The sequence below is a fragment of the Mycolicibacterium arabiense genome (genome assembly GCF_010731815.2).
GTDB classification, from domain to species: domain Bacteria; phylum Actinomycetota; class Actinomycetes; order Mycobacteriales; family Mycobacteriaceae; genus Mycobacterium; species Mycobacterium arabiense.
Genome location: NZ_AP022593.1, coordinates 919351 through 1842096, shown reverse-complemented (window position 1 = coordinate 1842096; position 922746 = coordinate 919351). Strand labels below are relative to the sequence as shown.

891 protein-coding genes, 6 tRNA genes and 2 pseudogenes (2 of these 899 cut by a window edge) are annotated in these 922746 nt (G+C 68.8%); 550 read left to right on the top strand and 349 right to left on the bottom strand.

The genetic code is table 11. The features are described 5' to 3' along the window. Positions 1-682, bottom strand: the 5' portion of a protein-coding gene (locus tag G6N61_RS10535) for a polysaccharide pyruvyl transferase family protein (RefSeq protein ID WP_163918476.1). 281 nt of this gene lie to the left of the window's left edge; only the first 682 of its 963 coding nucleotides appear in the window; it begins with the start codon at positions 680-682; the stop codon falls past the left edge of the window. A 9-nt stretch (positions 683-691) separates the two neighbouring features. Continuing rightward, complete coding sequence (locus G6N61_RS10530) at positions 692-1660, bottom strand: glycosyltransferase family 2 protein (protein WP_235887479.1); 969 nt, start codon at positions 1658-1660, stop codon at positions 692-694. Between the two features lie 482 nt (positions 1661-2142). On the opposite strand from G6N61_RS10530, the gene G6N61_RS10525 reads away from it, so the two are divergent. After that, positions 2143-4152, top strand: a complete 2010-nt coding sequence (locus G6N61_RS10525) for an acyltransferase family protein (protein WP_163918474.1) — start codon at positions 2143-2145, stop codon at positions 4150-4152. Positions 4153-4185: 33 nt separating this feature from the next. Here G6N61_RS10525 and G6N61_RS10520 read toward each other — a convergent pair whose 3' ends face one another. Next, entirely contained in the window at positions 4186-4560 is a 375-nt protein-coding gene (locus G6N61_RS10520; protein ID WP_179973602.1) for a DUF6319 family protein, read from the bottom strand. An 84-nt stretch (positions 4561-4644) separates the two neighbouring features. Continuing rightward, positions 4645-5394, bottom strand: a complete 750-nt coding sequence (locus tag G6N61_RS10515) for a MerR family transcriptional regulator (protein ID WP_163918473.1) — start codon at positions 5392-5394, stop codon at positions 4645-4647. 62 nt (positions 5395-5456) lie between these two features. Here G6N61_RS10515 and G6N61_RS10510 point away from each other — a divergent pair, with 62 nt between their 5' ends. Next, complete coding sequence (locus tag G6N61_RS10510; protein WP_163918472.1) at positions 5457-6149, top strand: DUF3159 domain-containing protein; 693 nt, start codon at positions 5457-5459, stop codon at positions 6147-6149. An 8-nt stretch (positions 6150-6157) separates the two neighbouring features. On the opposite strand, the gene G6N61_RS10505 is transcribed toward G6N61_RS10510, so the two are convergent. The 5 genes from G6N61_RS10505 to chvE are packed head-to-tail and all read right to left on the bottom strand — an operon-like array spanning position 6158 to position 10562. Beyond that, complete coding sequence (locus G6N61_RS10505; RefSeq protein WP_163918471.1) at positions 6158-6361, bottom strand: hypothetical protein; 204 nt, start codon at positions 6359-6361, stop codon at positions 6158-6160. A 2-nt stretch (positions 6362-6363) separates the two neighbouring features. Beyond that, complete coding sequence (locus tag G6N61_RS10500) at positions 6364-6609, bottom strand: hypothetical protein (protein WP_163918470.1); 246 nt, start codon at positions 6607-6609, stop codon at positions 6364-6366. A gap of 4 nt (positions 6610-6613) precedes the next feature. Continuing rightward, positions 6614-7846 carry a multiple monosaccharide ABC transporter permease gene (gene mmsB, locus G6N61_RS10495; protein ID WP_163918469.1) on the bottom strand — a complete coding sequence of 411 codons (1233 nt, stop codon included), beginning with the start codon at positions 7844-7846 and terminating at the stop codon, positions 6614-6616. Continuing rightward, positions 7843-9354, bottom strand: a complete 1512-nt coding sequence (gene mmsA, locus G6N61_RS10490) for a multiple monosaccharide ABC transporter ATP-binding protein (protein WP_163924736.1) — start codon at positions 9352-9354, stop codon at positions 7843-7845. The genes mmsB and mmsA overlap by 4 nt, the downstream gene beginning before the upstream one ends. Before the next feature lie 29 nt (positions 9355-9383). Then, entirely contained in the window at positions 9384-10562 is a 1179-nt protein-coding gene (chvE, locus tag G6N61_RS10485; RefSeq protein ID WP_456152515.1) for a multiple monosaccharide ABC transporter substrate-binding protein, read from the bottom strand. A 211-nt stretch (positions 10563-10773) separates the two neighbouring features. Here chvE and G6N61_RS10480 point away from each other — a divergent pair, with 211 nt between their 5' ends. From G6N61_RS10480 to G6N61_RS10440, 9 genes are read left to right on the top strand one after another with little or no spacing between them, the layout of a single operon-like run. Beyond that, positions 10774-11760, top strand: coding sequence for an ABC transporter substrate-binding protein (locus G6N61_RS10480; RefSeq protein WP_235887478.1), 987 nt, complete (start codon positions 10774-10776; stop codon positions 11758-11760). Positions 11761-11785: 25 nt separating this feature from the next. Then, positions 11786-13318: a sugar ABC transporter ATP-binding protein gene (locus G6N61_RS10475; RefSeq protein WP_163918468.1), complete on the top strand. Its 1533-nt coding sequence runs from the start codon at positions 11786-11788 to the stop codon at positions 13316-13318. Further along, on the top strand, positions 13315-14409 hold the full coding sequence (locus G6N61_RS10470) for an ABC transporter permease (RefSeq protein WP_163918467.1): 1095 nt from the start codon (positions 13315-13317) through the stop codon (positions 14407-14409). The genes G6N61_RS10475 and G6N61_RS10470 overlap by 4 nt, the downstream gene beginning before the upstream one ends. A gap of 5 nt (positions 14410-14414) precedes the next feature. Continuing rightward, a complete protein-coding gene (locus G6N61_RS10465; RefSeq protein ID WP_235887477.1) occupies positions 14415-15416 on the top strand; it encodes an ABC transporter permease subunit in 1002 nt (333 codons plus the stop codon). Beyond that, positions 15413-16447, top strand: a complete 1035-nt coding sequence (locus tag G6N61_RS10460; RefSeq protein WP_235887476.1) for a LacI family DNA-binding transcriptional regulator — start codon at positions 15413-15415, stop codon at positions 16445-16447. Before G6N61_RS10465 ends, G6N61_RS10460 begins: the two co-directional genes overlap by 4 nt. Continuing rightward, positions 16440-18107, top strand: coding sequence for a ribulokinase (araB, locus tag G6N61_RS10455; RefSeq protein ID WP_163918465.1), 1668 nt, complete (start codon positions 16440-16442; stop codon positions 18105-18107). Before G6N61_RS10460 ends, araB begins: the two co-directional genes overlap by 8 nt. Continuing rightward, on the top strand, positions 18104-18817 hold the full coding sequence (locus G6N61_RS10450) for an L-ribulose-5-phosphate 4-epimerase (protein ID WP_163918464.1): 714 nt from the start codon (positions 18104-18106) through the stop codon (positions 18815-18817). Before araB ends, G6N61_RS10450 begins: the two co-directional genes overlap by 4 nt. Continuing rightward, the gene (araA, locus tag G6N61_RS10445) at positions 18814-20325 is read left to right on the top strand and encodes an L-arabinose isomerase (RefSeq protein WP_163918463.1); all 1512 of its coding nucleotides are present in this window, start codon (positions 18814-18816) and stop codon (positions 20323-20325) included. The genes G6N61_RS10450 and araA overlap by 4 nt, the downstream gene beginning before the upstream one ends. Continuing rightward, entirely contained in the window at positions 20306-21352 is a 1047-nt protein-coding gene (locus G6N61_RS10440) for a zinc-dependent alcohol dehydrogenase (protein ID WP_235887475.1), read from the top strand. Before araA ends, G6N61_RS10440 begins: the two co-directional genes overlap by 20 nt. Positions 21353-21364: 12 nt before the next feature. Here the strand turns inward: G6N61_RS10440 and G6N61_RS10435 are convergent, their stop codons facing one another. From G6N61_RS10435 to G6N61_RS10395, 9 genes are all read right to left on the bottom strand, one after another. Then, on the bottom strand, positions 21365-23116 hold the full coding sequence (locus tag G6N61_RS10435; protein WP_163918462.1) for an IlvD/Edd family dehydratase: 1752 nt from the start codon (positions 23114-23116) through the stop codon (positions 21365-21367). A gap of 2 nt (positions 23117-23118) precedes the next feature. Beyond that, the gene (locus G6N61_RS10430) at positions 23119-24849 is read right to left on the bottom strand and encodes a phytoene desaturase family protein (RefSeq protein WP_163918461.1); all 1731 of its coding nucleotides are present in this window, start codon (positions 24847-24849) and stop codon (positions 23119-23121) included. Next, positions 24846-25175: a RedY/HapK family protein gene (locus tag G6N61_RS10425; RefSeq protein WP_163918460.1), complete on the bottom strand. Its 330-nt coding sequence runs from the start codon at positions 25173-25175 to the stop codon at positions 24846-24848. The genes G6N61_RS10430 and G6N61_RS10425 overlap by 4 nt, the downstream gene beginning before the upstream one ends. Position 25176: 1 nt before the next feature. Continuing rightward, positions 25177-26613, bottom strand: coding sequence for an aminobutyraldehyde dehydrogenase (locus G6N61_RS10420; RefSeq protein ID WP_163918459.1), 1437 nt, complete (start codon positions 26611-26613; stop codon positions 25177-25179). Beyond that, the gene (locus G6N61_RS10415) at positions 26610-27209 is read right to left on the bottom strand and encodes a TetR/AcrR family transcriptional regulator (protein WP_163918458.1); all 600 of its coding nucleotides are present in this window, start codon (positions 27207-27209) and stop codon (positions 26610-26612) included. The genes G6N61_RS10420 and G6N61_RS10415 overlap by 4 nt, the downstream gene beginning before the upstream one ends. Before the next feature lie 97 nt (positions 27210-27306). Further along, positions 27307-28857 carry an APC family permease gene (locus tag G6N61_RS10410; RefSeq protein ID WP_163918457.1) on the bottom strand — a complete coding sequence of 517 codons (1551 nt, stop codon included), beginning with the start codon at positions 28855-28857 and terminating at the stop codon, positions 27307-27309. 68 nt (positions 28858-28925) lie between these two features. After that, positions 28926-29930 (bottom strand): 4-hydroxy-2-oxovalerate aldolase, encoded by a 1005-nt coding sequence (gene dmpG / locus G6N61_RS10405; RefSeq protein WP_163918456.1) that lies wholly within the window; start codon positions 29928-29930, stop codon positions 28926-28928. Continuing rightward, the gene (locus G6N61_RS10400; RefSeq protein ID WP_163918455.1) at positions 29927-30868 is read right to left on the bottom strand and encodes an acetaldehyde dehydrogenase (acetylating); all 942 of its coding nucleotides are present in this window, start codon (positions 30866-30868) and stop codon (positions 29927-29929) included. The genes dmpG and G6N61_RS10400 overlap by 4 nt, the downstream gene beginning before the upstream one ends. 28 nt (positions 30869-30896) lie before the next feature. Beyond that, positions 30897-31859 carry a hypothetical protein gene (locus tag G6N61_RS10395; protein WP_163918454.1) on the bottom strand — a complete coding sequence of 321 codons (963 nt, stop codon included), beginning with the start codon at positions 31857-31859 and terminating at the stop codon, positions 30897-30899. Between the two features lie 140 nt (positions 31860-31999). Between G6N61_RS10395 and G6N61_RS10390 the strand changes: the two genes are divergently transcribed. Next, entirely contained in the window at positions 32000-32773 is a 774-nt protein-coding gene (locus G6N61_RS10390; RefSeq protein ID WP_163918453.1) for an IclR family transcriptional regulator, read from the top strand. Further along, a complete protein-coding gene (locus tag G6N61_RS10385; protein WP_163918452.1) occupies positions 32770-33525 on the top strand; it encodes an SDR family NAD(P)-dependent oxidoreductase in 756 nt (251 codons plus the stop codon). The genes G6N61_RS10390 and G6N61_RS10385 overlap by 4 nt, the downstream gene beginning before the upstream one ends. Positions 33526-33540: 15 nt before the next feature. On the opposite strand, the gene G6N61_RS10380 is transcribed toward G6N61_RS10385, so the two are convergent. After that, entirely contained in the window at positions 33541-34344 is an 804-nt protein-coding gene (locus G6N61_RS10380; protein ID WP_163918451.1) for a bestrophin-like domain, read from the bottom strand. Positions 34345-34575: 231 nt separating this feature from the next. On the opposite strand from G6N61_RS10380, the gene G6N61_RS10375 reads away from it, so the two are divergent. From G6N61_RS10375 to G6N61_RS10365, 3 genes are all read left to right on the top strand, one after another. Further along, positions 34576-34866 carry a DUF4235 domain-containing protein gene (locus tag G6N61_RS10375; protein ID WP_163918450.1) on the top strand — a complete coding sequence of 97 codons (291 nt, stop codon included), beginning with the start codon at positions 34576-34578 and terminating at the stop codon, positions 34864-34866. 80 nt (positions 34867-34946) lie between these two features. Next, positions 34947-35573, top strand: a complete 627-nt coding sequence (locus G6N61_RS10370; RefSeq protein WP_163918449.1) for a dihydrofolate reductase family protein — start codon at positions 34947-34949, stop codon at positions 35571-35573. A gap of 65 nt (positions 35574-35638) precedes the next feature. Beyond that, complete coding sequence (locus G6N61_RS10365) at positions 35639-36784, top strand: zinc-binding dehydrogenase (protein ID WP_163918448.1); 1146 nt, start codon at positions 35639-35641, stop codon at positions 36782-36784. Here the strand turns inward: G6N61_RS10365 and G6N61_RS10360 are convergent, their stop codons facing one another. The 7 genes from G6N61_RS10360 to G6N61_RS10330 all read right to left on the bottom strand — a co-directional run bounded on the left by G6N61_RS10360 (position 36785) and on the right by G6N61_RS10330 (position 45484). After that, a complete protein-coding gene (locus G6N61_RS10360) occupies positions 36785-37801 on the bottom strand; it encodes an NAD(P)/FAD-dependent oxidoreductase (RefSeq protein WP_163918447.1) in 1017 nt (338 codons plus the stop codon). It lies immediately after the preceding gene. Then, complete coding sequence (locus tag G6N61_RS10355; RefSeq protein WP_163918446.1) at positions 37798-38343, bottom strand: isoprenylcysteine carboxyl methyltransferase family protein; 546 nt, start codon at positions 38341-38343, stop codon at positions 37798-37800. The genes G6N61_RS10360 and G6N61_RS10355 overlap by 4 nt, the downstream gene beginning before the upstream one ends. 14 nt (positions 38344-38357) lie before the next feature. Continuing rightward, complete coding sequence (locus G6N61_RS10350; protein ID WP_163918445.1) at positions 38358-39416, bottom strand: type III polyketide synthase; 1059 nt, start codon at positions 39414-39416, stop codon at positions 38358-38360. Then, complete coding sequence (locus G6N61_RS10345) at positions 39413-41671, bottom strand: MMPL family transporter (protein WP_179973601.1); 2259 nt, start codon at positions 41669-41671, stop codon at positions 39413-39415. The genes G6N61_RS10350 and G6N61_RS10345 overlap by 4 nt, the downstream gene beginning before the upstream one ends. Then, positions 41668-43026, bottom strand: a complete 1359-nt coding sequence (locus G6N61_RS10340) for a hypothetical protein (protein WP_163918444.1) — start codon at positions 43024-43026, stop codon at positions 41668-41670. Before G6N61_RS10340 ends, G6N61_RS10345 begins: the two co-directional genes overlap by 4 nt. A gap of 109 nt (positions 43027-43135) precedes the next feature. Continuing rightward, positions 43136-44506, bottom strand: a complete 1371-nt coding sequence (locus G6N61_RS10335; RefSeq protein ID WP_163918443.1) for an MFS transporter — start codon at positions 44504-44506, stop codon at positions 43136-43138. A 552-nt stretch (positions 44507-45058) separates the two neighbouring features. Beyond that, positions 45059-45484: a PPOX class F420-dependent oxidoreductase gene (locus tag G6N61_RS10330; protein ID WP_163918442.1), complete on the bottom strand. Its 426-nt coding sequence runs from the start codon at positions 45482-45484 to the stop codon at positions 45059-45061. 107 nt (positions 45485-45591) lie between these two features. Here G6N61_RS10330 and G6N61_RS10325 point away from each other — a divergent pair, with 107 nt between their 5' ends. Beyond that, positions 45592-47871, top strand: a complete 2280-nt coding sequence (locus G6N61_RS10325) for a glycoside hydrolase family 3 C-terminal domain-containing protein (protein ID WP_235887474.1) — start codon at positions 45592-45594, stop codon at positions 47869-47871. Here the strand turns inward: G6N61_RS10325 and G6N61_RS10320 are convergent. The 14 genes from G6N61_RS10320 to G6N61_RS10255 form a co-directional block, all read right to left on the bottom strand. Further along, a complete protein-coding gene (locus G6N61_RS10320) occupies positions 47868-49112 on the bottom strand; it encodes an MFS transporter (protein ID WP_163918440.1) in 1245 nt (414 codons plus the stop codon). The genes G6N61_RS10325 and G6N61_RS10320 overlap by 4 nt on opposite strands. 120 nt (positions 49113-49232) lie before the next feature. Further along, positions 49233-49439: a helix-turn-helix domain-containing protein gene (locus G6N61_RS10315; protein ID WP_163918439.1), complete on the bottom strand. Its 207-nt coding sequence runs from the start codon at positions 49437-49439 to the stop codon at positions 49233-49235. Next, positions 49439-49918 (bottom strand): DUF2975 domain-containing protein, encoded by a 480-nt coding sequence (locus G6N61_RS10310; RefSeq protein WP_163918438.1) that lies wholly within the window; start codon positions 49916-49918, stop codon positions 49439-49441. The genes G6N61_RS10315 and G6N61_RS10310 overlap by 1 nt, the downstream gene beginning before the upstream one ends. 70 nt (positions 49919-49988) lie before the next feature. Beyond that, complete coding sequence (locus tag G6N61_RS10305) at positions 49989-50198, bottom strand: dodecin (RefSeq protein ID WP_163918437.1); 210 nt, start codon at positions 50196-50198, stop codon at positions 49989-49991. A gap of 123 nt (positions 50199-50321) precedes the next feature. Next, positions 50322-51392, bottom strand: coding sequence for an aldo/keto reductase (locus G6N61_RS10300; RefSeq protein WP_163918436.1), 1071 nt, complete (start codon positions 51390-51392; stop codon positions 50322-50324). Positions 51393-51441: 49 nt separating this feature from the next. Further along, positions 51442-51939, bottom strand: a complete 498-nt coding sequence (locus tag G6N61_RS10295) for a nitroreductase/quinone reductase family protein (RefSeq protein ID WP_163918435.1) — start codon at positions 51937-51939, stop codon at positions 51442-51444. 62 nt (positions 51940-52001) lie between these two features. Beyond that, the gene (locus G6N61_RS10290; protein ID WP_163918434.1) at positions 52002-52502 is read right to left on the bottom strand and encodes a nitroreductase/quinone reductase family protein; all 501 of its coding nucleotides are present in this window, start codon (positions 52500-52502) and stop codon (positions 52002-52004) included. Positions 52503-52511: 9 nt separating this feature from the next. Next, positions 52512-53885: an MFS transporter gene (locus G6N61_RS10285; protein WP_163918433.1), complete on the bottom strand. Its 1374-nt coding sequence runs from the start codon at positions 53883-53885 to the stop codon at positions 52512-52514. After that, entirely contained in the window at positions 53882-54706 is an 825-nt protein-coding gene (locus G6N61_RS10280) for a CbtA family protein (RefSeq protein ID WP_163918432.1), read from the bottom strand. The genes G6N61_RS10285 and G6N61_RS10280 overlap by 4 nt, the downstream gene beginning before the upstream one ends. Next, positions 54697-54921, bottom strand: a complete 225-nt coding sequence (locus tag G6N61_RS10275) for a CbtB domain-containing protein (RefSeq protein ID WP_163918431.1) — start codon at positions 54919-54921, stop codon at positions 54697-54699. The genes G6N61_RS10280 and G6N61_RS10275 overlap by 10 nt, the downstream gene beginning before the upstream one ends. A 30-nt stretch (positions 54922-54951) precedes the next feature. Next, positions 54952-55287: a nitrile hydratase accessory protein gene (locus G6N61_RS10270; RefSeq protein WP_163918430.1), complete on the bottom strand. Its 336-nt coding sequence runs from the start codon at positions 55285-55287 to the stop codon at positions 54952-54954. Beyond that, positions 55284-55904, bottom strand: coding sequence for a nitrile hydratase subunit alpha (nthA, locus tag G6N61_RS10265; RefSeq protein ID WP_163918429.1), 621 nt, complete (start codon positions 55902-55904; stop codon positions 55284-55286). The genes G6N61_RS10270 and nthA overlap by 4 nt, the downstream gene beginning before the upstream one ends. Then, positions 55901-56641, bottom strand: a complete 741-nt coding sequence (nthB, locus tag G6N61_RS10260) for a nitrile hydratase subunit beta (RefSeq protein ID WP_163918428.1) — start codon at positions 56639-56641, stop codon at positions 55901-55903. The genes nthA and nthB overlap by 4 nt, the downstream gene beginning before the upstream one ends. Next, a complete protein-coding gene (locus G6N61_RS10255) occupies positions 56638-57180 on the bottom strand; it encodes a DUF1097 domain-containing protein (protein WP_163918427.1) in 543 nt (180 codons plus the stop codon). The genes nthB and G6N61_RS10255 overlap by 4 nt, the downstream gene beginning before the upstream one ends. 373 nt (positions 57181-57553) lie before the next feature. Between G6N61_RS10255 and G6N61_RS10250 the strand changes: the two genes are divergently transcribed. Further along, on the top strand, positions 57554-58573 hold the full coding sequence (locus G6N61_RS10250; RefSeq protein WP_163918426.1) for a GlxA family transcriptional regulator: 1020 nt from the start codon (positions 57554-57556) through the stop codon (positions 58571-58573). A gap of 24 nt (positions 58574-58597) precedes the next feature. On the opposite strand, the gene G6N61_RS10245 is transcribed toward G6N61_RS10250, so the two are convergent. From G6N61_RS10245 to G6N61_RS10215, 7 genes are read right to left on the bottom strand one after another with little or no spacing between them, the layout of a single operon-like run. Further along, positions 58598-59263 carry an FMN-binding negative transcriptional regulator gene (locus G6N61_RS10245; RefSeq protein WP_163918425.1) on the bottom strand — a complete coding sequence of 222 codons (666 nt, stop codon included), beginning with the start codon at positions 59261-59263 and terminating at the stop codon, positions 58598-58600. A 1-nt stretch (position 59264) separates the two neighbouring features. Next, positions 59265-60005: a B3/B4 domain-containing protein gene (locus G6N61_RS10240; RefSeq protein ID WP_163918424.1), complete on the bottom strand. Its 741-nt coding sequence runs from the start codon at positions 60003-60005 to the stop codon at positions 59265-59267. Further along, positions 59998-60606: a helix-turn-helix domain-containing protein gene (locus tag G6N61_RS10235; RefSeq protein WP_163918423.1), complete on the bottom strand. Its 609-nt coding sequence runs from the start codon at positions 60604-60606 to the stop codon at positions 59998-60000. The genes G6N61_RS10240 and G6N61_RS10235 overlap by 8 nt, the downstream gene beginning before the upstream one ends. A 55-nt stretch (positions 60607-60661) precedes the next feature. Next, positions 60662-62137 carry an aldehyde dehydrogenase family protein gene (locus G6N61_RS10230; protein ID WP_235887473.1) on the bottom strand — a complete coding sequence of 492 codons (1476 nt, stop codon included), beginning with the start codon at positions 62135-62137 and terminating at the stop codon, positions 60662-60664. After that, on the bottom strand, positions 62134-62937 hold the full coding sequence (locus G6N61_RS10225; RefSeq protein WP_163918422.1) for a carboxymuconolactone decarboxylase family protein: 804 nt from the start codon (positions 62935-62937) through the stop codon (positions 62134-62136). Before G6N61_RS10225 ends, G6N61_RS10230 begins: the two co-directional genes overlap by 4 nt. An 8-nt stretch (positions 62938-62945) precedes the next feature. Further along, complete coding sequence (locus tag G6N61_RS10220) at positions 62946-63761, bottom strand: mycofactocin-coupled SDR family oxidoreductase (protein ID WP_163918421.1); 816 nt, start codon at positions 63759-63761, stop codon at positions 62946-62948. After that, the gene (locus tag G6N61_RS10215; protein ID WP_163918420.1) at positions 63758-64591 is read right to left on the bottom strand and encodes a mycofactocin-coupled SDR family oxidoreductase; all 834 of its coding nucleotides are present in this window, start codon (positions 64589-64591) and stop codon (positions 63758-63760) included. The genes G6N61_RS10220 and G6N61_RS10215 overlap by 4 nt, the downstream gene beginning before the upstream one ends. Before the next feature lie 113 nt (positions 64592-64704). On the opposite strand from G6N61_RS10215, the gene G6N61_RS10210 reads away from it, so the two are divergent. Further along, entirely contained in the window at positions 64705-65313 is a 609-nt protein-coding gene (locus tag G6N61_RS10210; RefSeq protein ID WP_264077254.1) for a TetR/AcrR family transcriptional regulator, read from the top strand. Positions 65314-65354: 41 nt separating this feature from the next. On the opposite strand, the gene G6N61_RS10205 is transcribed toward G6N61_RS10210, so the two are convergent. Next, positions 65355-66641, bottom strand: a complete 1287-nt coding sequence (locus G6N61_RS10205; protein WP_163918419.1) for a cytochrome P450 — start codon at positions 66639-66641, stop codon at positions 65355-65357. A gap of 157 nt (positions 66642-66798) precedes the next feature. On the opposite strand from G6N61_RS10205, the gene G6N61_RS10200 reads away from it, so the two are divergent. Next, positions 66799-67401: a TetR/AcrR family transcriptional regulator gene (locus G6N61_RS10200; protein ID WP_163918418.1), complete on the top strand. Its 603-nt coding sequence runs from the start codon at positions 66799-66801 to the stop codon at positions 67399-67401. Between the two features lie 13 nt (positions 67402-67414). On the opposite strand, the gene G6N61_RS10195 is transcribed toward G6N61_RS10200, so the two are convergent. Together G6N61_RS10195 and G6N61_RS10190 are read right to left on the bottom strand one after the other, a co-directional pair. Further along, positions 67415-68254, bottom strand: coding sequence for a mycofactocin-coupled SDR family oxidoreductase (locus G6N61_RS10195; RefSeq protein ID WP_163918417.1), 840 nt, complete (start codon positions 68252-68254; stop codon positions 67415-67417). A gap of 192 nt (positions 68255-68446) precedes the next feature. Beyond that, on the bottom strand, positions 68447-68758 hold the full coding sequence (locus G6N61_RS10190; protein WP_163918416.1) for a putative quinol monooxygenase: 312 nt from the start codon (positions 68756-68758) through the stop codon (positions 68447-68449). A 224-nt stretch (positions 68759-68982) separates the two neighbouring features. Here G6N61_RS10190 and G6N61_RS10185 point away from each other — a divergent pair, with 224 nt between their 5' ends. Together G6N61_RS10185 and G6N61_RS10180 are read left to right on the top strand one after the other, a co-directional pair. Beyond that, positions 68983-69810 carry an alpha/beta hydrolase gene (locus G6N61_RS10185; RefSeq protein ID WP_163918415.1) on the top strand — a complete coding sequence of 276 codons (828 nt, stop codon included), beginning with the start codon at positions 68983-68985 and terminating at the stop codon, positions 69808-69810. Beyond that, a complete protein-coding gene (locus G6N61_RS10180) occupies positions 69807-70733 on the top strand; it encodes an NmrA family NAD(P)-binding protein (RefSeq protein ID WP_163918414.1) in 927 nt (308 codons plus the stop codon). Before G6N61_RS10185 ends, G6N61_RS10180 begins: the two co-directional genes overlap by 4 nt. A 33-nt stretch (positions 70734-70766) precedes the next feature. Here G6N61_RS10180 and G6N61_RS10175 read toward each other — a convergent pair whose 3' ends face one another. Further along, complete coding sequence (locus G6N61_RS10175; RefSeq protein ID WP_163918413.1) at positions 70767-71420, bottom strand: TetR/AcrR family transcriptional regulator; 654 nt, start codon at positions 71418-71420, stop codon at positions 70767-70769. Between the two features lie 181 nt (positions 71421-71601). On the opposite strand from G6N61_RS10175, the gene G6N61_RS10170 reads away from it, so the two are divergent. Together G6N61_RS10170 and G6N61_RS10165 are read left to right on the top strand one after the other, a co-directional pair. Beyond that, positions 71602-72027, top strand: coding sequence for an MmpS family transport accessory protein (locus G6N61_RS10170; RefSeq protein WP_163924728.1), 426 nt, complete (start codon positions 71602-71604; stop codon positions 72025-72027). Continuing rightward, positions 72024-74933: an MMPL/RND family transporter gene (locus G6N61_RS10165; RefSeq protein ID WP_163918412.1), complete on the top strand. Its 2910-nt coding sequence runs from the start codon at positions 72024-72026 to the stop codon at positions 74931-74933. Before G6N61_RS10170 ends, G6N61_RS10165 begins: the two co-directional genes overlap by 4 nt. Here the strand turns inward: G6N61_RS10165 and G6N61_RS10160 are convergent. Beyond that, the gene (locus tag G6N61_RS10160; protein WP_163918411.1) at positions 74902-75327 is read right to left on the bottom strand and encodes a CAP domain-containing protein; all 426 of its coding nucleotides are present in this window, start codon (positions 75325-75327) and stop codon (positions 74902-74904) included. The two genes, G6N61_RS10165 and G6N61_RS10160, sit on opposite strands and share 32 nt — an antisense overlap. Positions 75328-75429: 102 nt before the next feature. Next, entirely contained in the window at positions 75430-76842 is a 1413-nt protein-coding gene (locus G6N61_RS10155; protein WP_163918410.1) for a PucR family transcriptional regulator, read from the bottom strand. 169 nt (positions 76843-77011) lie between these two features. Between G6N61_RS10155 and G6N61_RS10150 the strand changes: the two genes are divergently transcribed. From G6N61_RS10150 to G6N61_RS10130, 5 genes are read left to right on the top strand one after another with little or no spacing between them, the layout of a single operon-like run. Then, entirely contained in the window at positions 77012-78502 is a 1491-nt protein-coding gene (locus G6N61_RS10150; protein ID WP_163918409.1) for an APC family permease, read from the top strand. Beyond that, positions 78499-79197: an SDR family NAD(P)-dependent oxidoreductase gene (locus G6N61_RS10145; protein ID WP_163918408.1), complete on the top strand. Its 699-nt coding sequence runs from the start codon at positions 78499-78501 to the stop codon at positions 79195-79197. Before G6N61_RS10150 ends, G6N61_RS10145 begins: the two co-directional genes overlap by 4 nt. Next, entirely contained in the window at positions 79194-79958 is a 765-nt protein-coding gene (locus G6N61_RS10140; RefSeq protein WP_163918407.1) for an SDR family NAD(P)-dependent oxidoreductase, read from the top strand. Before G6N61_RS10145 ends, G6N61_RS10140 begins: the two co-directional genes overlap by 4 nt. After that, positions 79955-80941 carry an agmatinase gene (gene speB, locus G6N61_RS10135; RefSeq protein WP_163918406.1) on the top strand — a complete coding sequence of 329 codons (987 nt, stop codon included), beginning with the start codon at positions 79955-79957 and terminating at the stop codon, positions 80939-80941. The genes G6N61_RS10140 and speB (G6N61_RS10135) overlap by 4 nt, the downstream gene beginning before the upstream one ends. Next, the gene (locus G6N61_RS10130; protein WP_163918405.1) at positions 80938-81792 is read left to right on the top strand and encodes a polysaccharide deacetylase family protein; all 855 of its coding nucleotides are present in this window, start codon (positions 80938-80940) and stop codon (positions 81790-81792) included. The genes speB (G6N61_RS10135) and G6N61_RS10130 overlap by 4 nt, the downstream gene beginning before the upstream one ends. A 9-nt stretch (positions 81793-81801) precedes the next feature. On the opposite strand, the gene G6N61_RS10125 is transcribed toward G6N61_RS10130, so the two are convergent. The 3 genes from G6N61_RS10125 to G6N61_RS10115 all read right to left on the bottom strand — a co-directional run bounded on the left by G6N61_RS10125 (position 81802) and on the right by G6N61_RS10115 (position 88736). Then, positions 81802-84105 (bottom strand): putative bifunctional diguanylate cyclase/phosphodiesterase, encoded by a 2304-nt coding sequence (locus G6N61_RS10125; protein WP_163918404.1) that lies wholly within the window; start codon positions 84103-84105, stop codon positions 81802-81804. A 95-nt stretch (positions 84106-84200) separates the two neighbouring features. Further along, entirely contained in the window at positions 84201-87074 is a 2874-nt protein-coding gene (locus G6N61_RS10120; protein WP_163918403.1) for an MMPL/RND family transporter, read from the bottom strand. Positions 87075-87272: 198 nt separating this feature from the next. Next, positions 87273-88736, bottom strand: coding sequence for an MFS transporter (locus G6N61_RS10115; protein WP_163918402.1), 1464 nt, complete (start codon positions 88734-88736; stop codon positions 87273-87275). Positions 88737-88908: 172 nt separating this feature from the next. Between G6N61_RS10115 and G6N61_RS10110 the strand changes: the two genes are divergently transcribed. Continuing rightward, positions 88909-89592, top strand: coding sequence for a hemerythrin domain-containing protein (locus G6N61_RS10110; protein WP_163918401.1), 684 nt, complete (start codon positions 88909-88911; stop codon positions 89590-89592). Here G6N61_RS10110 and G6N61_RS10105 read toward each other — a convergent pair. The 6 genes from G6N61_RS10105 to G6N61_RS10080 all read right to left on the bottom strand — a co-directional run bounded on the left by G6N61_RS10105 (position 89549) and on the right by G6N61_RS10080 (position 98614). After that, positions 89549-92842 carry an ATP-binding protein gene (locus tag G6N61_RS10105; protein ID WP_163918400.1) on the bottom strand — a complete coding sequence of 1098 codons (3294 nt, stop codon included), beginning with the start codon at positions 92840-92842 and terminating at the stop codon, positions 89549-89551. The two genes, G6N61_RS10110 and G6N61_RS10105, sit on opposite strands and share 44 nt — an antisense overlap. 478 nt (positions 92843-93320) lie before the next feature. Beyond that, entirely contained in the window at positions 93321-93782 is a 462-nt protein-coding gene (locus G6N61_RS10100; RefSeq protein WP_163918399.1) for an ATP-binding protein, read from the bottom strand. A gap of 87 nt (positions 93783-93869) precedes the next feature. Beyond that, positions 93870-94229 (bottom strand): STAS domain-containing protein, encoded by a 360-nt coding sequence (locus G6N61_RS10095; RefSeq protein ID WP_235887472.1) that lies wholly within the window; start codon positions 94227-94229, stop codon positions 93870-93872. Positions 94230-94356: 127 nt separating this feature from the next. Next, complete coding sequence (gene treS, locus G6N61_RS10090) at positions 94357-96639, bottom strand: maltose alpha-D-glucosyltransferase (RefSeq protein WP_163918397.1); 2283 nt, start codon at positions 96637-96639, stop codon at positions 94357-94359. A gap of 103 nt (positions 96640-96742) precedes the next feature. Next, positions 96743-97714: an aldo/keto reductase gene (locus tag G6N61_RS10085; protein WP_163918396.1), complete on the bottom strand. Its 972-nt coding sequence runs from the start codon at positions 97712-97714 to the stop codon at positions 96743-96745. A 54-nt stretch (positions 97715-97768) separates the two neighbouring features. Next, the gene (locus tag G6N61_RS10080) at positions 97769-98614 is read right to left on the bottom strand and encodes a siderophore-interacting protein (RefSeq protein ID WP_163918395.1); all 846 of its coding nucleotides are present in this window, start codon (positions 98612-98614) and stop codon (positions 97769-97771) included. A 221-nt stretch (positions 98615-98835) separates the two neighbouring features. Between G6N61_RS10080 and mbtM the strand changes: the two genes are divergently transcribed. After that, the gene (mbtM, locus tag G6N61_RS10075; RefSeq protein ID WP_163918394.1) at positions 98836-100416 is read left to right on the top strand and encodes a long-chain-fatty acid--ACP ligase MbtM; all 1581 of its coding nucleotides are present in this window, start codon (positions 98836-98838) and stop codon (positions 100414-100416) included. A 2-nt stretch (positions 100417-100418) separates the two neighbouring features. On the opposite strand, the gene G6N61_RS10070 is transcribed toward mbtM, so the two are convergent. Genes G6N61_RS10070 through G6N61_RS10060 form a run of 3 tightly spaced genes read right to left on the bottom strand, consistent with a single transcriptional unit; the run spans position 100419 to position 102558 of the window. Beyond that, on the bottom strand, positions 100419-101150 hold the full coding sequence (locus tag G6N61_RS10070) for a hypothetical protein (protein WP_163918393.1): 732 nt from the start codon (positions 101148-101150) through the stop codon (positions 100419-100421). A gap of 6 nt (positions 101151-101156) precedes the next feature. Next, positions 101157-101837, bottom strand: a complete 681-nt coding sequence (locus G6N61_RS10065) for an MspA family porin (protein WP_163918392.1) — start codon at positions 101835-101837, stop codon at positions 101157-101159. A gap of 40 nt (positions 101838-101877) precedes the next feature. After that, positions 101878-102558: an MspA family porin gene (locus tag G6N61_RS10060; RefSeq protein ID WP_163918391.1), complete on the bottom strand. Its 681-nt coding sequence runs from the start codon at positions 102556-102558 to the stop codon at positions 101878-101880. A 356-nt stretch (positions 102559-102914) separates the two neighbouring features. Here G6N61_RS10060 and G6N61_RS10055 point away from each other — a divergent pair, with 356 nt between their 5' ends. Then, on the top strand, positions 102915-103451 hold the full coding sequence (locus G6N61_RS10055; RefSeq protein WP_163918390.1) for an Rv2240c family protein: 537 nt from the start codon (positions 102915-102917) through the stop codon (positions 103449-103451). Then, positions 103444-104151, top strand: coding sequence for a sensor domain-containing protein (locus G6N61_RS10050; protein WP_163918389.1), 708 nt, complete (start codon positions 103444-103446; stop codon positions 104149-104151). The genes G6N61_RS10055 and G6N61_RS10050 overlap by 8 nt, the downstream gene beginning before the upstream one ends. On the opposite strand, the gene G6N61_RS10045 is transcribed toward G6N61_RS10050, so the two are convergent. Both G6N61_RS10045 and G6N61_RS10040 read right to left on the bottom strand, forming a co-directional pair. Then, on the bottom strand, positions 104099-105622 hold the full coding sequence (locus tag G6N61_RS10045) for a class I adenylate-forming enzyme family protein (protein ID WP_163918388.1): 1524 nt from the start codon (positions 105620-105622) through the stop codon (positions 104099-104101). The two genes, G6N61_RS10050 and G6N61_RS10045, sit on opposite strands and share 53 nt — an antisense overlap. 5 nt (positions 105623-105627) lie before the next feature. Next, positions 105628-106491, bottom strand: a complete 864-nt coding sequence (locus G6N61_RS10040) for an AraC family transcriptional regulator (RefSeq protein ID WP_179973600.1) — start codon at positions 106489-106491, stop codon at positions 105628-105630. A 25-nt stretch (positions 106492-106516) separates the two neighbouring features. Here G6N61_RS10040 and G6N61_RS10035 point away from each other — a divergent pair, with 25 nt between their 5' ends. Together G6N61_RS10035 and G6N61_RS10030 are read left to right on the top strand one after the other, a co-directional pair. Further along, positions 106517-107782 (top strand): amidohydrolase family protein, encoded by a 1266-nt coding sequence (locus G6N61_RS10035; protein WP_163918386.1) that lies wholly within the window; start codon positions 106517-106519, stop codon positions 107780-107782. Between the two features lie 99 nt (positions 107783-107881). Further along, positions 107882-108766 (top strand): extracellular catalytic domain type 1 short-chain-length polyhydroxyalkanoate depolymerase, encoded by an 885-nt coding sequence (locus G6N61_RS10030; RefSeq protein ID WP_163924727.1) that lies wholly within the window; start codon positions 107882-107884, stop codon positions 108764-108766. Positions 108767-108780: 14 nt separating this feature from the next. On the opposite strand, the gene G6N61_RS10025 is transcribed toward G6N61_RS10030, so the two are convergent. The 7 genes from G6N61_RS10025 to G6N61_RS09995 form a co-directional block, all read right to left on the bottom strand. After that, positions 108781-109194 (bottom strand): Zn-ribbon domain-containing OB-fold protein, encoded by a 414-nt coding sequence (locus tag G6N61_RS10025; RefSeq protein ID WP_163918385.1) that lies wholly within the window; start codon positions 109192-109194, stop codon positions 108781-108783. Positions 109195-109196: 2 nt separating this feature from the next. Then, complete coding sequence (locus tag G6N61_RS10020; protein WP_163918384.1) at positions 109197-110402, bottom strand: thiolase family protein; 1206 nt, start codon at positions 110400-110402, stop codon at positions 109197-109199. A gap of 42 nt (positions 110403-110444) precedes the next feature. Beyond that, positions 110445-111035 carry a TetR family transcriptional regulator gene (locus G6N61_RS10015; protein ID WP_163918383.1) on the bottom strand — a complete coding sequence of 197 codons (591 nt, stop codon included), beginning with the start codon at positions 111033-111035 and terminating at the stop codon, positions 110445-110447. A 155-nt stretch (positions 111036-111190) separates the two neighbouring features. Continuing rightward, positions 111191-112315 carry an acyl-CoA dehydrogenase family protein gene (locus G6N61_RS10010; protein WP_163918382.1) on the bottom strand — a complete coding sequence of 375 codons (1125 nt, stop codon included), beginning with the start codon at positions 112313-112315 and terminating at the stop codon, positions 111191-111193. Between the two features lie 13 nt (positions 112316-112328). Then, the gene (locus tag G6N61_RS10005; protein WP_163918381.1) at positions 112329-113561 is read right to left on the bottom strand and encodes an acyl-CoA dehydrogenase family protein; all 1233 of its coding nucleotides are present in this window, start codon (positions 113559-113561) and stop codon (positions 112329-112331) included. A gap of 91 nt (positions 113562-113652) precedes the next feature. Beyond that, entirely contained in the window at positions 113653-114363 is a 711-nt protein-coding gene (locus tag G6N61_RS10000; RefSeq protein ID WP_163918380.1) for a TetR family transcriptional regulator, read from the bottom strand. A 50-nt stretch (positions 114364-114413) separates the two neighbouring features. Beyond that, on the bottom strand, positions 114414-115091 hold the full coding sequence (locus G6N61_RS09995) for a TetR family transcriptional regulator (protein ID WP_163918379.1): 678 nt from the start codon (positions 115089-115091) through the stop codon (positions 114414-114416). Between the two features lie 816 nt (positions 115092-115907). Here G6N61_RS09995 and G6N61_RS09990 point away from each other — a divergent pair. Beyond that, on the top strand, positions 115908-116381 hold the full coding sequence (locus tag G6N61_RS09990; RefSeq protein ID WP_163918378.1) for a hypothetical protein: 474 nt from the start codon (positions 115908-115910) through the stop codon (positions 116379-116381). On the opposite strand, the gene G6N61_RS09985 is transcribed toward G6N61_RS09990, so the two are convergent. Both G6N61_RS09985 and G6N61_RS09980 read right to left on the bottom strand, forming a co-directional pair. Further along, a complete protein-coding gene (locus G6N61_RS09985) occupies positions 116349-118205 on the bottom strand; it encodes a putative bifunctional diguanylate cyclase/phosphodiesterase (protein ID WP_163918377.1) in 1857 nt (618 codons plus the stop codon). The genes G6N61_RS09990 and G6N61_RS09985 overlap by 33 nt on opposite strands. Positions 118206-118697: 492 nt before the next feature. Next, positions 118698-119417, bottom strand: coding sequence for a hypothetical protein (locus G6N61_RS09980; RefSeq protein WP_163918376.1), 720 nt, complete (start codon positions 119415-119417; stop codon positions 118698-118700). A gap of 363 nt (positions 119418-119780) precedes the next feature. Here G6N61_RS09980 and G6N61_RS09975 point away from each other — a divergent pair, with 363 nt between their 5' ends. Then, positions 119781-120233, top strand: a complete 453-nt coding sequence (locus G6N61_RS09975; protein ID WP_163924726.1) for a MaoC family dehydratase — start codon at positions 119781-119783, stop codon at positions 120231-120233. Between the two features lie 13 nt (positions 120234-120246). Here G6N61_RS09975 and G6N61_RS09970 read toward each other — a convergent pair whose 3' ends face one another. Continuing rightward, positions 120247-121464 (bottom strand): acyl-CoA dehydrogenase family protein, encoded by a 1218-nt coding sequence (locus tag G6N61_RS09970; protein WP_163918375.1) that lies wholly within the window; start codon positions 121462-121464, stop codon positions 120247-120249. 97 nt (positions 121465-121561) lie between these two features. Between G6N61_RS09970 and fabG the strand changes: the two genes are divergently transcribed. The 4 genes from fabG to G6N61_RS09950 are packed head-to-tail and all read left to right on the top strand — an operon-like array spanning position 121562 to position 125443. Further along, complete coding sequence (gene fabG, locus G6N61_RS09965; RefSeq protein ID WP_163918374.1) at positions 121562-122302, top strand: 3-oxoacyl-ACP reductase FabG; 741 nt, start codon at positions 121562-121564, stop codon at positions 122300-122302. Further along, a complete protein-coding gene (locus G6N61_RS09960; protein ID WP_179973599.1) occupies positions 122302-123528 on the top strand; it encodes an acetyl-CoA C-acetyltransferase in 1227 nt (408 codons plus the stop codon). Before fabG ends, G6N61_RS09960 begins: the two co-directional genes overlap by 1 nt. A 30-nt stretch (positions 123529-123558) precedes the next feature. After that, positions 123559-124752, top strand: coding sequence for an acyl-CoA dehydrogenase family protein (locus G6N61_RS09955; protein ID WP_163918373.1), 1194 nt, complete (start codon positions 123559-123561; stop codon positions 124750-124752). Further along, positions 124736-125443 (top strand): GntR family transcriptional regulator, encoded by a 708-nt coding sequence (locus G6N61_RS09950; RefSeq protein ID WP_163918372.1) that lies wholly within the window; start codon positions 124736-124738, stop codon positions 125441-125443. Before G6N61_RS09955 ends, G6N61_RS09950 begins: the two co-directional genes overlap by 17 nt. A 233-nt stretch (positions 125444-125676) precedes the next feature. Here G6N61_RS09950 and G6N61_RS09945 read toward each other — a convergent pair whose 3' ends face one another. Beyond that, positions 125677-126498 carry a mycofactocin-coupled SDR family oxidoreductase gene (locus tag G6N61_RS09945; RefSeq protein WP_163918371.1) on the bottom strand — a complete coding sequence of 274 codons (822 nt, stop codon included), beginning with the start codon at positions 126496-126498 and terminating at the stop codon, positions 125677-125679. Positions 126499-126646: 148 nt separating this feature from the next. Here G6N61_RS09945 and G6N61_RS09940 point away from each other — a divergent pair, with 148 nt between their 5' ends. Next, positions 126647-127822 (top strand): thiolase family protein, encoded by a 1176-nt coding sequence (locus G6N61_RS09940; protein ID WP_163918370.1) that lies wholly within the window; start codon positions 126647-126649, stop codon positions 127820-127822. Here G6N61_RS09940 and G6N61_RS09935 read toward each other — a convergent pair. Beyond that, positions 127819-128598: a TetR/AcrR family transcriptional regulator gene (locus G6N61_RS09935; protein ID WP_179973598.1), complete on the bottom strand. Its 780-nt coding sequence runs from the start codon at positions 128596-128598 to the stop codon at positions 127819-127821. The two genes, G6N61_RS09940 and G6N61_RS09935, sit on opposite strands and share 4 nt — an antisense overlap. A 261-nt stretch (positions 128599-128859) precedes the next feature. Here G6N61_RS09935 and G6N61_RS09930 point away from each other — a divergent pair, with 261 nt between their 5' ends. The 6 genes from G6N61_RS09930 to G6N61_RS09905 all read left to right on the top strand — a co-directional run bounded on the left by G6N61_RS09930 (position 128860) and on the right by G6N61_RS09905 (position 134941). Beyond that, a complete protein-coding gene (locus tag G6N61_RS09930) occupies positions 128860-129624 on the top strand; it encodes a crotonase/enoyl-CoA hydratase family protein (RefSeq protein WP_163918368.1) in 765 nt (254 codons plus the stop codon). Positions 129625-129810: 186 nt separating this feature from the next. Further along, a complete protein-coding gene (locus G6N61_RS09925; RefSeq protein WP_163918367.1) occupies positions 129811-130635 on the top strand; it encodes an enoyl-CoA hydratase in 825 nt (274 codons plus the stop codon). Beyond that, positions 130632-131852, top strand: a complete 1221-nt coding sequence (locus G6N61_RS09920; protein ID WP_163918366.1) for an amidohydrolase family protein — start codon at positions 130632-130634, stop codon at positions 131850-131852. Before G6N61_RS09925 ends, G6N61_RS09920 begins: the two co-directional genes overlap by 4 nt. Next, on the top strand, positions 131849-132685 hold the full coding sequence (locus tag G6N61_RS09915) for an amidohydrolase family protein (protein ID WP_163918365.1): 837 nt from the start codon (positions 131849-131851) through the stop codon (positions 132683-132685). The genes G6N61_RS09920 and G6N61_RS09915 overlap by 4 nt, the downstream gene beginning before the upstream one ends. 4 nt (positions 132686-132689) lie before the next feature. Continuing rightward, positions 132690-133757, top strand: coding sequence for an acyl-CoA dehydrogenase family protein (locus G6N61_RS09910; protein WP_163918364.1), 1068 nt, complete (start codon positions 132690-132692; stop codon positions 133755-133757). Further along, on the top strand, positions 133754-134941 hold the full coding sequence (locus G6N61_RS09905; protein ID WP_163918363.1) for an acyl-CoA dehydrogenase family protein: 1188 nt from the start codon (positions 133754-133756) through the stop codon (positions 134939-134941). Before G6N61_RS09910 ends, G6N61_RS09905 begins: the two co-directional genes overlap by 4 nt. A gap of 3 nt (positions 134942-134944) precedes the next feature. On the opposite strand, the gene G6N61_RS09900 is transcribed toward G6N61_RS09905, so the two are convergent. After that, the gene (locus G6N61_RS09900) at positions 134945-135577 is read right to left on the bottom strand and encodes a TetR/AcrR family transcriptional regulator (RefSeq protein WP_163918362.1); all 633 of its coding nucleotides are present in this window, start codon (positions 135575-135577) and stop codon (positions 134945-134947) included. A 55-nt stretch (positions 135578-135632) separates the two neighbouring features. Between G6N61_RS09900 and G6N61_RS09895 the strand changes: the two genes are divergently transcribed. From G6N61_RS09895 to G6N61_RS09885, 3 genes are read left to right on the top strand one after another with little or no spacing between them, the layout of a single operon-like run. After that, positions 135633-136667 carry a phosphotransferase gene (locus G6N61_RS09895; RefSeq protein WP_235887471.1) on the top strand — a complete coding sequence of 345 codons (1035 nt, stop codon included), beginning with the start codon at positions 135633-135635 and terminating at the stop codon, positions 136665-136667. Beyond that, positions 136664-137038: a nuclear transport factor 2 family protein gene (locus G6N61_RS09890; protein ID WP_163918361.1), complete on the top strand. Its 375-nt coding sequence runs from the start codon at positions 136664-136666 to the stop codon at positions 137036-137038. Before G6N61_RS09895 ends, G6N61_RS09890 begins: the two co-directional genes overlap by 4 nt. Next, the gene (locus tag G6N61_RS09885) at positions 137035-138075 is read left to right on the top strand and encodes a TIGR03857 family LLM class F420-dependent oxidoreductase (protein WP_163918360.1); all 1041 of its coding nucleotides are present in this window, start codon (positions 137035-137037) and stop codon (positions 138073-138075) included. Before G6N61_RS09890 ends, G6N61_RS09885 begins: the two co-directional genes overlap by 4 nt. Here the strand turns inward: G6N61_RS09885 and G6N61_RS09880 are convergent. After that, entirely contained in the window at positions 138020-138670 is a 651-nt protein-coding gene (locus tag G6N61_RS09880; protein WP_163918359.1) for a TetR family transcriptional regulator, read from the bottom strand. The two genes, G6N61_RS09885 and G6N61_RS09880, sit on opposite strands and share 56 nt — an antisense overlap. 66 nt (positions 138671-138736) lie before the next feature. Here G6N61_RS09880 and G6N61_RS09875 point away from each other — a divergent pair, with 66 nt between their 5' ends. Then, positions 138737-139876: a 3-ketosteroid-9-alpha-monooxygenase, oxygenase component gene (locus tag G6N61_RS09875; protein ID WP_163918358.1), complete on the top strand. Its 1140-nt coding sequence runs from the start codon at positions 138737-138739 to the stop codon at positions 139874-139876. Here G6N61_RS09875 and G6N61_RS09870 read toward each other — a convergent pair. Together G6N61_RS09870 and G6N61_RS09865 are read right to left on the bottom strand one after the other, a co-directional pair. After that, positions 139855-141507, bottom strand: coding sequence for an acetolactate synthase large subunit (locus G6N61_RS09870; RefSeq protein WP_163918357.1), 1653 nt, complete (start codon positions 141505-141507; stop codon positions 139855-139857). The two genes, G6N61_RS09875 and G6N61_RS09870, sit on opposite strands and share 22 nt — an antisense overlap. A gap of 9 nt (positions 141508-141516) precedes the next feature. Next, positions 141517-143013, bottom strand: a complete 1497-nt coding sequence (locus G6N61_RS09865) for an acyl-CoA carboxylase subunit beta (RefSeq protein ID WP_163918356.1) — start codon at positions 143011-143013, stop codon at positions 141517-141519. 58 nt (positions 143014-143071) lie between these two features. On the opposite strand from G6N61_RS09865, the gene G6N61_RS09860 reads away from it, so the two are divergent. Beyond that, positions 143072-144325: a cytochrome P450 gene (locus G6N61_RS09860; protein ID WP_163918355.1), complete on the top strand. Its 1254-nt coding sequence runs from the start codon at positions 143072-143074 to the stop codon at positions 144323-144325. On the opposite strand, the gene G6N61_RS09855 is transcribed toward G6N61_RS09860, so the two are convergent. The 4 genes from G6N61_RS09855 to G6N61_RS09840 all read right to left on the bottom strand — a co-directional run bounded on the left by G6N61_RS09855 (position 144322) and on the right by G6N61_RS09840 (position 148881). Beyond that, on the bottom strand, positions 144322-144459 hold the full coding sequence (locus G6N61_RS09855) for a CstA-like transporter-associated (seleno)protein (RefSeq protein WP_372481314.1): 138 nt from the start codon (positions 144457-144459) through the stop codon (positions 144322-144324). The genes G6N61_RS09860 and G6N61_RS09855 overlap by 4 nt on opposite strands. Next, positions 144459-146765: a carbon starvation CstA family protein gene (locus G6N61_RS09850; RefSeq protein ID WP_163918353.1), complete on the bottom strand. Its 2307-nt coding sequence runs from the start codon at positions 146763-146765 to the stop codon at positions 144459-144461. Before G6N61_RS09850 ends, G6N61_RS09855 begins: the two co-directional genes overlap by 1 nt. Before the next feature lie 60 nt (positions 146766-146825). Further along, positions 146826-148391 carry an ATP-dependent DNA ligase gene (locus G6N61_RS09845; protein ID WP_163918352.1) on the bottom strand — a complete coding sequence of 522 codons (1566 nt, stop codon included), beginning with the start codon at positions 148389-148391 and terminating at the stop codon, positions 146826-146828. A gap of 76 nt (positions 148392-148467) precedes the next feature. Further along, positions 148468-148881: a glutamyl-tRNA amidotransferase gene (locus G6N61_RS09840; RefSeq protein WP_163918351.1), complete on the bottom strand. Its 414-nt coding sequence runs from the start codon at positions 148879-148881 to the stop codon at positions 148468-148470. A gap of 90 nt (positions 148882-148971) precedes the next feature. Here G6N61_RS09840 and G6N61_RS09835 point away from each other — a divergent pair, with 90 nt between their 5' ends. Continuing rightward, complete coding sequence (locus tag G6N61_RS09835; protein WP_163918350.1) at positions 148972-149460, top strand: PIN domain-containing protein; 489 nt, start codon at positions 148972-148974, stop codon at positions 149458-149460. Here G6N61_RS09835 and G6N61_RS30800 read toward each other — a convergent pair. Both G6N61_RS30800 and G6N61_RS09825 read right to left on the bottom strand, forming a co-directional pair. Further along, positions 149447-151288, bottom strand: coding sequence for an HNH endonuclease signature motif containing protein (locus G6N61_RS30800; RefSeq protein WP_163918349.1), 1842 nt, complete (start codon positions 151286-151288; stop codon positions 149447-149449). The two genes, G6N61_RS09835 and G6N61_RS30800, sit on opposite strands and share 14 nt — an antisense overlap. A gap of 117 nt (positions 151289-151405) precedes the next feature. Beyond that, a complete protein-coding gene (locus G6N61_RS09825) occupies positions 151406-152989 on the bottom strand; it encodes a molybdopterin-dependent oxidoreductase (protein ID WP_163918348.1) in 1584 nt (527 codons plus the stop codon). A 109-nt stretch (positions 152990-153098) separates the two neighbouring features. Here G6N61_RS09825 and G6N61_RS09820 point away from each other — a divergent pair, with 109 nt between their 5' ends. Beyond that, the gene (locus G6N61_RS09820) at positions 153099-153866 is read left to right on the top strand and encodes an SDR family NAD(P)-dependent oxidoreductase (RefSeq protein WP_163918347.1); all 768 of its coding nucleotides are present in this window, start codon (positions 153099-153101) and stop codon (positions 153864-153866) included. 19 nt (positions 153867-153885) lie between these two features. On the opposite strand, the gene G6N61_RS09815 is transcribed toward G6N61_RS09820, so the two are convergent. Both G6N61_RS09815 and G6N61_RS09810 read right to left on the bottom strand, forming a co-directional pair. Next, on the bottom strand, positions 153886-154872 hold the full coding sequence (locus G6N61_RS09815; protein ID WP_170314461.1) for a class I SAM-dependent methyltransferase: 987 nt from the start codon (positions 154870-154872) through the stop codon (positions 153886-153888). Positions 154873-154948: 76 nt separating this feature from the next. Beyond that, entirely contained in the window at positions 154949-155623 is a 675-nt protein-coding gene (locus G6N61_RS09810; protein WP_163918346.1) for a winged helix-turn-helix transcriptional regulator, read from the bottom strand. 124 nt (positions 155624-155747) lie between these two features. Between G6N61_RS09810 and G6N61_RS09805 the strand changes: the two genes are divergently transcribed. Genes G6N61_RS09805 through G6N61_RS09795 form a run of 3 tightly spaced genes read left to right on the top strand, consistent with a single transcriptional unit; the run spans position 155748 to position 158860 of the window. Further along, positions 155748-156566 carry a methyltransferase domain-containing protein gene (locus G6N61_RS09805; RefSeq protein WP_163918345.1) on the top strand — a complete coding sequence of 273 codons (819 nt, stop codon included), beginning with the start codon at positions 155748-155750 and terminating at the stop codon, positions 156564-156566. Positions 156567-156620: 54 nt separating this feature from the next. After that, the gene (locus tag G6N61_RS09800) at positions 156621-157808 is read left to right on the top strand and encodes an acyl-CoA dehydrogenase family protein (RefSeq protein ID WP_163918344.1); all 1188 of its coding nucleotides are present in this window, start codon (positions 156621-156623) and stop codon (positions 157806-157808) included. Beyond that, positions 157805-158860 carry a phosphotransferase family protein gene (locus G6N61_RS09795; protein WP_163918343.1) on the top strand — a complete coding sequence of 352 codons (1056 nt, stop codon included), beginning with the start codon at positions 157805-157807 and terminating at the stop codon, positions 158858-158860. Before G6N61_RS09800 ends, G6N61_RS09795 begins: the two co-directional genes overlap by 4 nt. Before the next feature lie 4 nt (positions 158861-158864). Here G6N61_RS09795 and G6N61_RS09790 read toward each other — a convergent pair whose 3' ends face one another. Then, on the bottom strand, positions 158865-159626 hold the full coding sequence (locus G6N61_RS09790; protein WP_235887470.1) for a sulfite exporter TauE/SafE family protein: 762 nt from the start codon (positions 159624-159626) through the stop codon (positions 158865-158867). Positions 159627-159809: 183 nt separating this feature from the next. Here G6N61_RS09790 and G6N61_RS09785 point away from each other — a divergent pair, with 183 nt between their 5' ends. Beyond that, on the top strand, positions 159810-160289 hold the full coding sequence (locus G6N61_RS09785; protein WP_163918342.1) for a 2-isopropylmalate synthase: 480 nt from the start codon (positions 159810-159812) through the stop codon (positions 160287-160289). Here G6N61_RS09785 and G6N61_RS09780 read toward each other — a convergent pair. Both G6N61_RS09780 and G6N61_RS09775 read right to left on the bottom strand, forming a co-directional pair. Further along, the gene (locus G6N61_RS09780) at positions 160271-161599 is read right to left on the bottom strand and encodes an MFS transporter (RefSeq protein WP_163918341.1); all 1329 of its coding nucleotides are present in this window, start codon (positions 161597-161599) and stop codon (positions 160271-160273) included. The genes G6N61_RS09785 and G6N61_RS09780 overlap by 19 nt on opposite strands. An 84-nt stretch (positions 161600-161683) precedes the next feature. Continuing rightward, the gene (locus G6N61_RS09775) at positions 161684-163165 is read right to left on the bottom strand and encodes a cytochrome P450 (protein WP_163918340.1); all 1482 of its coding nucleotides are present in this window, start codon (positions 163163-163165) and stop codon (positions 161684-161686) included. Between the two features lie 115 nt (positions 163166-163280). Between G6N61_RS09775 and G6N61_RS09770 the strand changes: the two genes are divergently transcribed. Together G6N61_RS09770 and G6N61_RS09765 are read left to right on the top strand one after the other, a co-directional pair. Continuing rightward, positions 163281-163946, top strand: coding sequence for a TetR/AcrR family transcriptional regulator (locus tag G6N61_RS09770; RefSeq protein ID WP_163918339.1), 666 nt, complete (start codon positions 163281-163283; stop codon positions 163944-163946). A 23-nt stretch (positions 163947-163969) separates the two neighbouring features. Next, a complete protein-coding gene (locus G6N61_RS09765; RefSeq protein WP_163918338.1) occupies positions 163970-164830 on the top strand; it encodes an SDR family oxidoreductase in 861 nt (286 codons plus the stop codon). Between the two features lie 3 nt (positions 164831-164833). On the opposite strand, the gene G6N61_RS09760 is transcribed toward G6N61_RS09765, so the two are convergent. From G6N61_RS09760 to G6N61_RS09750, 3 genes are read right to left on the bottom strand one after another with little or no spacing between them, the layout of a single operon-like run. Then, on the bottom strand, positions 164834-165997 hold the full coding sequence (locus G6N61_RS09760; RefSeq protein ID WP_163918337.1) for an AAA family ATPase: 1164 nt from the start codon (positions 165995-165997) through the stop codon (positions 164834-164836). A gap of 10 nt (positions 165998-166007) precedes the next feature. After that, the gene (locus G6N61_RS09755) at positions 166008-167087 is read right to left on the bottom strand and encodes a DNA polymerase IV (RefSeq protein WP_163918336.1); all 1080 of its coding nucleotides are present in this window, start codon (positions 167085-167087) and stop codon (positions 166008-166010) included. A gap of 4 nt (positions 167088-167091) precedes the next feature. Then, complete coding sequence (locus tag G6N61_RS09750; RefSeq protein ID WP_179973597.1) at positions 167092-167709, bottom strand: TetR/AcrR family transcriptional regulator; 618 nt, start codon at positions 167707-167709, stop codon at positions 167092-167094. 87 nt (positions 167710-167796) lie between these two features. On the opposite strand from G6N61_RS09750, the gene G6N61_RS09745 reads away from it, so the two are divergent. From G6N61_RS09745 to G6N61_RS09725, 5 genes are all read left to right on the top strand, one after another. Next, complete coding sequence (locus G6N61_RS09745) at positions 167797-168339, top strand: NADPH-dependent FMN reductase (protein ID WP_163918335.1); 543 nt, start codon at positions 167797-167799, stop codon at positions 168337-168339. A gap of 462 nt (positions 168340-168801) precedes the next feature. Next, entirely contained in the window at positions 168802-169044 is a 243-nt protein-coding gene (locus tag G6N61_RS09740; protein WP_163918334.1) for a redoxin NrdH, read from the top strand. Between the two features lie 37 nt (positions 169045-169081). Next, positions 169082-169531, top strand: coding sequence for a class Ib ribonucleoside-diphosphate reductase assembly flavoprotein NrdI (gene nrdI / locus G6N61_RS09735; protein WP_163918333.1), 450 nt, complete (start codon positions 169082-169084; stop codon positions 169529-169531). 26 nt (positions 169532-169557) lie between these two features. Then, positions 169558-171663: a class 1b ribonucleoside-diphosphate reductase subunit alpha gene (gene nrdE, locus G6N61_RS09730; RefSeq protein WP_235887614.1), complete on the top strand. Its 2106-nt coding sequence runs from the start codon at positions 169558-169560 to the stop codon at positions 171661-171663. 7 nt (positions 171664-171670) lie between these two features. Then, complete coding sequence (locus G6N61_RS09725; RefSeq protein WP_170314460.1) at positions 171671-171835, top strand: hypothetical protein; 165 nt, start codon at positions 171671-171673, stop codon at positions 171833-171835. Here the strand turns inward: G6N61_RS09725 and G6N61_RS09720 are convergent. Both G6N61_RS09720 and G6N61_RS09715 read right to left on the bottom strand, forming a co-directional pair. Beyond that, the gene (locus G6N61_RS09720; protein ID WP_163918331.1) at positions 171813-172292 is read right to left on the bottom strand and encodes a hypothetical protein; all 480 of its coding nucleotides are present in this window, start codon (positions 172290-172292) and stop codon (positions 171813-171815) included. The two genes, G6N61_RS09725 and G6N61_RS09720, sit on opposite strands and share 23 nt — an antisense overlap. Positions 172293-172298: 6 nt before the next feature. After that, positions 172299-172685: a DUF5997 family protein gene (locus G6N61_RS09715; protein ID WP_163918330.1), complete on the bottom strand. Its 387-nt coding sequence runs from the start codon at positions 172683-172685 to the stop codon at positions 172299-172301. 28 nt (positions 172686-172713) lie between these two features. Between G6N61_RS09715 and G6N61_RS09710 the strand changes: the two genes are divergently transcribed. Both G6N61_RS09710 and G6N61_RS09705 read left to right on the top strand, forming a co-directional pair. Beyond that, entirely contained in the window at positions 172714-173427 is a 714-nt protein-coding gene (locus G6N61_RS09710) for a LysR substrate-binding domain-containing protein (RefSeq protein WP_163918329.1), read from the top strand. A 43-nt stretch (positions 173428-173470) separates the two neighbouring features. Then, on the top strand, positions 173471-173812 hold the full coding sequence (locus G6N61_RS09705) for a cupin domain-containing protein (RefSeq protein WP_163918328.1): 342 nt from the start codon (positions 173471-173473) through the stop codon (positions 173810-173812). 9 nt (positions 173813-173821) lie between these two features. On the opposite strand, the gene G6N61_RS09700 is transcribed toward G6N61_RS09705, so the two are convergent. Continuing rightward, on the bottom strand, positions 173822-174619 hold the full coding sequence (locus G6N61_RS09700) for an SDR family NAD(P)-dependent oxidoreductase (RefSeq protein WP_163918327.1): 798 nt from the start codon (positions 174617-174619) through the stop codon (positions 173822-173824). Positions 174620-174802: 183 nt separating this feature from the next. Here G6N61_RS09700 and G6N61_RS09695 point away from each other — a divergent pair, with 183 nt between their 5' ends. Genes G6N61_RS09695 through speB (G6N61_RS09685) form a run of 3 tightly spaced genes read left to right on the top strand, consistent with a single transcriptional unit; the run spans position 174803 to position 178113 of the window. Continuing rightward, positions 174803-176365: an ABC transporter substrate-binding protein gene (locus G6N61_RS09695; RefSeq protein WP_163924720.1), complete on the top strand. Its 1563-nt coding sequence runs from the start codon at positions 174803-174805 to the stop codon at positions 176363-176365. 5 nt (positions 176366-176370) lie between these two features. After that, entirely contained in the window at positions 176371-176982 is a 612-nt protein-coding gene (locus G6N61_RS09690; RefSeq protein WP_163918326.1) for a TetR/AcrR family transcriptional regulator, read from the top strand. A 33-nt stretch (positions 176983-177015) separates the two neighbouring features. Further along, complete coding sequence (gene speB, locus G6N61_RS09685; protein ID WP_163918325.1) at positions 177016-178113, top strand: agmatinase; 1098 nt, start codon at positions 177016-177018, stop codon at positions 178111-178113. Positions 178114-178121: 8 nt separating this feature from the next. Here speB (G6N61_RS09685) and G6N61_RS09680 read toward each other — a convergent pair whose 3' ends face one another. Next, a complete protein-coding gene (locus tag G6N61_RS09680; RefSeq protein WP_163918324.1) occupies positions 178122-179306 on the bottom strand; it encodes a geranylgeranyl reductase family protein in 1185 nt (394 codons plus the stop codon). Between the two features lie 126 nt (positions 179307-179432). On the opposite strand from G6N61_RS09680, the gene G6N61_RS09675 reads away from it, so the two are divergent. From G6N61_RS09675 to G6N61_RS09660, 4 genes are all read left to right on the top strand, one after another. Beyond that, positions 179433-180173 carry a TetR/AcrR family transcriptional regulator gene (locus tag G6N61_RS09675; protein ID WP_235887469.1) on the top strand — a complete coding sequence of 247 codons (741 nt, stop codon included), beginning with the start codon at positions 179433-179435 and terminating at the stop codon, positions 180171-180173. A gap of 35 nt (positions 180174-180208) precedes the next feature. Next, entirely contained in the window at positions 180209-181729 is a 1521-nt protein-coding gene (locus tag G6N61_RS09670) for a flavin-containing monooxygenase (RefSeq protein ID WP_163918322.1), read from the top strand. A gap of 145 nt (positions 181730-181874) precedes the next feature. Beyond that, positions 181875-182837: a class 1b ribonucleoside-diphosphate reductase subunit beta gene (gene nrdF / locus G6N61_RS09665; RefSeq protein WP_163924719.1), complete on the top strand. Its 963-nt coding sequence runs from the start codon at positions 181875-181877 to the stop codon at positions 182835-182837. Between the two features lie 29 nt (positions 182838-182866). Next, the gene (locus G6N61_RS09660; RefSeq protein WP_163918321.1) at positions 182867-183370 is read left to right on the top strand and encodes a nuclear transport factor 2 family protein; all 504 of its coding nucleotides are present in this window, start codon (positions 182867-182869) and stop codon (positions 183368-183370) included. Here the strand turns inward: G6N61_RS09660 and G6N61_RS09655 are convergent. Then, positions 183362-183952: a TetR/AcrR family transcriptional regulator gene (locus tag G6N61_RS09655; RefSeq protein ID WP_163918320.1), complete on the bottom strand. Its 591-nt coding sequence runs from the start codon at positions 183950-183952 to the stop codon at positions 183362-183364. The genes G6N61_RS09660 and G6N61_RS09655 overlap by 9 nt on opposite strands. Positions 183953-184039: 87 nt before the next feature. Here G6N61_RS09655 and G6N61_RS09650 point away from each other — a divergent pair, with 87 nt between their 5' ends. Then, entirely contained in the window at positions 184040-185083 is a 1044-nt protein-coding gene (locus G6N61_RS09650; RefSeq protein WP_163918319.1) for an NAD(P)-dependent alcohol dehydrogenase, read from the top strand. Positions 185084-185146: 63 nt separating this feature from the next. Here G6N61_RS09650 and G6N61_RS09645 read toward each other — a convergent pair whose 3' ends face one another. Beyond that, positions 185147-186202, bottom strand: a complete 1056-nt coding sequence (locus tag G6N61_RS09645; RefSeq protein WP_163918318.1) for an NAD(P)-dependent alcohol dehydrogenase — start codon at positions 186200-186202, stop codon at positions 185147-185149. 169 nt (positions 186203-186371) lie between these two features. Further along, on the bottom strand, positions 186372-186647 hold the full coding sequence (locus tag G6N61_RS09640) for a YciI family protein (protein WP_163918317.1): 276 nt from the start codon (positions 186645-186647) through the stop codon (positions 186372-186374). 173 nt (positions 186648-186820) lie between these two features. Between G6N61_RS09640 and G6N61_RS09635 the strand changes: the two genes are divergently transcribed. Genes G6N61_RS09635 through atzF form a run of 4 tightly spaced genes read left to right on the top strand, consistent with a single transcriptional unit; the run spans position 186821 to position 193693 of the window. Continuing rightward, positions 186821-187681 carry an urea amidolyase associated protein UAAP1 gene (locus G6N61_RS09635; protein ID WP_235887468.1) on the top strand — a complete coding sequence of 287 codons (861 nt, stop codon included), beginning with the start codon at positions 186821-186823 and terminating at the stop codon, positions 187679-187681. Further along, a complete protein-coding gene (locus tag G6N61_RS09630; RefSeq protein ID WP_163918316.1) occupies positions 187678-188316 on the top strand; it encodes an urea amidolyase associated protein UAAP2 in 639 nt (212 codons plus the stop codon). Before G6N61_RS09635 ends, G6N61_RS09630 begins: the two co-directional genes overlap by 4 nt. Beyond that, positions 188313-191981 carry an urea carboxylase gene (gene uca, locus G6N61_RS09625; RefSeq protein ID WP_163918315.1) on the top strand — a complete coding sequence of 1223 codons (3669 nt, stop codon included), beginning with the start codon at positions 188313-188315 and terminating at the stop codon, positions 191979-191981. The genes G6N61_RS09630 and uca overlap by 4 nt, the downstream gene beginning before the upstream one ends. Further along, complete coding sequence (gene atzF, locus G6N61_RS09620) at positions 191978-193693, top strand: allophanate hydrolase (protein ID WP_163918314.1); 1716 nt, start codon at positions 191978-191980, stop codon at positions 193691-193693. The genes uca and atzF overlap by 4 nt, the downstream gene beginning before the upstream one ends. On the opposite strand, the gene G6N61_RS09615 is transcribed toward atzF, so the two are convergent. Further along, positions 193663-194352: a TetR/AcrR family transcriptional regulator gene (locus G6N61_RS09615; RefSeq protein WP_163918313.1), complete on the bottom strand. Its 690-nt coding sequence runs from the start codon at positions 194350-194352 to the stop codon at positions 193663-193665. The genes atzF and G6N61_RS09615 overlap by 31 nt on opposite strands. Positions 194353-194543: 191 nt before the next feature. Between G6N61_RS09615 and G6N61_RS09610 the strand changes: the two genes are divergently transcribed. From G6N61_RS09610 to G6N61_RS09565, 10 genes are read left to right on the top strand one after another with little or no spacing between them, the layout of a single operon-like run. Continuing rightward, positions 194544-196544 (top strand): dipeptide ABC transporter ATP-binding protein, encoded by a 2001-nt coding sequence (locus G6N61_RS09610; protein ID WP_163918312.1) that lies wholly within the window; start codon positions 194544-194546, stop codon positions 196542-196544. Beyond that, positions 196545-197417 carry an ABC transporter permease gene (locus G6N61_RS09605; RefSeq protein WP_163918311.1) on the top strand — a complete coding sequence of 291 codons (873 nt, stop codon included), beginning with the start codon at positions 196545-196547 and terminating at the stop codon, positions 197415-197417. Beyond that, positions 197414-198418, top strand: a complete 1005-nt coding sequence (locus G6N61_RS09600) for an ABC transporter permease (RefSeq protein ID WP_163918310.1) — start codon at positions 197414-197416, stop codon at positions 198416-198418. Before G6N61_RS09605 ends, G6N61_RS09600 begins: the two co-directional genes overlap by 4 nt. Then, positions 198419-199069: a cysteine hydrolase family protein gene (locus tag G6N61_RS09595; protein ID WP_163918309.1), complete on the top strand. Its 651-nt coding sequence runs from the start codon at positions 198419-198421 to the stop codon at positions 199067-199069. Beyond that, positions 199066-200646, top strand: coding sequence for an ABC transporter substrate-binding protein (locus tag G6N61_RS09590; RefSeq protein ID WP_163918308.1), 1581 nt, complete (start codon positions 199066-199068; stop codon positions 200644-200646). Before G6N61_RS09595 ends, G6N61_RS09590 begins: the two co-directional genes overlap by 4 nt. Next, on the top strand, positions 200646-201488 hold the full coding sequence (locus G6N61_RS09585) for an N-acyl homoserine lactonase family protein (protein WP_163918307.1): 843 nt from the start codon (positions 200646-200648) through the stop codon (positions 201486-201488). Before G6N61_RS09590 ends, G6N61_RS09585 begins: the two co-directional genes overlap by 1 nt. Next, complete coding sequence (gene allB / locus G6N61_RS09580) at positions 201485-202786, top strand: allantoinase AllB (protein WP_235887467.1); 1302 nt, start codon at positions 201485-201487, stop codon at positions 202784-202786. Before G6N61_RS09585 ends, allB begins: the two co-directional genes overlap by 4 nt. A 21-nt stretch (positions 202787-202807) precedes the next feature. Then, the gene (alc, locus tag G6N61_RS09575; protein ID WP_163918306.1) at positions 202808-203821 is read left to right on the top strand and encodes an allantoicase; all 1014 of its coding nucleotides are present in this window, start codon (positions 202808-202810) and stop codon (positions 203819-203821) included. Then, entirely contained in the window at positions 203818-204345 is a 528-nt protein-coding gene (locus G6N61_RS09570; protein ID WP_163918305.1) for a hypothetical protein, read from the top strand. The genes alc and G6N61_RS09570 overlap by 4 nt, the downstream gene beginning before the upstream one ends. Next, on the top strand, positions 204342-205397 hold the full coding sequence (locus G6N61_RS09565; protein ID WP_163918304.1) for an isopenicillin N synthase family dioxygenase: 1056 nt from the start codon (positions 204342-204344) through the stop codon (positions 205395-205397). The genes G6N61_RS09570 and G6N61_RS09565 overlap by 4 nt, the downstream gene beginning before the upstream one ends. Here the strand turns inward: G6N61_RS09565 and G6N61_RS09560 are convergent. After that, positions 205390-206490 carry an iron-siderophore ABC transporter substrate-binding protein gene (locus tag G6N61_RS09560; protein WP_163918303.1) on the bottom strand — a complete coding sequence of 367 codons (1101 nt, stop codon included), beginning with the start codon at positions 206488-206490 and terminating at the stop codon, positions 205390-205392. The genes G6N61_RS09565 and G6N61_RS09560 overlap by 8 nt on opposite strands. 167 nt (positions 206491-206657) lie before the next feature. Between G6N61_RS09560 and ctaD the strand changes: the two genes are divergently transcribed. Both ctaD and serB read left to right on the top strand, forming a co-directional pair. Continuing rightward, positions 206658-208403 carry an aa3-type cytochrome oxidase subunit I gene (gene ctaD, locus G6N61_RS09555; RefSeq protein ID WP_163924716.1) on the top strand — a complete coding sequence of 582 codons (1746 nt, stop codon included), beginning with the start codon at positions 206658-206660 and terminating at the stop codon, positions 208401-208403. A gap of 25 nt (positions 208404-208428) precedes the next feature. Beyond that, entirely contained in the window at positions 208429-209652 is a 1224-nt protein-coding gene (serB, locus tag G6N61_RS09550) for a phosphoserine phosphatase SerB (protein ID WP_235887466.1), read from the top strand. On the opposite strand, the gene yczR is transcribed toward serB, so the two are convergent. Beyond that, a complete protein-coding gene (gene yczR, locus G6N61_RS09545; RefSeq protein WP_163918302.1) occupies positions 209649-211091 on the bottom strand; it encodes a MocR-like transcription factor YczR in 1443 nt (480 codons plus the stop codon). The two genes, serB and yczR, sit on opposite strands and share 4 nt — an antisense overlap. 61 nt (positions 211092-211152) lie before the next feature. Between yczR and G6N61_RS09540 the strand changes: the two genes are divergently transcribed. From G6N61_RS09540 to G6N61_RS09505, 8 genes are read left to right on the top strand one after another with little or no spacing between them, the layout of a single operon-like run. After that, entirely contained in the window at positions 211153-211323 is a 171-nt protein-coding gene (locus tag G6N61_RS09540) for a hypothetical protein (RefSeq protein ID WP_170314459.1), read from the top strand. Continuing rightward, positions 211320-212006: a membrane protein YczE gene (yczE, locus tag G6N61_RS09535; protein ID WP_163918301.1), complete on the top strand. Its 687-nt coding sequence runs from the start codon at positions 211320-211322 to the stop codon at positions 212004-212006. Before G6N61_RS09540 ends, yczE begins: the two co-directional genes overlap by 4 nt. Further along, a complete protein-coding gene (locus G6N61_RS09530; RefSeq protein WP_163918300.1) occupies positions 211955-212806 on the top strand; it encodes an ABC transporter ATP-binding protein in 852 nt (283 codons plus the stop codon). The genes yczE and G6N61_RS09530 overlap by 52 nt, the downstream gene beginning before the upstream one ends. Then, complete coding sequence (locus tag G6N61_RS09525) at positions 212803-213642, top strand: NUDIX hydrolase (RefSeq protein WP_163918299.1); 840 nt, start codon at positions 212803-212805, stop codon at positions 213640-213642. The genes G6N61_RS09530 and G6N61_RS09525 overlap by 4 nt, the downstream gene beginning before the upstream one ends. A gap of 13 nt (positions 213643-213655) precedes the next feature. Continuing rightward, positions 213656-214309 (top strand): enoyl-CoA hydratase, encoded by a 654-nt coding sequence (locus tag G6N61_RS09520; protein ID WP_163918298.1) that lies wholly within the window; start codon positions 213656-213658, stop codon positions 214307-214309. Between the two features lie 18 nt (positions 214310-214327). Next, the gene (locus G6N61_RS09515) at positions 214328-215296 is read left to right on the top strand and encodes a class I SAM-dependent methyltransferase (RefSeq protein ID WP_163918297.1); all 969 of its coding nucleotides are present in this window, start codon (positions 214328-214330) and stop codon (positions 215294-215296) included. 9 nt (positions 215297-215305) lie between these two features. Continuing rightward, entirely contained in the window at positions 215306-216484 is a 1179-nt protein-coding gene (locus G6N61_RS09510; RefSeq protein WP_163918296.1) for a THUMP-like domain-containing protein, read from the top strand. 27 nt (positions 216485-216511) lie between these two features. Further along, the gene (locus G6N61_RS09505; protein ID WP_276078760.1) at positions 216512-217207 is read left to right on the top strand and encodes an esterase; all 696 of its coding nucleotides are present in this window, start codon (positions 216512-216514) and stop codon (positions 217205-217207) included. A gap of 6 nt (positions 217208-217213) precedes the next feature. On the opposite strand, the gene G6N61_RS09500 is transcribed toward G6N61_RS09505, so the two are convergent. Beyond that, a complete protein-coding gene (locus G6N61_RS09500) occupies positions 217214-218518 on the bottom strand; it encodes a BamB-related PQQ repeat family beta-propellar protein (RefSeq protein WP_163918295.1) in 1305 nt (434 codons plus the stop codon). Positions 218519-218571: 53 nt separating this feature from the next. Between G6N61_RS09500 and G6N61_RS09495 the strand changes: the two genes are divergently transcribed. After that, positions 218572-219309, top strand: a complete 738-nt coding sequence (locus tag G6N61_RS09495; protein WP_163918294.1) for an acyltransferase — start codon at positions 218572-218574, stop codon at positions 219307-219309. 136 nt (positions 219310-219445) lie between these two features. Here the strand turns inward: G6N61_RS09495 and G6N61_RS09490 are convergent, their stop codons facing one another. The 3 genes from G6N61_RS09490 to G6N61_RS09480 all read right to left on the bottom strand — a co-directional run bounded on the left by G6N61_RS09490 (position 219446) and on the right by G6N61_RS09480 (position 223185). Next, positions 219446-220684 carry a glycosyltransferase family 4 protein gene (locus tag G6N61_RS09490; protein WP_163924713.1) on the bottom strand — a complete coding sequence of 413 codons (1239 nt, stop codon included), beginning with the start codon at positions 220682-220684 and terminating at the stop codon, positions 219446-219448. Positions 220685-220775: 91 nt separating this feature from the next. Next, on the bottom strand, positions 220776-222311 hold the full coding sequence (locus tag G6N61_RS09485) for a 1,4-alpha-glucan branching protein domain-containing protein (protein ID WP_163924712.1): 1536 nt from the start codon (positions 222309-222311) through the stop codon (positions 220776-220778). A gap of 64 nt (positions 222312-222375) precedes the next feature. Continuing rightward, a complete protein-coding gene (locus G6N61_RS09480; protein WP_163918293.1) occupies positions 222376-223185 on the bottom strand; it encodes a class I SAM-dependent methyltransferase in 810 nt (269 codons plus the stop codon). Positions 223186-223392: 207 nt separating this feature from the next. On the opposite strand from G6N61_RS09480, the gene G6N61_RS09475 reads away from it, so the two are divergent. From G6N61_RS09475 to G6N61_RS09465, 3 genes are all read left to right on the top strand, one after another. Continuing rightward, on the top strand, positions 223393-224184 hold the full coding sequence (locus G6N61_RS09475; RefSeq protein WP_163918292.1) for an electron transfer flavoprotein subunit beta/FixA family protein: 792 nt from the start codon (positions 223393-223395) through the stop codon (positions 224182-224184). A gap of 55 nt (positions 224185-224239) precedes the next feature. Beyond that, the gene (locus G6N61_RS09470) at positions 224240-225193 is read left to right on the top strand and encodes an electron transfer flavoprotein subunit alpha/FixB family protein (protein WP_163918291.1); all 954 of its coding nucleotides are present in this window, start codon (positions 224240-224242) and stop codon (positions 225191-225193) included. 138 nt (positions 225194-225331) lie between these two features. Beyond that, on the top strand, positions 225332-226072 hold the full coding sequence (locus G6N61_RS09465) for an SDR family oxidoreductase (protein ID WP_163918290.1): 741 nt from the start codon (positions 225332-225334) through the stop codon (positions 226070-226072). On the opposite strand, the gene G6N61_RS09460 is transcribed toward G6N61_RS09465, so the two are convergent. Then, complete coding sequence (locus G6N61_RS09460; protein WP_163918289.1) at positions 226069-226797, bottom strand: SDR family oxidoreductase; 729 nt, start codon at positions 226795-226797, stop codon at positions 226069-226071. The genes G6N61_RS09465 and G6N61_RS09460 overlap by 4 nt on opposite strands. A 100-nt stretch (positions 226798-226897) precedes the next feature. Here G6N61_RS09460 and G6N61_RS09455 point away from each other — a divergent pair, with 100 nt between their 5' ends. Next, complete coding sequence (locus tag G6N61_RS09455) at positions 226898-227248, top strand: MerR family transcriptional regulator (RefSeq protein WP_163918288.1); 351 nt, start codon at positions 226898-226900, stop codon at positions 227246-227248. 34 nt (positions 227249-227282) lie between these two features. Further along, on the top strand, positions 227283-227933 hold the full coding sequence (locus G6N61_RS09450) for a stage II sporulation protein M (RefSeq protein WP_163918287.1): 651 nt from the start codon (positions 227283-227285) through the stop codon (positions 227931-227933). Between the two features lie 9 nt (positions 227934-227942). Here the strand turns inward: G6N61_RS09450 and G6N61_RS09445 are convergent, their stop codons facing one another. After that, a complete protein-coding gene (locus G6N61_RS09445; protein WP_163918286.1) occupies positions 227943-228887 on the bottom strand; it encodes a DUF5996 family protein in 945 nt (314 codons plus the stop codon). 138 nt (positions 228888-229025) lie between these two features. Between G6N61_RS09445 and G6N61_RS09440 the strand changes: the two genes are divergently transcribed. The 5 genes from G6N61_RS09440 to mnmA all read left to right on the top strand — a co-directional run bounded on the left by G6N61_RS09440 (position 229026) and on the right by mnmA (position 233721). Continuing rightward, positions 229026-229604, top strand: coding sequence for a TetR/AcrR family transcriptional regulator (locus G6N61_RS09440; protein ID WP_163918285.1), 579 nt, complete (start codon positions 229026-229028; stop codon positions 229602-229604). Between the two features lie 110 nt (positions 229605-229714). Then, positions 229715-230554: a GNAT family N-acetyltransferase gene (locus G6N61_RS09435; protein WP_163918284.1), complete on the top strand. Its 840-nt coding sequence runs from the start codon at positions 229715-229717 to the stop codon at positions 230552-230554. Continuing rightward, complete coding sequence (locus G6N61_RS09430) at positions 230551-231411, top strand: lysophospholipid acyltransferase family protein (RefSeq protein ID WP_163918283.1); 861 nt, start codon at positions 230551-230553, stop codon at positions 231409-231411. The genes G6N61_RS09435 and G6N61_RS09430 overlap by 4 nt, the downstream gene beginning before the upstream one ends. A gap of 34 nt (positions 231412-231445) precedes the next feature. Beyond that, positions 231446-232642, top strand: coding sequence for a cysteine desulfurase family protein (locus tag G6N61_RS09425; protein ID WP_163918282.1), 1197 nt, complete (start codon positions 231446-231448; stop codon positions 232640-232642). Between the two features lie 2 nt (positions 232643-232644). After that, complete coding sequence (gene mnmA, locus G6N61_RS09420) at positions 232645-233721, top strand: tRNA 2-thiouridine(34) synthase MnmA (protein ID WP_163918281.1); 1077 nt, start codon at positions 232645-232647, stop codon at positions 233719-233721. On the opposite strand, the gene G6N61_RS09415 is transcribed toward mnmA, so the two are convergent. After that, entirely contained in the window at positions 233718-234368 is a 651-nt protein-coding gene (locus G6N61_RS09415) for a sensor domain-containing protein (protein ID WP_163918280.1), read from the bottom strand. The two genes, mnmA and G6N61_RS09415, sit on opposite strands and share 4 nt — an antisense overlap. A 47-nt stretch (positions 234369-234415) precedes the next feature. Between G6N61_RS09415 and G6N61_RS09410 the strand changes: the two genes are divergently transcribed. From G6N61_RS09410 to G6N61_RS09400, 3 genes are read left to right on the top strand one after another with little or no spacing between them, the layout of a single operon-like run. After that, complete coding sequence (locus G6N61_RS09410; RefSeq protein WP_163918279.1) at positions 234416-235426, top strand: uroporphyrinogen decarboxylase/cobalamine-independent methonine synthase family protein; 1011 nt, start codon at positions 234416-234418, stop codon at positions 235424-235426. Positions 235427-235484: 58 nt separating this feature from the next. Next, the gene (locus tag G6N61_RS09405) at positions 235485-236399 is read left to right on the top strand and encodes a hypothetical protein (RefSeq protein WP_163918278.1); all 915 of its coding nucleotides are present in this window, start codon (positions 235485-235487) and stop codon (positions 236397-236399) included. Positions 236400-236446: 47 nt separating this feature from the next. Beyond that, positions 236447-237598 (top strand): NAD(P)/FAD-dependent oxidoreductase, encoded by a 1152-nt coding sequence (locus G6N61_RS09400; protein WP_163918277.1) that lies wholly within the window; start codon positions 236447-236449, stop codon positions 237596-237598. Here the strand turns inward: G6N61_RS09400 and G6N61_RS09395 are convergent. Beyond that, the gene (locus G6N61_RS09395; protein WP_163918276.1) at positions 237588-239201 is read right to left on the bottom strand and encodes a 4-coumarate--CoA ligase family protein; all 1614 of its coding nucleotides are present in this window, start codon (positions 239199-239201) and stop codon (positions 237588-237590) included. The two genes, G6N61_RS09400 and G6N61_RS09395, sit on opposite strands and share 11 nt — an antisense overlap. Positions 239202-239238: 37 nt before the next feature. Beyond that, entirely contained in the window at positions 239239-239634 is a 396-nt protein-coding gene (locus G6N61_RS09390; RefSeq protein WP_163918275.1) for an MmcQ/YjbR family DNA-binding protein, read from the bottom strand. Positions 239635-239720: 86 nt separating this feature from the next. Between G6N61_RS09390 and G6N61_RS09385 the strand changes: the two genes are divergently transcribed. Both G6N61_RS09385 and ligA read left to right on the top strand, forming a co-directional pair. After that, positions 239721-240320 (top strand): class I SAM-dependent methyltransferase, encoded by a 600-nt coding sequence (locus G6N61_RS09385; RefSeq protein ID WP_163918274.1) that lies wholly within the window; start codon positions 239721-239723, stop codon positions 240318-240320. 46 nt (positions 240321-240366) lie between these two features. Further along, positions 240367-242484 (top strand): NAD-dependent DNA ligase LigA, encoded by a 2118-nt coding sequence (gene ligA, locus G6N61_RS09380; protein WP_163918273.1) that lies wholly within the window; start codon positions 240367-240369, stop codon positions 242482-242484. Here ligA and G6N61_RS09375 read toward each other — a convergent pair. From G6N61_RS09375 to G6N61_RS09350, 6 genes are all read right to left on the bottom strand, one after another. Then, complete coding sequence (locus G6N61_RS09375) at positions 242481-244043, bottom strand: polyamine aminopropyltransferase (protein ID WP_163918272.1); 1563 nt, start codon at positions 244041-244043, stop codon at positions 242481-242483. The genes ligA and G6N61_RS09375 overlap by 4 nt on opposite strands. Positions 244044-244075: 32 nt before the next feature. Beyond that, positions 244076-244534 carry a DUF350 domain-containing protein gene (locus tag G6N61_RS09370; RefSeq protein ID WP_163918271.1) on the bottom strand — a complete coding sequence of 153 codons (459 nt, stop codon included), beginning with the start codon at positions 244532-244534 and terminating at the stop codon, positions 244076-244078. 33 nt (positions 244535-244567) lie between these two features. Then, on the bottom strand, positions 244568-245011 hold the full coding sequence (locus G6N61_RS09365; RefSeq protein ID WP_163918270.1) for a DUF4247 domain-containing protein: 444 nt from the start codon (positions 245009-245011) through the stop codon (positions 244568-244570). Further along, entirely contained in the window at positions 245008-245511 is a 504-nt protein-coding gene (locus tag G6N61_RS09360) for a DUF2617 family protein (RefSeq protein WP_163918269.1), read from the bottom strand. Before G6N61_RS09360 ends, G6N61_RS09365 begins: the two co-directional genes overlap by 4 nt. Before the next feature lie 9 nt (positions 245512-245520). Then, the gene (locus G6N61_RS09355) at positions 245521-246153 is read right to left on the bottom strand and encodes a DUF4178 domain-containing protein (RefSeq protein ID WP_163918268.1); all 633 of its coding nucleotides are present in this window, start codon (positions 246151-246153) and stop codon (positions 245521-245523) included. A 76-nt stretch (positions 246154-246229) separates the two neighbouring features. Further along, positions 246230-246889, bottom strand: coding sequence for an ACT domain-containing protein (locus G6N61_RS09350; protein WP_163918267.1), 660 nt, complete (start codon positions 246887-246889; stop codon positions 246230-246232). Positions 246890-246991: 102 nt separating this feature from the next. Between G6N61_RS09350 and gatC the strand changes: the two genes are divergently transcribed. From gatC to G6N61_RS09315, 7 genes are all read left to right on the top strand, one after another. After that, positions 246992-247327 carry an Asp-tRNA(Asn)/Glu-tRNA(Gln) amidotransferase subunit GatC gene (gene gatC, locus G6N61_RS09345; protein WP_163918266.1) on the top strand — a complete coding sequence of 112 codons (336 nt, stop codon included), beginning with the start codon at positions 246992-246994 and terminating at the stop codon, positions 247325-247327. Continuing rightward, positions 247324-248808, top strand: coding sequence for an Asp-tRNA(Asn)/Glu-tRNA(Gln) amidotransferase subunit GatA (gatA, locus tag G6N61_RS09340; RefSeq protein ID WP_163918265.1), 1485 nt, complete (start codon positions 247324-247326; stop codon positions 248806-248808). The genes gatC and gatA overlap by 4 nt, the downstream gene beginning before the upstream one ends. Before the next feature lie 80 nt (positions 248809-248888). Then, positions 248889-250064: a sensor histidine kinase gene (locus G6N61_RS09335; protein WP_235887465.1), complete on the top strand. Its 1176-nt coding sequence runs from the start codon at positions 248889-248891 to the stop codon at positions 250062-250064. Beyond that, entirely contained in the window at positions 250061-250720 is a 660-nt protein-coding gene (locus G6N61_RS09330) for a response regulator (RefSeq protein WP_163924710.1), read from the top strand. The genes G6N61_RS09335 and G6N61_RS09330 overlap by 4 nt, the downstream gene beginning before the upstream one ends. A 72-nt stretch (positions 250721-250792) precedes the next feature. Beyond that, positions 250793-251824 carry an ATP-dependent 6-phosphofructokinase gene (locus G6N61_RS09325; protein ID WP_163918264.1) on the top strand — a complete coding sequence of 344 codons (1032 nt, stop codon included), beginning with the start codon at positions 250793-250795 and terminating at the stop codon, positions 251822-251824. A gap of 52 nt (positions 251825-251876) precedes the next feature. Continuing rightward, entirely contained in the window at positions 251877-253379 is a 1503-nt protein-coding gene (gene gatB / locus G6N61_RS09320; protein WP_163918263.1) for an Asp-tRNA(Asn)/Glu-tRNA(Gln) amidotransferase subunit GatB, read from the top strand. Between the two features lie 17 nt (positions 253380-253396). After that, on the top strand, positions 253397-254794 hold the full coding sequence (locus G6N61_RS09315; protein WP_163918262.1) for a sensor histidine kinase: 1398 nt from the start codon (positions 253397-253399) through the stop codon (positions 254792-254794). Here G6N61_RS09315 and G6N61_RS09310 read toward each other — a convergent pair. After that, positions 254791-255909 carry a PQQ-dependent sugar dehydrogenase gene (locus G6N61_RS09310; RefSeq protein ID WP_163918261.1) on the bottom strand — a complete coding sequence of 373 codons (1119 nt, stop codon included), beginning with the start codon at positions 255907-255909 and terminating at the stop codon, positions 254791-254793. The two genes, G6N61_RS09315 and G6N61_RS09310, sit on opposite strands and share 4 nt — an antisense overlap. Before the next feature lie 184 nt (positions 255910-256093). Between G6N61_RS09310 and G6N61_RS09305 the strand changes: the two genes are divergently transcribed. Continuing rightward, a complete protein-coding gene (locus tag G6N61_RS09305; protein WP_163918260.1) occupies positions 256094-256936 on the top strand; it encodes a DoxX family protein in 843 nt (280 codons plus the stop codon). Between the two features lie 16 nt (positions 256937-256952). Here G6N61_RS09305 and G6N61_RS09300 read toward each other — a convergent pair whose 3' ends face one another. After that, complete coding sequence (locus tag G6N61_RS09300) at positions 256953-257363, bottom strand: PH domain-containing protein (protein WP_235887464.1); 411 nt, start codon at positions 257361-257363, stop codon at positions 256953-256955. Between the two features lie 247 nt (positions 257364-257610). Between G6N61_RS09300 and G6N61_RS09295 the strand changes: the two genes are divergently transcribed. From G6N61_RS09295 to ilvC, 3 genes are read left to right on the top strand one after another with little or no spacing between them, the layout of a single operon-like run. Further along, positions 257611-259461 (top strand): acetolactate synthase large subunit, encoded by a 1851-nt coding sequence (locus G6N61_RS09295; RefSeq protein WP_163918258.1) that lies wholly within the window; start codon positions 257611-257613, stop codon positions 259459-259461. A gap of 6 nt (positions 259462-259467) precedes the next feature. Then, a complete protein-coding gene (ilvN, locus tag G6N61_RS09290; RefSeq protein ID WP_163918257.1) occupies positions 259468-259974 on the top strand; it encodes an acetolactate synthase small subunit in 507 nt (168 codons plus the stop codon). A gap of 45 nt (positions 259975-260019) precedes the next feature. After that, on the top strand, positions 260020-261021 hold the full coding sequence (ilvC, locus tag G6N61_RS09285) for a ketol-acid reductoisomerase (RefSeq protein WP_179973655.1): 1002 nt from the start codon (positions 260020-260022) through the stop codon (positions 261019-261021). A 70-nt stretch (positions 261022-261091) separates the two neighbouring features. On the opposite strand, the gene G6N61_RS09280 is transcribed toward ilvC, so the two are convergent. The 6 genes from G6N61_RS09280 to G6N61_RS09255 form a co-directional block, all read right to left on the bottom strand. Further along, the gene (locus G6N61_RS09280) at positions 261092-261436 is read right to left on the bottom strand and encodes a DUF3140 domain-containing protein (RefSeq protein ID WP_163918255.1); all 345 of its coding nucleotides are present in this window, start codon (positions 261434-261436) and stop codon (positions 261092-261094) included. Positions 261437-261447: 11 nt separating this feature from the next. Continuing rightward, positions 261448-262452, bottom strand: coding sequence for a DUF5914 domain-containing protein (locus G6N61_RS09275; protein WP_163924709.1), 1005 nt, complete (start codon positions 262450-262452; stop codon positions 261448-261450). Between the two features lie 26 nt (positions 262453-262478). Next, positions 262479-263183 carry a class I SAM-dependent methyltransferase gene (locus G6N61_RS09270; RefSeq protein ID WP_163918254.1) on the bottom strand — a complete coding sequence of 235 codons (705 nt, stop codon included), beginning with the start codon at positions 263181-263183 and terminating at the stop codon, positions 262479-262481. A 55-nt stretch (positions 263184-263238) separates the two neighbouring features. Then, positions 263239-264183: a phytoene/squalene synthase family protein gene (locus tag G6N61_RS09265; RefSeq protein ID WP_163918253.1), complete on the bottom strand. Its 945-nt coding sequence runs from the start codon at positions 264181-264183 to the stop codon at positions 263239-263241. Beyond that, on the bottom strand, positions 264180-265700 hold the full coding sequence (gene crtI / locus G6N61_RS09260; RefSeq protein WP_163918252.1) for a phytoene desaturase family protein: 1521 nt from the start codon (positions 265698-265700) through the stop codon (positions 264180-264182). The genes G6N61_RS09265 and crtI overlap by 4 nt, the downstream gene beginning before the upstream one ends. A gap of 252 nt (positions 265701-265952) precedes the next feature. Beyond that, on the bottom strand, positions 265953-267383 hold the full coding sequence (locus G6N61_RS09255) for a phytoene desaturase family protein (RefSeq protein WP_179973595.1): 1431 nt from the start codon (positions 267381-267383) through the stop codon (positions 265953-265955). A gap of 30 nt (positions 267384-267413) precedes the next feature. Between G6N61_RS09255 and serA the strand changes: the two genes are divergently transcribed. Together serA and G6N61_RS09245 are read left to right on the top strand one after the other, a co-directional pair. Then, a complete protein-coding gene (serA, locus tag G6N61_RS09250; RefSeq protein ID WP_163918250.1) occupies positions 267414-269000 on the top strand; it encodes a phosphoglycerate dehydrogenase in 1587 nt (528 codons plus the stop codon). A gap of 8 nt (positions 269001-269008) precedes the next feature. Continuing rightward, positions 269009-270019 (top strand): 3-isopropylmalate dehydrogenase, encoded by a 1011-nt coding sequence (locus tag G6N61_RS09245; RefSeq protein ID WP_163924708.1) that lies wholly within the window; start codon positions 269009-269011, stop codon positions 270017-270019. A 10-nt stretch (positions 270020-270029) separates the two neighbouring features. On the opposite strand, the gene G6N61_RS09240 is transcribed toward G6N61_RS09245, so the two are convergent. Next, positions 270030-270362 carry an antibiotic biosynthesis monooxygenase family protein gene (locus G6N61_RS09240; RefSeq protein ID WP_163918249.1) on the bottom strand — a complete coding sequence of 111 codons (333 nt, stop codon included), beginning with the start codon at positions 270360-270362 and terminating at the stop codon, positions 270030-270032. Positions 270363-270422: 60 nt separating this feature from the next. On the opposite strand from G6N61_RS09240, the gene G6N61_RS09235 reads away from it, so the two are divergent. Together G6N61_RS09235 and G6N61_RS09230 are read left to right on the top strand one after the other, a co-directional pair. After that, positions 270423-270875, top strand: a complete 453-nt coding sequence (locus tag G6N61_RS09235) for a MarR family winged helix-turn-helix transcriptional regulator (protein ID WP_163918248.1) — start codon at positions 270423-270425, stop codon at positions 270873-270875. A 5-nt stretch (positions 270876-270880) separates the two neighbouring features. Continuing rightward, positions 270881-271495, top strand: a complete 615-nt coding sequence (locus tag G6N61_RS09230; protein ID WP_163924707.1) for a hypothetical protein — start codon at positions 270881-270883, stop codon at positions 271493-271495. Here G6N61_RS09230 and G6N61_RS09225 read toward each other — a convergent pair. Beyond that, positions 271448-272674, bottom strand: coding sequence for an MFS transporter (locus G6N61_RS09225; RefSeq protein ID WP_163918247.1), 1227 nt, complete (start codon positions 272672-272674; stop codon positions 271448-271450). The genes G6N61_RS09230 and G6N61_RS09225 overlap by 48 nt on opposite strands. A 115-nt stretch (positions 272675-272789) precedes the next feature. On the opposite strand from G6N61_RS09225, the gene G6N61_RS09220 reads away from it, so the two are divergent. The 4 genes from G6N61_RS09220 (at position 272790) to G6N61_RS09205 (ending at position 275390) form a co-directional block, all read left to right on the top strand. Beyond that, entirely contained in the window at positions 272790-273575 is a 786-nt protein-coding gene (locus tag G6N61_RS09220; protein WP_163918246.1) for a fumarylacetoacetate hydrolase family protein, read from the top strand. Further along, positions 273575-275059 (top strand): glutamate--tRNA ligase, encoded by a 1485-nt coding sequence (gene gltX, locus G6N61_RS09215; RefSeq protein ID WP_163918245.1) that lies wholly within the window; start codon positions 273575-273577, stop codon positions 275057-275059. Before G6N61_RS09220 ends, gltX begins: the two co-directional genes overlap by 1 nt. A gap of 121 nt (positions 275060-275180) precedes the next feature. Then, positions 275181-275255: transfer RNA gene (locus G6N61_RS09210), tRNA-Gln, on the top strand. Between the two features lie 62 nt (positions 275256-275317). Then, positions 275318-275390, top strand: a tRNA-Glu gene (locus tag G6N61_RS09205). 53 nt (positions 275391-275443) lie between these two features. Here the strand turns inward: G6N61_RS09205 and G6N61_RS09200 are convergent. Beyond that, positions 275444-276145, bottom strand: coding sequence for an IclR family transcriptional regulator (locus tag G6N61_RS09200; protein ID WP_163918244.1), 702 nt, complete (start codon positions 276143-276145; stop codon positions 275444-275446). 64 nt (positions 276146-276209) lie between these two features. On the opposite strand from G6N61_RS09200, the gene leuC reads away from it, so the two are divergent. From leuC to G6N61_RS09185, 3 genes are all read left to right on the top strand, one after another. Then, complete coding sequence (gene leuC / locus G6N61_RS09195) at positions 276210-277652, top strand: 3-isopropylmalate dehydratase large subunit (RefSeq protein WP_163918243.1); 1443 nt, start codon at positions 276210-276212, stop codon at positions 277650-277652. Positions 277653-277660: 8 nt separating this feature from the next. Next, positions 277661-278254, top strand: coding sequence for a 3-isopropylmalate dehydratase small subunit (gene leuD, locus G6N61_RS09190; RefSeq protein ID WP_163918242.1), 594 nt, complete (start codon positions 277661-277663; stop codon positions 278252-278254). 202 nt (positions 278255-278456) lie between these two features. Further along, a complete protein-coding gene (locus G6N61_RS09185) occupies positions 278457-279158 on the top strand; it encodes an HU family DNA-binding protein (protein WP_163918241.1) in 702 nt (233 codons plus the stop codon). A gap of 94 nt (positions 279159-279252) precedes the next feature. On the opposite strand, the gene mutT1 is transcribed toward G6N61_RS09185, so the two are convergent. Genes mutT1 through cofC form a run of 3 tightly spaced genes read right to left on the bottom strand, consistent with a single transcriptional unit; the run spans position 279253 to position 283102 of the window. Then, positions 279253-280179 (bottom strand): 8-oxo-(d)GTP phosphatase MutT1, encoded by a 927-nt coding sequence (gene mutT1, locus G6N61_RS09180; protein WP_163918240.1) that lies wholly within the window; start codon positions 280177-280179, stop codon positions 279253-279255. Between the two features lie 37 nt (positions 280180-280216). Next, positions 280217-282394: an RNA degradosome polyphosphate kinase gene (locus G6N61_RS09175; RefSeq protein WP_163918239.1), complete on the bottom strand. Its 2178-nt coding sequence runs from the start codon at positions 282392-282394 to the stop codon at positions 280217-280219. Positions 282395-282430: 36 nt separating this feature from the next. Then, positions 282431-283102 carry a 2-phospho-L-lactate guanylyltransferase gene (gene cofC / locus G6N61_RS09170; protein WP_163918238.1) on the bottom strand — a complete coding sequence of 224 codons (672 nt, stop codon included), beginning with the start codon at positions 283100-283102 and terminating at the stop codon, positions 282431-282433. Between the two features lie 77 nt (positions 283103-283179). Between cofC and G6N61_RS09165 the strand changes: the two genes are divergently transcribed. The 3 genes from G6N61_RS09165 to G6N61_RS09155 are packed head-to-tail and all read left to right on the top strand — an operon-like array spanning position 283180 to position 286416. Then, a complete protein-coding gene (locus tag G6N61_RS09165; RefSeq protein WP_163918237.1) occupies positions 283180-284178 on the top strand; it encodes an NAD(P)H-dependent glycerol-3-phosphate dehydrogenase in 999 nt (332 codons plus the stop codon). 5 nt (positions 284179-284183) lie between these two features. Further along, a complete protein-coding gene (locus tag G6N61_RS09160; RefSeq protein ID WP_163918236.1) occupies positions 284184-285287 on the top strand; it encodes a cystathionine gamma-lyase in 1104 nt (367 codons plus the stop codon). Positions 285288-285312: 25 nt separating this feature from the next. Beyond that, positions 285313-286416 carry a D-alanine--D-alanine ligase family protein gene (locus G6N61_RS09155; protein WP_163918235.1) on the top strand — a complete coding sequence of 368 codons (1104 nt, stop codon included), beginning with the start codon at positions 285313-285315 and terminating at the stop codon, positions 286414-286416. Here G6N61_RS09155 and G6N61_RS09150 read toward each other — a convergent pair. Beyond that, positions 286413-286988 (bottom strand): DUF3515 domain-containing protein, encoded by a 576-nt coding sequence (locus G6N61_RS09150; protein ID WP_163918234.1) that lies wholly within the window; start codon positions 286986-286988, stop codon positions 286413-286415. The two genes, G6N61_RS09155 and G6N61_RS09150, sit on opposite strands and share 4 nt — an antisense overlap. Before the next feature lie 10 nt (positions 286989-286998). Next, positions 286999-287241 carry an Lrp/AsnC ligand binding domain-containing protein gene (locus G6N61_RS09145; protein ID WP_163918233.1) on the bottom strand — a complete coding sequence of 81 codons (243 nt, stop codon included), beginning with the start codon at positions 287239-287241 and terminating at the stop codon, positions 286999-287001. Between the two features lie 97 nt (positions 287242-287338). Between G6N61_RS09145 and G6N61_RS09140 the strand changes: the two genes are divergently transcribed. Together G6N61_RS09140 and G6N61_RS09135 are read left to right on the top strand one after the other, a co-directional pair. Next, the gene (locus G6N61_RS09140) at positions 287339-288289 is read left to right on the top strand and encodes a thiamine-phosphate kinase (protein WP_163918232.1); all 951 of its coding nucleotides are present in this window, start codon (positions 287339-287341) and stop codon (positions 288287-288289) included. 24 nt (positions 288290-288313) lie between these two features. After that, on the top strand, positions 288314-288997 hold the full coding sequence (locus G6N61_RS09135) for a uracil-DNA glycosylase (protein WP_163918231.1): 684 nt from the start codon (positions 288314-288316) through the stop codon (positions 288995-288997). A 92-nt stretch (positions 288998-289089) separates the two neighbouring features. Here G6N61_RS09135 and rpmB read toward each other — a convergent pair whose 3' ends face one another. Further along, the gene (gene rpmB, locus G6N61_RS09130; protein WP_163918230.1) at positions 289090-289284 is read right to left on the bottom strand and encodes a 50S ribosomal protein L28; all 195 of its coding nucleotides are present in this window, start codon (positions 289282-289284) and stop codon (positions 289090-289092) included. A 189-nt stretch (positions 289285-289473) separates the two neighbouring features. Here rpmB and G6N61_RS09125 point away from each other — a divergent pair, with 189 nt between their 5' ends. From G6N61_RS09125 to G6N61_RS09115, 3 genes are read left to right on the top strand one after another with little or no spacing between them, the layout of a single operon-like run. After that, the gene (locus G6N61_RS09125) at positions 289474-291093 is read left to right on the top strand and encodes a fatty acid kinase ATP-binding subunit FakA (protein WP_163918229.1); all 1620 of its coding nucleotides are present in this window, start codon (positions 289474-289476) and stop codon (positions 291091-291093) included. Positions 291094-291095: 2 nt separating this feature from the next. Next, entirely contained in the window at positions 291096-293324 is a 2229-nt protein-coding gene (gene recG, locus G6N61_RS09120; RefSeq protein ID WP_163918228.1) for an ATP-dependent DNA helicase RecG, read from the top strand. Next, complete coding sequence (locus tag G6N61_RS09115) at positions 293321-294022, top strand: HNH endonuclease family protein (protein ID WP_163918227.1); 702 nt, start codon at positions 293321-293323, stop codon at positions 294020-294022. Before recG ends, G6N61_RS09115 begins: the two co-directional genes overlap by 4 nt. Before the next feature lie 19 nt (positions 294023-294041). Here the strand turns inward: G6N61_RS09115 and G6N61_RS09110 are convergent, their stop codons facing one another. The 6 genes from G6N61_RS09110 to G6N61_RS09085 form a co-directional block, all read right to left on the bottom strand. After that, entirely contained in the window at positions 294042-294896 is an 855-nt protein-coding gene (locus G6N61_RS09110; RefSeq protein WP_163918226.1) for a serine hydrolase, read from the bottom strand. Between the two features lie 16 nt (positions 294897-294912). Then, positions 294913-296427 carry a serine/threonine-protein kinase gene (locus tag G6N61_RS09105; RefSeq protein ID WP_235887463.1) on the bottom strand — a complete coding sequence of 505 codons (1515 nt, stop codon included), beginning with the start codon at positions 296425-296427 and terminating at the stop codon, positions 294913-294915. Between the two features lie 132 nt (positions 296428-296559). Beyond that, on the bottom strand, positions 296560-297969 hold the full coding sequence (locus G6N61_RS09100) for a neutral zinc metallopeptidase (RefSeq protein WP_163924705.1): 1410 nt from the start codon (positions 297967-297969) through the stop codon (positions 296560-296562). A 34-nt stretch (positions 297970-298003) separates the two neighbouring features. Continuing rightward, positions 298004-298774 (bottom strand): M14 family zinc carboxypeptidase, encoded by a 771-nt coding sequence (locus G6N61_RS09095; protein ID WP_407666416.1) that lies wholly within the window; start codon positions 298772-298774, stop codon positions 298004-298006. Between the two features lie 50 nt (positions 298775-298824). Continuing rightward, positions 298825-300348, bottom strand: a complete 1524-nt coding sequence (locus tag G6N61_RS09090; protein WP_235887462.1) for a serine/threonine-protein kinase — start codon at positions 300346-300348, stop codon at positions 298825-298827. 261 nt (positions 300349-300609) lie between these two features. After that, positions 300610-302154 carry a serine/threonine-protein kinase gene (locus tag G6N61_RS09085; protein ID WP_163918224.1) on the bottom strand — a complete coding sequence of 515 codons (1545 nt, stop codon included), beginning with the start codon at positions 302152-302154 and terminating at the stop codon, positions 300610-300612. A gap of 356 nt (positions 302155-302510) precedes the next feature. Between G6N61_RS09085 and G6N61_RS09080 the strand changes: the two genes are divergently transcribed. Next, entirely contained in the window at positions 302511-303098 is a 588-nt protein-coding gene (locus G6N61_RS09080) for a peptidoglycan recognition protein family protein (protein ID WP_308215022.1), read from the top strand. Between the two features lie 18 nt (positions 303099-303116). Here the strand turns inward: G6N61_RS09080 and G6N61_RS09075 are convergent, their stop codons facing one another. The 6 genes from G6N61_RS09075 to G6N61_RS09050 all read right to left on the bottom strand — a co-directional run bounded on the left by G6N61_RS09075 (position 303117) and on the right by G6N61_RS09050 (position 309500). After that, positions 303117-303524 (bottom strand): cupin domain-containing protein, encoded by a 408-nt coding sequence (locus tag G6N61_RS09075; RefSeq protein WP_163918222.1) that lies wholly within the window; start codon positions 303522-303524, stop codon positions 303117-303119. A gap of 47 nt (positions 303525-303571) precedes the next feature. Beyond that, positions 303572-304288, bottom strand: coding sequence for an SDR family NAD(P)-dependent oxidoreductase (locus G6N61_RS09070; RefSeq protein WP_163918221.1), 717 nt, complete (start codon positions 304286-304288; stop codon positions 303572-303574). 13 nt (positions 304289-304301) lie between these two features. Beyond that, positions 304302-304898: a sigma-70 family RNA polymerase sigma factor gene (locus G6N61_RS09065; RefSeq protein ID WP_407666414.1), complete on the bottom strand. Its 597-nt coding sequence runs from the start codon at positions 304896-304898 to the stop codon at positions 304302-304304. Between the two features lie 85 nt (positions 304899-304983). Continuing rightward, positions 304984-307761 (bottom strand): helix-turn-helix transcriptional regulator, encoded by a 2778-nt coding sequence (locus G6N61_RS09060; protein WP_163918219.1) that lies wholly within the window; start codon positions 307759-307761, stop codon positions 304984-304986. A 55-nt stretch (positions 307762-307816) separates the two neighbouring features. Continuing rightward, entirely contained in the window at positions 307817-308653 is an 837-nt protein-coding gene (locus G6N61_RS09055; protein ID WP_163918218.1) for an aldo/keto reductase, read from the bottom strand. Positions 308654-308660: 7 nt separating this feature from the next. Further along, positions 308661-309500, bottom strand: coding sequence for an aldo/keto reductase (locus tag G6N61_RS09050; RefSeq protein WP_163918217.1), 840 nt, complete (start codon positions 309498-309500; stop codon positions 308661-308663). On the opposite strand from G6N61_RS09050, the gene G6N61_RS09045 reads away from it, so the two are divergent. The 20 genes from G6N61_RS09045 to G6N61_RS08950 all read left to right on the top strand — a co-directional run bounded on the left by G6N61_RS09045 (position 309499) and on the right by G6N61_RS08950 (position 333632). Next, positions 309499-310650, top strand: coding sequence for an alpha/beta hydrolase (locus tag G6N61_RS09045; RefSeq protein ID WP_163918216.1), 1152 nt, complete (start codon positions 309499-309501; stop codon positions 310648-310650). The genes G6N61_RS09050 and G6N61_RS09045 overlap by 2 nt on opposite strands. Before the next feature lie 56 nt (positions 310651-310706). Then, the gene (locus tag G6N61_RS09040; protein ID WP_163918215.1) at positions 310707-311504 is read left to right on the top strand and encodes a DsbA family protein; all 798 of its coding nucleotides are present in this window, start codon (positions 310707-310709) and stop codon (positions 311502-311504) included. Next, the gene (locus G6N61_RS09035) at positions 311501-312130 is read left to right on the top strand and encodes a vitamin K epoxide reductase family protein (protein ID WP_163918214.1); all 630 of its coding nucleotides are present in this window, start codon (positions 311501-311503) and stop codon (positions 312128-312130) included. Before G6N61_RS09040 ends, G6N61_RS09035 begins: the two co-directional genes overlap by 4 nt. Before the next feature lie 35 nt (positions 312131-312165). Then, positions 312166-315549, top strand: a complete 3384-nt coding sequence (locus tag G6N61_RS09030) for a pyruvate carboxylase (RefSeq protein ID WP_163918213.1) — start codon at positions 312166-312168, stop codon at positions 315547-315549. Continuing rightward, entirely contained in the window at positions 315546-316112 is a 567-nt protein-coding gene (rsmD, locus tag G6N61_RS09025; RefSeq protein ID WP_163924703.1) for a 16S rRNA (guanine(966)-N(2))-methyltransferase RsmD, read from the top strand. The genes G6N61_RS09030 and rsmD overlap by 4 nt, the downstream gene beginning before the upstream one ends. A gap of 11 nt (positions 316113-316123) precedes the next feature. After that, a complete protein-coding gene (gene coaD / locus G6N61_RS09020; protein WP_163918212.1) occupies positions 316124-316600 on the top strand; it encodes a pantetheine-phosphate adenylyltransferase in 477 nt (158 codons plus the stop codon). 84 nt (positions 316601-316684) lie between these two features. After that, positions 316685-317251 carry a hemerythrin domain-containing protein gene (locus G6N61_RS09015; RefSeq protein ID WP_163918211.1) on the top strand — a complete coding sequence of 189 codons (567 nt, stop codon included), beginning with the start codon at positions 316685-316687 and terminating at the stop codon, positions 317249-317251. Positions 317252-317357: 106 nt separating this feature from the next. Next, on the top strand, positions 317358-318095 hold the full coding sequence (gene sepIVA / locus G6N61_RS09010) for a cell division protein SepIVA (RefSeq protein WP_163918210.1): 738 nt from the start codon (positions 317358-317360) through the stop codon (positions 318093-318095). Between the two features lie 51 nt (positions 318096-318146). Beyond that, entirely contained in the window at positions 318147-318746 is a 600-nt protein-coding gene (locus tag G6N61_RS09005) for a YceD family protein (protein ID WP_163918209.1), read from the top strand. Beyond that, the gene (rnc, locus tag G6N61_RS09000; RefSeq protein ID WP_163918208.1) at positions 318743-319477 is read left to right on the top strand and encodes a ribonuclease III; all 735 of its coding nucleotides are present in this window, start codon (positions 318743-318745) and stop codon (positions 319475-319477) included. Before G6N61_RS09005 ends, rnc begins: the two co-directional genes overlap by 4 nt. After that, positions 319470-320342: a bifunctional DNA-formamidopyrimidine glycosylase/DNA-(apurinic or apyrimidinic site) lyase gene (mutM, locus tag G6N61_RS08995; RefSeq protein ID WP_163918207.1), complete on the top strand. Its 873-nt coding sequence runs from the start codon at positions 319470-319472 to the stop codon at positions 320340-320342. The genes rnc and mutM overlap by 8 nt, the downstream gene beginning before the upstream one ends. Positions 320343-320448: 106 nt before the next feature. After that, positions 320449-320865 (top strand): OsmC family protein, encoded by a 417-nt coding sequence (locus tag G6N61_RS08990; protein ID WP_163918206.1) that lies wholly within the window; start codon positions 320449-320451, stop codon positions 320863-320865. Beyond that, a complete protein-coding gene (locus G6N61_RS08985) occupies positions 320849-321145 on the top strand; it encodes an acylphosphatase (RefSeq protein ID WP_163918205.1) in 297 nt (98 codons plus the stop codon). Before G6N61_RS08990 ends, G6N61_RS08985 begins: the two co-directional genes overlap by 17 nt. Positions 321146-321206: 61 nt before the next feature. Further along, positions 321207-324836, top strand: coding sequence for a chromosome segregation protein SMC (gene smc / locus G6N61_RS08980; protein ID WP_163918204.1), 3630 nt, complete (start codon positions 321207-321209; stop codon positions 324834-324836). A gap of 57 nt (positions 324837-324893) precedes the next feature. Then, entirely contained in the window at positions 324894-326297 is a 1404-nt protein-coding gene (gene ftsY, locus G6N61_RS08975; protein ID WP_163918203.1) for a signal recognition particle-docking protein FtsY, read from the top strand. Between the two features lie 179 nt (positions 326298-326476). After that, a complete protein-coding gene (locus G6N61_RS08970) occupies positions 326477-327844 on the top strand; it encodes an ammonium transporter (protein WP_163918202.1) in 1368 nt (455 codons plus the stop codon). Positions 327845-327895: 51 nt separating this feature from the next. Next, complete coding sequence (locus G6N61_RS08965) at positions 327896-328234, top strand: P-II family nitrogen regulator (RefSeq protein ID WP_163798060.1); 339 nt, start codon at positions 327896-327898, stop codon at positions 328232-328234. A 77-nt stretch (positions 328235-328311) separates the two neighbouring features. Further along, positions 328312-330825 (top strand): [protein-PII] uridylyltransferase, encoded by a 2514-nt coding sequence (locus G6N61_RS08960; protein WP_163918201.1) that lies wholly within the window; start codon positions 328312-328314, stop codon positions 330823-330825. A 149-nt stretch (positions 330826-330974) separates the two neighbouring features. Next, positions 330975-332546 carry a signal recognition particle protein gene (gene ffh / locus G6N61_RS08955; protein ID WP_163918200.1) on the top strand — a complete coding sequence of 524 codons (1572 nt, stop codon included), beginning with the start codon at positions 330975-330977 and terminating at the stop codon, positions 332544-332546. A 3-nt stretch (positions 332547-332549) separates the two neighbouring features. Further along, positions 332550-333632: an amidohydrolase family protein gene (locus G6N61_RS08950; protein ID WP_163918199.1), complete on the top strand. Its 1083-nt coding sequence runs from the start codon at positions 332550-332552 to the stop codon at positions 333630-333632. Here the strand turns inward: G6N61_RS08950 and G6N61_RS08945 are convergent. Further along, on the bottom strand, positions 333629-335191 hold the full coding sequence (locus G6N61_RS08945; RefSeq protein WP_163918198.1) for a diflavin oxidoreductase: 1563 nt from the start codon (positions 335189-335191) through the stop codon (positions 333629-333631). The genes G6N61_RS08950 and G6N61_RS08945 overlap by 4 nt on opposite strands. Positions 335192-335292: 101 nt before the next feature. On the opposite strand from G6N61_RS08945, the gene G6N61_RS08940 reads away from it, so the two are divergent. Then, positions 335293-335988: a cyclase family protein gene (locus G6N61_RS08940; RefSeq protein ID WP_163918197.1), complete on the top strand. Its 696-nt coding sequence runs from the start codon at positions 335293-335295 to the stop codon at positions 335986-335988. Here G6N61_RS08940 and G6N61_RS08935 read toward each other — a convergent pair. After that, positions 335975-336793: a D-alanyl-D-alanine carboxypeptidase family protein gene (locus G6N61_RS08935; protein ID WP_181017719.1), complete on the bottom strand. Its 819-nt coding sequence runs from the start codon at positions 336791-336793 to the stop codon at positions 335975-335977. The two genes, G6N61_RS08940 and G6N61_RS08935, sit on opposite strands and share 14 nt — an antisense overlap. Before the next feature lie 101 nt (positions 336794-336894). Then, complete coding sequence (locus tag G6N61_RS08930) at positions 336895-337770, bottom strand: D-alanyl-D-alanine carboxypeptidase family protein (protein WP_163918196.1); 876 nt, start codon at positions 337768-337770, stop codon at positions 336895-336897. A 151-nt stretch (positions 337771-337921) separates the two neighbouring features. Here G6N61_RS08930 and G6N61_RS08925 point away from each other — a divergent pair, with 151 nt between their 5' ends. The 8 genes from G6N61_RS08925 (at position 337922) to trmD (ending at position 345427) form a co-directional block, all read left to right on the top strand. Beyond that, on the top strand, positions 337922-339733 hold the full coding sequence (locus tag G6N61_RS08925) for an N-acetylglutaminylglutamine amidotransferase (RefSeq protein WP_163924701.1): 1812 nt from the start codon (positions 337922-337924) through the stop codon (positions 339731-339733). A gap of 1 nt (position 339734) precedes the next feature. Beyond that, positions 339735-341459: an N-acetylglutaminylglutamine synthetase gene (gene ngg / locus G6N61_RS08920; protein ID WP_163918195.1), complete on the top strand. Its 1725-nt coding sequence runs from the start codon at positions 339735-339737 to the stop codon at positions 341457-341459. Positions 341460-341530: 71 nt separating this feature from the next. After that, positions 341531-342763 carry an osmoprotectant NAGGN system M42 family peptidase gene (locus G6N61_RS08915; protein WP_163918194.1) on the top strand — a complete coding sequence of 411 codons (1233 nt, stop codon included), beginning with the start codon at positions 341531-341533 and terminating at the stop codon, positions 342761-342763. 48 nt (positions 342764-342811) lie between these two features. After that, a complete protein-coding gene (locus tag G6N61_RS08910; protein WP_163918193.1) occupies positions 342812-343252 on the top strand; it encodes a nuclear transport factor 2 family protein in 441 nt (146 codons plus the stop codon). 204 nt (positions 343253-343456) lie between these two features. After that, positions 343457-343963, top strand: coding sequence for a 30S ribosomal protein S16 (gene rpsP, locus G6N61_RS08905; RefSeq protein WP_163918192.1), 507 nt, complete (start codon positions 343457-343459; stop codon positions 343961-343963). Continuing rightward, the gene (locus tag G6N61_RS08900) at positions 343960-344202 is read left to right on the top strand and encodes an RNA-binding protein (protein WP_056548932.1); all 243 of its coding nucleotides are present in this window, start codon (positions 343960-343962) and stop codon (positions 344200-344202) included. Before rpsP ends, G6N61_RS08900 begins: the two co-directional genes overlap by 4 nt. 12 nt (positions 344203-344214) lie before the next feature. Beyond that, a complete protein-coding gene (gene rimM / locus G6N61_RS08895; protein WP_163918191.1) occupies positions 344215-344742 on the top strand; it encodes a ribosome maturation factor RimM in 528 nt (175 codons plus the stop codon). Between the two features lie 7 nt (positions 344743-344749). Continuing rightward, positions 344750-345427: a tRNA (guanosine(37)-N1)-methyltransferase TrmD gene (gene trmD, locus G6N61_RS08890; RefSeq protein ID WP_163918190.1), complete on the top strand. Its 678-nt coding sequence runs from the start codon at positions 344750-344752 to the stop codon at positions 345425-345427. Here the strand turns inward: trmD and G6N61_RS08885 are convergent. Further along, a complete protein-coding gene (locus G6N61_RS08885; RefSeq protein WP_163918189.1) occupies positions 345424-346368 on the bottom strand; it encodes a serine hydrolase in 945 nt (314 codons plus the stop codon). The two genes, trmD and G6N61_RS08885, sit on opposite strands and share 4 nt — an antisense overlap. 329 nt (positions 346369-346697) lie before the next feature. Here G6N61_RS08885 and rplS point away from each other — a divergent pair, with 329 nt between their 5' ends. The 8 genes from rplS to G6N61_RS08845 all read left to right on the top strand — a co-directional run bounded on the left by rplS (position 346698) and on the right by G6N61_RS08845 (position 352773). Then, on the top strand, positions 346698-347039 hold the full coding sequence (gene rplS / locus G6N61_RS08880; RefSeq protein WP_163918188.1) for a 50S ribosomal protein L19: 342 nt from the start codon (positions 346698-346700) through the stop codon (positions 347037-347039). A 112-nt stretch (positions 347040-347151) separates the two neighbouring features. Then, on the top strand, positions 347152-347907 hold the full coding sequence (gene lepB / locus G6N61_RS08875) for a signal peptidase I (protein ID WP_235887612.1): 756 nt from the start codon (positions 347152-347154) through the stop codon (positions 347905-347907). Positions 347908-347915: 8 nt separating this feature from the next. Then, the gene (locus tag G6N61_RS08870) at positions 347916-348701 is read left to right on the top strand and encodes a ribonuclease HII (protein ID WP_163918186.1); all 786 of its coding nucleotides are present in this window, start codon (positions 347916-347918) and stop codon (positions 348699-348701) included. 41 nt (positions 348702-348742) lie between these two features. Next, positions 348743-349048, top strand: a complete 306-nt coding sequence (locus tag G6N61_RS08865) for a DUF2469 domain-containing protein (RefSeq protein WP_066983311.1) — start codon at positions 348743-348745, stop codon at positions 349046-349048. 35 nt (positions 349049-349083) lie between these two features. Next, complete coding sequence (locus tag G6N61_RS08860; RefSeq protein ID WP_163918185.1) at positions 349084-349887, top strand: SDR family NAD(P)-dependent oxidoreductase; 804 nt, start codon at positions 349084-349086, stop codon at positions 349885-349887. A 49-nt stretch (positions 349888-349936) separates the two neighbouring features. Continuing rightward, positions 349937-350710 (top strand): HAD-IIA family hydrolase, encoded by a 774-nt coding sequence (locus G6N61_RS08855; RefSeq protein WP_163918184.1) that lies wholly within the window; start codon positions 349937-349939, stop codon positions 350708-350710. 48 nt (positions 350711-350758) lie between these two features. After that, positions 350759-351964, top strand: a complete 1206-nt coding sequence (locus G6N61_RS08850; RefSeq protein WP_163918183.1) for a CoA transferase — start codon at positions 350759-350761, stop codon at positions 351962-351964. Further along, positions 351961-352773, top strand: coding sequence for an acyl-CoA thioesterase (locus G6N61_RS08845; protein WP_163918182.1), 813 nt, complete (start codon positions 351961-351963; stop codon positions 352771-352773). The genes G6N61_RS08850 and G6N61_RS08845 overlap by 4 nt, the downstream gene beginning before the upstream one ends. Here G6N61_RS08845 and G6N61_RS08840 read toward each other — a convergent pair. The 6 genes from G6N61_RS08840 to G6N61_RS08815 form a co-directional block, all read right to left on the bottom strand. Then, positions 352739-355234 carry an AMP-binding protein gene (locus G6N61_RS08840; protein ID WP_163924700.1) on the bottom strand — a complete coding sequence of 832 codons (2496 nt, stop codon included), beginning with the start codon at positions 355232-355234 and terminating at the stop codon, positions 352739-352741. The genes G6N61_RS08845 and G6N61_RS08840 overlap by 35 nt on opposite strands. 7 nt (positions 355235-355241) lie before the next feature. After that, positions 355242-356306 carry an ABC transporter ATP-binding protein gene (locus G6N61_RS08835; RefSeq protein WP_163918181.1) on the bottom strand — a complete coding sequence of 355 codons (1065 nt, stop codon included), beginning with the start codon at positions 356304-356306 and terminating at the stop codon, positions 355242-355244. Beyond that, positions 356303-357868, bottom strand: coding sequence for an ABC transporter permease (locus G6N61_RS08830; RefSeq protein WP_163924699.1), 1566 nt, complete (start codon positions 357866-357868; stop codon positions 356303-356305). Before G6N61_RS08830 ends, G6N61_RS08835 begins: the two co-directional genes overlap by 4 nt. A 49-nt stretch (positions 357869-357917) precedes the next feature. Then, positions 357918-358943: an iron ABC transporter substrate-binding protein gene (locus G6N61_RS08825; protein WP_163918180.1), complete on the bottom strand. Its 1026-nt coding sequence runs from the start codon at positions 358941-358943 to the stop codon at positions 357918-357920. 86 nt (positions 358944-359029) lie between these two features. After that, a complete protein-coding gene (locus tag G6N61_RS08820; RefSeq protein WP_163918179.1) occupies positions 359030-359977 on the bottom strand; it encodes a hypothetical protein in 948 nt (315 codons plus the stop codon). A gap of 9 nt (positions 359978-359986) precedes the next feature. Further along, positions 359987-360325, bottom strand: a complete 339-nt coding sequence (locus tag G6N61_RS08815; protein WP_163918178.1) for a DUF8820 family protein — start codon at positions 360323-360325, stop codon at positions 359987-359989. Between the two features lie 367 nt (positions 360326-360692). Between G6N61_RS08815 and G6N61_RS08810 the strand changes: the two genes are divergently transcribed. From G6N61_RS08810 to G6N61_RS08710, 22 genes and pseudogenes are all read left to right on the top strand, one after another. Further along, positions 360693-361076 (top strand): heme-binding protein, encoded by a 384-nt coding sequence (locus tag G6N61_RS08810; protein WP_163918177.1) that lies wholly within the window; start codon positions 360693-360695, stop codon positions 361074-361076. Positions 361077-361321: 245 nt separating this feature from the next. Further along, positions 361322-361693 carry a YraN family protein gene (locus G6N61_RS08805; protein ID WP_163918176.1) on the top strand — a complete coding sequence of 124 codons (372 nt, stop codon included), beginning with the start codon at positions 361322-361324 and terminating at the stop codon, positions 361691-361693. Then, positions 361693-363597: pseudogene (locus G6N61_RS30795) on the top strand (YifB family Mg chelatase-like AAA ATPase); the annotation flags it as partial. The gene G6N61_RS08805 and the pseudogene G6N61_RS30795, both read left to right, overlap by 1 nt. Then, on the top strand, positions 363580-364581 hold the full coding sequence (locus tag G6N61_RS30790; RefSeq protein WP_264077282.1) for a recombinase family protein: 1002 nt from the start codon (positions 363580-363582) through the stop codon (positions 364579-364581). The pseudogene G6N61_RS30795 and the gene G6N61_RS30790, both read left to right, overlap by 18 nt. Further along, positions 364578-365000, top strand: coding sequence for a hypothetical protein (locus G6N61_RS08795; protein ID WP_163918174.1), 423 nt, complete (start codon positions 364578-364580; stop codon positions 364998-365000). Before G6N61_RS30790 ends, G6N61_RS08795 begins: the two co-directional genes overlap by 4 nt. Before the next feature lie 165 nt (positions 365001-365165). Continuing rightward, positions 365166-365381: a helix-turn-helix domain-containing protein gene (locus G6N61_RS08790; RefSeq protein ID WP_163918173.1), complete on the top strand. Its 216-nt coding sequence runs from the start codon at positions 365166-365168 to the stop codon at positions 365379-365381. A gap of 139 nt (positions 365382-365520) precedes the next feature. Continuing rightward, positions 365521-365736 (top strand): hypothetical protein, encoded by a 216-nt coding sequence (locus G6N61_RS08785; protein WP_163918172.1) that lies wholly within the window; start codon positions 365521-365523, stop codon positions 365734-365736. A 1472-nt stretch (positions 365737-367208) separates the two neighbouring features. Next, on the top strand, positions 367209-367601 hold the full coding sequence (locus tag G6N61_RS08780) for a hypothetical protein (protein ID WP_163918171.1): 393 nt from the start codon (positions 367209-367211) through the stop codon (positions 367599-367601). Continuing rightward, positions 367598-367930: a hypothetical protein gene (locus tag G6N61_RS08775; protein ID WP_163918170.1), complete on the top strand. Its 333-nt coding sequence runs from the start codon at positions 367598-367600 to the stop codon at positions 367928-367930. Before G6N61_RS08780 ends, G6N61_RS08775 begins: the two co-directional genes overlap by 4 nt. A gap of 305 nt (positions 367931-368235) precedes the next feature. Continuing rightward, entirely contained in the window at positions 368236-368463 is a 228-nt protein-coding gene (locus G6N61_RS08770; RefSeq protein WP_163918169.1) for a hypothetical protein, read from the top strand. 15 nt (positions 368464-368478) lie between these two features. Further along, positions 368479-369261: an aldehyde dehydrogenase gene (locus tag G6N61_RS08765; protein WP_163918168.1), complete on the top strand. Its 783-nt coding sequence runs from the start codon at positions 368479-368481 to the stop codon at positions 369259-369261. A gap of 85 nt (positions 369262-369346) precedes the next feature. Continuing rightward, the gene (locus tag G6N61_RS08760; protein ID WP_163918167.1) at positions 369347-369604 is read left to right on the top strand and encodes a hypothetical protein; all 258 of its coding nucleotides are present in this window, start codon (positions 369347-369349) and stop codon (positions 369602-369604) included. Positions 369605-369644: 40 nt separating this feature from the next. After that, entirely contained in the window at positions 369645-369932 is a 288-nt protein-coding gene (locus tag G6N61_RS31220; protein WP_308215020.1) for an HNH endonuclease, read from the top strand. A 199-nt stretch (positions 369933-370131) separates the two neighbouring features. Beyond that, positions 370132-370305 carry a hypothetical protein gene (locus G6N61_RS08750; RefSeq protein WP_235887461.1) on the top strand — a complete coding sequence of 58 codons (174 nt, stop codon included), beginning with the start codon at positions 370132-370134 and terminating at the stop codon, positions 370303-370305. After that, positions 370302-371708: a terminase large subunit domain-containing protein gene (locus G6N61_RS08745; protein ID WP_163918165.1), complete on the top strand. Its 1407-nt coding sequence runs from the start codon at positions 370302-370304 to the stop codon at positions 371706-371708. The genes G6N61_RS08750 and G6N61_RS08745 overlap by 4 nt, the downstream gene beginning before the upstream one ends. 61 nt (positions 371709-371769) lie before the next feature. Continuing rightward, positions 371770-371955 (top strand): ribosome modulation factor, encoded by a 186-nt coding sequence (locus tag G6N61_RS08740; protein ID WP_163918164.1) that lies wholly within the window; start codon positions 371770-371772, stop codon positions 371953-371955. Further along, a complete protein-coding gene (locus G6N61_RS08735; protein WP_163918163.1) occupies positions 371955-372593 on the top strand; it encodes a hypothetical protein in 639 nt (212 codons plus the stop codon). The genes G6N61_RS08740 and G6N61_RS08735 overlap by 1 nt, the downstream gene beginning before the upstream one ends. Before the next feature lie 70 nt (positions 372594-372663). Then, complete coding sequence (locus tag G6N61_RS08730) at positions 372664-373464, top strand: hypothetical protein (protein ID WP_163918162.1); 801 nt, start codon at positions 372664-372666, stop codon at positions 373462-373464. A gap of 119 nt (positions 373465-373583) precedes the next feature. After that, positions 373584-374741, top strand: a complete 1158-nt coding sequence (dprA, locus tag G6N61_RS08725; protein ID WP_163918161.1) for a DNA-processing protein DprA — start codon at positions 373584-373586, stop codon at positions 374739-374741. Between the two features lie 84 nt (positions 374742-374825). After that, a complete protein-coding gene (locus G6N61_RS08720; RefSeq protein WP_163918160.1) occupies positions 374826-375677 on the top strand; it encodes a siderophore-interacting protein in 852 nt (283 codons plus the stop codon). 23 nt (positions 375678-375700) lie between these two features. Next, the gene (locus tag G6N61_RS08715) at positions 375701-376861 is read left to right on the top strand and encodes an alpha-hydroxy-acid oxidizing protein (RefSeq protein ID WP_163918159.1); all 1161 of its coding nucleotides are present in this window, start codon (positions 375701-375703) and stop codon (positions 376859-376861) included. Between the two features lie 155 nt (positions 376862-377016). After that, entirely contained in the window at positions 377017-377919 is a 903-nt protein-coding gene (locus G6N61_RS08710) for a tyrosine recombinase XerC (RefSeq protein ID WP_163924697.1), read from the top strand. On the opposite strand, the gene G6N61_RS08705 is transcribed toward G6N61_RS08710, so the two are convergent. Together G6N61_RS08705 and G6N61_RS08700 are read right to left on the bottom strand one after the other, a co-directional pair. Further along, positions 377916-378884: a TIGR03621 family F420-dependent LLM class oxidoreductase gene (locus G6N61_RS08705; RefSeq protein WP_163918158.1), complete on the bottom strand. Its 969-nt coding sequence runs from the start codon at positions 378882-378884 to the stop codon at positions 377916-377918. The two genes, G6N61_RS08710 and G6N61_RS08705, sit on opposite strands and share 4 nt — an antisense overlap. Positions 378885-378917: 33 nt before the next feature. Further along, positions 378918-379409 (bottom strand): M23 family metallopeptidase, encoded by a 492-nt coding sequence (locus tag G6N61_RS08700; protein WP_163918157.1) that lies wholly within the window; start codon positions 379407-379409, stop codon positions 378918-378920. A 343-nt stretch (positions 379410-379752) separates the two neighbouring features. On the opposite strand from G6N61_RS08700, the gene rpsB reads away from it, so the two are divergent. The 8 genes from rpsB to G6N61_RS08660 all read left to right on the top strand — a co-directional run bounded on the left by rpsB (position 379753) and on the right by G6N61_RS08660 (position 389324). Next, positions 379753-380595 (top strand): 30S ribosomal protein S2, encoded by an 843-nt coding sequence (gene rpsB, locus G6N61_RS08695; protein ID WP_163918156.1) that lies wholly within the window; start codon positions 379753-379755, stop codon positions 380593-380595. 11 nt (positions 380596-380606) lie between these two features. After that, positions 380607-381422, top strand: a complete 816-nt coding sequence (gene tsf / locus G6N61_RS08690; protein ID WP_163918155.1) for a translation elongation factor Ts — start codon at positions 380607-380609, stop codon at positions 381420-381422. A gap of 166 nt (positions 381423-381588) precedes the next feature. Beyond that, on the top strand, positions 381589-383016 hold the full coding sequence (locus tag G6N61_RS08685) for an amidase (protein ID WP_163918154.1): 1428 nt from the start codon (positions 381589-381591) through the stop codon (positions 383014-383016). Positions 383017-383173: 157 nt separating this feature from the next. Next, positions 383174-384340, top strand: coding sequence for an ABC transporter permease (locus G6N61_RS08680; protein ID WP_163918153.1), 1167 nt, complete (start codon positions 383174-383176; stop codon positions 384338-384340). Positions 384341-384407: 67 nt separating this feature from the next. Continuing rightward, the gene (locus tag G6N61_RS08675; RefSeq protein ID WP_163918152.1) at positions 384408-384974 is read left to right on the top strand and encodes an FtsX-like permease family protein; all 567 of its coding nucleotides are present in this window, start codon (positions 384408-384410) and stop codon (positions 384972-384974) included. Position 384975: 1 nt separating this feature from the next. After that, positions 384976-385725 carry an ABC transporter ATP-binding protein gene (locus tag G6N61_RS08670; RefSeq protein WP_235887460.1) on the top strand — a complete coding sequence of 250 codons (750 nt, stop codon included), beginning with the start codon at positions 384976-384978 and terminating at the stop codon, positions 385723-385725. Between the two features lie 44 nt (positions 385726-385769). After that, positions 385770-387311: an APC family permease gene (locus G6N61_RS08665; RefSeq protein WP_163918151.1), complete on the top strand. Its 1542-nt coding sequence runs from the start codon at positions 385770-385772 to the stop codon at positions 387309-387311. A 3-nt stretch (positions 387312-387314) separates the two neighbouring features. Beyond that, positions 387315-389324, top strand: coding sequence for a primary-amine oxidase (locus G6N61_RS08660; protein ID WP_163918150.1), 2010 nt, complete (start codon positions 387315-387317; stop codon positions 389322-389324). Between the two features lie 144 nt (positions 389325-389468). Here the strand turns inward: G6N61_RS08660 and G6N61_RS08655 are convergent, their stop codons facing one another. Further along, entirely contained in the window at positions 389469-389894 is a 426-nt protein-coding gene (locus tag G6N61_RS08655) for a MarR family winged helix-turn-helix transcriptional regulator (protein WP_179973594.1), read from the bottom strand. Positions 389895-389930: 36 nt separating this feature from the next. Here G6N61_RS08655 and G6N61_RS08650 point away from each other — a divergent pair, with 36 nt between their 5' ends. From G6N61_RS08650 to G6N61_RS08635, 4 genes are all read left to right on the top strand, one after another. Next, positions 389931-390614 carry a class I SAM-dependent methyltransferase gene (locus tag G6N61_RS08650; RefSeq protein ID WP_163918149.1) on the top strand — a complete coding sequence of 228 codons (684 nt, stop codon included), beginning with the start codon at positions 389931-389933 and terminating at the stop codon, positions 390612-390614. 207 nt (positions 390615-390821) lie between these two features. Next, a complete protein-coding gene (gene pyrH / locus G6N61_RS08645; protein WP_163918148.1) occupies positions 390822-391565 on the top strand; it encodes a UMP kinase in 744 nt (247 codons plus the stop codon). 68 nt (positions 391566-391633) lie between these two features. Next, on the top strand, positions 391634-392191 hold the full coding sequence (gene frr / locus G6N61_RS08640) for a ribosome recycling factor (protein WP_163918147.1): 558 nt from the start codon (positions 391634-391636) through the stop codon (positions 392189-392191). A gap of 26 nt (positions 392192-392217) precedes the next feature. Next, on the top strand, positions 392218-393087 hold the full coding sequence (locus tag G6N61_RS08635; RefSeq protein ID WP_163924693.1) for a phosphatidate cytidylyltransferase: 870 nt from the start codon (positions 392218-392220) through the stop codon (positions 393085-393087). On the opposite strand, the gene G6N61_RS08630 is transcribed toward G6N61_RS08635, so the two are convergent. Then, positions 392998-393942: a DMT family transporter gene (locus G6N61_RS08630; RefSeq protein WP_163924694.1), complete on the bottom strand. Its 945-nt coding sequence runs from the start codon at positions 393940-393942 to the stop codon at positions 392998-393000. The two genes, G6N61_RS08635 and G6N61_RS08630, sit on opposite strands and share 90 nt — an antisense overlap. Positions 393943-394112: 170 nt before the next feature. Here G6N61_RS08630 and G6N61_RS08625 point away from each other — a divergent pair, with 170 nt between their 5' ends. Next, positions 394113-394964, top strand: coding sequence for a LysR family transcriptional regulator (locus G6N61_RS08625; protein WP_163918146.1), 852 nt, complete (start codon positions 394113-394115; stop codon positions 394962-394964). A 13-nt stretch (positions 394965-394977) separates the two neighbouring features. Then, a complete protein-coding gene (gene rlmN / locus G6N61_RS08620) occupies positions 394978-396105 on the top strand; it encodes a dual-specificity RNA methyltransferase RlmN (protein ID WP_163918145.1) in 1128 nt (375 codons plus the stop codon). A 15-nt stretch (positions 396106-396120) separates the two neighbouring features. On the opposite strand, the gene G6N61_RS08615 is transcribed toward rlmN, so the two are convergent. Next, positions 396121-397605 carry an aldehyde dehydrogenase family protein gene (locus G6N61_RS08615; RefSeq protein ID WP_163918144.1) on the bottom strand — a complete coding sequence of 495 codons (1485 nt, stop codon included), beginning with the start codon at positions 397603-397605 and terminating at the stop codon, positions 396121-396123. Positions 397606-397657: 52 nt separating this feature from the next. Further along, complete coding sequence (locus tag G6N61_RS08610) at positions 397658-398209, bottom strand: TetR/AcrR family transcriptional regulator (RefSeq protein WP_163918143.1); 552 nt, start codon at positions 398207-398209, stop codon at positions 397658-397660. A 147-nt stretch (positions 398210-398356) separates the two neighbouring features. Here G6N61_RS08610 and G6N61_RS08605 point away from each other — a divergent pair, with 147 nt between their 5' ends. After that, complete coding sequence (locus tag G6N61_RS08605) at positions 398357-399529, top strand: CaiB/BaiF CoA transferase family protein (protein WP_163918142.1); 1173 nt, start codon at positions 398357-398359, stop codon at positions 399527-399529. A 1-nt stretch (position 399530) separates the two neighbouring features. On the opposite strand, the gene G6N61_RS08600 is transcribed toward G6N61_RS08605, so the two are convergent. The 3 genes from G6N61_RS08600 to G6N61_RS08590 are packed head-to-tail and all read right to left on the bottom strand — an operon-like array spanning position 399531 to position 401792. Further along, complete coding sequence (locus G6N61_RS08600; protein WP_163918141.1) at positions 399531-400076, bottom strand: TetR/AcrR family transcriptional regulator; 546 nt, start codon at positions 400074-400076, stop codon at positions 399531-399533. 12 nt (positions 400077-400088) lie between these two features. After that, a complete protein-coding gene (locus G6N61_RS08595; RefSeq protein ID WP_163918140.1) occupies positions 400089-400901 on the bottom strand; it encodes a thioesterase family protein in 813 nt (270 codons plus the stop codon). 42 nt (positions 400902-400943) lie between these two features. Continuing rightward, a complete protein-coding gene (locus tag G6N61_RS08590; protein ID WP_163918139.1) occupies positions 400944-401792 on the bottom strand; it encodes an SMP-30/gluconolactonase/LRE family protein in 849 nt (282 codons plus the stop codon). Positions 401793-401948: 156 nt separating this feature from the next. On the opposite strand from G6N61_RS08590, the gene G6N61_RS08585 reads away from it, so the two are divergent. The 5 genes from G6N61_RS08585 to G6N61_RS08565 are packed head-to-tail and all read left to right on the top strand — an operon-like array spanning position 401949 to position 407317. Further along, positions 401949-403151 carry a cytochrome P450 gene (locus G6N61_RS08585; RefSeq protein ID WP_163924692.1) on the top strand — a complete coding sequence of 401 codons (1203 nt, stop codon included), beginning with the start codon at positions 401949-401951 and terminating at the stop codon, positions 403149-403151. 4 nt (positions 403152-403155) lie between these two features. After that, a complete protein-coding gene (locus G6N61_RS08580; protein WP_163918138.1) occupies positions 403156-404121 on the top strand; it encodes a zinc-binding dehydrogenase in 966 nt (321 codons plus the stop codon). Next, positions 404121-404867: an SDR family NAD(P)-dependent oxidoreductase gene (locus G6N61_RS08575; protein ID WP_163918137.1), complete on the top strand. Its 747-nt coding sequence runs from the start codon at positions 404121-404123 to the stop codon at positions 404865-404867. Before G6N61_RS08580 ends, G6N61_RS08575 begins: the two co-directional genes overlap by 1 nt. A gap of 6 nt (positions 404868-404873) precedes the next feature. Continuing rightward, positions 404874-406388 (top strand): flavin-containing monooxygenase, encoded by a 1515-nt coding sequence (locus tag G6N61_RS08570; RefSeq protein ID WP_163918136.1) that lies wholly within the window; start codon positions 404874-404876, stop codon positions 406386-406388. After that, complete coding sequence (locus tag G6N61_RS08565; protein ID WP_163918135.1) at positions 406385-407317, top strand: alpha/beta hydrolase; 933 nt, start codon at positions 406385-406387, stop codon at positions 407315-407317. The genes G6N61_RS08570 and G6N61_RS08565 overlap by 4 nt, the downstream gene beginning before the upstream one ends. Here G6N61_RS08565 and G6N61_RS08560 read toward each other — a convergent pair. Continuing rightward, positions 407314-407796, bottom strand: coding sequence for an SRPBCC family protein (locus G6N61_RS08560; RefSeq protein WP_163918134.1), 483 nt, complete (start codon positions 407794-407796; stop codon positions 407314-407316). The two genes, G6N61_RS08565 and G6N61_RS08560, sit on opposite strands and share 4 nt — an antisense overlap. 111 nt (positions 407797-407907) lie before the next feature. Here G6N61_RS08560 and G6N61_RS08555 point away from each other — a divergent pair, with 111 nt between their 5' ends. The 4 genes from G6N61_RS08555 to G6N61_RS08540 all read left to right on the top strand — a co-directional run bounded on the left by G6N61_RS08555 (position 407908) and on the right by G6N61_RS08540 (position 412759). Next, positions 407908-409029: a phosphotransferase family protein gene (locus tag G6N61_RS08555; protein WP_163918133.1), complete on the top strand. Its 1122-nt coding sequence runs from the start codon at positions 407908-407910 to the stop codon at positions 409027-409029. Between the two features lie 52 nt (positions 409030-409081). After that, entirely contained in the window at positions 409082-410281 is a 1200-nt protein-coding gene (locus G6N61_RS08550) for an acyl-CoA dehydrogenase family protein (RefSeq protein WP_163918132.1), read from the top strand. Next, positions 410281-411201 (top strand): LLM class F420-dependent oxidoreductase, encoded by a 921-nt coding sequence (locus tag G6N61_RS08545; protein WP_163918131.1) that lies wholly within the window; start codon positions 410281-410283, stop codon positions 411199-411201. Before G6N61_RS08550 ends, G6N61_RS08545 begins: the two co-directional genes overlap by 1 nt. A gap of 130 nt (positions 411202-411331) precedes the next feature. Continuing rightward, the gene (locus tag G6N61_RS08540) at positions 411332-412759 is read left to right on the top strand and encodes a WS/DGAT/MGAT family O-acyltransferase (RefSeq protein ID WP_179973593.1); all 1428 of its coding nucleotides are present in this window, start codon (positions 411332-411334) and stop codon (positions 412757-412759) included. Positions 412760-412780: 21 nt separating this feature from the next. Here G6N61_RS08540 and G6N61_RS08535 read toward each other — a convergent pair whose 3' ends face one another. Together G6N61_RS08535 and G6N61_RS08530 are read right to left on the bottom strand one after the other, a co-directional pair. Continuing rightward, positions 412781-413035, bottom strand: a complete 255-nt coding sequence (locus G6N61_RS08535; RefSeq protein WP_163918129.1) for a DUF2631 domain-containing protein — start codon at positions 413033-413035, stop codon at positions 412781-412783. A gap of 90 nt (positions 413036-413125) precedes the next feature. Then, positions 413126-414424 (bottom strand): cryptochrome/photolyase family protein, encoded by a 1299-nt coding sequence (locus G6N61_RS08530; protein ID WP_163918128.1) that lies wholly within the window; start codon positions 414422-414424, stop codon positions 413126-413128. 227 nt (positions 414425-414651) lie between these two features. Here G6N61_RS08530 and G6N61_RS08525 point away from each other — a divergent pair, with 227 nt between their 5' ends. Continuing rightward, the gene (locus tag G6N61_RS08525; RefSeq protein WP_163918127.1) at positions 414652-415587 is read left to right on the top strand and encodes an SDR family NAD(P)-dependent oxidoreductase; all 936 of its coding nucleotides are present in this window, start codon (positions 414652-414654) and stop codon (positions 415585-415587) included. After that, the gene (locus tag G6N61_RS08520) at positions 415584-416579 is read left to right on the top strand and encodes an AraC family transcriptional regulator (protein WP_163918126.1); all 996 of its coding nucleotides are present in this window, start codon (positions 415584-415586) and stop codon (positions 416577-416579) included. Before G6N61_RS08525 ends, G6N61_RS08520 begins: the two co-directional genes overlap by 4 nt. Positions 416580-416631: 52 nt before the next feature. Here G6N61_RS08520 and G6N61_RS08515 read toward each other — a convergent pair whose 3' ends face one another. Continuing rightward, positions 416632-417189, bottom strand: coding sequence for a fasciclin domain-containing protein (locus G6N61_RS08515; RefSeq protein ID WP_235887610.1), 558 nt, complete (start codon positions 417187-417189; stop codon positions 416632-416634). Positions 417190-417358: 169 nt separating this feature from the next. Continuing rightward, positions 417359-418045: a fasciclin domain-containing protein gene (locus G6N61_RS08510; protein WP_163918125.1), complete on the bottom strand. Its 687-nt coding sequence runs from the start codon at positions 418043-418045 to the stop codon at positions 417359-417361. A gap of 192 nt (positions 418046-418237) precedes the next feature. On the opposite strand from G6N61_RS08510, the gene dxr reads away from it, so the two are divergent. The 6 genes from dxr (at position 418238) to G6N61_RS08480 (ending at position 425350) form a co-directional block, all read left to right on the top strand. Continuing rightward, positions 418238-419419 (top strand): 1-deoxy-D-xylulose-5-phosphate reductoisomerase, encoded by a 1182-nt coding sequence (gene dxr, locus G6N61_RS08505; protein WP_163924690.1) that lies wholly within the window; start codon positions 418238-418240, stop codon positions 419417-419419. Further along, complete coding sequence (locus tag G6N61_RS08500; protein WP_163918124.1) at positions 419416-420645, top strand: M50 family metallopeptidase; 1230 nt, start codon at positions 419416-419418, stop codon at positions 420643-420645. Before dxr ends, G6N61_RS08500 begins: the two co-directional genes overlap by 4 nt. A 32-nt stretch (positions 420646-420677) precedes the next feature. Next, positions 420678-421826: a flavodoxin-dependent (E)-4-hydroxy-3-methylbut-2-enyl-diphosphate synthase gene (ispG, locus tag G6N61_RS08495; protein ID WP_163924689.1), complete on the top strand. Its 1149-nt coding sequence runs from the start codon at positions 420678-420680 to the stop codon at positions 421824-421826. A gap of 55 nt (positions 421827-421881) precedes the next feature. After that, positions 421882-422736 (top strand): GNAT family N-acetyltransferase, encoded by an 855-nt coding sequence (locus G6N61_RS08490; RefSeq protein ID WP_163918123.1) that lies wholly within the window; start codon positions 421882-421884, stop codon positions 422734-422736. Between the two features lie 163 nt (positions 422737-422899). Further along, complete coding sequence (locus tag G6N61_RS08485; RefSeq protein ID WP_163918122.1) at positions 422900-424717, top strand: penicillin-binding transpeptidase domain-containing protein; 1818 nt, start codon at positions 422900-422902, stop codon at positions 424715-424717. 24 nt (positions 424718-424741) lie between these two features. After that, on the top strand, positions 424742-425350 hold the full coding sequence (locus tag G6N61_RS08480) for a DUF1707 SHOCT-like domain-containing protein (protein ID WP_163918121.1): 609 nt from the start codon (positions 424742-424744) through the stop codon (positions 425348-425350). Between the two features lie 2 nt (positions 425351-425352). On the opposite strand, the gene G6N61_RS08475 is transcribed toward G6N61_RS08480, so the two are convergent. Further along, on the bottom strand, positions 425353-425712 hold the full coding sequence (locus G6N61_RS08475) for a PaaI family thioesterase (RefSeq protein ID WP_163924688.1): 360 nt from the start codon (positions 425710-425712) through the stop codon (positions 425353-425355). Between the two features lie 103 nt (positions 425713-425815). Between G6N61_RS08475 and map the strand changes: the two genes are divergently transcribed. From map to G6N61_RS08455, 4 genes are all read left to right on the top strand, one after another. Further along, complete coding sequence (map, locus tag G6N61_RS08470; protein ID WP_163918120.1) at positions 425816-426679, top strand: type I methionyl aminopeptidase; 864 nt, start codon at positions 425816-425818, stop codon at positions 426677-426679. Continuing rightward, positions 426676-428160, top strand: a complete 1485-nt coding sequence (locus G6N61_RS08465; protein WP_163918119.1) for a cobyric acid synthase — start codon at positions 426676-426678, stop codon at positions 428158-428160. Before map ends, G6N61_RS08465 begins: the two co-directional genes overlap by 4 nt. A gap of 9 nt (positions 428161-428169) precedes the next feature. Next, positions 428170-428865 (top strand): hypothetical protein, encoded by a 696-nt coding sequence (locus G6N61_RS08460; RefSeq protein WP_163918118.1) that lies wholly within the window; start codon positions 428170-428172, stop codon positions 428863-428865. Between the two features lie 63 nt (positions 428866-428928). Beyond that, positions 428929-429492 (top strand): alpha/beta fold hydrolase, encoded by a 564-nt coding sequence (locus tag G6N61_RS08455; protein ID WP_163918117.1) that lies wholly within the window; start codon positions 428929-428931, stop codon positions 429490-429492. Here G6N61_RS08455 and G6N61_RS08450 read toward each other — a convergent pair. Beyond that, positions 429482-429877, bottom strand: a complete 396-nt coding sequence (locus tag G6N61_RS08450; protein ID WP_163918116.1) for a DUF6463 family protein — start codon at positions 429875-429877, stop codon at positions 429482-429484. The genes G6N61_RS08455 and G6N61_RS08450 overlap by 11 nt on opposite strands. 63 nt (positions 429878-429940) lie before the next feature. On the opposite strand from G6N61_RS08450, the gene G6N61_RS08445 reads away from it, so the two are divergent. Beyond that, entirely contained in the window at positions 429941-430519 is a 579-nt protein-coding gene (locus tag G6N61_RS08445; protein WP_163918115.1) for a TetR/AcrR family transcriptional regulator, read from the top strand. Positions 430520-430523: 4 nt separating this feature from the next. Here the strand turns inward: G6N61_RS08445 and G6N61_RS08440 are convergent, their stop codons facing one another. Further along, positions 430524-432104 carry an amino acid permease gene (locus G6N61_RS08440; protein ID WP_163918114.1) on the bottom strand — a complete coding sequence of 527 codons (1581 nt, stop codon included), beginning with the start codon at positions 432102-432104 and terminating at the stop codon, positions 430524-430526. A 162-nt stretch (positions 432105-432266) separates the two neighbouring features. On the opposite strand from G6N61_RS08440, the gene G6N61_RS08435 reads away from it, so the two are divergent. The 10 genes from G6N61_RS08435 to nicT all read left to right on the top strand — a co-directional run bounded on the left by G6N61_RS08435 (position 432267) and on the right by nicT (position 444454). Continuing rightward, complete coding sequence (locus G6N61_RS08435) at positions 432267-433667, top strand: glutamine synthetase family protein (RefSeq protein WP_163918113.1); 1401 nt, start codon at positions 432267-432269, stop codon at positions 433665-433667. Then, positions 433648-434469 (top strand): gamma-glutamyl-gamma-aminobutyrate hydrolase family protein, encoded by an 822-nt coding sequence (locus G6N61_RS08430; RefSeq protein ID WP_179973592.1) that lies wholly within the window; start codon positions 433648-433650, stop codon positions 434467-434469. The genes G6N61_RS08435 and G6N61_RS08430 overlap by 20 nt, the downstream gene beginning before the upstream one ends. Beyond that, a complete protein-coding gene (locus G6N61_RS08425) occupies positions 434469-435836 on the top strand; it encodes an aldehyde dehydrogenase family protein (RefSeq protein WP_163918112.1) in 1368 nt (455 codons plus the stop codon). Before G6N61_RS08430 ends, G6N61_RS08425 begins: the two co-directional genes overlap by 1 nt. A 2-nt stretch (positions 435837-435838) precedes the next feature. Next, entirely contained in the window at positions 435839-436612 is a 774-nt protein-coding gene (locus tag G6N61_RS08420; RefSeq protein ID WP_163918111.1) for a 3-oxoacyl-ACP reductase, read from the top strand. Positions 436613-436626: 14 nt separating this feature from the next. After that, a complete protein-coding gene (locus G6N61_RS08415; protein ID WP_163918110.1) occupies positions 436627-437367 on the top strand; it encodes a FadR/GntR family transcriptional regulator in 741 nt (246 codons plus the stop codon). 108 nt (positions 437368-437475) lie between these two features. Beyond that, positions 437476-439011 carry a PGRS repeat-containing protein gene (locus G6N61_RS31100; RefSeq protein WP_163918109.1) on the top strand — a complete coding sequence of 512 codons (1536 nt, stop codon included), beginning with the start codon at positions 437476-437478 and terminating at the stop codon, positions 439009-439011. 78 nt (positions 439012-439089) lie between these two features. Next, complete coding sequence (locus tag G6N61_RS08405) at positions 439090-441993, top strand: ATP-binding protein (RefSeq protein ID WP_163918108.1); 2904 nt, start codon at positions 439090-439092, stop codon at positions 441991-441993. A gap of 18 nt (positions 441994-442011) precedes the next feature. Continuing rightward, positions 442012-442338, top strand: coding sequence for an ArsR/SmtB family transcription factor (locus G6N61_RS08400; RefSeq protein ID WP_163924686.1), 327 nt, complete (start codon positions 442012-442014; stop codon positions 442336-442338). A 116-nt stretch (positions 442339-442454) separates the two neighbouring features. Beyond that, positions 442455-443276 (top strand): class I SAM-dependent methyltransferase, encoded by an 822-nt coding sequence (locus tag G6N61_RS08395; protein ID WP_163918107.1) that lies wholly within the window; start codon positions 442455-442457, stop codon positions 443274-443276. Between the two features lie 71 nt (positions 443277-443347). Then, positions 443348-444454 (top strand): Nickel transporter NicT, encoded by a 1107-nt coding sequence (gene nicT / locus G6N61_RS08390; protein ID WP_163918106.1) that lies wholly within the window; start codon positions 443348-443350, stop codon positions 444452-444454. 13 nt (positions 444455-444467) lie between these two features. On the opposite strand, the gene mtr is transcribed toward nicT, so the two are convergent. Together mtr and G6N61_RS08380 are read right to left on the bottom strand one after the other, a co-directional pair. After that, entirely contained in the window at positions 444468-445862 is a 1395-nt protein-coding gene (gene mtr / locus G6N61_RS08385; RefSeq protein WP_163918105.1) for a mycothione reductase, read from the bottom strand. Between the two features lie 5 nt (positions 445863-445867). Beyond that, entirely contained in the window at positions 445868-446905 is a 1038-nt protein-coding gene (locus G6N61_RS08380) for an alpha/beta hydrolase (protein WP_163918104.1), read from the bottom strand. A 158-nt stretch (positions 446906-447063) separates the two neighbouring features. Here G6N61_RS08380 and mqo point away from each other — a divergent pair, with 158 nt between their 5' ends. The 7 genes from mqo to G6N61_RS08345 all read left to right on the top strand — a co-directional run bounded on the left by mqo (position 447064) and on the right by G6N61_RS08345 (position 455803). Continuing rightward, complete coding sequence (gene mqo / locus G6N61_RS08375; RefSeq protein ID WP_163918103.1) at positions 447064-448587, top strand: malate dehydrogenase (quinone); 1524 nt, start codon at positions 447064-447066, stop codon at positions 448585-448587. Then, the gene (locus G6N61_RS08370; protein ID WP_163918102.1) at positions 448584-449045 is read left to right on the top strand and encodes a GNAT family N-acetyltransferase; all 462 of its coding nucleotides are present in this window, start codon (positions 448584-448586) and stop codon (positions 449043-449045) included. The genes mqo and G6N61_RS08370 overlap by 4 nt, the downstream gene beginning before the upstream one ends. Before the next feature lie 4 nt (positions 449046-449049). Next, a complete protein-coding gene (locus tag G6N61_RS08365) occupies positions 449050-450936 on the top strand; it encodes a magnesium chelatase subunit D family protein (RefSeq protein WP_163924685.1) in 1887 nt (628 codons plus the stop codon). Between the two features lie 16 nt (positions 450937-450952). Beyond that, positions 450953-451567, top strand: coding sequence for a cob(I)yrinic acid a,c-diamide adenosyltransferase (gene cobO / locus G6N61_RS08360; RefSeq protein ID WP_163918101.1), 615 nt, complete (start codon positions 450953-450955; stop codon positions 451565-451567). Between the two features lie 10 nt (positions 451568-451577). Next, on the top strand, positions 451578-452978 hold the full coding sequence (locus tag G6N61_RS08355; protein ID WP_163918100.1) for a cobyrinic acid a,c-diamide synthase CobB: 1401 nt from the start codon (positions 451578-451580) through the stop codon (positions 452976-452978). A gap of 2 nt (positions 452979-452980) precedes the next feature. Then, positions 452981-454189, top strand: a complete 1209-nt coding sequence (gene cobA / locus G6N61_RS08350; RefSeq protein ID WP_163924684.1) for a uroporphyrinogen-III C-methyltransferase — start codon at positions 452981-452983, stop codon at positions 454187-454189. Positions 454190-454297: 108 nt separating this feature from the next. Next, positions 454298-455803, top strand: a complete 1506-nt coding sequence (locus G6N61_RS08345; protein WP_407666479.1) for an MFS transporter — start codon at positions 454298-454300, stop codon at positions 455801-455803. A 9-nt stretch (positions 455804-455812) separates the two neighbouring features. On the opposite strand, the gene G6N61_RS08340 is transcribed toward G6N61_RS08345, so the two are convergent. Then, the gene (locus G6N61_RS08340) at positions 455813-456760 is read right to left on the bottom strand and encodes a LysR family transcriptional regulator (protein ID WP_235887459.1); all 948 of its coding nucleotides are present in this window, start codon (positions 456758-456760) and stop codon (positions 455813-455815) included. 109 nt (positions 456761-456869) lie between these two features. Between G6N61_RS08340 and G6N61_RS08335 the strand changes: the two genes are divergently transcribed. The 4 genes from G6N61_RS08335 to G6N61_RS08320 all read left to right on the top strand — a co-directional run bounded on the left by G6N61_RS08335 (position 456870) and on the right by G6N61_RS08320 (position 461721). Then, positions 456870-457697, top strand: a complete 828-nt coding sequence (locus G6N61_RS08335) for an SDR family oxidoreductase (RefSeq protein WP_163918098.1) — start codon at positions 456870-456872, stop codon at positions 457695-457697. A gap of 68 nt (positions 457698-457765) precedes the next feature. Continuing rightward, positions 457766-459247, top strand: a complete 1482-nt coding sequence (locus G6N61_RS08330) for an MFS transporter (protein WP_163918097.1) — start codon at positions 457766-457768, stop codon at positions 459245-459247. Then, positions 459244-459936, top strand: a complete 693-nt coding sequence (locus tag G6N61_RS08325) for a VOC family protein (protein WP_163918096.1) — start codon at positions 459244-459246, stop codon at positions 459934-459936. The genes G6N61_RS08330 and G6N61_RS08325 overlap by 4 nt, the downstream gene beginning before the upstream one ends. Positions 459937-459963: 27 nt before the next feature. Continuing rightward, the gene (locus G6N61_RS08320) at positions 459964-461721 is read left to right on the top strand and encodes a proline--tRNA ligase (protein WP_163918095.1); all 1758 of its coding nucleotides are present in this window, start codon (positions 459964-459966) and stop codon (positions 461719-461721) included. A 12-nt stretch (positions 461722-461733) separates the two neighbouring features. On the opposite strand, the gene G6N61_RS08315 is transcribed toward G6N61_RS08320, so the two are convergent. Together G6N61_RS08315 and G6N61_RS08310 are read right to left on the bottom strand one after the other, a co-directional pair. After that, the gene (locus G6N61_RS08315; RefSeq protein WP_179973590.1) at positions 461734-462267 is read right to left on the bottom strand and encodes a ferritin-like domain-containing protein; all 534 of its coding nucleotides are present in this window, start codon (positions 462265-462267) and stop codon (positions 461734-461736) included. After that, on the bottom strand, positions 462264-462773 hold the full coding sequence (locus G6N61_RS08310) for a hypothetical protein (protein WP_163918094.1): 510 nt from the start codon (positions 462771-462773) through the stop codon (positions 462264-462266). Before G6N61_RS08310 ends, G6N61_RS08315 begins: the two co-directional genes overlap by 4 nt. A 164-nt stretch (positions 462774-462937) precedes the next feature. Between G6N61_RS08310 and rimP the strand changes: the two genes are divergently transcribed. The 7 genes from rimP to G6N61_RS08275 all read left to right on the top strand — a co-directional run bounded on the left by rimP (position 462938) and on the right by G6N61_RS08275 (position 470754). Beyond that, on the top strand, positions 462938-463510 hold the full coding sequence (gene rimP / locus G6N61_RS08305; RefSeq protein ID WP_163918093.1) for a ribosome maturation factor RimP: 573 nt from the start codon (positions 462938-462940) through the stop codon (positions 463508-463510). After that, a complete protein-coding gene (nusA, locus tag G6N61_RS08300; protein ID WP_163918092.1) occupies positions 463507-464550 on the top strand; it encodes a transcription termination factor NusA in 1044 nt (347 codons plus the stop codon). The genes rimP and nusA overlap by 4 nt, the downstream gene beginning before the upstream one ends. A gap of 47 nt (positions 464551-464597) precedes the next feature. After that, on the top strand, positions 464598-464978 hold the full coding sequence (locus G6N61_RS08295; protein WP_179973589.1) for a YlxR family protein: 381 nt from the start codon (positions 464598-464600) through the stop codon (positions 464976-464978). Between the two features lie 76 nt (positions 464979-465054). Next, the gene (gene infB / locus G6N61_RS08290; RefSeq protein WP_163918091.1) at positions 465055-467871 is read left to right on the top strand and encodes a translation initiation factor IF-2; all 2817 of its coding nucleotides are present in this window, start codon (positions 465055-465057) and stop codon (positions 467869-467871) included. 21 nt (positions 467872-467892) lie between these two features. Further along, positions 467893-468408: a 30S ribosome-binding factor RbfA gene (gene rbfA / locus G6N61_RS08285; RefSeq protein ID WP_163918090.1), complete on the top strand. Its 516-nt coding sequence runs from the start codon at positions 467893-467895 to the stop codon at positions 468406-468408. After that, positions 468383-469384, top strand: a complete 1002-nt coding sequence (locus G6N61_RS08280) for a DHH family phosphoesterase (RefSeq protein WP_163918089.1) — start codon at positions 468383-468385, stop codon at positions 469382-469384. Before rbfA ends, G6N61_RS08280 begins: the two co-directional genes overlap by 26 nt. A gap of 41 nt (positions 469385-469425) precedes the next feature. Further along, positions 469426-470754 (top strand): MATE family efflux transporter, encoded by a 1329-nt coding sequence (locus tag G6N61_RS08275; protein ID WP_163918088.1) that lies wholly within the window; start codon positions 469426-469428, stop codon positions 470752-470754. Between the two features lie 3 nt (positions 470755-470757). Here the strand turns inward: G6N61_RS08275 and G6N61_RS08270 are convergent, their stop codons facing one another. Further along, entirely contained in the window at positions 470758-471375 is a 618-nt protein-coding gene (locus tag G6N61_RS08270; RefSeq protein ID WP_163918087.1) for a class I SAM-dependent methyltransferase, read from the bottom strand. Positions 471376-471420: 45 nt separating this feature from the next. Here G6N61_RS08270 and G6N61_RS08265 point away from each other — a divergent pair, with 45 nt between their 5' ends. Further along, positions 471421-471858, top strand: coding sequence for a MerR family transcriptional regulator (locus G6N61_RS08265; RefSeq protein WP_163918086.1), 438 nt, complete (start codon positions 471421-471423; stop codon positions 471856-471858). Positions 471859-471869: 11 nt separating this feature from the next. Here the strand turns inward: G6N61_RS08265 and G6N61_RS08260 are convergent, their stop codons facing one another. From G6N61_RS08260 to G6N61_RS08245, 4 genes are all read right to left on the bottom strand, one after another. After that, positions 471870-472679: an ABC transporter ATP-binding protein gene (locus tag G6N61_RS08260; RefSeq protein WP_163918085.1), complete on the bottom strand. Its 810-nt coding sequence runs from the start codon at positions 472677-472679 to the stop codon at positions 471870-471872. A 10-nt stretch (positions 472680-472689) separates the two neighbouring features. Then, the gene (locus tag G6N61_RS08255; protein ID WP_163918084.1) at positions 472690-473727 is read right to left on the bottom strand and encodes an ABC transporter substrate-binding protein; all 1038 of its coding nucleotides are present in this window, start codon (positions 473725-473727) and stop codon (positions 472690-472692) included. A 33-nt stretch (positions 473728-473760) separates the two neighbouring features. Continuing rightward, entirely contained in the window at positions 473761-474636 is an 876-nt protein-coding gene (locus tag G6N61_RS08250) for an ABC transporter permease (protein WP_163918083.1), read from the bottom strand. Between the two features lie 134 nt (positions 474637-474770). Next, entirely contained in the window at positions 474771-475796 is a 1026-nt protein-coding gene (locus tag G6N61_RS08245; RefSeq protein ID WP_163918082.1) for a LacI family DNA-binding transcriptional regulator, read from the bottom strand. Between the two features lie 170 nt (positions 475797-475966). On the opposite strand from G6N61_RS08245, the gene G6N61_RS08240 reads away from it, so the two are divergent. From G6N61_RS08240 to G6N61_RS08230, 3 genes are read left to right on the top strand one after another with little or no spacing between them, the layout of a single operon-like run. After that, entirely contained in the window at positions 475967-477145 is a 1179-nt protein-coding gene (locus tag G6N61_RS08240) for a Gfo/Idh/MocA family protein (RefSeq protein WP_163918081.1), read from the top strand. Then, complete coding sequence (locus G6N61_RS08235) at positions 477142-478338, top strand: dihydrodipicolinate synthase family protein (protein ID WP_163918080.1); 1197 nt, start codon at positions 477142-477144, stop codon at positions 478336-478338. The genes G6N61_RS08240 and G6N61_RS08235 overlap by 4 nt, the downstream gene beginning before the upstream one ends. Next, positions 478335-479171: a sugar phosphate isomerase/epimerase family protein gene (locus G6N61_RS08230; RefSeq protein ID WP_163918079.1), complete on the top strand. Its 837-nt coding sequence runs from the start codon at positions 478335-478337 to the stop codon at positions 479169-479171. The genes G6N61_RS08235 and G6N61_RS08230 overlap by 4 nt, the downstream gene beginning before the upstream one ends. Here the strand turns inward: G6N61_RS08230 and G6N61_RS08225 are convergent. After that, positions 479168-479953 (bottom strand): enoyl-CoA hydratase, encoded by a 786-nt coding sequence (locus tag G6N61_RS08225; protein ID WP_163918078.1) that lies wholly within the window; start codon positions 479951-479953, stop codon positions 479168-479170. The genes G6N61_RS08230 and G6N61_RS08225 overlap by 4 nt on opposite strands. Positions 479954-479983: 30 nt before the next feature. On the opposite strand from G6N61_RS08225, the gene G6N61_RS08220 reads away from it, so the two are divergent. Both G6N61_RS08220 and G6N61_RS08215 read left to right on the top strand, forming a co-directional pair. Continuing rightward, positions 479984-480262, top strand: coding sequence for a DUF2277 domain-containing protein (locus tag G6N61_RS08220; protein WP_163918077.1), 279 nt, complete (start codon positions 479984-479986; stop codon positions 480260-480262). Beyond that, complete coding sequence (locus G6N61_RS08215; RefSeq protein ID WP_163918076.1) at positions 480263-480811, top strand: DUF1802 family protein; 549 nt, start codon at positions 480263-480265, stop codon at positions 480809-480811. Here G6N61_RS08215 and G6N61_RS08210 read toward each other — a convergent pair. Next, positions 480800-482449, bottom strand: a complete 1650-nt coding sequence (locus G6N61_RS08210; protein ID WP_235887458.1) for a CocE/NonD family hydrolase — start codon at positions 482447-482449, stop codon at positions 480800-480802. The genes G6N61_RS08215 and G6N61_RS08210 overlap by 12 nt on opposite strands. 33 nt (positions 482450-482482) lie before the next feature. Then, positions 482483-483067 carry a DUF3558 domain-containing protein gene (locus tag G6N61_RS08205; RefSeq protein WP_163924679.1) on the bottom strand — a complete coding sequence of 195 codons (585 nt, stop codon included), beginning with the start codon at positions 483065-483067 and terminating at the stop codon, positions 482483-482485. A gap of 140 nt (positions 483068-483207) precedes the next feature. On the opposite strand from G6N61_RS08205, the gene G6N61_RS08200 reads away from it, so the two are divergent. From G6N61_RS08200 to truB, 3 genes are all read left to right on the top strand, one after another. After that, positions 483208-484194, top strand: a complete 987-nt coding sequence (locus G6N61_RS08200; protein ID WP_163918075.1) for an ACP phosphodiesterase PptH — start codon at positions 483208-483210, stop codon at positions 484192-484194. A gap of 60 nt (positions 484195-484254) precedes the next feature. Continuing rightward, positions 484255-484920 carry a 4'-phosphopantetheinyl transferase PptT gene (gene pptT / locus G6N61_RS08195; RefSeq protein WP_163918074.1) on the top strand — a complete coding sequence of 222 codons (666 nt, stop codon included), beginning with the start codon at positions 484255-484257 and terminating at the stop codon, positions 484918-484920. 62 nt (positions 484921-484982) lie between these two features. Beyond that, positions 484983-485840 carry a tRNA pseudouridine(55) synthase TruB gene (gene truB / locus G6N61_RS08190; protein ID WP_264077213.1) on the top strand — a complete coding sequence of 286 codons (858 nt, stop codon included), beginning with the start codon at positions 484983-484985 and terminating at the stop codon, positions 485838-485840. Between the two features lie 17 nt (positions 485841-485857). On the opposite strand, the gene G6N61_RS08185 is transcribed toward truB, so the two are convergent. Next, positions 485858-486292, bottom strand: a complete 435-nt coding sequence (locus G6N61_RS08185; RefSeq protein WP_163918073.1) for a type II toxin-antitoxin system Rv0910 family toxin — start codon at positions 486290-486292, stop codon at positions 485858-485860. 88 nt (positions 486293-486380) lie between these two features. Between G6N61_RS08185 and G6N61_RS08180 the strand changes: the two genes are divergently transcribed. After that, positions 486381-487037, top strand: a complete 657-nt coding sequence (locus tag G6N61_RS08180; protein WP_163918072.1) for a TetR/AcrR family transcriptional regulator — start codon at positions 486381-486383, stop codon at positions 487035-487037. 170 nt (positions 487038-487207) lie between these two features. On the opposite strand, the gene mntR is transcribed toward G6N61_RS08180, so the two are convergent. Then, on the bottom strand, positions 487208-487909 hold the full coding sequence (mntR, locus tag G6N61_RS08175; protein ID WP_163918071.1) for a manganese-binding transcriptional regulator MntR: 702 nt from the start codon (positions 487907-487909) through the stop codon (positions 487208-487210). An 80-nt stretch (positions 487910-487989) separates the two neighbouring features. Between mntR and G6N61_RS08170 the strand changes: the two genes are divergently transcribed. From G6N61_RS08170 to bla, 6 genes are all read left to right on the top strand, one after another. Further along, a complete protein-coding gene (locus G6N61_RS08170; protein ID WP_163918070.1) occupies positions 487990-488970 on the top strand; it encodes a bifunctional riboflavin kinase/FAD synthetase in 981 nt (326 codons plus the stop codon). 126 nt (positions 488971-489096) lie between these two features. After that, the gene (gene rpsO, locus G6N61_RS08165) at positions 489097-489366 is read left to right on the top strand and encodes a 30S ribosomal protein S15 (protein WP_163918069.1); all 270 of its coding nucleotides are present in this window, start codon (positions 489097-489099) and stop codon (positions 489364-489366) included. Positions 489367-489377: 11 nt separating this feature from the next. Further along, positions 489378-489866: an LppU family putative lipoprotein gene (gene lppU, locus G6N61_RS08160; protein ID WP_407666478.1), complete on the top strand. Its 489-nt coding sequence runs from the start codon at positions 489378-489380 to the stop codon at positions 489864-489866. Between the two features lie 273 nt (positions 489867-490139). Continuing rightward, positions 490140-492431: a polyribonucleotide nucleotidyltransferase gene (locus G6N61_RS08155; RefSeq protein ID WP_163918068.1), complete on the top strand. Its 2292-nt coding sequence runs from the start codon at positions 490140-490142 to the stop codon at positions 492429-492431. Next, positions 492409-493710, top strand: coding sequence for a M16 family metallopeptidase (locus G6N61_RS08150; protein WP_163924676.1), 1302 nt, complete (start codon positions 492409-492411; stop codon positions 493708-493710). Before G6N61_RS08155 ends, G6N61_RS08150 begins: the two co-directional genes overlap by 23 nt. Beyond that, complete coding sequence (bla, locus tag G6N61_RS08145) at positions 493710-494606, top strand: class A beta-lactamase (RefSeq protein ID WP_163918067.1); 897 nt, start codon at positions 493710-493712, stop codon at positions 494604-494606. Before G6N61_RS08150 ends, bla begins: the two co-directional genes overlap by 1 nt. Here the strand turns inward: bla and G6N61_RS08140 are convergent. Together G6N61_RS08140 and ald are read right to left on the bottom strand one after the other, a co-directional pair. Further along, positions 494603-495157 (bottom strand): DUF4334 domain-containing protein, encoded by a 555-nt coding sequence (locus tag G6N61_RS08140; RefSeq protein WP_163918066.1) that lies wholly within the window; start codon positions 495155-495157, stop codon positions 494603-494605. The two genes, bla and G6N61_RS08140, sit on opposite strands and share 4 nt — an antisense overlap. Positions 495158-495244: 87 nt before the next feature. Further along, positions 495245-496360, bottom strand: coding sequence for an alanine dehydrogenase (ald, locus tag G6N61_RS08135; RefSeq protein WP_163918065.1), 1116 nt, complete (start codon positions 496358-496360; stop codon positions 495245-495247). A 95-nt stretch (positions 496361-496455) separates the two neighbouring features. Between ald and G6N61_RS08130 the strand changes: the two genes are divergently transcribed. After that, the gene (locus tag G6N61_RS08130; protein WP_163918064.1) at positions 496456-496971 is read left to right on the top strand and encodes an HTH-type transcriptional regulator AldR; all 516 of its coding nucleotides are present in this window, start codon (positions 496456-496458) and stop codon (positions 496969-496971) included. 19 nt (positions 496972-496990) lie between these two features. Beyond that, the gene (locus tag G6N61_RS08125) at positions 496991-497908 is read left to right on the top strand and encodes a hypothetical protein (RefSeq protein WP_163918063.1); all 918 of its coding nucleotides are present in this window, start codon (positions 496991-496993) and stop codon (positions 497906-497908) included. A 3-nt stretch (positions 497909-497911) separates the two neighbouring features. Here G6N61_RS08125 and G6N61_RS08120 read toward each other — a convergent pair whose 3' ends face one another. Further along, positions 497912-499285 carry an HNH endonuclease signature motif containing protein gene (locus G6N61_RS08120; protein ID WP_179973587.1) on the bottom strand — a complete coding sequence of 458 codons (1374 nt, stop codon included), beginning with the start codon at positions 499283-499285 and terminating at the stop codon, positions 497912-497914. A 278-nt stretch (positions 499286-499563) separates the two neighbouring features. Then, complete coding sequence (locus G6N61_RS08115; RefSeq protein ID WP_163918061.1) at positions 499564-500478, bottom strand: NAD-dependent epimerase/dehydratase family protein; 915 nt, start codon at positions 500476-500478, stop codon at positions 499564-499566. A gap of 87 nt (positions 500479-500565) precedes the next feature. Here G6N61_RS08115 and dapB point away from each other — a divergent pair, with 87 nt between their 5' ends. The 5 genes from dapB to G6N61_RS08090 all read left to right on the top strand — a co-directional run bounded on the left by dapB (position 500566) and on the right by G6N61_RS08090 (position 503668). Then, positions 500566-501300: a 4-hydroxy-tetrahydrodipicolinate reductase gene (dapB, locus tag G6N61_RS08110; protein WP_163918060.1), complete on the top strand. Its 735-nt coding sequence runs from the start codon at positions 500566-500568 to the stop codon at positions 501298-501300. Positions 501301-501303: 3 nt separating this feature from the next. Continuing rightward, positions 501304-501771: a hypothetical protein gene (locus G6N61_RS08105; RefSeq protein WP_163918059.1), complete on the top strand. Its 468-nt coding sequence runs from the start codon at positions 501304-501306 to the stop codon at positions 501769-501771. A 47-nt stretch (positions 501772-501818) separates the two neighbouring features. Then, the gene (locus tag G6N61_RS08100; RefSeq protein ID WP_163924675.1) at positions 501819-502220 is read left to right on the top strand and encodes a flavodoxin family protein; all 402 of its coding nucleotides are present in this window, start codon (positions 501819-501821) and stop codon (positions 502218-502220) included. A 75-nt stretch (positions 502221-502295) separates the two neighbouring features. After that, positions 502296-503123 (top strand): DJ-1/PfpI family protein, encoded by an 828-nt coding sequence (locus G6N61_RS08095; protein ID WP_163918058.1) that lies wholly within the window; start codon positions 502296-502298, stop codon positions 503121-503123. A gap of 89 nt (positions 503124-503212) precedes the next feature. Further along, a complete protein-coding gene (locus tag G6N61_RS08090) occupies positions 503213-503668 on the top strand; it encodes a hypothetical protein (protein ID WP_163918057.1) in 456 nt (151 codons plus the stop codon). On the opposite strand, the gene G6N61_RS08085 is transcribed toward G6N61_RS08090, so the two are convergent. Further along, positions 503662-504576 (bottom strand): HpcH/HpaI aldolase/citrate lyase family protein, encoded by a 915-nt coding sequence (locus G6N61_RS08085; RefSeq protein ID WP_163918056.1) that lies wholly within the window; start codon positions 504574-504576, stop codon positions 503662-503664. The two genes, G6N61_RS08090 and G6N61_RS08085, sit on opposite strands and share 7 nt — an antisense overlap. Before the next feature lie 75 nt (positions 504577-504651). On the opposite strand from G6N61_RS08085, the gene G6N61_RS08080 reads away from it, so the two are divergent. Further along, positions 504652-505059 (top strand): RidA family protein, encoded by a 408-nt coding sequence (locus G6N61_RS08080; protein ID WP_163918055.1) that lies wholly within the window; start codon positions 504652-504654, stop codon positions 505057-505059. A 3-nt stretch (positions 505060-505062) separates the two neighbouring features. Here the strand turns inward: G6N61_RS08080 and G6N61_RS08075 are convergent, their stop codons facing one another. Then, positions 505063-505809: a dienelactone hydrolase family protein gene (locus G6N61_RS08075; protein WP_163918054.1), complete on the bottom strand. Its 747-nt coding sequence runs from the start codon at positions 505807-505809 to the stop codon at positions 505063-505065. Positions 505810-505850: 41 nt separating this feature from the next. Between G6N61_RS08075 and G6N61_RS08070 the strand changes: the two genes are divergently transcribed. The 4 genes from G6N61_RS08070 (at position 505851) to G6N61_RS08055 (ending at position 509376) form a co-directional block, all read left to right on the top strand. Continuing rightward, positions 505851-506663, top strand: coding sequence for a thymidylate synthase (locus G6N61_RS08070; RefSeq protein ID WP_163918053.1), 813 nt, complete (start codon positions 505851-505853; stop codon positions 506661-506663). After that, positions 506663-507160: a dihydrofolate reductase gene (locus G6N61_RS08065; protein WP_163918052.1), complete on the top strand. Its 498-nt coding sequence runs from the start codon at positions 506663-506665 to the stop codon at positions 507158-507160. The genes G6N61_RS08070 and G6N61_RS08065 overlap by 1 nt, the downstream gene beginning before the upstream one ends. Further along, positions 507157-508377: a winged helix-turn-helix domain-containing protein gene (locus tag G6N61_RS08060; protein WP_163918051.1), complete on the top strand. Its 1221-nt coding sequence runs from the start codon at positions 507157-507159 to the stop codon at positions 508375-508377. The genes G6N61_RS08065 and G6N61_RS08060 overlap by 4 nt, the downstream gene beginning before the upstream one ends. 87 nt (positions 508378-508464) lie before the next feature. Continuing rightward, the gene (locus G6N61_RS08055; RefSeq protein WP_163918050.1) at positions 508465-509376 is read left to right on the top strand and encodes a haloalkane dehalogenase; all 912 of its coding nucleotides are present in this window, start codon (positions 508465-508467) and stop codon (positions 509374-509376) included. On the opposite strand, the gene G6N61_RS08050 is transcribed toward G6N61_RS08055, so the two are convergent. Genes G6N61_RS08050 through G6N61_RS08025 form a run of 6 tightly spaced genes read right to left on the bottom strand, consistent with a single transcriptional unit; the run spans position 509373 to position 514335 of the window. Next, positions 509373-509669, bottom strand: coding sequence for a hypothetical protein (locus tag G6N61_RS08050; protein WP_163918049.1), 297 nt, complete (start codon positions 509667-509669; stop codon positions 509373-509375). The two genes, G6N61_RS08055 and G6N61_RS08050, sit on opposite strands and share 4 nt — an antisense overlap. A gap of 23 nt (positions 509670-509692) precedes the next feature. Continuing rightward, positions 509693-510421, bottom strand: coding sequence for an SDR family oxidoreductase (locus G6N61_RS08045; protein WP_163918048.1), 729 nt, complete (start codon positions 510419-510421; stop codon positions 509693-509695). 5 nt (positions 510422-510426) lie between these two features. After that, a complete protein-coding gene (locus tag G6N61_RS08040) occupies positions 510427-511470 on the bottom strand; it encodes an ABC transporter substrate-binding protein (protein WP_163918047.1) in 1044 nt (347 codons plus the stop codon). Beyond that, on the bottom strand, positions 511467-512564 hold the full coding sequence (locus G6N61_RS08035) for an ABC transporter permease (RefSeq protein WP_163918046.1): 1098 nt from the start codon (positions 512562-512564) through the stop codon (positions 511467-511469). Before G6N61_RS08035 ends, G6N61_RS08040 begins: the two co-directional genes overlap by 4 nt. Next, the gene (locus G6N61_RS08030; RefSeq protein ID WP_163918045.1) at positions 512561-513325 is read right to left on the bottom strand and encodes an ATP-binding cassette domain-containing protein; all 765 of its coding nucleotides are present in this window, start codon (positions 513323-513325) and stop codon (positions 512561-512563) included. Before G6N61_RS08030 ends, G6N61_RS08035 begins: the two co-directional genes overlap by 4 nt. After that, positions 513322-514335 carry a class I mannose-6-phosphate isomerase gene (locus G6N61_RS08025; protein ID WP_163918044.1) on the bottom strand — a complete coding sequence of 338 codons (1014 nt, stop codon included), beginning with the start codon at positions 514333-514335 and terminating at the stop codon, positions 513322-513324. Before G6N61_RS08025 ends, G6N61_RS08030 begins: the two co-directional genes overlap by 4 nt. Before the next feature lie 108 nt (positions 514336-514443). Here G6N61_RS08025 and G6N61_RS08020 point away from each other — a divergent pair, with 108 nt between their 5' ends. Continuing rightward, positions 514444-515538 (top strand): LacI family DNA-binding transcriptional regulator, encoded by a 1095-nt coding sequence (locus tag G6N61_RS08020; RefSeq protein WP_235887457.1) that lies wholly within the window; start codon positions 514444-514446, stop codon positions 515536-515538. On the opposite strand, the gene G6N61_RS08015 is transcribed toward G6N61_RS08020, so the two are convergent. Continuing rightward, the gene (locus G6N61_RS08015; protein WP_163918043.1) at positions 515531-516364 is read right to left on the bottom strand and encodes a class II fructose-bisphosphate aldolase; all 834 of its coding nucleotides are present in this window, start codon (positions 516362-516364) and stop codon (positions 515531-515533) included. The genes G6N61_RS08020 and G6N61_RS08015 overlap by 8 nt on opposite strands. A gap of 116 nt (positions 516365-516480) precedes the next feature. Here G6N61_RS08015 and G6N61_RS08010 point away from each other — a divergent pair, with 116 nt between their 5' ends. The 4 genes from G6N61_RS08010 to G6N61_RS07995 are packed head-to-tail and all read left to right on the top strand — an operon-like array spanning position 516481 to position 520731. Continuing rightward, on the top strand, positions 516481-517785 hold the full coding sequence (locus tag G6N61_RS08010) for an FGGY-family carbohydrate kinase (RefSeq protein WP_163918042.1): 1305 nt from the start codon (positions 516481-516483) through the stop codon (positions 517783-517785). Further along, on the top strand, positions 517782-518582 hold the full coding sequence (locus G6N61_RS08005; RefSeq protein WP_163918041.1) for a DeoR/GlpR family DNA-binding transcription regulator: 801 nt from the start codon (positions 517782-517784) through the stop codon (positions 518580-518582). The genes G6N61_RS08010 and G6N61_RS08005 overlap by 4 nt, the downstream gene beginning before the upstream one ends. Beyond that, entirely contained in the window at positions 518579-519562 is a 984-nt protein-coding gene (locus tag G6N61_RS08000) for a 1-phosphofructokinase family hexose kinase (RefSeq protein ID WP_163918040.1), read from the top strand. The genes G6N61_RS08005 and G6N61_RS08000 overlap by 4 nt, the downstream gene beginning before the upstream one ends. Then, the gene (locus G6N61_RS07995) at positions 519559-520731 is read left to right on the top strand and encodes a GDSL-type esterase/lipase family protein (protein WP_235887456.1); all 1173 of its coding nucleotides are present in this window, start codon (positions 519559-519561) and stop codon (positions 520729-520731) included. Before G6N61_RS08000 ends, G6N61_RS07995 begins: the two co-directional genes overlap by 4 nt. Before the next feature lie 77 nt (positions 520732-520808). On the opposite strand, the gene G6N61_RS07990 is transcribed toward G6N61_RS07995, so the two are convergent. Both G6N61_RS07990 and G6N61_RS07985 read right to left on the bottom strand, forming a co-directional pair. Further along, positions 520809-522200, bottom strand: a complete 1392-nt coding sequence (locus G6N61_RS07990) for an APC family permease (protein ID WP_163918039.1) — start codon at positions 522198-522200, stop codon at positions 520809-520811. A gap of 34 nt (positions 522201-522234) precedes the next feature. Next, complete coding sequence (locus tag G6N61_RS07985) at positions 522235-523137, bottom strand: proline iminopeptidase-family hydrolase (protein ID WP_235887455.1); 903 nt, start codon at positions 523135-523137, stop codon at positions 522235-522237. Between the two features lie 88 nt (positions 523138-523225). On the opposite strand from G6N61_RS07985, the gene G6N61_RS07980 reads away from it, so the two are divergent. The 3 genes from G6N61_RS07980 to G6N61_RS07970 all read left to right on the top strand — a co-directional run bounded on the left by G6N61_RS07980 (position 523226) and on the right by G6N61_RS07970 (position 526661). Beyond that, the gene (locus G6N61_RS07980) at positions 523226-524002 is read left to right on the top strand and encodes a FadR/GntR family transcriptional regulator (RefSeq protein ID WP_163918038.1); all 777 of its coding nucleotides are present in this window, start codon (positions 523226-523228) and stop codon (positions 524000-524002) included. Positions 524003-524127: 125 nt separating this feature from the next. After that, positions 524128-524976 (top strand): 4-hydroxy-tetrahydrodipicolinate synthase, encoded by an 849-nt coding sequence (gene dapA, locus G6N61_RS07975; RefSeq protein WP_235887605.1) that lies wholly within the window; start codon positions 524128-524130, stop codon positions 524974-524976. Continuing rightward, complete coding sequence (locus G6N61_RS07970) at positions 524973-526661, top strand: ribonuclease J (RefSeq protein ID WP_163918036.1); 1689 nt, start codon at positions 524973-524975, stop codon at positions 526659-526661. The genes dapA and G6N61_RS07970 overlap by 4 nt, the downstream gene beginning before the upstream one ends. 3 nt (positions 526662-526664) lie before the next feature. Here the strand turns inward: G6N61_RS07970 and G6N61_RS07965 are convergent. Continuing rightward, positions 526665-527652 (bottom strand): annotated as a pseudogene (locus G6N61_RS07965) (IS481 family transposase). Between the two features lie 106 nt (positions 527653-527758). Next, a complete protein-coding gene (locus G6N61_RS07960; protein WP_163918035.1) occupies positions 527759-529249 on the bottom strand; it encodes a YncE family protein in 1491 nt (496 codons plus the stop codon). 343 nt (positions 529250-529592) lie between these two features. Between G6N61_RS07960 and G6N61_RS07955 the strand changes: the two genes are divergently transcribed. Beyond that, positions 529593-530339, top strand: a complete 747-nt coding sequence (locus G6N61_RS07955; RefSeq protein WP_163918034.1) for a GntR family transcriptional regulator — start codon at positions 529593-529595, stop codon at positions 530337-530339. Continuing rightward, entirely contained in the window at positions 530336-530806 is a 471-nt protein-coding gene (locus tag G6N61_RS07950; protein ID WP_163918033.1) for a RidA family protein, read from the top strand. Before G6N61_RS07955 ends, G6N61_RS07950 begins: the two co-directional genes overlap by 4 nt. Here the strand turns inward: G6N61_RS07950 and G6N61_RS07945 are convergent. Beyond that, the gene (locus tag G6N61_RS07945) at positions 530781-531398 is read right to left on the bottom strand and encodes an SRPBCC family protein (RefSeq protein ID WP_163918032.1); all 618 of its coding nucleotides are present in this window, start codon (positions 531396-531398) and stop codon (positions 530781-530783) included. The two genes, G6N61_RS07950 and G6N61_RS07945, sit on opposite strands and share 26 nt — an antisense overlap. Before the next feature lie 99 nt (positions 531399-531497). On the opposite strand from G6N61_RS07945, the gene G6N61_RS07940 reads away from it, so the two are divergent. The 13 genes from G6N61_RS07940 to G6N61_RS07880 all read left to right on the top strand — a co-directional run bounded on the left by G6N61_RS07940 (position 531498) and on the right by G6N61_RS07880 (position 545949). Continuing rightward, complete coding sequence (locus G6N61_RS07940; RefSeq protein WP_163918031.1) at positions 531498-532514, top strand: LLM class flavin-dependent oxidoreductase; 1017 nt, start codon at positions 531498-531500, stop codon at positions 532512-532514. Beyond that, complete coding sequence (locus tag G6N61_RS07935; RefSeq protein WP_163918030.1) at positions 532511-532792, top strand: hypothetical protein; 282 nt, start codon at positions 532511-532513, stop codon at positions 532790-532792. The genes G6N61_RS07940 and G6N61_RS07935 overlap by 4 nt, the downstream gene beginning before the upstream one ends. 68 nt (positions 532793-532860) lie before the next feature. Continuing rightward, positions 532861-533862 carry an ABC transporter substrate-binding protein gene (locus tag G6N61_RS07930; RefSeq protein WP_163918029.1) on the top strand — a complete coding sequence of 334 codons (1002 nt, stop codon included), beginning with the start codon at positions 532861-532863 and terminating at the stop codon, positions 533860-533862. 41 nt (positions 533863-533903) lie between these two features. Beyond that, positions 533904-534737: an ABC transporter ATP-binding protein gene (locus G6N61_RS07925; RefSeq protein ID WP_163918028.1), complete on the top strand. Its 834-nt coding sequence runs from the start codon at positions 533904-533906 to the stop codon at positions 534735-534737. Next, positions 534734-535585 (top strand): ABC transporter permease, encoded by an 852-nt coding sequence (locus tag G6N61_RS07920; RefSeq protein WP_235887454.1) that lies wholly within the window; start codon positions 534734-534736, stop codon positions 535583-535585. Before G6N61_RS07925 ends, G6N61_RS07920 begins: the two co-directional genes overlap by 4 nt. After that, entirely contained in the window at positions 535582-536376 is a 795-nt protein-coding gene (locus G6N61_RS07915) for an ABC transporter permease (protein ID WP_235887453.1), read from the top strand. Before G6N61_RS07920 ends, G6N61_RS07915 begins: the two co-directional genes overlap by 4 nt. Next, positions 536376-538721, top strand: coding sequence for a xanthine dehydrogenase family protein molybdopterin-binding subunit (locus G6N61_RS07910; protein ID WP_235887452.1), 2346 nt, complete (start codon positions 536376-536378; stop codon positions 538719-538721). Before G6N61_RS07915 ends, G6N61_RS07910 begins: the two co-directional genes overlap by 1 nt. Beyond that, positions 538718-539599 carry an FAD binding domain-containing protein gene (locus G6N61_RS07905; protein ID WP_163918027.1) on the top strand — a complete coding sequence of 294 codons (882 nt, stop codon included), beginning with the start codon at positions 538718-538720 and terminating at the stop codon, positions 539597-539599. The genes G6N61_RS07910 and G6N61_RS07905 overlap by 4 nt, the downstream gene beginning before the upstream one ends. After that, positions 539589-540131, top strand: a complete 543-nt coding sequence (locus G6N61_RS07900) for a (2Fe-2S)-binding protein (protein WP_235887451.1) — start codon at positions 539589-539591, stop codon at positions 540129-540131. The genes G6N61_RS07905 and G6N61_RS07900 overlap by 11 nt, the downstream gene beginning before the upstream one ends. Before the next feature lie 16 nt (positions 540132-540147). Then, positions 540148-541221, top strand: a complete 1074-nt coding sequence (locus G6N61_RS07895) for an FUSC family protein (protein WP_163918026.1) — start codon at positions 540148-540150, stop codon at positions 541219-541221. A gap of 31 nt (positions 541222-541252) precedes the next feature. Further along, positions 541253-542488 carry an amidohydrolase family protein gene (locus tag G6N61_RS07890; protein WP_163918025.1) on the top strand — a complete coding sequence of 412 codons (1236 nt, stop codon included), beginning with the start codon at positions 541253-541255 and terminating at the stop codon, positions 542486-542488. A 39-nt stretch (positions 542489-542527) separates the two neighbouring features. Beyond that, complete coding sequence (locus G6N61_RS07885) at positions 542528-543736, top strand: acyl-CoA dehydrogenase family protein (protein ID WP_163918024.1); 1209 nt, start codon at positions 542528-542530, stop codon at positions 543734-543736. 89 nt (positions 543737-543825) lie between these two features. After that, the gene (locus G6N61_RS07880; RefSeq protein ID WP_407666477.1) at positions 543826-545949 is read left to right on the top strand and encodes a thiamine pyrophosphate-dependent enzyme; all 2124 of its coding nucleotides are present in this window, start codon (positions 543826-543828) and stop codon (positions 545947-545949) included. Positions 545950-545967: 18 nt separating this feature from the next. On the opposite strand, the gene G6N61_RS07875 is transcribed toward G6N61_RS07880, so the two are convergent. From G6N61_RS07875 to G6N61_RS07860, 4 genes are all read right to left on the bottom strand, one after another. After that, the gene (locus tag G6N61_RS07875; RefSeq protein WP_163918022.1) at positions 545968-546840 is read right to left on the bottom strand and encodes an SAM-dependent methyltransferase; all 873 of its coding nucleotides are present in this window, start codon (positions 546838-546840) and stop codon (positions 545968-545970) included. A gap of 30 nt (positions 546841-546870) precedes the next feature. Then, the gene (locus tag G6N61_RS07870) at positions 546871-547701 is read right to left on the bottom strand and encodes a mycofactocin-coupled SDR family oxidoreductase (RefSeq protein ID WP_163918021.1); all 831 of its coding nucleotides are present in this window, start codon (positions 547699-547701) and stop codon (positions 546871-546873) included. 1 nt (position 547702) lies between these two features. Continuing rightward, entirely contained in the window at positions 547703-548017 is a 315-nt protein-coding gene (locus tag G6N61_RS07865; protein WP_163918020.1) for a putative quinol monooxygenase, read from the bottom strand. 91 nt (positions 548018-548108) lie between these two features. Beyond that, entirely contained in the window at positions 548109-550268 is a 2160-nt protein-coding gene (locus tag G6N61_RS07860) for a SulP family inorganic anion transporter (protein ID WP_163924667.1), read from the bottom strand. Between the two features lie 222 nt (positions 550269-550490). On the opposite strand from G6N61_RS07860, the gene G6N61_RS07855 reads away from it, so the two are divergent. Further along, positions 550491-553043, top strand: a complete 2553-nt coding sequence (locus G6N61_RS07855; protein ID WP_163918019.1) for an FtsK/SpoIIIE family DNA translocase — start codon at positions 550491-550493, stop codon at positions 553041-553043. Positions 553044-553059: 16 nt separating this feature from the next. Here G6N61_RS07855 and G6N61_RS07850 read toward each other — a convergent pair whose 3' ends face one another. Then, positions 553060-553575, bottom strand: coding sequence for an amino-acid N-acetyltransferase (locus tag G6N61_RS07850; RefSeq protein ID WP_179973586.1), 516 nt, complete (start codon positions 553573-553575; stop codon positions 553060-553062). Between the two features lie 18 nt (positions 553576-553593). Between G6N61_RS07850 and pgsA (G6N61_RS07845) the strand changes: the two genes are divergently transcribed. The 4 genes from pgsA (G6N61_RS07845) to pspM all read left to right on the top strand — a co-directional run bounded on the left by pgsA (G6N61_RS07845) (position 553594) and on the right by pspM (position 556455). Further along, positions 553594-554202 carry a CDP-diacylglycerol--glycerol-3-phosphate 3-phosphatidyltransferase gene (pgsA, locus tag G6N61_RS07845; RefSeq protein WP_170314458.1) on the top strand — a complete coding sequence of 203 codons (609 nt, stop codon included), beginning with the start codon at positions 553594-553596 and terminating at the stop codon, positions 554200-554202. 105 nt (positions 554203-554307) lie between these two features. Next, positions 554308-554637, top strand: a complete 330-nt coding sequence (clgR, locus tag G6N61_RS07840; protein WP_163918017.1) for a transcriptional regulator ClgR — start codon at positions 554308-554310, stop codon at positions 554635-554637. Between the two features lie 162 nt (positions 554638-554799). Then, positions 554800-555612 (top strand): phage shock protein PspA, encoded by an 813-nt coding sequence (gene pspA / locus G6N61_RS07835; RefSeq protein WP_163918016.1) that lies wholly within the window; start codon positions 554800-554802, stop codon positions 555610-555612. A gap of 21 nt (positions 555613-555633) precedes the next feature. Further along, a complete protein-coding gene (gene pspM, locus G6N61_RS07830; RefSeq protein ID WP_163918015.1) occupies positions 555634-556455 on the top strand; it encodes a phage shock envelope stress response protein PspM in 822 nt (273 codons plus the stop codon). 21 nt (positions 556456-556476) lie between these two features. Here the strand turns inward: pspM and G6N61_RS07825 are convergent, their stop codons facing one another. Further along, a complete protein-coding gene (locus G6N61_RS07825) occupies positions 556477-556914 on the bottom strand; it encodes a limonene-1,2-epoxide hydrolase family protein (RefSeq protein WP_163918014.1) in 438 nt (145 codons plus the stop codon). Positions 556915-556975: 61 nt separating this feature from the next. Between G6N61_RS07825 and G6N61_RS07820 the strand changes: the two genes are divergently transcribed. From G6N61_RS07820 to recX, 4 genes are all read left to right on the top strand, one after another. Further along, positions 556976-558148, top strand: a complete 1173-nt coding sequence (locus G6N61_RS07820) for a glycosyltransferase (protein WP_163918013.1) — start codon at positions 556976-556978, stop codon at positions 558146-558148. Positions 558149-558157: 9 nt separating this feature from the next. Further along, positions 558158-558352 carry a DUF3046 domain-containing protein gene (locus tag G6N61_RS07815; RefSeq protein WP_163918012.1) on the top strand — a complete coding sequence of 65 codons (195 nt, stop codon included), beginning with the start codon at positions 558158-558160 and terminating at the stop codon, positions 558350-558352. A 172-nt stretch (positions 558353-558524) separates the two neighbouring features. Further along, a complete protein-coding gene (recA, locus tag G6N61_RS07810; RefSeq protein ID WP_163918011.1) occupies positions 558525-559577 on the top strand; it encodes a recombinase RecA in 1053 nt (350 codons plus the stop codon). Further along, entirely contained in the window at positions 559543-560088 is a 546-nt protein-coding gene (recX, locus tag G6N61_RS07805; RefSeq protein WP_163918010.1) for a recombination regulator RecX, read from the top strand. The genes recA and recX overlap by 35 nt, the downstream gene beginning before the upstream one ends. Here recX and G6N61_RS07800 read toward each other — a convergent pair. From G6N61_RS07800 to G6N61_RS07775, 6 genes are read right to left on the bottom strand one after another with little or no spacing between them, the layout of a single operon-like run. Next, entirely contained in the window at positions 560045-560335 is a 291-nt protein-coding gene (locus G6N61_RS07800) for a hypothetical protein (protein WP_235887449.1), read from the bottom strand. The two genes, recX and G6N61_RS07800, sit on opposite strands and share 44 nt — an antisense overlap. Next, positions 560332-560679, bottom strand: coding sequence for a DUF1622 domain-containing protein (locus G6N61_RS07795; RefSeq protein WP_163924664.1), 348 nt, complete (start codon positions 560677-560679; stop codon positions 560332-560334). Before G6N61_RS07795 ends, G6N61_RS07800 begins: the two co-directional genes overlap by 4 nt. A 59-nt stretch (positions 560680-560738) precedes the next feature. After that, positions 560739-561620, bottom strand: coding sequence for an amino acid ABC transporter permease (locus G6N61_RS07790; protein WP_163918009.1), 882 nt, complete (start codon positions 561618-561620; stop codon positions 560739-560741). Beyond that, a complete protein-coding gene (locus tag G6N61_RS07785) occupies positions 561617-562297 on the bottom strand; it encodes an amino acid ABC transporter permease (protein WP_163918008.1) in 681 nt (226 codons plus the stop codon). Before G6N61_RS07785 ends, G6N61_RS07790 begins: the two co-directional genes overlap by 4 nt. Before the next feature lie 38 nt (positions 562298-562335). Further along, positions 562336-563175 (bottom strand): glutamate ABC transporter substrate-binding protein, encoded by an 840-nt coding sequence (locus tag G6N61_RS07780; RefSeq protein WP_235887604.1) that lies wholly within the window; start codon positions 563173-563175, stop codon positions 562336-562338. A gap of 29 nt (positions 563176-563204) precedes the next feature. After that, a complete protein-coding gene (locus tag G6N61_RS07775) occupies positions 563205-563933 on the bottom strand; it encodes an amino acid ABC transporter ATP-binding protein (protein ID WP_163918007.1) in 729 nt (242 codons plus the stop codon). A 171-nt stretch (positions 563934-564104) separates the two neighbouring features. On the opposite strand from G6N61_RS07775, the gene miaB reads away from it, so the two are divergent. Beyond that, on the top strand, positions 564105-565637 hold the full coding sequence (gene miaB, locus G6N61_RS07770) for a tRNA (N6-isopentenyl adenosine(37)-C2)-methylthiotransferase MiaB (protein ID WP_163924662.1): 1533 nt from the start codon (positions 564105-564107) through the stop codon (positions 565635-565637). Next, a complete protein-coding gene (locus G6N61_RS07765; RefSeq protein ID WP_163918006.1) occupies positions 565634-566209 on the top strand; it encodes an Rv2732c family membrane protein in 576 nt (191 codons plus the stop codon). The genes miaB and G6N61_RS07765 overlap by 4 nt, the downstream gene beginning before the upstream one ends. Here G6N61_RS07765 and G6N61_RS07760 read toward each other — a convergent pair. Beyond that, positions 566206-567534, bottom strand: a complete 1329-nt coding sequence (locus G6N61_RS07760) for a DUF349 domain-containing protein (protein WP_163918005.1) — start codon at positions 567532-567534, stop codon at positions 566206-566208. The genes G6N61_RS07765 and G6N61_RS07760 overlap by 4 nt on opposite strands. Before the next feature lie 193 nt (positions 567535-567727). Here G6N61_RS07760 and G6N61_RS07755 point away from each other — a divergent pair, with 193 nt between their 5' ends. Genes G6N61_RS07755 through hflX form a run of 5 tightly spaced genes read left to right on the top strand, consistent with a single transcriptional unit; the run spans position 567728 to position 572648 of the window. Then, a complete protein-coding gene (locus G6N61_RS07755) occupies positions 567728-568654 on the top strand; it encodes a DMT family transporter (RefSeq protein WP_170314457.1) in 927 nt (308 codons plus the stop codon). 9 nt (positions 568655-568663) lie between these two features. Beyond that, positions 568664-569374 carry a class III extradiol ring-cleavage dioxygenase family protein gene (locus G6N61_RS07750; protein ID WP_163918004.1) on the top strand — a complete coding sequence of 237 codons (711 nt, stop codon included), beginning with the start codon at positions 568664-568666 and terminating at the stop codon, positions 569372-569374. After that, positions 569371-570321 (top strand): tRNA (adenosine(37)-N6)-dimethylallyltransferase MiaA, encoded by a 951-nt coding sequence (gene miaA, locus G6N61_RS07745; protein ID WP_163918003.1) that lies wholly within the window; start codon positions 569371-569373, stop codon positions 570319-570321. The genes G6N61_RS07750 and miaA overlap by 4 nt, the downstream gene beginning before the upstream one ends. Next, positions 570318-571190, top strand: a complete 873-nt coding sequence (gene dapF / locus G6N61_RS07740) for a diaminopimelate epimerase (protein WP_163918002.1) — start codon at positions 570318-570320, stop codon at positions 571188-571190. The genes miaA and dapF overlap by 4 nt, the downstream gene beginning before the upstream one ends. A 45-nt stretch (positions 571191-571235) precedes the next feature. After that, a complete protein-coding gene (gene hflX / locus G6N61_RS07735) occupies positions 571236-572648 on the top strand; it encodes a GTPase HflX (protein WP_198339330.1) in 1413 nt (470 codons plus the stop codon). A gap of 6 nt (positions 572649-572654) precedes the next feature. On the opposite strand, the gene G6N61_RS07730 is transcribed toward hflX, so the two are convergent. Further along, positions 572655-574940 carry a molybdopterin guanine dinucleotide-containing S/N-oxide reductase gene (locus G6N61_RS07730; protein WP_163918000.1) on the bottom strand — a complete coding sequence of 762 codons (2286 nt, stop codon included), beginning with the start codon at positions 574938-574940 and terminating at the stop codon, positions 572655-572657. Between the two features lie 102 nt (positions 574941-575042). On the opposite strand from G6N61_RS07730, the gene G6N61_RS07725 reads away from it, so the two are divergent. Both G6N61_RS07725 and G6N61_RS07720 read left to right on the top strand, forming a co-directional pair. Then, a complete protein-coding gene (locus tag G6N61_RS07725) occupies positions 575043-576206 on the top strand; it encodes an acyl-CoA dehydrogenase family protein (protein ID WP_163917999.1) in 1164 nt (387 codons plus the stop codon). A gap of 159 nt (positions 576207-576365) precedes the next feature. Continuing rightward, on the top strand, positions 576366-578516 hold the full coding sequence (locus G6N61_RS07720; protein WP_235887447.1) for an LGFP repeat-containing protein: 2151 nt from the start codon (positions 576366-576368) through the stop codon (positions 578514-578516). 12 nt (positions 578517-578528) lie between these two features. Here the strand turns inward: G6N61_RS07720 and lexA are convergent, their stop codons facing one another. After that, positions 578529-579230, bottom strand: coding sequence for a transcriptional repressor LexA (lexA, locus tag G6N61_RS07715; protein ID WP_163917998.1), 702 nt, complete (start codon positions 579228-579230; stop codon positions 578529-578531). Positions 579231-579474: 244 nt separating this feature from the next. Between lexA and G6N61_RS07710 the strand changes: the two genes are divergently transcribed. Then, positions 579475-579915, top strand: coding sequence for a LysM peptidoglycan-binding domain-containing protein (locus G6N61_RS07710; protein WP_163917997.1), 441 nt, complete (start codon positions 579475-579477; stop codon positions 579913-579915). 95 nt (positions 579916-580010) lie between these two features. Then, the gene (nrdR, locus tag G6N61_RS07705) at positions 580011-580475 is read left to right on the top strand and encodes a transcriptional regulator NrdR (RefSeq protein WP_163917996.1); all 465 of its coding nucleotides are present in this window, start codon (positions 580011-580013) and stop codon (positions 580473-580475) included. 16 nt (positions 580476-580491) lie between these two features. Here the strand turns inward: nrdR and G6N61_RS07700 are convergent, their stop codons facing one another. The 3 genes from G6N61_RS07700 to G6N61_RS07690 are packed head-to-tail and all read right to left on the bottom strand — an operon-like array spanning position 580492 to position 583241. Further along, positions 580492-581190, bottom strand: coding sequence for a PhzF family protein (locus G6N61_RS07700; protein ID WP_163917995.1), 699 nt, complete (start codon positions 581188-581190; stop codon positions 580492-580494). 30 nt (positions 581191-581220) lie between these two features. Next, the gene (locus G6N61_RS07695; protein ID WP_163917994.1) at positions 581221-582243 is read right to left on the bottom strand and encodes an alpha/beta fold hydrolase; all 1023 of its coding nucleotides are present in this window, start codon (positions 582241-582243) and stop codon (positions 581221-581223) included. An 11-nt stretch (positions 582244-582254) separates the two neighbouring features. Next, on the bottom strand, positions 582255-583241 hold the full coding sequence (locus G6N61_RS07690) for a proteasome assembly chaperone family protein (protein WP_163917993.1): 987 nt from the start codon (positions 583239-583241) through the stop codon (positions 582255-582257). Between the two features lie 178 nt (positions 583242-583419). Here G6N61_RS07690 and G6N61_RS07685 point away from each other — a divergent pair, with 178 nt between their 5' ends. Then, positions 583420-584196 (top strand): trypsin-like serine peptidase, encoded by a 777-nt coding sequence (locus tag G6N61_RS07685; protein WP_235887446.1) that lies wholly within the window; start codon positions 583420-583422, stop codon positions 584194-584196. On the opposite strand, the gene sthA is transcribed toward G6N61_RS07685, so the two are convergent. Next, a complete protein-coding gene (gene sthA / locus G6N61_RS07680; protein ID WP_163917992.1) occupies positions 584193-585608 on the bottom strand; it encodes a Si-specific NAD(P)(+) transhydrogenase in 1416 nt (471 codons plus the stop codon). The genes G6N61_RS07685 and sthA overlap by 4 nt on opposite strands. Before the next feature lie 264 nt (positions 585609-585872). Between sthA and G6N61_RS07675 the strand changes: the two genes are divergently transcribed. From G6N61_RS07675 to G6N61_RS07665, 3 genes are all read left to right on the top strand, one after another. Beyond that, a complete protein-coding gene (locus G6N61_RS07675) occupies positions 585873-586661 on the top strand; it encodes a peptidoglycan-binding protein (protein ID WP_163917991.1) in 789 nt (262 codons plus the stop codon). A 40-nt stretch (positions 586662-586701) separates the two neighbouring features. Next, the gene (locus tag G6N61_RS07670) at positions 586702-589239 is read left to right on the top strand and encodes a zinc metalloprotease (protein ID WP_170314456.1); all 2538 of its coding nucleotides are present in this window, start codon (positions 586702-586704) and stop codon (positions 589237-589239) included. Positions 589240-589346: 107 nt separating this feature from the next. Next, entirely contained in the window at positions 589347-590402 is a 1056-nt protein-coding gene (locus G6N61_RS07665; RefSeq protein WP_163917990.1) for a DUF4192 domain-containing protein, read from the top strand. Here G6N61_RS07665 and G6N61_RS07660 read toward each other — a convergent pair. The 3 genes from G6N61_RS07660 to G6N61_RS07650 form a co-directional block, all read right to left on the bottom strand. Further along, positions 590399-591088: an iron-dependent transcriptional repressor DtxR gene (locus G6N61_RS07660; RefSeq protein ID WP_163917989.1), complete on the bottom strand. Its 690-nt coding sequence runs from the start codon at positions 591086-591088 to the stop codon at positions 590399-590401. The genes G6N61_RS07665 and G6N61_RS07660 overlap by 4 nt on opposite strands. A 144-nt stretch (positions 591089-591232) precedes the next feature. Then, the gene (locus G6N61_RS07655) at positions 591233-592189 is read right to left on the bottom strand and encodes a sigma-70 family RNA polymerase sigma factor (RefSeq protein WP_163917988.1); all 957 of its coding nucleotides are present in this window, start codon (positions 592187-592189) and stop codon (positions 591233-591235) included. Positions 592190-592337: 148 nt separating this feature from the next. Next, a complete protein-coding gene (locus G6N61_RS07650) occupies positions 592338-592739 on the bottom strand; it encodes a DUF3099 domain-containing protein (protein WP_163917987.1) in 402 nt (133 codons plus the stop codon). A gap of 76 nt (positions 592740-592815) precedes the next feature. Here G6N61_RS07650 and G6N61_RS07645 point away from each other — a divergent pair, with 76 nt between their 5' ends. Beyond that, a complete protein-coding gene (locus G6N61_RS07645; protein ID WP_163917986.1) occupies positions 592816-593052 on the top strand; it encodes a DUF3039 domain-containing protein in 237 nt (78 codons plus the stop codon). Here the strand turns inward: G6N61_RS07645 and G6N61_RS07640 are convergent. Then, the gene (locus G6N61_RS07640) at positions 593042-594055 is read right to left on the bottom strand and encodes a YihY/virulence factor BrkB family protein (protein WP_163917985.1); all 1014 of its coding nucleotides are present in this window, start codon (positions 594053-594055) and stop codon (positions 593042-593044) included. The two genes, G6N61_RS07645 and G6N61_RS07640, sit on opposite strands and share 11 nt — an antisense overlap. 57 nt (positions 594056-594112) lie before the next feature. Next, complete coding sequence (locus G6N61_RS07635) at positions 594113-594304, bottom strand: DUF7455 domain-containing protein (protein ID WP_163917984.1); 192 nt, start codon at positions 594302-594304, stop codon at positions 594113-594115. Positions 594305-594433: 129 nt separating this feature from the next. On the opposite strand from G6N61_RS07635, the gene G6N61_RS07630 reads away from it, so the two are divergent. After that, a complete protein-coding gene (locus tag G6N61_RS07630) occupies positions 594434-594802 on the top strand; it encodes a DUF952 domain-containing protein (protein WP_163917983.1) in 369 nt (122 codons plus the stop codon). On the opposite strand, the gene G6N61_RS07625 is transcribed toward G6N61_RS07630, so the two are convergent. Both G6N61_RS07625 and G6N61_RS07620 read right to left on the bottom strand, forming a co-directional pair. Continuing rightward, entirely contained in the window at positions 594787-595164 is a 378-nt protein-coding gene (locus tag G6N61_RS07625) for a RidA family protein (protein ID WP_163917982.1), read from the bottom strand. The two genes, G6N61_RS07630 and G6N61_RS07625, sit on opposite strands and share 16 nt — an antisense overlap. Next, positions 595161-596258, bottom strand: coding sequence for a methyltransferase (locus G6N61_RS07620; RefSeq protein WP_163917981.1), 1098 nt, complete (start codon positions 596256-596258; stop codon positions 595161-595163). The genes G6N61_RS07625 and G6N61_RS07620 overlap by 4 nt, the downstream gene beginning before the upstream one ends. 95 nt (positions 596259-596353) lie before the next feature. Between G6N61_RS07620 and G6N61_RS07615 the strand changes: the two genes are divergently transcribed. Next, on the top strand, positions 596354-597139 hold the full coding sequence (locus G6N61_RS07615; RefSeq protein ID WP_163917980.1) for a hypothetical protein: 786 nt from the start codon (positions 596354-596356) through the stop codon (positions 597137-597139). Between the two features lie 23 nt (positions 597140-597162). Here the strand turns inward: G6N61_RS07615 and G6N61_RS07610 are convergent, their stop codons facing one another. Next, the gene (locus G6N61_RS07610) at positions 597163-598629 is read right to left on the bottom strand and encodes an RNA polymerase sigma factor (RefSeq protein ID WP_163917979.1); all 1467 of its coding nucleotides are present in this window, start codon (positions 598627-598629) and stop codon (positions 597163-597165) included. 317 nt (positions 598630-598946) lie between these two features. Here G6N61_RS07610 and G6N61_RS07605 point away from each other — a divergent pair, with 317 nt between their 5' ends. Then, on the top strand, positions 598947-601709 hold the full coding sequence (locus tag G6N61_RS07605) for an AAA family ATPase (RefSeq protein ID WP_235887444.1): 2763 nt from the start codon (positions 598947-598949) through the stop codon (positions 601707-601709). 2 nt (positions 601710-601711) lie between these two features. On the opposite strand, the gene ppgK is transcribed toward G6N61_RS07605, so the two are convergent. After that, complete coding sequence (gene ppgK / locus G6N61_RS07600; RefSeq protein ID WP_163917977.1) at positions 601712-602536, bottom strand: polyphosphate--glucose phosphotransferase; 825 nt, start codon at positions 602534-602536, stop codon at positions 601712-601714. 115 nt (positions 602537-602651) lie between these two features. Between ppgK and G6N61_RS07595 the strand changes: the two genes are divergently transcribed. Then, positions 602652-603497 carry an inositol monophosphatase family protein gene (locus G6N61_RS07595; protein ID WP_163917976.1) on the top strand — a complete coding sequence of 282 codons (846 nt, stop codon included), beginning with the start codon at positions 602652-602654 and terminating at the stop codon, positions 603495-603497. An 18-nt stretch (positions 603498-603515) separates the two neighbouring features. On the opposite strand, the gene cei is transcribed toward G6N61_RS07595, so the two are convergent. Then, positions 603516-604169: an envelope integrity protein Cei gene (cei, locus tag G6N61_RS07590; protein ID WP_163917975.1), complete on the bottom strand. Its 654-nt coding sequence runs from the start codon at positions 604167-604169 to the stop codon at positions 603516-603518. 165 nt (positions 604170-604334) lie between these two features. Here cei and G6N61_RS07585 point away from each other — a divergent pair, with 165 nt between their 5' ends. Beyond that, a complete protein-coding gene (locus G6N61_RS07585; RefSeq protein WP_163917974.1) occupies positions 604335-604637 on the top strand; it encodes a DUF4193 domain-containing protein in 303 nt (100 codons plus the stop codon). A gap of 11 nt (positions 604638-604648) precedes the next feature. Here the strand turns inward: G6N61_RS07585 and G6N61_RS07580 are convergent, their stop codons facing one another. Further along, positions 604649-605131, bottom strand: a complete 483-nt coding sequence (locus G6N61_RS07580; protein ID WP_163917973.1) for a DUF3093 domain-containing protein — start codon at positions 605129-605131, stop codon at positions 604649-604651. Positions 605132-605156: 25 nt separating this feature from the next. Between G6N61_RS07580 and dut the strand changes: the two genes are divergently transcribed. Next, on the top strand, positions 605157-605621 hold the full coding sequence (dut, locus tag G6N61_RS07575; RefSeq protein WP_163917972.1) for a dUTP diphosphatase: 465 nt from the start codon (positions 605157-605159) through the stop codon (positions 605619-605621). Then, the gene (locus tag G6N61_RS07570) at positions 605621-606400 is read left to right on the top strand and encodes a DUF3710 domain-containing protein (RefSeq protein ID WP_163917971.1); all 780 of its coding nucleotides are present in this window, start codon (positions 605621-605623) and stop codon (positions 606398-606400) included. The genes dut and G6N61_RS07570 overlap by 1 nt, the downstream gene beginning before the upstream one ends. On the opposite strand, the gene G6N61_RS07565 is transcribed toward G6N61_RS07570, so the two are convergent. After that, positions 606397-607098 carry an alpha/beta fold hydrolase gene (locus G6N61_RS07565; RefSeq protein ID WP_163917970.1) on the bottom strand — a complete coding sequence of 234 codons (702 nt, stop codon included), beginning with the start codon at positions 607096-607098 and terminating at the stop codon, positions 606397-606399. The genes G6N61_RS07570 and G6N61_RS07565 overlap by 4 nt on opposite strands. A gap of 140 nt (positions 607099-607238) precedes the next feature. Between G6N61_RS07565 and G6N61_RS07560 the strand changes: the two genes are divergently transcribed. The 3 genes from G6N61_RS07560 (at position 607239) to G6N61_RS07550 (ending at position 609815) form a co-directional block, all read left to right on the top strand. Then, the gene (locus G6N61_RS07560; RefSeq protein WP_163917969.1) at positions 607239-607610 is read left to right on the top strand and encodes an OB-fold nucleic acid binding domain-containing protein; all 372 of its coding nucleotides are present in this window, start codon (positions 607239-607241) and stop codon (positions 607608-607610) included. 92 nt (positions 607611-607702) lie between these two features. Further along, positions 607703-608344 carry a DUF3159 domain-containing protein gene (locus tag G6N61_RS07555; RefSeq protein ID WP_163924658.1) on the top strand — a complete coding sequence of 214 codons (642 nt, stop codon included), beginning with the start codon at positions 607703-607705 and terminating at the stop codon, positions 608342-608344. A gap of 10 nt (positions 608345-608354) precedes the next feature. Next, on the top strand, positions 608355-609815 hold the full coding sequence (locus tag G6N61_RS07550) for an MFS transporter (RefSeq protein ID WP_163917968.1): 1461 nt from the start codon (positions 608355-608357) through the stop codon (positions 609813-609815). Here G6N61_RS07550 and G6N61_RS07545 read toward each other — a convergent pair. After that, positions 609812-610471: a potassium channel family protein gene (locus tag G6N61_RS07545; RefSeq protein WP_163917967.1), complete on the bottom strand. Its 660-nt coding sequence runs from the start codon at positions 610469-610471 to the stop codon at positions 609812-609814. The genes G6N61_RS07550 and G6N61_RS07545 overlap by 4 nt on opposite strands. A 19-nt stretch (positions 610472-610490) precedes the next feature. Next, complete coding sequence (locus G6N61_RS07540; RefSeq protein ID WP_179973583.1) at positions 610491-611165, bottom strand: potassium channel family protein; 675 nt, start codon at positions 611163-611165, stop codon at positions 610491-610493. Between the two features lie 109 nt (positions 611166-611274). On the opposite strand from G6N61_RS07540, the gene G6N61_RS07535 reads away from it, so the two are divergent. Continuing rightward, positions 611275-613272, top strand: coding sequence for an APC family permease (locus G6N61_RS07535; RefSeq protein WP_163917966.1), 1998 nt, complete (start codon positions 611275-611277; stop codon positions 613270-613272). Continuing rightward, a complete protein-coding gene (locus tag G6N61_RS07530; protein WP_163917965.1) occupies positions 613269-614486 on the top strand; it encodes a class I SAM-dependent RNA methyltransferase in 1218 nt (405 codons plus the stop codon). The genes G6N61_RS07535 and G6N61_RS07530 overlap by 4 nt, the downstream gene beginning before the upstream one ends. A gap of 3 nt (positions 614487-614489) precedes the next feature. Here the strand turns inward: G6N61_RS07530 and nhaA are convergent, their stop codons facing one another. Then, positions 614490-615851 (bottom strand): Na+/H+ antiporter NhaA, encoded by a 1362-nt coding sequence (nhaA, locus tag G6N61_RS07525; RefSeq protein ID WP_163917964.1) that lies wholly within the window; start codon positions 615849-615851, stop codon positions 614490-614492. 205 nt (positions 615852-616056) lie between these two features. On the opposite strand from nhaA, the gene dxs reads away from it, so the two are divergent. Together dxs and G6N61_RS07515 are read left to right on the top strand one after the other, a co-directional pair. Then, positions 616057-617970, top strand: coding sequence for a 1-deoxy-D-xylulose-5-phosphate synthase (gene dxs / locus G6N61_RS07520; protein WP_163917963.1), 1914 nt, complete (start codon positions 616057-616059; stop codon positions 617968-617970). A gap of 24 nt (positions 617971-617994) precedes the next feature. Further along, on the top strand, positions 617995-618909 hold the full coding sequence (locus G6N61_RS07515; protein WP_163917962.1) for an alpha/beta fold hydrolase: 915 nt from the start codon (positions 617995-617997) through the stop codon (positions 618907-618909). A gap of 3 nt (positions 618910-618912) precedes the next feature. On the opposite strand, the gene G6N61_RS07510 is transcribed toward G6N61_RS07515, so the two are convergent. Both G6N61_RS07510 and G6N61_RS07505 read right to left on the bottom strand, forming a co-directional pair. Then, a complete protein-coding gene (locus G6N61_RS07510) occupies positions 618913-620238 on the bottom strand; it encodes an HRDC domain-containing protein (protein ID WP_163917961.1) in 1326 nt (441 codons plus the stop codon). Position 620239: 1 nt separating this feature from the next. Beyond that, the gene (locus tag G6N61_RS07505) at positions 620240-620821 is read right to left on the bottom strand and encodes a DUF3000 domain-containing protein (RefSeq protein ID WP_163917960.1); all 582 of its coding nucleotides are present in this window, start codon (positions 620819-620821) and stop codon (positions 620240-620242) included. A 78-nt stretch (positions 620822-620899) separates the two neighbouring features. Here G6N61_RS07505 and hemE point away from each other — a divergent pair, with 78 nt between their 5' ends. Genes hemE through hemQ form a run of 3 tightly spaced genes read left to right on the top strand, consistent with a single transcriptional unit; the run spans position 620900 to position 624022 of the window. Beyond that, positions 620900-621964 carry a uroporphyrinogen decarboxylase gene (hemE, locus tag G6N61_RS07500; protein ID WP_163924656.1) on the top strand — a complete coding sequence of 355 codons (1065 nt, stop codon included), beginning with the start codon at positions 620900-620902 and terminating at the stop codon, positions 621962-621964. After that, a complete protein-coding gene (locus G6N61_RS07495) occupies positions 621961-623325 on the top strand; it encodes a protoporphyrinogen oxidase (protein WP_235887443.1) in 1365 nt (454 codons plus the stop codon). The genes hemE and G6N61_RS07495 overlap by 4 nt, the downstream gene beginning before the upstream one ends. A 4-nt stretch (positions 623326-623329) precedes the next feature. Continuing rightward, positions 623330-624022 carry a hydrogen peroxide-dependent heme synthase gene (gene hemQ, locus G6N61_RS07490; RefSeq protein ID WP_163917959.1) on the top strand — a complete coding sequence of 231 codons (693 nt, stop codon included), beginning with the start codon at positions 623330-623332 and terminating at the stop codon, positions 624020-624022. A gap of 78 nt (positions 624023-624100) precedes the next feature. Here the strand turns inward: hemQ and msrB are convergent, their stop codons facing one another. From msrB to G6N61_RS07470, 4 genes are read right to left on the bottom strand one after another with little or no spacing between them, the layout of a single operon-like run. Then, positions 624101-624511 carry a peptide-methionine (R)-S-oxide reductase MsrB gene (msrB, locus tag G6N61_RS07485; protein ID WP_163917958.1) on the bottom strand — a complete coding sequence of 137 codons (411 nt, stop codon included), beginning with the start codon at positions 624509-624511 and terminating at the stop codon, positions 624101-624103. Between the two features lie 54 nt (positions 624512-624565). Further along, entirely contained in the window at positions 624566-625840 is a 1275-nt protein-coding gene (gene aftC, locus G6N61_RS07480; protein WP_407666474.1) for an arabinofuranan 3-O-arabinosyltransferase, read from the bottom strand. Positions 625841-625883: 43 nt separating this feature from the next. After that, positions 625884-627452, bottom strand: a complete 1569-nt coding sequence (locus tag G6N61_RS07475; RefSeq protein WP_163917956.1) for an alpha/beta hydrolase — start codon at positions 627450-627452, stop codon at positions 625884-625886. Between the two features lie 55 nt (positions 627453-627507). Next, positions 627508-628293 carry a pyrimidine reductase family protein gene (locus G6N61_RS07470; protein WP_235887442.1) on the bottom strand — a complete coding sequence of 262 codons (786 nt, stop codon included), beginning with the start codon at positions 628291-628293 and terminating at the stop codon, positions 627508-627510. 34 nt (positions 628294-628327) lie between these two features. Between G6N61_RS07470 and zapE the strand changes: the two genes are divergently transcribed. Then, positions 628328-629389, top strand: coding sequence for a cell division protein ZapE (gene zapE / locus G6N61_RS07465; RefSeq protein ID WP_163917954.1), 1062 nt, complete (start codon positions 628328-628330; stop codon positions 629387-629389). Between the two features lie 4 nt (positions 629390-629393). Here zapE and G6N61_RS07460 read toward each other — a convergent pair whose 3' ends face one another. From G6N61_RS07460 to G6N61_RS07435, 6 genes are all read right to left on the bottom strand, one after another. Continuing rightward, positions 629394-629933 (bottom strand): GNAT family N-acetyltransferase, encoded by a 540-nt coding sequence (locus G6N61_RS07460; RefSeq protein ID WP_163917953.1) that lies wholly within the window; start codon positions 629931-629933, stop codon positions 629394-629396. Continuing rightward, positions 629930-630508 (bottom strand): hypothetical protein, encoded by a 579-nt coding sequence (locus G6N61_RS07455; protein WP_163917952.1) that lies wholly within the window; start codon positions 630506-630508, stop codon positions 629930-629932. The genes G6N61_RS07460 and G6N61_RS07455 overlap by 4 nt, the downstream gene beginning before the upstream one ends. A gap of 74 nt (positions 630509-630582) precedes the next feature. After that, entirely contained in the window at positions 630583-631005 is a 423-nt protein-coding gene (locus tag G6N61_RS07450) for a PPOX class F420-dependent oxidoreductase (protein WP_163917951.1), read from the bottom strand. A 40-nt stretch (positions 631006-631045) separates the two neighbouring features. After that, complete coding sequence (locus tag G6N61_RS07445) at positions 631046-631771, bottom strand: Clp protease N-terminal domain-containing protein (RefSeq protein ID WP_163917950.1); 726 nt, start codon at positions 631769-631771, stop codon at positions 631046-631048. Positions 631772-631908: 137 nt separating this feature from the next. Continuing rightward, positions 631909-632394, bottom strand: coding sequence for an SRPBCC family protein (locus G6N61_RS07440; protein ID WP_163917949.1), 486 nt, complete (start codon positions 632392-632394; stop codon positions 631909-631911). A gap of 75 nt (positions 632395-632469) precedes the next feature. Further along, positions 632470-632679: a three-helix bundle dimerization domain-containing protein gene (locus tag G6N61_RS07435; RefSeq protein WP_235887441.1), complete on the bottom strand. Its 210-nt coding sequence runs from the start codon at positions 632677-632679 to the stop codon at positions 632470-632472. Between the two features lie 192 nt (positions 632680-632871). Here G6N61_RS07435 and G6N61_RS07430 point away from each other — a divergent pair, with 192 nt between their 5' ends. Together G6N61_RS07430 and G6N61_RS07425 are read left to right on the top strand one after the other, a co-directional pair. Then, entirely contained in the window at positions 632872-633060 is a 189-nt protein-coding gene (locus G6N61_RS07430) for a hypothetical protein (RefSeq protein ID WP_163917947.1), read from the top strand. Positions 633061-633124: 64 nt separating this feature from the next. Beyond that, entirely contained in the window at positions 633125-633361 is a 237-nt protein-coding gene (locus G6N61_RS07425) for a ribosome modulation factor (protein ID WP_235887440.1), read from the top strand. A gap of 3 nt (positions 633362-633364) precedes the next feature. Here G6N61_RS07425 and G6N61_RS07420 read toward each other — a convergent pair. The 3 genes from G6N61_RS07420 to G6N61_RS07410 all read right to left on the bottom strand — a co-directional run bounded on the left by G6N61_RS07420 (position 633365) and on the right by G6N61_RS07410 (position 633628). Beyond that, positions 633365-633439 (bottom strand) — tRNA-Val (locus tag G6N61_RS07420). 17 nt (positions 633440-633456) lie between these two features. After that, a tRNA-Cys gene (locus tag G6N61_RS07415) sits at positions 633457-633527 on the bottom strand. Positions 633528-633555: 28 nt separating this feature from the next. Further along, a tRNA-Gly gene (locus G6N61_RS07410) sits at positions 633556-633628 on the bottom strand. 284 nt (positions 633629-633912) lie between these two features. Between G6N61_RS07410 and G6N61_RS30775 the strand changes: the two genes are divergently transcribed. The 4 genes from G6N61_RS30775 (at position 633913) to G6N61_RS07390 (ending at position 635347) form a co-directional block, all read left to right on the top strand. Beyond that, on the top strand, positions 633913-634275 hold the full coding sequence (locus tag G6N61_RS30775; protein ID WP_235887439.1) for a CsbD family protein: 363 nt from the start codon (positions 633913-633915) through the stop codon (positions 634273-634275). Positions 634276-634331: 56 nt separating this feature from the next. Then, positions 634332-634505: a CsbD family protein gene (locus G6N61_RS07400; protein WP_163917946.1), complete on the top strand. Its 174-nt coding sequence runs from the start codon at positions 634332-634334 to the stop codon at positions 634503-634505. A 143-nt stretch (positions 634506-634648) separates the two neighbouring features. Beyond that, positions 634649-635110 (top strand): Asp23/Gls24 family envelope stress response protein, encoded by a 462-nt coding sequence (locus tag G6N61_RS07395; RefSeq protein WP_163917945.1) that lies wholly within the window; start codon positions 634649-634651, stop codon positions 635108-635110. A gap of 162 nt (positions 635111-635272) precedes the next feature. Then, positions 635273-635347: transfer RNA gene (locus G6N61_RS07390), tRNA-Val, on the top strand. Between the two features lie 75 nt (positions 635348-635422). Here G6N61_RS07390 and G6N61_RS07385 read toward each other — a convergent pair. Continuing rightward, a complete protein-coding gene (locus G6N61_RS07385; protein ID WP_163917944.1) occupies positions 635423-636151 on the bottom strand; it encodes a type 1 glutamine amidotransferase domain-containing protein in 729 nt (242 codons plus the stop codon). Positions 636152-636470: 319 nt separating this feature from the next. On the opposite strand from G6N61_RS07385, the gene G6N61_RS07380 reads away from it, so the two are divergent. The 4 genes from G6N61_RS07380 (at position 636471) to G6N61_RS07365 (ending at position 641631) form a co-directional block, all read left to right on the top strand. Then, positions 636471-637619, top strand: coding sequence for a zinc-dependent alcohol dehydrogenase (locus G6N61_RS07380; protein ID WP_163917943.1), 1149 nt, complete (start codon positions 636471-636473; stop codon positions 637617-637619). 16 nt (positions 637620-637635) lie between these two features. Continuing rightward, a complete protein-coding gene (locus G6N61_RS07375) occupies positions 637636-638205 on the top strand; it encodes a hypothetical protein (protein WP_163917942.1) in 570 nt (189 codons plus the stop codon). Positions 638206-638395: 190 nt separating this feature from the next. After that, the gene (locus tag G6N61_RS07370; RefSeq protein ID WP_198339329.1) at positions 638396-639451 is read left to right on the top strand and encodes a glycosyltransferase family 4 protein; all 1056 of its coding nucleotides are present in this window, start codon (positions 638396-638398) and stop codon (positions 639449-639451) included. Then, positions 639448-641631, top strand: a complete 2184-nt coding sequence (locus G6N61_RS07365) for an amylo-alpha-1,6-glucosidase (protein WP_163917941.1) — start codon at positions 639448-639450, stop codon at positions 641629-641631. Before G6N61_RS07370 ends, G6N61_RS07365 begins: the two co-directional genes overlap by 4 nt. Here the strand turns inward: G6N61_RS07365 and G6N61_RS07360 are convergent. Beyond that, positions 641620-642303, bottom strand: a complete 684-nt coding sequence (locus tag G6N61_RS07360) for a GAF and ANTAR domain-containing protein (protein WP_163917940.1) — start codon at positions 642301-642303, stop codon at positions 641620-641622. The genes G6N61_RS07365 and G6N61_RS07360 overlap by 12 nt on opposite strands. Positions 642304-642741: 438 nt before the next feature. Here G6N61_RS07360 and G6N61_RS07355 point away from each other — a divergent pair, with 438 nt between their 5' ends. Further along, on the top strand, positions 642742-643776 hold the full coding sequence (locus G6N61_RS07355) for an AraC family transcriptional regulator (protein ID WP_163917939.1): 1035 nt from the start codon (positions 642742-642744) through the stop codon (positions 643774-643776). Here the strand turns inward: G6N61_RS07355 and G6N61_RS07350 are convergent. Continuing rightward, on the bottom strand, positions 643719-644126 hold the full coding sequence (locus G6N61_RS07350) for an STAS domain-containing protein (RefSeq protein WP_163917938.1): 408 nt from the start codon (positions 644124-644126) through the stop codon (positions 643719-643721). The two genes, G6N61_RS07355 and G6N61_RS07350, sit on opposite strands and share 58 nt — an antisense overlap. A gap of 137 nt (positions 644127-644263) precedes the next feature. Then, the gene (locus G6N61_RS07345; RefSeq protein ID WP_163917937.1) at positions 644264-646024 is read right to left on the bottom strand and encodes a PucR family transcriptional regulator; all 1761 of its coding nucleotides are present in this window, start codon (positions 646022-646024) and stop codon (positions 644264-644266) included. A gap of 482 nt (positions 646025-646506) precedes the next feature. On the opposite strand from G6N61_RS07345, the gene G6N61_RS07340 reads away from it, so the two are divergent. From G6N61_RS07340 to clpB, 10 genes are all read left to right on the top strand, one after another. After that, positions 646507-648045 carry a PucR family transcriptional regulator gene (locus G6N61_RS07340; protein WP_235887438.1) on the top strand — a complete coding sequence of 513 codons (1539 nt, stop codon included), beginning with the start codon at positions 646507-646509 and terminating at the stop codon, positions 648043-648045. A 201-nt stretch (positions 648046-648246) separates the two neighbouring features. Beyond that, positions 648247-648699 (top strand): DUF1931 family protein, encoded by a 453-nt coding sequence (locus G6N61_RS07335; protein WP_163917935.1) that lies wholly within the window; start codon positions 648247-648249, stop codon positions 648697-648699. Between the two features lie 65 nt (positions 648700-648764). After that, on the top strand, positions 648765-649199 hold the full coding sequence (locus G6N61_RS07330) for an Hsp20/alpha crystallin family protein (RefSeq protein ID WP_163917934.1): 435 nt from the start codon (positions 648765-648767) through the stop codon (positions 649197-649199). Between the two features lie 149 nt (positions 649200-649348). Beyond that, the gene (locus G6N61_RS07325) at positions 649349-649729 is read left to right on the top strand and encodes a DUF2267 domain-containing protein (RefSeq protein WP_163917933.1); all 381 of its coding nucleotides are present in this window, start codon (positions 649349-649351) and stop codon (positions 649727-649729) included. Positions 649730-650018: 289 nt separating this feature from the next. After that, on the top strand, positions 650019-650525 hold the full coding sequence (locus G6N61_RS07320; RefSeq protein WP_163924652.1) for a YflT domain-containing protein: 507 nt from the start codon (positions 650019-650021) through the stop codon (positions 650523-650525). A gap of 4 nt (positions 650526-650529) precedes the next feature. Continuing rightward, the gene (gene dnaK / locus G6N61_RS07315) at positions 650530-652413 is read left to right on the top strand and encodes a molecular chaperone DnaK (protein ID WP_163917932.1); all 1884 of its coding nucleotides are present in this window, start codon (positions 650530-650532) and stop codon (positions 652411-652413) included. A gap of 6 nt (positions 652414-652419) precedes the next feature. Beyond that, positions 652420-652944 (top strand): nucleotide exchange factor GrpE, encoded by a 525-nt coding sequence (locus G6N61_RS07310; protein ID WP_163917931.1) that lies wholly within the window; start codon positions 652420-652422, stop codon positions 652942-652944. 6 nt (positions 652945-652950) lie between these two features. After that, positions 652951-653856 carry a DnaJ C-terminal domain-containing protein gene (locus G6N61_RS07305; RefSeq protein ID WP_163917930.1) on the top strand — a complete coding sequence of 302 codons (906 nt, stop codon included), beginning with the start codon at positions 652951-652953 and terminating at the stop codon, positions 653854-653856. Beyond that, positions 653853-654170 (top strand): chaperone modulator CbpM, encoded by a 318-nt coding sequence (locus G6N61_RS07300; protein ID WP_163917929.1) that lies wholly within the window; start codon positions 653853-653855, stop codon positions 654168-654170. The genes G6N61_RS07305 and G6N61_RS07300 overlap by 4 nt, the downstream gene beginning before the upstream one ends. After that, positions 654152-656776, top strand: a complete 2625-nt coding sequence (clpB, locus tag G6N61_RS07295) for an ATP-dependent chaperone ClpB (RefSeq protein WP_163917928.1) — start codon at positions 654152-654154, stop codon at positions 656774-656776. Before G6N61_RS07300 ends, clpB begins: the two co-directional genes overlap by 19 nt. Before the next feature lie 27 nt (positions 656777-656803). On the opposite strand, the gene G6N61_RS07290 is transcribed toward clpB, so the two are convergent. Continuing rightward, the gene (locus G6N61_RS07290; RefSeq protein WP_407666396.1) at positions 656804-657874 is read right to left on the bottom strand and encodes a hypothetical protein; all 1071 of its coding nucleotides are present in this window, start codon (positions 657872-657874) and stop codon (positions 656804-656806) included. 378 nt (positions 657875-658252) lie between these two features. Between G6N61_RS07290 and G6N61_RS07285 the strand changes: the two genes are divergently transcribed. Beyond that, positions 658253-659290, top strand: coding sequence for a hypothetical protein (locus G6N61_RS07285; protein ID WP_163917927.1), 1038 nt, complete (start codon positions 658253-658255; stop codon positions 659288-659290). A gap of 181 nt (positions 659291-659471) precedes the next feature. Then, complete coding sequence (locus tag G6N61_RS07280; protein ID WP_163917926.1) at positions 659472-660359, top strand: universal stress protein; 888 nt, start codon at positions 659472-659474, stop codon at positions 660357-660359. 11 nt (positions 660360-660370) lie between these two features. On the opposite strand, the gene G6N61_RS07275 is transcribed toward G6N61_RS07280, so the two are convergent. From G6N61_RS07275 to G6N61_RS07260, 4 genes are all read right to left on the bottom strand, one after another. Further along, entirely contained in the window at positions 660371-663730 is a 3360-nt protein-coding gene (locus G6N61_RS07275) for an ATP-binding protein (protein ID WP_163917925.1), read from the bottom strand. Then, positions 663727-664425 carry a DUF4194 domain-containing protein gene (locus tag G6N61_RS07270; protein ID WP_163917924.1) on the bottom strand — a complete coding sequence of 233 codons (699 nt, stop codon included), beginning with the start codon at positions 664423-664425 and terminating at the stop codon, positions 663727-663729. Before G6N61_RS07270 ends, G6N61_RS07275 begins: the two co-directional genes overlap by 4 nt. Next, a complete protein-coding gene (locus G6N61_RS07265; protein WP_163924650.1) occupies positions 664422-665888 on the bottom strand; it encodes a DUF3375 domain-containing protein in 1467 nt (488 codons plus the stop codon). Before G6N61_RS07265 ends, G6N61_RS07270 begins: the two co-directional genes overlap by 4 nt. Positions 665889-666085: 197 nt before the next feature. Then, positions 666086-667063, bottom strand: coding sequence for an FAD-dependent oxidoreductase (locus tag G6N61_RS07260; protein WP_163917923.1), 978 nt, complete (start codon positions 667061-667063; stop codon positions 666086-666088). A gap of 135 nt (positions 667064-667198) precedes the next feature. Between G6N61_RS07260 and G6N61_RS07255 the strand changes: the two genes are divergently transcribed. Next, complete coding sequence (locus G6N61_RS07255; protein ID WP_163917922.1) at positions 667199-668398, top strand: cytochrome P450; 1200 nt, start codon at positions 667199-667201, stop codon at positions 668396-668398. A 12-nt stretch (positions 668399-668410) separates the two neighbouring features. Here the strand turns inward: G6N61_RS07255 and G6N61_RS07250 are convergent, their stop codons facing one another. Then, the gene (locus G6N61_RS07250) at positions 668411-669340 is read right to left on the bottom strand and encodes a manganese catalase family protein (RefSeq protein ID WP_163917921.1); all 930 of its coding nucleotides are present in this window, start codon (positions 669338-669340) and stop codon (positions 668411-668413) included. Between the two features lie 211 nt (positions 669341-669551). Next, complete coding sequence (locus tag G6N61_RS07245) at positions 669552-670805, bottom strand: fatty acid desaturase family protein (protein ID WP_163917920.1); 1254 nt, start codon at positions 670803-670805, stop codon at positions 669552-669554. Between the two features lie 457 nt (positions 670806-671262). Between G6N61_RS07245 and G6N61_RS07240 the strand changes: the two genes are divergently transcribed. Then, complete coding sequence (locus tag G6N61_RS07240; RefSeq protein WP_163917919.1) at positions 671263-671991, top strand: GAF and ANTAR domain-containing protein; 729 nt, start codon at positions 671263-671265, stop codon at positions 671989-671991. After that, positions 671984-672733, top strand: coding sequence for a GAF and ANTAR domain-containing protein (locus G6N61_RS07235; protein ID WP_163917918.1), 750 nt, complete (start codon positions 671984-671986; stop codon positions 672731-672733). Before G6N61_RS07240 ends, G6N61_RS07235 begins: the two co-directional genes overlap by 8 nt. A gap of 3 nt (positions 672734-672736) precedes the next feature. Here the strand turns inward: G6N61_RS07235 and G6N61_RS07230 are convergent, their stop codons facing one another. Both G6N61_RS07230 and G6N61_RS07225 read right to left on the bottom strand, forming a co-directional pair. Then, positions 672737-673543, bottom strand: coding sequence for a GAF and ANTAR domain-containing protein (locus G6N61_RS07230; protein WP_163917917.1), 807 nt, complete (start codon positions 673541-673543; stop codon positions 672737-672739). Between the two features lie 96 nt (positions 673544-673639). Continuing rightward, the gene (locus G6N61_RS07225; RefSeq protein WP_163917916.1) at positions 673640-675274 is read right to left on the bottom strand and encodes a fatty acyl-AMP ligase; all 1635 of its coding nucleotides are present in this window, start codon (positions 675272-675274) and stop codon (positions 673640-673642) included. Between the two features lie 332 nt (positions 675275-675606). Here G6N61_RS07225 and G6N61_RS07220 point away from each other — a divergent pair, with 332 nt between their 5' ends. Then, positions 675607-676563: an LLM class F420-dependent oxidoreductase gene (locus G6N61_RS07220; RefSeq protein ID WP_163917915.1), complete on the top strand. Its 957-nt coding sequence runs from the start codon at positions 675607-675609 to the stop codon at positions 676561-676563. Between the two features lies 1 nt (position 676564). Here G6N61_RS07220 and G6N61_RS07215 read toward each other — a convergent pair whose 3' ends face one another. From G6N61_RS07215 to G6N61_RS07205, 3 genes are read right to left on the bottom strand one after another with little or no spacing between them, the layout of a single operon-like run. Continuing rightward, on the bottom strand, positions 676565-676945 hold the full coding sequence (locus G6N61_RS07215) for a VOC family protein (RefSeq protein ID WP_163917914.1): 381 nt from the start codon (positions 676943-676945) through the stop codon (positions 676565-676567). A 37-nt stretch (positions 676946-676982) separates the two neighbouring features. Further along, the gene (locus G6N61_RS07210; protein WP_163917913.1) at positions 676983-678350 is read right to left on the bottom strand and encodes an NtaA/DmoA family FMN-dependent monooxygenase; all 1368 of its coding nucleotides are present in this window, start codon (positions 678348-678350) and stop codon (positions 676983-676985) included. Positions 678351-678365: 15 nt separating this feature from the next. Beyond that, the gene (locus G6N61_RS07205; RefSeq protein ID WP_163917912.1) at positions 678366-679514 is read right to left on the bottom strand and encodes an LLM class flavin-dependent oxidoreductase; all 1149 of its coding nucleotides are present in this window, start codon (positions 679512-679514) and stop codon (positions 678366-678368) included. 252 nt (positions 679515-679766) lie between these two features. Here G6N61_RS07205 and G6N61_RS07200 point away from each other — a divergent pair, with 252 nt between their 5' ends. Beyond that, complete coding sequence (locus G6N61_RS07200; RefSeq protein ID WP_163924649.1) at positions 679767-680048, top strand: WhiB family transcriptional regulator; 282 nt, start codon at positions 679767-679769, stop codon at positions 680046-680048. Positions 680049-680054: 6 nt separating this feature from the next. Here G6N61_RS07200 and G6N61_RS07195 read toward each other — a convergent pair whose 3' ends face one another. Then, on the bottom strand, positions 680055-680933 hold the full coding sequence (locus G6N61_RS07195; RefSeq protein ID WP_163917911.1) for a helix-turn-helix transcriptional regulator: 879 nt from the start codon (positions 680931-680933) through the stop codon (positions 680055-680057). A gap of 101 nt (positions 680934-681034) precedes the next feature. Here G6N61_RS07195 and G6N61_RS07190 point away from each other — a divergent pair, with 101 nt between their 5' ends. Genes G6N61_RS07190 through G6N61_RS07180 form a run of 3 tightly spaced genes read left to right on the top strand, consistent with a single transcriptional unit; the run spans position 681035 to position 685006 of the window. Beyond that, positions 681035-681934, top strand: a complete 900-nt coding sequence (locus G6N61_RS07190) for an MBL fold metallo-hydrolase (protein WP_235887436.1) — start codon at positions 681035-681037, stop codon at positions 681932-681934. 3 nt (positions 681935-681937) lie between these two features. Beyond that, on the top strand, positions 681938-683353 hold the full coding sequence (locus tag G6N61_RS07185) for a carboxylesterase/lipase family protein (RefSeq protein ID WP_163917910.1): 1416 nt from the start codon (positions 681938-681940) through the stop codon (positions 683351-683353). Between the two features lie 54 nt (positions 683354-683407). After that, positions 683408-685006: an HNH endonuclease signature motif containing protein gene (locus tag G6N61_RS07180; protein ID WP_163917909.1), complete on the top strand. Its 1599-nt coding sequence runs from the start codon at positions 683408-683410 to the stop codon at positions 685004-685006. An 11-nt stretch (positions 685007-685017) separates the two neighbouring features. On the opposite strand, the gene G6N61_RS07175 is transcribed toward G6N61_RS07180, so the two are convergent. Then, positions 685018-686400, bottom strand: coding sequence for an aspartate aminotransferase family protein (locus G6N61_RS07175; RefSeq protein ID WP_163917908.1), 1383 nt, complete (start codon positions 686398-686400; stop codon positions 685018-685020). 120 nt (positions 686401-686520) lie between these two features. Next, the gene (locus tag G6N61_RS07170) at positions 686521-688011 is read right to left on the bottom strand and encodes a CoA-acylating methylmalonate-semialdehyde dehydrogenase (RefSeq protein WP_163917907.1); all 1491 of its coding nucleotides are present in this window, start codon (positions 688009-688011) and stop codon (positions 686521-686523) included. 136 nt (positions 688012-688147) lie between these two features. On the opposite strand from G6N61_RS07170, the gene G6N61_RS07165 reads away from it, so the two are divergent. From G6N61_RS07165 to G6N61_RS07150, 4 genes are all read left to right on the top strand, one after another. Next, positions 688148-689773, top strand: a complete 1626-nt coding sequence (locus G6N61_RS07165; RefSeq protein WP_163917906.1) for a PucR family transcriptional regulator — start codon at positions 688148-688150, stop codon at positions 689771-689773. Further along, positions 689770-690249, top strand: a complete 480-nt coding sequence (locus G6N61_RS07160; RefSeq protein ID WP_163917905.1) for a GAF domain-containing protein — start codon at positions 689770-689772, stop codon at positions 690247-690249. Before G6N61_RS07165 ends, G6N61_RS07160 begins: the two co-directional genes overlap by 4 nt. Positions 690250-690343: 94 nt before the next feature. Further along, positions 690344-691558 (top strand): CaiB/BaiF CoA transferase family protein, encoded by a 1215-nt coding sequence (locus G6N61_RS07155; RefSeq protein ID WP_163924648.1) that lies wholly within the window; start codon positions 690344-690346, stop codon positions 691556-691558. Positions 691559-691589: 31 nt separating this feature from the next. After that, positions 691590-692480, top strand: a complete 891-nt coding sequence (locus G6N61_RS07150; protein WP_163917904.1) for an SDR family NAD(P)-dependent oxidoreductase — start codon at positions 691590-691592, stop codon at positions 692478-692480. 20 nt (positions 692481-692500) lie between these two features. Here G6N61_RS07150 and G6N61_RS07145 read toward each other — a convergent pair whose 3' ends face one another. Next, positions 692501-692998, bottom strand: coding sequence for a nuclear transport factor 2 family protein (locus G6N61_RS07145; RefSeq protein ID WP_163917903.1), 498 nt, complete (start codon positions 692996-692998; stop codon positions 692501-692503). 9 nt (positions 692999-693007) lie between these two features. Next, complete coding sequence (locus G6N61_RS07140) at positions 693008-693802, bottom strand: MBL fold metallo-hydrolase (RefSeq protein WP_163917902.1); 795 nt, start codon at positions 693800-693802, stop codon at positions 693008-693010. 275 nt (positions 693803-694077) lie between these two features. On the opposite strand from G6N61_RS07140, the gene G6N61_RS07135 reads away from it, so the two are divergent. The 6 genes from G6N61_RS07135 (at position 694078) to G6N61_RS07110 (ending at position 699381) form a co-directional block, all read left to right on the top strand. Next, on the top strand, positions 694078-694707 hold the full coding sequence (locus G6N61_RS07135; protein ID WP_163917901.1) for a class I SAM-dependent methyltransferase: 630 nt from the start codon (positions 694078-694080) through the stop codon (positions 694705-694707). Positions 694708-694744: 37 nt separating this feature from the next. Next, a complete protein-coding gene (locus G6N61_RS07130) occupies positions 694745-696025 on the top strand; it encodes a molybdopterin-dependent oxidoreductase (RefSeq protein ID WP_163917900.1) in 1281 nt (426 codons plus the stop codon). A 59-nt stretch (positions 696026-696084) separates the two neighbouring features. Beyond that, positions 696085-696516: a hypothetical protein gene (locus G6N61_RS07125; RefSeq protein WP_235887600.1), complete on the top strand. Its 432-nt coding sequence runs from the start codon at positions 696085-696087 to the stop codon at positions 696514-696516. After that, positions 696503-697435: an alpha/beta fold hydrolase gene (locus G6N61_RS07120; RefSeq protein WP_163917899.1), complete on the top strand. Its 933-nt coding sequence runs from the start codon at positions 696503-696505 to the stop codon at positions 697433-697435. Before G6N61_RS07125 ends, G6N61_RS07120 begins: the two co-directional genes overlap by 14 nt. Before the next feature lie 76 nt (positions 697436-697511). Beyond that, on the top strand, positions 697512-698270 hold the full coding sequence (locus tag G6N61_RS07115) for an alpha/beta hydrolase (protein ID WP_163917898.1): 759 nt from the start codon (positions 697512-697514) through the stop codon (positions 698268-698270). 25 nt (positions 698271-698295) lie between these two features. Further along, the gene (locus tag G6N61_RS07110; RefSeq protein WP_163917897.1) at positions 698296-699381 is read left to right on the top strand and encodes a hypothetical protein; all 1086 of its coding nucleotides are present in this window, start codon (positions 698296-698298) and stop codon (positions 699379-699381) included. Here the strand turns inward: G6N61_RS07110 and G6N61_RS07105 are convergent. Beyond that, positions 699363-699860, bottom strand: coding sequence for a DUF1990 domain-containing protein (locus tag G6N61_RS07105; protein WP_163924646.1), 498 nt, complete (start codon positions 699858-699860; stop codon positions 699363-699365). The genes G6N61_RS07110 and G6N61_RS07105 overlap by 19 nt on opposite strands. Before the next feature lie 62 nt (positions 699861-699922). On the opposite strand from G6N61_RS07105, the gene G6N61_RS07100 reads away from it, so the two are divergent. From G6N61_RS07100 to G6N61_RS07045, 12 genes are all read left to right on the top strand, one after another. Further along, positions 699923-700552: a PaaI family thioesterase gene (locus G6N61_RS07100; protein WP_163917896.1), complete on the top strand. Its 630-nt coding sequence runs from the start codon at positions 699923-699925 to the stop codon at positions 700550-700552. Further along, positions 700549-701031, top strand: coding sequence for a TIGR02611 family protein (locus G6N61_RS07095; RefSeq protein ID WP_163917895.1), 483 nt, complete (start codon positions 700549-700551; stop codon positions 701029-701031). The genes G6N61_RS07100 and G6N61_RS07095 overlap by 4 nt, the downstream gene beginning before the upstream one ends. Before the next feature lie 93 nt (positions 701032-701124). Next, the gene (thrS, locus tag G6N61_RS07090; RefSeq protein ID WP_163917894.1) at positions 701125-703179 is read left to right on the top strand and encodes a threonine--tRNA ligase; all 2055 of its coding nucleotides are present in this window, start codon (positions 701125-701127) and stop codon (positions 703177-703179) included. After that, positions 703176-703748, top strand: coding sequence for an ATP adenylyltransferase (locus G6N61_RS07085; RefSeq protein WP_163917893.1), 573 nt, complete (start codon positions 703176-703178; stop codon positions 703746-703748). The genes thrS and G6N61_RS07085 overlap by 4 nt, the downstream gene beginning before the upstream one ends. Next, entirely contained in the window at positions 703745-704419 is a 675-nt protein-coding gene (gene pgsA, locus G6N61_RS07080; RefSeq protein WP_163917892.1) for a phosphatidylinositol phosphate synthase, read from the top strand. The genes G6N61_RS07085 and pgsA (G6N61_RS07080) overlap by 4 nt, the downstream gene beginning before the upstream one ends. A 23-nt stretch (positions 704420-704442) precedes the next feature. Further along, positions 704443-705399, top strand: coding sequence for a phosphatidylinositol mannoside acyltransferase (locus G6N61_RS07075; RefSeq protein WP_407666473.1), 957 nt, complete (start codon positions 704443-704445; stop codon positions 705397-705399). Further along, positions 705399-706523 (top strand): glycosyltransferase family 4 protein, encoded by a 1125-nt coding sequence (locus tag G6N61_RS07070; protein ID WP_163917890.1) that lies wholly within the window; start codon positions 705399-705401, stop codon positions 706521-706523. The genes G6N61_RS07075 and G6N61_RS07070 overlap by 1 nt, the downstream gene beginning before the upstream one ends. Then, positions 706520-707554: an NUDIX hydrolase gene (locus G6N61_RS07065; RefSeq protein WP_163917889.1), complete on the top strand. Its 1035-nt coding sequence runs from the start codon at positions 706520-706522 to the stop codon at positions 707552-707554. Before G6N61_RS07070 ends, G6N61_RS07065 begins: the two co-directional genes overlap by 4 nt. Positions 707555-707683: 129 nt before the next feature. Next, positions 707684-708571: a pyridoxal 5'-phosphate synthase lyase subunit PdxS gene (gene pdxS, locus G6N61_RS07060; protein WP_163924645.1), complete on the top strand. Its 888-nt coding sequence runs from the start codon at positions 707684-707686 to the stop codon at positions 708569-708571. A gap of 10 nt (positions 708572-708581) precedes the next feature. After that, positions 708582-709427 (top strand): acyl-CoA thioesterase II, encoded by an 846-nt coding sequence (tesB, locus tag G6N61_RS07055; protein WP_163917888.1) that lies wholly within the window; start codon positions 708582-708584, stop codon positions 709425-709427. Continuing rightward, entirely contained in the window at positions 709424-710005 is a 582-nt protein-coding gene (gene pdxT, locus G6N61_RS07050; protein WP_163917887.1) for a pyridoxal 5'-phosphate synthase glutaminase subunit PdxT, read from the top strand. The genes tesB and pdxT overlap by 4 nt, the downstream gene beginning before the upstream one ends. Positions 710006-710092: 87 nt before the next feature. Further along, the gene (locus tag G6N61_RS07045; RefSeq protein WP_163917886.1) at positions 710093-710848 is read left to right on the top strand and encodes a YebC/PmpR family DNA-binding transcriptional regulator; all 756 of its coding nucleotides are present in this window, start codon (positions 710093-710095) and stop codon (positions 710846-710848) included. A 16-nt stretch (positions 710849-710864) separates the two neighbouring features. On the opposite strand, the gene G6N61_RS07040 is transcribed toward G6N61_RS07045, so the two are convergent. Continuing rightward, entirely contained in the window at positions 710865-711713 is an 849-nt protein-coding gene (locus tag G6N61_RS07040) for an alpha/beta fold hydrolase (RefSeq protein WP_163917885.1), read from the bottom strand. A 63-nt stretch (positions 711714-711776) separates the two neighbouring features. Here G6N61_RS07040 and G6N61_RS07035 point away from each other — a divergent pair, with 63 nt between their 5' ends. Then, positions 711777-712439, top strand: a complete 663-nt coding sequence (locus G6N61_RS07035) for a TetR/AcrR family transcriptional regulator (protein WP_163917884.1) — start codon at positions 711777-711779, stop codon at positions 712437-712439. Here the strand turns inward: G6N61_RS07035 and G6N61_RS07030 are convergent. Further along, positions 712364-713596, bottom strand: a complete 1233-nt coding sequence (locus tag G6N61_RS07030) for a mechanosensitive ion channel family protein (protein WP_163917883.1) — start codon at positions 713594-713596, stop codon at positions 712364-712366. The genes G6N61_RS07035 and G6N61_RS07030 overlap by 76 nt on opposite strands. Positions 713597-713734: 138 nt before the next feature. On the opposite strand from G6N61_RS07030, the gene G6N61_RS07025 reads away from it, so the two are divergent. The 4 genes from G6N61_RS07025 to ruvB all read left to right on the top strand — a co-directional run bounded on the left by G6N61_RS07025 (position 713735) and on the right by ruvB (position 716377). Then, positions 713735-714058, top strand: a complete 324-nt coding sequence (locus G6N61_RS07025; protein ID WP_163917882.1) for a hypothetical protein — start codon at positions 713735-713737, stop codon at positions 714056-714058. A gap of 102 nt (positions 714059-714160) precedes the next feature. Further along, positions 714161-714715 (top strand): crossover junction endodeoxyribonuclease RuvC, encoded by a 555-nt coding sequence (gene ruvC, locus G6N61_RS07020; protein WP_163917881.1) that lies wholly within the window; start codon positions 714161-714163, stop codon positions 714713-714715. After that, positions 714712-715299 carry a Holliday junction branch migration protein RuvA gene (gene ruvA / locus G6N61_RS07015; RefSeq protein ID WP_163917880.1) on the top strand — a complete coding sequence of 196 codons (588 nt, stop codon included), beginning with the start codon at positions 714712-714714 and terminating at the stop codon, positions 715297-715299. The genes ruvC and ruvA overlap by 4 nt, the downstream gene beginning before the upstream one ends. Positions 715300-715312: 13 nt before the next feature. Further along, a complete protein-coding gene (gene ruvB, locus G6N61_RS07010; RefSeq protein ID WP_163917879.1) occupies positions 715313-716377 on the top strand; it encodes a Holliday junction branch migration DNA helicase RuvB in 1065 nt (354 codons plus the stop codon). A gap of 24 nt (positions 716378-716401) precedes the next feature. Here ruvB and G6N61_RS30540 read toward each other — a convergent pair whose 3' ends face one another. Next, a complete protein-coding gene (locus G6N61_RS30540) occupies positions 716402-717718 on the bottom strand; it encodes a GGDEF domain-containing protein (protein ID WP_220101437.1) in 1317 nt (438 codons plus the stop codon). A 266-nt stretch (positions 717719-717984) separates the two neighbouring features. On the opposite strand from G6N61_RS30540, the gene G6N61_RS07000 reads away from it, so the two are divergent. Both G6N61_RS07000 and G6N61_RS06995 read left to right on the top strand, forming a co-directional pair. Then, positions 717985-718653 carry a hypothetical protein gene (locus tag G6N61_RS07000; protein ID WP_163917878.1) on the top strand — a complete coding sequence of 223 codons (669 nt, stop codon included), beginning with the start codon at positions 717985-717987 and terminating at the stop codon, positions 718651-718653. 155 nt (positions 718654-718808) lie between these two features. Continuing rightward, positions 718809-719195, top strand: coding sequence for a cytochrome P450 family protein (locus tag G6N61_RS06995; protein WP_163917877.1), 387 nt, complete (start codon positions 718809-718811; stop codon positions 719193-719195). Here G6N61_RS06995 and gabT read toward each other — a convergent pair. Next, positions 719192-720535 carry a 4-aminobutyrate--2-oxoglutarate transaminase gene (gene gabT / locus G6N61_RS06990; RefSeq protein WP_163917876.1) on the bottom strand — a complete coding sequence of 448 codons (1344 nt, stop codon included), beginning with the start codon at positions 720533-720535 and terminating at the stop codon, positions 719192-719194. The two genes, G6N61_RS06995 and gabT, sit on opposite strands and share 4 nt — an antisense overlap. A 337-nt stretch (positions 720536-720872) precedes the next feature. On the opposite strand from gabT, the gene yajC reads away from it, so the two are divergent. The 6 genes from yajC to G6N61_RS06960 all read left to right on the top strand — a co-directional run bounded on the left by yajC (position 720873) and on the right by G6N61_RS06960 (position 729059). Beyond that, positions 720873-721241: a preprotein translocase subunit YajC gene (yajC, locus tag G6N61_RS06985; RefSeq protein ID WP_163917875.1), complete on the top strand. Its 369-nt coding sequence runs from the start codon at positions 720873-720875 to the stop codon at positions 721239-721241. Positions 721242-721313: 72 nt separating this feature from the next. After that, a complete protein-coding gene (gene secD, locus G6N61_RS06980; RefSeq protein WP_163917874.1) occupies positions 721314-723173 on the top strand; it encodes a protein translocase subunit SecD in 1860 nt (619 codons plus the stop codon). A 2-nt stretch (positions 723174-723175) separates the two neighbouring features. Beyond that, a complete protein-coding gene (gene secF / locus G6N61_RS06975) occupies positions 723176-724441 on the top strand; it encodes a protein translocase subunit SecF (RefSeq protein WP_163917873.1) in 1266 nt (421 codons plus the stop codon). 6 nt (positions 724442-724447) lie between these two features. Then, positions 724448-726100: an ABC transporter substrate-binding protein gene (locus G6N61_RS06970; protein WP_163917872.1), complete on the top strand. Its 1653-nt coding sequence runs from the start codon at positions 724448-724450 to the stop codon at positions 726098-726100. Then, the gene (locus G6N61_RS06965) at positions 726097-726648 is read left to right on the top strand and encodes an adenine phosphoribosyltransferase (protein WP_163917871.1); all 552 of its coding nucleotides are present in this window, start codon (positions 726097-726099) and stop codon (positions 726646-726648) included. Before G6N61_RS06970 ends, G6N61_RS06965 begins: the two co-directional genes overlap by 4 nt. A 107-nt stretch (positions 726649-726755) precedes the next feature. Beyond that, positions 726756-729059, top strand: a complete 2304-nt coding sequence (locus G6N61_RS06960; protein ID WP_235887597.1) for a RelA/SpoT family protein — start codon at positions 726756-726758, stop codon at positions 729057-729059. 4 nt (positions 729060-729063) lie between these two features. On the opposite strand, the gene G6N61_RS06955 is transcribed toward G6N61_RS06960, so the two are convergent. Continuing rightward, positions 729064-730269 carry an MFS transporter gene (locus G6N61_RS06955; protein WP_163924644.1) on the bottom strand — a complete coding sequence of 402 codons (1206 nt, stop codon included), beginning with the start codon at positions 730267-730269 and terminating at the stop codon, positions 729064-729066. 102 nt (positions 730270-730371) lie between these two features. Here G6N61_RS06955 and G6N61_RS06950 point away from each other — a divergent pair, with 102 nt between their 5' ends. Next, the gene (locus tag G6N61_RS06950; RefSeq protein ID WP_407666394.1) at positions 730372-730710 is read left to right on the top strand and encodes an ArsR/SmtB family transcription factor; all 339 of its coding nucleotides are present in this window, start codon (positions 730372-730374) and stop codon (positions 730708-730710) included. Positions 730711-730715: 5 nt separating this feature from the next. Here G6N61_RS06950 and G6N61_RS06945 read toward each other — a convergent pair whose 3' ends face one another. Together G6N61_RS06945 and G6N61_RS06940 are read right to left on the bottom strand one after the other, a co-directional pair. Next, positions 730716-731729 carry a peptidylprolyl isomerase gene (locus G6N61_RS06945; RefSeq protein WP_163917868.1) on the bottom strand — a complete coding sequence of 338 codons (1014 nt, stop codon included), beginning with the start codon at positions 731727-731729 and terminating at the stop codon, positions 730716-730718. A 19-nt stretch (positions 731730-731748) separates the two neighbouring features. Further along, complete coding sequence (locus G6N61_RS06940; protein WP_163917867.1) at positions 731749-732630, bottom strand: peptidylprolyl isomerase; 882 nt, start codon at positions 732628-732630, stop codon at positions 731749-731751. A gap of 162 nt (positions 732631-732792) precedes the next feature. Here G6N61_RS06940 and G6N61_RS06935 point away from each other — a divergent pair, with 162 nt between their 5' ends. The 3 genes from G6N61_RS06935 (at position 732793) to dtd (ending at position 735454) form a co-directional block, all read left to right on the top strand. Next, the gene (locus G6N61_RS06935; protein WP_163917866.1) at positions 732793-733491 is read left to right on the top strand and encodes an MBL fold metallo-hydrolase; all 699 of its coding nucleotides are present in this window, start codon (positions 732793-732795) and stop codon (positions 733489-733491) included. Next, a complete protein-coding gene (gene hisS, locus G6N61_RS06930; RefSeq protein ID WP_163917865.1) occupies positions 733491-734765 on the top strand; it encodes a histidine--tRNA ligase in 1275 nt (424 codons plus the stop codon). Before G6N61_RS06935 ends, hisS begins: the two co-directional genes overlap by 1 nt. Before the next feature lie 254 nt (positions 734766-735019). Next, on the top strand, positions 735020-735454 hold the full coding sequence (dtd, locus tag G6N61_RS06925; RefSeq protein ID WP_163924643.1) for a D-aminoacyl-tRNA deacylase: 435 nt from the start codon (positions 735020-735022) through the stop codon (positions 735452-735454). Here dtd and urtE read toward each other — a convergent pair. From urtE to urtA, 5 genes are read right to left on the bottom strand one after another with little or no spacing between them, the layout of a single operon-like run. Beyond that, positions 735451-736143 carry an urea ABC transporter ATP-binding subunit UrtE gene (gene urtE, locus G6N61_RS06920; protein WP_163917864.1) on the bottom strand — a complete coding sequence of 231 codons (693 nt, stop codon included), beginning with the start codon at positions 736141-736143 and terminating at the stop codon, positions 735451-735453. The two genes, dtd and urtE, sit on opposite strands and share 4 nt — an antisense overlap. Next, the gene (urtD, locus tag G6N61_RS06915) at positions 736143-736967 is read right to left on the bottom strand and encodes an urea ABC transporter ATP-binding protein UrtD (protein WP_235887435.1); all 825 of its coding nucleotides are present in this window, start codon (positions 736965-736967) and stop codon (positions 736143-736145) included. The genes urtE and urtD overlap by 1 nt, the downstream gene beginning before the upstream one ends. Further along, positions 736964-738082 (bottom strand): urea ABC transporter permease subunit UrtC, encoded by a 1119-nt coding sequence (gene urtC, locus G6N61_RS06910; protein WP_163917863.1) that lies wholly within the window; start codon positions 738080-738082, stop codon positions 736964-736966. Before urtC ends, urtD begins: the two co-directional genes overlap by 4 nt. After that, positions 738079-738963 carry an urea ABC transporter permease subunit UrtB gene (urtB, locus tag G6N61_RS06905; RefSeq protein WP_163917862.1) on the bottom strand — a complete coding sequence of 295 codons (885 nt, stop codon included), beginning with the start codon at positions 738961-738963 and terminating at the stop codon, positions 738079-738081. The genes urtC and urtB overlap by 4 nt, the downstream gene beginning before the upstream one ends. A gap of 7 nt (positions 738964-738970) precedes the next feature. Beyond that, a complete protein-coding gene (urtA, locus tag G6N61_RS06900; RefSeq protein WP_163917861.1) occupies positions 738971-740248 on the bottom strand; it encodes an urea ABC transporter substrate-binding protein in 1278 nt (425 codons plus the stop codon). Positions 740249-740503: 255 nt separating this feature from the next. Here urtA and G6N61_RS06895 point away from each other — a divergent pair, with 255 nt between their 5' ends. Continuing rightward, positions 740504-740920, top strand: a complete 417-nt coding sequence (locus G6N61_RS06895) for an Rv2576c family protein (RefSeq protein ID WP_163917860.1) — start codon at positions 740504-740506, stop codon at positions 740918-740920. Here G6N61_RS06895 and G6N61_RS06890 read toward each other — a convergent pair. Beyond that, positions 740886-742079 (bottom strand): MFS transporter, encoded by a 1194-nt coding sequence (locus G6N61_RS06890; protein ID WP_163917859.1) that lies wholly within the window; start codon positions 742077-742079, stop codon positions 740886-740888. The genes G6N61_RS06895 and G6N61_RS06890 overlap by 35 nt on opposite strands. A 24-nt stretch (positions 742080-742103) precedes the next feature. Here G6N61_RS06890 and G6N61_RS06885 point away from each other — a divergent pair, with 24 nt between their 5' ends. From G6N61_RS06885 to G6N61_RS06875, 3 genes are all read left to right on the top strand, one after another. Beyond that, entirely contained in the window at positions 742104-742679 is a 576-nt protein-coding gene (locus G6N61_RS06885; RefSeq protein WP_163917858.1) for a TetR/AcrR family transcriptional regulator, read from the top strand. Between the two features lie 31 nt (positions 742680-742710). Then, positions 742711-743721, top strand: coding sequence for an Rv2578c family radical SAM protein (locus tag G6N61_RS06880; RefSeq protein ID WP_163917857.1), 1011 nt, complete (start codon positions 742711-742713; stop codon positions 743719-743721). 75 nt (positions 743722-743796) lie between these two features. After that, positions 743797-744555: an alpha/beta fold hydrolase gene (locus G6N61_RS06875; RefSeq protein ID WP_163917856.1), complete on the top strand. Its 759-nt coding sequence runs from the start codon at positions 743797-743799 to the stop codon at positions 744553-744555. A gap of 13 nt (positions 744556-744568) precedes the next feature. Here G6N61_RS06875 and G6N61_RS06870 read toward each other — a convergent pair whose 3' ends face one another. The 3 genes from G6N61_RS06870 to G6N61_RS06860 form a co-directional block, all read right to left on the bottom strand. Continuing rightward, positions 744569-745825 (bottom strand): acyl-CoA dehydrogenase family protein, encoded by a 1257-nt coding sequence (locus tag G6N61_RS06870; protein WP_163917855.1) that lies wholly within the window; start codon positions 745823-745825, stop codon positions 744569-744571. After that, positions 745822-746964, bottom strand: coding sequence for an acyl-CoA dehydrogenase family protein (locus G6N61_RS06865; RefSeq protein WP_163917854.1), 1143 nt, complete (start codon positions 746962-746964; stop codon positions 745822-745824). The genes G6N61_RS06870 and G6N61_RS06865 overlap by 4 nt, the downstream gene beginning before the upstream one ends. Positions 746965-747160: 196 nt before the next feature. Then, positions 747161-747817, bottom strand: coding sequence for a TetR/AcrR family transcriptional regulator (locus G6N61_RS06860; RefSeq protein ID WP_407666393.1), 657 nt, complete (start codon positions 747815-747817; stop codon positions 747161-747163). 78 nt (positions 747818-747895) lie between these two features. On the opposite strand from G6N61_RS06860, the gene G6N61_RS06855 reads away from it, so the two are divergent. Both G6N61_RS06855 and G6N61_RS06850 read left to right on the top strand, forming a co-directional pair. After that, complete coding sequence (locus tag G6N61_RS06855) at positions 747896-748774, top strand: acyl-CoA thioesterase (RefSeq protein ID WP_163917852.1); 879 nt, start codon at positions 747896-747898, stop codon at positions 748772-748774. Positions 748775-748781: 7 nt separating this feature from the next. Then, the gene (locus G6N61_RS06850; protein ID WP_163917851.1) at positions 748782-749471 is read left to right on the top strand and encodes a DUF427 domain-containing protein; all 690 of its coding nucleotides are present in this window, start codon (positions 748782-748784) and stop codon (positions 749469-749471) included. On the opposite strand, the gene G6N61_RS06845 is transcribed toward G6N61_RS06850, so the two are convergent. Genes G6N61_RS06845 through ypfJ form a run of 5 tightly spaced genes read right to left on the bottom strand, consistent with a single transcriptional unit; the run spans position 749456 to position 753943 of the window. Then, positions 749456-750283: a mycofactocin-coupled SDR family oxidoreductase gene (locus G6N61_RS06845; protein ID WP_163917850.1), complete on the bottom strand. Its 828-nt coding sequence runs from the start codon at positions 750281-750283 to the stop codon at positions 749456-749458. The genes G6N61_RS06850 and G6N61_RS06845 overlap by 16 nt on opposite strands. Then, positions 750280-751857 (bottom strand): flavin-containing monooxygenase, encoded by a 1578-nt coding sequence (locus G6N61_RS06840; protein WP_163917849.1) that lies wholly within the window; start codon positions 751855-751857, stop codon positions 750280-750282. Before G6N61_RS06840 ends, G6N61_RS06845 begins: the two co-directional genes overlap by 4 nt. Next, on the bottom strand, positions 751850-752452 hold the full coding sequence (locus tag G6N61_RS06835) for a TetR/AcrR family transcriptional regulator (protein WP_235887434.1): 603 nt from the start codon (positions 752450-752452) through the stop codon (positions 751850-751852). Before G6N61_RS06835 ends, G6N61_RS06840 begins: the two co-directional genes overlap by 8 nt. A 46-nt stretch (positions 752453-752498) precedes the next feature. After that, positions 752499-753059, bottom strand: a complete 561-nt coding sequence (locus tag G6N61_RS06830; protein WP_163917848.1) for a DinB family protein — start codon at positions 753057-753059, stop codon at positions 752499-752501. Continuing rightward, a complete protein-coding gene (gene ypfJ, locus G6N61_RS06825) occupies positions 753056-753943 on the bottom strand; it encodes a KPN_02809 family neutral zinc metallopeptidase (RefSeq protein ID WP_163917847.1) in 888 nt (295 codons plus the stop codon). Before ypfJ ends, G6N61_RS06830 begins: the two co-directional genes overlap by 4 nt. 75 nt (positions 753944-754018) lie before the next feature. On the opposite strand from ypfJ, the gene G6N61_RS06820 reads away from it, so the two are divergent. After that, the gene (locus tag G6N61_RS06820) at positions 754019-755518 is read left to right on the top strand and encodes a carboxylesterase/lipase family protein (protein WP_163917846.1); all 1500 of its coding nucleotides are present in this window, start codon (positions 754019-754021) and stop codon (positions 755516-755518) included. Here G6N61_RS06820 and G6N61_RS06815 read toward each other — a convergent pair. Beyond that, positions 755487-756011, bottom strand: a complete 525-nt coding sequence (locus G6N61_RS06815) for an SRPBCC family protein (RefSeq protein ID WP_163917845.1) — start codon at positions 756009-756011, stop codon at positions 755487-755489. The two genes, G6N61_RS06820 and G6N61_RS06815, sit on opposite strands and share 32 nt — an antisense overlap. A gap of 25 nt (positions 756012-756036) precedes the next feature. Beyond that, entirely contained in the window at positions 756037-756951 is a 915-nt protein-coding gene (locus tag G6N61_RS06810) for an oxidoreductase (RefSeq protein WP_235887433.1), read from the bottom strand. Positions 756952-757035: 84 nt separating this feature from the next. On the opposite strand from G6N61_RS06810, the gene aspS reads away from it, so the two are divergent. Next, positions 757036-758856, top strand: a complete 1821-nt coding sequence (aspS, locus tag G6N61_RS06805; RefSeq protein WP_163917843.1) for an aspartate--tRNA ligase — start codon at positions 757036-757038, stop codon at positions 758854-758856. A 42-nt stretch (positions 758857-758898) separates the two neighbouring features. Further along, positions 758899-759348: a nitroreductase family deazaflavin-dependent oxidoreductase gene (locus tag G6N61_RS06800; RefSeq protein WP_163917842.1), complete on the top strand. Its 450-nt coding sequence runs from the start codon at positions 758899-758901 to the stop codon at positions 759346-759348. Positions 759349-759416: 68 nt separating this feature from the next. Here the strand turns inward: G6N61_RS06800 and G6N61_RS06795 are convergent, their stop codons facing one another. Further along, a complete protein-coding gene (locus tag G6N61_RS06795) occupies positions 759417-759833 on the bottom strand; it encodes a hypothetical protein (RefSeq protein WP_163917841.1) in 417 nt (138 codons plus the stop codon). A gap of 81 nt (positions 759834-759914) precedes the next feature. Next, positions 759915-761105, bottom strand: coding sequence for a thiolase family protein (locus G6N61_RS06790; RefSeq protein WP_163917840.1), 1191 nt, complete (start codon positions 761103-761105; stop codon positions 759915-759917). A gap of 96 nt (positions 761106-761201) precedes the next feature. Here G6N61_RS06790 and G6N61_RS06785 point away from each other — a divergent pair, with 96 nt between their 5' ends. Next, positions 761202-761681 (top strand): winged helix-turn-helix transcriptional regulator, encoded by a 480-nt coding sequence (locus G6N61_RS06785; protein ID WP_163917839.1) that lies wholly within the window; start codon positions 761202-761204, stop codon positions 761679-761681. A gap of 19 nt (positions 761682-761700) precedes the next feature. Here G6N61_RS06785 and G6N61_RS06780 read toward each other — a convergent pair whose 3' ends face one another. The 8 genes from G6N61_RS06780 to G6N61_RS06745 form a co-directional block, all read right to left on the bottom strand. Further along, positions 761701-762522 (bottom strand): BtpA/SgcQ family protein, encoded by an 822-nt coding sequence (locus tag G6N61_RS06780; protein WP_163917838.1) that lies wholly within the window; start codon positions 762520-762522, stop codon positions 761701-761703. Positions 762523-762577: 55 nt separating this feature from the next. Beyond that, positions 762578-763351 carry an SDR family NAD(P)-dependent oxidoreductase gene (locus G6N61_RS06775; protein ID WP_163917837.1) on the bottom strand — a complete coding sequence of 258 codons (774 nt, stop codon included), beginning with the start codon at positions 763349-763351 and terminating at the stop codon, positions 762578-762580. Beyond that, complete coding sequence (locus G6N61_RS06770) at positions 763348-764436, bottom strand: ABC transporter ATP-binding protein (RefSeq protein ID WP_163917836.1); 1089 nt, start codon at positions 764434-764436, stop codon at positions 763348-763350. The genes G6N61_RS06775 and G6N61_RS06770 overlap by 4 nt, the downstream gene beginning before the upstream one ends. Positions 764437-764451: 15 nt before the next feature. Next, positions 764452-765252 (bottom strand): carbohydrate ABC transporter permease, encoded by an 801-nt coding sequence (locus G6N61_RS06765; RefSeq protein WP_407666472.1) that lies wholly within the window; start codon positions 765250-765252, stop codon positions 764452-764454. Positions 765253-765275: 23 nt separating this feature from the next. Then, positions 765276-766136 (bottom strand): carbohydrate ABC transporter permease, encoded by an 861-nt coding sequence (locus G6N61_RS06760; RefSeq protein WP_163924639.1) that lies wholly within the window; start codon positions 766134-766136, stop codon positions 765276-765278. A 67-nt stretch (positions 766137-766203) separates the two neighbouring features. Next, positions 766204-767529: an ABC transporter substrate-binding protein gene (locus G6N61_RS06755; protein ID WP_163917835.1), complete on the bottom strand. Its 1326-nt coding sequence runs from the start codon at positions 767527-767529 to the stop codon at positions 766204-766206. Positions 767530-767572: 43 nt separating this feature from the next. Beyond that, the gene (locus G6N61_RS06750) at positions 767573-769069 is read right to left on the bottom strand and encodes an FGGY-family carbohydrate kinase (protein WP_163917834.1); all 1497 of its coding nucleotides are present in this window, start codon (positions 769067-769069) and stop codon (positions 767573-767575) included. Further along, entirely contained in the window at positions 769066-769845 is a 780-nt protein-coding gene (locus G6N61_RS06745; RefSeq protein ID WP_407666392.1) for a DeoR/GlpR family DNA-binding transcription regulator, read from the bottom strand. Before G6N61_RS06745 ends, G6N61_RS06750 begins: the two co-directional genes overlap by 4 nt. A 260-nt stretch (positions 769846-770105) precedes the next feature. On the opposite strand from G6N61_RS06745, the gene G6N61_RS06740 reads away from it, so the two are divergent. From G6N61_RS06740 to G6N61_RS06690, 11 genes are all read left to right on the top strand, one after another. Beyond that, positions 770106-770414, top strand: a complete 309-nt coding sequence (locus G6N61_RS06740; protein ID WP_163917832.1) for a hypothetical protein — start codon at positions 770106-770108, stop codon at positions 770412-770414. A gap of 65 nt (positions 770415-770479) precedes the next feature. Continuing rightward, positions 770480-771409: a DUF389 domain-containing protein gene (locus tag G6N61_RS06735; protein WP_163917831.1), complete on the top strand. Its 930-nt coding sequence runs from the start codon at positions 770480-770482 to the stop codon at positions 771407-771409. Between the two features lie 27 nt (positions 771410-771436). Further along, on the top strand, positions 771437-774112 hold the full coding sequence (locus tag G6N61_RS06730; protein WP_163917830.1) for a circularly permuted type 2 ATP-grasp protein: 2676 nt from the start codon (positions 771437-771439) through the stop codon (positions 774110-774112). Continuing rightward, positions 774109-775032 carry a transglutaminase family protein gene (locus G6N61_RS06725; protein ID WP_163917829.1) on the top strand — a complete coding sequence of 308 codons (924 nt, stop codon included), beginning with the start codon at positions 774109-774111 and terminating at the stop codon, positions 775030-775032. The genes G6N61_RS06730 and G6N61_RS06725 overlap by 4 nt, the downstream gene beginning before the upstream one ends. Next, positions 775025-776083: a zinc-binding metallopeptidase family protein gene (locus G6N61_RS06720; RefSeq protein WP_163917828.1), complete on the top strand. Its 1059-nt coding sequence runs from the start codon at positions 775025-775027 to the stop codon at positions 776081-776083. The genes G6N61_RS06725 and G6N61_RS06720 overlap by 8 nt, the downstream gene beginning before the upstream one ends. A 53-nt stretch (positions 776084-776136) precedes the next feature. Further along, complete coding sequence (locus tag G6N61_RS06715; protein ID WP_163917827.1) at positions 776137-776454, top strand: DUF4333 domain-containing protein; 318 nt, start codon at positions 776137-776139, stop codon at positions 776452-776454. Between the two features lie 77 nt (positions 776455-776531). After that, positions 776532-777377, top strand: a complete 846-nt coding sequence (locus G6N61_RS06710; RefSeq protein WP_163917826.1) for a DUF3097 domain-containing protein — start codon at positions 776532-776534, stop codon at positions 777375-777377. A 21-nt stretch (positions 777378-777398) separates the two neighbouring features. Continuing rightward, a complete protein-coding gene (locus G6N61_RS06705; protein ID WP_163917825.1) occupies positions 777399-778727 on the top strand; it encodes a replication-associated recombination protein A in 1329 nt (442 codons plus the stop codon). Further along, positions 778724-779059 carry a YciI family protein gene (locus G6N61_RS06700; RefSeq protein WP_163917824.1) on the top strand — a complete coding sequence of 112 codons (336 nt, stop codon included), beginning with the start codon at positions 778724-778726 and terminating at the stop codon, positions 779057-779059. The genes G6N61_RS06705 and G6N61_RS06700 overlap by 4 nt, the downstream gene beginning before the upstream one ends. Positions 779060-779159: 100 nt before the next feature. Further along, positions 779160-779534, top strand: a complete 375-nt coding sequence (locus tag G6N61_RS06695; protein ID WP_163917823.1) for an ArsR/SmtB family transcription factor — start codon at positions 779160-779162, stop codon at positions 779532-779534. After that, positions 779531-780001 carry an SRPBCC family protein gene (locus G6N61_RS06690; RefSeq protein WP_163917822.1) on the top strand — a complete coding sequence of 157 codons (471 nt, stop codon included), beginning with the start codon at positions 779531-779533 and terminating at the stop codon, positions 779999-780001. Before G6N61_RS06695 ends, G6N61_RS06690 begins: the two co-directional genes overlap by 4 nt. A gap of 156 nt (positions 780002-780157) precedes the next feature. On the opposite strand, the gene G6N61_RS06685 is transcribed toward G6N61_RS06690, so the two are convergent. Next, on the bottom strand, positions 780158-780445 hold the full coding sequence (locus G6N61_RS06685) for a GlsB/YeaQ/YmgE family stress response membrane protein (protein WP_163917821.1): 288 nt from the start codon (positions 780443-780445) through the stop codon (positions 780158-780160). 98 nt (positions 780446-780543) lie between these two features. On the opposite strand from G6N61_RS06685, the gene G6N61_RS06680 reads away from it, so the two are divergent. The 11 genes from G6N61_RS06680 to aroQ all read left to right on the top strand — a co-directional run bounded on the left by G6N61_RS06680 (position 780544) and on the right by aroQ (position 790776). After that, a complete protein-coding gene (locus G6N61_RS06680) occupies positions 780544-780945 on the top strand; it encodes a secondary thiamine-phosphate synthase enzyme YjbQ (protein WP_163917820.1) in 402 nt (133 codons plus the stop codon). 115 nt (positions 780946-781060) lie between these two features. Next, complete coding sequence (gene alaS / locus G6N61_RS06675; RefSeq protein ID WP_163917819.1) at positions 781061-783766, top strand: alanine--tRNA ligase; 2706 nt, start codon at positions 781061-781063, stop codon at positions 783764-783766. Between the two features lie 4 nt (positions 783767-783770). Next, positions 783771-784274 carry a Holliday junction resolvase RuvX gene (ruvX, locus tag G6N61_RS06670; RefSeq protein WP_163917818.1) on the top strand — a complete coding sequence of 168 codons (504 nt, stop codon included), beginning with the start codon at positions 783771-783773 and terminating at the stop codon, positions 784272-784274. Further along, entirely contained in the window at positions 784267-785634 is a 1368-nt protein-coding gene (gene mltG / locus G6N61_RS06665) for an endolytic transglycosylase MltG (protein ID WP_163917817.1), read from the top strand. The genes ruvX and mltG overlap by 8 nt, the downstream gene beginning before the upstream one ends. After that, a complete protein-coding gene (locus G6N61_RS06660) occupies positions 785634-786419 on the top strand; it encodes a shikimate dehydrogenase (RefSeq protein WP_163917816.1) in 786 nt (261 codons plus the stop codon). The genes mltG and G6N61_RS06660 overlap by 1 nt, the downstream gene beginning before the upstream one ends. A gap of 9 nt (positions 786420-786428) precedes the next feature. Further along, entirely contained in the window at positions 786429-786854 is a 426-nt protein-coding gene (locus tag G6N61_RS06655) for a prepilin peptidase (protein WP_163917815.1), read from the top strand. 17 nt (positions 786855-786871) lie between these two features. Then, on the top strand, positions 786872-787363 hold the full coding sequence (locus G6N61_RS06650; protein WP_163917814.1) for a GNAT family N-acetyltransferase: 492 nt from the start codon (positions 786872-786874) through the stop codon (positions 787361-787363). A 54-nt stretch (positions 787364-787417) separates the two neighbouring features. Beyond that, entirely contained in the window at positions 787418-788626 is a 1209-nt protein-coding gene (gene aroC / locus G6N61_RS06645) for a chorismate synthase (protein WP_163917813.1), read from the top strand. Then, complete coding sequence (locus G6N61_RS06640; RefSeq protein ID WP_163917812.1) at positions 788626-789264, top strand: shikimate kinase; 639 nt, start codon at positions 788626-788628, stop codon at positions 789262-789264. The genes aroC and G6N61_RS06640 overlap by 1 nt, the downstream gene beginning before the upstream one ends. Next, entirely contained in the window at positions 789257-790339 is a 1083-nt protein-coding gene (aroB, locus tag G6N61_RS06635) for a 3-dehydroquinate synthase (protein ID WP_163917811.1), read from the top strand. Before G6N61_RS06640 ends, aroB begins: the two co-directional genes overlap by 8 nt. Then, positions 790336-790776: a type II 3-dehydroquinate dehydratase gene (gene aroQ / locus G6N61_RS06630; protein WP_163917810.1), complete on the top strand. Its 441-nt coding sequence runs from the start codon at positions 790336-790338 to the stop codon at positions 790774-790776. The genes aroB and aroQ overlap by 4 nt, the downstream gene beginning before the upstream one ends. 7 nt (positions 790777-790783) lie before the next feature. Here the strand turns inward: aroQ and G6N61_RS06625 are convergent, their stop codons facing one another. Next, the gene (locus G6N61_RS06625) at positions 790784-791416 is read right to left on the bottom strand and encodes a B-4DMT family transporter (RefSeq protein WP_170314455.1); all 633 of its coding nucleotides are present in this window, start codon (positions 791414-791416) and stop codon (positions 790784-790786) included. Positions 791417-791449: 33 nt separating this feature from the next. On the opposite strand from G6N61_RS06625, the gene G6N61_RS06620 reads away from it, so the two are divergent. From G6N61_RS06620 to G6N61_RS06605, 4 genes are read left to right on the top strand one after another with little or no spacing between them, the layout of a single operon-like run. Beyond that, on the top strand, positions 791450-792544 hold the full coding sequence (locus G6N61_RS06620; protein WP_163917809.1) for a M24 family metallopeptidase: 1095 nt from the start codon (positions 791450-791452) through the stop codon (positions 792542-792544). A gap of 45 nt (positions 792545-792589) precedes the next feature. Then, positions 792590-793153, top strand: a complete 564-nt coding sequence (gene efp, locus G6N61_RS06615; RefSeq protein WP_163917808.1) for an elongation factor P — start codon at positions 792590-792592, stop codon at positions 793151-793153. Further along, positions 793146-793730 carry a transcription antitermination factor NusB gene (gene nusB, locus G6N61_RS06610; protein ID WP_163917807.1) on the top strand — a complete coding sequence of 195 codons (585 nt, stop codon included), beginning with the start codon at positions 793146-793148 and terminating at the stop codon, positions 793728-793730. Before efp ends, nusB begins: the two co-directional genes overlap by 8 nt. Before the next feature lie 2 nt (positions 793731-793732). After that, on the top strand, positions 793733-794275 hold the full coding sequence (locus G6N61_RS06605; RefSeq protein ID WP_163917806.1) for a hypothetical protein: 543 nt from the start codon (positions 793733-793735) through the stop codon (positions 794273-794275). 6 nt (positions 794276-794281) lie between these two features. On the opposite strand, the gene G6N61_RS06600 is transcribed toward G6N61_RS06605, so the two are convergent. Further along, the gene (locus G6N61_RS06600; protein ID WP_163917805.1) at positions 794282-795241 is read right to left on the bottom strand and encodes a haloalkane dehalogenase; all 960 of its coding nucleotides are present in this window, start codon (positions 795239-795241) and stop codon (positions 794282-794284) included. 104 nt (positions 795242-795345) lie between these two features. Between G6N61_RS06600 and G6N61_RS06595 the strand changes: the two genes are divergently transcribed. Then, the gene (locus tag G6N61_RS06595) at positions 795346-796752 is read left to right on the top strand and encodes an amino acid permease (RefSeq protein WP_163917804.1); all 1407 of its coding nucleotides are present in this window, start codon (positions 795346-795348) and stop codon (positions 796750-796752) included. 3 nt (positions 796753-796755) lie between these two features. Here the strand turns inward: G6N61_RS06595 and G6N61_RS06590 are convergent, their stop codons facing one another. Continuing rightward, complete coding sequence (locus G6N61_RS06590; RefSeq protein ID WP_163917803.1) at positions 796756-797976, bottom strand: serine hydrolase domain-containing protein; 1221 nt, start codon at positions 797974-797976, stop codon at positions 796756-796758. Between the two features lie 116 nt (positions 797977-798092). Here G6N61_RS06590 and pyrR point away from each other — a divergent pair, with 116 nt between their 5' ends. From pyrR to pyrF, 7 genes are read left to right on the top strand one after another with little or no spacing between them, the layout of a single operon-like run. Continuing rightward, positions 798093-798686 carry a bifunctional pyr operon transcriptional regulator/uracil phosphoribosyltransferase PyrR gene (pyrR, locus tag G6N61_RS06585; protein WP_163917802.1) on the top strand — a complete coding sequence of 198 codons (594 nt, stop codon included), beginning with the start codon at positions 798093-798095 and terminating at the stop codon, positions 798684-798686. Between the two features lie 16 nt (positions 798687-798702). Continuing rightward, a complete protein-coding gene (locus G6N61_RS06580; RefSeq protein ID WP_163917801.1) occupies positions 798703-799653 on the top strand; it encodes an aspartate carbamoyltransferase catalytic subunit in 951 nt (316 codons plus the stop codon). Next, positions 799650-801005 carry a dihydroorotase gene (locus tag G6N61_RS06575; protein ID WP_163917800.1) on the top strand — a complete coding sequence of 452 codons (1356 nt, stop codon included), beginning with the start codon at positions 799650-799652 and terminating at the stop codon, positions 801003-801005. Before G6N61_RS06580 ends, G6N61_RS06575 begins: the two co-directional genes overlap by 4 nt. Beyond that, positions 801002-801571, top strand: a complete 570-nt coding sequence (locus G6N61_RS06570; RefSeq protein WP_163917799.1) for a PH-like domain-containing protein — start codon at positions 801002-801004, stop codon at positions 801569-801571. The genes G6N61_RS06575 and G6N61_RS06570 overlap by 4 nt, the downstream gene beginning before the upstream one ends. Further along, positions 801568-802716 carry a glutamine-hydrolyzing carbamoyl-phosphate synthase small subunit gene (carA, locus tag G6N61_RS06565; RefSeq protein WP_163917798.1) on the top strand — a complete coding sequence of 383 codons (1149 nt, stop codon included), beginning with the start codon at positions 801568-801570 and terminating at the stop codon, positions 802714-802716. Before G6N61_RS06570 ends, carA begins: the two co-directional genes overlap by 4 nt. Continuing rightward, positions 802716-806081, top strand: coding sequence for a carbamoyl-phosphate synthase large subunit (gene carB, locus G6N61_RS06560; RefSeq protein WP_163917797.1), 3366 nt, complete (start codon positions 802716-802718; stop codon positions 806079-806081). Before carA ends, carB begins: the two co-directional genes overlap by 1 nt. Then, on the top strand, positions 806078-806896 hold the full coding sequence (pyrF, locus tag G6N61_RS06555; RefSeq protein ID WP_163917796.1) for an orotidine-5'-phosphate decarboxylase: 819 nt from the start codon (positions 806078-806080) through the stop codon (positions 806894-806896). The genes carB and pyrF overlap by 4 nt, the downstream gene beginning before the upstream one ends. Positions 806897-806906: 10 nt before the next feature. On the opposite strand, the gene G6N61_RS06550 is transcribed toward pyrF, so the two are convergent. Then, on the bottom strand, positions 806907-807224 hold the full coding sequence (locus tag G6N61_RS06550; protein ID WP_163917795.1) for a hypothetical protein: 318 nt from the start codon (positions 807222-807224) through the stop codon (positions 806907-806909). A gap of 715 nt (positions 807225-807939) precedes the next feature. On the opposite strand from G6N61_RS06550, the gene mihF reads away from it, so the two are divergent. The 7 genes from mihF (at position 807940) to G6N61_RS06515 (ending at position 813745) form a co-directional block, all read left to right on the top strand. Continuing rightward, positions 807940-808263, top strand: a complete 324-nt coding sequence (gene mihF, locus G6N61_RS06545) for an integration host factor, actinobacterial type (RefSeq protein ID WP_067811067.1) — start codon at positions 807940-807942, stop codon at positions 808261-808263. Positions 808264-808299: 36 nt separating this feature from the next. Then, positions 808300-808854: a guanylate kinase gene (gene gmk, locus G6N61_RS06540; protein ID WP_163917794.1), complete on the top strand. Its 555-nt coding sequence runs from the start codon at positions 808300-808302 to the stop codon at positions 808852-808854. A gap of 89 nt (positions 808855-808943) precedes the next feature. Next, a complete protein-coding gene (rpoZ, locus tag G6N61_RS06535; RefSeq protein WP_163917793.1) occupies positions 808944-809240 on the top strand; it encodes a DNA-directed RNA polymerase subunit omega in 297 nt (98 codons plus the stop codon). Positions 809241-809270: 30 nt separating this feature from the next. After that, on the top strand, positions 809271-810524 hold the full coding sequence (gene coaBC, locus G6N61_RS06530) for a bifunctional phosphopantothenoylcysteine decarboxylase/phosphopantothenate--cysteine ligase CoaBC (RefSeq protein WP_163917792.1): 1254 nt from the start codon (positions 809271-809273) through the stop codon (positions 810522-810524). 113 nt (positions 810525-810637) lie between these two features. Next, the gene (metK, locus tag G6N61_RS06525; protein ID WP_163917791.1) at positions 810638-811846 is read left to right on the top strand and encodes a methionine adenosyltransferase; all 1209 of its coding nucleotides are present in this window, start codon (positions 810638-810640) and stop codon (positions 811844-811846) included. Between the two features lie 108 nt (positions 811847-811954). Then, on the top strand, positions 811955-812968 hold the full coding sequence (locus G6N61_RS06520; protein WP_163917790.1) for an acetamidase/formamidase family protein: 1014 nt from the start codon (positions 811955-811957) through the stop codon (positions 812966-812968). 15 nt (positions 812969-812983) lie between these two features. Further along, positions 812984-813745 (top strand): SDR family NAD(P)-dependent oxidoreductase, encoded by a 762-nt coding sequence (locus G6N61_RS06515; protein WP_163917789.1) that lies wholly within the window; start codon positions 812984-812986, stop codon positions 813743-813745. Here the strand turns inward: G6N61_RS06515 and G6N61_RS06510 are convergent. From G6N61_RS06510 to G6N61_RS06500, 3 genes are all read right to left on the bottom strand, one after another. Then, positions 813742-815220 carry a flavin-containing monooxygenase gene (locus tag G6N61_RS06510; protein ID WP_163917788.1) on the bottom strand — a complete coding sequence of 493 codons (1479 nt, stop codon included), beginning with the start codon at positions 815218-815220 and terminating at the stop codon, positions 813742-813744. The genes G6N61_RS06515 and G6N61_RS06510 overlap by 4 nt on opposite strands. Next, entirely contained in the window at positions 815217-816152 is a 936-nt protein-coding gene (locus G6N61_RS06505; protein WP_163924638.1) for an alpha/beta hydrolase, read from the bottom strand. Before G6N61_RS06505 ends, G6N61_RS06510 begins: the two co-directional genes overlap by 4 nt. Before the next feature lie 67 nt (positions 816153-816219). Continuing rightward, entirely contained in the window at positions 816220-817173 is a 954-nt protein-coding gene (locus G6N61_RS06500; RefSeq protein ID WP_163917787.1) for an alpha/beta hydrolase, read from the bottom strand. On the opposite strand from G6N61_RS06500, the gene G6N61_RS06495 reads away from it, so the two are divergent. The 9 genes from G6N61_RS06495 to G6N61_RS06455 all read left to right on the top strand — a co-directional run bounded on the left by G6N61_RS06495 (position 817172) and on the right by G6N61_RS06455 (position 826779). Beyond that, a complete protein-coding gene (locus G6N61_RS06495) occupies positions 817172-817903 on the top strand; it encodes a lysoplasmalogenase (RefSeq protein WP_163917786.1) in 732 nt (243 codons plus the stop codon). The two genes, G6N61_RS06500 and G6N61_RS06495, sit on opposite strands and share 2 nt — an antisense overlap. Next, positions 817900-819900, top strand: coding sequence for a primosomal protein N' (locus G6N61_RS06490; RefSeq protein ID WP_235887432.1), 2001 nt, complete (start codon positions 817900-817902; stop codon positions 819898-819900). The genes G6N61_RS06495 and G6N61_RS06490 overlap by 4 nt, the downstream gene beginning before the upstream one ends. A gap of 23 nt (positions 819901-819923) precedes the next feature. Continuing rightward, the gene (locus G6N61_RS06485) at positions 819924-821747 is read left to right on the top strand and encodes a DUF2207 domain-containing protein (protein WP_163917785.1); all 1824 of its coding nucleotides are present in this window, start codon (positions 819924-819926) and stop codon (positions 821745-821747) included. Continuing rightward, complete coding sequence (locus G6N61_RS06480) at positions 821741-822277, top strand: LemA family protein (RefSeq protein WP_163917784.1); 537 nt, start codon at positions 821741-821743, stop codon at positions 822275-822277. The genes G6N61_RS06485 and G6N61_RS06480 overlap by 7 nt, the downstream gene beginning before the upstream one ends. A gap of 52 nt (positions 822278-822329) precedes the next feature. After that, positions 822330-823256, top strand: a complete 927-nt coding sequence (gene fmt, locus G6N61_RS06475; RefSeq protein ID WP_163917783.1) for a methionyl-tRNA formyltransferase — start codon at positions 822330-822332, stop codon at positions 823254-823256. Continuing rightward, positions 823253-824635, top strand: a complete 1383-nt coding sequence (locus G6N61_RS06470) for an RsmB/NOP family class I SAM-dependent RNA methyltransferase (protein ID WP_163917782.1) — start codon at positions 823253-823255, stop codon at positions 824633-824635. Before fmt ends, G6N61_RS06470 begins: the two co-directional genes overlap by 4 nt. Before the next feature lie 36 nt (positions 824636-824671). Then, entirely contained in the window at positions 824672-825376 is a 705-nt protein-coding gene (rpe, locus tag G6N61_RS06465) for a ribulose-phosphate 3-epimerase (RefSeq protein ID WP_163917781.1), read from the top strand. A gap of 17 nt (positions 825377-825393) precedes the next feature. Continuing rightward, positions 825394-826377: a bifunctional diaminohydroxyphosphoribosylaminopyrimidine deaminase/5-amino-6-(5-phosphoribosylamino)uracil reductase RibD gene (gene ribD, locus G6N61_RS06460; protein WP_163924636.1), complete on the top strand. Its 984-nt coding sequence runs from the start codon at positions 825394-825396 to the stop codon at positions 826375-826377. A 246-nt stretch (positions 826378-826623) separates the two neighbouring features. Further along, positions 826624-826779 (top strand): hypothetical protein, encoded by a 156-nt coding sequence (locus G6N61_RS06455; RefSeq protein ID WP_163917780.1) that lies wholly within the window; start codon positions 826624-826626, stop codon positions 826777-826779. A gap of 16 nt (positions 826780-826795) precedes the next feature. Here G6N61_RS06455 and G6N61_RS06450 read toward each other — a convergent pair whose 3' ends face one another. After that, positions 826796-828385 carry an MFS transporter gene (locus tag G6N61_RS06450; RefSeq protein WP_163917779.1) on the bottom strand — a complete coding sequence of 530 codons (1590 nt, stop codon included), beginning with the start codon at positions 828383-828385 and terminating at the stop codon, positions 826796-826798. Next, positions 828385-829095, bottom strand: a complete 711-nt coding sequence (locus G6N61_RS06445) for an LppX_LprAFG lipoprotein (RefSeq protein WP_163917778.1) — start codon at positions 829093-829095, stop codon at positions 828385-828387. Before G6N61_RS06445 ends, G6N61_RS06450 begins: the two co-directional genes overlap by 1 nt. A gap of 101 nt (positions 829096-829196) precedes the next feature. Between G6N61_RS06445 and G6N61_RS06440 the strand changes: the two genes are divergently transcribed. The 4 genes from G6N61_RS06440 to G6N61_RS06425 all read left to right on the top strand — a co-directional run bounded on the left by G6N61_RS06440 (position 829197) and on the right by G6N61_RS06425 (position 832259). Then, positions 829197-829796 (top strand): riboflavin synthase, encoded by a 600-nt coding sequence (locus G6N61_RS06440; protein WP_163917777.1) that lies wholly within the window; start codon positions 829197-829199, stop codon positions 829794-829796. A gap of 165 nt (positions 829797-829961) precedes the next feature. After that, the gene (locus G6N61_RS06435) at positions 829962-831290 is read left to right on the top strand and encodes a bifunctional 3,4-dihydroxy-2-butanone-4-phosphate synthase/GTP cyclohydrolase II (RefSeq protein ID WP_163917776.1); all 1329 of its coding nucleotides are present in this window, start codon (positions 829962-829964) and stop codon (positions 831288-831290) included. Positions 831291-831312: 22 nt separating this feature from the next. After that, positions 831313-831789: a 6,7-dimethyl-8-ribityllumazine synthase gene (ribH, locus tag G6N61_RS06430; protein WP_163917775.1), complete on the top strand. Its 477-nt coding sequence runs from the start codon at positions 831313-831315 to the stop codon at positions 831787-831789. Further along, positions 831786-832259, top strand: coding sequence for a PH domain-containing protein (locus G6N61_RS06425; RefSeq protein WP_163917774.1), 474 nt, complete (start codon positions 831786-831788; stop codon positions 832257-832259). Before ribH ends, G6N61_RS06425 begins: the two co-directional genes overlap by 4 nt. On the opposite strand, the gene G6N61_RS06420 is transcribed toward G6N61_RS06425, so the two are convergent. After that, on the bottom strand, positions 832234-832704 hold the full coding sequence (locus tag G6N61_RS06420; RefSeq protein WP_163917773.1) for a GNAT family N-acetyltransferase: 471 nt from the start codon (positions 832702-832704) through the stop codon (positions 832234-832236). The two genes, G6N61_RS06425 and G6N61_RS06420, sit on opposite strands and share 26 nt — an antisense overlap. 182 nt (positions 832705-832886) lie before the next feature. Here G6N61_RS06420 and G6N61_RS06415 point away from each other — a divergent pair, with 182 nt between their 5' ends. From G6N61_RS06415 to ppc, 12 genes are all read left to right on the top strand, one after another. Then, positions 832887-833612 carry a hypothetical protein gene (locus G6N61_RS06415; RefSeq protein ID WP_163917772.1) on the top strand — a complete coding sequence of 242 codons (726 nt, stop codon included), beginning with the start codon at positions 832887-832889 and terminating at the stop codon, positions 833610-833612. Then, positions 833609-834946, top strand: coding sequence for a MurL-like N-terminal domain-containing (locus G6N61_RS06410; RefSeq protein WP_163917771.1), 1338 nt, complete (start codon positions 833609-833611; stop codon positions 834944-834946). The genes G6N61_RS06415 and G6N61_RS06410 overlap by 4 nt, the downstream gene beginning before the upstream one ends. 10 nt (positions 834947-834956) lie before the next feature. Continuing rightward, complete coding sequence (locus tag G6N61_RS06405; protein ID WP_235887431.1) at positions 834957-836336, top strand: Mur ligase family protein; 1380 nt, start codon at positions 834957-834959, stop codon at positions 836334-836336. 10 nt (positions 836337-836346) lie between these two features. After that, on the top strand, positions 836347-838353 hold the full coding sequence (gene uvrC / locus G6N61_RS06400; RefSeq protein WP_163917770.1) for an excinuclease ABC subunit UvrC: 2007 nt from the start codon (positions 836347-836349) through the stop codon (positions 838351-838353). After that, positions 838350-839267 carry an RNase adapter RapZ gene (gene rapZ, locus G6N61_RS06395; protein WP_163917769.1) on the top strand — a complete coding sequence of 306 codons (918 nt, stop codon included), beginning with the start codon at positions 838350-838352 and terminating at the stop codon, positions 839265-839267. Before uvrC ends, rapZ begins: the two co-directional genes overlap by 4 nt. Continuing rightward, on the top strand, positions 839264-840274 hold the full coding sequence (gene yvcK / locus G6N61_RS06390) for a uridine diphosphate-N-acetylglucosamine-binding protein YvcK (RefSeq protein ID WP_163917768.1): 1011 nt from the start codon (positions 839264-839266) through the stop codon (positions 840272-840274). The genes rapZ and yvcK overlap by 4 nt, the downstream gene beginning before the upstream one ends. Positions 840275-840287: 13 nt before the next feature. Further along, positions 840288-841265, top strand: coding sequence for a DNA-binding protein WhiA (whiA, locus tag G6N61_RS06385; protein WP_163924634.1), 978 nt, complete (start codon positions 840288-840290; stop codon positions 841263-841265). 91 nt (positions 841266-841356) lie between these two features. After that, complete coding sequence (gap, locus tag G6N61_RS06380; RefSeq protein ID WP_163917767.1) at positions 841357-842379, top strand: type I glyceraldehyde-3-phosphate dehydrogenase; 1023 nt, start codon at positions 841357-841359, stop codon at positions 842377-842379. 15 nt (positions 842380-842394) lie between these two features. Then, positions 842395-843609 carry a phosphoglycerate kinase gene (locus G6N61_RS06375; protein WP_163917766.1) on the top strand — a complete coding sequence of 405 codons (1215 nt, stop codon included), beginning with the start codon at positions 842395-842397 and terminating at the stop codon, positions 843607-843609. A gap of 5 nt (positions 843610-843614) precedes the next feature. Further along, entirely contained in the window at positions 843615-844400 is a 786-nt protein-coding gene (tpiA, locus tag G6N61_RS06370; protein ID WP_163917765.1) for a triose-phosphate isomerase, read from the top strand. A gap of 44 nt (positions 844401-844444) precedes the next feature. Then, the gene (gene secG / locus G6N61_RS06365) at positions 844445-844681 is read left to right on the top strand and encodes a preprotein translocase subunit SecG (protein WP_163917764.1); all 237 of its coding nucleotides are present in this window, start codon (positions 844445-844447) and stop codon (positions 844679-844681) included. Between the two features lie 48 nt (positions 844682-844729). Next, positions 844730-847537: a phosphoenolpyruvate carboxylase gene (gene ppc / locus G6N61_RS06360; RefSeq protein WP_163917763.1), complete on the top strand. Its 2808-nt coding sequence runs from the start codon at positions 844730-844732 to the stop codon at positions 847535-847537. A gap of 3 nt (positions 847538-847540) precedes the next feature. Here the strand turns inward: ppc and G6N61_RS06355 are convergent, their stop codons facing one another. The 7 genes from G6N61_RS06355 to tkt all read right to left on the bottom strand — a co-directional run bounded on the left by G6N61_RS06355 (position 847541) and on the right by tkt (position 855685). Continuing rightward, complete coding sequence (locus tag G6N61_RS06355) at positions 847541-848818, bottom strand: cytochrome P450 family protein (protein WP_163917762.1); 1278 nt, start codon at positions 848816-848818, stop codon at positions 847541-847543. Continuing rightward, positions 848819-849196, bottom strand: a complete 378-nt coding sequence (locus tag G6N61_RS06350) for an ATPase (RefSeq protein WP_163917761.1) — start codon at positions 849194-849196, stop codon at positions 848819-848821. Positions 849197-849215: 19 nt separating this feature from the next. Continuing rightward, entirely contained in the window at positions 849216-849956 is a 741-nt protein-coding gene (pgl, locus tag G6N61_RS06345; protein ID WP_163917760.1) for a 6-phosphogluconolactonase, read from the bottom strand. Next, entirely contained in the window at positions 849949-850860 is a 912-nt protein-coding gene (opcA, locus tag G6N61_RS06340) for a glucose-6-phosphate dehydrogenase assembly protein OpcA (protein ID WP_163917759.1), read from the bottom strand. Before opcA ends, pgl begins: the two co-directional genes overlap by 8 nt. A gap of 28 nt (positions 850861-850888) precedes the next feature. Continuing rightward, positions 850889-852370, bottom strand: a complete 1482-nt coding sequence (gene zwf / locus G6N61_RS06335) for a glucose-6-phosphate dehydrogenase (protein ID WP_235887591.1) — start codon at positions 852368-852370, stop codon at positions 850889-850891. 74 nt (positions 852371-852444) lie between these two features. Then, positions 852445-853563, bottom strand: a complete 1119-nt coding sequence (tal, locus tag G6N61_RS06330; RefSeq protein ID WP_163917757.1) for a transaldolase — start codon at positions 853561-853563, stop codon at positions 852445-852447. A gap of 28 nt (positions 853564-853591) precedes the next feature. After that, positions 853592-855685 (bottom strand): transketolase, encoded by a 2094-nt coding sequence (tkt, locus tag G6N61_RS06325; RefSeq protein ID WP_163917756.1) that lies wholly within the window; start codon positions 855683-855685, stop codon positions 853592-853594. 207 nt (positions 855686-855892) lie between these two features. On the opposite strand from tkt, the gene G6N61_RS06320 reads away from it, so the two are divergent. Next, complete coding sequence (locus G6N61_RS06320) at positions 855893-856813, top strand: heme o synthase (protein WP_163917755.1); 921 nt, start codon at positions 855893-855895, stop codon at positions 856811-856813. Between the two features lie 7 nt (positions 856814-856820). Here the strand turns inward: G6N61_RS06320 and arfB are convergent, their stop codons facing one another. Continuing rightward, positions 856821-857252, bottom strand: a complete 432-nt coding sequence (gene arfB, locus G6N61_RS06315; protein WP_163917754.1) for an alternative ribosome rescue aminoacyl-tRNA hydrolase ArfB — start codon at positions 857250-857252, stop codon at positions 856821-856823. Positions 857253-857284: 32 nt separating this feature from the next. After that, positions 857285-858262, bottom strand: a complete 978-nt coding sequence (locus tag G6N61_RS06310; protein WP_163917753.1) for a quinone oxidoreductase family protein — start codon at positions 858260-858262, stop codon at positions 857285-857287. 19 nt (positions 858263-858281) lie between these two features. Between G6N61_RS06310 and G6N61_RS06305 the strand changes: the two genes are divergently transcribed. Continuing rightward, the gene (locus G6N61_RS06305; RefSeq protein ID WP_163917752.1) at positions 858282-859220 is read left to right on the top strand and encodes an ATP-grasp domain-containing protein; all 939 of its coding nucleotides are present in this window, start codon (positions 858282-858284) and stop codon (positions 859218-859220) included. Here the strand turns inward: G6N61_RS06305 and G6N61_RS06300 are convergent. From G6N61_RS06300 to mptB, 4 genes are all read right to left on the bottom strand, one after another. Beyond that, on the bottom strand, positions 859137-860126 hold the full coding sequence (locus G6N61_RS06300; RefSeq protein WP_163917751.1) for a COX15/CtaA family protein: 990 nt from the start codon (positions 860124-860126) through the stop codon (positions 859137-859139). The genes G6N61_RS06305 and G6N61_RS06300 overlap by 84 nt on opposite strands. A 53-nt stretch (positions 860127-860179) precedes the next feature. Next, positions 860180-860968, bottom strand: coding sequence for an ABC transporter permease (locus tag G6N61_RS06295; RefSeq protein ID WP_163917750.1), 789 nt, complete (start codon positions 860966-860968; stop codon positions 860180-860182). Between the two features lie 60 nt (positions 860969-861028). After that, complete coding sequence (locus G6N61_RS06290; protein ID WP_235887590.1) at positions 861029-861931, bottom strand: ABC transporter ATP-binding protein; 903 nt, start codon at positions 861929-861931, stop codon at positions 861029-861031. Positions 861932-862008: 77 nt separating this feature from the next. Beyond that, positions 862009-863724, bottom strand: coding sequence for a polyprenol phosphomannose-dependent alpha 1,6 mannosyltransferase MptB (gene mptB, locus G6N61_RS06285; protein WP_163917748.1), 1716 nt, complete (start codon positions 863722-863724; stop codon positions 862009-862011). 149 nt (positions 863725-863873) lie between these two features. On the opposite strand from mptB, the gene G6N61_RS06280 reads away from it, so the two are divergent. From G6N61_RS06280 to G6N61_RS06250, 7 genes are read left to right on the top strand one after another with little or no spacing between them, the layout of a single operon-like run. Then, positions 863874-864617 carry a helix-turn-helix transcriptional regulator gene (locus G6N61_RS06280; RefSeq protein ID WP_163924633.1) on the top strand — a complete coding sequence of 248 codons (744 nt, stop codon included), beginning with the start codon at positions 863874-863876 and terminating at the stop codon, positions 864615-864617. Then, complete coding sequence (gene sufB / locus G6N61_RS06275; RefSeq protein ID WP_163917747.1) at positions 864614-866047, top strand: Fe-S cluster assembly protein SufB; 1434 nt, start codon at positions 864614-864616, stop codon at positions 866045-866047. The genes G6N61_RS06280 and sufB overlap by 4 nt, the downstream gene beginning before the upstream one ends. Beyond that, positions 866044-867249, top strand: a complete 1206-nt coding sequence (sufD, locus tag G6N61_RS06270; protein WP_179973581.1) for a Fe-S cluster assembly protein SufD — start codon at positions 866044-866046, stop codon at positions 867247-867249. Before sufB ends, sufD begins: the two co-directional genes overlap by 4 nt. A gap of 1 nt (position 867250) precedes the next feature. Then, positions 867251-868024 carry a Fe-S cluster assembly ATPase SufC gene (gene sufC / locus G6N61_RS06265; RefSeq protein ID WP_163917746.1) on the top strand — a complete coding sequence of 258 codons (774 nt, stop codon included), beginning with the start codon at positions 867251-867253 and terminating at the stop codon, positions 868022-868024. A 1-nt stretch (position 868025) separates the two neighbouring features. Next, positions 868026-869297 carry a cysteine desulfurase gene (locus G6N61_RS06260; protein ID WP_163917745.1) on the top strand — a complete coding sequence of 424 codons (1272 nt, stop codon included), beginning with the start codon at positions 868026-868028 and terminating at the stop codon, positions 869295-869297. Positions 869298-869302: 5 nt separating this feature from the next. Further along, positions 869303-869806 (top strand): Fe-S cluster assembly sulfur transfer protein SufU, encoded by a 504-nt coding sequence (sufU, locus tag G6N61_RS06255; protein WP_163917744.1) that lies wholly within the window; start codon positions 869303-869305, stop codon positions 869804-869806. Further along, positions 869781-870128: a metal-sulfur cluster assembly factor gene (locus G6N61_RS06250; protein WP_163917743.1), complete on the top strand. Its 348-nt coding sequence runs from the start codon at positions 869781-869783 to the stop codon at positions 870126-870128. Before sufU ends, G6N61_RS06250 begins: the two co-directional genes overlap by 26 nt. Here G6N61_RS06250 and G6N61_RS06245 read toward each other — a convergent pair. Both G6N61_RS06245 and G6N61_RS06240 read right to left on the bottom strand, forming a co-directional pair. Beyond that, on the bottom strand, positions 870125-871402 hold the full coding sequence (locus tag G6N61_RS06245) for an HNH endonuclease (protein ID WP_220101436.1): 1278 nt from the start codon (positions 871400-871402) through the stop codon (positions 870125-870127). The two genes, G6N61_RS06250 and G6N61_RS06245, sit on opposite strands and share 4 nt — an antisense overlap. A gap of 56 nt (positions 871403-871458) precedes the next feature. Further along, the gene (locus G6N61_RS06240) at positions 871459-872397 is read right to left on the bottom strand and encodes a methionyl-tRNA formyltransferase (RefSeq protein WP_163917742.1); all 939 of its coding nucleotides are present in this window, start codon (positions 872395-872397) and stop codon (positions 871459-871461) included. Positions 872398-872633: 236 nt separating this feature from the next. Between G6N61_RS06240 and G6N61_RS06235 the strand changes: the two genes are divergently transcribed. The 7 genes from G6N61_RS06235 (at position 872634) to G6N61_RS06205 (ending at position 878750) form a co-directional block, all read left to right on the top strand. Next, complete coding sequence (locus tag G6N61_RS06235) at positions 872634-873596, top strand: ATP-grasp fold amidoligase family protein (RefSeq protein WP_235887430.1); 963 nt, start codon at positions 872634-872636, stop codon at positions 873594-873596. 70 nt (positions 873597-873666) lie between these two features. After that, positions 873667-874305 (top strand): hypothetical protein, encoded by a 639-nt coding sequence (locus G6N61_RS06230; RefSeq protein WP_235887429.1) that lies wholly within the window; start codon positions 873667-873669, stop codon positions 874303-874305. Between the two features lie 52 nt (positions 874306-874357). Next, positions 874358-875458 carry an oxidoreductase gene (locus G6N61_RS06225; protein WP_163917741.1) on the top strand — a complete coding sequence of 367 codons (1101 nt, stop codon included), beginning with the start codon at positions 874358-874360 and terminating at the stop codon, positions 875456-875458. A gap of 66 nt (positions 875459-875524) precedes the next feature. Further along, the gene (gene trxA, locus G6N61_RS06220; RefSeq protein WP_163917740.1) at positions 875525-875890 is read left to right on the top strand and encodes a thioredoxin; all 366 of its coding nucleotides are present in this window, start codon (positions 875525-875527) and stop codon (positions 875888-875890) included. Between the two features lie 42 nt (positions 875891-875932). Further along, positions 875933-876769 (top strand): enoyl-CoA hydratase, encoded by an 837-nt coding sequence (locus G6N61_RS06215; RefSeq protein WP_179973580.1) that lies wholly within the window; start codon positions 875933-875935, stop codon positions 876767-876769. A gap of 44 nt (positions 876770-876813) precedes the next feature. Beyond that, positions 876814-878442, top strand: a complete 1629-nt coding sequence (locus G6N61_RS06210; protein WP_163917738.1) for an ABC-F family ATP-binding cassette domain-containing protein — start codon at positions 876814-876816, stop codon at positions 878440-878442. A gap of 122 nt (positions 878443-878564) precedes the next feature. Then, positions 878565-878750, top strand: a complete 186-nt coding sequence (locus G6N61_RS06205) for a helix-turn-helix domain-containing protein (protein WP_163917737.1) — start codon at positions 878565-878567, stop codon at positions 878748-878750. Between the two features lie 11 nt (positions 878751-878761). On the opposite strand, the gene G6N61_RS06200 is transcribed toward G6N61_RS06205, so the two are convergent. Continuing rightward, complete coding sequence (locus tag G6N61_RS06200) at positions 878762-879325, bottom strand: TetR/AcrR family transcriptional regulator (RefSeq protein WP_163917736.1); 564 nt, start codon at positions 879323-879325, stop codon at positions 878762-878764. 37 nt (positions 879326-879362) lie between these two features. Next, on the bottom strand, positions 879363-882167 hold the full coding sequence (gene acnA, locus G6N61_RS06195; RefSeq protein WP_308215012.1) for an aconitate hydratase AcnA: 2805 nt from the start codon (positions 882165-882167) through the stop codon (positions 879363-879365). 172 nt (positions 882168-882339) lie between these two features. Here acnA and G6N61_RS06190 point away from each other — a divergent pair, with 172 nt between their 5' ends. The 9 genes from G6N61_RS06190 (at position 882340) to G6N61_RS06150 (ending at position 891265) form a co-directional block, all read left to right on the top strand. Next, positions 882340-882879, top strand: coding sequence for an Rv1476 family membrane protein (locus tag G6N61_RS06190; RefSeq protein WP_163917734.1), 540 nt, complete (start codon positions 882340-882342; stop codon positions 882877-882879). Positions 882880-883097: 218 nt separating this feature from the next. Then, a complete protein-coding gene (gene ripA / locus G6N61_RS06185) occupies positions 883098-884543 on the top strand; it encodes an NlpC/P60 family peptidoglycan endopeptidase RipA (RefSeq protein WP_163917733.1) in 1446 nt (481 codons plus the stop codon). Positions 884544-884611: 68 nt separating this feature from the next. Next, positions 884612-885253, top strand: a complete 642-nt coding sequence (ripB, locus tag G6N61_RS06180) for an NlpC/P60 family peptidoglycan endopeptidase RipB (protein WP_235887588.1) — start codon at positions 884612-884614, stop codon at positions 885251-885253. Between the two features lie 142 nt (positions 885254-885395). Then, positions 885396-886538, top strand: coding sequence for a chaperone MoxR1 (gene moxR1 / locus G6N61_RS06175; RefSeq protein WP_163917731.1), 1143 nt, complete (start codon positions 885396-885398; stop codon positions 886536-886538). Then, a complete protein-coding gene (locus G6N61_RS06170) occupies positions 886535-887473 on the top strand; it encodes a DUF58 domain-containing protein (protein ID WP_163917730.1) in 939 nt (312 codons plus the stop codon). The genes moxR1 and G6N61_RS06170 overlap by 4 nt, the downstream gene beginning before the upstream one ends. A gap of 32 nt (positions 887474-887505) precedes the next feature. Then, positions 887506-888513 (top strand): VWA domain-containing protein, encoded by a 1008-nt coding sequence (locus tag G6N61_RS06165; protein WP_163917729.1) that lies wholly within the window; start codon positions 887506-887508, stop codon positions 888511-888513. A gap of 74 nt (positions 888514-888587) precedes the next feature. Then, complete coding sequence (gene fabG1 / locus G6N61_RS06160; RefSeq protein ID WP_163917728.1) at positions 888588-889304, top strand: 3-oxoacyl-ACP reductase FabG1; 717 nt, start codon at positions 888588-888590, stop codon at positions 889302-889304. 49 nt (positions 889305-889353) lie between these two features. Next, positions 889354-890163 (top strand): NADH-dependent enoyl-ACP reductase InhA, encoded by an 810-nt coding sequence (gene inhA, locus G6N61_RS06155; RefSeq protein ID WP_163917727.1) that lies wholly within the window; start codon positions 889354-889356, stop codon positions 890161-890163. Between the two features lie 13 nt (positions 890164-890176). After that, on the top strand, positions 890177-891265 hold the full coding sequence (locus tag G6N61_RS06150) for a ferrochelatase (RefSeq protein WP_163917726.1): 1089 nt from the start codon (positions 890177-890179) through the stop codon (positions 891263-891265). Here G6N61_RS06150 and G6N61_RS06145 read toward each other — a convergent pair. After that, on the bottom strand, positions 891262-892119 hold the full coding sequence (locus tag G6N61_RS06145; RefSeq protein ID WP_163917725.1) for an Rv1486c family protein: 858 nt from the start codon (positions 892117-892119) through the stop codon (positions 891262-891264). The two genes, G6N61_RS06150 and G6N61_RS06145, sit on opposite strands and share 4 nt — an antisense overlap. 59 nt (positions 892120-892178) lie before the next feature. Here G6N61_RS06145 and G6N61_RS06140 point away from each other — a divergent pair, with 59 nt between their 5' ends. The 3 genes from G6N61_RS06140 to G6N61_RS06130 are packed head-to-tail and all read left to right on the top strand — an operon-like array spanning position 892179 to position 894200. Continuing rightward, a complete protein-coding gene (locus G6N61_RS06140) occupies positions 892179-892610 on the top strand; it encodes an NfeD family protein (protein WP_163917724.1) in 432 nt (143 codons plus the stop codon). A gap of 16 nt (positions 892611-892626) precedes the next feature. Beyond that, positions 892627-893847: an SPFH domain-containing protein gene (locus G6N61_RS06135; protein WP_163917723.1), complete on the top strand. Its 1221-nt coding sequence runs from the start codon at positions 892627-892629 to the stop codon at positions 893845-893847. Beyond that, the gene (locus G6N61_RS06130) at positions 893844-894200 is read left to right on the top strand and encodes a DoxX family protein (RefSeq protein ID WP_163917722.1); all 357 of its coding nucleotides are present in this window, start codon (positions 893844-893846) and stop codon (positions 894198-894200) included. The genes G6N61_RS06135 and G6N61_RS06130 overlap by 4 nt, the downstream gene beginning before the upstream one ends. A gap of 12 nt (positions 894201-894212) precedes the next feature. Here the strand turns inward: G6N61_RS06130 and G6N61_RS06125 are convergent, their stop codons facing one another. Then, positions 894213-894962 carry a TVP38/TMEM64 family protein gene (locus tag G6N61_RS06125; protein WP_163917721.1) on the bottom strand — a complete coding sequence of 250 codons (750 nt, stop codon included), beginning with the start codon at positions 894960-894962 and terminating at the stop codon, positions 894213-894215. A gap of 177 nt (positions 894963-895139) precedes the next feature. On the opposite strand from G6N61_RS06125, the gene mutA reads away from it, so the two are divergent. From mutA to G6N61_RS06085, 8 genes are all read left to right on the top strand, one after another. Further along, positions 895140-896999 (top strand): methylmalonyl-CoA mutase small subunit, encoded by a 1860-nt coding sequence (mutA, locus tag G6N61_RS06120; RefSeq protein WP_407666471.1) that lies wholly within the window; start codon positions 895140-895142, stop codon positions 896997-896999. A 1-nt stretch (position 897000) separates the two neighbouring features. Further along, positions 897001-899271 carry a methylmalonyl-CoA mutase gene (gene scpA / locus G6N61_RS06115; RefSeq protein WP_163917720.1) on the top strand — a complete coding sequence of 757 codons (2271 nt, stop codon included), beginning with the start codon at positions 897001-897003 and terminating at the stop codon, positions 899269-899271. Further along, a complete protein-coding gene (meaB, locus tag G6N61_RS06110) occupies positions 899272-900249 on the top strand; it encodes a methylmalonyl Co-A mutase-associated GTPase MeaB (protein ID WP_163917719.1) in 978 nt (325 codons plus the stop codon). A gap of 110 nt (positions 900250-900359) precedes the next feature. Continuing rightward, positions 900360-901628 (top strand): esterase/beta-lactamase LipL, encoded by a 1269-nt coding sequence (gene lipL / locus G6N61_RS06105; protein WP_179973579.1) that lies wholly within the window; start codon positions 900360-900362, stop codon positions 901626-901628. A gap of 760 nt (positions 901629-902388) precedes the next feature. Then, positions 902389-908691: a sulfolipid-1 biosynthesis phthioceranic/hydroxyphthioceranic acid synthase gene (gene pks2, locus G6N61_RS06100; protein ID WP_163917718.1), complete on the top strand. Its 6303-nt coding sequence runs from the start codon at positions 902389-902391 to the stop codon at positions 908689-908691. A gap of 59 nt (positions 908692-908750) precedes the next feature. Further along, the gene (locus tag G6N61_RS06095) at positions 908751-910238 is read left to right on the top strand and encodes a condensation domain-containing protein (protein WP_163917717.1); all 1488 of its coding nucleotides are present in this window, start codon (positions 908751-908753) and stop codon (positions 910236-910238) included. Positions 910239-910240: 2 nt separating this feature from the next. After that, on the top strand, positions 910241-911599 hold the full coding sequence (locus tag G6N61_RS06090) for a hypothetical protein (RefSeq protein ID WP_163917716.1): 1359 nt from the start codon (positions 910241-910243) through the stop codon (positions 911597-911599). Then, positions 911596-912948: a hypothetical protein gene (locus tag G6N61_RS06085; RefSeq protein ID WP_163917715.1), complete on the top strand. Its 1353-nt coding sequence runs from the start codon at positions 911596-911598 to the stop codon at positions 912946-912948. The genes G6N61_RS06090 and G6N61_RS06085 overlap by 4 nt, the downstream gene beginning before the upstream one ends. Here G6N61_RS06085 and G6N61_RS06080 read toward each other — a convergent pair. Beyond that, positions 912945-914198, bottom strand: a complete 1254-nt coding sequence (locus G6N61_RS06080) for a glycosyltransferase (RefSeq protein ID WP_235887427.1) — start codon at positions 914196-914198, stop codon at positions 912945-912947. The two genes, G6N61_RS06085 and G6N61_RS06080, sit on opposite strands and share 4 nt — an antisense overlap. A gap of 259 nt (positions 914199-914457) precedes the next feature. Between G6N61_RS06080 and G6N61_RS06075 the strand changes: the two genes are divergently transcribed. Beyond that, the gene (locus G6N61_RS06075) at positions 914458-917622 is read left to right on the top strand and encodes an MMPL/RND family transporter (protein ID WP_308215011.1); all 3165 of its coding nucleotides are present in this window, start codon (positions 914458-914460) and stop codon (positions 917620-917622) included. A 25-nt stretch (positions 917623-917647) separates the two neighbouring features. Here the strand turns inward: G6N61_RS06075 and G6N61_RS06070 are convergent, their stop codons facing one another. Then, positions 917648-918733, bottom strand: a complete 1086-nt coding sequence (locus tag G6N61_RS06070; protein ID WP_163917712.1) for a glycosyltransferase — start codon at positions 918731-918733, stop codon at positions 917648-917650. A gap of 393 nt (positions 918734-919126) precedes the next feature. Here G6N61_RS06070 and G6N61_RS06065 point away from each other — a divergent pair, with 393 nt between their 5' ends. Both G6N61_RS06065 and G6N61_RS06060 read left to right on the top strand, forming a co-directional pair. Further along, the gene (locus G6N61_RS06065) at positions 919127-920443 is read left to right on the top strand and encodes a UDP-glucose dehydrogenase family protein (RefSeq protein WP_163917711.1); all 1317 of its coding nucleotides are present in this window, start codon (positions 919127-919129) and stop codon (positions 920441-920443) included. 55 nt (positions 920444-920498) lie between these two features. Continuing rightward, positions 920499-921431 carry a glycosyltransferase family 2 protein gene (locus tag G6N61_RS06060; RefSeq protein WP_163917710.1) on the top strand — a complete coding sequence of 311 codons (933 nt, stop codon included), beginning with the start codon at positions 920499-920501 and terminating at the stop codon, positions 921429-921431. 11 nt (positions 921432-921442) lie between these two features. On the opposite strand, the gene G6N61_RS06055 is transcribed toward G6N61_RS06060, so the two are convergent. Further along, positions 921443-922237: an ABC transporter permease gene (locus G6N61_RS06055; RefSeq protein WP_163917709.1), complete on the bottom strand. Its 795-nt coding sequence runs from the start codon at positions 922235-922237 to the stop codon at positions 921443-921445. Then, positions 922234-922746, bottom strand: the 3' portion of a protein-coding gene (locus G6N61_RS06050; RefSeq protein WP_235887426.1) for an ABC transporter permease. Its footprint extends 177 nt past the window's final position; 513 of the gene's 690 nt are visible here — the last part of the coding sequence; its start codon lies off the right edge, out of view — the gene reads right to left on this strand; it ends in the stop codon at positions 922234-922236. The genes G6N61_RS06055 and G6N61_RS06050 overlap by 4 nt, the downstream gene beginning before the upstream one ends.

The following is a 922746-nucleotide window of genomic DNA, read 5'->3' as shown; positions in this document are numbered from 1 at the left end:
CGGGCGACGGGAGTGCGTCGGCCACGGTGACGGCGCTCCGGCCGAGGTTGCGGAGGCTGAGGATGCGCGCCGTGTTCCAGTCGACGGTCGGGCGTCCGGGATCTCGTTCGGCTGCGGCTTCACCATCTCGACGTGCCTGTAGGACGACGTCCTCGATCGGTGGCCGCCGGTCGAGCCGTCCCAATGCGAACGCTGCGTCGGGAACGAGTACGGTTCGGCACTCGAATTCGCGCTGGGCGATAGCCAACGACCGATGGTCGCGCACCAGGAGGGTGAAGTCGGGGTGCGATACGATGGCCCGCTTCAACCGGTCCAGGATCCGCGTGTCCGTCACCTCGATCGACTGAGGCATCTGCACGACCTGCCGGTCGGGAAAGTCGGTCAGAATGCGCACACGGAGGTCATCGTGGACGGGGTAGAGGCCGCCGAGATTGCCCCCACCGTTGAGCACGATCGGCCCGTTGGACGTCAGCTTGTCGCGCCGGTACGTCCGTGACGACGTCGTCGAGCGCACCGTGATGCCCAACTCATCGGCGATCGCGAGGCATCCCAACCAAATCGCCGAGTCGCCGCAATTGAAGTGGTGGGGAAAGTCGGTCAGGTCCCATTCGCGTGCCCCGGCGAAGATTGGCCGGAGTTCGTCCAGGAGGAGCCTGCGAGTCCGTTCGACGACGTCAGTCAACGACCAGCCTCATCTGATCGAGGAAACCGCAGGCGTCGCATGGCGGCGGGGATTGCGGCCGCTACCTCGCAGCTGCTGAGCCGGCTCCGCGGTGCGGTGCAGGTCGTCCTTGGACGTCGAGAGCGCACCGGCTTCTTCGACCAGCATCCCCAGGGAGAACGCCAGCATCATCACGGTCTTTCGGCGCCAGCGCGGCACTCGTCCGACCGTCGCCCACAGCACGAACCAGAGCGCCGCTTGCACGCCCGCGACCGCAGCTACGGGCACGCAGACGAGGCGGGGCTTGAACTTCTTGGCCAGCCTGACCTCGCCGCGGCCGAAGTTGAAGTGCTGCTGGAAGGCTGCCGACAGGTCGGTGTGCTGAAGTTTGTCCACCACCGCGTCCGGCACCAATGTCATCTGGTACCCGACGCGCGACGTACGGGCGAAGAAGTCGATCTCATCGGCCCCGCCCGCCAGACCTTCGTCGAAGCCGCCGACTGCATCGAACGCCTCACGGGTGAACCCGCAGTTCGTGCCGTTGGCGTAGGCGCTCTCGCACATCATCGACTTGTACAACTGCGATTCTCGCGCCAGCACCGTGCCGTCTGCCAGCACGCGGTTCAGCGAGCCGCCGACCGTGTGAGCGCCATTCCGGAACGCTTGCCAATATGCGTCGATCCATCCGGGTCGCACCACGTCGTCGGCGTCGGTCAGGAGGACGGCTCGGCCGCGCGCGGCTCGGGCGCCGGAATTGCGGGCCTGGTTGACCCCAACTCGACTGGACGCGTCCACCACTCGGACACGCGGATCGCGCTTCGCAAAACCTTGCGCGATCTGCACGGTCTGGTCTGTCGATCCGTTGTCGGCCACGATGACCTCGAACGTCGCGCGTGTTCGTTGCGCCAGCAGCGCTTCGAGTTGTTTGCCGACGAAGCTGCCCCCGTTGCGAACTGGGATCACCACGCTGATGTCCGTCGTATTCCCGACACTCCCCATGCGCTGTGAGGATACTGTGCAGCGGCTCATCGGCAAGTGGAATGCCCGTTGTGCGGGCTGTTCGTTCCGTTCGCTCGACTACACCGCGCAATTGCGACCAACGGTACGAATCGCCTGGGTGTCGTTGAGGCGCAACAAGATCAAATCTCGCCGCGTGCATCTCCTCGTCGTGCCGGTGGTAACTGAGACTCCATGTGCGGGTGAAGTGGCCACGCTGGATCGAACGGTACCGACGCGACCACCGATCCGCGTACAGGTGAAAGACATTCCACACGAGAGCATTTCGACACTCGCAGGTAACGTACCCGTGTCGGGTGCCGGTCCGCTCGCGGCATTGACGTGGATGGGCCTGCGCGCGTTGAAGATTGCTGTGTTGACCCCTGCGGCGTCGTCGCCGAATCCGCCTTGGAGCGCAGAGTCATCTCCTACGCTGCGAGGAATCCGAGTCGGTCGCAAGACGCGCGAGACGATGAGAGGGCCACATGGCCGAGGTGAACGTGCTCGCGACCGCGAGGGAGGGGCCGGTCAGCGACGGGTCCGTCAGCGAGATCCGCCGACTCGACATTCAAGGACTGCGCGGATTCGCAATCCTGATCGGAGTGCTGTTCCACGCTGGACTACCGCCGCCCGGCGGCTTCGTAGGCCTCGATGTCTTCTTCGTCGTCTCCGGTTTCGTGATCACGAACATGATCCAGCGCGAACGAGCCCGCACCGGACGGTTCGGCATCGGCGGCTTCTATCTGAGGCGCTTCGAACGCCTGACCCCGGCTCTGGCGGTCATGGTCGGCGTGACGATGATCCTGGCGCTGTTCTTGCTGTCGCCATTCGGGCTGCAACAACGAGCAGCCGAGACCGGCCTCGGTGCGATGCTTCTGGCCGCGAACTTCGTGATCGTCACGAACACCGGCGACTACTTCGCACCTCCGGCTGAGATGAACGCCCTACTGCATACGTGGTCGTTGTCGGTCGAAGAGCAGTTCTACATGGCGTTGCCCGCGATCCTGGTGCTCGGTTGGGTACTCGAGCGGCACTCGCGTCGGGTCCCGTGGACGACGATTCTCGTGTGCGCCACCGTCCTGACCTCGTTCTGGTTGGCGATGGCGGGCGCGTCCGGCCTCGGTCCATTCGCCCCGTACGGGGACTACCTGCTCGGCTACTACGGCCCGGTGAGCCGAGCGTGGGAGTTCGCGGCAGGCGGACTCTTGGCGATGGTCGCCACGAGCCGGGCACTGCTCTCGGCGCGGTGGGCGCGATTCCTCGCACCGCTCGGACTCGGCCTGCTGCTCTGCGCGCCCTGGTTGATCACCGCCGACACCGCCTACCCCAGTGCCTGGACGCTGCTCCCGGTGACGGGAACGCTTCTGTTGATCGCGACCGGCACCGGTCACGACACGTGGGTCAAGCGGGTTCTCTCCACCCCCGTCATGGTCGGTCTGGGCAACTGGTCCTACTCGATCTACCTCTGGCACTGGCCATTGATCGTGTTCGCCAATCACCTGTGGCCGGACGCTCCACTCGCCGCACCTCTTGCCGCAGTGCTGTCGGTGGTGCCTGCCGTGGCGTCGTACAGATGGATCGAGCAACCGTTCCGGACACGTCCACTGCAGGGTGGTCGCAAGATCGGCGTCGCCGTCGCCGCCGTCGTCTTGCCGCCCGTCGTCTTGGCGGGCACCCTCGACGTGGCCGCCAACCATTTCTGGTTGCCGCGGTACGAATCGGGATCGGTTCCCATCGCGCACCAGGGTGAGGTGAGCGATTGGGATCACTTCTTCGCGAACCTGCGCGGCGCACACCATCCCTGCGTCGACCCGGTCGTTCGCGACAGTGCCCTTGACTGGAATGGCCAGCCCCGGTGTAGGCAGTCCAAGCCTGGGTCACGCATCGACGTCGTCGTCTTCGGAGACAGCCACGCCGAGCATCTCTTCGCAGGGTTGGCGAACGCCATGCCCGACGAGAACGTCCTCTACTCCGTCCCAGGACCGCTCCCCGGCGGACGGCTCGCGAGCGACGAGATGAAGCTGATGGTCGACTACATCGCGGCTCAGCCGTCGATCGAGACCGTTGTCGTGAATCTGGGCTGGGCGAAGCGCGGCGCACAGGCAGACGACCTCCGCGACATCCTCACGGCCTTGACGGTGGCGGGTAAGGCCGTCTTCGTCACCGACGACATCCCGAAGTTCGAATTCGACGCAATCGACTGCAAGTATCGCCTGGCTCCGGTGCTGCCGTTCTCGCGGTGTTCCGAGGCGCGACCGGTATTCGACGAGCAGTACGCCACATACATCGGCCCGCTTCGCGACACCGTCCGAGCGGTACCGGGTGCCCACCTGCTCGACACGGCGCGGTACTTCTGCGACGAGCACCTATGCAGCATGAACGTAGGCGATGAGCTGCTGTACCGCGACGGCAATCACCTCAACGAGTCCGGCAGCAGATTCCTCGTCGATCGGATGCTCGCCGATAACCCGTCGTTCCGGGCGGCAGTGTCCTGAAGGTCCTGGGCGCGTTGTGAACTCGCGTCTTCCTCAGTCGAGGTCGGCGAGGGCCTTGCGGGCGGCCTCCAGTTCGGCCTCGAGGGCAGCGACCTTGGCGGCCTGCTGAACGCGTGCCTCTTCGATCACCTCGTCGATCGGGGTGGCGAGATCCTCGTGGAGTTCCTTGGCCGCGCGCGAGACTGCCGCCGCTGCGACGGCGAGGTCCCGAGCCAGAAACGTGTTGCCCTGCTTGAGTTCTGCCCGCCATTCGCCGTCAGCGGTACCGGTGACGGTCAGCGTGAGTTCGAGGGTCTTGGCCTTCCTGCCGGTCGACTTCTTGGCCGGAGCCTTCGCGGGTGCCTGCTCCACCGGGACAGGGTTGGAAACAGCGGGCGGTGCGTCGATCGGCAGGGTGTCTACGGTCATCGGGCGGCGATCTCCTCGAAAGATTGCCCGCTGTGCGCGGGCTGGCGCTGGAGCAGTCATTAGAACACGCGTTCGAAGAACGAATCAACCCGTTCCAGGTTCGGCCTCCTCGGCACGCAGGATCTCGCGGGCCCGGCGCATCACGTCCAATTGCGCGTCGTTGTACAACTCCGACATCGCCGCGGCGACGGTCCGATCGAAGTGGCCCGGTCCCTTCGGGGCGTCTGCCCGCGACTCCCGTACGCCGGGGTGCGCTGCGAGGACCGCGCGTAGGTATGGCACCAGATGGCCGACGAGTTCCCGACGAGTCGACTCGTCGGCGTCGGCCGGCAGGTCGTCGAAGGCGAGCACGCCCGCAGGCTCGTCGGGAACGTTCTCCAGCAGCTTGCCGTAGTCCGCGAGGCCGCGCGGTCCCAGCACCCTCGTCATGACGACGACGAGCGACCGATCCGAATCCGAGAGCTTGGCCACGGTATCGGGTCGGACGAAGTTCGGCGGCAGGTCGGTCGGCGCCGAATCGTGCAGCAGCGCACCCAGTTCGGCGCGTGCGCTCTGAATGCGCTCGATCTTCGCCGCAAGTTCGTCGTCCAGGGCGCGCAATGCTTCTTCGGGGTGTTCGTCGGCGTCGCCCATGGCGGCGATCTGGGGTAGGGAGAAACCCAGGTCGGTCAGTCGCTTGATGCGCACCAGTCGCACCAGATGAGCGGCGCCGTACTGCTTGTAGCCGTTGTTGCGACGGTCGGGTTCGGCGAGCAGGCCGATCTGATGATAGTGCCGGACCGCTCGCAGGCTCGTACCCGCCAGTTCGGCGATCTCACGGGTGCTCCATGCCACGCGTCCATTGTCGGGCACGCGGAGTTTGACTGTGCCGCTGCGTCACGGTGTGTCCTGGCGGCATGGCATCACACGACGCGACCACACACGACGTGACACCGCAGGACACGACACGGGCAGACGAGCACCAGACACTCCTCGACCGCATGGGTGGTGTGTCGGGCTTGATCGCCGCCAGCGTGCCCACGTTCGCCTACCTCGTCGCGAACGCGATCGCGGGACTGGACGGTGCAATCGTCGCTGCACTCACCGTCAGCGTCGCGCTGATCGCATGGCGGAAGTACCGCAAGCAGCCGATCCAGCCGGCCGTCTCCGGACTGCTAGGGGTGGTCGTCGCATCGTTGATCGCCCTGTACACCGGCTCGGCCGAGGGCTACTTCCTACCCGGGATCTGGGTGAGTCTGGGGATGGCCGTCGTGTTCGCGATCTCCGTGGTGGTGCGACGGCCGCTGGTTGGCGTGGTCTGGAACGCGCTCACGAGCACGGGGGAGCGCACCGCCTGGCACACCGACAAGGGTGCGCTGCACGCATTCGACGTCGCCACACTGACCTTCGTCGCGGTGTTCGCCGCGAGGTTCGTCGTCCAAGACTGGCTGTACGACGCCGGTTCCGCGGGTTGGTTGGCATTCGCTCGGATCGCGATGGGCTACCCGCTGCTCGCGCTGGCGCTCCTGGTGACGTTCTGGGCAGTTCGCCGAGCACGCCGACGGCTCGACGTCGTTACGGAAGAGCAGCGGGAGAGGCTCGCGACGTGAGCGACCCGTCAGCTCCTCGACCGAAGCAATTGCAGTGAGTGCTCGTATGCCCAACTGGCCAGCGCCGATTCCCTGACGCTGTCGTATCCCGGCTGCGCCGAACGATGTTCGTGCATTCTGGCGTCCGCCGCATACCGCGCCGCGGCCTGCTCCACTGTCTCGGGTGCGATCCGATCGGTGGTGAGCAACGCGAAGTCTCGCATCGGGTCCATCGTCATCCTTGGGGTCCGGTACTGCTGGGGCTGTGGACGGCCTGGGGAGCACTGTGCTGCAACCGTAGCCATGGCTGGCGCATCTCCTGCTCACGACGAGCCTGCTCGGCGGCGACGATCAGGTGAACTCTGCGCGTGAGCTGCTCGCGCGTCATGCCGAACTCCAGCATCACCTCCTCGGCGGGCGGACCGCCGTAGGGGACCCAACTGCGGACGAAGTCCATGAGCTGTCGGTCGAACCGGTCCATCACGTCACGCCCCGCCCTTCTTCTTGTTGTAGACGTCAAAGCCCACTGCGGCCAGGAGCACCAGGCCCTTGATGAGCTGCTGAATGTCGCTACCGATCCCGATCAGGGACATGCCGTTGTTCAGCACGCCGAGCACGAAGCCGCCGATGATGGCGCCGAACACCGTCCCCACCCCGCCGTTGGCGGACGCGCCGCCGATGAACGCCGCCGCGATCGCCTCCAGCTCCATGCCGATGCCGGCCTGCGGCGTGGCGGAGTTGAGTCGGGCGGCGAACAGGAGGCCGGCCAGGGCCGACAGCAGACCCATGTTGACGAAGACCAGGAAGGTGACCCGCTTGGTCTTCACGCCGGACAGCCGCGCGGCAGCCACGTTGCCGCCGACGGCGTAGACCTGGCGCCCGAAGACCGTGCTGCGCATCAGGAATGCGTACAGTACGAACGCCACTGCCAGGATGATGCCGACGACCGGGACGCCCCGGTAACTGGCGAGCAAGAGCGTGAAGGCGGCCAGTGCGGCGACGATCGCGGCGCACTTGGCGATGAACCAGACCAGCGGCAGCACGTCGAAGCCGTAGCGGGTCTGCGTCCTGCGCTGGCGGACCTGCTGCCAGATGGCCGCTGCCATGACGAACACACCGAGGATGACCGTCGGCCAGTGGTAGAGGCTTGCGCCGCCCACCTCGGGCAGGAATCCGCTGGAGACCTGACTGAAGCTGCGGGGGAACGGGGCGATCGACTGCCCCTCGAGCAGATACTGCGTCGCGCCGCGGAACACCAGCATGCCGGCGAGGGTCACGATGAACGAGGGAATGCCGACGTAGGCGATCCAGAACCCCTGCCACGCACCGATCAGCGCACCCAGCAGCAGGCACACGACCACCGCCACGGGCCAGGGCATGTCGTATCGGATCATCAGGACCGCCGACATGGCGCCGACGAAGCCCGCGATCGACCCGACCGACAGGTCGATGTGTCCGGAGATGATCACGATGACCATCCCGATCGCCAAGATGAGGATGTAACCGTTCTGCTGAACGATGTTGGTGACGTTGAGCGGTTTGAGCAGGATCCCGCTGGTCCACACCTGGAACAGGATCACGATCAGCACCAGCGCGACGACCATGCCGTACTGCCTGAAGTTGCCCCGCAACGCGGTCTTCAGTCGCGACGCCGGGGAGTCCGGTGGTGGGGGTGCCTGCGCGCTAGACGCCGCGTCCACCGTCGAACTGGTGGTCATGTGGTCGGTCCCTTCATCATGAAGTGCATCAATGTCTCCTGGGCAGCGTCCGCGCGGTGTACCTCACCGGTGAGCCTGCCCTCGTTGAGTGTGTAGATTCGGTCGCACAGGCCAATCAGCTCCGGCAGTTCGGAGGAGATGACGATCACCGACTTACCCTGCGCGGCAAGGTCGTTGATGATCGTGTAGATCTCGTACTTGGCGCCGACGTCGATGCCGCGGGTCGGCTCGTCGAGGATCAGCACATCCGGGTCGGCGAAGATCCACTTGCTCAGCACCACCTTCTGCTGATTGCCGCCCGACAGGTTGCCGGTGATCGACTTCACCGATTGCGCCTTGATGCGCATGTCATTGCGGAACCGTTCGGCGACCACCGTCTCCTCGTGCTCGTTGATGACCGATGCCCTGCTCACCTTCGAGAGCGAGGCCAAGGTCACGCTGCGGGCGATGTCGTCCATCAGGTTGAGGCCGTAGTGCTTGCGGTCCTCGGTGGCGTAGGCGATGCCGTGACCGATCGCCTCGGACACCGTGCGCGTGCGAATCTCCTTGCCGTCCTTGTAGACGGTGCCGCCACCCTTCTTTCCGTAGCTGCGGCCGAACACGCTCATCGCCAACTCGGTGCGTCCCGCGCCCATCAGGCCGGCGAGGCCGACGACCTCTCCACGCCGGACGTTGATGGAGACGCCGTCGACCACCTTGCGCTGCTGGTCGAGTGGATGGAACACCGTCCAGTCCTCGACGGCGAAGGTGACGTCGCCGATGGCGTGCGGGCTCCGCTCGGGGAAGCGGTCGACCATGTCGCGGCCCACCATCCCGCGGATCACGTGTTCCTCCGTGAGACCCCCTTCGACCGGCCGGGTTTCGATGGTCTGTCCGTCGCGCAGGATGGTGATCGTGTCGGCGACCCGCATCACCTCGTTGAGCTTGTGCGAGATGATGATGCAGGTCAGACCTTGGGTCTTGAGTTCGACGATGAGGTCCAGCAGATGCCTGCTGTCCTCGTCGTTCAGCGCCGCAGTGGGCTCGTCGAGGATCAGGAGCTTCACCTTCTTCGACAGCGCCTTGGCGATCTCGACCAGCTGCTGCTTTCCGACGCCGATGTCGGCGATCCGGGTGTGCGGGCTCTCGGCGAGGCCGACCCGTTCGAGCAGTCGCTGTGCGTGGGTCATCGTCTCGTGCCAGCTGATCACCCCGGCGGACGCGTGTTCGTTGCCGAGGAAGACGTTCTCGGCGATCGACAACACCGGTACCAGCGCGAGTTCCTGATGGATGATCACGATGCCGCGCCGCTCACTGGACCGGATGTCCTTGAACTCTCCACTGGCGCCGTCGAAGACGATGTCGCCCTCATAGCTCCCGTGCGGGTAGATGCCGCTGAGCACCTTCATCAGAGTCGACTTGCCTGCGCCGTTCTCGCCGCAGATCGCGTGCACCTCGCCGGTGCGGACGGTGAGGTTGACGTCGCTGAGGGCGGTGACGTTGCCGAACCGCTTGGTGATGCCACGCATCTCGAGCAGCGGCGCGGCCGCGGCAGCGGTCACGCGACCTGTGCGGCCGTGTAGTAGCCGGAGTCGACGAGCACCTTCTGGTAGTTGGTCTTGTCCACGCTGACGGGTTCGAGCAGGAACGCCGGAACGACCTTCACCCCGTTCTCGTAGGTCGTGGTGTCGTTGACCTCGGGGGTGCCGCCCGTCAGCAGCGAATCGGCCATCTGCACAGCCGATTTGGCGAGTTCACGGGTGTCCTTGAAGACCGTCTGGGTCTGCTCGCCTGCGATGATCGACTTGACCGAGGCGAGTTCGGCGTCCTGGCCGGTGACGATCGGCAACGGCTTGTCGGGGGTGCCGTAACCGGAACTCTTCAAGGCGGAGATGATCCCCAGCGACATGCCGTCGTAGGGGGACAGGACCGCGTCCACTCGGCCGCTGGTGTAGGCCTTGCTCAGCAGGTTGTCCATGCGTGACTGAGCGAGGCCGCCGTCCCAGCGCAGCGTCGCCACCTGGTCGAAGGTGGTCTGACCGCTCTTGACGACGAGCTTGCCGCTGTCGATGAAGGGTTGCAGGACGCTCATCGCGCCGTTGAAGAAGAACGTGGCGTTGTTGTCGTCCGGCGATCCGGCGAACAACTCGATGTTGAAGGGCCCCTTGCCAGAAGCGATTCCCAGCTTGTCGGTGATGTAGGACGCCTGCAGCACGCCGACCTTGAAGTTGTCGAACGTGGCGTAGTAGTCGACGTTCGCGGTACCTCGAATGAGCCGGTCGTAGCTGACGACGGGGATCTTGGCGTCGGCGGCGCGCTGGAGGATGTCGGTCAGCGACGAGCCGTCGATCGGCGCGATCACCAAGGCCTTCACGCCCTTGGTGATCATGTTCTCGATCTGCGACACCTGGTTCTGCACCACGTCGTCGCCGTACTGCAGGTCGGTCTGATAGCCGAGGGCGGTGAACTGCTCGGCCATGTTGTTGCCGTCGGCGACCCAGCGTTCGGAGGACTTCGTCGGCATCGAGATGCCGACCGTCCCCGTGCGTTCGCCATCACCGCCACCGGTTGCCTCCGTGGTCGTGGAGCGACCGCAGCCGGCGCTGGCGAGCGCGGCGACGACGGCGAGCGCGCCCGCGACACGAACAAAGCTCTTGCGCATGAATTCCTCCGGTTGATCCGTGCCGCCCATCTCCGTCGCGGGGCGGCAGGCCACCAGCGATGTGAGCGCTAACATCGAAGATCATGTGACGCGGCTCACGCTTTGTCAAGGAGTGCAGAGCATCGATGTGAACGTTCACGAGACCGTTGACATCGGCTGAATGTGAGCGTTAACATCCGAGCCAGTGTAATCCCGGTCACAGCGCTCGAGTCCGCACCGCGACCAGCTCTCCGCTCATCATCACCGTCCTGAACAGGGCGAACGCACCCCAACCCGAGGAGTCGACGTGAACAGAGTCATGACCGCGATGACCGCCATCGCCACGGTGGGCATGCTGGCCGCCTGTGGTAGCGGACCCGCCCCGAGCGGAGGTTCCGGCGGCGGTTCGCAGGACGGACCGATCACCATGGGGTTCTCTCAGGTCGGCGCCGAAAGCGGATGGCGAACCGCCAACACGAAGTCGATTCAGGAAGCCGCGACTGCGGCCGACGTCGACCTCAAGTTCTCCGACGCCAACGGCGAGCAGGAGAACCAGATCAGCGCCATCCGCTCGTTCGTGCAGCAACGCGTCGACGTGATCGCGTTCAGCCCGGTGGTTCGCACGGGGTGGGACGCCGTGCTGCTCGAGGCCAAGAACGCCGGAATTCCGGTGATCCTCACCGACCGGGCCGTCGACACGCAGGAGAAGGACGTCTTCAAGACCTTCGTCGGAGCGGACTTCGTCGAGGAGGGTCGCCGCGCCGGCAAGTGGGTGGTCGAGCAGTACTCGTCGGCACCGGGACCGGTGAGCATCGTCCAGCTCGAGGGTACGACGGGTGCCGACCCCGCCATCGAGCGCAACTCCGGATTCGCCGACGCCATCGCGACGAACCCCAACCTAAAGGTGATCGCCTCGCAGAGCGGTGATTTCACCAGATCGGGCGGTAAGCAGGTCATGGAGGCGTTTCTGAAGGCGAACCCGAAGATCGATCTGGTGTTCGCGCAGAACGACGACATGGGTCTGGGCGCCATGGAGGCCATCGAGGCAGCAGGGCTGACACCCGGAAAGGACGTCGAGATCGTCGCCGTGGACGCCACCCGTGACGGCATGCAGGCCCTGGCCGACGGCAAGTTCAACTACATCGTCGAGTGCAACCCGCTGCTCGGCCCGCAGCTCATGGACCTCGCCAAGAAGGTGGTCGCCGGCGAGCCGGTACCGCCGCGCGTCGTCACCCCGGACGAGGCCTTCGACCAGCAGCAGGCCGCCGCCGTCCTCCCGGACCGCAAGTACTGACGCGCGCCCAGACGAGGAAATCCCCATGACTGCAGCCGTTCTCGCGCCCACCGACACCCCCGTGGTCGACATGCGCAACGTCACCATCGGCTTCCCCGGCGTCAAGGCGCTCGACGGTGTCGACTTCCGGCTGCTGCCGGGCGAGATCCACGCGTTGATGGGCGAGAACGGCGCTGGTAAGTCGACGCTGATCAAGGCGCTCACCGGTGTCTACGACATCGACGCGGGACGCATCGCCGTCGACGGTGTCGAGCAGCGGTTCAATGGTCCGCGCCAGGCGCAGGACGCGGGCATCAGCACCGTCTACCAGGAGGTCAACCTCTGCACGAATCTGACCGTGGCGGAGAACATCCTGCTCGGTCGCGAGCCGCGTCGATTCGGACGCATCGACTACCGGGCGATGAACGAACGGGCCGGCGAACTGCTGGCCGAACTGGACGTCACCATCGACGCGAGGTCCACCCTGGGCGACCATCCGATCGCGCTGCAGCAACTGGTCGCCATCGCGCGAGCGACGGCAGTCTCGGCCCGGGTGTTGATCCTCGACGAACCCACCTCCAGCCTCGATGCCGACGAGGTGGCCGAACTCTTCCGGGTCATGCGCCGCTTGCGCGACGGCGGTACCGCCATCCTGTTCGTGTCGCACTTCCTCGATCAGGTGTACGAGATCTCCGACCGGATGACGGTGCTACGCAACGGTCGTCTCGTCGGCGAGTACCCGACCGCCGAACTGGACCGGGTGAGCTTGATCGCGGCCATGCTCGGCCATGACCTCGAGCTGCTCGAGGAGATCGAAGAAGCCGCGGCCACCAGCGAGGACGCAAGCGACGAGACGGTACTGAGCGCACGGGGGATCGGACGAGCACCAGGTCTACATCCCACCGACGTCGACGTCCGTCGTGGCGAGGTGGTCGGACTGGCCGGGCTACTCGGCTCCGGCCGAACCGAGCTGGCACGACTGCTCTTCGGCGCCGATCGTCCGACCAGCGGCGAGATCTCGGTCAACGGAGAGGCGACAGCGGTCCGCTCGCCCCGCGCCGCAATCGCCAGGGGCTTCGCGTTCTCGTCGGAGGATCGCAAGCGGGAGGGGATCGTCGGCGATCTCACCGTGCGCGACAACCTGGTCCTGGCCCTGCAGGCGCGTCGTGGGTTCGCACGTCCGCTGTCGAAGAAGGCGAAGGACGATCTGGTGGAGCGCTACATGGAAGCGCTCGACATTCGGCCACGCAACCCGTGGGCACTGGTGCGAAACCTCAGCGGCGGCAACCAGCAGAAGGTGCTGCTGGCGCGGTGGCTGATCACCGAGCCGCAGTTGATCATCCTCGACGAACCCACCCGCGGCATCGACGTGGGCGCCAAGGCCCAGATTCAGCGACTCGTCACCGATCTCGCCGCCGACGGAATGGGCGTGGTCTTCATATCGGCGGAACTCGACGAAGTCGCGCGCATCAGTGACCGCATCGTGGTCCTGCGCGAGGGACGTCGTGTCGCAACGGTCGGCAATGACTGCACGGTGCGGGAACTGACGGCACTGATCGCCGGCGGTGATTCCGAGTGAGGCAGAAGGTGACTGCCTCGCCGCTGCTGTGGCCCGTGGTGGCGCTGATCGCGTTGCTGGCCGTCAACGTCGTCGTGACACCCAGCTTCCTGGCCATCCGCGTTCAGGACGGTCACCTGTTCGGCAGCGTCATCGACATCCTGCGCAACGGTGCGCCCACCATGCTGGTCGCCCTCGGCATGACCCTCGTGATCGCGTCGCGCGGCATCGACCTGTCGGTGGGCGCGGTCGTCGCCGTCAGTGGAGCGCTGGCGTGCGCCCACATCGCCTCTGCGACCGATCCGGCCAGTGCGGGCACCGTCATCACGGCCGCGGCCGTTGCCCTCGGCGTCGCCGTCGCGCTCGGCCTGTGGAATGGCGCGCTGGTATCGGTGTTCGGCGTCCAGCCGATCATCGCCACGCTGGTTCTGATGACGGCAGGCCGGGGCATCGCGCTCTTGATCACCGACGGGCAGATCGTGACGGTGACCAGTGCGCCGTTCAAGGTGCTCGGGGCGGGCTACGCGTTCGGCCTTCCGGTCGCGATCCTGGTCAGCCTCTCGGTGTTCGTCCTCGTCGGTCTGCTCACGCGACGTACCGCGCTGGGCATGCTGCTGGAGTCGGTCGGCATCAACCCCGAGGCGAGTCGGCTCGCCGGGGTGCGGCACCGCTCGATCGTGTTCGCCGTCTACGTGTTCTGCGCGCTCTGCGCCGGCATCGCCGGCCTCATGATCGCGTCGAACATCTCCGCTGCCGACGCCAACAACGCGGGGCTGTGGATCGAGATGGACGCCATCCTCGCCGTCGTCATCGGCGGCACGTCGCTGCTCGGCGGACGCTTCAGCCTGACCGGGACGATCATCGGCGCCCTCATCATCCAGACCCTCACCACCACCGTCTACACCGCCGGGATCACCCCGGAGACGACGCTGGTGTTCAAGGCGCTCGTCGTCATCGCGGTGTGTCTGCTGCAGGCGCCGAAGTTCCGGGCAGCGCTCTCCCGGCGGCGGTCATCCCGCAGTGACGCCCCGGCGAACGAGGAAACCGCTGCACCAGAGACCATCTCGGCGGCCGAATCGGTGACGCCGATGACCGGGATGGTGACGAAGTGAGCACCGTGAGCGCACCAGCGACAGCCCGGCCCCGGCTCGTCGTCGGGCACGTCGTCAGACGGGCCCGGGAGCGCTACCTCTCGCCGCTGGTGTCGCTGGCCCTGTTCATCGCGATGTTCGGTGCTCTGATCGCCCGTTACGACTTCGCCAGCCCCACCCAGGTGTTCTTGAATCTGCTGGTGGACAACGCGTATCTCGTCGTCCTCGCCGTCGGCATGACGTTCGTGATCCTCACCGGCGGCATCGACTTGAGCGTCGGATCGGTGGTGGCACTGTCCACGGTGATCGTCGCCACCACGCTTCGGGCCGGCTGGCCGATGCCGTTGGCCGTGGGCGCGGTGCTGATCGTCGGGCCGCTGCTCGGGCTGATGATGGGGCTCGTCATCGAGTACTTCGACGTCCAACCGTTCATCGTCACGCTCGCCGGCATGTTCGTGGCCCGTGGGCTCTGCTACGTGATCAGTGTCGACACGCTGCCGATCGAGGACCCACTGTTGCGCGAGTTCGGGCTGAACTACGTGTACCTGTACGAGGACAAGTTCATTCGATGGACAGTCGTCATCGCCGTCGCGGTGGTGGTGGTCGCGGCATACGTGCTGCACGAGTCCCGATTCGGCCGGACGGTGTATGCCATCGGAGGCAATCGCCAGTCGGCGCAACTGATGGGGCTCGGCGCCGCCAGGGCACGGGTGTCGGTGTATGCGATCAGCGGCCTATGCGCAGCGCTGGCCGGTCTGCTGCTCGCCGTCCAGAAGCTGTCCGGGTACAGCCTCAACGGCATCGGACTGGAACTCGACGCGATCGCCGCGGCGGTCATCGGCGGCGTACTACTCTCCGGCGGCGTCGGATTCGTCCTGGGTTCGGTCATCGGCGTGCTCGTGCTCGGCACCATCCAGACATTCGTCACGGCCGAGAACCTCGACTCGTACTGGACCCGAATCATGACCGGCGTGCTGTTGCTGGTATTCGTCCTGGTTCAACGCCTAGTGATGAGGAAACCCGGATGAACAGCCCCGCAATGCCCCCGACGACGCCCAAGCCGGTCATGGCCGACGTCGCCCGCCTCGCAGGCGTCAGCCATCAGACCGTCTCGCGCGTGATCAACGGCTCGTCGAGCATCCGCCCGGAGACCAAGGCGCGCGTCGAGCAGGCCATCGAAGAACTTGGGTACCGGCCCAACACCGCGGCGCGGGCATTGGTGACAAGACGCTCGGGAATCATCGGCATCGTCGGGACCAACAGCGCCCAGTACGGCCCCTCGAGCATCCAGCGTTTCGTCCAGGAAGCCGCCCACGCGGCAGGGTACTTCTCCAGCCTGGTGCCGCTCTCGGAGATCACGCTCGCCGAACTCCGCAGTGCCCTGGATCATCTCGCCCGGCAGTCCGTCGAGGCGATCGTCATGATCGCCGCTCAGGAGGAGGCGCTGGCCGTCGTGCACTCCGCCGACGCCGGCCTGCCGCTGATCGTGGTCGAGGGCGATCTGTCGGGACGCGGGCTCAGCGTCGGCGTCGACCAGATCGACGGAGCACGCCAAGCCACCCGGCATCTGATCGACCTCGGGCATCGCGCGATCGTCCACGTCTCGGGTCCGATGACCTGGACCGAGGCGAAGGGTCGCCGGACCGGATACGAGGCGGCGCTGCGCGAGGCCGGGCTGACGGTGCCCGACGAGCACTGGGAGGGCGACTGGACGCCCGCACGCGGGTACGAGATCGGCCGCGAGTTGGCACGACGGGGTGACACGACGGGTGTCTTCGTCGCTAACGACCAGATGGCGATCGGCGTGCTGCACGCGTTCGCCGAGGCGGGCGTACGGGTGCCGGAGGACGTCAGCGTCGTCGGCTTCGACGACATTCCCGAAGCCGGCTACCTCAACCCCGCGCTGACCACGATCAGGCAAGACTTCCAGGCCGTCGGCCAACGGGCGATCGACCTCGTGACGACGACGTTGAACGGGTTGCCGGCCTCCGTGCCGCTCCTCGCACCCGAACTCATCATCCGCAAGAGCACGCAACGCACTAGGAGACCCCTTGAGTGACGAGAAGTACACCATTGGCGTGGATTTCGGGACGCTGTCCGGGCGCGCGCTGGTCGTCCGGGTCAGTGACGGCCACGAACTGGCGAGCGCCGAGCACGCGTACCCGCACGGGGTGATCTCCGAATCGCTGCCGGGCAGTGCCACGCGACTTCCATCGCAATGGGCCCTGCAGATGCCCAGCGACTACGTCGAGGTGCTCCAGATCGCGGTGCCGGAGGCGGTGGCAAGGGCCGGCATAGATCCGGCCGACGTGATCGGGATCGGAACCGACTTCACCGCCTGCACGATGGTGCCGGTGCTCGGCGACGGGACGCCGCTGTGTGACGTCGACGCGTACCGCGACCGGCCGCACGCCTACGCCAAGCTGTGGCGTCACCACTCGCCGCAGCCGCAGGCCGACCGCATCAATGCCGTTGCTGCGCAACGTGGCGAGTCATGGCTGCCGCGCTACGGTGGCCTGATCTCCAGCGAGTGGGAGTTCGCCAAGGCGCTGGAAATCTTCGACGAGGACCCGCAGCTGTACGAGGCGATGGACTCGTTTGTCGAGGGTGCCGACTGGATCGTGTGGCAGCTGTGCGGTGCGTACGTCCGCAATGCCTGCACTGCCGGCTACAAGGGCATCCGTCAGGGTGGCCAGTACCCGTCGCGGGAGTTCCTCGCCGAGGTGCGTCCCGGCTTCGCCGACTTCGTCGTCGACAAGCTGGAGCATCCGATCGGCCAGCTCGGCGACCGCGCGGGCTCGCTGACGGCGCAGGCCGCGGGATGGACCGGCCTGCGCGAGGGGATCTCCGTCGCCGTAGGCAACGTCGACGCGCACGTCACCGTGGCCGCGGCCGATGCGCTGCAGCCAGGGCACCTGGTCGCAATCATGGGTACGTCGACGTGTCATGTCATGAATTCGGATGTGCTGCGCAATGTTCCGGGCATGTGCGGCGTGGTCGACGGCGGGATCTGCGAGGGCAGCTGGGGCTATGAGGCCGGACAGTCGGGCGTCGGCGACATCTTCGGCTGGTTCGTCGACAACTGCGTTCCCGAGGACTACCAGGTCGAGGCGCGCCGCCGCGGGCTGACCGTCCACGAACACCTCACCGATCTCGCGGGCCGCCAACGCGTGGGGCAGCACGGGTTGGTGGCGCTGGACTGGCACAGCGGGAACCGTTCGGTGCTCGTCGACCACGAACTGTCCGGGGTCATGATCGGCCAGACGCTCGAGACGACCTGCGTCGACATGTACCGGGCACTGCTCGAGGCGACCGCGTTCGGTACCCGGATGATCGTCGAGACGTTCGTCGACAGCGGCGTGCCCGTCACCGAGCTGGTGGTCGCCGGGGGCCTGTTGAAGAACGGCCTGCTGATGCAGATCTACGCCGACGCCGTCGGCTTGCCGCTGTCGATCGTGCCGTCGGCGCAGGCGCCGGCACTGGGTGCGGCGATCCACGCGGCCGCCGCCGCAGGTGCCCATCCCGACGTCCGCACGGCCGCCGCAGCCATGGGTAGACGAATCCCCGCCGCCTACACGCCGATTCCGGGCAACGTGGCCGCCTATGACCGGCTCTATCGCGAGTACGTCGCCGCCTATGAGTGGTTCGGCCGTGGCAACGACATGATGCGGCGGTTACGCCGGATCGACACGCGGGAAGCGGTGGGTGTCTCGTCATGACCATCACCTCCGACATCGATCACGTCGTATCCGAACTCCGCCGCCAGGTCTGCGACCTGCACGCGCATTTGACGCACTACGAGTTGGTGATCTGGACCGCGGGCAACGTCTCGGCCCGCGTGCCCGGCCGCGACCTGATGGTGATCAAACCGTCGGGTGCGGACTATGACACGTTGACCGCCGAGGACATGGTGGTCTGCGACCTCTACGGGAACCTCGTCGACGGTGCCCTCGCCCCGTCGTCGGATACGGCGGCGCACGCGTACGTCTACCGGCACATGCCCGAGGTGGGTGGCGTCGTGCACACCCACTCCACCTACGCGACCGCGTGGGCAGCGCGCGGCGAGCCGATACCGTGTGTGCTCACCATGATCGCCGACGAGTTCGGCGGTGACGTCCCGGTGGGGCCGTTCGCGCTCATCGGCGACGACTCGATCGGCCGCGGCATCGTGGACACGTTGCGCGGCAGCCGATCTCCGGCGGTGCTCATGCGCAACCACGGGCCGTTCACCATCGGGCGCACTGCCCGGGATGCGGTCAAGGCCGCCGTGATGGTGGAGGACGTCGCGCGCACCGTGCACATCAGCCGGCAACTCGGGGACGCAACCCCGATCGGGGCCGCGGACGTGTCGGCGCTGTTCGAGCGGTACCAGAACGTGTACGGCCAGGCCGGCCGGCATGCCGATCCCGTGCAGGAGGACCAGCGATGATCGCGTCTCGGCTCGTGACCAGTCAGGTGTGGTTCCTTACGGGTAGCCAGTCGATGTACGGGCAGGACATCCTCGAGCAGGTGGCCGATCAGTCACGCCGGATCGCCGACCGTCTCGACGGCAGCGCCGAGATCCCGGTCGAGGTGCGCTGGATTCCGGTGGTCACCGACTCCGACCAGATCGCCCGGGTCCTGGGCGAAGCCAACGCGTCCGCCGAGTGCATCGGGGTCGTCGCGTGGATGCACACGTTCTCCCCGGCGAAGATGTGGATCCGCGGGCTGAAGGCGTTGCGCAAACCGCTGCTGCACCTGCACACGCAGTTCGGCGTCGAGTTGCCCTGGGCCAGCATCGACATGGACTTCATGAACCTCAACCAGGCCGCGCACGGCGACCGGGAGTTCGGCTACATCCAGTCGCGGCTGTCACACCCCCGCAAGACGGTCGCCGGACACGTCGACGACCCGCGCACGCGCGAGCGCATCGGGTCGTGGACGCGGGCCGCACTCGGGCACGCCGAGCTGTCGACGATGAAGGTCGCGCGCTTCGGCGACAACATGCGAGGCGTCGCCGTGACCGAGGGCGACAAGGTGGAGGCCGAGGCGCACTTCGGCGTGTCCGTCGACGCCTACGGTGTCAACGACCTGGTCGACGTCGTCGAACGCGTCCGACCCGTCGACGTCGACAAGCTGGTGCGGGAGTACATGGGCACCTACGAGGTGGCCGCCGAGCTGCTGCCGGGCGGGATTCGGCACGCCTCGCTGCGGTACGCCGCGCAGATCGAAGTCGGCCTGCGGAAGTTCCTGCAGGACGGCGGCTTCCACGCCTTCACCACCAACTTCGAGGACCTGGGCGGGCTGCGTCAGCTGCCGGGTTTGGCGGTGCAGCGGTTGATGGCCGACGGCTACGGATTCGGCGGCGAGGGCGATTGGAAGACCGCCTTGATGCTGCGCACGATCAAGGCGATGGGCGAGGGTCTGCCCGGTGGGACGTCGTTCATGGAGGACTACACCTACGACCTGACGCCGGGGCGCGAACGCATCCTCGGAGCGCACATGCTGGAGGTGTGCCCGAGCATCGCGGGTGCCACGCCCACCGTGGAGGTGCACCCGCTGTCCATCGGCGGCCGGGAGGACCCGGTGCGACTGCGCTTCACCGCGGCCGCCGCCGATGCGGTCGTCATCGGGATCTGCGACATGGGGTCGCGATTCCGGCTGGTGGCCAACGAGGTTCGGATCATCGAGCCGCCCGCCGAACTGCCGAACCTGCCGGTGGCGTGCGCAGTGTGGGAACCCCTGCCGTCCTGGTCCACGTCGGCCGAAGCATGGCTGATGGCGGGTGCGCCGCATCACACGGTGATGACGACCGCGGTGCGAACCGAGGCGATCGAGGACCTCGCGGCGATGACGAACACCGAGCTGCTCCTCATCGACGCCGACACCACCGTGCGCGGCTTCGCACACGAGTTGAAGTGGAACGACGTGTATCACCATGTCGCAGTCGGCCTCTGACACCGGCGGGCGCCGGATGCTCGCCGCACGCCTGCACGCCGTCGGCGACGTGCGGGTAGCGCACGAGACGGGCCCCGACGAACCCGCCCCCGGCTCGTCGCTGCTTGCCGTGACGTCGGTCGGGATCTGCGGATCGGACCTCCACTGGTTCACCGATGGGGGGATCGGCGAGAATCGGATAGAGCACCCCGTGGTGCCGGGTCACGAGTTCGCGGCGGTCGCCCTCACCGGCCCGTACGCGGGCCGGCGGGTCGCGGTCGACCCCGCCATTCCCTGTCGGCGCTGCGAGATGTGCCGCTCGGGTTACCACAACCTCTGTCCGACGGTGGAGTTCGCCGGGCACGGTGCGCTCGACGGCGGTCTGCAGGAGCAGCTGGTCTGGCCCGACCACCTGCTGCACCCGCTCCCCGACGATCTCAGCGACGATGCCGGGGCCCTGCTCGAGCCGCTCGGAGTCGCCATTCACGCCGTGGGTGTCGGTCACGTGCGGGAGGGTGCCGACGTACTGGTGGTAGGGGCGGGACCGATCGGCGTGCTCGCGATTCAGGTGGCCCGGCACTCCGGGGCAGGCCGGGTGTTCGCCGTCGAACCGCTCGCGCACCGTCGCGCCACAGCGGAGCGCAGCGGCGCCGACGCAGTGTGGAGCGCCGGTGACGGCGCCCAGATGGTGCTCGACGCCACGGACGGCCGGGGCGTCGACGTCGTCATCGAAGTGGCGGGCACCGACGCAGCGATCGCCACGGCGGTCACCGCCGTTCGGGCGGGCGGCCGGATTGCGCTGGGCGGCATCCCGTCGGAGGACGCGTCGTCGTTCCCCGCTGCGGTGGCGCGCCGCAAGGGGCTGACGTTCGCGATGGTGCGCCGGATGAACGACACCTATCCGCGCGCGATCGAACTGGCGACCACGGCGATCGACCTGGATCAGGTGGTCACCGAACGCCACCCACTGACCGAGGCGGCCAAGGCCTTCGGCTCCGCTGCCGAGCGTCACGGCGACAAGGTCGTGGTGGCCGTATCGGAGAGCTGACCCGGCGGTGCCTCACCAGCCGCCGATCCAGCCCTCGAAGATCGCATCCGGTTCGTCGTCGGGACTCGTCGAGCGCCCGACCAGGAAGTCGAAGTCGCAGCCCTGGTGGGCTTGCAGTACGCGCTCGACGTACATCGACGCGTAGCCGCGGGTGTGGCGGGGCGGCGTGAGCACCAATGCCGCTCGGCGTTGCGACAACTCGTCGTCGGAGACCAGTACGTCGAGTGTCCCCGCGCGGGCGTCGAGTGCGATGACGTCGCCGTCGCGGACCAGGGCGAGCGGGCCGCCGACGGCCGACTCCGGGCTGACGTGCAGCACGCAGGTGCCATAGGCCGTGCCGCTCATCCGGGCGTCGGAGATGCGGACCATGTCGGTGACGCCCGCTTTGAGCAGCTTGCTGGGAATGGGCAGCTGGCCCCACTCGGGCATGCCGGGAGCGCCACGCGGACCCGCCGATCGCAGCACCAGCACGGAGTCCGCGGTCACGTCGAGGTCGGGATCGTCGAACCGTCGCATCAGATCGTTCATGTCCTCGAACACCACGGCCGGCCCCTGGTGAACGAGCAACGACGGAGTGGCCGCACTGCACTTGATCACCGCGCCGTCGGGAGCGAGGTTGCCGCGCACCACCGCAAGACCGCCCGGCGGTTGGAAGGGCTCGCTCAGCGGGGCGATGACCGCAGTGTCGGTCGCGGAGACCGGAGGAAGGTTGTCGGCGACGGTCTTGCCGGTGACGGTGATGGCGTCGGTGTGCAGCAGCGACTCGACCGACTTCATCACCGCCGGTATCCCGCCGGCGTGGAAGACCTGCTCGACGAGGTGCTCGCCGGCAGGCCGCACGTTGACCACCAGCGGGGTGCGCGCCGAGAGTTCGTGAAACCGGTCCAGCGACAACGGAACTCCGACGCGCCCGGCGATGGCGAGCAGGTGCACGATCGCGTTGGTCGAGCCGCCGACGGCCAGCATCAGGGTGATGGCGTTGTCGAACGCCTCGGCCGTCATGACCTGCGATGGCCGCAGTCGTTCGACGGCCAACCCGACCGCCCGGGCACCGACCTCCTCGGCGACCTGCAGCCGGCGGGAGTCCATCGCGGGAATGGCGGCACCGCCGGGCAACGTCATGCCGAGGCCTTCGACGAGGGTTGCCATCGTCGACGCGGTGCCCATCTCCGGGCAGTGCCCCCGCGATGGTCCCGCTGCCGCCTCGAGTTGCTCGTACTCGGCCATCGACATTCGGCCCGCCCGCACGTCGTCGATGTACTCCCACAGGTCGGTGCCGACCCCGAGTTGCTTGCCCCTGAACACCGCGGGGGCCGCCGGTCCGCCGGTCAGCGCGATCGCGGGGACGTCGGCGCTCGCCGCCCCCATCAGCTGTGCCGGGACGGTCTTGTCGCAGCCGCCGAGCAGGACGACGGAGTCGAAGGGGTAGGCCCGGATCGACTCCTCGACGTCCATCGCCATCAGGTTGCGGAACAGCATGGTGGTCGGCTTCATCAGCTGCTCACCCAGTGACATGGTGGGGAACTCCAGCGGGAACCCGCCTGCCGCCAACACCCCCCGGCGCACCGAGTCCGCCAGACCACGAAAGTGCATGTTGCAGTTGACGACTTCGGACCACGAGTTGCAGATGCCGACGATGGGTCTGCCCTCGAACGCCATCCGGGAGAAGCCCGACGCCCGCATCGCCGACCTATGAACGAAGCCGGGCACGTCCTTGCCCGCGAACCACTTCGCGCTCCGCAACCCCCCGGGCGACGTCGACACGGTCAGCGGACCCGTGCCGCGTATGCGGTGACCTTGCGCAACGCCGGCTGTCGTGCCGCCCGGTATCCGACCCAGCGCCCAGGTCGCGTCGACATCAGCGTGCCGACGAAGCGCTGCTGCCACGGGGCCTTGTTGCCTCCCGGTCGAGCGCCGGTCGTCGCGGTCGGGGCGGCAATGCCCGCCGCGTCGGCGAGGGCGACCTTCGCCGCGTTGTGTCCGTTGGCCCCCATCACGCCGCCGCCGGGGTGGGTGCCCGAGCCGCACAGGTAGTAGTTGGCCACCGGGGTGCGGTAATTCGCCAACTCCGGGATGGGACGTGCCCCGAACAGCTGGTCGAGCATCATGCTGCCGTGGAAGATGTTCCCGTCGGTGATCAGGTACTCGTCGTTGAGATCGTCGGGTGTGATGATCACGCGGTCGACGATGTGCTCGCGCAGGTTGGGCGCGTAGGTGAACAGGTCTTCGAGGACGAGGTCGGCCCACTTCTCCTTCTCCGCCGCCCACGTGGTCCCGATCAGCTCGGACGGGAGCTGTTGGATGCCGAGGGTCATGGTGTGCAGGCCCGCCGGTGCCAGCGAGTCGTCGGTCACCGACTGCGTGACCGCCTCGATGACGAACGTGCTGGGGAAGGTGCCTCTGCGCTGCGCCTCGTAGGCCTCCTCGAACGCCTCACGGCTGGGTCCCAGCAGTTGATGCCCGTGGTGCTGTGGGCCTTCCGAGGCGTCGGAGAACGGAAGGTACTGCGGCAGTTCGTCGATGAGGAGGTGGATCCTGGCCATCGATCCGCGGGTGTCGATGTTCTTCACGTCACGGACCAGTTTGGCCGGCAGCACCCCCGGATCGATCAACTGGAGCAGCGACCGCTTGGGATCGGCGTTGGAGAAGACCTGCCTCGCGGTGACGACGCTGCCGTCGGCGAGGCGCACGCCGGTGGCCGTGCCGCGTTCGACGATCACCGTGTCGACGGGGGTCGAGGTGCGAATGGTCGCGCCGTAGTGGCGTGCGCCCGCGGCCAGTGCCTCGCTGATGGCGCCCATACCGCCTCGCGCGAGGCCGAATTGGCCGAAGCTGCCGTTGAACTCACCCCACGAGTGGTGACCGTAGGTGTAGGCGGTCCCGGGCGTCGAGGGACCGCCGAAGATCGACACCATGCCGAAGAACGTCAGCATGCTCTTGAGGCGCTCGTCTTCGAAGTACCGGTCCAGCAGGTCCCGGACCGAGAGCAGCGTGAACTCGTCGAACAGCGTCTGCTCACCTGCCGCCTCGAACGCGGCGAAGACCTCCGAACGCTGCGGCGGCGGTGCCAGCAGGTAGGGAGTGACCAGGCCGGCGAAGCGCTGCAGCCGCACCCCGAAGTCGAGGAAGGCCTGCGCGTCGTTCCTGTTGATCTTCTCCAGTTCGCGCAGTGTGCGGTCGGTTTCCTTCCACATGGTGAAGGAGGTGCCGTCGCGGAACAGGCTGAACGACAGGGCGTCACCCTGGTACAGCTCGAGGCCGAACCGCGCCAGTTCGAGTTCGTCGATGATCTCCGGCCGCAGCAGGCCGGCGATGAAGGCGCACGACGACCACTTGCTGCCGGGGATGAGTTCCTCGGTGACGCAGGCCCCGCCTACGACGGCCCGCGCCTCGAGGACCAGCACCCGCTTCCCGGCCCGCGCAAGGTAGTTGGCGGTCACCAGGCCGTTGTGCCCGGCGCCGATGATGACGGCGTCGTAGTCCGGTGTCTCGGTCATGTCAGATCTCCTACGGAAGTCGTGAGTTCGCGGGTCAGCAGTGTCGAGACGCTGCCGGGCTCGACCAGTTCGTCGAATCTCTCGATCACGGGTTTGAGTTCGGGTGCCGACTCGAGGAGCCGTTGCCATTCGGTCCACGACGAGACCGTCATGACCTCGACGACCGTGATGCCGGCGTCGTCACCGTCGGCGAGGTAGACGTCGAACCCGTGTACGACGTCGAAGGCCAGGCACGTCGGCCGGTCGAGTTCGGCGGAGAACCGTTCGAACTGATCGGCGCCGACCCCGGGACGCAACCGGAAGGTGTTGACTGCGCTGACCGCCATGTCAGGCGATCTCGCGGTTGATCATCACGTGCTTGACCTCGGTGTACTCCTCGAGGGCGTAGACCGACATGTCCTTGCCGTTGCCGGACTGCTTGAAGCCGCCGTGCGGCATCTCGGGTGTGACGGGCAGGTGGTCGTTGATCCACACGGTGCCGAACTGGAGATCGCTCGACGCGGTCATGGCCTTCGACAGGTCGTTGGTGAACACCGATGCGGCAAGGCCGTATTCGGTGTCGTTCGCCCAGGCGATGACGTCGTCGCCGTCGTCGAACCGCGTCACGGACGTGACGGGGCCGAATACCTCGGTGCTGACGATCTCGTCGCCCTGGAGGGCGCCGACGACGACGGTGGGGGCGGTGTAGAAGCCGGTGCCGGGGTTGTCGCCCTGGATCAGTTCGGTGTGCCCGGTGGCCTTGGCCCGCTCCACGAAGCCCTCGACCCGGTCGCGGTGGGCAGCGGTGATGACGGGCCCCATGCTGGTGTTCTCGTCGGCGGTGTCGCCGAGATCGAGTTCCTTGACCGCCTTTTCGAGACCGGCGACCAAGTCGTCGTGGACGTCGGCGTGCACGTACAGCCGTGACGCGGCCATGCAGTCCTGGCCCGAGTTGCAGAACGCCCCCTCCATGATCTTGTTGACGGCCAGCGGAACGTCGGCGTCGGAGTACACCAGCACCGGTGCCTTGCCGCCGAGTTCGAGGTGCAGCCGCTTGAGGTTCGAGTCTGCGGAGGCGTGCATCAGCGCCCGCCCCGTCGCGACCGACCCGGTGAGCGACGACATCCGCACCCGCGGGTGGGCGACCAGTCGGGCGCCGACGTCCTTGCCGTCGCCGGTGACGACGTTGAACACACCCGCGGGGAAGAGATCCTCGGCGAGTTCGGCGAGCCGCAGCACCGAGTAGGGCGTGTGCTCGGAGGGCTTGAGCACAAGGGTGTTTCCGGTGAGCAGGGCGGGGGAGATCTTCCAGATCGCCATCAGCAGCGGGTAGTTCCACGGGGCGACCGAGCCGACCACGCCGAGCGGGTCGCGCCGGATGATGCTGGTCTTGCCACGGACGAACTCGGCTGCGGCCCGGCCCTCCATGGTGCGGGCGCCGCCGGCGAAGAACCGGAGGTGATCGGGAATCATCTCCATCTCCTCCAGCGCGAGGCCGATGGGCTTGCCCACGTTGCGCGACTCGATTTCGGCGAGCGTGCGCTGATCGGCCTCGACGCGGTCGGCGAGCGTGAGGAATGCCCGAGCCCGTTCTCCCACGGGCGTTCTCGCCCAATCGGGGAAGGCCGCCTCGGCGGCTGCGACCGCGCGGTCGACGTCTGCCGCACCGCCGCGGGCGATCTCGGCGAATGCCGCTCCGGTGGTCGGGGCGTTGACCTGGTCGACGCCGCCGTCGACGGCCTCGGTCCAGGTGCCGTCGATGAACATCTTGGTGTGGAAGGTCATGGGATCTCCTCGGTGGTGGTTGTGGTGTCGGTGGTGGGTGCGCCGCCGGCCGCCATGGTCAGCAGGGCGCGGACTTCGTTCTTGGACATGGGTTGTTGCGCAATCGACGTGTGCACCATCAGGCCCTCGACGACGACGTCGACGAGCCGCGCGGTGGTGCGGTCGAAGTGCTCCGCGAGGGCGTCCTCGGCGCGTTCCATCCAGCGCTGGGTCAGGCGCCTGATCTCGGGTCTGCGCACCGCGCCGCCGTACAGCTCGTAGGTGACGGCGAGTTCGTTGGGACGCCCCGCGAGGTCGTCGGTGATCGCCGAGGCGATGCACCCGATGAGGTCGTCACCATCGCCGCACGACGCCAGGCGTGCTTCGAACCGGCTGGCCAACGTGTCGACGTGCGCCTCGAACGCGTGCTGGACGAGGTCGTCCAGCGTGGTGAAGTGGTAGGTGACCGAGCCCAACGGCACGTCGGCGGCCGTGGCCACGGCCCGGTGCGTGATGCCGGCCACGCCGTCGCGGGCGAGTACGTCCAGGGCCGAGGCCACGATGCGCTCCTTTCTGTCCGGGTCGTGTCGACGTGCCCGCCGCGGTGCGGAACCCATGCCCACTCCTTCGTTAAGAACATTCGTACGCATCGTTCCGGACAAATGTACGTAACGTCGGGCGTCGGCGCGCGGCGAATCGTGAAAGAGGTTGGTGCTACTGGGCTTCCAAAGCGGGCTCGGCCAGGTCGCGCTCGTTGAGCGCCTGCCCGACCAGTTCGTACCGCGCCGGTGCGACGAACCGCAGGTAGAGCCCATATGCCGCGCCCGCGAGGAACGCGATGAACACCAGCGACAGCATGACCGCGGCCATCGTGCCCTGGACGCCGAGCAGGACGTCGAGACTGTCGAGCGTCAGGACGAAGAACCCGGCCAGCCCCACGATCGCCAACAGCGGGGCGATCACGGTGTTCCATCGCCGCTTGTCCACGTTCGACCTGCGGAAGAACGCGAAGATCGCGACGCCCGCGACGAGCTGCGACAGAATCACCCCGACCGTGCCGATGCCCGTCGCCCACGTGAACAGCGTCGCGAACGGATCCTGGTCGAAGAGCGCGAACAGGGCGATCACGATGCCGACGGATACGCTCTGCGCGATCGCGGCGACCCACGGGGTCTGGCGACGGGGGAGTGTCCACCCCAGTGGCTTCCAGATCAGCCCCTGTCTCCCGAGCGAGAACATGTACCGGGCGACGTTGTTGTGGAAGGTCACGATTGCGGCGAACGTCGCGGTGACGATCAGGATCTGGAAGAGCAGCGAGATGTTGTGGCCGATAATGGTGTCGCTGGCCACGAAGATGAAGTTGCCCCCGGTTTCGGTGGCGATCCCGACGACCCTGTCGATGCCCATCGCGTTGATGATGAGCCAACCCGACACCGCGTACAGGACTCCCATGAACGCGATGGACAGGTACGTCGCCCGTGGGATGGTGCGCGCCGGGTCACGTGCCTCCTCGCCGTAGATCGCCGATCCCTCGAAGCCGATGAACGAGGCGTGCGCGAACATCAGGGCGACGCCAAGTGCTCCGCCGAGCACCACGCTGGGCGCGAACGGCTCGAAGGAGAACTGCGAGACGGGGACGGCGTCACCGAACAGGCTGAACGCGCTGAGGATGGTGATCACGGTGACTTCGAGCGTCATGAACACCCCGAGGACCTTGGCGCCGGAGTGCACGCCTTGCACGCCGAGGCCCAGACACAGCACCAGGGCACCGAACGCGTAGACCCACCAGGGTATTTCGACACCGAGCCGAGGGTTGATCAACTCCGAGGCGTAGTAGCCGAAACCGCCGTACAGGCCGGCTTGGATCGCGTTGTAGGCGAAGATCGCGAGGAACGCCGATCCCAGCCCGGCGATCCGCCCGAGCCCGAGCGTCACGTAGGCATAGAAGGCGCCTGCGTTGGTGACGTGTCGGCTCATCGCGACGTATCCGACGGCGAAGATCATCAGCACCACCGCGGCGATGACGAAGGCCCCGGGCATGCCGACGCCGTTGCCCGCGCCGATGATGATGGGGTAGAGCGCGACCACGACGGTCAGTGGCGACGCCGCAGCGATGATGTAGAAGAAGATGCTCGGCACGCCGAGGCTGTTCTCCCTCAGGCCATGGTTGCGCCGCCCGGCAGGCGGCGACGTGTCGGACGGCGGCGGATCGACGGCCGGTGGTGCCGGCCGTCGCGGGGGCAAGGATGCAGTGACGTTCTCCATAGTCGTTCATTCCTCGTGTCTTGGGCGTGTGAAGGGTGCGGTGACCAGGCCCCGGCTAGGGGTCTCCCTCACCTCCTCATGTCGAGAGCGAGGTCGAGGAGCAGGTCCTCCTGGCCGCCGACCATCGACCTGCGGCCGGCTTCGACCAGCAGGTCGCGGGTCTCGATGCCCACGTCGGCGGCGATGCGCTCGGCGTGCAGGAGGAAACTGGAGTAGACGCCCGCGAAGCCCAGGGTCAGCGTTTCGCGGTCCACCCGGACCGGTCGCTGCTGCAGCGGCCGCACGATGTCGTCGGCGGCGTCCATCAGCGCGTACAGGTCGCAACCGTGGCGCCACCCGTTGAGTTCGGCGACCGCGACGAACGCCTCCAGCGGGCAGTTGCCCGCTCCCGCACCGAGACCCGTGAGCGATGCGTCGACCCGGTGCGCGCCCTCCTCGACGGCAACGAGTGAGTTGGCCACTCCCAGTGCCAGGTTGTGGTGGGCGTGCACCCCGATCGACGTCGTCGGTGCGAGCACGTCGCGGTAGGCGCGCACCCGGTCGCGGACGCCGGTCATGGTCAGCCGGCCACCCGAGTCGGTGACGTAGACGCAGCGGGCACCGGCGTCCTCCATGACCTTCGCCTGCTCGGCGAGACGGTCGGGCGGACTGAGGTGCGACATCATGAGGAAGCCTGCGACGTCGAGACCGAGGTCCCGGGCGGTGCCGATGTGCTGCCGGGCGATGTCGGCCTCGGTGCAGTGGGTGGCGACCCGTACCGAGGTCACGCCGAGGTCGACGGCGGCGCGGAGGTCGTCGAGCGTCCCGATCCCTGGAATGAGAAGCGTTGTCAGGCGTGCGGTCTGAACGACTTCGGCCGCCGCGCTGATCCACGCTCCGTCGTCGTGCGCGCCTGCGCCATAGGTCAGGCTGCCTCCGGCGAGACCGTCGCCGTGCGCCACCTCGATCGCCGCGACACCCGCCGCATCGAGCGCTCTCGCGATGAGCCTGACGTCGTCGAGGCGCAGCGAGTGGCCGACGGCGTGCATGCCGTCGCGCAGCGTGACGTCCTGGACGTACACGTCGGTCGTCATCGGACGGGCTCCGGTGTCATGGTGACGAGTCGTTCGCCCACCCGAACGGCCGCTGCGGTCATGATGTCGAGATTCCCCGCATACGCCGGGAGGTAGTCGGCGGCGCCCTCCACTTCGAGGAAGACCGTCACCTGGGTCAGGTCGCCGTCACCGGCGACCCCGGCCAGCCGCCGCCGAGGGTCACCCTGTGGGACGGGGGAGATCCGGACCCGTTGCGCCAAGCGGTATCCCGGCACGTACCGCGCCACGTCGGCGACCATCGCCGTGACCGCCGACTCGACCGCGTCCTCGTCGGTCGCAGACACCAGCGCAGCGACGGTGTCGCGCATCAGCATCGGCGGCTCGGCCGGGTTGAGCACGATGATGGCCTTGCCGCGGGCAGCACCGCCCACGGTTTCGATGGCGCGTGCCGTCGTGCTGGTGAATTCGTCGATGTTGGCGCGGGTTCCCGGGCCCGCCGACCGCGACGAGATGGACGCGACGATCTCGGCGTAGTGCACCTCGGTGACGCCGGCCATCGCGGCGACGACGGGAATGGTGGCCTGGCCACCGCACGTCACCATGTTGAGGTTGCGGTGCCCCGCGACGCGGGACATGTTGACCGCGGGCACGACGAACGGGCCGATTGCAGCGGGCGTCAGGTCGACGACGCGCTTGCCGGACCGGGCGAGCGCGGCGTCGTTGACGTGGTGGGCACTGGCACTGGTGGCGTCGAACACCACCTCGACGTCGTTGAAGGCGTCGAGTTCCAGCAGCCCGTCGACGCCACCGGCGGTGACGGCCACGTCGAGCGCCGAGGCGCGGGCGAGACCGTCACTGGCGGGGTCGATTCCCGCCATCGCCGCGATGTCGAGCACCGTGGAGCGGCGCAGCTTCGTCATCAGGTCGGTACCGATGTTGCCCGAGCCGATGATTGCGGCCAGATGTCGTCGAGTCACTCGTCGTCCGTTCGCCGGTCCTCGTAGGTCAGTTGGTGAGCGCGTGAGAAGCGGTGCGCGGGGCGGGGGACACTGCCACGTCCGGGGCGCTGGTGTGCACCAGCTCGTTGAGGATCGCGGCGTGACGAACTTTGTGACGCACCAACTCCGAGTGGAACTCGGGGCGGACCCAGCCGTTGTACATCACGGCCTCGGACTCGCCGGGCTCGATCTTGAAGTAGACCGGCCCTGCGACGCGGGCGATGTCGCCGGCCTCCCAGAGCCGGTTCATCCCGCCGAAGGACTCGAAGGTCTCGGCCCAGACGTCGAGCGGGACGTCGACCGAGTTCCGGATCGCGGCGAGCATCGGCCGGGACAGGTCGCCGACGGGGTTGACGCTGTCGGCGCCGAGATCCTGCAGGATCCGGATGGACGCCGGGTTCGCATGTCCCGCGTAGACCGAGATCTTGAACTTCGCATCGGCCGGGATGTGGCCGGCGTCGCGCGCTTTGTTGAGGATGTCGAGCACGCCCTCGTCCCAGACCAGCACGCCGCGAATGCCGGTCGAGAAGATCCTGAGGTAGTCGTCGAGCAGGTACCGGATGTTGTCGAGGCCGCGCACGCGCCGTCCTCCCGCCTGGCCCTCGGTGCTCAGTGCCTGACGGCCGAGGTCCCAGCCGGTGCGCGGGCCGGGCACCGCGATCAGCTCGATGGCGCGCTCCGCAGCCAGGGCGGCGACGTCGCTCAGTTCCTTGGTGGTCAGCAGTGTGGTGCCGCCGCCGAAGGCGATGACGCGGTGGATGAAGACGCCTTGCGCATCGGCTTCGTCCAGCATGGCCTCGAGAGTCGAGAGGCGTTCGACACCAGAGATTTCCAGTCGGTACTTCCCGCCGTCGCCGAACGCCTTCGCAGACGGGGTGAGGGCGTAGTCGTCGGCCGTCAACAGATCTTGTGAGGCCAGGATGCTGGCTCCATCGACCTTGGAGGTACGGCTTTCGGCTGCGGTGGGCATCGCGTCTCCTTCGAGGAACGGACTGCGCTGATCCGTTTTTCACTGAGTGATAACTAACTGCGCTGGATGAAATCTAAGATGCGCCGACCCGCCTGTCAACAGGAACGGACGAATCACTGGGTACTGGTAACCTTCACTGAGTGAAAACAGCATCGGTCTCGGAGAAGCCCTCGACCCTCATCGGCGTCGAGCGCACGGCGAGGATCCTCACCGCCGTGGCCGATTCCGAGGTGGGAAATCTGACCGAAATAGCAAGGCGCACAGAGCTGAACGAGGCGACCGTGCTGCGCTATCTAAACTCTCTGTCGTCGCTCGGCTACGTCGAACGCTTCAACGCCAACCAGTACCGGCTGGGCTGGGAGATCTTCCGACTCGGGCAACGGGCCTTCTCGAACCAGGTGCCCTCCGACGCGGTGGTCCCCACGATGGAGCGCCTGGTGAACGAGTTCAACGAGACGGTCAACTTCGCCGCGCACAAGGACCGCAACGTGGTCATCCTCGACGTGGTCGAAGGAAGGCGAGCGGTGAAGAAGGTCAGTGACGTCGGGCAGACCGACCCCTGGCACGCGTCTGCGTTGGGCAAGGCGCTGCTGGCGACCATGCCCGACAGCGTATGGCGCGACATCGTGGCCTCGGCCGGACTGCCGGAGTTGACCACGCACACGATCACGTCGATGAAGAAGATGGCGGCCGAGATCAAGGACATCCGGGAGCACGGCTTCGCCGTCGACCGGGAGGAGGCGGCCGAAGAACTGACGTGCGTGGCCGCGGCCGTGCCGACCTCCAACGGCGAACCCTCTCGGTACGCGCTGAGCATCAGCTTCCTGACCCACCGGCTGACCCCGGAGAACCTGGAACACGCCGGCACCCAGGTGATCGCAGCAGCACGCGAGATCGCGGCCAAACTCCCGTGACCGCGCGACTCGACGGCAAGTCCGTCGTAGTCACCGGCGCCACCTCGGGAATCGGCTGGACGACCGCGGTTCGACTGCACGCCGACGGCGCCTGCGTCGTGGCGACCGGCCGCGACGTCGACAGGGGGCGGGCGCTGGTCGAGGCATTGGGTGACCGCGCCCACTTCGTCGCCGCGGACCTCACCGACCCGGCCGCGGCCGACGAGGTGTTCGGCGCCTGCGTCGCGTCGTTCGGCGCCGTCGACGGAGTGGTGAACAACGCGGCGCTCGACCACACCGGACCGCTCGGGGCCGTCTCGATGGACGACGTGCGAAAGGTGTTCGAGGTCAACGCGTTCGGCACCATCGCGATGACACGGGCCGCGGTACTGGCCATGCCTCGGGACGGCGGGTCGATCGTCAACGTGACGTCCCGGCTGGCCTATGCGGGAGTGCCGGAGATGGCCGTCTACGCGGCGTCCAAGGGCGCAGTGCACGCCTTCACGCTCTCGGCTGCCGTGGAGCTCGCTCCGAGGGGCATCCGGGTCAACGAGGTGGCGCCGGGGATGACGGCGACTCCGCTCTACGACGCCTGGCTCTCGGGCTCCGAGGACCCCGAACGGACCGCGCGCGACGTGGTCTCGCGAATACCGTTGGGGCGCGTCGCCGTACCCGAGGACGTCGCGGCGGCCGTCGTGTACCTGCTCTCGGACGACGCCGCGTACGTCACGGGGACGACGATCAACGTCGACGGCGGTTACACCGCCCAGTAGCCACGACGCGAGGCGTTACGTCGGCATTCCCCTTGCGTCGCATGGTGCGTCGTGGCCGTCGTCGATGAGCTGCAGCGTCACCCGCATTTGAGCGGGCTCGATGCTGCCCGACCAGTCGTCGTAGGGATGGTCGAGGAACCCCACGACGAGCATTGCCGACGTCACGAGGGCCGAGACGAACGCAATGGGCAACGCCTGGACCACGGCACCCTCGCGGCGGTCGGCCTGCACGCACATGTAGGTGAGGATGGAGGTCGCGCCGATGCCGAGGACGATCCATAGCGGCATCGGCACCGAGGGTGCGGCCTCGGCGGCGCGGGCACGGCGGCCGTCGCGCCGCTGCGCCTGCTGGTCGAACCACTGGCTGTACGCTGCCTCCTGCTTAGCATTGGTCGGAGTGATCGCCGCGAAGTCCGTCACCATCGTGTCGACCCAGCCCTGCACCGCAGCGGAGGATTCCCCGCGCTCCATCGCGGGCCACTCGTCGGCGACCACGGCGCGCGAATAGCAGATCAGGCCACCGTGCAGGCGCGTGCCGTCGTGCCCCTCGAGGACGTCTGCCACGTTGTGCAGTTCGGTGACGGAGATGGCCTCCATGGTGCCGCCGTCGCGGGCGCGCTGATAGTTCTGCAGCGCGTAGAAGATGGTGAAGGCAAGCAGCACCGCAAACATCGTGCCGATCACCGTGAGAGCACCTGCGGCCCGGGTGCTGTCGAGGAACCAACCAGGGTCCGGTGCGCGACGCCGCGCCAACAGCTTCACGACGACCGCAGTCGTCACTACGACGACGAGGATCGCCGCTGCCAACAGTGTGAGCATGAAGATCCCGTCGGAAAATGCGGTGACCGCTGCGAGCACCGCTCGCCCATTGTGGGGCCACGCGCCCGCGCACGACGAGAAACCGATCATTCACGATCGAGATCGCCTCGGTGGCGCCGAGCACACCGTCCTGAGCTGGCCTTTCCTTGCCCGGCGGTTTGGCTGCCCCCGGTTGCGGGCATCTCGCCCCCGACGACCAACTGTTGCCACACAGCAGCGAAAGGGGCCTTGATGCCGAATCAATCCAGCACCACGGCGAAGATCATGTACAGACCGTTCGGCTTGGCCGGTTCTCTGCTCGGCGGTGTGATTGCGACCGCCATATTCAAGCAGATTTGGCAGAGGGCGGCGCCGGGCCCCAAGGCGGATCCGCCGGGTCCGCTGGAGACCGAGTATCCGTTGCGCCAGATCCTGATCGCCGCTGCGATCCAGGGCGCCATATTCGGAGTGGTCAAGACCGTCATCGACCGCCAAGGCGCCCGGATGTTCCAGCGGGCAACCGGCGAGTGGCCAGGTAGCTGATCCGCGGCCCGCGATGAGTCCAGGGCGCCCCGCGGGTCCAACTCCCGACAGAGACTGTTCACTCTGATAGGGAGCATCGCATGGGCCTCATCCACATCGAAGTGTTCGCAACCCTCGACCTCGTCGGGCAGGCGCCAGGGGGGCCCGACGAGGACCCGATCGGTTTCTCGTTCGGCGGGTGGCAGGCACCCCTGATCGACGAGGTCGCCGGTGCCCAGGTCGATACTGCCTACGAGGGCACGGATGCGCTCCTGCTGGGCAGGCGCACCTACGACATCTTCGCGGCCTTCTGGCCCGAACGGGACGACGAGTTCGCCACGCTCTTCAATGCCATTCCGAAGTACGTCGCCTCGCGCGGGCGACCCCAGCTGTCCTGGGCCGGATCGACTCAGCTCAGACCCGATCTGGCCGGCGCAGTGCGGGAGATCCGCGACCGGCACGAGCACGTGACCGTCGTCGGCAGCCTGAACCTGGTCCAGACTCTGCTGCGCGAGCAGCTGTTCGACCGCCTCGATCTGTGGGTGCATCCGATCGTGCTCGGAGTCGGGAAGAAGCTGTTCGACGACGGCGCGGTGCCCACCAATCTGGCGCTGCTCGAGCCGCCGGCGGCCAGCCCGAAGGGCACCGTGTTCCTGCGATACGGGCTCGCCGGTGGCACTCCCGAGACGGGCGACATGGCCGCGCCCGATCGCGGCGTCGGCAACTGACGCCGATCGCGCTCGGTCGCGGGCACACTGGTGCGAGACCCGCTGACAGGAACGAGGCACCAGCCATGACCGCACCGCTACCCGACACCGCGCTGGAACTGCGTTCGCTGGTGACGTCGCAGGGTGCGCTCGAACTCTCCCTGCAGGACGTAGCCGTTCCGACGCCCGGCGCCGACGAGGTGCTGGTACGGGTCGAGGCGGCGCCGATCAATCCGTCGGACCTGGGCCTGCTCGTCGCAGGCGCGGACATGACCACGGCGAAGGTCGCGGGCACGCCCGAGCGTCCCGTCGTGACGGCGCCACTGGGCGCGGGCGCGCTGAAGGGCCTGTCCGCCCGCGTCGACGAGTCGCTTCCCGTGGGCAACGAGGGTGCCGGCACCGTCGTGGCCGCGGGATCGTCCCCGGCCGCCCAAGCGCTCCTCGGCAGGACGGTTGGCGTGGCGGGCGGCGCGATGTACAGCCAGTACCGCGTGGTCAGCGCCGCGTCGTGTCTCGTTCTGCCTGAAGGTACCTCGGCCAGGGACGGCGCATCCTCCTTCGTGAATCCGATGACCGCCCTCGGGATGGTGGAGACCATGCGCCGCGAGGGCCACTCGGCGCTGGTGCACACCGCGGCCGCGTCGAACCTCGGCCAGATGCTCGTCAAGCTGTGCGCCAAGGACGGGGTGCCGCTGGTCAACGTCGTCCGCAAGGCCGAGCAGGAGGACCTGCTGCGCGGGCTCGGGGCAACGCACGTCTGCAACACGTCGTCGCCGTCCTTCGCGACCGATCTCGTCGAGGCGCTCAAGGCGACGTCGGCGACGCTCGCCTTCGACGCCACGGGCGGAGGAACGCTGGCCAGCGACATCCTCAACGCGATGGAGGAGGCGATCAACGCAACGGCGGCGGAGTACTCCCGCTACGGATCGGCAGTCCACAAGCAGGTATACGTCTACGGCGGCCTCGACACGGGCCCCACGGTGCTCACCCGGAACTTCGGCATGGCATGGGGTTTGGGCGGATGGCTGCTCACCCCGTTCCTGCAGACGGCGGGCGCCGCAACGATCGGCCGGCTCCGCGCCCGGGTGGGCGAGGAACTCACCACCACGTTCGCCAGCACCTACACCCGTGAGGTGTCACTGGCCGGGATGCTCGCACCCGAGGCGTTCACCGCCTACGTCAAGCGTGCGACGGGGGAGAAGTTCCTCGTGACGCCGCACTCGACCCCCTAGTCAGTACGCCAACTGGTTCACCGCGCTGCCGAAGACGCGCGGCAGGGCCGTCGCGGCGGGCACGAGGCGCGAGCGGATCGACGGATGCGCGCTCGCCCGCACCAAACCCTCGGTCAGCAGCCGGTATCGCCGAGTGAGCGAGCGCCACTGGCGGTCGTAGTCGCTCGTCCGGTCGGCCACGACGCAGTCCACCGCGAGTTCGGCGGCCCCGAAGGCGAGCCCCATGCCCTCCCCGGTCAGTGCGTCGACGTACCCGGCGGCATCACCGACCAGTAGCACCCGACCCGCCACTCGCGTACTGGCGTTCTGGCGCAACGGCCCGGCAGCACGATCGGGCCCGTGCGGGTGACCCTCCACCCGAGCCCGGAGTTCCCCGAATGCCTCGAAGTGCCGTTCGAATCCGCCTCGGCCGGAGGACAGGACGGCGATCCCGACGGTGTCGTCGGCCACCGGTGTCACGTACGCCTCGGCATCCGGTGTCCAGTGCACCTCCACCGAGTCGGTCCACGGGCTGATCTGGACGTGCCTCCGGATACCCCAGCGGCGTGGCCCCCGCGACGGGCGAGTCAGGCCGAGCGCCTTCCGGATGGGGGAGTGCAGACCGTCGGCGGCTACGAGGTATCGGGCCCGAAGTCCGCCTGCCCGAACGCCTTCGGCGTCCTGGGTCACTCCGTCGACGTCGCCGAGGATGAACTTGACCCCGGCGGTGCGGGCAGCGTCCGACATCGCCGCGTGCAACGCGGTCCTGCGGACGCCGCGGCCCGCACCCGCGCGGAACGCGGCGTCCACCCGCTTGCTGCCCGCCACGTAGCTGATGCCGCGCAGCGGCCGCCCCTCGACGGTGATTCCGAGGCGCTCGAGGTGGGCGAGGGTGTGGGGCATCATGCCTTCGCCGCACGCCTTGTCCAGCGTTCCGGGTCTGCGTTCGACGATCACCGTCTCGAGGCCGGCGCGGACTCCGTACATCGCGGTGGCCAAGCCCGCGGGACCGCCGCCGACGACCATGAGGTCGATCACCGGCTCCTGCCCCGGTCACTTCGCTCCTGCCCGCCGCCCAGACTCGCGAGCGCGGCGTTCTCCACCTCGATGCGCGTACGCAGCAGGATCGCGTTGAGCACCGTGAACACGATGGCGGTCAGCCACGCGGAATGCACCAGCGGCAGTGCTGCGCCCTCGACGATGACCGCGACGTAGTTCGGGTGCGGGATCCAGCGGTAGGGGCCACCGGTCACCCGTTCGGCACCCGGGACCACGACCACGCGGGTGTTCCACTGTGGGCCGAGAGTCGTTATGCACCACCACCGCAGCACCTGCGCCGCGAGGACCACGGCCAGCATCGGCCATCCCAGTGCGGGCAGGAACGGACGGTCCAGCAGGATCGGTTCGAGCACGCAGCCGACGAGCAGGGCGACGTGCAGCGCGACCATCGCGGGGTAGTGCCCGAGGCCGTACTCGGTGCCACCGCGAGCGGTGGTCCACGCCAGATTGCGCTTGGACACCACCAGTTCCGCCAGGCGTTCGACCGTGATCACGGCAATGAGGGCGAGATACCAGGACATCGGATCAGCTCCCCTCAGCGCCAGCGCAGCAGGACGAGTTCGGAGCAGAACCCCGGGCCCATCGCCATCATCAGGCCGGGAGTTCCCGCCGGTGGACGCTTGGCAATCGTGTCGCGCAGGACGTGCAGCACGGAGGCGGACGACAGGTTGCCCACCTCGGCCAACGATCGCCACGTGAGTTCGAGTGCGTCGTCGGGCAATCCGAGCGTGGAGGTGATCGCCTCGATGACCTTCGGTCCGCCGGGATGGCTCACCCAGGCGCCGATGTCGCCGACCTCGAGGTCGTGGCTCGCGAGGAATCCGGTGACGTCGTCGCCGAGGTACTGCTCGACCACCCGTGGCACGTCGGGGGACAGCACGAGGCGGAAGCCGCTGGAGTCGACGTCCCAACCCATGGTGCGCTGCGAGTCGGGGTAGAGGTGGCTGCGCGAGTCCAGCACCTCGGGTCCGGCGGCGTCCATCCCCTCGGCGCGCCGGTCGCCGACCACCACCACCGCGGCCGCGCCGTCGCCGAACAGGCTCGAGCCGACGACGGTGGCCATCGACGGGTCGGTCTTCGGCACCAGCGAGCACAGTTCGACCGCGAGCAGGACCGCCACGTCGTCGGGGGCGCCGCGCAGGTGGTCGTGCACGCGGGCAATGCCGGCAGCCCCTGCGACGCAGCCCAACCCGAACATCGGGATGCGCTTGACGTCGGGGCGCAGACCGATGATGCCTGCGATGCGTGCATCAAGCGTCGGCACGGCCAGGCCGGTGACCGTGGTCGTGTAGATGACGTCGACGTCGGCGGGGGTCAGCCCCGCATCGTCCAGGGCGCCCAGCACCGCGGCGCACCCCAGCTCCACCGCGTGCTCGATGAACACGTCGTTGGCCCGACCGAAGTCGTTCAGGCTCGCGTAGTCTCCCAGTGGCAGGACCATGTGCCTGCTGTCGACCTTCGCGCTTCGATGCAGCTTGCGGATCGCGTCGGCGTGATCCGCGTAGCCGGGCATCGCGAGCAACGCCTCGGTCACCTCGTCCTGGGTGTAGCGGCGTGGTGGCAATTCCCCTCGCACACTTGCTATGACGCTCATCGATCACTCCTCATCTGGGTCGAGACACATGACTGCAGTTCGCTCACGTCGTCGTGAGCTCGACTTCCGGACCCGTGGTCGAGGCCGAAGTTCGCGTGTATTCGGGTGAGCCACTGCGGTGCCCACCAGTTCCAGCCGCCCATCAGGTGCATGAACGCCGGCATCAGCGCCATCCGGATCAAGGTGGCGTCGGCGAGCACCGCCAGCGTCAGGCCAAGCCCGAACATCCGCATGAACGAGACCTCGGCGGCGATCAGCGCTGCGAACGAGATCGACATGACGACTGCTGCGGCGGTGACGACGCGTCCGGTGCGGGCGATCCCGAGGGCGACGCTCTCGTCATTGCGTAGTCGGGCAGAGCCGTTCCCCGCGCCGGACATCCAGAACTCGCGTATCCGGGAGACCAGGAACACCTCGTAGTCCATGGACAGACCGAAGGCGATGCAGAACAGCAGTACCGGGATGTTCGCCACCAGCGTTCCGGTGGTCGTCGTGCCGAGCCCACCGAGATGACCGTCCTGGAAGATCCACACCATCGCACCGAACGCCGCGGTCAGCGACAAAACGTTGAGCAACAACGCCTTTAGCGGGATGGCGAGGCTGCCCGTCAGCAGGAACAGCAGGACGAACATCACCAGGGCAATGAGGCCGAGGACCACGGGGAGCCGAGAGGTGATGGCGTGCACGCTGTCACTGTTGACCTGTGCGGTGCCGGTCAGGAGGACGTCACGCCCGCCTGGCCCGCTCACGTCGTGGATGCGGTCGAGCTGGTGCTGCGAGTCGTCCGAGAACAGTGGCGCGGTGCTGGCCACCGTGAGGTAGGCACTGCTGTCGACCACCGTGGGCGCCGAGACACCGGCGACCAGTGGAACGCTCGAGACGTCTGCTGCGTACCGGCTGAAGTCCGCGGCACCGAGCCCGGTGCTGTCGGGAACGACGACGGTGACGGCAGTCGCGGAATCGTTGGCGAACTCGTCGCGTAGTCGATCCCCGACCTGGTGTGCCGACGCGTCTCGCGGCAGCACGCGGTCGTCCGGGAAGCCCCACTCGACTCCGAGGAACGGCGCGCCGAGAACCAGCATCAGCGTCACCACGGCCAGCCCGACCGGCACGGCACGCCGCATGACGGCCTTGGTCCAGCGGTACAGGAACGTGGCCTCGACCGGTTGGGTCGGCCGGTGCCTGCCGAAAGCCGCCCGACCGCGCAACGGATCGAGCCGGTCCCCGAGAAGGACGATGGCCGCAGGCGTGACGAGCAGCGCGGCTGCGGCGGCGAAGGCGACGGTCGCCACGCCGGCATAGGCGAACGACTTCAAGAAGTGCATCGGGAACAGCGCCATCATCGCCATCGACAGCGCGACGATGGAGGCCGAGAAGATCACCGTTCGCCCGGCGGTCGTCATCGTCGTGACCAGGGCGTGGTCGCGACACGCCCCATCCGACAACTCATCCCGGTAGCGGCTGACCAGCAGCAGGGTGTAGTCGATCGCCAGCGCCAAACCGAGTGCGGCACTGAGGTTGAGCGCGAAGATGCTCACGTCGGTGAACAGGGTCACCCCGCGCAGCACCGCCAGCGCTCCGATGACCGCCATTGCGCCGACGGCGACCGGAACCGCGGCGGCCAGCAGGCCGCCGAACACCCAGACCAGCACGGCGAAGGACAGCGGTATCGCCAGTGACTCCATCAGCAGCAGGTCACGCTGGGACTGCTCGGTGATCTGAGCGTTGACCATCGCTGCTCCGCCTGCGCGCACCGTCACGCCGTCGCCGTCGCGTGCCAGCCGGTCGGCGAGTTCCTTGGCGTGCTTGGGGGAATCGCTCTCGCCGCCGGTGATCCCGGCGACGACGAGCCCGGCGCGCTGGTCGGTGCTGACCATGCCTGCGGCGACGGATGGAGGCGACGTCCAGGCGGAGCCGACGGTTGCGACGTGTTCCGATCGCGACAACTCGTCGACGATGCGGCCGGCCGTGGCCTCGGCGGCCGGGCTGCGGTACCCGTCCGGTGAACCGACGACCAAGAGCAGTTGGGCATCGCCGTGGTCGAACTTCTCGACCAGCATCCGGGAGGCCGTTGCCGACTCCGACGCCGGATCCTCGAAACCGCACGCACACAGGCTCTTGGCGACCGGAACCCCGAAGATGCCCGCGGCCACGGTGATCATCGCCGCGATCGCCAGGAACCGCCGAGGAGTGGAGATCGCGAGTTCGGCGACCCGTTGCAGGAACGGCCTTCGAATCCTATTGTGCGTGGTCATGATTCGTCGCCAGGATCACTGGCCGCCGCGTCGCGATCGGCCGTCGAACCCTTCTCGGTCTCGGGTCGACTTGGCTCGTGCGGACGGGGCTGGCTCGCAGCCTCCGTGCCGGGCTGATGGGCGTCGTGTTCGGTCTTCGGCGTCATCGTCTCATTCGGTGCATCGTCTGCCGGCGCGTCTGCGATCGGTTGGGTGCCGGTCTCGGCGGGGACGTCGTCGTCGATGTCGGCGTCGTCCTCCACGACGACGTCGCTCGGTGTGACCGTGACGGGACCCGCTGTCTCCGGCGCTGCGGAGGGGTCGAGTGTAGGCACCACGGCCTCGTCCGTGGGGGCCTCCGTATCGACGGAATGCAACACGTCCGTTTGGAGTTCGGTCTGCGGTGCGGTCTGGGTGTCGTGGGAGGCCAGCGCGGTCGCGGGCACGCCGGCAGGGTCGGGCAGCGCACCGCCGGTGCCGGTGCCGTTCGCGATGCCGATTGCGCCGTCGAGGGCCGCGTCGAATCCGGCGTTCGCGACGTCCAGCACGGTGCCGACCGCTGCGGAACCGACGTTGAACACGGTTACGGCCGGCGAGATCGCAAGAGCGCGAACCGCTCCGATGAGCGCCTCGACGACCGCATTGCCCGAGGCGGTACCCAGCTGAGTGAGCAAAGCACTCAGTCCGGTGACCGCGTTGTTGAACTGGAAAGTCACTTCGTGCAGCGCGATCCCCGCGATCGCGAACCCGGCGTCCCCGATGGTTCGCACGGCAGTGAGACCGTTGGCGGCGAGCAGCCGACCGCTCGTGACGCCGGCGGTGATCAGTCCGATGCTGCTCGCAAGCGACAGCGGGTCGTTCGCGAGGTTCAGCAGCGCGACCGAGACGTTTCGCAGTGACGCCGTCAGCGCAGTGGTGAGCAGTTCGCCGACCTGTGCCGTCGTGGTCGTGATGACGGGGTTGATCCGGCCGAGATTCTCCGAGAGCATGGCGAACGCGTCGACCGAGAGTGTCTTCAGAATGGTCAGCGACGCGACGATGGTCTGGTTGCTCGTCGAATCGATCAGGCGGGAGAAGACGGTGTCGATCAGCGTCACCACGTTGTCGACGACGCCGATCAGGTTCTGGCCCGGGACACCTGCCAGTTCTGCGGCCCCGGCGGTGGAGCGGGTGAGGACGGCTTGCATGCCTGCGAAGAACGTCTCGAGATCCGCTGCGGATACGGCCAACCGGACGTCGGGCATCGAGACGGTCGGTGCTGCGGCGATGGGAATGCTCACCGCCGGGCCGGGGATGACCAGTGGGGTGAAGGCGAGTGCGCTTGCTGCGGTCAGTGCGACCCCGGCGGTGACGAACGAGCGGGCTGAGAATTCCATCGAGCGACCCCTGGGCTATGTCAACGAGTGATGACTTAGCACGCTATGCGGCGCGGAACGCCGTGTCAACAGTTGGTGACTTAACGGCTCGTCGGGGGTCGCGGAGGCGTCACTCTGCCGTCGTCGGTACCGCCGTGGTCGCAGGTGGCGTGCGCGGCATGGCGAGGACGGCCACGGCAGTCGCCACGGCTACCACCAGCACGCCGATGAAGACGGCGGCCGACCCGGACTGGACGACCGCAGGCCCCAGTGAGTTCAGGTCTCCGGAGCCGAAGATCGAGTTGGCGATGGCGCCGAAGACCGCGACTCCCACCGCGCTGCCGAGCGACCGGGCGAACATGTTGTTTCCGGTCACCATGCCGCGCTCATCCCAGTCGACGCTCGACTGTGCGGCGATCAGCGTCGGTACTGCGAGTAGCCCCATGCCGGCGCCGATCACGAAGCACACGACTGCTACGCCTGCGACGTTCGGCCGGTGCGCCAACGCCGCGAGCCCGGACGCCCCCGTGATCACCAGCGAAGCGCCGACCACCGCAGTGCGCTTGAACCCCCATCGCAGATAGAGCTTGCCTGCGATCGCCGCGGTGGCGGGCCAACCGATGGTCAGCGCCGCCAAGGCGAGACCGGCGACGATGGGCTGGACTCGCAGTGATCCCTCGAGGTACGTCGGGACGTAGGACGTCAGCCCCATCAGGATGGCGCCCACTCCGAACGCGACGATGGTGGTCGCGCAGAGCAGGCGGCGCGAGAACACCCACATCGGCAGAATCGGCTCCGGAGCGCGGCGTTCGACCACGAAGAAGATCGCCAGCAGCACAGCGCCCGTCGTGAAGGCGCCGATGCTCGGCGCGGAGGTCCACGCCCACGTCTGGCCGCCGCCCAGAACTGCCAGCACCAGTGAGGTCATGGCCGCCGCCAGGAGTACTGCGCCGAGGACGTCGACGCTGCGGTCCTTTCGCGTCACGTCTTCGTGGAAGTGGCGGTTGAACATCCACGCCGCGAGCAGGCACAGCGGGATGTTGATCAGGAAGACGCCGCGCCAGATGCCCAGTTGCGAGAAGGCTCCACCCAGCATCGGCCCGACGACCGACGAGACGGCCCACACACTCGCCAGGTAGCCCTGCACCCGCGCTCGCTCGGCGACCGTGTAGACGTCACCGACGATGGTCAAGGCCGTCGGTTGCACTGCACCGGCACCGATACCCTGAATGGCTCGAAAGATGATCAGCGCGAGCATGTTCCACGCTGCGGCGCACAACACGGAACCCAACAGGAACACCCCGATCCCCACCAGGAGGATCGACTTGCGGCCGAACACGTCGGACAGCTTCGCGTAGATCGGGGTGGTCACCGCCTGTCCCAGCAGATACGCCGAGAACAGCCAGGGGAATTGGTTGAAGCCCCCCAGTTCACCGACGATCGAGGGCACGGCAGTCGCCAGCACCGTGGCGTCGATGGCGACCAGACCGGTGCTCAGCATGACCGATATCAGGACGGGTCCGCGCTCGGAGCGAAATCCGACTGCGGCTGTCGAGGTCGACGTCACCGCCGTGCGACCCGGGCGTCGTTTGGGGTATTCCGGTGACGCCTCGAAGTCGTGAGCACTGAACCGAATCTACGCCCCGCGGATGCGCCGCTTTCTGTCAGTCGGCTGTGGGAACGCCGCACCGCGGAATGACCCGGTCCGTGTGGGTCGTTGACTCGTAGGTGGCCGTGGCACATCGCCAAGGTCTCACTCGGCAAAGGACTCCCATGCACTTCACAGCCTCCCACCTGGCCCCGCTGTTCGTGGCGGCGGCTGCGGCGGCCGTTCTCGCAGCGCCCACGGCAGCCGCGTCTCCGCTCACGTGTACCGACATCGGATCGGCTACCCAATGCGTCTCGCCAGGCAACAGCCAGATCACTGCAGTCGCTCCGCACGTTCAACCCCAACCTCAGATCATCATCATTCATCGCAATCACCGCTGAGAACCACGCTGCCGGTCCGCAGGCGATGCCATCGTCGTTGTGCGGCAATCAGTCTCGAATCGGACTAGCCGCTGCCATCGGGCTGATCGTTGTTCTTCTGCGCGCCCCAGCCGTGCACGCGGTCGACTTCGATCAGGGCACTGACTCGCAGGCGGTTCCGGTCGGGATACTCCTTGCCCTGGTAGTGCTCGGACAGCGCGTCGATGTCGGCCAGGCCGTCGTCGTCGTAGATCTCCGTCACGTGACCGATCACGGTCACGTGGGTGTACCAATCGTTCTCGTCGATCACGGTGAGTGAGACCCGCGGATCCCTGCGCATGTGATTCAGGCGCTTCCGGCCGACGTCCATGTTGACCAGGATGCGATCGTCTCGGAACAGGTACCAGGTGGCAGCGGACACGGGCTGGCCGTCGCGTCGGGTGGTGCAGATGACGGCAGGATTGGGTTTGGCGAGCATCTTCTTGGCGTCGTCGGTCAGTGACGATGACATGGGCATCTCCAGGGTCGGGATCGGGTCCATGCAGGGATGCCCTTCCTGACGATTTTCAAGCCGCGCACGACGAGGGTGGATCCGGCGGCCGTGGTAGACCGGATGTGGTGACGAAGGGGTCAGAACACCGCACTCGGGCGTCGGAGGACGCCGTCGGCGAACTCACGCCCGAGCAGAAGGCAGCGCTCGGGGGCGGGGCGTCCTTCTGGCGGACCAAGGCGGTAGCGGGCGTCTCGGCGGTGGCGATGTCCGATGGGCCACACGGCGTCCGCTTCCAGGCCGAGGCCGGTGACCACCTCGGACTGGGCGGCAGCGTTCCGGCTACCTGCTTCCCACCGGCCGTCGGTCTGGCGCAGAGTTGGGATCCCGAACTGGCCCGGCGCGTCGGCGCGGCGCTCGCCGACGAGGCGCAGGCCGTCGGGCTGGGTGTGCTGCTCGGGCCCGGCATCAACATCAAGCGGGACCCGCGGTGCGGCCGCAACTTCGAGTACTTCAGCGAGGACCCGTACCTTTCCGGGAGGCTCGCCATCGAGTGGGTTCGCGGACTGCAATCGGGCGGAGTCGGCGCGTCCCTCAAGCACTTCGCGGTCAACAATCAGGAGCACGACCGCATGCGCACCAGCGCCGAGGTGGACCAGCGCACGCTGCGAGAGATCTATCTCCGCGCGTTCGAACGAGTCGTGCGCGATGCCGAACCGTGGACCGTCATGTGCTCCTACAACCGGATCAACGGCGTGTACGCCTCGCAGAACCGCTGGCTGCTCACCGACGTGCTGCGCGACACGTGGGGCTTCGACGGTCTGGTGGTGAGCGACTGGGGCGCGGTGGCCGACCGGGTCGCAGCCGTCGCGGCAGGCCTCGACCTGCAGATGCCGGGCGATACCGCCGCCGACGACGCCGCGGTCGTCACCGCGGCGTCCGATGGCCGACTCGACGCATCGGCGGTCGATCGAGCGGCGCGGGCCGTGGCCCGGCTGTCGGCACGGGTGGACGCCGGACGGCGCGACGTCACCGTCGATGCCGATGCGCATCACGCGCTGGCCCGGGAGGCGGCAGGCCGCAGCATCGTCCTGCTCAAGAACGAGAACGACCTGCTGCCTCTCGACACGCGGCGGTCGGTGGCCGTCATTGGCGCGTTCGCCGAAGACCCGCGCTATCAGGGCGGCGGCAGTTCGCACGTGACTCCGACGCGGGTGGACTCGCCGCTCGAGGAGATCCGGGCGGCCGTCGACGGCGAGGTGACCTTCGCCCGCGGCTTCGACACGGGCGGCATGGCCGACGCTGGCGCGTTGCGTGCCGAGGCGGTCCGCACGGCAGCGGCCGCCGATGTCGCCGTCGTCTTCGCCGGCCTCGCCGCCAGTCAGGAGTCCGAAGGGTTCGACCGCGACGACATCGACGTGCCCGGCGATCAGCTGGCTCTCCTGGAGGAAGTGGTTGCGGCGCAATCCAACACCGTCGTGGTCGTGTCCGCCGGAGGCGTGTTGCGACTCGCACCGGTGCACGCTTCAGCGCGCGCAATCCTGGGCGGCGCACTGCTCGGGCAGGCGGGCGGCGGTGCGATCGCCGACGTGCTTACCGGTGCGGTGAACCCGTCGGGCCGCGTGGCGGAGACCTTCCCGCTGCGACTGGAGGACGCTCCCAGTTATCCGCACTTCCCCGGCGAGCACTCGCGCGTACGCTACGGGGAAGGCATCTTCGTGGGGTACCGGGGGTACGACGTCCGCGGGCAGGACGTGCTCTACCCGTTCGGGCATGGCCTGTCCTACACGTCCTTCGGCTATGACGGACTCGACCTGGCAGTCGATGGCGAGGGGATCCTCGCCCGGGTCACCGTGACGAATACCGGGGAGCGCGCCGGCCGAGAAGTGGTGCAGCTCTACGCGTCCGTGGCCACGTCGACGGTCAGCCGTGCGCCGCGCGAACTCGTCGGATTCGGGTCCGTCGACCTCGAACCCGGTGCGAGCACGGTCATCTCGGTGCGTATCGAGCGCCGCGACCTCGCGTACTGGGATGACCGGCTGAACCGGTGGGTCGTGGAGGGTGGCACCTACCGCATCGAAGCGGGCGCGTCGAGTCGCGACCTCAGGCTCGGGGAGGACGTCGAGATGGACGGCGACGACGGACGGCTGCCGTTCACACTCGAATCCACCCTCGGCGAGCTGATGTCGGATCCCGTTGGCGCTCAGGCACTCGGCGAAGCGTTCGCATCGTTCGCGCCGGCAGGCGACGGTGGAGGCGAGGCGCTCGGCGTCGACATGCTGCGCATGGCCGCGTCGATTCCCATCGGCCGGATGGTCAGAGGCTTCGGTGCGGGAAGCGGTGTCGGGGCCGCCGAGGTTCAGGCGCTGCTGGATTCGATCAACGCCCGTAATTCGGCGGGGGACTAGGTCGGTAGCGGCCCGGTCAGCTTCGACGGCCGGCACAGTAGCGTCACTGCGATGGTCAGGGCGGCCGCGACGGCGAACCCCGCCTGGACGTTGATCAGGTCCGCGGCGCCGCCGAGGACGAGGGCGGCGATCGGCCGGGAGCCCACGAATCCGACGAGCCACAGGGCCATGATGCGGCCGCGTAGTTCCTCGGGTGCACGCTCCTGCACCACGGTGCTCAGACCCGTCATGGCCCACCCGAAACCGAGGCCGGCGAGGGCGAATCCGGCCAACGCGATCCCGGTGACGGTGCCCACCGCGAGCACCGCGGAACCGACTGCGAGAACGCCGAGTCCTATCGACGAGACCCAGGCAGACGCGACCCGCCCACCCATCAGCGCCAGGCTGGCCATGCCCACGGCCGCGCCGACGCCGAAGACCGCCGACAGCGTTCCGACGAGGCGGCTGTCGCCGCCGAGGGCATCGGCGAGCGAGGGCGCCAGCGTGATCGACGGGTCCGAGGCGATGCCCACCGTGGCCACGGCGAGCAGCGCCAGCAGCAGCGGGCGGTCGTGCCAGACGTACTTGACGGCGGCGCGCACGCGGTAGTCGGTGCCGGAGCGCCTCTTCGGCGGTGCGGGGAAGCGCACGGCGACGATGAAGAGGGCGAAGATCAGGTGCAGCGCGGCCGCCGCGGCGAACGCGGCGCTCGAGCCCAGGTGTGCCGCGAGATAGGCGCCGGCGGCGGGACCCACGATGCGGCCGATGGTCATCGGAATGCTGTTCAGCGCCATGGCGGTCGACAGCTCACCGTCGCGAATGATGTTCGGGACGATCGACTGCATGGCCGGACCGCCCACGACGAAACCGAGTCCCACGAGCAACGATCCGATGAGGACCGGAACGGCCACCGCGAGCCCCAGAAGCCCGGGGTCGGCGAACAGCCACGCTGCCACCAACCCCGACCCGAGGACGCACAGCACTCTGCCCAGCAGGATCTGTCGTGCGGGGTTGCCGGTGTCCGCCCACTTGCCGCTGGTGGGCGTCAGGATCAGCTGCGGGCCGAACTGGACGACCCCGACCAGGCCGACCATCAGGGCCGAACGCGTCGCGTCATAGATGACGATGGCCGCGACGATGCCGTGCGTCCACACCGCGACGACCGCGAACATCTTTCCCCAGAACAGCGCACCAAACACGGGATCGAACATCAGTCCCAGAGCGTTGCGAGGGCGCTGGGTCGATACGGCCTCCGCGGTCATGAGGACACCGCAAACCCGTGCTTCGGAGTCAGCCCGGGGATCGGGGTCGAAGGGCACGGCACCAAATATGCATAGCACACCCATGTTTCTCGAGGCGCCCAGCGGCGTGCGGAGAGGGGCTCACTCCTCGACCCACTCGAGCAGGTCGCCTGGCTGGCACTCGAGCACCCGGCACATGGCCTCCAGCGTGCTGAAGCGGATCGCCTTGGCCCGGCCGTTCTTGAGCACCGCCACGTTCGCCGGCGTCAGCCCGATCCGATCGGCGAACTCGCCGACGCTCATCTTCCGCCTTGCCAACTGCACGTCGATGCGCACGACGACGGGCATCAGATCACCGCATCCATGTCGGTGCGTAGCGCGGTGGCCTGGCGCAGCAGGGCCCGCATGACCACCATCAGCGATCCGAGGACGGCACCGCCGACCAGCAGCAGGAACATCAGCAGCGGCGTCCCGGGGTCGGTCGCATGGAAGCCGACGTAGAGGAATGCGCCGAGGAACGTCACCCATCCGGCTGCGATCGCCCAGATGATCACGTCCACCCACACCAGCGATGCCGGCGTGAAGATGCGGTCGCTCTTGACCATCGTGAGCAGCCTCCAGATGCAGACGAGCACCACCTGGACGCACAGCACCCAGAAGACCGAGACCACCGTCAAGGGCCACCGGAGGTGCGCCTGGTCCGGCGACTCCTGGGCCATGTGCGCGAACTGGCCTGGCAGCGACATGACTTGAAGCAGCAGCAGGACCGCGAACAGCACGACGAGGAAGGTCCTCAGGGCAGGCACGGCCCAACGCTCGAGTGGCATGCATCAAGACTCAATCGATATCTATCGATTGTCAATAGGCGGTCGGCGACCTGAGCGGCCGCGCGTCGACTCAGTCGTCGATGCGGAAGCCGACCTTGAGGGTCACCTGAAAGTGTGCGACCGCACCGTCGGAGATCTCACCGCGCACCGAAGCGACCTCGAACCAGTCCAGGTTCCGCGTGGTCTGGGCGGCTCGGCCGATGCCGTTGCGGATCGCGGTGTCGATGCCCTCGGGCGACGTGCCGACGATCTCGATGACGCGGTAGGTGTGCTCGCTCATCGGTTCTCCCTTCGCGGCCGTCGGGCGGCCGGACGCTGCTGTCGTGTGTCGATCGAGTCGACCACGTCCACGTCGGTCACGCCGCGGTTCTGCTCGGGTGAATTCCAGATCGTGACTTCGCCGCTAGACGTCGGAACTCTCGCGCCACAGATCGATGCCGGAATCGGATGCGTAGCGGTCGATCTCGCTGAGTTCCTCCGCCGTGAAGTCCAAGTTGTCCAGCGCGCCGAGGTTCTCCTCGAGCTGGGCGACGCTCGACGCGCCGACCAGGGTGGAGGCCACCGTGGGGTCGCGCAGCACCCACGCCAGCGCGAGCTGGGCCAGCGACTGACCGCGGCGCTCGGCAATGCCCGCGAGTCCCCGGAGTCGTTCGAGGACCTCGTCGGTCACCAGCTCGTCGTCGAACGTCGGTCGCGCCGTCGCGCGGTCGACGTCACCCGCGGGCCGCTGCAGATAGCGGTCGGTCAGCAGGCCCTGCGCCAGCGCGGTGAACGCAATGGCCCCCATGCCTGCGTTTCCGAGTTCGGCGGTCAGATCGCCTTCGATCCATCGGTTCAGCAGCGAGTACGACGGTTGGTGGATGACCAGCGGGGTGCCCAGACGGCGTGCGATGGCCGCGGCCTCGGACGTCTTGGCTGCCGAGTACGACGAAATGCCAACGTAGCGAGCCTTTCCCGCGCGCACGGCGGTGTCCAGTGCGCCGATCGTCTCCTCCAGCGGCGTGACCGGGTCGATGCGGTGGGAGTAGAAGACGTCGACGTAGTCGAGACCGAGCCGGTCCAGCGAGGCGTCGAGGCTCGCCAAGAGGTAGGCCCTGCCACCGAGCTGGCCATAGGGCCCCGGCCACATGTCCCAGCCCGCCTTGGTGGAGATGATCAGTTCGTTGCGGTAGGGCTTGAAGTCCCGGCGCAGCATCCGGCCGAAGTTCTCCTCGGCAGAGCCATACGGTGGGCCGTAGTTGTTGGCGAGGTCGAAGTGCGTGATCCCGCGATCGAAGGCGTAGCGCAACACTTCTCGTTGCCCGTCGAAGGGGCGGTTGTCGCCGAAGTTGTACCAGAGACCGAGCGATATCGCCGGGAGCAGTAGCCCGGACGTCCCGACCCGTCGGTACGGCATCGCGGCATAGCGTTCCCGCGCCGCTACCCAGGGGTCGTTGGTGAAGGGGACGTCGGAGATCGCCAGATCGTCGGTCATCACCCCATCGTAGGGACCGTCACCCATCGATGAGGGTCATGTCGCGGAGTCAGGCGTCGGCGGGGGTGAAGGCCGGGATCGGGCGCACCGTCTTCAGCATCACGACCGGGATGCGGCGCGTCGTCGACGTCTGGTAGCCGAGGTACGGCGGGTACAGGTGGGTCATGTACGTCCACACGGCGTGACGCTCTTCGTCCTCGGGCTCACGCCACGTTGCCTCGAACGCCTGCGTGGCGATCTGAACGCCGATGGTCTCGCTGTCCTGGATGTTCAGGTACCACTGCGGATGGTCGTCCGCGCCACCCTTGGAGGCCACGATGACGATCTCACCGGCGACGTTGCCGTAAATCAACGGCTTGACGTGCACCCGCCCGGACTTGCGCCCCACGCACTTGATCAGGCAATGGGTGGTCAGTGCGTGGCCGCCCACGGAGCTGAGATCGAGGACGTGACCCTGAGCGCCGCCCGATTCCAGGTAGCTCCGAAGGTGTTCATCCGCCCACTCGCCTCGGGCTGCTCGGATCGATGCGGCGTCTGCGTCGGCCATTCGTCATTCCTCCCGGCTTGATGTTGGGCGACCTCGACCGTACGTGGCGGCGCGAGGAGCGGTCAGGGGGTCTCGGTGAACGCCACGACCGGGATCGTGCGCTTGCCCGCCAGCCGTTCGTACTGGGCGTAGGACGGGATGAAGGTGGTCGCAAGGCCCCACAGCCGGTTCCGCTCGGAGCCCGAGATCTCCTGGGCGAGGAACTCGCCGGTGTATCCGCCCGCGGAGATGGTGACCCGGGGGTGCGCCAGGACGTTGTAGTACCAGGACGGATGTCGCGAGCTGCCGTAGTTGGACGCGATGACGATGGCCCGTCCGCCGTCGGTGAAGTAGGTCAGGGGAGTGGTCCGTCGCTGACCCGTCTTCGCTCCGGTGCTGACGAGCAGCAGTTCGGGCGTCACCATCGCCGTCGACAGCTTGCCCTTGCTCAGGCGGAGCAACTGGCGGTCGACGCGCGGCGCCACCCGCCGGGCCAGCCAGCGGCCGGGCTTGTTGCCCGTCACCCGGGCGCCGTGGCGAAGCAGTGGCGATCCGGCCGTCGGGTCGACCTCGGGTATGCCCATGCGGAAATGCTATTTGACCGCCGAGGTGGGTTGCAGCCAGGCACTGCCCTGCTCGCGGTCGAGCACGGTCAGGCTCTTGTTCTTCAGCGCGAAGACGTAGACCAGCAGGCTGATGCTGATGATCACCGTCACGTAGAAGATGAACCAGCCGATGTTGTCGCCAGACTTGGCGCCCTGGTACAGCAGCGGTGCCGTGCCGCCGAACGCCGAATTGGCAAGGGCGTAGCCCAATCCGACGCCCAAGGCGCGGATCTCGGCGGGGAACAGCTCGGCCTTGACGATGGCGTTGACCGACGTGTACCCGGTCAGGATCACGTACCCGACGGCGGTCAAGGCGAACGCCATCAGCGGCGACTCGGTCTGCGGGAGATAGGTGAGCAGCACGTAGGTGTACAGCACGCCACCGATGCCAAAGAACACCAGCAGCGGCTTGCGGCCCACCCGGTCGCTGAGCAGGCCACCGATGGGCTGCAACAGCATCAGGAAGATCAGCCCCGCCAGGTTGATCCACGTACCCGTCAGCGCTTGGTCCTTGCCGAACGTCGACTTCACGATCGCGGGCGCATTGATCGTGTACGTGTAGAACGCGACGGTGCCGCCCGCGGTGATGAGGAAGACCAGCAGCAGCGGCCGCCAGTGCGTAGTGAACAGCGCCTTGAGCGAACCGGCCGACTGGTCCTTGCCCTCGCGGATGGCCTCGAGGTGCGCATCGCTCAGCGATTCGTCCATCGAGCGTCGCATCCACAACACCACCAGCGCGGAGATGCCGCCGATGAAGAAGCCGATGCGCCATCCCCAGTCGCTGACGGCGTCGACGTCGAGCACGCTGAGCGCGATGAGCAGGGTGAACTGCGCGAGGACGTGGCCACCGACCAGCGTCACGTACTGGAACGAGGAGAGGAAGCCGCGCCGGTTCGCGGTGGCCGCCTCGGACATGTAGGTCGCCGACGTGCCGTACTCACCGCCCGTCGCAAAGCCCTGCAACAGGCGGGCGAGGATCAGGATGACCGCGGCCCACCAGCCGATGACCTCCCTGGTGGGCATGATTGCGACGAGGAACGAACACGACGACATGATCGTGATGCTGAGCATCAGCGCGGCCTTTCGGCCACGGCGGTCGGCGTAGCGGCCGAAGAACCACGAGCCCACCGGCCGCATCAGGAAGGTGACCGCGAAGATCGCGTAGATGTACAGCGTGGAGTTCTCGTCGTCTTGGTCGAAGAACTGCGCCTCGAAGTACGTCGCGAACACGGTGTAGACGTAGACGTCGTACCACTCGACGAGGTTGCCCGCCGAACCCCTGACGGTGTTCAGGACCGCCCGACGGGTGCTGGTCGGCGCGCGGGTGGGACCGGTCGGGACGGGTGACGTCCTATCGCTCATCCGGGCACGGTAACCGAAGCCCTGCCCGTCGTGGGTGTGAACCGCGGCTGCCCGGTGAGTCTGGTGAGGCAACCGAACGTCACTCCGATCGTCAGCCACATCAGCGCTTGTGCGATCAGCGAATACAGCCGGAACTCGGCGAGCAGTTCACCGGGGAAGCCGGGCAGCACGAGCCCGTCGGGTCCGGCGAGCGGCTCGGGCACTTCGTTGAACGCGGGCAGCAAGATCATGGCGCCGACCATCACCGCGAGGTAGCCGCCGACTGCGACGACCGACGCCGCCCAGCCACCCCATCGGCGTGACATCGCCAGTCCTACCGCCAGTGCGATGCCCGCACACACCACTGAGACCACGACGATGGTGAGGAAGCTCGAGGTACGCGCGGCCGCGGTGTCGTCCAGTCCGACACCGGGCGGATTCGCGGGGTACTTGACACCCGGTATCGCCGCGATGGCCACGAACATGCCCGCGGCGACCAGTAGGGCCAAACCGGCGGGATGGATCGTGAGCCCGCGTCGAGCCACGACCGAACGCACCACGGCGTAGGTGACCGCGAACAGAACGCCCATCACGACGGCGAAGACCGTGATCCCCACCGCGGCGCCGACGTTCGATTGAACGGTGCGGCTGAAGAGTTCGTGACCATGGTCATGGCCGGTGCCGAGGAGTTCACCCTCGACGTGTGCGCGCTGCGCCTCGTACTCCACCGCTTGGCCGATCAGCGGTTCGATCAACAGCCTGCTGAAGGCGAAACCGACGATGCCGGCGACGATGCCGGGCAGCAGGTACCGGGCAGCGGACGTCGTCGTACTCAGTGACACGGGAAGCCGAGCAGATGGCGTGCGTCGTGGAGGAATTCGTGCACGTGGGTGTCGGCGCCGAACACCGAGACCGCGCCTTGGTCGAAGCCGACGAAGTAGTAGGCGATCAGCGCAAGCATCGTGACTGCCGCCAAACGGCCGGCAACCGCGGCGGACGCTGCCGCCGCTCCCAGGTCGACGCGGGGGAGATCGAGGGCGGGGTTGAGATTCGTCATCGGTAGGGTCCTCACTTCGGAGCAGCTGAATTAGTGGTCGTGGTCGTGGTCGTGGTCGTGGTCGTGCGCGGCGGGCAGCGCGTGGTCGCCGGCGTCGGTGAGCAGCGGTGCGGTCAGCAACTGGTGCCGATCGACGACGTCCTCGAGCGCCGCCACCCAGTGATCGAAGTACTCCCATTCATTGCGCTCGGTCTCGGGCGTTGCCTCCCAATCACCGATCGTCGCGATCAGGCTCTCCTGGAATTCGCTCCACGAGTAGTGCCGGAACTCCGAAAGCGCCAGCGCCAAACCGAAGGCGCGGCGCTGCCATTCGTGTTCGAACTGAGGTGCGGCCTGGTCGGTCGTGCAGGTCTCGTGCAGCTTCACGACGTCGACCCCGCAGCCGCGACGCCGATCATCGATTCCGTCGTCACGAGATCCATCAGCATCTCGTCGGTGAAGTCCTCGGTGCCCGCAGGACGTTCTGGAATGACGAACCACCGGGAGTGGCCGCTGGAATCCCACACCTTGATCTCCGTGTCGGCCGGGAGTTCGAGGCCGACCTCGGCGAGCACCTTGCGCGGTTCGCGGGCCGCGCGCGAACGGAAGACGGGGTCTTTGTACCAGTACGGCGGCAGGCCGAGGACCGGCCAGGGGAAGCACGAGCACAACGTGCAGATCACCAAATTGTGCACGCCAGGGGAGTTGGCGACCGCCTGCAGGTGCTCGCCTTCGGCTCCGGCCATGCCGTCGGGCAGGTCGAGTTCGGCGATCGCCGCAGGCGTGTCGACCACGACCTTGGCGGCGAAATCGGGATCGGTCCACGCCTTCAGCACGATCTTCTTGCCGTTGAGCGGTGTCATCTCGGTCTCGAAGTAGGCCAGCACCTTGTCCACGGTCTGCGGCGTGATCACACCCTTCTCGATCAGCAGTGACTCCAGCGCAGCGACCTTTTTGGCGCTAACCTCCTCGCGGTCGGGCGGGTAGGCGAATTGGTCGGTCATGACTGCTCCTCCGTCAGTGGTTCCAGATAGGCCTCGAAGAGTTCGGCGTAGAGGGCGAGCGGCCCCTCTTCGGCGCGCGCGCCCCAGATGTCGGTCGGTTCGAACGCCACGATGTAGATCGGCATGGGATCGCCGATGCCGTCACCCGTGTGGCAGAAGTAGGCGTAGTCGCCTTCGAAGACCCGTTCCACCATTCCGACATGGCCGCGCAGGTAGCCCGGTAGCCGGCTGTGGGCGTCGGCGGGGACGTTGGCGATGCGGACCGCGGAGCCGACCGCGAACTTCGGGTGCGCAACGTCGCGTCTCGGGCTGTCGCCCAATCGCAGATAGGCGATGACCTGATCGTCGATGCCCGCGTCACCCTCGTCACCCGATGGCGGTGTGAAGTCGGCGATCCGTTCGGCGAGTTCCTCTTCGGTGATGTACCCCTTGTCGAGGAAGAACTGGGTGATCCCGCCCAGCCACTTCTCGTAATAGCGGTACTTGAAGTAGTCGAACGGGTTCATGGCCTCGGCGCCGGTGCGCAGATCGGCCCATGTCCATTCGTCCTTCAACGCGGTCGGCACGTCGTCGATGGGGTAGGGCGGCACGGCGGAGCCAAGATGGTTGGACAGACCCATCATCGCGACGTGGACGCCGAAGATGCGCTTCTCCCAGTCTTCGATGAAGACCCGCTTCTCCAAGGTCAAGGGTTCCGGCAGGCCCTCGAGCCCGCCGAGGTAGTGCTGCAGTTTCATGATGCCGAGCTTCCTTCTGTCGTCGGGGTATCCGCATGTGCCGAGGGTCGATCGGTTCGCTTGGTCATGACGGTGGCCGCGTACTCGGAGAGCAAGCCGAAAGATGCCCCGAGAGCGCAGGCCACCGCGGCGACCAGACCGGGGTGAGAGATGGTCGTGATCGTCACGTCGTTTCCGGTACCCGCCACGGTGGACACCGTGGACGCGAATCCGACGACGACGGCGGGCGTCGTCGACAGCAGAGGCACCCACGACGCCTGCACCATCACCGCGCTTCCGACGCCGACGGCGACCGCGGTCGCCAACAAGCTCCCTCCCATCAGATGCGCCGCGTAGAGACTGGCCGAGGCGATCACGACGCCGACGAGGTTCGACGCCACCGAACGGCCCCACCCCGCAACGCCACCACCGACGAAGAAGAACGATGCCCAGGCCAGGAATACGACCCAGATGGGCACCGTGATCATCGTTGCGGTCAGCGCAACGGCCAGCCCGCCGAGGACGCCGATACTCAGCGTCAGGGCAAATCGAGAGTCCACGAGAACCACCTTCGGGGTAGCTGTAGGAGGAGAGATGCAGTCGTGCAACCTGATTCGCTGCGACGACGAAGCGATGACTGATCTGCTCCAAGGTTCGCGGCCAGAGGTTGCGCTGGGGTTACGCTGCGGTTTCCTCGGCCGTCGGGAACGGACAGAAAGCGCGCAGTTCCGGACGTCCGCGGTGGCGATGATCCTTGGCTGCCGAGGTGCTCCAGCGTTGCAGCGCAACGTGTCTTGAGATTCCAGCGCGGTCTCGGCGGCCGCCGTTGGTACGGCGGATTCGCGGCCATCGTGTTCGGTGGCCCGCTGCCGCAGACAGCGAGAAGGCGCGTCGGGTGCGAGCATGTGCTGATCGGTGTCACGAAAGGTGGCCATGAAGCCCAGGACGATCGTCTTCGCACTCTACGACAAGGTGACGCTACAAGACGTCGCTGCGCCGCTCGAGATCTTCGCGCGCGCCAACGACTTTGGGGCACGGTACGAGGTGCTGCTGGCCTCGCCCGATGGTGCGGCAGTGGCGACGACCGCTTTCGTGGCACTGAACGTCGACGTTTCCGTCTCGGAGGCGCCCGACCGGATCGACACACTGCTGGTGCCTGGGGGGGTGCCCGCCGACTTCACCTTCACGCCCGGCGAACACGACATTCCCGAGGAGCAGACCCCGGATGCCGTCGAGCCCGCTCTGGACATGGTCCGCGAATTGGCACCGCGGGCTCGCAGGGTCGCCTCGGTGTGTACGGGCGCGTTCGTGCTCGCCGCACTGGGACTGCTCGACGGCCGCCGAGCGACGACGCACTGGGCACACTGCCAGGAGCTGGCCGCCAACTACCCGAAGGTGGTCGTCGAGGCCGACTCGCTGTTCGTCCAAGACGGCCGGTTCATCACCGGTGCGGGTATCAGCGCCGGCATCGATCTGGCCCTTGCCCTCGTCGAGAGCGACTACGGCCCCGACATGGCCCGGCGCGTGGCGCGCTGGATGGTCGTGTTCCTACAGCGGCCCGGCGGTCAGGCCCAATTCAGCGTGTGGACTGAATCGGCTCTGCCGGTCACCGGGGGTCTGCGCGAAACCCTCGACTCCGTGGTGTGCGACCCCGGAGCAGACCACTCCATTGCGGCCATGGCCGCTCGAGCGGCAGTGAGCGAGCGACACCTCGCGCGCATGTTCCGCGAGCAGGTTGGGCTGACGCCGGCCCGATACGTCGAGCAGGCGCGGCTGGAGGCCGCCAAGGTCCTCCTCGCTGCCGGCGACCACAGTCAGGAGGCGGTCGCTCGGCGTGCCGGGTTCGGGTCAGCGGACACCATGCGACGCACCTTCCGCCGCAATCTCGCGGTGTCTCCCAGCACGTATCGAAGTCGGTTCCGCACGACCGGCATCACCAGGGGTCACGGGTAGCCGACGACGGCGAGCGAAGGCGGGCTACGACCTGTCCCTGGCCGCCTTCCAGTCGCCGATCGCGGCGAGGCGTCTGCGCTGCTGGGCAGCCGCGCCGCCGTCGAGCCCCCTGTTGCGCTGCTCGAGATTCGTGGCGACCCGTTCCCGGTGCTCGACGGGGTTGGCGTCGTCGTACTTGAACTTGGCCTCCACGCGCACGATCCTCAGCCGCACGCCCCGGATGCCGGGCAGCATCCGACCGTACGGTTCGGCGTCGGGCGCCACGGCGGCGTGCCGCCCCTCCGGTTGGAAGTCCGACAGCTGGGTGGCCAGTATCCGCGCCTTGCCGTCGGGGTCGTCGACGATCTCTGGCTCGCAGACGAATTGGACGGCCGAGTAGTAGCTGGTGGGCACTCCGTCCTCGTCGGGTCCGCCTGCCTTTGCGCGCCAGTAGGTGGGAACGTAGGCATAGTCGCCGATCACGGCCAGGCGCACCCGGGTGGCGGCTTGCAGGTGCGGCCACACGGGGTTGGGCCGGGCCAGATGGATCAGCAGGTCGTCGCCGTCCAGGGTGAAGTGGGTCGGAACCAGCACCGGCGCCTCGGCGGGGTCGAGGTTGTTGACCGCCAGGGTGCCGAACCTGTCGGTGGACGCCAGCCAGCTCTGCCACTCGTCGGCGTCGAGAGCGGAATCCCATGGGTGGATGAGCATGTCAGTCTCCTTGGTGGGGCGCTGCGTCGTTCGGCACGAGCCTGCGGGTGATCCGCACGTCGGCACCGAGCCGGGTCAGGTGCCCGCAGAGGTCGTCGGCCGCGGCCTGCAGGTCGGCGTCGGTAAGCGGAGCGAGAGCGTCGAGGATGAACAGGGCGGTCGTGGTGTCGTCGCGCAGTGCGGTTCGTCGGCCCTGCCGCCAGTTCCAACGCCGGCACGTCACCCCGGCGTCGTCGCACCACACCACCTCGCCCGGCTCGGGATGTTCGACGACGTCGACGCCCCCGGCAAAGGTGTCGAACGGTTCGTCGCCGACCGCGCGAATCAATCTCGGCGGACCGGCATACCGGGTGAGGTCTTCTCCGCCGATCGGGATGCGGTGCATCACCGACACGGCGTTGTAGACGTCGGTGAGCCGGTTGATCCTCGGTAGTCCCGACTCGACGCGGCGAAGCAGAGCCTCGACGCTGTTGCGGGTGCGCTGGGGCTTGGCGCCGAACGCGCGGTAGGCGTCGCGCCAAGCAGCGATCTCGGGAAGTTGGTCGACCGGGGACTCGGTGAGCGCCTCGCGGGCGGCGGCCTCGGCATCGCGGAGCAGTGCCTCGCTGCCCGCGTCGCCACACCCGGGTTCGATGCCCTCGGCGGCAATCAGCGCGACGCGGTAGTCGGGCCGCAGCGCAAACACCGCGGCGTCGACCCACGCGCGGGTCAGCCACTGCGGGGTCGGCTCGGGTTCAGTCATGACTGGCTCGTGGCCGTGGGGTGCCGGCACCGACACCGGGTTCGAACACCGTGAGCGAGAAGCGGGTTGGCGCCTCGGCCTGGTTGACGTACGCATGGGCGACGTCGCCGGGAAAGGCCACCGCGTCTCCGGCGTTCAGATCGATTGCTTGACCGTCTACGTCGATCATCAGGGCACCGTCGAGCACGTGCACGAGTTCCCGGGTGCCGCCGGCATGGGCTTCGCTGACATGGCTGTCGCCGACCCCCAGCGTCCAATCCCACAGCTCGACGACGTCCGGCGGCGTGGTGCCTGCTACGAGAACGCCGCGCCCGCCGAACTCTCCCGACCACAGCGCGGCGCCATCGCCGGCGCGGGTGATGGTCACCGGCGAGCGTTCGGGCGGCTCCACCAGCGCAGGCAAGCCGACGCCGAGCGCGTCGCTGAGCCGAAGCAGCGTTCCCACACTGGGATTGACCGCGCCCTGCTCGACGCTGACCACCATGCGCCGGCTCACCGCGGCCGCTTCGGCCAGCTGATCCAGCGTCCAGCCGCGCGTCTTGCGCTCGTGTTTCACCCGTGCGCCGATGGCGGTGGCCAGCTTGGCCGCATCGTCGTCCATGGGTGCACTATAACGCACTCCTAGTGCAACCCCGTGGAGCGCGGTGGCGGCGTGCTCAGCCCATCGCGATGCGGACGTTCTTGATCTGCAGGAACTCGTTGAGGCCGTCGAGCCCGCCGGTGCGGCCGAAGCCGCTCTGCTTGTAACCGCCGTACGGGCCCTGCGGCGCCATGTCGCTGAACGTGTTGATCCACACCGAACCGGCTTCCAGCCGGCGCGCGACGCCATGAGCGCGACGCAGGTCGCGGGTGTGCATGAAGGCGTTCAACCCGTAAGGGGTGTCGTTGGCCAGACGCACGGCTTCGGCCTCGTCGGAGAACCGGATGATCGACACCACCGGTCCGAACGTCTCGAGCTGGGCCAGGTTCGACGAGTTGTCCACGTTGCCCAGCACCGTCGGCTCGACGTAGTAGCCGTCGGCGAGTTCCGCGCCGATGCGGTGCCCGCCGGTGAGCAACTCACCGGCCCGCCCGTCGACTGCCTCGCCGACCGCACCGAGGATGCGATCCACCGCCGCCTCGTTGATGACCGGGCCGAAACCGACCGTCGGATCGAAGGGATCGCCTACCTTGGCTGCCCCGACCACGGCCAGGAAGCGCTCGGTGAACGCGTCGTAGACCGAGTCGTGCACCAGGAGGCGACTTGCGCACGCGCAGCTCTGCCCCGACTGCATCAGCGGGCCCTGGTGCGCCGACAGCATGGCTGCCGCGTCGAGGTCGGCGTCGTCGAAGACGATGTTGGCGGACTTGCCGCCGAGTTCGGCCACCACCGGCGTGAGATTAGTTGCGGCCGAACGGATCACGGCGCGTGCCGTGGTGCCTCCACCGGTGAAGTGGATCTTGCGGATTCCGGGATGGCGCACCAGGGCGTCGCCGCCATCGGGACCCGCGGGCACGACGTTGACCAGGCCTGCTGGGAGGCCGGCTTCGAGGCACAGCTCGCCGAACCGCAGTGCGGCCAACGGTGCCAGGTCCGAGGGCTTGAACACCACGGCGTTGCCTGCCGCCAGGGCGGGCGCGACGCAGCTGCCCGCGACGGCGAGGGCACCGTTCCAGGGGGCGATGACCCCGACCACGCCGTACGGTTCCCGTTCGACGAGGTTGACGTCGAAGGAGCCGTGGACGGGCGTGCTGAGGCCGTGCGGCTTGTCGACGTAGCCGGCGTAGTGGCGCAGGAACCTCTCCAGGAGCAGCGCCGTGCCGGCATAGGACACCGGGACCCCATAGTCGTGCACGTTGAGCGCCGCGAGTTCGTCGAGGTGTTCTCCGACGACGTCGGCGAGGTCGATCAGCAGGTCGCGGCGTCGGTCAACGGTGAGCGCGACCCACTCGCGTTGCGCCCGTGCGGCTTCGGTGACCGCCAGGTCGATCTCCACCGCCGAGGCCAGCGCGACGGTGGTGTTCGGTGCGCCGGTCGCGGGATAGAGGTGTTCGTGCGTGCCCGCCGAGGTGGCCGTGATGCGGTCGCTGCCGATCAGCAGCCCCACCGGCCCCGGTGGAGCGGCGGGGCGGGTGAGCGCCGCCGCGGTCACGAGGCCGCCTCGGACGTCGCTTCGGCGAGCACGCGCTGCTTCTGCACGCCGATGGCGGAGTCGAGGTGAGATGCCTTGGGCCAGCCGTAGTACGCGGCGAAGTGCAGGGCGACTTCGTCCATTTCGTCGAACGAGACGTCACCACTCTTCAGGGCGGCGTACACGTGGGATTGGATGGGCAGTTCTGCGTCCTGGAAGGCGACGCAGGCCACCGTGACGAGGCGCCGCTCCTTCATGCCGAGTCCGGGACGAAGCCACATCTCGCCGAAGACGAAGTTGAGGATGCCCGCACCGGAGTACGGGTTGTCGCGGACCGGCGCGAACGGGATGCAGTTGATCTCCTTGAACGATCGTTCGCCGCCCTGCAGGCGGAGTTCGGGGTCGCTCTCGGTGGCCAACGGCAGCAACGGATCCGGTGGCGTGTCGGCCAGCCCGCGCTCGCCGAGTATCCGCGCCCACTGTGCGTCTACCACGATGTTGAAGCGCGACGCCTTCGGCCAACCCGCGTAGACCGCGAAGTGCAGCACCGTCTCCCGCATCTCGGTGATGCTGAGATCGCCGCTATTCAGCGCCGCGTAGACGTGTTGTTCCAGCGGCTCGTCGGCGTCGGCAGCGGCCACGCAGGCCAGCGTGACGAAGCGGCGGTCGCGCCGGCTCAGGCCCGGACGCGACCAGATCTCGGCGAACACGAAGTCGATCAACCCGTCGGCGATCGCCGGGCTGCCGTCGGAGGGTGCATCGACCGTCATCACTTCGGCGTACTGCCGAAGGCCGGTCTCGCGGCGGTGTGCTGTGTTCATGGTTCGTCCTATCTGATGGTGACGCCGGCGTCGACCTTGAACTGCAGTCCGGTGACGTACCGCGATTCGTCCGAGACCAGGAAGAGCACCGCGTTGCTCACGTCGACGGGTTCGATCAGCGGTGTGGGGAGGGCGTTGCCGAAGAGCGGAGCGAGGTCGGTTCGCGTCTCGGCGAGCAAGGTGTGAATCGTCGCGGGCGCCATGCCGGTCATGACGCCGGTCGGGTGCACGGTGTTGACGCGGACGCTCTGGGCGGCAAGCTCGTTGGCGAGTGCGACGCTCATGCCGACGATTGCCTGCTTGGAGGCCGTGTACGGGATGTGCAGGGGATTGCCCTTGATGGCCGCAGCCGAACTGATGTTGACGAGGCTGCCGCCGCCCTGCTCGAGGATGAAGGGGAGCGCGGCCACGCACGTGTTCCAGGCGCCGATCAGGTTGACGTCCAACACGAGCCGCCAGTGTTCGTTGGTGGTCTCGCTCCACAGCCCGGCGGTGAGGACGCCGGCGTTGGCGACGGCGGCGTCGAGGCCTCCGAGTTCCGTGGCGGCGTCGGCGACGGCGTGCTTCATCGCATTCTCGTCGCGGACGTCGACCACCTTGGTGACCGCTCGGCGTCCGTGGGCGCGCACCAGGCGCGCGGTCTCCTCGAGGTCGTCGATCGACGCCAGTGGGTACTCCAGGCCCGGCAACGATTCGCAGACGTCGATCAGTACGACGTCGGCGCCCTCCTCGGCCAGCCGGACCGCGTGGCTGCGGCCCATGCCACGGGCCGCGCCGGTGATCATTACCCGCTTGCCGGCGACCCGGCCGTCGGAGGCGCTCACAGCTTGTTGCAGAAGCCCGCGTCGACGGGGAGGGTGACCCCCGTGACGTACTTGGCGTGATCCGAGACCAGGTAGGCGATGGCGGCGCTGATGTCCTCGGGTTCGAGCATGCCGATCGGCATCGGATTCTGCAGGTGCGGTCCGCCGCCGTCGGGCATGTTGGCCAGGAAGTCCTGCATCTGCGGATTCATCGCCATCATCGTGTTCACCGCCGTCGGGTGCACGGTGTTCACCCGGATACTTTGAGCGGCAAGCGCATTGGCGAGCGTGCGCATCAGTCCCACGATGCCGTGCTTGGACGCGGCGTACGCCAGCCCGCCGCCCTGCAGTCCACCGAAACCCTTCAAGCCGGCCGTCGAGCTGGTGAAGACGATGGACCCGCCTCGTTCGCCGGCGATCAGGTGGGGGATGGCGGCCTTGGCGGTGTGGAACGCCCCGACGAGGTTGACGTCGAGGACGTCGGTCCACTGCTCGAGTTCCTCCTCGATGCTCAGCTCGCGAAAGGCCATCGTCGCGATGCCCGCGTTGGCCAGCACGATGTCGAGTCGCCCGAAGTGCGCGACGCCGGCGTCGAGGGCGGACTTGAGTGCGTGGTAGTCCCGGACGTCGGCGACCGAGCCAACCATCTTGCTGCCCTTGGCCTCGACCAGTGCGATGGTCTCGTCGAGTTCGTCCCGCGACGCCATCGCATAGCCGTTGGACGCGATGTCGGCGCAGATGTCGACGCCGACGATGTCGGCTCCCTCGGCAGCCAGCCGGACGGCGTGGCTACGGCCCTGCCCTCGGGCCACCCCGGTGATGAACGCGACTTTGCCGTCCAGGGAACTCATCGATCCTCGCTTCATTGCCGTGGTGGTCACATCGGGTACTGAGCCATGACCTGGGTAACACGGTTACTGGAGGTACAGTAACCTGGTTACACGTCGACGGCAAGGGGCGTTCCGTGGGGAAAGTCGAAGCGGCAGAGGCTGGTTCACGCCAGCCAGATGGCCGAATCCTCGACATCGTCGTCGAGATGCTCGAAACGGACGGCTACGACGCCGTTGCGTTGCGCGAGGTCGCCCGCCGCGCACGGACGTCCCTGGCGACCATCTACAAGCGGTGGGCCAACCGAGACGAACTGATCCTCGCCGCGCTGCAGGCCTGGATGACCGAGAACCGCTACTCCCGGATGCCACGGCCGGCGCGGGCTCCGGACGAATCCATGTCCGACGGTCTCACCCGGCTCTTCCGCGCCATCTTCGAACCGTGGGAGCAACACCCCGCGATGCTGGCCGCCTTCTATCGAGCCAGGTCCTCCCCGGGCGGCCAGGCGCTGCTGCACCAGGGCTTGGACGTCGTCGTCCCCGCAGGCATGGAGGTGCTCGCAGGCGTCGACGAGCGGTTCATCGCCGACCTCGATGCCGTGATGTCCAGCCTGGTCTACGGCCTGCTCGGCAGGTTCACCGCCGGCGAGATCGCGATCACCGACATCGTGCCCGCCCTGGAGCGGGCCGTGTACTGGATGACCAGTGGCTACGACGCGACGGCTCGGGCTCGGCTCGAGGGGTGAACCGCGTCCCACGTGTAGACGTCGTGGGACGGCAGCCCCGTTCACGACGCTTCGACGGGCGTGAACTCGATGTGCAGGTCGGTTAGCCCGCGCAGCAGGAACGTCGACTCGTAGTCGTACCGCCGGTCGTGGGCAGGGCCATGTGCCTCGGTGCTGACGGTGATGTCGCGCATGCGGTCGAGGAGGCGGTGCACGGTGATCCGCCCTTCGACGCGAGCCAGTGGAGCGCCTGCGCAGGTGTGGATGCCGCGGCCGAAGGCGATGTGCTCGCGCACGTTCTTGCGGTCCAGGCGGAACTCGTGCGGATCCTCGAACTTGGCGGGGTCGCGATTGGCGGCGCCCAGGCACAGCATCACCACCGTGCCGGCGGGGATGCGCACGCCACCCAGCGTGGTCGTCTTGCGTGCCAGGCGGAAGTCGACCTTGGTCGGACTCTCCATCCGCAACGCCTCCTCGATGAACGCCGGTATCGACTTTCGATGCTCACGAAGCTGTCGCTGCAGCTCCGGCCGATCGCCGAGCGTCTGAACCGCGGCGCTGAGCAGTTTCGTGACGGTCTCCTGGCCGGCTGCGAACAGGAACGTGGCGGGCCGGACGACCTCGAGCAGCTCGGGCACCGAACCGTCGGGATAGGTGGCGGCAGCCATGCCGCCGAGCACGTCGTTGCGCGGATCGCGCCGTCGTTCCGCGATGTAGGCGCTGAACTTGTCGTCGAGGTACTCCAGCGGGTTGAGCCCCACCGCCGCACCGTCGAGGGCACCGACGCGGTTGCCCTCCGGCTTCTCGGCTCCGAGCGCCCGACGGAACTCGGCACGGTCTTCCGCGGGCACGCCGAGCAGGTCGGTGATGGCCAGGGTCGCGAACGGCCTGGCGTACTCCGACAGGAACTCGCACCGCTGGTTGCCGATGAACTCGTCGAGCTGGGTGTCGACGAGTTCCCACATGAACTCCTCGTTCTCGGCGAGCCTGCGCGGCGTGAGGAGCCTGCTGAGCAGCGACCGGGCCCGTTCGTGGGCAGGTGGATCCATGACCACCATGTGCTCGTGGATCGGGAACTCGTGCCGGTGTGCCTCGATCTGGGCGGTGATGTCATCGCCGTCGGGCTCGAACGGAAGCGGCGGGAACGGCCCGCCGATGGCATTGACCGCAGAGAACGAGTCGGTGTCCTTGAACGCCGCCATCACCTCGGCGTAGCCGGTCACCGCAACGACCCCGTGGTGCGGCTCCCGGTAGACGGGACCGTGACTGCGCAGGTGCTCGTAGTAGTCGTAAGGATCCTGCGCGATGGTGGCGTCGGTGAAGTAGTCCGCCGAGGCGAGATCAGTCATGCAGTGGTCCTCTCGGTTCGCATACTCATCAAAAACTGATCGATCGATCAAATCAATGCGATGGTCATGGATAGCACGCGTCCAATCGGACGGTCAAGGACCGGATCGCGTGCGCCGTATATGCTTCCGGTCAGCCGATTACGTAGGGAACGTCGACATGCCTGCCGCCAGTAGACCCAAGGAGAAGGACGCAGGCGCGCGCCTGCGCTTGATCGAGGCAACCGCTCAGATCATGCGCGACGAGGGGTATGCCGCGGCGACGTCGCGGAGGGTCGCAGCCCTGGCTGGCGTGAAGCCGGCATTGGTGTACTACTACTTCGACACCATGGACGATCTGTTCCTGGCTGTGCTCCGCGCCGGCGCCGAGGTATCGCTGCAGCAGATGCGACGTGCCCTGACCGACGACAACCCGCTGCGTGCACTGTGGCTCGTCAACTCCGATCCCCGCCGCACCGGCCTCAACACTGAGTTCATGGCGCTGGCCAACCACCGCAAGGTGATCGGCGCCGAGCTGAAGGCCTACGCCGAGCGGGTGCGCGACATCGAGACCGCCGCGGTGACCGTTGCCCTGCGCGCCCACGGCGTGGACCTCGAGGCCTTTCCGCCGATCGTGATCTCGATGCTGCTGGCCCAGATGGCCCGCAGCCTGTGCAACGAGGTCGCCATCGGCGTCACCGACGGGCACGACCAGATGTCGTCGTTCATCGAACGATTCCTGGTCCAGTACGACGCGAGCGCGTCACCCGGAACCGACCGCTGAGGCGCTCGCCGAACTACTTCAGCATGCTGCCCGCGTCGACCGTCACCGGAAGCCCGGTCACGTAGCGCGACTCGTCGGAGGCGAGGAAGAGCACCGCGTTGCTGATGTCCTCCGGCTCGACCCAGCCGACGGGGAGCACATGCATCATCTTCGCGACGACGGCCATGTCGTCGGGACCCGGGTTCTCCAGATCGGGGCGGAACAGCCGCATCGTGCCCTCGTTCATGAACATCGGCGTGTTCACGTTGGTGGGGTGCACCGAATTGACCCGGATCGAGTGCTCGCCCAGTTCGACGGCGAACGTGCGCATCAGGCCGACCACCCCGTGCTTTGCCGCGATGTAGTGGCCCGTGTGCGGGTACGCCTTGAGACCCCCGACCGAACTGGTGAGCACGATGGAACCGCCTCGGCCACCCGAGATCAGGTGCGGCACGCCGGTCTTGACGGTCTTCCACACCCCCGAGAGATTGACGTCGATCATCTCCTGCCAGTCCTGCTCGCTGGTCTTGTGCAGCGTCTGCCCGCCGTTGCCGATGCCTGCGTTCGCCACGATGACGTCGAGCCGTCCCAGCTGTTCGACGCCGCCATCCACGGCGGCCTTCAGGCTGTCGTAGTCGCGGACGTCGACCTCTGCGGTGACGACGCGGCGGTTCAGTCCCTTGATGAGATCGGCGGTTTCGGCCAGATCGTCTGGTGTCGACGGCGGGATCACGCTCGTGCTGCTGATTGGCCCGCACACGTCGACGGCGATGATGTCGGCGCCCTCCTGGGCCAGTCGCAGCGCGTGGCTGCGCCCCTGCCCGCGCGCTGCACCCGTGATGAAGGCGACCTTGCCCTCGACCCGACCGCTCATCATGTCCTCCACTCCCGACGGCGACCGTGCGACCACGGGCGCGTCGATTGAAACTGATCGACTGATCAGGAACACTCCCAGGGTCGGGTCAGAGAGTCAAGGGCTCGGCGAGGGGTTGTGCGCTCGAGCGTGGGGCTCGTGCACGCGAAAGCGGCCGATTCCGTGCACGGGGCCCACGGACGAGGCGTGGGATCAGGTGCGTGGTTTCGAGCCGAGCACCTCGACCGGCGTGATCACCGGTGGTGCGCTGAACAACTCGTCGCCGAACTCCTCGAGCGCGGCTCTGACCTCGCCATGAAGGTGAACCCCGCGGTCGTCGGCGGTGTCGAAGGTGTCGAAGATCCCGAATGTCGTTGACCCCGAACGGAAGGCGTACCACGTCCGCGTGCCGTGCTCGGCTTCGACCAGCTGCCTAGCCTTCTTCAGGAACTCGATCACGTCGTGCTGGCGTCCCGGGATCGCCTCGAGCGTGACGAGGAACCCGAATGCCTGTCCTGCGTCCATGTTCGCCTCCGATGTAAACCGATCAGTTTCTACGATCTCGACCTCACCGTAGTCGACGCGTGCTCAGATGTAAACCGATCGGTGTGCATCGACCGCTAACTGACGCCATTTGGATGATCCACGTCACATCGAGCCCTCGTGCGGAATGCATGGGCTACCGCGGCGCCTTGCGCGTAACGCGGTCAACACCGTGGTAATCACCTACAGCAGAACGGAATACGCTCATGTCCAACCAACCCGTCCTATTCATTCACGGCTTGTGGATTCACGCCTCGGCGTGGGAACCGTGGGCTGCGCTCTATCGACGTGAAGGGTACGGACCCATCGTCGCCGGATGGCCGGGTGACGGCACCACGGTCGAAGCCACGCGTCGAGCCGGCGACCGCGTCGGCGGCCGTGGCGTGGCCGACGTGGTTGCCCACTACGCCCGGTTGATCGACACGCTGTCGGTACGTCCGGTGGTCATCGGCCATTCGTTCGGCGGGTTCATCGCCCAGCGACTGCTCGACGACGGGTACGCCACCGCGGCGGTCGCCATCGACCCGGCCCCCATCAGGGGCGTCACCAAGCTCCCGTGGTCGCAGATCCGCTCTACGCTTCCGGTGTTGAAGAGCAAGAAGAACCGCGACCGCGCAATCACGCTGACAGAGCGCCAGTTTCGATACGCAATCGCGAACGCCGTGCCGCGCGACGAGGCTCGCGGCCTCTACCGTCAGTTCTCCATTCCGGCACCAGGGCGGCCGCTGTTCGAGGTGGTGGGCGCCAAGAAGGACGCCGCTTCACCCACGCAGGTCAACGTCGCGAACCACGACCGCGGACCGCTGCTGATCGTCGGCGGTGGACGCGACCACATCGTCGCGGAGGCGGTGACCCTGCAAACGGCGGAACTCCACTCGGCGTCGCGCGCGACCACTGATTACCACGTCTTCCCCGACCGCGGACACTCACTCGTCATCGACGCCCGATGGCGCGAGGTTGCGGACCTGACCGTCGGCTGGGTCAACGCACATTCGACGCCAGGGAACCTGCGGCACAGCGAGGTACGGTCATGACCCACGACGACCTCTACCTCGTCACCGGAGCCACCGGCAAGACGGGCGCCCACGTCGTGCGGCTGCTGAGAGCCGAAGGCCTACGCGTACGTGCGCTGGTGCACGGCATCGACGAGCGGTCGGCCGCTCTGACCGAACTCGGTGCCGACGTGGTCACCGGAGATCTGCGTGACTTCGACGACGTGAGTTCGGCGATGGCCGGCGTGACCGCGGCGTACTTCTGCTATCCCATCGACCCCGACGGGCTGATCGACGCGACGGCCGTCTTCGCGCAAGCCGCGACCGAGGCAGGCGTTCGCGCGGTGGTCAACATGTCGCAGATCAGTGCACGGCGGGAGGCGAAGAGCCACGCCGCTCAGAACCACTGGCTGGGGGAGCGGCTACTGGATCGGGCGGCGTTCATGACCACTCACCTGCGCCCCACCTTCTTCGCCGAGTGGCTGGCCTGGCAGTGGTCGCGGGACGACGACGGCGGGGTGCTGCGGCTGCCTTTCGGGGAGGGTCGGCACGCTCCGATCGCGGCGCAGGACCAAGCCCGCGTGATCGCGGCCATCCTGCGGAATCCGGCCCCGCACGACCGTCAGATCTTCCCGCTGTACGGTCCGGTCGAGGCCGACCACCACGGGATCGCCGGCGAGATGGCTCGGGTTCTCAGGCAACCGGTGCGGTACGAGCCGGTCGAGATCGAGACCTTCGCGGACGCGTTGCGGGCGCAGGGTTACGGCGAGTTCCTGATCCAGCACCTGACCAACGTGGCGCAGGACTATCGCGACGGGATCTTCGCCGGCACCAACAACCTCGTCGAAGTGATCACCGGATCTCCGGCGCAGACGGTCGCGCAATTCACCGCCTCGAACCGCGATGCCTTCCGCGGCGAAGGTCAGCGGGCGTCCTGGCGGCGCGTGCGCGAGCACGTCGGGTAGGCCGTGCGGTGGCACCCGGCAGTCAGGGACCGCTCACCCTGCCGGGTGCCAGCCCCGCATCGCCTCGTCCATCTGGTCGTCGTCTAGCGCGTCGACGGCCAGCGGTTTCTGGCCGTCGCCCTGTCGCATGCCGTCCAGTAGAAGCGCGACGTAACGGCGCCAGAGTTCCGGCTCGACGTGGCCGGCCCATTCGCTGACCGTGCCGGCCAGCATTCCGATGATCGGCATGTCGGTGTGCTCCACGTCGGGGCGCAGGTAGCCGTCGTGGCGGGCCCGCTCGACCAGCTTCGAAATCGGTGGACTGAGGCGGTCGCGTGCGCATTCGACGCGGTATCCGCCGTATGCCTTGCTGTAGACCATCTCGCGCAGGCCGCGGTCGGTCGCGGTCAACTCGCACAGGTGCTCGACGAACCACACGAAGCCGTCCCACGAATCCTTCTGCAGCAGCGCAGTTTCCGCCAGGCACACCACCTGCTCGATGCCATCCTCGAAGATCGCCTCGACGAGTTCTTCCTTCGTCGCGAAGCGCCGGTAGACGGTGCCCACGCCGACGTTCGCGTGACGGGCGACGTCGTTGAGCGTTGCCTCCATGCCCTTTACGGCGAACAGCTCACGGGCAGCCTCGAGCACGAGCTGCCTGTTGCGTTCGGCGTCCTTGCGCAGGCCGCGGCACGGTTTGTCAATCATCGCCCCCACTTTAGTGATGTGCGCGACTCAAGGGCCATAACCGGATTGACTCTATCCACTTCGGGACTTAGATTGCCTATCTAGATCACCCGTCGGGGGCCGGTCTACCTAGTCCTTCGTCGAAAGGCTCGACCGTGTCTCCAACGATCGAGGACACCCGCGCCAGGGCGCGGTGCCCATGGTGATCGCCGCCGTCAAGCGCGTCTGGCTACCGGTCCTGGTCGTCGCGGCCATCGCGATCGGCGTCGTGAGCGTCGGTAATCTTCGGTCCGTCTTCGGCTCCGATGGCGCCGTCGTGACGCCGGTCGGATCGGACACCGCGGACTCGTTCAACCCGAAGGTCGTCACCTACGAGGTGTTCGGATCCGGCAGCACCGCCGTCATCAACTACACCGATCTGGACGGGTTGCCGCAACGCACGGGCGAGGTCAGCCTGCCGTGGTCGTTGCGGCTCGAGACCACGGTCCCGTCGGTTCAGCCGAACCTCGTCGCCCAGGGCGACGGTGGCTCGATCGGCTGTCGCGTCACCGTCGACGACGAGGTCAAGGACGAAAGGTTCGCCGACGGCGTGAATCCCGCAACGTACTGCTTGGTGAAGGCGGCATGACCAGCACCCTCGAAGGCAACCCGACCAGTCCGATCCCACGCGCCCGGCACGCCGCCCGGCCCCCGGTGGCGCGCTTCATCCGTCTGTTCGCCGTTCCGATCGTCCTGGTGTGGATCGCGATCATCGCGATCCTGAACACCACCGTGCCGCAGCTCGAAGAGGTGGGGAAGCTGCGCGCGGTGTCGATGAGCCCCAACGATGCACCCTCGCTCATCGCGACGAAGCGCGTCGGCGAGGTGTTCCAGGAGTACGACACCAGCAGTTCGGTGATGATCGTCCTGGAGGGCGACGACCCGCTGGGGCCGGACGCCCACCAGTTCTACGACGAAATGGTGCGCGAGCTGCGCAACGACACCACCCACGTGCAGCACGTCCAGGACTTCTGGGGTGACACGCTGACCGCGGCGGGCGCCCAGAGCATCGACGGCAAGGCCGCCTACGTGCAGGTGTACATCGCCGGAGACCAGGGCGAGACACTGGCGAACGACTCGGTGGCCAGCGTCCGCGACATCGTCGCGAGCGTCAAGGCACCTCCGGGTGTCCAGGCGTACGTGACGGGCCCCGCCGCGACGACCACGGATCAGAACGAAGTCGGCGACGCGAGCATGAAGACGATCGAGGCGCTGACGTTCGCGGTCATCACCGTCATGCTGCTACTCGTATACCGGTCCGTGATAACGGTATTGGTGACGTTGTCGATGGTCGTCGTGGGATTGCTCTCGGCGCGCGGCATCGTCGCCTTCCTCGGCTACCACGAGGTCTTCGGCCTCACCACCTTCGCGACGAACATGCTGGTGACGCTCGCCATCGCCGCGGCCACCGACTACGCCATGTTCCTGATCGGCCGCTACCAGGAGGCGCGCCGGGCAGGCGAGGACCGAGAGTCCGCGTATTACACGATGTTTCACGGCACCGCGCACGTGGTGCTCGCATCGGGTCTCACCATCGCGGGCGCAACGCTGTGCCTGCACTTCACCCGGCTGCCGTACTTCCAGACGATGGGCTTCCCGCTCTCGATCGGCATGACGATCGTGGTCGCGGCCGCGCTCACTCTCGGACCCGCCCTCATCTCGATCGTCACCCGCTTCGGAAAGGTGCTGGAGCCGAAGGGATCCGGACGTGCCAGAGGATGGCGCCGCATCGGCGCGGCCACCGTGCGCTGGCCTGGCGCGGTCCTCGTCATGGCCATCGTGCTCGCGCTCATCGGGCTGCTGACGCTGCCCGGCTACCACACCACCTACGACGACCGGATCTTCCTGCCCGACGAGGTGCCTGCGAACGTCGGCATGGCCGCCGCCGACCGCCACTTCTCCGACGCCAAGATGAACCCGGAACTCGTGATGGTGGAAGCCGATCACGACCTGCGCAACCCGGCGGACTTCCTGATCATCGACAAGATCGCCAAGGCCATGGTCCGCGTGCACGGCATCGCGCAGGTCCAGACGATCACCCGCCCGGACGGCAAGCCGATCGAGCACGCCTCGCTCGCGTACTCCGTGAGCCAGGGCGGCACGGGCCAACTCATGAACAACGACATGCAGCAGACGGTGCTGGCCAACACCCTCAAGCAGGCCGACGAGATGCAGGTGACCATCGACTCGATGACCAAGATGCAGGGCATCACGCTGCAGATGGCCGACGTCACCCGGCGGATGGCGGAGAAGTTCAGGAACACCTCGGCCGACACCAACGAGATCCGCGACCACCTCGCGGACTTCGACGACTTCTTCCGGCCGATCCGCAACTACTTCTACTGGGAGCCGCACTGCTACGACATCCCGGTCTGCTGGGCCTTGCGGTCGATCTTCGACACGCTCGACGGCATCAACACGCTGTCTGCCGACATCCAGGACCTGGTGCCCGACATCGAGGAACTGGCAGATCTGACACCGCAATTGGCGGCGCTGATGCCCGCGATGATCCAGACGATGAAGAACCAGAAGCAGATGATGCTCAACCAGTATCAGGCGCAGAAGGCACAGCAGGACCAGAACATGGCGATGCAGGACGACGCCACCGCGATGGGCAAGGCGTTCGACGCCGCGCGCAACGACGAAACGTTCTATCTGCCGCCCGAGGCGTTCGAGACCGCCGACTTCAAGCGCGGTATCAAGCTGTTCCTGTCGCCAGACGGTCACGCCGTGCGTTTCACCGTCTTTCACCAGGGCGACCCGTTGAGCGAGGAAGGGACGTCGCACATCGAGCCGCTGCGCATCGCTGCTGCCGACGCCATCAAGGGCACACCGCTGGAGGGGTCGACGGTGTTCGTCGGCGGTACCGCAGCGATGTACAAGGACATGCAGCAGGGCGCCGACTACGACCTGTTGATCGCGGCTGTCGCCGCGCTGATCCTCATCTTCCTCATCATGGTGATCCTCACCAGGGCGATCGCCGCGGCCGCCGTGATCGTCGGCACCGTGGTGCTCAGTCTCGGTGCGTCCTTCGGCCTCTCGGTTCTCCTGTGGCAGCACCTCATCGGCATCCCGCTGCACTGGATGGTGCTGCCGATGACGGTCATCGTGCTGCTCGCGGTCGGCGCGGACTACAACCTGCTGCTGGTCTCGCGCATGAAGCAGGAGATCCACGCCGGGCTGCACACGGGCATCATCCGGTCGATGGCTGGCACCGGGTCCGTCGTCACCTCGGCCGGTCTGGTGTTCGCCTTCACGATGGCCGCCATGGCGGTCAGCGAGATGATCGTCATCGGGCAGGTCGGCACCACGATCGGTCTCGGACTGCTGTTCGACACGCTGGTCGTGCGGTCGCTGATGACGCCGTCGCTGGCAGCCCTACTGGGCCGGTGGTTCTGGTGGCCGCGGCACGTCCGGCTGCGTCCGGTGCCGAAACCGTGGCCCCGAAGCGATGATTCGGCCGCTACGAGCCCTGTGCAGCCTGCGGTCCCCTGATCGCTCCCAGCACGAGGCCGACGACGCTGTACTCGCCGCTGCTGACCATGCCCACACCGAGATCGGTGTTGCGGCAGTCGAGGATGTGGCCGTTGCCGAACGACATTGCCTGGCTGATCGCCGACGCCGTCGGAGCCGACGTCGCCACGATCGGAGTCGGCACGCCCGGGTAACCGTTCGCGTCGAGCGCGCCCGCTCGGACGAGTTGCTGCGCGGCGGCCTCGAGTTGGGGGGAGTAGGCGAGATCGGGGCAGCCGGAGCGCTCACGTACCGACGCGACGGCTTCGGTGATCTCGTCGAGGGTGGGGTCGGCGTGCGCCGCTGGCGCCAGAACGAGCCCGAACACCGCGAGGGCGCCGGCGATCACGATGGGTGTGCGGTCGAGCCTGCTCATGACGGTCGGTCTCCTTCACGCCGCGACGTTCGCTGCTCGAAGGATGGCACGTCAGGGCCCTCGTGGAAGCGGAACTCGATTAAGCGCTCCGGCTAAACGGGGCTAGCGCAACCGGGGATTGCGCTCGTCGCGGGCGGTGGCGTGCAGCCCGACGGCGAATGCCGTCTGGTCGGAATGCACGAGGGGGTCGCGGCCGGTGATCTCCTGGATGCGGGCGAGCCGGTGCCGCACCGTGTTGGTGTGCAGGTACAGCGCCCTGCCGGTCTCGCTCAGCGAGCAGTTCGCGTCGAGGAAGGCGCGCAGGGTCCGGACGTGCTGGGTCCCGCGCGCACGGTCCATCTCCGCCAGCGGATCGATCAACTGCTGCTTGAACGGGGTCAGCTGAGCCAGCGGCAACTGCTCGAGCAAGCTCTCGAAGGTGCTCAGCTGGTCAGGGCCGACGTGACCGCCGCGGTACCGAGCCAGGTCCAGCGCGATGCGGGCCTGGGCGATGGCCGAACCGATCTCCGTCATGGCCACCGCGGCCGAGTGACCGGACGGCAGGGATAGATCGTCGGTGACGTCGAAGGGTTGTGCCGTCAACATCAGACACAGATCCGGCGCGTCGCCGATCAGGGCGTCCGGCAGTGCCATCGACAGCAGCGCACCCGCACCGGCGGGCCACGCCGAGCAGGTCACCTCGTCGGCGGTGAAACCCGGCCACTCGATCAGTTGGCTCAAGGCGTCGGGGAGCAGCATGCGCCGCTCGACCAGCGACAGCAGTTGGCCGACGCGTTCCCTGGCCAGCACGGCCTCGATGTCCCGTTCCCCCTGCGCCGCGCGCACGAAGCGTGCGATGAGGTCCAGTAGTGCGGCTTCGGGCTGCTCGCCGCGGCCGATCCACACCAGGGTCCCGAGCCCGGGCACGGCAACGGTGGCTACCCGATCGTCGCCACCCTCGTCCTGCTCCCGCGGGACGCCGTCCGGCTCGAGCAGGAAGTAGCAGTCCAGGATTCGGCCCGCGCCGTCGAGCAGCTGTCGCGCCGAGTCGTGCCGCCGCAGGGAGGACAACAGTTCCGGCACCAGTGCGTTGGTGGCGCGCGCCACCGCGATCTCCGCACCCAGCCACGACTCGGCGACGTATCGGCTGACGGCGCTGAACGGCGCGTCGGGCGAGGCCACCAGGACCGGCAACCCCAGGGTGCGGCACTCGGCCAGCAGCGCCGGCGGAACCGCGTCGTGGCGGTCGCCCACCCCGAAGCAGACGCCCGCCGCGCCCGCACTCGTCAGTGCCGCTGCGAACGTCTGGCAGTCCCGAACCGTCTGCAGACTGATGCCGACGGTGCAGACCAGCTCGCCTCCACGGAGATACCGCGACGGGTCCTCCATCTCGGTGGTGTGCACCCAGCTGATCGGTCGGTCGAGGTCCTGGTCGACGTCGTCGGGCACCGCGAGACCCAGGCCGGGAGCGTCGAGCAGGTCCGCGAGCGTGGGCGCGACCGGCTCGTCCGCAGGAGTGCGCTGCGGCGAGGTCACCGCCCGAGCGTAACGCCGCGGACACACGCCGGAGCGGCACCGTTGTGCAATCGTTCAACGGCTGGGGGTCGCAGCGGTGCGATCTCTGCGTCTTCGGCCAATGGGCTGGCATCCGGGCCTGCAGCGGGGGATGGTTCCTGCCACCAGCACCGAGTAGTGGGAGCAGTCCATGTCGACACCGGTCACCCCCGCAGAGCGACCCCAGCAGTTGCGCCGCGAGTTCTCGTTGTGGTCGGCCTTCGCGTTCGCCTTCGCCTTCATCTCGCCGATCGTCGCCCTCTACGGCATCTTCGGTCTGGCACTGTCCGCCGCGGGGCCGAGCTTCTGGTGGGGCTTCCTCCTGGTGTTCAGCGGCCAGTTCCTGGTCGCGCTGATCTTCGCGACCCTGGTGTCGCGCTGGCCGCTCGAGGGATCGATCTATCAGTGGTCGCGCCGACTGCTCGGCACCACCTACGGCTGGTTCGCCGGCTGGGTCTACATGTGGACCCTGGTCATCGCGATGGCCACCGTCGCACTCGGAGCGGCGGGCTTCATCGCCAACATCTTCGGGATCGCGGAGCCGACCGGCGGCACACTCGCACTGATCGCGCTCCTCATCCTGCTGGCGGGGACCGCGGTCAACCTGGTGGGGCGGCGGGCGCTGAAGATCTTCATGGTCGGCAGCATCATCGCGGAGGTGATCGGCTCGGTCGTTCTCGGTACGTGGCTGCTGCTCTTCCACCGGCAGAACTCGCTGTCGGTGCTGTTCGAGGGCGGCGGCGCGGACAACACCGATACGCTCGCGTACCTGACAGGGCCGTTCATGCTCGCGGTGGCCTTCATCGGCTGGTCGTTCGTCGGGTTCGAGAGCGCGGGTTCGATCGCCGAAGAGGTGCGCGAACCGCGCAGGGATCTGCCGAAGGCGGTGCTGTTCTCGCTGGTGTTCATCTTCGTGGTGGTGGCGTACTCCGCACTCGCGATCATCCTGGCCATCCCGGACCTCGGTGCGGTGGCCGACGGTACGGTCGCCGACCCGGTGTACGACACGCTCACCACGGCGCTCGGTTCCGGGATCGCCAAACCGGTCGAGGTGCTGTTCGTCATCGGCTTCCTCGCCAGCTTCCTCGCTCTGCAGACATCGGCGTCGCGGGTGATCTGGGCCTACTCCCGCGACGGTGCGCTGCCTGCCGCCGACGCCCTGGTGCGGCTGCGTGGCAAGGCGCGCATCCCCACGGTCGCGATCCTGGTCACCACGGTGATCGGTGCAGGCCTGTTCCTCCTGAGCATCGTTGCGGGCGACGTGTATTCGCTGATGGTCAACTTCACCGCGGGTGGCTTCTACCTCGCCTTCCTCTTCCCGTTGGTCGGCTTCCTGGTGGTGCTGCTGCGCCGCGGGTGGACGCCTGCGAAGTTCTCCCTTGGCCGCGCGACGCTGCCGGTCGCGCTGGTCGCCGTCGTGTGGGCGGTGCTGCAGTTCCTCAACATCGCCTGGCCGCGGGTGGCCTTCGACCAGCGCTACCTCGACTGGTCGGTGTGGATCGGCATCGCGGTCCTGGCGGTCGTCGGCGCAGTCCTGTTCGCGAGCGTGCGGACGAGGATCGCGAGCACGGCAGACGTCGACGACATGGAGTCGTTCGACGCAATCGACGCGCGGACCGACGATCGGGGCGCGACCCGGTGACCGATCGACCCGTCGCGCTGGTGACCGGTGGTGCCAGCGGCATCGGCGCCGCCATCGTCGAAGCACTCGTCGCCCGGGGGTTCGTCACGGGTTGCCTCGATCTGCGCGGGTCGGCTGCCGGCGCCGAGCACACCGTGGCCGTCGACGTCTCCGACGCCGACGCGGTGGCCTCCGCAACCGAGGAAGTCCGGTCCCGGCTCGGTCCGATCAGCGCGGTGGTGACCTGCGCCGGGTACTACGAGATGGCCGCCGTCACCGACATCAGCCCCGAGTCCTGGCGAAAGATGCTGCGAGTGCACCTGGGCGGTCTCGTCAACGTGGCCCGGGCGACGCTGCCGGACCTGATCGAGCAGCGCGGCGCGCTCGTCGCCGTGGCCAGTGAATTGGCCATCGGCGGTGGCGATCACGACGCGCACTATGCGGCCGCCAAGGGCGCCATCCTCGGCGTCGTACGCAGCCTCGCAGTCGAGGTGGCCGCCCACGGCGTCCGAGTCAATGCCGTCGCACCCGGCCCGACCGACACGCCACTGCTCGCCGCCGACTCGCCATGGCGCGCGCCCGAATACCTCGACACCCTGCCGCTGCGGCGCCTGGCCACGCCGCCGGAGGTGGCGCGTTGCGTCGAATACCTCGTCTGCGACGGCACGTTCAGCGTCGGCGACGTCGTCAGCGTCAACTCCGGAGCAGTGATATGACCACCGACCTCACCGGACACGTCGCGCTGGTCACCGGCGCAGCGCAGGGAATGGGCGCCGCCCACGCCCGCCGTCTCGCCGCCGCGGGAGCCACGGTGGCCGTCAACGACATTCGCGACGGCGACGCCCTTGGTGCCCTCGCCGACGAGATCGGCGGACTGACCGCGGCGGGCGACGTGTCCGACCCGGCCGAGTGCGTGCGCATCGCCGACGACGTCGCGAACGCAACCGGCCGCCTCGACGTCCTGGTCGCCAACCACGCCTACATGACCATGGCTGCGCTGGGCGACCACGACGACGCAGACTGGTGGAAGGTGGTCGACACCAACCTCGGTGGCACGTTCTTCCTGGTGCAGGCGGTGCTTCCGCACATGCGTCGCGCGGGTGCCGGACGCATCGTCGTGATCAGCAGCGAGTGGGGCATCACCGGTTGGCCGCAGGCCACGGCCTACGCCGCGGCCAAGTCGGGCCTCGTCTCGCTGGTCAAGACACTGGGTCGGGAGTTGGCGCACGAGCACGTCATCGTCAACGCCGTGGCGCCCGGCGTGACCGACACGCCCCAACTCCTGGTGGACGCCGACGCCGCAGGCATCGGGCTCGCCGAGATGCACGACCGGTACGCGTCGTCGATCCCGTTGCGGCGCATCGGATCCAGCGACGAGGTCGCGGCCGCAGTGGAGTTGTTGACGGACTTCGACCTCGAAGCGATCGTGGGCCAGGTCATCTCGTGCAATGGCGGTTCGACACGGAGTCGGGCATGACGGAGGGAAACGTGGTGGACGGCCAGCATTACGTGCGAACGGCCGACGGGATCGTCGGTCAGGTGGATGCCCGTGCGGTGCCCCGCTATGCGGGCATCGGCACCTTCGCCAGGTTGCCGCAGCGGCACGACGTGGAGGACCACGACGTCGCGGTGGTAGGCGTGCCCTTCGACAGCGGGGTCACCTACCGCCCAGGGGCGCGTTTCGGGCCGTCGGCGATCCGGCAGGCATCTCGGTTGTTGAAGCCCTACCACCCGGCGCTGGACGTCAGTCCGTTCGCCGCCGCCCAGGTCGTGGACGCAGGTGACATCGCGGCCAACCCGTTCGACATCGCCGCTGCGGTCGACCAGATCCGCGAGGGCGTCCTCGGTCTGCTGACGAGGCCCGAGCAGCGCGTCGTCCTCCTTGGCGGCGACCACACCATCGCACTACCCGCGCTGCAGGCGATGAACCAGGTGCACGGCCCGGTTGCGCTGGTGCACTTCGACGCTCACCTCGACACGTGGGACACGTACTTCGGCGCACCGTGCACCCACGGCACGCCGTTCCGACGGGCCTCGGAGCAGGGCCTGCTGGTGAAGGACCGTTCTGCGCACGTCGGGATCCGTGGCTCACTCTACGACCGGGCCGACCTGCTCGAAGACGCCGAACTCGGCTTCACGGTCGTGCACTGCCGCGACATCGACCGCATCGGCGTCGACGGCGTGATCGAGCGGATGCGCGAACGCGTCGGCGACCATCCCGTCTACGTGTCGATCGACATCGACGTGCTGGACCCGGCATTCGCGCCTGGTACGGGCACACCCGAGATCGGCGGGATGACCAGCCGCGAACTGGTGGCCGTGCTGCGCGCCATGCGCGGACTCCGCATCGTCGGCGCTGACGTGGTGGAAGTGTCCCCGGCCTATGACCACGCCGAGGTCACCGCCGTCGCCGCGGCGAACCTGGCCTACGAACTCGTCACCCTGATGGCTGACCGATGAGCGAATTCGCCTGGCCCCAGGGGAAGGCCGCCGCGGCCGCCTTCACGTTCGACGTGGACGCCGAATCCGCCGTGCTGTGGAACGACGAGACCGTCGGCGCCCGGATGAGCATCATGAGCCATCAGGCGTACGGTCCGCTGGTCGGCGTACCGCGGATCCTGGACATGCTCGATCGCCATCAGATCGCATCCACGTTCTTCGTCCCCGGACACACCGCCGTCCGCTACCCGGAGGCGATCCGCAGCATCGTCGCCGCCGGGCACGAGATCGCCCACCACGGGTACCTGCACGAGCAGCCCACGTCGCTGACGCTCGAGGAGGAGATCGACGTCCTCGACAAGGGTCTGGTCGCTCTCGCCGACGTCGCAGGGGTGCGACCGACCGGCTACCGCGCGCCGATGTGGGATCTGTCGTGGCGCACCCCGGCGCTGCTGGCCGAGCGCGGATTCCTGTACGACTCGAGTCTCATGGACGCCGACCACCCGTACGAGCTCTCGATCACTCCTGGTGCGTCGGAATCGCTGGTGGAGTTGCCGATTCAGTGGGCGCTCGACGACTGGGAGCAGTACTGCTTCCTTCCCGACGTCTCCGGCAGCGGACTCATCGAGAGCCCCCGCAAGGCACGCGAACTGTGGCAGCTCGAATTCGACGGTCTGCGGCGGGTCGGCGGATGCTGGGTGCTGACCAATCACCCATTCCTGTCCGGTCGGCCGTCGCGCGCCGCCGAACTCGACGACCTGATGCGGTACGTCCTCGGCCACGCCGACGTCTGGGTGACCAACCTGGCCACGATCGCGGAACACGTTCGCTCGCTCGGACTCGCGCCGCGCACCATCACCCCGCCCGGGTAGGGCGTGCCGTCACCACGGTGAGGCGACGCTCAGCACCTCGCTCGCGTTCACCGGCGGACTGCAGTAGTGGCCCTGGATGACGTCGCAGCCGTGGTCCGCGAGCATCATCGCCGTGGCCGCGTTCTCCACTCCTTCTGCCACACAGGTCATTCCGAGGCGGTGGGTGAGATCGATGATCGCGCGCACGATTGCCTCGGCGCGTTCGTCGGTGAGCATTGGGGCGATGAAGTGGCGGTCGAGCTTCAGTTCGTCGATGGGAAGCTCACGCAGATAGCTCAAAGCCGAATAGCCGCTGCCGAAGTCGTCGATGGAGATGCGGATCTGCCAGTCCCGCAGCATCTCGAGGACCCTGCCGGCCCGTTTGACGTTGCCGAGCAGGAAGTCCTCGGTGATCTCGACGGTCAGGCAGTCCGTCGACAGCCCCCCGTCGGTGACGATCCGGACGATGCGATTCGGCAACTCCAGGTCACCGAGCGTCGGCGGGAAGAGGTTGATGGCGAACGGGACGTCGGTGCCCTCGGCGCGCCATGCGATGGCATCGCGCACGGCGCGCTCGACCACCGCCTCGGTCAACGCTCCCATCAGACCGTTCTGCCGGGCCAGCGGCAGGAATTCGTCGGGCAGCATGAGCCCGCGCTCAGGGTGGTCCCACCGCACCAGTGCCTCCACGCCCGCCATGCGGCCCGAGGGGACGGCGAACTTGGGTTGGTAGACCAGGCTCAGCTCGGCGTGATCGATCGCGCGTCGGAGTTGGGCGAACAACTGCAGGCCGGCCGACCCACTACGGCGTGGCGTCACGTCGCGGTCGCGCGGCGGATCCACCTCGCGAAGATCGATGCGGTGCATGTCCGCGGTGAACGCGGCGACGCCACCGTGTTCGCTGCGTTTGGCTGCGTACATCGCCAGATCGGCCTGCTTGAGCAGTGCCTCGGCGGACGTGGCGGGTTCGTCAGGGCTCTGACCGGTCGACAGGCCGACGCTGGGCCGCATGAACACCTCTTGCCCCTCGACGGAGAAGGGTTGGTCGAAGGCATCGAAGATCCGGTGCGCCAGGACGATCGGTGGCTCGGAACAGTCCTCGAGCAGAACGGCGAACTCGTCGCCGCCCACCCGCGCGACGGTGTCGCCCTCACCGACGCAACCGACGATTCGGACGGCCACGGACTTCAGCAGCGCATCGCCGGCCGGGTGGCCCAGCGAATCGTTGACGAGCTTGAAGTCGTCGAGATCGATGGTCAGCACGGCGAGGTGGCGACCGTCCCGGATCCGTAGCGCCACCGCATGATCGAGGCGATCTCGGAAGAGGGCGCGATTGGCCAGCCCGGTCAGGGGATCGCGCAACGCCTGATCCGCCACGGTCACCAGAAGGCGCCGGTTCTCCTCGGCGATGATGAGTTGACGGGCCACCACGGCGGATACGACTACCAGTCCGGCGATCATCAGTGTCGGCGATCCGTCGTCATTGGCGCCCAACGCGACCGCCAGCGGCAACGGAACGTACGGCAGCCACAGCGCCGTCTGGGACCCAGGCCGGGCGGGCCCGAAGTCGATGTCGGCCGAACGCAACCCCATCATCGCCGCAACGGCGAGCAACAGCAGGCCCGCTACCCAGCCTGCGTCGACCAGGGCACCGCTGGTGTAGGAACCGTTGGCATTGAGCAGGACGAACAGGCTGTCGGACACCGCCATGACCGCCATCGCGAGCGTGAACACGACGACCAGACCGCGCTGCCCCGAGCGTGCCCGGGTGAGCATCAGCAACGCCACGCTCAGCAGCACGATGTCGGTGATCGGATATGCGACCGAGACTGCGAACGCGAACCAATCCTCCCTGCCCAGCCGGAACACCTCGTCGAGCCCGGTGGTCCACATGATGACGAACAGCGACCCGGCGATGATGACCCCGTCGAGAAGCGGACGCGTCTGAGACTGTCCGAGGGTGCCGATGGGCAGCAGGAGCAGCGCAAGGCAGGCGGCGACGGGGAACACCAGATAGCCGGCATCCGACAGCGATGGGAACGGGGCGGTGCCAACGCCCTGCACCAACTCGGTGTACGCCCACACGGCGTCGCCGAAGAACCAGCCGGCCAGCGCGATGGTCAGCGCGCCCCATGCCCGCCGCTGCCGACCACGGCTCGCCCGTGTCGTGAGCGCCGCGCACCCCGCCGCGAAGCCGCCCGCGAGCAGGGAGCCGAGGTCGCTGACTGCGAGCACCGTGTCCGGGCCGCCCCATCCGCCGATGAGCCAGGCGGCGAAGACGGCGAAGCAGACGCCGAGCACACCGCATACGAGGGTGAACCTCGACCGCGGCATGTAGTCCCCCAACTCCTCGCGCACGCGGCGCCCGAGGTGGCTGGACGGGTCGCCGACTAGGAGACTACGGCGTCACGACGGAGTCGACGCCACGATCAGGGGACTGCAGGCTCCGCATCGTTGCGGGGCGGCGCGGGCCACGGGGAGGGTCGTGGTCTGGAGCGGACGATCTTCGGCCACCAGAACCAGCGCCCGAGCAGTGCCGCGATGGACGGCATCATCAGGGACCGGACCACCAGGGTGTCGAAGAGCAGTCCGAGTCCGATGGTGGTGCCGACCTGCCCGATGACCGTGAGCGAGCTGACGGCCATCGACATCATCGTGAACGCGAACACCAGGCCTGCCGACGTGACGACCGAGCCGGTGCCACCCATGGACCGGATCATGCCGGTGTGCAGACCGGCGTGGATCTCCTCCTTGAACCGTGCCACCAGCAGCAGGTTGTAGTCGGCGCCGACCGCCAACAGGATGATGAGCGACATCGGCAGAACCATCCAGTGCAGCTCGATGCCGATCAGGTGCTGCCAGATGAGCACCGACATTCCGAGCGACGCCCCTAGCGAGATCGCGACGGTGGCCACGATGACCGCAGACGCCACGACCGCACGGGTGATGATCAGCATGATGATGAAGATCAGCGCCAGGGCGGCGATCCCCGCGATGACGAGGTCGTAGTTCGCGCCGTCGGACATGTCCTTGAACGTCGCCGCGCTACCGGCCAGGTAGACCTTCGATCCTTCGAACGGCGTGCCCTTGATCGCCTCCTTGGCGGCCAGCTTGATCGCGTCGATGCGGGCGATGCCCTCGGGCGTCAGCGGGTCGCCCTCGTGGGACACGATGAAGCGCACGGACTTTCCGTCAGGCGAGATGAAGTTCTTCATGCCGCGCTTGAAGTCGGCGTTGTCGAAGATCTCCGGCGGTAGATAGAACGAGTCGTCATTGCGCGCGGCGTCGAACGCCTCGCCCATCGCGGTGGCGTTCTCCGACCCCTCGGCCTGCTGATCCTGCATGCCCTTCTGGGTGGCGTACTGCGTGAGCATCATGGTCTTCATCGACTTCATAGTCGAGATCTGCTCCGGCATCAGGGCCACCAGTTGCGGCATCAGCGCGTCCAGTTTCTCCAGTTCCGGTACCAGCAACTGGATGTCGTCGCTCATCGTATTGATGCCGTCGAGGGTGTCGAAGACCGAGCGGATCGACCAGCAGACCGGGATGTCGTAGCAGTGCGGTTCCCAGTAGAAGTAGTTGCGGATGGGCCGGAAGAAGTCGTCGAAGTTGGCGATGTTGTCGCGCAGTTCGGCGATGTCGACGGTCATGTCCTTGGTCTTGGCGACCATTTCGTGTGTGACGTCGGCCATTTGGGCGGTCAGGGCCGACATCTTCTCGAGCGTGCCGATCGTCTTGTCCATGTCGGCGGCCTGTTTGAGCATGTCGGCCGAGCGGTCGGCGTTGTACTTCTCGTTGAGCGTCTGCGTCGTGCTCTGCATGCTGATTTGAAACGGAATCGTGGAGTGCTCGAGTGGCTTGCCCTCGGGGCGGGTGATCGCCTGCACCTGGCCGACGCCCTGCACCTTCACCACGGCCTTGGCGATCTTGTCGATCACCAGGAAGTCGGCGGAGTTGCGCAGGTCCCGGTCCGTTTCGACCAGCAGCAGTTCGGGATTCATGCGGGCGGGGGAGAAATGCCGTTCGGCGGCCGCGTAGCCCGCGTTGGCCGGCATGTCCGCGGGCAGGTAGTTGCGGTCGTTGTAGTTGGTCCGGTACCCCGGCAGCACCAGCAGGCCGATGAGGGCGAGCGCGACGGTGGCGACGAGGATCGGGCCGGGCCACCGCGTGACCGCTGCGCCGACCTTGCGCCACCCGCGGGTGCGCAGGGCGCGCTTCGGTTCGAGAGTCTTGCCGAATCGGCTGGCCACGGCGACGACTGCCGGGCCGATGGTGAGCGCGGTCAGCACGCAGGTCACCATGCCGATGGCCAGCGGGATGCCCATGGTGTTGAAGTACGGCAGGTTCGTGAAGTGCAGGCAGAACGTCGCGCCGGCAATGGTCAGACCCGACCCGAGCACCACGTGGGCGGTGCCGTGAAACATGGTGTAGTAGGCCTGTTCCCGGTCTTCGCCCATCCCTCGGGCCTCCTGATATCGCCCGATCAGGAAGATGGCGTAGTCGGTCGCGGCCGCGATTGCCAGCGTTACGAGCAGGTTGGTCGCGAACGTGGACAGGCCGATGACGTCGTGGAATCCGAGGAAGGCGACCACGCCTCGGGTTGCGGTCAGCGAGAGCACCACCATGGCGAGCGTGATCAGCACGGTGACGATCGACCGGTAGACCAGTAGCAGCATCACGATGATGACCGTGAACGTGACGGCCTCGATGAGGCGCATGCTCTGGTCGCCCGCGGTGGTCTGATCGGCGGCCAGCGCGCCCGCCCCGGTGACGTAGGCCGTGATGCCAGGTGGCGCGGGAACACCGGCGACGATGTCTTGTACCGCCTCGACCGATTCGTTGGCCAGCGTCTCGCCCTGATTGCCGCGCAGGTAGATCTGTACGTAGGCGGACTTGCCGTCGGAACTCTGCGATCCCGATGCCGTGAGGGGATCGCTCCACATGTCCTGCACGTGCTCGACGTGCCGGTCGTCGGCCACGAGCTTGGCGACGATCTGGTCGTAGTACTGGTGTGCCGAGTCGCCCAGCGGCTCTTGGCCTTCCAGCACGACCATGGCCGAGCTGTTCGAATCGAACTCCCCGAAGACCTGCCCGACCCGCTTCATCGCGATCATCGAGGGTGCCGACTCCGGTGTCATCGACACCGACCGCATCTTGCCGACCTCTTCGAGTTGGGGCACCACGACGTTGAGGACCGCGATGATCGCGATCCAACCCAGGATGATCGGGACGGCCAGTGTCCGAATGATCCGTGGGATGAACGGCCGCGCCGGGTGGCCGGACGTCGGGGTGGCGCGTGTCATCGTTCACCGTTCGTCGCGTGGAATCGGCGTGGCCGATCGGAGCCGGCGCGGCGGTCGGGGGCGGCTCGGCTTTTTAAATAGTACGGCTAAACACATCGCGCGCAAGCTCGTACTCGATGATGCCGAGCACATGGGCAGCCGGTATGTGACCGCGGTTACAGCTCAACGCGCACACCGGTTTACGCAGGTGCGGCGGGACTACGCCGGCGCAGGTGCCTCGTCTTCGGCCGTGAGTGGACGGGCGATCGACTCGAGGCTCTGCCCCTCCGCATCCACGCCGAGGAACACCTCGACCAGGCCCGCGATGACCATCAACGCCCCGCCGAGGAAGTAACCCGGGGCGATGCCGGTGATGTCGCCGCTTCCGGATGCGTTCTCGATGAGCACGCCGAACAGCAACGGTCCGGTGATGCCGCCGACGGCGGTGCCGATGGCGTAGAAGAACGCGATGCACAGCGCTCGCGTCTCCATCGGAAAGATCTCGCTGACGGTCAGGTACGCCGAGCTGGCGCCTGCGGAGGCGAAGAAGAAGATGATTGCGCCGCACAGCGTGAGGGTGACCGCCGTCAGCGAGCCGAGGAAGAGCCCGACGACGGCGAGCAGGAGACCGGACACGATGTAGGTGCCCGCGATCATGCGCACCCGGCCGACGGTGTCGAAGAGCGGGCTGAGCGCCAGCGCGCCGATGAAGTTGCTCGCCGCGAAGATCGCGATGTAGTAACCGGTTTGCTCGATGCCGAAGAACGTGGACAACGTGTCGCCGTAGGTGAAGTAGAAGGCGTTGTAGAGGAACGCCTGGCCGACGAACAGGGCGAAGCACAGAATCGTCCGTCGTGGATACATCGTGAACACCGTCTTGGCGATGAGGCCGATGCCGATCGTCTTGCGCTGGCGGATGGTGATGGACTCCGTCGCCTCCGGCAGTGGACGGCCCGTCTCGTCGACGATGGCGTCCTCGATGCCCCGGACGATGTCCTCGCCCTCGTCCTGCCGGCCGTGGATGAACAACCATCGCGGACTCTCCGGCACGTGACGGCGCACGATCAGCACGCCGATGCCGAGGATCGCGCCGAGCCCGAATGCCACCCGCCAGCCCCATTCGGCATCGATGACCGTCGGGTCCAGCAGCGGAATCGTCAGCAGCGCACCGCCCGCCGCGCCGATCCAGAACGAGCCGTTGATCACGACGTCGATGCGGCCGCGGTACTCGGCGGGGATCAACTCGTCGATGGCGGAGTTGATCGCCGCATATTCACCACCGATGCCGGCACCGGTGAGGAAGCGCGCGGCGAAGTACCACATCGGGTTCATCGAGAAGGCAGTCAGCACCGTCGCGAAGATGTACACGCCGAGGGTGATCAGGAACAGCTTCTTGCGGCCGAAGCGGTCGGTCAGCTGTCCGAAGAACAGCGCGCCCACGCACGCACCCGCGACGTACACCGCACCGGCCAGCCCGATCTGGGAACTGCTCAGACCGAGCCCGGTGTCGGAGGACTTGAGGGCGTCGGACATCGAGCCGACGATCGTGACTTCCAGTCCGTCGAGGATCCACACGGTGCCCAGACCGATGACGACGAGCCAGTGGAACCTCGACCACGGCAACCGGTCCATGCGCGCGGGAATGTCGGTCTCGATCCGACCGAGTTCGACTCCAGAAGCCATGCCGACCTCCCAAGGTGTGGCGTCTGCCGCCGGGGATGCCACGCCCGGTCGTGATTCAAACCACACCTGGGTCCGCAACCCTGACCCGCCAAGTCGCTGCCAAGTCCATCGCAAGTGGACGAGGGCACCGTGGGCGGCGTCACCATCCGCCACCCCGACCAGGAGCCACGCCATGAACACCGATCCCGCCACCACCGATCCCGCCACCGCCGAGTCCGCCGACACCCCGAACGTCCTCGGCATGCAGATCGCGCACAGGGTGATGCTGCGCGACCTCGACCGAACCATCGGCGTCACCATGGCGATGGCCGACGGGGGCGTCGACATCACCCGTCGCCGTGTCCGAGCCGTGGTGCGCTACCTCGAGTCGATGGTCGACTCCATCCACCACCATCACCGTGCCGAGGACGACATCCTGTGGCCGGTCATCGAACTGCGAGCCGGTGCGCACGTCGACCTCACCGCGCTCACCGAAGACCACGAAGCGCTCGTCCCGAAACTCGACGGGCTCGCCGAGACGGTTCGGAAGTTCGGGGCCTCGCCATCGCGGCGCAGCGCAGCCGTCGTGGCCGGCCGTCTGGTCGACGTGCGGAACACGTTGGCCGAGCACATCGCCGAGGAAGAGCGCGACACCCTTCCGGTCATCCGGCGCTACCTGTCGGTCTCCGACTGGCAAGACGTCGAGACCCGAATTCGCAGGGGAGCCAACATGTCGTTCGAGCTGCCGCGAATCGCGGCGGCCGTGTCCGCCGACGAACTCAGCGCACTGAAGCGCGACGCCGGACCGGTGATCGGCGTCATGCTGTTCCTACTCACGCCGCGGTACCGCCGGATGGAGAAGGCGATCTGGGGGTGACGCCGACGCGGTCGAGGTCAGCCGCCAGGCGCACCCGCACCGTCTCGGCGTCGCCGCGGTGGCGTTCGGCGTCACTCGCTCGACCGAGCGCATCGGCGAGCAGGGCCAGGGCGTCGTCGACGATCCCGAACGCGACCGACCCCGAGTCGATGCCGGCCACGCGGCCGGCCCAGGGGGCGAGTTCGGCGTAGGCCTTCGCACACTCCTTGAGGTCGCCGACCGCTACGGCGGCGCGCGCATACAGCGCCATCCGCGCAAGCCAATAGTAGTTGCGGCGCACCGGCGTTCGCGTCGCCCAGCGCGAACGGGCCTCGTCCACACGGCCCGCGGCCATCAGCGCGAGCACGAACACCTCGTTCATCGCGTCGGGGTGTACGTCGTGCAGTGCGGTCATCGCATCGGTCAGGCTCGCCATCTCGTCACGATGAAAGGCGAGGACGACCTCGAACACCACCGCGATCTCGGCGGCGCTGGCCATCCCGGTCGCGGCGAGCCGTTGGGCGGCCTGGCGGTAGCGCGTGGCGGCGTCGTCGTAGCGGCCGGCGAGTACGCACAGCACGGCCTGGTAGATCTCGACCACCTGGACGAGCGCGGCGAGCTGACCGATCGTGGACTTCTCGACGGCGAGGTCCGCCTGGTGGATGGCCGCGGTCAGGTCGGTGCGCGCGGACGCACACAGGAAGAGGAACCAGTGCGCCAGCGCCTCGTAGCCGAGCAGGTCGTTCTCGCGCGCCACGCAGAGCAGTTCGCCGACGAGGTCATCGCGTTCATCGGCGCGGTCGGGGCCCAGGGACAGGTAGGCGGCAGCGTTGAGCGCGGCGCACGTCGCGGTGGCGTCACCGGTGCTGCGCGCCACCGCCACTGCCTCGTCGGCCAGTGCGAAGGCCTCGCTCAGGTCACCGCCGGCTGCCTCGTTCTCGATCTCGAAGATCAAGGCCACCAGCAGCCAGACCCGGGTCACCGGGTCGGCCTTCGGATGCTCTGCCAGCGCGCGGCGAAGCGGCTGTTCGACGTCGGTGTCGTCGGTGCCGAAACCGCGCACCGTCCACGAGATGGGGGCGCGGTAGGCAGTGAGGGCGGCGAGCAGGAGGTCGTCGTCGCCGGACTCCGCGGCCAGCGCCACTGCGCGCGAACGGGCGGGACGTGCCCGCGCCGCGGCGCCCGACTGCGCTGCCGCACGCGTGAGTTCGACGAGCATCCGCACCGTGTCCCCGACGGAAACGGCGCCCGCTGCGAGGTCGGCCGTCCGAACCGCCGACTCCGCCAGGTGCATGGCTTCGCCGGGCGCATTGAGTTCCATCGCCTGCGAGGCGGCCCGCGCGGCGAGGGCTGCGGCATCGGCCGCCGTGGCGGGGGTCGCCGCGGCGAGTGCGTGATGGGCCAGCGCCGCGACGTCGGGGTCGGGTGCAGTGCGCAGTTCTCGCAATGCCGCTGCGTGCCAACGGGCCCGGCGCAGCCGCGGGGTGTCGTCGTAGAGCGTGTCGCGGACGAGTGCGTGCGTGAACCTGACGCGAGTGGGATCCGGCTCGTCGAGTAGGCCGGCGAGGACGGCGGCCTCGAGCCCGTCGAGCACCTCGTCCTCGTCGCGCTGCGCGATGCGGATCAGCAGGTCGACGTCGGCCTCCCGGCCGAGCACGGCAGCCTGCTGCAGAACCGTGCGCGCCGGGCCCGGCAACCGAGTCAATCTGCGGCGCAGGACGTCTGCGACCCCCGCCGGTACCGCGGTGGCGGCAGCGGATCGACCCTCCGAGGACATTAGGCGGGCGAACTCGGTGACGAACAGTGGATTGCCGCCGGTGCGCGCGGTCAGCGTGTCCACGACGTCGCGATCGTGCTCGAAGCCCGGCGCGTGTTCACCGATGAGCGCGAGCACTCCATCGCGGCTCAGACCGCCGAGTTCGATGCGCTCGACGGTGACGGCCGCCAACGCTGCCCACGTGGCCGCCAGGTCGGGTCCTGACTCGGCGCTGCGGTGGGCGCCGAGGACGAGTATCGGATGGTCGGCGAGGTCGAGGGCCAGCGTGCGCAGCAGCTGCAGTGTCGCTCCGTCGGCGCGGTGCAGGTCGTCGAGGACCACGAGCAGTGGGGCATCGGCGGTCACGTCTCGCAACCGGTCACCGACGGCGGCTGCCAGCTCGAACGCCGATCCGATCGCGGGCGCCGATCGGCCAAGGGAACTGAAGACTTCCGACCATGCCCAGGCCGGGGGAGCCCCATCCACCTCGGGACACCGGCCACGGGCAACCGACCAGCCGGATGCCCGAAGACGTTGAGCCGCAACCTCGGTGAGCGTCGTCTTGCCCACGCCGGCGTCGGCGCCGATCCAGACCGTGCGCAGGCCGTCGGCCGCCACCGTTCGGGCGGCGGCGTCGATCCGGGCCAGCTCGGCAGACCGCCCGAGCGCTGTGGCGCGAGTCCGGGCTCCCGTCGCAGGCGGGTTCGCCGCCGTCGGCGCGACCGAGGCGCGAGGCGTCACCATCGTCGGCGCGAGCAGCGCATCGGCGTGCGCCAGGATGTCGGCCTCTAGCGCTCGGAGCGCTGGGCCGGGGTCGACCCCCAACTCGTCGGCCAGGCGAGCACGCGCGGCGCGCAACTGCGCCAGGGCGTCACGTTGACGGCCGGCGCGGTACAGGGCGATTGCGAGTAGCCGGACCGCCTCTTCGCGGAGCGGATCGGCGGCGAGGTGCCGTTCGAGTTCGGGGATGAGCGTGGCATGCCAGCCGAGGTCCATGCCGATGGCGGCGTACTGCTCGAGAACGGTGGCTCGCAGGTCGGCGAGGCGCGTCGACTCCGTTGCCGCCCAAGCGGCGTCGGTGAACTCGGGAAGCACCGGCGCCGCGGAGCAGTTCAGCGCCTCGCGCAGCAGGCGGGCACGAGCCGTCGGGTCGCCGATGGCTGCGGCCTGACGCAGCAGCGCCTCGAACCGCCAGGTGTCGACCGCGTCGACGGGCAGGCGCAGGGCATACCCCGGCGGCGCACTCACCAGAGTTCGCGCAGGTGCCCGGCGTTCACGCCTCGGCTCCAGCGCCCGGCGGAGATGGGACACGTGAACTTGGAGTCCGCCCAACGCCTTCGGTGGCGGCTCGCCTGCCCAGATGTCGTCGATGAGTCGATCGGTCGAGACCACCTCGCCACCGGCCAGCGCGAGGCGGGCCAGGACGGCACGTGGCTGCGGGCCCCTCAGATCGACCGGGCGGTGATCGACGTGCACGGTCAGAGGCCCGAACAAGGTGATCCGGATCGCGCTCATTGCCGACACAGGATAAGCAGTCAGGCCGCCCGGCGGGCGCCAGGCCGGACGCGCGTGGGCAGCCGCTACCCGACGTGTATCAGCGAGGCCGCTTCGACTGCGACGTCACCGGCGAGCACGAAGGCCGTACACCGGCAGCGCTCGTACACATGGTCACTGCGATCGTCGTCGTCGATGCAGCAGTGACATCCGTGGCATGGGCCTGACAGACCATGCTCGGGGTGCCGGTGTCCGCACTCGCACCGTGAGGCGAGTTCGGCGTCCAACATCGCATTCGCGGCGTCCAGCGAACTCTGCTTCGCCTCGAGCGCGTACTTGGACCCCTTGTTCCGCATGGGCAGGAACGTTACCCAAGCCGCCGACCGGCGTCCATCCGAATCAGGGAAATAGTTTGTTTTGCTGATGTGACATTTCCGACAGCTTGTTGCAGGCAGGAATTGCTATCGGAGAAGAAAGCCACTTAACCAAAGATGAACTGCTATGCAACTTCGCGCAGACGACGGGGCTTCGCCCGGCACGCCGAGAAGCGCAGACTGACCGTGGTGCCGTCATCGCGTCCGTCAATGGAGACGTCATCGGCCAGTGCGTTCATCAATACGATGCCCCGACCACGCAGTGCCGCGGCGGTGCGCGACTCGGGTGCCGTCCACGCGCCATAGTCTCGGACGCAGACCACGACGGTCGCGTCCTCGCGCCGGTGGGTCACCTCGATTGCCATCGTCCCCAAATCACCGTGCTCACGGTATGCGTGATCGGCGCAGTTGGAGAGCGCCTCGTCGGTCGCGAGGAGGATGTCGGAACGACGTTCGGCGGTCACGGTGATCGTCTCGTCGATCCACTCGTCCACGGCATTGCGGAACTCCGCGACGGTCTCGGCATCGGCGTTGCCCCGACGGGCGAGGCCTGCGCCGACCGGGCGTTCAATCGTTGACGAAGACATGATGAGGTTTGGTTACCCAAACGAACGGAGTTGTATCCCCCGTCGAACAGGTGTGACCAAATCGGACCGTTCCAGTGCCCGATGCTCCTAGTGCCCGATGCCATCGACGGCCTGCTGCAACGTCGGGTACAGCGCCACGATCTGATCGACACCCGTGATGCGGATCGGCCTGCTCGTAGCGGGCCCATCGGCGACCACGGCCACCTGGGTGGTCGGGGGCGCGGACCGGTGCGCACTGACGAGTACTTCGAGACCCACCGACGCGAAGAAGTCGACGTCGGTGAGATCGATCAGCAACGCCCGAGGTGCCTCGGCCAGGGCGGCCTCGACGTGCTCGCGGAATGCGGGTGCGGACAAGAGGTCGACCACCCCGCGTACGTCGAGGACGCGGGCTCCATCGACGTCCAGAATGGTCAGTTCGATACCGCGCGGTTGCGCAGAGTTCACGTCGCCACCTTGCTGCCAATCAGCTGTCATGGTTCCGAAGAACCGAGAGAACCTGGCGGGCGGCGTTCTGCACCCTCAAGCCTGAATCATGCCATCTGACTCCGACCCCGTCGCCGGTGCGGGTTGCTCAGGCGGACCCGTCGTCGGCAGACGGCGCCTCGACGAGAAGCGACATGCCGTGGTGCGGGGGCATCTCCACGGCGAAGCTGTGCAGGTCGTCCACCGTTGCCAGCGGCTTGCCGGTGAACATGTCCGACACCAGGCCACCGGCGGGGATCTCGTCCGATCGAACGGTGCCCGCGACCTCTTCGTTGGCGAAGTTCAGCACGGTGAGCTGATAGCGACCCTCGTCGGCGAGCTGGTGCACCAGCACCAGCATCCCGCGATGCGACACCTCGGGAATGTCGATCTGACGGCTCGTCGCGATGCCGTAGTGCGAGCGGACCCGCAGGATGGCCTGCAGTTGGCGCAAGAAGCTGGCGTCGTCTTCGAGCTGCTCGGGAATCGAGCCGTACAGGCTCCTGCCTCGCGGCATGCCCGCACTCGACTGGGTGGCGGTCGGGTTGACCCCCATCAGGTCGTGTGCCGCCCGGTGAATCCACCGGGTATCGCCGCCGCGCAGCAGCTCTGCCACGTCACTCGCGGGCAGCGTGAGCATCCCGCACAGGTCCCACCCCGACAGGGCGAAGACGCCCGGTTGCAATGCGTTGAACATCGCCAGCAGTAGGTGAGCCCGGCGGATGCGATCGATGTCGGAGATCTCGTCGAGGTCGGTGATGCCCAGGGTCGCCGCGATGACCGTCGCGGTGGTGCATGCGATGCCGTTGGTGGTGAAGACCAGGTTGTAAGGGCCGTTCTCGCCGGTCAGACGAGTGGCGAGATCGGACCGGACGGTCTCGCCGAGGGCCTCGCCGGTGATCTCCTCGCCCTTGTACGTGTAGATGTCGTCGCGGTGACCGGTCGACCAGTGCACGAGTTCGTAGGTCAGTTCGTCGTGGTTCTGCAGCGCATGCACCAGCGAGGCCGGGTCCACGTTCAGCTCGAGCGTCGTGCGCAGCGTCAACCGGAGGAACTCGGTGTCCGCGGTCGCCAAGGCGTGCTGGTAGGCGGGGCGATTGACGAAGTCATAGGACAGGTCCGCCCCGGCCTCGCCGATCTCGCGGATGTCGTCGATCGTCAGGTTGAGTTCCTGGAAGGTGAACCCGCCGACCTTGCGCACCATACTGGCGATCAGGTGGTTCGCGGCCTCGGACAGCGGATGCCCCTCCGACCAACCCACGCCGTCCTCGGCAGCGGTCTTCTCCGCGCCCAGGAAGCCGTTGGCGTCCAGGCGCAGTCCGCCGGTGCCCAGGTCCGTCAGCGAGTGCAGTGCGTCACCGATGACCAGCCGCATGCCCGCGAAGGAAGGGTCGAGCCAGTTGATCGACGGCTGACCGTCCTTGAAGTAGTGCAGGTACACCCAGCGGCGTTCGACGCCGTCGACGCCGACCACGGGACGGGTCACGCTCCAGTTGGTCTCCTTGACGCCCTCGGCGTAGAAGATCACCCGCTGCAGCCGCCCGATGATGTAGCCGGCCTTGTCGAGCCACTCCTCGGTGGCGGCGTCGATGTTGACCGAGTCGACACCGGGCGGGACGTCGGGCAGGTGCTCCCAGTCCCGGGGGTCGATGTCGACCATGTGATAGATGCCGGGGTAGTCGGCGTACTTCAGTTCGGCAAGCCGGAAGTCGGCGCCCTTGCCCGTGTGGCCGGGCACGATGTCGTCGATGATGGTGCCGCCGTACCAGTTGGCGGTGCCGCACATCTTGCGGAACTCGTCCTCGGTGCCGAACGCCGGATCGATCTGCGTGCTGATCCGGTCGAAGTGACCGTCGACGCTGGGCGTCGTCTCCCAGCCGGAGATGCCGCCAGCCCGCTTCACAGGACCGGTGTGGATGGCCTCGATCCCGATGTCGGAGAACGCCTGCCACATGTCCTCGTCGGCCATGGCGTGGAGGAACGATTCGTTCGGGCGCGTGATCAGCGACAGCGGGTAGGCGGTGAACCACACCGAGGCGGTCTCCACGGCGCCACGCGGACTGGGATTCGCATACGGGTTCTGCCACATCGAGCCCTGGCCGGAGAACTGCTGGCTGATCTCGTTCGCATCCGCCAGCATCGACTGGCTCAGCAGCCAGGAGACGTAGGCCTTATTGTCACCCGTCGCCGGACCGTCCTGCGTGACGGATCGGCGGGTGAAGGGAGCCTTGACGCGGGGCCGGTACCGCAGCGCGCGCGGACGCGCAGGGTGGAGGTACTCGTCGAAGGTGACTTCACTCGGCTCGTTGCCCTGGTCTTCGGTGCCCTGGTCTTCGGTGATGTGATCCTCGGTGCCTTGATCGTCGTGTTCCGACTCGGCCGCCTGAGACATGTATGCCCTTCACGAAGTAGTTGGCTGCCCGGACCGATGATCGATCAGTCCTCCGGACTGGTGTCCGTCGCAGTATTGCCAGCTTGGCGCGCTGTTGAAACAGTCAGCCGCGGCCGAGCTTCTCCTTGACCAGCTCGGTGACGTATTCGCCCGTCGAGACCGGTTGAAACCCACGGGCTGCGTCGGTCAACGCGTCCCGGGCGGCGGGGGTGAGTTCCACGTCGGCCGCCGCGACGTTGAACTCCAGTTGCTCGACGCTCGAGGCGCCGGGGATGGCGACGACGCCCGGCAGGCTGATCAGCCAGGCGAGCGCCACCTGCGCCGGTTTGGCGTCGACGTCGGCGGCCACGTCGCGGAGCGTGTCCAGCAGCGGCTCGACGCGACGCAAGTTCTCGGTCCCGAACAGGGGATTGAGGGCGCGCACACCGCCGGGCCGGTTGTCCGGCCCGTACTTACCGCCGAGCAGTCCCTGGGCGAGCGGGCTGTAGGCAATGACCATCCGATTCTCCCGTTCGGCGAACGGGACGAGGTCGTCCAAGGCGCCGGGATGCGCCAGCGAGAAGTGCACCTGATTGCTGATCACCGGCCGGCCCAGTGCGGCATCGGCCTTCTGCCAGCGCGCCAGCGAGTAGTTCGAGACGCCCACCGCGCCGATGACGCCGTCGTCGAGCAGATCGCGCATCCCCGGCATGATCACCGAATCGGGCACCAACGGATTCGATTGATGAATCTGGTAGAGCGGGATGCGCGTCAGCTGCAATCTCTTGGCACTGGCCCTGGCGCGCTGCTTCACGATGGCCGGGATAGGTGCGACGGGCATGATCTTGCTGGCCACGGCGACCTCAGCGCGCTCGTCGCCGAGGGCATCGCCAAGGATGCGCTCGCTCTTGCCGAGGCCGTAGACCTCGGCGGTGTCGAAGAGGGTCACGCCGAGCGCGCGGGCGCGCGTCACGATGTCGCGTGCGGCGCCGGTGGCGTACTGGTCGCCGTAGCCCCATTCGCGCGAGCCGAACTGCCAGGTGCCAAGACCGATACGGCTGACCCGACCCACTCCGTCGAACTCGAGAAACTTCACGGGGTCAACCGTAGTGACCCGCGGGCAATCGTGACGGACGGGCGGGTCGCACGGTCACAGCCCGGCCCGCTCGAGCGCTTCGTCGAATTCCTCCGCCGCCACCTTGGCGCCCTTGCCGTCGGCCAGTGCCCGGGAGTAGGCGGCCACGGCCTCGTCGCCGGAGCGGGCGAACTTCGCGTCCCACACCTCGCTGCCGGACCTCCAATACCCGGTCACGTCGAGCTGATCCACCGTCCAGCCCAGTCCGCGAAAGTGCTTCCGCACCGCACGGGATTCGGCGGCCTCGCCACCGAACCAGCAGTACCCCGCCCCGTCTGGGTGCGGCCACGTGCGGACCAGCTCGGCGAGGCGGCTGGGACCCCGTCCGTTACCCGTGCCGACGGTCGGTATCACTGTGACGCCGGGACGGACGGGTAGATAGTCCAGATCGTCGTCGTCGAGCACCTCGACCAGCGCGGTGACCGACGCTCCGGCGGGCAGTTGCTCGACGATGCGTGCCGCGGCGGGCAGCCCGGACAGGTCGGCCACCAGCAGTTGCCAGTCGGCGACACCGGGCTGATACCAGGAGCGAGCGTGATCGAGGCCCACCGTCGCGCCGACCGTCGTCGTGGCGGCCCACGTCGAGCCGATCCCGTGGCAGTGCACGAGGACGTCGAGGTCGATCCGCTCCCTCGCCCCGTCGACGAGATGGCGGCGCACCGTGTAGTTACGGCCGGGGTTGGGCGACATGGGGTCGGACCGATCGGGATCGAACGGGGCCGGGTCGAAGTACACCCCAACGGCCGCATCGCCCTCGGGTCGCAGGCGCAGCGCGGCGGGATCGCCGACCTCGAGTGTGATGCGCCGGATCCTCGAGGTCACCTGAGCGACCGCGACGACGATGGCAAGGGTGTAGGTCATCGGGGGCGAGGCTACGCGGGCCCCGGTAACTAACACCTCCGCTAATTCGCCAGGTACCTTCGCAGCGTGCGCTCGGACTCCGGACTCGCGTTGGCGAGAATCACTCCATGGACGGCACGTTACCGGGGTCGCAGTGGCCAGCGGGCCCGACGATCGTCACCCCGGTCGACGGGCGCCGGCGAAGTCTCCCGGGATAGCCTCGTCGCCATGTTGGTGACGGCATGAACCCGCTTGCGTCGGCACTGGCCGACCGGCTGCGCACCAGCGACAACCACCTCGTCGTCCTCACCGAGGGTGTGTGGCAACACCATCCGTGGCCGGAGGTGCTTGAGCGCGCCGAGAACGTGGCCGAGCGTCTGCTCGACGCCGACGTCGACGCGGTGGGTCTGGTCGGTGAACCCACGGTGGAGTTCATCGCGGCGATATTCGGGGCGTTCCTCGCCGACGCGGCGGTGTCGATCCTGCCGGGCCCGATCCGCGGGGCCGACGCCGCCCAGTGGGCCCAGTCGACTCTGGCGCGATTCGACGGCATCGGCGTGCGGCGGGTGCTGAGCAACGGCACGCACTTCGACGGTCTCGCCGCAGCAGGCGGGCCGCTACCCGTCGACGCATTGACCGACGTCGCGTCCACGTCGCGCAGCACCGCGTTCGTCGCGCCGAGTGGCCCGGCTGCCACCGCAATCCTGCAAGGCACCGCCGGATCCACGGGAACCCCTCGGACGGTGCGACTCTCGCCGGAGGCGGTGCTGGCCAACCTCGACGGGCTCAACGCGCGCATCGGCGTGACCCCGGCCGACGTCGGGTGTTCGTGGCTCCCGCTCTACCACGACATGGGCCTCAGTTTCCTGCTGTCGGGCGCGCTCGGCGGTACCGACGTGTGGCAGGCCCCCACGGCGGCGTTCCAAGCGTCGCCGTTCCGGTGGCTCACCTGGCTGACCGAGAGCCGCGGGACCATCACGGCGGCGCCGAACATGGCCTACGGCCTGATCGGGAAGTACTCACGACGGGTGACCGACGTGGATCTGAGCCCGCTGCGCTTCGCCCTCAACGGTGGCGAACCCGTCGACGTGGAGCTCACCCAACGGTTCGCCGCCGAGATGGCCCGGTTCGGGTTCTCCGAGGGCGCCCTGTCGCCATCCTACGGCTTGGCCGAATCAACCTGTGCCGTAACGGTACCCGTACCCGGCGTCGGCATGCGGGTCGACGAGACGCCGATTCGGACGGCCGACGGCGGCACCTCGTCGCGGCGGCACGCCGTGCTGGGCGAGGCGATACCGGGGATGTCGGTGCGGATCGAACCCCGAGAGGGCATCGGGGCCGAACACCACGACCGCGAGATCGGCGACATCCTCATCCGCGGCTCGTCGATGATGAGCGGCTACGTCGGACAAACGCCTCGCGACCCCGAGTCCTGGTTCCCCACCGGCGATCTGGGCTACTTCACCGACGGCGGCCTCGTCGTGTGCGGCCGCGCCAAGGAGATCATCACCGTGGCCGGGCGCAACGTCTTCCCCGCCGAGGTCGAGCGGGTGGCGGCCACGGTTCCCGGGGTTCGCGAGGGTGCGGTGGTCGCGGTCGGCATCGGCGAACGGTCGATTCGACCCGGGCTCGCCGTCGTGGCCGAGTTTCGCGGACCCGACGAGGCCGGCGCACGGGCCGACCTCATGCGTCTGGTGGCGTCCGTTTGTGGCGTCATGCCAGCCGATGTCACGTTCGTCCGGCCCGGCTCGCTACCGCGCACGTCGTCGGGCAAGCTGCGCCGACTCGAGGTGCGGCGCGACCTGGAGGACGGCCGGCGCTGACGTCAGCCGGCCGGCGGGGGTGGCGGCGGCGGAAGGATCAGCCCGGGAGGCGGCGGCGGTGTGCCGTCGCCAGGGGCGGGCGGCAGGTTCTGCACGAGTCCCGGTGAGATGACGGTCCCCGGCGGCGGCGCGGTGCCCGGCAGCGGTTGGCCCAGTTGCTCCTTGGGCATCTGGCCGAGGAACCCGCCCTTGAGCCGTCCGTCGCGGTACAGGTCGATGTAGCGTCCGAGCCACTCGCGCTTGCCCACGTCGGCGTTCTCCTGGCCCGGGGCCACGTCGAACTGCTGGCCCTGACCGGGTGCGGCCGGAACTTCGTTCTGCGGCAGGCCGTATGCGTTGTTGAAGACGTTGAGGTTGGGCACGACGCCCGGCCCTGCGCCGGGCGGCAGCGGCGTGGGGTTCAGGCCCAGCACGCTGCTGCGGTCCAGCCCCGCCATCGCCGGTGCGCCGAGCCCGCCGGGTACGCCGGGCTGACCGGTCTGGCCCAGCACGCCCAAGCCGTTGGTCAACGGTTGACCGAGCACGGGAACGGTGGGCCCCGGTGGTGGGGGAGGAACCCCCGGGCCCGGGGGTGGCGGCGCGGCCGAGTCGACCGGTGCCGGGGGAGGTAGCGGTACCGGTTCGGCGACGGCGGTCGCCGGGAAGACGACCGCCGCGCCGACCAGTGCGGCGCCGACGGCGACACCGACGGCCCTACGCGGAGTCAGGGCCCCGATGTCGTTGCGTGACGCCATGATTGCCTAGACCGACTTCGTCACGCCGTAGTAGGCGACGATGTCATCGGTGTCGGTGGTCGAGCTGGTGAGCGTCGCGTAGGACCGCAGGAACGACTGACCAACGCACCCGTCGACCTTGATGTGAGTGTCCTTGATGGTGACGCGCACCGGAGCGGCCTTGTAGGACTTCTTGTTGACGGCGACCTGCTGCACCGTGCCGGGCTTGGCGTGGATCTCGATGGTGCCCGAGACCGGGAACGACAGCGCCGGCGCGAAGACGGGACCGCCGGCGGGAAAGCTCAAGCCGCCGAGGCCGATGCCGGCCTGACCGATCAGGCGGACCTGGCCGAGTTCGATGCCGCAGCCGATCTGGTAGCCGCTCTCCATGTTGCCGCCGCTGAGCGTGGTGCTGCCCTCGCCGGTGACGGTGCCGGTGAAGGTGCCGCCGACGAGGTATTCACGGGACGACACCGCGGTGGTGAGTGGCGCGATCGGGAGCTGGGTCTCGTTGGAGGCGGTGACGGTGAGCGTCCAGCCGTCGGGCGTGGTGACGACTCCGGGAGGGGCCGAGGCGACGACACCGGTGTCCGGCGGGGGGCCCGGGTTGCCCACCGGGTCGACGGGGGGCTCGGCGAATGCGAGCGGGGACGAGACGGCGAAGGGGATGGCGACGAGCGTGGCGGCCACCGTGGCAAAGCGATTCATTGTGCTCTTTCGTTCTCGGTGAGGTGAGTCGGACGGCCGGTCAGACGGCTTTGGTGACGCCGATGTAGGTGATGACGTCGTCGGTGTTCTCCGTCGACGAGGTCATCGTCGCGTACGAGCGGATGAAGGACTGTCCCGCGCACTGGTCGGTCTTGATGCGCACGCCGGTGATGGACACGCGTGCCGTGGTGCCCTTGAACGACTTCTTGTCGATCGCGACGGTCGTGACGGTGCCGGGCTTGAGGTAGACCTTGCCCTGCAGGCTCACGCCGGCGCTGACGCTCGGCAGGCCGATGGCGCTGATGCCCGGGTTGATGCTGGCGCCGGGGTTGATCTCGACCTCGTCGGAGATGATGCCGCAACCGATCTGCTCACCGGCCTCCAGCGTGCCACCGGCGAGCTTGGTCTTGCCGCTGCCGGTGATCTTTCCGGTGAACGTACCGGCGATCAGGTACTCGCGTGAGGAGATGGCCGTGGTCAGGGGTGCTACCGGCAGCTGGGTCTCGTTGCTGCCGGAGACCTCGATGTGCCAGCCGTCGGGAGTGTCGAGGATGCCGGGAGCGGCGGACGGTACGGCGCCCTCTGGCGGCAGCGGATTGGACACCGGCACGATGGCGGGATCGTTGGGAGGCGGCGGTGCTGGCTCCGCGAACGCGAGGGGCGTGGTGCCGGCGGTTGCCAGTACGCCGATGGCAGCCAGAGTGGCGAAGCGAGTGAGCATGGGGTCGTGGGCGCCTCTCGTTTGTCCGGACCGCAGCGGCCCGGGGGATCTGTCGCGTCGGAGCATCCACGGGGAGAGTTGCCGACCGGTGAACGGGTGGCCAACGGTTCACGCCGCGTTCCCGTCCAGTGGGCGCGCGGGCGTCGCGACGTACACCGTTGTCTGCGAGTTGATTTCGGCTGACAGCGAGTCGGCAGCCAGCGGACATCCAATCGCCGCCGGAGTACACCCCGCCGGGCGTCCTCCGTTCACCATCCGGACATGTCCTGCTCTGAACGTAGGAGAGCCCGTGGCACCGAGGACGTTGCCGAGGCGGAGAGGTCGCACCAACGCGGCCCACTTGGAGGGAGTGAGACGTGGAGTCATCACACGTTGCAGGACGCGCGGCAATCGGGACACTCGTCGGGTTCGCCATCGCGCTGTCGATGGCATCGGGTGCCGGCGCCGAGCCCGAGGACGTCGTCGATCCCGGCCTGCCTGCTCCGGTCGTCGCGCCGGTGACCGCCGACGATGCCGACCCGGCCGCCGTGCTGGCGTGCAGCCAATTCGCCGAGGTTCTCACCGCAACCGCCACTTACTACGGCGATTTCGCGGACGCACTCGAGACCTACGAGCACCCCGACTACAACGATCCGGCGACCAGCGCCAGCAACGTGACGGCCCGCACCGCCCTGCGGCAGGGCGCGGGCGTCACCATGTCAGCCGCGAACACCCCCGGCCTGGCCCCCCAAATCGCCGAGCCGATGCGCTCGTGGTCATGGGGCGCAACGAAATTACTCGTCAAGATGGGTGTTCGCGGGGGCAGGGAGACCCTCAACACGACTGCCGACGACATGAACACCGACGCCTCGAACGTCCAGGCGGCGTGCGCTACTGCCGGAACCCATGCCTGACGGCGGTGCCATTGCGCGCCGAGTCGCCGCCATGGTGGTCGTCGCGGCAGCGCTGCAAGGTTGCTCGAGCGAAAAGGCCCAAGGCGCAACCGAACCGGTGACCGTGCCGGCATCGGCACTGGTTGGGTCGCTGGCGAGTGTTGCCGAGATCAACCGCGTGATGGACAGCACCGCGATGACGCCGCATCCGGTCACCGACACCATGGCAGACGATCGCGCGTTGCTGCCCAACCTCAACTGTCTGGGCGTCTGGCAGCCGGATCAGGCGGCCATCTACGGTGCGCCGGGGGAACCCGACGGGTGGAATGCGCTGGCCCGCCAAACGCTTCGCACCCCCGACACCGAGCAGTGGTCCAGCCTGGTGCGTCAGTCCGTCATCTCGTACCCGTCGGCGGAGGCCGCGCAACGGTTCTTCGATCAGTCGGCGCAGCGATGGTCGCAGTGCACGAATCACCGCGTCAACATCACTCTGAACGACAGGCCGATGCCGAAGTGGCTCTCGGGTGACCTCGGCCGGGCCGAGGGGCAACTCGCCATGCCGGTCGCGGTGGGGATGGGCGCGGAAAACCGCGTGTGCCAACGAGTCCTGTCGATCTACTCCAACGTGATCATCGACGTCGAGGCGTGCCGACCGCCGTTACCGATCGTCACCTCGGCATCGGAGATCGCCGCGAAGATCCAGCGGAGCCTGCCTGCCTGACGGCGTCGCGGGCACGGGCGCGCACCGCGTCCTTGGCGACCTTGCCGTTGGTGGTGGTGGGAAGGGCGTCGACGAACAGCACGTGCCGTGGCCGCTTCCACGGGGTGAGGACGGCCCGCACGTGGGCGACGAGATCGTCGGTGTCGGGCGATGACCCGGGCCGGGGCACGACCACCGCGCAGATGGCCTCGCCCCAGTACTCGTCGGGCACTCCCACCACGGCCACCTGGTCGACGTCGCGGTGGGTCGACAGGGCGTCCTCCACCTCCCGCGAGCTGACGTTCTCGCCGCCGGTGATGATCACGTCCTTGCTGCGGTCGAGGACGACGAGCCTGTTCGCCTCGTCGATCCGTCCGACGTCGCCGGTGCTCAGCCAGCCGCCGTCCGTCACCGGCCGAGGATCACGCCAGTAGCCCGACGCCACTTGCGGTCCGCGCACCTGGATCTCGCCGACGTCGCCGCCTGCGATGCGGACCTCGACACCACTGTGCGGCCGCCCCGCGGTGGCCAGCACTCCTGCGTCACCGCCGGCGCCGGCCCGGTGGTCGTCGGGGCCGAGAAAGGTGACGTTGCCGCCGGTTTCGGTCATCCCGTACCCCTGGTGGAAGCCGACGTCGAGACGGGCCATGGCGCGGCGCAACAGGTCGGCGGGGATGGCGGAGGACCCGTAGGCGATCTCACTCAGCGTCGGCAGGGCGGCGCCCGTGTCCTCCAGGTGGGCGAGGAGCCCGTGCAGCATGGTGGGCGCGAGCGAACACGACGTGACGCCATGGGCGTTCACGGCGGCGACGAAGGCCTCCGGCCGGAACGCGGGTACCGGCACCACGGTGGACTGCGCCGCGTGGTGGACGAGCACGTTGTAACCGGCGACGTGGCACATCGGAAACGGCAGCAGGTAGACCCCGCCCGAGCGTACGGACCGGCCCTCGACGGTACCGCGCACCGCGGCGGTGATCGACCGATGCGTGTGCAGCACCCCCTTCGGGGTGCCGGTTGATCCACTGGTGAACAGCAGCCAGGCGACGTCATCGGGGTTCGCGACGGTGCCTTCCTCCGAATGCCGCTGTGCGGCCTGCCATTCCGGAGTGCCGAAGCGAATGGCCGGCGTGGTGGTCGTAGGCAGAGCATCGAGGTAGCGGGCGTCGCCGACGATCATTGCCGGTTCGATGGCGCGCAGCAACGACACCTGTTCGCTGGTGCTCAGTCGTTGGTTGACCAGCGCCAGCACCGCACCGCTGCGCGGGATCGCGTAGTACGGCCGGGCGTAGTCGACGCCGTTGTTGGCGATGACCGCGATGCGCTCGCCGCGGACACACTGCCGCGCTGCCCATCCCGCGAGGCGCGCGATCTGACGGTCGAACTCGGCGAACGTGGTCGAAGTGCCGTCGTCGGCGATCACGGCGGGCCGATCGGGCACTGCCCGTGCTGCCGACGCCACCAGGTCGTGCAGGAGTGGGCCGTCGGTCGCCATCGAGGTCAGGACCCCGTCTCGGCGACCCGCCGCCGGTAGGACGACGGCGTCTCGCCGCAGAATTGGGCGAAGCATCGGGTGAAGGAGCTGAGGTTCTCGAACCCGACCGCCGTCGCCGTCGCCTGCACCGACTGGCCCGGCGCGGCGAGAAGCGCCATCGACCGCAGCATCCGGGCCTGCAAGAGATAACTGCGCCAGGACATTCCGACAGTGTCGGAGAACAGCCTGCGCAGCGTGCGTTCCGACACGGCCACTGCACGGGCCACCTCGTCTGCGGTCACGGAATTCAGGTGTTGCTTGGTGTAGGCGAGTGCGGCGGCGACGATCGGATGGTCGGAGGTCGGAAGACTCAGCGGCGCCTCGTGATCGAGTGCCTCGGAGACCAGCGCGGCCAGGGTGCGGAAGAAGTCATCCGATGTGCCGTCGCCCTGCGCGCGGTCGATCGGCCAGCGCAGCGCGTAGATCATCATCTCGCGGATCAACGGTGACACCGCGATGATCCGCGCCCGTCCACCCGCATTGCGGATCAACTCCGGCGCGAACATCACCGCGACGGTCTTGACGTCCGGGTTCATCACCGCCTGGTGTTCCAGGCCGACCGGGATCCAGGCCGCCTGCTGCGGCGGAAGCAGGTAGTGGGCCGAGTCGGTCTCCACCTCGACGACGCCGTGCAGGGCGTACTCGATCTGATGCACCTCGTGCGAGTGCCACCCGGTGATGAGCCCGTCGCCCTCGTACAGATAGCTGCCCGCCATGGCGCGGCCGCCGCGGCGCAGCTCGATCACCGGCCGGAACGCGGCGTTGCGGGTGGTCGTCCGAGCCTTGGCCGAAAGAGTCAAACCTCTGTCCGAAGGTGCAGAGACGGTCACGGGATCCGAGGGTACTAGTTGAGACATGAAAGCCGAAGACCTGATCCTGGTGAGCATCGACGACCATGTCGTAGAGCCCCCGGACATGTTCCTCAACCACGTGCCCGCCAAGTACAAGTCCGAGGCCCCGATCGTCGTCACCGACTCTCACGGCGTCGATCAGTGGATGTATCAGGGCAGGCCCCAGGGCGTCAGCGGGCTCAACGCCGTGGTGTCCTGGCCGCCGGAGGAGTGGGGCCGCGACCCCGCCGGCTTCGCCGAGATGCGGCCCGGCGTGTACGACGTCCACGAGCGCGTTCGCGACATGAACCGCAACGGGATCCTGGCCTCGATGTGCTTCCCGACCTTCACCGGGTTCTCGGCGCGCCACCTCAACATGCACCGGGAAGACGTCACGCTGGTCATGGTGTCGGCCTACAACGACTGGCACATCGACGAGTGGGCGGGCAGCTACCCGGACCGCTTCATCCCGATCGCCGTACTGCCGACGTGGAACCCCGAGGCGATGTGCGACGAGATCCGCCGGGTCGCGGCCAAGGGCTGCCGTGCGGTCACCATGCCGGAGCTGCCACACCTGGAGGGTCTGCCCAGCTACCACGACGAGGACTACTGGGGTCCGGTGTTCCGGACGCTGTCCGAGGAGAACGTCGTGATGTGTCTGCACATCGGTACCGGCTTCGGAGCGATCAGCATGGCGCCCAACGCGCCGATCGACAACCTGATCATCCTGGCCACCCAGGTCTCGGCGATGTGCGCCCAGGACCTGCTGTGGGGGCCTGCGATGCGCAACTACCCCGACCTGAAGTTCGCGTTCTCCGAGGGCGGCATCGGCTGGATCCCGTTCTACCTCGATCGCAGCGACCGGCACTACACGAACCAGAAGTGGCTGCGCCGCGACTTCGGGGACAAGCTGCCCAGCGACGTGTTCCGCGAGCACTCACTGGCCTGCTACGTGACCGACAAGACCTCATTGCGGCTGCGGCACGAGATCGGCATCGACATCATCGCCTGGGAGTGCGACTACCCGCACTCCGACTGCTTCTGGCCCGACGCGCCCGAGCAGGTGCTCGCAGAACTCAACGGTGCCGGCGCCGACGACGCCGACATCAACAAGATCACGTGGGAGAACTCGTGCCGGTTCTTCGGCTGGGATCCGTTCGCGCGCACCCCGAGGGATCAGGCCACCGTCGGTGCGCTGCGCGCCAACGCGACTGACGTCGACGTGTCGATCAAGCCGCGCAGGGAGTGGGCGCGCCTGTACGAGGAGAAGCACCTCGCGGCGACGAAGTAGGAGTTCCCGCCACGCATTCTTCGCACGCCGTTCGCGTCCACTACCTACGGTTGGCAGGTGTTCACAGTTTGCCATCGGCTCCTACGCCTCACCGCAGTCCTGCTCGCGGGTGGCCTCGCGGCATCGGCCCTGACGCCCGTACCCCATGCATCCGCCATTCCCGCCAAGACCGCTCAACTCGACCACGGCGGTCTGCCGCGCACGTACGTGGTGCATGCGCCGGTCGGCGTCGAACGTCCGTCGGCGCTGGTGATCAACCTGCATGCCGCAGGCGGCACCGGTGGCGGACAAGCCGCACTGACCCGCTACGACGCGGTTGCCGACGCCAACGGGTTCGTCGTGGCCTACCCCGACGGCATCGACCTGAGTTGGGCCGACGGCCGGGGCGCCTCCGTTCCGGATCGCCAGGGAGTCGACGACGTCGGGTTCATCTCGGCGCTGACCACCAAGCTCGTCGCCGACTACGGGATCCCCGGTGGTCGCGTCTTCATCACGGGCCTGTCCGCCGGCGCCTTCATGGCCAACCGGATGGCGTGTGAGCGTGCCGATCTGTTCGCCGCCGTCGCTCCGGTTGCCGGGACGCTTGGCACCAATGTCGCGTGCAACCCGTCCCGGCCGGTGTCGGTGTTCGCAACCCACGGAACAGTCGACCCGATCGTGCCCTACGGCGGCGGCGGTATGACGGGGCGCGGCGGCGCCAGCACCGTCGTTGCGGCACCGGCGATGGCGGATCGCTGGCGACAGGTCGACGGGTGCCCGCCGCCGGTCGACGAGACCCTGTTCGGCGCCGGGCACGGACAGCAGATTCAGCGCACGACGTCGGCGCCCTGCGCCGCCGGAACCGCGGTGGTGTTCAACCGCGTCGACGGGGGAGGTCACACCTGGCCCGGGGCCCCGGCCCTGATGGACGCAGCAGGGGCGACGACCAACGTCATCGACGCGTCGGTGGCGTCGTGGCAGTTCTTCGACACCCACGGACGGTGAGCGACCGCGACTGATCAGTCGGCGGGTTCGTACCGCAGCATGGTGATGCCTGCGTCGGGATGGTCGGTGAACACCGGCCGCACCCGCATGCCGACCCGGACCTCATCGGGCGCGGCGTTGACGATCTCGGTGGAGAAGCGCGGTCCCTCGTCCCATTCCACGACGGCGAGGATCTGGGGCACGTCGTCGACGAAGTGCGGTGAGACCGGTCGATGGCTGACCGTGAACGTGTATAGCGTTCCCCCACCGCTGATCTCGCGCCACTCCAGGTCGTCGGCCAGCGTGCCGGGCGCGAGCACCCGGGGGTAGAACACGTAGCGGCCGGCAGACGGCGAGTATTGGATGCGAATCTCGTGTCTGGCCAACGCATCCCAGAAGGGCCGCGTCGTGGGCGTGGGAATCGGCATGGGCCGGCTGGTGCTGCTCATCGTCAGTCGCCCTCCAGGACGAGAGTGGTCTGCTCGGAGAGGATGCCGCCGTTGCCCGACACGAAGGCGCGGTGGCAGTCGGTGACCTGGGCTCGGTCGGCACGTCCCATGATCTGGCGGGTCGCATCGCACACGTGGTGCATGCCGCCCGCCGTGCCTGCCTGGCCGTAGCCGAGCTGACCGCCCGCGGTGTTCATCGGGAAGTCGCCGCGGAACGTGAGGTCGTGGTCTGAAACGAACCGCAGACCCTCGCCCTTGCGGCAGAAGCCGGCGTCCTCGAGGCTCAACAGCGCGGTGATGGTGTAGCAGTCGTAGATCGATGCCATGTCCATGTCGGCCGGGCCGAGACCCGCCATCGCGAAGGCACTCTCGGCCGCCTTGATCATCGGTGTCTGCAGCAGGTCCTCGGCGTACGTCGGCGTCTTGTAGGGCACCCGCTCGCCGAATCCCTTGATCCACACCGGCCGATTGCGGCTGCGGCGGGCGACTTCCGGGTTCGCGACCAGGACGGCGGCACCACCGAGAACGGGCATCACGATCTCGAGCATGTGCAGTGGCGACGCGATCACCGGACTGGCCAGCACGTCGTCGACGGTCAGTGGCGTATCGGCGAAGATCGCCCCGGGCGTGTGATTCGCGTTCACCCGCTGGTCGACACTGATCTTGGCCATCGCCCGCTCGTCGTAGCCGTGCGTCGCGGCGTAGAGCGTGGCCACCTGGCCGTAGGGTCCGTTCTGGCCCAGATTGCCGTACGGGATCTCGAATTCGGCCTGTGGCGATCCGTATCGGTTGCTCGACGCGCCGAAGTACAGCATGTCCCCGAAGTCGACCGGCTTGTGCTCGCTCACGGGCGTCAGGGGAGTGGCGGGTAGGACGCACAGCACGGCGTTGCAGATTCCCAGCTCGATGGCAGCCGCTGCGCGCCACACCATGCCCGAGGCGCTGGCGCCGCCGAGGTCGACGAGTTCGGCGAAGTTCGCCCGGATGCCCAGGTACTCGACGATGGTCGACGGCACGAAGATCTGCGATTCCTGCAGGTGGCCGGTGCAGATGCCGTCGACGTCGGAGGCCTGCAGGCCGGCATCGGCGAGTGTCGCCGCAGCCAGACGTGCCCACTGCTCGAGGTTGAACTCGAGGGGCCCGGTGGGCCGCTTGGTCGCGGGAAGCTCGGTGAAGCCGACGATCGCGGCATCGCCACGTAACCCCATACCCGTTGTCCTCCTGCAGAAGTGGTGGCCGGTGCGGCGCTGCTAGCCGTCGTCCCCTGGGAGGATCAGCGACAGCATCGTGTCGAGGCGATCGGCCATGATCCGGTAATCGATGTCGCGGGACTGGGCCTGCAGCAACGCGCCCCAGAACACGGTCTCCACGGTGGCGAGCACCTCCGGCCATGCCCCGGTGCCGAGCGCAGCCGCCACTCGGCGCCGTACCTCTGCCGCGATGCGGGCACGGACGTCGGCGACCGCTGGATCGTCGGTCGACAGCAAGGCACGCGTGCACGTCCGGGCCAGGCCGGGCCGGTCGGCCAGGATCATCGTGATCGCCCGCAGCTGGGCACCCACGCGCGCCTCGACGCGGGCGGATCGGTCGATCACCAGTGGCAGCGTCGAGACGTGATGCAGGTACAGCTCGGCGAAGACCGCGTCGAGCGAGGGGAAGTGCGCGCGCAGGGCGGTCGGCGCGACGCGAGCGCGCGCTGCGAGCGCGGCGACCGAGACGTCCGGATGAGCCGACTCGTCCAGCATCGAGGCGGCAGCTCCGAGCACGCGCTGCTGCGTGCGACCGTGGTGAGCGTGCGGGTCCCGTAGGCGGGTGACGTGGGTCACCGCTGAACTGGACATGTGTCCAGGCTAGCTGACCGCAATGGGGTTGGCAATGACCCACGAAACATCCATGAACAGGACGAAATACCAGCTCGATGCACTGCGCTCGGCTCACGACGCGCGGGCCGTCCACAGTCATCCCGGGTCGTTGTCGGACAGGTGTCCAGGGTTGGTCAGCCCGTCGTCAGCTCTGCGTACCGCGCGAGGTGGGAGTCGGTGCTGCCGAATTCGTACTGGACGGCGGTCAGTCGCTTGAAGTAGTGGCCGATGGCGAGTTCCTCGGTCATGCCCATCCCACCGTGCAACTGCACCGCGTTCTGTCCGACGAACCGGGCCGCGCGCCCGATGGTGACCTTCGCCGCCGAGACGGCCTTCGCCCTTTCGGCCTCGTCTGCCTCGAGGTTGAGGACGGCGAGCAGTACCGCTGCCGCGGCCTGCTCCACCTCCATGTGCATGTCGACCATGCGGTGCTGGAGAACCTGGAAGCCTCCGATCGGCTGTCCGAACTGATGCCGCTGCTTGCTGTACTCGACGGTGTCGGCCAACACCTTCCGCATGCATCCGACCGCTTCGGCGCACACCGCGGCGGCACCCTCGTCGCGCGCCCGTGACAACGACGGCCACGCCGCGCCGTCGTCGCCGAGCAGCGCGTCGGAATCCAGTCGCACGCCGGACAACTCGACGTCGGCCGCCCAGCGGTCGTCGACCGTGCGGTAGGCGTGCTGCACGAGGGCGGAGCCCGCAGCCTCGACCTCCACCAGGAACAGCGAGGTGCCCGCCTGCGTACGCGCCGTCACCAGCAGGTGGGTGGCAAGCGGTGCGGAGACGACGACGAGCTTGGTGCCGTGCAGGAGCCAGCCGGTGCCGTCGGCCGTCGCAGTCGTCGTGACGCGCGACCAGTCGTCGCCCGACTCTGCTTCCGAGGCCGCGAGGGCGACGACGGCGCGCCCCGCGGCGATCCGCTCGAGCAGCTCGGTGGCCCGAGGGCCCCCGGCGCGACGCAGCAGTCCGGCAGCCACCACGGAGGTGTCGACATAGGGCTCGACCACCAGCGCGTGGCCGAGCGCCTCGGCGATCACCATCACCTCGACGGGACCACCCCCGATGCCACCGACGTCCTCGGGTAGTGCGGCGCCGAGGATGCCGAGGTCCTCGGCGAAGGCACGCCAGGTCTCGGGCTGCCAACCCGCGCCGGTCTTGACGGCTGCACGGCTCTTGGCGAGGTCGTACCGCGTGGAGAGGAACTTGGTGAGCCCGTCGCGCAGCATCTTTTGCTCGTCGGAAAGCGTGAAATCCACTGGAAGTCCTTACCTAGAGACCCAAAGCAGTCTTGGCCAGAATGTTGCGTTGAATCTCGTTGCTACCGGCGTAGATCGAGCCCGCACGATCGTTGAAGTACCGCAGCGGCGCGACGGCCTGCCACGGCTCGCCGCTCACGTATCCGTCTGCCGGAGGATCGAATTCGGCAACCGGGCCGCCGGGACGGGTGGCATGGGGCTGATATGCGCGGCCGCGAGGTCCAGCGGCCTCCATTGCCAGTTCGGTGATCGTCTGACTCAGCTCGGTACTCAGGATCTTCAGCATCGACGAATCCGTTCCGGGATGCCCGCCACCGGATAGCGCGGCGAGAACCCGGAACTCGAGGATCTCCAGCACGTCGGTGCGGATGCGGGCGTCGGCCAGCTTGCGCGAGAACGACGGGTCGTCGATCAGGCGCCCACCCGTGGGCCCCGGCTGTGTTGCTGCGTTCGCGGCCACCTGCTCCGCCATCACCTGAAGCGCGGGCGCCGTTGCGCCTCCGCCACGCTCGAACTCGAGGAGGTACTTCGCCACGGTCCAGCCGTCGTCGATCTGCCCGATCACGTTCGACTTGGGAACGCGGACGTCATCGAAGAAGACCTGGTTCTGCACCTCCTCGCCCGACGTCATGACCAGGGGCCGGATCTCGATCCCAGGCGAGGTCATGTCGATGAGGACGAACGTGATGCCCTGTTGCTTCTTGCCCGTGCGGGAGGTGCGGACGAGGGCGAACATCCAGTTCGCCTCCCGGGCGTGGGTCGTCCAGATCTTGCTGCCCGTGCACACCAGGTCGTCACCATCGTCGACCGCCACCATGGTCAGCGAGGCCAGGTCGGATCCGGATTCCGGTTCGGAATAGCCCTGGCAGAAGAACACCTCGCCGGTCAGGATGCCCGGCAGGAAGTAGTCCTTCTGAGCGGACGTGCCGAATGCGATGATGGCATGGGCGACCATCCGGATGCCCATCGGCGACAGTGACGGCGCGCCGGCCAGCGTCGACTCACGGCTGAACAGGTAGTGCTGGGTGAGGCTCCAATCGCACCCGCCGTACTCGACGGGCCACGCCGGCGCGGCCCACCCCCGCTCGTGCAGGATGGCCTGCCACCGCAGGCTGGCCTCGTGGTCGCTGTACACGCTGGTCATCAACCGACCGGCGTCACGCAGATCCGGCGTCAGCTTCTCGTGCAGGAACGCCCGCACCTCGTCCCGGAACTCGAGGTCGGCGGCGGACCACGTCACGTCCATGGGTCTTCCCGTCAGTCGAAGCGTCTCCGAAGACAGTAAACCTAGTTAGTCAGGTGGGGCGCACCCCGGGTCCAAGGGAAGGGAGTGACGCTCAGCGATCCAGCGGGGAGTCGCCGGGTTGATCGTCACCGCGGGTCTCGGCGGGGCGTTCAGCACCGCGGGCATCGCCGCGCAGCGATTGCCGGGCCAGGAACTCGCGGTAGTAGGCCAGCGAATCCTCGGAGATCAGTGCAGGCAACAGAAGGGCCCAGGTGCGGCCGAATCGCCCGCGGAGATCCTTGCCGTCGGTCAAGGCACTGGACAGCAATTCGGCACCGAGCAGCGAGCCGATGATGGCGCTGCTCGCCTCGGCCGGGTCGAGTTCGGAGCGGAGGTCGCCCTCGGCGATGGCGCTCGTGGTCAGCATCGTCATCTCGTCGAGCAGCACGGCGTACGTCTTCTTTGCCGCGGGGTTGAATCCGCCGAACGTGCGCAGCAAGCGACCGGCGGCCTGGGCGACACGGTCGTTGCCAAGTACGTCGGTGACCACGAACAGGCCGTGGACGATGTTCTCCATCGCGGGGGAACTGGACCGGCCCGCCGCCCGGAACGATTCGAGGACCTTGTTCGCACCCTCCTCGATGATCGTGGTCGCCAGGGCTTCCTTCGAATCGAAGTGGTAGTAGAGCGCGCCCTTGGTGAGGTCGGCGCGTTCGATGATGTCCGCCAATCCAGCGGCGGGATAACCGATCTCGTTGATCAAATCAATTGCCGAGTCGATGATCCTCCGTCGGGTCGCCTCGGATCTGGCCTGGCGCACCACGTTCGACTACCTCCGTTGGCTCGGTCCCCGGAAAACAAGCTAAAGCGGAATCATAGAACGTCGGTGCTGCGCGATGCTGCATTCTTGATCGCGCGTGCGGTGCGTCGCTCCACGAAGCCCTTCAGATACGGGAGCCGGTCCGGGTTGGCGAAACCCGGGAGGATGAGTAGCCAAAGCGCCTCGAGATCGCACGTGAACGCGACCGGATCGTCGAGATTGCCCGTCTGTCGCAGGCCCAGGTACAGCGACACCACCAGGCGTGCGACGTGTGCGGGGTCGACGCCGTTTGCGATGTCGCCGTCGTCGGCGGCACGCCGGGCGAGGTCGGTGAAGGCGGTGATCCACCCGTCGAGCACCTTGGACTGCAGGCCATCGAACCGGCCGAGTGCCTCGAGGAGGTTGAGCGCGGCGCGGGCCATGTCGTCGCCGACGTCGTCACTGCCGATGCGATACGAGAGTTCGATCATCGATTCGAGGCCTGGACGCGACTGCGCGAACGCCTCGCTGAATGTCTCCGCCCGAGCCTCCGCATGGTTCTCGACGATCGCGATCGCCAAGTCGTGCTTGGAGCGGAAGTGGAAGTACAGCGCGCCCTTGGTCACGTTGGCGATCTCGAGGACGCGGTCGAGGCTGACTCGACCGTACGGCTCGCGCGCGAGTTGCTGGGCCGCTGCCCGCAGGATCTGCATGCGCGTGCCGTCGGGTCGACGTTCGGGGTTGTCACTCACCGTTGCTGCCCGTTCTCGACTTTCCGTACTGACCGACCCCCGTGTGCGCGTGCACCCCAGGAAGTTCTACAGGAATTTGCTGCGATCCACGGACTCGGACCGCGGGCCGCGTCCCGCCAAACTCCGGGTTCAGGTACGCGCTGCATAGCATCCCATCGGTATGTAAAGTCGCAATCGTGATGACTTCGGGTCTAGCTCCGGGTGAGGTCCGCCACCACGTCTACGCGGTTCAGAACCGCGTTGACGTGCACCTTCGGCCGGCAGCGCCCAGAACGGCCCCGCGGCGACCGGGTGTCGCGCCGAGGGCCGGCGTCGGCGCAGTCGCACGGTGCTTCGTCGCCCGTCGCGGCCGGGATGGCGCATCCCGGAGTGAGCATCCTCACAGCGGGCGTAGCTGATGCAGAAGTGGGACCGCGAGGTCGACCTCGTCTCGATCGGTGCCGGCATTGGAGGTCTCGCGGGAGCGATCGCCACCGTCGACGCGGGATGCGACGTCTTGGTCGCGGACGCCCCACCGGTTCGGATCAACCGAGGGTTGGGTGTCGCCACCCGACGGCGCGTTCAGGCCTGCGGTTGGTTGATCACCGAGGCCGCCGACGCAAAGACCGCCGACTACTTCGCGGACTTCGCCGCGTGGGTGCCCGGGTCTGCCCACGTCGCTCGCGACGTGCCGGTGCCGACGCGCGTCGTCAGTGCGGTCCGCGAGGGCGAGATCGAACCCTTCATCGGCTCGCGTCTGAGCGATTGGGCCGTGCAGTGCCTTACGTCGCCCTACGGGATGCTCCACTCCCGCGTCTTCGCCGGGGGGACCACACGATGCGCGCAGCCGACGGCGGGACCGTCGAGGTGTTGCCCATCGGCTCGATCGGCTGGCGCCACGGCATGGGCGCGCCCGAACTACGGGACTGGATGGTCGGCCAGGCGCGCAGTCGCGGCGTCGACGTGCTGACCGGTACGCCACTGCGCCGACTGGTGTTCGACGACGGACGCGTCGTGGGCGCCGTGTTCGCCACACCGGATGGGCCCCTGGCGGTGCGGGCCCGCATGGGCATCAGTGTGGCGCCGAACGAGCACGACGGGTTCACTGGCGAGCCCCCGGCGGGCGTCGGCGGGGAGCAGCGGCGGGTGTGCCTGGTGGGACGTACCGCGAGCCGTTTCGGTCGAGTGGAGATCTTGCGCACGGCAACGCGTGACGTCGACACCCGCCGCCCGTGCTCAGCCGTGCACCGAGCGCTGCGCGACGTGCGGAACGCGCGCTCAGGTCCCGGGCACTGCCGGAAAGTGCACTGAGACGCCACCCTCTTCGAGCAACGCCAGCATCTCGTCGCCGGCCAGGGGCTCGGACAGCAGGAAGCCTTGCGCCCGCCTGCAGCCGTGGCGCAGCAGTGTCTGCGCCGCCGCCTCCGTTTCGACGCCCTCGGCCACCAGCTGCAGACCGAAGGCATCGGCGAGCGCGATGATCGCGCGCACGATCGCGAGGTCGTCGGGGTTGCGGCCCAGATCCGTCACGAAGCTGCGGTCGATCTTGAGGACGTCCACCGGCAACTGCTTGAGGTGTGCGAACACGCTGTAGCCCGTGCCGAAGTCGTCGATCGCCACCTTGACGCCCGCCTCGCGGAGGCCGGCCAGCGTGATGCTCGTGGTCTCCAGGTCGTGCACCACCACGCTCTCGGTGATCTCGACGCACACCGACCCGCGGGGCAGGTCGAACTCGGCGAGGATGCCGGCCACCGACTCGACGAATCCCCCGGCGACGAGCTGCACGGGGGAGACGTTCAGCCGCAGCACCACGTCGTCCGCGACGCCCGTGGCGCGCCACCGCGCGAACTCCGCGCAGGCGGTGCGCATCACCCACCGGCCGAGTTCACCGGCCAGGTTGATGGACTCGGCCACCGCGATGAACGAGGCCGGGGACAGCAGGCCTCGGGTGGGGTGTTCCCACCGGACCAGGGCCTCGGTGGCGAGCACCCGTCCGGTGCGCATGTCGACCTCGGGCAGGTAACGCAGGAACAGGGCCCCGTTCTCGATGACGTTCTGCAGGTGCAACTCGATGTCGTTGCGGAACTCCGACTCCAGGGCCATTTCCTCGGTGGCCGCCGCGACGCGGTTGCCGCCCTCGGCCTTGGCGGTCATCAACGCCTGATCGGCTCTGCGCAGGAGTTCCTTGGTGGTGTCGCGACCGGGAACGCCGAGCGCGACGCCGATGCTGACGGTGCGGGTGAGCATCTCGCCGTCGATGGCAACGCGCTCGCGCAGCACGCTCAGCAGGTGTTCGGCGAGTTCCTCGGCTTCGGTGGCCGACGTCGGCTCGGTCGGCACGACTACGAATTCGTCGCCGCCGAGGCGTGCGATGACGCTGGGGCGCTTGGTGCTCTGCTGGAGCCGGTCGGCGAGAACCCGGATGAACCAGTCGCCTGCCGTGTGTCCGAGGTAGTCGTTGATGGTCTTGAGCCGGTCGAGGTCGAAGTACAGCGTCGCGACCGGACCCGGGCGACCCGGCGCCAGCCTGGCCGCCAGGTGGTCGAGCAGCGCGCGCCGGTTGCACAGGCCGGTCAGGTCATCGTGCTCGGCGCGGTGACGGAGCTGATCCTCGGCCTTCACCCGTGCCTGCACCTGCGCGAACAGCGATCCGATGGCCTCGAGCGCGTTGAGTTCCTCCGGCCGCCACTCGCGATCGCCGAACTTCACGAAGCCGAGCACCCCGGTCGTGAGGTCGCCCGACACCAGCGGTGCTGCGGCCATCGACGTCTGGGGGACCGTGCGCGCCTCCTCGATGCGCCGTTGGTAGTCCTCGTTCTCGGGCCGGAACACCAGTGGCTTCTTGCCGTGCTCCGACGCCGCGAACACGGGGTCGGCGTCGGCGAAGTAGACGACGCCGAGCGGGTCGGGGTCGGGTACGTCCAGGCGCTCGGGCCATTCGGCCACCAGCAGGGATGCCCGAATGGAATGGTCGTTGTAGCGCAGGAAGCTGACGTCGACGTCGAAGTACGCGACGAGCATCGCGAGCACCTTGCGGGCCACCGGTACGGAGGTGGCCGCATTCGACGCCATGAGGTCGACGGCGACGTCGGTCACCAGCCGCTCAAGGCTTACGCGAGGCGTTCCTCCGGACATTGTGTAGACAGTATCGCCGGTCGTGTGTGTTCATGCTGCGTACGGCCCGCGACCGACACCGATTGGTCATCGTGGCCGCGCAACCTCGGTATCGGCCAACTGCGGGCGCGTCGCTGGAGACGAGCGCTGCGCGAGTGGCCGTGCACGGACGGGGCCCGTCGTGCTCGAGGGACTGGCGACCCGGGCGCTTCGGTTCGACCACTCACCGCAACCTGCCGGCAACGTCGACGTTGCCGAGCCCGCGGTGCGGCGTGGTCGCGGGCGATCGGCGGGAGCCCGGCGCCTGGCTACCCGTCGCGACGGTCGTCGACGAGGTCTGAGGGGGCGGCCGCGCCGGCGGACGTCTCGCGCACCTCGGCTACTGCGCCAGCCGCCCGGTGCGTGTCGGCGAGCGACCATGGCGGACGCGGGCCGCCTCGGCTCGGTCGGTCGACGGTCCGGTGATTTCGGCAATCCGGCCGGCCGTAGCGCTCGCGACGCCGTTGCGTGCGGTTACAAGGCGATCGCCGGACGCGAGGCGATCGCCGCGGTCTCCCGCAGGATCTTCGACAACTGTTCGGGGTCAGCATGATTGGCGAACGTCCGCCTGTCCCACCACATCATCTTCGTGCGGTAGCGCTCGTCGGGGTACGCCGCCGCGGGGATGGGGGCCACCACGCCGCCCGACGATCCCCAGCGCTCCAGGATGTGAGGCGCGGAGGTCGCCATGCAGAACTGGATGCCCATGAGTTCCAGTGCGTGAAAGCCACTGCGTGCCAGAGCGGTGGACACCAGGCCCGCCCGGCTCCGATCGTCCGTCGTCCACGCCGACTTCATCTCCAGGATGCCGAACGGCGCCCGGTCGTCGATCATCTTGCGCACCATGGGCAACCCCTCGTGGCCCGCCCACTCCACCACGGCGTGCGAGTCGTCGGCTCCCGTCAGCGGCCCCTTGGCGCGAACGCCGCCCAGCATGACCCCGTCGTCGTCGACCAGTGCCCAGAAGATCGCGGTGTCCGCCCCGTCGGCGATCGCCGCCACGTCGAGCGCCTTCTCGACGCCGTGCTTGCGGTAGCTGCGCTCGGCGCAGCACAGGTATTCCGACCACAGCGCGGAGTCGAGTTCCGGGGTCGATATGACCATCGTGGACCTCGAGTCCCTGTCCCACCAGCTGATGTTCTCGGGCATGCGAAAAGCCGCGTAGTCGTGAAATTCCAGGCTGGGAACGCTCATTTATTGCCCCATTCGTAGGGCAGCCGAGCGGCGTAGTACGGCGCCGCCGGCCACCGTTCATTCGCATCGGATTAATGCGAATCGCGCAGTCAGTATCGGGCCGTTCGAGCCAGGAAACCAGCGGTGAAATATGGTTACCCGCAGGTCACAAGCCTGCGGCAAAAAATTGTGCACGCGCGTCAAAACTCTGCAATGGCAATTTCGGTTATTAGCCCAGCGTATGAACCCGACTGGCAAAATTCGGCGCGAAATCCGACCAATTCCCTGGTTTTCCAGCAAATGGGAGATTGTGTTCAGATCGCGCAGCGGCTACATCTATTACGGGCGGCGTGCGACGTCGCGATCACCCCGAGAGGAGCAGGCGTGAAAGTCTTCAAGGATCTGAACGAGTTTGCAGCGGCACAGGGCAGCCAACTCGGCCCGACCGAGTGGATGGAAATCAGCCAGGAGCGCGTCAACCTGTTCGCCGACGCCACGGACGATCATCAGTGGATTCACGTCGATCCGGAGAAGGCGGCCGACGGCCCGTTCGGCGGCACCATCGCCCACGGGCTGCTGACACTGTCGCTGCTCCCGCACTTCTCGCATGACCTCTACCGCGTCGACGGCATCTCGCTGGCGGTGAACTACGGCTACAACAAGGTTCGCTTCATCACGCCGGTCAAGGTGGGGGCGAGGATCCGCGCCCGCGGCGAGGTCACCGCGATCAACCAACTCGAGAGCGCCGTGCAGGCGACCACCACGATCACCGTGGAGATCGAGGACTCGGAGAAGCCGGCAGCGGTCGCAGAGTCGATCATCCGCTACATCGCCTGACGGCGGCGGGGCATCAGCGGGAGCGCTGAGCCGCCTTGACGAGGCCGCCGCCGATGATCAGGCGCTGGATCTCGCTGGTGCCCTCGTAGAGGCGCAGCAGCCGCACCTCGCGGTAGATGCGTTCGACCGGAACGTCGCGCATGTATCCCGCGCCTCCGTGGACCTGAACCGCGAGATCGGCCACCTTGCCGACCATCTCGGTACAGAACAGCTTCGCGGTGGACGGGGCGATGCGTCGGTCCTCGCCGGACAGCCACAGCCGCGCGGCGTCGCGAACGAGCGCGCGTCCGGCCATCACGCCGGTCTGCTGGTCGGCGAGCATCGCCTGAACCAGCTGGAAGTTCCCGATCGGCGTGCCGCCCTGAGTGGCGGTGGCCGCGTAGCGCACCGATTCGTCGAGTGCGCGCTGCGCCGTGCCCACCGACAGCGCGGCGATGTGGATGCGTCCGCGTGCCAGTGACGTCATGGCCGCCCGGTAGCCGATGTCCACCGCGCCGCCGATGAGGGCATCGTTGCCGACGCGCACCTCGTCGAACGCGACGTCGGCGGTCCAGGCGCCCTCCTGGCCCATCTTGGCGTCCTTGCCCGCCACCCGTACGCCCTCGGCGTCCGCGGGTACGAGGAACACGGCGATGCCTGGTCCGTCGGCGTCGGCGGGCCGCGTCCTGGCGAACACCACGAACAGGTCGGCAGTCGGCGCGTTGGTGATGTACTGCTTCTGGCCGGTGATCACCCAGTCCGCGTCGTCGGAGGATCCGTCGCGCACCGCCTTGGTGCGCAGGCCCGCCGGGTTCGACCCGGCGCCCGGCTCGGTGAGGGCGAACGACGCCACGACGTCGCCGCTTGCGACGCCTTCGAGCCAGCGCTCCTTCTGCTGATCGGTGCCGAACCCCACTAGCACCTGACCCGCGATGCCGTTGTTGGTGCCGAACATCGACCGCAGCGCGAGCGTCGTGTAGCCGAACTCCATGGCCATCTCGACGTCTTGGGCGAGGTTCAGGCCCAGCCCACCCCACTGCTGGGGAATTGCATATCCGAATAGACCCATGTCCTTGGCCTGCTGGCGGATGTCGTCGGGCACCCGGTCGCCGGCCATGAACTCCTGCTCGCGCGGCATGACGACGTCGCGGACGAACTCACGGGTCGCGGTGAGGATGTCGGCGAAGTCGGCGTCGCTGACCGGCTCGTCATGCGCGACGGTGGCGGTATCGGCTGTGGTGGTGTTGGCCATTCGTCGGACTCTCCTGCTCGGGGGTGCGGCGTGCCTGCCACGAATATCATATTTTATGTTTGACGCCGACGGCCGGACTGAGAGGGGTACGACGACCATGGGACTGCTTGACGGACGCACCGCGGTGGTGACCGGCGGCGCACAGGGGATCGGCTTCGCCATCGCCGAGCGCTACGTGGCAGAGGGCGCACGCGTCGTCCTCGGCGACCTCGACCTCGATGCCACCGAGGCGGCGGTCGGCCGGTTGGGCGGCGCGGACGTGGCTCGCGCCGTGCGGTGCGACGTCACCAGGGCCGACGACGTCGAGGCGCTCGTGGCGGCGGCCGTCTCGGAGTTCGGTGGGTTGGACGTCATGGTCAACAACGCGGGCATCACGCGCGACGCGACGATGCGAAAGATGACCGAGGAGCAGTTCGACCAGGTGATCGCCGTGCACCTCAAGGGCAGCTGGAACGGCACCCGCAAGGCCGCCGACGTCATGCGCGAGCAGAAGCGCGGCGCGATCGTGAACATCTCCTCGATCTCGGGGAAGGTCGGGCTGATCGGCCAGACCAACTACTCGGCGGCCAAGGCCGGGATCGTCGGCCTCACCAAGGCCGCTGCCAAGGAGGTCGCCCACCTGGGTGTGCGGGTCAACGCCATCCAGCCAGGGCTCATCCGTTCGGCAATGACCGAGGCCATGCCGCAACGCATTTGGGACGCCAAGCTGGCCGAGATCCCGATGGCGCGTGCCGGCGAGCCCAGCGAGGTCGCGTCGGTGGCGCTGTTCCTCGCCTCGGACCTGTCGTCGTACATGACCGGCACGGTGCTGGAAGTGACCGGCGGGCGGCACATCTGATGAGCGCCTCGTTGCGCGAGGCGGTCGTCTGCGAGCCCGTCCGCACGCCCATCGGCCGCTACGGCGGCATGTTCAAGAGTCTGACCGCGGTCGACCTCGGCGTGGCCGCACTGCGCGGGCTGCTCGAGCGCACCGGCATCGGACCCGGCGACGTCGAGGACGTCATCCTGGGGCACTGCTATCCGAGCATGGAGGCCCCGGCGATCGGGCGCGTCGTGGCCCTGGACGCCGGCCTTCCCGTCACGGTGCCCGGCATGCAGCTCGACCGCCGGTGCGGCTCGGGCCTGCAGGCCGTCATCCAGGCCGCCATGCAAGTCGGCAGCGGCCAGAACGACCTCGTAGTTGCCGGGGGTGCCGAGTCCATGAGCAACGTGGTGTTCCACTCCACCGACATGCGCTGGGGTGGCGCGAGGGGAGGCGTGCAGGTGCACGACGCACTGTCGCGCGGCCGCACCACCGCAGGCGGGCGCGACTACCCCGTCCCGGGCGGCATGTTGGAGACGGCCGAGAACCTGCGTCGGCAGTACGACATCCCGCGCGACGAGCAGGACGAGCTGGCCGTGCGATCGCACCAGCGTGCGGTGGCAGCGCAACGCGACGGGTCGCTGGCCGAGCAGATCATCCCGGTCACGGTGTCGGGCAAGTCTGGTGATTCCGTGCTCGACACCGACGAGCACCCGCGTGCCGATACCTCGGTGGAAGCGCTGAGCCAGCTGAGACCCGTTCTGCTGAAGCAGGATCCCGACGCCACCGTGACGGCCGGAAACTCGAGCGGTCAGAACGACGCGGCATCGATGTGCATCGTGACCACCGTCGACAAGGCGGCCGAACTGGGGTTGACGCCGCTGGTTCGGCTGGTGTCCTGGGGCGTGGCCGGGGTACCGCCCAACGTGATGGGCATCGGTCCCGTGCCCGCGACCGAGGCTGCGCTGCAGAAGGCAGGGCTGGGCATCGCGGACATGGACGTCATCGAACTCAACGAAGCGTTCGCCGCCCAGGCGCTGGCGGTGACGCGGGAGTGGAAGTTCGGGCCGAGCGACTTCGACCGCACCAACGTTGCCGGGTCGGGTATCTCGCTCGGTCACCCCGTCGGCGCCACCGGCGGCCGGATGTTGGCCACGCTGGCGCGCGAACTGCACCGCCGCGACGGCCGATACGGCCTCGAGACGATGTGCATCGGCGGCGGCCAGGGTCTGGCTGCCGTGTTCGAGCGGGTCGGCGCGTGACGGCCAGCGAGAAGCGGAGCGGGATCGCCCATGACTAGGCTCGCGCAGACGGTCGGTCTGACCGACGTGCAGTGCGAGATCGTCTCGACTGTACGCGATTTCGTCGACAGGGAGATCATCCCGAACGCCCAGGAACTCGAGCACTCCGACACCTACCCGCAGCAGATCGTCGACGCGATGCGCGAGATGGGGCTGTTCGGCCTCATGATCGGCGAGGAGTACGGCGGACTGGGGGAGTCGCTGCTCACCTACGCGCTGTGCGTCGAGGAGCTGGCCCGCGGCTGGATGAGCGTCTCCGGCGTGATCAACACGCACTTCATCGTGGCCTACATGATCCGCCAGCACGGCACCGACGAACAGAAGAAGCGGTTCCTCCCGCGGATGGCCACCGGCGAGATCCGGGGAGCGTTCTCGATGTCCGAGCCAGAACTGGGTTCCGACGTCGCAGCCATCCGCACCAGGGGCGTCCGCAGGCCCGAGGGTGGTTACGCGATCACCGGCCAGAAGATGTGGCTGACCAACGGTGGCAGCTCGACTCTGGTTGCGGCGCTTGTGAAGACGGACGAGGGTGCAGACAAGCCGCATCGCAACCTGACGGCGTTCCTGATCGAGAAGCCGCCCGGTTTCGGCGAGGTGGCCCCCGGGCTGACGATCCCGGGAAAGCTCGACAAGCTCGGCTACAAGGGCATCGACACCACCGAGCTGATCTTCGACGGGTACGTCGCCTCCGATGACGACGTGCTCGGCAACGCGCCCGGCCGTGGCTTCGCCCAGATGATGGACGGCGTGGAAGTGGGCCGGGTCAACGTGTCGGCCCGCGCCTGCGGGGTGGCGTTGCGGGCGTTCGAACTCGCGGTGCGATACGCCCAGCAGCGCAGCACCTTCGGCAAGCCGATCGCCGACCACCAGGCGATCGCGTTCCAGCTCGCCGAGATGGCGACCAAGGTCGAGGCGGCGCACCTGATGATGGTCAACGCCGCCAGGCTCAAGGACTCCGGTGAGCGCAACGACGTCGCGGCGGGCATGGCGAAGTACCTGGCCAGTGAGTACTGCATCGAGGTCACCCAGCAGAGCTTCCGCATCCACGGCGGCTACGGATACTCCAAGGAGTACGAGATCGAACGGCTGATGCGCGACGCGCCGTTCCTGCTGATCGGCGAGGGCACCAGCGAGATCCAGAAGACCATCATCAGCAAGAACCTCCTCCATGAATACCGACTCTGAGCCGGCCTTCGCGGCGCGGCCGCAACTCTCCGACGACGTCGCGCGCTACGTCCGCCGGCGAATCTTCAACGGCACGTTCGCTGCCGGGGTGTACCTGCGCCTCGATCAGCTGGCCGCCGAACTCGGCATCAGCGTCACCCCGGTGCGGGAGGCGCTGCTGAACCTGCGGGCCGAGGGTCTGCTCGTCCAGCATCCGCGCCGCGGCTTCATGGTGCTCGAGGTGACCGCGCGCGACATCGCCGACGTGGCGGGGGTGCAGGCGTTCATCGGGGGAGAGCTGGCCGCGCGGGCCGCGGTGAACATCACCGACGACCAGCTGGCGTCACTCAAGGCCGTCCAGGACGAACTCGAACGGGCCTACGAGACCGACGATCTCGAGCGGATGGTGCGGCTCAACCACGAGTTCCACCGCACCATCAACGTGGCCGCCGGGTCGCCGAAGCTGACGCACGTGATGTCGACCATCACGAGATATGCGCCGGAGTCGGTGTTCCCGACGCTGGAGGGCTGGCCCAAGCAGTCGATCTCCGACCATCGCCGGGTGATCGCCGCCTTCGAGCGCCGCGACGCCACGCGGGCCCGGACCGCGATGGCCGAGCACTTCACCATCGGCGTGGCGCCGCTGACCGAGCACCTCGTCGAACGCGGCGTTATCGCCGCGGCCCCGTCGTCGGAGGCGGCGGGGTCGTAGGCCCATGCCCGTCGAGTGTGGGCCTCGTGTACGCGAAACTGCCCGCGCGCGTGCACGAGCCCCACGCTCGGCGTCGTTTGGGTTGAGGTAGCGGTCATGGTGGGGAAGTGCGGGTGGGGGTGTTCGTGAGCGCTATGTGAACCTCGCGCCCGTCGAGTGTGGGCCTCGTGTACGCGAAACTGCCCGCGGGCGTGCATAAGCCCCATGCTCGGCGGGCGCCTGTCGCGTGACGGTCAGTACTGGGTGGTGCCGCCGTCGACCGCGATCGCCGCGGCGGTGACGAAGCGCGACTCGTCACTGGCCAGCCACAGCACCGCATCGGCGATGTCGTGCGGTTCGCAGATGCCCTCGGGCAGGAAGCCGACGAGCATGTTCGACAGCTGCGGGTGGGACTCCATGGTCCTGCCGATCTCGGCCACCATGTCGCCCGACCCCATGTCGCTGGCGACCGGGCCGGGGTGCACGCTGTTCACCCGAATGCCGTGGCGACCGAGTTCGGCGGCGAAGCCGCGCGCCATGCCCGTGACAGCGTGCTTGCTCGCGGTGTAGTGAATCATGAAGGGCTGCATCTTCAGTCCGGCCGCCGAGCTGATCAGCACGATCGACCCGCCGCGCCCGCCGTCGATCACGTGTCGGGCGCCCGCCATCACCGTGTTCCACGTGCCGGTCACGTTGACGTCCATGACGTCGCGGAAGGAGTCCGGGGTGATCTCGTCCCAGGTCTGGGGGACGGCGATGCCCGCGTTGGCGACGATGACGTCGAGGCGTCCCAACTCCGCCACCCCCTCGGCGACGACGTCGTTCATCCGGCCGTGGTCGCGGGTGTCGACGGCCGACGCCAGGATTCGGCGCCCGGTCTTCTCGACCAGCCGAACGGTCTCGTCGAGGTCCTCGGGTGTCGCGGGGTCGTAGCGCACGCACGGCGGAAGTTGGCCTGCGACGTCGACGGCGATCACGTCGGCACCCTCCTGCGCCATCCGGACCGCATGCGCGCGGCCCTGCCCTCGCGCCGCGCCGGTGACGAATGCGACCTTGCCCTCGAGGCGTCCGCTCACGCGTCGATCCTTCCGTCGTCTGCTCCCGGCGCGGAGCGTTCCTCCGACCTGCTGTTGGCAACACTACAGTTTCTGCTAGATTTGTAACGCAGGTCCACGCTGCCGCCGGCACTGCCCAGGTAGCCCGAGAATCCCGAGGTTCGAAGACATGTCCACACCCGTCATCGTCGGAGCAGTCCGAACCGCTATCGGGCGGTCCTTCAAGGGCACGCTGGTCAACACGCCGCCGGAGACCCTGATCACCGCCGTGCTGCCAGAGATCGTGCGCCGCTCGGGCATCGACCCCGCGGACGTCGACGACCTGATCTTCGCCGAATCCCATTACGGCGGCGGCGATCTCGCCCGTTATGCGGCCACGGCGACGGGCCTCGAGCACGTGCCGGGCCAGTCGGTGAACCGGCACTGCGCGGGCAGCCTCACCGCGATCGGCAACGCCTCGGCGCAGATCGGCTCCGGCATGGAGCGCGCGCTCATCGCAGGCGGGGTGCAGTCTCTGTCGATGACGCCGCTGACCAACTGGCGCATCCCCGGCCCGGAGCTGAAGTTCGAGGAGCGGTGGATGCCGCCCACGCACGTCGAGACGCCCGACGCGCCTGCCAAGGACATGTCGATCACCGTCGGATGGAACACCGCCCAGGCAGCGGGCATCAGCCGCGAGGAGATGGACGCGTGGGCCGCACGCAGCCACCAGCGCGCGGTCGCCGCCCAGGATGCGGGCAAGTTCGACGACGAGATCCTGCCGCTGAAGATCACCCAGTTCGACGGCTCGATCACCGAGTTCGCCGTCGACGAGCACCCGCGCCGTGACACCACCGTCGAGAAGCTGGCAGGCCTCAAGGTCCTGCACCCCGAGATCGAGGGCTTCTCCATCACCGCGGGCAACGCCAGCGGCACCAACGACGCGTGCGCCGCGGTCGCTCTGACCGAACGCGGCTACGCCGAGGCCGAGAACCTCGACGTCATGGCCACCGTGAAGGCGTGGGCCTCGATCGGCGTGGCGCCGCGCGACACCGGTCTGGGCGGCGTGCGGGTCATCGGCAAGGTGCTCGAGCGCGCCGGTCTGTCGGCCTCCGACGTCACCCTGTGGGAGATCAACGAAGCGTTTGCCTCGGTGCCGATCGCGGCATGCAAGGAGTACGGGCTCGACGAGGAGAAGGTGAACTTCTCCGGCAGCGGGTGCAGCCTCGGCCACCCGATCGCCGCCTCGGGCGCGCGGATGATGACCACTCTGGTCTACGAGCTACGCCGCCGCGGCGGCGGCATCGGCGTCGCAGCCATGTGCGCGGGTGGCGGCCAGGGCGGCGCCGTCGTCATCGAGGTCTAGCGGTCGGCAGCAGCCTTGCGGCGCGGCGTCGCGGTCTTGCGGCGCTGGGCCGGCTTGGCGGCCGACTCCTCGATCAGCCGCGCGGCATGGTCGAGGATGCAGTCCAGCCCGTATTCGAAGTTCTTCTCGTCCGACGCCCCGATGCGGTGGCCTTCGGCGCTGACCTTGGCGAGCAGGGGCGCGGTCTCCGGATCGATGACCATCGCCTCCTCGAAGTAGCCGGGTCCGCAGTCGGTCGACTGGTTCTTGTCGTAGAGCCGCTGCAGGACGACCGAGCCGCGGACGTGCAGGGAGACCGCCGAGTACGTGTCGAACGCATCCTCGGGTGACAGGCCCGCCTCGGCGAGGCTCTCGATGGCCTTCTCCACGGCGGCGACGCCGAGCTTGGCGGCCCGTGGTGACAGTGCCGAGCGGATGAGGATGAGGTCGCACAGAATCGGGTTGCCCAGGAACGCCTTTCGCATCACACGAGCGTGGTTGCGCAGGGTCTCCCGCCAGTCGGCGGCCTCGACGTAGGGCGTGGCGAACACGTACTGGCGCAGTGCGCGGTCGGTCATCGCGTTGAGCAGGTCGTCCTTCTTGCGGAAGTACCAGTAGATGCTGGTTACTCCGACGCCGAGGTGCTTGCCCAGCAGGGGCATACTGAGGTTGTCGATGCCGATGTCCTCGGCGAGTTCGAACGCACCGTTGATGATGTCGTCGGGGTTGATGGAACCGCGCTCACGGCGCTGCCGCTTCTCTGCGGTCGGTTGCTTGGCCACCGGGGGCACCTCCATCAGTTCAGTGGGCGGACGACACCGTGAAGCTTACCGGTAGGCATACCGTGTGGGTTTCTTCACGCTGTGGGCCTCGCTTGCGCGCGTAGGCCCGTCCCGATGCCTGCCCGGCGGGGGCCGTTGCCAAGACGCTCGAATCAGCTGCGCTGCAATTGGATTCGATCCGACCGTTGGCCGCTCCACCACTACTGAAAGCCCTATAGTAGGTTTCACCCGTACGACCCGAAGTGGCATTCGAACTCGACGGCAAAGGGGCCCCACGTGTCCGATGAAGTAGTCATTCGCGAGCGACGGGGACGCACCCTGATCGTCACCATCAACCGCCCGCAGGCCCGCAACGCGTTCAACCTCGCCGTTGCCCAGGGGCTCGCCGACGCCATGGACGAACTCGACGACACCCCGGAGTTGTCGGTCGCGATCGTCACGGGCGCGGGCGGCAACTTCTGCGCCGGCATGGACCTCAAGGCGTTCATGGCAGGCGAGGTCCCGGCCATTCCCGGCCGCGGAATCGGCTTCACCGAGCGCCCGCCGCGCAAGCCGCTGATCGCGGCCGTCGAGGGCTACGCACTGGCGGGTGGCACCGAGATCGTGCTCGCCACCGACCTCGTCGTGGCCGCCAAGGACGCGAAGTTCGGCATTCCGGAGGTCAAGCGCGGCCTGGTGGCAGCTGGTGGCGGCCTGCTCCGCCTGCCCCACCGCATCCCGTACCAGAAGGCGCTCGAACTCGCGTTGACCGGAGACAGTTTCACCGCCGAGGAAGCATCGCAGTGGGGTTTCGTGAACGTCCTCACCGGAACCGGCGGTGCGCTCGACGGTGCGCTCGCACTCGCCGAACGCATCACGGCCAACGGTCCTCTCGCCGTGGCGGTCACCAAGGAGATCATCGCGAAGTCCGCCGGATGGAGCGAGGCCGAGATGTGGAAGAAGCAGAACGAACTCGTCATGCCGGTCTTCTCGTCGAAGGACGCGATGGAGGGCGCGACCGCGTTCGCCGAGAAGCGGAAGCCGAACTGGACCGGCGCCTGACCGACGGGGTGCGCCCTCGCGACGTCTACACCAGCGTCGTGGAACGCCGCCCCGTCACGACGCTGGGGTAGATCTCGCGAGTTCTGAAGGGTGTGCGAAGCGCTCCCGTAGGCACTACCGATAGGTGTACGGTAAGTCCATACACAGAGGCCTGCCCCATCAGGAGTCGACGACGATGAGGTCGCATTGACCGCCACCGACATTGGTCCCGTGCTCTACGAGGTTCGGAGCAGCGGCGTCGCCGTGGTGACGCTCAACCGGCCGGAACGGCTGAACGCCTGGGGCGGAGGATTGGCTGCGGCCTTCTACCGCTGCATGGACGCCGCTGAGGCCGACCCGGCGGTACGCGTCATCCTGGTGACCGGCAACGGACGTGCCTTCTGTGCAGGCGCCGACATGGGCGACCTCGACACGATCAGCGGTGCAAGCGATTCCGGGGAGAGCGCCGACGTCACGGCGCTCGTCGGCGAGCGCCACCCCCACTTCGTCACCAAGCTGCGCAAGCCCGTGATCGCGGCGATAAACGGGGCCTGCGCGGGCATCGGGCTCACCCTGTCCCTGATGTGCGACATCCGCTTCGCCGCCGCCGGCGCGAAGTTTACGACGGCCTTCGCGCGTCGCGGCCTGATCGGCGAGTACGGCATCTCCTGGATTCTGCCGCGGGTGGTGGGCTGGAGCGTCGCCATGGACCTGCTGCTGAGCGGGCGCACGTTCCTGGCCGAGGAGGCTGCCGAACTGGGCCTCGTCAAGCAGGTGGTCGCACCGGAGGACCTGATGCCCACCGCACTGGCCTACGCCGAGGACATCGCCGTCCACTGCGCCCCCAGCGCGCTGGCGGTGATCAAGCGCCAGCTGTACGACGACGCATTGCGCGACCTGGAGACCACCAGCGACCGCGCCGAGACCCTGATGTACGAGTCGATGCGACGGCCCGACTTCATCGAGGGCATCACCGCCTTCTTCGAGAAGCGACAGCCCAGTTACCCGCCGCACGAGGAGGACCCGACGTGAGCGAGCCCGCGCCCCTGAACTACCGGGCGATCGACGTCGACAACCACTACTACGAGCCGATCGACTCCTTCACCCGGCACCTGCCCAAGGAGTTCAAGCGCCGCGGCGTTCAGATGCTCACCGAGGGCAAGCGAACCTACGCGGTCATGGGCGGGGTGGTGAACCACTTCGTCCCGAACCCCACGTTCGACCCGATCATCGAGCCGGGCTGCCTGGATCTGCTGTTTCGCGGCGAGATTCCCGAGGGCGTCGACCCGGCGTCTCTGATGAAGGTCGACCGGCTCGCCGATCATCCCGAGTACCAGAACCGCGACGCCCGGGTGCAGATCCTCGACGAGCAGAACCTCGAGACGGTGTTCATGCTGCCCACGTTCGCCTGTGGTGTGGAGGAAGCACTCAAGCACGACGTCGAGGCGACCATGGCCTCGGTCCACGCCTTCAACCTGTGGCTGGACGAGGACTGGGGTTTCGACCGGCCCGACCACCGATTCCTCTCGGCGCCGATCATCTCACTGGCCGACCCGGACAAGGCGGTCGACGAAGTCGAGTTCGTGCTGGCGCGCGGCGCCAAGATCGTCTGCGTGCGCCCGGCGCCGGTACCCGGTGTCGTCAAACCGCGCTCGCTGGGCCACCCACTTCACGACCCGGTCTGGGCGCGGTTGGCCGAAGCCGGTGTCCCAGTGGTGTTTCACCTGTCCGACAGCGGCTATTTGGCGATCGCGGCACTGTGGGGCGGCAAGGCGACGTTCGAGGGCTTCGGCATGAAGGACCCACTCGACCAGGTGCTGCTAGACGACCGTGCCATCCACGACTCGATGGCCTCGATGATCGTGCACCAGGTCTTCACCCGGCACCCCACGCTGAAGGTCGCGAGCATCGAGAACGGCTCCTACTTCGTCTACCGGCTGATCAAGCGCCTGAAGAAGGCGGCCAACACCGCGCCGTACCACTTCACCGAGGACCCGGTCGAGCAGTTGCGCAACAACGTCTGGATCGCCCCGTACTACGAGGACGACGTGAAGCTGCTCGCCGCCACCATCGGCGTCGACAAGATCCTGTTCGGCTCCGACTGGCCGCACGGCGAGGGGCTCGCCGACCCAATGACCTTCACGGCCGACATTCCGCAGTTCCCGGAGTTCAGCGCCGAGGACACGCGAAAGGTCATGCGCGACAACGCACTAGATCTCCTCGGACGAGCCCCGGTGGGCTCTCGATGACCCACCGCGCCATCGACTGCCTCGTCAACGTCCACTTCGGCGAGACGGCCACGCAACCCGACCTCATGCTGAAGGTGCGCGACGACTACTTCAAGGGCCCGCAGTCGCTCTACGACCAGGTCGAACTGCCCGAGCTGCTCGACGAGATGGACGCCCACGGCGTCGTCAAGGCGATTTTGATGGACAACGTGGTCAAGCCCTCGGCCACGGCGAGGTCGTTCGTCGAACAGCGACCGGACCGGTTCGCCCTCGCCGTGGGTGGAATCGATCTGCTGCGTCCCGTTCCCGCGCTGCGCGACCTCGCGGCCATCGCGGCGGACCTGCCGGTCGCGTATGCCGCTGTGGGCCCTAGCTTCTGGGGCGACGGCATGTACCCCCCGAGCGACGCGGTGTACTACCCGCTCTACGCCAAGTGCGCCGAGATCGGACTGCCGTTGTGCGTCAACACCGGCCTACCGGGGCCGCCCATCCCCGGTGAGGTGCAGAACCCGATCCACCTGGACCGGGTGTGCGTGCGGTTCCCGGAACTGCGGCTGTGCATGATCCATGGGGCGGACCCGTGGTGGGACGTCGCGATCCGGATGCTGATCAAGTACCCCAACCTGCGTCTGATGACGTCGGCATGGTCGCCGAAGCGGTTGCCCGACTCCTTGCTGCACTTCATGCGCACCCGCGGCAGGGGCAAGGTGATCTTCGCGTCCGACTGGCCCGTGCTGCGTCAAAGTCGCGTCGTGCCTGAGGCATTGGCTCTCGACCTACCGCCCGACGTGCTGGACGGATATCTGTACGACAACGCCGAGGAGTTCTTCTTCGGCGCAGGAGAGGACCGGTGATCGGATGGACCGCTACGAACTCCGCCGCGAGGACTACAGCCTGTCCGAGGATCAGTCCGATCTTGCACAGGCCTACCGGAAGTTCTTCAAGGCGAACTGCTCGATCGACGCCGTTCGCGCCGCCGAGACCACGGGGTTCGACAAGAGCCTCTGGGAGCGCCTGTGCGCCACCGGCGCCACCACGATGGCGCTGCCCGAATCGGCGGGCGGCGACGGTGCCACATTGGTCGATCTGACGCTCGTCGCCGAGGAACTCGGCCGGTCGCTGGCACCGCTACCGTGGATCGACCACGTCTGCGCGGCACGGCTACTGGCCCGCCTCGGCGCGTCCGATCCAGCGGTCGTCAGCGGTGAGCAGATCGTCGGCTTCGACGCCCGCGAGGTGGACGCCCCCGGCCGACGGCTGATCCCGTCGGGTGCGGTGGCCGACCAGGTGATCGTGCGCGACGGTGACGACGTGGTCCGCCTGACGTTCGCGACGCGGCCTGCGCGGGTGGAGAACATCGCCCGGCTGCCGATGGCGTGGGTGGACCCCGCGGCGGCCGATACCCGCACCGTGCTCGCCAGTGGCCCCGGCGCGCTGGCCGACTACCAACTGGCCCTCGACGAATGGCGCCTGCTCACGGCAGCGGCGCTGACCGGCCTGGTGGAGGAGACGATGACCATCGCCGCCGAGTTCGCCAAGACGCGGTACACGCTTGGCGTTCCGATCGGGACGCTGCAGGCCATCTCGCACCCGCTGGCCAACATGGCGATCGTCGTCCAGGGCGGGCGGGCGCTGGCCCGTCGCGCGGCCTGGTACCTCGACAACGAACCCGGCGTGCGGCCGGAGCTGGGCGCGTGCGCATTCGTGTTCATGTCCGAGGAGGCGGCCAAGGCGGCGACCATGGCCGTGCACGTGCAGGGCGGGCTCGGGGTGTCGGCCGAAGCCGCGGCCACCGCCTACCTGGTCCGGGCCAGGGGGTGGCCACTGGCAGGAGGCGATCCCGGTGCCACCGCGGTCCGCATCGCACGCATCGTCGCCGAGCGCGAGAACGCCTCGGTCGCAACGTCCGTCGAGCAGGCGCGATGAACTTCGAGCGGGTGGAACTGTCCGTCGAGGACCAGGCCTTCCTCGACGACACGCGTGCGCTGCTGTCGAGCCTCGTCACCGACGAGGTCCTGCGACGGGACCGCGAGACCGGGGACAACTTCGACGAGGGCGTGCACCTCGCGCTGGGCACCGCCGGATACCTGGCGGGAGAATGGAACTCCGAGGCCGACGGTGGCTTTCCGCGCGTGCGACGGCGACTGTGGGAGCAGGAGAAGCGACGTTTTCACGTGCCGTGGGTGACGTCGGGCACCACGTCGATGGTGGCGCGTTCGGTGCAGGAGTTCGGCAGTCCCGAGCTGCGCGACGAGGTGCTGCCCGGGGTGTTGAGCGGCCACGTCCGGCTGTGCCTCGGCTACACCGAACCCGAGGGCGGCTCCGACATCGCCACCTGCAAGACCCGCGCCGTCCGAGACGGTGAGCACTGGGTGGTCAACGGCGCCAAGATGTTCACCACCGGCGCGCACAACTGCCAGTACGTCTTCCTCATCACCAACACCGATCCGGATGCGCCGAAGCATCGGAGCCTGACCATGTTCCTGGTGCCGCTCGACACGCCCGGCATCGAGATCCAGGGCATCCGCACCGTCGACGGCGACCGCACCAACATCGTGTACTACAGCGACGTACGGGTGGACGACCGCTATCGGCTCGGCGAGGTCAACGGCGGCTGGACGGTGCTGCGCGAGCCGCTCAACGCCGAGCACGGCGCCGTGGACGCCAGTGCCGATGGACTGCAGGACGTCTCGATCATGATGCACCAGGGTGGCTTCATGGTCAGTGCGTGCGACCGGGCGGCAGCAATCGTGGGGCGCTCGGGGCGCGACGGGCGCAGACCGGTCGACGACGGGTCCGTAGCCTACCGATTCGGCCGCAGTGTCGCGCGCATGGAGGTGGCGATCAGCACCCCCAACGTCTTCGGCCGGGTCGCTCTGGCGCAGACCATGCGCGACGTGGCACCGGACCTGATGGACGTACTCGGCGAGGCGGCCGCCCTACCTATCGACACCGACGGGGCAATCGACGACGGTGCCTCGGAGTACGTGTACCGGTTCGCGCCGCTGGTCGGCATCTACGGCGGCACGCTGGAGGTCTTCCGAAACATGATCGCGCAGTACGTGCTCGGACTCGGCAAGCCCAGCTACTCGGTGGCGAAGACGCCGTAGGCGTCACGTCCGTCGCCGACGCGCTGGCCGGACATAGTCGGCGATGATGCGCTCGCGCAGCGAGTTCAGTGCCCGATCGAGCGGGTAGGAGTCGTCGAACAGGATCCACTGGTAGACCACTCCCAGCCCGGCGGTGCTGATGTCGGCCGTCGCGGCCTCGACGTCGATGCCGTCGCGCACCGATCCGTCGGCGAGCCCGGCGCGCAGACCCGCCTCCACGGTGGCCGCTCCGCCGGTGAGCCACTGCTGCATACGGCTCCTGACCGGCGACGTGGACTTGACCGCTTCGAAGGCCAGCACGAACACCGCGCGCGTGAACGCCGTGTCCTCGGCGTAGAGCTCGATGATTCGGTCGACGTGGCGGAGCGCCGTGGTCAGGCCGTCGGCGCCGGCCACCGGTGTGGCGTCCAGTCGGGCCTCGTAGGTGTCGCGGAACAGCGTGTCGAGGATGGCCTCCTTGCTGCCGTACCGCGCATGCACCATTGCGCGGCTGTAGCCGGCTCGCCGACCGATCTCGGCCGCCGTCGTTGCCTCCCAACCCTTCTCGACGATCAGACTGGCCGCAGCCTCGACCAGCCTGCGAGCCGACAGTTCGACGCGCTGGGTTTGGGTCAGCCCGCGGGCGGGGGAGGGCACCCTTGCATATTAGACGCTCGACAATTAACTTGAGCCCATCGTCAATCAATCAGCAGTGCCATCAGGCATCGAGGGCGTCGATGCCGCGTGGCTCACCGAGGCCCTCGGCGTCGAGGTCACGGGCGTCCGAAGCGATCGCATCGCACTCGACACCGGGTTCTCGTCGCTGCTCTACCGATTGCACCTGACCGGCGACCACGCCCCGGCGACCGTCATCGCCAAGTTGCCCGCGCAGTCCGAGGCGCGCGGTGCCATGGAACTACTGGGCGGATATAGCCGGGAACTGGCGTTCTACCGGACCGTGGCGGCCCATGCCCCGATCGCGACACCGCGTGTGCACGCGGCCCGCATCGCCGAGGTCGGCACCGACTTCGTCTTGATCCTCGAGGACCTCTCGAACTGGGACAACGCCGACCACCTCGCCGGACTCTCGATGGACCGGGCGCGAACCTGCATCGCCGCTCTGGCCGGCCTGCACGCGTGGTCGCGCACGTCGGCGGATCCGGCCGTGCTGCAAGCGTTCCCGAGCCTGGACGCCCCGATCGCGCGAGATCTGCTGCTGCCCGTGTTCGCGCCCGGCTGGCGGGTCTACCGGGAACACACGGACGCGACGGTTCCTGGCGCCGTCGGTGCGTTCGCCGAACGCTTCGCCGAACGGGCGGTGACAGCGCTGGCGCAGCTCACCGAGCGCGAGATGCTTCTGCACGGAGACATCCGCGCGGACAACCTGTTCTTCTCCGGCGAGGCCATGAAGGTCGTCGACTTCCAGTTCGCTGCCCGCGGGTGCGGGGCTTCGGACATCGCGTACCTCGTCACCCAGGGTCTGCCGAGCGGCGCGCGGGAGGGCCACGACGAGGCGCTCGTCCGCGAGTACCTCGACCACCTGGCCGCCGCGGGGCTGCGCGACTACGGCTTCGACGACGCGTGGCGGCACTACCGGCTGGCTGCCGTCTACCTGATGCTGCTGCCGGTCATCACGCTCACCGGGTGGGATGCGTTGCCGGAACGGTCGAGACGACTGTGCCTGACGCTGACCGACCGGGCGGTGGCCGCGATCGCCGCCGTCGACGCGCTGGCGGCCTTCCCGTGACGCGGTCGGCGCGCGAGGTGGTCGAGCTGTACAACCTCGTCGTGTGGAATCAGCGGGACTTCGCCTTGGCCGAGGAGTTGATGGGTGAGACGGTCACCCGACACGACGTGGGGGAGGCGACCGTGCTCACCCACGAGCAGGCCGTGGCGCGAATAGTCGATCATTGGGCCATGTTCGAGACCATCCGCTTCGAGCTGAACCTGGTGGTTGCCGGCGACGACGGCGAACACGTGGCGATCGTGTACCAGTCGCCGATGTCGTTGAAGGACGGGACCGAGACCACCGTCGGCAGCATGGAGATCTTCCGCGTGGTCGGCGGCAGGATCACCGAGGTCTGGAATTGCGGCTACAAGCAAGGAGTCTGGAGATGAGAGTGCTCGACGAGCTGGGCTACTACCTACTCGCCGGTGCCGGCGGTGAGGGACCGGCCACTCTGATGGACGAGGCGCGCCGCGGCGAGGAACTCGGCTTCGGCACCGGCTTCATCTCCGAGCGGTGGAACGTCAAGGAGGCGTCGTCGCTCACCGGTGCGGCGCTCGCCGTCACCGAACGGATGCAGATCGCCACCGCCGCAACCAATCACAACACCCGGCATCCGCTCATCACGGGCTCGTGGGCGACGACGATGCACCGGCTGTCCGGCGGCCGGTTCACCCTGGGACTCGGCAGGGGCATCGCCGCGATGTACGACGCGTTCGGCGTGCCCGCGGTCACCACCGCGCAGATGGAGGACTTCGCGCAGGTGATGCGCAAGCTCTGGCACGGGGAGCTGATCTTCGGCCACGACGGGCCGATCGGCAAGTACCAGGTGCTGTTCCTCGACCCCGACTTCGACGAGGACATCCGGCTGGCGATCGTCGCGTTCGGTCCGCAGACGCTCGCCTTGGGAGGCCGGGAGTTCGACGACGTCATCCTGCACACGTACTTCACCCCGGAGACACTGCAGCGGGCGGTCAAGACGGTCAAGGACGCGGCCGAGCAGGCCGGGCGCGACCCGGCCAGCGTGCGGGTGTGGTCGTGCTTCGCGACGGTCGGCGACCACCTGCCCGAGGAACTGCGGCTGAAGAAGACCGTCGCCCGGCTGGCGACCTACCTACAGGGCTACGGCGACCTGCTGGTCAAGACCAACGGCTGGGATCCCGCAGTCCTTCAGCGTTTCCGGGACGACCCGGTGGTGCAGTCCATCCCGGGCGGCATCGATCACAAGGCCACCGCCGATCAGATCGAGCACGTCGCGACGCTGATCCCGCAGGAGTGGCTCGAGCCCTCGGCGACCGGTACGGCACGCCAGTGCGTGGACCGGGTGCGCAAGGAGTTCGACTACGGCGCAGACGCGGTGATCATGCACGGTGCTACGCCGGACGAGCTGGCGCCGATCGTCGCCGCGTACCGGGAGTCCGTGAGCTAGCGCCCGCCATCGCGGCCGGGAGGGGTGCGGTCAGCATCGCCCCCAGCATCGCGATCAACTCCTCGGCCGTCGCGGCCATGTCCGGCTCGTTCTGCGCCCGGTGTTCGCGATCGGCCAGCAGGGCGAACATGGCCGTGGCGACCGCGCCGACGCGCCGGTGGCGGCTCGCGTGGTCGGTGGTGGGTACCGCGCGGGCCAGCCCGTCCATGACGTCGGGCCACACGGAGTTCGGGGTCTGATCGGTGTCGGTGCGCAGGTAGTGGGCTGCCGCGTGGAGGAAGCGCGCGTAGCAGGCGCTGTCGACGTGAAGCAGCGGCAGCACCATGACCCGCAGCAGCACGTCGACGTCGGTCCGCTGATCCGCGTCGAGTGCCTCGAGCATCAGGCGGCGCTCGTGCTCCATGGGCTCGAGTCTGCGCACGACGATCGCGTCGATGAGGTCCTGCCGGTTGCGGAAGTGGTAGTTCACCGCCGAGTTGTTGCGTTGCCCCGCGGCCAGGGCGATGTCGCGCAGCGGTACCCGGACGCCCTGCTCCGCGATGAGCCGCTCGGCGGCGTCGAGGATGGCGTGTCTGGTCTGCTCGCCCCGGGCCATGGGGGAATGGTACTTGAGCAATTAAGCGATTTCGCTTAGTGTCGGTGGTCGACGAAGGGGACGCCCATGACCGAGGCCGACGCAATTCGGGAGATCGACACCGGTTCACCCATGCAGCGATTCGCCAGGGGATGGCACTGCCTGGGGTTGGCCGAGGACTTCGCCGACGGAAAGCCGCACGGGATCGATGCGTTCGGCACCAAGCTGGTGGTGTTCAGCGACGCCGACGGTGCCCGCCACGTCCTCGACGCGTACTGCAGGCACATGGGTGGGGATCTGTCGCAGGGCACGGTCAAGGGCGACTCGCTGGCGTGCCCGTTTCACGACTGGCGCTGGCAGGGTTCGACGGGACGCTGCTCGCTGGTGCCGTACGCCAAGCGCACGCCGCGTCTCGCGCGCACGCGCCGGTGGCCCACCCGCGAGGTCAACGGGCAACTGCTGGTGTGGCACGACCCCGAGGGCTCGGCGCCGCCGGAGGAACTCTTCCCGCCCGAGATCGACGGGTACTCCGACGGAGTGTGGTCGCCGTGGTCGTGGAACCGCATCCTGATCGAGGGCTCGCACTGCCGCGAGATCGTCGACAACAACGTCGACATGGCGCACTTCTTCTACATCCATCACGCGTACCCGACGTACTTCAAGAACGTGATCGAAGGGCACACCGCGACGCAGTTCATGGAGTCCAGGGCTAGGCCCGACGTGACGCCCAACTTCGAGAAGCTCTGGGAGGGAACGAAGTTGCGGTCCGAGGCGACGTACTTCGGCCCGGCCTACATGATCAACTGGCTGCACAACGACGTGGCGCCCGACTTCACCATCGAGGTGGCGCTGATCAACTGCCACTACCCGGTGACGCATGACTCGTTCGTCCTGCAGTGGGGTGTGGCCGTGCAGGCGATCCCGGGTCTACCCGCGGACAAGGCCGCGAAGCTCGCGGGCTCGATGGCGAAGTCGTTCGGGGAGGGCTTCCTCGAGGACGTCGAGATCTGGAAGCACAAGGCGCGCATCGACAATCCGCTGCTGACCGAGGAGGACGGCGCGGTGTATCAGCACCGCCGGTGGTACGAGCAGTTCTACGTCGACGTCGCCGACGTCACCCCGGACATGACCGACAGGTTCGAACTCGAGGTGGACACCACCCACGCCAACGACTTCTGGCAGTCGGAGGTCGCCGACAACATGGTTCAGAGCGTCCCGTCGAGCTGACCGAGACGGTCCGTCAGCCGCAGGTTCTCCGAATAGTCCACCGGGCAGGCGATGATCGACACGCCGTCGTCGGCCAGAGCCGTGCGCAGTGTGGGCAGCAGGTCGTCGGCGGCCTCGATCCGGTAGCCGTTGGCCCCGAAGCTCTCTGCGTACTCGACGACGTCGGGGTTGCCGAAGCCGACGTAGTAGTGATCGCCGAGTTCGAGGTCCATCTTCCACTCGATCAGGCCGTAGCCGTTGTCCTCCCAGATCAGCACCACCAGCGGGATGCGCTCGCGCACCGCGGTTTCGATCTCCTGGGAGTTCATGAGGAATGCGCCGTCGCCCATCACCGCCAGCACCTTGGCGTCGGGCCGGGCCAGCTTCACCCCCAGCGCGCCGGGTAGGGAGAACGCCATCGTGGACAGGCCGTTGGAGATCAGGCAGGTGTTCGCCTCGTAGGTGGGGTACAGCCGTGCCATCCACATCTTGGCCGCACCGGTGTCGACCAGCACCACGTCACCGTGTCCGAGCGCTGCGCGGGTGTCGGCGACGATGCGCTGCGGGGCCAGCGGGAACCGGGCGTCGGCCTGCCCGCGGGCGAACTCCTCGCTCAGGAGGCCTGCGCCGGGCGCGGCCGCATCGGCGCCCTCGAAGCGGTGCCCCGCCAGGGCCTCCCGCAGCGCGTCCAGCGACGCCCCGATGTCGCCGACGATGCCGACGTCGACGGAGTAGTGGGCGTCGACCTCGGCGGGGAACCGGTGCACGTGGATGATGGGCTTGTCGGCCTCGGGGTTGATGCGGACCGGGTCGAACTCCTGCAGTTCGTAGCCGACGGCGATCACCAGGTCCGCGTCGTCGAAGCCGAAGTTCACGTAGTCGTGCCGCATGAAGCCGATGGTGCCCATGCCGTTCGGGTGATCGTCGGGCATCACGCCCTTGCCGTGGAACGTGTTGGCCACCCGGATGCCCAGTTCCTCGGACAACCGCACCAGCGGCGCGGTGGCGTGCGCACGTGCTGCACCGTGGCCGGCGAGTACCACCGGACGCTTCGCCGACCGCAGCAGATCGGCGGCGCGGGCCACCTGTGCCGGTGAGGGCGCCTCGGCCCGGACGACGTTGCGTGGCAGGGGAGCGATGTCGTAGCCGGCCTCGTCGGCGTCGATGTTCTCCGGGATGGCCAGGTACACCGCGGCCGGGCGTTCGGTCTCGGCGAGCTTGAACGCCTTGCGGAACATCTCGGGGATCGCCAGCGGTGACGGCACGCCATCGGACCACCGCGTGATCGGGGCGAACATGGCCACCAGGTCGACGTACTGGTGGGACTCCTTGTACTCCCGGTTCTGTCCGACCTGTGCCGAGATCGCCACCAGCGGAGTGCTGTTGGTGGTCGCGTCGGCGACGCCCAGCTGCATGTTGATCGCACCGGGGCCGAGCGTGGCCGACACGACCGCGGGCCGGCCGGTGACCCGGCCGTACATCTCGGCCATGAACGAGGCGCCCTGCTCGTGCCTGCACAGCACGTACCGGATCTGCTCGGACCGGGCGAGCGCCCGCGTGAAGTGGATGTTCTCCTCGCCGGGTATGCCGAAGACCAGCGTCACGCCCTCGGCCTCGAGGCACTCGACCATCAGTTCGGCAGGAGTCGGCATGCTGCCACGCTACGGCAGGATGACCGTCCGGCTCACGGGTTCGGCGGCTGCCTGCCTGGCGTGGAGACCGCGATGCAGGCCGGCGAGCAACGCATCGCGTGTCTCACGCGGATCGATCAGCTCGTCGAAGCCGAGGTGCTCCGCCGAGCGGTAGGAGGCCTGTAGTTCGGCGTCGCGCAGCTTGGCGCTCACGTCCTCCTCGGCGTGCGTGGCGCGGGTCAGTGCCGCTGCACTCATCGCGCCCATCGTCGCCCCGGGGTAGGCGTAGGTGGCGCCCTGGTTGTCGAAGCCGAGCAGCGACATGACCATCGAGCCGAATCCGTATGCCTTGCGCAGGGTCACGTGCAACTTCAGCGTGGTCGCCGCGGTCTGCGCAGCGAACATGCGGCCCCCGGCGCGCAGTACCCCGGCGCGTTCGGATCGACTACCGGGCAGCATGCCCGGGTTGTCGGCCAGGAAGACGATCGGCAGGTGGAAGGAGTCGGCGACCAGGATGAAGTGCGCGGCCTTGTCGGCGGCGTCGGCGTCGATCGAGCCGGCCATCACCCGGGGCTGATTCGCCACCACCGCAACGGGATTGCCGCCCAGATGACCGAGCGCGCAGATGATCGCCCTGCCGAACTTCGGCTGCACCTCGAACCAGTCGGGACGGTCGAGGATGACGTCGAGCGCGTTGCGCATGTCGTAGACGCGCTTGTTGTCCCGCGAGACGATGTCGAGCAGCTCGGGGGTTGCGCGGGCTGCGGTGGTCGCGTCGTCGGGCAGTCGCGCGGGGTACGACCACGCGCTGGGTGGGAAGTACGACAGATACCGGCGGACGTCGTCGAGCACGGTTTCGTCGTCTTCGCCGAGGTTGTGGATCACCCCGCTGGACAGCGCGACGTCGGGCCCGCCGAGGTCCTCCTTGGTGATCTCCTCGCCCGTGCTCTCCTTGACCACTGGCGGCCCTGCCGTGAAGATCGCGCCCTGGCGGCTCATGATGCGGAAGTCGCACACCGGGGCGACCAGTGCGCCGTGTCCGGCGGACGGGCCCAGCACTGCGGCCACGGTCGGTACCTTGCCCGAGCAGTTCGCCTGGGCCAGCAGGTCGGTCGGGGTGCGGCCGTAGTGGCCGCCGGTGGGTCGAAAACCGGCTCCCTCCAACAACATCACCAGCGGCACGCGATGACGCAGCGCGAGTTCTGCGATGCGGTACCGCTTGGAGTTGCCGCCGGGGCCGATGCTGCCCGCGAGCGTCGTGAAGTCCTCGGCGCCGACCATCACTGGGGTGCCGTTCACTGCGCCCGAGCCGACGACGATCCCGTCGGCGGCGATGTCACCGCCGACCAGGGTGCCCAGTTCGCGGAACGAACCCGCGTCCAGCAGCCGGTCGAGGCGGGCACGGGCGTCGAGCTCGCCCTTGGCGTGGTGCTTGGCGACCCGCTCCGGTCCGCCCATGGCCTTGGTGTGGCTGCGCCGCCGCGCCAGGTCCGCCAGTGTCTCGTCCCAGTCGGAAGCCTTCGCCACGTCGTCCTCCCACCAAGACCGTTGACCATACTGAAGTGCTTACTGTAGCGTCTGCCGCATGCACGGCGGCGACGGGGGGCGAGCTGCCGCCAGGCCCGTCACCGCCGCCTCCGTACTGGCCGATCCGTTGGCCTACACCGACGAGGTGGGCCTGCACCGCGCGCTCACCCACCTGCGTGCGACTGCGCCGGTGTCCTGGGTGGACGTGCCGAACTACGCACCGTTCTGGGCGATCACCAAGCACGCCGACATCATCGAGATCGAGCGTGCCAACGACGTGTTCACCAACTCGCCGCGACCGGTGCTGGTGACCAGGGAGGGCGACGAGCAACAAGCCGCCTCCGGCATCAAGACCCTGATCCACATGGACGACCCGCAGCACCGGGACGTGCGGGCGATCGGCGCCAACTGGTTCCGGCCAAAGGCCATGCGCGCGTTGAAGGATCGCGCCGACGCACTGGCCAAGCAGTTCGTCGACGCAATGGTGACCGAGGGGCCGGAATGCGACTTCGTGCAGAAGGTCGCCGTCAACTACCCGCTCTACATGATCATGACCCTGCTGGGCGTGCCCGAGGACGACTTCGGGCTGATGCTCAAGCTGACCCAGGAACTGTTCGGCAGCGACGACGACGAGTTCAAGCGCGGTGACATGGCCGAGCAGATGACGGCTCTGCTCGAGATGTTCCAGTACTTCACCGAGCTGACCGCGGCGCGCCGGGCCAACCCGACCGAGGACTTGGCGTCGGCGATCGCCAACGCCACGATCGACGGCGAGCCGCTGACGGACATCGAGACGGTGTCCTACTACGCCATCATTGCCGCCGCCGGTCACGACACGTCGAGCGCGAGCATTGCCGGCGGCATGCACGCGCTCATCGAGCAACCCGAGCAGTTGGCGCGGCTGCGCGACGACCCGGCCCTGATGCCGCTGGCTGTGGAGGAGATGGTGCGCTGGACGACACCGGTGAAGGAGTTCATGCGAACCGCGCAGCGCGACTATGTCATTCGCGGTGTGACGATCGCCGCGGGGGAGTCGGTGCTGCTGTCCTACGTCTCCGGCAACCGTGACGAGGAGGTATTCGCCGACCCGTTCACGTTCGACGTCGGCCGAGTTCCGAACCGCCACATCGCGTTCGGCTACGGCGTGCACTTTTGCCTCGGCGCCGCGCTGGCTCGGCTCGAGATCGCCAGCTTCTTCGGCGAGCTGCTACCGCGGTTGGAGTCGGTCGAACTCGCCGGCCCGCCCGACTATCTGGCGACGACCTTCGTCGGCGGGCTCAAGCACCTGCCGATCCGGTATTCGCTGCGCTAGCAGCAGCGCGTCTGCGGATTCCGTTCCGTGGCATCGTGACGCATGCGCCAGTAGTCCCGCTCGGACATCACCGGATCGCCGGGATGGGTGCGCGAGCGGTGTTCGACGTAGCGGCGATAGTGGTTGTCGCCCATCAGTGACCCCCAGTACCAACTGATCTGGCGGGCGTATGCGGTGACTCGTCCCATTGCTTCTGCACCTCCTTCTCAGCCTTGGTGGCCAGCAGTCCGGACGGAGCGAAGATGCGCGACGGCACCGGCTCGTCCTCGGTCAGCGGCCTGCCGCGACCCTGAATCGCCTTGAGCGCCATGACGACACCGGCGGCGAACACGATGACCACCAGCACGGCGAACACGATCGACAGCGTGCCCTGGATGAAGGTGTTGCGAATGACGGCGTCGAGCTGGCCGGCGTCCTTGGCGGCGCCGAACGCCGTCTTGCCCGCGTCCTTGGCGTCGCGGTACTGGAAGTGCTGCGTCCAGTAGCCGACCTTCGGGTCGCCCGAGAAGATCTTCTGCCACGAGGCGGTCATCGTCACGACGAGGTCCCATGCCAGTGGAATGCCGGGGATCCACGCCCACTTCAGCAGACCGCGCTTGATGATGACGACGGTGACCACCGTCAGCGCGATGGCGGCCAGCAGCTGGTTGGCGATGCCGAACAGGGGGAACAGCGTGTTGATGCCGCCGAGGGGGTCGGTGACGCCCATCAGCAGGATGCTGCCCCACGCGGCGACCACGATGATGCTGCAGATCCATGCGCCCACACGCCAACTCGGGTTCTGCAGCTTCTTGAACGGGCCGCCGAGGTTGCCGAGGCCGTCGGAGAGCATGAAGCGCGCCACCCGGGTGCCGGCGTCGACCGTGGTGAGGATGAACAGCGCCTCGAACATGATCGCGAAGTGGTACCAGAACGCCTTCAGCGCCTCACCGCCGAACACCTGGTGCAGAACCTCGGACATGCCGAACGCCAGCGTCGGTGCGCCGCCCGTGCGGGAGACGATGGACTCCTCGCCGACGCTCTCGGCGGCAGCATCGATCTCCGCTCCAGTGATGGGCGGGCCGGACAGGCCGAGCCCGTTGACGTAGTCGGCGGCGGTCTGCGCGGTGGTGCCGGTGGATGCGGCAGGCGCGTTCATCGTGAAGTACAGGTGCTGGTTGAGGATCGCAGCGGTGATGAGCGCCATGATCGCCACGAACGACTCGGTCAGCATGCCGCCGTAGCCGATCAGCCGCATCTGGCTTTCCTTCTCGAGCAGCTTCGGCGTGGTGCCCGAGGAGATCAGCGAGTGGAAACCCGACAGCGCGCCGCACGCGATCGTGATGAACAGGAACGGGAACAGCGACCCGGCGAAGACCGGGCCGGTGCCGCTGGCGGCGAACGACGAGACCGCGGGCGCCTCCATGATCGGGCGGGCCAGCAGGATGCCGATGGCCAGCAGCACGATCGTGCCGACCTTCATGAAGGTGGACAGGTAGTCGCGGGGGGCGAGCAGCAACCACACCGGCAGCACCGAGGCAGCGAGGCCGTAGGCGATGATGCACCAGGACAGCGCGACCTTCGACAGGGTGAACCAGTCGGCGCCCCACGCCGTTTCGGCAACCCAGCCGCCGGAGACGACGGCGAGCAGCAGTAGCACGACGCCGATCAGCGAGACCTCGGATACCCGACCGGGCCGCAGGTAGCGCAGGTAGAGACCCATGAAGATCGCGATGGGGATCGTCATGGCGATGGAGAAGACGCCCCATGGGCTCTCGGAGAGGGCGTTTACGACGACGAGCGCCAGCACTGCCAGCAGGATCACCATGATGACCAGCACGCCGACGATCGCGGCGACACCGCCGATGGTGCCGAGTTCGTCGCGGGCCATCTGGCCCAGCGAGCGACCGCGGCGGCGCACCGAGATCGAGAGCACCAGGTAGTCCTGCACGCAGCCGGCGACCAACGCGCCGATGATGATCCAGATGGTGCCGGGCAGGTAGCCCATCTGCATGGCGAGCACCGGGCCCACCAGGGGGCCTGCGCCGGCGATGGCCGCGAAGTGGTGACCGAACAGCACGCGCCGGTCGGTGGGCATGTAGTCGGTGCCGTTCTCGAAGATCTCGGCAGGGGTGGCGACGTCGTCGCGGGGCTTGACGATCTTCATCTCGATCAACCGGGCGTAGAACCGGAAGCCGATGACGTACGTACAGAACGCGGCGATGACGAACCAGACCGCGTTGACCGTCTCCCCGCGGAAGAAGGCGATCACGGCCCACGCGACCGCGCCGATGATGGCGATGACGCCGAAGACGATCTTGTGCTTCAGGGTGATCGGTGAGCGGTCGATGATCGCGACCGGGGGCAGGTCGGCGCTATTGCGGACGTACGTGATGTCGCCGACGGTCTCTTCGGTGCGCTCCGACGTGGTGGCCCGGGGCGTGGGTGGTGATGCAGCCATAGGGCGATCCTGTCATCGTGGCTCTGGGGATTGGCGAGAACGCCCCGTTTGGTGCGTCGTTCAGGGGCGGTCGTAGAGTGCCCGCACGGTGTCCACGGTGTCGGCCTCCTCGGGACGCTTGTCGTCGCGGTAACGCACCACCCGTGCGAAGCGCAGCGCCATCCCCGCGGGGTAGCGAGTGGACCCCTGCACGCCGTCGAGGGCGATCTCGACGACCTGTTCGGGTCGGACGGGGACGACGTAGGAGTCGGTGGGCCCGGTGGCGAGTTCTGTGAAGCGCGCGGTCTGCCAGTCGAGCATCTCGTCGGTCATGCCCTTGAACGTCTTGCCGAGCATGACGTAGCCGCCGGTGTCGGGGTCGCGGGCGCCGAGGTGGATGTTCGACAGCTTGCCGGTGCGGCGGCCCGAGCCCCATTCGACGGCGAGCACCACGAGGTCGAGCGTGTGGACGGGTTTGACCTTGAGCCAGCCCGCGCCGCGCCGGCCCGCCTCGTACGGCGACGACGGCGCCTTGGCCATCACGCCCTCGTGGCCGGCGTCGAGCGTGGCCTTGAGGAACGCCTCGGCCGCGTCGGCGTCGTCGGTGAACAGTCGGTCGACCCGCTGGGAGGCGGGCACGATCGAGTCGAGGGCTGTGAGCCGGTCGGTGGTGGAGGCGTCGAGCAGGTCGACCCCGTCGAGGTGCAGCAGGTCGAAGAAGAAGACCGACAGCGGTTGCGTCGCGGCGTCCCTGGTGCCGCGTGAGCCGAACCGCGATGCGGTCACCTGGAAGCGGTCGGGCCGGCCGTCGGGCCGCAGCGCGATGGCTTCGCCGTCGGCGATGAGCGCGTGCACGGGCAGGGCGAGCGTGGCGTCGACGACCTCGGGCAGGCGGTCGGTGACGTCGTCGAGGCTGCGGGTGTATATCGACACGTCGTCGCCGTCGCGGTGGATCTGGACGCGGGCGCCGTCGAGCTTCGCCTCGAATATGGCCGTGCCACCGAGTTTCTCGAGCGCGTGCGCCACGCCGGTGGACGTCTGCGCGAGCATGGGGCCGACGGGTGTGCCCACGTGCAGGGTGAACCGGTCGAGTGCGTCGGCGCCCTCGGTGAGGACGGCGGCGGCCACGGTGGCGAGGTCGCCGCTGAGCATTGCCGCCCGGCGGACGCCAGGAGCGGGCAGGCCGGCGGCCTTGGCGACGGCGTCGGCCATGACGCCCACCAGCGCGCCCTGGCGCAGTTCGCCGCCGAGCAGTCGGCGCAGGAACGTCTGCTCGACGTCGGTGGCTGCGCCGAACAGTCCGGCGAGCAGCTCGGCGCGGCGCGCTTGCGAGCCCTTGCCCGCGACGGCCTTGATCTCGCTGAAGGTGGCGTGCACCCCGGTGACGGTCAACGTGGGTTCGGCGGCAGGCGCGGGCAGCGAGCGCAACGCGGCCCAACCGACGCCGATCTGCCGTTGCGGTAGGTCGCCCGAAAGCCAGGTGACCACGATGGCGGGGGTGGTCGTGTCGGCGGGGATGGCTGGGTCGGCGGGGTCGGATGGGGCCGCCGCAGCCGTCAGCAGCTCGGCGATCCTGGCGATCTTCGCCGAGCGTGATGACACCGCGCCGACGTCGACCGACGCCGCGGCGACGTCATGAAGCAACACGCCTCCAGACTGGCACGGCGGTGTGACATCGCGGGAGCGGGCCGGCTGACGTGGGCGCCCAGCCGGTCGCGGGCGGCTAGCCCGGCGCGGACCCGTCAGCGAGTACTGCGGTCAGAACGTCGGCTTCGGACCGCACCGCCGCGGCACGCTCCTCGGCGCCGTTGTCCTCCAACTGCTCGGCAGCCCTCAGGCGTTCGTCGACCTCTGCCCGAAGCAGCGCCCGGATCTGGGCGTCGGTCAGCTGCCGCCGGGCAACCTCGGTGGACCCGAGACCGGACCCGGCCCCGGCGATCGCGCCGTCGGGTGTCACGACGGGTGCCGTTTCGCGCGGGATTTGGGCGTCTGGCGTCTCGGCGTCGGGTGTCTCGGCGTTGTCGATCGCACTCAGCGCGCAGCGCAGGGCGGAGACCCTCGTCTGGTCGCGCTGCTTGCGCGCCGTGAGCAGTTGGGCGCGCAGCGTCTCGCGCCACGTCGTCGCTGGCTCGGTCATCCGGTCATAGTGCTACCTCGCTTTCGTTCGTGTCATCTCATTTGTCGGTGGTCGCTGGCATCCTGTCGCTCCAACGACCTGGGGGGATCGATGACCACACCGAAGCAACGCAGACGACAGCAACCGTGCGGCAGGCACCGGCGTCCGCTGCCGCGGACATTCCACTTGATCGACCTCGAGAACCTCTGTCCGCGCGGACATGTCACGCCGCGTGCCGTTCGCAGGATCTGGGATCTCTACGAGGACCGGGTCGGCGTCTACAACGACGACGGCGTGGTGGTGGCGGTAGACGGGTCGCGGGCGTTCGCCGCATCGGAGTCGTTGCCGCCGGGGATCCGTCTGCTCACCGGTCGAGGCCGCGACGGTGCCGACCGCGCGCTGCTGCGCGTCGCTGACATCGGCTGGGCGAAGCGGTGTTACGAGCGTGTCATCGTGGCTTCGGGTGATCACGTCTTCGCGCCATCCGTGCGGGAGTGGCAGGCCGCCGGCGTCAAGGTCGAACTCGTCGCCGGCTGCGGCACGGTGGCGCGCGTTCTCACTGACACGGGCGTTCCGATCCACCGGCTTATGGCCAATTGACCCAGACGGGTGGGGGCGCGACACTTGCTGCCGCGAGGGCCGCCTCTTCCTGGTTGAGTCGGCGGTCGTCGGCGATGCGTTGGGCGCGGTCTTGGGCGCGGGTGCGTTTTCGGCGTGGCATGGTGAGGCCAGGGTTGTGTTGTGACACTTCGGTTCTGGCTTCATCAGTGATCGTGACTGGTGCGGTGGGCGTGCAGAGGCTGGGGAACAGCAGCTTGCTGCCCGGCTCGGTGACGTAGGTCCGGCCGTGGGGTGAGGTCCAGATGATGGTGCCGTCGGGGAGCTGTCGATCGCGCCAGCCGGTGGGTCCGCCCCAGAAGGTTTTGAGCAAGTGGTGTCGACGGCATAGGCATTTGAGGTTCGACGCGCAGGTGGGTCCGATCGGCCAGGCGATGGTGTGGTCGATGTCGGTGTTTGTGGCTGGTTCGCTGCAGCCGGGGAAGCGGCAGGTCATGTCTCGGCAGCGGACGAATTCGGCGAGTCGGCGCGATGGGGTGTAGCGGGGTTCTGGTGGACTGTCGCCGGGGTGGCGGACCTTGTGGATCTTCGCGGTGAGCGCGAAGCGGCGGGCCAGTGCGCCGGGGAGGAATGGGCCGCCGATGATGGTGCCGGGGCGGGTGGCGGGGGATTCAAGGTTAATCGAGGCAGCAGTCTCGACGTGGTCGCTCGAACCTAGCGCGTCATCCGCGGCGTGGTCGGCGGCGTCGTCGCAAGAGTCGCTCCCCAACCCATGCTGGTCCGCGGGTTCGGCGTCGTCCTCGACGCCCGGTTCGGGGCCAATGTCCTGTTGGTCATTTGCCGCGCCCGCGCCTGTGTCGTGGGCGGTGGCAACTTCCGCCCTCCCGTCATCGGTGTCGTTTAGGTTGCCGCCCAACTCGTCCCACGTGGTGATCTCCGACAGGGGCTTGTCGAATAGCGGCTCGGGTTCGCCGTCGAGCGCGGCATCGTGTGCCTTCGCGGCGTCGGAGTTCTCGTCGAGGGTGTCCTCGTTCACCACGACATAGACCACCGCATTGCCCTTCGGGGGCGTCTTGGGTCCTTGGCAGTCATCGCTTCCACACAGGCACGGCAGGTAGTCGAGGGCGTGGGTGATCGAGTGGACGGCATCGGCGCGACGCTGCTCGACGGTCCGCGGGTCACCCGGGCACACGGTGTGGGCCAGGACGTTCAAGCGCTTCTCTAAGGTCTTGCCGTGGGTGGCGAACAGGGTGCCGAACATCGTGGCCGTGCCCGAGCCGTCGTAGTCGAACTGGATGTTGCGGCCCTTCGCGGTGAGCTTCGTGCGATAGACACCGTGGGGGTCGTGCTCGGCGACGATCGCATCAACGGCGGTGTTCAGCTTCTCCTCCGACATCGGCGCCCACTCGGTCAAGACGTCAGCGAACGCCTTGTCGACCGCCCGCTGGGCGGCTCGGTCTCGGACCAGGGCGGTGCGCGTCGTGATCGCCGACACGACACGGTACGACACCAGTCCCTGCGCGAAGAGCTTGGCGACCTCGGGCAGCCGATCCCGCAGCGCGGTCGCGATCAACAGCTGATGCGATGCAGCGCCTTGAGTGATGTTCTGCTCGGCCCCGATCTCCGCAGCGACGGCTCCCCAGTTGTCCAGGTACCACTGCTCCCGATCGGCCGACCCGTCGGCGGCGTAGGCCTGGTCCAAGAGCACGACCATCGCGGCGAGTCGACGCGCGGTGGCTGCGGCCTCGACCCGCGCCCATTCCCCGACGGTGCCGGAGGCGTCGAAGGCGGTGGCGAACCGATCGAACATACATTCGATTATAGGGCGAAGGGCAGACACCACCGGGCACCAAAAACCGATGCTGACCACGCCGTGGATGAAGTCGGCATTGGGGATGACTCAACCCGAGAGCGGCCGCTGTGTCGGCCCCTTGGTGTACGGCGAGTTGTTCTTCAAGGCCCGCCATTTGACAGAGCCGCCGGCCCCTCACATCACCGCGAACGACACCGTGTGCCACCCCGTCGCGCCATCGGGCACCACATCGGCCAGCTGAGAGGTCTGCACCGCACCGGTGCCGTCGGTCGCCCGCACCGAGATCTCGTGGAGTCCTGGCTCGCCGGCCTCCCACGTGAACTTCCACAGCCGCCACGTTTCGTTCGAGTAGGCCGCACCGAGTTGGGCTGGCTGCCAACGATCCTCAGTGGCGCCGGGTCCCTTGACGCGAACCTCGACGGCCTTCACCCCGCGGTTCTGCGCCCACGCCACGCCGCCGAACGTCACGGTGCCGCGCGGCACGTCCTGACCACTGCGGGGGACGTCGACACGCGACTGCGTCTTGATCGGCCCGAGCGCAGCCCACCCGAGTTTCGTCCAGTACGCCTCGGCCCGATCGAACCGGGTGAGTTCCAGGTCGACGACCCACTTCGTCGCGGACACATAGCCGTACAGGCCCGGCACCACCAGACGGGCGGGATAGCCATGCTCGGTCGGCAGTGGGGCGTCGTTCATCCCGATCGCCAGCAGTGAATCCCGCTGGTCGGTCATCGCCTCGATCGGCGAGCCGGCAGTGAACCCGTCGATCGACTTCGACAGCAGCATGTCGGCGTCGGACTGAACCCCCGCCCGGGCCAAGATGTCCCGCACGCGATATCCCGTCCACTTCGCGGTCGAGATCAAGTCCCCGCCTACCGGATTCGAGACGCACGCGAGCGTCACGACGTCCTCGACCACCTCGAACTGCTCGAGGTCGTCGAAGGTCAGGTCCACCTCGCGGTCGACCATGCCGTGAATGCGCAGGCGCCAGTCCTCGCGGCTCAGCTGCGGCACCGAAAGGGCGGTGTCGATCCGATAGAAGTCGGCACTGGGAGTGATGAACGTAGGTAGGGAAACCCCGGCGGGTTGGACGGCCGGCGGCACCGGCGGGGCAACGGCCTTCGGCGTGGGTAGCGCGAAGGCGCTGCGATCACCGGAGACCGACGCGCGCATCCTCGTCAGCACCGCACCGCCCACGCCGGTCAACGCGCCGCCGGCCAGGAAGCCCAGCGTGATCAACGACAGCCGTCGACCAGGGTCGGGCACCGGGCCGATCCGCGTGCCCGCGCTGGCGCGGCCGCGGTCGTCGCGCGCCGGGGGCCCGTCGGTGAATCTGCCCGACGCGAGGAACCGCAGCACCGCGATGCCGCACACCGTTCCCACGAGGGTGGGCACGGTGTCGGCGATCGTCGCGCCCTCACGTGACAGCACGGCCGCGCAGCCGGCGATCCCCGCCGCGGCGATGACGAGACTGCCCACCGGGAGGCGCGGCCGTTCCAACTGCGCTGCAAGCCCGGCGATCAACGCGATGACACCGAGGATCAGCAGTGTCAGCACCAATTTGTCGGAGGTGCCGAAGGTCTGGATGGCCCATTCCTTCACCGGCCCGGGCGTGAGGTCGATGACCGCCGACCCCACCGCGGTACGCGAATCCGCAGACGGACCGAACGGAGCTGCGACCAATTGGGCAACCCCGAGGGCGACTGCGGCGGCAGCTACGCCCGCCATCGGGCGGGGGTGAACAGCCTGACGTGCCATCCCGCCAAGGTACCTACTCGGCCACTCGAAAGCCTTACCGTAAAGTGACGACGCCAGTGCCTTACACAATGACCTCAAAGTGACACGTTCACAGCGGAAAGGGAGCCACATGGAGATCTCGGGGAAGAAGGCGATCGTCGTCGGCGGCGCATCGGGCTTCGGCAAGGCCACCGCAGAATCGCTCGCGCAGCGCGGCGCGACCGTGGCCATCCTCGACCGGCCCCAGTCGAAGGGCAAGGAGGTGGCCGACTCGATCGGCGCCTCCTTCCACGAGGTGGACGTCACCGACTTCGACGGAACTGAGAAGGTGCTCTCCGAGGCAGTGGCGGCACTCGGCGGACTCCACGTCATCGTGACCACCGCCGGTGGCGGCATCGGCGAGCGCACCATCAAGAAGGACGGCCCGCACAGCCTCGACTCCTTCCGCTTCTGCATCGACCTCAACCTGATCGGCACGTTCAACATCAGCCGTCTCGCCGCGTGGCAGATGAGCCAGCAGGAGCCGGTGGACGACGAGGCCGAGGAGCGCGGTGTCATCATCAACACCGCATCGATCGCCGCCTTCGAAGGCCAGATCGGACAGGTCGCCTACACCGCCTCCAAAGCCGCGATCGCAGGCATGTGCCTCACGATGGCGCGCGACCTCGGCAGCCTCGGCATCCGCGTGACCGCCATTGCGCCAAGCCTGTTCGCCACCGGGCTCACCGAGGGCATCCCGGACGACTTCGCCAAGGCGCTCACCAAGGACGCCGCCTTCCCGAAGCGCCTTGGCAAGCCGGAGGAGTACGCCAAGCTCGCGCTGGCGATCGTGGAGAACCCCATGCTTAACGGCCAGTGCATCCGTCTGGACGCCGGACAGCGCTTCGCCCCGAAGTAGCGTCCGAGGTGTCGTTCGTCTAGCCGGCCGGCGTGCGAGCAGTTCGCTGCATGTAGAACGAACCCGGTTCTCGGTCTGGCGTCAAGAACGGGCACTGAGCCCTCAACTCGTCGTAATGGTGGTGCCGTAGGTGATTGAGCGCTCCGAGGATCTTCCAGTCGCCGTTCGACGTCAGGAAGGCTTCGAGTAGGTACTGCTCGTTCCAGAGTCGCACTTCGTCGACGATCCACTCGGCTGGATAGTCTCTCGGCGAGAAGATGTCGTGCACGTGGACGATGACGCCCGGCTGGAGGGCGGGAAGTACCTCCAGGTACTCGAAGACGACGTCACCTCGAGGCCGGATGACGTGCGACGAGTCGATGAACAGGATGTCGTCGGCCTCCAGGCTCTCGAACAACTGCATACCGGTGGATTCGACCTTCTCGCGGATGACCGTGACGTTCAGTTCCTCGAGCCATTCATGTTCGTAGGGCTCGATCAAGGTGTGTTCGCATGTGTAGTTCGGGTCGTCTCGCTTGTTCGCCTCCAGTGCCCGGATGGCCATTCTCGTGGAGAACCCGCTACCTATCTCGACTATTCGTTTCGGCTTCTTGAGGCGAATGAGGTTGTACCAGTACTCGGCATCTCCGGACTCGAACGCCCGGTTCTCCAGATAGAAGCCGTACCCGCCGGCGTCGTGGCGGGGCAGCCCGGCCAACTCGTCGGCGAACGTGAACGAGTTCAAGAGGCTCAGCTGTGCGTCCACGTTCCAATCGATCCCTGGCAGATCCCTTTCGGTGGATATCAGATCCCGTATGGCTGCGTTGTCGAAGGACGGCTCATAGTAGTGATCCCGCAGCGGAAAGCAGCCGGCGCGGAACAGCATTGCTCGGGACGCCGGAAGACGGTCGACCCCAACGGTTCTGACGTACTTGAGGAGTAGCGCGCACAGGTACACCAGCGGGAAGATGACGACGTCGATGGCAGGCATGGCTCGAATCACCGCCTGCTTAACGGGGTTGGACATGGCCGGCTACCGTTCCCTTCGCTTCGAGGTCTGACGTGACGAGCGGGTAGTTCGGGCGCACAGGGGGACTCGCCCCTCACGCCGGTCGCGGTACGTCGGCCAGCCCGCCCTGGCCGATCCACATCGGGATGGCGCGGCGGATGTCGGCCGGGCCGGTCAGCGCGACGCTGCCGTCGCGCATGGCGCGAGTCCACCCGATGTCGCCGCGCCACACGCGGGTGAGGGTCAGGAGGCTGGTCTCCACCGTCCCCGCCACCTCGTAGCCCGGATCGAAGTCACACACATCGGCCTTGCCGTCGGCGACCACCAGCCACCACCGGGACGCCTTGGCGGCGACCCCGTCGAGACGGAAGGCCAAGGTGGTGCGCTGCGCCGGCCAGGAGTCGATCGGAACGGTGCGGTGGATGTCCCACATCAGTAGATGCGGGTCGAGATCCTCGTCACCGAGTTCGCCTATCCAGCGCACCCCCCAGCGACCCAGCGCGTCGACCACCGCGCCGAGTTCGCGACCGCACTCGGTCAGCGAATAGGCGGTACGGCCGTCGACCTCCTCACGCTGCACCACCCCGGCGCGCACCAGGGCTTTGAGCCGTTTCGACAGCAACGCAGGCGACATCTTCGGAACGCCGCGGCGAAGGTCGTTGAAATGACGGCTACCCAGGAGCAGTTCGCGGACGACGAGCATCGTCCACCGCTCATCGAGCAGTTCCATCGCCTTGGACACCGGACAGAACTGGCCGTACCCGGACATCGCGATCACCCCCACCGCAGGTCAAGCCCCCTCCAACCATGAAACCACCGTGGTACAGATCTGGAACTGGAATGGCACGATCCGCGGCGCGACGATCAATTCACCGGAGCCGAAGGAGCAAGACATGACAACTTCCGTGCACGATCCCGCCCTGACCGCCAAGCACCGCGCCATGTGGGCCACGGGCGACTATCCCCGGCTGGCCGCCGAGCTGGTCTCCCCATTGGGTCCCGTTCTCGTCGAGGCGTGCGGAGTCAAGCCCGGCGACCGGGTCCTCGACGTTGCCGCGGGCACCGGCAACGCGTCGATTCCCGCCGCGGTGGCCGGGGGCGACGTGGTCGCCAGCGACCTGACACCCGAACTGCTCGCAGCCGGACGGCTCGCCGCAGAACAGCGCGGTGTCGAATTGCGTTGGCAGGAGGCCGATGCCGAGGCGCTGCCGTTCGGCGACGCCGAGTTCGACACGGTCATGTCGTGCATCGGCGTGATGTTCGCGCCCCACCACGAACTGGCCGCCGGCGAACTTCTCCGGGTGTGCAGGCCCGGCGGCACCATCGGGTTGCTCAGTTGGACCCCAGAAGGGCACATCGGGCGATTGTTCGCCGCCATGAAACCGCATCTGCCCGCTCCACCGCCGGGCGTCCAGGCCCCGCCGCTGTGGGGCGACGAGAACCACGTGCGAGCGCTGCTCGGCGACGAGGTGAGCGACATGACGGTGCAGCGACGCTCCCTCACCGTCACCGCCTTCCCCGACGGGTCGACGTTCCGGGACTACTTCAAGGCCGTCTACGGGCCGACCATCTCCGCCTACCGCGCCATCGGTGACGACCGGGACCGCATCGCGGCGTTGGATGCCGACATCGCGGCCGTCGGGGACCGGTTCGTGACGGGGCCGTCGACCATGGAGTGGGAATACCTGCTGGTGGTGGCCCGCAGGCGGTGAGCCACTTCCGCATTCCGCCACGCGATCGGCGCCGCTGCGGTCACGATGTGAGGCATGACCCAGGTTGCCCCACCCCGTGACAGTCCCGTCGTCGCAGCGGCCCGCAGCATGCGCGACCTGGTCGCCGGCCATGCGTGCGAGTCGGAGCGGATGCGCACGCTGACGCCCGCCATCGTCGACGAGATGTGGGCGTCGGGACTCATGAGTTCGATGAACCCGGCCGCAGCGGGCGGCGTCGAGCCGACGTTCGCCGAGATGATCGAGACCTGGCTCGAAATGGCCTGGCAGGACGGCTCATTCGGGTGGATCGGCATCGCCAACCTGCCGTCCTCGTTCGCGGCCGCGGCGTACCTGCCGGACGAGGGCTTCGCCGAGGTGTTCACCGCCAACGACAACCGCGTCACCATGGGCGGCCAGTTCTTCCCCAACGGTCAGGGCGCGGTGGTCGACGGCGGCTACCGGCTGACCGGCGCCTGGAGCTTCGGATCGGGCACCGGGCACGCGCAGTACGTGGCCGCGGGGTTCATGCCCACCGACGACGGTCAGCCACGCTGGGTCTCCGACGGCATCCCCGAGATGCACGTCGCGATCATCCCGCGCGAGGAGATCACATTCAAGGACAACTGGCACGTGCAGGGCCTCAAGGGAACCGGCTCCTACGACTACGCCGTCGAGGACGTGTTCGTGCCCGTCTCGAGGACCTTCCCGCTGTTCGCGCGCGAGCCGCGGCGGGGGAGTTCCCCGGCCACCCGGATGGGCATGATGCCGGTGACGGCCGCCGGGCACGCCGCCTGGGCGCTCGGGGTCGCCAAGAGCATGCTCGACGAGGTCGCCGAACTGGCCGAGACCAAGTACCGCATGAGCGACATGGCGTCGCTGGCCAGCCGACCGACGTTCCAGAAGGGGCTCGCCCGGCACGTCGCCGCCTGGCGAGCCGCGCGGCTGCTAGTACTCGACGCCTTCAGCACCGCCGAGGCGGCCGTGGCGGCAGGGGAGGACCTGACGCCGACGCTGCGCGCCGACATGCGGGTGGCGGCGGTCTACGCCACGGACGTGGCGCGTGAGTGCGCCGAGTGGTCCCATCTGGTCGCAGGCACCAGCGCGATCCGCGAGGGCACGCGACTCGAACGGGCCTTCCGCGACGTCTACACCGGCACGCAGCACGCCTTCATCAGCGAGAAGGTCGCCATCGACGCCGCACAGGTCTGGCTAGGACTCGTCGACGATCAGTTCGGGCTGTGAGCGCCCCGACCCCACCGACACTCAGCGACGACGACCGGACGGCGGTAGAGAGCTGGGTCCGTCAACGGCATCTGGGGTCGGAGGTCACCGACGTCCGGCCGCTGACCGGCGGCTCCCAGAACATCGTCGTACACCTGCTCGTCGACGGCAGGCCCATGGTGTTGCGGCGGCCGCCGCTGCATCCGCGGCCCACCAGCGACAAGACGATGCTGCGCGAGATCGCCGTGCTGCGCACGCTGGCGGGCACCGACGTGCCGCATCCCGAATTCGTCGCCGGCTGTGACGATCTGAGCGTGCTCGGCGTCGTCTTCTATCTGATGGAGGAGGTCGACGGGTTCAACCCTGGCAACGAGATGGCCCAGTCCTACGTCGACGACGCCGCGATGCGCCACGACGTGTGCCTGTCCTACGCCGGGAGCCTCGCGCGACTCGGCGACGTCGCCTGGGAGGGCAGCCCGCTGGCCGAGCTGCAGCGCCCGGGATCGTTCATCGGCAGGCAGGTCCCGCAGTTCCTGCGGCTGCTGGAGAGCTACCGGCACGACGCGTACGACCCGGGCACGCTGTCGGTGGACGTCCTCGCCGACTGGCTCCGGACGAATCAGCCCAACGACGGACGGCCCGGCGTCATGCACGGCGACGCTCACCTGAACAACGTTCTGCTGCGCCGTGATCGGGCCGAACTGGCCGCGTTCATCGACTGGGAGATGTGCACCGTCGGCGATCCGCTGCTCGACCTCGGCTGGATGATGGTGTGCTGGCCCACCGAACCGAACACGATCGACGCCGGCGCGGAGCTGGCCGCGCTCGGCGGGCTCGCCACCCGGGCCGAACTGCTCGAGGCCTATCTCGCCGCCGGTGGACGCGCTACGTCGCACCTGCCCTGGTACGTGGCCCTGGCGTGCTTCAAGCTCGGCATCGTCATCGAGGGCACCTGGTCGCGCTATCTGGCCGGGCAGGCGAATCGCGAAGCGGGGCAACGGCTGCACGAGTCGGCGATGTCGCTGATCGACCTCGGCACGCGGGTGGCCTGCGGCGAGGACGTCTTCGCGTGAGCGGTCAGCGGTAGGCGTCGAGGCCCAGCTTGACCGCCAGGGCCAGGCCGGCCACGGCGATGCCGAGGCGCAGCGGCGTCGCGGGCGCGCGTCGCACGATGATCGGGCCCAGGCGCGCCCCGATCAGGCACCCGACGCCCATCGCGACAACGGCAGGCCAGTGCACGTGTGCGAAGACCACGAAGATCAGCGCGGCCACGCCGTTCGCGATGCCCAGCACCACGTTCTTGGTGGCGTTGGCGTGCGCCAGGGTGTCGCTCGCCGTGCTGAGGAACAGCGCGAGCAGCAGCACTCCCGCCGCGGCACCGAAGAACCCGCCGTAGATCGAGATGAAGAACACCGCCGCGCACACCAGCACCGTCTGGACCATGCCGCCCTCGTCGCCGTCGGCGCGGGTGCGGCGCGGCAGCGCGATCAGAACCGAGGAGACGGCGAGCAGCACGGGAACCGCGTCCTCGAAGCCCTCCGAGGGAATCGACAGCAGCAGCACAGCGCCGACGACGCCGCCGACCGCGGCCATCGGAACCAGCCTGAGCAGCGCCGCGCGCTGGCCCGCGAGTTCTGGTCGCGAGCCCCACACCGATCCGACGGCGTTGAACACCAGGGCGACGGTGTTGGTGACGTTCGCGGTCACCGGCGGCAGACCGACCAGGAGCAGCGCCGGATAGGTCGACACCGAGGCGAGACCAGCGATGCTGCCAGTGAGCCCACCGCCGACGCCTGCGACGAACAGCAGCGCCAGGTTCCACCAACTCAGCGCGGTCATCGGCGATGAACCCTAGCCGTCCTCGATATCGCTTGCACGAGCGGTCGCCGACGGCCTAGCATCGCTGACGTGCCGAAGCGACTCGTAGTAGCAACCCGCAGCGGGGTCTGATCCAGACCGACCCCTCGCTGTGGGTCGTGTTACACCGTCGGTCACTTCCTCTACTGGAAAGTTCCGGCACACATGATCTCCACCTTCGCGAGCCCTCTCGGGCCGTCCACCACCATCACGGCCTCGCTGCCGCGGGGCCTTCGCGAGGAGGCAGAGTCCATGTCGGTCGACGCATTCCACGCCACCTACGCACCCACGTCCGGACCGTTGCGTCTCGGCAACTGGGAGTGCACCGACGAACGCACGGGCACGCTCGGCCCGCAGGCGCGGACCTACCAGGCCACGATCGCCCTCGGCGACAGCATCGGGACGTCCACCGCGGTCGCGGCAGGCCCGATCGGCGCGCTCACCGCGATGCTGCACGAGCGGGGCATCGCCGTCGAGATGCTGGGGTTCCACCAGAAGCAGCTCGACGGTGCCACGGCGACGTTCATCCGCGGCACCGACGGCTACCGCGAGGACTGGGCGATGGGCTGGTCGGAGGACTCGACCCAATCGGCGCTGCGCGCGGTGATCGCCTGTGCGAACCGGCTTTACGCCACCGCATCCTGAAGCGGTAGCGGCCGCAGGGCCAACGTCGCGGCCACGCTGATCAGGCCGGTGAGCACCAGGTAACCGCACGCCAGCCACGGGGAGCCGCCTGCCGCGGCGATCAGCGCGGTCAGGATCAGCGGTGTGAGCCCGGACGAGTAGACCCCGGACAGCTGGTACACCGTGGACAGACCCGTGTAGCGGATGCGTGTCGGGAATAGCGACGCGTACAGCGTGCCCTGCGCGCCGTAGAACCAGGCGTGCACGACGCCGAAGACGAGCACCATCCCGATCGCGAACGCGGTGAGGTTGCCGGTGCCGAACAGCGCGAACACCGGGAAGACCGCGAGCGCGTAGGCGGCGATCCCGCTGGCGTACACGCGTTTCGGGCCGTACCGGTCGGCCAGCAGGCCCGACACCGGGATCAGCGCGGCCATCAGCAGCGCGGCGACGGTCACGACGACGAGCGTGGGCACCTTCGCGAAGTGCAACGTGCCGGTCGCATACGAGATCGCGAACACGCCCCACGTGTTGAACGCCGCACCCTCGCCCCATCGCGACAACATGCCGAGCACCGTCGAGCGCAGTGCGGGCGGTCGGAACACGTCGCGAACCGGCACCGTCGAGGTGTCGCCGCTGGCCCGCGCCCGCTCGAACTCCGGGGTCTCGGTCGCCTTGAGCCGCACCACGACGCCGACGACCACCAGCGCGATGCTCAGCAGGAACGCGATGCGCCACCCGTAGGTCTGGAAGGCCTCGTCGGACATCACGACCTGCAGCAGCGCGAACACGCCGGTGCCGAGCGCCAGACCGAGCGCCAGACCGACCTGAGGGATGCTGCCGAACAGCCCGCGCCGCTTCGGCGGGCTGTGCTCGACGGCCAGCAGCACCGCGCCCGCCCACTCGCCGCCGAGCGCGAAGCCCTGCACGATGCGCAGCAGGAGCAGCAGGATCGGCGCCAGCACCCCGATCTGCGCCGCGGTGGGGAGCACGCCCATCAGCGCGGTGGCGCCGCCCATCAGCAGCATGGTCAGGGCGAGCGTGCGCTTGCGCCCGATGCGGTCGCCGACGTGGCCGAAGACGAAGCCGCCGATCGGTCGGACCACGAAGCCCACGGCGAACGTCGCGAACGACAGCAGCGTGCCGACCAACGAACTCTGGTCGGGGAAGAACGCGTTGTTGAAGACCAGGCTCGCGGCGGTGGCGTAGAGGAAGAAGTCGTACCACTCGATGGTGGTGCCGATGAGGCTCGCGGCCAGCGCCGTGCGGACGGTCTTCGCGGAGTCGTCCGCCGGTAGCCGTGCGTCGGTCGAGGAGTCGGTGGTCGTCACGTACAGGCACTTAGCCCGAGATTTGCCGCGCGATCAAGGGTTGTGCGCACGCCGATCCGAACTGACCCGCCCGCGATCGCCGAGTCAGCGCAGCGGCCGGAGCACGATCGGCATGCCGTCCATCGGGATCGGCATGCCGCCGTAGTCCCAGTGCGCCTTGTAGCCGGGGCGGGCCAGCTCGAGGCGGTACTTGCGCAGCAGCCGGTGCATGACGGTCTTGATCTCGAGCTGACCGAACACCATGCCGATGCACTTGTGCGCGCCGCCACCGAACGGGGCGAAGGCGTAGCGGTGCTTCTTGTGCTCGTTGCGCGGCTCGGCGAAGCGCGACGGGTCGAACTTCTCCGGATCCGTCCACAGCTCGGGCAGGTGGTGGTTCATCGACGGCCACGTCACCACGGTGGTGTTGGCGGGCAGGTGGTGACCGCACAACTCGGTGTCGCGCACCGTCATTCGCACGTTGAACGGCAGCGGTGTGACCAGTCGCAACGACTCGTTCATGACGAGGTCGAGCGTCTCCAGCTTCTCCAGCGCGTCGATGTCGAGCGGCCCGTCACCGAGGCGGTCGGACTCCTCGCGCACCCGGTCCTGCCACTCCTGGTTGGCGGCCAGGTTGTAGGCCATCGTCGTCAGCGTCGAGGTCGAGGTGTCGTGCGCCGCCATCATCAGGAAGATCATGTGGTTGACGATGTCCTCGTCGGAGAACGTGTTGCCGTCCTCGTCGGCGGTATGACACAGCACGCTGAGCATGTCGGTGCCCTCGGAGTTGCGCTTCTCCTTGACCCGGGCGACGAAGTAGTCGTCGAGCACCTTGCGGGCCTGGAGTCCGCGCCACCACTTGAACGGTGGGACGGGCGTGCGGATGATCGCGCCGCCCGCACGGGTGGTCATCGTGAAGGCGTCGTTGACCTTCGTGACGAGTTCCTTGTCACCGCCGTGCTCGTGGCCCATGAAGACGACGCTCGCGATGTCGAGGGTGAGTTCCTTGACCGCGGGATAGAACAGGAAGCGGCTGTCGTTGGCAGCCCAGTCGTTCGCCACGACCTCCGACGCCACCCGGTCGATGTGCTCGACGTAGCCGGTGAGGCGGCTGCGGATGAACGCCTCCTGCATGATCCGGCGGTGGAACATGTGCTCGTCGAAGTCGAGCATCATCAGGCCGCGGTTGAAGAACGGGCCGATGACCGGGTGCCAGCCCTTCTGCGAGTAGTCCTTGTTGCGGTTGGAGAACACCGTCTGCGTGGCGTCCGGGCCCAGCGCGAGCACCGACGGCAGGGCGGCGGAGTGCATGTAGTGCACCGGGCCGTGCTTGCGGTAGACGTCGAGCACGAAGTCCGGGCCGCCGCGGAACGTCTCGATCATGTGGCCGAGCACCGGCAGGCCGGCGTCACCCATCACGGGCTTGAGGTCGCTGCCCGCGGGCGGCTCGGCCAGCACGAACTGCGGCCACTCGCGCTGGCGCAGCCGCTTCTCGACCGCGCCCATCCCCGGGAAGTTGTTGATCGACGGGGTGAGGCGTCGTTTCGCCTCACCGAGCAGGTACTCGGGGGTGTTGATGGTCGCCATGACTCTCCTTGGCTGAGTTCGTGTGGTCGATCTCACTCTGAGCACCATCCTGATGTGCTGTCTTGACGCCTGTCAAGTTTGTCCCAGGCGTGGCGCGGTGCCAAGGTGGATGCCCATGACCCCCGACTCGTCGACCGCATCGGTGTCGGCATCGGTCTCCGCCGACGCCGAGCCCCGTCGCAGCCGAGGCGACCGCCAACGCGAGGCGATCATCACCGCCGTCCGCGAACTGCTCGAGGTGAAGTCGTTCGCCGACCTCTCGGTCAGCATGATCAGCGAGCGGGCCGGGGTCGCCCGGTCGGGCTTCTACTTCTACTTCGACTCGAAGTACGCCGTGCTCGCCGTGATCGTGGCCGACGCGATGGAGGAGCTGGACAAGCTCACCCACGACTACGCCCCACGCGAGCCCGACGAGACCCCGGCGGAGTTCGCCAAGCGCATGGTCGGCAGCGCCGCCGCGGTGTTCGGCAGCAGGGACCCCGTCATGCAGGCATTCACGTTGGCGCAGAACACCGACGCCCAGATCCGCGAGATCATGAACGACTTCGAGGACACGGTGATCGAGAAGATCGTCGGCCTCGTCCGGCAGGACTCCGGCGCCCGACCCATCACCGACGACCTGCCCGCCCTGGTCCGCATGCTGACGGCGACGACGGCGATGACCCTGTCCCGGGACAGCGGCTTCGTGGGCCGCGGCACCGATCCCGCCCGCGCACTCGACGTCGTCGAACGGTTGTGGCTCAACGCGCTGTGGGGCGGCGACGCCACCGAACTGCGCTGACCCCCGCCGGTAGGGTCGGCTGCATGGCGCAGCGCAGCGGTTACGCAGGGAAACGGTGCTTCCTCACCGGGGCGGCCAGCGGCATCGGCCGGGCGACGGCTCTGAAGCTGGCCGGCGAGGGTGCCGAACTGTTCCTCACCGACCGCAACGCCGAGGGGCTCGCCGAGACGGTGGCCGACGCCCGCGCACTCGGTGCCCAGGTCAGCGCGCACCGTGCGCTCGACGTCTCGGACTACGAACAGGTGGCCGCGTTCGCCGCCGACATCCACGCGTCGCACCCGGCCATGGACGTCGTGATGAACATCGCGGGCGTGTCGGCATGGGGCACCGTCAGCACGCTGGAGCACCGGCACTGGGAATCGATGGTGTCGATCAACCTGATGGGACCGATCCACGTCATCGAGTCGTTCGTCCCACCCATGGTCGCCGCTGGTCGCGGCGGTCACCTGGTCAACGTGTCGTCGGCTGCCGGCCTCGTCGCGCTGCCGTGGCACGCGGCGTACAGCGCGAGCAAGTACGGGCTGCGCGGCGTCAGCGAGGTGCTGCGATTCGACTTGGCGCGCCACGGCATCGGGGTGTCGCTGGTGGTTCCCGGCGCCGTCAAGACGCCGCTGGTGCAGACGGTCGAGATCGCAGGCGTGGACCGCGAGCACCCGCAGGTGCGCAAGTGGGTCGACCGGTTCGGTGGCCACGCCGTGTCGGCCGAGCACGTCGCCGACCGCATCCTGGTCGGCGTGGGACGCAACCGCTACCTGATCTACACCTCGCCCGACATCCGGGCGCTGTACGCCTTCAAGCGGTTCGCGTGGTGGCCGTACAGCGTCGCCATGCGCCAGGTGAACGTGATCTTCACCAAGGCGCTGCGGCCGTCGAAGGCAGGCTGACCCTCAGCGCTTACCCCAATCCCACGGTGGCGCAGTCAGATTCGTCTGACCGGTGATGCGGGTCTCGCCCCAGTCCTTGTGGAGTTCGATCTCCGCGGCGTCCCCCTCGTCCGCCAGCAGTTCGCGCATGGCGGGGGAGTGCGTGACCACGACGACCTGCGTCACCGCCGCGGCCGACCGAATCATCGCCGCCAGCGGTGCGATGAGGTCGGGGTGCAGCGACGTCTCCGGTTCGTTGAGGACCATCAGCGACGGCGGCGACGGGCTGAGCAGCGCAGCTCCCCACAGTAGGAAGCGCAAGGTGCCATCGGACAATTCGGCGGTGCGCAACGGGCGCAGCATCCCCTTCTGCTGCAGTTGGAGTTCGAACAGGCCGTCGTTGGCGGCCACCGACACCGTGGCCCCGTCGAAGGCCTCGGCGACCGCGCGATGCAGATCGTCGAAACCCGCCTCGACGATGGTCTGCACCGCGGCGGCCAGGTCGGCGCCGTCGTCGGCGAGCACGGGCGTGCGGGTGCCGACGCGCGGCTGGCGTGCGGGTGCCCCGGCGTCGACCCGGAAGCCGTCGTAGAACCGCCACGTGCGCAACCGGTCCCGCACCGCGGCCAGTTCCGGCAGCGCACCGGCGCTCGCGTACTCGGCCAGCACGCTGCGGTAGGCGGGCAGTGACTTGGTGAGTGGGTCGAACCCGCTCCCGGACTCCGATGCCACCTCGGCGTAGTCGCGGCCGCGCGACACCAGCGTCGCACTCCTGCGCAGTCGCGGGCCCGCGAAGACCGCCTCGCGCTTGATCTCCGGGTCGCGCGCGAACATCGACTTCGGACCGGCGTACTGGGGCAGTCCGAGATCGATCAGGTAGCCGAAGTCGTCTGAGCTGAACCCGAGTTCGAGTGAGACGGGCCGGTTGCGGGTGATGCCCTCGACGGTGCCGGTACGACGCGCTCCGCCGAGCCCTTCTGGCCCGGCCCACAGCACGGACTCGAGGCCGCCTTCGCGGGCCAGCGAGCCGATGACCTCGTTGCGCGCGCAGGCCGCGAGCAGACCGAGCGCGCGGTAGACCGACGACTTGCCGGTGCCGTTGGCGCCCGTGACGACGGTGAGGCGGCGCAGCGGCATGATCACTTCGCGCAGCGATCGGTAGCCCCGGACGGCGACGGTGTGCAGCACGGTGGCGACGCTAGCCCGGGAGTCCGACGGATTCGGGGTGGGCGGAATCCGAGCCCGTCATGGCCAACTCGAGTCGCACGCCGAGTAGGCGCACCGGTCTGTCGAGTTCGAACTGGTCGAACACTGCGAGCGCCGTCTCGACGACCGTTGCCTCGTCGGTGGTGGGTGCGGGCAGCTTGCGGATCTTCGTCCTGGTGAAGAACGTCTTGGTGCGTACGGTCACCGCGACCCTGGTGACGATGCGTTCCTGCGCCACCACCTCGGTGAGGGTCTGCCTCGCCAATGCCCTGATGGCCGAGTCCATCTCGTCGCGATCGGTCAGATCGGTCGGGAACGTGGTGACGTGACTGCGCGAGCGCGGCACCCACGGCTCGGACCGGACGGTCTCGTCGCCGCCGCCCTTGGCGAGCAGCAGGATCCCCAGTCCCGTCGACGGGCCGAAGGCGTCGGTGAGCACCGCGGGGTCGGTGTTCGCGAGGTCGGCCACGGTGGTGATGCCCATGCCCGCGAGACGCTTCGTGGTCTTCGGGCCGACGCCCCACAGCGAGTCGACCCCCCGGTCGCCCATGACGGCCATCCAGTTCTCGTCGGTCAGCGCGTAGACCCCGCCCGGTTTGCCGAACCCCGTCGCCACCTTGGCCCGTTGCTTGTTGTCACTGATGCCGACCGAGCACGACAGGCCCGTTTCGGCGGCGACGACGGTGCGGATGCGCTCGGCGAACTCGACGGGGTCGACCGTGCCGTCCGGGTCGTCGAGGCCGACGTACGCCTCGTCCCATCCCCACACCTCGACGGGGTGGCCGAGATCGCGCAGCAGGCCCATCACCTGTTCCGACGCCTCGTCATAGGCGGCGGAGTCCGACGGCAGGAACACCGCATCGGGGCACTTGCGTGCCGCCGCGCGCAGCGGCATGCCCGCGTGGACGCCGAATTCACGTGCCTCGTACGACGCGCAGGTGACGACCTTGCGTGGTTCGGCCGGATCGCCGTTGCCGCCGACGATCACCGGCGACCCGACGAGGTCGGGACGGCGCCGCAGTTCGACCGACGCGAGGAACTGGTCGAGGTCGACGTGCAGGACCCAACTCACGAGCTCAAGTCCCGCACAGCTTTCGAACCACGTCCTCCCAGGCCTGGCCCTGCGTCTCGAGGCTGCGGCCGAGGTCCTCGACCTGGTGGGTGACGTAGTCGGAGTCGAGCAGGGACAGCAGCGCGTCGGCCTGGCCGTCGAGGTCACCGCTGGTGCCCGCGGTGGCGAGCAGCATCCGGACGTGGGAGCGGTGCAGCATCGCGGGCGCGTTGAACCGGGTCTGCGGATCGCGGCCGGCGTCCGAGAGCAGTGCGCGGTGGTCCCAGACGAAGCGGAGGCGTTCACGGCCGTAGGCCAGCAGCCGCTCCACCGGCGAGGCCCCGGGTCCGAGCGGCGGCGGCCCGAACATGAAGGCCTGCTGCTGTACCTTCTCGTCCTCGTCGAGCAAGACGATCATCAGGCCCGCGCGGCTGCCGAACCGACGGAACAGCGTGCCCTTGCCGACCCCGGCAGCCGAGGCGACGTCGTCCATGGTGACCGCGTCGGCGCCGTGCTCGGCGATGAGCGCGCGCGCCGCGTCGAGGAGCAGCGCTCTGTTGCGGGCCGCATCGCCACGCTCGTGCGGCGCAGAATCGGTGACCGGCAGCCCGGCCAGCCCAGCTGACTCGTTGATGGCTGCCACCAACGCACTTTAGCTCAGCCGGAATTAATCGGACCATGGTCCGGTTATCCTGTGCAAGCATCGAGGGGCTACGAAAGGGAATGGAAGATGTCGAACGCCAAGGTTTTGGTTCTGCTGGGCAGCCTCCGCAAGGAGTCGGTGAATCGGCAACTCGCCGAACTCGCCACCGACGTCGCGCCTGCGGGGACGACGGTCGAGCTGTTCGACCGGCTGGGTGAGGTGCCCTTCTACAACGAGGACATCGACAACGACGACGCCCCGGAACCGGTGCGAGCACTGCGTGCGGCGGCCGCCGAGGCCGACGCCGCGCTGATCGTCACGCCCGAGTACAACGGCAGCATCCCCGGCGTGTTGAAGAACGCCATCGACTGGCTGTCGCGGCCGTACGGCAACAGCGCGTTCGCAGGCAAGCCCGCCGCGGTGGTGGGTGCTGCGCTCGGCCAGTACGGCGGGGTGTGGGCGCACGACGAGACCCGCAAGTCCTTCGGGATCGCTGGCGCCCGGGTGGTCGAGGACCTCAAGCTGTCCATCCCGGCCGCGTCGTTCGACGGCAAGCACCCGCGCGAGAACGCCGAGGTGGTCTCCGACCTGCGAGACGTCGTCGAGAAGCTGGTGGCCGAGGTCGGCTGACCCGCTCGTCCCCAAGCCGCCGGCGCGCCCGATCGGGTGCGCCGGCGGCTTTGCTGTTGGAGGGCCCGCCGAAGCCGCGGGCCGGTTCGGTGTCGGTGCCGCCTGATAGAACGGCGTCGAACGCACGACACGGCGCCGATGTGACGTGCGACACGCCGGTGATTTCCGGGGCTGAGCGCTTACGACCAGGGAATTCCATGAATGTCGTTCAGAACATCTTGTATCCGTATCGCTTGTCGGCCACTAGGTGTAGTGTCTTGCAGACCGACAGACCCCCACGGTTCCTCACCGAATCGCAGGTCGGCCGGAGCGCACAATCCGGCTGGATCGGGTCTCGGACCCGGGTGGATTCGTCGCCCCGATCGGCCGGGAGCGCAGGAATTTCAAGGGTCCGTGGGTCGCTGAACATCAGTGAGCAGCAGTAGCCAGTCAGTCAGTTTCCGCAGAGGAGTCGTGCCGCAGATGACCGTCACCGTTTACACCAAGCCGGCTTGCGTGCAGTGCAACGCCACCTACAAGGCGCTCGACAAGCAGGGCGTCGCGTATGACGTCATCGACATCACCGAGAACCCCGAGGCGCGCGACTACGTCATGGCGCTCGGTTACCTGCAGGCTCCCGTCGTGGTGGCCGGTGGCGACCACTGGTCGGGCTTCCGGCCCGACCGGATCAAGACCCTCGGCGGAGCCGTCGCGGTCACGGCCTGACGACCGGGTGATCGGCGACCAGGAAGGAGGAAGCGGGATGTCGGGAACGAATCTCGTCTACTTCTCCAGCGTCTCCGAGAACACCCACCGCTTCGTCGAGAAGCTGGAACTGCCTGCGATCCGCATTCCGCTCCGCGAGCGGATTCAGGTACTCGACCCCTACGTGCTGGTGTTGCCGACATACGGCGGTGGACACGCGAACGGCCCCGATCCCGATGCCGGGGGATACGTCCCCAAGCAGGTGATCGCCTTCCTCAACGACGAACACAACCGGTCGTTGATCCGCGGCGTCATCGCCGCGGGCAACACCAACTTCGGCGCCGAGTTCGGCTATGCCGGGGACGTCGTCTCCCGCAAGTGCGGCGTGCCGTACCTGTACCGCTTCGAACTGATGGGCACCACGGACGACGTCTTCGCCGTCCGTGCCGGCTTAAAAGACTTTTGGAAGGACCAGACGTGTCACCAACCGTCACTGCAGAACCTGTAGTCGCGCCTCACGCCCTGCCGGGCGAGATGGATTACCACGCGCTCAACGCGATGCTCAATCTGTACGACGCCGACGGCAAGATCCAGTTCGACAAGGACCGGGAAGCCGCCAACCAGTACTTCCTGCAGCACGTCAACCAGAACACGGTCTTCTTCCACAACCAGGACGAGAAACTCGACTACCTGGTGCAGAAGGAGTATTACGAGCGCGAGGTGCTCGACCAGTACTCGCGCAACTTCGTCAAGACGCTGCTCGACCGGGCGTACGCGAAGAAGTTCCGCTTCCCGACGTTCCTCGGTGCGTTCAAGTACTACACCTCCTACACGCTCAAGACGTTCGACGGGAAGCGCTACCTCGAGCGCTTCGAGGACCGCGTCGTGATGGTGTCGCTGACGCTGGCCGCCGGTGACACCACACTGGCGGAGAAGCTCGTCGACGAGATCATCGACGGCCGGTTCCAGCCGGCCACCCCGACGTTCCTCAACTCCGGCAAGAAGCAGCGTGGCGAGCCCGTGTCGTGCTTCCTGCTCCGCATCGAGGACAACATGGAGTCGATCGGCCGCTCGATCAACTCGGCGCTCCAGCTGTCCAAGCGCGGCGGCGGAGTGGCGTTGCTGCTGACCAACATTCGCGAGCACGGCGCGCCGATCAAGAACATCGAGAACCAGAGTTCCGGTGTCATCCCGATCATGAAGCTGCTCGAGGACTCGTTCTCGTACGCCAATCAGCTCGGGGCACGACAGGGCGCGGGCGCGGTGTACCTGCACGCGCACCACCCCGACATCTACCGGTTCCTCGACACCAAGCGCGAGAACGCCGACGAGAAGATCCGGATCAAGACGCTCTCGCTGGGCGTCGTGATCCCGGACATCACGTTCGAGCTGGCCAAGAAGAACGAGGACATGTACCTGTTCTCGCCGTACGACGTCGAGCGCGTGTACGGGATGCCGTTCGCCGATATCTCGGTCACCGAGAAGTACTACGAGATGGTCGACGACGCCCGTATCCGCAAGACCAAGATCAAGGCGCGCGAGTTCTTCCAGACCCTCGCCGAGCTGCAGTTCGAGTCCGGTTATCCGTACATCATGTACGAGGACACCGTGAATCGCGCCAACCCGATCAAGGGCAAGATCACCCACAGCAACCTCTGCTCGGAGATCCTGCAGGTGTCGACGCCCTCGGAGTTCAACGAGGACCTGTCGTACGCCAAGGTCGGCAAGGACATTTCGTGCAACCTCGGGTCGCTCAACATCGCCAAGGCGATGGACTCGCCGGACTTCGCGCAGACCATCGAGGTGGCGATCCGCGGCCTGACCGCGGTCAGCGATCAGACCTCGATCACGTCGGTGCCGTCCATCGAGCAGGGCAACAACGAATCCCACGCCATCGGGCTGGGCCAGATGAACCTGCACGGGTACCTGGCCCGCGAGCGGATCATGTACGGCTCCGAAGAGGGCGTCGACTTCACCAACATCTACTTCTACACGGTGCTCTACCACGCGCTGCGGGCGTCGAATCGCATTGCGATCGAACGCGGTTCGCGCTTCGGTGGCTTCGAGGACTCGAAGTACGCATCTGGTGAGTTCTTCGACAAGTACACCGATCAGGTGTGGGAGCCGGCGACGCCGCGGGTGCGACAGCTGTTCGCCGACGCGGGCATCCGGATCCCCACGCAGGAGGACTGGAAGCGGTTGAAGGAGTCGGTGCAGACGCACGGCATCTACAACCAGAACCTGCAGGCCGTTCCGCCGACCGGCTCGATCTCCTACATCAACCACTCGACGTCGTCGATCCACCCGGTCGCCAGCAAGATCGAGATCCGCAAGGAAGGCAAGATCGGGCGCGTCTACTACCCGGCGCCGTACCTCACCAACGACAACCTGGACTACTACCAGGATGCGTACGAGATCGGCTACGAGAAGATCATCGACACCTACGCCGCGGCCACCCAGCACGTGGACCAGGGCCTGTCGCTGACGCTGTTCTTCAAGGACACCGCCAGCACCCGCGACGTGAACAAGGCGCAGATCTACGCCTGGCGTAAGGGCATCAAGACGCTGTACTACATCCGCCTACGCCAAATGGCATTGGAGGGCACTGAGGTGGAGGGTTGCGTCAGCTGCATGTTGTGAGCAGCTGATGTCGACGACCGTCGAGGTCATCCTCATCACCGCCCTGGTCCTCGGGATCGTCGTCGCGATGTTCGGCGCGATCTACGCCTGGGAGAAATGGGTCGCGGGCAGTCGGGCGGAGAAGCGCATCGACGACTTCTTCGACCGCGTCAGCGACAAGTTCTTCCGCTAGCGGGCCACGGACATGCGGCGTAACCCAGCGACAACGCGATGGTCGCGAACTTGCTGATCGCCGCAACCCGAGCCCGGCGCGCGTTCACTGCGACTTCCCGCCCGTCGAGCACGCGCAGGAGTGCGACTCCTTCGACGGCGTCGGCCGCGACGGCTACGGCGGCTACGACCGGCAGCCACGCCCGACGACCCTGGCGCCGACTGCGCCGATCGATGAGCAGTCCGAGCAAGACGCCGTAACTGGTCATGTAGCCGAAATCGAGCCACATCGACTGGCGGGCCGCCCTCCGGCCGTCCGGGCCCCAGGCGCTCGTGATGCGCTCAGCGCGGGCGGCCGTGCCCGCGAGCTCGAACGCGATGATGCCGGGGCCGCCGGCGGCACGCATTCGACCGTCCAGGCGCATCATCACCGCGGTGTAGCCGCCGAAGACGACCGTCGCTGCGGCTACCCGGTTCATCAGCTCTCAGCCCTCGCGGGCCTGGTCCTCGCGCTGCGCCTTGAGGCGTCGCTCCTCGCGCAGCACGGTCTGATAGCTCTCGCGTTCGGCGATCAGCCACTCGGGCTTCTCTTCGAGCAGCGCATTGATCTGCTCGGTGGTGAGCGCTTCGGTGACGCCGCCGCGCGCGAGGCCGGCGATCGAGACACCCAGCTTCGCCGCGACGAGGTTCTTCGGGTGCGGGCCGTTCTTGCGGAGGTCCTTGAGCCACTGCGGCGGGTCGGCCGCCAAGGCGGCCAGCTCGGAGCGGGTGATCGCGTTTTCCTGGAACTCCGGTGGTGTCGCAAGCAGGTACACGTCCAGCTTCTTTGCCGCGGTGGCGGGTTTCATGGACTGCGCGTTCGGCCTGCTCATGCGCAGAGCCTATCGGTAGCCTGAGGCCGTGGCCCCGTCCTCGCTCACCGTTGGGTACGTGCCCGGTGTGACGCCGGCGAAGTGGGCCCGGATCTGGGCCGAACGCCACCCCGACGTGCCGCTCCGGTTGAGCGCCGTCGATGCCGCTGACGCCGCCGACGCAGTGCGGACCGGATCGGTCGACGTGGCGCTGCTTCGCCCGCCGGCTGATGCGTCCGGGCTGGCCGTCATCCCCCTCTACGAGGAGACGACGGTGGTGGTGGTGCCTGCCGACCACGTCCTCACCGCCGTCGACACCGTCACATCCGCAGACCTCCACGGCGAGCCGGTCCTGATCCCACTGGACGACGTGGTCGCCTGGCCTGCCGCCCCCGGCGTGCCGGCCGAGCATCGGCCCGAAACCACCCGTGATGCAACCGAACTCGTAGCCGCGGGCGTCGGTGTTCTCGTCGTTCCGCAGTCGCTGGCGCGGCTGCACCACCGCAAGGACCTGACGTACCGTCCGATCGCCGAGGCACCCGGCTGTCCGGTGGCGCTCGCCTTCCCCGAGGGGCCGCCGCCGGTGCTGGTCGAGGAGTTCATCGGCATCGTCCGGGGACGCACCCCGGGTTCGTCGCGCGGGCGAGCGGAGCCGCCGCCGAAGCGCACGGCGCGGGAGAAGACCCTCGCAAAGCAGGCCGCCCGGGCCGCGGCGGGCAAGGTCGCCCGCAAGCCGGGTCCGGCCAAGCGCGGTCGACGCTGACGCACCCGGTTTGACTCCCGCGGGCGTGGGTAGGCGAGCACGCATGGAGACGTTGTCGTTGACGGCACTGGCAGGCGAACAACTCGAGGCGGCACGCAGCGCCCACGCCGGGCGCTCTGCCCACACCATCTACGGTGGGCACGACCACGAATTGCGTCAGACCGTGATCGCGCTGACCGAGGGCAATCGACTCGATGATCACGAAAGCCCCGGCCAGGCAACGCTGTTGGTGCTCCGTGGACGGGTGCGCGTCGCCACGTCCGCAGACGACGCCGACGCCGTGGAGTGCGCCGAGGGCGACTACCTGCTGCTCCCGCTCGAGCGGCACAACCTGGCCGCTCTCGAGGACGCAGTGGTCCTGCTGACGGTGGTCAAGAAGCTCTGACCTGGCGGGTCAGCCGGCCACCTTCGCGCCCGTGATCGAGTTCCCGCCGTCGATCGCCAACGTGGTGCCCGTGACGTACGAGGCGGCCGGTACGGCCAGGAACGCGACACCCGCGGCCACCTCTGCGGCGGTCGCCGACCGGCCCAGCGGTGTGGCCATGCCCGCGATGACCTCGGACGGAAGCTGGGCGGCCGTCGCGATCCAGCCCGGCACCACCACGTTGGCGGTCACGCCGTCGGCCGCGTAGTCGACCGCGACCGACCGGGTCATCCCCAGCATCGCTGCCTTGGCGGTGTGGTAGCCGACGTCCCCGGTGTAGGCGGTGAGGATGCCGGCGGTCGAGGCCACGTTGATGATCCGCCCGTACCCGCGCTCGACCATGCCGGGCAGCGCGGCCCGGGTGACGAAGAACGCGCTATCCACGTTTCGCCGTAGCGCCAGCGCCCACTCGTCGTCGGTCATCACCATCAGCGAGTTGGGGCGTTCTGGGCTGTGGACCGACGCCAGCCCCGCGTTGTTGACGACGATGTCGACCTTGCCGAACGCCGCCTCCGTCGCGGCGACCAGCTCGCGAGCTGCGTCGGGATCCATCAGGTCCGCGACGAACGAATGCGCGGCAATGCCCTCGGCCTGCAGGTCGGCGGCCCGTTCGGCCGCGCGATCGGTGGTCCCGGTGACCATCACCGACGCACCGAACTGGCCCAGGAGTCGGGCTGATGCGAACCCAATCCCCAGGTCGCTGCTCGATCCCGTGACGAGCGCCACCTGGCCGGTCAGATCGAATGCAGCGGGCACCTTTGTGGGCATCGTGTTACGTCCCTTCCGATTTCAGCGTGCCAACCCATGCTGGGCGGGCCTGTCGGCGAGAACACTAGATCGCCATCCGACCCGTTTCTAGGTCGAACGACCAAAACTTGGACGTTCGTACAAACTAGTAACCGCCATGTCACGCCGACGAAATGGACCGCGCCGACACTCGTTGACGTGAGCATGAATCGCATGTCCGGCCTCGCATCCCTGGCCGCGACCGTCCTGCTGTTGGCGACCACGGCCTGCTCGGGTTCCAGCAATCAGGCGACCGACGCCGAGGCGTTGACGTCGTCGATCCGGACCCCGATGATGTCCGACCCGCCGCCGCTGGACCCCGACGTGTTCTACCAGCCCGAGGGACTGCTGATCATGACCTCGGCGTACCAGGGTCTGCTGCGCTATGCACCGGGGACGACGAAGGTGGAGGGCCTGCTCGCCACGAAATGGGCTGTCTCACCAGACGGTCTGACGTACACGTTCACGTTGCGAGACGGTGTGAAGTTCTCCGACGGAACGCCGTTCGACTCCGCAGCAGCCATGGCCAGCTTCCAGCGCCGGATCGACATGGCAGCCGGTCCGTCGTACATGCTCGCCGACGTCACGGGCATGACGACACCCGACCCCAAGACCTTCGTCGTCACGCTCGGCAAGCCGGTGGCGCCGTTCCTCGACTATCTGGCCTCGCCCTACGGTCCGCTGATGACCAGTCCTGCCGCCATCGCCGGGAACGCCGCCGGGGATGACCGCGCCGCGGCATGGCTGGCATCGCACACCGCGGGCACCGGGCCCTACGAGCTGACCGAGGCGGTTCCGGCGAGTCACTACACGCTCAGTGCCAATGCGAATTACTGGGGCGAGAAGCCGCAGATCTCCACGGTCTCGTTGCCGGTCATCCCAGCGACCGCCGTGCAACGGCTGCAGTTGGAGAACGGTCAGCTCGACATGATCCTGCACGGGCTGTCCAAGGGCGACTACGAGGGGCTGAGCACCAACCCCAACACCGAGGTGCGGCAGGAGAGCGCTCTCGTGAAGGCACTGGTGATGGTCAACCCCGACTCGCGCGTCTTCGGGCCGGCCCCGGCCCGGGCGGCGCTGACCGCCGGCCTCGACCAAACCGCGCTCACCGCAGCCGTGTTCGGCGATCAGGGGACCCCGTCCACGCAGTTCTATCCGACCGGGATGCTGCCCGACGGCGCCGTCCCCGACGTCCACGCCTTCGACCCGTCGAAGCTGAAGGCCTTGGGTGCCGCAGGGGGCGACGTCGAGATCGGCTTCCCCACCGGCGACAGCAGCCTGCAGGACTTGGCGAACCAGATGCAGGTGATCCTGCAGCAGGCGGGGCTGACCGCCACAGTCCGCGACTTCCCCCTCGCGCAGTTCTTCGCGCTCGTCGACAACCCCGACCAGCGGCCCGACCTGCTGCTGGCCTCCTTCAATCCCGATGCCGCGCACCCGGATACGTGGTCGCGGATCTATCAGTACACGAACGCACCGGTCAACCTGCAGGGCTGCACGGTGCCCGCAGCGGACGAATTGCTCGACGCCGGAAGCGCCGAGCCCGACCCGGCCAGGTCGCAGGCACTGTATGTCGACGCGGCGAAGGCCTACCGTGACTCGATGTGCTGGGTGAATCTGGGAGACCTCCACAACACGATCGCCGCCCGGAAGGGCTACTCCAACTGGAGCAGCCAGCCGGCCTGGATGTGGGACACCGACTTCTCCACGGTCACGTATCAGGGGTGAGGTGAGTGGCGACCCAGACGGGCAACACCGCCCGTGGCGTGCAGCGTCGCACCGCGATCATCGACGCCGCGATAGCGGTCATGGCGCAGGTGGGCCTGGCCGGGCTCTCGATGCGGGTGGTGGCCAATCAGGCCGGAATCCCACTGGGTGCGCTGAGCTACTACTTCAACGACAAGGCCGATCTGGTCGCGCAGGCCTTCGCGCAGCTGTCGGACCGCGAGATCGAACGGGTGGTCCGCACCGCCGAGCAGTTGTCGCCGTCGATGTCGCCAGACCAACTGGCCGACGCCGTGGCCGACATGATCATCGACGGGTTCACGTCACCGCAGGGCGCGATCGTCACGCGCTACGAACTGGTGACCGAGGCCAGCCGGGATGAGCGGCTGCGCCCGATGTTCGAAGCATGGTATGCCGCAATGGTTCCGGCGCTGAGCCGGCTGTTCCGCGATCTCGGCTCCCGTCAGCCCGAACTGGATTCCCGCACCATCATGGCGGTGACCGCGGGGTTGGAGATCGACAACATCTACCGACCGCTGGGACCGGTGGACAAGCGACGGATCCGCGCCACCATCCGGCACGCGTTCCGGGCCTTGATCGCCATGCACGAAACCACCTGAGCGTCAGCTCACCACACAGAAGGCGGAAGTCAATTGCTGGGCAGCGCATTCGGACCGGACATCACCTTCCTCGGCGTGCCGCGGTGTGACCTCGACGACGTGTCGAGTTACGCCGATGCCGACATCGTCATCCTGGGAGCGCCGCTCGACGGCGGCACGACGTACCGTTCGGGCGCCCGCTTCGGGCCGTCGGCGCTACGCCAGGCCTGCTACCTGCCGCAGGACGGGTCCCGCCCCAGCCTGGCGCTGCGGGTCGACGGGCTCAAGGACCTGAAGGTGTACGACGCGGGCGACGTCGCCCTCTACAACGGAAACATCGAGCAGGCAGTCGGTTTGATTGAGGAAGAGGTCTACAAGGTCTCCGCCGCCGGCGCGATCCCGATCATCCTCGGCGGCGACCACACGATCGCCTGGCCCGATCACACCGGGGTGGCCCGTCAGCACGGGTTCGGCAAGGTGTCGATGATCCACTTCGACGCCCACGCCGATACCGGCGACCTCCACTCGGGATCGCTGGTAGGGCACGGTCTGCCGATGCGGCGGCTGATCGAGTCCGGCGCACTGCGCGGTGATCGCTTCCTGCAGCTCGGGCTGCGCGGGTACTGGCCCGACGAGCCGGTGCTGCAGTGGATGGCCGCCCAGGGCCTACGGTCCTACGAGATGACCGAGATCGTGAGCCGGGGGTTGGAGACCTGCCTGACCGAGGCCTTCGCGATCGCCACCGACGACTGCGACGGCGTGTTCCTGTCGGTCGACATCGACGTGTGCGACCCGGGTCATGCACCGGGCACGGGAACCCCTGAGCCGGGCGGCTTCTCGGCGCGCGAGCTACTCGATGCCGTGCGGCGGATCTGTTACGAGCTGCCCGTCCTGGGCGTCGACGTCGTCGAGGTCGCACCGCCGTATGACCACGCCGACATCACGGCACTGCTCGGCAACCGCGTCGTCCTGGAGGTGATATCGGCCATCGCGCGCCGCCGCAAGGACGCCGAACAGGGGACGACCTGGGATCCCAGTCAGCCGCTGCTCGCGGGACGGGAGGTCGACGAACAGCTCCGCCTGATCGCCGAAGGCGAGGCCGCGCGCCGACGTGGGGAGGGCGGGGCCCGACCGCATCACCACCACCACTAGGGCGCCGACTACTTCGGGGTGTGCTGCGGCCCCTGGGCCTTCTTGTACAGCGCCTTGAGCATGCGGTCGCGGAACGCGGCGTTGTCGATCAGCTTGACACCAGCGCCTGCGAGCTTCGGCCGGCCGATCAACTGGTGCATGTAGCGACCACGCCGGTACTCCCGGCCCCACGCCGCCTCCATGCGCTGGGCGTAGTTCGTGAAGTCGTCGGGCCCGCCGTTGGTGAGCGCTGCGATCGCGCATTCGCCTGCCGCCAGACCGGATTCGAGCGCCTTGGAGATGCCCGCGCCCGACGCCGGCTTGCCTGCACCCAGCGAGTCGCCGGTGAACAGCACGCCGGGCCGCCACGGCGGCCATGCCGTGAAGCCCATCGGCAGCCGCCAGGCCCGCACGCTCTTGTTCTTCTTGAGTTCCTCGATCGGCGGCAGTTCCCAATCCCGCGGCAGCGTGCGTAGGAACTCGCCGAGGAACTGCGTCGCGTTGATCGACTGCCAGTTCTTGTAGCTGTTGACGTAGCCGAGCCCAATGTTGAACACGCCGTTGCCCATCGGGAACACCCAGCCGTACCCGGGCAGCTGGTCACCCTCGAACACCAGCTTCAGGTAGATGTCGAGCGAGTCCGTGTCCGGGCGGTTGGCGTGCATCTCCGAGCGGATCGCGATAGCCGAATAGCCGTTGTACTCCGAGTCGATCTTGAGCGCTCGCTTGATGGGGGAGTAGGCGCCGTCGGCTGCGATCACCGCGTCGCCGAAGACCTTCTCGCCGCCCTTGAGCACGACGCCGACGACGCGACCGTTCGCGTCGACCTCCGGCGCGCTGACCTCCGCGCCCTGGCGCACCTCGGCGCCCGCGGACTCCGCATGCTTGAGCAGCAGGGTGTCGAGTTCGGTGCGACTGACGGTGTGGCCGTGGTCGGGCATGCCCGGCCGCCGGGGAAACGACAGCTCCCACGCGCTGGGGCTGAACACCGTCACGCGGTTGACCCGGTGGAACGCGGACACCTCGTGGGCCAGACCCATCTTCTGCAGATAGCTGACGGCGCGAGCGGTGAGGCCGTCACCGCAGGGCTTGTCGCGCGGGAACTGAGCCTTGTCCAGGACGACGACCTTGGCGCCGGTTCGAGCGGCCTGCCACGCCGCGGCCGAACCCGAGGGTCCACCTCCGGCGATCACCAGGTCGTATCGCTGCGTCATGGGCCTCGTCTCACTCGCGGGGGCTGCATCTCGGCGATGATCGTACCCGCGGCGACAGGGCCCAGCGGGCCGAGCGGAACGGCGCGGTACAGCAGGTCAGGCGGTACCAGCGGGTACAGTAACTTCGTGCGCAGACCGTCGATACCCCGTCCGGGGCCCCAACCCGGGGTGAAGGTCGACGCGCGCAGCGAACGCTGGCGGGAGCACCGCAAGAAGGTCCGTTCGGAGATCGTCGACGCGGCGTTTCGCGCCATCGACACCCTCGGTCCCGAGGTAAGCCTCCGCGAGATTGCCGAGGAAGCGGGCACCGCCAAGCCGAAGATCTATCGCCACTTCACCGACAAGTCGGACCTGTTCCAGGCGATCGGCGAGCGGCTGCGGGACATGCTGTGGGCGGCGATCTTCCCGCACATCGACATCGCCAAGGACCCGGCCCGCGAGGTGATCCGGCGCAGCGTCGAGCAGTACGTCCTACTGGTCGATCAGCATCCCAACGTCTGCCGGTTCCTGATCCAGGGGCGGTTCGCCGAGCAGAGCGAGTCGACGATGCGAGCGCTGAACGAGGGTCGCGAGGTCACGCTCGCGATGGCGAGCATGTTCAGCAACGAACTGCGCGAGATAGAACTCGACAGCGCTGCGATCGAGTTGGCCGCGTACACCACCTACGGGTCGGCGGCGGCCGCCACCGATTGGTGGCTCGGGCCTCAGGTGGACAGCGAGCGCCGGATGCCACGCGAGCAATTCGTCGGGTACATGGCGACGATCATGCTGGGCGCGATCAACGGCACGTGCGAGCTGCTCGGCATCGAGATCGACGCAGAACTGCCGCTGCACGAGGGCGTGCAGCGCCGCGAATCCGTCGCCTGATATCCGGTACCCGGGTTCCCAGGTATTCTGTCGGCATGACCGTAGCCGCTCAGGCCGACGACACGTCCGTCCGCTCAGATTCCGTTCGTTCGGAGCCCGTCCGCACCCGCGCACTCATCATCGGCACCGGATTCTCCGGGCTGGGCATGGCCATCGCGCTGCAGAAGCAGGACGTCGACTTCGTCATCCTTGAGAAGGCCAACGACGTCGGCGGCACCTGGCGCGACAACACCTACCCGGGCTGCGCCTGCGACATCCCGTCGCACATGTACTCCTTCTCCTTCGAGCCCAAGCCGGACTGGCGCCACATGTGGTCGTTGCAGCCCGAGATCTTCGACTACCTCAAGGGCGTCGCCGACAAGTACGGCCTGCGCCGCTACGTACGGTTCGACTCTCACGTCGAGCGTGCGCACTGGGACGAGGACGAGTCGGCGTGGCACGTCTTCACCGCCGACGGCGACGAGTACGTCGCACAGTTCCTGATCTCGGGCGCCGGGGCACTGCACATTCCGCTGGTGCCCGAGTTCGCCGGGCTCGACGAGTTCGAGGGAGAGTCTTTCCACTCGGCCCAGTGGAACCACGACGTCGACATCACCGGCAGGCGCGTCGCGGTGATCGGCACCGGCGCCAGCGCGATCCAGCTGGTGCCCGCCATCGTCGATCAGGTGGCCGAGCTGCAGGTCTACCAGCGCACCCCACCGTGGGTGATGCCGCGGCCCAACAACGCGCTGCCCGAGTGGATCCGGCGCGTGTTCACCGAAGTCCCGGGCACCAGGGCGCTGACCCGGCTCGGCATCTACTGGGCCCACGAGGTGGTCGGCTTCGGCATGACCAAGCAGCCGGCTCTGTTGCGCGTCGGGTCGTGGCTCGGCAAGTGGAACATCCGCCGCAGCGTGAAGGACCGCGAACTGCGCCGCAAGCTCACGCCGGACTACCGCGCGGGCTGCAAGCGCATCCTCAACTCGGACACGTACTACGGCGGCATCGCGAACCCGAAGACCGAGGTGGTCACCGACCGCATCGACCGGTTCACGGCCAACGGGATCAAGACCGCCGACGGGCGCGAGCGCCCAGTGGACGTGGTGGTGTTCGCCACCGGCTTCCACGTGACCGACTCCTACACCTACGTCGACATCAAGGGCCCCGGCGGCGAGGACCTGGTGGACCGGTGGAACCGGGAGGGCGTCGAGGCGCACCGCGGCATCGCCGTCGCCGACATGCCCAACCTGTTCTTCCTGCTCGGGCCGAACACCGGTCTCGGCCACAACTCGGTGGTGTTCATGATCGAGGCGCAGATTCGCTACGTCGCCCAGGCCATCGCCGCCGTCGACAAGGCAGGCGTCAAGGCGCTGGCGCCCAAGCGCAGCGCACAGGACGAGTTCAACCGGCAGCTGCACGCCGACCTGGACAGGTCGGTGTGGAGCACGGGCGGCTGCAGCAGCTGGTACATGGACTCCCACGGCAGGAACCGGACGCTGTGGGGCGGGATGACCTGGCAGTACTGGCTCGCCACGCGTCGCCTGCGTCGCTCGGAGTTCACGTTCTCCGGACGCTGACGAACGGTTCGCGTCACGACACGCGACCACAAGTGGTTGTGTTCTCCCGCGATGTCGGACCCCAGGGGTAGTGTCGCCTTCAGCTGGCCAAGTCGTCTCGGCGACAACTCTTCTGCAGTGAAATGGGGTTCTGGTGTCCGAAGGAATCAAGCTGGTCGACCGCGTCTCGGCGATCAACTGGAACCGCGTCCCCGACGAGAAGGACGCCGAGGTCTGGGAACGCCTGACCGGTAACTTCTGGCTGCCGGAGAAGGTGCCGGTGTCCAACGACATCCCGTCTTGGGGCACGCTGACCGAGCACGAGAAGCAGCTGACCATGCGGGTCTTCACCGGTCTGACGCTGCTGGACACGATCCAGGGCACCGTCGGCGCGGTGAGCCTGATCCCGGATGCGCTGACCCCGCACGAAGAGGCGGTGTACACCAACATCGCGTTCATGGAGTCGGTGCACGCGAAGAGCTACAGCAACATCTTCTCGACGCTGTGCTCGACGGTCGACATCGACGAGGCGTTCCGCTGGTCGGAGGAGAACCCGAACCTGCAGCGCAAGGCGCAGATCGTCATGGACTTCTACAAGGGCGACGATCCGCTCAAGCGCAAGGTCGCCTCCACCCTGCTGGAGAGCTTCCTGTTCTACTCGGGCTTCTACCTGCCGATGTACTGGAGCAGCCGCGCCAAGCTGACGAACACCGCCGACATGATTCGCCTCATCATCCGCGACGAGGCCGTGCACGGCTACTACATCGGCTACAAGTTCCAGAAGGGCCTCGCGCTCGCCGACGACGCCCGCAAGGCCGAACTCAAGGACTACACCTACGAATTGCTCTTCGAGCTGTACGACAACGAGGTGGAGTACACCCAGGATCTCTACGACGGGGTCGGGTTGACCGAGGACGTCAAGAAGTTCCTGCGCTACAACGCCAACAAGGCGCTGATGAACCTCGGCTACGAGGCGCTGTTCCCCAAGGACGAGACCGACGTCAATCCGGCCATCCTGTCGGCGTTGAGCCCCAATGCCGACGAGAACCACGACTTCTTCTCCGGCTCGGGGTCGAGCTATGTCATCGGCAAGGCCGTCAACACCGAAGACGAGGACTGGGACTTCTAGCTCTCGGGCGCCGAGACCTCGAGGCGACGATGGCAGAGTTGAACGCCCGCGAACGGGAAGCCCTGGAGTCCTACCGCCGATACGTCGCGCAGCGGGAACTCTGCGTGACGGGAGAGGCGCCGTGGTCGACCATTGGCGCCTGGTTCACCGAGGGTGCGGTCTTCGTCGATCCGGCCTGGGGCCGGGTGCAGGGTCGTGACGAGATCACCCGTTACCTCGACCACTCGATGGCCGGCTTCCAGGGGTGGACCTTCCCGGAGGAGTGGACGATGGTCGACGGCGACCGTCTGGTGACGTACTGGTGGAATCGGCTGCCCGGGAGTCGCGCCGACGGTTCCCACTATCAGGCACCGGCGTTCTCGCTGCTCCACCACGCGGGCGACGGACTCTTCGACTACGAGCTGGACGTGCTGAACATCGCCGAGATCGGCGAGCTGATCGGCGAATCCGCGTGGACGCCGGGTCCCGGGATGGCGATTCCCGGACCCCATCCCGATCGGAACATCACCCCACCACGACTCGCCTCACCCTGACGGGGACGCATCGAAGGCCTGGCTCACCGCCCGGGCCAGCGCGGCGCGGCGGCGGTCGTGCACCTTGCGCGGTTCCCGCGCCGACGCCGTCACCTGAAGGGACGACGGCGACCAGCTGAGCGCGATCGCGGTCAGCATGGACAGCACGTCCACCGGATCGATCGACGGATCTACGTGGCCGCTTGCCTGGGCCGCTTCGATCAGTGTCACCTTCTCCGCGTCCCGCCCATCGGGAAGCAGCGTGCCGGTGGGGTTGCGTTCCAGCCGCATCCAGGCGGCGAGCCGGACGAGGGCGGGGCGCTTGAGGCAGTTGTCGTACAGCGCCACGGCGTACCCGGGCAGATCCCTCGCGTCGAGCGGCACCTCGTCGACCAGCCATGCGATGTGGCTCTCGAAGACGGCGTCGAACAGGCGATCCTTGCTGCCGAAATACTGGTAGAGCTGCGCCTTGTTGGACTGTGCCGCTGCGACGATCCTGTCCACGCGGGCGCCGGCGATCCCACGTTCGGCGAACTCGGAGGCGGCGGCGTCCATCAGTCGTTGACGCGTGGCCTCGCCGCGAGCGGTGGGTGCCGTCTTCATCCGTCGAGTGTAAACCGACCAGTTGGTCTTTATCGCGAAGCGGCGTACTCTAAAACAGACTAGTTGGTTTATTCGGATGGAGTGACGATGGCGCGACGAGTACGAGGACTGGCCGCCTCCGCGGCCGACCAGCCGTTGGCCGAATGGGAGTTCGAGCGGCGCGATCTGCGCCCCGACGACGTCGCAGTGCGGATCACCCACTGCGGCGTGTGCCATACCGACCTGCACGCCTGGCATGGAGAACCCGCCTACGGCAACGTCTTTCCGCTGGTACCGGGCCACGAATTCGTCGGTGAGGTGGCCGAGATCGGGGATGCCGTGCGCGACTTCGCCGTCGGTGACGCCGTCGCGGTCGGCAACATCGTGGACTCGTGCGGGGTGTGCGACATGTGCGTCGGCGGGCACGAGCAGTTCTGCGTGGAGTTCCCCACTCTCACCTATGGCGGTGTCGACCGGCGCGACGGCCGGCCCACCCACGGTGCGTACTCGACGGAGTACGTCGTGACCGAGGGATTCGTCTACCGCCTGCCCGAGGGTCTCGATCCGGCCGGCGTGGCACCACTGATGTGCGCGGGCGTCACAGTGTGGGAACCGCTGGAGCAGTGGGCGATTGGGCCGGGCATGACGGTCGGTGTCGTCGGGCTGGGTGGCCTCGGCCATCTCGCGGTCAAGTTCGCCGCGGCCCTCGGCGCCGAGGTCGACCTGTTCACGACGTCACCGAGCAAGGCCGACGCGGCACGGCGGCTCGGGGTGCGGCAGGTGGTCGTGTCCACCGACGAGGAGCAGATGGCCGAGGCGCGGAGCCGCTACGACTTCATCATCGACACCGTGGCCGTCGCCCACGACGTCTCCGGCTACACGATGGCCCTGAAGTTCGGCGGCACGCTGTGTCTGGTGGGCGCCTTGGACCCGACGTCGATCAACCCGCTGGCCATGCTCGGGCGCAACCTCACAGTCGCAGGCGGTGGTGGGAGGCCCGCGACGCGGCGAATGCTCGAGTTCTGCGGCCGACACGGCATCACCGCCGACGTCGAGGTGGTGCCCGCCTCCGCTGTTGGCGACGCCTTCGATCGATTGGCGCGCAACGACGTCGAGTTCCGCTTCAGCCTGGACATGGCCGGGTTGCGCTAAGGCAACCAAACGACGACGCGGGCGGGGCTCCGGTGAGGCCCGCCCGCGTCGTCGTCGAGTCGGTTACAGCGTCGAGTTGTCGATCACGAAGCGGTAGCGCACGTCGCTGGCGAGCATGCGCTGGTAGGCCTCGTTCACGTACGACGCCTCGATGACCTCGATCTCCGGGGTCACGTCGTGCTCGGCGCAGAAGTCGAGCATCTCCTGCGTCTCGCGGATGCCGCCGATCAATGAGCCCGACAGGCTCTTGCGGCCGAAGATCAGCGCGCCGGCGGGCACGGGCATCGGGTTCTCCGGCATGCCCAGCTCGACCAGCGTGCCGTCGAGCTTGAGCAGGCCCAGGTAGTCGGCCATGTCGAGGTTCGCCGACACCGTATTCAGGATGAGGTCGAACGAACCGCGAAGCTTCTTGAACGTGTCGGGATCGCTGGTCGCGTAGTACTCGGACGCGCCGAGCCGCAGGCCGTCCTCCATCTTCTTGAGCGACTGGCTCAGCACGGCGACCTCTGCGCCCATCGCCTTGGCGATCTTCACGCCGAGGTGGCCGAGGCCGCCGAGGCCGATCACCGCGACGCGCTTGCCGGGGCCTGCGCCCCAGTGGTGCAGCGGTGAGTAGGTGGTGATGCCGGCGCACAGCAGCGGGGCCGCCTTGTCCAACTCGATCGAGTCGGGGATGCGCAATACGTAGTTCTCGTCGACGACGATGGCATCGCTGTAGCCGCCCTGGGTGGGCTGACCGTCGCGGCCGACGCCGTTGTAGGTGCCGATCATGCCGGGGTTGTTGCAGTACTGCTCCTCGCCGGCCTGGCAGTACTCGCACTCGCGGCAAGAGTCCACGAAGCAGCCCACGCCGACGCGGTCGCCGACGGCGTACTTCGTGACGTCGGAGCCGACCTCTGTGACGATGCCCGCGATCTCGTGACCGGGGACCATCGGGTACTTCACCTTGCCCCATTCGCCGCTGACGGTGTGCAGGTCCGAGTGGCAGATGCCGGCGAACTTGATGTCGATCGACACCTCGTTCGGGCCGACGTCGCGGCGCTCGATGGTGGTCTTGGTCAGCGGTGCGTCCGCGCCCCAGGCTGCGGTCGCGGCGTATGCGTTAACGGTTGTGGTCATGTCTCCCAAGTGCCTCTTCGTATCGTCTGGCAAACATTACTTCGCTGTGACGTTTAGCAAAGGTAATGATTATGGGCGCAGCATCGAGCCCTTCCGGCCGGTCCAACGGCCCACGTCCCGGGTTTAATCCCGCGTCACCATGATCGCGCGTTTCGGCTGGTCTCGCGCGTCAGAGACCTGGCGCACGCTTCCCGGCGTTGAAGCCGACCCGCTCGTAGTCGACGAGGCCCGCCAGTTGGTACGGGTCGTTCGCGATCAGGTCGTCGGCCTCCTCGGCGGTGATGTCTCCGGTGACCAGCACGCCACCAGCGCCCGATTCCTGCCGGCCGGCCAGGATCAGGCGGCCGGACGCGATCTCAGCGTCGATCCACTCGAGGTGGGCCGGTCGCGTCTGATCGATGACGTCGAGTGGTTGCACATAGGTCAGCGTGAGGACGTGGAACACGCGATCACCCTATCGGCCCAGCGCCGGGGCGACCGAATACCTGTCACATGACAGACACACCCGTCTCTCGTTGTTAACGCAGTCCGCGTGATCGGTTACACGCGGGCAACCACCGGCGCTGCTGGGAGGCGAAAACTATCAACCGACAGAAATAGTCGAACCGGGAGTGTGGTGTGACCAGCGACCTGACCACCGTCACGAGTACGGCGACGACCGCCGGCGCGAAGGCCCATGCCCGCGCCCAGCACGGACGCACGGTGGACGAGATGCGCCACGTGCCCGCCACGGCCAGCACCACGGTGCCCGCCGACGTCCCGGCCGACCGCCTGGTGTGGTCGGAAGTCGTTGCCTCGGGCGGCTATTCGACGGCTGTGCTGGCCCGCGGCACCCGCATCCGCCTGGCCGACCCCTTTGGCGACGCATGTGCGCACCTACTCCTGCATCGCGCCGACGCGCCCCACGAGCGGCTCAACATCGCCGACACCGTCAAGGTCCCATGGCAGGCCTACCCGTCGACGGGGCATCCGCTGCTCAGTGGCTTCGGCCGCGTCCTGGCGACCATCGTCGCCGACACCTCGACGGCGCACGACGCACTCGCGGGCACCACCACCGGAGAGGGCAACCTGGCCCGCTACGGTGCCTCGGCGCCAGAATCCCCGTCGCCCGCCGGGCGGGAGCTGCTCCTCCTCGGCGCACTCAAACACGGTCTCTCGCAACGAGATCTGCCCCCGTCGCTGTCGTTCTTCAAGGGTGTGCGCGTCGACGTCGACGGGAGCCTGCGCTGGACCGGTTCGGCCGGGCCGGACACGGCCGTCGACCTGCTGCTGCACGTCGACGCGATCGTGCTGCTGGCCAACACGGCTCATCCGCTGGATCCGCGGCCGCAGTTCACGTGCTCACCGCTGCGGGTGCACGCCTGGTCGGCCGACGACGACCTCGGTCGCCTCACCGAACTGGTCGGCCCGCTCGGCCCGGAACACGTTCAGGCACTGGCGAACACCGACGCCGACCTGATCGCACGGGGCGTCCTGTGACCGCCCCCGCGCTCGTGCCCGGCGCCGTGGTTCTCGACCAGACAGTCCCCGCGCGGGCGTCCTGGTCGGCGGTGGTGAAAGCCGGCGACGTACTCACGATCGTCGACCTCGCAGGCAACCAGGCCGTGGACTGTCTGCTGTATGCCGCAGCCGACACGTCGGTGCGGTACTCCGCGCAGGAGACCATCAGCAGACAGGGCCGCATCGCGCTGACCACCGGGTCGGTACTGCGGGCCGACACCGGTGCGGCACTGATGACGGTGGTCGACGACGAAGTGGGCGTGCACGACACCCTCGGCGGAGCGTGCTCGAAGGAGTCCAACACGCTGCGCTACGGCCAGCACACCCGTGCCCAGCACGGCTGCATGGAGAACTTCCTGCTCGAAGGCGCCCGGTACGGCCTCGGGGCGCGCGACCTGGCGAGCAACATCAACTGGTTCATGAACGTGCCGGTCGACCCGGACGGCGCCCTGGGCATCGTCGACGGACTGTCGGGTCCGGGCAAGCGCGTCGCGCTGCGCGCCGACGTCGACACCCTGGTGCTGGTGTCGAACTGCCCGCAGATCAACAACCCGTGCAACGCATTCGACCCGACGCCGGTGCGGATGATCGTCACCCGACCGGGCGCAGAATGAGCACCGACGAGCGCTCGGGCGAGGAGCAGTCGGCCGGCACCGTCCTCGTCGCCAACCGCGGCGAGATCGCCGTCCGGCTGGTGCGCGCGGCCCAATTGCTGGGCCTGCGCACCGTGGCGGTCTTCTCCGACGCCGACCGCGGCTCGCCGCACGTCCTGCTCGCCGACCACGCCGTGCGACTGGGCCCCGCCGCGCCGAGCGAGAGCTACCTACGTGCCGACGCCATCGTCGCAGCGGCGCTGGCGTCCGGCGCCGGCATGATCCATCCGGGATACGGCTTCCTCTCCGAGGACGCCGATTTCGCCGACATGGTCGAAGACGCCGGCCTGACGTTCGTCGGACCGACACCACACCAGCTGCGCGTGTTCGGCACCAAGCACACCGCCCGTGCCGCGGCCATGGCTGCGGGCGTGCCGGTCTTCGCAGGTTCGGACCTGCTCGACGGTTCCGCCGACGCGGTCGCCGCCGCCGACACCATCGGCTACCCGGTGATGCTCAAGGCGACCGGCGGTGGCGGCGGCATCGGCATGCAGGTGTGCCGGAGCGCCGCCGAGCTGCGCGCGGCCTTCGACCGCGTCACCCGCCTGGCCGAGCGCAGCTTCGGGTCGGCGGGCGTGTTCGTCGAGCGGTTCGTGGAGCGTGCCCGCCACGTCGAGGTGCAGATCTTCGGCGACGGGTCGGGGCGGGTGGTGTCCCTCGGCGACCGCGACTGCTCACTGCAACGCCGCAACCAGAAGGTGATCGAGGAGGCCCCGGCACCGGGCCTGCCGGACGACGTTCGCGCACTTCTGCATTCGTCGTCACGCGCGCTCGCCGGGTCGGTCGCCTATCGCTCGGCGGGCACCGTGGAGTTCGTCTACGACGCCGAGCGCCGTGAGGCGTCCTTCCTCGAGGTCAACGCGCGGCTGCAGGTGGAGCACCCGGTGACCGAGGCGGTCACGGGTATCGACCTGGCGGGCTGGATGTTCCGCCTCGCGCGCGGCGAGCGCGGCCTGCTCGACGCCCACCCCGACGGCGAGGTGCCCGTGCGTGGCCATGCCGTCGAGGCACGCGTGTACGCCGAGGACCCGGCACGTGACTACCGCCCGAGCACGGGCACGCTCACCTCCGTCGCGTTCCCCGGCCAGGCTGGGGTGCGCGTCGACACCTGGGTCGACGACGGCACCGAGGTCTCTGCTTTCTACGACCCGCTGCTCGCCAAGGTCATCACGACGGGCGCCGATCGCGACGAGGCGCTCGACGCACTGGGCGCCGCGCTCGACGACACCGTGCTGCACGGCATCGAGGTCAACGTCGGGATGCTGCGTGCCTCGATCGACCGCGCCGACGTCCGCGCGGCGACGCACAGCACCGCTACGCTCGCCGACGTCAGCGATCCGAGACCTCGCATCACCGTCGACCGTCCTGGCCTGATGACGACGGTGCAGGACCTCCCCGGCCGAGTGGGCATGTGGGACGTCGGCGTTCCCCCCAGCGGGCCGATGGACGACCTGTCGTTCCGTCTCGGCAACCAGACGCTCGGAAACCATTACGGCGCACCCGGTCTGGAGTGCACGGCCTCAGGACCCCTGCTTCGCGTCACGCACCCGACCACGTTCTGCGTGACGGGCGCCGAGTGCACGGTGCGGGTGAACGACGCGGTGGTCCCGATGTGGGAGCCCGTCGAGGTACCGGCCGGGGGAGTGCTCGACGTGGGAGCGGCCGAGACGACGGGCCTGCGGACCTACGTGCTCGTCGACGGCGGGTTCGACGTGCCGGCCTACCTCGGCAGCGCGTCGACGTTCACCCTCGGTCGCTTCGGCGGGCACGGGGGCAGGCAACTCGTCGTCGGCGACGTGCTGCGCGCGGCGCCGTCGGTGTCGGGCACGCGCACCGCCATCCCGGTCGGGGAGCGGCCCGCCATGTCGTCGGAGTGGGAACTTGCGGTCACGGAGGGACCGCACGGCGCACCGGAGTTCTTCACCCGCGGCGACGTCGAGACGCTCTACGGCGCCCCCTACCGTGTGCACTTCAACTCCGCGCGCACCGGCGTTCGGCTCGAGGGGCCGCGCCCCGAATGGGCGCGTCCGGACGGCGGTGAGGCGGGGCTGCACCCCTCGAACATCCACGACACCGCCTACTCGGTGGGCGCGCTCGACTTCACCGGGGACACCCCGATCCTGCTCGGGCCCGACGGACCCAGCCTCGGCGGGTTCACGTGTCCGGTGACGGTGGTCTCCGCCGAGCGGTGGAAGCTCGGACAGCTGCGTCCCGGGGACACGGTGCGGTTCGTCCCGATCCGGGTGGCCGACGCCCCTTCGGTCGGCGACGTGCCGGCCCGGATCGCCATGACGACGGTCCTGCCGCGCACCGGGGGGGACGGCGACGACGGCGTGCTCGCCCGGCGCCCCGGTGACCGCGCGCCTGCCGTCACCTACCGCCGCAACGGCGACGACCACGTGCTGATCGAGTACGGCGACATGGTGCTCGACCTCGCGTTGCGGGCCCGGGTGCACGCCCTGCACCAGTCGTTGCGGACGGCGATGTCCGATGGCACGGTCGACGGCATCCGGGACCTCACGCCCGGCATCCGCTCGCTACAGGTCCACGTCGACCCCGACCGGCTATCGATCGAGAAATTACTCGGGCTGCTCGTCGAGCTGGAGGACGAACTCCCCGCCACCTCGGAACTGGTCGTGCCGAGCCGGTCGGTCCGGCTGCCGCTGTCGTGGGACGATCCCGCGACCCGGGAAGCCATCGCCCGCTACACCTCCGGCGTGCGCGACGACGCACCGTGGTGCCCGTCGAACATCGAATTCATCCGGCGCGTCAACGGTTTGGCGTCCCAGGCAGACGTGATGGACGTGGTGTTCGCCGCGGAGTACCTGACCCTGGGTCTGGGCGACGTGTACCTCGGTGCGCCCGTGGCCACTCCGCTCGACCCGCGGCACCGCCTCGTCACCACCAAGTACAACCCGGCCAGGACCTGGACGGCGGAGAACTCCGTCGGCATCGGCGGGGCCTATCTGTGCATATACGGCATGGAGGGCCCCGGCGGCTACCAATTCGTCGGGCGCACCACGCAGGTGTGGAGCCGTTACCGCCACACGGCGCCGTTCGAAGCGGGCACCCCGTGGCTGCTCCGATTCTTCGACCGGATCTCCTGGTACCCGGTGTCGGCCGACGAATTGCTGGACCTGCGTGCCGATCTGGCCGCCGGCCGCGGGTCGGTCGACATCACCGAGGGCACGTTCTCACTGGCCGAGCACGAACGGTTCCTGGCCGACAACGCCGACTCGATCGCGCGGTTCCGCGCGACACAGGCCGCTGCGTTCGGCACCGAACGCGCCGCCTGGGCTGCGGCAGGAGAGTTCGACCGTGCGGAACGGGCGCAGTCGCGAGCCGTACCTCTGACGTCCGACCTCGTCCTGGCCGACGGCGAACAGCGGGTCGACGCACCGTTCGCCTCGAGCGTGTGGAAGGTCGACGTCGCCGTCGGTGACCCCGTCACGGCCGGACAGCCGCTACTCGCACTGGAGGCCATGAAGATGGAGACCGTCTTGACCGCCCCGACCGACGGGACGGTGACCCGCGTGCTGGTGGCGGCGGGCAACCAGGTCGACCCGGGTGCGCCGCTCGTCGTGGTCGGTGCCGCCGAGGCCGACGTGTCGGACATCCCCGCATGACGGCCGTCGAACGGGTCCGCGCGACGTACGCCGCGATCGAGGCGGCCAACCGACCCGAGATCTGGATCTTCCTGCGCCCGTTGACCGATGCGCTCGCCGATGCCACCGCCGTCGACGCCGCGGTCGCAGCGGGGGACGACCTGCCGTTGGCCGGAACGACCGTGGCGGTGAAGAACAACGTCGACGTCGCCGGGCTGCCGACCACCGCGGGCTGCCCCACCTACGCGTCGGCGCCCGCCGCCGCCGATGCCCCCGTCGTCGCACGCCTGCGGCAGGCAGGCGCGGTCGTCATCGGCGCCACCAACCTCGACCAGTTCGCCACCGGCCTGGTGGGGACGCGCAGCCCGCACGGGGCCGTGCGCGACTCGCGCAGGCCCGACCGCATCTCCGGCGGCTCCAGTTCTGGATCCGCGGTCGCGGTGTCGCTGCGCCTGGTGGACGTCGCGATCGGCACCGACACGGCGGGATCGGGCAGGGTGCCCGCGGCGCTGCAGGGCATCGTCGGCATCAAGCCGACCCTGGGCGTCGTACCGACCGAGGGCGTCGTGCCCGCCTGCCGTTCCTATGACTGCGTGACGGTGTTCGCACGCGACCTCGACACGGCCGACGTGGTGATGGGGGTAATGGCAGGCGGGCCCGGGACGCGACCGTTCCCGCCCGACGCGCCGCTGTCCGCGCCACAGACGCCGGTGGTGGCCGTCCCGCGGGAGCTGCCGGGACTGTCGGGCTCCTGGCGGGCGGCATTCGGCGAGGCCAAAGATCGGCTCGTGAAAGCCGGTGCGACACTGCGGGAGATCGATCTCACCCCGTTTCTCGAGGCCGCGAGACTGCTTTACGACGGTGGCCTGGTCGCCGAACGGCACGAAGCGGTCGGTGAGTTCGTCGACGCGCACCGCGCCGAGGTGGACCCGATCGTCGGCTCGATCGTCGCGGCCGCAGGCTCGGTGCCTGCCACCGCGCTGCTGCGCGACCGCGTCCGCCTGCGCGATCTCACCGCCGTGGCACTCGCCGAACTCGGTGACTGCGATGCGCTGCTCGTCCCGACGACCACCGAACATCCCACGATCGCCGAGGTCGCGGACGACCCGATCGTCGTCAACTCCCGGTTCGGCACCTACACCAACTTCTGCAACCTCATGGACATGTGCGCGGTCGCGGTGCCGGCGGGCACAGCCGGCGACGATCAGTTCGGCGTCACGGTCGTGGCGCGGTCAGGAGCCGACGCCGTCGCGCTGGACGTGGCGCGGCTGCTCACCGGATCCGGCGACACGACCCGTGCGCCCTGGCCAACGCGGGCAGGGCTTTCCGCGACGCCACTGATGGTGGTGGGCGCTCATCTGCGCGGTCAGCCCCTGGCCTGGCAGCTGACCGACCGCGGGGCACGCTGGCTCGGCCCGGCGCGGACGGCGCCGCTGTACCGCTTCGCGCGGCTGGACACCACGCCGCCCAAGCCGGGCCTGATGCGGGTCGGGGCCGAGGACGGCACGTCGATCGGCGGCGAGCTGTGGCTGGTCGGAACGGCCATGCTGGGGGAGTTCCTCGCCGCGCTGCCCGCACCGATGGCGCTCGGCCGCGTCACGCTCGCCGACGGCACCGAGGTGGTCGGGTTCGGCTGTGCTCTCGACGCCTGGCGCGACGGTGCCGACATCTCGCAGTTCGGCGACTGGCCGAGCTACCTGCGCTACGCCGAAGCCGCCCCGTCCCGGGCGTAGCGCTCGACCTCGCGCAGGCTGCGCTGCCGCACCGCGGGCGTGGCTTCGTCGGGGATGCCCAGCACCCGCAGGCAGGCATCGGCCACGTGGATGGGCAGCGCCGAGCGTTCGGGACCCTCGGGCACCGTCCACATGTTCACCAGTGACTCGACGAGCCGGAACGGCAGATCGGCGGCGGCCTGGTGCACGCCGGTCTGGTCGACGACCGCGCTGCTGAGCGCCAGGTAGTGCAGCCGCAGCCGCTCGCGGTCGGACCAGAACGGCTCGAGCCGGGCGTCGCGCAGTTCCGGAAGAAGGTACAGCGCACCGAGATTCCACTGACCCGACAGCAGCTGGTCACCGTCGAAGGCTGCCAGAGCGTGCAGATGCTCGGCCGCCGACAACGCGGGTTCGGCGCCGAGCAGGTTCGGGATGAACGACAGCGTGGGAGCCACGGTCTGGCCCAGCAGCGCGCACAGGATGTCGTCCTTGGTCTTGAAGTAGTGGTACAGCGAGGCCTGCCGGATCCCGACCGACTCGGCGATCGACCTCGTCGACGTGCCCGTGTAGCCCAGCGTGGTGAACAATTCGCCTGCGGCATCCAGGATTTCGTCGCGGGCGGTGGTGCCCGGACGTCTCTGGTCGTGCAGTCGGGGACGCCCGGCCCGGGTGAGCGGCATGCACCCATCGTGGACCATGGAAAGCCCGATGCGGTAGCCCTACCGTTTCTGTCACACGACAGAAACGCGCGATACGCATCGGTTACGCGAGCCGTCATTTGGTTACGCCAGCGACACCCACCGGGGCCGCGACGCCGGAAAACTGTCAACTGACAGGCCAGCAGGCATCCGAACACACCACCGGGAGTTCCATGGGCATCGCCGCTTCCGCAGTGGACGTAGCCGCAGAGCACCCCGAGGTGCCGGCGATCCCCGACGCCGTGGCCACCGTCAGCGATCTGCGAGTCACGTTCCGCCGCAACGGCCATGACGTGCACGCGTTGCGCGGGGTGTCACTGACCATCGCACCGGGCGAGATCCTCGGCCTGGTCGGGGAGTCGGGCTCCGGCAAGAGTGTCCTGGGCTTCACGATGCTGGGTCTGCTGCCCAAGGCGGCCAAGGTCGACGGCGCCGTGCGCGTGACCGGCTCCGACATGGTCGACGGTGACCCGAAGGCGTTGCGCAAGGTCCGCAGGCTCGACCTCGGCGCGGTGTTCCAGGACCCGATGACGTCACTGAACCCGACGATGCGCATCGGCAGGCAGGTCGCGGAGGCGGCAGGCAGCGACGACGACGCCCTGCGGCTGCTCACCGCGGTCGGCATCCCCGACCCGAAGCGCCGGATGCGGGCCTACCCCCACGAACTCTCCGGCGGGCTCCGCCAGCGGGTGATGATCGCCATCGCCATCGCAGGCGACCCCGAACTCATCATCGCCGACGAGCCCACCACCGCGCTCGACGTCACCGTCCAGGCCCAGGTGCTGCGGTTGCTTCAGCGCCTTCGCGACGAGATCGGCTGCAGCATCGTGCTGATCACCCACGACCTCGGTGTGGCAGCCCAGATCTCGGATCGCATCGCGGTGCTCTACGCCGGCCGCATCGCCGAGATCGGCCCCGCCGCAGAGGTGCTCGGCCGGCCCGCGCATCCCTACACCCACGGCCTGCTGCGTTCCCGGCTCACGCTCGAGACCGCACGCGACCGCAAGCTCGCCGCCCTCGCGGGATCGGTGCCCAGCCCGGTCACCCCGCTGCCGGGCTGCGCGTTCGTCCCGCGCTGCGCGCTTTCCACCGACGACTGCACCAAGGCGCCGCCCGCGCCGATCCCCGTGGAACCGGACCGGGTCAGCGCGTGCATCCGACCGCTCGACGCCGTCGCCGAAGGACTCGGCGCAGCGACCACCAACACCGCGCAGCCGTACCCCGAGGTGGAGCGCGCCGCGCACCCTCCGTCGGTGGTGCTGCAGGACGTCACGAAGACCTTCGCGGTGACCCGGCGATGGCTGGACCGCTCGAACGACGGCGGCGGGAAACTGCAGGCGCTGCGCGGGGTGACGCTGCGCGTGGGACACGGTGAATCGGTCGCCCTCGTCGGCGAGAGCGGGTCGGGCAAGTCGACGCTGCTGCGCGTCATCGCCGGACTGGAGAAGGCGACCTCGGGAACCGTCGAACTCGCCGACGGCGAACGTCCGCAGATGGTGTTCCAGGACGCGGGCGCCTCGCTCACCCCGTGGATGTCGGTCGGCGAGCTGATCGCCGAACGCCTACGCAGTACCTCGATGTCACGCAAGCAGCGCCAGGCCGCCGTCGTCGAGGTGCTCGAGCGCGTCGGGCTGCCCGGCGACGTCGCGAAGTCCCGCGCCAGCCAACTCTCCGGCGGGCAGCGTCAGCGGGTGTCGCTGGCGCGCGCCACGGTGGTGCCACCGTCGGTCCTGCTGTGCGACGAACCCACCAGCGCGCTCGACGTGTCACTGGCGGCATCGGTGCTCAATCTGATCGGCGACCTGCGCCGCAGTCTCGACATGTCGGTCGTGTTCGTCACCCATGACCTGTCCGTGGCCCGTGTCGTCGCCGACCGCATCGCCGTCATGTACCTCGGGCGCATCGTGGAGGTCGGTCCGGCCGAACGGGTCATCGGCAACCCCGCGCACCCCTACACCCAGGCGCTGGTCGACTCCATCCCCGACCTCGGCCGCGAATCACGCATGCTCGCAGGCGAACCCGCCAGCCCGCTGTCCCCGCCGCCGGGATGCGCGTTCCACCCGCGGTGCCCGATCTCGGTCGACGCGTGCGGCGGCGAAGAACTCGACGTCCGCCTCGAAGGTAGCCCCGGCAATCCGCACCAGGTGGCGTGCGTCGAACGGAGGGCCCTCTAGATGGCCATCGCCCTACCCGCCGCCCCGCTGGTGCGCGGTGGCTCACGCCGGGTCTTCTCGCTGCCCGAGTCGACGTCGAGCATCGTCAGCTGGGTCGGCTTCTCGATGGTGATCGTGGTGACCCTGGTCTGCCTGGCCGTCCCCGTGCTCGCCCCCTACGACCCGCTGACGCCCGCGGGCATGCCGCTGCAGGCACCGGGCAAGGGCGGGTTCCTGCTCGGCACCGACAGCATCGGCCGCGACATCTTGTCCCGCGTGCTCTACGGCGCCCGCTCGAGCTGGTTCGCCGCGCTGGTGGTGGTCGCGATCGGCCTGCTCATCGGCGGGCTGGTCGGCCTGATCGCCGGCACGGTCGGCGGCTGGGTCGACACCGTGCTGATGCGGATCACCGACGCGTTCCTGTCCCTGCCCGCACCGGTTCTCGCCATCGCGGTGGTCGCAGCGCTCGGACCCGGGTTCGTGCACACCCTGATCGCGGTGTCGATCGTGTGGTGGCCGTTCTACGCCCGGCTGGTCCGTGGCGAGGTCGTACGACTGGCGGCGCGACCACACGTCGAGGCGGCCAAGCTGGCCGGGGTCGGCCCGATCCGCCTGGCCCGGCGCCACCTGCTCCCGGGTGCGGTGCCCAATGCGATCGTGGCGGCCAGCCTCGACATCGGAACGTTGATCCTGACGCTCGCCGCGCTGTCGTTCCTCGGACTCGGGCAGTCCGCTCCCGCACCGGAGCTCGGCGCCGACTCCGCCCGCAACCTCAGTTACTTCCTGCAGCAGTGGTGGATTCCGGTGATGCCAGGCATCGGCGTCCTGGTGCTGGCGCTAATCGGCAACGTGGCGGGGGATTGCCTACGAAATCTCATGAAGGGGTCCCGATGAAGACGTTCGTGGCGACCCGGCTGGGCGCGATGGTGGCGATCCTCGTCGCCCTGACCGGCGTGCTGTTCATCCTGCAGCACGTCTCACCACTCGACCCCGTCAAGGCGCAGCTCGGTGCGCAGGCGTCCGCAGAAGCGGTGGCCGCGCGGCGTGAGGCGCTCGGCCTCAACGAGCCGATTCTCGTCCAGTTCTGGAACTACCTCACCGGCGCCGTCGGTGGTGATCTCGGCACGTCGTACCGGACGCGGCACGCCGTGCTGTCGGATCTGGGCGACTTTCTGCCCGCCACACTGGAATTGGCCCTCTTCGGGATGGCGATCGCGATCGTGTTCGCGGTGCTGCTGGCATTCAGCACGACGCTGAAGTGGCGTGGCGCGGGCGTACTGCGCGCAGTGCTGTTCACCGGATCGTCGGCGCCGATGTTCCTGCTCGGCATCCTCGGCCTGATCGTCTTCTACCAGAACCTCGGCTGGGTACCGGCCAACGGCCGCCTGGCGATACCCAACCCTCCCGACGGGCCCACCGGGCTGCTGACGGTCGACGGCCTGCTCAACGGACGGTTCGACGTCGTCGCCGACGCCCTGCACCACCTGATCCTGCCCGCCTGCGTCATCGCGCTCGGCCCCGCGGTCGCCATCGGCCGGGTGCTGCGCAGCAGCCTGCTCTCGGACATCGACAGCGACTACGCACGCACGGCCCGCGCCAAGGGACTCTCGGAGAGCCGGATCATGGCCGGTCACGTCCTGCGCAACTGCGTCGGCGCCGCGCTGTCGATGACGGGTTTGCAAGTGGGCCTGATGTTCTCCGGCGTCCTGGTGGTGGAGCAGGTGTTCGGCTGGCCGGGCATCGGCCAGTACATCGCGCAGAGCATCCCCGTCGCCGACTTCCCAGCCATCGCCGGCGTCACCCTGATGCTCGGCGCCCTCTACGTGTTCATCAACACGGCGGTCGACCTGTTGCAGGCCGCCGCTGATCCACGCATCGCAGTCATAGGAGGATAAGTGCCGAAACAGCCACTCATCGTGGGCAACCCCGTTCTGGTCGTCGTCGACATGCAGGAAGCCGGCGACATGCCCGCCGAGGAAGTCGGCATCGAGCACATGCCGGGTTACGACGGACGCATCGAGCGGGCCCAGCGCCTGATCGAGACGGCGCGGGCGGCCCTGATCCCCATCGTGTTCTTCCAGGAGGTGCACCGCCCCAGCGGGATCGACTTCGGACGCGAACTCGACGGTGTCGAGGGCGAGCACTGCGTCGACGGCAGGCCCGGCACGCCTCTGCACCCCGCGCTGCTGCCGAACTTCGACGGCCCCAACCACGAGTTCCACATCGTCAAGCGCCGTTACTCCGGTTTCATCGGAACGGAATTCGAGATCGTGCTGTCCGGGTTGAAGGCGTCGACGCTGATCCTCGTCGGCGGGCTCACCGACGTGTGCGTGCACTACACCTTCGCCGACGCACACCAGCGCGACTTCTACGTGCGCGTGGTCACCGACTGCGTGGGCGGCTCGACCCAGTACCGCCACGACGCGGCCCTGGACGCCATGGAGTACCTGCAGACCGGCGCGATGCGCACCACCGACGAAATCCTCAAGGCCTTTGCCGCACTCGCCCCCGCCGCAACGCCCGTCCTCGAAGGAGCCGTCCGATGAAGAAGCCGTTGCGCGCCGCCCTCGCACTGGGCGCGGCGACAGTGCTGGCGCTCACCGCATGTGGCGGTTCCGATTCGGGCGGCGGCGCACCCAACGCCGCACCCACCGACAAGGTGCTGCACGTGTCGTTCCTGCAGGACCCGGGGCAGCCGCCGGACCCCGACATCTTCTACGCCGGTCAGGGTCTGCTGCTCACCACCAACCTCTACGAGGGTCTGCTGCAGTACAAGGGCGGCACCGAGAAGCCCGAGATCGAACCGCTGCTGGCCACCGAGTGGACCGAATCGCCCGACCACCGGGTGTTCACGTTCAAGCTGCGCGAGGGCGTCACGTTCCACGACGGCACGCCGTTCACGTCGGCGGCCATCAAGGCGTCCTTCGACCGTCGTCTGGCGGTCGACCAGGGTCCGGCGTACATGGTCAAGGACGTCGAATCGGTGACCACCCAGGGTGATTTCGCCGCGACCATCACGCTCAAGGCACCCAACTCGGCGTTCCTCGACTACCTCGCCTCGCCGTACGGCCCGAGGATGGTCAGCCCCGAGGGGTTGAAGAAGAACGGGGGCGGCGACAACGCCCAGGCCTATCTCACGAATCACGACCTCGGCACCGGCCCGTACACCCTGACCGCCGCCGAGGTGGGCTCGCGCTACGCGCTGGCGGCCTACCCCCAGTACTGGGGTGAGAAGCCGTATTTCGAGCAGGTCGAGATCCCCGTCATCACCGATGTCTCCGCCCAGCAGTTGCAGTTCAACAACGGGCAGATCGCAGCGATCCTGCACGACCTGCCGTCCTCGGCCGTCGAGCAGTACCTGAACGACGACAAGTACGCGCACTACTCGCTGCCGACGATGATGTCGAACTACCTGTACCTGAACCCGCACAAGGGCATGCTCACCGACCCCGCGAAGCGCAACGCCGTGATGCAGGCCATCGACGTCGACGCCCTGGTGAAGCAGACCTACTTCGGCCGCGGCAAGAAGGCCGAACAGGTGTACCCGCCGAACATGATGGCCCCGGAGTTCGCCAAGCAGAACGTGACCCACGACCCGTCGGTACTCAGCGGGGTGGCCGCGGGCCTACCGCCGGACCAGAAGTCCATCACCATCGGCTACGACTCGTCGAACCCGGACAACCAGTTGATCAGCAACCTGATCCAGACGCAGCTCGCCGCGGCCGGCCTGACCGCCAAGGTGCAGAGCTACCCGACGTCGGAGATCTACGGCTGGATCGGCACCGACGGGCAGTCGGCACCGGAGATCTTCTCCGCCACCGCGTGGCCGGACGCCCCGTCGCCGTACACCTGGGGACACATCTCGTTCGACCCCGACGGCGGCCTGAACTACCTCGGTTGCTCGGCCCCACCCGTCACCGCCGCGCTCGCCGAGGGCCTGAAAACCGGTGCTTCGGAACCGTTCTCGACCGCTGCCGAGGAGGCGATCAAGACGGGGTGCTGGCTCAACATGGCCGACGTCGACGACTTCGTGGTCGCCCAACCCTGGCTCAAGGGCGTCGAGCAGGCGCACGTCGTGACGAACCCAAACTCGCTGCGGCTGTTCGAACTGTCGGCGGGCTGATGGCCACGCTGGTCCACCGCAGCGGTGTCCGCCGGATCATCCTCCTGACCCTCGGGTGGGAGGACCTGCCGAAGTCCGTCTCGGTGCACGGGGCTCCGGCGGACCAGTCGATGCGTGAACCCGTCCCGGGCGTGCTGCTGCAGACCGACGGCGGCTGGGTGCTGCTCGACACCGGGTTCAACACGGCGCTGATCCGGGATCCGCACCTGCGCAGGCGGTTCTACCCGAGCGTCGAGTACCAGCCGGTGCTGCCCGGGCCGGGGGAGCCGATCGAGGAGTCACTGGCCGAGATCGGCGTGGACGTCGACGACATCCACCTCGTCGCCGTATCCCACCTGCACACCGATCACGCGGGCGGGCTCAAGCTGTTCGCAGGCAGGGTGCCCGTGCACGCGCAGCGACGCGAACTCGAGTACGGACTGTCGAATCACCCGGAACCCGAGCGGCACGCCATCTTCCGGGTGGACTTCGACGACCCGAACATCGACTGGCAGCTCGCGGACGGGGAGTCGGACGTCGCGCCGGGGATCACCGCCGTGCCGACGTACGGCCACACCCCTGGGCACCAGAGCTTCGTCGTCGAACTCGATCAGTCGGTGACCGGCGGGGACGGTCCGAACGGCTACGTCTTCGCGTTCGACGCGGCCGACCTGACCGAGAACATCGAGCACGAACTCGCGATCGGCGGATTCGTCGACGTCGAACCCGAGGAGACTATCGAACCGATCCGCAGGCTCAAGAAGCTCGCCGCGGACAAGGGCTACCCCTTGATCCCCGGCCACGATCCGCACGTGTGGCCGGAGATGACCCAGCACTTCCACCACCGATTCGGCGTTCCGTGATCGATCTGGTGCTGCGGGCCGAACGGGTCCTGCTCGACGGCGAACTGCGGGCGGCGTCGGTGGCCATCGCGGGCGGCACGGTCGTCGACGTCGCACCGGTGGACGCGCACCATCGCGCGGTCACCGAGACGGTGCTGCCACCCGGGATCGTGCTGTTGCCCGGCTTCGTCGACACCCACGTGCACGTCAACGACCCCGGCACCGACTGGGAGGGCTTCGCGACCGCCACCGCCGCCGCTGCGGCAGCGGGTATCACGACGCTGGTCGACATGCCGCTGGACTCGGTTCCGGTGACGACCACCGTCGCCGCCCTGCGCGCCAAACAGGCGGCGGCCGCAGGCAACTGCCGCGTCGCTGTCGGCTACTGGGGTGGCGTGGTGCCGGACAACCTCGGCGACCTCGCGGCACTGGCCGCCGCGGGCGTCGCCGGATTCAAGTGCTTCCTCGCCGACTCGGGCAACCCGGACTTCGGGCACCTCGACACCGCCCGGTTCCGGTCCGCGGCCGCACGGATCGCCGAGTTGGACTCGGTGCTGCTGGTGCACGCCGAGAGTCACGCCGTCATCGACGCCAGTGCGCCACCGTCCGGTGTCGACTACGCGTCGTTCCTGGAGTCGCGGCCACCTGCCGCGGAGGAGGACGCCGTCGCGCTGGTGATCGAGACGGCCAGGGACACCGGCGCTCACCTCCACGTCGTGCACGTCTCGAGCGCGACCGTCCTGCCGGCGCTGGCGCAGGCCAAGAGAGAGGGCATCCGGGTCAGCGCCGAGACGTGCCCGCACTACCTCACCTTCGCGGCAGAGGACGTCGGCGACGGCGCCACCGAGTACACCGCGTGCCCGCCGATCCGGCACGACCGAAATCGCGAACCGCTCTGGGCGGCGCTGTTAGACGGCACCGTCGACATGGTGGTCTCCGACCACTCGCCGTGCGCACCGGAACTCAAGGGCGACGGTGACTTCGGCCGCGCGTTCGGCGGCATCAGCTCACTGCAACTGGGTCCCAGCGCGGTGTGGTCCCATGCCGCCGAACGAGGCTTCGGGCTCGCCGAAGTCAGCCGCTGGATGGCGGAGCGTCCCGCAGCGCTGGCAGGTCTGGCCGACCGCGGCAGGATCGCCGTGGGCCTACGAGCCGACCTGTGCGCCTTCGACCCCGACGGCACCGACGTGGTGGATGGAACCCGGCTGCTGCACCGCCACCGGGTGACCCCGTACGACGGCATGACGCTGCGCGGAACCAATGCGCAGACCTGGGTCGCCGGACGATCGGCGTACCAGCGAGCGGCGGTGGCCGCGTGAGGATCTCGACCCTGGCGTCCGATGACTGAGGTGGATCTCGCGTCGCGCATCGTCGGCGGGAGCGTGATCGCCGCGAGCGACGAGTCGTTCGGCGTCAAGGAGCGTCTGATCGACCCGGCAGAACCCGCCTTCGTCCCTGGCACCTACGACCTGCGCGGCGAGGTGGTCGACGGCTGGGAGACGCGGCGGCACGCCGGAGCCGACGGTGACTGGGCCGTCGTGCGGCTCGGCGCCGCGGGTCGCATCCACGCCATCGACGTCGACACCCGGTACTTCTCGGGCAATCACCCGACGGGGTGCCGAATCGAGGCGTGCGTGCTGGACCCCACGGCGGACGCGATGCTGCCAGGAGTCGAGTGGACGACGCTGGTGGCGGACGTGGCACTGAAGGCCGACTGCCACAACGTCTTCCCGGTGTCGAGCAGGCGGCGCTGGACGCACCTGCGCCTGCGGCTGTCCTCCGACGGCGGCGTGGCCCGGCTACGCGTCTACGGCGAGGTGATCCCGGACCCGGTCACGTGGGCCGACGTCACCGTCGAGGTGTCCGGGCTCGAACAGGGCGGTCGCGTCGAATGGTGCAGCGACGGCTTCTATTCCGATGCCGGCGCCCTCATCAGACCCAACCGCCCCGCCAACATGGGCGACGGGTGGGAGACCCGGCGCCGCCGCGACGTCGGGCCCGACACGCACGACGCCGTGCTGATCTCCTTCGCCGTGCCGACCGACCTGCGACGCATCGAGATCGATACGTCCTACTTCGTGTTCAACGCATCGCCCGAGGTCTCCGTGCTGGGTAGCCGCATCCGGCCCGACGGCGAACACGGTTGGGCGCTGGTGCCATTCGACGTCGAGGTACTGCCGAGGACGCGACTGGCCGCGGACACCCGGCAGGTCTTCGCCGTGCACTGCCCGGACGTCACGGCGTTGCGGGTCCAGGCCTACCCGGACGGGGGCATCGCGAGGGTTCGCGCCTCCGGCACGCCGACCGCGAACGGCTGGGATGCGCTACGAACCAGGTGGGAGGAGTCGTCATGACGTCGGTGATCGCGTCCGATTGCGCGGGCCTGTGGCGGCGCACGCTGCTCATCGGTGCGGACGGCACGCGTGACACCGGCACCGACGTGATGTGGCTGCAGGGCCCCACCGCCTACGTCGACACCAGGGGCTTCGCAGGCACGCTGCACCAGCGGGGCGACGTGTTCGAGTGGCATCGCGAGGTCGACGTCGAACCGCCGGGACCGCATCCCGATGCCGGCGCCATGCACTGGGACGGGGACACCCTCGTCGAGACCGGCGTGCACGAGTCCTACGTCGAGCACTGGCAACGCGAGGCGCGCCCGACGTCGCCGTGCGGCGCCGTCTTCGTCCGCGGTCCCGACGGCCGTCCCGGGCTCGTCGTCCGCGCCGGTGACCTGTTCGGGTGGGCCGGCGGCGGGGTGGTGGTGATCGACGCGGTCGGCAGTCCGCGCTGGACCGCATTGCAGCCTTCCGACAACCAGATTCGGGCCAACGGCGTGCGCTGGATCATCGAACGATACGAGGGAGTGGTGAACCAATGAGTGGCGCAACGTCTTTCACGTCGGTACCGGTCGTGGACATCAGCGGGCTCCGATCGCCCGATCGCGCTGAACGGGAACGCGTCGCCGCCGAGATCGGCCGCGCGGCCCGCGACGTCGGGTTCCTCTACGTCAGCGGTTCCGGTGTCGACGACGCACTGTTCGACGACATGCTCGAGGCCACCAAGGAATTCTTCGCGCTGCCGCTCGAGGAGAAGATGCGCAGCTACATCGGGCTCTCGCGGTGCCACCGCGGTTACGTGCCGATCGGCGAGGAGGGCATCGAACAGGCTGGGGAGAGCGGCACGCCCGATCTCAAGGAGGCGTTCGACACCGCGCTCGACCTTCCGGCCGACGACCCGGACTACCTGGCAGGCAACCCGATGCTCGGCCCGAACGCATGGCCCGACCTGCCCGGCTTCGCCGAGGCCGTCACCGCCTACTACGACGCCGTGCTCGAGGTCGGGCACCGGCTGCTGTGGGCGTTCGCGGTCGCCCTCGGCGAGGACCCGGACGTGTTCTCCCGGCACGCGATCAAGACGCCCAGTCAGCTGCGGCTGGTGCACTATCCGTTCGACGCGGACGCCCACGACGTGATCGGGATCGGCGCCCACACCGACTACGAGTGCTTCACACTGCTCAAGGGCACCGCACCTGGCCTCGAGGTGATGAACGGAGCGGGGGAGTGGATCGACGTTCCCCCGGTACCGGGCACCTTCGTCGTGAACATCGGCGACCTGCTCGAGCTGTGGACCAACGGTGCGTTCGTCGCCACCAGTCACCGGGTGCGGAAGGTGAAGGAGGAGCGGTACTCGTTTCCGCTGTTCTTCAACGTCGACTACGACACCGTGGTCGAGCCGTTGCCGCAGTTCGCCGGGGACGGTGCGCGGCGGGCACCGCTGCGCGCGGGGGAGCACCTGTTCGCCCAGACCGCCCAGTCGTTCGCATACCTGCGGCGACGGATCGACAGCGGCGACCTCGTCCTGCCCGAGGGGTCGCTGGCGTTGGGCCAGTTCGGTCAGCAGGCGCTGCACGGGGCGTCCGCGGCTAGTTGACCGGCGAGTTCACGAAGCGCAGGTCGGGGAGCATGGCCCGGGCGGCGACGATGCCCTCACCCGACTGCCACACCTCGTCGTTGACCACGAACACGCGGCCGTCCTTGGACGCCGACAAGCGCCGCCACGCCTCGCTGTCGAGCACGTCGCGGGCCCGTTGCCTGGCGGCTGGCGAACCGAAGGAGACGAAGACCACGTCACCCTCGGCCTGGGCGAAGTCGGCCTCGGACAGGTCGGCGGTGCCGATCTCCACGTAGGGCTTGTCGGTGAAGCGCTGCGCCGACGGCCGGTCCACGCCGGCGATGGCCAGCACGCTGCCCGGGAAGTCGTCGATCCCGGAGATCTGGGCGGTGTCGTCCATCAGGCGCACCACCGACGCCTGGAAGTGCGTGGTGTCGTTCTGGGCCGCCCGCTTCTTGGCGTCGGCGTCGAAGCCCTCGAGCAACGGGGTGGCGGCACCTTCGCGGCCCACGGCCGCGGCGACCGTCCGCAGGGTGTCCTGCCAACCCGGACCGGGCGGGCCGGTGAACACCGTCGGCGCGATCCGGGACAGGTCGCCGAACTCGCCGGGGGTGAGCCCCTCGGAGCCGAGGATGAGGTCGGGGTTCGCCTCGCGGATCGCGTCGAGGTCGGGTTCCGTCTCCGAACCCGCCGCGGGCAGATCGTGGATGACCGAGCCGAGGTAGGACGGCTGCTCCTGCGATCCGTCCGGCACCGCCGCGGCGACGATCCGCGACTGCATGCCGAGTGCGCACAGCGCATCGAGCTGATCGCCGGAGAGCACCACGATGCGCCGCGGATCGGCGACCACCTCCGTGCTGCCCGCGGCATGTCGCACCTCGCGCCGCTCCGGCCCCTCGGCAGGTGGCGGCGGGTCGGCCGGGCACGACTCGTCGGGTCGGCGGTCATTGCCCAGCACGTTGGCCCCGGCCACCCTGGTGGTGCTGGTGATGGGCGCACCCGAGGCGTTGGGGGTCGCCGTCGTGGCATCGTCGCCGGACTCGCCGCAGCCGCCGAGGAAGACGACCGGAAGTGCCACCAGGACTGCGGCACCCGCCGCCAGCGGACCCAGTCGAGGTCGGAAGATCGGCACGGCGCCGACGTTAACACCCAGTTGTTTCCCGACGGCTCGTGCGCCGTCGGCGCACCGGTCGAGACGTAATACGACGGTTTGTAGGACCCAAGGCGTCGAAGCGCCCGAAGAGAGTTAGGATTCAGAAGAGCATGCGGGGTTTCCCGTCTGATTTTCTGGAGGATCTGTTGGTAGCCGAAGCGCCCCCAATCGGAGAACTCGAGGCACGGCGCCCCTTCCCGGCCCGGCTGGGTCCCAAGGGCAACCTCATCTACAAGCTGGTGACCACGACCGATCACAAGCTGATCGGCATCATGTACTGCGTCGCCTGCTTCGTGTTCTTCTTCATCGGCGGCCTGATGGCCCTGCTGATGCGCACCGAGCTCGCCCTGCCCGGGCTGCAGTTCCTGTCCAACGAGCAGTACAACCAGCTGTTCACCATGCACGGCACGGTGATGCTGCTGTTCTACGCGACGCCCATCGTGTTCGGCTTCGCCAACCTGGTGCTGCCGCTGCAGATCGGTGCGCCCGACGTCGCCTTCCCGCGACTCAACGCCTTCTCGTTCTGGCTGTTCCTGTTCGGCGCCCTGATCGCGATCGCCGGCTTCATCACCCCCGGTGGTGCGGCCGACTTCGGCTGGACCGCGTACTCGCCGCTGACCGACGCCATCCACTCGCCCGGCGCGGGTGGTGACCTCTGGATCATGGGTCTGGCCGTCGGTGGTCTCGGCACCATCCTCGGCGGCGTCAACATGATCACCACCGTGGTCTGCATGCGCGCCCCCGGCATGACCATGTTCCGGATGCCGATCTTCACCTGGAACATCCTGGTGACGTCGATCCTGGTGCTGCTGGCGTTCCCGCTGCTGACTGCCGCGCTGTTCGGCCTCGCCGCCGACCGCCACCTCGGTGCCCACATCTACGACCCCGCCAACGGTGGCGTCCTGCTGTGGCAACACCTGTTCTGGTTCTTCGGCCACCCCGAGGTCTACATCATCGCGCTGCCGTTCTTCGGCATCGTCAGCGAGATCTTCCCGGTGTTCAGCCGCAAGCCGATCTTCGGCTACACCACCCTGATCTACGCGACGCTGGCCATCGCGGCCCTGTCGGTAGCCGTGTGGGCGCACCACATGTACGCCACCGGTGCGGTGCTGCTGCCGTTCTTCAGCTTCATGACGTTCCTGATCGCCGTCCCGACGGGCATCAAGTTCTTCAACTGGATCGGCACGATGTGGAAGGGCCAACTGACGTTCGAAACGCCGATGCTGTTCTCGGTCGGCTTCCTCGTCACCTTCCTGCTCGGTGGCCTCTCGGGTGTGCTGCTCGCCAGCCCGCCGCTGGACTTCCACGTGACCGACAGCTACTTCGTCATCGCGCACTTCCACTACGTGCTCTTCGGCACCATCGTGTTCGCCACCTACGCGGGCATCTACTTCTGGTTCCCGAAGATGACGGGTCGCCTGCTCGACGAGCGCCTGGGCAAGCTGCACTTCTGGCTGACGTTCATCGGCTTCCACACCACGTTCCTGGTGCAGCACTGGGTCGGTGACGAGGGCATGCCGCGCCGCTACGCGGACTACCTGCCCACCGACGGCTTCACCACGCTGAACGTCGTGTCGACCGCCGGCGCGTTCATCCTCGGCATCTCGACGCTGCCGTTCGTGTGGAACGTGTTCAAGAGCTGGCGCTACGGCGAGCCCGTCGTGGTCGACGACCCCTGGGGCTATGGCAACTCCCTGGAGTGGGCGACCAGCTGCCCGCCGCCGCGGCACAACTTCAACGAGCTGCCCCGCATCCGTTCGGAGCGTCCGGCGTTCGAGCTGCACTACCCGCACATGGTCGAGCGGATGCGCGCCGAGGCGCACGTCGGCAAGGCTCACGGCCCGGACGACGGTGACGTGACCCGGCTCGACGACGCGCAAGTGCGCACCTGACCTCATCGGAGTGAATCAGTCGAAGGTGTCGGTTCTCATCACCGTCACCGGAGTCGATCAGCCAGGTGTCACGTCGGCCCTGTTCGAGGTGCTGGCCCGGCACGACGTCGACCTGCTGAACGTCGAGCAGGTCGTCGTCCGTGGCCGCCTGACGCTGGCGGTCCTGGTCGCCGGTCGCGACGAGGCTGCCGGCGATGCCGCCCTGCACGACGAGGTCACCAGCGCCATCCGTGGGCTCGGGCTCGACGTGACGATCGAGCGCAGCGACGACCTCGCGGTGCTGCGCGAGCCGTCCACCCACACCATCGTCGTGCTCGGCAGGCCGATCAGTGCCGAGGCCTTCGGCGTGGTCGCCAGGGAGACCGCTCTGCTCGGCGTCAACATCGACACCATCCGCGGCGTATCGGACTACCCGGTGACCGGGCTGGAGCTGCGGGTGTCGGTGCCACCGGGTGCGGCGTACGGGCAGCTGCAGCAGGCGCTGGCACGCGTCGGCGTCGCCCAGGGCATCGACATCGCGCTCGAGGACTACAGCCTGTCGCGGCGGGCCAAGCGCCTCATCGTGTTCGACGTCGACTCCACGCTGATCCAGGGCGAGGTGATCGAGATGCTGGCCGCCCGGGTCGGGGCCGAGGCCGCCGTCGCGGAGGTCACCGAGGCCGCAATGCGCGGCGAACTGGACTTCGCCGAGTCGCTGCACCGCCGCGTCGCGACGCTCGCCGGGCTGCCCGCCGAAGTGCTCGACGACGTCGCCGACCAGATCGAACTCACGCCCGGCGCGAGGACCACCATCCGGACGCTGCGCCGGCTCGGATACCACTGCGGCATCGTCTCGGGCGGCTTCCGGCAGGTCATCGAACCGCTGGCGCACGAGCTGATGATGGACTTCGTCGCCGCCAACGAACTCGAGATCGTCGACGGGAAGCTCACTGGCCGCGTCGTCGGACGGGTCATCGACCGGCCCGGAAAGGCCAAGGCGCTGCGCGACTTCGCGCAACAGGCCGGTGTGCCGATGGAGCAGACGGTGGCGGTCGGCGACGGCGCCAACGACATCGACATGCTCGCGGCGGCGGGATTGGGCGTGGCCTTCAATGCCAAGCCGGCGCTGCGCGAGGTGGCCGACGCGTCGCTGAGCCATCCGTACCTCGACACCGTGCTGTTCCTGCTCGGCGTCACCCGCGGTGAGATCGAGGCCGCCGACGCCAGCGATGGCACGTACCGTCGGGTCGAGATCCCCGAGCGGGGCTAGACCACCACCGCGCCGTACTCGGTGGTCGCCGATCCGGTGACCGAATACCAAGCGCGCGAGAGCAATTCGATCGCCTCGGTGAGTCGCTCCTCGGGCATCGTATAGGGCACCCTGATGAACCGTTCCAGGGTGCCGTCCACCCCGAACCGTGGGCCGGGTGGGATCTCCAGACCCATCCGCGACGCCGCCGCCGACAGTGCCGAACTCATCGGCGCCGGAAGCCGGATCCACAGAGACATGCCGCCGGTCCCGGGCAGTGGCTGCCAGTCGGGCAGCAGGTCGTCGAGCAGCGTCAGCAGTAGCGCTCTGCGGCCGCGCAGGATGTCGCGCCGTTCGGGCAGCACCTCGGCCTCGGCGCCCAGAAGCGTTGCGGCTGCCAGCTGTTCGACGATCGCCGTGCCCATGTCGATGGAGGGCCGCAGTGCCGCGATCGTGGCCAGCGTGCTGCGCTCGGCGCGAATCCAGCCGATGCGCAGACCACCCCAGAACGACTTGGACATCGACCCGACCGTGAGGACCAGATCGCGGCGCGAGGTCATCGACGCCGCCAGTGGCGCGGGCACGGGCTGATCGAGCCACATGTCGGTGATGGTCTCGTCGATGATCGTGCGAGTGCGGGTCTCGGCGATGATGCGCGCCAGGTCGCGGCGTCCGCTCTCGGGCAGGGTCAGTCCGGTGGGGTTGTGGTTGTCCGGGATCAGGTACGCGAGGCTGGGCGCCAATTGGCGCATCGCCGTCTCGATGGCCGGAACCTCCCAGCCGTCGCTGGTGACCGCTACCGGGACGGGGCGGATTCCGCGGGTGGCCATGGCCGACAGGGCACCGTGGTAGGTGGGTTGCTCGACGAGCACGCGGTCACCGGGCTGGGTGTAGGTGGCCAGGATCAGGCCGATCGCGTGCAGAGCGCCGGTGGTCACCATGATCTCGTCGGGCTCGGTGGGCAGTCCCCGGGCGGTGTACCGCTGCGCCAGCGCCACGCGCAGGGGCGTCACCCCGGCCAGTTCGATGCCGATGTCGTGCAGGTACGGCGTCACCTGCTCGGCGGCCTGGGTGAAGGCGCGGGACGCCACGGCGGCGGGTGCGGCGAAGGTGGCCGCCGCGAGGTTGACCGTCGCCGGGGCGGGTGCGATCGCGGCGACGGTGGCCACCGGAAGGGCGGTGGTGCTGCGCGCCCCCCGCCTTCCGAGCAGGTAGCCATCCTCCCGCATCTGGGCATACGCCGCCGTCACGGTGGTGCGGGACACCCGCAGGGCGTCGGCCAGGGCCCGCTCGCTGGGGAGCTGCGCACCGACCGGCACCCGCCCGTCGACGATCAGCATGCGCAGGCCGTCGGCCAGGCCTTGATACGCAGGACCGCTGGTGGTGGCCGTGCGCCAGTTGCCTAGTTCGCGTACCAAGAGGTCCACCTCGAGGCGTCGGCCTACCAGATCATCGATCATTCGAGCCAGTTTGCCCGAACTGGCTATTGATCACAAGGGTATCGAGAGCCAGTATCGGGTCATGGCACAACACTGGACCTCTCGCATGACGCACTCGGCTCACAAGCTGGGACGGGTGTTCCGCACGACGCCCCGCGCGGCGGGGTCGGCAGGCCATGCCGACGACGCCGACGCCCGCCGGATGAGCGCCGACCTCGACGCCATCCGCGCCCGCTTCCCCGACCACGCATGAGGCGCGGCGCAGCCCGCGGAGCAGCACTGCTGCTCGGCCTGACCGGCTACGGCTTCTCGATGGCGATCATGGTGCGCGCCAACCTCGGCCTCGATCCGTGGGACGTGTTCCATCAGGGGCTGGCCGAGCGGACCGGCATGACGATCGGCGTGGCCTCGGCCGTCGTCGGCGTGGCGGTCCTGCTGGCCTGGATCCCGCTGCGCAACCGGCCTGGCATCGGAACCGTGGCCAACGTCATCGTCATCGCGATCACCGTCGACCTGGGCATGGCCTTGCTGCCCGAACCGTCCAACCTCGCGGTGCGCATCGCGATGATGCTCGGTGCGGTGTCGCTGAACGCGGTCAGCACCGTGCTCTACATCGGCGCCGGACTCGGCCCCGGCCCGCGTGACGGCCTCATGACCGGCCTCGTCAAGCGGACCGGGCTGTCCGTGCGACTGGTCCGCACGTCGATCGAGGCCACGGTGCTGGCCGTCGGGTGGCTGCTCGGCGGCACCGTCGGCGTCGGCACCCTCGTCTACGCGTTCGGCATCGGCCCGCTCGTCCAACTCGTCCTGCGCCTGACACCGGATCGGTGGCTCGCCGTCAGCGGGTGGGCGATCGTCACGCCCCGCCTGACTACGATGGGCGAGTGCCCGGGGCAGGAGAGACACCAGACGAGGCAGCCGACCCAGACCTGTTGATCGACTTCGCCAAGGTCACCCTGCGGCGGGGCGGCAAGACGCTGGTCGGTCCCATCACCTGGGCCGTCGAACTCGACGAGCGCTGGGTCGTCGTGGGCCCCAACGGCGCGGGCAAGACCTCGCTGCTGCGGATGGCCGCGGCGATGGAGCATCCGTCGTCCGGCACCGCCTACGTCCTCGGCGAACGCCTCGGCAAGACCGACATGGCCGAGCTGCGCTCCCGGGTCGGGCTCAGCAGTTCGGCGCTGTCGCAACGGGTTCCCGACGGGGAAGTGGTCCGCGACCTCGTGGTGTCGGCCGGCTACGCCGTACTGGGCCGGTGGCGTGAGCAGTACGAGGACGTCGACTACGAGCAGGCCGTCGAGATGCTCGAGAGCGTCGGGGCCGAGCACCTCGCCGAACGCACGTACGGCACGTTGTCCGAGGGTGAACGCAAGCGCGTGCTGATCGCCCGGTCGATGATGACCGACCCCGAACTGCTGCTGCTCGACGAACCCGCCGCCGGGCTCGACCTCGGTGGGCGCGAGGAGCTGGTGGCACGACTGGCTGACCTCGCCGCCGATCCCGACGCGCCCGCCACGGTCCTGGTCACCCACCACGTCGAGGAGATCCCGCAGGGGTTCAGCCACTGCCTGCTGCTGTCGGAGGGCGAGGTCGTCGCCGCCGGGCTGCTGACCGACGTGCTCACGTCGGAGAACTTGTCGAAGGCGTTCGGGCAGTCCATCGCCCTGGATCTCATCGACGGCCGATACTTCGCGCGGCGCACCCGCACCCGCGCGGCACACAGGAGGCGTGCATGACCGAGGCCCAGAACGCCGATCCACTGGTGCCGAGACCGGCATCGACGGTGATGCTGGTGCGCGAGCGCTCGAGCATCGAGGTCTTCCTGATGCGCAGGCACTCGGCGATGGACTTCGTCGCAGGCGTGATGGTGTTCCCCGGCGGTGGCGTCGACGACCGCGACCGCGGCAAGGACATCGCGTGGTTCGGACCCGAACCGGCCTGGTGGGCCGAGCGTCTCGGCGTCGACGTCGACCTCGCCGAGGCACTGGTGTGCGCCGCCGCGCGCGAGACGTTCGAGGAGTCCGGCGTCCTGTTCGCAGGCCCCGCCGACGACCCGGACGGCATCGTGTCCGACGCGTCGGTCTACCGCGACGCGCGCACCGCACTGGCCAACCACTCGCTGTCGTTCGCCGACTTCCTGCGCGACGAGAAGCTGGTGCTGCGGGCCGATCTGCTGCGGCCGTGGGCGAACTGGGTGACTCCCAAGGAGGAGCGCACCCGCCGTTACGACACGTACTTCTTCGTCGCCGCGCTACCCGAGGGCCAGCGCGCCGACGGCGAGAACACCGAGACCGACCGCGCGTTCTGGAGCACTCCGGAAGCGGCGCTCGAGGAGTTCGCCGAAGGCCGGTCGTTCCTGCTGCCCCCGACGTGGACCCAGCTGGACTCGCTGGCCGGCCACACCGTCGAGGAGGTGCTCGCCGTCGAACGCAAGATCGTCGCGGTCGAGCCGCACCTCGCCGCGAACAAGGACACCGGCAACTGGGAGATCGAGTTCTTCAACGGCGAGCGCTACAACGCGGCTCGCAACCGCCGGGCCCCCCAGGGGTACGGTCCCGGCGCCTCGTCGTGAACGATCGCGCGTCGTGAGCGACCTGGAGTTCGTCGGCGTCCACGTGCACGACGGCATCGGCACCCTGCTGCTGTCCCGGCCGCCCACCAACACGCTGACCCGCCAGATGTGCCGCGAGATCGCGACCGCGGCTGCCGACCTCAGTGCGCGCGACGACGTCACGGCGGTCATCGTGTTCGGCGGGCACGAGATCTTCTGCGCGGGTGACGACCTGCCCGAACGCCGCAGCCTCACGGCCGAGGAGTCGGCCGTCGCCGCCGACGTCCTGCGCACCGCGGTCGACGCAGTGGCCGCGATCAGCAAGCCCACCGTGGCCGCCGTCACCGGTTACGCGCTCGGGGGCGGGCTCACCCTGGCGTTGGCCGCGGACTGGCGGGTCAGCGGTGACAATGCCAAGTTCGGCGCCACCGAGATCCTCGACGGACTGGTCGCCTCCAGCGGTGCGTCGGTCAGGCTGACGCGCGCCGTGGGGGAGAGCAGGGCCAAGGACATGGTGTTCACCGGCCGGTTCGTCGACGCCAGGGAGGCACTGGCGATCGGGCTGATCGACGAGATGGTGGCTCCCGACCACGTCTACGACGCTGCGCTGCGCTGGGCCGGTCGGTTCGCCGGCTCACCCCGAGCGGCGCTGGCCGCCGCGAAGGCAGCGTTCGCGTCCGACCGCTAGGCCGTTAGGCTGCCCTTCATGACGAGCACAAATCAGGCTCCCAACCCGCACGCCACCGCGGCGGAGGTCGAGGCCGCCCGCCACGACACCAAGCTGGCCCAGGTCCTGTACCACGACTGGGAGGCCGAGAGCTACGACGACAAGTGGTCGATCTCCTACGACCAGCGCTGCGTCGAGTACGCCCGCAGCCGCTTCGACGCGATCGTGCCCGAGCAGGTTCAGCGTGAACTGCCCTACGACAGGGCCCTGGAGCTCGGCTGCGGCACCGGCTTCTTCCTGCTGAACCTGATCCAGTCCGGCGTCGCGCGGCGTGGGTCGGTGACCGACTTGTCGCCCGGCATGGTGAAGGTCGCTACCCGCAACGGCCAGTCGCTGGGCCTCGACATCGACGGCCGCGTCGCCGATGCCGAGGGAATCCCGTACGAGGACGACACCTTCGACCTGGTGGTCGGGCACGCCGTGCTGCACCACATCCCCGACGTCCAGCTGTCGCTGCGCGAGGTCGTGCGCGTGCTCAAGCCGGGCGGCAGGTTCGTCTTCGCCGGAGAACCCACCACGGTCGGCAACGCCTACGCGCGGCGGCTCGCCGACCTCACCTGGAAGACGACGGTCGCGGCGATGAAGCTGCCCGGACTGAGCAGCTGGCGCCGCCCGCAGGCCGAACTCGACGAGAACTCCCGGGCGGCCGCGCTGGAGTGGATCGTCGACCTGCACACGTTCGACCCGGCCGACCTGGAGACGATGGCGCGCAACGCCGGTGCGGTCGAGGTCGACACGGCCACCGACGAGTTCACCGCGGCGATGCTGGGCTGGCCGGTCCGGACGTTCGAGTCGACGGTGCCGCCGGGCAAGCTCGGTTGGGGCTGGGGCAGGTTCGCCTTCGGTGGCTGGAGGACTCTGAGCTGGGTGGACGAGACCCTGTGGCGTCATGTCGTGCCCAAGGGCTGGTTCTACAACGTCATGATCACCGGGGTCAAGCCGTCCTAGACGGCGCCGGTGCTCGACTTCACCCTCGACGACGTCGCCTACCTCAGCGGTGACGACGGCCGCGCGGCGCTCGACGCGGTGTCCTCACTCGGGTTCACCGACGCCACCCGCGTCGCCGACATCGGTTCGGTGCGAACGCGTTTCGGCGACCGCACGGCGGTCCTGGTCGAGACGGTGCTGCTGCGCAGGCGTGCGGCGGCCAAGTTCTCCGAGCCAGGCGCGTGGCTGTTGACCGACGAGGCGATGCAGCAGGCCACCCCGGAACCCGTTGCCGCACACCGCGCCACCCGCCTGGCAGGCGCCGTGGTGCACGACGTGACGTGCTCGATCGGCGCCGAACTCTCAGCGCTGAGCGCGACGGCGTCGATGGTCGTCGGCAGCGACGTAGACCCGGTCCGGCTGGCGATGGCTCGGAACAACGTACCCGGGGTGCCGGTGCTACGCGCCGACGCACTGGCGCCGGTGACGCGGTCGGCGGTCGTGGTGGCCGACCCCGCCCGCCGCAGCGGTGGCCGACGGCGATTCGACCCGCGCGACTACACGCCCGCGCTGGACGGTCTGCTCGAGGTCTACGCCGGCCGCGACCTCGCCGTGAAGTGCGCTCCCGGAATCGATTTCGACCAGCTCGCCCGCCTCGGCTTCCGCGGCGAGATCGAGGTGACCTCACTGGCGGGCGGCGTACGGGAGGCGTGCCTATGGTCGGGTGGGCTCTCGAGCGCGGGCGTCACCCGCCGGGCCACGGTGCTCGACCGTACCGGCGTCGGCACCGAGACCGTGACCGATGCCGAGCCCGACGACTGCCCCGTCGCCCCGGCGGGTCGGTGGATCGTCGACCCCGACGGCGCCGTCGTGCGCGCAGGGCTGGTGCGGCACTACGCCGCACGACACGGCCTGTGGCAGCTCGATCCGGACATCGCCTACCTGTCCGGGGACACGCTGCCGCCCGGCGTGCGCGGCTTCGAGGTGCTCGACCAGATCGACTTCGACGAACGGCGGCTACGGCAAGTGCTTTCGGCGCACGACGTCGGCGCGGTGGAGATCCTGGTCCGCGGTGTCGACGTCGACCCGGATGCCCTGCGGCCCCGGCTTCGGTTGCGGGGCGGCCGGCGGCTGTCGGTGGTCATCACCAGGCTCGGAACGGGCCGCGACAGCAGGGCGGTGGCCTACGTGTGTAGGCCGACGCACTGAAACCGCAGGTATCGTGGCGTCGTGATCATGAAGCCCGCAATGGCCGCGGCGGCAGTCGTCCTGGCGGCTGGGCTGTGGACCCCGGCCGTCGCCTCGGCGGCCCCGGCAACGGTCCCGGCCGTGCCCACCTGCGCGGAACTCTCAGGGGTCCTCGACGCCGGGCAGATCTGCCGCATCCAGGCCACCGACCCCGCGTATTCGCTCACGATCAGCTACCCGGTGGACTATCCCGACCAGGCGGCGGTGGTCGACTACGTGCAGCAGACCCGCGACGGGTTCCTCAACGTGGCCAACGCACCCGGCCCCCACGAGATGCCGTACGAGCTGGACACGACCGCCACCCGCTATGGCTCGCGCGCCACGCAGGGCGTGGTGCTGAAGACGTTCCAGGACGTCGGCGGCGCACACCCGCAGACCTACTACCAGTCGTTCACCTGGGACCAGGCACTGCGCCGGCCGGTCACCGTCGGCGAGCTGTTCCGGGCAGGCACCGATCCGTTCCCGGTGATCCTGCCGATCGTCACCAGCGAACTGGAGAAGCAGTCCGGTCAGCAGGTCGCGATCTCACCAGGGGTGGGACTCGACCCGCAGACGTATGAGAACTTCGCCGTCACCGACGACGCGCTCATCTTCTTCTTCGGCCAGGGCGAGCTGCTCCCGGAAGCGGCGGGCGCGCTCGAGGTCTCGGTACCGCGCAGTGCGGTCGCCGCGATGCTCGCCTGAGCGGGGTCAGGCCGGCGCGAACGCGTACACCCGGCCGGCGCTGGTCGCCGTGACCACCCGACGGTCGTGGCCGATGGACACGCCAACGGGGTAACCCTCGGCGTTCGGCAACGGGTACCGGTTCAGCGAGCGGCCGTCCTCCGGATCGAAGGCCAGCAAGGCCATACCGCGTTCCCCGTCCCGCGCCACCGTGTACGCCACGTCGGTACCCGCCCAACTCGACGTCGCCAGCGGTTCGACGTCGTCGCGCGTCCAGACCACCTCGCCGGCGTCGCCGTCGTCGCGCACGGCGGTGAGCTTCGCGTCGGGCCCGCCGCCTGCGATGACGAGCCCGTCGGGGGACACCGAGGGTGGGGTCTGCGGTTGATACCCGAGTGCCACCGACCACTTGGCGGAGCCGTCGTCGGCGTCGAGCGCCCACAGCCGGTCGTCGCGGCCGTTGACGTAGACCGTCTCGCCGTCGTCCGACACGACCGGGCTGGCGAACGGTCCGCCCCCGACCGCCGTGCTCGTCCACTCCCGGCTCAGCATCGGCTTCTGGTCCTGCCGGTACCGCAGACCCACCAGCACCGGTGCCTCGGCGCCGGGTTCCCACAGGCTGACCACGATCAGTCCGTTCGCGGGCGAATACGCAGGCGCGGCCGCGACCGGGCACGCCGGCCGCCCCTGCCCGCAGTCGGCCAGGCCCCGGCCCGAGTCGGTGGGGTCGACGCCCTCCACCAGGTCCAGTGGTGTGCCTTCGAGCGTGCCGCGGTGGGTGTCGAACACCAGCACCTGGCCGAGGTGGGTGACCACCAGCAGTTGGCCGGGCGCGACGATGCGCGGTGTCAGCGGCAGCCCGATGACCGGCTGACGCCACCGAATCCACTGCGTGAAGGGGAAGGACAGCAGCGCGCCCGGCTGTCCGATGTAGACGTTGTCGAAACCGTCGAACAAGGGGCTGGTGAGTCCGCCGCCCTGCCAGAGCCTGGTGCACCAGCGCTGTCTGCCCTCGTTGTCGGCCTCCCAGACCATGAGGGAGCAGCCGCTCTCGGTCTGGGCGTTGGCGGCGAGGTATTCACCCGACCCGAGCGCCACCTGCGCGGCCAGTTCGCCCTTCACCGAGCGCACCCAGTCCAGCCGCAGGGCCTCGGCCCCTGGCAGGTCGACGAAACTGCTGTTGGACGCGTTGCCGTACTGCGCGGGCCAGCCGTCCGAGGCCGTCGACTCCACCCACGAGTCGGTGGTCCCACACGCGGTGGGCAGCACCGTGAGAACCGCTGCGGCCGTCACGGCAACCATTCGGCGCACGGCCGTTCGTGGAGCAGGCATCGGGTGCAAAGACTAGCTGGACCCATCACGTGGCTCGCGTAGGCTGTCCGGCCATGACGACCATGTGGGGCGCCCCGATACACGTTCGCTGGCGCGGCTCACGGTTGCGCGACCCCCGGCAGGCCCGGTTCCTGACCCCGGCGTCGTTCAAGTGGGTGATGGACAACAAGGCCTACACCCCGTGGTACCTGGTTCGGTACTGGCGGCTGCTCAAGTTCAAGCTCGCCAACCCGCACATCATCACCCGCGGCATGGTCTTCCTCGGCAAGGACGTCGAGATCCAGGCGACCCCCGAGCTGTCGACCATGGAGATCGGCCGCTGGGTCCACATCGGCGACAAGAACACCATCCGCTGCCACGAGGGCTCGCTGCGGTTCGGCGACAAGGTGGTGCTCGGCCGCGACAACGTCATCAACACCTACCTCGACATCGAGATTGGCGACTCCGTGCTGATGGCGGACTGGTGCTACGTCTGCGACTTCGACCACAAGATGGACAACGTCGAGATGCCGATCAAGGACCAGGGCATCGTCAAGGCCCCGGTGCGGATCGGCCCGGACACCTGGGTCGCGGCCAAGGTGACCGTCCTGCGCGGCACGAGCGTCGGGCGGGGCTGCGTCCTCGGCGCGCACGCGGTGGTGAAGGGCGAGGTGCCCGACTTCTCCATCGCGGTCGGCGCGCCGGCCAAGGTGGTCAAGAACCGCAAGCTCGCCTGGGAGACGTCGGCCGCCGAACGCGCCGAGCTGGCCGCCGCGCTGGCGGACATCGAACGCAAGAAGGCCGCCCGCTAGCCGTCCCTGCGGGCTCGCCTGTTTCGGGGTTGCCTCTTCGGGGGTTGCCTCTTTTGGGGGTTGCCTCCTTCGGCGAGCGTGCGTGTCTGCGGGCGACACGCCGCGTTCTGACGTGAGTTCACGCACGCTCGTCGGACTACCGACCCGGTAAAGCCTGCTCCACGATCGTCCGTCGCCGGTGCGGTTCGCGTTCACGGCGTTTGGCGGCGAGGTACACCTGGGCGGTCTCGACGGCCACGGTGTGCCACTCGAAGTCGGAGTTCAGGCGTTTCCGTGCGGCGTCGGCCCGCCGTTGCGCGGCGGCCGGATCGTCGAGCACGGCGCGGACGGCCGAGGCCAATGCGGCGACGTCGCGCGGTGGGAACGACAGCCCGGTGTGGCCGTCGATCACCGCTTCGCCGAGACCGCCGACGTTCGAGACCACCAGCGGCGCCCCGGTCGCGGCTGCCTCGAGCGCGACGATGCCGAACGGTTCGTAGTGGCTCGGCAGCACGGCGGCGTCGGTGTCGTGCAGCAGCCGGATCAGGCCCTGGTGGTCGACGCGGCCGACGAACGTCACGGCCTTGAGTACCTTGTGCTTTCGCGCCTGCTCGACCAGCCAGGCCTCCTGCGTGCCGTCACCCGCGATGGTCAGCGTGGTGCCGGGGTGGGTGCGCCGGATGCGTGGCAGCGCGGCGATCGCCTCGTGCACGCCCTTCTCGTACTCCAGGCGACCGAGGTAGAGCAGCTTCGCAGGCCCAGGCCGGGAGGTGCGTCGCGCGAACGGCCACTGCGCGGCGTCGATGCCGTTGCGGATCACGTGGCGCTCGGCCAGTCCTGGTCCGAAGAGCTCGTCGATCTCATCACCCATCGACGCCGAACACGTGATGAGGGAATCGGATTCGTGCACCAACCACGATTCGACGGCGTGCACCTGCCTGCTGATGGTGCCCGACACCCAACCCGAGTGCCTGCCCGCCTCGGTGGCGTGGATCGTCGAAACCAGTGGCACGTCGAAGAATTCGGCCAGTGCGACGGCGGGGTGCGCGACCAGCCAGTCGTGGGCGTGCACGACGTCGGGCTGCCAGCGGGTGCCGTCCGCCTCGATGCTCAGCCCGGCGCGCACCATCGCGTGGCCCATCGCCAGCGTCCACGCCATCATGTCGGTGCCGAAGCCGAACTCGTGGGGATCCTGCGCGGCGGCGATCACGCGGACGCCCTCGGCGACCTCGTCGGTCGTGGGGTGCGTGCTGGGGTCGGTGTCGGTGGGTCGGCGGCTGAGCACCACGACCTCGTGACCCGCGTCGGCGAGTGCGGTCGCGAGATGGTGCACGTGCCTGCCGAGTCCGCCGATCACGACCGGCGGGTACTCCCAGGACACCATCAGGACCTTCATCGAGAGCGGCTCCGGCTGCGCGAGCGTGCGTGAACTCGGGTTCCGACGCGGCGTGTCGCCCGCAGACACGCACGCTCGCCGGAAAAGGGGCTCATCGGGGAAGCCGCCGGGCGTCGAGTGCGCCGAAGAGTCCGTCGGCGTGGTTCCAGCCGTCGGCCAGTCGCTGGGCGTGTTCGCGCCGGCCCGATGCGAGCGCACCGGCGATCTCGCGGGTGGCGTGGGCGTGCAGATGCGCACGGTAGCGGGCGTATTCGGCCGCGGTGTCCTTGCTGACCATGAACGGCCAGTCGCTCGACACGGTCAGCAGCGTCTCGCGCAGGATCTGGTCGGCGACGGTGTCCCGAGGCGCCCACGATCCCGTCGACGCGGCCTGATCGAGGGCCTTGTCGACCGTCGCCAGCGCGGTGTCGACCACCTCGGCGTTGAGCGCCACCAGGTCGGCGACCTGCTCGCCCGACCACACCTGCCAGTCCTTGCCCGATCCCCACGAACCCGGCGGCAGGTCGACGGCGTCGCCCACGAAGCCGTCGGTGATCGCGTCGGTCAGCGTGCCGACCCGGATGCCCGCCGCGGGGAGTGCCCGCAGCACCCGTTCGAGCCATAGCGGCCCCTCGTGCCACCAGTGCCCGAACAGCTCGGTGTCGAACGCGGCGACCACGTGGGCGGGTCTGCCGATGCGCTCGGACTCCGAGATCAACCGCCTGCGCACCACGTCGACGAAGTCGGCGACGTGCACGTCGACGGCGTGATCGGCGCGTTCGGCGTCATAGGGCGCCTTCTCCTGCGATGGCACGTTGCGGCCGGTGACGCGGGCCGGCTTGAGGCCCGTGACGTGGTCGTAGGTGTGGAAGTCGCGGTAGGCGGCATGGCCGGGATAGCCCGACTTCGGCGACCACACGCGGTAACTCACCTGCAGGTCGCGTCCGAACGCGGTGACGCCGGAGTCGGTGACCGGTCGACCCAGCGCGGTGTCGCCGTGCAGCGACGGGCCGTCGACCATGAAGTGCGTGACGCCCGCAGCGGCGTAGTCGTGCTCCATGCCCGGCGCGTACGCGCATTCCGGCGCCCAGATGCCGCCAGGGGTGTGCGCGAACCGCGCGTTGGCGTCGGCGAGCCCCTCGCGCAGTGCGAACTCGCGCAACCGCGGGTTGAGCAGGGGCTGGAACGGGTGCGCCAGCGGTCCGCCGAGCAGTTCGATCGTGCCCGCGTCGACGAGCCTGCGCAGCAGGGGGCTGCCGCCGTGGCGCCACCCGACAGCGAAGTCGTCGAGCGCCCGCGCAGCGTCCTCGCGTTCACGAATCCCGAAGGCGCGCATGGCTTCCGGTGCGGCGAAGCCGGTGTCCTCGCCGCTGGTGCGGGTGGTGGCCTCGCGGGCCCGCAGCTCCCAGTTGGCCAGCCAGTGGTGCATGCCGGTGAGGCAGTACGGGTCGTCGAGTTGCGCCGTCACCACCGGTGTCATGCCGAGCGTGACGAGGTTCTCGCGGCCTTCGGCGGCCAGGGTGTTGAAGGCTCGCATCAGCGGCAGGTAGGACGTCGCCCACGACTGGTAGAGCCACTCCTCGCCGACCGGCCAGCGGCCGTGATGCGCCAGCCACGGCAGGTGCGTGTGCAGCACCATGGTGAACATCCCCGGCACCGGCGGGCTGGAGCGAAGCGCCTCGGGGGATGACACCGAGGAGTCGCGACCGGTGTCACTCACGGCGCACCGCGATCGCGACCAGGTCGAGGCTCTCGTCGATGTCGCGGTCGGACGCGTCGAGCAGGTCGAAGTCGTCGGTGCTGATCGAGGCCACGTCCTCGAGGAGTTCGGCGGGCCACGGCGTGCCCGCCAGGGCGCGTTCGATCTGGGCGTCGATGATCGACCCGTCGTGGCGCGCGTCGAGATCGCGCAGCCGCGCACCGTGGAAGACGCCGAGCATCGCCTCGATCTCGAAACCGTTGCCGGTCAACAGTTCACCTAGTTCGTCGGCGTTCAGTTCGCGCGTGTGGAACGGGTTGATCGGGGTGTCGCGGCCAGGGGAGAAGGTGATGCGGTTGGGCGTCGACATCAGCAGCGTCCCCGACTGTCGCAGTACCCGGCGGCATTCGGCGACGAACTGCCCCTGATCCCAGAGGTGCTCGATCACCTGGAAGTTGACGACGACGTCGACCTCGCCGTCGGTGAGCGGAAGTTCGGCGAGGTTGCCGTGCAGCATCTCGACGCGCGGGTAGCGGGCGCGGACGTGCGCGACGGCGGAGTCGTCGTAGTCGAGGCCGACCACGCGGCGGGCCACGCCGGCGAGCAGATCGGCCCCGTACCCCTCGCCCGAGCCTGCCTCGAGCACGTCGCGGCCCGCGCAGCGCTGCGCGAGGCGCTGGTAGACGACCTCGTGTCGGCGGAACCAGTAGTTCTCCTCGGCGAGCCCCGGCACCGTCCGTTCGCCTGTCAACGGCAGGGTCGCGTGACCGGTGTCCTCGGCCGACGGCCCGGCGTCGGAGTGGTGGGGAGAAATGGCGCTCATCGAGAGGCAGGCTAACCCAGCCTGGCGGGGCGGCACCGGTTCACGTGTGAGTGATGCCACTTTCAGGGGAGGTCAAAGGGCAAACTGCCACAGGTTATGGTGGGGTTGCAGCCACTCCAAGTTACCGCCGGGTAACATGGTGGCGAACCCGAAATACGTGGTATTGCGGCCGCCCAACGGCCTCATCGAGGAGGACGAACCAGATCTATGACGAACATCGTGGTCCTGATCAAGCAGGTCCCTGACTACGAAGACCGCAAGCTCGCGGACGATCACACCCTGGACCGCGCCGGGAGCGACGCGGTGCTGGACGAGATCAACGAGAAGGCGGTCGAGGTCGCACTGCAGCTCAAGGAGAAGCACACCGACGCCGGATACAACGTCGTCGTGCTGACCGCAGGCCCGTCCGGTGCCGAGACCGCGATCCGCAAGGCGCTGTCCATGGGCGCCGACGAGGCCTACCACCTGTCCGACGAGGGCCTGCACGGCTCCGACATCGTCCAAACCGGCTACGCGTTGGCCAGTGCGCTGGGCCAGATCGAAGACGTCGAACTCGTCATCGCGGGCAACGAGTCCAGCGATGGCGTCGGTGGCGCCGTACCGGCGATCCTGAGCTACTACCTGGGCGTGCCGCAGCTGACGCACATGCGCAAGATCGACGTCGCCGACGGCAAGATCACCGGCGAGCGCGAAACCGACGACGGCATCTTCGAACTCGAGGCCTCGCTGCCCGCCGTGGTGAGCATCAGCGAGAAGATCGTCGAGGACGCCAGGTTCCCGTCCTTCAAGGGCATCATGGCCGCCAAGAAGAAGACCGTGACCCCGTTGACCCTCGAGGGCATCGGCGTCGAAGACGGCATCGTCGGTGGCGCCGTATCCGAGTCCAAGGTGCAGTCGGCCGCTCCCAAGCCGCCGAAGACCGCAGGCGAGAAGATCACCGACGAGGGCGAGGGCGGTCAGAAGATCGCCGAGTACCTGGTCGGACAGAAGCTTCTCTGAGTTCCACCACCCTGATCACCAAGACTTCACGGATCTAGCAAGAGGCGTATAGGCAATGGCAGAAGTACTCGTGCTCGTCGAGCACGCAGAAGGCAATCTGAAGAGCATCACGAACGAACTCATCACCGCCGCTCGGGTATTGGGTGAGCCGTCGGCCGTCGTGGTCGCAGGCCCCGGCACCGCCGAGAAGTTGGCCGATGGGCTCAAGGCAGCGGGCGCGGCGAAGATCTACGCCGCCGAGTCCGACACCGCCGAGCAGTACCTGGTCACCCCGCAGGTGGCAGTGCTGGCGGCGCTGGCGGAGTCTGCCAGCCCCGCGGGCATCCTGGTGGCGTCCAGCGCCGAGGGCAAGGAAATCGCGGGCCGGTTGGCCGCGGAGACCGGCTTCGGCGCACTGTGGGACGTCGTCGGCGTCAAGGACGGCGGCGTCGCCGTGCACTCGGTCTTCGGTGGTGCGTACACCGTCGAGGCGACCGCTGGTGACACGCCGATCATCGCGCTGCGCCCGGGTGCCGTCGAGGCGGCGCCGGAGGCCGGTGCAGGCGAGCTGGTCACCGTCGAGGTGCCCGAGGTGCCGGAGAACTCGACCAAGATCGTGTCCCGTCAGCCCGCACAGAAGAGCGCCCGTCCCGAGCTGACCGAGGCCAAGGTCGTCGTCGCAGGCGGTCGTGGTGTCGGCAGCAAGGACAACTTCGCGATCGTCGAGGATCTCGCCGACGCACTGGGCGGCGCCGTTGGCGCCTCGCGTGCGGCCGTCGACTCCGGCTTCTACGAAGGCCAGTTCCAGGTGGGGCAGACGGGCAAGACCGTCGCGCCGCAGCTGTACATCGCCCTCGGCATCTCCGGTGCGATCCAGCACCGGGCGGGCATGCAGACGTCGAAGACCATCGTCGCGGTCAACAAGGACGAAGAGTCGCCGATCTTCGAGATCGCCGATCTCGGCATCGTCGGCGACCTGTTCAAGGTGACGCCGCAGCTGACCGAGGCGGTCAAGGCCCGCAAGGGCTGACCTCCCGGTCCCAGCACCACACGAAACCCCGGCGTCCCCGCGACGCCGGGGTTTCGCGTTCTCCGAACCCCCCGGTCCGCGGCCGACCACGAACTCTCAAGGGTCCGGACCCGGGGACTCGGTGCCAGGCTCGAAGGCATGAAGATCACAGTGGTTGGGGCCACGGGCCTCGTCGGAAGCAAGCTCGTCGAACTGCTCGCCGCGGGCGGGCACGAGGTCGTCGCGGCGTCTCGGTCCACCGGTGCGGACGTGTTGACCGGAGAAGGTCTCGCTGACGCGGTGGCGGGGGCCGCCGTGCTGGTCGACGTCACCAACTCGCCGTCGTTCGAGGACGGCCCGGTGCTCGACTTCTTCACCCGGTCGTCGGCGAACCTCGTCGCCGCGGCCAAGGCGGAGGGCGTGGGGCACTACGTGGCGCTGTCGATCGTCGGGGTCGACGGTCTGCCCGAGAGCGGCTACATGCGGGCGAAGGTCGTGCAGGAACGCACGATCGCCGAGTCGGGCCTGGCGTACACGATCGTGCGGGCCACGCAGTTCCACGAATTCGCCGAGGCCATCACCGGTTCGCTGATCGTCGAGGGCGAGGTGCGCGCCCCCGACGCCCGGATCCAGCCCGTGGCGGCGGCCGACGTGTCCGCCGAGGTGGCCCGTGCGGCCACCGCCGAGCCCACGAACGGCACCGTCGACTTCGGTGGGCCGGAGAAGATCTCGTTCGCCGACATGGCCACGGCCGTACTCGCCGCCCAGGGTGCCGACATGGCGGTGGTGGTGGATGCGGCGGCCACCTACTTCGGCACGCCGGTCGGGCAGGACAGCCTGGTGACCGGCCCGGGCGCCACGCTGGGTACCACGCGGTTCGACGACTGGCTGTCTCGCTAGGCCCCGGTTCCCGCGCGCATGTGCTCGAGGAAGCCGTTGGGTGGGCCGGTCAGCGCTGCCTTCGCCATGCGGGCATGGGCGTCGACCAGGACTTCGGGCGCATCGGATGCCAAGCCGTCCAGTGCCGCTCTCGCCACGTCGTCGGCGGTGATCTTCGGTCCGTCGTACCCCGACGAGAAATCGGTGTCGACGGCTCCGAAGTGCAGGCTCTGCACGAGTACCCCGGCGGGTTCGAGTTCCGTGCGGATTCCGTTGGTGATGCTCCACGCCGCAGCCTTCGAGGCGCAGTACGCCCCGTTGAGTGGCGCGGAGAACCAGGCTGCGGCGGACAGCACGTTGACGACGGCACCTCGACGGGCTCGCACGGTAGGGGCGAACGCCCTGGTCATCTCCAGCACGCCGAAGACGTTCGTCTCGAATTGTCGTCGCATCTCGGCGACGGACCCGTCGAGGAGCGATTCGAACGTGACGATGCCGGCATTGTTGACGAGAATCGAGGTGTCGGTGGCCGCAGCCGCTGCGCGTGCGACCTCGTCCGGGTCGGTGACGTCGAGACGGACGACCTCGACGCGTGGATCGCCTGCCAACTGCTGATCCACCGCGTGGGGATCGCGCACACCGGCGTAGACCTTCCCGACCCCGCGAATCAGCAACTCCGACACGAAGGCTCGACCTATCCCTCTGTTGGCGCCGGTGACGAACACGACCTGATCGCTGATCTTCATCAATCTCCTCTGCTTCGATCACCCCGCACTCCGGGCTTGCCACGACAGACTAAGATCTGACATGGGTGTCAGATTCAAGTCGACGACGAGGCAGGTTCACGTGCGCATCGGAGACCTCGCTCACGCGACGGGTGTCAGCGTGCGATCGCTGCGGTATTACGAGCAGCAATTGCTGCTGACCTCGGAACGCACGCTCGGCGGACACCGCACCTACGACGACGATGCAGCCGATCGGGTTCGGCTGATCCAGCGGCTCTACGCCGCGGGATTGTCGAGCCAGGCCATCGCGGCCCTGCTGCCGTGCGAGTCCACCAAGGACGTGACCGACGACATGCTCAGGGTGGTCCGTCATCAGATGGCTCGAATCGAGCTGCGCATCGAGGAACTCACCGCTGCCCGAAAGAAGCTCGGCGGCATCCTCGACACCATGGAAGACCATCGGTCGATTTGACTGTGCCGCAACGTCCGAGTGTCTCCTTGACGGCATGGCACTGCACGAACACGTCCACGCGTTGAAGCCATCGCGGCGGCCGTTGCGCATCACCCGCGAGAACGGCCGCGCATATCTCGGACTGAACGGGATCGCGTACGGCCTGTGCCTCGTCGGCTTCGTCGTCGGCCTCCTCTTTCCCCATCTCAACGAGGCGCAGGTGACACGGTTGGACGAGGATGGCACAACGGATCTCGTGCGGTCGCTGATCAACCAACCCTGGTTGTTCGCGCTGACCATTCTCGGGGTGAACACCGTGAAGATGGGGGTGGCGACCATCGTGTTGCCGTCGCTGATCGTGCCGTTCGCGGGCATCCCGTTGTTCGCCTACTGGGCCTTCAAGACGGGCATCACCCTCGTTCCGGTGAGTGACATCGGCTGGGTGGCCCTCATCCCGCATTCCCTCACGTTGGTCATCGAACTCCAGGCCTACGTCCTGTTGATGCTGGGCGCGTACGTGCTTGGCCGGCACTGGATCTGGCCCCGGTCCGTCGGGGCCGAGAGCCGACGAGGGGGCTACCTCGAAGGTCTACGGCAGCTTGGTTCGCTGGCCCTGGCTGCCTTCGTCCTGCTCGTAGTCGGCGCCGTGTACGAGGCGTTCTCGCTGAGATACTTCGTGCACCCGCTCGCTCAGTGGCTGTTGTAGACGCCGGCTTTACGACGACTGCGTCTTGTGCGTCCAGCGGTGCGGGTCGTCTTCGAGCGCGTTGCGATCCCAGTCCATCAGGTCTGCGGCCGCGCCGTAGGTGGCCTCGAGGAAGTCCAGCACTGCCCGATCGGGATCGTCGGCCTGCCGCGCCGCCTCGTACGGCAGGAGGAACTGCCGCAACCCGGTGTCGTAGAAGGCGCCGTCGGGAAGGCCTGCGGCGTCGGCGAATCCGGCCGGTTCCGGGTAGGCGTATGAGTAGAACGCGCCTTCGGCCCCACCGCCGGGCCAGAAGCCGCAACTACTCAGTTCGTGGGAGTAGCCCTCCTCCATCACCCAGTCGCCGCAATTGGGGGCGCCTCCGGGATGTCGTGGTGCGGTGCGGCCGGAGAACCGGGTGCAGGCCAGGTCGAAGGAACCCCAGAAGAAGTGCACGGGGCTGACCTTGCCGACGAAGTGGGCACGGAACTCGTCGATGACCCGGTCGGCTTGCACCAGCTGGCGCCAGAACGCGTTGGCCGCGGTGGGGTCGTAGCCGACGTGGGTGTCCTCGGCGAACGGGATGGCGGGGTCTACCTCGTTGGGCCCGGTGGAGATGCGCGTCTCGACGCCCAGTGTGGCGAGGGTGTCGAGCACTGCGCGGTGGAAGCCCGCCACCGAGGTGTCTCGTAGGTCGATGGTGGCGGCACCGCCGTCGCTGACCCGCACGGTCAGTACGTGGTCGACGAAGTCGAACTCCATGTCGAAGGATTCGGTCCCGATGGGGATCGCCGAGGTGGTCAACCCTCGGGGTGAGACGTAGAGCGGCACCTGCCACCAGTGGTTGAGCAGCGGCGCGTGGGCGAGTCGGACCTTGCCCACGATCTGAGTCCACATGTGCAGGGACCGTCGCGTGGGCTCCCAGTCATCGACCCGTAGTGCCGGCCAACCCCGACCCGCTCGGACATCGGTCATTCGAACCTCCTCGGTCGGCGAATCGTGCGGCTGCACGACGAAGCGCCAGTCACCGGGCTGACAGTACGGTCGGGTCAATTCTTGGTCAAGACGAACCGGTCCGTCTTGTTGAACTGGACACTCGTCTAGGGTGCTGACATGCCCGCGAACCCCAGTGACCCCAGCCGACGCAGCGAGCACTCGCGTCGAGCCATCCTGGACGCGTCCATCGCCCTGGTCGGCGAGGTGGGATACGACAACGTCTCGATCGAGTCGATCGCGCGGCGGGCCTGTGTGGGCAAGCAGACGATCTATCGCTGGTGGCCGTCCAAGGGAGCGGTGATGCTCGAAGCCGCCACGCAGAGTCTGGACCCCGTGGTGGCCTTCCCCGACACGGGGGACATCGTCGCCGACCTGCGCGTGCAGCTGTTGGGGATTCTGGAGATCGTCACGACCACGGGCTTCGGACCGGCCTATCGAGGCGTGATCGCCGCCGGCCAGTCCGACCCCGATCTGTTGCGCGCAGTGTTCGACCAGATCATCGCGCCCAACGTCACCGCGTTCAGCGCCCGGCTCGCCGCGGCTCGCGAGCGCGGCGAGATTCGCGCCGACGCCGACGTACAGACCCTGCGCGACGTGCTGTACGGGGTCATCGAGTACCGAATGTTCCACGCGATGCCGATCGAACCGGGACACGTCGACGCCATCTTGGACGTCGCTTTCCACGGCGTTCGCTAGCGGCCCGCCGCCGAAGCCCCCCCGGGGCGCACGGAGTCGTCACCCAGCGTGCACGAACACGTCACGCCGTCGTAGGCATCCCGCCCGACACCTGGGCGAGCGTGCAAGCCATGAGCATGGCATCCGTACTCATTGCCGCCGACGAAACCGAAGGCACGGCGTCCGGGGGGACCGGGCCGCGCTACACACTGTTGCTGTCCACCGATTCCGAACTCGTGGACGCCGCCCAGCGGTTGCGCCACGAGGTGTTCACCTCCGAACCCGGGTTCGATCTGGCCGGGTCGACCGACGGGCGCGACGCCGACCGCTTCGACGAGTTCTGCGACCACCTGCTGGTACGCGAGGACGAGTCGCAGGAGATCGTCGGCTGCTACCGCATGCTGCCGCCGCCGGGTGCGATCGCCGCCGGCGGCCTCTACACGGCCACCGAGTTCGATGTCAGCGCGCTCGACGGGATCCGGCCGTCGATGGTCGAGATGGGGCGCGCCGTGGTGCGGCACGACCATCGCAACGGCGGCGTCGTGCTGCTGATGTGGGCGGGCATCCTGGCTTACCTGGACCGCTGCGGCTATGACTACGTGACCGGTTGCGTGTCGGTTCCGGTGCAGGGCGAACCCGGCGAGACGCCCGGTGCGGGGATCCGAGGCGTCCGTGACTTCGTGCGTCGGCGGCACGCCTCCGAGTATGTGGTGCGCCCGTACCGGCCGGTGATCCTCGGGGGGCTGGGGCTCGACGACATCGACCCGCCGTCGCGGGTGTCAGTGCCGCCGCTGATGCGGGGCTACCTGCGGCTCGGTGCCCGGGTGTGCGGCGACCCGGCCCACGACCCCGACTTCGGGGTCGGGGACTTCCCGGCGCTGCTGGACAAGCGGCAGGCCGACGTTCGATACCTGAAGCGGCTGCGGTCGGTCTCGGCCGCGGGCGACATGGCCGAGGGGATCGCCCGATGAGCAGCCACGCCCTGGTCGACCACGCCTGGCTGCCGCGGGCGTCGTGCGACTCGAGTTGCATCCGCGTCGACACCACGACGGCCTCCCACCCCGCGGTCGTGGCGCTGCGCACAGCCGCACGCATCGCGTGCGCCATCGTCGTCTTCCCGGCGTTCGCACTGCTCGCGCTGCCGCTGCCGGGGCGTTCGCGCCTGCAACGCCTCTACTGCCGGATGATGCTGCGCTGCCTCGGCGTGCGGATCACGGTGTCCGGCGGCCCGATCCGCAACCTCAGCGGCGTGCTGGTGGTCAGCGGCCACGTGTCCTGGATCGACGTCTTCACGATCGGCTCGGTGCTACCGGGGTCGTTCGTCGCCCGCGCGGATCTCGTCGACTGGCCGGGGCTGGGCCGGGTCGTCCGGCTGATGAAGATCATCCCGATCGACCGCAACGACCTGCGCCGGCTGCCCGGGGTGGTGCGCGCCGTCGCGGACCGGCTGCAGGCGGGCAAGACCGTGGTGGCCTTCCCGGAGGGCACCACCTGGTGCGGTGTCGGATACGGGCCGTTCAAGCCGGCGATGTTCCAGGGCGCCATCGACGCGGGACGCCCGGTGCAGCCGCTGCGTCTGAGCTACCACCACCGTGACGGCAGGCGTTCGACGGTGCCGTCGTTCATCGGCGACGACTCGCTGCTGCAGTCGATCAAACGGGTGATCACCACGCGTCAGACGGTGTGCCACGTGCACGTCTCGTCACTGCAGCTGCCCGGTGACGACCGGCGCGACCTTGCCGCACGCTGCGAGGCGGCGGTGCGCGGAGCGTCGCGCACGCTGCCCACCCACCAGCACGTCGCCGGGGGCCACGCCCTGGTCGCCTAGGTCTGACCTGGCCTGCCGGTATCCTGGGTTGGCCATGACCGCCGTCTATCTAGATCACGCTGCCACGACCCCGATGCACCCCGCTGCGATCGAGGCGATGGTGGGTGCCTTGGCGACGGTGGGCAACGCATCCTCGCTGCACACGACGGGCCGGGCCGCGCGGCGCCGGATGGAGGAGGCTCGCGAGGCGCTGGCCGGACTCCTGGGTGCCCGGCCGTCGGAGATCGTCTTCACCGCGGGTGGCACCGAGAGTGACAACCTGGCGGTCAAGGGCATCTTCTGGGCACGCCGCGACGCCGATCCCCGCCGCACCCGCATCGTGACGACGCCGATCGAACACCACGCCGTCCTCGACGCCGTCGAATGGCTGGTCGAGCACGAAGGCGCCGACGTCACGTTCCTGCCGGTCCGCCCGGACGGTTCCGTGTCGCCCGCCGCGCTGCGCGAGGTCCTGCAGGAGCACTGTGAGGCCGGTGACGTCGCCCTGGTGTCCATCATGTGGGCCAACAACGAAGTGGGCACCATCCTGCCGATCGCCGAACTCGCCGCGGTCGCAGCGGAATTCGACGTACCCATGCACAGCGACGGCATCCAGGCCGTCGGTCAGGTCCCGGTGGACTTCGCCGCCAGCGGCCTGTCGGCCGTGAGCATCGCCGCCCACAAGTTCGGTGGCCCCGCGGCGGTCGGTGCGCTGCTGCTGCGGCGCGACACCCCGTGCGTCCCACTGCTGCACGGCGGTGGCCAGGAGCGCGACGTGCGTTCGGGCACGCCGGACGTGGCGGGCGCGGTGGCGATGGCCGCCGCGGCCAAGATCGCCGTCGAGGGTCTCGACGCGCACCGCAGTCGCGTGTCCGCACTGCGCGACGCCCTGATCGACGGCGTGCTCGCGACGATCGGCGACGTCGTGGTCAACGGTGCCACGGGCGATGCCCGTCTTCCCGGCAACACGCACTTCACCTTCCGCGGGTGTGAGGGCGACGCGTTGCTGATGCTGTTGGACGCCAAGGGAATCGAGTGCTCGACCGGCTCGGCGTGCACGGCAGGAGTCGCCCAGCCGTCGCACGTGTTGATCGCGATGGGCGCTGACCCCGCGAGCGCCAGGGGGTCGCTGCGACTGTCGCTGGGACACACCAGCACCGACGCCGACGTCACCGCCGCGCTGGCGGTCCTGCCCGCGGCCGTCGACCGGGCCCGCCAGGCTGCGCTGGCCAGCGCCGGATACGGGAAGTAGCCATGCGGGTTCTGGTCGCGATGAGTGGCGGCGTCGATTCCTCGGTGGCGGCGGCGCGGATGGTCGACGCCGGCCACGACGTCGTCGGCGTGCACCTCGCGTTGTCGGCCACGCCGGGCACCCTGCGCACCGGCTCGCGCGGCTGCTGCTCGAAGGAGGACGCCGGTGACGCCCGACGCGTCGCCGACATCCTCGACATCCCCTTCTACGTATGGGACTTCGCGGACCGATTCGCCGAGGACGTGATCGACGACTTCGTCGAGTCCTACGCCAGGGGCGAGACCCCGAACCCCTGCGTGCGCTGCAACGAGCGGATCAAGTTCTCCGCCCTCGCTGCCCGGGCGGTCGCGCTCGGCTTCGACGTGCTGGCGACGGGGCACTACGCCCGCTTGTCCGACGGCAGATTGCGCCGCGCGGTAGACGCCGACAAGGATCAGTCCTACGTGCTGGGCGTGCTGACCGCCGAGCAGTTGGCGCGCGCCGCGTTCCCCATCGGCGACACACCCAAGCCGGCCATCCGCGAGGAGGCCGCCCGGCGCGGGCTGGCCGTCGCCGAGAAGCCCGACAGCCACGACATCTGCTTCATCCCGTCCGGTGACACCCAGGCGTTCCTCGGAGCCCGCATCGGAGTGCGGCGCGGCGCCGTCGTCGACGCGGGGGGCACCGTCCTGGCGGAGCACGACGGTGTGCACGGATTCACCATCGGGCAGCGCAAGGGTCTGGGCATCGCGGGACCGGGTGCGGACGGCAAGCCGCGCTACGTCACCGCCATCGACGCCGACAGCGGGACGGTGCGCGTCGGTGACGTCGCCGACCTCGACGTGGACGTGCTGACAGGCGAACGACCGGTGTTCACCTCCGGCCGGGCCTTCGACGGACCGGTCGAGTGCGAGGTGCAGGTACGCGCCCACGGTGGGCTGGCGCCCGCGGTGGCCGAGCTTCGCGACGGCAGGCTCGTCGCCGACCTGCGTAGCCCCCTGCGCGGTGTCGCGCCCGGACAGACCATGGTGCTGTACCGGCCGGACCCGGCAGGCGACGAGGTCGTCGCCAGCGCCACGATCGTCGGCGCCGACCGCTAGGCCGGTACCTTCGCCAGCACGTTGGTCATCACGATGTCGGGCACCGTCGACGGGTACCCGCAGAACGTGATTTCGACGAGCACCGCCGACTTGACCCGATAGTCACGCCCACACCTCGAGGTGCGGGTCTGCAGCCCGTCCGCCGTGACGGTCCAGTCGCCCACGTACAGCGCACCCGACGACGTCGACCCACAGCGATCGATCAGCCCGGCCAGGTCGTCGAACGCCCGCCGCGCCGTGGTCGCGTCGCGGTAGCCCGCGGCGCCCTGGGAGATCAGCGCGGCCTCCGGTGGGTCCTGGTAGGTCGTCTTGTGGAATTCCTCGATCTCGGCGCCGAACGTCTGCGTCTCGACGAAGTACCACTGACACTGCTCGGGTGCGGACTCGGCGAGCGCCACGATGTCGACGGGCTGCTTGCCGTCCATGCTCGGGATCACCGTGAGGTCCTCGCCCGCGCCGGTGATGGCCCTCATCTGCGTCTGCTCGAGCAGCACGGCGTCGACGTCCACGGGGGACTTCGAGTCGTCGTCGATGCCCGGAATCGCGCGTACCGGCGAACCCGAGACGGTGTGCGCACAGGCGACCGTGGCGGCCAGCAGGACGGCGGCAATGGGCCCGAGCAGCATGCGACGGATCGCGGCGGGCATGTCCCGAGACTAACGCGTCTGGTTCGGCATCGAATAGTGTTGGCCACGTGAGTGTTTTCGCGACGGCCACCGGCGTCGGCTCCTGGCCCGGTGTGTCCGCCCGAGACGCCGCCGAGGTGGTCGTTGGCGAATTGACCACCCTGGCCCACCTGGTGGAGTTGCCCGGCCGCGGCGTCGGCGCGGACATGATCGGCCGCGCAGCGGCGTTGCTGGTGGACATCGGCGTGGACACCGTGCCGCGCGGATACCGCATCGCCGCTGGCCGCAGCTCGGCGATGCGGCGGGCCGTCAGCCTGCTCGACGAGGACGTCGACGCGCTGGAGGAGGCGTGGGAGAAGGCCGGGCTGCGGGGTAGCGGACGGACCATCAAGGTGCAGGCGCCCGGTCCCATCACGCTCGCCACGCATCTGGAACTCCCCGGTGGGCACCGCGCACTCACCGACCTGGGCGCCGTCCGCGACCTGGCGGCCTCCCTCGCCGAAGGGGTGCGGGCACACCGCAACGAACTCGCCAGGCGGCTCGACACGCACGTGGTCGTGCAGTTCGACGAACCGTCGCTGCCCGCCGCGCTGCTGGGTCGGCTGACCGGCGTCACCAGGTTCACGCCAGTGCATCCCGTCGACGAGGCGTTCGCGGGCAACCTGCTCGACGAGTGCGTGGCCGCGGTGGGTGGCGAGGTCGCGCTGCACTGCTGTGCGTCGGATCTGCCGTGGAAGATGCTGCAGCGCAGCGCTTTCGACGCGGTGATGCTGGATGCGAGCCGCTTGGTCGTCACCGATCTCGACGGCATCGGCGAGTTCGTCGAGTCGGGCCGCGTCGTGGTGCTGGGGGTGGTGCCGACCGCGGCGCCGGCCAGCCGCCCGGTGCCCGAGCAGATCGCGGCGACGGCCGCCGGGATCACCGACCGTCTCGGCTTTCCCCGTACGGTGCTGCGCGAACGGATCGGCGTCTCGCCGGCCTGCGGACTGGCGGAGGCAACGGCCGACTGGGCCCGTACCGCGATCGAGCTGGCCCAGAAGGTTGCCGACGGCATCGCGGTGGACCCGGACTCGGCATAGAGCCAACTCATTCGCCCAGCACGCGCCAATCGTGATTGACGCGTGCGAAGATGGGAACGTGGCCCCATCCACGTGTGGTTCCGACGCCATCGGCGGCTTGGCCGCAGCATTGCTGGCGGCCGGCGTGCTGGTGGCCGGCCCGGGTGTTGCGGTCGCCGTCGGCGATCCGGGGCCCCGCCATTCCCATTCCCGTGACGGGCGTGACTCGTCCGACCGGGACGGCCGTGGCGGCCGCGATGGTGGACACTCCCAGCGCGACGGTCGCGACGGCCAAGCTCGAAACGAGCGAGGTCGGTCCGAGCGCGACCGCGACGCTCGGCGTGGCGACGGGTCGGTCGGCACTGACGACTCCGGGGACCGCCGGTCCGACGGCGACTGGGTTCCGAGCGGACCCGGTGACGTGCCGACACCCGAGGCAGTGGCACCCGAGGCCGAGGTCGTAGCGCCGACGGCACGTGTCGCTGCCCGAGCACCCGTCGCAGGCGAGGCGCCGCAGTCGCCATCGGTCTCGGCGGAGGGGACGCCATCGTTCGCGTCAGAGGTCGCCGAGGAAGCCGGCGGCGGTGGCGGTGGGGGTGGGGCCAATCAAGCGGTCGATCCTCCGGTCAGCCCGCGGGTGGTCGTCGGCAACGGACGCGTGCCCGGCGAGGGCAGCACCGACCGCGTCGAACCGCCGGTCGTACCGGCGCCGGTCATTCCATCGAACGTCGAGCCACCAGCGCCCGTCGTGGCGCCCGCGGAACCCCCCGCGGTCGCCGTGCTGCCGCTGCCCGCACCGATCAGCCCGGTCGACCACTCGTCGCAGGCGGCCCCGCCCCTGATGACGGCACCACCGGCCACCGGCGGCATCGGCGCTATGTGGGGGTTGGCGGGCCTGATCCTCGCACCGCTGGCCGGGATCTGGCTGGGATACCGTCAGGCGCGTGCCAACAGGGCCGCCGACCAACTGACGTCGTCGCTCGCGAGTCGCTGAGCGCGAATCCTGGTTGCACATCGGTGAATCCAGGGTATGCCCCTGCGATGAGCACACCCCGCTTGGTCGTCATCGGTAGTGGCCCCGCCGCCATCAGCGCAGTCGAGGCGTACAGCGAGCGGCAGCCAGAGGCGCACATCCGCATCCTCACCGCCGACGACCGGCCGCCCTACGAACGCCCACCGTTGAGCAAGGACTTCCTGCGCGGTGACACCGACGACGTGGACTTGCACCCTCGGCAGTGGTTCGACGAGCGGGCGATCGAGCTCACCTTGGAGTCGCCGGTGCGGCGCATCGACGTCGGGCGACGTGTCGTCGAAGCCGCAGGCGGCCAGTTCGACTACGACGCGTTGATCGTGGCGTCGGGGGCCAGCCCGAAACCGCTCGAGGTGCCGGGTGGTGAGCGGGCATTGCTGCTCCGTTCGCTGTCGGACTCCGCGCGGTTGCGTACTGCTGCGGGTGCGGCGCGCTCGGCCGTGGTGATCGGTGCGGGGTTCATCGGTTGTGAGGCTGCGGCGTCGCTTGCCCTCATGGGCCTCGAGGTGACCCTGGTGGCGCCCAGCGAGGTGCCGCAGCAGAAGCGGCTGGGCGACGAGGCGGGGCGGAGGATCAAGGCCCTCGTCGAGGCGACGGGTGCGCGCTTCGCCGGCGGTTCGGGCGTGGCGTCGATCGACGGCGATGCCGTGCGCCTCGACGACGGTCGGACCATCACTGCCGACCTCGTCCTGGCGGCGACCGGCGTGGCGCCCAACGGGGCGATCGCGGAAGCGGCGGGCATCTCGCTCGAAGATGGTCGCATCCTGGTGGGCGCCGACATGCGCACGAACGTCGACGGCGTGTACGCCGCAGGCGACGTCGCGAAGGCGGTGAACTCCACCGCCGGGCGGGCGCTGGCAGTCGAGCACTGGCAGGACGCGATGGATCACGGTGAGGTCGCCGGCGCCTCCGCGGCGGGTGACGACGCATCCTGGTCCAGCGTGCCGGGCTTCTGGACCGAGATCGGCGACGCCGCCGTGAAGTACCACGCCTGGGGCGACGGGTACGACCGAAGCCGGTTCGTCGAGCGAGACGGTGGCTTCACCGTCTGGTACGAATCCGAGGGTCGCGCCGTCGGCGTCCTGACCTACGAGTCCGACGACGACTACGACCTCGGCGAGGAACTCATCGCCGCGGGCAAGCCCGCGCCGACTAGCGCCTGAGGTCCTTGCGCAGGATCTTGCCGGAGGCGGACTTCGGGATGGCGTCGATGAACTCGACTTGGCGCACCTTCTTGTACGGGGCGACCTGGCCGGCCACGAACTCCATCACCGCGGCCGCATCGAGGTCGTCCCGATCGGAGTTCTGCTTGACGACGAACGCCTTCGGGATCTCCTCACCGGAATCGGCGTCGTGCACGCCGATCACTGCGGCGTCGGCGATCGCTGGATGGCTCAGCAGGACGGCCTCGAGTTCTGCCGGCGGCACCTGGTAGCCCTTGTACTTGATCAGTTCCTTGAGCCGGTCGACGATGTAGACGCATCCGGTGGAGTCCACGCGGGCAAGGTCGCCGGTGTGGAGGAAGCCGTCGTCGTCGATGGTCTCGCGGGTGGCCTTCTCGTTGTTCAGGTAGCCGGCCATGACGTTCGGCCCCTTGAACCACAGCTCACCGGTGTCGCTGAGACCCGTTGCGGGCGGGTTTATCTCGTTGCCCGTCTCCGGATCGATGATCTTGCTGGTCGCGTTGGGCACCGTCCACCCGCACGAGCTGAGCGGGGCGACCGTTCCCACCATCTCCTGGCCGCCGTCGAACGGCGACACGTGGCTCACGGGGCTCAGCTCGCTCATGCCGTAGCCCTGCACCAGCGCGCACCCCAGTCGCTCCGCCACGGCGCGACCCAGGTCCTCGTCCAGCGGCGCCGCACCGGACATGATGCCGCGCAGGCTCGACAGGTCGAACTCCTCGATCAGCGGATGCTTCGCCAGCGCCACGGCGACCGGCGGCGCGATGAACGCATAGGTGCACTTGCGCTCGGCGATGTTGCGAAGGAACTCGGTCAGGTCGAAGCTCGGCATGATGACGAGCTGCGCGCGGGCGTGCATCGCGGCGTTCAACAGCACTGTCATGCCGTAGATGTGGAAGAACGGGAGCACCGCCAGGATGCGGTCGTCGGACTGCATGCCCTGCAGCGGCCGGATCTGCGCCACGTTGGCGGTGAGATTGCGGTGGGTGAGCATGACGCCCTTGGGATTTCCCGTGGTGCCCGAGCTGTACGGCAGCACCGCGAGGTGCTCGGCCGGGTCGAACGTCACCTCGGGCGCGGGCAGTGCCGGGCCGAGCAGGTCGTCGGCGTTGGGGTGCCCGTCGGCCCCGACGCCGGGCCCGTCCAACACGGCCAGCGCAGCGTCGTCGAGTCCGACCGCCGCAGCGGCCTCGGCGGCCTGGGGGAGTAGCACGGACACGGTGACCAGCATCTTGGCCTGCGAGTCGGTCAGTTGCTTGGCGATGTCCTTCGCGGTGAACAGCGCGTTGACCGTGGTCGCGGTGGCGCCCGAGCGAAGGATGCCGTGGAATGCGATCGCGAATGCGGAGCTGTTGGGCGCCAACAGTGCGACGACGTCGCCGACGCCTATGCCGCGTTCGGCCAGCGCGCCTGCGAAGGCGTCGATCTTGCTGATCATGTCGCGGTAGCTGGTCTCGGTACCGGTCTTGGCGTCGAAGAGGGCGATGCGGTCGGCATCGGACTCGTCGAGATCACCGAACAGGTAGTCGTAGACACTCGTCGTCGGAACGTGGACCTGGGGGAAGGGGCTGTCGAAACTCATCTCGCGTCCGATCGAACCATGTCGCTGGAGTTGCCGGTCAACGTTGGTCGAGTTGCTCGATCAGTCTGCGCGATGCGACCAGACGAAACGACGTGTCGACCAGTTCGGCGACCTCGGTCCAGTCGACCTCGGCCACGGAGAAGTCCAAGCCCAGCCACCCGTAGGGGCCCAGATAGGCGGGGTAGAACACCCGCGGGTCGTCCTCGAGCGCGGCACGATCGGAGTCGTCGACCTTGACCAGCACGCAGTTCGGCACGGTGCGCATCGGGCCCGGTTCCTTGATGCTGCCGCCGTAGATCGCGAACATCTTGGGGGCGCAGAACACCGGTCGGCCGTGGGACACCTTCTCGAAGGCGTCGGGGAAGCCCAGGGCGATGGCCCGTAGCTCGGCCAGCCCAGGATCGTCCTCGCGGAACGCGATCGGGTGCGGCACGTGGTCATGCTATCCGATCGAGCGAGCTGATAGCTTAGGCAAGGCTTACCTATTCGTGACGTGGTGTTCGCAGCCGAAGGAGTGCCGTGCCGACGACGTGGCTCGACAAGTTGGCCCAACAGACCCGGCGGGCAGGGACGTTCGCCCACCCGCATCGCGCCGCGGTGCTCCTCGACAACCCGGTACGCCGCGCCGTCTCGAACCCCCGGGCGACCGTCCACCACCTGGCGCTGACCGGAGCCGAGCGGGTACTCGAAGTCGGCCCGGGCCCGGGCTTCTACAGCGTCGCCATCGCCCAACGCCTCACCACGGGCCGACTGCACCTGTTCGACCTCCAGCCGCAGATGCTCGAACGCGCCCAGCGCAAGCTCGCCAGGAACGGCTTCCGCGACGTCGGATTCCACACCGGCGACGCCGGCCGCGGGATCGCGCTGCCGGACGACTCGTTCGACGTCGCCTTCCTCGCCATGGTCATCGGCGAGGTGTCCGACCCACGGAGATGCCTGCGATCGCTCGCGCGGGTCGTGCGGCCAGGCGGTCTGCTGGTGTTGCTCGAAGGCTTCCCCGACCCCGACCCGCTGCCCGCCGCAGCGCTACGCGAGATGGCCGAGGAGGCCGGCTTCTGGTACTGCGACACCATCTCCGACACCTGGCACGACGTCGTTCGGTTCCGTCGCCCGCAGTGATCCCGAGCGCGGCCGAGGTGTCGGCCGGCTCGGATAATCTGCCTGGGTGAACGCCGAGCCCGAAACGCCCGCCGATCCCGTCGCACCGGACGTCCGGCGCGCGTGGCAGGAACTGGCCGAGGAAGTGCGAGGCCATCAGTTCCGCTACTACGTCAAGGACGCGCCCGTCATCTCCGACGGCGAGTTCGACGCGCTGCTCGGCCGGCTCAACGCGATGGAGGAGGAACACCCCGAGCTGCGTGTGCCGGACTCGCCGACGCAGTTGGTCGGCGGTGCGGGCTTCGCCACCGAGTTCGCCCCCGCGGACCACCTCGAGCGGATGCTCAGCCTGGACAACGTGTTCAACTCCGAGGAACTCAGCGCCTGGGCCGCGCGGCTGACCAGCGAGGTGGGCGACGACCCGGAGTTCTTGTGCGAACTGAAGATCGACGGCGTCGCACTCGCGCTGGTCTACCGCGACGGCAAGCTGGAACGGGCGGCCACCCGCGGCGACGGCCGCACCGGCGAGGACGTCACGCTGAACGCCCGCACCATCGACGACGTGCCCGAGAGGCTCACGCACAACGATGAATACCCGGTGCCCAGGGTGCTCGAGGTGCGCGGCGAGGTGTTCTTCCGGGTCGCCGACTTCGAGGAACTCAACGCCGGACTGGTCGCCGAGGGCAAGGCGCCGTTCGCCAACCCGCGCAACAGCGCGGCGGGATCGCTGCGGCAGAAGAACCCGGCCATCACCGCCCGCAGGCGGCTGCACATGATCTGTCACGGCCTCGGCCGCACCGAGGGGTTCACGCCCACGACGCTGCACGATGCGTACCTCGCGCTGAAGGCGTGGGGATTGCCGGTCTCGACCCACGCCACCCGCGTCAAGGGCGTCGCCGCGGCCGCCGAGCAGGTGACCTACTGGGGCGAGCACCGCCACGACGTCGAGCACGAGATCGACGGCCTCGTCGTCAAGGTCGACGACGTGTCACTGCAACGGCGGCTCGGCGCCACGTCGCGGGCACCCCGGTGGGCGATCGCGTACAAGTACCCACCGGAGGAGGCCACGACCAAGCTCCTCGACATCCGGGTCAACGTCGGGCGCACCGGGCGGGTCACCCCGTTCGCGTACATGGAACCGGTGAAGGTGGCCGGTTCGACGGTCGGGTTGGCGACGCTGCACAACGCCTCGGAGGTCAAGCGCAAGGGCGTGCTGATCGGCGACACCGTCGTGATCCGCAAGGCAGGCGACGTGATTCCCGAGGTGCTCGGCCCGGTCGTCGACGCGCGCGACGGCTCCGAGCGCGAGTTCGTGATGCCCACCGAGTGCCCGGAGTGCGGCACCACGCTGGCGCCCGCCAAGGAGGGCGACGCCGACATCCGCTGCCCCAACGCCCGAACCTGCCCAGCGCAGTTGCGAGAGCGCGTGTTCCACGTCGCCGGCCGCGGTGCGTTCGACATCGAGGGACTGGGCTACGAGGCGGGCATCGCCCTGCTGCAGGCAGGCGCGATCACCGACGAGGGCGACCTGTTCACCCTCACCGAGGACGACCTGCTGCGCACGCAGCTCTTCACCACCCAGAAGGGAGAGCTGTCGGCCAACGGCAAGCGGCTGCTGGCCAACCTGGGCAAGGCCAAGCAGCAGGCGCTGTGGCGCGTGCTGGTGGCGCTGTCGATCCGGCACGTCGGGCCCACCGCCGCGCGGGCGCTGGCGAGCGAGTTCGGCAGCCTCGAGGCGATCGAGGCCGCCTCCGAGCAGCAGCTGGCGTCGTCCGAAGGCGTGGGGCCAACGATCGCCGCGGCGGTCGTCGAGTGGTTCACCGTCGACTGGCATCGCGCGATCGTCGACAAGTGGCGCGCCGCGGGCGTGCGCATGGCCGACGAACGGGACGCCTCGATCGAACGCACGTTGGACGGAATGTCGATCGTGGTCACCGGATCGCTGACCGGCTTCTCCAGGGACGAGGCCAAGGAGGCGATCCTCGCGCGCGGCGGCAAGGCAGCGGGGTCGGTGTCGAAGAAGACGGCCTACGTCGTCGCAGGCGACGCCCCGGGCTCGAAGTACGACAAGGCAATCGAATTGGGCGTGCCGGTGCTCGACGAGGACGGGTTCCGGCGACTGCTGGACAACGGCCCGGAACCCACGGCCGAGCCGGAGCCGGACTCAGAACCCGAAGACGCCTAGCGGTAACCGCGCCGCATGTCCTCGACGACGCGCGGGTTGTCGAGCGTCGAGGGCTCGAGCGTGACGGGGGCGACGTCGCCACCGAACACCGTCGCGGCGTCGAGCACGCTCTGGTCCAGGAACCGAAGCGGCGGAACGTCGTTGGGCATCTTCGGCATCGGGGGTTCGGTGCCGCGCCGGGCCAACGCGAAGCCCCAGTCGCCGAACGTCGGGACGTCCACGTGGTACGGCGTCACCGCGTACCCCGCCGACCGGATCGTCGACACCGTGCGCCAGAACGCCATCGGCGTCGAGTACGGGCTACCGGCCTGCACCACGACCAGTGCGTCGGGGGCCAGCACGCGGGTCAGCAGAGCGTAGAACTCCGTCGAATACAGCCTGCCCAGGACCGGGTTGTCCGGATCCGGCATGTCGACGATCACCGCGTCGAACCCGCCGGGGGGCAGCAACGTCGGGTCGGGATCGCGCAGCCACGTCATGGCGTCGGCGATGACCACCCGCACCCGGGGGTCGTCGAGCGAGCCGGCGTTGGCCTCGCGCATCGTCGTGCGGGCCAGGCGCACCACGTCTGGGTCGAGTTCGACCTGGACGATGTCCTCGATCCCGGGTTCACGCAGCAGTTCCCGCGCGGCGAGGCCGTCGCCGCCGCCCAGCACGAGCACCGACCGCGCGCCTGCGCCGAGTGCCGGGTACACCAGGCTCTCGGTGTAGCGGTACTCGTCTCGGGTCGAGAACTGCAGGCCGCCGTCGAGATACAGGCGCATGTCCGATCCGCGCCGAGTCACGACGATCTCCTGGTAGGCCGAGCGCTCGTAGGCGATGATCGGATCCGCGTACAGACGCTGACGCGACGTGGTCTCGATCCCGTTCGCGCTCACCATCACCCCGGCCAGCGTCACGAAGGCCGCCGCGAGCACGCACAGCGCGCCGGCGAGCTGGCGGACGCCGACCACCGACCGCAGCACGAACACCGCCACCACCGCCGCCGCGACGAGGTTGACCATGCCGGTGACCGCCGCGCCGCGGATCATCCCGAGCGTCGGGAGGACGAGGAACGGCCAGGCCAGCCCGCCGAGCAGTGCCCCCAGGTAGTCGGCTGCGTTCAGGTTCGCCAGTACCCGGCCCGCGTCGGTCGCACCCGCGGTGCGCCCGCGTTGCAGCAACGTCATCAACAGCGGCACCTCTGCACCGACGAGGACGCCGATCAGCGCCGTGCCCAGCACGAGCACCCAGGTCGAACTGCCGATGAAGGCGAACGTCACGTACAGCACCGCCGCCGACAGCCCGCCGATGATGCCGAGCAGCGTCTCCACCGCGATGAAGGTGATGGCGGCGTGGCCCAGCAGGGGCTTGACCAGCAGGCCGCCCACCCCGAGGGCGGCGACGTACCCGGCGACGATCAGCGACGTCGCGACGATCCCGCCGCCGTTGAGGCTCGCCGAAAGCGTCAGCAGCGCAAGCTCGTAGATCAATCCGCACGCCGCGCAGGCGGCCACGGCCGCGAGCAGTACCGAGCGCCATCGCGGGGAACGCGTGGGCTCGGCGCCTGGCTCGGACACCCCTGGCGACCCCGCCGGATCCGCCGCCACGGTCACGACAGGGCCGCGGCGTTGACCCCTCCCACGGCCAGCATGATCACGGCGGTCGCGATCGCCGCCGGGTGCAGCCGCTCGGCCTCGACGAGGTCGCGGAACCGTCCGGGCACCACGGCTTCGAGCACCGCGAGAGCCGCGCCCTGCAGCGCCACGCCGATCAATCCGTAGACCAGGGCGTCGAACAGCCCCTGTGCCAGTTCATCGGCGCTTGCCAGGATCGACGACACGACCACCAGTGCGAGTGCGGCGTACATGGCCGACGCGACGGCCACCGCGTTCGGCCGGTACTCGACGAACACCAGGCGACGCAGCTTGCCCGGGGTCAGCAGGTCGACCACGACGAAGCCAACGCCGAGCACCACCACTCCGACGGCGAAGTACAGCACCGCCGCGACGACGTTCTGCAGCGTCGACTCGGCGCTGAGGGATCCGAACTCCACGAGGGCCTGATGCATCGGTGTCTCCTATGTCTTGGTCCGGGTGGGGCGCTACTTGGGGCCGTCGGGTCCGCCGGAGCCGCCGCCCGTTCCGCCGCCGGACCCGCCCGCCGGTGATCCAGGAAAGAACCCCGGACCGAGGAAGATGAAGGCGCCCCCGCTGTACCCGCCGCGACGAATGTCCTCGACGCGAATCGTGCACGGCCGGTTGCCATCCGGACCGATCGCGACGATGTCGTCGTCGTAGCGCAGGTACTCGGTGCCGCGATCGGAGGCGCGAGCGTGGGGCTCGCGGACGGCCGACAGTTCGTCGGCCACGCTGGCCGGTCGGCCCGAGCACTCGTACAGGTTGGCGTCTGCGGTGGTGGCGTACCGCTGATAGGTGCGGTCGATGTGGGACCGGATGTCCGGCGTCGCGCTCGCGCCGAGGGCGAGGCACAGCACGGCAGCGAGTGCGAGCACGCCGGACAGCAGGAACAGCCGCCCGCGGCTCACGGCTGCCACCTGCTCTGGGTGTGCACGACGGTCCCGCCGTGCGCGGCGGGGTACAGATGCCACGTCCGCCAGCGCCAGCCCGGGCCGTCGGGTGCGGCCGTGAGCGCGGTCAGCGCCGCGTCGTCACCGGGGAACGTGCCGCCGAGCCAGCCGGCGTCGTCCGCGCAGCACCTGCGCAGCTCGGCCGCGAGCGCCCGGAACGACGGCTCGTCGTGTTCGGTGCTGCTCGACGTCAATTCGTAGCCGGGGGCGTCGGCATGGTGAGGCAGGTGGTCATCGGAGGTCGGCGCGATGCACGAGACCTGCTCGGAGAAGGGTGCGCCGTCGTGCTCGGCGGTGATGACGTGCGAGGCGCCGAGGATGCCCAGCGTCAGCGCTCCGCCGCGGGGGTGGTCGAGGCGGTGCGTGGCCAGCGGACGTGGGGCAGCGGCGTTGAGTGCCAGCCGCAGGACGGCGCCGCTGATGTCGGTGGGTATGACTGCGAGTTCGTGCAACGGCAAGGGCGTGACCTACGCGCCGGCCGGCGGAGCCGGGTAGACGGTCAGCTCGCCGGGCCGCACCTTGGTGCCGACCGAGATCTCCCATGGCATCCCGGGCGCCCAGCGTTCGAAGCCGAGGAGTTTGGTCTCGTCGTCATTGGCGTAGTCGACGAAGTCGACCTCGCCGCCTGCGGGCAGCCCGGTGGTGCCCTCGGTCGTGTAGCCGGCGCTGCCGCGCTCGGTCTCGCGGAAGCGGATGCCGTCGACGACGTGCTCGCCGCCCGGCTCGAGTTGAAGGTCGTTGCGGCGTAACCACGTCACCAGCTCCAGTCGGCCCTCGTCCTCCTCCACGCTGAACCACACCGGCTGGGTGCCGGAGGCGGAGTCGTCGCCCTTGCCGCCCTCGAGGAGGTGCTCCCACCACACGAACGGGCCCTGGCGCAGCGTGACCGAACCGCGGACGACGTAGTCGGTGCTGCCGTGGCTGACGATGGCGCCGGGACCGAGCTGGGTGGGGCCGAACGTGGCGGTCTGCGAGGCGAACTGCAGCGGATCCTCTCGCTGCTTCGGGGCGCCCTTCTTGGGTCGCCGCAGTGCCATGACGAAGACCACGACGGCGGCGAGGCCCAGCAGGATCGCCAGGATGACCAGTAGATCTCCCACGCGGAACCCCCTGAAACGCCGACGAATGGAATCACTTCACCGTACAGCGCGGCCAAAGCCGCTCTTCAGCGAACTCTCAGCGAAGGATGGTCGCGACGATGCCCGCGAGGTAGCCGAGCCGCGCGACCTCCGAGGGCCGGAACGCCGGACCGCCGGGGCGGCCGAGCAGTACCGCGGTGTTGGCGTCACCCAGCGGGGCGGCGGCCAGGGTGGTGTCGATGTCGCGCCACACCTGCGGCAGCCATTCGGCGGTACCGTCGAGGGCCAGGGCGCGCTCCAGCGGCAGCCAGGGCGCTGCGGCGGCCTGGGTCTCGGGAGCGCCGTGGCTGCCCGCGACGCGCTCGGGCCCGGAGTCGGTGAGGCGCACCACCGTGCACCATCCGACGCGCAATACCTTCGGCGCTTCGTCGACGAGCACCTGCAGTTTCGCCTGCGTGCCGCGCGCTGCCGCGATGTGGTCGACCAGCTCGAGTTCGCGGTGCGCCTCCAGCAGCCCGGTGTGCGGCCGGATGCTGTCGACGTACACGCCTTCCAGCCGTTCGGCGGCGGTGATCAGCATGTCGGGCATCGCGCCGGGAGGCAGATCCACCACGAGATCGTCCACGGCGTATCCGGCACCCCGCTCGACGACGTCGAGGGACAGGATGTCCGCGCCGACCGACCCGAGGGCCACGGCGAGCGATCCGAGGCGGCCGGGCCTGTCCTCGAGTTCGACTCGCAGTAGATATGACGGCACGCGCACAGCCTTGCACGGAGGGCAGGAGCGGAGCGACTCGGGAAGTCAACCCAGGGCAGCACGTGAGCACCCCGGCCGTGGCCACCACTAGGCTTCCTTCACGTGTCTCAGATATCGCGGGACGACGTCGCTCACCTCGCGCGTCTCGCCCGGCTCTCCCTGACCGACGGCGAGCTCGAGGGCTTCGCCGGCCAACTCGACGCGATCCTGGCCCACGTCGGCCAGATCCAGGCCGTCGACGTCACCGGAGTCGAGGCCACCGACAATCCGCTCGCGGCCCGGCGGGCTGCGGCGAAGCGACCCGCGGACGGGCTGAGCGACGTCACCCGGCCCGACGTCGTCGATCCGTGCCTGACGCAGGACGAGGCGCTCGCCGCCGCGCCCAACGCGACCGAGGGCAGGTTCGCGGTGCCGCGCATCCTGGGAGACGCCGAATGACTGACCTGACCCGCCTGGACGCGGCGACGCTCGGCGCCCGGATCGCGGCCAAGGAGGTGTCCTCGGTCGAGGTCACCCAGGCGCACCTGGACCAGATCGCCGCCACCGACGACCGCTACCACGCGTTCTTGCACGTCGCGGGCGACGAGGCGCTGGCCGCCGCGGCCACCGTCGACGCATCGATAGCCGCGGGGGAGACGCTGCCGTCGCCGCTGGCCGGGGTGCCGTTGGCACTCAAGGACGTGTTCACCACCACCGACATGCCCACGACGTGTGGCTCCAAGATCCTCGAAGGCTGGCGGTCGCCGTACGACGCGACGGTGACCGCACGCTTGCGCGCTGCAGGCGTGCCGATCCTCGGCAAGACCAACATGGACGAGTTCGCCATGGGCAGCTCGACCGAGAACTCGGCCTACGGCCCCACCCGCAACCCGTGGAACGTCGACCGCGTGCCCGGTGGCTCGGGTGGCGGTAGCGCCGCGGCGCTGGCCGCGTTCCAGGCGCCCCTGGCAATCGGCTCCGACACCGGCGGCTCGATCCGTCAGCCCGCCGCACTGACCGCCACCGTCGGGGTGAAGCCCACCTACGGCACGGTCTCGCGCTACGGGCTCATCGCGTGTGCGTCGTCGCTCGATCAGGGCGGGCCGTGCGCACGCACGGTGCTGGACACCGCGCTGCTACACCAGGTGATCGCCGGCCACGATCGCCGTGACTCCACCTCGGTCGACGCCGAGGTGCCCGACGTAGTCGGCGCCGCGAGGGCCGGGGCCCACGGTGACCTCGCAGGCGTGCGAGTGGGCGTGGTCAAGCAGCTGCGCAGCGGTGAGGGCTACCAGCCCGGCGTGCTCGCGTCGTTCAACGCCGCGGTCGACCAGCTCACCGACCTGGGCGCCGAGGTCGTCGAGGTCGACTGCCCGCACTTCGACTACTCCATGGCCGCCTACTACCTGATCCTTCCCTCGGAGGTGTCGAGCAACCTCGCCCGCTTCGACGCGATGCGCTACGGACTGCGGGTCGGTGACGACGGCACGCACAGTGCCGAAGAGGTGATGGCGCTGACCCGGGCGGCCGGTTTCGGCCCAGAAGTCAAGCGCCGCATCATGATCGGTACGTACGCGCTCTCGGCCGGCTACTACGACGCCTACTACAACCAGGCGCAGAAGGTCCGCACGCTGATCGCCCGCGACCTGGACCGGGCCTACGAGAAGGCCGACGTGCTGATCTCGCCCGCGACCCCGACGACCGCGTTCCCGCTCGGCGAGAAGGTCGACGACCCGCTGGCCATGTACCTGTTCGACCTGTGCACGCTGCCGCTGAATCTCGCCGGACACTGCGGGATGTCGGTGCCGTCGGGACTCTCGCCCGACGACGGTCTGCCCGTCGGGCTGCAGATCATGGCGCCGGCGCTGGCCGACGATCGGCTCTACCGGGTGGGTGCGGCGTACGAGGCCGCACGCGGCGAGCTGCCGACCGCGCTGTAGCGGTCTGGCTCCGTGGAGCCAGCCGCAGATCACCCCGCAGGGGGATGGCGTGCGGACCGAAACGCCATAGCATTTGGCCCGTGAACAGGCCGATGGGTTTCGTGGAGTGGTTGCGGCACGGTCGCTGGTCGGCCTGGTCGTTGGTGGCGGTCACCGGGATTCTCTTTGTGGTGGCCTGGCCGACGCTCTTCCTCACCCACGAGGTTCCGGCGGCGCTGGCGCCCATCGTGGCCGGGCTGGCTGCGTTGCCGCTCCTGCTCGTCCTGGTCAATCCACTTCTGGCATGGTCGATTTCGGCCGCCTCCGCAGTGTTGATCCCGCTGTTCTTCGACCGGCTCGAGTCATGGAACTACCCGTGGCAGGTCGTGCACGTCATCGTGCTGCTGGCATCGATCGTCGCGGTGGCGTGGACCCGGCCGCTGCCGGTCGTGGTCAAGGTATGGCTGGCGTCGGCCCTGCTGTTCCTCGTGGCCATGCCCGGGCACGTGGACGGCGGTTGGGCCTTCGGCGTCACCGCCATCGTGTTCGCCGTGATGCTGGTGCGGTGGTTGGTGCTCTCGCGACGTCAGGTCGCCCAACTCGAGGAGGAGGGCGAACTGGAGCGGGCCAGGCGCACGGTGCTGCAGGAGCGCACCAGGATCGCGCGGGACCTGCACGACGTCGTCGCTCACCACATGTCGATGGTGGTGGTGTCGGCACAGACCGCGCCCTACCGCCACGCCGACGTGCCGCCCAGTCTGCAGGCGGAGTTCGACACGATCGCCGCCACCGGGCGCCAGGCGCTCAACGAGATTCGCGGACTGCTCTCAGTGCTGCGCAGCGGCTCCGAACCGGTCGAACTCGCGCCCGCTCCGACGATCGTCGACCTCCCGGCGCTGTTCACCGCGACGCAGCGGGCGGGCGTGCCGCTGACGTGGCGGATCGACGGGTCGGCCGAGTGGGTCGGGGATCTGGTCGGAACGGCGGCGTATCGCATCGTGGCCGAGTGCCTGGCCAACGCCGCGCGTCACGCACCGGGGTCGGCGGTGAACGCCGAGGTGAGCATCACCGTCGACGGTGTGGGCGTCGAGATCCGCAACGGCATGACCCACGAGTCGTGGGAGCCACCGGCCCCCGGTCTGGGCATCGCGGGCATGCGCGAGCGGGCCGCGGCGGTCGGAGGGATGGTCGCCATTCACGACACCGAGGGTGAGTTCGTCGTCTGGTCCTATCTGCCGTGCGTCCGCCCGGTTAGCGTGACGGGGTGCCCGGCCTGACGATCACCGTCTTCATCGCCGACGATCAGGCCATGGTCCGGCAGGGCTTCGGCGCACTGCTGAACGCCCAGCCGGACATCGACGTGATCGGGGACGCGGCCAACGGGCGGGACGCGGTGGCCGGTGTGCGCGCGCTGGCACCCGACGTCGTGCTGATGGACGTGCGGATGCCTGAGATGAACGGGTTGGACGCGGCGTGCGAGATCCTCACGCAGACCACGTCGAAGGTGCTGATGCTGACGACGTTCGACGTCGACGACTACGTCTATGCGGCGCTGCGCGCGGGAGCCAGCGGGTTCCTGCTCAAGGACGCGCCCGCCGAGGAGCTGATCAGAGCGGTACGGGTCATCGCCGCGGGCGAGGCGCTGCTAGCGCCCTCGGTCACCCGGCGGATGATCGCGGACCTCGTCGGCAGGCACGCCCCGCCGCGCCGCTCGGCCGACGAGCTGGCGCGCCTGACGCCGCGGGAGACCGAGGTACTCGAGGCGATGGCCCGCGGCATGTCGAACTCCGAGATCGCCGGTGAGCTGGTCGTGTCGGAGGAGACCGTGAAGACCCACGTCGGCAGGGTCTTCGCCAAGCTCGGTCTGCGTGACCGCGCCCAGGCCGTCGTGGTCGCCTACGAGTCCGGTCTGGTGTCGCCGTTCGCTCGCTGACCCGCCGTCGAGCCTCGACGGGGCGAAGCTGGCAGGATCGGTAATCATGCGCACGCGAGGAACGGACTAGACATGCGGATCGGAGTGCTCACCGGCGGCGGTGACTGTCCCGGCCTCAACGCCGTCATCCGAGCCGTCGTGCGGACGTGCAACGTCAGGTACGGCTCGACGGTGGTCGGCTTCCTCGACGGTTGGCGGGGACTGCTGGAGGACCGGCGCATCCAGCTGGCCAACGACGACCGCAACGACCGCCTGCTCGGCAAGGGCGGCACCATCCTGGGCACGGCTCGGGTCAATCCGGACAAGCTGCTCGCGGGCCTCGACCAGATCAAGCAGACGCTCGAGGACAACGGCATCGACGTGCTGATCCCCATCGGCGGCGAGGGCACGCTCACCGCGGCGCACTGGCTGTCGCAGGAGAACGTCCCGGTCGTCGGGGTGCCCAAGACCATCGACAACGACATCGACTGCACCGACGTCACATTCGGCCACGACACCGCCCTGCAGGTGGCCAGCGAGGCAATCGACCGGCTGCACAGCACCGCCGAGTCGCATCAGCGCGTGATGCTGGTCGAGGTGATGGGCAGGCACGCCGGGTGGATCGCGCTCAACGCCGGCCTGGCCTCGGGTGCGCACATGACGCTGATCCCCGAGCAGCCGTTCGACGTCGAGGAGGTCTGCCGTCTGATCAAACAGCGGTTCGTCCGCGGCGACTCGCACTTCATCTGCGTGGTGGCCGAGGGTGCCAAGCCCGCCGAGGGCTCGATGCTGCTGCGCGACGGCGGCATCGACGAATTCGGGCACGTCCGGTTCACCGGAGTCGCCCACCAGCTCGGCGTGGAGATCGAGAAGCGGATCAAGAAGGAAGTGCGCACGACGGTGCTCGGTCACGTGCAGCGTGGTGGCACCCCCACGGCGTACGACCGTGTGCTGGCGACGAGGTTCGGCGTCAACGCCGCCGACGCGGCGCACGCAGGCGAGTACGGGATGATGGTGTCGCTGCGCGGCCAGGACATCGGACGGGTGCCGCTCGCCGACGCGGTGCGCCAGCTGAAGCTGGTCCCGCAGAGCCGCTACGACGACGCCGCGGAGTTCTTCGGCTGACCTCCTCCGGCGCGCTGCCCGACCCGTCGGCCCGGCCACTAGGATCGACGCCATGACAGTCGCCACCGCAGAACTCCTCGACTACGACGAGGTGGTCGAACGTTTCGACCCCGTCATGGGCATGGAGGTCCACGTCGAGCTGTCGACGGAGACCAAGATGTTCTGCGGCTGCCCCAACCGGTTCGGTGGCGAGCCCAACACGCAGGTCTGCCCGGTGTGCCTGGGGCTGCCCGGCTCGCTGCCCGTGCTCAACCAGCAGGCCGTCGAGTCCGCGATCCGCATCGGGCTCGCGCTCAACTGCGACATCGCGCCATGGGGGCGGTTCGCCAGGAAGAACTACTTCTACCCCGACCAGCCGAAGAACTACCAGATCAGCCAGTACGACGAGCCCATCGCCGTCGACGGCTACCTCGACGTGCCGCTCGACGACGGCACCACGTGGCGCATCGAGATCGAGCGTGCCCACATGGAGGAGGACACCGGCAAGCTGACCCACCTCGGCAGTGACACCGGCCGCATCGAGGGTGCGACGACGTCGCTGCTGGACTACAACCGGGCAGGCGTCCCGCTGATCGAGATCGTCACCAGGCCCATCGAGGGCACCGGGGCCCGTGCCCCCGAGATCGCCCGCGCCTACGTCACGGCCCTGCGAGACCTGTTGCGTCGCCTGGGCGTATCGGACGTGCGCATGGACCAGGGCTCCATGCGCTGTGACTCCAACGTGTCGCTGATGCTCAAGGGCGCCACGGAGTTCGGCACCCGTACCGAGACCAAGAACGTCAACTCGCTGCGCAGCGTCGAGGTGGCGGTGCGCTACGAGATGCGGCGTCAGGCAGCCGTTCTCGAGGCGGGTGGCCGAATCATCCAGGAGACGAGGCACTTTCACGAGTCCGGCCACACCACGGCGGGCCGCAGCAAGGAAGAGGCGCAGGACTACCGGTACTTCCCGGAACCTGACCTCGAACCCGTCACCCCGAGCGTCGAACTCGTCGAGCGGCTGCGCGGCACGATTCCCGAGCTGCCGTGGCTGACCCGCAAGCGAACCCAGCAGGAGTGGGGAGTGTCCGACGAGGTCATGCGCGACCTCGTCAACGCAGGAGCCGTCGAACTCGTCGCGGCCACCGTGGATCACGGCGCATCCAGTGAGGCCGCGCGCGCCTGGTGGGGCAACTTCCTGGTGCAGAAGGCGAACGAGGCAGGCGTCGAACTCGACGCACTGCCCATCAGCCCCGCGCAGGTCGCCCAGGTCATCGGGCTGGTCGACGAGGGGAAGCTGTCGAACAAGCTCGCCCGTCAGGTCATCGAGGGCGTGCTGGCCGGTGAGGGCGAACCCGAGCAGGTGATGACCGACCGCGGCCTGGCCGTGGTCCGCGACGACTCGGTGATCAAGGCTGCGATCGAGGAGGCACTCGCCGCCAGCCCGGACATCGCCGAGAAGATCCGCGGCGGCAAGGTGCAGGCTGCCGGGGCGATCGTGGGCGCGGTGATGAAGGCCACGAAGGGGCAGGCGGATGCCGCCCAGGTGCGTGAGATGGTCATCGCGGCCTGCAGCTGAGGCGGGCCGTTCCCGTGATGACGCCACAGGATCTGGTCTACCGCCTGCTTCGGCAACCGCTGCGGCTCCTCTCGCTGCGGTCGATCGTGATCGTCGGCCAGCTCGGGGTGATCATCCTGGTGCTGGTGCTCGGCGTGTGGGTGTGGGTCGGCGTCACCAACGACCAGTACAGCCAGCTCGACCGGCGGCTGGACTCGTTGAGCAGCCTCGGTGACGTCAACACGTTGCTGCGCAGCGCCCAGGAGGAGGACCCGAGCCCGACGTCGGACGACGGCGGGTTCGTGCGGACCGCGAGGATCGGCCCCGCCACGGTGTCGAACCCCGCCGACATCGTGCTGCCCGAACTCCCGAACGGTTACTCGGACACCACGATCGACGGCGTCGCCTACCGCGTCAGGACCATCGACACCGGCACCGCGTCGATTGCGCTCGGGGCCCCGCTGGCCGACACCATCGACCGCATCGACGCCCTGCACTGGCGCGTGTTCTGGATCTGCTCGGGCGTCATCGTCGGCACGCTGCTGATCGGTTGGGTCATCTCGCTGATCATGGTCAACCCGTTCCGCATGCTGGCCCAGCAGGCCCGTGCGATCAACGCTCAGTCCAACCCGGACGAGGTTCAGGTGCGCGGGGTCTGGGAGGCCGTCGAGATCTCCGAGGCGGTCGAGGGCATGCTGGCGCGCATCGGCGACGAGCAGCAGCGCACGCGCGCGGCGCTCGAATCGGCGCGTGACTTCTCCGCCGTGGCATCCCACGAGCTGCGGACGCCGCTGACGGCCATGCGGACCAACCTCGAGGTGCTCCTGACCCTCGACCTGGGGCCGGAGCAGCGCAAGGAGGTCATCGGCGACGTCATGCGCACCCAGACCCGCATCGAGGCCACGCTGACCGCACTCGAACGCCTCGCCCAGGGCGAGTTGACGACCTTCGACGACTTCGTGCCGGTCGACGTCACCGAGCTGCTCGACCGCGCGGCGCACGACGCCAGGCACAACTACCCGGACGTCGACGTCGCGCTGGGGTCCTCGACGACCGTGCTGATGCTGGGCCTGCCCGCCGGCCTGCGCCTGGTGATCGACAACGCGATCGCCAATGCCGTCAAGCACGGCAACGCCACCCAGGTCCGGCTCAGCGTGTTGAGTTCGGCGACCGGGGTCGAGATCGCCGTCGACGACAACGGCTCCGGGGTGCCCGAGGAGGAACGCACCGCGGTGTTCGAGCGCTTCCACCGCGGCACCACGGCGTCGCGGTCGGGCTCCGGACTGGGGCTGGCGCTGGTGGCTCAGCAGGCCGAATTGCACGGTGGCACGGCGTCATTGGAGGTCAGCCCGATGGGTGGCACGCGGCTGATGCTCCGGCTGCCCGGCCCGCAGCAGCAACAACAGCTCGACGTGCCCGCCCGGCCTGCCGGCTAGGTCTTCTCGTCGCTGCTGCGCGGGAAGCCGCCCTGCGGGAACAGCGGGAACACGACGTCGTCGAGCCGCTCGGCGTCGCCGGAGGTCTTGTTGATCGTCGCGCCCCACACGTTGCCGTCGGGCGACAGCTGCAGGGCCCACACGTGGCCGCGGGTGTCCTGCCGCAGCACCTCCGGCTCGCCGGTCACGGCGCCGGTGTCGGGCGCCATGCGCACCGCGACGGTCTGCTTGGTGTTCACCAGGTTGACCAGCACCGTGCCGTCCTGCGCAGCGCAGCCCGCCACGCCGGGACGGTCGGGCCACGACCACACCGTCGACACCTTGGAATCCTTGGTGATGCGCTGCAACCGGTCGCCGGTGGGCGTGCGGTCGGTCACGTACAGCGAGCCGTCGGCAGGGTCGGTGCACAGTCCGCCGCCGGCACCGATGCCGCTGAGGGCGGTCGTGGGAGGCGCCGGGTTGACCGTCGTCGGCGCCTCGATGCGCAGCAGCTTGCCCGCCAGCGAACCGGGATCCGATGCCTGCGCGGGATTGCCCGCGTCCCCGGTCAGCACCGCAAGCGTCGTCGGGCTGGTGAACTTGAGCGCACCGGTGTTCCCGGTGGTGCCCTTCGGGATGCCGGTCAGGATGGGCTTGGGCACGTCGCCGTCGGCGATGCGGATGACCCGGTTGTCGCTCGGCGTGCTGACCAGCGCGTACATCAGCCGGTCCTGGGAGTAGGTGGGGGACAGCACGATGTCGAGCAGCCCGCCGTCACCGGACGGATCCACCGGCAGCACCAGCTTGACCTTGGGTTCGGCGTTGGTCGCCACTTCCTTCACCGCGCCGGTCAGCCGCTCGGCGACCAGGGCCGACTTGCTGTCCGGCCCCATGATCAGGCCGCTGGTGCTCTCCAGGCAGCCCTGCATGACGCCAGGCGCGGGGCACTCCTTGGGGAACGGCTGACCCGGCAGCGGGGGCGGGGGAGGCGGCGGGGAACTCGACCCGGGCTCGAGCGCCGGCTCAGTGGTGAACGGTTCGGACTGGGCTGCATCGAATCGCGCGCAGCCGGACCCGACCAGCAACGCGCTGCACAGCAGCACCAGCACACCCCGGATCGGCCGGTGCAGTCTCATGCAGGCCAGGTTACGGATCGTTCGGCGATGCGCGCCACGTCGGGGCGAGCGGAGCGACGGGGAATGAGCGGGGCGAGCGGAGCGACGGGGAATGAGTTAGGCCCGTGTCACGGCTGTGCAACGACGTCCGAATGCGACGCGCCAATCCACGGCTCGGGGGTGACGAGCACTTACGCTGGGTTTCGTGACCAGTACCTCACACGATCCGCGCGCCTGGCAACGGCCCGATGGCCTCGAAGGCTCGGCCGAGCGGCCTGCGTCGGCCCGCCTGGTCGACCCCGAGGACGACGTCCCTTCGACTTCCTACTCCGGCGACATGGCGACCACGGCCATACCCCGCTACGAGGCGTCGCCGCCCCAGCAGCAGTCCCCGTTCCAACTCCTCGGCGACCCCGAACCGCTGCCGTACGTGCAGCCGCACACCCGGCACGCCGTGAACCCCGCCGAGCCGGTCGAGATCGGTCCCGACCCGATGGTCGACGACCGGGTGCGTTCCGCGGGCAAGCGCGGCACCCAGGACCTGGGGCTGATGCTGCTGCGCGTGGGCCTCGGCGCGTTGTTCATCGCCCACGGCCTGCAGAAGGCCTTCGGACTCTGGGGTGGCCAGGGTCTCGGCGGCTTCGAGCAGTCGCTCGCCGACCTGGGTTACCAGCACGCGGGCATCCTGACCTACGTCGGCGCGGGCGCCCAGATCGCCATCGGCGCGCTCCTGGTGCTCGGGCTGTTCACCCCGCTGGCGGCTGCGGCCGCGGTGGCGTACCTGGTCAACGCGCTGCTGGCGGCGGTCGTCGCGCAGCCCGAGGGTGGGCACTTCCCGTTCTTCCTGCCGGACGGCCACGAATATCAGGTGGTGCTGCTGGTGCTCGCCGCCGCGCTGTGCCTGACCGGCCCCGGCCTGTACGGCTTCGACGCCGGGCGGGGTTGGGCTCGGCGCCCGTTCATCGGGTCGCTCGCCGCGCTGCTGCTGGGCATCGGCGCAGGCGTCGCGGTGTGGGCGCTGCTGAACGGCGTCAACCCGCTCGCCTGAGACGGGTAGGTCCGGGTCAGTCGTAGGGGTTGGGCACCCGACCGCCGCTGGCCTCGGTCAGCTGGGGCAGCGTCGTGAACGTCACTGCCGGCAGGCGGAGCGCCGACCCGTCCTTGAGTCGGGCCAGCGCCCACGATCGCTTGTCGAACTGCAGACCGTCGACGTCGCCCCACGGCACGGTCCGGCTGCCGAACAACGTCCGGGCGGTCACGGTGTCTCGGTCGGCGATCGTGCGGTAGCGGAACACGGCCACGCCCGCGATCAGAGGCACGATCAGCAGCGCCGTGCCCCACACCGGCAGGGCCATCACGATGCTCAGCAGTGCCACGGTGAAGAACCCGACCGCCAGCAGTGCCGTCGGTGCAATCCTGATGACCACGGGCTTTGGGGCCGCGTTCGCTTCCGGCGCAGGCTTCTTCCGATTCACCAGACCATCCTCCCACTGCGGGGGGAGGACCGGAATTTGACCTTTGACCAGTGCGAGGACTACCGTCACCGCTATGCAGAGCTTCGGCATTCTCGTAGTAATTGGTTCGCGCGTTGGTGCGTAACCAGACTGACTGACCAGTCGGGAGCTACGAACACCGACGCGCACCCTCGTACAGCGGAAGCTGACGGGGGTTTTTTGTTGCCCCAGAAACGCACGACCCGATATCAGGACTGAAGAGGACACCGTGAGCGCACCCACCACGCGACCGCCGGCATCCACGCACCGCAGCAGCGGCGCGCCAGCCGTCCCCACCGCATCCGCACCGCAGCCGAGAAGGGTTGCCCCCGTTGAGATGACGGGTGCCCAGGCGGTCATCCGGTCGCTCGAGGAACTCGACGTCGACGTGATCTTCGGCATCCCCGGCGGTGCCGTGCTGCCGGTGTACGACCCGCTGTTCGACTCGGTGAAGCTGCGCCACGTGCTGGTCCGCCACGAGCAGGGCGCAGGCCACGCCGCCAGCGGCTACGCCCACGCCACCGGCAAGGTCGGCGTCATGATGGCGACGTCGGGTCCCGGTGCGACCAACCTCGTCACTCCGCTGGCCGACGCGCAGATGGACTCGATCCCGGTGGTCGCGATCACCGGACAGGTCGGTCGCGGGCTGATCGGCACCGACGCCTTCCAGGAAGCCGACATCTCGGGCATCACGATGCCGATCACCAAGCACAACTTCCTCGTCCGCGAGGGCGACGACATCGCCAGGGTGATCGCGGAGGCGTTCCACATCGCGAGTTCGGGTCGCCCCGGCGCCGTGCTGGTCGACATCCCCAAGGACATCCTGCAGGGGCAGTGCACCTTCAGCTGGCCGCCGGTGATGGACCTGCCCGGCTACAAGCCGAACACCAAGCCGCACAGCAGGCAGATCCGGGAGGCCGCCAAGCTCATCGCGGCCGCCAGCAAGCCGGTCCTCTACGTCGGCGGCGGTGTCATCCGCGGTGACGCGAGCGAGCAGCTGCTGGAACTGGCGGAGTTGACCGGGATCCCGGTCGTCACCACGCTGATGGCCCGCGGTGCGTTCCCCGACAGCCACGAGCAGAACCTGGGCATGCCCGGGATGCACGGCACCGTCGCCGCGGTCGGCGCGCTGCAGAAGAGCGATCTGCTGATCGCGCTCGGCACGCGCTTCGACGACCGGGTGACCGGGCAGCTGTCGTCGTTCGCGCCGGAGGCCAAGGTGATCCACGCTGACATCGACCCCGCCGAGATCGGCAAGAACCGGCACGCCGACGTGCCGATCGTGGGCGACGTCAAGGCCGTCATGACCGACCTGGCCGAGGCGTTGCGCCGGGATGGAACGTCGAAGGACACGCTGGATCTCGAGGACTGGTGGAAGTACCTGAACAACGTGCAGGCCACCTACCCGCTGAGCTACGACCCGCAGAGCGACGGCAGCCTCAGCCCGGAGTACGTCATCGAGACGCTGAGCCGCATCGCAGGCCCGGACGCGGTGTACGTCGCCGGCGTCGGTCAGCATCAGATGTGGGCGGCGCAGTTCGTCAAGTACGAGAAGCCGCGCACGTGGCTGAACTCCGGTGGTCTCGGCACGATGGGTTACGCCGTGCCCGCGGCGATGGGCGCTAAGTTCGCCCGGCCCGAGGCCGAGGTCTGGGCCATCGACGGTGACGGCTGCTTCCAGATGACCAATCAGGAACTGGCGACCTGCGCGGTCGAGGGTGCGCCGATCAAGGTGGCGCTCATCAACAACGGCAACCTGGGCATGGTGCGGCAGTGGCAGACGCTGTTCTACGGCGAGCGCTACAGCCAGACCAACCTGTCCACGCACAGCCACCGCATCCCGGACTTCCTCAAGCTGGCCGAAGCGCTGGGCTGCGTCGGATTGCGTTGCGAGCGAGCTGAAGACGTCGAGGACGTCATCAACCAGGCGCGGGCGATCAACGACCGTCCGGTGGTCATCGACTTCATCGTCGGCGCCGACGCCCAGGTGTGGCCGATGGTGGCCGCAGGCACGGGCAACGACGAGATCATGGCGGCGCGCAACATCCGCCCGCTGTTCGACAACGAGGATCAGGTGTAGAGAACGATGACCACGACGATTCACACCCTCTCGGTCCTCGTCGAGGACAAGCCCGGCGTGCTCGCGCGCGTCGCATCGCTGTTCTCGCGCCGCGGCTTCAACATCCAGTCGCTCGCGGTCGGAGCCACGGAGCAGAAGCACCTCTCGCGGATGACGATCGTGGTCGCCGTCGACGACTTCCCGCTCGAGCAGATCACCAAGCAGCTCAACAAGCTGGTCAACGTGATCAAGATCGTCGAGCAGGACGAGGACAACTCGGTGTCGCGTGAGCTGGCACTGATCAAGGTCCGTGCCGACGCGGCCACCCGCGGTCAGATCATCGAGGCGGTGAACCTGTTCCGTGCGAAGGTGGTCGACGTGTCGGCGGAGTCACTGGTCGTCGAGGCCACCGGCACGCCTGGCAAGCTCGAGGCGCTGCTCAACCTGCTGGAGCCATACGGTATTCGTGAGATCGCGCAGTCCGGCATGGTGACGTTGGCCCGCGGGCCGCGCGGCATGGTCACCACCAAATAGTCTTCGGTTACGGAAGAGAAAAGGAAATATCAAGTGGCAGTAGAGATGTACTACGACGACGACGCGGACCTGTCGATCATCCAGGGACGCAAGGTCGGCGTGATCGGGTACGGCAGCCAGGGACACGCGCACTCGTTGAGCCTGCGCGACTCCGGCGTCGAGGTGAAGGTCGGTCTCAAGGAGGGCAGCAAGTCCCGTGAGAAGGTGACCGAGCAGGGTCTCGAGGTCGACACCCCCGCCGAGGTCGCCAAGTGGGCCGACGTGATCATGCTGCTGGCGCCCGACACGGCGCAGGCGGAGATCTTCTCCACCGACATCGAGCCGAATCTCGTCGCGGGCAATGCGCTGTTCTTCGGCCACGGCCTGAACATCCACTTCGACCTGATCCAGCCTGCCGACGACATCACCGTCGGCATGGTGGCGCCCAAGGGCCCCGGCCACCTGGTGCGCAGGCAGTTCGTCGACGGCAAGGGCGTTCCCGCGCTGATCGCGGTCGACCAGGACCCCACCGGTGAAGGCGAGGCGCTCGCACTGTCCTACGCCAAGGGCATCGGCGGCACTCGGGCCGGCGTCATCAAGACCACGTTCAAGGAGGAGACCGAGACCGATCTCTTCGGCGAGCAGGCCGTGTTGTGCGGCGGCACCGAGGAACTGGTCAAGGCAGGCTTCGAGGTCATGGTCGAGGCGGGCTATGCCCCCGAGATGGCCTACTTCGAGGTGTTGCACGAACTGAAGCTGATCGTCGACCTGATGTACGAGGGCGGCATTGCACGGATGAACTACTCGGTCTCCGACACCGCGGAGTTCGGCGGCTACATCTCGGGCCCGCGCGTCATCGACGCCGACACCAAGGACCGGATGCGCGCCATCCTCAAGGACATTCAGGACGGCAGCTTCGTGAAGCGGCTCGTCGCGAACGTCGAGGGCGGCAACAAGGAACTCGAGGGCCTGCGCAAGGAGAACGCCGAGCACCCCATCGAGGTCACCGGCAAGAAGCTGCGCGACCTGATGAGCTGGGTCGACCGGCCGATCACCGAGACCGCTTAGTATCACCACGTCTTCGGCGCGTTTCGGGAGCACTCGATGCTCCCGAAACGCGCCGAACTCGTTCCTACGGTCAGTCCTCGAGGGGGTCGTGACCCCAGTTCATCAGCGAGTAGCGCCAGTGCGTGTTCTCGACGTCCCCCTTGGGGCGCTGCGCGGAATGGCGGCGGACGTACCCGACGACCTTGCGCATGTGGGCGTAGTCGTCGTCGGACAGGTCTGACTTCTTGGCCTTGAGCAGCTCGATGATCCTGCGTCCGCTGGCATGCCCGGTCGACTCGCCGCCTCCGTCGGACTTCTGCCCGACGTCCTTGGATTCGTCTGTCTCTAGCCACTTCTCGAGTTGGCTCGCGGTCATGTTGACCGCGTCGTGGAACTCCTTGGCCGTCTCGTCGTGGTCGTCGTCCTTGCCTGCCATGTCGCGCCTCCCTACTCGGCGGTCGCGTCACGCCTCTCGCGACGGCGACGTCGCAACGCGAATACCCTCTCGGCGTAGACCAAATCATCGCGCCACAACCGTGCCGCCGAGTACCGCATGAGCGGCGTGATCAGCGGTGCGACGCCCAGTGCCCTGGCGAATCCGGAGCGGTCGGAGTACGCGACGACCGCCTCGATGACCGCGGTGCGCGGCAGCCCGTCGGGCCCGGGGGCCAACGGCGTGGCGTGAGTCTCGACGACGCTGCCGCTGCCCTCGCCGTCGACGATCTTCATCAGGATGGTTCTGGGCTCGGGGCTGATGAACTCGGCGATCACCGGGACGCCGAGCCGACCGATGCGGAACGTGACGGCCACCGCGAGCGCGTCCTGTTCGACGGGGAGGTCGTCGGCGATCGGCGGCGAACTCAGTACCTCGAGCTGGGTGAACGAGTAGGGATGGAACCAGGATCCGTGCCAGGGGTCGAGGCGGTTGGCGATGACGTCGGCGGGCTCGCACGTGCCGACGAGTCGGGCGACGGCGGCGATGCTCGGCTGCGGCGGGCGGTGGGTGATGATCGGCTCCTCGGTGGGTTCTTCCCCGCCGATGCGGTCGAGGCGAACCCACGCGAGCACCCCGTCGTCGTGGGCCGGGTAGGGCTTCCACCCGGCCTCGCGGCGGCCGGACAGCCGCAGCCCGTGCCAGGGGCAGATGAGCGTGCCGCATTCGACCCGGCCGGTGGACAGGTCGGCCCCGAGGTGGGGGCACTCGGCCGGACCGACGTGCAGATCACCGGCGTCGTCGCGCCAGGCCACCAGTTCCTCGCCGGCGACGTTGGCGGCGAACGGCTGTCCGCCGACGTCCGTGCTCGCGGCGAACACGTACCAGTTGCCGCTGGGCCGGCTCTGCGAGCGGCGCAGCGCGGACTGGATCAACGCGGGGGAGGCGTCGCGGTAGGTCGGTTCCTGAGCAGCCCAGCGCAGCGGCGGCAGCACCTGGAACGGAGATGCCTTGGCCATCCGGGTGGCCAAGGTGCGCAAGGCGGTCACGGCGCGTCCGCGAGGAAGGTGTGCACGACTCCGCTCTGCCACCCGGGCATCGTCTCGCTCCTGACGTTGACGAATCCGTTGCGCTGCAATCGACCCCGGAACGCCGCCGCGCCGTCGAAGCGGTTCACGCTGTCACGCAGGTAGCGGTAGAGGCTCGCATCACCGGTGCGCAGCTTGCCGAACGGGATGATGATCGCGGTGCTGACGGCGTTCCACGTGATCTTCGCCCTTGGCGAGTCGCGTACGGAGTACTCGTGAACCGCCAGGGGCGCACCCGGCCGTAGCAGCTTGCGGAACTCGGCAAGGGTGGCGTCCGGGTCGTCGAGGTTGCGGATCAGGTAGGCGGCGAGGATGCCGTCGAACGGACCCTCGATGCCCACGTCGGACAGCTGCTCCACGTAGGAGTGGACGAAGCGCACGGTCGACGGCCAGTCCTTGGCGCGGGCCTGCTCCAGCATGCCCGCGGACCCGTCGACGGCGACAATCTCGGCGTGCGGGGCCACCGACAGCAGCGCGGCCGTGGACAGGCCGGTGCCGCAGCCCGCGTCGAGCAGGCGGAGTCCGCGGCCACCGTCGGGCAGCGCCATGCGCTCGGCCGAGAGCCGAAGGTGTTCGTTGTAACCGGGATTCGCTCCGACGAGGGCGTCGTACGACTTCGCTCCGGGATCGAATGCGACCGGTACGTCACGACGAACGTTCATGGGTGTCCTCCTTGGGTTGCCGCGCCCCTTCACGCTGCCACAGTGTGGTGCACCGTCACGACCCCCGCCCGGCGCGCCGGGCGCGCCAGGCTCGGGTCAGCCCCGTCGCAGCCACCGCGAGGCGCCGCCGCTTGCCGACGGTGGCTCGTTCGTTGAACACCGCGAAGTCGATCTCCTCGATGCGATCGAGGATCTCGGAGTACAGCGTGAGCGCGGCGCTGACGCACGGCCGGGACCGCGGCGCGAGCATGGCGATGCCGCCTTCGGCGTAGTCGTACACCCGGCGGGCGGCCTCGTGCTGCTCGGCCAATGCCCGGCGGACGCGTTGATCCGTGCGCTTGTTGTCGTGGCACCACGTCAGCACCTCGCGGTCGACGCCGTGCACCGCGAGTTCGTCGGCCGGCAGGTACACGCGGCCGCGGACGAGGTCCTCGTCGACGTCGCGCAGGAAGTTGGTGAGCTGGAATGCCGTGCCCAGCGCGGCGGCGTACGGGGCCGCCTCCTCGCGGGTGCCGACGGTGCCGAGGACCGGGAGCATCTGCAGCCCGATCACCTCGGCCGACCCGTACATGTAGCGGCCCAGAGCCGCCCGGTCCGGATAGTCGGTGATCGTGAGGTCCATGCGCATCGACTCGAGGAAGTCGTCGAACAGTTGCCAGTCGAGGCCATACTTGCGCGCCGTGTGCGTGACGGCGGTCAGCGTGGGGTCGTCGCCGGAGTCGACGTTGTCGACGAGCCGTTTGAACAGGTCGGTGGCCAACCCCTGCAATCGGTTCGCGCGTTCGTCGACACTCGCGGCGCTGAAGTCGTCGAGGATGTCGTCGGCATGGCGGGCGAAGCCGTAGAGCGCATGTACGGCGGGGCGCTGCTCGGGTGCGAGCAGCCTGGTCGCGAGGAAGAACGTGCGACCGTACTGCGCGTTGATCGCACGGCACCTGGCGTAGGCGTCGCGTAGTTCGGGATCGCGCACCCCCGCGGCGTCCAATTCCGAACTGATCACGACGTCACCGTCCGAATCTGCCTACCCTCTGCTGCGACACCCGTGACCCGGTCGGCCGCAAGGCGCCCGGAGATGATGGCCGTCGGCACCCCGACACCGGGAACGGTCGACGACCCGGCCAGCACCACGTTGTCGATGCCCCGCACGACGTTGGCCGGGCGGAATGGGCCGGTCTGGGCGAAGGTGTGTGCCAGCGCGAACGGCGTTCCCGCCGCCATGCCCTGCCTGGCCCAGTCCGCGGGCGTGATGGTGTGCAGCAGTTCGGCATCCAGCCCCACACCTGGCAGCCGGCGGGTGACGACGTCGAGCATGCGGTCGACGTACTCGGAGCCGGTGCGGTCCCAATCCATCGTTCCGACCTCGGTGTTCGGTGCCGGGGCGAGGACGTAGAGCAGGTCGCGGCCGGCCGGTGCGAGCCCGGGCTCGCTCGCCGTGGGGCGGGTGACCAGCAGCGACGGATCGCCCATCACGCGGCCGTCGTCGATGATGTCGGTGAACGTCTGCTTCCATGCGTCACCGAAGACGATCGTGTGGTGCCCCGCGGATTCGGTTGCCGCGCCTTCGACGGCGCGGCAGCCGACGTGCGCCACGACGGCCGACGGTGCAGGACGCACCTTGAGGAGCCTGCGGGGAGTCCGGCCGAGGAGCCGGTAGGTGTCGGGCAATTCGGTGGTGAGCACCACGGTGCCCGCCTCGACCCGGCGGCCGTCGGCGGTGCGCACGGCGGTGACGCGGTCTCCGCTGCGTTCCAGCTCCGATACGGTTGCGTCGTAATGGAATTCGACGCCTGCGTCGACGGCTGCGGCCGCCATCGCGTCGGGGAGCGCCCGCATGCCGCCCTCGGGGAAGTAGACCCCCGAGACGGTGTCCATGTAGGCGATCACCGCGTAGACGGCCAGCGCCCGCTGCGGCGGTACGCCTGCATAGAGCGCCTGGAAGGTGAAGACCCGCACCAGCCGTTCGTCGCTGATGAACTTGCGCACCATGGTGTCCCAGTTGCGGAACGCGCCCATCGCGAGCAGTCGCGCCAGCTGCGGCGTGACCAAGTTCAGCGGCGAGTCGAAGTTCGAGGAGATGAACCCGTCGAACTCGGTGCGGTAGAGCCGCGTCAACCACTCGCGCAGCCGGAGATAGCCGCGGGCCTCGTCGGGACCGGAGAAGCGGGTGATCTCCGCGGCCATCAGATCGGCGTCGGCGTACACGTTGAGCGTCGACCCGTCGGCGAACGAAGCCCGGTACGCGGGGTCGACGCGGTGCAGCGTCAAACGCGCTGCCATGGACTCGCCGACCGCGGCGAACGTCTCGTCGATGACGTCGGGCATCGTCAGCACCGTCGGTCCGGTGTCGAGGAGGTACCCGCCGATGTCCGCCCGGCCCACCCGCCCGCCCGGATGGCTCCCGCGTTCCACGACCGACACGGCACGACCGCGACCGGCAAGGTGCAGCGCGGCGGACAGTCCCGCAAGGCCCGCGCCGACGACCACGACGCGTCCGCTGCCGCCACCCACCGTGCGCATCAGGACGTCCGCAGCATCGTCGTAGGGGCTGTCTGCCGCTGGTGGCCCGTACTCAAGCGCATCTCGTTTCTAGTCGCCCGCCGTTTCGCGGCGGGATACCCGCTCGGTCGGCAGCGAATCGGCGAGCCGTGACGCGTCACCGGTACGTCATCAGCTCCCCGCAATACCCCGACCATGATGTCTCCAGCCAATCACGGCCAGGGACGTTCGGGAAACGATCGGGTCGGTGAATTCAGCGAATGGAAAGAACTGCTACGGCGCCAGCGCGGGCATCTCGGTGATGCCGAACTCGCGGCGCAGGACCGAGCGGGCGGCGTAGAAGCCCGCCATGCCGTGGACGCCCGTACCCGGCGGAGTCGCCGACGAACACAGATAGGCCCGTGGAATAGGCGTCGTCCACGGGTCCAGCCGCAGGGTTGGGCCGATCATCGCCGCGAACAGCGTCGCCCCGCCGACGATGATGTCGCCGCCGACGTAGTTGGCGTTGTGACGGGACATCTGCGCGGCAGGCACGCACCTCGAAGCGACGACGAGGTCGCGGAAACCCGGCGCGGCACGCTCGAACATGGCCGTGACGGTCTCGGTGAGGTCGGCCGTCGAATTCGCGGGCACGTGCGAGTAGGTCCACAGGGGGCGGCGACCGCGCTCGTCGATGCGAGACGGGTCGGCGACGTGGGGCTGCGCGGACAGCGTCATCGGCCATTCGGCGTGGCGCCCCGCGGCGATCTCGCGCTCAGCCAGGGCCATCTGGGCTCGGGTGCCGCCCATGTGCACCGTCGGCGCCTGGCCGACGCGCGGATCGCTCCAGGGAATGTCGCCGGACAGCACGAAGTCGATCTTGCACACACCGGGTCCGAACCGGTAGCGCCGCAACGCCTTTGCGTACCGCGCCGGTACTGCGGTGCGGTAAACGTCGAGCAGCGCGGTCGGCGCGGTGTCCCACACCACCACGCCCTCGGGCGGCGTGGTGACGGGCTCGCCGAGCACCAGCTCGCCACCGTGGGCTCGCAGATCGGCGATCAGCGCGTCGGCGATGGTTTGCGTCCCGCCCACCGGCACCGGCCAGCCCGCGGTATGGGCAACCGTGCCGAGCATGAGCCCGGCGCCGCTATTGACGGGCGACGGCATCCGCGAGATGGCATGCACGCCAACGCCGGTGAACAGCGCGCGGGCGTCGTCCCCGCGCAGCAGGCCCCACGCCGGGCTGCCCATGGCCAGCACCCGCAGCCCGGTGCGCACGGTGGTGACCAGATCCGGTGGTAGCGAGCGCTTGTCGCCGAGGAAGAACCCGAGCACGCCGTCCACGTGGTCGGCCAGCGGGCCGAACAATCTGCGCCAGGACGCGCCGTCGTCGAGTTCCGAGCAGGTCCGCTCCAACGAGCGGTACGCCACGGCAGCGGAACGGCCCGGCAGCGGGTTGGCGTACGAGATGTCGGGCGCCACCAGCTCGACGCCGCGGGCGGCCAGGTCGAACTCGGCGAAGAACGGCGACGCCACCCCCAGTGGGTGAACGGCCGAGCAAACGTCGTGCAGCACGCCGGGGTACTCGGGGTCGGGAAGGGTCCGCGCACCGCCGCCCGGGGTGGTTTGGGCCTCGATCACCCGGACCGACAGGCCCGCGCGAGCCAGGGTGACGGCTGCGCTCAACCCATTGGGGCCGCTGCCGACGACGGTGACGTCCATGGCTGTATTACAGCCCATTACTCTTACCGCGTGAGTCTTCCCGTGGTACTGATCGCCGACAAACTGGCCTCTTCAACCGTCGACGCACTGGGTGACCAGGTAGAGGTGCGCTGGGTCGACGGGCCGGACCGGCCGAAGCTGCTGGCCGCCGTGCCCGACGCCGATGCGCTACTGGTGCGCTCGGCCACCACCGTCGACGCCGAGGTGCTGGCCGCGGCGCCCAAGCTGAAGATCGTCGCGCGGGCCGGCGTCGGCCTCGACAACGTCGACGTCGACGCGGCAACCGCCCGTGGCGTCCTGGTCGTCAACGCGCCGACGTCCAACATCCACAGCGCCGCCGAGCACGCGCTGGCCCTGCTGCTGGCGACCGCCCGGCAGATTCCGGCCGCCGACGCAACGCTGCGCGAGCACACCTGGAAGCGCTCGTCGTTCTCGGGCACCGAGATCTTCGGCAAGACCGTGGGCGTCGTCGGACTCGGCCGGATCGGCCAGCTCGTCGCGCAGCGGCTCGCCGCCTTCGGCGCACACATCACCGCCTACGACCCCTACGTGTCGCAGGCCCGCGCCGCCCAACTCGGCATCGAACTGCTGACGCTCGACGAGCTGCTCGCCCGCGCCGACTTCATCTCCGTGCACCTGCCGAAGACCAAGGAGACGGCGGGACTGCTCGGCAAGGAGACGCTCGCCAAGACCAAGCCCGGCGTCATCATCGTCAACGCAGCGCGGGGTGGGCTGATCGACGAGCAGGCGCTCGCCGACGCCATCACGAGCGGTCACGTCCGCGGTGCCGGGCTCGACGTGTTCGCCACCGAGCCGTGCACCGACAGCCCGTTGTTCGAGCTGCCGCAGGTCGTCGTGACCCCGCACCTCGGTGCGTCGACCGCCGAGGCGCAGGACCGGGCCGGTACCGACGTCGCGGCCAGCGTGCGGCTGGCGCTGGCGGGGGAGTTCGTCCCCGATGCCGTGAACGTCGGTGGCGGCGTCGTGGGTGAGGAGGTCGCGCCGTGGCTCGACCTCGCCCGCAAGCTGGGCCTGCTGGTCGGCGCGCTGTCGGCCGAACTGCCCACCAGCCTGTGCGTGCAGGTGCGCGGCGAACTGGCCTCCGAAGAGGTCGAGGTGCTGCGCCTGTCGGCGCTGCGCGGGCTGTTCTCCGCCGTCATCGAGGACCAGGTCACGTTCGTCAACGCACCCGCGCTGGCCGCCGAGCGCGGCGTCCAGGCGACCATCGACACCGAGTCGGAGAGCCCGAACCACCGCAGCGTCGTCGACGTCCGTGGAGTGGCCGCCGACGGGTCGTCGGTCAACGTCGCTGGCACGCTGTCCGGACCGCAGCAGGTCGAGAAGATCGTGCAGATCAATGCACGCAACTTCGACCTGCGCGCCGAGGGCGTCAACCTGATCATCAACTACAGCGATCAGCCAGGGGCACTGGGCAAGATCGGCACGCTGCTGGGCGGGGCTGGGGTCAACATCCTCGCCGCGCAGCTGAGCCAGGACGCCGACGGCGACGGCGCGACGATCATGCTGCGCCTCGACCGGCGGGTGGACGCCGACGTGCTCTCGACCATCGGCGCCGAGGTCGACGCCGCCACGCTGGAACTGGTGGACCTGTCGTGAGTTCTCCGTTGAAGCTCGCCGTGATCGCCGGTGACGGCATCGGACCCGAGGTGATCGCCGAGGCGCTCAAGGTGCTCGACGTGGTCCTGCCCGGGACCGAACGCACCGAGTACGACCTCGGTGCGCGCCGCTATCACGCCACCGGCGAGACGCTGCCCGACGGCATGGTCGACGAGTTGCGGGGTCACGACGCAATCCTGTTGGGCGCCATCGGCGATCCCTCGGTGCCCAGCGGCGTACTCGAACGCGGCCTGCTGCTGACGCTGCGTTTCCAACTCGACCACCACGTGAACCTGCGCCCCTCCCGGCTGCTTCCCGGGGTGGACAGCCCGCTGGCGGGCAACCCGCCCATCGACTTCGTCGTGGTCCGCGAGGGCACCGAGGGTCCGTACACCGGCACCGGTGGCGCCATCCGCGCGGGGACCCCGCACGAGGTGGCCACCGAGGTCAGCCTGAACACCGCATTCGGCGTCGAGCGGGTCGTGCGCGACGCGTTCGCCAGGGCGACCAAGCGGCGCAAGCACCTCACGCTGGTGCACAAGACCAACGTCCTGTCGTTCGCAGGCAGGCTGTGGGCCCGCATCGTCGACCAGGTGGGCACCGTATTCCCCGACGTCGAGGTGGCCTACCAGCACATCGATGCCGCAACCATCCACATGGTGACCGACCCGGGCCGGTTCGACGTGATCGTGACCGACAACCTGTTCGGCGACATCATCACCGACCTCGCCGCGGCCGTGTCCGGCGGGATCGGGCTGGCCGCCAGCGGCAACATCGACGCGACGGGCACGAACCCGTCGATGTTCGAGCCGGTGCACGGCAGCGCGCCCGACATCGCGGGCCAGGGGATCGCCGATCCCACGGCGGCCATCATGTCGGTGGCGCTGCTGCTCTCGCACGTCGGTGAGGACGCCGCCGCAGCGCGCGTCGACGCCGCCGTCGAGCAGCATCTCGCGACCCGCGGCACGGAGGCCCAGTCGACGTCGGCGGTCGGCGACCGGATCGTGTCGCTGCTCTAGCCCCGACGCTTCAGACCGCGTCTCGTTCGTGCACCGATTCGACGGTGTACAAGTGCGGGTCGAATCCGTCGGCCAGTTCGGCGGCCGCTCGCATGTGCACCTGCGCCGTCGGATCGGCCTGCATGGCCGTGAAGGCCTCCGCGCTGGCCCACTGGGCGTAGTTGACGACGCGGGTGCCGTCGGTGCTGACGTGGATGTTCGCCGAGACGAAGCCCGGCACGTGAGCCATGACCTCCTCGGTGGCCTCGGTCAGCAGCTGGGCGAGTGCGTGGGCGCGGTCCGGCGCCACGGTGAAGACGTTGATCAGGGTCGCGTGGCTGGATTGGGTCGTGATGGTCGTCATCGTTCTCCTTTGTCAGGTTCCTTACAGCGACGACTGTAGACCCGATGTAAGGTTCCTGTCATGTCGGAGTCGAAGCCGAAGGTCAAGCCGGACGTCGAGGCGGGCGCGGGTTATCTGACCAAGCGGGTCCAGCAGTCGCTGCGGCGGCAATGCGACGCCGCGCTGCGTCCGACCGGCCTGTCCATGGCGCAGTACGTGGCGCTGCGCGCACTGGCCGACCACCCCGACGCCTCCGCTGCCGAGCTGGCGAGGCTCTGCTTCGTCACCCGGCAGTCGCTGCAGGACCTGCTCGCCGGCTTGCGCACCGCAGGCCTGATCCGCAACGCGACGACGCAGGCCCACGGCCGCACCACCGCGTTGGCGCTCACGGACGCCGGACGCAAGCGCCTGTCCGCCAGTCACGATGCCGTCCTCTCGGTCGAGGAGTCGATGCTGAACGGGTTGAGCGAGCACGCGCGAAATCAGTTGCGCGAATCCCTGGCCCGGTGCGCGGAGAACCTCGAGGCGTCGTGACCCGGCTGCGCGCAGCGGTCACGCTGACCCACCAGTGCTGGCTGTTCGCGGTCGGTTCGACGTTCTTCGCCCTGGCCACCGCACCCGGCTTCGCCGCCGCCGCGGGGGAGTCGACGGCCAACGTGCTGTGCTTCGTGGGGTCCTGGTTCTTCACCAGCGCCGCGTGGGTTCAGCTGGTGCGGTCGGGCCCCGAGGGGAGTTTGCAATGGCAATCTGCCGCAACGCAATTCGTCGGCACCGTGCTGTTCAACGTCAGCACCGGCGCCTCGGTCTGGGCGCACCGCGTGATCGCCGAACGCGGATTGGTGTGGGCACCCGATGCGACCGGCTCCGTGGCATTCCTCGTCAGCGGGATCCTCGGGGTCGCCGCGCTCAATGCCGGGGTAGGCGTCTGGCGGCCGAGATCGCCTGACTGGCAGTCGACGTGGATCAACATGGTGGGCTGCGTGGCGTTCGGGTTGAGCGCGCTCGGAGCGTTCGTCCGCGCATCCGGCGTCACGGCCGACGAGGCGCTTGCGAACGCGGGCACCTTCGTGGGGGCGCTGTGCTTTCTGGCGGCCGCATTGCTTCCGCTAGGTGGGCGGGCCCGTCGGCGGCCGGGCAGCATCGAGCGCGCGTAGCGGATCCCGGCCGACCGGGACGAGGGGGACGGCCAGCAGCGGGAACACCGCGCACAACGCGAAGGCCACCGGGAAGCCGGCCGCGGCGATCAGCGCGCCGAACGCCGGCGGCGCCACCGCCGTGGCGAACAGTTGACTGGTGTTCTGGGTGCCGAGTGCGCGACCGCTCCAGAACGGCCCCGCGATCTCGGCTATCGCGGTGAACGCCAACCCGTTGTCGGACACCGTGATCACCGACGCGACCACCATGACGGCAATCGACACCGGCGAACCCAGTGAATCGGTCAGCGCCAGCAGTCCCATGGCGATCGCGGCGCCGATCGCGATGGTGCGCACCGGATGCAGGCGTGAACCCACCTTGTCCGACCAGCGGCCCGCGGCGATCCTGCCTGCGGCACCGAGCACTTGGGCCGCGGTGACCATCGCGCCCGCCGATGCGGCCGACCAGTTGCGGTCGGTCATCAGCCAGACCAATGTGAACGTCCAGAGCACGCCCTGGGGTATGACGAGCAGCACCGAGGCGGCATGAATCCGCCAGAGCGTCGACGATCCGCGGTACGGATTGACCAGATCCCCGGTCGGCGCCTCAGCGCGCGGTGGCCGCGGCGGGTCGATGACGCCGACGGCGCTGACGGCGGCGGCCACGACGCACGCGATGGCGGGAAACAGCAGAGCGGCTGCGATTCCGCGAGATTCGGCCAGCTGGGGCATCACCAAGGCGCCCACTCCGACGCCGAGCGGCTGAGCGGTCTGCCTGATCCCCATCACCAGACCCCGCTGGTGCGGCGGGAACCACCCGACGACGAGGCGTCCGCTCGCCGCGTTGCTGCCGGCTGCTGCCATGCCGCCCAGGAACAGGAAGGCGCCGACGGCGAACAGGGAACTCGTCGAGGCCGCGGCGAATGCGGCGGCCGCCGTGAGTGCCGACCCGACGGCGAGGACGAAACGTTCACCGAGGCGATCCACGACCCAGCCCCAGGCGATGAGCGTGACGACCATGCCGAAGCTCGGCAGTGACGACACCAGGCCGGCTTCGGCGAGGTCGAGGCCACGCTCTCGGTGCAGCGTCGGAATGAGGAAGGCCACGCCGTTGATGAACACGTTGGCGCACAACGTCGCGGCAAGGCCGATCGCCAGCATCGACCACCGTCGGGCGGTTCCGATGGAGCTGGCGGTCATGGCTGCCATCGTCGCACGTTGATCTCAGCATGCTGAATAGCGATCTCGGATGCTGAGACGCACCGAGCGGCGGGCCCGTCGACCGGCACCGCCTACCGCCGATTAAGCTGGTCGAATGCGCCTAGGTCGAATCGCTAGTCCCGACGGTGTCGCCTTCGTCACCATCGAAGGAGACGTCACCACCCCCGATGGCGCGACGGCGCGTGAACTCGCCGAGCATCCGTTCGGCACACCCGAGTTCACGGGCAGGTCCTGGCCGTTGGCCGACGTGCGGCTGCTCGCGCCGATCCTCGCGAGCAAGATCATCTGCATGGGCAAGAACTACGCCGCTCACGCCGAGGAAATGGGGGGAGTGGCTCCCGAGGACCCGGTGATCTTCCTCAAGCCCAACACGGCCATCATCGGACCGAACGTGCCGATCCAATTGCCCGCCGACGCCAATCCGGTGCACCACGAAGGCGAACTCGCCATCGTCATCGGGCGGCCGTGCAAGGACGTGCCCGCCGCCCGCGCGGCGGAGAACATCCTCGGCTACACGATCGCCAACGACGTGTCGGCGCGAGACCAGCAGCGTAAGGACGGGCAGTGGATGCGGGCCAAGGGCCACGACACCTTCTGCCCGGTCGGACCGTGGATCGAGACGGACGTCGACCCCTTCAATCTCGATCTGCGCACCGAGGTCAACGGCACTGTGCGACAGAGCAGCAACACCTCGCTGATGATCCACGACGTCGGCGCCATCGTGGAGTGGGTCTCGGCGGTCATGACGCTGCTGCCCGGCGACCTGATCCTGACCGGTACTCCCGAGGGAGTCGGCCCGATCGAGGACGGGGACACCGTCGCCATCACCGTCGAAGGCATCGGGACGCTGTCCAACCCCGTTGTCCGCAAGGCGAAGTGATGACGGACCACGAACACACGGCGCCGGTTCGCGTCCGGTTCTGCCCGTCGCCCACCGGAACTCCGCACGTCGGATTGGTCCGCACCGCCCTGTTCAACTGGGCCTACGCGCGGCACACCGGGGGCACCTTCGTCTTCCGCATCGAGGACACCGACGCGGCCCGTGACAGCGCGGAGAGCTACGCCGCCATCCTCGATGCGCTGCGGTGGCTCGGCCTCGACTGGGACGAGGGCCCAGAGGTCGGCGGGCCGTACCCGCCGTACCGGCAGTCCGAACGCAGCGAGATCTACCGCGACGTGATCGCCCGGCTACTCGAGGCCGGCGAGGTGTACGAGGCCTACTCGACGCCCGAAGAGGTCGAGGCGCGACACGTCGCCGCGGGCCGAAACCCGAAGCTGGGCTACGACAATTACGACCGCACCTTGAGCGACGAGCAGCGGGCGGCGTTCGCCGCGCAGGGGCGCAGGCCCGTACTCCGCTTGCGGATGCCCGACCAGGACATCGGTTGGACCGATCTGGTGCGCGGCCCGGTGAGCTTCCCGGCGGGCACGGTGCCGGACTTCGCGATCACCCGCGCCAACGGCGACCCCCTATACACGTTGGTCAACCCGGTCGACGACGCGCTGATGAAGATCACCCACGTGCTGCGCGGCGAGGACATCATGCCGTCCACCCCGCGTCAGATCGCCTTGTACGGAGCACTCATCCGGATCGGCGTCGCCGAACGCGTCCCGGAGTTCGCGCACCTGCCGAGCGTGCTCGGCGAGGGCAACAAGAAGCTCTCCAAGCGCGACCCGCAGTCGAACCTGTTCCTGCACCGCGACCGCGGGTTCATCCCCGAGGGGCTGCTCAACTACCTGGCGCTGCTCGGGTGGGGCATCGCCGACGACCACGACCTGTTCAGCCTCGACGAGATGGTCGCGGCGTTCGACGTCCGCAACGTCAACTCGAACCCGGCCCGCTTCGACCAGAAGAAGGCCGACGCGATCAACGCCGAGCACATCAGGCTGCTGCCGGTCGAGGACTTCACCGCACGCCTGCGGGATTACTTCGTCGCGCACGGCCACGACACCGGGCTCGACGACGCCGGGTTCGCGACGGCCGCCGAGCTGGTGCAGACCCGGATCGTGGTGCTCGGCGACGCCTGGGGCCTGTTGAAGTTCCTCGACCACGGATCGTTCGAACTCGACGAGAAGTCGGCGGGCAAGGAACTGCGTCCCGAGGCGGTCGCGGTACTCGACGCCGCGGTGGCGGCGCTGGAGGCCGTTGGCGAGTGGACCACGCCCGCGATCGAGGAGGCGCTGAAGTCGGCGCTGATCGACGGTCTCGAACTGAAGCCGCGCAAGGCGTTCGGCCCGATCCGGGTGGCGGCGACGGGTTCGTCGATCAGCCCGCCGCTGTTCGAGTCGCTCGAGTTGCTGGGCCGTGAGCGCAGTCTCGACCGGCTGCGAGCAGGGCGCGAGCACGCCGGCAGGGAGGCGTGAGATTGACGCCCGAGAATCTTTGGTAGTCTGCCTGTCGGCCGGAGAACGGCGTGCACGCGGTGGCCACCGCGACGCGGCGAGCTTCGAAATGTGCCTCTGACCAGCGGTCTTGGGCAGCCAGTGGGGTATGGTGTAATTGGCAACACAGCGGTTTCTGGTACCGCCATTCTAGGTTCGAGTCCTGGTACCCCAGCCAACCGAAGCGATTAGGTCAGCAATCGTCGGTTGAGATATGCTGACCGTCGCGAATTGGTTCTAGCCCCCGTCGTCTAGCGGCCTAGGACGCCGCCCTCTCACGGCGGTAGCGTGGGTTCGAATCCCATCGGGGGTACAACGCGAAGAGCGCCCGGTCCACACGGACCGGGCGCTTTCGTCGTCGAGGCCCTACAGCCGGCGCGTGAGCGCCTCGGAGGCTGCGAGCAGGTCCGCTGCCCAGCGCGCGCCCGGCCTACGGCCCATGCGGTCGATGGGGCCCGAGACCGACACGGCCGCGACGACGGCACCCCGGCCGTCGCGCACCGGCGCTGAGACACTTGCCACACCCGGCTCCCGCTCCGCGGCGCTCTGCGCCCACCCGCGCCTACGCACCTCGGCCAGCGTCCGGTCGGTGAACTTGGCCTGAGGCAGCACGGCCTGCTGCGTCGCCGCGTCGCTGTAGGCCAGGAGCACCTTGGCTCCCGAGCCCGCAGTCATGGGCAGACGGGTTCCGACGGGAACGGTGTCGCGAAGCCCGGCAAGCGGTTCGAGCGCCGCCACGCAGACGCGTGAGGTGCCCTCGCGGCGGTAGAGCTGGATGCTCTCGCCGGTGATCTCGCGCAGGCGGGGGAGCACGACGGTTCCGGCCGCCAGCAGCGGATCGTTGACGTGACCGGCCAACTCGGTCACCGCGGGTCCCAGCAGCCATCGGCCCTCGGCGTCGCGGGCCAGTAGTCGGTGCACCTCGAGGCCCGCGGCCAGTCGATGGGCGGTGGCGCGCGGGAGGCCGGTGCGCTCGCAGAGTTCGGCGAGGCCGCACGGGGACTCGGCCACCGAGTGCAACACCCCCACGGCTTTGTCGAGGACGCCGATGCCGCTATCCTGTCTCACAGGGAGATACTAGCTTCCCGCATCGTGAGATTGCCAGCCCTTCACCTGCGGGTCGCCCGAAGGAATGAACGTCATGACTCCACGCACCATGGCCGAGAAGGTGTGGGCCGACCACGTCGTCGCCACCGGCGGAGGCGAAGGCGCCGCCCGCGAGCCCGATCTCATCTACATCGACCTGCACCTCGTCCACGAGGTCACCAGCCCACAGGCTTTCGACGGCCTCCGGCTGGCCGGGCGTCCGGTCCGCAGGCCCGATCTCACGATCGCGACCGAAGACCACAACGTGCCCACGATCGACATCGACAAGCCGATCGCGGACCCGGTGTCGCGCACCCAGGTCGACACGTTGCGGCGCAACTGCGAGGAATTCGGCATCCGCCTGCACCCGATGGGCGACGTCGAACAGGGCATCGTCCACATCATCGGCCCGCAGCTCGGCCTGACGCAGCCCGGAATGACGGTCGTGTGCGGCGACAGCCACACCTCCACCCACGGTGCGTTCGGCGCGCTCGCGATGGGCATCGGCACCTCCGAGGTCGAGCACGTGCTTGCCACGCAGACACTTCCGCTTCGCCCGTTCAAGACCATGGCCGTCAACGTCGACGGAGAGCTGCCCCCCGGCGTCAGCGCCAAGGACGTCATCCTCGCCGTCATCGCCAAGATCGGCACGGGCGGCGGGCAGGGACACGTCATCGAATACCGCGGCAGTGCCATCGAATCGCTGTCGATGGAGGGTCGCATGACGATCTGCAACATGAGCATCGAGGCAGGCGCCCGTGCAGGCATGGTGGCTCCGGACGAGACGACGTTCGAGTTCCTGCGGGGCCGTCCGCACGCACCCACCGGCGCCGACTGGGACGCGGCGGTGCAGGCGTGGAAGCAGTTGCGCACCGACGAGGGCGCCGAATTCGACACCGAGGTCTACATCGACGCGGCCTCGCTGAGCCCGTTCGTCACCTGGGGTACCAACCCCGGGCAGGGGGTCCCGCTCGGGGATGCCGTGCCGGATCCGGAACTGATGTTCGACGAGGGCGAAAGGCAGAACGCCGAGAAGGCTTTGGCGTACATGGACCTTCGTGCGGGTATGCCGATGCGCGAAGTCGCCGTCGACACCGTGTTCGTCGGCTCCTGCACCAACGGCCGCATCGAGGATCTGCGCGTGGTCGCCGAGGTCCTGCAGGGCCGCAAGGTCGCCGACGGGGTCAGGATGCTTGTCGTCCCCGGTTCGATGCGCGTTCGCGCCCAGGCCGAATCAGAGGGTCTCGGCGAGGTGTTCACCGCCGCGGGCGCCGAGTGGCGCCAGGCCGGCTGCTCGATGTGCCTCGGCATGAACCCGGATCAGCTGGCGCCGGGCCAACGTTGCGCGTCGACGTCGAACCGCAATTTCGAAGGACGACAGGGCAAGGGCGGTCGCACCCACCTCGTCTCCCCGGCCGTCGCTGCGGCGACGGCCGTGCGCGGCACCCTGTCCTCACCGGCCGACCTGGCCCCCGTCTCGAGCCGCTAGGAGTTCTGATGGATTCGTTCGACACCCACACCGGTATCGGGGTCCCGCTGCGCCGGACCAACGTCGACACCGACCAGATCATCCCCGCGGTGTACCTCAAGCGGGTCACCCGAACGGGTTTCGAGGACGGGCTGTTCGCGGCATGGCGTAACGACCCCGCGTTCATCCTCAACCTGTCGCCCTTCGACCGGGGTTCGGTCTTGGTGGCGGGGCCCGACTTCGGCACCGGCTCGTCCCGCGAACACGCCGTCTGGGCGCTGATGAACTACGGCTTCCGAGTCGTGATCTCGTCGCGATTCGCCGACATCTTCCGCGGCAACGCGGGCAAGTCGGGCCTACTGGCGGCCGAAGTCGCTCAAGACGATGTGGAATTGCTGTGGAAGCTCATCGAGCAGAATCCGGGGCTGGAACTCACTGTGGACCTACGGGATAGGACCGTGACCGCAGGAACGGTGGTGGTGCCGTTCACGATTGACGACTACACCGCATGGCGACTGTTCGAAGGGCTCGACGATATAGGCCTTACGCTGCGGAAACAGGCTGAAATCGAGGCCTACGAGCAGGCCAGGCCGAGCTGGAAGCCCCGCACGATCACCGCCTGAATCGGGGCCCGGCGGGGCCGAAAGAGCCGCTCCGCAACCCAGTTCTAGGACTGGCGTACCACAGCCCATGTGGGGCAATCGGATTCCGAAAGCAGCCCCAGCAATCTCCGAAATTCGGCGTGGCTCTTGGATATCTGCAGCACGAGGGTTTACCGTGGGCAATAGTCGGTTCAAAGTGGACCACTGGCTCCGGAGGTTTTGCATGAACAAGGCAGAGCTCATCGATGTCCTCACGGACAAGTTGGGCACAGACCGTCGGCAGGCAACTGCCGCCGTTGAAAACGTCGTCGACACGATCGTGCGTGCCGTCCACAAGGGCGACAGCGTCACGATTACGGGCTTCGGCGTGTTCGAGCAGCGCCGCCGCGCGGCCCGGGTGGCGCGCAACCCGCGCACCGGCGAGACCGTCAAGGTCAAGCCGACGTCCGTTCCCGCGTTCCGTCCCGGTGCTCAGTTCAAGGCCGTCGTGTCCGGCTCGCAGAAGCTCCCGGCTGACGGCCCCGCCGTCAAGCGTGGTGCGACCGCTGCGCCGGCCCGGAAGACCGCTGTGAAGAAGGCCGCCGCCAAGAAGGCTGCCGCGCCTGCGAAGAAGGCTCCGGCCGCCAAGAAGGCTGCTGCGCCCGCGAAGAAGGCTCCGGCCGCCAAGAAGGCTGCTGCGCCCGCGAAGAAGGCTCCGGCCGCCAAGAAGGCTGCTGCGCCCGCGAAGAAGGCTCCGGCCGCCAAGAAGGCTGCTGCGCCCGCGAAGAAGGCTCCCGCCGCCAAGAAGGCTGCTGCGCCCGCGAAGAAGGCTCCCGCCGCCAAGAAGGCCGCACCGGCCAAGAAGGCTCCCGCCGCCAAGAAGGCCGCACCGGCCAAGAAGGCTCCGGCCGCCAAGAAGGCTCCCGCCAAGCGGGGCCGCAAGTAACACCCAGCATCACAGCCCGATTCCGGGCAGCGGGCGCGCCGTGGATCTTCGGATCCACGGCGCGTTTCGCGTATGCGGTCGACCGCGTCCGGAACTAGGCGGTCGCCAGGGGGCTGCCGATGTGATCGGCCGAGACCAGGGCGTCGTCGGCCAGCGACAACACCCACGTGCTGCCCTTGCGGTTGCGCGACTTGTCGGGCTTCACCCCGTCGCGGTCGCACCACCAGGCGATCAGGTCGGGAATCACCTTGCCCTGCGTGCAGATCACCGGCGTGGAACCGCTCTTCGCGATCTCGAGGACGCGATGGCGTCCCGCGTCCGGATCCTCGGCGTAGGCCTCCTCGGTCACCGTCGGCTCGTCGGAGATCGGTGCGCCCAACTCCTGCGCCAGCGGCTCGAGCGTCTGATGGCAGCGCGTGCGCGACGCGGCGTACAGGTCGGTGGCGCCAAAGGCCAGCAGCTGCCCGACCAGTGATTCCGCCTGCGCGCGGCCCTTCTTGTCCAGGGGCCGCTTGCGGTCGTCACCCTTGTAACGCGACTTGCTGCCTGCCACGCCGTGGCGGACGATCAGCACGGTACGGGTGTCGGCCGGATGCTTGGCGAAGCGGCGCAGCACCTTCCGGTCGTGCGGGTACTGCAGTCGCTTCATCGCGTCGCCGACGGGCAGCCACAGCAGCTGGTCGACTTCGTCATTCGGCTCGAAGCCGCCGCCCACCGCACGCGCGGCCCAGTACCGCACCTTCTTGGTGCCCTGCTCGACGGGATAGGAGATCGACGCCAACCGCCTGCCCAGCTCCGCGGCGAAACCGGTCTCCTCCTCGACTTCGCGCACGGCCGCGATCGGTTCGGTCTCGCCCGGGTCGACCTTCCCCTTCGGCAGCGACCAGTCGTCGTACCTCGGGCGGTGGACGACGGCGACCTCGAGCGGTCCATCGCCGTCGTCACGCCACAGCACGGCCCCTGCGGCGAGCACCGTCTGGCGGCCGTCGCGCTTGCCGGACGTCGGACTCTTCTTCGACACCTCAACTCCTGCAGGTCATCAGAGGAACACGGACGCCTCAGTGGTGACGATGGCGCTCCATCAGTGACACCTGATGGTCGCGCACCGTCTCACCTTCGTGCGGCAGAGCCGTCCAGCGTCCGTCGGCGCCGAGTTCCCAACACCTGGTGGCGGGATCCATGGCGGAGGTGAAGACGTCGTCCAATTGCGACGACAGCCTCGGATCCTTGACCTGTGCCATCACCTCGACGCGGCGGTCGAGATTACGATGCATCATGTCGGCACTGCCGATCCAGAACTCGTCGATGGCGCGGAAGTGAATGATTCGCGAGTGCTCGAGGAACCGGCCGAGGATCGAACGCACGACGATGTTCTCCGAGAAGTTCTCCACGCCGGGCCGCAATGCGCAGATGCCGCGGACGACCACCTCGACCCGGACGCCTGCCTGCGACGCGCGATAGAGCGCGTCGATGACCTGTTCGTCGACCAGTGCGTTGGCCTTGAGTCGAATTCGGGCGTCCGCACCATCGCGGTGGGCGGCGATCTCGCGCTCGATGCGTTCGACGATCCCCCTGCGCACGCCATAGGGAGCGACGAGCAGGTTGCGGTAGGACACCTTGCGCGAGTAGCCCGTCAGCGAATTGAACAGATCGGTGAGGTCGGCGCCGATGTCGGGTGATGCGGTGAGCAGGCCCACGTCTTCATACAGGCGAGAGGTCTTCGGGTTGTAGTTGCCCGTTCCGATGTGGCAGTAGCGCCGGATCGTGGATCCCTCGCGCCGCACGACCAGACACGTCTTGCAGTGCGTCTTGAGCCCGATCAAGCCGTAGACGACGTGCACGCCCGCCTGCTCCAGCGCGCGCGCCCACTTGATGTTGGCCTGCTCGTCGAAGCGGGCCTTGATCTCGACGAGTGCGACGACCTGCTTGCCTGCCTCGGCGGCGTCGATGAGCGCGCTGACGATCGGCGAGTCGCCCGACGTCCGGTACAGGGTCTGCTTGATCGCCAACACATTCGGGTCGGCGGCCGCCTGCTCGATGAAGCGCTGCACGGTGGTCGAGAACGAGTCGTACGGGTGGTGCACGAGGACGTCGCCGTCGCGCAGCGTGGAGAAGATGCTCTTGGGGGTCTCGCGTTCGCCGAACGCCGGTGGGGTGGCGGGCACGAACGGCGGGTCCTTGAGTTCGGGCCGATCGACGCCGTACACCTGCCACAGCGCCGACAGGTCGAGCAGACCCGGCACCTCGATGACGTCACCGGGATGCACGTCGAGTTCGCGCAGCAGCAACTCGAGCATGTTCTCGGTCATGTCGCCTGCGATCTCGAGACGCACGGGGGAACCGAACCGGCGGCGCGCCAACTCGCGCTCGAGGGCCTGCAGCAGATCCTCGTCGCGGTCCTCCTCGACCTCGAAGTCGGCGTTGCGGGTGATCCGGAAGGCATGGTGCTCCACGATTTCCAGGCCGGGGAACAACACGTCGAGGAACGCCGAGATCAGTTCCTCCATGGGGAGGAACCGGACGCCGCCACCGTCGTCGTCGCGCGCCCGCAGCTCCACGAAGCGGTCCACGTTGTCGGGCACCTTGATTCGCGCGAAGTGCTGCGTCCCGTCGTCGGGGAGCTTGACGGTGATCGCGAGGTTCAGGCTCAGCCCGCTCACGAAGGGGAACGGGTGTGCGGGGTCGACCGCGAGCGGCGTGAGGACCGGGAACACCTGCTCGTGGAAGTAGGTCGACAGCCTCTCGCGCTCGTAGTCGTCGAGTTCGCTCCAGGTGACGATGACGATGCCGCGCTCGGCGAGGGCGGGCCGGACGAGTTCGCCGAACACGCTGGCATGCCGGGTGGCGATCTGCTGCGTGCGCTCGCCGATGCGGCGCAACTGCTCACGCGGGGAGAGTCCGTCCGCCGAACGAACCGACAGCCCCATCTCGTCGCGACGCTTGAGGCCCGCGACGCGCACCATGTAGAACTCGTCGAGATTCGAGGCGAAGATCGCCAGGAACTTGGCGCGTTCCAGCAGCGGCAGCGACGGGTCCGCGGCCAGCGCGAGCACCCGGGCATTGAAGTCGAGCCAACTCAGTTCGCGATTGAGATAGCGATCGTCGGGCAGCGGTTCGGGCTGGTTCGGGTCGGCCGCACCGGGCGTGGCCGCCGGTGGCACGTTGGGCCTCGTGTTTCCCGACGTCCACTCGGCGTCAGCTGTTCGAGTCTCGGCTTCGGTCACACAACAGATCATCCACCATCGGCGGGCGCCGGTGCTAGGCGGCAGAGGTCACCGGTCGGTGTCGGGAGCCTCGATGTCGGCGACCGTCTGCTTGGTCGCGATGCCCACGCCGAGTCGCAGCGCGGCGGCGAGGTCGTCCGGGGTGTCGATGTCACACCGCAGCCCCGGCCACTCCCTGGTGAGCGCTACCGCGCCCGAATCTTCATGTCGCCGTGTCGATTCCAGTCCGAACCGAGGATCGAGTGGAACGCCGAACGCGAAGAGCGCGGCGGTACCGGTGCCGTGACGATCGCTGACGAAGCTGCGCTCGTTGGCTCGCGCGGCCGAAAGTGCTTGCGCCAATTCGCGCGGCTGCAGGGCAGGAAGGTCACCTTGGAGCACCGCGACGTTGCCCGCCGTTTCCCGTACGTACACCTCGGCGGCCCGCAGTGCTGCGTTGAGCGGATCCGGGTGGCCGGCCGGTGTCGGATCGGCCAGCACCCGAGCGCCGACGTCACGGGCCGCATCAGCCGCGAGGTCGTCGGGGGTGACCACGGTGATCGACGTGATGGCGGGCACGGCGGAGGCAGCGGTGATCGTGTCGGCCAACATCGAGAGCACCAGCGCGGCGCGGGAGGGGGCGGGGAACATCGGGGCGAGCCTGGTCTTCGCCGCGGCAAGCCGCTTGACCGCGATGATCAGCCCGACGTCGGTCGAGGGGCGGGCCGGGTTGCCGCTCATGTCTGCCATCCTGCCAGCAGCAGGGCTGTGGTGAGCGCTCACGCGAAGAGCAACGAGCTGGGGCTAGATTTGTTCCCGTGGTCAACGCGGCGGTAATGGGTGCTGGTGCCTGGGGCACGGCACTGGCCAAGGTCCTGGCGGACGCGGGCAACGACGTCACGTTGTGGGCGCGGCGCTCCGAACTCGCCGATGAGATCAACGACACCCACCGCAACGCGAGCCGCCTCGGCGACGCCGAGCTGCCGAAGACCATCCGGGCCACCAGCGATGCCCGCGAGGCGCTGACCGGCGCCTGCACCGTTCTGCTTGCCGTGCCGTCGCAGACGTTGCGTGCCAATCTCGAGGGCTGGGCGGGGCACATCGACGACGAGGCGACCCTGGTCAGCGTCGCCAAGGGCATCGAACTCGACACCCTGCTGCGCATGAGCCAGGTGATCGAACAGGTCACCAATGCCAACCCGGCACGCATCGCGGTGGTGACGGGGCCGAACCTGGCGAGCGAGATCGCCGACGAGCAGCCTGCAGCGACGGTCGTGGCGTGCACCGATTCGGGACGCGCGGTCGCACTGCAGCGCGCGTTCTCCACCGGCTACCTGAGGCCGTACACCAACGCCGACGTCATCGGCGCGGAGATCGGCGGCGCCTGCAAGAACGTCATCGCGCTGGCGTGCGGCATGGCGGCCGGCGTCGGGCTGGGCGAGAACACCGCTGCGGCCATCATCACCCGCGGCCTCGCCGAGATCATGCGGCTAGGAATCGCGCTCGGCGCCAAGGGCGCCACGCTTGCCGGGCTCGCCGGGGTCGGCGATCTGGTGGCGACCTGCACGTCACCGCAGTCGCGCAACCGGGCGTTCGGCGAACGCCTCGGCAAGGGCGGAACGATCCAGACGGCACTGGCGGCAGGGGGAGGTCACGTCGCCGAAGGCGTGACGTCGTCGCAGTCGGTGCTGGCGCTGGCCTCGAGCTACGACGTCGAGATGCCGCTGACCGACGCGGTGCACCGGGTGTGTCACCGGGGTCTGTCCGTCGAATCCGCGGTCGCGCTGCTGCTGGGCCGCAGCACGAAGCCGGAGTAGCAGCCGTGGACGGCCACTACGGCGACTCGACCAGGAGCGTGAAGGCCTCGGGTGCGCCCGCGGTCGCAGGCGAACCCGTCACGCCGCCACCCGTTCCCGCGGCCGCCTACCACCTGTCGGTCGACGAAGCCGCACCGATCGACTTCTACGGCCGTGCCTCCAACCCCACCTGGCGACGGCTCGAGTCGGCGCTCGCCGAACTGGAGGGAGCGACCTCGGCGTGCGCCTTCGGGTCGGGCATGGCGGCGATCACCTCGACGCTGCGGGTCCTCCTGCGGCCCGGCATGAAACTCGTCGTCCCGGCCGACGGGTACTACCAGACGCGCCGGTATGCCACCGAAAGCCTTGCCCCACTTGGCATCACGATCGTCGAGGCCGTCGCGGACGGCATGTGCGCCGCAGCCGCGGACGCCGACGTCGTCCTGGCGGAGTCACCGGTCAACCCGACGCTCGACGTGGTCGACCTGCACCGGCTCGCGTCGGTGTGCCGCGGACGCGGGTCGGTCCTGGTGGTCGACAACACCGCAGCAACGCCGTTCGGACAGCGGCCATTGTCGCTCGGCGCCGACCTCGTCGTGGCCAGCGCCACCAAGGGCCTGTCCGGCCACAGCGACCTCGTCCTCGGGTACGTCGCGGGCAGCCGGCCCGACCTGATGGCCGGCGTCGAACGCGAAAGGCTGCTCGCCGGAGCCATCCTCGGGCCGTTCGAGGCGTGGCTCGCCCTGCGCAGTCTCGGCACCGCCGGGCTGCGCGTCGACCGGCAGTGCCAGAACGCGATGGCGGTCGCCTTGATGCTGCGCGGCCATCCCGCGGCCCGCGGCGTCCGCTATCCGGGGCTGCCGCAGGACCCGGCGCACGAAGTGGCGACCATCCAGATGAAGCGGTACGGAGGACTGGTCGCCGTCGAACTCGCCGACGCCGCGGCCGTCCACGCGCTCGTCGAGCGCAGCGACCTGCTGGTGGCTGCCACCAGTTTCGGCGGCATCCACACCTCGGTCGACCGCAGGGCCAGGTGGGGTGACCCCGTCAGCCCAGGATTCGCCCGGCTGTCGATGGGGATCGAGGACACCGACGACTTGCTCGCCGACATAGAGGAGGCGCTCGGTTGATGTGGTCCCGTAGCCTCTTCAGACTGTGACCGCCCGCACCCGAGTCGCCGTCGTCTACGGCGGACGCAGCTCCGAACACGCGATCTCGTGTGTCTCCGCAGGCAGCATCCTGCGCAATCTCGACCCCGAACGCTTCGAAGTGGTCGCGGTCGGCATCTCGCCGGAGGGGTCCTGGGTGCTCACCGACGGACGTCCCGAGACGCTGGCCATCACCGACGGCCGGCTGCCCGCCGTGAGCGGGTCCTCGGGCACCGAACTCGCCATGCCCGCCGATCCCGCTCGTCGCGGCCAACTGCTGTCACTCGAGGACGGTGCCGGTGAGCTGCTCGCGGCCGTCGACGTCGTGTTTCCCGTCCTGCACGGGCCGTACGGCGAGGACGGCACCATTCAGGGGCTGCTCGAGATGGCGGGCGTGCCGTACGTCGGCGCCGGCGTCCTGGCCAGCGCCGCCGGGATGGACAAGGAGTTCACCAAGAAGCTGCTGGCCGCCGAGGGGCTGCCGATCGGCGACCAGGTGGTGCTCCGCCGGGGTGAGCCCACCGTCGAACTCTCCGACCGCGAACGGCTCGGCCTGCCGGTGTTCGTCAAGCCCGCGCGCGGCGGGTCCTCGATCGGCGTCAGCCGCGTCACCGCGTGGGATCAGTTACCGACGGCCATCGACGGGGCCCGCCGACACGACCCGAAGGTCATCGTCGAGGCCGCGGTACCCGGCCGGGAACTCGAATGCGGCGTCCTCGAATTCCCGGACGGCTCGCTCGAAGCCAGCACCGTCGGCGAGATCCGGGTCGCAGGCGTGCGTGGCCGCGAAGACGGCTTCTACGACTTCGAGACGAAGTACCTCGACGACGCCGCCGAACTCGACGTACCCGCCAAGGTCGACGACGACGTCGCCGACGAGATCCGCCGACTCGCCATCCGCGCGTTCCGGGCGATCGACTGCCAGGGGCTGGCCCGCGTCGACTTCTTCCTCACCGACGACGGACCCGTGATCAACGAGATCAACACCATGCCCGGCTTCACCACCATCTCGATGTACCCGCGGATGTGGGCGGCCAGCGGCGTGGACTATCCGACGCTGCTGTCCACCATGGTCGAGACGGCGATCGCCCGCGGGACGGGTCTGCGCTAGCCGACCGGTGCCGGGTTGACCGGCACGGCGGGCATCGTGGCCGCCACCGCCTTCGAGACCACCTGGATGGGCGACGGACCCGAACCGTCGGGCAACGTCAGCGCGACGTAGACGGGGCGGTCGACGGTCACCCAGGTGCTGCGGCCCTGTTCGCCGACCCGGAACCAGCTGACGGCGTCGACGACCTGCACCGGAGCGCCCGCGACGAAGTCCACAGGGCGGTCGAGACCGCAGCGCAGGACGACGGCTTCCTGACTCGTGTTCGCAGACGCTTCGGCGCCGGTGTCGGGCTGCCACGCCGCCGCACCGGCCGGGGCGGGTTCGACGAGCGTGGCGCGGCGGTACTCACCGAGGTCACCAGGCAGCGCGTCGAGCAGCGCCCGGCACTCGTCGCCGCCCGCCTGCGGTGCAGGCATGGTGGCCAGCGCAACGGGTTGCGGCGTCTCGGGGGACTCCCGGACGGCGGCGACGACCAACAGCGCGATGACGGCGGCCGCCGCCACGGCCAGAGCCGCGATCAGGAAACCGCGTGGAGGGCCGTCGGGTTCGTCGAGTGGCTCGGGGTCGGTCACCCGAGCAATGCTAGGACTGCGCTGCGCCGGCGACGGGACAGGTCAGGGTGCGAGTGATTCCCGCGACCTTCTGCACGCTCGGCACGACCGTGGCCTTCAGCTCGTCGAGGGTTCCGGCGCCGATCCGCGCCACGACGTCGTAGGGGCCGGTGACGTACTCGGCCGACAGCACGCCGGCCAGACCGGCCAGCTGTTTGGCCACCACCTCCGCGCGGCCCACCTCGGTCTGAATCAGCATGAAAGCCTCGACCACCCGGTGTCTCCTCCGTCTCGCTGCATAGACTCGGCGCCGCAGGGCCCAAAGGTACCGCAGGTGGCGGCGGGGTTCAGGGCACGAACGGAGCACGCGGATGAGCGACGAGCGGCCCACGCTGGCCGGGCTCGGCGAGTTCGCGGTCATCGACGGATTGGTCGCGGGCCGCACGCAGTCCGCCAACGTGACGGTGGGTCCCGGCGACGACGCCGCCGTCGTGGTCACCGGCGACGGGCGGGTGGTCGTCTCGACCGACATGCTCGTCGAGGGCAGGCACTTTCGGCTCGACTGGTCCACCCCCCACGACGTCGGCCGAAAGGCGATCGCGCAGAACGCCGCCGACATCGAGGCGATGGGCGCGACGGCCACGGCGTTCGTGGTCGGCTTCGGGGCGCCCGGCGACACCGCGGCCGAGGCCGCGACGGCGCTGTCGGACGGCATGTGGGCGGAGGCGGCGCGTACCGGCGCGGGCATCGTGGGCGGGGACCTGGTCGCCGCCCCGCAATGGGTGATCTCGGTGACGGCGCTGGGTGACCTCGGTGGGCGGGCGCCGGTGCTGCTCGATGGCGCCCGGCCCGGTGACGTGCTCGCGGTGGTGGGTGACCTCGGACGGTCCGCCGCGGGATTCGAGCTGTGGCGCAACGACGTTCGCGGTTTCGACGAGCTGCGGGCGAGTCACCTGGTGCCGGAGTTGGCCTATGGGCAGGGTCCTGCTGCCGCCGACGCGGGTGCGACCGCGATGACCGACGTCTCCGACGGCCTGATCGCCGACCTCGGGCACGTGGCCCGGGCGTCCGGTGTCGGCATCGACGTGTCGACGTCGTCGCTGTCCGGCCGGCACGACGCGTTGCTCGCGGCCGCCGCGGCGACGGGCGTTGACCCGTGGGCATGGGTGCTCGGCGGTGGTGAGGACCACGCGCTCGTCGCCACGTTCCCGACGTCGCCGCCGGACGGCTGGCGTGTCATCGGGACGGTGGTCGACGGGCCTGCCCGGGTCCTGGTGGACGGCGCGGCGTGGGGTGGGGCGTCGGGCTGGCAGTCCTTCTAGCGCCGTCGGCTAGGTTCATTCGTCATGGCTGCCCGTCCCCTGAATGAGATCGTCGAGGCGGGCTGGGCCCGTGCACTGGAGCCCGTCGCCGAGCAGGTGGGCGCCATGGGCGAATTCCTGCGCTCGGAGATCGCGGCGGGGGAGCGCTACCTGCCCGCGGGCGAGAACGTGTTGCGCGCGTTCACGTTTCCGTTCGACGCGGTGCGCGTGCTGATCGTGGGACAGGACCCCTATCCCACGCCCGGTCACGCGGTCGGGCTGAGCTTCTCGGTGGCGCCCGACGTGCGGCCGATACCGCGCAGCTTGGACAACATCTTCAAGGAGTACGCCACGGATCTCGGACATCCCGCGCCGTCGACCGGTGACCTGACACCGTGGTCGCAGCGCGGGGTGATGCTCCTCAACAGGGTGCTGACCGTGCGCCCCGGCACGCCGGCGTCGCATCGCGGCAAGGGCTGGGAGGCCGTCACCGAACGCGCGATCCGCTCGCTCGTCGAACGCCCGCAGCCGCTCGTCGCGGTGCTGTGGGGACGCGATGCCGCAACGCTCAAGCCCATGCTGACCGGCGAGCGGTGCCGCACCATCGAGTCGGTGCATCCGTCGCCGCTGTCGGCGTCACGGGGATTCTTCGGGTCCCGGCCGTTCAGCCGGACCAACGAGCTGCTGGCCGAACTGGGTGCCGAGCCCATCGACTGGCAGCTGCCCTAGACGCCAAAAGCCGCCGAGACTGCTGGCAGATCGCGATTCAGCGTGAAAAGGCGATCTCGCCGCAGTCTCGGCGGTGAGGGTGGGGTCGAGGACTAGCCCCGCGAGACCTTGCCGGCCTTGAGGCACGACGTGCAGACGTTGATCCGCCGCTTGTTGCCACCGGGACGGTCGACGGCGCGCACCGTCTGGATGTTCGGGTTCCAGCGGCGGCTGGTCCGGCGATGGGAGTGCGAAACCGACTTGCCGAAGCCGGGGCCCTTTGCGCAGACATCGCATACGGCAGCCATGGAAAACTCCTCAATCAGTACTTGGGGGTCTGGATCTCCGCCGCGACCCGCGGCGACTCGATCCGACAACCCGACCAGAATACCGGCAGCCGCGGCGATCACCAAAATGGCATCCACGAGCCGATTGCCGCAGGGTGCTGTCGGCGCGAGTGGCTAGGCTTGCGGCCACCGAGAACGGTTGGAGGTGGGATGTCGGCTGCTGTGCTCGACGGGACCACCCTGCGAGTTTGGGCGCACGCCGCGGTCGACGGCCTGAGCGCTCACGCCGACGAGATCAACCGGCTCAACGTGTTCCCCGTCGCCGACGCCGATACGGGCACCAACATGCTGTTCACCATGCGGTCGGCCGCCACCGCTGCCGACCAGCCCGGCGTCGCGGCGGACGTCGTCGCGGTGTCGAGCGCGCTGTCCGAAGGCGCGCTGCACGGTGCGCGCGGCAACTCCGGGGTCATCCTCTCGCAGATCCTGCGGGGCCTGGCCGAGGTGACCGCCGACGCCGCTGACCAGCGCTCCGGCGACCTGACGGTCATCGACGCCGCGACGTTCGGCGCCGCCCTGCGCCACGCCGTCGGCCTGATCGCCGCGTCGGTCGGCGACGTCGTCCCCGGCACCATCGTGTCGGTGCTGCAGGCTGCGGCAGGCGCGGCCGAGGAACACGCGGAGGCGGCCGATCTGGTCACGACGCTGCGCGCCGCGTCCGACGCCGCGTCGGTGGCACTCGACCACACCCGCGACCAACTCGACGTCCTCACCGAGGCCGGCGTGGTCGACGCGGGCGGGCGTGGCCTGCTCGTCCTGCTCGACGCCCTGACCGAGGTGCTCACCGGGGACGCACCGCACCGCAGGCGCTACGAACCCGCGTCCGTCGGGGCGATCACCGCCGACGCGACACCGCCGCAGTTCGAGGTGATGTACCTGCTCGCGGGCTGCGACCACGCCGCCGTCGAGACGTTGCGCGCCCGCCTCGAACGACTCGGCGACTCCGTCGCCATCGCCTCGTCGGGCAGCGGCGAGCACTACTCGGTGCACGTCCACGCCGACGACGCGGGCGGCGCCGTCGAAGCCGCGCTGGACCTCGGCGCGCTGAGCCGCGTCCAGATCACCGCACTGTCCACGGGGCTGCGGCCACAGCCCGACCGCGCGGCACGCGACCGGGCGGTGTTGGCCGTCGTCGACGGCGGCGGCGCGCACGAACTGTTCGCGGGCGAGGGCGCCACCGTGGTGGTGCCCGACGCCGACTCGCCGGTGCGGGCCCAGCATCTGTTGCGCGCGCTCGTCGACACCGGCGCCGGTCAGGTGATGGTGCTCCCCAACGGCTACGTCGCCGCCGAGGAACTCGTGGCGGGCTGCACGGCGGCGATCGACCGCGGCATCGACGTCGTCCCGGTGCCGACGGGGTCGATGGTCCAGGGGCTCGCCGCGCTGGCGGTGCACGATCCCGCCCGCGCCGCGGTCGACGACGGCTACACGATGGCGCGCGCCGCCGCGAGCGCCCGGCACGGGTCGGTGCGGGTGGCCACCGAGGAAGCGTTGACCTGGGCCGGTACCTGCCGCCCGGGCGACGGTCTCGGCATCGCGGGCGACGAGGTGCTGATCGTCGGCGCCGACGTCGCCACCGCCGGGGCCGGTCTGATCGACCTGCTGTTGCTCTCCGGCGGCGAGCTGGTCACCGTGCTGACCGGGGCCGACGTCGACGCGGGCGTCGGGGAGGCGCTGCGCGACCACGTCCACAGGGAGCACCTTGGCACCGAACTGGTCACCTATCACACCGGTCACCGGGGTGACGTGCTGCTGATCGGAGTGGAGTAGCCATGGCCGCGCTGACCGACCGCCTCGTCCACGTCATCGGCGCCAAGTCCGCGAAGCCGCTGGAGGAGCACCTCGGGCTGGTGACCGTCGACGACCTGCTGCGCCACTACCCGCGTGCGTACAGCAAGGGCGCCACGATCCTGGAGGACGGGGAGTCTCCGCCGTTCCTTCGGGAAGGCGACCACGTCACGTTCGTCGACGTGATCGAGAAGGCCGAGGCGAAGTGGACGAACAGGCAACCCAAGCGCGAGTTCCTCGTCATCACGCTGGCCGGCCGGAAGCCGAAGGTGACGGCCACCTTCTTCAACGCGAGGTACACCAAGCGGACACTGGTCGTGGGCACGCGGCTGATGCTCAGTGGCGTGGTCGGCTACTTCCGCAACGCGCTGCAGCTCACGCACCCCGCGTTCCTCATCCTCGAGGGCCCGCAGGCGGGCAAGGGGTCCAAGTCGCTGGCGAAGGTAGCCTCCACGACCGACGACGGCGAGGTCGACCTGTCGGTGTTCGAGCGGGACTTCTTCCCCATCTACCCGGCGACGGCGAAGGTCCAGAGCTGGGACGTCTATGCCTGTATCCGACAGGTCCTCGACGTCCTCGACCCCGTGGACGATCCGCTGCCCCAGTCCCTGAAGGACCAGTTCTATCTGTTCTCCCAGGACGAGGCACTGCGGGCGATCCACCTGACCGAGAACGAGGGTGATCGCGATCGCGCCCGCGAGCGTCTGGCGATGGACGAGGCCGTCGGCCTGCAGTGGGCGCTGATGCTGCGCAGGCACGGCGATCTCGCCGCCACGGGTCCGATCGCACCGGCGTGGGACGGGGGAATCGCGGCGGCGCTGCGCCGACAGCTGCCCTTCGAATTGACCGCCGGTCAGCGCGAGGTCCTCGAGGTGCTGACCGCCGAGCTGGCCTCGACCACGCCCATGCACCGCATGCTGCAGGGCGAAGTCGGGTCGGGCAAGACGATCGTCTCGGTGATCGCGATGGCGCAGATGGTCGACGCCGGATATCAGTGCGCCCTGCTCGCACCCACGGAAGTGCTTGCGGCACAACATGCCCGGTCCATTCGCGACGTACTCGGGCCGCTCGCGACGGCCGGTGAACTGGGCGGGGAGGACGGCGCCACCAGGGTGGCGCTGCTGACCGGGTCGATGACAGCGCCGCAGAAGCGGCAGGTGCGCCAGGAGATCGCCAGCGGGGAGGCGGGCATCGTCATCGGCACCCACGCCCTCATTCAGGATTCGGTCGAGTTCCAGAACCTCGGTCTCGTCGTCGTCGACGAGCAGCACCGCTTCGGAGTCGATCAGCGAGATCGGTTGCGAGCCAAGGCCAGCGGCGGTATCACACCGCACCTGCTGGTGATGACGGCCACGCCGATCCCGCGGACGGTTGCGCTGACCGTCTACGGCGACCTCGAGACGTCGACGCTGCGCGAACTGCCACGGGGGCGTCAGCCGATCTCGACCACCGCCATCTTCACCCGCGAGGAGCGGCACAAGAAGTGGCTGGGCCGGGCGTGGCAGCGGGTGCGCGAGGAGGTCGCCGCGGGACGGCAGGCCTACGTCGTCGCGTCGCGCATCGACGAATCGGAGAAGGACGGTGCCGCCCAGGCAGGCCCGCCTGCGGTGACGGTGCTCGAATTGCTCGAGGGGCTGAGCCACGGCGAGCTGGCCGGGCTGCGTCTCGGGCTCATGCACGGCCGCCTGTCGGGTGACGAGAAGGACGCGGTGATGACGGCGTTCCGGGCGGGGGAGATCGACGTCCTGGTGTGTACCACCGTGATCGAGGTCGGCGTCGACGTCCCCAACGCGACGGTGATGGTCGTGATGGACGCCGACCGGTTCGGCATCAGTCAGCTGCACCAGCTGCGGGGACGCATCGGCCGCGGACAGCACCCCAGCGTCTGCCTGCTCGTCACCAATCTGCCCGAGGCGTCGAAGGCAGGTGCGCGGCTCAAGGCGGTGGCGTCCACTCTCGACGGGTTCGCACTCGCCGACCTCGATCTGGCCGAACGCCGCGAGGGCGACGTGCTGGGCCTGACCCAGAGCGGGCGGCCGATCACGCTCAAGATGTTGTCGCTGGCAGAACATCGCAGCATCATCGAAGCCGCCCGTGAATTCGCCGAGCACGTGTACGAGACCGATCCGCGCCTCGTCGAACACCGCGGAGTCGAGACCCTCGCAGCGCCGTTCGTGGCCACCGAGGCCGTCGAGTACCTGGACAAGGCGTGAAGCGGGTCGCGTGGCTGGCGGCGGGTGTCGCGCTCGCAGTCCTCGTCGCCGTCCAGGTCACGTCGGCGGCGCGGCAGGACGCGCCGTTCATCGCGCGCGCCGAAGTACCGACCGTGGCTCCCGGCGTCGACGTGCTGGCAGGCGTCGTCGAGATACCGGTGCGCGTCCGCGCCCACGACTACCGCAGGGCGGCGTTCGGCGAGTCGTGGACCGACGACACCAGTGCACCGGGCGGCCGCAACGGCTGCGACACCCGCAACGACATCCTCGACCGGGACCTGATCGAGAAGACCTACGTGTCGATCAAGCGGTGCCCTACCGCCGTTGCGACCGGTGTGCTGCACGACCCGTACTCCAACGCGGTGATCGCCTTCACGCGCGGCAATCAGGTGGGTGCGGCAGTGCAGATCGACCACCTCGTGCCGCTCGCGCTGGCATGGGATCTCGGCGCGTTCGCCTGGCCCGAGGACCTGCGGGTGCGCTTCGCCAACGATCCGGCCAATCTGATCGCGGTGGCCGGTGCGGTCAACCAGGACAAGGGCGATGCGGAACCGGCCGACTGGATGCCGCCGAATCGGGCCTTCTGGTGCCAGTATTCGGTGCAGTTCGCCGAGGTGCTGCGCGGCTACGCGCTACCGATCGATCAGCGATCGGCGGTGGTGCTGCGCGATGCCGCGGCCACCTGCCCGGTGGGCTGAGCGCCGAGCGTCACCTTGGTCAGCCGGCACAGTTCCCTTTCGGCAGCTGGGTGCGATGGTCCCCGACCCAGTTGGCTAGCTGGTCCAGCATTGCAGTACCCGTAGCGAATGTGCCGTCGTTGGGCTTGGCGGCGACGGCTACACCGAAGGAATCGGGTCCGTCTCCGACCAAAGCGATCTGGCGGACTAGGTATCCACCATCCGCTTCCGGTCCCCATCCGCCCTTGGCCGCTACGCCTGTGTCACCGGCGAAGCCCCACTGCTGATCGGTTGCGATGTCAGCCATTTGGCCGAGTAGCGAGTCCACGGCCAAACAGGGCAAAGTGAAGGCGAAACGTGCCGCCTGTTCCAACGACCAGGTGGTTTGACCATAGGGGCTGTACGGGGGTCGGACCTGGGTCGTCTGTACGCCGACACCTGCGTTGTTGCCGTCTGCGAGAACCTGTTGCACCGCCGCCCCGGCATCGGTCGGCGTACCCAGGGAGTCCCACAGTTGATCGGCGGCGGCGTTGTCCGACTGCGTGATTGCCGCATCTACCAATGGCTCGGCTGCAGCGGGATCCTTTCGTATAGCGGCGATGGCCAGGGGCACCTTGATAGTCGACCATGCTGCCCCGGTCTGCCAGTTGCCGTACGTCATCGTCACGTCGCCAGCCGAGACCGCGACACCGACATCGGCTGGGAGGGTTGCCGCCAGTTGCTCGAAGCTTGGTTGGAGTTCGTCGAGAGGCAGCGGCGACGGAGGCGCTGCTGGAACCGGTATCGACCGCAGTGCCCTGACCGGAACCGCCGGCGGCGGTGAGTGAGGGGCGTCGTGTTCCGATCGGCCTTGCGCCACCACGATGAAGCCGGCAGCCACCACTCCGACGGCCACCGAGACCAAGGTCGCCTTAGTAGATGTAGACACGCGCGTTCTTCCCACCAGTGCACGTCACCCAATCATCGGTGCCATAGGTCGCGCATTCCATGACGAAATGGTCGCCCGAACATCGACCGCCGGTTGAACGGCACGAGACGGCGCCGAGCGCGTATACGGTTCTTGGCGCTGAAGACGGCGGTCCTGCTTCCCGAAACGCTTGTAAGACGTTCCGCGCGAACAGACAACTGGTCTCGACAGTGCCCCTACTGGACCGGCTGTACTGTCCGCCAGCGCCTGGGTATGCGATTCCACTCTCGCAGCTTTCATCGTTGGCGTCGACGCCCGGCACTGTGGGGGGCAGCCCGGCGGGACGGGTTTGAGGGTAGGACCGTGATGGAGGCGCAGACCCGGCAGGACGATCCGGCGCAGGGAGTCGCGTGAGAGTGGGATTGGCTGCAGTTGGTTCGGGGCTTGAGCCCTGCCCGACCATCATGCCGATGGCGATGCCACCAGCCGCCAAGAGCATGGCCACGGATACGGCGATGACAGCGGGTACCACCCACTTCTTCCGACTCGGCTCGACATTCGGCCTGACGAGGGAATCGGCAGTGGAGGTCGGAGTTCCGACTCGGGTGTGCTGCAGTCCGGTGGGCGCGAGGGTATGCGGTGCGGCCTGAGTCGCGTACGGATCAATTGTCGGAAAGGGTTGTGACGGTGACGGTGTACCCGTCGATGCCCTCCCTGCCGCTCGAGCGAAGGCTCCCGCGCTGCCGTAGCGGTCGTCGGGCTCCTTCGCCATCCCACGTTCCACGACAGGGTCGAAAAAGGCGGGCACTCTCGGGTTTACCGCACTGGGCCGCGGTGGCGGTGTGTATAAGTGTGCGGTGAGTAATTGCTGCATGCTGTCGGTGGCATAGGGGCTCTGCCCGGTAAGCGCCTCGTGCAGTACGCATGCGAGTGAGTACACGTCGGCAGCAGCCGTCGTCGGTTGGTTGTTCAGACGTTCGGGCGCCATGTAAGCCAGCGAGCCCACGGTCATCCCGGCTTGAGTGAGTCTAACGTCGCCGGTCTTCTCGGCGATGCCGAAGTCGAGCAGGTAGGCGAAGTCGTCCGAGGTAACGATGATGTTCTCTGGCTTGACGTCACGGTGGATGAGCCCGTCGGCGTGTGCCGCGTCGAGCGCACTGGCGATTTGACTGACAATGTGCACTACCCGATCTGGCGGCATCGGGCCGGACCTCAGCACCTTCCGGAGATCAGTGCCGCGCACCATGCGCATGTCGATGTACAGCGACCCGTCGATTTCACCCCAGTCGTGGATCGGGATGACATGCGGCTCTTGAAGTTGTGCTGCCGCATGCGCCTCGCGAGTGAAGCGGCTTCGGTAATCCGGGTCTCTCGAGAACTGCTCGATGAGAATCTTCAAAGCAACGACTCGACGCTTCTCGACGTCTCGCGCTTCGTAGACCTCACCCATGCCGCCACGACCAAGCAGGCTGACGATCTCGTACTTCCCGAATCGTTTACCGATCCGCGATACCCCCACCGGTTCCACCTCTAACCCCCAGGACTCACTTCCGACGGGACGGCGCCCCGACGATGATGAAACGCTCGAACGACGCCGCGAGGATTTCGTCCGCTCAATGGATTGCCCGCGTTCGCAGGTGCTCCGGAATGATCAATAGCGGTCAAAGCACTGCTCACTGCTGCTGTAAAGGCCTTCGCGGAACGCCTCGATCCGAGTAAAGCCAGCTGGAACGGTCGAGCCATCGACGGTGCTCGCCACAATGCCATTGACGAGAAGTCCGCCTACGGCTTCATCCATGTCGCCGGCTGCCAGCACGAGCGTCTGACCACTGGGGAGTTCGATCGGGTCGGCCATGGATCGTTGGGCGACTCCGGTGAGACACGCCGTTCGCAAGGCGGTTGAGGGTGCGTTCAATGGTTCGCCGCGGGCATGCTGGAGCGACAAGGTGTACCGCGACGTGACCAAGGACAGAGCAGTGTTGTCACCTTGCGGCAGCACATAATCGTCCCTGTCGGCCTGTACCGACATCTGTTCGAGAGCAGACAAATCCACCGATACGGTATTGGTGGAGGGGCAGTACGACGCTGAGGGGCTGGAAGCCGTCTCAGGACAATCTTCCGGGGTCATCGACAGGCCCGGAGGGCTTTGCGGTCGGAAGACTTTGTCCAACAACTCCATCAGGCTGACCAAGGTGTTCTGGTCGACCGTCATCTCACCCGATTGAACGTTCCCGTCTGGCTCCGTACCCAGAATCAGCGGCAAGTCACCACGACGCTGTGCTATCTCATCGAGATCAATCTCGGTGCACTTAACCGCGGCGGAGGTGAAACCCATCTGAAAAGCACTGACTCGGTCCAGAGCCGTACCGTGACCTTCCTCGATCATATCGGTTTGATCTGGGGTCAACACATCGTCGCGCGACGTAATCACCCCCGCCAGAATGCGGTTCAGACCGTCACCGGTGCTCAGTTCGAACCGATTCGAGTTCCCTTCCGCAACCCAGCGGGTGTAAGCCCCAGCGAAGCAGTCAGCCTGTTGCTCCTTGACAATCGTCTCAGTCAGGATGCTCGTCAAACCAGAGCTGTACTGCACCGCGTGCCCATACTCGTGTGCCACGAGCGCTGCGATTGACGCGTCGCCGAAGAAGCCACGACCAGTCGGTACCAGGAACCCCCTGTCCCACGCCATCGTGTCGGCAGGGAGGCAGTAGAGCGCATTGGGTTCGTCGTACAAATCTGCTCCGCAGACCTCGGGGCCATACGGGTCTTCGGAGTCGTAGGAAACGAGCGTTTCCACGGGTGAGAAGGATCCGTCAAAGGTTTGGGGATACGTCGATGCCCAGAACTGTTCGACATCATCGACGGCTGTTAGAACGAGCTGGTCAATGGAACCACCGTCGGAGTACTCGGCACTGCGCTGGGGCATCGGCGCGTCGCTGCGCAGCCCGCTCGGTCCGTCGGTGACGGGCAGTCCGCCAGCAAGGAACGCTGTTGAGAATTCGTCGGAAGGGGGTGGCGCAGTTGTCGGCGATGCGCAGCCCGTGAGCGACAGCACCACCATCAACACTCCGAGTACCTTCAGCGCATTCGACGAACTACCCACGCATTGCCTCGATCAGCCCAGCGCGTAGCTGGTCCCAAACCGACCTCTGGTCGGAACCTTTCAGCACTTCGATCGTCAAGATAGGTATGCCGCGGTCTCGGCCAACGAAAGATCCCAATGAGCCTGGCGTCGGCGCGATCGAACTCGACTCTTCGACTGGCAAACCGGTTGCGGCAGAGAATTTTTCTGCGATCTCGCGTGCGGGACCGTCGAAGTTCACGAATTGCCGTCCCGCCCACGAATGGGCGACGAGCACGAGGGCTGGGTTGATGCGATCAATAGCGCCAGCGAGCGCAATTGCTTCGGGCTGGGTCAACGGCTCGCCGCCGTTGGCGGTATTTCCGTAGTCGAAATTGCTTGCGGGAAAGTTACGGTTGACGTCCACGCCATTTGCGTTCTCACGTGTCCCAGCGCTGCGGCCGTCAGGGTTGACGTCTTCAATGATGGTCAGTGTGACAACGTCGACAAGCCCTGCCGCTGTGAACGCCGCCGGCAACTCATTCGTGGTGAGTGCCCCCTCGGGCTCGTCACCGTGTATGCCTCCGACGAATAGAACTCTGCGCGGACCGTGACCTACGGTGAGTTCACGGATTGGTGCGCCCTTCACGGACGTACCGATCACTTCCCACCCTGCTACGGCGGGCGCTAGTGAAGCGGCGGGGATAGGTGGCGTTGACGCAGCGTCTTTGATCGATGTCGGTGGCGGTGGGGGAGCGGCTGATGCGGTTTCGGAGTCACTGGCGCCGCATCCAACTGCTGACACTGCAGTGCTGAGTACGAATAGGGCAGACGCCAAGGACACACGCAATGGCCTTAGCACGCGGGAAGCCCGTACGACGTGACATCTAGATACACCGAGTTCACGTAAGCGCCGTTATTCAGCCGGTACCAAATAGCGCTCGATCCTCGTCCCTGGTTGGATTGAATGTCGCCGTACGTGAGGCACGCAACGGTGACGTTCGCGCCGTCCCGCAGTACGGATGGATACAAAGGTCCGGCCTGGATGTAGGGACTGACTCGCTGCTTCACTCCGCAGGACCCGCCTTCGTCGCAGGTGCCGACTATTAGTCCGCTCACGGATTCGGCTATTCGCTTAGTAGTAGGGATTGCCGTTGGTGCCGTTGGTGCCGTTGGTGCCGTCGGTGCGGGTGGCAGGGTCTGGGTGACCGTGACCGTCGGTTGCGGCTGAACAACCGTTGTCCGGGGAACCGTGTAGGTCGGTCTTGGAGGTGGTATCAGCGTGGGCCCCGGTGACGCCGTAGGTCCCGTCGGGCCATCCGCTTTTTGGCCCATCAAGAGAATGGTGACGACGCCCAATGCGCCGAGAACGAGCACCGCTATAACGCTGACCATGACCGGAAGCAGCCAGTGGCGCCTGGCGTGGGTTTGTACCTGGTGGTCGTCGGTCGGATCAGCAGTTCGCGCGCGAGTGACGGCGCCGTCCGTTATTGCGGAACGGGGTATCGGTGCGGCCATCGTCTGGGCGCTTGCCGCGGCAATGTGAGCGTCCTCTAACAACGCTCGCCGCGCGGCTTGAGTCAGCTCGCTCGCGGTTGCGTAGCGGTCGTGTGGGTCCTTCGCCATCCCACGAGAGATCACGTCGTCAAGCGCTGCCGGTACGCCAGCGTTGACAACGCTCGCCCGAGGCGGCGCGGCGGTGAGGTGCGATGTAATGAGCCGCTCATAACTGTCCGCATTAAACGGGGTACTACCAGTGAGCGTTTCGTAGAGTACGCAAGCCAGCGAGTAGATGTCGGCCGCAGGCGTAGTCGGTGCATCGGCGAAACGCTCGGGCGGCATGTAGGCAAGGGAGCCAATCTGCGTCCCGTCCATAGTCAGCCGCGCGTCACCCTTACTTTCGACGATGCCGAAGTCGACCAAGTAGGCGAAGTCGGCCGCGGTGACGATGATGTTCTGCGGCTTGACATCGCGGTGAATGAGCCCTGCACCGTGAGCTGCGTCAAGTGCGGCGGCCGTTTGCTCCATGAGGTTGACCGCGCGGTCGGGATCGAACGGACCATCTGCTAGCAAGTCGTAGATGGTCTTGCCTTCAACGAGTCGCATGTCGATGTAGAGGTTTCCGTCGGCCTCTCCCCAGTCGTGAATGGGGATGACGTGAGGCTCTTGCAGGATTGCTGCGGCATGCGACTCGCGAAGGAAACGCGCGCGGAAGCGATCGTCTTCAGCGAACTGCTCACGCAGGATCTTGAGGGCGACGACTCTGTTCTTCTCGGTATCGCGGGCTCGGTAGACCTCACCCATTCCGCCTCGACCCAGTAATGCCGTGAGTTCGTATCTTCCGAACGTCGTACCGACGCGCGAGTCGGTTTGGGTCACGCCAGGAGTTCTATCTTGCTGCGCATCGCTGTCTCTCGTGATGTCCGTTGTTGCTGACTCCGCACAGGGATCCATCAATAATTTGCTCAACTGCCCCGACAGCTGAGCGACAGCACCCCCACGGTGTCGTGAGCATAACGAAAAGTAGGCGCCAGCTAGGCCATTTTGGTTGCTGAGGCGGTGACCGCGCGGCGCCGGAACCTTGATCTGTGAAGTTGCACAACCCGGGCAGCTCAAGTCGGTGCCGCTAAGTAGTCGCGTTCAGCATTGGATCATGTAGCCGGGGTCTGTCGTGGTGTCCAACCACTTGCCGTAGGCGTCACCGCCGGCCGAGCGAACCGCCCCACATACCTGGCCGGTCGTGGTCCCGGCCGCCCGGTAGACCGCATATATCGGATTTCCTTCGTCCGAAGCTTGCCGTAGAGACGGACAACTTTGATCCGTCCTTAAATACGAAGCGCCGGGATGTAGGTTCAGCAGCCGTTGAATACCCGTCTCGTACTGCCCCGGTGTCGTGACGTTGCCAAGGACCACGATCCCCTGACCATTGCAGACTGGTGAACTCATGGGCGTCGCGAGCCCGAGGTCGCCGGGTGGTCGTGATGGCGGCAAGGTCCCCGACGGAACCCTATTCGAAGGTGGGATCTGCGTGATGGTCGGTGGGGGTTGCGTTTGCGTGACAGTCCGCGGAGGCCGAGACGGACCCATCGTTGGCTCAGGCGGCATCAAGGTTGGACTCGTCGGTCCTGCGGTCGGCGGCGCAATATCCGGTTGACCCAGACGCGCCCCGATGAACGCGACAAGGCCCACGACGATCAAGGCGGCGACACCGGCGGCAATCATGACGGCTGTCCGCGGCGTCCTACTGACGTCCTGCCGAGCAGTGTCGCTCGGCGTGGCGCGAGTTGGCGGGAGCGGTGGAGGAACGGGCATTGCCGCTTGCGTTGCGTCGGCGTATCCGGTCAGACCGATGCCTCCACCAGCCAATGCTGCCGCGAACTCGCGGCAGGAACCGAATCGTCGGTAGGGCTCTTTTGCCAGTGCCTTCGCAAGGACGTGATCGAACGCGGCCAGATCGGCGCGTGCAGTCTCCAAAGACGGGGGCGGTTGAGAGAGGTGATTTCCAATCACGACTGCGGGGCTCGAGTTACCAAAGGGCGGACCGCCGGTGAAGAGGTGATAAGCCGTGCAGGCCAGCGCGTACTGATCAGCACGGCCATCGAGTGGTCTCCCGGTCAATTGCTCCGGCGCGGCGTACGCGACGGAGCCGACCGTCATGTTGGTTGCCGTCAGCCCGCCCGCCTCGTTTGAGGCACGTGCGATACCGAAGTCGGCGAGCAGAATACGTCGGTCGCCGCTTCTCGGGTCGGTCAGCAGGATGTTCGCTGGCTTCACGTCGCGATGTAGCAGGTAGCGCTCATGGGCGTAGTCGAGTGCATCGGCGATGGCTGCCACGATCTCTAGCACGTCTGCCGGCGGCATACCGAGCGGGTATCTCGCCCGCATCAGCTGGGCGGCATCAGTGCCCTCGACATAGTCCATCGTGATCCAAAGCTGACCGTCGTCCTCGCCCCGGTCGTGGATCGCAACGATGTGAGGATGCCAAAGTGAGGCGGCTATGTCGGCTTCGCGCGCGAACCGCTGTCGGTACTCCGTATCGGCGCTCACACCAGCCGGGAGGATTTTCAGCGCCTCCCGGCGGGGCAACCGGGGATGCCGCACGAGGTAGACCTCGCCCATTCCCCCAGTTCCCAGTAAACGCTCGATGGTGTAACCAGCAAATTCCGCACCATCGGCAATGGGCATGGGAGTGATCGTACAAAAGGAACGGCTTCTGGGCGCCAGAACGATGTAGGCGTTTGCCGTACGACCTGACGCCACCGTTCCGTATGGTGACCGTCATGGACGTACCTCCGCCCAACCGCAACGACGGACGCCGAGAGATGATGAGTCGCCGCCAGTTGCTGTGGCTGGCTGGCGCAGGAGGGTTGGGCGCCGCCGCGATTACGTCAAAGTCGCTTTGGGCTGGGGCGGATCAGGCCAATCAGCCAGATGTTGCGAGCGCGCGGTCTACGGCGAGCATGACATCTTCACCCGCAACATCTTCTTCCCTTGCCCCTCCGGTTTCTGCGACGCCGACGGCAACACCTGAACCAGTCGTAATATCGGGCCAACGGCTGTGCCGGGAGGCATGGGGTGCTCGGCCCCCGCTTGCTGGCGGCAAGACACACACCATCGAACGGATGACGATCCATCACACGGGCGCTGTTCTTGAGGACAACCGAAATGCGCCGGGTCGGCTAATTCAGCATCAGCAGCTGCACCAAGGCGAGCGAGACTGGATAGACATCGCGTACCACGTCGGCGTCGACCGCAACGGGAACATCTACGAACTGCGAGACTACAACCTGGTGGGCGACACCGCGACGGAGTACGACCCCACCGGTCACTTTCTCGTCCTATGCGAAGGCGACTTCGATCAGGAGGCGGTGACCGAGGCGCAACTCGACAGCGCAGCACTCGTATTCGCCTGGGCGGCGCAGCAATTCAAGATCACGTCGGAGACGCTCAGCGGCCACAAAGATCATGCCTCTACCGCATGCCCGGGCGCCGACCTTTACGCGCGTCTTAAGTCCGGCGACCTCAAACGCCGAATTGATGGAAACCTCGCCGCGGGCAGAGTGAATCTCCAAGACTTGTGCGGGCCGCAAGCTGCCGAGAGGGTCGCGGCGATCGAAGCAGGTCAGTGATCATCTAGATCGGAGATGTCACCTCGGCACCCGAAGGTGTTTGCGCGCTTCGAGTTCCGCCTCGTCGACGAGGGTCAGCATCGGTTGCCCAGGGACGCAGAGCATCGTGACCACGAAGCGGCACGCGACGTCGTCGCGGTTGTTGGCGTCGGAGTAATGGATGACGTCACCGCCCGGCTCCCAGAAGGCCTCACCGGCGGATAGGACGCGCGGCGGCTCGCCCTCGAGTTCGAACAGCATCTCGCCCTCCAGTACGTAGCCGAAGGCGGGGCCGCTCGGATGGCGGTGCGGCGGTGCGCCTGCGCTGCCCGGCGGGTAGGCGATGGTCACGGTCATCGCGTGCGCGCCCGGTGGGATGAAGGGCGGCTGCACTTCCTGGAGAACCGTCAGCGCGCTCTCCCAGTGGGCGTCGTACCTCTCGGACATGCCTGCTCCTCTCATCGTTGGTCGGGCAAAGTAGGTCGGGGGGTCGGTCAGATGGCGGTGCCGCCGCCGTCGGCGTGCAGCGTCGCTCCGGTGATGAAGCTCGCCCTTGGTGAGGCGAGGAAGAGCACCGCCTGTGCGATCTCGTCGGGGCGTGCGGTGCGGCCGAGGGGCAGGGCGCGACCCAATTCCTCGTTAATGTCGCCCCATTCGGCGACGACGCCCTCGGTGTCGGTGGGTCCCGGGGCGACGCAGTTGACGCGCACGCCGCGGGGCCCGAACTCCACGGCCCAGGTTCGGGTGAGTGACTCCACCGCCGCCTTGGACGCGGAGTACACCGATGCACCGGGTACGCCCTTCGACGCCACCATCGAGGTGACGTTGACGACGGCGCCGCGCCCACGCGTCAGCATCCCTTGGGCGAGGCCGGCCGTCAGGAAGTAGGTGCCGCGCAGGTTGGTGTCGACGGTGTTTCCGAACGCCGCCACGTCCTGATCCACGGTCATGGCCGCGGGGAAGCTCGCGGCGTTGTTCACCAGGATGTCGACCGCGCCTGCCTGCTCGACCAGAGAGCGGACCGACTGCAGGTCCGACATGTCGGCCTGGAGGTAACGGCCCCCGATGTCGTCTGCTGCGGCATTGCCTCGCAACGGGTTTCGCCCGCTGATGATCACCGTTGCGCCCTCGCGGGCCAGCAGTCTGGCGCATGCCAGACCGATGCCCGCCGTACCGCCGGTCACCAGCGCAACATGGTCGTTCAGTTCCATCTTCGTCGTCTCCTCAGGCACTGCACTGCTCGGCAATCGGTTCAGGGGATCGGTGGTCGCGGTGGGCCAGGGCGATGCGCAGCCGCTGGCGGCCCCGGGACACCCGCGACATCACGGTGCCCACGGGAATGTTCAGCAGGGCGGCGGTCTCGGCGTAGGTGTATCCCTCCACACCGGCGTAGTACATGACCGAGCGCACCCCGTCCGGCAGCGTGGCGAGCGCGGCCCTGACGTCGTCATCGGGCATGGCGTCGACGATCTCGGTCTCGGCCGACCGGCGCCGCGTGTCGCCGCCGACCAGATCGAGGACGTCGGACTCGTCGACGGGGACCTCGGTCGGGCGCCGCTCCCTGTACCGGTGCGTGCTGACCCACCGGTTGTGCAGGATGCGGAAGAGCCAAGCCTTCAGATTCGTGCCCTCCTGGAACGACCGAAAACCCGTGAAGGCGTGCAGAAGCGTGTCCTGCAGCAGGTCTTCGGCGTCGGCTTCGCAGTAGGTGAGCCGACGTGCGCGCCTGGCCAGGGCTTCGAACAGGGGAGTGGCGTCGCGAGCGAAGCGTGCGGCCAGGTCGTCGTCCGACTCGACTCCGCCTGCGGTAATGGTGGTCACGGAATCCAGAATCGCCGCGTGGCGACGGAAGCGGACCATTGGAAGTTCGTGGTCGAACCCGTGGTGTCCCCGTGGTCGGGGTCGGTCAGCCGGTCCAGGAGGCGGTGCGGAGCTGCCGGCGCGAGGTGATGCCGAGCTTGACGAACACCTTGCGCAGGTGCCATTCGACGGTGTGGGCACTCAGGAAGAGTTGAGCCGCGATCTCGGAATTGGTGTGACCGTCGGCGGCGAGCCGGGCGATCTGGCTCTCCTGCGCGGTGAGGCCGTCGCCGGATGCCACCGGATGCTTGCGCACCTTCTCGCCGGCGGCGATGAGTTCGCGGCGGGCCCGTTGCGCGAAGGCCTCGGCACCCATGTCGGTGAAGGCGTCGTGCGCTGCGGTGAGTTGTCGACGGGCATCGCCCCGCCGACCGGCCCTGCGCAGCCACTCGCCGTAGGACAGGCGGGTGCGTGCGAGGTGCGGGGCGATGCCCGCGCGGTCGAGCAGGTCGACGGCGTGATCGAACAACTCACCGGCACCGTCGTCGTCGGCCACCAGGGCCCGAGCCGCCGCGACCACGCCTGCGCCCCAGGGTGTTCCGCTGCCGCCCGCGCGATCCGAGAGTAGCGTCACGGCAGCAGCGGCCGTCGCCGTGTCGCCGGCGTGGGCGGCGGCCTCGACGAGTTCGAAGAGACACCAGCCGTAGAAGCCGAGGTCCTCGTATTCGCAGCACCGGCGGGCCGCGGCGAGTGCCTCCTCGTAGCGGCCGAGACCGTTGTAGAGGACGGCGAGGTTGTAGTCGGCCACCCCGACCAGGCGCCCCTCGCCCTTGGCCGTGCCACCCGCCGTGGCCGCCTCCATCAGCGGTACTGCCTCGGCGGCGACGCCTCGCCACGCCGCGAGGGTGAGCGAGTGGTACTTCACCGGGGTATGGCCCATCGACGCCGTCACGGCATTGGCCTCGTCGAGGAGGTCTGCCGCAGAACCCAACTCGCCGCGATAGACGTGGACGCCCGCGCGATAGGTGAGTGCGGGTGCCAGCACCGCCAGTGCCCCGGCGTCGCGTGCGCGCCGCACCATGTCCGTCGAGATCTGCAGCAGCACGTCGTCGTCCCACAGCTCGTGGGCTGCCGACTCCTGCACGATCGGGAACGGCCAGTTCTGCACCGGCCCGGTGTCGTTCTTGGCGTGCTCGTTCCAGGAGTGCAGAGCCCTGCGCAGCTGGTCGGAGCCGGCACCGGGGCCGTCGATGATCCGACATGCCATGCCGTGCAACAGCAAGTCGATCGGACGCCTCACGGTGGGCATCCGCGAGATGGCGTCGAGGCCGGCCCGCGCGGCCTCGGTCAAGACCCGGGGATCGCCCAGCCGACCCGCGTACATGGCGGCGCTGATCGACTCGAGGTAGGTCTCACGGGCTGCGTCGTCGTCGAGGGTCTCCAATTGCCGGGCAGCCTTCAGGAGGGCGGCCGCGGCATCGCTGGTGCGCGGTGCACCCGGTGCACCGGACCGGCTGCGGGCGAAGTCCATCTGCGCGCGCATCCGGCCAACCCGCGCCCGCTGCAACGGCGTCAACTGGGCCAGTTCGGCGATCGCCAGGAGGTCACTGGCCGCCTCGGGTGCTGCCGCCTCGCGCTTGGCCTCGGCGGCGGCAATCGCCCTGGCCCCGCGCAGCCGCGCATCCGACGTCAGTGCCGTGGCCCGCTCGAGGAAGGCTGCGGCCGCGGCGACACCGCCCCTGCTCTGCGCGCGGTTCGCCGACTCCTCCAGGGCGACGGCCACCGACTCGTCGGGACCGGCTGCCGCGTTGGCGCGATGCCACGCCTGCCGATCGGGGTCCGACCGTGGGTCGGTGACGTCGGCGAGCACCTCGTGCACGGTGCGGCGGTCCATCAGGTCCGCCGCGCGGTAGGCGGCCGACCGCATCAGCGGGTGCAGGAATCGCATGCGCGTACCGAATTCGATCACCCCCTCGGCCTCCGCGGGTCCGAGTGCGTCGACCGGTATGCCGAGTCGCGTTGCAGCGCGCAGGAACAGCGCCGTGTCGCCCACCGGTTCCGCCGCCGCGGTCAGCAGCAGCAGACGGGTGTCGGCGGGCAATTCCTGGATTCGGCGCACGAAGTCACCCTCGATGGCCGCCGTGGAGGAGCGCTTGCCGTAGATCCAGAAGCCGCCTGCGAGTTCGGTCGGCGACACGTTGCGGGGGACTTCGAGGATGGCCAGCGGAATTCCGCGGGTCTCCGCGACGATGCGGTCGCGCACCCGCGGATCGATGCCCCCGACCATCACCGATTCGAGGAGGTCCCGCGCCACCGAGTCGGACAGCCCGGCGACCTCCAGCTCCGGCAGACCCCGCAGCGCCTCCGGGCACTCGCGGACGGCGAAGGCGAGGACCACGGGTTCGGCCAGCAGGCGCCGTGCCACGAAGCCGAGTGTCTGCAGCGACACCTGATCGAGCCACTGGGCGTCGTCGACGACGCACAGCATTGGGCGGTCGGCGGCAGCGGCGGCCATCAGGCTCATGACGGCCAGCCCGACCAGGAACCGGTCGGGCGCAGCACCCGCTCCCCGACCGAAGGCCACGTTGAGCGCATCCCGCTGGGGTGGCGGTAGTTCGTCGAGGTGGCCCAGCAGTGGCGTGCACAGTTGGTGGAGGCCGGCGAAGGCCAGTTCCATGTCCGACTCGACGCCCGCCACATGGACGGCTCGGTAGGACGTGGCCTGCGCGCTGAGGTGTTCGAGCAGCGCCGTCTTCCCGACACCGGCCTCGCCGCGCAGCACCAGCACGCGCGCACCCGATGGCTGCGCCGGGACCAGTTCGTCGAGCGCCGCGCACTCCAGGTCGCGGCCGCGCAACACCGGTCCGCGACGTTCGCTCGGCACGACCGTGATCGTATCGCCGAGCCGGCCGCGGCTCACCGCCGCGGCCGAGCCGAGGTCAGGAACCGGTGTAGGTCTCCGGATCGGGCCGGAACCGGGTGCCGTCGTCGAGCGCGTTGAGTGCGTCGAGGTGCTCGGTGGCCAGTTCGAAGTCGAACACGTCGAGGTTCTCGGCGATGCGCTCGGCCTTCGAAGAGCGGTACACCACCGAGTTGCCCAGCTGCACGTTCCAGCGGATGAGCACCTGTGCCGGGGTCTTGCCGTAGGCGTCGGCGACCGACGTCACCGTCGGGTTGTCGAGTAGCTTGCCCACCCCGAGCGGACCGTAGGCCTGGGTGAGGACGTTGTGCTCGGCGTGGAAGCTGCGCAGCGCCGACTGATTCAGCAGCGGGTGCAGTTCGACCTGGTTGACCGCAGGCACGAAGAAGGCGAGATCCATGATCGTGGTCAGGTCGTCGGGGGTGAAGTTGGCGACGCCGATCGACTTCGAGTTGCCGAGTTCCTTCTGCTTCATCAGACCGCCGAAGCTGTCGATGTACTTGCTGGGGTTTCCGGCGGGCCAGTGGATGAGGTACAGGTCGACGTACTCCATGCCGAGCCGTTCGAGGCTGACCTTGAGCGCGTCCTGGGAGGCCTGGTAGCCCTGATCCTCGGTCGCCAGCTTGGTGGTCACGAAGATCTCGGCCCGCGGAATGCCCGACGCGGCGATGGCTCGTCCCACCGCTGCCTCGTTGCCGTAGGCGGCGGCCGTGTCGATCAACCGGACGCCGATCTCCAGCGCCGCGGAGACGGCGTGCTCGGCTTCGGCCTCTGACAACTCGCCGGTGCCGATGCCGAGGACCGGGATCGTGTTGTCGTCGTTGAGGCTCGTGTTCGGAATCTCTGCCGTGGCCATGTTCCACCTACCCTTTGAAGTTGAACGTGCGTGGATCGGGACCCAGTCGCGTGCCGTCCTCGAGCGACGCGATGGACGTCATGTCCTGCTCGCTCAGCTCGAAGTCGAACACGTCGAAGTTGCTCGCGATGCGTTCGGGGTTCACCGATTTCGGGATGACGATATTACCGAGCTGGATGTGCCACCTAATCAGGACCTGCGCAGGCGTTTTGCCGTGTGTCGCGGCGAGGTCCGCCAGCGTCGCGTGGCTCAGCAGCGACCCCTGGCCCAGCGGGCTCCAGGCCTCGGTCGCGATGCCGAGTTCGGCGTGCACCTCGCGCAGTTCGTGCTGGGGGAGCAGCGGGTGCAGCTCGATCTGGTTCACCGCGGGAACGATCCCCGTGGCGTCGACCAGCGTGCGCAGGTGTTCGGGCTCGAAGTTGCTCACGCCGATCGACGTGACCCGGCCCTGCTCGCGCAGGTGGGCGAACGCCTTGAAGGTGTCGACGAAGGCGTTGACCTCCGGCATGGGCCAGTGGATGAGGTAGAGGTCGAGCCGGTCGAGGCCGAGCTTGGTCATGCTCGCGTCGAAGGCCCGCAGCGTGGTGTCGTACCCCTGCTCGGAGTTCCACAGCTTGGTGACGACGTACACGTCGTCGCGCTGCAGGCCCGATGCCGCGACGGCGCGGCCGACGCCCTCCTCGTTGCCGTACGCGGCTGCGGTGTCGACGTGCCGGTAGCCTGCCGACAGCGCCGCACTGACCGCACGCTCGGTGTCGTCGGCCGGGGTCTGCCAGACTCCCAACCCCACGGCGGGGATCGAATTACCGTCGTTCAGCGTGACCGAGGGATCGAAGGAGCGAGCCATGACCAAGAGTGTGCCAGTCGGCATCCCGCCCACCGCTCCGGTGGGCACGGTGGCCGACCCGGGTGCCGGTCGGCCGAGCCGCCGCAAGCTCGCGACGCTCAACGCCGTGAGCGGCGCGCTGCTGCCGTTGGTCAAGCGCATCCCGGAACCGGTCAAGCGCAAGCTGCTGGGTCGCCGCGCGGTGACGATCGACGGCAACACGCTCGACCCGACCCTGGCCCTGGTGCTGGCGATGCAGCGGGCCTCGGGGGTGAACGGCCTGGTGGCCAGCGACGACGTGGTCGTATCCCGGGAACAGCTGCGCAACCTGTCGGCGAAGATCGACTCCGGCGTGACCGTCGGGATCCGCGAGCTGACCGTTCCGGGACCTGAGGGGCAGATGCGGGCCCGTCACTACACACCGGTCGACGGACTGCCCGCCGGCTCACCGCTGCTGGTGTTCTTCCACGGTGGCGGGTTCGTCGTCGGCGACCTCGACACGCACGACGGGCTATGCCGGCTGATCAGCCGCGACGCGGGCGTCGGTGTCCTGTCCGTCGACTACCGGCTCGCCCCGGAACACAAGGCACCCGCTGCGGTCCACGACTGCTACGCCGCCTACCGGTGGGCCGTCGACAACGCCGCCGCGCTGGGCGCCGACCCGCGTCGCATCGCCGTCGGCGGCGACAGCGCCGGTGGCAACCTCGCCGCCGTGGTGTCGAGGCTGGCCCGCGACGACCGCGACCAGGGCGTGCCGCTTCCCGCGCTGCAACTGCTGCTCTACCCGGCGACCAACTTCGCCGGCGACACCCGCTCCAAACTGCTGTTCTCCGAAGGCTTCTTCCTGACCAAGCCGCACATGGACTGGTTCCGGGACAACTACCTCAGCGGCGCGGCGGTGGACGTGTCCGATCCGCTGATCTCCCCGCTGCTGGCCGACGACCTGACCGGCCTGCCGCCCGCACTGGTGCTGACCGCCGGTTTCGACCCGCTGCGCGACGAAGGTCATCACTACGCCGAGGCGCTGGCGGCCGCGGGCGTGCCGGTGGACTACCGCGAGTACGGCTCCGTGGTGCACGCGTTCGCGAACTTCTTCCCGCTGGGCGGCGGGAGTGCGGTGGCCACGGCCGACATGGTCTCGGCGTTGAAGGCTCACCTCAGCCGTTGCTGAGCCCCTGCGCGGCGGCCTCGTGGGTGTGTGCCGCAGCCGCCGGTACCCTGTGATTCGTGGCCACGAAACCGAAGAAGACCGCCAGCTACGACCTGAAGGCTGCGGACCGCAGGCGCGACATGCTGATCAAGATCGGGCTGACCGCGACCGTGGTCGTCATCGCGGTTGCCGTCGTGCTCACGATCGTGCTGAACGCCAAGGACAAGCCCGCCGCAGGTGACGCCAAGTCGATCCGGGTCGCCTCGGCGAACGTGGTCACCAAGGAGGGCACCACCGAGCCCAAGGCCGTGCTGAGTCTCTACGAGGACTTCCTCTGCCCGGTGTGCGGCCGCTTCGAGCAGCAGTTCGGCCCCACCATCAGCTCGCTGGTCGCCAGCGGCGCGATCGCCACCGACTACTACATGGTCGCGATCCTCGACCGCCCGGCGAACCAGAACTACTCCTCGCGTGCCGCTGCCGCCGCGTACTGCGTCGCCGACGAGGACAAGACCCCGAACAAGGAGGCGTTCAGCCGGTTCCACGCCGCGCTCTACGCCCAGCAGCCCAGCGAGGTCGGCACCAACTTCCCGACCGACGAGCAGCTGATCGAGACCGCACGTCAGGCCGGCGCCGCGGGCTCGGTGCCGGAGTGCATCAACAGCGGCCGCTACACCAAGATGGCCGAGGGCCTCGCCGGTGCGGTCGAGATCAACGCCACCCCGACGGTCCGCATCAACGGCGAGGAGTACGAGTACTCCACGCCCGACGCCCTCGTAGCCAAGATCACCGAGATCGTCGGCGAGCTGCCCGGCGCGTCCGCCCAGCCCGCCGCCCCCGCGCCGACCGCTCCGGGCCAGGCTCCGGCAGCACCATGACCGTCACCGCGCCCGATGCCGTCCCGGTTGCCGACGAACCGGCGGCCGGGAACACGGTGCGCGTGGGTCGCGCGAGCGCGATCTGGCTGCTCATCGCGGGTGTCGTCGGCTTCGCCGCCGCCTTCACGCTGACGGTCGAGAAGATCGAGATCCTGATCAACCCGGCCTACGTGCCGTCCTGCAGCATCAACCCGGTGCTGTCGTGCGGCTCGGTGATGGTCACCCCGCAGGCGGCGCTGTTCGGCTTCCCGAACCCGCTGATCGGCATCGTGGCGTTCACCGTCGTCACCGTCACCGGGGTCCTCTCGCTCGCGAGAGTCCGGCTGCCGCAGTGGTATTGGGCCGGGCTGGCCGTCGGCACCCTGCTGGGCGTGGTGTTCGTGCACTGGCTGATCATCCAGAGCCTCTACCACATCGGTGCCCTGTGCCCGTACTGCATGGTGGTGTGGGCGGTGATGATCCCGCTGTTCGCGGTCGTGACTCCGATCGCGCTGCGATCGTTGGCAGACAACCCGATCGCACGCGTCCTCTACCAGTGGCGCTGGCCGCTGGTCGTCCTGTGGTTCACCGCATTGATCCTGATGATCCTGGTGCGGTTCTGGAATTACTGGTCCACGCTGATCTGATTCCAGGCGCGCGCGACCTCGGGTTAGGGTTACGCGTGATTTCCAAACTGCTGGTCGCAAACCGTGGTGAGATCGCGATCCGGGCGTTCCGGGCTGCCTACGAGCTGGACATCGCGACCGTTGCGGTGTTCGCCCTGGAGGACCGCAACTCGTCGCACCGGCTCAAGGCCGACGAGTCGTACCAGATCGGCGAGGTCGGCCATCCCGTCCGTGCCTACCTCTCGGTCGACGAGATCATCCGCGTCGCGCGGCATTCCGGCGCCGACGCCGTGTACCCGGGCTACGGGTTCCTCTCCGAGAACCCCGAGCTGGCTGCGGCCTGCGACGCCGCGGGCATCACGTTCGTCGGACCCGGAGCGCACGTCCTGGAACTGACGGGCAACAAGGCCCGCGCCATCGCCGCTGCCCGCGAGGCGGGGCTGCCGGTACTGGCGTCCTCGGAGCCCTCGGCGTCGGTCGACGAGCTGGTCGCCGCCGCGGCCGGCATGGAATTCCCGGTGTTCGTCAAGGCGGTCTCCGGCGGAGGCGGGCGCGGCATGCGCCGTGTCGCCGAAGCCGCAGCGCTGCCCGAGGCGATCGAGGCGGCCAGTCGCGAGGCGGAGTCGGCGTTCGGCGATCCCACGGTCTACCTGGAGCAGGCGGTGCTCAACCCCCGCCACATCGAGGTGCAGATCCTCGCCGACGCACGCGGTGAGGTGGTGCACCTGTTCGAGCGCGACTGCAGCGTGCAGCGGCGCCACCAGAAGGTGATCGAATTGGCGCCCGCGCCCAACCTCTCCGAGGAGTTGCGGCAGCGGATCTGTGGTGACGCCGTCGCGTTCGCGCGTCAGATCGGCTACTTCTGCGCGGGCACCGTCGAGTTCCTGCTCGACGAGCGCGGCAATCACGTGTTCATCGAGTGCAATCCGCGAATCCAGGTGGAGCACACCGTCACCGAGGAGATCACCGACGTCGACCTGGTCGGCTCGCAGCTGCGGATCGCCGCGGGGGAGTCCTTGGCCGATCTGGGTCTGAGCCAGGACACGCTGCGGGTACGCGGGGCGGCCATGCAGTGCCGCATCACCACCGAGGACCCGGCCAACGGCTTCCGGCCCGACACCGGCCGCATCACCGGCTACCGGTCCCCGGGTGGCGCGGGCATCCGATTGGACGGCGGCACGCACCTCGGGGCCGAGATCGGCGCCCACTTCGACTCCATGCTCGTCAAATTGACCTGTCGCGGAAGGGATTTCACCACCGCCCAGGCGCGGGCCCGGCGCGCACTGGCGGAGTTCCGCGTCCGCGGCGTGTCGACCAACATCCCGTTCCTGATGGCCGTCGTCGACGACCCCGACTTCCGTGCCGGCCGCGTCACGACGCCGTTCATCGACGATCGGCCGCAGCTGCTCACCTCCCACACGCCTGCCGACCGCGGCACCAAGATCCTGAACTTCCTGGCCGACGTGACGGTGAACAAGCCGCACGGCGAACGCCCGTCGACGGTCTATCCGCACGACAAGCTGCCGGTGTGCGATCTCGATGCGCCGCCCGCGCCGGGCAGCAGGCAGCGGCTCATCGAGCTGGGACCGCGGGGCTTCGCCGAATGGATGCGGGACACACCGGATCTCGGCATCACCGACACCACCTTCCGCGACGCGCACCAGTCGCTGCTGGCCACCCGGGTCCGCTCCAACGGCCTGCTGATGGTGGCCCCGTTCGTGGCGCGGATGATGCCGCAGCTGCTTTCGATCGAATGTTGGGGCGGCGCAACGTACGACGTGGCACTGCGCTTCCTCAAGGAGGATCCGTGGGAGCGGCTCGCCGCACTGCGCGAGGCAATCCCGAACATCTGCCTGCAGATGCTGCTGCGGGGCCGCAACACGGTCGGCTACACGCCGTACCCGGAGTCGGTGACGCACGCGTTCGTCGACGAGGCCACCCGCACCGGCATCGACGTGTTCCGGATCTTCGACGCACTCAACAACGTCGACTCCATGCGACCGGCCATCGACGCCGTACGCGAAACCGGCACTGCGGTCGCGGAAGTCGCGATGAGTTACACCGGTGACCTGTCCGACCCCGCCGAAACCCTCTACACGCTCGACTATTACTTGAAGCTGGCCGACCAGATCGTCGAGGCAGGCGCGCACGTCCTGGCGATCAAGGACATGGCCGGACTGCTACGCCCACCCGCCGCCGCCACGTTGGTGTCGGCCCTGCGCAGCCGGTTCGACCTGCCGGTGCACGTGCACACCCACGACACCCCCGGCGGTCAGCTCGCGACGTATCTCGCGGCCTGGCAGGCGGGCGCGTCCGCCGTCGACGGGGCGGCAGCGCCGTTGGCGGGCACCACCAGTCAGCCCGCACTGTCGTCGATCGTGGCGGCGACCGCACACACCGAGTACGACTCGGGGCTGTCGCTGGGCGCGGTCTGCGACCTCGAGCCCTACTGGGAGGCGCTGCGCAAGGTGTACGCGCCGTTCGAGGCAGGCCTGCCCGCCCCGACCGGGCGGGTCTACACCCACGAGATCCCAGGTGGCCAGCTGAGCAATCTGCGCACCCAGGCCGTTGCGCTGGGCCTCGGCGACCGCTTCGAGGACGTCGAGAACGCCTACGCCGGGGCCGACCGGATCCTGGGCAGGCTGGTGAAGGTCACCCCGTCGAGCAAGGTGGTGGGCGACCTCGCGCTGGCCCTGGTCGGAGCGGGTGTCAGCGCCGACGAATTCGCCGAGGACCCACAGCGATTCGACATCCCGGACAGCGTGATCGGTTTCCTGCGAGGCGAACTCGGCGACCCGCCCGGCGGATGGCCCGAACCGCTGCGCAGCAGGGCGCTGGAGGGCAGGGCACCGGCCAAGGCCGTCACGGAGTTGTCGGCAGAGGACGAGAAGCTGCTCGCCGAGCCGGGAGTCGATCGGCAGGCGACCCTGAACCGGCTGCTGTTCCCGGGGCCCACCAAGGAGTTCGAGGCTCACCGCGAGCAGTACGGCGACACGTCGCGGCTCTCGGCCAACCAGTTCTTCTACGGTCTGCGCCACGGGGACGAGCATCGGGTCTACCTCGAACGCGGCGTCGAGTTGATCATCGGGCTCGAGGCCATCTCCGATCCCGACGAACGCGGCATGCGCACCGTGATGTGCCTGCTCAACGGTCAGCTCCGCCCGGTGGTGGTGCGCGACGAGTCCATCGCCGCGGACGTCCCCGCCGCCGAGAAGGCCGACCGGTCCAACCCCGACCACGTCGCCGCCCCGTTCGCCGGGGTCGTCACCGTTGGGGTGGCCGAGGGCGAACGCGTCGATGCCGGCCAGACGATCGCCACCATCGAGGCCATGAAGATGGAAGCGGCGATCACCGCACCGAAGGCAGGCACCGTCGGGCGCGTCGCCGTCGCGGCCACCGCGCAGGTCGAGGGCGGTGATCTGCTGGTGGTGGTGACCTGACCCGCATCATCGCGGGCACGTTCGGCGGACGACGAATCAGCGTGCCGCAGAACCGCTCTGGTACCCGCCCCACCACCGACCGCGTCCGCGAGTCGCTGTTCAACGTGCTCGCCGCGCGGATCGACTTCGACGGTCTACACGTGCTCGACCTCTACGCCGGGTCCGGCGCGCTCGGCATCGAGGCGCTGTCGCGCGGCGCGGAGTCCGCGACGTTCGTCGAATCCGATCGCCGCGCCGGTGATGCCATCGCCGCGAACCTCGCCGAGCTGGGGGCCGAGGGCGCCACGGTGCGCCGGGGCACCGTCGCTGCGGTGCTCGCCGCCGCACCGACCCGGCCGGTGGACCTGGTGTTCGCCGACCCGCCGTACGCGGTGTCGAACGCCGAGGTCGAAGCCGTGCTGCGCGCGCTCGTCGACAACCGCTGGGTGGCACCGGACGCGTTGGCGGTGATCGAGCGTCCGGCGTCGACGCCCGCGCTGAACTGGCCCGACGGGTGGACGCCGGGGCGGGACCGCCGCTACGGCGACACCCGCGTCGAGTTCGCCGAACACGGGATCGCGTAGCGTCTCGTCGCATGAGTGGCGCGGTATGCCCCGGTTCCTTCGACCCCGTGACCCTCGGTCACGTCGACGTGTTCGAGCGGGCGTGCGCCCAGTTCGACGAGGTCGTGGTCGCAGTGTTGGTCAACCCCAACAAGAAGGGGATGTTCACCGCCGACGAGCGCATCGAGCTGATCCGCGAGTCGACCGCGCACCTGCCGAACCTGCGGGTCGAGTCGGGCCAGGGGCTCGTCGTCGACTTCGCAAGGGCGCGAGGCATGTCCGCGATCGTCAAGGGTCTGCGCAGCAGCACCGACTTCGAATACGAGCTGCAGATGGCGCAGATGAACAAGCACGTCGCGGGCGTCGACACCTTCTTCATCGCCAGCACGCCGCAGTTCTCGTTCGTGTCGTCGTCGCTCGCCAAGGAGGTGGCCGGCCTCGGCGGCGACGTCTCCGACCTGCTGCCGGAGCCCGTCAACGCACGTCTGAGGGCCAAGCTCAAGGGTTGAACCGGATCGTCGGCGGGTAGCACGCAGATGGTGCCCACAGCCCGGGTGCCGCTCACAGCTCGAAACACACCCGGAGGCCTTGCCATGGTCGAGACATTCGTTCAGTCGACCGACGACGTCGTCAGGTTCCTCAAGGACCAGCACAATCTGATCAAGGACATGTTCGAGGAGGTCTTCTCCGCGTCGTCCGACGACGCCAGGCGGACGGCCTTCACCGAACTGCGTCAGCTCCTCGCGGTGCACGAGACGGCCGAGGAGATGGTCATCCACCCGCGCGTCCGTCGCGAGGTCGACGGCGGTGACATCATCGTCGACGCGCGCCTCAAGGAGGAGCACGACGCCAAGGAGCAGCTGTCGGCGCTGGAGTCGATGGACGTCGGCTCGAAGGAGTTCCTCGACGCCCTCCGGCTGTTCCAGGGTGCGGTGCTCGACCACGCCGCGCGCGAGGAGAGCGAGGAGTTCGACAAGCTGGTGCGCGAGGTCGACGCGGACGACCTCAAGCGCATGCTCGCGGCGGTCCACGCGGCGGAGGCCATGGCGCCGACCCGCCCGCACCCCGGCGTGGAGTCGGCGAAGCTGAACTTCGTGGTCGGGCCGTTCGCCGCGATGCTCGACCGGGCCCGCGACGCGATCGACGCCGTCCTGCGCTAGTAAGGCTCTAGTAGAGGTCGACGGCGACACACCGGTCGGCAAAGCCGAGTCACAGACGTAACACCAGGCACACTGGTATCAACAACTACGCCTGGAGGGTGTTGCCGTGTACCGAGTTTTCGAAGCGCTCGACGAGCTTGGGGCGATCGTGGAAGAGGCCCGAGGCGTGCCGATGACGGCAGGCTGCATGGTGCCCCGCGGCGACGTCCTGGAACTGCTCGACGACATCAAGGACGCCATCCCCGGCGAACTCGACGACGCACAGGACGTCCTGGATGCCCGCGACGGCATGCTGCGCGAGGCCAGGGAGCATGCCGACAACATGGTCGCCAGCGCGACCTCCGAGGCGGACTCGCTGGTGAACAGCTCGCGCGCCGAGGCCGACCGGCTGCTCGCCGACGCCAAGTCGCAAGCCGACCGGATGGTGTCCGAGGCCCGTCAGCACAGCGAGCGGATGGTCGCCGAGGCCCGTGCCGAGGCCGATCGCATCTCCGCCGCCGCCAAGCGCGAGTACGAGGCCAGCACCGGACGCGCCAAGTCCGAGTGCGACCGGCTGATCGAGAACGGCAACCTCGCCTACGAGAAGGCCGTGCAAGAAGGCATCAAGGAGCAGCAGCGCCTGGTCCATCAGACCGAGATCGTCCAGACGGCCACGCTCGAGGCCACCAGGATGGTCGACGCCGCTCACGCCGAGGCCGACCGGTTGCGCGGTGAGTGCGACATCTACGTCGACAGCAAGCTCGCCGAGTTCGAGGACTATCTCAACGGGACGTTGCGGTCCGTCGGTCGGGGGCGTCATCAGCTGCGCACTGCCGCCGGCACCCACGACTACGCCCAGCGCTGATCGAGGTCCGCGCGTTCGGAACTCCCAGCCTGCGGTCGTAGGATTCTCTACATGGCTGGGACCAAGGGACACAGAGTTCATCGCGGCCCACGGTCACCATTCGTCCTCGACGTGTCGCAGCTGGGCCGCAGGCCCGGGTCGATGCAGGAGATTCACGACACCGTCGCGGCTCCGGCGCGCATCGGCGTGGCGCTTGCAGGCATCGAGCAGGGTGCGCCCGTCGAACTCGACCTGAGGCTCGAATCGGTGTCCGAGGGAGTATTGGTGACCGGCACCGTCTCGGCGCCCACGGTCGAGGAGTGCGCGCGGTGCCTCGCCCCGATCGCCGGGGACGTGGAGTTCGACCTCACCGAACTGTACGCGTATCCCGACAGCGCCACCGAGGCGACGACGGAGGACGACGAGGTCGGCCACGTCGTCGACGACACCGTCGATCTCGAGCAGCCGATCGTCGACGCCGTCGGCCTCGCGTTGCCGTTCTCGCCGCTGTGCACCGATGACTGCCTCGGCCTGTGCGTCGACTGCGGCGTACGGCTCGCCGACGCCGAACCGGGCCACGGCCACGAGAAGATCGACCCGCGTTGGGCCAAACTCACCGCGATGATGCCCACCGATCAGGATGCCTCGCGCACCGAGGAGGGCCGCGCGTGACGGTTGACCGGACGCCACTGCTCGAGGCGCTCGGAGTGGACCTGCCCGACGAGTTGCTGACCATGGCGCTCACCCATCGCAGTTACTCGTTCGAGAACGGTGGGCTGCCGACCAACGAGCGGCTCGAATTCCTCGGCGACGCCGTGCTCGGTCTGCTCGTCGCCGACATCCTGATCCGGCGGCACCCGGACAGCCCCGAGGGTGAACTCGCCAAGCTCCGCAACAGCATCGTCAACACCCAGGCGCTGGCGACCGTGGGCCGTGGTCTGGCCGACGCGGGGCTGGGCGCGTTCCTGCTGCTCGGCCGCGGCGAAGTCGTGACCGGCGGCGCCGACAAGGCCAGCATCCTGGCCGACGGCGTGGAGGCCCTGCTGGGCGCGGTGTACATGCAGCACGGCTTCGACGCCTCGCGTGAGGTCGTGCTCCGCCTGTTCGGCGACCTGCTCGACACCGCACCGTCACTCGGCGCTGCGCTGGAGTGGAAGTCGAGTCTGCAGGAACTGACCGTCGCACGCGGGCTCGGCGTGCCTAAGTACGTCGTCACCTTCGACGGGCCCGACCACGACCGGGTGTTCACCGCCGTCGTGTTGATCGACGGCGACGAATACGGTTCCGGCGTCGGCAGCACGAAGAAGGAAGCCGAGATCAAGGCGGCCGCGCAGGCCTGGACGTTGCTCGACGCCCAAAGTGCCGGCGACGGCGGCATATCCCCGTCGCCCGACGATGCCTGAGCTTCCCGAAGTCGAGGTGGTGCGCCGCGGGCTCGACGCGCACGTCACCGGCAGGACCATCACCGCGGTGCGCGTGCACCACCCCCGTGCGGTCCGACGGCACGTGGCAGGCGGTGCCGACCTGACCGGGCGGCTGCTCGGAGCCAAGGTCGTCGGAACCGGCAGGCGCGGCAAGTTCCTGTGGCTGGTGCTCGGCGGTGACCGTTCCGACGAGGCCCTGGTGGTCCATCTCGGGATGAGCGGGCAGATGCTGCTCGGCGAGATCGCGAAGACCGACCACCTGCGCATCGCGGCGCTGCTCGACGACGGCACCGCGCTGAGCTTCGTCGACCAGCGCACCTTCGGCGGGTGGATGCTCGCCGACCTCGTCACCGTCGACGGCACCGACCTGCCCGAGCCGGTCGCCCACATCGCCCGCGACCCGCTCGATCCCGAGTTCGACCGCGACGCCGTCGTGAAGGTGTTGCGCGGCAAGCACTCCGAGATCAAGCGCCAACTGCTCGACCAGACGGTGGTCTCCGGCATCGGCAACATCTACGCCGACGAATCGCTGTGGCGCGCCAAGGTCAACGGCGCCCGGCTGGCCGAGTCGCTGACCAAGCCCAAGCTCGCGGAGATCCTCGACCACGCCGCCGACGTGATGCGCGACGCCCTGAGCCAGGGCGGCACCTCGTTCGACTCGCTCTACGTGAACGTCAACGGCGAGTCCGGCTACTTCGACAGGTCGCTCGACGCCTACGGCCGCGAAGGCGAGCCCTGCCGTCGGTGCGGCGCGGTGATGCGCCGGGACAAGTTCATGAACCGCTCGTCGTTCTACTGTCCGCGGTGCCAGCCGAGACCGCGCCAACCGAGAACGAAGGTTTGACGAATAGACCGCCGAGCGTGCGTGTTGTTCGCTTCGCACCCGGCGTGTCTGCCGCAGACACGCACGCTCGCGGATGAACTGAATGAACTGAGAGAAGAGGACCGTCATGACCGAACTGTGGGTCGAGCGCACCGGCGTGCGCCGCTACACCGGGCGGAGTTCGCGTGGGGCGGAGGTGCTGATCGGCTCCGAGGACGTCGAGGGCGTCTTCACGCCGGGCGAACTGCTGAAGATCGCGCTGGCTGCCTGCAGCGGGCTGAGCAGCGACTACCCGTTGCGCAGCCGGCTGGGCGACGACTATCAGACCACCATCAGGGTGTCCGGCGCGGCCGACCGCGATCAGGAGCGCTACCCGCTGCTCGAGGAACGCCTCGAGGTCGACCTGTCGGGTCTCAGCGAGGCCGAGGTGGCCAAGCTCAAGACCATCGTCGAGCGCTCGATCGACAAGGTGTGCACCGTCGGCCGCACGCTCAAGAGCGGCACCGAGGTGACGTTCGAGGTCGCCCATGAGCCGCGTGCCTGACCCCGGCGGTCCGGTGCGGCTGAGCGCCTGGGTGCACGGTCGCGTGCAGGGCGTCGGCTTCCGGTGGTGGACGAGGTCGCGGGCGCTGGAACTCGGGCTCACCGGGTTCGCCGCCAACAAGTCCGACGGCCGCGTCCACGTCGTCGCGCGCGGCCCGCGCGAGGCGTGTCAGCGGCTGCTCGACCAGCTGCGCGGCGGCGACACGCCCGGCACGGTCGAGACCGTAGTCGAGGACTGGTCCGACGCAGGTGAGGCGTTCGACGGCTTCGTCGAAAGGTAGGCCGTGAGGTAGGCCGAAAGGCGACCGGCGCCGACGGTACCGGGCGGTAAGGTGGCACCCCATGCATCTGAAGAGTCTGACGCTGAAGGGCTTCAAGTCCTTCGCCTCGCCGACGACTCTGCGCTTCGAACCCGGCATCACCTGCGTGGTCGGACCCAACGGCTCGGGCAAGTCCAACGTCGTCGACGCGCTCACGTGGGTGATGGGTGAGCAGGGCGCCAAGACGCTGCGCGGCGGCAAGATGGAAGACGTCATCTTCGCGGGCACCTCGTCGCGCGCCCCGCTCGGCCGCGCCGAGGTGACGCTGACGATCGACAACTCCGACAACGCGCTGCCGATCGAGTACGCCGAGGTGTCGATCACCCGGCGGATGTTCCGCGACGGCGCGGGCGAGTACGAGATCAACGGCAGCAGCTGCCGACTGATGGACGTCCAGGAACTGCTGAGCGACTCCGGCATCGGCCGCGAGATGCACGTCATCGTCGGTCAGGGCAAGCTCTCGGAGATCCTCGAGTCGCGCCCCGAGGATCGTCGCGCGTTCATCGAGGAGGCCGCGGGCGTCCTCAAGCACCGCAAGCGCAAGGAGAAGGCGGTCCGCAAGCTCGACGCGATGGCGGCGAACTTGGCGCGGCTGACCGACCTGACCACCGAGCTGCGGCGCCAGCTCAAGCCGCTGGGCCGCCAGGCCGAGATGGCCCGCCGCGCCCAGACCATCCAGGCCGACCTCCGCGACGCACGCCTACGCCTGGCCGCCGACGACCTGGTCACCCGGCAGTCCGAGTTCGAGAACACGAACCAGGCCGAGACGACGCTGCGCCGCGACCACGACGACGTCACCACCCGTCTCGAGGCCGCCACCGTCGAACTCGCAGCACACGAGGCGGCGGTCAGCGGACTGTCCGGCCGCGCCGAGGCCGCGCAGCAGACGTGGTTCCGACTCTCCGCACTCGCCGAGCGCGTCAGCGCGACGGTGCGCATCGCCCGCGACCGCGCCGCGCACCTCGAGGCCGCGGTCGAGACGTCCTCGGGCGCGGACCCCGACGCGCTGGACGCCGAGGCCGACGAGGTCGCCGAGCACGAGCGGGAGCTGCTCGAGGAACTCGAGGAGTGCAAGCTGCGGCTCGAGGCCGCCCGCGAGGAACTCGCCGAACGCGAGCGCGTCGCCGCCGAAGCCGAGCGCGCGCACACCGCCGCGGCCCGCGCCGAGGCCGACCGCCGCGAAGGTCTGGCCCGGCTGGCGGGCCAGGTCGACACGATGCGCACCCGCGTCGAATCGACCGACGAGAGCGTCGCCCGGCTGACGGCCAGCATCGAGGACGCCGCCAACCGCACCGAGGCGGCCAGGGCCGCGTTCGAGACGGTGCAGAGCCGCGTCGGCGAACTCGACGCGGGCGAGGCGGGACTCGACGAACACCACGACCGCACCGTGGCGGCCCTGCGGCTCGCCGACGAACGCGTCGCGGAACTCCTGGCCGCCGAACGCGGCGCCGAACGTCAGGTCGCGTCACTGCGCGCACGGATCGACGCACTCGCCGTCGGCCTAAACCGGCGCGACGGAGCCGCCTGGCTCCGCGAGAACCACGACGGCGCAGGCCTGTTCGGGTCGGTGCCCAAACTGGTCCGGGTACGGCCCGGCTACGAGGTGGCCATCGCCGCGGTCCTGGGCTCGGCCGCCGACGCGGTGGCCGCCGACGATTTCGGCGCCGCCCGCACGGCGGTGACCGCGCTCAAGCACGGCGACGGCGGTCGGGCGGCGCTCGTCCTGGGCGACTGGCCCGAGGACGCCACCGCCGGGCGCGGCGGCGACCTGCCCGTAGATGCGACGTGGGCGCTCGACCTCGTCGAGACGCCGCCCCGACTGCAGGGAGCGTTCTCCGCGCTGCTCGGCCACGTGGTCGTCGTCGAGGACCTGGCCGCCGCGCAGCAGCTCGTCGCCGAACGGCCCCGGCTGCACGCCGTGACGGCCGACGGTGACGTCGTCGGCGCGGGCTGGGTCAGCGGCGGATCCGACCGGCAGCCGAGCACGCTCGAGATCGCCTCCGAGATCGACAAGGCCAAGGCCGACCTCGAACGGTCCGAGCGGCAGGTGGGCGAACTGGCCGCCGCGCTCGCAGGCGCGCAGGCCGAACAGCAGGCCCGCCAGGACGCCGCCGAACAGGCACTGGCCGCACTCAACGAATCCGATGCGGCGATCTCGTCGGTCTACGAGCAACTGGGCCGCCTCGGCCAGGAAGCCCGCATCGCCGACGAGGAGTGGCAGCGACTGATCCGTCAGCGCAGCGAACTGGAGACCGGCCGCGATCGGACGCTCGAAGAGCTGACCGAGCTGGAGACCCGGCTGCACAACGCGCAACAGGCGCCCACGATGGAAGCCGAACCCGTCGACCGGCACGAGTCGGCCGCAGCCGCGGACATGGCACGGGCCGTCGAGGTCGAGGCCAGGCTCGCCGTGCGCACCGCCGAGGAACGCGCGAACGCCGTGCGCGGCCGCGCCGAGTCGCTGCGACGGGCCGCCGCCGCCGAACGCGAGGCCAGGTTGCGCGCGCAACGCGCCAAGCAGGCCCGCGAGCACGCCGCGAGAGTGGCTGCGGCAGTGGAGGAGTCGGCACGGCTCATCGCCGCGCGGCTCGCCGATGCCGTGGCCGTCGCCTCGCGTACCCGCGATGAGCTGGCCGAGGAGCGCAGGCTCAGCAGCGAGGGTCTGACGCGGTCCCGCACCGAGGTCAACGAGCTCGGCGCCCGGCTCAACGCCCTCACCGACGCGCTGCACCGCGACGAGCTCGCCAAGGCGCAGGCGGCGCTGCGCATCGAGCAGCTCGAGCAGCAGGTGCTCGAACAGTTCGGCATGGCCGTCGCCGACCTGGTCGCCGAGTACGGTCCCCAGGTCCCGCTCCCGCCGACCGAACTCGAGATGGCCGAGTACGAGCAGGCCCGCGAGCGCGGCGAGCAGGTGACCGAGCCCGCGCCCATGCCGTTCGACCGGCCCACCCAGGAGCGGCGCGCGAAGAAGGCCGAACGCGAACTGGCCGAACTCGGGCGGGTGAACCCGCTGGCGCTCGAGGAATTCGCCGCGCTCGAGGAGCGGTACAACTTCCTGTCGACCCAGCTCGAAGACGTCAAGGGTGCCCGCAAGGACCTGCTCGACGTCATCACCGACGTCGACGACCGCATCCTGCAGGTGTTCACCGAGGCCTACGCCGACGTCGAGCGGGAGTTCACCGGGGTGTTCGCCTCGTTGTTCCCCGGCGGCGAGGGCAGGCTGCTGCTGACCAACCCGAGCGACATGCTGACGACCGGCATCGAGGTCGAGGCCCGGCCACCCGGCAAGAAGGTCAAGCGCCTGTCGCTGCTCTCCGGTGGCGAGAAGTCACTGACGGCAGTGGCGATGCTGGTGGCGATCTTCCGGGCCCGGCCATCGCCGTTCTACATCATGGACGAAGTCGAGGCAGCGCTCGACGACGTGAACCTGCGCCGCCTGCTCGGGCTGTTCGAGCAGCTGCGCGAGCGTTCCCAGCTGATCGTCATCACCCACCAGAAGGCCACGATGGAGATCGCCGACGCGCTCTACGGCGTCACGATGCAGGGCGACGGCATCACGCAGGTGATCTCGCAGCGGCTGCGCGGCCAGGACGTGCAGTCCGGCAGGGAAGGCAGCGACCGCGGCGAATCGATGGTCTCGGCTCCGAACTGACCAGGTGGCGGGTCACCGGTCGTCGGGGCCGTCGACGCCCCCTGAGACAATGACCCGGTGACCGAGATACTGCCTCTAGGCGTCTGGATCGCGATCGCGGTCGTCGCGATCCTGCTCATCATCGCGCTGGTCGTCGGGCTGGTGCGATACCGGCGCCGGCGGATCAGTCTGTCGTCGCCCGACGCCACGACCACCCAGCTCGACAAGTCCGGCGGGTACACGGCGTCATCGGGCATCACGTTCAGCCAGGCCGCGCCACCGTCGACCGTCGAACGACCCCCCGTCTCTCCCAAGCAGCAGCCCGGGCGGCTGGACACCAGCGGACTGCCCGCGGTGGGCGACGACGCCACGATCCCGCGCGACGCCCCGAAGCGGCCCATCGCCGACGTACGGCTGCCCGACCCCGTCGAGGTCGAGCCGGAGCCGCCGGCAGCCAGGCCGGAACCCGAGGCCACGCCCGTCGCACCCGAGCCGGTGGTCGAGCCCGAGCCCGTCGTCGACGAGCCGCTCGCCCCGGCCGCGCCCGAGATCGACACGATCTCCCCGGCCGAGGGCAGGCTCGAACGCCTGCGCGGCAGGCTCGCGAAGTCCCAAGGCGCACTGGGCCGCAGCATGCTGGGCCTGCTCGGCGGCGGTGACCTCGACGAACAGTCGTGGGAGGATATCGAAGACGTCCTGCTGATCGCCGACCTCGGTCCCGTCGTCACCGAACGCGTCGTCGCCGCACTGCGCGTCAAGATGGCCAGCAGCAACGTCCGCACCGAGGCAGACGCCAGGGCCGTGCTGCGCGAGGTGCTCGTCGGTGAGCTGTACCCGGACATGGACCGCTCGATCCGTGCGCTGCCGCACGACGACAAGCCGTCGGTACTGCTGGTCGTCGGCGTCAACGGCACCGGCAAGACCACCACCGTCGGCAAACTCGCCCGCGTGCTGGTCTCCGACGGGCGGCGCGTGGTGCTCGGCGCGGCGGACACCTTCCGCGCCGCGGCCGCCGACCAGCTGCAGAGCTGGGCCTCCCGCGTCGGCGCCGAGGTGGTCCGCGGCCCCGAGGGTGCCGACCCCGCATCGGTCGCCTTCGACGCCGTCGACAAGGGCATTGCGACGGGCGCCGACGTCGTCGTCATCGACACGGCAGGCCGCCTGCACACCAAGACCGGGCTGATGGACGAACTGGGCAAGGTCAAGCGGGTCGTGACCAAGCGCGCCGCCGTCGACGAGGTGCTGCTGGTGCTCGACGCGACGATCGGCCAGAACGGGCTGCCGCAGGCGCGTGTCTTCGCCGAGGTCGTCGAGATCACGGGTGTGGTGCTGACCAAGCTCGACGGCACCGCCAAGGGCGGCATCGTGTTCCGGGTCCAGCAGGAACTCGGGGTGCCCGTGAAACTCGTCGGACTGGGCGAGGGGCCCGATGATCTGGCGCCGTTCGAACCGGGTGCGTTCGTCGACGCCCTGCTCGGCTAACGCGTACGTCGAATCCGCTCGGCCGTCGGCAAATCCCAGCGGGAAACACAGGTGTAACACCGAGGGCCGATCCGTTCACGCGTGCGAAACGCCTGTGAACCACGGATGAAACCAGTGACCACGACTCTCATCGGGAGGCCGATTCACCTCGGCGCACTTCCCAAGGAGGTTCACACAAAGTGGTCTTAGCCTTACCCGACGATGCGTTCTTGCCGTTCGGCCCAGACGGGCTGAGTTCCGGCGACACCGCCTGGGTACTCACCTCGGCCGCACTGGTGTTGTTCATGACACCGGGCCTGGCGTTCTTCTACGGCGGCCTGTCGCGCCAGAAGTCCGTCCTGAACATGATGATGATGTCGTTCGGCTCACTCGGCCTGGTCAGCGTCATCTACGTGCTGTGGGGCTACTCGATGTCCTTCTCCAACGGGCACACCGGCGCCAACGACATCGGCGGCATCATCGCCGACCCCTTCGCGCTGTTCGGCCTGAGCCAGCTGCTCGAGACCAAGGAACTCGCCGACGGCGCAACGGGCTTCGTGCTCGGCGGCTTCGGCACCGTCCCCGCCATCGTGTGGGCGGCGTTCCAGTTGACCTTCGCGGTCATCACCGTCGCGCTCATCAGCGGCGCCGTCGCCGAGCGCATGAAGTTCGGTACGTGGATGCTGTTCGGCGGCATCTGGGTCACCCTGGTGTACTTCCCGCTGTCGCACATGGTTTGGGGCGGCGGCCTGCTGTCGGCGTCCGAAGGCGGCATCGCGGCGAAGTTGTTCGGCGTCGACGAGGAGGGTGCTGCCAACGTGGCACCCATCGACTTCGCCGGTGGCACCGTCGTGCACATCAACGCAGGCATGGCCGCTCTCGTCCTCGCCGTGCTGCTGGGCAAGCGCGCCGGATTCGGCAAGACCGCGTTCCGTCCGCACAACATCCCGTTCGTGATGCTCGGTGCGGCCATCCTGTGGTTCGGCTGGTTCGGCTTCAACGTCGGATCCGAGGGCGCCGCAGACATGATCGCCGGCCAGGTGTGGATCAACACGACCGCTGCCACCGCCGCCGCGATGCTGTCCTGGCTCGTGGTCGAACGCATCCGCGACGGACACGCGACCAGCGTGGGCGCCGCTTCGGGTGTCGTCGCGGGCCTGGTGGCCATCACCCCGGCGTGCGGCGCGCTCACCCCGGTCGGCTCGCTGATCCTCGGTGCGGTCGCCGGTGTGCTGTCGGCATTGGCCATCGGACTGAAATACAAGTTCGGCTACGACGATTCGCTCGACGTGGTCGGCGTCCACCTGGTCGCAGGCCTGTGGGGCACCGTCGGCATCGGCTTCCTGGCCTACTCGACCGAGGAGCCTGCCGGCCTGTTCTACGGTGGCGACTACAAGCAGCTGGTCGTGCAGATCGTGATCGCACTGGTGGCCGTGATCTTCACTGGCATCATGACCGTGATCATCGCCTTCATCGTCAAGCCGCTGGGCTGGCGGGTCACCCGCGAGGACGAGGACACCGGCATCGACGAGACCGAGCATGCGGAAACTGCGTATGAACTCGCTTGATCGGGAAGTATTCACGATGACCCCCAAAGTGACCCGGAAGGGATCGACTAAATGAAGCTGATCACAGCGATCGTCAAGCCGTTCACGCTCGAAGACGTCAAGACGGGCCTCGAGCAGACCGGCATCCTCGGCATGACCGTCAGTGAGGTCCAGGGTTACGGGCGTCAGAAGGGCCACACCGAGGTCTACCGCGGCGCGGAGTACTCGGTCGACTTCGTCCCGAAGGTCCGGGTCGAGGTGCTGGTGGACGACTCCGCCGTCGACAAGGTGGTGGACGTCATCGTCCAGGCCGCCCGCACCGGCAAGATCGGTGACGGGAAGGTCTGGGTCAGTTCCGTGGACACCGTCGTGCGGGTACGCACCGGTGAGCGGGGAACCGACGCCATTTGATGCGACCGTGATCTGACGCGTCGTCTCCCGGACGCGCACTCATCGACACACGACAGCACGTCCGGGGAAGGACCGAGATGACGAAGCAGACACCAGATCCCGCCGCCGGAGCCTCTCGATGGGAGGCTCCGCCGGCGGGATCTTCGCGTCCGGCCACCGATCTGGCCAAGGCCGCCGCACAGCTCCTGAGCGGCGGTGCCCGGCAACTGGATTCGGGTGCGCTACGCAACGCGCTGCTCGACCTGCACGAGTTCTGGCTCACCACCAAGGCCGCCGAGATCGGAATCACGCCCACCAGTGGGTTCGCCATCGTGGCTACCGGCGGACTCGGCCGCGGCGAGTTCCTGCCCTACTCCGACCTGGACTTGACCCTGGTGCACGACAACATGCCGCGCGACGTCGTCACCCAGGTCGCCGAACTGCTCTGGTATCCCCTGTGGGACGCCAACATTCACATCGACCACAGCGTGCGGACCGTGCCCGAGGCGCTGCAGGTTGCCGGCGAGGACATCTCCGCCGGCCTCGCGATGCTCGACGCCAGGCACATCGCCGGTGACGCCGATCTGTCCGCGCTGCTCGTCGGCGGCGCCCGCAGGCAGTGGCGCACGGGGATAGCCCCGCGCTTCGAGGAACTCGTCGCACACGCCGAGGCGCGCTGGAACCGCAGCGGCCAGATCGCGCACCGCGCCGAGCCGGACCTGAAGAACGGCCGCGGGGGACTGCGCGACGTCCAACTGCTCAACGCCCTTGCCATCGCGCAACTCGCCGACGTCTACCCGAGCACGCTGCTCGCGTCGCCGACGGGCACGCTCGGCGATGCGCACCTCGCGCTGCTCAACGTCCGCACCGAGCTGCACCGCATCTCGGGCCGCGGACGGGAGATGCTGCTGGCGCAATACGCCGACGAGATCGGCGCGGCGCTGCGCATCGGCGACCGGTTCGATCTGGCCCGCACGCTCTCCGACGCCGCGCGCACCATCAGCTACTACGTCGACGCAGGGCTGCGGACGGCGGCCAACGCGCTGCCGCGCCGCGGGTTCGCCGCACTGCGCAGGCCCATCCGCAGGCCGCTCGACGAAGGCGTCATCGAGTTCAACGGCGAGGTCATCCTCGCCAAGGGCGCACGCCCGGAACGCGACCCCGGCCTGATCCTCCGCGTGGCCGCGGCCTCGGCGCTGACGGGCTTGCCGATGGCCGCCTCCACGCTGAGCCGACTGTCGGAGGCCGCACCCGAACTGCGTACGCCGTGGCCACCCCAGGCCCTCAAGGACCTCCTGGTGATGCTGGCGGCCGGTCCGTCGGCGGTGGCCACGATCGAGGCCCTCGACCGGACGGGGCTGTGGGGCAGGCTGTTCCCGGAATGGGGTGCGGTGCGCGACCTCCCGCCCCGCGACGTCGTCCACATCTGGACGGTGGACCGGCATCTGGTCGAAACGGTCTCGCGGGCAAGCGCATTCACTACGCGGGTGTCGCGTCCGGACCTGCTGGTGCTCGGCGCGCTGTGCCACGACATCGGCAAGGGTCGCGGCGGCGACCACAGCGTCATCGGCGCCGACCTGGCCGTCCAGATTGGCACGCGGCTCGGCCTGTGGAGCGACGACGTGGAGCTGCTGTCGAAAATGGTCCGCTTCCACCTCCTGCTGCCCGAGACCGCGACGCGGCGCGACCTGCAGGACCCGAAGACCATCTCCGCGGTCGTCGACAAGCTCGGCGGGGATACGGTGCTGCTCGAGCTGCTTCACGTTCTCGCCGAAGCCGATTCGCTGGCCACCGGACCCGGGGTGTGGGGTGATTGGAAGGCGTCGCTGATCGGCGACCTGGTGCGTCGGTGCCGCCTCGTCATGACGGGGGAGCCGCTACCGCAGCCCGATCCGGTCGAACCGCGGCACCTCGCCCTGGCGGCCGACGGCGGCGTGCACGTCGACATGGTCGCCACCGACGCGCACGTCTTCAGCGTCACGATGATCGCCCCCGACCAGCACGGTCTGCTGTCGAAGGCGGCGGGCATCCTGGCGCTCAACTCGCTGCGCGTGCACTCGGCGTCGGTCAACAGCCACGAGGGCGTCGCGATCAACACCTTCGTGGTGTCACCGCACTTCGGGTCGCCGCCCGCGGCCGAGTTGCTCCGGCAGCAGTTCATCCTCGCGCTCGCGGGCGACCTCGACGCGATCAGCACCCTCGAGCGGCGCGACGCCGATGCCCAGGGGCTGCTCGCCGCCACCACCGGGCGTGCCGGCGAGATCCCGGCGGCCGTGCCCGGCAATCCTGCCGTCGCGCCGCCGCGGATCCTGTGGGTCGACGGCGCCCAGGGGGAGTCCGCCGACAAACTCATCGTGCAGATCCGCAGCACCGACCGGGCCGGGCTGCTCGCCCGCCTGACCGCCGTCATCGAGCGCGACGGGCTCGACATCGCCTGGGCGCGGGTGACGACGCTGGGATCGTCGGTGATCGACGTGTTCGGGCTCGTCGTGCCCGAGGCCTACCGTCGGGATCGCGCGGACGCCGAGGACGCTCGCCGGGCGCTGGAGGAGCAGATGTACGCGGTGCTTCCCACGCCGCCGCGGGCGAAGCCGGTGTCCGAGGCGAGTTGATCGGTGACACATCCATCGAAACTGCGCTGAGGGTCGTCGATCATCCGGAACCACAGCCCTGGGAGCAGTTTCGTCGGCGGTCCGGCGCGTACGTGCGTTTCACCAGCGGCTGCGCCGTGTCGATATCCTTGGCCCGCTAGGCTGGCCCCGTGTTCGAATCCCTCTCCGATCGGCTGACCGGGGCGCTCTCAGGCCTGCGCGGCAAGGGGCGGCTCTCCGATGCCGACATCGACGCCACCGCGCGCGAGATCCGACTGGCACTGCTCGAGGCCGACGTCTCGCTGCCCGTCGTCCGCGAATTCATCAACCGTGTCAAGGAACGGGCCAAGGGCGCCGAGGTCTCGGGCGCGCTGAACCCCGCCCAGCAGGTCGTCAAGATCGTCAACGACGAACTCATCGGGATCTTGGGCGGCGAGACCCGCAACCTGACGTTCGCCAAGACGCCGCCCACGGTCGTGATGCTGGCCGGCCTGCAGGGCTCGGGTAAGACGACGCTGGCGGGCAAGCTCGCGAAGTGGCTCAAGGGCCATGGCCACACCCCGCTGCTGGTGGCGTGTGACCTGCAGCGTCCCGGCGCGGTGACCCAGCTCAAGATCGTCGGCGAGCGGGCAGGCGTGTCGGTGTTCGCGCCGCACCCGGGTGTCTCGCCCGGCGGCGAGGGCATCGAGACCATGACCGCGGGCAACCCGGTCGAGGTCGCCGCCGCCGGTCTGGCCGAGGCGAAGGCCAGGCACTTCGACGTGGTGATCGTCGACACCGCGGGACGCCTGGGCATCGACGAGGAGCTGATGGGCCAGGCCGCGGCCATCCGCGACGCCGTCGACCCCGACGAGGTGCTGTTCGTCCTCGACGCCATGATCGGTCAGGACGCCGTCACCACGGCCGACGCGTTCCGCGAGGGCGTGGGATTCACCGGTGTCGTGCTGACCAAGCTCGACGGCGACGCCCGCGGCGGCGCCGCGCTGTCGGTGCGCGAGGTGACCGGCGTTCCGATCCTGTTCGCCTCCACCGGCGAGAAGCTCGAGGACTTCGACGTCTTCCATCCCGACCGGATGGCCAGCCGCATCCTCGGCATGGGCGACGTGCTCTCGCTCATCGAGCAGGCCGAGCAGCACTTCGACGCCGAACAGGCCGAGGCCACCGCCGCCAAGATCGGGTCCGGTGAGCTGACCCTCGAGGACTTCCTCGAGCAGATGCTGGCGATCCGCAAGATGGGTCCGATCGGCAACCTGCTGGGGATGCTGCCCGGCGCGGGCCAGATGAAGGACGCGCTCGCCGCCGTCGACGACAGCCAGCTCGACCGCGTGCAGGCCATCATCCGCGGCATGACGCCGCAGGAACGCGCCGACCCGAAGATCATCAACGCCTCCCGGCGGCTGCGCATCGCCAACGGCTCCGGCGTCACGGTGGCCGAGGTGAACCAGCTCGTCGACCGCTTCTTCGAGGCGCGCAAGATGATGTCCCAGATGGCCGGGCAGATGGGTATGCCGTTCGGCCGCAAGGGATCGACACGCAAGGCCGCCAAGGGCAAGAACAAGCAGGCGGGCAAGAAGAAGGGCAACCGGGGGCCGACGCCGCCGAAGGTCCAGAGCCCGTTGGGTGCCGGTGGCCTGCCTGCCGGCTTCCCCGACCTGTCGAAGATGCCCAAGGGTCTCGACGAGTTGCCGCCGGGGCTGGCGGACTTCGACCTGTCGAAGCTGAAGTTCCCCGGCCAGAAGTAGGCGATGACTCCGCTGCACGTCCGCGGCCGGGCACTGCCCGACGGTGAGCCCGTGCAGTGGTGGATCGACCTCGGCGTGCTGAGCGCCGAGCCGATCGCCAACGCGGAGACGGTGTTCGGAGCCGACGGGGATGGCGGCTGGATCATCCCCGGTCTGGTCGACGCGCACTGCCACGTCGGGCTGGGCCCCGGCGGGGCGGTCGACTTCGACCAGGCCGTCGAGCAGGCCGAGACCGAACGCGACCGCGGTGCGCTCCTGTTGCGCGACGCCGGGTCGCCGGTGGACACCCGCAGCCTCGACGACCGAGACGACCTGCCGCGCATCATCCGCGCGGGCAGGCACATCGCCCGTCCCAAGCGCTACCTGCCCGGTGTGCCCATCGACGTCGAGGACGAGTCGCAGCTGCCCGCCGCGGTCGCCGAACAGGCCCGGTTCGGCGACGGCTGGGTGAAGCTGGTGGGGGACTGGATCGACCGTGGCGCAGGCGATCTGGCGCCGCTGTGGTCCGACGACGTCCTGGTCGATGCGATCGCGGCCGCGCACGCGGAGGGCGCGCGCGTCACCGCCCACGTCTTCGGCGAGGACGCGCTGCCCGGGCTGATCAACGCGGGCATCGACTGCATCGAACACGGCACCGGCATCACCGACGACGTGATCGAGCTGATGCTCGAGCACGGCACCGCGCTGGTCCCCACGCTGATCAACATCGAGAACTTCCCCGGAATCGCCGACGCGGCAAGCAAGTACCCGACGTACGCCAAGCACATGCGCGACTTGTACGCGACGTGCCACCAACGGGTCGGCGCGGCCCACGACGCCGGAGTGCCGATCTTCGCGGGCACCGATGCGGGCGGCATGATCGCCCACGGTCGCATCGCCGACGAGGTCGCCGCGCTGCGCACTGTCGGACTGTCGGCGACGGACGCCCTGGGCGCCGCATGCTGGGGTGCGCGTGCCTGGCTGGGTAGACCCGCGCTCGAACACGGCGCTCCCGCCGACCTGGTCTGCTACGCCGACGATCCCCGGCAACCGGGCGTGCTCGACCACCCCGCGCTGGTCATGCTGCGCGGCAGGGTCTTTCGCTAGTACACGTCGCGCACGTAGCGGTGGGTCTTGATCAGGTCGTTGACGTAGGCGTGCGCCGATTCTGCATTCAGGTCACCCTCGGTCTGGATGATGCGGCGCAACGTCTCGTCCACGTCCTTGGCCATGCGCTTCTCGTCGCCGCAGACGTAGAGGTGCGCGCCGTCCTGCAGCCATCCGAACAGTTCGGCGGCGTGCTCCCGCATCCGGTGCTGGACATACGTCTTCGGGGCGTCGCCGGACCCGTCGCGCGAGAAGGCGAGGTCGAGGCGGGTGAGCGCGCCCGAGGCCGCGAAGCCCTCCAGCTCGTCGCCGTAGAGGAAGTCGGTCCGGCGTCGGCGGTCGCCGAAGAACAACCATGACCGGCCCGACGCTCCGGTGGCCTGGCGCTCCTGCAGGAACGCCCGAAACGGTGCGATGCCGGTGCCCGGTCCGACCATGATGATCGGTACGTCGTCGGCGGGAAGGCGGAAGTTGTTGTTGGGCCGCAGTTGGACTCGCAGCGTGTCGCCGCGGTCGGCGAGGAACGTCGACGCCACACCGCCGTGCCGCCGGTCGCCCGCGGCGTAGCGCACGGTGGCCACCGTCAGGTGGACGTAATCGGGGTGGGCGAGTGGGCTCGATGCGATCGAGTAGTCGCGAGACTGTAAAGGGCGCAACGCATCGACGACCTCGTCGACGGTGAGGTGGGCCCGCTTCACGAGGTCGAGCACGTCCTCGCCGTACGCTGCGTCGCCTGCGGCATCCTGCAGAGCCCGCGACGGGATGCGGATCTCTCGGTGCTCGGTCAGCAGCACGCCGAGCGGCTGGTCGTGATCGGGGACGACGTGGTCTGGTCCCACGCCGAGTTGGGCGAGCAGCGCGTCGACCAAGACCGGATCGTTGGTGGCATGCACTGCGAGGGAATCGCCTGCACGGTAGGTGATCCCGGTGCCGGTGAGGTCGATCTCGTAGTGCCGCACCTCCTTGTCGGATTCCGGGGCGGTGAGGAGCCGGTTGACGGTGACCCGGGTGTCGACGGGTAGGTGGCGCTCGCGGTTCGCAGTTGCGACGGCCTCGGTCGACGGCGCGTCGGCGAGCGGGGTGGGCGCCGGCGCGTTCTGCGCCTCCTGCAGGAGCTTGACGACGTCGGTGGTCCACGCGGCGGCCGGTTCGTCGTAGAAGCCGTCGACGTCCACCCGCTCGGTCAGCCGCGTGGCGCCCAGCGCCTCCAACCGTTCGTCGAGCAATTTGCCTGCGTTGCAGAACAAGTCGTAGGACGTGTCGCCGAGTGCCAGCACCGCGAAGCTCAGCTGATCGAGGCGCTCGGCATCCTCGGCCGCGAGCGCCTCCCAGAACAGCAGTGCGTTGTCGGGGAACTCCCCGTCGCCGAACGTCGAACACACGACCACGAAGTGGGTGGCCGCCCGAAGGTCGGCGTAGTCGACCTGGTTCAACTCGACGGCCTCGGCCGCGATGCCCGCGGCGGCCGCGCCCTCGGCGAACGTCATGGCGGCGTCTTCGGAGTTCCCCATGTCCGTGCCGTAGGCCACGATCAGCGAGAAGTCGGGTCCGTCGGTCACCTGGCTCCTCGGGGTCGATCGACGCCGTCTGCGCCGGATTAGGGTGACCTTACTTCGCTGGAATGTCCGGTGGGGGCCTCCCTTTCGATACTCTCGGCGGCATGCCCGAGCAGCCCCGCCGCGTCGTCGACCTCAGCCACCCGATCCGCGCGGGACTGATCACCTACCCGGGACTGCCCGCGCCGGTCATCGAACCCCACCTGACCCGTGCGGATTCCCGCCAGAAGTACGCGCCGGGCACCGAGTTCGCGATGGACGTCATCACGATGATCGGCAACACCGGTACCTACCTCGATTCGCCGTTCCACCGCTACGCCGACGGACGCGATCTGGCCGGCCTCGACCTGGAGAGCCTCGTCGGCCTGCGAGCCGAGGTGTACCACCTCGTCGAGGACTGGAGCGCTCACCGACGCGGCATCGGTCCCGACGCGCTGGCCGGCCGGGACGTACGCGGTGCCGCCGTGCTGCTGCACACCGGGTGGGATCGTCACTTCGGTACGCCCGCATACGGTTCCGGCGCGCCGTTCCTCACCGCCGACGGCGCGGACTACCTCGTCGACGCCGGCGCCGTACTCGTCGGCATCGACTCGCTCAACATCGACGACACCGAGTCCGGTGGCGAGCGCCCCGCCCACACCGTGCTGCTCGGTGCCGGCGTCCACGTCGTCGAGCACCTGACGCGTCTGGGCGACGTGCCGGAGACCGGTGCCCGGTTCACCGCCGCGCCGCCCGCCGTGGAGGGCTTCGGGACGTTCCCGGTGCGGGCGTTCGCCGAGCTGCCGGTCAGGGCTGGCTGAAACCCCAGTCGAGCAGGGCGACGGCCTGGCCGTAGAGGTCGCCGCTGCCATACATCTGCACCACGACCAGCCGTCGCGTCCCGCGTTGGGCGGCACCGACGTAGGTCTTGCGGGCCAGGTTCGTGTAGCCGGTCTTCCCGCCCAGATCGCCGGGATAGCGGCTGAGCAACTCGTTCTGCGCCGCGAGTGTCTTGCCGGGGAAGCGGGCCGACGGCTGCCGCAGGACGTGGGCGATCATCGGATAGGTCAGCGCTGCGCGGAAGATCATCGCCAGGTCGTGCGGCGTCGTCACCGACTCCCATCCCGGGCCGTCGAGACCCGAGGGCGACGAGGCGCGCGTGCTGCGGGCGCCCAGGCTCGCGGCCTTGCGGTTCATCGCCGCGACCGCGACGCGCTGCCCGCCCAGCATGTCGGCCAGCATGTTGGCCGCGTCGTTGCCCGACACCATCAGCAGCGCCTCGAGCAGCTGGCGGGTCGTGTACGGCTGGCCCGGCACCAGCCCGACGCACGAGCACTCGACCTGGGTGTGCGACTGGTTGGCGCGGGCGAAGTTGTCGGGGCTGAGGTGGTCGAGCACGACCATCGCGAGCAGCACCTTGATCGTGCTCGCCGGCGCGTAGGAACCGTGCGGGTCCTTCGACGCCAGCACCGCGCCGGTGTCGAGGTCGGCTAGCAGCCACGCCTTGGCGGGGCCGTCGGCGATCGCGGCGGCGGGTTCGACGTTGGGCTGTGCGGTCGCGAGGACGGGCGACGCGGTCAGCATCGTGGCGAGGGCGAGGGCCATCGCCGCGAAGAGTGTCCGCACGAACGCCGACGCTACGGTCGGATGGACTCGATCCGGTCTCGCTCAGATCGCGATTCGAGGAGTCTCACCCGCGCCCACCGCGGGAAATGCTCCACGAATCGCTAGAGGGCGCCGATCCCGGTCGAGCGGTCCTGGGCGAAGCCCCAGTCGAGCAGGCTGGTCGCCTGATCCCAATAGGTGGGGCCGCCCTCGCGGACCAGGCCGAACATCATGGCCACGACGAGGCGGCGGCCGTTGCGCTCTGCGGCGCCGACGTAGGTCTTGCGGGCGACGTCGGTGAATCCCGTCTTGCCGCCCAGCATGCCGGGGTAGCGGAACAGCATCTCGTTCTGGTTGACCAGGGTGATGGTGCCCGTCTCGGTGGGGAACGGGGCCGTGCGGGCCGAGGTGATCGCGGCGAACGCCGGGTTGCCAAGCGCTGCGCGGAAGATCACGGCGAGGTCGTGCGGGGTGGTGTAGCCGTCGATGCCCGGCCCGTTGAGGCCCGACGGCGATCCGGCCCTGGTCGCGGCGGCCCCGAGCGCGGCGGCCTTGGCGTTCATCTTCGCCACCGCGGCGTCGGTGCCACCGAGCATGTGGGCGAGTGTGTTGGCCGCGTCGTTGCCCGACACCAGCAGCAGGCCGTCGAGGAGTTCGCCCGCGGTGTAGGTGCGGCCCGCGGCGACCCCGGCGCAGTTGCACTCCACCTGCGTGTCGGACTCGTCGGCGACCACGGTCGCGTCGAGCGGCAGCTCGTCGAGCGCGACGAGCGCGAGCAGGGTCTTGATGGTGCTGGCAGGGGCATGGGTCACGTACTGGTCGCGCCCGGCCAGGATCTGGCCGGTGTCCATGTCGGCGACGATCCACGCAGGGGCGGGACCGTCGGGCACCGGGACCGCTCCGGCCGGCTGAATGTCGACGTCGGCGACGGCCGTGGGTGCGGTGAGGACGAACACGCCAACGAGACAGCCGAGGAGAGCGGCCGCATACTTGCCCATGGGTCCAGGAGCCTAACCCGAGGACCTGAGTGTGACGCAGGTCGTGTTTGGCCCCATGGTTCCCGGGCTATTCGAGCGGCGCGGGTGACGATCTTGATTCACCATGAATTCACCAACCCCGTCGCCCCGACGACGAGAGGTATGTGACTTCATGTGCGGCATCGCCGGCGAGATCGCCACGGGGCGACCGGCCAATTTGACGGCGGTCGCGGCCATGACCGATGCGATGGTCACGCGCGGCCCGGACAGCTCCGGCATGTGGTCGAGCGACCGCATCGCGGTGGGCCACCGCCGGTTGGCCATCATCGACTTGTCCAGCCACGGTCACCAGCCGATGCACGACCCCGAACTCGGCCTGACCGTCGCGTTCAACGGCTGCATCTACAACTACCCCGAACTGCGGCGTGAGCTGATCGGAAAGGGCTACCGCTTCTTCTCCCACAGCGACACCGAGGTGGTCCTCAAGGGCTACAAGGAGTGGGGCGAGCGCGTCGTCGAGCATCTGTTCGGCATGTTCGCGTTCGCCGTCACCGAGACCGATAGCGGCCGCGTCCTGCTGGCCCGCGACCGCCTCGGGGTGAAGCCGCTGTACTGGGCCGACGTCGTCGAGCCCGACGGGAGCCGGGCGCTGCGCTTTGCGTCCTCACTGCCCGCTCTCGTCGCGGCAGGCGGCGTGGACACCGACCTCGATCCGGTCGCGCTCCACCACTACCTCAGCTTCCACTCCGTGGTGCCCGCCCCGTACACGATCCTCAAGGGCGTGCGGAAGCTGCCGCCCGGCACGCTCATGCGCATCGAGCCCGACGGGTCCCGCTCGGAGAAGACCTACTGGGAGCCGGTGTTCGAGCGGTCCGACGAACGGGCTGGCTGGTCGGAACAGGACTGGCAGGAGGCGGTGCTGGCGTCGCTGCGCACCGCGGTGGAGCGGCGCCTCGTCGCCGACGTTCCGGTGGGATGTCTGCTCTCGGGCGGCCTGGACTCCAGTCTGATCGTGGGCCTGCTCGCCGAGGCGGGCCAGCACGGACTGAAGACCTTCTCGATCGGCTTCGAGGCGGCGGGCGGCGAAGAGGGCGACGAGTTCAAGTACTCCGACGTGATCGCCAGGCACTTCGCCACCGACCACCACCAGATCCGCATCGACACCGCGCGCATGCTGCCGTCGCTGTCCGGTGCGATCGGCGCGATGAGCGAGCCGATGGTGAGCCATGACTGCGTCGCGTTCTACCTGCTGTCCGAGGAAGTCAGCAAGCACGTCAAGGTGGTGCAGTCCGGCCAGGGTGCCGACGAGATCTTCGCCGGCTACCACTGGTACCCGCCGATGGCCTACGCCGCCGACGGTGACCCCGCGGATGCACTGAGCCGGTACCGGCCCGCCTTCTTCGACCGCGACCACGAGGCGCTCAACGGCCTGCTGCAACCACGGTGGCGGCTCGACCACGACGCCTCGGGCGAGTACGCGCTGCGGCACTTCTCGCATCCCGGCGCGGCCACGGCCACCGACCGCGCGCTGCGCCTCGACACCACCGTGATGCTCACCGACGATCCGGTGAAGCGCGTCGACAACATGACGATGGCGTGGGGGCTCGAGGGCCGGGTGCCGTTCCTCGACCACGAGCTGGTCGAACTGGCGGCCACCTGCCCGCCCGGGCTGAAGACCGCCCACGACGGCAAGGGCGTGCTCAAGGAGGCGGCGCGGCGGGTGATTCCGGCCGAGGTCATCGACCGGCCCAAGGGCTACTTCCCGGTGCCGGCGCTCAAGCACCTCGCAGGCCCGTACCTGGACCTGGTCCGGGACGCCCTGCACAGCGACGCCGCGCGGTCGCGCGGGCTGTTCGACGCCAAGGCGGTCGACGGGCTGCTGGCCGACCCGAACGGCAACCTCACCCCGCTGCGCGGCAACCCGCTGTGGCAGGTCGGGCTGCTCGAACTGTGGCTGGCCCGCCACGTCGACGGAAACGGATGACGTGACCTCGCAGACAGCCGACCAGACAGAGCCCACCCAGGGCGTCGTCCAGGACCTGGGCTGGGGGCGGCTGGTGTTCGGCCAGACGTTCGCCGACCCCCAGGAGTTCGGCAACGCGTTGCGTGGGGAGGCGAGCGGCCGGCGCGACATCGGGATGTACCTCGACGCGCCGCACGTGTTCGTCGCGCTGCACCCACACGAGTTCTTCATCGACCCCAGCTTCACCTACCGGCTGACCTTCGACCGTCCGGGCGACTATCGCCCCGCGGACGTCACGGGGGTGTCGGTGCGCAACGTCACCTCGCTCGAGGACTGCGCGGCCATCAACCACATCTACGTGCAGTGCCGCATGGTGCCCGCGGACGTCGACCTGATGTGGCGCAACGCCGAGTCCGAACCGCACATGGTCTACCTGGTCGCCACCGACGACGAGACGGGTGCCGTGATCGGCACCGTCACCGGAATCGACCACCGAATGCTGTTCGACGACGAGGAGAACGGCTCGAGCCTGTGGTGTCTGGCCGTCGATCCGACGGTGTCGCGGCCGGGCGTCGGTGGCCTGCTGGTGCGCTCGCTGGTCGAGGAGTTCGTCCGCCGCGGCCGGTCGCAGATGGACCTGTCGGTCCTGCATGACAACGAGGGCGCCATCGCGCTGTACGAGCGGATGGGGTTCGAGCGGGTGCCGCCACTGGGCATCAAGCGCAAGAACGCCATCAACGAGAAGTTGTTCGCCCCGGTCCAGGAGGAGGAGGGTCTCGCCGAACTCAACCCCTATGCGCGGATCATCGCCGACGAGGCGATCATGCGCGGCATCGCCGTCGAGGTACTCGACGGCAAGGGCGGGTACCTGCGGCTCACGCACGGCGGCACCAGCATCGTGACCCGAGAGTCGTTGTCGGAGTTGACCAATGCCGTCGCGATGAGCCGTTGCGACGACAAGCGCGTGGCACGCAAGGTGGTGTCGGACGCAGGCATCCGGGTGCCGCGCGGACGTACGGCCACCTTCGACCGCGAGGACTACGAGTTCATGCGCGAGGTCGGGTCGGTCGTGGTCAAGCCCGCACGGGGTGAGCAGGGCGCCGGGATCACCGTGGGTGTGAGCAAGCCCGACGACCTCGACCGCGCGATCGAGTGGGCGGCCAAGCACTGCCCGGACGTCATCGTCGAGGAGCGGTGCGAGGGCGAGGACCTGCGTCTGGTCGTCATCAACGGCAAGGTGGTCGCCGCGGCGGTCAGGCGGCCGCCTGAGGTCGTGGGCAGCGGTACGCACACCATCCGGCAGCTGATCGAGGCGCAGAGCCGCAGACGGTCGGCCGCCACGCACGGCGAGTCGGTCATCCCGGTCGACGCGCTGACCGAGGACACCGTGCAGGAAGCCGGCTGGAAGCTCGACGACATCCTGCCCACCAACGAACGCCTGGTGGTGCGTCGCACTGCCAACCTGCACACCGGCGGCACGATCGTCGACGTCACCGACGACATCAACCCGAAGCTGGCCAAGGTCGCCGTCGACGCCGCCGACGCCATCGGGATCCCGGTCACCGGAATCGATCTCATGGTGCCCGACATCGGGGAGGACGAGTACGTCTTCATCGAGGCCAACGAGCGGCCGGGCCTGGCCAACCACGAGCCCCGCCCCACTGCGCAGGCGTTCGTGGACCTGCTATTCCCGAGGACCGCAGCGACGCCGTGGGCGTGGCAACCGGGCCCCGTGGAGCAGACCTAGCGAGGGCCTACGATCTCTGAGCGTCACCCGCGTGGGGACGCACTGTCGAACCGAGCCTCGAAGGAGCAAACGTGTCCGAAATCGCGGCCATGCCCGTGGACGACCGAACGTGGATGGTCGACACGCTGCTGGCGCTGCTGCAGACCCCGAGCCCGTCGGGTCGCACGGACGCGGTGATGCAGTTGATCGGCGACATCCTCGACGGCCTCGGCGTGCCGTTCACGCTGACCCGGCGTGGAGCGCTGACCGCTGAGCTGCCGGGCGAGTCGGACACCATCGACCGTGCGCTGGTCGTGCACGCCGACACCATCGGCTGCATGGTCCGCGACCTGAAGGACAACGGCCGCCTCGAACTCGTGCCGGTCGGCACGTTCTCGGCGCGGTTCGCAGCAGGCGCACGCGTCCGCATCTTCGGCGGCGATCCCGACGCGTTCATCACCGGAACGGTCATGCCGCTCAAGGCGAGTGGGCACGCGTTCGGCGACGAGATCGACACCCAGCCCACCGACTGGGAGCACGTCGAGGTGCGCGTCGACCGCAAGGTGTCCTCGCGCGCGGATCTGCAGCGCCTCGGCCTGAACGTCGGCGACTTCGTCGCGTTCATCACCAGCCCCGAACTCACCGAGGACGGGTTCATCGTGTCCCGCCACCTCGATGGCAAGGCCGGTGTCGCGGTGGCGCTCGCGCTCGCCCGCACCGTCGCCCAGAAGGAGATGGTGCTGCCGCACCGCACCACGATCATGGTCACGATCACCGAAGAGGTCGGCCACGGCGCCAGCCACGGTCTGCCGCCGGACGTCGCCGAACTCATCTCGGTGGACAACGCGGTGTGCGCGCCAGGGCAGCACTCCATCGAGGACGGCGTGACGATCCCGATGGCCGATCTACACGGCCCGTTCGACTACCACCTCACCCGCAAGCTGTGCCGCCTCGCCGAGGACCACGGCATCCCGCACGCGCGGGACGTGTTCCGCTACTACCGCTCCGACGCCGCGGCCGCGATCGAGGCAGGGGCTGGCACCCGTGCGGCGCTGGTGGGCTTCGGGCTCGACGGCAGCCACGGGTGGGAGCGCACGCACCTGCAGTCGCTGGAGGCGACCTACAACCTGCTGAACTGCTGGATGCAGACGCCGCTGACCTTCGGCAGTTGGGACGCCCACCCGTCGGGCAAGCTGCGCGACTTCCCGTCGTCGAAGCAGCCCGCGCCCAGCGAGCAGTGGGTGCCGCTGTCGCGCGGCGACTTCACCGAGCCGGGCGAGTGGTCGGGTGAGCAGTGGCCGCCTGCCGAGGGTCCGCAGGCCTGATCGGTCATTCGCTGCGCCGGAACGGTCGATGGCGGTAGAACTCTTGGTGTGCTGAGCCTCGAAGAGATCTCCGACCGCCTCGAAATCCAGCAGCTGCTGGTTGACTACTCGACGGCGATCGACAACCGGCGGTTCGACGACCTCGACCACGTGTTCACCCCGGACGCCTACATCGACTACCGCGCGATGGGCGGCATCGACGGCACGTTCGGCGACGTGAAGAAGTGGCTGGCCGAGGTGCTGCCGAACTTCCCGGCGTACTCCCACCTGATCGGGAACTACGACGTGAAGATCACGCGCGACGCCACTGCGGTCACCGCAAAGTCGCGCATCATCTGCTTCAACCCGATGATGCTGGGTGGTTCGCCCGAGGCGCCGGGGCGGATCATGTTCTGCGGGCTCTGGTACGACGACGAGTTCGTGCGCACCGAGCAGGGCTGGCGGATGACGCGGCGCGTCGAGACCAAGTGCTTCGACAAGATCGTCTGATCGGATGTGACCGCCCGGCGGCGGCGATTTCCATCTGACCAGCACGCTCTGGCACAATGGGCGGCTGTCTGCCCCGCGACACGGTTCGAGTGAAATCGCTCGATGCGCCGCGCGGCGGTCACACACGCAGTGCAAAACCGGACCTGGCAACCTGCCCGAGTCGCTGAATTGCAAGCGTGGCAATCACAGGAGTAGTAGTTCGACATGGCTGTCAAGATCAAGCTCGCCCGCTTCGGCAAGATCCGCAACCCCCAGTACCGCATCTCGGTCGCCGACGCGCGCAACCGTCGCGACGGACGCGCCATCGAGGTCATCGGCAAGTACCACCCGAAGGAAGAGCCGAGCCTCATCGAGATCGACTCCGAGCGCGCGCAGTACTGGCTGAGCGTCGGCGCGCAGCCGACCGAGCCCGTGCTGGCCCTGCTGAAGATCACCGGTGACTGGCAGAAGTTCAAGGGCCTCCCGGGCGCCGAGGGCACCCTGCGGGTCAAGGAGCCCAAGGCCAGCAAGCTCGACCTGTTCAACGCCGCTCTGGCCGCCGCGGACGACGCGCCCACCGGCGCTGCCACCACGCCGAAGAAGAAGAAGGCTCCGGCCGCCAAGGCCGAGGCCGACACCCCTGTGACCGCTGATGAGGCGCCCGTCACCGCGGGTGAGACGCCTGAGGCCGCCGCCGAGGCCGCCGAGGCCGACGCACCCGCTGCCGAATGAGCACTGTCGTCGTCGACGCCGTCGAGCACCTGGTGCGCGGAATCGTCGACAACCCGGATGACGTTCGCGTCGACCTCGTGACCAACCGCCGCGGCCGGACCGTCGAGGTGCACGTGCACCCCGACGATCTGGGCAAGGTGATCGGTCGCGGCGGTCGTACCGCGACGGCGCTGCGCACCCTGGTCGCCGGCATCGGCGGTCGCGGTATCCGCGTCGACGTGGTGGACACCGACCAGTAACGAACACCGTTCATGGACCTCGTGGTCGGGCGGGTCGCCAAGGCTCACGGCGTGACCGGTGAGGTGGTGGTCGACGTTCGCACCGACGACCCCGACACCCGGTTCGCTCCGGGAATCACGCTGCGCGGCAAGGTGGGTCGCAACGGACCCGAGCGGCCGTTCGTCGTCGAGTCCGTGCGCGACCACGCGGGTCGGCTGCTGGTGCGCCTGGAGGGCGTCGCCGATCGCAACGCCGCAGACGCGTTGCGCGGCACGCTGTTCCTGGTCGACACCGCCGACCTACCGCCCATCGACGACCCCGACGAGTTCTACGACCACGAACTCGAGGGGCTGCGGGTGCGTACGGTCGCCGGAGCCGACGTCGGCGTCGTCGCCGAGGTCCTGCACACCGCAGCGGGGGAGCTGTTGTCGGTCAAGACCGACGAGGGCGCCGAGGTGCTGGTGCCCTTCGTCGGGGCGATCGTGACGTCGGTGTCGCGGCAGGACCGGCTGATCGAGATCGACCCGCCGGACGGTCTGCTGAACATCGAAGACCTGTAGGCGCGACGTGCGCGTCGACGTCATCACGATCTTCCCCGACTACCTCGCGCCGCTGCGACAGTCGCTGCCCGGCAGGGCCATCGAGTCCGGCCGGGTGCACTTGGGCGTGCACGACCTGCGCGGGTGGACCCACGACGTGCACCGTTCGGTCGACGACTCCCCGTACGGGGGAGGGCCCGGCATGGTGATGAGGGCGCCGGTGTGGGGTGCCGCTCTCGACGAGATTTGTACTGCCGAATCGCTTCTCGTCGTTCCGACGCCCGCGGGCCGGCTGTTCAGCCAGGCGACCGCGCAGCGGTGGAGCACCGAGCAGCACCTGGTGTTCGCCTGCGGCCGCTACGAGGGCATCGATCAGCGCGTCGCCGACGACGCCGCGCGGCGCATGCGGGTCGAGGAGGTGTCGATCGGCGACTACGTCCTCAACGGCGGCGAGTCCGCGGCCCTGGTCATGATCGAGGCCGTCGTCCGGCTGCTGCCCGAGGTCATCGGGAATCCGGCCTCGCACCAACAGGATTCGCATTCCGACGGACTGCTCGAAGGGCCGAGTTACACCCGGCCTGCCAGCTGGCGGGGGCTCGACGTGCCGCCGGTGTTGCTCTCGGGCGACCACGCGAAGATCGAGGCGTGGCGGCGGGAACAGTCGCTGGAGCGCACCAGGGAGCGCCGACCGGACCTGCTCGGTTAGATCCGGCCCTCGGGGAACATCGTCTTGACCGCCTGGGTGATGGTCTGACGCGCCTCGTCCGCGCCTGCGGGCTGCATCGAGCTGATCGCGACGACGTAGCGCCGGTCCCGGCCGACCACACCGGTGGACAGGTGCATCCAGTCGCCGCGCACGCAGCACATCCAGCCCTGCTTGACCGCGACGGGTTCACCGGGCAGGCCCTCGGGGATGCCGAAGCGCTGCGGGTACACGCCGCCGGGCACCATGCCGTCGGGAGCGGTCGGCGTCGACGCCGCCAGGTTGGACAGGATGATGCTCGCCTGCTCCGACGGCAGCCCGCCCGTGCCCGCCAGCATCATGTCGTAGTAGCGCACCAGGTCGGTCACCGTGCTGATCGTGTTGAACCACCGGCCGTTGCTCGGCGGTCGCGTCGAACCGAGCCCGTAGCGCGCGACGACGCGGTTGATGATCGCGCTGCCGCCGCTGCGATTCCAGAACACCTCGGCCGCGCTGTCGTCGGACGACCGCAGCATGACGTCGAGCATCTTGCGGTCGGCGGGCGACAGTTCGGTCTGCCCCTTGGCCACCTGCAGCAGCAGGTCGTCGGCGATGAAGAGCTTGACCACCGACGCGATGGCGATGGTCTCGTTGCTGCCGTTGGTGATCAGTTCACCGGTGTTGCGGTCGAGGACCGCGGCGGTGACGTCGGCGCCTGCCTCTGCGGCCTCAGCGGTGGCCAGGCGCTCGCGGTCGGCCAGGCCGAGGAACGTCCGGGGTGGCTGGTCGGGGGGAGCCTCGGGCAACGGTGCCATGTCGCCCAGCGGTGCGACCACGGTCAGTTGTGGCGCCTCGGGGTTGGGTGGCGGGTTTCCGTAGACCCTCGCCTCGCAACCCGCCGCCACCGTGACCACGGCTGCGGCTGCGGCCGTGACCATCAGCAGCTTCGACGGCTGCCGGTGCATGGCGCTCCTCCGGAATGGTTAGTCTGGACGCGTTCTGAGATCGGCCCGGGGCCGGTCGGGCGGGGTGCTCGCGCTCCTGGCCCGCGGCTTCAAGCCTAATCGCTCCCCGCCGGGGGTGCGGGGCGAGGAAATGCGCATCGACGCGATTTCGCCGCTCGGGGGGCCGTCTGGCACAATTGAGCAGTTGTCCGCGCACGGCTCGAGGCTCACGTCACCATCGGCCACGGTCTGCTGCGGGACGCACCTCACACGTACGCATGACAATCGGTCTGGTGCTGCGTCGCGACCGCGATGCCGCACCCCGGCCCACACGACAGGAAGTGTCTCCGATGAACACGCTGGACTTCGTCGACCAGACGTCGCTACGCGACGACATCCCGACCTTCGGCCCCGGTGACACTCTCAACGTGCACGTCAAGGTCATCGAAGGCTCCAAGGAGCGCGTGCAGGTGTTCAAGGGCGTCGTGCTCCGCCGCCAGGGCGGCGGCGTGCGCGAGACCTTCACCGTGCGCAAGGAGAGCTACGGCGTCGGCGTCGAGCGCACCTTCCCGGTGCACTCGCCCAACATCGACCACATCGACGTCGTCACCCGCGGTGACGTCCGTCGCGCGAAGCTCTACTACCTGCGCGAGCTGCGCGGCAAGAAGGCCAAGATCAAGGAGAAGCGCTGACCCGCGCTGCTGGGTTCAGTAGCTTGATCACCTTCGTGGCTACTCTGTTGGCGTGACCGGATCCGCCGACGCCGCAGACGCTGCCGAGACCGACGTAACCTCTGGCGATGGCGTGGAAGCCGATCCGCCGAAGAAGAAGCGCGGCGCTCTGCGCGAAGCGGCAATCCTCCTGACGATCGCGATCGTCCTGTACTACGTGATGCTCACGTTCGTCGCGCGGCCGTACCTGATTCCGTCCGAGTCGATGGAACCGACGCTGCACGGCTGCCCGGGATGCGTCGGCGACCGCATCATGGTCGACAAGGTCACCTACCGCTTCGGCGAACCCGAGCCGGGTGACGTCATCGTGTTCAAGGGCCCGCCCGCGTGGAACGTCGGCTACAAGTCGATCCGCTCCGACAACCCGGCGCTGCGCTGGGTACAGAACACGCTGTCCGTGGTCGGCTTCGTGCCGCCGGACGAGAACGATCTAGTCAAGCGCATCATTGCCACCGGCGGTCAAACCGTCGAGTGCCGCGCGGCGACCGGTCTGACGGTCGACGGCAAGAAGCTCGTCGAGCCGTACCTCGATCCGAACACGATGATGGCCGATCCCGCCATCTACCCCTGCCTCGGCAACGAGTTCGGACCGGTGACGGTGCCCGACGGCCGGCTCTGGGTGATGGGCGACAACCGGACCCACTCCGCCGACTCGCGCGCGCACTGCACGAACCTGCCCGCCGACGCCCAGCGCGGCCTGCTCTGCACGGGCGATCCGATGGCGGGCACGGTTCCGGTGGACAACGTCATCGGCAAGGCGCGGTTCATCGCCTGGCCTCCTGGCCGCTGGGGCGGCGTGTCCAGCGTGAATCCGCAGACCTCGCAGTAAGTGTCCCCGTGGCTCTGACCTGGCCCCCGCGCACCGTGATCCGCAAGTCCGCGGGTCTGCGCACACTCGAATCAGCGCTCTATCGAGGCGGTCTCGGCCCGGTGGCCGGTGTCGACGAGGTCGGACGCGGTGCCTGCGCAGGGCCCCTGGTCGTCGCCGCCTGCGTGCTCGGACCCAACCGGCTCGAGAGCCTCGCGGCACTCGACGACTCGAAGAAGCTCACCGAACGGGAGCGCGAACGGCTGTTCCCGCTGATCCGCAGGTATGCGCTGGCCTATCACGTCGTCTTCATCCCCTCGACCGAGGTGGACCGGCGCGGCGTGCACGTCGCCAACATCGAGGGCATGCGGCGGGCGATCGCGGGGTTGCCGCTGCGACCGGGCTACGTGCTGAGCGACGGCTTCCGGGTTCCCGGCCTGCCCATGCCATCGCTTCCGGTGATCGGCGGCGACGCGGCGGCCGCCTGCATCGCCGCGGCCAGCGTGCTGGCCAAGGTGAGTCGTGACCGGCTGATGGTCGAGATGGAGAAGACCCACCCCGGTTACGGTTTCGCCGTCCACAAGGGGTACTGCACGTCCACCCACACCGCGGCACTGGCCGAGCTGGGGCCGTGCAGCGAGCACCGGTACTCGTTCGTGAACGTGCGCCGGGCGGGTTCCTGGGGCGAGCGCAGCGACGGGGAGGATCTTGGCCTCAACGAGGTCACGGTGCGCGGCGGCGACCTGGAATGGGACGGCGTCGGGCTCGAATCCCTGCCCGACGAGGAGCCGACGCAGCGCACGGAATGGGGCTGAGGGAAGATGGATCGGATACCGACCGGAGGACCGCTGAACCGATGAGTGCCGAAGATCTCGAGAAGTACGAAACCGAGATGGAACTCTCGCTGTACCGCGAATACAAGGACATCGTGGGGCAGTTCAGCTACGTCGTGGAGACGGAGCGCCGGTTCTACCTGGCCAACAGCGTCGAGATGGTGCCGCGCAACGCAGACGGCGAGGTCTACTTCGAACTCCGTCTCGCCGACGCCTGGGTCTGGGACATGTACCGGCCCGCACGGTTCGTCAAGCAGGTACGCGTGATCACCTTCAAGGACGTCAACATCGAAGAAGTCGAGAAGCCGGAGCTGAGGCTTCCCGAGTGACATGGCTGTTGCAGTGACGCAGCTTCCCGAGTGACGTGACCGACGCGCCCGTCGCCGTGGTCACCGGCGCCAGCCGTGGTGCCGGGCTCGGCATCGCGACCGCGCTGCTGCGGTGCGGCTGGCAGGTCTACGTCACGGGGCGCACGATCACCGATCCCGGCGACGGGCGCATCGCCGTGCCGGTCGACCACCGCGACGACGCGCAGGTCGAAGCCCTGTTCGCGCGCGTGCAGCGGGACGCCGGTGCGCTGCACCTGCTGGTGAACAACGCCGCCGCGATCGACGACCAGCTGACCGGTGCGAAGCCGTTCTGGGACAAGCCTCTTCACCTCGTCGACGTCCTCGACGTGGGCCTGAGGTCGGCGTACGTCGCGTCCTGGTACGCGGCACCGCTGCTGGTGCGCGGCGGACACGGTCTGATCGCGTTCACCTCGTCACCCGGGGCGGTCTGCTACATGCACGGGCCCGCATACGGGGCGCAGAAGGCCGGCGTCGACAAGCTGGCCGCCGACATGGCTGTCGACTTCGCCGGGACGGGCGTCGCCACCGCGTCGATCTGGATGGGCATCCTGCTCACCGAGAAGTTCCGCCGCGCCTTCGACGGGCATCCCGACGCGCTGGCCCGCACCGCCGAACACGCCGAGACACCGGAGTTCACCGGCTACGTGATCGACGCGCTCTACCGCGACCCCGAACTGCCCGACCTCAGTGGCCGCACCCACATCGGCGCCGAACTGGCCGCGCGCTACGACATCACCGACGAGGGTGGCCGCTGGCCGCCGTCGCATCGGGAGGCATTCGGCGCGCCGCGGGTTCCGCATCCGGCAGTCATCCGCTGAGTCCGGCCGAGCGCCGTACCGAGGCGGTGGTACCTGCGAGACTGGACGCATGAGCACCACACCGCAGTGCTGGCTGACCGACATGGATGGCGTTCTGGTCCGGGAGGAGCACGCCCTGCCCGGAGCCGCCGAGTTCCTGCAGGCGCTCACCGACCGGCAGCGGCCCTTCCTGGTACTCACCAACAACTCGATCTTCACCCCGCGTGACCTGGCTGCGCGGTTGGCTCGGTCGGGGCTGATCGTGCCCGAGGAGTCGATCTGGACCTCGGCGCTGGCGACGGCGGCGTTCCTGCACGACCAATTGCCGGGCGGCTCGGCGTACGTGATCGGCGAGGCGGGCCTGACCACGGCGCTGCACCACGTCGGGTACACGCTGACCGACGTCGGCCCGGACTTCGTCGTGCTGGGGGAAACGCGCACGTACTCGTTCGAGGCCATCACCAAGGCGATCCGCCTGATCCTGGGCGGGGCGCGCTTCATCGCCACGAACCCCGACGTGAGCGGACCGTCGGCGGAGGGGCCGCTGCCCGCCACGGGCTCGGTCGCCGCGCTCATCACCAAGGCCACGGGCCGGGAGCCGTACTTCGTCGGCAAGCCGAACCCGATGATGTTCCGTAGCGCGATGAACCGCATCGAGGCCCATTCCGAGGGCACCGTGATGATCGGCGACCGAATGGACACCGACGTCGTCGCGGGCATCGAGGCAGGCCTGGAGACCATCCTGGTGCTCACCGGCTCTACGACGCGCGACGACATCGAGCGCTATCCGTTCCGGCCCAGCCGAGTGTTCGACTCCATCGCCGACGTGATCGACCTCGTCTGACGCGACGTCCGTGGTGGCGGTGAACACGCAGCCCCATATCGTGATCGCATGACCGACCGACCCGACCCCACCCGGCCGCTGGCCGGCGTGCGGATCATCGAGATCTCGAGTTTCGTGGCGGTGCCACTCGGCGGCATGACGCTGGCCCAGCTGGGCGCCGAGGTCACCCGCGTCGACCCGGTCGGCGGCGCCGCCGACTACCACCGGTGGCCTCTCACCGACGACGGCACCAGCATCTACTGGGCGGGCCTCAACAAGGGCAAGCAGTCGGTGGCCGTCGACGTCCGCTCCCAGCAGGGGCAGGATTTGATTCAGCGCCTGATCGCCGACGCGGGCGTCCTGATCACCAATGTCGCCGGGCGGCAATGGCATTCGCACGAAACCCTGGAGCGGCTGCGGCCCGACCTCATCCACGTCGAGGTCTCCGGCCGCGCCGACGGCGGCACGGGCGTCGACTACACGGTCAACGCGGGCATCGGGTTCCCGATGGTCACCGGCCCCACCGCGCTGGCGACCCCGGTCAACCACGTCCTGCCCGCGTGGGACGTGGCGTGCGGGCTGTACACGGCGCTCGCCGTCGTCACCGCCGTGCGCCACCGTGACGCGACCGGGTCGGGGCAGCGCGTCTCGATCCCACTGGAGAACGTCGCGCTCGCCACGGCGGGCAACCTCGGCTTCCTCACCGAGGTGATGGTCAACGGCGCATCGCGGTCCCGGATCGGCAACTCCATCTACGGCCAGTACGGTCAGCACTTCACCAGCTCCGACGGCGAGTCGTTCATGGTGGTGGCGCTCACCGGACGGCACTTCCGCGATCTGACCGAGCTGACCGGCACCACGAAAGCCGTTGCCGCCCTTGGCGTGGCGCTGGGCGCCGACTTCACCGACGAGGGTGACCGCTACCGGTACCGCGACGCGCTGACGGGGCTGTTCACCGTATGGTTCACCGCGCACGGCGCTGCCCAGGTGTCCGAGGCGCTGTCCTCGACGTCGATCCTGTGGGAGCGGTACCGCACCTTCGCCGACGTCGTCACCGACGCCAAGGTGACCGACAACCCGCTGTTCACCTCGCTGGATCAACCGCGGGTGGGCACGCATCTGGCGCCCGGCCTCCCCGTGGCGATCGACGGCACCTATCCGGCGGCGGTGCCGGCACCGGAACTGGGTGACCACACCGCGGCGGTACTGCGCGACCGCCTGGGACTGTCCGACGACGACGTCCGAGCGCTGACCGACGCGGGGACCGTGGCATGAGCGCCCTGCTGGCGCTCCTGGACGTCCACGGCGACGGGACCACCTGGGTCGGCCCGGCCAGCGGGCCCGAGGGGAAACGGGCGTTCGGCGGTCAGTTCATGGGCCAGAGTCTCGCCGCGGCTGCCCGCACGGTCGCGCCGCAGAAGCAGCCCACCAGCATGCACCTGCAGTTCCTGCGGGGCGGTGAGGCGGGTGACGCCGTCGACTACGCCGTCACCGATGTGTTCGACGGCCGCACCGCTGCCGCGCGACGCGTCGACGCCACCCAGGCCGGCCGCCTGCTGACCACCGCCACCGTGTCGTTCGCCGCGCCGATGGCCGGTCCCGAGCACGGGCGTCGCGACGTGATGCCCGGTGACCCCGAGGCGCTGCCGCGCACCGGTCCTGCCGGCCCCGCGCCGTCGATGCCGCTCGACGAGATCGACATCCGACTCGACGACGACCGGTCCACGGGCGAGTTCGTGCGGCGGCTGTGGTGGCGTGTGACCGTCCCGGTGCCCGACGACGCACTGCTGCACACGGTGATCGCGGCGTACGTCTGCGACGTCTACATGATCGACCCGGCGCTGGCCGTGCACGGTCACTCGATGGTGGCGCGCACGCACCGAAGCGGCACGACCGACTCGTCGATCTGGTTCCACCGTCGGGTGCACGCCGACCGCTGGAACCTGCTGGAGACCCGCTCGCCGGCGGCGGCGCGCGGTCGCGGCGTCATCACCGGCAGCCTCATCGGGTCCGACGGGGTCATCACGGCCACGCTCGCCCAGGAGGGGCTCATCGCCGAGCGGGAGCAGCCTGCCGCCGACTGAGCCCGCTGGGCGTACGCCCCCGGACCCACCTGCGCGTCACCGTCACCAGACGGGTCGCCACGATGCCGACGACGATCGCAGCCAGCACGCCGACGAGCCTGTGTTCGCCGAACAGCGGATACACCTGGTAGTGCGTCAGGTAGATGAACAGCGACGCCTCGGCGATCACACCGGCAGTGACCGTGAACGCCGACGGGCACCGGATGGCAGGCAGCCAGATCAGCAGCGCCAGACCGACGAACACCAGCGCCTCGCGGTTGGGCTGGCCGAAGTACCCGACGATGCCGACGGCGAGGACCGCGGTCACGGCGAGCCGCTGCCACACCGTCGACGACTTCGAGGCGGCCCAGCCGATCGCGAAGAACCAGAACGCCAGCATGGTGAACCACGCGGCCTTGCCCAGCCCGATGCCGAAGACGTCCCACCGCAGCGCCATGCCGAGGGCGAGGAATGCCGCGGCGACGCCGAACGGCCACCGCCGTTCGGCGCGGTCGCCCCACCGCGTTGCGCACAGCAGCGCCAGCCCGGCCAGGGTCCACACCAGGACTTCGACGAACCACAGCCGCCCTGCGGTCATGCTGTCGTCGGGACCGAGGAACTTGTTGGCCAGCAACAGATTCGACGCCGCGTAGTCGTCGGTGACCACCAGCGCGAACGCCACCCACGCGATCGCGGGCACGGCGATCCACGCGATGGTGCTCACCAGGTGGCGCACCCGGGTGGCGCGTGGCAGGGGCGTGAGGCAGAAGCGGCCGAAGTTGTAACCGGCCACGCCCAGCAGGATGTGCGCGCCGCCCCACAGCACCCACAGCTCGGCGTGCGATCCGGCGACCAGGACGATCGCCGCCGCACGCAGTGCCACGCTGGTCTCGAGCGTCGTTCCCCACCACCGGCGGGTCCTGCGAGCGGATTCCAGCTCGCTCAACGGCAGTCGCTGCCAGTCCGCGGGCAGGTGCCCGAGTGCGCGTTCGAGCCGCACCGACATGGCGACGTAGGACAGCGAGTTGCCGCCGAGGTCGACGAAGCTGCTGTGGGGGTCGATGTCGGCCGCGTCGATCTGCAGCACGTCGGCGAACAGGCCACGCAGGTCAAGGCGGGCGTCGTCGGTGGCCCGCTCGGCAGCGCGCTCCCGCAGGGAGCGGTAGTCCGGCTTGCCGGTGGACAGCCGCGGGATCTCGTCGACGTCGACCACCCGGATCGCCGCACGGGGGAGCCCTGACGCGTCGGCCGCCGACGCCGCGACGTCGTAGTCCTGGGGACGTGCGGCGGCACCAACGATCAAGAGGCCGTCGCCGTCGGTGCAGATCGCGGTGACGCCGTCTGCGTGCAGGGCCGACTCGACGCGTTGCAGGTCGATGCGCAGCCCGTACAGCTTCACGAACCGGTCGCTGCGGCCCACCACCTCGTAGAGGCCGTCGGGGCGTCGGCGGGCGACGTCGCCGGTGCGCAGTTCTTCGACCCCGGCATCGGAGGCGAGGTCGGCGGCGGTGCGGGCATAGCCCATCATCACGTTCGGACCGCGGTAGCAGAGTTCGCCCGTGCCGTCGGGCATGCCGTCGACCGGTTCGATGCGGAACGAGCCGCCGGGGATCGGGACGCCGATCGACTCGGGATGATCGTGGGCGAGTTCCGGCGGCAGGTAGGCCATGCGCGCGGTGGCCTCGGTGGCGCCGTACATGACGAAGAATCGCCACCCCGAGCGTGCGCCGAGATCGGCGAGCCGCCGCACGCGGTCCGGGTCGAGCCGTCCGCCGGCCTGGGTGACGTAGCGCAGGTTCGGCAGCGACATCGCCTCGAAGCCGATCCGGTCGAGCAGTTCGAAGGTGTGCGGTACGCCCGCGAACGACGTTGCGCCGCTGATACGGAACGACTCCCAGAAGTCGTCGTCGACCACGGACAGTTCGGTAAGCACGAGTGCGGCCCCGCGCAGGAGATGACTGTGGATCACCGACAGCCCGTAGCAGTACGACATCGGCAGAGTCGTTGCGGCCCTGTCGGTTCGGGTGATGTCGAGGTAGGTGGCGATGGACTCGGCGTTGGCGGCGAGGTTGAACCGGGACAACCGCACCAGCTTGGGAGAGCCGGTGCTGCCGGACGTCGAGAGCAGCAGGGCCAGGTCCGGGTGGAGTTCGGGGGCGGGACGGTGGCGTGGTCCCTCGGCGATGACGCCGTCGGCGACGATGACGTCCGGGTGGTAGGTCTCGACGACCGACCGGTGGTCGCCGCCCGCAGGGACGGGCAGCACGACGTGGTGGCCTGCGAGCGCGCCGAGGTAGGTCACCAGCGTGGGGAGGTCGTTGCGCGTCTCGAGGAGGACGAGCTTGCGCCGCGTGCCCAGTTCGGCAGCCCTGGCCGCGACCCGGGTCGCGAGTTCGGCATAGCTGACGGTCTCCTCGGCCGTGATCACCGCGACGTCGTCGCCGTGGCAGGCGAGGTGGTCGACGAGCCGTTCGAACATCATGGCGCCGTCAGCCGCCGTCGCGTGGGCGGTCACCGAACACCACGGCGTCGCCGGTGACGTGGATGCGGACCTTGGCGTCGACGGCGGGCGGCGCGACGCTGTGCTGGCGGACGGTGATCGGCGCGGCGTCGCCGCCGAGGTCCACGGTGAGCATGACGTCGTGGCCGCGGAACTCCGACGCCAGGACGGTCGCCATGCCGTCGCCGAGGTCGTCGTCGGCGACGGCCGTCGCCTCCAGTTGCTCGGGGCGGAGCATCAGCGTGCCGCCGCCGTTGGGGACGGAGCCGCGGACCGGCAGGCGACCCAGCGCGGAGGTGGTGACCCCGTCGCTCACCGTGCACGGCAGGAGCACGCAGTCGCCGAGGAACTCGGCGGTGAAGCGGTCGTTGGGTTCGCGGTAGACCGCTTGCGGCGTACCGACTTTGGTGAACCGGCCGTCGCGCATGACCGCGACCTGGTCGGCGATCGACAGCGCCTCTTCCTGGTCGTGGGTGACGATCAGCGTGGTGACACCGGCATCGGAGAGCAGTGCGGCGACGGCCTTGCGGGTCGACGCCCGCAACCCGGTGTCCAGCGCGCTGAACGGTTCGTCGAGCAGCATGAGCGCGGGTTGGCGGGCCAGCGCCCGGGCGAGGGCGACGCGCTGCTGCTGCCCGCCGGAGAGTTCGTGCGGGCGGCGCGCGGCGTAGGACTCGTCGAGGGCGACGGTGGCGAGGAGTTCGGCGACCCGCGGCTCGGCCGAGCGCTTGCGGCCGGACAGTCCGTAGGCGATGTTCTGCCCCACGGTCAGGTGCGGGAACAGCGCGCCGTCCTGCGCGACGTACCCCACGTCGCGGCGGTGCGCGGGGGTGCTGTGTCCCGCGGCTGCCACCTGGCGTCCGGCGATGGAAATCGTTCCGCCGTCCGGGTTCTCGAAGCCGGCGACGAGGCGGAGCAGCGTGGTCTTGCCGCAACCCGAGGCGCCGACGACGGCGGTGATGGTGCCCGCGGTCACGGCGAGGTCGATGCCGTGCAGCACGGTGTGGCTGCCGAAGGACTTGACCAGGCCGCTGACGTCGAGCGCGTTCGTCATAGCGCGGCCGCCCTGCTCGACTGCTGGAACAGCACGACGGTGACCGGGACCGCGAGCACGACGAGCAGCAGCGCGTACGGGGCGGCGCCGGCGTAGGCCAACTCGCTCGACAGCGACCAGAACCGCATGGCGAGGGTGTTGGTGCCCGTCGGCGCTAGCAGCAGGGTCGCGGTCAGCTCGGTCGCCACGGCGACGAACACCAGCGAGGCGCCTGCGGCGGCGGCAGGTGCGGTGAGCCGCAACGTGACTCGCAGCAGCGTGCGGGTGGGCGATACGCCGAGCGAGCGCGACGCCTCCTCGAGTGTCGGCGGCACCTGGGCCAGACCCGACCGCAGGTTCACCATCGCGCGGGGCATGAACATCAGCACGTAGGCGGCGAGCACCAGCGTCGCCGTCTGGTACAGCGGCGGTGCGAAGCGGATCGCCACGGTGACGAGCGCGAGCGCGGTCACGATGCCCGGCATCGAACTCGTCACGAAGTTCGAGCCCTCGACGAAGCGGGCGAAGAACCCGCGGTGCCGCACCGCGATCCAGGCGAAGGGGAAGGCCAGCACCGTCGTCAGCGCCGCTGCCCCGGCGGCCAGCGCCACGGTCTGCACCGTGGACGGCACGATCTCGCCGAGTGCCCACACGTCGGCGCCACCGATCCACAGCCACCGCAGGATCGTCCACACCGGAACCCCGAGCGACAGCACGGCGAGTGCGGCCAGCGCCGCCAGGGCGGGCAGCGTCATGCCGCCCAGGTCGTGGGATGACGACGTGCGCTGGGCGCCGGAACCGAGCCGGGCGTAGCGGGCGTTGCCGCGGACCCCCGCCTCGCCGACGAGGAGCACGAGGCACAGCAGCATCAGGACGCCGGCGAGCGTGCTGCCCGCCGCGCCGTTGAACGTGGCCTGGAACTGCTCGAAGATCGCGGTGGTGAACGTCGAGAAGCGCAGCATTGCGAACGCGCCGTACTCGGCCAGTAGATGCACGCCGATGAGCAGTCCGCCGCCCAGGACGGCGAGCCGCAGCTGGGGCAGCACCACGCGCCGGAACACCGCCGCCGGGCTGGAGCCGAGGGTGCGAGCGGATTCCTCGATTGCCGGGTCGAGGCGACGGAGCGTGGCGGCGGCGGGCACGTAGACGAACGGGAAGTACGACAGCGAGGCGACGAGGATGCCCGCCCAGAAGCCGTGCAGGGTGGGGACGACGCTGACCCAGGCGTAGCTGTTGATGAACGCGGGCACGGCGAGCGGAGCGACGAACAGCGGCCGCCAGATCGCCCGGCCGGGGACGTCGGAGCGTTCCACCAGCCATGCCGCGCCCACGCCGAGCACGATGCAGATCGGGACCGTGACGACCACGAGGCCGACGGTGTTGACGAACAGTTCGAGCACGCGTGGCCGTGCGAGCAGTTCCCACACCCGCGCGGGCCCCAGCGACACGACCGACCAGGCGACGTACCCGATCGGCACGAACGTCGCGATGACCAGCAGCACCACGCCGGCGGTGAGCACCGGCCCCGGCCGCGCGGCGGCGGCCCGGCCGGGCGTCTCCGACGGCGCCGCGGCGTCGATCAGCGCCGCGTCGATGGCCGTCGCGGTGGGGGTGACCACGTCAGCCACCCATCTAGAGCAGGCCCGCCTTCGTCATCAGGTCGGTGACCTTCTGCGCGTCGAGGTTCGACGGGTTCACGGCGGGTGCCTGCAGGTCGACGAGCGGTACCAGCGCGGGGTTGGCAGGCACGCCGCTGGCCACGGGGTACTCGAACGAGGTGCCCTTCTCCAGCACTTCTTGGCCGGCCTTGCTGGTGATGAAGGTGAGGAACTTCTGGGCGTCTTCCTTCTTCTTGCTGGAGTTCAGGATGCCGCCACCGGAGATCGAGACGAAGGCGCCGGGATCCTGGTTGCGGAAGTAGTGCAGCGCGGTGTTGCCCGAGATCTCCTTGGTCTGCGACTGATCGCGGAACCAGTAGTAGTGGTAGATGATGCCGCCCTCGACCTGGCCGTCGTTGACGGCCCGCAGCGTGGCGATGTTGTCGGAGTAGATCTCGGCACCTGACTTCATGCCTGCCAGCCACTGGCTGGTGGCCTGCTCGCCGGTGAGTTCGAGCATGGCCGCGACGATCGCCTGGAAGTCCGGCTTGACCGGTGGGGCGCCCCAGCGGCCCTTCCACTCCGGCTTCTCGAGATCCATGATCGACCGCGGCAGCTGGGCCTCGGTGAGCTTGGTCTTGTCGTAGGCGAACACCGTCGTGCGAGCGGCGACGCCGGTCCACTTGTTGGTGGCGGGGCGGAACTGCGGCGGGACCTGGGAGATGGTGGCCTGGTCGACGTCGGTGAACAGGCCGTCCTTCTCGACGGCGGCCATGGCGGGCGAGTTCTCGGTGAGGAACACGTCGGCAGGCGAGGAGTCGCCCTCGGCGATCAGCTGGTTGCCCAGTTCGGTGTCGCCGCCCTGGCGGTAGGTGACCTTGATCCCGGTCTCCTTGGTGAAGGCCTCGATCCACTCCTTGGTCAGCGACTCGTGCTGCGCGTTGTAGACCAGCAGGCCGTCTTCTTCCTCCGACGACGAGCAGGCGGTCAGGCCCGCTGCCAGCGCGACGGCGGCGCCCAGTGCGGTGATGCGACTCCAACGACTACGACGGGCAGACATCGACCGGCCTTTCTGCAAGGTGAGGATTGCCTAACGAACATACCCTCCGGGCCTGGCCCATTCGGTTGCGCTTCGGTGACGCGTGCTCAGCCCTCCGCGTCTATCGCCAGCCACTGCTCCAGGGTGACGCCGAATGCATGGGCCTGACACAGCTCGGCGTTGCGCTGGACGCCGATCGCCGGGTCCACCCACTCGACGAACTCGCGCTCGGGATGGCTCGCGTCGCGCATGTGGATGAAGTAGTCGTACAGGCCGTAGCCCACGACGCGGTCGCGGCGAATGCGGAATGGCAACGGCAATCGATAGAGCTTGGTACCGCGCACGCCGACGTCGAGTAATTCGGCGTCCGAATCCACCACCAGGCGTTCGAAGGACAGATAGGTCAGGGCAACGGACCGCTGATCGGCATTCGGCAGCTGGGCGATGTCCTGGATCAGCAATTCGCTGGCGATGACCTTGCGATAGTGCCGTTCGTCGAATTCGGCGCCGTGCAGGAAGTAGGTCCCGGTGCCGTCGTGCCATTCGACGGCGGGCCTGCCGGTGTCGTCGTGCAGGACGTCGGGCCGCCCCTCTGCCGTGCGGATCGCAGGCAGGGGGACGGCCAGCAGCTCGCCGCGCACCGGGACCAGCCAGCCCAGTCCGGCGCAGCGGGCGGTGGTCATCGACCGCGAGAACCGTGCCCACCGGTCGGCGGCGACGACCGCGTTGTGCTCGGTCCAGCGTGCCGTCGGCTCGCGGCGGCGCCTGAGTTCGGCGGCGAGGACGCGGTCAGCGGTGGTGCGAGTAGGGTCGTCGCGGTTGGGCGTCGGGCCGTCGAGGTCCTGCGGAAGCAGGTGCCCGAACAGCGTCTGACCGGGGTCGTCGTCGGCCGCCCAGTACGGCGCGGTCCGCCAGCGCGGGTCGGTCCCGTGGTGCGATGCGATCGTCAGCGCTCGGCTCAGCCTGGCGACGACGCTGAGCTTGGTCGGTGTCAGGCCGCGGGTGTCGCAGAACCGCGCGACCGCGTCGAGCACGACGGGACCGTCGAACGGCATCGGCCCGGGTTAGTCCTGGACGTACCGCGTGCGGGGGTTCCGGTCCACCGTGGCGCCGATGTCGAACTCCGTCTTGCGCAGCACCCGCCACACGCCCGCAGGCACCTCGAGTTCGCGGTGCCGGTCGTGGTCCTTGAGGTGGACGAGCCGGGTGGGTTCGTCGAGATCGACGAAGACGTCGCCGTTGGCGGCGACGATCTTCGCGAATTCCCGGTCGCTGTCGAGCACGTGGTGATGGCCGGACTCGCTGTGCCCGACGATGCAGGTGGTGACCTGCTCGCGGGTGCCGGCAGGCGCGGACCGGACGGGCAGCAGCATGACTTCGCCGTGGCGGATGGGGTTGTGCATCGAGTGCCTCCAGGGGTGCGCGCGGGCGGTGATGAGGTGAAGGTAGCGCTGGGGTCCGACAAGTCCGGAGCTGTACGCTGAGGGCGAAAACGTCTGTGGCCGTTGATCGATGATCATCGACCGGCGCATCACGGAACGGTCACGATTGCAGCGCCGCGTGTCGCCGAATCCTTAATTTCGGCGGCGAGGCCTTAGCGCTGCTTTAGAGAAATCAACGATATTGCGGCGAATGTCACGCCGTGCGATGTAACGCTCTTGAAATGCGTTATTCGCGGGCTCGTGAGCCCGATTTCGAGGTGTCGAGCGTCGGTACGTTGGCTCGTGGGTAGGGGGATCTGCCCCACGAATCGAAGCAAGGAATCGACTGATGAAATCGATGAATACGACCGTGCGCCGGGGAATCGCCGGCGTCGTCGCCACCTGTGCCCTCGGCGTCGTCGGCGGAACCGTCGCGATGCCCGCCGCCAGCGCAGCCCCGTGCAACGCCAGCGGCTACGCCAACACCGCCAGCGGCGTGCTGGGCGAAGCGGGTCGGTACCTCGACGCGCACCCCGGTGCCAACGACGTGCTGACCCGTGCGGCCACGCAGCCCGCCGGTGAGGCCGAGTCCTCGGTGCGGGCCTACTTCACGGCCAACACGAACGAGTACTTCGACCTGCAGCGCATCGTCGCGCCGCTGAAGGACCTGCGCAACCAGTGCGGCGTCTCCGTGTCGCCGGCCCAGCTGCAGATGCTCATCGACGAGCTGTAACCAGCAGCAGATCGCACCGCCGCCGCAGCCCCGAGCTGCGGCGGCGGTCGTGTTTGTGGGGGTCCCTGGTTCTGCGGTGGTGGGGTTCTTCGGCGAGCGTGCGTGTCTGCGGGCGACACGCCGTTGGACAACCCGAGTTTGCGCACGCTCGCGGTGGGCGCGGGCCCTGTGGATGAAGTCGCGTCTGTGGATGAATGGCCGTGGGCTGCGGTCGAGTGTCGTCGTTGGTGAGCAGCGTGGTCGCCATGACGCATCCTTTGACCCGCGCTCAGCTCGGGGCGCTCGGCGAGCAACTGGCGGTAGACCACGTGGAGTCGTTGGGTTGGCGGGTGCTGACCCGCAATTGGCGGTGCCGCTGGGGCGAATTGGACGTGATCGCTGCCGATCCGGTCGAGCGTGCGGTGGTGTTCGTCGAGGTCAAGACCCGCTCCGGTGACGGGTTCGGTGGCGTCGCTCAGGCGGTGACCCCGACCAAGGTGCGGCGCCTGCGCCGGTTGGCGGGGCTGTGGCTGGCCGCGCAGAGCGGGAGTTGGTCGCAGATCCGCATCGACGTAATCGGCGTGCGGATCGCGCCGGGCGGCGTTCCGGAGATCACTCATCTGCGTGGGGTGGGGTGATGGCGCTGGGTCGGGCGTTCTCGGTGGCCGTGCGCGGGCTCGAGGGGCATCTGGTCGAGATCGAGGCCGACATCACCTCGGGTCTGCCGGGGGTGCACCTGGTCGGGTTGGGGGATGCGGCGCTGCAGGAGTCGCGCGACAGAGTCCGTGCGGCGGTGACCAATTGCGGCAACACCTGGCCGATGGCGCGTCTGACGTTGGCGCTGTCGCCGGCGACGTTGCCCAAGACGGGGTCGCTTTATGACATCGCGTTGGCTTTGGCGGTGCTCTCGGCGGCGGGAAAGGCGTCGTGGCCGCGGCTGGAGAAGACGGTGCTGTTGGGCGAGTTGGCGCTCGACGGGCGGGTGCGTCCGGTGCACGGGGTGCTGCCCGCGGTGCTGGCGGCCAAGCGCGAGGGCGTGCCTGCAGTGGTGGTCCCGTTCGACAACCTGGCCGAGGCCAGTCTCGTCGAGGGGATCGAGGTGTTCGGGGCGCGCACGTTGCGCCATCTGCAGGAGTGGGTGGAGGGCAAGAGCGATCTGGAGGGACGCATCGAGGCCCCGCCCTATGCGCCCGACGTGGTGGCCGATCTGGCCGAGGTGGTCGGTCAGACCACCGCCCGTTTCGCCGTGGAACTGGCCGCCGCCGGCGCTCATCACCTGCTGCTCACCGGTCCGCCCGGGATCGGGAAGACCATGCTGGCGCAACGACTTCCGGGGCTGCTGCCCGAGCTGTCGCCCGATGAATCGCTGGAGGTGACGGCGATCCACTCGGTGGCGGGTCTGCTCTCGGGTGACGCGCCGCTGATCACCCGCCCGCCGTTCGTCGCGCCGCACCACACCTCGTCGGTCGCGGCGATGGTCGGCGGCGGATCGGGGATGGCCCGCCCGGGAGCGGTCAGCCGAGCCCACCGCGGCGTGCTGTTCCTCGACGAGTGCGCGGAGATCGGAACCAGCGTGCTCGAAGCGCTGCGCACCCCGCTCGAGGACGGCGAGATCCGGCTGGCGCGCCGCGACGGCGTCGCCCGTTATCCGGCGCGCTTCCAACTGGTGATGGCGGCCAACCTCTGCCCGTGCGCGCCCGCCGACCCGCAGGACTGCGTGTGCCCGGGTGCGATCAAACGCCGGTACTTGGGCAAGCTCTCGGGCCCGCTGCTCGATCGCGTCGACCTGCGCGTCGAGATGCACCCGATCAAGTCCGGTGCCATCGCCGCGGAGGCGACGGGGGAGTCGACGCTGAAGGTGCGCGCCAGGGTGGCGGCCGCGCGAGCCGCCGCGGCCGAACGGTGGGCCGAGCACGGCTTCCACACCAATGCCGAGGTGGGCGGGTCCCTGCTGCGGCGGCGATATCGACCGTCGCGGGCGGCGATGGCGCCGTTGAGCAGCGCGCTCGATCGCGGCGCGTTGAGCGTGCGAGGCCTCGACAGAACACTGAGGGTCGCGTGCGTACCAAATTGGCAGATGTCGCCTAGCATCGATCCCATGAAGCGAGTCGCCATCTATCTCCGCCAGTCACAGGACCGTGACGGCACCGGCTACGGCATCGACCGCCAACGCGAAGACACGATGAAACTTGTTGCGGCGCAAGGCTGGACGGTCGCAGCGGAGTTTGTCGACAATGACGTGTCGGCTCTCAGTCGCAAGCCCCGGCCGGCGTTCGCGGAGATGATGAGCCGAGTTGACGCGGGGGAGTTCGACGTCATCGCGGCCCGTCACATAGACCGGCTGCTGCGGCGGCTCGCCGAGCTTGAGTCCGTGCTCGAACGCTGCCAGAAGGCCGGTGCCGCGATCGTGACCGCAGCCGATGGCGTGGACACGTCAAGCGACGGCGGGCGTCTAGTGGCTCGCATTCTCTCGTCGGTGGCGCAGGGTGAAGTCGAACGAAAGAGCGCGCGCCAGCGGTCCGCGGTGCTTCAGGCCGCAAAGCAGGGACGGTGGGTCGGTGGCCGGCGGGCGTTCGGGTACGAGGCCGACGGAGTCACCGTGCGCGAAGGCGAAGCGGTTCTCGTCAAGCAGGGTTACGCCGATGTGCTGGCGGGCGAGAACATCAGCGAGGTGGCCCGTCGGTGGGCCGCGACCGGCTCGATCACGACGCAGGGGACCGAGTGGCGTCGCCACGCCGTGAAGGACGTGCTGACCAATCCACGGTATGCGGGTCTTCGGCGCCATCGTGCCGCTGAAGACCGGGCGTCGATCAGAAAGAACCCCGAGCTGGGCATCACTGGCGCTGCGGAGTGGCCGGCAATCGTGGACGAGTCGACGTGGCGCGCCGCGGTTCGCGTGCTGTGCGACCCGGGGCGCTACAAGCCGGCCTACGGCGGTAAGGGGCTGCTGACGGGGCTGGCGATCTGCGGAGTGTGCGAGCAGACCGTGCATCGCGGCGGTGGAGCGCACGCCGGCGTGCCGACGTACCGGTGCAGCGGAGGCGCCCACGTGGCGCGCAAGTCCGAGCCGGTGGACCAGTACGTCTCCGAGGTGGTGATTGCGCGCCTGACACGACCGGACGCCGGCAAGCTGTGGACTGCCGAGCTGCCCGATGCCGCGGCGCTGATGGCCGAGGCCGACGACCTTCGGCACGAACTCGACGGCATCGATCAGGACCGCACCGACGGGCTCATCGACCGGATCCGCTGGCGCACGATGAATGACCGCGTGACGGCGCGACTTGGCGACGTCCAGGCGCGGATCGCCGCGGCCGGTTCGACGTCGCCCCTCGCGATCGTGGCGGCCGACGACGTCGAGACGGTCTGGGCGACCCTGTCGACGGCTCAGCGCCGCGGGATCATCGCGGCGCTGATGACACCAGTGCTTCACCTTCCGGGCCGCGGGACGCGAACCTTCCGGCCCGAAACCGTCGAGATTCGCTGGAACGACGCGGCGGCGGACCGCGACGGGAATATCTGCGCATGACCGACGTGGTGTTGGTCGTGTACTGCGACGCGGAATCGCACAGCACGCCGTTCGGGCCGTTGGTGGTGGACCCGGATGCCGCAGACCATCTTCCGGACGACGTCGTGGTGCTGGGCGAGTTCACCCGCGATGACGCCGCAGTGTGGCAGTGGTTTCCGATGGCTGCGCATCGCAAGTCTGAGCAACACCTGGCCGCCGACGGGTCGGTAATCCCCCTGTGGGGGCTGGACTTGGGTCGGCAGGCCGAGGCGCTAGAGCGTTCGACACCGGTGGGCCGGCGGTACGAGCTGCGCTGCCGAGAGTGCGGCCTCAAAGCGCCGTGGCACGGCGAAGCTAAACTCCGAGACCGCCTCAATGGCATTGTTGCACAGGGTATTTCGGGTATATCGCTCGCCGGAATGAACGGCAACCACCGGTAGGTTGTGGGCGAAGCGCTGACGCCCGCCCCGTGTGAGTTGCGTGCGCTCCGGTGCGACGTGGTGTTAACGTGTGTTGCAGCAGAACCGGATGGCGATCACCCGGCTGGGCCTCGGAACGAGAGGCGTGATGACTCACGCCCACCTACTTCCGAGAGAGCCTCTGCAATGGACGACACCGCGTCGCCGCAATCCGAACTGGCGCCCACGCTAGAACGCGGGGTAACTCCCAGCGCTGCTGCCAAGTTCTTCCGTGTACACCCGAACACCGTCCGCCGATGGATCGCTGAGGGCCGGCTACCCGCCTACCGCGTCGGCCCTAGGCGCCTACTGATCGACCTCGCGGACGTCGAAGCGCTGATCGTCCCCACGGCTACGCCATGACCGCGCCCACGTCATCACCGTGCCCTGTGCCGCCCGAGTACTCCGACGCGGTACGCGAAGTGGTCGCAAAGGCGCCACCGCTTACCGACGCGGTCCGCGATCGAATCGCCGCGATCCTTCGAAGCGGCGGCGCGGCCTCATGACCACCGAAGCGCACCAGATCGCGGCACGCCTCGCGGGAGCGAGCGAAGCGTTTCCCATTGAGCAGACCGACGGCTGGGACTCTCGCGCCTCCGTGAGCGCAGAAGGCGATGTCCTCTCCATCGTCGTGACCGATCGCCTCGGCCGCGGCCAGCGCAGATATCGCGCCATCATTGAGTGCGTCGCCGAGGACGTACCCCTTCCGGGCCAGTGAGCGAACGGGCTCGGTCGATCGTCGCGATGGTCGTTGTCACGACGGTCGTGATCGTCCGGTGTCGAACCGCGTGGCATCACCCGCTGTCGGCAGTCGGTGGTAGAAACGAATCACCCGCGGCGCCCCTTGGCGCTTGCGGTGGGAAGCCAGGGAGTGGCGTCCGGCCATCCGCATCGCGGACAGTAAGCCCGGACGTCCAGGCAGGCCCAGCCCATCCCGGCAGCGGGGTCCCTTCGGGGTACCCATCAACGCTGCGGAGTGATCCCCTAATGGCTACGACAGCCCCCACATATAGCCCTGCGCCGTTCCTCCGTCAGTCGCGGTCCGGAGAACCGTTCCCGCGGAGTAGCGCCGACGATCGGGGCAATCATGTGTCCGGTCCGTGGGCAGGTGAGCGATGACCGGATTCGACAAGTTCGGGTGGCTCAAGGCGCTTCACTCCGACGCTGCTCTGACCGATAAGGATCTTCGACTCGCCGTGGTCATCGGCGTCACGTACACCCGCTCCGACGGCTCAGGGTGGGCGGTGGATCTTGACGCGCTCTCAGCGGCGCTTCCTGGCGGCCTGTCCCGCAGGCGGCTGACTGACGCCCTTGGACGGTTGGTGAATCTTGGCTATCTAGCGGAGACGGGACGGTCCGGCGGTGGTCGCGGTGTGACCGCACGAAGGTCTTTCGATCTACGTAAACCCCCGACGCCAGCGTCCGGGGTTTCGCGCCAAACCCCGGACAGTACCGTCGGGGGTTTGGCCGATCCTGGCCTGTGGATAACTGCCGAAACCCACGACGCTAGCGGTACGGGTTTAGCAGAAACCCAGGACGCCAGCGTCCGAAACCCAGGACGCCAGCGTCCGAAACCCCTGACGCCAGCGTCCGAGATTGTGGCATCTGACCTGCGCGAACGACCCCCTACAGGTACTTCAACAGGGACTCCTACAGGGGGAGAAGCGGCCGGCTCGCGCCAGGCCGCCGTCCCGCCCCCCTCATCCTCGCTACCAGCCAACGGCAAACCGACCTATCACCCCCGGTGCGCCAAGCACATTCACGACGAGACCGCGCCGGGGTGCTACGGATGCAAGGAGGCCCGCGAAGCTGCCGAGGCATCCGCCCAGACAGCCGAGGAACGCGAGGCCGAACGACGCGGCCAGATCCGCGACGCAATCGACTCATGCCGGCACTGCGATCCGTGGGCTCGTCTCGACGACCTCACTGACTGCCCGCACCACGAGAACTTCCGAACGAGGCAATCCGCGTGAGCCGACGTCGCGCCATCGAGAAAGCCGCCCATGAGGAACGCGCGTCCGCGATCCGCCGGTGCCGACAATGCGATCCCAACGGATGGCGACACGGACCCGATGGCACCCCGGTCGACCCGGCTCGGCGATGCACCCATGGCGTGCCGCCCACACCGCCCGTCATTCGAGACCTCACCGAGCCGATCCACCCACCCACTGACGCCCAGGAGTCGCCCTAATGCCGAACCAAGATCGAAGCAACGCGACCCCCGTTCGGGCCGACGACGCTCTGAAATACGCCGTCGCCCTGCTCAAAGCGGGCACAAGTGAGTTTGATACCCAGGCGCAGCGCCTTATCCTCGACCTGGCCGCGCAGCTCGGGGACGGGGAACGCCGCTTCGACGACGAGCATTACTCCGATGGGCGCCTCGTCGAAACGACAGTCGACATCGCCCCCGCAGGAAGCGGGACCGCGCACCACGTCTGGCATCCAGACCCCGCCGCCGAGCAACCGGACTCGTCGGTGACCAATCTGGGGGACGACGCCTTTGGCCGGTCGAGCGGTTTCTTCGAAGTGACGACCGACCCTGCCACACAAGAACTTCGGGCCTACCTAGTGCGGCTGCGATGAGCAACTGGGAATCGATGAGCGCGCTGCTGGAAACCATCCCCGACCTCGACGGCGCCGCGTGCCGTGGCCGATCGGATCTCTTCGATCGGACTGACGCCGGGCAGCACGCGGCCGGCCGGCTCAGCAAGACCGAAGTCCACGACGCCCGCCGTGAGGCCCTGCGGCTCTGCCGCCGCTGCCCGACGCTCGGCCCGTGCAGAATTTGGCTCGACGCCCTGCCGGTGGCGCATCGACCGACAGGCGTCGTTGCGGGCCTGGTGCTCACAACCGCCGGGGCGCCGTCAAAGATCGCAACAGCGGCCACACTCGGCTTGCCCGGGGCGTTATGACCGGGCACGGGTTGAGCCGCGAACACATTGGTCGAGCCGCCCGCCTGGCCCATGAGGAGATCCTTCGGCGCCAGCGATTCGGCGTCCCCGTCCCGTCCTCTCTGCGCGATTTGCGCGACGTTCTGAACAGGGAGCTTTCCGCATGGGGAAAGCCAGAACCAGTCGATCTGGCACGGTGGAAGACGACCAAACAGCTTGCCTCCGAATGGAAATGCACGCCAAGGACCGTCAGAAACAGAGCTGCGACCGCCGGCGGACAACTTGTCGGCGGACGCTGGATCTTCCCCGAGTAGAACGGATCATTCATGGCCAACGACGACGCTGGAAAGAAGTTCGCGAAGCGACTCTTCAGCGACCCCGAAGACACCGACGCCGACGCCGACGCTCGCAACGAGCCGGACACCGACCCCGAATTCACCGACGCCGAACGTGCTTGGGCTCGAGAACTGTTCGCCGACAACGGTGCCGACGCCGTGCTCGCGGGCCTGAAAGCCGGCCGCACAATCGGCCGCACCACTCCACCCACCAACTGAGACAAGGACCAAGACATGCAGATAAGTGCCGCCTCTACCGCGCTGACGATCGCCCGATCCGCGAAGAAACTCGACGTCGAACTGCCGGCCGACTATCTCGACGCGCTTGCCCATGCCGAGGAGGTCGCCGCCGTCGTCGCCACGATCTACCGATCGACGCCGGTTGCGCTGCACCACGCCGTCCTCGACGCCATCTCCGCTGGCCGCGACCACACCACCGACCCCCTGGTCCTCCGCCACCTCGTGGGCCAGCAGATCGCGGCATCGGGTATCGAGTCGACGGCGCGCGCCCGCGCGGACAGCGACCTTCGGGCCCTGCTTGTCGACTACGCGGATCTCATCCTCGAAGATTGGGCCGAGGCTCTCGAACCCCACACCGCGGCGTTGGTCGCCGCGACTAAGGCGTTCCCCGGTCAGGACTTGATCGCTGCCGACGTGATCCGCCAAGGCGGAGAAGTGATGCACCACGCCCATGCCGTGCAGCTCGCAACCAGCGCCTGGATGGCGGCAGTGCAGGGCTTCGACGCTTTCGCGATGGTCGCCCGCGTCGCCCGAACCGGTCACCTTGCCCTCGTCTACACAGCAGCGCCGGCCGCACAGTTCGCCTTGGCGGCCGAGGCGGCCCGCACCTCGGGCGCCGAAATCAGCCCCCAGATCCTGGTGGAGCACGGTGTTCCCCTGCAACTGCCAACCCTCGTCGAGTACCGGGAGCGCACGGCAACCTTCGAGGTTGACCGGCTCGCCGCCGAACAGGCCGAGAAGATTCGGCGTGACGACGCCGTTGCGCGCACCTGGTAGCCCCTGGCGGCCGGCGCGGGCCACCTTCCTGGCGTGCCGGCCGTCAGGCCCCACCACTCACCAGTTGACGACGAGGACCCACAACGTGAACACCACCCCCGACGACGCGGTCACCGAGCAGCGCATCCTCACCGCGCTTCATGAGCACGCCCCGGCCTTCGACGAGCGCTGCCACGTCAACGGCACAGTCCCCGGCCGCGGCGCATGGGGCTGTACCTGCGGGCTCATCGCCAACGCCACCCACCGCGACGCCCAGGCCCACGTCGCCCACCACCTGGCCGAGGCAGTAGCCGAAGCCGACCCACCCGCCGGCACCACCTTCGTCACCACCCGCACTTGGTAGCCCCCACACCCAGCGCCGCCTACCAACGAAGAAAGGCAGGGTGATCCCAATCCCGTTCGCGACTAAAGCGATACGCGACCAAGCGCGACGACGCGTCGCCCAACGCGTCCGAGCCGGTGAGCCATGCTGCTTCTGCGCCGCGCCCGTCGACCTCACCGTGCCATGGCCCGACCCCTGGTCCTTCGTCGTCGACCACCACACCCCCACCAGCCACGGCGGCCACGACCACGGCGACAACCAGCTCAGGCCAGCACACAAACAGTGCAACGAACGCCGCGGCAACCAACCCGACGGCACAGTCGGTCGCAACAGCGGGACACTCGGATGACCCACCCCCACCAGCACCAACAGGACCACGGGGGGTCGCCCCTCGACGCCCTGCCACGCGACCCCCTCCGGCATAGGGATATATCTGGAGGCCCCTTGTGACCCCAGCAAAGAAGGCGCCGGCTAAGCCCACCAGGAGGCGCCGGCCGAGCACCGATCGGGGCCGCCTGGAGCTGCTGCGCACCCGCCTGGAGGCGATCGTGAACGATCCCAAGACGACGCCGCGTGACGTCGTCGCGGCGTCCCGCGAGTACCGGATCGTAGTGGCTGAGCTGGCCAAGACAGCGCCGGCACCGAAGGCCGGCGCACCGAAATCCGGTACGGCGTCCACGCTGGACGAGATTGCTGCTCGTCGCCGAAAGCGCGGCGCGTGACGAGCACGACGTCGCCAACCTTCGAGACGTGGCCCGATGGCGACGAGGCGACGGGGCAAGACTGCGTCGACCTTGCTGCCGGGTACGGCGTCACCTTGGACCATTGGCAGCAGGGCATCGTGCGCGCCATCCTCCGGGAGTCTGGTGGAGGGTGGGTGTGTTCGCAGGCCGGTTTGGTCGTCGGTCGCCAGAACGGAAAGGGTGAGATCCTGCTCGCGCTGGAGCTGTTCGGGCTCTTCGAGCTCGGCGAGCAGATCTTGCACACCGCGCACAACGTGAAGGCGTCCTCGGATGCGTTCCGCCGGTTGTGGTCGGTGATTCAGTCCGACCAGGATCTCGTACGCCGGGTGCGCCGGCACTCGCAGATGATCGGCGCCGAGTACGTGGAACTCGACACCGGCGCCCGGATCGCGTTCTCGACCCGCTCGGCGTCGACCGGCCGCAGCCTGGCGATCGACCGGTTGGTGATCGACGAGGCAGAGGACTTGCCGGCCGCGGAGGTCGCCGCGCTTCAGCCAACGGTGTTCTCACGCCCGCGCAGCCAGTCGTTGTTCTTCGGGACGGCGCCGGGCCCGTGGCACGACTCCGAGGTTTTCGTGACGCTTCGAAAGTCCGCGCACAACGGGTTGAACCCGCGTCTCGGCTGGGCTGAGTGGTCGGCTGAGTATGGCGACGACATCGACGATCGCCACGTTTGGGTGAGGGTGAACCCTGCGGTCGCCACGGGCCGCGTCCCGATCCAGGCGATCGTCGATGACCGCGCGGTCCTGCCGCCGGACACCTTCCGGGCCGAGCGGTTGTCGATGTGGGTTCCGCATGGTGGCGGCGACCAGGTCTTCGATGCGGTCGCGTGGGAGACGCTGAAGGATCCGGCGTCGGTGCCGGTGACCGACGTGGCGATCGGGGTGGACGCCGCACCGTCGAGGGACACTGCCACGGTGTGCGTCGCGGGCCGGCGTGCTGATGGCCGGCTACACGTCGAGTGGTACGTGACCCAGCCCGGTGTGACGTGGATGCCCGGCTGGGTGGCGGCGCATCTCGGGGCGAAGGTGCGCGCTGTCGTAGTGGATGAGCGGGGCGCATTGAGCGAACTTGACTGGCGGGCGGCGCGGGTCCGGCCGACGTTGGTCGGTCACCGGGAGGTCGCGATCGCCGCCGGCATCTTCTCTGATGCGGTCACCGACGGCACCATGGTCCACCGCGGTCAGGTTGAGTTGACTCGGGCTGTGCTAGGCGCCAAGCAGCGCCCGATGCTCAGCAGCCAAGCCTTCGGATGGGATCGCAAGGCCCCAGGATCCTCGGTGCTGATCGCGGCGTCGCTGGCGCTGTGGGGTGTCGACTGTGTCAGGCCAGCCCGGCCACTGGGTGGCGGGTCGGGGACACGCGAGGTGATCCTCTTGTAATCGCCGCCCGTTGTCGGCGTGGGTCCGACGATTCGCCTGCGCGCCCCTGCATGCTTGGCTGGTGTCCAGGCGGGCGGAGTACACCTACGCGCTCTACGAGGGATCACTGGCCGAACCAGGTGACCCCAACCCCTATGCCGGCCGATCGCTGACCCTGGCAATGTTGTGGATGCGCGGGTACGAGCGGATGCTGCGCGTTCGGATCGACACCGGGCCTGCGATGCAGCGCTACCGACAAGAACGCTGATGGCATGGACACAGGTTCTGCCGTACGTCGGAAGCGGCGCGCTCGGCGGCATCGTGACTTTCGGTCTGAACTGGGCGCGCGAGCAACGTCGAGTCGTTGACGCTTACCGAGCCCCCCAACGGCACGCGATCGGCGAAATCATCGCCGCCGGCCACGAGCTTCAGCTGCGCGGATTCAACTGGCGCCGCGCGCTGGCAGAACTCCTTGAGGCGACACGGCAACAAAATGCCGAAACCCTGCAAGCGATGCACGCCGAGATCCGCGAAGTGGAACGCGCGCACGCTGTCGCAATGCTGAACCTGCGCGGCGCTCTAGAGGTTGGCAGTCTCACCGTTGTCGACGCGCAGTGCTGGCAAGCCATGGTTGCCGCCGCGGCCGAGTTCGAGCAGTTCTACGCCTTACTCAACGACGAAACGGTCGCTTCCAGCATCGACAGGATCGAGGAATTGAATGCGGAACTCGAAGCACAAGCCGGACAGCTACGCGTCGCGATGACCGCGCTTGTGCGGACGGCGAACGATCGGATAACCCCTGCCGAGACGCGTCGGAATAAGCGACGCCGGCAGGCAGCGCAGAGACAGCTAGCTGACCAACTCCGCACGCGGAACCCGAAACCGCCGGCCGAGCCAAACACCTAGAAACTTCGCCACAGCATGGTCGCGGCGACGTTGAGCGCCATGGCCGAATCCGCTGCTGTTCAATCGCATCATGCTCGATCATCTGTGGAACTTCGCAGTGCAGGCCGTTCATGAGTGGGACTGGCCGACGATCGCCGCCTTCGTAGCCGTGGGGGTGACTTTGTGGGTCGCTCGGTCGAGCACCCGCGCCGGTCGCCGACAACTCCGGCAGTCGGCCGTCATCGACCTAAACGAGCAGACGGTGACGTGGCTGACCGAGGTCAACATGTTCCTCGACAACATCGCCGGCTATCTCGACGGCCGAGTCGATCAGTCCGCCATCGGGCCAGCAGCAAGCGATCGCGTTAGCGCCGCGACGGGGCGACTCGATCGGTCCCTGAAAGCCGCTCAGATGGTCATCCCTGACTTCGAGATGGCCGCAGCTCTGACAGCCGCCGAGTTCAAGATGTACACGTTTCTACAGTTGCTAAGAAATCCGGCTCCGACGTCGATCGATGATGAGCGGCGCACCCTTACTCGGATCGTCACTGAAGGCCGGCCGCTTGTCCGCGAGTTTGAGGCTGGCGCTGGGCCGCTGGTCTTGCGTGGATTCAAGCTCTACCGGCTCAGGCGCGGCGTGTGGTGTTCAGTGTTCGCCGGCGGCTGGCCGGCCGTCGATCCCGGCGCTCACAATGACGCGGCTGCCGGCGTTGCGCTCGTCCAGCAGTCCGTCGAGCACGGCGGTCGACGGCATGCCGCCGCCCATCTCCGCGCAGGTTCGGCGTACCGCCGCGACCAACCTCAGTTCGGAGTCAATTGCATCGTTGTCCCGCACAACCTGAGCCTAAGGTCGTCGGCGCGACGTTTGCCGCGCCACATTGGAGTGCCCTAGCTCTGCGATCAGCGCGTGTACGCGGTGGCGTGGACGCTGGCCGACCTGGGCGGTCTGACCTCGCCGGGGCTGGACGAGGTCACCACGGCGCTCAGCTTCCGCGGCGCGGGGTCGACGCGATGACCGGCGGCGAACTGATCCAGGAGGAAGCGCGGGCCTGGGCGTACCTGTCACGCGTTGCCGAGCCGCCGTGCGCCGACTTGGCCGATCTAGTGGCCGACGTCGGTCCGATCGAGGCGGCAGATCTGGTCCGACGGGGTGACGTCGAGGACGGCCTGCTGTCACTCACCGCGGCGCGTCGCGAGATGGACTGCGCCGACGAGGATTTGGACTTGCTCGCACGATGCGGTGGACGGTTGCTGACACCGGGGTGCGCGGAGTGGCCGCACCTCGCTTTCGGGGCCTTCCACGGCGCGACGGGACGTCCACGGGCGCAGACCCAGCCACCGATGGTGCTGTGGGCGATCGGTCCCGAACGGCTCGTCGACGTGACCGAACGGGCCTGCGCAGTCGTCGGCACCCGTGCCGCCAGCGCGTACGGCGAACACGTCGCCTCCGACTTCGCCGCAGGGCTCGTCGAGCGGGACGTCGCCGTCGTGTCGGGCGGCGCCTACGGCATCGACGGCGTCGCACACCGCACCACTCTGGCGTGTGAGGGGCTCACGGCCGCGGTGCTGGCCGGAGGCATCGACGTGTTCTATCCGAAGGGTCACGAGACGATGCTGCGTCGGATCGGTGAGCAGGGTCTCCTGCTGACCGAGTACCCACCCGGCGTACGACCGGCGCGCCACCGATTCCTTGCGCGCAACCGCCTGGTCGCCGCGTGCAGCGGCGCAACGGTCGTCGTGGAGGCCGGGCTGCGCAGCGGTGCCGCGAGCACGGCGGCGTGGGCCAAGGCACTGGGGCGGCCCGTCTGCGCGGTGCCCGGTCCGGTGACGTCGGCTGCGTCGGCCGGCTGCCACGTACTGCTGCGCGACGGCGCCAACCTCGTGACCCGTGCAGCCGACCTCGTCGAATACGTCGGTCGAATGGGCGAATTCGAGTCCGAACCGGAGCATCCGACGACACCGCTCGACGTGTTGAGCGACGCCGAGCGGCGGGCCTACGAGGCGTTTCCCGCGCGCGCCGCCAGGACCGTCGACCAGCTCGCCGAAGCCGCCGGTGTTCCCGCCACGCAGCTCCTTGGCCCGCTGGCGACCCTCGAACTCGCCGGCCTGGTGACGCGCCACCAGGGCCGGTGGCAGTTGGCTCGGCGCACGGGGGCCGACGTGCGGTAGCCCACCGGAGCGCTCGTGTGCGCTCGTATAGTCGGGACAGACGACATCGCGGCTGGCAAGCGGCTTCGTGACAGGGAGGTACGAGTGGCAGGGCGCCCGATCCACACGTTCGAGGTGGTGCGCAGCGAGCAGCTGACGCCCCACATGATCCGGCTGGTGCTCGGCGGCCCCGGTTTCGACACCTTCACGCCGAACGAATACACCGACTCGTACGTCAAGCTCGTGATCCCGCGCAACGACGTCGACGTCAGCGCGCTACCGAAACCCCTCACGCTCGACAGCTTCAACGATTTGCCCGAGGAACACCGTCCGGTCGTGCGCACCTACACCGTGCGCCGCACGGATCCGGAGCGTCGCGAGATCGCCATCGACTTCGTCGTCCACGGCGAACTCGGGGTGGCCGGACCGTGGGCCGCGGCGGCTCAGCCGGGCCAGCCCGCGTACCTCATGGGTCCGAGCGGCGCATACGCTCCCGACCCGGCCGCCGACTGGCACCTGCTCGCCGGCGACGAGGCCGGCTTGCCTGCGATCAGCGCCGCGCTCGAGGCCATGCCCGCCGACGCCTGCGGCTTCGCCTACATCGAGGTCAGCGGCCCGGACGACGAGATCGAACTGACCGCGCCCGAGAAGGTGCAGGTCCGCTGGGTCTACCGAGGTGGCCGTGCCGATCTGGTGCCCGAGGATCACGCGGGCGACCACGCACCGATCATCGCCGCCGTCAAGGAGACACCGTGGTTGGCGGGCCAGCCGCAGGTGTTCATCCACGGCGAGGCCCAGGCCGTCATGCACAACCTGCGCGGATACATCCGCAAGGAGCGCGGCGTCGACGCGAAGTGGGCGTCGATCTCGGGGTACTGGCGCCGCGGCCGCACCGAGGAGACCTTCCGGCAGTGGAAGGCCGAACTCGCCAAGGCGGAGGCGCAAGCCGGCGACTGACGCCGGGCTGGCACGCTGAAGCCATGGCGTTCGGTGACTATCAGCTCGAGATCTACCTACAGGGCCTGTCCGGCATCGTGCCGTCGCTGCCGATGTCCTTCGCGGAACTGGAGGCGAAGGCCGAGGCCGCGATGCCGCCGTCGGTCTGGTCCTACGTGGCGGGCGGCTCGGGAGACGAACGGACGCAACGGGTCAACGCCACGGCGTTCGAGCGCTGGGGCCTGATGCCGCGGATGTTCGTCGGCGCCACCGAGCGCGACCTCGCCGTCGACCTGTTCGGTCTGAAGCTCCCGTCGCCGGTTTTCATGGCACCGATCGGGGTCATCGGCATCTGCGCGCAGGACGGGCACGGCGACCTGGCCGCCGCTCGGGCCGCAGCGCGCACCGGGGTGCCGTTGGTCGTGTCCACGCTGACGGCCGACCCGCTCGAAGACGTGGCCGCCGAGTTCGGCGACACACCCGGGTTCTTCCAGCTGTACACGCCCAAGGACCGCGACCTGGCCGCGAGCCTGGTGCACCGCGCCGAGGCCGCTGGGTACAAGGGCGTCATCGTGACCCTCGACACCTGGGTGCCCGGCTGGCGGCCGCGCGACCTGTCCACCTCGAACTTCCCGCAGCTGCGTGGACACTGCCTGTCGAACTACACCAGCGATCCGGTGTTCCGTTCGCGCCTGGCGCAGTCGCCGGAGGACAACCCGCAAGGTGCTGTCCTGCAGTGGGTTTCGACGTTCGGCAACTCGCTGTCGTGGGACGACCTGCCGTGGCTGCGGTCGCTGACCAAGCTCCCGCTACTGGTCAAGGGGATCCAACATCCCGACGATGCCCGGCGCGCGATCGACGGGGGAGTCGACGGCATCTACTGCTCCAACCACGGTGGCAGGCAGGCCAATGGCGGGCTTCCCGCGATCGACTGCTTGCCCGCAGTGGTCGACGCGTCCGGCGACGTGCCCGTGCTGTTCGACTCGGGCATCCGCAGCGGCGCCGACATCGTGAAGGCGCTCGCGCTCGGCGCCACGGCCGTGGGCGTCGGGCGGCCGTACGCGTACGGCATGGCCCTCGGCGGCACCGACGGCGTGGTGCACGTGCTGCGATCGCTGCTCGCCGAGGCCGATCTGATCATGGGCATCGACGGCTATCCGTCGCTCGCCGACCTGACCCCGGAGTCGCTGCGGCCCGTCCACTAGCGCGAGCGTGCGCGAACTCCCGTTCCCGACCGGCGTGTCGCCCGCAGACACGCACGCTCGCGGGAAAAGATGGCAGGTATCGAAAGCGTCACGCCCGCGAGTGCCGGGACGACCGCGCGACCCGACTCTGCCACGGTGGACGCGTGACGCCGTACGTGACCGCCGTACTCGAGGAGTTCGACGAGTACCTCGCGCTGCAGTGCGGGCGCTCCGAGCACACCCGGCGCGCATACCTGGGTGACCTGAGGTCGCTGTTCGGGTTCGTCGAGCAGCGCAGGCCCGATGCCAAGCCGTCCGACCTCACGCTGCCGCTGCTGCGGTCGTGGCTGTCGGCTCAGGCGGCGGCGGGGGCAGCGCGAACCACGTTGTCGCGCCGCACCTCCGCTGTCAAGACGTTCACGGCATGGGCATCGCGGCGGGGGCTGATGGACGTCGACCCGGCAACTCGCCTGCAGGTGCCGCGCGCACACCGCACGCTGCCGGCGGTGCTTCGACAGGATCAGGCGCGCGACGCCATGGACGCCTTTGATTCCGGTGCGCAGCAGGGTGATCCGCTGGCGCTGCGCGACCGGCTGATCGTCGAGATGCTCTACGCGACGGGCATCCGCGTCAGCGAACTGTGCGGCCTCGACGTCGACGACGTCGACACCTCGCGTCGGCTGGTTCGGGTCCTCGGCAAGGGCGACAAGCAGCGCACCGTACCGTTCGGCGAACCCGCTCTGCGCGCAACGCAGGCGTGGTTATCGGACGGCAGGCCGTCGCTGGCCACCCAATCCTCCGGCGCTGCACTGCTTCTCGGGGCGCGCGGCGGGCGCATCGACCCGCGCCAGGCGCGCACCGTGGTGCACCAGACGATGGCGGCCGTCGACGGCGCGCCCGACATCGGGCCGCACGGTCTGCGGCACAGCGCGGCGACGCATCTGCTCGAAGGCGGTGCGGACCTGCGCGTCGTTCAAGAGATCCTCGGTCACTCGAATCTGGCCACCACGCAGCTCTACACCCACGTCACCGTCGCCCGCCTGCGTGCCGTGCACGATCAAGCTCATCCCCGCGCCTAGCCGCGCAGCAGCGCGATCACCTTCGCCATGTCGGGCAGCGCCGACGTGCGGCCCGGCACTTCGTCGAACACGGTCCAGTAGCTGATCCCGTATCGGCGTTGCCGGTCGACGAGCGTCTCGGCCATTTCGTCGTGGGTGCCGAGCAGCACGAACGGCGATTCGAGGATGAGCCCGGACGGGACGTTGAACGTCGCGGCGAGCTCCGAGGCCGCCGACGCTCGGTCGGACGTCGCAACGACGAACTGGATCAGGGCGTTCAGCTCGATCGCCTCGAACCGGTCGCCCGCCGCCTCGCGCACCACCGCGATGCGCTCGGCGAGGCCCGCATCGTCGAAGTGCGACAGCGTGACCCGCGACGCGTCGTGGCTGTGCGTGATGCCCGCGAAGCCCGCGATGTCGGCGACCTCCCCGGCCAGCTGCAGCACCCGAGTTCCGTTGCCGCCGATCAACAATGGCACGTCCTTTGGTGCCGGCGACACCAGTTCCCCAGCGCCTGCGTGCACCTGGTAGTGCTCGCCGGAGACGTCGACCGGATGCCCAGCCAGCAGCGCACGGACCACTTCAACCGACTCGACGAGCCGGTCCACCCGCGTCCCGCTCCAGTCGAACTTCAGTCCTGCCGCGTCGTACTCGGGCTTCATGTGGCCGGCGCCCATCCCCAGCTCGAACCGCCCGCCCGAGACCCCAGCCAGCGACACCGTCTCCCTGGCGACCTCGACGGGGTGCCGGAAGTCGTTGTTGAGCACCAGCGTGCCGGTGTGCATCCGGGTGGTGGCGATCGCGGCGGTGGTGGCGCCCACGAACGGCGAGATCGTGGGGACCAGGTGGTCCGCGAACGTCATGACGTCGAACCCGACGCTCTCGACTGCCACCGCGTAGTCCGCGAACTCGCGGCCACGCGGAAGTGCGGTCGTCAGCCCGAACCTCATGGGGCGGGTGCGGTGTGTCTCTGCTGCGATCACCATGCGAACGTGTTCCCGCAACGCGGGGATCTTCAATCACGGGTGCAGCGGCTTGAGCCTGATCCGGGTGGTGACCAGCAGTCCGAGCGGGTCGACGTAGTCCGCCCGCGACGCCGCACCCCACATCGCGCCCCAATGCAGGCATGCCGGCGCGGAGCAACCGGAGTGGCCCGCCGCCAGTCGGCCGATCGGCGTCCCCGCGCCGACGAGCGCGCCCGGCCCGACCGTCGCCCGCACGGGTTCGTAGCTCGTCCGCAACCCGCCCGGATGTGCGACCGACACCACGGGCCGGCCGGCCAGTTCGCCGGCGAACACCACGGTGCCCGGCGCGGCCGAATACACGGTCTGACCGTCGACGCCCGCTAGGTCGACGCCGCGGTGGCCGGGCTTCCAGTCGGGTTTCGGCCCGTCGAACACCCGCACGACCGCCGGACGTGGGCGCAGCGGCCAGTCCAGCCGGCCGTCGTCGGCGGCTGCCGGAGGGGCGGTGACCAGCCCGACCGTCAGCAGTGCCATCAGAATCCGCATAAGACCAGCTCAGACGATTCGGCGCCACGACGGAAGGGGTGCCGGCCGCGTCTGGGGATGAACGTGGCACCGTGACGAGCCCGCGGCTACGGCCACCGGTTGCGCGTGGCGAAAGCACGCACGTCAACGGTGTAAACTCATCCCCGCAGTTCGCTTCGGCGGACTGACTTCGCGCGCCTGTGCCGCAGTCCGACCCCGGAGTTCACACGACAGGGTCCAAGGCTGCACACGCATGCCGGGCGGTCCCGCCTCCTACGAGGCGGGTCCGGCACGCAACAGACGCCAGGGTCCGGTGTCACCCGATGCCGGACGGCAACCGTCAACATGTAAGGAAAAGGCTTTCATGCCTGTCGTAACAATGAAGCAGCTGCTCGACAGCGGCGCGCACTTCGGTCACCAGACCCGTCGTTGGAATCCCAAGATGAAGCGGTTCATCTTCACCGACCGCAACGGCATCTACATCATCGACCTGCAGCAGACGCTGACCTACATCGACTCGGCGTACGAGTACGTCAAGGAGACCGTCGCCCACGGTGGCACGGTTCTGTTCGTCGGCACCAAGAAGCAGGCGCAGGAGTCGATCGCAGAAGAGTCCACCCGCGTCGGCATGCCGTACGTGAACCAGCGCTGGCTGGGCGGCATGCTCACCAACTTCCAGACCGTGCACAAGCGCCTTCAGCGGATGAAGGAACTCGAGGCCATGGAGCAGACCGGTGGGTTCGAGGGTCGCACCAAGAAGGAAATCTTGATGCTGACCCGCGAGAAGAACAAGCTGGAGCGCAGCCTCGGCGGTATCCGCGACATGGCCAAGGTGCCGTCGGCGATCTGGGTCGTCGACACGAACAAGGAGCACCTCGCCGTTGCCGAGGCCCGCAAGCTGAACATCCCGGTCATCGCGATCCTGGACACCAACTGCGATCCCGACCTGGTCGACTACCCGATCCCGGGTAACGACGACGCGATCCGCTCGGCCGCACTGCTCACCAAGGTGATCGCCTCCGCGGTCGCCGAGGGCCTGCAGGCCCGGGCCGGTGCCGGCAAGACCGAAGCCGGTGCCGAAGGTGCCGTCGAGCCGCTCGCCGAGTGGGAGCAGGAGCTGCTGGCTGGCGCCACGGCGTCTGCACCCGCCGCACCTGCGGCCGGCGGAGACGCCGCGCCCACCGAAACGACCACTGAATCCTCCTAGGAGAGCCGAGAATGGCGAACTACACCGCTGCCGACGTCAAGCGACTTCGGGAGCTGACCGGCGCTGGAATGATGGACTGCAAGAACGCGCTGGCCGAGTCCGACGGTGACTTCGACAAGGCCGTCGAGGTGCTCCGCATCAAGGGCGCCAAGGACGTCGGCAAGCGCGCTGAGCGTGCCACCGCCGAGGGCCTGGTTGCGGCCAAGGACGGCGCGCTCATCGAGCTGAACTCCGAGACCGACTTCGTCGCGAAGAACGCCGAATTCCAGGGCGTCGCCGATCAGATCGTCACCGCTGCGGCGGCCGCCAAGGCCACCGACGTTGCCGAGCTGCAGGCCGCCAAGGTCGGCGACTCGACCGTCGAGCAGGTCATCGCCGAGCTGAGTGCGAAGATCGGCGAGAAGCTCGTGCTTCGCCGTGCCGCGTACTTCGACGGCCAGGTCGAGACCTACCTGCACAAGCGCTCGGCCGACCTGCCGCCCGCGGTGGGCGTGCTGGTCGAGTACCAGGGCGACTCCAAGGAGGCGGCGCACGCCGTCGCTCTGCAGATCGCCGCGCTGAAGGCCAAGTACCTGACGCGTGACGAGGTGCCCGAGGAGCTGGTGGCCAACGAGCGCCGCATCGCCGAGGAGACCGCCCGCAACGAGGGCAAGCCCGAGCAGGCGCTGCAGAAGATCATCGAGGGTCGCCTCACCGGCTTCTTCAAGGACGTCGTGCTGCTCGACCAGCCGTCGGTGTCCGACAGCAAGAAGTCCGTCAAGGCGCTGCTCGACGACGCCGGCGTGACCGTGACGCGGTTCGTCCGCTTCGAGGTCGGCCAGGCCTAGCGCTACACGCACGAAGGACCCCGCACCCCTACCTGGGGTGCGGGGTCTTCTCGTTCGCGGGGTTCTCCTGGCGCCGAACTGGAGCGTAGCGTCGCGCCGTCGGTCGTCCGGGCGACGTGACGCTCCAGTTCGACGGCACCGCGGTACGGGTTGGTACCGTCAGCGCATGGATACCGCCAGGACAGTTTCCGCGTTCGCCGACGACGCGCTCGGTGACCTCGACGCCGTGGGCGTCGTCGAAGCACTCGCCGCGGGACGGGTGTCGCGCGCCGAGGTGATCGACGCGGCGATCGCGCGCACGGAGAAGGTGAATCCGGCGCTCAACGGCCTGGCGTACGAGGCGTTCGACCGTGCGCGAGCCCGCGCCGCGGCACCGCATCGCTTCGGGGGCGCGTTCGACGGGGTGCCGACGTTCGTCAAGGACAACGTCGACGTGGCAGGCATGCCGACGATGGACGGCACGGACGCCTGGGATCCGCGTCCGGCCAAGGTCGACGGCGACTTCGCGCGGGCCTACCTCTCCACGGGCCTCATCCCGCTGGGCAAGACCCAGCTGTCGGAGTTCGGGTTCAGTGCCTCGGCCGAGCATCCGCGGATCGGGCCGGTCCGCAATCCGTGGGACACCGAGCGCACCGCCGGCGCCTCGTCGTCGGGGTCCGGCGCGTTCGTCGCCGCAGGCGTGGTCCCGATCGCGCACGCGAACGACGGTGGTGGCTCGATCCGGATTCCGGCCGCGTGCAACGGTTTGGTGGGGCTCAAGCCGACCCGCGGTCGGCTGCCGCTGGACGCCGACATGCGCGAGATGCCGATCAGGATCGTCGCCAACGGCGTCGTGACGCGGTCGGTGCGCGACACGGCGGCGTTCTACCGCAACGTCGAGACCGTCTGGCGCAACCCGAAGTTGCCGCCCATCGGTGACGTCACCGGGCCCGGCAGCAGACGTCTGCGAGTCGCGGTCTACACCAAGTCGGTGCTCCGCGAGGCCGGCCCGGAGATCCGTGATCGGACGCTCGACACCGGGGCGCTGCTCGAGCGCCTCGGACATCGCGTCGAGTACCTGGACGTGCCGCCGGTGCCGGAGTCGTTCATCGACGACTTCCTGCTGTACTGGTCGCTGCTCGCGTTCGCCCTCGTGCGCAGTGGCCGCAAGCGGTTCGGACCGTCGTTCGATCGGACGAAGCTCGACAACCTCACGCTCGGTCTGGAGCGGCACGCCGGGCGCAACCTGCACCGGCTACCGCTGACCATCGCCCGGCTCTCCACCATCCGCAGGCGCATGCAGCGCCACCTCGCGGCCTATGACGTGCTGCTGACGCCCACGCTGGCCGAGGAGACCCCGCGGATCGGTCACCTCGACCCGACCGCGGACTACGACCAGATCATCTCGCGACTGGTCGAGTGGGTAGCGTTCACTCCACTGCAGAACGTCACCGGCGATCCGGCGATCTCGCTTCCGCTCGCGCAGTCCGCCTCGGGCCTGCCGGTCGGAATGATGTTCAGCGCGCGGGCGGGGCGTGAGGCCGTGCTGCTCGAACTGGCCTACGAGTTGGAGGCCGCGGCACCGTGGCCGCGGCTGCGGATTCCTTCGAGCTAATTCCTAGCTCCAGAACATGATTCGGGTTACGGCGCCGCGGGGTCGACGAATTTCGTTGGTGCACCGAAATCCCTCGGTAACGCGGGGGCATGGTCGTTAACCTTGACGACACCGTAAATAGCTACCCGCGAAACGTGTTGCTCCCAACATCTCTCGTGTGGAGACATCTGCGACCACCACCGCTCGACCACCGGAGATCGCCACCTCGGCATCGGGAAGCACGTTCATGTGCCTCGTCCGATTCGCGCTGGCGAACATCCGTCGTCGACCCGAGCGGTTCGTGCTGTCGGTGCTGGGCATCGCACTGGCGATCGCGTGCGTGACGATCGTCCGGACCATCTCGGCGAGTTTCGCCATCACTGGGGCGGATTCGGTCACCGACGTCCTCGACGGCGCCCAACTGTGGGCGGTGCCCGCGGCCGGAGTGCAGTACGACCCGGAGTTCGAGGCGCTGATCGCGGGCGGAGAGACACCGGCGATTACCGTGCCCGACGGCTGGCGCGCGGTGCGCACCCTGTCGGGAGTGACGGACGTCGACGGCGCCCGGGTGTCCGTGCGCGGGCGGGACGACATCCCCTCGGGCCAGGCGATTCTCGGCTCGCCCCTCGCCGAACGGCTGGGCGTGGCGCGCGGTGACTCCATCGTCGTCGGCGGCCAACCGCTCGAAGCGCAGGTCGCCGGGGAGGGGCAGAGCGTCACCGTCGCGTCGGCCCTGGCGCAGAGCGTCGTCGGCACCAACGGCTGGTGGACGGTGTTCGCGCCGCCAGAGGAGGAGCAGCGCCGTGACCTCGCGCAGCGATTCGGTGCTGCGGTCGATCTGCCCGCCACCGCCGACCCGTCGGTGACACCGGATCCGTCGGGAGCCGGGCTGATCTACGACACCGTCGGCGGCTCCGGGCCGCTGACGTTCGAGCAGAAGTTCTCGGCGCTGTTCTCCGGCAAGGTGACCAGCTCGACGCTCGGGCTCATCTCGATGATCGGCCTCGGGCTGGGCTTCGTGATCGCACTGTCGTCGTTCCTCGCGGCCGTCGCCGAGCGCAAGCGCGAGTTCGGCATCATGTCGAGCATCGGTCTGGCCGACGAGGTCCTTTACTTCTTCCTCGTGGAGTCGGCCATCGTGTTCGTCGTCGCCTACCTGGTCGGCGTGTTGGGTGCGGGAGCCGCTGTGGCACTGGTCATCCCGAGCATCGCCACTCCGTTGGCCTGGGCCCAGGCGGCGGGCATGGTGGCGGCGTTCCTGCCCGCGATGGCAATCGTTGGAGCGTTGGTGCCGGTGCACAAGCTGTTGCAACAGAAGCCGGTCGATCTCCTGGGTGACCGATGAGCGCTCGCGCGAAGAGGATCGGGCCGGCGATGAGCGCTCGCGCGAAGAGAATGGGACATAGATAGAAATGCTGAGCAAGGGACTGGCGTACGGCTGGCTGTCCGCGCGTCGCCGCATCGGTGAGATGGTGCTGCCGGTGATCACGACCGCGACGGGCGCGTTCCTGGTGGTCATCGTGTTCGGCATGGCCGACGGCATCAGGGCGCAGTCGGCGTCACTCGGCCATGCCGACGAGATCGGACGCGCCGTGATGCTGATCGCGGTCACCGTGCTGCTGGTCGGCGTCGTCGAGGTGGCGGTCGCAACCACGCGCACCGTCGCTCACCGCACCAAGGAACTCGGTGTGTTGGGCGCCAACGGAATTCCGCGCAAGCCGGTGATCGCCGCGCTGCTCGTGGAGCCGATGGTCGCCGCGGTGCTGGGCGCCGTCGCCGGTGCCGCGCTGGCTGCCGTGATCGGTCTCGCGCTCGGCGCGCTCGGTCTGGTCGCCACCGGAGTCTCGACGGTGGGGCTGTTGGCCGGCGCCGGCATCGCCGTCGTGGTGAGCATCGCTGCCGCGATCGCCACCAGCATCCTGCCCACCTGGACCGCAGCGTCGCGGCCGCCCATCCGCTCACTGTCCACGGGAGGCTGACATGACCACCATCGACGACGCAGGCGAGATCACCGAGGTCGCCACTCCGGCGCCGGCATTCGTGGCGGACCCTGGCGCGGCACCCGTCATCGAGGTCTCCGACGTGTGGAAGCTGCACAAGTTGGGCGACGAGGTCGTCAAGGCCCTCGTCGCCGCCGAGCTGACCGTCATGCCAGGCGAATTCGTCTGCCTGATGGGTCCCAGCGGCAGCGGCAAGTCCACCCTGCTCAACATCATCGGCGGCCTCGACCGTCCGACCAAGGGCGTGGTGAAGGTCGGTGGCCGCGACACCGCGCAACTGTCGGAGAGTCAGTTCGCCGCGCTCCGCCACGACACGATCGGGTTCATCTTCCAGAGCTACAACCTGATCCCGTTCCTCTCGGCGGTCGAGAACGTGGAACTGCCACTGATGTTCGAACCATTCGACCGCAAGGCACTGCGCAAGCGAGCGACCGAGTTGCTCGAACTCGTCGGCCTCGGTCACCGGGTGAACCACCAGCCGACCAAGATGTCCGGTGGTGAGCAGCAGCGCACCGCGATCGCGCGGTCGCTGATCAGCAACCCGACGCTCGTCCTGGCCGACGAACCGACCGCCAACCTCGATCACCGGACCGGCGAGACGGTGGTCCGCATGCTGCGCGAGCTGTGCTCCACGCTCGGCGTCACGGTAGTCGCCAGCACCCACGATCCCACGGTGGCCGACGAAGCGAGCCGTGTCGTCCGCATGAGAGACGGACAGATCGTCACCTGACCAGCACGTCACCCTAGCCGTTGGATCCCTCTGAAAGAGAACGCATGACACAGAACATCGAGGCGTCACCGCCTTCCACACCCGGCCCCGGCTCGTCCGCCGAGCGCGACAAACTCATGACCACCGAACTCGTCCCCGAGCAGATCCTGCCCAAGGTCATGAGCACGTTCGGCCTCACCGCCGCCTACGTGTTCATCATCTGCTGGGTCACCGGGTCGTCGATCATGGCCGCGGGCGGCTGGACCGCGATCCCCATGTGGGTGCTCGGCATCCTCACGTTCCTCATCCCCGCAGGCATGGCCGTCGTCGAACTGGGCAACCTCTGGCCCGGCCAGGGCGGCGTCTACATCTGGGCCTACCGGACGATGGGTGAAACCTGGGGGTTCATCGGCGGTTACCTGTCCTGGGTGCCGGTCATCCTCAACGCCGCGTCGTCGCCTGCCGTCGTACTGCAGTTCCTGCTGCTGGCCTTCCACACCGAACTCGGTCTGACCACCAGCATCATCCTGCAGCTGGTCATCCTGTGGACGGTGATCGGTCTGGCGCTGGCGAAGCTGTCGGCGAACCAGAAGATCATGAACGTCGTCTTCGTCGTCTACGGCGTCCTGACGCTGACGATCTTCGTCTGCGGGCTGCTGTTCGCGGTCGAGAACGGGTCGGCCACGCCGTTCAGCTGGGCCGAGGCGACCATCCCGAACTTCGCCGTCGCCGGGTTCCTCTACGGCACCGTGCTGCTGTACCTGCTCGGTGTGGAGACGCCCTACAACATGGGTGCGGAGTTCCTGTCGGTGCGCAGGAGTGGGCCGCGCATGATCCTCTGGGGCTCTACCGCTCTGGTGGCGATCTACCTGCTGACGACGCTGGGCACGATGATGGCGCTACCCGGTGACGAGATCGACCCGGTGACCGGCATCATCGGCATGCTCGACGTAGCCGGCTTCCCCGGGCTCATGGAGGTCTCGGCGGTGATCCTCGCCGGCATCATCATCGTGGCGTTGATGACCTACCAGGTCGCCTACTCTCGACTGATCTTCGTCTCCGGCCTGGAGCGGCACCTCCCGCGCATCTTCACCCACCTGAATCCGCGCACCCGTAACCCGGTGTCGGCCATCCTGATTCAGGGTGTGATCTCCTCGCTGATCCTGGTGGGCCTGTACTCGCAGAGCAGCATGGCCAACGTGACGATCTACCTGCAGGGCGGCCTGAGCACGGTGTGGCTGCTGTCCGGGTTCTTCTTCCTGATCCCGGTGATCGTCGCCCGCAAGAAGTACGCCGATCGCTACGACACCGAGAAGTTCTGGCGCATCCCCGGCGGCATGGTCGGCGTCTGGACCGTGGTCATCGTCGGATCGATCGGCACCATCGGCGGCATCTACTACTCGTTCGTCACCCCCTGGATCGACGTGCCGCAATCCACGTGGATGACGTGGGTCGGCGGAATCAGCCTGGGCATGTTCGCCCTCGGCCTGGTGGTCTACGTATTCGGCCGCCGGTCGGCACACAAGGTAAGTCAAGAAGACGCGCTGGCGCACCTGGCGGTCTTCGACCTCAACAAGGACGCGAAGTCCGACACGGAAGCGGTGTAACGCATGACGATGGAAGACACGGTTGCCACTTCAGCCGGCGAGGCGACGACGCGGTATCCGCTGGACCCGCTGAACGGTGCGGAGATCGAGGCCGCGGCGTCGATCATCATGGCCTCCGAATACGGCACGGCCACGCTGAAGTTCGTGATGATCCAGCTGGCGGAGCCGTCGAAGAACGCGGGGCTGACGTTCGAGGGCGTGCTCGACGTGCCGCGGTGCGCCTTCGCCAGCATGTACGACGCGGCCGCGAAGATGATCTACGAGGCGGTCGTCGACCTCGGCGCGCGGGTCATCGAGTCGTGGAAGGCGGTGCCCGGGCGCTTCCCCTCCTACCTGGTCGAGCACATGACCGGCGTGGAGGAGAAGGTCCGCGAAGACCCGCGGTGGCAGGAGGCGATGCGCAAGCGTGGCGTCACCGACTTCAGCCTCGCGATGATCGACCCCTGGCCCGCAGGCTATTACGGCGCCCAGGACCACTACGAGAACGCGCCGCTGCTGTGCCGACCGCTGACGTTCATGCGCTCCGCACCGTCTGAGCACGGGTACGCCCGTCCGGTGGAGGGTCTGATCGTCACCTTCGACCTCGACCAGATGAAGGTCGTCGACATCGAGGACCACGGCGTGGTGCCGCTGCCCCCGACGGCGGGCAACTACTCCGAGCAGTTCATGTTCGACCCGAACAACCGGCCGGCGTTCACCGAGTTCCGGTCCGACGTCAAGCCGATCGAGATCACCCAGCCCGAAGGCCCCAGCTTCACCGTCGACGGGTGGAAGGTGCAGTGGCAGAAATGGTCCCTGCGCATCGGGTTCAACCCGCGCGAGGGCATCACCCTGCACGAGATCACCTACACCGACCGCGGCGAGGTGCGGCCCATCATGTACCGCGGTTCGCTGTCGGAGATGGTGGTGCCGTACGGGGACACGTCGCCCACGCACTGGAACAAGAACGTGTTCGACATGGGCGAGGTCGGCATGGGGTTCTCGGCCAACCCGCTGACGCTGGGCTGCGACTGCCTCGGCGAGATCCACTACTTCGACGGCACGGTCAACGACTCGAGCGGCAACGCGGTGGTGATCCCCAACGCCATCTGCATGCACGAGGAGGACTTCGGAATCTCCTGGAAGCACACCGACTTCCGCACCGAGGAAGTCGAGGTGCGGCGGTCGCGCAGGCTGGTCATCTCGATGATCTGCACCGTCGGCAACTACGAATACGGCTTCTTCTGGTACCTGTACAACGATGCCTCGATCGAGGTCGAGGTGAAGCTGTCCGGCGTGCTGACCACCGGTGCCGTCGCCGAGGGTGAGGTGCCGCGCTGGGGCAAGATGGTGGCACCGGGCATCTACGGCCCGAATCACCAGCACTTCTTCAACTTCCGGCTCGACATGAGCGTCGACGGTGCGAGCAACAGTGTGTACGAGGTGGATTCGGTTCCCGAGCCGGATCCGGAGCTGAACCCGTACCACAACGCCTGGATCACCAAGGACACGCTGGTGGCGTCCGAGGCCGAGGGCGCGCGCGACTGGGACTGGAAGACCGGCCGCTACTGGAAGATCGCCAACCCGTCGAAGCAGAACGAACTCGGTGCGCCGGTCGCATACAAGCTGGTGCCGAAGGACATCGTTCCGGTAATGGTGCAGGAGGGCTCCTACATCTACGACCGGGCACGCTTCGTCCAGCACAACCTCTGGGTCACCAAGTACGACCCCGCGGAGATGTTCGCCGCGGGCGACTACATGTACCAGTCGAACGACGCGCAAGGGTTGCCGGAGTTCATCGCCGACGACGCTCCGCTCGAGGACACCGACGTCGTGCTCTGGTACACCCTGGGTGCACACCACGTGGTGCGGCCCGAGGACTGGCCCGTGATGCCCTGTGCCTACACGGGTTTCCACCTCAAGCCGGTCGGGTTCTTCGACGGCAACCCGGCGCTCGACCTGCCGCCGTCACCGCCGAAGGCGTGCCATGCCGCGGCGGGCCTGCCGGTCGCGGAGCGCGCCCGGGAGTCCTGACACCAGTTGGCCCTACGTCGGCGACCGCGAACCCGCGGTCGCCGACGTTGGTGTGCGGGATGATCGGGGCAGGCGCGAGCGTGCGCGAACTCGCGTTCCGTGGCGGCGTGTCGCCCGCAGACACGCACGCTCGCGGGAGAACGGTCAGGCCAGGTTGGCGAGCAGGCGGCGCAGGTGGTGTTGGTCCTTCTGGTCGAGGGGGGCCAGCACCTTGGCCTCCGCGTCGCGCACGCCCGCGTCGATGCTCGCCAACAGGGCGGTGCCGTCGCGGGACAGTTCGGCGGGCAGCGAGCGTCCCGACGACACGCTGGCGGGCCGGACCACGAGCCCGCGCTCCTGCAGGCTGCGGACCACGATGTTCATCGCCTGCGGGGAGACGTTGACGTCACGGGCCAGTTCGGCGTTCGACCGACCCGGCGAGTGCGACAGGATCCGCATGCAGACGTACTGCGGGAACGACAGGTCGATCGGGTCCAGCACCGCTGCCGTCACCTCGGTGCGCAGCGCCGTCGCCACCCTCGTCAACAGGTAGCCCAAGGGCTGACCCTCGTCCACTGTCATGTCAACCATGTTGACACATATCAACTACGTTGATAAACAGGAGCCATGACGCGACCGACAGACGAGATGTTCGACTCCGCCTACCGCGGTGAGGCCGACGTGGTGGGATTCGGCACCAAGCCGCCGTGGAGCATCGGCGAACCGCAGCCCGAGATCGCCGCACTGATCGACGCGGGCCGGTTCCACGGCGACGTGCTCGACGCCGGTTGTGGGGAGGCGGCGACGGCGCTCTACCTCGCCGAGCGTGGCGTCACGGCCGTCGGCCTGGACCAATCCGAGACCGCGATCGAACTCGCCCGCGCCGAAGCCGAGCGCCGCGGCCTGTCCAACGTCACCTTCGACGTCGCCGACATCAGCGACTTCACCGGATACGACGGCCGCTTCGGCACGATCGTCGACAGCACTCTCTTTCACTCGATGCCCGTCGAACTGCGGGACGGGTACCAGCAGTCGATCGTCCGCGCCGCAGCACCGGGAGCGTCGTACTTCGTGTTGGTCTTCGACGCCACCACGATGCCCGCGGGCACCGTCAACGCGGTCACCGAGCCCGAACTGCGCGCCGCCGTCGCGCCGTACTGGACCATCGACGAGATCCGACCTGCGCGCATCCACGTCCAGGTCGCCGCGAGCTACACCGGCTTCAAGGAGTTCGCCGGCGAGAGCCTCGAGGACCTGGGCAACGGCCGCATGACGGTCGGTGCGTGGCTGCTGTCCGCCCACCTGGCCTGACGAGCGCTCTCGCGAGGAACCGACCGGCGCCGACGAGCGTGCGCGAACTCGGGTTCGGACCCGGCGTGTCGCCCGCAGACACGCACGCTCACGGGGAAAGTGCATCGACCCGTTGGCGCCCCTGATCCTGTCGTTTGGCAGGATTGGGGGCGCTGTCGTGCGGGAATCTCCTCCGATGGCGACGAGGTGCGGACCCGAAGGAGTCAGATGGCGGAGACGGTCCTGGCAGCCGACCCGGACGAGCAGTCCGGGTACTCGCGCGTCCTGCTCAAGCTGGGCGGCGAGATGTTCGGCGGCGGGCAGGTGGGTCTCGACCCCGACGTCGTCGCGCTGGTCGCCCGCCAGATCGCCGAGGTCGTCCGCACCGGCGTGCAGGTGGCCGTCGTCATCGGTGGCGGCAACTTCTTCCGCGGCGCGCAGTTGCAGCAGCGCGGGATGGAGCGCAGCCGGTCGGACTACATGGGCATGCTCGGCACGGTGATGAACAGCCTTGCGCTGCAGGACTTCCTGCAGAAGGAGGGCATCGACACCCGCGTGCAGACCGCGATCACCATGGGCCAGGTCGCCGAGCCCTACATTCCCGGACGCGCCCGCAGGCACCTCGAGAAGGGCCGCGTGGTCATCTTCGGCGCGGGCATGGGCCTGCCCTACTTCTCGACCGACACCACCGCGGCCCAACGGGCGCTGGAGATCGGCGCCGACGTCGTCCTGATGGCCAAGGCCGTCGACGGCGTGTTCACCGCCGACCCGCGCACCGACCCGGATGCGACGCTCCTGACCGCCATCACGCACCGCGAGGTCATCGACCGTGGACTCCAGGTCGCCGACTCCACGGCGTTCAGCCTCTGCATGGACAACCGCATGCCCATCCTCGTGTTCAACCTCCTGACCGACGGAAATATCGCTCGCGCGGTCGCAGGTGAGAAGATCGGAACACTGGTCACCACCTGACCGGGCACCGCACCGGTACGGGTTCGAGATGAGGCGGCGCAGATGAGAAGCGATATGAGGCAGATGCAGTGATCGACGAAACGCTCTTCGACGCCGAGGAGAAGATGGAGAAGGCGGTGTCGGTGGCGCGCGACGACCTCGCAGCCATTCGCACCGGCCGAGCCAATCCCGGCATGTTCAACCGCATCAACATCGACTACTACGGTGCGATGACACCCATCACGCAGCTCTCGAGCGTCAACGTGCCCGAGGCGCGCATGGTGGTCATCAAGCCCTACGAGGCGACGATGCTCCGTCAGATCGAGGACGCCATCCGCAACTCGGATCTGGGCGTCAACCCGAGCAACGACGGCAACATCATCCGCATCTCGATCCCTCAGCTCACCGAGGAGCGCAGGCGCGACCTGGTGAAGCAGGCCAAGTCCAAGGGCGAGGACGCGAAGGTGTCGGTGCGCAACGTCCGTCGCAAGGCGATGGAGGAGCTGGCCAGGATCAAGAAGGACGGCGAAGCCGGCGAGGACGAGGTCAGCCGCGCCGAGAAGGAGCTCGACAAGAGCACCTCCACCTACACGAGTCAGATCGACGACCTGGTCAAGCACAAAGAAGGCGAGCTGCTGGAGGTCTAGGTCGCACCAGACCCGACCTCTCAGCGATCAGCACGGTGGCCGATACCGACACCGCTCCCGCCGGGGAGCCCAAGAAGTCCTCGCGGGCCGGGCGCGACCTCCCCGCCGCCATCGGGGTGGGGGCGTTCCTGGGGTTCAGCGTCATCGCGATCCTGTTGTTCGCGCCGCGCGTGTGGGTCGCCGTCGTGGCGGTGGCCATGGTGGTCGCAACGCTGGAGGTGACGCGCAGGCTCACCGAGGGCGGCTACTCCATACCGTTGCTCCCGCTGCTGGTCGGCGGGCAGGCGATGATCTGGCTGACGTGGCCGTACGGCGCGGCCGGAGCGCTCGGTGCCTTCGGCGGAACCGTCGTCACCTGCCTGATCTGGCGGTTGCTGAGCGGCGGGCTGAAGACGCCGCCGGTCAACTACCTGCGCGACGTCGCGGTGACGGTCTTCCTGGCGACGTGGATACCGCTCTTCGGCGCCTTCGGCGTGCTGCTGGTCTATCCCGACGACGGGGCCGGCCGGGTGTTCTGCCTCATGCTCGGCGTCGTGTTCTCCGACATCGGCGGCTACACCGCGGGCGTCCTGTTCGGCAAGCACCCCATGGCACCGGCCATCAGCCCGAAGAAGTCCTGGGAGGGTCTAGCCGGCTCACTGGTGTTCGGCATCGCGGTGTCCGTGCTGGCGGTCGAGTTCCTGCTCGAGAAGCCGTGGTGGGTCGGCATTCCGCTCGGCATCATGCTGGTGATCACCGGAACGCTCGGCGACCTGATCGAGTCGCAGGTCAAGCGCGATCTCGGCATCAAGGACATGGGCACGCTGCTACCGGGTCACGGCGGGCTGATGGACCGCCTCGACAGCGTCCTCCCGTCGGCCGTCGCGACCTGGATCGTCCTGACGCTGCTCGCCTGACTTCGTGGCTGCCGACCTGCCGTTCAGCCAGCACGCCAGCGCCCCGAGGGCCAATCCGACGCCGATGCCCAGGTCGACGCGCTCGCCCAGCATGAAGTAGGACAGCACGCCGGCGACTGCGGGGATGACGCAGAACAGCATCGAGACCGCGGACGCGCCGTGCAGGTTGATGGCCCGCACGTACAGCGACACCCCGAGCACCGCGTTCAGCAGGACAACGCCTGCCACCGCAAACGCCGCCTTGGTGGCGTCGTGCACCTCGAACGGCGTGACCAGCGCGAGGATGCCGGCGGGCACGAACGCGACCGCGTTCTGCACGGCCGTCGAGGCACGGAAGTCGACGTCGGCGCAGAACTTCTGCTGGTAGACCCCGCCCGCAGCGAGCCCGAGCAGTGCGACCATCAGCAGCAGCACGGCCGGGTCGAACCCACCCTCGGCGATCAGCCGACTCGCACACGCCGCCAGGACCGCGGCCACGCCCAGCACCAGTGCGACGATGCGCCCCGGGGTCAGCCGGTCGCGCAGGAACGCCGCGGCGAGCAGCGCCGTGGCGACCGGGTTCATCGCGATGAGCACCGCGCACAGCACGGCCGGCGCACCGTTCTGGATGGCGAAGTACAGCGCGCAGAACTGCACGGCCTGCATCAGGAGTCCGGTGACCAGGACGTGGCCGAGCTTGCGGCCGCGCGGCAGCGGCACCCGGGCGATGACGGCCCACAGCCCGAGGATCAGCCCGGCAAGGCCGAACCGAAACACCAGCACGGCCATCGGCGACATCGCGTGCACGGCCATGTTGCCGATGGGGTAGCCCAGGGCGTAGGTGACGGTCACGATCGCGGCAGTGCGCAGCGGCATGCGAGTGGGAGTCACCCGTCCATGGTTCGCCCGATGGTGTGTCCGGGTCCAACGAATATCGGCGATCATGACTGATCGCGATCCGTGATCGGTGAATGTCTGACGTGCGCCAGATCACGGCCCGATCGCGTTTCTTTGATCGTTTCTACTGATCGGAGTACTTTGGGTCCATGTCCCAGGTGCTCGACATCGCCCCGCTGCGCAGCGTCGCAGCGGTGGCCGACTGTGGCGGATTTCACCGCGCCGCGGCGGTGCTGCACATCACGCAGTCGGCCGTGAGCCAGCACGTGCGCCGGGTCGAGGCGGTCGTCGGAGGTCCGGTCGTCGAGAGGTCCGGGCGCGGCGTCGCATTCACCGAACTCGGCCATCGCGTGCTGACCCACGCCCGCTCGATCCTCGCCGCGCACGACGCCGCACTCGCCGACCTCGGCGCGGCCGAGGAGCGGGTGCTGCTGATCGGCGCCACCGAACACGGCGCCGACGTCATGCTGCCCGGGCTCACGGCGGCACTGGGTCGGCGTCTACCCGACTGGCGGCTGCGGTTCCGGCTCGACCGCAACGTGATGCTCGCCGACGCCATCGAGCAGGGTGTCGTCGACCTGGCGGTCATGCTGGACGGCTCCGGCCTCGATCCCGCCAACGCGTCGGGCATGGTGGCACTGAAGTGGATCTCGGGGCGCAACTTCTCGGTGCCCGCCACCGAGCCGCTGCCGGTGGTGATGTTCTCCGAGCCGTGCACGCTGCGCGAACCGACCTTCGCCGCGCTCGACCGCTTGACGGTGCCGTACCGCATCGCCGCGGAGAGTTCCGATCTCTCCGGGCTCTTCGCTGCCGTGCGCTCGGGTCTCGGGGTGGCGCTGCTGCCGATGATCGGTCGGCTGCCGGACGGACTCTGCCTTGCCGAGGGGCTTCCACCCACCAGTCGCGCCTCGGTGTTCGTGCGCGGCCGTGCCGGCGTCGACGCCGACGTGCTGGCCGACGTGGACCGCGCCGTCCGCGACGTGCTGGCCCAACAGATCTGATACGGGGCGAAACATGAAGCAAGAGCTGATCTTCGAAGCACCGCGTCGCGGCCTGCCGCCGCGGCACTTCGCCGACCTCGACGACGACGCGCAGGCCGCGGCGGTGAAGGAACTCGGACTGCCCGGCTTCCGGGCCAAGCAGTTGGCCAACCAGTACTTCGGCAGGCTCATCGCCGATCCCCAGCAGATGACCGACCTCCCCGCGGCCGTCCGCGGCCAGGTGGCCGAGGCACTGTTCCCCGAGCTGCTGTCGGTGGTGCGGGCCATCCAGTGCGATGCGGGGGAGACGCGGAAGACGTTGTGGCGCGCGGGCGATGGCACCACCTTCGAGTCCGTGCTGATGCGCTACCCCGAACGCAGCACCGTGTGCATCTCGTCGCAGGCCGGCTGCGGCATGGCATGCCCGTTCTGCGCCACCGGCCAGGGCGGGCTGACCCGCAACCTGTCCACCGCGGAGATCCTGGAGCAGGTGCGCGCCGCCTCGGCGACGATGCGGGATGAGTTCGGCGGGCAGGAGCGCAGCGACTCGGGGAAGTTGTCGCGCGGCCGACTGTCGAACGTCGTGTTCATGGGCATGGGCGAGCCACTGGCGAACTACAACCGCGTACTCGCGGTGGTGCGGCGCATCATCGCGCCTGCGCCACACGGGTTCGGCATCTCGGCCCGCTCGGTGACGGTGTCGACGGTCGGGCTCGCCCCCGCCATCCGCAAGCTCGCCGACGAACGGCTCGGGGTCACGCTCGCGCTGTCCCTGCACGCACCCGACGACGAACTGCGCGACACCCTGGTGCCGGTCAACAACCGGTGGAAGGTCGGCGAAGCACTCGATGCCGCACGGTATTACGCCGACGTGACTGGGCGCCGAGTGTCGATCGAGTACGCACTGATACGCGACGTCAACGATCAGCCGTGGCGGGCCGACATGCTCGGCAGGAAGTTGCACGCCGCGCTGGGCCCGCTCGTGCACGTCAACCTGATCCCGCTCAACCCGACGCCGGGCAGCAAGTGGGACGCCAGCCCCAAGCCGGTCGAGCGGGAGTTCGTCCAGCGTGTCCGCGATCGCGGCGTGTCCTGCACCGTCCGCGACACCAGGGGGCAGGAGATCGCCGCGGCGTGCGGCCAGTTGGCCGCCGAAGGCTGACGAGCTACCCGGCACTCACTCCGGCATGCCGATCGTCTTGCCCTCCAGGTACTCCCGGTAACCCTCGTCGCCGTTGCGCCGGCCCAGGCCGCTCTGCTTGGTTCCGCCGAACGGGCTGGTGATGCCGAAGTGGCTCTTGCCGTTGATGGTGACGTTGCCGGTGCGCATGCGGGTGGCGACGGCGAACGCCCGGTCGACGTCGCCGCCGGACACCTCGCCCGACAGACCGTAGATCGAGTTGTTCGCGATCGCGATCGCGTCGTCGTCGGTGTCGTACGGCGTCACCGTCAGCACCGGGCCGAAGATCTCCTCCTGCGCGACCTGGGAGTCCGGGTCGACGTCGGCGAGCAGGGTCGGCTGGGTGTAGTAGCCGGTCGGCAGGTGCTCGGGGATGCCGCCGCCGGTGACCAGTCGGGCGCCGGAGTCGATGCCGGAGCGGATCAGCCCGAGCACCTTCTTGCGCTGGCCGTCGCTGATCTGCGGGCCCTGCATGTTGCCCGGATCCCACGGATCGCCGTACGGGAAGTTCTCCATACTGCTCTTCAGGATCTCGACCCCCTCGTCGTACCTGCTGCGCGGCAACAGGATTCGGCTCGGGAGGATGCAGGACTGGCCCGACATCACGCACGCCATCATCGCCGCCATGGGCAGCGCCGAGTTGAGGTCGGCGTCGTCGAGCACGATGTGGGCGGACTTGCCGCCGAGTTCGAGCAGCGTCTTCTTCACCGTCGGTGCGCCCGCGGCCAGGATCGCCCGGCCGGTGGCCGTCGACCCGGTGAAGGTGATCATGTCGACTCGCGGATCGGCCGACAGGGCAGCGCCGACCTCGTTGGCGTTCGACACCACGACGTTGAACACGCCGGCGGGAATGTCGGTCTCCTCGGCGACGATGCGGCCGTACTCGCTGCCCGACCACGGGGTGAGCTGCGCGGGCTTGAGCACCACGGTGTTGCCCGCCATCAGCGCGGGCACGGTCTCGGCGACGTTGAGGTAGAACGGCACGTTCCACGGGGTGATGGCCCCGACCACGCCGATCGGCTCGTAGTGGATCTTGCGTCGCGCCGGGCCCATCTGCGTGGGGTGCACGCCGGTGTCGACCAGGTACTCGAAGGCCTTGCCGTGCTCGGCCCAGTGCCTGACCTCGTCGATCGGGCTCTCGATCTGCGACCCCGTGACGGTCACCGGGCAACCGACCTCGGTGATGAGGATGCGGCGCAGTCGCTCCTTGTTGCGGTCGAACGCGTCGTGCAACTGGTGGAGGCAGTGGTAGCGGAAGTCGACGTCGCGCGACCAGTCCGACTCGTCGAACGCGCGTCGGGCAGCCGCGACGGCGCGCGACATGTCCTCGACGGTGCCGTCGGTGGCCTGGCCCGCGACCTGTTCGCTGGCGGGATGGATGACGTCGAACGTCGCGCCGCTGCTGGTGTGCTGCAGCTCCCCGTCGATCAGCATGCGCTGCTCGCCGGCCAGAACTCCGAATTCGGTCTCTACGGTCGTCATGTGGATAGCGTTACAAACTATCGGCGAAGTGTCAGGCGTTTGGCGGTGGCGATCAGTCGCCTGCGGGTGCCTTGATGCCCACCGCGTGCCGCAGCTGTGCCAGGAACTGGTCGTCGTCGTCACTGCGAACGATGTAGTGCGAGATCGCAACCCGAATGGCCGTCGCCGCCTTGACCGTGCGGTTCGGGCCCTGCAGCAGGCGTTCGAGCCTGGTCCGCATCACCGGGATCACCCGGTCGAGCTGCGCGATGACCACCTCGGGCTCGATGTCGATGACCCGAACACCGGAGTACGACTGCTGGTAGGACACGATGAACTGCAGCGCGGCGTCGAGCTTCTCGTTGCCGCGCAGGCCCGCGGTCGCCTTGCTGATGCCGGAGTCGAACATCTCGCGCTCGTACACGCCGAACGCCTGGAGCAGTTCCTCCTTGGAGGCGAACCAGCGGTAGAGGGTCGGGCGCGACACCCCGGCCTGCATCGCGACCTCGGAGAGGCTGAGCTTGGACTGGCCGCTGCGCGCCAGCACCTCGGTGGTGGCCGACAGGATCCGGCGGCGCGTCGAGGTGTCGTCGCCGAAGTCAGGGTGGGCCTGATCGGCGCTCATCGGCTCACCACTTCCAGCTCGGAACTTCCACGTTGCCCGCAGGGCGTCAACCTGCCCCGACGGTTACGAATGCTCCGATGATCGTAAGGTACGCGGTGGCCGCGAGGGCGCCAACGGCGTGATCGCCGGAGTGACTGGAGGATGACGGTGGCCGGACCGCTCGAAGGCACCAGGGTCGTCGAACTCGGCGTGTGGGTCGCCGCGCCCGCGGCGGGCGGCATCCTCGCCGACTGGGGCGCGGACGTGATCAAGATCGAACCGCCGCAGGGCGATCCGGCACGCACCTTCGGCCGGATGCTGCAGATCGAGTCCGGCGTCAACCCGCCGTTCGAGATGGACAACCGCTCCAAGCGCAGCATCGTCGCCGACCTGACCACCGCCGAGGGCAGGGGCGTGGCCCTCGACCTGCTCGCCGACGCCGACGTGTTCGTCACCAACGTCCGCCCTGGCGCCCTGACGCGCCTCGGCCTCGACTTCGCCACGCTCGCCGAGCGCAACCCCCGGCTGGTGTACGGGCTGATCACCGGGTACGGCGCCGACGGGCCCGACGCCGACCGCGCGGCCTACGACGTCGCGGCGTTCTGGGCCCGCTCGGGCATCGCCGACCTGCTGACCCGTCCCGGCGACGTGCCGCCGTTCCAGCGCGGCGGGATGGGCGACCACTCGGCGGGCATGACGCTCGCCGCCGCGGTGTGCGCCGCGCTGGTCGCGCGGCAGCGGACCGGGGAGGGGCAGCTGGTGTCGACGTCGCTGTACCGCCAGGGCGCCTACACCGTCAGCTTCGACCTCAACACCGTGCTGCTCACCGGCCAGCAGATCGCCGTCGGGCAGCGCGAGGCCATGGGCAACCCGTGCATGAACAACTACGCCACGGCCGACGGGCGACGGTTCTGGATCGTCGGGCTGCAGGGCGACCGGCACTGGCCGGCGCTGTGCCGCGCCGTCGGCCGGACCGGGTGGCTCGACGACCAGCGGTACGCGACCGCGCGGGCCAGGGCCGCCAACGCCGTGGAACTCATCGGCGAACTAGACGCCATCTTCGTCACCCGCCCGCTCGAAGAGTGGGCAGAGGTGTTCGCAGCCGAGCCGGACTTCTTCTGGTCACCGGTGAACTCGCCCGACGACGTGCTCGCCGACGACCAATTCCACGCCGCGGGCGGCGTCGTGTACGTGCCCGACACCGATGGCGCCCAGCCGATGATCGCCACGCCCGCCGACTTCCACGGCACGCCGTGGGAGCCGAGGTCGACGGCACCCACGCTCGGGCAGCACACCGAGGAGATCCTCGCCGAATTGGCCGAGCGGCGCCGTCGCGACTGAGTCACCCCTCGGCGCGCGGCGGCTTGATGCCCGCCGCGTGCCGCAACTGCGCGAGGAACTGGTCGGCGTCGTCACTGCGAACGAGGTAGTGCGCCATCGCCACCCGCGCCACCGTCGCGGCCGCGGTGGCGGCGTCGGGACCCGGGATGAGGCGCTCCAGGCGCTGACGCATCAGCGGAATGAACGCCGACAGTCGCGCGATGACGTGTTCTGGCTCGATGTCCACCATGCGCAGCCCGGGGTAGGACTGCTGATAGGCGACGATCGTGCGCAGCGTCGCGTCGAGTCGGTCGTAGCGGGCCAGCCCCGCGGACGCCTCGGCGACCGCCCGCTCGTAGTACTCCCGCTCCCAGACGACGAAGGCGTCGAGCAGATCCCGCTTGGATCCGAACCACCGGTACAGCGTGGGACGGGAGACGCCGGCCTGGTGCGCGACGTCCGACAGGCTCAGCTTGGTGGTGCCCCGGCGTCCGAGCACCTCGGCCGCGGCGTTGAGAATTCGCTCCCGGGTGGGGTTGTCGATCTCGGGCTCCGTGAGGTCGTCCACGGTGGCGGTGCCCTACCGGCCCGGCATCGGACGGACCAGCACTGACTGCTGGATGCCGCCGACCGCACCTTGGGCGTCGAACAGCGTGCCGAACGTCGTCCCGATGCCGTCCGGCCCGTAGCTCGTCTCGGCGCGGATGCCGATCCACTCCCCATCGGGCACGCGGTGCACGTGCACCACCAGGTCGGTGTTCATGAACGTCCACTGGCGGATGTCCAGTCGAGTGCCGATGCCATTCGCGTCGTCGGCCACGGTGAACAACCGCTGCAGTGGTGTCAGCGTCTCGCCCTGCACCAGGTCGACGGTGGGCCGCAGCCAGGACTCGCCGGGGCCTACCGCCAACGGCGTGGTGAGCCAACGCCAGTCGATGCTGTGCACGTAGTTGCGGTCCCAGTCCTTGGCCATGTCGCGGCTCGCCGCCTCGGCCAGCGGGCGCAGGGGCGCTGCCGCCGCGTGCTGCACGACCGAGGTGTCGAGCGTCGCCAGCCGCCATCCGCTGGCGCGGGCCACGGCCCGCGGCGAGCCGTCGGGACCCGCGGCCAGCAGCTCCGCGCCGACCAGTTCGATCTGCCTGCCGGGGCGTAGCACCCTGCTCTGGACCCACAGGTCACCGTCGGCGGGCACGCCGCCGAGCAGGTCGACCATCACCCGGCTCAACCTGGTGTCGGCGCGCGGCGCGCACCGCTCGAGCCCGCGGACCAGCAGCGCCGACACCGGCGCACCGTGCTGGATCGACGCCGACCACGTGCTGCGCACCAGATCGCTTGCGCGGAAACGCTCGCCGGTGTCGTCGGCGTCGATCATCTCGTAGTAGCAGTCGGACATCGCGATCCTCCGTCAGTGCTCGATGCTTCGGTGCTCGATGCTTCAGTGCTCGAACTCGCCCGGCGCGGGCACGTCGACGACGATCGCGTCGACACGCGAGGCCTTCGTGCCGATCAGCCGCTCGGGGTAGGCGTCGGTGCTCGACAGCAGGAACAGGGTGCGGCCCGCGGGACCGCCCAGCGCGCAGGCGATCGCGGTGCGCCCTGCCATGTCGATGCCGTGGGTGACCTCGTGTCGCCCCTCGCCGGCGTCGACGATGCGTTCGAAGCGGTGGGCGAGCGTCATCGCCGCCCACACCCCGCCGTCGGCGTCGAGTGCCAGGCCGTCCGGCGGACCGGAGAGGCCGTCGGCGAACACCCGCCGCTGCGACAGTGCGCCCCGGCCGTCGACGGTGAACGCGGTGAGCCGCCGTCCCGTCGACTCGGCGACCACCAGCGTGCCGCCATCGGGGGTCAGCACCATGCCGTTGGGGAATTCGAGATCCTCGGCGACGACCGACACCGAGTCGTCTTCGCCGTCTCGCGGATCGATGCGGACGATCACACCGCCGTCGCGCGCCTGCGACCCGACATAGGCGCGACCGGCGTCGTCGATGACCATGTCACCCAGGTTCGCCGGGACCACGTCGGACAGATCGGCCAGCAGGGTCACGTCGTCCCCGTCGTACCGGAGTACCTGACGGTCCTCGGTGGAAACGATGAGAAGCGTTCCGTCGGGCCGGAATCCGAGCCCCGACGGTGCGCGGCCCGGTAGCGGAAGGGTGCTCATCGCGCCGTTGAGGTCGACGGTGTGCACGGCCTCGCCGAGCATGTCGGAGAACCACAGCAGGCCCTCGAACCACCGCGGACCCTCGCCGAAGCAGAACCCGTTGGCCAGTGGCGTGGGGTTCACGACGCGCCGAATCTGGGCGCCAGCGCCGCTACTTTACAAAACACGCCTTGAGTGTCACGCTCGCTGGGTGTCACTGTCAACCACCGACCTGACGCCCGGACGGTCGTGACGCTCGCGGTGCGGGACTTCTCGTACGACCCGTTCGATCCGGCGGTGATGGCCGACCCGCTGCCGTACTACCGGGTGCTGCGCGACCGCCATCCGGTGTACTACGTCGAGCAGTGGGACACCTTCGCGCTGTCGCGCTTCGCCGACGTATGGGACGTGCTGGGCCGCAACGACGGAACCTTCGTTGCGTCGGAGGGCACGCTGCCCGCGGCCACGGTGCTCGCGCGGCACAACGACGGACCCGTCGACGATCCGCCGTTGCACCCCATGCCCTTTCACGCCAACTTCGACGATCCCATCTACGGGGGAGTGCGCGGGTCGCACTCCAAACCGCTGCGGCCGCGCAACGTCGCCGGGCTCGCCGACCGGATCCGCAGGCTGGCCAACGAGCGGCTCGACGAGCTACTCGCGCGGGGCTCGTTCGACCTGACGCAGGACTACGGCGGCATCGTCGCCGCGTCGATGGTCTGCGGGCTGCTCGGCCTCCCCGACGACGTGGCACCCGACGTGCTCGGCACCGTCAACGCCGGCAGCCTCGCCAAACCCGGTGACGGCGTGAACACCGCGACCGCCCGGCCCGGCTACCTCGAGTACCTGGTGCCGCTCGTCGAGACGAGGCGCGCGGAGGGCGCCGACGGCACGCAGCCGATCGTCGACGGACTGCTGAGGTACCGACTGCCCGACGGCTCCGCGCTGTCCGACGTCGAGGTGGCCACCCAGATGCTGGGCGTCTTCATCGGCGGCACCGAGACCGTGCCCAAGATCGTCGCGCACGGCCTGTGGGAGTTGTCACGCCGGCCCGACCAGCTCGCCGCCGTGCGCGCCGACCTCGACGCCAACGTGCCCGTCGCCCGTGAGGAGATCATCCGATTCTGTGCTCCCGCACAGTGGTTCGCCCGCACTGCGCGCAAGCCCTACACCGTTCACGGCACCACGATCCGGCCCGGCCAACGGATCATCACGCTGCTCGCCTCGGCAGCGCGTGACGAACGCGAGTACGCCGACCCCGACGAGTTCGCGTGGGACCGGCCCATCGAGCGACTACTGGCGTTCGGTCGCGGGCAGCACGTCTGCCTCGGCGTGCACCTCGCGCGTCTGGAGATCACGATCCTGATCACCGAGTGGCTGAAACGCGTAGCGGACTTCGAGGTCGACGTCGGCGCCGCATGGCGGCCGCCGTCGAGCTTCCAGTGGGGCTGGAACAGCCTTCCGGTGTCGGTCTCGGCCTCGGTGCCGTCGAGGGGGAACTGAAGACGTGTGGTCCTATCGGCTCGTCGCGCCGTTCACCTTCGAACGCTCGGAACGCCCGGAACCGTCACCGGACGACCTCGGCGACGGTCAGGTGCTGCTGCGCTTCCTCGCAGCAGGCATCTGCGGCAGTGACCTGCCGGGCTTCCGCGGCAGCCAGGGCAGGCTGCTCGGCGACACCGGCGTCCAGGCGTCGGGCATGCCCGGCTTCCCGGTGCACGAGATCGCCGGCGAGGTACAGGCGAGCCGTCACCGGAGTCACGCACCCGGTGACCGGGTCGTCGGGTGGGCGTCCGGGTTCGACGGCCTCAACGGCCAGGTGGTCGCCGACGGCGAGGGACTGGCGGCCTACGACCCCGCGCTCACACCGGAACTCGCGGTCGGTCTGCAACCGCTGGCCTGCGTGCTCTACGCCGCCGAACACCTCGACTTCGCCGATGAGCACGTCGCGGTCATCGGGCAGGGCTCGATCGGGTTGCTGTTCTCGTACGTGGCCAAGGCCGCCGGCGCTCGTCTGGTGACGGGCGTCGACCCCGTGGATCGGGCGGAGATCGGGCCTGCGTTCGGGGTCGACCGCGTGATCCGGGCGACCAGTGACCGGTGGATCCGGCATCTCGACGCCGACGACAAGCCGGGCGTCGTCGTCGAGGCCGTTGGGCATCAGGTGGCCACCCTCGGGCACGCCATCGAGGCCGCGGCCTTCGGCGGCACGGTGTTCTACTTCGGGGTGCCCGACGACGACAGCTATCCGATCAGCATGCGGACCATGCTGCGCAACAACCTCACGCTGAAATCGGGTGTGACGCTGGGACGCCGGCGCATGCTGACCGCCGCGTCGGAGCTCGCAGCGGCGCATCCCGGGCTCCTGACGAGCTATCTGACCCACCGGTTCTCGGTCGACGACGTCCCCTCGGCGTTCGAGCTGGCGTGCCGACCGACCCCGGGCCGGGTCAAGATCGCGATCGTGGCGTGATGGGCCATCGCGAGGGGCCTCGGGTTGCGCTGGTGACCGGAGCGGCGCGCGGGCAGGGCGCGGCGATCGTGGCCCGGCTACGGGCCGACGGCATGCGCGTCGCCGCCTGCGACCGCGACGTCGACGGGCTGCGGCAGAACACTGAAACCGGCGTCGACGTCGTCACCGTGCCGCTCGACGTGACGTCCGAGGATATGTGGGAGGCCGCCGTGCGCACCGTGGTCGCCCGGTTCGGCGGGCTGACCACGCTGGTCAACAATGCCGGTGTCCTGCACCGCGCGAGGCTCGGCGACGAGACCGTCGCCGGGTTCGAGGGCAGCTGGCGGGTCAACTGCCTCGGCCCGTTCCTCGGCATCCGCACCGCGCTCCCTCATCTGAGCACCGCCGCGGCCGACGGCGCAGGGGCGTCGATCGTCAACACGTGCAGCACCGGGGCGTTGCGGCCGTTCCCCAACCACGCCGCGTACGGATCGTCGAAGTGGGCGCTGCGGGGCCTCACCCAGATCTCGGCCGCCGAGCTCGCGCCGACCGGCATCCGGGTCAACGCCGTGCTGCCCGGGCCGATCGAGACCCCGATGCTCGACGAGACCACGCAGCGCCGACTGGTCGAGACGTCCACCGGGGGCAGGCTCGGCAAGCCGATGGAGGTGGCCGACGCCGTCGCGTTCCTCGTCTCGGATGCGGCCTCGTTCATCACCGGCACCGAACTCGTCGTCGACGGTGGCCAGTCGCTACGGATTGGATGACCGGACGTGTCGCGGAACATCTCAGTGGGCATCATCGGCGCCGGGCCCGGCGGCCTCGCGCTCGGAATCTTTCTGCGCAAGGCGGGATTCGACGACTTCACCATCTTCGACCGCGAGGACGGCGTCGGCGGAACGTGGCGCATCAACACCTATCCCGGGCTGGCCTGCGACGTGAAGTCGCACCTGTACTCGTACTCGTTCGACCTCAATCCGGGGTGGTCGCGGCTGTGGTCCGGGCAGGCCGAGATCCTCGCCTACTTCGAACGGTGCGCGCAGCGCTACCGGCTTGCGCCGCACCTGGCGCTGCGCACCGAAGTGGTCTCGGCGCGCTGGAACGACACCACCCGCACGTGGCATCTGGTCACGTCGACCGGCGCCGAGCACGTGTTCGACGTCGTCGTGTCGGCCGTCGGACTGTTCACCCAGCCGGCCATGCCCGACCTCCGGGAGGAGGAGCCGTTCACCGGAACCGTCGTCCACACCGCCCGATGGGACCACTCGCTGGACCTGACCGGCAAGCGCGTCGCAGTCCTCGGAACCGGCTCCACCGCAGCGCAACTGGTACCCGAGATCGTCAAGGTGGCGAGCGCCGTGTACTCGATACAGCGGTCGCCGACCTGGGTGCTGCCCAAACCGGACCGGAAGTACACCGACCGGGAACGGTGGCTCTTCGCCCACGTGCCGTTCGCCAAGAAGCTCTACCGCACCCGCCTGTGGCTGCGCAGCGAGTCCAACATCTCGGTGATCGAGCACGGCAGTGACAAGACCCACCAGTTCCGCGCGGCGGCCGACGCGATGCTCGAGCGAACCGTGCCGGACGACGAGCTGCGCCGACGACTCACGCCCGAGACACCGTTCGGCTGCAAGCGTCTGGTGTTCTCGTCGGACTTCATCCCGGCACTGACCGAGCCGCACGTCGAGGTGGTGTCCAGCCCAGCCGAAGCGCTGCGGGCGCAGTCGCTGGTCACCGAGGACGGTCGCGAACTCGACGTCGACGTGGTGGTGTGCGCGACCGGCTACGCCGCGGCCGACTATCTCGGCCAGATCGCGGTGACCGGCGAGGGCGGCCGCTCGCTGCACGACGCCTGGCGCGACGGCGCCTACGCCTACCTCGGCATGGCGGTGCCTGGTTTCCCGAACATGTTCATGCTCTACGGCCCCAACACCAACGTCGGCTCCAACAGCGTAATCTTCATGCTCGAGGCCCAGGCGCACTACGTGGTGCGCGCCTTGACGTACCTGCGCCGCCACGGGAAGTCCTACGTCGCGGTGCGCCCCGACACCATGCGGGCGTTCATCGAGCGGATCGATCGCTGGATGCAGGGCACCGTGTGGACCACGAGGTGCAGCAGCTACTTTCGCGCTGCCAATGGCCGCGTCGTCACGCAGTGGCCGCGCAGCGCCCGCGACTTCTGGGTGATGACCCGGCGGTTCCGGCCGCGGGACTACCGGTTCGAACCGTCGACCGACCGGCCCGACGTCCACGTCGACCCGCACGCCGTGCTCGAGGATGCGCCGTGACGGTCGACCACGCGCGCAGGCTGGCACCCGCGCTGCGCCACCTCGCGACCTTCCGCGTCGACCTGAGCGCCGACGCCCTGCCCGCGGTCCGGGCGTCGCTCGACGACCGCCGCCGCGCAGGTGTCGGCGCGTTCGACACGCGGGGCGTCGAGGTCGTCGACGCGACCACCCCTGAGGCGATGGGCCACGCGGTACGGGTCCGGATCTATCGCGGCGGACCGGTGCCTGCACCCGTCGTCGTCTACTGCCATTCCGGCGCGTTCGTGCTGGGCAACCTCGACACCGACCACCGCCAGTGCGTCGAACTGGCCCGCCGGGCCCGGTGCACCGTGGTGTCGGTCGACTATCGGCTGGCGCCCGAACACCCCTTCCCTGCGGCCCTCCTGGATGCGTTGACGGTCCTCGAATGGGTGGTCGCAGAGGCGGACTCGCTCGGGGTCGACGCCGACCGGGTCGCGGTGGCGGGCAACAGCGCAGGGGCCGCCTTGGCGGCGACGCTCGCGCAGTGCGCGGCCGTGGGAACCGCTCCCGCCGTGGTCTTCCAGCTCCTGCACCAACCCGTCCTCGACGACCGGCCCACGCCGTCGAAGGACGAGTTCGACGACACCCCGGGCTTCGACGGCGTGGCGTGCGAACGGATGTGGCGCCATCTGGGCGGCGGCGCCCCGCTGCCGGGCGAGGCGGTGCCGGCGCGGCTGGCCGACCTGACCGGTGTCGCTGCGGCGTTGATCACCTGTTCGGAACTCGACCCCCTACGCGACGAGGCCGTCGACTACGCACTGCGACTCATGTGGGCAGGCGCACCCACCGAGCTGCACGTCTTTCCGGGTACGTGTCACGGCTTCGACTCGATGGTGCCCGAGTGTGAGGTCGCCCAGGCGCTCTTCGCGATGCAGGGCGAGGCGCTGCGCCGGGCGTTGGCCGGCTAACCCGTTGTCGCCGAGTCCAGTTCGCGGGCGATGGCCCGGTGATAGGTGTCGATGTTCGCCGGGTTGACGATGCGGAAGAAGCCGTCGGGCAGTGGCGCGTGCTTGGGCGCCTCGATGGTCATGGTCCGCGTGAACAACGTGACGTCCTGACCGGGTTGGGTGAAGTGGTATTGCACGGTGATGCGGCCCTCCATCCCGCCGTTGCCTTCGCGATCGTGACCGAGCCGACCGACCGAGGTGAAGACCCACATCGTCGGGCGCACCGCGATCGCGAGGTGCCAGGTGAAGATGCGCTCGCCGTCCGGACCCGCCTCGGTCCACGTGTCGCCCACGCGCAGCGGCATGTCGTTGTCGGCGTTGCCGACGTGCGAGCTGCCGGGGTAGGTCTTGGTCCAGTTCTGCGGGTTGGTGACGAAGTCGTAGAGCGTCTCGGGGGAGTGGGCGAACGCGGTTTCCGAGCTGGTGGTGACGATTCCCATTGGTCTGGCCTCTCCGATGTTCCGCCGCCGTCGGCGACAGTCGACGGGTAGCTTTACAAATCGGGCGCGAATTGTCACGCTCTGTCGTGACGACTGGAGACGATGATGGCGATGCGCGCCGCCCGGCTGGGCGCACACCTGGCACACGGCGCGGGTCGGATCGCGCTCGACTCCGCACTGGGCGGGTGGCGGCGATTCCCGCGCCGCGTCACCGATCTCACGCCGGACGTCCTGTCGCGAGTGCTCGGCCGACCGGTCGAGTCGGCTTCGGTCGTCGACGCGGAGTCGGGCACGTCCTCGCGTGCCCGACTGGCGCTCACCGGGCCGGACCTGCCGGACACGGTGTTCGTCAAGGTCTCCGCCGCCACCGCCGCCACCCGCATGCTCGGTGAACTCGCCCGCCTCGGCGAGACCGAGGCCCGCTTCTACCGCGACCTGGCGCACGAACTCGGTGACGGGGTGCCGCGCTCGTACGGCGCGGCGTTCGACCCGCTGACGGGGCGCTACGTCGTCGTCCTGGAGGACATGACCGTCACGCCGTGCCGGTTCGCGGATACGCTGCACCCGCTGGAGGTCGACCAGATGGCGCAGCTGATGGAAGTACTCGCCAAGCTGCACGGGTCGTTTTGGGGGAGGCTCCCCGAGAAACCCGGCGGCGCAAGCCCGTTGGGGTGGATCACCGCGCCCGCGAGCGATCCGGCCAACCTGCTCACGCCAGCGCTGATGAAGGCGTCGGCGCGCACACTCGCCGACCGCGCAGGCGTGCCGATCGATGCCGGACGATGGCTGTGGCGGAACTTTCAGCGCGCCACCGACGTCGTCGACGAAGGCCCGCACACCGTCCTGCACGGGGATTCGCACCCCGGCAACACCTACGTCCGGGACGGGCGTGCGGGACTGCTGGACTGGCAGGTGGTGCGTCGCGGTCACCCCTCGCGCGACCTGACCTACACACTCGTACTCGGCCTGCCGGTCGAGCAACGGCGTTGCGCGGAAAGGGATCTGCTCGACGTATACCGTGACGGGCTCGAGGCCGCGGGTGGGCCCAGGCTCGACCGCGAGAACCTGTGGCTGCGCTACCGCCAGGCCGTCACGTACGCCTTCGTGTCGCCGCTGACCACCGCGGGGCTCGGCGGAATGCAGGACGAGGCCGTCGCGCTGGAGGGGCTGTCCCGCGCGGTGGCGGCCATCGAGGACCTGGAGACCGTGTCCGCACTGCAGCGGGCACGCTGACGTCCGCACCGGAGTGCTTTACAAACATCCACGCCGGTGTTAAGCACGACCAATGGACTTCTCACGGGTCGAACTCTCCGACGAGGACGCGGAGTTCCAGACCCGGCTCGCCGAGTTCCTGGCGTCCGTCGTCACCGACGAGGTCATCGAACGCGATCGCAGAACCGGCGAGAACTTCGACGAGGCAGTCCATCTCGCGCTCGGTGAGCAGCGCTACCTCGAGCGCGACTACCGTGACGCGACTGACGGTGGGTTCAGCCGCGTGCAGCGGCGGATCTGGGAGCTGGAGATCGGCCGTGCCCACACGCCGTGGTTCCACTGGGGCACCACGGCGATGGTCGCCAAGTCGGTCGAACGGTTCGGCTCCGACGAACTCGTCGACGAGGTGCTCGACGGCGTGTTGGCGGGCCGGCTCCGGCTGTGCCTCGGATACACCGAACCCGACGGCGGCTCGGACGTCGCCACCTGCAAGACGAAGGCGGTGCGCGACGGTGACCACTGGATCGTCAACGGCTCCAAGATGTTCACCTCGAATGCCCACAACGCGCAGTACGTCTTCCTGATCACCAACACGAACCCGGATGCGCCGAGACACCACGACCTGACCATGTTCCTGGTGCCGCTCGACACGCCGGGGGTCGAGATCCAGGGCATCCGCACCGTCGACGGCGACCGCACCAACATCACCTACTACACCGACGTCCGGATTCCCGACCGGTACCGCATCGGCGAGGTCGACGGCGGCTGGGCGGTCCTACGCGGGGCGCTCGACGCCGAACACGGCACCGTCGCTCCCGTTGCCGACGGTCTACAGAAGCTCGCCGTCATGACCGAGCACCTGCTGCTGCTCGCCGAGGGGTGCGACCGGGTCGCCGCCGTGGCGGGAAGTCCCGACGAGCGCGGCAGGCGGGCGATAGACGACGACGCCGTCGCCTACCGGCTCGGCCGGGGCATCGCGCGGACCGAGGTCGCCGCCAGCACCGCAGGCATGTTCGGCCGGGTCGCCATCGCGCAGGCCATGCGGGAGGTCACACCGGACCTGATGGACGTCCTCGGCGCCGCGGGAGGGTTGACCAGGGGAGCCGACGGGGCCGCCGACGACGGCGGTGCGGAGTACCTCTTCCGGTTGGCCTCGCCGATGGGCGTCTACGGCGGCACGCTGGAGGTGTTCCGGAACATGATCGCCCAGCACGCCCTCGGTCTGGGGCGGCCCGCGTATGCAGCGCCGTCCGGGACGGGCCGGTCGTCCTGATGCGCTACACGTTCACCCACCCGATGCACAGCCACCCCTACAACTCGGAACTGGTCACCGGGGCCGGCGTCGCCGCGGTGGCGGTGGCCGCCGAACGGGCCGGATTCTCGGGGTTCGGCTTCACCGATCACCCTGCGCCCACGCAGAAGTGGCTTCAGGCAGGTGGTCACGACGCGCTCGACCCGTTCGTGGCGATGGGCTTCGCGGCAGCCCACACCACGACGCTGCGCCTGATCCCCAACGTCGTCGTGCTGCCGTACCGCAATCCGTTCGTCGTCGCCAAGGCAGGCGCAACGCTCGACGTCCTGTCCGGCGGCCGGTTCACACTCGCCGTCGGGGTTGGCTACCTGCGGCGCGAATTCGCCGCCCTCGGTGTCGACTTCGACGAGCGCGGCGGTCTCGTCGAGGAGGCGCTCGAGGTGATCCGCGCCGTCTGGACGGGCGACGACGTGTCGTTCGAGGGCAGGCACTTCACCGCGAGCGGGATCACCGCGCACCCCAGACCCACGTCGGATCCGCATCCGCCGATCTGGATCGGCGGCAACACCGGCGCCGCACGGCGCCGCGTCGCGGAGTTCGGCGCGGGCTGGTGTCCGTTCCCCGCGCCCGCCCTGCTCGCCCAGACTGCGCGCACCGCACCGATGGAGACCCTCGAGGACCTGAGGGCGGGGATCGCCGACCTGCACCGTCGCTGCGACGCCATCGGGCGCGACCCTGCGACGCTCGACGTCACGTTCACCAACGCAGCGGGCGGCGCGCCCGGTGACGACGACTTCGACGCCGACGCCTTCCTCGACGGCGCCGCCCAACTCGCCGCCATGGGCGTCACCTGGGTGCAGGTTCGGGTGCCCGGCGACAGCCTCGCTAGTGCCACCGATGCGATCGACCGGTTCGGCCGGCTCGTCATCGCAGCGGGCTGATCGCTCGCCGCCAGCCCGCCCGCCGCGAGCGTGCGCGAACTCGGGTTCTGACCCGGCGTGTCTGCCGCAAACACGCACGCTCGCGGGAGGATGGGGTACACAGGGTGCGACGACGACGGCTGGAGGCCCTGTGCGGCGGCTCAACGGTGTGGATGCCCTGCTGCTGTACAGCGAGGCGCCCGAGACGCACATGCACACGCTGAAGATCGGCGTGATCGACGTGTCGGGGATGCCGGGCGGGTTCACCCACGAACTGTTCCGCCGCATCGCAAGCGAACGGCTGCACCAGCTCAAACCCCTGCGCTACCAACTGGTCGACATCCCGTTCAAGCTGCACCACCCGATGTGGGTGGAGAACGCCGAGATCGACCTCGACTACCACCTGCGGCGGGTGTCGGTACCCACGCCGGGCGGGAGGCGCGAACTCGACCAGGTGATCGGCGAGATCGCCAGTACGCCACTGGATCGCAGCAGGCCGCTGTGGGAGATGTACGTCGCGGACGGACTCGCAGGCGACCGGATAGCGATCGTGCACAAGGTGCACCACGTGCTGGCCGACGGTGTCGCCTCGGCGAACCAGATGGCATGGGCGATCCAGCCGCATCCGCCGGAGTTGCCGACCCCCGCATTGCGCACCACCGATGCCGAGCGCACCACGGTCGGCCTGGTCCTGGCGGCGGGCCGCGACCACGCCAGACAGTTCCAGCGCCTGCCCGGACTGCTCGCCCAGACCGGGCTCGGCGTGCTGCGGGTTCGGCGCAGGGCCAGGGAGCGGGGTGCGACGGCTGGGCTCGCGTCGAACTTCAGGCCGCCGGACACCTTCCTCAACCACGTGGTGTCGCCGGGTAGGCGCTTCGCGACCACGCCGCTGGCGCTGTGCGACGTCAAGGAGACGGCCAAGGCGCTCGGGGTCACCCTCAACGACATCGTGCTCGCGGTCGTCGCGGGCGCACTGCGCTTGTTGCTCATCCGGTACGACGGCGCGGCCGACGCGCCGCTGATCGCGGGCGTGCCGGTCAGCTACGGCAACCCGGATCGATTGGTGGGCAACGAGTTCACGTACATGACGCCGTCACTGGCGGTGCACGTCGCCGACCCGGTGGAGCGGGTACGCCTGACCGGGACGGCGACGCGGATCGCCAAGGAGAACCACGAACTGCTCGGGCCCAGCCTGCTGCCGTCGTGGATGAACTACCTGCCGCCGTCGGTCGCGCCCGCCGCGTTCCGCTGGCAGTCCAAGCGCATGGGCACCAGCGCGGTCATGAACCTGACCATCTCCAACGTCCGCGGGCCGCGGGAGCGCGGCTCCATCGACGGCGCGTCGATCAGCGAGATCTACTCGGTGGGCCCGCTGGTGGTGGGCAGCGGCATGAACGTCACGGTGTGGAGTTACGTCGACCAGCTCGACGTCTCGGTGCTCACCGACGACCTGACGACCGACGACCCGCACGAGGTCACCGACGCGATCACCCGCGCGTTCGTCGAGACGCGGATCGCCGCGGGACTGTCGGGGGAACTGACGTCCGTCGGGAACGTGCTTCCTCCGGTGACCGTCTGACCGGTCGCCGTTTGAACGGGGCTAGCGGGTCCAGCCGCGCCGGCGCAGCCACCAGTCGCGGCCGACGAAGAAGAAGATGCCGACGGCGAACAGGATGACGAAGATGTCCTCGACGCGTCCGGTGTGGTTGCCGCGCAGCATCGTCAGCAGGAAGATGCCGATCACGATCCCGAAGACGTGGATGACGCGGGGACTCTCGCGCGACCATCCCCAGCCTGCCGAGGGCACGTCCTCGACGTCGACGCCGGTGTATCGCTCGACCTCGGTGTTGGCCACGGGTGCTCCTCACGGTCGGTGTTGTCGGTCATTCTGACATACGGGCCCGGCCCTACGACGGGGCGTCGTACAGAGGCTGGGCGGGGCCGCTCAGCGGATCCCCTCGTACCGGCGCAGCGCCTCGAGGCGCTCGACCTTGTGGTCGACGATCGGTTCGGGGTAGTCGTCGGTTCCCGCCTCGGGCAGCCACTGGCGCACGTACGCGCCGTCGGGATCGAACTTGTCGCCCTGGGTGGTCGGGTTGAAGACCCGGAAGAACGGTGCCGCGTCGGTGCCACAGCCCGCCGTCCACTGCCAGCCGTGCTGGTTGTTGGCCATGTCGCCGTCGACGAGCTGGTCGAGGAACCAGCGGGCGCCCCACTGCCAAGGCAGATGCAGGTCCTTCACCAGGAACGACGCGGTGATCATCCGCACCCGGTTGTGCATGAAGCCGCTCTCGGAGAGCTGCCGCATGCCCGCGTCGACGATCGGGAAGCCGGTGCGTCCCGCCTTCCAGGCCTCGAACCGCTCCTGCGCCTCCGGCCCCTCGTCGACTTCGATGCCGTCGAACGCCTTGTTCCAGTTCCACCACACGCTGTGCGGCCACTCGTTGAGGACCCCTGCGTAGAAGTCGCGGAACGCGAGCTCGCGCAGGTACGCCTGCGCTCCCTTGCCGCTGCCGAGGTCGGTCACCATAGTGCGCGGATGGATTGCGCCGAACTTCAGGTGCGCCGACATGCGGCTGATGCCGTCGATGTCGGGGCGGTTGCGATCGTCGGCGTAGTCGTCGAGCCGATGCGCGACGAAGTGCTTCCACGCCTTGCGCGCCGCCGTCTCACCCGCCGCGATGTCGATGTCGACGTCGACCCGTGGGATGTCCTCGTTCTCGACGCCGTCGACGGCGGACGGGTCGATCCACGTCGCCGTCTTCGGGCCGGTCTTCGCCGGCCCGCGCCAGCCATGCTGCTTCCACGCCGTGAAAAACGGGCTGAAGACCTTGTACGGCGTGCCGTCGTCCTTGGTGACGCGACCGGGCGAGACCAGATACGGCGAACCGGACCCCTCCAGCGGTACGTCGCCGAGCGCGGCGCGGACCTTCGCGTCGCGTTGGGTCCCGAACGGCGTGAAGTCCTCCGACACGTGCACCGCGGTGGCCCCGACCGCCTTAACCAACGCGGGGATTCGCTCCTCGGGGCGTCCGCTGGTCACCAGGAGCTTGCCGTCCAGACCGTCGCGAAGATCCCGCAACGCGTCGTAGAGGTAGCGCAGCCTGCGCGCGCCCGACGATGCGTGCAGGCGGGGATCGAGGACGAAGCAGGCCAGCACCTCGCCGTCGCCTGCTGCGGCGTCCAGTGCGGCAGGCAGATCGTGGAGGCGCAGGTCACGTCGGAACCACAGCAGCGTGGGCATGCCCTGTTCCTGCCCGGTTTCCCCGACGCGGAAACTACGAGGACGGATCGCGGGCGGCCGCAGCGGACGTCGTCGTCGACGGCGGGACCGTGCGCACCATCTGAGGAGACAGGTGGCGCGATCTGCGTGTCAGGTGGCGCGCATTGCGAGCGCGGTGTCGCGGACGTCGTCGTAGCTTTGGGTCAATCGAAAGCAATCGACGACCCATCGACTACCGAAGGACACCCATGAGCTGGTCAACGAAGGACATCCCCGATCTGCACGGCAAGGTCGCCGTGATCACCGGAGCCAACGGCGGACTCGGACTCGCGTCCGCCAAGGCGCTCGCCGGCCGAGGGGCCCACGTCGTGATGGCGGTGCGCAACGAGGCCAAGGCGGCAGACGCGCACGTCGAGATCATGGCCGCTCACCCCGGCGCGGCACTCGAGATCGTTCGGCTCGACCTCGGCTCGCTGGCGTCGGTCGCCACGGCTGCCAAGCAGATCGCAGCCGCCCATGACCGCATCGACATCCTGATGTGCAACGCCGGCGTCATGGCGCTGCCGGCGGGAACGACGGTCGACGGCTTCGACACCCAGATGGGCACGAACGTCTTGGGCCATTGGGCGCTGATCTCGCACCTGCTGCCGGTCGTCGTGGCGACGCCCGGCGCGCGGGTGGTGACGCTATCGAGTACCGCCCAACACGCGGGCCGCCCGATCGATCCGGCCGATCCGCACATGCGCGACGGCTTCGACGCATGGCGCATGTACGGCCAGACCAAGCTGGCGATGCGTCATCTCGCGGTTGGCTTGCAGGCGCAGTTCGACCGGGCGGGCGTCGACGCGAAGGCGCTGTCTGCCCAGCCGGGGCTGACGAACTCCGACCTCCAGACCACGACGCAGGCTCACGGCAGCGCGGGCCTGCTCGGCGCGCTCTCGGAGAAGCTGGTCAAGCTGACGGGCATGTCGACCGACCGCGGCGCGCTCAGTCAGTTGCGCGCGGCCGTCGACCCGGCGGCTCCCGGTGGCGGGTTCTACGGACCGCTGTTCGTCACCAACGGTCCGCCGGTGCGCAAGCCGCTGGTGCGGCCCGGCAGCGCCGGGGCGATTGAAACGCTGTGGCGCGTCGCCGAGTCCGAGACCGGCCTTCGGGTCGACGTGTCCGCCGCCGTGAGGACATGAGCGGTCTGCTCGCGCCGTTTCGGCTGTCGCTGCCGTTCGTTCGGGTCCTGCTCGCCGACCTCGGCGTGCGGCCGGCGGACCTCCTCGACGCAGCAGGGCTACCCGGCGACCTACTCAGTCGAGACGAGGCCGTGCTGTCACCCGCGCAGTACTACGCCCTGTTCGAATCGCTAGAGCAACTCGTCGGCGGCCGGGACCTGGCCATCACGGTCGCCGACACGCTCAGCCCGGAGGTGTTCGACCCGCCGATCTTCGCGGCGATGTGCAGCCCCAACCTGCACGTGGCGGCCGAACGCATCGCCGTCCATAAGCGGCTGCTCGGCCCGCTGCGCCTCCGGGTGACCGCGGATGCCGACGGGGTGGATCTCGAGATCACTTGGCCCGCAGGCGATCCGCCGCCTGCGGTGCTGCCGGTCGTCGAAGTGACCTTCTGGGTCGCCCTGGCCCGCTTCGGTACCCGCACCCAGGTGGTGCCCCAGCGCGTCGTCCTGCCGCGGCCCCCGCGCAACGTCGCCGCCGTCGAGGCGTGGCTTCGTATGAGGGTGGAACGGGGTGCCACCACTGCCGTCCGGTTCTCGCGGCTCGACGCCACCCGGCCGTTCCTGACCGCGAACGCAGGCATGTGGGAGTTCTTCGAACCCGAATTGCGCCGCCGCCTAGAGGATCTCGCCGCCGATGCGACCCTGCGCGCCAAGGTCCGCGCCGCGCTCGTCGAACTACTGCCCGCCGGTGCGGGCACCACCCATGGCGTCAGCCGCCACCTCGGCGTCAGCACCAGAACGCTGCAGCGCCGCCTCGGCGAGGAGGGCGTCACGTTCGGCGAGATCCTGGCCGACGTACGCGAGGAACTGGCCCGCCACTACCTGACGAAGTCCGCGCTGCCGCTGACCGAGATCGCGTTCCTCCTGGGCTACGACGATCCGAATTCGTTCCACCGTGCGTTCAACCGCAGGACGGGTCGCACACCACTCGGCGTACGGGCCACCGGCTGACGACGAAGGCGGCCCGGCCAACTGGCCGGACCGCCCTCGAAGTGGAGTGCTATTACATCGCGGGCTGCGCCGGCGGCATCAGCACCGTGTCGATGAGGTACACGTTGGCGTTGGCGGTCTGGACGTTGCCGCAGACGACCGATGCGTCGTTGACCTTCAGCTCGTTGCCCATGCCGGTGACGGTGACGTCCTTGCCTTCGACCGTCTTGTGCATCCCGGCCAGGTCGGCGGGCGCTACGCGTCCCGGGACCACGTGGTAGGTCAGGATGCTGGTCAGCAGGGGAGCGTCGGTCTTGAGCTTGTCGATGGTGGCCGGGTCGATCTTGGCGAACGCGTCGTCGGTCGGCGCGAACACCGTGAACTCACCGCCGTTGAGCGTGTCGACGAGGTTCACCTCGGGGTTGAGCTGGCCGGAGACGGCTGCGGTCAGCGTCTTGAGCATCGGGTTGTTCGACGCTGCGGTGGCGACGGGATCCATCGACATGCCGGCAACGGAGCCGGGGCCCACGGGGTTCTGCGCGGCGTAGCCTGCGCAGCCCGGGCCGACGAGTCCGGCTGCGGGATCAGCAGCGGCGGTGCCGCTCGAGAGGAGGATTCCTGCGAACGCCATGCCAGCGATCGAGGCGCCCGTCACGGCCTTCTTGGTGTGGTCCATCAGGTTCATTGCGGTAGCACCCTTCGATTGGTTTCGTTCGATGGTTCGGTGGGGCACGAGAGGCGCCCCGGCGCGAGCACGGGGATGATGCGCCGGGACGCCACTCGTGGGTTCAGGGGTGGATCTAGCCGGCGGCCGGCGGCATGAGGACGGTGTCGATCATGTAGACCGTCGCGTTGGCGGTCTGCACGCCACCGCACACCAGGCCGGCGTCGTTGACCTTCAGGCTCTCGCCCTCGCCGGTGACGGTGACGTTGGCACCCTGCACCGTCTTGTGCTCACCCGCGACGTCGGCCGGTGCGGCACCGGGGCCGGGCACGACGTGGTAGGTCAGGATGCTGGTCAGCAGATCCGTGTCGGTCTTGAGCGTCTCGAGCGTGGCCGGATCGATCTTCGCGAACGCCTCGTCGGTCGGCGCGAACACGGTGAACTCGCCGCCGTTGAGCGTGTCGACCAGGTTCACGTTGGGGTTGAGCTTGCCCGTGAGCGCCGAGGTGAGCGTCTTGAGCATCGGGTTGTTGGACGCGGCGGTGGCGACCGGGTCCATCGCCATGCCCGCAACCGAACCGGGGCCCGAGGGCACCTGCTCGGCGTAGGCCGCGCAGCCCGGGCCGACGAGGTTGGCGGCGGGATCGGCCATCGCGCTGCTCGACGGGGCCGAGGACGACGACGAACTCATCACGCTCGACGACGCGCTGCTCGCGCTGCTCGAGGTTTCATTGGCAGTTTCACTCGAACACGCAACTGCGCCGAAGGCGGCAATCGCGCTCAGGCTTGCTGCGGCGATCACCCTGCGGTGAGCTGAATTCATTGCTGATCACACTCCAATGTGTCTGGGGCTGCGGAGTCGCGGCCCTAGGTCGATGACGTGGGTGATTCGCGCTGACCTGGGGGCCGGATGGGACGAGGCGACTTGCGTCACAGTCGCGTCACAATTCGGACCTGTGCCAACCGGGCGGCACAATGAGTGAGTGACCACCGACGAGCGCACGCGCGGGCAGCGATGACCGGCGACCGGCTACGCGTCCTGGTGCTCGGTAGCACGGGGTCGATAGGGACCCAGGCGCTCGAGGTGATCGCGGCCAATCCCGACCGGTTCGAGGTCGTGGGTCTCGCCGCGGGCGGCGCCAACGCCGACCTGCTCGCCCGCCAGCGGACCGCGACCGGGGTCACGAACGTGGCGGTCGCCGACCCGGCCGCGGCCGAGCGGATGGGCGACGTGACCTACGCCGGACCCGACGCCGCCACCCGGCTCGTCGAGGAGACCGAAGCCGACGTCGTACTCAATGCCCTGGTCGGTGCGTTGGGCCTGCGGCCGACGCTCGCCGCGCTCGAGTCCGGCGCCCGGCTTGCGCTGGCCAACAAGGAATCCCTGGTCGCGGGCGGGCCACTCGTCGTCAAGGCCGCGGCACCCGGACAGATAGTCCCCGTCGACTCCGAACACTCCGCGCTGGCGCAGTGCCTGCGCGGCGGAACGCCCGACGAGGTGGCCCGGCTGGTGCTCACGGCGTCGGGTGGACCGTTCCGCGGCTGGACGGCCGATGCGCTGGACGCGGTGACGCCCGAACAGGCAGGCGCCCACCCCACGTGGTCGATGGGCCCGATGAACACGCTGAACTCGGCGTCGCTGGTGAACAAGGGACTCGAACTGATCGAGACGCACCTGCTGTTCGGCGTGCCGTACGAGCGCATCGACGTCGTCGTGCACCCGCAGTCGATCATCCACTCGATGGTCACCTTCGTAGACGGGTCGACGATCGCCCAGGCCAGCCCGCCCGACATGAAGCTGCCGATCGCCCTGGCGCTCGGCTGGCCCGCCCGCGTGCCCGGCGCTGCCGCGGCGTGCGACTGGACCACCGCCTCGACCTGGGAGTTCGAACCGCTCGACGACGAGGTGTTCCCCGCCGTCGACCTGGCCCGACACGCCGGAACGGTGGGTGGCTGCATGACCGCGGTCTACAACGCCGCCAACGAGGAGGCGGCCGAGGCGTTCCTGGCGGGTCGGATCGGCTTCCCGGCGATCGTGCGAACCATCGGTGACGTGCTGCACGCCTCAGACCAGTGGGCAGCCGAACCGGCTACCGTGGAAGACGTACTCGAAGCGCAGGACTGGGCCCGGGACCGGGCCCGCAGCGCTCTGGAACCCCACGCGAGCGCGACACAGGAGGTCTTGGGAACTCGATGATGTTCGTCACGGGCATCGTGCTCTTCGCCCTGGCCATCCTGATCTCGGTGGCCCTGCACGAATGCGGACACATGTGGGTCGCTCGCGCGACCGGCATGAAGGTGCGTCGCTACTTCGTCGGCTTCGGTCCGACGATCTGGTCGACCATGCGACCCAACCGGCTCGGCCAGACCGAATACGGCGTCAAGGCGGTTCCGCTCGGCGGGTTCTGCGACATCGCGGGCATGACGTCGGTCGAGGAACTGGCGCCCGAGGACCGCCCGTACGCGATGTACCGGCAGAAGGTGTGGAAGCGCGTCGCCGTGCTGTTCGCCGGGCCGGGTATGAACTTCATCATCGGCCTCGCGCTGATCTACGGCATCGCGATCGCCTGGGGGCTGCCCAACCTCCACCAGCCCACCAACGCGATGGTCGGCGAGACCGCGTGCGTGGCATCGCAGATCTCCAAGGAGGAGTTGGGCGAGTGCACCGGCCCGGGTCCCGCCGCGCTGGCGGGCATCCAGGCAGGCGACGTCGTGACCAAGGTCGGCGACACCGACGTGGCGAACTTCGACGAACTCGTCGCGACGGTCCGCAAGCTCGACGGCCCGACGGCGTTCACCGTGCGCCGCGACGAGAACGGACAGCAGCGCGAGTTCACCACCACCGTCGACGTGACCCGCGCCGACCGATTCACCTCGGCCGACGCCACCGCGCCGACTCCCGTCGGAGCCGTCGGCATCGCGCCCGCGACGTTCGGCCCGACGCAGTACAACCCGCTCTCGGCGGTGCCCGCGACGTTCGCGTTCACCGGCGACCTCGCGGTCGAGCTGGGCAAGTCGCTCGCGAAGATCCCCAGCAAGGTCGGCGCGCTCGTCGACGCCATCGGTGGCGCGGAACGCGACAAGGAGACGCCGATCAGCGTCGTCGGCGCCAGCATCATCGGCGGCGACACCGTCGACCGCGGCCTGTGGGTGATGTTCTGGTTCTTCCTCGCGCAGCTGAACTTCGTGCTGGGTGCGGTGAACCTGCTGCCCCTGCTGCCGTTCGACGGCGGCCACATCGCGGTCGCGACCTACGAGAAGCTGCGCGACATGGTGCGCCGTGCGCGCGGCCTGGTCGCCGGCGGCCCGGTGAACTACCTCAAGTTGATGCCCGCCACCTACGTCGTGTTGGCCGTGGTGGGCGCGTACATGCTGTTGACCGTCACCGCCGACCTGGTCAACCCCATCAGGATCTTCCAGTAGGAGAACTCGTGACCACCTCCATCGGCCTGGGCATGCCGGCGCCGCCGGCGCCCACCCTGGCACCGCGCCGAAAGACCCGACAGCTCATGGTCGGCGACGTCGGGGTCGGCAGCGACTACCCGATCGCAGTGCAGTCGATGTGCACCACCAAGACCCACGACATCAACGCCACGCTGCAGCAGATCGCCGAGCTGACCGCGTCGGGCTGCGACATCGTCCGCGTGGCGTGCCCGCGGCAGGAGGATGCCGACGCGCTGCCCGCGATCGCCAAGAAGGCGAACATCCCGGTGATCGCCGACATCCACTTCCAGCCCAAGTACATCTTCGCGGCCATCGACGCCGGCTGTGCCGCGGTGCGCGTGAACCCCGGCAACATCAAGGAGTTCGACGGCCGGGTCAAGGAGGTCGCGAAGGCGGCAGGCGCGGCGGGCATCCCAATCCGCATCGGCGTCAACGCCGGATCGCTGGACAAGCGGTTCATGGAGAAGTACGGCAAGGCCACCCCCGAGGCGCTCGTCGAGTCCGCCCTGTGGGAGGCGTCGCTGTTCGAGGAGCACGGCTTCGGCGACATCAAGATCAGCGTCAAGCACAACGACCCGGTCATCATGGTCGCCGCCTACGAGCTGCTCGCCTCGAAGTGCGACTACCCGCTGCACCTCGGGGTCACGGAGGCCGGTCCGGCATTCCAGGGCACCATCAAGTCGGCCGTCGCGTTCGGCGCGCTGCTCTCGCGCGGCATCGGCGACACCATCCGGGTGTCCCTGTCCGCGCCGCCGGTCGAGGAGATCAAGGTCGGCAACCAGATCCTCGAATCGCTCAACCTCCGGCCCCGCGGCCTGGAGATCGTGTCGTGCCCGTCGTGCGGACGCGCCCAGGTCGACGTGTACACGCTCGCCAACGAGGTGTCGGCGGGTCTCGAGGGCATGGACGTACCGCTGCGCGTCGCCGTCATGGGTTGCGTGGTGAACGGACCGGGCGAGGCGCGCGAGGCCGACCTCGGCGTGGCGTCGGGCAACGGCAAGGGCCAGATCTTCGTGCGCGGCGAGGTCATCAAGACCGTGCCCGAGTCGATGATCGTCGAGACGCTGATCGAAGAGGCCATGCGCATCGCCGAGCAGATCAACACGGAAGACGGCCCCGCGGCAAGTCCGAGCGGTGCACCCGTGGTGACCGTAAGCTGAGCACGACCCTGTGAGCGGGGTCACCGCTGACCGCATCGCCGCAGAAAGAGTCCCCATGTCGGCTCCTCCGCTCTTCCGCATCGCCGACGAGCGACGCGTGACGGTCGTGCGCGACGCCGCGGCGGTGCACCGCGTACTCGCCGAGGATCCGGTCGGCTCCTGCATGGTCGCCTCGCGGGTCGCCGATCACGGCGTGGATCCGACGGCCATCGGTGGCGAACTGTGGACGCGACGCGAGCCCACCCAGTCACTGTGCTTCGCAGGCGCCAACCTCATCCCGCTGCGCGGTGACGCGGCAGACGTCGTCGCATTCGCCGACAAGGCGATGAGCACGCCCAGGCGGTGCTCATCGCTGGTGGGACACGCCGATCTGGTGCTGCCCATGTGGGCTCGGCTCGAAAGGGCTTGGGGCCCAGCGCGTGACGTGCGCGACGACCAACCGCTGATGGCGCTCGACCGGGAGCCGACGTGCGCGCTCGACGCCGGCGTGCGTCCCGTGCGGATGGACGAGTTGGACGCCTACCTGGTCGCGGCCATCGACATGTTCATCGGCGAGGTCGGCATCGATCCCCGGCTCGGCGACGGCGGCCGCGGGTACCGCAGGCGCGTCGCGGGTCTTATCGCGGCGGGCCGCGCGTGGGCCCGGTTCGAGCGTGGCGAGGTCGTGTTCAAGGCCGAGGTCGGGTCTCAGTCGCCTGCCGTCGGCCAGATCCAGGGCGTGTGGGTGCATCCGGAGTGGCGTGGTCGCGGCATCGGCGCGGCGGGGACGGCGACCCTCGCCGGTGCCGTCGTGCGCAGCGGCCGCATCGCGAGCCTCTACGTCAACGCGTTCAACACGATCGCCCGCGCGACGTACGACCGGATCGGCTTCAGCCAGGTCGGCACGTTCGCCACCGTCCTGCTCGACTGAACTCCGGCCTGCCTCGCCGAGACGGAACCCACTGTCGTGCACAGGCGCGCCGAGCGACCGTGAATGCCGTCTCGGCGCGATCACCGGCTCGTCACGGTCGGATCTCGACGATCTCGGTGCGCCTCCGACGCATCCGGTCGTCACACTCTTAACATCAGCCTCAATGGCATCGATAACCTCATCTGTATCGCGCGTCGCAGCGCTGATGACGGTCACCGTCCTCGCCGCAGGCGCGCTCAGTGCATGCACCCCGAAACCGCAGGGCCCCGAGCCGACGGCGGAGGCCTTCTTCGCCGCGCTGGGAAAGGGCGACACCGCCGCGGCCGCCGATCTGGCCGACCAGCCCGCCGAAGCGCGCGAGGCGCTCAACGAAGCGTGGAAGGGCCTGCAGGCAACCTCCCTGGAGGCGACGGTCATCGGCTCGCGCTACGCCGAGGACACCGGCAGCGTGAAGTACCGCTACACGTGGCACCTGCCGAAGAACCGCACCTGGAGCTACGACGGTCAGCTCAACATGATCCGCGACGAAGGACGCTGGGAAGTCCGTTGGAGCGCAGCGGGTCTGCACCCCAAACTCGGACAGCACCAGACCTTCGCGCTGCGGTCGGACCCGCCGCGCCGGGCGTCGGTCAACGAACACGGCGGCACCGACGTGCTGGTGCCCGGCTACCGGTACGGCTACGCCCTCGACGCCCGCGCCGCCGGGGGCGAGTTGATGCCGACCGCCACCGCGGTGGCCGACGCGCTGCGCCCCTTCGACCCCGCGCTGAACGGCCAGCGCCTCGCCGAGCAGGCCAGTTCGTCGCCGCGCCCGATGACCCTGGTGACGCTGAACCAGGCCGACCACGACCGCGTCCAGGGGATGCTCGCCAACCGGCCCGGTGTGGTCGTCACCCCACAGCCCGACCTGCTGCCCACCGACGACGGCTTTGCGCCGGCCATCGTGAACCAGGTCAAGACCTCGGTCATGGACCAACTCGACGGCGAGGCCGGCTGGCGGATCGTCAGCGTGAACCAGAACGGCGCCGAGGTCGACGTGCTCAACGAGGTCCCAGGCGCGCCGGCACCCTCGGTGACGATCAGCCTGGACCGCGCCGTGCAGAACGCCGCGCAGGACGCCGTCGACATGGTCGGCAAGAAGGCCATGATCGTCGCGCTCAAGCCGTCGACGGGGGAGATCCTCGCGGTCGCGCAGAACGCCGCGGCCGACCAGGATGGCCCCACCGCGACCATGGGCCTCTACCCGCCCGGCTCGACCTTCAAGATCGTCACCGCCGGCGCCGCGATCGACCGCGACATGGCGACGCCCAACACCCTGCTTGGCTGCCCCGGCCACCTCGACATCGGGCATCGCACCGTGCCGAACTACGGCGGCTTCGATCTCGGCACGGTGCCGCTTTCACGCGCCTTCGCCAGCTCGTGCAACACGACGTTCGCCGAACTCGCCAGCAAGATGCCGCCGCGGGGCCTGACCAACGCTGCCGCGCAGTACGGCATCGGCCCCGACTACGTCGTCGACGGCATCACCACCGTCACCGGTTCCGTGCCGCCCACCGTGAACCTCGCCGAACGCACCGAGGACGGCTTCGGCCAGGGCAAGGTGCTTGCCAGCCCGTTCGGCATGGCACTGGTCGCGGCGACCGTGGCCGCGGGCAGGACGCCCGTGCCGCAGCTGATCGCGGGAAGGCCGACCGAGGTGATCGATGCAGGCGCACCCATCTCGCCGAAGATGGTCGACGGTCTGCGACCCATGATGCGACTGGTCGTCACCAACGGCACCGCCAAGGACCTCGGCGATGCGGGCGACGTGCGCGGCAAGACCGGTGAGGCCGAATTCGCAGGCGGCTCGCACGCGTGGTTCGCCGGATACCGCGGGGACATGGCCTTCGCAGCACTCATCGTCGGCGGCGGCAGTTCCGAGTACGCCGTGCGGATGGTCGGCGACATGTTCGGCGGACTGCCATCGGGCTACCTCGCCTGAAGCAGCGGTAACGTTGACGCTGCCATGACCGACGAGGACCTCTCCCGTTTACCGGCGGTGACAGCCGCGGACGCGCTGCGCATATCGGACGCCGACCGCAACGGCACGCTGCGCCGCCTGCACAACGCGGTCGCGCTCGGGCTCATCGACATCGACGAGTTCGAGGAGCGGTCCGCCGCGGTCGCGGGTGCCCGGCTGCAGGCCGAACTGGCCGCACTCGTGGGCGACCTGCCCGGTCCCGGCGCCATCGTCACCACCGCCACCGACCGTGTCGAACTGCGCGGCGTGCTGGGGTCGTTGAAGCGCCAGGGGGAGTGGGTGGTGCCCACCCGGCTCGCGCTGCATCGCCGCATGGGGTCAGTGGACCTCGATCTCACCAAGGCGCGCTTCGCCGGGCCCATCGTCGTCATCGAACTCGACATGAAGTTCGGCTCGGTCGACATCCGGCTGCCCGAGGGGGCCAGTGCCTCGATCGACGACGTCGAGGTGATCGTCGGCAGCGCGCGCGATCACCGCAAGGATGCGCCGGCCGAGGGCAGGCCGCACGTCATCCTCACCGGCCGCAGCGTGTGCGGGTCGATCGACATCCGCGGGCCGAGGCGCGCCGGGTTGGGTCGCATCCGCCGCGGCTAGGACTACCGGCGTTCGAGCACCGCGAAGGTGAGCGTGGCCCGCGTCGCGAGGCGCTGCCTGCCCGCGTCGTAGACGTCGACCGCGGTGACGATCAGCCGCCGTCCCGCCCGCACGATCGTGGCCTCGGCACGCGCGGGTCCGTCGACGATCGGCGCGAGGAAGTGCACGTTCATGTCGGCGGTGGTCACGTCCTTGCCCGCCCCGGCGACCTCGCCGGCCAGCCTGCCGGCCACGATGTCGATGAGAGTGGCCACCAGCCCGCCCTGCAGGGCGCCGCGGATGTTGACCAGATCGGGGCGGTTGTCCATCTCGATCACCAGCCGCTCGTTGCCCTGGTCGAGGCATTCCTCGACGTCGCGCATGCCGAGTCGGCGCAGGATGTGTCCCTCTTCGATCACCGCCGTACGGTAACACCATTACCGCTGGTGCCCGCCGGTCCCCGCGCCGACCAATTAGGCTGGTCCGATGGCTGTACGCACTGCTCTGAGCCCCGGTGACCTCTCGCCGACACTGCCGGTCCCCGCCGCGATCCCGCGGCCGGAGTACGCATGGAAGCCGACCGTGCGCGAAGGCGACGAACCGTGGGTGCAGACACCCGAGGTGATCGAGAAGATGCGCGTCGCCGGACGCATCGCGGCGAACGCGCTGGCCGAGGCGGGCAGGGCCGTCGCGCCCGGTGTCACCACCGACGCACTGGACCGCATCGCGCACGAGTACATGGTCGACCACGGCGCCTACCCGTCGACGTTGGGCTACAAGGGATTTCCGAAGTCCTGCTGCACGTCGCTCAACGAGGTCATCTGCCACGGCATCCCCGACTCGACGGTGATCTCCGACGGCGACATCGTCAACATCGACGTCACCGCCTACATCGACGGGGTGCACGGCGACACCAACGCCACGTTCCTGGCCGGCGACGTGTCCGAGGAACACCGGCTGCTCGTCGAGCGCACGCACGAGGCCACGATGCGCGCGATCAAGGCCGTCAAGCCGGGGCGCGCGCTCTCGGTGGTCGGCCGGGTCATCGAGGCCTACGCGAACCGATTCGGCTACAACGTCGTTCGCGACTTCACCGGCCACGGGATCGGCACCACCTTCCACAACGGTCTGGTGGTCCTGCACTACGACCAGCCCGCCGTCGAGACCGTCCTCGAACCCGGGATGACCTTCACCATCGAGCCGATGATCAACCTCGGTGGCCTGGACTACGAGATCTGGGACGACGGCTGGACCGTGGCCACCCGCGACAAGAAGTGGACCGCGCAGTTCGAGCACACCCTGGTGGTCACCGACGACGGAGCCGACGTCCTGACGCTGCCGGATAGGTGAGCGGCGCGCTGCTGGTCGCAGGCACCACGTCGGACGCGGGCAAGTCCATGGTGGTCGCCGGTCTGTGTCGGCTGCTGGCGCGCCGCGGGGTGCGGGTCGCACCGTTCAAGGCGCAGAACATGTCGAACAACTCGGCGGTCACGGCCGACGGCGGCGAGATCGGCCGCGCCCAGGCGATGCAGGCGCGTGCGGCGGGTCTGGCGCCCAGCACGCGGTTCAATCCCGTCCTGCTCAAGCCCGGCTCCGACCGCACGTCGCAACTCGTCGTCCGGGGCAAGGTCACCGGGACGGTCAGGGCGGGGGACTACTTCCGGCACCGCGCGCACCTCAGCGAGATCGTGCTGGCCGAATTGACCTCGCTGCGAGGCGAATTCGACGTCGTCGTGTGCGAGGGTGCTGGTTCGCCTGCCGAGATCAACCTCCGTGCAACCGATCTGGCCAACATGGGATTGGCGCGAGCGGCGGATCTCCCCGTGGTCGTGGTCGGCGACATCGACCGGGGCGGGCTGCTCGCGCACCTGTTCGGCACCGTCGCGGTTCTCGAACCCGACGATCAGCGACTTATCGCCGGCTTCCTGGTCAACAAGTTTCGCGGTGACCCCGCGCTGCTCGCGCCGGGTCTGGACCAGTTGCGAGAATTGACCGGTCGCCCCACCTACGGCGTGGTGCCGTACAGCGACGACCTGTGGCTCGACGCCGAGGACTCGCTGTCGGTCGACGTCCACCGCACGGTCGGCAGGCCGCGCGCGCCGCACGGTACGGAGTGGCTGACCGTGGCTGCGATTCGGCTGCCGCGGATCTCGAACACCACCGACGTCGAGGCGCTGGCGTGCGAACCCGGCGTGCTGGTGCGGTGGGTCGCCGACCCCGCCGACCTCGCCGACGTCGACGTGGTGGTGATCCCGGGGAGCAAGGCGACGGTGTCGGACCTGCGGTGGTTGCGCGAACGGGGTCTGGCCGACGGCATCGCCGCCCATGCCGCGTCCGGGCGTGCCGTGCTGGGAGTCTGCGGTGGCTTCCAGATGCTGTGCCGCCGGATCGACGATCCCGTCGAGTCGGGCAGCGTCGACGTCGACGGTCTCGCGCTGCTGGACGCGGACATCGAGTTCGACGCGGAGAAGACGCTGCGGCACTGGGAGATCCCGTTGCACGGTTACGAGATCCACCACGGCAGGGTGGCGCGCAGCGTCGACGACGACTGGCTCGGGATCGGCATCCGGCGGGGATGCGTCTATGGCACGCACTGGCACGGCCTGCTCGACAACGACGACGTCCGCCGAACGTGGCTGGCCGATGCGGCTGCGGCTGCCGGGCGGCACGGCTTCACCGTCGCCGACGACGTCGACGTCCAAGCGCGCCGCGACCGGCAACTCGACCTCACCGCAGACCTGCTCGAGCAGCACGTGGACGTCGAGGCGTTGCTCGGGCTGGCCAGGCACGGGCCCCCGCGACGGCCGATCATCGCCTCGACGCTCCAGTAGCGTGGAACCGTGACCGGCCGTTCCCGGCGATCGAGTGCCCGCGTCGCCGCGCTGGTGGTCGTGGCGGTGATCGGTGGCGGCTGCGCTCCGCTGTTCGACGGCACCGTCGTCGGGGGCAGCCCGAGTTGGCCCGGTGCACGGCTCGAGCGCGGCGTCCTGCGTGCCGAGGACTTCCCGCCCGGCGTCCGGTACGACCGCGCCGAGGCCGACCCGAGTAGGGCCGACGGCGCAGGCGCACCGCCTCCGATGCTGTCGAAGCCGACCGGGTGCACCGATGGACTGACCCGGGTCATCGCGGGGTCGGCTGAGCGCGGCCCGGGCAGCGCGATCGAGTACGTCGTCGGCTATGACGGCGCGCGAATCTCGATGACCGTGCTGTCGTGGCGCCTCGACATCGACGCGCTGGCCGCGGAGGCGCAGCGGTGTGCACGATTCGAGGCCTTCTTCGATTCGTCGTCGCCGGGAATTCCGATGACCACTTCTCGGTTGAGCACCACGAGCGCCGACACGCTGGCGTACCAACAGACGATGCGTCTCGGCAGTACCGAGAGCAGCGTCTACTTCTGGTTCGGCAACGTCGGTTCATCGGCGTTGTTCGGCATCGCGTTCCCTACGCCGAATCCCGACATCGAAGTCAAAGCCGAGTTGCCCCAGACGTTTATGGAGATCGCGACTCGGCAGGCCGCTCGCCTGGAGACCGGCTGAGCGTCGGGTTCGAGACCGGTTGAAACCCGCACCCGGCATGATCATTGCCTGTAGCGTGGCCGGATGCCTTCGACCGTTCTCACCGTCGACGGGTTCGCCGCAACCGTCGACGTCTCAGGCCCCGAACAGGGGTCGGTGGTGGTACTGCTCGGCGCCGCGCACCAGGGGCCGTCGGCCTACGACGGCGTGTGCCAACGCCTGCACACCGCGTCGCTCAAGACCATCGTGATCGGCCCGGACCCCAACCTGTCGGCGAAGTCGGTCATCGGCATACTCGACGCGCTCGGCGTCCGGTGGGCGCTGCTCGTCGGCGACCGGGTGGGGGGCGAGCTGGCGTGGGAGCTGGCCGCCACGCGTCTCGATCGCTTCATCGGATTGGTGGTGGTCGATCGCGGCCACCCGTGCGTGGCCGATCAGGCAGGCATCGTCCGCGACGCCGACTGTCCGCCCGTCGAGGTGAATACGACCGCGCTGGTCAGCTCGCCGGCCGCTCGCGCGGTGGCCAGGGCCAGCCAGCGCTACGTGTACGGCGACTACCGCCTCGTCGAGTTGCTCGGTCGTCGCAATGCCCAGGAGTCCACGGCCCAGCTGGCGGCCGAGATCGTCATGCGGACCTCTACCTGGTGATCGCCGGCCGTCGGCTCAGCCGACGTGCCGCCACGCCTTCGGCCAGCAGCAGCCAGAATCCCGATTTCGGCATCGCCAAGGCACCGACGGCGCCCATCGCGGTCATGCCGTTCGCGATCGGGCGGATCGCCCCGTCGGCTGCACTGCTGTGTCGCAGGCCTGCACCCAGGGTCGTGAACGCCGCACCCGACATCAGGAACCACAGCGCGGTCTCCCGCCGGCCCCGCTCTGCCCCGTTCAGCCGTGGGTTCGCCACGGCGTCGACCAGGCCGTCGTGCACGAATCCGGCGAGCTGGCGGCGGTAGAGCCACGCTCCGATCAGGTTGTGGCCGATGCCGGTTGCGATGGTCGCAGCGGCGACGCGATGCAGGTGATTGGTGGTCATGGTTGCCCTCCGGTGTCGGTTCCATACGCCCCCGTATGGATGTCCATACGGTACCGTATGGCGATGCCGCCGAAAAGACCTTCGGGCACCGTGACGCGCGAGGACTGGGCCGCCGCTGCACTACGAGCGCTGCGAACCGGTGGGCCGTCGGCGGTGCGGGTCGAGGCGCTGGCCCGCACGCTCGGAGTCTCGAAGGGCTCCTTCTACTGGCACTTCGCCGATCGTCGAGCATTGCTGGAGACGGCCATCGACTCCTGGGAGGCCGAGAACACCGAGGCGATCATCGCCGAGTCCGAGCGCGGGGAGGGTGCGGCCGACAAACTCCGGCGCCTCCTCACCCGCGTGGTGTCGACGTTCGACGGCACCGTGGCACCCGGTGAGCTGATGCTCTATCTCGAAGCCGGCGGCGAGGGCGTCACGGCGTCGGTCGAGCGCGTGGTCGCGCGCCGCCTGGACTACGTCGCGGGCCTGCTCGTCGAACTGGGCCAGCCCGACGCCGAGGCGCAGCGCCGAGCGGCGATGGCGATCACGCTGACCGTCGGCATCTACCAGCTGAGCATTGGGGCGCCCGGGCCGCTGGCACGACGGTCGTTGTCGGAGAACGCATTCGTCGACACGCTCTACGACGCGCTGACGCGGTGACGCGTCACGGCTTGTCCAGCACGACCTCGTCACCGGTGCCGCTGAGGTCGACCTGCTTGATCGGACCGGTGAACCACTTCTTCACCGATGCGTGCCAGTAGATCCACAACAGGAGCAACACCCCACCGACCAGTAGCGGCGTGTAGTTCACGTACTTCCACTCGAACGCGTCGCCCCAGGGCACGCCGCCCGAGGACGTCGGGAACATCGCGATGATCGAGGTGATGACGATCTCGACGACCGCGACCGGTGCCATCCACCTGTGGTGTCCGCGCAGGTTCCACTTGCCCACCGCGAAGTCGTCGCCCATCCGCCAGCGCAGGAAGATCGGTACGGCGAAGCAGAGGTAGAGGCCGACCACGCCGATCGACACCACGGCGAAGAAGGCGACGGGCACCGGAGCGCCGTTGATGTCCACCTCGACGAGGGCTGGCAGCGTGATGACCATTGCGAGAACCGCCGTGATGATGACGCCGTTGGCCGGGATCTTGTTCCTGCTCACCTTCGACCACAGTTGGTGGCCGGGCACCGCGCGGTCGCGGCTGAAGGCGAACAGCATGCGCGACGAACTGGTCTGGCACGCGGTGGTGCAGAAGAACTGGCCCGCCGTCGAGATCAGCAGGATGATCGCCACCCACTGAGAGTCCAGCGCCTGGTTGAAGATGCCGACCACCGCGCCGCCGCCCGCCGACACCGCGTCGGAGTCGTTGACGGCGAACAGGAACGTCAGCAGCAGGATCCAGCCGCCGATGGCCGAGTAGAAGATCGACCGCCAGATGCCCTTGGCCGCACCGTCTGCCGCGCTCTTGGTCTCCTCCGACAGGTGCGCCGAGGCGTCGTAGCCGGTGATCGTGTACTGCGTGAGGATCGCCGAGATGGGGAGCACGAACAGCAGGAAACCGATGCCCGAGGTCTCGCCGCCGAACATGCCGCTGTTGTTGATGGTCTTGGCGAACACGTCACCGAAGCCAGCGTGCTGCTCGGGCAGCAGCCACAGGATCAGGATCACCGCGGAGGCGCCCGCGACGTGCCACCACACCGAGACGTTGTTGATGACGGCGAGCAGGTGCGACGAGAAGATGTTGATCAGCGCCGATATCGCCAGGATGACGACGAACAGGACGAAGGTCCTCGTCAGGCTGTATCCGTTGAGCCACGTCTCGCTGAACGTGCCGAGCGTGAGGTCGAGGAAGGTTGCGCAGCCGTAGGCAACGGACGCCAGGATCGCGATCAGGCCGATCAGGTTGAGCCAGCCGGTGTAGAAGCCGGCCTTCGGCCCGCCCAATTTCGCCGCCCACCAATAGATTCCACCGGACGTCGGGTAGGCCGAGACCAGCTCGGACATGCACAGGCCGATGATCAGGATGAACACCGAGACGATCGGCCAGCCCCATGCGATGGCGGCGGGGCCGCCGTTGTTCCAGCCGAGGCCGAACGAGGTGAAGCAGCCCGCCAGGATCGAGATGATCGAGAACGAGATGGCGAAGTTGCTGAACCCGGACCAGGACCGGTTCAACTCCTGGGTGTAGCCCAGCGAGGCGAGGTGTCGTTCGTCGTCGTCCAGTAGTTCATGACCCTCTGGCACTGTCGTACCCCTTCTGGAGTTCCGAGCCCGGACTTGACGCCGCGCACTGCCTAGGGAGAATAGGACCGTATTGGTCTGCTGTCCTACCTTTGGGCGTGACAGTCGTGTAAATCTGTACTGGTCGACTCGGGTGCACCGCCATCCAATGGTTGACTTTCCGACATGTCCGACAGGGGAGAGCCCGTGACGCCCAAGAGCAGCAGTACGCCCGGCATGTTGTCGCAAACCGAATTGGAACGCCTCGTCGCCGCGGGCGAGCTGGACACCGTGGTCGTGGGCTTCACCGACATGCAGGGCCGGTTGATCGGCAAACGCATCTCGTCGCGCCTGTTCGTCGACGACGTCGCAGCGCACGGCGCCGAGTGCTGCAACTACCTGCTCGCGGTCGACGTCGAGAACAACACCGTCGACGGCTACGCGATCTCGAGCTGGGAGACCGGTTACGGCGACATGGTGATGACGCCGGACTTCTCGACGCTGCGGCTGCTGCCGTGGCTGCCCGGCACGGCACTGGTCATGGCCGACCTGTCGTGGACCGACGGCAAGCCCGTGGATCAGGCGCCCCGCACCATCCTGCGCACGCAGCTCGACCGGTTGAGCGAACGCGGCATGGGCGCGGTCGCCGCGACCGAACTCGAGTTCATGGTGTTCGACGACTCCTACCGCGACGCCTGGAAGGCCGACTACCGCAACCTCACGCCCGCAACCGACTACAACATCGACTACGCGATGCTGGCGTCGACGCGGATGGAGCCGCTGCTGCGCGACATCCGGCTCGGCATGGAGGGCGCAGGCATGTACTGCGAGGGCGTCAAGGGCGAATGCAACCTGGGGCAGCAGGAGATCGGCTTCCGCTACGACGAGGCGCTGGTCACCTGCGACAACCACACCATCTACAAGAATGGTGCCAAGGAGATCGCCGACCAGCACGGCAAGAGCCTGACGTTCATGGCGAAGTTCGACGAGCGCGAGGGCAACAGCTGTCACATCCACATCTCGTTCCGCGGACAGGACGGTAGTGCGGTGTTCGCCGACGACGACGACGAACTCGGCATGTCGGCGATGTTCCGCAGCTTCATCGCAGGCCAGCTCGCCACACTGCGCGAGTTCAGCCTCTTCTACGCACCGAACATCAACTCCTACAAGCGGTTCGCGGACGGCAGCTTCGCGCCCACGGCCGTCGCATGGGGCATGGACAACCGCACCTGCTCGCTGCGCGTCGTCGGACGCGGACCGGGCATGCGCATGGAGTGTCGCGCGCCCGGTGGCGACGTCAACCAGTACCTCGCCGTCGCCGCGTTGATCGCCGGCGGTCTGCACGGCATCGACGAGGGGCTGGAACTGCCCGAGATGACCGTCGGCAACGCGTATACCTCAGGCGCCGAACGGCTTCCGACCACGCTGGCCGAAGCCGCCGACCTGCTCGACGGCTCGACCATCGCCCGCGCGGCCTTCGGTGACGCCGTAGTGGACCACTACCTGAACTACGCGCGCGTCGAACTGAAGGCGTACAACGCCGCCGTGACCGATTGGGAGAGGCGCCGTGGATTCGAACGGCTCTAGGCCCGTTACATCTCCCGGGTCGCTTCGCGCCTGCCCGCCGGTTCTCGGGCTGACGACCTATCTGCAGCAGGCTCAGACCGGGGTGTGGGACGTGCGGGCGAGCTTCCTGCCCGCCATCTACGTCGAAGGCGTCACCCGGGCGGGTGGCATCGCGACGCTGTTGCCGCCGCAGCCGGTGGACGCCGGCATCGTCGACAGGGTGCTCGACGGTCTCGACGGGCTGATCGTGACCGGCGGCCGCGACGTGTCGCCCGCGAGCTACGGCCAGCAGCCGCATCCGAGCACCGACCAACCTGCCGACGACCGCGATGCGTGGGAGTTCGCGCTGTTGCGCGCCGCGCTGGCGCGACGGCTGCCGGTGCTCGGGATCTGCCGCGGCGCACAGGTATTGAACGTCGCTCTCGGCGGCACACTGCACCAGCACCTGCCCGACGTGCTCGGCCACGGCAGACACCAGGTGGGCAACGCCGTCTTCACGACGACCGCCGTCCGCACCGTGCCCGGCACGCGGCTGGCGAGCCTGATCGGCGAGTCCTCCGAGGCGCAGTGCTACCACCACCAGGCGATCGACCGTCTTGGCGACGGCCTGATCGTGGCCGCGCGCGACGCTTCGGACGGCGTCATCGAGGCCGTCGAGGTGGATCCGCGAGCGCACCCCGACAGCTGGGTCCTGGCCGTGCAGTGGCATCCCGAAGAACGCCTCGACGACCTGCGGCTGTTCGCCGCCGTGGTCGCGGCGGCGGCGCACTACTCGCCCAACGCTTCCCGACATGCACCGGTACGCACAGGAGAAAGGGTCTGATGACGAGCAGCACGCTGATCAATCCGGCGACCGAGGAGGTGTTGCGCACCGTCGAACAGCTCGACGTCGACGCCGTCGACGACGCCGTGGCGCGCGCCAGGGTCGCCCAGAAGCGGTGGGCCAAGGCGGCTCCCGCCGAGCGTGCGGCCGGCCTACGGGCCTTCGCGGCCGTCGTCGACGCCCACGTCGACGAGCTGGCCGCCCTCGAGGTGGCCAACTCGGGGCATCCGATCGGCAATGCCGAGTGGGAGGCCGGTCACGTCCGCGACGTTCTCCAGTTCTACTCCGCGAGCCCGGAACGCATGGCGGGCAAGCAGATTCCCGTCGCCGGCGGACTCGACGTGACGTTCCACGAGCCGCTCGGGGTGGTCGGGGTCATCACCCCGTGGAACTTCCCGATGACCATCGCGTCGTGGGGCTTCGCTCCCGCACTCGCAGCGGGGAACGCCGTGCTGATCAAGCCGGCGGAATGGACGCCGCTGACCACGATCCGACTCGGCGAACTCGCCGTGGAGGCGGGGCTCGATCCCGATCTGTTTCAGGTGCTGCCCGGTCGCGGGTCGGTCGTCGGCGAGCGCTTCGTCACCCACCCGGATGTCCGCAAGGTGGTGTTCACCGGTTCGACCGAGGTGGGGACGAGGGTGATGGCCGGCGCCGCGGCGCAGGTCAAGCGCGTGACCCTGGAACTCGGTGGCAAGAGCGCCAACATCGTGTTCGACGACTGCGATCTGGAGAAGGCCGCAGCCACAGCTCCGTACGGCGTATTCGACAACGCCGGTCAGGACTGCTGCGCCCGCAGCCGGATCCTGGTGCAGCGCAGCGTCTTCGACCGGTTCATGGAGCTGCTCGAGCCCGCAGTTCAGGGCGTCGCGGTCGGCGACCCCACCGACAGGGGCACCGAGATGGGCCCGCTGGTCTCCAAGCCGCATTGGGAGTCGGTGCGCGCCTACGTGCCCGACGACGCGCCGGTGGCGTTCCGCGGGTCGGCGCCGCAGGGCCCCGGCTACTGGTTCGCGCCGACGGTGCTGACGCCGCAGCGCACCGATCGGACCGTCACCGAGGAGATCTTCGGACCCGTCGTGGCAGTGCTTCCCTTCGACGACGAGGCCGATGCGATCGAACTGGCCAACGACAGCCCCTACGGCCTGTCCGGATCGATCTGGACCGACAACCTGTCGCGTGCCATGCGCGTCTCGCGCGCCGTGGAGGCAGGCAACCTGAGCGTGAACTCGCACTCGTCGGTGCGCTACAACACCCCGTTCGGCGGCTTCAAGCAGTCAGGCCTCGGCCGCGAACTCGGACCCGACGCACCGCTGCACTTCACCGAGACCAAGAACGTCTTCTACGCAGTATCGGAGGAAAGCTAGACATGGACCTGACCAAGCGATTGGCCGGCAAGGTCGCCGTCATCACCGGCGGAGCCAGCGGCATCGGTCTGGCCACCGCCAGGCGGATGCGCGCCGAGGGCGCCACCATCGTGATCGGTGACATCGACCCGGCGACGGGAAAGACCGTCGCCGACGACCTCAACGGCACCTTCGTCCAGGTCGACGTCTCCGACCAGGTCGCGGTGGACAACCTGTTCGACACCGCCGCGCAGACCCACGGCTCGGTAGACATCGCCTTCAACAACGCGGGCATCAGCCCGCCGGAGGACGATCTCATCGAGAACACCGGCATCGAGGCGTGGGACCGGGTGCAGGACATCAACCTCAAGTCGGTCTTCTTCTGCTGCAAGGCCGCACTGCGGCACATGGTGCCCCAGCAGCGTGGGTCGATCGTCAACACGGCGTCGTTCGTCGCGGTCATGGGCTCGGCGACGTCGCAGATCTCCTACACCGCGTCCAAGGGTGGCGTGCTGGCGATGTCACGCGAACTGGGCGTGCAGTATGCGCGCCAGGGCATTCGGGTCAACGCCCTGTGCCCCGGCCCGGTCAACACCCCGCTGCTGCAGGAGCTGTTCGCCAAGGACCCCGAGCGGGCGGCGCGCCGGCTCGTCCACGTTCCCGTGGGGCGCTTCGCCGAGCCGGAGGAGCTGGCGGCCGCGGTGGCGTTCCTCGCCAGCGACGACGCATCGTTCATCACCGCATCGAGCTTCCTGGTCGACGGCGGCATCAGCGGCCACTACGTGACACCGCTGTAAGGGACGACGATCCCATGACCGAGCCGCAGCCGACGCCCGAGCGCTCCGACGCGGAGGCGGCGGCTGCGACACTGCTTCGTCCGGTGCGGCTCGGCAATGCGTTCGAGGACACCGTCGGGCGGCTGCTCGAGACGATCCGGCTCGGCGTGCTGGCACCGGGGGAGTCGTTGCCCCCGGAACGCGAACTGGCCACCCGGCTCGGCGTCAGCCGCGACACGGTCCGGGAGGCCATCAAGTCGCTGGCCGAGGCGGGTTACCTGGTGTCGCGGCGGGGACGGTACGGCGGGACGTTCCTGGCCGACGAGCTGCCCACGCCCAGTCCCGACGGGATCCGGTTCAGCCGCGCCGACATCGACGATGCACTGCGCCTGCGCGAGATCCTCGAGGTGGGGGCGGCTCGCATGGCGGCAGGCCGCACGCTGACCGCCGGTGACCGGGAGACGCTGTGGGGCAAGCTGTGCGACGTGCGGGCAGCGCCACCGGAGGACTATCGACGGCTCGACTCGCGGCTGCACCTGGCGATCGCCGAGGTCGCGGGAACGCCGTCGCTGGTGCCGCTGGTCGCCGACAACCGCATGCGGCTCAACGAGCTACTCGACCAGATCCCGCTGCTGTCACTGAACATTGCCCACTCCGACGAGCAGCACGAGGCGATCGTGATGGCGATCCTCGCTGGCGACGCCCAGGCCGCCGCCGACGTGATGACCGCGCACGTGTGGGGCTCGGCTGCGCTGCTGCACGGGTTCCTGGACTAGCACCGACGGGCGACGGCCTGCGCGTTTCATCGCCGCTTCACCGCCTCTGCATCGACGACTCCGAGGGTTGTGTCACCTTGCACACCCACGACGAGTTCGGAGCAGACCATGAACGACTTCCCCAGCAGTGACGAGGTCCGCAGGACGCGGCACCGCCGGTACCGGACGGCATCCGGGTGCGTCGGACGCACGGGGACGCTGGCCGTGGTGCTCGGCGTCGGCGTGGTGCTCGCCGCCCCGTCCGACGCACCCGCGCCGAAACCGGTTGCGCGACACTCGGTCGCGCTCGGTGTCGCGCCGGTACCGGCGACGCCCGAGCGCAGGCACCACGAGCCGGGCCGGTTCCACTCCGAGGCCCCGGTCACCTCGGCGCCGACCGTGCCGGGGGCATGGGCGTCACCTCGCCCGGCGACCGCCGCCGATGGGTGGGCGACCCCGCTCGGCACGGCGTCCGTCACGGCGCCCGGTGCGACGACGGGCACGGGCGCGGTACCGGAGCCGGCTCGCGCCAGCACGGCGACGCACCGGCGGGACGGCCGGTCACCAGAGGCGCGGATCGTCACCGGCGTGCGTCCGTCGACGGCAGCCGAGGCCGCGGTGTGGCGATCGGCGATCGCCGTGGCCCCCACGGTGACCCTGGCACCGGCTGCGGGCGACCCGATCAGCGCCTTCATCCGGTTGTTCGTCGGCGACGGTCTGGCTCCCGGTGAAAACGGCGGCCTGCTGATCGGCAACGGTGCCGCAGGCGGTCCGGGCCAGGCGGGCGGCCGGGGAGGGCTGCTGTTCGGCAACGGCGGCGCCGGGGGTGCCGGGATCGCCGGGCAGGCCGGTGGGAACGGCGGCGTCGCAGGGTTGTTCGGCAATGGCGGCGCCGGGGGTATCGGCGGATTCGGCGCGCGGGGCGGCAACGGCGGCAACGCCGGGGTGTTCGGCAACGGCGGCGCGGGCGGTTCGGGCGGTGACGCCATCGGGCCGCTGTCCGGAGACCAGACGGGCGGTCACGGTGGCAACGGCGGCAGCGGCGGCGCGCTGGCGGGCCACGGCGGCAGGGGCGGCGACGGCGGTGACGCCAGCACGTCCGACGGCACGACGAACGGCGGCACGGGTGGGCGCGGCGGCACGGCCGGTCAGTTCGGCAACGGTGGCAACGGCGGGACGGGTGGCGACGCGACCACGGCCGGCAACGGCTCGTCCAACTCGGGAGCAGGTGGCGACGGCGGGGACGCGCAACTGAGCGGCAATGGTGGCCGGGGCGGCGACAGCGGGACGGCGATCAACGTGGGCGGCAACGTCGGAGCCAACGACGCCAACGGCAACGGTGGCGGCAACGGTGGTGACGGGGGCGTCCTCGGAGTCGGCGGCAGCGGTGGACGTGGCGGCAGCTCGCAGGCCGCAGCGGGTCCGGCGGCCGGCGGCACCGGAGGCGATGGCGGCGCCAGTGGCGCGGGTTCACGCGGCGGTGCCGGCGGTGACGGCGGCACTGCGACGTCGAGCACGAACACCGCCAGCGGCGGCAACGGGGGCAACGGTGGTGACGGCGGCGCAGGGGCGAGCGGTGGTTCCGGCGGGTCCGGGGGCGCAGGCACGGGCAAGACCCCGGGCAGCCGCAACGGGACCGACGGCGACGACGGCGCCGACGGGTAATGCGTCGGCACCGGCAGGGCGTCTCTGGTTGAGGTGTTTCGCTGACAGGCGGTCCCGGCGTGGTGGACGCTGTACGCGATGTCGGTCGAGTTCCGCGTTCTCGGCGAGGTCGAGGTCCGCGTGGACGGACGGCGCCTCGAGATCGGGCATGCCCGCCAGTGCTGCGTGCTGGCGGCCTTGCTCGTCGACGCGAACCGGCCGGTGTCGGTGGACCAGCTCGTCGAGCGGGTCTGGGCGGAGCGGCCACCACACCGGGCCCGCAATGCGCTGTCGGCGTATGTCTCCCGGCTCCGGCACTCGTTGCACCCGGCGGACGGCGTCAGCATCGGCCGAGGGTCGGTCGGCTACACGATGGTGGTCGCACCGGATTGCGTCGATCTGCACCTGTTCCACGCCAAGGCATCTCGCGCGCGCGCGACGACCGACCCGGCGAGTGCGTCGGAAGCGTTCGACGAGGCGCTGGCGCTCTGGCGCGGGGAACCGTTCGCAGGCTTGGAGACACCCTGGATCGCCGATCTGCGCGCCGCGCTCGAGGTCGAACGCTTCTCGATCGTGCTCGACCGCAACGATGCCGCGCTGGCGGCGGGCAGGCACGCGGAACTGCTGGCGGACATGTCCGTCGCGATCACCACCCACCCGCTCGACGAGCGGCTGGCCGGTCAGCTGATGCTCGCCCAATACCGTTGCGGCAGGCAGGGCGACGCCCTGGACACCTACCGCCGGATGCGCGACCGGCTGGCCGACGAGCTGGGCATCGACCCGTGCCCCGCGCTGCGGGCCGTCCATCAGGAGATCCTGGAGGGAGCGGCGGCCGCGCCGACTCCGACCCCGACACCGACGCCGGTGCCGGTGTCGCCACCGCCGGACCGCCCGCGCGCACCGACCACGGGAGGCAGGAGGGGAAACCGATTCGTCGGCAGGACTACCGAACTCGAGCGCATCGCGGCATCGATCAGGCCCGGTGCGGTGCTGACCCTGACCGGCGTGGGCGGGGTCGGCAAGACGAGGCTCGCGTCGGAGTCGGCACACCTCATCGGCAAGCACTACGCCGACGGTGTCTGCACGTGTGAACTGGCGCCGCTGGAACCCGGCGCCACGGTGGGGCGCGCTGCGGCCGTGGCGCTCGGCCTGTCCCGCGGCCACGACACCGACTTCGACAGCGCGGTGGTGGAGCACCTGCGCTCCCGCCGGATGCTGCTGGTCGTCGACAACTGCGAGCACGTGCTCGCCGACGTCGCACCGCTGGTCGATCGGATCGTCGAGGAATGCGCCGACGTCGCAGTGCTCGCGACCAGCCGCGAGCCGCTGGGCATCGAAGGGGAGCGGCTGCTGCCGCTGGACCCCCTGCCCGAGGCGGAGGCGACCGAGCTGTTCGCCGAGCGAGCCAGGGCGATCCGGCCCGACTTCGACCTCGACACGGAGCCGATCGGCGCGGTGGCGGAGATCTGCCGTCGCCTCGACGGCGTGCCGCTGGCCATCGAACTGGCGGCGGCGCGGTTGCGCGTGATGAGCAGTCTGGACGTCGCCCGACGACTCGACCGGCTGCGCGTCCTGAGCGGCGGGGCGCGCGGGTCCCATCCACGTCAGCAGAGCGTCACCGCGACCATCGACTGGTCATACCGACTGCTCGCACAGCCGGAGCGGCGCCTGTTCGACAGGGCATCGGTGTTCTCGGGCAGCTTCGATCTCGAAGCGGCGCACGGGGTCTGCGCGGACCCCGGCGATCTCGAGGACGACACGCTGGAATCGCTGAGCGGGCTCGTCGACAAGTCGATGGTCGCCGTGCGCAGCGGCACGGGCACGACCCGCTATGCGTTGCTCGAGACGCTGCGCGCGTTCGGCCGCGAGCGGCTGCGCGAGGCCGGCGCGCACGATTACATCGGCTCGCGCCACGCGACGTACTTCATCGAACTCGCCGAACGCGGCGCCGACGCCATGCACGGACCCGACGAAGCCACCTGGATCGCCCGGATGGCGCCCACGGCCGGAACGACGTTCACCTCGCCCGACAACGACAACCTGCGGTCGGCCTTCGAACGCGCGATGGGGCAGGGCGATACGGCACTGGCGCTGCGCCTGGTGGCGTCACTGCCCGAACTGATGCACATGCGGGTGGGCTACACGTCGATGGACTGGGTGGAGCGCGCGATCGACGCCGCCGATCCCGACCAACCGGCGTTCGCCGCCGCCGTCGGGGTCGCCGCGCGCGGGGCGTGGGTGTGCGGCGACTTCCCCCGCGCGCTCGCCCTGGCCCGGCGTGCCGAGGGCCGGGAGCCCGAGCGCGGGCATTCCTATCTCGGCTACCCCGCCGACGTCGTGGCCGACGTCGCGGTCGTGCAGTACGACCACGGTGCAGCGCTGGCGTACTACCGGGCTGCCGCCGAACCCGCCCGTGCTGACGCCACCCCGTCCCGGCTGGTCTGGATCCTCTACAACACGACGGTCGCCCACGACGTCCTCGATGAGCCGGACGCCGGGATCGACGTCGCCGCAGAGGCCCTGCGGGTGGCGGAACCGACAGCCAACCCGAGCACCCTGGCGATGGCCCGGTGTGCGATGGGGCGGGCGTTGAAGACGACCGACCCCGTGCGCGCTCTCCGGTTCCTGCAGCAGGGATTCGAACTCGCCGAGCCGGTGCAGAACAATTGGCTGACCGGCATCGCGCGCATGGAGTCCGCCGCGATCCGGGCCGTCGACGGCGATCCACACGCCGCGGCGCGGATGTTCCTGGAGGTGTTCGGCCATTGGGACCAGGCGGGACCGGGAGCCGGAGCACAGCACTGGTTCGGGCTGAGGTACGCCGGGCGACTGCTGGCACGGTTGGGCGCGGCCGCCGACGCCGACGCGGTGCTGTCGACCCTGCGCGGGCCGGGGGCCGAGACCGGCACCGACGGCGCGCTCGCGGGGTCCCGCCGGCTCACCGGGGTCGAGGCCCTCGCGTTGGCCCGCGCCGGCCTGCTGCGTCATTCCCGACCCGTCTGAGCGGTCCCGGAGGACTAGATTGCACCCGTGGACGATCGGACGGTGCAACAGGCGTCGTCGGCACTGGCCGACGTCGACACCGACGGCTGGGCGCGGCGCTTCGACCTGCTGTCGGATCCGCACCGCCTCGAGATCCTGCTGTCCCTGCACCGGGCGCCCGGCATCTGCGTCGGCGATCTCGGCGTGGCACTCGGCCGTTCGGAGAACGCCGTGTCCCAGGCGCTTCGCGTGCTGCGCAGCCAAGGCTGGGTGGTCAGCACCCGGGTCGGTCGGACCGTCAGCTACCGGTTGAACGACGAGATCGTCCACGACCTCCTGCACTGGATCGGCGCCCGCCACGAGTGATCCTCCGGGTCGGCGTCGACCCGACCTGAGCTGCTCGTTTCACGACGGCCGAAACATCGCCGAAGTAGCGTCGGCGACGGTGTGGACGTTCAGCACACGACCTGCAGGAGGGTGACATGACGACCACCGACGACGCCGACCGAGCATTGAAGGCCAAGCACCGGGCGCTGTGGGCCTCGGGCGACTATCCGGCCGTGGCGGCGGAACTGATCCCCGAACTCGGCCCGGAGTTGGTGCGCGCGTGCGGAGTAGGGCCGGGCGACCGGGTGCTCGACGTCGCCGCGGGCTCGGGCAACGCGGCCATCCCCGCAGCCGCCGCGGGCGCCGTCGTCACCGCGAGCGACCTGACACCCGAACTCTTCGACGCGGGGCGCCGGCTCGCGGCCTCCCTCGGCGTCGAGCTGGAGTGGACCGAGGCGGACGCCGAGGCGATGCCGTTCGCCGACAACGCCTTCGACGTGGTGATGTCGTGTGTCGGCGCCATGTTCGCACCGCACCATCGGCCGACGGCCGACGAACTGATCAGGGTGTGCCGCCCGGGCGGCAGGATCGGGATGATCAACTGGACGCCGCTCGGGTTCATCGGCCAGCTGTTCGCGACCATCAAGCCGTACGCGCCGCCACCGCCGCCGGGAGCGAGTCCGCCACCGTCGTGGGGCGACGAGGAGCACGTCCGGGAGCTGTTCGGCGACCGCGTCTCCGACCTGAGGATGCGGCGTCAGACGGTGACACTCGACCACTGCTCCGACCCCCTCGAGTTCCGGGAGTACTGGAAGCAGAACTACGGGCCGACCATCGCGGCCTACCGGTTCAACGCCGACGATCCGGAGCGGGTCGCCGCGCTCGACCGCGACTTCCTGACCTTCCTCACCGACTGGCGCCGTGACGACGGGACCTGGGTGGCCGAGTACTTGCTGGTCACCGCGATCAAGGTGTGACGGTTCGAACCCCGACCCCACGACATCTGTTCGCATGGACAGATATCGGCGGGTCCGCTTAGGCTCCAGCGATGAGTGTCGAGTCCACTGCGCCGACGTCGCCGACCATCCGCGCGGCCAGCTTCGACCGAGCCGACTGGACGTCGATCGCCACGATCTCCGCGATCGTCGTCGCGCTGCACGGCTTCGGCTGGGGCGTCCTGGTCTTCGGCGTCGCACCGCAGCACATCACCCTCGGGTCGGCCGGGGTGTTCGGGATCGGGCTCGGCGTGACGGCCTATCTGCTGGGGGTGCGGCACGCCTTCGACGCCGACCACATCGCGGTGATCGACAACACCACCCGCAAGCTCGTCGGTGAGGGCAAGCGCTCGGTGTCCGCGGGTTTCTGGTTCTCCCTGGGCCACTCCAGTGTCGTGTTCGGCCTGGCCCTGCTGCTCGCGCTCGGCGTCCGCGCCCTGGCCGGGCCGGTGCAGGACGAGGGCTCGCCGATGCTGCAGACGCTCGGGTTGATCGGCTCGGTGGTCGCCGGAACGTTCCTCATCCTGGTCGGCCTGAGCAACCTGTTCGCGGTCGTCGGCATCGCAAAGGTGCTGCGCCGCATGCGCTCCGGGGACTTCGACGAGGCGGAATTGGAACGCCACCTGGAGAACCGCGGCTTCCTGGCGCGGCTGCTGGGCCGGGTGATGCGACGGGTGAACAAGCCGTGGCACCTCTATCCCGTCGGCCTGCTCATGGGCCTGGGCTTCGACACCGCGACGCAGGTCGCGCTGCTGGTGCTCGCGGCGGGCGCAGCCGCATTCACGCTGCCGTGGTACGCGATCCTCGTGCTCCCGGTCCTCTTCGCCGCCGGGATGAGCCTCTTCGACGCGCTGGACGGCATCTTCATGTCCCGCGCCTACGGCTGGGCCTTCCTCAAGCCCGTTCGCAAGGTCTACTACAACCTCACGGTGACCGTGCTGTCCGTCTTCGTCGCGCTCGTCATCGGCGTGATCGTGCTCGCCGGTCTGCTCGCCGACCGCCTCGGCCTCGAGACCGGCCCGTTGGCGGCGATCGGGTCCGCGAACCTCGAGTCGGTCGGCTTCATGATCGTCGGGATGTTCGTCGTGTCGTGGCTCGTCGCGCTGCTGTTCTGGAAATTCGGTCGCGTCGAGGAACGCTGGAGCCCGCCGGTCTCCTGACTGGCTGCCGCGCCTAGACGATCCCCAGCAGCGCGTTCTCGACGACCTCCGAGAGCGCGGGGTGAATCCAGTACTGCCCCTTGGCCACTTCGGCCGCGGTCTGCCCGAGGCTCATGCCCTGGATCAGCGGCTGGATCAGCGTCGAGGCCTGGTAGCCCATCAGGTGGGCGCCGAGGATGGTGCCGGTCGCCCGGTCGCCGATCACCTTCGCCATGCCGACGGTGTCCTCCATCGCCCAGCCGTAGGCGGTGTCGCCGTACTTCTGCGTCTTCACCACGACGTCGAAGCCCTGCTCGCGTGCCTCGATCTCGGTGAGGCCGACCATGGCGATCTGCGGGTCGGTGAAGACCGCCGACGGGACGAACCGGTGGTCGCTCTGCGCCATCGCGGTGGTGTCGTCCCAGTCCTGCAGCAGGTTCTGTCGTACCACCCGCATCTCGTGGTTGGCCACGTGCTTGAGCTGCCAGGCCGACGACACGTCGCCGAGGGCGTAGATCCCGCGTGCGGTGGTGCGCTGGTACTCGTCGACGACCACCATGCCGCCCTCGGTGACCTTCACGCCGGCCAGGTGGGCGTCGAGCAGGTCGCCGTTGGGGATGCGTCCGGTCGCGACGAGCAGCAGGTCGGCCTCGAGTTCCTGATCGTCGTCGAGGTGGAGCACGACGCGGTCGCCGTTCTGGTGCGAGCCGATCACGTTCTCGTGGGTGCGCACGTCCCACTTGCGCATGGCGATGTCGGTGAAACCGTGGCAGATCGTCGGATCGCAGTGGGTGAGCATGCCGTCACCGCGCACGACGATCGTCACCCGCACGCCCAAAGCCGAAAAGACGTGCGCGAACTCGGCGGCGACGAAGCCACCGCCGACGATCACCATGTGCTCCGGCAGTTCTGGGATCCGCATGATGGTGTCGCTGGTCTCGTAGTGCACGCCGCAGTCGATGATCGCCTGGGGAACGTTGATCCGGGAACCCGCGGCGAGCACCACCTGATCGGAGGTGAACTCCTCGCCCGCATCGGTGCGCAGCGTGTAGCGGCCGTCCGGCTGCGTCGGCCCGAACCGGGTGTGGCTGCCGTAGACGTCGATGTTGGGCAGCGTGCGCTTGTACTGTTCGCCGCCCGCGGCGATCGGGTCGATGCGGCCGAAGACCCGGTCGACGATGTCGCGCCAGCGGACACGGTCGGTGTGCGCGTCGATGCCGTAGCGCGAACTCCGCTCGACGATCTGGGCCACCTCGGCGGCGTAGACGAACATCTTGGTCGGGATGCAGCCGACGTTGAGGCACGTGCCGCCGAAGACGCCCTCCTCGCACAGCGCGACGCGCATCGACCCGTAGCGGGGATCGAAGCCGGCGTCGGGAATGCTGTTGCCAGAACCGGATCCGATGATGGTCAGGTCGTAATGCTCCACGTGCGTCAGCCTCGTTCGGTTCGGGTGTTGGTGGGGGAGTCGTGCCCGGATCCCGTTTCGGGCACCGGTAGGAAACGGTCCAGCCACAGGTCGAGTTCCCGGTAGGCCGCAGCGCGCGGCTCGGGCAGCGAGAGGAACACGTCGTGCTTGGCGTCGACGATCGGTGCCACGGTCGTGTGGTTGCCGACGCACCCCGCCCACCGGGCGATCTGGGCGACGTCGAGCACCGCGTCGCCGCGCTGGATGCTCTCCGGGTCCGGCGCCTCGGGCACGCTGCGGTCGGACCGCAGGATCAGGTTTGGCACGCCGACGTCGAGTCCGCGGTGCAACCGTGCGTGCCCGCGGCGCACCGCGTTCAGCCAGCCGAACGTGACGGGGAATCCGCCCACCGGCTTCCACTCCAGGTCGTAGTCGAACTCGCCGCCGTAGTCGCGGTGCAGGGACGTGCCGTACCCGCCGGGCGTTGGCTTGCGGACGACCTGACGCTTGCGTACCCGGGCCAGCGCGAGCAGTGCCGCCGACGTGGGTGCGGCCCGCAGCACGGGCGGCCCGTGCAGGTCGAAGAACGGGCTGTTGAGGATCAGGCCCACGACGCCGGGCGCCGCACTGCGCCGCCGCATCCGGTCGAGCCACAGCGTCGCGATCAGGCCACCGGCCGAGTGGCCGTAGACGCACACCTGCGCCCCACCGGTGTCCGACTCGACGAGGTCGAGCGCACGAACCAGCTCCTCGTCGTACCCGCCGAGATCGGTCGTGAAGTGCGGTGTCTGCCCCGAACGTCGCGATCGCCCGCATTTGTGCAGGTCGAGCGCATAGAAGGCGAACCCGCGCGCGGCGAAGCGGTCGGCCAGCTCGGTGTGGAAGAAGTAGTCGGTGTAGCCGTGCAGTGCGAGTACCGCACGGGTCGAGCCGCCGCCGTCGCCGCGGCGGACCAGGGTGGCCACCAGATCGCCCTCACGGTCCGGGTCGGGACCGAGTGGGATGGTCTGCTGCCAGTAGCCGGGAAGCACGTCGGGTTCCCACGCAGCCGCGGACCGAGTCACGACCTCAACTCTAGGGCCGCCCGCGGCGAGGGTGTGGTGAGGATCGCCCCGTGACGTTGTCGGCGAACGGTACCTGCGGCGACGAACGGGTACCCACCACCCGATAACCTGATGGACGGTAAGCCGTAAACGATGCGCGACCACGAAGGACCTGACAGGTGACTGAGCTCAAGACAGTGAAGACCGATGTCGTCCTGGTGGGCGCCGGCATCATGAGTGCGACCCTCGGAGCGCTGCTGCGCCTGCTGGAGCCCAACTGGTCGATCACGCTCGTCGAGCGACTCGACGGCGCCGCCGCCGAGAGCAGCGACCCGTGGAACAACGCGGGCACCGGTCACTCGGCGCTGTGCGAGCTGAACTACACCCCGCAGCGCTCCGACGGAACCGTCGACATCACCAAGGCCGTGCACGTCAACGAGCAGTTCCAGGTGTCGCGTCAGTTCTGGTCGTACGCCGTGGACAACGGGGTGCTGCCGGACGTGCGCAGCTTCCTCAACCCGATCCCGCACGTGAGCTTCGTGCACGGCGCCGAGAATGCGAAGTACTTGCGCGCCCGGTACGACGCGCTGGTCACCAACCCGCTGTTCGCGACGATGGAGTACATCGACGACGAGGCCGAGTTCGCCCGCAGGCTGCCGTTCATGGCCGCCAAGCGGAACTTCTCCGAGCCCGTCGCGCTGAACTGGACCCAGGACGGCACCGACGTCGACTTCGGTTCGCTGTCACGGCAATTGATCGGCTACACCGCCCAACGCGGGATGACGACGCTGTTCGGGCACGACGTGCGCGACCTGCACAAGGAGTCCGACGGCTCCTGGACCGTGAAGGTGGTCAATCGCCGCAACGGCAACAAGCGCAAGATCAACGCGAAGTTCGTGTTCGTCGGCGCAGGCGGTGGCGCGTTGCCGCTGCTGCAGAAGTCGGGCATCAAGGAGGCCAAGGGATTCGGCGGCTTCCCCGTCGGCGGCCAGTGGCTGCGCTCGGGCAACCCCGAACTCGCCGCGATGCACCAGGCCAAGGTGTACGGCGCCCCGCCACTCGGCGCCCCGCCGATGTCGGTGCCCCACCTCGACACCCGCGTGATCAACGGGCGTTCCTACCTGCTCTTCGGGCCGTTCGCCGGGTGGTCGCCGAAGTTCCTGAAGCAGGGCAAGGTCACCGACCTGCCGCTGTCGGTCAAGCCGAACAACCTGGTCTCCATGCTCGGCGTCGGCCTGACCGAGGTGAGCCTGCTGAAGTACCTCATCGGACAATTGGCGCTCAGCGAAGCCGACCGCGTCGACGCGCTGCGCGAATTCGCACCCAGCGCAGTGGATTCCGATTGGGAACTCGACATCGCCGGCCAGCGCGTCCAGGTCATCCGTCGCAAGGGCGCCGGCGGCGTGCTCGAGTTCGGCACCACGGTGCTGACGGCGGACGACGGTTCGATCGCCGGACTGCTCGGCGCCTCGCCCGGTGCCTCCACCGCGGTACCCGCCATGCTCGACGTGATGGAGCGCTGCTTCCCGGAGCGGTTCACCGCATGGCAGCCCAAGCTCAAGGAGATGGTGCCGTCGCTCGGCGTGCAGCTGTCGACCGAGCCCAAGCTGTTCGAGGAAGTGTGGGCCAGGGGCACCGAGATCCTCAAACTGAACGAGCCGAAGGCGCAAGTCGCTGCCGCGCAGGCCGTCGCGTCAGCGTGACGGTCGCTTCGAAACGCAGCTGGGCCAAGGACCTCGACGCCGCGACGCTCTACGAACTGCTCAAGCTGCGCGTCGAGGTGTTCGTCGTCGAGCAGGCCACGCCGTACCCGGAACTCGACGGGCGTGATCTGCTCGCCGAGACCCGGCACTTCTGGCTCGAGGACGGCGACGGCGTCGTCATCTCCACGCTGCGGCTGATGGAGGAGTATCCCGGCGGCGAGAAGGTGTTCCGCATCGGCCGGGTGTGCACCAAGCGGTCCGAACGCGGTCACGGCCACACCAGCAGGCTCATGCAGGCGGCGTTGGCCGAGGTGGGTGACTACCCCTGCCACATCAACGCCCAGACCTACCTGGAGGACATGTACGCCAAGCACGGCTTCGTGCGCGACGGCGCCGAGTTCCTCGACGACGGCATACCTCACGTGCCCATGTTGCGCAGCGGCTTTCACGGTGGCTGACGCGATGGGCCCGGGTTATCCGTTCAGCGCGCTGGTCGGGCAGGACCGGCTGAAGCTGGCGCTGGTGCTGTGCGCCGTGCGGCCCGAGATCGGCGGCGTGCTGATCCGCGGCGAGAAGGGCACTGCGAAATCAACTGCGGTCCGCGCGCTGACGAACGTCCTGACCGCCATCGACGCCGAGGCGCGACTGGTCGAGCTGCCGATCGGCGCCACCGAGGACCGCGTCGTCGGCTCGCTCGACCTGCAACGGGTGCTGCGCGACGGCGAACACGCGTTCTCCCCGGGGCTGTTGGCCAGGGCGCACGGCGGCGTGCTGTACGTCGACGAGGTCAACCTGCTGCACGACCATCTGGTCGACGTGCTGCTCGACGCCGCAGCGATGGGGCGCGTGCACGTCGAGCGCGACGGCGTATCGCACAGCCACGAGGCGCGGTTCATCCTGATCGGGACGATGAACCCCGAGGAGGGCGAGCTGCGCCCGCAGCTGCTCGACCGGTTCGGCCTGACCGTCGACGTGCGTGCCTCCCGCGAGGTCGACGTGCGCGTCGAGGTGATCCGGCGCCGGATGGACTTCGAGGCCGATCCGCACGGCTTCGCCGACAGCTACGCCGGCGCCGACGCCGAGCTGTCCGCTCGCATCGCCGCCGCTCGCGCCGCAGTGCCCAGTGTGGTGCTGCCCGACTCGGAGCTGCGACGGATCGCTGCGCTGTGCGCTGCCTTCGACGTCGACGGCATGCGGGCCGATCTGGTGGTGGCCCGCACCGCGGTGGCGCACGCGGCGTGGCGTGGAGTTGGAACCGTGGAGGAAGAGGACATCCGAGTCGCCGCGGAACTCGCGCTGCCGCACCGCCGTAGGCGTGACCCGTTCGACGATCCGGGGCTGGATCAGGATCGGCTCGACGAGGCGCTGGCCGAGGCGGGCGAGTCCGCCGACGAGCCCGACGGAACCCCGTCAGATGGGGCCGAGCCCGACGGCCCCGAACCCGAACCGCCCGGTGGCGGCGGTGGTCAGACCGGGGACACCCCGAACGGCGATGCGTCGCAGCAGAAGTCGAAACCACCCGCGTCGAAGCCCAACGCCGCACCGTCGGCGACGTTCCGGACCAAGGCCCTGGTCGTGCCCGGCGTGGGCGAGGGTGCGCCCGGCAGGCGGTCGCGTGCCCGCAACGCGACCGGCAAGTCGATCGCGGCGACCGACGACCTGGTGGCAGGGCACGGCGTGCACCTGTTCGGCACGCTGCTGACCGCGGCGGGGCGCCAGCGACGCGGTGGCCGCGTAACCGTCGCGGCCGACGACGTCCGGCGCTCGGTACGGGAGGGCCGCGAGGGCAACCTGGTGGTCTTCGTCGTCGACGCCTCGGGATCGATGGCAGCCCGCGACCGGATGGCCGCGGTCGGCGGAGCCACGCTGTCGCTGCTGCGCGACGCCTACGAGCGTCGCGACAAGGTCGCCGTCATCACGTTCCGCGGCCAGCGCGCAGACGTCGCGTTGCCGCCGACCTCCTCGGTGCACATCGCCAGCCGTCGGCTCGCGCGGTTCGACACCGGCGGCAAGACGCCGCTGGCGCTCGGCCTGCTCAAGGCGCGCGACGTCGTACTGCGCGAGAAGGCCCGCGACCGCGCCCGTCGCAGCCTGGTCGTGGTCGTGACCGACGGCAGGGCTACGGGCGGTCCGGATCCGCTGGGACGCACCAGGACCGCGGCCGCCATGCTGGCCGCCGAGGGGGTCGCCGCCGTGGTCGTGGACTGCGAGACGTCGTACGTCAGACTGGGGTTGGCCGAGGACCTGGCCCGCCGGCTGGGAGCGCCCGCCGTACGGCTGGCCGACCTGCGCGCCGACGGCCTGGCCCAGCTGGTCCGGCAGCGTGCCGACCAACGCCAAGCCGCCTAGCCAGCAGAGGAGTCGGATGCCACAGGGTCAACCGCTCGTCGTCCCCGCGGACGGACTGACGACCAGAGCGCGCCGCAATGCGCCGTTGCTCGCCGTGCACACCGGTCCGGGCAAGGGCAAGTCGACCGCGGCGTTCGGCATGGCCCTGCGCGCCTGGAACCAGGGTTTTGACATCGGGGTCTTCCAGTTCGTCAAGAGTGCGAAGTGGAAGGTGGGCGAGGAGGCCGCCTTCCGCCGACTCGGCGAGCTGCACGACGAGCACGGTGTCGGCGGGGCGGTCGAGTGGCACAAGATGGGCTCGGGCTGGTCGTGGACCCGCAAGCAGGGTGACGACGTCGATCATGCGGCAGCGGCCGCCGACGGATGGACCGAGATCGCCCGGCGCATCGCCGAGCAGCGCCACGACTTCTACGTGCTCGACGAGTTCACCTACCCGCTCAAGTGGGGCTGGGTCGACGTCGGTGAGGTCGTCGACGTGCTGGCGTCGCGACCCGGGCAGCAGCACGTCGTGGTCACCGGCCGCGACGCTCCCGCCGCCCTGATCGACGCTGCGGACCTCGTCACCGAGATGACCAAGGTCAAGCACCCGATGGACGCCGGCCGCAAGGGTCAGCGCGGCATCGAATGGTGAGTGGGTCGGCGTGAGCGTGCCCGCCGTCGTCGTCGCCGCGCCCTCGTCGGGTAGCGGCAAGACCACCGTCGCCACCGGCCTCATGGGGGCGTTGCGGCGGGCCGGGCACCGCGTCGCGCCGTTCAAGGTGGGCCCCGACTTCATCGATCCCGGCTATCACGCGCTGGCCACCGGGCGGCCGGGCCGCAATCTGGACCCCGTGCTGGTGGGGGAGCACCTCATCGGCCCGCTCTTCCTGCACGGCAGCCACGGTTGCGACGTCGCCGTGATCGAAGGCGTGATGGGCCTGTTCGACGGCCGCATCGATCCGCACGCCGTCGGCGTCGCCCGCGGGTCCACCGCGCAGGTCGCCGGTCTGCTGGGCGCTCCGGTGGTGCTGGTGGTCGACGCTCGCGGCCAGAGCCAGAGCGTCGGCGCGCTGCTGCACGGCTTCTCGACGTTCGACGACTCGTTGCGGATCGCCGGGGTGATCCTCAACCGCGTCGGATCGCCGCGGCACGAGGAGGTGCTGCGGCAGGCCTGCGAACACGCGGGCGTGCAGGTGCTCGGCGCCATTCCCCGCGCCGACGAATTGTCGATTCCCTCACGGCATCTCGGCCTGGTGACCGCCGTCGAATACGGCGCGATGGCCGACCGGGCAGTGGCGGCGATGACCGATCTGGTGACCCGCCACGTCGACCTGGCTGCAGTGATCGCCGCCGCCGCAGGACATGTCGGCGGCGCGGCATGGGACCCGGTCGTCGCGGAACCCGCGGGCCGCGGCGCGGTGATCGCGATGGCGGCCGGGCGGGCGTTCAGCTTCGGCTACCCCGAGCACCGCGAACTGCTGTGCGCCACCGGCGCCGAGGTCGTCGACTTCGACCCGCTGATCGATCCGCTGCCCGACGGCACCGGGGCGGTCGTGCTGCCCGGTGGGTTCCCGGAACAGTTCACCGGTGAGCTGTCGGCCAATGCGACCGTGCGGCAACAGATCCGGGACCTCGCCCGCACCGGCGGGCCCATTCATGCCGAATGCGCGGGGCTGACCTACCTCGTCGACGACCTCGACGGGGCACCGATGTGCGGCGTCCTCGCGGGGTCTGCCACCTTCACGCCGCGGCTCACCCTCGGCTACCGCGACGCCGTGGCGACGTCGGACTCGGCGCTGCACGCCGCCGGCTCGCGTGCGGTAGGCCACGAGTTCCACCGCACCGCGGTCGAGTTCGCGCGAGACTACGCACCGGCGTGGGTGTTTCGCGCGGGGTCGACGAGCAGCGCGATGCGCAACGTGTCCGACGGCGCCGTGCTCGACGGCGTGCATGCGGCGTACCTGCACACCCACGCAGCGGCCCACCCGGCCGCTGCCACCCGGTTCGCGGCGGCGGCGGTCGAGTCGAGCGCCACTCGTGCAGCCTCTAAGCTCGGCGGGTGATCGTGACCGAGAACGCCTACCTCGTCGGGCTTCGGCTGTCCGGCCGCAAGGTCGTCGTGATCGGCGGCGGCACCGTGGCCCAGCGGCGGTTGCCCCTGCTGCTGGCCAACGGCGCCGACGTGCACGTGATCGCCAGAGCCGCCACGCCCGCAGTCGAAGCACTCAAGGATCAGCGGCCGGGCATCCACTTGGAGCTGCGCGACTACCGCGACGGTGACCTCGACGGCGCCTGGTACGCCATGGCCGCCACCGACGATCCGGACGTCAACGCCGCGATCGTCGCGGAGGCCGAGAGCAGACACGTGTTCTGCGTGCGCGCCGACGCGGCACAGGACGGCACGGCGGTGACCCCCGCGTCCTTCGAGTACGACGGGCTGTCGGTCGGCGTGCTGGCGGGCGGGGAGCATCGGCGCTCCGCCGCGATCCGCACCGCGATCAACGAGGCACTGCAGAGCGGCGTCATCGCCGACACGGGGTCCGAATCGCTGCGCGGCGGCGTCGCGCTGGTCGGCGGCGGACCGGGAGACCCCGAGCTGATCACGGTGCGCGGCCGCAGGTTGCTGGCTCAGGCCGACGTCGTCGTCGCCGACCGGCTGGCACCGCCCGAACTGCTCGCCGAGCTGGCTCCGCACGTCGAGGTGATCGACGCCGCGAAGATCCCGTACGGGCGGGCGATGGCCCAGGACGCGATCAACGCCGTGCTGGTGGAACGGGCCAGGGAGGGCAAGTTCGTCGTCCGCCTCAAGGGCGGTGACCCGTTCGTGTTCGCGCGCGGCTACGAAGAGGTGATCGCGTGCGCCGAGGCCGGGATCCCGGTGACCGTCGTACCCGGTGTGACCAGCGCCATATCGGTTCCCGCGATGGCAGGCGTACCCGTGACGCACCGGGCCGTGAACCACGAGTTCGTGGTGGTCAGCGGGCATCTCGCACCCGACCATCCCGAATCGTTAGTGAATTGGAATGCGTTGGCGGCGCTGTCCGGAACGATCGTCCTGCTGATGGCCGTCGAGCGCATCGAGCTGTTCTCGAAGGTCCTGTTGGAGGGCGGTCGACCTGCGGAAACGCCGGTGGTCGTCGTCCAGCACGGCACGACCGCCGCGCAGCGGACCCTGCGGACGACCCTGGCCGGCGCGGCCGAACAGATCCGTTCGGAGGGCATAAGGCCCCCCGCGATCATCGTGATCGGGGCCGTGGCAGCCTTCGCGGCTTAAAGGATTCCTAAGATTACTGTAAGGTAATCGAGCATGCCCGCTCTCAATGACGCGGAGCGCGCCGTTGCCGGCCGTAAGTCCGAGGACTCCGGCGAAGGGGCGCTTCCCATGCCGATCACGCCAACGCAGATCACGCGAAGCAGTTGGTACCCAACGTGGTTGCCGTCACGTCGCTTCCTCGCCGCGGTCATCGCGATCGGCGGCATGCAGCTGCTGGCGACGATGGACAGCACCGTCGCGATCGTCGCACTTCCTAAGATCCAGGACGAACTCAACCTGTCCGACGCCGGGCGCAGCTGGGTCATCACGGCCTACGTGCTGACGTTCGGCGGGCTCATGCTGCTCGGTGGCCGGCTCGGCGACACGATCGGCCGCAAGAAGACCTTCATCGTCGGCGTCTCGCTGTTCACGATCGCCTCCATCCTCTGCGGTGTCGCGTGGGACGAGTCGACGCTCGTCGTGGCCCGCCTGCTGCAGGGTGTCGGTGCAGCGATCGCCTCGCCGACCGGCCTCGCGCTGATCGCGACGACGTTTCCGAAGGGCCCGGCCCGCAACGCCGCCACCGCGGTGTTCGCCGCGATGACCGGCGTCGGATCCGTGATGGGTCTGGTCGTCGGTGGCGCGTTGACCGAGGTGTCGTGGCGCTGGGCGTTCCTGGTGAACGTCCCGATCGGCCTGATCATGATCTACCTGGCGCGCAAGACGCTGCGCGAGACCAACCGCGAGCGGATGAAGCTCGACGCCGCGGGAGCCATCCTGGCGACGCTGGCGTGCACGGCTGCGGTGTTCGGCTTCTCGATGGGGCCGGAGAAGGGCTGGACGTCGGCTCTGACCCTGGGCTCCTGCCTCGGAGCGTTCGTGTTCTTCGCCGCCTTCGTCTACGTCGAGCGCAACGCGGTCAACCCGGTGGTGCCGTTCAGCCTCTTCCGCGATCGCAACCGGGTCGCGACGTTCGCCGCGGTCTTCCTCGCAGGCGGGGTGATGTTCACGCTGACCGTGCTCATCGGCCTGTACGTCCAGGACGTCATGGGTTACAGCGCCCTGCGTGCCGGCATCGGATTCATCCCGTTCGTCATCGCACTCGGCATCGGCCTCGGGCTGTCGTCGTTCCTGGCGTCGCGGTTCCCGCCGCGGCTGCTGGTGATCGGCGGTGGCGTGCTGGTCCTGGCCGCGATGCTCTACGGCTCGACGCTGCACGGCGACATCCCGTACTTCCCGAACCTGGTACTGCCCATCACCGTCGGTGGCCTCGGCATCGGCATGATCGTGGTGCCGCTGATGATCTCGGCCATCGCGGGCGTCGGATTCGACGACATCGGGCCGGTGTCGGCGATCGCGCTGATGCTGCAGAACCTCGGTGGCCCCGTGGTGCTCGCCATCATCCAGGCCGTCATCACGTCGCGCACGCTGTACCTCGGCGGCACGACCGGGCCGGTGAAGAACATGGACGCCGCGCAGTTGCACGCCCTCGACCAGGGCTACACCTACGGGCTGCTCTGGGTCGCCGCCGTCGCCGTCGTCGTGGGTGCCGTCGCGTTGTTCATCGGCTACACCGCCGAGCAGGTCGCCCACGCCCAGGAAGTCAAGGACGCGATCGACGCCGGAGAGCTGTAGCTCGTCGCGCTAGTCGGGTCCCCGCAGATAGGCGCGGATGCCGAGGCCGGCCGACTCCAGTGCGTCGAGCGCGGCGCGTACCTCGGCAGTCGGGTTCGCCATCGCGACCGCCAGCGTGACGCGACCGGGCCAGCCCGGATCGTCCACGCGGACCGTCGTCACTCCCTCGGGCGTCGACGCCGCGGCGAGTTCGGGCATGACGCAGATACCGAGCCCGGCCGCGACGAGACCCAGCCGCGACGGCCAACTCCGTGCGCGATGGGCGATCACCGGCTCGCGCAGCGTCGGCCACGCCGCGAACTGCGGGTCGCCCCTGTCGCCCACACCCACCACCCAGCGCTCGCCTGCCAGTTCGTCCACCGGCGCAGGCGCGCTGCCCGCACGGGTGGCCAACCGGTGGCCCTCCCATACCGCGACGCACAAGTCGCCCGCCGGGATCCTGCGCACCACGAGACCTTCCAGGTCGTAGGACGGTAGACCGGTGCCCGCCGCGATGACGGCGACGGCGAGACGCCCGTTGCGCAGCTCGCCGAGCAGCGCGGGCGTCGACGCCTCGCTGAGTCGAACCGAGAGCGCCGGGTGCTCCGACGTCAGGTGCGCGATGGCCCTCGGCGCGAGCACGGCAGCCGCGGTGGGGAACACGCCCACGCGCAGCCGGCCGACCAGTCTGTCGCCGAGACCCTCGAGATCTTGGCCGAGCGAGTCCACGTCGCCGAGGATGCGACCGGCGTGGTTCACCACGGCAGTCCCCGCCGCAGTGAGGCGGACCCCGCGGGTCTCGCGCACGAACAGCGGCATCCCCGCCGCCGCCTCCATCGCGGCCACCTGACGGGAGATCGCCGGTTGCGAGTAGCCCAGCGATCGGGCCGCGGCGCTGAACGACCCGAGCAGCGCGATCTCACGGCAGACGCGCAGACCGGCCAGCGTCATCTCGTCCACCCGGGTTCGCGTAGCCATGCGCCAAGCGTATGTCCGAGATGCGGGATGCTCATCGCGCGCATGGATCAACTCCGGCTCGGTGTCCGTTGCACCTGTCGACCGACACCGAGCTGAGGAAGAGGCCGACATGGCATCCGAGACACCCAAGACCTGGTTCATCGCAGGCGCATCCCGCGGAATGGGGCGCGAACTCGCCGAGCAACTGCTCGCCCGCGGAGACCGCGTGGCGGCAACCGCCCGCGACACCGCAGCACTCGCCGACCTCCTCGATCGCTACGGCGACCGGCTCTGGCTGCGACCGCTCGACGTCACCGACACCGCGCGGCTGCGTGCCGTCGTCGACGAGGCCTTCGACGCTCACACCCGCATCGACGTCGTCGTGGCCAACGCCGGGTACGGGGTCTTCGGCGCCGCCGAGGACCTCTCCGACGACGACGTGCACCGCATGATCGACACGAACCTGACGGGCTCGGTGCAGCTGGCACGTGCCGTGGTGCCGCATCTGCGCGCCCAGGGCGGCGGCCTCTTGATGCAGATGTCGAGCATGGGCGCCCACATCGCCTTCCCCGGGTTCTCGATGTACCACGTGACCAAGTGGGGGATCGAGGGTTTCTACGAGGCCCTGGCCCAGGAGGTCGAACCGTTCGGCATCCGCACGACGCTCGTCGAACCGGGCGTCGTCCGGACGGGCTTCTTCGACGCCGCCACCCGGGTGCCGCTCAGCGAGCCCTACCGCGGCGGCCCGGCGGACCAGCCACCGATGTCGGTCGAGGAGATGGTCGACAGCCAGGAGAAGACCGTCGCCGCCATCGTCCGGGCGGGCGACTCGGCCAATCCGCCGCGGCGGCTCGTCCTCGGGTCCGACGCGTGGCAGCTGGTCACCACGGCGCTGCGGGAACGTCTCGACGACCTGCTGCCGCAGCGCGACGAGGCAGCGACCGCCGACATTGGTTAGCGACTCGTAAGCCCCGGTCGACGGTTGCCGTTACCGGCGGTCCCTACTAATCGGTAGGGTGGCGAGACATGTCTGCCGAGCGCGGTACCGCACCGCTGTCCTCATCGGTCCTCGGCGCCGCCATCGTCGCGATCACCGGCATGCAACTGATGTCGACGCTCGACGGCACCATCGTGATCGTCGCGCTACCGCGCATGCAGGCCGACCTCGACATGTCGGACGCGGGCAAGAGTTGGGTCATCACCGCCTACGTGCTGGCGTTCGGTGGTCTGCTGCTGCTCGGCGGCCGGGTCGGCGATGCCATCGGCCACAAACGGGCATTTCTCTCCGGCGTCGGGGTCTTCACCATCGCCTCGCTGGTCTGCGGGCTCGCGACCGACGAGTACACGCTGATTGTGGCCCGCGCGCTGCAGGGGGTCGGGGCGGCAGTGGCCGCGCCGACCGGGCTGGCGCTGATCGCGACGACGTATGCCGTCGGGCAGGCCAGGAACCAGGCGATGGCCGTGTCGGCGGGCATGCAGGCGATCGGGTCCGTGATGGGCCTGGTGCTCGGCGGCCTGCTGACCGTCATCTCGTGGCGTCTGGCATTCCTCATCAACGTGCCGATCGGCATCGTGATCATCGTCGTGGCGGTCTACAAGATCGCCGAGACGAACCACGAACGGCTCAAGCTCGACGTCACGGGCGCACTGCTGGCGACGCTAGGCTGCGCCTCGGCGGTCCTGGTCTTCACGCAGGGCCCGCCACGCGGCTGGGTCGACCCCTGGGTCATCGGTGCAGCCGTCGCCGCGGTGGTCTTCTTCCTCTCGTTCTTCTTCGTCGAGCGCACCGCGGACAACCCGCTGGTGCCGTTCTCGGTGTTCAGTGATCGCAACCGGGTGGCGACGTTCACCGCGTGGTTCCTCGGCGGCGGCGTGCTGCTGACGGTGACGGTGATGGTGGGTCTGCTGGCCCAGGACGTGCTCGGCTACTCCGCCCTGCGGGCAGGCATCTGCTTCCTGCCGTTCGCGGTCGCGGTTGGAGTAGGCAACGTCCTGGCCACCCGGCTGGCGCCCATGTACGCCCCGCGCTGGCTGATCATCGGAGGCGGCCTGTTCGTGCTCGCCGCGATGCTCTACGGATCGACGCTGGACCGGACCATCCCGTACTTCCCCAACCTCTTCCTGCCGATCGTGATCGGCGGGTTCGGCATCGGGATCATCTCGGTGGTGCTGCCGCTCTGCGCGGTCGCGAAGGTGGGGCCCAGCGAGATCGGGCCGGTCTCCGCGATCACGCTGATGGTGCAGAACCTCGGCGGCCCGCTCGTCCTGGTCGCGATCATGGCGGTCCAGCAGTCGCGCACGCTGTACCTCGGCGGCACGACGGGCCCGGTGAAGAACATGACACCGCCTCAGCTCGACGCCCTCGGCGAGGGATACACGTACTCCCTGCTGTGGGTCGCAGGCGTCTCGATCCTGGTGGGCGTCGCCGCGTTCTGGATCGGCTTCTCCGCCAAGGACATCGCGCGAGCGCAGCACACGAAGGAGGCAGTGGAGGCGGGCGAGCTGTGACGCACGCGGGAGACGCGGCGCTCACCCGCGGGCAGGTCTCCGAGGCCGTCGACCCGCTCGAGTGGCGACTGATCCTCGGCGTGGTGATCACGCACGTGCTGGTTCCCTCACTCGACGAGGCCCTGCGCGCCGTCACGATCGCGGTGTCCGCGGCGGGCACCGACGGCACCGGTCACCTCACCGCCGAGGTGACGTCCGGGCGGGCGGTACTGCGGCTGCACACTGCAGCCCGTGGCGCCGTGACCGGGCTCGACCTTTCGCTGGCGCGCCGGGTCACCGAGGCGCTGGCCGCCGAGTCGCTCACCACCGTCGCGGGTGACGCCGTGCCGCCGCAGACCATCGAGATCGCGATCGACGCGCTCGACATCGCCCGCGTGCGCCCGTTCTGGCAGGCCGTCACGGGCTACGTCGACGAGCCACAGCCGGCCGACCTGCCGCCCGACGCACTGGTGGACCCGCTGGGCCGTGGCCCGGCGATCTGGTTCCAGCAGATGGACGAGCCGCGGACCCAGCGCAACAACATCCACCTCGACGTCGACGTGCCGCCCGAACACGCCCAGGCCCGCATCGACGCCGCACTCGCGGCAGGCGGCACCTTGCTCGACGCCGGCGCGGCACCGTCGTTCTGGGTGCTGGCGGACCCCGAGGGCAGCGAGGCGTGCATCTGCACGTGGCAGGGACGGGACTGACCGCCGGCATCGCTAAGGTTGTCGCCTGTGATCACCCGCATGTCGGAGCTGTTCCTCCGCACCCTTCGCGACGACCCGGCCGACGCCGAGGTGCCCAGCCACAAACTACTGATCCGCGCTGGTTACGTCCGCCCCGTCGGACCGGGTCTGTACTCGTGGTTGCCGCTGGGGTTGCGGGTGCTGCGCAAGGTCGAGCAGGTGGTGCGCGAGGAGATGGCCGCGATCGGCGGCCAGGAGATCCTGCTACCGGCGCTGCTGCCGCGCGCGCCGTACGAGACCACGAACCGGTGGACCGAGTACGGCCCGAACCTGTTCCGGCTCAAGGACCGGCGCGGTAACGACTACCTGCTCGGCCCGACCCACGAGGAACTGTTCGCGCTGACGGTGAAGGGGGAGTACAGCTCCTACAAGGACTTCCCGCTGCGGCTGTACCAGATCCAGACCAAGTACCGCGACGAAGCGCGTCCCCGCGCGGGCATCCTGCGCGGCCGCGAGTTCGTGATGAAGGACTCGTACTCCTTCGACGTCGACGACGCCGGGCTCAAGGACGCCTATCACGCGCACCGCGAGGCCTACCAACGGATGTTCAGCAGGCTCGAGGTGCGCTACGTCATCGTCTCGGCGGTGTCGGGCGCGATGGGTGGCAGCGCGTCCGAGGAGTTCCTCGCCGAGAGCGAGGTCGGTGAGGACACCTTCGTGCGCTGTCTGGAATCCGGGTACGCCGCGAACGTCGAAGCCGTGGTGACCCGCCCGCCGGCGCCGCAGCCGTTCGACGACCTGCCCGAGGCGGTCGTGCACGACACCGGTGACACGCCGACCATCGCGACGCTCGTCGAGTGGGCCAACGGCGCCGACCTTCCGCAGTTCGCCGGGCGTGAGGTGACCGGCGCGGACACCCTCAAGAACGTGCTGCTGAAGACGCGCCTGCCCGGTGGCGAGTGGGAGTTGCTCGCCGTCGGCGTGCCCGGTGACCGGGAGGTGGACGACAAGCGCCTCGGCGCGGCGCTCGACCCTGCCGAGTACGCGCTGCTCGACGACCTCGACTTCGCGAAGAACACGTTCCTCGCGAAGGGCTACATCGGCCCGAAGGGGTTGCTGGCCAACGGGGTTCGCTACCTCGTCGACCCGCGCATCGTCGACGGCACGGCGTGGATCACCGGTGCCGACGAGAAGGGAAAGCACGTCGTGGGCCTGGTCGCGGGTCGCGACTTCGTCCCCGACGGCACCATCGAGGCCGCCGAGGTTCGCGACGGCGATCCCTCACCGGACGGCATGGGCCCGTTGGTGTCGGCGCGCGGCATCGAGATCGGTCACATCTTCCAACTCGGCCGCAAGTACACCGACGCCTTCGCCGCCGACGTGCTCGGCGAGAACGGCAAGCCGGTGCGGCTGACGATGGGTTCCTACGGCATCGGGATATCCCGCATGGTCGCCGTCATCGCCGAACAGCAGCACGACGAACTCGGGTTGCGCTGGCCGAGCGCCGTCGCACCGTTCGACGCACACGTCGTGATCGCCAACAAGGACGAGGACGCCCGCGTCGGCGCGACGGGCATCGCAGGCGACCTCGACCGGATGGGCCTCGAGGTGCTCCTCGACGACCGAAAGTCCTCGCCGGGCATCAAGTTCAAGGACGCCGAACTGCTCGGCGTGCCGTGGATCGTGGTGGTGGGCCGGGGCTGGGCCGACGGCAAGGTCGAGCTGCGCAACCGGTTCACCGGCGCCACGACGGAGATTCCCGTCGACACCGCGGCGAGCGAGATCTTCGCGGCGCTCACCAGCTGACGGGCGCCACCGTCACTCGCTGCCGCCGGGGAACGCGACGGTGGTCGGTGACGTGCCGAGCACGGCCCGCCACCTGGCGGCGGTGACGGCGGCCTCGGTGAGGGCCGTGACGGCCAGCGTGCGGTCCTCGGTCGTCGTCGCCTGCTCGAGCACGGCGCGCCACGCGACGGCGCTGTCCTCTTCCATTCGCACGGCCAGCGTCGCGGCGTCGTCGGGTTCGTCGACGTCGATGGGGATCTGATATCCCGCGGCAGGTAGCGGCGCGGGAGCGCCGCGGCCGGTGAGTCGGGCGATGCCCTCCTCGCGTTGTTTGCGATGGGTCCGCATGGCCGCCGACACGAGGTCGTTGACGTCCGGGGTGGAGTGCGCGGAGACCAGGCCGTAGCCGTAGATCACGCCGTGTTCGGTCGCGATCGCGTCGAACAGCGCCCCGTCCGGTCCCTCGGGCCGGGCCGGATCGGGTGTGCGGCTGGCGCTGGTGATCGGCGACGGCGTGGTGGTCGTCGTGGTGGTGGCTGGTGTGGTGGGCGGGGTCGGTGACGTCATGGCGCGACCCCTGCCAGCGCCACGCTGAATGCCGCCGTGCAGGACGCGGCGACCGACCCCAGCAGGCCCGCGGCGTAGCCGGTCTCCTCGGCCGCCGCCTGCGCGGCGCCGTCCGCCGACTGCCGTAGGGCGGCGACGACCGAGCCCGGCGTGGGCGGCGCGGGGGGTTGGCTCGGCGCCGAAGCCGACGGAGTGGTCGACGACGTGGAACTGGTGGGCGTCGCGCCGGTGATGCGGGTGATCTCCTCGGCGAGCGCCTCGGCGTGGGCCGACCGCTCCGCGGCGACGGCGTTCAGTGCGGTCGCGACGGGCGGCGGCGCCGAGGAGGCCGCGCCGGCCGCCAGTTGGCTGTCGGATCGGGCCCGTTCCAGCTGTGCGGTCAGGGCGGAGACGTCCGGCGGCGGGGTCTTGGATCCGCAGGCCACCGACGTTGCGCCGAGCGCCGCCAGCGCCGCCGATCCGATCAGCAGACGCCGCCTGCTGAGGTGGGGGAGGGCGCTCGGCACACCGACATCCTGCCATCCCGCCGCCGGGCGTCCCGCGCGCCAGCCCGGCCCGCCTGCCTGCGGTTTGCCAATCGGCCCGCCCTGGCTGGCGTATCGTTGATACTCGATCCCGGGTGCCGCCCACCTGGGAACATGTCCGCACAACTCAAGACGAGGAGCTCGCCGTGGCATCGGATGCCCCGCTACGGTCCGCCCGCCTGCCCACGCCGGCCGAGGTGACCGAGCTGCTCACGGAGGAGTTCGCGCGCCGCGGATGCGTCATCGAGGACGTGGAGGTCCAGGCGTCCTCGCGTCCCCCACGGATCGCCGTGATCGCCGACGGTGACGACGCCACCGAGGGGCACCTGGACCTGGATTCCGTCGCCGAACTCGGCCGGATCGCGTCCGAACTCATGGACCAGCTCGACGAGCCCACCGGTGGCGGACCGCCGTACGTCCTCGAGGTGACGTCGCGCGGGGTCGACCGGCCACTGACCGCGCCCCGGCACTACCGCCGCGCGCAGGGCCGCAAGGTCGAGCTGACGCTGTCCGACGGGTCGCGCCTCGAGGGCCGGCTGGGCCCGCTGGCGAACGACGCCGTGGCGGTGGTGGTTGCCGACGGTGCACGCGGCAAGTACGCCGTGCGCAGTCTGCCCCTGACCGAGATTTCCAACGCCGTTGTCCAGGTCGAGTTCTCGCCGCCGAACCGGCGCGAACTCGAGCTGGCAGGCCTGTCCGGAGAGGAGCCGGCCTCGTGAACATCGACATGGCCGCACTACACGCCATCGAGGTCGACCGCGGAATCGCGGTCGACGAATTACTCGAGACGATCAAGACGGCGCTGCTGACCGCCTATCGGCACACCGAGGGCCACCAGGCCGACGCCAGGATCGACATCGACCGGAAGTCGGGTTCGGTGCGGGTGATGGCGAGGGAGAACGACGCCGACGGCAACCTGATCCAGGAATGGGACGACACTCCCGAGGGCTTCGGTCGCGTCGCCGCGACGACCGCGCGCCAGGTGATGCTGCAGCGGTTCCGCGATGCGGAGAACGAGCGGATCTACGGCGAGTTCTCGGCCCGTGAGGGCGACATCGTGGCAGGGGTCGTGCAACGCGACGCCAGGGAGAACGCCAGGGGCAACGTCGTCGTGCGTCTGGGTACCGAGGCCAAGGGCTCCGAGGGGATGATCCGCCCGGCCGAGCAGGTGCCCGGCGAACGCTACGAGCACGGCGATCGGTTGCGGTGCTACGTGATCGGCGTGACCCGCGGCCCGCGCGAGCCGCGCATCGAACTGTCCCGCACCCACCCGAACTTGGTCCGCAAACTGTTCTCACTCGAGGTGCCGGAGATCGCCGACGGTTCGGTCGAGATCGCCGCCGTCGCACGCGAGGCCGGGCACCGGTCGAAGATCGCAGTGGCGTCGCGGGCGTCGGGCCTCAACGCCAAGGGTGCCTGCATCGGCCCCATGGGCCAGCGGGTGCGCAACGTGATGAGTGAGTTGTCCGGCGAGAAGATCGACATCATCGACTACGACGAGGACCCGGCCCGCTTCGTCGCCAACGCGCTGTCGCCGGCCAAGGTGGTGTCGGTGACCGTCATAGACGAGGCCACCCGCGCCGCCCGCGTGATCGTTCCGGACTTCCAGCTGTCGCTGGCCATCGGCAAGGAAGGGCAGAACGCCAGGCTGGCCGCCCGCCTGACGGGGTGGCGCATCGACATCCGCAGCGACGCGGCATCGGAGGCCGACGGGTCGCCCGCGCCGAGCGCAGCCCGCGGAGCTGCCCGGGACGGCTAGGTCGACACGCGATTCCGCGTGCGGGTCCGGTGCGGCTAGACTGAACCGTGATCCAGCGCGAGACTTCTGCCTCCGTGCCCGGACGCACCGACGAACCCCAGGGACCGGTGCGTACGTGCGTGGGATGCCGGAGACGAGAGTTGGCTGCCGAATTGCTGCGAGTGGTCGCCGAGCGCGACGGGAACGGCGACTGCGTCGTGACCGTTGACTCAGCGGGTAATCTGCCCGGGCGGGGTGCGTGGTTGCATCTCGACCAGCAGTGCCTCGACTCAGCGATCCGGCGGCGAGCCTTCACCCGAGCGTTGCGCATCACCGGTCCGCCGGACACATCCGCGGTTGTCGAGTTCTTCGTCGTCGAGCTAGAAGACGGCAAGGGACGAGCCGACCCGGCAACAGAACAGGTAGCGAAGAACATGAGCACACCGTGAAGTTCCGATGACCATGCGTCATAGCTAAACCCGAGGCGCGGCCACCCACCGCCGTGTCTCCCAGACAGGAGATGTAGTGGCAGGCAAGGCCCGCGTGCACGAGTTGGCGAAAGAACTCGGTGTCACCAGCAAGGAAGTACTCGCCCGACTGAGCGATCAGGGCGAATTCGTGAAGTCAGCGTCCTCCACCGTGGAGGCCCCCGTCGCGCGCCGGTTGCGCGAGTCGTTCGGGGGGAACAAGGCCGCCAAGGCCCCCGCACCCTCCGGAAACGGATCCGCCGCATCGACGGCACCCAAGCCGGGCGCGCCCAGGCCGCCCGCAGCCGAGGCCCCGGTCTCGACCGCGCCGAAGCCCGGCGGCCCGCGGCCTGCTCCGCCCGCCCCGCCTGCGGCCGCAGCAGCACCGCCGGCCCCGCCCGCAGCTCCGGCCGCCCCCGCCGCGCCGGCGACACCTGCGCCCCCGGCCGCGCCCGCCGCTCCGGCAGCGCCTGCCGCCAGTGAGGCCCCGCGCCCCGCAGGCCCGACGCCAGGTCCCCGGCCAGGTGCACCCAAGCCCGCCGCGCGCACGCCGCGCGTCGGCAACAACCCCTTCTCGTCGCAGCAGCCGGTCGAGCGTCCGGCTCCGCGTCCCGGTGCGGCAGGCCCGGGTGGCCCGCGTCCCGCCGCAGGCCCCGGCGGCCCGCGTCCCGGTGGCGGCCCTCGTCCCGGCGCGACGCCCGGCAACATGCCTCCGCGCCCGCCCGGCGCACGGCCCGGCGCCATGGGTCGTCCCGGCGGTGCCCGTCCCGGCCCAGGTGGCCGCGGACCCGGTGGCGGCGGCGGTCGTCCCGGTGGCCCTCCCGGCGCAGGTGGCGGTGGTAACTACCGCGGTGGCGGACCCGGCGGTGGCGCCGGTGCCGGCGGTGCAGCCGCGGGCGGTTTCCGCGGCAGGCCCGGTGGTGGTGGCGGCGGTGGTCGTCCCGGTCAGCGTGGCGGTGCGGCGGGTGCGTTCGGTCGCCCCGGTGGCGCCGTTCGTCGTGGCCGCAAGTCGAAGCGGGCGAAACGCGCCGAATACGAGAACATGCAGGCACCGGTCGTCGGTGGGGTGCGGTTGCCGCACGGCAACGGCGAGACCATCCGGCTCGCCCGCGGCGCGTCGCTGGTCGACTTCGCCGACAAGATCAACGCCAACCCGGCATCGCTGGTCCAGGCGCTGTTCAACCTCGGCGAGATGGTCACCGCTACCCAGTCGGTAGGTGACGAGACCCTCGAGCTGCTCGGCAGCGAGATGAACTACGTCGTCCAGGTCGTGTCGCCCGAGGACGAGGACCGCGAACTGCTGCAGTCCTTCGACCTCACCTACGGCGAGGACGAGGGCGGCGAGGACGACCTCGAGTTCCGTCCGCCGGTAGTCACCGTCATGGGTCACGTCGACCACGGCAAGACCCGACTGCTCGACTCGATCCGTCAGGCCAACGTCCGCGAGGGCGAGGCCGGTGGCATCACCCAGCACATCGGCGCCTACCAGGTGCTGACCGAGCTGGACGGCAACGAGCGACTGGTGACCTTCATCGACACCCCCGGTCACGAGGCGTTCACCGCCATGCGTGCCCGTGGCGCGAAGGCCACCGACATCGCGATCCTGGTGGTCGCGGCCGACGACGGCGTCATGCCGCAGACGGTCGAGGCGATCAACCACGCGCAGGCCGCTGACGTGCCGATCGTGGTGGCGGTCAACAAGATCGACAAGGAAGGCGCCGACCCGGCCAAGATCCGTGGTCAGCTCACCGAGTACGGCCTGGTGGCGGAGGACTTCGGTGGCGACACCATGTTCGTCGACATCTCGGCCAAGCAGGGCACGAACATCGACGCCCTGCTCGAAGCGGTGCTGTTGACCGCGGACGCGGCGCTCGACCTGCGCGCCAACCCCGACATGGAGGCCCAGGGCGTCGCGATCGAGGCTCACCTCGACCGTGGCCGTGGTCCCGTGGCGACCGTGCTCATCCAGCGCGGCACCCTGCGGGTCGGCGATTCGATCGTGGCGGGCGATGCCTACGGTCGCGTTCGTCGCATGGTCGACGAGCACGGCGAGGACGTCCACGAGGCGCTGCCGTCGCGGCCGGTTCAGGTCATCGGCTTCACGTCGGTGCCGGGCGCCGGTGACAACCTGCTGGTGGTCGACGAAGACCGGACCGCTCGCCAGATCGCCGATCGCCGGAGTGCACGCAAGCGCAACGCGCTGGCCGCACGTACGCGCAAGCGCATCAGCCTGGACGATCTCGACGCAGCGTTGAAGGAGACTTCGCAGCTGAACCTGATCCTCAAGGGCGACAACTCCGGCACCGTCGAGGCGCTGGAGGAGGCCCTGCTGGGCATCGAGATCGACGACGAGGTGGAACTGCGCGTCATCGACCGCGGTGTCGGTGGTGTCACCGAGACCAACGTCAACCTGGCGTCGGCTTCGGATGCGATCATCATCGGCTTCAACGTGCGCGCGGAGGGCAAGGCCACCGAGCTGGCCAACCGCGAGGGCGTCGACATCCGGTACTACTCGGTGATCTACCAGGCCATCGACGAGATCCAGAGTGCGCTCAAGGGCATGCTCAAGCCGATCTACGAGGAGAAGGAACTCGGCCGCGCCGAGATCCGGGCGATCTTCCGCAGCTCGAAGGTCGGCAACATCGCCGGCTGCCTGGTCACGTCCGGCATCATGCGACGCAACGCCAAGGCGCGGTTGCTTCGCGACAACATCGTGATCGCCGAGACCGTCACCATCTCGTCGCTGAAGCGCGAGAAGGACGATGTCACGGAGGTGCGCGACGGCTACGAGTGTGGTCTGACGCTGACCTTCAACGACATCAAGGAGGGCGACGTGATCGAGGCCTACGAGTTGGTAGAAAAAGCACGCACGTGATGACGACCGAGGCGGTTTTCCATGGCTGACCCGGCTCGCGCGAAACGGCTCGCCAAGCGCATCGGCACCGTCGTGGCCTCGGCGATCGAGTTCGAGATCAAGGATCCCCCGTTGGCCTTCGTGACCGTGACGGACACGAAGGTGACGGGTGACCTGCACGACGCGACGGTGTTCTACACGGTTCGCGGCGAGACGCTGCAGGACGAGCCCGACTACGAGGGTGCGGCTGCGGCTCTGACCCGTGCCAAGGGCACGCTGCGGAGCAAGGTCGGCGCTGCGACGGGTGTGCGGTTCACGCCGACCCTGTCGTTCGTGCTCGACAAGGTGCCGGACACGGCGCAACACATGGAGGAATTGCTCGCCCGTGCGCGGGCAGCGGACGCCGACCTGGCACGGATTCGGGAAGGCGCCAAGCCCGCGGGCGACGCCGACCCGTACCGTGTGACGGGGGGAGAGGAATCGGACGGGGAGCCTGACGTGCTTGACGACGACTTCGACCCTGAGGACACCGGTGACCGCGATAGAACCGACGACTGAGCGGGGCGTCGCCGCGACCCGTGTCGATGCGCACGGCGCGGCGGCACTGCTCGCTGCGGCGAGCCGAGTTGCCGTGGTGTGTCACGTCTTTCCCGACGCGGACACCATCGGTGCGGGCCTTGCGCTGGCGTTGGTGTTGGAGCGTTCCGGCAAGGCCGTCGAGGTGAGCTTCGCCGCGCCGTCAGAACTGCCGGAGTCGCTGCAGAGCCTGCCCGGCGGTCATCTGCTGGTGGCGCCGGAGGCAATGCGCACAGACCCCGATCTGGTCGTCACCGTCGACATCCCCAGCCCCAACCGGCTCGGTGCGTTGAGCGGGCTCGCCGACGAGGGTCGCGAGGTGCTGGTGATCGACCACCACGCATCCAACCTGCTCTTCGGCACCGCCAACTACGTGGACTCGACGGCCGATTCCACGACGATGCTCGTCGCCGAAGTGCTCGACGCGTGGGACGAGCGCATCGACGTGCCGGTGGCGCACTGCCTGTACGCGGGCCTGACCACCGACACCGGATCATTCCGCTGGGCGTCGGCGCGTGCGCACCGCCTGGCGGCGAGGCTGCTCGAACTCGGGGTGGACAACGCGTCGATCAGCCGGACGCTGCTCGACACCCATCCGTTCTCGTGGCTGCCGATGCTGTCGCGGGTGCTCGCCTCCGCGTGCCTGGTGCCCGCGGCCGTCGGCGGGCTCGGTTTCGTCTACGCGGTCGTGCCGCACCAGGAATGGTCGACCGCCAGGCCCGAGGAGGTGGAGAGCATCGTCGACATCGTGCGCACCACCTCTCAGGCCGAGGTCGCGGCGGTGTTCAAGGAGATCGAGCCGCAGCAGTGGTCGGTGTCGATGCGCTCCAAGTCCGAGGTCGATCTCGCCTCTGTGGCAAGCGGTTTCGGTGGGGGTGGGCACCGGCTGGCGGCCGGGTTCAGTGCCACCGGGCCTGCCGATGACGTCGTCGAGGCACTGACCCGTGCGCTCGGCTGACCCGGGCCCCGGCGCATTGGCCGACGTCGTCGACGCGCGAGTTGGCTGAGGGTCCGGACCCGCTGACGCCTGCCACCGGCCGGCGCATCGCGGGACTCGCCTTTCCCGCGCTCGGCGTTCTCGCGGCGGAGCCCCTGTACCTGCTGTTCGACCTCGCGGTCGTCGGCCGCCTCGGCGCGCTGGCGCTGGCAGGTCTGGCGATCGGTGGGCTAATCCTGTCGTTGGTGGCGTCGCAGTTGACGTTCCTGTCCTATGGCACGACGGCGCGCTCGGCGCGCTACTTCGGTGCGGGCGAACGGGATTCGGCGGTGGGCGAGGGCGTGCAGGCGACGTGGCTCGCCGTGGGGCTGGGTCTGCTGGTGGTGGCGGTGGTGCAGGTGTGCGCGGTGCCGTTGCTCGGCGTGATCGCCGATGGCGGCGAGATCGCCGACGAGGCACTGCCGTGGCTTCGGATCGCGATCTTCGGAGCGCCTGCGATCCTGATCTCGCTGGCAGGCAACGGCTGGATGCGCGGGGTGCAGGACACCGTGCGGCCGTTGCGCTTCGTGGTGTTCGGCTTCGCGGTGTCGGCCGTGCTGTGCCCGCTGCTGGTGTACGGCTGGCTGGGGATGCCGCGGCTGGAGCTGGCAGGCTCGGCCGTGGCCAATCTGGTGGGGCAGTGGCTGGCGGCGTTGCTGTTCTGCCGGGCGCTGCTCGCCGAGGGCGTTCCGCTCCGCATCGACGTCGGCATCCTGCGGGCGCAGGTGGTGATGGGTCGCGATCTGCTGGTGCGCACGTTGGCCTTTCAGGCCTGCTTCGTCTCGGCGGCAGCCGTCGCCGCGCGGTTCGGGGCGGCTGCGGTCGCTGCGCACCAGGTGGTGCTGCAACTGTGGAGCTTCCTCGCCTTAGTGCTCGATTCCCTGGCCATCGCGGCACAGTCACTGGTCGGTGCTGCGCTGGGCGCCGGTCAGCTCGCGCACGCCAAGTCCGTTGCGTGGCGGGTGACGGTGTTCTCGACGCTGGCTGCCGCGGTGCTGGCGGCTGCGTTCGCGGCCGGCGCGTCGGTGGTGCCGACGCTGTTCACCAGCGACCGTTCGGTTCTCGACGAGATCGACGTGCCGTGGTGGTTCCTGGTGGCGCAGCTTCCGGTGGCGGGCATCGTGTTCGCGCTCGACGGCGTGCTGCTCGGGGCGGGGGACGCAAAGTTCATGCGCAACGCCACGCTGGCGTCCGCGCTGATCGGGTTCCTGCCGCCGATCTGGCTGTCGCTGGCGTTCGGCTGGGGGCTGCTCGGCATCTGGGCGGGGCTCACCACGTTCATGGCGCTGCGCCTGGTGTTCGTCGGCTGGCGCGCCGCCTCCGGCCGGTGGTTGGTGGCGGGCACGGGTTGAGCGTCAGGCGCGGTGACCGATGACCGCCCACACGTCGCGTCGTCCGGCCCGCTCGCCGCGCACGTCGACGTCGACGAAGCCGGTGGTGCGGCACAGCTCGGCGAAGGACTCGGCCTGCTCGCGGGTCCACCCGTGACTGGACAGGCCGGTCGCGTCCCGGGTCGTCCGGCGTTCGATCGCGATCAGGCGTCCACCCGCCCGCAGCACCCGGTGTGCCTCGGCGACACCGGCACTCGCGTCACGCCAGTGGTGCACCGTGGCCAGTGCCCATACGACGGTCGCCGTACCGTCGGCGACGGGTAGTGCCTCGGCGGAGCCCTCGGCCCACGTGACGTCCTGACGGTGGGTGACGGCGCGCGCCAAGCGCAGCATGGTTTCGGCGGGGTCGACACCGGTGACGCGGGCGCCGCGCCGCGCGGCGGCCCGGGCGGCGGTGCCGGGCCCGCATCCGACGTCGACGACGTGGTCACCCACCGCGGGGCGCGCGAGCGCGACCACGAGCCTCGCGTTGGCGCGGCCGACGAGCAGGAAGACCAGACCGCAGAGCGCTCCGCCGATGCCTGCGAAACCTGGGTGGTCGGCGTGGTGGTTGACGGGTTGGGGGGACGCTGGCTCACTCACGGATTCGACCTTGCCGGTTCAAGCCGGGTTGAAGTCAAATGTCGTATGGACGTGATCTCGATCGGCGAGGCGGCCGCGCGGCTGCGGATGCGGCCGTCGGCGCTGCGCTACTACGACGACCGCGGGTTGGTCAGACCGGTGGCACGTCGGGCAGGCAGGCGCATGTACGGGCCCCAGGAGATGCGCCACCTGGCGTTCCTGAAGATCGCGCACCGGTTGGGCTTGCCGCTGGACGCGGCCGCCGAGGTCCTCGACGCCCCGAGCGAACAGTGGCGCGCGACGATTCGCGACCAGATCGCCGAACTGGATCGGGTGATCGCACAGGCCCGGGGTGCCAAGGAGTTCCTCACCCATGCGCTGAACTGCCCGACCGATCATCCGGCGCGGGAGTGCGCCACGATGATCGGCGCCCTGGACCGACTGGTCGATGGTGCCACCGTCGAGCAGATCGCGGCGCAGCACTCCGGGCCGGAGCAGGGCTAGCCGGTCGTCGTTCAGTCGGCGGCCGAAGCGCTGCCCAGCAGTTCGCGCACGCGGTTGGCGACGTGGATGAACTCCGGGCGTTCCATCGTCTCGGCGTAGTCGCGGTGCCCCGGCAGGTCGACGTCGAGTGTCTCGACGATGCGGCCGGGACGCGGGCTCATCACCACCACGCGGTTGGCCAGGTAGACCGCCTCGGCGACGGAGTGGGTGACCAGGACGACGGTGGTCTTGGTCTCGCGCCAGATCCGGTGCAGCTCGACGTTCATCTTCTCGCGGGTCAACGCATCGAGTGCGCCGAAGGGCTCGTCCATGAGCAGCACGTCGGGTTCGTGCAGCAGCGCCCGGCACAGTGAGACTCGTTGTTGCATACCGCCGGACAGCTCGTACGGCATGGCGTTCTCGAACCCGGTCAGCCCGGTCATCTCGAGCAGGTGGTCGCAGCGGCGCGCTGCGGCCTGGCGTGACATGCCGCGCATCTCGGCCTGCAGCAGGATGTTCTTGCGCACGCTGCGCCATTCCAGCAAGGCTGCGCGCTGGAAGACGTAGCCGATCTCGCGCTGGGGCCCGCGGACGTCGCGGCCCCGCAACCGCACCTCGCCCCGGGTGGAGTTGGTGAGGCCTGCGATCACCTTCAGCAGCGTCGACTTACCGCAGCCGGAAGGGCCTGCGATGGTGACGAATTCGCCGTCGGCCACGGACAGGTCGATGTCCTCGAGCGCGGTGGTGGTGCCGCGCTTGGACGAGAAGGTGACGGTGAGGTCGTCGATGGAGATCGCCGCCGGCGTCACGCCGGTCTCGGTGTCGATCATGGCGGTGCTCATCTGCGTCCCCCTACTGCTCGCCGCGCGGAGCGAAGGACGAATCCCAGTACTCCGACGGGTTCTTCGCCGTCTCCAGCAGGCCGGCCTGGTTGAGGGTGGCGATGGTGGCCGTCCAGTCCTCCTCGGCGTTGACGCCGGGCGCCTTGTCCGCCGTGGCCGGAGTGTTCAGCAGCGGGATGGTCTGCTGCCACTGCTCGAGCAGCACCTCGCGCGGCGGCATCTGCGGATCCTTGCCGGCCATCGCGTCGACGGCGCCCTGTGGGTCGGCTGCCGCGGCGGCGTAGGCCTCGCTGGTGGCGTCGACCATGGCCTGCACCAGTTCCGGGTCGTCAGCGATCGTCTTGGTGTTCGCGATCAGCCCGTTGCTGTAGAAGTTGAGGCCGGCGTCGGAGTAGCGGAGGTAGCGCACCTCGCGGCCGCTCTTGTTTGCGATCGTCGGCCCCTGGTCGTGCGCGAAGCCGATCAGGCCGTCGACGCGACCCGAGAGCATTGCGGCCATCTTGCCCGCCGCGTCGAGGCTCTGCTGCTTGACCTGATCGTCGGCGATGCCGACCTTGTCGAGGAAGATCGGGAACGTCGTGGTGGGCGCGTCACCGGCGGAGACGGCGATGGTGCGGCCGACGAGGTCCTGCGGCGTGTTGATCCCGGAGTCCGCGAACACCTGCACGGCCGACGGCGTGGTCTGCAGGTACACCCCTGCGCTCTTGACGTCGACGCCCTTGTCGATGTTGCTCAGCACCGCGGGGGTGTCTGCCCAGCCGAAGTCGGTCTGTTGGGAGCCGACGGCCTGCACGGTCTTGGTGGAGCCCTGGCCGGCGTCGATCGTCAGGTCCACGCCGTGCTTGGCGAAGATCCCCTTCTCCACGCCGTAGTAGAACGGTGCGTGCTCGCCGTAGGGGTACCAGTTCAGCATTAGCGTTGCCGGTGCGGCCGAGCCGTCGGCGGAATCGGTGCTCTGCGAACCACTTCCGCCACAGGCGGTCAGCGTGAGGGCGGTGGCGGTGGCGGCCGCGGCGATGGCGACGGCGCGGCGTCGGGTGAACGTCATGGGTGTCTCCTTGATTGGGTCGACGGTGGTGGGTCAGACGGCGTGGGTGGTCGATGAGGCGGCGCGTCGTGAGGAATGCCAGGGGATGAGCAGCTTCTCGGCGATCTCGATGATGGCGAAGAGCACGATGCCCAGGAAGGACATGATGATCAGGGCGGCGAACAGCATTGCGGTGTCGACGTTGCCGTTCGCCTGGAGGATGACGTAGCCGAGTCCTTCGTTGGAGCCGACGAACTCGCCAACCACGGCGCCGGTGACGGCGAGCGTGGCAGCGACCTTCAGGCCGGACATGAGCTGTGGCAGCGAGGCCGGGAACCGGATCTTCATGAACGTCTTGAAACGGCTCGCACCCATCGTCGAGGTGAGTTCGAGGATCTCGGGATCCACCGTCCGCAGACCTGCGAGGCACGAGATGACGACCGGGAAGAACGCCATCAGGACGGCGACGAGGATCTTGGGCGAGGGGCCGAAGCCGAGCCACACGATGAACAGTGGCGCGATCGCGATCTTGGGCACCACCTGTGCGAAGAGGATCAACGGGTAGACCGTCTTCTCCACGTTGGAGGAGTACACCATCACGACGGCCATCAGGACGCCGAAGACGGCGGCGATCGCGAAGCCGATCACCGTCTCCCAGGTGGTGACCCAGGTGTTCTGGGCTAGGTAGGCGGCGTTCTCCCGGGCGGTGGCCCACGTGTCGGCCGGTGACGGGAGGATGTAGGGCGCGACCAGTTCGGCCTCCGTCACGGCCCACCAGGCTGCGAGCAGCGCGGCCAACAGCGCCATCGGACGCCAGAAGTTCGACAGGGTGGCGCGTGGTGAGAACGATGGGCGGCGCGGTCGTCGTGATGCCGGCTGCGAGACCGGCTGCGCGGTGTCGCGCAGCCCGGCCGGAGCGGTAACGGCCATGGACAGTCCTAAGTTCGAAGGGCCCGGGCGATCTCAGCGCCCGTTGGGAATGCGCTTTCCGAAGCAAGGCCGACGATAACGTGATGCAGCCCACACTGTCAACGCCCTCGCCGTGCCCGGCGTGTTCGCGCTGATCAGAGGCGTGTGCTGTCGCGCAGGATCACGCGGCCGGGGATCCGCTCGCGGAGATCCGCGGCGTCGGCATCGGTCCGCAACGCCAATTCGACGGCGCGCGTACCGATCTCCTCCAGTGGCAGCGCCACGGTCGACAGGCTGGGGGTGTGGTCGCGCAGTGTCGGGATGTCGTCGAAGCCGGCGATGCAGACGTCGCGCGGCACGCTCAGTCCGAGGTCGCGCCACGCGGCGATCGCACCGATGGCCATTACGTCGGTGACGGCGAAGACGCACACCGGCGGAGCCCCGGAGTCGGCGGTCACCTGCAACGCCGCGGCCAGGCGGTGCGCCGCGGAATGGCCACCGTCGCGGGTGAAGTCGCCGGATACCTCAACCAGGGGGGTGAGTCCGCGCCTGGCCAGGGTCTCGACGAAGCCGTTGCGGCGGTCCACCGACGTGCGGATGTTGCCAGGCCCGCCGATCACGGCGAACCGCTGATGCCCGGCCTCGATCAGGGCGTCCGCCAATTGCCCAGAGGCGTAGTGATTCTCGGGTTCGACGGCGCCGCCGAACGCCAGCGGCTGCCCGATCGCCACGACGCGCCCGCCGTTGGCCCGGTAGCGGCCGAACTCGGTCTCCAGGTCGCGGTCGAGGTCGCCGCTCTGGCGCGAACCCGCCAGCACGATGGCGTCGGCGCGGTGCGAGATGAAGGTGCTGACCGCGTCGCGCTCGATGTCGAAGTCGCGGTCGGTGCTGGCCAACAGCACCTGTTTGTTGGCCGTTCTGGCAGCGGACTGCACACCGCGGGCGATCGAGGAGAAGTACGGGTCCGCGATGTCGTGCACGATCAACCCCAGCAGGCCGGTCGAGGCACGGGCGAGCGCCTGGGCCTGGGCATTTGGGACGTATCCGAGTTCACGGGCGGCAGTGCGGACCCGGTCGGCGACGCCTTCGCCGGGAACGCGGGCCGACCCGTTGAGCACCCGCGACGCGGTGGCCTGCGAGACTCCCGCCCGCGCGGCCACGTCCTGCAGGGTCACCGCCATCTGCTGCGTCCTCCACGTCCGGGTCCGGCTGACCGGATCGACACGGATCCGACGCGACGCTTGACCGCCGCGCCTCGGCAGCTTACCGTGGAAAGCGCATTCCGAAGTGCAACCGACCGCATCCGCGCGGCGTCGCATACGTCCGCGCCCATCAGACGGGGCACACTCACATGTCTTCTTCCACCACCCCTGCACGTCAGGGCGACCGCAGAACCCTTCGCATCGCGATGAACGGCGTGACCGGACGGATGGGGTACCGCCAGCATCTCGTCCGCTCGATCCTGCCGCTGCGCGACTCGGGCCTGACCCTCGACGACGGCACGCGCCTCGACGTCGAACCGATCCTCGTCGGCCGCAACGCCGATCGGCTCGCCGACATGGCTGCCGAGCACGGCATCGAACACTGGACCACCGACGCCGCGTCGGTGATCGCCGACCCGTCGGTCGACGTGTACTTCGACGCCCAGGTCACCTCACGCAGGGTCGAGGCGCTGACCGCAGCCATCAAGGCGGGCAAGCACGTGTACACCGAGAAGCCCACCGCCGAGACGCTCACCGAGGCAATCGAACTCGCGCGGATGGCGGAGAACGCAGGCGTGGTCGCGGGCGTCGTGCACGACAAGCTCTACCTCCCCGGGCTGGTCAAGCTGCGCCGCCTGGTCGACGAGGGCTTCTTCGGCCGGATCCTCTCGATGCGCGGCGAGTTCGGCTACTGGGTGTTCGAAGGCGACGGCCAGGCCGCGCAACGCCCCAGTTGGAACTACCGCGCCGAGGACGGCGGTGGCATCACCGTCGACATGTTCTGCCACTGGAACTACGTCATGGAGGGTCTGCTCGGCACGGTTCGGGCCGTCACCGCCAAGGCCGTCACCCACATCCCCACCCGGTGGGACGAGTCCGGCACGGCCTACCCCGCCACGGCCGACGACGCCGCCTACGGCATCTTCGAGATCGAGGGCGGGATCATCGCCCAGATCAACTCGTCGTGGGCGGTCCGCGTCTACCGCGACGAACTCGTCGAATTCCAGATCGACGGCACCCACGGGTCCGCGGTCGCCGGGTTGCGGCGCTGCGTCGCACAGCAGCGGGCGCACACCCCGAAACCCGTGTGGAACCCCGACCTGCCGGTCACCGAGAAGTTCCGCGACCAGTGGCTCGAGGTGCCCGCCAACGGTGACCTGGACAACGGGTTCAAGTTGCAGTGGGAGGAGTACCTGCGCGACGCCGTCGCCGGCCGGCCGCACCGCTTCGGGCTGCTCTCGGCAGCGCGCGGCGTGCAACTCGCCGAACTCGGCCTGACGAGTTCGGCCCGCGGCATCCGCGTCGAGGTGCCGGAGATCGCGCTATGACGCTCACCCACGCGCCGACCGACCTCGTCGTCACCCTTCCCCTCGACGGTGAACTGCGCGCACACCGCCTCGGCACACCGGGTCCGTGGCGCAAACCCGACGGACCGATCCGGTCCCGGATCGCCTACGCCGCAGCGCACGTCGTGCCCCGCACCACGGCCGACAACGCACCAGGGGCGCCCGCCGACCTCGACTGGGACGCGACGCTGGCCTACCGCCACGAGCTGTGGTCGTACGGGCTGGGCGTCGCCGACGCCATGGACACCGCCCAGCGCGGCATGGGCATGGACTGGGACGCAACGGCCGAGTTGATCCGACGCAGCGGCGAGGAAGCCGCCAAGTCGGGTGGGCGACTGGCCTGCGGCGCGGGTACCGACCAACTGCGTATCGCCGACGTTCCGTCCGGGGTGGCGGGGCTGCGGATGATCGGCGATGCCTACCGCGAGCAGATCGACGTCGTCGCAGGCGCAGGCGCCCGCGTCGTCGTGATGGCGTCCCGGGCGCTGGCCGCGGTCGCACAGTCGCCCGAGGACTACCTGACCGTGTACCGGACGCTGCTGGCCCACGTGGACCGGCCCGTCATCCTGCACTGGCTGGGGGAGATGTTCGACCCCGCGCTGCGCGGCTACTGGGGAAGCACCGACGTCGCCTCGGCCACCGGGACCTTCCTGAGCCTGATCGAAGAACACGCCGACGCGGTCGACGGGGTCAAGGTGTCCCTGCTCGACGCCGAACACGAAATCGCGCTGCGTCGCGCACTTCCCGATGGCGTACGGCTCTACACCGGCGACGACTTCAACTATCCGGAACTGATCGTCGGCGACGACCGAGGACATTCCGACGCGCTGCTGGGCATCTTCGCCGCCATCTACCCCGCCGCGTCCACGGCGCTGCAGGAACTCGACGCCGGCGACACCGAACGCGCCCGCGCGATCCTGGACTCGACCCGGGAGTTGGGGCGGCACGTGTTCACCGCACCCACCTACTACTACAAGACCGGCATCGCGTTCCTGGCCTGGCTCAACGGCCGCCAGCCCGGCTTCGCGATGGTCGGGGGCCTGGCCGGTGGCAGATCGGTGCCCCACCTGTCCCGGTTGTTCGTGCTGGCCGACCGCGCCGGGTTGCTCGCCGACCCCGACCTCGCTGCCCACCGGATGCGACTGTTCCTCGGCGTGAACGGAATCGGGCAGTGAGCGCCCCGTTCGGGCGGCTGTCGCTGAACACCAAGACCTCCAACGCCTGGACTCTGCGCGAGGCCGTCGAGGGCGCCGCGGCGGCGGGGCTGCCCGCCGTCGGGCTGTGGCGCGACCGGGTGGCCGAAGCGGGTCTCGACGAGGCGTCGAAGATATTGCGGGACAATGGCATCCGTGCGTCCAGCCTGTGCCGCGGCGGGTTCCTAACCGGTTTCGACGACCAGGCGGTCGAGGACAACCGGCGCGCGATCGACGAGGCCGCCACGCTCGGCGCGCCCGAACTGGTCGTGGTCGCAGGAGGGATACCCGACCGCGACCTGCCGGGCGCACGGGCGCGACTGGCCGAACGGCTGGCCGCGCTGGTCCCGTACGCCACCGACCGCGGCGTACGCCTGGCGCTGGAGCCCCTGCACCCGATGTACTGCGCCGACCGTGCCGTCATCTCGACACTCGGCCAAGCCCTCGAACTCGCGGCGCCGCACCCCGCGCACGTCGTGGGCGTGGTCGTCGACACCTTCCACGTCTGGTGGGACCCGGACCTTCGGGCTCGGGTCGCCGAGGCGGGAGCCCAGGGCCGGATCAGCAGCTACCAGATCTGCGACTGGCTGGTACCGATGGCGGCCGACCCGCTGATGTCGCGCGGGATGATGGGCGACGGCGTCATCGACTTCGCGTCGATCACCGAGATGGTGACCGCCGCCGGCTACTTCGGCGACGTCGAGGTCGAGATCTTCAACGACGACGTATGGGCGAGCGACCCGCGCGACGTGGTCGAGACCATGAAGCGGCGATACCGGAAGCTGGTACTGCCCAGCCTCGGCGAGGCGGCCTAGCGCACCTGCTCGCGGCCGCGTTCGAACACCGCGGCACGGCTGGCGGCGACGTCGTCACCCGAGGTCTCTCGCATCCAGCGGGTCGCCGAGGTGGCCTCGAGCCAGAGTCCGGCGCTGGTCTGCTGGTCGTCGATGAGGTGATACGACTCCAGCAGTGCCCGCACGGCCTTCTGGTTGTTGCCGGTGATCGACGAGGCCACCCGGCGTGCGGTGGCGAGCAACTCGTCGTGCGGCACCACCTCGGTCACCAGACCCGCCCGCAGCGCGTCGCCCGCCGAGAGGTAGTCGCCGGTCAGGCTCATCCGCCGCGCCATGCCAATGCCGACCTTCTGCGGCAGCCGGACGCTCAGCCCCCAGGTCGGCAACAGCCCGACGCGGGCATGGGTGTCGGCGAATCGTGCCTGCTCGGAGGCGATCAGGATGTCGCAGTAGAGCGCCAGTTCGAGCCCGCCGGTCACGGCGGCGCCGTTGATGGCGCCGATCACCGGTTTGCGCATGGCGGGCCACTTGGGCGAGATGTCGGGCAGCTCGGTGGTGTCGCCGAGTTCCTTGAGATCGAGCCCGGCGCAGAACACGGGGTCGGCGCCGGTGACGATGACGACGTCGACGTCGTCGTCGCGCTCGGCGTCGCCGAGTGCCGCGAAGAACCGGGTGCGCAGTTCCGCCGACAGCGCGTTGCGTGCGCGCGGCCGGTTGAGGGTCAGCGTCCGGATGCGGTCGGTGGTCTCGATCAGGAGGACGTAGGAGTCCGTGCTGTCGTGAGAGTCGTCGGTGTCGGGCACGGGGTCACCGTATCGACCTATGGTTGGAACATGTGCCGGAACATCACCGAGTTGCGCGGGCTGGAGCCCGCGGCCACTGACGAAGAGGTCGAGGCCGCCGCCAGGCAGTACGTTCGAAAGGTCAGCGGCATCACGCGTCCGACGGCGGCCAACGAGACCGCATTCGAGACCGCCGTCGCCGAGGTCACCGCGACCACGATGCGGCTGCTGGCGGAACTCCCCGCGCGTCGGCAGCCACCCAAGACGATTCCTCCGCTGCGCAGGCCCGAGGTGCGCGCACGCATCGAGGCCCGCGCGGCCGGCGGCTGAGTGGCGACGCCTGCGCTCAAGGAGTGGAGTGCGGCCGTGCACGCGATGCTCGACGGCCGCCAGACCGTGCTGCTGCGCAAGGGCGGCATCGGCGAGAAGCGGTTCGACCTCACCGCTTCGGAATTCGTCTTCTTCCCGACCATCGCGCACGGTCACGCCGAGCGCGTCCGGCCCGAACACCGCGACCTGCTCGACGCGTCGGCATCCGACAGCACCGAGTCGACGCTGGTGCTGCGGGCCGGTGCCTCCGTGGTGGCCTCCGTCGCGGTCAACCGGCCCGAGGCCCTCGAGTCCATCGCCGACACCCACATCTGGACCGACGAGTCGGTCCACGCCGACCGGGTGGACTTCCGGCCCAAGCACCGGCTCACCGTGCTGGTGGTCTCGGTCCGCCCGCTCGTCACGCCCGTCTCGGTGCGCAGGACGCCCGACTACGCCGGGTGCAAGAGCTGGGTGGACCTCGACGTCGACCCGTCCATGGGCGACCCGGTGCACGACGAGGCCACGCTGATGGCCGTCGCCGACAGGGTGCGTGCGTCAGTCGGTTGAGGAATTGCCCACGGGCAGAACGACTTTCGATTTGCCGTGGTGGATTTCGTGGGTTGCGGGTTGCATGCGGGTGCCGGTGTCGACCGGCTCGCCGGTGCCGAGGTTGCGCACGAAGCGGGGGTGCGACCCGCCTGCGACGAGCACCCGCACCCGTGACCCCGCGGAGAAGCGGTGCGCGATGGCGTCGAGTTCGAGCCGCACGATCTTCGGGGAGTCGGTCGTGCCCGGCGCGAGCCTGCGGAACCCGTCGCTCACGTTGTGCGACACGCCGTTTCGATCGACTTCGCTGAGCCGGACGAACACGTCGCAGTGCGGATTGTCCGACCCGTGCTCGAGTTCGACGACCGGCGTGCCGAGCACGTAGAGATCCTCGGGTAGCGGCTCGCCGGTGAAGTCCGCGACGTCGCCGCGCAGCGCCAGGCTGCTGTCGTCCCGGTATCCACCCTGTGGTGAGAGCAGGCGACCGCCCACGGTCGGCGTGGGATCGGCCGGGTCGAACGTGAATCGGGTCGCGGGAGCGTCGGCGCCGGCAGGCACGTCGGACAGGCGGTGCGCGGGCTGCAGGTACAGCGTGTGCTCGGCCGTCGCGGGCGGCCAGTCCGGCAGCTCCCGCCAGCCGCTGCGGTGCACGTCGACCCGGACCCGGGCGCGCGGGGGCACCGTGCGCCCGGCGAGGTGTTCGTCGAGCCACTGCAACGACTCCCGCAGCACCGTGGGCGCGCCCTTGGTCATCACCTGGGAGTGCGTCCAGGAACCGACCGTCAACGCCGTCGGCACGCCGCGGTCGCGCAGATGCGCGTACTGCTGGAGGGTCTGCTCGAGGAACAGGTCTTGCCATCCGCCGATCAGCAGCACGGGCACCTCGACGCGGTCGAGTGCGGCGCCCACCCGGACGCGGTCCCAAAAGACGGGATCGCGCTCGGGTTCGGCGATCCACGACTCCCACCACGGGGCGCCGGTCGCCAACAGGGTGCGGCCCGACGCTCCCAGCGGCGCTTCGTCGGCCGCGCGGCGGATCACGGCGTTCGACCGTGCTTGACGCAGCAGCATCTTCGCGCGGCCGGGTTCCTCCTGGTGCGACACCATGTCGCTCCAGCCGAGGAAGTCGTTGACGGTGAAGGCGCCGGTGCCCCAGGTGGCGGTGCTGAAGTCGTGCGGTCCGACGCACACGATCGCTGCCTTCAACTCCGGCGGTGGATCCATCATCAGCGCCCACTGCGTGAACCCGAGATACGACAGACCCATCGTCGCGAACGAGCCGGTGAACCACGGCTGGTCGCGGAGCCACGCGACGGTGTCTGCGCCGTCTTCCACCTCGTGCACCATCGGCATGAAGTCACCACCGGAGCCGAACGTGCCGCGGACGCTCTGGAACACCACGTGGTAGCCGCGCGCGGCGTAGACGGAGCCGTACAGCGCGGAGAACGGGAACCGGCGACCGTACGGCGCGCGGACCAGGATCGTGCCCGCCGGCGAGGGCGTGTCCGGCACGAAGTGGTCGGCGACCAGTTCGACGCCGTCGCGCATCGGGACCCGCAGTCCGCGCTCCACGGTGACGTCGGACGTCGGCGGAGGAACGGTCAGCAGACGGGCGAGGCTCTTCGAGGCGAATCGGGAGGCAGTGGTTCGGGAAGGCACGACTGCAGGCTACGCATGAGTCGTGCCGTGCCTCTAGAACTTGTAGTACGGCGCCAGTTCGTTGGCCCGCTGGATGTTGGTCTGCAGGCAGTCGACGTCGTCGGCGGAGTAGACCGGTGCGTAGAAGATGGACTGCTGCAGGACGCCGTAGCTGGTCTTGAACGCGATCATGCAGGTGATCCAGTTCCGGTTGTTCCAGTCGGTCGGCTTCATGATCCAGAACTGCGCCGCGCGGTGGCCCTGGATGTCCAGTTCGACGGCGTCGGCGGGCAGCGTCGCCTCATAGGTTCGCCAGACGAACGCCTCGACGGCCATCTGGTAGTTGCCCGCGTCGTAGTGGCAGCGCAGCCCGTCCTCGGGGATGGGCGGGGTGAATCCAAGTCCCAGGCGCTCGATGACGTCGATCGGGATCTCGGCGCACGGGTCGAACGGCTTGGGGTCGACGGTCTCGATCACCGGCCACTTGATGGACGAGGACACCCCGGTCATCGGGGCCGACGTGGACCGCAGGTCGACGCGACCGAGGTCCGACCCGGCCAGCGGGTTGGCCTGGCAGACGACGATCACCGCCGCGAACAGCGCGCACGCCGCCGACAGCAGGCGCAGTTTGGCGCTCATTCGCATTGGTGTGCGTCCCTCGCGGTCGTCGGCCATTGCGGGGAGTCTACAAGTCCGCGAGCCCGGCGAGGCCCGAAAATCAGAACATGTTCTAGTTGCCAGGTGAGCGCGGTGCGGCCGCGCAAGTACGCTGGTCGGTTGTGTCTGCGCCAACTGGAGAACACCGAGGTCCGTCGCCGGACTCGCACCGACGTCCGACGCTGTGGGCGGTGAGCGACCTGCACATCGGGCACACGGGCAACAAGCCGGTGACCGAGTCGCTGTACCCGGCGTCGCCGGACGACTGGCTGATCGTGGCCGGGGACGTCGCGGAGCGCACCGACGACATCCGCTGGTCGCTGGATCTGCTGCGGAAGCGGTTCGCCAAGGTGATCTGGGTGCCCGGCAACCACGAGTTGTGGACCACCCAGAAGGACCCGATGCAGATCTTCGGGAAGGCGCGCTACGACTACCTCGTCGACATGTGCGACCAGATGGGCATCGTCACCCCCGAACACCCGTTCCCCGTGTGGACCGAGGGGGGCGGCCCGGCGACGATCGTGCCGCTGTTCCTGCTCTACGACTACTCGTTCCTGCCAGAGGGCACGGCGACCAAGGCAGAGGGACTGGCCGTGGCCCGGGAACGCAACGTCGTCGGCACCGACGAGTTCCTGCTGTCGGCCGAGCCCTACGCCACCCGCGACGCGTGGTGCCGCGACCGGGTGGCGACCTCGCGCAAGAAGCTCGAGGACCTGGACTGGATGACGCCCACCATTCTGGTCAACCACTTCCCGATGGTCCGCGAACCCTGCGACGCCATGTTCTACCCGGAGTTCGCGATGTGGTGCGGGACGACCGCGACCGCGGACTGGCACACCCGCTACAACGCCATCTGCTCGGTGTACGGCCACCTGCACATCCCGCGCACGACCTGGTATGACGGTGTGCGCTTCGAAGAGGTCTCGGTGGGCTACCCGCGAGAGTGGCGGCGCCGCAAGCCCTATCGCTGGCTGCGGCAGATCCTGCCCGATCCGAAGTACCCGCCCGGGTACCTCAACGACTTTGGCGGCCACTTCGAGATCACCCCGGAGATGCGGGCGAATGCGCAGAAGATGGAGCAGAGGATTCGAGAGCGGCGGGACCGATGAGCGCTTGCGCGAAGAGGAGACAGCACCGATGAGCGCTTGCGCGAAGAGGAGACAGCACCGATGAGCGCAACCCTGCTGTCCGGTGTGCTGACCCCGCGCGTCGTCGCCGCCGAGCTGTACGCCGATCCCGACGACATCGCTCCGCTGCCCGAGGAGGAGCCGCTGATCGCGCGGTCGGTCGCCAAGCGGCGCAACGAATTCGTGACCGTGCGGTACTGCGCACGGCAGGCACTCGGTGAACTGGGCGTCGGTCCGGTCCCGATCCTCAAGGGGGACAAGGGCGAACCCTGCTGGCCGGAGGGCGTGGTGGGCAGTCTGACGCACTGCGAGGGCTTCCGAGGTGCCGTCGTCGGGTGGTCGTCCGACGTCCGGTCGGTCGGCATCGACGCCGAGCCGCACGACGTGTTGCCCAAGGGGGTGCTCGACGCGATCAGCCTGCCCGAGGAGCGTGCTCGGCTGGGGGCGCTGCCCGGCGACCTGCACTGGGATCGAATCCTGTTCTGCGCGAAGGAGGCCACGTACAAGACGTGGTTCCCGCTGACGCACCGCTGGCTGGGGTTCGAGGACGCGCGCATCTCGTTCGAGGTCGACGGCTCCGGTACCGCGGGAACGTTCGTGTCGCGGGTCCTGATCGATCCCGCCGCGGAGCACGGGCCACCGCTGGAGGTGCTGCGCGGTCGGTGGTCGGTGCGCGACGGGCTGGCGTTGACGGCAATCGTCCTGTGAGCGCACCGGCGGGCAGGAGCGTAGCGACCGGGGAGGCGGCACCTGCCCCTGGCATCGTGGTCGTGGACAAGTCGGCTGGCATGACCAGTCACGACGTCGTCGGCCGGTGCAGGCGGCTGTTCGGCACGCGCAAGGTGGGTCACGCCGGGACGCTGGATCCGATGGCCACCGGCGTGCTGGTGGTGGGCATCGAGCGGGCGACGAAGATCCTCGGGTTGCTCACGGCCACGGACAAGTCGTACGCGGCCACCATCCGGCTCGGGCAGTCGACGTCGACCGAGGATGCCGAAGGCGAACTGCTGCAGACGATTCCGGCCGGTCACCTGACCGACGAAGCCATCCACGCTGCGGTGGCCCCGCTGCGCGGCGAGATCGATCAGGTGCCGTCGGCGGTCAGCGCGATCAAGGTGGGCGGTGAACGCGCCTACAAGCTGGCGCGTGAGGGGCGATCGGTGGAGCTGGCCGCGCGACGGGTCCGGATCGACCGCTTCGACGTGCTGGCCGTGCGGCGCGACGGCGAGGTGGTCGACGTCGACTTCGAGGTCGACTGCTCGTCGGGTACCTACATCCGGGCGCTGGCCCGCGACGTCGGCGAAGCGCTGCGCGTCGGGGGTCACCTGACCGCGTTGCGCAGGACCCGGGTCGGCGGATTCGGCCTCGACCGCGCGCGGACACTCGACGAGCTGGCCGACGCGCCACGGTTGAGCATGACGCTGGACGAGGCGTGCCTTCGGTCGTTCCCACGCCGCGAACTCCTCGCCGAGGAAGCGGAGTCCGCGCGGCACGGTCGGGCTCTAGCGGCAGCGGGGATCGAGGGGATCTACGCCGCGACCGCACCCGACGGCGACGTCGTCGCCCTACTGACCGACGAGGGCGCCCGCACGAAGTCGGTGGTCGTCGTCCGGCCCGCGACGCTGTAGGTCGCGAGGCCGATCAGTCAGGACGCGTAGAGCTCTTCGAACTTCTTGATCGACCGTTCGATGTCGCCCTTCACGGCGCGCGAGGCGGCCATGCCCACGGGACCGAACAGCGGCGCACCGCCGAGGTCGATCTTCACGCTGAACGAACACCCCTCCTTGGCCGGCGAGACCTGCAACGCCAGCTTGTACTTGGTGCCGCCGACCCCGTCGCCGGTGATCTCGAGCAGTCGCGGCGGGTCGACCTTCTGGATGGTCCAGGTGACGCGGTTGCGGAAGCCCTTGGCGCCGGCGACGCCGACCACCTTGGTGCCGACCTCGAGTTCCTCGGGGAGATCGGAGCGCCACCCCTGGTGCATGCTGAGCCAGTCACCCATCCCGGACAGATCGGACGCGTGGTTCCAGGCATCCTCGGGGGACAGCGCCAACTTCCGGGACAGCTCGACTTTCGCCATTCGCAGGATGGTAATCGGCGGGCACCCACTTACCTGCCGCTTGGGCGGTAACCTTGCGGGTGAGCACCCGCATCGGGGGAGGTGAGTCATGGTCAGCACACGCGACCGGGCCGACACTCCCGTGGCACGACGGACGCAGGCGCAGCGCAGCGCCGCGATGCGGCAGCGCCTACTGGACGCCACCGTCGAGTGCCTGGTGACCTACGGCTACGCAGGCACCACCACCCATCGCGTCGCCGAGCTGGCCGGCGTCACCCGCGGTGCGCAGATCCACCACTTCCGGGCCAAGGAAGACCTCGTGATCGCCGCCATCGAGCATCTGGCCGAGCAACGCGCCCGTGCGGTGGTCCGCGAATTGAGTCGTCTCCACGAGAGTCCCGATCCCGCGGCCACGGTCCTCGAGTTTCTGTGGGAGGCCCATCAGGGCCCGTTCTTCGTTGCGACGCTTGAACTTTGGATAGCCGGCCGCACCGATCCGGTGCTCGCCGGGCACGTCCAGCGCGTCGAACCGGTCGTCAACGGCGCGATGTTCGCCGCGATCGACTCGCTGCTGCCCGATCGTTCGGACGACAAGGAACTTCGCTACGTCCTCTACACGGCGATGGATGCCCTGCGTGGAATCCTCGTCGCGGGGTTCGTCGACGACGACCCCGGTCGCGCGCGTCGGCGCTGGAACCGGGCCTGTTCGAAGCTGAACGAAGATTTGCGGAAGGCCTTGGCGCAGGAGGGCATGGCGTCTGCCTGACGGATCCGCAAATTATTTGCCTATCCGTTGCTTGGATACCAGTCTGAATGTATGTTTCTACGCAGCGGTACAGCCGAGTGCACGCTTGCCGAAAGCGTTTAGCGGCGAGGGGTCGGCAAGCGTGCACCTCGGGCCGGGGTGGATCCAGGCCGGTCGCGCTGCCGCGTCGCTCAGCCGACCACCCAGATCGCCTCGGCGGCTGGGTTGCCGAGGTCGACGGTGGTCGAGGGGACATCCGAGCCGGTCGGCGACTCGATCGCAACCGAGATCATGCCCGCGAAGTCCCGCCTGGCTACGACCTTGAGCCGGGAGTCCAAGCTGATGCCGACGCTGTCGAAGTAGCGCAGCATCTCCGGATCGGCGTCCGAGATGCGCGCGACGGTGCCCGCGTCGCCGTCGATGCACACCGAGAGCTGCCGAGCCGGCGGCGTCGGCACCCTGCCGTCGGCGGCCGGGATGGGGTCGCCGTGCGGATCGCGGGTCGGGTAGCCGAGCTTGGCGTCGATGCGATCGAGCATGCGGTCGGACACGGCGTGCTCGAGCACCTCGGCCTCGTCGTGCACCTCGTCCCAGCCGTAGCCGAGTTCGTTGACCAGGAAGGTCTCCATAAGCCGGTGCCTGCGCACCATGGCCAGCGCCGCGTTGCGACCCGCATCGGTGAGCGTCACGGCCCCGTACTTCTCGTGGTCGACGAGACCCTGATCGGCCAGCTTGCGGATGGACTCCGACGCGGTGCTGGCCGACACCCCGATGCGTTCGGCCAGCATCTTGGTGCTGACCTTCTCGTGCGACCACTCCTGCGCCGTCCAGATGACTTTCAGGTAGTCCTGAGCCACCGACGACAGGTCGCGGGGGTTACCTTCGGGGCTCACACCGGAGAAGTTTAGGCAATCATCGCCTCAACTGGGGATCCAGCGACCCCGCCGGAGCGTCCGCGCCGTAGGCTGACGGTGTGCAGCGCTGGCGGGGGCAGGACGAGATCCCCACGGACTGGGGAAGATGCGTCGTCACCATCGGCGTGTTCGATGGTGTGCACCGCGGACACGCCGAGTTGATCAATCACGCGGTCAAGGCCGGACGCTCCCGTGGCATCCCCACGGTCCTGATGACGTTCGACCCGCACCCCATGGAGGTCGTGTTCCCGGGTAGCCACCCCGCGCAGCTGACGACGCTGACGCGGCGCGCCGAACTCGTCGAGGAACTCGGCATCGACGTCTTCCTCGTCATGCCCTTCACCACCGACTTCATGAAGCTCACGCCCGAGCGCTACATCCACGAACTGCTCGTCGAACGGCTGCACGTCGTCGAGGTCGTCGTGGGGGAGAACTTCACGTTCGGCAAGAAGGCTGCGGGCAACGTCGCCATGCTGCGCAAGGCGGGCGAACGGTTCGGCTTCGCGGTGGAGAGCATGGACCTCGTCTCCGAGGCCAGGGAGCGCAACGAGACGGTCACGTTCTCCTCGACCTACATCCGGTCGTGTGTCGACGCGGGCGACATGAGTGCCGCGACCGAGGCGCTGGGCCGGCCGCACCGGGTCGAGGGCGTGGTAGTGCGCGGCGACGGGCGCGGCCGGGTCCTGGGCTTCCCGACCGCGAACGTGGCCCCACCGATGTACTCGGCGATCCCCGCCGACGGCGTGTACGCAGCGTGGTTCACGCTGCTGGGGCACGGCCCCGGGGTGGGGACGGTGATCCCCGGCGAGCGCTATCAGGCCGCGGTGTCGGTGGGGACCAACCCGACGTTCTCGGGCCGCACGCGCACGGTGGAGGCCTTCGTCCTCGACACCGAAGCCGACCTCTACGGCCAGCACGTGGCCGTCGACTTCGTCGCACGGGTGCGCGGCCAGGAGAAGTTCGACTCGGTGGCCGAACTCATCACCGCGATGGAGGGCGACACCGAACGCGCCCGCTCGATCCTGCGCGAGACCTTCTGACCGCTGAGCAGCGATTCGTCGCCTGCGCCTGCGCTGAGCTAGACTTCCCGGCGACCCAGCGCGTGCTGCAGTTCGCGGCGGCCGCGCTCACGTAGTTCCTCGCGGACTGAAACAGATGGAGTCACCATGTCCTTGACTGCTGAGCAGAAGAAGGAAATCCTCGGCCAGTACGGCCTGCACGAGACCGACACCGGTTCGCCGGAGGCTCAGGTCGCCCTGCTCACCAAGCGGATCTCCGACCTCACCGAGCACCTCAAGATGCACAAGCACGACCACCACTCGCGTCGCGGTCTGCTGCTGCTCGTCGGCCGTCGCCGCCGGCTGCTGAAGTACGTGGCCCAGGTCGACGTCGCCCGCTACCGCTCGCTGATCGAGCGCCTGGGCCTGCGCCGCTGACGCACGTGCGCATCCGCGCTCACCTCCTCGCAGTCGCTGCGGGCCTGCTGGTCGCCGGTACCACCGGCTGTTCATCGGCGGCCGCAGCGGACATGCAGGTGGGCGACTGCCTCAAGGTCGGGGGACCGCCCGACCGCCCGGAGGCCAGCAAGGTCGACTGCGGGAGCACCGCGTCCAACTTCAAGGTGGTCGAGACCGTCGAGAACACCGACGGATGCCCCACCGACGTCGATTCCTACTACTCGACGAAGTCGTCGTTCAGCGGAACCGGCAACACGATCTGCATGGACATCGACTGGGTGGTCGGCGGTTGCATGAGCATCGACCCCGAGAACGCCACCGATCCGTTCCGCGTCGACTGCAACGACGAGTCCGCACCGCATCGTCAGCGCGCGACGCAGATCCTGGACGGCGTGGCCAACGTCGATCAGTGCAGCACCGGGGTGGGTTACCCGTACGACGAACGCCAGTTCACGGTGTGCGTCGAGGACGTGGCCTGACCCCTCGCCGCCGCGGGGTCGGCTCCATGCCGCCATGTAGCATGAAAGATGTTTTGAGCCGTGTCGGCTCGAACGATCGGTGCGATTCGCGCAGAACCGCGCGATGAGTCCCAGTGCGTCACCGCCCGCGCCCGAACTCGAATGGGCGGTCTTCGGTAGTGGCTGCCGGATCTCGATCCGGCCGCTTCGATCGACGGCCGTCAGGATTTGCCGGGTGCCCGCGAGTGACGTCGCGAAACAGACGAACACGAGAATTAAAGAGGTCAGACACGTATGTCTGCAGTAGAGATTGAAGACGGCGTCTTCGAAGCCACCGCCGTCATCGACAACGGAAGCTTCGGCTCCCGCACCATCCGCTTCGAGACCGGCCGGTTGGCCAAGCAGGCCGCAGGCGCGGTCGTCGCCTACCTGGACGACGAGACCATGCTCTTGTCGGCCACCACGGCCAGCAAGACCCCGAAGGACCACTTCGACTTCTTCCCGCTGACGATCGACGTGGAAGAGCGCATGTACGCCGCGGGACGCATCCCCGGCTCGTTCTTCCGTCGCGAGGGCCGTCCCTCCACCGACGCGATCCTCACCTGCCGCCTGATCGACCGGCCGCTGCGGCCGACGTTCGTGTCGGGTCTGCGCAACGAGATCCAGGTCGTCGTCACCGTGCTGAGCCTGGAGCCCAAGGACCTGTACGACGTGCTGGCGATCAACGCCGCATCGGCGTCGACGCAGATCTCGGGTCTGCCGTTCTCCGGCCCCGTCGGCGGCGTGCGCGTGGCGCTCATCGACGGCCAGTGGGTCGCTTTCCCCACCGTCGAGCAGCTCGAGGGTGCCGTGTTCGACATGGTCGTCGCGGGTCGCAAGACCGAAGACGACGTTGCCATCATGATGGTCGAGGCCGAGGCCACCGACCGGGTCATCGAACTCGTCGCCGGTGGCGCGGGCGCCCCGACCGAGGCCGTCGTGGCCGAGGGCCTCGAGGCCGCCAAGCCGTTCATCGCCGCGCTGTGCACCGCGCAGCAGGAGCTTTACGAGGCCGCAGGCAAGGAGACGGCCGACTACCCGCTGTTCCCCGACTACCAGGACGACGTGTTCTACGCCGTGTCCTCAGTGGCGACCGACGCGCTGTCCGAGGCGCTCACCATCGCGGGCAAGGAAGAGCGCAACGCGCGCACCGACGAGATCAAGGTCGAGGTGCTCGAGCGCCTCGCCGAGACCTACGCGGGTCGCGAGAAGGAGATCGGCGCGGCGTACCGCTCGCTGACCAAGAAGCTCGTCCGCCAGCGCATCCTGACCGACCACTTCCGCATCGACGGTCGCGGCATCACCGACATCCGCGCCCTCTCCGCAGAGGTCGCCGTCATCCCGCGTGCGCACGGCAGTGCACTGTTCGAGCGCGGCGAGACCCAGATCATGGGCGTCACCACGCTGGACATGGTGAAGATGGCGCAGCAGATCGACTCGCTCGGACCCGAGACGAGCAAGCGCTACATGCACCACTACAACTTCCCGCCGTTCTCGACCGGTGAGACCGGACGGGTCGGCTCGCCCAAGCGTCGCGAGATCGGCCACGGAGCGCTCGCGGAGCGCGCCCTGATGCCGGTGCTGCCGAGCGTCGAGGAGTTCCCCTACGCGATCCGTCAGGTGTCGGAGGCGCTGAGTTCCAACGGCTCGACGTCGATGGGCTCGGTCTGTGCCTCCACCCTGTCGCTGCTGAACGCCGGCGTGCCGCTGAAGGCGCCGGTCGCAGGCATCGCGATGGGCCTGGTGTCCGATGACGTCGAGGTCGAGGGCGGCGGCACCGAGCGTCGCTTCGTGACGCTGACCGACATCCTCGGCGCCGAGGATGCCTTCGGCGACATGGACTTCAAGTGCGCAGGCACCAAGGACTTCGTCACCGCGCTGCAGCTGGACACCAAGCTCGACGGCATTCCGTCGCAGGTGCTGGCGGGTGCGCTGGCCCAGGCCAAGGACGCCCGGATCACCATCCTCGAGGTCATGGCCGAGGCCATCGACGAGCCCGACGAGATGAGCCCGTACGCACCGCGGATCACGACGATCAAGGTGCCGGTCGACAAGATCGGCGAGGTCATCGGCCCCAAGGGCAAGATGATCAACTCGATCACCGAGGAGACCGGCGCGTCGATCTCCATCGAGGACGACGGCACGGTGTTCGTCGGCGCCTCCAACGGCGAAGCGGCACAGGCGGCGATCGACAAGATCAACGCCATCGCCAACCCGCAGCTGCCCAAGGTCGGCGAGCGGTTCCTCGGAACCGTGGTCAAGACCACCGACTTCGGTGCGTTCGTCTCGCTGCTCCCGGGCCGCGATGGACTGGTGCACATCTCGAAGCTGGGCCGTGGCAAGCGCATCGCGAAGGTCGAGGACGTGGCGAAGGTCGGTGACAAGCTCCGCGTGGAGATCGCCGACATCGACAACCGCGGCAAGATCTCGCTGGTGCTGGTGGCCGAGGAAGCCGCTGCCGAGGCAGCAGCACCCGACGCCGCCGGCAACGGTTCGGCTCCTGATGCGGCGGCAGCGCCTGCAGATGCCGCGACCGCGGACAGCTGACTCGGTACGGCGCACAACCCTCCCCGGAGGGTTGCGCGTCGTCACGGAGTACATCCCGTCGGTGCACTCGGCGTCGGTCGGCCTGTGGGTCGGCGTCGGGTCCCGAGACGAGGGGCCGAGCGTGGCGGGCGCCGCCCACTTCCTCGAGCACCTGCTGTTCAAGTCGACGCCGACCCGGTCGGCCGTCGAGATCGCCCAGGCCGTCGATGCCGTCGGCGGTGAGCTGAACGCGTTCACCGCGCGTGAGCAGACCTGCTACTACGCGCACGTCATCGACTCCGACCTCGAACTCGCCGTCGACCTCGTCGCCGACGTCGTGTTGCGGGGCCGGTGCGCCGTCGACGACGTCGAGGTCGAACGCGACGTGGTGCTCGAAGAGATCGCGATGCGCGACGACGACCCCGAGGACACCCTCGGCGACGTCTTCCTGTCGGCGATGTTCGGGACGCACCCGTTGGGTCGTCCGGTGATCGGCAGCGTCGGCTCCATCGAGGGAATGACGCGCGCACAGCTGCACTCGTTCCACCTCCGCCGGTACACCCCGGAGCGGATGGTGCTGGCGGTGGCGGGCAACATCGATCACGATCAGGTGATCAGGTTGGCGCGCAAGTACTTCGACGGCCATCTGGTCGACGGCAAGGAACCGGTCGCGCCCCGCAAGGGGACCGGCCGGGTTGGGGGAGACCCCACCTTGGCGCTGGTGAACCGCGATACCGAACAGACGCACATGTTCCTCGGCGTGCGGACGCCGGGCAGGCACTGGGAACACCGGTGGGCGCTGTCGGTGCTCAACTGCGCACTGGGCGGTGGCCTGAGTTCGCGTCTCTTCCAACAGATTCGGGAGACGCGCGGGCTGGCGTACTCGGTGTACTCGACGGTCGACACGTTCTCCGACGCCGGCGCGCTGTCGGTGTACGCCGCGTGCCTGCCCGACCGGTTCGACGAAGTGGTCCGCGTGACGATGGACGTGCTGGAGGGGGTCGCCCGCGACGGGCTGACCGAGGCCGAGTGCAAGATCGCCAAGGGGTCACTGCGCGGTGGGCTGGTGCTGGGCCTGGAGGACTCCGCGTCGCGGATGCACCGTCTGGGTCGCAGCGAGCTGAACTACGCCGGGCACCGGACCATCGCCGAGACCCTCGACCTGATCGAGGCCGTCAGCGTCGATCAGGTGAATCACATTGCGCGGCAATTGCTCGAGCGTCCGTTCGGCGCAGCGGTTCTCGGCCCGCACCGGAGCAAGCGGTCGCTGCCCAAGCCGCTGCGGGCGCTGGCGACCTGATGCGCAGACGCAGCCTCCTGATCGGCGGGGGTGCGCTCGCCGTGTTGGCGGCGTGCTCGCAGAAGGCTCCCGCCGCGCCCGCGCCCGCTCCACCCGGGCCGTCGATCGAGGACCGCATCGGGGCGCTGGAACGCCAGTACGGTGCGTTCGCCGGCGTCTACGCCGAGAACCTCGACAACGGCCGGTCGGTGGCGCACCGCGCCGACGACGCGTTCGCGATGTGCTCGACGTTCAAGGCGTACGCCGCGGCCCGCGTCCTCCAGAAGGCGGCTCGAGGTGAGCTGAACCTGACCGACGCCGTCACCATCGAGGCGTCCGACATCCTGCCGAACTCGCCGATCACCGAGACGCGGGTCGGGCGCAACATCACCATCGAAGAGCTGTGCGTCGCCGCGGTGCAACGCAGCGACAACGCCGCCGCCAACTGGCTGCTCCGGGTGATCGGCGGCCCGTCGCGCATCACCGACTTCGCCCGCAGCATCGGTGACGACCGGTCGCGCCTGGATCGCTGGGAGATCGAGCTGAACTCCGCGGTGCCGGGCGACCCGCGTGACACCAGCACCCCACGCGCACTCGGTGGCGGCTTCCGCAGCCTGCTCGTCGGCGATGCCCTCGGGGAGGCGGAACGCCGTCGGCTCGACGACTGGATGCGCGCCAACCAGACGTCGAGCATGCGTGCGGGTCTACCGCAGGGCTGGGCCACCGCCGACAAGACGGGCAGCGGCGACTACGCCACCACCAACGACGTCGGCATCGCCTACGGGCCCGATGGACAACGGCTGCTGCTGGCGTTCATGACGCGGACGCAGTCCAACGATCCGGACGCGCCCACGCTGCGACCGATGGTCGGCGAACTGGCGGCACTGGTGGTGCCGCACCTGACCGCCGCGGGTTAACGCAGCCGCAGCGAGTCGTCGCGGCGGAGGACGAAGAAGTACGGGTTGCGCAGTCCGCGCAGGTCCATCGCGCCGATCACGGTCTCGTCGTCGAGGCGCCGGAACACGTCGTTGATCGGCAACTGGTCGTACACCATGGTTGCGGTGTCGACGCCGCGGTAGCGCGTCGTGCGCAGCCGGGCCTTGGGCGACGACGTGCCGAGCACCGGCCTGAGTGCCGAGATGACCCCGGTGAAGTTTCGGTTCTTCAGCGCGGGGATCTTGGTCGCGACGCCCATGCCGCCGAACGCCAGCATCGGGTTGAGCGCCCATAGCGCCGCACCGTCGGCGGTCGGGAACAGCAGTGGGTGCACGGTCTCGCCGTCGACGAACTGCTTGCCCCACCATCCGCTGGCAGCCAGGAGTCCGTCGAGCGGGTGGCCGGTCGGCATCTCGGCGCCGTGCCAGGTGCCGATCATGAAATCCGGCTCGACGGCGGGGGCGGCGTCGAAGATCGCAAGGGCGTCGACGGTGGTGGTCGGTGCATCGGGCAGCACGTCGGCGAGGATCATGGGGTTCACGATACTTGACGGGTGTCAAGAATGGTCATCGCCCGGCCGGTGCCCGAAGGCGCCGACCGGGCGAGGGGGAGGAAGGTTCTAGGCCAGCACGTCGGCTGGGTCGGTGAAGGGCAGCTCGAGGTCGGAGGCCACCTGCTCGGACAGCAGTGCACCTTCGTGCGTCGAAAGGCCCTTGGCCAGTGCGGGATCGGCCTTGCACGCGGCCTGCCAGCCCTGGTCGGCGAGCTTGAGGACGTAGGGCATCGTCGCGTTGGTGAGCGCGAAGGTCGAGGTCCGCGGAACGGCCCCTGGCATGTTGGCCACGCAGTAGAACACCGTGTCGTGCACGGTGAACGTGGGATCGTCGTGCGTGGTGGGGCGGGAGTCCTCGAAGCAGCCACCCTGGTCGATCGCGATGTCCACCAGGACCGCGCCCGACTTCATCTGCGCGACAGTGGAATTGGTGACCAGCTTGGGTGCCTTGGCGCCGGGCACCAGCACCGCGCCGATCACCAGGTCGGCCTGCTTGACGGCGTCCTCGAGGTCGAGCGTCGACGAGTAGCGGGTCTCGATGGCTCCGCCGTACTCGGCGTCGATCTTCCGCAGAATGTTGACGTTCAGGTCGAACACGGTGACGTGCGCGCCCATGCCCCAGGCCACGGCGGCGGCGTTGTCGCCGGCCATTCCGCCGCCGATCACCACGACCTTGGCCGGGGCGACACCGGGGACGCCGCCCATCAGCACGCCGCGGCCACCCTGGGTGCGCATCAGGTGGTACGCGCCGACCTGCGCGGACAGCCGGCCTGCGACCTCGCTCATGGGTGCCAGCAGCGGCAGCGCGCGGTCGGCGGTCTGCACGGTCTCGTAGGCGATGGACGTGGTGCCCGATGCCAGGAGGGCGTCGGTGCACGGCCGCGAGGCCGCGAGGTGCAGGTACGTGAAGAGGGTCTGGCCCTTGCGCATCCGGCCGTACTCGGCCTCGATCGGCTCCTTGACCTTGAGCAGCAGGTCGGCCTCGGCCCACACCTGGTCGGCGGTGGCGATCAGCTGGGCGCCGGCCGCCTTGAAGTCCTGATCGGAGATCGCCGAGCCTTCGCCCGCGCCTGCCTGGACCAGGACGTCGTGGCCGCGGTGGGTCAGCTCGGCGACACCGGACGGCGTGATGGCGACGCGGTACTCGTTGTTCTTGATCTCGGCGGGGATCCCGACGCGCATTTCTGCTCCTCGATTGGCGATGCGTTCTTCGTAAATTGTGAAGAAACGTCGGAAACAACACAATGGGGATGACTGATCTTCGCTAAATTGGTCACATGACGCCACGATCGTCGGATCTGCTGCCTGATGCGCCAGCCGCTCCGAAGAATGTTCGGCCCGTCGGCCTCGACGACGTCGACCGTCGGATCCTCACCGCACTGCATGCCGACGCCCGGATGTCGAACAGTGCCCTGGCCGACCTCGTGGGCATCGCCGCGTCGACGTGCCATGGACGGGTCCGCCGCCTGCAGGAGATGGGCGTGATCCGCGGGTTCTACGCCGACATCGACCCGGCGGCCATCGGCCTGTCGCTGCAGGCGATGATCTCGGTGAGCCTGCAGTCGAGCGCCCGCGGGAAGATCGACCAGTTCATCCAGAACATCCGTCGACGGCCACAGGTGATGGACGTCTACTTCCTGGCCGGCAACGACGACTTCATCCTCCACGTCGCGGCGCGCGACACCGACGACCTCCGCTCGTTCGTGGTGCAGTACCTGAACGCCGACGCGGACGTGGCGGGGACCCAAACGTCGCTGATCTTCGAGCATCTACGTGGGGCGTCACCGCTGTGAGTGCCACGGTGGGGCAGCGATGAGCCTCGACGACGACCTCGACGATCTGTATGGCGTTGCGCCCGAGGAGTTCACGGCCAGACGCAAGGAGCTGGCGGCGGCAGCCAAGAAGCGCGGCGATGCCGACGACGCCAAGGCGATCGCTGCGGCCCGCAAGCCGACGGCCGCGGCGTGGGTGGTGAACCAGCTCGTCAGGGCCGACCCGAGTGCACCGACGCGGTTGTCCGACCTCAGCGAGGGCCTGCGCGCAGCGCATGCCGAGATGGATGGGCAGCGCATCCGGGAACTCACGACCGCGCAGCGCAAGCTGGTTCACGAACTCGTCCGCAGCGCCTTCGAGGCGGCGGACCTCGCCGACCCGTCGGCTGCCATGCGGGACGACGTCACCAACACGCTGCAGGCGGCGATTGCGGACCCGGAGGTGGCCGAGAGGCTGGGTCGGCTGGCCAAGGCCGAACAGTTCTCCGGGTTCGGTGACTTCGGCGGCTTCGCGGCGGGTGTGCCGGAGGCTGCGGCTCAGAAGGCTCCGAAGTCGTCGCCTGAGAAGGCGGCGCCTGCGAAGTCGTCGCCTTCCAAGGCGGCACCGGCGGCGTCGCGCACGAAACCGAAACCCGCACCGCCCAAGCCGAACCCCGCTGAGGTTCGGGCTGCGCGGCGAACGAGGGACAAAGCGGCCAAGGAGGCCAAGGCCGCCGAGGCCGCCAGCGCGAAGGCCGCCGCCGCGGTCGACGACGTCAAGGCCACGCTGGCGAGCGCGCGCCGCCGCTACGAGAAGCTGCTCGAGTCCCTGCATGCCGCCGAGCGCGAGGTGGACGCCGCCGACGAGGAACTCAAGGCAGCGCAGCGCTCGGCCGGAGAAGCCGCGGAGCGCGTGGAGGCAGCCGACACCGCCCTCGCCGAGGCCGAGCAGGCGCTGGCGATGCTCGAAGGCGACTGACCGCTAGACGGGGTCGTCGTCTTCGTCGGGTGGGCGGAGGAGTCGTTCGGGGTGGTGGAGGTCGTTGATGCGGGCTTGGCCGGTGTCCAGTTGCGGTGGTGGGATCCATTCGGTCTTGCCGTCGCTGCGTTTGCGGGTTGTCCAGCCGGGGGTGTCGATCATCCGGTTGTCGGGTCCGCAGGCGAAGGACAGGTCGTCGACGTTGGTCTGGCCGTCGTGCTTCCAGTCCGCGACCGCGTGATGCACTTGGGAGTGGTAGCCGTCGACGGTGCACCCCGGTCGGGTGCACCCGCGGTCACGGGCATGCAAGACGATGCGTTGGGCGGGGTTGGCGCACCGTCGGGTCCGACCCAGGTGTAGCGCTTGGCCGGTGTGTCCGTCGAACACCGCGAGGTAGTGATGGGCGTGGGCGGCCATGCGGATCAGATCGGGCATCGGCAACAGGCTGCCGCCGGCGGTGACCGCGGGACGACCCGCTGCGGATTCCAAGTCCTGCAGGGTGGTGGACACGATCACCGTGACGGGCAGGCCGTTGAGCTGACCCAGCTTTCCCGAGCACAGCACCATCCGGCCCATCGCCAGCAGGGCGTCGTGATTGCGCTGCGCCGGAGTGCGGGTATCGCGTTCGACGGTCTCTTCCTCGGGGTCGCCCTCGATGGTGGGTGCCTCGTCGTCGGGGTTGCACATCCCCGGTGCCGCCAGTTTCGCAAGGAGTGCTTCGAACGTCGCGCGGGCCTCTGGAGTGAGGTAGCCGCGGACGGGACTCATGCCGTCGGCCTGCTGCTTGCCGATGGTGACACCCCGGCGACGGGCGCGTTCCTCGTCGCTGAAGTTCCCGTCGGGATGCAGCAGCGCCAGCAGCAGGTCGACGGCCTTGCGCAGTCCTTCCGGCGCATGAGAGCGGGCGACCCGGACCAGGTCGGCCTCGGCGTCCTCGCGGGTCTGCAGGTCGACGTGGTCGGGCAGCGTGGCGAAGAACCCGCGGATGATCTTGACGTGTTCGGCGTTGATCGCCCCGTCGGCCTGAGCGGCCGCGGTCAGGGCCAGCACCGGGTGCAGTGGTTCACCGATCAGGGTGCGGCGCGGCCCGAGGTCCTTGGCTTCGGCCAGGCGTCGGCTGGCCTCGCCACTGCTGATCCGCAGTCGGAACGCCACCAGCTTGCTCATCGTGGTGGCGCCGTAGTCCAGCGGATTGGTCTCCGAGGCCAGGCGATTGAGGATGCGGTGTTCGGCCACGGGTAGCAGCCGCCGGACGGATTCGACGTCGTCCATGGCGGCCATCAACTCCGCGACCGAGTGGGTGTCGGTGTCGGTGTCGATCAGGTCGGCCGCCGCAGCGCGCAATGCTGCTGCCGCGTCGGCCAGACTGGGTGCCATACATCGAACATTAGTGCGAGGGTCCGACAAGAAAGGTCGGCCCGTTGCTGGTGAAACCGTTGTGACGCATGAGTTTTGGCGAATCATCGAGTGTTGGCTCGTGTCACGCGTGAAGCCGTTTCGCGTGACACAACCCAACACTCGCCGACACCTCACCGCCCAACCCCCACCCCACCGCGAGCGTGCGCAAACTCCCGCCCGCGCCCGGCGTGTCGCCCGCAGACACGCACGCTCGCGGGAGAAGTGAAGCCCGGGAGAAGTGAAGCCCCGCGAGAAGCTCAGCCCCTGGTGGCTGCGCCCACCAGCTCGGGGTGGAACTGCGTCACCATGCGGCGGATGCCGTCGCGCCAGTCGACGGTGCTGCTGCCTGCGATCTCGCGCAGCCGGGTGCTGTCGGTGGGTCCGCCGCGCAGTGCCTCGTCGCTGACCTCGAAGGTGGGCTCGCGACCTATCAGCGAGCCGATGTAGGAGCACCACTCCTGGATGCTCACCGTCTGCTCGCCGCACCAGTTGACGGTGGTCGCCGGCACCGACGCCGCGTCGAGCAGTTTCGGCAGCATCGCGATGACGTCGTCCTCGTGGATGGGGTTGTAGCGGGCCGGTCCACCGGGAGGCACCTGGATCGGCATGCCGGACAGCATCATCTCCATCTGGAAGTACGGCCAGCCACCGTTGTCGCCGTACGGGACGTTGAGCCGGGCGATGATCGTCGGTACGCCGAGGGCGCGGGCCATCGTCCGCGCGACCACCTCGCCGGCGATCTTCGAGATCGAGTACGTCGGGAACAGCGACTTGTGGTTGTCGCCGAGCGCGGTGTCCTCGGTGCGCGGGTCGTCGTCCGGCGGGTCGTACACCGCGGCCGACGAGCAGTGCAGGAACGCCTTCGCGTCGGGGCAGTGCGCCATGAGCAGTCCGACGGACTCCGCGTTGGCGGCGAGGTCCTTGTTCCAGCGTCCGCTCTTGGCCACCGCAAGGTTCAGCACGTAGTCGAAGTCGGACGGTATCCCGGCGAAGTTGCCGGCAGCGAGATTGACTCTCTCGCACCGTATCCCGTCCCGTTCGAGTGCTGCGCGGGCTGCCGAATCCGTGAACCGGGCGATACCCCACACCTCGTTGTCGGCCGCAAGCGCGCGGGCGATCGGGGCAGCGACCTGACCGGTCGGGCCGGTGATGAGGATCTTGAAGCCGTGCATGGGCTGATGGTAGGGCTGGCCACCGCGCTCCCGCGGGCGTTCGGCCGTCGCGGTGGCCGACGGGGCCCGCCGACTAGGCTGCCACCCATGCGAGTGGGAGTGCTGGGCGCAAAGGGCAAGGTCGGGGCGACGATCGTCGAGGGCGTCGAGGCGGCCGACGACCTGACGTTCACGGCGGGCGTCGACGCCGGCGACGCCCTGAGCCTGTTCACCGACACCGACACCCAGGTCGTCGTCGACTTCACTCATCCCAGCGTCGTGATGGACAACCTGAAGTTCCTCATCGAGAACGGCATTCACGCCGTCGTCGGCACCACGGGATTCACCGACGAGCGCATCGCGCAGGTTCGGCAGTGGCTGTCGGCCAAGCCGGACGCCGCCGTGCTCATCGCGCCGAACTTCGCGATCGGGGCCGTGCTGTCGATGCAGTTCGCGAAGCAGGCCGCGCGGTTCTTCGAATCCGTGGAGGTCGTCGAACTCCACCATCCGCATAAGGCCGACGCCCCGTCGGGCACTGCAGCACGGACGGCGCGGTTGATCGCCGAAGCCCGAAAGGGGTTGCCGCTCAGCCCCGATGCGACGAGTACGGGGATCGACGGCGCACGCGGCGCCGACGTCGACGGGGTGCGCGTGCACTCGGTGCGGCTGGCGGGCCTCGTCGCGCACCAGGAGGTGCTGTTCGGCACGCAGGGGGAGACCTTGACGATCCGGCACGACAGCATCGACCGCACGTCGTTCGTGCCCGGCGTGCTCCTCGCCGTCCGGCACGTGGCCGAACGTCCAGGGCTGACCGTGGGCATCGAGCCCCTGCTGGATCTCTAACCCATGAGTTCCGACGGAGCCCGCGCGCTGCGCATCCAGATCCTGATCGGACTCATGTGTCTGGCTCTGCTGACGTACTTCGTGCTGCTGGGGCGCACCGCCGTCGAACTGATCGCCTCGGGCGAACTGGCCGCCGTCGGTCTCGGCGCGGCCGTGCTGCTCATGCCCATCGTCGGGCTGTGGGCAATGGTGGCCACGTTGCGTGCCGGGCTGGCGCATCAGCGCCTCGCTCGACAGGCCCGCGAGCAGGGTCTCGAACTCGACGTCACCGACCTGCCACGCAGGCCGTCGGGACGCATCGAGCGCGAGGCCGCCGACGCCCTCTTCCAGGAGGTCAGAGCGGAGGTCGAGGCCGAACCGGACGACTGGCGCCGCTGGTACCGGCTGGCGCGGGCTTACGACTACGCCGGTGACCGGGGACGGGCACGCGAGACGATGAAGAAGGCCGTCCAGTTGGAGCAGCGCGGGTGAAGACGCTGCTGATCGTCCATCACACGCCGTCGCCGCACTGCGCGGAGATGTTCGAAGCCGTGGTGGCCGGGGCGACCGACCCCGAGATCGAGGGCGTCGAGGTGCTGCGGCGCCCGGCGCTGACGGTCTCGCCGGTCGAGATGTTGCAGGCCGACGGCTACGTGCTGGGCACCCCGGTCAACCTGGGTTATCTCAGCGGTGCGCTCAAGCACGCGTTCGACCAGTCGTACTACCAGCTGCTGGACTCGACGCGCGGGCGGCCGTTCGGCGTCTTCATGCACGGCAACGAGGGGACCGAGGGAGCCGAGCGCGCGATCGACGGCATCACCGCCGGGCTGGGCTGGGTGAAGGCGGCGGAGACCGTCGTGGTCTCGGGCAAGCCGACCAAGCCGGACGTCGACGCGTGCTGGAACCTCGGTGCGACGGTGGCCGCCGGGCTGATGGGCTGAAGGCGCGCTGCGCTACTTCGCGTTTCGCATCGGCGCCGACGGGTAGTGAAACCCGATGCGAGCCCGAGGAACACGATGACCGTGCACGACGTCACCCCCACCCCGCCCGGAGCCCCGGCACGAGTACTGGTGGTCGTGTCGGCGGCCAACCGGATACCGCTGCGCGACGGCGGCGACGAACCCACGGGGACCTATCTGGGCGAACTGGTTCACCCGACCGATGCCATGCTCGACGCCGGCTTCGAGCTGTCGTTCGCGGCACCCGGCGGCCGGGCGCCCACGATCGACGGCACCTCGTGCAGCCTGATGTACTTCGGGTTGTCGCGGGTCAAGCGCGACGAGGCGTTCGCCAGCTACGCCCGTCTGCTCGACCTCGGCTTGGGTAGTCCGAGACCGTTGGCGGAGGTTGCGGCCGACGCCGCCGCCCTCGAGACGTTCGATGCCTTGTTCGTTCCCGGGGGACACGCGCCGCTGGTCGATCTGCTGCGCCGAGACGCCTTCGCCGGTGACCAGCCGAACGCCGACTTCGGTGCCGTGCTGCGCTCCTTCCACGATCGCGGGCGCACGACGGGGCTCATCTGCCATGCGCCCGCAGCACTTGCCGCTGCACCGGAGGACGACGGCCGCTGGATCTACGACGGTTATCGGATGACCGCCTTCAAGACGGTGGTCGACACGATGTTGTCGTCGGTTCCCGTGGCCCGACGGTTCCACGGTCGCCTCCCCGACGACCCGACACGCTGCTCGGCTCGCGCGGCGCGCGGATCGAGCAGACGAGACTGCCGATGGGCAGCAAGGTCGTCGAGGATCGCGAACTCATCACCGGTCAAGACCCGTACTCGGCCGAGGCCTTCGGCACGGCGTTCGTCGACAAGGTGCGTCGTGCGGTCCGGGTGCCGGTGACGTAGGCCGCCGTTCGCCATCGCCGACTGGCCCCGATCGGGACGTCACTTCGCTACGGTTCCAAGATCAGGAACTGACCGAGGAGACCCATGCCCGGATTCGCCGAACTCGCACTGGCAGGCGCTCCCATCGCAGGCGGCGCGCTGCTCGGCGTCGTGGCAGGCAATCTGCGTGGACCCGACCTGCGGGGACTGATCAAGCAGGACATGGACCTGCTGGAGCGCCTGCCTGCCGATCAGGTGGAGCGCCGCGCCGAGTTGCAGCGGGTCATCGACCTACGGGTCGACGACATCATCGACGGCGTCGACCGGAACCGCACGATGCGCGAGGTCGCTCTGTCGTATCAGGGCAACTGGCGCGACATCGTGCTGTTCCTCTGCGGAATCCTGTTCACCATCGTGTGGTGGAACGTGCCGCACAGCCGCGCGAACTGGTTGCTGATGTTCATCGTGATGATCATCGTGTCGTTCGCCGCGGGTCTCTACGCCACCCGCGGGATCGTCCGGGCGCTCCGCTCGGTGGTCCGCAGCGACGACCCTCAGTAGTGGTAGGTGTCCGACGGTGCGGGCGCGTGATCGGGGTCGTCGCTGAACTCCGACTCGTGGATCCCGTAGGCCTTGGCCAGATCCAGGATCTTGTTGGCGCGGGCGATGCGGGGCAGGTCGGACCCGTTCCGGATCTCGCCTCCGTCGCGTTGGAACTCCGCGAAGAACTCCTTGGCCCAGCTGATCTCTTCCTGCGACGGTGACAGGCCCTCGTTCACGGTGGGGCACTGGTCCGGCGTCAGGCAGATCTTCCCGGTCATGCCGAACTCCGCCGACACCGCCGTCGCCTCGCTCAACTTCAGCGCACTGGAGCCGACGGTGGGCCCGTCGATGGCGCTCGGCAGGTGAGCGGCCTTGGCGGCGATCGTGAATCGCGACCGCGCGTAGGCCAGCGTCGCGGGATTGTCACCGAAGCCGGTGTCGCGGCGGAAGTCGCCGATGCCGAACGCCAAACGGAAAGTGCCCTTGGCCGAGGCGATCTCGGTGATGCGCTCGAGTCCGCGGGCCGTCTCGACCAGCGCCACGATGGGTACGTCGGGTAGCCGCTTCGCGGTCTCGCTGACGTGGTCGACCGACTCGACCATCGCCAGCATGACGCCACCGATCGACGTGCCGTCGAGCATCGCGAGGTCGTCGGCCCACCACGGCGTGCCGAACCCGTTGATCCGCACCCAGTCCGAATTGCCGTCGGCCAACCACCGGGTCACGTTGTCCCGGGCGGCCGCCTTGTCCTTCGGCGCCACCGCGTCCTCGATGTCGAGCACGACGATGTCCGCGCGTGAATGCGCGGCCGGAGCGAAGCGGTCGAACTGCGCACCGTTGACCAAGAGCCAACTGCGGGCCAGCACCGGGTCGATGCGAAACCCTGGGGCGCTGGGGTCGGATTCTGAGAAGGCTTGGTCGTACACGCGCCAATCGTCGCCTACCGGGCCTCGCCTGGGCAAAACGTTGCCACCCGCGGCCCGCCGCGCTATTGATGACACATGCCGATCAACCTGGTGAATCCCGACGGAGTGCCGGACAACGGGCTGTACCACCACGTGGCGGTCGCGAGCGGGTCGAAGCTGATATTCGTCGCAGGACAGGTGGCCTCTGGCGCCGACGGGGCAGTGGTCGGCGGCGGCGACCTGGCCGCTCAGGTCGAGCAGTGCTACCTCAACGTGGCGAGCGCGCTCGCAGGCGTGGGCGCCACGTTCGCGGACGTGGCGAAGCTGACGGTGTACCTCGTCGACTGGACGCCCGAGAAGATGGGTTCGTTCGTCGAGGGCAGGGAGCGCGCCATGACGGCTCTCGGCATCGACCACGCGCCGCCGTTGACGGGGATCGGGGTCGCCGCGCTCGCCGAACCGGATCTGCTGGTGGAGATCGAGGCGACGGCCGTCCTGGACTGACCGCTAGCGCAGGTTCGCGCCGAAGACCCGCTCCATCGCCTGCCAGTGCCGCTCGGACGCGGCCTCGTCGTAGGGGCCGTTGTCCGGCACCGCGAAACCGTGTGCGGCGTCGTAGGTCTCGATCTCGTGCTCGACGCCCGCCGCGGTCAAGGCCTCGTCCAGCGTCTTGGCCTGCTCGGGGGTGAAGGATCCGTCGTCCGTCGCGCCGCCCACGTAGACGGTCGCGCGGATGGCGTCGGCAAGCAGGTGCGGGCTGTCGTCGTCGTTGGAGGCGAGGCCGCCGCCGTGGAACGACATCGCCGCCGCCACTCGCTCGGGCAGCCGGCCGGCGACGATCAGCGACGTGCGGCCGCCCATGCAGTACCCGGTGGTGCCGAACGTCGAGCCGCGCACTTCCGGCCGGGACTCGAGGTAGTCGAAGAACGCCGCCGCGTCGCGCGCCATGATCTCGGGGGTGACGTTGGCGATCATCCCGAAGAGGCGCTTGCGCTCGCCCTGGTCGCTGAACACCGTCGCCATGTCGAACGGCTCCCAGCCCGCGTCGCGGTAGTACACGTCGGGCACCAGGACGGCGTACCCGAGCGCGGCGAGGCGTTCGGCCATGTCGACGAAGGTCTGCCGGACGCCACCGGCGTCGGGGTACATGACCACGCCGGGCCACGGGCCGCTGGAAGCGTCGCCGTCGGGCGTGCTCAGCGTGACCTGGCAGGTTCCGTCGGGGGTGGTGATGACGTCGTTGATCGTCGGCATGTGTCCGTTCTACTCCTGGGAGGTGGACGTAAGCTGACCGAGTGCCGACCGCAGCGCCGATTCCCACCCCGTACGAGGATCTCCTGCGATTGGTCCTCGAGACCGGGGTCGCCAAGGCCGACCGCACCGGGACGGGGACGCGGAGCCTCTTCGGTCACCAACTGCGCTATGACCTGGCGGCCGGCTTCCCGCTGATCACCACCAAGAAGGTGCACCTCAAGTCGGTCGTCTACGAACTGCTGTGGTTTCTGCGCGGCGACTCGAACATCTCGTGGCTGCACGAGCACGGTGTGACGATCTGGGACGAATGGGCCGACGAGACAGGCGATCTCGGGCCGGTCTACGGCGTGCAGTGGCGGTCCTGGCCGACGCCGTCCGGGGAGCACATCGATCAGATCAGCGCGTCGCTGGAGCTGTTGAAGCGTGACCCCGACAGCCGTCGCAACATCGTCTCGGCATGGAACGTCGGCGAGATCCCACAGATGGCCTTGCCGCCGTGCCACGCGTTCTTCCAGTTCTACGTCGCCGACGGCAAGCTGTCCTGCCAGCTGTACCAGCGCAGCGCGGACCTGTTCCTCGGCGTGCCGTTCAACATCGCCAGCTACGCGCTGCTGACCCACATGATGGCCGCGCAGGCGGGACTGCAGGTAGGCGAGTTCGTCTGGACCGGCGGTGACTGCCACGTCTACGACAACCACGTCGAGCAGGTCACGCTCCAGCTCAGTCGCGACCCCCGGCCCTACCCGGAACTCGTTCTCGCGCCCAGGGATTCGATCTTCGACTACGTCTACGAGGACATCGCCGTCGTGAACTACGATCCGCATCCAGGGATCAAGGCGCCGGTGGCGGTGTAATGGGCGTCGGCCTCATCTGGGCCCAGTCGACGTCGGGAGTGATCGGTCGCGACAACGGCATCCCGTGGCGGCTCCCCGAGGACCAGGCCCGCTTCAAGGACGTGACCATGGGGCACGCCGTGGTCATGGGCCGGCTGACGTGGGAATCGCTGCCGGCGAAGGTGCGGCCGCTGCCGGGCCGTCGGAATGTCGTAGTCACGAGGCAGTCTGACTTCGTGGCTGACGGTGCGACGGTAGTGGGTGACCTGGCGGATGCACTCGACCCGCGGTACGCGGCGGACGAGGAGACCTGGGTGATCGGCGGCGCACAGATCTATGCGCTGGCCCTGCCGCTGGCCACGCGGTGCGAGGTGACCGAAGTGGACGTCGATCTGCCTCGCGAGGACGGCGACGCGGTCGCGCCGGTACTCGACGAGCAGTGGACCCGGACCGACGGCGAGTGGCTGACCAGCGCAGCCGGCCTGCGGTACCGGTTCTCCACCTACGTGCGGGCATGACGCGACTGACGGCCGATGCTGCCCGCCGCACCGCGATCGCGGCTCAGGGCTTCGCCGAGCCCAAGCCCAGCGGCCCGGTCACCCGCGCCCACCTGCGCCGGCTCGTCTCGCGCATCCAGGTGTTGCAACTCGATTCGGTGTCGGTCGCGGTGCGCGCGCACTACGCGCCGGTGTTCAGCAGGCTGGGGCCCTACGACCGGGACGTGCTGGACCGGTCGGCGTGGAGCCACAGCGCCCGGTCACCTCGGCTGCTGGTCGAGTACTGGGCGCACGAGGCCGCGCTGATGGCGGTGGACGACTGGCCGCTGATGCGGTTCCGGATGCGTGAGTACGAGCACGGCCGGTGGGGGCGGGAGATCGTGCGCAACAACGCCAAGCTCGCCGAGGACGTCGTCGCCGCGGTGACCGAACTGGGGCCGTCGACGGCCGGACAGATCGAAGCGCACCTGGAGTCAGAACCGCGCGGCCGCAAGGGTCCGTGGTGGGATCGCAGCGAGACGAAGTGGTTGGCCGAGGCCCTCTGGTCGGCTGGTGTGCTGACCACCGCCACGCGCGTCGGCTTCGCCCGTCACTACGACCTGACCGAACGGGTGCTCCCACCCGAGGTGCTCGCCCGCGAGGTCGACGACGAGGAGGCGGTACGCGAACTCGTGCTGCGCGCGGCCACGTCACTGGGCGTGGCCACCGAGACCGACCTGCGCGACTACTTCCGGCTGAACCCGAAGCAGAGCAAGCCCGCGGTCGCGGCACTGGTCGCCGAGGGCGAACTCGAGCCGGTCGAGGTGCAGGGCTGGGACGTTCCGGCGTACCTGCGCGCCGGCCAGACCGTCGCGCGGCGGGACCGCGGCACCGCGCTGCTGTGCCCGTTCGACCCGCTGATCTTCTTCCGGCCGCGCGTCGAGCGGATGTTCGGCTTCCACTACCGCATCGAGATCTACACCCCGGCGGCGAAGCGTCAGTTCGGGTACTACGTATGGCCGTTCCTGCTCGACGGGCACCTGGTTGGTCGCGTCGACCTCAAGGCCGAGCGCAACCGCCCCGACGGATCGACGGCGCTGCACGTCGTCGGCGCGTTCACCGAACCGGGTCGCGACCCGGTTCGGGTCGCGACCGCACTGGCCGTCGAGTTGCGGTCGATGGCGTCGTGGCTGGGGCTGTCGGATGTCGTCGTGGGCGAACGGGGTGACCTGGTGACGGCGTTGCGCGCCGCGCTCTGACGCCGCTATTACATCCGCGGTGATCCCGTCGGAGAACGCGGTGCTACGGCAGACTCGAGCCATCTCACCGACGCGAGGGAGCCGAACGTGGACGTAGTGCGCACACCCGACGAGCGATTCGCAGGCCTGTCCGACTTTCCCTTCCCGCCGCACTACCTTGAGGTCGGGTCGGGAGACGGGGGCGTGCTGCGCATGCACTACCTCGACGAAGGGCCCCGCGACGGTCAGGTGGTGCTGCTGTTGCACGGTGAGCCGTCGTGGAGTTACCTCTACCGCTGGATGATTCCCGTGCTGGTCGAGGCGGGCCTGCGCGCAGTAGCGATTGACCTGGTGGGCTTCGGCCGCAGCGACAAGCCGACCCGCCGCGAGGATTACACGTACGCCGCGCACGTCGACTGGACGTGGTCGGCCATCGAGACGATCGGACTCACCGACGTGACCTTGGTGTGCCAGGACTGGGGTGGACTCATCGGACTCCGGCTGGTCGGTGAGCATCCCGAGCGCTTCGCGCGGGTCGTCGCCGCGAACACGATGCTTCCGACCGGCGACCACCATCCTGGCGAGGCATTCCTGGCATGGCAGCGGTTCAGCCAGGAGACTCCGGAGTTCCCCGTCGGCCGCATCGTCGACGGCGGATGCGTGTCATCGCTGCCACCCGACGTCATAGCCGCATACGACGCGCCGTTTCCGGATGACACGTACAAGGCAGGCGTCCGGCAGTTTCCGTTGCTGGTGCCTACGAACCCCGATGACCCGGCTGCTCCGGCGAACCGGGCGGCGTGGGAGGTGTTGAGCCGGTTCGACCGACCGTTCCTGTGCGCCTTCTCGGATTCGGATCCGATAACCGCCGGCGCGGACGCCGTCCTGCGCAAGCTCATCCCGGGGGCCAAGGGCCAACCGGAGTTGACGATCGAAGGCGGTGGTCACTTCCTGCAGGAGGACAAGGGGCGTGAATTGGCCACCGCCGTCGTCGAATTCGTGCGGTCGACGCCCCGCTAGCTCCGCTTGGACACGTCGCCGTGCAGTTCGGGCCACGGCGGGCGGCGCACCATCGCGATCCCGGCCAACGTGGCCGAGACGAGACCGACGAGTATCCCCAGCATCGCGACGCGGGTGGCGTCGACGGCCGGTTCCCACACCGGCTTGCCGTCCTTGACGACGAACACGCCGACCGGCTTGGTCACCGGGATCGCGATCGATCCGTCGGCCATCTCGTAGTGCTCGCCGAACACGCCGGAAGTCGTGGCGGCGCGGTCCCGTTCGGTGCGTCCGGGCGCTTCGTGAAGGTTCATGGCTCCTGCTTACTCCCTACTGGTCACCGGCAGGTGTACCCGCCGTCGATCGGCAGGCTGACGCCGGTGATCATCGAAGCGTCGTCGCCGAGCAGGAAGCTGATGGGACCGGCGATCTCGTCCTCGGTGGCCCACCGCCCCAACGGCATCTGCTCCAGGAACGGCGGGCCGACGTCGGGCCGACCCCAGTAGTACTCGGACATCTCCGTCATCACGACGGTCGGGTTCACGCTGTTGACGCGGATGTCGTAGCGGCCCAACTCAAGCGCCGCCACCCGGGTGATGTTGTCCAGTGCGGCCTTCGACGATCCGTAGGAGATGTGGCCGGTCAGCGCCACCAGGCTCGCCTGACTGGACACGTTGACGATCGACCCGCCACGACCACGGGCGATCATTCCCGGTGTGGCGTACTTGATCACCAGGAGGCTGCCGCGGGCGTTGATGCTCATCACCGTGTCGAACACCTCGATGTCGGTGTCCTGCGGCGTGGCGATCTCGCCACCGAAGCCTCCGCAGTTCACCACGCCCCACAACTCAAGCGGCGAGACCGCCTCCCGGACTTCGTCGGCGGACGCGAGGTCGAAGGGCACTGGATGAGCGCCCGTCTCGTCTGCGAGCCTGCCGAGTTTCTCCGGGTCCCGGCCGCCCGCGTACACCGTCGCGCCCTGAGCGACGAGCCAGCGGACGGTGGCCGCTCCGATGCCACCGCTCGCCCCCGTCACCAGCACGCCGCGTCCGGTGAAGTCGCTCATGCCGCTCAGCAGTTCGACCTGTAGGCCGCCGCGCCGCCGTCACCGTCGAGGTTCTCCTGCGTGATGATCGTGAACCCGGTCTGCACCTTCTTGGTGTTCTGTCCGCCGTCGAGCGCCGTGACCGCCTCGTCGACGCCGAACTTCCCGATCAGCCCGGGATCTTGGGCGACGAGCGCCTGCACGGTGCCCTCGCGCAGCGCCTTGATCTGGTTGGGGCCCGCGTCGAAGCCGACCACCTGCACCTGTCCGCTCTTGCCTGCCTGCCTGACCCCGGTCGCCGACCCCTCGGCCGAGAACAGGTTGGTGGCGAACACGCCGACCAGATCGGGATCCTTCTGCAGCTGGGCGCCGATGAGCTGCGCGGCGGTCGCGGGATCGTTGTGGCTGTACTGCACCCCGACGTATTGGAACTTGCCGTCCGCCTTGACGGCTTCCTCGAATCCCTTCGCGCGTGCGTCGGTCGTCGAGACTCCCGGGTCGATGTTCATGACCATGACCTTGCCGCCCTCGGGACGCAGCGCCTTGATCGCGTCGAACGCCGCCCGGCCGCCGCCTTCGTTGTCGCTGGCGATCTCCGATGCCGCGTAGGACGGGTCCTCGGTGGTGGTGTCGACGAGCACCACCTTGATGCCCGCGTCGGCCGCCTGCTGCAGCGGCTGCTGCATGGCCTGGACGTCGGTCGGGGCGACCAGCAGCGCATCCGGCCTGCTGGCGATGATCGAGTCGAGGATCGGCTTCTGCAGCGTCGGGTCGAACTTCTGCGGGCCCTGGGTGGTGACGCGAACGCCGAGCTTCGCGGCCTCTTCCTGTGCGCCGCACTGCATCGTGATGTAGAACTGGTCGCCGGTCACGCCCTGCAGGAACTGGATGTCGTAGTCCTTGCTCGCCTTGGCGGGCGCGGTGACGGTGGTGGCGGCAGCGGCGGCCGCCGCACCGCTGGTCGACTCACCCGACGGCGCCGACTCGGGTTTGGACGACGTGCACGACGGTAGGACGAGCACCAACGCGCCCAATGCCCCCGCCATCAGCCTTGCCCGGTTACGGTTCACTGCTTCTCCCTTCGATTGGAACTCGGGGACCTTCTGCGTCTGAGGAGGCCTGAGGAACGTGCTCCGCGCATGGCGGCGGCGCGGCGTGACTGGTCGACGTAGACGGCGGCGATCAACACCGAACCCACTGCGACGCCCTGCCAGAACGGCTGCACGCCGATGATGACGAATCCCGACTGCAGGACGGCGGGGATGAACAGTCCGACGACGGTGCCGAAGATGGTGCCCTGGCCGCCGAAGATCGACGTACCGCCGATCACGACCGCGGCGATCACGTTGAGGTTGGTCAGCGACTGCCCGGCGATGGTGGTGGTACCGAACTGCGCGAGCGAGAGGATGGCGCCGATGCCGGCCAGCGTGCCGGCCAGCGCATAGACGGACACGAGGTGGCGCGTCACCTTGATGCCGGTGCGACGGGCGGCTTCCTCGTTGGATCCGATGGCGTAGGTGTAGCGGCCGAACCTGGTCCTGTGCAGCACGATTGCGCCGACGACGATGATCACCAGTGCGATGAAGGGGAGACCGGGGACGCCGAGGATCTTGGTGTAGACGCTGAAGTCGGTGAGTTCGTCGGGCACCGACCGGATGTCGATGCCGCCGGTGAGCACCTGCGCGAGTCCGAGCGCGATCGACAGGGTGCCGAGCGTGACGATGAGCGCGGGCACCTTGGCGACGGCGACGAGAACGCCGTTGAAGACGCCCCAGGCCAGACCGCCCAGGACGGCCGCCACCATCCCCGCGGCCGCCACGCCGATCCCGGTGCCGCCCATCGACTCCATCACCTTGGCGGACACCACCGAGGAGAACACCAGCACCGATCCGACCGACAGGTCGATCCCCGAGGTGATGATCACGAACGTCATGCCGACGCCGAGCACCGCCCACACCGCGACGTTCTGCGAGATGAGCGAGAAGTTGCCCGCCGACAGGAACCGGTCCCCGGCGAGGACGGTGAAGCACGCGCAGATGACGACGAGCACGCCGAGGATCCAGAACGCCTGCAACCCGAGGATGCGCTTGAGCACCGACTCCGACGGTTCGGACCCGTCGTCGCCACCGCTGACGACGGCGGGGTGGTTCGCCAACGTGCTCATGCAGCACCCTCTTTCGCGTCGAGGGCACCGGTCATCGCCCCGACCAACGTCTCGACCGACGTGTCCCGCGCGGGATAGGTGGCGACCCGCTTGCCGAGCCGCAGCACCTGGATGCGGTCGCACACCTCGAGTACGTGGGGCATGGAGTGACTGATGAAGACGACCGCGATCCCGCTGTCGCGAACGCGTTTGATCGAGTCGAGGACGTTCTTGGTTTGCACGACTCCGAGCGCCGCCGTCGGCTCGTCGAGGATGAGCACCTTCTTGGCCCACGCGATGGCACGGGCGATGGCGATGCCCTGGCGTTGGCCACCGGACATCGCGCCGACGGGGGACGACAGCGACCGCACCGTTGCCCCGATGTCGGCGAACGACTCGGAAGCCCTGCGGCGCATCTCCTTCTCGTCCATGAACCCGAGGTGCCCGAGGATTCCGCGGTGCGGGATCTCGCGGCCGAGGAACACGTTCTGCACCGGGTTCAGATGCGGGGCGAGCGCGAGGTCCTGATACACCACCTCGATGCCGAGTTCCTCGGCCCGGCGCGGGGACGACAGGTGCACCGGCGTGCCCTCGAAGAGGATCTCGCCGTCGTCGAGGTCGAGGTTGCCCGACAGCGCCTTGATGAGCGTGGACTTGCCTGCTCCGTTGTCGCCGATCAACCCGACGACCTCGCCGGCGTCGACGTCGAAGTCCGCGCCGTCCAACGCCCGGACGTGCCCGAACCCGCGCGAGAGGTTCCGTGCCTCGAGAAGTGTGCTCACGTCCAGCCTTTCGTGATCGGCGGCCAGGTGGTGCCCGGCCGGCAGACGAGCAACCCGACGTCGCCAACGACGTGCCAGTCACCGGACGCGGCGGGGACCACCAGGGTCTGTCCGCGTGCGACGTCGAGCGGTTCGCCGGATTCGGACGTCAGCGTTCCCGAACCCGACACCACCACTGCCACCGCGAATCCCGCCGCGACGGCGGAACCCGGTGTCAGCAGCTCCATCCGGAAGTACGGCAGGGCCTCGTCGGGCAGCACGGCAGTCGTTCCGCTGCCGGCCGTCGCGTGTCGCGTCAGCTGGGTGACGTCGGGTGTGGCCCGGGTGTCGACGGCCGACAGCGCCACGTCCCTGGGAAGGCCCAGGAACGCCTCGTCGTCGGTGGCGGCGGTGTCCGCGTGCTCCAACAGGATCGACTGATCGGTGGGCTCCTGCGCCTCGACCAGGAGGATCCCCGCACCGATGGCGTGGGGCGTGCCGCCGGGTACGAACACGCCGTCGCCAGGCCGCACCGGAACCCGATTCATCAACGCCAACATGGCCGTCGCGTCCTGGGCGTCGACCAACTCCGACAGCCGAGCCGGGTCGACGTCCTCGCGCCAGCCGAGCCACACCGCGGCGTTCTCCTCGGCCGCCAAGACGTACCACGCCTCGCTCTTGCCGTAGGCGCAGCCGAGGTGCCGCGACGCGTACGCCCTGGTCGGGTGCACGTGCACCGGCAGTCGCTGGCCGGCGTCGAGCAACTTGACCAGCACGCCGGTGTCGCCCGGCTCGCCGTCGTCACGGCCCAACCAGCCCAAAGGATCTGCGCGTACCGCGTCGCGGAGCAACGTGCCGTCGGCCAGCCGGGCCGGGCCGAGGTCCGGCTCGCCGAAGCGGGCCACGGTGGCTCCCACCCACTCCTCGGGGGAGCGGTCGCCGACGGACGCGATGCCGCGCCACGCGGTCAGCGCGAGGCCGCCCGCGTACCAGTGCGGCACGACGTTGGGGGGTAGGAGTTGCGGCTGCACGGCCGTCGGGAGCCTCCTTCAAAGTGTTACCTGGGTCACGTTCTGCGCCGACAGTACGCCACCCGCGCCGCTATGTCACCGGTGTCAGGCGAAGAGCCCGCCCGGCTCGTGACATCGGTGACATACTGGCTGCCTGCCCAGCGGGAGAAGGGAACGTCGATGGCGACCATGCGCGACGTTGCCCAGCGTGCCGGGGTCAGCGCCAAGACGGTCTCGCGCGTGGTGAACGACGACCGGTACGTCTCGGCAGACGTTCGCCAACGCGTCGAGCGCGCGATCTCCGAGCTCCAGTACGTACCCAACTCGCTCGCCGTCAGCTTTCGGGCCGGGCGGGACGCCGCCATCGGCGTCGCGGTACCCGGCGTCGCAGATCCGTTCTTCGCCAGCATCATTGGCGCCGTCGAGAGCGAGGCGAGTCGACGGGGCGTCGCGGTCATCGTGACCGGCGTCGGCTGGGAGCCCTCGCACGAGCAGCGATCCATCGAAGCGGTGCTGAAGCGTCAGGTCACCGGGATGATCATCTGCCCGGTCGGCCACGACATGTCGTACCTGCGACCATGGCAGGCGCGCACGCCCCTGGTGTTCGCCGACCGGGAACCCGCACGGCTGACGGCCGATGCCGTCGTCCAGGACGACGTCGGCGGTGGCGAGGCAGCGACCCGGCACCTGATCGGCCACGGACATCGCAGCATCGCGTTCGTCGGCGACGACAGTTGGACCGGCCAGCGACGGCTCAAGGGCTGGCAACGGGCACTCGACGGTGCGGCGCTACCGCGGCGCAGGGACCTCGCGCACCTGGGTGAGGTCGACGTCGACACGCTCACTCCCACGTTGGCGCGGATGCTGGAGACGCGCGACCCACCGACCGCCGTGTTCTCCTCCAATGCGCGCTGCACGGTGTCGCTGCTGACGGTGCTGAGAGCACTGCGGCGCACCGACGTCGGCTTGGTCGGATTCGGCGACTTCCCGACGGCAGCGGCGCTGACCCCGGCCGTCACCGTCATCCATCAGGACGGCGACGCGATGGGACGGTTCGCCGTCGACCGGCTGTTCACGCGGCTGGATCAGCCCGCGCGCAAGCTCCGTCGGCGAACCGTCCTGCCCGTGTCCCTGGTGACCCGGGAGTCGTGCGCGTTGCCAGGGGCGGAACCAGCCTGCGGACACGGCGGCGTGGCAGGGAAGGCCCGGCCGGCCGTCAGCTGATGACCTCGAGGAGTTCGGCGACGGCGTCGGCGATCGCGGTGCGCGCCGGCGCCAGGTACTTCCGCGGATCGGTGACTGCGTCGTCGGCGCTCAAGTAGTCCCGAACCCGTTGCGTGAAGCGGACGTTGAGCAACGTGCCGACGTTGATCTTCACCAGCCCCGCGCTCACCGCCGTGCGGAGGTCGTCGTCGGCGACGCCGGACGAGCCGTGCAGCACCAGGGGTACCGGCACTGCCTCGCACAGCCGTGCGATCAGGTCGAAGTCCAGGCGCGCCACGCGGGTCGCCATCGCATGCGAGCTGCCGACGGCCACGGCGAGGGCGTCGACGCCGGTGGCTCGGACGAAGGCAGTCGCTTCGGCCGGGTCCGTGCGCACCCCGGGGGCATGCGCGCCGTCCTTGCCGCCGACCTCGCCGAGTTCGGCCTCGAGGAACATCCCTCGTGCGTGGGCCCAGTCGGCTGCGGACCGGGTGGCCTCGACGTTGGCGTCGTACTCCAACGCGGCGGCATCGAACATCGCCGAGCTCACGGGGGTGTCGGCACTCGCGTGCAGCAGTCGCACGTCCTCCACGTGGTCGAGGTGTATCGATGCCGGAATCGGGGCCTCGGCTGCCACTGCGGCGGCGGCGGCGACTATCGGGCGCAGCTGGCCGCGATGGAACTTCACGGCGTTCTCGCTGATCTGCAGGATCACCGGGCGTCCGGCGAGTGCGGCACCGTCGACGATAGCCTCGGCGTGCTCGAGGGTGATCACGTTGAACGCGGCGATCCCGGTGCCTGCCCGCTGCGCTTCGGCGACGAGGTCGGCGGTACGGGCGAGGGGCATGTCGACGATCCCTCCCGGTGGTGCTCACCGACGTTCGCGTGTCTTGACAAGTTTCCAACGAAGTACAACCGTATCCATCGACATCCAACTGAGCAAGGTGCGAAGCGAAGGACGACATGAGCCCCACCCTCTACGTCGGCATCGACGTGGGGACGCAGACCAGCAAGGCGGTGATCTTCACCGACGGGGGCGACCAGGTTGCAGCCGGACGGGCCGACACCCCGTGGACGTTCGTGCCCACCGGCGCCGAACTCGACGCCCAGCAACTGCTCGACGCCGTGAAATCAGCTGTGGCGCAGGCGTTGTCCGCTGCACCCGACGGACGCATCGCAGGGGTGGGCGTGACGAGCATGGCCGAAGCGGGCGTGCTGCTCGACGGGGCCGGCGCACCGACGGCTCCGGTCATCGCGTGGCACGACACCCGCGACCACCTCGAGCTGGAGAGCCTTCGGCAGACGGTCGACCCCCATGAGTTCGCCGCGACGACGGGGCTGCCCTTCCGGCAGCAGTGGTCGCTGACCAAGCACCGCTGGCTAGTCGACAACGTGCCATCGGCACGTCGTGCGGTGCGCCGGCTCAACGTCGCCGAGTGGATCGTCGCGGGGTTGGGTGGTGAGGAAGCCACCGAGCAGTCACTGGCCTCGCGCACCGGATGGCTTCGGTTGGCGGAGCGCTCGTGGTGGGCGGACACCTTGGACTGGTCGGGCGCCACCGAATCCCTGATGCCGCAACTGGTGACGGCCGGAACCGCGCTGGGGCGGGTAGATCCCGACGCCGGCCTGCCCCGGCTGACCGGGGCGGTGCTGACCGTGGCAGGCCACGATCACCAGGCGGCCGTGGTGGGAGCGGGCGCCGACGGGCCAGGAGACGAACTGGACTCGTGCGGTACCGCCGAAGCGCTGGTACGCACCGTGGCCCCCGGGCTGGCACCCGCCGTCGTGGCCGAACTCGCCGAACTCGGCATCACCACGGGGTGGCACGCGGTGGCCGACCACTGGTGCCTGCTGGGCGCCACCCAGGGCGGGTTGGCTCTGCAACGGATCCTCGCGCTGCTGGGCACCGACGTGGCCGGCCTACCCGCACTCGACGAGAAGGCGATCGCACTCGACCGGACCGGTATCGCCGTCGTCGCACCACCTTTCGGACGGTTGGACGTCACCGGCATCGCCGACGGCGACGGCCCCGAGCACCTGTGGCGGGCGGCGCTCGAGGAGGTGACCGGGCAGGCCGGTGAGATACACGATGCGATGACGGCAGTCAGCGGACCGCACCGCACGCTGGTGGTGACCGGCGGGTGGTCGCGCAGCGAGGGACTGCTCGCCGTCAAGCGCCGACGCTTCGGCGATCTGGTGCGGTCCGACGTCGACGAGGCGGGGGCACGCGGGGCTGCTCTCTTCGCGGAGCGGGCCGCTGCGTCATGACCGACCTGACCACGCCGATCGACCGTCGCAACGCCAAACCCTTCGCCGACGAACGGCAGACCCACATCCTCGAGCACATGCGGCGCAGCGGCCGCGTCGACGCGGTACGGGTCGCCGACGAACTCGGGGTCACCGGCGAGACGGTCCGCAAGGACCTCATCGCGCTCGAACGTCTCGGGCTGCTGCGCCGGGTGCACGGTGGCGCGGTGCCGGTGCAGTCATCGTCCTTCGAGCCGGCGGTGGAGACCCGCACCCAGTTCGCGTCCGAGAAGGCCCGGATCGCCACCGCGGCACTGGAATACCTGCCCGTCGAGGGTTCGGTGCTCATCGACGCCGGGTCGACGACGGCGAAACTGGTCGACGTGTTTCCCGGCGACCGCGACCTCACCGTCCACGTCAATGCCCTGCCCCTGGCCATGGCGCTGCTGACCCGCCCCCGGCTGGCCGTGTACACGCTCGGTGGGCGGCTACGGAGGACGACGTTCGCAGAAGTCGGCGACGCAGCGGTGCGCGCGTTGGCCGACGTCAACGTCGACGTGGCATTCCTTGGTACGAACGGCATTTCGATGACGCGGGGGCTGACGACGCCGGACCCGGACGAGGCGGCAGTGAAGCGGCACATGCTCGACTGCGCCGCCAAGCGGGTGCTGCTCGCCGACCACGGCAAGTTCGGCGTCGTCACGGGCAGCAAGCACGCCGAGGTGCGGGACGTCGACGTATTGATCACCGACACCGGGTTGTCCGACGACTGGTGCGAACGGTTGCGTACCGCGGGCGTCGAGGTTCGGCGCACGTGATCGTCACCGTGACGGCCAATCCCAGCGTCGACCGCACCGTGCTCCTCGACGATCTGGTCCTCGGAGCGGTCAACCGCGGACGGCGCAGTTGGAGCGAGCCGAGCGGCAAGGGCGTCAACGTCGCGCTCGCCCTGCACGCCCACGGCGTGCCGGTGCGGGCCGTGGTGACAGCCGGCGGTCCGGTCGGCGCACAGCTGCGCCAGATGCTCGACGGCACCGGGTTGGACGCGGTGGTCGTGCCGATCGCGGCGGACATCCGGAGCAACATCAGCCTGACCCAGCCCGACGGGACCGTCACCAAGGTCAACGAGCCCGGGCCACGGCTCGACGCCGACGAACTCGGCGCACTGCTCGCCGCCGTCGCCGGAGAACTGACCGGGGCGCGCTGGCTGGTCTGCGCGGGCAGCCTGCCAGGGGGAGTGTCCGCCGACTTCTACGGCGAACTCGTCGCCCTCGGCGAGCAACGGGGCGTACCCGTCGCCGTCGACACCTCGGGGTCGGCACTCGCCGAAAGCCTCTCTGCGAGACCGGCCCTGGTGAAGCCGAACCTGACCGAACTGGCCGAACTCACCGGGACGACGCCGACCACGCTGGGAGAGGTCGTCGAGGCGGCGCAGGAGGTGCGCCGCCGCGGCGCCCGGGCGGTGCTGGCCAGTCTCGGCGCCGACGGCGCAGTCCTGGTCGACGCCGAGGGCGCACTGTGGGGCGAGGCGCCCGTCAAGACCGTGGTGAGCACGGTGGGCGCTGGGGACGCCATGCTCGCCGGCTATCTGGGCAGCCGGGGCGACCGGGTCGGCGCGCTGGGCGCCGCCCTACGGTGGGGTGCGGCTGCCGTCGGGCTCGAGGGAACGCTCCTCGTGCCCGCGACCGCGGCCGCAGAGGTGACGATCACCGATGCGGTGGACACCGCCCGGCCGCTGCGCCACGCCGAACCCGCCCCCGCACCACGCACATCAGGACTTGGAGACGACCGACCGTGACGACCGGGATCGAAGACCGACCCATCACCGCAGACCTGTGCCGTGGGCTGGCCGAACTGGAGCGGACGGAGAGGGGTTGGCTGCCCCACCGGCTGCCCGCCCGAGCTCGTGCCCAATCCACCGACCCGCAGCTGGCGGCAGCCGAGGCGCAACCGTCCGGGGTGCGGCTGGCGTTCCGCACCCGCGCCACCGTCGTGGAACTCGAACTGCTGCGCACGCGAACGGTTCTCGCCGGGGTCCCGGAGCGGCCGGATGGCACCGTGGACCTGACGATCGGCGGTCGCCTCGTCGCGCAGTCCGGCACCAGCGGCGGAGACGTCGTCCGGGTCGACACGACGACGGGGCAGGCGGAGTTCGAGCGCGGCGCGCCTGCGACGGTGCGCTTCGACGGCCTGTCCGGGCGCGACGAGGAGCTCGAGATCTGGCTGCCCTTCCACGAGCGGACCGAGATCGTCGCGCTGCGGACCGACGCACCGGTCACACCGCTGCCGGTCGGGCGCCGTCGAGTGTGGCTGCACCACGGCAGCTCCATCAGCCAGGGTTCGAACGCGGCGAGCCCCAGCACGACGTGGCCCGCGGTGGCCGCAGCGCTCGGCGGTGTCGAAGTGACCAACCTCGGTCTGGCGGGCAGTGCGATGCTCGACCCGTTCACCGCGCGCACGATGCGCGACACGCCCGCCGACGCCATCAGCGTCAAGATCGGCATCAACCTCGTCAACGCCGACGTCATGCGGGCGCGCGCCTTCGGGCCCGCCGTGCACGGTTTCCTCGACACGATCCGCGACGGACATCCGGACGCGCCGCTGCTCGTCGTCGGGCCGCTGTACTGCCCCATCCACGAGGACACGCCGGGGCCCGGTGCCTTCGATCCGTCCGCGCTCGGTCGGGGCGCGGTGCGCTTCGTCGCGACCGGTGATCCCGCGGCCGCGAGCCGAGGCAGCCTGACGCTGAGCGTGATTCGCGACCAGCTCGGCGATCTCGTGGCCGCGCGCATGGCCGAAGACCCGAACCTGCACTACCTGGACGGCCACGATCTCTACGGCCCGAACGACTCCGCCGACCATCCGCTGCCCGATGCGTTGCACCCGGATGCGGCCACGCATCTGCTGATCGGCGAGCGGTTCGCTCAGGTGGCCTTCGCGCCGGGTGGCCCCTTGGCCGGGCCCTGACGCTCGCGAGGTCTACACCACTGTCGTCGAGCGGCCCCCGAGGACGACGCTGGTGTAGATCTCGCGAGGTGTCGTGCTCAGTCCCTCGTCGTGTCGGTCGACAGCTCCGGCACACCGCGACCGCGGACGACGTTGATGCCGAACACCACCGCACCGATCGCCAGCCACACCAGACCGCCGATCTTCGCCAACGCGTCGGCGTTGAACAGCACGTAGGCGATGATCACGAAGCCGAGCACCGGCACCACCAGGTGCAGTAGGTAGTTCTTCGACTTCTGCCGGACGACGTAGTACCAGACCACCGACACGTGCAGCAGGCAGAAGCCGAACAGCGCACCGAAGTTCACCAGTGACGAGATTAGCGCGATCTGGCCGACGAAGAACAGCACCAGCACCAGGCTGATCGCGCTGACGAACAGCAGGGCAGCCATCGGGACCTTGCGGCTGCTGATCTTCGACAGGAAGCTCGGCAGCTGGCCGTCGCGGCTCATCGAGTACAGCAGTCGGCTGGTCGCCGCCTGGGCGGCCATCGCGTTGGCGAAGCCCACCGCCATGACGTTGACCGCGAAGAAGGCGTTCATCCACCCGGTGTTCGACGCCGCCTCCACCAGCGTGAAGAACGCATTGCCCATCTCGTCGTCGCTGAACGATTCGCGACCACCGGCGAGCAGGCTCGCCAGCCAGGTCTGGGTGATGAACAGCGCCGCGACCACGAAGAGGGCGATGATCATGGCCCGGCCCGCCGGGTTCTTGCGTCCTGTCGATTCCTCGGCGAGCGTCGAGATACCGTCGAAGCCGAGGAAACTCAGGACGGCGATGGACAGTGCAGCAGCCAGTAGGGGAGCGCTGACGGTGCTCGGATCCCAGATCGGCGAGGTACTCCAGCCGACGTTGGGCAGCGACTGGCCGTTGATCGCGCGGACCGCGATGACGATGAAGATCGCCACGAACACCAGCTCGATCGCGAGGAACACGCGGTTGGCGATCTTCAGCGAGCCGATGCCCGCCAGGTTGATCAGGGTGTTGACGATGACGAAGACGATGGCCCACAACCATCGTGGCGTGTCCGGGAAGAGCCCGATCATCGACTCCGCGGCGAACACGTAGAGCAGCGTGGGCACCAGCAGGTAGTCGAGCAGGATCGCCCACCCGGCGAAGAACCCCGCGCCGGGATGGACGCCACGCCCGACGTAGGAGAACACCGAGCCGGCCAGCGGGAACGACTTGGCCATCTGGGCGTAGGCCAGTGCGGTGAACACCATGGCGATCAGGCCGATGAGGTAGACCAGCGGCACCATGCCCGCAGAGCTGTTGTAGACCGTCCCGAAGATCGCCCACGGTGCGATGGGCACCATGAAGACGAGCCCGTAGACGAGCAGGTCGACGGTCGAGACTTCGCGCTTCAATTCCTGCGCGTAGCCGAAGGATTCGAGTTCGCGCTGCTTGGCTGCGATGTCGTTGTCGGACATGGGTGGTCTCCGTCTGTGCTGGGTCGGACCGGGCTCAGGCCTGGTCGTGGTGGTGAAGGAAGTCGGCGATGACGGCCCGGAACTCCTCGGGCTTCTCGAGGTGGGTGCAGTGGCTAGCGTCGGCGAACACGTGACTGCGGGCGCCGGGGATCCGCTCGGCGAACGGCGCCCACGTCTCGGGCGTGGCTTCGTCGTACTCGCCTGCGACCACCAGGGTCGGCGCAGTGATCTGATCGAGCCGGTCGACGATGCTCCACGTGCGCAGCGTGCCGAGCACGTGAAACTCGTTGGGGCCGTTCATCGTGTGGTACACGGTCGGTTCGCGTTCCATCTGCGCCTCGCTGTCGAGGAAGTCCTGCGGCATGGGCGTCGTGCGGCAGACGTGGCGTGCGTAGAACTCCATCGTGGCGGCGACGTACTCGGGGTCGGCCACGGTGCCCGCCGCTTCGTGCCGGTCCAGCGCGGCCTGGGTCTCCTCGGGAAGCTCGGCCCGTAGCTTGGCGGCCGCGTCCATCCACAGCGCCATGGACGCGGGGGAGTTGCAGATCGACAGCGAGGCCAGCCCCTCGGGGCGGCGCACCGCGATCTCCGCGCCGAGCATGCCGCCCCACGACTGCCCGAGGACGTGGTACTCGTCGAAGCCGAGATCGGCCCGTACGGCGTGGAACTCCTCGACGAACAGGTCCGGGGTCCAGAAGTCGACCGGGGCGTCGGGCAGGTGGGTGGACCGGCCGCAGCCGATCTGGTCGTAGTGCACCACCGTCCGGCCCGTCTCGTCGGCCAGCGCGGCGATGTTGCGGACGTAGTCGTGTGCCATGCCCGGCCCGCCGTGCAGGACGAATAGGGGGAGCGCGCCCGGACTGAGTGCGGTGGGGGTGGTGATCCGAACCCAGGTCTCGTATTCGCGGAACGGCACAGTGCGCGTTGTGACCGGCATGGCGATCAGCATGAACTGGTAAAGGTCTAGCTGCAAGACCAAAACGTGGAATTAACATTCCGGTGACGACGAGGGGTGAAGATCAACCATGGCCGACGCCAGCGGTACGCCGACACCGAGGCGCCCCGGCCTGCTCGACAGCCAGCTGGCGATGCCGTCGCGAGTCGACGAGATCACCGACCGCCTCATCACCGCCATCGCGATCGGCGAGTACCTCCCCGGGGCCCGGCTTCCCGTCGAGCGCGACCTCGCCGCCGCGCTGGGCGTGGGCAGGATGACCGTGCGCGCGGCACTGGCGCGGCTGGTGGACCGCGGTCTGCTCGAGACGCGGCGCGGTCGCGGCGGCGGCTCCTACGTCGTCGATCAATGGCCCGAGTCGTCGACCGCGGCGGTCGGCCGGACGCTGTCGATGCGACTCTCCGAGCTGCGCGACCGGTGCGACGCCATCTGCCGACTGCACGGAGCTGTGTGCCGGGCGGCCGCGGAATCCCACGGCGCCGACGACATCGAGCGCATCGAGGCAGCGCTGGAGGTCTTCCGCAACGCATCCAGCGGACTGCGGGCTCAGCAGGCCGACAGCCAACTGCACCTCGCGATCATGGACGCTGCGCACAATTCGGTGCTCAAGCAGGTGCTGCTGGATCTCGAGGCGTCGGTCAGCATCGGCGCTCCCGCACACCTGTGGGGCGAGCCGTCGACGATGCGGGAGATGGAACTGCGGTCCCTGCGCGACCACGTCGAACTCATCGCCGCGATCGCCGGACGGCGCGGGGACGACGCCGACGCACTGGCCCGCGCGCACGTCGCGATCGACTTCGAACACATCTCCACCGCGATGCGCCGGGCGGGCGTCGTCGACGAGTGATGTCGAGGACAGACGAGATTTGGGTACCCGTCGGCCCTGATCGATGACGACCGGCGGGTAACCTAGCCCCCGTGACCACCAGTGGAATCGACGTCGGCGCACGCCTGGGCACCGTGCTGACTGCCATGGTGACGCCGTTCGGCCCGGACGGCTCGCTCGATCTGGTGACCGCGAAGAAGGTAGCCACGCACCTGGTCGACGCCGGCTGCGACGGCCTGGTGGTGTCCGGCACCACCGGCGAGTCGCCGACGACGACCGATGCGGAGAAGAACGCACTGCTGGGCGCGGTGCTCGAGGCCGTCGGCGACCGTGCGCGCATCGTCGCCGGGGTCGGCACCTACGACACCGCCCACTCGATCGGCGCCGCCAAGGCCGCCGAGCGCGAGGGCGCACACGGACTGCTCGTCGTGACGCCGTACTACTCGCGCCCGCCGCAGGCCGGTGTGCTGGCCCACTTCACCGCGGTCGCGGATGCCACCTCGCTGCCCAACGTGCTCTACGACATCCCGCCCCGTTCCGTGGTGCCCATCGAATGGGACACCATCCGGACACTCGCGGCGCACCCGAACATCGCCGCGATCAAGGACGCCAAGGGCGACCTGCACGGCGGCGCCATGATCATGGCCGAGACCGGCATCGCCTACTACTCGGGCGACGACGCGCTCAACCTCCCGTGGCTCGCCATGGGCGCCACCGGCTTCATCAGCGTCTGGGGTCATGTCGCGGCCAGCCAGCTGCGAGACATGCTGTCCGCGTTCACCTCCGGTGACCTCGCCACAGCGCGCAAGTACCACGTCACGCTCGGCCGCCTCAACGACGCCCAGACCCGGCTCGGTGGCGTGACGATGGCCAAGGCCGGGCTGCGTCTACTCGGCATCGACGTGGGGGAGCCGAGGCTCCCTCAAATCCCCGCGACACCCCAACAACTCGAGGAGCTGGCCGCCGACATGCGCGTTGCCGCGGTGCTCAGATGACCGTCCCCTCCGCAGCACTGACACCCCCGAAGCCGCTGGCTCCTGGCGGGCTGAGGGTCACCGCGCTCGGCGGCATCGGCGAGATCGGCCGCAACATGACGGTGTTCGAGCACCTCGGTCGCCTGCTGATCGTCGACTGCGGAGTCCTGTTCCCCAATCACGACGAACCCGGCGTCGACCTGATCCTGCCCGACCTGCGGCACGTGGAGAACCGGCTCGACGACATCGAGGCGATGGTCATCACCCACGCCCACGAAGACCACATCGGGGCCATCCCCCATCTGCTGAAGCTGCGGCCCGACATCCCGGTCGTGGGCTCGAAGTTCACGCTCGCCCTGATCGAGGCGAAGTGCCGCGAGCACCGGATCAAGCCGGTGTTCGTGGAGGTCGCCGAGAAGCAGAGCAGTAGGCACGGCGTGTTCGAGTGCGAGTACTTCGCGGTCAACCACTCGATCCCGGACGCACTCGCGATCGCCGTGTACACCGGCGCGGGAACCGTTCTGCTGACTGGTGACATCAAGCTCGACCAGCTGCCGCTCGACGGCCGGCCGACGGACCTGCCCGGCATGTCCCGCCTCGGCGACGCAGGCGTTGACCTGTTCCTGTGCGACTCGACGAATGCCGACATCCCCGGCGTCGGGCCGTCGGAGAGCGAGATCGGGCCCAACATGCACCGCCTGATCAGGTCGGCCGAGGGTCGGGTGATCGTGGCGTGCTTCGCCTCCAACGTCGCTCGCGTGCAACAGATCATCGATGCGTCGGTGGCGTTGGGCCGGAAGGTGTCGTTCGTCGGACGCTCCATGGTGCGCAACATGGGCATCGCCCGGGAACTGGGTTTTCTCAACGTCCATCCCGACAACGTCGTCGACATCGCGGCCGCCGAGATGCTGCCGCCCGACCGCGTGGTGCTGGTCACCACCGGCACGCAGGGCGAACCCATGGCTGCGCTGTCGCGGATGTCGCGCGGTGAGCACCGCAGCATCACGCTGACCGACGGTGACCTCGTGGTGCTCTCGTCGTCGCTGATTCCCGGCAACGAAGAGGCGATCTACGGCGTCATCGACTCGCTGGCCAAGATCGGCGTCCGCGTCGTCACCAATGCCCAGGTGCGCATCCACGTCACGGGCCACGCCTACGCCGGCGAACTCCTGTTCCTGTACAACGGCATTCGTCCCCGCAACGTCATGCCGGTGCATGGCACGTGGCGGCACCTGCGTGCCAACGCCGGCCTTGCGGTGAAGTCGGGTGTGCCGCCCGAGAACGTCATGCTCGCCGAGAACGGCGTCAGCGTGGACCTGGTGGCGGGCAAGGCGTCCATCGCGGGGGCGGTGCCCGTTGGCAAGATGTTCGTCGACGGTCTGGTGACCGGCGACGTCGGCGACACCACGCTGGGCGAGCGCCTCACGCTGACATCGGGTTTCATCGCGATAAACGTGGTGATCAAGCGCGCCACGGGGAAGCGGGCGGCACCGCCGCAGCTGCACTCCCGCGGTTTCTCCGAGGACCCGAAGGCCCTCGAACCGGCCGCGCGCAAGGTGGAGGAGGCGCTCGACGCCCTCGCCGCCGAGAAGATCACCGATCCGGCCCGCATCGCCCAGGCCGTCCGCCGCGCGGTGGGCAAGTGGGTCGGCGAGGTGTACCGCCGCCAGCCGATGATCGTGCCCACGGTCCTCGAGATCGACTGACCGCTAGATGTACTGACCTGAGAGGTTAGGTACACGGTTGGCTGGTGGTTGACCGCCGAGTGCGGTGTGGCCGCGGTGATGATTGTAGGTATGCAGCCAGCGGGGGTACTCCTCGCAGCGTTCTGCGTCGCTGGTGTAGAGCCGCGCGTAGGCCCATTCGTCGGCCAGGGTGCGGTGGAAGCGCTCGACCTTGCCGTTGGTCTGCGGCCGGTACGGACGGGTTCGCCGGTGCTCGATGTTGCCCAATGCGTCGCGGAACGCGTGCGATCGATAACAAGATCCGTTGTCAGTCAATACCTTCCGCACATCTATGCCGTGCGTGACGAACCAGGCGTTGGCGCGCACCCAAAAGTCGGCTGCAGTGTCCTTGCGTTCATCGGTCAGCAGTTCGGAGTACGCCAGCCGTGAGTGCGCATCGATGGCGGTGTGGATGAAGTGATAACCGCGCACCGGATTGTGATACTTGGTCTGCACCCCCGAACTCTTGTCGGCCTGCTTGTTGCGTTTCCCGGCGGCCAGACCAAGCATCCGCCAGCCTCCGCCGGCGGGGATCTTGCCCAGCTTCTTGACGTCGACGTGCGAGATCTCCACACGATGCGGATTCCATGCGGCGCACGACTCGGCCGGTAGCGCGGTCGAGCCACCGCAACCTCGCGATGCCGTAACGGCGCAGCACGTTGTGCACCGTGGAGACGTTGAGCCCCAGCAGGTAGGCGATCCTGGCCGGTCCCCAACGGCGGGTGACACGCACTCCGATGATGCGCCGCTCGGTGCGCGTCGGCGTGCGGTTCGGGCTGTGATGCGGCCGCGAGCTGCGGTCGGACATTCCGGCCTCACCCTGCTCGCGGTAGCGGTCCCTCCAGCGTGCGGCGGTCGTCGCCGACACCTGGAAACGTTCGGCCGCACGTCGCAGCGGCCACCCGTCATCAACGACGCAACGAGCCAACCGCAGACGGCCGGTTTCGGACAAAGGGGCATTACGGTGAACCACGAAGACCTCCGAGATCGGTGAGCGTTCCTAGACAGCTCGCACTCCACTCGGAGGTCTTCGTCTTGTCACCTCACCACGCCGTCACCAACGTCCGTGGTCAGTACAGCTAGACCAGCTCGCCGGTCCGGACGTCGATCGACGTCATGCCGGTCCGCAGCACTCCCGTGCCGACGTCCCGGGTCGACGTGGTGACGGTGATCGTCGTTCCGTCGGTGCCCATCGACGTCGACTCGGCGGATCCGTCGATGGTGACCGAAGCCAGACGGTCCGGTCCGAGGAGATCGACGACCGTGACCGTGGTGACGAACGCTCCCGATTCGGCGTCGGTCACCTCGGTCGTCACGACGGCCCTGTCCACGTCCCCGACCACCAGGACGTCGACCACTGACTGACCGACGACCGTCACGACGTCGCCGCCCCGCTCGCCGGTGTCGGTGTCGACGGTGAGCACCCTCGCAGCCTGGCTGTCGGTGGTGGCGTCGTCGGCGATCGCGACGAGCGCGGCCAGGTCGCCATCGGAGGCGATGCCGAAACCGCCGGGCCGACCATCGACTGTCGCTCCCTCGCCGACGGGGTCGCCCGTGGCCGCATCCGCGACGACCAGTCGCGTGACCCCGGACTCGTCGCCGTACGTCGCGACGGCCATCCGCGTGCCGCCGGAGGCGAAGGCGACCGCGACCGCCCGCTGCCCGACCAGGACGAGCGGCTCGCCGACCACCGCGCCGGTCCCGACGTCGAGGACGGCGACGTGGGCATTGGACTCCATGGCGTTTGACTCCGTGGCGTCGGGCACCGAGGTGACGACCGCGGTGCGGCCGCTGGCATCGGGTCGTTGGGTCTCGGCCGTCAGGACGACCAGCGCACCGTCGGACCGCGTGGCGCGCTCGCCCTCGGCCAGCACTGCGTCGATGGCGTCGTCGAACTCGCGTCGCACCCACGCCAGCACCGTCCAGGCCATCGGTGGCGCCGTCGGCGTGCCGTTGCCGAAGGCCGCCAACGGTGCCAGCAGCGCGACGCCCGCCTTCGCGGCGAACGCGAGGACGGCGTCTGCAGGGGTCACCGGGTCGTCGACCGGCGGTCGGGCGGCAGCCACGGCGGGCGCCTCGGCGGCGGCGGCGGAGCCCTCGGCGGGGGTGGGGTTCGCGGGTCCCCGGCTGGTCGGGGTCGCGTCCACCTCGATCAGGACGGTGTCCGCCGCGGCGGGTGTCGGTGGCCACCTCAGGTCCCGCCGCCCGTCCGATCGACGCGAGAAGTCCGAATCATCGGGCTTCGACCCGTCGACTACCGGCTGGTCCGAGTCGGTCGGGGGCGCGGTCGTCGGCTCCACGGCGACGCCGGGTCCGGCGGGAGCGTCGACGGGGGAGCCGTCGGACTGCGCAGGCGTACCCGGATCCACCGCCGCGCCGTCAGCGGGCGCCATGGTCGTCTCGTCGGGTGCGCTCTCGCCGTTGATGGTGGTGTTGGCGCCGCCGGTGCTACGGACCACGACCGGTGGCGAGGAGTCCGGGCCCACCTGGGCGGTCGCCCCCGTGGACGAACCGTCGGGGGGCTGCTCGGGAATTGCCGCGTCGTCCGGTGCCGGCTCGCCCTCGGTCACACCGTCGGTACCGTCGACGACGTCGGTGACCTCGGTGTCCTCGGGCGATGCCCACGCGGTGCCGGTCGAGTGCGCAACCGTAAGCCCGACGCCGAGCGCGACGGCGAGTGCCCCGATGCGATTCCAGCTGGCGATTGTGGTGACCCCCGTCAGATGCCAATGGCCTCACCTCACGCTACGAGCGCGCGGTCAGTGATGAATCGGGGGAAACCCTTGACCTCGAATGAGGCGAGCGGCACGAGTGGGGCGCCCGGCATACTCGCCGAAAACGCCGTCGACCGGGGTTGCCTTCTCGCGGGGTCGATCGAATAGAGTATCCAATATCTGTTGAAAGCGAGGGTCGATGCCACCGCGCACCGCTACCAAGCGCTCGGACTCCGCGGGCGCAGACAAGGGCACACCGGCCGCGCGTTCCGGTGGCCCACGGTCGGACTTCGTCCGGCCCAAGACCGCTCAGCAGGCGGTGGCCGAGGCGCTGCGGCACGACATCACGACGGGAAAGCTCGCCCCCGGCAGCTGGATCGTCCAGGAAGCCGTCGCCGAACAGTTCGGCATGTCACGCATCCCGGTTCGCGAGGCGCTCAAGACCCTCGAAGCCGAGGAGTACATCACCTACGTGCCGCACAGCGGTTACCGCGTCACGAAGTTGAGCCTCGATGACCTCCTCGAGGTCTTCGCATTGCGGGCCATCCTCGAAGAGGCGCTCATCCGGGATGCAATGCCCGCCGTCACGGCCGAGGTCGTCGACGAGATGCGTTCGGCGAACGCGGAGATGGACGCAGCGCTCGCGGCCGGCGATCTGATCGCCGTGGGCGTGGCCAACCGCCGATTCCACTTCCTGACGTTCCAGCAGAGTGGGATGGCCAGGACCAAGCGCATCGTCACCCAGCTGTGGAACACCGCCGACGCGTACCGGCCGCTGTACTCACCGTTGCTCGACATGGTGAAGGTCTGCGACGAACACACGTTGATGATCGACGCGATGGCCGAGCGCGACGTGGAGCGCATGGTGGTCCTCAACCACGAACACCGTTCGCACGCACTCGATCCCATCCACCAGATCTTCTCGACGGAGTCGCAAGGGGCGTGAGCGTCGCTGCACGCCTCGCGGAACTGGGGCTCGTCCTGCCGCCGCCCGCGCCGCCGAAGGGCACGTACTCACCGAGCCGCCGGTGCGGCGATCAGCTCTGGGTCTCCGGTGCGACGGCGCGCCGCGACGGATCTCCAGCGCTGCGCGGTGTGGTCGGAGCGGACGTCACCGTCGACGATGCGCGGGCACAGGCCGCGACGGCTGCGCTGAACCTGCTGGGTGCGGTCGAGGCAGCGGCTGGTCTCGACGCGGTGGCAGCGATCGTCCATTTGCGGGGATACGTCAGGGCGACACCGGATTTCGACGCGCACCCCGCCGTCGTCGACGGGGCGTCGGCGGTGTTGATCGACGTGTTCGGCGAACGGATCGGCGCGCACGCGCGCACCGCGATCGGCGTGGCGTCGCTACCGGGCGGAGCCTGCGTCGAACTCGAGCTGGTGGTCAGCCTCGCCGGGGTGGGTGGCTGACCCGATCCGCCAGCCGCCCGATCGCCAGGCCCAACACCGCTCCGGCGAGAGCGGTGAGAGCCAGGACGACCCGGTCGGACGCGGGGCCGATCGGCCGCGGCGATCGCGTCACCGCACCGACGGGCTCAGGCGCCTGGCCGGCCGGGCCGTCGCCGGCGATCGCGGCGTCGAGCCGGTCGGCGAACTGCCTGATGATGCGGTTGCTCACCTGGGTGATCACGCCCGTGCCGAACTGGGCGATGCGACCGCTCAACTCGAGGTCGGTGGTCACCGTGACCACGGTCCGGCCTCCGTCGTCGCGCGCGAGCAGCCGCACGGTGGCCTCGCCTCCGCCGTTGCCCCGGCGGTCGCGAGCGCTGCCACGCACCACCATCTCCCGACCCGCGTCGTCGCGACTGACCACGGATGCCTTGCCGGACATCGTCATTCCCACGGGTCCGACCTTGATCGCGACGTGGGCGTGGTAGTCGTCGCCGTCGCGGCGGTCGAGTCCGGCACCCGGCACGCAGTCGATCACCTTGGGGATGTCGGTCAGTACCGACCAGGCGACATCGAGCGGCGCGTCGACGCGGAACTCGTTGACGAGTTGCACGATCTGCCTCCAGCGGTTGTGGATCGATTCCCACCGACTTACGATTGGATACGATATACAACGCTAACGCATGGCGGGCCCGAGGAGGTCTTGAACAGGATGTTGAGCAAGGGTGTCGGACTGTTCCCCACCGAGCCGACGGGGGTTATGTGCGACTACGTCCGCCTGTGCGAGGATCTCGGATACGACAACGTCTGGTTCGGCGACTCGCAGAACATCTGGCGGGAATCGTCGACGGTGATGGGCGCCGCCGCCGTCGGCACCGATCGCATCGTGTTCGGCACCGGGGTGACCAACGCGGTCACCCGGCACCCGTCGCTGCTGGCCTCGACGTGGGCGACGCTGGCCGAATTCACAAGTGGCCGTGTGGCATTGGGCATCGGGACGGGTGACTCCTCGCTGCGCACCATGGGCCTCAAGCCGCAGAAGCTCGCCGAGTTGGAGCGCTCGATCGACGACCTGCGCGCGCTGTTCCGCGGCGAGAAGGTCGTCGAGGCCAGCAGCGGGGCGCAATACCACCTGAACTACCTCGCCGAGCCGGTCGACATCCCGATCTACATCGCCGCATCCGCACCGAAGATCCTGGAGATGTCCGGTCGCATCGCCGACGGCGTCATCGTCCTGGTCGGCACCGCACCGCACTTCATCGAAGCCGCGCTCGCGACGATCGAGAAGGGTGCTGTCGCGAGCGGCCGCACGCTCGACGACCTGCACATCGTGCTGTGGACGCCGACGGCGATCGGCGACGACAGCACCGAGGCGCGTGACCTGGTCCGCGCGCACGTCTCCCGCGTCGCGATCCGCCCGCTGCCCGCGAAGGTCGATCCCGCGCTGGAGAAGGCTATCGACCGCATCCGCGAGAAGTATGACTACTACGAGCACATGAACACCGAAGCCGCGCATGCCGATCTGGTGCCCGACGAACTCGTGGACCTGTTCGCGCTGGCCGGAACTCGCGACGAGTGCGCGCAGCGGCTCTCCGAGATCGAGTCGCTCGGCGTCGACCAGGTGTCGATCGTTCCGTTCGTCCGGCCCGGGCAGAGCCGCGAAGGCACCATCCGCGCCTTCTCCGAGATCGTCGGCGGTCTGACCGTTCGCGACGGACACGGCTCGTGACCCGTTCCGGGGCGGCCGATCCGGGTGCGCATCCCGCGCCCGGCAGCGCCGTGCCCGGGGCGCCGCCGCCGTTGCGGCGGCCGTTGACCGCAGCCGACGGGGTGCCCGATCCGGTGCGCCCCGAGTTGCGGTCGACGCCGAAAAGCCCTTCACTGCAATCACTTGCAGAGCACTCGAGTCGCGGCGGTAGTTCGTCGCTCACCGCCGCGGCCGCGATGGTGGGGATCGCGGCGGGCCTCGAGATCGCGGGGATCCTGACGCGGCGACGACGCCGCTAAATGTTGACGCACATCACAGTGCTTCGTATAGTGTATCCAATATTCATCGACCCTCGGAGGTCTCTCTGATGTCTCGTTTCCCCAAGCTGATCGGCGCCGTAGTCGCCGCGACCGCCCTGCTCGTCGGCACCACGGCGTGCGCCGATGAGGGTGCAGGCCCGGGCGAGGGGAGCGGTGGGTCGGGCACCGACACGCTCAGCATCTCCGCGACCGGCGTCGACAGCCTGCCGTTCATGGCGATCCTGCAGGCCGGCATCGACAAGAAGTGGTTCGAGGAAGAGGGATTGAAGGTCGACCTCTTCTCCGGTGGCGGCGGAGGCAACACCCTGCGCGTGGTCACCAGCGGTGACGCCGACATGGCCATCGCGGGCAACAGCTCGGTGCTTCTCGCTGCGCAGCAACCGAATTCGAATCTCAAGGTCATCGCGCCGTGGTTCCAGGTCAACGACTTCTCCTGGATCTGCCCACCGGGACGCAACATCGCCGGAGCGACGCTCGGCTTCAGTTCGGCAGGCTCCTCGACCGAACTCCTCGTCAAGGGTCTCGAGCGCAAGCTCGGCCAGGGCGTGCGCGCGCAGGCCGTCGGTCAGATGGGCGACAACTGGACGGCGGCCAAGGCGAACCAGATCACGGCGGGCTGGGCCATGCAGCCGTTCATCGCGGACAAGCAGGCGTCGGACAACGCGCAGATCCTGGTCAACTCGCGCGAGGTGCTCGGCGATCTGCCTGCCGACCTCGTGGCCGTGAACACCGAGTACGCCGAGGCGAACTCCGAGAACGTCAAGACGTTCTTCAAGGTGGCGGACCGGCTCAACGAGTGGGTGGTCTCGAACCCCGACGAGGCGGCTACCGAGATCGCACCGCTGGTGGGCGTCTCACCCGAGGTCATGAAGTCGGCGTTCGCGAACAGCCCCGACCTCGCAAAGGGCTACTCGCTGAAGGTGGATGCCGACGGGCTGAAGAACCTGTCGGACCTGATGGTCGCCGCGGGCCAGATCGAGGCTCCCGTCGACTGGGCCACCGTCCTGGACCAGCAGTACCTGCCCGAAGACGCCAAGACGTCGTTCTGATCGACACTGCTTCGACCGACCGATCCAAGAGAGGTGCATCCGTGAACTCCCAAGGCATCGAGATGGCCGGGGTGTCAGTGGTATTCGACACGCCCGAGCGCAAGGTCACTGCGGTCACCGGCATCGACCAGACCGTTCCCCACTCGAGCTTCGTGTCGATCGTCGGGCCGAGCGGTTGCGGCAAGTCGACGCTGCTGGCCGTCGTGTCGGGACTGCAGAAGGCCACCACCGGCTCGGTCAGCGTGGCAGGCAAGCCGGTCACCGGGCCCGACCCGAAGATCGGCGTCGTCTTCCAGGAGGACTCGACGCTGCCGTGGCGCACCGTCGAGGAGAACGTCGCCTTCGCGATGGAGATGATCGGAACCCCGAAGGCGACGCGTAAGCAACGCGCCCGGGACACCATCGAACTGGTGGGGCTCGGCGGCTTCGAGAAGTCCTATCCCTCCATGCTCTCGGGTGGCATGCGGCAACGCGTCGCGCTCGCCCGCACGCTCGCCGTGCAACCCGAGGTGGTCCTGATGGACGAGCCGTTCGCGGCACTCGACCAGCAGACCCGGCTGTTCCTCGGCGCCGAGGTCCGCCAGATCTGGGCCCGGACGAAGCAGACGATCATGTTCGTCACCCACGACATATCCGAGGCGATCCTGCTCTCGCAGCAGGTGTGGGTGATGTCGTACCGGCCGGGCACGATCATCGACGTGGTCGACATCGACCTGCCCGCCGAGCGCGACGCCGGGGTGGTCTCGACGCCGCGGTTCAACGAACTGCACAACCGCATCTGGGGTTCGCTGCAGGCCGAGTCGATGCGTGGGTTCAAGCAGCAGGAGACGGGCGAGCCGCCCGCGGAGCGTCAGGACGAGGTGGCGGCGACGTGACCACGTCCATCACCGCCACCGACGATCCGCCCATGCAGACCACCCCACCGCACGCCGCGACGCCCGAGCCGACGCCGCGCAGGCGCAGGTTCGGTGATCTGGCAATCGGCGTGGGCTCCACGGTCGGGCTGGTGCTGCTGTTCACGGTGCTCGCCGAGATCGGCTCCCGCGCCGGCTGGTGGAGCGACCACGTCCTGCCCGCACCGTCGGTGATCTTCACCGCCCTCGGACGCTTGCTCACGGAGCCGCAGTTCTGGCTCGACGCGCAGCGCACCGGCATCGAGGTATCGCTGTCGATCCTGTTCGGGTGCTTCCTCGGTTTCGTTGCGGGCCTGCTGTTCTGGAAGGTCCCACTGCTGGGCCGGGTGTTCGAGCCCTACCTGGTGTCGTTCTACGCCGTACCGCTCGTGCTGTTCTACCCGGTGATGATCGTGCTGGTCGGCATCAACGCGATGTCCGTCATCATCCTGGCGACGATCATGGCCGCGATCCCGATGGCGCTGAACACCGCGGTCGGGCTGAACCAGATGCCCGCGGTGTACCTGAAACTCGCACGATCGCTGCGCGCGTCGCCCCGCCAGACCCTGTTCGCCATCGCCATCCCGGCCGCCGGACCGTACATCGTCGCCGGGTTGCGCCTCGGCGTGGTGTACGCGCTGATCGGCACGATCGCGATGGAGTTCACCACGGCTCAGGCGGGTCTGGGCTACCGGATCCGCTACCTGTACGAGATCTTCGACAACACCGAGATGTTCGCCTACATCGTGGTGGTCTTGCTGCTGTCGTGCCTGCTGACGCTCGTCCTGGCAGCCGTCGAGCGGCTCCTGCTGCGAGGGAGGAACTCGTGACCGCGACACTTCCGCAGACCCCGGTAACCACCGCGACCCCGGCCCGACGGCGTCTCACCCTGCGCCGGGTGCTCGGCAGCCAGCTGTTCGGCGCGTCCGCGTTGGCAGTCCTGGTCCTCGTCGCCTGGGAGGTGATGTCCGGCCTCACGTTCGTGATCCCATCGCCGCTGCAAACCCTCACCGTGCTCGTCGAGAATCTGTCCGACCCGGCATACCTGTTCGACCTGAGGGTGACGGCGCAATCGGTGTTGATGGCCTTCGTCATCGGCACGGCCGTCGGTGGTGCAACCGGTTTGGCGCTCGGCCTGTCCCGCAGGCTGCGGACCATCTTCGAGCCGCTGATCATCATGCTCAACGGCATCCCGAAGATCGTGCTCTACCCGGTACTCCTGCCGATCTTCAGCCTGTCCGGCTCCAAGGTCGTCATGGGCGTGCTCTTCGCACTGTTCCCCGTGCTCGTCAACGTCTCCACCGGGGTGCAGGAGATCCCCAAGGTGTACTGGAAGCTCGCCCGCTCGGTACAGGCCAACGCCTGGCAGACGTTGGTGCACATCATCTTCCCCGCCATCCGCAGGCCGATGCTGACCGGTGTGCGGCTGGCCGTCAGCCTCGCGGTCGTCGGCGTGGTGCTCTCGGAGTTCTTCGCCACCCGACGCGGACTGGGCCGCGTCGTCCTGCAGGCCTACAGTCACGGCGACTACCCGTCGATGGTGGCCACCATCATGCTGCTGATCACCATCTCCTTCGGCATCTCGATTGCGCTGTGGCAGTGGGAGAAACGGCTCCATTGATGTCCCCATCGCCTGAGCCGGGTACCGCCCGCGGATGGGTCGGCACCTCGGTGCGGCGCCGGGAGGACGACCGGATGCTCGGCGGGAACGGACGGTTCCTCGCCGACCACTCCGCAGGCGCCGCACACGTCGTGTTCGTGCGGTCCACCCAGGCCCACGCCACGATCGAACACGTCGACACGACGGCCGCCGAGGCAGCGCCGGGCGTGCACGGCGTGTTCCTCGCCGCCGACCTCGGGCTCACCGACACCCCGATCCCAGCGCTGACCATCCCCGACCCCGACTTCACCGCCGCCACGTCGCTGACACTCGCCGAGCAGCGACTGCCCATCCTGGCCTGCGGCACCGCGTACTACGTCGGCCAGCCGATCGCCGTCGTCATCGCCGACGACCGGTACCTGGCCGAGGACGCCGCCGAGCGCGTCGAGGTGTCGTACCGGCCGCTGCCCCCGGTGGTGGACGCCGAAGAGGCCCTGCAGCCGACGAGTCCCGTGCTCTTCGACCACCTCGACGACAACGAGGCTGCCAGCCTGGAGTATGCATTCGGCGACCCCGAGGCCGCCTTCGCGGCCGCCCACCACGTGGTGCAGGGGACCTACCGGATGGAGCGGCACGGCGCGGTCCCCCTCGAATGCCGCGGTGTACTCGCCGATTACGACCCGGCGCGGCAGCGGGTCGACGTCACGACGTCGACCCAGGTACCGCACATGGTGCGCAACGCGATCTGCGCGGTCACGGGCTGGACGCGCGAGGACGTCAAGGTTTCGGTACCCGACGTCGGTGGCGGGTTCGGCACCAAGGCCAACGTCTACGGCGAGGAAGTGGTGCTCGCCGTGCTGGCACGCCGCACCGCACGCAGGCTCATCTGGACCGAGGACCGCCAGGAACACCTCGTCGCGAGCGCCCAGGCGCGCGACCAGTTGCACCGGGCCCGGCTCGCCGTCGACGCCGACGGCCGAATCCTGGCCTGGGAGGACGACTTCGTCGTCGACATCGGCGCAGGCAGCCTGTGGGTGTCGGGCATCGTCGCCAACACCGCAATCCACCTCATGGGTCCCTACCGGATTCCCGCCGTGCACGTCACCGGCCGTGCTGCCCTGACCAACAAGACCCTCGTCGCGCAGTACCGGGGAGCCGGGCGTCCCGAGGCCACCTTCGCGCTCGAGCGCAGCCTCGATGCGGCCGCCGCCGCGCTGGGGCTGTCGGTCGCGGAGATCCGCCGGCGAAACCTCCTCACCGCGGACGACATGCCCTACGCGCGGCCCATCCCGTACCGCGACGGCGTGCCGATCGCATTCGACGGCGGTGACTACCTCGCGTGCCTCGAGTCGGCGGTGCGGGCACTGCCGGCTTCGGAGATCGAGCATTGTGCCGCCGAGCATCCCGACCACCGCATCGGGTACGGGCTCTCGTCGTACCTCGAGGCGACGGGCAGGGGCCCGCACGAAACGGCCAGGATGCGGTTGCGCTCCGACGGCCGGTTCGAGGTCACGGCGGGCGCGGCGTCTGCGGGCCAGGGCCACGAGACGGTCTTCGCGCAGGTGGCCGCCGATGCCCTCGGCGTGCCGCTGGGGCAGGTGCGCTACCGGCCCGCCGACACCGAACGGCTGCCCGACGGCGTCGGCACGTTCGCCAGCAGGTCGGCCATCCTGGCCGGTTCCGCCGTGCACCAGGCCGCAGGCGAACTGATCGACATGGCCGCACGCCGGGCCGCCGCACTCATGGGCCTCGACGCCGAGGCGGACGTCGTCGAGTACTCCGACGGATGCTTCCGCGCCGGCGCGAGGACGGTGGACTGGGCCGACCTGGCCGCCGCCCGGTGCGTGGGCGGGGCCGACGAAGGCGGTCCCGCGCTCGACGTCAGCACCGTGTTCCGCGTCCCGACCGTGACGTGGACGATGGGGGTCCACGCGGTCATTCTCGGCGTGCACCGCCGCACCGGCATCGTGAAGGTGTTGCGCTACGCGGTGTCTCACGAGGGCGGCCGCGAGATCAACCCCCGCATCGTCGAGGGCCAGATCGTCGGCGGCGTCGCCCAGGGCATCGGCGGCGCGCTGTTCGAGGCGTGGCGCTACTCGGCGACCGGTGAACCGACGTCCACGACCTTCGCCGCCTACCACCTGCCGCTGACCACCGACGTGCCGAACGTCGTCGTCAACCACCTCCACGTCGACACCCCGGCCAATCCGATCGGCGTCCGCGGCGCGGGGGAGAGCGGCACCATCGCGGTGTACTCGGCGATCGCAAGCGCCGTGGACGACGCGGTGGGAGGTGGCCTCCACGTGGCGACGACGCCGATCCACAGCGGCGACCTGTGCAGGGCGATGACGGGGGTTCCTGCGTGAAGCCCGCTGAATTCGCCTATCACAGGCCGGAATCGGTCGCCGAGGCGTTGCACCTGCTGGCGGCAGACCCGGACGCGAAACTACTCGCGGGCGGGCAGTCCCTCCTGACGCTGATGAACCTGCGGCTCGCGCGACCCTCGGCCGTCATCGACGTCGGCAGGCTCACCGAGCTGAGCCGCATCTTCGACGACACCGACGACCTGATCCTCGGCGCGCTGGTGACCCACCGCACGGTGGAGGTCGACCCGTTGGTCGCCGCACGCGCACCTCTGCTGTCCGACGCGGCGCGCTACATCGGTCACGTCGGCATCCGCAACCGCGGCACCATCGGCGGCTCCATCGCCCATGCCGACCCCGCCGCCGAAATGCCGCTGGCGACACTGCTACTCGGCGCGACGTTCCACGTCGACTCCATGGCCAGGGGCAGACGCGAGGTGCCCGCCGACGAGATGTTCGTGTCGTTCTACACCAGCGCGCTGGAACCCGACGAGATGGTCACCTGGATCTCCGTTCCCGCGATCCGGCCGGACCAGGGCTGGGGCTTCGTCGAGTACGCCCACCAGCACGGCGACTACGGGCTGGCCGGCGCGGGTTGTGTGATCACGCTGGGGCCCGACGGACGCATCTCGGCGCTGCGGGCGGCCGCCCTCAGCGTCGCCGACCGACCGCTGCCGTTCGTCGGCGACGACGCGATCGGCATGCTCCCCGATGACCGGCTGTTCGAGGACCTCGCGCAGGCCTGGACCCGAAATGTCGAACCGGCGGCCGACGACGCCGACTACGTCCGACGGCTGTGTGCGACCGCCTTGGCCGAGTCGATGGCCGAGGCGACTCGGCGTGCCACCGCCGTAGGAGGGGAGCCCCACCTTGTCCGCTGAAACCCCGACCACTGGCACCCCAGACACCGAAAGCCCGGCGCACGTGACGATCACGGTGACGGTCAACGGCAAATCGGTATCGCGGTCGGTGCCGCCGCGACGCGTCCTCGCCGACTTCCTGCGCGACGATCTCGGTCTCACCGGAACGCATCTCGGGTGTGAGCACGGCGTGTGCGGAGCCTGCACGGTGTTCGTCGACGGACGGTCTGCACGGGCGTGCCTGACGCTGGCCGTCCAGGTCGACGGAATGCGCGTCGACACCGTCGAGGGACTCGACCAGTTCGAGGAGTCGGCGCGGCTGCGCAAGGCGTTCTCCGAGCGCGGCGGCCTGCAGTGCGGGTTCTGCACCCCTGGCTTCCTGGTCAGCGCGGTGGAACTGCTTCGCGACCCGGACGCCGAGAAGCCGCTCACTGCCGACTCCGTGCGAGAGGCACTGTCGGGCAACATCTGTCGCTGCACCGGGTACCAGGGCATCGTGGCGGCGGTCCTCGATGCCGCGGCGCCCCCGGACAGCGGGGACAGTGCCGACTGACGACGCTGGGTCCGCCGTGTCGTCACCACGCCGGCGGGTTCGAGAACTGCTGCGCCCCGTCGGCCGCAGCAGGTGGGGGATGGCGGCCTGCCTCGCGCTGGCCCTCGGGGCGATCCTCGCGGTGGCCGCCGCCCTCGACCGCGGGGAGATCGGATCGGCAGTGGCGCTGGGCTTCGTGCTGACCGCCGTGCCGTCGCTCCCGCAGGCCTGGCGGCAAGCGGTCACCGTCATGGCCGTCAGGTCCGTTGCGGTGCTGCTCGGTGCGGGAGCCGCCGTGCTCACCGTCGACCACTCCGTCGCCCTCGGCGTGGCGACCGTGACGGCCGCGGTCGTCGGCGCGCTCGCCAACCGGGTCGGACCGACGGCGGGCCTGGCGGTCGTGCTGGTCGCCGTCGACCTGACGCACGTCGCCGGGGCGCAGCAGTTCCCGGTTGCAGCACTGCTGTCGTACGCAGCCGGCGCGGCGCTGGTCGTGGTGGCCTGGACGGTGTGGTTCGTGGGCTCGCGCGCCGTGCGTTCCGCCGAGAGCCCGCCCAGAACATTTCCCACCCAGCTTCGCCCGCCCGGAACGTCTCCTGCCCAGCCCGGTCCGCGGGACGCGGGAGGGCACGCCGTCCGGGTCGGCGTCGCGGTCGCGGTCGCCGTCCTGTTGGCCGGTCTGCTGCCCGACGACCTGGTGGGGGGTCACTGGCTGGTGACCAGCGTGCTGTTGACCGTGCAACCCACCGCCGCGGACACCGGAATGCGTTTGGCGCAGCGGCTTTCGGGCAACGCCGTGGGTGCGTTGATCGCTGCGGTCCTGCTGGGTGCGCGGCCCGGCTTCGTGGTCATTGCCGCCGCGACGGTGGTGCTGTTCACGCTGGCGATGGCGCTGCGGCCGGTGAACTACACGTGGTGGGCGGTGACGGGACCGCCCGTGCTGCTGGTCATCAGCGAGTATCCGGCGCTGTTCCCCTGGTACGAGGGCGGAGTCCGTCTGCTCATGAATTTGGCGGGCGCCGCGATCGTGGTCGCGGTGGTCTTCGGGCCATTGCTGCTGAGCCGGTTCACCTCTCGGGACCGGCTTCCCCGGGAAGACGGGTTCGGATAGTGTATACAAAATCCAACCAAGGAGGAGTCAGGTGAGTTCGCTGCTCGTGGAGGACATCGGCCTCCTGGTGCACGGCGACCGGTCGATGGCGCCGATCCGCGACACCACACTGCTCATCGAGGACGGCCTCATCGCAGCGATCGGCACCGGCGGCGAAGACGCCGACGGGGTCCTGTCGGCGAACGGGCTCACCGTGATGCCGGGTCTGGTCGACGGCCACGTCCACCCCACCTTCGGTGAGTGGACACCGGCCCAGAACGCCGTCGGATGGATCCACAACTATCTGCACGGTGGCACCACCTCGATGGTCTCGGCAGGCGAACTGCACATCCCAGGTCTGGCCTTCGACGCCCTCACTCCCGAACTCGTGTTGAGCATCGCGATCACGAGCAAGCACACCACCGGACGCATGCGGCCGTCGGGAGTCAAGGTCGATGCGGGCACGGTGCTGCTGGTTCCCGGCATGACCGAGGAACACTTCGACCGTGCACACCGCGAGGGGATCGACCAGCTCAAGTTCATCTTCTACGACTGGAACCGGCTCGGCGACGGCGAAGCCCAGCGCTACGTTCGATGGGCGCACGAACGCCGGATGACCGTCAAGATGCACTCCGGCGGAGTGTCGCGGTCGGGGTCCAGCCGCGTGGCCGGCGCCGACGTGGTGATGGCAGTGAGACCCGATGTCGTGGGGCACATCTCGGGTGGGCCGATCCCACCGCCGGACTCGGACATCAAGGCGATCATCGCCGGCTTGCCCGACACCTACGTCGAGGTGTGCAGTTCGAACAACTACCGGGCCACCACGGTGGTGGTCGACGAGCTGACCCGGCATGGCCGGCTCGACCGGCTGACGCTGGGCACCGACACACCCGGCGGCACCGGGGTCATCCCGCGCGGCATGCTGCGCAACGTGTGCTTCATCGCCTCGGTGTGCGGCATGGATCCGGTGTCGGCAGTCGCCGCCGCCACCGGTCAGACCGCTCGCGCACACGGGCTGCGCACCGGCGTCATCGCCGAAGGCATGCCCGCCGACCTGCTGGTGCTCGGACCCATCACGGGGTCGACGGCGACCGACGCGCTCGAATGCTTCGCCATGGGCGACCTGCCCGGCATCGCTTCGGTGCTGGTCGACGGGGTTCCGCTGGTCGCCAGTCGCAGCGAGCAGACCCCGCCTCCGAGTCGATCGGTGACGTGGCGCGGTGCGCCGCGGCGTCGCGAGCAGGACCGGCCTACCCCGGCCGGAGCACACGCCTCCGGCTGCTGCTGACACTTCCATCCGGCCCCCCGAAACAGATCAGGAGTTCCCATGTCCACGAGGCCTTCTCAGCACACGCCTTCCCAAAACGCCGGACCCACCACGCCGGACGTCCTGCTGCGGGTCGACAGCCTGCTCGACGACGAGGAGCGCCAGATCCGGGACACCGTGCGCGCTCTGGTCAAGAGTCGCATCGCACCCGACATCGCCTCCTGGTACGAGAAGGGTGAACTGCCCGCCCGCGAACTGGCCGTCGAACTCGGCAGCCTAGGACTGCTCGGCATGCACCTACAGGGCTACGGCTGCGCAGGCACGTCGGCCGTGGCGTACGGCCTGGCCTGCCTCGAACTGGAGGCAGGCGACTCCGGCATCCGCTCGCTGGTCAGCGTGCAGGGTTCCCTGGCCATGTTCGCGCTGCACGCATTCGGCAGCGAGGAGCAGAAGCAGCACTGGCTGCCGGAGATGGCGGCCGGCCGCAAGATCGGGTGCTTCGGGCTGACCGAACCGGACTTCGGCTCCGACCCGGCCGGGATGCGCACCCGCGCAGTCCGATCCGGCGACGACTGGGTACTCAACGGCACCAAGACCTGGATCACCAACGGTTCGGTCGCCGACGTCGCGATCGTGTGGGCGCGCACCGACGACGGCATCAGGGGCTTCGCCGTCCCCACCGACACGCCGGGCTTCACCGCCCGCACCATCACCTCCAAGATGTCGCTGCGGGCTTCGGTCACCAGCGAACTGGTGCTCGACGACGTGCGGCTGCCCGAGAGCGCCCGCCTGCCGGGGGCCACCAGTCTGCGCGCACCGCTGAGCTGCCTCAACGAGGCGAGGTTCGGCATCGTCTTCGGCTCGGTCGGCGCCGCCAGGGACTGCCTGGAGACCGCGCTGAGCTACGCGCAGTCGCGCATGCAGTTCGACCGGCCGATCGGCGGATTCCAGCTCACCCAGCAGAAACTGGCGGACATGACGCTGGAGTACGGTAAGGGATTCCTGCTGGCGATCCACCTCGGCCGGGCCAAGGACGGCGACGGTCTGGCGCCCGAGCAGGTGAGCCTGGGCAAGCTCAACAACGTCCGCGAGGCGATCGCGATCGCGCGCACGGCGCGCACCATCCTGGGTGCGAGCGGCATCACCGGCGAGTACCCGGTGATGCGGCACGCCAACAACCTGGAATCGGTGTTGACCTACGAGGGCACCAGCGAGATGCATACCCTGGTGATCGGGCAGGCGCTCACCGGCACCGCCGCGTTCCGCTGACGGGTCGGGTCGGGTCAGGGAAGGCACGGTAGAGCACGGTGGCCGAATCGATCGACGAGTACTTCACCGCGACCATCTCGGCGCTGACGGTGCCGGATGATCCGAATCCCGAAGTGCTACGGGGATTCTCGCCGTCGCAGTGCCTCGAGGTCTTCGACGCGCAGCTGGGCAGCAGGCACCTCGACCTGGCCGCGCGGTGGCTACGGTCGCGGGGCAAGGGCTTCTACACGATCGGTTCGGCAGGCCACGAGAGCAACGCGGGCGTCGCGGCGGCGTTGCGCCCCACCGACCCCGCGCTGCTGCACTACCGCTCCGGCGGCTTCTTCCTCGCCCGCGCGGCCCAGGTCGACGGCAGCGACCCGCTGCGCGACGTCCTGCTCGGGCTGGTGGCCGCCACGGAGGAACCGATCTCCGGGGGCAGGCACAAGGTGTTCGGCCGCCACGACCTGAACGTGATCCCGCAGACCTCGACCATCGCCTCCCATCTGCCGAGGGCGCTCGGCGTGGCGTTCTCGATAGCCAGGGCGCGCAAGCTTGGCGTCGAGAGCGCCTGGCCCACCGATGCACTCGCGGTGTGCAGTTTCGGGGACGCCTCGGCCAACCACTCGACCGCGGTCGGTGCCATCAATGCCGCGATGCACACCGCCTATCAAGGTCTGCCGATGCCGCTGCTACTGGTGTGCGAGGACAACGGGATCGGCATCAGCACGCGGACGCCGCAGGGTTGGATCGCGCGGACCTACGACGACCGCGAGGGGCTGCGGTACTTCAGCGCCGACGGCCGTGACCTGCCGTCGGTTCTCGCGGTCGCAGGCGAGGCTGCGGCGTTCGTCCGCACGCACCGCAAGCCCGCGTTCCTGCACCTGCGCACCGTGCGCCTGATGGGTCACGCAGGATCGGACTACGAACCGGCATACCGCAAACCGGACGAGATCACGGCCGACTTCGCCCGAGATCCGCTGACCTGCACCGCCCGGCTGCTCGTCGAGGCCGGGGTCGTCGACCCTCAGCAGCTGCTCGACGCCTACGAGGCGAAGCGCACGCGCGTGCTGGACATGGCCGCCGAGGTGGCCGAACTCGCTCAGCTCGACGAGCCCGCCGCGGTGATGGCGCCACTGCGCGAGAGCCTCGCCGACGCCGTCTCGGCCACCGAGGAGGCGGCCGCTGCGCCCCGGGACGACTCCACCGGCGGGGCCACGCCGGTCACCGTCGCGCAGGCGATCAACCGGGCGCTGGAAGGGGTACTGGCAGCGCAACCCGAGGCACTGGTGTTCGGCGAGGACGTCGCACGCAAGGGCGGCGTCTACGGCGTGACGCGCGGCCTGCAGGCGCAATACGGCACCGCGCGGGTGTTCGACACGCTGCTCGACGAGCAGTCCATCCTCGGCCTCGCCCTGGGCGCCGGGGTCTCGGGCCTGTTGCCCATCCCCGAGATCCAGTACCTGGCCTACCTGCACAACGCCGCCGACCAGATTCGCGGCGAGGCTGCGACCCTGCAGTTCTTCTCCAACCGGCAGTACCGCAACCCGATGGTCGTCCGCATCGCCGGGTACGGCTACCAGAAGGGGTTTGGCGGGCACTTCCACAACGACGACTCGATCACCGCGATCCGGGACATCCCCGGCGTGGTCGTCGCCTCGCCGGCCCGCCCGGACGACGCTGCGGCGCTGCTGCGTTCGTGCGTGCTCGCCGCCAAGACGGCGGGCACCGTCTGCATCTTCCTCGAGCCCATCGCGCTCTACCACACCCGCGACCTCTACGACGACGGCGACGATCTGTGGCTCGCGCCCGACACCGGCGAGGTCGCGCCGCTGGGTCGCGCCCGAACCCACGGCGACGGCGCCGATCTGACCATCGTGACGTTCGGCAACGGGCTGCGGATGAGCCTGCGCGTGTCGCGTCGGCTGGCCGAACTCGGCATCTTCGCGCGCGTGGTCGACCTGCGCTGGCTCGCACCACTTCCGGTGCGCGACATCTTGTCCGAGGCGGCGGCAACCGGCCGCGTGCTGGTCGTCGACGAGACCCGCGAGAGTGGCGGTGTCAGCGAGGGTGTCGTGACCGCGCTGATCGACCATGGCTACGCGGGCGGTCTGGCGCGGGTGGCGAGCCGCGACAGCTTCATTCCGCTGGGCGATGCGGCACTGGAGGTGCTGCTGTCCGAGGACACGATCACCGATGCCGCCATCAAGCTGGTGCGTTCGACGCAGCGCTGACCGAACGAGGGTCCTGCGTCAGCGCTTCTCCGCGTACGCCGACCACTCGATCTCGGAGGCGGGCAGGTCGCGTCCGGTGGGCCGGACGTACCGCTCGCGCAGTTCGTTCGGTCCCAGCTGTTCGACCAGTCGCCAGCCGTAACCCTCGAGGAAGTCCTCGGCGTCCTCGGGTGCCAGGCCGAACTTCCAGATCTGACGGCGCTGCCGGAACCGCCGGTACAGCGACGTGGCGCCGTAGAGGTCGGCGCCGGAGATGAAGTCCGCCCGGACGTAGGTGAGGTCGAGCCTGCTGCCCGCGGGCGCACCGGCCAACTGGGCGAACGTCGCCCGCACGGCCGACTCGGTGAGGTACTGGGTGACGCCCTCCCACACGAAGAAGGCGCGGGCATCCGGGGGATAGCCGTGCGCTGCGAGCACGGCGAAGAGGTCGTCACGCTCGAAGTCGATGGGCACCAGCACGACCGAGGGTGGCGGGCCGCCGAGGACACGGGCGACGACGTCGTGCTTGCGCGCCACGTTGACCGGCAGGTCGACCTCGTACACCGGCACGTCGCTCACCCGGGCCATCCGGTACGCCAGTGTGTCGAGCCCGGCGCCGAGCACCACGACGGCGTCGACGTCGGCGAGCGCGTGCCGCAGATTGTCCTCGACGTAGCGCTTGCGGCACGTCAGGTTCGCCCACAGTCCTGGCCCAGAGCGCTCGGAGGCGCCGATCACGGCACGTCGGAGTCGGGGCCATCTGGTCGCGGCGACGAGCAGCCGCAACGGCAGCGGAAGGAACGCCGCGGCGAGGTCGTCGTCGACCAGGCGTCGGTCTGCTCGCTCGTGCTGCTCGACTGCGGACAGCACGATGGGTCCGAATGCAGTGGCGGCAGCCGGGTTTCGCGACATCGTCGGCTCCTCCGGTCCTCCGGGTGAGGGTCAGCGCTTGTTCACGTAGCCGTCGTCGACGGGGAGGGCGACGCCGGTGATGTGCTTGCCCGTGTCGGACACCAGCCAGGCCACGGTCTCGGCGATGACCTCGGGTTCGACGGTCTCCATGTTCGCCGCACCCGCCATGTTCTGCGAGCCCTCGGCGTCGCCGGTCATCTCGGCGAGCCACTGCCGGGTGAACTCGTTGTCGATCATCGGGGTGCGAACCCCGGCCGGATGTACCGAGTTGACCCGGATGTTCTGCGGGGACAACAGGTTCGCATACGAACGCATCAGGCCCACGACCCCGTGCTTGGCCGCCGCATAGCCGATGGAACCGGCGAACGGTGAGCCGAGGCCGACGAGGCCCATGACGGAGCTGATCAGCACGATCGCCCCGCCGTTGCCTGCCTTGATCATCGGGCGCATCGCGACGTCGACGGTGTGGTGCACGCCGGTCAGGTTGACCTCGATGACGTCGTGCCAGGCGTTCTCGCCCGCCATCGGCGCAATCCCCGCGTTGGCGATCACGATGTCCAGACGCCCACCGAGTTCGTCGACACCCGCCCGCAGTGCGTTCTTGAGTCCTGCGCGGTCCCGGACGTCCGCCTGGGTGGCCACGATGCGAGCGCCGGTGTCCTCGACCAGTTTGACCGTGGCGGCCATGTCGTCGGCCGTGGCCATAGGGTAGGGGACCGAGGCGATCTGGTCGCACAGGTCGACGGCGATGACGTCGGCGCCGTCGGACGCCAGCCGCACGGCATGGGCGCGGCCCTGACCGCGGGCGGCGCCGGTGATGAACGCGACCTTGCCCTTCAACGGGCCGTCGGGCGCAGCCACGTCAGCTCCGGAGCTGACCCTTGGCGGGATCGCCTGCGACCACCGGCGTGAGCATCTTGATGTCCGGTGCGCCGTCGAGGTGTTCGCCGACCGCGCCGAACAGTGCGCTGATCGCGGGGGCGGTGCTGTGCGTCTTCAACGCCTCCTCGTCGGCCCACTGCTCGACGAAGACGAAGGTGCCGTTGGCCTCGTGCAACGAGTACAGCTCGCAACCCGGCTCGGAGTGCACCGCCTCGATGGCCTTGACGCACGCGTCCCGCACCGCGTCGACGGAGTCGGGCTTGGCGGTCATGGTGGCGACGACGACGACTGGCATGGTGGCTCCTCGTGACTCTTCGATGAGTGATTCGGCGCACACACTACTGGGCCGCAGCTTAGGTCACCTCACTAACTGGCGACCTCACCGATCACGTCGTCGCCGACTTCGCCGTACTCGCACCGCGCTGGTCGATCTCGGTGACCTCCTCCGCACCGACGAGGTAGAGCCGCGCGGTCGCCAGATCGAGGAACATGCCGACGACCGTCACCGATCCCTCCGCTATCCGCTCGGCCACCTGAGGGTGCCGCTGTACGGCCTGCACCTGGGTCGCCACGTTCACGACGCTCAACTGATCGGCTCCGGTGAAGCCGGCCTCGGCGGCGGCACGTGCCACCGGGTGGTAGTCGCGGAACGCCGCCAGACTCTCGGCGCCGTGGTCGAGCCACTGCTGCATCGATCCCCGCGCGGTGCCGTGCATCAGGTCGTGCATCGCGTCGCAGCCGGAGTGGCCGCAGATCGCGATGGTCCGCACCGACAACCGCTCCACCGCATAGCTCAGCGCCGACTCGACCGAGAGGTCACCGCCCACCAGGTTGCCCACGTTGCGCACGTTGAGCAGTTCTCCCGGCGCGCTGTCGGTGATCAGGTTGGGCAGGATCCGGGCGTCGGCACAGGTGACCAGCATCGTGTGCGGATCGTGGGGAGCATCGGCATCGGCCATCCGCAGCAGTGGGGCGAGTCCGTTGTTGAAGCGGTCGACGCCGCCGGCGAACTGAGGCGGCAGGATCGACCGCAGTGCGGAGATCACCCGCCGGCCCTCGGTGTCGCGACGCGGCGGCCGGTCGTGCGCGAACTCCATTCGCGCCGTTCCAGTTTCGGTCACCGTCACCTCGTCGCCCTTGTCGCGGCGCTGGCGGATCCACTCCGTGAGGGTGTCCATGGCCGCGTGATCCAGGTAGTCGACGTTGAGGTCGACGAACACCTCGGCACCCGGCGGGATGCTCGCCAGCGCCGCGGTCAGCCGCGGCAGGGCCAGGAAGCTGCACGATCCGGTGATCGCGACGTGCCAGCGGGCGGGGCCGTCGGTCTCGATGCGATCGGTCAGGTCCTCGGCGACGATCGACACCCGCACGATCCGCCACGCGGCGATGGCGATCGCGAGCACCAGTCCGATCATCACGCCCTCGAGGAGGTTGAGGAAGACGACGGCCGCCAGCGTGACGCAGTAGATGACCAATTCGCCGGTGCGGCGGGCCAGGTCGATGTGCGCGAGCTTGACCAGCTGGATGCCGATGACGATGAGCAGCCCGGCCAGTGCGGCATTGGGGATCATCTCGACGACGTTCACCAGGAACACTGAGAACAGCAGCAGCCACACCCCGTGCAGCGCCGCCGACGCGCGGGTCTTGGCACCTGCCGAGACGTTGGCCGTGCTGCGGACGATCACGCCCGTGACGGGCAGTCCGCCGAGCAGTCCGGAGCCGACGTTGGCGGTGCCCTGGCCGACGAGTTCCCTGTTGAAGTCGGTGCGTGGACCGGTGTGCATCTTGTCGACCGCGGTCGCCGACAACAGGCTCTCGACGCTCGCGATGAGGGCGACGGTGAGTACCGCGATGGCGATCGCGCTCCAGGTGCCCTCCGGCATCTCCGGCAGTCCGATCGCGTCGATCACCGACTCGTCGAGCGTGATGCGGTCGGTGCTCAGGCCGGGCAGATAGCTCACCGACGTGGCCAGCACCACGGCGACGAGCGCCGCGGGTACCACCCGCACCTTTCCTGGGGCGAAACGCCAGAGCAGCATCACCGCGATGACCAGACCACCGATCAACACCTCCGACCACTGCGGTGCGGCCACCTGACCGGGCAGTGCCGTCAGGTTCTCCCAGGCGTTGCTGCGCGGGCCGCCGCCGAGCAGGACGTGCACCTGCTGCAGGGCGATGGTGATGCCGATGCCCGCGAGCATCGCGTGCACGACGATCGGCGCGATGGCCAGTGCTGCGCGGGCAATTCGGCTGAGCCCCAGCAGGATCTGCATCACCCCCGCGGCGGCGGTGATGGCGCACGTTGCCTTCCAACCGAATTGAGCGACGAGTTCGGCCACGACGACGGTGAGTCCGGCGGCGGGCCCGGAGACCTGCAGCGGCGAGCCGCCGACGACCGCACAGACGATGCCGCCGACGATCGCGGCGATCAGCCCGGCGACCACCGGTGCGCCGGAGGCCACGGCGATGCCGATCGACAACGGCAGTGCGACAAGGAAAACCACCAGCGACGCTGGGACATCATATCGAAAAACATTGCGTAACAATGGTTTAACATTGGCGAGATCCGTCGTCGCGTTCACCGTGTCGAGAGTAGCGGCGGCTACGGAATCCGTCGCGTTACCAATCGGTGACGCTAGCCACGTTTGACGAAGGCGCAGGTCGGCAACGGTGCCGCGGCAGAGTGCATTCCGTTGCCTGAAGGATGCCTAGTTGTTACCCGTGTGGCTGATGGTGCAAATGGGTCCTCTGCGACTAGGCTGACCCGCATGGCAAGTAAGACCGTCAACCGATCTGGCTCGCGAAACACCAGGTCGGGGGCGGGTTCCCGAGGCGCCTCGGCACCGAAGCGCCCGGCCGCACCAAGGAAGAAGCCGCAGAAGCGCAGCACGGGCAACTCCGCGGCCGGATCCGCCGGTGCCGCGGTAGGCCGTGGCGCCCGCGCCGGCTGGCTGATGCTCGCCAAGGGCGCGGGCAGCACCGCCCGGTCGATCGGGCGTGCGCGCGACCTCGAGCCGGGCCACCGGCGCGACGGCATCGCGCTGGCCCTGCTCGGCGTCGCCGTCGTGATCGCCGCCAGTTCGTGGTTCGACGCGGCCCGTCCGGTCGGCGGCTGGATCGACGTCGCGGTGCGCACGCTCGTCGGCTCGGCCGTGGTGCTGATTCCGTTGTTGCTCGCGACCATCGCCGTCGTCCTCATGCGCACCGAACCGCAGCCCGACATCCGGCCGCGCCTAATCCTCGGATCGACGATGATCACGCTGCCCGTCCTCGGACTGTGGCACCTCTGGGCCGGCGCCCCGGCCGATCCGGTCGCACGGCGTGGCGGCGCAGGGTTCGTCGGCTTCGCCATCGGCGGCCCGCTCTCCGACGGCCTCACGCCGTGGATCGCCGCGCCGCTGCTCGTGATGGGGGCGCTCTTTGGCGTCCTGCTCATCACCGGCACCACCATCCGCGAGGTACCCGCCACGCTGCGCGACCTCTTCTCGACCGGTTACCGCGACGACGACTACGACGACGAGTACTCCGACGACCTCCCGGCCCACGCATCGGCCAAGGCGCAGGACGAGGACTTCTCCGACGGCTACTACGACGACCCCGCCGCCTACTCCGGCGACGAGGCGCGCGCGTGGCCGGGTGCTGCTCCGGCGTCCCCCGTGGCAGCCCCCGTCGCCCCGCCGTCCGGTGGGACGCCGTACGACAACTACCCGCTCGAGGACGAGGCGCCGGCCGCACCCGAGCCGGCCCGCGTCGCCAAGCGCAAGAAGGCACCCAAGAAGCAGGAGACCCTGGTCCTCGACCGCGTCGTCGAGGGGCCCTACGCATTGCCGTCACTCGACCTGCTGATCGCAGGCGACCCGCCGAAGCTGCGCAGCGCCGCCAACGACGCGATGATGGACTCGATCAACTCGGTGCTGCAGCAGTTCAAGGTGGACGCCGCCGTCACCGGATGCACCCGCGGTCCGACCGTCACCCGTTACGAGGTGGAACTCGGGCCGGGCGTGAAGGTCGAGAAGATCACCGCACTGCAGCGCAACATCGCCTACGCCGTCGCCACCGAGAGCGTCCGCATGCTCGCGCCGATCCCCGGCAAGTCGGCCGTCGGCATCGAGGTGCCCAACACCGACCGCGAGATGGTCCGGCTCGCCGACGTCCTCACCGATCCCGGCGTGCGCAGTGACCACCACCCGCTGATCATCGGCCTCGGCAAGGACATCGAGGGCGAGATGATCTACGCCAACCTCGCCAAGATGCCGCACCTACTGGTCGCGGGCTCGACCGGCTCCGGCAAGTCCAGCTTCGTGAACTCGATGCTGGTCTCGCTACTGACGCGCGCCACGCCCGACGAGGTCAGGATGGTGCTCATCGACCCGAAGATGGTCGAGCTGACCCCGTACGAGGGCATCCCGCACCTCATCACCCCGATCATCACCCAGCCGAAGAAGGCGGCAGCCGCGCTGGCGTGGCTGGTCGAGGAGATGGAGCAGCGCTACCAGGACATGCAGGCGTCCCGCGTCCGGCACATCGACGTGTTCAACGAAAAGGTCCGGTCGGGCGAGATCACGACGCCGCTGGGCAGCGAGCGGGTCTACAAGCCCTACCCCTACATCCTGGCGATCGTCGACGAGCTGGCCGACCTCATGATGACCGCGCCGCGCGACGTGGAAGAGGCCATCGTCCGCATCACGCAGAAGGCCCGTGCCGCGGGCATCCACCTGGTGCTCGCCACGCAGCGGCCGTCGGTCGACGTCGTGACCGGTCTGATCAAGACCAACGTGCCGTCCCGGCTGGCGTTCGCGACGTCGTCGCTGACCGACAGCCGCGTCATCCTCGACCAGCCCGGCGCCGAGAAGCTCATCGGCATGGGCGACGGTCTGTTCCTGCCGATGGGCGCCAACAAGCCGATCCGGCTGCAGGGCGCGTTCATCTCCGACGAGGAGATCCAGGCCGTCGTCGAGGCCACCAAGGCCCAAGCCGAGCCGGAGTTCATCGAAGGCGTCACCGCCGCCAAGGCGACGGGGGAGCGCGGCGACGTCGACCCCGACATCGGCGACGACATGGACGTCCTCCTCCAAGCCGTCGAACTCGTCGTGTCCTCGCAGTTCGGCTCGACGTCGATGCTGCAGCGCAAGCTGCGGGTCGGGTTCGCCAAGGCGGGCCGCCTGATGGACCTGATGGAGACCCGGCAGATCGTCGGGCCGTCGGAGGGGTCGAAGGCGCGCGAGGTGCTGGTCAAGCCCGACGAGCTGGCGGGCACCCTGGCGTTGATCCGTGGCGGGGCGGACGCCAACGGGGCCGACGCCGAGGAGCCCGACTTCTGACCCGTCACGCTGACGCCTACAGCAGCAACAGCATTCGGGTGTTTCCGAGGGTGTTGGGCTTGACGTAGGACAGGTCGAGGAACTCGGCGACGCCGATGTCGTAAGACCGCCGCATCTCGTCGTACACCTCGGCGGTGACCGGCGTGCCGTCGATCTCCTCGAACCCGTGCGAGGCGAAGAAGTCCGTCTCGAAGGTCAACACGAAGATGCGCTCGAGCCGCAATTCGCGCGCCACGTCGAGCAGCCGCTCGACCACGGCGTGTCCGACGCCGCGCCCGCGGACCTTCGGGTGGGCTGCGACGGTGCGCACCTCGCCGAGGTCCGACCACAGGACGTGCAGAGCGCCGCAGCCCACCACCTCGCCGTCGAGTTCGGCCACCCAGAACTCCTGGACCGCCTCGTAGAGAGTGACGAGGTTCTTCTCCAGCAGGATTCGGCCGGCGTAGATGTCGACGAGAGCCTTGATGTGCGGCACGTCCGACGTACGGGCACGACGGACCACGAAACCGTCACTTCCGGGCGCCTCGGTCACAGCAGCGAGGGTATCCGCATGCGCAACGGATATTCTGTTGCGGTGCCGAGCCAGTCTGAGAGCAATCCAGTGGTTCCGCACGTCAGCGTCGTCAACGTCGCCAACCTCCTGACTGGCCTGCGGGTCGTACTGGTGCCGGTGTTCCTCGCGGCGCTCTTCGTCGGTGACGGACACGAAACATTTTGGCGTCTGGTGGCTTTCGCGGTGTTCACCGTCGCGGTGATCACCGATCGGATCGACGGCGAGATCGCCCGCGCCTACGGCATGGTGACCGAGTTCGGCAAGCTCGCCGACCCGATCGCCGACAAGGCGCTGATCGGCGCCGCCCTGATCGGTCTGTCGCTGCTGGGGGACCTGCCGTGGTGGGTAACCGTGGTGATCCTGGTGCGTGAGATAGCCGTCACACTGCTGCGTTTCGCGGTCATCCGCACGGGCGTCATTCCCGCCAGCCGGGGCGGCAAGCTCAAGACCTTGGTGCAGGCCGTCGCGATCGGCCTCTTCGTGCTCCCGCTGTCCGGCGCGTGGTTGACCGGGGCGTGGGTGCTCATGGTCGCCGCCGTCGTGCTCACCGTGCTCACGGGATTGGACTACGTGCTGTCGGCCGTGCGCGGGGCGCGCACCGCCTGAGCCCTCGTGACGCGTCGCAGACGATGTCGCGGCGGCGGGAACCAAACCGGCGGTCGTCGGCGTTGGCAACTAAGACTGCCCGAAGACCCAGTCGAAGGAGCCCCGATGACGGCATTGCTGCGTGAAGTGATCGGCGACGTGCTGCGCCAAGCCAGGACTGCGCAGGGCCGTACCTTGCGTGAAGTCTCCGACGACGCACGCGTCAGCCTCGGATACCTGTCCGAGGTCGAACGTGGCCGCAAGGAGGCGTCGAGCGAGCTGCTCAGCGCCATCTGCTCGGCCCTCGACGTGCCGATGTCGCGCGTGCTGACCAACGCAGGCGAGGTGCTCGAGCACGCCGAACGCGAAGCCGACACCAGGGCTGCGAGCGCAGCCAACATCGACGTCTCCACCAAGGTCGTCATCCCGCAGGTCGTCTCGATGGCGGTCGCATAGCTGCTCCAGCTCGGCGCGGCCGTCGCTAAATCCCGTGCAGGGGTGTGGCGGTGTGTGCCAAACCATTAAGTTGGCAGGTAGTGCGAACCCCGCTGGGCCGGCGTGCCGGCTCCGGGCAGTGACAGATCGACCGGACAACGATTCGTAAGGCGGACCGAACTCATGGCCAATCCCTTCAGCAAGGCGTGGAAGTACCTGATGGCGCTGTTCAGCTCCAAGGTCGACGAGTACGCCGATCCGAAGGTGCAGATCCAGCAGGCCATCGAGGATGCCCAGCGGCAGCACCAGGCCCTGACCCAGCAGGCCGCACAGGTGATCGGCAACCAGCGTCAGCTCGAGATGCGGCTCAACCGTCAGCTCGCCGACATCGAGAAGCTGCAGGTCAACGTCCGCCAGGCGCTCACCCTCGCCGACCAGGCCGCGGCCAACGGCGACGCGGCCAAGACCAACGAGTACACCAACGCCGCCGAGGCCTTCGCCGCCCAGCTGGTGACCGCCGAGCAGAGCGTCGAGGACCTCAAGTCGCTGCACGACCAGGCGCTGCAGGCCGCAGGCCAGGCCAAGAAGGCCGTCGAGCAGAACGCCATGGTGCTGCAGCAGAAGATCGCCGAGCGCAGCAAGCTGCTCAGCCAGCTCGAGCAGGCCAAGATGCAGGAGCAGGTCAGTGCGTCGCTGCAGTCGATGAGCGAACTCTCGGCGCCGGGCAGCACGCCCAGCCTCGACGAGGTCCGCGACAAGATCGAACGTCGCTACGCCAACGCGATGGGCGCAACCGAACTCGCTCAGAACTCCGTGCAGGGTCGAATGATGGAGGTGCAGCAGGCCAGCGTGCAGATGGCAGGCCACTCGCGCCTCGAGCAGATCCGCGCGTCGATGCGCGGGGATTCGCTCGCCGCCGGTGGGTCCACCGCGACGCCCGCCACGCCTGCCACCAACCCTCCGGCAGCAGCGCCGGAGAACCCGCTGTCGCAGTAACCCGATGAGTAGGTGAGGAACATGCCGACCAACCCGCAGCCGCTCCGCCAGCAGGCGTGGAAGACCTTGATGCAGCGCGGTGTCGACACCGCCGCGGAGTGGTCGGACGTGCTGGCCGAGCGCCTCGGTGCGGCAGCCGATCAGCGCGCGAAGCTCCTCCGCAAGCGGCGGTGGGCGTTGCGCGCAGGCATCTTCTTCACCTTCGCGACCGGCTTCTGGATCGCGGTCACCGCGGTGCTGGCGTCGTGGAGTACGCCCGCGTGGGCGCTGCTGATTCCCAGCCCCATCGCGATCGGTGCGGCGTTCCTCGCCACGCTGGCGTTCCTGCGCTACCGCTGGCTCAAGGCGCAACCGCTTCCCGCGCAGCGCTCCACCCGTCGGCTGCCGCCGTGGGGATCGGCCGCCCGGCAGCCGATGGCCGCGCTGGCGTCGGCCGAACGCGGACTGTTCTCCCTGCTCGGCGTCATGGAGCGGGGCCGGATGCTGCCCGCCGACGAACTGCGCGAGGTGACCGACGCGGCCAATCAGACCGCCACGGCCATGGCGGCCACCGCCAAGGAGGTGGTGTCGATGGAGCGGGCGATCGCCTCGGCACCGCAGTCGCGAGCGCACCTGACCCCGACCATCGGCGCGTTCACCGCCCAGCTGCAGACAGGTGTGCGGCAGTACGACGAGATGGTCACTGCCGCAGCGCAGCTCGTCTCCGCGGCGAACAACGGGCCGATGTCGTCGTCGGCGATGTCAGGCGAGCGCCACCGCCGCGAGCTGGGCATGGCCACCGACCGCCTGGCCGGCTGGGCGTACGCCTTCGACGAGCTGGGTCACCTGCGCCGCGGCGCCTGACCGGTCACACGACCCGGCCGGTCACATGGACGGTCGAAGCGCGGGGATCGCAATCCCGAGCACGCCCCGCACGATCGCCTTGGTGAAGTTCACGTAGTCGAAGTAGTCCCGCCACAGCGTGATCCGGCCGTTCTCGACCTCGAACACGCCGCACACCCAGAACTGCATCCGCAGCGGTCCCACGACGATCGCGTCGGTGCGCTCGTTGAGGACCGTCGAACCCTGCGCGACGTTGCGGTGGAACTTCACCTCGAACGCCATCTTGCCCTCCATGCCGCGCATCAGCTTCGCCACGCGGTCACGGCCGTGGATCGTCGGCAGCCCGACGTTCTGGTAGGCCACGTCGTAGGCGAGAAGCGACTCGATGGCGTCGAAGTCCTGGTCGGCGAGCGCATTGAGGAACGTCTCGACGATGGTGGCGTTGTCCGTGGCGGCTATCGCCGGCGTCTGCTCGGTCATGGTTGCCGAGCCTATGCTCCTCGTCCGCAGCGCGACAGGGTGGCTGTGGCAGGGTGATGCGATGCGCGTGGCAGTGGTCGCAGGACCCGATCCGGGACACGCGTTCCCCGCGATGGCTCTCTGCCTGCGGTTCTGCGCCGCCGGTGACGAGCCGATTCTGCTGACCGGCAGTCAGTGGCTGGACACCGCACGGCGCGCCGGCATCGAGGCGGTCGAACTCGACGGCCTCGACGCCACCGCCGACGACGACGACGAAGACGCCGGCGCCAAGATCCACCGCAGGGCCGCCAAGATGGCCGTGTGCAACGAGCAGCGGCTGCGTGACCTCGCGCCGGACCTGATCGTCTCCGACGTGATCACGGCCTGCGGCGGCATGGCCGCCGACCTCATCGGGCTGCCGTGGGTCGAGCTGTGCCCGCATCCGCTGTACCGCCCGTCGAAGGGGCTACCGCCGATCGGCAGCGGGCTCGCCCCGGGAACCGGCGTGCGGGGACGGTTGCGCGACACCGTGATGCGAGCGCTCACCGCACGATCGGTACGCCAAGGGGAGGCGCAGCGCGCCCAGGCCAGGGGCGGCATCGGGCTACCGGCCCTCGACCCCGGGCCGCGTCGGCGACTGATCGCGACGCTGCCGGCGCTCGAGGTGCCCCGGCCGGACTGGCCCGCCGAGGCCGTCATCGTCGGCCCGCTGCACTTCGAGCCGACCGACGCCGCACTCGACGTTCCCGACGGCACCGGCCCGCTGGTCGTCGTCGCGCCGTCCACGGCGACGACGGGTACGGGCGGACTGGCGGAGCTGGCGCTCGAGACCCTGGTGCCGGGGCGGTCGCTGCCCGACGGTGCGCGCGTGGTGGTGTCGCGCCTGGGCGGGGCAGGCGTGCCGGTGCCGCCGTGGGCGGTCGTGGGGCTGGGGCGCCAGGACGAACTGCTCGCGGCGGCGGACCTGGTGATCTGCGGCGGCGGGCACGGCATGGTGTCCAAGACGCTGCTCGCGGGTGTGCCGATGGTCGTGGTGCCCGGCGGGGGAGACCAGTGGGAGATCGCCAATCGTCTGGTGCGCCAAGGCAGTGCGGAGCTGATCCGGCCGCTGGCCGCCGACGAGCTGGCGGCCGCGGTGGGCGCGGTCCTCGCCGACCCGCGCTACCGGGCAGCGGCGCGGCGGGCGGGCGCGAGCGCAGGCGCCGTCGCCGATCCGGTACGGGTGTGCCACGACGCACTGGCGGTCGCTCGGTAGATTCGTGGCGTGCGGTTGACGGAATTCCACGAACTGGTGGATGCGCAGTTCGGCCCGGTGCGGGGTGCCTCGCTGCTGGTCGACTACGTGTTGAGCAGTGTCGACGGGCGCACTCCGAGGCAGGCGATCGAGGACGGCGTCGATCCCCGCGACGTCTGGCGGGCACTGTGCGCGGAGTTCGACGTGCCGCGCGACCAGTGGTGAGGGGCTGACGGCTCACCACCCGGTAAACGCGGCCCGGCGTGTTGACTTGAATCGAACACGTGTTCGTCTACTGTGGGAATCGTTCGAACGCGGGACTTGTCGGTGGCCTCCCCTAACGTCGCGGCCAACCGATCGGAAACCGATCGAAAACCCACCAGGACGGAGAAACACCATGCCGCAAGCCCCCGACCGCGAGAAGGCACTCGGGCTCGCCCTCGCTCAGATCGAGAAGAGTCACGGCAAGGGCTCGGTGATGCGCCTCGGCGACGAGGTGCGCGCACCGATATCGGTCATCCCGACCGGGTCGATCGCCCTCGACGTCGCCCTGGGCATCGGAGGTCTGCCCCGAGGCCGCGTCATCGAGATCTACGGCCCGGAATCGTCGGGTAAGACCACCGTTGCCCTGCACGCCGTCGCCAACGCGCAGGCAGCCGGCGGCATCGCGGCGTTCATCGACGCCGAGCACGCACTCGATCCCGACTACGCCAAGAAGCTGGGCGTCGACACCGACTCCCTGCTGGTGTCCCAGCCCGACACCGGTGAGCAGGCGCTGGAGATCGCCGACATGCTGATCCGGTCCGGCGCACTGGACATCCTGGTCATCGACTCGGTGGCCGCGTTGGTCCCGCGGGCGGAGATCGAGGGCGAGATGGGCGACAGCCACGTCGGCCTGCAGGCCCGTCTGATGAGCCAGGCGCTCCGCAAGATCACTGGGGCCCTGAGCAACTCGAATACGACGGCGATCTTCATCAACCAGTTGCGCGAGAAGATCGGCGTGATGTTCGGTTCGCCCGAGACCACCACGGGCGGCAAGGCGCTGAAGTTCTACGCCTCGGTGCGCCTGGACGTGCGCCGCATCGAAACGCTGAAGGACGGCACGGACGCGGTGGGCAACCGCACCCGCTGCAAGATCGTCAAGAACAAGATGGCACCGCCGTTCAAGCAGGCCGAGTTCGACATCCTCTACGGCAAGGGCATCTCCAAGGAGGGCTCGCTGATCGACATGGGCGTCGAGCACGGGTTCATCCGCAAGTCCGGGTCCTGGTTCACCTACGACGGTGAGCAGCTCGGTCAGGGCAAGGAGAACGCCCGCAACTTCCTGCTCGAGAATCCCGAGATCGCCGACGAGGTCGAGAAGAAGATCAAGGAGAAGCTCGGCATCGGAGCCGTGCTGACGGACGACAAGACCAATGTCGAAGCCCTGCCCGCCCCCGTCGACTTCTGAGTCACCGGAGACGGATTCGGCTTCCCGCGAGGAGCAGGCGCGGGCGCATTGCCTGCGCCTGCTCACCGCGAGGGCCCGTACGCGAGCCGAGCTGGCCGGCCGGCTGGAGAAGCGGGGCTTCCCCGACGACGTGAGCGCACGGGTGCTCGACCGGCTGGCAGACGTCGGGCTCATCGACGACGAGGACTTCGCCGAGCAGTGGGTGCGCTCCCGAACGGTCTACGCAGGCAAGGGCAAGCGTGCCCTCGCGGCCGAGCTGCGCACCAAGGGCGTGGACGAGGACGTGATCGCCGGCGCCCTGGCCGAGATCGATGCCGACGCCGAGCGCACGCGTGCCGAACAACTCGTCGCCGACAAGCTCCGGCGCGCACGTCTCGACGACGACGCCGAGGAGGCGAAGCTGATTCGGCGGCTCGTCGGCATGCTCGCACGCCGCGGCTACCACCAGTCGATGGCCCTGGACGTGGTCAAGGTCGCGCTGGCCGGCGAGCGCGAACGTCGGATGGTGTAGCGAGCGCCCGTCGCGTCAGGTCAGCGGCAAGGCTCCGCGTCACCAGTTGGCGTACCGCGATCACCACGGCGACTCCCGCCACCGCTTCCCAGGACAGGTCGGCGCTCAACCGCAACAACCCTGCCGCGGTGAACAATTCGAGCATGACCCGCAAGGCGACCAATGGCCGGCGGAACACAATCAGGCCGCCGAGCGCCAGCACCATCCCTGCTGCGGCGATGAGCCACGAGGCGTCGGCGACGGTCACGGTCCGGGCGCGGGATCCGGCGGTGGCTGCTTGTTCTCCAGCAATGCGATCTCGCGCTGCTCCTGTGCGATCTCGCGGTTGAGGAAGTAGTTCAGCACCGTGCGGATCGCGGCGATCGCCGCCAGCTTGCCGATCTCCTCGAACGACGGCGAGATCGCGGTCCGCAGCACGTCCGCGGCGAGCTGAAACTCCAGACCCAGCACCAGGAACCGCGCCAGGGACAACCGCACCGACGAGAACTGATTGATGTCGCGGCGTACCAGCGCGACGGCGAACTTCACGATCGCGACGGCCGCGCCGATCATGATAACGACCGCGCCGCAGGCCTCGATCAGGCGGACCATCAGGTCGACGGCGTCGCGCAACGCCCACTCGGGCAGGATCTCCAGCGCGAACACCCGTGTCACACGGCCTTGGCCCCCGGAGCGCCTTCCTGCTCCACGGCGTCGGTGTGCAACGGGGCGGGCCCGCGTCGGGACCGGCGCATCCGGCGCTCCAGACGAGTGGACAGAGCCGACAACCCGAAGTTGGCGGCAATCATCAACAGCGCGATCACGATGAGCGCGGGGATGTAGTTGCCGTAAGAGGACCCCACCACCGTGCCCTGGCGCACCATCTCGACGAACGTGATCTGGTAGCCGATCGCCGTGTCCTTCAACACGACCACCATCTGCGACACCAGCACCGGCAGCATCGACGTGATCGCCTGCGGCAGCAGAATCGCCCGCATGGTCTGGCCCCACTGCAGGCCCAGCGCAGAGGCGGCCTCGGCCTGACCGCGCGGCAGCGCGTTCACCCCGGCGCGGACGATCTCGGCGATCACCGCGCCGTTGTACAGCGTCAGGCCCGTGATCACGCCTGCCAGGGCCAGGTACTGCCCGGGGAAGACGTCGTAGAGCGCGTACAGGAAGTACGCGAAGATCATCATGATCAGCACCGGGATCGCGCGGAAGAACTCGACGATCACCGAGCAGAACCACCGCAGCGGACGGTGCGTCGACATCCGGCCCACGCCCAGCACGAACCCCAGCACCATGGCCAGGACGATCGACACGACCGCCGCCGTGAGCGTGCCCTTGATGCCCGGCAGGACGTAAGTGGTCCACAGTTCCGGGGTGAGGAACGGCTCCCACTTCGCGGCGTCGAGCTGGCCCTTGGCGCTCAGCTGCGAGTACACCAGCCAGCCGATCACCAGCAGGATGACGACCGTGACGGCGGAGACCACCCGGTTGCGCACCCGGGCGCGCGGCCCGGGGGTGTCGAAGAGAACCGAGGAGGAGTTCACTGGCTCACCGCGTACTTCTTCCCCAACCACCCGAACACCAAGCCCATCGGCAGCGTCAGCACCATGAACCCGAGCGCGAAGATCACGCCGATGACGAGCAGCGCCGCGGTGTTCTCGATCATCTCCTTCATGAGCAACGCAGCTTCAGCCACGCCGATCGCCGAGGCGATCGTCGTGTTCTTCGTCAGCGCGATCAACACCGAACCCATTGGGATGAGCACCGCGCGAAATGCCTGCGGCAGCAAGATCATTCGCAGGTTCTGACCGAAGGTGAACCCGAGCGAGCGGGCCGCCTCGGCCTGCCCGAGCGGCACGGTGTTCACCCCCGAGCGGATGGTCTCGCAGACGAACGACGCCGTGTAGACCGTCAACCCCAGCACCGCGAGCCGGAAGTTGCCGTCTTCGATCGACGTCGTCGACTGCGAGTCGACCAGCGTGATGCCCAGCGTCTGCGACAGGCCGAACGAGCAGAACAGGATGATCAGGGTCAGCGGAGTGTTCCGGACCACGTTGACGTACGACGTCCCGAGCCAGTTGAGCATCGGCACGGGGGACAGGCGCATACCCGCCAACACCGTGCCGAGGATCAACGCACCCACGGCCGAGAACACCGTCAACTGAATCGTGGTCCAGAACGCCTCGAAGATCTGGCCGCGATACTCGGAGAAGACCTCCACGTGGACTCCGCTGACTCCCTCTCAGTTCGCCGGTCCGGTCAGTTCTTGGCGATCGCCGGAGGCGACGGGACCTGGATGCCCGCCGGTCCGAGGTTCTTCTCGAACGCGGCCTTCCACGCGCCGTCGGACTCCATCTTGGTCAGCGCGTCGTTGATCTTGGTCTGCAGCTCGGTGTCGTCCTTCTTCAGGCCGATGCCGTAGTTCTCCTCGGAGAACGGCTGACCGACCAGCTTGAACGCACCCGGGGTCTGCGCGGCGTAGCCGGCGAGGATGACCTCGTCGGTGGTCACCGCGTCGATCGCGCCGTTCTTGAGCGCCTCGATGCACGCCGAGTAGGTGTCGTACTGCTGGAGCTGGACGCTGGGGAACTCGTCCTTGATCTTCTGCGCGGGCGTCGACCCGGACACCGAGCACAGCTTCTTGTTGTTGGCCAGCGAGTCCTTGCCGGTGATGTCGGTGTTGTCGGCCTTGACCAGCAGGCTCTGACCCGTCACCAGGTACGGGCCCGCGAAGGACACCTTCTCCTTGCGCGCGTCGGTGATCGAGTAGGTGGCGGCGATGAACTCGACCTGATCGTTCTGGATCAACGTCTCGCGCTGGCTCGAGGGAGATTCCTTCCACTCGATGTCCTCGGGCTTGTAGCCGAGCTGCTGCGCGACGTAGGTCGCCACGTCGACGTCGAAGCCGCTCATCGTGCCGTCGGGGTTCTTCATGCCGAGACCCGGCTGATCGAACTTCGTGCCGATCACGATCTTGCCCTCGTCGCTCCCACCACCGCCGCCACCGCACGCGGTGAGCGACAGCGGCAACGCCGCAGCGATCGCCACGACGGCGGCCACCCGGATTCTGCGGGACTGATTCTTCGACATCTTCTTCATCGACACTGTTGGTTTCCTTTCGCCAGTGTTCAGTGGTTGAGGATCTTGCCGAGGAAGTCCTTGGCACGATCGGATTTCGGATTGGAGAAGAACTCCTCGGGCTTCGCGTCCTCGACGATCGCACCGTCGGCCATGAACACGACCCGGTTCGCGGCGCTGCGGGCGAAACCCATCTCGTGGGTGACCACCACCATCGTCATCCCCTCGCGGGCCAGTGACGTCATGACGGCGAGCACCTCGTTGATCATCTCTGGGTCCAGCGCGCTGGTGGGCTCGTCGAAGAGCATCACCTTGGGGTTCATCGCCAGTGACCGGGCGATCGCCACGCGTTGCTGCTGCCCGCCGGACAGCTGCGCTGGGTACTTGTCGGCTTGGTTGGCCACCCCGACGCGTTCGAGCAGCTTCATGGCCTGGGCGCGGGCCTCGTCCTTCGACTGCTTGCGCACCTTCATCGGTGCCAGCGCGACGTTGTCGACGATCGTCTTGTGCGCGAAGAGATTGAACGACTGGAACACCATGCCCACGTCCGAGCGCAGGGCAGCCAGCTTGCGGCCCTCCTCGGGCAGTGGTTGACCATCGACCGCGATGGTGCCCGAGTCGATCGGCTCGAGCCGATTTATGGTGCGGCACAACGTCGACTTGCCCGAGCCGGACGGGCCGAGCACGACGACCACCTGGCCGCGATCCACCTCGAGGTTGATGTCCTTGAGAACGTGGAGGCTACCGAAGTGCTTGTTGACGGCCTGCATTGAGATCATCGGCTGGCTCTCCGAAGCCGGTGCGCTCATACCTTGCCTCGGAGGGGGCAGGGACCGTCTGATTCCATGCGGACAGACCTTACCCAGGTATGGCGGGGACCGCCGGTGTCTAGATCAATCCGGCGAATTTGGTGTCGCCGCGGCCCGCCGTAGGATTGGTCCGTGACTTCGATGGCGATCAGCGACGCGCCGGCGCGTACCGACGCCGAAACCGCCGACGTCCCGCCGCAGCGCACCTACCAGGTCCGCACGTACGGCTGCCAGATGAACGTGCACGACTCCGAGCGCCTCGCCGGGCTGCTCGAGGAGGCCGGCTACCGCCGCGCTCCCGACGGCTCCGACGCCGACGTCGTGGTGTTCAACACCTGCGCCGTACGGGAGAACGCCGACAACAAGCTCTACGGCAACCTCAGCCACCTCGCGCCGCGCAGGCAGGCCGATCCGAACATGCAGATCGCCGTGGGCGGCTGCCTCGCCCAGAAGGACCGCGACGCGGTGCTGCGCAAGGCGCCGTGGGTCGACGTCGTGTTCGGCACCCACAACATCGGCTCACTGCCGGTGCTGCTGGAACGTGCCCGGCACAACAGGGTCGCCCAGGTCGAGATCGCCGATGCGCTCCAGGAATTCCCCTCCTCGCTGCCCGCGACCCGCGAATCCGCTTACGCGGCTTGGGTTTCGGTGTCGGTCGGCTGCAACAACACCTGTACGTTCTGCATCGTGCCCGCGCTGCGCGGCAAGGAGGTCGATCGCAGGCCCGGCGACATTCTGGCCGAGGTCAAGGCACTGGCCGACCAGGGCGTCCTCGAGGTGACGCTGCTCGGGCAGAACGTGAACGCCTACGGTGTCTCGTTCGACGACCCGACCGTCCCGCGCGACCGCGGCGCGTTCGCCAAGCTGCTGCGCGCGTGCGGCGCCATCGACGGCCTGGAGCGGGTGCGATTCACCTCACCGCATCCCGCCGAGTTCACCGACGACGTCATCGAGGCCATGGCGACCACGCCGAACGTATGCCCCACCCTGCACATGCCGCTGCAATCGGGGTCCGACCGGATCCTCAAGGCGATGCGCCGGTCCTACCGCGCCGAACGCTTCCTCGGCATCATCGACCGCGTTCGTGCCGCCATCCCGCACGCTGCGATCACCACCGACATCATCGTGGGCTTCCCCGGCGAGACCGAAGAGGACTTCGCCGCGACGCTCGACGTGGTCGAGCGCGCCCGCTTCGCCAGCGCGTTCACGTTCCAGTACTCCAAGCGGCCCGGCACCCCTGCCGCCGACCTGCCCGACCAGCTTCCCAAAGCCGTTGTCCAAGAACGCTATCAACGCCTCATCGACCTACAGGAGCGGATCTCGCTGGAAGAGAACCAGGCGCTGATCGGACGTCGCGTCGAACTGCTGGTCGCCGCGGGCGAGGGTCGCAAGGACGTCGCCACCGCGCGGATGTCCGGTCGCGCGCGTGACGGCAGGCTGGTGCACTTCGCCCCTGGCGGGCGCGACATCCGGCCTGGCGACGTCGTCGTCACCACGGTGACCGCGGCCGCGCCCCACCATCTGACCGCAGATGCCGAGCTGACCGACCACCGGCGCACCCGCGCGGGCGACGCCCACGCGGCAGGCCGACGGGTCACCACGAACGTCGGCCTCGGCATGCCGTCCATCGGGGCGCCACCTGCCGCGCCCGCGGCGACGGGGTGCGGACTGTGACCGGCGACCGTGAGTTCGACCAGTTCAAGGGCGACATCGAGGACGTCGAACGCCGCATGGCGCGCGAGATCGACCCCGGCGCCCGCGCGGTCGTCGTCGCGGGACTGGTCTTCGTCCTGCTGCTGACCTTCCTGCTGCCGCACACCGGTGGCGCCAAGGGACTCGACGCACTGATCGGCGGCGAGGCTGCCGTGCGCGAGGGCGTGGCGCTGCCGTCCCGGGTGTTCGCCTGGCTGGTGCTGGTCTTCGGCATCGGGTTCTCGATGCTCGCACTGCTCACCCGACGGTGGGGGCTGGCGTGGGTCGCAGCCGCCGGATCGGCCGTCGCCTGCCCGGTGGGCATGCTGGCCGTCTGGTCACGCCAGACCGCCGCGGACCCCTATCCCGGACCGGGCTGGGGCCTGGTCGTGGCGTGGATCGCGGTGATCCTGTTGACGTTCCACTGGATTCGCGTGGTGTGGTCGCGCACGGCCGTGCAACTCGCGGCCGAGGAAGAGCGTCGACGCCTCGCCGCCGAGCGCGAGCGCAAGAGCCTGCTGGACGACACCGACGGCGAACCGCCCGTCGGCTAGCGCTTCTTGCCGAGCGCTGCCACGGCCGCGTCAGCCCATTCGCGCCACTGCGCCGCGCTGGCCCGGGCCTGCTCGGCGTCCTTGGTCTTACCCGCCGCCTCGGCCTTCTCGGCCTGGCGCTCGAATTGCTCGGCACGCACCCGGAACTGGTCGGCCCTGGCCTGGGCCTCCGGATCGGTTCCGATGTTCGTGACGGCGTCGCGGATCTTCTTCTCGACGGCCCGCATCCGGCGCTCGAGTTCGGCGCCGCGTTCCCGGGGCGCCTTGCCGATGGCGTCCCACTTGTCGCCAATCGTGCGCAGCGCAGCCCGCGCCGCCTTCTCGTCGGAGACGTCGATGGCCTCGGCCTGGGCGAGCAGCGCCTCCTTGGCCTTGGCGTTCTCCTCGAACTCCGCGTCGCGCTCGGCGTTGACGGCGTTGCGGGCGGAGAAGAACTTGTCCTGGGCCGCCTTGAACCGCTTCCACAGCGCGTCGTCGACGTCCTTGGCCGTGCGCCCGGCCGCCTTCCACTGCACCAGCAGGTCGCGGAACGCCGCGCCGGTCGGGCCCCAGTCGGTCGAGTCGGACAGTGACTCGGCGCGCTCGCAGAGCGCCTCCTTGGCCTGCCGAACGCCAGCCCGCTCGCGATCGAGGTCGGCGAAATGGGAGCCGCGGCGCCGGTTGAACGTCTCCCGCGCGCTCGAGTAGCGCTTCCACAGCGCGTCGTCGGTCTTGCGGTCCAGGCCGGTGATCGTGCGCCACTCGTCGAGGATCTCGCGCAGCCGGTCGCCGGAGGCCTTCCACTGCGTCGAGGTCGCGGCGATCTCCTCGGCCTCCACTGCCAGCGCCTCCTTGCGGGCGGTCTGCGCGGCGCGGTGCTCGTCGCGGCGCTGCCGCTCCTCGGTGGCGTGGGTGTCGGCCTTCTCCAGGATCGTCGCCAGGCGCGCGGCGATCGAGTCCACGTCGCCCAGCACCGAGGCGGTGGGCAGCGTCTCGGCCAGGGCGCTCGCGGCGGCCTTGATCTTGCGGGCGTCGCCCGTGCCGGACTCGAGCCTGCGCTCCATCAGCACGACCTCGGTGTGCAGGTCGTCGAACCGGCGCCCGAAGTGCGCGTACGCCGCCTCGGTGTCGCCGGCCTGCCACGACCCGATCTGCCGTTCGCCCGAACTGGTGATGAGCCAGACGGTGCCGTCGGGATCGACGCGGCCGAACCGGTGCGGGTCGGCGGTCGAGGGCACGGAGGGAGCCACCGGCGCGGTCGGCGCGACGGGTCCCGGCCGGGGAACGGGCCGTGGCCCGGGCCTGGGAGTTGGCTTGGGGGGGTTGCCTGACTCGCTGGTCGTCATGTCCGTCATCTCCGTGCACTCTGCGTGGAACCCACGCTCCTGCCGCGCGACGCGGCGCCGTATGTCTCGCCCGCTATTCAAACAGGTCGCCGTGCGGTCTGCGCACGCCTTGGCCTCAGCAGTTGCCTAGGCTCGACCCGCGCAGGACGTGTGCGGCCGGCCAGGACGGGTCGACGGAGCCGAAGGAGACGGGGTGGACGAGGCTGACATCGCGGCGTTGCTCGCGCTCGGTGCGGCGTTCTTCATCGCGGTGGGCGACGTCATCCATCAGCGTTCCGCACACGACGTGACCGACGAGCCGGTGGGGCACCTCGAGCTGTTCCTTCGGCTGCTGCGCGACCGGCAGTGGTGGTTGGGCAGCGGGGTCTCGGCTGCCGGATTTGCCTGTCAGGCAGCGGCTCTCGGCTTCGGGTCGGTGCTGTTGGTGCAGGCCATCATGGTCACGTCGCTGCTGTTCGCACTTCCCATCAACGCCAGGGTGACCGGCCACCGGGTGACGCGATTCCAGTGGACCTGGGCGGCGCTGCTCGCCGCGTCGGTGGCGGTGATCGTCACGGTGGGCAACCCTACCGAGGGGCAGTCGCGGGCGTCGCTGGAGACCTGGTCGCTGGTGATCGCCGTGCTCGTGCCCGCGATCGTGGTGTGCGTGGTCGCCGCGCGATTCCTGTCCGGTCGCCCGGCGGGCGCCGTGCTGCTCGCGCTGGTGTCGGGATCGCTGTGGGGCGTGTTCGCCGTGTTGACCAAGGGCGTGGTCGACCGACTCGACGACGGACTGTGGGAAGTGCTGAAGACCCCGGAGCTGTACGCCTGGGCCGTCGTGGCGGTGCTGGGCACGGCGTGGCAGCAGTCGTCGTTCCGCGCCGGGGCGCTGACGGCGTCGCTGCCCACGATGACGGTCGCCGAGCCGGTGGTGGGCTCGGTGCTCGGCGTCGTCATCCTCGGGGAGGCGCTGCGACCCGGCGAGGCAGGCTGGTTCACCCTCGTCGCGGCCTTCGCCGTGATGGTCGTGTCCACCGCCGCGCTGGCCCGCGGCGAGGCCGCCAACGCCCAGGGTCTCGACGAATCCGCCCAGCCGGGCGCCGGCGGGCAGGAGCGAAGCGACCCGGGGAGATGTGGCTAGCGTGGACGCGTGCTGAGCGCCATCGCCGTCATCCCGTCGGCCCCCGTGATGGTGACCGAACTCGCGGCAGGCGCCGCCGAGGAACTGACCGACCTGCGGACCGCGGTATTGGGAGCCGCCGCCGCGCTGCCCGACCGCTGGGTGGTCATCGGCGCCGGACGCGACGCCGAGGCCATCGGACCCGAGTCGGTCGGCACGTTCGCCGGCTACGGCGTCGACGTCCGCGTCGCGCTCGCACCGGGGGCCGAGTCGGCGCCGCGCGCGCTGCCGCTGTGCGCTTTGATCGCCGGCTGGGTGCGCGGATGCGCGAACCCGGCCGCCACGGTCGAGGTGCGGGTGTTCGCCGACGATCTCGAGCCGGACGCCGCCGCGGCCGCCGGTCGAGCACTGCGCGCCGAGATCGACGCGATGGCCGCGGACGTCGGGGTGCTCGTCGTCGCCGACGGTGCGAACACCCTGACCCCCACCGCGCCCGGCGGCTACGACCCGGCATCGCTGCCCGGGCAGGAGGCGCTCGACGACGCGCTGGCGACCGGCGACGTGACCGCGCTGGCGCGGCTCGGCCGGGTCGCCCATCAGGTCCTGGCAGGTCTGGCCGGGCCGCGGCCCGTGGCGGCGCAGGAGCGCTACCGCGGGGCGCCGTACGGGGTGGGGTACTTCGTGGGGACGTGGACACCGGCGGGCAGGAGCGCCGCGACCGGGGGAGAGACACCCGCGTGACGCGGCCCATCGCGATCGTCGGCCCCACCGGCACGGGCAAGTCCGCGCTGGCACTGGCGGTCGCCGAACGCATCGGCGGCGAGATCGTCAACGCCGATGCCATGCAGCTGTACCGCGGCATGGACGTCGGAACGGCGAAGCTCACCGTGCAGGAGCGCCGCGGCATCCCGCACCACCAGCTCGACGTCCTCGACGTGACGCAGACCGCCACCGTCGCGCGGTACCAGGAAGCCGCGGCATCCGACGTCGAGGACGTCGCCGCCCGCGGTGCGGTCCCGATCCTGGTCGGCGGATCCATGCTCTACGTCCAGTCACTGCTCGACCAGTGGTCGTTCCCCGCCACCGACCCGCAGGTGCGGGCGCGGTGGGAGAACCGGCTGGCCGAGGTCGGGGTCGCTGCGCTGCACGCCGAACTGGCCCGCGTCGACGCCGACGCCGCGGCGTCGATCCTGCCCACCGACGGCCGACGCGTCGTCCGAGCACTCGAGGTGGTCGAACTCACCGGCAGGCCGTTCGCGGCGAGCGCCCCGGTGATCGGGACGCCGCGCTGGGGCACGCTGCTCGTCGGCCTCGACTGGGACACCGCGCTGCTCGACGACCGGCTCGCCAAGCGCACCGACCTGATGTTCACGGGTGGGCTCGTCGACGAGGTGGTCGGGCTGTGCGAGCGGGGTCTGCGCGACGGCGTCACCGCGTCGCGCGCCCTGGGCTACGCGCAGGTGCTCGACGCGCTCACGGCCGGCGGCGGGGACGACGCGCTCGCCGAGGCGAGAGAACGCACCTTCATCGGCACGCGGCGCTACGTGCGGCGGCAACGGTCGTGGTTCCGGCGCGACCATCGCATCCTCTGGCTCGACGGCGCCGCCGACGGGAACGTCGACGCCGTGGTGCGCGCGTGGGACGGCAGCAGGGACGACGGCGCCGCGACGGATATCCTGGCCAGGTGAAGTTCGCCAAGGGGCACGGCACGCAGAACGACTTCGTCGTGCTGCCGGACCTCGACGCCCGCATCGGGCTGACCGCGGGCGCGGTGGCCGCCCTGTGCGACCGCCGCCGCGGGCTCGGCGCCGACGGTCTGCTGCGGGTCACCACTGCCGGTGCGGCGCTCGCGGCGGGCGTGTTCGAGCGGATCCCCGAGGGTCTGTCCGACGGTGACTGGTACATGGACTACCGCAACGCCGACGGGTCGATCGCGCAGATGTGCGGCAACGGCGTTCGCGTGTTCGCTCACTACCTTCAGTCCAGTGGCCTGGAGTCGCGCGACGAGTTCGTCGTCGGATCCCTCGCTGGGCCGCGACCGGTGACGCTGCACGCCGCGGGCCCGGTGTTCGCCGACGTCACCGTCGACATGGGCAAGGCCAATACCACCGGCACCGGCACCGCCGTGGTGGGCGGCCGCAGCTTCGGCGGCACCGCCGTCGACGTCGGCAACCCGCACCTGGCGTGCGTCGTCGCAGACCTCACCGTGGCCGAGCTGGCCGCGCTCGACGTGGCCGCGCCCGTCTCCTTCGACGCCGCCCAGTTCCCCGAGGGCGTCAACGTAGAAGTGCTGACCGCACCGGCGGGTGGGGCCGTGTCGATGCGGGTACACGAACGGGGTGTCGGAGAGACCCGGTCGTGTGGCACCGGGACCGTCGCTGCCGCCGTCGCCGCCCTCGAGCATCAGGGCGAGAAGACGGGAACACTGCTGGTCCGCATCCCCGGAGGCGAGGTCACCGTGACCGTCACCGACGCAACCAGTTACCTGCGCGGACCGTCCGAACTCGTCGCCGCCGGCGACCTGGCCGAGGAATGGTGGCGCTCCCATCAGCGTTAATCGAGGTGTATGAAAAGTGATCTCCGTGCGACGCTTGAGTCGCCCATGACGCATCCTGACTTCAATCTCCAAGACCCGAGCCTCGGCGAACTCGCGCTGCAGGACCGTGCGGCGCTACGCCGCGTCGCAGGACTGTCGACGGAACTGGCCGACGTCTCCGAGGTCGAATACCGCCAGCTGCGACTCGAACGCGTCGTCCTCGTCGGCGTGTGGACCGATGGCACCGCCGCCGAAGCCGAGGCGAGCCTCGCCGAGCTCGCCGCGCTGGCCGAGACCGCAGGCTCCGAAGTGCTCGAGGGCCTGATCCAGCGCCGCGACAAGCCAGACACGTCGACCTTCATCGGCTCCGGCAAGGCAGCCGAACTGCACGAGGTCGTCGAGGCCACCGGCGCCGACACCGTCATCTGCGACGGCGAACTCAGCCCTGCCCAACTCACCGCACTCGAGAAGATCGTCAAGGTCAAGGTGGTCGACCGCACCGCGCTGATCCTCGACATCTTCGCCCAACACGCCACCAGCCGAGAAGGCAAGGCGCAGGTGGCACTGGCGCAGATGGAGTACATGCTGCCGAGGCTGCGCGGCTGGGGCGAGTCGATGTCGCGTCAGGCCGGTGGCCGCGCGGGTGGTGCAGGCGGTGGCGTCGGCACCCGTGGCCCCGGTGAGACCAAGATCGAGACCGACCGCCGACGCATCCGCGAGCGGATGAGCAAGCTGCGCCGCGAGATCAAGGACATGAAGAAGATCCGCGACACCCAGCGCGGTGGGCGTCGGCGCAGCGAGATCCCGTCGGTCGCGATCGTCGGCTACACCAACGCAGGCAAGTCGAGCCTGCTCAACGCGTTCACCGGCGCAGGCGTGCTGGTCGAGAATGCGCTGTTCGCCACGCTCGAACCCACAACGCGCCGTGGACAATTCGACGATGGCCGCCCGTTCGTGCTGACCGACACCGTCGGCTTCGTCCGGCACCTGCCCACCCAGCTGGTGGAGGCGTTCTTGTCGACGCTCGAGGAAGTGATGGGCGCCGACCTGCTGGTGCACGTCGTCGACGGCTCCGATGCCAACCCGCTCGCGCAGATCAATGCCGTCCGCCAGGTGGTCAACGAGGTGGTCGCCGAGTACGACATCGCCGCGCCGCCGGAGCTGATCGTGGTCAACAAGACCGACGCCGCCTCGGGTCTCACGCTGGCGCACCTGCGCCGCGCGCTACCGGACGCGATGTTCGTCTCGGCGCGCACCGGCGACGGGATCGACCGACTCCGTCAGCGCATGAGCGAGATGGTCATCCCCACCGAGAAGACGGTCGACGTGACCATTCCCTACGACCGCGGCGACCTGGTCGCCCGCGTCCACGCCGACGGAATGATCGACGCCACCGAGCACACCGACGACGGCACGCGCATCAAGGCGCGGGTATCCGCCGCACTGGCAGCCAGCCTCGTGGACTACGCGACGTTCTGACCGCCGCTAGCGGTGCAGGATCACCGGCGGTTCGTGCGCGCGCACGGGAGGCAGTGTGCCGGTGAACTTCTCGATCTCGACGAGCACGTGGGCGCCCGTGCAGCCCTGCGCCAGCGACGAGGTGCCGACGTCGGCGGTGAGGACGTTCGGGTTGCCGTGTACGCACATGGCGTCGACGTCAGCGGCGTCGGCCGGGTCGTACCAGGCGCCCGTGGGCAGCTGCACCACGTCGGGCCGCAGGCGGTCGTCGAGCACGGCGCCGGCCAGGCACGCACCCCGGTCGTTGAACACGCGCACCACGTCACCGTCGACGATGCCGCGCCGGTCCGCCGCCTCGGGATGAATCCGAATCGGTTCGCGCCCTTGTACTTTCGACGCCTGGCTGGTCGCGCCGCCGTCGAGTTGCCCGTGCAGGCGTGACGACGGCTGATTGGCCACCAGGTGCAGGGGATGATCGGCCGCCCGGGCGCCGCCGAGCCACTCCTGCGGTTCGTACCACCGCGGATGACCGGCGCAGTCGTCGTATCCGAACCCGTCGATGTCGGCCGAGAAGATCTCGATGCGGCCGCTCGGCGTGCCCAGCCGATTGGCGACCGGGTCGGCGCGGAAGTCGCCGAGCAGGCTGAGGCCGTCCTCGGTGGGCAGGCGTAGCGAGCCGGTGCTCCAGAACTCCTCGAACGTCGGCACGTCGAAGTCCAGTTCGGCCGACCACTTCTCGTAGAGGTGCGCCAGCCACTGCCGCGCGGTGCGACCCTCGGTGAACTGCTCGCCGAACCCGAGCCGGTGTGCCAGCGCCGAGAACGTCGCATAGTCGTCGCGGGCGTCGGCGTACGGCTCGGTCAGTGCGGGCATCGCGACGAACATCGGGTCGTTGCGGGAGCCCGAGAAGTCCTCGCGCTCATAGGCCGTCGTCGACGGCACCACGATGTCGGCGTGCTTGGCCATGGCCGTCCAGTACGGCTCGTGCACGACGATGGTGTCGGGCCGGCCCAGCGCCCGCCGCAATCGCGGGATGTCCTGGTGGTGGTGGAACGGATTGCCGCCCGCCCAGTACACCAGCCGGATGTCGGGATAGGTCAGGCGCAGACCGTTGAAGTCGAACGGTTCGCCGGGGTGCAGCAGCATGTCGCTGACCGCCGCGACCGGGATGAACGACCGCACGGGGTTGAGTCCCTGCGGCAGCGCGGGGAGCCGGCACCGCAGCGGCGGCAGACCGGGCTCGTTCATGGATCCGTACCCGTGCCCGAAACCGCCTCCGGGAAACCCGATCTGGCCGAGCATCGCCGCCAGCGTCAGACCCATCCACGGTGCCTGCTCGCCGTGGCGCACCCGCTGCAGTGACCAGCTAACGGTGACGAGTGTCCGGCTCGACGCCATCCGGCGGGCCAACTCGGTCAGCTGGTCGGCGGGCAGGCCGCAGATCGGTTCGACCCATTCCGGCGACTTCGGCACCCCGTCGTCGAGGCCGAGCACGTAGCGCTCGAACCGGTCGTAGCCCGTGCAGTAGCGGTCGAGGAACGCCCGGTCGACGAGCGACTCGGTGGCCAGCACGTAGGCCAGCGCCAGCATGATCGCCACGTCGGTGCCCGGCACCGGCGCCAGCCACTCGCAGTCGCCGTCGACGTCGTCGCGCAGCGGGGAGAACGACACGATCCGGCCGCCGCGCTCGCGCAGGCGCCGCAGCGCGTCGCGCGCCGGATGCGCCGTCGTCCCCCCGTGATTGATCGCGGTGTTCTTCATCGCGACACCGCCGAAGCAGACCATCAGGTCGGTGTGCGCGGCGATGACGTTCCAGTCCGTCGAGCGCTTGAACAGGTCGTCGTGCGTTCCGACCACCCGGGGCATGATGACGCCGGTCGCGCCCAGGCTGTAGGAGTGCCTGGAGAACGTGTAGCCGCCCAGCATCTTCAGGAAGCGGTGCACCTGGCTCTGTGCGTGGTGGAAGCGCCCCGCGCTGGCCCAGCCGTAGGAGCCGCCGTAGATGGCCTCGTTGCCGTGCGCGTCGACGACGCGGCTCAACTCGTCGGCCAGGAGTTCGGTCAGCTCGTCCCACGACACGGCGACGAACTCGTCGGCGCCGCGCACGTCGGTGGGGCCCGGGCCGTGCTCCAGCCAGCCGCGGCGCACGGCCGGGCCCGTGATCCGCGAGCGGTGCCTGATGGAGCCGGGCAGGTTGCCGAGCAGGGGGGAGGGGTCGGCATCGCCCTCGGCAGGCGACACCGATGCGAGGTCGCCGTCGCGGACGTCGGCGGTGAAGGCGCCCCAGTGGGTGAGGCTCGCGGGGCGGGGCATTCTGACGATTCTAGGGTCGGCGCACCGTTGCCGCCGGTCCCAACCATCCGGTTGGCTGGTATATGGTCGAGACAATCCCGTCCGCCAATCCGGAGGTCCGCCATGGCCCAGGCCGTCAAGTTCGATCGCACGCTGTTCGAGGCCGAGCACGACATGTTCCGCGAGTCATACCGCTCGTTCCTGGAACGCCACGTCGCGCCGTTCCACGAGGAGTGGGAGAAGAACAAGATCGTCGACCGCGGCGTCTGGCTCGAGGCAGGCAAGCAGGGCTTCCTCGGCATGGCGGTGCCCGAGGAGTACGGCGGCGGCGGCAATGACGACTTCCGCTACAACGTCGTCGTCACCGAGGAGACCAGCGCGGGCCGGTACAGCGGGCTGGGCTTCTCGCTGCAGAACGACGTCATCGCGCCCTACTTCCTGCGACTGGCAACCGAGGAGCAGAAGCAGCGCTGGCTGCCGGGATTCTGCTCGGGTGAGCTGATCACCGCCATCGCCATGACCGAGCCTGGTACCGGCAGCGACCTGCAGGGCATCAAGGCCCGCGCCGTCAAGCAGGAGGACGGCAGCTGGATCCTCAACGGGTCGAAGACGTTCATCACCAACGGCATTCACGCCGACCTGGTGATCGTGGTGGCCTGCACCGATCCCGACAAGGGCGCGCTGGGCTTCTCGCTGCTGGTCGTCGAGCGCGGCATGGAGGGCTTCGAGCGCGGCCGCCACCTCGACAAGATCGGCCTGGACGCTCAGGACACCGCCGAACTGTCGTTCACCGACGTGCGCGTCCCCGCGGAGAACCTGCTCGGCGAAGAGGGCTCGGGCTTCGTCTACCTGATGCAGAACCTGCCACAGGAGCGCATCAGCATCGCCGTCATGGCCGCCGCGGGCATGGAGGCCGTGCTCGAACAGACCCTGCAGTACACCAAGGAGCGCAAGGCGTTCGGCAAGCCGATCGGCAGTTTCCAGAACAGCCGGTTCGCGTTGGCCGAGATGGCGACCGAGGCCACCATGGTCCGGATCATGGTCGACGAGTTCCTCGCCCTGCACCTGGAGGAGAAGCTCTCGGTCGAGCAGGCCGCCATGGCCAAGTGGTACGCCACCGAGACCCAGGTGCGTCTCAACGACCGCTGCCTGCAGCTGCACGGTGGCTACGGCTACATGCGCGAATACCCCGTGGCCAGGGCATTCCTCGACGCCAGGATCCAGACGATTTACGGCGGAACCACCGAGATCATGAAGGAGATCATCGGCCGCAGCATGGGCGTCTGAGGCACCCGGCGGGCCCGCGCGCTGGACGTCGATTGGGTACCGGTCGCGCGACACTTGCCCGCAGACGCTTGGATATCCCTCAAGATGGACGTCGTCTGACGCAGAGTTGACGGACGCGATACTTCGAGGGAACCCCCGAGCGGGTCGCGGGGAGGACGGATGACTGTGCTGCACACCCTGCTCGGCAGGCTCATGGGGCGAGCCGGCGTCGCGCTCGTGATGGCGCTTGCCGTCATCGCGTTCGCGCCGGGGATCCAGATCGCGTCGGCGTCACCCGAGGGCGATGCCGACGTGGCGATGACGCAGGCGTGGGAGGCAGGCGGCGGTCCGACCGGTGCACTGGGCCCCAAGGACGGCGGCGTGTACGCCGTCGGCTCGGGCTTCGGGCAGAACTTCGCCAGCGGCAGGATCTACTTCACCCCCGAGACCGGCGCGCGGATCATGCAGGGCGCAATCCTCGAGAAGTACCTGTCGCTCGGCGGCCCCGGCGACGGCGACCTCGGTTTCCCCAACATCGACGAAGGCGCGGGACGCGCGCCCAACAGCCGCAACACGACGTTCAGCGCGGCGGACAATCCGGTGATCTTCTGGACGCCCGACACCGGCGCCCACGTGGTACGCGGGGCGATCAACGCGGCGTGGGACCGGCTCGGCGGGTCCGCGGGCACCCTCGGCGTCCCAACCGAGGACGAGGTCTACCGCGGGAACGTGGTGTCGCAGACCTTCACCGGCGGCCAGATCTCGTGGGACCGCAGCACCAAGACGTTCACCACCACCCCGCCCGAACTGGCCGCGCAGCTCCAGGGTCTCGAGATCCCGGGCAACGCGAACACCGAGATCGACGCCGCCCGACGCGCCGCCGGTGGACCGCTCGGACCGCTGGGCGCGGCCGAGGGTCCGCCCGAGCCCGTGGGCGACGACGGTCTCCAGCAGACCTTCGCCGGGGGCAAGATCTTCTACAGCCCCGCGACCGGAGCCACCGTCATCACCGGCCAGCTGCTCGCCAAGTACGAGAGCGTCGGCGGACCCGAGAGCGACCTGGGCTTCCCGAAGGCCAACGAGGCCGACGGCGGCCTGGCACCGGCGAGCAGGGTCGCCTCCTTCACCGCGGAGGACGGCCCGGTCATCTTCTGGACCCCCGACTTCGGTGCCGTCATCGTCCGCGGTGCGATGAACGCGGCCTGGGCGAAGCTCGGCGGCGCCACCGGCGAACTGGGCGCACCCACCGCCGACCAGACCGAGGACGGCGACGTCGTCACCCAGAAGTTCGCCAACGGCGCGATCTCCTGGAACCGGTCCACCGGCGAGTTCACCACCGAACCGACGAACCTGGCGGCGGGCCTGGCCGGTCTCGAGGTGCCGGGCCAGGGCGCACCGCAGGCGCCACAGGCCGCTGACTCCGACGCCGAGGGCGCACAACCCTGGTACCAGAAGTACTGGTGGGCACTGGCCGTCATCCCCGTCCTGTTGCTCATCGCCGCGATCGTGGCGGCCGTGGTGCGGCGCCGCACCGACGACCGCGAGCCGTTGAACCACTTCGACGAATACGACGACTTCGACGACGACGGGGACTTCGAGTCCGGTCCGATGCCCGCCGCCGACGACCGGCCAGCCGTCGGCCAGCCGCCGAACGTTCCGTTGAGCGCCTGGGCGATGACGGTCGACGACGACCAGCCCTCGGGGCCCGGGAGCGTGCCGGGGAGCGGCGCGTTCCCGGCCAACTTCGCCGAGGACCAGGACGCCATCGACACGGCCCCCACGCGCGTGATCACTGCCGAGGACGTGGCCCGGTCCGACGGCACGGGCGACGACGTCGGCGATGGCGCGGCGGCGGCCGCAGCCCCGGGCACCTCGTCACCGGATGGCACGACTCCGGACGACAGGACTCTGGAGGACGAGACACCGGACGAGGTCATTCCGAACGACACGTCCGACGACGTGTTGGCTGACGGCGCGGGGAGCGAGCGGACGTCGGCGCTCACGGGCATCGATCCCTTCGCGTCGGCTTCGGAGTACCGGCACTCGTCGTTCGACGATCCCGAGACGACGGCGCTCGCAACGGAACCGGCCAGCGGACCGCCCAGTGGCCGGCACGCCGCGATCTCGATGGAGGAGTCCGCGCCTGCGCAGACGTCGATGCGACTGGCCCTCGACAGCCCGTTCGACGCTCCCGACGGCTACCCGATCAAGGCCGACACCAAGACCGGCCTCTACTGGCTGCCGGGCAGCGGGGAGTACGACCGGGTGCGCGCCGAGATCTGGTTCGCCAGTGAAGAATTCGCGCTCACCAACGGATTCACTCGAGGCTGACCGTCAGAGTCGTCAGATCTTGCGGATGACCGTGACGACCTTGCCGAGCACCTGGGCGTCGTTGCCCGGGATCGGATCGAACGCCGGGTTGTGCGGCATCAGCCACACCTGACCGCGGGTGCGCTTAAAGGTCTTCACCGTCGCCTCGCCGTCGATCATGGCCGCGACGATGTCGCCGTTGTCGGCGACGTTCTGCTGACGGACGACCACCCAGTCCCCGTCGCAGATCGCGGCGTCGACCATCGATTCGCCGACGACCTTGAGCAGGAACAGCGAGCCCTCGCCGACCAGCTCGCGCGGCAGTGGGAAGACGTCCTCGACCGCCTGCTCGGCGAGGATGGGTCCGCCCGCGGCGATCCGACCCAGCACCGGCACGTAGGTGGGCTCGGGCAGTGAGTCCGAACCCGCGACGTCGGTGGCGACGATCGGAGTGACGTTGTCGTCGGAGCCGCGCACGTCGACGGCACGCGGACGGTTCGGGTCGCGGCGCAGGTAGCCCTTGCGCTCCAGCGTGCGCAACTGGTGCGCGACCGACGACGTCGACGTCAGGCCGACCGCGTCGCCGATCTCGCGGATGCTCGGGGGATAACCGCGGGTGGTCACTGAGTTTCGAATCATGTCGAGGATGGTGCGCTGTCGCTCGGTCAAGGCGGCGTCCACACCCGTTGGGCGACGTGCCTCGCTGCCGTCTTGCGTGTCGCTGCTGTCACTCATGGCGCCAAATCTAGTCCGGACCGGAGCGTTTTTCAAACATGTGTTCGAGCGTGTCGCGCTAGGGTTCGCGGCGCAGGACTGGAGCGCAGCGACCGGGGATCGACCCGATCCGACCTGTCGGTGCCCACCGATATCGTTTGCAACAGTTCGATCACATGTTCTAGTCATCGAACACCTGAGCGATTATGGTTCGAACACAGTAGCGAACGACCGGCACTGCACGACAGGACGAAAGGCGCCAGAGATGACCATCATCACGCGGGAGTACCCCACCGAAATCGTTGCCCGCCCCGTGCGGCCGCGCCCCGACGTGCGGCGCGGTCCGCAGCGCCGCAGGCCGGCCAACGAGCCGCTGCGGTACCGCGGCACCGGCGTGCTGATGTCGCGGGCGTCCAACCGCCGCAAGCCGATCACGCCCGCCACCACGGTGCTGTTGGCGTTGGTGGCTGCTGCGATCACGGTGTGGCTCGGGTTGGTCGCGCAGTTCGGCGCGCCTGCTGAGACGCCCGCGCCGGGTCAGCTGGCAGTCGTCCAGGTGCAGACGGGGGAGTCGCTGCAACAGCTCGCCCAGCGCGTCGCACCCGACGCGCCCGTCGCCGCGGTCGTCGACCAGATCCGCGAACTGAACGAACTCTCCTCCGCCGGCGTCGACGCCGGACAGACGCTGATCGCGCCCGTCGCCTGATCCGCGCCATGCGCCGTGATTTCCGCTGCCGTCAATCGGTACGCTCGTATGTGGCCGGGGCGCCCGGACTCGACATACGCGGCGAAGGAGCGGTTGTGCACTGTCCGTTCTGTCGTCATCCCGACTCGCGGGTCGTCGACTCTCGCGAGGCCGACGAGGGCCAGGCGATCCGCAGGCGCCGGTCGTGCCCCGAGTGTGGCAAGAGGTTCACCACGGTCGAGACGGCGGTGCTGGCAGTGGTCAAGCGCAGCGGCGTCACCGAGCCGTTCAGCCGCGAGAAGGTCATCAAGGGCGTGCGGCGCGCATGCCAGGGCCGCGACGTCGACGACGACGCGCTGAACGTCCTTGCGCAGAAGGTGGAGGACGCCGTGCGTTCCACCGGATCGCCCGAAGTGCCCAGCAACGAGGTCGGCCTCGCGATCCTGGGGCCGCTGCGCGACCTCGACGAAGTCGCCTACCTGCGCTTCGCCTCCGTCTACCGATCGTTCTCCTCCGCCGAGGACTTCGAACGCGAGATCGAGGCGCTGCGGGCCCACCGACAGGTCGCCTCGCCGAGCTGACCCGCTCCGCTCGCCGCTAGTCGATCTGCCTGACGCCGTCGTCGACCACCCGGCCGGCCACCTTGACCCAACCCTCGGGATCCCACCAGGTGCGGATCTGCGAACCCTCGCCCTGGGTGATCAGCAGATCGCGGCTCAGGTGGTCGGTGATGCGCACCGCCGCCGCCCCCGTCGCCTCGTCCTCCGGAATGCCGAGGACGCTGGCGAACATCCTCGACCGGATGGTTCCCGCCTCTCGGTCGACCCAGGCCCACAGGTAGTGCTTCACGTCATCGGTGTAGTCCTCGGGGTCGGCGGCGAGCACCTCGTCCACCGACGCAAGATCGTAGATCGAGAAGTCCGGCGCCCAGTCCGACCGGGCCCGCACGACCGCGAACTCGCCGTCCGGTCCGTCGTCGTAGGACACCCCGACGATGCCCGCCGGCACCTGCAGGGTGCGTACCGGGGTGCCCTGGCGCTTCAGCCACCACGCCGCGCCGACCGTGGGATGGCCCGCGAACGGCAGTTCCGTTGTGGGCGTGAAGATGTGCGCCCGCGCTGTTGCCTCGCCCGCGGCAGGGAGGTCGATGAATATCGTCTCGCTGTAGCCGAGTTCGGTCGCGATGGCCTGTCGGTCCGACGGCTCCGCCGCCGAGGCGTCCACCACGCCCAGAGGATTGCCGTAGTTCCCGTCGGAGTCGGTGAACACACGCAGCACGGTCACGTCGATCGCCATGCTCTCGATGCTACGACGTTTCGAAGCGCCTCAGGTGGCGCTGCGTTCGTCGGCGCCCATCGCGTCAAGCACCGCGACACGGGTGCCCACCGACCCGGTGATGGTCTGCTCGCTGATGCCGGCGCGCAGCAGGTTGCGCAGCAGATCCTGGTCGTACACGGCAGGTTCGGTGGAGTCGATGAACTTCTCGACGACCTCCACGAACCGGTCGGGGTCGTCGTGGAAGGGGAAGTGACCGGAACCGTCGAACACCTCGAGGCGGGAACCCGGCATCGCCGAGTGGGCCATGCGGGCGTGGCCGACGGGGATCACCGAATCGTGCGATCCCCAAATAAGTTGCACGGGAACGGATTCGGTGAGGTAACAGCGGTCCAGCATCGTCACCACCTGGCCGCGCCAGTCCACTACGGCGCGCAGCGTGCGGGCGAACGCCGACGACGCGGTCGGCTCGGGCAGGTCGGCGAGGATGCGGAGCATGTCGGGGATGTCGCGGCCCGCGGCGGTCTTGCCGAGCAGCGCGCCGCCCACACGGCCCACCGCCTGCAGCGCAGGCAACACCAGGGGGAGTCGCAACAGGGCGAGCGCTTCGGTACCCATCGGCATCGCCGCGATGCGCAACGCCACGTTGACGTCCTTGGTGACGCCGCCCGCGCCGACCAGGATCAGGCGGTCGACCAGCTGGGGGAACTGATAGGCGAACTGCATCGCGACCCCACCGCCCAGCGAGTGCCCGATCACGGTCACCCGTTCGACGTCGAGAACGCTGAGCAGGTCGCGCATCCCGTTGGCATACGCCGCGACCGAATAGTCGGCCCGCGGCTTGTCGGACTTGCCGTGGCCGAGGAGATCGGGGGCGATCACCGTGAACCGCTGCGCGAGAGCGGACTGCACCGTGCTCCACGTCGTCGAGTTGTCGCCGATGCCGTGGATCAGCAGGATCGCGGGACCGGATCCTGCCACGCGGAACGCACGGCGATAACCGTGGATGGTCCGGTAGTGCAGCGTCGGGGTGACCTCGCGCACCGGTCGTAGATGAGGCGTGCGGTCGGTCATGCCAACTCCTGTCAGGGCGTTGCGGTGCCGCCGTCACCCTCCGAGGGATCGTCACCGGCCTGCTCGGCCAGGAACTTCTCGAATTCGGCGCCCAGTTCATCGCCGCTCGGTAGGTCTTCGTCCCGGGCGAGCAGCGAACGGTTCTCCTGAGCTGCGACGAACGCATCGTACTGGCGCTCCAACGCGGTCACCACTTGAGCGACCTCGGTGCTGGACTCGACCTGCTCGTTGATCTTGGTGTGCACCTCGGCGGCGGCCTCACCGAGCGCGGCCAGCGGGATCTGCAGCGCAGCGGCCCGCGCGACCTCGGCCAGCAGCGCCTCCGCGGCGGGCGGGTAGTCGGTCTGAGCCAGGTAGTGCGGCACGTGCACCGTGAAGCCCATGGCCTCGTGGCCGTGCTGCGCCATCCGGAACTCGAGCAGATTCGACACGCTGCCAGGCACCTGAACCTCGCCGACCCAGGGCTCGTGGCCGGCGATCAACTCCTTGTCGGCGGCATGCGCCGTCATGGTCACCGGACGGGTGTGCGGCACCGCCATCGGGATCGTGCCCAGGCCGATCACCCGGCGGACGCCGAGCCGTTCCGACAGCAGTCGCACGGCGGTGACGAACCGCTCCCACTTGAGGTCCGGCTCGAGGCCAGCCAACAGCAGGAACGGCGTTCCGACGCTGTCGTGCAGCGCGTACAAGTTCAGTTCCGGCGTCTCGTAATGCGTGAAGTGGTCGGTCTTGAACGTCATCAGCGGACGGCGCGACCGGTAGTCGAGCAGATCGTCAATCGCGAACGACGCGACGAGTTCGGTGTCGAGCGCGTTCTTCAGGTGCTCGGCGGCAAGCTTGATCGCGTGCCCGGCATCGGAGAACCCCTCCAGCGCGTGGATCATCACCGGCCCGCGGCCGTCTGCCGCCGACAGCTGGGGTGCCGGGAACTCGAGTTCGTACATCCCGCTCTGGTCTGGCTGATACTGCTGCTCTGGACTGTTCGGATCGTCCGTCATCGTGCTTCGCCTCCTCACCACGCCCATGGGCCGATCGTCTGACCCGCGCCTGTTCACCCCAGTGTCCCGCACTCGGGCATCGGCGCCACGTCAGCCCCGGTACCCGTTGGCAACGTCGTCGAACCGGGAGGCATTCCGGAGCACTGCCGGGCCGACGCCGGTCGGGCACTATCGGGGGGTGTGGATCCGGTCGCTCGTGTGCGTCGCGCTCGCGATGGTCGCGGTCGGCTGCTCCCGCCAGGACGCGGCTCCGCGACCCTCGCAGCCCACGACGCAGGCGTCCGATGCGATCAGCGCGGCACCGGTCGCGCCGGACCGGCGGGTGGGTGCGCTGTTCCTCGGCGGTGAGACGCTGCACACGTGCTCGGGCTCGGTGCTGGACTCGGCGGCAGGCGACCTGATCCTGACCGCCGCACACTGCGTCGCCGACGGTGTCGACGCGTACTTCGTCCCGGGCTTCACTGGCGACGTCCAGCCCAACGACGCCTGGCACGTCGACGAGGTCTTCCTGGATCCGCGGTGGCTGGCAGATCAGAATCCGTTGGCGGACTTCGCGATTGGGCGCGTGAGCCGGGATGGCGGCGGGTCCGTCCGGGACGCCGCCGGCGGTGGCTACACATTAGGCCGGGCACCCGCGGTGGGCGCCGACGTCGCGGTCACCGGCTACCCGATGGGCGTCGGCGGCGGACCGATCGGCTGCCGTACGACGATCGCCGCCCACGACGAGACCTTCCCGTCGCTGCGGTGCGCCGGCCTGGTCGACGGGACCAGCGGGTCGCCGTGGGTGTCGGGTCGGACCGTCGCGGGCATCACCGGGGGATTGGACGGCGGGGGCTGCCACGACGACGTCTCCTACTCACCGCCGTTCGACGACGCCGTTGCCCGGTTGCTCGCCCGTGCAGAGGCCGGAGGCGAGGCCGACAGGGCGCCGGACGCGTTCGGTGACGACTGCTAGCGGCGGAACTGGCTGAGCGCGCGCAGCTTGTTCATCACGTCGAGCGCGGCGACCTTGTAGGCCTCGGAGAACGTGGGGTAGTTGAACACCGCGTCGACCAGGTACTCGACTGTGCCGCCGCAGCCCATGACCGCCTGGCCGATGTGCACCATCTCGGTGGCGTTGGTACCGAAGATGTGGACGCCGAGCAGGCGGAGGTCATCGGTGGAGACCAGCAGCTTGAGCATGCCGTAGGAGTCACCTGCGATCTGCCCGCGGGCAAGCTCGCGGTAGCGGGACACGCCCACCTCGTAGGGCACCGACTCCTTGGTGAGGTCGACCTCCGTGGCGCCGACGTAGGACACCTCGGGGATCGAGTAGATGCCGATGGGTTGCAGTTCGGTCATGCCCTTGCAGGGCTCGCCGAACGCGTGGTACGCCGCCAGCCTGCCCTGGTCCATCGACGTGGCGGCCAGCGCGGGGAACCCAATGACGTCGCCGACGGCGTAGATGTGGTCGACCTTCGTCTGGTAGTCGTCGTCGACGAAGATCCGGCCGCGTGCGTCGGCCTCGAGCCCCGCCGCGGGGAGGTCGAGGTGGTCGGTCTGACCCTGTCGCCCAGCGGAGTACATCACGGTGTCAGCCGGGATCTGCTTGCCGCTCGCCAGCGTGGTGACGGTGCCGCCCGTGCCGACGTCGACCGCGGTGACTTCCTCGCCGAACCGGAACGTGACCGCGAGGTCGCGCAGGTGGAACCGCAGCGCTTCGACGATCTCCGGGTCGCAGAAGTCGAGCATCGTGGCGCGCTTCTCGACCACGGTCACCTTGGTGCCGAGCGCGGCGAACATCGACGCGTACTCGATGCCGATCACGCCGGCGCCGACGACGACCATCGACGACGGGATGGTCTCGAGGTCCAGGATCCCGTCGCTGTCGAGGACGCGTTCGGTGTCGAAGTCGACGCCCGCCGGCCGGAGCGGCCTTGTGCCGGTGGCGATCACGATGTTGCGGCCCGCCAAGGTGATTCGCTCCGCGCGGGACGGATCCTCCACCACCAGGGAGTGCTCGTCGATGAAGCGGGCGTGACCCTCGTAGAGGTCGATGCGGTTGCGCATCAGCTGCGATCGGACGACGTCGATCTCCTTGCCGATCACGTGCTGGGTGCGGGCCAGCAGGTCGGCGGGGGTGATCTTCTCCTTGACCCGGTAGCTCGCCCCGTACAGCTCACGCTGGCTCATCCCGGTCAGATAGACGACGGCCTCGCGCAGGGTCTTCGACGGGATGGTGCCGGTGTTGACGCAGACCCCGCCGAGCATGCGGCCGCGTTCGATGATGGCGACCGACTTGCCGAGCTTGGCCGCGGCGATGGCGGCCTTCTGTCCGCCCGGGCCGGACCCGATGACGACGAGGTCGTACTCCTGCGTGGAACCCATGGGAGTAGTCCTACGCGGCCCGGGTCCCGGGAAGATGCCGTGGACGTCAACAACGCGTGAACATCACCACCGCCAGGGAGCCGGCCGGCTAGGGCATCGGAGTGTCGGAAACCGTTAGCAAACATAACGAAGGATTGATTTCCGAGAGAGGTCGGGATCTTTCTGCGAAAAGTGGGTTGGATCGTCAATTTCGTTGGGTACCCCGGCCACACAGCAAACGAGCGCCCCGGCGGCCGTCGGGACCCGAGCGGATTGGAACGTGACATGAGCACCGACGGACTGACCACCGAAGAACTCCTCGCCGAGAGCGCGATCGCGTTGCCGGACAAGGAAGTCGTCTCCATCCTCGACCTGAACGCCGACGTCGACGTCGCGATCGACGCGGCCTCGCCCATCGATCTGGCCGCCGCGGCCAATCTGAACGTCGCCGCGCCGATCGATGCGGCCGCCAGCGCGAACGTCTTGTCCGAAGGCTCCGGGGCGCAAGCGACCGTGGACCAGGGCGTCATGCTGGACCAGACGCTCGCCGCCGACGCCTTCGCCACGTCCAACCAGGTCAGCGACATCGGACAGGGGGGCATGGACACCGACGACGACGAGACCGGCACGGTCACCGATCCGAGCACCGACGGCACCGACGGAACGACCGACCCGGGCGGCGTGGTGACCGAACCCGCCATCGACACCAGCACCGGCGGGCTCCTCGACGGCAACCTGCTCAACGTCAACGTGAACGTCGACCTCGACACCGACCTGGCGGCCCCGATCAGTGGTGCGGTCGCCGCGAACGCCAACGTCGCCGCGCCCATCAACGCCGGTGTGGCGGCCAACATCGGCTCGATCGACTCCGATGCCATCGCCGATGCGCAGCAGGACGCGATCATCAACCAGAGCATCACCGGTGAGGCCAACGCGACGGCCAACCAGGACTCGACCATCTCGCAGGGCGACTCGACCGGCAGCACGGGCAGCACGGCGGGTGACTCCGGCAGCTCGGCGGGCAGCACCGGCGATGCCGGCTCGAGCAGCAGCTCGGGGGACTCGGGCGCCTGACGGCTGACCGACGAGCTGCGACCGCACCGGGAGAACTGAAATGACGGTGTCCACGCATGGATCGGAATCGGTCGACGCCGGTCCGAGGCGCGCCGACGGGGTCGAGCTGATCGGAGAGATGGCGGGATCCGGTTACCGGGTTCCGCCGTCTCTAGCTCGTCGAGCGGACGGGCAGACGGTCCAACTCACGCCGCTGCTCTACGCCATCCTTCGGGAGAGCGACGGGCACCACAGCTCCGCCGACATCGCCGCTGCGGTGTCGGAGTCGACCGGCCGAACGGTCAGTGCCGACAACGTCGACCACCTGGTCGACAAGCAGCTGCGGCCGCTGGGTCTGCTGGTGCGGGCAGACGGCGGACAGCCCGTACTGAAGAAGCGCAATCCGTTGCTAGGACTGCGCTTTCGCTACGCGGTGACCGATCCGGACCGCACCCGCCGCCTCACCGACCCGTTCCGCGTCCTGTTCCGGCCACGGGTTGTCGTACCGATGCTGGCTGCGTTCGCCGTCGTGTGCTGGTGGGTCTTCCTCGAGAAGGGCCTGGCGTCGGCGGCCTATGACGCCTTCGAGCGTCCGGGGCTGCTGATCCTGGTCTTCGCCGTCACCATCGCGTCCGCGGGCTTCCACGAGTTCGGGCACGCCGCGGCAGCGCGGTACGGCGGCTCCACGCCCGGGGTCATGGGCGTCGGCCTCTACCTGGTGTGGCCGGCGTTCTACACCGACGTCACCGACTCCTATCGCCTCGGCCGGGCCGGTCGGGTGCGCACCGACCTCGGCGGGCTCTACTTCAACGCGATAGTCGCCGTTGGCATCACCGCACTGTGGTGGTGGCTGCGCTACGACGCCCTGCTGCTCGTCGTCGCGACTCAGATCCTGCAGATGCTGCGCCAACTGGCGCCCATGGTGCGTTTCGACGGCTACCACGTGCTCGCCGACCTCACGGGCGTGCCCGACCTGTACTCGCGCATCAAGCCGACACTCCTCGGCGCGCTGCCGTGGCGGTGGGGTGACCCCGGTGCCCGCCTGCTCAAGCCCTGGGCCCGGATTCTGGTCACCTGCTGGGTGATCGTGGTGATCCCGCTCCTCCTCAGCGCGCTCGCCGCGGCCGTCATCGCGCTTCCACGTCTGATCGGCACCGCGTGGGCGAGCCTGGGCAGACAGCAGGACGTGCTCGGTACGGCGTGGGCCGAGGGCGACATGGTCCAGGCCACCGCACGGGTGCTGGCGATGGTGGCCATCGTCATCCCCGTCGCCGGTGTGCTCTACATGCTGATCCGGTTCGTCCGGCAGTCGAGTTCCGCGGCGTGGACGAGTACCGAGGGCAAGCCGGTGAGGCGAATCCTGGTCGCAGCATTGGGCGTCGCCGTCGTCGGCGCGGTGGGCTACGCCTGGCTGCCGCGGGAGGACAACTACCGGCCGATCAGCCCGGACGAGCGGGGCACGATCGGCGACATCGTCTACGCGTTGGACAGCGATCGGATCGCCGAACCGGTCACCGGGGACGTCGCACCCCGCGCGGTGTCGGCTCCCACCCTCTTCAAGGGCAAGCAGGGTGTCCTGCAGGCGGTTTGGGACACAAATACCCCGCGCCCGGTCAAGCGGGCACCCGAACTCGCCGTCATCCTCGTACCGAAGGCGCCCGCGGCGCCCGGCGGCGGCGGCGGTGGATACGCCGCCACCGCGGCGACCCCCGGCGCAGACCAGGGCTGGGTCTTCCCGGTCGACAAGCCACTGGCCCCCGGCCCGGGTGACACGCAGGCGCTGGCGGTCAACACCACCGACGGCACCACGGAGTACGAGGCCGCGTTCGCCATGGTGTGGACCACCGACGAGACCGATGTCACGAACGTCAACGAAGCCCAGGCCTACGCGTCGTGTTCGTCGTGTTCGGCCGTGGCCGTCGCGTTCCAGGTCGTCTTCGTCATCGACGAGGACGAGGCGGGCGACAACGTAGTAGCGCCGCAGAACCTCGCCGGCGCGCTGAACTACGACTGCGTGAACTGTCTGACCTACGCGCTGGCCCGGCAGTTGTTCGTCACGCTCGACGAGCCGCTGTCGGAGGAGGCGATGGCCGAACTCGACGCCCTGTGGACGGAGATCGCCGCCTACGGCGAGGCCATCGAAGCGGGCGAGGTGCCGCCGGAGGAGATCGAAGCCCAGCTCGATGCCTACGAGACCAGGATCAAGGCCATCGTGGAGGCGGATCAGCCGGGAACGTTCCCCACCTCGACGGCGACCGCGGACGCGACCACCAGTGCGCCCAGCAGCACCGCACCGTCGTCGACGGCGGCATCGGTCGCACCGACGGCGCCGAGCGCACCTGCGGACGTTCCCGTCGAGGGGTCGACGGTCGCGGAGCCCAGCGCGTCGACCGAACCGACGGCCGATCCGACCGCGACGAACGAGGTCACCGCGCCGACGGGGACTGCGCCCACCGGCACGGCCACCGACGGTTCGACGACCACGGGGTCGACCACCGACGGCGGCACGACCGGTGGCTCCACCACGGACGGCTCCACCACCGGCGGCACGGATTCGGCGGGAACCGGTTCCACGGACGGCTCGGGTTCGTCGCCGTAGGCGGCGACCCGGCAGATCCATCCCCAGTCGCGGGTTCGTCCACAGCGGGCACCCGTCGGCGGGTTCGCGGCACGGGTTTCGACGGTGCCGTGCGGTGACCTTGGTCCATGACGACCTCACCCGACTCCGACTTCCACCTGAATCGACCTGGGGCGCTGATCGCCGCGCTACCCGCCGTGCTGGGCTTCGTCCCCGAACAATCGCTCGTCCTGGTCACCCTCGACCGCGGCGAGCTGGGCTGCGTGATGCGCGTGGACCTCGACACGGCCCTCGACGACCACTTGGCACACCTGGCCGAGGTGGCTGCGAGGGGAGCGCCCGAGGCGGCCATAGCGGTCATCGTGGACGAGCTGGGTGCGGGCTGCCGCATGTGCAACGACGACCACCGATTCCTCGCCGAGGTACTCACCGACGCCCTGGACGGCCAGGGCATCGAGTTGCGCGACGTCCACGTCGTCGAGCGGATCGCCGCCGGTGCGCGGTGGCATTGCGCCGACGGGTGCGGCCGCGGTGGGTCCGTGGAGGATCCGTCGTCCTCGCCGGTGGCCGCGGCGGCCGTGCTGGACGGCCGCCGGCTCTACCAGCGCCGCTCCGAACTGCAGGACGTGATCGCCATCTCCGACGCGGACCACACCGCGGCGCTCGAGGCCGCGATCGTCGAGGCGATGGCGGCACGCGCCAAACGGCCACGCGACGACGCGGCCACGCGGGCGGACGTCGAAGCGGCGATGGTCGCCGCGTCGGCGGCGGCGCGGGGCGAGCGGCCGTCGGACGCCGATGCCGCACGCCTGGCGTGTGCGCTGCGCAATCCACACGTGCGCGACGTGCTCTACGCGCTGGCGGTGGGATCGAAGGCCGCACAGGGGGAGTCGCTGTGGTCGACGTTGGCGCGCAGCCTGCCGAGCCCGTGGCGCGCCGACGCACTGGTGCTGTTGGCGTTCTCGGCCTACGCCCGTGGCGACGGCCCGCTGGCGGGCATCTCGCTGGATGCGGCGATCGACTGCGATCCGACGCACGAGATGGCCCGGATGCTCGACGAGGCACTGCAGCGGGGGATGCGCCCGGAACAGATCCGCGAACTCGGGCTCAGCGGGTTCCGCGTGGCAGCGCGGATCGGCGTGTCGCTGCCGCCGCGTCAGCCCTTCGACCGACGGGCCGGTTAGACCTTCTCGACCTTGACCGCGTGGGCCATGTCGTGGGGGAGTTCGACCTGCTCGTGGCCGGGGATGACGATCATGACGCTGCCGTGTTCGCCGACCTGAACCGTCACACGGGCATTCGGCACGACGCCGGCATCCTTGAGCCTGCTGATCAGCCCGATGTCGCCTTGCACGTGCTCGGTCAGCTGACGGACGCGCACGGCGATCGGGAAGCCCACCGGTAGTTCGGTGAGCCGCACCAGGTTCATGTCCTCGGCGTTGGGGTGCGTGACGCCCAGATCCGACAGGCCGGGGATCGGGTTGCCGAACGGCGACGTCGTGGGGTTGTCCAGCACGCGCACCAGCCGGCGCTCGACGTCCTCGCTCATCACGTGTTCCCAGCGACAGGCCTCGGCGTGGACTTCCTCCCAGGGCAGTCCGATGACGTCGACCAGCAGCCGCTCGGCGAGCCGGTGCTTGCGCATCACGGAGACGGCCAGCGCGCGGCCCTTCTCGGTCAGTTCCAGGTGACGGTCGCCCGCCACGTGCAGCAGGCCGTCGCGCTCCATGCGGGACACGGTCTGGCTGACGGTCGGGCCGCTCTGCTCGAGGCGTTCGGCGATGCGGGCGCGCAGAGGCACCACGCCCTCTTCTTCGAGGTCGTAGATGGTCCGCAGATACATCTCGGTGGTGTCGATGAGATCGTTCATGGTGCCGCCCTCCGTCGCGGTCGAGTCTACCGGTGACGGACGTTGATCTGGGGTCCATCGCGCTCGCGTCACAATGTGATGCCCGCCGCGGGGTCGCGGCGGGCATCAACGGTGGTGTGCTTCGGCGCCTCTCGGCGCTGGGTGTCAGCTGGCGTAGGAGCGGAGTCGCTCGGCGCGATCGCCGTGGCGCAGCTTCGCCATGACCTCGCGCTCGATCTGACGGACCCGCTCGCGGGACAGCCCGAACAGCTTGCCGATCTGGTCCAGTGTGCGGGGCTGTCCGTCGTCGAGCCCGAAGCGCAGCCGGATCACCTGCTGCTCGCGCTCGTCGAGAGTGGCCAGCACGTGGCGGATGTCGGTGTGCAGCAGCTCGGAGATCACGGCGTTCTCGGCCGACATGGCCTCCGCGTCCTCGATGAAGTCACCCAGCGGTGCCTCCTCGTCGCTGCCGACCGGCATGTCCAGGCTCACCGGGTCGCGGCTGTGCTCGAGCAGATCGGCGATCTTCTCGGCCGGGATGCCCGACTCCTCGGCCAGTTCCTCGTCGGTGGCCTCACGGCCGAGGTTCTGGTGCATCTCGCGCTTGATGCGCGCCAGCTTGTTGACCTGCTCGACGAGGTGGACGGGAAGCCGGATGGTGCGGCTCTGGTCGGCCATGCCACGCGTGATCGCCTGGCGGATCCACCACGTCGCGTACGTCGAGAACTTGAAACCCTTGGCGTAGTCGAACTTCTCCATCGCGCGGATCAGGCCGAGGTTGCCCTCTTGGATCAGGTCGAGCAGCGGCATGCCGCGACCGGTGTAGCGCTTCGCCAGCGAGACGACCAGTCGGAGGTTGGCCTCCAGTAGGTGCCTGCGGGCGGCCTCACCGTCGCGGGCCACTGCCGCCAGGTCGCGCTTGCGTGCGTCGCCGAGCCGCTTCTTGGTAGCCAGCAGGTGTTGCGCGTACAGACCCGCCTCGATGCGCTTGGCCAACTCGACTTCGTCGGCAGCCGTCAGGAGGGCGGTCTTGCCGATGCCGTTCAGATACACGCGCACCAAGTCGGCGGCTGGGCTCTGGCTGTCCAAATCGGAATCTATACGGCTTGCGGTGGCAACCATTCAAGGCCTCCTGCTCGGCTGGAACTGTCATGGACTACAACGTCGTGATGGTCCAAAGAGTTCCCCGGGATTGCCGCTTACACACGTCCTGAGCTGCTGTTTTTCACCCTCGACCTGAGAATGTCCTGAGAAGTGGGCAAGATCTTCCTCAGTCGGGAACGTCGAACCGCGGCGGTGCCGGTTCGGCTTGGGAGATCGGTGCGCGATAACCCTGTAGGGCCGGCCGTTCCGCGGTGGGGAAGAGCGGAATCTTGCGCCGGTTGTCGAATCGACGTGGTTCCTCGGCCGTGCGCGGAGGACGGTCGTTGGCGATCAGCACGGCGATCCAGGGCAGCGGAATCGAGGCGACGAGGATCGCCAGCGAGATGAGTCCGTTGTGCCAGATGCCGTAGGCACCAGCAGCGAGCAGCAGCGCCGGGATGCGGAAGGACATGATCTTGAGGTACTTCCGCACCCGCTCACGGTGCTGCTCCTCGTAGGGAATTGCCGCACGAGTGATGAGAACCGGCCGACCATCGTCGTCGAAACTCAGCTCTTCGCCGTGTTTCATTACTCCACTGTTCCACACTGCGAGCCATTGAAACGGTCCGGTTTCTTACCGAACTCTTGCCGGGCACAATGGAGTCATGCAGACCGAGACCATCGAACGCACTGACACCGACGAACGGGTCGACGACGGTACCGACGACGACACCCCCAAGGTCTTCCACTACGTGAAGAAGAACAAGATCGCCGAGAGCGCGGTGATGGGAACGCACGTCGTCGCACTGTGCGGCGAGGTGTTCCCGGTGACGAAGTCCGCCAAGCCCGGTTCTCCGGTCTGCCCGGACTGCAAGCGGGTGTACGAGTCGCTCAAGAAGTAGCGGCAGGCGCGTCGGGGGCCGCGGTGGTCTTCGCTTCCCCGGCGTGTGAGCCGACGTCCGAGACCTTCTGCGCGCCACCCGACCTCGCTTCGGTCTTCTGCTCAAGCCAGCCCCGCAAGCGGCGCGCGTGGGTCTCGGGGGCCGGCCACTCCTCCTGGATCGCAGCGTTCAGTTCGGCGCCGATCATGATGGAGAAGCCGAGGAAGAATGCGAAGAGCAGGAAGGCGATCGGCGTCGCGAGTGCCCCGTAGGTGTAGCCCGTACCGGTGATCCAGGTCAGGTAGATCCGCAGTCCCAGGGTCGCCACCAGGAACACCGCGGCGGCCAGCAGTGAACCCCAGACGAGGCGTTGCGTCGGGAGCGGCCGGGGCAGTGACACCCGGTAGAGCAGCGTCATGGCGATGACGAGCCCGAGGAACAGCACCGGGAAGTAGCCGTAGCGCAGGACGCTGTCCCAACTCTGCGGGATGTATTCGGCGATCTTGAGTGGTCCGAGCGCGACAAACGGCGCCATCGCGATGATGCCGACGAGCATGATGATGTAGAGCCCCAACGCGTAAAAACGTTGTCGCACAGGGTGTCTCAGCGGCGTCTGATCGTGTGCCTCCACGACCGAGTCGACGAACGCCGAGACCGCCGACGATCCGGCCCACAGCGAGATCACGAACCCCAGGGACACGACCTCACCGCGGGCGCCCGCCACGATGTCGGAGATCGTCGGCTCGATGATCTCGCTGACCACGTTGTCCGAGAACAGGTTGCCCGCCGTGGCGATCAACTGGTTCTCGATGGTGAGCAAGGTGTTGGGCCCGAACAGCGGGGCGATGTAGACCAAGCTGCCCAGCATCCCGAGCAGCAGAGGGGGAAGCGACAGAGCACACCAGAACGCGGCTTGTGCCGACTCGGCGAATATCGAGTCGTCCCAACTCTTCGACAGAGTGCGCTTGAAGACCCGCCAAAGATGATGCTTGGACGGCTTCACGCGGGAAGGCTGGTCAGTCATGTCCAGACCAGCATTCCCGACGCGAGACGTTCATGCCCGTGCGGGCGCGCGAATCCGTCAGGATTCGAGCGGGCTTACCTCGATCACCGCGGCCAGCTCGACGAGCTTGGCCTCGTGTTCGTTTGCGTGATGCTGGCAGAACAACAGCTCAGCACCCGACGGCAGTACCGCTCGGACGCGGGCGGCCGCGCCGCAACGGTCACAGCGATCAGCCCGAGTTAGTTCTGGGCTGGTCAGAGTTGCGTTCATGGCTCCTCCTCCGGTCTCGCGTAGCTCTACTGTGTCAGACGTTTGGGCGTTCGGCGTTGTTCCCCAGACGTTCACCGGTGTGTCGTGTCTCACCTAGTACCCCGGTTGCCGGCCCCGCACACTGGGCGGATGATCACGACTTCGGCATTGCTGGTGCACCTGTGCACGACCGAGGAGTGGGACGAGGCGCTCGCCGCGGGCGAGCGTCGTCCGCCGTCGTTGAGCGAGGCCGGTTTCGTCCACCTCTCGGCGCCCGGCCAGGTGCACCTGCCCGCCAATCGGCTGTACGCCGGGCGCTGTGACATGCTGCTTCTCTGGTGTGACCCGGACGCGTTGGGTGCCGAGATCCTATGGGAGCCGGGCGTGCCCGGCGATCCCGAGGCCATGCGCTTCCCGCACCTCTACGGTCCGTTGCCCGCCGCCGCTGTGACGGAAGTCACCTCTTACGCACCGGGCGACGACGGTCGTTTCCCGCCGATCGCTCAGTCATCGACGTAGGCGTCGGCCTCGATCTCGATCAGCAGGTCCGGTGCGATCAGCGCCGACACCTCGACCATGGTGGCGACCGGCCGGACGTTGCCGAAGACCTCGCCGTGCACCACGGCGACCTCGCGCCACGACGACACGTCGGTGACGAACATGCGGGTGCGTACGACGTCGGTCAGCGCCGCCCCGCACTCGGCGAGCGCCGCCTCGATGCGGCGCAGGATCTCGCGGGTCTGCGCGCCGACGTCATCGCCCGGGGCCGTGGTGCCGGCGACGACCACCAGCGGACCCACCCGGACCGCACGCGAGTACCCGACCTCGTCCTCGAAGGGCGACCCGGACGACACGTTGATCCGGCGCACCGGTGGGCTCACGCCGGCAGCGCCTCGACGATGGACATTGGACCCGGGGTCGCGATGACGCGTTTGAGCCGGAACCCACCACGCGCCAGGAGGTCTGCGTACTCGCGTGCAGTGCGCTCGCGGCCGCCGGCGTGCACGAGCATCTCGAGGTCGAGCAGCATCCCGGGGTGCGGTGGTGCGCCTTCGGGCAGCACCATCTCGAATAGCAGGAGCTTGCCGCCATCGGCGATCGCGGTTCGGACGTTGCGCAGGATCGCCACTGCCTCCTCGTCGTCCCAGTCGTGGATGACGGTCTTCATCACGTAGGCGTCGGCGCCGTCGGGCACCGAGTCGAAGAACGACCCGTCCTCGACGGTGCACCGGTCGGCGACTCCTGCTGCCGCCAGGATCGGTCGGGCGCCCTCGACGACCGTTGGCAGGTCGAACAGCACGCCCCGCGCCGTGGGCGTCTGGGTCAGGATCTTCGCGAGCAGGGCGCCGTGGCCGCCGCCGACGTCGACGACGAGCTTGCGGTCCGCGAAATCGTAGAGGGGGACCGCGGTTTCGATGGCGACGGCGGACACGCCGGTCATGGCGTCGTTGAACACTGCGGCGTACTCCGGATTGGACTCGAGGTAGTCCCAGGCCGACATGCCTCGGAGGGCCTCCACGGCCGTCTGCCCGGTCCGCACCGAGTGCATCAGCCGGCTCCAGTGCTCCCAGTGCTCGGCGCGTCCGACGAGCTTGATCATTGGAGCCATCGACCCCTCGTGGTCCGATCGCAGCGCCTGCCCGACGCGGGTCAGGGCGAACCGTCCGTCGCGGCGCAGCGTCAGCACGCCGTTGGCGGCCAGCGCCCGCATCACCCGGTACGTCGCGTCGGGTTTGGCGTCGACCAGTTGGGCGACGTCGTCGGCGGTGCGCGGTCCGTCCCGCAGGGCGTCGGCGATACCGAGTTCCGCTGCGATGTAGAGCGCCTGGGTCAGCCATGCGCCCTGGGCCATCTCGAGTAGGACGATGTTGGGCGGCACGGCGGCTCGGCTCGCGTCGGTGAGCACCGAACGCACGCGTCCGATGCCGTCGATCAGCCAGGCGGGGGGCGCCTTGGGTTTGCTCGGCACGGTCATAGACCCTATCGGCGGGTGACGTCCGTCACAACGATCGAAAACGCAGGTTGACAGGTCTGCGCCCGAGTGTAACGGCGGTTCCCTAGACTGCCGGTATGGCAATCCTGTCTGGCTTCGCGCCGTGGATCGTGTACTGGGTCCTGGTGGGCAACGTCCCCTTCACCGCCGCCGTGTTGGTGGCGCTCGCGGTCGCCGTGGGTGCGCTCGTCGTCAGCCGCCGGCGCCGGGCGCCGGGCGGCACGCTCGAAATCGGTTCCGTGGCAATCTTCTTCGTGCTCGCCGTGGTGACGTTCATCGCGAGCGAGTCATTCGTGGAGCGGTGGATCCAGCCGTTGAGCAGCGCGGGCATCCTGCTCGTCGCATTGACCGGCGTCCTGGTGGGCAAGCCGTTCGTGCGCGAGTTCGCCGAGACCGATCAGCCCAAGGAGGTGCTCAACAGCGATCTGTTCGAACGGATCACCACGCTGGTGACGTGGATCTGGGTGGCGGCGTTCGCCGGGATGACGGTGTCGTCGGCGATCCCGCCGATCGTGCAGGGCGATGCGACCGTCCGGGACGCCGGGACGCCGCTGTCGTTCGTCTGCTACTGGGTGATCCCGTTCGTGCTGTTGGCCGCGGCCGTGCTGGCGGGCCGGGTGCTCACCGACCACATGGTGGCCGAGGCCACCAGCCCGCACACGGTGCGGCGCAGCTCGTTCGTCGCGTTCAAGGAACTCGGCATCGACGAGCTGCTGTACCTGGCGAAGGAGAAGGCCGACCGCGAGGTCGGTGCGGGCATGGAGGCCTACGCCGTGCAGGTCGGCGGCAAGGGGGTCCCGTTGACCGGTGACGAGTCCCGCGAGTCCTGGCCGGTGTCCTACAAGGTGCGCGAGCGGCGCTGAATCCAGCGCCGCCCTCGCAGTTCCTAGTCCAGGTAGTCGCGCAGCACCTGAGAACGGCTGGGGTGGCGCAACTTCGACATCGTCTTGCTCTCGATCTGGCGGATGCGCTCTCGCGTGACGCCGTAGACCTGGCCGATCTCGTCGAGGGTGCGGGGCTGCCCGTCGGTGAGGCCGAAGCGCAGCCGGACCACGCCTGCCTCGCGCTCGGACAGCGTCTCCAGCACCGACTGCAGCTGATCCTGCAGCAGGGTGAAGCTCACCGCGTCAACGGCCACCACGGCCTCGGAGTCCTCGATGAAGTCGCCGAGCTGGCTGTCGCCCTCGTCGCCGATCGTCTGGTCCAGCGAGATCGGCTCACGCGCGTACTGCTGGATCTCCAGCACCTTCTCGGGCGTGATGTCCATTTCCTTGGCCAGCTCTTCTGGCGTGGGCTCGCGGCCCAGGTCCTGGAGCAGCTCGCGCTGGATGCGGCCGAGCTTGTTGATGACCTCGACCATGTGCACCGGGATGCGGATGGTGCGGGCCTGGTCGGCCATGGCGCGGGTGATGGCCTGGCGGATCCACCACGTGGCGTACGTGGAGAACTTGTAGCCCTTGGTGTAGTCGAACTTCTCGACCGCGCGGATCAGGCCGAGGTTGCCCTCCTGGATGAGATCCAGGAACGCCATGCCACGACCGGTGTAGCGCTTGGCCAGCGACACCACCAGACGCAGGTTGGCCTCGAGCAGGTGGTTCTTCGCCCGGTCGCCGTCACGCTGAATCCACTGGTAGTCACGACGCACCTGCGTCGTGATCTTCTCGCCCTTCTCGGCGAACTCGGCGAACTTCTGCGTCGCATAGAGGCCGGCCTCGATGCGCTTGGCCAGCTCGACCTCTTCCTCGGCGTTCAGCAGGGCGACCTTGCCGATCTGCTTCAGGTACGCGCGGACCGAGTCGGCGGAGGCGGTGAGTTCGGCGTCCTTGCGGGCCTGGCGCAGCGCCTCGGATTCCTCTTCGTCCCATACGAAGTCACCGGAGGCCTTGTCCTTCTCGGTCGGCTCGGTGATGTCCTCGTCGGCTTCCTCGGCATCGGCCTTCGCGGGCTCGGCGACCTTGGCCACCGGCTTGTCGGTAGGCGCCACCTCGGCGTCGTCACCGTCGAGGTCGTCGAGTTCGAGATCGGCTTCCTCGACCTCGATGTCGGCCGGTTCGCCTTCGAGTACGTCGGCACCGTCGAGTTCGGTCGACTCGACGTCGTCCTCGGCACCCTTCTTGGCTGCGTCGGTCTTGGCGCGCGGTGCGCGGCCAGCGGCCTTCTTCGCGGCTGCTGGGGAATCGGCCTTGGCGCGAACCGACTTCGTCGCCTTCTTCGCGGGAGCCTTGGCAGCTGCCTTCTTGGCCGGCGCCTTCGTGGCCGCGCGCTTCGCAGGCTCTTCGGTGTCGTGCTCTACCTTCGTCGCTGCCACGGGCACCCCTTCGGTCTTGCGGTCGGTGGCGTGGGCGTGCGCCACCGAAAAATTAGTCGGCTGTCGAATGCTGGCGTGATATCAGTTCGGATACGCGCCGCTAGCGTTGTGCGGCCGCCGGAGACCATTGTAACGACAGAGTGGGCAACCGCCCGCCTCGCTGGCGATTTCTCGATCCGGGCGAGCCTCCGGGTATGTGCCGTCTGAGCCACTTCATAGCCAGAATCCGGCCGTCGCGCACGAGATAGTCGCCCGGTAGGGAGCGCGAACCTCGACCAAGTGCGTATATCGTGGACGAGAACCGATCACGCCCGTCGAAGCGATGAATGCCATCTTCTTTGCTGTCTGGGATGATCGGAGACGTGCCGGGGGGAACCGTCATCCGTACCGAGGATTCGCATGCAGTGGACGCGCTGCTGGCGGCCGCGTCCGTGGGTCCCTGCGCGTTGGTCATCGGCGGCGAACCCGGCATCGGCAAGACCACGCTGTGGGCCGAGGCGGTGGAGCTGGCCCGCGCGAAGGGTCATCGCGTGTTGACGGCGCGCTCGGGTGAGGCCGAATCGGTGCTCGCCTACGCCGCGGTCGCCGATCTGCTCGCCGACGTCGAGGACCGGGTGCTCGATCAGCTGCCCGAGTTGCAGCGCCTGGCCGTCGACCGCGTGCTGTTGCGGGCCGACGGCGACGGACCGCCCACCGACCAGCGCGTCACCGCCGCGGCCCTGGTGTCGATCGTGTGGACGTTGGCCGCCTCCAGTCCCGTCCTCGTGGCGATCGACGACGCACAGTGGCTGGACTCGTCGAGCCAGTCGGTGCTCGACCTCGCCATGCGCAAGATGACCTGGCGGGTCGGTGTCGTGCTCACCGAGCGCACGCCGTCGGACGACGCAGTGGCCGCCCCCTGGCTGACGATGAGCGTGCCAGGGGCAGTGCGCCGCATCCGCGTGCGTCCGATGTCGCCCGCGGCACTACAGACCATGATCCAGGCCAGGTTCGGCCGCGCGCCCTCGCGCTCGACGCTGCTCCGCATCTCCGAGGCATCGCGCGGAAATCCCTTCTTCGCACTGGAGCTGGCGCGGGCGGTCGACGGGCAGTCGATCGGCGGCGAGCCCGTGCTGCCCGGCACGCTCGCCGACCTGATGCAGTTGCGCACCGGGCACTTCGGCGAAGCCGTCCGCGACATGCTGCTGGCCGCGGCATGCGTCGCCGATCCCACGGTCGGGCTGCTGGCCGAGGCGACCGGATCGACGACGCAGCGCGTTCTGGAGCTGCTCGACCAACCCGGCCGCGAGGGCATCGTCGTCGTCGACGACGACCGGGTGCGGTTCACGCACCCGTTGCTGGCCCGTGGCATCTACACCCAGGCGGGGCCGGCACGGCGCCGCCGCATGCACCGCGCGTTGGCCGCCGTGGAGTCGCAGCCCGAACTGAGGGCGCGGCACATGGCGCTCGGTGCGGCCAGCGCCGACTCCGAGACCCTCCGCGCGCTCGACACCGCGGCGGACTCCGCGAGTGCCCGCGGTGCCGTGGCCGCGGCAGCCGAACTGATGGAACTGGCGATCACGCTGGGCGGCGACACGTTCACCCGCCGGCTGCGGGCTGCGACGTACGCGCTGCAGTCGGGTGACGCGCATCGCTCTCGCGCGCTGCTGAAGCCCGTCGCCGCGGCCATGCCATCCGGTGCGCAACGGGCATCGGCCCGCCTCGTGCTGGCCGACACCTGGCTTTACGACAACAGCTTCGTCGAGGCGGTGGATCTGCTGACCTCAGCGGAGGCCGACGCCGCGGCGGCACCCGAACTCCTGGTCCAGACGTACCTGCGCTCGACGCTGGTCCACACGATGACGGGCCGCTTCGCCGAGGGCCTGCGCTACGCCGATCTGGCGGTCGCCGAGGCGGAACGCCTCGCCGTGCCTGCCCTGCTCAGCCAGGCCCTGACGGCGCGAGTGTCGGTGGCGACGGGCGTAGGGCTGGGCCGCGACGAAGCGGCACTGCAGCGGGCTTTGGAGCTGGAAGACCCGGAGGCCGACGTACCGGTCGCCTTCCGGGCGCGCGCAGCCGACGCGGTGACCCTGGCGTGGCTGGGACGGCTGGAGGAAGCCCGCACGAAGCTGCTCGCGATGCGCCGGCAGTGCATCGACCGTGGGTCGGACGCCGACCTCGTGCACGTGTCGCGCCACCTCGTCATGGCCGACGTCTGGCTCGCGCGGTACGGCGCGGCCGAGGTGGTCGCCGACGACATGGTGCGGCGCGCCGAGCAGCTGGGCAGCGACCACGCGATCGCCCAGGGACGCGCACAACGCGCCATGGTGTGGGCGTATCAGGGCCGAGAAGGCCCCGCCCGCAACGAGTCCGACGCCGCCATCGAGGCGGCGAAGCGGTGCGGGGTGCCGTCGCTGGCGAGAGGCCCCCGGTTCACGCTCGGCTTCCTGGAGGTCTCCCGGGGCGCCTACGACGAGGCTCTGGTCGTGCTCGAACCGCTACTGGCCGCGTTCACGCCGGGGCAGGGGACCGAGATCGTGTCGTCCTGGCATCTGCCCGACGCGGTCGAGGCGATGGTCAACCTCGGCCGGCTCGAGGACGCGGAACCGCTCGTCGTGGCGCTCGAGCGCAACGGCGCCGAACTCGACCGGCCCTGGATGCTGGCGGTCGGCGCGCGATGCCGGGCGATGCTGCAGGCGGCGCGCGGGGATCTCGAGGCCGCCGAGGCATCGGTCGCGCGGGCCATGACTGCGCACGACCGGCTGCCCATGCCCTTCGAGCGGGCCCGCACGACGCTGTTCGCCGGGCAGCTGGCACGCAGGCGACGCCGCAAACAGGTGGCCTCGCAGACCCTGACCTCGGCGATGCGGGCGTTCGGAGCGATTGGGACGCCACTGTGGGAGGAGCGGGCCCGCACCGAACTGGCGCGGGTCACCGTGACGAGGGGTCGTGCGTCGAGCCTCACGCCGTCGGAGGCCAGCGTCGCGCGGCTGGCGGCGGCGGGACGATCCAACCGGGACATCGCCGCCGCGCTGTTCATCACGCCGAAGACCGTCGAGCACAACCTCACCCGGGTGTACCGCAAGCTCGGCATCCGGGCGCGTGCGGAACTCGCCAGGCACGCCGATGCCTTCGGGGACGACTGACGTCAGCCCAGCGGGATGTCGATCCCGGCTGCCAGCGCGGCGCCGACCTCGGCCGCCATCGCGGCGCCGACGATGCCCGCGGAGTTCTGCAGCGTGGCCGCCACCACCGGGGTCCGGTTCTTCAGCAGCGGGATCCACTTGTCGGCCTTGCGGCTGATGCCGCCGCCCGCGATGAACAGGTCGGGCCAGATCGCATTCTCGATGACCATGAGAACCCTGGTGACCTCCTGCGTCCAGCGCTCGTAGGTCCACTCCTTGCGGTCCTTGACCGACGAGGCGGCGCGGTGCTCGGCTTCCTTGCCGCTGACCTCGAGGTGGCCGAACTCGGTGTTGGGCAACAGCTTTCCGTCGTGGATGACTGCGGAGCCGATGCCGGTGCCGAAGGTCAGCAGGACGATCACGCCGGTGTTGTCGCGGCCGGCGCCGAACTTCTCCTCGGCGAGGCCCGCGGCGTCGGCGTCGTTGAGCACCGTCACCTGTTGCCCGCCTAGTTCGGCCGAGATGACGTCGCGGGCGTTCACGCCGATCCAGCCCTTGTCGACGTTCGCCGCGGTGCGCACGATGCCGTTGGTGACCACACCGGGGTAGGTGACGCCCAGGGGGCCGGTCCAGTCGAACTCCCGGACCACCGCGGCGACGGTCTTGGCCACGGCGTCCGGGGTCGACGGCTGCGGGGTCGCGAGCTTGAAGCGCTCGCCGACCAGCTCGCCGGTGTCGAGGTCGACGATGCCGCCCTTGACGCCGCTGCCGCCGACGTCGACGCCGAACCCGCGGCGTTGCGGCGCGGCGGTCCCGGGATCCGGGGCCGGTGTGTCGCTGGCGGTCATGAGCACTCCTCTTCGAGAGGTCGGCGGTGAGACGCGAACCACAACACTAGTGGGTGGGCAATTCGCATGTCGGGCTGCTGCGCAAGCAGATCCGGTTTTGTGCTGCGATGTGTGGGTGACCGACAACGACCTCGACCCGATCGCCCTGCGCACAGTCGCCGAAGACCTCGCCACCGAAGCCGCGGACTACGTGCGTCGTCGGCGCCTCGAGGTGTTCGGCGACGATGCCACCGCGAGCGGTTCGGCGGTGCGATCGAAGTCGACGCCCACCGACCCGGTGACGATCGTCGACACCGAGACCGAGCGGCTGCTGCGCGAGCGGCTGGACGTGGTGCGGCCGGGGGACGCGGTGCTCGGCGAGGAGGAGGGCGGCTCGGCGATCGGCGAGCCGGGCCGTCCGGTGTGGGTGCTCGACCCGATCGACGGCACGGTCAACTTCCTCTACGGCATCGAGTCCTACGCCGTCTCGGTCGGCGTCCAGATCGACGGCGTGTCGGTGGCCGGCGCGGTCGCCAACGTCGCGACGGGCGAGGTGTTCTCCGCCGCGCGCGGTCATGGCGCCCGGGTGCGCCGCGACGGGGTCACGACGGTCCTGCGGTGTACGGCCGTCGACGACCTGTCCCTGGCGCTGGTCGGCACCGGCTTCGCCTACGACGAGGACCGGCGCGAGGAGCAGGCGCGGGTGCTGACGCGGTTGGTGACCGTCGTGCGCGACGTGCGGCGGATCGGGTCGTGCGCGCTGGACCTGTGCATGGTCGCGGCGGGTCGTCTCGACGGTTACTACGAGGACGGCGTGCACGTGTGGGACTGGGCGGCGGGCGCGCTGGTGGCGGCCGAGGCCGGCGCGGTGCTCGACCTGCCCGAGGTCGGTGGCGACGACGAATTCATCGTCGCGGCGGCACCGGGCATCGCGGGTCGGCTGTCGGAGGCGTTGCGGACCGCGGGTGCGCCGGTGCGCTGACCGTCGCCGCGGGCGCGGTCAGCAGGCCGCGCCGTGGATCTTGCTCAGCAGCGCCGGATCCGGTGGCTGCGTGGCGTCCGGGCGCAGGCTCTCGAGCATCGCGTCGGTGTCGTCGTTGTGGCTGAGTTCGGTGTACTCCGTGCCGATCGCGAAGTCGACGGTGTCGTCGCCACGCTGATCCTGGTACAGCTCGGTGCAGGGAGCCACCAGCCAGACCGCCGCCGCGGCAGCGCGCCCGGCAGGCCCGAACCGGATCTGTCCCTGGCATGCGAGGCGGACCTCGGCGTAGACGGGGTCGTTGGCCGCGTTCGGCTGGGCGAAGCCGAGATCGCGCAGGGCTCCGGCGACCTCGGCGGCCTGCCCGCCCTGGCCGCTGGCGTTCAGGACGTTGATCTTGGTGTCGACGAGCTTCGCGGGCACGACGTCGGACATGTCGGAGACCGGAACGCGTTCGCCAAGGGTGGGCTGATCGGCGGCGCCGGTGCCGGGAGGCGGGGCGTTGCACGCCAGCGCCTGCTGCACTTCCGACGGCCGGTTGAACGCGATCAACCAGACGACGAGGGCCACCACGGCGAGCACCGCGAGCATGGCCAGACCGGGCACGTAGTTGCGCCGACGGAACGGCCTGCCGTGCTTGTCGAAAGCCGTTCCTGGGGTGATGTACGCGACCACCCCTGCACCTTAGAGGCTCGTCAACCCGCCGGTCGCCACTCGCGCACCGGCACTGTGATGCAAATCACATCCAATCCGAACGGCCTCCGGGCACGAATCATTTGGCGGAAGCGTTCTGCGCTGGTACAAAGCTCTGTCGCAACAGTACGTAGGGGAATGAGGTAAATGGCTACCGACTATGACGCCCCACGGCGCACCGAGACCGATGACGTCTCGGAGGATTCGCTCGAGGAATTGAAGGCCCGGCGCAACGAAGCACAGTCCGCAGCAGTGGACGTCGACGAGGTGGAGACCGCCGAGTCGTTCGAATTGCCCGGCGCTGACTTGTCGGGCGAGGAGCTGTCGGTACGCGTCGTCCCCAAGCAGGCCGACGAATTCACGTGCTCCAGCTGCTTCCTCGTGCATCACCGCAGCCGTCTGGCAAGTGAGAAGAACGGGCAGCTGATCTGCACCGACTGCGCTGCCTGAACGGCGCAGTGTCAGGCGGTCAGTGCCGCCAGCAGAAGTTCCGGACGCCGGGAGCTGATCAGCCAGTACGGCGTGGGATCGTCCGCATCGTCGAGTACGACCAGCACCATCGGCCCTATCCACGGCCGGTGCACCACGAACGCCGCGGGGTCGAGTTGTCGACCGAGCGCGGCGGACTTCGCGGTCTTGGGAACCTCGGCGCTGCGGGCGATCACGCTCACCGGGAGGTGCGCGTCACCGACCCACAACTCCGCGACGCCGCTCGCGCTGCCCTCCACGACGCGCACGTCGACGCGGCCCAGCCAGGTCAGCGTCGCCGCGGCGACCAGACCGAGCACTGCGAACGCCGCCCACATCGGGACGGCCTCGATGCCGAGGTTGATCTCGAACGCCAGCAGCGCCGCCAGCCCGAGTCCGGGCAGCCACCACCACCACGGCACCCGCAAGCGCTCGCGGTAGCGCACGGATTGGGCGGTCGCACGCGTGTCGGACACGAAGCCAAGAGTAATCTCGTGCAACGTGTCCTCCTCTCTGCCGGTCGTGCGGCTCGATCGTGAGTTGCCCATGCCCGCACGCGCCCACGACGGCGATGCGGGGGTCGACCTGTACAGCGCGGTCGACGTCCTCCTGCCGCCCGGCGAGCGCGCGCTCGTGGCCACCGGTGTTGCAGTCGCGATCCCGCACGGGATGGTCGGTCTCGTCCACCCGCGGTCCGGTCTGGCGAACCGGGTGGGCCTGTCGATCGTCAACAGTCCCGGCACGATCGACGCCGGATACCGCGGCGAGATCAAGGTCTCGCTCATCAACCTCGACCCGAGCCAGCCGATCGCGATCAAGCGTGGAGATCGGATCGCGCAGTTGTTGGTTCAGCGGGTCGAACTTCCCGAACTGGTCGAGGTTGCCTCGTTCGACGAGGCAGGCTTGGCACACACCACCCGTGGCGCAGGCGGCCACGGTTCCTCCGGCGGACACGAGAGTTTGTAATGGCACTGGGTAGGCGCAAGGGCGTTAAGGACGAGGACGACGCTGGTCGTACACCGGAGGTCGCCGATCCGCCGCAGCAGGACGACGCCGACGACCTCGAGGGTCCGTTCGACATCGGGGACTTCGACGACCCGGCCGTGGCGGTGGTGGGGCGGCACGATCTCGGTTCGGTCCTGCTGCCGGAGAACGAGACCGCCGAACTCGTCTTCGAGGTCAACCAGCAGGGCGTGCCGTCCGCGGTGTGGATGGTGACGCCGAACGGCCGGTACAACATCACCGCGTGGGCGGCTCCGAAGACCGGCGGGCTGTGGCGCGAGGTCGTCACCGAGATCGCCGACTCGTTGCGCAACGACAACGCCCAGGTGAGCATCGTGGACGGGCCGTGGGGCCGCGAGGTCGTCGGTGTGGTGACCAACGGTCCGGAGCCGGTCGTGATGCGGTTCATCGGCATCGACGGCTACCGGTGGATGGTCCGCGGCGCGGCGATCGGGCCACCCCAGCTCGCCGACGCCATCGCGGCCGAGACGCGAAAGGCGCTGGCCGACACGGTCATTCGTCGTGGTGACACGCCGCAGCCGGTACGCGCCATGCTGCCGCTGCAGCTGTCGGAGTCGCTGGTGGAACGGCTGCGCGCCCGCGCCCAGCAGATGGTGGCCGATCAGGCGCAGCAGCAGACCGCACCCCAGGCGCCGCAGGCTCCCGAGACGTCCGCACCCGTGGCTCGCCGCAGCGAGCAGGGGTCGGCCATGCAGCAACTGCGCACGATCACCGGCGGCTAGCTCGCGTCGAGCAGTGCGGTCACGCACGCGTCGCCGAGGACGGTCGGGTCGGCGCCCATCGCGTCCAACGTGACGGTGCGCAGCGCCGAGCGCGGCGCCGCCGACACCCATTCCAGTGCCACCTCGACCGGGTGCACGGCATCGTCGGTCGCGGCGGCCACGCCCATCGGCACGGCCAGCGCCTCCAGTTCGACGCTCGTCGGCGCGACGAACGCCGCGGCCGCGAGCATCGCGTCGGGCAGGCCCGGCCACTGTCCGGCCCACGAACGGGTCAGTTCCGCGGCAAGCCAGGCCGGGCTCGATTCCCGCATGCCGGCGATCGTGGCGCCCAGGCCGTCGCGCAGCAGCAGTTCCGCGGTGTGCCGGGCGGTGAGCGCTGCGGGTGCGCCCTCTGGCGAGCCGGTCCACGCCGGCAGCGCCGCCAGCACGCCGAGCGTCGAAGCGGGATGCCGCAGCGCCCACGCGACGGCGACCGCAGCCCCGATCGACACCCCGCCGACCAGGATCGGACCGCTGCGGGCCGCCTCGTCGAGGTCGTCGACGTACCCGTCGAGGAGCCGATCCGGCCGGGGTGGCGGCGTCACGACCGACACGCCCAACCCGTGCAGTGTGGGGGAGAACACACGGTGCACGTAGTCGTCGTCGGAGCCGGTGCCCGGCAGCAGGACTGCGGTCACACCGTGCAGGTTCAGGGCCATCGTTCGATGGTGCCGTGCGCGGCCGAATCGGCGTGTCCGCAACGCCCGGGGACGACGTGGCGCATCGGAACCAAGAGGTCTACCGTGGCGTTGGTTAGGGAGAATCCACGGTGGATTCGCCACAGCGGTCAGGAGAGACCATGGCCACGGCCGAAGGTTATCTGCGTCGGCTCACCCGTCGGCTGACGGAGGACCCTGAACGACTCGACGTCGACGAACTCACGGACGAGGCCGACTGCACCGGCGCCCAGAAGGCGATCGACTGTCGTCGCGGTCAGGAAGTGACGATGGTCGGCACCCTGCGGTGCGTCGAGACGGCGTCCAAGGGCTGCGCGGGCGGCGTCCGTGCCGAGCTGTTCGACGGCACCGACTCGGTCATGCTGGTGTGGCTCGGACAGCGCCGCATCCCCGGCATCGACTCCGGGCGCACCCTACGGGTGCACGGTCGCCTCGGCACGCTGGAGAACGGCAGCAAGGCGATCTACAACCCGCACTACGAGATCCAGAAGTGACGGACCCCGACAAGGGAATCGACGACGCGAACGCGGCCGACGAGCCGGACCAGCACGAATCGAAACTGAGCGCGCAAGCCGTCCTGGAGCAGATGGGCGGCATCAGCGGGCTCATCTACTCCTCGCTGCCCGTGCTGGTCTTCGTGCCGGTGTCGTCGCTGTTCGGTCTGATGCCCGCGATCTACGCCGCTCTCGGAGTTGCCACGCTCATCCTCGTCTGGCGGCTGATCCGGCACGAGTCGCTGCAACCGGCGGTGTCCGGGTTCTTCGCCGTCGGGGTCAGCGCACTTGTGGCCTACGTCGTCGGCGAGTCGAAGGGCTACTTCCTCCTCGGCATCTGGTCATCGCTGGTGTACGCGGGGTTGTTCACGCTGTCGGTGGTGATCCGCAGGCCGCTGGTCGGCTACGTGTGGGGCTGGGCCAACGGGCGTGACCGCGCCTGGCGGCGCGTGCGCAGGGCGGTGCTGGCCTTCGACGTCGCGACGCTGTTCTGGGCCGGTGTGTTCGCCGCCCGCTTCATCGTGCAGAACCACCTCTACGACGAGGATCAGACCGGTCTGCTCGGCGTCGCCCGCATCGCGATGGGGTGGCCGCTGACGGCGGTGGCCGCACTGGTCACCTACTTCGCGATCCGTACCGCGCAGCGGGCGCTGCGCGAGCACGCCGAGGACCCTGACGCGCCGGAGTCCGCACCGAGCCCGCAGGAGCCCTCGAGGGCGACGCACACCGACTGACGGACGCTCGATGCCACGGACTGCTGCGGCCGACCGGTCGGTGATCGCCGTCGCGGTGCTCGCGTCCTTCGTGGCTTTCCTCGACGGGTCGGTGGTCAACCTCGCGCTGCCCGCCATCTCGACGGACCTGGGCGGCGGGCTGGCGCTCCAGCAGTGGGTCGTCGACGGCTACCTGCTCGCCCTCGGCGCACTCATCCTGGTGGCCGGCGCCATCTCGGACGAATACGGCCGACTGCGCGTGCTGCGCCTCGGGCTGGCGGTGTTCGCCGTCGCATCGCTGCTGTGTGCCGTGGCGCCGACCGGTTGGATCCTGGTCGCCGCGCGGTGCCTGCAGGGCGTCGGCGCCGCGTTCCTGGTACCGAGTTCGCTGGCGATGATCAACGCCCGATTCAGCGGCGCCGCGCAGGCCAGGGCCATCGGCACCTGGACGGCGTGGACGGGCACGGCGTTCGTCGTCGGCCCGCCACTGGGTGGCCTGCAGGTCGACGCGTTGAACTGGCGCTGGGTGTTCGGGATCAACCTGCTCCCGCTGGCGGTGACGCTGTACCTGACCACCCGACTGCCCGCCGAGGACGCCCACACCGGTGCCCGGCGGGGCATCGACGTGGTGGGCGCGACGCTGGCCGCGGTCGGTCTGGCGGCCACGGTGTTCGCGCTCATCGAATGGCAGCGCCTCGGCCCCGCCCACCCCGCGGTCTACTTGGCGCTGGTCGCAGGCGTCGCGTGCCTGGCCGCATTCCCCTGGTGGGAGAGCCGTACGCGCAACCCGATGATGCCGCTGGGCCTGTTCGCCGTGCGCAACTTCGCGGTTGGCAACCTCGCCACGGTGTTCCTGTATGCCGCGGTGTCGCTCGGGACCCTGATCGTGCCGATCTTCCTGCAGGAGACGGTCGGCATGTCGGCGTCGATGGCGGGCCTGGCCACCCTGCCCATCCCCGTGCTGTCGTTCTTCCTCGCCCCACGGTTCGGAGCGCTGGCGGGCAGGCACGGCCCCCGGCTCTACATGGGCCTCGGTCCGCTGCTCGCCGCGGCGAGCTTTCTCCTGATGTACACGGCGTCCGAACCGTTCGACTTCTGGACGCAGATGCTGCCCGGCCTGCTGGTGTTCGGGGTCGGGCTGTCGGTCACCGTCTCGCCGCTGACCGCCGCGGTGCTTGCCGCCGTGGAACCGGAGCAGAGCGGGATCGGGTCGGCGGTGAACAACGCCGTATCGCGCGTCGCCGGTCTGATCGCGGTGGCGTTCATGGGCGTGATCATCGGCGGTGAAAGCGCCTCGGGCGCAATGGACTTCGCGGGATTCCGCAACGCCGCGCTGGCGGTGGCGATCCTCTTCGCGGTGGCGGGCGTGGTGTCGGCGGTCGGCATCCGCAACGGCGTCGGTGAGCTTCGGACCGTCACGGCCGGGGCCACCGCGCCCTGCCACGACCGGGCCACGCCACCTCCGGCACCGACGGTGCGCGAGCGCCGCTAGGGCGAGTGCAGGATCAGCTCGCGGAGCCGGTCCTCGACCTCGGCGACGGCGACGAACAGCAACTCGTCGCCGCCTTCGAGTGGCTCGTCGTCCTCGGGCACGATCACCCGCGAGCCGCGCAGGATCGTCACCAGGGACGCATCGCGGGGCAGGTCGAGGCGCTTGACGGCCTTGCCGCCCCACGGGGTGTCGTCGGGCAGCGTGATCTCGACCAGGTTGGCCTGGCCCTTGCGGAAGCTCATCAGCCGCACGAGGTCGCCGACGGACACCGCCTCCTCGACCAGGGACGCGAGCATGCGCGGTGTCGACACCGCGACGTCGACGCCCCAGTTCTCGTCGAACAACCACTCGTTGCGGGGGTCGTTGACGCGGGCCACCACGCGCGGCACCGCGAACTCAGTCTTGGCCAGCAGGCTCAGCACGACGTTCGCCTTGTCGTCGCCTGTGGCGGCAATGACGACGTCGAACTCCTCCAGTCCCACGGACTCGAGCAGGCTCAGCTCGCACGCGTCGCCGAGGCGCCACTGTGCGGCGGGGATGGCGTCGACGTCGAGGTGGTCGGGATTGCGTTCCAGCAGCGTGACGGTGTGGTTCTCGACGAGTTCGCGGGCGATGGATCGGCCGACGGCGCCGGCTCCTGCGATGGCGACCTTCACTGGGTGCTCACCTGGCCCTTCACTGGTCGTCCACGTCTTCGGCGGGAGGCAGGGCGGACAGTGCCATGGCCTCGGCGATGTGACCGGAGACCGCGGCCAGGTACACCTGGTCGCCGGCCTGGATGACGGTCTTGGCCTCGGGCAGCATCCCGCTGCCGAAGCGGATGATGAACGCGACCCGGCCTCGCGTCGCGTTCTCCAGCGCGGTCACCCGGTGGCCTGCCCAGCCCTCGTGCAGCGGCAGTTCGGCGACGCCCACGTTGCCCGACGGGTCGCGCCACTTCGTGGTCTCGGTCTCGCGGGTCAGCACGTTGAGCAGTCGGTCGGTCGTCCACGGCACGGTCGCCACGGTCGGGATGCCGAGCCGTTCGTACACCGCGGCACGCTTGGCGTCGTAGATGCGCGCGACGACGCGTTCCACGCCGAACGTCTCGCGCGCGACGCGCGCCGAGATGATGTTGGAGTTGTCGCCCGAGGACACGGCAGCGAACGCGCCTGTCTCCTCGATCCCGGCCCGCAGCAGCACGTCGCGGTCGAAGCCCATGCCGAGCACGCGTTCGCCGGGGAACTCGGGGGAGAGGCGGTGGAACGCCGTGCCGTCCCGGTCGATGACGGCCACCTCGTGACCGATCCGGGCGAGCCCGTCGGCCAGCGATGCGCCCACTCGGCCGCACCCCATCACCACAACACGCACGCGTCGGTCCTCCCTGCGGTGGCCGTGACATCGATCGTCGCCAAAGCTGCAACACGGAACGCTACAGCTATTCGGACGTCCATCGTGGGTAGGCATACCCTTGGTCCTCGTGTCCAAGCTCTCGACCGTCGCGCGGCGACTGGTCCTAGGAACACCGTTCCGCAGCGACAAACTCGCACACACCCTGTTGCCCAAGCGCATCGCGCTTCCGGTGTTCGCCTCGGACGCGTTGTCGTCGGTCGCCTACGCGCCGGAGGAGATCTTCCTGGTGCTGTCGGTGGCGGGCGTCGCCGCGTACACGATGGCGCCGTGGATCGCCCTGGCCGTGGTCGCCGTGATGTTGATAGTGATCGCCAGTTACCGGCAGAACGTGCACGCCTACCCGTCGGGCGGCGGCGACTACGAGGTGGTGACCACCAATCTCGGCGGCACCGCGGGTCTCACGGTGGCCAGCGCCCTGATGGTCGACTACGTGCTGACGGTCGCGGTGTCGATGTCGTCTGCCATGTCGAACATCGGCTCGGCGGTCCCGTTCGTCGGGCAGCACAAGGTGTGGTTCGCGGTCGCGTTCATCCTGCTGCTGGCGGCGCTGAACCTGCGTGGCATCCGGGAGTCCGGTACGGCGTTCGCCATCCCCACGTATGCCTTCATGATCGGCATGTTCGTCATGCTCGGCTGGGGCTTCTTCCAGATCGAGATCCTCGGTGTGCCGCTGCAGGCCGAATCGGCCGGGTTCGAGATGCACTCGGAACACGGTGACATCGTCGGGTTCGCGCTGGTGTTCCTGGTGGCGCGGGCGTTCTCGTCCGGCTCGGCCGCCCTGACCGGCGTCGAGGCGATCAGCAATGGCGTGCCTGCGTTCCGCAAGCCGAAGTCCCGCAACGCCGCCAGCACCCTACTGCTGCTCGGCGGGATCTCGGTCACGTTGCTGATGGGAATCACTCTGCTGGCCAAGGAGACCGGCGTCCAGATCGCCGAGCGCCCCGAGGAACAACTCGTCGGGGCGCCGGACGGCTACCAGCAGAAGACGCTGATCGCGCAGCTCGCCGACGCGGTGTTCCACGACTTCCCGCTGGGCCTGTTCCTGATCGCCCTCGTCACGGCGCTCATCCTGGGGTTGGCGGCCAACACCGCCTTCAACGGGTTCCCGGTGCTGGGATCGATTCTGGCCCAGGACAGTTACCTGCCGCACCAGCTGCGCACCCGCGGTGACCGGCTCGCGTTCTCGAACGGCATCCTCTTCCTGGCGTTCGCGGCGATCGCGTTCGTGGTGGCGTTCCAGGCCGAGGTCACGGCGCTGCTGCAGCTGTACATCGTCGGGGTGTTCGTGTCGTTCACGTTCAGTCAGATCGGCATGGTGCGGCACTGGACGCGCCTGCTGCGGGTCGAGACAGACGCCGCCGAGCGCGCCAAGATGATGCGCTCGCGCGTGATCAACACGATCGGGTGCGTCTGCACGGGCACCGTCCTCGTCATCGTGGTCGTCACCAAGTTCGCGGCGGGGGCGTGGATCGCGATCCTGGTCATGAGCTTTTTCTTCGTCGTCATGAAGCTGGTGCACAAGCACTACGCCACCGTGCAGCGCGAGCTGGCCGAGGCCGACGCCGAGGCCGGTGACGACGTGGTGCTGCCCAGCCGCAACCACGCGATCGTGCTGGTGTCCAACGTCACGCTGCCCACCAAGCGCGCGCTGGCCTACGCCCGCGCCACCCGGCCCGACGAACTCGAGGCCATCCACGTCAGCATCGACGACGCGGAGGCGCGTGAGCTGAAGACCAAGTGGGAGGGCTCGGACTTCTCGCTGCCGCTGAAGATCGTGGCGTCGCCGTACCGCGACATCACCCGTCCGGTGATGGACTACGTCAAGCGCATCACCAAGGACGCGCCGCGCACCGTCGTCACGGTCTTCATCCCCGAGTACGTCGTCGGCCACTGGTGGGAACAGGTGCTGCACAACCAGAGTGCCCTGCGGCTCAAGGGCCGCCTCCTCTTCGAACCCCAAGTGATGGTGACGTCGGTGCCCTATCAGCTCAACTCGTCGGAGCGACTGAAGAACCTCGAGCCCAAGTCGGCTCCTGGTGATGCGCGACGCGGGTTCCTCGAATGAGCGAGACCGAACTCGAGTTGACCGTGGGGCCCGCGGCCAACGGCGGCAGTTGCATCGCGCGCCATGACGGCCGGGTGGTGTTCGTGCGCGGCGCGCTGCCCGACGAGCGGGTACGGGTGCTGGTCACCGACCAGCGGGCGAAGCACTGGCATGCGGTCACGGTCGAGGTCCTCGAGGCCTCGCCTGACCGGGTGGAGTCACTGTGCCGCATCGCCGGTGCACACGGTTCCGGGTGTTGCGACCTGGCGTTCGCCGAGCCCTGGGCCGCGCGGCGGCTCAAGGGCGGGGTGGTGGCCAACCAGTTGGCGCGCCTCGGTGGTTTCGAGTGGTCCGGCGAGGCCGAGGCGCTCGACGACCTCGGCGCCACCGGCTGGCGGACGCGGGTGCGACTGGCCACCACCGACGACGGCCACGCCGGGTTCCATCGCTACCACAGCGCCGACCTGGTCACCGACCTCGACTGCGGGCAGTTGCCCGAGGGCATGCTGGACGGTCTCGACGGGTCGCGGTGGCCGGCGGGCGCCGAGATCCACGTCGCGCTCGACGACGACGGCAGGCGCCACGTCGTGCAGACCGGGCCCAAGACCGGCGGGCGCGGCGGCAAGAAGAACCGCGGCACGTCGTCGCCGACCCAGGTGATCGAGGGGCAGTACGAAGCGACCCAGCGGGTGGGCGGCAGGACCTGGCACGTACCGGTGACCGCGTTCTGGCAGGCGCATCGAAGCGCGGCCACGCTCTACAGCGATCTGATCGCCCAGCACGCCCGGCTGGAGCCGGGCATGACGGCATGGGACCTGTACGGCGGCGCCGGGGTGTTCGCGGCCGTGCTGGCCGACGCCGTCGGCGAGACGGGCCGGGTGGTCACCGTGGACACCTCGCGCGGGTCGGCGCGGGCTGCGCGCGCGACCTTGGCCGACCTGGGCTGGGTGTCGGTGGTGACGGAGTCGGTCCGGCGTGCGCTGTCGGCGCAGCCCGAGCGCGCCGACGTGGCGGTACTCGACCCGCCGCGCGCGGGTGCCGGTCGCGAGGTCATCGATCTGCTCGCCGCGGCCGCCGTACCGCGCGTCATCCACATCGGTTGCGAGGCAGCATCTTTCGCACGCGACGTGGGGCTGTACCTGGGCCACGGCTACACCGTGGAGGAGCTGCGGGTGTTCGACTCGTTCCCGCTCACCCATCACGTCGAGTGCGTGGCGGTGCTGCGCCGCGACTGAGGCTCAGGCCTCGTTGCGCCGCTGGTACACGTCGGGGATGCCGTCGAGGTCGGCGTCCTGGGACTCCTCGGCGCAGATCGCACGGTAGTGCCGGTTGCGCATCCGCAGCACGACGGCCGCCAGCAGCGCCGCGGTGATCGACCCCGTCAGCACGCCGATCTTGACGTGCTCGCCGCGATCGGAGTCCGGGCCATAGGCCAGTTCGCCGATCAGCAGCGACACCGTGAAGCCGATGCCTGCGAGCATGGCCATCCCGAACACGTCGATCCACTTCAGGGCGCTGTCGAGTGACGCGCGCGTGACGGCCGCGAGGATGCGTGTGGTGCCGAAAATGCCGATCACCTTGCCCACGACCAAACCGACGACGATGCCGAGTGCAACCGGGTCGGCCAGTGCCGCGGTGAAGCCGCTCAGACCGCCGACCGTCACGCCGGCGGCGAAGAACGCGAACACCGGCACGGCGAAGCCCGCGGACACCGGGCGGATGAGGTGCTCGAAGTGCTCGGCCAGACCGGGCCCCGCGTCGGGCCCGCCCGCGGCCTGACTGCGCAGCACCGGCACCGTGAAGCCGAGCAGCACGCCGGCCACCGTGGCGTGGATGCCCGACTCGTGCACCAGCGCCCACGTCGCCAGCGCGAGCGGCAGCAGCAGCCACAGTGAGCGGACGCGACGCTGCACCAACACCGCGAACAGCGCCAGCGGGATGACGGCCAAGCCGAGCGCGACCAGGTTGATGTCGTCGGTGTAGAAGATCGCGATCACCGTGATGGCGAGCAGGTCGTCGACCACGGCCAGGGTCAGGAGGAACGTGCGCAGCGCGGCGGGCAGGTGGGTCGAGATGACGGCCAGCACGGCGACCGCGAACGCGATGTCAGTGGCGGTGGGAATGGCCCAACCGCTCATCGCACCGTCGCCGACGGGTGCGGTGAAGGCGACGAAGATCAGCGCCGGAACGACCATGCCGCCCACGGCCGCCGCGATGGGCAGGGCGGCGCGCTTGGGGTCGCGTAGATCGCCCGCGACGAACTCGCGCTTGAGTTCGAGGCCGACCACGAAGAAGAAGATGGCCAGCAGTCCGTCGGCGGCCCAGGTGCCCAGGGTGAGGTTCAGGTGCAGGCCAAGGGAGTCGGTGCCGACTTGCAGGTCACGCAGCGCGGTGTACGACTCCGACCAGGGGGAGTTCGCCCACACCATCGCGACGACCGCCCCGAACAGCAGCAGCGCGCCGCCGACGGTCTCCTTGCGCAGGACCTCCGACACGCGGGACGTCTCGGCCCAGGAACCTCGGCTGAACAATGCTTGGGCGATTGGGCCACGGTCGTTGGCCAAGAGGAGCACCTCGAATCGGTGTAGGGGCACGGGCATGGCGAACCAACTTGCCGACCAGACTTCCCGGCGCACCTGGTAGAGGAGTCTATCGCTCGCCCGCGATGCTGACGTGACTGTGACGGCACCTCGGTGCGCGGGGCCGCCGAAGCCCGTGAATACGGCGTCGGGGCGACCCTCCAGTGTGTCTCATCACAGCCGTCAGGACAGGACTCGCTCCCGCCGGGGTGCGTAAACTGACGGGATGCTCGAACAGGTCCGAGGTCCCGCAGATCTGCAGCACCTGTCGCAGGCCCAGTTGGACGACCTCGCAATCGAGATCCGCGAGTTCCTGATCCACAAGGTCGCCGCGACCGGCGGACACCTGGGTCCGAACCTGGGCGTCGTCGAGTTGACGCTGGCACTGCACCGCGTCTTCGACTCGCCGCACGACCCCATCGTGTTCGACACGGGCCACCAGTCCTACGTCCACAAGATGCTGACCGGCCGGTGCGCCGACTTCGACAACCTCCGCATGAAGGACGGCCTGTCGGGATATCCGTCACGCAGCGAGAGCGAGCACGACTGGGTCGAGTCCAGCCACGCCAGCGCCGCGCTGTCCTACGCCGACGGCCTGGCCAAGGCCTTCGAGCTGAGCGGCCACCGCAACCGGCACGTCGTCGCGGTCGTCGGCGACGGCGCGCTGACCGGCGGCATGTGCTGGGAGGCGTTGAACAACATCGCGGGGTCGAACCGACCCGTCGTCATCGTCGTCAACGACAACGGCCGCAGCTACGCGCCGACCATCGGTGGTTTCGCCGATCACCTCGCCGGACTGCGGCTGCAGCCGGGCTACGAGAGGTTGCTCGAGCGGGGCCGCGAGACCGTGCGCGGTGTCCCGGTCGTCGGCGAGATCTTCTACCAGAGCATGCACAGCGTGAAGGCGGGCATCAAGGATGCGCTCGCGCCACAGGTGATGTTCACCGATCTCGGCCTCAAGTACGTCGGCCCGATCGACGGACACGACGAGCACGCCGTCGAGACCGCCCTGCGCAGCGCGCGCGGCTTCAACGGACCCGTGATCGTCCACGTCGTCACCCGCAAGGGGAAGGGCTACGGCCCCGCCGAGAACGACGAGGCCGAGCAGATGCACGCGACCGGCATCATCGACCCGCAGACCGGGCTCGCGACGTCGGTCGCCGCGCCCGGGTGGACCTCGGTGTTCTCCGACCAGCTGATCAAACGCGCGGCCAAGCGTCGCGACGTCGTCGCGATCACCGCCGCCATGCCCGGGCCGACGGGTCTGAGCGCCTTCCGCACGCAATACCCGGACCGCTTCTTCGACGTCGGCATCGCCGAGCAGCACGCGATGACCTCGGCAGCCGGGCTTGCGATGGGCGGCATGCACCCGGTGGTCGCGATCTACTCGACGTTCCTCAACCGCGCGTTCGATCAGTTGATGATGGACGTTGCGCTGCACCGGCTTCCGGTGACCCTCGTGCTGGACCGCGCCGGCGTCACCGGACCCGACGGGGCCAGCCACAACGGCATCTGGGACCTGTCGATCCTCGGCGTCGTTCCCGGGATGCGCGTCGCCGCGCCCCGCGACGCTGCCCGCCTGCGCGAGGAACTCGACGAGGCGCTCGACGTCAAGGACGGGCCCACCGCACTGCGGTTCCCCAAAGGCGCGGTCGGGGAGGACATCCCCGCCGTCGCACGCCGTGCCGGGGTCGACGTGCTCGCCGAACCCGCCGATGGCCTTTCCAGCGACGTGCTGCTGGTCGGGGTCGGGCCCTTCGCGTCGATGGCTCTGTCGGTCGCCGAACGCCTCCGCAAGCAGGGCATCGGCGTAACCGTCGTCGACCCCCGCTGGGTCCTGCCGGTGCCGCCAGTGGTGGTCGAGTTGGCCAAGGACCACGGTCTGGTCGTCACCCTCGAGGACAACGGCGTGCACGGCGGTGTGGGGTCGGCGGTGTCGTCGGCGCTGCGGCGCGCGGAGGTCGACGTGCCGTGCCGCGACGTCGCGATGCCGCAGGAGTTCCAGGACCATGCCTCGCGCGGCGAGGTGCTCACCGCCGTCGGTCTGACCGACCAGCACGTCGCCCGCCAGATCACCGGGTGGGTGGCAGCACTGCCGAGCCAGTCGAGCGAGTCCGAGGTCGGCGACCGCATCGACTAGTCGGCGCGGTTAGTCTCTCCTGACATGGACGCCGAACTCGAGCGCTGGAAGTCCGCAGGGCAGTACTTCGACTATCTCGGCTTCGACGTGTTCCACCGCGTCGACGGCCTGCCGCTCGGCGAGGGCCCGGTACTGCTGCTGATCCACGGCTACCCGTTCAACTCGTTCGACTGGGTCCGCATCTGGCCCACGCTGGTGCAGCGGTTCACCGTGATCGCCCCGGACATGCTGGGAATGGGGTTCTCGGACAAGCCGTCGATCTATCAGTACTCGGTGCACGACCACGCCGACGTGCACGAGGCGCTGCTGGCCCACCTCGGCGTCACCCGGTGTCACGTACTGGCCCACGACCTCGGCGACTCCGTTGCCCAAGAACTGCTGGCCCGGCACGAGTTCGGCGATTGGTCCTACGCCGCAGTCGAATTCGAGACGATCACCTGGCTCAACGGCGGCATGTTCAACGAGGCGTACACCCCGCGGCTGGTGCAGAAGCTGATGTCGCGCACCCCGCTGGGCGACGCATTCGCCCGTCTCCAGAACGGTCCGGTGATGCGTCGGGTCGTCGACCGCACCCTCGACGAACTGTTCGGCCCGAACACCCGGCCGACCGCGCACGAACTCGATCGGTTCCGCCAGATCCTCGAGTACAACGACGGGGGCGCGGTGACGCACAAGGTGGGTCGCTTCGTCGCCGACCGCTACCAGCACCGGAACCGATGGGTTCGTGCCATGCGTCAGACGGCCGTGCCGATGCGGCTGATCGACGGGCCCGCGGACCCGAACTCCGGCGCGCACATGGCCCGTCGGTACGCCGAGGTGATCCCGGACGCCGACGTGGTGATGCTGGCCGACGACATCGCGCACTGGCCGCAACTCGAGGCACCCGATGCGGTGCTGACGCACTTCCTGGCCCACGTCGATCGCGTTGCGGCAGAATGACTCTCAGCCTTCGTGGTCAGCGGACTCTTCTGAGACAGGGGTCTCCGGGTCGCCGACGGTCGCGGCCGCCCGAAGCGCGTCGCTGAGGATCGGAACGGTCAACTCGCGCTGCCAGCGTCGTGCGCCGGCGTCGGCGAGGAACGCCTCGACCGCCGCGGGCACGTCGTCCGGGCTGGCCGGTGGCGTCCAGTCCCAGCACAGCCTGCGCACGGTGTCGGGGGTCAACAAATTCTCGGCGGGCACCGTGAGTCGTTGGGACAGGTCTGCCAGCGCGGCCTTGGCGGCATCGAGGCGCGCTGCTGCCTCCGGCTTGCGGCGGGCCCATCGCGACGCGGGCGGCGGTCCGGACTGCGGATCCGACGACGTCGGCATGTCCTCGGAACGGCGGGCGCGAGCCAACGCGTCCAGCCACACCTGAGCGCTGCGACGCTGCCGGTTACCGCCGAATATCGGTAGCGCCGTGAGCTTCTCGGCCGTGTCGGGGTCGGTGGTCGCGGCGTTGACGATCGCCGAGTCGGGCAGGATGCGACCGGGGGCGATGTCCCGGCGCTGGGCGATGTCGTCGCGCGTGGTCCACAGTTCGCGCACGGCGGCCAGTGCGCGCGGGTTGCGGATCTTGTGGATGCCCGACGTGCGGCGCCAGCGGTCGCGGCGCGTGGGCGGGGCCACGTAGGTCCGGAGGTGCTCGAACTCCTGGGCGGCCCAGTCGCTCTTGCCCTGCTCCTCGAGTACGGCCGCGACGGCGTCGCGCAACTCGAGCAGCACTTCGACGTCCAGTGCGGCGTAGTTCAGCCATTCGGCGGGCAGCGGTCGCTTGGACCAGTCGGCTGCGCCGTGGCCCTTCATCAGTTGCAGGCCGAGCAGGCGCTGCACCATGGCAGCGAGGTTTACCCGGTCGAATCCGGCGAGCCTGCCTGCCAATTCGGTGTCGTACAGGCTCGGCGGGACCATGCCGATCTCGGCGAGGCACGGCAGATCCTGGTCGGCGGCGTGCAACACCCACTCGTCGGTGGCGAGCACGCGGGCCACCGGCGCCATCGTCGCAATGGGATCGGCGCCGTGGTTGACGGGGTCGATCAGCACGGTGCCCGCGCCGCGGCGGCGGATCTGCACCAGGTAGGCCCGGTTCGAGTAGCGGAAGCCCGACGCCCGTTCGGCGTCGATCGCGAACGGTCCACTGCCGGATGCCAGGAACTCGGCGGCGTCGGCGATGTCGCTCGGATACATCGCCAGCGTCGGAACGCCGTCGGCGGGCGCCAGCAGGGGCGTGGCGTCGGGCTCGATTTCTTCGGGCGTGCCGGGGCCTGAGTCTTGCGGGGTGTCCGTCATGTCAGGCGCGGGTGCGGGAGTTCAGGTCCGTGACACCCGCCGGTGGTAGGCCCGCGGCGTGCTCGAGCACCTCGCAGAACGCTTGGACGTGGGGGCCCAGTTCGAGATTGGTCGCCGTCCACGACGCCCGGAGTTCGAGTTGGTGCGCCCGCGGGGGGCCGGAGATGTCGCCGTAGCGCACCGACGTCGTGGCCGTGACCGTGCCGCCGAGGGCGGTGACCGCGTCGCCGCTGACCTCCAGCGCGTCCACCAGCCAACTCCACGCGACCTCGGGCAGCAGTGGGTCGACCGCCTCCATCGAGTCGAGGTCGGCCTGGATGTAGGCGACCAGGCGCATGGTGCCGTCCCAGGCCTCTGCGCCTTCGGGGTCGTGCAGCAGGATGAGCCTGCCGAAGGCGTCGCCCTCGGACCGTTCGGGCACGATCGCCGTCTCGGGGTGCCGGACCTCGGCGCCGAGGGCGTAACTGAACGGCGCGAGGCGCTGCGGGGGACGGATCGGGCCGAGTTCGATCTCCGCCCGCACGGTAGCGGCGTTCATCGCCGCGACCGCTTCGCGGAATGGAGCCGGTTCGGCGGAGGTCACGGCGTTTGACGCTAGACCATTTGGGCAGGTGACGGCGCAGGCGCGCCGTAGTGGCCCGACATGGCAGCATGGACGGTGATGAATACCCGCCGTGACCTGCCCGAGTCCCCGTATCTGGCTGCGGCCGGCGGCCGCAAGCCCCACCGGGTTCCGGTGTGGTTCATGCGGCAGGCCGGGCGTTCGCTACCCGAGTACCGCCAACTGCGCGCCAAGAACACCATGATGCAGGCCTGCTTCGACGCCGAACTGATCTGCGAGATCACGTTGCAGCCGGTCCGCAGGCACGGTGTCGATGCGGCAATCCTGTTCTCCGACATCGTCGTTCCGCTGCGCGCCGCGGGGATCGGCCTCGACATCGTGCCCGACGTCGGACCGGTGATCGACCACCCGATCCGCACCGCCGACGACGTCGCCGCGGTGCGTCCGCTCGACGCCGCGGAGGTCGCTCCGGTTGCCGAGGCCGTCGGCATGCTCGTCGGCGCGCTGGGCGACGTGCCGCTGATCGGGTTCGCGGGCGCGCCATTCACGCTGGCGTCCTATCTCGTCGAGGGCGGGCCGAGCCGCAATCACGAGCGCACCAAGGCGATGATGCTGGGCGAGCCGCAGACGTGGCACGCGCTGATGAGCAAGCTCACCGACGTCACGATCGCGTTCCTGCGCACCCAGCTCGACGCAGGCGTCGACGCCATCCAGCTGTTCGATTCGTGGGCGGGTACGCTGTCGCTGGCCGACTACCGCCACTTCGTGCTGCCGCACAGCACGCGGGTGTTCGCCGAACTCGCCGAGCACCTGGGGAGCGACTCGGGTGTGCCGATGACGCACTTCGGCGTCGGCACCGCCGAGCTGCTGGGCGCGATGGGGGAGGCCGGTGCGACGGTCGTCGGCGTCGACTGGCGCACCACGCTCACCGACGCCGCGGCGCGCGTCGGCCCGGGCAAGGCGCTGCAGGGCAACCTCGATCCGGTGGTGCTGCTCGCAGGCTGGCCCGCGGTGGAACGGGCGGTGCGCGGGGTCGTGGAGGACGGCAGACGAGCCGTCGACGCAGGCGCCACCGGGCACGTGTTCAACCTCGGCCACGGCGTGTTGCCGCCGACCGATCCGGGCATCGTCACCGACACGGTGGCGCTGGTGCATTCGTTGTGAGTCCGGCCGTGCCGTCGTACTGCGTCGTCGGAGGCGGGATCTCCGGGCTGGTGGCGGCGTACCGGCTGCGCGTGACGGCGGGCCCGGACGCGTCGATCACGCTGTTCGACCCTGCCGACCGGCTCGGCGGGGTGCTGCGCACCGAGCGCATCGGCGGCCAGGCCGTCGACGTCGGTGCCGAGGCCTTCATCGCCCGCAGGCCGGAGGTGTCGGCGCTGCTGGCGGAGTTGGGTCTCGCGTCGCGACAGGTGGGCACCACCGGCGTTCGCCCGTTGATCTACGCCGGCGGCAGGCTGAACTCCATGCCGCAGGGCACGCTGCAGGGCATCCCCGCCGACGCCACGTCGATGGCCGGGCTGGTCGACGAGGCCACTCTGGCGTGGATCGCCGACGAACCGAGGCGGCCGCTGCCGTGGCGGCCCGGTGCGGATCCCTCGGTCGGCGCGCTGGTGGCCGACCGGTTCGGCCAGCAGGTCGTCGCGCGCTCGGTGGATCCGTTGCTCGGCGGGGTCTACTCCGGGTCGGCGGCCACGATCGGTCTGCGCTCGGCGGTGCCGCCGTTGGCTGCCGCGCTCGACCGGGGCGCGCCGAGCCTGTCCGAGGCGGTCCGCCGATCACTGCCCACACCGACGGGCGGCTCGGTGTTCGGCGCGATCGACGGCGGCTACCAGGTGCTGGTCGACGAGCTGGTGCGGCGGGCCGGGTTCCGGTGGGCGCACGTCGGCGTGCAACGAATCGAACGGTCGGGCGACGCGTGGAGCGTGCTCGACGACGACGGATCGCACTGCCACGCCGACGCCGTCGTGCTCGCGGTACCCGCGCCGAGGCTGCCGCGTCTGGTCGAGCAGGTGGCGCCCGCAACGGCGGCGGCGGCCAAACGCATCCGCGTCGCGTCCAACGCGCTGGTCGTCCTCGCACTGCCGGGCGGCACGCCGCTTCCCGAACAATCCGGGGTGCTGGTCGCCAGCGGGGAGCGGTTGCACGCCAAGGCCGTGACGCTGACGTCGCGCAAGTGGGGCAGGCGCGGCAACGCCGAACTACTGCGGCTGTCGTACGGGCGGTTCGGCGACGACCTGGCCCGCAACGCAGGCGACGAGGAGCTGCTGTCCTGGGCGGCGGACGACCTCGCCGACCTGTTCGGCATCCGGCAGGATCCCGTGGACTGCTTCGTGCAGCGCTGGATCGACGCGATGCCGCAGTACGGGCCGGGCCACGCCGACCTGATCGCCGAATTGCGGACGGGTCTGCCGCCGACGCTCGCGGTCGCGGGCGGCTATCTCGACGGCATCGGCGTACCGGCGTGTGTGGCGTCCGGCACCAGGGCGGCCGCGCGTTTGACGACGTCGCGCGTGGCACGATAGTCGTATGGCCAAGCTCGATTACGACGCGCTCAACTCGATGACCCGGTACATGATGCTCTCGGTCTTCGCGGTGCAGCCCGAAGCGCTGGGGGAGGAGCGGTCGTCGCTCGTCGACGAGACCGCGACGTTCCTCAAGCAGCAGGAAGAGGGTGGCGTCGTCGTCCGCGGCCTGTACGACGTCGCGGGCTTCCGCCCCGACGCCGACTTCATGATGTGGACGCACGCCGAGCGCGTCGAGGATCTGCAGGCGACCTACCGAGCGTTCCGCCGCACGACGCTGGGGCTGGCCAGCGACCCGGTGTGGAGCGTGGTGGCGCTGCACCGGCCCGCCGAGTTCAACAAGAGCCACGTTCCAGCGTTCATCGCAGGCGAGGATCCCGGCGACTACATCTGCGTGTACCCGTTCGTCCGCTCGCTGGAGTGGTACCTGCTGCCCGACGACGAGCGCCGCAAGATGCTCGTCGAGCACGGCATGGCCGGCCGCGAGTACCCCGACGTACGCGCCAACACGGTGCCTGCGTTCGCGCTTGGCGACTACGAGTGGATCCTCGCGTTCGAGGGCCCCGACCTCGGTCGCATCGTCGAGTTGATGTGGAAGCTGCGCTACACGGACGCCCGTCGTCACGTCCGCGAGGAAACGCCGTTCTTCACCGGGCCGCGGGTGTCCGCCGAAGACCTCATCGCGCGCCTGCCCTAGTCCCTTCTCCGCCGAACTGGAGAGTCACGTCGTCCAGAGCGCCCGCTCAGCGACGCTACGCTCCAGTTCGGCGCAGGCTCAGCCCTCGGCGGGGACCAGCTTCAGCGAGATCGAGTTGATGCAGTAGCGCTGATCGGTGGGCGTTGGGTAGCCCTCGCCCTCGAAGACGTGCCCCAGGTGGCTGTGGCAGTTGGCGCAGATCACCTCGACGCGGCGCATGCCCAGGGTGTCGTCTGGCTTGAGGATCACGGCATCGGAGTCAGCCGGATCGAAGAACGACGGCCAGCCGCAATGGGATTCGAACTTCTCGGTGCTTCGGAACAGTTCGGCGCCGCATGCGCGGCACTGGTACACGCCTTCGGTCTTGGTGTCGGTGTACTCGCCGGTGAACGGTCGCTCGGTGGCCGCCTCGCGCAGCACCGCGAACTCGGCAGGGTTCAGTTTCGTGCGCCACTCGTCGTCGGTGAGCTGCACTCGAGGAGTCGTCATGCTTCCACGCTAGCGACATCGAGCACGACTCGAAACAGTGCAGCCGCGGATCTCCTAGACCCGGACGGCGCGGTCGGCGTCGACGCGCTTCATCCACGGCCTGTCGATGCCATCGGCCAGGCGCCCGTCGGCCTTCGCGTCGAGGTACCGGAAGTACAGCGAGCAGAACACCACGATCAGCATCAGCGACCAGCCGTAGGTGATCTTCGAATACTCCAGGAACCGGCCCGTCGACGGCCAGTGCCCGAGCAGCCACCGGTCCATGGTCATGAACCCGTAGATCGCCAGCCACGCCGGCCAGCTGCGGATCGCGGAGTTCGGCAGCACCACCGTCATCAGGAACGGGAACAGCATCATCGAGTAGTAGCCCTGGCCGAGCGAGAGCACCAGGAATGACGTGATCAGCAGCACGCCGGAGGAGGTGAGCATCCAGAACAGCGGGTCGCGCTCGCGGTAGTAGCGGTAGAGCAGCCACAGGGTGGCCACGGCGAGCAGCCCGAATGCGATGCGCAACACCAGGATCAGCAGGTCGGGCAGCCCGTAGTAGATGCCGTTGCCCAGGATCGAGCTGTTGAAGTAGTCGCGGGTCGAGAAGATGTAGGGGACCGTGCGGGTGATGAAGTTCATCGGGTCGGACACCAGCGGCCAGGCAACCGCGTTGAACACCAGCGGCACGCCGAACGCAGGTACCAGGGCGCGCCACTGCCTGCTGAGCACCGGCAGCAGGAGCAGCGGTGCCAGCGACGGCTTGACCACGAGCGTCAAGCCGATCGCGGCACCGGCCAGCCACTCGTGGTTGCGCTTGCCGTCGAGCAGCCACAGGAAGAACAGCACCTCCGCCAGCAGCATGCAGCCGTTGATGTTGGTGAAGACGAGCGTGTTGGTCACCGACTCGGTGCAGAACATGGCGAGCACCAGGGCGGGCGCGGCCACCGAGGCCATCGTGAACTTGAACAGCCGCAGCAGGAAGTAGGCGGCCAGCAGGATGGCGACCGTGTTGAAGGTGATGAACCAGTAGCGCGACGCGTCGACGGGCAGGTACCCGAACGGAGCCAGGAGCAACGTGCCGCCGGGTGGGTACAGGTAGTGCGGGTCCACGTACTCGAAGTGCTCGTTGTAGATGTCCCAGCCCATCTTGAAGTTGACGACGGCCCGGTACACGGGCCCGAAGTCGTCGGTGATGTAGCCGTTGGTCGCCAGGACGTAGGTGCGGTGAATCACCGAGAGGATGGCCAGCGGCCACAGGACCGACCGCAACACCGTCGCGGCGGTCGGAGCGGATTCACTGGGCCGGAACGCACGCAACAAGGAGTCAGCTACCGCCACCAGCGCACCCTACAACGGGATTCGGGCCGCTCTTCGGAGGCCTCGGTCAGGCGGGGCAGTACGTGTCGGTCCCCGGCAGCTTGCCGCTGGCGAGGTACGACAGCACCGGCGCGAGCGCACAGGGCGAGTTCATCGACGCGCCGTGTCCGATGCCCTGCCAGATCACGCGCCGGTTGGGCGCACCGGCGTTGATCACGGTGGCCGCGACCGCGGCCACGCCCTCGTTGCCCACGATCGGGTCGTTCTGCACGCCGAGGAGCAGGACCGGGACGCCCAGCCCCTTCGGTTCCTGCGGCGGGGTGCCGCTGGGCCAGTTGAGGCAGTCGACGAGGTTGAGCGCGCCGACGCGACCGAACTGCGGGTAGAGCCGCGCCCACGCCACGACGAGTTCCCGCACCCGGTCGGGGGTCGGCCGGTTCAACGCGTCGCTGCACGAGTTGACGAACTGGCCGTCGGTGTTACGCAACGACTCCGCGTCTGACAGCAGCGCGGTGAGGCCGGCCGTATCGCCCGCCCGCGCGGCGGCGAGGGTGCCTGCGAGTGCGTTGGTCGTACCCACCCGGTCGCCGGTGGGGAACGCCAGCGCCGTGGTGATCGCGTCGGTGAGCGCGGACGCCGAGGCGCCCGCAGGCCCGCTGCCCTCGCGGGCCTCGGTCAGCATCGAGTCGATGGCGCCCTTGGGGTCGGGCCCGAGTGGGCACGCAGCGGCGGTGCACTGTGCGGCGAAGGCGTCGAGCGCGGCCTGCTGGCCCTGGATCTTCTGTTCGGCCGCGGCCTCGGCGCCGATCCCCAGCGGCAGCGGCGAGTCGAGGATGAGCCGCGACACCTTGTTGGGATGTGAGCCCGCGTAGGCCAGCGCGATCTGGGCGCCGTTTCCGATGCCGAGCAGTGCCAGCGAGGGCACGTCCCAGGTGCTGCGCAGGCGCTCGATGTCCTCCGCGGCGTGGGAGTTGTCGTAGGCGGAGTCGCCGGGCGCGATCGTGTCGGTGCAGCTCGTCGTGGCGGTCTGCACGATGGCGCCGAGGTTGGCGACGGGATCGTTGCCGCCCTCGAACTGCGCCTGGTCGATCATCTCCTGGCGGTCGTAGAGGTCACGGCAGTCGAGTTCGCCCGACGTGCCGAGGCCGCGCCGGTCGACCGCGACGATCGGGTTGGTCTTGAGCACGTCGGTCCCGTTGCGCGACAGCCAGATCGGCAGCCCCACCGAGGACGCCACGTCGGTGCCGGTGGTCATCACCAGCGGACCTGCGTCCGACGGGGTGACGACGGACTTGGCCTGCACCACGCCGATGCTCACCGTGCCGGTGGCGCCGTTGATGGAGTCGAGGTCGGCGTCGTACTCGGCGCACTCGAGGCTGACGCCTGCCGGCGCAGGGACCTCGGCCGCACCGAACAGTCTGCTGGTGCAGTCCCGCCACGACAGCTCGTTCTTGGGCGCCTCGACGGGCGGCGGGCCGGTCGGCGCCTGGGTCGACTGCGGCTCGCCCTGGGGGCGGGCGCCCGAATCTGTGGCGTAGCGGGGATTGGCGGCGAGGATCGGCGCGCAGCCGGCCAACACGGCCGACGTGACGGTCGCGAGGCACATGGCCCGGAACAGCTGACGACGCCGACGCATGCTGACCACAGTAGCGATCGCCGGTGTCACTCCCGTCCGCCCGATCACGCGTCGGTCAGTCGGCCTTGACGTAGCGGGAGTACAGGTAGCCCTCGGCATCGGTGAGCAGGTGGCTGCGACGCATGCGGGTGTGGGCCTCGCCGGAACCGGTGGCGATGCGGCGCGCGTTGCCGCCGACCAGAATCGGCGCGATCGTCACGCACAGCTCGTCGAGCAGGTCGAGTTCGATGAACAGGCTCAGCAGCGACGGCCCGCCCTCGGTGAGCACCCGGCGCAACCCACGGCTTGCAAGGATCTCCAGCGCGCGGGCAGGGTCGACGCGGTCGCCATGGGTGCCGGAGGCGTCCACCACGTCCGCGGCGTCGCCGAACCGGTGTGCTGCCTCGGCGACGGTCTCGGTGCAGGTCAGGATCAGCGGCGGCACCTCGGAGCGGGTGAAGAGCTTGGCGTCGTGTTCGAGGTCGGCGTGGTGGGTGACCACGGCGATCGGCGGCACCTCGCTCTGGCCGCGCGACTGACGCTCCTGGCGGGCCAGGGCCGACATCTGCGCGCCCGAGTAGTTCTCGATGCGCACGGTCGACGCTCCGACGAGGATGACGTCGGCCTCGCGGCGCATGCGGTTGAAGATGGCGCGGTCGCCGGACCCCGCCAGGCCGCCCGAGGTGCCGTCGTCGGTGGCGGCGCCGTCGAGGCTGGCCAGCATGTTGGCGCGGACGTAGCAGCGCTCGAGGCCGTCCGGGTACGCGTAGAACGCCGCGAGGCGCTCGTCGTCGTCGGTGTCGAACGAGGCGCCCACGGGCCCCAGCTCTGTGAGCTCTGTCGCAGCGTCGGCCTCGGACACGGGGACAATTGCAACACGTCGATAGGGTGCCTGCATGCACGGGCCTTCACCTCACGACGACACGGCGCCCTCTGGGGCCGTGGCCCACCTGACCGATCGCCATCCGAGCGTCACCCCGGAACGGCTGATCGCCGGGCTGGTGCCGCCGCCGACGTTCGCCGACGTCTCGTTCGACACCTACCGGCCCGACCCGGGGGAGCCGTCGCAGGCCGCCGCGGTGCAGTCGTGCATCGAGTTCTGCGACGCCGCGGTGGCGCGCCGGGCGGGCAAGAAGAAGCTCTTCGGCAAGCGCGAGGTGCTGCCGGGGGTCGGGGTGTACCTCGACGGTGGCTTCGGCGTGGGCAAGACCCACCTGCTCGCGTCGACCTACTACCGGCTCGCCGCAGCCCAGGACGCCCCGGCCGCGTTCGCGACGTTCGGCGAATTGACCCAGCTGGCAGGTGTTTTCGGCTTCGTCGAGTGCATCGAGCTGCTCTCGGGCTACGTCGTGGTGTGCATCGACGAGTTCGAACTCGACGACCCGGGGAACACGACGCTGATCTCGCGGCTGCTGTCCGCTCTGGTGGAGCGGGGCGTGTCGATCGCGGCGACGTCCAACACGTTGCCGGAGCAGTTGGGCGAGGGCCGGTTCGCTGCGCAAGACTTCCTGCGGGAGATCAACACGCTGGCGAAGATGTTCACCACGGTGCGCATCGAGGGTCCCGACTACCGCCACCGCGACCTGCCGCCCGCCCCGCAGCCGCCGTCCGACGACGAGGTCCGGACCCGCGCGGCCGGCGTGGAGGGTGCGACGCTCGACGACTTCGATGCGCTGTGCACCCACCTCGCCACGATGCATCCGTCCCGGTACCTCGCGCTGATCGAGGGGGTGACCGAGGTGTTCGTCACCGGGGTGCACCCGATCGACGATCAGAGCGTCGCGCTGCGCCTGGTGTCGCTGACCGACCGTCTCTACGACGCGGGCATTCCCGTGGTGGCGTCCGGGGCGAAGCTCGACACGGTGTTCAGCGAGGAGATGCTGGCGGGCGGGTTCCGCAAGAAGTACCTGCGTGCCACGTCGCGGCTGTTGGCGTTGACGCACGCGGGCCAGGAATGAGCGCTCAGAGCCTGAGCGTCATCACGTAGTCGTTCTCGATGCCCTCGCCCAAGCGGAACGTCTTGGTTCCGGTGATCAGGAAGCCGTGCTTGGAGTAGAACTTCTGCGCGCGCCGGTTCTCCTGGTTCACGCCGAGCCACACGGACGCCGAGCCCATGTTGCGGGCGCGGTCGATCGCCGCGGTCATGAGGGCGCGCGCGACGCCACCGCCGTGCGCGTCGGGCGAGACGTACATCTTCGACAGTTCGACGGCGGGGCGCGCGGTCACGGCACGCTGGACGTCGGCATCGTCGACGACGCCGCGAATCAGCATGGCGTACCCGCTGACTCGGCCCTCCTCGCGGGCGACGAGGACGGACCGGTCTGGATCGGCGAGGTAGTCGGCGAAGCGCTCGGCGCCAAGGTGTGCGGCGACGAAGGAGGCGATGTTCTCCGCGGTGGCCGACGGCGGGCACGCCAGCGGGAAGGTGCGGGCGGCGACGTCGGCGAGGTCGTCCAGGTCGTCGACGGTGGCGGTGGTCACCTCGGTGGTGACGGGGGTCAAGGAAGTGGTGCCTGCGGCAGGGGGGCAGGTGCGCCCGGCTGCCAGATGTTCCACTGGGCCAGGTGTGCGCCGGTCTTGGGGTCGAGTAGCACCACGTTCGTGACGAGGTCGCGGTAGACCTGCCAGTACACCGCGCCGTTGACCGTGGAGCCCGCGGGCGCGTTCAGCAGTGCGTACTGCAGGGCGTCGGGGGCGTCGGTGTTCTTGGGCGCGTAGGCATCTCCGTACGGGGTGACGCCGTTGAACGCGAAGGCCAGCGATTGTACGAAGGGGCTGGGCGTCTGGATCGTGTGGACGGTGACGCCGGCGCGCCAGGGGCCGCCTTCGTTGCGCCAGCGCGGTGAACCGGTCGGGATGTACCCGGGCGGGGGAGGCGTGGGGAGGACGTCGTGCACGGTGACGTCGGCGACGATCCCCTTGTACTCGACGCGCAGGGTTTCACCGAGATTGCCGATCGGCGTGATCTCGGCGACCGCGGGCGGGGCCGCGACGATGCCGATGCTCGCCAGCATCGTGACCACCACGGCCAACCACCGTCTGCGGGTCCGTTCGGCCGTGCGGATCCCAGTGCTCATCGCCCCACCACTCCCGTCGTTTGCTGCTTCGCATGATGGCACACCGCGGGAGCGGCGACGGCGGGTTCGGTCGGTCAGGACGCCCAGGGGCCCATGCCGGCGACCTTGTCGATGCGAATGCGGGTCAGCAGTCCGGCGGGGGCGTTGGGCGGCGGGAAGTGCTCACTGGACCCGAGAAGCACCTCGGCCAGCTCGGTGAGCAATTCCGGCGCGCCGCCCTCGACGATGCGCGCGGTGCCGTGGATGGTCAGGTACTTGCGCTGCTGACCGGGTTCGGCAGGGGCGACGATGGTCAGCGCGACCCGCGGGTCACGGCGGACGTTGCGGGTCTTCTGGTATTCGGACAGATGCGCGCTGACGAGTTCGTCGCCGCTGGGAGTGGACTGCAGAGCCACCCATACCAGGGACACCTGGGGACTGCCGTCGGGATTGATGGTGACCAGCGTGGCGTCCGCGCCGTCACCGATGAGCGCGCGTGCCGAGTCGACGAGTTTCATGCGTCTATCTACCCCGGTCGTGCGGCGTTGTATTCCCGTGTCACTGGGTGGCGTCGCCGGTGAACTGTCGGAGCAGTTCGGCGAGGCCGGTCTCGAAGCGCGCCCTGTCGACACCGACGGCGTGCAGAGGGCCCTCGGCGTTCTCGGCCTCCAACAGGGCGAGGACGAGGTGCTCGGTGCCGATGTAGTTGTGTCCCAGGCGAAGTGCCTCACGGAACGTCAGCTCGAGGACCTTCTTCGCGGGCCCGTTGAACGGGATCAGCTCGTGCCGCTCGCCCGTCGCGGGCGGCAGCTCGATGGCGGACCGGATCCGCTCGGCGTCGATGCCCTGGCTGGCGAGTAGTCGCAGCGCCAGGGACTCCTCGTCGCCCAGGAGGCCGAGGATCAGGTGGCCCGGGGTGATCTCGAGGTTCTCGGCGTCGCGGGCGGCGTTCTGTGCCTCGACGACGGCGTTGCGGGCACGCGGGGTGAACCGTGCGAAGCCCTCGTTGGGGTCGATGGGCGTGGTGTCGGCCTTGGGCACGAAGCGCTTCTGTGCGGCCTGCTTGGTGACGCCCATGCACTTGCCGATGTCGGTCCAGGAGGCGCCGGAGCGGCGTGCCTGGTCGACGAAGTGGCCGATGAGGTGATCGGCCACCTCGCCGAGTGCTTCGGCGGCGAGAACGGCGTCGGTCAATTGCTCGAGGGGTTCGTCGTGGACTCCCTTGATGACGTTGATCAGGTCGTCGAGACGGACGGGGTGGGTGATGTCGGGTTGGTCGGGCATGCGTCAACGGTAGGTTGACGATCGGCTTCCGTCAACCGTGAGTTGACGAACGATTCGCCGAAATGACATTCCCTGTCGTCAACTCGGCGGCTTGACGACCGTTTCTGCCGCCTCGGCAACCGCCCGGGGCGCTCAGGTCAGCCGCGGGGATACCCGCGCCGGACGGTGCGATCGAGGATCCCCAGCGTGCCGCGCAGTGCGGTCTCGGAGATGACGGGAAAGATGCCGGCATCGCGCCAGTGCTGGTCGATGCCACTCCAGTCGTAGAACGACGTGACGAGGCTGCTGTCCGCGTTCTCCGGGTCGGGTTCGATCCGGTAGCCGTAGACGTGACCGATCTGCGGCTTGATCTGACCGACGATGGTCCACGCGATGAGTTCGTCCTTGGCGTAGTCGGTGATGTGAACCGTCACGTCGTACTTGCCAAGCGGGAAGTCGTTGAGCGCCTCGCGATCCATGTGCACGACGAAGCTGTCACCGGCGGCGGTCACCGGGTCGCCGTCGGCGTCTTGCAGCATCCCGGTGGCGTCGATGGCGACGTGCCCCTGCGGGTCGCACAGCAGCGCGAAGACGTCGGCGGGCGGGGCGGCGATCGGGCGTTGGACTTCGATGCGGTCGGTCATCGCCCGATCGTGTCAGTAACCGGCCGGTGTCGAGCGGGATCGGCGGTGACGAGATGGTGAATGTCGCCCGCGGGGTCAGACGCCCAGCAGGCTCGAGTCGCGCAGTTCGACCTTGGCGGCGCGCTCGACGAACAGCGGCACGAACTCCCGCAGCGGACGGCCGTCGAAGCGTGCGTGCACGGTCTTGACGACGTCCGCGATGCGCGCCTGCGGAACATCGGGGTAGGCAGCGGCGAGCCTGGTGATGACCTGCTGAATCTGATGCTGTTCGCTGTCCCGTGACACGGAAAGAGCGTGGCAGTCCGTCATCCGCTGGTCAATCCGTGGTCACGTGACGTTCATCGCACGGGACGCACGCCGCAGCCCGCCGATGAAGATGACGCGCATTTGACCAGCCGGTTAATTTCCGGTCCTCGGTCAGCGCGCGGGCCCCGATGGTCGTAACTTGGCATGGTGTTGGCACCAGAATCTCCCGTAGTGGGCGTCTTCCGTGACTCGTTGCACCGCGCGTTGGCCCAAGGCGTACGCCCGCCGCACGCCCAGGGGTTGGGTGACCAGACGTACTCGGCCATCGAGGCCATCGCGCTCGAGCATCCTGACGCCACCGCCGACCACATCGCCGACGCCTTCGATGCGTTCGGGCGCGAACACCCCGACGCGGGCTAGGGTCCTTCGCGACCGTGGGCGCGGCATCCGCCGCGACACGTCGGCGTGCCTGCATGCTTGGTGGGTGTCGAAGCGCGCCGAGTACATGCACGCCCTCTACGAGGGCTCGTTGGCCGAGCCCGGTGACCGCAACCCCTACAACGGCCAATCGCTGGTCTTGGCGAAACTGTGGATGCGCGGGTATCGCCGCATGCTGCACGTCCGGATCGAGACGGGGCCGGCAATGCAGCGATATCGCGGAGTAGACGACTGGACGGCGTCGCCGCCCGAGTGGGGCCCAGGAGGGCGCGAACTTCGGTAAAGCTGGTGCGCGATACTGGGATTGAACCAGTGACCTCTTCCGTGTCAGGGAAGCGCTCTCCCGCTGAGCTAATCGCGCCGGGGGTCATTCGTCGGAGGTGGAGACGGGAATCGAACCCGTGTGCACGGCTTTGCAGGCCGTTGCCTCACCACTCGGCCACTCCACCGCTGGGCTTGATACCACTTCGTACTCCGAGCGGACGACGGGATTCGAACCCGCGACCCCAACCTTGGCAAGGTTGTGCGCTACCAACTGCGCCACGTCCGCACGCTACGTCCGACTCCGTCGCACGTTGCGAAGGACGACAATAGTCGACGCGATCGAGCGGGCACAAATCCCCTCGTCGAATGACAGTCGCGGCCGGTCAGGACGTCACCCGACTCCGTCGGGGCTGCATGTCGGCCGGGTTCGACCCCCCCTGTGAGCGGGCTCACCAAGATCACGTGTTCGGTCTGGTGGGCCGATGCCGTCATACCAACGACTCCTCGAAACCGAGAAGCCCCGCACGCCGAACCGCGGCGTGTGCGACGAGTAGGAGGGACACCACCGTCATGGCGGATTTCGCAGACAAGGCCCAAGAGGTCGCAGGACGCGCCAAGCGCACCGCCGGGGACCTCACGGGCAACGACGACCTGAAGGCGGAAGGCGCCGCCGATCAGGCGCAGGCAAAGGTCGCCCAAGGCATCGACGCAGCAGCCGACAAGGCCGCCGAGGTCAAGGAGGCGGTCAGCGAGGCCGGCGACGTTGCGCAGGACAAGATTTCGCACCTGGCGCACGACACCGCCGATGCCGCCCGGCAACTGCACCTCGACGATGCCGCATCGGTGGCACGCGACAACCGCGTGATCATCGCAGCGATCGTCGCAGCCGCAGTCGCCGTGGTGCTCCTGACGCGCCGCGCGCTCACCCGCTGACGAACTTCCTCCGAAACTCGTTCGGAGGTAGAGGAAAACACGACGAAGGGAATCTCATGGGAATCGTTGACAAGGCCAAGAACGCTGCCGAGGACGCCATCGGAAAGGCCAAGGAGGTCGTCGGCGACGTCACCAACAACGACGAGCTGGCCGCCGAGGGCAAGAAGGATCAGGGTGTGTCCGGCGTGAAGAAGGTCGGCGAGAACATCAAGGACACCTTCAACAAGTAGGCGTCCACCGCGGACCGTGCCGCCTCCGCGCGGAAGCGGCACGGTCCGCACCACCGGCGTCGAGAAAATGACTGCGCCGCAACCACTCCGGCAGGACGCCATTCGGGTCCATGTCACTCCAAACCGAAGGAGAGCGAAGAACGATGACCACCCAGACCACCGCCACAGCACCCGGCAAGAGCGTTGCCGCAGCCGCTGAATCAGCCCTCGTCAGCTCGCAGGGCAAGACCACGATCGCCGACACGGTGGTCTCGAAGGTTGCAGGCATCGCCGCCCGCGAGGTGAGCGGCGTCCACGATCTCGGCGGCGGTGCGTCGCGCGTCGTCGGCGCACTGCGCGAGCGCATTCCGGGTTCGGGAACCAACCTGTCCCAGGGCGTCTCCGTCGAGGTGGGGGAGAAGCAGGCCGCCGTCGACATCGACGTGGTGGCCGAGTACGGCGTGTCCATCGCGGACCTCGCTGCAGGCCTGCGCCGCAACGTGATCGGGGCGATTCAGCGCATGACCGGCCTCGAGGTCACGGAAGTGAACGTGACCGTCCACGACGTCCACCTGCCCAGCGACGACGATGGCGACGACATCGAGTCGGTCAGCCGGGTGAAGTGACGATCACCCGCCGGTGACCGCGCGGTGGGGCCGCAGCCCCCGATCGGGGCGGCGGCCCACCGCGCAGGGCGCGTCGGCCCGATCGCGAGATCCAGATTCCCGCGCCGGTCGGCTGCCGTGTTAACCTTTCTCGTCCATCCGATCACGGTCGATGGCGTCCCCGGTCTCGTAGCTCAGGGGGAGAGCGTCCGCCTCACACGCGGAAGGTCACTGGTTCGATCCCAGTCGGGACCACCACGAACCCGCAGGTCACAGCGGGTTCACTGGCAACTGGCCGCCGATGCGTCCGGCCTTTCGGTTCATCCAGCCGACTCACGACGAGGCCCTCCGCAGCGGCGACGTGGGGGACAGCCGAGCGCCCGCCACCAGGCCTGCCAGGGCGGCCGGTATGGAGGGCTTTGGCCCCCAGCGCAGCGCAGCGACGGCCCAACCGACGGGTGAATTCAGCTGCGCGTCGGAGACCTGACCCGGTATCGCAGTCCGTGACTGCGAAGCGGCTTCCGCGAAGTGGTCGACGATGGCGGGAATGAAGGCTGCCAAGTCCTGCGGTCCGCGGCTGGTGAGCAGGTTTCCATCCTTGACGACCTCTTGATCGAGCCAGATGGCGCCCGCGTTCACCAGGTCGTCGCGGATACCCGGCCAGGACGTCAGCGTCCGCCCCTGGAGCAGGCCCGCCGACGCGAGTACCCAAGGGCCGTGGCACAGCGTGACGATCGGCTTTCCAGCGTCTGCGAATTCCCGGACGAAGTGCCGCGCCTGCGCAGATTGCCGCAAGAGATCGGGATTGATGAACCCGCCCGGAAGCAACAGGCCGTCGTAGTCGGCAGGGTCGGCCTCCGTCGTCGTCTTGTCCACGCGGACGCGGGTGGCCGGCATGTGCAGGTTCGCCCCGCGGATGCGTCCGTGTCGCAGGGATATGACATCCACCTTCGCGCCTGCCAGCTGCAGGGCGCGCATCGGAATCGTCAGCTCCACCTTCTCGAAGCCGTCGGTCGCGAGTACCGCGATCCGGCGGCCCTGCAGTCGTCGCATGTTGGGCATCAGGGTCCTCCGATCTCCATCGATGCCAGCTCACGTGGCAACGCTCTCGACGGTCGCAAGTCCTCGACCAGTCGATGGATGGTCCGTATCGGAAACACTGTGCCCACGGTGACGGAAGTCGGCCTCGTCCCGCCAGTAGGAAACTCCACCCGTGAATATGTGCTCGAAGCACGAGGCACCGCGCCGACCGAATCGAAGTACGAATCGAGCTGTTTGCACTGAGAGGTCAACTGGCCGGGTGCTTTTCTGCCACCGGGGGTCCGTTTCCTGCCTGACGCTCAGGGAACCAAATGGACCCATCCATCAGACAGGAGGCGTTATGAAGGCGATGACGTACCGCGGCCCCTACAAGGTCCGCATCGAGGAGAAGGAGATCCCGGCGATCGAGCATCCCAATGATGCGATCGTGCGGGTGAAGTTGGCGGCGATCTGTGGGTCCGATCTGCACCTCTACCACGGCTTGATGCCGGACACCCGGGTCGGCCACACGTTCGGCCACGAGTTCATCGGAGTCGTGGAGAAGGTCGGTTCGTCGGTCCAAAACGTGCAGCCGGGTGATCGGGTCATGGTGCCGTTCAACATCTACTGCGGCTCCTGCTACTTCTGCGCTCGCGGCTTGTACTCGAACTGCCACAACGTGAATCCCAACGCCACCGCGGTCGGCGGAATCTACGGCTACTCCCATACGTGTGGTGGTTACGACGGCGCGCAGGCCGAGTTCGTGCGGGTGCCCTTCGCCGACGTCGGTCCGTCGGTGATACCCGACTGGATGGAGGACGAGGACGCGTTGCTGTGCACTGATGCGCTGGCGACCGGCTACTTCGGCGCACAGCTGGGTGACATCGTCGAGGGTGACACCGTCGTCGTGTTCGGGGCCGGGCCGGTCGGCCTGTATGCGGCCAAGAGTGCGTGGTTGATGGGTGCCGGGCGTGTGATCGTCGTCGACCACCTGGACTACCGGTTGGAGAAAGCCCGCACTTTCGCGAACGCGGAAGTCGTGAACTTCGGTGAGTTCGACGACATCGTGGTGGAGATGAAGAAGACCACCGATTTCCTCGGTGCCGACGTGGCGGTCGATGCGGTCGGTGCAGAAGCGGACGGCAACCTGCTCCAACACATGTCCACGGCGAAGTTCAAGTTGCAGGGGGGATCTCCGATCGCGCTCAACTGGGCCATCGATTCAGTGCGGAAGGGCGGGACCGTCTCCGTGGTCGGCGCTTACGGACCGATGTTCAGTGCGGTGAAATTCGGTGATGCCATGAACAAGGGCCTCACGATCCACATGAACCAGTGCCCGGTCAAGCGGCAGTGGCCGCGACTCTGGTCGCACATTCAGAACGGCTACCTCAAGCCCAACGACATTGTGACTCACCGCATTCCGCTCGAACACATCGCCGAGGGCTACCACATCTTCTCCTCGAAGTTGGACGACATAATCAAGCCCGTCGTTCTCGTCGACCAGAACTGAACTCAAGGGAAATGCCATGACTCAAACTCCAGAACGCGTGCCCGCCTACACGGCAGACCATCCGCCCGTACCGGACACCAACGAATTGCGGGCACGTATCCCCGGCTGGGGCGCCGACCTGAATGAAAAGGACCGACCGTCGGTCCCCAAGCTGCAGTTCCTCGACACCGGCGCCCACTGGGACTTCCCCGAGCGGCAACCGGAGAAGTGGCCGCGTGAGCGGTCCGTCGAGCATCGATTCCTCACCCCGGTGTTCGGCACTGCGCAGCCACCCAGCGGGCTCTCAGGCGTGATGCGCAAGTTCGCCTACAAGTTCAGCGAGGGCCGCGCCGCGCACTGGATGATCCTGCTCTACGCGGACCGGGTGGACGCCGCTGAGCACCACCTGCGGTCGCTACTCAGCCTGCACCCCGACAATCCGATCACCGAAACCGGTGTGAAGGCGGAATTCAGCCATGGCGGGATCAAGTCCCGCCTGGGCCGCAAGCGGGTCGACGTGAAGCACCTTTGGGTCGACCCGGTCATCGTTGCGGGTCCGTGGATTCTCGCGATCTTAGCCGTGACACGGTTGATGCGAAGGAAGTAAGAACACGCATCACGCCGTAACCGCCGCGGGAACGGCCTGGGCTGGCCGCGTAGCATCGCGGCCAGCCCAAGGTCGTTTCAGCGCCTTTTCACCGCGCGACGAGACGGCCAACGCCGCCGGGCCCCGCTGGCTCATCTGACGGCACCAGTCCTGCCGGTCATCTTCGTCCCGTCGGACCGGTGCCCTTCGCGTGAATTCTCCCGATGATGAACTGATGAAACAGAATTCGTTGAAGGTGGGGCTATTGGCGCCGCCCTGGGCGGCGATTCCTCCGCCAAGCTACGGGGGCACCGAGGCGGTGGTTTGTCAGCTGGCGCAGGGCTTGGTCGCCGCCGGACACGAGGTGGTTCTCTACGCCACCGGCGACAGCACGGTACCGGTGCCGCTCGTGTCTGCCGTGGCCAGCGCGGAATGGGACCGGATCGGGAACGGAGAAGTGGAGTTGCCCTATGTCATGGCTGGCTACGAAGCGCTCGCCGGCTGCGACATCATTCACGACCACACCTTGCTTGGACCGGCCTGGGCATTGGCGACTGGCTATGACCGAGTGGTCACCACATGTCACGGTCCGTTCAGTGGTGAACTGCGCGCGATCTACGGCCGCTACGGTAAAAGACTTCCCGTCGTTGCCATTTCGCACGATCAAGCCTCTCGTGCACCGGAGATCGCCGTCGACCGGGTGATTCACCACGGATTGGACCTCGACGAATACCCGCAGGGCGAAGGTGATGGCGACTACCTGCTATTCCTGGGCCGAATGACTCCGGACAAGGGTGTGCGAGAAGCAATCTTGGCTGCACGCGCTGCGGGCGAAACGCTGATCATTGCCGCCAAGAACCGGGAACCCGCGGAGAAGCGTTACTTCGCGGATCAAATTCAGCCGCTTCTCGCTGACGATGTCGAGGTCGTCGGTGAAGTAGCCGGTGAAGCAAAACTGAACTTACTCGGTGCTGCGAAAGCTCTACTCAACCCAATCCAATGGGCAGAACCGTTCGGGCTGGTGATGATCGAAGCCATGGCATGTGGCACGCCGGTAATCGCCTGTCCCATCGGCGCCACCCGAGAAATCGTGGACTCGGGCCATACCGGTTTCCTCTGCGCTGACACCGCAGAACTCGCAGCGGCAATCCACAGGGTCGACCGGTTGGACCGTGGCCTATGTCGAGCGACCGTCACCGAACGCTTTTCCACCGGTCGGATGATCGACGACCATCTCACCCTCTACCAGGAGATGGTCGCTCGATGACCATCGACGGCGAAGAAGGAGCCGCGGGTGCATGGGCCTCCGGGTCCGGCCCGCCTGTTGCAGGAGACGGTGTCGACGTCACGCTTCTCGAAGGCTCGGTATTTTGCGTGTCGTCGAGATCCGGTGACATGCAACGCGACCGGCCCCACGGTCTGTTCGTCTCCGACACCCGGATTCTGTCCTGCTGGCGGCTGACCGTCGATGGGGCGCAGATGCAGAGCCTGTCCACTGTCGACGAAGCCGCCGAACCATACCGGGCCACGTTCGTCGGTCGTACGCCTCCACGCCAATGGCTGGCGGACAGCACGATGCTGGTGCTCCGCGACAGGCTGGTCGGCGATGGCATGCGCGAAGAGATAACCTTGCGCAACCTCGGAGCGGAGCCAGTCGGGGTCACGTTGTCCTTGATCGTCGACACGGATTTCGCGGACCTCTTCGCCGTCAAGGAGGGAAGGGTTCGGCCACCGCACGGAATGGCAATCGACATCGGAACGTCGTCGATGACCTTCACGCTCGCGGGCCCTGACATCACGCACACCGCTCAGATAACGGGCTCGGGCGAACCCATCGTGACCCCGGGTCGGTTCACGTTCCGGGTCGTAGTGCCGCAACGATCGCAGTGGTCGACCTGCATCGAGGTGGAAGCCTTGACCGGGTGTGGGCGAACGGAACTCCGACACCGCTGTGGCGAACCGGTTGCTTGCAGCGCACCCGCGCAGCGACTTCAGGCGTGGCGCCTGTCGAATCCGCGAGTGGTGACCGGAGATCCGGCGCTGGATCGGTCGATCGAGGTAGGGACCCGCGACCTGGGTTCACTGCAGATCGAGGACCCGAGGCAACCGGGCAATCCGATTCTCGCAGCCGGGGCGCCGTGGTTCATGGCCCTGTTCGGACGAGACTCCCTCTTGACCGCATGGATGGGCTTGGGACTGGATCCCCGCTTGGCGCTCAACACGCTGCGCACCCTCGCCCGGTTGCAGGGGACTCGCACCGATCCCCTCACGGAGGAAGAACCAGGTCGCATCCTGCACGAGGTTCGTCTCGGTACCGCAGCGGCGTTGGCCCTTGGAGGCGGCACTACGTACTACGGAACCGCAGACGCCACACCGCTCTTCGTCATGTTGCTCGCTGAACTCGACAGGTGGGGAGCCCTTCCCGACGCTGACCGGCCGTCGTTGCTGGCGGCAGCTGACAAAGCCTTGACGTGGATTCGCGAGTACGGCGACGCCGACGGCGACGGCTTCGTGGAATACCAACGACATACCGATCGGGGGTTGGTCAACCAGGGCTGGAAGGACTCGTTCGACGGCGTCAACCACGCCGACGGACACCTGGCTGCACCTCCCATCGCTCTGTGCGAGGTACAGGGCTATGTCTACGCCGCCTTTCTGGGACGTGCGTTCCTGGCGGAGACCGACGGTGACACGGCCTGCGCAGATCAGTGGCGAAGTCGCGCGGCGCGGCTGAAAGCGGCGTTCAACCGAGCTTTCTGGATGCCCGAGCGACGAGCGTTCGCCACGGCGCTGGACGGAGCGAAACGCCAAGTCGACGCGGTCACGTCGAACATGGGTCACTGTCTGTGGGCTGGCATCGTCGACGACGACAAGGCCGCCGCCGTGGCCGCGCATCTCGCCGGGACTTCGATGAACTCCGGGTTCGGATTGCGAACTCTGGCCGCCGACATGGGCGCCTACAACCCCATGAGTTATCACAACGGCTCCGTGTGGCCACACGACACGGCGATTGCCATTGCCGGACTGGCGAACTACGGATTCGTCAACGAGACCCGACTGCTCGCACTCGACCTGATCGATGCGTCCGAGTACTTTGGCGGCCGACTCCCCGAATTGTTCTGCGGGTTCTCCAGAGCGGACTTCTCACGCCCCGTGCCGTACCCGACGTCCTGTTCGCCACAGGCCTGGGCCGCTGCGTCGTCACGTCTGGTGTTGCGTAGCCTGTTGCGCTTCAACCCGGACGTTCCGCACGGTCAGGTTCATCTGAGCCCGATGGTGCCCGATCGGTTGCTACCGATCTGCATGGAGAACGTGCCGCTGGCCGGAACCCGGATGAGTGTCACGGTCGAAGCGAACGGAACGGTCGACGTGCGTGGACTTCCCGAGGGGGTTCGGCTGGTGACACCACGGACTTCGCCCCCAACCCGACGGCACTCAAGCTCGTGAGCGAGGCGAGGGCCACTGAGAAGTGGGCAGTAAAGCCTTGCCCGCTGGGTTCACGAGCTTTGCGGCAAGGTCCCGAACCGGCGTGTTCGTATTTTGCGAGAGTGCGGTCAGCATTGCGAACGCTTGGTGGGCGTCGACGCCGAACCGTTCCATGACCACGCCCTTTGCTTGCCCTATGACATCGCGGCTGGCCAAGGCGGTCTGGAATTCGCGTTCCTGCCTTTGATTGAGGAGCGCGATGGAGGCGTGATCGGCCAGTACCGCGCCGATGGTCTCTGATTCGGGTCCGAAGGCTGCGGTTTGGAAACCGAACAGGCTCAACGTTGCGCCGCCGTTTTCGGGGGTGTCGATCGGACAGGACATCACGCTGCGCACCCCAGCGGTCATGGCAATGGGCGAGAACTCGGGCCAGCGGGCGTCGGTGCGCAGATCGTCGCAGCGAATGGCCTTCCGCGTGCTGATCGCCTCGAGGCACGGACCCCGACGGGCCACTTGCTGCGGGGTGTCGAGCGATACGGCGAGTTCCGAAGTTGCTGCGGTGGAACGCAGAACCCCGTTGTCGATGACCGACAGCTTGGCGCAGTCCGCTCCCCGAATCAACGCCAACGATGCGGCAGTGAGGTTGTGGAGCACGTCTTCGATCGCGTTCCCCCGGGCCAAGGTGCCGGTCACTTCTGAGATCGTCGGCCGGCCCGTCCTGCGGTGGCAGTCGTGGCGTCTGTCCTCGGATTCACGGTGACGCCGTCCAACGCCCGCCCGTTCACCTGTTGCGACGATGGCTTCGTCCACTTGCTTCCCCCGTGGATTCTTCGTAGGTGTGGGTGTTCGCGTGACGACTATGCCAAGCGAGTGGGCGTAGAGCGTCGACCCAGCAGATCAACAAATCGCGAATGGGCTTGGCCTCTCGGCGTCAGTCGTGGCGCTCGGGCGGGGCGACGAGTCGCTGACGTCGCGACCGTGACGTGTCGCTGACAGTGCTCTTCGAGGCGTGCCGTGCGGTGCCTGCGGAGCTGAGAATGGACGTTCGTCACGCTTTGCCAGCAGCAATATCGGGGATGACCGACACTCGGTGAGAAAGATGCAATGCCGACGTAGGAGGTGGGTGACACAGTGAGTCCGGGAAACCAGGCGCTTCTTGACTACCAGCTCGGTGCTGCGGCCGCCGATTGGGCGCCGTTGATGAATACGACCGACGTCGACGAAGCGACCGCGGCGCTGCGACCCGCGTTCTTTCCGCTCGACATCACGCCTAGCTCCAAGGAATCGTTTCGCGTTGAGGTGAGGGCGGAGCAACTACCGCACCTCAGCATCGGCTACCTGGGCATGGGTGGCGAGGCTGTCATGCGGGTGCCGGACGTCGGCGGCTATCACATCGCCATCGCCATTTCGGGTCACACCGTCAGCAGGTGGGGCGACCGTCACCCGAGCACCGTGACTGCGCCCGGGGCGGCGACCGTGTTCGGGCCTGGAACCAGCACCGATTTGACGTGGTCACACGATTGCGCACAGCTCGGGATCAAGATCGATCAGAACAGCATGGAGCGCGAGTTGGAGAACTTGCTTGATCGCTCGCTCGGCAAGCCCGTCGACTTCGCGCGGCGGTTGGACCTGACGACGACGAGATCGGTCAGCTGGTTGAGCCTGGTGGGAGTGTTGAGTCGAGAGGCCGGAAAGGTGGACGGCCTCCTCCGGCACCGGCTTGCGGTGGCAAACCTGCAACAGCTTCTCATCGAGGGTTTGCTGCTCACCCAACCGCACGGTTACTCAGACGAACTCAGCGGCGACGATGGAACGTCCGCAGCACGATCGGCGGTGGAACACGCGATCGACCTGATGCGCTGTTACCCCGAGACGGCGTGGACGACGGCGCAACTCGCCCGAGATGCAGGGGTCAGCCCAAGGGCACTGCAGAAGGCCTTCGCCAGAGCAGGCGAGTTGCCACCGATGAGCTACCTGCGGGAGGTGCGACTGCACCGGGTGCGCTGCGAGTTGGTCGACGCGTCTGAAAGGGGTGCCGCGGCGTCCGTCACCACGGTGGCCACCCGGTGGGGCTTCGTTCACCTCGGCCGGTTCGCTCAGCAGTACCGTCAGTTGTTCGGGGAGTCCCCGTCGCAGACGCTTCGACCACCGGACCGTGAAGCGTGACGCTGCGCTTCGCCAAGCGTCGGGAAGACTTCGAACCGTTCGATCAACTCGGCCGCGGCGAGTGTGGTCACGATCGGGTTGGTCGCGGGTGCCACGAGGCAGAAGGAGATGTCGGATTCGCCGGCCAACGCCGAGGCCTCCATCAGGGCCTCGAGCGCGGCGTCGTCTGCCGACGTCACGCCTGACATGTCGAGTATCAGCTGTGATGGTTCTCGCGCCACTTCGTCGGTGACGAGGCGGTACATCCTCGAGTGCGTCTCTCCGTCGAGGTCACCGGCCGCACTGACGACGCTCGTCCCGCAGGCAAGCCGTTGCACGGAGTAGGAGAATCCGCCCAGTTCGCCCTGCAAAGCGCTCCCTCACCGAGTCACGTCGTACCGCTACGAAGGTGAGTAAAGCAGCGCGATCCACTCGTCGATATCCACGCAGCGTCCCGAGTGTGTCCGATTTGCGCCGCGGGATCCGCGCCCCAACGCTGGCACCGCGATCAGTCAGGGCACCCCCCGTGATGCACGGTGGGGTTGCCCACCATGTCGTAGACCTTCGTTGCGAGGTGGAGGTTGAGGCGCGAATTGACATCCTGTAGATCGAGTCCGCTGATGTCTCGTATGCGTCCGAGACGGTACCGCAGAGTGCTGCGATGAATGTTGAGGGCAGTCGCCGCTTGGTCGTAATTTCCACCGCAGTCGAGATACCGCCCCAGGGTCTTGACTAGTTCGGCGCTCTTCTCGTCGTCGTAGGCCATGAGGGCGCCGAGCCATTCGGACAGGAACTCACGGACTGCGGGTGCGTTGTCACCTGGATCGAGTATCCGACACACTCCGAGGTCGTCGAACCGACGGGATCCATAACGATCAGCCGCGACCTTCTGTATGCGCAGGGTTCGTCGCGCGTCGGCGAAGGAGCGCGGTAGGCAGGAAGGGGTCTTTGCGACGGACCCGATCGCGATCCAGCCGTGGCCGTTTCCCACGTCCCTCGAAATTGCGCGATGCAGAGACTCGGGTTCGGGCAGATCTTCGGTCAGCAGAATGATCATCGAAGGCCGTCGAGCGCTGAGCGGGTGTAGACCGGCAGCTGTTGCCCAGCGACTGGCCGTGCGGGCAATCAAGTCGCCGTCGATCTCGGGACTCCACTGTACGATGGTTACCCGATGAGGCGTGCGGAGATTGTGTCCGAGCGCCGCGCCACGTGAATACGCGCTCGTGTCGTCAGTACCGGCGAGTAGATCGTCGATCAGATCACGACGCAGTCGTAGTTCGGCTTCTGCGAGCGAGCGCCGGTAGGACATCTCCACCGCCAATACCGCCGCCGCGTATTCGAGTGCGAATGTGTCGAGCCGATCAGCGCGGCGGTGCGGATCGTGCAACGCCACCACCCCAAGGGTGTGTGTCTTGGATCTGATGAGGCGGAAGACACGATCCCCGTCGCGGCTGTGCTGTCCATTCGCGCGCACCTGGCGGAGGACGTCTGCCCTATTGTCACCACCCACCGGCCGGTAGGAGCCGGGGGTCGGCGGAGGCGACCATGTCAAGAGATTCCCGAACGCGTCTTCGACCGACACCGCCAGGGACGTCAGCTCGTGAAGTGCGCCGGCAATCCCGGCCTCACCCACTCCGGACGCCGAGACGCGGGTCAAGACCTCGTGAATGTGGTCGCGGCGTTCCAACGCAGCGACGCTGCGCGACAACCGATGAATCGTCCTTTCGTGATCTGCGGTCGTCTTCTGCAATGACAGACTCTGGCGACGCTTTCCATCGATTAGTTCGGCGGTCACCATCGCTGCCGCGGTTTGCTGCGCGAGAACCTTCAGCAAGATCATCTCGCGGGCCGACGGGGCACGTTCGGAGCGGACGACGAGAACAGCCGTCACCGTCTTGACGGTGCGCAGCGTGATCGCGTACCTCCATGCTGCGTCTGGCAATTCGATCGCGTGATCGGAGGCAAGGTTTTCGGAGACCGCGGTATCCAGGCTGCGGTCCAACGGTCGATCGCGGTCGCGGTGGTCTGCCGGCTTGCCGTCCACGACGCGGTAAACGGCCTCGGCGTAGCTCTCGCTCAGGGATTGCACTGCATCTGCAGCCAAGTTCAGTATGGCGTCGGCTGAGCGACCGTCGAACATCAAGGAACAGCCAACGAGGACGCCGTACACGCCCGAGACTTCGGAGCGGCCGTCGATGCCGACCGCCTCGGAAACGAGCGTGCTCAGCCCCAACGTATCCATCTCGTTCCCCCAAATCACGCGTTCCACCCGACGCCGGGTCGTACCCGGAAGGCGTCAATCCAATCAATTGGGGATCGATTCGATCGAAAGCTGTTGTCCACGAGAACATTGCAGATGGATATTGAGTTCTCCGGGTTGGTCTCCCGTTCGGCGGTGCCGACTCTCGGCCCGGTCTGCCGAAGAGAACCGGAACGCGCATGTTTCGGCCCCGCGAATGCGGGTAAACATGTGCGTCGTTTTCCTCACGTGGCCTCGAATCCACACGGGATCGACGCCGCTACGCCCCAGAGGGAGGTGTGCCAGGGCACCCGATTTCCTTCACGTCATTCGGAGTCGGGAAATCTCGGGTTCGTGAGCAGGTGCTGCCGGCGCACGGGCCCGCATGGCTGCGTATGAATGCCAACTCGACGATCGCTGATGGATCCGGATCGGATGTCACCCCCGAAAGCCTGACGGAGCTGGCGCGAATCGGCTTCTCGTCGTTGGATCCAGCGGAGATCATCGCAACGATGAGCGAGGGAGTCGGTGCTCTGACCCCATGCCGGGTCGAGGCGACCTACTGCGGAGCAGGCGACGACATGACGTTGTGCCCTCCCACTCAGCGCAATGACCCGGAGCTGGCCGAAGTCCTCGAGCGATTGGGCTGGCAGGGCTCGATCGTCCCGGCTCGTGGTGGCTGGGGCCGCGCCTTCCGCCTATCCCACCAAGACATCGTTCACGGGTGTCTGGTGGTCAGTGCCGCTGACGAACCGACGGCAGATCATCTGTCGATGCTGGACCTCCTCACGCGACAAGCGGGCGCCGCCCTGGCGTGCGCTCAGTTGCATCAGCGCGACATACGACGGGCTCGTCAACTCGAGGCGACGAATCAGGACCTGACTGACACCGTGCAGCGGCTCGAGGCGCGCTCGCGCGTCCACGAATTCTTGGAGTCCGCGCTGGCAAGCGGTGCCGGGGAAGAGGGCATCCTCGAGGCACTGCACGGGTTGACGGGACGTGCGGTGTGTCTGGAGGACAGGTTCGGCAACATTCTCGCGTGGGCCGGGCCGGGCCGACCACTTCGGCACGTGAAGGTGAAGCAAAGTCAACGCGACCGATTTCTCCACCTGCTGTCCACACAGGGCGGTCCTGTGCGGTCTGGGAGCCGCGTGAGCGTACTGATACAGCCGCACACGGAGATACTCGGAGTCCTCGCGCTCATCGACGCCGACGCCGAGATCGACGACGATGAGCTGTTCGCACTCAAATGCGGCACCAGCGTGCTCGGACTCGAGCTGACGCATCGGCGCACTCTCGCAGAAGTGCAACTCAACCTGCGCCGTGAATTGTTCGACGACCTCCTGGCGGGTACGGATGCCGCCGGCGCCTACGCGCGGGCGGAGGCTCTAGGTCACGATCTGCGCCGGCCCCATTACGTGCTGGCGATTCACACTGCACGCGGAGCCAGCACTTCCGACATCGCTGCGGTGAGCCGTGCTGCGGGTCACATGCACCTGAGTCATCTGATGGGGCAACAGGGGAGGCTCGTCGTCCTCGTCGTCGGAGGTCGACCATCGCTCGACGCGTTGCACCAGGAGATCAGCAGGCAGCTCGGAGACGTCTCGTGTGCGATCGGCATGGGGCCACGCTGCGACGTGCCTACCGACATTCCGCAGTCCTTCGTCCGGGCGCGTCGCGCCGTGCACATCCGCCTCAACTCCGCCCAACCAGAGGGAGTTGCCGATTACGACGAATTGGGCTTCTACCACTTGGTCGATGCAGCGCACACCGTCGGCATCGCCGAAGAATACGTTCGTCGCTGGCTGGGTGCGCTGATCGACTACGACGCCGCGAAGAGTTCCGATCTCGTGCACACCTTGAGCTATTACTTGGAGTGCGGCGGAAACTACGACGAATCCGCCACCGCGCTACACGTTCACCGCAGCACGCTGCGGTACCGGCTCGGCCGCATCGCAGACCTCACGGGATTCGACCTTCGCGATGTCGACACCCGGTTCAACTTGCATGCCGCTACGCGAGCGTGGCGGTTCCTCACCCCGGAACCTTGACGAAGGACCGATGTGCGAAGGGGTACGCCGAGCGCCTGGCAGTGAAGTCCAGCGCGCCTTGGCGGCCGCCGCTTAGACCCCCGGGGTCGAATCCGTAGACCGATCTTGCGCCTCGCGGTCCGGTCCGGTCCGTCGGCGACAGTGCAAACGTTGCACCTGGGTCTGTTCAGGCCCGCCCGGACCGCTGAGGGGAGTCAGCCAGTGACCCATCCGTCGGGCATTCCGTTGTTCGAGAGGTTCTTCCGATCGGTCGCAAGCATCGACATCGACAAGAACGACGTCCGTCGTTTCCACGACTTCGTTGATGAACGGATCGACGCAATCGCCATCGCCGGCCGCAACTCGGCCAAGTCCAACGGACGCGACGTCGTCGTGCCGCAAGACCTTCCGATCACCAAGGGTGTGCAGGAGCGGATGAGAGAATTCGATGCGCTCGACGAGGCCGAGGACGTTCGAGAGTTGCTGCGTCAGGTCGTACGACGACCGCCAGGAGACGTCACGTTCGCGGAGGACACCGAGCAGCTCCTACCCGAGTTGTTCGGCGGGCTCAGTGTGGCGCTGGCCTCGTCGTTCCGCGTGGTGGATCCATCGGTGACGAAACCGTCGAGTGAGCTTTGGGATCGGGTCTTCATCATATTTCGGCTGATCTTCTAGTTCTGACGCTGATCCGCGGTGAACGGCAGCGGGGTGGGAGACGACGTCGTGAACGGAGGGACGACATGAAATTACCATTGCAGCGTCCGGCGGGACGGACCGAAAAACAGCCTCCCGCAGAGGGACCCATCAACACCAGATTCGACGGTGATGAGAATGCGTCTGAGAAGGGAACGGGTCGGCACTCATGGTCACCCTCGGCCGACGTCATCGAGGTGGACGGAGGATATGTCATCGAGGTCGAACTCCCAGGGGTGCGTAGGGAAGACGTCGACGTCGACCTCGATGGCAACGAGTTCGTAGTGACCGGAGAGATCAAGGAGCGCGAGCGCGAGGGCTTGTTTCGGCACCGAACCCGCAGTGTCGGACACTTCGAGTTCCGCGTCACTCTGCCCGGTGAGCTACGCAGGGAAGACGTCGAAGTGTCGTTGGCCTATGGCGTCCTCAAAGCCTACGTGCCCAAGGTGAAGCATGGAGGCGGACAATCTGAAAAGAGTTGATGAAAACTAGCTTTCGAGTACCCACCCCCGGATGGATCGCCCTGCCGGGTCGAATCCTCGCCATTGATTCAGCCGCTGGGACCGAAGCGGTGGAAACGGCGAATCGATCACGATGGCCATTGTCATCGGTTACGTCGGAGGGGATCACCATGAAGTACGACGAGTTCATCGCCCGGGTGGCAGAGAACGTTGGAGTCCCAGAGAGTGAGGCGGGGTCGCTGGTCAGGGCCACGTTGGCGACTCTCGCAGAACGCATCAGTGGAGGCGAGGCGCAGGATCTTGCCGCCCAGTTACCGCCCCCGCTGGATTCGGCCTTGGTGAGCGCCCGCGAGAACGCTGAAGCATTTAATTTCGAGGAGTTCGTGCAACGAACGGCGGAACGCGCTGGCACCGGCGGTGACACGGCCGCACGTGCTGTTGTCGCGGTGTTCGCCACCGTTGGCGAAGCAGTGTCGCCCGGAGAGTTCGACGACGTGCTCGCTCAGCTCCCTGCTGGTTTCCATCGGCTCGGCACGTCCCAACCGCGCTGAACTTCGATGTCGTTGCGTTCGACCCGTGCTGGCGGGTTCAAACGCACCGAGCAAGTTCGGCTTGGCAGGAGGACGCGCTTGCGAGATCCATTCCGCAGGATGAGTTTACGGGGGTCGTGGAGGCACCGATGCACAGTGGCATCGGCCGTCGGCGCCTCCGCCGAGACGACCTTCGAGACCTGGGAGAAGCGATGACATCAATGGCAACGTTGCGCGGACTCGATCGGCGTGCCGATCACACCCTGGCGGGACCCGCGTCGTCACAGACCGTGGATGCGTGGGGGGACTGATGGCCCACCACTCAACGGTGCAGATCTCGGCAGTGCGGCCCGCCGAGCCGCCCCGCCGTGTCATCGCCACGTTCGACGATTACGCCGATGCCGAGCGGGCGGTCGACTACCTGTCTGATCAGAGGTTCGAGGTGAACAGGGTGGCGATCATCGGCCGGGACATGGAGTACCACGAACAAGTCATCGGCCGCCTGAACTACGGTGGCGCCGCTTTGCGCGGCGCCGGTTCAGGCGCCCTCGTCGGTGTGCTGATCGGGTGGATCTTCGGCCTGTTCGATTGGATCGATCCTCTGCTCTCCGCGCTGGTACTGGCCTGCTATGGCCTGCTTTTCGGCGCCATCGTGGGCGCGCTGTTCGGACTCGTGGCACATGCACTGCAGCGCGGCCGGCGGGACTTCCACTCGGTGGGCGGACTGCGGCCCAAGTACTACGACGTCGTCGCCGACGCTCCGGTGGCCGACCGCGCCGTCCAACTGCTCGGTGGCGTCACCGACCGAAGGGAATAGTTTCATGGCTACAGCTGTAGGAATCGATCTCGGCACGACCAATTCGGTGATCGCCGCCTGGCAGGGCGGGGAGCCGATCGTGATCCCCAACGCCGAAGGTGCACGCACCACGCCGTCGGTGGTGGGGTTCACGGAAAGCGGAGAGCGCCTGGTCGGGCAACTCGCCAGGCGGCAGTCCATCATGAACCCGAAGGGCACCATCTATTCGGCGAAGCGATTCATCGGTCGGCGATTCGACGAGATATCGGATGAGGCCAAGGCGGTCAGCTTCGACGTCGTCGAGGGCGAGGGCGGCGCCGCCCGGTTCGAAGTGCGCGGCAAGAAGTACTCGCCGGAGGAGATCAGCGCGCTGGTGTTGCGCAAACTCGTCGACGACGCAGGCAAGTTCCTGGGCGAGCGGGTCAAGGAAGCGGTGATCACGGTCCCCGCGTACTTCAACGACGCCCAACGCAACGCCACCAAGGATGCCGGCCGGATCGCCGGCCTCGACGTACTGCGAATCATCAACGAGCCCACGGCCGCTGCACTGGCCTACGGGCTGGACAAGAAGGGCCACGAGACCGTGCTCGTCTTCGACCTCGGCGGCGGGACGTTCGACGTGAGCCTGCTCGACGTCGGTGACGGGGTGGTCGAGGTCCGCGCCACGGCCGGCGATTCGCACCTGGGTGGCGACGACTTCGACCGCCGGCTCGTCGACTACCTCGCCGATGAGTTCCAGCGGGAGAACAACATCGACCTGCGCAATGACGCACAGGCGTTGCAGAGGCTGTTCGAGGCGGCCGAGAAGGCGAAGGTCGAACTGTCGTCGGTGGCGCAGACCCAGGTGAATCTGCCGTTCGTCACCGCCGACGCCAGCGGACCGAAGCACCTGACCACGACGATCATGCGATCGAAGTTCGACGACCTCACAGCGGACCTGGTCGAGCGAACCATGGGCCCGGTCAAGCAGGCGATGACCGACGCCAAGGTGAGCGCCAACGACATCGACGAGGTAATCCTGGTGGGCGGGTCTACCCGGATTCCGGCGGTTCAGGCTTTGGTGCGCCGGCTCACCGGCGGCAAGGACCCCAACATGAGCGTCAACCCCGACGAGGTCGTCGCGCTCGGCGCCGCGATCCAGGCCGGCGTGCTCAAGGGGGAAGTCTCCGATGTCCTGCTGCTCGACGTCACCCCACTGTCATTGGGCGTGGAGACCGCCGGCGGGCTGATGACCAAGATCATCGAGCGCAACACCACCATCCCGGCACGACGCAGTGAGGTGTTCACCACCGCGGCCGACAATCAACCGGCTGTCGACATCGTCGTGCTGCAGGGCGAACGGGAGTTGGCAAGGGACAACCGGGCACTCGGCCGCTTCAAGCTCGAGAACATCCGCCCGGCACCTCGGGGTGAACCGCAGGTCGAGGTCATCTTCGACATCGACGCCAATGGCATCCTGCACGTCACCGCACGCGACCAGGACACAGGCGCCGAGCAGGGCATCACCATCAGCGAGCAGTCGAACCTCGACAAGGGTGAGGTCGACCGCATGCTCGCCGAGGCCGAGGCAAACCGCCGCGAGGATGAGCAGCTGCGTCAGGCGGTCGAGGCGCGAAACGCGCTCGACTCCGCCGCCTACCAGGTCGAGCGGCGACTCGCCGAATTGGGCGATTCGGTGGCGCCACACGATCGGGCCAGAGCCGAGATGCTGGTCGCCGACGCGCGTCAAGCAGTCAAGGAAGATGCGCCGGTGAACCGGGTGCAGGCCCTGACGTCGGAACTGCAGCAGATGCTCTACGGGCTGCAAGCCGCGCCGTCCGGTAGCGGCAACGGGCAATCGGCAGGTGCCGGCCAAGGCTCTCCCGCCGGTGACGACGACGTGGTCGACGCCGAATTCGACCGGGGTTGATTCGCAATGGTCAGCCCCGCAGAGCATTCCGAGACCGACCAGGGGGAAGGCCGGGCTGCGGAGAACCGGTCCGACGCGGCGTCATCCGACAAGGATGAAGGCGACGCGCTGGCCAAGCTCGAAGACCGCTGGCGGCGCGCCGTCGCCGATCTGGACAACCTGCGCAAGCGGTACGCCCGCGAGCTGGAGCGCGAACGAGCAACGGAGCGATCCAGGGTGGCCGGAGCGTGGCTGCCGATCGTCGACGACCTCGAGCGGGCGATCAGTCATGCCGGTGACCAGTCCGATGCGGTTCTCGAAGGTCTGCGGAGCATTCTCGGACAGGCGCTGCAGGTCCTCGAGCAACTGGGTTATCCCCGCGATGCCGAATCAGGCGTGCCGTTCAACCCCGAGCGTCACGAAGTGGTCGGTGTAGTGGACCACCCGGACAGCCCCCCGGGCACGGTCGTCGACGTGCTGCGACCGGGCTACGGCGAGGGCTCCGCACAACTGCGGCCGGCGGCCGTGGTGGTCGCCCGGCGCGGACAGTGACACCTCGTGGCCCGCGATTACTACGAAGCGCTTGGGGTGTCGCGGGACGCGACCGCAGATCAGATCCAGCAGGCGTTCCGCACCCTGGCACGCAAGAACCACCCGGACGTCAACAAGGATCCGGCGGCCGAGGACCGATTCAAGGAAATCAACGAGGCCTACCACGTCCTGACGGACCCTGAAACCCGAAAGCGCTATGACCGATTCGGCGAAGACTACCGTCAGGTTCCCGACGACTGGGAGCAACGGGTCGGCGCCGGAGTCGGTGGCGGGCGGCCCGGCGGTGGGCGGGTGCGATACGGCCAGGGATTTGGCGGCGCAGGCGGCATCAACATCGAAGACCTCTTCGGCGAGATGTTCAGCGGCGGTGGTGGATTCGGGCCCATTCCAGGCGCCGATCAGGAAGCGGTGTTGGAGCTTACGGTCGAGGAGGCCTACCGGGGTGGCAAACGGCAGATCTCGCTGGACGGCCGCAGCTACACGGTCGACGTTCCCGCCGGCGTCATCGACGGTCAGCGGATCCGGCTCGCAGGAGAGGGCGGTCGGGGGAGCGGCAGTGGGCCGGCCGGAGATCTATACCTCGTGGTGCGGATCAAGCCGGATTCCCGATTCCGGCTCGTCGGTCGCGACGTCAGCGTCGATCTGCCGGTGTCACCATGGGAGGCGGTGCTCGGCACCACCGTCGCGGTCCGAACCCCTAGCGGCGAAGCGAAAGTCAAGGTGCCGCAGGGATCCTCGACCGGCCGTCGGTTGCGGTTGCGCGGCGAAGGCATGCCCAACCCGCACGGTGCAGCAGGGAACCTCTACGCGGAAATCAAGGTGATGGTGCCACCGAACCCCACCGCGCGAGAACGCGATCTGTTCGAACAACTGGCCGCGGAGTCCGCATTCGACCCGAGGAGAGGACGATGACCGTCCCACACTACGTCTTGGCGCGCCGGCCCGGTATACAGCTCGAGGTCTTCGCGGCGCGTTGCGGGCTACATCCGGACCAGGTGCGCCGGTTGGTGGCATTGGGCCTACTCGATTGCCGGCGGGATGCTCGCGGCGATCTCGTGCTGGAACCGCCTGCGTTGGCCATCGTCGCGCGCATTCAGCGGCTGCGGACCGGGCTGGGACTGAACTACGCGGCAATCGGTCTGGTGCTGGATCTGCTCGACCGCATCGAAGAGCTCGAATCAGCGTCTCGCCGAAGGAGGACGTCGCCATGGACATCAACAAGCTGACGCAGAAGTCGCAGGAGGCGTTGGCCGACGCGCAGAGTATCGCCACCCGGATGGGCCACACCGAGGTCGACGGTGAACACCTGTTGATGGCGCTGATCGACCAGCCTGAGGGTCTGGTACCGCGGCTCCTCGACCAGACGGGCGCCGACACCGCGGCCCTGCGCGCCGACCTGGAGCGCGAGCTGAACCGCCGTCCGAAGGTGAACGGACCCGGCGCCACGCCGGGCCAGGTCTCCGTCACCAGGCGCCTGGCCGGCCTGCTGGATGCTGCCGAACGGGAAGCCAAGCGGCTCAAGGACGAATACGTGTCGGTGGAGCACCTCGTCATCGCATTGGCTGAAGAGGGGACGGCTTCTGCAGCCGGACGGATCTTGGCTTCGCACAACGTGACTCGCGACTCCTTTCTGACTGTGCTGGCCAAGGTTCGCGGCAACCAGCGGGTCACTTCGGCGACCCCGGAGGGCGCTTACGAGGCGCTGGAGAAGTACGGTCGCGACCTGGTGTCCGAAGGTCGCGCAGGCAAGTTGGACCCGGTGATCGGGCGCGACGCCGAGATCCGCAGGGTGATCCAGATTCTGAGCCGCAAGACGAAGAACAACCCGGTGCTCATCGGCGACCCGGGAGTCGGTAAGACGGCCATCGTGGAGGGCCTGGCCCAGCGGATCGTGCGCGGCGACGTGCCGGAAGGCCTGCGGGACAAGACCATCTTCTCCCTCGACATGGGCTCCCTGGTGGCAGGCGCGAAGTATCGCGGTGAGTTCGAGGAGCGATTACAGGCGGTGCTGTCAGAGGTGAAGGCAGCCGAAGGGCAGATCCTGTTGTTCGTCGACGAGTTACACACGGTGGTCGGCGCCGGGGCGACCGAGGGGTCGCTGGACGCCGGCAACATGCTCAAGCCGATGCTCGCCCGTGGTGAGCTGCACATGATCGGCGCCACTACTCTGGACGAGTATCGCAAGCACATCGAGAAGGACGCCGCGTTGGAGCGTCGGTTCCAGACCGTTCTGGTCGACGAGCCTGCCGTCGAGGACACGATCTCGATCCTGCGCGGCCTACGTGAACGCCTGGAAGTCTTTCACGGCGTACGGATCCAGGATGGGGCGCTCGTAGCGGCGGCAACGCTGTCGCATCGCTACATCACCGACCGCTTCCTACCCGACAAGGCGATTGACCTCGTCGACGAGGCGTGTGCGCGACTACGAACCGAAATAGACTCCATGCCAGCGGAATTGGATGAGGCGACCCGTAGGGTTACCCGGCTGGAGATCGAAGAGGCCGCACTGGACAAAGAGACCGACCCCGCCAGCAGTTCCCGGTTGGCGGAACTCCGAAAGGAATTGGCTGATCTGCGGGCGGAGGCCGACGCGCGGCGCGCGCAATGGGATGCCGAGCGGCAGGCGATTCGGCGGGTGCAGGAATTGCGTGGGCAGCTCGAGCAGCTCCGCCACGAGGCCGAAGAGGCCGAACGCAACTATGACCTCAACCGGGCAGCCGAGTTGCGCTACGGCCAGATCCGGGAATTGGAGCGCAAACTCGACGCGGCATCCGAACAGCTGCAGTCCAAACAGGGCGAAAAGCCCTTGCTACGTGAGGTCGTCACCGAGGACGAGATCGCCGAGATCGTGGCCGCCTGGACCGGCATACCGGTGGCGCGACTACAGGAGGGCGAGCGGGAAAAACTGCTGCGCCTCGACGAGATCCTGCACGAGCGGGTGATCGGCCAGGATCAAGCCGTGCAACTGGTCGCGGATGCGGTGATCCGTGCCCGCTCCGGAATCCGTGACCCGCGCCGTCCGATTGGCTCGTTCATCTTCCTGGGGCCCACCGGGGTGGGCAAGACCGAGCTCGGCAAGACCCTGGCTGCCGCGTTGTTCGACAGCGAGGACAACACGGTGCGGCTCGACATGAGCGAGTATCAGGAGCGGCACACGGTCAGCCGGTTGGTCGGTGCACCACCGGGATACGTGGGCTACGAGGAGGGCGGCCAGCTCACCGAAGCGGTGCGTCGCAAGCCCTACTCCGTGGTGTTGCTCGACGAGATCGAGAAGGCGCACCCCGATGTGTTCAACACGTTGCTGCAGGTGCTCGACGACGGTCGGCTCACCGACGCGCAGGGTCGCCAGGTCGACTTCCGCAACACCGTGGTCATCATGACCTCCAACATCGGGTCACACCACCTGCTCGACGGCGTCACCGGGGACGGTGAGATCAAGCCCGAGGCGCGCGACCGGGTGATGGGTGAGCTACGCACACACTTCCGGCCCGAGTTCCTCAACCGCGTCGACGACATCGTCTTGTTCACGCCTCTGTCGATGCAGCAGATCGAACGGATCGTGGAGCTGCAGCTGCGCGAGCTACGGGACCGGTTGGCCGAACGTCAGATCGAACTCGACATAACCGCGGACGCTCGCCGGATGATTGCCGAACACGGCTACGACCCGGTGTACGGAGCCCGGCCGCTGCGTCGGTACATCGCCCACGAGGTGGAGACCAAGATTGGCCGTGCCTTGCTACGCGGCGATGTCGCGGGCGGCGGCATGATTCGCGTCACCCTGGACAACGGTGAACTCGCCGTTGGTTATTCGGAACCCGCCCTCGCGGCCTGACGGCGGTGTCCCATGCCCCCACCCTGGCTACTCGTCGAACCGCTGCCGTTGCCGAACGCCGTAGGCAGCCGTTCTGACGCCGTCGTCGTCCTCCAGTCCTGATCCCAGCGCCCCGCCGACGGTGGAGATGGAGGCCAACAGCCATGCGAGCGACAGATAGTCATTGGTCGACACCGGATGGCCGAGTGTTTGGGAGAACACTTCTGGCAACAGCGTCAGCTTGGCCGCAACGAGCATCAACACGAACAACGCGACATGGAGGACGGTGACGCCGATGGTCAGCGTAATGAGGGTCGCCAGGTTGTACAGCGTGGACCGGGCGCGCTCGGCAGGAGACGTCGGACGTTCCCAGAGTTCGTGATCGAGGATCAACCAGGTGACCATTGCTCCGATCGACAGGACAGTGGTCGCGCACTGTCGCCAGAGCCCCATGGTGTCGGCGAACAGCCAGATCGTGTCGGTTGCGAGCGCCAATGCTCCAGACCCGAGTGCAACCACCAGCACCTTCGAAAGTCCGGCGACCAGTCGCCATGGCCGATTCGCGCGCACCATTCCGGCCAGCAGGCGAAGCCGGCGAAGACCACGCGGAGCGAAGTAGCGAACCCCTTCCCGGATTTCCGTCGAATCCAAACGGGCGGCGCTTCGTGGTTTGAGCCCAGGTCGTTCCGTCACCACGGAAACGGCGAGAATGACCAGTTCGTGCACCCGTCGGGCGACCAACGTGGCTCCGACCCCGGCTACGGCAATGAGTCCGAATCGGTGCTCGGCGCTGATCTCGGCGAGAATCGGCAGGCGGTTCTCTCGACGGGGCAGGTCGGTCATGTAGATGACGACGTCCGCCTCTTCCTTCGACGGCTCCACCGAAGCGATGACCTCGCGGAAAGCCGCTTGCTCGTCACGTAGATGAGGTTGCACGCGAACGGACGCCTCCCACCGCTCCGGCGGGTTGGTCGACTCGGAGAGGTCGTGGGGCAGCGACTCGGCGATGCGCTTGGCCAGTCGCGCCGGCACACCTGGGTCGGCGATGAGCAATACCGTGAAATTGCGACCAGTCAATGCCACCCCCTGACGTGACGCGCTATGCCGCAGCCGGGACACTACCCTGGCGGCGCCCACCCAAACGGCCGATCGAGGGCCACTCCGACCCGAGCGTTCCCGTCCCCGGAGGTCTGCCCGGCTGCCCATTGTTCGCTCTCCAGGGCCGATGTACCAAACCGGTCTGATTGACAGAGTGCACAGCGTGAACCGAACGCCGAATCGAGGGCACGATTGACATACGCACGTGCCTTCCTGGCGTACCGGACGGCCCCGCAGGTTCGACGGATCGTCGAGCGACCGCAGCGTGAACTGTTATTCGGCTGCTGCACAGATGAATTCACGTGCAGGACCCCGGAGGGGGTCCGATGGCTTCGACCAAGTCCGGCCCAACGGCACGAAGATGTTTGACGACGCTCAGCGGGGGTAGGCGGCACTGTGATGAATGGCACACCGTCGACCATCCTCCTCATTGCCGACCCTGGTGCCCCGGCTGAGATCGCCGAGCGCCTGGTCGATTCGCTGCCGAAAGAGCTTGCGTCCCAAGAGGGCGGGTGGGACGTGTCGGTACGGTGCGACCCACACCCGATCGACGAGCACTCCGAGGTGGCGGACGTGGTCCGCACGGTCGACCCGGCAAGCGAGACCCAAGACGTCGTCATCTATCTGACCGATCTGCCGCGACGCAAGGAAACCACGCCGGTCGTGGCCGACATCAGTGTCCAGAACCGGTTCGGACTGATCTCCATCCCGGGGGTCGGTGGTCTGTCCATCGCCCGCCGCGTCAAGAACGTCGCCCAGACGGTGGTCGCCGAGGTGACACAGCAGCCGGAGCAGCAACATCGATCGACGAGACGGCTGACGCGCATGCAGGACGACGACATCGTCCGTTACGTGGCGCCCTCGGGGCTGTCGCGATTGCGGCTTCTGATGGGCATGGTCTACGCGAATCGTCCGTGGCGATTGGTGGCAGGCATGTCCAAGGTCATCATGGCGGCGTTCGCCACGGGTGCGGTCAGCCTGGCGTACCCGACCATATGGCAGTTGTCGGACACCATGGGGCCGTGGCGGATGAGCGTCGCGACCATCTTGGCGACCGCCGCGATGATCGCGTGGCTCATCCTGGAGCACGAACTCTGGGAACGCCCGAAGTCGGCCGGGGAACGCGAACGGGCGGCGCTGTACAACGCGGCGACCGTCGTCACTCTCACGATCGGTGTCGTCATCTTCCACGTCGGACTGTTCCTGCTGCTTCTGCTGACCGCGTGGTGGACGCTGCCCCCGCAAATGGTCGCCGAGAACATCGGCCACCCCGTCGACGTGCCGACCCTGCTGAGGATGGCCTGGCTGGTGGCAGCCATCGCGACGCTCGGCGGAGCGCTGGGATCGGGCATGGAGGACGACGAGGCCGTGAAGGAGGCGGCCTACGGCGTTCGGCAGCGCCAACGGTTCGACGATCGCCGCGACGAGGAGAACTGACGCTCGCGAGTCGATCCCACCATCACGCAGCGAGCGCGGGTGTGCATTCCCCGTTTCGGGCGCGACCACCGGGTCACGACGCATGTCGCGGTCCGGTCCTACGGCGCCTGCTCCGGGGGTAACGTCCAGGGTCCCGGTCGTCGTCATCGGCGAGACACCCGATCGGGAGGGGAGCGCTCACGTGAACGACACCAGTGCCGAGGTCGTGGTCGGCGTCGACGGCAGCGACAGCGCGACGGTGGCAGCCTGCTGGGCTGCGGCGGTGGCCGTGAAACTGGGTACCGCGGTGCGCCTCGTGCACGCCGTGCCGGAGACCGGGTTCGCGCTCGGTGAGACGACCGCCGCGATGCGCGCCGCGGCGATTGAGAGTCTGTCCGCGAACGCGGAGCGGATGCTCGACGACGTCCGCTCGGCTGTCGTTGCCGCGCAACCGGAGTCGTCGGTGTCGACCGTGGCGATTGCCGAGCCGGTGGACAACGCTCTGATCGCTGCCGGCGCGCACGCGCGCCTGATCGTGCTCGGTGGCGTCGAAGTGCGGCTCGCTGCGGCCGTGCTGCTCGGGTCCACGACTCTGCGGGTCGCCGCGGGTGCGCAATGTCCGGTGGTCGCGTTCCGCGGCAGTGCCCTCGAACCCTCGACTGCGCCCATCGTGGTGGGTCTCGACGACAGTTCGTCGGCCCTGGCTGCGCTCGACGTGGCGCTCGCCATGGCGGAGGCCTTCGGCGCCCCGGTCCGGGTGGTCCACGCGTGGACGCTGGCGTCGATCCCCGACGACGTACCGGGATTCCCCGACTGGGAACAGGTGAACGCGGCGGCGCAGGCTCGCATCACCGCCATCGTCGACGACGCGCAGCGCCGCCATCCCGGGGCGCAGGCGACCATCGTGTGGGAGCGTCCTGGCCCGAGTCGCGCCCTACTCGACCACCTGGACGACGCTCAACTCGTCGCGGTCGGCAACCGCGGACGGTCGCTCTTGGCTGCCGCCATGCTGGGCTCCACCGGCCTGAACCTGCTGCACAACAGCAAGGTGCCTGTCATGGTCTGCGACCGCGGAGTCCGGGTGTCCTAGTCCCGGGCCGCTCAGACCCCGGCCGGCACCCGCGCCGAGGTGGTCATCTCCTGCTTGAGTGCGGTGAAGTCCGAGATGGTCTTGGTCGAGACGGTCGCCACCGGACGCGCATTGCGGCCCGTCGCCTCCCGCTTGGACACCATGACCACGCTGTCGATATAGGGCTGGATGGTCGTGGCGTTCTGCACGGTCGCGACGATGACGAGCTGAAAGCCGAACTTGCGGAACGCCTGTAGTGCCTGCTGGGCGAACTGCGGATCCGACTTCGAGAACGCCTCGTCGAGCATCAGCTGCGCGAACACCGGCCGGTTGTCGGTGCTGTCGGGGCTCGCCAGGTTGAAGCTCAGCGCGCCGGCCAGGCAGAACGCCATCAGCTTCTCCTGCTCACCGCCCGAATTGTCCCCGGCGTTGCTGTGGGTGCGGATCAGTTCCTCGGTGCCCGTGTCCCATTCGGCGCAGTCGAAGGTGAACCGGTTGCGAACGTCGAGTGCGTCGCGCGTCCACGCCTTGTCCTCCGGTGCGGTGGACGCCAGCCGATTGCGCAACCGCAGGATGTCGGCGTACTGGTCCAGGATGGCCTGCTTGTCGCCCAGCCCGACCTCGGCGATGCGCCGCGAGATGGCCTTGACGATCTCGGTCAGCTCCGACACCGCGGTGAGTGCGCGGGGGTTGGCGCGCAACGTCAGCCGGGTGCCGCGGTTGAACTCGACCGACCCCAGACCCGTGTTGACCCTGGCGATCTGGTCGCTGATCCGACGGGTCTCCTGCTCGGCCACCCGGTGCAGCGTCAGGATCGCGTCGGGGGCCTGCTCGGTGACCAGGCGCATCATCCGCTCGTAGGCCTCCGGCAGCTCGCGCTCGTCGATGTGCCTGCACAGTGCGACGTAGTCGTGCACGCGTTCGTCGAAGACGTCGCTGTCGTTGGGCACCGAGTCGGGGAACGCCGTGTCGAACGTGTTGAGGATCCGGGCCAGTTCGTCGTAGGAACGCCGACGGCTGTCGCGCAGCTGTTCGCGCTCGCGCCGGATGGCGGTGAACACCGCATCGCGGTGCGGCTCGGGGTCGAGCAGATCAAGGGTCACCGGCACGTCGTCGGCGTACCGGTTCAGCAGGTCGGTGAGCGGCTCGGACACGAAGGCGGGCGCCAACCTTTCCTGCAACTCGAGCAGGCTGGTCCGTCGACGGTCGAGGTCGTCGCGGCGGGTCTGGATCGCGCCGCGGCGGGTCATCAGCGTCTGGATCTCCTCCCAGCACTGGTCGGCCCGAGCATTGAGCGCCTCGATGTCCGGGTGATCGGCCAGCAGCAGTTCGTACTGCTCGCGCAGCCGGTCGGCATGCCCGTCGGCGGTCTCGACGTCCACCTGGTTCCACTGCGGGAACTGTTCGCAGATCGCCTTGCACGCGGCGGCCCGGTCTCGCCACCGTTGGCGCTCGGCGGCGATGTCATCGGCTGCGCGCCGAGCGGCCTGGTACGCCTCCTCGGCCGCGGCCAGGTCGACGGTGAGCGCATCGATCTTCGCGGCGACGTCACCCTGGAACAGGTACTCGGACTGCCGCAGCGGTCGTCGGTCGTCCTTGATCGCCAGCCGGTCGGAATCCTTGTACAGCCCGGCGTCGGTGACCGCTCGCCGGAAGCGCGCAAAGACGTCGGGGGTGTCGACGCACACGTGATCGCCCGCTGCGGCGACCACGTCGGCGGCTTCGGCCGCGCAGACGTGCGTCGGATCGACCACGAAGAGCTTGCCTGCCAGCGTATTGGGTTGTGCCTCCGCGGGTTCGGCGCCTGCGAGGCTCGAGCGCACGTGGTGCAGCTGCAGCCGTCCGCCCATGTTGGTCTCGTTGACGAAGCGCAGGACGGCCGCGTGGTGCCGGTCGGGGACCAGTAGCCGCAGCCCCACGCCCCGCAGCACCTTCTCGACGGCGACGCGCCACCGGCTCTGGTCGGGCCGCAGGTCCATCAGCTCGGCGACGTAGGGCAGCTCACCGGGATCGATCCCGACTGCGGCGCAGATGTGTTCGCGCATCGTGGTGGCGAACTCCGGCAGTGCCGACCCCACGTGTTCGACGCGCTTGAGTTCCTTGGCGGCTTCGTCGCGCACGAGGCGTGCCGACTTCTGGGCGTACTCCGCGTCGGTCGACGCCTCGCGCCCCCGGTCCAGTTTGGCGAGCAGCTCGTTGGCCTGCGCCGCGAGTTCCTCGCGCAGATTCCAGAATTCGTCGGCGGTGTCGGGGACGTCGAGGCCCTGCGCGATCACCAGCGTCTCGTAGGCGGCGCGCCGGCGCGACACCTCCTCGGCTTGGGCTTCGGCGCCTGCCACCTGTGACTGCAGCGGCCCGATGCTGGCACTGGACCCGCTGATCTGGGCGTTGAGCGAATCTCCCTCGGCCTTGGCCAGGTTCAGCTGGCGGGTGACGTCCTCGTATTCGTTGCCGAGCTGGTCGATGGTGGCGTCGAGCGAGGTGATCTGCGACGGGCAGCGAGCCAACCGCTCGTGGTCGGTGTACGCCCGGACCATCGCCTGGTCGACCAGGTCGATGATGCCGAGGTCCGACGATTCGGAGGCATACCGCTGCTGGACCTTCTCGATGTCGCCGAGGATCTTGCGCTTGCGTTGCGCGACGGCCAGCAGCTCCCTGGCCTCCACCAGCGGGTCGATCTGCTTGAGTGCTTCCGGCAGCCTGGCGAGGCTGTCTGGTTCGTCGAGCATGAACTCCCGGACGAACTGCTCGAGCCCGCCAACGCTCTTGAGCGACTTGGCCTTTCCGAGCAGCTGCTGGGCGGCGTCGGAGGCGCGGATGCCGATGGTCGCGTAGAGCTGCGCGAGATACTGCGACTCCACCTTCGTGGAGAACCGCCAGTGGTCCTTGAACACGCCGGCATCGAACCGGCCTGCTGCCCAGCGGTTGCAGACGTCTTCGATGTCGCGGTCACCGTCGGCCAGGACGAATCGGCTCGACGAGTCCGACCGGTTCTCACCGGTCAGCCACTTGAGGACCAGGCCGGTGACGGTGCGGCCGGTGGTGCTCGCGTAGGTCACGGCGATGGCGGACCAGGCGGTGCCGTCGCCGCGCAGGTACATCACCCGGCTGACGCCGTTGTCGCTGCGCTGGCCCCATGCGCCGCGGACGTATTTGTCGACGGTGCGGCGGCCCGCGCTCGACCCGGCCGCCGAGTTGTCGCCGGAGGCGTTGAAGTTGCGGCGGTTGAAGGGGAGGAAGCCCAGCGAGATGGCGTCCAGCAGTGAGGACTTGCCGCTGCCGGATGCGCCTGCGATCAACGCTCCACCCTCGGTGAACGGGATGGAGTGGTAGCCGTCGAACACGCCCCAGTTGATGACCTGCAGGCGGGAGAGGTGGAACTGCTCGGTCATTCGTAGTCTGCTTCCTGGTCCTGCGGAGCCGGTGTGCCGCCGCTGAGCAGCAGTTCGAACTGCTGCTGCAGTTCGGCGATCACCGACGCCGTCATCACCGCGGTGATCACCGGGCTCACGGTGTAGCTGTCTTCGTCGTCGCGGCTCTTGCGCAGGATCTCGAGCCCGGTGAGTCGCGCGATGGCGGCGTCGATGCGGGCACCGAACGTCACGGCGTCGCGGTCGACGTCGTTGAGCACGCCGGAGAACAGTCCGTGCACCTCGTCACGGCTGATGAGGACGGTCTGGTCGCCGGATGCCCGCATCATCTGGGCCAGGTGCAGAGCGAGAATCGAGTCGTACGTGCCGAGCGGCTCCCGCCGCAACAGCTTGACGCCCCTTGCCGATTCGTAACGGGCCTGCTCGACGAACGCGACGTCGGCGCCTTCGACGATGCGCAGGACGAGGTCGAGTTCGGACAGTCGCACGGTGAGCTGGAGGCGGTACTCGAGCACCCAGGTGTAGAGGTCGCGGTCGGTCTCGGCGCTGATGTAGCGCCGGGTGAGCAGATGCTGCAGTGCCCAGCAGGCCCGGTCGGGTAGCTCACTGACGTCACCGTCGAACCTGGGCCGTCGCCGCTGCGGGGTCCTCGCGGTCGAGTCGACGTCGGGCAGTGCCGAGAAACCCGCGTAGTCGGGGGACTGTTCGACGGTCACGATGCCACCGCGACCAGGCTCGAGATCGGTTCGGTGAACACGAGTTGGGGGACCTCCATCTTGCGGTCGCGTCCGTCCAGCGAGCGGAACCGCACGGTGACCGTTTCGGTCGGTTGGTCGGCAGTCACCGCGGCGGGCTGCTTGAGTGCCCAGGACCACAGCACGATGACGTGACCCAGATAAGCACCCTGTCCGGTGGCGGAGACGAGGTCGACCGCGTCCGCGAGCGCCAGCGGACCTTCGATGATCGCGCAGTTGATCATGTCCGACATGGCGGGCGCGTCGACCTGAGTGGTCAGTGCGGCGAAGCTCTGCAGGTCCACCTCGCCCTCGGCGGCGTGCGCGGGCTGGGGGCGGGACAGATCGCCGATCCGGAAGCTGAGCGCACCGACCGAGCTGATCGCGTGGCGGGCCAGCGGGAGCTCGATGTCGAGCCGGGAGTCCGTCAGCGACGCCTTGAGCAGGGTGCGCGCCGCGCCGATGGCATCGCCGAGTTGCCGGGCGACGCCGCGGCTCTGCTCCAGGGTGCCGAAGGCCGTGAAGCGTTTGACGCGCTGCGCGCACCGCTGCTGAATGCGTTCGACCTCGTCGATCTGATGGCCGACGAGTTCGAAGAACCCGGCCATCACCGTGCGCAGCGCGGGATCGAGTGCGGGCAGCGCTTCGGCGACGGCGGCGACGTCGGCCTCGAACTCAGCGCGCTGCTCGGGATCGTTGATCATGCGAAGGAAGGCACGGTGGCTGTCCCGGCCCTGGGAGTCCCAGGCCGCCTGGTAGTCGGCGTACATCTGGCGCTGCCGGTCGCGGTATTCGACGTTGCTGTCGATCGGATCGCCGAGCGCGGCGGTGGCCTGCTCGATCATGGTCCCGTACTGGCCGATGTCGGTGATGAGCCGTTCCATCTGCAACGCGATGGCGTGCGCCTCGTCGTACATGTCGGTGACCTCGGTCTCGGGGCGCACGTGCCCGCGCTCGAGGTCGTCGAGTTCGGCGCGCAGCGCCTCGATCTCGGCTTCGATGCCGGCGCGGATGCGGTCGGGGTCGTTGCCGACGCGCAGGGCGATCTGCTTGAGTCGCGACGCTATGCCGTTGATCGATCCGCCCGTAGCGATGGTGTCCTGACGGCGCATCCCGCGGAGCAGGTCGAGCGCCCGGCGCGCCTCCTGCGTGAGGTAGCAGAGGTTGCGTTCGTGCCCGGCACGCGTGTCGGCCACGCGGTGCAGCCACCCCTGACTGGCCCACGACTTGATCAGACCGAGTCCCGATTGCTCGGCGCCCGGGCGGCCGAGTTCGTCGAGGTCGCGTTCCAAGCGGACCACCAGGTCGGTCTCGGCGACCACACCACCGTTGAGGTGGCGTTCCATCAGCGTGGCGTACACGCCCAGGTTCAGCGTGGCCAGGAGCCGGATGGTCGGGGAACCCTGGATCTCGCGGTTGAGTTCGACGAGGTCGGTCGCCGACATCGCGCTGTGGTGGTCCACCTACCTCCCTTCGGACGCGCTCGTGCGGTGGCTCGGACGGTCCAACATAGGCCACCGCGGGGACACCGATAGGCGGGGAGGTCGGTTGCCAACGGCGTGTCGGGAAAGGGCGGGTCTCACCTGGCGCACGGGTTCCATCAGCCTCACCCGTCACGGAAGGCGCCGGCGCACCTCGCTCGCTACGCGTCGTGTGAGTCGACGAGATCCACCACCTCGCGCGCGCATCCCCAGCCCAGCGTGACGCCCGCGCCGCCGTGGCCGTAGTCGTGGATGACGCGCGCGCCGGAGGCCAGTGGCTCGTCCTCCTCGAGTCGGACGGTGGGCCTGCCGGGGCGCAGTCCGACCACGTGCTCGAGCACCCGCGCGTCGCGCAACTCGGGAACCAGGTCGCGGCATCGTTCGACGATCGCCTCGCCTGCCGCGAGGTCGACGCTGGTGTCCCAGGCTCCCTCGTCGAGGGTGCCGCCCAGGATGCAATCGTTGGTCCGGGGGTGGACGTACGCGCGGCCGGCTGGATGGTCCTCGTCGCGGACCGACAGGCTCAGCCCCGGGTTCGTCACCCGGACGATGCGGCCCCGCACCGGGTGCACTGACCGATCGCACACCAGGTCCCGTGCGCCGAGGCCGGTGCAGTTGACGACGACGTCCGAGCCTGCGGCCACCTCGTCGAGCGCCTGCACCCTTCCCTGGCTGAAAGCCCCACCGAGACCGAGCATTCGGCGGTGCAGCCACGGCAGGTACAGCGGCATCTCGGCCGATGGAACCGTGAACCGCAGACCGTAGGGGTAACCCCCCGGTAGTTCCTCGGCCACCGCAGAGCGCACGGAGTCGAGCGCCTTGGTCCACGCCGGTTCGCCGGGTGGGGTGCGATAGAGCTGTAGCGACTCCCGCATGACGAGCCCCGGCACACCACGTGCAGCGTGCTCGGCCAGGACGGCGAAAGTCTCGCTGCCCCAGGCCGCCACCCGTTCGGGCGGCCCGACGTGAGTGGGGAACCACACGGCCGCCGCGATCGCCGACGTGGTGGCCGTGGGCGGATCGGCGGCCACCATGCGCACGCCATGGCCGGCCTCGAGAAGCCGGATCGCCGCCGTCAGTCCGACGATGCCTGCGCCGACGACGACGATCTGCAACGGACGGCTCGTCGTCTCCGGCATTCCACGTCCTCTCCGTCGGTGTCACCGCCACGGTCGCACACCCTTGACTGTCGCGCGGCGTGGCTGTTAGAAAGGCGCCGACCGCGCTGTTGAGCGATCGCCCAGCTTCGTGGATCCGTCACGGAAGGTCATGGCATGAGCACGCTTGGCTCCGAGGTGTACTACGACCCCTACGACACCGGGATCGTTGGGGACCCCTATCCCGTCTACGCCCGTCTGCGCGACGAGGCGCCGGTCTACTACAACGAGCGCCATGACTTCTGGGCCATCTCGAGGCACGCCGACGTCGAACGTGCGCTGGCCGACTGGCAGACCTTCTCCAACGACCGCAGTGACATCCTCGAACTGATCAAGTCGGACTTCGAGATGCCCGATGGCGTCATGATGTTCGAGGACCCGCCAACCCACACGATGCTGCGCGGTCTGATGTCGCGGGTGTTCACGCCCCGTCGGATGGCGGCCCTCGAGGATCAGATCCGGGCCTATTGCGTCGACTGCCTCGACCCGCACGTCGGATCCGACGGCTTCGACGTCATCGCCGAACTGGCATCGATGATGCCGATGCGAGTCATCGGAATGTTGCTTGGCATACCGGAATCCGAGCAGACCGCGGTGCGCGACGCCAACGACGCCAATCTACGGACCAGACCCGGGGCGCCGATGAAGGTGACGAACCCCGACGCGATCGCCGACGGACGCATGTTCGCCGACTACGTGCAATGGCGCTCGGAGAACCCATCCGACGACCTGATGACGTCACTGCTGAACGTCGAGTTCGTCGACGACACCGGGGTGACGAGGAAGCTGACGCGCCAAGAGGTCCTGCACTACACGCAGGTCGTCGCCGGCGCGGGCAACGAGACGACCGGTCGGCTCATCGGTTGGTTGGCGAAGGTCCTCGCCGACCACCCGGATCAACGCCGGATGGTCTGCGAGGACCGGACACTGCTGAACCGCACCATCGACGAGACGCTGCGCTACGAACCCACCGGCCCGCACGTCGGCCGGTGGGTAGCACGCGACACCGAACTCCATGGCCGCACCATCCCGGCGGGCAGTGCGGTGCTGCTGCTGTTCGGCGCGGCCAACCGGGACGAACGGCGGTATGCCGATCCCGATGCGTTCGACGTCCACCGGGAGAACATCTCCCACCTCACCTTCGGCAAGGGGGTGCACTACTGCTTGGGCGCGAACCTCGCCCGCCTCGAAGGGCGGGTCGCACTCGACGAGATGCTCAACCGATGGCCGGAGTGGGGAATCGACTACGACACAGCCGAATTGGCCCCCACGTCGACTGTGCGGGGCTGGGAGCGGCTCAGGGTGTTGCTGCCCTGAGCCGCCAGCCACCTACTGGTTCGACGCGATCTCGACCTCGGCCGTCGCCTGGATGAGGGCGAGCAGCTCGGGATCCAGACCGGGGGAGAACTCCTCGCGGCGCTCGGGTGCGATCGTGATCGGAACGCCCTCGGGCATCACGGCCGTGCTGAGTTCGGTTCCGTCGTTGGACGGTGACGCACCGCGGTAGAGCTTGGCGGCCTGGCTCTTGTCGTCGGCGCTGAACGTGAACTGCACGCTCTGCAGACCGGTGTCGAGGAGCTTCTTGACCTCGGGGAACGCTTCGGCGTTGGTCTTCGGGATCGGCAGCACCGAACCCCAGTTGACGCCCAGGCTCTCGAGCGCCTTGGCGAACGCGTTCTCGTGAGCCTGATCCCGCACGATGAGATACGCGATGGTGGAGCGGGCAGTCTTGTTGTCCGTCATCTCGTAGATGCGGCACTTCTGCAGGCGGCCGGTCGATTCCAGCATCAGGTTGTACAGCAGGTCGAGCACGAGGTTGCCGCTGTTGTAGACGTACGAGCCCGACCACGGGTTGCCCGCGGCGTCGACCGGCAGCGCGCCCTGGGCGCCGACCAGGTAGTGGTGGATGTTGCTGGTGTCCAGCGCGATCTTCAAGGGCGTCGCACCCTTGGCGCCGGGTGCGTCGACCGGATCGGTCTTCTTGCCGTTGTACTTCGGCGAACCGTCGAGCAGGCGTGAGATCGTGGTGCCGATCAACTCGACGTGGCTGATCTCCTCGGTGCCGACGCCCTGCAGCAGGTCCTTGTAGGGCTTGGAGGCGACGTCACCACGGAAGTTCATGCTCTGGAACAGGTACTGCATCATGGTGCGCATCTCGCCGAACTGACCGCCCAGACCTTCCTGCAACGCGTTCGCAGCGGCAGGGTCGGGCTCGTCGACGGCGATTTCGTTGATCAATTGCTCGGTGTGCAGGTACATGGGTCTCCTTCGAGTTGCGGGGCAGCGGTGCGGTAGCACCGGACGGGGTCACGGGCACTTACCGCAAGATGCGTCGCGTGCGCAGGACGCCCGACGGACGTCGACGTGCGCAGAGATGACGAAGCGGCACGAGCCAGCCTTCAATCAGTAGCGGCCGCTGCTACTCCACGGTCTTGAAGCCAGCGACAGTCTGCGCGTACCCGCGAGGTGCCTACGCAAACGTCACGGGAACCAGCAGGCTCGACGCCACGCGCCGCCGCCGTGAACTGCGTTGCGCCCTCTTGCGTTCGGCAGCGTGCCGCAGAGCGGTGCGCAGCCCCACGCCGGGCGCCGACGGCTGGGCGACGAACCGCTGTTCGGATGCGGTCTCGGGCGCATCGTCGGACGTGGCGGAGAGGAAGCGGTCCGGGACGGCGAGCTTCAGGATCGTGCGCTGGGCGCGGAGGAACTGTCGAACCAGCGACTCGCTGTTGTACGGCAGGTCGTATTCGTGGCAGAGACTGCGCACGCGCTTGGAGATCGAGGCGTACCGGTTGCTCGGCAGGTCGGGGAACAGATGGTGTTCGATCTGGTAGCAGAGGTTGCCGCTCGTGAACGCCAAGACCTTGCCGGCGTCGAAGTTGGCGGTGCCGAGCATCTGCCGCAGATACCACTCACCGCGCGTCTCGTCGCGGACCGCCTCGGGGGTGAACTTCTGGGCGCCATCGGGGAAGTGACCGCAGAAGATCACCGCGTACGCCCACAGATTGCGCAACAGGTTGGCGGTCGCGTTCGCGGTCAACGTCCGGCGCCAGCGTCGGCCGCTCAGGGCGGGCACGTAGAGGTAGTCCTTGAGCATCTGCTTGCCGGCCTTGTGCTTGAACGCCCTGGAATACTCGGCCGCCTCGTCGGTGGACGTGGCGCGTTCTTGGTCCGAGTGCAGACCGTGTCGGGCGATGCCCCACTCGAAGGTGACTGCGAGCAGGAGGTTGTGCAGAGGCTGGATCAGGTTGCGCGGTTGCCACGGTTCGTCACGCGTGACGCGCAGGACTCCGAACCCGATGTCGTCGTCGAGATCGAGCACGTTGGTGTACACGTGGTGGCGGAAGTTGTGCGAGTACCGCCACTGCGAGGACGGCCCCACCATGTCCCATTCCCAGGTGGTGGAGTGGATTTCGGGATCGTTCATCCAATCCCATTGGCCGTGGCCGATGTTGTGGCCCAGTTCCATGTTCTCGATGGACTTCGCCACGGCTAGGGCCGCGGTCCCAAGCGCCCACCCGGTGCGCGATCGCGTCGTGTGGATGACGAGGCGCGCGGCGATGTCGAGTGTCCGCTGCAGGAGGATCGACCGACGGATGTAGTTTGCGTCGCGAGATCCTCGGGAGGCCTCGATCTCGCTTCGCAGATCGTCGAGACGGCTGCCGAGTTCGTCGACGTCGGCCGGGGTGAGGTGTGCGTATGCGGCGACGTCAGTGATTGCCATTGGGCGACCTTGCGTCGTGAATCGCAGACGATGGAAAGTGGTTGCGCGAGTCGATGATCGGCGGGCCTAAGAGGTGGTCGGCATGAATAAGTGTGTGGGTCATGTGTCCTCGGATGAAGCCGGTCGAGACGGCACCGCGAAAGTGAGTGGTCGGGGCGGAGTCGGTTCAGCGGCGGGTACTGCACGCCGGAGGACGGCGAGGTCGCGCTGAAGGGCTTCGGATGTTCGGCGTTGAGCGGTCGCTCGCAGCCCTGCGCAGGGCTGCCCGAACGGGCTGGTTGCCAGCCCTTGGAAGTCTACCCACCAGTAGCAAGAACAGCCACCTCTACCTCGTCGCCGCACCACGCCGGGACGGTCGAAGTTTCCAAAAGCCCTCCCGAGGGAGGAAGGTAGGAGCAATGACAGCGCGGTGCCGCACCGGCGCCCCACCAGACGTACGCCTCCCGTTCGGCTGAATGTGGCCTTCCGCGAGCAACTCAGCGCCTCCATCGACGGTCGGCGCGGCGAGACCGCCGCGAACCGCCTGTGCCAAGCATGCGTGGAATTGTTCGACGTCGACGCGGCTGCCATATCCCTGGTGTTCGACGGGTCCAACGTCGGGACGCTGGGCCACAGCGGCGGTCCGGCGCGCGACTACGACGAAGTGCAGTTCACGATCGGCGAGGGGCCGTGCCTCGACTCCGTCACCGATCGGCGGCCCGTGCTGGCGACGGACCTGGCCGACCGACGCGAGGTGCGTTGGCCGCTGTACGGCCCGGCCATGGTCGAGCTGAGCATCCGCGGCGTGTTTGCGATGCCCGTCGTGATCGCCGGCGAGTACGTGGGAGCGCTCGACCTGTTCCGTTCCGACCCCGGCCACCTGAGCGAAACACAGCTCGCAGGGGCGATGCTGGCCGGTGAGATGGCGGCCCTTCCCATGCTGGATCTGATGGACAGCACCCTGGTGGCCGCCGCGACCGACCCCTCTACCGATGCCTGGGCCGAACTCAACGCGCTGAGCCGCGTGGAGGTGAGTCAGGCGACGGGCATGCTGGTGGCCCAACTCGGTGTCGAGCCGACTGAGGCGTTGGTACGCCTGCGGGCTCACGCCTACGCCGCAGGAAGGGGAACCACCGACGTGGCGCGCGACGTCCTCGACCGCCGATTGCGATTCGAAGCCGACCGAACGGTAGATGAAGATGACTGAACCCTCCCGCGAGATCGAGGTGCTCGCCGCCGTCGTCACGCTCGTCGACAGCCTGCTCGACGACTTCGACGTCGTCGACCTACTGACCGGTCTCACCGAGCGGTGTTCCGAGCTGCTCGACGTCACGGCTGCGGGAGTCCTGCTCGCCGACCCGAGGGGGCGACTGCGGTTGGTGGCGGCCACGTCGGAGGCGGCCCGGGAACTCGAGTTGTTTCAGCTGCAGGCGGAGCAGGGTCCGTGCGTGGACTGCTACCGAAGCGGCCAGCCGGTGTCGGTCGAAGACCTCGCCTCGACGGGGGACAGGTGGCCCCGGTTCACCGCCGTTGCGCTGGAGGCGGGCTTCGCCTCGGGGCGCGCGATCCCCATGCGGGCCGCAGGCATGGTGCTGGGAGCGCTGGGATTGTTCGGTGACCGGTCGGGGCGGCTGAACAACGCCGATCTCCTGGTGGCCAGGACGCTCGCGCACGTGGCGTGCGTCGCGGTGCTGCAGGAGCGCGCGCCGACGCCCGCCACGGTGGGGCCACCGCTGCAGGCGGCGTTGAACCGCCGCATCGTCGTGGAACAGGCCAAGGGGTTCCTCCGGGAGACGCTGAACGTATCCGTCGAGGAGGCGTTCACCCTGCTGCGCAGTTACGCGCGTGAGCATGGCCAACACCTCAGCGACGTTGCGGAGACGTTGATGCGCGACCGTGACGGCCGTCCAGCGCTGCTCAGCGAGCTCACCGCGATGACGGCGCGCTGAGCGTCACGACGCCTGGTGGCGGATCCGCGCCCGGCGCACCGCTTCGTCCACCAGGCGTTGCGACACGACGTGCAACTTGACGTTCTCTGCCTGACTGATGTGGACCAGGCGCGCGAACGCCTCGTCGCCGTCGGCTCCGGTCCGGCTACGGATGATGCCGATGGCCTGGTCGATGATCGCGCGACTGTCCAGCGCGCGTTGCAGACGGGTCGTGCGATCCCGCGCGTCCGACAGCAGTCGCGCATTGTGGATGGCGACGGCTGCCGGTCCGGCGAACAGTGACCCCAGCTCGACGGCATGATCGGCGAAGACAGCGCGCCGTCGCGCATAGGCGTTGATCGCGCCGATGACCCGGTCGCCCACGACCAGGGGTAGCGACAGCGCGGAGTGCACACCCATCCGCGCGACGCGACCGCCGAAGCGTGGCCAGCGTTCGTCGCATCCGAGCGAACCGCTCACGCTCGGACGCCCGGACTCCATCGCGGTAAGACACGGTCCCTCGTGGAACTGGTCGTACTGGACGGCGTCGATGTCGGTGACGAAGTCCGCCGTCGCGGAGGTGCTCCGCACGCCACTTCCCGCGTGCTCCTCGACCAGCGCGATGCCCGCACCGTCGACGTTCGGGATCGCACGGGCGGCGAACTTCGCCACGGCGTCGAGTGTGTCGCCTGCGCCGAGCGCACCGGCCACCATCGCCGAAACGCCCGCCAGGCCGTCCCGTAGGTCGACCTCGTCGGCGTCGAGGCGTTCCTGGGTCATGGCTTCGTCGACGGGTGCGTCGCGGCCTGGTTGGGTGTCGTAGTCGGCCAATCGAACCTCCTCCCGCCTCGCGACGGTAGGCGGTGATGCGGGCGTGTGCTGGGGGAAAGATACCCGCCAGGGCAGTCCGACAATCAGCGTCGGACGTCAGTCGACGAGCGACAGCGCGTGTGCCCTGCGCAGCTTGCCCGACGGGGTCTTCGGGATGGTGCCCGGTTCGAGCACCACGACGTTGCGTGGACGCACGTCGACCTCGGCGAAGACCTGGTGGGCGACCTCGCGCTCGATGCGCCTGACCTCGTCGTGGTCGTCGAACGCGGCGGACTCGACGGCGACGGCGAACGTCTCCCTCTTGTGCCCGGCGTTGAGGCGCACGGCAACGGCACACCCGGGGCGGACACCGTCGACGCGGACTGCCGCGCGCTCGATGTCGGTCGGATAGATGTTCTTGCCGGCCATGATGATGACGTCCTTGAGCCGGCCGCAGACCACGATCTCGCCGTCCTCGGTCAGGTAGCCGAGGTCGCCCGTGTCGTACCAGCCCTGCTCGTTCTGGGCGCCGATGAAGCCCGCGACGGTCGTGTAGCCCTTGGTGACGGGGGCTCCCCGCACCTCGATGACGCCGACCCCACGTGCCGACACGACGGCATCCTCCTCGTCGACGATGCGCACCTCGATGCCCTTCAGCGGCTTGCCGAGGGATACCAGGCGCCGCGTGTGGCCCTTGGTGGCTGGAACCGCGCGGTGCAGCACCGCCAGCAGGTCGGCGTCGACCTCCTCGACGACCATGCCGCCGCCGCACTCGGAGAACGACACCGCCACCGTGGTCTCGGCCATCCCGTACGCAGGGATGATCGCTTCGGGCCGAAGACCGAATGGTGCGCCGGCGTCGCAGAGATCCTCGACGTCGAGCGGGTCGACCTGTTCTGCGCCGGAGAGCGCCCAGCGCAGCGACGACAGGTCGTACTCGCCGGGGATGGCCTGCCTGCGCAGACGCTTGGCGAACAGGTTGTAGGCGAAGTTGGGCGCAGCGGTCATCGTGCCCCGGTACCGGTGAATGAGCTTGGCCCACAACAGCGTGTCGCGCAGGAAGTCCATCGGAGTGACCTTGACCAGCTCGGCGCCGTAGTACATCGGCACGGTCAGATACCCGGTCATGCCCATGTCGTGAAAACACGGCAGCCAGCTGACGATCACGTCGGTGTCGATGTCGAAGTCGCAGCCGACGATCATCGCCTCGGCGTTGGCGACCACGTTGGCATGGGTGATCTGCACCGCCTTGGGAGATCCGGTCGATCCCGAGGTCAGCTGCATCAGCGCGATGTCGTCGTCACCGGTGGGAAGTGGATCGACCGGGTCGTGGCCCAGCAGGTCGGCGATCGTCAGCACGGTGATGCCCTGCCCGGCGAGCAGCGGAGCCGCGGGCATGAACAGATCCGAGACGATCACCGCGGCGGCGTCGATCATGTCGATGACCGCCATGGTCTCCTCGGCCCACCGGACGAGATCGGTGCGGGGTGTCGGCTGGTGCAGCATCGTAAGGCTCGCACCGCGCATCCAGATGCCTTGGGCCGTCGGCGCGATCTCGACGGGTGCACCGGCCAGGACGGCGAGGGCACTGCCGCGCCCGACACCCGCGGCAGCAAGGCCACCGGCGATGCGGCGGGCGCGCTCGTGCACCTGAATCCAGGTGTGCCGCACCGGTTCATCGGGCTCGCCCGTAACCATCCCATTCGTGCTGTTGCGGGCGTTGTTGAACATGGTCTCGGTGAAACTGCTCACCACGGTCCTCGATATGCCCGGCGACCGTGCACCGGCGGCATGATTGTTGCGTGGGTCGCGACGGTCGTACCGTCGGACCCTGAACGCAGCGTGAAACCCAGGGACGAACGTCCATGCGAGCGAGTCGCATCGGCGGGGAGGGGATCGCCACCGTGACGTATGCGTCGAGGCTGGGTCGTCAACCTTCGTGCGACGGTACCGCGTCGCCCGCCGGAACCAGCATTCTCCGGTGTTGCCGGCAACCGAGCGCGTCGCGGCATGGGGCGCGCAGGCGCTCGCCGCGCCATTCCGCAGGCCGGATTACCGCTGCGAAGAAGGGGTAGACCGCGCGCATGGCGAAGATCGGATACTTCCTGTCCTGTGAACAGTTCGGCCCCAAGGAGCTGATCGACCAAGCGAAGCGAGCCGAAGCGGCCGGTTTCGAGGCGCTGTGGATTTCGGACCACTTCCATCCATGGAACGACGAGCAGGGGCAGAGCCCGTTCGTCTGGGGCGTCATCGGTGCGTTGTCCGAGGCGACGTCGCTACCGGTGACCACCGGCGTCACGTGCCCGACCGTGCGCATCCATCCCGCGATCATCGCGCAGGCCGCCGCGACCGCCGCCGTGCAGCTCGACGGCCGGTTCGTGCTCGGCGTGGGGACCGGTGAGGCCCTCAACGAGCACATCCTCGGTGACCCGTGGCCGTCGGTCGGCGTGCGGCTGGAGATGCTCGAGGAGGCCGTCGACGTCATCCGAAAGCTGCACGAGGGCAAGGAGATCAGCCACCACGGCCTGCACTACGAGGTGCAGGAGGCGCGCATCTACACGCTGCCGGAGCAGCCGGTTCCGATCTACGTGTCGGGCTTCGGGCCCCAGGCTGCCGAGTTCGCGGGCCGCCTCGGCGATGGCTTCTGCACGACCATGCCGGACGCGGACCTGATCAACACGTTCCGAAAGGCGGGCGGCGGTGACAAGCCCGTGCAGGCCGGTACGAAGGTCAGCTGGGACCGCGATCCCGACGCGGGTCTCGACGCCGCCCACCGCCTCTGGGCCAACGAGAGTCTGCCCGGTCAGCTCGCCCAGACCCTGCCGCGTCCCAAGGACTTCGAGGATGCGATGAGCCTGGTGCCGCGCGAGAAGGTAGGCGAATCGGTCACCTGCGGGCCCGACCCGGACGCCCACGCCCAGCAGATCCGGCCGTACCTCGAGGCGGGTGTCGACGAGGTTTACGTGCAGCAGATCGGCCCGGATCTGGAGGGCTTCTTCGGCAGTTGGGAGCGCGACGTCCTGCCGCAACTGCGGGGCTGACTCAGTCCTGCACGCCCCACACCAGACAGAACGTGTGGCCGGCCGGATCCCGGAACACCCGGAACGGGTCGTCGATCTCGTTTCCGACGCCCGGGATCCGGGCGGCGCCGAGGGCAAGCGCCTGCTGCTCGGCCTCGTCGGGGTCCTCGACCCGGACGTCGAGGTGGAACTGCTGGGACGCGTGCGGGTCGGGGAAGCTCGGCGGTTCGTGCTCCGGTGAGCGTTGAAACGCCAGCCGAGTTCCGCTGGGCTCGTTGAGGACCACCCAGTCGTCCTCGGACTCCGTGGCGTTGATCTCCCCGCCGATGAGCCCGGCGTAGAAGTCGGCGAGAGCGCGAGGGTCAGGGCAGTCCACGACGACGGTGCGAAGTCTTCCGATCATGAAAGCTGGATTGCCACCGGACGACTGGCCGAAACGGTCAGACGCCGCTCGAGACGCGTCGAGCCGGGTGACCGAGGCCGAGATGGTCGCGCAACGTGGTGCCTGCGTAGTCGGTGCGGAACACGCCGCGCTCCTGCAGAAGGGGCACCACCTGGTCGACGAACGGGTCGAGGCCGCCGGGCGTCACGTGCGGGACCAGGATGAAGCCGTCGCTCGCGTCGGACTGAACCAGGTGATTCATGGACTCGGCGATGGTGGCGGCCGAGCCGATGAAGTTCTGCCTGCCCGTCACCTCGATGATCAACTCCCGGGTGGTCAGGTGCTCGGCCTCGGCCTTCGCGCGCCACTCATTGGCGACCGCGATGGGGTCGCGGTGCATGCGGACGCTGGCACGGCCCTTGGCGATGGTGTTTTCACCGACCATCGGGTCGACGGTCGGCAGCGGACCGTCGGGGTCGTGATCGGACAGGTCGCGGTTCCACAGTTGCTCGAGGAACTTGATCGCCGTCGCGGGCGACACCTGTGCCAGCCGTACGTCGTGCGCGATGTCGGCGGCCTCGGCGTCGGTGTCGCCGAGGACGAAGGTCGCCGCGGGCAGGATCAGTAGTTCGTCGTCGCGGCGACCGTACTTGGCGAGGCGTCCCTTGACGTCGGCGAAGAACGCCTGGCCCTGCTCGAGGGTGCCGTGTCGCGAGAAGATCGCGTCGGCGGTCGACGCGGCGAACTCGCGCCCGCGATCGGAGTCACCCGCTTGGAAGATCACCGGTCTGCCCTGGGGGCTGCGCGGGACGTTGAACCGGCCGCCGATGTCGAAGTGGTCGCTCTGGTAGCTGAATTCGCCTGCATGGGGGTCGGACAGAAAGGTCCCGGAGTCCTTGTCGGCGACGATCTCGTCTCCCCGCCAGGAGTCGAACAGCGTGTGCGCGGCTTCGAGGAAGCTCTCGGCGCGTTCGTACCGCTGATCCTCGGAGAGGAATCCACCCCGGCGGAAGTTCTCGCCGGTGAACGCATCCCACGACGTGACGACGTTCCACGCGGCTCGACCGTCGGAGAGATGATCCAGTGACGCGAATTGCCGCGCCACCTCGTACGGTTCGTTGAACGTGGAGTTGATCGTTCCGGTCAGGCCGAGGCGTTCGGTGACGGCGGCGAGCGCGGTGAGCACGGTGAAGGTGTCCGGTCTCCCGACCACGTCCAGGTCGTAGATCTCGCCGCCCTGCTCGCGGAGCCGCAGCCCCTCGGCGAGGAACATGAAGTCGAACTTGCCTCGTTCTGCGGTCTGCGCGAACCGTACGAACGAGTCGAACTCGATGTGGCTGCCCGACTCCGGGTCACTCCACACGGTGGTGTTGTTGACGCCGGGAAAGTGGGCGGCGAGGTGAATCTGCTTCGTGGGCTTGGTCATTGATGTCCCTGCTGCTCAGGCGTCGGCATAGCGGTTGACGGGCCGGGGGAGTGCGAACGCGTCGCGGAGCGTGCGCGCCGAGTACTGCTCGTGGAACAGCCCGCGCCGCTGCAGCTGCGGGACCAGTCCGTCGACGATCTGCGTCAAGTCGTGGGGCAGCGTCGCAGGCCGCAACCGGAAGCCCGAGAGGCCGGCGCCGTGCCAGTCCTGCAGGAGGTCGGCCAGCCCGGCCGGGGTGCCCACGAACGAGTGGGCATCGCTCGGTGGTCGGTCACCGGCACGGTCGTCGAGGCGTGAGCGCCGCGCGTGGGCCGCGGCGTCGTCGCGGTCGAGGGTCACCTCGACGTCGGCGAACACCCGCGCCGGTTCGAGACTCGCCGGCCGGCGGGTGGTGATGGCGTCGACGATGGCCCGTGCCTGCGAGGCGTCGCGAGGGGTGACGAAACCGAGGTCGGCGCTGCCCGCAACGAGGTCGTAGGCAGGGTCGCCGTGGCCGAGGGCGGCCACGATCGGTTGACCCTGTGGCGGCCGCGGCGTGATCGACGGTCCCCGCACCGAGAACGTCGCGCCCTCGAAGTCGATGTAATGCAACTTCTTTCGGTCGATGAACCGGCCGGTTGCGACGTCGCGGATCTCGGCGTCGTCCTCCCAGCTGTCCCACAGCCGACGCAACACCTCGACGTAGTCGGCCGCTTCTCCGAGCGCGTCGGCACCGGAGGGCGCTTCGCGTCGCCCGAAGTGCCGTGCCGCTTCGGGGCTGGTGGTGACCTGCACGCGGACCCCCGCGCGGCCGCTGCTGACGTAGTCGAGCGTCGCGATGGCCTTCGACAGGTGGAACGGCTCGGTGTGCGTGACGATCGCGGTCGGGACGAGGCCGATGTGACGGGTCAGCGGGGCCACCCTGGCCGCGGTCAGCACGGCGTCCAGTCGGCCGCGGACGCGGTCGGTGCGGTCGTCGGCATGCAGCGGATCGTCGTACTGCGGGATCAGACCGTCTTCGATCGTGACGAAGTCCAGCAGACCGCGCTCGGCTTCGGCGACGAGGTCGGCCCAATATCGGGCGGTCAGCAGATCGAGGGGCCTGGCGTCGGCCTCACGCCACGACGCGGGGTGCCATCCGGTGCCGTCGAGCGCGACGGCGAGGTGAAACGGCGCAGTGGACACGGTGCTCGCTTTCGGTCGCGGTCTCGTGAGTCAACGGTGGGCGACGGCTGGTTGATTCCACAGCGGCGGCGTCGGCGGCGTCGGTGCGGCCCGGGCTGGCTGCCTGATGCGCCCCGACCAGCCAGAACGGCGCCATTGCCGCGGACGTCGGAATTCGACTCGCGCAGCGTTTTAGTGGCTGGGCTCGATTCACGGCGAGTCGATCTATGGCTACCCATCGCCGCGCTCGCGACACTGACGCGGGTGACGACTATGCACGACGGCGAATGGCAGGGTCCACGACCGCTGGTCGAGGAATGGGAGTGGCAGCACCGGGGGAGCTGCCGCCGTCTGCCGCCCGAGGTGTTCTTCCCCGAGGATTCCGGGCGGACGGGTCTGCGGGCGAGGGAGGAACGCGCGAAGCAGATCTGCCTCGACTGCCCGGTGCTGGACCGCTGCCGCGAGCATGCGCTGTCGGTGCGGGAGACGTACGGCGTGTGGGGCGCCATGTCGGCGCGCGACCGGGCGAAGGCGTTGGCGGCGCGCGCGGGTTGAGCCGCGCTACGACGCGTCGACGGTCGTCCGCTGCGCCCCTGCGTCGCGGACCGAGCGGGCGAGTAGGCCGATGGAGTCGGCCGAACTCGAGCCCGCGGCCGTCGTCACCATGCACAGCGACTGCTCGGGTGACCGCGCCAGCACCAGGTTCTGCTGCGTGATGGTCACCGACCCCACCGTTGGGTGCCGAAGTTCGTAGGACCCTGCCTCGCAGGGCTGCACCCGATGGTCGCTCCACATCGTCACGAACTCCGGGCTGTTCATGGACAACTCACCTATCAACTCGGCCAGTGCCGCGTCGTCGGGATGACGTCCGGCCACGTGTCGCAGGTTGCCGACGAGTGTGCGGGCCTTGCGGTGCCAGTCGACGTACAGCTCGCGGGTATGCGGGTCGCGGAATGCCATTCTGGCCAGGTTGGGGCGGTCCGCAGGCCGATCGACGGAGTCTCTCTCGACGTGGCCGGCAAGCAGCGCGTGCCCCAGGTCGTTCCATGCGAGCACGTCGGTGCGCCGGCCGATGACGAGCGCGGGCACGTCGACGAGGGAACGCAGCAGGTCCCGGGTCGCGGCGTCGACCTTCTCGACGGGGGGCCGCCGCCGGGGCTTCGGACGGCTGGAAGCCAAGTCGTGCAGATGGCGCCGTTCGTGTTCGTCGAGCCGCAACGCGGTGGCGATCGCATCGAGGACCGCCTCCGAGGCGTTGACGGACTGACCCTGCTCCAAGCGGGTGTAGTACGACGCGCTCACCCCGGCCAGTCGAGCGAGTTCCTCGCGCCGCAGGCCGCTGACCCGACGCCGTTCGCCGAACGTCGACAGGCCCACGTCGTCGGGGACGAGCCTGGCTCGACGCGCGCGCAGGAAATCGCCGAGGGACGCGGAGTTCATCCTTCGACTATGCGCTTCCTCGCGAGCGCGTGACTGATCCTGGCAGGGGTAGGCACCGCAGGGGCTGGTTGACGGGCCGGGGTGGTCGGCAGCCTTGGGGCATGAACGAGATCGTGTTGGGTGACGTGTCCATCACCCGGGTCATGGAGTACTTCGGTTCGGTCGAGTTGTCGCCGTCGACCTTCTTCCCGGACAGCTCCGACGACGCCTGGCGGCGCAACGAGGACTGGCTGGCCCCAGACTTCTGGGATCCGGCCGCCGACGTGTGCGTCAGCGCCATCCAGACGTGGCTGTTGCGCAGTGCGGGCAGGACGATCCTCGTGGACACGGGCGTCGGCAACCACAAGCAACGGCCGCACGCCAAGGTGTGGGACCACCTCGACACCGACTTCCTCGGCAACCTGAGCCGGGCCGGTGTCAGCCCCGAGGACGTCGACCTGGTAATCAACACTCACCTGCACAACGACCACGTGGGCTGGAACACCTACCTCGACGACGGCTCGTGGGTGCCGACGTTCCCGAATGCCACGTATCTGATGCCACGGCGCGACTTCGAGTACTGGGATCCGGACAACGGCCACGTGCCGCGGCGGGGGCGGGGCAACGAGAACGTCTTCGAGGACAGCGTGGCTCCGGTGCGCGACGCGGGCCTCGTCGAACTATGGGACGACGGCTTCGACATCGACGGCGCGCTGCGGCTGGAGCCGACCCCGGGGCACACGCCCGGCTCGTCGATCGTCGCGCTCGAATCCGGCACGGACAGAGCGCTGTTCGTCGGCGACATGCTGCACACCCCGCTGCAGTTCCTCGAACCCGAGGTCAACAGCTGCTTCTGCGTCGACCCCGACAGTCGAGGGCGACGCGCCGTCGCATCCTCGGCCGGGCCGCCGACACCAACACGCTGGTGTTCCCCGCCCATCTGGGCGGCCACGGTGGCGCGGAACTGCGCCGCGACGGAGAAGGGTTCACCATCGCGCAGTGGGCGGCGTTCGCCCGGGTGACCGATGTCTGAGGTCGTCGTCACCACCTCGTCCGGCCGGGTCCGGGGCCACGTCGCGGCGCGAACCGCGTCATTTCACGGAATCCCCTATGCCGCACCGCCTGTCGGCGCTGCCGGATTCGCGACACCGCACCCTCACTGGGAGTGGTCGGGCATTCGGGACGCGACCCGGCCCGGGGCCATGGCGCCGCAAGCTCCCCGCGGCGGGTTCGGGAACCTCGACATGTCGCCGTACTTCGGAGCCGCCGCGATGGCCGATCCCGACTACCTGACGGTCGACGTCTACGCGCCGGCGGACGGCGTGGCGTGTCCGGTGATGGTGTTCGTCCACGGCGGCGGGTTCGTCTCGGGCGCAACGCAATCCCCACTCTACGACGGGACGGCGTTCGCACGGGACGGGGTGGTGCTGGTCAACGTCACCTACCGGCTTGGCATCGTCGGCTTCCTCGACCTACCGGATGCGCCGCCCAACCGGGGCTTGCTCGACGTACTGGCGGCGCTGCGCTGGGTCCGAGCCAACATCGCGGGTTTCGGCGGCGACCCCGACAACGTCACGCTGTTCGGCCAGTCCGCGGGCGCCACGCTGGTGGGCGCGATGCTCGCCATTCCCGACGCCGAAGGTGTGGTCCGGCGGGCGATCATGCAGAGCGGCAACGGGCTCGGTGCCTTCTCCAGCGAGCAGGCAGCACGGGTCACCCACCGCGCCGCAGCACTGCTCGGTGTCTCGCCGACGGCCGACGACTTCGCGGGCGTGCCGGTCGAGGAGTTGGTCGCCGTGGTGCCCAAGTTGGCCGGGCTGGATCTGCGCACGGGGACGAGGTTCGACCCGCTGCTCGGTCTCAGCGCTTTCAGCGTGGTGCTCGACGAGCAGCCTGCTGAGTCCGTCGAAAACGGAACGGCGGCCGACATTCCGCTGCTGCTGGGCACGAACGCGCAGGAGGGAAACCTCTACCTGGTACCGGGCGGGGACTTGGCGGACTCGACCGAGCAGGACGCGCTGGACGTGGCCGCCAGGGCCCACGCCGATCCGACAGCGGTGGTGCAGGAGTACCGGGTTCGCCGATCCGAGGCCGGCTGGGGGTCGGTGCGGTCGGCGATACTCGGTGATGCACTGTTCGGCATCGGTACGCGACGGCTGGCCGACGCTCGCGCCTCCCGCGGGAGCGCTCCGACGCACCGTTACGAGTTCGATTGGCGCTCAGACGCACTCGATGGGTTGCTGGGTGCTGCGCACACCGTCGAACTGCCGTTCGTCTTCGACCGTCTCGAGGTGCCGGCCTTGCGCGGCCCGCGTGGTCTCCTCGGCGACGTCGACCCACCCGCGCGGCTCGCCGACGAGATGCACGGCGCCTGGGTCGCCTACGCCCGCACCGGAGATCCGGGCTGGGAGCCGTCGCCGAACGTGCACCGGTTCGCGTGAGGACGGGTGCGAAAGTCGTTGCGCGCGGCTTAGTTCGAGCGTAAAATCGAACGCATGTTCGAAGAACCTCTGGCAGGCGATCTGCTCACCGAGGTCGAGCAATGCCGTCGTGAGGAATCTGCGCTCATCGCCCGGCGCATGGCGGCGATCGCCGGCCTGCTCTGGCTCCGCACCGCCGAGGCCGAGGGCATCGATGGCGACCCGGGCTACGCGCTGATCACCGGCTTCGCCCGCGCCAGCGCCGAAGTCGGTGCCGCGCTGAACACGACGCCCACTGCGGCCAGCGCAATCGTGGCGCAGGCCGAAGCCCTCGACACCCGGTTGCCCGAGGTCACGTCCCTGCTCTCCGACGGGCGGATCGACTGGCCCACCGCCGAGGCGATCATCCGGCGCACCGAACTCGTCGACGCCGACCTGATGCCGCAGATCGACCAACGGCTGGCCACCAAGCTGTCGACCTGGCAGTCGTGGTCGCGCCGGCGGGTCATCGACGCCGCCGACGCAGCGATTGCCGTGATCGACCCCGAGGCCGCCAAGAAGCGCCGCATCAAGGCAGACACCGAGCGCCACGTCACCATCACCGCCCAACCCAACGGCATGGCCAAGATGGTGGCGTCGCTGCCGGCGCCCGTGGCGGCGATGTTCGACAAGCATCTGACCGAGATGGCCGCCTCGGTGTGCGCCGACGATCCCCGCACCACGGCCCAGCGGCGTGCCGATGCCATCGACGCACTTCGCGTCGGCAGGGACTTGGCGTGCGCGTGCGGGCGGGCGGACTGCCCCTCCCGAATCGCCGATCCCGCCCCGCATAGCGGCGCACCACGTTTCGTCATCAACGTCATCGCCACCGACGCCACCGTGGTGGGCCGCAGCGACGAACCCGGCCACTTGGAGGGCTACGGCGTCATCGATGCCGACCAGGTCCGCCAGATCGCCGACACCGCAATCCTTCGTCCGGTCGGTCCGCCGCCCACCAACGCCGACGTGGCTGCCTCGCTGCGGTACCAACCGTCCGCAGCGGTGGAGCGCTGGATCCGCTGCCGCGACCTGAGGTGCCGGTTCCCCGGGTGCGACCGGCCCGCGTGGCGCGCCGACGTCGACCACACCGTGCCGTTCGACCACGACGACCCACGTACGGGCGGGCCGACGCTCGGGACCAACCTGGGGTGCTACTGCCGTCAGCACCATCGGCTCAAGACTTTCCACGGCGGGCCCGACGGCTGGCGTGACGAACAGGCCGCCGACGGGACCATCACCTGGACGTCGCCCACCGGGCGGGTCTACCGCAGCACGCCCGACGGTGCCGAACTGTTCGACGACATCGCTGCCGCGTGCGGTGCGCCCACGCTCCGATTCGGCAACAGGCGGCGCGAGAAGGCCGCACGCGTCGCTGCCGCACGCCGCGCCATGCACGCCAAGGCGGCAGCCAACGAGCGGACACTGGCGCTCAACCGCGCTCGGCACCACGAGATCGACATCCGCAAGTGGCGCAACGACATGCGCCGCAAGCTGCTCGTCTTCAAGGGCGGGGCGTCTAGCACCAGTCCATGGTGCACCTGGGCCAACGACCCCTTGGAGGACGAGTTCGTATCCGCCGACTGGCGTCCACCACCACCGCAGGCCGACGCCACTCCAGACGACCCGCCGTTCTAGCGGCGGCCGGACTACAGCGCGGCGTCGGCGACGTCGAGTGCGGCGTCGAGGATCCGTAGACCCTCGGCCACCTCGTCGTCGCTGATGTTGCACGCGGGCACCGCGTGGATGCGGTTGAAGTTCGCGAACGGCAGCAGACCGTTCTGCTTGCACGCTGCGAGCACCGAGTTCATCGCGGGGCTCGATCCGCCATACGGCGCCAACGGTTCCCGCGTCTGCTGGTCGGCCACCAACTCGACCGCCCAGAACACCCCGAGCCCGCGGACCTCGCCCACGCAGCGGTGCTTGGCGGCCAGGTCGCGCAGCCCGGGGCCGAGGACGTCGGAGCCGATGCGCTTGGCATTGGCCACCATGCCCTCGTCCTCCATGGCGTTGATGGTGGCGACGGCGGCAGCGCACGCCAGCGGGTGACCGGAGTAGGTCAGCCCGCCCGGGTAGGCGCGGTCGTCGAACGTCGCGGCGATCTCCGAGCTGATCGCGACGCCGCCCAGCGGCACGTAGCCCGACGTGACGCCCTTGGCGAACGTGATGAGGTCCGGCGTCACGTCGAAGTTCTGGATCGCGAACCACTCACCGGTACGGCCGAACCCGGCCATGACCTCGTCGGCGATCATCACGATGCCGTACTTGTCGCAGATCTCCCGGACGCCGGCCATGTAGCCGGGCGGGGGGACCATGATGCCCGCGGTGCCGGGCACCGACTCGAGGATGATCGCGGCGAACGACGACGCACCCTCGTGCTGAATGAGGCGCTCGAGGTACTCCAGCGCGCGGTCCGATTCCTGCTGCTCGTTCTCGGCGTAGAACGAACTGCGGTAGAGGAACGGGCCGTTGAAGTGCACGACGCCGGCGCTCGCGTAGTCATTCGGGTAGCGGCGCGGGTCACCGGTCAGGTTGACCGCGGTGTCGGTGCCGCCGTGGTAGGAGCGGTAGCGCGAGAGCACCTTGTACCGGCCCGTGTGCAGACGGGCCATGCGCACCGCGTGTTCGACGGCGTCGGCGCCACCGTTGGTGAAGAAGATCTTGTTCAGCTCGCCCGGTGTGCGCTCGGCGATCAGGCGGGCCGCCTCGGAGCGCGCGTCGTTGGCGTGCTGCGGCGCGACCGTGCAGAGTTTCGCCGCCTGCGCCTGGATCGCCGCGACGACCTTGGGGTGCTGATGACCGATGTTGGTGAAGACCAACTGGCCGGAGAAGTCGAGCAGCTTGTTGCCGTCGCCGTCCCACACGTAGGAGCCGTCGGACGCCACGATCGTCATCGGCTTGATCTGCGCCTGCGCCGACCACGAGTGGAAGACGTGCGTGCGGTCGAGTTCGTAGGTGCGGGCGGACTCGGCGCGCGCATCCTCGAGCGACAGGCCGTTGGGCAGCGTCGAGGTGTCCTGGGTGGTGGTCATGGGTCCATCTTTCACTGTGGTCGGCGTCGGCAGGCAACTAGTTCCACCGCGAGCGTGCGTGAACTCCTGTTGAAGTGCGGCGTGTCGGCCGCAGACACGCACGGTCGCGGGGGAGGGGGGTCAGGCGTTCTCGGGGAAGCCGAGGTTGATGCCGCCGTGGCTGGGGTCGAGCCAGCGCTGCGTGATGGCCTTCTGGCGGGTGAAGAACTGCACGCCGTCCATGCCGTGGGCGTGGGAGTCGCCGAACAGCGAGTTCTTCCAGCCGCCGAAGCTGTAGTAGGCCATCGGCACGGGGATCGGGACGTTGATGCCGACCATGCCGACCTGCACCTCGTTCTGGAAGCGCCGGGCCGCGCCGCCGTCGTTGGTGAAGATCGCGGTGCCGTTGCCGTAGGGGTTGGCGTTGATGAGGTCCATCGCCTCGTCGTAGGTCTCGACGCGCACGACCGACAGGACTGGGCCGAAGATCTCGTCGGTGTAGACGCTCATCTCGGGGGTCACCTGGTCGATCAGCGTGGGGCCGAGCCAGAAGCCCTCCTGCCCCCCGTCGGCGGTGACGTTTCGGCCGTCGACGACGATCTTGGCGCCGTCGTTCTCGCCTGCGTCGATGTAGGAGGCCACCTTGTCGCGGTGGGCCTTGGTCACCAGCGGGCCCATGTCCGAATCCTTGGTGCCGTCGCCGATCTTGAGCGGCGTGGTGCGCTCGGCGATCTTGGCGACCAGGTCGTCGGCGATCGGTCCGACGGCGACGCAGGCGGAGATCGCCATGCAGCGCTCACCGGCCGAGCCGAAGCCCGCGTTGACCATCGCGTCGGCCGCCAGGTCGAGGTCGGCGTCGGGCAGCACCACGGCGTGGTTCTTCGCGCCGCCGAGGGCCTGGACGCGCTTGCCCGCGGTCGTGCCGGTGGCGTAGACGTACTGCGCGATCGGGGTGGACCCGACGAAGCTGACCGACTTCACCTTCGGGTTGGTCAACAGCTCGTCGACGGCGGTCTTGTCGCCCTGCAGGACGTTGAACACGCCGGCCGGCAGTCCGGCCTCGGCCCACAGCTCGGCGATCCACAGCGACGCCGAGGGATCCTTCTCCGACGGCTTGAGGACCACGGTGTTGCCCGTGGCGATCGCGATGGGGAAGAACCACATCGGGACCATCGCGGGGAAGTTGAACGGGGAGATGACGCCGACGACGCCCAGCGGCTGACGGATCGAGTAGACGTCGACGTTGGTCGAGGCGTTCTCGGTGAAGCCGCCCTTGAGCAGATGCGGTATGCCGCAGGCGAACTCGACGACCTCCTGGCCGCGGCTCACCTCGCCGAGGGCGTCGGAGAGCACCTTGCCGTGCTCGGCGGTGATCAGCGCGGCCAGCTCGCCCTTGCGGGAGTTCAGCAGCTCGCGGAAGTTGAACAGGATCTGGGTGCGCTTGGCCAGGCTGGTGTCGCGCCACGCCGGGAAGGCGGCAGCGGCGGCATCGATCACGGCCTGCGCATCGGCGACGCTGGCCAGTGCGACCTCGCCGGTGACCTCGCCCGTCGCCGGGTTGGTCACGGGGGCGGTGGAGTCGCTGCTGCCCGCGAAGGCTTCGTTGTTCAGCCAGTGGGAGATCGTGCGCATGTAGGAGCCCTTTGCGGTTGGTTGGGGCCGGACCAGCCGCAGTGCTGGCGGTGACACCGTCGAGTCTGACAGTGCTCGCCTAGCCAGACCGGTGACGAAACGTCTCGATCACCGCCGATCCGCTTACACTGTGTAAGTGCCCGTGACCATCGCCGACGTCGTCGCACTCGACGTCGTCGCGCGCGGCGAGCCCGAGGTTCTCAGCGACTGCCGCTGGGCCGACGAGATCCGCTGGGTGCACGTCGGTGACGTCGCCGACCTCTCGGCACTCCTGCGCGGCGGCGAACTGCTGCTGACCACCGGCGCGCCCCTGCGCCGCGCGCCGAAGTCCTACCTGCGGGGCCTCGCCGACGCCGGTGCCCTCGGCGTGGTCGTCGAACTCGGCGCGTCCCTGCGGTCGGTGCCGGCCTCGGTCGCCGCAACCGCGAGGAACCTGAACCTGGCCTTGGTGGTCCTGCACCAGCCGATCAAGTTCGTCGAGGTGACCGAGACGGTGCATCGTCGCATCGTCGCCGAACAGTACGACGAAGTCGCCTTCGACCGGCGCGTGCACGAGGTGTTCACCGAGCTGAGCATGAAGCGCGCCTCGGTGCCCGGCATCGTCGATGCGGCCGCTCGGATGCTCGACGAACCCGTCGTACTCGAGGACCTGACGCACCAGGCGCTGGCCGTGTCGGCCAGCGGTCGGGCCGCAGCGGCGTTGCTCGAGGACTGGGAGCGGCGGTCGCGTCTGGTGCCCCCTGGCGGTGACGAGCAGTGGGTGGTCACGTCGGTCGGCCCGCGCACCGAGGAATGGGGCCGGCTCATCGTGCCGAGCCGCCCGGCGGACACCGCCCGCGCGCGCCGGGTACTCGAACGAGCCTCCGCGGCGCTCGCGCTGCACCGCATGATCGAACGGGATCGTTCCGGGCTGCACCAGCAGGCGCAGAGCGGGCTGATCGACGACATCGTGCGCGGCCGGATCACCGACGACGCGGAGGCGGCAGCCCGAGCGCACGCGCTCGGGCTGCGCAAGGCCGCGAGGTATCTGCCCGTCACGGTGCGGGTGGACCGGACGTCGGACGACACCGATCCCGTTGCCACGCAACGACGCAACGTCGAACTACTCGACACCGTCGCGCACACCGTCAACGCAGCCGGCCACACAGCACTGTTCGCGATCCGGCGTGACGGCGAGATCGGCGCCGTGCTGTCGCTGAGTTCTGGCAGGGCCGGCACCGAGGAGAAGGCGCTGACTGCGCTGGGTGACGTGGTCGGGCAACGGATCCGGCAGGCCCACGGCGTCGCGGCCGTCGTCGCGGTCGGGCCACCGGGTGGTGACGTCGTCGACGCGGTCGGTGGTCTGGCCGAGGCCGCCCACGTCGCGGAGGTGGCCATCGGCATGGGCCCCTCGACCCACGGGCGCTCGTACTTCCGTGCCTCCGACGTCCGGCTGCGCGGGCTGCTCTCCCTGCTCCGCGAGGACCCGCGCGTGCAGAGCTTCGCCGAGACCGAACTGCGCGCCCTGCTCACGAGCCCCGACACCGCCCAGCCGTCGAACCTGACCGTCCTACGCGAATTCCTCGCCGCATCGGGCAACAAGGCCGCGCTGGCGCAGCGACTGCACATCAGTCGCCCGTCGCTCTACAAGCGGCTCGCCGCGATCGAACGCACCCTCGGGGTCGACCTCGATGACGCGGAGTCGATGACCTCGCTTCATGTCGCCCTGCTGGTGCACGACGGGCGCCGCGCCGCGCCGTCGGTCGTGGGCTCAGCGATATGACCGAACCCGAGGCCTACCGCGCCCCGATGCGGTCCCGCCGCGACGACGTACCGCCGGAGTCGTCGATTCGCCGGGGTCTGGCCCATGGCGTGTGCGGGTTCGGCGGCGTCCTCGAGGTGCCGCCCGGCGACGTCGACACCGCGGTGCGGATGGCCGCGGCCGACCACGACGACCGGCTGGCCCGGCGCATCGCCCGCTTCGCCGACGTGCCCGACGGTGCCTTCGCCTGGACGCGTGACACCGATGGGCTGTTCTGGCTCGGCAGGCTGCACGGCCCCTGGTTCTACGACGCCGACCCCGACGCGACGGCCGTCGACTTGGTGCATGTGCGCAGATGCGCCTGGCAGCACCGTCCCGTCCTGCCCACCGAAGCGCCCGGGGCGGTGCTGGCGACCTTCGCGCGTGGCGGCCGCAACTTCCAGCGCATCCACGACGACGGTGTTGGCGTGGCGAGCCTTCGGATCTGGGCGCGATAAGACCCGGGCGCCGACGCGGAAGCGGTTACAGTCGGAGCCATATGTGTAATGGCGGGCTATCCAGGAGAAGGAGTGCGTTCACGTGATCAAGGTGATGGAGGGAGTCCGCGTCCTCGAGGTTGCCCAGTTCACGTTCGTCCCCGCGGCGGGCGCGATCCTCGCGGACTGGGGCGCAGACGTCATCAAGGTCGAGCACCCCGTGCGCGGCGACACCCAACGCGGCTTCCTCTACATGGGCGGCATCCAACTCGACCCGAACCGCCACCCGCTGATCGAGCATCCCAATCGCGGCAAGCGCAGCGTCGGCATCGACGTCTCGACGGCGCAAGGGCAGGAGGTGCTCTACGAACTCGCCAAGACCGCCGACGTCTTCCTCACCAACTACATGCCGCAGGCCAGGCAGAAGAACAGGTTCGACGTCGAGCACATTCGCGCCGTGAACCCGGACATCATCTACGCCCGCGGCAGCGCGTACGGCGACAAGGGGCCCGAACGGCTCGTCGGCGGCTTCGACGGAACGGCGTTCTGGACCCGCAGCGGCGTCGGCCACGCACTGACCCCGGAAGAACTCGGCGGCGCACTGTCGCAAGGCATTCCCGCATTCGGCGACTCCATCGGCGGGATGAACATCGCGGGTGGCATCTCCGCGGCGCTGTTCCACCGCGAGCGTACCGGCGAGACCGCCGAGATCGACGTCTCCCTGCTCAGCACCGCCTGGTGGGCGGCAGGCGCCAGCGTGACCCAGGGCATGGAGGTCGGCGAGACCATGCGCTCGACGATGCCCAATGCCGTTGGCCCGACGTTCAATCCGTTCCTCGGCAACTACCTGACCTCCGACGGCGGCACCATCAACCTGTGCATCGTCAGCCCCACCGGCTACATCCGGGACGCATTCGAGCACCTGGGATTGCCGGAACTCGCCGACGACCCGCGGTTCTCCGACGTCATGCCGCTTATCGAGAACGCCGCGGCCGCCGCCGAGATGATCGCCGACTCGATCCGCAGCAGGCCGTTCGACTACTGGCGCCAGCACCTCAAGACCATGAAGGGTCAGTGGGCACCGTTCCAGAGCCTGCTGGACCTCGCCGTCGACGAGCAGGCCATCGCCAACGACATGATCGCCGAGGTCGAGGCAGGCGATGGCGGCGAGCCGTTCAAGGTGGTGCGCGGGCCCGTGCAGTTCAACCACGAACCGCTCGAAACCACGCGGGCGCCAATGGCTTCCGAGCACACCGAGCTGGTGCTGATGGAACTCGGGCTGGACTGGGACCGCATCGAAGCACTCAAGGAGTCCGGCGCGATCGCCTGACCCCGTCGCTGCGTCGGTAGGGTCACCTACCGTGACGACGAACTGGACCCCGGACCGACTCGGCGACCTGAGCGGTCAGCGCATCATCGTGACCGGCGCGACCAACGGCGTGGGGCTGGGCACCGCCCGGGCGCTGACCCGTGCGGGCGCGCACGTCATCCTCGCCGTGCGCAACACCACGCTGGGGGAGCAGCGGGCGGCCGAGATCGGCGGGTCGACGTCGGTGGTCGAACTGGACCTCGCCGACATGTCCTCGGTGCGGGCGTTTCCCGCCAAGCTCGAAGGCGACGTCGACGTCCTGATCAACAACGCGGGCGCGTTGTCCCAGCACCGCAGGGACACCGTCGACGGGTTCGAGATGACCATCGGCACCAACCTCCTCGGCCCCTTCGCGCTGACGAACCTGCTGTTCGGCCGGGTGCGGTCGAAGATCGTCAACGTCGGCTCCGACGCCCACCGCTCGGCCAAACTCGACCTCGACGACCTGCATCTGCGCAACGCCAAGTGGAACGTTATGGGCGCCTACGCCAGGTCGAAGCTCGCGGTCATGCTGTGGGGCCTCGAGCTGGACCGCCGGCTACGCGTGGCCGGGTCACCGGTCGTGACCCAGCTGACCCATCCCGGCTGGGTCGCGTCGAACCTGTCCAACGTCTCCGACAACCGGGTGATGTCGCTGGTGCACCGCGGCGTGCAGGCAGTCGGCAGCGTGTTGGCCAACGACATCGAGGAAGGCGCGGCGCCCACGCTGTACTGCCTCAGCGAGCCGATCCCGCCGGGCAGCTACGTCGGGGTCGACGGCCGGTTCGGGCTGCGCGGCGGTCCCGTGCTGATCGGCCGGTCCGCGGTGGCGTGCGACTACGAGATCGCCGCCCGCATCGTCGACTTCGCCGAGCGCGAGACGGGCACGGCCATCCCGGTCTGACCGTCAGTCGTGCGCGCGGGTCACTTCGCCATCCGCTTGGCCAGACGCGCCCCACCACGGCGCATCCGGTCGGAGATTCGCACGCTCAGTACCGGGTTGAACACGTCCTCACGCAGCCGGGTCAGCGTCGACGTCTTGATGCGCCAACCGGTTTCGTCCTTTTCGTAGGTCTCGTGGTAGTGGCCGTATCCCGCGAGGTTCAGGGCGGGCGCCAGGCGCACCACGTCCTGGAGGGCCCACACCCCGCGAGCCGTCGTCGCGGACGTCAACTCGATCTCGGGTGCGTGCACCTGGTGAACGGTCGGCTTGTTCGGCGACCCCAGCGTCTTGCGCAGGAAGGCGACGAAGTCGTCGGCGCCGGATATGACCACCCCGCCCGCCTTGCTGGTGTCGCTGACGAAGTCGTCGGTGAACAGCTGCCGCCATGCCGGCCAGTCCTTGGCGTCCAGCAGGCGGCAATACCGTGCCTTCAGCTGCTTGATCGCCTCGATCTCCATCAGCGCGGCGGCGTCGTCCATCGCTGGAACCTACCGCGCGACGTCGCTGGTGGCCACAGCCTGCGCAAGCAGGGTCGGGTCGTGCGCGGACACGATGAGTAGGTCCGGGTCGCGGCGCTCGTGCAGCTCGGCGAGGCGGGCCTGGTTCTCGCGCAGCTTCTTCGAGTCGTGCGCGACCATGGCCTCGGACACCCTGATCGAAAGCGGTACCGGCGTGTGGCCGTCGAGGGTGCCGCGGTAGTAGAAGGCGTCGCCGCAGTGCAGGACCCAGCGGTGTCCCGCGTCGACGGCGACGCAGGCGTGGCCCCGGCTGTGCCCGGGCAGCGAGATCAGCACGATGCCCGGTGCGATCTCGTCGAGTTCCTTGGCCGCGGGGAAGCCGCGCCACGACTCGCCGTCGGGGTCGTGGGTGACGATGTCCGGTCCGTGCGCCCACTGGGCGGGTCGGTACCGGAACCGTTCGACCCGGTCCGGTGACGTCATCGCGCCCGCGACTTCTGCTGCGGTGACGTGGATCCGGGCGTCCGGGAAGTCGGCCAAACCGCCGATGTGGTCGATGTCGAAGTGCGTGGTGACGATGTGCCGCACGTCGGCGATCTCGAAGCCCATCCGCCGGATCTGCCGCGCGGCGGTCTCCTCGGGATCGAAGCGGGGCCGAAGCAGATGCCGGGTGACGCCGATCCGCGATGGGTCGGCACAGTCCCGGAGCCCGAAACCGGAGTCGACGAGCACCAGGCCGCCGTCGGTCTCGACCAGCAGCACGTGGCACACGATCGCCGCGCCGGGGGAGTCCATGGTGCCGCAGTTGAGGTGATGGACCTTCACGGGTGCGTGTCGTCCTCCATGAGTTCGGCGGTTCGGGCGTCGGACCCAACCAGGATCGGCGACGAGGCCACATACCGCAACACGCGATGGCATGCCGCTGACTCTGCCGACCCGGTCACCGACGGCCGGCGTTGCGCGCGGAAGGCGTCGTTGGCGCTGGTAGGCGGTTTGGCGATGACCGCAACGGGTACCGACCCGTATGGCGCTCCAGCTGTAGTCGGCAAAGCAGTGCACGTGACCGCGCCGACGGAGTCCACGGCTGGAATGAGGTCTTGATGTTCGGTGAGCTGTACGAGCGCGCGCTGGCCGGCGAGCGATGTTTCCTCCGGCATGCGGATGGTCACAGGGCCGAACTCCCGGTACAGCGCTGGCTCGGCAACTGCGCCGTCGACGAGCCCTTCGACGACGCCGTCCTGGCGATGTGCGACGGATCGACCATCGAGTTGGGCTGTGGACCCGGCCGGTTGATTGCTCGCCTGGCGCGCGCCGGCGTTCCTGCGCTCGGGGTGGACCGATCGTCACACGCGGTGCGGCTGGCGCAGGCGCTCGGCGCAGCCACGATGCGGGCCGACGTCTTCGGCCCCCTTCCCGGCGCCGGGTCGTGGCGCACCGTGCTCTTGATCGACGGCAACGTCGGACTCGGCGCGGATCCGGAGCGCATCCTCCGACGATCGCGTCACCTGCTCGCCGACGGTGGACACTGCATCGCGGAGTTCGACGCGAAGTACGCGGGCACCACGAATACCCAAGTGCGGCTCGAGACGGACGACGAGTCGGGACCGTGGTTTCCGTGGTCCATGGTCGGCATCGACTGCGCCGACGAACTCGCCGAGCGCTCGGGTTTGCGACTGAAGGACGTGCACGTCATCGGCGATCGCGCCGTGGCGAGCATGGCACGCATCTAGCCTTGCGGAACGTCCGCGCGAAAACGAGGGATTACAGGTGACCGACGACGACGCCAGGGACGCACAGTCGACCGATGCGCGGCCTTTCCGATGGCGCAGTCCCTTGCGAGGACCTTGGCTGACATCCGTCCTGGGGCTCGTCCTGCTGGTCACGCTGCCGATCGTCATCCTGACCGGCTTGCTGTCCTACATCGCCTACGGTCCGCAGTTCGGGCAGGCCATCCCAGGCGACGTCGGGTGGTTCAAATTGCCGACCTTCGACTGGCCATCCCGGCCGTCCTGGCTGTACCAACTGAACCAGGGCCTGCACGTCGGGCTCGGCCTGATCCTCATCCCCATCGTCCTGGCGAAGCTGTGGTCGGTGATACCGAGGCTGTTCATGTGGCCGCCGGCACGTTCGGTCGCTCAGGCGCTGGAACGGGTTTCACTGCTGATGCTCGTGGGTGGCATCCTCTTCGAAATCGTCACCGGTGTCTTGAACATCCAGTACGACTACATCTTCGGGTTCAGCTTCTATACCGCTCACTACTGGGGTGCGTGGGTCTTCATCGCGGGATTCGTCATCCACGCGATGCTGAAGGTTCCCCGAATGATCGCTGCGCTGAAGACCATGTCGTCCCGTGAGGTGATGCGTACCAACACCAGAGACACCACGGTGGAACCCACCGACATCGACGGCTTGGTGTCCTCTGATCCCGCACCGGCCACCATCAGCCGCCGGGGAGCGCTGGCCGTGGTCGGTGGCGGCGCGCTTCTCATCGCGGTGCTGACCGCCGGACAAACTCTCGGCGGTGTCACTCGGCAATTCGCGCTGTTGCTTCCGCGGGGTCGCGAGAGGGGACCGGGGCCCAACGACTTCCAGGTCAATCGAACGGCGGTCGCAGCGGGAATCGACCCGGCGACCACGGGTCCGCAGTGGCGAGTGACACTGCGCGGAGGCCCAAGTCCCGTCGTGCTCGACCGCGCCGCCCTTCTCGCGATGCCACAACACACCGCGCGGCTACCGATCGCCTGCGTGGAGGGCTGGTCGACGACCGAGACGTGGACGGGGGTCAGATTGCGTGACCTCGCCGGGATGGCCGGGGTGCCGACACCGCGGTCGGCGCGGGTGGCCTCGCTGGAACGCAGCGGCGCGTTCAATCGAGCCGCGTTGCAGGCCAACCAGATTGGCAATCCCGATGCGCTGCTCGCGCTGCAGGTCAACGGCGCCGACCTGTCGCTCGACCACGGCTTTCCCGCCCGCGTCATCGTTCCCGCGTTGCCCGGTGTGCACAACACCAAGTGGGTCGCCACCATCGACTTCGAGGCAGCCACGTGAGATCCGTGCTCGCCCGCTTCGCCAGGTGCTACGGATCGGGTCCCGGTCACCTGCTTCTGATGCTGGCGGGTTTCGCCTTCGTCGTCTCGGTGGTGGCGACGATGAAACCCACCTCGCTGTGGAATCCGAACTCCTGGTGGCAGTCGATCGCCGTGTGGTTCGTGGTCGCCGTCATCGCCCACGATCTGATCGCGTTTCCGGTGTACGCGCTGGCCGACCGAATCTTGGCACGCAGCACCCGGCGCATCGCCCCGGCAGGTCTCTCGCCGATCAACTACGTACGCCTGCCGGCGATGGCGGCAGCACTGATCTTCCTCGTCTTCCTGCCGGGCATCATCGAACAGGGCGGACCGGCGTATGAAGCCGCGACCGGCCAGACCCAAGAACCCTTCCTCGCGCGTTGGCTGTGGCTCACCGCGTCCTTCTTCGCGGTCAGCGCCGTTGCCTACGGGGTGCGCGTCCTGCTGGTTCGGCGACGTGGGGCGGGGTAGAGGCTTCATCGTCGTGCTGCTCGCCGTCGCCGTCCTGGCGGGATGCTCGGGCCGCACGGGCGACGAGGAAGGCGCGCACTGCGGTGCGATTCCCGAGGGATTCACCAGCCGCGAGGTGGACGTCGGCGGGGCCACCGTTCACGCCGTGGTCGGTGGCGATGGGCCCGCAGTGATGCTCCTGCACGGTTTTCCAGAGACGTGGTACACATGGCGCGACGTCATGACGACGCTCGGAAGAAGTCACAGGGTCATCGCTCCTGATTTGCCCGGCGTCGGATGTTCATCTCTCGCAGGGAGGTACGACGCCGACAGCATGGCACGTGCGATGCACGAAGTCGTCGCGTCCGAGGGCCGGGATCGCGTCGCAGTGCTGGGACACGACACGGGCGGTTGGGTGGCGTATTCCTATGCGCGACAGTATCGGGACGAGGTCAGCCACCTGATCCTGTCGGGCGCGACGATCCCCGGGTTCGGTCTCGAGGAACTACTCGATTTCCGCGAACCAGGCCGGGGCCTTCCGCACCTGGCCTTCTTCCAGCAGGACATCGTGCCGGAGACGTTGATCGGTGGCCGCGAGCGCGAGTACTTCACCCGGTTCATCACGAGTGACGTCATGCGTCGATCGGGAGTGATCGACGAGTATGTCGAGGCGTACCGCCGCCCAGGCCGACTCACCGCCGCGCTGGCCCAGTACCGAGCGATATACCTCGATGCATCCAACAACCGGGCAGACGCCGGGGAGCTGCTCGACATGCCGACGATGGCGCTGGCTGGGGTCGGCGAGGTCGCACTCAGCGCCGACGCGCTGCGACGGGTCGCTCGCAACGTCGACGAACACGCCGTCGAAGGGGCGGGCCATTACGTCCAGGAGGAGCGACCTGTGGAAATGGCCACTGTGATCGCCCGGTTCATCCGCTAGCGCGCACTAACTGCCGGGCGATACGCCTACCTCCGAGGTAATCGAAACCGGTCGTCCCCGTCGGCATACTGAGCCCATGGCCGACGACCGCACCGACCGCCCGACACCGCCAATCCTGTTGCTGCACGGCGTCTTCGGCCGACCAGAGCTGCTTCGGCCATGGATCGACCGACTGGAGGCCGCGGGCTACGCGGTGCACGCGCCGACACTGCCTGGCCGCGACCCGACCGACGACCACGTGCTCGCGCGCACGGGGATCGAAGACTGCTTCGCGGTGGCACTCGACGCCTACGACCACATCGGTGAACCGGCGATCGTCATGGGTCACAGCATGGGCGGTCTGCTCACGCAGAAGATCGCCGCCGTCCGCGCGCCGCTCGCGGCAGTGCTGCTGGCGTCGATCCCGCCCGGCGTGCTGTGGCCCCAGCTGCGAGCGCTGCCGTACCTGGTGCCGATCCTGCCCAGGGTGCTCGCCGGGCGTCCGTTCCTACCGTCCGCGCGCACCATGCGCGAGGTCCCTTTGAACACGCTGCCTGCCACCGAGCGGGCCGCGCTGATCCCGCTGCTGGTGCGCGACTCGGGCAGGGTCTTCCGCGAGATGTCGATGGGGGCGCCCGCCACGCGGGTCGACGCCGCCAGGGTCACGTGCCCGGTGCTGTGCGTCAGCGCAGGCGCCGATCGCAACGTCGCACCCTGGCTCTCGCGTCGCATCGCGGCGCGCTACGGCGCCGAATATCGGGTGCATCCGGACCTGCCGCACTGGATCGTCGCGGAGTCGGCACTGGACGAAGTGGCCGGCGGGGTGCTGGAGTGGCTCGAGCGAACGGTGGGGTAGCCGTTCGACGACGGCCGGAGGTTGGGTGGCAGCGACACGTCGTGGGCGGCACGGGGTCATCACCCGCAGCGCGGTCGGCCCGGGTTCCACCGAGGCCTTCATCATCATCGCGATCGCGACGATCCTGCTGACCCGCGGTTACCTGCAGCTCACCGGCTATCCGCAGATCGGCGGCGGCAACCTGCACATCGCACACGCGCTGTGGGGCGGGGCGTTCATGATGCTGGCCCTGGTGATCGGCTGGATGACGCTCGGCTTCGGCACCCGCGTGCTCTGCGTGGTGCTCGGCGGCATCGGCTTCGGCCTGTTCCTCGACGAGGTCGGCAAGTTCATCACCAAGGACAACGACTACTTCTACGGGCCCGCCGCGGAGATCATGTACATCCTCGTGGTCGTCATCCTGCTCGGCGCCCGGATGGTGCGGGACTTCAGGCCGCTGAACGCCGTCGAATGCCTGGCGTCGGCAGCGTCGATCGCCGCCGACGGCGTCGCGCGGGGACTGGCCCGGCGCAGGCGCGAGGTCGGCCTGGTGCTCGTCGAGCGGGCCACCGAACTCGGAGCCGACGCCGACGACGCCGACCGCATCCGCGGTCTGCTGCTCTCCGCCGACCCCGCCTCCGATCGCCTGCACGCGGCGCAGAAGCGGGCGATTGCGCTGATCCCCGGCTTCCTGCGCAGTCCGCGGTGGATCCCGATCGTCGGGTGGCTGCTGGTCGCCGGCTCCTTCCTCGGCGTGTCACTCGGCACGCTCGGCGTCGCGCTCGGCGGCTACTTCTACGAAGACGACCACCTGAAGGTCGACCTCGAGGGCTTCAACGTGCCGTCGGTCATCCTGCTGGTGACGGCCGTCCTGACGCTGGCCATCTCCCTGCCTGCGATGGTGGCCCGTAGACGCACCGACGACATCTGGCCGCTGCGGTGGCTGCGCAACGCCGCGCTCGTCTTCACCCTGCTGACCGCACTCGTCGACTTCGCCACCGAGGGTTTCGGCGCCCTGATCAACCTGTCGATCGGGCTGTTCGCGCTGGCGATCCTGTCATATCAGCTCGACGCTACGACGCGGGCACTGCTGCCTGCCGGACCGGTCGCGGCTCAGACCGCTGCGACGTAGCGCTTGCTCACGATGCGCTGCACCAGCGAGGTGACCGGGCCTGCCAGCCGGCTCCACCACGTCCCGTGCCGGGAGAATGCCGTGACCTCGGCGTAGACGGCGTCGTCGGTCGGGTCGTAGCGCACCGCGAACAGTTCCTCGCCGATCTCGGGGTGCCCGGGCAGCGTGCCGTAGGCGAAGCCGCGGTGATCTGGTTCGGCGAGGACGTAGACCACCCGGCACGGAGCCGGTATCGGCCCGAGGGTCACCACCACCTCGGACCCGACGTCCGCGACCTCCGAAGTCGCCCGCACCCGTGCGCCCGCACCGCGCAGCATGCCCCAGCGCATCACCGACGCGGCCGCCTCCTCGAACCGGGCCCTGCCGTGACCGACGAGCGCCGACTCGTGCACGTGGCGGTAGCCGGCGGGCAGGGGCCCCGCTGTGGCACCCACCTCGGGGTAGGTCAGGGGCAGGCCCGAGAGGTCGCGCAGGGACAGTCGGCCGATCACACCGGCCACCTTGCCACCAGCGCCCGGAGGCGAGCCAATACGGTGGAGCAGTGACGATCGACGAGGCCCAGTCCGGTGGCGGGTTCAACCCGCCGGTGCCGACCCTCCGTGGCGGCCCCGACTACGGCCGGTTCATCGAGGCGGTGCGGACGCTGCAGGACCACGCCCGGGCAGCCGACGCACCCGACGACGTCATCACCAGAGCTGCCGACCTCCTCGAGGACGTCAACCGACTGCTGGAGCCGTTCGACGCCGACGAATGGCATTCGCCGTCGGGACGCCGGATGGACCTACCCAACCGCGGCAGCATCCTGTCGGTGCCGGTCGACCTGCACGTCGTCGACGACGAGCGCGGCAGGCGCGTCGAGGGCACCGCGGTCTTCCGGCGCTTCCACCTGGGCCGCAACGGTGCCGTCCACGGCGGTTCACTGGCGCATCTGTTCGACTCGCTGCTCGGCTTCACCGCATTCAAGCTCAGCGAGAGCAAGAAGCAACGCACCGCCTACCTGCACGTGAACTACCGCGCGATCGCGCCGATCGACCGGGAACTACGGGTTGAATCGGCCATCGAACGGATACAGGGACGGAAGATATTCGTCGCCGGTCGGCTCTTCGACGGCGACGACGTGCTGTGTGAGGCGGAGGCGCTGTTCGTGATGTTGAAGCCGGGGCAACCGTGACGTCGGACGAGCAGCACACCGACGAGCAGCACACCGACGAGCACGACACCGACGAGACGTCGAGGTTCTCGGCCGTCAAGCGCAGGTGGGGCCGCTGGCGCGACCGACTGCGGGAGCGCCCCAGGGTCGAGTTCTTCTACCGGATCGCCGTCGGCGTCGTCGGCATGGTCGTGTTCGGGCTCGGCATCCTCGCCATCCCGTACCCGGGACCCGGTTGGGCCATCGTCTTCATCGGCCTCGGCATCCTGGCCACCGAGTTCGACTGGGCCCGCAAACTGCTGGCCTACGCCAAGGAGCGCTACGACCGGTTCATGGACTGGTTCCACCGTCAGCCCGCGTGGGTGCAGGTGGTGGGCGGACTGCTGACGGCCCTGATCGTCGGGTTGACGCTGTGGTTGCTCGGCGCGCTGGATTGGGGCGCCGAAATCGTGGGCCTGGACCCACACTGGTTCAACAGTCCCATCGGCTTCGGTGACTAGCGGGCGACCGAAGCGACGGGGTATTTGATCGAACGCGCACACCGATAGCATGGTCGCGGTCACCACCCCCCTCGACCTGATGGAGTACCGCCGATGAGCGCCGCCGCCAGCACCGCCCCCGCAGCCCCGATCCGGGTGCCTGCCGGGACGACCGCGGCGGCCGCCGTGCGCGAGGCGGGACTGCCCAGCCGCGGTGCCCCCGACGCCGTGGTCGTCGTGCGCGACGCCGAGGGTCGCCTGCGCGACCTGTCGTGGACCCCCGACGTCGACGTCGAGGTGACGCCGGTAGCGGCCGACACCGAGGACGGCCGCAGCGTCATCCGCCACTCGGCGGCCCACGTGCTCGCCCAGGCAGTGCAGAACCTGTTCCCCGAGGCCAAGCTCGGGATCGGCCCGCCGATCACCGACGGCTTCTACTACGACTTCGACGTGCCGCGCGCCTTCACACCCGAGGACCTGACCGCGCTTGAGAAGCGCATGCGTCAGATCGTCAAGGACGGTCAGCTGTTCGACCGCCGGGTCTACGAGTCCAAGGACGCGGCCCGCGCAGAGCTGAGCGACGAGCCCTTCAAGCTGGAACTGGTCGACGACAAGTCCGGCGACGCGGAGATCATGGAGGTCGGTGGCGACGAGCTGACCGCATACGACAACCTCAATCCCCGCACGCGGGAACGCATCTGGGGCGATCTGTGCCGCGGCCCGCACATCCCCACCACGAAGTTCATCCCGGCGTTCAAGCTCACCCGCAGTTCCGCCGCGTACTGGCGGGGCGACCAGGAGAACGCCAGCCTGCAGCGGATCTACGGTACCGCCTGGGAGTCGCAGGAAGCCCTCGACCGCCACCTCGAACTACTCGAGGAGGCGCAGCGCCGCGATCACCGCAAGCTCGGCACCGAACTCGACCTGTTCAGCTTCCCCGACGAGATCGGTTCCGGCCTACCGGTGTTCCACCCCAAGGGCGGCATCGTGCGACGCGAACTCGAGGACTACTCGCGCCGCAAGCACATCGAGGCGGGCTACGAGTTCGTCAACACCCCGCACATCACCAAGGCCCAGTTGTTCCACACCTCCGGGCACCTGGACTGGTACGCCGACGGCATGTTCCCGCCGATGCACATCGACGCGGAGTTCAACGAGGACGGCACGGTGCGCAAGCCCGGCCAGGACTACTACCTCAAGCCGATGAACTGCCCGATGCACTGCCTGATCTACCGTGCTCGCGGCCGCTCATATCGCGAACTCCCGTTGCGCGCGTTCGAGTTCGGCGCGGTGTATCGGTACGAGAAGTCCGGTGTCGTGCACGGCCTGACCCGGGTGCGCGGCCTCACCATGGACGACGCGCACATCTTCTGCACGCGTGACCAGATGCGCGACGAGCTGACGTCGCTGCTCCAGTTCATCCTCGACCTGCTCGGCGACTACGGGCTCGAGGACTTCTATCTCGAGTTGTCCACCAAGGACCCCAAGAAGTTCGTCGGCTCCGACGAGATCTGGGAGGAGGCGACCAGCACCCTGGCCGAGGTCGCCGCGGCGTCGGGTCTGGAACTGGTCCCCGATCCCGGGGGTGCCGCGTTCTACGGCCCGAAGATTTCGGTGCAGGCCAGGGACGCCCTCGGCCGTAGCTGGCAGATGTCGACCATCCAGCTCGACTTCAACTTCCCCGACCGGTTCGACCTGGAGTACACCGCGGCCGACGGCAGCCGGCAGCGGCCGGTGATGATCCATCGCGCGCTCTTCGGGTCGATCGAGCGGTTCTTCGGCATCCTCACCGAGCACTACGCGGGCGCCTTCCCGGCATGGTTGGCGCCGCTGCAGGTGGTGGGCATCCCGGTGTCCGACGGGCACGTCGACTACCTGAACGACGTGGTCGCGCAGCTGAAGAAGCGCGGCATCCGCGCCGACGTGGACGCCAGCGACGACCGGATGGCGAAGAAGATCGTCAACCAGACCAATCAGAAGGTGCCGTTCATGCTGCTGGCGGGGGACCGAGACGTCGAGGCAGGCGCGGTCAGCTTCCGGTTCGGCGATCGCACGCAGATCAACGGCGTCCCACGCGACGTCGCGGTCGAGGCCATCGCCGACTGGATCGCGCGACGCGAGAATGCCGCGCCGACGGCGGAACTCGTCGAGGTGGGTAGTTCAGCGTGAGTGCCGAGGAAGAGCCGACTAACACCGACAGCCAGACGGTCGTCGACCGCGGCGTGGGCGACGGTGACCACCTGCAACGGCTGTGGACGCCGCACCGGATGTCCTACATCGCGGACTCGATCAAGTCCGGGTCGGCGAAGTCGACCGAACCGTTCACGGACATCCCCACCATGACCGACGAGGACGGTCTGGTGGTCGCACGCGGTGAGCTGGTCTACGCGGTCCTCAACCTCTACCCCTACAACCCCGGTCACCTGATGGTGGTGCCGTACCGCCGGGTCGCCGAACTCGAGAACCTCTCCGAGGCCGAGAGCGCGGAGCTGATGGCGTTCACGCAGAAGGCGATTCGCGTGATGAAGGGCGTCTCGCGTCCACACGGCTTCAACGTCGGGCTGAACCTCGGCACGTCGGCGGGCGGTTCGCTCGCCGAGCACCTGCACATGCACGTGGTGCCGCGCTGGGGTGGCGACGCGAACTTCATCACCGTGATCGGCGGCGCGAAGGTGATCCCACAGCTGCTGCGCGACACGCGCGAACTGCTCGCCAACGAGTGGGCCAGGACGCCGTGAGCGACTTCTACCTGATGACCCGGGCCGCCTACGCGAAGTTGAGCGGGCCGGTCGCCAGGGGCGCGCTGCGGCTGGGTCTGACCCCCGACGGCATCACCATCCTCGGTACCGCGGGCACCATCATCTCCGCGCTGACGCTCTACCCGCACGGCCAGTTGTGGTGGGGCTCCTTCGCGGTCGCGTTCTTCGTCCTGGCCGACATGCTCGACGGTGCGATGGCCAGGGAGCGCGGGTACGGCACCCGCTTCGGCGGCGTGCTCGACGCGACGTGTGACCGGCTCGCCGACGGCGCGGTGTTCTGCGGGCTGCTGTGGTGGGCTGCGTTCGGCATCCACAGCTCGTCGCTCGCGGTGGCGACGTTGATCTGTCTCGTTACCTCCCAGGTGATCTCGTACACGAAGGCGCGCGCCGAGGCCAACGGCCTCAAGGGCGACGGCGGCATGATCGAACGGCCCGAGCGGCTGCTGATCGTGCTCATCGGTACGGGTCTGTCGGGCGTGTGGTTCCTGCACGTGCCGTGGCTCGTCCACGTCGCGATGTGGGTGCTCGCCGTCGCCAGCCTCGTCACGCTCGGACAGCGCCTGCACTCGGTACGCCGGTCGCCCGGTGCGGCGGAACCGTTGCGCACCGACACCTCGGCGGGGTCGGCCGAGGAGACGAGCGGCCAGTGAGCACGCCGCCGGCACCCGTCGGGGTGCCCGTCGCCCGCGGCGTCAAGCTGCCGTTCACCGATCACCTCACCGACCTCGGGTACGCCGCGGGCTGGCGGGTGGTGCGAGCGATGCCGGAGGTCGCGGCCCGCAACGCGTTCGACGCGGGAGCCCGCTACGCCGCCCGCGGTGGCGGTCCCGACCAGCTGCGCAAGAACCTGGCCCGCGTCACCGGCGTGGCGCCTGCCGACGTGCCCGCGGAGCTGATGCGCGCCTCGCTGGCCTCCTACGCCCGGTACTGGCGGGAGGCGTTCCGGCTGCCGTCGATGGATCACGCGACACTCGCCAGGCGTCTCGACGCCCACGTCGAGGGCGCCGCGAACATCGCCGCAGCCCTCGAGCGCGGCCGTGGTGCGGTGATGGCACTGCCGCACAGCGGCAACTGGGACATGGCCGGGGTGTGGCTGACCAACACGTTCGGCACCTTCGCCACGGTCGCCGAACGCTTGAAGCCCGAGTCGCTCTACAACCGCTTCGTCGCCTACCGCGAGAGCCTCGGGTTCGAGGTGCTGCCGCTGACCGGCGGGGCACGACCGCCGTTCGAGGCGCTGTCCGAACGGCTCAGGGGCAACGGGCTGGTGTGCCTGATGTCCGACCGCGACCTCACCCGCTCCGGCGTCGAGGTCGAGTTCTTCGGCGAACGCACCCGCATGCCCGCGGGCCCGGCCCGGCTGGCGCTCGAGACCGGCGCCGCGCTGATCCCCGCCTTCACCTGGTTCGAGGGCGAGGACTGGGGCACGCGCCTGCACGAGCCGCTGGACACCTCGTCCGGCGACGTCGGCGTCATCACCCAGGCGCTGGCCGATCGCTTCGCCGCGGGCATCGGCGCCCACCCCGCCGACTGGCACATGATGCAGCCGCAGTGGATCGCCGACCTGTCCGAGGAGCGCCGGCGGCGGCTGGCCGGAGGGCGGGACGCGGGGACCGAAGGCGCGATCTGATGCGGATAGGGATGGTGTGCCCCTACTCGTTCGACGTGCCGGGCGGCGTGCAGGCGCACGTCCTGCAACTCGCCGAGGTGATGCGCGGCTACGGCCACCACGTCAGCGTGCTGGCCCCCTCGTCACCGCACGTCGAGTTGCCGGACTACGTGGTGTCGGGCGGCAAGGCCGTGCCGATTCCCTACAACGGGTCGGTGGCGCGCCTGCGGTTCGGCCCCGCCACCCACCGTCTGGTCAAGAAGTGGTTGGCGAACGGCGAATTCGACGTGCTGCACCTGCACGAGCCGAACGCGCCGAGCCTGTCGATGCTGGCGCTGCAGGCCGCCGAGGGCCCGATCGTGGCGACGTTCCACACCTCGACCACCAAGTCGCTGACCCTGTCGGTGTTCCAGGGCATCCTGCGGCCGTACCACGAGAAGATCGTCGGTCGCATCGCCGTGTCCGACCTCGCGCGGCGCTGGCAGATGGAGGCGCTGGGCTCCGACGCGGTCGAGATCCCCAACGGCGTCGACATCGATGCGTTCGCGACGGCACCGCTGTTGGACGGCTACCCGAGGCCGGGCCGCTCGGTGTTGTTCCTCGGCAGGTTCGACGAGCCCCGCAAGGGCATGAGCGTGCTGCTGCGTGCCCTGCCCGGGCTGGTAGCGGAGTTCCCGGACGTCGAGGTGATGGTCGTGGGCCGCGGCGACGAGGCCGAATTGGCCTCCGAGGCGGGCGATCTGGCACGGCATCTGCGCTTCCTCGGCCTCGTCGACGACGCGGAGAAGGCATCGGCGATGCGTAGCGCCGACGTCTACTGCGCCCCGAACACGGGCGGCGAGAGCTTCGGCATCGTCCTGGTCGAGGCGATGGCCGCGGGCACGCCCGTGGTCGCCAGCGACCTCGACGCGTTCCGGCGGGTGCTCGAGGACGGCGAGGTCGGCCGACTCGTGCCGGTCGACGACGCCGCGGCGCTGGCCACCGCACTCGTCGACATGTTGCGCGACGACGAGGCCAGGGCGCGCTACGTGGCTGCGGCGGCGCTGGCGGTTCGGCGCTACGACTGGTCGGTGGTCGCACGCCAGATCCAGCAGGTCTACGAGACCGTCGCCGGTGCCGGCGTGAAGGTTCAGGTGGCGGGATGACGGTCGGATGGGTCCTCGTCGTTCTCGCGACACTGGTCTTGATCGTGCTGGCGATCGGTGGCGTGTGGGCCTACCAAACCGCCAACCGGCTGGACCGGCTGCACGTGCGCTACGACCTGTCGTGGCAGGCGCTCGACGGTGCCCTTGCCCGCCGTGCCGTGGTGGCCCGCGCCGTGGCGACCGACGCCTACGGGTCCAGTCCGCCCGGGCAGCGGCTGACTGCACTGGCCGACATCGCCGAACGCGCCCCCCGGTCCAGCCGGGAGGACGCCGAGAACGACCTGTCCGCCGAGCTGGCGCTGGTCGACGCCACGTCGGTGCCGCTACCCCTGGTCGCCGAACTCGCCGACGCCGAGGCGCGCGTGCTGCTGGCCCGCCGGTTCCACAACGACGCCGTCCGCGACACGCTGGCCCTGCGCGAACGCCCGCTCGTCCGCTTCCTGCACCTGGGCGGAACGGCCGCGATGCCGACGTACTTCGAGATCGCCGAACGGGCCACCCGCACCCTGGTCGGACAGGCAGGCCGCCGCACCTCGGCGCGCGTCGTGCTGCTCGACGAGGACGGCTACGTGCTGCTGCTGCGCGGATCGGACCCCGCGATCGACTCCGCGACAGCACCGCGCTGGTGGTTCACGGTCGGGGGAGCGGTGCACCCGGGTGAATCGCTGCGCGACGCCGCGGTGCGTGAACTCGCCGAGGAGACCGGCCTGATCGTCGACCCCGGCGACCTGATCGGCCCGGTGTGGCGGCGCGACGCCGTCATCGACTTCAACGGGTCCGTCATCCGCAGCGAGGAGATGTTCTTCGCCTACCGCACGGCCCGCTTCGACCCGTCGACCACCGGGCGGACCGCGTTGGAACGCCGCTACATCCACGGGCACCGGTGGTGTGACGAGGCCGTCATCGCCGAGCTGGTGGCCGGCGGCGAGCAGGTGTACCCGGGGCAGCTCGGCGCGCGGCTCGCCGAGGTGAACGCGCTGGCCACGGGACTGGCTCCGGTGGGGGAACGGGAACCCGAGCCGATCCACTGACCTGCGGAATCAACCGATTTGGCCCGCCTACTAGACTCAATTCAGTACTTTTCGAAGGAGATCGTCGTGGATATCGGTGGGCAGGAGCGCAGCGACCGGGGGACTGGCGTCGGTGGGAGCAACGGGTCGGTGAACGGCCAGACCGGCACCGCCCGCGTGAAGCGCGGAATGGCCGAAATGCTCAAGGGCGGCGTCATCATGGACGTCGTCACTCCCGAGCAGGCCCGCATCGCCGAGGCCGCGGGTGCCGTCGCCGTCATGGCGCTTGAACGCGTCCCGGCTGACATCCGCGCCCAGGGTGGCGTATCGCGGATGAGCGACCCCGACATGATCGAGGGCATCATCTCGGCGGTCACCATCCCGGTGATGGCCAAGGCCCGCATCGGCCACTTCGTCGAGGCGCAGATCCTGCAGAGCCTCGGCGTCGACTACGTCGATGAGTCCGAGGTCCTCACCCCGGCCGACTACGCCAACCACATCGACAAGTGGAAGTTCACCGTGCCGTTCGTGTGCGGTGCGACCAACCTGGGCGAGGCGCTGCGCCGCATCAGCGAGGGCGCGGCCATGATCCGCTCCAAGGGTGAGGCGGGCACCGGCGACGTCTCGAATGCGACCACCCACATGCGCAAGATCGGCGGCGAGATCCGTCGGCTCACCTCCCTGTCGGAGGACGAGCTGTACGTCGCGGCCAAGGAACTGCAGGCGCCCTACGACCTGGTGGTCGAGGTGGCCAGGGCCGGGAAGCTGCCGGTCACGCTGTTCACCGCGGGCGGCATCGCCACCCCCGCCGACGCGGCGATGATGATGCAGCTCGGTGCCGAGGGCGTGTTCGTCGGATCGGGCATCTTCAAGTCCGGCAACCCGGAGGAGCGCGGCGCGGCGATCGTCAAGGCCACGACGTTCTACGACGACCCCGACGTGTTGGCGAAGGTGTCGCGCGGGCTGGGCGAGGCCATGGTCGGCATCAACGTGGAGGACATCGCGCAGCCGCACCGCCTCGCCGAACGCGGCTGGTAGGCCTGCCTAGGTGTCGATCGAAGAGATCCTCGACCTGGAGAAGCTCGAGGTCAACATGTTCCGCGGGGGCGTGTTCAGCCCCGAATCCGGGTTCCTGCAACGGACTTTCGGCGGTCACGTCGCAGGCCAGTCGCTGGTGTCGGCGGTGCGGACGGTGGAACCGCGCTATCAGGTGCACTCACTGCACGGCTACTTCCTGCGTCCCGGCGACGCCAGGGCGCCGACGGTGTACCTGGTCGAACGCCTGCGCGACGGCGGCTCGTTCAGCACCCGCCGGGTCAACGCCGTTCAGCACGGCGAGACGATCTTCTCCATGTCGGCGTCGTTCCAGACCGACCAGAGCGGCATCGAGCACCAGGACGCGATGCCTGCCGCGCCGCCACCGGACGACCTGCCCAGCTTCCGGTCCGGCGGTGCGTTCGACGACGCGGGTTTTGCGCAGTTCGCCGAGTGGGACGTCCGGATCGTCCCACGTGACCAGGTGGTCGAGGTCCCTGGCGTGGCGTCGCAGCAGCAGGTGTGGTTCCGTCACGCCGACCCGCTGCCCGACGACCCGGTGTTGCACATCTGCGCGCTGGCCTACCTCAGCGACCTGACGCTGCTCGGTTCGGCGCAGGTGCATCATCCCGATGAGCGCAAGCACCTGATGATCGCGTCGCTCGATCACGCCATGTGGTTCATGCGGCCGTTCCGGGCCGACGAGTGGCTGCTCTACGACCAGTCGTCGCCGTCGGCGTGCGGCGGCCGGGCGCTGACCCACGGCAAGCTGTTCAACCAGTACGGCGAGATGGTGGCAGCGGTCATGCAGGAAGGTTTGACCCGCTACCAGCGCGACTTCTCGCGGCCCGGTAAGTGAGCGCGCGAGTCGGAGTGCTTGCGCTGCAAGGTGATACGCGCGAGCACCTGGCGGCGCTGCGCGAGGCCGGCGCCGATGCCGTCACCGTGCGGCGTCGATCCGAACTCGACGGCGTCGACGGTCTGGTGATCCCTGGCGGGGAGTCGACCACCATGAGCCACCTGCTCCGGGAATTCGGCCTGCTCGAGCCGCTGCGTGCGCTGCTGCGCGAGGGCCTGCCCGCCTACGGTTCGTGCGCGGGGATGATCCTGCTGTCCAGCGAGATCGTCGACGCAGGAGTCCCCGGCCGCGAGGCGCTACCGCTGGGCGGCATCGACATGACCGTGCGCCGCAACGCGTTCGGCAGGCAGGTCGACTCCTTCGAGGAGGACGTCGCGTTCGACGGGCTCGACGGGACGGTGCACGCCGTGTTCATCCGCGCCCCGTGGGTGGAGCGCATCGGCGAAGGCGTCGAGGTACTCGCCGAGGCGGCAGGACATCCCGTCGCGGTGCGGCAGGGCCGCGTCGTCGCGACGGCCTTCCACCCTGAGATCACCGGCGACCGGCGGGTGCACCACCTGTTCGTGTCGTCGCTCTAGCAGGCCCACGTAGACTGGCCGATCGGACTTTCTCGGTAGAGACCAGCAGCAGGACACGAGCAGCAGATGAGAACGAGGTAGCACTGCATGAGCGGCCATTCCAAGTGGGCGACCACCAAGCACCAGAAGGCCGTCAAGGACGCGCGCCGCGGCAAGGAGTTCGCCCGGCTGATCAAGAACATCGAGGTCGCGGCCCGCACTGGCGGCGGTGACCCGTCGGGCAATCCGACGTTGTACGACGCCATCCAGAAGGCGAAGAAGACGTCGGTGCCCAACGACAACATCGAGCGCGCCCGCAAGCGCGGCGCAGGTGAAGAGGCCGGCGGCGCCGACTGGCAGACCATCATGTACGAGGGGTACGGACCCAACGGCGTCGCGGTGCTCGTCGAATGTCTGACCGACAACAAGAACCGGGCCGCCGGCGAGGTGCGGGTGGCGATGACCCGCAACGGCGGCAACATGGCCGACCCGGGTTCGGTGTCCTACCTGTTCTCCCGCAAGGGCGTGGTGACGCTGGAGAAGAACGGGCTCACCGAGGACGACGTGCTCACCGCGGTGCTCGAGGCCGGTGCCGAGGACGTCAACGACCTGGGCGAGATGTTCGAGGTCATCTCGGAGCCGACGGACCTGGTGGCCGTGCGCACCGCACTGCAGGATGCGGGCATCGACTACGACTCGGCCGATGCCAGCTTCCAGCCGTCGGTATCCGTCCCCGTCGACGCCGAGGGCGCCCGCAAGGTGTTCAAGCTCGTCGACGCGCTCGAGGACAGCGACGACGTGCAGAACGTCTGGACCAACGTCGACATCTCCGACGAGGTCGCCGCCGAACTCGACGAGGACTGAGCCTCGGGGCTTCGTCTCAGGGCTTGGGCTCGACCACCTTGGTCAGGAACGCGCCGATCTCGTGCGCGGTCTGCTCGGGCTGATCCAGCATGATCAGCACCTTCGCGTCGTCGATCATGCGCAGCGTGCCGCCGGTGAGGTCGACGAGTCTGCGGGCGTGGGCCACGGGCATCACGCGCTGATCGCTCCACAGCACCAGGACCTCGCCCTCGAAATCGGCGAGTCGTTCGGTGGCGCGGACCAGATCGCGCTTGACGAACCTGGTCCTGGCGTACTTCAGCAGGTCCCTGCGGATTCGCACGTCGGCGATGCCGGGGCCGGTCCACGCCTCCATCACGTCCTGGGGGATCGAGGTGGCGGCCATCATCCCGAACATGAAGAACCGGTTGCGCAGCCACGGGATCCGCATCTGAGTCAGCGCCAGCTTGACGGTGCCGGTGGTCCGGGTGGCCAGCCAGGTGACCTTGCCGGGAAAGCCGGGTGGGAAGTTCTCGAAGGCCTCCGACGGGCAGATCACCATGCGCGACACCCGCCCGTCCCGGCCGAGGTCGGTGAGGAACAGCGGGCCGCCCCAATCGGTCACCACGAGAGTGACGTCGTCGAGGTCGAGGGCGTCGAGGAAGTCGGCGACGATGCCGACCAGGCCCGGCATCGTGAGGTCTGCGTCGTCGCGCATCGGGATCCGGTGCCCGCCGATCGGCAGTACGGGCAGCAGGTAGCGGAACCCGGGCGGGAGGTGGTCGAGGGCGCGTGCCCAGACCGTGTCGTTCATCAGCAGCCCGTGCAGGAGGACCACGGGCGGGCCGTGCGGGTCACCCTCCTCGCGGTACTCGATGGTGCCTGCCGGGACGTCGATGGACTGCATTGGCCACTCCTGTAGAACGATGGTTCTAGAACGTATGCTCTAGTGTGGCGGTAGGAGGCGACGATGGCAAGGTCCACGCGGGAGACGATCCTGACGGCGGCGGCAGAACTGATGCGACACAAGGGGTATGCGGCGGTGGGGATGAAGGACGTCGTCAAGGCGTCCGGCGCGCCGATCGGCTCGCTGTACCACCACTTTCCCGGCGGGAAGGTGCAGATCGCCCGGGAGGCGCTCGTCAACGCGGGCATCGCGTACGGGATGCTGATCCCCACCCTCGTCGACCCGCACGACGACCTCGGCGAGGCGATCGAGGCGGTGTTCACCCAGGCCGCCGACGACATGGCCGCGACGGGGTTCGCCAACATGTGCCCCGTCGCCAGCGTCGCGGCCGAAGTGGCCGACACCATCGAGGAACTCCGCACGACGACCGCAGCGGTGTTCGACGGCTGGCTGGACGGGGGCACCGCCTACTTCGTCGAACGCGACGTGCCCCACGCCGCTGCCCGCGACGTCACCGTCGCGCTGGTCGGTGCCCTCGAGGGTGCCTTCGTCCTCGCACGCACGCTGCGCAGCACCGAACCGCTGCTGGTGGCGGGGCGAGTGCTGGCGCCTGCGTACCGCGGGCAGCGGCTACGTGACAGGGGGAGCGGTCAGCCGCGGCCGGAGGATCGGACCAGTTCGCCGTTCGACTCGGCCGAGCGGTCGTCGAAGTCCCGTGCACGCTGATCGGCCTCCGCGCTGCCCGAGAACAGCCCGGGCGCCGACTGGCGCGCGAACTCGGCGTCGACGGCGGGCCGGTCATCCGACTCCGGCGGCGTCGCAGCGGGTTCGATGCGCTGAATGGGAACCACACCGCCGGTGCGGCGCACCCAGTCGACCATGCCCTCGCGTACGGCACACCGGAGATCGAACAGCGCGCCGGCGTTCGGGGCGCTGACCACGATGCGAACCCGCACCACACCGCCGACGGCGTCGGTCACCTGCAGGACGCCGCTGCGGCCGTCCCACTGCTCGCTCGCGGCCAGTAGCCGGTCCAGTTCGGCGCGCATGTCGTCGAACGGCACGGAGAAGTCGACGTCGAACTCGACGGTGCCCATGATCTGAGTGGCGTTGCGCGTCCAGTTCTCGAACGGCGTGGTGGTGAAGTACGTGCAGGGCAGCACCAGTCGCCGCTCGTCCCAGAGGCGGACGACGACGTAGGTCAGCGTGATCTCCTCGATGCGGCCCCACCAGCGGCCCTCCTCGAGTTCGACGACGTCGCCGACGCGGATGGCACCGGAGAAGGCGATCTGCATGCCTGCGAACACCGCGCCCAGCGACGTCTGCGCCGCGAGGCCTGCGACCACCGACAGCACGCCCGCCGAGGCGAACAGCGTCGTCCCGATGTCGGAGAACTTGGGGAACGTCATGAGGATCGCCGCGACGCCCATCACGACGACGATGGCCGTGGCCAGCCGCTTGAGCACGGTGACCTGCGTCCGTATCCGGCGCCACCGCCGGTCGGCGTCGGTGATCTCGTCGTTGCCGCCGCCGTACAGTGCGATCGCCCGTCGTTCGGCGACCTCGACGAAGCTCGCCAGCAGCCACGTCAGCGTCGCGATCAGCAAGATGAGCAGGGTGTGGTCCACCCAGCCCCGCCACGGATCGGCAGGCGTCGAGGCCCGTTGCACCGCGACCGTCGCGGCGAACACGATCAGCGAAGCGCGCACCGGCAGGCGCGTCAGCTCGGCGATGTCGCACACCATCGCGCTGCGTCGACCCAGGCGTCCGACGACCCAGGTGAGGACCACCCCCGCGAGATATGCGAGCACCACGGCACCTGCGACCCAGGCGAGCGTGACGGCGAGATTCGTTGCGGAAGCGAGTTCGTTCTCGTCGGGCATCGTGTGAAAACAGCCTTAGGGGTTGGGATCGGGACCCGTTCGACGGTAGCGGCGCAAACCTCTGCCGTCACATCGCCATCGGTGTCCGAGTCGGTGATTGCCGCGCGAAAACCGTGCTTCGACAGGGAAGATGGCGCCGTGGCAGTCGTCGTATCCGATCCTGGCGGAGTGCAGTGGAGTGTGCGTCGGAAGTGGTGGCCGTTCTTCGGTGCCGACGACCTGTTCGACCTCTCGTTCATCGGACTGCTCGGCCTACTGCTGGTGCTGCCGCTGTTGGTCCTGTGGCCGTTCTGGCTGGCGACGAAGTTCCTCGGCGCCCGCTGGCGGATCATCGTCGAGCGCGACCACGCCGATGCGTCCACCGAGCTGGTCCGCGGCTGGCGCAGATCGCAGGCGCGGATCAACGACCTCGCGCTCGAGATCGCCCAGGGCAGGCATCAGTACGGGCGCTTCGTCCTCTGAACTGGTCCGCCGAACCGGGGCGCGTGTCGTACCCGATGCGCCGCGCGAGACCGACTACGCTCTCGAACAACTGTTCGGGGACGAGGCGCGTAGGAGAGTCGAGTGCGGGTGATGGGCGTGGATCCCGGCTTGACGCGATGCGGCCTGTCCATGATCGAGACCGGGCGCGGCCGCGACGTCGTCGCGCTCGACGTCGACGTGGTGCGCACGGCGGCCGACGAACCGCTGGCGCGCCGCCTCATGGCCATCAGCGACACCGTCGAACACTGGATGGACACCCACCTGCCCGACGTCATCGCGATCGAGCGGGTCTTCGCCCACCAGAACGCCAACACGGCGATGGGCACCGCGCAGGCAGGCGGTGTGATCGCCCTGGCTGCGGCCAAGCGTGAGATCGACGTGCACTTCCACACGCCCAGTGAGGTGAAGGCGGCGGTCACCGGCAACGGAAGGGCCGACAAGGCCCAGGTCACCGAGATGGTCACCAGAATCCTCAAGCTGCAATCCAAGCCGACCCCGGCCGACGCTGCCGACGCGCTGGCGCTGGCCATCTGTCACTGCTGGCGTGCGCCGATGATCGCGCGGATGGCCGCGGCGGAGGCGATGGCCGCCGAACAGAAGCGCAAGTATCAGGCCAAGCTGAAGGCAGTGCGATGATCGCCTCGGTACGTGGCGAGGTGCTCGACATCGCGCTCGACCACGCCGTCATCGAGGCCGCCGGGGTCGGATACAAGGTGATGACCACGCCGGCGACGCTCGCCACGCTGCGCAGAGGCACCGAGGCCAGGCTGATCACCGCGATGATCGTGCGAGAAGACTCGATGACGCTCTACGGGTTCGCCGATCCTGAGTCGCGGGACCTGTTCACCACACTGCTCGGGGTGTCGGGGGTTGGTCCGAAGATCGCACTGGCGACGCTCGCGGTGTACGACCCGCAGACGTTGCGTCAGGCCCTCGGCGATGGCGACGTCACCGCGCTGACGCGGGTGCCGGGAATCGGCAAGCGCGGCGCCGAACGGCTGGTGCTCGAACTCCGCGACAAGATCGGGCAGATGACGTCGGGTGCGGGAGCCGTGGTCGGCGGCCACGCCATCCGCGGCCCGGTCGTCGAGGCGCTCATCGGGCTGGGCTTCGCGGCCAAGCAGGCCGAGGAGGCCACCGACAAGGTGCTCGCCGAGGACCCGGACGCCACCACGCAGAGCGCGCTGCGGTCCGCGTTGTCGATGCTGGGCAAGAAGTAAGCGGTGAGGTGACGTGGGACGGTTCGAAGAAGACGAGGCGGCCGAGGACGAGAGAGACGTCTCGGCCGCACTGACCGTCGGCGAGGGCGACGTCGATGCCAGCCTGCGCCCGCGGACCCTGCGAGAGTTCATCGGTCAGCCCCGGGTGCGCGAGCAACTGCAACTGGTCCTCGAGGGCGCCAAGAACCGCGGCGGCACGCCCGACCACATCCTGCTTTCGGGACCGCCCGGCCTCGGCAAGACGTCGCTGGCCATGATCATCGCCGCCGAACTCGGTACGTCGCTGCGAGTTACGTCGGGGCCGGCGCTGGAACGCGCCGGGGACCTCGCGGCCATGCTGTCCAATCTCGTCGAGGGCGACGTGCTGTTCATCGACGAGATCCACCGCATCGCACGGCCCGCCGAGGAGATGCTGTACCTGGCGATGGAGGACTTCCGCGTCGACGTCGTCGTCGGCAAGGGGCCCGGCGCCACGTCGATACCGTTGGAGGTCGCGCCGTTCACACTGGTCGGCGCCACCACGCGTTCGGGCGCGCTGACCGGCCCGCTGCGCGACCGGTTCGGCTTCACGGCGCACATGGACTTCTACGATCCGATCGAACTCGAGCGGGTGCTCACCCGCTCGGCCGGCATCCTCGGCATCGAGGTCGGCGCCGACGCCGGTTCGGAGATCGCGCGGCGCTCGCGAGGCACGCCCCGCATCGCGAATCGGCTGCTGAGGCGGGTCCGCGACTACGCCGAGGTACGCGCCGACGGCGTCATCACCCGTGACATCGCCAAGCTCGCACTGGAGGTGTACGACGTCGACGAACTCGGCCTCGATCGGCTCGACCGCGCCGTGCTCTCCGCGCTGACCCGAAGCTTCGGCGGGGGACCGGTGGGAGTCTCGACGCTGGCCGTCGCCGTCGGCGAGGAGGCCACCACGGTCGAAGAGGTGTGCGAGCCGTTCCTGGTGCGCGCCGGGATGATCGCCCGCACGCCACGCGGCCGGGTCGCGACCAGTCAGGCCTGGCACCACCTCGGGATGACGCCGCCAGCTGGCGTCACCAGCCTGGGGCAGCCCGGCCTGTTCGAATGACGTTCGCCCGCAACCTGACTGGGCCTACAACTGCTTCGTGACCGCCGTCGCCGGCGCGGGAGTCGGGTTCACGATCTCCGGCGGCACCGCGGCCGGGGCGGCCTTGCTCTTGGCGGGCGCCTGCTCCATGCCGGCCGCCGCGGTCGTCCTGTTCGCCTCGGATCCGACGAGGGGGCGCGCGGCGATCGTCCAGGGCACCTTGCCCGCGGTGGCGGTCGTCTTCTTCGGCATCGCGCCGGTGACGGGCGCGTCGGCGAAGTCGTCCACCGGTGTCCCCGAGACGTGCACCTGGTCGCCGCCGGAGCGCTTGGCGGTGTACATCGCCCGGTCGGCCGATTCGATCAGACCCTGTAGCAGCCCCCGGATCCCGTCGGGCGGCATCCGGCGCAACGGCACCGTGGCCACCCCGACGCTGGCGGTGACGTTCGACGGCATCGCCGCGATCTCGCGGCGCAGACGCTCGGCGAGGCCGGTGGCGTGATGCTTCGGGCCGACGATCCCGACCACGAACTCCTCGCCGCCCACGCGGCCCAGCACGGAGTCACCGCGGCGGGTCTTGCGCAGGATGTCGGCAACGGCGATCAGCGTCTGGTCACCCGCGGCATGGCCGGCGGTGTCGTTGACGCGCTTGAACGCGTCGAGGTCGACCATCACGGCCGACAGCTCGGCGGCGCGGCTGCCGATGGACTCGGCGGTCAGCGTGCGCATCGAGCGGTAGAAGCCGCGCCGGTTCGGGAGATCGGTCAGCGGGTCGACATCGGACTTCAGGGCGTCGACGCCGAGGACGTGCACGAGCACGTGGGCGGAGTAGGGCACCGCGAGGACGCCCACGGTCAATATCAGCAATTTGCTGAGCGCTGCGAACGGGTCGAGGTGCGTCGCTATCTGAACTGCACAGATCGTGGCGGTCGTGGCCGACACCGCGAGGATGAGCAACAGCGCTCGGCTGGTGTGGAAGAACGCCACGTACCCGGCGAGTGCGGCGAACGCCGTCGCACCCTGAAGCCCGGCGACGGGGGTGGACTGCACCAGGCAGCCCGCGGCAATGCAGACTGCCAACACTCCGGTGAAGACCAGCGACTGGCGCCGGGTGGGCCACTGGGTGGCCCACATGACCGCCATGATTCCGCAGACGGCAGCGGCGAAGATCGAGATCAGCCGACTTATGGTGCTCTGCGGCCCCACGGGACTCATGAGCATCAGCAACGGTGCGACACCGAGGAGAAGCACCACTGCCGCGACGATGAAGCGAGTGAAGCGCAGCAGATTGCGCGCCCCGAGGTACGCCGAGAGCCAATCGAAATGATCGGGTTGTCGCCACCATTGGCGAATCCAGTCCACTGCGATGTGCTCACTCTTCGTGGTGGTCGACCACGCCGCCGCGAACCCGCGGAATCGGACACGGTCGGGCCCCGCTGCGATTTTCGAGTCCCCGCTCCGGATCGTACAAAACTCCGGAGCAGTTTGCTGACCAACGTCGATCTCATACCCGGGGTATGTGTCCGACCGCGCGAGGTGCCAGTTGGTCACGAAATGGTGGAGGACGCCGGGCGCTGGTTGGTTCCGCCCTGGCGGGGGTACCTAACTGCGAGAAAGAGGAGGCTCCCATGACCACCATCAACGAACCCGAACCCCGCGTCCGCGGTGGACGCATGCGGATTCCGCGTAGCCGCGGCGCGCTGAGCGGCATCGTCGTGATCCTGCTCGGCATCTGGGGGGCCGCCGTGCCCTTCGTGGGCCCGAGCTTCGACTTCGCCTACAGCCAGCAGGAGTCGTGGTCCGTCGGACGCGGCTGGCTGGAGGTACTGCCTGGCGTCGTCGCAGTGATCGGTGGCTTCCTGCTGCTGACGTCGCGCAACCGTGCCACCGGCATGCTGGGCGGCTGGCTGGCCGTCGCCGCCGGAGCCTGGTTCGTCGTCGGGCGTGCATTCGCCGGACCGCTGGGCCTGGGCAACGTGGGCACGCCGGTCGCCGACACCGACACCAAGCGCGTGTGGCTTGAGCTGACCTACTTCTACGGTCTCGGCGCGCTCTTGATCTTCTTCGGTGCGATGGCGCTGGGCAGGCTGTCGGTCCGTTCGGTGCGCGACGTCGAATTCGTCAACCGCCCGATGGCGCACGACCGCGGCATGGTCACCACGCAGGACACCGTGACCACCGATCCGACCGGGGCGCCCGTGGTGACCGACGGACGCAGGCCGGGACTGAAGGACAAGCTGTTCGGCTCGCGCCGCAACCGCGGCACCCGCCGCGACGGCACCCTGGTGAACCGCTAAGCCCCGGCGCTCTCCTCGCAGGCGCGTGCCCCGGTCACCGGGTCACGCGCCTGTTCTGCGTTCTGTTCTCTCCATCACAGGTGGTGGTCGTGGATCGCCGCTCGGGGTAGGTGCGAGGTAGACACGGTGGATACCTCGACGATGGGACGCATGGCATGACGGTGAGCACGCTGATCCGTTCGGGACCCGACACTGACGCCTTCACCGTGCAGAGCATCCGCACGCTGCGTGCGGACGTCCTCGCAGCCCTCGGCGGCGGCGCCACTGCTGTCAGCCATATCGGCGCTCGCTCGTCGATGCGACTGAAGTGCGCGAGTCTCGGTGTGCCACGCAGGGATTGGGCATCGATCTCGCGATGGGCGTGGGTGAACGACGCCGAGTCGATGCGTGCGCTCGACTCCTACGTCGACCTGATGATCGCCGACCGCTGCTGGAAGCTCACCGACGATCTGATGTCGGACCTCGTCCTCGCCGACGTCGACGGTGACGGGCTAACGGCCGACGACTTGCGCGCCGTCGTCGTCGCCCTGGTGATTGCCTAGCGCAGGTCCGCGAGGACCGAGGCCAGCACGTCGAGGCCCTCGTTGAGCAGCTCGTCGCTGATCGCCAGCGGGGGCAGGAATCGCAGCACGTTTCCGTAGGTACCGCACGACAGGACGATGACGCCCGCTGCGTGCGCGCCGGCCAGCAGAGCCTTGGTGAGGTCGGCGTCCGGCTCGATGGTCCCGGACTTCACCAGCTCGACGGCGATCATCGCGCCCCGGCCGCGAACGTCGCCGATGCGGTCGTCGTCGGCCTGCAACCGTCCCAACCGGTCCTTCATCAGCGTCTCGATCTCGCGGGCGCGCGCGACGAGTCCGTCGCTCTCGATCGTGTCGATGGTGGCCAGCGCCGCGGCGCATGCGAGCGGGTTGCCGCCGTAGGTGCCGCCGAGCCCGCCGACGTGCGGCGAGTCCATGATCTCGGCCCGGCCGGTCACCGCGGACAGCGGCAGGCCGCCGGCGATGCCCTTGGCGGTCACGATGAGGTCGGGGTCGATGCCCTCGTGCTCGCAGGCGAACATGGCGCCCGTGCGGGCGAACCCGGTCTGCACCTCGTCGGCGATGAAGACCACGCCGTTGGCCCGGCACCACTGCAGCAGCGTCGGCAAGAATCCCTCGGCCGGGACGATGAAACCGCCCTCGCCCTGGATGGGTTCGATGATGACGGCGGCGAGGTTGTCGGCACCGACCTGCTTGTCGATGATCGACAGCGCGCGCCGGGCTGCCAGTTCACCGTCGGTGGCCAGCTCCTTGCCGAACTCGGCATCCCGGAACGGGTAGGACATCGGGGCGCGGTAGATCTCGGACGCGAACGGGCCGAACCCGTGCTTATAGGGCATCGACTTGGCCGTGAGGGCCATCGTCAGGTTGGTGCGACCGTGATAGGCGTGGTCGAACGAGACCACCGCCTGCTTGCGGGTGTACGCCCTGGCGATCTTCACCGCGTTCTCGACGGCCTCGGAGCCCGAGTTGAACAGAGCCGAACGCTTCTCGCCCTCCACCGGGGTGAGCCGGTTGAGGTGCTCGCAGACCGCGACGTACTGCTCGTACGGGGTCACCATGAAGCAGGTGTGGGTGAACTCGGCCGCCTGCGCGGAGACGGCGGCGACGACGCGGGGTGAGGCGTTGCCGATCGTGGTGACGGCGATGCCGGAGCCCAGGTCGATGAAGCGGTTGCCGTCGACGTCCTCGACGATGCCGCCCGCGGCCCGCGCCGCGTACACCGGCATGGTGTTGCCGATACCGCGGGCCACCGCTGCGCCCTTGCGGTCGATGAGCGCCGCCGACCTCGGGCCGGGGATCGCAGTGGCCAGGTAGCGGCTCTTTTCGAGGGTGCTCACGTCTGACTCCAGGTGTTCGCGGTGATGGGTGGATCGACGGGATGACTACCCCGTGTCGGCGCGGTCAAGCCTAGTCCCGCACACGCTCGAAGCAACGATATGGTCGACGAATCCGTATCGGCGCCACGCATCGAGTGCCGAAAGCAGCCCCTCGCCACGCATTCGGTCGTCGGTCGCCCGCGGGCCCGGGTCGTGCGTCGGGTGGATCGGCAGGCCGTCGGACGCAGCCTTCGTCGAAATCGGCCGTGATGGCACACTAGGGGCTGACGAGGCGACCTCGATGACTCCTGCTCGGGCGCCGAAATACGCAAGACCGACACGAAAGACAAGTGCTGCGATGGATCTGGTCGTCTTCCTTCCCCTGCTCATCATCCTCGGCGCGTTCATGTTCTTCGCCTCGCGCCGCCAGAAGAAGGCGATGCAGCAGACGATCGACCTGCACAACTCGCTGGCCATCGGCGACCGGGTGCACACCACCTCCGGCCTGGAGGGCACCATCGCCGGCATCTCCGATGACAGCGTGGACCTCGAGATCGCCCCGGGCGTCGTGACCACGTGGATGAAGCTCGCCGTGCGCGACCGCATCGAGGCCGCCGACGAACTCGAGGACGACGAGTACGAAGACGCCGAGTATGAGGACCACGACGGCGCCGTCGAGGCCGTTCAAATCGAGAAATCCGACCCCGACCAGGTCAAGAAGGACTGACAGCCGGGCACTCAGCCCGACCCCGTACCCTGTGCGGTTGCTGACGTACTGACCTGAGGAGATTCGAGCAACGTGGCATCGTCTTCAACGCCGGTGCACCCGTACCGCTACCTGACACTCTTCCTGGTCCTCTTGATCGGTGCCTATCTGCTCGTCTTCCTCACCGGGAACAAGCAGCCCGAGCCAAAGCTCGGCATCGACCTGCAGGGCGGGACCCGTGTCACGCTGACGGCGCGCACCCCTGACGGATCGCCTCCCACCCGGGACGCGCTCATGCAGGCCCAACAAATCATCGGCGACCGCGTGAACGGCCTCGGCGTGTCCGGGTCCGAGGTCGTCATCGACGGCGACAACCTGGTCATCACGGTGCCGGGCAATGACAGCAGCGAGGCCCGCAACCTCGGCCAGACCGCTCGGCTGTACGTGCGTCCCGTCATCCAGGGCTTCCCCGTCCCCGCCGAGGGCGAGCAGCCCGCCGGCGCACAGCCACCCCAGGGAGCGCCGGGCCTGCCCGGGCTACCGGGTGGCGCGGGCCTGCCCGGACTGCCGGGTGGCGCCGGACTTCCGGGCGCGCCTGGTCAGCCACCGCTGATCGCGCCCGCCGAGCCCGAGGCGCCGATCGTCGCGCCGACACCGGGGCAGCCGCCTCGACCGGCACCCGCATCGCCTGCCCCGCAGCCGCGGCCGTTCCCCGAGGAACCCGCACCGTCGCCGAGCCCGGCGCCGCCGTCGACCCCCGCTCCGTCGAGTCCGGCACCGTCACCGGCTCCGACCAGCGGCACCCCGCCGCCGGGGCAGCCGAACACGGGCAACACCCGCGCCGACCTCGCCCAGCGCATCTCCGACGAGAAGGCGCTTCGGCAGAGTACGGACCAGCAGATCCAGCTCCTGGCGCTGCAGTTCCAGGCCACCCGCTGCGGCGACGAGGACGTCCTGGCGGGCAACGACGACCCGAACCTGCCCCTGGTGACCTGCTCGCAGGATCACAAGACCGTCTATCTGCTGGACAAGTCGATCATCAACGGCGAGCAGATCGCGAACGCGACGTCCGGGTTGGACTCCCAGCGCGGTGAGTACGTCGTCGACCTCGAGTTCAAGGGTGACGCCACCACGATCTGGGCCGACTTCACCGCCGCCAACGTGGGCACCCAGACCGCCTTCACGCTCGACTCCGAGGTTGTCAGCGCACCGCAGATCAACGAGGCGATCCCCGGCGGCCGGACCCAGATCACCGGGTCGTTCAACGCCGACTCGGCACGCGAACTGGCCAACGTGCTCAAGTACGGCTCGCTTCCGCTGTCATTCGAATCGTCGGAGGCCGAAACCGTCTCGGCGACACTGGGATTGACCTCGCTGCGCGCGGGCCTGATTGCCGGCGCCGTCGGCCTGGCCCTGGTGCTGGTCTATGCGCTGGTCTACTACCGCGTGCTCGGTGTGCTCACGGCGCTGTCGCTGGTGGCGTCCGGCGCGATGGTGTTCGCGATCCTCGTGTTGCTCGGCCGCTACATCAACTACACCCTCGACCTCGCGGGCATCGCAGGTCTGATCATCGGCATCGGCACCACGGCGGACTCCTTCGTGGTGTTCTTCGAGCGCATCAAGGACGAGATCCGCGAGGGCAGGTCGTTCCGCTCCGCGGTGCCCCGAGGCTGGGCGCGCGCCCGCAAGACGATCCTGTCGGGCAACGCGGTCAGCTTCATCGCCGCCGCAGTGCTCTACGTCCTCGCCGTCGGCCAGGTCAAGGGCTTCGCGTTCACCCTCGGCCTGACCACCATCCTCGACGTCGTCGTGGTCTTCCTGGTGACGTGGCCGCTGGTGTACCTGGGCTCCAAGACGACGTGGCTGTCGAAGGCGAAGTACAACGGGCTCGGCGCCGTCCAGCAGATCGCCAGGGAGCGGCGGGCCGCCGCCGCGACGGCGGGGGTGAAGTGACCATGTCCAAGCACGGGAAATCCGAGGACCAGACCATCGACGACACCGCCGACGTAGACGTGGCATCCACCGGAGCCGAGCTGGGTGCGGCGGGAGCCGCTCCGAAGCACGGCTTCTTCGTCCGCCTCTACACGGGCACCGGCGCGTTCGACGTCGTCGGCAAGCGCAAGATGTGGTTCGTCATCAGCGGCGTCCTCGTCGCGATCGCCCTGGCCAGCATCCTGCTGCGCGGGTTCACCTTCGGCATCGACTTCGAAGGTGGCACCAAGGTGTCGATGCCGGCGCAGGGCGCCCAGGGGCAGGTGACCACCGAACAGGTGGAGACCGTCTTCAACGACACCATCGGCACGCCGCCAGAGTCGGTCGTGGTCGTGGGCAACGGCGCTTCGGCGACCGTGCAGATCCGGTCGGAGACACTGGACAACGACCAGACCGAGGACCTGCGCAACGCCCTCTTCGACGCGTTCCAGCCCAAGGGCGGCGACGGGCAGCCCAGCAAGCAGGTCATCAGCGACTCCGCGGTGTCCGAGACCTGGGGTGGGCAGATCACCCAGAAGGCGCTCATCGCGCTGGTGGTCTTCCTGGTCATCGTGACCATCTACATCACGCTGCGCTACGAGCGGTACATGGCTGCCGCGGCGCTGGCCGCGCTGGTGTTCGACCTCGTCATCACCGCGGGCGTCTACTCGCTCGTCGGGTTCGAGGTGACGCCTGCGACGGTCATCGGTCTGCTGACCATCCTCGGCTTCTCGCTCTACGACACCGTGATCGTGTTCGACAAGGTGGAGGAGAACACCAGCGGGTTCGAGCACACCACCAGACGGACGTTCGCCGAACAGGCGAACCTCGCGATCAACCAGACGTTCATGCGGTCGATCAACACCAGCGTCATCTCGGTGCTGCCGATCCTCGCGCTGATGGTGATCGCGGTGTGGCTGCTGGGCGTTGGCACGTTGCAGGACCTGGCGCTGGTGCAGCTGGTGGGTGTCATCGTCGGCACGTACTCGTCGATCTACTTCGCCACCCCGCTGCTGGTCACGATGCGCGAACGCACCGAACTGGTCCGCAACCACACCCGACGGGTGATGAATCGCCGGAAGGGCGCGTCGGCCAAGGCCGCTGCTTCGGTGGAGTCGGGCGGCGTCGCCGAGCCGGCGTCGGTGGCGGCGTCCGCGCCGGTCGCGATCGCCCCGGACAAGCCCGCGCCCGGCGTCAAGCCGACCCGTCCGACCGGACGTCCCTCGGGCAAGCGGAGCCCCAGGCGGTAGGTGGCGATGGCTGCCCGCTTTCGGCGAACTGCGATCCTCGCAGCCACGCTGTCACTCGTCGCCGGGCTGACCGCGTCGTGCTCTGGAAGCACGGCCGATCAGATCGACTACGCCGTCGACGGCACGCTGGTCACCTACAACACCAACACCGTGGTGGGCGCTGCATCCGGTGGGCCGCAGGCGTTCTCGCGTGTCCTGACCGGGTTCAACTACCACGGGCCCGAAGGGCAGATCGTCGGTGACCGCGACTTCGGGTCGATCTCGGTGGTGGGACGCAGCCCGCAGGTGCTCGACTACGAGATCAGCGACAGCGCGGTCTACTCCGACGGCAAGCCGATCACGTGCGACGACATGGTGCTCGCCTGGGCCGCGCAGTCCGGCCGGTTCCAGGGCTTCGACGCCGCCAATCGCGCAGGCTACGGCGACATCGCGTCCATCGACTGCGCTCCGGGTCAGAAGAAGGCCAGGGTCACGTTCGCCCAGGATCGCGGGTTCGTCGACTACGGGCAGCTGTTCGCCGCGACGTCGATGATGCCGTCGCACGTGCTCGCCGACGAACTCGGTCTCGGCGACGGCGGGGTCACCACCGCGCTGCAGTCCGGTGACGTTCCGACCGTCGACCGCATCGCCACCGCCTGGAATCAGACGTGGAACCTAACGCCGGACGTCGACCTGAAGAAGTTCCCGTCGTCGGGCCCGTACAAGCTCGGCGCCGTGACCGACGACGGCGCGGTGGTCTTGGTCGCCAACGACAAGTGGTGGGGCGCCAAGCCCGTCACCGCCGAGATCACGGTGTGGCCCCGCGGCGCCGACATCCAGGACCGCGTCAACGAGGGGTTCTATGACGTCGTGGACGTCGCCGCCGGTTCGTCGGGCACGCTGACGCTCTCCGACGACTACACCCGCACCGACGCGCCGTCCGCCGGTATCGAGCAGATCATCTTCGGCGCAAGGGGTTCGGTGGCCGACCCCGTGGCGCGCCGGGCGCTGGCGCTGTGCACGCCGCGCGACGTGATCGCGCGCAACGCCGAGGTGCCCATCGCCAACAACAGGCTCAACCCCGCGGCCGAGGATTCGATCACCGCGGCCGAGAACGGCGGCGGCGCAGAGCAGTTCGTCGTCGCCAACCCCGGCGCCGCACGCGACGCCATCGGGGGGAGGCCGCTCACCGTGCGACTGGGCTACCAGACTCCCAACGCCCGCCTGGCCGCGATCGCGGGGACGATCGCCAAGGCGTGCGAGCCTGCCGGGATCGTGGTGGAGGACGCCGCAGGCGACGGGGTCGGGCCGCAGGCGCTGCGCGACGGTCAGATCGACGCCCTGCTGGCGAGCACCGGGGGAGCAGTGGGCAGTGGCTCCACGGGCTCGTCGGCGATGGACGCCTACGAACTGCACACCGGCAACGGCAACAACCTCTCGGGATACTCCAACGAGCAGATCGACGGCATCATCGGCGCGCTGGCCGTCACCGCCGACCCGAAGGAGTCCGCACGCCTGCTCGGCGAGGGAAGTCGCGTGCTGTGGGACGGCATGCCGACGCTTCCGCTGTACCGCCAGCAGCGCATGCTGCTGGTATCGACCAAGATGGACGCCGTGAGTAGCAATCCGACCCGTTGGGGTGCCGGCTGGAACATGGACCGCTGGGCGCTGGAATCGTGAGCGAGACTGATGCCGACGGTACGTCGGCGGCGTCCCAGGCCATCGCGTCGCTGACCCGGGAGGTCGCCGACTTCCCCGAGCCGGGCATCCAGTTCAAGGACCTGACGCCGGTGCTCGCCGACCCTGCGGGGCTGGCCACGATCACCGAGGCACTTGCCGAGGTCGCCGACGGCTGCGACATGGTGGCAGGCATCGACGCCAGGGGGTTCCTGCTGGGGGCGGCTGTGGCGATCAGGCTCGGCACGGGCGTGCTGGCAGTACGCAAGGGCGGCAAGCTGCCGCCGCCGGTGTTCAGCGAGACCTACACCCTCGAATACGGCACCGCCACGCTGGAGATTCCCGCCGATGGAATCGATCTGACCGGCAAACGCGTTCTGGTGATCGACGACGTACTCGCGACCGGCGGCACGGTCGCAGCGACGGTGAAGCTGCTGGAGCGGGCAGGGGCGATCGTCGTGGGCGCCGCCGTACTGCTCGAGTTGGAGGCGCTCGGTGGGCGCGCGGTCGTGGGTGAGTTGAAGGTGACGAGCCTGACGGTGGTGCAGTGAGCGCTCGTGCGAAGCGCAGCGCAGACTGAGGGATATCCTCGAGATGCCGGCAGAGGTCAGGAGGTGGTGACGTGGCTGACGATCATGCCCTGACGCAGACGCAACCGATGCCGGTCATCCCGGCCGATGCCGTCGACCCGCCGAAGTCGACCTCCAGCGCGTCGCGGCGCGTGCGGGCCCGGCTCGCACGGCGCATGACCGCGCAGCGCAGCGCGGTGAACCCCGTGCTCGAGCCGCTGGTCGCAGTGCACAGGGAGTTCTACCCGAAGGCCAACCTCACGCTGCTGCAGCGTGCATACGAGGTGGCCGAGCAGCGGCACGCCGATCAGATGCGCCGCTCGGGCGACCCGTACATCACCCACCCGCTGGCCGTCGCGAACATCCTCGCCGAGCTGGGGATGGACACCACGACGCTCATTGCCGCGCTGCTGCACGACACGGTCGAGGACACCGGCTACACGCTGGAGGCGCTGACCGCCGAGTTCGGCACCGAGGTCGGCCACCTCGTCGACGGCGTCACCAAGCTTGACAAGGTCGCGCTGGGGTCGGCCGCGGAGGGCGAGACCATCCGCAAGATGATCATCGCGATGGCGCGCGATCCGCGCGTGCTGGTGATCAAGGTCGCCGACCGGTTGCACAACATGCGCACGATGCGGTTCCTGCCGCCGGAGAAGCAGGCCCGCAAGGCGCGCGAGACGCTCGAGGTGATCGCTCCGCTGGCCCACCGGCTCGGGATGGCGACGGTCAAGTGGGAACTCGAGGACCTGTCGTTCGCGATCCTGCACCCGAAGAAGTACGAGGAGATCGTGCGCCTGGTCGCCGACCGGGCGCCGTCGCGCGACACGTATCTGGCGAAGGTGCGGGGCGAGATCATCGCCTCGCTGAACGCCTCGAAGATCAGCGCGGTCGTCGAGGGCAGGCCCAAGCACTACTGGTCGATCTACCAGAAGATGATCGTCAAGGGCCGCGACTTCGACGACATCCACGACCTGGTCGGCGTGCGCATCCTGTGCGACGAGATCCGCGACTGCTACGCCGCCGTCGGCGTCGTGCACTCGCTGTGGCAGCCGATGGCGGGCCGGTTCAAGGACTACATCGCCCAGCCCCGGTACGGCGTCTACCAGTCGCTGCACACGACCGTGATCGGCCCCGAGGGCAAGCCGCTGGAGGTGCAGCTCCGCACGCAGGAGATGCACAAGACCGCCGAGTTCGGCATCGCCGCGCACTGGCGGTACAAGGAGGCCAAGGGCCGCAACGGTTTACCGGCGACCAACGCCGCCGCCGAGATCGACGACATGGCGTGGATGCGGCAACTGCTGGACTGGCAGCGGGAGGCCGCCGACCCCGGGGAGTTCCTCGAGTCGCTGCGTTACGACCTTGCGGTGCAGGAGATCTTCGTGTTCACCCCCAAGGGCGACGTGATCACGCTGCCCACGGGTTCGACGCCGGTCGACTTCGCCTACGCCGTGCACACCGAGGTGGGGCACCGCTGCATCGGAGCGCGGGTGAACGGCAGGCTCGTCGCGCTCGAACGCAAGCTCGAGAACGGTGAGGCGGTCGAGGTGTTCACCTCGAAGGCGCCCAACGCGGGTCCTTCACGGGACTGGCAGACGTTCGTGGTGTCGCCCCGCGCGAAGGCCAAGATCCGGCAGTGGTTCGCCAAGGAGCGCCGCGAGGAGGCGCTCGACTCGGGCAAGGACTCGATCGCGCGTGAGGTGCGCCGCGGCGGACTTCCGTTGCAGCGCTTGGTGAATGCCGAGTCGATGGCCGCGCTGGCGCGCGAGCTGCGGTACACCGACGTCTCCGCGCTGTACACCGCGGTCGGCGAGGGGCACGTCTCCGCGCGGCACGTGGTGCAGCGTCTGGTGGCCCAGCTCGGTGGTGACGAGGAGGCCGAGGACGAGATCGCCGAGCGGTCGACTCCCGCGACGATGCCGGTGCGCCAGTGCACCAGCGACGACGTCGGCGTATCGGTCCCCGGTGCGGCAGGCGTGCTGACCAAGCTGGCCAAGTGTTGTACGCCGGTGCCCGGCGACAACATCATGGGCTTCGTGACCCGCGGCGGCGGCGTCAGCGTGCACCGCACCGACTGCACGAATGCCGAATCGCTGCAACAACAATCGGAACGCCTGATCGACGTGAAGTGGGCGCCGGGCCCGTCGTCGGTGTTCCTGGTCGCCATTCAGGTCGAGGCGCTCGACCGGCACCGGCTGCTGTCGGACGTGACGCGGGTGCTGGCCGACGAGAAGGTCAACATCCTCTCGGCGTCGGTCACCACGTCGAACGACCGCGTGGCGATCAGCCGGTTCACCTTCGAGATGGGCGATCCCAAGCACCTCGGCCACGTACTGAACGTGGTGCGCAACGTGGAGGGCGTGTTCGACGTCTACCGCGTGACGTCGGCGGCCTAGCCGCTCAGATCGACTCGGCCGCGCGTCGCGTGCTGACGGCGCCGACCACCGCGGCGGCGATGCAGGCCACGCCGACGGCGCCGGCGAACCACGGGAACACGGCGCCGAGTTCCCACTGCGTGGCCGCCCAGCCCGCGACGAGCGTCGGGACTGCCATCGCCGTGTAGGCCAGCAGGTAGTACGCCGACATGGTCTCGCCGCGGCGGTCGGCGGGCACGACGTTGGACAGGTGCCGCAGCGAGCCACCGAAGCTGAGGCCGAACGTCGCGCCGAGCAGGGCTGCGGCGCCCAGGACGAGGAGCCACTGGTGGGTGGCCAGCGCCGGGATCGTCAGCCCGAGAGCCACCGCCATGCCGACGTCGCCGATGATGGCCGCCCGCCGTGCGGGCACGCGGGTCGCGAACAGCTGCGCGATGGCCGCCGAGAACGCCGTGGCACCGACGACCGCGCCACCGAAGACGAGGTTGTGCACACCGGTCTGCGCCGACGCGAGCGCGGGGTAGAGCGAGAGCAGCACGCCGAGCACCGACCACGACGCGATGACGCCGAGGGCGGAGAACCAGAAGTCGCCGCGGATCTCGCGCGGCACAGACGGTTTCGCGATGCGGATCGGTCCCGACGAGCGGGCGGAGTGCGGCTCGCGCAAGGCGATCACTCCCACCCCGACGACCGCGCAGACGACGGCGACCACCGCGTACGGGGTGCGCATGGGGTGGGGCACGTACTGGGCCAGCAGCGAGGAGCCGAGGATGGCGACCGTCATGCCGATGTTGAAGGCGACGCCGCTGAGCTGCCCGGAGCGCACACCGTGGTCCGGTCGCAGGTCGAGCAGCGCCGCAGCGCCTGCGACGACGATGGAGCCAACGGCGGCCCCGTGAATGGCCCTGGCCACGATCAACAGCGCCATGTTGTCGGCGATGAGGAACACGCCTAGGCCGACGATCATCGCGGCGAGTGCGCCGAGCAGCACCGGCTTGCGGCCGATCACGTCGGAGATCCGTCCGGAGACCAGGACCGCGCCGAGCGCGGCGACGGCGTAGACGGCGAACACGATGGTCGTGGACAGCGGCGAGAGGTGCCAGACCTCTTCGTACATCCGATAGAGCGGGGCGGGTAGGCCGGAGACGCCGAGCGCGACGCCGGACAGCACCAGCAGCAGCGAGTACGCCCAGCGCTGCGACTCACCGGCGAGCCGGTCGGTCGGGGCCACTGTCACGGTGCCTCCTGCGCATGGTTTGACGGACGTCGAACTCGGTCGAGAGTACGCTCGGGTTCGATGGTCATCAAACCGGTTGTGACGGAGGGCACGGGAGTGACAAGCGAGAGCCTCGACGTCGCGCCCGTCGCCGGCGTGCACCGGATCCTGTCCGCCCTGGCCGACCCGGTCCGGCTCGAGATGGTGCGCAGGCTGATGAACGCGGGCGAGCCGACGCCGTGCGCCCTGCTCTACGACGGCATCAACAAGTCGACCGCCACCCACCACTTCAAGATCCTGCGCGAGGCGGGTCTCACCGAACGGCTGGTGCACGACGGCCAGATCCATCAGCGGTTGCGGGTCGACGACGTCGACCGCGCAGTCCCCGGTCTGCTGGCGTCCGTCGTGGGCAAGGCGAACCGTGAAGCGGCGCCGTCGTCCCAGGCCGCGCGCTAGCGACGTCAGTCCAGACGCACGGATTCGACGGTCACCGCCGACTTCGGCGCCCCGTCGTCGGACCCGTCCTCGACGCCGTCGGCCGCGATCCGGTCGACCACCGCGAGACCGGTCTCGTCGACCGTGCCGAACACCGCGTACGTGGGCGGCATGGCCGAATCCTCGTAGACGACGAAGAACTGACTGCCGTTGGTGCCCGGGCCGCTGTTGGCCATCGCGAGCGTCCCGCGCGGGTAGCGCACCGGCTGCTGCAACGCGGGATCGGTCATCCGGTACTGGTTCGTGGGGTACTCGTTGGGGAAGCGGTAACCGGGCCCGCCGCTTCCGGTGCCCGACGGGTCACCGCACTGCAGCACCCGTAACGACTCCGACGTGGTGAGCCGGTGGCAGGTGGTGCCGTCGAAGTACCCCTGCTGCGCGAGGCTGACGAAGCTGTTGACCGTGCACGGCGACTTGGCGTTGTCGAGCCGCAGGCCGATCGCACCCGAGTCGGTGACCAGGGTGGCGTCCACGACCGGGGGTGTGGTGGGCACCCGGCCGGTACGCGGCGGCCGGCTGGGCCTGCTGGCGGCCTCGGTGGTCGCCGGGTACTGGCAGTTGGAACCCAGCGTCGCCGGCGGTTTGAACGGCGGCAGGCCGTTCTGCGGGAGCGGGCCTGCCGTGGTGCCGGGGAAGCCGGGGTTCTGGGCTCGGTAGTCGTCGACGGCCTGGATCGCGAGGCTCGCGACGACGATCGTCGCGACCAGGAACAGGATGCCGAGAGCGGTCAGGACGTACCCGAGGATCAGGCCGGCCAGCGCCAGGCCGTGCCCCTGCTCGCCGGTGCGCTTGATCTGCGCCAGCGAGAGGTGGCCGAACAGGATGCCGAGCGGCGCGAACAGGAACGCAAAGATCAGCGACGCGATTGCGAGCCCGTTGGTTCCGGTCGGCGGTGGTGGCCCGTAGCCATACCCGTACGGCTGTGGGTCGCCGTACGGGTATGGCTGTGGCGGTCCTGGTGCCGGGGGCGGAACGGTCACGGGGTCGACACCGGTGGTGTCAGTCCAGCCCGAGGGTCTTGATCTGCACCGGCTTCGCGGGCGGTCCGTCGCCCCCGCCGCCCTGCACGCCCGCGGCCGCGATCTTGTCGAGCGTGGCCAGGCCGGTCTCGTCGATGGTGCCGAACACCGTGTAGTTCGGCGGCAACTGCGAGTCCTGGTAGACCAGGAAGAACTGGCTGCCGTTGGTGCCCGGTCCGGCGTTGGCCATGGCCAACGTGCCGCGCGGGTAGATCACCGGCTGTTGCAGCGCGGGGTCGTCGGGCTGGAACTGATTGGTCGGGTATTCGTTGGCGAATTCGTAGCCCGGGCCGCCGGTGCCCTTGCCGGTCGGGTCGCCGCACTGCAGCACCGCGAGTCCGCCGGTGGTGAGCCGGTGGCACGGGGTGTCGTTGAAGTAGTCCTGCTGCGCCAGGCTGGCGAAGCTGTTCACCGTGCACGGTGCCTTGCCGTTGTCGAGCTGCAGGCCGAGGTTGCCCTCGCTGGTGGTCATGCTTGCGCTGACTTGGGCGGGGTCGGTCGGCACCTTGCCCGTCCGCGGCGGGTTGTTCTTCTTGCTCGCAGCCTCCGCCGCGGGGTACTGGCAGTCGGCGCCGAGATCGGCGGGTGGCTTGAACGCGGGCAGCGCGGACCCGTCGGCAGGCGGCTCCTGCCCCGAACTGGCCGCACCGCTGGTGGTCGTGGCGGCCGAGGCGGTGGTGCTGCCGGAGTCGCGGTTGGTGATGACGACGGTGGCCACTACCGCGGCGACCAGGGCGACCGCACCGACGGCCGAGCCGATGATCGTCAGCTGGCGTCGCCGCTTGGCCTGTGCTTCTCTGCGTTCCAGCTGCCGTTCGAGCTTGCGCTTGGCCGCTGCTCGCCGCTGTTCGTTGGTCGGCACCGCCGCTGTCCTCCTGGTGATCGCTTCGTTCTTCGGTGAACGGGGTGTCGCCGGGACGGCGACCTCACTCGCGTTCGGCACCGAGTGTGCCAGGAATGCCTGAAAAGAGGTCCCGCGACCCGCACGACTGGCAGCCGACCACGAGGTGGGAAACTGGACTCCGTGTTGATCACCGGTTTCCCTGCGGGATGGCTGCAGTGCAACTGCTATGTCCTCGCCCCGAGTCAGGGCGCTGACGCGATCATCGTCGACCCAGGCCAGAAGGCCATGCCGCGGCTGCGCAAGATCCTCGACGAGAACCGGCTGACTCCGGCGGCGGTGCTGCTCACCCACGGGCACATCGACCACGTCTGGTCCGCGCAGAAGGTTGCGGACACCTACGGGTGCCCGGCCTTCATCCACCCCGAGGACCGGGCCATGCTCAAGGATCCGATCAAGGGCTTCGGTCCTCGGCTCGCTCAACTCGCGGTCGGAGTGATGTTCACCGAGCCGCGGCAGGTCGTCGAACTCGACCGCGACGGCGACAAGATCGAACTCGGCGGCATGACCGTCACCGTCGACCACACCCCGGGGCACACCAGGGGGTCGGTGACGTTCCGCGTTGCCGGCGGGCAGGAGCGAAGCGACTCGGGGATGTCGTGGGCGAACGGGCCGGCGGAGATGGCGTTCACGGGCGACACGCTGTTCAAGAAGTCGATCGGCCGGACGGATCTCGAGGGTGGCAGCGGTCGCGACCTCTACACGTCGATCGTCGAGAAGCTGTTGGTCCTCGACGACTCCACCGTGGTGCTGCCGGGGCACGGCGAGAAGACCACCATCGGCGCCGAACGCCGAACCAACCCCTTCCTCGAAGGTCTGTGATGAGCGAATTTCAGGCGCCCAAGGGCGTCCCGGATTACCTGCCGCCCGAGTCCGCCCAGTTCGTCGCCGTCCGCGACGGTCTGCTGGAGTCGGCCCGTCGTGCCGGCTACGGCTACGTCGAGCTACCGATCTTCGAGGACACGTCCCTGTTCGCGCGCGGCGTGGGGGAGTCCACCGACGTCGTGTCCAAGGAGATGTACACCTTCGCCGATCGCGGGGAGCGGTCGGTGACCCTGCGGCCCGAGGGCACCGCGGGCGTGATGCGCGCCGTCATCGAGCACGGCATCGACCGCGGTGCGCTGCCCGCCAAGCTCTGCTACTCGGGTCCGTTCTTCCGCTACGAGCGCCCGCAGGCCGGTCGTTACCGGCAGCTGCAGCAGGTGGGCGTCGAGGCCATCGGCGTCGACGACCCGGCGCTCGACGCCGAGGTGATCGCCATCGCCGACAGTGGGTTCCGTGCGCTCGGGCTCGACGGCTTTCGCCTGGAGATCACCTCCCTGGGCGATGACACGTGCCGACCGCAGTATCGAGAGTTGTTGCAGGAGTTCCTGTTCAAGCTCGACCTCGACGAGGACACCCGGCGGCGGGCCGAGATCAACCCGCTACGGGTGCTCGACGACAAGCGGCCGCACGTGCGGAAGATGACCGCTGACGCCCCGGTGATGATGGACCACCTGTCCGACGTGGCCAAGCAGCACTTCGACACGGTGCTCGCGCATCTCGACGCGCTGCGGGTGCCGTACGTGATCAACCCGCGAATGGTGCGCGGGCTGGACTACTACACGAAGACGACGTTCGAGTTCGTCCACGACGGTCTCGGCGCGCAGTCGGGTATCGGTGGCGGTGGACGCTACGACGGGTTGATGCGCCAGCTCGGCGGGCGTGACCTGTCCGGCATCGGTTTCGGGCTCGGCGTGGACCGGACGCTGCTCGCGCTCAAGGCCGAGGGCAAGACGGTGGGCCAGACGAGCGCCGTCGACGTGTTCGCCGTGCCGCTGGGCGACGCGGCGAAGCTCGAGTTGGCGAAACTGGGTGCGGCGCTGCGGGATGCGGGTGTTCGGGTGGACCTGGCCTACGGCGACCGCAGCATGAAGAGCGCGATGAAGGCTGCCGACCGCTCCGGTGCGTCGATGGCCCTGGTTGCCGGCGACCGCGACGTCGAGGCGGGCACCGTGGGCGTCAAGGACCTGGCCACCGGCGAGCAGGTCGACGTGGCCATCGACGCCGTCGTGGGCAACGTGCTCGCGCGCCTGGGCCGCGTCCGCCTCCTCTAGGCCGCTTGCTGGGTTACCTCCTCCCGCGAGCGTGCGTGTCTGCGGGCGACACGCCGGGTGGGGGCGGGAGTGTGCGCACGCTCGTGGGGCCGAAGCCGGGGTGTACGCGCCGAGTGTGGGGTTGAGCTACGCGAGATAGCGTGTCGCGTAGCGTAAGTCGACACTCCACAGCGCTAAGGTCCGGTGCCGCCCCGAGGCGCGTGCCGTCGACCCCCGCGACCCAGAGCACCGCGGGGATGGCAGCATCATGGCCCATGCGGGTACTGGTGCAACGGGTGACTTCGGCGCGGGTCGTGGTCGAAGGCGACGTGGTAGGGGAGATCGCCCCGGCAGGTCAGGGACTGCTGGCGCTCGTCGGCATCACGCACACCGACGACGCCGACGTGGCCGCGCGGATGGCCGAGAAGCTTTGGCGCCTGCGCATTCTCGACGGTGAGCGCAGCGCTGCCGACGTGGCGGCACCCATCCTCGTGGTCAGCCAGTTCACGCTGTACGCCGACACGGCGAAGGGGCGGAGGCCGTCGTGGAACGCGGCCGCACCCGGCGCCGTCGCCGAACCCCTCGTCGATGCGATGTGCGACGCGCTGCGCGGTCTCGGCGCCGACGTCGAGACGGGCGTCTTCGGCGCCGACATGAAGGTCGAACTGGTCAACGACGGACCGGTTACCTTGCTGCTCGAACTGTCCTAGATCGCCATCGCGGCGCGCACGTCGGCCTCCGACGCGGAACCACCAGTGCCACTCGACGTCACGCGCCCAGACTCGAGGATGTAGTAGCGCTGCGCCGACTCGAGAGCGAACCCGATGTGCTGCTCGACCAGCAGCACGCCCAGACCACCCCGCCGGGTGAGCGCTGTGATCGCCGCCTCGATCTCGGCGACCACCGAGGGTTGGATGCCCTCGGTGGGCTCGTCGAGGATCAGGCACGTCGGCGTGGTGATGAGCGCCCGCGCGATCGCCAGTTGCTGGCGCTGACCGCCCGACAGCAACCCGGCCCGCCGGCCCAGCAGCTCCTTGAGCGCCGGGAACAGGTCCAGTTGCTCGTCGATGAGCTGCTTGCCGTTCTTGCGACCGTCGGCGACCACCTGCAGGTTCTCCGCCGTGGTGAGCTGCCCGAAGGACTGCTGGCCTTGCGGCACGTACGCCAGCCCGCGCGCGACCCGGGCGCTCGGTCGCATCTTCGTGACGTCCTCGCCATCGAACATCACCTTGCCGCCCGAGCACTTCAACAGCCCGACCGCGACGCGCAGCAGCGTGGTCTTGCCTGCACCGTTGTGTCCCATCACCGCGGCGACGCCGTCGGTGGGCACCTCGAGGTTCACCCCGTGGATCACCTCCGAGCGGCCGTAACCGCTACGGACGTCGACGAGTTCGAGCATCAGGGCTCCTCCACCAGAGCATCGGTGCCCGCCGCGGCGGTGCCGAGGTAGACCTCCTGCACCTTGGGGTTGGCCTGCACCTCGGCGACGGTTCCCTCGGCGATCACCTGCCCGCGCGCCAGCACCGTCACCGACGTCGCGAACGCCCGCATGAAGTCCATGTCGTGTTCGACGACGACCACGGTCCGTTCGCTACCGATGCGTCGCAACAGGTTTCCCGTCTCCTCGCGTTCGTCGTGGCTCATCCCGGCCACGGGTTCGTCCAGCAGCAGCACGTCGGCGTTCTGGACCAGGAGCATGCCGATCTCCAGCCACTGCTTCTGCCCGTGCGCCAGCACCCCCGCGGGCCGGTCCGCCAGGTCGGCCAGGCCGGTGATCTCGAGCGCCTCCTCGATGGCGGGCAACACCCCGGATCGTCGCCGCAGCAGCGTCCACGCCGACCGCCCCGCGCCTGCGGCGATGTCGAGGTTCTGCAGCACCGTCATTTGCTCGAACACGCTCGCCGTCTGAAACGTTCGGCCCACGCCCAGGCGGGCGATCTGATGCACCTTCTTGCCGAGCAGTTCGACGCCGGACTTGCTGACCGACCCCGTGCCCGACACCAACCCGGTGATGGCGTCGATGACGGTCGTCTTGCCCGCGCCGTTGGGCCCGATCAGGAATCGCAGGTCACCCTGAAAGAGCGTGAGATCGACGTCGCTGACGGCCTTGAAACCGTCGAAGTCCACGGTCAGCCCGCGCACTTCGAGGTACTGGGTGCCCATGCCGACATTGCCGCCGGCCACCGGCGTCGTCATGCTGCCTGGAGTCTGCGTCTCGGTCATCGGCTGGCTCCTGCCTTCTCGGGAGCGGGGTCGGGGTCCGTTAACGCCACCGGGTCAGGTTCCGCCTTGGGCTTGCCCTTGCGTCGGCGACGCAGGAAGACGCCGAGCCCCGCGAGGCCGGCGGGGAAGAACCCGACGACCACGATGAACAGCAGGCCTTGGGCGTAGGTCCACTCCGACGGAAAGCGTTCGGAGAACACGGTTTGCGCCCACGCCACGCCGATCGCGCCGAGCACCGGTCCGAGTAGCGTCGTCCTGCCCCCGATCGCCACCCCGATGAGGAACGCGATCGACGGCAGGATGCCAACCTGTGACGGCGCGATGAAGCCGACGATCGGGGCGAACAGCGCGCCCGCGATGCTGGCGAACAACGCGGCCACCGTGTAGGCGACGACCTTGACGTTCGCCGGGTCGTACCCGAGGAAGCGCACGCGCTCCTCACCGTCGCGCACCGCGACCAAGAGCTCGCCGTAGCGGCTCTGCATCAGCTGGCGCACGATTGCGACGACGATAAGCAGGACCGCCGCCGCGATGAAGTAGAGCATCTGCTTGTTCACCGGGTCCTTGAGCGCGAACCCGAAGAACGTGCGGAAGTTGTTGAGCCCGTTGCTTCCCCCGATGCTGGTCTGGCCGATCAGCAGGATCGCCAGCGCGGCCGCCAGCGCCTGGGACAGGATGGCGAAGTACGCGCCCTTGACGCGGCGCTTGAACACGCCGAGTCCGAGCAGGGCGGCGATCGCCGTCGGGACGAACACGACCGCCAGCAGCGTGACGATGGGCGATGCGAACGGCTGCCAGTAGGCGGGCAGTTCTCGAACGCCCGCGATCTGCATGAAGTCCGGCACCGCCTGCTTGGTGAGCGCGGCGTCGGAGATCTTCAGATGCATCCCCATGATGTAGCCGCCGAGACCGAAGAAGACGCCCTGGCCCAGGACGAGCATTCCACCACGGCCCCATGCCAATCCGATGCCGACCGCCACGATGGCGAAGCACAGGAATTTCGCCAGCAGGCTGAGCCGGAAGTCCGACAGCAGCGCGGGGGCGACGCCGAACAGCGCGACGGCGGCGATGCCGAACCCCGCCCACGTCTGCCAGCGGCCGAGTACGCGTGTCATACGAGGCTCCTGGTCCGAACGGTGAACAGTCCCTGCGGGCGAACCTGCAGGAAGAACACGATGATCACGAACACGATCACCTTGGCCAGCGAGGCGGTGGTGTTGTACTCGATGAACGAGTTGAAGAACCCCAGCCCCAGGGCCGCGATCACCGTGCCCTTGATGTGGCCGAGACCGCCGACGACGACGACGAGGAACGCGTCGATGAGGTAACTCTGCCCGGTGGTGGGGCTCGTGGAGCCGATCAAGGTCAGTGCCACCCCGGCCACGCCCGCCAGACCCGATCCGAGGAAGAACGTCGTGATGTCGGTCTTGCGCGACGAGATGCCGCTCGTCTCGGCCAGATCCCGGTTCTGCACGACGGCGCGGATGCGCCGTCCCATCGGGCTCGTCTTGAGCGCCGTGGCCAGCGCCGCCACGCACACCGCGGCGAGGATCAGGATGAAGATGCGGGTCTTGGGTACCACGGCACCGAAGATCTCGACACCACCCGGCAGCCACGTCGGGGCGATGACGTTGACGGCGGGTGCGCCGAACACGTCGCGCGCCACCTGCTGCAGGATCAGCCCCACGCCGAACGTCACCAGCAGGGTGTCCAGCGGCCGGTCGTACATCCGCTGAATCAGCGTGACCTCCAGGACCACTCCCATGAGGCCACCGACGAAGAACCCGATGACCAGTGAGAGCAGCAGTGAGACACCGGCGTTCGAGAACACCTGCTGCACGACGTACGCGGTGTAGCAGCCGGCCATGATGAACTCGCCGTGCGCCATGTTGATGACGCCCATCTGGCCGAACGTCAGCGACAGTCCCAGTGCAGCCAGCAACAGGATCGAGCCGAGGCTCAATCCCGTTGCCAGCTGTCCGATCAGGACATCCACGGGCGAATCAGCCGGACAGGCCGGCGGCCCACGGGTAGGACTTCAGGTAGGGGTCCGGCTCGATCGGGCCGGGGGACTCCCACACCGTGTAGATCAGTCCGTCGGGCCGAATCTCGCCGATGCGTGCGGTCTTGGTGATGTGGTTGTTCTCACCGTCGATGGTCACCAGACCCTCGGGCGCGTCGAACGTGACACCGCCCGCGTTGTCCTGAATGGCCTTGACGTCGAACGACTTCGCCTTCTCGACGGTGTTCTTCCACAGGTACACCGAGACGTACGCGGCTTCCATAGGATCCGAGGTCGGCTTGTCGGCGCCGTAGGCCTTCTCGTACGCGGCGACGAACTTCTGGTTCACCGGGGTGTCGATGGTCTGGTAGTAGTCCCAGGCCGTGAGCTGGCCCGCGACGTTCTGCACGCCGATGCCGCCGACTTCTTCCTCGGCGATCGACACCGAGACCACCGGCATCTGCTGTGGGGTCAGGCCGACGTTGCGGTACTCGCGGAAGAAGGCGACGTTGGAATCGCCGTTGAGCGTGTTGAACACGGCGTCGGCGTCCGCGCTGCGCACCTTGTTCACGATGGTGGAGAAGTCGGTCGATCCGAGCGGGGTGTAGTCCTCGCCCTTGATCTCGATGCCGTTGGCACTCGCGTAGGCCTTGATGATCCGGTTCGCCGTCTGGGGGAACACGTAGTCGCTACCGACGAGGTAGAGCGACTTGATGCCCTTCTCCTTCAGGTAGTCCAGGGCGGGCACGATCTGCTGGTTGGTGGTGGCACCGGTGTAGAAGATGTTCTTGCTCGACTCGAGGCCCTCGTACTGCACGGGGTAGTAGAGCAGCGCGTTGTTGCTCTCGAAGACCGGCAGCATGGCCTTGCGGCTCGACGACGTCCAGCCGCCGAACACCGCTGCGACACAGTCGCTGCTGATGAGCTTCTCGGCCTTCTCCGCGAACACCGTGGGTTCCGACGCTCCGTCTTCCCCGACGAGTTGGAGTTGCTTGTCCATGACGCCGCCGGAGGCGTTGATCTCGTCGACGGCCAGCTTGATGGCATCGCGAACGGTGACCTCGGAGATCGCCATCGTGCCCGACAGGGAGTTGAGTGACCCCACCTTGACGGTCGAGCCGGACGTGTCGACGCACGACGCGGCTGCGGCGCCATCGGTTTCGCTCGCCTTGCTGCCACAACCGGCCAGGAGGAGGCTGGTCGTGGCGATCAGGCTCCCGGCCGCCAGGGCCGATTTATTGAGCCGCGAGCGGGTGGTACCCCCATTGGACAACCGCATGAACAACCTTTCGTCGTGCCGCGAGGCGCTGGCACGCGGATTCCGAATCCGCTGCGAGCGCTGAGGTTCGACGCTCGTCGAGCGTCGATGCGGGACGTTAGAGACGCTTTGTTTCTGTGAAATTTCTGTACGTGACGAATGAATTAACGCCGCGTTCGCACGGTGTTCACCCGAGGATCGGCGGGTATCCACGATGGCTTCGAGTCCCCGGGTGTGCCGTGTAACGGTGCGGTACGGTCCGTCGATGTGACGATCATGCGTAAGACAGCAGTGGTTGGAACCGCGTTCGCGCTGGCGGCAGCGTCGCTCGGGCTGGGCCAGACGGCGAGTGCGGAACCCGCCGCACACCAGGTCAGGTACACGCTCTCGGCGTTGGGGCCGGGGGACTTCAATCTCTACTACTCGTTCGCGGCGCCGCCGAGCCTCGAGGCGTACCACGCCGACCCGAACGCGTTCGTCAAGAGCGAGAAGGTGAACCTCGCGCCGGGTGCCCCATGGGTCTTCGAGACCACGCTGGCCGATTCGCAGTGGGCGTTCCTCTCGGCCAGCGGTGCCGCGCACGCCATGCAGGCCGACCCGAACGTGCGCTGCGAGATCGCCGTCGACGGCCAGGTCGTCGTGGAGCAGACGGGTCCGTTCACGACGCAGTGCCAACTGCGGTCCTGGAACTGACACCGGCGGGGCGACGTCGGTCGAGCGCTGCGACGGCCACGGCCGACGCCGTGAGGACGGCCGCAGCGATGAACGCCGTGGGGTAGCCCGCCAGCGAGATCGCGTATCCGAGCGCGGCCGCACCCGCGGCCTGCCCGAAGATCAGCGCCACGAACAGCATTGCCGTGCCCGCCGCGGCATTGGCGGGATCGATGCCCGTGGTCCACGCGATGAGCGCGGAGGTGGCGGCCACGAACGCCCAGCCGAACACCAGGCACGCGGTGACGACGACGAAGGTCCGGCCAGGCGCGATGGCCAGTGCGGTGACGGCGCACGTGACGAGTGCGCAAGTGAGCATCCACGCGCCGGTCGGTGTCGACTTGGCCAGTAACCGAGCGGTCGCGATGACCGCGGTGCCCCCCACGCCGAGCAGGATCCACGCGGTGACGGTGTCGCCTTGGGACCCGCCTCCGACCTCGACGAGCAGGCTCCGCCCGTAGGTCCACACGGCGCTGGATCCCGCTCCGAAGAGCACGGCGGCGGTGATGGCGGTCAGGTGCCGCCGCGCCCAGCCCATCGAGAGCCGCTGTGTCGCAGGCGCGTCGACGGTCGACGCCCGATCGGCCGCCAGCACCGCTACGGCGATGGCCGCCGTCACGACGCCGACCAGGACCCAGCTGGCGCGCCACTGCGGCAGCATTATCAGCGCCAACACTCCGGCGGCGACGAGGCCCGGTCCGGTGCCCGCGTTGACCGCCGTTTGAGCGCTGTCGTGACGGTCGGGACCCACGTTGCGCGCGACGATGGTCACCAGCGCAGGGGAGGCGAACCCGGCACCGGCCGAGCTGAGTATGGCGAACCCGGCGAAGACGGGGATGCTGGTCGCGGCGGCCATGCCGAACACGCCGAGGCAGGCCGTGGCGGTTGCGGCCACCACCAATGCTCGCGGCCGGCGACCGCCGAGGCGGAAGCCGGCCAGGGCGGCCGCGCAGTACGCCAGCGACGAGCCCGACGAGACGTATCCGGCGCCCGCCGCGCCCAGCCCCAGGTCCCGCTGGACGTCGGGGAGGAACAGTCCGTAGGCCAGCCGCACCAGCCCGTAGGTGGCGGCGATGAAGCACGTCCCGAACACCACGAGGAGGCTCGGGCGGACGTCACCAAACGAAAACGATCGTTTCACCTTTGCGAGTCTAGGCTGATTGGCATGCCGGTGCGCAAGGGCTCCGAGGAGAAACTGCTCGACGCGGTCGACGACGTCGTGTTCACCCGCGGCATCGAGTCGACCCCCGTGGACGCCGTGCTCGCAAGGGCGGGGGTGTCGGCGGCCACGCTCTACCGCGGCTTCCGCAGCAAGGAGGCGCTGATCGCCGCCGCACTGGAACGGCGGCACGAACGGTGGCGACGGGTCTGGGCCGACGCGATCGACGCGGCCACCGACGACGAGCAGCGACTGCTGGCGATCTTCGACGCGATCGACCAGTACGCCGACCGGCCGGACGGAGCGCGCTGGTGTGCGTTCCTGGGCGCGGCCGCCGAGTATGCCAACCCGCCTGCGGAGATCGCCGCGGCGATCGAGCGCGACACCGATCACATGCGTCGCACGTTGCGCGACCTCGCGCGACGGTTGCCGTGCGACGCGCCCGACGACCTGGCCGAATCGATTCTGCTGGTGCTCACCGGCGAACTCGGGATGCGGCTGCGCGACGACGACCGCCGACGGTCGTCCGCCGTGGGGCGCCGGGTCGCCGCAACCCTGGTCGCCCACGCAACCCACCCTTGACAGATCATCGAACGCACGTTCGAATGGAGGCATGCGCTGGGACGGTCAAGGCATCGAGGTCGACGACGGAGCGCTGCCCGGGCTGCAGCGCCTCGGCTTCGTCCGGTCGGTGCGCACGCCGCAGTTCGACGGCATCACGTTCCATGAAGTGCTGTGCAAGTCGGCATTGAACAAGGTGCCCGAGGCCTCGGGTCTACCGTTCCGGTTCACCGTGAACGGCTATCGCGGGTGCAGCCACGCCTGCCGCTATTGCTTCGCCCGGCCCACCCACGAGTACCTCGACTTCGACTCCGGCGTCGACTTCGACACCCAGGTGGTGGTGAAGACCAACGTCGTCGACGTGCTGCGCCGGGAGGTGCGGCGCAGATCGTGGACCCGCGAGACGGTCGCCCTCGGCACCAACACCGACCCCTATCAGCGGGCCGAGGGGCGTTATGCGTTGATGCCCGGGATCATCGACGCCCTGGCCGGATCCGGAACGTCGATGTCCATCCTGACGAAGGGCACACTGCTGCAACGGGATCTGCCGCTGATCGCCGAAGCGGGCAAGACCGTCGACGTCACCGTCTCGGTGTCGCTGGCGATCGGCGACGCCGATCTGCATCAGCAGATCGAACCCGGGACGCCGACACCGCGCGCAAGGTTGAACCTGGTGCGAGCCATCCGGGATGCCGGCCTCGACTGCCACGTCATGATCGCCCCGGTGCTGCCGCATCTCACCGATTCCGTCGAGCATCTCGACGCACTGCTCGCCGACGTCGCCGCGGCGGGGGCCACCGGGGTGACGGTGTTCGGTCTGCACCTGCGGGGGTCGACGCGCGGCTGGTTCATGAACTGGCTGGCCGAGGCCCGGCCGGAGCTGCTGCCGCAGTACCGCGAGCTGTACCGGCGAGGTGCCTATCTTCCGCAGGACTATCGGGATGCGTTGCGCGACAGGGCCGCTCCGCTGGTGCGCCGCCACGGGCTGGAGGCGCGGAACCGGCCGTTCCGCGTGCGGCCGACGCCTGCCGTGGTGGCCGAACCGGAGCCGACGCTGTTCTGACCCGAGGGCGTCGACGCGTCGTCACCCGTCGCAGGTAGGTTGCGACACGATGCTCGTCGACCGACAGGAGAGCGCATGACCGTCGTCCTCGTCCATGGAGTGCCCGAGACGGCCGCGGTGTGGGACCTGTTGGTCGCCTCGCTCGCGGAACTCGGTGAGACCGACGTCCGCAGGCTGTCGCCACCGGGCTTCGGCGCGCCGGTGCCGGACGGCTTCAGCGCCACGATGCACGGTTACCGCGACTGGCTGGTCGCCGAACTCGAGGCCATCGGCGAACCCGTGGACCTCGTCGGCCACGACTGGGGCGGCGGCCACGTACTGAACGTCGCGATGACGCGACCCGATCTGATCCGCACGTGGACGTCCGACGTGCCGGGCGTGTTCGACGCCGAGTACGTGTGGCACGAGCTCGCCCAGCAGTGGCAGACGCCCGAGGTGGGAGAGCAGGTGGTCGCGGGACTGGCCGCCATGCCGGTGTCCGATCGCGCCGCGTTCCTCACGGGAGCCGGGATGGCGGCCGAGATCGCCGAACGCGTGGCCCCCGGCGTGGACGAGGCGATGGGCCGGTCGATCCTCGCCCTCTACCGCTCGGCCGCACAACCCAACGCCGCCAGGGCCGGCGACCACCTCGAAGCCGCCGCCGCACGGCCGGGTCTCACGCTGCTGCCCACCGAGGACGACTACGTCGGGACCGCCGAGCAGAAGCAGCGTGCGTCGGCCAGGGCCGGTGCCCGGATCGAGGTGCTCGACGGGCTCGGGCACTGGTGGATGACGCAGGACCCCGGGTCGGCGGCGGCCGTGATGGTGGAGTTCTGGCGGGCACACCGGGGCTGACCGCCCCGATCCGTCAGTTCTTGTTGCGCTTCACCTGATTGAACGGCACGCCCCGGTCGGGTGCGTGTTCGCGAGGGAAGCCGAGTACGCGCTCGCCGATCACGTTGCGCGCGATCTCGGTGGTACCGCCGCCCAACGACGCGGCCTGCCGTGACGGGTAGCGGCTACCGAACGAGAACAGCCCGCTGCCGTCGTCGACCACGCCTGCGGCACCGGCGATCCCGAGCGCGGTGTCCACCTCGAACTGGACCGTCTCGGCGTGGCTGATGCGGAGGATCGAGCCGGCTGCCGACGGCAGCGAACCGTCGAGCACCCCGTGGTACACGTGGTCGACGAGCTGCTCCTGGACCGCGCGGCGCACCAGCGCGCGGCCCGCCATCGCGCGAATGCGTTCGTTCCCGGTCTGCCCGGTGGCGCGCAGCAGTTCCACGTAGTCGACCAGCTGGTCCGTCGACCCCTCGGCGCCGATGCCGCTGGCGAACTCGGAACCGCCACCGACGGCGCGACGTTCGTGGAACATCTGCCGCGAGGCCACTTCCCAGCCCTTGTCGACCTCGCCGACCACGGCGTCGTCGCCGAGTTCGAGGTCGTCGAAGAACTCCTCACAGAACTCGTTGCCACCGTCGACCTGCTTGATCCTGCGCATGGTGATGCCGTCGGCCGCCAGTGGCACCAGGAACATCGTGAGCCCCTCGTGCTTCGGGACGTCCCAGTTGGTGCGCGCGAGCAGTAGCCCGTAGTCGGCGGCGAAGGCGCTGGTGCTCCACGTCTTGGCGCCGTTGACTATCCACTTGTCGCCTCGCCGGTCCGCGCGGGTGATGACACCCGCGAGATCCGACCCACCGCTGGGCTCCGACAGCAGTTGGACGAGGACCTCGTCACCGCTGATGGCTCCGGCGATGTGAGTGCGCTTTTGGTCCTCGGTGCCGGTGTCGAGAATCGTTGCCGCGCAGATGGTGAACGTCGGGGTGTTCAGGATGAGCGGGAGTTCGTACTCGCGCGACACCTCGTTGAACGCGCGCTGGTAGGCGATCGACAGGCCCAGGCCACCGTACTCGCGGGGGAAGCAGATCCCGGCGAAGCCGCCCGAGTGCAGCAGTTTCTGCAGCTCGCGGGCGCGCAGCCACGGGCCCTCCTCGCCGCGGTCGACGTAGGGCGGGTCGGCCGGGTCGACGCGAGGCATGTTGTCCGCCAACCAGGTTCGCGCCCGGTCGGCGAACTCCGCGACCGTCTCGGTGCTGACCGGAGCGTCGGTGGTGGTGTCGGTCATGATGCGGACTCCAACTCCTCGGTGAGCGCGTAGACGCGCAGGTCGTGTTCTTCCGGAGTGCCCAACATGGCCCGGTTCAGGGTGGCTCGCCGCAGGAACAGGTGCAGATCGTGTTCCCACGTCACACCGATGCCGCCGTGCAGTTGCACGCAGTGCTGCAACATGTCCGGTGCGTGCTCACCGACGTAGGACTTCGCGACGCTGACCAGTCGGTCGGCGTCGCCGGAGCGGGCGCTCACCGCGGCGACCGCCGCACGCGTCGTCGCGCGGCACGCTTCCAGCCAGATCTTCATGTCCGCGTACCGGTGCTTGAGCGCCTGGTACGACGCCAGCGGCCTGCCGAAGGAATGCCGGTCGAACGCCCACTGCACGGTGAACGCGAAGACCGAGTCGAGTATCCCCACGACTTCCGCGCACTGCAGCACCTGGGCGATCTGGGCCTGCCGGGCGATCAGGGCCGGCGTCTGCTCGGCCGTGCCGACCGCAGCGTCCTGCGCCACCTCGACGCCGTCGAACGTGATGCGCGCGTATCGCTTCACCAGGTCGAGGGAGTTCTGCGCCTCGACGCGGACGCCGGCTGCATCGGTGGGCACCAGGAACTGCCTCGGCACGCCGTCGGCCACGGCCACGAGCAGGACGATGCCGCTCTCGATGCCTGCCTCGACGCGGTCCTTGACGCCGTCGATGCGCCACCCGGACCCCGTCGCGACGGCGGTGACGGTGGACTCCGTCGGCGCCCACCCCCGCCCCGGCTCGTACACCGCCCAGGACGCCACCAACTCGCCGGCGACGAGCGATTCGATGACGGTCGAGCGCCCTTCGGCGTCGTCTGAGTCGACCAGGCCGGCGAGCACGGTGCTGACCGGATGCAGCGGGCCGGGAGCCACGGAGCGCCCGATGAGTTCGGCGATGAGCGCCAGGTCCGCCACGCCGTCACCCGAGACGCTGCCGCCGCCGAGTTCCTCGGGCACCAGCAGGCTCGTCCAACCGAGTTCTGCAGCGCGTCGCCACCACTGCGGCCGGAAGGTCTCACCGGCGGCGTGCAGTTCGCGCACGTGCGTCAGCGAGCCCTCCCGCTGCAGGAACTCCTCGGCCGTCGACGCGAAGAGGACTCGTTCCGGATTGGCGACTGGTGTCATGAGATCGGTTGCGCCTCTGCTGTCGTGGGGTGGGGAGCGGCGTAATTCGGGATGGGGGAGTTCGCGTGGGGGCGTTCACGCGAGATGAAAGTCTCGTTTGTCCAATTTGGTAATGACGTTACCACCAGGCAAGCAGCGTAGACAGCCCTGAATCTGGCGGTTGCTCAGCGCAGGTCGGCTTGCCGCCGGGTGGGGCTCACTTCGCCAGGGCGCGCAGGCAGAAGTCGTAGATGTGCTTGCCCTCGAGAGGGGTGCCGTTGAGTTCGGCGCCCAGCACCCGCAGCCGCATCGCTCCCATCGCGGACTGCATGATCAGCGTCGCGGAGGCGTCGACGTCGAGGTCCGGTGCGAAGACCTCCTCGGCGATGCCGCGGTCGATGATGTCGCCGATCAGCACCTTCACCGGGGCCAACACCCTGGCGTACTCGGCGGGGACGGTCTCGGCCAGGTGGTCGTTGTAGAACGTCAGACCTCTGTTGATGCTGTCCTGGGTGGTGGACGACGCGGGAGCGCTGACTCGTTCGATCAGCAGGCGCAGGGCCTCGGCGGCACCGAGGTCGTCGGTGTCGGCACGCCAGCGCAGCGTGGACTCCGACATGATCTTCTCGATGAGGGCGAGCAGCAGCTCGTCCTTGCTCGAGAAGTGCTGATAGAACGACCGCAGTGACGTCTTCGACCGCTCGACGACTTCGAGGACGGTGAAGTCGGCCCTCCCGGTCTCGCCGAGGATCGACAGCGCCGACCGCATGAACCGGGTGGCGCGGGATTCCTCCTCGACCGCACCGGCAGCTGCCGGCTCGGCGCTCGCGCGCCTCGTCGGCTCACCGGGCTGGGTCGCTCCGCTCCGGGCCACGAGAACGACGTTACCGTTTCTCGCGAGTCTGTGGTGTGCTTGGCGGCGAGTTTCCGACAGCGGAAGGGGTGTCATCCCATGACCACGCAGCCCGATCAATCGCAGTGGACCCTCGCGGGGCTCCTCGAACTGTTCGACGTCGAGCCCGACGGCGACCGGTTCATCGGTCAGACGGGCCTCGCAGGGGCCGACGAACGTCAGGTCGTGGAGGGCACTCAGGTGCTCGCGCAGGCGATCGTCGCGGTCGCGAAGCGCTTCCCGGAGAAGTCCGTTCGGTCCGCGACCGCGGTGTTCGCCCGCGCCGTGCTCGTCGGACCGCCGGTCGAGTTGACCGTCGACGTGGTCGCAGAGGGACGCACCACCGCCACCGCCGTGGTGTCCGCGAGCCAGAACGGCAAGCGTTGCATCACGGCGACTGTCTTCACCGACGTCCCGTCCGCCGACGTCATCCGGCACCACCTGCCGCGGCCCGACGTCACCGCACCCGCCGACGCGAATCCCGCAGACATGCCGATGGTGGGCCGCGAGATGCGGCTGGTCGACGTCGTCGACGTCAACAGCCCCGACGAGGTCGGACCGCCGGAGCTGCACGCCTGGCTGCACTACGACCCCGTGCCGACGCGCGACGACCTCGCCAAGGCGCTCATCGCGTACTTCACCGGCCACCTTGGCATCTCGACCACGATGCGGGCACACGAGGGCATCGGCACCGCCCAGGCCCACCTGACGGTGTCGACCGCGCCGATGACGATCGGGGTCAGCTTCCACGAGCCGTTCACGTGGTCGGACTGGCTCCTCTACGGCCATGAGAGCACACAGGTGGGCGCGGGGATGTCCTACATCCGCGGCACCGTGCACACCGAGGCGGGTGAGCTCATCGCCTCGTTCGCCCAGGACGCGATGATCCGGCCACTGCGCACCACCGACACGTCGATCGACGCGTCCGCCCGGCTGTAGGCCACCGGTGAGCCTGGTCGCGGGTCACGGACCGCTCGGCTCGCAGCGCGCCGGGCGGCTGTCACCGCCGGTCGACGGGTCGATCGTGCTCGTCGAGCCGCATCCACGGCGGGTGCGGGCCGTGCGGGGCGAGGACGTGGTGCTCGACACCGAGCAGTGCCTGCTCGTGCATCGCGAAGGGCAACCGCTGAGCTACGCGTTCCCGGCGGAACTGGCGGGCGAACTCCCGGCCGCACCGGTGCCGGAGGCGCCCGGTTACGTCACGGTGCCGTGGACGGCGGTGGACGCGTGGTTCGAGGAGGGGCGCCGCCTGGTCCACTATCCGCCGAACCCGTACCACCGGGTGGACTGCAGGCCGACGACGCGGCGGCTGCGCGTCACCGTCGGGGGCGAGACGCTGGTGGACACCGACGAGACCGTGATCGTGTTCGAAACGGCCTTGGCACCAAGGCTGTACGTCGACCCGGCACGCGTGCGCACCGATCTGCTGCGCGCGACAGACACGTCGAGCTACTGCAACTACAAGGGCGTCGCCACGTACTGGGCGGCGGTGCTCGGCGACACCGTCATCCCGGACGTCGCATGGAGCTACGACGAGCCGTTGCCCGAAAGCGAGCCGATCCGGGGCTTCCTCAGCTTCGAGAGCCCAGACGCGGTGGTGTCGGCCGAGCTGCCCGCCGGTCAGACCTTCAGATAGCCCTTCTCCGCGGGGATCTGGGCCGCGGTGACCAGCGACGAACCATCGCCTGCGAGCCACACGACGATGTCGGAGACCAGATCCGGGGCCGCCAGTGAGTCGGTCGGCAGCGCGCCGGGGGAGAAGCTGTGGATGAACCTCTGGTGGTCGGCGAACATCTGATACATCGAGACGTCGTTGCCCATCGGGGTGTCGGTGCCGTACGGATGGACCGAGTTGACGCGAATCCCGTACTCGCCCAACTCGATCGCCAGCGAGTTGGTGAGGCCGACGATGCCGAACTTCGATGCGCAGTAGTGGCCGCATCCCGGCACGGCCTTGATGCCCGCCGCCGAACTGATGGTGATGATCGAACCACCATTGCCCGCGTCGATTATGGCGGGGACTGTCGCCTTCACGGTGTTCCACACGCCGGTGAGGTTGGTGTCGATGATCTCCTGCCACTGTTGCGCCGAGATCTCCCAAAGGCGGCCCCAATTGAGCACGCCCGCGTTCGCGACGACCACGTCGAGGCGGCCGAACTGCTCGATTGCCTCGGCGACCACCCGCTGCTGCCCCTCGAGGTCGCGGACGTCGACCTCCGTGGCCAGGATCGTGCGGCCCTCGCCCTCCACCAGACTCGTCGTCTCGGCCAGGTGCTCGGGTCTGGCATGGGCGTAGCCGTTGTGCTCGGCGACCGGACCGCACGCGTCGATCGCGACGATGTCGGCACCTGCCCGCGCGAGCCGGACGCAGTGCGAACGGCCCTGGCCGCGTGCGGCGCCGGTCACGTACGCGACGCGCCCGGCCAACGGGGTGTCGGAATCGGTCATGCGGGTTGCTCCTCGAGGTCGGACGTGGCCGGTCGCGCGACGGCGGCGCGGCGGGAGAACTGGTAGTCGCGCAGCGGGGAGCGGCGGGCGAAGCGTCGTGAGCCGGTGATCGTCTGGGGCCGGTGGTAGACGGTGTCGCTCTGGGAATTGATGAAGTAGGTGTTCAGGCCCGGGTTGCAGTCGGTGAAGTACAGGTGGGCGGTCCTGCCTCGCTTGGCCATCGTCGCGTTCCATCGGTTGAACGCGTCCTGCGACACCTCGACGACGTCGTCACCCCGCCGCCTGGTCTCGTCGATGACCCGCACCGCATGCGCGGCAATGGTCTCCACGAAGTCGGGCCAGGCGAACCCCACGAAACCGTTCGGTCCCACGATCTCCCACCGGTTGGGCAGCCGCGGGTGCGCGGTGCCCGCGTAACTCCGAAGCCCGTGCGCGCGGTAGTAGGTGGCGAGGTCGAAACCGTTGCTGCCCAATATGGTTCCCTCGCGGTAGGTCTCGGGGTCGGTCCACAACTCGTAGCCGGTGGCCAGCACCAGCAGGTCGGCTGGGTGTTCCCGGCCGTCGCTGGTGCGGATGCCGTCGCGGGTGATCCGTTCGATGGGTGTGGTTACGAGCTGGGTGTTGGGGCGGTTGAGGGCAGGAAGGAACGCACTGGAGATGACTGGGCGTTTGGCCATGATCCCGTACTTCGGCAGCAGCGCCCGGCGCGTGCGCGCATCCCGCACGGTCGCGCGCAGCAGCAGGCGGTACAGGGCGCGGCAGTATGCGTCGTACCACGGCATGACGCGTTTCAGCACCGAGTCCGGTAGTCGGGAGAACACGTGCACGATCGGCGCGATCATGGCCGCGTCCATCAACATTCGCCCCGCCACGTTGATGGCGGGCACGACACCGGGCAGGCGCAGCACGCGCCGCATCGACGGGGGGATGTCGAAGTCGACCTTGGGAAGCACCCACGCCGGCGTGCGCTGGTAGACCTCCAGTCTGCGGGCGACGGGCGACAGCGCTGCCGAGATCTGGACGCCGCTCGAGCCCGTGCCGATCACGGCGATCCGCTTGTCGCGGGCGTCGTAGGCGTCGTCCCACGCGTTGGGGCGCAGAATCGTCCCGGAGAAGTCCTCGACGCCCGGGATGTCCACGGTCTCCTTGGCGTTGACGTACCCGCCGACGGAGCTGATGAGGAACCGCGCCGAGATGGTGCGGCCGTCGCGCGTGCTCAGCAGCCAGCGGCCTGCTCGATCGTCCCAGCGCTGTGCGGTGACTTCGGTGTGCGGTCGGAGCAGAGGGTAGAGGCCCAGCGCGGTCGCGGTGTCGCGCAGGTAGCGGTGGATCTCCGGGCCGGGGGCGAACAGGCGACTCCAGTTGGGATTCGGTGCGAACGACAGCTGGTACCACAGCGTGGGGATGTCGACGGCGAGGCCGGGGTAGTGGTTGTCCCGCCACGTGCCGCCGAAGTCCGCACCGCGCTCCAGGATCACGACGTCGTGAATGCCTCTCTCGCGCAACAGGTGTGCCGCGGCGATGCCGCCAGGCCCGGCGCCGATGACGACGACCTCGTGGTGGGCTTCAATCATGGGTTCCTCCAGTGAGTCCACTGACGACGTGGTCGGTGACGAATCGCCGCACCGCGCGGGGATTGTCGAGATTGACGCCCATGGGGGGCAGTAATTCGAAGCTGAACAGGATGCGGACGATCCACTCGCCCGCGCGTTTGGCGTCGACGCCTGGGCCGACTTCGCCGCTGCTCTGGGCAGCCAACACGTGCGGCTGCCACAGTTCGATGGCGCGGTGGACCAGGTCGTCACCGCTGTGGCGCAGCAGCAGCACCAGGATGCTCTCGTTGATGCCGCCGGGCACGACGTGATCGGAGCGCTGCCGGTGGGCACAGATCAGCTGGGCGGCGGCGGCCACCTGGTCGGCCAGCGTGCCGGACCGGTGCACTTCGTCGGCCATCGTGTCGACGAACGCCGAGGCGAGGTGATCGAGGGCGACCTTGATTGCCCGGTCCCGGCTGCCGAATGCGTTGTGCACGGTACCGCGGGACACCCCGGCGGCGTCTGCGACAGCAGTCAGGCTGAAGCGGCGGGGACCGAGACGGCGCAATGTGTCGGCAGTTGCCCGAAGCAGGGCGAGCGAGGCAGCCCGGGGTGGCAACGGGTCATCGGGCACTTGAACACATTATCGAAATGTGTTCAACGTGATCAGCCTCTTCGGATTACCGGCCGATCCGTGGCGAGTCGACGTCCCACCCGTGGTGGACGACGTCGTGCAGGTGGTAGACCGCGATGGTCGACACCGTGAACCTGCTGCCGTTGCTGCGCAGCCCCGGTCGCGACCACTGGTCGGCAGACACCGACGCGTAGGTGTCGGCGACCCGGTGCGCGGCCTGCACCAGGCCCTCGGTGACCACCGCGGCGTGCTGGGAGGCGTAGTCGTCGTCCACGGCGGTGGCGTCCTGATCCCAGTTGGGGAAGAGCGGTTCGTCCTCGGCGAGCATCAGCCGGACCCTGCCGTCGAACATCCGGTGCACGTCGCGGACGTGACAGCCGTACTCGAGCACCGACCACACCGCGGGATTCGACCGCTCGCGCACCGAGGGCCCGGACAGGCGGCGGACCCAGTCGGCGGCGTCGCGGCGGATGGCCCCCGCGACGTCGTAGTGCGAGATCGAGGAGGCGTTGAAACCGCACTCGTCACAGGGTCGTTCGAGGACCCACGTCCAATCCTTCGTGTCCGGCTCGATGCCGTTCGGACCGTCGACCTCGGCCGTCGTCACTGGTGCAGGTCTTGCGCAGCGAAGGTGTCGCACGCGTTCACGTCGCCCGTGCGGTAGCCCTCGGTGAACCAGTACTGCCGCCCGGCAGCCGAGCCGTGCGTCCACGCCTCGGGGCTGACGCGACCCTGCGTCTTCTCCTGGATGCGGTCGTCGCCGACCGATGCCGCCGCCGACAGCGCGTCGGCGATGTCGTTGTCCGTCAACGGTTCCAGGAACGGCTGGCCGGTGCCCTCCTGCTTGGTGATCGACGCGTAGTGCGCCCAGATGCCCGCGTAGCAGTCGGCCTGCAGCTCGGTGCGGACGCCGCCGCCCTCGGGACCGGTCGGGTCCCGCTGCGCGTTGACGAGGGTGCCCTGCAGGTCCTGCACGTGGTGGCCGAACTCGTGGGCGACGACGTATTCCTGCGCCAGTGGCCCGCCGCTGGAGCCGAACTCGGTCTTCAGCGTCTGAAAGAAGTCCACGTCGAAGTAGGCCGTCTGGTCGGGCGGGCAGTAGAACGGCCCGACGGCTTCGGTGGCCGGCCCGCACTGTGTCTCGACGTTGTCCTGGAACAGCCGGACCGTGGGGCGCGTGTAGTCGGGAAGCAACTGTGACCAGACGGCGTCGACCGAGTTCCCGGTCGCCACCACTCGACACTCGACGATGTTGTTCGCGTCCGCGCCGGTGCGGCACTGGCTCAGGTCGAAGCCGGGCGTCTGTACGCCCTGCGACTCGCCTGGGCCGGCGCCCATCGTGCTCGGGTCCACCCCGAGAAACAGCGCGACGACCACGATGATCAGGCCGCCGAGACCGCCGCCGACGGCGATTCCCCGTCCACCGCCGCCTCCGCCACCGCTGGATCGGGTGGTGCTCGTGTCGATCTGCATGCCCTCGTTGAACGTCATGCGCGCTCCATTCATCGACACGTCAGGGGTGGCTGCGCCGCAGCCGCGTTCAGCTTCGCACACTAGGATTTCCCCGTGACGGCTCAGCGCGAAACCGCGGAGGATCGAACGATCGCGCAGACCCGCCACGGGGTCCTGCGTGGCGCCGTCGAGGGCGGGGTCAACGTGTGGCGCGGCGTGGCATTTGCCGAGCAGCCGGTGGAAGACCGCCGCTTCCTCGCCCCCGTTCCGCTCGAGCCGTGGTCGGGGGTGCGCGACGCCGTCGAGCACGGGCCGCTGCCGCCACAGGGCCGGTCCTTCGTCGGCGGTGGGCGCGACGACCCCAAGATCCGCGACGAGGCGTGCCTGACGGTGACGGTGTGGTCGCCCGATCCGACGGCATCGCTGCCGGTGATGGTGTGGATTCCCGGCGGTGCGTTCGTCTACGGGGCCGGGCAGCTACAGCTCTACAACGGATCGCGGCTGGCGGCCAACGGCGGCGTCGTCGTGGTCAACGTGACCTACCGGCTTGGCGTCTTCGGCGGCTTCGACCTCAGCACGCTCGGCGACGGGTTCGACGACAACCTGTGCCTGCGGGATCAACTGGCGGCGCTGTCCTGGGTGCGCGACAACATCGCGGCATTCGGCGGCGACCCCGACCGGGTGACGGTGTTCGGCGAATCCGCCGGTGCGACATCGGTGTTGGCGCTACTCGCCACGCCCGCCGCCCGCGGACTGTTCACCCGCGCGATCGCGCAGAGCCCCGCCCTGCCACTGATCGCGGACCGCGAGACCAGGGCCGGGCGCGCCTGGCGTTTCCTCGAGCGGCTCGGCGTCGGCGTCGACGAGGTGAAGGCGCTGCCGCAGCGTCGCCTGCGCCGTGCGGCAGGCGAGCTGCAGGGGGAGAGCGCGGCGGACAGTCCGCACCTCGCCTACGGGCTCACCCACGGCGTCGACCTGCTGCCCCGGCACCCGATCGACGCGGCACGGGCGGGTGCGGTGGCACGCATCCCGCTGATCGTCGGCACCAACACCCACGAGGCGTCGATGTTCGCCTGGGGCAAGCCGCCCATGCTGCCGACGACCCTCGACGGGATCGAGTCCTACTTCGCGCGCACCGCGCCGCACGCCAAGGACGACGTGCTCGCCGCCTATCCGGCGTACCCGCGGCGCAGCGCACTGGTGGCCTTCGGTGCCGATGCGATGTTCGGCGCGCCGACGTGGGCGTTCGCCGACGCGTACAGCGCGCTCGCGCCGACGCACGTCTACCGGTTCGACCACGCCACCTGGACGCTGCGCGCGCTGGGTCTCGGGGCCACCCACGGCAGCGAGATCGTGCACGTACAGCACAGCTACTCGTCGTATCTCGGGCGCAAGATCCACCCGCTGGGCCGCCGCGTCCAACCCGCGGTGGGCCGCCGCATGCAGCGCACCTGGCTGGACTTCGCCAAGGGCCGCCTCGGCGTGCAGGAGGGCGGGGAGTGGCCGCTCTACGACGACCGCGACCGACGTACCCGGATCATCAGGTCCACCAGGGACGAAACCGTCGCCGATCCCGACCGGATCAGGCGTTCGGCGTGGGAGGGGCTGTACTGAACCGCTCGTCGGTGTAGCGCCGCAGGTTGTGCAGGAAACGCTGGAACAGCCAGGCCATCACGGGCTGGAACAGGGTCATGCCCAGCCGCCCCGCGGTCCCGTTCGGCTGCATCGCCATGACCCACGTCAGGTGGCAGCCGCCCGGCGTCTCGATCACGCGGTAGTCCTCGGCGAACGCCGAGATCGCGTTCGACGTGCTCTGGTTGAAGCGAAAGGCCATGTGCGTGAACGGCTCCCAAGCGAGGAACTCCTCGTCGCCGACGATGTTGCCGCGCATCGTGACCGTCCGCGTGGTGCCGACGCCCCGCGGTTCGGGGCTGGTCCACTCCACGTGGGTGATCACCGAGGCCCACTGCGGCCACGACTCGGCGTCGCCGAGTACTCCGAACAGCTGCTCGGGTGTGATCGGCAGGTCGACGGTGCTGACGAATCGGAACGGGGCCGACTCGATGAAGTCGAGGCCGACGCGGTCACACGGGTAGGTACGTGCCATGGGTAGACACTCTAGGCCCAAGTGTCTACCCCGGACCGTCGCTGGCGGCGGCCAGCAGCGGCACCATCACGTCGCCGATCGGCGTCGGCAGACCGTGGACCGCCGCGCGGCGCACCACCACCGCGTTGCGGACGTCCCACTCCAGCGGCCTGCCGTGCTGGCGGTCGGTGAGGATCGACGTCGTCAGGTCCTCGGGCAGCCCAGCGAACAGCGCGACCGTCTGGTCGATCACCTCGTCGCCCAGGTTCGCCCCCTCGGCGCGCGCAACGGCCAGGCACTCGGCGAGATAGGCCCGTGCCAGGGCGGCGACGTCGTTGCGACGGAAGCTGCCCGAGGTGCGGCCCGACAGCACCATCAACGCACCGACGGCGTTGACGAGCAATTTGTGCCACGCGGCGCTGAGGAAATCCGGGTTGGCCTCGACCGACATCCGCGGACCGGTCAACCGCTCGACGAGATCGCGTCCCGCCGGCTCGTCGGGCAGGACGAGCCGCACCGGGGTGCGCAGCCGCACCGACCCGTCGGGCTGTGTCTCGGCCGAGAACCACACCACGCACGGCACTACCGTCGATCCCGGGCAGTACCGCCCGACGCGTTCGACCTGCTCGACGCCGTTCTGCAGCGCGCACACCACGGTGTCGGGCCCGCACAGTGCCTGCAGCCACCCGGCTGCGGACTCGGTCTGAGTGTCCTTGACCGTCAAGAGGACGACGTCGACCGGACCGTCGACCTCGGCGGGATCGGTGCACACCGGATGCGGCACCACGACCGCGTCGCCGTCGTCGGGGCGCACCTCGGAGGTGGCACGCGGCGTACGTCCGCAGACCAGGACGTCGTGTCCCGCCTCGTACAGCAGCGCCGCGACGGTGGTCCCGATGGCGCCGGGCCCGACCACGGCGATCCTGCTGACGTCGGCATCTTCGCGAGGGCGCTGGTCCACGGGGCGAAAATACCCCCGCACCGCCCGCACTAGACTCATCAGTCGGTTCGTTACCAGTACCCACCCCCAGGACGAGGAGTCTTCGTGTTGCGCAGTCACGCCGCCGGATCGTTGCGGTCCACCGATGCCGGGCAGACGGTGACGCTCGCCGGCTGGGTGGCGCGCCGGCGCGACCACGGTGGGGTGATCTTCATCGACCTGCGGGACGGTTCCGGCGGGCGGGAGCGCAGCGACTCGGGGAATTGGCAGGGCGTCGCGCAGGTGGTGTTCCGCGACGCGGGCGTGCTGGAGCAGGCGCATCGGCTCCGCTCGGAGTTCTGCGTTGCCGTCACGGGCGTGGTCGAGGTCCGTCCGGAGGGGAACGCGAACGCCGACATCCCCACCGGCGACATCGAGGTCAACGCGACCACGCTCACCGTGCTGAGCGAGAGTGCGCCGCTGCCCTTCCAACTCGACGAGACACCGGGGGAGGAGGCGCGCCTGAAATACCGCTACCTCGACCTGCGTCGCGAAGGGCCGGGCGCAGCGCTGCGGCTGCGGTCCAAGGTCAACGCCGCCGCTCGCAATGTGTTGGCCGGGCACGACTTCGTCGAGATCGAGACGCCGACGCTGACCCGCTCCACCCCCGAGGGCGCCCGGGACTTCCTGGTGCCCGCCCGCCTGCAGCCAGGGTCGTTCTACGCGCTGCCGCAGAGCCCGCAGCTGTTCAAGCAGCTGCTGATGGTGGCGGGGATGGAGCGGTACTACCAGATCGCCCGCTGCTACCGCGACGAGGACTTCCGCGCCGACCGTCAGCCGGAGTTCACCCAGCTCGACATGGAGATGAGCTTCGTCGACGCCGACGACGTCATGGCGGTCTCCGAGCAGGTCCTCAAGGCGCTATGGGCCCTGATCGGCTACGACCTGCCGCTGCCGATCCCGCGCATCACCTACGCCGAGGCCATGCGCCGGTTCGGCTCGGACAAGCCGGACATGCGGTTCGGACTGGAGCTCGTCGAGTGCACCGAGTACTTCGCCGACACGACGTTCCGCGTGTTCCAGGCGCCCTACGTGGGCGCGGTCGTCATGCCCGGTGGCGCATCCCAGCCGCGGCGCACACTCGACGGCTGGCAGGAGTTCGCGAAGCAGCGCGGTCACAAGGGCCTGGCGTACGTCTTGGTCGCCGAGGACGGCACCCTCGGCGGACCCGTGGCGAAGAACCTCACCGATGCCGAACGCGACGGTCTCGCCGCCCACGTCGGAGCCGCGCCCGGCGACTGCATCTTCTTCTCCGCGGGCCCGGTCAAGGCGGCGCGGGCACTGCTCGGCGCCACCCGCATCGAGGTCGCCAAGCGCCTCGACATGATCGACCCGGCCGCGTGGGCGTTCGCCTGGGTGGTCGACTGGCCGCTGTTCGAGCCCGCCGACGACGCGACCGCCTCCGGCGACGTGGCCGTCGGGTCGGGTGCGTGGACCGCGGTGCACCACGCGTTCACCTCGCCCAAGCCGGAATCCGAGGCCACGTTCGACACCGAGCCGGGCACCGCGCTGGCCAACGCCTACGACATCGTCTGCAACGGCAACGAGATCGGCGGCGGGTCCATCCGCATCCACCGTCGCGACGTGCAGGAGCGGGTGTTCGCGATGATGGGCATCGACCACGACGAGGCGCAGGACAAGTTCGGCTTCCTGCTCGACGCGTTCACCTTCGGCGCCCCGCCGCACGGTGGCATCGCGTTCGGCTGGGACCGCATCGTCGCGCTGCTCTCGGGCGTGGACTCGATCCGCGAGGTGATCGCGTTCCCGAAGTCCGGCGGCGGTGTCGATCCATTGACCGATGCGCCCGCGCCGATCACGCCACAGCAGCGCAAGGAGTCGGGAATCGACGCCAAGCCCAAGCAGGCCGGCGCCGACGCGAAGTCGTAGCGATCGGGAATAGTCCTCCGCCGAGCCGACTTCTGATGTGACATGACCGACATCGACAAGGCCAAGCTGGTCTCCGACATCAACGCACTCGACGAGTTCAACCGCAACGTCGTCGAGGAATTCCGCGCCAACGGCGGCAAGGTCGGCGGGCCGTTCGCGGATGGCCAGATCCTGCTCCTGCACACCACGGGTGCGAAGTCCGGCGCTGCGCGACTGTCACCGCTGGCCTACCTCACCATCGACGGCAAGATGGTGATCATCGGGTCGTATGCGGGTGCACCGAAGGATCCGGCGTGGGTGCACAACCTGCGCGCGAACCCGCGCGCTCGCATCGAGGTGGGTACCGAGACCGTCGAGGTGACAGCGCGCGAGCTACCCGACGACGAACGCGACGCGGCCTACCCCAAGGTGGTCGAGCAGGCCCCGGTGTTCGCCGAGTACCAGGCGAACACCACGCGTCGCATCCCGCTGTTCGAACTCGTCCGCGACTGACCACTCACTGAAACCGCACGCAGGGCTGCGATCCGGAGCGGATCGCAGCCCTGCGCGCAGTCTCGTGGCTAGTTGTCGTCGCCGGGCGTCCCGGGGCGACCCTGGGGTCCGGCGTTCTCCCCGGGCAGGTTGTCGCCGGTCGGCGCCGTGGCGCTGCCGTTCACCGGCGGGGGAGTAGCGGAGATGCCGCCGCTGACCGTCTGGCTGGGGCCGCTGGAGCCCCCGGTGTCGCCGCCACCGCTGCCCGATGCGCCGCCGGTCGGGGATGGCGCCGTGCCGGCTGGATCCTGGCTGTCGAGGCCGGGCGACCCGGACGTGGTGGGCGGCGGAACGGCCGACGGCGTGGTGGCCGGCATCGTGCTCACCGAGGTGCCGGTGTCACTCGGCTGCCCGGTCTCCTCGTCGCTGCTGCAGCCGACCAGCAAGCCTGCGGCCGCGATCGCCGCCACGCCCGAGACGAACATCGAGTGGTGGAGTTTCTTCATGCGGTGGCGATAACCCGTTGGCGCATGGGCGAACCGCCATCGGATCCGGCGTCACGAAGGCGTCACGCGGGTGGGCCCGGGTCAGCCGAGTCGCTCGATGATCGTTGCGTTGGCCATGCCACCGCCCTCGCACATCGTCTGCAACCCGTAGCGGGCGTCCCGCTGCTCGAGCGCGTTGACGAGCGTGGTCATGATCCGCGCACCGCTGGCGCCCAACGGGTGGCCGATCGCGATCGCGCCGCCGTTGACGTTGGTCTTCGCCAGATCGGCTCCCGTGTCCTTCGCCCAGGCCAGCACCACGGGCGCGAACGCCTCGTTGACCTCGAACAGGTCGATGTCGGTCAGGCTGAGTCCCGAACGGGCGAGCACCTTCTCGGTCGCCGGGATGACGCCGGTCAGCATGTACAGCGGGTCGGAGCCCACCACCGTCATCGTGTGGATGCGGGCCAGCGGCACGAGCCCCAGCTTGCGGGCCGTGGCACCGCTGGTGATCATCACAGCGGCGCTGCCGTCCGACAGCGGCGAGGAATTGCCGGGCGTGATGTTCCACCCGATCTGCGGGAACCGCTCGCCGACGGCCTCGCTGAAGAACGCGGGCCGCAGACCGGCCAGCGTCTCGACGGTGGTGCCGGGGCGGATGATCTCGTCGGTCGACAGCCCGGCGATGGGCGCCAACTCCCTGTCGAACGAACCGTCCTTCGTTGCGCGAGCGGCCTTTTCGTGGCTGGCGGCGGAGAACTCGTCGAGTTCGGTGCGGGACAGTCCCCACTTCGCGGCGATCAGCTCGGCGCTGATGCCCTGAGGAACCAGCCCGTCGGGGTAGCGGGCCGCCATGCCGGCGCCGAACGGGTCGCTGCCGGGCAGCACGCTCGAGCCCATGGGTACGCGCGACATCGACTCGACGCCCGCGGCGATCACGATGTCGTAGGACCCGGAGATTACGCCTTGAGCGGCGAAGTGGATCGCCTGCTGGCTGCTGCCGCACTGGCGGTCGACGGTGGTGCCGGGAACCGTCTCGGGGAACCCCGCGCCCAGCAGGGCGTTGCGGGCGATGTTCACGGACTGGTCGCCCACCTGGGTCACCGCGCCCGCGATGACGTCGTCGACCAGGGCCGGATCCACTCCGGTCCGTTCGACGATCTCGCGCAGGCTGTGCGCCAGCAGGTCGACGGGCAGCACGTCGTGCAGTGCGCCGTTGGCCTTGCCCTTGCCGACCGGTGTGCGCACCGCGCCGACGATGACGGCGTCACGATCTGAAAACGACCCGCTCATGGTGTCCTCCTGAACTCATCGCTGAGTATTCTCGTATGTACCCAGAGATATACCACCTGGGTATAGTTAGAACAACTCAGATGGGGAGTTCATTCCGTGAACCTGTTGCAGGGACCTCTCGCCGACCGCGATGCCTGGTCGGCCGTCGGCCGCTGCCCGATCGAGAAGACCATGGCGCTGGTGGGCACCAAGTCGGCCATGTTGGTCATGCGCGAGGCGTACTACGGCACCACGCGCTTCGACGACTTCGCCCGGCGCGTGGGCGTCACCAAGGCTGCGATGTCCGCGCGGCTCGCCGAACTCGTCGAGGTGGGCCTGCTCGAGAAGCGGCCCTACCGTGAACCCGGCCAGCGCAGCCGCGACGAATACGTGCTGACCGACGCGGGCACCGACTTCATGCCCGTTGTGTGGGCGATGTTCGAGTGGGGCCGCAAGCACGTCGACGACGACACCCGGCTGCGGCTCACCCACCTCGACTGCGGATCCGATGCGACCGTCGAGATTCGCTGCGCCAAGGGGCATCTCGTGTCACCAGACGAACTCGGCGTGCGGCTCGACCGGCGCGCGTCGGCCTGACGCGCGCCGGCGAACCGGGTCAGGCCAATTGCTTGCGGAACTCCCTGGCCTGGGTCATCAGTTCCTCGACGCGCGAGCGCTTGGCGCGGTTCTCGAAGACGCCGTCTTCCTTGAAGTAGGTCCCCACGATGGCGCCGTCGGCGAGGTCGAGCTGGGTCGCGACGTTCTCGGCGCGCACGCCGGTGTTGACGAACACCGGCACCGAACCGGCCGCCTCCTTCACCACCCGCACGGCCTGCGAATCGGTGGGCGCTCCCGCCGTCGCGCCGGACACGCAGATCGCGTCGGGCAGGGTGGCGAACACCGTCGTCCGGGTGATCGACGCCAGATCGCGCGCGGCCAGGTAGGTGGCCGACTCGGGCACGATGTTGAAGAACAGCTTGACGTGGCTGCCGCCGACGCGGGCGCGGTGCCGTGCCGTCTCGCCGACGTTGGTGTTCCACAGGCCGAAGTCACTGGCATACACGCCGGTGAAGATCTCCCGGACGAAGCTCGCCCCGGTCGCCACGGCGAGGTCGATCGATGCCCGGCCGTCCCACAGCACGTTGACGCCGAACGGAACGGCGATCTCGGGCAACAACTCTCCGATGATGCGGGCCATCGTGATCGCGGTGATCGGCTCGGTCTTGGTGAGGTAGGGCAGGCTGAACTCGTTGGAGATCATCACGCCGTCGACGCCGCCGGACTGCAGCGCGTCGAGCTCCTCGCGGGCGCGCGCGACGACGGCGGCGATGCCCGCGGCGCTGTCGTAGCCGGGGTCACCGGGCAGAGCGGCCAGGTGCAGCATGGCGATGACGGGTTTGCGGACGATGAAGACCTCGTCGAGCCAGGTCGTGGTCAAGGTCGTGCCTTTCGTTGCAGGTGTGTGAACGATGTGTCGTGCAGGCGTGGTCGGGCTAGTCCATGAAGGCGCCGCCGTTGACGGCCAGCGCCTCGCCGGTGATGAAGCGCGAGTCGGGGGAGAGCAGGAAGGCGACCGCAAGGGCCACGTCCTCGGGCTGCTCGAGGCGGCGCAGGGGAGTGTCGTCGAGCATCATGGTCCGCACGCCGTCGACCGTCGTGCCACGCAGCTGCGCCTCCCACTCCAATTCCCTTGACTGCATGGGGGTCTCGACGTAGCCGGGGCAGACGCAGTTGACCCGGATGTCGTGCTCGCCGAGTTCGTACGCCATCGCCTGGGTCAGACCCACGACGCCGAACTTCGACGCCACGTAGTCGCTGAGGAACGGCACGCGCCCCTGCTTGCCCGCCATCGACGCGGTGTTCACGATGGCGCCGCCGGTACCGGAGCGCAGCATGGCCCGAGCCGCAGCCTGACCACACACGAAGACGCCCTTGAGGTTGACGTCCATGGTCTGGTCGAAGCGCTCGACCGGTGCGTCGAGGAAGCGGTGCATGAACGAGACGCCCGCGTTGCTCACCCAGGCGTCCAGGCCGATCCGGTCGGCGGTCGAGAAGGCCAGCGCGGTGGCGTCCGACGGCGACCTCACGTCGAGTGCGGCCCACTCGTGCGGGGCGCCGTCCACGGCGGGAAGCTCCGCCGCGACGGCACCCGCGGCGTCGGCATCGACGTCGGTCACCACGACACTCCATCCGCGTTCGGCGAGGGTGCGTGAGATCGCCCGTCCGATACCGGATCCCGCGCCGGTCACTACCACTGTCCTGGTCATCTCTGAGGTTGTTTCCCATCCTTGGTGTCGCCGACGAGTCGTCGGCCGGTCTCTGCGTCGAAGACGTGTGCGGCACCCGGGCGCACCGACAGGGCGACCGGTGTGCCCTCGGCGATTCCCGACATGCGTTGTGTCTCGACCACACTGGTGAGGTTCGAGCCCCGAGCGGCGATCGTCACGATGGCCCTGGGGCCCAGCAGTTCGACCAGCGTCACCCGGGCTTCGGCGTCCGCGTCCGGGACGACCAGCAGGTCGTCGGGCCGCACGCCCAGCGTGACCCGCCCGGGCGCACCGGCGCCGTCGAGCGCCAGCCGTAGCCCACTGCGCGCGATGAAGGCGCCGTCGGCGATCTCGCCGTCGACGAGGTTCATCTTCGGGCTGCCGACGAAGGACGCCACGAAGCTGTCGACCGGTGACCCGTACACCTCCAGCGGCGTACCGACCTGGGCGGCGCGGCCGTCGCGCATCACCACCATGCGGTCGGACAGCGTCATCGCCTCCTCCTGGTCGTGCGTGACGTACAGCGAGGTGATCCCGAGCCTGCGCTGGATCTGCAGCAGTTCGGTCCTGGTCTCCACGCGCAGCTTCGCGTCGAGGTTGCTCAGTGGTTCGTCGAACAGGAACACCGAGGGCTGGCGGATGATCGCGCGGCCGATCGCGACGCGCTGTTGCTGACCTCCGCTCAGGTCCTTCGGCTTTCGCGCCATCAGCTTGCCGAGGCCCAGTGATTCACCGACCTCGTCGGCACGCGTGATCGCCTCGGCGCGGGGGGTCTTCGACGCCCGCAGCGGGAACGCGATGTTCTCCCGAACGGTCAGGTGTGGGTAGAGCGCATAGTTCTGGAACACCATCGCGACGTCGCGCTCGCGCGGCTGCAGGTGGGTGACGTCACGTCCGTCGATGGTGATGGACCCCGACGTGACCGATTCGAGGCCGGCCAGCATGCGCAGTGACGTCGACTTGCCGCATCCCGACGGACCGACCAGAACGGTGAACGACCCATCGGGCAGCTCCAGGTTCAGGTCGTCCACCACGGATGTCGAGCCGTAGGACTTCGTCACGCCCGAGAAGTGAACCGTTGCCATGTGTCTGGGTGCCTTTCAGAACTTCACCGCGCCGCCGCTGATGCCCTGCACCAACTTGCGCTGGATGAAGAAGCTCGCGATGACGACGGGTATGACGGCAATGAGGATCGCGGCGCTCATCGACCCGATCTGCACGCCGCGGAACGTGTTGAAGCCGGCGATCGCGACCGGCAGGATCGCCGCCTCGCCGGGGGCCAGGATGAGCCCGTAGAACAGGTCGTTCCACGACAGCGTGAAACCGAAGATCGCTGCGGCGCCGATGCCGGGCAGCACCTGCGGCAGGACGACCAGCCGAAAGGCCTGCCACCGGGTGAATCCGTCGACCTGCGCCTGCTCCTCCAGCGAGCGGGGGACCGCCTCGAAGAAGCCGATCAGGAACCAGGTCACCACGGGCAGAACGAAACTGAGGTGGGCGAAGATCACCGGGATCAGGGTGTCGTTGAGTCGCAACGCGTACGCCATGCTCAGGAACGGGAACACCAGCACCGCAGGCGGCAATACCTGGGCGGCCAGCATCCCGAACCGCGTGGCGGTGCCGCCTGCGCGGTAGCGGGCGATCGCGTAGGCGCCGAGGCTGCCGACGACGACGCTGACGCCGACGGTGGTCAGCCCGACGATCGCACTGCGTCCGGCAGCGGCGAGGATGTCCGACGACAGCACCGTGCGCCACGCCTCGAACGTGGGCGTGAACCGCAGCAGGAACGGCTCGTTGAGCTGCTGCGGTGACTTCACGCTGGCCAGGGCCACCCACGCCAGCGGGAACAGCACAGTGATCCCAGCAGCCCACAGTAGCGCCACCCGGCACACCGTCAGCACGGGGGAGTCCTTGATCGCCGACTTCACGATTGCTCCCCTCGCCGCGTGCGCTCCAGCCTGCGGAACGCGATCACGATGATCGTCAGCACCACCACGAGTACGACGAAGGCCATCGACGACGCCGAGCCGAGCCGGAAGAACTGAATCCCCGTCTGATACACGAAGTACTGCAGCGTCTCGGTCTCGGTGCCCGGCCCGCCGCGGGTGGTGGCGAAGACGTACTCGAACACCTTCATGGCGTCGAGGCTGCGCAGCAGGATCGCCACCACGAGCACCGGTGCCAGTAGCGGCAACGTCACGCGGCGCAGCACGTACCACCCGCGCGCACCGTCGACCCGCGCCGCCTCCAACGGTTCCGACGGGATGGACTGCAGCCCGGCGAGCAGCAGCAGCACCATGAACGGCGTCCACTGCCACACGTCCATGAACGCAAGCGTGAACAGCGCGCGACCGGGACCGAAGAAGTCGTAGTCGATCCCGATGGCCCGCAACATGTGCGGGATGGCGCCGAGCTGATCGTTGAGCAGGAAGCGGAAGATCAGCCCGACCGCGATCGGCGTGATGAACATGGGCGCCAGCAGCATCGAACGCGTGACGTCGCGCGCCCAGCGCTGCTTCTGCAGGGCCAGTGCCAGCGCGAGCCCGATCACCAACTCCAAGCCCACCGCCACGCCCACGAACGTCGCCGTGGTGCCGAACGCATGCCAGAACGCGGCGTCGCCGAACGTCGAGACGTAGTTCCCGGCGCCGACGATCGACGGCGTGCCGCGGTCGGTCAGCTTGTAGTCGGTGATGCTGAGGTAGAACGCGTACAGCAGCGGGAACCCGACCACCCCGAGGAACAGTGCGATCAGCGGCGCGATCATGCCGTGCTTGAAGGTCATGAACTTCATTGCCGCAGAACTCCTCTCCTCGGGGCGGCCGGTGTCCTCGTCATCGTGGGCCCGGAACTCAGCCCTGGATCTTCTCGGCCGCAGCCTGAGCGGCGGCCAGGGCGTCGTCGACGCTCTTGTTGCCCGCGACGGCCTCGTTGAGTTCGGTTCCCACGGCCTGGATCATCTCCTCGCCGCTCGGTCCCTGGCTCAGCGGCGACGCGTCGGCCAGCAGTTGCTCCACCGTGCGGTAGTAGTCCGCGCCGAAGCGTCCGCCCAGCACCGCGGGGTCCTTCAGCGTGCTCTGCCGGATGGCCGCGCCGCCCTTCTCGGTGCGGGCGACGTCGTTCTTCTTGGCGGTCAGCCACGACGTGAACGCCCATGCGGCGTCGGAGGATCCGGAGTTGGCGGGGATGGCCCAGCTCCACGATCCCAGCACCTGCTTGCCGCCGGGGATGGGCGCCAGCTTGAACTTGCCTGCCGACGGGCCCGAACCGGGCTCGTTCAGCGCGGGCAGCTGCCAGTTGTAGTTGATCATCGCGGCGGCCTGGCCGGCGGCCACGGATCGCTGCGCCTCGTCCATGCTCCAGTTCAGGCTGTTCGGCGGGGCGGCCGTCCGGTATGTGTCGATGTAGGCCTCGAGCGCGCGCTTGGCCTCGGGGGTGTTCAGCGTGACCTTGCCCTCGTCGTCGTAGATCGAGCCGCCGGCGGCGAACAGCCAGTTGCCCCACTCCTCGAAGATCTTGTAGCCGCGCTGCGGTTGCATCGCCAGGCCTGCCCGGTCGCCGACCTTGAGCGCCTTTGACGTGCTGACCAGTTGGTCGAGCGTGGTCGGCACCTGCTGGTTGGCCTGCGCGAGATCCTCGGAGTCGTAGACGTATCCGAGCGCGTAGTTGTAGAACGGCACCGCGTACCGCACGCCGTCGACGGTGGTGATGTCGGTCAGCGACGGGAAGAAGTCCGCGGCGTCGTAGTCGGTGGTGCTGTCGATGCGGGAGTCCAGCGGCTGCAGGAACTTCGCGTCGGCGAAGTCGACCATCCACGGGTTGTCGACCACGATCAGGTCGTACGTCGCCTCGGGCGCCTGGAACGACGACACCAGCTTGTCGCGCATCTGATCGTAGGTCAGCGTCTCCACGTCGATCGTGACGTTGGGGTACTCGGCGTTGAAGTCACCCACCATCGACTTGACGATGTCGGTGTCGGGGACGTTCTCCATCAGGACGCGGACGGTGCCCGAGGTGTCCTTGCCGACGTCGCCGGTTCCGGTGGCCTCGGCCTGTTCTGGTCCTCCGCTGCCTGCGCAGGCGCTGAGCGTCAGCGAGACGGCGGCGAGCACGGCGACGGTTGCCGACCCGAGGGACGGCCGCCTCCGTCGAGGTGTCGTGGATTTCGTGAACTTCACTGCGGCACTTCCCTTCATTCCTTCGGGTGGATCACTCGGTGTGTCAATCGTCGATGCGCTGGGGCGTTCGTCGTGCCAGGGTGTGCGAGACGGGCGTGACCGCCGCGCCGAGGTCGAGCCAGGTTCGGTAGGCGTCGTCGTAGACCGCCCGGCGGGACTCATCGGGCACCACCGGTGGATCGAGCGCAACGAAGCGGGCGGCATCGGACCAGTCGTCGAGCGCGCCGATCCCGATGGCGGCGATCACCGCGGCGCCGAGCGATGCGCCGGGGTGCCCACGGACGGGACGCAATTCCAGGCCGAGTACGTCGGCGTGTATCTGCTTCCACAGCACGGACTTCGACCCACCGTTGGTGATCATGACCCGCGTCGGGGCGATGCCGATGTCGGTGAAGACGTCGACGTGGTGGCGGAAGCCGAAGGCGATGGCCTCGAGCACCGACCGGTACACGTCGGCCCTGCCGTGCCCGAGATGCAGCCCGGCGAACACTCCGCGCAGATCGGGATCGTGCAGCGGACTCTTCTCGCCCAGGAAGTAGGGCAGGCACAGCACCTCGGCGGGGGCCGCGCGCATCGCCTCGTCGTCCAGCGTTGTCAGTTCCGGGCCGCCAACCAGCGCCTGGAACCACCGGATCAGGCTGCCGCTGGTGGCCATGCAGCCGTTCGGCAACCAGTGGTCCGGTACCGGGTGGGCGTCGAGGTAGAGCCGCTCGTCGACGATCTTCGTGTCGCTGGCGACCAGGATGTCGCCGGCACCGCCGAGCTTGACCAGCGCGTCACCGGGCCGGTTCACCCCGGCGGCGAAGGCCGACAGCACGTGGTCGGCGCCCCCGACGACGAGTGCGGTACCTGGGCGCAGGCCGGTGAGTTCGGCTGCGGCGGAGCTGACTTCGCCCACCTTGGTGCCGGGCCGGTACACCGGCGGCAACGTCGAGACGTCGAGTCCGGAGGCCGCCGCCACCCGGTGGGCGACCTCGCCGTCGATGGTGAACAGGCCGGACTCCAGCGCCCAGTTCTGCTCGACGTGCGCGTCGGCGCCGAGTGCCATCAGCACCCAGTCGTAGGAGCCCACGTAGTACGCCGTGCGTTCGTAGACGTCGGGTTCGTGCTCCCGCAGCCACAGCGTCGTCGGCGCGACCGACTGCTGGGTCAGCGCCGAACCGGTCAGCGCGACCAAGTCGACGTCCGTCAGTGCCTCGGCCAGCCGGCGCACCTCGTCGGTGGCCCTGGCGTCGTTCTGAAGGATGGCCCGGCGCAACGCCTTTCCGTGGGTGTCGACCGGGATCACCGCGGGCACCATGCCGGACACCGCGACGGCGCCCACCGCGCCGGCGTCGACACCGCTGACCCGCAGGACCTCGCGGATGGTGTCGACGACGTTGGCGTGCCACTGCGCGGTGTCGGCCTCGGCGCCACCGGGTACCGGGGAGTGCAGGGTCGACTCCCGGCCGGCCTGGGCGACGATGCCGGCCGACGGGTCGAACAGCACCGTCTTGGTGCCGGTGGTACCGATGTCGATGCCGATCGTGTGCGTGCTCACCGCGTGCCTGCCTCGCCGGCGCGGCTCGACAGCGAATCCGCTTCGTGGCTGGCCACGGTCACGACCTCGACCCCGAGCGAGCGCGCCGCCACCAGCGCCGGGTGGTCACTCGGGCCGTCGGTGATGATCACGTCGACCTCCGCGAGCGCGGCGATGCTCACGAACGTCACCCGGCCGAGCTTGCTCTTGTCCGCCGCGACGACGACCCGGTCGGCGCGTCGGCTGGCCGCGCGCTTCACCCGGCTCTCGGACTGGTGGTAGTCGGAGATTCCGCGCTCGCCGTCGATGCCCGCGACGCCCATGACGAACGTGTCGCAGTTGTAGTTGCCAAGGGTGTCCTCGGCCGCTGGCCCGATCAGGCTCAGCTCGCCAGGCCGCAGTTCGCCGCCGGTCAGCACGACGGTCGTGTCGGCCTCGTTGACCAGTTCCAGTGCCGCCAGCAGGCTCGGCGTCACGATCGTCAGGCCCAATCCACGGCCCCGCAGCGAGCGAGCGACGGCCAGGGCAGTGCTGCCCGAGTCCAAGATCAGCGTCTCGGCGGGTCCGATCAGGTCGGCCACCGCGTCGGCGATGTGGCGTTTCTCCTCGGCGGCGTTGGCGACCCGGGTAGCGAAGGAGGGCTCGGAGTCCTTGCGGGACAGCGCGATCGCGCCGCCCACCACGCGCCGGACCAGTCCGAGCATCTCGAGGGACTCGACGTCGCGGCGGATCGTCATCTCCGACACGTCGAACTCAGCCGCCAGTTCGGCGAAGCCGACCTCGCGATCGGTACGCACGCGTCGAGCAATGCGATCCCGCCGGGACTTGGCATCCACCGTCGACGTCACCGACCCTTCCGGGAGTTGGATGTGTTCGAAATTCACATCGTGGCCGCGAAACACAACCGAAACATGCACGTCGCGGCGCGATGGATGTGAATCTATAACAGGTCGGTGTGGAATGCCCACACTTCGACGACGATTCCTTGAATTTCCCGTCCAGTGCGGGCGGCACGCCCGCCGGAATACGGCCCCGGCAGAGCGGGTACCACCTCCCGATGACAGAGATGACCGTGTCCGTCCCAGTCGGAACGTCCTCCACCGAAGTCATCCGCGAGGTCGTCGACGATCTGCGCGACCGACTGTCGGATCAGTACGGCTACGAGGCGACGGGCGAGACGAGTCCGACCGCCAAGGGCATCAACCACGCGATGTCGCGACACGCCAACGTCGAGGTCATCGACCACGACGGCACCGTGACGTTCAAGCTGCACGGTTTCGTCGACGTCGACGCGCACGACCTCTTCACCGGTGTCAGCAGCGGCATCGAGCAGCGGCACGCCGGTACCCGGGTCGAGATCGGGTAGGCGACACACCGGGCGGTTTGCCGATGGCGGCCCCCGACACCGCATCGCCTCGATACCGTGCGAGCGTGCTGCACTTGCGCGTCATCGCACCCGAGGATCTACGTGACGACGTCATCGGGGTCCTCCGCGGCGAGGCCGGGGTCGCGAACCTACTGCTGCACCCGGGGGCGGCGATCGAACCGGAGGGTGACGAGATCACCGCCGACATCGCGCGCGAGTGCGCCAACGACGTGATCAAGCGTCTCAAGGACCTCGACGTTCAACATCGCGGAGCGATCACGCTGGAAGTCCTCGACACCGTCCTGTCCACCCGTGCGCACCACGCCGAGAAGGAGGCGGACGGCGACCCGGCCGACGCCGTGATCTGGGACGAGCTGATTGGTCGCACGCGGGAGGAGGCGTCGCTGAGCGTCACGTTCGTGCTGTTCCTCACGCTCGCATGCCTGCTGACGGCCATCGGCGTGGTCACCGACTCCACCGTCACGGTCGTCGGCGCCATGATCCTCGGCCCGGAGTTCGGCCCGCTGGCGGCACTGTCGGTCGCGCTGGTGCAGCGCAGGGCGAACCTCGCCCGGCGTGCCGCGGCCGCGCTGATCGTGGGATTCCCCATCGCAATGGGCATCACCGCGCTGACCACCATGGCGGCCGAGGCCGTCGGTTGGTTGAGCCCCGACAGCGTCGAACACGTACAGGAGGTCGACTTCATCTTCCGGGTCGGCCCGTTGTCGTTCGTCGTCGCCCTGCTCGCGGGCGCGGCGGGCATGCTCTCACTCGTCTCGTCGAGGTCCGCGGGGCTGGTCGGGGTGTTCATCTCCGTATACACCGTCACCGCAGCCGGTTTCGCGGTCGTGGCCGCCACCGTCGGACAGTGGGACGTCGCGGCGAAGTCCGCTCTGCAGCTGGTGGTCAACCTCGTCGGCATCGTGGTGGCCGGAGTCCTGGTGCTGATGCTGCGCCCGAGCGGGCGGCTGGTTCGCCACGAGATGCGCAAGTAGCGGCCGGGTGCGTACCGTTCTGCGTTGATGGTGCTTCGAGCCGGCGGCCTCCCAGAGCCGATGTCGACGATCGGCGGTGCGGGTGCGTCCGCCGCCGACGTCGTCGGCGCGTACCAGACCGCCATCGCGCAGCGGGCGCTGTTCGACGTCCGCGACGGCGCGGACTACGACGAGTTCGTCGACGAGACCGGTGGCGTCAGACCCGCCTGGCGGGAACTCGCCGAGTGCGTGTCCGACCGCGGCCACGGTGGTCTGGAACGGCTGCGGGCCACGGTGCGCGGCCTCGTCGACGACTACGGCATCACCTACGTCCAGGCCGACCGGTACGGGTCGGTGATCGGCGCCGCGGGCGGCGACGGCGTGGCTGCGGCGCCCGGGCCCTGGTACCTCGATGGGCTCCCGATGGTCGTGTCGGCCGCGGACTGGGCCGTCCTCGAAGCCGGTCTGGTGCAGCGGTCCAGACTGCTCGACGCCGTGCTGGCCGATCTGTACGGCGACCGCAAGTCGATCACCAGCGGCGTGCTGCCCGCCCAACTCCTGTTCGCACATCCCGGGTACGTCCGCGCGGCGCGCGGCATCGAGGTGCCGGGACGCCACCAACTGTTCCTGCACGGGTGCGACGTCAGCCGCAGCGCATCGGGGGAGTTCGTGGTCAACGCGGACTGGACGCAGGCGCCCTCGGGCGCCGGCTACGCACTGGCAGACCGACGCGTCGTGGCCAACGCCGTGCCCGACCTGTACGAGGGCATCGGCCCGCGCCCGACATCGCCGTGGGCGCAGGCGTTGCGGCTCGCGCTCGTCGACGCCGCGCCGGAGTCGGCGGCGGAACCGGTCGTCGTGGTGCTCAGCCCCGGCGTTCACTCCGAGACCGCGTTCGATCAGGCCTACCTCGCGGGCGTACTGGGCTTCCCGCTGGTGGAGAGCGCCGACCTGGTGGTCCGCGACGGCAAGCTGTGGATGCGCTCGCTGGGCACGCTCAAGCGGGTCGACGTCGTGTTGCGCCGCGTCGACGCGGAATTCGTCGACCCGCTGGATCTGCGGGCCGATTCGCGCCTCGGCGTCGTCGGTCTCGTCGAGGTGCTCCGCCGAGGCGCGGTGACGGTCGTCAACACACTGGGCAGCGGGATACTGGAAAGCGCCGGCGTGCAACGCTTCCTGCCCGAACTGGCCCAGCTGCTCCTGGGTGAGACCCCCGCACTGCGGTCGGTTCGGGCGTACTGGGGTGGTATCGACGTCGAACGCTCGCATCTGCTGTCGCATCTGGGCTCGTTGGTGATCAGACCCGTCGACGGGACCGCAACGATCGTCGGACCCGAGCTGTCCAAGGCCGAACTCGATCGCCTCGGCGCGCGGATCTCGGCCACGCCGTGGCAGTGGGTGGGGCAGGAGCTGCCCGAGTTCGCCACGGCCCCCACCGATCAGCGACGCGGCGGCCTGTCTGCGGGCAAGGTGGGGATGCGGCTGTTCTCCGTCGCGCAGCGCAGCGGTTATGCGCCGATGGTCGGCGGTCTCGGCTACCTCGTGGCTCCTGGCAGCGCCGCCCACCGGTTGAATACCGTTGCGGCAAAGGATGTCTGGGTTCGCACCCCGAGCCGCGGGACCGCCGAGTGGACGCCGTCGCCGGTCGTCGACCTGCCCGTCCTGACGCCGAGCGCCACCCGCGCTGTCAGCTCCCCGCGCATGCTGGCGGACCTGTTCTGGCTCGGTCGGTACGCCGAACGCGCCGAGGGCATGGCGCGTCTGCTGACCGTCACCCGCGAGCGCTATCACGAATTCCGCTACCGCCGGGAGATGGCGGGCAGTGAATGCGTTCCCGTGCTGCTGACCTCGCTCGGCGACATCACCGGCACGGACACCGGCGCCGACGGCGATCACGCCGAGATGGTCGCCACGACGCCGACCACGCTGTGGTCGCTGACCGCCGACCGGCATCGCCCCGGGTCGCTCGCGCAGTCGATCGACCGTCTCGCCCAGGCGTCCCGGGCCGTGCGCGACCAATTGTCCAACGACACGTGGATGGTGCTCGCCGCCGTCGAGCGTGCCGTGCTGCAACCCACGACGCTGCCGCCCGATTCCCAGACCGAGGGCGAGACGTACCTCGCGGCGGCACACAGTCAGACGCTGGTGGGCATGCTCGCGCTCTCGGGCGTGGCGGCCGAGTCGATGGTCCAGGACGTCGGCTGGACGGTGATGGACATCGGCAAGCGCATCGAACGGGGATCCTGGCTGACGGCGTTGCTCGGTGCGACGCTTACCACGGTGCGCGGCCCGGAGGCGGAACAGACGATCACCGAGTCGACGCTGGTGGCATGCGAGTCGTCGGTCAGCTACCGGCGGCGGACCCTCGGCAAGGTCAGCGTGGCCGCGGTGGCGGACCTGCTGCTGTTCGACGACGGGAATCCCCGGTCGCTGGTCTACCAGTTGGAGCGAATCCGGGCCGACCTCAAGGCACTTCCGTCCTCGTCGGGGTCGACGCGTCCGGAACGGTCCATCGACGACGTGATCGCCCGGCTGCGCCGGACCGACCCCACCGACCTGGAGAACGTCACACCCGAGGGTCGGCGCGCCGACTTCGCCGAACTGCTCGGCGCCCTGCACTCCGACCTGCGCGACCTGTCGCGCGTCATCACCGCGACGCACCTGTCGGTACCGGGGGAGATGCAACCGCTGTGGGGACCCGCCGAGCGCCGGGTGATGGCATGACCCCCCGCGAACCGGGTTCGCAGGGCGGGAGGCTCTACGAGATCACCCACCGGACCACCTACCGCTACTCCGACGACGTGACGAGTTCCTACGGCCGGGGCTTCCTCACGCCGAGGGATTCCGGCACGCAGCGCTGCCTCTCGCACGAGTTGGTCGTCGACCCCGAGGCCGCCGACCGTTCGACGAGCCGCGACGGCTACGGCAACGTCAGCTCGTACTTCCACGTCACCGACCGGCACCGGACGCTGTCGGTGACCAGTCACTCCGTCGTGGCGGTCGACCCGCCACCGGCGGAGTCCTACGGGGCAGGCTCGGCGCTGGCGCCGTGGGAGATCGCCAGGCCCGTCGGGGCGGACGGCGCGCTGGCCACCGAGTTCACCCTCGATCTGCGGCCACCGGAGATCACCGAGGCACTACGTGCCTACGCGGCACCGACTTTCGAGGCTGGGCGGCCACTGATCGACGTGCTGACCGAATTGAATGCCCGGATCCACGCCGACTTCACCTACCGGTCCGGATCCACCACGGTGTCGACCCAGGTGGCGGAGGTTTTGGTGGCCAGGGAAGGGGTATGTCAGGACTTCGCTCGGCTGGCGATCGCCTGCCTGAGAGCCAACGGTCTCGCCGCCAGCTACGTGTCTGGATACCTGGCAACCGATCCGCCTCCTGGAAGGGAACGCATGGTGGGTGTCGATGCGACACACGCATGGGCCGCGGTGTGGACGCCGCAAAATCATTGGTTGGGGCTGGATCCCACCAACGACACGATGGTCGACGAGCGGTACGTGGTCGTGGGCTTCGGTCGGGACTACGCCGACGTGCCACCGCTGCGCGGCATCATCTACACCGACTCCGAGAGCAGCGTGATCGACGTCTCGGTCGACGTGGCGCCGCTGCAGGGCGGCCTGCTCCGTGCGTGACTTCATCTGCCCCAACTGCGGTCAGCGGCTGGCGTTCGAGAACTCGGTGTGTCTGTCCTGCAAGAGCAAGCTCGGCTTCTCTCTCGACGACATGGCGTTCCTGGTCATCGCCGAGGGGTCCGAGAGCGAACACGGCGGCGCCGTGGACGCCAGCGAATACCAGCTCTGCGCGAATCTCCATCTGGCGAAGTGCAACTGGCTGGTCGAGGTGGCGCCCGTGCGCAAGCTGTGCACGTCGTGTGCGCTGACCAGGACGCGTCCCCGGGACGGGGACACGGTGGCGCTGGCCTCCTTCGCCGCCGCGGAGAAGGCCAAGCGGCGGTTGATCGTCGAGCTGGTGGACCTGAAGCTCCCCATCGTCGGCCGCGACGACGATCCCCACTTCGGCCTGGCCTTCGACCTGCTGTCCAGCGCGGACGAGAAGGTGTTCACCGGTCATGCGAACGGCGTCATCACCCTCGACCTGGCCGAGGGCGACGACGTGCACCGCCAGCAACTCCGCATCGCCATGGACGAGCCGTATCGCACACTGCTCGGCCACTTCCGGCACGAGATCGGGCATTACTACTACTACCGGCTCGTCGGTACCGCCCCCGAGTATCAGCAACGGGCACGGGAGCTGTTCGGCGACGCCGACGCCGACTATCAGGCCGCGCTCGACCGGCACTACAGCCAGGGCGCGCCCGCGGGGTGGAACAAGGACTTCGTCTCGTCGTATGCCACCATGCACCCCGCCGAGGACTGGGCCGAGACGTTCGCCCACTACCTGCACATCCGCGACACCCTGGACACCGCAGCGGCGTTCAGCTTCGCACCAGCGGCGGCCACCTTCGACCGGCGCAACCTCGGGCCGAGCGGCTTCGACGCCATCATCGAGATGTGGCTGCCGCTGTCCTGGGCGCTCAACATGGTGAACCGGTCGATGGGGCATGACGACCTGTATCCGTTCGTCCTACCGCCCGCGGTGCTGGAGAAGATGCGCTTCATCCACACCGTGATCGACGAAGTGACCTCGGACCCGGCCAAGCTGGCGGCGGCGGCGGGCGGCTAGCGCGCGGCGTGTCCTTTGACCTTTCACGGGCCGGTGCAGCAGCATTCGGCACCATGAGTTCCACCCGTGGCGCCCGCGTCGGCGTCAGCCTGTTCCTCGGCGCGGCCGCGCTGACCCTCTCGGCATGCGGTGAGTCGACGATCGAGCCCGGGCCCACGCAGCAGTTCGTGGCGGACCTCGTCGCCAAGCAGACGCAGTTCACGCCCGAGGACGTGACGTGTCCCGATGGCATCGAGGCGCAGGTCGGTGTCGAATTCGAATGCGCCTTCACCGGTCCCGAGGGCACGGGGTACCTCGCGCACCTGAAGGTCGTCGAGGTGAACGGCAAGGAGGCGACCTTCGATCTCCAGGAACTCGAGCCCACGGAGTAGCGAGGGTCTCGCGTCGATCGGGTGACCGCGCGTGGCGATGCGGCACTCGGCGCTCACTCCTTCCTAGGATCGCTCGGGTGAACGATCGATACGGCTCCGACGTGCTCGCCAGCGACCCACACTCGCGGAGGCGGCCGAAGTCCACCAAGCGCGTCGCCGAGATCGGCCTGGTGGTCGAGGACGCGCAGAGCGGCTACGTCGGTGCGATCGTCGGCGTCGAGTACGGCGCGATCAAGCTGGAGGACCGGCACGGCAGGCGCAAGTCCTTCCCGCTCGGCCCGGGATACCTGCTCGACGGCAAGCCGGTCATCCTCAACCCGCCGCCGCGACGGCCCGCACCCAAGGCGCCGACGCGCACGGCGTCGGGCTCGGTGGCGGTCGCGAACGTGCGCGCCCGCACGGCGCTCGCCAGCCGGATCTACGTCGAGGGCCGCCACGACGCCGAACTCGTCGAACAGGTGTGGGGCGACGACCTGCGCATCGAGGGCGTGGTCGTCGAATACCTCGGTGGCGTAGACGATCTGGCGGCGATCGTCGCAGAGTTCCGCCCCGGGCCTGGCCGGCGACTCGGCGTCCTCGTCGATCACCTGGTGCGGGGATCGAAGGAGGCCCGCTTCGCCGCCGACGTGGCGCGTGGGCCGGGGGGAGCGCACACCCTGGTGGTCGGGCACCCGTTCATCGACATCTGGCAGGCCGTCAAACCCGCCCGGATCGGCGCCACGGCGTGGCCCGTCGTTCCCCGGGGGGTGGACTGGAAGCACGGCGTGTGCGACGCGCTCGGCTGGCCGCACCGGGATCAGGCCGACATCGCCAGGGCCTGGCAACGCATCCGCGGGAGCGTGCGGGACTGGACCGATCTGGAGCCGGAGCTGATCGGCCGCGTCGAGGAACTGATCGACTTCGTCACGCAGCCCGCCGACTGACCGGCGTGGTAAGCAGAAGTCGTGTCCGACGGACTGTTCGACGACCCGGTCCCTGAACGCAGCTCGGGTATCACCGCGGCGTCGCCGCTCGCGGTGCGCATGCGGCCGGCGCACCTCGACGAAGTGGTGGGCCAGGACCACCTGCTTCGGCAGGGCTCTCCGCTGCGGCGTCTCGTCGAGGGGTCGGGTGCCGCGTCGGTCATCCTCTACGGTCCGCCCGGCACCGGGAAGACCACGCTGGCGTCCCTGATCTCGGGTGCCACGGGACGGCGGTTCGAGGCACTGTCCGCGCTGACCGCGGGCGTCAAGGAGGTCCGGGCGGTCGTCGAGCAGGCCAGGGTGGCGTTGCTGCGTGGCCAGCAGACCGTGCTGTTCATCGACGAGGTGCACCGCTTCTCGAAGACCCAGCAGGACGCCCTGCTCGCAGCCGTCGAGAACCGCATCGTGCTGCTCGTCGCCGCCACCACCGAGAACCCCTCGTTCGCCGTCGTGGCGCCGCTGCTGTCGCGATCGCTGATCCTGCAGCTCCAACCGCTCGGCGCCGACGCCATCCGCGTTCTGGTGGAACGGGCGATCACCGATCCACGCGGCCTGGCAGGCGCCATCGAGGTCGACGCCGACGCGGTGGACCTGCTGGTGTCGCTGGCCGCAGGCGATGCCCGGCGCGCGCTGACCGCCCTGGAGGTGGCCGCCGAGGCGGGCGACCACCTGACGGTCGAGACCATCGAGCAGTCACTCGACAAGGCCGCCGTGCGCTACGACCGCGACGGCGACCAGCACTACGACGTCATCAGCGCCTTCATCAAGTCGGTGCGCGGCTCCGACGTCGACGCCGCGCTGCACTACCTCGCCAGGATGATGACCGCGGGGGAGGACCCGCGGTTCATCGCGCGCCGACTGATGATCCTGGCCAGTGAGGACATCGGGATGGCCGATCCGACGGCACTGCCCACCGCGGTGGCCGCGGCACAGACCGTGCAATTGATCGGCATGCCGGAGGCACAGCTGACGCTGGCCCACGCCACCGTTCACCTGGCCACCGCGCCGAAGTCGAACGCCGTCACCACCGCGTTGGCCGCGGCGATGGGTGACATCAAGGCGGGCAAGGCCGGACTGGTTCCGCCGCATCTGCGTGACGGGCACTACTCGGGTGCCGCGGCGCTGGGCAATGCGCAGGGCTACGCCTACCCGCACGACGACCCGGGCGGCGTGGTGCCGCAGCAGTACCCGCCCGCGGAACTCGTCGGGGTCGACTACTACCGGCCGACCTCGCACGGGGTCGAACGCGAGATCAGCGGCCGGCTCGAGAAGCTCAGGGCGATCATCCGCAGGAAGCGAGGCGACCAGTGAAGGTCTTCGGTGACGACGAGATGCAGGCCATGCTGGCGACGGCGAAGACCTACACCCTGATGGTGCTGCGGGCCGGGCCGAACTTCGGCGGGCCGGACACCGAGTCGGTGATCTGGGAGCACGGCCGCCGCAACTTCGGGCTGCGCGACGACGGTCGGCTGGCCGTCGTGCTGCCGGTCACCGACGACTCGGGCACCTGCGGCGTCGGGGTGTTCGCGGCCACGATCGAGGAGACGAAGGCGATCATGGACGGCGATCCCGGCGTCCAATCCGGCGTGTTCGTCTACGACGTGCATCCGTGCACGGGTTTCCCGGGCGACGCGTTGCGCTAGCCCCCGTTCGAAGACCGTCTGCACAACGCTCTTGACACTCCTTCGCAGCCCTCCTACCGTTGTAATCAATCAATTGGTTGATCAAAGAGAAGGTTGACGATTGAGGAGTGATGGCGATGCGGACGGACTCGACCGGGCCTTCCTGGCGCTGGCCGATCCAGTTCGCCGGGCGATCGTGGCGCGCTTGTCGCGGGGTCCGGCAACGGTCAACGAGTTGGCCGAGCCGTTCGACATCACGAAGCAGGCGGTGTCCAAGCACATTCAGGTGCTCGAGCAGGCCGGCCTGGTCACCCGGAGCCGGGACGCCCAGCGCAGGCCCGTTCATCTCGACGCGGCGGCACTCGAGGCGCTGACGTCGTGGATCGACCGGTATCGGCTGGACGCCGAACGCAACTACCGCCGGCTAGACGGGCTGCTGGCGGCGATGTCGGAGAACACGGAGAACACCAGAGAGAACGAGGAGAAGGACCGATGACCAACGCACTCGACCTGATGGCGCCGGTGGACACGCTGGCGATGGACTTCACCCGCGAGTTCGCGGCGAGCAGGCAGGCGCTGTTCCGCGCGCACGCCGAACCCGACCTGGTGGCCCGGTGGCTCGGCCCGGGTGATTTGAAGATGACGATCGACCGGTGGGACTTCCGCACCGGCGGCGGATACCGCTACGTCCACGCCGACGCCGACGGCGAGTACGCGTTCAACGGCGTCTTCCACACCGTCCGGGAGAACGAACTCATCATCCAGACCTTCGAGTTCGAGGGTGCACCGGACATGGTCAACATCGAATTCCTGCGGTTCGAGGACTTGGGCGCCGACTGCAGCCGGCTCCGCGGTCGATCGATCTGCCCGAGCCTCGAAGCTCGCGACGGTCTGCTGTCGTCGGGAATGGAGGGCGGCATGGTCGAGGCGTACGACAAGCTGGATGCCTTGCTCAGGGCCTGACATGGACCCCCAAATGGGCGTTGCCGCCGGGTGATCGGCTTCCGCGACGGGCCGTGTTTGGGAGCACGATGTCTGCGGAGCCGAATCCGGCGGCAACGCGGGGGCGCAGCGGGCAGGGGATCGAGGGGGATCGCCCGCTGCGCTGAGGTTTCTCGGCTAGCGGCGCACGACCCCGGTGCGGCGACGTCCCATGAGTGCGGACACGAGCGCGACGCCGATGGCGGCGACGACGACCTGGACCAGGAGTTCGATCCAGTCGATGCCGTTGGTGGCGGTGGGCAGGCCCAGCGCGCGAGCGAGGGCTGTGCCCAGGAACGCCGCGACGATGCCGACGAGGATCGTCACGATGACGGAGATGTTCTGCCTGCCAGGTACGACGAGTCGGCCGAGCACGCCGATCACGATGCCGATGAGGATCGCGGTGATGATGCCGGTGATGGTCATTTCTTCCTCCAGCCGATGAATGGTGACAGAGCAGTACCCAACGGCATCGGCCTAATAAACCCGCGCGTCAAAATCGTTGTCGCCCGTAGGCTCGAATCGTGCATACCGACGTGCTCGACGTAGACACCACCAGGCAGCGGACCGTGGATCTGACCGACGAGGTCCGGTCGTTCTGCGCGGGCCGCGGAGACGGCCTGTGCAACGTGTTCGTGCCGCACGCGACTGCAGGCGTGGCCATCCTCGAGACCGGAGCCGGGTCGGACTCCGACCTCGTCGACACCCTCGAGCGCCTGCTGCCGCGCGACGACCGCTACCGCCACGCGCACGGTTCACCAGGCCACGGCGCGGACCACGTACTGCCTGCCATCGTGGCGCCATCGGTCACGGTGCCCGTGCAGGACGGCAAGCCGCTGCTGGGCACCTGGCAGAGCGTCGTGCTCGTCGACCTGAACCGCGACAATCCCCGTCGGTCGGTCCGCCTGAGCTTCGTCGAGGGTTGATCACCGCGTCTGCCCACCTGCCCGGGACCGGTACTGTGATGCGGTCGACGGGCTTCGGCCCGTCGCAGGAACGGCCCGCGCGGACCACCCATGAGTCATTAAGGACGAACAGCACGTGGAGACACACGAGATCAGGAAGCGCTTCCTCGATCACTTCGTGAAGGCGGGACACGCCGAGGTGCCCAGCGCATCGGTCATCCTCGACGATCCGAACCTGTTGTTCGTCAACGCAGGCATGGTGCAGTTCGTCCCGTTCTTCCTCGGGGCACGCACCGCGCCCTGGAACCGCGCGGTCAGCGTGCAGAAGTGCATCCGCACCCCGGACATCGACGAGGTCGGCATCACGACCCGGCACAACACCTTCTTCCAGATGGCCGGCAACTTCTCGTTCGGCGATTACTTCAAGAAGGGCGCCATCGAGTTCGCCTGGACCCTGTTGACCAACCCGCAGGATCAGGGCGGTTACGGCTTCGATCCCGAAAAGCTCTGGGCGACGGTCTATCTCGACGACGATGAGGCCATCGAACTGTGGCAGGAGGTCGCCGGGCTGCCGCTCGAGCGGATCCAGCGCCGCGGCAAGGCCGACAACTACTGGTCGATGGGCATCCCCGGGCCGTGCGGCCCCTCGTCGGAGATCTACGTCGACCGCGGTCCGGAGTACGGCGTCGAGGGTGGCCCGGAAGCCAACGAGGACCGCTACATCGAGATCTGGAATCTCGTGTTCATGCAGAACGAGCGCGGCGAAGGCACCTCCAAGGAGGACTTCGAGATCCTCGGCCCGCTGCCGCGCAAGAACATCGACACCGGCATGGGCGTCGAACGCGTCGCGTGCCTGCTGCAGGGCGTCGACAACGTCTACGAGACCGACCTCGTCCGCCCCGTCATCGACCTCGTCGCGAGCATCGCGCCCCGCGGATACGGCGCAGGAAACCACGACGACGACGTGCGCTACCGCGTGATCGCCGACCACAGCCGCACGGCGGCCATCATCATCGGCGACGGCGTCAGCCCCGGCAACGACGGCCGCGGCTACGTACTGCGCCGCCTGCTGCGCCGCACCATCCGCTCGGCCAAGCTGCTGGGGATCGACACGCCGATCGTCGGCAACCTGATGGCGACCGTCCGCGACTCGATGGGCCCGTCCTACCCCGAACTGGTCGCCGACTTCGACCGCATCCAGCGCATCGCGGTTGCCGAGGAGACGGCGTTCAACCGGACGCTGGCCTCGGGATCCAAGCTGTTCGACGACGCGGCCCGCACCACCAAGTCCTCGGGCGCCACCGTGCTCTCGGGCACCGACGCGTTCACCCTGCACGACACCTACGGCTTCCCGATCGAGCTGACGCTGGAGATGGCGGCCGAACACGGCCTCAGTGTCGACGAGGAGGGCTTCCGCGGCCTGATGGCCGAGCAGCGTCAGCGCGCCAAGGCCGACGCCGCCGCGCGCAAGCACGCCCACGCCGACCTGAGCGCCTACCGCGAACTCGTCGACGCCGGCCCGACGGAGTTCACCGGCTTCGACGAACTCACTTCGGATGCAACGATTCTCGGGATCTTCGTCGACGGCAGGCGCGTCCCGGTCGTCGCCCACGGTGCGGCAGGCCCCGACGGCGCAGCGTTCGAACGCGTCGAACTCGTCCTCGATCGCACACCGCTGTACGCGGAGTCCGGCGGTCAGATCGCCGACGTCGGCACCATCTCGGGCATCGGGTCGAGCGGCACCGCCAAGGCCGCCGTCACCGACGTGCAGAAGATCGCCAAGACGCTGTGGGTGCACCGGGTGAACGTGGAGTCCGGCGAGTTCGTCGAGGGCGACACGGTGTCCGCCGCCGTCGACCCGAAGTGGCGCCACGGCGCCACCCAGGGGCACTCCGGTACGCACATGGTGCACGCCGCGTTGCGACAGGTGTTGGGGCCGAACGCCGTTCAGGCGGGCTCGCTCAACCGGCCCGGCTACCTGCGGTTCGACTTCAACTGGCAGGGCTCGCTGTCCGACGAGCAGCGGTCGCAGATCGAAGAGGTCACCAACGAAGCCGTCGAGGCGGACTTCGCGGTCAACACCTTCAACACCGAACTCGACAAGGCCAAGGCGATGGGCGCCATGGCGCTCTTCGGCGAGAACTACCCCGACGAGGTGCGCGTCGTCGAGATCGGCGGACCGTTCTCCATCGAGCTGTGCGGCGGTACCCACGTGCACAATTCGGCGCAGATCGGGCCGGTCACGATCCTCGGCGAAGCCTCGGTCGGATCCGGCGTGCGCCGCGTCGAGGCCTACGTCGGGCTCGACTCGTTCCGGCACCTCGCCAAGGAACGTGCCCTCATGGCCGGACTGGCGTCGTCGCTCAAGGTGCCGTCGGAGGAAGTGCCCGCGCGCGTCGCCAACCTCGTCGAGCGGCTGAAGGTCGCCGAGAAGGAACTCGACCGCATGCGGCTGGCAGGCGCGCGCGCCGCGGCGGCCAACGCGGCAGCCGGAGCGGAACTCGTGGGTAGGGTCCGTGTCGTGGCACAGCGGATGGCCGGCGGCATCTCGGCGGCCGATCTGCGCAGCCTGGTCGGTGAGATCAAGGGCAAGCTGGGCGCCGAGCCCGCGGTGGTCGCGCTGATCGCCGAGGGCGACGACGACGCGGTGCCGTTCGTCGTGGCCGTCAACGCCGGAGCCCAGGATCTGGGGCTCAGCGCCAACGACCTGGTCAAGGTGCTCGGCGCGCCGGTGAACGGACGCGGGGGCGGCAAGGCCGATCTCGCGCAGGGCTCGGGCCGCGGTGCCTCCGGCATCGACGCGGCGCTCGCCGCGCTCCGCGCCGAGGTAGGCCGGAGCTAGCTGGGTGAGCCGTACCGACCGTCAACCCGACCGCCCCGGGAGTTCCGACCCCGGCCGCGGACGACGGCTCGGCATCGACGTCGGCACGGTGCGCATCGGCGTCGCGACGTGCGACCCCGACGGCATCCTCGCCACGCCGGTGGAGACGGTGCGTCGGGACAAGTCCGACAAGCACATTCGCAGACTCGCCAGGCTGACGGCCGATCTCGAGGTCGTGGAGGTGGTGGTGGGACTGCCCCGCACGCTGGCCGACCGGGCCGGGACGTCGGCACTGGACGCCATGGACCTGGCCGACACCCTGGCCGCACGAATCGAACCCATCCCGGTACGGATGGCCGACGAACGACTGACCACGGTGACGGCACAACGCTCGCTGCGCGAGGCCGGGGTGCGTGCCAAGGGCCAGAAGGCGATGATCGACCAGGCTGCCGCCGTAGGCATCCTGCAGAACTGGCTGGATCAACGACGCCACGTGCTGGCGGAACACGGCGGAGCCGACGATGAGTGATGACCGCGGGCGCGGTTTCGGGTACGACGACCACTACGGTCGCGCCAGAGGCGACGAGCGCTACGGCCTGGACGACGACCACTTCGACCACGGGGCGACCGACGAGGGCTTCTCCACCTGGGGCCACGACCGGCCGGGGCCGGAGGCGGTCGGAGCGCCCCGGCGCGCGATGAGTCGTACCGAGCGGGCCAGGGCCAAGCGCAATCGCCGCAGGCGCCGCAACGTCACGGTCCTCTCGATCGCCGCGCTGGTCGTCGTGGTCGTCGGCGCGGTGTTCCTCGGCTCGCAACTGTTCAGCGGCATGTTCGGCGGCACCGACGACGACTACCAGGGGGCGGGGGTCAAGGACGTCGTCATCGAGGTGAACAACGGCGACTCGACCACGGCCATCGGCGAGACGCTGAAGAACGCCGCAGTGGTGGCGACCCCGGCGGCGTTCGTCACCGCCGCGTCGGGCAACGACGCCATCACCTCCATCCAGCCCGGGTTCTACAAGGTGCGCACCGAGATACCCGCGGCCGACGCGGTGAAGCGGCTGGCGGACCCGTCGAACAGAGTTGGGCGCCTGGTCATTCCCGAGGGCAGGCAACTCGACGACAGCACCGACGTCAAGACCGGCTCGGTGACCGACGGCATCTTCTCGCTCATCTCCAAGGCCACGTGCGTGGACCTCGACGGGGCCCAGCAGTGCGTGTCGGTGGACGACCTGAAGAACGCCGCCGCCACCGCAGACCCCGCGGCGCTGGCGATCCCGCAGTGGGCGTTGGAACCGATCGCCGCACTCGCCGACGACCACCGTCGCATCGAGGGGCTGATCGCGCCGGGCACCTGGAACGTCAACCCGTCGGCAACCGCACCGGAGATCTTGCACACGCTCGTCGGCGCGAGCGTCGCCCAATACGAGGCGGGCGGACTGCTGACCGCCGGTGCGGCAGGCAACCTCTCGCCCTACGAGATCCTGATCGTGGCCTCGCTGGTGCAGAAGGAGTCGCTGCCCAACGACTTCGCCAAGGTCGCGCGCGTCATCTACAACCGGCTCAACGACCCGGTCTACCGCCGCCTCGAGTTCGACTCGACGGTCAACTACGCGTTGGACCGGCAGGAGGTCGCGACCACCGACGCCGACCGCGCCAGGCAGACCCCGTGGAACACCTACGCGCTCGAGGGCCTGCCCGCGTCACCGATCTGCTCACCAGGACAGCCGGCGCTGGTCGCCGCGGAGAATCCCGAGCCGGGGGATTGGTTGTTCTTCGTCACGGTCGACATGCAGGGCACGACCCTGTTCACCCGCGACTACCCGCAACATCTCGCCAACATCGAGGTCGCCCTGCGCAACGGGGTGCTGGACAGCGCGCGGTAGTGACCGTCCGCAGGGCCGCGGTACTGGGATCGCCGATCGCGCACTCCCGGTCACCGCAATTGCATCTGGCCGCCTACCGCGCGCTCGGTCTGACCGACTGGACCTATGAGCGCATCGAGTGCACCGCCGAGCGGCTGCCGTCGCTGGTGGCAGGCTTCGGGCCGGAATGGGTCGGCGTGTCGGTGACGATGCCCGGCAAGTTCGCGGCGCTGCGCTTCGCCGACGAGCGGACCGCCCGCGCCGAGCTGGTCGGCTCCGCCAACACCCTGGTCCGCACGGCGACCGGGTGGCGCGCCGACAACACCGACGTCGACGGCGTGGCCGGTGCGCTGGGGCCGGTCACCGGCTCCGCGGCCGTGATCGGGTCGGGCGGGACCGCACCCGCGGCCGTCGTCGCGCTCGCCGGCCTCGGCGTCACCGAGCTGTCGATCGTGGCGCGCAGCCAGGAGAAGTCCGCGCCGCTCGTCGCGCTGGGGGAGCGCCTCGACGTCGCCACCCGCTGGGTCGGGCTCGGCACGCGACTGCCCGGCCTCGCAGCCGCCGTCAGCACCATCCCGGCGGACGCCGCGGCCGCGCACGCCCCATCGATCGCCGGGGTGCCGCTACTGCTCGACGCGATCTACGACCCGTGGCCGACCCCGCTGGCGCTCGCGGTGGAGGCCGGCGGTGGTCGCGTGGTCGGGGGACTGCAGATGCTGCTGCACCAGGCCTTCGCCCAGGTCGAGCAGTTCACCGGGCGCCCAGCCCCCAAAGAGGTGATGAGAGCGGCGCTTTCGCGGCCTTAGCCTTCGAGGGTGGGGGTGTGGTCGGGGTGTGCGTGCGTGGTGGTGCTCGCCTGGCTGACGGTGCTGAGCCTGTACGACGTCCGGCACCGCAGGCTGCCCAACGCGTTGACGCTCACCGGCGCCGTGCTGGTGCTCGCGTTCGCCGCGGCACACGGCCGCGGCGTGGCGGCACTGGCGGGTGCGGCGGCGCTGACCGCGACCTACCTCGTCGTCCACCTCGTCGCACCGTCGGGCATGGGCGCCGGTGACGTCAAGCTCGCCATCGGCGTGGGAGCGCTCACCGGTGCGTTCGGCCCGGACGTGTGGCTGCTGGCCGCACTGGGCGCCCCGGTGCTCACGGCGGCGGTGGGCATCCTTGCCGGGCGTCGCGCCCTGCCGCACGGCCCGGCGATGTGCGCTGCCAGCGCCGGGGCGCTCGCGCTGGCGGTTCTGTAGCCCTACCGTCTGCTGACGTGGCCCGCACCGCAGGAACCGCCGACCTGACCACCGTGGCGCAGATCTACGCGCACTACGTGACGACGAGCGTGGCGACGTTCGAGATCGAACCGCCCGACGCCGAGGAATGGCACCGCCGGTTCACCGCCGTGGACGCCGCCGGGCTGCCCTTCCTGGTCGCCGAACGCGACGGCGTCGTGGCCGGGTACGCCTACTGCGCGCCGTGGAAGACGCGGCCCGCGTACCGGGCCACCGTCGAGGACTCCGTGTACGTGGCGCCGTGGGCGGTCGGACGCGGGTGCGGCGCAGAGTTACTCGAGGCTCTGCTCGAAGCCTGCCGAACAGCTGGGATCAGGGAGGTGATCGCCGTCGTCGCCGACAGCGGTGACCCGGCGTCGCTCGCGCTGCACCGCAGGTTCGGCTTCACCGAGGCCGGGCGGCTCGCCAGGGTGGGGTTCAAGCACGGCCGCTTCGTCGACACGGTGTTGCTGCAGCGCAGCCTCGCGTGAGGGGATCGCCCGGCGTTTTCGCCGGGCGGGGGCGGGCGTGGGAGAATCGGACGCGTGTTGCGATGGACTACTGCAGGTGAATCCCACGGACGGGCCTTGGTCGCCGTGGTCGAGGGCATGGTTGCGGGCGTCCACGTCACCTCCGACGACATCGCGTCCGAACTCAAGCGGCGCAGGCTCGGCTACGGCCGCGGCGCGCGGATGAAGTTCGAGGCCGACGAGGTGACGATCCTCGCCGGTGTGCGCCACGGCGTGACGCTCGGTGGCCCGATCGCCATCCAGATCGGCAACAGCGAGTGGCCCAAGTGGGAGACGGTGATGGCGTCGGACCCGGTGGACGCCGGGGATCTGGATGTCGCGCGGAACGCCCCGCTGACCCGGCCGAGGCCGGGGCACGCGGACTACGCCGGGATGCTCAAGTACGGGTTCGACGACGCCCGTCCGGTACTCGAACGGGCCAGCGCGCGAGAGACCGCAGCGCGCGTCGCCGCGGGCACCATAGCCAGGGCCTTCCTGCGCCAGGCGCTCGGGGTGGAGGTGCTCTCCCACGTGGTGTCCATCGGCGCATCGACGCCCTACGACGGCCCTCCGCCGCGGCCCGAGAACCTCGACGCGATCGACGACAGCCCGGTGCGTGCCTTCGACAAGGACGCCGAAGCCGCCATGATTGCCGAGATCGAGGCGGCCAAGAAGGACGGTGACACGCTCGGCGGCGTCGTCGAGGTCGTCGCCGACGGGCTGCCCATCGGCCTGGGCTCCTTCACCAGCGGTGACAGCCGGCTCGACAGCCAGCTGGCCGGCGCGGTGATGGGCATCCAGGCAATCAAAGGCGTCGAGATCGGCGACGGGTTCGAGACCGCGCGCCGGCGCGGCAGCGTCGCGCACGACGAGATCTACCCGGGGCCCGACGGCGTCATGCGGTCGACGAACCGGGCAGGCGGCCTCGAAGGCGGCATGACCAACGGACAGGCCGTACGGGTGCGCGCCGCGATGAAGCCCATCTCCACCGTGCCCCGGGCACTGGCCACCGTGGACATGGCCACCGGCGACGAAGCCGTCGCGATTCACCAGCGTTCCGACGTGTGCGCGGTGCCCGCGGCCGGCGTCGTGGTCGAGACGATGGTGGCGCTGGTCCTGGCGCGCGCCACGCTCGAGAAGTTCGGCGGCGACTCGCTGACCGAGACTCGCGCGAACGTCGACACCTACCTGCGTTCGATCTCCGCGCGCGGCGCTCACACCGAGTCGGCCAGGGCGCTGGGCTGATGGCGCCCCGAGCGGTGTTGGTGGGCATGCCCGGCTCGGGCAAGTCCACCATCGGCCGCCGTCTGGCGAAGGCGCTGGGCGTCCCACTGCTCGACACCGACGCCAAGATCGTCGAGACGACCGGCCGCAGCATCGCCGACATCTTCGTCGACGGCGAAGCCGAATTCCGGCGCATCGAGGCCGACGTCGTCTGCGCGGCACTGGCCGAGCACGACGGCGTCGTGTCGCTCGGCGGCGGGGCGGTGACGACGCCCGCGGTGCGGGAGGCGCTGGCCGGCCACACCGTCGTGTACCTGGAGATCAGCGCGTCCGAAGGCGTGCGGCGCACCTCCGGCGGGGGCAGGCCACTGCTCGCGACCGACGACCCCGACGCGAGGTTCCGCGCGCTGATGTCCGCCCGGGTGCCGCTGTACCGGGAGGTGGCCACGCTGCGGGTGAACACCAACAGGCGCAACCCCGGCGCCGTGGTGCGACACATCGTCCATCGCCTCGAGTGCGCCTCCGGCGACCACCCGCTGCGCCGACGTCGCCGATCGGCGTGGCGCAGACTACCCACCGTCCTCAACCCCGGCCCCACCACCGAGGCCCCGCCGAGTCCGGCGGCACTGGCCCGCAGAGCGGAAGCGCGCAATGACTGAACCCGTCACCGTCGACGTCCACGTCGAGCGGCCATACCCGGTGATCATCGGCCGTGGTCTGCTCGAGGACCTCACCCGCGTGCTCGACGGCAGGCACCGGGTGGCGATCCTGCACCAGCCGACCCTCGCCGCGACGGCCGAGGCGATCCGGGATGCGTTGGCTGCCAAGGGTATCGACGCCCACCGCATCGAGATCCCGGACGCCGAGGCGGGCAAGGAACTGCCCGTCCTCGGTTTCATCTGGGAAGTGCTGGGCCGCATCGGAATCGACCGCAGGGACGCCGTGGTCAGCCTCGGCGGGGGTGCGGCGACCGACGTCGCCGGCTTCGCCGCCGCGACCTGGCTGCGCGGCGTCGACGTCGTGCACGTGCCGACCACGCTCCTCGGCATGGTCGACGCGGCAGTGGGCGGCAAGACGGGCATCAACACCGACGCGGGCAAGAACCTGGTCGGCGCGTTCCATCAGCCGCTGGCAGTGCTCGTCGACCTCGCGACGCTGGAGTCGTTGCCGCGCAACGAGATCATCGCAGGCATGGCCGAGATCGTGAAGGCCGGCTTCATCGCCGACCCCGTGATCCTGGACCTCATCGAGGCCGATCCACAGGCCGCTCTCGACCCGACAGGCGACGTGCTGCCCGAATTGATCCGCCGCTCCATCGCGGTCAAGGCCGAGGTAGTCGCCGCCGACGAGAAGGAATCGGCGCTGCGCGAAATCCTCAACTACGGGCACACGCTCGCCCACGCCATCGAGCGCCGCGAGCGGTACCGCTGGCGTCACGGCGCGGCGGTCTCGGTGGGCCTGGTGTTCGCCGCCGAACTGGGCCGCCTGGCCGGGCGGCTCGACGACGCGACCGCCGACCGGCACCGCACCATCCTGACCTCACTGGGACTGCCGGTGGACTACGACGCAGACGCCCTGCCGCAGCTGCTGGAGTACATGGCGGGGGACAAGAAGTCCCGCGCGGGCGTGCTGCGGTTCGTCGTGCTCGACGGGCTGGCGAAGCCCGGCCGGCTGGAGGGGCCGGACCCGGCCCTGGTGGTTGGGGCTTATTCGGAGATCGGAACGCGCACGTGACCACCGCCGCCACCGTCAACGTCATCAACGGGCCCAACCTCGGCAGGCTCGGCAAGCGCGAGCCCGCGGTCTACGGCAGCACCACCCACGACGACCTCGTGGGTCTGATCGAGCGCGAGGCGGAGGAACTCGGGCTGACGGTCCGGGTGCGCCAGTCCAACAGCGAGGCCGACCTCATCGGCTGGGTGCACGACGCCGCCGACGCTCGAGAGGCGGTCATCCTCAACGCGGGAGCCTTCACGCACACGTCGATCGCGCTGCGGGACGCCTGCTCGGAGTTGACGGCACCGCTGATCGAGGTGCACATCTCGAACGTGCACGCTCGGGAGGAGTTCCGGCACCACTCGTACCTGAGTGCCGTCGCCACCGGAGTGATCGTCGGGCTGGGCGTGCAGGGCTACCTGCTCGCGCTGCGCTACCTCGCGGCCGCGTCCTAGGGGCCGGTCAGGCCTGCTGGCGGCCTTCGGTGGTCGTGGGCGCCGTGCCCGCTTCCTCGGACTCGCGGGGGCTGGTCACCGTGGTCCCGATCTGGTCGGTCCTGGCCGCCTGCGCGCCCTCGGCTTCCCGGTCGTCCTCGGGGTAGTCACGTGCGCCGACCGCTGCGAACACGTCGGTGTCGGCACGGTCGTCCTCCGCGGAGCGGCGCTGCACCGGCGGCGCCTTGCGGTCGACCAGCACGCGGCCGAGCGAGACGCCCGCGATCGCGGCGACGAACGTCAGCAGGGCGGTGAACGCGGCGAACGTCGTCACTTCGTTCAGCAGCCCCTCGGCGTAGAGGTTGTCGTAGAACAGCGAGATGAGCCACGAGACGAAGCCGCTGACGATGCCCGCGAACAGCCCGGCGAGCAGCCAGGTCATCGCGAGGTCGCCGCGACGGTCGGGGTCGGGGTTGGCGCGGGCGTCGGCGCGACCGTCGATGTTGCCCCAGATGAACGCGGCCACCGCGTACGCGACGACCAGCGCGATGCTGATGATCAGAGCACTTGATTCGAACGCGTTGATCAGTGCGCCCTGAAGGAGCCGGACGACGACCATGAGCGCGGCAAAGACCAATCCGCGCAGCAACCACTTACTCATGAGGGCACAGCGTAGCGAGTAGCGTCATGCGCCGTGACGATTTCCCACCGCAGGGACCGGTTGCGTCGCCGTCTGCACGCGGCGAATCTCGACGCGATGTTGGTGACGGACCTGGTCAACGTGCGTTATCTGTCCGGTTTCACCGGATCGAACGCCGCACTACTGGTGCTCGCCGACCACGACGTGCCGGTGCTGGCGACCGATGGGCGGTACGTCACGCAGGCCGGCGCCCAGTCTCCCGACGCCGAACTGGTCATCGAGCGGGCCTGCGGGCCTCACCTCGCGGCGCGCGCGGCGGCCGGAGGGGTCGGACGGCTCGGGTACGAGAGCCACGTCGTGACCGTCGACGGTTTCGCGCAGCTGCAGAAGGCAGCAGACGGGATCGAGTTCGTCCGGGCGGCGGGAACCGTCGAGGCGTTGCGCGAGGTCAAGGACGCCGGCGAGATCGCGCTGCTCCGGTTGGCCTGCGAGGCCGCCGACGCCGCGCTGGCCGACCTGGTCGCCGCGGGCGGGCTGCGGGCGGGCCGCACCGAGAAGGAGGTCGCCCGCGACCTCGAGTCGCGAATGCTCGACCACGGCGCCGACGGCGTCTCGTTCGAGACCATCGTGGCGGCAGGCACCAACTCGGCGATCCCGCATCACCGTCCGACCGACGCCGTGCTGGCGGCGGGCGACTTCGTGAAGATCGACTTCGGCGCGCTGGTCGCCGGTTATCACTCGGACATGACCCGCACGTTCGCATTGGCGCCGGTGGCGCAGTGGCAGCGCGACGTCTATGACCTGGTAGCCACCGCGCAGCGCGCAGGCCGCGAGGCGCTCGCGCCGGGTGTGTCGCTCAGCGCGGTCGACGGTGCATCGCGCCAGGTCATCGTCGATGCCGGCTACGGGGAGAACTTCGGCCACGGGCTCGGGCACGGCGTCGGACTGCAGATCCACGAAGCGCCGGGAATCAGCGCGTCATCCGCCGGTACACTGCTTGCTGGCTCTGCGGTCACCGTGGAGCCCGGTGTCTACCTGCCCGGCTACGGCGGCGTCCGCATTGAGGACACGTTGGTCGTGGGCGGGGATCACACACCCGAACCCGAGTTGCTTACCCGGTTCCCCAAGGAACTTGCAGTTCTCTCGTGACAACGAGGTAGGCCGCTCACGGAATGCTGAGGAGTAGTACCCAACGTGGCATCGACCGCAGACTTCAAGAACGGGCTCGTCCTGCAGATCGACGGTCAGCTCTGGCAGATCACCGAGTTTCAGCACGTGAAGCCCGGCAAGGGCCCGGCCTTCGTACGCACCAAGCTCAAGAACGTGCTGTCCGGCAAGGTCGTCGACAAGACCTACAACGCCGGCGTGAAGGTGGAGACCGCCACGGTGGACCGCCGTGACGCCACCTACCTCTACCGCGACGGTAGCGACTTCGTATTCATGGACTCCGAGGACTTCGAGCAGCACTCGCTGCCCGATGCGCTCGTCGGCACCGCTGCCAACTACCTGCTCGAAAGCATGCCGGTGCAGATCGCCTTCCACGACGGCGCGCCGCTGTACCTCGAGCTGCCCGTCACCGTCGAGCTGCTGGTCGCCAGCACCGAGCCGGGACTGCAGGGCGACCGGTCCAGCGCGGGCACCAAGCCCGCGACCATGGAGACCGGCGCCGAGATCCAGGTGCCGCTGTTCATCAACACCGGCGACAAGCTGAAGGTCGACTCGCGTGACGGCAGTTACCTGGGAAGGGTCAATGCCTGACTCGAACCGGGGCGAGCGCAGCGACGGGATATCGAACCGGGGCGACGGGATATCGAGCAAGGGCGAGTGGAGTTACTCGGGCGACGAAGGCAGTCGCAAGGGTCCGGACAAGGGTAGGCACCAGGCGCGCAAGCGCGCGGTAGACCTACTGTTCGAGGCCGAGGCCCGCGGCATGACGCCCGCCGAGATCGCGTCGTCGCGAAACGCGTTGGCGCACACCGACATGGACGTGTCGACGTTGAACCCGTACACGGTCACCGTCGCCAAGGGCGTCACCGAGCACGCCGCTCACGTCGACGACCTGATCTCGGCTCACCTGCAGGGCTGGACGCTGGAACGGCTGCCCGCGGTCGACCGGGCAATCCTGCGCGTCGCGGTGTGGGAACTGCTGCACGCCGAGGACGTGCCGGAGCCCGTCGCCGTCGACGAGGCGGTCGAGCTGGCCAAGAAGCTATCCACCGATGATTCGCCGGGGTTCGTCAACGGGGTGCTCGGCCAGGTCATGCTGGTGACGCCGCAGATCCGGGCGGCCGCGGCGGCCGTCCGAGGCACCGCCGGGCCGGCTGAGGACGCCTGAGCGTGGGCGTCCCGCAGGACTGGGCGCCCTACACCTCGCTGGACGAGGCAGCCCGGGTCTACCTGCGGGATCCCGACCTGGCGCTCGAGCAGCTCCGCTCCGTCGTCGACTTCTCGTCGATCACGTCGTTCATCATGTCCCGCGGTGAGAGCGACGAACCGTGGGGCGAAGCCGTCTGGCAGGAGGTCGTGGCCACCGACGGCAGGCGTCTGATCCTGTGGCGGGCCGACGACGACGCGTCGGTGACCATGGGATCGGAACCCCGCCGCATCCTCGACGCGTCGGTGCGCACCATCCTGCTGTCGACGATCACCGACCACATCCTCACCACGGAGTTCGAGATCCTTCCCGACGGCACCCGCAGGCTCGCCGAGGTGCGGCTGCGGATGTACACCCAACTCCTCACGCGCGCGCGGCAGAAGTCGGTCGTCGACACCGATCTGTTCTGCGAGTCGTTCCGCTACACCAAGACCGTCGACGACGGCGGGCTGGCACAGATGCAGCGGCTGATGCAGTTCGGCCGCGTGCTGTCCCGCTCGGCCTAGGGTCCGTCAGCTCGTCGCTCGGACGAACTCGACGACGATCTCGCCGAGTTCCTCGCCGCGTTGCTCCTGCACGAAGTGGCCCGCCCCGCTGATCACCCGGTGCGGCATGCCCTGGGCGCCGGGGATGCGGCTGCGGAAGACGTGGTCCCAACCCGCGGTGGCCGGGTCGCCGTCGGAGTACGCGGTCAGGAATGGCCGTTCCCACTGCTCGAGGGCGCCCATCGTGGCCCGGCCGATCTTGGCGCCGGGGTCGTTGCGAGTCAGCGGGACCAGCGCGATCATATGGCGCAGCCCCGCCTTGTAGGTCCGGTCGGGGAACGGTGCGTCGTACGCGGCGAGGACGTCGGCGGGCAGTGGCCCCGCGACCGCGTCGAGGAAGAAGCTCGGCGTGATGTCGGGGGCGCGCTGGTAGAAGCTGACGTAGTCGAGCAGTGTCTCGGCGTGCAGCACCCGGTCGTCGCCGACCCCGTGGTGCGGCCAGGTGAGCAGCCCGGCCAGCGCGGGGTCGCAGGTGTGCAGGATGGTGTTGGTGGCGACGACCCTGGCGAAGCGCTGCGGGTGCCGGGCCAGCACGCTCAGCCCCAGCGGCCCGCCCCAGTCCTGCACCACCAGGGTGACGTCGGCCAGGTCCAGGCGGGTGACCAGGCTCGTCAGCCATTCGACGTGCCTGACGAACGTGTAATCCGTTGCCTCGGTGAGCTTGTCGGAGCGGCCGTATCCGATGTTGTCGGGGGCGATGACGCGCATGCCCGCGGCGGTCAGCACGTCGATGACCGTCCGGTACGCGTAGGACCACGTGGGCTGCCCGTGCAGGAGCAGCGCGACCGGACCGTCCTGGGGGCCGGCATCCACGTAGTGCATGCGCAGCGGCGGGATGCCGCGGGCTTCGACGTCGACGTAGCTCGGCTCGTGGTCGAAACCCGGCAGGCCTGCAAAACGATCGTCCGGTGTCCTCAACGCGGTCATGTCTGGGCCCGATCCATAGTGGGGTTTCGCCGATTCGATCGCTGGGCAGTCTAGGCTCCTGCACGCGCACTGACACTCAGCTCGCTGGAACGGGGGGCAGGTCGATGACTGACGACACCACGGTGGGACCGGAGCCGGCGGCGGGGGAGCAGCAAGGTCTCGGCACGAGCCTCAAGCCACGCCACATCACGATGATCTCGATCGCCGGGGTGATCGGCGCGGGCCTGTTCGTCGGCTCGGCGAACGCGATCAAGGAGGCCGGGCCCGCGGTCCTCATCTCCTACGTCCTGGCGGGCACGCTGGTCGTACTGGTGATGCGCATGCTCGGCGAGATGGCGACCGCCAACCCGGACACCGGATCGTTCTCGGTGTACTCGGAGCGGGCGCTCGGCCACTGGGCGGGGTTCTCCGTGGGCTGGCTCTACTGGTGGTTCTGGGTGTTGGTCATCCCGGTCGAGGCGACGGCTGCCGCGGCGATCCTCACCGACCTCATCGGTGGCGCGCAATGGATCTGGGCGTTGGCGGTGACCCTGCTGCTGACGATCACGAACCTGGTGAGCGTCGGCAACTACGGGGAGTTCGAGTTCTGGTTCGCGCTCATCAAGGTCGTCGCCATCGTCGCGTTCATCGGCATCGGCGTCGCTGCCATCTTCGGGCTCATCCCCGACTCGGGGGTCAGTGGCATCGAAAACCTCTGGCAGCCGGACGGGTTCATGCCCAACGGATTCGGCGCGGTGATCGCGGGTCTGCTCATCACGATGTTCTCGTTCATGGGCACCGAGATCGTCACCATCGCCGCAGCGGAGTCACCGAACCCCGTGAAGGGCATCGGCAAGGCAGTCAACTCGGTCATCTGGCGCATCTCGCTGTTCTACGTCGGCTCGATCTTCGTGATCGTCGCCCTGATGCCGTACGACCAACTGTCCGACGGCTCCTACCAGTCGACGCTGGAGGCCATCGGCATTCCCGGGTCCAAGCTGATCATGGACCTCGTCATCCTCACCGCCGTGGCGTCGTGCCTGAATTCGGCGCTCTACACGGCTTCCCGGATGCTCTACTCGCTCGGCGAACGTCGCGACGCGCCCCAGGCCGTGCGCAAGGTCGCAGGCAACGGCGCACCGTGGGTGGCGGTGCTCGCGTCGATGGTCGTCGGATTCCTCGCCGTTGCAGGCAATTACCTACTGCCCGAGAAGATCTTCGGGTACCTGCTGGCCACCAGTGGGGCCGTGGCACTGTTCGTCTACCTGGCCATCGCATCCAGTCAACTGGTGCTGGGCCGCAAGATGCGGGCGGCGGGTGAACGGGCGCCGGTGGCGATGTGGCTGTTCCCGGGTCTGACCATGGTGACGATCGTCGGGATCATCGCGATCCTCGTGCTGATGGCGTTCGACTCCGATCAGCAGCAGGCGATCGGACTGTCGGCCATCTCGGCAGTCTTCATCGTCGGCGCCGGGTTCATCGTGCAGCGTCGGCACCGATCAACCCGCGCCGCCGACATCGCGAAGGTCTGATGCTCAGTCCTCGAGTGCCTGGTAGGTATGGCGGACGAACTTGGGTTGCGCTGCCTGAAGTTTCAGCATGGACGTGTTGCCCGCGACCGCTGCGGCAGCACTGTCGGGGCTGAGGTCGGGCAGGTTCTGGATCAGGTAGATCATGATGCGGTCGACCGACGGATCGGCCTGCCACCAAGTGCCGAACGCCCCAGGCCAGCTGAACGTACCGAGGCCGCCGGGGCCATAGAGCTGACGCGACTGGGCGGGATCGGTCACCACCGACAGGTTCAGCCCGAAACCGCGCCCGCGCCAGAACGGCATGCCCAGGAACGGGATCCGCTTCTGCTCGTCGGTCAGCCGGTTGGTGCGCATCGCGGTGACCGAGTCCTCGGACAGCACCCGCACTCCGTCGACGGTGCCGCCGTGCAGCAGCATCCGGGCGAACGCCAGGTAGTCGTCGGCCGTCGACCAGAGCCCTGCTCCGCCAGCGCAGAACGGTGGCGGCGTCAACGGTGCCGGTCCCATCGCGTCGTCGCGCAACGTGAGCCCACCGGAGCCGGACTCCTCGAGCTTGTACATCGTCGCCGCCCGGCTGCGGCCCTCGCGGGTGACGGAGAACCCGGTGTCGGTCATCCCGAGCGGTTCGAAGATCCGCTCGGCCAGCACCTCGGAGAGCGGCTTGCCCTCGATGCGCGACAGCGCAATTCCGAGGACGTCGGTCGCGTGGCTGTAGGTCAGGCGGTCACCGGGCTGGTGGGCCAACGGCAGCTTCACCAGTTCGGCCAGCCAGCGGTCCTGGTCCTGACGGAACATCAGCTTGCCGTAGGCCCGATTCAGCGGCGCTCCCACCGAGAACGCGTACGCCAGACCGCTGCGATGTGTCATCAAGTCGTCGAACGTGATGGGGCGGCGCACCGGCACGGTCTTGTCGAGCGGCCCGGCCGGATCCGCCATCACCCGGAGGTCGGCGAGTTCGGGCAGCCAGGGCGTCACGGGGTCGGTCAAGGCGAACCGGCCCTCCTCGACCAGCGTCATGGCCGCGGCGACGGTCACCGGCTTGCTCATCGACGCGATGCGGAACACCGTGTCCCGATGCATCGGGACGCGTGCGGCGACGTCGCGGTGGCCGAGTTCGTTGACCTGCAGCACGCGGCCGCCCTGCCAGACGAGCGTCACGGCGCCGGCCAGCAGCCCGGCGTCGATGACCTCCTGAATGGATGCCTGGTTCCCGTCGAGATTCATCGCGTTTCAGCGTAGGCCGTCGAATCGGGTCCACCGCGCCGGTGGTATGGTTCGGCGCAGTTCGACGTCCTTTAACGATCCGTCCAGCGAGGCGGAGAAGGAGGTCCGGGTACGTCATGCCCAATGCCTCAGCCGGCTCTGCCGACGCCAGTCCCGATCGGGAACTGATGTCCGCGGCGGACGTGAGCCGAACGATCTCCCGCATCGCGCATCAGATCATCGAGAAGACCGCACTCGGCGGTCCCGATGCGCCGCGCGTCGTGCTGCTCGGCATCCCCACCCGGGGCGTCACCCTCGCCGCCAGGCTGGCCCGCAACATCTCCGACTTCTCCGGCGTCGACGTGGCGACCGGTGCGCTCGACGTGACGCTGTACCGCGACGACCTGATGTCCAAGCCACCGCGTGCGCTCGCCGAGACGACCATCCCCGACGGTGGCGTCGACGACGCGATCGTCGTCCTCGTCGACGACGTGCTGTACTCCGGTCGCACCGTCCGCGCTGCCCTCGACGCATTGCGCGACGTGGGCCGCCCCCGGATCGTGCAGCTGGCGGTGTTCGTCGACCGCGGCCACCGCGAACTGCCCATCCGCGCCGACTACGTCGGCAAGAACGTGCCGACGTCACGCCTGGACAACGTCAAGGTGCGCTTCGCCGAACAGGACGGCGCCGACGGCGTGACGATTGCGAACACGGGAGGGCCCCCGCGATGAGCAAGGATTCCCAGCGATGACTCGACACCTGCTGTCGGTGGCCGATCTGGGCCGCGACGAGGCCACCGCGATCCTCGACGACGCCGACCGGTTCCGCGAGGCCCTGCTCGGCCGCGAGGTCAAGAAGCTGCCGACGCTGCGCGGTCGCACCGTCATCACGATGTTCTACGAGAACTCCACGCGGACCCGGGTGTCCTTCGAGGTCGCGGGAAAGTGGATGAGCGCCGACGTGATCAACGTCAGTTCGTCGGGATCGTCGGTCTCGAAGGGAGAGTCGTTGCGCGACACCGCGCTGACCCTGCGTGCCGCGGGCGCCGACGCGCTGATCATCCGGCATCCGGCGTCGGGTGCGGCCCAGCAGTTGGCGGCCTGGACGGCGGAACGAGACGGCTCAGGCCCCTCGATCATCAATGCCGGCGACGGCATGCACGAGCACCCGACCCAGGCACTGCTCGACGCGTTGACGATCCGGCAGCGGCTCGGGGCAGTCGAGGGCAAGCGCGTCGTCATCGTCGGCGACGTCCTGCACAGCCGGGTCGCCAGGTCCAACGTGCTGCTGCTGGCCACGCTCGGGGCCGAGGTCGTCCTCGTCGCGCCGCCAACCCTGCTGCCCACCGGGGTGGCGTCGTGGCCGGTGACGGTGTCGCACGACCTCGACGCCGAACTTCCCGGTGCGGACGTGGTGCTCATGCTGCGGGTGCAGGCCGAACGGATGAACGGCGGCTTCTTCCCCTCGGCGCGCGAGTACTCGGTGCGCTACGGGCTGTCGGAGAAGCGCCTCGGCCGGCTCGCCGACGGCGTCGTCGTACTGCACCCCGGCCCGATGCTGCGCGGCATGGAGATCGCGTCGTCGGTCGCCGATTCGTCGCAGTCGGCTGTGCTGCAACAGGTTTCCAACGGTGTACACGTTCGGATGGCGGTGCTGTTCCACCTCCTGGTCGGCAGCGGAGCGGAGGTCAGCGCATGACGTCTCGAGTGCACGGGTCCCAGCCGATCCTGATCCGCGGGGTCCGCCCCTACGGCGAGGGCGAGCCCGTCGACGTGCTGGTGTCCGACGGTCAGATCGCCGAGGTCGGCGCCGGCCTGACCCCACCCGACGACGCCGACGTCGTCGACGCCCGCGGCCAGGTCCTGCTCCCGGGCTTCGTCGACCTGCACACCCATCTGCGCGAACCGGGCCGCGAGTACGCCGAGGACATCGAAACCGGTTCGGCGGCAGCGGCACTGGGTGGCTACACCGCCGTATTCGCCATGGCCAACACCGATCCCGTCGCCGACACCGCCGTGGTCACCGACCACGTGTGGCACCGCGGCCAGCAGGTGGGCCTGGTCGACGTGCACCCCGTCGGTGCGGTCACCGTCGGGCTGAAGGGCAAGCAACTCACCGAGATGGGCCTGATGGCAGCGGGCGTCGGCCAGGTGCGGATGTTCTCCGACGACGGTGTCTGCGTCGACGATCCGCTGGTGATGCGGCGGGCGCTGGAGTACGCCACCGGACTCGGGGTGCTGATCGCCCAGCACGCCGAGGAGCCGCGGCTCACCGTGGGCGCCGTCGCGCACGAGGGACCCAACGCCGCCCGCCTCGGGCTGGCCGGCTGGCCCCGTGCGGCCGAGGAGTCGATCGTCGCGCGCGACGCGCTGCTGGCCCGCGATGCCGGCGCCCGCGTGCACATCTGCCACGCGTCGACGGTCGGCACGGTCGAACTCATCAGATGGGCCAAGGAGCAGGGGATTTCGATCACGGCCGAGGTCACGCCGCATCACCTGCTGCTCGACGACGCGCGCCTCGCCGACTACGACGGCCGCAACCGGGTGAACCCCCCGCTGCGAGAGGCCGACGACGCGATCGCACTGCGTCAGGCACTCGCCGACGGCGTCATCGACTGCGTGGCCACCGACCACGCGCCGCACGCCGAACACGAGAAGATGTGCGAGTTCGCCTCCGCCCGGCCCGGCATGCTCGGTCTGCAGACGGCGCTGTCGGTCGTGGTCCAGACGATGGTGCAGCCGGGTCTGCTCACCTGGCGCGACGTCGCACGGGTGATGAGCGAGGCGCCCGCCGCGATCGTCGGGCTGCCCGACCAGGGGCGTCCGCTCGAGGTGGGGGAGCCGGCCAACCTCACCGTGGTGGACCCCGACACCGAGTGGACCGTCACCGGACGGACGCTGGCCAGCCGCTCGGACAACACGCCGTACGAGGCCATGACCCTGCCCGCGACCGTGACGCTGACACTGTTGCGCGGCAGGGTGACTGCGCGCGAGGGCAAGAGCGGACTCGCGGATGAAGGGCAGCGAGAAGCGAAGCGGGATCGCGCATGAACGATGCAACGCTGATCACCTCGCTGATCATGGCCGCCGTGCTGGCCGTGATCATCGCGCTGCTGATCCGGCAGATGATGCGCGGCTGGTTGCGCCGCGCCCAGCGCCAGGTGGAGCAGATCGGCAAGCTGCCGCCGATGCCGGACACCGTCGGGCCCGCACTGATTCCCGCCACCCGCGGCCTCTACGTCGGCAGCACCATCGTCCGATCCGAGCCGCTTCCCCAGGGCGGCCCGGGGCAGGAGTCCGAGTCGCCTGCCGCGCGCGGCTCGTCGGCCTGGCTCGATCGGGTCGCGGTCGGCGACCTCGGCTTCCGCAGCAAGGCGGTGCTGACGCGGTACCCCGAGGGGATCATGCTGCAGCGCACGGGCGCCAGCCCGATCTGGATCCCCGACGAGTCCATCAGAGCGATACGAACGGAACGGGCCATCGCGGGCAAGGTGGTGACGCACGACGGCATTCTGGCGATCCGCTGGACGCTGCCGTCGGGCACCGAGATCGACACGGGGTTCCGCGGCGACGACCGCCGCGAACTCGCCAATTGGGTACAGGAGGACGCCGGATGAGCAGGAAAGCCGGTCGGGCAGTGCTGGTGCTGGACGACGGTCGGGTATTCACCGGCACCGAGTTCGGCGCCGTGGGACAGACTTTGGGCGAGGCGGTGTTCTCGACCGGCATGTCCGGATACCAGGAGACGCTGACCGACCCGAGCTACCACGGTCAGATCGTGGTCGCCACGGCACCGCAGATCGGCAACACCGGGTGGAACGGCGAGGACGCCGAGAGCCGCGGCGACAAGATCTGGGTTGCGGGATACGCCGTGCGGGACCCCTCGCCGCGCGCCTCCAACTGGCGCGCCACCGGCACGCTCGACGACGAACTGGTCCGCCAGGGAGTCGTCGGGATCGCGGGCATCGACACCCGCGCCGTCGTCCGGCACCTGCGCAGTGCGGGGTCGATGAAGGCGGGCGTCTTCTCGGGCGACGCCCTGGCCGAGGTGGACGAGCTGCTCGCCCGGGTGCGCAGTCAGCCGTCGATGCTGGGTGCGGACCTCGCAGGCGAGGTGAGCACCGGCACGACCTACGTGGTGGAAGCCGAAGGGCAACAACGCTTCAGGGTGGCCGCGCTCGACCTCGGCATCAAGACCAACACCCCGCGCAACTTCGCCAAGCGGGGCATTCAGACCCACGTGGTGCCGTCGAACGCCACCTTCGACGCCGTCGCCGCGCTCGATCCCGACGGGGTGTTCCTGTCCAACGGTCCCGGTGACCCGGCGACCGCCGACCACGTCGTCGAGGTGACCCGCAAGGTCCTCGAGGCCGGGATACCCCTCTTCGGCATCTGCTTCGGCAACCAGATCCTGGGCCGCGCCCTGGGGCGTTCGACCTACAAGATGGCCTTCGGTCACCGCGGGATCAACGTTCCGGTGGTCGACCACCTGACCGGACGGGTCGCAATCACCTCGCAGAATCACGGCTTCGCCCTCGAAGGGGAGGCCGGCGAGGAGTTCGACACGCAGTTCGGCCGGGCGATCGTCAGCCACACCTGCGCCAACGACGGAGTCGTCGAGGGCATCAAACTGGTTGACGGAAGGGCGTTCTCGGTGCAGTACCACCCCGAGTCGGCGGCGGGACCCCATGACGCCGCGTACCTGTTCGACCAATTCGTCAACCTCATCTCCGAAGCCAAGGCAGGGAAGGTCGAGCGCTAATGCCGCGTCGGGAAGACCTCGAGCACGTCCTGGTCATCGGATCGGGCCCCATCGTCATCGGGCAGGCCGCCGAGTTCGACTACTCGGGCACCCAGGCGTGCCGGGTGCTGAAGGCCGAAGGCCTGCGGGTGACGCTCATCAACTCGAATCCGGCGTCGATCATGACCGACCCGGAGTTCGCCGACTCCACCTACATCGAACCGATCACCGCGGCGTTCGTCGAGAAGGTGATCGTCCAGCAGGCCGAGCGCGGCAACAAGATCGACGCGCTGCTGGCCACGCTCGGCGGGCAGACCGCGCTCAATACGGCGGTCGCGCTGTACGAGAACGGGGCCCTCGACCGCCACGGCGTCGAGATGATCGGTGCGGACTTCGAGGCCATTCAGCGGGGCGAGGACCGGCAGAAGTTCAAGGACATCGTCGCCAAGGTCGGCGGCGAGTCCGCGCGCTCACGGGTCTGCTTCACGATGGAGGAGGTCCGGGACACCGTCGCCGAGCTCGGTCTGCCGGTCGTGGTGCGGCCGTCGTTCACGATGGGTGGGCTCGGCTCCGGCATGGCGTACTCGGTCGAGGACGTGGAACGGATGGCCGGCGACGGCCTGTCCGCCTCGCCGACGGCCAACGTGCTGATCGAGGAATCGATCTTCGGGTGGAAGGAATTCGAACTCGAACTGATGCGGGACCACCGTGACAACGTGGTGGTCGTCTGCTCCATCGAGAACTTCGACCCGATGGGCGTGCACACCGGTGACTCGGTGACCGTGGCGCCCGCGATGACGCTCACCGACCGCGAATACCAGACGATGCGCGACCTCGGTATCGCGATTCTGCGCGAAGTCGGCGTCGACACCGGTGGCTGCAACATCCAATTCGCGATCGACCCGGTCGACGGGCGGCTCGTCGTCATCGAGATGAACCCGCGGGTCTCCAGGTCGAGTGCCCTGGCCTCGAAGGCGACCGGCTTCCCGATCGCCAAGATCGCCGCGAAGCTCGCGATCGGCTACACCCTCGATGAGATCGTCAACGACATCACCAAGGAGACGCCGGCGTGCTTCGAGCCGACGCTCGACTACGTCGTCGTCAAGGCCCCACGGTTCGCCTTCGAGAAGTTTCCCGGCGCCGACCCCACGCTGACGACCACCATGAAGTCGGTCGGTGAGGCGATGTCGTTGGGCCGCAACTTCATCGAGGCGTTCGGCAAGGTGATGCGGTCGCTGGAGACGCCGGGCCGCGGCGGCTTCTGGACCGGCGTGGATCCCGATATCACCGTCGAGGAGCTGTTGACGCGGCTCAAGACGCCCACCGACGGTCGCCTGTACGACATCGAGCAGGCACTGCGCCAGGGTGCGTCGGTCGAGGACGTCGCGAAGGCCTCCGGCGTCGACCCCTGGTTCGTCGACCAGATCGCTCGCCTGGTGCACCTCGCGGCGGAGCTGCGCGCCGCGCCCGTCCTCGACGAGGACCTGCTGCGCACCGCCAAGCACAGCGGCCTGTCGGACCGTCAGATCGCGGCACTGCGGCCCGAACTCGCAGGCGAGGACGGCGTGCGGACGCTGCGGCGGCGGCTGGGAGTTCATCCCGTCTACAAGACGGTGGACACCTGCGCCGCGGAGTTCGAGGCCAAGACGCCGTACCACTACAGCAGTTACGAGATCGACCCGGCGGCCGAGACGGAGGTGGCTCCGCAGACCGACAAGCCGAAGGTGCTGATCCTCGGGTCGGGTCCGAACCGGATCGGTCAGGGCATCGAGTTCGACTACAGCTGTGTGCACGCGGCGACCACGCTCAGCGAGGTCGGCTTCGAGACAGTGATGGTGAACTGCAACCCCGAGACGGTGTCGACCGACTACGACACGGCCGACCGGCTGTACTTCGAACCGCTGACCTTCGAGGACGTCCTCGAGGTCTACCACGCCGAATCGGCCTCTGGCGCGGGCGGACCCGGTGTCGTCGGCGTGATCGTGCAGCTGGGTGGGCAGACGCCGCTGGGCCTGGCCCAGCGACTCTCCGACGCCGGCGTCCCGATCGTCGGCACCAGCCCCAAGGCCATCGACCTCGCGGAGGACCGCGGCGAGTTCGGCGAGGTGCTCAAGAACGCCGGGTTGCCCGCGCCACGGTTCGGCATGGCGACCAGCTTCGAGCAGGCCCGACGCATCGCCGCCGACATCGGTTACCCGGTTCTGGTACGCCCGTCCTACGTTCTGGGTGGGCGCGGCATGGAGATCGTCTACGACGATGAGACGTTGCGCGGGTACATCACTCGCGCCACGCAACTCTCGCCCGAGCACCCCGTACTGGTGGACCGCTTCCTCGAGGATGCCATCGAGATCGACGTCGACGCCCTGTGCGACGGATCCGAGGTCTACATCGGTGGCGTGATGGAGCACATCGAGGAGGCAGGCATCCACTCCGGCGACTCGGCGTGCGCGCTGCCGCCGGTGACCCTCGGTAAGCAGGACATCGCCGCCGTACGGCATGCGACCGAGGCCATAGCCCACGGCATCGGCGTCGTCGGACTGCTCAACGTGCAGTACGCGCTCAAGGACGACGTGCTCTACGTGCTGGAGGCCAACCCGAGGGCCAGCCGCACGGTCCCGTTCGTGTCGAAGGCGACGGCCGTGCCGCTGGCCAAGGCCTGCGCCCGGATCATGCTGGGCGCGAGCATCGCCCAGTTGCGCCAGGAGGGCATGCTCGCCGCGACCGGCGATGGTGCCGACGTCGCACCGAACGCGCCCATCGCGGTCAAGGAGGCGGTGCTGCCGTTCAACCGGTTCCGCAAGGCCGACGGCTCGCAAGTCGACTCGCTGCTCGGCCCGGAGATGAAGTCGACCGGCGAGGTGATGGGCATCGACCGGGACTTCGGCACCGCGTTCGCCAAGAGCCAGACCGCGGCATACGGTTCGCTGCCCGCCGCCGGTACGGTCTTCGTCTCGGTGGCCAACCGGGACAAGCGCTCACTGGTGTTCCCGGTCAAGCGGCTGGCCGATCTCGGGTTCCGGGTGCTGGCCACCGAGGGAACCGCCGAGATGTTGCGCCGCAACGGCATTCCGTGCGACACCGTGCGCAAGCACTTCGAGGCGCCCAGCGCGGACCGGCCTGCGACGTCGGCCGTCGACGCCATCAAGGCCGGGGAGGTCGACATGGTGATCAACACTCCCTACGGCAACTCCGGTCCACGCGTCGACGGGTACGAGATCCGCTCGGCAGCGGTCGCCATGAACATCCCGTGCGTGACGACCGTTCAGGGCGCGTCCGCGGCCGTGCAGGGCATCGAGGCAGGCATCCGGGGAGACATCGGCGTCATGTCGCTGCAGGAGTTGCACAGCAGCATGGGGGCACGCGAGCAGGCGAACGGCCGGACGTGACCACGTTCGGGGCGCGGCTGACCGAGGCGGTGTCCGCGCGGGGTCCGCTGTGCCTCGGCATCGACCCGCACCCCGAACTGCTCCGGGCGTGGGGTCTCGGCGCGGACGCCGACGGTCTGCGCGCGTTCGCCGACGCCTGCGTCGAGGCGTTCGCGGGGTTCGCGGTGGTGAAGCCGCAGGTGGCGTTCTTCGAGGCGTACGGGTCGGCGGGCTTCGCGGTGCTGGAGGACGTGATCGTCGCGCTGCGCGGCGCCGGGGTACTTGTGCTGGCCGACGCCAAGCGCGGCGACATCGGCACCACGATGGCGGCCTACGCCGCCGCCTGGGCGGCGTCATCGCCGCTGTCGTGCGACGCCGTGACCGCGTCGCCGTACCTGGGGTTCGGGTCGCTGCGTCCGCTGCTGGACTTGGCCGCGGCCAACGAGCGCGGCGTGTTCGTCCTCGCCGCGACGTCGAACCCCGAGGGTGCCGACGTGCAGCGCGCCATCGCCGACGGCAGGTCCGTCGCGCAGTCGATCGTCGACCATGCGGCGGCGGAGAACGTCGCTTCGGTGGGCTTGGGTTCGGTGGGGGTCGTGGTGGGCGCCACGCTGTCGGAGGTGCCCGACCTGACGGCCCTGAACGGCCCGGTGCTGGTGCCGGGCGTGGGCGCCCAGGGCGGGCGGCCCGAGGCGTTGGCAGGGCTGGGCGGCGCCGCACCGGGCACGCTGCTGCCCGCCGTCTCGCGCGACGTGCTGCGAGCCGGGCCCGATGTGGCGGCGCTCCGCACGGTGGGGGAGCGCATGCGGGACGCCGTCGCACACCTGGCGCGCTAGCGGGTGCCGGCTAGAGCCGGATCCACTGCCCGAGGAACCAGAAGCCCCAGCCGTCGCCGTTGCCCGCACGCATGGGGTTGACCTGCTGACCGTTCCAGTTGAACGGCTGGTGGTCCTGACGGGCCTGGTCAGCCCCGCGCTGCCGCCAGTCGGTCGGGGTGTTGCCGCGGTTCTGATCGTTTGCTCCGCGCTGGTCCTGGCATGCCGGGGCGCCCGGTGCGTTGCAGGGCTGGCCCGGATTCGCCGCGGCGGTGCCCATCCCGGCCAACGCACCGAGTCCGACGCCGATCGCGATCGTCGATGCGCTCAGGGCTGTCTTGAAGGTCATGTCGTTCGACTCCGTCTCCGTTCGCGAGGCGCGTGTTCGCCGCACGTACCGGTGACGCTAGGAAGCGGGGATGGGTCGGCTCTGTGGTCGGCTTAGGTGCGCGCTGTGCGTCCGTTGGTGAGTCGAGAACGACTGCCGGCGAACGCAACCGACGATGGCGTGCGGCCGGCGGTGTCATCACCACCGGCCGCACGCGCCGTGGCTGGTTCGGTTGGGCCGGCTTCGGCGGGATCGGCCCGACCACCGCACGCTAAGGCGCCTGCCTGTGCGTGGCCTTCGGGGCGCGTGTGAGTGCTCGGTGAGGGTTGATGTGACGCCTGTCACTGGAGTGACGGGGGTGACGCCCGGGTCGTGGACTGCGCGTTCCGACACGCCCGACACGCGGTGACCTGGGAAAATTTCTCCCCAGCGGGGGTGCCGCCAACCGGCATCGCCGGGCCTGCTGGGTCGGGCGTGCCGTCCCGGATCGGGGCGCCGCGCCAAAACCGCTGGTGAACAGGCACATCCGAGGTCGACGACGCTTCTTGGCGCCGGGTGAGGCGCGATTCCGGGGGCGCCGGCATGGTTCGCTGGCGTCCTACACGCTGGGAAAACGGCTCCTCGAGCCGGGGGTGGGGTTAGCTTTCGTCAGTCAGCGTGGGTACGGTCGTCCCCGCTGGCTGGTTGTCTAACCAGTCAAGACACAACACATGACGGCAAGAGACGGAGGAACCCCGTGGCCCTTCCCCAGTTGACCGACGAGCAGCGCGCGGCAGCGTTGGAGAAGGCTGCTGCCGCACGTCGAGCGCGAGCCGAACTAAAGGATCGACTCAAGCGCGGCGGCACCAACCTCAAGCAGGTTCTCAAGGACGCCGAGACCGACGAGGTCTTGGGCAAGATGAAGGTCTCCGCACTGCTGGAGGCCCTGCCCAAGGTCGGCAAGGTCAAGGCTCAGGAGATCATGACCGAGCTGGAGATCGCTCCGACCCGCCGCCTGCGCGGCCTCGGCGATCGTCAGCGCAAGGCCCTCCTGGAGAAGTTCGACTTCACCAGCGATTAGGGATCAAGTGTTCGCCGGCCGAGGGGCCGGACGGCCATGACACGCGTCGTGGTGCTGTCCGGTCCCTCTGCTGTCGGTAAGTCCAGCGTCGTGCGATGTCTGCGCGAACGGATTCCCGACCTGCACTTCAGCGTCTCCGCCACCACCAGGTCCCCGCGACCGGGTGAGGTGGACGGCGTCGACTACGCCTTCGTCACCCCCGAACGGTTTCAGCAACTGATCGACGACGGCGAACTGCTCGAGTGGGCCGACATCCACGGCGGCCTGCACCGCTCGGGCACGCCCGCCAGACCCGTCCGAGAGGCCGCCCGCGCCGGGCGTCCCGTGCTGATCGAGGTCGACCTGGCCGGGGCACAGGCGGTCAAGAAGGCGATGCCCGAGGCGGTGTCGGTCTTCCTGGCCCCACCCAGCTGGGACGCCCTGGAGAGCCGACTCGTCGGCCGCGGCACCGAGACTCCAGAGGTCATGGCTCGCAGACTCGACACCGCGCGAGCCGAACTGGCCGCCCAGGACAGCTTCGACACGGTCGTCGTCAACGCTGAATTGGAGTCGGCGTGCGCTGAATTGGTATCCTTGCTGGTGGGCCGTTGACCGTCCGGGCGCCTGAACGTGTTGGAGAGGCCGCCGGACAAGCCCATCAGACATCCAGCAGCTACTCCGAAACACCGGGAGATTTCTTCGTGAGCAACCCTGTCGAGAGCCTCGACTCCGACGCCGCCACCGCCTACGACACGCCGCTGGGCATCACCAACCCACCCATCGACGAGCTGCTCGATCGCGCGTCGAGCAAGTACGCACTGGTCATCTACGCCGCCAAGCGCGCGCGCCAGATCAACGACTACTACAACCAGCTCGGCGACGGCATCCTCGAATACGTCGGCCCGCTCGTCGAGCCGGGTCTGCAGGAGAAGCCGCTGTCGATCGCCATGCGCGAGATCCACGCCGACCTCCTCGAGCACACCGAGGGCGGCGAGTAGCGGCCAGCGGCGGGGTCTCGGGCGAGCGAAATGACTGAGCGCAAGCAGATCATCGTCGGCGTCGCCGGGGGCATCGCCGCGTACAAGGCGTGCACCCTGGTACGCCAGCTCTCCGAGGCCGGGCACTCCGTTCGCGTCGTGCCCACCGAATCCGCGCTGAAGTTCGTCGGCGCCGCGACGTTCGAGGCGCTCTCCGGCAACCCGGTCCGCACCACGGTCTTCGAGAACGTCGACGAGGTGCTGCACGTCCGCATCGGCCAGGAGGCCGACCTCGTGGTCGTGGCACCGGCGACCGCGGACCTGATCGCACGCGCGGCCTCGGGCCGCGCCGACGACTTGCTGACCGCCACGCTGTTGACCGCGCGGTGCCCGGTGCTGTTCGCCCCGGCGATGCACACCGAGATGTGGCACCACCCCGCCACCGTCGACAACGTGGCGACGCTGCGGCGTCGAGGTGCCATCGTGCTCGAACCGGCCGCAGGCAGGCTCACCGGCGCCGACAGCGGTTCGGGTCGCCTCCCCGAAGCCGAGGAGATCAGCACTTTCGCCCAGTTGCTGCTGGAGCGACCCGACGCGCTGCCCTACGACATGTCCGGCGTGAAGGTGCTCGTCAGCGCCGGTGGCACCCGCGAACCGATCGACCCGGTGCGGTTCATCGGCAACCGCAGCTCCGGCAAGCAGGGATACGCGGTCGCGCGCGTAGCCGCCCAGCGCGGTGCCGACGTCACGCTGATCGCGGGCAACACCGTCGGTCTCGGCGACCCGGCAGGCGTCGAGGTCGTGCACATCGGCTCGGCGGACCAGCTGAACGACGCGGTGTCCAAGCACGCGCCCGAGTCGCACGTCCTGGTGATGGCGGCGGCAGTCGCCGACTTCCGGCCCACGCACGTCGCGACCAGCAAGATCAAGAAGTCGCACGAACCCGGACACGCCTCCGACGCACCCGCGATCGAACTCACGCGCACCGAGGACGTCCTCGCCACCGCCGTACGCGCGCGGACGGACGGGCAGCTGCCCAACATGAAGGCCATCGTCGGCTTCGCGGCCGAGACGGGCGACGCCAATGGCGACGTGCTGTTCCACGCCAGGGCCAAGCTCGCGCGCAAGGGCTGCGACCTGCTGGTCGTCAACGCGGTCGGCGAGGGCCGCGCCTTCGAAGTCGACAACAACGACGGGTGGCTCCTGTCGGCCGACGGCAACGAGGTTGCGTTGGAGCACGGTTCGAAGACCCTGATGGCCAGCCGTATCGTGGACGCGATCGGAGCATTCCTGCGCCTGGGGTGACGCGGCGCACTCCGCAGCCTGAGCACAAGGGTTGCGAGCGCATGGGTTGCACGTTTGCCTACAACTGACGGCTATATCATTCGCATGACTAAGCAATGGAGAGGGACTACACCGTGAGCAAAGCTCGGCTGTTTACCAGTGAGTCGGTAACCGAGGGCCACCCCGACAAGATCTGTGACGCCATCAGCGACTCCGTGCTCGACGCGCTGCTCGCACAGGATCCGAAGTCTCGCGTCGCCGTCGAAACGCTGGTGACCACGGGCCAGGTGCACGTCGTCGGCGAGGTCACGACCACCGCCAAGGAGGCGTTCGCCGACATCCCGAAGACGGTTCGCGCGCGCATCCTCGAGATCGGCTACGACTCGTCGGACAAGGGCTTCGACGGCGAGACCTGCGGCGTGAACATCGGCATCGGCGCGCAGTCGCCCGACATCGCGATGGGCGTCGACACCGCCCACGAGGCGCGCGTCGAAGGCGCAGGCGACCCGCTGGATGCCCAGGGTGCCGGCGACCAGGGCCTGATGTTCGGCTATGCCATCCGGGACACGCCCGAGCTGATGCCGCTCCCCATCGCGATCGCGCACCGACTTGCCCGCCGGCTCACCGAGGTGCGCAAGAGCGGCGTGCTCGACTACCTCCGTCCCGACGGCAAGACCCAGGTCACCGTGCAGTACGACGGCGTGACCCCGGTCCGGTTGGACACGGTCGTGCTGTCCACCCAGCACGCCGACGGCATCGACCTGGAGGGTGGCCTCACGCCGGACATCCGCGAGAAGGTCGTCAACACCGTCCTCGCCGACCTGAACCATGACTCCATGGACACGTCGGATTACCGGCTGCTGGTCAACCCCACCGGCAAGTTCGTCCTCGGTGGCCCGATGGGCGACGCCGGTCTGACCGGCCGCAAGATCATCGTCGACACCTACGGCGGCTGGGCGCGCCACGGCGGCGGCGCGTTCTCCGGCAAGGACCCGTCGAAGGTCGACCGCTCAGCTGCCTACGCGATGCGCTGGGTGGCCAAGAACGTCGTCGCCGCGGGCCTCGCCGAGCGCGTCGAGGTCCAGGTGGCCTACGCCATCGGCAAGGCCGCCCCCGTCGGTCTGTTCGTCGAGACCTTCGGCACCGAGACCGTCGACCCGGCGCGCATCGAGAAGGCCATCACGTCGGTGTTCGACCTGCGCCCCGGCGCGATCGTGCGCGACCTGGACCTGCTGCGGCCGATCTACGCGCCGACCGCCGCGTACGGCCACTTCGGTCGCACCGACGTCGACCTGCCCTGGGAGCGGACCGACAAGGTCGAGGACCTCAAGGCCTCGGTCTAACCTCCCGATCTCTCCACGCGAGCAGACGCAAAGGCCCCTGTTTCCGTCAGGAACAGGGGCCTTTGCGTCTGCTCGCGCGGTGGGGGGAAGTCGAGCAGGATGGTGGTCATGGACCAGGTGACCTTCATTCCCACCGTCGACCAGCTGACCTACACCTTCGGTGGCGCCGCCGCGGTGATGCGCGTGCGGCCGGGCACCGTGCTGTCGCTGTGGACCGAGGACGCCTACGGCGGGCGGATCACCAGCCGCGACGACGTCGCGAGCACCGCGCTGAACACCGAGGACCTCAACCCGCAGACGGGACCGTTCTGGATCGAGGGCGCCGAGCCCGGCGACACGCTGGCCGTCCACCTGGTCGACCTCACCCCGGCGCGGACGTGGGGCGCCTCCACGCTGATCCCGTTCTTCGGCGGCCTCACCAGCATCCCGGTCAGCCCGACGCTGCAGGACCCGCTGCCCGAACGCACCTACGTCTACGACTACGACGCCGGCACGCACACCGTCGGCTTCGACGCCCAGGCGAGCGACTTCTCGGTGCGCCTGCCCGCCAACCCGATGCTGGGCACGGTCGGCGTCGCCCCAGGCCGCCGCGAGGTACGGACGTCACTGGTGCCGAGCGACTTCGGTGGCAACATGGACACCCCGGAGATGACCGCAGGCGCCACCTGCTACCTGCGGGTCAACGTCGAGGGAGCGCTGTTCTCACTCGGTGACGGCCACTACCGGCAGGGCGAGGGCGAGTCGTGCGGGACCGCGGTCGAGGGTGCCATGCACGTGACGGCGATCGTCGACCTGGTCAAGGGCCGCGGTCCGGCGTGGCCGCGGCTGGAGACCGACACGCACCTGATGTGCATCGGATCCGGGCGGCCGCTCGAGGAGGCGTGGCGTGCGAGTCAGGTCGAGATGATCGGCTGGCTGGGGGAGTTGTACGGGCTCGACCGGCTCGATGCGTATCAGCTGCTGACCCAGATCTCGCAGGTGCCGATCGCCAACGTCGTCGACACGAACTACAGCGCCGTCACCAAGATCGACAAGCGGCTGCTGCCACCCGCACCCGCCTACGACGGCCTGCACGCCGAATTACGCCGCACCGCCAGTTCTCTCGGCTCCATCGACTACTGATCGGAACTCGGCACCATGGATCTTGGACTCTCCGGCAAGCGCTTCCTCGTCACCGGGGGCACCCGCGGCATCGGACGGGCCGTCGTCGACGGCCTGCTGGCCGAGGGCGCCGCGGTGGCCTACTGCGCCCGGACGCCCGACGCCGTGGCGACCACCCAGACGGAGTTGGCCGCCACGGGGTCGACCGTCATCGGCAGCGCCGTCGACGTGGGGGACCGCACCGCGCTCGCGGAGTGGGTGGCCGCCAGTTCCGAGGCACTCGGCGGCATCGACGGCGTGGTGGCGAATGTCAGCGCCCTGGCCATCCCGGCCAACGCGGAGAACTGGCGGACGAGTTTCGACGTCGACCTCATGGGCACCGTCGGCCTGGTGGAGGCGGCGCTACCACACCTGCTCGAGAGCGGAACGGGTTCGATCGTCACCATCTCGAGTGTGTCCGGACGCGAGATCGACTTCGCCGCAGGGCCATACGGGACCATGAAGGCCGCGATCATCCACTACACCCAGGGCTTGGCGTTCGACCTCGCGGGCAAGGGCGTCCGCGCCAACACCGTGAGCCCCGGCAACACCTACTTCCCGGGTGGGGTGTGGCCGTCCATCGAGCGCGACGACCCCGAACTGTTCGCGACCGCGCTCGGCCTCAACCCCACCGGGCGCATGGCAACCCCCGGCGAGGTCGCGAATGCCGTTGTCTTCCTGAGCAGTTCGGCCGCCAGCTTCATCACCGGCACAAACCTCGTGGTCGACGGCGCGCTCACCCGCGGCGTGCAGTTCTAGGCGCTGAACGAATAGTCCCGCAGCGGAAAGCGACGACTGCGTAGATAGGCCTCGAACGTGGTGGCAGGCCGCAGCGGGACGTCGCCGTTCTTGTCGAAGTAGTAGCTGTTGGCCTTGCTGCAGCTCTCCTGCCAGAAGATCTGGCGGTGCCGCTTGCGCATCATCTCGGCGAAGTAGCGGTCGTTGGCCTCCTGCGACACCTCGACCCGCGACGCCGACTGGTGTGCGGCCTGGCTCAGGCACCGCACGATGTGGCGCGTCTGCGCCTCGATCAGCGCGAAGTAGGACGACCCGACGTAGCCGTACGGACCCATCACGGAGAAGAAGTTCGGGAATCCCGGGATGCTGACGCCCTCGTAGGCTTGCATCCTGTTGCGTTCCCAGTAGTCCGCCAGCTCCACGCCGCCGCTTCCAGTGACGTCGAAGGTCACCGCGTCGACGTCCATCACCTTGAACCCGGTGGCGAGGATGAGCACGTCGACCTCGTGGGTGGTGCCGTCGGCGGTCGTGACGCCCGACGGCGTGACCTCGCGGATGGGCTCGGTCACCAGAGCCACGTTGTCGCGGTTGTACGTCGACAGGTAGGTGTTGTGGAATCCCGGGCGCTTGCAGCCGACGGCGTAACGCGGGGTCAGCTTGTCTCGCGTGACGGGATCGCGAACCTCGCGCTTGAGATAGGCCCGGCACAGCCGCTCGGCGCGGTCCGCCAGTGGGAACACGGTGTAGTACTGCGCGGAGATCGGGAACGTCAGTTCCACGTAGGCCTGGCTGATCAGCCGGTGCAGTGTCTTGCCGCCGGGGATCCGCATCGCCAGGCGCGCGGCAGCGGGCAGCGGGACGTCGAACTTCGGCAGGCACCAGATCGGCGTGCGTTGAAAGACGGTGAGGTGCTCCACCTTGGGTGCGATCTCCGGGATCACCTGCACGGCCGAGGCGCCGGTGCCGATGATGGCGACTCGCTTGCCCGTCAGGTCCTGGGTGTGATCCCAGCGCGCGGTGTGCATGGTGACACCGGCGAAGGTGTCGACGCCGTCGATGTCGGGCAGCTTGGGCACGGTGAGCACGCCGCTGGCGTTGATCAGGAAGCGCGCGGTCAGTGACCCGCCGTGTGCGAGATCCACGCGCCACGTGTCGTTCTCGTCGTCGAACACCGCCGCGGCGACGTGCATGCCGAACCGGATCCGGCGGCGCAGCCCGTACTTGTCCACACAGCGGTCGGCATAGCCCTTGAGTTCGCCGCCCTTGGCGTAGGTGCGCGACCAACTGGTGCTCTGCTCGAACGAGAACTGGTAGGAGAACGACGGGATGTCGACCCCGATGCCGGGATAGGTGTTCCAGTACCAGGTTCCGCCGGGCTCGGCGCCGGCCTCCAGGATGACGTAGTCGTGCAGGCCCGCCCGGTCCAGGGCGATGGCCGCGCCGATGCCGGAGAACCCGGCGCCCACGATGATCGTGTGGTGGTCGGGCGTGGTCATCGCGCGTCCCCCCCGGCCGGATGCAGCGCGGCCCGCAGTGCCGCGAGTCCGCGCTGGGTGGCCTCGGCCGCCGCAGGGGCCACCAATGCGAGGCTGACGAAGCCGTGCACCATGGTCGGCTCGTTGGACAGCTGAACGGGAACCCCTGCGGCGCCGAGTAATTCGGCGTACCTCCCGCCGTCGTCGCGCAGCGGGTCGTGCTCGGCGGTGCCGATGTACGCGGGCGGCAGACCCGCCAGCGTCGCGGCGTTCGCGGGCGCGAGATCGGTCGGCAGTGCGGCGGGATCGGTCATGTCCATCCCCGGCAGGTACCAGGTGAGGAACGCCGTGGTGACGTCGCGGTTGAGGATGGGCGCATCGGCGTTCTCGGTGAACGACGGCGCCGACAGGTCACCGACGACGACGGGGTACCAGAGCAGCTGGAACGCCAGCGGCGGCCCGCCTGCGTCACGCGCCCGCAACGCCATGACCCCCGCGAGGTTGCCGCCCGCGGAGTCGCCTGCCACGGCGATGCGGGCCGGGTCGCCGCCGAGTTCGGTCGCGTGGTCGGCGACCCACTGCAGTGCCGCCCACGCGTCCTCGACGCCCTCGGGGAAGGGATGCTCGGGCGCCAGGCGATAGTCCACCGACACGACGATGGCCTCGGCGCCCACGGCGTGCGCTCGGGCGACGTGATCGTGGGTGTCGAGGTCGCCGATGCACCAGCCGCCACCGTGGAAGAAGACGACGACGGGCAGGTGAGCGTGCTGGTCGACCGGCGGCCAGTAGATGCGGACCGGCACGTCGGTCAGGTCCCCGTGACCGACGACGCGAGCCTCGATGCGCAGGTCGGGCAGTATCTCCGGCGGCGGCTTGACTGCCCGGAACTTCTCGCGGGCGACGTCGACGCCGTCGGCGATCGTGAACTCCAGCGGCACCGCGTCCAGCACCATCTTCAGGATCGGGTCGATGTCGGGCCGCTGCCCGGGCGTCGTGCTCGCCGAGGTGTCCGTCACGGTCTCAACCTAGCGCGGCGCGCAGTGCCGCGAGCCCGCGTTGGGTCGCCTCGGTGGCCGCCGGAACGATGCCGGCGTAGCCGAGGTAGCCGTGCACCAGGCTCGCGGCATTGTGCACCTCCGCGGGCACCCCGGCGGCGGTCAGCAGTTCGCCGTAGCGGATGCCGTCGTCACGCAGTGGATCGTGGCCCGCCACCGCGATGTAGGCCGGTGCCAGGCCCGCCAGTGATTCGGCGCGGCCCGGGATCAGGGTGGCCGGTGCGTTGGACAGGTCGACGTGGCCTGCGTACCACCGGGAGAAGCCGCCGACGGAGACGGTGTCCAGGATCGGGGCGTTCGCGTTCTCGGTGAACGAGGGCAGGGTCACGTCCCACGTCGTGGCCGGGTACCAGAGCAACTGGAACCGCAGCTCGGGACCGTCGGCGTCACGGGCCAGTTGCGCGACGACCGCCGCGAGGTTGCCACCCGCGGAGTCGCCGGCCACGGCGATCCGCCTTGCGTCGGCGCCCAGTTCGTCGGCATGCTCGGCGACCCACCGCGTGGCGGCCCACACGTCGTCGACGGCAGCCGGATACGGGTGCTCCGGCGCGAGCCGGTAGTCGACGGCCACGACCAACGCGCCGGTCTCCGCGGCGTGGACCCTGGCGGCGCCGTCGTAGGTGTCGAGGTCGCCGACCACCCAGCCGCCGCCGTGGAAGAACATGACGATGGGCAGTGGCGACGTGCCCGCGTCGGCGGGCCGGTACAGCCGGATGGGTAGCGGGCCGCCGGGTCCGCCGATCTCGCGGTCCTCCGCCGTCACCTCCGGATGGACCTCGGGCCGCGGCACGTCGCGGAACCGCTGGCGGGTGGCCTCGGGGCCGCCCTCGGTCGTCAGCTGGAAGGGAACCGCTTCCAGTACCTTCTCCAGGATGGGGTCGAGTGGCATCGGGCTGACGGGAGCGTCGTCTGCGGGCATGGGCACAACGTACGCATCGTCGCGATCGCGCATCGCGTGGGTCGCCGCAGGCGTGGTCGGTGCGGCGTACGGCGTGTTCCTCGTCGTGACCGCCGCGCGGCTGCCCTCGGGCGCCGACCTCACGGGCCAGTTCGCCCTGCAGCCCGCGGTCAAGGCACTGACCGCCGTGCTGCTCGCAGTCGCCGCGCTCGGTCATCGGGTGGTGCGCGAACGTCGTTGGCTCGTCGCGGCTTTGGTGTTCTCCGCCGCGGGCGACTCCCTGCTCGCCGTCCCGTGGTGGGAGCCGTCGTTCGTGCTCGGCCTCGGCGCGTTCCTCGTCGCGCACCTGTGCTTCCTGGCCGCGTTGCTCCCGCTGGCCCGCCGCACCACCCCGCGGGTCGTGGCATGCGCCGTCCTCGTCGTCGCCTGCGTCGCCCTGCTCGTCTGGTTCTGGCCGCGCCTGGTCGCCGAGGGGATGGCCGTGCCGGTCACCCTCTACATCGTGGTGCTCGGCGCCATGGCCTGCGCGGCGCTGCTGGCCGACCTGCCCACGCCGTGGACGGCGCTCGGCGCGGTCTGCTTCGCGGTGTCCGACGGCATGATCGGCATCGGGAAGTTCGTGCTCGGTTCCGAGGCGCTCGCCGTCCCGATCTGGTTCGCGTACGCCGCGTCGATCCTGTTGATCACCGCGGGATTCCTGTTCGGTCGAGGACCTACGGCGTCGGCGGGCGCTGCTACACCGGCCGAGTGAGCACGACCAGACAGGCCGCCGAACACGAGCCGATCGCACGCGTGCTGCCCATGCTGTCGGTGCCGCATCTCGATCGAGAATTCGACTACCTGGTCAGCAGCGAGCAGTCCGACGACGCCCAACCGGGCGTGCGCGCCCGCGTCCGCTTCCACGGCAGGCTCGTCGACGCCTTCATCCTGGAACGGCGTTCGGACACCGACCACGTGGGCAAGCTGGGCTGGCTCGACCGCGTCGTGTCGGCCGAGCCGGTCCTGACCCCCGACGTCCGGCGCCTCGCCGAGGCCGTCGCGACCCGGTACGCCGGAACCCGGCCCGACGTCCTGCGGCTGGCCGTGCCGCCGCGCCACGCCAACGTCGAGAAGCAGGCCGTTCCCGAGCTGGCCCCGCTCGTCACCGCCGACGTCGATCCGGCCGGGTGGTCGGTGTACGGACGGGCCGAGGCCTTCCTGGCAGCACTCGCCGAGGGCCGGGCGGCGCGCGCGGTGTGGCAGGCGCTGCCGGGGGAGCAGTGGGCCGATCGGCTGGCCGAGGCGGGGGCGGCGGTGGTCAACTCAGGCCGGGCCGCGCTGGCCGTCCTGCCCGACCAGAGCGACGTCGACGCGCTGCACGCCGCCGCGTCCCGGCACGTCGACCCGACCAGGGTGGTCGCGCTGTCGGCCGGGCTCGGCCCCGCCGAGCGGTACCGCCGCTGGCTGGCCGTGCTGCGCGGCGGCGCGCGCTTCGTGATCGGCACCCGCAGTGCGGTGTTCGCACCGGTCGCCGACCTCGGACTGGTCATGGTGTGGGACGACGGTGACGACAGCCTCGCCGAACCGCGCGCACCGTACTCGCACGCCCGCGAGGTCGCGATGCTGCGCGCCCACCAGGTGCGCTGCGCGGCGCTGATCGGCGGGTACTCGCGGACCGCCGAGGCCCAGGCCCTGGTGCGGTCCCGGTGGGCACACGACCTGGTGGCCACCCGCCCACAGGTGCGGGCCAGGGCGGCGCGGGTCGTCGCCATCGAGGACAGTGCCCATGCGCAGGAGCGCGACCCGGCGGCGCGGACGGCACGGCTGCCCACGATGGCGCTCGACGCCGCTCGCTCCGCCCTGAAGGCAGGCGCGCCCGTGCTGGTGCAGGTGCCCCGCCGCGGATACGTGCCCGCACTCGCGTGCGGACGCTGCCGGACCATCGCCCGCTGCAGGCACTGCACCGGGCCGCTGTCACTGCCCGACCGGGACACGACCGGCGCGGTGTGCCGCTGGTGCGGCCGGCACGAACCCGCACTCCGGTGCGCCCGCTGTGGGTCGGACGCCGTGCGGGCCGTCGTGGTCGGTGCCAGGCGCACCGCGGAGGAACTCGGCAGGGCCTTCCCGGGCACCACCGTCGTCACCTCGGGCGGCGACGCCGTGCTCGCGACGGTCCCGGACACCCCCGCCCTCGTGGTCGCGACGCCGGGCGCCGAACCCGTTGCCCCGGGCGGATACGGCGCCGCGCTGCTGCTCGACGGATGGGCGCTGCTCGGCAGGCAGGACCTGCGCGCGGGGGAGGACGCGCTGCGCCGGTGGATGGCCGCGGGCGCGCTGGTGCGGCCGCGGTCCGAGGGCGGCGTGGTCGCCGTCGTCGCCGAGTCGGCGATCCCGACGGTGCAGGCACTCGTCCGGTGGGATCCCGTCGCGGCGGCCGAGGCCGAACTCGACGCGAGGACCGAGGTCGGGCTGCCGCCCGCCGCGCACATGGCGGCCATCGACGGCGACGTCGCGTCTGCGGCCGCGCTGATCGACACCGCGACACTGCCGGAGGGGGCCGAGGTCCTGGGGCCGGTGGACCTGCCGCCCGGTGCTCGTCGCCCCGCGGGCGAACCGGTCGACGGGCCGGTCATCCGCATGCTCGTCCGGGTGCCACGCGAGCAGGGCCTCGAATTGGCCGCGGCATTGCGCAAGGCCACCGGCGTGGCCAGTGCCCGCCACGACGGAGCGCCCGTTCGCGTACAGATCGACCCGCTGCACATAGGGTAAGGCGTCCAAACCCGGGAGGTGACGTGCGCAGGATCCTCGGCTGGTCGCTCCTCCTCGGGCTCATCGCCCTCGGACTGCTGTGGCCGCTGGCGTTCGGTTCGGGCTCGGCCGCAGGCCCCGCCGACGACCCCGTGGTGATCACCGACTACCGCGCCGACTTCACCGTCGGCGCCGACGGCGACCTCACCGCGGTCGAGACGATCACCGGTGACTTCCCGTCCGGACGGCACGGCATCTTCCGGTACTGGGACGTCGCCAACCCCAACGAGCCGTCCGTGCGGCAGACCCCGGAGATCACGTCGATCCTCCTCGACGGCGAGCCCGTGGACTACCAGATGCTCTGGGAGGACGCCGACCGCTTCCGCGTCGCCAAGATCGGCGACCCTTACAGCACGCTATGGCCCGGCGCCCACACCTACGAGATCCGGTATGCCATCGACGGAGTGCTAGACCCCGGTTCGACCGGATCGGATCGCCGGTTCGCCACCGACGTCGGTCGACCCGACTCGGAATCCGCGTTCTTCTGGAACGTCGTGGCGCCGTCGTGGAACAACGAGATCGAGCGCGTGCGCATCCGCGCCACCATGCCCGGCGACGTGACCGGTGCCCGGTGTGCGGTCGGGTTCGGGGTCGGGCGCCCGTGCACCGGCCTGACCCTCGACGGCGACACCGTCGAGTTCTCGGCGACCGACCTGCCACCGCGCACGCCGGTGACCTTGCGGGCAGGGGTGGACGTGCCGACGCCGCAGCGCGTCGAGCTGCCGTGGTCGCAGCCCTGGGACCGCGTGTTCGGCCAGTCCGTCGTCACCGCGGCGTGGGTGCTCGGCATCGCGGTCGCCGCAGGCGCGGCGGGCTACCTCTGGTACCGCACCACGGTGGAGCCGGTGCCCGGGTCGCCCGTGCAGTACGAACCACCGCCCGGGCTCGGCCCCGTGCAGACCGAGTACGTCCGCACCGAGCGCGTGCCCTGGAACGGGTTGACGGCCACCCTGTTTCACCTCGCCGAACGCAACCTGGTCGAACTGCGTCAGGTGAGCAATGCGCAGTGGAACGTGCGGGGCATCGCCGAGCGCAAGGACTGGATCGACGTCGACCCGGTGGGCGTGGCGGTCGGTTCGACGCTCAAGGTGATGGGCCGGGGAACGGTCTTCGAGGCGAGGAAATCGGCCAAGGCGGGAGCGAAGCTGCAGAAGGCGAAGACCGAAATGGCCGAAGCAGTCCGCAAGTGGGCGCGCGACGAGGGGCTGATCGTGCCGCGCAGGAAGGAACTGTGGATCCGTTCGGCCAACGCCGTCGCCGCCATCCTCGCGCTGTGCGGCTTCTTCCGATGGGGCTTCCCGACGACGATGTGGGGCCTGCCGTTCGCGGCGTTCTTCGCACTCACCGTCGGGGCGTGGGCCGCAGGCGTCGGCACGCGGCGCACCGAGGCGGGCCGCCAACTGTGGTCGCGCGCCGAGGGTTTCCACCGGCTGCTGTCGACGGACTCCGCGGAGACGCGCTTCGACTTCGCCGCACGCAAGGACCTCTACACCGCCTACGTTCCCTACGCCGTGGCGGCGGGTAGCGCGGCGGCGTGGGCGCGCAAGTACGAGACCACGATGGGAACCGTTGCCCCGCAGCCCGTCTGGTATCAGTCCTCGTCGAGTTCGGGCGACGGTGACTCGTCGTTCGGCTCGGGCGGCGGGGCGGACTTCGACGGGTTCGAGTCGGCGCTGTCCTCGTCGATCGGCGCGTACACCGCGTCGCAGGTGTCGTCGTCCTCGGGCAGTTCGAGCGGTAGCAGTTCGAGCAGCAGTAGTGGCGGTGGCGGTGGCGGCGGTGGGGGAGGAGGTGGCGGCTCGTGGTGACCGCGGTCCTCGTCCTCGTCCTGGTGCTGCTATCGCTGGTGCTGGTCGGCTTCGTGGTGGGCTACAACAAGATTCGGTCCGCCGACGTCCGAGTCGCCGAGGCGCTGGCGGGTATCGACGTCGAGCTGACCCGGCGCGCATCGCTGATCCCGAGCCTGGTGCACACGGTGGAGACCTTCGCCGCGCACGAGCGGACGCTGCTCGAACGGGTCGTGACGGCGCAGAACGCACTGACGTCGGCGACCGGCGGCACGTCGGTGGCTCAGCGCAGTGCCGCCGAACGCGACCTCGACGACGCGGTGGGCCGGCTGCTCGCCGCCGGCCGCGCGCAGCCGCAGTCCGCGGCGTCGGAGAACTTCCTGAACCTGCAGGAGAACCTCGCCGACACCGAGAAGACGCTGGCGTTCGCGCGCCAGTACTACAACGACGCCGTCGCTACCCTGAACCGACTGGTCGGCACCATCCCGTGGCTGCTCGTCGCCCCGCTGGCAGGCGTCGGCGAACGCGAGTATTACCAGATGCCAGGCTGAGACGTACACGGCCGAGACATCCAGACTCCAGATCCGAGGACGAAGACCCACCATGCGAATCGTGTTCGCAGGCACGCCCGAGCCTGCACTGCCGTCCCTGCGCCGCCTGATCGACTCGCCGCGCCACGACGTGGTGGCCGTGCTGACCCGGCCGGACGCGGCGTCCGGCCGACGCGGCAAGCCCGCGCCGTCGCCGGTCGCGGCGCTGGCACTCGCGGAGGGCATTCCCGTGCTGCGTCCCGAGCGGCCCAACTCCGAGGAATTCGTCGCCGAGCTGGCCGGCTACGCGCCCGACTGCTGCGCCGTCGTCGCCTACGGTGCGCTCCTGCGTGACGGGCTGCTGGCCGTGCCCCGCCTCGGATGGATCAACCTGCACTTCTCGGTGCTGCCCGCATGGCGGGGCGCGGCGCCGGTCCAGGCCGCGATCGCGGCGGGCGACACCGTCACCGGCGCAACGACGTTCCAGATCGAACCGAGCCTCGACTCGGGCCCCGTCTTCGGCGTCGTGACCGAGACGATCCGGCCGACCGACACCGCGGGCGATCTGCTGGGACGGTTGGCCGACTCGGGCGCGGGCCTGCTCGAGTCCACCCTCGACGGCATCGACGACGGATCGTTGACCGCCGTGCCGCAACCCAGCGAGGGCGTGACCGTCGCCCCGAAGATCACCGTCGAGGAGGCGCGCGTGCGATGGGATCTGCCCGCCCACGTGGTCGACCGCAGGATCCGGGCCGTGACGCCCAATCCGGGAGCCTGGACCACGATCGGCGACCTGCGCGTCAAGCTGGGACCGGTGACCCCGACCGAACGGGAAGCCCTGTCGCCCGGTGACATTCGGGCCGACCGGGAGGGAGTGCACGTGGGTACGGCCTCGTCGCCGGTGCGGCTCGGGTGGATACAACCGCCCGGCAAGAAACCGATGGCTGCGGCCGACTGGGCCCGTGGCGCCCGCCTCGACGACACGGCGCGGGCCTCGTGAGCCGGCCGGACCGGGGACGCGGCCCCCGCCGCCCGACCCGTCGCACACCACTGGATCCCGCGCGCCGGGTCGCCTACGACACCCTGCGTGCGGTGACCGAACGGGACGCCTACGCCAACCTGACGCTGCCCGCACTGTTGCGCGAACGGAACATCACCGACCGCGACGCCGCGTTCGCCACCGAACTCGCCTACGGCACCTGCCGCAGCCTCGGCGTCCTCGACGCGGTGATCGCCGCGGCGTCGGGGCGGCCCGTCGATCAGATCGACGGCGTCCTGCTGGACCTGCTGCGGCTCGGCGCCTACCAGTTGCTGCGCACCCGGGTCGACGCGCACGCCGCGGTCGACACCACCGTCGAGCAGGCGGCCATCGAAGTCGACACCCCCCGTGCGGGTTTCGTCAACGGCGTGCTGCGGTCGATCTCCAAGCGCGACGAGCAGTCCTGGATGGCGGAGTTGGCCCCGTCGGCCGAGAAGGACCCGGTGGGGCATCTGGCGTTCACCCACTCGCACCCGCGGTGGATCGCGCAGTGCTTCGCCGACGCGCTGGGCGCCGACGCGGCCGAACTCGAGGACCTGCTGAGCAGTGACGACCACCGGCCCGTCGTGCACCTCGCGGCCCGGCCGGGGATCCGAACCTCCGAGGAGCTGGCGGCCGCGGTGGACGGGACGCCCGGCCGCTACTCGCCGTATGCGGTGTACCTGGCCGGTGGTGATCCCGGTCTGCTGGCGCCGGTACGCGACGGCGAGGCACTGGTGCAGGACGAGGGCAGCCAACTCGTCGCGCGCGCACTGACATTGGCGCCCGTGGAGGGGGATGGCGGCCGGTGGCTCGACCTGTGCGCGGGCCCGGGTGGGAAGACGGCACTGCTGGCCGCGATCGCCGCGGGCGCCGGCGCACGCGTGACGGCGGTGGAGCCGACCCCGCATCGGGCGGACTTCGTCGAGCGCAATACCAAGGGTCTCGACGTGGAGGTGCTCCGCGTCGACGGGCGCGACACCGGGTTGCCCGCCGCGTCCTTCGACCGCGTCCTGGTCGACGCGCCGTGCACCGGTCTCGGTGCGCTGCGTCGCCGTCCCGAGGCGCGCTGGCGGCGTCAGCCCGGTGACGTGCCGCCGCTGGTCAAGCTGCAGCGCGAACTGCTCGCCTCGGCCATCGCGCTGACCCGCCCCGGCGGCGTGGTGCTCTACGCCACCTGTTCGCCGCACCTGGCCGAGACGGTCGGGGTGGTCGCCGACGCGGTGCGCCGTCATCCCGTCGAGCCAATCGACACCTGGCCGTTGTTCGACCCCGTGGTCGGCAAGGGCAGCCACGTCCAGCTGTGGCCGCACCGCCACGGCACGGACGCGATGTTCGCCGCCGCGCTGCAAGTGCGATGAGCGCTCGCGCGAAGAGCCCCAAGTAGGGTGACCGCCATGGCTGGCCAATCTCCCGTCGCTTCGCTCGCCCAGGCACCTCTGATCGCGCCGTCGATCCTCGCCGCGGACTTCGCCAGACTGGCCGACGAGACGGCGGCCGTGCACGGCGCCGACTGGCTGCACGTCGACGTCATGGACAACCACTTCGTGCCGAACCTGACGCTGGGCCTGCCGGTCGTCGAGAGTCTGCTGAAGGTCACCGACATCCCGATGGACTGTCACCTGATGATCGAGGACCCGGCACGATGGGCGCCGCCGTACGCCGAGGCAGGCGCCTACAACGTGACGTTCCACGCCGAGGCCACCGACGATCCCCGCGCCGTGGCCCGCGACATCAGGGCGGCAGGCGCGCGGGCAGGCCTCAGCGTGAAGCCGGGTACGCCGATCGACCCCTATCTCGAGATCCTGCGCGACTTCGACACCCTGCTGGTGATGTCGGTCGAGCCGGGCTTCGGCGGTCAGAAGTTCATGCCCGAGGTCCTGGCCAAGGTGGCGGCAGTGCGCGCGCTGGTCGACGCGGGGGAGTTGACCGTGGTGGTCGAGATCGACGGCGGCATCAACGCCGACACGATCGAGGCGGCCGCGGAGGCCGGCGTGGACTGCTTCGTCGCGGGGTCGGCGGTCTACAGCGCAGCGGACCCGGCCGAGGCCGTGGCGTCGCTGCGACGGCGGGCCGCCGCCGCGTCACCGCATCTGTCGTGAGCGGTGCCGAGGCCGCCATGCGGCGCGCCATCGAGCTGTCCGAGCAGGTCAAGGGATCGACCTACCCGAACCCACCGGTCGGTGCGGTGATCCTCGATCGCGACGGTGAGATCGCCGGCGTCGGCGCCACGGAACCGGTGGGTGGTCCGCACGCCGAGGTGCTCGCCTTGCGCCGCGCCGGCGAGCGGGCGGTCGGCGGTACCGCGGTGGTGACGCTCGAGCCGTGCAACCACCACGGGCGGACCCCGCCGTGCGTCGACGCACTGCTCGCGGCCGGGGTGGCGAGTGTGGTGTACGCCATCGCCGACCCCAATCCGGCGGCTGCCGGCGGTTCGGCCCGGCTCGCCGACGGCGGCGTCCGGACCGAGGCGGGGCTGCTGGCCGACGAGGCCGCCGGGGGTCCGCTGCGCGAGTGGCTGCACAAGCAGCGCACCGGTCGCCCGCACGTGACGTGGAAGTACGCCACCAGCGTCGACGGCCGCAGCGCCGCAGCAGACGGCAGCAGCCAGTGGATCACCAGCGAGGCGTCCCGCGCCGACGTGCACCGGCGCAGGGCCGTGGTCGACGCGATCGTGGTCGGAACCGGCACCGTGTTCACCGACGACCCGACGCTGACCGCCCGGCTGCCCGACGGGAGCCTCGCCGCCCGGCAACCGCTTCGGGTCGTCGTCGGCCAGCGTGAGGTGTCCTCCGAGGCGCGGGTCCTCAACGACGACTCGCGCACCATGGTGATCCGCACCCGGGATCCGTGGGAGGTCGTGCGGGCGCTGTCCGACCGCACCGACGTCCTGCTCGAGGGTGGGCCCACGCTGGCCGGTGCGTTCCTGCGCGCCGGGGCGATCGACCGGATCCTCGCCTACGTCGCCCCGATCCTGCTCGGCGGGCCGATTGCGGCCGTCGACGACGTGGGCGTGCTGACCATCAGCAACGCCCAACGGTGGCGCTTCGACGGCACCGAGCGGATCGGTCCGGACCTGCGGTTGAGCCTGGTGCCGACCTGACCTGATGCCGCCCCTCGGGGTGACGTGGAATTCCTTTGCGCGCCACTGTGACTGGCGTCACTCGTGGATCGCGGCGAGTTGGGGGACTCGTTACCAGTTCGAGACTCCATCCGCCTTCGGTGACACCGATCGCCCGAGTAGGGCTCGGTAGAATCGAAGGCGTGTTCGGATGCACGTCACCGACACTGACATCGCGCCTTACCGACGACGTTGCGCGGACGTAAGCACGAGAAGAGGACGACGAGCATGACTGCTCTGCAGGACTGGATCACCCTTCGCCCGGTCGATCAGGGCGCCATCATGGAGATGGTGTGCCGCCCGTTGCGCGCAGTGCTGAACTCCTCGGGTCCGGTGGACCCGAAGGAGTTCAAGCTGCAGCAACCGGGCATCGAGCGCTGCTGAGCGCGGCGCCCGACTCCTAGCGGGTGGCCCGGACGGCCTCGGTTGCCTCATCCGGGTTCGCGTCCGGGTCATCCGCAGGAATCTCAGCGGACTCGTTCTTCCCGCTGATGAACAATCCCAGCAGCGCACCCACCACGCAGACGACCGCGGTGATCGCGAAGATCTCGCCGTACTGCATGGCATAGGCCACCCGGTAGTTGTCGGCCTGAATCCTGATGGTGTCCAACAGGTTTCCCCCGGGAGCGGACTTCGGCAGGCTCTGCAGGTGCTGGTTGAACCGGTACAGACCCCACGCCGACAGTGCCGCGACGCCGACCAGCATGCCGGTCATGCGGGCTACGACCACCAGCGACGACGCGATGCCGTGCTGCGGCGCAGGCACCACGCGCAGCGCCGCCGAGGTCAGCGGTCCGATCACGATGCCCAGCCCGAAGCCGGCCAGCGCGAGGTCCACGTCCATCGTCGGGAGCGTGAACAACCCGAAGTCGTGTCGCGCGGCGAGCAGGTCGACGGGCCACTGCGAGATCAGCCAGTAGGCGAACGCCGCGATCACGAGGCCTGCGAACGCCACGACGCGGTCGCCGACGCGGGTGGCGATCCATCCGCCGAGTAGGGCGCCGACGGGCAGCGCGACCAGGAACCGCATGAGCAGGAATGCCGCCTCGTTCTGGTCGAGGGACAGCACGGCCTGGCCGAAGAGTTCGACGTTGACCAGCGTCACCATCAGCGCGGCCCCTGCGGCGAACGACGCACCGAGGGCACACAGGAACGGCCGGAAGTGCACGCCCACGGGGTCGATCAGCTTGGTCTTGGCGATCTTCTCCCAGACGAAGAAGGCGACCGTCGCGACGGCTGCTCCGCACAGCAGGATCCAGCCGCCCTCGGGCAGCACCTGCTTGCCGTCCGGGGCGGGGTTGTAGAGCCCGAACACGACGAGCACCAGCACGATCGCCAGCAGGACTCCGCCGATGACGTCGATCTTCTCGGGTGGGCCCTGGGTCTTCTGCTTCGCCGGGACGCTGAAGTGGATCATCACCATGGCGACGACCGCCATCGGCACGTTGATCCAGAACACGTCGCGCCAGCTGTTGAGTGCCCACACCACGGCGATGCCGTAGAGCGGGCCGAGCACGCTGCCCAACTCCTGTGCCGCGCCGATGCCGCCGAGAACGGCGGCCCGCTTGCGTTCGGCCCACAGGTCGGCGGCCAGCGCGAGCGTGACGGGCAGCAGTGCGCCGCTGGCGACACCCTGCACGACGCGCCCGATGACGAGCATCGTGAGATCGCCCGACATCGCGGTGATGATCGAGCCGACGGCGAACCCGGCGAGGCTGATCTGCAGCAGCAGCTTGCGCCCGAACCTGTCGGACGCGCGGCCCAGCAGCGGCATCGCCGCGATGTAGCCCACCAGGTAACCGGTGATGATCGGCGCGACCCGCTGGATCTGGTTGATCGGGATCTGGATGTCGATCATCACATCGCGGATGATCGTGATCACGACGTAGGTGTCGAGCGCTCCGAGGAGCACCGCGAGACCGCCTGCGCTGATGGCGATCCGGCGACTGGTCGCCGATCCGGACGACTGGGTGGTGGCTTGGTGTGCCATCACACCGCGGGCTTGGTGACGGTGACGGGCTTACCCCAGTCAGAACTCGTCATCTGGATGCTCGTGTCCGGCGTCGGGTCGATCTTGACCTGCACCAGCTGGTGATCGCCGTCCTCCTGTATCCAGGCAGTGCCAGGAACGGGTCCTGTGGCCTTCAGCTGCGGGGCGATCTTGTTGACTGCGTCGGCGCTGACATTGCCCGATATCTTCACCGCATCGACGCCGCTGACGTTCTCGCGGCCCTCGGTCTTGGCGTCGGAGAAGTTCGCGATGACGTTGGCCAGACCGGTGTCGGGTCGCAGGAGCGCCGCAACGTCGTAGATGTCCGCGGCCGGACCGAAGTCCTGCCAGCTGTCCGGCGTGATCGCTCCGTAGAGCAGGTTGTCGGCGACGACGAAACCGACGCCCTCGAGCTTCTGGCCGAGGAACACGATGTCCGCCTTGCCGGCCGCTGCGACCGCTGGGGTCAGGGTGAGATCACCGTCGAGCGACGCGATGGGCAGTTCCTTTATCTCACCCGTGGTGGTCAGCTGCAGGTGAACGCTCTGCTGGGCCTTGGTGGTGTCGGCCGACTGTTGGAGCAGCGTGGCCGCTTCGGGGAGTGGGGCATCGGACGCCTTGTCGGACGACGAACACCCTGCAACGAGCAGGGTGGCGGTGACGAGGGCGGTGATCAGGGATCGGACGGCAAGCCGGGGGCGCGTCTGCATGCTTGCATCGTAGAGGGTCGGGCTCGGTGATCAGGTTCCCCGGGCTACGGCTGTGAGGGTTGCCATGGTCCGTGATCAGCGATTCTGACTAGCCTGGAGACGTGTTCACGGGAATCGTCGAAGAACTGGGTGAGGTCGTCGGCAAGGAGGAACTGGTCGATGCCGCGCGCTTCGTCATCCGCGGACCGCTGGTGACCGCCGATGCCGGTCACGGTGATTCGATCGCCGTCAACGGCGTCTGTCTGACCGTCGTGGAGGTGCGCGCCGGCGGCGAGTTCACCGCCGACGTCATGGCCGAGACCCTCAACCGGTCCAGCCTCGCCGGTGTCGACGTCGGCAGCCGGGTCAACCTGGAGCGCGCCGCTGCCGTCAACAGCAGGCTCGGCGGACACATCGTGCAGGGCCACGTCGACGGCACCGGCCACGTCGTCTCCCGGTCGCCGTCGGAGAACTGGGAGATCGTGCGGATCTCGGTGCCCGCGACGCTGTCACGCTACGTCGTCGAGAAGGGGTCGATCACCATCGACGGGGTGTCGCTGACCGTGTCGGCACTGGGTGACGACTGGCTGGAGGTGTCGCTGATCCCGACGACGCTGGGGCTCACGACGCTCGGACGCGCGGAGATCGGCACCCCGGTCAATCTGGAGGTCGACGTGATCGCCAAGTACGTCGAGCGACTGCTCAACAGCAGGGACGCGTAGCGGACTCGACAGCCGGTCCCAACCCGGTGGTCGGGCGCGGCAATAACTCACCCGTCTCAGTGGTTCATACTGAAGTCGGTTCACAAGGTCCAGGACGCCCCGGACGGCACCGCGCGATCGACGCGGTGAGCACCGGTGGCGGCCCCTTCGAAGTAGGTGACGTAGATGACGAGGCTTGATTCCGTCGAGCGGGCGATAGCCGACATTGCTGCCGGCAAGGCCGTGGTCGTCATCGACGACGAGGACCGCGAGAACGAGGGCGACCTGATCTTCGCGGCCGAGAAGGCCACGCCGGAGCTGGTGGCGTTCATGGTGCGCTACACCTCGGGTTATCTCTGCGTGCCGCTCTCGGGCGAGGTCTGCGACCGGCTGGGCCTGCTGCCCATGTACGCGGTGAACCAGGACAAGCATCAGACGGCCTACACCGTCACCGTCGACGCCAAGCAGGGCGTGGGCACGGGCATCTCGGCGTCCGACCGCGCCACCACCATGCGGCTGCTGGCCGATCCGTCGTCGAAGGCCGACGAGTTCACCAGGCCCGGTCACGTCGTGCCGCTGCGCGCCAAGGACGGCGGCGTGCTGCGCAGGCCCGGCCACACCGAGGCCGCCGTCGACCTGGCCCGGCTGGCCGGTCTGCAGCCCGCGGGCACGATCTGCGAGATCGTCAGCCAGAAGGACGAGGGCGCGATGGCCCAGACCGACGAGCTGCGCGTCTTCGCCGACGACCACGACCTGGCCCTGATCTCGATCGCCGACCTGATCGAGTGGCGCCGCAAGCACGAACGCCACGTCGAGCGCATCGCCGAGGCCCGCATCCCCACCCGCTACGGCGAGTTCCGCGCCGTCGGCTACACCAGTATCTACGAGGACGTCGAGCACGTGGCGCTGGTGCGCGGCGACATCGCGGGACCCGAGGGCGACGGCCACGACGTGCTGGTCCGCGTGCACTCCGAGTGCCTGACCGGCGACGTGTTCGGGTCACGCCGGTGCGACTGCGGCCCCCAGCTCGACGCGGCGCTGGCCATGGTCGCCCGCGAGGGCCGCGGCGTCGTGCTCTACATGCGCGGCCACGAGGGCAGGGGCATCGGCCTCATGCACAAGCTGCAGGCCTACCAGCTGCAGGACGCGGGCGCCGACACCGTGGACGCGAACCTCAAGCTGGGTCTGCCCGCCGACGCACGCGACTACGGCATCGGTGCGCAGATCCTCGTCGACCTGGGCATCCGGTCGATGCGGCTGCTCACCAACAACCCGGCCAAGCGCGTCGGACTCGACGGGTACGGGCTGCACATCATCGAGCGGGTCCCGCTGCCGGTGCGCGCCAACTCGGAGAACATCCGATACCTCATGACCAAGCGCGACCGGATGGGTCACGACCTGTCCGGGCTCGACGACTTCGACGAGTCGGTCCGCATGGACGGCTACGACGAGGCGGTCTACATGCTGGGGGACCGGTTGCCCCCGACGGCCGACGAGACCGGTGGCGCGCCGTGAGCAGCTCGGACGGAGTACGAACATGAGCGGTAGTGGGGTGCCGGACATGCCGGCCATCGACGCCTCGGACGTGAGCCTCGCAATCGTCGCCAGCACCTGGCACGACACGATCTGCAACGCGCTGCTCGACGGCGCGGTGCGCACCGCGAAGGACTCCGGCGTGGTCGAACCCACGGTGGTCCGCGTGCTCGGCGCAATCGAGATCCCGGTGGTCGCCCAGGCTCTCGCAGCCAAGCACGACGCCGTCGTGGCGCTCGGCGTGGTGATCCGGGGCCAGACCCCGCACTTCGACTACGTGTGCGACGCGGTCACCCAGGGACTCACCCGGGTGTCACTCGACGAGTCCACCCCGGTCGCCAACGGCGTACTCACCGTGAACGACGAGCAGCAGGCGATCGACCGTGCCGGCCTGCCCGGCTCCAGCGAGGACAAGGGCGCGCAGGCGGCGGCCGCCGCGTTGTCGACCGCGGTGACACTGCGGGAGATCCGCGGCTCGTGACCGACTCCGGCCGCTGGGATCTGGAGGTGCGTCCGCACCTCACGCCGTACTTCGCCTACGGCGCAGCGTTTCTCATCGCCGCTGCGCACATCACGGTGGGGTTCCTGCTCAAGATCGGCTCGAGCGGCGTGATCTTTCGGACGGCCGACCAGGTGGCGATCGCCCTGCTGGGCATCATCATCGGCGGCCTCGTCCTGCTCTTCGCCCGGCCCCGGCTGCGGGTGGGCAGCGAGGGCATCGCCGTCCGGAACCTGTTGACGTACCGGTTGATTCCCTGGTCCGAGGTGGTGGACGTGTCGTTCCCGCCAGGGACGCGGTGGGCCCGGGTCGACCTCCCCGACGACGAGTACGTCCCGGCGATGGCGATTCAGGCAGTCGACAAGATGCGCGCCGTGGAGTCGATGGACCGGGTGCGCGAGCTGATGGCGCGCTACCGCACCGATGTCAGCCGACGTTCAGACGCATCGTGACCTCGTCGGGGTTGCCCGCGGTGACGGTGGCGTCCATGGTGAACCCGAGGTCCTGATACACGCCGAGCGCGACGTCGTTGTCCTCCTCGACCCGCAGCGTGACGGTGCGCATCCGTTCATCGCGCGCCCAGTCGACGGCCGCAGTGACCAGTTCGTGAGCGAGCCCGCGCCGCCGCGCAGACGGTTCCAGCCACAGCGAGTACAGGTACGCCGAGTCGGCGCTCTCCCGCTGCACGCCGATCAGGCCCACCATGCGGTCGTCGAGGACCGCGGCGAACTGGGTGTGCGCCCGCAATCTGCGCCGCCACTGCGCCGCCGTGAAGGCCTCCTCGCTGCGGTACTGCCGGTCCTGGGCGCCGAGGGTGTCGCGCAGTGCCCGCAGGCGCACGGCCGCGAAGGCGCGCCACTGTTCCTCGGTCAGCCTGACCACGCTCGGTGCCGTCACCGGGTGCCTAGGCGCCGGCGCTCGTCGGGCCGCACGGCCGCGTTCGTCGCGTGCGATAGAATTCGCTGATAGTGAGGGCTTTTGGATCGGACGCGGGCATGACGGCGGCAGTGGACGTGTCGTCCCCGTCTGGGTCCCGCTCGACGCACTCGATACCCGAGATCGTTACTCCGCTTCTGCCTGTGACGCAAGTCATCACCCACCTCGGCACCAACCCGATGCTGACCATGCCCGTCGTCGTCGGCGTGGAACCCGACGTCGACGCAGCGTGGCACCGGCTCGCCGAGGTCGCCGACTTCTTCGGCATCGCGATGCCTGGGCTGGACGACTTCCGGGTGGCGGTGCTCGAGCAGCTGCCGGTCACCCGACCCGTCGGCACGCTGCTGGCGGTCACCGCCACGGTGTTCGACGTGGACGGGCAAAGCCGGGTGGTCGTCGCGAGCGAACCGGTCGAGCCCGTGCGACCGGCACCCGTGCGCATCGGCCGCTGCGATGCCGTCGGCCTGGTCCCGCGTTCGGCCGATCCGGTGTGGCGCCGGATGGCGGGACGCACCACCAGCAGGGGTCATCTCGACCAGTTCCAGCGGTGGCTGGCCGATCAGGGTTGGGTCGACGCCGTTCCCGTTGCCGTACCGCATGCCAAGCCGTCCGACGCGCCGTACCTCGGTGCGCTGGTCGTCGAGACCGCCGCCGGGCTGTCCGGAATCGAGGATCCGGAGCCTGCTTCACTGCTGGACCAGCTCGCCGCCTGCGGCGTCATTGCGAACGTCGATGGAACCGGTCGCGTGCCCGCCGACGTGACCCGGGCGTGGTGGGTCTCACCGCGCTTCCTCATCCATCCCGTGGCCGACCTCGACGGTACGAGCCTCCCGGCGCACGGCGCCCCGCCCTTCGTGGAGCAACGATGACCGAGCACTTCGACCCAGACGCCTACCGGGCGTTCAGCATCGACGGTTACGACCTGACCGATGGCAGGTTCACCGCGCGGTACTCGCTCCGCGGCCGCGACGGGACCGACGACGTCCACTTCGCCGAGGTCGTTGACTTCGGGACCGACCTGCCGGGCCGGGCCGACGACCGCCTGCTCCGTCTGCTCGCGCTGACGTGCTCGCCGAGCTACTACAAGGCGGCTGTCCCGCCGGCCATCGAGATCGGCTTCCCGACAGCGGAATTCGAGAAGCAGTACCTGCGCGAACTCATTGCGGGCGGACTCGGCGAGTTCGCCTACCGCAGCTCGCTGCCGTCGGCGTTGACGCCCGACGTCGTCGGACCCGACGCGCCGACGGACCGGCCCGCCCCCGGGGATCCCGACGGCTTCGACGCCACGGCCAGGCCGCTGGTGCCCGTCGGCGGCGGCAAGGACTCGGTCGTCACCATCGAACTGCTCAAGCGCCACGGCTTCGACCCGATGCTGTTCAGCGTCAACGAGTTCGACCCGATCGACCGGTGCATCGAGATCAGCGGTCTCGACAGCACCCGGGTCCGGCGCTCGATCGACCGGACGCTCATCGACCTCAACTCCCGCGGTGCGTACAACGGGCACGTCCCGGTGACGGCGATCAACAGCGTGATCGGGTTGATCGTGGCCGACGCCAGGGGATTGGGCCCCGTCGTGTTCTCCAACGAGCGGTCCTCCAACGTCGGCAACGTGCAGTGGCTGGGTCGCGACGTCAATCACCAGTGGTCCAAGAGCATCTCCTACGAGACGCTGCTGCGCACGACCCTTACCGAGCACGGCATGAACCCCGACCGGTACTTCTCGCTGCTGCGGGCACTCTCGGAGTCCGAGATCGCCGACCGGTTCCGTGACTTCCCCCAGTACTTCGGCGCGTTCATCAGCTGCAATCGCCCGTTCGCTCTCGATCCCGGCCGACGGGCCGCATCGTGGTGCGGGCACTGCCCGAAGTGCCTGTTCGTCTTCCTGCTCATGGGACCTCGGCTCGGCCGCGTCCAGCTGGAGAAGATCTTCGGCCGCAACGTCCTGCAGGACACCGACAATCAGCCAGGGGTCGAGGACATCGTCGGCCTCGGCGCACACAAGCCGTTCGAGTGCGTCGGCGAGTACTACGAGGCGGCCGAGGCGATGCTCGCGATCCTCGACGACGGTGAATGGGGCGGTCTGCCGCTCGTCGAGGCCGTGCGGCCGCGTCGCGCCGAACTGGTGACCGTCGCCACCACCGAGGACCCGACGGCATCGGACGTGCACTACGTGCCCGACCGGTACGCCGCGACGCTGGACTGAGCCGACGCACGTGACCGGAGACTCGAACACCGCAGGGACCCGGCTGAACCTCACCGACCGCGTCGTCGGGATCTGGGGTTTCGGTCGCGAGGGAATCTCGATGGCGCGCACCGCATCCGCAGCCGGCGCGGCGCGCGTCGACGCGGTTGACGACGTCGGCAGGCTGCCCTACGAGACGCCGGACGGCATCGACCGGCTCACCGTGCACCGCGGGCCCGAGCACCTGGACCGGTTGCGTGACTGCGACGTCGTGTTCGTCAGCCCCGGCGTACCGTGGCACCACCCCGTGTTCGCGGAGCTGCGGGAGTCCGGGACGGAGATCTCCAGCGCCGCAGACTGGTTCGTCAGCCGTTTCGGCGCCCAGACCATCGGCGTGACGGGCACCAAGGGCAAGTCCACGACCGCGTCCTTCCTGGGCCGCCTCCTCGGCGAACTCGGGGTCGAGAACGTCGTGGCAGGCAACATCGGCACCCCGCTGTCGGACCTGGCGCCGCGGCCCGGTCAGGTGGTGGTCGCCGAACTGTCCAGCCAGCAGGCCGCGCTGCTCACCGCCTCGCCCGCCGTCGCGGTGATCACCAACCTCTACGAGGACCACCTCGACTGGCACGGCGACACTGCGTCGTACTACGCCGCGAAGGCCAACGTCTTCCGCAGGGGCGCCGGCGCGCTGGTGTGCACGCCGGAGGTCGTCGAGCGGCTGCGCGGCATCGGGGTCACCGACCTCCCGGACACCCTGCACCTCGTCGATCCCGCCGCGGTACCGCCGATCCCCGGTGGGTCGGTGATGTCGTTGCCGCACAACGCCGTCAATGCCGCGCTGGCGGTCGCCGCCGCACGGGAGGTCACCGGCCGCGACATCGCCGCGGAGATCGTGCACGCCGCCGCCGCCGCGTTCGAGGGACTCCCGCACCGGCTCCAGACCGTCCGCACGACGAACCTTGGGACCAAGCCGATCCGGTGGGTCGACGACACCCTGGCCACCACGGGGGAGAGCGTCGTCGCCGCACTCCGGTCGACGCCCGCCGACGCCACCGTCGCGCTGATCGTCGGCGGCATGGACCGCCAGCTCGACTACGAGCAGGTCGACGACTACCTCTGCAGCGGGGCCCGCAGGGTCACGCTCATCCAATCGCCGAGCAACGGGCCCATGATCGGCCGCCGCTTCGCCATGACCCACCCCGCCGACACCCGCGTCGTCGCGGACCTCGGCGAGGCCGTGCGGACCGCCGCCGGCCTACCGGACGTCGACGTCGTCCTGCTCTCGCCGGGAGCGGCGAGCTATGACCTGTATGCGAACTACGAGGCCAAGGGCGCGGCGTTCTGCGAGTTCATCGACGCCCTCACCAGCCCCACCGGCAGCGCGTCCGCCGGCGTCGCCCCACCCAACTAACCTGGAACCCGTGCCCGATCCACAGACGTACAGACCCGCCGTCGGGTCCATCCCGCTGCAGCCGGGCGTCTACCGCTTCCGCGATCCGCGGGGCCGGGTCATCTACGTCGGCAAGGCCAAGAGCCTGCGCAGCCGGTTGAACTCGTACTTCGCCGACGTGTCCGGGCTGGCGCCCAGGACCAGGCAGATGGTCACCACCGCGGGCAGCGTCGAGTGGACGGTCGTCAACACCGAGGTCGAGGCACTCCAGCTCGAGTACAACTGGATCAAGGAATTCGACCCGCGGTTCAACATCCGCTACCGCGACGACAAGTCCTACCCGGTGCTGGCGGTCACGCTGAACGAGGAGTACCCCCGGCTGTTCGTCTACCGCGGGCCGCGGCGCAAGGGCGTCCGCTACTTCGGGCCGTACTCGCATGCCTGGGCCATCCGCGAGACCCTCGACCTGCTGACCCGGGTGTTCCCGGCGCGTACCTGTTCCAACGGGGTCTTCAAGCGGCACAGTCAGATCGGGCGCCCCTGCCTGCTGGGATACATCGACAAGTGCTCGGCGCCGTGCGTGGGCAACGTCACCGCCGAGCAGCACCGCAGGATCGTCGAGAACTTCTGCGACTTCCTCGCAGGCAAGACCGATCGCCTCGTCCGCGACCTCGAGAAGCAGATGAACGCCGCGGCCGAGGAACTCGACTTCGAGCGGGCGGCGCGGCTGCGCGACGACATCGGTGCACTCAAGCGGGCGCTCGAGAAGCAGACCGTCGTGTTCGGCGACGGCACGGACGCCGACGTCGTGGCGTTCGCCGACGACGACCTCGAGGCGGCCGTGCAGGTGTTCCACGTCCGTGGCGGCCGGGTGCGCGGTCAGCGCGGCTGGGTGGTCGAGAAGTCCGGCGAGCCCGGCGAATCCGGCCAGGAGCACCTCGTCGAGCAGTTCATCACGCAGTTCTACGGCGAGCAGGCCGAGCTGGGCGGCTCGGCGGACGAGGCGAATGCGCCGGTGCCGCGCGAGGTGCTGGTCCCGTGCCTGCCGGAGAACGCCGAGGAACTGACCACCTGGCTGACGGGCCTGCGCGGGTCACGGGTGCGGTTGCGCGTGCCGGTGCGCGGCGACAAGCGGGCGTTGGCCGAGACGGTGCACCGCAACGCCAAGGAGGCGCTGACGCAGCACAAGCTCAAGCGCGCGGGTGACTTCACCGCGAGATCGGCTGCGCTGCAGAGCATTCAGGAGTTCTTGGGGCTGGCCGATGCGCCGCTGCGGATCGAGTGCGTCGACATCAGCCACGTGCAGGGCACCGACGTGGTCGCATCGCTGGTGGTCTTCGAGGACGGTCTGCCCCGCAAGTCGGACTACCGGCACTTCGCGATCAGGGAGGCCGCGGGCGACGGCCGCAGCGACGACGTGGCGTCGATCGCCGAGGTGACCCGGCGACGCTTCCTGCGCCACATCGGCGAGGCCGACCGTCCGCTGATCGAGGACGGCAAGGCGCGTCGCTTCGCCTATCCGCCCAACCTGTACGTCGTCGACGGCGGCGCACCCCAGGTGAACGCCGCGGCCGCCGTGCTCGAGGAACTCGGGGTGACCGACGTGGCCGTCATCGGCCTGGCCAAGCGGCTCGAGGAGGTGTGGGTCCCCGCCGAGGCCGACCCGGTGATCATGCCGCGCAACAGCGAGGGCCTGTACCTGCTGCAGCGCATCCGCGACGAGGCGCACCGGTTCGCGATCAGCTACCACCGGAGCAAGCGGTCCAAGCGCATGACGGCGTCGGCGCTCGACTCGGTGCCCGGCCTCGGCGAGCACCGCCGCAAGGCGCTGGTGACGCACTTCGGCTCGGTGGCCAGGCTCAAGGAGGCCACGGTCGACGAGATCACCTCGGTGCACGGCATCGGCGTCACGACGGCCAGGGCCGTACTGGAGGCCCTCGGCGTGGAAGTCCGGGATGCCGAAGCCGTGGCCGCACCGGCCGAACCGGTCCCGGACGAGCCGCTGATCGACCATGATCGGACGAGGGCATCCGGATGACAGAACAGAACACGAGCGACGAACTGCACGACGGCGGCATCGCCGAGGAGGACGGCATCGACGTCGTCCTCGTCACCGGGCTGTCCGGGGCGGGACGCGGCACGGCCGCCAAGGTGCTCGAGGACCTCGGCTGGTACGTCGCGGACAACCTGCCGCCCGAGCTGATCGCGAGGATGGTGGAGCTGGGCCTGGCCGCGGGTTCGCGAATCAAGCGGCTGGCGCTCGTCATGGACGTGCGCTCGCGCGGGTTCACCGGCGACCTCGACTGGGTGCGCAGCGACCTGGCCACGCGCAACATCACCCCGCGCGTGCTGTTCCTCGAGGCGTCCGACGACATGCTGGTCCGGCGCTACGAACAGAACCGGCGCAGTCACCCGCTGCAGGGCAATCAGACGCTGGCCGAGGGCATCGCCGCCGAGCGCACCATGCTCGCCCCGGTGCGAGCGGCGGCCGACCTGGTCATCGACACCTCCAAGCTGTCGGTACACGACCTGCGTGCCAGCGTGGAGCGTGCGTTCGGCACGGAGGCCGTCGCGCACACCAGCGTCACGGTCGAGTCGTTCGGCTACAAGTACGGGCTGCCGATGGATGCGGACACCGTGATGGACGTGCGGTTCCTGCCCAACCCGCACTGGGTCGACGAGCTGCGGCGACATACCGGCCAACATCCGGGGGTTCGGGACTACGTGCTGGGGCAACCCGGCGCGATGGAGTTCCTCGACACCTACCATCGCCTTCTGGAAGTCGTCATCGATGGGTACCGCCGGGAGGGGAAGCGCTACATGACCGTCGCCATCGGCTGCACCGGCGGCAAGCATCGCAGCGTCGCCATCGCGGAGGCACTCGCGGCCCGGCTGGAGGGTGGCGAGCAGGTGACCGCGCGGGTGCTGCACCGCGACATGGGGCGCGAATGAGTGCACGCATCGTCGCGCTCGGCGGCGGGCACGGCCTCTATGCCACGCTGTCCGCCGCGCGCCGGCTGACGCCGCACGTGACCGCCGTGGTGACGGTGGCCGACGACGGCGGTTCGTCGGGCCGGCTGCGCAACGAACTCGACGTGGTACCGCCCGGTGACCTGCGAATGGCGTTGGCGGCGTTGGCAGCCGACACTCCGCACGGTCAACTGTGGGCGACCATCATCCAACACCGCTTCGGTGGCAGCGGCGCGCTGGCAGGCCACCCCATCGGGAACCTGATGCTGGCGGGGCTCAACGAGGTGCTCGCCGATCCGGTCGCAGCGCTCGACGAACTCGGCCGCGTGCTCGGGCTCAAGGGCCGGGTGCTGCCGATGTGCCCGATCGCGCTGCAGATCGAGGCCGACGTCGGTGGTCTGGAGACCGATCCGCGGATGAGCCGCGTCATCCGCGGTCAGGTCGGAATCGCCACCACCGTCGGCAAGGTGCGCCGGGTGCGGCTGCTGCCGGGCAACCCGCCCGCCACCCGCCAGGCCGTCGACGCGATCATGGCCGCGGACCTCGTGGTGCTGGGCCCCGGCTCGTGGTTCACCAGCGTCATCCCGCACGTCCTGGTCCCGCAGCTGGCCGCCGCCCTGCAGGCGACGCAGGCGCGCCGTGCGCTGGTCCTCAACCTGGTGTCGGAGCCGGGGGAGACGGCAGGCTTCTCCGCCGAGCGGCACCTGCACGTGCTGGCCCAGCACGCGCCGGGATTTCGGGTGCACGACATCGTCGTCGACGCCGCCAGCGTGCCGAGTGAACGGGAACGCGAGCAACTCAGACGGACCGCGGCCACCCTCGACGCCGCCGTCGAGTTTTCCGACGTCTCCCGACCTGGTACACCATTACATGACCCGGCGCGGTTGGCCGCGGCTCTGGACCGGGTGCGGCTACGGGGGAGCACCGCCGCGCCCACCGTGGAGCCGACGATTCCCACGCCCACCGTCCGATCGGTCGACGAGAGGTGACAGTTACGTGGCGATGACTGCCGAGGTCAAGGACGAACTGAGCCGGCTGGTGATCAATTCGGTGACCGCACGGCGCGCCGAAGTGGCGTCGCTGCTCCGGTTCGCGGGGGGACTGCACATCGTGGCGGGACGCGTGGTGGTGGAGGCCGAGGTCGACCTCGGGATCATCGCGCGACGGCTGCGCAAGGACATCCACGATCTGTACGGCTACAACGCCGTGGTGCACGTGCTGTCGGCGACCGGCATCCGCAAGAGCACCCGCTACGTCGTGCGGGTCGCCCAGGACGGCGAGGCGCTGGCCCGGCAGACCGGTCTGCTCGACCTGCGTGGCAGGCCGGTGCGCGGGCTGCCCGCGCAGGTGGTCGGCGGCAGCGTCGGGGACGCTGAAGCGGCTTGGCGCGGTGCGTTTCTCGCGCATGGATCGCTGACCGAGCCCGGTCGCTCGTCGGCGCTGGAGGTCAGCTGCCCGGGACCCGAGGCGGCGCTGGCACTGGTCGGCGCGGCACGGCGGCTCGGGGTCAGCGCGAAGGCCCGCGAGGTCCGCGGTGCCGACCGGGTCGTGGTGCGCGACGGCGAGGCCATCGGCGCGCTGCTCACCCGGATGGGCGCCCAGGACACCAGGCTCACCTGGGAGGAGCGCCGGATGCGGCGCGAGGTGCGGGCCACCGCGAACCGTCTGGCCAACTTCGACGACGCCAACCTGCGCAGGTCGGCGCGCGCCGCCGTCGCCGCCGCCGCGCGCGTCGAGCGGGCGCTGTACATCCTCGGCGACACCGTGCCGGACCATCTGTCGACGGCAGGCAGGCTGCGCGTCGAGCACCGCCAGGCATCACTGGAGGAACTCGGTCGCCTCGCAGACCCGCCGATGACCAAAGACGCTGTCGCCGGCCGCATTCGGCGGCTGTTGTCGATGGCCGACCGCAAGGCCAAACAGGACGGCATTCCGGACACCGAATCCGCGGTGACGCCGGATCTGCTCGACGACGCCTGAGTTCACCTCGCGTGATGACCAGGCTGCGCGCGCTCGATCGCCCGCTACTAGGCTGGCCGAGGGCAGTCCATCACCGACTAAGGAGACTTGCGTGACCATCCGGGTAGGCGTGAACGGCTTCGGCCGCATCGGGCGAAACTTCTTCCGCGCACTGGATGCGCAAAAGCAAGAGGGCAAGAACACCGACATTGAGATCGTCGCGGTCAATGACCTCACCGACAACGCGACGCTCGCTCACCTGCTCAAGTTCGACTCGATCCTGGGTCGGCTGCCCTACGACGTGAGCCTCGAGGGCGAGGACACCATCGTCGTCGGAGGTCACTCCATGAAGGCGCTCGCCGTGAAGGAGGGCCCCGCCGCGATTCCGTGGGGCGATCTGGGCGTCGACGTCGTCGTCGAGTCCACCGGCATCTTCACCGCGCGCGACAAGGCGCAGGGCCACCTCGACTCCGGCGCGAAGAAGGTCATCATCTCGGCGCCCGCGAGCGACGAGGACATCACGATCGTGCTGGGCGTCAACGACGACAAGTACGACGGCAGCCAGAACATCATCTCCAACGCGTCGTGCACCACGAACTGCCTCGGCCCGCTGGCCAAGGTGCTCAACGACGAGTTCGGCATCGTCAAGGGCCTGATGACCACGATCCACGCCTACACGCAGGATCAGAACCTGCAGGACGGCCCGCACAAGGACCTGCGTCGCGCCCGCGCCGCGGCCATCAACATCGTGCCCACCTCGACCGGCGCCGCCAAGGCCATCGGCCTCGTGCTGCCCGAACTCAAGGGCAAGCTCGACGGCTACGCGCTGCGCGTGCCGATCCCCACGGGCTCGGTCACCGACCTGACCGCCGAGCTGAACAAGCCGGGCACCGCCGCGGAGATCAACGCCGCGTTCAAGGCCGCCGCCGACGGACCGCTCAAGGGCATCCTCAAGTACTACGACGCGCCGATCGTGTCCAGCGACATCGTCACCGATCCGCACAGCTCGCTGTTCGACTCCGGTCTGACCAAGGTGATCGACAACCAGGCCAAGGTCGTCTCCTGGTACGACAACGAGTGGGGCTACAGCAACCGCCTCGTCGACCTGGTCGCGCTCGTCGGCAAGTCGCTGTAGGTCCGTCCAGCAGCCATGGCGCTCAAATCCCTGTCCGACCTGCTGTCCGAAGGCGTCGAGGGTCGGGGCGTGCTGGTGCGCTCCGACCTGAACGTCCCCGTCGACGACGACGGCAACATCTCCGACCCCGGTCGCATCATCGCGTCGGTACCGACGCTCAAGGCGCTGGCCGACGCGGGTGCCAAGGTCGTCGTCACCGCCCACCTCGGTCGCCCCAAGGGCGGACCGGACCCGAAGTTCTCGCTGGCGCCGGTTGCGGAGGCGCTCAGCGAGCACCTCGGCAGGCACGTCCAGCTCGCCGGTGACGTGGTGGGAACCGACGCACTGGCGCGAGCCGAGGGCCTGACCGACGGCGACGTGCTGCTGCTGGAGAACATCCGCTTCGACGAGCGGGAGACCAGCAAGGACGACGCCGAACGCGTGAAGCTGGCCAAGGCGCTGGTCGAACTGGTCGGTGAAGACGGAGCGTTCGTCTCCGACGGCTTCGGCGTCGTGCACCGCAAGCAGGCGTCGGTGTACGACGTCGCGACGCTGCTGCCGCACTATGCGGGCAACCTCGTCGCCGCCGAGGTCGAGGTGCTCAGGCAGCTGACCAGCTCGACCGAACGCCCGTACGCCGTCGTGCTCGGCGGGTCGAAGGTGTCGGACAAGCTCGCGGTGATCGAGAACCTGGCGACCAAGGCCGACAGCCTGATCATCGGCGGCGGTATGTGCTTCACCTTCCTTGCCGCTCAAGGTGTCTCGGTCGGGTCCTCGCTGCTGCAGGAGGAGATGATCGACACCTGTCGCAAGCTCCTCGAGGACTTCGGTGACGTCATCCACCTGCCGGTCGACATCGTCGTGGCGGAGAAGTTCGCGGCCGATTCGCCACCGGAGACCGTTGCGGCCGACGAGATCCCCGACGGCAAGATGGGGCTCGACATCGGGCCGGAGTCGGTGAAGCGCTTCACCGCCCTGCTGTCGAACGCCAAGACGGTGTTCTGGAACGGCCCGATGGGCGTGTTCGAGTTCCCGGCGTTCGCGGCGGGCACCAAGGGCGTCGCGGAGGCCATCGTCACGGCGACCGGCAAGGGCGGCTTCAGCGTCGTCGGTGGCGGCGACTCCGCCGCGGCGGTCCGCCAGCTCGGACTGCCCGACGACGGGTTCTCGCACATCTCCACCGGTGGCGGTGCGTCACTGGAGTACCTCGAGGGCAAGGAACTGCCCGGCATCCAGATCCTGGAGTCTTGAGTCACATGGCGCGCAAACCGCTCATCGCAGGCAACTGGAAGATGAACCTCAATCACTTCGAGGCCATCGCCCTGGTGCAGAAGATCGCATTCTCGTTGCCGGACAAGTACTTCGACAAGGTCGACGTCACCGTCATCCCGCCCTTCACCGATCTGCGCAGTGTGCAGACGCTTGTCGACGGCGACCGGCTGCGGCTCACCTACGGCGCGCAGGACGTGTCGCAGCACGACTCGGGTGCCTACACCGGCGAGATCAGCGGCGCGTTCCTCGCGAAGCTGGGCTGCTCGTTCGCCGTCGTCGGGCACTCCGAGCGGCGCACTTACCACGGCGAGGACGATGCGCTGGTCGCCGCGAAGGCTGCCGCGGCCATCAAGCACGGCCTCACCCCGATCGTGTGCATCGGCGAGGGCCTCGACGTCCGCGAGGCGGGCGACCACGTGGCCTACAACGTCGACCGGCTCAGGGGCTCGCTGGCGGGGCTGTCCGCCGACCAGCTGAGCAAGGTCGTCATCGCCTACGAACCGGTGTGGGCGATCGGCACCGGCCGGGTGGCCAGTGCTGCCGACGCGCAGGAGGTGTGCTCGGCCATCCGCAGGGAGCTGGCCGAACTCGCGTCGGTCGACGTGGCGGCCACGGTGCGGGTGCTGTACGGCGGCTCGGTGAACGCGAAGAACGTCGGCGAGATCGTCGGCCAGACCGACGTCGACGGAGCCCTCGTCGGCGGTGCGTCACTGGACGGCGAGCAGTTCGCGACGCTCTCGGCCATCGCGGCCGGCGGCCCCCTGCCGTAACCCCCTGGCGGGGAACGGTCGGTTCACCCGTTATTCTGGGAGCCATGTACCTGGCCTTGCAGATCACCCTCATCGTCACCAGCTTGTTGGTGGTGTTGCTGGTGTTGCTGCACCGCGCCAAGGGTGGCGGCCTGTCGACGCTGTTCGGCGGCGGCGTGCAGTCCAGCCTGTCCGGATCGACCGTCGTCGAGAAGAACCTCGACCGGCTGACGTACTTCGTCACCGGCATCTGGCTGGTGTCCATCGTCGGCATCGCGCTGCAGATCAAGTACGGCGTCTAGGAGACTTCTCACCCTGCGTCACCGTCGGACCCCGTCGATACTGGACGCATGGCAGACGGAACGGATACCGCGCTCGAACCCATAGGCCCGGTGCGCCGAACACAGGTGGGCCGCGAGGCGACCGAACCGATGCGCGAGGACATTCGGCTCCTCGGCGCGATCCTCGGTGACACGGTGCGCGAGCAGAGCGGCGAGGACGTCTTCGACCTCGTGGAGCGCGCCCGCGTCGAGTCGTTCCAGGTCCGCCGCTCCGAGATCGACCGGAATCAGCTCGCGGCGCTGTTCGACGGCGTCGACGTCCACCAGGCCATTCCCGTCATCCGTGCCTTCACCCACTTCGCGTTGCTCGCCAACGTCGCCGAGGACATCCATCGGGAACGGCGCCGCGCGGTCCACGTGGCGGCGGGGGAGCCGCCGCAGCGCAGCAGCCTGGCGGCGACGTATCTGAAACTCGAGTCGGCCGAACTCGACTCGGCGACGGTCGCCGACGCGCTGACCGGGGCGCTGGTCTCGCCGGTGATCACGGCGCACCCGACCGAGACGCGGCGGCGCACGGTGTTCGACACCCAGCACCGCATCACCGAGCTGATGCGGCTACGCGCCAGCGGGCTCACCACCACCGGCGACGGGCGCGACATCGAGCGGGAACTGCGCCGGTGCATCCTGACGCTGTGGCAGACGGCACTGATCCGGTTGTCCCGGTTGAAGATTCAGGACGAGATCGAGACCGGTCTGCGGTATTACCCGGCGGCGTTCTTCGACGTCATCCCCAAGGTCAACGCCGAAGTACGCACGGCGCTGCAGGCCCGCTGGCCCGACGCCAACCTGCTGTCCGAGCCGATCCTGCGGCCCGGGTCGTGGATCGGCGGGGACCGGGACGGCAACCCCAACGTGACGGCCGAGGTGGTTCGGCTCGCGACCGGCAACGCCGCCTACACCGCCTTCGACCACTACTTCTCCGAGATCACGGCTCTCGAGCAGGAGCTGTCGATGTCGGCGCGGCTGGTGAAGGTCACCGACGAACTGACCGCACTCGCCGAGACCTGCGCCGAACCCGCCCGCGCCGACGAGCCGTATCGGCGCGCGCTGCGCGGGATCCACGGCCGGCTGACCGCCACGGCCCGGGCGATCCTCGACCGCCAACCCGAACGCGAACTCGACCTGGGGCTCGACCGGTACGGCGCACCGGACGAACTGCTGGCCGACCTCGACGTCGTCGACGCCTCACTGCGTGCCAACGGCAGCGCGGTCGTCGCCGACGATCGGCTGTCCCGACTGCGGGAAGCCGTGCACGTCTTCGGCTTTCACCTGTCTGGTCTGGACATGCGGCAGAACTCCGACGTACACGAGGAGGTCATCGCCGAACTGCTCGCCTGGGCAGGCGTGCACCCGGACTACGCGTCGCTGTCCGAGGACGACCGCGTGGAGATCCTGGTCGCCGAACTCGGCACCCGCCGACCCCTGGTGGGCGAGAACGCCGAACTGTCCGAACTCGCCCGCAAGGAACTCGACATCGTGGCCGCCGCAGCGCGGGCCGTGCGGGTCTTCGGGCCGCAGGCCGTGCCGAACTACATCATCTCGATGTGCCAGTCCGTGTCGGACATGCTGGAGGCCGCGATCCTGCTCAAGGAGGCCGGGCTGCTGGACGCCTCCGGTGAGCATCCCTACGCGCCCGTCGGCATCGTCCCGCTGTTCGAGACCATCGACGACCTGCAGCGCGGGGCGTCGATCCTCGAAGCCGTCCTGGATCTCCCGCTGTACCGCGCCATGGTGCACGCCAGGGGTGAGCAGCAGGAGATCATGCTCGGCTACTCCGACTCCAACAAGGACGGCGGCTACCTCGCCGCGAACTGGGCGCTGTACCGCGCGGAGCTGGATCTCGTGGAGTCGGCCCGCAAGACCGGCATCCGGTTGCGGCTGTTCCACGGCCGCGGCGGCACCGTGGGGCGCGGCGGCGGCCCGAGCTACGACGCCATCCTGGCGCAGCCGCCCGGTGCGGTGAAGGGGTCGCTGCGCCTGACCGAGCAGGGCGAGATCATCGCCGCCAAGTACGCGGAACCCAGAGCGGCCCACCGCAACCTGGAGACCTTGCTCGCGGCGACGCTGGAGTCGACGCTGCTCGACGTCGAGGGACTCGGCGACACGGCCGAGCCGGCCTACGAGGTGCTCGACGACCTCGCGGCACGCGCACAGCGCGCCTACGCCGACCTCGTCCACGACACCGACGGCTTCGTCGAGTACTTCAAGGCCTCGACGCCGGTCAGCGAGATCGGGGCGCTCAACATCGGCAGCAGGCCGACGTCGCGCAAGCCCACCACGTCGATCGCCGACCTACGGGCCATCCCATGGGTGCTGGCGTGGAGTCAGTCGCGGGTGATGCTGCCCGGCTGGTACGGCACGGGAACGGCTGTCGAGGAGTGGATCAACGGCGGCCCCGAGAGCCCGGACGAGAAACTCGCCGTGCTGCGCGACCTGTACGAGCGGTGGCCGTTCTTCCGCTCCGTGCTGTCCAACATGGCGCAGGTGATGGCGAAGGCCGACATGGGTCTGGCTGCCCGGTATTCGGAGCTGGTCGAGGACGAGGCGTTGCGGCACAGGGTGTTCGACAAGATCGTCGACGAGTACCACCGCACGGTCCGCATGCACGAGGTCATCACCGGTCACGACGACCTGCTGGCCGACAACCCCGCGCTGGCCCGGTCGGTGTTCAATCGCTTCCCGTACCTGGAACCGCTCAACCACCTCCAGGTCGAGCTGCTGCGCCGGTACCGCGCGGGCGACGCCGAGGAGCTGGTGCAGCGGGGAATCCTGCTCACCATGAGTGGGCTGGCGACGGCGCTGCGCAACAGCGGCTGAGGCTCAGCGCAGGGCGTAGCGCATCGTGGCGGGCCCGGCGGAGCGAGCGACCCCGCCGATCTGCGCGGCCACCGGGCGCGGGTGTGCGCTCCATCGGGCGCTGACGTCGTAGCGGCCGAGCAGGCGCGTCATCGCAGTGGTCATCGCCGCGAGCGAGAACGGCTGCGCCGGACAGGTGTGCCTGCCGTGCCCGAACGCGGTGACCAGCATCGGCGACGCGAGGCCTCCGACGTCGGCGAGCCGGTGCCCGCGCCACCGGTCGGGGTCCCATTCGGTCAGACTCGGCTCGGCCGAGGTGTTGAGCAGCGGCAGCAGCGTCGCGATGGTCCAGCCCGCAGGCACGTCGACGACGCCTGCGCCCGTGCGGAATTCGACCGGTGCGAGCACCGCGCGGGACATGATGGAGCGTTGCGCCATGCGGGTGCTCTCCAGGGCGCAGCGCCTGGCGAAGTCCTCGTCACCGTTCGCGACGGTCCGCAACGCATCGGGGTGCTCGACGAGATCGACGATGGCCCAGCCCAACGCGGCCATCAGGTTCGACATCGACGCGATGTGGATGAGTGCGACGTCCATGGCGACCCCGCGGGCGCGGGCCTCGGGGTCTTGGTCGGCCCACCCGGCGACGATGCGGGCGAACAGTGACCCCGGTGCCGGATCGTGCCGTGCAAGAGCGCCTTCGACGACGTCGGCGACTTCGGCGAGCGCGGCCCGTTCCACCCGTTTGCCCGACGCTGCGACCGCGGCCATCGCGTCCGGGTGCACGAAGGCGTCCGATCCGTCGAGTGCGTCGAATGCACGGACGAGTCGCTCGAACGGCTCCCCGTCGGCGCATCCCGGCGCGGCCCAGGACGCCAGCCCCATTCGGTGACCGAGCCTGCGGGTGACCGCGAAGACGTCGACGTCGCCGCGCTCGCCCAACTCGTCTCCGGTCACGTCGAGCGCGTGGCCGAGGTGGGCGAGATAGGACGTCACGTCGTCGCGCCGGAACAGCGAACCGGGCAGTGTGCGCCTGCCCGTGAAGATCTCGTCGGGCAGTTTGCGGCACAGCATCCGGTAGTCGGCCAGCCCCTTGCTGGCGACCTCCTCGGGCAACGCGTAGAACGACTCGACGCCGGTGGGGGAGAAGGTGAACACGTAACGGTCGCCGCCGCTGATCACGACGAAGTCGTCGCCGTGTGCCCCGCGTGCGTCGGCGATGGCACCCACGGCGTCACCGACCGCGACGTCCCAAGGCAGTCCCACGCCGTCGGCGACCGGAAGCACGTCCTGCGGTGCGGGCACCTACAGGCCGGTGCTCTTGCGGACGGCGTTGAGCGCGCCGCGCACCACGTGTTCGGTGGCCGCCCATGGCGCGACCACAGATTCGCCGAGACCGACGATCCGCTCGACCCGGTCGACGATGCGTTCGAGGCGCTCCACGACCGCGATGAGGCGCGGCGCGAGTTCGTCGATGCGCGTGATGGTCTCGTTGAACCGCTCGAGCGTGACGTCCAGACCGCTGGTCGATCGGTTGAGGTCGACCAGGGTGTCGCCGAGTTCGGTGAGCAGGGTGTCGACCTGTTCGACGGTGACGTCGGCGTTGAGCGCAGCCTGGGTCAGCGTCTTGATGCGCTGCCGACCGTGCGCGGCCCTGCTGCGTCCGTCACCTCTGTCTGCCATGAGGTGAGTATGCGGCGTGCTACAGCTTGGCCGCGGCGGCTTCGTCGAGAAGCCACACGGTGGCCTCGGTGCCCACGGCCCCCGCCGCGGGGAAGTCCTCGGCGCTGGCCCCGCCGACCGCCGCTGCGACGGCGTCGGCCTTCTCGCCGCCCGAGACGACCAGCCACACCTCGCGGGACTTCGTGACCGCGGGGAAGGTCATCGTGATGCGCTTCGGCGGCGGCTTGGGGGAGTCGAGCACCCCGACGACGAACCGCTCGGTCTCCCGGGTCGCCTCGGTGTGCGGGAACAGCGAGTTCACGTGACCCTCACCGCCCATGCCGAGCAGGTGCACGTCGAACTCGGGCACGGGACCGCCGCCCGAGGCATTGGCAGCGAGGACGTCGGCGTAGGCAGCGGCCGCGGCGTCGATGTCGTCGCCGAACTCGCCGTCGCTCGGCGCCATCGGGTGCACGTTGGCCGCCGGGACGTCGATGCCGTCGAGCAGCGCCTCGCGGGCCTGCTTCTCGTTGCGCTCGTCGTCGTCGGCCGGGACGAATCGTTCGTCGCCCCAGTAGACGTGGACCTTCGTCCAGTCCACCTCGGCCGAGCGCTCGGCGACGCGCTTGAGCAGCTTGACGCCGGTGCCGCCGCCGGTCAGGGAGACGTGCGCAACGCCGCGCGCGTCGATCGCCGCGGTGATCGCGGCCACCAGGCGGTCACCCGCTGCCGTCACCAACGCATCGGTGTCGGCGTACTTCTCGATCACGGTCTCAGACATAGGTCACCTCGTCGATGCCCCGCAGGGCGGCCAGATAGATCTCGTCGGCGTCGAGACGTCGCATGTCCTCGGCGAGGCATTCGCGAGTCTCCCTGCGTGCCAACGGCACCAGGGCGTCGGGCTTGCCGGTCCGGGTCAGGGACGCGGTCACGCCCTCCTGCGGTCGGCTCAGCGTGATGGTCTCGCTGGCGCGGACCAGTTCGACCTTCAGCTCGCCGACCCCACGGGTCACCGGACCGTCGATCTTGCTGGTTAACCAGCCGGCCAGGATGTCCAGCGCCGGTTCGTTCTTGAGGCCAGAGACGTGCGCCGACTGGATCTCCTCGAAAGGCCCCTGGTCGAGCGTCGAGGTCAACAGCGCGCGCCAGTAGGTGATCCGGCTCCACGCGAGGTCGGTGTCGCCTGGCGAGTAACCGGCCAGCCTGCCCTTGATCGCGGCCAGCGGATCCTCGCCGTTCGTGGCGTCGGTGATGCGGCGCAGCGCCAACTGGCCCAACGGGTCTCGCGCAGGCACGTCCGGCGCGACGTCCGGCCACCACGTCACCACCGGAGTGTCCGGCAGCAGGAACGGCATCACCACGCTGCTGGCGTGGTTGGCTAGCGGACCCGAGAGGCGAAGCACCACGACCTCATTCGCACCCGCGTCGCTGCCGACGCGCAGTTGCGCGTCGAGCCGGGCGTCGGAAGCCAGGCGGTCGCCGGGGCTGACCACGATCACGCGGCAGGGGTGCTCGCGGCTGGCCGCGTTGGCGGCCTCGATCGAATCCTCAAGCACCGCTTCGGTATCCGGGGCGATGACCAGGGTCAGCACGCGACCCAGCGTGATCGCGCCGCCCTCTTCGCGCAGTGCCTGAATCTTCTTGTTGATCGCGCCGGTGTTGGTGTTCGGCAGGTCGACTATCACGGTTGTCGGTTCCTCGCGCTAGCGCTCGTCACGGTCTCCTCCAGGCACGGCCGGTCCGCTTCATCATCTCGAACGCCGAGTCGGGACCCCAGCCGCCGGACTCGTAGGGATCCGGCTTGCCGTGCGACTCCCAGTACTGCAGCGCAGGGTCCAGGATCTTCCACGCCAGTTCGACTTCCGCGTTGACGGGGAACAGCGACGGTTCGCCCAGCAGCACGTCGAGGATCAGTCGCTCATAGGCCTCCGGGGACTCCTCGGCGAACGCCGACCCGTAGGAGAAGTCCATGCTGACGTCGCGGACCTCCATGGCGTTGCCGGGCACCTTCGAGCCGAATCGCAGCGTGATGCCCTCGTCGGGCTGCACGCGGATGACGAGCGCGTTCTGGCCGAGTTCCTCGGTCATGGTCGCGTCGAACGGCAGGTGCGGCGCGCGCTTGAAGATCAGCGCGATCTCGGTCACCCTGCGCCCCAACCGCTTCCCCGTTCGCAGGTAGAACGGCACCCCGGCCCACCGGCGGGTATCGACGTCGACGGTGATCGCCGCGAACGTCTCGGTCGTCGACGTCTCCGAGAATCCCTCCTCCTCGAGGAGTCCGACGACCCGTTCGCCGCCCTGCCAGCCCGCGGTGTACTGGCCGCGGGAGGTGGTCTCGTCCAACGGCTGGGCGAGCGTGCTGGCCGAGAGCACCTTGATCTTCTCGGCCTGCAATTCACTGGGCGAGAAGCTCACCGGCTCCTCCATGGCGGTCAGCGCCAAAAGTTGCAGCAGGTGGTTCTGGATGACGTCGCGCGCCGCACCGACCCCGTCGTAGTAGCCGCCGCGACCGCCGAGACCGATGTCCTCGGCCATCGTGATCTGCACGCTGTCGACGTAGTGCGAGTTCCAGACCGGTTCGAACAACTCGTTGGCGAACCGCAGTGCCAGGATGTTCTGCACCGTCTCCTTGCCCAGGTAGTGGTCGATGCGGAACACCGACGACTCCGGGAAGACGCTGTTCACCACACCGTTGAGCGCCTCGGCACTCTCCAGGTCGTGGCCGAACGGCTTCTCGATCACGACGCGTGACCAGCAGCCATCGGGCTTGTTCGCCAGCCCCGACTTGGACAGCTGCTCGCACACGACCGGGAAGGCCTTGGGTGGAATCGACAGGTAGAACGCGTGATTGCCGCCCGTGCCGCGTTCGACGTCGAGTTCGTCGAGGGTCGCCTTGAGCCGCTCGAACGACGACTCGTCGTCGAACGTGCCCTGGACGAACCGGATTCCCTCGGCGAGCCGGTCCCAGACCTCCTGGCGGAACGGCGTCCTCGCGTGCTGCTTCACCGCGTCGTAGACGACCTTGCCGAAGTCCTCGTCGGCCCAGTCCCTACGTGCAAACCCGATCAACGCGAACGACGGAGGCAGCAGCCCACGGTTGGCGAGGTCGTAGATCGCGGGCATCAACTTCTTGCGGGCCAGGTCGCCCGTCACGCCGAAGATCACCACGGCGCACGGCCCCGCGATGCGCGGCATGCGCTTGTCCCGCTTGTCCCGCAGTGGGTTCACCCAGTCGGCCGGACGGTTCGCGCAATCGCTCGCCACCTGCGTCAGGACTTCTTCTCGTCGAGCTGCTGCTGCGTGGCCTCCATGAGCTCGCTCCACGACTTGTCGAACTTCTCGACGCCCTCGTTCTCGAGCGTCAGGAAGACGTCGGTGAGGTCGAGGCCCAGGGCTTCGAGCTTGTCGAACACTTCCTGCGCCGCGTCTGCGGTGCCGGTTACGGTGTCGCCCTTGATCTCGCCGTGGTCGGCGACGGCCTCGAGCGTCTTCTCCGGCATCGTGTTCACGGTGTCCGGCGCGACCAGCTCGGTCACGTAGAGCGTGTCGGAGTAGTCCTCGTTCTTCACGCCGGTCGACGCCCACAGCACGCGCTGCACCCGGGCGCCGGCGGCCTTCAGCTCGCCGAAGCGCTGTCCGCTCTCGAACACCTTCTGGTAGGCGGCGTAGGCCAGTCGCGAGTTGGCGACACCGGCCTGCCCGCGCAGCGCGAGTGCCTCGTCGGAGCCGATCGCCTCGAGTCGCTTGTCGATCTCCGAGTCCACGCGGGACACGAAGAACGAAGCGACGGAATGGATCTTGGTCAGGTCGTGACCGGCTTCCTTGGCCTTCTCGAGGCCGGCGAGGTAGGCGTCCATGACGGCCTCGTGGCGTTCGACCGAGAAGATCAACGTCACGTTGACCGAGATGCCCTCGGCGATCACCGCGGTGATCGCAGGCAGGCCTTCCTCCATCGCCGGGATCTTGATCAGCAGGTTCGGCCGGTCGACGATCTTCCACAGCTCGATGGCTTGGGCGATGGTCTTGTCGGCGTCGCGGGCGAGCCTGGGGTCCACCTCGATGGACACCCGCCCGTCGACTCCGCCGCTCGCCTCGAAGGTCTTCGTGAACAGGTCGCAGGCGTTGCGGACGTCGTCGGTGGTCACCGTGCGGATGGTGGCGTCGACGTCGGCGCCGCGCTCGGCGAGTTCGGCGATCTGCCCGTCGTAGGCGTCACCCTTGGACAGGGCGGCCTGGAAGATCGACGGGTTGGTGGTCACGCCGACGACGCTGCGGGTGTCGATGAGGTTCTGCAGGTTGCCGGACTGCAGTCGCTCACGCGAGAGGTCGTCGAGCCATACGGATACTCCTGCGGCACTCAGCGCCGCGAGGTTCGGGTTCTGAGTCATGCGATTGCCTCTTCTGCTAGATGTCGCGCTAGTTGTCCATCGATCGTTCCGCGGCGGCCACCACTGCCTCCGGCGTGAAGCCGAACTCGCGGAACAACGTCTTGTCGTCGGCCGATTCGCCGTAGTGCTCGATCGAGATGATCTCGCCGGTGTCACCGACCAGCTTGTGCCAGCTCTGCGCCACCGCCGCTTCCACCGCGACGCGGGCCGACACCTCGGGCGGGAGCACGCTGTCGCGGTACTCCTTGGGCTGGCTCTCGAACCACTCGACGCACGGCATGGAGACCACGTAGGCGACGATGTCCTTCTCCGCCAACTGCTTTCGTGCCTCCACTGCCAGCTGCAACTCCGAGCCGGTGGCGATGATGATCACGTCCGCGTCATCGGCCGGCTTGCCGCCGCCGAGCACGTACCCGCCCTTGGACACGCCCTCGAAGTCGGTGCCCTCCAGCACCGGGATGCCCTGGCGGGTCAGGATGAAACCGACGGGGCCGCTGCCGTTGCCGCGCGCCAGGATGCTGCGCCACGCATAGGCGGTCTCGTTCGGGTCGCCCGGCCGCACCACCGACAGGTTCGGGATGGCGCGCAGTGCCGCGAGATGCTCGATCGGCTGGTGGGTCGGACCGTCCTCGCCGAGGCCGATCGAGTCGTGCGTCCAGATGTAGATCGTGTCGATGTCCATCAGGGACGCGAGCCGAACCGCGGGGCGCATGTAGTCCGAGAACTGCAGGAACGTTCCGCCGAACGCGCGGGTGGGTCCGTGCAGCACGATGCCGGACAGGATCGAGCCCATCGCGTGCTCGCGGATGCCGAAGTGCAGGACGCGCCCGTACCAGTCGGCCTGGAAGTCCTCGGTCGAGATCGACGGCGGGCCGAACGACTTGACGCCCTTGATCGTGGTGTTGTTGCTGCCCGCGAGATCGGCGGAGCCACCCCACAGTTCGGGCAGCTTCGGCGCCACGTCGTTGAGCACCTGGCCGAACGCGGCGCGGGTGGCGACGGCCTTGGAGCCGGGCTCCCAGTAGGTGATGTCGGAGTCCCACCCGTCGGGGAGTTCCTCGGCCGTGAGGCGATCGAGGAGCTTCTTGCGCTCCGGCTCGCGCTCGGCCCAGGCGTCGAACTCCGGCTGCCACTTCTCGTGGGCTTCGCGGCCGCGTTCGACGAGCTTGCGGGTGTGCTCGAACACCTCGGGACGCAGCTCGAACGTCTTGTCCGGGTCGAACCCGAGCACCTTCTTGGTGGCGGCCACTTCCTCGTCGCCCAGCGCCGAGCCGTGCACGCCGCCGGTGTTCATCTTGGTGGGTGCCGGATAGCCGATGATCGTGCGCAGCGCGATGAACGACGGCTTGTCGGTGACCTTCTTGGCCTCCGCGATGGCGGCCTCGATGCCAGCGACGTTCTCGCCGCCCTCGACTTCCTGCACGTGCCAGCCGTAGGCGCGGTAACGCGCGGGCACGTCCTCGGACAGCGCGATGTTGGTGTCGTGCTCGATCGAGATCTGATTCTTGTCGTAGAAGACGATCAGGTTCCCGAGCTGCTGCGTGGCCGCGAGCGACGACGCCTCGCTGGTCACGCCCTCTTCGATGTCGCCGTCGGAGGCGATCACGTAGATGAAGTGGTCGAACGGGCTGGTGCCCGGAGCTGCGTCGGGGTCGAACAACCCGCGCTCGAACCGTGCCGCCATCGCCATGCCGACCGACGAGGCGAGACCCTGGCCCAGCGGGCCGGTCGTGATCTCGACGCCCTTGGTGTGCCGGAACTCCGGATGGCCCGGCGTCTTCGACTTGAACGTGCGCAGCGACTCGATGTCCTCGAGTTCCAGGCCGAACCCGCCGAGGAAGAGCTGCAGGTACAGCGTCAGGCTGCTGTGCCCGCAGGACAGGATGAATCGGTCGCGACCCAACCAGTGCACGTCGCTCGGGTCGTGGCGCATCTGCCGCTGGAACAGCGTGTAGGCCAGCGGCGCGAGGCTCATCGCCGTGCCGGGATGGCCGTTGCCGACCTTCTGCACGGCGTCGGCGGCCAGGACGCGGACGGTGTCGACGGCGGCGGAGTCGAGGTCCGTCCAGTCGTCGGGATGGTGGGGTTGGGTGAGTGCGGAAATCTCTTCCACGGTGGTCACGAACTCACTCCTCAGGTAGGAAAGCCAGACGAGTCCACCCTAGTGCTCATGGGTCTCCCGCCGCAGACGGCGGGGGAGAACTGTTGGTCACCGGGCCGAGTCGGGGTGGTGAACCGACCCTGCGGTTCGGCCGTGGCCGCAAAGCGGTCTACCATCGTCTGTAGTAGAAGCTGCGCGCTGCCGCGAAGAAACCGAGGAGTCAACTGCGTGAGCATTCGCGAGCGCGGGGCGCCGAGCCGGATTCGCACCACGTTCATGGCCTATGTCGGGCTGACCAAGCCCCGGGTCATCGAGCTGTTGCTTGTCACTGCGATCCCCGCCATGTTGTTGGCCCATCGCGGCACCGTCGACCCGCTGCTGATCCTCAACACCCTCGTCGGCGGCATGCTGGCCGCGGCGGGTGCCAACACGCTCAACTGCGTGGCCGACGCCGACATCGACAAGGTGATGAAGCGCACGGCACTGCGCCCGCTGGCCCGGGCCACGGTCCCGACCCGCAATGCGCTGATCTTCGGCCTGATTCTGTCCGTGGGCTCGTTCTTCTGGCTGTGGACGACCACCAACCTGCTCTCGGGCGTGCTGGCCGTCGTCACGATCGCGTTCTACGTCTTCGTCTACACCCTGCTGCTCAAGCGCCGCACCTCGCAGAACGTGGTGTGGGGCGGGGCCGCCGGCTGCATGCCGGTGATGATCGGCTGGTCCGCGGTGACGGGCACCATCGAGTGGCCCGCGCTGGTGATGTTCGCGATCATCTTCTTCTGGACGCCACCGCACACCTGGGCGCTGGCGATGCGCTACAAGGACGACTACCGCGCCGCAGGCGTACCGATGCTGCCCGCGGTCGCCACCGAGCGCGAGGTCACCCGGCAGATCCTCATCTACACGTGGCTGACGGTGTTCGCGACGCTGGCGCTCGTGCTGGCCACCGGCTGGCTGTACGCGGTCGTGGCACTGCTCGCCGGTGCTTGGTTCCTCGTCATGGCCCACCAGCTCTACAGCGGCGTCAAGCGCGGCGAGGCCGTCAAGCCGCTGCGGCTGTTCCTGCAGTCGAACAACTACCTCGCGGTCGTGTTCTGCGCATTGGCCGTCGACTCGGCCCTGGCACTGCCGACGCTGCTGCACCTCTGACCGTCGGCTAGCTCGCGTCCCAGCCCGCGCGGCGACCCTGCTTGGTCTGGCCCCGGCGCTTCTTCTCCGCGATCCTGCGCTCCTTGGAACCCCGCGTCGGCCTGGTGGGCCGGCGCGTGGGCGGAGGTGCCGCCGCGGCGTCGCGCAGTAGCTTCGCCATCCGTTCGCGAGCAGCCTCACGGTTCTGCAGCTGCGTGCGGTGCTCACTCGCGGTGACCGTCAGCACGCCGTCGACGAGCCGCCCGCGTAGTCGGCACAGCATCCGGTAGCGCAGCGTCTCCGGTATCGACGGCGAGTGCGCCACGTCGAGCGACAACTCGACGCGGGTGTCGGCCGTGTTCACGCCCTGCCCGCCGGGTCCCGACGAACGGGAGAACCGTTCGTGAAGCTCGGACCCGGACACGACGAACGTCCGTGTCACGTTCAGGTCCCTGGCCACGCCGACAAGCGTGGCACGAGGGGGTCCCGACGTCAGGGCACCAGGACCACCGAGCCGACGGTCTTGCGGCCCTGCAGGTCGGCGTGCGCCCGGGAGGCCTCCGCCAGCGGGTACCGCTCGCTGACCGTCACCTCCAGCGTGCCCGTCGCGATCGCGTCGAGCAGTTCGCCCGCCCGCCAGGAGAACTCGTCGGGGGTAGAGGCGTAGTGGGCAAGCGTCGGTCGGGTCAGGAACAGCGAACCGGCGGCGTTGAGCCGCTGCGGGTCGAACGGGGGCACCGGGCCGCTCGCCGCGCCGAACAGCGCGAGCGTGCCCCGGATCGCCAGGCTGGCGAGGCTCGCCTCGAACGTCGAGGCGCCCACGCCGTCGTACACCGCGGCAACCCCGACACCGCCGGTCAGGTCGCGCACCTTCGCGCCGAACTCCGCCGGGTCGTCGCCGGGGTAGTCGAGGACCTCGATGGCGCCCGCCTTGCGCGACAGCTCGGCCTTGGCCGGCGTCGAGACCGTGGTGATGACCTTCACGGCCATGCTGGTGGCCCACTGGGTCAGGATCAGCCCCACGCCGCCCGCGCCGGCGTGCACCAGCACGGCGTCGCCCTGCTGCACGGGGTAGACGGACTTGATGAGGTAGTGCGCCGTCATGCCCTTGAGCAGCGCCGAGGCGGCGACGTCAGCGGACACGGCGTCCGGGACGTACGCGACGAAGTCGGCCGGGGCCAGGCAGTACTCGGCGTAGGCGCCCACGGCCTGGGCGGTCACCACGCGGTCGCCCACGGCCAGCGCGGCGACGTCCTCGCCGACCTCGGCGACCGTGCCGCACACCTCGGTGCCCACGACGAAGGGCAGTTCGCGCGGATACTGACCCGAACGGAAGTAGGTGTCGATGAAGTTGACGCCGATGGCGTCGGCCTTGATCAGAACCTGGCCCGGCCCGGGTGCGGGCTGAGACTTCTCGACGTAGTTGAGGACTTCGGGTCCGCCCGTTTCGGCGACTTCGATGGCGTGCATGCCACCTATCATTCCAACAGTGAAACTCGCACGGCCCGACGTTCGGCATCCTCGCATCGTCTTCGCAGGTTGCAAGGCCCTCGTCGAGGGTGACGGTGACGACGCGGGGCTCGCGGGAGCGCTCCGGGCGCGTGGTTTGCACGCGCGCTGGCTCGCCTGGGACGACCCCGATACGGAGCGGGCCGACCTGGTCATCCTGCGCGCGACGTGGGACTACACCGACCGTCTCGACGAGTTCCTGGCGTGGACGAGGCGGGTGCCCAACCTGCTCAACGGTCCCGACGTGGTGGCGTGGAACAGCGACAAGCGCTACCTCGACGATCTCGCGACGGCCGGCGTCCCGACTGTGCCCAGCCTGTTCTTCGCGCCCGGTGCGGCCGTGCGAGTGCCCGACGGCGAAGTCGTCGTCAAACCCGCAGTGGGCGCGGGTTCCGTTGGCGCCCGGCGCTTCACCGACCCCGAAGCCGCCGGCCGACACGCCGCCGCACTGCAGGCCTCCGGCCGCACCGCGCTCGTACAGCCGTACGACCCCAGGATCGAGGCAGGCGAGACGGCGCTGGTGTTCCTCGCCGGCCAGCAGTCGCACGCCTTCACCAAGGGCCCGCTGCTGCCACCGCCGGGTAGTGCCCCCGCCATGGACGAATCCGGCACGTACGCCGAGGAGTCGCTGCGCCCGGCAGAACCCGACTTCGAACTGTGGGCAGTCGGGCACGCAGCACTCACGGCTGCAGCGGACCGTCTGGGCAGGGCGCCGTCGGACTTCCTCTACGCCCGCGTCGACGTCATCGGCGAGCGTGACGATCCGCGCCTGCTCGAACTGGAACTGGTCGAGCCGTCGCTGGGATGGCGGCAGCTGAGCGACGAAGACCGTGCGTTACGGCAGCGAGAGTTCGCGCTCGCCGTCGAGTCGGCTCTCGACGGGTTCGGCCTGGGTCCGCTGTCGCATCGACGCCCATAGCGCGGCCGTCGCACCCGTGCAGATCGCGGCGCCCGCGACGTGCACGGCCACCAGGGCTGCGGGCACGCCGGTGAAGAACTGCACCGTTCCGACCATGCCCTGTAGGGCGACCAGGATCACCAGCACGACGAGCCGCATCGTGACCGGGCGCGGTGCGCGCACGGCCAGCAGCGCGAACGCGAGGCCGATCAGCAGGCAGAGGTAGGCGGTCACCAGCGCGGAGTGCCGGTAGACCAGCGTGACGATGTCCAGCCCCAACCGCGGGATGGGCGCGTCGATGCTCTTGTCGCCGGCGTGCGGGCCCGCACCGGTGACCATGGTCCCGGTGACGAGGACCACCGACAGCGCCATGGCGCTCAGAAAGGTCAACTGGCGCAGCGGTTTCGGGACCAGCCGCTGAGGCACTCCGTCGTCGGGTTCGCCGATCTTGACGTACAGCAGCACGGCCAGCCACACCATCGCCATCGACACCAGCAGGTGGATCGCGACCGTCCACCACAGCAGCCCGGTGAGGACGGTGATGCCGCCGATGACCGCCTGCGCGACGGTCGAGGCAGGCATCAGCCAGGCGTAGACGAGCACCTCGCGGCGACGGCGGGCGCGCAGTACCGCGAGGACGGCCAGCGCGGCGGTCAGCACCACCAGGAACGTGATCAGGCGGTTGCCGAACTCCACGGCCTGATGGATTCCGGGGACCTCGGCGTGCGGGACCGGAGTGAAGCTGCCGGGGAAGCACTGGGGCCACGTCGGGCAGCCCAGGCCCGACGCGGTGACGCGGACGATCGAGCCCGTCACCGCGATGCCGCCCTGGGTGAGCACGACGACCGCCGCGATGATGCGCTGCACGCGCAGGCTGGGTAGGGGCAGCAGGTCGACGCCCTTCATGAACAAGCGTCGGATGGCCACGCTTCGATGGTAGGACAAACCGAACTACAGGCCGTAGTAGGGGGCCGGGCGGCTCAGGTGAAGCGGAACCACCGCAGCGCGCACAACGCGGCGACCAGACCCCACGCGGCCAGCACGGCCACGCCGAACCAGTCCACCGACAACGTCATCGCCTGAGTCAACGCCTCGGTGAGCGCGCCCGACGGGGTCAGTCGCGCGATCCAATGCAGGGCGTTCGAGACGATCCCGCCCTCGAGTGTCAGCGCGCCGAATCCTGCGAAGATGAACCACAGCAGATTCGCGACGGCAAGCACGATCTCGGCGCGTAGCGTTCCGCCCAACAGCAGTCCGAGTGATGCGAAGGCGGCAGTGCCGAGCGCGATCACCAGCGCCCCGAGCGCCAGGCCACCGGGTTCCGGGCGCCAACCGAGCCCGATGCCGATCGCACCCAACAGGACCGACTGCAGGAACACGACGGTGACGACGGCCAGCGACTTGCCCGCGATGATGCCCCACACCGGCAGAGCCGTCGCACCGAGACGCTTCAGCGCTCCGTAGCGTCGGTCGAACGCCACCGCGATCGCCTGACCGGTGAACGCCGTCGAGATCACGGCCAACGCCATGATCGCCGGGACGAACGTCGCGGCGCGGTTGGGACCGAAGTCGCCAAGCGGCAGCAGCGTCATCCCGACCAGCAGGGTGATCGGGATGAACATCGTCAGCAGCAGCTGCTCGCCGTTGCGCAGCAGCAGCTTGAGCTCCAGACCGAACTGGGCAGCAAGCATCTTCGGCACCGACGCGGGCCGGGGGTCCGGGGTAAACGTGCCCGGCTCGAACCTGTTCGTCGGCGATGGTTGCGTCATATCCATTGGTTCCTCGCGCAAGCGCTCGTCATATCCATTGGTTCCTCGCGCAAGCGCTCGTCACGGCCGAAGCTCCCGTCCGGTCAGGTCCAGGAACACGTCCTCCAGGCTGCGCTGCTCGACCCGCATGCCCGTGGCGAGCACGTCGAGGCGGGCGCACCAGGACGTCACCGTCGACAGCACCTGCGGATCGACGTGACCCTCCACCAGGTACTCGCCGGGCGCCACCTCCGTCGCGCGGTACGTCTCGGGCAGGGCCGAGATCAGCAGCGACAGGTCAAGTTTCGGGGGAGCGGAGAACCGGAGCTGGTTCTCCGCGCCGCGCTGCATCAACTCACTCGGCGTACCCGTGGCCACCGCCGCGCCGCGATCGATGATCATCAGCCGGTCGGCGAGCTGCTCGGCCTCGGTCAGCTGATGGGTGGTCAGGACCACGGTCACGCCGTCGCGGCGCAGCCCGTCGATCAGGTCCCACACGACGATCCGCGCGTGGGCGTCCATGCCCGCGGTCGGCTCGTCGAGGAACACGAGTTCGGGCCTGCCGACGATGGCGCAGGCGAGTGCCAGCCGCTGCTGCTGACCGCCCGAGAGTCGTCGGTAGGTGGTGCGGGCCGAGTCAGTGAGGCCGAGGACGTCCATCAGCCAGGCCGGGTCCAACGGCCGGGCGGAGTACGCGGCGACCAGACCGAGCATCTCGCCTGCCCGCGCCGCCGGGTAGCCGCCGCCGCCCTGCAGCATGACGCCCATCCGCTCGCGCAGCCGCGCGTTGTCCGCGACCGGATCCAGTCCGAGGATCCGGATGCTGCCCGACTCCGGCTTGAGGAAGCCCTCGCACATCTCGATCGTCGTGGTCTTGCCCGCGCCGTTCGGGCCGAGCAGGGCGAACACCTCGGCCCGCCGCACGTCGAGGTCGAGGCCGTCGACGGCCACGGTCGTGCCGTACCGCTTGGTGATGCCACGCAGACGGACGACGGCGTCCCCCGAGTCGTCGACGTCCGGGGAACCCTCGCGCGCGGAGCCGGGAACGTCGGAACGGGAGGTCACGGAGATTCAGCGTAGGCGTCGGGCCGCGCGGTCGGCGGTGGCGGTGGGTTCGACCCTGCGCTGGGCGGCCCGGGCCGGCCTACGTCGGCGACCTCGGGCTCGAGCGGTGGGCGCCACGGCAGCCGGCGGTAGGTGAACGCGATGAGCAGGGCCACGATGATCGCGCTGGCACCCGTGGCATCGACGATCTGGAACAGCGCGAAGCGGTCACCGTTCGCGGTCGGCCCGAAGATGCCCACGACCAGCGACAACACGATCGTCGTCCCGCGGAACCCGGGCCGCGACGCCCAGGTGGCCAGCGGGATGATCGCCCACAGCAGGTACCAGGGCTGGACGACGGGGAACAGCAGCACCGTCGCGCCCAGTGCGACGCCGAGGCCGCCGACCGGGTTGAGGCGCCCGCGCAGCACTGCGAGCAGCAGCCAGGTCACCAGAATCGCGATGATGATCACACCGATGGCGCGGGTCAGGCCGAGGATCGCCGTCGTGTGGTCGCCGAGTCCGAGCAGGATGCCGACCTGACCGGTGCCCAGCGCCACCAGCGTCGGAGGCGACATCCACGACCGCACCACGTTGGCCGTGCCGAGGGTGAACAGCCACCCGAACCCCAGTCCACTCGCCCAACCGACCAGCGCCATCACGGCCACCGACACGGCGGCCAGCGATCCGCCCGCGAGGAAGAACGCCTTGACGGTCCCGCCCCACCGACACGCCAGGGCCATCGCCACGAACCCGACCGCCAGCAGCGACGGCAGCTTCACCTGCGACGACAGTGCGATCAGCACCGTGCCGAGCAGCAGCATCGCCATGGGCATCCACTGCGCCCACTCGTCCCGGCCGTGCGGCCGCCGCAGCGGGCGGGGCAGCAGCCGGCCCGCGGCCTGCACGCCGCGCAGCGCGAACTCGGTGCCCGCGAGCATCAGGCCGAGCATCAGCGCTTCGTTGTGGATGCCCGCGACCAGGTGCATGAACAGCAGCGGGTTGCACGGTCCCAGCCACAGCGCGCTGACCTCGGCGACGCCGCAGCGGCGCGCCAGGCGCGGCGTGGCCCAGACGATCAGGCCCACGCCGAGCAGCACGACCAGGCGGTGCAGCAGCACCGCGAACACGATGTCGTCGCCGGTGAGTTCGGAGATGCCCCTGCCGATCCAGAGGAACAGCGGTCCGTAGGGGGCGGGTGTGTCCCGCCACAGGCTCGGCACCGACAGGGTGAAGACGTGGTCGAGACCCAGACCCGGCGCGGGTCCCACGACGTAGGGGTCCAGCCCGTTGCGGGCGATCGCGCTCTGCGCGAGGTAGGAGTAGACGTCCTTGCTGTACATCGGGGGAGCGATCAGCAGCGGCAACGCCCACAGCAGCAGGGTGCGGTCGATCTGGCTGCGTGACATGCGCCGGGGACCGAGCGCGAAGCGGCCGAGCATCAGCCAGGCCAGCGCCATGATGACCGCGCCGGTGGTGGTCATCGTCAGCGACACGGTCTGGATGCGCGACGGCAGGTTGAGCAGTCGGACGCCGAACGTGGGGTCCTGGACCACGGGCCGGGCACCCGCGCCGAGCGCCCCGATCGCCATGAGCACCGTGCCCGTCGCGCCGAACACGCGGGTGCGGCGCATCAGCGCCACCTCGTCGGCCTTCAGAGGCGACCCGATCGCGACCTCGTCGGCGTGCCAACGGGCGACGGCCGAGCTGAGAGACTGTAGGCGGGTTGCCATCACAGCAGCGTAACCGGCGTCGTATTCCCGTCCGGAGGTGTGATTGTTCTCCCCGCGAGCTAAGGGTCACCTTGCTAGACCGACCCCTGGAATTGCGTCACACTGGTGTTGTGAAATTCCGTTCCGAGGTCGCGCGTGGGCATGACGCCATGCCTGCGACCCAGGACGGGCACACCAGGAAGGCGATCATCCGGCTGCTGCTGGAATCGGGCTCCATCACCGCGAGCGCGATCGGCGACAGGCTGGGGATCTCGGCCGCAGGGGTGCGTCGTCACCTCGACGCCCTCATCGAGGCCGGTGACGCCGAGTCGGTGGCCGCCGCGAGCTGGCAGCACAGTGGCCGTGGCCGTCCCGCACGCCGCTACCGCCTGAGCGCCGGTGGCCGGGCCAAGCTCGAGCACGCCTACGACGACCTCGCCGTCGCCGCGATGCGTCAGTTGCGCGAGATCGGCGGCGACGACGCGATCCGCACGTTCGCCAGGCGTCGCATCGACACCATCCTCTCGGGAGTATCCGACGGCCCAGCCGACGTTGCGACCAAGGTCGACCGCGTCGCGGACGCGTTGACCGAGGCGGGTTACGCCACCACGACGGCGCCGGTGTCCGGCCCGCTCAGCGGGGTGCAGATCTGCCAGCACCACTGCCCGGTGTCGCACGTCGCCGAGGAGTTTCCCGAGTTGTGCGACGCCGAGCGCGAGGCGTTCGCCGAGATCCTGGGCACCCACGTCCAGCGGCTGTCGACGATCGTCAACGGCGACTTCGCCTGCACCACGCACGTTCCCGTCGACCCAGGCAAGCACGCCACCGGCGCGCACGCCCCAGACACGCAGTTCCCTCGGCATCCAGCCCTCGCCGAGTCCACCACCACGATCGAGCAAGGAGCGTCGACATGACGACCACCCCCGAGGCACCACAGCTGACCCAGGAAGAGACCATCGCGTCGCTGGGCACCTACGGCTACGGCTGGGCGGACTCCGACGTCGCGGGCGCCAGTGCCCAGCGTGGCCTCAGCGAGGCCGTGGTGCGCGACATCTCGGCCAAGAAGAGCGAACCGCAGTGGATGCTCGACATGCGCCTGAAGGCACTGCGCACCTTCGACAAGAAGCCGATGCCGAACTGGGGTTCCGACCTCGAGGGCATCTTCTTCGACAACATCAAGTACTTCGTGCGGTCCAGCGAGAAGCAGGCTGCCACGTGGGACGACCTGCCGGCCGACATCAAGAACACCTACGACAAGCTGGGCATCCCCGAGGCCGAGAAGCAGCGCCTGGTGTCCGGTGTCGCGGCGCAGTACGAGTCCGAGGTCGTCTACCACTCGATCCGCGAGGATCTCGAGGCCCAGGGCGTCATCTTCCTCGACACCGACTCGGCGCTGAAGCAGCATCCCGAGCTGTTCCAGGAGTACTTCGGCACGGTGATCCCGGCCGGTGACAACAAGTTCTCCGCGCTGAACACCGCGGTGTGGTCGGGTGGCTCGTTCATCTACGTGCCCAAGGGCGTCCATGTGGACATCCCGCTGCAGGCCTACTTCCGCATCAACACCGAGAACATGGGCCAGTTCGAGCGCACGCTGATCATCGTCGACGAGGACGCCTACGTGCACTACGTCGAGGGCTGCACCGCGCCGATCTACAAGTCCGACTCGCTGCACTCCGCGGTCGTCGAGATCATCGTCAAGCCCGGTGGCCGCTGCCGCTACACCACCATCCAGAACTGGTCGAACAACGTCTACAACCTGGTCACCAAGCGGGCGCGGGCCGAGGCCGGCGCGACCATGGAGTGGGTCGACGGCAACATCGGCTCCAAGGTGACCATGAAGTACCCGGCGGTCTGGATGACCGGAGAGCACGCCAAGGGCGAGGTCCTGTCGGTCGCGTTCGCGGGCGAGGGCCAGCACCAGGACACTGGCGCCAAGATGCTCCACCTCGCGCCGAACACGTCGAGCAACATCGTCTCGAAGTCGGTGGCGCGTGGCGGCGGTCGGGCGTCCTACCGTGGCCTGGTCCAGGTCAACAAGGGTGCGCACGGATCGCGTTCGAGCGTGAAGTGCGATGCGCTGCTGGTCGATTCGATCAGCCGCAGCGACACCTACCCGTACGTCGACATCCGCGAGGACGACGTCACGATGGGCCACGAGGCCACCGTCTCCAAGGTCAGTGCGGATCAGCTGTTCTACCTGATGAGCCGCGGCATGACCGAGGACGAGGCCATGGCGATGGTCGTTCGCGGCTTCGTCGAGCCCATCGCGAAGGAACTGCCGATGGAGTACGCGCTCGAACTGAACCGGCTCATCGAACTGCAGATGGAAGGCGCCGTCGGGTGACCCAGAACAATCTGACCGAAGCGGCCGAGGCCGCCAAGAACGGCGGGTCGACGCTCGCGGCCCTCAACAAGGGCGAGCTGTTCTCGTCGTTCGACGTCAACGCGTTCGAGGTGCCGGGCGGTCGCGACGAACTGTGGCGGTTCACCCCGCTCAAGCGTCTGCGCGGCCTGCACGACGGATCGGCTCCCGCCACCGGCTCGGCGGCGATCACGGTCACCGAGCGTCCCGGTGTCACCGTCGAGACGGTCGCCCGCGGCGACGCGCGCCTGGGTCAGGGTGGCGTGCCGTCGGACCGGGTTGCGGCGCAGGCATTCTCGTCGTTCGAACAGGCCACCATCGTCACGGTCGCGCGCGACACCGAGGTGTCCGAGCCCATCGAGATCACCGTCGACGGACCCGGCGAGGGCGCGGTGGCCTACGGGCACCTGCAGATCCGCATCGAGGAACTGTCCCGGGCCATCGTCGTGGTGGACCTGCGGGGTAGCGGCACCCTTGCCGACAACGTCGAGATCATCGTCGGCGACGCCGCCGGACTCGGCGTCATCTGGATCGCCGACTGGGCCGACGACATGGTCCACGTCAGTGCCCATCACGCAAAGCTCGGCAAGGACGCCGTGCTGGGCCACGTCAACGTCACCCTCGGTGGCGACGTCGTGCGTACCGCGGCCAACGTGCGCTTCACCGCCCCCGGTGGTGACGCGCAGATGCTCGGCACCTACTTCGCCGACGACGGACAGCACTTCGAGTCACGGCTCCTGATCGACCACGCGCAGCCGAACTGCAAGTCCGACGTGCTGTACAAGGGTGCGCTGCAAGGCGATCCGGACTCCAACAAGCCCGACGCCCACACGGTGTGGATCGGCGACGTGCTGATCCGTGCCGAGGCCACCGGCACCGACACCTACGAGGCGAACCGCAACCTGGTGCTCACCGACGGCGCCCGCGCCGACTCGGTGCCCAACCTCGAGATCGAGACCGGTGAGATCGCCGGCGCCGGACACGCCAGTGCGACCGGCCGCTTCGATGACGAGCAGCTGTTCTACCTGCGTGCCCGAGGCATCCCCGAGGAGCAGGCCCGTCGCCTGGTGGTACGCGGTTTCTTCGGCGAGATCATCGCCAAGATCGCCGTGCCCGCAGTGCGTGAGCGACTGACCGAAGCCATCGAACGAGAACTAGCCATCACCGAATCGAGAAGTAGCTGACATGACCACTCTTGAAGTGAAAGACCTCCACGCCTCCGTCATCTCCGCCGAGGGCGGCGCCGACATCGAAATCCTCAAGGGCGTGAACCTGACCGTGCGGTCGGGCGAGACCCATGCGGTCATGGGACCCAACGGATCCGGCAAGTCGACGCTGTCCTACGCCATCGCCGGCCACCCGAAGTACACCGTCACGTCGGGATCGATCACCCTCGATGGCGAGGACGTCCTCGAGATGAGCGTCGACGAGCGCGCCCGCGCGGGCCTGTTCCTGGCGATGCAGTACCCCGTCGAGGTGCCCGGTGTGTCGATGTCGAACTTCCTGCGCACGGCGGCCACCGCCGTCCGCGGCGAGGCGCCGAAGCTCCGGCACTGGGTCAAGGAGGTCAAGACCGCGATGAGCGATCTCGACATCGACCCGGCGTTCAGCGAGCGCAGCGTGAACGAAGGCTTCTCCGGCGGTGAGAAGAAGCGCCACGAGATCCTGCAGCTCGGCCTGCTCAAGCCGAAGATCGCGATCCTCGACGAGACCGATTCGGGCCTCGACGTCGACGCGCTGCGCGTCGTCAGCGAGGGCGTCAATCGCTACGCGGCGGCGGAGAACGCCGGCGTGCTGCTGATCACCCACTACACGCGCATCCTGCGCTACATCCAGCCGCAGTTCGTGCACGTCTTCTTCGACGGCCGGATCATCGAGTCCGGCGGTCCGGAGTTGGCCGACGAACTCGAGGAGAACGGCTACGAGCGCTTCACGCAGTCTGCCGCTTCGGGAGCCTGACGTGACGGCCACGCGGACCTCTGACGTCGACGTGGCCGTGGACGTCGAGCGGATTCGCACGGACTTCCCGATCCTCGACCGGGTGATGCGTGGCGGAAATCGGTTGGCGTACCTCGACTCCGGTGCCACGTCGCAGAAGCCGCTCGCCGTTCTCGACGCCGAGCGCGACTTCCTGCTGACCTCTAACGGTGCGGTGCACCGCGGGGCCCATCAGCTGATGGAGGAGTCGACCGACGCCTACGAGCAGGGGCGTGCGGACATTGCCCGTTTCGTGGGGGCCGGCACCGACGAACTCGTGTTCACCAAGAACGCGACGGAGGCCATCAACCTGGTCGCCTACACGTTGGGCGACAAGCGTTTCGAGCGAGCGGTCGGCCCCGGCGACGTGATCGTCACGACCGAACTCGAGCACCACGCCAACCTGATCCCCTGGCAGGAGCTGGCGTTGCGCACCGGCGCGACGCTGCGCTGGTATGGCGTGACTGAGGACGGTCGTATCGATCTGGACTCCCTCGAACTCGACGAGCGAGTCAAGGTCGTGGCGTTCAGCCACCATTCGAATGTCACCGGTGCCGTGGCGCCGGTCGCTGAGCTGGTGGCGCGCGCCAAGGCCGTCGGAGCGCTGACCGTGCTGGACGCCTGCCAGTCGGTGCCGCACCAGCCCGTCGACTTCCATGCCCTCGACGTCGACTTCGCCGCCTTCTCCGGGCACAAGATGATGGGCCCCACCGGGATCGGCGTGCTTTACGGCAGGCAGCGGCTCCTCGAGCAGATGCCGCCCTTCCTGACCGGCGGATCGATGATTGAGACCGTCACGATGGAGGCGACGACCTACGCACCGGCGCCGCAGCGCTTCGAGGCAGGTACCCCGATGACGTCGCAGGTCGTCGGATTGGGCGCCGCCGCACGGTATCTGGACGAGATCGGGATGGCCGCGGTGCACCAGCACGAGTCGCGGCTGGTGGCGGCGGCCCTCGAGGGGCTCGGTGCCATCGACGGCGTCCGCATCATCGGGCCGACCTCGCTCGAGAATCGCGGCTCCCCGGTGTCGTTCGTGGTGGACGGCGTGCACGCCCACGACGTCGGGCAGGTACTCGATGACGAAGGCGTGGCCGTGCGGGTGGGCCACCACTGCGCGTGGCCGCTGCACCGTCGGTTCGGCATCGCGGCGACGGCGCGTGCGTCGTTCGCCGTTTACAACACGCTCGACGAGGTCGACAGACTGGTCGCGGGCGTTCGTCGGGCGATCGATTTCTTCGGGGCGGGGGACTGACCGTCGTGCGCCTGGAGCAGATGTATCAGGAAGTGATCCTCGATCACTACAAGCGGCCCCACAACCGTGGGCTGCGCGACCCGTTCGCGGCGGAGGTGTCGCACGTCAACCCGACCTGCGGCGACGAGGTGACGTTGCGCGTGACGCTGTCGGGTGACGGTGAGACTGTCACCGACGTGTCCTACGACGGCCAGGGCTGCTCGATCAGCCAGGCCTCGACCTCGGTGCTCACCGACCAGGTGATCGGCCTGACGGTGGGGGATGCGATGAAGACCGTCGCGTCGTTCAGCGAGATGGTGTCGTCGCGCGGGACGATCGACGGTGACGAGGACGTGATCGGCGATGGCATCGCCTTCGCGGGGGTAGCCAAGTACCCGGCGCGCGTGAAGTGCGCGCTGCTGGGCTGGATGGCGTTCAAGGCCGCGCTGGCCGAGGCCATGCCACAAGACCAGATCGAGGCGCAAGCCAGTGAGGAGACGCCGGATGAGCGACACCGTAGTGCCCAATGAGGAGTTCGTTGCCGACCTCGAGGAGGCGATGCGTGACGTCGTCGACCCCGAACTCGGCATCAACGTCGTGGACCTGGGCCTCGTGTACGGCCTGGACGTCGAGGAGGGCGACACCGGCAAGGTGGCGCTCATCGACATGACGCTGACGTCGGCCGCTTGCCCGCTGACCGACGTCATCGAGGATCAGTCGCGCAGCGCGCTCGTCGGTGCCGGCCTGGTCAATGACATCAAGATCAACTGGGTGTGGAACCCGCCGTGGGGGCCGGACAAGATCACCGAGGACGGCCGCGAGCAATTGCGGGCGCTCGGCTTCACCGTCTAGGCGGCGCGGCGGACCACCACTCGGAAGCGTGCGACGTCGATGCTGGTGACGTGTTCGGTGTTGAGGCCGGGTAGTGGTGGTGCCTTCGAGCTGTAGGTGGTGCCGGTGGGCGTGGTGACGTCGGTTGTGTGACAGTCGAATTCGTGGGACGTGCGGACGCGCCAGCCGGGTGCTTCCTTGGCGTAGTTGCACGCTTCGCACAGTCCGTTGCCGTTGACTGCGGAGGTGGGCCCACCCCGCGCGTTGGGTTCGGCGTGGTCGGTGTGGCGGATCGGTGCGTTGCAGTAGGGGGTGCGGCAGGTGTCGTCGCGTAGGGCGATGAACGTCGCCAACGCCTTGGGGAAGAGCCGGGCGCGGGATTCCATGGTCACCAGCGCTCCGGTCTTCGGGTGGCGGTAGAGCCGGCGCAGCGTCGCCCGCGACCGCTCGTCGCCCACTGCGTTGGAGATCAGGTGTCGTGCGACGGTGGCGGGGATCGGTCCGTACCCGGGAACGCGGGCGGGTTCGGTGTCGCCGCCGAGCAGGGTTTCGTCGGTGATCACCACGTCGACGGTGACCGGGACGGGGGTGTCGGCGGTGCGGCCGGTGATGCGTTCGACGGCGGTGTCGGCCATGACCTGCCCGCGGCTGCGGCCGTCGCTGGTGGTGTCGGCGGCGCGTTTGAGGGCGGCGTAGATCGACACGCCTTGGGCGACGGGAAGCAGGATGCTGACCCAGGCCATGGTGTCGGCGGCGGGGCGGATGCTGACGCACCGGTCCTCGTGCGCGCGGCGAGCCTTGTCGACCACGGCGTGGGGGTCGAGGCGGTAGGCGATGGCCTTGGCGTCGGCTTCGATGCGCTTGTCACCCTTACCCACCAGCGTCGCAGGGTCGGCACACATCTCGGCGTCGAGGGTGCGGCGGTCCTCGACTTCGAGGCAGGCCGATTCCCGCACGAGCAGTGTCGCCCGCCACTCGGAGAGGATCCCGGTTTCCAGGGCGGCCAGGGTGTGGGGCATTTCGTGGACCAGGGCGCGGGCGAATCCGAGGTGGCGACTGCCCTGTTTCGGCGACTCCCGGCGGGCCAGCCCGACTTCGGAGGCGAGGCCCTGGCCGCGCTTGCGCATCGGGACCCCGGCGTCGGCTTCGGCGGTGCGGCGTTTCAGGTCCAGGGCGGCGGTCATGCGGGCTTGGGCTGCGGCGGCGGTGGCCTTGAGTCGCTCCAGTTGGGCGATGCGGTCGATCAGGCCGGCCTCGTCCACCGTGGTGGGGTCGAAGTCCAGCATGTCGAACATGTGTTCGATTATGCCAACGGGGTCCGACAAGAAGAGCCGAACGGAGCCCCGGTTTCCTACGCCGACAGTTGCAAATAGCCGCCACGGGCGAACACGTCGCTGCCCGCGCGCTCGACGCCGTCGGCGCCCCGTACCCGCGTGATGACCAAGGCACGGTTGGCGCCCCGGTGGGCGTTCGGGCCGCACACCACGGCGCCGCCGCCCTCCTGCACGATCACCCGCCCGACCGTGCCGCCGAACCGCGCCTTCGACGTGTGCGCCTCGAGCACTTCCAGGCGCTCGCCGCGGTAGAACGTGAACGCCCGCGGATACGGAGCCGACAGCGCGCGCACGAACCTCTCGAGATCCTCTGCAGGCCATGACAGTTCGAGCAGGCTGTCCCGCTCCGAACGCTTGTGGAAGTACGTCTGCTCGTCCCTGTTCTGCGGCCGCCAGACCGGCGTCCCCGATTCCAGCGCGTCGAGCGCGTCGCGGAGTACCTCGGGGATCAGGTCCATGGTCCGCAGGACCAACTCGGTGCCGGTATCGGTGTTTCCGATCGGCAACGACCGCTGAACGAGCACGTCGCCGGTGTCCAAGCCCTCGTCCATGCGATGAACGGTCAGGCCCGTGTGGGTCTCCCCGCTGATCAGCGCCCACAGCACGGGCGAGAACCCGGTGCCCCTAGGCAACATCGAGTCGTGAAAGTTCAAGGTGCCGTGCGGCGGTAGGTCGTACAACTCGGCAGGCCACTTGGTGTACCAGCTGTTGACGACGTTGACGTCGGGCTCGGATCGCTTGACGAGATCGATCGTCTCGGCGTCGATCCGGTCGGTGAGATGGACCGGAATGTCGTGCTCGCGGGCCAGTTCCTCGACTGAGTCCGACCAGATCGCCTTGTAGGACTGCGTACTCGCGGGGTGCGTGACCACCAGCGGAACGTCCTGGTCCAAGTCGAGCAGGGCCTGCAGGGTGCGGCGGCCCCACGTCTGGAAACCGAAGAAGACGACGCGCATCGCTGAGTTCCTCCATGAGTCGGGGCCGGACGGGTCGGGGTCCCGATCTTGGGGGACGTTGCTGGCGCGGCCGGAGGTTACCCTAGCCTAAGCTCAGTCACGATAGTCAAATCAGCCCCGCCAGCGGTCTGGCGCTTTCACCGAAACCCTTCCACCAGCAAACTCTCGAACGTAGCCCCCACAACGCCGTCATAATTTGGTAAGACATCCCGCATGACCTTGATCGAGTGTTATCGATGACCGAGTTGCTGAAAACGGATGCACCCGTCCGAGCCGATCGGGGCCAGCGACCGCAGCAGTCGATCGAGGCATTCATGCGGTGGGTGGAACGGGCGGTGCACGCGTGGACGGCTCGTCTGGTGCCGACGCGTCTCCTGCGCCACGTCCTCTACCTCGGGATGATTCGCAAGTTCGGCAACTTCCGTCGGCCACGCACCTTCAACGAGAAGGCCAACTGGCGGATCTTCAACGATCGGCGGGACCGCATCGTCGCTGCGTGCGACAAGATGCGGATGAAGGAGATGGCCCGGGCGGCCTACCCGGGGCCGAAGTTGCGGATCCCCGAGACCTACTGGTTCGGAACCGACTTGCGCTCTGCGCCAGATCTTTTCGCGCTGCCGCCGTGGGTGCTCAAGCCCAACCACAGCAGCGGGCAGGTGCTCTTCGGGCCCGACCCGGAAACCGGCCTCGACGCGCTCGTCCACCAGACGCGGCACTGGGGGAAGCACACCCCCGTCGCGCTCGGGGAGTGGGGTTACGCGGAAGCGAGGCCAGGCCTGCTCATCGAGGAACGCATCCCGACCCCCGACGGCGCGGCGCCGACCGACTACAAGTTCTTCGTCTTCGACGGCCGGGTGGAACTCATCCAGGTGAATCGCGGCCGCTTCACGTCCCAAACGGCCACCTTCCTCGACACCGACTGGAATCGGCTGGACGTGTGCTGGCGCATCATGCCCGTCGCCGACGAACCCCGCCCACCGGAACTGGAGACGATGCTCGAGATCGCAAGTGCGCTGGGCACCGGCTGGGACTTCATCAGGATCGACCTCTACGCCGTCGACGGGACCGTCTGGTTCGGCGAGTACACCCCGTACCCGGGCAGCGGACTACTCCGCTATCGGCCGATGAGCTTCGACGTCGAGCAGGGCAAGCACTGGACACTTCCGACACTCGAGCAGGTGCAGCGCGGACAACCCTGACCGGACCCGCGGGAGTAGGTTGGCCGCGGGCCCGGCTTCGGGTGCTCGTGGATGCACCGTGGGAGGCAACGTGTCAGGGACCAAGGACGCCATCGGGGTCTACGCATCGACGCGCAGGCAGCTGCGCGGCATCGCCGAGAGCCTGGTCGCCGGACCGCAATACCGAGCCGCCGGCACCATCCGCCTCGCGGTGCGCCCCGACGGCTTCGCCGCCACTGCGCTGCCGCTATCGGTGCACGCCACCGAGTTCACCTGGCAGGACGACTCTGCCCCGCTAACCGGTCCGGTCGGGGCAATCGCGGCGGCCGCGGGCGTCGACTACGGCCCGCCGGTGGGGGTGTACGACCTGCGCGATCCGCTACCCGCCGACGCCGAACTCGACATCGACCCCGGCGCGGCGGAGCTGCTGCATCGGTGCCTCTACGCGGGCGGTTTCGCGCTCAAGCAGGCACTGCCGGAAGAGCACCCCGTGTTGTGGCCCGAGCACTTCGACGTCTCCGTCACCGAGGCCGAGGTCAACTACGGCGTCTCGGCGGGAGACGAGCAGCACCCGCTGCCCTATGCGTACGTCGGCCCCTGGACGCCCCGCACGGGCGCGTTCTGGAACGCTCCCTTCGGCGCGCTGCGGCCGCTAAATCCCGGCCACGACGTCGACCGCCTCGCCGAGGAGATCGCCGGGTTCTTCGCCGAGGGCCGCGCCACCGCCTGATCGTGACGATCACGACGGAATCGCACCAAGTCGAAGGGTGTTGCACGCCTACATGACCTCCGACCCCGGTGAGCTGTTCACGCCGTTGACCGTTCGATCGATGACGATCCCCAACCGCTTCGCGATGGCGCCGATGACGCGACAGGCGTCACCGGGTGGCGTCCCCGGACGTGACGTCGCCGACTACTACGCGCGTCGGGCGGCCGGGGGAGTCGGCCTCATCGTCACGGAGGGCATTCGACTGGGAGCAGCCGAATCGGCCTACCCCGATTCGGTGCCCACGCTCGTCGGCGACGACGCCGTGACCGGGTGGCGCGCGGTCACGAACGCCGTGCACTCCCACGGCGCGGTCATTGCCGCGCAGCTCTGGCACCAGGGCGGCGAGCGTCACCACGCCGACGGAGTGACCCCGGTCAGCCCGTCCGGCGTCGGCGGCACAGGCAAGCCGCGCGGCCGTGCGCTCACCGCCGACGAACTCGTCGACGTGGCCGCGGACTACGCCACTGCCGCCGCGAACGCCAAGGCGGCGGGCTTCGACGCCGTCGAGTTGCACGGTGCGCACGGATACCTGCTCGACAGCTTCCTCTGGGAGAGGACCAACCTGCGCACGGACGCCTACGGCGGCTCCGCCGTCGAGCGCACGCGGTTCCCCGCCGAGGTGGTCGCGGCGGTGCGGGCCGCCGTCGGACCAGACTTCCCGATCGTGTTCCGGTTCTCGCAGTGGAAGGGGACGGACTATGCCGCGTCGATCGCCGACGACCCCACCGAACTGCAGGCGATCCTGGCTCCGCTGCTCGACGCCGGCGTGGACGTCCTACACCCGTCGACCCGCAGGCACTACGCAGCGGCCTTCCCCGATCTCGACCCGGAGCGCAGCCTTGCGGGGTGGACCAAGAAGGTGACCGGAGCACCGGTCATCGCGGTGGGGTCGGTGGGCCTGCAGACCCAGTTCCGCAGTGAGAAGGACGGTGAGGTCATCAAGCCGGCTTCGGTGGAGACCCTGATCGAACGGTTCGCCACGGGTGAATTCGACGTCGTCGCGATCGGGCGGGCATTGTTGGCCGACCCCACATGGGTCAATCGGCTGCGAGCGGGAACCCTGGAGGGGTTCCGCGGCTACGACGCCCGCAGCGCACTGGCCGCTCTGAACTGAGAACACCGAGCCGACAGCCCGTTCCCGCCCTGGAACAACGGGATGGAACACGACGTTAGGAATGACGTGAGCACGCAAGACATCACTGCCGAGAAGTTCAACGAGACCATCACCGACAACGAGATCGTGCTGGTCGATTTCTGGGCGGAATGGTGTGGTCCCTGCAAGGCCTTCGCGCCGACGTTCTCCGCCTCGTCTGACAAGCACCCCGACGTGGTGCACGCCAAGGTGGACACCGAGGCGGAACCGGGACTCGCCCAGGCGGCCGAGATCCAGGCGATCCCGACTCTGATGGCCTTCAAGAAGGGCCACATGGTGTTCCGGCACTCCGGGATGCTGCCCGCCAAGGACCTGGACGCCGTGATCTCCCAGATCAAGGACTTCGACATCGAGGCGGCCATCGCCTCGCAGGGCGAAGCCGACCAGGCCTGACCTTCGGCGAGGTCCGAGGAACGGGCGCGCGCACGCGATAGCGTGCACGTCGTGAGCGAGCAGAACGACGCGCCCCTCGTCCTCGTCGACCGGACGCGGCCAGACGTCGCAGTGGTCACCCTCAACCGCCCCGAGCGGATGAACTCGATGGCGTTCGACGTCATGGTGCCCCTCAAGGCGGCCCTCGACGAGCTGACCCACGACAACTCGGTGCGCGCCGTGGTGCTGACCGGGGCAGGACGCGGGTTCTCGTCGGGAGCCGACCACAAGTCGGCAGGATCGGTCCCGCACGTCGCCGGCCTCACCCGGCCGACGTTCGCGCTGCGGTCGATGGAGGTGCTCGACGACGTGATCCTCGCCATACGCAAGCTGCACCAGCCCGTCATCGCGGCGGTCAACGGGGCGGCCATCGGTGGCGGGTTGTGTCTGGCACTGGCCTGCGACATCAGGGTCGCCGCCGAGGGCGCCTACTTCCGCGCGGCGGGCATCAACAACGGTCTCACCGCGAGCGAACTCGGGCTGTCCTACCTGCTACCACGGGCGATCGGCACCTCGCGGGCGTTCGAACTCATGCTGACCGGGCGGGACGTCGACGCCGCCGAAGCCGAGCGCATCGGACTGGTGTCTCGCGCCGTGCCCGACGGCGAGCTACTGGACACCTGCTACGAGATGGCCGAGCGCATCGCAGGGTTCTCCCGGCCGGGTATCGAGTTGACCAAGCGCACGCTCTGGAGTGGACTGGACGCCGGTAGCCTGGAAGGTCACATGCAGGCCGAAGGTCTGGGCCAACTCTACGTGCGTCTGCTCACCGCCAACTTCGAGGAGGCGGTCGCTGCGCGCGCCGAGAAACGGCCCGCGGTCTTCACCGACGACAAGTGACGACGAGTAACGACGACGAACACACAGAGGGGTAGGTCAGCAGCGTGATCACCGCAACGGACCTGGAGGTCCGCGCCGGCGCGCGCACGCTGCTGTCCACCGAAGGCTCGGCACTGCGCATCCAACCGGGTGACCGCATCGGTCTGGTCGGCCGCAACGGCGCAGGCAAGACCACCACCATGCGCATCCTGGCGGGGGAGGGCGAGCCCTACGCGGGCAGGATCGAGCGGACTGGCGAGATCGGGTACCTCCCACAGGATCCCAGGGAGGGCGACCTCGACATGCTGGCCCGGGACCGCGTCCTCTCGGCGCGCGGGCTCGACACGCTGCTGTCCGACCTCGAGAAGCAGCAGACGATCATGGCCGAGGTCGCCGACGACGCCGCCCGTGACAAGGCGGTCCGCCGCTACGGCGAACTCGAGGAGCGCTTCGCCGCGCTCGGTGGGTACGCCGCGGAGAGCGAGGCGGGCCGCATCTGCGCGAGCCTCGGCCTGCCCGAGCGCATCCTGACCCAGTCGCTGCGCACCCTGTCCGGTGGTCAGCGACGCCGCGTCGAACTGGCCCGCATCCTGTTCGCGGCGTCGGACACCGGTTCGGGCTCTGACACCACGCTGCTCCTCGACGAACCCACCAACCACCTCGACGCCGACTCGATTGGGTGGCTGCGGTCGTTCCTGCAGAACCACTCCGGTGGACTGGTGGTCATCAGTCACGACGTGGAGCTGCTCGCCGACGTCGTCAACCGGGTCTGGTTCCTCGACGCGGTGCGCGGCGAGGCGGACGTCTACAACATGGGCTGGCAGAAGTACCTCGACGCCCGGGCCACCGACGAGCAGCGCAGGCGCCGCGAACGGGCCAACGCCGAGAAGAAGGCGGGCGCGCTGCGCACGCAGGCCGCCAAGATGGGCGCCAAGGCCACCAAAGCCGTTGCCGCACAAAACATGCTGCGTCGGGCCGAGCGCATGATCGCCGAACTCGACGACGAGCGCGTTGCCGACAAGGTCGCCAAGATCAGGTTCCCGACGCCAGCGGTGTGCGGTCGTACGCCATTGGTGGCCAAGGGCCTCACCAAGACCTACGGCTCGCTGGAGATCTTCACCGGCGTCGACCTGGCCATCGACAAGGGTTCCCGCGTCGTCGTGCTGGGATTGAACGGCGCGGGCAAGACCACGCTGCTGCGCATCCTCGCGGGCGTGGAGAAGGCCGACGCGGGGGCCATCGAGCCCGGGCACGGCCTCAAGCTCGGGTACTTCGCTCAGGAGCACGACACGATCGACGGCCTGGCATCGGTGTGGGAGAACATCCGGCACGCGGCGCCCGACACCGGCGAACAGGAGCTGCGCAGTCTGCTCGGTGCGTTCATGTTCACCGGACCCCAGCTCGAGCAACCGGCGGGCACGCTGTCCGGTGGCGAGAAGACGCGTCTGGCGCTGGCGGGTCTGGTGGCGTCGACTGCCAACGTGCTGTTGCTCGACGAACCGACCAACAACCTGGATCCGGCGTCTCGTGAGCAGGTGCTCGACGCCCTGCGCAGCTACGCCGGCGCGGTCGTTCTGGTGACCCACGATCCGGGCGCCGCCGAGGCGTTGGAACCGCAGCGCGTGGTGCTGCTTCCCGACGGCACCGAGGACTTCTGGTCAGACGAATACCGCGAACTCATCGAATTGGCCTGATGCCGCGGCCGCGCCGGGCCGTCTCCTCCGCAAACTCAGTTCTCGCCCATGGCGATTGAATCCGGATGGGCAGGGTATTACAACACCCGCACACATCCGGAAGAGTTGCCGGGAGGGTATTGATGAGAGACACCAAGTCGCGCGACCAACTGCTCGACGAACTGCGAAGCGCTTACGAAAAAGGCGCGAGCATCCGATCGCTAGTGGCGAGCACGGGACGGTCCTACGGGTCCATCCACGCCATGCTGCGCGAATCCGGCACCACCATGCGTAGCCGAGGCGGACCGAACCACCGCACCCGAAGCTAGTCAGACCCGATTCACCGTTGGCGAACCGACGCCTCCACCAGATCGAGTACTGCGCCTAGGCGTTCGGTGTCGTCGCCCGACGCGAGTCGGGCGACGAGGCCGTCGAGGACCAGATCGAGGTAGGTCTGCAACACCTCGCTCGGCACGTCCTCACGCAACCGGCCCGCCTGTTTCTGCCGACGCAACCGTTCGGTGGTCGCTGCCGACAGCTCCGCCGAGCGTTCAGCCCAGCCCTTGTTGAACACCGGATCCGTGCGTAACTTCCTGGCGATTTCCAGCCGCGTGGCCAGCCAGTCGAACTGCTCCGGCGCGGCCAACATGTCCCGCATCACCTGAACCAGTCCCTCGCGGGCGGCGACGTCCGCCATGCGCTCGGCGTCTTCGTGGGCCAACTCGAAGAACAAGGTGTCCTTGTCCTTGAAGTGGTGGAAGATGGCGCCGCGCGACAGCCCGATCGTCTGTTCGAGCCGCCGCACGGTCGCCTTGTCGTACCCGTACTGAGCGAAGCACTTCCTTGCACCGTCGAGGATCTCGCGACGGCGCGCCGCGAGATGGTCCTCGGTCACCCGGGGCAAGGAAGCGCCTCGTCTTCTCTACTTCTTTTGCCTGCGGTCAGTTCGACTTCAGCATGTTGCGCAGCACGTACTGCAGGATGCCGCCGTTGCGGTAGTAATCCGCCTCGCCGGGGGTGTCGATGCGCACCACCGCGTCGAACTCGACCTTGTCGCCGCCGGACTTGGTCGCCGTCACGTGCACCGTCTTGGGCGTCTTGCCCTCGTTGAGTGCCTCGATGCCCGAGATGTCGAACACCTCGGTGCCGTCGAGCTTGAGCGACGCCGCGGACTCGCCCTCGGGGAACTGTAGGGGGATGACGCCCATGCCGATCAGGTTCGACCGGTGGATGCGCTCGAACGACTCGGTGATCACCGCGCGCACGCCGAGCAGCGAGGTGCCCTTGGCCGCCCAGTCGCGCGACGAGCCCGAGCCGTACTCCTTGCCGCCGAGCACGACCAGGGGAGTGCCCTGGGCGGCGTAGTTCTGCGCCGCGTCGTAGATGAACGCCTGCGGCGCGTCATCCTTCGTGAAGTCGCGCGTGTAACCGCCGGAGACGTCGTCGAGCAGCTGGTTCTTGAGCCGGATGTTCGCGAACGTGCCGCGGATCATCACCTCGTGGTTGCCGCGACGCGACCCGTAGGAGTTGTAGTCCGCCTTGTCGACGCCGTGCTCGTCGAGGTACTGCGCGGCCGGCGTGCCCGCCTTGATGTTGCCTGCAGGCGAGATGTGGTCGGTGGTGACCGAGTCACCCAGCAGCGCCAGCACCCGAGCGCCGCTGATGTCGGTCACCGGCTGCGGCTCGGCGGGCATCCCGTCGAAGTACGGGGGCTTGCGCACGTAGGTCGACTTGGAATCCCACTCGAACGTGTCGCCGCTGGGAGTCGGCAGGTTGCGCCACCGGTCGTCGCCCTTGAACACGTCGGCGTAGTTCTTGCGGAACATCTCCTGGTTGATCGACGAGGCGATCGTCTCGGAGATCTCCTGCTGCGTCGGCCAGATGTCCTTCAGGAAGACGTCGTTGCCCTGCTCGTCCTTGCCGAGCGCGTCGTTCTGGAAGTCGAAGTCCATGGTGCCCGCCAGCGCGTAGGCGATCACCAGGGGCGGAGAGGCCAGGTAGTTCATCTTCACGTCCGGGTTGATCCGGCCCTCGAAGTTGCGGTTGCCCGACAGCACCGCGGTCACGGACAGATCGTTCTCGTTGATCGCGGCCGAGATCTCGTCGGACAGCGGTCCGCTGTTGCCGATGCAGGTGGTGCAGCCGTAACCCACCAGGAAGAAGCCCAGCTTCTCCAGGTAGGGCCACACGCCGGCCTTGTCGTAGTAGTCGGTGACCACCTGCGAGCCCGGGGCCATCGTGGTCTTCACCCAGGGCTTGGCGGTCAGGCCCTTCTCTACGGCCTTCTTCGCCAGCAGGGCAGCACCCATCATGACCTCGGGGTTCGAGGTGTTCGTGCACGACGTGATCGCCGCGATCGCCACGGCGCCATGGTCGAGGACGAACTCGCCACGCTCGGAGGAGCGCACGGTCACGGGCTTGGTGGGACGGCCCTCGGCGTTGGTGGCCGCGGAGTGCAACGGTGCGGAGCCGTCGTCGGCGAAGCTCAGCGTCGCAGGATCGCTCGCGGGGAACGTGTCCTCGACCGCCTCGTCGAGCTGGGTCTCCGGTGCAGCCTCACCGTTGGTGACGTAGTTGTGGATGTCCTTGCGGAAGGCCGACTTCGCGTCGTCGAGCGCGATGCGGTCCTGCGGCCGCTTGGGGCCGGCGATCGACGGCACCACGTCGGACAGGTCCAGTTCGAGGTACTCGGAGAACTTCGGCTCACGGCTCGGGTCGTGCCACATGCCCTGGGCCTTGGCGTACGCCTCGACCAGTGCCAGCTGCTGCTCGTCGCGGCCGGTCATGCGCAGGTAGTCGATGGTCACCTCGTCGATCGGGAAGATCGCTGCGGTGGAACCGAATTCGGGGCTCATGTTGCCGAGGGTGGCGCGGTTGGCCAGCGGCACCTCGGAGACGCCTTCGCCGTAGAACTCGACGAACTTGCCGACGACGCCGTGCTTGCGCAGCATCTCGGTCACGGTGAGGACGACGTCGGTGGCGGTGACGCCCGGGCGGCGCTCGCCGCTGAGCTTGAAGCCGACGACGCGGGGGATGAGCATCGACACGGGCTGACCCAGCATCGCGGCCTCGGCCTCGATGCCGCCGACGCCCCAGCCGAGCACGCCGAGGCCGTTCTCCATCGTGGTGTGGGAGTCGGTGCCCACGCAGGTGTCGGGGTAGGCCACACCGTCGCGCAGCATCACGACGCTCGCCAAATACTCGATGTTGACCTGGTGGACGATGCCGGTGCCCGGGGGGACGACCTTGAAGTCGTCGAACGCGCCCTGACCCCAGCGCAGGAACTGGTAGCGCTCGCCGTTGCGCTCGTACTCGATCTCGACGTTGCGCTCGAAGGCGTTGGCGGTGCCGAACAGGTCGGCGATCACCGAGTGGTCGATGACCAGGTCGGCGGGCGCCAGCGGGTTGACCTTCTGCGGGTCGCCGCCGAGGTCGCCGACGGCCTCGCGCATGGTGGCAAGGTCGACGATGCACGGCACGCCGGTGAAGTCCTGCATGATCACCCGGGCCGGGGTGAACTGGATTTCGACGCTGGGATCGGCCGACGGATCCCACTTCGCAATCGCCTCGATGTGGTCCTTGGTGATGTTCGCGCCGTCCTCGGTGCGAAGGAGGTTCTCGGCGAGCACCTTGAGGCTGTACGGGAGCTTCTCCGTGCCGGGTACCGCGTCCAACCGGTAGATCTCGTAGCTCTCGTCGCCGACCTTCAAGGTGTCGCGCGCGGAGAATGAATTCACGCTGCTCACATCAACTCCCGGTGTAGTAATCGCCGCGACGGGGCTGTGTCGGCGGCGCTTCCGATTCCTACAGTACGCTTGTCCTTTTAAGCGACCAAGGCCGGGGTCCAGTCTTGTCTCGATCCGTGTTCGATGCCAGTCGATCCCACTCATCGGGTGCGTGATCCCGTACCCTGCGCGTGTGACCGGACCTCACGTCATTCCGTTCCCGGCCTACATCCCGCCGGACGTGGACATCGTCGCCGTCAACGCTGCGGTGAGCAGGGACGGCGTCAGTGCGCCTGCGGCCGACGTGCCGGGGCTGAAGGCGGTCGTGGCCGATGCCAAGGCCAACGGCATCGACCTGAAGATCGTGGTGGTCCCAACCAACCCGCCGATCGACACCCCGTTGCGCGACATCGCCACCGAGGTGGGGCAGGCGCACCCGGGTTCCACGGTGCTGACGATCAGCCCATCCTTCGCGGGCACCTACAGCGAGGAATTCGACCGCGCCACCCTCGAGGCCGGCCAAGACGTCGCGAAGACAGGGAATCCGGTGCAATCGGCGACGAATTTCGTCGGCGAACTGGAGGCAACGCACTTCCCGTGGACCGCATTCACGGTCGTGCTGGTGATCGGCGTCCTGGCGGCGGCCGTGGCGACCCGGCTGCTGCAGGTTCGGGCGAGGCGTGCGCCCGCCGGTTCCGACGTCGCGGAAAACGCTGCGCCGCCTGCGAACTGACCCGATCTTCGCATTTCGGAAAAGGCTTCATAACCTTTCGATAACGCCGGTTTCAATTACAACTTTGTAATTCGTTACTGGCGTTTCTTTAGCGCTTTTTGTGACGTACGGTGCAGAAGGTGCTCGGTGTTGCAGGTGCGTTCAATGTGACTCATGTGACTCGACACTCGACGGACATTCCGGCGCGTTCGCGCGCAGCCCTAGGAGACCGGAGACCCATGAGACGCATCACGAGCGCCTCTGCCTACCGCCTGTCAGGCCGGGTCGGCGCATGCTCACTAGTGCTCGGAGTCCTCGTCGCCACGGTGTTCAGCCACGGCCCGGGGATCGCCGTGGCTGAACCGGGCGGCCCAGAAGGCATTTCCGCGCTGGTGGCCGAAGTCGCCGATGCCAATCAGAAGTTGCAGGACCTAGGCAGTCAGATCCAGGCCGAGCAGGAGAGCGTCAACCAGGCACTCGTCGGCGTGCAGAGCGCCAGGGAAGCCGCCGACAAGGCGCGCGGCGAAGTGGAGGCGAGCAAGTCGGCCCTCACCCAGGCCGACGCCGCAATCGCCTCCGCGCAAAAGCGGTTCGACCAGTTCGCGGCGTCGGCCTACGTGAACGGCCCGTCCGCGTCCTACCTCACCGCCGACGATCCGCGCGAGATCATCGACACCGCCGCCACCGGGCAGACGCTCGCCGTCAGTTCCCGTCAGGCGATCGACGACTTGATGCGCGCCCGCACCGAGCAGGTCAATCGCGACTCGGCGGCCCGCATGGCCCAGCAGAAGGCCGACCAGGCCCTCGCCGACGCCCAGTCGAGCGAGGACGCCGCGGTCAAGTCGCTCACCGACGCGCAGCAGACGTTCAAGGATCAGCAGCGCGAACTCGACCGCCTCAGCGCCGAACGCGCTGCGGCCCAGGCCAAGCTGGCGGAGGTCCGCAAGGTGTCCTCGACGGCTCCGGCGGGTACTGCGTCCTCGGCCGCTGCGCCCGCCGGAAACGCGGTGACGCCGTCGGGCCCCTCGGCCGACTGGGACCGCACCCCCGGCGCGCCCGCACCGGCCGGCGGAAACTGGGCGACGCCGTGGGATCCGACGCTGCCTGCAATTCCGAGCGCGTTCGTCAGCGGTGACCCCGTCGCGATCATCAACGCCATCCTGGGGATCGCGACCACGTCGGTGCAGGCGACCCAGCAGATGGGCCGCAGCTTCCTGCAGAAGCTCGGAATCCTGCCCACGCCAACGGGAATCACCAACGGTGCCATCCCGCGGGTCTACGGACAGCAGGCCACCGAGTACGTCATCAAGCGCGGCATGGCCGTGATGGGCACGCCCTACTCGTGGGGTGGCGGCAACGCTGCCGGCGCCAGTCGCGGAATCGACTCCGGTTCGGGCACAGTCGGCTTCGACTGCTCGGGCCTGATGCTCTACATGTTCGCCGGCGTCGGCATCAAGCTCGACCACTACTCCGGCTCCCAGTACAACGCGGGCCGCAAGGTGCCGACGTCGGAGATGCGGCGCGGCGACATGCTGTTCTGGGGCCCCAATGCCAGCCAGCACGTCGCGATGTACCTCGGCGGCGGTCAGATGCTCGAGGCGCCGTACACCGGTTCGGTGGTGAAGGTCTCACCCGTCCGGACCAGCGGCATGACGCCGTACGCAACCCGACTCATTGAATGGTGATCTCCTTGGCTCCCAAGTCCTCTCGCATCGCGAAGGCGCTCGTACCGCTGCTCGGCGCGTTCGCGCTGATGATCGGGCTCGTGGTGCCCGCGACGGCGGCGCCCGACGAGGGTGCGTGGGATCCGACGCTGCCGAAGGTGGCCAGCTCGGGGGCGCCCGGTGACCCGGTGGCGATCGCCAACGCGTCGTTCCAGGTGAGCCAGATCGCGTTGCAGACCACGCAGAACCTCGGACAGCAATTCCTCTCCAGCATCGGTCTCGGCGGCAAGCCCGCCGCGGCGGCGCTGCCCGGCGGACGCGTGCGCGGGCCGCAGGCGATCGAGTACGTCATCAGGCGCGGCGGTTCGCAGATGGGCGTGCCGTACTCGTGGGGTGGCGGCGCGCTCAACGGGCCGAGCGCCGGCGTCGACTACGACGCGGGCAAGGTCGGCTACGACTGCTCGGGCTTCACCCGCTTCGCCTTCGCCGGCGTCGGCGTGCAGATTCCCAAGTACTCGGGCGACCAGTACAACACCGGACGCAAGGTGCCGCAGTCCCAAGCCAAGCGCGGCGATCTGCTGTTCTGGGGCCCCGGCGGCAGCCAGCACGTCGCCATCTACCTCGGCGGCGGCAAGATGCTCGAGGCGTCGGGAAGCGCCGAGAAGGTGACGGTCAGCCCCCTGCGCACAGCGGGTCTGCAGCCGTACCTGGCGCGCATCATCGAGTCCTGAACCACGCGGGTCGCGACACTCGCCCGAACCGGGCAACGTCGACGGATCTCGAACTGCCTGGAATAGTTGGGGACTAGCGCCCGCCGTCTGGCTGGGCGAGTCGGACCGGTAGGTCTGACGCGAGCGATGTGGAGGGTGCTTGATGACGTCACCGAGTGGGCCGCAGCAGGGCGCCGGAGGATTTCCCGGTCCCGGCCCGGCGCAGGGCTACGCCGGCGGTCCGCAGCAGACGCCGCCGCCTGCCAGCGCAGGTCTCCAGTCGGAGGTGCACACGCTGGAACGCGCGATCTTCGAGGTGAAGCGCATCATCGTCGGCCAGGATCAACTCCTCGAGCGCATGCTCGTCGGGCTGCTCGCCAAGGGGCACGTCCTGCTCGAGGGCGTCCCCGGTGTCGCCAAGACCCTCGCCGTCGAGACCTTCGCCAAGGTGGTCGGCGGAACGTTCGCCCGCATCCAGTTCACGCCCGACCTCGTCCCGACCGACATCGTCGGCACCCGCATCTACCGCGTGGGCAAGGAGGAGTTCGACACCGAGGTCGGTCCGGTCATGGTGAACTTCCTGCTCGCCGACGAGATCAACCGCGCACCCGCCAAGGTGCAGTCGGCACTGCTCGAGGTCATGGCCGAGCGCAAGGTGTCGATCGGCGGCAAGACCTTCCCGCTGCCCAACCCCTTCCTGGTCATGGCGACGCAGAACCCGATCGAGCAGGAGGGCGTCTACGCGCTCCCCGAAGCCCAGCGCGACCGCTTCCTGTTCAAGCTCAACATCGACTACCCGTCGCCCGAGGAGGAGCGCGAGATCATCTACCGGATGGGCGTCACCCCGCCCACGCCGAAGCAGATCCTCAACCCCGACGACCTGCTGCGCCTGCAAGGCGTGGCCTCAGGCGTCTTCGTCCACCACGCCCTCGTCGACTACGTGGTGCGGATCGTGACCGCGACGCGTGAGCCCGAGCGCTTCGGCATGCCCGACGCCAAGGCCTGGATCGCCTACGGTGCGTCGCCGCGTGCGTCGCTCGGCATCATCGCCGCGTCGCGAGCGCTGGCGCTGATCCGTGGACGTGACTACGTCATCCCGACCGACGTCGTGGAGATCATCCCGGACGTGCTGCGGCACCGCCTGGTGCTGACCTACGATGCGCTCGCCGACGAGGTGTCCGCGGAGACCGTGGTCAACCGCATCCTGCAGACGGTCGCGCTGCCCCAGGTCAATGCCATTCCGCAGCAAGGCCATTCGGTGGCGCCCGCTGTGCCCACCGCGGCAGCGGCGGCAAGCGGTCGGTGACCCGGTCCGAGGGCCGGGCAGTCGATCTGCCGTCACTGCAACGGGGTCAGATCCGTGACCCCGAACTCTCGGCAGCGCTGCGCAAGCTCGAACTGACGGTGCGCCGCAAGCTCGACGGCGTGCTGCACGGCGACTATCAGGGACTGATCCCGGGACCGGGCTCGGAACCGGGGGAGTCCCGGGTCTACCAGCCCGGCGACGACGTCCGCCGCATGGACTGGTCGGTCACGGCGCGCACCACCACCCCGCACGTGCGGCAGATGATCGCCGACCGCGAACTCGAGACGTGGTTGGTCGTGGACGTCTCGGCGAGCCTCGACTTCGGCACGGCGGGCTGCGAGAAGCGCGACCTGGCAGTGGCCGCGGCGGCGGCGGTGGCATTCCTCAACAGTGGCGGCGGGAACCGGTTGGGCGCCGTGATCACCAACGGTGACGCCACCAAGCGGGTGCCCGCGCTGTCCGGCCGGTTGCACGAGCAGGAGATCCTCCGGACCATCGCGACGATGCCCAAGGCGCCGGTGGGCGTGCGCGGTGACCTCGCGGCGGCCATCGATGCACTGCGCAGGCCGGAGCGGCGCCGCGGCATGGCCGTGGTCATCAGCGACTTCCTCGGGCCGATCACGTGGATGAAGCCGTTGCGCGCCATCGCCGGCCGGCACGAGGTGCTGGGCATCGAGGTGCTCGACCCCCGTGACGTGGAACTGCCCGACGTCGGCGAGGTGATCCTGCAGGACACCGAATCCGGTGTGACGCGCGAGTTCACGATCGATGCTCAGCTGCGCGAGGACTTCGCGAAGGCGGCAGGCGCACACCGCGCCGAGGTGGCCAGGACGCTGCGCCGGTGCGGTGCGCCGCTGCTGACCCTGCGCACCGACCGCGACTGGATCGCCGACGTGGTGAGGTTCGTGGCGAACCGCCGTCTGGCTCTCCGGTAGCGAGGGATTCGGGCTGAAATGGCAAGCAACACATGACGTTACCCCTGCTCGGGCCGATGAGCCTGTCCGGCTTCGAACACCCCTGGTATTTGCTGTTCCTGATCGTCGTCGCCGCCGTCGCCGGGCTGTACGTCGTGGCGCAGCTGGCCCGGCAGAAGCGGATGCTGCGCTTCGCGAACATGGAGTTGCTCGAGAGCATCGCCCCGAAGCGGAGCACGCGCTGGAAGCACCTGCCCGCGATCCTGCTCGTCCTGTCCATGGTGCTCTTCACCGTCGCGATGGCCGCGCCGACGAACGACGTTCGCATACCGCGCAATCGCGCGGTGGTGATGCTGGTGATCGACGTGTCGCAGTCGATGCGCGCCACCGACGTCGCCCCGAACCGCCTGGTGGCCGCACAGGAGGCGGCGAAGCAGTTCGCCGATCAGCTGACGCCCGGAATCAACCTCGGTCTCATCGCCTACGCGGGCACGGCGACCGTGCTGGTGGCTCCGACGACGAACCGCGAGGCGTCGAAGGCCGCCATCGACAAGCTGCAGCTGGCCGACCGCACCGCAACCGGCGAGGGCATCTTCACCGCCCTGCAGGCGATCGCCACCGTCGGCGCGGTGATCGGCGGGGGAGAGGACGCCCCACCTGCGCGCGTCGTGCTGATGTCGGACGGCAAGGAGACGGTGCCGTCGAATCCGGACAACCCGAAGGGCGCCTACACCGCGGCCCGCACGGCCAAGGACCAGGGCGTGCCCGTCTCGACCGTGTCGTTCGGCACTCCGTATGGCTTCGTCGAGATCAACGGGCAGCGTCAGCCGGTGCCCGTCGACGACGAGATGCTGAAGAAGATCGCCGACCTCTCCGGGGGCAGCGCGTACACCGCGTCCAGCCTGCAGCAGCTCAAGGACGTGTTCACGACCCTGCAGGAGCAGATCGGATACGAGACGATCAAGGGTGACGCGAGCGTCGGTTGGCTCCGGCTGGGCGCGTTCCTCCTGGCATTCGCCGCCCTCGGCGCGCTGCTGTTGAACCGCCGGCTGCCGGGCTGAACCGCCCGTCGTGCCCCTGCCGCACCGCGGATCCGATTTCGATCACGCCCGACCGAGGCGATAGGTTGGCGAGCATGCCGGACTTCGTATCGCGCTCAGTCCTCGTCACCGGTGGCAACCGAGGCATCGGTCTCGCCATCGCCCAGCGCCTGGCCGCCGACGGACACAAGGTGGCCGTCACCCACCGTGGCTCCGGAGCACCCGACGGCCTGTTCGGCGTCGAGTGCGACGTCACCGACAGCGCTGCCGTCGATCGCGCCTTCACGGAGGTCGAGGAGCATCAGGGTGCCGTCGAGGTGCTGGTCTCCAACGCCGGTATCTCCCAGGACGCGTTCCTCATCCGGATGACGGAGGAGCGCTTCGAGAACGTCATCAACGCCAACCTCACCGGCGCGTTCCGGGTCGCCCAGCGCGCCTCGCGCAGCATGCAGCGCAAGCGGTTCGGCCGGATCGTCTTCATCGGTTCCGTCTCCGGCATGTGGGGCATCGGCAACCAGGCCAACTACGCGGCGGCCAAGGCCGGTCTGATCGGCATGGCGCGGTCCATCTCGCGCGAGTTGTCCAAGGCAGGGGTCACCGCCAACGTCGTGGCCCCGGGCTACATCGACACCGAGATGACCCGCTCACTCGACGAGCGGATCCAGACCGGCGCATTGGAGTACATCCCCGCCAAGCGGGTCGGGACGGCCGAAGAGGTCGCCGGCGCCGTGAGCTTCCTGGCGTCCGAGGACGCCAGCTACATCGCCGGGGCCGTCATCCCCGTCGATGGCGGCATGGGCATGGGCCACTGACCTACGGGCTTCGGCTCGCCACCACTTCCCCCACCAAGGAGTCAGCACAATGACAGGGTTTCTCGAGGGCAAGCGCATCCTCGTCACGGGCATCATCACCGACTCGTCGATCGCGTTCCACATCGCCAAGGTCGCGCAGGAGGCGGGTGCCGAGCTGGTGCTCACCGGCTTCGACCGCATGAAGCTGATCCAGCGCATCGCCGACCGGCTGCCGAACCCGGCGCCGCTGCTCGAACTCGACGTGCAGAACAGCGAGCATCTCGACAGCCTCGCCGGCCGCATCACCGAGGTGATCGGCGAAGGCAACAAGCTCGACGGCGTGGTGCACTCGATCGGTTTCATGCCGCAGACCGGCATGGGCGTCAACCCGTTCTTCGACGCGCCATACGAGGACGTGGCCAAGGGCATTCACATCTCGGCGTACTCGTATGCCTCGCTGGCGAAGGCGACACTGCCGGTGCTCAACTCCGGCGGCAGCATCGTCGGCATGGACTTCGATCCGACGCGAGCGATGCCCGCCTACAACTGGATGACCGTCGCCAAGAGTGCGCTCGAATCGGTCAACCGATTCGTCGCCCGCGAAGCGGGACCGTTCGGCGTCCGCTCGAACCTCGTTGCGGCCGGACCGATCCGGACCCTGGCGATGAGCGCGATCGTCGGCGGAGCGCTCGGCGCCGAGGCCGGCGACCAGATGCGACTGCTCGAAGAGGGCTGGGATCAGCGTGCCCCCGTCGGCTGGAACATGAAGGACCCCACCCCGGTGGCCAAGACGGTGTGCGCGCTGCTGTCCGACTGGCTCCCCGCCACCACCGGCACCGTCGTGTACGCCGACGGTGGCGCACACACGCAGCTGCTGTAGATACCGCGCTGCAATGGAACTCGGCGGCGGTACCCGGCAGGACTTCGACGCGCTGCTCCTGCTCTCGTTCGGTGGCCCGGAGGGGCCCGAGCAGGTTCGTCCGTTCCTCGAGAACGTGACCCGCGGACGCAACATCCCGCCCGAGCGACTCGACGGCGTCGCCGAGCACTACCTGCACTTCGGTGGCGTGTCACCGATCAACGGCATCAACCGCGCGCTGATCGAACAGATCGAGGCCGAACTGGCCGACCGCGGCATGACGCTCCCGGTGTACTTCGGCAATCGCAACTGGGAGCCCTACGTCGAGGACACCGTCGCGCGGATGCGTGACGACGGCGTCCGGCGCGCGGCAGTGTTCACCACGTCCGCGTGGGGCGGCTACTCCGGATGCACCCAGTACCAGGAGGACATCGCCCGGGCTCGTACGGCCGCCGGAGACGGCGCACCCGAACTCGTGAAGCTGCGCCAGTACTTCGACCACCCGTTGCTGATCGAGATGTTCGCCGAGTCGATCTCCGAGGCCGCCGCAACGCTTCCCGACGACCTGCGCGCCGAGGCGCGGCTGGTGTTCACCGCCCACTCGATTCCCCTGCGCGCGGCATCGCTGTGCGGCCCCGACCTCTACGGCCGTCAGGTGGCGTACGCCTCGGCCCTGGTCGCTGCGGCGGCGGGTTTCCCCACCTACGACCAGGTGTGGCAGTCGCGATCCGGCCCGCCTCAGGTGCCGTGGCTGGAACCCGATGTGGGAGACCATCTCTCCGCGCTACAGGAGGCGGGCACCAAGGCCGTCGTCGTCTGTCCCATCGGATTCGTCGCCGACCACATCGAGGTGGTCTGGGACCTCGACAACGAGGTGCGCGACCAGGCCGAGGAGGCCGGCATCGCGTTCGCGCGGGCCAGCACGCCCAACGCGCGCAGGCAATTCGCGCGCCTGGCCGTGGATCTGGTCGACGAGCTGCGCCTGGGCCTCGATCCCCTCAGGGTGACCGACCCGGCACCCGTCCCCGGTTACGGCTGCACGGTCGACGGCGCGCTGTGCACGCCGCAGTGCGTGTCGCAACGCAGGCCCGGCGAGGCCTCGGCGGGCCGGCCGCCCGGCTAGTCGCGCCAGGCCGACTGCAGGATCGCGCCCACCGCTGCCAGGCGCGCCGAGCGCACCACCCCGGTCAGGGGCCGCAGCGCGTCGTTGGCGATCTGCATGTCGTGGGTGGTCTGCAGGCCGATCGGCATCAGACCGGAACTCACCGTGATGATCGCGTCGACACGCGCAGCGTTCTCGAGCACCCGCAGCGCCCGGGCGGGGGCGTGCTCGGGTGCCATGTGAGCGCTCCCGGACTCGAGGATCTGCTCGACGAGGCCGCGTGGATCGGCCACGTCCGCGCCGACGGTCCCGGCCCGCAGCGTGCCGAGGGCATCGGCGGCGGAACGCACCGCCGACCGCAGGTCGAGTTCGGCCTGGCCGAGGTCGTGGTAGTCGGCGATCGGCGCGGTCGGCAGCGAGTAGACGGTCCAGGACAGCGCCAACGGGTCGCCGTACTCGGCCTCCACGTCGTAGTCCGCGTCGTCGTCGTAGACGAAGTCCGGTACCAGCCCGACCGCGTCACCGCGCGCGGACGTCACGACGATGGCCTCGCCCGCGGTGATGGCGTCGGTCTGGAACTGCGTGCCCGGTGCCAGCCCACGGACGTCGCCCGGCACGGGCAGGACGACGTGGAACGCCGGTTCAACCGTCGTCGGGCCCGCCGCGGTGCGCAGCGTCTGCAGCATCGACACCGCACCCGCGTCGGTCAGGTCCGGCCAGGGCAGACCGGTCCGGCCGGCGGCAACCGAGTCGTACGCGGTCACCGAATGCCTTGGCGCCCAAAGGGATAGCGCATCAAGAACGTCATCTGGCGCCGCGACGCCTGCGAGCCAGGCATTGGCCCACACGGAGAGGGAAACACTGGGACACCACATGATGACCGCAGTGTAATAGTTGACGGCCGCACCGGCCGCCGACGCGATACGCTGGCGACATGCCCGTCTGGTTGCTCTGGCTGATCGCCGCAGTGGGGTTGGCCGGGGCGGAGGCCCTCACCGGCGATCTGTTCCTGCTCATGCTCAGCGGCGGCGCCCTGGCCGCAGTCGGATCGAGCCTGCTGTTCGACAACTTCGTGGTCGACGGCGTCGTCTTCGCGGTCGTGTCGATCCTGCTGCTGGTCCTGGTGCGACCGGCCCTGCGGCGCAGGTTCGCGGCAGGCACGGGACTGCCGGACTTCGCCAAGGCGCTCGAGGGCAAGAGCGCACTGGTGCTCGACCGGGTGGCCCGCCACGAGGGACAGGTCAAGCTCGACGGCGAGGTCTGGACGGCGCGTCCACTCAGCGACGACGACGTCTACGAACCCGGGGACCACGTCACCGTCGTGCGCATCGACGGCGCCACCGCAGTCGTCTTCAAGTCCGTCTGAGTAAGGGGAAACCGCAATGGAAGGTGCTGTCGCCGGACTCGTCCTGGTTGCCGTACTCGTACTGTTCGCCATCGTCGTCGTGGCCAAGTCGGTCAAGGTGATCCCGCAGGCCGAGGCCGCGGTGATCGAACGACTCGGTCGGTACAGCAAGACGGTGTCGGGGCAGCTGACCCTGCTGTTGCCGTTCGTCGACAAGATCCGCGCCAGGGTCGATCTGCGCGAGCGGGTGGTGAGCTTCCCGCCGCAGCCGGTCATCACCGAGGACAACCTGACCGTCAACATCGACACCGTCGTCTACTTCCAGGTGACCAGCCCGCAGGCCGCGGTGTACCAGATCAGCAACTACATCGTCGGCGTCGAACAGCTGACCACCACGACACTGCGCAACGTCGTCGGCGGCATGACGCTGGAGCAGACCCTCACCTCGCGCGACCAGATCAACGGTCAGCTCCGCGGCGTCCTCGACGAGGCCACGGGCCGGTGGGGACTGCGCGTGGCCCGCGTCGAACTCCGCAGCATCGACCCGCCTCCCTCGATCCAGGACTCGATGGAGAAGCAGATGCGCGCCGACCGCGAGAAGCGCGCGATGATCCTCACCGCGGAGGGCAACCGCGAGGCGTCGATCAAACAGGCCGAGGGGCAGAAGCAGGCCCAGATCCTGTCGGCCGAGGGTGCCAAGCAGGCCGCGATCCTCGCGGCCGAGGCCGACCGGCAGTCCAGGATGCTGCGGGCACAGGGCGAACGCGCGGCGTCCTACCTCCAGGCGCAAGGCCAGGCCAAGGCGATCGAGAAGACGTTCGCAGCCATCAAGGCCGGGCGCCCGACACCGGAGATGCTGGCCTATCAGTACCTGCAGACGCTTCCGCTGATGGCCAAGGGCGAGGCGAACAAGGTCTGGCTGGTGCCCAGCGACTTCGGCTCCGCGCTGCAGGGCTTCACCAAGATGCTCGGAGCGCCCGGCGAGGACGGCGTGTTCCGCTATCAGCCGTCGCCGGTCGAGGAGAACCTGCCCAAGCCCGAAGACGATACGGCCGAGGTCGCCGAGTGGTTCAACACCAAGACCGACCCGGAGATCGCCGAGGCGGTGGCCAGAGCGGAGGCGGAGGCGCGCAAGCCCGTCGCCAGCGCCATCGACGCCCCGTCTCAGTACGCACCGCTCTCGCAGCAGGCCCAGCCCCCGGCCATGGACTTCCGTCAGCCGGCCCAGGCACCGCGGCACGGGTCACCCGAGTCATGAGCGTCCTGACGGCAAAGCGCACCTACGCCGTGTTGGCCGCCATCCAGGCCGGTGACGCCGTCGCGTGCGCGATCCCCGTCGCGCCCATCGAGAAGGCGTTGGACGACGTCAACCTCGCGCCCGAACTGCGTCCACTGATCCCGGTCGTGAAGAGTGCCGCCGCGATCGGGCTGCTGTCGGTCTACCGCTTTCCGGGATTGGCGCGTCTGACGACGTTCATGCTGACCGTGTACTTCGTGCTGGCCGTCGGGGCCCACGTGAAGGCCAGGGACTGGAGCCCGGGAATCGTTGCGGCGTCGGGGTTCCTCGGCCTGTACGCGACGATGACGGCGAAGGGCCCGCCGCGGACGTGAGGGGAGCGTCGGTCAGGTCGTGACGACGGGTTCGGCGTCGGGGGTCGGCGACTCCGCCTCGGCTGCGGTCTCCGACCTGCGGTGCGTCCGGATCTCGTAGAACAGTCCCGCGACTCCCAGCGCGGCCGTGCACGACGAGACCAGGAACAGCAGCGGGCTGACGTTCCCCGTCAGTGCGTCGCCCAGGATCACGATCGCGGCCGTGCCGGGCAGCAGACCGACGAACGACGCGAGGGTGAAGGGGAGCGGGCGCACCGCCGACGCACCTGCGGCGTAGTTCAGCACCGAGAACGGCACGGCGGGGATCAGCCGCATCGACAGCACGGTGGCCCAGCCGCGGGCCCGTAGCCGCTTGTCGACCATGCCGACCCTGGGGTGTGACACCAGCCGACCGAGTTGCAGGCCGGCCGCGCGAACCAGGAACAGTGCCGCGACGGCGCTGATCGTGCTGGCCGCCACCGCGATGGTCACCCCGAGCAGCGGGCCGAACAGCAGCCCGGCCGACAGGGTGAACGCAGTCCGGGGGAAGGGCAACACCGTCACCACCACGTGCGCTGCGAAGAACGCCAGTGGGAACCACGGCCCGACCGAGGTGGCCCAGTCGCGCAGCTGCACGGCAGACGGAAGAGGCACCAGCAGCGCGATTGCGACGAGAATCACAATCGCCGTCGCGATGGCCACGAGCTTGCGGCGCGGCACCTGGGTCGCGGTCGATGCAATTGCGCCCCGGACCGCGCGCAACGTGCTCACGACGGACTTCACGTCTTCCAAGGGTACGGGGCCGTGCGCCGCCGCCTCGGGCGACGCGGCCGAGCTACCCGCCAGTAGCGTCGGCCTGCTGGTTCGCGCCGTGACGCCGATCATTTAGCCTGATGGACGGTTGTCAAGTCACACGCTGCATCAGGGTCGATAGCAGGGGAGTCATCGGTGTCCGAACAGGTGTCCAGTTCGAAGCTCAGCATTGCTGAGTCGGACCGCGACCAGTGGCGTGCGGCGGTCGCCGGCGTCCTCGCGAAGAGCAGCCGGAAGGATCCCAGCGATCTCGGCGCCGAACCGGAACACCTTCTGGACTCGCAGACGTATGAGGGCTTCCCCATCCGCCCGCTGTACACGATCCTCGACTCCCAGCCCGAGCCCCCGCTGCCGGGCCGGTGGCCGTTCGTCCGCGGTGGCGATGCCCGCCGGGACGTGAAGTCCGGGTGGAAGGTCGTCGAGACGTTCCCGCTGCCGGGACAGGTGTCGGTGACCGAAGGCAACGGAGCGGTGCTCAGTGCACTGACCGAGGGGGCGAGCGCGCTCGCCCTTCGCGTCGGGGCGACGGGAATCCCCGCGGCGGACCTCGACCGCCTCCTCGAAGGCGTCTTCCTCGAACTGGTCCCGGTGATACTCGAGGCGGGCGCGGACTACACCGCCGCGGCGGACGCGGTGCTGGCGCTGGTGACCGATCTCGACGACGATCGGCGCGCACGGCTGTCGATCGATCTGGGCGCAGACCCGCTGACCGCAGCGCTGACGGGTCGCGCGGCACCGTCGGTCGACGACGTCGTGTCCACCGCGACCACGGCGATCGGCTACGACGGCGGGGTCCGTGCCATCACGGTGGACGGGCCGACGTTCCACGGTCTCGGGGCGAGCGCGTCCTGGGAGCTGGGTGCGGCGATCGCGGTCGGCGTCACCTATCTGCGAGCGTTGACCGACGGTGGCGTACCGACGCCCGATGCGTTGCGCCAGATCAGCTTCCGCTTCGCGGCCGACGACGACCAGTTCATGACGATCGCGAAACTGCGTGCGGCACGCCAACTGTGGGCGCGCGTCGCGGAGGTGGTCGGGACGCCCGACGCCGGTGCGGCGACCATCCACGCCGTCACCTCCATGTCGATGATGTCGCAGCGCGATCCCTGGGTGAACATGCTGCGCACCACGCTTGCCGCCTTCGCCGCTGGCGTCGGGGGAGCGGACACCGTCGGGGTCTACACCTTCGACAGCGCGATCCCTGGCGGATTGCCCGGTGTCGCAACGACGTTCGCGCGGCGCATGGCACGCAACACTCAGCTGCTGCTGCTCGAGGAGTCGCATGTCGGACGCGTCCTCGACCCCGCAGGCGGATCGTGGTTCGTCGAAGACCTGACCCAGGCACTGGCCGACCAGGCGTGGACCCACTTCACCGACGTCGAGGCCCGCGGCGGGTTCGACCGCTCGGCCGACTACGTGAGCGCCCAGATCGCCGAGGTCCGCGATCGCCGTCGTGCCGACGTCGCGCACCGGCGGACCTCCGTGACCGGCGTCAACGAGTACCCGAATCTCGCCGAGGCTCCGCTGCCTGCGAACGTGCTCGCGGACTCGGAGCCGGCGGTGGTGCGCTGGGGTGCCGACTTCGAAGCGCTGCGCGACCGCTCGGACGCCTTCCTCGCCGCCCACGGGTCCCGCCCCACGGCGCTGCTGCTGCCGCTGGGCCCGCTCGCCGAGCACAACATCCGGACCACGTTCGCCGCGAACCTGCTGGCATCGGGGGGCGTCCTGACCGTCAACCCCGGCACGGTGAGCGCCCCCGGCGTCGCCGCCGCGGTAACCGAAGCCGGCGACCCTAGCGTCGTCGTCATCTGCGGCACCGACTCCCGCTACGGCAACGAGGCCGCCGAGGTGACCGAAGCCGCACGCGCGGCCGGGGTGTCGCACGTCTACCTGGCCGGCCCGGAGAAGGCGGTCGCGGATCATCCAGCCAAGCCCGACGAGTACCTCACCGCCAAGATCGACGCGATCGCCGCGCTGTCGACCCTGCTCACCAGATTGGGGGCCTGACATGGCCGTATCAGATGTAGCCGCGTCCGACACCACGGCCATCGCCAGCTTCGCCGACGTGCCGCTGCGCGGCGACAAGACGGGCGAACCCGCCACTCCCGCCGCGGTGGACGCGCAGGTCGCCGAAGCCGCCGAAGCACACGGCTACACCCCCGAGCAGCTCGATTGGGCCACGCCCGAGGGCATCGACGTGAAGCCGGTGTTCATCGCCGCCGACCGCGACGCGATCGTGGACGCGGGGTATCCGCTGGACAGCTTCCCCGGTGCAGCGCCGTTCGTCCGCGGGCCGTACCCGACGATGTACGTCAACCAGCCATGGACCATCCGCCAGTACGCGGGGTTCTCCACGGCCGCCGAGTCCAATGCGTTCTACCGGCGCAACCTCGCCGCCGGGCAGAAGGGCCTGTCGGTGGCCTTCGACCTGGCCACCCACCGCGGCTACGACTCGGACCACCCGCGCGTCGCCGGTGACGTGGGGATGGCGGGCGTGGCGATCGACTCGATCCTCGACATGCGGCAGCTGTTCGACGGGATAGACCTGTCGACGGTGTCGGTGTCGATGACCATGAACGGCGCCGTGCTGCCGATCCTGGCGTTGTACGTCGTGGCCGCGGAGGAGCAGGGCGTGCCGCCGGAGAAGCTGGCGGGGACCATCCAGAACGATATCCTCAAGGAGTTCATGGTCCGCAACACCTACATCTACCCGCCCAAGCCGTCGATGCGGGTGATCTCCGACATCTTCGGCTACACCAGCGTGAAGATGCCGAAGTTCAATTCGATCTCGATCTCGGGCTACCACATCCAGGAAGCCGGGGCGACAGCCGATCTCGAACTCGGCTACACGCTGGCCGACGGTGTCGAGTACCTCAAGGCCGGTCTGGATGCCGGCCTCGACATCGACTCCTTCGCGCCGCGGCTGTCCTTCTTCTGGGGCATCGGGATGAACTTCTTCATGGAGGTGGCCAAGCTGCGTGCGGGCCGTCTGCTGTGGAGCGAACTCGTCGCGCAGTTCGAACCGAAGAACGAGAAGTCGCTGTCGCTGCGCACCCACTCGCAGACCTCGGGGTGGTCGCTCACCGCGCAGGATCCGTTCAACAACGTGGCGCGCACGTGCATCGAGGCGATGGCCGCGACGCAGGGCCACACCCAGTCGCTGCACACCAACGCACTCGACGAGGCCCTGGCACTGCCCACGGACTTCTCGGCGCGCATCGCCCGCAACACCCAGTTGGTGCTGCAGCAGGAGTCGGGCACCACGCGACCGATCGACCCGTGGGGTGGCTCCTACTACGTCGAATTCCTGACCCATCAGCTGGCCGAGAAGGCGCGCGCCCACATCCGCGAGGTCGCCGAGCACGGCGGGATGGCGCAGGCGATCGGCGAGGGCATCCCGAAGCTGCGCATCGAGGAGGCCGCCGCCCGCACCCAGGCGCGGATCGACTCGGGTGCGCAGACGGTGATCGGCATCAACAAGTACCAGGTCGACGAGGACCAGGAGGTCGAGGTCCTCAAGGTCGAGAACAGCCGCGTGCGTGCCGAGCAGATCGCGAAGCTGCAGCAGTTGCGCGCCGATCGCGACGAGGCCGCCACCCAGGCCGCGCTGGCCGAATTGACAAGAGCCGCAGCGGCTTCCGGTCCATCCGGGGCGGACGGCCTGGGGAACAACCTGCTGGCGCTCGCGATCGACGCGGCGCGCGCCAAGGCGACGGTGGGGGAGATCTCCGACGCGCTGGAGAAGGTCTACGGGCGGCATCAGGCCGAGATCCGCACGATCGCAGGGGTCTACCGGGACGAGGTGGGTAAGGCGAGCAACGTCAGCGCTGCAACGGAACTGGTCGAGAAGTTCGCCGAGGCGGACGGTCGGCGGCCGCGCATCCTGGTGGCCAAGATGGGCCAAGACGGGCACGACCGCGGGCAGAAGGTCATCGCGACGGCGTTCGCCGACATCGGCTTCGACGTCGACGTGGGCTCGCTGTTCTCCACGCCCGACGAAGTGGCGCGGCAGGCCGCGGACAACGACGTGCACGTCGTCGGCGTCTCCTCGTTGGCGGCGGGGCATCTGACGCTGGTGCCCGCCCTGCGCGACGCCCTCGCAGCGGTCGACAGGCCCGACATCATGGTCGTGGTGGGCGGCGTCATCCCGCCCGGCGACTTCGACGAGCTGTACGCCGCGGGCGCGGCCGCGATCTTCCCGCCGGGCACCGTGATCGCCGATGCAGCCATCGGTCTGCTGCAGAAGCTGGCCGAGCGGCTCGGTTACGACCTCGGCTAGATGACCGACGGCGTGGAGGACCTCGCCAAGGCCGTGCGCGGCGGCGACCGTTCCGCATTGGCGCGTGCCATCACCCTGGTCGAGTCGACCCGGTCCGATCACAGGGATCGGGCGCAGGCACTGCTGCTGGAGTTGATGCCCGAGGCGGGCAGCGGCCACCACGTGGGGATCACCGGCGTACCGGGAGTCGGGAAGTCGACGACGATCGAGGCGCTGGGCATGCACCTCATCGAACGGGGGCACCGCGTGGCGGTGGTCGCGGTGGATCCGTCGTCGACGCGAACCGGCGGTTCGATACTGGGTGACAAGACCCGAATGGCGCGCCTGGCAGTGCATCCCGACGCCTACATCCGGCCGTCCCCGACGTCGGGGACGCTCGGCGGGGTGGCCAGGGCCACCCGCGAGACGATCGTGCTGCTCGAAGCGGCCGGCTACGACGTGATCCTCGTCGAGACCGTGGGCGTCGGTCAGTCCGAGGTGACCGTGTCCAACATGGTCGACTCGTTCGTGTTCCTGACCCTGGCGCGCACCGGTGATCAGCTCCAAGGCATCAAGAAGGGCGTGCTCGAACTCGCCGACGTGGTGGTGGTCAACAAGGCCGACGGCCCGCACGAGGTCGAGGCCAAGGCGGCCGCCAGGGAACTCGCCGGCGCAATCCGCCTGATCTACCCACGCGAAACCCTCTGGCGGCCACCGGTGTTGACGATGAGTGCGCTGACCGGCGATGGTCTGGCGAAGTTGTGGGAGACCGTCCTCGAGCACCGGCGGGTACTGACCGATGCCGGTGAGTTCGAGTCGAGGCGCCGCACCCAGCAGGTCGAGTGGACGTGGTCGATGGTGCGCGACACCGTGCTCGACCGCGTGCTGTCCCATCCGGGGGTCAAGGCCATCCGGGCGGACGTCGAGCGGCAGGTGCGCGAGGGAGAACTCACGCCCGCGCTCGCCGCGCAGGCGATCCTCGACGCGTCCGCCGACTAGCCCCGGATTCGGCGGCCCGGCGCGGTCAGGCAACGGTGTCACCGTCGAATCCTCATCGGATCGATAACGGGTGGTCCCTAACTGGACACCTGTCTGTAATCTTCTCGACTGTGACCCCAGCAACACTTCGGGAGCGCAGCGAGGCGCTTCCGCACGGCGTTCAGGGCGCGGCGGACCCCAACTTCGCCTGTGCCGTGCGCGCGTTCGCGACGCTGTTCCCGCATCCCCGTCTCGGCGGCGGCGCGCTGGCCATCTACCTCGACGGCGAACCCGTCGTCGACGTGTGGACGGGCTGGGCCGATCGGCGCGGCAGGCGACACTGGGTTGCCGACACCGGTGCCATGGTGTTCTCGGCGACCAAGGGTGCGGCCGCGACGGTGATCCACCGGTTGGCCGACCGCGGTCTGATCGACTACGACGCCCCGGTCGCCGAGTACTGGTCCGCGTTCGGCGCGAACGGCAAGTCACGCGTCACGGTGCGGGAGATGCTGCGGCACCGTGCCGGCCTGTCCCACCTCAACCGCGCCACGTCGGTGGACATGATGGACCACGTGCTCATGGAGGAGCGCATGGCAGCGGCTCCGATGGGCGTGCTGCGGGGTCGACCGGCCTATCACGCGATCACTTTCGGCTGGCTGGTGTCGGGTCTCGCCCGAGCCGTCACCGGACGCGGCATGCGCGACCTGTTCCGCACCGAACTCGCCGAACCGCTCGACACCGACGGCATCCACCTCGGACGCCCACCGCTGAGCGCGCCCACCCAGCCTGCCCGCATCATCGGACCGCAGAGCCGGTTGCAGAACCCCATCTTCAACCTGGTCGCACCGCGCATCGCGGCGCTCCCGATCGCCGGTGGTTTCGGGTCGCTCTACTTCCCGGGCATGAAGGCGACCGTCCAGCGCGACATCCCGCTGCTCGACGCCGAGCTGCCTGCCGCCAACGGCGTGGCCACGGCACGCGGTCTCGCCCGGATGTACGGCGCCATCGCGAACGGTGGCACGGTGGGAGGGACGCGGTTCCTGTCCCAGGAGCTGACGGCGAGCCTCACCGGACGTCGTAGCCTGCACCCCGACGGCACCCTGCTCATGCCGATGTCGTTCCATCTCGGGTACCACGGGCTGCCGCTGGGCGGCATCATGCCGGGCTTCGGACACGTGGGTCTCGGCGGATCGCTGGGCTGGGCGGACCCGAGCAGCGGCCTGGCGTTCGGTTTCGTGCACAACCGCCTGCTAACTCCGATGGTCGTCGGGGACCAGGCGGGCTTCGTGGCGACCGCTGCACTGATTCGACGTGGGGTGGCCAATGCCCGCAAGCATGGACACACCCCGATCGGCCATTTTGGATCGTCGTTCGACGGCCTCGCGGAGGATGCCGTCTGACGGACTGGCTACGTTCCTGAAACCGCGTGGTCACGTACCGCGATTACGCGATTGGCTTGTGTAGCAGCGGTTTTGGCCCAAAGACGTTGAGCCAGTACGGTTTGCCGGGCCAAAACCGACCTTTGGCCTGATCGGTTGCCGATACGACGGTGTCGACAATATGCGTTACTCCGCTCACCATTGCCAGTCGTCGTGACCCGTGCCGCCGGCCGCAGGCGCGCTTGAATGCCCAGCTGTCACATCCGGCTAACACATACCTTTGGTCCCATGCCTCTCAGCAGGGCGTTTTCCAAAAAATCATGATCAGTCAGCAAACATAGGTCGTCGATGCGTACGGTCCTGCCACACGCAAGGAGTTGCGTAGATCACTGCCGCGCGGGCCTTGTTTTGACGCCTGTTTAGTTTGCTAGATCAACACAAGGCGAACCTTTGGGGCATCACCGTGAAGGTAACCAGATTTGACCAAGATCGTTAATTTTGCTTATTTGCGCAGGCCAGGGGCATGATCCTGGTAGACAAGACGAATTGACCTACCGGGGTGTAACCTTTCCGCCGAGCAAAGGTTGGGGTGAATGAGCGGATGTAGGTTTGCCGAGGTATCTCGGGTTTGGCCGGTTGCATTCGCGTCGTTCGAGCCGAAACAGGCGAATGTCGGCAGGAAGCGAGGGACTGCAGCACACATGCGGCGAACCCACATTTGACGCAGGCTGCACGCCCCATCGAGTCGGGCTCCGAACGTTCGTGAAAGAGGTTGAAGTACGTGGTTGACACTCTGGTTACTCCGGTGGCCGTGATCGGCATGGGGTGCCGACTGCCCGGGGGCATCGACTCGCCTGCGGCCCTCTGGGACGCGCTGCTGCGAGGCCAGGACACCGTGACCAAGGTTCCCTTGGACCGCTGGGACGCCGAGGAGTACTACGACCCCGAGCCAGGCGTACCCGGCCGCTCCGTGTCCAAGTGGGGCGCGTTCATCGACGACGTCGCCGGATTCGACGCCGACTTCTTCGGCATCAGCGAGCGCGAGGCCACGGCCATCGACCCGCAGCACCGACTGCTGCTCGAGACGGCTTGGGAGGCGATCGAGCACGCCGGTATCGACCCGGCCACCATCGCCGACTCCCTGACGGGCGTATTCATCGGCATGACCCATGCCGACTACCAGCTACTCGCCGTCGACGCGCATGCCGTCGAGGGCCCCTACGGCTTCACCGGGAACAACTTCAGCCTGGCCTCCGGTCGCATCGCCTACCACCTGGGCGTGCACGGCCCGGCCTACACGGTCGACTCGGCCTGCTCGTCGAGCCTGCTGTCGGTGCACATGGCCTGCCGCAGCCTGCACGACGGGGAGAGCGACCTGGCGCTGGCCGGCGGCGTGTCGATCATGCTCGAACCCCGCAAGATGTCGTCTGGTTCCGCTCAGGGCATGCTGTCGCCCACCGGCAAGTGCCACGCGTTCGACGTCAACGCCGACGGCTTCGTCAGCGGCGAGGGGTCCGCGGTCCTGTTGCTCAAGCGGCTCGACGACGCCCTCGCCGACGGCGACCGCGTCCTGGCCGTGGTGCGCGGCTCCGCCGCCAACCAGGACGGCCACACGGTGAACATCGCCGTGCCGTCCCGCCCGGCCCAGGTGAACGTCTACCGCTCGGCGCTCGCCGCCGGTGGCATCGACCCCGAGACCGTCGGAATGGTCGAAGCCCACGGCACGGGTACGCCCGTCGGCGACCCCATCGAGTACGCCAGCCTCGCCGAGGTCTACGGCACCGCAGGACCGTGCGCGCTCGGATCGGCGAAGACCAACCTCGGCCACGGCCAGTCGGCCTCCGGCGCCATCGGCCTGATGAAGGCGATCCTGTCGCTGCAGCACGGCACCGTGCCCAAGAACCTGCACTTCACCGAGATGCCCGACGAGATGGCCCGGATCGAGACCAATCTCTTCGTGCCGGTCGAGACGACCCCCTGGCCCACCAACGGCCACCACCCCCGTCGTGCCGCGGTGTCCTCCTACGGCCTGTCGGGCACCAACGTGCACGCCGTCCTCGAGGCCGCCCCCGAGGGGCAGTCGACGCGACGCGTCGAACAGAACGATCTGGCCGACGCCGCGTCGCACGGCCCGAAGCTCTTCCCGCTGTCGGCCACCTCGGTCGAGGAGTTGCGCCGTACGGCCGGCCGGCTGGCCGACTGGGTTGCGACCCAGGACGCCGACGACACGACCGGACTGTCCGACCTGGCGTACACGCTGGCGCGCCGACGTGCCCACCGACCGGTGCGCACCGTCGTCATCGCCGCAGACCGCGAACAACTCGTCTCCGCGCTGCGCGAGATCGCCGCCGGCGACGGCCCCATCGAGCCTGCCGTCGGCACCGGCGACCACGGGCCGGTGTGGGTGTTCTCCGGCCAGGGCTCGCAGTGGGCTGCCATGGGCAAGGGGCTGCTCGCCACCGAACCGGTGTTCGCCGCCAAGATCGCGGAGATCGAACCGCTGATCGAGGCCGAATCCGGCTTCTCCGTCACCGAGGCGATGTCCTCGGCCGACGTCGTCACGGGCATCAACCGGGTGCAGCCGACCGTCTTCGCCGTGCAGGTGGGTCTCGCGGCCACCCTGGCGGCCTACGGCGTCACCCCCGGGGCGGTCATCGGGCACTCCATGGGCGAGGCGGCTGCCGCCGTCGTCGCAGGCGCCCTGTCGCTCACCGACGGCGTCAAGGTCATCACCCGCCGGTCGCGCCTCATGGCGACGGTGTCCGGCTCGGGCGCCATGGCGTCGGTCGAGCTGCCGGCCCAGCAGGTGCTCTCCGAACTCGCCGCCCGCGGCGTCACCGACGTCGTGCTGTCGGTCGTGGCGTCGCCGTCCTCGGCCGTCGTCGGCGGCGCCAAGGAGTCGATCCGCGCGCTGATCGCCGAGTGGGACGCCCGCGGGATCATGGCGCGCGAGGTGGCCGTGGACGTGGCGTCGCACTCACCGCAGGTCGACCCGATCCTCGACGAGCTCACCGAGGCGCTCGAGGACATCGAGCCGATGGAACCGACCGTTCGGTACTACTCGTCGACGCTGTACGACCCCCGCGATCCCGCCGACTTCGACGCCTACTACTGGGCGGACAACCTGCGGCACGCCGTGCGCTTCGCCGCGGCCGTCCAGGCCGCGCTGGAAGACGGCTTCCGCGTGTTCGGCGAGCTGTCGCCGCATCCGCTGCTCACCCACGCGGTCGACCAGAACGCCCGCAGCCTCGACATCCGCCTCGCGGCGCTGGCGAGCATCCGTCGCGAGCAGGAGTTGCCGCACGGCATGCGTGAATTCGTCGCCGACCTGCACGGCGCAGGCGCGGCGATCGACTACTCGGTGCTCTGGCCGGACGGTGACCTCCTCGACGTGCCGCTGCCCACGTGGACGCACACCCACCTCATGCTGACCCGCGACGAGCAGGGCCAGGGCGGCGCCACCGTCGCCATCCACCCGCTGCTCGGTGCACACGTCCGGCTGCCCGAGACGCCGGAACGCCACGTGTGGCAGTCCGACGTCGGCACCGTGGCGCAGCCGTGGCTCGACGATCACCGGGTGCACGACGTGGCCGCACTGCCCGGCGCCGCCTACTGCGAGATCGCACTGTCCGCCGCCCGCCAGGTCCTCGGCGACGGGGCATCCGTGCGCGACGTCACGTTCGAGCAGATGCTGCTGCTCGAGGAGCAGACCCCGCTGTCGGCCGTCGCGTCCGTGACGCCGACGGGCGTCGTCGAGTTCGCCGTGAAGACCCACGCCGACGACGAGGAGGTGCAGCGCGCCTCTGCCGTGCTGCAAGCCGCCGACGAGGGCGATCAGCCCACCCCGTACGACGTCGCCGACCTCCTCGCCGCACACCCGGTGCGGGTCGAGGGTCAGGTGCTGCGCGACTTCTACGCAGCGCGCGGCATCGGCTACGGCGTGGCGTTCGGTGGTCTGACCGCGGCCCACACCGCAGACGGCGACCGCCCGTCGGTCCTCGCCGAGGTCGCGCTGCCCGGTTCGATCCGCTCGCAGCAAGGCTCGTTCGTGGCGCATCCGGCACTCCTGGACGCGTGCTTCCAGGCCGTGGGTGCCCATCCCGAGCTGTTCTCGGACACCAGCGGCGCGCTGATGCTCCCGCTCGGCGTCCGCGAGTTGAAGGCGTACGCCTCCACCCGCAACGCCCACTACTGCCTGGTCCGGTTGACCAGCGTGGCGCCCACCGGGGTCGAGGCCGACATCGACGTGCTCGACGAGCACGGCAACGTGCTGCTGACCGTGTCCGGTCTGCGGCTCGGGACCGGAGTCTCGGAGCAGGGGGAGCGCGAGCGTCGTCTCAACGACCGGCTCCTGACCATCGACTGGCGCCGCCAGGACACCCCCGTCGCCGACGTGGCGGGCACCGGGGCGTGGATGGTCGTCGACACCGGCGCCGGCTCCGACCCGATGGCCGCTCGACTGGCCGACGTGCTGAAGTCCCGCGACGCCGACGTGACGACCACGAGCTGGTCGGCGCACGACGATCACGCCGCCGTGGCCGCAGGACTGCGTGAGACGTTGACGGCCCGCCCGTTCGCCGGTGTCGTGATCGTCGAGGATCCGCAGCGCGCGGACGGCGACCCCGTCGCCGACGGAGCCGACCACGTGCGCCACCTCGTGCGCATCGCCCGCGTCATCCCCGAGGTGCCCGGCGAGCCGCCCAGGTTCTACGTCGTCACCAGGGGAGCGCAGTCCGTGCTGTCCGGTGAGGTGCCGCATCTCGCCCAGGGCGGCGTGCGCGGCCTGGTGCGCGTCCTGGGCATGGAGCAGCCGTCGATGCGTCCGACGCAGATCGACGTCGACGACACCACCGACGCGGAATCCATTGCCGCCGAACTGCTCTCGGGTTCCGACGAGGACGAGACGGCATGGCGCGAGGGTCAGTACTACGCGGCCCGACTCAACGTCACGCCGCTGCAGGCCGAGGAGCGGCACACCACCGTCGTCCACCCCGAGCGCGACGGCATGCGCCTGCAGATCCGCACCCCCGGCGACCTGCAGTCGGCCGAACTCGTGTCCTACGAGCGGACTCCACCGGGCCCCGGCCAGATCGAGGTCGCGGTGTCGGCGTCGAACCTGAACTTCGCCGACGTCCTGGTCGCCTACGGCCGCTACCCGTCCTTCGAGGGCCGGATGCCGCAACTCGGCGCCGACTTCGCAGGCGTGGTGACCGCGGTCGGTGCCGGTGTGACCGATCACCAGATCGGCGACCGGGTCGCGGGCATTTCGGCGACCGGTGCGTGGTGCACGTTCGTCACGTGCGACGCGAACCTCGCCGTGCGCATTCCCGAGGACCTGCCGGACGCCACCGCGGCGGCCGTGCCCAGCGCGCACGCCACCGCGTGGTACTCGCTGCACGACCTGGCCCGGATCACGGCGGGCGACAAGGTGCTCATCCACTCGGCCACCGGCGGCGTCGGTCAGGCCGCGGTCGCGATTGCCCAGGCCGCGGGGGCGGAGATCTACGCCACCGCCGGTAGCCCGGAGCGTCGGAAGATGCTGAACGACATGGGCATCGACCACGTCTACGATTCGCGCACGGTCGAGTTCGCCGACCAGATCCGGCGTGACACCGACGGCTATGGCGTCGACATCGTGCTGAACTCGCTGCCCGGTGCCGCGCAGCGGGCGGGCCTCGAACTGCTGACCTTCGGCGGTCGGTTCGTGGAGATCGGCAAGCGCGACATCTACGGCGACACGAAGATGGGCCTGTTCCCGTTCCGTCGGAACCTGTCGTTCTACGCGGTCGACCTCGCGCTGCTGACCCTGGTCACCCCGGACACGCTGCGCAGCCTGCTCGAGACGATCTACCAGCAGATCGCCGACGGCAAGCTGCCGCCGCCGCAGACGACGCACTACCCGCTGGCCAACGGCGCCAACGCGATTCGCGCGATGGGTGCCGCCGAGCACACCGGCAAGCTGGTGCTCGACGTGCCGCGTGCGGGGCAGTACGCCGCCGTCGTGCCCGCCGACCGCGCGCCGGCCTTCCGCAGCGACGGCGCGTACGTCGTCACCGGTGGTCTCGGCGGGCTCGGTTTGTTCCTCGCCGAGATGATGGCCAAGTCGGGCTGTGGGCGCATCGTGCTCAACGGTCGCTCCACGCCGAGTCCCGAGGCGCAACGCGTGATCGACCGGATCCGGCGCAAGGGCACCGAGATCGAGGTCGAACTCGGCGACGTGGCGGTTCCCGGCACGGCCGTCCGGCTGGTTGCCTGCGCCACCGCGACGGGCATCCCGCTGCGCGGCGTCCTGCACGCCGCGGCGGTCGTCGAGGACGCGACGCTGGCCAACATCACCGACGATCTGCTCGACCGGGACTGGGCGCCGAAGGCGCTGGGTGCCTGGCGTCTGCACGAGGCCACGACGACGGCGTCGCTGGACTGGTTCTGCGGGTTCTCCTCGGCGGCGGCGATGGTCGGGTCACCCGGCCAGGGTGCGTACGCGGCGGCCAACAGCTGGCTCGACTCGTTCGCGCGGTGGCGTCGGTCCAAGGGACTGCCTGCACAGGTGATCGCCTGGGGCGCATGGGCTCAGATCGGTGCCGGCCAGGCGATGGCCGACAACGACGGCATGGCCATCGACCCCGAGGACGGTGCGTACGCATTCGATGCCCTGATGCGGCACACCAGGGTCTACAGCGGCTATGCGCCGGTTGCGGGAGCCGCCTGGCTCACCGCGTTCGCGCAGACCAGCCCGTTCGCCGAGGCGTTCGCATCGATGGGCCAGGACCGGTCCGGGACGAGCGAGTTCCTCGAGGAGCTGCGACTCCTGCCGCGTGAGGACTGGGCAGCGCGGGTGCGCCGCTTGATCTCCGAGGAGATGAGCCTGATCCTGCGGCGCTCGGTCGACGCCGACCGACCGCTGTCCGAGTACGGCCTCGACTCACTCGGGACGCTCGAGCTGCGCACGCGGCTCGAGGCCGAGACCGGGGTCCGCATCGGCTCGACCGACGTCACCACGGTGCGTGCGTTGGCCGAGCGCCTGAGCGAGACGATCGCCAGCGCCATGAACATCGACAACGAATCCACGACGGTGTCGTCGTGATGGCCCGATCAGCGCCGATGACGTCGCTCATTGCCAGACAACGAGCGGGGAAGAGATAAATGGTTGCGATCAAGGCGATCCACGACTGGATCGGGACGTCGGGTGACGTCGTGTCCTGGCACCCGTCGCCCGTGAGCCGCGCGAAGGTGGCCAAGGCGCCGGTGAGCGACGTGCCGGTGAGTTACCAGCAGGCACAGCACATCCGGGGCTACCTCAGCCATCTGGCCGGTGGCACCGACATGGCCCGGCTCAACATCCCGGCCTGGGATATGCAGGGTCAGTGCGACGTACGCGCGATGAGCCACGTCATCAACGCCTACCTGCGCCGTCACGACACCTACCACAGCTGGTTCGAGATGACCGACGACGACCAGATCGTCCGGCATACCGTCGCGAATCCCAGGGACATCAACTTCGTGCCCACCAAGCACGGCGAGATGACGGCGCCGCAGTGGCGCGAGCACGTGCTCAGCACGCCGGATCCGTTGCAGTGGGACTGCTTCTCGTTCGGCATCATCCAGCGTGCCGACCACTTCACGTTTTACATCAGCATCGACCACGTCCACACCGACGCGATGTTCATGGGAATCGTGCTGGTGGAGATCCACATGATGTACGCCGCACTCGCCGCGGGTTCCGCGCCGATCCCGCTGCCTGCCGCCGGTAGCTACGACGACTACTGCGTCCGTCAGCGCGACTACCTGGCCGCGCTCACGGCGGAGACGCCCGCCGTTCGAGAGTGGGTCGAGTTCGCTCAGCGCAACGACGGCACGTTGCCGCACTTCCCCTTCCCCCTCGGCGATCCGCCGTGGTCGGTGTCGGGTGACCTCCTCACCGTGCGGTTGCTGGACAAGCAGCAGTCAGATCGCTTCGAAGCCGCCTGCACCGCGGCGGGTGCGCGGTTCATCGGCGGCGTATTCGCCTGTGCTGCAATGGCGCAGCAGGTGCTGACCGGCTCCACGGAGTACCACGTCATTACCCCCACCACGACGCGGCAAACGCCCGAGGAGTTCCAGACCACCGGGTGGTTCACCGGCGTGGTGCCGATCTCGGTGGACGTCGATCCGGCGTCGTTCGGGGACACGGCTCGCGCTGCGCAGAAGTCGTTCGACGGCCGCATGTACATGGCGGACGTGCCGTTCGACCGGGTGTTGGAGTTGGCCGATCCCGAGCTGGGGTTGCACAGCCCGCCGCCCGGCGTGCCGATGGTGTCGTTCCTCGACGCCGGCCTGCCTCCGTTGTCCGCCAGCATCATCGCCGAGTGGGAACGGATGAACGGCAGGGTGTTCGGCGACGCGCGCTCGGCCTACCAGATCGGCCTGTGGGTCAACCGCGGTGAGCGGGAGACCACCGTCACGGTGGCGTACCCGAACAACCCGATCGCCCGGGAGTCCATCGACCGGTACCTCGAGGCGATGACCGCCATCTACGTCGGTGTCGCCGACGGCGCCGCGCACGGCCGCACCCGTGGCCACGTGGGTCACGGAGACTCCAAGCACCACAACGGTGTCCGCGACCGCGAACCGGTACCGGCGGCCAAGAGCTGAGCATGTCGGTTCCGCAGACTCGGGAGCAGCCCGACCATCTGCTCGAGTTCGTCGATCAGGCGTTGTTCCTTGGCCTGCGGGCCACGGGGCAGGCCGCCGCCATGCAGATGGTGTGGGTGTACGACCATCCGGTGGACTGGGACGAACTCCGGCGATTCCACCGGGACTTCGGGTACGGCATGGCGGGCAGGCTGATCGAGCCCTCGCCGCTGCCGTTCGGTCGGCACCGGTGGGTCGCCGCACTCGGTCCTGCGGCACCGCTCGAGGTGGTCGCCGAACCGCGGCCGCGCTCGGAACTCAGCGACTGGCTCGACGAGCACTCGCAGCGGCCCATCGATCCGGAACACGGACCGGCCTGGCACATGGGCGTACTGCCCATGACCGACGGGTCGACTGCGGTGAGCCTGGTCGGATCGCACTGCATCGGTGACGGTGGCGCCGCATTGCTCGCGGTCTTCGAGGCGGTGGCGGGCACCCGTCGCGACCTCGGGTATCCGCCACCCCGATCGCGGGCGAGGCGCGCGGCGATCCTCGAGGATCTACGCCAAACCGCACGGGACGCACCGCAACTGGGGCGGACGCTGGTCGCCGCCGCCAAGTTCCTCAACGGCAGGCGCAAGGAGTCCGCGGGCGCGTCCAAGCAGAAGCCCGCGCAGCGCCACCCGGACACCCCGGTCGTGGTGCCGGTCGTGTCGGCGTTCGTTCCCCTCGAGGACTGGGATGCCCGCGCCGCCGAGCTGGGCGGCAACAGCCACTCGATGCTGGCAGGCGTGGCAGCGCGGCTGGCCATCCTGCAGGGCAGGGAACTCGCCGACGACGGCACGGTCGGATTGATCGTCCCGATCAACGACCGCACGCTCGAGGACACCCGTGCCAACGCGGTCACGCTGGCCTACGTGCGCGCCGACCCCACCTACGTCACCAAGGACCTGTCCGAGACGCGAACCGCGATCCGGCAGGCTCTTCAAGTGATGCGCGAAGAACCGGACACGACGTTCGAGTTGCTGCCGCTGACCCCGTTCATCCCGAAGGTTGCCGTACGCCAATCGGCCGACCTCGCATTCGGTTTCACCGCACAACCCGTGTCGTGCTCCAATCTCGGTGACCTGCCGACCGACGTTGCCCGCCCGGACGGGACCGTCGCCGAGCGGGTGATGCTGCGCGGCATCGACCAGCACGTCACGCGCCGGGTGCTCGAGGAGCGGCAGGGGCTGCTGACGGTGGTCGGCGCGAGGATCGACGGCAAGGTGACGCTGACCATCGTCGCCTACCAGCCAGGGTCGGAGAACACCAAGGCCGCTCTGCGCGAGCGCGTCACCGCTGCGCTTGCGGAGTTCGGGCTCGGTGGGGAAGTCCTGTGAGCCGAGGTCGTCTCGCCGACAGTGACGACCGTCTGGCCTACATCGACCAGGCGACGTACCTGTCGTTCGCGGCCACCGGGCGGCAACAGCTGGCCCAGTTCGTCTGGGTGTACGAGCGCCAAGTCGACATGGACGGCCTCCGGCGCTTCCACGCCCACTTCGGCCAGGGTTTGGCGGCTCGGCTGATCGAGCACTCCGTCCTGCCCTTCGGTCGCCACCGCTGGGTGTCGGCAGCCGGGGCGCCCGCGCCGCTGGACGTCGCCGACCCGCGGCCGCCGGGCCAACTCGGCGCGTGGATCGAGGAACGGTCGCAGACCCCGGTCGATCCCGTGCACGGCCCCGGGTGGCATCTGGGCGTGCTGCCGATGAGCGACGGCACGTCCGCGGTGACCCTGGTGTTGTCGCACTGCCTACTCGACGGCGGCGGCTCACTGCTGGCCATGGCAGAGGCCGTCGATGGCGGGCGGCGCGACTTCGGCTACGACATGCCCGCGGCCCGGCCCCGGCGCAAAAGGTTCACGTCCGACGTTCGGCAGGTCGTCCGCGATCTCCCTGACTTCGGTCGCACGGTCGTGCACGCCGCCAAGTTCGCCTACGGCAAGCGTGGCGAGATCTCCTCCTCCTCCGGCGCATCCCGGCCGCCGGCTGCCCACGTGCCCGACGGCGACGTCGTGTTGCCCGCGGTGTCCGCGATCGTCGATGCACGGGACTGGGACGCTCGCGCCGAAGCGCTTGGTGGTACGACGTATTCGTTGCTCGCGGGATTCGGGGCGTTGCTGGGCAAGCGGCTCGGGCGCGTCCGCGACGACGGCACGGTGACCACCCTGATTGCGATCAGCGACCGGGCCGGCGACGACGATCTGCGCGGCAACGCCATGAAGATCGCGACGGCGACGATCGACCCGTCCGACGTGACCACCGACCTCGCCGGGACCAGATCCGCTGTGCGAGAGGCCTTCGCGGTGGTGCGCGACGTCCCCGATGACACCCACCTGCTGCTGCCCATCACGCCCTACGTACCGAAGCGGGCGGTCCGGCGCACCGCCGACGTGCTGTTCGGTGATCTCCCCGTGTCCTGTTCCAACCTCGGCGAGGTACCGGCGGAGATGCTGCGGATCGACGGCAGCGCTGCCGATTACGTCCTGTTCCGGCCGATGGACCAGAACGTCTCGCGTGCCACGATCGAGCGCACCGGAGGCCAGCTGGTCCTGGCGGCAGGCCGCACGTCGACCTTCATCTCGATCGGTGTCGTGGGCTACGAGGTGGGCGCCGACAACACGCGAGAATGGCTGGGGGACCGGGTGACCGAGACGCTCGCCACGCTGGAACTCAAGGCGACGATCATCTAGTCGCGCCCCCGGTCTGCCGCCTCCTCGAGGAGGTCTGCCGTGGTCGACGCGGATCGCGCGGGTGAGGTCATCCGGGTGGCTGCCTCGCGGGCGCGCTCCTGGCATGCGGGGCTCATCGCCGTCCGCAGCGCCTTCGTCAACGAGCGGGCATCGGTACTCGAGAAGCGCCGGGCCACGCCGACTCCCAGACGATTCACCTTCCCCGCCCAGACCGGCTGATCGGCGGACACCCAGAGCACCACCGTCGGCACGCCGGAGCGGACGCTCGCGGCGACGGTGCCTGCGCCACCGTGGTGTACGACGGCCCGGCAACCCGGGAAGACCTTCGAGTGATTGACCGCGCCGACCAGTTTGACGTCGTCGCTGCGTGGCAGGTCGGCGACGTCCCAGACGCCGCTGCTGATCAGCGCACGTTCGCCGAGATCGGCACAGACGGCGGTGATCATGGCGACGGCGTCCGCGGGTGACTCGACCGGCATGCTGCCGAAACCGAAGTAGATCGGCGGAGTGCCCGTGGCAATCCAGGCCAGGACGTCATCGTCGTCGGCAGCCGGCAGTTCGAGTGACAGCGACCCGACCAGGGGACGAACGCCCCGCCACTCCTCGGCGAGTCCGGGGAAGAACACCTCGTCGTAGGCCTGGATCTCCAACGCGCCGCCCTCGACGATGCGGCGGATGGCGCGCGTCTTCGCCGGCGGCAGCCCGAGCGCCTCGCGCTGGTCGTTCTCCGCCTTGCTCAGGACCTTCCAGTGCGCCCATTCCGCCGTCGACCAGCCGGCGTGCAGCACCGGCCGGGGCAGCGGCACGGGGAGTACCTGGCCGTTCTCGCGGCAGGGGAAGTAGTGCAGCGCCGCGAGCGGGATGTGCAGCGCCTCGGCCACATTGGCCGCGACCTCCTGATACGTGGTGCCGGTGAGGATCAGGTCGGCGTCCTTCGCGTTTGCCACCAGGGTGTCGTTCATCTCCGACCAGCCCTCGGTGACGTACTCGCGACTGCGCCGCAACACCGTCATCGGGTTCTGAAACTTCCACCAGTCCTTGAAGATGTCGGCTTCCAGCTGCTTCTGCGAGTCGACTCCGTACGTTGCCGCAGGCCCGAGGCCGACCGATTCGACGAACGCGGTCAGGTTGGGGGGTACGGCCATGCGCACGCAGTGCCCCCGGCGCTGGAGTTCGAGTGCTGCCGCCGCGCATGGCTCGACGTCGCCGCGAGTGCCGTGCACGGCGATCACGAACGTCTTCTGCGTCACCACGCAACCAATCCCGGGCTGACCACGCATTTCGCCGATTGGTATGAAAGAGCGCAGTTTTGGAACGACTTTCCCGATTTCGCTCGAAGCACACACGATTACAGCACGTCCCGACAATGCACGTTGCTGAGAGACGCCTGAGGCGACACGTCAACCGAGGACTGACGGTAGCTGGTCGGTGTAACCTCACATGGTGTTCAGCCGCGCCGATGCCCGTGGCGCCTCTGTACATGGGGCGTTCGAATCGCTTGGGCGATTCGTGGTTCGGCGACCCATCGCGATCCTCGTCTTCTGGGTGTCGCTGGCAGTCGTGCTCTTCCTGACCATCAGCCCCCTGCTCGTGGTCTCGCAGAAGAATCCGCCCGCCCTCCTGCCGGAGGGTTCGCCGATGCTCGCGTCGACCGCGTTGATGAAGGAGGCCTTCAAGGGGGCCGACGGCGGCAACGTCGCGGTGGTCGTGCTGTCGAAGGACGACGAGCTCACCCCGGCGGACGAGGAGGTGTACCGGCGACTCGTCGAGGCACTGGCCGGCGACACGACGAACGTGAAGTCCACGCAGAACTTCGTGACGATCCCCGAACTCCGCCAGGCGATGACCAGCGAGGACAAGAAGGCCTGGACCCTGCCGATCAGCTTGGCTGGAACGATGGGTTCCGGGTCGGGCCAGAAGGCGTACCGCGCTGCCCTGAAGATCGTCCAGGAGACGACGGCAGGCTCGTCGTTGCAAGTCAACGTCGTGGGCGGAGCGGCGACGTTCGACGACCTGAACGAGATCGGCGCCCGCGATCAGCTGATCATCGAAGTCTCCACGGTCGTCACGATTCTGACGATCCTGATCATCGTCTATCGCAACCTGGTCGCGATGTTGATGCCGCTGATCACCATCGGCATCTCGATGGCCGTCGCCCAGCAGGTGGTCGCCGGGCTGGGTGAGTTGGGCTTGCCACTGGGCCCGCAGACGATGATCTTGATGACCGGCATGATGATGGGTGCCGGGGTCGACTACGCCGTGTTCCTGTTCAGCCGATATCAGGAATGTCTGCGCAACGGGATGGGCTCGGACGAAGCCGTCGTCAGATCGATCGCGACGATCGGCGAGGTGATCACCGGCTCCGCGGCGACGGTTGCCCTGACCTTCATGGGTCTGTCGTTCGCGACCCTCGGCGTCTTCCTCACCGTGGGTCCATCGCTGGCGGTCACCATCCTGATCGGCGTGCTGGGTTCGCTGACGGTCCTGCCTGCCCTCATGGTGCTCGCCGGGCGGCGCGGCTGGGTGAAGGTCAAGAAGGACCTCACGGGGCGTTTCTGGCGCAAGTCCGCCGTGCACATCGTGCGACGGCCGAGGATCCACCTGGTGGCGAGCCTGGCGGTGCTGCTGGCGCTGGCTGCCTGTACCGCCTTCGTGCAGTACAACTACGACGACCGCAAGAACATCCCCGCCGACGCGGCGAGCAACAAGGGCTACGACGCCCTGACCAAGCACTTCCCGGTCAGCACCACGATGCAGCAGTTCATCATGGTCCACGACCCGAACGTCGACCTGCGATCGCCGAAGTCGTTGGCGGACCTGGAGCAGATGGCGCAGCGCGTCGCCCAGGTGCCTGGCATCGACATCGTGCGCGGTATCACCCGCCCCACCGGGGAGATGCTGAACGAGGCGAAGTCCACCTATCAGGCCGGCGAGGTCGGCTCCAAGCTGGCCGACGCGTCCGGGCTGATCGAGGACAACAACAACAACCTGAACCTGCTGAGCAACGGCGCCCGGCAACTCGCCGACGTGCACAACCAGTTCCGCGACCAGGTGCTGGGCTCCTTCGCGTCGATCCGCGAAGTGGTCGGCGGGCTGATCGCCATCAAGGAGGCCATGGGTGACGACGTCACCTTCGCCGAACTCGAGCAGCAGGCGAGTCTGCTGGCGAACATGCAGTCGGTGGGCGACTCGCTGGGCGACAGCCTCGAGCAGGTCACCGACGCCTACCGGTCGTCGAAGTCGATGCTCGTCGCCCTCAACAACAACGTGGCCTGCAACATCGATCCCGCCTGCGTGGCGGCTCGGGCGGAACTGCAACGCAGGGTGGACGGCTACAACGAGGCCGATGTCGCCTACCTGGAGGCGCTGAGCAGGGGCCTGAGGGAGACGAAGGGCACCGACCGCGTCGACGACGTCATCCGCGACGTCGGCTCGAACCTTGAACGGGCGCTGGGGGGTCTGCAGCAGCTGGGGATCGAGGACGAGGACGACCTCGACCGCAGGCTGGGCGAGCTGCGCACCAGTGTGAACAAACTCGCCGACTCGAGTAATCAGCTCGCCGACGGCGTCAAGCTGTTGGTCGATCAGACGCGCAACATGGGTGGTGGCCTCGATCAGGCCTCGAGCTTCCTGCTGGCCATGAAGCGCGACGCGAGCGACCCGGCCATGTCCGGCTTCTACATTCCGCCGCAGATCCTCACCCAGAAGGAGTTCCAGAAGGCGGCGGAACTCTTCGTCTCCGAGGACGGGCACACCGTCCGCTATCTGGTCCAGACGGGGTTGAACCCGTTCGGCGTCGAGGCCATGGACCAGGTCGACGAGATCGTCGACGCTGCCAACAGTGCGCGGCCGAACACGAGCCTGCAGAACGCCGACATCAGGATGGTCGGGTTCTCGGCCTTCAACAACGAAATGCGCAACCACTACAACGCGGATCTGCGCTACATCATCATCATGACGCTGGTCGTCGTCTTCCTGATCCTGGCGCTCATCCTGCGGGCAGTGGTGGCGCCGGTCTACCTGATGCTCTCTGTGGTGCTGTCCTACGTGTCCGCGATGGGCATCGGCGTGTTGTTCTTCCAGGTGATCCTGGATCAGGACATCTATTGGAGCGTCGGAGGTATGGCGTTCCTGGTGCTGGTGGCGGTGGGTGCCGACTACAACCTGCTGCTCATCTCACGCATCCGCGACGAGGCGAAACTCGGTGTGCCGTCCGCGGTGATCAAGACCGTGGGCGCCACCGGCGGTGTCATCACGTCGGCCGGGCTCATCTTCGCCGCGTCGATGCTGGCGCTGACGGTGAGCAGCCTGGCGACCGTGGTGCAGCTCGGCTTCATCATCGGCGTCGGTTTGCTGCTGGACACCTTCATCGTGCGGACGATCACGGTGCCGGCCCTGGCCGTGATGGTGGGCGACGCGAACTGGTGGCCGTCGAAGACCCCGCGCCAATTACTCGCGCTGGCACGCGCCAAGCGCGCCGCGGACGCCGACGGCGTCGACCAGGAGTGGTTCGACGAGCACGGTGACGCCGACACGGGGCCGATCCGGAGCGGCCGTGTTCCCGATGACGACGGCGACGACGACGTCGTGGACACCGACGACGGCTACGCGACCGCTGTGCATACGGCGAGTTCGGTACGGCTGGCGTGGGGCGATCGGGACGACAACCCCTAGCGGCCGAGAAGGCACGCGCTGCGGCTCAGTTCGACGAACCGGACTCGTTTCCGCTGCGGTCGCACAGGACGGCCGCGATCGTGTCGGTCGCGGTCTGCCACGTGCCGTGTTCCCGGGCCCAGCCGCGGATGGCCGTCCGATCGACCGACGGTGTCTCGTCGCGTGCCCGCCGCAAGGCCTCCGTCAAGCCGTCCGTGCTGAGGTCGGCGGGGAACAGTCGGTGGTCACCGGCGAGGTCGGCCAGGTGGTTCACCGGCGGACCCACGATCGGGCAGCCCATGCTGAGGCTGAGCAGCGCGCTGCCCGAGGTGAAGAAGGCGCGGTGGGTGATCGCGGCGACGTCGGCGGCCGCGAAGTACGTCGGTACCTGCGCATCGGGAATCTTGCGCGCTCGCAGGATGATTCGCGGATCGTCGGCTGCCGACTTCACGCTCGGGTGCACCGGGCCCAGTGGCGACCCCGCGATGACCAGGCGATCGTCTTCTCCCGCGCACCGGCGGAACGCGGCGACGAGCGTGTCGAGGCCCTTGTACGGCCGGATGCGCCCGAATGCCAGTGCCACGAATCCCCGTTCCGGCAGACCCAGGGCCTCGCGGGCTGTCTGCTGCGGCGGCGGCGCGGGATAGGCGTCCACGTAGCTGGGGTGATGGACGACGGTGCTGGGGCCGGTGTATCCGAATTCCCTCGTCAGTTCGGCGCGGGCGCCCTCGAAGTGGACGAAGACGTGGTCGGCCATCCCGAGTAGGTCGCGTCTGGCCCGGTGACCGAGGTCGGGATGGGGATCGTCGTGCGGCAGCAGATTGTGGGCGGTCCATGCGATTCGGACGCCGCGACGCTTGAGGTGGCGCAACTGGGCGTGCACCGTCCTCGCGCCGAGTTCGTACCTCCATCGCGCAGCGTGGGTGTGGGTCTCGCCCGGCCAGTGCACGTGGAGCCAGTCACCCTCGCGCAGCCGCATGGTCGCGGCGAGCAGCATGGGTGCCGAACCGGAGCGCAATCCCTCTCGGTTGAGTCCATCCACGAGGCTTGGCAGATAGGGGTTGTCGAACCACCGCGGCCACGCCAGGACGCGAACGTCGGGCCGTGCCCGCGTGATCTTCGCCGACGTCAATTCGTAGTTCCGCTCGTGTCGAACTGGTAGCCAGTTCGCTCAAACACAGCTTCTCCCACCGGGTATCGACTCAGCACCGCGGTCCTACGCCGTGCCAACGGTAGCAGCAGGTGGCGTGTCGAGCGCGGTGCCGTATCCGATGTTCACCGGCGTGACGAGAGGTAGACGGGTACGTCTAGTTGCCCCCGTCGATTGGTTGCGTATTCAGGTGGTCGTCTGGCGTCCGCGGTGCGTGGCTCAGCAAGCACGGACGTGGTTCGGGGGAGTTGCTGAGCAACGGTGCGCGTGCCCTGGTGCGCATCACGCGACATGACGCTGACGCCGTGCCGTGTGATGTACTGACACCCGATGTGCGTGGTCCGAACTTACTGGTAGAGCGTGGAGTTGAGCTGAATGAGAATGAGCGTGATTGGAACGGGCTACCTGGGTGCCGTTCACGCCGTCTGCATGGCGCACCTCGGGCACGACGTGGTCGCCTACGACACCGATGCCTCGAAGATCGACATGCTGTCGGCCGGTTCCTCGCCGTTCTACGAGCCGGGTTTCGACGAGCTGCTCGGCACCGTGCTGGCCACGGGTCGGCTGCGGTTCACCAAATCGCCCGTAGAGGCGGTCTCTGGCGCAACGGTGCACTTCGTGTGCGTCGGAACGCCGCAGTTGCCAGGCTCTGACGCGGCCGACGTCCAGTACGTCGACGGAGCATTCAGGATGGTCGCCGAGAACGCCGATTGCGACGGCCTGATCGTCGGAAAGTCGACGGTTCCGGTCGGCACGGCGCAGCGCCTCGCGGCCGAACTGGCGACGTCGCCGCTGGGTCTCGAATTGGCGTGGAATCCGGAGTTCCTCCGTGAGGGCAAGGCCATCGAGGACACGTTGCGGCCGGACCGGCTCGTGTTCGGCGTCACGTCCGAACATGCCGAGAAGACGCTGCAGGAGGTCTACGGGCCGATCATCGACGCCGGAACGCCGCACCTGACGTCGGACCTCGCGACGTCGGAGTTGGTGAAGGTTGCTGCCAACGCGTTCCTGGCGACCAAGATCTCGTTCATCAACGCCATGGCCGAGGTATGCGACCTCGTCGACGCGGACGTCGTCACGCTCAGTCGCGCACTGGGTTACGACGACCGCATCGGCGCACGATTCCTCAACGCGGGCTTGGGTTTCGGTGGCGGGTGCCTGCCGAAGGACATCCGCGCCTTCAGTGCAAGGGCCGGCGAGCTGGGCGCGTCGCACGCGCTGAGGTTCTTGCACGAGGTCGACAAGATCAACATCCGTCAGCGCGAGAAGGCCGTCGAGGTGGCCCGTGCAGCGGTCGGGGGAGAGTTCCTCGGCAAGAGCATCGCAGTGCTGGGCGCCGCGTTCAAGCCCAACAGCGACGACGTCCGCGATTCGCCTGCGCTGAACGTGGCCGCAGCCATGCACCTCAAGGGCGCCGACGTTCGGGTGCACGACCCGAAGGCCATCGAGAATGCCAGGGCACGGTTCCCGACGCTCGGTTACTTCGACAGCGCCGAAGCGGCCTGCCGGAACGCCGATCTCATCGTGTTGGCGACCGAGTGGGAGGAATACTGCACCATCGATCCGGTGGCCTTCCGATCGGTCGTCAGAGAGCCACGGCTCCTCGACACCCGCAACGCGATCGACCGCCAGTACTGGTCCGACGCCGGATGGCAGATGTTCGGCCTCGGCCGTGGTGGACCGAAGGCCTGACGTAGGCCAGCGCAGCGGTGCCGCCGATCAGCAGTCGCGACGAGGAGAGTGAATCATGGTGGGGCAGACGATCGAGGTGATCATCCCGGTTCGGGACATGGCCGATCACCTACCGAAACTGCTTCGGCCCATACTCGATCAGCTGGCCGACGGTGATCGCGTGACCGTCGTGGACGACGCGTCCACCGACGACACCGCTGCCGTGGCGCGGTCCCTGGGCGCCAACGTCGTCACCGTGACGAACAGTCGCGGGCCGTACTACGCCCGCCAACTCGCCGCCAGCGAGTCCCGCGCCGACATCCTCCTCTTCACCGATGGGCGGTGCCGACCGTTGCCGGGGCTGCTCGACGCGCATCGCGAACTCCAGCGGCAGCCGGGAGTCGCGCTGTCCTGCACCAACGTTCGCACCGTCACCGGAGCGACCATCGCAGCACGCATGGCCGCCGCGATGCAGCCGTTCATGCTGCCCCGCGGGGGTGGGGCGATGAAGGCCACCATCGGGATGGTGCCGCCCAAGCCCGACTACTACCCGACGGCGAACCTCGGCATCGACCGGATCGCGTTCGCGAAGGTCGGAGGCTTCAGGCAGATGCGTGGCGGTGGCGACCTCGACATCTGCTGGCGGATCCAGGAACAGGGGCTCGGGACGATAGGGACCGATACCCGCGTCCTGATGGAGTGGGAGCCGCGTACTGCGATGCGCGACATGGGCAGTCAGTGGAAGCGCTACGGTCACAGCAACGCATACCTGCGCTGGGTGCACCGCAACGACGACCTGAGCAGGGGCGAGCAGTCGTCGGCTCGCCTGTCGGCCGGTGAGGCCTGGACGACCGTGCGCGCCGAATTGGGCCGACCGGTGAGCGAACTGGCAGCCAATGCCCTGGTGGGCCTCGCGTTCCAGTACGGCTTCATCTCCGCATGGTTGAAGCGATCGGAGTTCGAGATGCCCGTGCCCTTCGACGTGATCCCCACGTTGGACAACGGGTAGCACCCGGCCGCTCAGCCGCCTAGCTTGCCGCCTTCGGCGGCGGTCCGATAGCCGCGCACCGTCATCGGCAGGAACAGCGCCCCGATCAGCAGTGCCCACAGCACGGTCAGCACGACGGGCAGCCAGATCTCGCCGCCCGAGGACAGCGCACGCATGGCTGCGGCCGCAGGCGCGAGCGGTTGATACTCGGCGATGGGTCGCAGCAGCGCCGGAAGCTTCTCGACGGGAACGAGAGTCGCGAAGGCCAACCCCGTACACACGGTGTTGGTCCACATCAGGATGATGCGGCCCTGCGGTCGCAACGCGAGTGTGATCACGATCGTGGCGAAGACTACGACGACGACGACGGGGATCACCAGGTAGAGCAGGAGTCCGAAGACGTTGCCGCCGAAGCGAAATCCCATTGCGTACCCGATCGCCACGACGAGTGCGGATGCGACGAACGTGCGCACCGCCTCGGCGACCAGTGCGCCGGTCAACGGAGACGTTCGATGCACCGGCATGATCCACAGCCGGGTGAGCAGACCGCTGTCCCTGTCGTAGGGCACCGCGAGCCCCGCGCCGACGGCGCCGGACATGGCGCCTGCCAGCGTGCAGACCGGGATCAGCAGGTCCAGGCCACTGTTTCCGGTGAGACGGGTCATGGACTTGCCGACCAGCACGCCGTAGATGAGCAGCAACCCGGCGGGGAACAGCAGGGCCTGCATCGGCACCACGGGATACCGGCGCCACTGAACGAACAGTCGGCCGGCGAAGATCCAACTCTCGGCCAGCAGCGAGTGCGGTCGCTCGGACGTCGACGTCATGCCGTGCGCCCCTGAATGCGAATGGCGACGGCGCCGAGTACGACCAGGAGGCCGAGGCACCAGGCCAGGCTCGTCACGACGTTGCCGGTCTCGACCTGGCCGATCGTGAACCCGCGCAGCGTCTCGATGATCTGCGAGACCGGCTGATACTGGACGAAGGGGTGCAGCCAGTTGGGAAACGCGTCGACCGGTGCGAGGCCGGTGGACAGCATCACCAGCAGCACCTGGGGGACCAACAGCAGTTGGCTGGCGACCTCCGTCCGTGCGGCCTTGTTGCCGGTTGCGTCCGCCCCGAGTGACAGCGCCAGCGTCAGCGTCAGCGCCATCAGGACGAACGCCGCGGCGTACCAGAAGCCGCTCGTCACTCGGAAGCCGAAGAAGTACGCGCCCAGCACCGACGCGGCCAGGGCCAGCACGCCGCGGATGAGGCAATACGCCATCCGGGCCATCAGCGGGGTGTATGGCGAGATGGGCAGGGTGCGCATCCGCGCACTGATACCGCTGATCTT

What these genes read in the sequence shown, in the direction of transcription:
- G6N61_RS10530 (WP_235887479.1), bottom strand. Translation starts at nt 1,660, where the DNA reads ATGGGGAGTGTCGGGAATACGACGGACATCAGCGTGGTGATCCCAGTT.
- G6N61_RS10525 (WP_163918474.1), top strand. Translation starts at nt 2,143, where the DNA reads ATGGCCGAGGTGAACGTGCTCGCGACCGCGAGGGAGGGGCCGGTCAGC.
- G6N61_RS10520 (WP_179973602.1), bottom strand. Translation starts at nt 4,560, where the DNA reads ATGACCGTAGACACCCTGCCGATCGACGCACCGCCCGCTGTTTCCAAC.
- G6N61_RS10510 (WP_163918472.1), top strand. Translation starts at nt 5,457, where the DNA reads ATGGCATCACACGACGCGACCACACACGACGTGACACCGCAGGACACG.
- G6N61_RS10505 (WP_163918471.1), bottom strand. Translation starts at nt 6,361, where the DNA reads ATGGACCCGATGCGAGACTTCGCGTTGCTCACCACCGATCGGATCGCA.
- G6N61_RS10500 (WP_163918470.1), bottom strand. Translation starts at nt 6,609, where the DNA reads ATGGACCGGTTCGACCGACAGCTCATGGACTTCGTCCGCAGTTGGGTC.
- mmsB (WP_163918469.1), bottom strand. Translation starts at nt 7,846, where the DNA reads ATGACCACCAGTTCGACGGTGGACGCGGCGTCTAGCGCGCAGGCACCC.
- mmsA (WP_163924736.1), bottom strand. Translation starts at nt 9,354, where the DNA reads ATGCGTGGCATCACCAAGCGGTTCGGCAACGTCACCGCCCTCAGCGAC.
- chvE (WP_456152515.1), bottom strand. Translation starts at nt 10,562, where the DNA reads ATGTTAGCGCTCACATCGCTGGTGGCCTGCCGCCCCGCGACGGAGATG.
- G6N61_RS10475 (WP_163918468.1), top strand. Translation starts at nt 11,786, where the DNA reads ATGACTGCAGCCGTTCTCGCGCCCACCGACACCCCCGTGGTCGACATG.
- G6N61_RS10460 (WP_235887476.1), top strand. Translation starts at nt 15,413, where the DNA reads ATGAACAGCCCCGCAATGCCCCCGACGACGCCCAAGCCGGTCATGGCC.
- G6N61_RS10450 (WP_163918464.1), top strand. Translation starts at nt 18,104, where the DNA reads ATGACCATCACCTCCGACATCGATCACGTCGTATCCGAACTCCGCCGC.
- araA (WP_163918463.1), top strand. Translation starts at nt 18,814, where the DNA reads ATGATCGCGTCTCGGCTCGTGACCAGTCAGGTGTGGTTCCTTACGGGT.
- G6N61_RS10440 (WP_235887475.1), top strand. Translation starts at nt 20,306, where the DNA reads ATGTCGCAGTCGGCCTCTGACACCGGCGGGCGCCGGATGCTCGCCGCA.
- G6N61_RS10430 (WP_163918461.1), bottom strand. Translation starts at nt 24,849, where the DNA reads ATGACCGAGACACCGGACTACGACGCCGTCATCATCGGCGCCGGGCAC.
- G6N61_RS10425 (WP_163918460.1), bottom strand. Translation starts at nt 25,175, where the DNA reads ATGGCGGTCAGCGCAGTCAACACCTTCCGGTTGCGTCCCGGGGTCGGC.
- G6N61_RS10420 (WP_163918459.1), bottom strand. Translation starts at nt 26,613, where the DNA reads ATGACCTTCCACACCAAGATGTTCATCGACGGCACCTGGACCGAGGCC.
- G6N61_RS10415 (WP_163918458.1), bottom strand. Translation starts at nt 27,209, where the DNA reads ATGGGTTCCGCACCGCGGCGGGCACGTCGACACGACCCGGACAGAAAG.
- G6N61_RS10410 (WP_163918457.1), bottom strand. Translation starts at nt 28,857, where the DNA reads ATGGAGAACGTCACTGCATCCTTGCCCCCGCGACGGCCGGCACCACCG.
- dmpG (WP_163918456.1), bottom strand. Translation starts at nt 29,930, where the DNA reads ATGACGACCGACGTGTACGTCCAGGACGTCACGCTGCGCGACGGCATG.
- G6N61_RS10395 (WP_163918454.1), bottom strand. Translation starts at nt 31,859, where the DNA reads ATGCCCACCGCAGCCGAAAGCCGTACCTCCAAGGTCGATGGAGCCAGC.
- G6N61_RS10380 (WP_163918451.1), bottom strand. Translation starts at nt 34,344, where the DNA reads ATGCTCACACTGTTGGCAGCGGCGATCCTCGTCGTCGTAGTGACGACT.
- G6N61_RS10375 (WP_163918450.1), top strand. Translation starts at nt 34,576, where the DNA reads ATGCCGAATCAATCCAGCACCACGGCGAAGATCATGTACAGACCGTTC.
- G6N61_RS10370 (WP_163918449.1), top strand. Translation starts at nt 34,947, where the DNA reads ATGGGCCTCATCCACATCGAAGTGTTCGCAACCCTCGACCTCGTCGGG.
- G6N61_RS10365 (WP_163918448.1), top strand. Translation starts at nt 35,639, where the DNA reads ATGACCGCACCGCTACCCGACACCGCGCTGGAACTGCGTTCGCTGGTG.
- G6N61_RS10355 (WP_163918446.1), bottom strand. Translation starts at nt 38,343, where the DNA reads ATGTCCTGGTATCTCGCCCTCATTGCCGTGATCACGGTCGAACGCCTG.
- G6N61_RS10350 (WP_163918445.1), bottom strand. Translation starts at nt 39,416, where the DNA reads ATGAGCGTCATAGCAAGTGTGCGAGGGGAATTGCCACCACGCCGCTAC.
- G6N61_RS10345 (WP_179973601.1), bottom strand. Translation starts at nt 41,671, where the DNA reads ATGACCACGCACAATAGGATTCGAAGGCCGTTCCTGCAACGGGTCGCC.
- G6N61_RS10340 (WP_163918444.1), bottom strand. Translation starts at nt 43,026, where the DNA reads ATGGAATTCTCAGCCCGCTCGTTCGTCACCGCCGGGGTCGCACTGACC.
- G6N61_RS10335 (WP_163918443.1), bottom strand. Translation starts at nt 44,506, where the DNA reads ATGCTGAGCACCGGTCTGGTCGCCATCGACGCCACGGTGCTGGCGACT.
- G6N61_RS10330 (WP_163918442.1), bottom strand. Translation starts at nt 45,484, where the DNA reads ATGTCATCGTCACTGACCGACGACGCCAAGAAGATGCTCGCCAAACCC.
- G6N61_RS10320 (WP_163918440.1), bottom strand. Translation starts at nt 49,112, where the DNA reads ATGACCGCGGAGGCCGTATCGACCCAGCGCCCTCGCAACGCTCTGGGA.
- G6N61_RS10315 (WP_163918439.1), bottom strand. Translation starts at nt 49,439, where the DNA reads ATGCCCGTCGTCGTGCGCATCGACGTGCAGTTGGCAAGGCGGAAGATG.
- G6N61_RS10310 (WP_163918438.1), bottom strand. Translation starts at nt 49,918, where the DNA reads ATGCCACTCGAGCGTTGGGCCGTGCCTGCCCTGAGGACCTTCCTCGTC.
- G6N61_RS10305 (WP_163918437.1), bottom strand. Translation starts at nt 50,198, where the DNA reads ATGAGCGAGCACACCTACCGCGTCATCGAGATCGTCGGCACGTCGCCC.
- G6N61_RS10300 (WP_163918436.1), bottom strand. Translation starts at nt 51,392, where the DNA reads ATGACCGACGATCTGGCGATCTCCGACGTCCCCTTCACCAACGACCCC.
- G6N61_RS10295 (WP_163918435.1), bottom strand. Translation starts at nt 51,939, where the DNA reads ATGGCCGACGCAGACGCCGCATCGATCCGAGCAGCCCGAGGCGAGTGG.
- G6N61_RS10290 (WP_163918434.1), bottom strand. Translation starts at nt 52,502, where the DNA reads ATGGGCATACCCGAGGTCGACCCGACGGCCGGATCGCCACTGCTTCGC.
- G6N61_RS10285 (WP_163918433.1), bottom strand. Translation starts at nt 53,885, where the DNA reads ATGAGCGATAGGACGTCACCCGTCCCGACCGGTCCCACCCGCGCGCCG.
- G6N61_RS10275 (WP_163918431.1), bottom strand. Translation starts at nt 54,921, where the DNA reads ATGACGAATCTCAACCCCGCCCTCGATCTCCCCCGCGTCGACCTGGGA.
- nthA (WP_163918429.1), bottom strand. Translation starts at nt 55,904, where the DNA reads ATGACCGACCAATTCGCCTACCCGCCCGACCGCGAGGAGGTTAGCGCC.
- nthB (WP_163918428.1), bottom strand. Translation starts at nt 56,641, where the DNA reads ATGAAACTGCAGCACTACCTCGGCGGGCTCGAGGGCCTGCCGGAACCC.
- G6N61_RS10250 (WP_163918426.1), top strand. Translation starts at nt 57,554, where the DNA reads ATGAAGCCCAGGACGATCGTCTTCGCACTCTACGACAAGGTGACGCTA.
- G6N61_RS10245 (WP_163918425.1), bottom strand. Translation starts at nt 59,263, where the DNA reads ATGCTCATCCACCCATGGGATTCCGCTCTCGACGCCGACGAGTGGCAG.
- G6N61_RS10240 (WP_163918424.1), bottom strand. Translation starts at nt 60,005, where the DNA reads ATGACTGAACCCGAGCCGACCCCGCAGTGGCTGACCCGCGCGTGGGTC.
- G6N61_RS10235 (WP_163918423.1), bottom strand. Translation starts at nt 60,606, where the DNA reads ATGGACGACGATGCGGCCAAGCTGGCCACCGCCATCGGCGCACGGGTG.
- G6N61_RS10225 (WP_163918422.1), bottom strand. Translation starts at nt 62,937, where the DNA reads ATGAACACAGCACACCGCCGCGAGACCGGCCTTCGGCAGTACGCCGAA.
- G6N61_RS10215 (WP_163918420.1), bottom strand. Translation starts at nt 64,591, where the DNA reads ATGAGTTCCCTGGACGGCAAAGTCGCGTTCATCACCGGGGTGGCCCGA.
- G6N61_RS10205 (WP_163918419.1), bottom strand. Translation starts at nt 66,641, where the DNA reads ATGACTGATCTCGCCTCGGCGGACTACTTCACCGACGCCACCATCGCG.
- G6N61_RS10200 (WP_163918418.1), top strand. Translation starts at nt 66,799, where the DNA reads ATGCCTGCCGCCAGTAGACCCAAGGAGAAGGACGCAGGCGCGCGCCTG.
- G6N61_RS10195 (WP_163918417.1), bottom strand. Translation starts at nt 68,254, where the DNA reads ATGAGCGGTCGGGTCGAGGGCAAGGTCGCCTTCATCACGGGTGCAGCG.
- G6N61_RS10190 (WP_163918416.1), bottom strand. Translation starts at nt 68,758, where the DNA reads ATGGACGCAGGACAGGCATTCGGGTTCCTCGTCACGCTCGAGGCGATC.
- G6N61_RS10185 (WP_163918415.1), top strand. Translation starts at nt 68,983, where the DNA reads ATGTCCAACCAACCCGTCCTATTCATTCACGGCTTGTGGATTCACGCC.
- G6N61_RS10180 (WP_163918414.1), top strand. Translation starts at nt 69,807, where the DNA reads ATGACCCACGACGACCTCTACCTCGTCACCGGAGCCACCGGCAAGACG.
- G6N61_RS10175 (WP_163918413.1), bottom strand. Translation starts at nt 71,420, where the DNA reads ATGATTGACAAACCGTGCCGCGGCCTGCGCAAGGACGCCGAACGCAAC.
- G6N61_RS10165 (WP_163918412.1), top strand. Translation starts at nt 72,024, where the DNA reads ATGACCAGCACCCTCGAAGGCAACCCGACCAGTCCGATCCCACGCGCC.
- G6N61_RS10160 (WP_163918411.1), bottom strand. Translation starts at nt 75,327, where the DNA reads ATGAGCAGGCTCGACCGCACACCCATCGTGATCGCCGGCGCCCTCGCG.
- G6N61_RS10150 (WP_163918409.1), top strand. Translation starts at nt 77,012, where the DNA reads ATGTCGACACCGGTCACCCCCGCAGAGCGACCCCAGCAGTTGCGCCGC.
- G6N61_RS10140 (WP_163918407.1), top strand. Translation starts at nt 79,194, where the DNA reads ATGACCACCGACCTCACCGGACACGTCGCGCTGGTCACCGGCGCAGCG.
- speB (WP_163918406.1), top strand. Translation starts at nt 79,955, where the DNA reads ATGACGGAGGGAAACGTGGTGGACGGCCAGCATTACGTGCGAACGGCC.
- G6N61_RS10130 (WP_163918405.1), top strand. Translation starts at nt 80,938, where the DNA reads ATGAGCGAATTCGCCTGGCCCCAGGGGAAGGCCGCCGCGGCCGCCTTC.
- G6N61_RS10125 (WP_163918404.1), bottom strand. Translation starts at nt 84,105, where the DNA reads ATGCCGCGGTCGAGGTTCACCCTCGTATGCGGTGTGCTCGGCGTCTGC.
- G6N61_RS10120 (WP_163918403.1), bottom strand. Translation starts at nt 87,074, where the DNA reads ATGACACGCGCCACCCCGACGTCCGGCCACCCGGCGCGGCCGTTCATC.
- G6N61_RS10115 (WP_163918402.1), bottom strand. Translation starts at nt 88,736, where the DNA reads ATGGCTTCTGGAGTCGAACTCGGTCGGATCGAGACCGACATTCCCGCG.
- G6N61_RS10110 (WP_163918401.1), top strand. Translation starts at nt 88,909, where the DNA reads ATGAACACCGATCCCGCCACCACCGATCCCGCCACCGCCGAGTCCGCC.
- G6N61_RS10105 (WP_163918400.1), bottom strand. Translation starts at nt 92,842, where the DNA reads ATGAGCGCGATCCGGATCACCTTGTTCGGGCCTCTGACCGTGCACGTC.
- G6N61_RS10100 (WP_163918399.1), bottom strand. Translation starts at nt 93,782, where the DNA reads ATGTCTTCGTCAACGATTGAACGCCCGGTCGGCGCAGGCCTCGCCCGT.
- treS (WP_163918397.1), bottom strand. Translation starts at nt 96,639, where the DNA reads ATGTCTCAGGCGGCCGAGTCGGAACACGACGATCAAGGCACCGAGGAT.
- G6N61_RS10080 (WP_163918395.1), bottom strand. Translation starts at nt 98,614, where the DNA reads ATGACCTACACCCTTGCCATCGTCGTCGCGGTCGCTCAGGTGACCTCG.
- mbtM (WP_163918394.1), top strand. Translation starts at nt 98,836, where the DNA reads ATGAACCCGCTTGCGTCGGCACTGGCCGACCGGCTGCGCACCAGCGAC.
- G6N61_RS10070 (WP_163918393.1), bottom strand. Translation starts at nt 101,150, where the DNA reads ATGGCGTCACGCAACGACATCGGGGCCCTGACTCCGCGTAGGGCCGTC.
- G6N61_RS10065 (WP_163918392.1), bottom strand. Translation starts at nt 101,837, where the DNA reads ATGAATCGCTTTGCCACGGTGGCCGCCACGCTCGTCGCCATCCCCTTC.
- G6N61_RS10060 (WP_163918391.1), bottom strand. Translation starts at nt 102,558, where the DNA reads ATGCTCACTCGCTTCGCCACTCTGGCTGCCATCGGCGTACTGGCAACC.
- G6N61_RS10050 (WP_163918389.1), top strand. Translation starts at nt 103,444, where the DNA reads ATGCCTGACGGCGGTGCCATTGCGCGCCGAGTCGCCGCCATGGTGGTC.
- G6N61_RS10045 (WP_163918388.1), bottom strand. Translation starts at nt 105,622, where the DNA reads ATGGCGACCGACGGCCCACTCCTGCACGACCTGGTGGCGTCGGCAGCA.
- G6N61_RS10035 (WP_163918386.1), top strand. Translation starts at nt 106,517, where the DNA reads ATGAAAGCCGAAGACCTGATCCTGGTGAGCATCGACGACCATGTCGTA.
- G6N61_RS10025 (WP_163918385.1), bottom strand. Translation starts at nt 109,194, where the DNA reads ATGAGCAGCACCAGCCGGCCCATGCCGATTCCCACGCCCACGACGCGG.
- G6N61_RS10020 (WP_163918384.1), bottom strand. Translation starts at nt 110,402, where the DNA reads ATGGGGTTACGTGGCGATGCCGCGATCGTCGGCTTCACCGAGCTTCCC.
- G6N61_RS10015 (WP_163918383.1), bottom strand. Translation starts at nt 111,035, where the DNA reads ATGTCCAGTTCAGCGGTGACCCACGTCACCCGCCTACGGGACCCGCAC.
- G6N61_RS10005 (WP_163918381.1), bottom strand. Translation starts at nt 113,561, where the DNA reads ATGGACGTGACGTGGTCCGCCGCCGACCTCGAGTTCCGGGACGAGGTG.
- G6N61_RS09990 (WP_163918378.1), top strand. Translation starts at nt 115,908, where the DNA reads ATGCGCGCAGCCGACGGCGGGACCGTCGAGGTGTTGCCCATCGGCTCG.
- G6N61_RS09985 (WP_163918377.1), bottom strand. Translation starts at nt 118,205, where the DNA reads ATGTCCGGAGGAACGCCTCGCGTAAGCCTTGAGCGGCTGGTGACCGAC.
- G6N61_RS09980 (WP_163918376.1), bottom strand. Translation starts at nt 119,417, where the DNA reads ATGAGCGTTCCCAGCCTGGAATTTCACGACTACGCGGCTTTTCGCATG.
- G6N61_RS09970 (WP_163918375.1), bottom strand. Translation starts at nt 121,464, where the DNA reads ATGGCCAACACCACCACAGCCGATACCGCCACCGTCGCGCATGACGAG.
- fabG (WP_163918374.1), top strand. Translation starts at nt 121,562, where the DNA reads ATGGGACTGCTTGACGGACGCACCGCGGTGGTGACCGGCGGCGCACAG.
- G6N61_RS09960 (WP_179973599.1), top strand. Translation starts at nt 122,302, where the DNA reads ATGAGCGCCTCGTTGCGCGAGGCGGTCGTCTGCGAGCCCGTCCGCACG.
- G6N61_RS09955 (WP_163918373.1), top strand. Translation starts at nt 123,559, where the DNA reads ATGACTAGGCTCGCGCAGACGGTCGGTCTGACCGACGTGCAGTGCGAG.
- G6N61_RS09950 (WP_163918372.1), top strand. Translation starts at nt 124,736, where the DNA reads ATGAATACCGACTCTGAGCCGGCCTTCGCGGCGCGGCCGCAACTCTCC.
- G6N61_RS09940 (WP_163918370.1), top strand. Translation starts at nt 126,647, where the DNA reads ATGTCCACACCCGTCATCGTCGGAGCAGTCCGAACCGCTATCGGGCGG.
- G6N61_RS09935 (WP_179973598.1), bottom strand. Translation starts at nt 128,598, where the DNA reads ATGGAGGTGCCCCCGGTGGCCAAGCAACCGACCGCAGAGAAGCGGCAG.
- G6N61_RS09915 (WP_163918365.1), top strand. Translation starts at nt 131,849, where the DNA reads ATGACCCACCGCGCCATCGACTGCCTCGTCAACGTCCACTTCGGCGAG.
- G6N61_RS09910 (WP_163918364.1), top strand. Translation starts at nt 132,690, where the DNA reads ATGGACCGCTACGAACTCCGCCGCGAGGACTACAGCCTGTCCGAGGAT.
- G6N61_RS09905 (WP_163918363.1), top strand. Translation starts at nt 133,754, where the DNA reads ATGAACTTCGAGCGGGTGGAACTGTCCGTCGAGGACCAGGCCTTCCTC.
- G6N61_RS09885 (WP_163918360.1), top strand. Translation starts at nt 137,035, where the DNA reads ATGAGAGTGCTCGACGAGCTGGGCTACTACCTACTCGCCGGTGCCGGC.
- G6N61_RS09880 (WP_163918359.1), bottom strand. Translation starts at nt 138,670, where the DNA reads ATGGCCCGGGGCGAGCAGACCAGACACGCCATCCTCGACGCCGCCGAG.
- G6N61_RS09875 (WP_163918358.1), top strand. Translation starts at nt 138,737, where the DNA reads ATGACCGAGGCCGACGCAATTCGGGAGATCGACACCGGTTCACCCATG.
- G6N61_RS09870 (WP_163918357.1), bottom strand. Translation starts at nt 141,507, where the DNA reads ATGCCGACTCCTGCCGAACTGATGGTCGAGTGCCTCGAGGCCGAGGGC.
- G6N61_RS09860 (WP_163918355.1), top strand. Translation starts at nt 143,072, where the DNA reads ATGCACGGCGGCGACGGGGGGCGAGCTGCCGCCAGGCCCGTCACCGCC.
- G6N61_RS09855 (WP_372481314.1), bottom strand. Translation starts at nt 144,459, where the DNA reads ATGGGCGACAACCACTATCGCCGCTACGTCGAACACCGCTCGCGCACC.
- G6N61_RS09850 (WP_163918353.1), bottom strand. Translation starts at nt 146,765, where the DNA reads ATGGCTGCATCACCACCCACGCCCCGGGCCACCACGTCGGAGCGCACC.
- G6N61_RS09840 (WP_163918351.1), bottom strand. Translation starts at nt 148,881, where the DNA reads ATGACCGAGCCAGCGACGACGTGGCGCGAGACGCTGCGCGCCCAACTG.
- G6N61_RS09835 (WP_163918350.1), top strand. Translation starts at nt 148,972, where the DNA reads ATGACCACACCGAAGCAACGCAGACGACAGCAACCGTGCGGCAGGCAC.
- G6N61_RS09825 (WP_163918348.1), bottom strand. Translation starts at nt 152,989, where the DNA reads ATGGCACGTCAGGCTGTTCACCCCCGCCCGATGGCGGGCGTAGCTGCC.
- G6N61_RS09820 (WP_163918347.1), top strand. Translation starts at nt 153,099, where the DNA reads ATGGAGATCTCGGGGAAGAAGGCGATCGTCGTCGGCGGCGCATCGGGC.
- G6N61_RS09815 (WP_170314461.1), bottom strand. Translation starts at nt 154,872, where the DNA reads ATGTCCAACCCCGTTAAGCAGGCGGTGATTCGAGCCATGCCTGCCATC.
- G6N61_RS09810 (WP_163918346.1), bottom strand. Translation starts at nt 155,623, where the DNA reads ATGTCCGGGTACGGCCAGTTCTGTCCGGTGTCCAAGGCGATGGAACTG.
- G6N61_RS09805 (WP_163918345.1), top strand. Translation starts at nt 155,748, where the DNA reads ATGACAACTTCCGTGCACGATCCCGCCCTGACCGCCAAGCACCGCGCC.
- G6N61_RS09800 (WP_163918344.1), top strand. Translation starts at nt 156,621, where the DNA reads ATGACCCAGGTTGCCCCACCCCGTGACAGTCCCGTCGTCGCAGCGGCC.
- G6N61_RS09790 (WP_235887470.1), bottom strand. Translation starts at nt 159,626, where the DNA reads ATGACCGCGCTGAGTTGGTGGAACCTGGCGCTGCTGTTCGTCGCAGGC.
- G6N61_RS09785 (WP_163918342.1), top strand. Translation starts at nt 159,810, where the DNA reads ATGATCTCCACCTTCGCGAGCCCTCTCGGGCCGTCCACCACCATCACG.
- G6N61_RS09775 (WP_163918340.1), bottom strand. Translation starts at nt 163,165, where the DNA reads ATGGCGACCATCAACACCCCCGAGTACCTGCTCGGTGAGGCGAAACGA.
- G6N61_RS09770 (WP_163918339.1), top strand. Translation starts at nt 163,281, where the DNA reads ATGACCCCCGACTCGTCGACCGCATCGGTGTCGGCATCGGTCTCCGCC.
- G6N61_RS09765 (WP_163918338.1), top strand. Translation starts at nt 163,970, where the DNA reads ATGGCGCAGCGCAGCGGTTACGCAGGGAAACGGTGCTTCCTCACCGGG.
- G6N61_RS09745 (WP_163918335.1), top strand. Translation starts at nt 167,797, where the DNA reads ATGTCGAACGCCAAGGTTTTGGTTCTGCTGGGCAGCCTCCGCAAGGAG.
- G6N61_RS09740 (WP_163918334.1), top strand. Translation starts at nt 168,802, where the DNA reads ATGACCGTCACCGTTTACACCAAGCCGGCTTGCGTGCAGTGCAACGCC.
- nrdI (WP_163918333.1), top strand. Translation starts at nt 169,082, where the DNA reads ATGTCGGGAACGAATCTCGTCTACTTCTCCAGCGTCTCCGAGAACACC.
- nrdE (WP_235887614.1), top strand. Translation starts at nt 169,558, where the DNA reads ATGGATTACCACGCGCTCAACGCGATGCTCAATCTGTACGACGCCGAC.
- G6N61_RS09725 (WP_170314460.1), top strand. Translation starts at nt 171,671, where the DNA reads ATGTCGACGACCGTCGAGGTCATCCTCATCACCGCCCTGGTCCTCGGG.
- G6N61_RS09720 (WP_163918331.1), bottom strand. Translation starts at nt 172,292, where the DNA reads ATGAACCGGGTAGCCGCAGCGACGGTCGTCTTCGGCGGCTACACCGCG.
- G6N61_RS09715 (WP_163918330.1), bottom strand. Translation starts at nt 172,685, where the DNA reads ATGAGCAGGCCGAACGCGCAGTCCATGAAACCCGCCACCGCGGCAAAG.
- G6N61_RS09705 (WP_163918328.1), top strand. Translation starts at nt 173,471, where the DNA reads ATGGAGACGTTGTCGTTGACGGCACTGGCAGGCGAACAACTCGAGGCG.
- G6N61_RS09700 (WP_163918327.1), bottom strand. Translation starts at nt 174,619, where the DNA reads ATGCCCACAAAGGTGCCCGCTGCATTCGATCTGACCGGCCAGGTGGCG.
- G6N61_RS09695 (WP_163924720.1), top strand. Translation starts at nt 174,803, where the DNA reads ATGAATCGCATGTCCGGCCTCGCATCCCTGGCCGCGACCGTCCTGCTG.
- G6N61_RS09680 (WP_163918324.1), bottom strand. Translation starts at nt 179,306, where the DNA reads ATGACGCAGCGATACGACCTGGTGATCGCCGGAGGTGGACCCTCGGGT.
- G6N61_RS09670 (WP_163918322.1), top strand. Translation starts at nt 180,209, where the DNA reads ATGACCGTAGCCGCTCAGGCCGACGACACGTCCGTCCGCTCAGATTCC.
- G6N61_RS09660 (WP_163918321.1), top strand. Translation starts at nt 182,867, where the DNA reads ATGGCAGAGTTGAACGCCCGCGAACGGGAAGCCCTGGAGTCCTACCGC.
- G6N61_RS09655 (WP_163918320.1), bottom strand. Translation starts at nt 183,952, where the DNA reads ATGAAGACGGCACCCACCGCTCGCGGCGAGGCCACGCGTCAACGACTG.
- G6N61_RS09650 (WP_163918319.1), top strand. Translation starts at nt 184,040, where the DNA reads ATGGCGCGACGAGTACGAGGACTGGCCGCCTCCGCGGCCGACCAGCCG.
- G6N61_RS09645 (WP_163918318.1), bottom strand. Translation starts at nt 186,202, where the DNA reads ATGACCACAACCGTTAACGCATACGCCGCGACCGCAGCCTGGGGCGCG.
- uca (WP_163918315.1), top strand. Translation starts at nt 188,313, where the DNA reads ATGAGCACCGACGAGCGCTCGGGCGAGGAGCAGTCGGCCGGCACCGTC.
- atzF (WP_163918314.1), top strand. Translation starts at nt 191,978, where the DNA reads ATGACGGCCGTCGAACGGGTCCGCGCGACGTACGCCGCGATCGAGGCG.
- G6N61_RS09615 (WP_163918313.1), bottom strand. Translation starts at nt 194,352, where the DNA reads ATGCCGCTCACCCGGGCCGGGCGTCCCCGACTGCACGACCAGAGACGT.
- G6N61_RS09610 (WP_163918312.1), top strand. Translation starts at nt 194,544, where the DNA reads ATGGGCATCGCCGCTTCCGCAGTGGACGTAGCCGCAGAGCACCCCGAG.
- G6N61_RS09605 (WP_163918311.1), top strand. Translation starts at nt 196,545, where the DNA reads ATGGCCATCGCCCTACCCGCCGCCCCGCTGGTGCGCGGTGGCTCACGC.
- G6N61_RS09600 (WP_163918310.1), top strand. Translation starts at nt 197,414, where the DNA reads ATGAAGACGTTCGTGGCGACCCGGCTGGGCGCGATGGTGGCGATCCTC.
- G6N61_RS09590 (WP_163918308.1), top strand. Translation starts at nt 199,066, where the DNA reads ATGAAGAAGCCGTTGCGCGCCGCCCTCGCACTGGGCGCGGCGACAGTG.
- G6N61_RS09585 (WP_163918307.1), top strand. Translation starts at nt 200,646, where the DNA reads ATGGCCACGCTGGTCCACCGCAGCGGTGTCCGCCGGATCATCCTCCTG.
- alc (WP_163918306.1), top strand. Translation starts at nt 202,808, where the DNA reads ATGACTGAGGTGGATCTCGCGTCGCGCATCGTCGGCGGGAGCGTGATC.
- G6N61_RS09570 (WP_163918305.1), top strand. Translation starts at nt 203,818, where the DNA reads ATGACGTCGGTGATCGCGTCCGATTGCGCGGGCCTGTGGCGGCGCACG.
- G6N61_RS09565 (WP_163918304.1), top strand. Translation starts at nt 204,342, where the DNA reads ATGAGTGGCGCAACGTCTTTCACGTCGGTACCGGTCGTGGACATCAGC.
- yczR (WP_163918302.1), bottom strand. Translation starts at nt 211,091, where the DNA reads ATGATCGATGATCTGGTAGGCCGACGCCTCGAGGTGGACCTCTTGGTA.
- G6N61_RS09540 (WP_170314459.1), top strand. Translation starts at nt 211,153, where the DNA reads ATGGCACAACACTGGACCTCTCGCATGACGCACTCGGCTCACAAGCTG.
- yczE (WP_163918301.1), top strand. Translation starts at nt 211,320, where the DNA reads ATGAGGCGCGGCGCAGCCCGCGGAGCAGCACTGCTGCTCGGCCTGACC.
- G6N61_RS09525 (WP_163918299.1), top strand. Translation starts at nt 212,803, where the DNA reads ATGACCGAGGCCCAGAACGCCGATCCACTGGTGCCGAGACCGGCATCG.
- G6N61_RS09515 (WP_163918297.1), top strand. Translation starts at nt 214,328, where the DNA reads ATGACGAGCACAAATCAGGCTCCCAACCCGCACGCCACCGCGGCGGAG.
- G6N61_RS09505 (WP_276078760.1), top strand. Translation starts at nt 216,512, where the DNA reads ATGAAGCCCGCAATGGCCGCGGCGGCAGTCGTCCTGGCGGCTGGGCTG.
- G6N61_RS09500 (WP_163918295.1), bottom strand. Translation starts at nt 218,518, where the DNA reads ATGCCTGCTCCACGAACGGCCGTGCGCCGAATGGTTGCCGTGACGGCC.
- G6N61_RS09495 (WP_163918294.1), top strand. Translation starts at nt 218,572, where the DNA reads ATGACGACCATGTGGGGCGCCCCGATACACGTTCGCTGGCGCGGCTCA.
- G6N61_RS09490 (WP_163924713.1), bottom strand. Translation starts at nt 220,684, where the DNA reads ATGAAGGTCCTGATGGTGTCCTGGGAGTACCCGCCGGTCGTGATCGGC.
- G6N61_RS09485 (WP_163924712.1), bottom strand. Translation starts at nt 222,311, where the DNA reads ATGTTCACCATGGTGCTGCACACGCACCTGCCGTGGCTGGCGCATCAC.
- G6N61_RS09480 (WP_163918293.1), bottom strand. Translation starts at nt 223,185, where the DNA reads ATGAGCGCCATTTCTCCCCACCACTCCGACGCCGGGCCGTCGGCCGAG.
- G6N61_RS09475 (WP_163918292.1), top strand. Translation starts at nt 223,393, where the DNA reads ATGACGAACATCGTGGTCCTGATCAAGCAGGTCCCTGACTACGAAGAC.
- G6N61_RS09470 (WP_163918291.1), top strand. Translation starts at nt 224,240, where the DNA reads ATGGCAGAAGTACTCGTGCTCGTCGAGCACGCAGAAGGCAATCTGAAG.
- G6N61_RS09465 (WP_163918290.1), top strand. Translation starts at nt 225,332, where the DNA reads ATGAAGATCACAGTGGTTGGGGCCACGGGCCTCGTCGGAAGCAAGCTC.
- G6N61_RS09460 (WP_163918289.1), bottom strand. Translation starts at nt 226,797, where the DNA reads ATGAAGATCAGCGATCAGGTCGTGTTCGTCACCGGCGCCAACAGAGGG.
- G6N61_RS09450 (WP_163918287.1), top strand. Translation starts at nt 227,283, where the DNA reads ATGGCACTGCACGAACACGTCCACGCGTTGAAGCCATCGCGGCGGCCG.
- G6N61_RS09445 (WP_163918286.1), bottom strand. Translation starts at nt 228,887, where the DNA reads ATGACCGATGTCCGAGCGGGTCGGGGTTGGCCGGCACTACGGGTCGAT.
- G6N61_RS09440 (WP_163918285.1), top strand. Translation starts at nt 229,026, where the DNA reads ATGCCCGCGAACCCCAGTGACCCCAGCCGACGCAGCGAGCACTCGCGT.
- G6N61_RS09435 (WP_163918284.1), top strand. Translation starts at nt 229,715, where the DNA reads ATGAGCATGGCATCCGTACTCATTGCCGCCGACGAAACCGAAGGCACG.
- G6N61_RS09430 (WP_163918283.1), top strand. Translation starts at nt 230,551, where the DNA reads ATGAGCAGCCACGCCCTGGTCGACCACGCCTGGCTGCCGCGGGCGTCG.
- G6N61_RS09425 (WP_163918282.1), top strand. Translation starts at nt 231,446, where the DNA reads ATGACCGCCGTCTATCTAGATCACGCTGCCACGACCCCGATGCACCCC.
- mnmA (WP_163918281.1), top strand. Translation starts at nt 232,645, where the DNA reads ATGCGGGTTCTGGTCGCGATGAGTGGCGGCGTCGATTCCTCGGTGGCG.
- G6N61_RS09415 (WP_163918280.1), bottom strand. Translation starts at nt 234,368, where the DNA reads ATGCCCGCCGCGATCCGTCGCATGCTGCTCGGGCCCATTGCCGCCGTC.
- G6N61_RS09400 (WP_163918277.1), top strand. Translation starts at nt 236,447, where the DNA reads ATGAGCACACCCCGCTTGGTCGTCATCGGTAGTGGCCCCGCCGCCATC.
- G6N61_RS09395 (WP_163918276.1), bottom strand. Translation starts at nt 239,201, where the DNA reads ATGAGTTTCGACAGCCCCTTCCCCCAGGTCCACGTTCCGACGACGAGT.
- G6N61_RS09370 (WP_163918271.1), bottom strand. Translation starts at nt 244,534, where the DNA reads ATGCATCAGGCCCTCGTGGAGTTCGGATCCCTCAGCGCCGAGTCGACG.
- gatA (WP_163918265.1), top strand. Translation starts at nt 247,324, where the DNA reads ATGACTGACCTGACCCGCCTGGACGCGGCGACGCTCGGCGCCCGGATC.
- G6N61_RS09325 (WP_163918264.1), top strand. Translation starts at nt 250,793, where the DNA reads ATGCGGATCGGAGTGCTCACCGGCGGCGGTGACTGTCCCGGCCTCAAC.
- gatB (WP_163918263.1), top strand. Translation starts at nt 251,877, where the DNA reads ATGACAGTCGCCACCGCAGAACTCCTCGACTACGACGAGGTGGTCGAA.
- G6N61_RS09315 (WP_163918262.1), top strand. Translation starts at nt 253,397, where the DNA reads ATGACGCCACAGGATCTGGTCTACCGCCTGCTTCGGCAACCGCTGCGG.
- G6N61_RS09310 (WP_163918261.1), bottom strand. Translation starts at nt 255,909, where the DNA reads ATGAGACTGCACCGGCCGATCCGGGGTGTGCTGGTGCTGCTGTGCAGC.
- ilvN (WP_163918257.1), top strand. Translation starts at nt 259,468, where the DNA reads ATGACCACGACGATTCACACCCTCTCGGTCCTCGTCGAGGACAAGCCC.
- ilvC (WP_179973655.1), top strand. Translation starts at nt 260,020, where the DNA reads ATGTACTACGACGACGACGCGGACCTGTCGATCATCCAGGGACGCAAG.
- G6N61_RS09280 (WP_163918255.1), bottom strand. Translation starts at nt 261,436, where the DNA reads ATGGCAGGCAAGGACGACGACCACGACGAGACGGCCAAGGAGTTCCAC.
- G6N61_RS09275 (WP_163924709.1), bottom strand. Translation starts at nt 262,452, where the DNA reads ATGGCCAAGGCATCTCCGTTCCAGGTGCTGCCGCCGCTGCGCTGGGCT.
- G6N61_RS09270 (WP_163918254.1), bottom strand. Translation starts at nt 263,183, where the DNA reads ATGAACGTTCGTCGTGACGTACCGGTCGCATTCGATCCCGGAGCGAAG.
- crtI (WP_163918252.1), bottom strand. Translation starts at nt 265,700, where the DNA reads ATGCGCACGGTGGGTGGCGGCAGCGGACGCGTCGTGGTCGTCGGCGCG.
- G6N61_RS09255 (WP_179973595.1), bottom strand. Translation starts at nt 267,383, where the DNA reads ATGGACGTCACCGTCGTCGGCAGCGGCCCCAATGGGTTGAGCGCAGCC.
- G6N61_RS09240 (WP_163918249.1), bottom strand. Translation starts at nt 270,362, where the DNA reads ATGACGACCATCACGACCCAATCCAGCCACGCGACCCTGATCAACGTC.
- G6N61_RS09235 (WP_163918248.1), top strand. Translation starts at nt 270,423, where the DNA reads ATGTCGGAGTCGAAGCCGAAGGTCAAGCCGGACGTCGAGGCGGGCGCG.
- G6N61_RS09225 (WP_163918247.1), bottom strand. Translation starts at nt 272,674, where the DNA reads ATGACCGCCAGCTCCATCGGAACCGCCCGACGGTGGTCGATGCTGGCG.
- G6N61_RS09220 (WP_163918246.1), top strand. Translation starts at nt 272,790, where the DNA reads ATGCGCCTAGGTCGAATCGCTAGTCCCGACGGTGTCGCCTTCGTCACC.
- gltX (WP_163918245.1), top strand. Translation starts at nt 273,575, where the DNA reads ATGACGGACCACGAACACACGGCGCCGGTTCGCGTCCGGTTCTGCCCG.
- leuC (WP_163918243.1), top strand. Translation starts at nt 276,210, where the DNA reads ATGAACGTCATGACTCCACGCACCATGGCCGAGAAGGTGTGGGCCGAC.
- leuD (WP_163918242.1), top strand. Translation starts at nt 277,661, where the DNA reads ATGGATTCGTTCGACACCCACACCGGTATCGGGGTCCCGCTGCGCCGG.
- G6N61_RS09185 (WP_163918241.1), top strand. Translation starts at nt 278,457, where the DNA reads ATGAACAAGGCAGAGCTCATCGATGTCCTCACGGACAAGTTGGGCACA.
- G6N61_RS09175 (WP_163918239.1), bottom strand. Translation starts at nt 282,394, where the DNA reads ATGATCTGTTGTGTGACCGAAGCCGAGACTCGAACAGCTGACGCCGAG.
- cofC (WP_163918238.1), bottom strand. Translation starts at nt 283,102, where the DNA reads ATGAGCGGCAACCCGGCCCGCCCCTCGACCGACGTCGGGCTGATCATC.
- G6N61_RS09140 (WP_163918232.1), top strand. Translation starts at nt 287,339, where the DNA reads ATGAGCGACGAGCGGCCCACGCTGGCCGGGCTCGGCGAGTTCGCGGTC.
- G6N61_RS09135 (WP_163918231.1), top strand. Translation starts at nt 288,314, where the DNA reads ATGGCTGCCCGTCCCCTGAATGAGATCGTCGAGGCGGGCTGGGCCCGT.
- rpmB (WP_163918230.1), bottom strand. Translation starts at nt 289,284, where the DNA reads ATGGCTGCCGTATGCGATGTCTGCGCAAAGGGCCCCGGCTTCGGCAAG.
- G6N61_RS09125 (WP_163918229.1), top strand. Translation starts at nt 289,474, where the DNA reads ATGTCGGCTGCTGTGCTCGACGGGACCACCCTGCGAGTTTGGGCGCAC.
- recG (WP_163918228.1), top strand. Translation starts at nt 291,096, where the DNA reads ATGGCCGCGCTGACCGACCGCCTCGTCCACGTCATCGGCGCCAAGTCC.
- G6N61_RS09100 (WP_163924705.1), bottom strand. Translation starts at nt 297,969, where the DNA reads ATGGTGGTGCTGTCGCTCACGGGCTGCGCATCGCCGACAACTGCGCCA.
- G6N61_RS09085 (WP_163918224.1), bottom strand. Translation starts at nt 302,154, where the DNA reads ATGCCCATTGCCGATGGTGCGGAATTTGCTGGTTACACCATCGAGCGT.
- G6N61_RS09075 (WP_163918222.1), bottom strand. Translation starts at nt 303,524, where the DNA reads ATGTCCGAGAGGTACGACGCCCACTGGGAGAGCGCGCTGACGGTTCTC.
- G6N61_RS09070 (WP_163918221.1), bottom strand. Translation starts at nt 304,288, where the DNA reads ATGGAACTGAACGACCATGTTGCGCTGGTGACCGGCGGTACGGCGGGC.
- G6N61_RS09055 (WP_163918218.1), bottom strand. Translation starts at nt 308,653, where the DNA reads ATGGCCACGGCAGAGATTCCGAACACGAGCCTCAACGACGACAACACG.
- G6N61_RS09045 (WP_163918216.1), top strand. Translation starts at nt 309,499, where the DNA reads ATGACCAAGAGTGTGCCAGTCGGCATCCCGCCCACCGCTCCGGTGGGC.
- G6N61_RS09050 (WP_163918217.1), bottom strand. Translation starts at nt 309,500, where the DNA reads ATGGCTCGCTCCTTCGATCCCTCGGTCACGCTGAACGACGGTAATTCG.
- G6N61_RS09035 (WP_163918214.1), top strand. Translation starts at nt 311,501, where the DNA reads ATGACCGTCACCGCGCCCGATGCCGTCCCGGTTGCCGACGAACCGGCG.
- coaD (WP_163918212.1), top strand. Translation starts at nt 316,124, where the DNA reads ATGAGTGGCGCGGTATGCCCCGGTTCCTTCGACCCCGTGACCCTCGGT.
- G6N61_RS09015 (WP_163918211.1), top strand. Translation starts at nt 316,685, where the DNA reads ATGGTCGAGACATTCGTTCAGTCGACCGACGACGTCGTCAGGTTCCTC.
- G6N61_RS09005 (WP_163918209.1), top strand. Translation starts at nt 318,147, where the DNA reads ATGGCTGGGACCAAGGGACACAGAGTTCATCGCGGCCCACGGTCACCA.
- mutM (WP_163918207.1), top strand. Translation starts at nt 319,470, where the DNA reads ATGCCTGAGCTTCCCGAAGTCGAGGTGGTGCGCCGCGGGCTCGACGCG.
- G6N61_RS08990 (WP_163918206.1), top strand. Translation starts at nt 320,449, where the DNA reads ATGACCGAACTGTGGGTCGAGCGCACCGGCGTGCGCCGCTACACCGGG.
- G6N61_RS08985 (WP_163918205.1), top strand. Translation starts at nt 320,849, where the DNA reads ATGAGCCGCGTGCCTGACCCCGGCGGTCCGGTGCGGCTGAGCGCCTGG.
- smc (WP_163918204.1), top strand. Translation starts at nt 321,207, where the DNA reads ATGCATCTGAAGAGTCTGACGCTGAAGGGCTTCAAGTCCTTCGCCTCG.
- G6N61_RS08965 (WP_163798060.1), top strand. Translation starts at nt 327,896, where the DNA reads ATGAAGCTGATCACAGCGATCGTCAAGCCGTTCACGCTCGAAGACGTC.
- G6N61_RS08960 (WP_163918201.1), top strand. Translation starts at nt 328,312, where the DNA reads ATGACGAAGCAGACACCAGATCCCGCCGCCGGAGCCTCTCGATGGGAG.
- G6N61_RS08950 (WP_163918199.1), top strand. Translation starts at nt 332,550, where the DNA reads ATGACTCCGCTGCACGTCCGCGGCCGGGCACTGCCCGACGGTGAGCCC.
- G6N61_RS08940 (WP_163918197.1), top strand. Translation starts at nt 335,293, where the DNA reads ATGCCCGAGCAGCCCCGCCGCGTCGTCGACCTCAGCCACCCGATCCGC.
- G6N61_RS08930 (WP_163918196.1), bottom strand. Translation starts at nt 337,770, where the DNA reads ATGGGCAAGTATGCGGCCGCTCTCCTCGGCTGTCTCGTTGGCGTGTTC.
- G6N61_RS08925 (WP_163924701.1), top strand. Translation starts at nt 337,922, where the DNA reads ATGTGCGGCATCGCCGGCGAGATCGCCACGGGGCGACCGGCCAATTTG.
- rpsP (WP_163918192.1), top strand. Translation starts at nt 343,457, where the DNA reads ATGGCTGTCAAGATCAAGCTCGCCCGCTTCGGCAAGATCCGCAACCCC.
- G6N61_RS08900 (WP_056548932.1), top strand. Translation starts at nt 343,960, where the DNA reads ATGAGCACTGTCGTCGTCGACGCCGTCGAGCACCTGGTGCGCGGAATC.
- rimM (WP_163918191.1), top strand. Translation starts at nt 344,215, where the DNA reads ATGGACCTCGTGGTCGGGCGGGTCGCCAAGGCTCACGGCGTGACCGGT.
- G6N61_RS08885 (WP_163918189.1), bottom strand. Translation starts at nt 346,368, where the DNA reads ATGCACCGGCAGCCGTCGAAGCTGCTGATGGTCACGGCCGCAGCCGCA.
- rplS (WP_163918188.1), top strand. Translation starts at nt 346,698, where the DNA reads ATGAACACGCTGGACTTCGTCGACCAGACGTCGCTACGCGACGACATC.
- G6N61_RS08865 (WP_066983311.1), top strand. Translation starts at nt 348,743, where the DNA reads ATGAGTGCCGAAGATCTCGAGAAGTACGAAACCGAGATGGAACTCTCG.
- G6N61_RS08855 (WP_163918184.1), top strand. Translation starts at nt 349,937, where the DNA reads ATGAGCACCACACCGCAGTGCTGGCTGACCGACATGGATGGCGTTCTG.
- G6N61_RS08850 (WP_163918183.1), top strand. Translation starts at nt 350,759, where the DNA reads ATGACCGACCGACCCGACCCCACCCGGCCGCTGGCCGGCGTGCGGATC.
- G6N61_RS08845 (WP_163918182.1), top strand. Translation starts at nt 351,961, where the DNA reads ATGAGCGCCCTGCTGGCGCTCCTGGACGTCCACGGCGACGGGACCACC.
- G6N61_RS08840 (WP_163924700.1), bottom strand. Translation starts at nt 355,234, where the DNA reads ATGATGTTCGAACGGCTCGTCGACCACCTCGCCTGCCACGGCGACGAC.
- G6N61_RS08835 (WP_163918181.1), bottom strand. Translation starts at nt 356,306, where the DNA reads ATGACGAACGCGCTCGACGTCAGCGGCCTGGTCAAGTCCTTCGGCAGC.
- G6N61_RS08825 (WP_163918180.1), bottom strand. Translation starts at nt 358,943, where the DNA reads ATGTCTGCCCGTCGTAGTCGTTGGAGTCGCATCACCGCACTGGGCGCC.
- G6N61_RS08820 (WP_163918179.1), bottom strand. Translation starts at nt 359,977, where the DNA reads ATGCCGTTCGACGGTCCCGTCGTGCTCGACGCGGTCGCGCGGTTCTGC.
- G6N61_RS08815 (WP_163918178.1), bottom strand. Translation starts at nt 360,325, where the DNA reads ATGCACAACCCCATCCGCCACGGCGAAGTCATGCTGCTGCCCGTCCGG.
- G6N61_RS08810 (WP_163918177.1), top strand. Translation starts at nt 360,693, where the DNA reads ATGAAATCGATGAATACGACCGTGCGCCGGGGAATCGCCGGCGTCGTC.
- G6N61_RS08805 (WP_163918176.1), top strand. Translation starts at nt 361,322, where the DNA reads ATGACGCATCCTTTGACCCGCGCTCAGCTCGGGGCGCTCGGCGAGCAA.
- G6N61_RS08795 (WP_163918174.1), top strand. Translation starts at nt 364,578, where the DNA reads ATGACCGACGTGGTGTTGGTCGTGTACTGCGACGCGGAATCGCACAGC.
- G6N61_RS08790 (WP_163918173.1), top strand. Translation starts at nt 365,166, where the DNA reads ATGGACGACACCGCGTCGCCGCAATCCGAACTGGCGCCCACGCTAGAA.
- G6N61_RS08785 (WP_163918172.1), top strand. Translation starts at nt 365,521, where the DNA reads ATGACCACCGAAGCGCACCAGATCGCGGCACGCCTCGCGGGAGCGAGC.
- G6N61_RS08780 (WP_163918171.1), top strand. Translation starts at nt 367,209, where the DNA reads ATGCCGAACCAAGATCGAAGCAACGCGACCCCCGTTCGGGCCGACGAC.
- G6N61_RS08775 (WP_163918170.1), top strand. Translation starts at nt 367,598, where the DNA reads ATGAGCAACTGGGAATCGATGAGCGCGCTGCTGGAAACCATCCCCGAC.
- G6N61_RS08770 (WP_163918169.1), top strand. Translation starts at nt 368,236, where the DNA reads ATGGCCAACGACGACGCTGGAAAGAAGTTCGCGAAGCGACTCTTCAGC.
- G6N61_RS08765 (WP_163918168.1), top strand. Translation starts at nt 368,479, where the DNA reads ATGCAGATAAGTGCCGCCTCTACCGCGCTGACGATCGCCCGATCCGCG.
- G6N61_RS08735 (WP_163918163.1), top strand. Translation starts at nt 371,955, where the DNA reads ATGGCATGGACACAGGTTCTGCCGTACGTCGGAAGCGGCGCGCTCGGC.
- G6N61_RS08730 (WP_163918162.1), top strand. Translation starts at nt 372,664, where the DNA reads ATGCTCGATCATCTGTGGAACTTCGCAGTGCAGGCCGTTCATGAGTGG.
- dprA (WP_163918161.1), top strand. Translation starts at nt 373,584, where the DNA reads ATGACCGGCGGCGAACTGATCCAGGAGGAAGCGCGGGCCTGGGCGTAC.
- G6N61_RS08715 (WP_163918159.1), top strand. Translation starts at nt 375,701, where the DNA reads ATGGCGTTCGGTGACTATCAGCTCGAGATCTACCTACAGGGCCTGTCC.
- G6N61_RS08705 (WP_163918158.1), bottom strand. Translation starts at nt 378,884, where the DNA reads ATGGTGATCGCAGCAGAGACACACCGCACCCGCCCCATGAGGTTCGGG.
- G6N61_RS08700 (WP_163918157.1), bottom strand. Translation starts at nt 379,409, where the DNA reads ATGCGGATTCTGATGGCACTGCTGACGGTCGGGCTGGTCACCGCCCCT.
- rpsB (WP_163918156.1), top strand. Translation starts at nt 379,753, where the DNA reads ATGCCTGTCGTAACAATGAAGCAGCTGCTCGACAGCGGCGCGCACTTC.
- tsf (WP_163918155.1), top strand. Translation starts at nt 380,607, where the DNA reads ATGGCGAACTACACCGCTGCCGACGTCAAGCGACTTCGGGAGCTGACC.
- G6N61_RS08685 (WP_163918154.1), top strand. Translation starts at nt 381,589, where the DNA reads ATGGATACCGCCAGGACAGTTTCCGCGTTCGCCGACGACGCGCTCGGT.
- G6N61_RS08675 (WP_163918152.1), top strand. Translation starts at nt 384,408, where the DNA reads ATGCTGAGCAAGGGACTGGCGTACGGCTGGCTGTCCGCGCGTCGCCGC.
- G6N61_RS08670 (WP_235887460.1), top strand. Translation starts at nt 384,976, where the DNA reads ATGACCACCATCGACGACGCAGGCGAGATCACCGAGGTCGCCACTCCG.
- G6N61_RS08665 (WP_163918151.1), top strand. Translation starts at nt 385,770, where the DNA reads ATGACACAGAACATCGAGGCGTCACCGCCTTCCACACCCGGCCCCGGC.
- G6N61_RS08660 (WP_163918150.1), top strand. Translation starts at nt 387,315, where the DNA reads ATGACGATGGAAGACACGGTTGCCACTTCAGCCGGCGAGGCGACGACG.
- G6N61_RS08655 (WP_179973594.1), bottom strand. Translation starts at nt 389,894, where the DNA reads ATGGTTGACATGACAGTGGACGAGGGTCAGCCCTTGGGCTACCTGTTG.
- G6N61_RS08650 (WP_163918149.1), top strand. Translation starts at nt 389,931, where the DNA reads ATGACGCGACCGACAGACGAGATGTTCGACTCCGCCTACCGCGGTGAG.
- pyrH (WP_163918148.1), top strand. Translation starts at nt 390,822, where the DNA reads ATGGCGGAGACGGTCCTGGCAGCCGACCCGGACGAGCAGTCCGGGTAC.
- G6N61_RS08630 (WP_163924694.1), bottom strand. Translation starts at nt 393,942, where the DNA reads ATGCCGCTGCGCACTGCCGCGATCGTGACCGTCACCTACGCCCTGGGC.
- G6N61_RS08625 (WP_163918146.1), top strand. Translation starts at nt 394,113, where the DNA reads ATGTCCCAGGTGCTCGACATCGCCCCGCTGCGCAGCGTCGCAGCGGTG.
- rlmN (WP_163918145.1), top strand. Translation starts at nt 394,978, where the DNA reads ATGAAGCAAGAGCTGATCTTCGAAGCACCGCGTCGCGGCCTGCCGCCG.
- G6N61_RS08615 (WP_163918144.1), bottom strand. Translation starts at nt 397,605, where the DNA reads ATGACGACCGTAGAGACCGAATTCGGAGTTCTGGCCGGCGAGCAGCGC.
- G6N61_RS08610 (WP_163918143.1), bottom strand. Translation starts at nt 398,209, where the DNA reads ATGAGCGCCGATCAGGCCCACCCTGACTTCGGCGACGACACCTCGACG.
- G6N61_RS08595 (WP_163918140.1), bottom strand. Translation starts at nt 400,901, where the DNA reads ATGTCCGACTGCTACTACGAGATGATCGACGCCGACGACACCGGCGAG.
- G6N61_RS08585 (WP_163924692.1), top strand. Translation starts at nt 401,949, where the DNA reads ATGGCCGACCCGCTGCCGTACTACCGGGTGCTGCGCGACCGCCATCCG.
- G6N61_RS08575 (WP_163918137.1), top strand. Translation starts at nt 404,121, where the DNA reads ATGGGCCATCGCGAGGGGCCTCGGGTTGCGCTGGTGACCGGAGCGGCG.
- G6N61_RS08560 (WP_163918134.1), bottom strand. Translation starts at nt 407,796, where the DNA reads ATGGGAATCGTCACCACCAGCTCGGAAACCGCGTTCGCCCACTCCCCC.
- G6N61_RS08555 (WP_163918133.1), top strand. Translation starts at nt 407,908, where the DNA reads ATGCGCGCCGCCCGGCTGGGCGCACACCTGGCACACGGCGCGGGTCGG.
- G6N61_RS08550 (WP_163918132.1), top strand. Translation starts at nt 409,082, where the DNA reads ATGGACTTCTCACGGGTCGAACTCTCCGACGAGGACGCGGAGTTCCAG.
- G6N61_RS08545 (WP_163918131.1), top strand. Translation starts at nt 410,281, where the DNA reads ATGCGCTACACGTTCACCCACCCGATGCACAGCCACCCCTACAACTCG.
- G6N61_RS08530 (WP_163918128.1), bottom strand. Translation starts at nt 414,424, where the DNA reads ATGCCCACGCTGCTGTGGTTCCGACGTGACCTGCGCCTCCACGATCTG.
- G6N61_RS08525 (WP_163918127.1), top strand. Translation starts at nt 414,652, where the DNA reads ATGAGCTGGTCAACGAAGGACATCCCCGATCTGCACGGCAAGGTCGCC.
- G6N61_RS08520 (WP_163918126.1), top strand. Translation starts at nt 415,584, where the DNA reads ATGAGCGGTCTGCTCGCGCCGTTTCGGCTGTCGCTGCCGTTCGTTCGG.
- G6N61_RS08515 (WP_235887610.1), bottom strand. Translation starts at nt 417,189, where the DNA reads ATGGCGTTCGCAGGAATCCTCCTCTCGAGCGGCACCGCCGCTGCTGAT.
- G6N61_RS08510 (WP_163918125.1), bottom strand. Translation starts at nt 418,045, where the DNA reads ATGAATTCAGCTCACCGCAGGGTGATCGCCGCAGCAAGCCTGAGCGCG.
- dxr (WP_163924690.1), top strand. Translation starts at nt 418,238, where the DNA reads ATGACCGGCGACCGGCTACGCGTCCTGGTGCTCGGTAGCACGGGGTCG.
- G6N61_RS08500 (WP_163918124.1), top strand. Translation starts at nt 419,416, where the DNA reads ATGATGTTCGTCACGGGCATCGTGCTCTTCGCCCTGGCCATCCTGATC.
- ispG (WP_163924689.1), top strand. Translation starts at nt 420,678, where the DNA reads ATGCCGGCGCCGCCGGCGCCCACCCTGGCACCGCGCCGAAAGACCCGA.
- G6N61_RS08490 (WP_163918123.1), top strand. Translation starts at nt 421,882, where the DNA reads ATGTCGGCTCCTCCGCTCTTCCGCATCGCCGACGAGCGACGCGTGACG.
- G6N61_RS08485 (WP_163918122.1), top strand. Translation starts at nt 422,900, where the DNA reads ATGGCATCGATAACCTCATCTGTATCGCGCGTCGCAGCGCTGATGACG.
- G6N61_RS08480 (WP_163918121.1), top strand. Translation starts at nt 424,742, where the DNA reads ATGACCGACGAGGACCTCTCCCGTTTACCGGCGGTGACAGCCGCGGAC.
- G6N61_RS08475 (WP_163924688.1), bottom strand. Translation starts at nt 425,712, where the DNA reads ATGCGCGACGTCGAGGAATGCCTCGACCAGGGCAACGAGCGGCTGGTG.
- map (WP_163918120.1), top strand. Translation starts at nt 425,816, where the DNA reads ATGGCTGTACGCACTGCTCTGAGCCCCGGTGACCTCTCGCCGACACTG.
- G6N61_RS08455 (WP_163918117.1), top strand. Translation starts at nt 428,929, where the DNA reads ATGCCTTCGACCGTTCTCACCGTCGACGGGTTCGCCGCAACCGTCGAC.
- G6N61_RS08450 (WP_163918116.1), bottom strand. Translation starts at nt 429,877, where the DNA reads ATGACCACCAATCACCTGCATCGCGTCGCCGCTGCGACCATCGCAACC.
- G6N61_RS08445 (WP_163918115.1), top strand. Translation starts at nt 429,941, where the DNA reads ATGCCGCCGAAAAGACCTTCGGGCACCGTGACGCGCGAGGACTGGGCC.
- G6N61_RS08435 (WP_163918113.1), top strand. Translation starts at nt 432,267, where the DNA reads ATGTCCGACAGGGGAGAGCCCGTGACGCCCAAGAGCAGCAGTACGCCC.
- G6N61_RS08425 (WP_163918112.1), top strand. Translation starts at nt 434,469, where the DNA reads ATGACGAGCAGCACGCTGATCAATCCGGCGACCGAGGAGGTGTTGCGC.
- G6N61_RS08420 (WP_163918111.1), top strand. Translation starts at nt 435,839, where the DNA reads ATGGACCTGACCAAGCGATTGGCCGGCAAGGTCGCCGTCATCACCGGC.
- G6N61_RS08415 (WP_163918110.1), top strand. Translation starts at nt 436,627, where the DNA reads ATGACCGAGCCGCAGCCGACGCCCGAGCGCTCCGACGCGGAGGCGGCG.
- G6N61_RS31100 (WP_163918109.1), top strand. Translation starts at nt 437,476, where the DNA reads ATGAACGACTTCCCCAGCAGTGACGAGGTCCGCAGGACGCGGCACCGC.
- G6N61_RS08405 (WP_163918108.1), top strand. Translation starts at nt 439,090, where the DNA reads ATGTCGGTCGAGTTCCGCGTTCTCGGCGAGGTCGAGGTCCGCGTGGAC.
- G6N61_RS08395 (WP_163918107.1), top strand. Translation starts at nt 442,455, where the DNA reads ATGACGACCACCGACGACGCCGACCGAGCATTGAAGGCCAAGCACCGG.
- nicT (WP_163918106.1), top strand. Translation starts at nt 443,348, where the DNA reads ATGAGTGTCGAGTCCACTGCGCCGACGTCGCCGACCATCCGCGCGGCC.
- G6N61_RS08365 (WP_163924685.1), top strand. Translation starts at nt 449,050, where the DNA reads ATGGGCCCGGGTTATCCGTTCAGCGCGCTGGTCGGGCAGGACCGGCTG.
- cobO (WP_163918101.1), top strand. Translation starts at nt 450,953, where the DNA reads ATGCCACAGGGTCAACCGCTCGTCGTCCCCGCGGACGGACTGACGACC.
- G6N61_RS08345 (WP_407666479.1), top strand. Translation starts at nt 454,298, where the DNA reads ATGCCGATCACGCCAACGCAGATCACGCGAAGCAGTTGGTACCCAACG.
- G6N61_RS08340 (WP_235887459.1), bottom strand. Translation starts at nt 456,760, where the DNA reads ATGGCTACGCGAACCCGGGTGGACGAGATGACGCTGGCCGGTCTGCGC.
- G6N61_RS08335 (WP_163918098.1), top strand. Translation starts at nt 456,870, where the DNA reads ATGGCATCCGAGACACCCAAGACCTGGTTCATCGCAGGCGCATCCCGC.
- G6N61_RS08330 (WP_163918097.1), top strand. Translation starts at nt 457,766, where the DNA reads ATGTCTGCCGAGCGCGGTACCGCACCGCTGTCCTCATCGGTCCTCGGC.
- G6N61_RS08315 (WP_179973590.1), bottom strand. Translation starts at nt 462,267, where the DNA reads ATGACGTCACCGACCCCGCCCACCACACCAGCCACCACCACGACGACC.
- rbfA (WP_163918090.1), top strand. Translation starts at nt 467,893, where the DNA reads ATGGCTGACCCGGCTCGCGCGAAACGGCTCGCCAAGCGCATCGGCACC.
- G6N61_RS08265 (WP_163918086.1), top strand. Translation starts at nt 471,421, where the DNA reads ATGGACGTGATCTCGATCGGCGAGGCGGCCGCGCGGCTGCGGATGCGG.
- G6N61_RS08260 (WP_163918085.1), bottom strand. Translation starts at nt 472,679, where the DNA reads ATGAGCACCGCCATGATCGACACCGAGACCGGCGTGACGCCGGCGGCG.
- G6N61_RS08255 (WP_163918084.1), bottom strand. Translation starts at nt 473,727, where the DNA reads ATGACGTTCACCCGACGCCGCGCCGTCGCCATCGCCGCGGCCGCCACC.
- G6N61_RS08250 (WP_163918083.1), bottom strand. Translation starts at nt 474,636, where the DNA reads ATGGCCGTTACCGCTCCGGCCGGGCTGCGCGACACCGCGCAGCCGGTC.
- G6N61_RS08245 (WP_163918082.1), bottom strand. Translation starts at nt 475,796, where the DNA reads ATGGCGGTGACCCTGCAGGACGTGGCCGCGCGGGCGGGAGTCTCGCAG.
- G6N61_RS08240 (WP_163918081.1), top strand. Translation starts at nt 475,967, where the DNA reads ATGTCTTCTTCCACCACCCCTGCACGTCAGGGCGACCGCAGAACCCTT.
- G6N61_RS08235 (WP_163918080.1), top strand. Translation starts at nt 477,142, where the DNA reads ATGACGCTCACCCACGCGCCGACCGACCTCGTCGTCACCCTTCCCCTC.
- G6N61_RS08220 (WP_163918077.1), top strand. Translation starts at nt 479,984, where the DNA reads ATGTGCCGGAACATCACCGAGTTGCGCGGGCTGGAGCCCGCGGCCACT.
- G6N61_RS08205 (WP_163924679.1), bottom strand. Translation starts at nt 483,067, where the DNA reads ATGAGCGCCAAACTGCGCCTGCTGTCGGCGGCGTGCGCGCTGTTCGCG.
- pptT (WP_163918074.1), top strand. Translation starts at nt 484,255, where the DNA reads ATGAGCGCAACCCTGCTGTCCGGTGTGCTGACCCCGCGCGTCGTCGCC.
- G6N61_RS08185 (WP_163918073.1), bottom strand. Translation starts at nt 486,292, where the DNA reads ATGGCGAAAGTCGAGCTGTCCCGGAAGTTGGCGCTGTCCCCCGAGGAT.
- G6N61_RS08180 (WP_163918072.1), top strand. Translation starts at nt 486,381, where the DNA reads ATGGTCAGCACACGCGACCGGGCCGACACTCCCGTGGCACGACGGACG.
- rpsO (WP_163918069.1), top strand. Translation starts at nt 489,097, where the DNA reads ATGTCCTTGACTGCTGAGCAGAAGAAGGAAATCCTCGGCCAGTACGGC.
- G6N61_RS08155 (WP_163918068.1), top strand. Translation starts at nt 490,140, where the DNA reads ATGTCTGCAGTAGAGATTGAAGACGGCGTCTTCGAAGCCACCGCCGTC.
- G6N61_RS08150 (WP_163924676.1), top strand. Translation starts at nt 492,409, where the DNA reads ATGCCGCGACCGCGGACAGCTGACTCGGTACGGCGCACAACCCTCCCC.
- bla (WP_163918067.1), top strand. Translation starts at nt 493,710, where the DNA reads ATGCGCAGACGCAGCCTCCTGATCGGCGGGGGTGCGCTCGCCGTGTTG.
- G6N61_RS08140 (WP_163918066.1), bottom strand. Translation starts at nt 495,157, where the DNA reads ATGATCCTCGCCGACGTGCTGCCCGATGCACCGACCACCACCGTCGAC.
- ald (WP_163918065.1), bottom strand. Translation starts at nt 496,360, where the DNA reads ATGCGCGTCGGGATCCCCGCCGAGATCAAGAACAACGAGTACCGCGTC.
- G6N61_RS08130 (WP_163918064.1), top strand. Translation starts at nt 496,456, where the DNA reads ATGACGCCACGATCGTCGGATCTGCTGCCTGATGCGCCAGCCGCTCCG.
- G6N61_RS08125 (WP_163918063.1), top strand. Translation starts at nt 496,991, where the DNA reads ATGAGCCTCGACGACGACCTCGACGATCTGTATGGCGTTGCGCCCGAG.
- G6N61_RS08120 (WP_179973587.1), bottom strand. Translation starts at nt 499,285, where the DNA reads ATGGCACCCAGTCTGGCCGACGCGGCAGCAGCATTGCGCGCTGCGGCG.
- G6N61_RS08115 (WP_163918061.1), bottom strand. Translation starts at nt 500,478, where the DNA reads ATGCACGGCTTCAAGATCCTCATCACCGGCCCGACCGGTCAGGTCGCT.
- dapB (WP_163918060.1), top strand. Translation starts at nt 500,566, where the DNA reads ATGCGAGTGGGAGTGCTGGGCGCAAAGGGCAAGGTCGGGGCGACGATC.
- G6N61_RS08105 (WP_163918059.1), top strand. Translation starts at nt 501,304, where the DNA reads ATGAGTTCCGACGGAGCCCGCGCGCTGCGCATCCAGATCCTGATCGGA.
- G6N61_RS08100 (WP_163924675.1), top strand. Translation starts at nt 501,819, where the DNA reads ATGTTCGAAGCCGTGGTGGCCGGGGCGACCGACCCCGAGATCGAGGGC.
- G6N61_RS08095 (WP_163918058.1), top strand. Translation starts at nt 502,296, where the DNA reads ATGACCGTGCACGACGTCACCCCCACCCCGCCCGGAGCCCCGGCACGA.
- G6N61_RS08090 (WP_163918057.1), top strand. Translation starts at nt 503,213, where the DNA reads ATGCCCGGATTCGCCGAACTCGCACTGGCAGGCGCTCCCATCGCAGGC.
- G6N61_RS08080 (WP_163918055.1), top strand. Translation starts at nt 504,652, where the DNA reads ATGCCGATCAACCTGGTGAATCCCGACGGAGTGCCGGACAACGGGCTG.
- G6N61_RS08075 (WP_163918054.1), bottom strand. Translation starts at nt 505,809, where the DNA reads ATGCCGACGATCAACGACGTCATCACCACCCCCGACGGAACCTGCCAG.
- G6N61_RS08065 (WP_163918052.1), top strand. Translation starts at nt 506,663, where the DNA reads ATGGGCGTCGGCCTCATCTGGGCCCAGTCGACGTCGGGAGTGATCGGT.
- G6N61_RS08060 (WP_163918051.1), top strand. Translation starts at nt 507,157, where the DNA reads ATGACGCGACTGACGGCCGATGCTGCCCGCCGCACCGCGATCGCGGCT.
- G6N61_RS08050 (WP_163918049.1), bottom strand. Translation starts at nt 509,669, where the DNA reads ATGAACCTTCACGAAGCGCCCGGACGCACCGAACGGGACCGCGCCGCC.
- G6N61_RS08045 (WP_163918048.1), bottom strand. Translation starts at nt 510,421, where the DNA reads ATGAGCGACTTCACCGGACGCGGCGTGCTGGTGACGGGGGCGAGCGGT.
- G6N61_RS08035 (WP_163918046.1), bottom strand. Translation starts at nt 512,564, where the DNA reads ATGAGCACGTTGGCGAACCACCCCGCCGTCGTCAGCGGTGGCGACGAC.
- G6N61_RS08015 (WP_163918043.1), bottom strand. Translation starts at nt 516,364, where the DNA reads ATGCCCCTCGCCCGTACCGCCGACCTCGTCGCCGAAGCGCAGCGGGCA.
- G6N61_RS08010 (WP_163918042.1), top strand. Translation starts at nt 516,481, where the DNA reads ATGAGCCCCACCCTCTACGTCGGCATCGACGTGGGGACGCAGACCAGC.
- G6N61_RS08005 (WP_163918041.1), top strand. Translation starts at nt 517,782, where the DNA reads ATGACCGACCTGACCACGCCGATCGACCGTCGCAACGCCAAACCCTTC.
- G6N61_RS07990 (WP_163918039.1), bottom strand. Translation starts at nt 522,200, where the DNA reads ATGTCCGACAACGACATCGCAGCCAAGCAGCGCGAACTCGAATCCTTC.
- G6N61_RS07985 (WP_235887455.1), bottom strand. Translation starts at nt 523,137, where the DNA reads ATGCCGGTCACAACGCGCACTGTGCCGTTCCGCGAATACGAGACCTGG.
- G6N61_RS07980 (WP_163918038.1), top strand. Translation starts at nt 523,226, where the DNA reads ATGGCCGACGCCAGCGGTACGCCGACACCGAGGCGCCCCGGCCTGCTC.
- dapA (WP_235887605.1), top strand. Translation starts at nt 524,128, where the DNA reads ATGGTGACGCCGTTCGGCCCGGACGGCTCGCTCGATCTGGTGACCGCG.
- G6N61_RS07970 (WP_163918036.1), top strand. Translation starts at nt 524,973, where the DNA reads ATGACCGTCCCCTCCGCAGCACTGACACCCCCGAAGCCGCTGGCTCCT.
- G6N61_RS07955 (WP_163918034.1), top strand. Translation starts at nt 529,593, where the DNA reads ATGCCACCGCGCACCGCTACCAAGCGCTCGGACTCCGCGGGCGCAGAC.
- G6N61_RS07940 (WP_163918031.1), top strand. Translation starts at nt 531,498, where the DNA reads ATGTTGAGCAAGGGTGTCGGACTGTTCCCCACCGAGCCGACGGGGGTT.
- G6N61_RS07930 (WP_163918029.1), top strand. Translation starts at nt 532,861, where the DNA reads ATGTCTCGTTTCCCCAAGCTGATCGGCGCCGTAGTCGCCGCGACCGCC.
- G6N61_RS07910 (WP_235887452.1), top strand. Translation starts at nt 536,376, where the DNA reads ATGTCCCCATCGCCTGAGCCGGGTACCGCCCGCGGATGGGTCGGCACC.
- G6N61_RS07885 (WP_163918024.1), top strand. Translation starts at nt 542,528, where the DNA reads ATGTCCACGAGGCCTTCTCAGCACACGCCTTCCCAAAACGCCGGACCC.
- G6N61_RS07875 (WP_163918022.1), bottom strand. Translation starts at nt 546,840, where the DNA reads ATGTCGCGAAACCCGGCTGCCGCCACTGCATTCGGACCCATCGTGCTG.
- G6N61_RS07865 (WP_163918020.1), bottom strand. Translation starts at nt 548,017, where the DNA reads ATGCCAGTCGTCGTCGTCGCCACCATGACCGCCAAGCCCGACTCCGTC.
- G6N61_RS07855 (WP_163918019.1), top strand. Translation starts at nt 550,491, where the DNA reads ATGGCAAGTAAGACCGTCAACCGATCTGGCTCGCGAAACACCAGGTCG.
- pgsA (WP_170314458.1), top strand. Translation starts at nt 553,594, where the DNA reads ATGCGCAACGGATATTCTGTTGCGGTGCCGAGCCAGTCTGAGAGCAAT.
- clgR (WP_163918017.1), top strand. Translation starts at nt 554,308, where the DNA reads ATGACGGCATTGCTGCGTGAAGTGATCGGCGACGTGCTGCGCCAAGCC.
- pspA (WP_163918016.1), top strand. Translation starts at nt 554,800, where the DNA reads ATGGCCAATCCCTTCAGCAAGGCGTGGAAGTACCTGATGGCGCTGTTC.
- pspM (WP_163918015.1), top strand. Translation starts at nt 555,634, where the DNA reads ATGCCGACCAACCCGCAGCCGCTCCGCCAGCAGGCGTGGAAGACCTTG.
- G6N61_RS07825 (WP_163918014.1), bottom strand. Translation starts at nt 556,914, where the DNA reads ATGACCGAGCAGACGCCGGCGATAGCCGCCACGGACAACGCCACCATC.
- G6N61_RS07820 (WP_163918013.1), top strand. Translation starts at nt 556,976, where the DNA reads ATGCGCGTGGCAGTGGTCGCAGGACCCGATCCGGGACACGCGTTCCCC.
- recA (WP_163918011.1), top strand. Translation starts at nt 558,525, where the DNA reads ATGCCGCAAGCCCCCGACCGCGAGAAGGCACTCGGGCTCGCCCTCGCT.
- recX (WP_163918010.1), top strand. Translation starts at nt 559,543, where the DNA reads ATGTCGAAGCCCTGCCCGCCCCCGTCGACTTCTGAGTCACCGGAGACG.
- G6N61_RS07795 (WP_163924664.1), bottom strand. Translation starts at nt 560,679, where the DNA reads ATGGTCCGCCTGATCGAGGCCTGCGGCGCGGTCGTTATCATGATCGGC.
- G6N61_RS07780 (WP_235887604.1), bottom strand. Translation starts at nt 563,175, where the DNA reads ATGAAGAAGATGTCGAAGAATCAGTCCCGCAGAATCCGGGTGGCCGCC.
- G6N61_RS07775 (WP_163918007.1), bottom strand. Translation starts at nt 563,933, where the DNA reads ATGATCTCAATGCAGGCCGTCAACAAGCACTTCGGTAGCCTCCACGTT.
- miaB (WP_163924662.1), top strand. Translation starts at nt 564,105, where the DNA reads ATGGCGATCAGCGACGCGCCGGCGCGTACCGACGCCGAAACCGCCGAC.
- G6N61_RS07760 (WP_163918005.1), bottom strand. Translation starts at nt 567,534, where the DNA reads ATGACGACCAGCGAGTCAGGCAACCCCCCCAAGCCAACTCCCAGGCCC.
- hflX (WP_198339330.1), top strand. Translation starts at nt 571,236, where the DNA reads ATGACGCATCCTGACTTCAATCTCCAAGACCCGAGCCTCGGCGAACTC.
- G6N61_RS07730 (WP_163918000.1), bottom strand. Translation starts at nt 574,940, where the DNA reads ATGCCCCGCCCCGCGAGCCTCACCCACTGGGGCGCCTTCACCGCCGAC.
- G6N61_RS07725 (WP_163917999.1), top strand. Translation starts at nt 575,043, where the DNA reads ATGGCCCAGGCCGTCAAGTTCGATCGCACGCTGTTCGAGGCCGAGCAC.
- G6N61_RS07720 (WP_235887447.1), top strand. Translation starts at nt 576,366, where the DNA reads ATGACTGTGCTGCACACCCTGCTCGGCAGGCTCATGGGGCGAGCCGGC.
- lexA (WP_163917998.1), bottom strand. Translation starts at nt 579,230, where the DNA reads ATGAGTGACAGCAGCGACACGCAAGACGGCAGCGAGGCACGTCGCCCA.
- G6N61_RS07710 (WP_163917997.1), top strand. Translation starts at nt 579,475, where the DNA reads ATGACCATCATCACGCGGGAGTACCCCACCGAAATCGTTGCCCGCCCC.
- G6N61_RS07700 (WP_163917995.1), bottom strand. Translation starts at nt 581,190, where the DNA reads ATGGCGATCGACGTGACCGTGCTGCGTGTGTTCACCGACTCCGACGGG.
- G6N61_RS07695 (WP_163917994.1), bottom strand. Translation starts at nt 582,243, where the DNA reads ATGACCGACCGCACGCCTCATCTACGACCGGTGCGCGAGGTCACCCCG.
- G6N61_RS07690 (WP_163917993.1), bottom strand. Translation starts at nt 583,241, where the DNA reads ATGACGGACGATCCGAACAGTCCAGAGCAGCAGTATCAGCCAGACCAG.
- sthA (WP_163917992.1), bottom strand. Translation starts at nt 585,608, where the DNA reads ATGGGTTCCACGCAGGAGTACGACCTCGTCGTCATCGGGTCCGGCCCG.
- G6N61_RS07675 (WP_163917991.1), top strand. Translation starts at nt 585,873, where the DNA reads ATGAGCACCGACGGACTGACCACCGAAGAACTCCTCGCCGAGAGCGCG.
- G6N61_RS07670 (WP_170314456.1), top strand. Translation starts at nt 586,702, where the DNA reads ATGACGGTGTCCACGCATGGATCGGAATCGGTCGACGCCGGTCCGAGG.
- G6N61_RS07665 (WP_163917990.1), top strand. Translation starts at nt 589,347, where the DNA reads ATGACGACCTCACCCGACTCCGACTTCCACCTGAATCGACCTGGGGCG.
- G6N61_RS07660 (WP_163917989.1), bottom strand. Translation starts at nt 591,088, where the DNA reads ATGAACGATCTCATCGACACCACCGAGATGTATCTGCGGACCATCTAC.
- G6N61_RS07655 (WP_163917988.1), bottom strand. Translation starts at nt 592,189, where the DNA reads ATGGTTGCCACCGCAAGCCGTATAGATTCCGATTTGGACAGCCAGAGC.
- G6N61_RS07650 (WP_163917987.1), bottom strand. Translation starts at nt 592,739, where the DNA reads ATGAAACACGGCGAAGAGCTGAGTTTCGACGACGATGGTCGGCCGGTT.
- G6N61_RS07645 (WP_163917986.1), top strand. Translation starts at nt 592,816, where the DNA reads ATGCAGACCGAGACCATCGAACGCACTGACACCGACGAACGGGTCGAC.
- G6N61_RS07640 (WP_163917985.1), bottom strand. Translation starts at nt 594,055, where the DNA reads ATGACTGACCAGCCTTCCCGCGTGAAGCCGTCCAAGCATCATCTTTGG.
- G6N61_RS07635 (WP_163917984.1), bottom strand. Translation starts at nt 594,304, where the DNA reads ATGAACGCAACTCTGACCAGCCCAGAACTAACTCGGGCTGATCGCTGT.
- G6N61_RS07630 (WP_163917983.1), top strand. Translation starts at nt 594,434, where the DNA reads ATGATCACGACTTCGGCATTGCTGGTGCACCTGTGCACGACCGAGGAG.
- G6N61_RS07620 (WP_163917981.1), bottom strand. Translation starts at nt 596,258, where the DNA reads ATGACCGTGCCGAGCAAACCCAAGGCGCCCCCCGCCTGGCTGATCGAC.
- G6N61_RS07615 (WP_163917980.1), top strand. Translation starts at nt 596,354, where the DNA reads ATGGCAATCCTGTCTGGCTTCGCGCCGTGGATCGTGTACTGGGTCCTG.
- ppgK (WP_163917977.1), bottom strand. Translation starts at nt 602,536, where the DNA reads ATGACCGCCAGCGACACACCGGCCCCGGATCCCGGGACCGCCGCGCCG.
- G6N61_RS07585 (WP_163917974.1), top strand. Translation starts at nt 604,335, where the DNA reads ATGGCTACCGACTATGACGCCCCACGGCGCACCGAGACCGATGACGTC.
- G6N61_RS07570 (WP_163917971.1), top strand. Translation starts at nt 605,621, where the DNA reads ATGGCACTGGGTAGGCGCAAGGGCGTTAAGGACGAGGACGACGCTGGT.
- G6N61_RS07565 (WP_163917970.1), bottom strand. Translation starts at nt 607,098, where the DNA reads ATGGCCCTGAACCTGCACGGTGTGACCGCAGTCCTGCTGCCGGGCACC.
- G6N61_RS07560 (WP_163917969.1), top strand. Translation starts at nt 607,239, where the DNA reads ATGGCCACGGCCGAAGGTTATCTGCGTCGGCTCACCCGTCGGCTGACG.
- G6N61_RS07555 (WP_163924658.1), top strand. Translation starts at nt 607,703, where the DNA reads ATGGGCGGCATCAGCGGGCTCATCTACTCCTCGCTGCCCGTGCTGGTC.
- G6N61_RS07550 (WP_163917968.1), top strand. Translation starts at nt 608,355, where the DNA reads ATGCCACGGACTGCTGCGGCCGACCGGTCGGTGATCGCCGTCGCGGTG.
- G6N61_RS07530 (WP_163917965.1), top strand. Translation starts at nt 613,269, where the DNA reads ATGAGCGAGACCGAACTCGAGTTGACCGTGGGGCCCGCGGCCAACGGC.
- nhaA (WP_163917964.1), bottom strand. Translation starts at nt 615,851, where the DNA reads ATGCCCGTGCCCCTACACCGATTCGAGGTGCTCCTCTTGGCCAACGAC.
- dxs (WP_163917963.1), top strand. Translation starts at nt 616,057, where the DNA reads ATGCTCGAACAGGTCCGAGGTCCCGCAGATCTGCAGCACCTGTCGCAG.
- G6N61_RS07515 (WP_163917962.1), top strand. Translation starts at nt 617,995, where the DNA reads ATGGACGCCGAACTCGAGCGCTGGAAGTCCGCAGGGCAGTACTTCGAC.
- G6N61_RS07510 (WP_163917961.1), bottom strand. Translation starts at nt 620,238, where the DNA reads ATGACGGACACCCCGCAAGACTCAGGCCCCGGCACGCCCGAAGAAATC.
- hemE (WP_163924656.1), top strand. Translation starts at nt 620,900, where the DNA reads ATGAATACCCGCCGTGACCTGCCCGAGTCCCCGTATCTGGCTGCGGCC.
- hemQ (WP_163917959.1), top strand. Translation starts at nt 623,330, where the DNA reads ATGGCCAAGCTCGATTACGACGCGCTCAACTCGATGACCCGGTACATG.
- msrB (WP_163917958.1), bottom strand. Translation starts at nt 624,511, where the DNA reads ATGACGACTCCTCGAGTGCAGCTCACCGACGACGAGTGGCGCACGAAA.
- G6N61_RS07475 (WP_163917956.1), bottom strand. Translation starts at nt 627,452, where the DNA reads ATGCGTCGGCGTCGTCAGCTGTTCCGGGCCATGTGCCTCGCGACCGTC.
- zapE (WP_163917954.1), top strand. Translation starts at nt 628,328, where the DNA reads ATGCACGGGCCTTCACCTCACGACGACACGGCGCCCTCTGGGGCCGTG.
- G6N61_RS07455 (WP_163917952.1), bottom strand. Translation starts at nt 630,508, where the DNA reads ATGAGCACTGGGATCCGCACGGCCGAACGGACCCGCAGACGGTGGTTG.
- G6N61_RS07450 (WP_163917951.1), bottom strand. Translation starts at nt 631,005, where the DNA reads ATGAAACTCGTCGACTCGGCACGCGCGCTCATCGGTGACGGCGCGGAC.
- G6N61_RS07445 (WP_163917950.1), bottom strand. Translation starts at nt 631,771, where the DNA reads ATGCCCGACCAACCCGACATCACCCACCCCGTCCGTCTCGACGACCTG.
- G6N61_RS07440 (WP_163917949.1), bottom strand. Translation starts at nt 632,394, where the DNA reads ATGACCGACCGCATCGAAGTCCAACGCCCGATCGCCGCCCCGCCCGCC.
- G6N61_RS30775 (WP_235887439.1), top strand. Translation starts at nt 633,913, where the DNA reads ATGGCGGATTTCGCAGACAAGGCCCAAGAGGTCGCAGGACGCGCCAAG.
- G6N61_RS07400 (WP_163917946.1), top strand. Translation starts at nt 634,332, where the DNA reads ATGGGAATCGTTGACAAGGCCAAGAACGCTGCCGAGGACGCCATCGGA.
- G6N61_RS07395 (WP_163917945.1), top strand. Translation starts at nt 634,649, where the DNA reads ATGACCACCCAGACCACCGCCACAGCACCCGGCAAGAGCGTTGCCGCA.
- G6N61_RS07385 (WP_163917944.1), bottom strand. Translation starts at nt 636,151, where the DNA reads ATGCCCAACATGCGACGACTGCAGGGCCGCCGGATCGCGGTACTCGCG.
- G6N61_RS07380 (WP_163917943.1), top strand. Translation starts at nt 636,471, where the DNA reads ATGAAGGCGATGACGTACCGCGGCCCCTACAAGGTCCGCATCGAGGAG.
- G6N61_RS07375 (WP_163917942.1), top strand. Translation starts at nt 637,636, where the DNA reads ATGACTCAAACTCCAGAACGCGTGCCCGCCTACACGGCAGACCATCCG.
- G6N61_RS07365 (WP_163917941.1), top strand. Translation starts at nt 639,448, where the DNA reads ATGACCATCGACGGCGAAGAAGGAGCCGCGGGTGCATGGGCCTCCGGG.
- G6N61_RS07340 (WP_235887438.1), top strand. Translation starts at nt 646,507, where the DNA reads ATGAGCGAGGGAGTCGGTGCTCTGACCCCATGCCGGGTCGAGGCGACC.
- G6N61_RS07330 (WP_163917934.1), top strand. Translation starts at nt 648,765, where the DNA reads ATGAAATTACCATTGCAGCGTCCGGCGGGACGGACCGAAAAACAGCCT.
- G6N61_RS07325 (WP_163917933.1), top strand. Translation starts at nt 649,349, where the DNA reads ATGAAGTACGACGAGTTCATCGCCCGGGTGGCAGAGAACGTTGGAGTC.
- G6N61_RS07320 (WP_163924652.1), top strand. Translation starts at nt 650,019, where the DNA reads ATGGCCCACCACTCAACGGTGCAGATCTCGGCAGTGCGGCCCGCCGAG.
- dnaK (WP_163917932.1), top strand. Translation starts at nt 650,530, where the DNA reads ATGGCTACAGCTGTAGGAATCGATCTCGGCACGACCAATTCGGTGATC.
- G6N61_RS07310 (WP_163917931.1), top strand. Translation starts at nt 652,420, where the DNA reads ATGGTCAGCCCCGCAGAGCATTCCGAGACCGACCAGGGGGAAGGCCGG.
- G6N61_RS07300 (WP_163917929.1), top strand. Translation starts at nt 653,853, where the DNA reads ATGACCGTCCCACACTACGTCTTGGCGCGCCGGCCCGGTATACAGCTC.
- clpB (WP_163917928.1), top strand. Translation starts at nt 654,152, where the DNA reads ATGGACATCAACAAGCTGACGCAGAAGTCGCAGGAGGCGTTGGCCGAC.
- G6N61_RS07285 (WP_163917927.1), top strand. Translation starts at nt 658,253, where the DNA reads ATGAATGGCACACCGTCGACCATCCTCCTCATTGCCGACCCTGGTGCC.
- G6N61_RS07275 (WP_163917925.1), bottom strand. Translation starts at nt 663,730, where the DNA reads ATGACCGAGCAGTTCCACCTCTCCCGCCTGCAGGTCATCAACTGGGGC.
- G6N61_RS07265 (WP_163924650.1), bottom strand. Translation starts at nt 665,888, where the DNA reads ATGTCGGCGACCGACCTCGTCGAACTCAACCGCGAGATCCAGGGTTCC.
- G6N61_RS07260 (WP_163917923.1), bottom strand. Translation starts at nt 667,063, where the DNA reads ATGCCGGAGACGACGAGCCGTCCGTTGCAGATCGTCGTCGTCGGCGCA.
- G6N61_RS07255 (WP_163917922.1), top strand. Translation starts at nt 667,199, where the DNA reads ATGAGCACGCTTGGCTCCGAGGTGTACTACGACCCCTACGACACCGGG.
- G6N61_RS07250 (WP_163917921.1), bottom strand. Translation starts at nt 669,340, where the DNA reads ATGTACCTGCACACCGAGCAATTGATCAACGAAATCGCCGTCGACGAG.
- G6N61_RS07245 (WP_163917920.1), bottom strand. Translation starts at nt 670,805, where the DNA reads ATGGCAATCACTGACGTCGCCGCATACGCACACCTCACCCCGGCCGAC.
- G6N61_RS07235 (WP_163917918.1), top strand. Translation starts at nt 671,984, where the DNA reads ATGACTGAACCCTCCCGCGAGATCGAGGTGCTCGCCGCCGTCGTCACG.
- G6N61_RS07220 (WP_163917915.1), top strand. Translation starts at nt 675,607, where the DNA reads ATGGCGAAGATCGGATACTTCCTGTCCTGTGAACAGTTCGGCCCCAAG.
- G6N61_RS07215 (WP_163917914.1), bottom strand. Translation starts at nt 676,945, where the DNA reads ATGATCGGAAGACTTCGCACCGTCGTCGTGGACTGCCCTGACCCTCGC.
- G6N61_RS07210 (WP_163917913.1), bottom strand. Translation starts at nt 678,350, where the DNA reads ATGACCAAGCCCACGAAGCAGATTCACCTCGCCGCCCACTTTCCCGGC.
- G6N61_RS07200 (WP_163924649.1), top strand. Translation starts at nt 679,767, where the DNA reads ATGCACGACGGCGAATGGCAGGGTCCACGACCGCTGGTCGAGGAATGG.
- G6N61_RS07195 (WP_163917911.1), bottom strand. Translation starts at nt 680,933, where the DNA reads ATGAACTCCGCGTCCCTCGGCGATTTCCTGCGCGCGCGTCGAGCCAGG.
- G6N61_RS07190 (WP_235887436.1), top strand. Translation starts at nt 681,035, where the DNA reads ATGAACGAGATCGTGTTGGGTGACGTGTCCATCACCCGGGTCATGGAG.
- G6N61_RS07185 (WP_163917910.1), top strand. Translation starts at nt 681,938, where the DNA reads ATGTCTGAGGTCGTCGTCACCACCTCGTCCGGCCGGGTCCGGGGCCAC.
- G6N61_RS07180 (WP_163917909.1), top strand. Translation starts at nt 683,408, where the DNA reads ATGTTCGAAGAACCTCTGGCAGGCGATCTGCTCACCGAGGTCGAGCAA.
- G6N61_RS07175 (WP_163917908.1), bottom strand. Translation starts at nt 686,400, where the DNA reads ATGACCACCACCCAGGACACCTCGACGCTGCCCAACGGCCTGTCGCTC.
- G6N61_RS07170 (WP_163917907.1), bottom strand. Translation starts at nt 688,011, where the DNA reads ATGCGCACGATCTCCCACTGGCTGAACAACGAAGCCTTCGCGGGCAGC.
- G6N61_RS07160 (WP_163917905.1), top strand. Translation starts at nt 689,770, where the DNA reads ATGACCGAACCCGAGGCCTACCGCGCCCCGATGCGGTCCCGCCGCGAC.
- G6N61_RS07155 (WP_163924648.1), top strand. Translation starts at nt 690,344, where the DNA reads ATGGAGGGAGTCCGCGTCCTCGAGGTTGCCCAGTTCACGTTCGTCCCC.
- G6N61_RS07145 (WP_163917903.1), bottom strand. Translation starts at nt 692,998, where the DNA reads ATGGACGACGCCGCCGCGCTGATGGAGATCGAGGCGATCAAGCAGCTG.
- G6N61_RS07135 (WP_163917901.1), top strand. Translation starts at nt 694,078, where the DNA reads ATGTTCGGTGAGCTGTACGAGCGCGCGCTGGCCGGCGAGCGATGTTTC.
- G6N61_RS07125 (WP_235887600.1), top strand. Translation starts at nt 696,085, where the DNA reads ATGCTGGCGGGTTTCGCCTTCGTCGTCTCGGTGGTGGCGACGATGAAA.
- G6N61_RS07115 (WP_163917898.1), top strand. Translation starts at nt 697,512, where the DNA reads ATGGCCGACGACCGCACCGACCGCCCGACACCGCCAATCCTGTTGCTG.
- thrS (WP_163917894.1), top strand. Translation starts at nt 701,125, where the DNA reads ATGAGCGCCGCCGCCAGCACCGCCCCCGCAGCCCCGATCCGGGTGCCT.
- G6N61_RS07070 (WP_163917890.1), top strand. Translation starts at nt 705,399, where the DNA reads ATGCGGATAGGGATGGTGTGCCCCTACTCGTTCGACGTGCCGGGCGGC.
- G6N61_RS07065 (WP_163917889.1), top strand. Translation starts at nt 706,520, where the DNA reads ATGACGGTCGGATGGGTCCTCGTCGTTCTCGCGACACTGGTCTTGATC.
- G6N61_RS07045 (WP_163917886.1), top strand. Translation starts at nt 710,093, where the DNA reads ATGAGCGGCCATTCCAAGTGGGCGACCACCAAGCACCAGAAGGCCGTC.
- G6N61_RS07040 (WP_163917885.1), bottom strand. Translation starts at nt 711,713, where the DNA reads ATGCAGTCCATCGACGTCCCGGCAGGCACCATCGAGTACCGCGAGGAG.
- G6N61_RS07035 (WP_163917884.1), top strand. Translation starts at nt 711,777, where the DNA reads ATGGCAAGGTCCACGCGGGAGACGATCCTGACGGCGGCGGCAGAACTG.
- G6N61_RS07030 (WP_163917883.1), bottom strand. Translation starts at nt 713,596, where the DNA reads ATGCCCGACGAGAACGAACTCGCTTCCGCAACGAATCTCGCCGTCACG.
- ruvA (WP_163917880.1), top strand. Translation starts at nt 714,712, where the DNA reads ATGATCGCCTCGGTACGTGGCGAGGTGCTCGACATCGCGCTCGACCAC.
- G6N61_RS07000 (WP_163917878.1), top strand. Translation starts at nt 717,985, where the DNA reads ATGACCACCATCAACGAACCCGAACCCCGCGTCCGCGGTGGACGCATG.
- G6N61_RS06995 (WP_163917877.1), top strand. Translation starts at nt 718,809, where the DNA reads ATGACGGTGAGCACGCTGATCCGTTCGGGACCCGACACTGACGCCTTC.
- yajC (WP_163917875.1), top strand. Translation starts at nt 720,873, where the DNA reads ATGGATCTGGTCGTCTTCCTTCCCCTGCTCATCATCCTCGGCGCGTTC.
- secF (WP_163917873.1), top strand. Translation starts at nt 723,176, where the DNA reads ATGTCCAAGCACGGGAAATCCGAGGACCAGACCATCGACGACACCGCC.
- G6N61_RS06970 (WP_163917872.1), top strand. Translation starts at nt 724,448, where the DNA reads ATGGCTGCCCGCTTTCGGCGAACTGCGATCCTCGCAGCCACGCTGTCA.
- G6N61_RS06960 (WP_235887597.1), top strand. Translation starts at nt 726,756, where the DNA reads ATGCCGGTCATCCCGGCCGATGCCGTCGACCCGCCGAAGTCGACCTCC.
- hisS (WP_163917865.1), top strand. Translation starts at nt 733,491, where the DNA reads ATGAGCGAATTTCAGGCGCCCAAGGGCGTCCCGGATTACCTGCCGCCC.
- dtd (WP_163924643.1), top strand. Translation starts at nt 735,020, where the DNA reads ATGCGGGTACTGGTGCAACGGGTGACTTCGGCGCGGGTCGTGGTCGAA.
- urtE (WP_163917864.1), bottom strand. Translation starts at nt 736,143, where the DNA reads ATGCTCGAACTCGTCGACGTCCGTAGCGGTTACGGCCGCTCGGAGGTG.
- urtD (WP_235887435.1), bottom strand. Translation starts at nt 736,967, where the DNA reads ATGACCGAGACGCAGACTCCAGGCAGCATGACGACGCCGGTGGCCGGC.
- urtC (WP_163917863.1), bottom strand. Translation starts at nt 738,082, where the DNA reads ATGACACGCGTACTCGGCCGCTGGCAGACGTGGGCGGGGTTCGGCATC.
- urtA (WP_163917861.1), bottom strand. Translation starts at nt 740,248, where the DNA reads ATGCGGTTGTCCAATGGGGGTACCACCCGCTCGCGGCTCAATAAATCG.
- G6N61_RS06895 (WP_163917860.1), top strand. Translation starts at nt 740,504, where the DNA reads ATGCGTAAGACAGCAGTGGTTGGAACCGCGTTCGCGCTGGCGGCAGCG.
- G6N61_RS06885 (WP_163917858.1), top strand. Translation starts at nt 742,104, where the DNA reads ATGCCGGTGCGCAAGGGCTCCGAGGAGAAACTGCTCGACGCGGTCGAC.
- G6N61_RS06880 (WP_163917857.1), top strand. Translation starts at nt 742,711, where the DNA reads ATGCGCTGGGACGGTCAAGGCATCGAGGTCGACGACGGAGCGCTGCCC.
- G6N61_RS06875 (WP_163917856.1), top strand. Translation starts at nt 743,797, where the DNA reads ATGACCGTCGTCCTCGTCCATGGAGTGCCCGAGACGGCCGCGGTGTGG.
- G6N61_RS06870 (WP_163917855.1), bottom strand. Translation starts at nt 745,825, where the DNA reads ATGACCGACACCACCACCGACGCTCCGGTCAGCACCGAGACGGTCGCG.
- G6N61_RS06865 (WP_163917854.1), bottom strand. Translation starts at nt 746,964, where the DNA reads ATGACACCAGTCGCCAATCCGGAACGAGTCCTCTTCGCGTCGACGGCC.
- G6N61_RS06855 (WP_163917852.1), top strand. Translation starts at nt 747,896, where the DNA reads ATGACCACGCAGCCCGATCAATCGCAGTGGACCCTCGCGGGGCTCCTC.
- G6N61_RS06845 (WP_163917850.1), bottom strand. Translation starts at nt 750,283, where the DNA reads ATGACCGATTCCGACACCCCGTTGGCCGGGCGCGTCGCGTACGTGACC.
- G6N61_RS06840 (WP_163917849.1), bottom strand. Translation starts at nt 751,857, where the DNA reads ATGATTGAAGCCCACCACGAGGTCGTCGTCATCGGCGCCGGGCCTGGC.
- ypfJ (WP_163917847.1), bottom strand. Translation starts at nt 753,943, where the DNA reads ATGACGTTCAACGAGGGCATGCAGATCGACACGAGCACCACCCGATCC.
- G6N61_RS06815 (WP_163917845.1), bottom strand. Translation starts at nt 756,011, where the DNA reads ATGGCACGTACCTACCCGTGTGACCGCGTCGGCCTCGACTTCATCGAG.
- G6N61_RS06800 (WP_163917842.1), top strand. Translation starts at nt 758,899, where the DNA reads ATGACCGACATCGACAAGGCCAAGCTGGTCTCCGACATCAACGCACTC.
- G6N61_RS06795 (WP_163917841.1), bottom strand. Translation starts at nt 759,833, where the DNA reads ATGAAGAAACTCCACCACTCGATGTTCGTCTCGGGCGTGGCGGCGATC.
- G6N61_RS06790 (WP_163917840.1), bottom strand. Translation starts at nt 761,105, where the DNA reads ATGAGCGGGTCGTTTTCAGATCGTGACGCCGTCATCGTCGGCGCGGTG.
- G6N61_RS06775 (WP_163917837.1), bottom strand. Translation starts at nt 763,351, where the DNA reads ATGACCAGGACAGTGGTAGTGACCGGCGCGGGATCCGGTATCGGACGG.
- G6N61_RS06770 (WP_163917836.1), bottom strand. Translation starts at nt 764,436, where the DNA reads ATGGCAACGGTTCACTTCTCGGGCGTGACGAAGTCCTACGGCTCGACA.
- G6N61_RS06760 (WP_163924639.1), bottom strand. Translation starts at nt 766,136, where the DNA reads ATGACCTTCAAGCACGGCATGATCGCGCCGCTGATCGCACTGTTCCTC.
- G6N61_RS06740 (WP_163917832.1), top strand. Translation starts at nt 770,106, where the DNA reads ATGACAGAGATGACCGTGTCCGTCCCAGTCGGAACGTCCTCCACCGAA.
- G6N61_RS06730 (WP_163917830.1), top strand. Translation starts at nt 771,437, where the DNA reads ATGGTGCTTCGAGCCGGCGGCCTCCCAGAGCCGATGTCGACGATCGGC.
- G6N61_RS06725 (WP_163917829.1), top strand. Translation starts at nt 774,109, where the DNA reads ATGACCCCCCGCGAACCGGGTTCGCAGGGCGGGAGGCTCTACGAGATC.
- G6N61_RS06715 (WP_163917827.1), top strand. Translation starts at nt 776,137, where the DNA reads ATGAGTTCCACCCGTGGCGCCCGCGTCGGCGTCAGCCTGTTCCTCGGC.
- G6N61_RS06690 (WP_163917822.1), top strand. Translation starts at nt 779,531, where the DNA reads ATGACCAACGCACTCGACCTGATGGCGCCGGTGGACACGCTGGCGATG.
- G6N61_RS06685 (WP_163917821.1), bottom strand. Translation starts at nt 780,445, where the DNA reads ATGACCATCACCGGCATCATCACCGCGATCCTCATCGGCATCGTGATC.
- mltG (WP_163917817.1), top strand. Translation starts at nt 784,267, where the DNA reads ATGAGTGATGACCGCGGGCGCGGTTTCGGGTACGACGACCACTACGGT.
- G6N61_RS06640 (WP_163917812.1), top strand. Translation starts at nt 788,626, where the DNA reads ATGGCGCCCCGAGCGGTGTTGGTGGGCATGCCCGGCTCGGGCAAGTCC.
- aroB (WP_163917811.1), top strand. Translation starts at nt 789,257, where the DNA reads ATGACTGAACCCGTCACCGTCGACGTCCACGTCGAGCGGCCATACCCG.
- G6N61_RS06625 (WP_170314455.1), bottom strand. Translation starts at nt 791,416, where the DNA reads ATGAGTAAGTGGTTGCTGCGCGGATTGGTCTTTGCCGCGCTCATGGTC.
- nusB (WP_163917807.1), top strand. Translation starts at nt 793,146, where the DNA reads ATGCCTGACTCGAACCGGGGCGAGCGCAGCGACGGGATATCGAACCGG.
- G6N61_RS06600 (WP_163917805.1), bottom strand. Translation starts at nt 795,241, where the DNA reads ATGACCGCGTTGAGGACACCGGACGATCGTTTTGCAGGCCTGCCGGGT.
- G6N61_RS06595 (WP_163917804.1), top strand. Translation starts at nt 795,346, where the DNA reads ATGACTGACGACACCACGGTGGGACCGGAGCCGGCGGCGGGGGAGCAG.
- G6N61_RS06590 (WP_163917803.1), bottom strand. Translation starts at nt 797,976, where the DNA reads ATGAATCTCGACGGGAACCAGGCATCCATTCAGGAGGTCATCGACGCC.
- pyrR (WP_163917802.1), top strand. Translation starts at nt 798,093, where the DNA reads ATGCCCAATGCCTCAGCCGGCTCTGCCGACGCCAGTCCCGATCGGGAA.
- G6N61_RS06580 (WP_163917801.1), top strand. Translation starts at nt 798,703, where the DNA reads ATGACTCGACACCTGCTGTCGGTGGCCGATCTGGGCCGCGACGAGGCC.
- G6N61_RS06575 (WP_163917800.1), top strand. Translation starts at nt 799,650, where the DNA reads ATGACGTCTCGAGTGCACGGGTCCCAGCCGATCCTGATCCGCGGGGTC.
- G6N61_RS06570 (WP_163917799.1), top strand. Translation starts at nt 801,002, where the DNA reads ATGAACGATGCAACGCTGATCACCTCGCTGATCATGGCCGCCGTGCTG.
- carA (WP_163917798.1), top strand. Translation starts at nt 801,568, where the DNA reads ATGAGCAGGAAAGCCGGTCGGGCAGTGCTGGTGCTGGACGACGGTCGG.
- carB (WP_163917797.1), top strand. Translation starts at nt 802,716, where the DNA reads ATGCCGCGTCGGGAAGACCTCGAGCACGTCCTGGTCATCGGATCGGGC.
- G6N61_RS06550 (WP_163917795.1), bottom strand. Translation starts at nt 807,224, where the DNA reads ATGACCTTCAAGACAGCCCTGAGCGCATCGACGATCGCGATCGGCGTC.
- gmk (WP_163917794.1), top strand. Translation starts at nt 808,300, where the DNA reads ATGACACGCGTCGTGGTGCTGTCCGGTCCCTCTGCTGTCGGTAAGTCC.
- coaBC (WP_163917792.1), top strand. Translation starts at nt 809,271, where the DNA reads ATGACTGAGCGCAAGCAGATCATCGTCGGCGTCGCCGGGGGCATCGCC.
- G6N61_RS06520 (WP_163917790.1), top strand. Translation starts at nt 811,955, where the DNA reads ATGGACCAGGTGACCTTCATTCCCACCGTCGACCAGCTGACCTACACC.
- G6N61_RS06515 (WP_163917789.1), top strand. Translation starts at nt 812,984, where the DNA reads ATGGATCTTGGACTCTCCGGCAAGCGCTTCCTCGTCACCGGGGGCACC.
- G6N61_RS06510 (WP_163917788.1), bottom strand. Translation starts at nt 815,220, where the DNA reads ATGACCACGCCCGACCACCACACGATCATCGTGGGCGCCGGGTTCTCC.
- G6N61_RS06505 (WP_163924638.1), bottom strand. Translation starts at nt 816,152, where the DNA reads ATGGTGCTGGACGCGGTGCCGCTGGAGTTCACGATCGCCGACGGCGTC.
- G6N61_RS06495 (WP_163917786.1), top strand. Translation starts at nt 817,172, where the DNA reads ATGGGCACAACGTACGCATCGTCGCGATCGCGCATCGCGTGGGTCGCC.
- G6N61_RS06500 (WP_163917787.1), bottom strand. Translation starts at nt 817,173, where the DNA reads ATGCCCGCAGACGACGCTCCCGTCAGCCCGATGCCACTCGACCCCATC.
- fmt (WP_163917783.1), top strand. Translation starts at nt 822,330, where the DNA reads ATGCGAATCGTGTTCGCAGGCACGCCCGAGCCTGCACTGCCGTCCCTG.
- rpe (WP_163917781.1), top strand. Translation starts at nt 824,672, where the DNA reads ATGGCTGGCCAATCTCCCGTCGCTTCGCTCGCCCAGGCACCTCTGATC.
- ribD (WP_163924636.1), top strand. Translation starts at nt 825,394, where the DNA reads ATGCGGCGCGCCATCGAGCTGTCCGAGCAGGTCAAGGGATCGACCTAC.
- G6N61_RS06455 (WP_163917780.1), top strand. Translation starts at nt 826,624, where the DNA reads ATGACTGCTCTGCAGGACTGGATCACCCTTCGCCCGGTCGATCAGGGC.
- G6N61_RS06450 (WP_163917779.1), bottom strand. Translation starts at nt 828,385, where the DNA reads ATGGCACACCAAGCCACCACCCAGTCGTCCGGATCGGCGACCAGTCGC.
- G6N61_RS06445 (WP_163917778.1), bottom strand. Translation starts at nt 829,095, where the DNA reads ATGCAGACGCGCCCCCGGCTTGCCGTCCGATCCCTGATCACCGCCCTC.
- G6N61_RS06435 (WP_163917776.1), top strand. Translation starts at nt 829,962, where the DNA reads ATGACGAGGCTTGATTCCGTCGAGCGGGCGATAGCCGACATTGCTGCC.
- ribH (WP_163917775.1), top strand. Translation starts at nt 831,313, where the DNA reads ATGAGCGGTAGTGGGGTGCCGGACATGCCGGCCATCGACGCCTCGGAC.
- G6N61_RS06410 (WP_163917771.1), top strand. Translation starts at nt 833,609, where the DNA reads ATGACCGAGCACTTCGACCCAGACGCCTACCGGGCGTTCAGCATCGAC.
- rapZ (WP_163917769.1), top strand. Translation starts at nt 838,350, where the DNA reads ATGACAGAACAGAACACGAGCGACGAACTGCACGACGGCGGCATCGCC.
- yvcK (WP_163917768.1), top strand. Translation starts at nt 839,264, where the DNA reads ATGAGTGCACGCATCGTCGCGCTCGGCGGCGGGCACGGCCTCTATGCC.
- whiA (WP_163924634.1), top strand. Translation starts at nt 840,288, where the DNA reads ATGACTGCCGAGGTCAAGGACGAACTGAGCCGGCTGGTGATCAATTCG.
- G6N61_RS06375 (WP_163917766.1), top strand. Translation starts at nt 842,395, where the DNA reads ATGGCGCTCAAATCCCTGTCCGACCTGCTGTCCGAAGGCGTCGAGGGT.
- tpiA (WP_163917765.1), top strand. Translation starts at nt 843,615, where the DNA reads ATGGCGCGCAAACCGCTCATCGCAGGCAACTGGAAGATGAACCTCAAT.
- secG (WP_163917764.1), top strand. Translation starts at nt 844,445, where the DNA reads ATGTACCTGGCCTTGCAGATCACCCTCATCGTCACCAGCTTGTTGGTG.
- ppc (WP_163917763.1), top strand. Translation starts at nt 844,730, where the DNA reads ATGGCAGACGGAACGGATACCGCGCTCGAACCCATAGGCCCGGTGCGC.
- G6N61_RS06350 (WP_163917761.1), bottom strand. Translation starts at nt 849,196, where the DNA reads ATGGCAGACAGAGGTGACGGACGCAGCAGGGCCGCGCACGGTCGGCAG.
- pgl (WP_163917760.1), bottom strand. Translation starts at nt 849,956, where the DNA reads ATGTCTGAGACCGTGATCGAGAAGTACGCCGACACCGATGCGTTGGTG.
- zwf (WP_235887591.1), bottom strand. Translation starts at nt 852,370, where the DNA reads ATGCCGCGCATCGCGGGGCCGTGCGCCGTGGTGATCTTCGGCGTGACG.
- tal (WP_163917757.1), bottom strand. Translation starts at nt 853,563, where the DNA reads ATGACTCAGAACCCGAACCTCGCGGCGCTGAGTGCCGCAGGAGTATCC.
- G6N61_RS06310 (WP_163917753.1), bottom strand. Translation starts at nt 858,262, where the DNA reads ATGCACGCCATCGAAGTCGCCGAAACGGGCGGACCCGAAGTCCTCAAC.
- G6N61_RS06295 (WP_163917750.1), bottom strand. Translation starts at nt 860,968, where the DNA reads ATGACGCAACCATCGCCGACGAACAGGTTCGAGCCGGGCACGTTTACC.
- mptB (WP_163917748.1), bottom strand. Translation starts at nt 863,724, where the DNA reads ATGGCAACCCGCCTACAGTCTCTCAGCTCGGCCGTCGCCCGTTGGCAC.
- G6N61_RS06280 (WP_163924633.1), top strand. Translation starts at nt 863,874, where the DNA reads ATGCCTGCGACCCAGGACGGGCACACCAGGAAGGCGATCATCCGGCTG.
- sufB (WP_163917747.1), top strand. Translation starts at nt 864,614, where the DNA reads ATGACGACCACCCCCGAGGCACCACAGCTGACCCAGGAAGAGACCATC.
- sufC (WP_163917746.1), top strand. Translation starts at nt 867,251, where the DNA reads ATGACCACTCTTGAAGTGAAAGACCTCCACGCCTCCGTCATCTCCGCC.
- G6N61_RS06250 (WP_163917743.1), top strand. Translation starts at nt 869,781, where the DNA reads ATGAGCGACACCGTAGTGCCCAATGAGGAGTTCGTTGCCGACCTCGAG.
- G6N61_RS06245 (WP_220101436.1), bottom strand. Translation starts at nt 871,402, where the DNA reads ATGTTCGACATGCTGGACTTCGACCCCACCACGGTGGACGAGGCCGGC.
- G6N61_RS06240 (WP_163917742.1), bottom strand. Translation starts at nt 872,397, where the DNA reads ATGCGCGTCGTCTTCTTCGGTTTCCAGACGTGGGGCCGCCGCACCCTG.
- G6N61_RS06235 (WP_235887430.1), top strand. Translation starts at nt 872,634, where the DNA reads ATGACCGAGTTGCTGAAAACGGATGCACCCGTCCGAGCCGATCGGGGC.
- G6N61_RS06225 (WP_163917741.1), top strand. Translation starts at nt 874,358, where the DNA reads ATGACCTCCGACCCCGGTGAGCTGTTCACGCCGTTGACCGTTCGATCG.
- G6N61_RS06205 (WP_163917737.1), top strand. Translation starts at nt 878,565, where the DNA reads ATGAGAGACACCAAGTCGCGCGACCAACTGCTCGACGAACTGCGAAGC.
- ripA (WP_163917733.1), top strand. Translation starts at nt 883,098, where the DNA reads ATGAGACGCATCACGAGCGCCTCTGCCTACCGCCTGTCAGGCCGGGTC.
- ripB (WP_235887588.1), top strand. Translation starts at nt 884,612, where the DNA reads ATGATCGGGCTCGTGGTGCCCGCGACGGCGGCGCCCGACGAGGGTGCG.
- moxR1 (WP_163917731.1), top strand. Translation starts at nt 885,396, where the DNA reads ATGACGTCACCGAGTGGGCCGCAGCAGGGCGCCGGAGGATTTCCCGGT.
- G6N61_RS06165 (WP_163917729.1), top strand. Translation starts at nt 887,506, where the DNA reads ATGACGTTACCCCTGCTCGGGCCGATGAGCCTGTCCGGCTTCGAACAC.
- fabG1 (WP_163917728.1), top strand. Translation starts at nt 888,588, where the DNA reads ATGCCGGACTTCGTATCGCGCTCAGTCCTCGTCACCGGTGGCAACCGA.
- inhA (WP_163917727.1), top strand. Translation starts at nt 889,354, where the DNA reads ATGACAGGGTTTCTCGAGGGCAAGCGCATCCTCGTCACGGGCATCATC.
- G6N61_RS06150 (WP_163917726.1), top strand. Translation starts at nt 890,177, where the DNA reads ATGGAACTCGGCGGCGGTACCCGGCAGGACTTCGACGCGCTGCTCCTG.
- G6N61_RS06145 (WP_163917725.1), bottom strand. Translation starts at nt 892,119, where the DNA reads ATGTGGTGTCCCAGTGTTTCCCTCTCCGTGTGGGCCAATGCCTGGCTC.
- G6N61_RS06140 (WP_163917724.1), top strand. Translation starts at nt 892,179, where the DNA reads ATGCCCGTCTGGTTGCTCTGGCTGATCGCCGCAGTGGGGTTGGCCGGG.
- G6N61_RS06135 (WP_163917723.1), top strand. Translation starts at nt 892,627, where the DNA reads ATGGAAGGTGCTGTCGCCGGACTCGTCCTGGTTGCCGTACTCGTACTG.
- G6N61_RS06130 (WP_163917722.1), top strand. Translation starts at nt 893,844, where the DNA reads ATGAGCGTCCTGACGGCAAAGCGCACCTACGCCGTGTTGGCCGCCATC.
- scpA (WP_163917720.1), top strand. Translation starts at nt 897,001, where the DNA reads ATGGCCGTATCAGATGTAGCCGCGTCCGACACCACGGCCATCGCCAGC.
- meaB (WP_163917719.1), top strand. Translation starts at nt 899,272, where the DNA reads ATGACCGACGGCGTGGAGGACCTCGCCAAGGCCGTGCGCGGCGGCGAC.
- G6N61_RS06095 (WP_163917717.1), top strand. Translation starts at nt 908,751, where the DNA reads ATGGTTGCGATCAAGGCGATCCACGACTGGATCGGGACGTCGGGTGAC.
- G6N61_RS06090 (WP_163917716.1), top strand. Translation starts at nt 910,241, where the DNA reads ATGTCGGTTCCGCAGACTCGGGAGCAGCCCGACCATCTGCTCGAGTTC.
- G6N61_RS06065 (WP_163917711.1), top strand. Translation starts at nt 919,127, where the DNA reads ATGAGAATGAGCGTGATTGGAACGGGCTACCTGGGTGCCGTTCACGCC.
- G6N61_RS06060 (WP_163917710.1), top strand. Translation starts at nt 920,499, where the DNA reads ATGGTGGGGCAGACGATCGAGGTGATCATCCCGGTTCGGGACATGGCC.
- G6N61_RS06055 (WP_163917709.1), bottom strand. Translation starts at nt 922,237, where the DNA reads ATGACGTCGACGTCCGAGCGACCGCACTCGCTGCTGGCCGAGAGTTGG.